This is a genomic window from Ruegeria sp. AG6 (genome assembly GCF_056541565.1).
On sequence record NZ_JBQFYQ010000001.1, the window covers coordinates 279,000 to 1,175,473 of the forward strand.

General features: G+C 58.4%; 883 protein-coding genes, 14 tRNA genes, 1 other RNA gene, 1 pseudogene and 1 riboswitch (2 of these 900 cut by a window edge). Of the genes and pseudogenes, 431 read left to right on the forward strand and 468 right to left on the reverse strand.

From position 1 onward, the window contains the following. A protein-coding gene (gene xseA, locus ACR0I0_RS01395) for an exodeoxyribonuclease VII large subunit (RefSeq protein WP_480489893.1) crosses the window boundary here: on the reverse strand, positions 1–317 show its 5' portion. The gene continues 1,168 nt to the left of window position 1, outside the view; only the first 317 of its 1,485 coding nucleotides appear in the window; it begins with the start codon at positions 315–317; the stop codon falls past the left edge of the window. Between the two features lie 75 nt (positions 318–392). Between xseA and purD the strand changes: the two genes are divergently transcribed. Further along, positions 393–1,661, forward strand: a complete 1,269-nt coding sequence (purD, locus tag ACR0I0_RS01400) for a phosphoribosylamine--glycine ligase (protein WP_480489895.1) — start codon at positions 393–395, stop codon at positions 1,659–1,661. 134 nt (positions 1,662–1,795) lie between these two features. On the opposite strand, the gene ACR0I0_RS01405 is transcribed toward purD, so the two are convergent. Together ACR0I0_RS01405 and ACR0I0_RS01410 are read right to left on the reverse strand one after the other, a co-directional pair. Continuing rightward, entirely contained in the window at positions 1,796–2,539 is a 744-nt protein-coding gene (locus ACR0I0_RS01405) for an FG-GAP repeat domain-containing protein (protein ID WP_210092180.1), read from the reverse strand. Then, on the reverse strand, positions 2,539–2,862 hold the full coding sequence (locus ACR0I0_RS01410) for a 2Fe-2S iron-sulfur cluster-binding protein (RefSeq protein ID WP_152457603.1): 324 nt from the start codon (positions 2,860–2,862) through the stop codon (positions 2,539–2,541). Before ACR0I0_RS01410 ends, ACR0I0_RS01405 begins: the two co-directional genes overlap by 1 nt. Positions 2,863–2,989: 127 nt before the next feature. Between ACR0I0_RS01410 and ACR0I0_RS01415 the strand changes: the two genes are divergently transcribed. Both ACR0I0_RS01415 and ACR0I0_RS01420 read left to right on the forward strand, forming a co-directional pair. Continuing rightward, positions 2,990–3,382, forward strand: coding sequence for an OB-fold nucleic acid binding domain-containing protein (locus tag ACR0I0_RS01415; protein WP_152459842.1), 393 nt, complete (start codon positions 2,990–2,992; stop codon positions 3,380–3,382). Positions 3,383–3,606: 224 nt separating this feature from the next. Further along, positions 3,607–3,993, forward strand: coding sequence for a hypothetical protein (locus ACR0I0_RS01420; protein ID WP_171119571.1), 387 nt, complete (start codon positions 3,607–3,609; stop codon positions 3,991–3,993). 69 nt (positions 3,994–4,062) lie between these two features. Here ACR0I0_RS01420 and ACR0I0_RS01425 read toward each other — a convergent pair whose 3' ends face one another. Further along, positions 4,063–4,761: a glutathione S-transferase N-terminal domain-containing protein gene (locus ACR0I0_RS01425; RefSeq protein WP_480489898.1), complete on the reverse strand. Its 699-nt coding sequence runs from the start codon at positions 4,759–4,761 to the stop codon at positions 4,063–4,065. A 122-nt stretch (positions 4,762–4,883) separates the two neighbouring features. Then, a riboswitch (SAM riboswitch) is annotated at positions 4,884–4,961 on the forward strand. 62 nt (positions 4,962–5,023) lie between these two features. Between ACR0I0_RS01425 and metZ the strand changes: the two genes are divergently transcribed. The 5 genes from metZ to ACR0I0_RS01450 all read left to right on the forward strand — a co-directional run bounded on the left by metZ (position 5,024) and on the right by ACR0I0_RS01450 (position 11,575). Beyond that, positions 5,024–6,229, forward strand: a complete 1,206-nt coding sequence (metZ, locus tag ACR0I0_RS01430; RefSeq protein ID WP_480489900.1) for an O-succinylhomoserine sulfhydrylase — start codon at positions 5,024–5,026, stop codon at positions 6,227–6,229. A gap of 232 nt (positions 6,230–6,461) precedes the next feature. Next, on the forward strand, positions 6,462–7,565 hold the full coding sequence (gene folE2 / locus ACR0I0_RS01435) for a GTP cyclohydrolase FolE2 (protein ID WP_209833435.1): 1,104 nt from the start codon (positions 6,462–6,464) through the stop codon (positions 7,563–7,565). Positions 7,566–7,849: 284 nt separating this feature from the next. Then, the gene (locus ACR0I0_RS01440) at positions 7,850–8,500 is read left to right on the forward strand and encodes a hypothetical protein (RefSeq protein WP_480489902.1); all 651 of its coding nucleotides are present in this window, start codon (positions 7,850–7,852) and stop codon (positions 8,498–8,500) included. 52 nt (positions 8,501–8,552) lie between these two features. Continuing rightward, positions 8,553–10,001: a TrkH family potassium uptake protein gene (locus ACR0I0_RS01445; RefSeq protein ID WP_171723490.1), complete on the forward strand. Its 1,449-nt coding sequence runs from the start codon at positions 8,553–8,555 to the stop codon at positions 9,999–10,001. Then, positions 10,001–11,575 (forward strand): thiamine pyrophosphate-binding protein, encoded by a 1,575-nt coding sequence (locus tag ACR0I0_RS01450; protein WP_480489904.1) that lies wholly within the window; start codon positions 10,001–10,003, stop codon positions 11,573–11,575. The genes ACR0I0_RS01445 and ACR0I0_RS01450 overlap by 1 nt, the downstream gene beginning before the upstream one ends. 52 nt (positions 11,576–11,627) lie before the next feature. Here the strand turns inward: ACR0I0_RS01450 and ACR0I0_RS01455 are convergent, their stop codons facing one another. Then, on the reverse strand, positions 11,628–13,367 hold the full coding sequence (locus ACR0I0_RS01455; protein WP_480489906.1) for a serine protease: 1,740 nt from the start codon (positions 13,365–13,367) through the stop codon (positions 11,628–11,630). Positions 13,368–13,573: 206 nt separating this feature from the next. On the opposite strand from ACR0I0_RS01455, the gene ACR0I0_RS01460 reads away from it, so the two are divergent. Continuing rightward, positions 13,574–14,503 carry a glycine--tRNA ligase subunit alpha gene (locus tag ACR0I0_RS01460; RefSeq protein ID WP_171633292.1) on the forward strand — a complete coding sequence of 310 codons (930 nt, stop codon included), beginning with the start codon at positions 13,574–13,576 and terminating at the stop codon, positions 14,501–14,503. Between the two features lie 8 nt (positions 14,504–14,511). Here ACR0I0_RS01460 and ACR0I0_RS01465 read toward each other — a convergent pair whose 3' ends face one another. Continuing rightward, a complete protein-coding gene (locus ACR0I0_RS01465; RefSeq protein ID WP_480489908.1) occupies positions 14,512–15,144 on the reverse strand; it encodes a MarC family protein in 633 nt (210 codons plus the stop codon). 78 nt (positions 15,145–15,222) lie between these two features. Here ACR0I0_RS01465 and ACR0I0_RS01470 point away from each other — a divergent pair, with 78 nt between their 5' ends. The 9 genes from ACR0I0_RS01470 (at position 15,223) to glmM (ending at position 27,505) form a co-directional block, all read left to right on the forward strand. Continuing rightward, positions 15,223–15,744 carry a DUF6446 family protein gene (locus ACR0I0_RS01470; RefSeq protein WP_209833427.1) on the forward strand — a complete coding sequence of 174 codons (522 nt, stop codon included), beginning with the start codon at positions 15,223–15,225 and terminating at the stop codon, positions 15,742–15,744. Between the two features lie 8 nt (positions 15,745–15,752). Further along, entirely contained in the window at positions 15,753–16,961 is a 1,209-nt protein-coding gene (gene gltS, locus ACR0I0_RS01475; protein ID WP_210092187.1) for a sodium/glutamate symporter, read from the forward strand. Positions 16,962–16,970: 9 nt separating this feature from the next. Further along, positions 16,971–19,205 carry a glycine--tRNA ligase subunit beta gene (gene glyS, locus ACR0I0_RS01480; RefSeq protein ID WP_480489910.1) on the forward strand — a complete coding sequence of 745 codons (2,235 nt, stop codon included), beginning with the start codon at positions 16,971–16,973 and terminating at the stop codon, positions 19,203–19,205. A gap of 89 nt (positions 19,206–19,294) precedes the next feature. Then, positions 19,295–21,835, forward strand: a complete 2,541-nt coding sequence (locus ACR0I0_RS01485) for a putative PEP-binding protein (protein ID WP_171633281.1) — start codon at positions 19,295–19,297, stop codon at positions 21,833–21,835. 187 nt (positions 21,836–22,022) lie between these two features. Continuing rightward, positions 22,023–22,664 carry a cell wall hydrolase gene (locus ACR0I0_RS01490; protein WP_171723483.1) on the forward strand — a complete coding sequence of 214 codons (642 nt, stop codon included), beginning with the start codon at positions 22,023–22,025 and terminating at the stop codon, positions 22,662–22,664. Positions 22,665–22,737: 73 nt separating this feature from the next. After that, the gene (locus ACR0I0_RS01495; RefSeq protein ID WP_480489912.1) at positions 22,738–24,111 is read left to right on the forward strand and encodes a multicopper oxidase family protein; all 1,374 of its coding nucleotides are present in this window, start codon (positions 22,738–22,740) and stop codon (positions 24,109–24,111) included. A 101-nt stretch (positions 24,112–24,212) separates the two neighbouring features. Continuing rightward, complete coding sequence (locus ACR0I0_RS01500) at positions 24,213–25,133, forward strand: dihydroneopterin aldolase (RefSeq protein WP_170346604.1); 921 nt, start codon at positions 24,213–24,215, stop codon at positions 25,131–25,133. Continuing rightward, on the forward strand, positions 25,130–26,128 hold the full coding sequence (gene folP, locus ACR0I0_RS01505; protein WP_171633276.1) for a dihydropteroate synthase: 999 nt from the start codon (positions 25,130–25,132) through the stop codon (positions 26,126–26,128). Before ACR0I0_RS01500 ends, folP begins: the two co-directional genes overlap by 4 nt. Positions 26,129–26,161: 33 nt before the next feature. Then, the gene (glmM, locus tag ACR0I0_RS01510) at positions 26,162–27,505 is read left to right on the forward strand and encodes a phosphoglucosamine mutase (protein ID WP_171228515.1); all 1,344 of its coding nucleotides are present in this window, start codon (positions 26,162–26,164) and stop codon (positions 27,503–27,505) included. Here the strand turns inward: glmM and ACR0I0_RS01515 are convergent. Continuing rightward, positions 27,502–28,404, reverse strand: a complete 903-nt coding sequence (locus ACR0I0_RS01515) for a DMT family transporter (protein WP_171633273.1) — start codon at positions 28,402–28,404, stop codon at positions 27,502–27,504. The two genes, glmM and ACR0I0_RS01515, sit on opposite strands and share 4 nt — an antisense overlap. A 132-nt stretch (positions 28,405–28,536) precedes the next feature. Beyond that, on the reverse strand, positions 28,537–29,559 hold the full coding sequence (gene ilvC, locus ACR0I0_RS01520; protein WP_171633271.1) for a ketol-acid reductoisomerase: 1,023 nt from the start codon (positions 29,557–29,559) through the stop codon (positions 28,537–28,539). A 131-nt stretch (positions 29,560–29,690) separates the two neighbouring features. On the opposite strand from ilvC, the gene ACR0I0_RS01525 reads away from it, so the two are divergent. Next, positions 29,691–30,146 carry an Lrp/AsnC family transcriptional regulator gene (locus tag ACR0I0_RS01525; protein WP_480489914.1) on the forward strand — a complete coding sequence of 152 codons (456 nt, stop codon included), beginning with the start codon at positions 29,691–29,693 and terminating at the stop codon, positions 30,144–30,146. Continuing rightward, positions 30,143–30,601 (forward strand): Lrp/AsnC family transcriptional regulator, encoded by a 459-nt coding sequence (locus ACR0I0_RS01530; RefSeq protein WP_152457626.1) that lies wholly within the window; start codon positions 30,143–30,145, stop codon positions 30,599–30,601. Before ACR0I0_RS01525 ends, ACR0I0_RS01530 begins: the two co-directional genes overlap by 4 nt. A 6-nt stretch (positions 30,602–30,607) precedes the next feature. On the opposite strand, the gene ACR0I0_RS01535 is transcribed toward ACR0I0_RS01530, so the two are convergent. Further along, the gene (locus ACR0I0_RS01535; protein ID WP_348539507.1) at positions 30,608–31,309 is read right to left on the reverse strand and encodes a GntR family transcriptional regulator; all 702 of its coding nucleotides are present in this window, start codon (positions 31,307–31,309) and stop codon (positions 30,608–30,610) included. 229 nt (positions 31,310–31,538) lie between these two features. Between ACR0I0_RS01535 and ACR0I0_RS01540 the strand changes: the two genes are divergently transcribed. Beyond that, entirely contained in the window at positions 31,539–32,666 is a 1,128-nt protein-coding gene (locus tag ACR0I0_RS01540) for an aminotransferase class V-fold PLP-dependent enzyme (protein WP_480489916.1), read from the forward strand. A gap of 12 nt (positions 32,667–32,678) precedes the next feature. Here ACR0I0_RS01540 and ACR0I0_RS01545 read toward each other — a convergent pair whose 3' ends face one another. From ACR0I0_RS01545 to ACR0I0_RS01555, 3 genes are all read right to left on the reverse strand, one after another. Next, the gene (locus ACR0I0_RS01545) at positions 32,679–33,875 is read right to left on the reverse strand and encodes a UbiH/UbiF family hydroxylase (RefSeq protein ID WP_480489918.1); all 1,197 of its coding nucleotides are present in this window, start codon (positions 33,873–33,875) and stop codon (positions 32,679–32,681) included. 74 nt (positions 33,876–33,949) lie between these two features. Continuing rightward, positions 33,950–34,198: a hypothetical protein gene (locus tag ACR0I0_RS01550; protein ID WP_171228521.1), complete on the reverse strand. Its 249-nt coding sequence runs from the start codon at positions 34,196–34,198 to the stop codon at positions 33,950–33,952. 85 nt (positions 34,199–34,283) lie between these two features. Further along, positions 34,284–34,928 (reverse strand): pyrimidine 5'-nucleotidase, encoded by a 645-nt coding sequence (locus ACR0I0_RS01555; protein ID WP_480489920.1) that lies wholly within the window; start codon positions 34,926–34,928, stop codon positions 34,284–34,286. A gap of 100 nt (positions 34,929–35,028) precedes the next feature. Between ACR0I0_RS01555 and ACR0I0_RS01560 the strand changes: the two genes are divergently transcribed. Then, positions 35,029–35,676: a GntR family transcriptional regulator gene (locus tag ACR0I0_RS01560; protein WP_171633258.1), complete on the forward strand. Its 648-nt coding sequence runs from the start codon at positions 35,029–35,031 to the stop codon at positions 35,674–35,676. Positions 35,677–35,679: 3 nt separating this feature from the next. Here ACR0I0_RS01560 and ACR0I0_RS01565 read toward each other — a convergent pair whose 3' ends face one another. Further along, on the reverse strand, positions 35,680–37,557 hold the full coding sequence (locus ACR0I0_RS01565; protein WP_480489922.1) for a glycosyltransferase: 1,878 nt from the start codon (positions 37,555–37,557) through the stop codon (positions 35,680–35,682). A gap of 81 nt (positions 37,558–37,638) precedes the next feature. Next, on the reverse strand, positions 37,639–38,805 hold the full coding sequence (gene carA / locus ACR0I0_RS01570; RefSeq protein ID WP_480489924.1) for a glutamine-hydrolyzing carbamoyl-phosphate synthase small subunit: 1,167 nt from the start codon (positions 38,803–38,805) through the stop codon (positions 37,639–37,641). Between the two features lie 183 nt (positions 38,806–38,988). Between carA and ACR0I0_RS01575 the strand changes: the two genes are divergently transcribed. Further along, on the forward strand, positions 38,989–39,474 hold the full coding sequence (locus ACR0I0_RS01575; protein ID WP_210092196.1) for a GatB/YqeY domain-containing protein: 486 nt from the start codon (positions 38,989–38,991) through the stop codon (positions 39,472–39,474). Between the two features lie 5 nt (positions 39,475–39,479). Here ACR0I0_RS01575 and ACR0I0_RS01580 read toward each other — a convergent pair whose 3' ends face one another. The 3 genes from ACR0I0_RS01580 to ctaD form a co-directional block, all read right to left on the reverse strand. Continuing rightward, the gene (locus ACR0I0_RS01580) at positions 39,480–39,971 is read right to left on the reverse strand and encodes a DUF2244 domain-containing protein (protein ID WP_171633245.1); all 492 of its coding nucleotides are present in this window, start codon (positions 39,969–39,971) and stop codon (positions 39,480–39,482) included. Positions 39,972–40,015: 44 nt separating this feature from the next. Next, positions 40,016–40,615, reverse strand: a complete 600-nt coding sequence (locus tag ACR0I0_RS01585; RefSeq protein ID WP_209833399.1) for a 2-hydroxychromene-2-carboxylate isomerase — start codon at positions 40,613–40,615, stop codon at positions 40,016–40,018. Positions 40,616–40,738: 123 nt separating this feature from the next. Then, entirely contained in the window at positions 40,739–42,397 is a 1,659-nt protein-coding gene (gene ctaD / locus ACR0I0_RS01590; protein ID WP_170346621.1) for a cytochrome c oxidase subunit I, read from the reverse strand. A gap of 305 nt (positions 42,398–42,702) precedes the next feature. On the opposite strand from ctaD, the gene ACR0I0_RS01595 reads away from it, so the two are divergent. After that, on the forward strand, positions 42,703–43,122 hold the full coding sequence (locus ACR0I0_RS01595; protein ID WP_480489927.1) for an HIT family protein: 420 nt from the start codon (positions 42,703–42,705) through the stop codon (positions 43,120–43,122). On the opposite strand, the gene ACR0I0_RS01600 is transcribed toward ACR0I0_RS01595, so the two are convergent. Next, the gene (locus tag ACR0I0_RS01600; RefSeq protein WP_480489929.1) at positions 43,123–43,545 is read right to left on the reverse strand and encodes a MerR family transcriptional regulator; all 423 of its coding nucleotides are present in this window, start codon (positions 43,543–43,545) and stop codon (positions 43,123–43,125) included. A gap of 82 nt (positions 43,546–43,627) precedes the next feature. Here ACR0I0_RS01600 and ACR0I0_RS01605 point away from each other — a divergent pair, with 82 nt between their 5' ends. Next, positions 43,628–44,569, forward strand: coding sequence for a cation diffusion facilitator family transporter (locus ACR0I0_RS01605; RefSeq protein WP_480489931.1), 942 nt, complete (start codon positions 43,628–43,630; stop codon positions 44,567–44,569). Positions 44,570–44,884: 315 nt separating this feature from the next. Here the strand turns inward: ACR0I0_RS01605 and lipB are convergent, their stop codons facing one another. Both lipB and ACR0I0_RS01615 read right to left on the reverse strand, forming a co-directional pair. Further along, complete coding sequence (gene lipB / locus ACR0I0_RS01610; RefSeq protein ID WP_171633236.1) at positions 44,885–45,541, reverse strand: lipoyl(octanoyl) transferase LipB; 657 nt, start codon at positions 45,539–45,541, stop codon at positions 44,885–44,887. Between the two features lie 39 nt (positions 45,542–45,580). After that, positions 45,581–46,240, reverse strand: a complete 660-nt coding sequence (locus tag ACR0I0_RS01615) for a DsbA family oxidoreductase (protein WP_210092201.1) — start codon at positions 46,238–46,240, stop codon at positions 45,581–45,583. Positions 46,241–46,381: 141 nt separating this feature from the next. Here ACR0I0_RS01615 and ACR0I0_RS01620 point away from each other — a divergent pair. Continuing rightward, positions 46,382–46,468: transfer RNA gene (locus ACR0I0_RS01620), tRNA-Leu, on the forward strand. A gap of 4 nt (positions 46,469–46,472) precedes the next feature. Here ACR0I0_RS01620 and ACR0I0_RS01625 read toward each other — a convergent pair. The 3 genes from ACR0I0_RS01625 to ACR0I0_RS01635 all read right to left on the reverse strand — a co-directional run bounded on the left by ACR0I0_RS01625 (position 46,473) and on the right by ACR0I0_RS01635 (position 48,277). Beyond that, complete coding sequence (locus tag ACR0I0_RS01625) at positions 46,473–46,682, reverse strand: hypothetical protein (protein ID WP_209833391.1); 210 nt, start codon at positions 46,680–46,682, stop codon at positions 46,473–46,475. 103 nt (positions 46,683–46,785) lie between these two features. Continuing rightward, positions 46,786–47,538 carry a TylF/MycF/NovP-related O-methyltransferase gene (locus ACR0I0_RS01630; RefSeq protein ID WP_480489933.1) on the reverse strand — a complete coding sequence of 251 codons (753 nt, stop codon included), beginning with the start codon at positions 47,536–47,538 and terminating at the stop codon, positions 46,786–46,788. Positions 47,539–47,962: 424 nt separating this feature from the next. Then, on the reverse strand, positions 47,963–48,277 hold the full coding sequence (locus ACR0I0_RS01635; protein WP_480489935.1) for a hypothetical protein: 315 nt from the start codon (positions 48,275–48,277) through the stop codon (positions 47,963–47,965). A 39-nt stretch (positions 48,278–48,316) separates the two neighbouring features. On the opposite strand from ACR0I0_RS01635, the gene ACR0I0_RS01640 reads away from it, so the two are divergent. Next, positions 48,317–48,748: a class I SAM-dependent methyltransferase gene (locus ACR0I0_RS01640; protein WP_171633160.1), complete on the forward strand. Its 432-nt coding sequence runs from the start codon at positions 48,317–48,319 to the stop codon at positions 48,746–48,748. A 32-nt stretch (positions 48,749–48,780) separates the two neighbouring features. On the opposite strand, the gene ACR0I0_RS01645 is transcribed toward ACR0I0_RS01640, so the two are convergent. Next, positions 48,781–49,878, reverse strand: coding sequence for an acyltransferase family protein (locus ACR0I0_RS01645; RefSeq protein ID WP_480489938.1), 1,098 nt, complete (start codon positions 49,876–49,878; stop codon positions 48,781–48,783). Positions 49,879–50,195: 317 nt separating this feature from the next. Here ACR0I0_RS01645 and ACR0I0_RS01650 point away from each other — a divergent pair, with 317 nt between their 5' ends. From ACR0I0_RS01650 to ACR0I0_RS01665, 4 genes are all read left to right on the forward strand, one after another. Next, entirely contained in the window at positions 50,196–52,079 is a 1,884-nt protein-coding gene (locus tag ACR0I0_RS01650) for a glycosyltransferase family 2 protein (protein WP_480489940.1), read from the forward strand. Positions 52,080–52,173: 94 nt separating this feature from the next. Further along, entirely contained in the window at positions 52,174–52,845 is a 672-nt protein-coding gene (locus ACR0I0_RS01655; protein ID WP_171723465.1) for a class I SAM-dependent methyltransferase, read from the forward strand. 22 nt (positions 52,846–52,867) lie between these two features. Continuing rightward, positions 52,868–53,920, forward strand: a complete 1,053-nt coding sequence (locus ACR0I0_RS01660) for a glycosyltransferase family 2 protein (RefSeq protein WP_210092206.1) — start codon at positions 52,868–52,870, stop codon at positions 53,918–53,920. Positions 53,921–53,947: 27 nt separating this feature from the next. Next, positions 53,948–55,843: an ATP-grasp fold amidoligase family protein gene (locus ACR0I0_RS01665; RefSeq protein WP_480489942.1), complete on the forward strand. Its 1,896-nt coding sequence runs from the start codon at positions 53,948–53,950 to the stop codon at positions 55,841–55,843. A 49-nt stretch (positions 55,844–55,892) separates the two neighbouring features. On the opposite strand, the gene ACR0I0_RS01670 is transcribed toward ACR0I0_RS01665, so the two are convergent. Then, positions 55,893–56,195 carry a DUF6476 family protein gene (locus ACR0I0_RS01670; RefSeq protein ID WP_152457651.1) on the reverse strand — a complete coding sequence of 101 codons (303 nt, stop codon included), beginning with the start codon at positions 56,193–56,195 and terminating at the stop codon, positions 55,893–55,895. On the opposite strand from ACR0I0_RS01670, the gene ACR0I0_RS01675 reads away from it, so the two are divergent. From ACR0I0_RS01675 to ACR0I0_RS01690, 4 genes are all read left to right on the forward strand, one after another. After that, a complete protein-coding gene (locus tag ACR0I0_RS01675) occupies positions 56,194–57,228 on the forward strand; it encodes an RluA family pseudouridine synthase (protein ID WP_480489944.1) in 1,035 nt (344 codons plus the stop codon). The two genes, ACR0I0_RS01670 and ACR0I0_RS01675, sit on opposite strands and share 2 nt — an antisense overlap. A gap of 145 nt (positions 57,229–57,373) precedes the next feature. After that, entirely contained in the window at positions 57,374–58,270 is an 897-nt protein-coding gene (rpoH, locus tag ACR0I0_RS01680; protein WP_171116444.1) for an RNA polymerase sigma factor RpoH, read from the forward strand. Positions 58,271–58,519: 249 nt separating this feature from the next. Then, positions 58,520–59,494: a Gfo/Idh/MocA family protein gene (locus ACR0I0_RS01685; RefSeq protein ID WP_480489946.1), complete on the forward strand. Its 975-nt coding sequence runs from the start codon at positions 58,520–58,522 to the stop codon at positions 59,492–59,494. A gap of 58 nt (positions 59,495–59,552) precedes the next feature. Next, positions 59,553–59,822 (forward strand): DksA/TraR family C4-type zinc finger protein, encoded by a 270-nt coding sequence (locus tag ACR0I0_RS01690; RefSeq protein WP_170346639.1) that lies wholly within the window; start codon positions 59,553–59,555, stop codon positions 59,820–59,822. Positions 59,823–60,227: 405 nt separating this feature from the next. On the opposite strand, the gene ACR0I0_RS01695 is transcribed toward ACR0I0_RS01690, so the two are convergent. The 4 genes from ACR0I0_RS01695 to ACR0I0_RS01710 all read right to left on the reverse strand — a co-directional run bounded on the left by ACR0I0_RS01695 (position 60,228) and on the right by ACR0I0_RS01710 (position 63,630). Continuing rightward, complete coding sequence (locus ACR0I0_RS01695) at positions 60,228–60,464, reverse strand: hypothetical protein (protein WP_171633140.1); 237 nt, start codon at positions 60,462–60,464, stop codon at positions 60,228–60,230. After that, a complete protein-coding gene (locus tag ACR0I0_RS01700; RefSeq protein ID WP_480489948.1) occupies positions 60,461–62,281 on the reverse strand; it encodes a M3 family oligoendopeptidase in 1,821 nt (606 codons plus the stop codon). Before ACR0I0_RS01700 ends, ACR0I0_RS01695 begins: the two co-directional genes overlap by 4 nt. 84 nt (positions 62,282–62,365) lie before the next feature. Continuing rightward, on the reverse strand, positions 62,366–63,340 hold the full coding sequence (locus tag ACR0I0_RS01705) for an alpha/beta fold hydrolase (RefSeq protein WP_171723459.1): 975 nt from the start codon (positions 63,338–63,340) through the stop codon (positions 62,366–62,368). Beyond that, on the reverse strand, positions 63,340–63,630 hold the full coding sequence (locus ACR0I0_RS01710; RefSeq protein WP_152457676.1) for an SCP2 sterol-binding domain-containing protein: 291 nt from the start codon (positions 63,628–63,630) through the stop codon (positions 63,340–63,342). The genes ACR0I0_RS01705 and ACR0I0_RS01710 overlap by 1 nt, the downstream gene beginning before the upstream one ends. 30 nt (positions 63,631–63,660) lie before the next feature. On the opposite strand from ACR0I0_RS01710, the gene ACR0I0_RS01715 reads away from it, so the two are divergent. The 6 genes from ACR0I0_RS01715 (at position 63,661) to ACR0I0_RS01740 (ending at position 69,564) form a co-directional block, all read left to right on the forward strand. Then, complete coding sequence (locus ACR0I0_RS01715; RefSeq protein ID WP_171633129.1) at positions 63,661–64,269, forward strand: tetratricopeptide repeat protein; 609 nt, start codon at positions 63,661–63,663, stop codon at positions 64,267–64,269. A 21-nt stretch (positions 64,270–64,290) separates the two neighbouring features. Beyond that, positions 64,291–67,116: a helicase-related protein gene (locus ACR0I0_RS01720; protein ID WP_480489951.1), complete on the forward strand. Its 2,826-nt coding sequence runs from the start codon at positions 64,291–64,293 to the stop codon at positions 67,114–67,116. Between the two features lie 6 nt (positions 67,117–67,122). Then, complete coding sequence (locus ACR0I0_RS01725; protein ID WP_171633125.1) at positions 67,123–67,488, forward strand: RNA-binding S4 domain-containing protein; 366 nt, start codon at positions 67,123–67,125, stop codon at positions 67,486–67,488. A gap of 66 nt (positions 67,489–67,554) precedes the next feature. Next, the gene (gene fdxA, locus ACR0I0_RS01730) at positions 67,555–67,893 is read left to right on the forward strand and encodes a ferredoxin FdxA (RefSeq protein ID WP_152457680.1); all 339 of its coding nucleotides are present in this window, start codon (positions 67,555–67,557) and stop codon (positions 67,891–67,893) included. Between the two features lie 282 nt (positions 67,894–68,175). Further along, positions 68,176–68,685, forward strand: coding sequence for a CarD family transcriptional regulator (locus tag ACR0I0_RS01735; protein WP_171116428.1), 510 nt, complete (start codon positions 68,176–68,178; stop codon positions 68,683–68,685). A 117-nt stretch (positions 68,686–68,802) separates the two neighbouring features. Further along, positions 68,803–69,564, forward strand: coding sequence for an ion channel (locus ACR0I0_RS01740; RefSeq protein WP_171633123.1), 762 nt, complete (start codon positions 68,803–68,805; stop codon positions 69,562–69,564). Here ACR0I0_RS01740 and cobS read toward each other — a convergent pair. After that, on the reverse strand, positions 69,561–70,373 hold the full coding sequence (cobS, locus tag ACR0I0_RS01745) for an adenosylcobinamide-GDP ribazoletransferase (RefSeq protein ID WP_480489953.1): 813 nt from the start codon (positions 70,371–70,373) through the stop codon (positions 69,561–69,563). The two genes, ACR0I0_RS01740 and cobS, sit on opposite strands and share 4 nt — an antisense overlap. Before the next feature lie 30 nt (positions 70,374–70,403). Here cobS and cobT point away from each other — a divergent pair, with 30 nt between their 5' ends. Further along, positions 70,404–71,414 carry a nicotinate-nucleotide--dimethylbenzimidazole phosphoribosyltransferase gene (gene cobT / locus ACR0I0_RS01750; protein WP_210092215.1) on the forward strand — a complete coding sequence of 337 codons (1,011 nt, stop codon included), beginning with the start codon at positions 70,404–70,406 and terminating at the stop codon, positions 71,412–71,414. 30 nt (positions 71,415–71,444) lie between these two features. On the opposite strand, the gene ACR0I0_RS01755 is transcribed toward cobT, so the two are convergent. Both ACR0I0_RS01755 and ACR0I0_RS01760 read right to left on the reverse strand, forming a co-directional pair. Next, positions 71,445–73,325, reverse strand: a complete 1,881-nt coding sequence (locus ACR0I0_RS01755; protein ID WP_480489955.1) for a monovalent cation:proton antiporter-2 (CPA2) family protein — start codon at positions 73,323–73,325, stop codon at positions 71,445–71,447. A 20-nt stretch (positions 73,326–73,345) separates the two neighbouring features. Continuing rightward, positions 73,346–73,801: an Lrp/AsnC family transcriptional regulator gene (locus tag ACR0I0_RS01760; RefSeq protein WP_171633115.1), complete on the reverse strand. Its 456-nt coding sequence runs from the start codon at positions 73,799–73,801 to the stop codon at positions 73,346–73,348. A 147-nt stretch (positions 73,802–73,948) separates the two neighbouring features. On the opposite strand from ACR0I0_RS01760, the gene hppD reads away from it, so the two are divergent. Continuing rightward, entirely contained in the window at positions 73,949–75,046 is a 1,098-nt protein-coding gene (gene hppD, locus ACR0I0_RS01765) for a 4-hydroxyphenylpyruvate dioxygenase (RefSeq protein ID WP_210092216.1), read from the forward strand. 89 nt (positions 75,047–75,135) lie between these two features. Here hppD and ACR0I0_RS01770 read toward each other — a convergent pair whose 3' ends face one another. Further along, on the reverse strand, positions 75,136–77,085 hold the full coding sequence (locus ACR0I0_RS01770) for a hypothetical protein (protein WP_480489957.1): 1,950 nt from the start codon (positions 77,083–77,085) through the stop codon (positions 75,136–75,138). Positions 77,086–77,241: 156 nt separating this feature from the next. Here ACR0I0_RS01770 and ACR0I0_RS01775 point away from each other — a divergent pair, with 156 nt between their 5' ends. Beyond that, on the forward strand, positions 77,242–77,946 hold the full coding sequence (locus tag ACR0I0_RS01775) for an SIMPL domain-containing protein (RefSeq protein ID WP_480489959.1): 705 nt from the start codon (positions 77,242–77,244) through the stop codon (positions 77,944–77,946). Positions 77,947–77,948: 2 nt separating this feature from the next. On the opposite strand, the gene ACR0I0_RS01780 is transcribed toward ACR0I0_RS01775, so the two are convergent. The 3 genes from ACR0I0_RS01780 to ACR0I0_RS01790 all read right to left on the reverse strand — a co-directional run bounded on the left by ACR0I0_RS01780 (position 77,949) and on the right by ACR0I0_RS01790 (position 81,022). After that, complete coding sequence (locus ACR0I0_RS01780) at positions 77,949–78,659, reverse strand: GNAT family N-acetyltransferase (protein ID WP_171633105.1); 711 nt, start codon at positions 78,657–78,659, stop codon at positions 77,949–77,951. 2 nt (positions 78,660–78,661) lie between these two features. Next, positions 78,662–79,954 (reverse strand): O-acetylhomoserine aminocarboxypropyltransferase/cysteine synthase family protein, encoded by a 1,293-nt coding sequence (locus ACR0I0_RS01785; RefSeq protein ID WP_171633102.1) that lies wholly within the window; start codon positions 79,952–79,954, stop codon positions 78,662–78,664. Positions 79,955–80,026: 72 nt separating this feature from the next. Next, positions 80,027–81,022 carry a hypothetical protein gene (locus ACR0I0_RS01790; protein WP_480489961.1) on the reverse strand — a complete coding sequence of 332 codons (996 nt, stop codon included), beginning with the start codon at positions 81,020–81,022 and terminating at the stop codon, positions 80,027–80,029. Positions 81,023–81,464: 442 nt separating this feature from the next. On the opposite strand from ACR0I0_RS01790, the gene ACR0I0_RS01795 reads away from it, so the two are divergent. From ACR0I0_RS01795 to preA, 3 genes are read left to right on the forward strand one after another with little or no spacing between them, the layout of a single operon-like run. Continuing rightward, positions 81,465–82,799 carry an NAD(P)-dependent oxidoreductase gene (locus tag ACR0I0_RS01795; RefSeq protein WP_171723451.1) on the forward strand — a complete coding sequence of 445 codons (1,335 nt, stop codon included), beginning with the start codon at positions 81,465–81,467 and terminating at the stop codon, positions 82,797–82,799. Between the two features lie 46 nt (positions 82,800–82,845). Beyond that, positions 82,846–83,682 (forward strand): methyltransferase domain-containing protein, encoded by an 837-nt coding sequence (locus ACR0I0_RS01800; RefSeq protein WP_480489963.1) that lies wholly within the window; start codon positions 82,846–82,848, stop codon positions 83,680–83,682. 18 nt (positions 83,683–83,700) lie between these two features. Further along, the gene (gene preA, locus ACR0I0_RS01805; RefSeq protein WP_171633091.1) at positions 83,701–85,005 is read left to right on the forward strand and encodes an NAD-dependent dihydropyrimidine dehydrogenase subunit PreA; all 1,305 of its coding nucleotides are present in this window, start codon (positions 83,701–83,703) and stop codon (positions 85,003–85,005) included. A 47-nt stretch (positions 85,006–85,052) separates the two neighbouring features. Here preA and ACR0I0_RS01810 read toward each other — a convergent pair whose 3' ends face one another. Beyond that, positions 85,053–85,661 carry a TetR family transcriptional regulator C-terminal domain-containing protein gene (locus ACR0I0_RS01810; RefSeq protein ID WP_171633089.1) on the reverse strand — a complete coding sequence of 203 codons (609 nt, stop codon included), beginning with the start codon at positions 85,659–85,661 and terminating at the stop codon, positions 85,053–85,055. A 172-nt stretch (positions 85,662–85,833) separates the two neighbouring features. On the opposite strand from ACR0I0_RS01810, the gene ACR0I0_RS01815 reads away from it, so the two are divergent. The 10 genes from ACR0I0_RS01815 to ACR0I0_RS01860 all read left to right on the forward strand — a co-directional run bounded on the left by ACR0I0_RS01815 (position 85,834) and on the right by ACR0I0_RS01860 (position 95,158). Then, positions 85,834–87,084: a Zn-dependent hydrolase gene (locus ACR0I0_RS01815; RefSeq protein WP_480489964.1), complete on the forward strand. Its 1,251-nt coding sequence runs from the start codon at positions 85,834–85,836 to the stop codon at positions 87,082–87,084. Between the two features lie 92 nt (positions 87,085–87,176). Continuing rightward, entirely contained in the window at positions 87,177–88,631 is a 1,455-nt protein-coding gene (gene hydA, locus ACR0I0_RS01820; RefSeq protein ID WP_480489965.1) for a dihydropyrimidinase, read from the forward strand. A gap of 55 nt (positions 88,632–88,686) precedes the next feature. Beyond that, positions 88,687–89,484, forward strand: a complete 798-nt coding sequence (locus ACR0I0_RS01825; RefSeq protein WP_171633083.1) for an ABC transporter ATP-binding protein — start codon at positions 88,687–88,689, stop codon at positions 89,482–89,484. Next, a complete protein-coding gene (locus ACR0I0_RS01830) occupies positions 89,474–89,917 on the forward strand; it encodes a GNAT family N-acetyltransferase (protein WP_253283241.1) in 444 nt (147 codons plus the stop codon). The genes ACR0I0_RS01825 and ACR0I0_RS01830 overlap by 11 nt, the downstream gene beginning before the upstream one ends. Continuing rightward, positions 89,914–90,831, forward strand: coding sequence for an ABC transporter permease (locus ACR0I0_RS01835; protein WP_171363011.1), 918 nt, complete (start codon positions 89,914–89,916; stop codon positions 90,829–90,831). Before ACR0I0_RS01830 ends, ACR0I0_RS01835 begins: the two co-directional genes overlap by 4 nt. After that, positions 90,828–91,673 carry an ABC transporter permease gene (locus tag ACR0I0_RS01840; protein WP_171231810.1) on the forward strand — a complete coding sequence of 282 codons (846 nt, stop codon included), beginning with the start codon at positions 90,828–90,830 and terminating at the stop codon, positions 91,671–91,673. Before ACR0I0_RS01835 ends, ACR0I0_RS01840 begins: the two co-directional genes overlap by 4 nt. A 59-nt stretch (positions 91,674–91,732) precedes the next feature. After that, positions 91,733–92,722, forward strand: coding sequence for an ABC transporter substrate-binding protein (locus ACR0I0_RS01845; RefSeq protein ID WP_152457702.1), 990 nt, complete (start codon positions 91,733–91,735; stop codon positions 92,720–92,722). A gap of 157 nt (positions 92,723–92,879) precedes the next feature. Continuing rightward, positions 92,880–93,593: an ABC transporter permease gene (locus ACR0I0_RS01850; protein WP_480489968.1), complete on the forward strand. Its 714-nt coding sequence runs from the start codon at positions 92,880–92,882 to the stop codon at positions 93,591–93,593. Beyond that, positions 93,586–94,320: an ATP-binding cassette domain-containing protein gene (locus ACR0I0_RS01855; protein ID WP_171723443.1), complete on the forward strand. Its 735-nt coding sequence runs from the start codon at positions 93,586–93,588 to the stop codon at positions 94,318–94,320. The genes ACR0I0_RS01850 and ACR0I0_RS01855 overlap by 8 nt, the downstream gene beginning before the upstream one ends. 22 nt (positions 94,321–94,342) lie before the next feature. Further along, positions 94,343–95,158 (forward strand): ABC transporter substrate-binding protein, encoded by an 816-nt coding sequence (locus ACR0I0_RS01860; protein ID WP_171633073.1) that lies wholly within the window; start codon positions 94,343–94,345, stop codon positions 95,156–95,158. Positions 95,159–95,207: 49 nt separating this feature from the next. On the opposite strand, the gene ACR0I0_RS01865 is transcribed toward ACR0I0_RS01860, so the two are convergent. The 11 genes from ACR0I0_RS01865 to ACR0I0_RS01915 form a co-directional block, all read right to left on the reverse strand. Further along, entirely contained in the window at positions 95,208–96,080 is an 873-nt protein-coding gene (locus ACR0I0_RS01865) for a helix-turn-helix transcriptional regulator (RefSeq protein WP_171633070.1), read from the reverse strand. Then, positions 96,081–96,206: a hypothetical protein gene (locus tag ACR0I0_RS01870; RefSeq protein WP_480489969.1), complete on the reverse strand. Its 126-nt coding sequence runs from the start codon at positions 96,204–96,206 to the stop codon at positions 96,081–96,083. 13 nt (positions 96,207–96,219) lie between these two features. Beyond that, the gene (locus ACR0I0_RS01875; RefSeq protein ID WP_480489971.1) at positions 96,220–97,482 is read right to left on the reverse strand and encodes a c-type cytochrome; all 1,263 of its coding nucleotides are present in this window, start codon (positions 97,480–97,482) and stop codon (positions 96,220–96,222) included. Beyond that, positions 97,483–98,679, reverse strand: a complete 1,197-nt coding sequence (locus ACR0I0_RS01880) for a formate dehydrogenase subunit gamma (RefSeq protein ID WP_480489973.1) — start codon at positions 98,677–98,679, stop codon at positions 97,483–97,485. Positions 98,680–98,706: 27 nt separating this feature from the next. Then, positions 98,707–99,057 carry a putative quinol monooxygenase gene (locus tag ACR0I0_RS01885; protein ID WP_171633062.1) on the reverse strand — a complete coding sequence of 117 codons (351 nt, stop codon included), beginning with the start codon at positions 99,055–99,057 and terminating at the stop codon, positions 98,707–98,709. Between the two features lie 111 nt (positions 99,058–99,168). Next, a complete protein-coding gene (fdh3B, locus tag ACR0I0_RS01890; RefSeq protein ID WP_010439472.1) occupies positions 99,169–99,762 on the reverse strand; it encodes a formate dehydrogenase FDH3 subunit beta in 594 nt (197 codons plus the stop codon). Between the two features lie 12 nt (positions 99,763–99,774). After that, entirely contained in the window at positions 99,775–102,669 is a 2,895-nt protein-coding gene (locus ACR0I0_RS01895; protein WP_480489974.1) for a formate dehydrogenase subunit alpha, read from the reverse strand. A gap of 105 nt (positions 102,670–102,774) precedes the next feature. Continuing rightward, positions 102,775–102,963: a ubiquinol-cytochrome c reductase iron-sulfur subunit N-terminal domain-containing protein gene (locus tag ACR0I0_RS01900; protein WP_171633057.1), complete on the reverse strand. Its 189-nt coding sequence runs from the start codon at positions 102,961–102,963 to the stop codon at positions 102,775–102,777. A gap of 57 nt (positions 102,964–103,020) precedes the next feature. After that, on the reverse strand, positions 103,021–103,632 hold the full coding sequence (locus tag ACR0I0_RS01905) for a TorD/DmsD family molecular chaperone (protein ID WP_480487305.1): 612 nt from the start codon (positions 103,630–103,632) through the stop codon (positions 103,021–103,023). 4 nt (positions 103,633–103,636) lie between these two features. Continuing rightward, a complete protein-coding gene (locus ACR0I0_RS01910) occupies positions 103,637–104,218 on the reverse strand; it encodes a DUF3306 domain-containing protein (protein ID WP_480489976.1) in 582 nt (193 codons plus the stop codon). Next, positions 104,215–104,769 carry a DUF3305 domain-containing protein gene (locus tag ACR0I0_RS01915; protein ID WP_152457714.1) on the reverse strand — a complete coding sequence of 185 codons (555 nt, stop codon included), beginning with the start codon at positions 104,767–104,769 and terminating at the stop codon, positions 104,215–104,217. The genes ACR0I0_RS01910 and ACR0I0_RS01915 overlap by 4 nt, the downstream gene beginning before the upstream one ends. 263 nt (positions 104,770–105,032) lie before the next feature. On the opposite strand from ACR0I0_RS01915, the gene ACR0I0_RS01920 reads away from it, so the two are divergent. Beyond that, positions 105,033–106,985 carry a 4Fe-4S binding protein gene (locus ACR0I0_RS01920; RefSeq protein WP_480489977.1) on the forward strand — a complete coding sequence of 651 codons (1,953 nt, stop codon included), beginning with the start codon at positions 105,033–105,035 and terminating at the stop codon, positions 106,983–106,985. On the opposite strand, the gene ACR0I0_RS01925 is transcribed toward ACR0I0_RS01920, so the two are convergent. Beyond that, a complete protein-coding gene (locus ACR0I0_RS01925) occupies positions 106,979–107,707 on the reverse strand; it encodes a hypothetical protein (RefSeq protein WP_171633047.1) in 729 nt (242 codons plus the stop codon). The two genes, ACR0I0_RS01920 and ACR0I0_RS01925, sit on opposite strands and share 7 nt — an antisense overlap. Before the next feature lie 122 nt (positions 107,708–107,829). Here ACR0I0_RS01925 and ACR0I0_RS01930 point away from each other — a divergent pair, with 122 nt between their 5' ends. Genes ACR0I0_RS01930 through ACR0I0_RS01940 form a run of 3 tightly spaced genes read left to right on the forward strand, consistent with a single transcriptional unit; the run spans position 107,830 to position 110,062 of the window. After that, positions 107,830–108,891, forward strand: a complete 1,062-nt coding sequence (locus ACR0I0_RS01930; protein ID WP_480489979.1) for an Mrp/NBP35 family ATP-binding protein — start codon at positions 107,830–107,832, stop codon at positions 108,889–108,891. Beyond that, positions 108,888–109,586, forward strand: coding sequence for a biotin/lipoate--protein ligase family protein (locus ACR0I0_RS01935; RefSeq protein ID WP_480489981.1), 699 nt, complete (start codon positions 108,888–108,890; stop codon positions 109,584–109,586). The genes ACR0I0_RS01930 and ACR0I0_RS01935 overlap by 4 nt, the downstream gene beginning before the upstream one ends. Continuing rightward, on the forward strand, positions 109,583–110,062 hold the full coding sequence (locus tag ACR0I0_RS01940) for a DUF6505 family protein (RefSeq protein WP_171633041.1): 480 nt from the start codon (positions 109,583–109,585) through the stop codon (positions 110,060–110,062). The genes ACR0I0_RS01935 and ACR0I0_RS01940 overlap by 4 nt, the downstream gene beginning before the upstream one ends. On the opposite strand, the gene ACR0I0_RS01945 is transcribed toward ACR0I0_RS01940, so the two are convergent. The 8 genes from ACR0I0_RS01945 to acs form a co-directional block, all read right to left on the reverse strand. Next, a complete protein-coding gene (locus tag ACR0I0_RS01945) occupies positions 110,059–110,559 on the reverse strand; it encodes a flavin reductase family protein (RefSeq protein WP_480489983.1) in 501 nt (166 codons plus the stop codon). The two genes, ACR0I0_RS01940 and ACR0I0_RS01945, sit on opposite strands and share 4 nt — an antisense overlap. A gap of 88 nt (positions 110,560–110,647) precedes the next feature. After that, positions 110,648–112,060, reverse strand: a complete 1,413-nt coding sequence (locus ACR0I0_RS01950) for a 3'-5' exonuclease (RefSeq protein ID WP_171633039.1) — start codon at positions 112,058–112,060, stop codon at positions 110,648–110,650. A gap of 2 nt (positions 112,061–112,062) precedes the next feature. Then, a complete protein-coding gene (locus ACR0I0_RS01955; protein ID WP_171633037.1) occupies positions 112,063–112,581 on the reverse strand; it encodes a hypothetical protein in 519 nt (172 codons plus the stop codon). Between the two features lie 27 nt (positions 112,582–112,608). Further along, positions 112,609–114,432 carry a DUF294 nucleotidyltransferase-like domain-containing protein gene (locus ACR0I0_RS01960; protein ID WP_480489985.1) on the reverse strand — a complete coding sequence of 608 codons (1,824 nt, stop codon included), beginning with the start codon at positions 114,430–114,432 and terminating at the stop codon, positions 112,609–112,611. Between the two features lie 108 nt (positions 114,433–114,540). Continuing rightward, positions 114,541–116,325, reverse strand: a complete 1,785-nt coding sequence (locus ACR0I0_RS01965) for a sodium:solute symporter family protein (RefSeq protein WP_171633032.1) — start codon at positions 116,323–116,325, stop codon at positions 114,541–114,543. Positions 116,326–116,330: 5 nt separating this feature from the next. Next, positions 116,331–116,612: a DUF4212 domain-containing protein gene (locus ACR0I0_RS01970; RefSeq protein WP_170344753.1), complete on the reverse strand. Its 282-nt coding sequence runs from the start codon at positions 116,610–116,612 to the stop codon at positions 116,331–116,333. A gap of 181 nt (positions 116,613–116,793) precedes the next feature. Continuing rightward, positions 116,794–117,477 (reverse strand): adenylate kinase, encoded by a 684-nt coding sequence (locus tag ACR0I0_RS01975; protein WP_480489987.1) that lies wholly within the window; start codon positions 117,475–117,477, stop codon positions 116,794–116,796. Positions 117,478–117,484: 7 nt separating this feature from the next. Beyond that, complete coding sequence (gene acs / locus ACR0I0_RS01980) at positions 117,485–119,449, reverse strand: acetate--CoA ligase (RefSeq protein WP_171723431.1); 1,965 nt, start codon at positions 119,447–119,449, stop codon at positions 117,485–117,487. A gap of 427 nt (positions 119,450–119,876) precedes the next feature. Between acs and ACR0I0_RS01985 the strand changes: the two genes are divergently transcribed. From ACR0I0_RS01985 to ACR0I0_RS01995, 3 genes are read left to right on the forward strand one after another with little or no spacing between them, the layout of a single operon-like run. Continuing rightward, positions 119,877–120,893: a C4-dicarboxylate TRAP transporter substrate-binding protein gene (locus tag ACR0I0_RS01985; RefSeq protein WP_171723430.1), complete on the forward strand. Its 1,017-nt coding sequence runs from the start codon at positions 119,877–119,879 to the stop codon at positions 120,891–120,893. 57 nt (positions 120,894–120,950) lie between these two features. Beyond that, positions 120,951–121,580: a TRAP transporter small permease gene (locus ACR0I0_RS01990; protein ID WP_152457727.1), complete on the forward strand. Its 630-nt coding sequence runs from the start codon at positions 120,951–120,953 to the stop codon at positions 121,578–121,580. A 3-nt stretch (positions 121,581–121,583) separates the two neighbouring features. After that, entirely contained in the window at positions 121,584–122,987 is a 1,404-nt protein-coding gene (locus ACR0I0_RS01995) for a TRAP transporter large permease (protein ID WP_171723428.1), read from the forward strand. Between the two features lie 137 nt (positions 122,988–123,124). Here ACR0I0_RS01995 and ACR0I0_RS02000 read toward each other — a convergent pair whose 3' ends face one another. Genes ACR0I0_RS02000 through rocF form a run of 3 tightly spaced genes read right to left on the reverse strand, consistent with a single transcriptional unit; the run spans position 123,125 to position 126,015 of the window. Continuing rightward, entirely contained in the window at positions 123,125–124,165 is a 1,041-nt protein-coding gene (locus tag ACR0I0_RS02000) for an ornithine cyclodeaminase (RefSeq protein WP_171633019.1), read from the reverse strand. A gap of 9 nt (positions 124,166–124,174) precedes the next feature. After that, a complete protein-coding gene (gene ctlX / locus ACR0I0_RS02005; RefSeq protein WP_480489989.1) occupies positions 124,175–125,095 on the reverse strand; it encodes a citrulline utilization hydrolase CtlX in 921 nt (306 codons plus the stop codon). Continuing rightward, the gene (gene rocF, locus ACR0I0_RS02010; RefSeq protein ID WP_171633014.1) at positions 125,095–126,015 is read right to left on the reverse strand and encodes an arginase; all 921 of its coding nucleotides are present in this window, start codon (positions 126,013–126,015) and stop codon (positions 125,095–125,097) included. Before rocF ends, ctlX begins: the two co-directional genes overlap by 1 nt. A gap of 86 nt (positions 126,016–126,101) precedes the next feature. On the opposite strand from rocF, the gene ACR0I0_RS02015 reads away from it, so the two are divergent. Together ACR0I0_RS02015 and mprF are read left to right on the forward strand one after the other, a co-directional pair. Then, positions 126,102–126,530, forward strand: a complete 429-nt coding sequence (locus ACR0I0_RS02015; protein ID WP_171633011.1) for an Lrp/AsnC family transcriptional regulator — start codon at positions 126,102–126,104, stop codon at positions 126,528–126,530. A gap of 117 nt (positions 126,531–126,647) precedes the next feature. Further along, on the forward strand, positions 126,648–129,257 hold the full coding sequence (gene mprF / locus ACR0I0_RS02020) for a bifunctional lysylphosphatidylglycerol flippase/synthetase MprF (RefSeq protein WP_480489991.1): 2,610 nt from the start codon (positions 126,648–126,650) through the stop codon (positions 129,255–129,257). 3 nt (positions 129,258–129,260) lie between these two features. On the opposite strand, the gene ACR0I0_RS02025 is transcribed toward mprF, so the two are convergent. The 6 genes from ACR0I0_RS02025 to ACR0I0_RS02050 all read right to left on the reverse strand — a co-directional run bounded on the left by ACR0I0_RS02025 (position 129,261) and on the right by ACR0I0_RS02050 (position 133,994). Continuing rightward, positions 129,261–130,811, reverse strand: coding sequence for an efflux transporter outer membrane subunit (locus ACR0I0_RS02025; RefSeq protein ID WP_480489993.1), 1,551 nt, complete (start codon positions 130,809–130,811; stop codon positions 129,261–129,263). An 11-nt stretch (positions 130,812–130,822) separates the two neighbouring features. After that, positions 130,823–131,968 (reverse strand): HlyD family secretion protein, encoded by a 1,146-nt coding sequence (locus ACR0I0_RS02030; RefSeq protein ID WP_171633005.1) that lies wholly within the window; start codon positions 131,966–131,968, stop codon positions 130,823–130,825. 21 nt (positions 131,969–131,989) lie between these two features. Further along, entirely contained in the window at positions 131,990–132,352 is a 363-nt protein-coding gene (locus ACR0I0_RS02035; protein ID WP_210092240.1) for a DUF3302 domain-containing protein, read from the reverse strand. Positions 132,353–132,387: 35 nt separating this feature from the next. Continuing rightward, positions 132,388–132,957, reverse strand: coding sequence for a disulfide bond formation protein B (locus tag ACR0I0_RS02040; protein WP_152457736.1), 570 nt, complete (start codon positions 132,955–132,957; stop codon positions 132,388–132,390). A gap of 10 nt (positions 132,958–132,967) precedes the next feature. Further along, entirely contained in the window at positions 132,968–133,123 is a 156-nt protein-coding gene (locus ACR0I0_RS02045; RefSeq protein ID WP_171116330.1) for a DUF5993 family protein, read from the reverse strand. A 109-nt stretch (positions 133,124–133,232) separates the two neighbouring features. Then, a complete protein-coding gene (locus ACR0I0_RS02050; RefSeq protein WP_171633000.1) occupies positions 133,233–133,994 on the reverse strand; it encodes a DeoR/GlpR family DNA-binding transcription regulator in 762 nt (253 codons plus the stop codon). A gap of 174 nt (positions 133,995–134,168) precedes the next feature. On the opposite strand from ACR0I0_RS02050, the gene glpD reads away from it, so the two are divergent. After that, on the forward strand, positions 134,169–135,758 hold the full coding sequence (gene glpD / locus ACR0I0_RS02055) for a glycerol-3-phosphate dehydrogenase (RefSeq protein WP_480489996.1): 1,590 nt from the start codon (positions 134,169–134,171) through the stop codon (positions 135,756–135,758). A gap of 71 nt (positions 135,759–135,829) precedes the next feature. Here the strand turns inward: glpD and ACR0I0_RS02060 are convergent, their stop codons facing one another. From ACR0I0_RS02060 to ACR0I0_RS02110, 11 genes are all read right to left on the reverse strand, one after another. After that, positions 135,830–138,967: an efflux RND transporter permease subunit gene (locus tag ACR0I0_RS02060; RefSeq protein ID WP_480489998.1), complete on the reverse strand. Its 3,138-nt coding sequence runs from the start codon at positions 138,965–138,967 to the stop codon at positions 135,830–135,832. 3 nt (positions 138,968–138,970) lie between these two features. After that, on the reverse strand, positions 138,971–140,071 hold the full coding sequence (locus tag ACR0I0_RS02065; RefSeq protein ID WP_480490746.1) for an efflux RND transporter periplasmic adaptor subunit: 1,101 nt from the start codon (positions 140,069–140,071) through the stop codon (positions 138,971–138,973). 303 nt (positions 140,072–140,374) lie between these two features. Continuing rightward, positions 140,375–142,120: a methionine--tRNA ligase gene (gene metG, locus ACR0I0_RS02070; protein WP_480490000.1), complete on the reverse strand. Its 1,746-nt coding sequence runs from the start codon at positions 142,118–142,120 to the stop codon at positions 140,375–140,377. 285 nt (positions 142,121–142,405) lie between these two features. Beyond that, a complete protein-coding gene (locus tag ACR0I0_RS02075; protein ID WP_171632989.1) occupies positions 142,406–143,626 on the reverse strand; it encodes an MFS transporter in 1,221 nt (406 codons plus the stop codon). Between the two features lie 80 nt (positions 143,627–143,706). Then, the gene (locus ACR0I0_RS02080) at positions 143,707–144,303 is read right to left on the reverse strand and encodes a YceI family protein (RefSeq protein WP_480490002.1); all 597 of its coding nucleotides are present in this window, start codon (positions 144,301–144,303) and stop codon (positions 143,707–143,709) included. After that, complete coding sequence (locus ACR0I0_RS02085; RefSeq protein WP_480490004.1) at positions 144,300–145,514, reverse strand: MFS transporter; 1,215 nt, start codon at positions 145,512–145,514, stop codon at positions 144,300–144,302. The genes ACR0I0_RS02080 and ACR0I0_RS02085 overlap by 4 nt, the downstream gene beginning before the upstream one ends. Before the next feature lie 62 nt (positions 145,515–145,576). After that, complete coding sequence (locus ACR0I0_RS02090; RefSeq protein ID WP_480490006.1) at positions 145,577–146,197, reverse strand: ImuA family protein; 621 nt, start codon at positions 146,195–146,197, stop codon at positions 145,577–145,579. Between the two features lie 48 nt (positions 146,198–146,245). Further along, positions 146,246–146,827 carry a retropepsin-like aspartic protease family protein gene (locus tag ACR0I0_RS02095; protein ID WP_171632981.1) on the reverse strand — a complete coding sequence of 194 codons (582 nt, stop codon included), beginning with the start codon at positions 146,825–146,827 and terminating at the stop codon, positions 146,246–146,248. 41 nt (positions 146,828–146,868) lie between these two features. Then, a complete protein-coding gene (locus ACR0I0_RS02100; RefSeq protein ID WP_171632979.1) occupies positions 146,869–147,489 on the reverse strand; it encodes a MarC family protein in 621 nt (206 codons plus the stop codon). Then, positions 147,486–147,878: an ACT domain-containing protein gene (locus ACR0I0_RS02105; protein ID WP_480490008.1), complete on the reverse strand. Its 393-nt coding sequence runs from the start codon at positions 147,876–147,878 to the stop codon at positions 147,486–147,488. The genes ACR0I0_RS02100 and ACR0I0_RS02105 overlap by 4 nt, the downstream gene beginning before the upstream one ends. Then, positions 147,875–149,725, reverse strand: a complete 1,851-nt coding sequence (locus ACR0I0_RS02110) for an ABC-F family ATP-binding cassette domain-containing protein (RefSeq protein ID WP_480490010.1) — start codon at positions 149,723–149,725, stop codon at positions 147,875–147,877. The genes ACR0I0_RS02105 and ACR0I0_RS02110 overlap by 4 nt, the downstream gene beginning before the upstream one ends. A gap of 106 nt (positions 149,726–149,831) precedes the next feature. On the opposite strand from ACR0I0_RS02110, the gene ACR0I0_RS02115 reads away from it, so the two are divergent. Together ACR0I0_RS02115 and ndk are read left to right on the forward strand one after the other, a co-directional pair. Further along, the gene (locus ACR0I0_RS02115; RefSeq protein WP_480490747.1) at positions 149,832–151,034 is read left to right on the forward strand and encodes a multidrug effflux MFS transporter; all 1,203 of its coding nucleotides are present in this window, start codon (positions 149,832–149,834) and stop codon (positions 151,032–151,034) included. Positions 151,035–151,148: 114 nt separating this feature from the next. Beyond that, positions 151,149–151,571, forward strand: coding sequence for a nucleoside-diphosphate kinase (gene ndk, locus ACR0I0_RS02120; protein WP_068334875.1), 423 nt, complete (start codon positions 151,149–151,151; stop codon positions 151,569–151,571). A 53-nt stretch (positions 151,572–151,624) separates the two neighbouring features. Here the strand turns inward: ndk and ACR0I0_RS02125 are convergent, their stop codons facing one another. Beyond that, entirely contained in the window at positions 151,625–151,972 is a 348-nt protein-coding gene (locus ACR0I0_RS02125) for a TfoX/Sxy family protein (RefSeq protein WP_171632970.1), read from the reverse strand. Positions 151,973–152,277: 305 nt separating this feature from the next. On the opposite strand from ACR0I0_RS02125, the gene ACR0I0_RS02130 reads away from it, so the two are divergent. The 3 genes from ACR0I0_RS02130 to ACR0I0_RS02140 are packed head-to-tail and all read left to right on the forward strand — an operon-like array spanning position 152,278 to position 155,021. Then, positions 152,278–153,798 (forward strand): CHAD domain-containing protein, encoded by a 1,521-nt coding sequence (locus ACR0I0_RS02130; protein WP_480490012.1) that lies wholly within the window; start codon positions 152,278–152,280, stop codon positions 153,796–153,798. 3 nt (positions 153,799–153,801) lie between these two features. After that, the gene (locus ACR0I0_RS02135) at positions 153,802–154,557 is read left to right on the forward strand and encodes a ParA family protein (RefSeq protein WP_171723414.1); all 756 of its coding nucleotides are present in this window, start codon (positions 153,802–153,804) and stop codon (positions 154,555–154,557) included. Next, positions 154,554–155,021, forward strand: a complete 468-nt coding sequence (locus ACR0I0_RS02140) for a CYTH domain-containing protein (protein ID WP_480487338.1) — start codon at positions 154,554–154,556, stop codon at positions 155,019–155,021. Before ACR0I0_RS02135 ends, ACR0I0_RS02140 begins: the two co-directional genes overlap by 4 nt. Here ACR0I0_RS02140 and ACR0I0_RS02145 read toward each other — a convergent pair. The 8 genes from ACR0I0_RS02145 to ACR0I0_RS02180 all read right to left on the reverse strand — a co-directional run bounded on the left by ACR0I0_RS02145 (position 155,018) and on the right by ACR0I0_RS02180 (position 166,740). Beyond that, positions 155,018–156,331, reverse strand: coding sequence for an ATP-binding protein (locus tag ACR0I0_RS02145; RefSeq protein ID WP_253284951.1), 1,314 nt, complete (start codon positions 156,329–156,331; stop codon positions 155,018–155,020). The genes ACR0I0_RS02140 and ACR0I0_RS02145 overlap by 4 nt on opposite strands. A 49-nt stretch (positions 156,332–156,380) precedes the next feature. Then, positions 156,381–157,061 (reverse strand): response regulator transcription factor, encoded by a 681-nt coding sequence (locus ACR0I0_RS02150; protein WP_152457754.1) that lies wholly within the window; start codon positions 157,059–157,061, stop codon positions 156,381–156,383. A gap of 180 nt (positions 157,062–157,241) precedes the next feature. Continuing rightward, positions 157,242–158,678, reverse strand: coding sequence for a DegQ family serine endoprotease (locus ACR0I0_RS02155; protein WP_480487340.1), 1,437 nt, complete (start codon positions 158,676–158,678; stop codon positions 157,242–157,244). A 749-nt stretch (positions 158,679–159,427) separates the two neighbouring features. After that, positions 159,428–160,027 carry a nucleotidyltransferase family protein gene (locus ACR0I0_RS02160; RefSeq protein ID WP_171632956.1) on the reverse strand — a complete coding sequence of 200 codons (600 nt, stop codon included), beginning with the start codon at positions 160,025–160,027 and terminating at the stop codon, positions 159,428–159,430. A 31-nt stretch (positions 160,028–160,058) separates the two neighbouring features. Beyond that, on the reverse strand, positions 160,059–162,476 hold the full coding sequence (locus ACR0I0_RS02165; protein WP_480490014.1) for a GcvT family protein: 2,418 nt from the start codon (positions 162,474–162,476) through the stop codon (positions 160,059–160,061). A 413-nt stretch (positions 162,477–162,889) separates the two neighbouring features. Next, positions 162,890–164,197, reverse strand: a complete 1,308-nt coding sequence (locus ACR0I0_RS02170) for an HlyC/CorC family transporter (RefSeq protein WP_171632949.1) — start codon at positions 164,195–164,197, stop codon at positions 162,890–162,892. 63 nt (positions 164,198–164,260) lie between these two features. Next, positions 164,261–165,217 (reverse strand): site-specific tyrosine recombinase XerD, encoded by a 957-nt coding sequence (locus tag ACR0I0_RS02175; protein WP_480490016.1) that lies wholly within the window; start codon positions 165,215–165,217, stop codon positions 164,261–164,263. Between the two features lie 2 nt (positions 165,218–165,219). Then, positions 165,220–166,740, reverse strand: a complete 1,521-nt coding sequence (locus ACR0I0_RS02180) for a hypothetical protein (protein WP_171632944.1) — start codon at positions 166,738–166,740, stop codon at positions 165,220–165,222. A gap of 218 nt (positions 166,741–166,958) precedes the next feature. Here ACR0I0_RS02180 and ACR0I0_RS02185 point away from each other — a divergent pair, with 218 nt between their 5' ends. Both ACR0I0_RS02185 and aroB read left to right on the forward strand, forming a co-directional pair. After that, the gene (locus ACR0I0_RS02185) at positions 166,959–167,546 is read left to right on the forward strand and encodes a shikimate kinase (RefSeq protein WP_210092257.1); all 588 of its coding nucleotides are present in this window, start codon (positions 166,959–166,961) and stop codon (positions 167,544–167,546) included. Next, positions 167,547–168,659: a 3-dehydroquinate synthase gene (aroB, locus tag ACR0I0_RS02190; RefSeq protein WP_480490017.1), complete on the forward strand. Its 1,113-nt coding sequence runs from the start codon at positions 167,547–167,549 to the stop codon at positions 168,657–168,659. A gap of 9 nt (positions 168,660–168,668) precedes the next feature. On the opposite strand, the gene ACR0I0_RS02195 is transcribed toward aroB, so the two are convergent. Continuing rightward, a complete protein-coding gene (locus ACR0I0_RS02195; RefSeq protein WP_171723405.1) occupies positions 168,669–169,739 on the reverse strand; it encodes a site-2 protease family protein in 1,071 nt (356 codons plus the stop codon). Positions 169,740–169,757: 18 nt separating this feature from the next. Further along, positions 169,758–170,246: a single-stranded DNA-binding protein gene (ssb, locus tag ACR0I0_RS02200; protein ID WP_171723404.1), complete on the reverse strand. Its 489-nt coding sequence runs from the start codon at positions 170,244–170,246 to the stop codon at positions 169,758–169,760. A gap of 203 nt (positions 170,247–170,449) precedes the next feature. On the opposite strand from ssb, the gene ACR0I0_RS02205 reads away from it, so the two are divergent. The 3 genes from ACR0I0_RS02205 to ACR0I0_RS02215 all read left to right on the forward strand — a co-directional run bounded on the left by ACR0I0_RS02205 (position 170,450) and on the right by ACR0I0_RS02215 (position 173,205). Further along, positions 170,450–171,028, forward strand: coding sequence for a lytic transglycosylase domain-containing protein (locus tag ACR0I0_RS02205; RefSeq protein WP_171632935.1), 579 nt, complete (start codon positions 170,450–170,452; stop codon positions 171,026–171,028). 97 nt (positions 171,029–171,125) lie between these two features. Then, complete coding sequence (locus ACR0I0_RS02210) at positions 171,126–172,088, forward strand: LuxR C-terminal-related transcriptional regulator (RefSeq protein WP_480490019.1); 963 nt, start codon at positions 171,126–171,128, stop codon at positions 172,086–172,088. A gap of 130 nt (positions 172,089–172,218) precedes the next feature. Next, positions 172,219–173,205: an MBL fold metallo-hydrolase gene (locus tag ACR0I0_RS02215; RefSeq protein ID WP_480490021.1), complete on the forward strand. Its 987-nt coding sequence runs from the start codon at positions 172,219–172,221 to the stop codon at positions 173,203–173,205. A gap of 117 nt (positions 173,206–173,322) precedes the next feature. Here the strand turns inward: ACR0I0_RS02215 and ACR0I0_RS02220 are convergent, their stop codons facing one another. From ACR0I0_RS02220 to miaA, 5 genes are all read right to left on the reverse strand, one after another. Continuing rightward, entirely contained in the window at positions 173,323–175,410 is a 2,088-nt protein-coding gene (locus ACR0I0_RS02220) for a dipeptide ABC transporter ATP-binding protein (protein WP_152457768.1), read from the reverse strand. A 93-nt stretch (positions 175,411–175,503) separates the two neighbouring features. Continuing rightward, a complete protein-coding gene (locus tag ACR0I0_RS02225; protein ID WP_171723402.1) occupies positions 175,504–176,967 on the reverse strand; it encodes an ABC transporter permease in 1,464 nt (487 codons plus the stop codon). Positions 176,968–176,980: 13 nt separating this feature from the next. Next, a complete protein-coding gene (locus ACR0I0_RS02230; protein ID WP_152457770.1) occupies positions 176,981–178,027 on the reverse strand; it encodes an ABC transporter permease in 1,047 nt (348 codons plus the stop codon). Positions 178,028–178,163: 136 nt separating this feature from the next. Beyond that, positions 178,164–179,828 carry an ABC transporter substrate-binding protein gene (locus tag ACR0I0_RS02235; protein ID WP_171723401.1) on the reverse strand — a complete coding sequence of 555 codons (1,665 nt, stop codon included), beginning with the start codon at positions 179,826–179,828 and terminating at the stop codon, positions 178,164–178,166. Positions 179,829–180,183: 355 nt separating this feature from the next. After that, positions 180,184–181,077: a tRNA (adenosine(37)-N6)-dimethylallyltransferase MiaA gene (gene miaA / locus ACR0I0_RS02240; protein ID WP_171723400.1), complete on the reverse strand. Its 894-nt coding sequence runs from the start codon at positions 181,075–181,077 to the stop codon at positions 180,184–180,186. A gap of 97 nt (positions 181,078–181,174) precedes the next feature. On the opposite strand from miaA, the gene pyrH reads away from it, so the two are divergent. The 9 genes from pyrH (at position 181,175) to ACR0I0_RS02285 (ending at position 191,523) form a co-directional block, all read left to right on the forward strand. Further along, positions 181,175–181,927: a UMP kinase gene (gene pyrH, locus ACR0I0_RS02245; RefSeq protein ID WP_152457773.1), complete on the forward strand. Its 753-nt coding sequence runs from the start codon at positions 181,175–181,177 to the stop codon at positions 181,925–181,927. Between the two features lie 264 nt (positions 181,928–182,191). Next, complete coding sequence (locus ACR0I0_RS02250; protein ID WP_171632918.1) at positions 182,192–183,418, forward strand: aminotransferase class V-fold PLP-dependent enzyme; 1,227 nt, start codon at positions 182,192–182,194, stop codon at positions 183,416–183,418. 50 nt (positions 183,419–183,468) lie between these two features. Continuing rightward, positions 183,469–184,893: a cryptochrome/photolyase family protein gene (locus ACR0I0_RS02255; protein ID WP_480490023.1), complete on the forward strand. Its 1,425-nt coding sequence runs from the start codon at positions 183,469–183,471 to the stop codon at positions 184,891–184,893. A gap of 69 nt (positions 184,894–184,962) precedes the next feature. Beyond that, a complete protein-coding gene (locus tag ACR0I0_RS02260) occupies positions 184,963–186,171 on the forward strand; it encodes a class I SAM-dependent methyltransferase (RefSeq protein ID WP_480490025.1) in 1,209 nt (402 codons plus the stop codon). A 15-nt stretch (positions 186,172–186,186) separates the two neighbouring features. After that, on the forward strand, positions 186,187–186,627 hold the full coding sequence (locus ACR0I0_RS02265; protein WP_480490027.1) for a TrgA family protein: 441 nt from the start codon (positions 186,187–186,189) through the stop codon (positions 186,625–186,627). A gap of 27 nt (positions 186,628–186,654) precedes the next feature. After that, complete coding sequence (locus ACR0I0_RS02270; protein ID WP_480490028.1) at positions 186,655–187,770, forward strand: NUDIX domain-containing protein; 1,116 nt, start codon at positions 186,655–186,657, stop codon at positions 187,768–187,770. 68 nt (positions 187,771–187,838) lie between these two features. Continuing rightward, positions 187,839–188,873 (forward strand): cysteine synthase A, encoded by a 1,035-nt coding sequence (locus ACR0I0_RS02275; protein ID WP_480490030.1) that lies wholly within the window; start codon positions 187,839–187,841, stop codon positions 188,871–188,873. Then, positions 188,873–191,299, forward strand: a complete 2,427-nt coding sequence (locus ACR0I0_RS02280; protein WP_480490032.1) for a DUF3772 domain-containing protein — start codon at positions 188,873–188,875, stop codon at positions 191,297–191,299. Before ACR0I0_RS02275 ends, ACR0I0_RS02280 begins: the two co-directional genes overlap by 1 nt. 134 nt (positions 191,300–191,433) lie before the next feature. Continuing rightward, positions 191,434–191,523, forward strand: a tRNA-Ser gene (locus tag ACR0I0_RS02285). Between the two features lie 405 nt (positions 191,524–191,928). On the opposite strand, the gene ACR0I0_RS02290 is transcribed toward ACR0I0_RS02285, so the two are convergent. From ACR0I0_RS02290 to ACR0I0_RS02310, 5 genes are read right to left on the reverse strand one after another with little or no spacing between them, the layout of a single operon-like run. Next, positions 191,929–193,407 (reverse strand): aldehyde dehydrogenase, encoded by a 1,479-nt coding sequence (locus ACR0I0_RS02290; protein ID WP_480490034.1) that lies wholly within the window; start codon positions 193,405–193,407, stop codon positions 191,929–191,931. Positions 193,408–193,416: 9 nt separating this feature from the next. Beyond that, the gene (locus tag ACR0I0_RS02295) at positions 193,417–194,451 is read right to left on the reverse strand and encodes an LLM class flavin-dependent oxidoreductase (protein ID WP_480490036.1); all 1,035 of its coding nucleotides are present in this window, start codon (positions 194,449–194,451) and stop codon (positions 193,417–193,419) included. Positions 194,452–194,454: 3 nt separating this feature from the next. Further along, positions 194,455–195,372: a flavin reductase family protein gene (locus ACR0I0_RS02300; protein ID WP_480490037.1), complete on the reverse strand. Its 918-nt coding sequence runs from the start codon at positions 195,370–195,372 to the stop codon at positions 194,455–194,457. Beyond that, positions 195,369–196,157 carry an alpha/beta fold hydrolase gene (locus ACR0I0_RS02305; RefSeq protein ID WP_209833288.1) on the reverse strand — a complete coding sequence of 263 codons (789 nt, stop codon included), beginning with the start codon at positions 196,155–196,157 and terminating at the stop codon, positions 195,369–195,371. Before ACR0I0_RS02305 ends, ACR0I0_RS02300 begins: the two co-directional genes overlap by 4 nt. Beyond that, on the reverse strand, positions 196,129–196,728 hold the full coding sequence (locus tag ACR0I0_RS02310) for an amino acid synthesis family protein (RefSeq protein WP_480490040.1): 600 nt from the start codon (positions 196,726–196,728) through the stop codon (positions 196,129–196,131). The genes ACR0I0_RS02305 and ACR0I0_RS02310 overlap by 29 nt, the downstream gene beginning before the upstream one ends. 106 nt (positions 196,729–196,834) lie before the next feature. Here ACR0I0_RS02310 and ACR0I0_RS02315 point away from each other — a divergent pair, with 106 nt between their 5' ends. Then, positions 196,835–197,677 carry a LysR family transcriptional regulator gene (locus tag ACR0I0_RS02315; protein WP_480490041.1) on the forward strand — a complete coding sequence of 281 codons (843 nt, stop codon included), beginning with the start codon at positions 196,835–196,837 and terminating at the stop codon, positions 197,675–197,677. Positions 197,678–197,710: 33 nt separating this feature from the next. Here ACR0I0_RS02315 and ACR0I0_RS02320 read toward each other — a convergent pair whose 3' ends face one another. After that, positions 197,711–198,895, reverse strand: coding sequence for a M24 family metallopeptidase (locus ACR0I0_RS02320; protein WP_480490043.1), 1,185 nt, complete (start codon positions 198,893–198,895; stop codon positions 197,711–197,713). A 195-nt stretch (positions 198,896–199,090) separates the two neighbouring features. Here ACR0I0_RS02320 and ACR0I0_RS02325 point away from each other — a divergent pair, with 195 nt between their 5' ends. The 7 genes from ACR0I0_RS02325 to ACR0I0_RS02355 all read left to right on the forward strand — a co-directional run bounded on the left by ACR0I0_RS02325 (position 199,091) and on the right by ACR0I0_RS02355 (position 207,328). Next, complete coding sequence (locus ACR0I0_RS02325; RefSeq protein ID WP_480490045.1) at positions 199,091–200,236, forward strand: M24 family metallopeptidase; 1,146 nt, start codon at positions 199,091–199,093, stop codon at positions 200,234–200,236. Continuing rightward, positions 200,233–200,943, forward strand: a complete 711-nt coding sequence (locus ACR0I0_RS02330; protein WP_209833281.1) for a maleate cis-trans isomerase family protein — start codon at positions 200,233–200,235, stop codon at positions 200,941–200,943. Before ACR0I0_RS02325 ends, ACR0I0_RS02330 begins: the two co-directional genes overlap by 4 nt. 137 nt (positions 200,944–201,080) lie before the next feature. Further along, positions 201,081–202,181 carry an ABC transporter ATP-binding protein gene (locus ACR0I0_RS02335; protein ID WP_171632879.1) on the forward strand — a complete coding sequence of 367 codons (1,101 nt, stop codon included), beginning with the start codon at positions 201,081–201,083 and terminating at the stop codon, positions 202,179–202,181. A 108-nt stretch (positions 202,182–202,289) separates the two neighbouring features. Further along, entirely contained in the window at positions 202,290–203,381 is a 1,092-nt protein-coding gene (locus ACR0I0_RS02340; protein ID WP_171632876.1) for an extracellular solute-binding protein, read from the forward strand. A 72-nt stretch (positions 203,382–203,453) separates the two neighbouring features. Beyond that, positions 203,454–204,728, forward strand: a complete 1,275-nt coding sequence (locus ACR0I0_RS02345; RefSeq protein WP_171723385.1) for an ABC transporter permease — start codon at positions 203,454–203,456, stop codon at positions 204,726–204,728. 5 nt (positions 204,729–204,733) lie between these two features. Further along, positions 204,734–205,945, forward strand: coding sequence for an ABC transporter permease (locus ACR0I0_RS02350; RefSeq protein WP_171723384.1), 1,212 nt, complete (start codon positions 204,734–204,736; stop codon positions 205,943–205,945). A gap of 162 nt (positions 205,946–206,107) precedes the next feature. Next, positions 206,108–207,328 (forward strand): aminopeptidase P family protein, encoded by a 1,221-nt coding sequence (locus ACR0I0_RS02355; RefSeq protein WP_480490048.1) that lies wholly within the window; start codon positions 206,108–206,110, stop codon positions 207,326–207,328. Between the two features lie 32 nt (positions 207,329–207,360). Here ACR0I0_RS02355 and speB (ACR0I0_RS02360) read toward each other — a convergent pair whose 3' ends face one another. Continuing rightward, positions 207,361–208,335 (reverse strand): agmatinase, encoded by a 975-nt coding sequence (speB, locus tag ACR0I0_RS02360; protein ID WP_210092274.1) that lies wholly within the window; start codon positions 208,333–208,335, stop codon positions 207,361–207,363. Between the two features lie 402 nt (positions 208,336–208,737). Between speB (ACR0I0_RS02360) and ACR0I0_RS02365 the strand changes: the two genes are divergently transcribed. Continuing rightward, a complete protein-coding gene (locus ACR0I0_RS02365; protein WP_152457802.1) occupies positions 208,738–209,106 on the forward strand; it encodes a group I truncated hemoglobin in 369 nt (122 codons plus the stop codon). Beyond that, positions 209,103–210,161: an adenylate/guanylate cyclase domain-containing protein gene (locus tag ACR0I0_RS02370; protein WP_171632863.1), complete on the forward strand. Its 1,059-nt coding sequence runs from the start codon at positions 209,103–209,105 to the stop codon at positions 210,159–210,161. The genes ACR0I0_RS02365 and ACR0I0_RS02370 overlap by 4 nt, the downstream gene beginning before the upstream one ends. A gap of 5 nt (positions 210,162–210,166) precedes the next feature. Here ACR0I0_RS02370 and ACR0I0_RS02375 read toward each other — a convergent pair whose 3' ends face one another. From ACR0I0_RS02375 to guaA, 9 genes are all read right to left on the reverse strand, one after another. Further along, positions 210,167–210,781: a TetR/AcrR family transcriptional regulator gene (locus ACR0I0_RS02375; protein ID WP_152457804.1), complete on the reverse strand. Its 615-nt coding sequence runs from the start codon at positions 210,779–210,781 to the stop codon at positions 210,167–210,169. A 113-nt stretch (positions 210,782–210,894) separates the two neighbouring features. Further along, the gene (ppk2, locus tag ACR0I0_RS02380) at positions 210,895–211,764 is read right to left on the reverse strand and encodes a polyphosphate kinase 2 (RefSeq protein WP_480490050.1); all 870 of its coding nucleotides are present in this window, start codon (positions 211,762–211,764) and stop codon (positions 210,895–210,897) included. Positions 211,765–211,801: 37 nt separating this feature from the next. Beyond that, on the reverse strand, positions 211,802–212,767 hold the full coding sequence (locus ACR0I0_RS02385) for an alpha/beta fold hydrolase (RefSeq protein ID WP_480490052.1): 966 nt from the start codon (positions 212,765–212,767) through the stop codon (positions 211,802–211,804). Beyond that, a complete protein-coding gene (gene metA / locus ACR0I0_RS02390) occupies positions 212,757–213,674 on the reverse strand; it encodes a homoserine O-acetyltransferase MetA (RefSeq protein ID WP_171632856.1) in 918 nt (305 codons plus the stop codon). The genes ACR0I0_RS02385 and metA overlap by 11 nt, the downstream gene beginning before the upstream one ends. A 36-nt stretch (positions 213,675–213,710) precedes the next feature. Further along, positions 213,711–214,583, reverse strand: coding sequence for an ATPase (locus ACR0I0_RS02395; RefSeq protein WP_171613846.1), 873 nt, complete (start codon positions 214,581–214,583; stop codon positions 213,711–213,713). Between the two features lie 48 nt (positions 214,584–214,631). Further along, complete coding sequence (locus tag ACR0I0_RS02400) at positions 214,632–215,528, reverse strand: DMT family transporter (RefSeq protein ID WP_480487400.1); 897 nt, start codon at positions 215,526–215,528, stop codon at positions 214,632–214,634. Positions 215,529–215,629: 101 nt separating this feature from the next. Next, entirely contained in the window at positions 215,630–216,793 is a 1,164-nt protein-coding gene (locus tag ACR0I0_RS02405; protein WP_171723378.1) for an OmpP1/FadL family transporter, read from the reverse strand. 129 nt (positions 216,794–216,922) lie between these two features. After that, positions 216,923–217,828: a DMT family transporter gene (locus ACR0I0_RS02410; protein WP_480490054.1), complete on the reverse strand. Its 906-nt coding sequence runs from the start codon at positions 217,826–217,828 to the stop codon at positions 216,923–216,925. Positions 217,829–218,031: 203 nt separating this feature from the next. Then, the gene (gene guaA / locus ACR0I0_RS02415) at positions 218,032–219,591 is read right to left on the reverse strand and encodes a glutamine-hydrolyzing GMP synthase (RefSeq protein ID WP_480490056.1); all 1,560 of its coding nucleotides are present in this window, start codon (positions 219,589–219,591) and stop codon (positions 218,032–218,034) included. Between the two features lie 93 nt (positions 219,592–219,684). Here guaA and ACR0I0_RS02420 point away from each other — a divergent pair, with 93 nt between their 5' ends. Together ACR0I0_RS02420 and ACR0I0_RS02425 are read left to right on the forward strand one after the other, a co-directional pair. Further along, complete coding sequence (locus ACR0I0_RS02420; protein ID WP_209833274.1) at positions 219,685–220,134, forward strand: GNAT family N-acetyltransferase; 450 nt, start codon at positions 219,685–219,687, stop codon at positions 220,132–220,134. A gap of 123 nt (positions 220,135–220,257) precedes the next feature. After that, complete coding sequence (locus ACR0I0_RS02425; protein WP_171632846.1) at positions 220,258–221,802, forward strand: trimethylamine methyltransferase family protein; 1,545 nt, start codon at positions 220,258–220,260, stop codon at positions 221,800–221,802. Here ACR0I0_RS02425 and ACR0I0_RS02430 read toward each other — a convergent pair whose 3' ends face one another. Next, a complete protein-coding gene (locus ACR0I0_RS02430) occupies positions 221,803–222,102 on the reverse strand; it encodes a DUF6477 family protein (RefSeq protein WP_171632843.1) in 300 nt (99 codons plus the stop codon). It lies immediately after the preceding gene. 240 nt (positions 222,103–222,342) lie between these two features. Here ACR0I0_RS02430 and ACR0I0_RS02435 point away from each other — a divergent pair, with 240 nt between their 5' ends. Next, positions 222,343–223,422: a DUF6456 domain-containing protein gene (locus ACR0I0_RS02435; RefSeq protein ID WP_480490057.1), complete on the forward strand. Its 1,080-nt coding sequence runs from the start codon at positions 222,343–222,345 to the stop codon at positions 223,420–223,422. A 48-nt stretch (positions 223,423–223,470) separates the two neighbouring features. On the opposite strand, the gene ACR0I0_RS02440 is transcribed toward ACR0I0_RS02435, so the two are convergent. Beyond that, complete coding sequence (locus ACR0I0_RS02440; RefSeq protein WP_171168387.1) at positions 223,471–224,019, reverse strand: peroxiredoxin; 549 nt, start codon at positions 224,017–224,019, stop codon at positions 223,471–223,473. A 263-nt stretch (positions 224,020–224,282) separates the two neighbouring features. On the opposite strand from ACR0I0_RS02440, the gene lipA reads away from it, so the two are divergent. After that, on the forward strand, positions 224,283–225,233 hold the full coding sequence (lipA, locus tag ACR0I0_RS02445) for a lipoyl synthase (RefSeq protein ID WP_152457817.1): 951 nt from the start codon (positions 224,283–224,285) through the stop codon (positions 225,231–225,233). Beyond that, positions 225,230–226,381 carry an amidohydrolase gene (locus ACR0I0_RS02450; RefSeq protein WP_480490059.1) on the forward strand — a complete coding sequence of 384 codons (1,152 nt, stop codon included), beginning with the start codon at positions 225,230–225,232 and terminating at the stop codon, positions 226,379–226,381. Before lipA ends, ACR0I0_RS02450 begins: the two co-directional genes overlap by 4 nt. Positions 226,382–226,392: 11 nt before the next feature. On the opposite strand, the gene ACR0I0_RS02455 is transcribed toward ACR0I0_RS02450, so the two are convergent. Together ACR0I0_RS02455 and hpt are read right to left on the reverse strand one after the other, a co-directional pair. Beyond that, positions 226,393–226,845, reverse strand: a complete 453-nt coding sequence (locus ACR0I0_RS02455; RefSeq protein WP_480490061.1) for a hypothetical protein — start codon at positions 226,843–226,845, stop codon at positions 226,393–226,395. A 24-nt stretch (positions 226,846–226,869) separates the two neighbouring features. Then, complete coding sequence (gene hpt, locus ACR0I0_RS02460; RefSeq protein ID WP_171632829.1) at positions 226,870–227,412, reverse strand: hypoxanthine phosphoribosyltransferase; 543 nt, start codon at positions 227,410–227,412, stop codon at positions 226,870–226,872. A 72-nt stretch (positions 227,413–227,484) separates the two neighbouring features. Between hpt and ACR0I0_RS02465 the strand changes: the two genes are divergently transcribed. Continuing rightward, complete coding sequence (locus ACR0I0_RS02465; RefSeq protein ID WP_480490748.1) at positions 227,485–227,931, forward strand: type II toxin-antitoxin system RatA family toxin; 447 nt, start codon at positions 227,485–227,487, stop codon at positions 227,929–227,931. Positions 227,932–227,968: 37 nt separating this feature from the next. Then, positions 227,969–229,261 carry an MmgE/PrpD family protein gene (locus tag ACR0I0_RS02470; protein WP_480490063.1) on the forward strand — a complete coding sequence of 431 codons (1,293 nt, stop codon included), beginning with the start codon at positions 227,969–227,971 and terminating at the stop codon, positions 229,259–229,261. On the opposite strand, the gene pyrC is transcribed toward ACR0I0_RS02470, so the two are convergent. Further along, on the reverse strand, positions 229,258–230,295 hold the full coding sequence (gene pyrC, locus ACR0I0_RS02475; protein ID WP_480487413.1) for a dihydroorotase: 1,038 nt from the start codon (positions 230,293–230,295) through the stop codon (positions 229,258–229,260). The two genes, ACR0I0_RS02470 and pyrC, sit on opposite strands and share 4 nt — an antisense overlap. Positions 230,296–230,457: 162 nt before the next feature. Here pyrC and ACR0I0_RS02480 point away from each other — a divergent pair, with 162 nt between their 5' ends. Together ACR0I0_RS02480 and ACR0I0_RS02485 are read left to right on the forward strand one after the other, a co-directional pair. Next, entirely contained in the window at positions 230,458–231,366 is a 909-nt protein-coding gene (locus ACR0I0_RS02480; RefSeq protein WP_171632821.1) for an AAA family ATPase, read from the forward strand. Positions 231,367–231,372: 6 nt separating this feature from the next. Next, a complete protein-coding gene (locus ACR0I0_RS02485; protein ID WP_480490065.1) occupies positions 231,373–232,632 on the forward strand; it encodes a vWA domain-containing protein in 1,260 nt (419 codons plus the stop codon). Between the two features lie 4 nt (positions 232,633–232,636). On the opposite strand, the gene ACR0I0_RS02490 is transcribed toward ACR0I0_RS02485, so the two are convergent. After that, positions 232,637–233,137, reverse strand: coding sequence for a hypothetical protein (locus ACR0I0_RS02490; RefSeq protein WP_171632817.1), 501 nt, complete (start codon positions 233,135–233,137; stop codon positions 232,637–232,639). A gap of 228 nt (positions 233,138–233,365) precedes the next feature. Between ACR0I0_RS02490 and ACR0I0_RS02495 the strand changes: the two genes are divergently transcribed. Both ACR0I0_RS02495 and ACR0I0_RS02500 read left to right on the forward strand, forming a co-directional pair. Next, positions 233,366–234,334: an XdhC family protein gene (locus tag ACR0I0_RS02495; protein WP_480490067.1), complete on the forward strand. Its 969-nt coding sequence runs from the start codon at positions 233,366–233,368 to the stop codon at positions 234,332–234,334. Beyond that, the gene (locus ACR0I0_RS02500; RefSeq protein WP_480490068.1) at positions 234,331–235,332 is read left to right on the forward strand and encodes a molybdopterin-binding protein; all 1,002 of its coding nucleotides are present in this window, start codon (positions 234,331–234,333) and stop codon (positions 235,330–235,332) included. Before ACR0I0_RS02495 ends, ACR0I0_RS02500 begins: the two co-directional genes overlap by 4 nt. A 65-nt stretch (positions 235,333–235,397) precedes the next feature. Here ACR0I0_RS02500 and ACR0I0_RS02505 read toward each other — a convergent pair whose 3' ends face one another. After that, positions 235,398–236,297, reverse strand: a complete 900-nt coding sequence (locus ACR0I0_RS02505) for a MurR/RpiR family transcriptional regulator (protein ID WP_480490070.1) — start codon at positions 236,295–236,297, stop codon at positions 235,398–235,400. Between the two features lie 88 nt (positions 236,298–236,385). Here ACR0I0_RS02505 and ACR0I0_RS02510 point away from each other — a divergent pair, with 88 nt between their 5' ends. Genes ACR0I0_RS02510 through ACR0I0_RS02520 form a run of 3 tightly spaced genes read left to right on the forward strand, consistent with a single transcriptional unit; the run spans position 236,386 to position 238,940 of the window. Continuing rightward, positions 236,386–237,159, forward strand: coding sequence for a beta-keto acid cleavage family enzyme (locus tag ACR0I0_RS02510; protein ID WP_480490072.1), 774 nt, complete (start codon positions 236,386–236,388; stop codon positions 237,157–237,159). After that, positions 237,156–238,472 carry an aspartate aminotransferase family protein gene (locus ACR0I0_RS02515; protein WP_209833265.1) on the forward strand — a complete coding sequence of 439 codons (1,317 nt, stop codon included), beginning with the start codon at positions 237,156–237,158 and terminating at the stop codon, positions 238,470–238,472. Before ACR0I0_RS02510 ends, ACR0I0_RS02515 begins: the two co-directional genes overlap by 4 nt. Positions 238,473–238,526: 54 nt before the next feature. Beyond that, positions 238,527–238,940 (forward strand): hypothetical protein, encoded by a 414-nt coding sequence (locus tag ACR0I0_RS02520; RefSeq protein ID WP_480490073.1) that lies wholly within the window; start codon positions 238,527–238,529, stop codon positions 238,938–238,940. Positions 238,941–238,997: 57 nt separating this feature from the next. Here the strand turns inward: ACR0I0_RS02520 and infC are convergent, their stop codons facing one another. The 7 genes from infC to cobA form a co-directional block, all read right to left on the reverse strand. Next, positions 238,998–239,588, reverse strand: coding sequence for a translation initiation factor IF-3 (infC, locus tag ACR0I0_RS02525; RefSeq protein WP_480490750.1), 591 nt, complete (start codon positions 239,586–239,588; stop codon positions 238,998–239,000). Between the two features lie 116 nt (positions 239,589–239,704). Beyond that, positions 239,705–240,538, reverse strand: a complete 834-nt coding sequence (locus tag ACR0I0_RS02530; protein WP_152457833.1) for a ferredoxin--NADP reductase — start codon at positions 240,536–240,538, stop codon at positions 239,705–239,707. Positions 240,539–240,647: 109 nt separating this feature from the next. After that, positions 240,648–241,055 (reverse strand): DUF934 domain-containing protein, encoded by a 408-nt coding sequence (locus ACR0I0_RS02535; RefSeq protein ID WP_171116164.1) that lies wholly within the window; start codon positions 241,053–241,055, stop codon positions 240,648–240,650. Then, positions 241,052–241,813, reverse strand: a complete 762-nt coding sequence (locus ACR0I0_RS02540; protein ID WP_171116163.1) for a phosphoadenylyl-sulfate reductase — start codon at positions 241,811–241,813, stop codon at positions 241,052–241,054. The genes ACR0I0_RS02535 and ACR0I0_RS02540 overlap by 4 nt, the downstream gene beginning before the upstream one ends. Further along, complete coding sequence (locus tag ACR0I0_RS02545; protein ID WP_209833262.1) at positions 241,803–243,467, reverse strand: nitrite/sulfite reductase; 1,665 nt, start codon at positions 243,465–243,467, stop codon at positions 241,803–241,805. Before ACR0I0_RS02545 ends, ACR0I0_RS02540 begins: the two co-directional genes overlap by 11 nt. A 65-nt stretch (positions 243,468–243,532) precedes the next feature. Then, positions 243,533–243,847, reverse strand: coding sequence for a DUF2849 domain-containing protein (locus ACR0I0_RS02550; protein ID WP_171328572.1), 315 nt, complete (start codon positions 243,845–243,847; stop codon positions 243,533–243,535). Then, a complete protein-coding gene (cobA, locus tag ACR0I0_RS02555; RefSeq protein WP_480490075.1) occupies positions 243,847–244,623 on the reverse strand; it encodes a uroporphyrinogen-III C-methyltransferase in 777 nt (258 codons plus the stop codon). The genes ACR0I0_RS02550 and cobA overlap by 1 nt, the downstream gene beginning before the upstream one ends. A 144-nt stretch (positions 244,624–244,767) precedes the next feature. Here cobA and ACR0I0_RS02560 point away from each other — a divergent pair, with 144 nt between their 5' ends. After that, positions 244,768–245,250, forward strand: a complete 483-nt coding sequence (locus tag ACR0I0_RS02560) for an Lrp/AsnC family transcriptional regulator (RefSeq protein ID WP_117869097.1) — start codon at positions 244,768–244,770, stop codon at positions 245,248–245,250. Positions 245,251–245,378: 128 nt separating this feature from the next. Here ACR0I0_RS02560 and ACR0I0_RS02565 read toward each other — a convergent pair whose 3' ends face one another. Then, entirely contained in the window at positions 245,379–246,560 is a 1,182-nt protein-coding gene (locus tag ACR0I0_RS02565; RefSeq protein WP_480490076.1) for a cytochrome P450, read from the reverse strand. On the opposite strand from ACR0I0_RS02565, the gene ACR0I0_RS02570 reads away from it, so the two are divergent. The 6 genes from ACR0I0_RS02570 to ACR0I0_RS02595 all read left to right on the forward strand — a co-directional run bounded on the left by ACR0I0_RS02570 (position 246,559) and on the right by ACR0I0_RS02595 (position 253,563). Continuing rightward, positions 246,559–248,340 carry a sensor histidine kinase gene (locus ACR0I0_RS02570; protein ID WP_480490078.1) on the forward strand — a complete coding sequence of 594 codons (1,782 nt, stop codon included), beginning with the start codon at positions 246,559–246,561 and terminating at the stop codon, positions 248,338–248,340. The genes ACR0I0_RS02565 and ACR0I0_RS02570 overlap by 2 nt on opposite strands. Beyond that, entirely contained in the window at positions 248,337–249,566 is a 1,230-nt protein-coding gene (locus ACR0I0_RS02575; RefSeq protein WP_480490079.1) for a sigma-54-dependent transcriptional regulator, read from the forward strand. Before ACR0I0_RS02570 ends, ACR0I0_RS02575 begins: the two co-directional genes overlap by 4 nt. A 362-nt stretch (positions 249,567–249,928) precedes the next feature. After that, positions 249,929–250,930 carry a DctP family TRAP transporter solute-binding subunit gene (locus tag ACR0I0_RS02580; protein WP_171632783.1) on the forward strand — a complete coding sequence of 334 codons (1,002 nt, stop codon included), beginning with the start codon at positions 249,929–249,931 and terminating at the stop codon, positions 250,928–250,930. Between the two features lie 113 nt (positions 250,931–251,043). Beyond that, positions 251,044–251,721, forward strand: coding sequence for a TRAP transporter small permease (locus ACR0I0_RS02585; RefSeq protein WP_152457843.1), 678 nt, complete (start codon positions 251,044–251,046; stop codon positions 251,719–251,721). Then, the gene (locus tag ACR0I0_RS02590; protein ID WP_171632781.1) at positions 251,721–253,097 is read left to right on the forward strand and encodes a TRAP transporter large permease; all 1,377 of its coding nucleotides are present in this window, start codon (positions 251,721–251,723) and stop codon (positions 253,095–253,097) included. The genes ACR0I0_RS02585 and ACR0I0_RS02590 overlap by 1 nt, the downstream gene beginning before the upstream one ends. Before the next feature lie 154 nt (positions 253,098–253,251). Beyond that, positions 253,252–253,563: a DMT family transporter gene (locus tag ACR0I0_RS02595; RefSeq protein ID WP_480490082.1), complete on the forward strand. Its 312-nt coding sequence runs from the start codon at positions 253,252–253,254 to the stop codon at positions 253,561–253,563. Positions 253,564–254,067: 504 nt separating this feature from the next. On the opposite strand, the gene tpiA is transcribed toward ACR0I0_RS02595, so the two are convergent. After that, positions 254,068–254,817, reverse strand: a complete 750-nt coding sequence (gene tpiA, locus ACR0I0_RS02600; RefSeq protein ID WP_210092297.1) for a triose-phosphate isomerase — start codon at positions 254,815–254,817, stop codon at positions 254,068–254,070. A 148-nt stretch (positions 254,818–254,965) separates the two neighbouring features. Continuing rightward, positions 254,966–255,331, reverse strand: a complete 366-nt coding sequence (locus ACR0I0_RS02605) for a HesB/IscA family protein (protein WP_171632773.1) — start codon at positions 255,329–255,331, stop codon at positions 254,966–254,968. Positions 255,332–255,620: 289 nt separating this feature from the next. Here ACR0I0_RS02605 and ACR0I0_RS02610 point away from each other — a divergent pair, with 289 nt between their 5' ends. After that, complete coding sequence (locus tag ACR0I0_RS02610; protein ID WP_245223392.1) at positions 255,621–255,890, forward strand: hypothetical protein; 270 nt, start codon at positions 255,621–255,623, stop codon at positions 255,888–255,890. Between the two features lie 218 nt (positions 255,891–256,108). On the opposite strand, the gene ACR0I0_RS02615 is transcribed toward ACR0I0_RS02610, so the two are convergent. From ACR0I0_RS02615 to ACR0I0_RS02625, 3 genes are all read right to left on the reverse strand, one after another. Then, the gene (locus ACR0I0_RS02615) at positions 256,109–256,471 is read right to left on the reverse strand and encodes an SUF system Fe-S cluster assembly protein (protein WP_152457849.1); all 363 of its coding nucleotides are present in this window, start codon (positions 256,469–256,471) and stop codon (positions 256,109–256,111) included. A 94-nt stretch (positions 256,472–256,565) separates the two neighbouring features. Continuing rightward, positions 256,566–256,844 carry an NfeD family protein gene (locus tag ACR0I0_RS02620; RefSeq protein WP_171168340.1) on the reverse strand — a complete coding sequence of 93 codons (279 nt, stop codon included), beginning with the start codon at positions 256,842–256,844 and terminating at the stop codon, positions 256,566–256,568. Beyond that, entirely contained in the window at positions 256,844–257,734 is an 891-nt protein-coding gene (locus ACR0I0_RS02625; RefSeq protein ID WP_171723352.1) for an SPFH domain-containing protein, read from the reverse strand. Before ACR0I0_RS02625 ends, ACR0I0_RS02620 begins: the two co-directional genes overlap by 1 nt. 174 nt (positions 257,735–257,908) lie before the next feature. Here ACR0I0_RS02625 and ACR0I0_RS02630 point away from each other — a divergent pair, with 174 nt between their 5' ends. The 4 genes from ACR0I0_RS02630 to lon all read left to right on the forward strand — a co-directional run bounded on the left by ACR0I0_RS02630 (position 257,909) and on the right by lon (position 263,148). Further along, a complete protein-coding gene (locus ACR0I0_RS02630) occupies positions 257,909–258,820 on the forward strand; it encodes a nucleoside hydrolase (protein WP_480490084.1) in 912 nt (303 codons plus the stop codon). Between the two features lie 63 nt (positions 258,821–258,883). Beyond that, the gene (tgt, locus tag ACR0I0_RS02635; RefSeq protein WP_480490085.1) at positions 258,884–260,014 is read left to right on the forward strand and encodes a tRNA guanosine(34) transglycosylase Tgt; all 1,131 of its coding nucleotides are present in this window, start codon (positions 258,884–258,886) and stop codon (positions 260,012–260,014) included. Positions 260,015–260,321: 307 nt separating this feature from the next. Continuing rightward, positions 260,322–260,516 carry a DUF6636 domain-containing protein gene (locus ACR0I0_RS02640; protein ID WP_480490086.1) on the forward strand — a complete coding sequence of 65 codons (195 nt, stop codon included), beginning with the start codon at positions 260,322–260,324 and terminating at the stop codon, positions 260,514–260,516. Positions 260,517–260,739: 223 nt separating this feature from the next. Further along, complete coding sequence (lon, locus tag ACR0I0_RS02645; RefSeq protein WP_171632762.1) at positions 260,740–263,148, forward strand: endopeptidase La; 2,409 nt, start codon at positions 260,740–260,742, stop codon at positions 263,146–263,148. A gap of 92 nt (positions 263,149–263,240) precedes the next feature. Here lon and ACR0I0_RS02650 read toward each other — a convergent pair whose 3' ends face one another. Then, positions 263,241–264,779, reverse strand: a complete 1,539-nt coding sequence (locus tag ACR0I0_RS02650) for an APC family permease (protein ID WP_480490087.1) — start codon at positions 264,777–264,779, stop codon at positions 263,241–263,243. 112 nt (positions 264,780–264,891) lie between these two features. Next, positions 264,892–264,966, reverse strand: a tRNA-Val gene (locus tag ACR0I0_RS02655). 180 nt (positions 264,967–265,146) lie between these two features. Here ACR0I0_RS02655 and ACR0I0_RS02660 point away from each other — a divergent pair. From ACR0I0_RS02660 to uvrA, 3 genes are all read left to right on the forward strand, one after another. Next, positions 265,147–265,223 (forward strand) — tRNA-Asp (locus ACR0I0_RS02660). A gap of 44 nt (positions 265,224–265,267) precedes the next feature. Beyond that, a tRNA-Asp gene (locus ACR0I0_RS02665) sits at positions 265,268–265,344 on the forward strand. Between the two features lie 177 nt (positions 265,345–265,521). Beyond that, complete coding sequence (gene uvrA / locus ACR0I0_RS02670) at positions 265,522–268,380, forward strand: excinuclease ABC subunit UvrA (protein WP_171632757.1); 2,859 nt, start codon at positions 265,522–265,524, stop codon at positions 268,378–268,380. A 16-nt stretch (positions 268,381–268,396) separates the two neighbouring features. Here uvrA and ACR0I0_RS02675 read toward each other — a convergent pair whose 3' ends face one another. The 5 genes from ACR0I0_RS02675 to ACR0I0_RS02695 all read right to left on the reverse strand — a co-directional run bounded on the left by ACR0I0_RS02675 (position 268,397) and on the right by ACR0I0_RS02695 (position 273,123). Continuing rightward, complete coding sequence (locus tag ACR0I0_RS02675; protein WP_210092303.1) at positions 268,397–268,720, reverse strand: hypothetical protein; 324 nt, start codon at positions 268,718–268,720, stop codon at positions 268,397–268,399. Positions 268,721–268,828: 108 nt separating this feature from the next. Beyond that, positions 268,829–269,701 (reverse strand): 3-hydroxyisobutyrate dehydrogenase, encoded by an 873-nt coding sequence (gene mmsB, locus ACR0I0_RS02680; protein WP_480487445.1) that lies wholly within the window; start codon positions 269,699–269,701, stop codon positions 268,829–268,831. Between the two features lie 3 nt (positions 269,702–269,704). Beyond that, complete coding sequence (locus ACR0I0_RS02685; RefSeq protein ID WP_480490089.1) at positions 269,705–270,745, reverse strand: enoyl-CoA hydratase/isomerase family protein; 1,041 nt, start codon at positions 270,743–270,745, stop codon at positions 269,705–269,707. Positions 270,746–270,752: 7 nt separating this feature from the next. Further along, entirely contained in the window at positions 270,753–271,895 is a 1,143-nt protein-coding gene (locus tag ACR0I0_RS02690; protein ID WP_171632745.1) for an acyl-CoA dehydrogenase family protein, read from the reverse strand. Positions 271,896–272,007: 112 nt separating this feature from the next. Then, a complete protein-coding gene (locus tag ACR0I0_RS02695; protein ID WP_171723345.1) occupies positions 272,008–273,123 on the reverse strand; it encodes a carboxylate-amine ligase in 1,116 nt (371 codons plus the stop codon). Between the two features lie 137 nt (positions 273,124–273,260). On the opposite strand from ACR0I0_RS02695, the gene ACR0I0_RS02700 reads away from it, so the two are divergent. Together ACR0I0_RS02700 and ACR0I0_RS02705 are read left to right on the forward strand one after the other, a co-directional pair. Further along, positions 273,261–274,112 carry a class I SAM-dependent methyltransferase gene (locus ACR0I0_RS02700; RefSeq protein WP_171632739.1) on the forward strand — a complete coding sequence of 284 codons (852 nt, stop codon included), beginning with the start codon at positions 273,261–273,263 and terminating at the stop codon, positions 274,110–274,112. Positions 274,113–274,183: 71 nt separating this feature from the next. Continuing rightward, positions 274,184–274,660: a fasciclin domain-containing protein gene (locus ACR0I0_RS02705; RefSeq protein ID WP_152457864.1), complete on the forward strand. Its 477-nt coding sequence runs from the start codon at positions 274,184–274,186 to the stop codon at positions 274,658–274,660. A 68-nt stretch (positions 274,661–274,728) separates the two neighbouring features. Here ACR0I0_RS02705 and ACR0I0_RS02710 read toward each other — a convergent pair whose 3' ends face one another. After that, positions 274,729–275,328: a L,D-transpeptidase gene (locus ACR0I0_RS02710; protein ID WP_171632735.1), complete on the reverse strand. Its 600-nt coding sequence runs from the start codon at positions 275,326–275,328 to the stop codon at positions 274,729–274,731. Between the two features lie 189 nt (positions 275,329–275,517). Then, a complete protein-coding gene (locus tag ACR0I0_RS02715; RefSeq protein ID WP_480490091.1) occupies positions 275,518–277,017 on the reverse strand; it encodes a CoA-acylating methylmalonate-semialdehyde dehydrogenase in 1,500 nt (499 codons plus the stop codon). A gap of 104 nt (positions 277,018–277,121) precedes the next feature. On the opposite strand from ACR0I0_RS02715, the gene ACR0I0_RS02720 reads away from it, so the two are divergent. The 3 genes from ACR0I0_RS02720 (at position 277,122) to coaD (ending at position 279,099) form a co-directional block, all read left to right on the forward strand. Beyond that, positions 277,122–278,024, forward strand: coding sequence for a LysR family transcriptional regulator (locus ACR0I0_RS02720; protein ID WP_152457867.1), 903 nt, complete (start codon positions 277,122–277,124; stop codon positions 278,022–278,024). Between the two features lie 60 nt (positions 278,025–278,084). Beyond that, complete coding sequence (locus ACR0I0_RS02725) at positions 278,085–278,522, forward strand: CBS domain-containing protein (RefSeq protein ID WP_171632726.1); 438 nt, start codon at positions 278,085–278,087, stop codon at positions 278,520–278,522. Between the two features lie 85 nt (positions 278,523–278,607). Next, positions 278,608–279,099 carry a pantetheine-phosphate adenylyltransferase gene (gene coaD / locus ACR0I0_RS02730; protein WP_152457869.1) on the forward strand — a complete coding sequence of 164 codons (492 nt, stop codon included), beginning with the start codon at positions 278,608–278,610 and terminating at the stop codon, positions 279,097–279,099. Here coaD and gap (ACR0I0_RS02735) read toward each other — a convergent pair. From gap (ACR0I0_RS02735) to gap (ACR0I0_RS02745), 3 genes are all read right to left on the reverse strand, one after another. Next, on the reverse strand, positions 279,091–280,095 hold the full coding sequence (gap, locus tag ACR0I0_RS02735; RefSeq protein ID WP_152457870.1) for a type I glyceraldehyde-3-phosphate dehydrogenase: 1,005 nt from the start codon (positions 280,093–280,095) through the stop codon (positions 279,091–279,093). The genes coaD and gap (ACR0I0_RS02735) overlap by 9 nt on opposite strands. A gap of 82 nt (positions 280,096–280,177) precedes the next feature. After that, positions 280,178–280,321, reverse strand: a complete 144-nt coding sequence (locus ACR0I0_RS02740) for a hypothetical protein (RefSeq protein ID WP_171632722.1) — start codon at positions 280,319–280,321, stop codon at positions 280,178–280,180. Between the two features lie 72 nt (positions 280,322–280,393). Further along, positions 280,394–281,395, reverse strand: a complete 1,002-nt coding sequence (gap, locus tag ACR0I0_RS02745) for a type I glyceraldehyde-3-phosphate dehydrogenase (protein WP_152457871.1) — start codon at positions 281,393–281,395, stop codon at positions 280,394–280,396. Positions 281,396–281,576: 181 nt separating this feature from the next. Between gap (ACR0I0_RS02745) and ACR0I0_RS02750 the strand changes: the two genes are divergently transcribed. Then, positions 281,577–282,536, forward strand: a complete 960-nt coding sequence (locus tag ACR0I0_RS02750) for a DUF808 domain-containing protein (protein WP_480490093.1) — start codon at positions 281,577–281,579, stop codon at positions 282,534–282,536. Positions 282,537–282,592: 56 nt separating this feature from the next. On the opposite strand, the gene tkt is transcribed toward ACR0I0_RS02750, so the two are convergent. Further along, on the reverse strand, positions 282,593–284,617 hold the full coding sequence (gene tkt / locus ACR0I0_RS02755) for a transketolase (RefSeq protein ID WP_171723343.1): 2,025 nt from the start codon (positions 284,615–284,617) through the stop codon (positions 282,593–282,595). A 236-nt stretch (positions 284,618–284,853) separates the two neighbouring features. Between tkt and ACR0I0_RS02760 the strand changes: the two genes are divergently transcribed. Genes ACR0I0_RS02760 through ACR0I0_RS02770 form a run of 3 tightly spaced genes read left to right on the forward strand, consistent with a single transcriptional unit; the run spans position 284,854 to position 286,447 of the window. Next, entirely contained in the window at positions 284,854–285,708 is an 855-nt protein-coding gene (locus tag ACR0I0_RS02760; protein WP_480490095.1) for a hypothetical protein, read from the forward strand. Continuing rightward, positions 285,708–286,103 carry a cell division protein ZapA gene (locus tag ACR0I0_RS02765; protein ID WP_480487458.1) on the forward strand — a complete coding sequence of 132 codons (396 nt, stop codon included), beginning with the start codon at positions 285,708–285,710 and terminating at the stop codon, positions 286,101–286,103. The genes ACR0I0_RS02760 and ACR0I0_RS02765 overlap by 1 nt, the downstream gene beginning before the upstream one ends. Beyond that, positions 286,100–286,447 (forward strand): MliC family protein, encoded by a 348-nt coding sequence (locus tag ACR0I0_RS02770; RefSeq protein ID WP_171723341.1) that lies wholly within the window; start codon positions 286,100–286,102, stop codon positions 286,445–286,447. Before ACR0I0_RS02765 ends, ACR0I0_RS02770 begins: the two co-directional genes overlap by 4 nt. A 6-nt stretch (positions 286,448–286,453) precedes the next feature. Here ACR0I0_RS02770 and grxD read toward each other — a convergent pair whose 3' ends face one another. The 5 genes from grxD to ACR0I0_RS02795 form a co-directional block, all read right to left on the reverse strand. After that, positions 286,454–286,816: a Grx4 family monothiol glutaredoxin gene (gene grxD, locus ACR0I0_RS02775; RefSeq protein ID WP_171116094.1), complete on the reverse strand. Its 363-nt coding sequence runs from the start codon at positions 286,814–286,816 to the stop codon at positions 286,454–286,456. A gap of 66 nt (positions 286,817–286,882) precedes the next feature. Further along, positions 286,883–287,119, reverse strand: a complete 237-nt coding sequence (locus tag ACR0I0_RS02780) for a BolA/IbaG family iron-sulfur metabolism protein (RefSeq protein WP_152457878.1) — start codon at positions 287,117–287,119, stop codon at positions 286,883–286,885. 135 nt (positions 287,120–287,254) lie between these two features. After that, a complete protein-coding gene (gene purL, locus ACR0I0_RS02785) occupies positions 287,255–289,414 on the reverse strand; it encodes a phosphoribosylformylglycinamidine synthase subunit PurL (RefSeq protein ID WP_480490098.1) in 2,160 nt (719 codons plus the stop codon). A 180-nt stretch (positions 289,415–289,594) separates the two neighbouring features. After that, positions 289,595–291,841, reverse strand: a complete 2,247-nt coding sequence (locus tag ACR0I0_RS02790) for a mechanosensitive ion channel family protein (protein WP_171632702.1) — start codon at positions 291,839–291,841, stop codon at positions 289,595–289,597. Between the two features lie 269 nt (positions 291,842–292,110). Next, on the reverse strand, positions 292,111–293,019 hold the full coding sequence (locus ACR0I0_RS02795; RefSeq protein WP_171116088.1) for a LysR family transcriptional regulator: 909 nt from the start codon (positions 293,017–293,019) through the stop codon (positions 292,111–292,113). Between the two features lie 169 nt (positions 293,020–293,188). On the opposite strand from ACR0I0_RS02795, the gene ACR0I0_RS02800 reads away from it, so the two are divergent. The 10 genes from ACR0I0_RS02800 (at position 293,189) to ACR0I0_RS02845 (ending at position 304,603) form a co-directional block, all read left to right on the forward strand. After that, entirely contained in the window at positions 293,189–296,608 is a 3,420-nt protein-coding gene (locus ACR0I0_RS02800) for an indolepyruvate ferredoxin oxidoreductase family protein (protein WP_480490100.1), read from the forward strand. A gap of 78 nt (positions 296,609–296,686) precedes the next feature. Then, positions 296,687–297,565: a lysophospholipid acyltransferase family protein gene (locus ACR0I0_RS02805; RefSeq protein WP_480490102.1), complete on the forward strand. Its 879-nt coding sequence runs from the start codon at positions 296,687–296,689 to the stop codon at positions 297,563–297,565. A gap of 8 nt (positions 297,566–297,573) precedes the next feature. Further along, positions 297,574–298,383: a glutamate racemase gene (locus ACR0I0_RS02810; protein ID WP_480490104.1), complete on the forward strand. Its 810-nt coding sequence runs from the start codon at positions 297,574–297,576 to the stop codon at positions 298,381–298,383. A gap of 94 nt (positions 298,384–298,477) precedes the next feature. Continuing rightward, positions 298,478–299,506, forward strand: a complete 1,029-nt coding sequence (gene argC / locus ACR0I0_RS02815) for an N-acetyl-gamma-glutamyl-phosphate reductase (protein WP_480490106.1) — start codon at positions 298,478–298,480, stop codon at positions 299,504–299,506. Between the two features lie 7 nt (positions 299,507–299,513). Further along, positions 299,514–299,960 carry a cytochrome c maturation protein CcmE gene (gene ccmE, locus ACR0I0_RS02820; RefSeq protein ID WP_171116077.1) on the forward strand — a complete coding sequence of 149 codons (447 nt, stop codon included), beginning with the start codon at positions 299,514–299,516 and terminating at the stop codon, positions 299,958–299,960. 118 nt (positions 299,961–300,078) lie between these two features. Beyond that, the gene (locus ACR0I0_RS02825) at positions 300,079–300,690 is read left to right on the forward strand and encodes a holin-associated N-acetylmuramidase (protein WP_480490108.1); all 612 of its coding nucleotides are present in this window, start codon (positions 300,079–300,081) and stop codon (positions 300,688–300,690) included. After that, on the forward strand, positions 300,681–301,259 hold the full coding sequence (locus ACR0I0_RS02830) for a holin family protein (RefSeq protein ID WP_480490110.1): 579 nt from the start codon (positions 300,681–300,683) through the stop codon (positions 301,257–301,259). The genes ACR0I0_RS02825 and ACR0I0_RS02830 overlap by 10 nt, the downstream gene beginning before the upstream one ends. Before the next feature lie 75 nt (positions 301,260–301,334). Beyond that, a complete protein-coding gene (locus ACR0I0_RS02835; protein ID WP_171116071.1) occupies positions 301,335–303,299 on the forward strand; it encodes a heme lyase CcmF/NrfE family subunit in 1,965 nt (654 codons plus the stop codon). After that, the gene (locus ACR0I0_RS02840) at positions 303,296–303,751 is read left to right on the forward strand and encodes a cytochrome c-type biogenesis protein (protein WP_480490111.1); all 456 of its coding nucleotides are present in this window, start codon (positions 303,296–303,298) and stop codon (positions 303,749–303,751) included. The genes ACR0I0_RS02835 and ACR0I0_RS02840 overlap by 4 nt, the downstream gene beginning before the upstream one ends. A gap of 75 nt (positions 303,752–303,826) precedes the next feature. Beyond that, the gene (locus tag ACR0I0_RS02845; RefSeq protein ID WP_171723332.1) at positions 303,827–304,603 is read left to right on the forward strand and encodes an enoyl-CoA hydratase-related protein; all 777 of its coding nucleotides are present in this window, start codon (positions 303,827–303,829) and stop codon (positions 304,601–304,603) included. An 11-nt stretch (positions 304,604–304,614) separates the two neighbouring features. Here the strand turns inward: ACR0I0_RS02845 and bmt are convergent, their stop codons facing one another. Together bmt and ACR0I0_RS02855 are read right to left on the reverse strand one after the other, a co-directional pair. Next, the gene (gene bmt / locus ACR0I0_RS02850) at positions 304,615–305,628 is read right to left on the reverse strand and encodes a betaine--homocysteine S-methyltransferase (RefSeq protein WP_171632672.1); all 1,014 of its coding nucleotides are present in this window, start codon (positions 305,626–305,628) and stop codon (positions 304,615–304,617) included. A 121-nt stretch (positions 305,629–305,749) separates the two neighbouring features. Further along, on the reverse strand, positions 305,750–306,067 hold the full coding sequence (locus tag ACR0I0_RS02855; protein WP_171632670.1) for a DUF1476 domain-containing protein: 318 nt from the start codon (positions 306,065–306,067) through the stop codon (positions 305,750–305,752). A gap of 187 nt (positions 306,068–306,254) precedes the next feature. Here ACR0I0_RS02855 and purC point away from each other — a divergent pair, with 187 nt between their 5' ends. The 8 genes from purC (at position 306,255) to ACR0I0_RS02895 (ending at position 316,430) form a co-directional block, all read left to right on the forward strand. Next, complete coding sequence (gene purC / locus ACR0I0_RS02860; RefSeq protein ID WP_209833217.1) at positions 306,255–307,010, forward strand: phosphoribosylaminoimidazolesuccinocarboxamide synthase; 756 nt, start codon at positions 306,255–306,257, stop codon at positions 307,008–307,010. A gap of 139 nt (positions 307,011–307,149) precedes the next feature. Beyond that, positions 307,150–307,815: a MarC family protein gene (locus tag ACR0I0_RS02865; protein WP_209833215.1), complete on the forward strand. Its 666-nt coding sequence runs from the start codon at positions 307,150–307,152 to the stop codon at positions 307,813–307,815. Positions 307,816–307,930: 115 nt separating this feature from the next. Further along, positions 307,931–308,161: a phosphoribosylformylglycinamidine synthase subunit PurS gene (gene purS, locus ACR0I0_RS02870; protein WP_117872765.1), complete on the forward strand. Its 231-nt coding sequence runs from the start codon at positions 307,931–307,933 to the stop codon at positions 308,159–308,161. A gap of 4 nt (positions 308,162–308,165) precedes the next feature. After that, positions 308,166–309,209: a zinc-dependent alcohol dehydrogenase family protein gene (locus ACR0I0_RS02875; protein ID WP_480490114.1), complete on the forward strand. Its 1,044-nt coding sequence runs from the start codon at positions 308,166–308,168 to the stop codon at positions 309,207–309,209. A gap of 11 nt (positions 309,210–309,220) precedes the next feature. Then, positions 309,221–309,889, forward strand: a complete 669-nt coding sequence (gene purQ / locus ACR0I0_RS02880; protein ID WP_152457897.1) for a phosphoribosylformylglycinamidine synthase subunit PurQ — start codon at positions 309,221–309,223, stop codon at positions 309,887–309,889. A gap of 132 nt (positions 309,890–310,021) precedes the next feature. Beyond that, complete coding sequence (locus ACR0I0_RS02885; protein ID WP_371732232.1) at positions 310,022–311,704, forward strand: sensor histidine kinase; 1,683 nt, start codon at positions 310,022–310,024, stop codon at positions 311,702–311,704. A 12-nt stretch (positions 311,705–311,716) separates the two neighbouring features. After that, entirely contained in the window at positions 311,717–313,051 is a 1,335-nt protein-coding gene (locus tag ACR0I0_RS02890; protein WP_050603452.1) for a sigma-54-dependent transcriptional regulator, read from the forward strand. A 508-nt stretch (positions 313,052–313,559) separates the two neighbouring features. Further along, entirely contained in the window at positions 313,560–316,430 is a 2,871-nt protein-coding gene (locus tag ACR0I0_RS02895; RefSeq protein WP_480490116.1) for an Rne/Rng family ribonuclease, read from the forward strand. Between the two features lie 48 nt (positions 316,431–316,478). Here the strand turns inward: ACR0I0_RS02895 and ACR0I0_RS02900 are convergent, their stop codons facing one another. Then, positions 316,479–316,712 carry a sulfurtransferase TusA family protein gene (locus ACR0I0_RS02900; protein ID WP_171632649.1) on the reverse strand — a complete coding sequence of 78 codons (234 nt, stop codon included), beginning with the start codon at positions 316,710–316,712 and terminating at the stop codon, positions 316,479–316,481. A gap of 106 nt (positions 316,713–316,818) precedes the next feature. Here ACR0I0_RS02900 and ACR0I0_RS02905 point away from each other — a divergent pair, with 106 nt between their 5' ends. The 4 genes from ACR0I0_RS02905 to ACR0I0_RS02920 all read left to right on the forward strand — a co-directional run bounded on the left by ACR0I0_RS02905 (position 316,819) and on the right by ACR0I0_RS02920 (position 321,143). Further along, complete coding sequence (locus tag ACR0I0_RS02905; RefSeq protein WP_171632647.1) at positions 316,819–317,571, forward strand: cytochrome c biogenesis CcdA family protein; 753 nt, start codon at positions 316,819–316,821, stop codon at positions 317,569–317,571. 62 nt (positions 317,572–317,633) lie between these two features. Continuing rightward, positions 317,634–318,836 carry a hypothetical protein gene (locus tag ACR0I0_RS02910; protein WP_480490118.1) on the forward strand — a complete coding sequence of 401 codons (1,203 nt, stop codon included), beginning with the start codon at positions 317,634–317,636 and terminating at the stop codon, positions 318,834–318,836. Positions 318,837–318,838: 2 nt separating this feature from the next. Further along, the gene (locus tag ACR0I0_RS02915) at positions 318,839–320,188 is read left to right on the forward strand and encodes a cytochrome P450 (protein ID WP_480490751.1); all 1,350 of its coding nucleotides are present in this window, start codon (positions 318,839–318,841) and stop codon (positions 320,186–320,188) included. 73 nt (positions 320,189–320,261) lie between these two features. After that, positions 320,262–321,143, forward strand: coding sequence for a fructose bisphosphate aldolase (locus ACR0I0_RS02920; RefSeq protein WP_480490119.1), 882 nt, complete (start codon positions 320,262–320,264; stop codon positions 321,141–321,143). 4 nt (positions 321,144–321,147) lie between these two features. Here ACR0I0_RS02920 and ACR0I0_RS02925 read toward each other — a convergent pair whose 3' ends face one another. Genes ACR0I0_RS02925 through fumC form a run of 4 tightly spaced genes read right to left on the reverse strand, consistent with a single transcriptional unit; the run spans position 321,148 to position 323,597 of the window. After that, positions 321,148–321,750 (reverse strand): DNA-3-methyladenine glycosylase I, encoded by a 603-nt coding sequence (locus ACR0I0_RS02925; protein WP_480487489.1) that lies wholly within the window; start codon positions 321,748–321,750, stop codon positions 321,148–321,150. Positions 321,751–321,808: 58 nt separating this feature from the next. Next, a complete protein-coding gene (locus tag ACR0I0_RS02930; protein WP_152457905.1) occupies positions 321,809–322,030 on the reverse strand; it encodes a ribbon-helix-helix domain-containing protein in 222 nt (73 codons plus the stop codon). Further along, positions 322,027–322,203 carry a DUF4169 family protein gene (locus ACR0I0_RS02935; RefSeq protein WP_171231680.1) on the reverse strand — a complete coding sequence of 59 codons (177 nt, stop codon included), beginning with the start codon at positions 322,201–322,203 and terminating at the stop codon, positions 322,027–322,029. The genes ACR0I0_RS02930 and ACR0I0_RS02935 overlap by 4 nt, the downstream gene beginning before the upstream one ends. Beyond that, positions 322,203–323,597 (reverse strand): class II fumarate hydratase, encoded by a 1,395-nt coding sequence (gene fumC, locus ACR0I0_RS02940; protein ID WP_209833204.1) that lies wholly within the window; start codon positions 323,595–323,597, stop codon positions 322,203–322,205. Before fumC ends, ACR0I0_RS02935 begins: the two co-directional genes overlap by 1 nt. A 205-nt stretch (positions 323,598–323,802) precedes the next feature. Here fumC and ACR0I0_RS02945 point away from each other — a divergent pair, with 205 nt between their 5' ends. Further along, the gene (locus ACR0I0_RS02945) at positions 323,803–324,366 is read left to right on the forward strand and encodes a hypothetical protein (RefSeq protein WP_171632634.1); all 564 of its coding nucleotides are present in this window, start codon (positions 323,803–323,805) and stop codon (positions 324,364–324,366) included. Between the two features lie 27 nt (positions 324,367–324,393). Here ACR0I0_RS02945 and ACR0I0_RS02950 read toward each other — a convergent pair whose 3' ends face one another. The 10 genes from ACR0I0_RS02950 to ACR0I0_RS02995 all read right to left on the reverse strand — a co-directional run bounded on the left by ACR0I0_RS02950 (position 324,394) and on the right by ACR0I0_RS02995 (position 332,043). Beyond that, on the reverse strand, positions 324,394–324,852 hold the full coding sequence (locus ACR0I0_RS02950) for an SspB family protein (RefSeq protein ID WP_171168262.1): 459 nt from the start codon (positions 324,850–324,852) through the stop codon (positions 324,394–324,396). 76 nt (positions 324,853–324,928) lie between these two features. Next, on the reverse strand, positions 324,929–326,182 hold the full coding sequence (gene chrA / locus ACR0I0_RS02955) for a chromate efflux transporter (RefSeq protein ID WP_480490120.1): 1,254 nt from the start codon (positions 326,180–326,182) through the stop codon (positions 324,929–324,931). Then, positions 326,179–326,994: a chromate resistance protein ChrB domain-containing protein gene (locus tag ACR0I0_RS02960; RefSeq protein WP_480490122.1), complete on the reverse strand. Its 816-nt coding sequence runs from the start codon at positions 326,992–326,994 to the stop codon at positions 326,179–326,181. The genes chrA and ACR0I0_RS02960 overlap by 4 nt, the downstream gene beginning before the upstream one ends. A gap of 125 nt (positions 326,995–327,119) precedes the next feature. Then, positions 327,120–327,551, reverse strand: a complete 432-nt coding sequence (locus ACR0I0_RS02965; protein ID WP_480490124.1) for an ester cyclase — start codon at positions 327,549–327,551, stop codon at positions 327,120–327,122. A 101-nt stretch (positions 327,552–327,652) separates the two neighbouring features. Then, positions 327,653–328,000, reverse strand: a transfer-messenger RNA (tmRNA) gene (gene ssrA / locus ACR0I0_RS02970). Positions 328,001–328,036: 36 nt separating this feature from the next. Further along, entirely contained in the window at positions 328,037–328,399 is a 363-nt protein-coding gene (locus tag ACR0I0_RS02975) for a DUF4345 family protein (protein ID WP_152457913.1), read from the reverse strand. 17 nt (positions 328,400–328,416) lie between these two features. Then, positions 328,417–329,067, reverse strand: coding sequence for a TenA family protein (locus ACR0I0_RS02980; RefSeq protein WP_480487497.1), 651 nt, complete (start codon positions 329,065–329,067; stop codon positions 328,417–328,419). A 59-nt stretch (positions 329,068–329,126) separates the two neighbouring features. Further along, the gene (locus ACR0I0_RS02985) at positions 329,127–329,780 is read right to left on the reverse strand and encodes a hypothetical protein (protein WP_171231674.1); all 654 of its coding nucleotides are present in this window, start codon (positions 329,778–329,780) and stop codon (positions 329,127–329,129) included. Positions 329,781–329,793: 13 nt separating this feature from the next. Next, entirely contained in the window at positions 329,794–331,194 is a 1,401-nt protein-coding gene (locus tag ACR0I0_RS02990) for a selenium-binding protein SBP56-related protein (protein WP_480487499.1), read from the reverse strand. Positions 331,195–331,311: 117 nt separating this feature from the next. After that, the gene (locus ACR0I0_RS02995) at positions 331,312–332,043 is read right to left on the reverse strand and encodes a FadR/GntR family transcriptional regulator (protein ID WP_171723319.1); all 732 of its coding nucleotides are present in this window, start codon (positions 332,041–332,043) and stop codon (positions 331,312–331,314) included. Between the two features lie 115 nt (positions 332,044–332,158). On the opposite strand from ACR0I0_RS02995, the gene ACR0I0_RS03000 reads away from it, so the two are divergent. The 19 genes from ACR0I0_RS03000 (at position 332,159) to ACR0I0_RS03090 (ending at position 348,931) form a co-directional block, all read left to right on the forward strand. Continuing rightward, positions 332,159–332,923, forward strand: coding sequence for a DUF2182 domain-containing protein (locus tag ACR0I0_RS03000; protein ID WP_480488144.1), 765 nt, complete (start codon positions 332,159–332,161; stop codon positions 332,921–332,923). Positions 332,924–332,927: 4 nt separating this feature from the next. Then, positions 332,928–333,632 (forward strand): DUF1326 domain-containing protein, encoded by a 705-nt coding sequence (locus ACR0I0_RS03005; protein ID WP_152457918.1) that lies wholly within the window; start codon positions 332,928–332,930, stop codon positions 333,630–333,632. Next, the gene (locus tag ACR0I0_RS03010) at positions 333,629–334,159 is read left to right on the forward strand and encodes a DinB family protein (protein WP_480490125.1); all 531 of its coding nucleotides are present in this window, start codon (positions 333,629–333,631) and stop codon (positions 334,157–334,159) included. The genes ACR0I0_RS03005 and ACR0I0_RS03010 overlap by 4 nt, the downstream gene beginning before the upstream one ends. Then, on the forward strand, positions 334,160–335,263 hold the full coding sequence (locus tag ACR0I0_RS03015; protein ID WP_480490127.1) for a dimethylsulfoniopropionate demethylase: 1,104 nt from the start codon (positions 334,160–334,162) through the stop codon (positions 335,261–335,263). It begins immediately after the preceding gene. Positions 335,264–335,352: 89 nt separating this feature from the next. Beyond that, positions 335,353–336,348: an acryloyl-CoA reductase gene (acuI, locus tag ACR0I0_RS03020; RefSeq protein ID WP_480490129.1), complete on the forward strand. Its 996-nt coding sequence runs from the start codon at positions 335,353–335,355 to the stop codon at positions 336,346–336,348. A gap of 182 nt (positions 336,349–336,530) precedes the next feature. Beyond that, the gene (gene frr / locus ACR0I0_RS03025; RefSeq protein ID WP_171632603.1) at positions 336,531–337,094 is read left to right on the forward strand and encodes a ribosome recycling factor; all 564 of its coding nucleotides are present in this window, start codon (positions 336,531–336,533) and stop codon (positions 337,092–337,094) included. A 9-nt stretch (positions 337,095–337,103) separates the two neighbouring features. Beyond that, entirely contained in the window at positions 337,104–337,835 is a 732-nt protein-coding gene (locus tag ACR0I0_RS03030; RefSeq protein ID WP_171116012.1) for an isoprenyl transferase, read from the forward strand. After that, on the forward strand, positions 337,832–338,614 hold the full coding sequence (locus ACR0I0_RS03035) for a phosphatidate cytidylyltransferase (RefSeq protein WP_480490131.1): 783 nt from the start codon (positions 337,832–337,834) through the stop codon (positions 338,612–338,614). Before ACR0I0_RS03030 ends, ACR0I0_RS03035 begins: the two co-directional genes overlap by 4 nt. Then, positions 338,614–339,786 (forward strand): 1-deoxy-D-xylulose-5-phosphate reductoisomerase, encoded by a 1,173-nt coding sequence (dxr, locus tag ACR0I0_RS03040; RefSeq protein ID WP_480490132.1) that lies wholly within the window; start codon positions 338,614–338,616, stop codon positions 339,784–339,786. The genes ACR0I0_RS03035 and dxr overlap by 1 nt, the downstream gene beginning before the upstream one ends. 4 nt (positions 339,787–339,790) lie before the next feature. After that, positions 339,791–341,143, forward strand: coding sequence for an RIP metalloprotease RseP (gene rseP, locus ACR0I0_RS03045; protein ID WP_171632595.1), 1,353 nt, complete (start codon positions 339,791–339,793; stop codon positions 341,141–341,143). A gap of 78 nt (positions 341,144–341,221) precedes the next feature. Next, positions 341,222–341,350, forward strand: coding sequence for a hypothetical protein (locus ACR0I0_RS03050; RefSeq protein ID WP_256367495.1), 129 nt, complete (start codon positions 341,222–341,224; stop codon positions 341,348–341,350). Positions 341,351–341,477: 127 nt separating this feature from the next. Further along, positions 341,478–343,838, forward strand: coding sequence for an outer membrane protein assembly factor BamA (gene bamA, locus ACR0I0_RS03055; RefSeq protein ID WP_480490134.1), 2,361 nt, complete (start codon positions 341,478–341,480; stop codon positions 343,836–343,838). 63 nt (positions 343,839–343,901) lie between these two features. Next, entirely contained in the window at positions 343,902–344,423 is a 522-nt protein-coding gene (locus ACR0I0_RS03060) for an OmpH/Skp family outer membrane protein (RefSeq protein WP_171632589.1), read from the forward strand. Positions 344,424–344,496: 73 nt separating this feature from the next. Then, a complete protein-coding gene (gene fabZ, locus ACR0I0_RS03065) occupies positions 344,497–344,970 on the forward strand; it encodes a 3-hydroxyacyl-ACP dehydratase FabZ (RefSeq protein ID WP_152457928.1) in 474 nt (157 codons plus the stop codon). Then, positions 344,967–345,752 carry an acyl-ACP--UDP-N-acetylglucosamine O-acyltransferase gene (gene lpxA / locus ACR0I0_RS03070; RefSeq protein WP_171168239.1) on the forward strand — a complete coding sequence of 262 codons (786 nt, stop codon included), beginning with the start codon at positions 344,967–344,969 and terminating at the stop codon, positions 345,750–345,752. The genes fabZ and lpxA overlap by 4 nt, the downstream gene beginning before the upstream one ends. A gap of 4 nt (positions 345,753–345,756) precedes the next feature. Further along, the gene (locus ACR0I0_RS03075) at positions 345,757–346,551 is read left to right on the forward strand and encodes an LpxI family protein (RefSeq protein WP_480490136.1); all 795 of its coding nucleotides are present in this window, start codon (positions 345,757–345,759) and stop codon (positions 346,549–346,551) included. After that, positions 346,551–347,717: a lipid-A-disaccharide synthase gene (lpxB, locus tag ACR0I0_RS03080; protein WP_480490138.1), complete on the forward strand. Its 1,167-nt coding sequence runs from the start codon at positions 346,551–346,553 to the stop codon at positions 347,715–347,717. Before ACR0I0_RS03075 ends, lpxB begins: the two co-directional genes overlap by 1 nt. Continuing rightward, positions 347,710–348,285 carry a hypothetical protein gene (locus tag ACR0I0_RS03085; protein WP_480490139.1) on the forward strand — a complete coding sequence of 192 codons (576 nt, stop codon included), beginning with the start codon at positions 347,710–347,712 and terminating at the stop codon, positions 348,283–348,285. Before lpxB ends, ACR0I0_RS03085 begins: the two co-directional genes overlap by 8 nt. Positions 348,286–348,385: 100 nt before the next feature. Continuing rightward, entirely contained in the window at positions 348,386–348,931 is a 546-nt protein-coding gene (locus tag ACR0I0_RS03090; RefSeq protein WP_480490141.1) for a carboxymuconolactone decarboxylase family protein, read from the forward strand. On the opposite strand, the gene mnmA is transcribed toward ACR0I0_RS03090, so the two are convergent. After that, entirely contained in the window at positions 348,928–350,073 is a 1,146-nt protein-coding gene (mnmA, locus tag ACR0I0_RS03095; RefSeq protein ID WP_171632577.1) for a tRNA 2-thiouridine(34) synthase MnmA, read from the reverse strand. The genes ACR0I0_RS03090 and mnmA overlap by 4 nt on opposite strands. Positions 350,074–350,201: 128 nt before the next feature. Here mnmA and sciP point away from each other — a divergent pair, with 128 nt between their 5' ends. From sciP to ACR0I0_RS03120, 5 genes are all read left to right on the forward strand, one after another. Continuing rightward, positions 350,202–350,495, forward strand: coding sequence for a CtrA inhibitor SciP (gene sciP, locus ACR0I0_RS03100; RefSeq protein ID WP_171632574.1), 294 nt, complete (start codon positions 350,202–350,204; stop codon positions 350,493–350,495). 86 nt (positions 350,496–350,581) lie between these two features. Continuing rightward, positions 350,582–351,298, forward strand: coding sequence for a response regulator transcription factor CtrA (gene ctrA / locus ACR0I0_RS03105; RefSeq protein ID WP_152457936.1), 717 nt, complete (start codon positions 350,582–350,584; stop codon positions 351,296–351,298). Positions 351,299–351,421: 123 nt separating this feature from the next. After that, positions 351,422–353,674 carry an NAD-dependent DNA ligase LigA gene (gene ligA / locus ACR0I0_RS03110; protein WP_171723309.1) on the forward strand — a complete coding sequence of 751 codons (2,253 nt, stop codon included), beginning with the start codon at positions 351,422–351,424 and terminating at the stop codon, positions 353,672–353,674. Next, positions 353,671–355,761, forward strand: a complete 2,091-nt coding sequence (recG, locus tag ACR0I0_RS03115) for an ATP-dependent DNA helicase RecG (protein WP_480490143.1) — start codon at positions 353,671–353,673, stop codon at positions 355,759–355,761. The genes ligA and recG overlap by 4 nt, the downstream gene beginning before the upstream one ends. Before the next feature lie 112 nt (positions 355,762–355,873). Beyond that, on the forward strand, positions 355,874–355,996 hold the full coding sequence (locus ACR0I0_RS03120) for a hypothetical protein (protein WP_256367496.1): 123 nt from the start codon (positions 355,874–355,876) through the stop codon (positions 355,994–355,996). A gap of 183 nt (positions 355,997–356,179) precedes the next feature. Here the strand turns inward: ACR0I0_RS03120 and ACR0I0_RS03125 are convergent, their stop codons facing one another. Then, positions 356,180–356,818: a MarC family protein gene (locus tag ACR0I0_RS03125; RefSeq protein WP_171632566.1), complete on the reverse strand. Its 639-nt coding sequence runs from the start codon at positions 356,816–356,818 to the stop codon at positions 356,180–356,182. Between the two features lie 59 nt (positions 356,819–356,877). After that, positions 356,878–357,330, reverse strand: a complete 453-nt coding sequence (locus tag ACR0I0_RS03130; protein WP_171723307.1) for an iron-sulfur cluster assembly scaffold protein — start codon at positions 357,328–357,330, stop codon at positions 356,878–356,880. Positions 357,331–357,378: 48 nt separating this feature from the next. Here ACR0I0_RS03130 and hisI point away from each other — a divergent pair, with 48 nt between their 5' ends. After that, positions 357,379–357,768 carry a phosphoribosyl-AMP cyclohydrolase gene (hisI, locus tag ACR0I0_RS03135; RefSeq protein ID WP_480490146.1) on the forward strand — a complete coding sequence of 130 codons (390 nt, stop codon included), beginning with the start codon at positions 357,379–357,381 and terminating at the stop codon, positions 357,766–357,768. Positions 357,769–357,778: 10 nt separating this feature from the next. Here the strand turns inward: hisI and gluQRS are convergent, their stop codons facing one another. The 4 genes from gluQRS to ACR0I0_RS03155 form a co-directional block, all read right to left on the reverse strand. After that, positions 357,779–358,660, reverse strand: a complete 882-nt coding sequence (gene gluQRS, locus ACR0I0_RS03140) for a tRNA glutamyl-Q(34) synthetase GluQRS (RefSeq protein WP_480490148.1) — start codon at positions 358,658–358,660, stop codon at positions 357,779–357,781. Beyond that, on the reverse strand, positions 358,657–359,271 hold the full coding sequence (locus tag ACR0I0_RS03145) for a class I SAM-dependent DNA methyltransferase (RefSeq protein WP_480490149.1): 615 nt from the start codon (positions 359,269–359,271) through the stop codon (positions 358,657–358,659). The genes gluQRS and ACR0I0_RS03145 overlap by 4 nt, the downstream gene beginning before the upstream one ends. Positions 359,272–359,308: 37 nt before the next feature. Next, the gene (gene trmFO / locus ACR0I0_RS03150; RefSeq protein WP_480490151.1) at positions 359,309–360,649 is read right to left on the reverse strand and encodes a methylenetetrahydrofolate--tRNA-(uracil(54)-C(5))-methyltransferase (FADH(2)-oxidizing) TrmFO; all 1,341 of its coding nucleotides are present in this window, start codon (positions 360,647–360,649) and stop codon (positions 359,309–359,311) included. A gap of 253 nt (positions 360,650–360,902) precedes the next feature. After that, complete coding sequence (locus ACR0I0_RS03155; RefSeq protein WP_480490152.1) at positions 360,903–361,688, reverse strand: enoyl-CoA hydratase; 786 nt, start codon at positions 361,686–361,688, stop codon at positions 360,903–360,905. 58 nt (positions 361,689–361,746) lie between these two features. On the opposite strand from ACR0I0_RS03155, the gene ACR0I0_RS03160 reads away from it, so the two are divergent. Beyond that, positions 361,747–362,190, forward strand: coding sequence for a PaaI family thioesterase (locus ACR0I0_RS03160; RefSeq protein ID WP_171723302.1), 444 nt, complete (start codon positions 361,747–361,749; stop codon positions 362,188–362,190). 61 nt (positions 362,191–362,251) lie between these two features. Here ACR0I0_RS03160 and ACR0I0_RS03165 read toward each other — a convergent pair whose 3' ends face one another. Then, on the reverse strand, positions 362,252–362,479 hold the full coding sequence (locus tag ACR0I0_RS03165) for a DUF1127 domain-containing protein (RefSeq protein WP_152457947.1): 228 nt from the start codon (positions 362,477–362,479) through the stop codon (positions 362,252–362,254). 99 nt (positions 362,480–362,578) lie between these two features. Here ACR0I0_RS03165 and ACR0I0_RS03170 point away from each other — a divergent pair, with 99 nt between their 5' ends. Continuing rightward, positions 362,579–363,982 carry an aminotransferase-like domain-containing protein gene (locus ACR0I0_RS03170; protein ID WP_171723301.1) on the forward strand — a complete coding sequence of 468 codons (1,404 nt, stop codon included), beginning with the start codon at positions 362,579–362,581 and terminating at the stop codon, positions 363,980–363,982. 3 nt (positions 363,983–363,985) lie between these two features. Here the strand turns inward: ACR0I0_RS03170 and ACR0I0_RS03175 are convergent, their stop codons facing one another. Further along, positions 363,986–364,351: a nuclear transport factor 2 family protein gene (locus ACR0I0_RS03175; RefSeq protein ID WP_480490154.1), complete on the reverse strand. Its 366-nt coding sequence runs from the start codon at positions 364,349–364,351 to the stop codon at positions 363,986–363,988. Between the two features lie 243 nt (positions 364,352–364,594). Here ACR0I0_RS03175 and rplM point away from each other — a divergent pair, with 243 nt between their 5' ends. After that, positions 364,595–365,053, forward strand: coding sequence for a 50S ribosomal protein L13 (gene rplM / locus ACR0I0_RS03180; protein WP_152457950.1), 459 nt, complete (start codon positions 364,595–364,597; stop codon positions 365,051–365,053). A gap of 6 nt (positions 365,054–365,059) precedes the next feature. Beyond that, a complete protein-coding gene (gene rpsI / locus ACR0I0_RS03185; protein WP_152457951.1) occupies positions 365,060–365,545 on the forward strand; it encodes a 30S ribosomal protein S9 in 486 nt (161 codons plus the stop codon). A gap of 70 nt (positions 365,546–365,615) precedes the next feature. Here rpsI and ACR0I0_RS03190 read toward each other — a convergent pair whose 3' ends face one another. The 9 genes from ACR0I0_RS03190 to ACR0I0_RS03230 form a co-directional block, all read right to left on the reverse strand. Next, positions 365,616–366,776: an ABC transporter substrate-binding protein gene (locus ACR0I0_RS03190; protein WP_480490155.1), complete on the reverse strand. Its 1,161-nt coding sequence runs from the start codon at positions 366,774–366,776 to the stop codon at positions 365,616–365,618. 25 nt (positions 366,777–366,801) lie between these two features. Beyond that, positions 366,802–368,688, reverse strand: coding sequence for an AMP-dependent synthetase/ligase (locus tag ACR0I0_RS03195; protein WP_480490156.1), 1,887 nt, complete (start codon positions 368,686–368,688; stop codon positions 366,802–366,804). Between the two features lie 5 nt (positions 368,689–368,693). Further along, positions 368,694–369,467, reverse strand: a complete 774-nt coding sequence (locus ACR0I0_RS03200) for an ABC transporter ATP-binding protein (RefSeq protein ID WP_171723298.1) — start codon at positions 369,465–369,467, stop codon at positions 368,694–368,696. Next, a complete protein-coding gene (locus ACR0I0_RS03205; protein WP_480490158.1) occupies positions 369,464–370,228 on the reverse strand; it encodes an ABC transporter ATP-binding protein in 765 nt (254 codons plus the stop codon). The genes ACR0I0_RS03200 and ACR0I0_RS03205 overlap by 4 nt, the downstream gene beginning before the upstream one ends. Then, positions 370,225–371,322, reverse strand: a complete 1,098-nt coding sequence (locus ACR0I0_RS03210) for a branched-chain amino acid ABC transporter permease (protein ID WP_480490159.1) — start codon at positions 371,320–371,322, stop codon at positions 370,225–370,227. Before ACR0I0_RS03210 ends, ACR0I0_RS03205 begins: the two co-directional genes overlap by 4 nt. A gap of 3 nt (positions 371,323–371,325) precedes the next feature. Further along, a complete protein-coding gene (locus ACR0I0_RS03215) occupies positions 371,326–372,201 on the reverse strand; it encodes a branched-chain amino acid ABC transporter permease (protein ID WP_171168199.1) in 876 nt (291 codons plus the stop codon). 75 nt (positions 372,202–372,276) lie between these two features. Further along, the gene (locus ACR0I0_RS03220; RefSeq protein WP_480490161.1) at positions 372,277–373,305 is read right to left on the reverse strand and encodes an alcohol dehydrogenase catalytic domain-containing protein; all 1,029 of its coding nucleotides are present in this window, start codon (positions 373,303–373,305) and stop codon (positions 372,277–372,279) included. A gap of 201 nt (positions 373,306–373,506) precedes the next feature. After that, positions 373,507–374,064 carry a hypothetical protein gene (locus tag ACR0I0_RS03225; protein WP_171632522.1) on the reverse strand — a complete coding sequence of 186 codons (558 nt, stop codon included), beginning with the start codon at positions 374,062–374,064 and terminating at the stop codon, positions 373,507–373,509. 259 nt (positions 374,065–374,323) lie between these two features. After that, positions 374,324–374,413: transfer RNA gene (locus ACR0I0_RS03230), tRNA-Ser, on the reverse strand. A gap of 123 nt (positions 374,414–374,536) precedes the next feature. Between ACR0I0_RS03230 and ACR0I0_RS03235 the strand changes: the two genes are divergently transcribed. The 10 genes from ACR0I0_RS03235 (at position 374,537) to ACR0I0_RS03280 (ending at position 382,479) form a co-directional block, all read left to right on the forward strand. After that, positions 374,537–375,379: a DUF2059 domain-containing protein gene (locus ACR0I0_RS03235; protein WP_210092347.1), complete on the forward strand. Its 843-nt coding sequence runs from the start codon at positions 374,537–374,539 to the stop codon at positions 375,377–375,379. Next, positions 375,379–376,179 carry a DUF2059 domain-containing protein gene (locus ACR0I0_RS03240; RefSeq protein ID WP_171723293.1) on the forward strand — a complete coding sequence of 267 codons (801 nt, stop codon included), beginning with the start codon at positions 375,379–375,381 and terminating at the stop codon, positions 376,177–376,179. The genes ACR0I0_RS03235 and ACR0I0_RS03240 overlap by 1 nt, the downstream gene beginning before the upstream one ends. A 219-nt stretch (positions 376,180–376,398) precedes the next feature. Further along, positions 376,399–377,010, forward strand: coding sequence for a 50S ribosomal protein L21 (locus tag ACR0I0_RS03245; RefSeq protein WP_171632514.1), 612 nt, complete (start codon positions 376,399–376,401; stop codon positions 377,008–377,010). Positions 377,011–377,021: 11 nt separating this feature from the next. Continuing rightward, entirely contained in the window at positions 377,022–377,291 is a 270-nt protein-coding gene (gene rpmA / locus ACR0I0_RS03250) for a 50S ribosomal protein L27 (RefSeq protein WP_058271644.1), read from the forward strand. An 84-nt stretch (positions 377,292–377,375) separates the two neighbouring features. Continuing rightward, on the forward strand, positions 377,376–377,879 hold the full coding sequence (locus tag ACR0I0_RS03255; protein WP_480490163.1) for a GNAT family N-acetyltransferase: 504 nt from the start codon (positions 377,376–377,378) through the stop codon (positions 377,877–377,879). Beyond that, on the forward strand, positions 377,876–378,484 hold the full coding sequence (locus ACR0I0_RS03260; protein ID WP_480490165.1) for a LysE family translocator: 609 nt from the start codon (positions 377,876–377,878) through the stop codon (positions 378,482–378,484). Before ACR0I0_RS03255 ends, ACR0I0_RS03260 begins: the two co-directional genes overlap by 4 nt. After that, a complete protein-coding gene (locus tag ACR0I0_RS03265; RefSeq protein ID WP_152457964.1) occupies positions 378,481–379,017 on the forward strand; it encodes a GNAT family N-acetyltransferase in 537 nt (178 codons plus the stop codon). The genes ACR0I0_RS03260 and ACR0I0_RS03265 overlap by 4 nt, the downstream gene beginning before the upstream one ends. A gap of 38 nt (positions 379,018–379,055) precedes the next feature. After that, entirely contained in the window at positions 379,056–380,090 is a 1,035-nt protein-coding gene (obgE, locus tag ACR0I0_RS03270; RefSeq protein ID WP_171723290.1) for a GTPase ObgE, read from the forward strand. Next, positions 380,078–381,184, forward strand: coding sequence for a glutamate 5-kinase (gene proB / locus ACR0I0_RS03275; protein ID WP_171632507.1), 1,107 nt, complete (start codon positions 380,078–380,080; stop codon positions 381,182–381,184). The genes obgE and proB overlap by 13 nt, the downstream gene beginning before the upstream one ends. 32 nt (positions 381,185–381,216) lie before the next feature. Next, entirely contained in the window at positions 381,217–382,479 is a 1,263-nt protein-coding gene (locus tag ACR0I0_RS03280) for a glutamate-5-semialdehyde dehydrogenase (RefSeq protein ID WP_480490167.1), read from the forward strand. Here the strand turns inward: ACR0I0_RS03280 and ACR0I0_RS03285 are convergent. After that, positions 382,476–383,072 carry a histidine phosphotransferase family protein gene (locus tag ACR0I0_RS03285; RefSeq protein WP_480490169.1) on the reverse strand — a complete coding sequence of 199 codons (597 nt, stop codon included), beginning with the start codon at positions 383,070–383,072 and terminating at the stop codon, positions 382,476–382,478. The two genes, ACR0I0_RS03280 and ACR0I0_RS03285, sit on opposite strands and share 4 nt — an antisense overlap. 43 nt (positions 383,073–383,115) lie before the next feature. On the opposite strand from ACR0I0_RS03285, the gene ACR0I0_RS03290 reads away from it, so the two are divergent. The 5 genes from ACR0I0_RS03290 to tsf all read left to right on the forward strand — a co-directional run bounded on the left by ACR0I0_RS03290 (position 383,116) and on the right by tsf (position 386,926). Continuing rightward, positions 383,116–383,298, forward strand: a complete 183-nt coding sequence (locus ACR0I0_RS03290; RefSeq protein WP_050602459.1) for a DUF3553 domain-containing protein — start codon at positions 383,116–383,118, stop codon at positions 383,296–383,298. A 108-nt stretch (positions 383,299–383,406) separates the two neighbouring features. Continuing rightward, complete coding sequence (gene olsB, locus ACR0I0_RS03295; RefSeq protein WP_171632503.1) at positions 383,407–384,162, forward strand: L-ornithine N(alpha)-acyltransferase; 756 nt, start codon at positions 383,407–383,409, stop codon at positions 384,160–384,162. Then, a complete protein-coding gene (gene olsA / locus ACR0I0_RS03300; RefSeq protein ID WP_480490170.1) occupies positions 384,149–385,003 on the forward strand; it encodes a lyso-ornithine lipid O-acyltransferase in 855 nt (284 codons plus the stop codon). Before olsB ends, olsA begins: the two co-directional genes overlap by 14 nt. 166 nt (positions 385,004–385,169) lie before the next feature. After that, positions 385,170–385,973, forward strand: coding sequence for a 30S ribosomal protein S2 (gene rpsB, locus ACR0I0_RS03305; RefSeq protein WP_171723284.1), 804 nt, complete (start codon positions 385,170–385,172; stop codon positions 385,971–385,973). A 77-nt stretch (positions 385,974–386,050) separates the two neighbouring features. Further along, positions 386,051–386,926 (forward strand): translation elongation factor Ts, encoded by an 876-nt coding sequence (gene tsf / locus ACR0I0_RS03310; protein ID WP_171723283.1) that lies wholly within the window; start codon positions 386,051–386,053, stop codon positions 386,924–386,926. Positions 386,927–387,292: 366 nt separating this feature from the next. Here tsf and ACR0I0_RS03315 read toward each other — a convergent pair whose 3' ends face one another. Together ACR0I0_RS03315 and aroQ are read right to left on the reverse strand one after the other, a co-directional pair. Then, on the reverse strand, positions 387,293–388,048 hold the full coding sequence (locus ACR0I0_RS03315; protein ID WP_171632496.1) for an autoinducer binding domain-containing protein: 756 nt from the start codon (positions 388,046–388,048) through the stop codon (positions 387,293–387,295). Continuing rightward, complete coding sequence (gene aroQ, locus ACR0I0_RS03320; protein WP_171632493.1) at positions 388,045–388,494, reverse strand: type II 3-dehydroquinate dehydratase; 450 nt, start codon at positions 388,492–388,494, stop codon at positions 388,045–388,047. Before aroQ ends, ACR0I0_RS03315 begins: the two co-directional genes overlap by 4 nt. A gap of 456 nt (positions 388,495–388,950) precedes the next feature. Between aroQ and ACR0I0_RS03325 the strand changes: the two genes are divergently transcribed. Further along, positions 388,951–389,769, forward strand: a complete 819-nt coding sequence (locus ACR0I0_RS03325) for an SDR family oxidoreductase (RefSeq protein ID WP_171723281.1) — start codon at positions 388,951–388,953, stop codon at positions 389,767–389,769. A gap of 28 nt (positions 389,770–389,797) precedes the next feature. Here the strand turns inward: ACR0I0_RS03325 and ACR0I0_RS03330 are convergent, their stop codons facing one another. Next, the gene (locus tag ACR0I0_RS03330) at positions 389,798–390,427 is read right to left on the reverse strand and encodes a DsbA family protein (protein ID WP_480490172.1); all 630 of its coding nucleotides are present in this window, start codon (positions 390,425–390,427) and stop codon (positions 389,798–389,800) included. Positions 390,428–390,625: 198 nt separating this feature from the next. Here ACR0I0_RS03330 and ACR0I0_RS03335 point away from each other — a divergent pair, with 198 nt between their 5' ends. After that, positions 390,626–391,858, forward strand: a complete 1,233-nt coding sequence (locus ACR0I0_RS03335) for a serine hydrolase domain-containing protein (RefSeq protein ID WP_480490174.1) — start codon at positions 390,626–390,628, stop codon at positions 391,856–391,858. 51 nt (positions 391,859–391,909) lie between these two features. After that, positions 391,910–392,800, forward strand: coding sequence for an acyl-CoA thioesterase (locus ACR0I0_RS03340; protein ID WP_480490176.1), 891 nt, complete (start codon positions 391,910–391,912; stop codon positions 392,798–392,800). Here the strand turns inward: ACR0I0_RS03340 and ACR0I0_RS03345 are convergent. The 11 genes from ACR0I0_RS03345 to ACR0I0_RS03395 all read right to left on the reverse strand — a co-directional run bounded on the left by ACR0I0_RS03345 (position 392,776) and on the right by ACR0I0_RS03395 (position 403,225). Next, on the reverse strand, positions 392,776–393,543 hold the full coding sequence (locus ACR0I0_RS03345; protein WP_480490177.1) for an SDR family oxidoreductase: 768 nt from the start codon (positions 393,541–393,543) through the stop codon (positions 392,776–392,778). The two genes, ACR0I0_RS03340 and ACR0I0_RS03345, sit on opposite strands and share 25 nt — an antisense overlap. A gap of 186 nt (positions 393,544–393,729) precedes the next feature. Further along, entirely contained in the window at positions 393,730–394,419 is a 690-nt protein-coding gene (phoB, locus tag ACR0I0_RS03350) for a phosphate regulon transcriptional regulator PhoB (protein ID WP_152457978.1), read from the reverse strand. A gap of 12 nt (positions 394,420–394,431) precedes the next feature. Further along, positions 394,432–395,133 (reverse strand): phosphate signaling complex protein PhoU, encoded by a 702-nt coding sequence (phoU, locus tag ACR0I0_RS03355; RefSeq protein ID WP_171632476.1) that lies wholly within the window; start codon positions 395,131–395,133, stop codon positions 394,432–394,434. A 16-nt stretch (positions 395,134–395,149) separates the two neighbouring features. Then, complete coding sequence (gene pstB / locus ACR0I0_RS03360; protein WP_152457980.1) at positions 395,150–395,947, reverse strand: phosphate ABC transporter ATP-binding protein PstB; 798 nt, start codon at positions 395,945–395,947, stop codon at positions 395,150–395,152. Between the two features lie 12 nt (positions 395,948–395,959). After that, entirely contained in the window at positions 395,960–397,291 is a 1,332-nt protein-coding gene (gene pstA, locus ACR0I0_RS03365) for a phosphate ABC transporter permease PstA (protein WP_171632473.1), read from the reverse strand. Further along, on the reverse strand, positions 397,288–398,760 hold the full coding sequence (pstC, locus tag ACR0I0_RS03370; RefSeq protein ID WP_171632471.1) for a phosphate ABC transporter permease subunit PstC: 1,473 nt from the start codon (positions 398,758–398,760) through the stop codon (positions 397,288–397,290). Before pstC ends, pstA begins: the two co-directional genes overlap by 4 nt. Positions 398,761–398,852: 92 nt before the next feature. Further along, positions 398,853–399,893, reverse strand: a complete 1,041-nt coding sequence (locus ACR0I0_RS03375) for a substrate-binding domain-containing protein (protein WP_171632468.1) — start codon at positions 399,891–399,893, stop codon at positions 398,853–398,855. A gap of 193 nt (positions 399,894–400,086) precedes the next feature. Continuing rightward, positions 400,087–401,127 (reverse strand): sensor histidine kinase, encoded by a 1,041-nt coding sequence (locus ACR0I0_RS03380; protein ID WP_480490179.1) that lies wholly within the window; start codon positions 401,125–401,127, stop codon positions 400,087–400,089. A gap of 27 nt (positions 401,128–401,154) precedes the next feature. Beyond that, complete coding sequence (locus ACR0I0_RS03385) at positions 401,155–401,679, reverse strand: gamma carbonic anhydrase family protein (protein WP_171632463.1); 525 nt, start codon at positions 401,677–401,679, stop codon at positions 401,155–401,157. Then, entirely contained in the window at positions 401,676–402,317 is a 642-nt protein-coding gene (gmk, locus tag ACR0I0_RS03390; RefSeq protein WP_152457986.1) for a guanylate kinase, read from the reverse strand. Before gmk ends, ACR0I0_RS03385 begins: the two co-directional genes overlap by 4 nt. A gap of 17 nt (positions 402,318–402,334) precedes the next feature. Beyond that, positions 402,335–403,225, reverse strand: a complete 891-nt coding sequence (locus tag ACR0I0_RS03395) for a YicC/YloC family endoribonuclease (protein ID WP_480490180.1) — start codon at positions 403,223–403,225, stop codon at positions 402,335–402,337. 244 nt (positions 403,226–403,469) lie between these two features. On the opposite strand from ACR0I0_RS03395, the gene ACR0I0_RS03400 reads away from it, so the two are divergent. Beyond that, positions 403,470–404,144 (forward strand): PAS domain-containing protein, encoded by a 675-nt coding sequence (locus ACR0I0_RS03400; protein ID WP_480490182.1) that lies wholly within the window; start codon positions 403,470–403,472, stop codon positions 404,142–404,144. A 68-nt stretch (positions 404,145–404,212) separates the two neighbouring features. On the opposite strand, the gene ACR0I0_RS03405 is transcribed toward ACR0I0_RS03400, so the two are convergent. Beyond that, positions 404,213–405,583, reverse strand: coding sequence for a class II 3-deoxy-7-phosphoheptulonate synthase (locus tag ACR0I0_RS03405; RefSeq protein WP_171115908.1), 1,371 nt, complete (start codon positions 405,581–405,583; stop codon positions 404,213–404,215). A 169-nt stretch (positions 405,584–405,752) separates the two neighbouring features. On the opposite strand from ACR0I0_RS03405, the gene ACR0I0_RS03410 reads away from it, so the two are divergent. After that, positions 405,753–406,757, forward strand: a complete 1,005-nt coding sequence (locus tag ACR0I0_RS03410; RefSeq protein ID WP_171632453.1) for a GlxA family transcriptional regulator — start codon at positions 405,753–405,755, stop codon at positions 406,755–406,757. Between the two features lie 9 nt (positions 406,758–406,766). On the opposite strand, the gene ACR0I0_RS03415 is transcribed toward ACR0I0_RS03410, so the two are convergent. Both ACR0I0_RS03415 and ACR0I0_RS03420 read right to left on the reverse strand, forming a co-directional pair. Then, entirely contained in the window at positions 406,767–407,294 is a 528-nt protein-coding gene (locus tag ACR0I0_RS03415) for a GNAT family N-acetyltransferase (RefSeq protein ID WP_209833136.1), read from the reverse strand. Between the two features lie 96 nt (positions 407,295–407,390). Further along, the gene (locus tag ACR0I0_RS03420; protein ID WP_171632449.1) at positions 407,391–408,488 is read right to left on the reverse strand and encodes a PQQ-dependent sugar dehydrogenase; all 1,098 of its coding nucleotides are present in this window, start codon (positions 408,486–408,488) and stop codon (positions 407,391–407,393) included. Between the two features lie 153 nt (positions 408,489–408,641). Between ACR0I0_RS03420 and ACR0I0_RS03425 the strand changes: the two genes are divergently transcribed. The 8 genes from ACR0I0_RS03425 to ACR0I0_RS03460 all read left to right on the forward strand — a co-directional run bounded on the left by ACR0I0_RS03425 (position 408,642) and on the right by ACR0I0_RS03460 (position 415,564). Beyond that, on the forward strand, positions 408,642–409,823 hold the full coding sequence (locus ACR0I0_RS03425) for an ABC transporter substrate-binding protein (RefSeq protein WP_152457993.1): 1,182 nt from the start codon (positions 408,642–408,644) through the stop codon (positions 409,821–409,823). Between the two features lie 125 nt (positions 409,824–409,948). Then, entirely contained in the window at positions 409,949–410,737 is a 789-nt protein-coding gene (locus tag ACR0I0_RS03430) for an ABC transporter ATP-binding protein (RefSeq protein ID WP_152457994.1), read from the forward strand. Continuing rightward, a complete protein-coding gene (locus ACR0I0_RS03435) occupies positions 410,734–411,564 on the forward strand; it encodes an ABC transporter ATP-binding protein (protein WP_170344264.1) in 831 nt (276 codons plus the stop codon). Before ACR0I0_RS03430 ends, ACR0I0_RS03435 begins: the two co-directional genes overlap by 4 nt. A gap of 5 nt (positions 411,565–411,569) precedes the next feature. After that, positions 411,570–411,992 (forward strand): hypothetical protein, encoded by a 423-nt coding sequence (locus tag ACR0I0_RS03440; RefSeq protein ID WP_480490185.1) that lies wholly within the window; start codon positions 411,570–411,572, stop codon positions 411,990–411,992. A 277-nt stretch (positions 411,993–412,269) separates the two neighbouring features. Then, on the forward strand, positions 412,270–412,599 hold the full coding sequence (locus ACR0I0_RS03445; protein WP_170344260.1) for a hypothetical protein: 330 nt from the start codon (positions 412,270–412,272) through the stop codon (positions 412,597–412,599). A gap of 208 nt (positions 412,600–412,807) precedes the next feature. Next, positions 412,808–413,818: a branched-chain amino acid ABC transporter permease gene (locus tag ACR0I0_RS03450; protein ID WP_480490187.1), complete on the forward strand. Its 1,011-nt coding sequence runs from the start codon at positions 412,808–412,810 to the stop codon at positions 413,816–413,818. Continuing rightward, positions 413,815–415,128, forward strand: a complete 1,314-nt coding sequence (locus ACR0I0_RS03455) for a branched-chain amino acid ABC transporter permease (protein ID WP_480490189.1) — start codon at positions 413,815–413,817, stop codon at positions 415,126–415,128. The genes ACR0I0_RS03450 and ACR0I0_RS03455 overlap by 4 nt, the downstream gene beginning before the upstream one ends. Positions 415,129–415,309: 181 nt before the next feature. After that, positions 415,310–415,564: a hypothetical protein gene (locus ACR0I0_RS03460; RefSeq protein WP_171115893.1), complete on the forward strand. Its 255-nt coding sequence runs from the start codon at positions 415,310–415,312 to the stop codon at positions 415,562–415,564. Positions 415,565–415,596: 32 nt separating this feature from the next. Here ACR0I0_RS03460 and ACR0I0_RS03465 read toward each other — a convergent pair whose 3' ends face one another. Next, positions 415,597–417,144 (reverse strand): helicase HerA-like domain-containing protein, encoded by a 1,548-nt coding sequence (locus tag ACR0I0_RS03465; protein ID WP_209833122.1) that lies wholly within the window; start codon positions 417,142–417,144, stop codon positions 415,597–415,599. Between the two features lie 448 nt (positions 417,145–417,592). Here ACR0I0_RS03465 and ACR0I0_RS03470 point away from each other — a divergent pair, with 448 nt between their 5' ends. Further along, positions 417,593–418,201, forward strand: a complete 609-nt coding sequence (locus ACR0I0_RS03470) for an invasion associated locus B family protein (RefSeq protein ID WP_480490191.1) — start codon at positions 417,593–417,595, stop codon at positions 418,199–418,201. Positions 418,202–418,257: 56 nt separating this feature from the next. On the opposite strand, the gene ACR0I0_RS03475 is transcribed toward ACR0I0_RS03470, so the two are convergent. From ACR0I0_RS03475 to ACR0I0_RS03490, 4 genes are read right to left on the reverse strand one after another with little or no spacing between them, the layout of a single operon-like run. Next, entirely contained in the window at positions 418,258–419,466 is a 1,209-nt protein-coding gene (locus ACR0I0_RS03475; RefSeq protein WP_480490193.1) for a beta-ketoacyl-[acyl-carrier-protein] synthase family protein, read from the reverse strand. A gap of 9 nt (positions 419,467–419,475) precedes the next feature. Beyond that, positions 419,476–419,733: an acyl carrier protein gene (locus ACR0I0_RS03480; RefSeq protein ID WP_171723262.1), complete on the reverse strand. Its 258-nt coding sequence runs from the start codon at positions 419,731–419,733 to the stop codon at positions 419,476–419,478. A gap of 32 nt (positions 419,734–419,765) precedes the next feature. Beyond that, a complete protein-coding gene (gene lpxD / locus ACR0I0_RS03485; protein WP_171632414.1) occupies positions 419,766–420,857 on the reverse strand; it encodes a UDP-3-O-(3-hydroxymyristoyl)glucosamine N-acyltransferase in 1,092 nt (363 codons plus the stop codon). A 34-nt stretch (positions 420,858–420,891) separates the two neighbouring features. Then, the gene (locus ACR0I0_RS03490; protein ID WP_480490195.1) at positions 420,892–422,499 is read right to left on the reverse strand and encodes a L,D-transpeptidase family protein; all 1,608 of its coding nucleotides are present in this window, start codon (positions 422,497–422,499) and stop codon (positions 420,892–420,894) included. Positions 422,500–422,850: 351 nt separating this feature from the next. Between ACR0I0_RS03490 and mepK the strand changes: the two genes are divergently transcribed. Then, positions 422,851–423,420 carry a peptidoglycan L,D-endopeptidase MepK gene (gene mepK / locus ACR0I0_RS03495; RefSeq protein WP_171632409.1) on the forward strand — a complete coding sequence of 190 codons (570 nt, stop codon included), beginning with the start codon at positions 422,851–422,853 and terminating at the stop codon, positions 423,418–423,420. 55 nt (positions 423,421–423,475) lie between these two features. Here mepK and ACR0I0_RS03500 read toward each other — a convergent pair whose 3' ends face one another. The 11 genes from ACR0I0_RS03500 to iscR form a co-directional block, all read right to left on the reverse strand. Continuing rightward, a complete protein-coding gene (locus tag ACR0I0_RS03500; RefSeq protein ID WP_480490197.1) occupies positions 423,476–423,808 on the reverse strand; it encodes a hypothetical protein in 333 nt (110 codons plus the stop codon). Between the two features lie 467 nt (positions 423,809–424,275). Then, positions 424,276–424,352 (reverse strand) — tRNA-Arg (locus ACR0I0_RS03505). 77 nt (positions 424,353–424,429) lie between these two features. Continuing rightward, positions 424,430–425,650: a cysteine desulfurase gene (locus tag ACR0I0_RS03510; RefSeq protein ID WP_152458008.1), complete on the reverse strand. Its 1,221-nt coding sequence runs from the start codon at positions 425,648–425,650 to the stop codon at positions 424,430–424,432. Between the two features lie 12 nt (positions 425,651–425,662). After that, the gene (locus ACR0I0_RS03515; protein ID WP_480490200.1) at positions 425,663–426,229 is read right to left on the reverse strand and encodes a YIP1 family protein; all 567 of its coding nucleotides are present in this window, start codon (positions 426,227–426,229) and stop codon (positions 425,663–425,665) included. Further along, entirely contained in the window at positions 426,226–426,711 is a 486-nt protein-coding gene (locus ACR0I0_RS03520) for a YIP1 family protein (protein WP_171723257.1), read from the reverse strand. The genes ACR0I0_RS03515 and ACR0I0_RS03520 overlap by 4 nt, the downstream gene beginning before the upstream one ends. Continuing rightward, positions 426,711–427,991, reverse strand: a complete 1,281-nt coding sequence (locus tag ACR0I0_RS03525) for a SufB/SufD family protein (RefSeq protein ID WP_480490202.1) — start codon at positions 427,989–427,991, stop codon at positions 426,711–426,713. The genes ACR0I0_RS03520 and ACR0I0_RS03525 overlap by 1 nt, the downstream gene beginning before the upstream one ends. Then, a complete protein-coding gene (gene sufC, locus ACR0I0_RS03530; RefSeq protein WP_210092370.1) occupies positions 427,991–428,746 on the reverse strand; it encodes a Fe-S cluster assembly ATPase SufC in 756 nt (251 codons plus the stop codon). Before sufC ends, ACR0I0_RS03525 begins: the two co-directional genes overlap by 1 nt. Before the next feature lie 49 nt (positions 428,747–428,795). Then, a complete protein-coding gene (locus ACR0I0_RS03535) occupies positions 428,796–428,999 on the reverse strand; it encodes a hypothetical protein (RefSeq protein ID WP_152458013.1) in 204 nt (67 codons plus the stop codon). After that, positions 428,999–430,519, reverse strand: coding sequence for a Fe-S cluster assembly protein SufB (gene sufB / locus ACR0I0_RS03540; protein WP_171204775.1), 1,521 nt, complete (start codon positions 430,517–430,519; stop codon positions 428,999–429,001). Before sufB ends, ACR0I0_RS03535 begins: the two co-directional genes overlap by 1 nt. An 18-nt stretch (positions 430,520–430,537) precedes the next feature. Then, positions 430,538–431,581, reverse strand: a complete 1,044-nt coding sequence (locus ACR0I0_RS03545; RefSeq protein ID WP_480490205.1) for a cysteine desulfurase family protein — start codon at positions 431,579–431,581, stop codon at positions 430,538–430,540. Positions 431,582–431,631: 50 nt separating this feature from the next. Continuing rightward, on the reverse strand, positions 431,632–432,090 hold the full coding sequence (gene iscR, locus ACR0I0_RS03550; RefSeq protein ID WP_152458016.1) for a Fe-S cluster assembly transcriptional regulator IscR: 459 nt from the start codon (positions 432,088–432,090) through the stop codon (positions 431,632–431,634). Between the two features lie 181 nt (positions 432,091–432,271). Between iscR and ACR0I0_RS03555 the strand changes: the two genes are divergently transcribed. The 6 genes from ACR0I0_RS03555 (at position 432,272) to ACR0I0_RS03580 (ending at position 437,825) form a co-directional block, all read left to right on the forward strand. Then, positions 432,272–432,925 carry an alpha/beta hydrolase gene (locus tag ACR0I0_RS03555; RefSeq protein WP_480490207.1) on the forward strand — a complete coding sequence of 218 codons (654 nt, stop codon included), beginning with the start codon at positions 432,272–432,274 and terminating at the stop codon, positions 432,923–432,925. Then, positions 432,925–433,170: a hypothetical protein gene (locus tag ACR0I0_RS03560; protein ID WP_152458018.1), complete on the forward strand. Its 246-nt coding sequence runs from the start codon at positions 432,925–432,927 to the stop codon at positions 433,168–433,170. Before ACR0I0_RS03555 ends, ACR0I0_RS03560 begins: the two co-directional genes overlap by 1 nt. After that, positions 433,167–434,330: an HD domain-containing protein gene (locus tag ACR0I0_RS03565; RefSeq protein WP_480490209.1), complete on the forward strand. Its 1,164-nt coding sequence runs from the start codon at positions 433,167–433,169 to the stop codon at positions 434,328–434,330. Before ACR0I0_RS03560 ends, ACR0I0_RS03565 begins: the two co-directional genes overlap by 4 nt. Positions 434,331–434,706: 376 nt before the next feature. After that, entirely contained in the window at positions 434,707–435,042 is a 336-nt protein-coding gene (locus tag ACR0I0_RS03570) for a DMT family transporter (RefSeq protein WP_171723251.1), read from the forward strand. Positions 435,043–435,118: 76 nt separating this feature from the next. Further along, the gene (gene typA, locus ACR0I0_RS03575; RefSeq protein WP_171632381.1) at positions 435,119–436,936 is read left to right on the forward strand and encodes a translational GTPase TypA; all 1,818 of its coding nucleotides are present in this window, start codon (positions 435,119–435,121) and stop codon (positions 436,934–436,936) included. A gap of 463 nt (positions 436,937–437,399) precedes the next feature. Next, the gene (locus ACR0I0_RS03580) at positions 437,400–437,825 is read left to right on the forward strand and encodes a hypothetical protein (protein WP_171632380.1); all 426 of its coding nucleotides are present in this window, start codon (positions 437,400–437,402) and stop codon (positions 437,823–437,825) included. A gap of 74 nt (positions 437,826–437,899) precedes the next feature. On the opposite strand, the gene ACR0I0_RS03585 is transcribed toward ACR0I0_RS03580, so the two are convergent. The 4 genes from ACR0I0_RS03585 to recA all read right to left on the reverse strand — a co-directional run bounded on the left by ACR0I0_RS03585 (position 437,900) and on the right by recA (position 443,100). After that, the gene (locus ACR0I0_RS03585) at positions 437,900–438,523 is read right to left on the reverse strand and encodes a transglutaminase-like cysteine peptidase (protein ID WP_171723250.1); all 624 of its coding nucleotides are present in this window, start codon (positions 438,521–438,523) and stop codon (positions 437,900–437,902) included. 371 nt (positions 438,524–438,894) lie between these two features. Next, complete coding sequence (locus tag ACR0I0_RS03590) at positions 438,895–439,182, reverse strand: DUF1330 domain-containing protein (RefSeq protein ID WP_152458023.1); 288 nt, start codon at positions 439,180–439,182, stop codon at positions 438,895–438,897. Position 439,183: 1 nt separating this feature from the next. Continuing rightward, entirely contained in the window at positions 439,184–441,856 is a 2,673-nt protein-coding gene (gene alaS, locus ACR0I0_RS03595; protein ID WP_480490212.1) for an alanine--tRNA ligase, read from the reverse strand. 176 nt (positions 441,857–442,032) lie between these two features. Beyond that, the gene (recA, locus tag ACR0I0_RS03600; RefSeq protein ID WP_171632372.1) at positions 442,033–443,100 is read right to left on the reverse strand and encodes a recombinase RecA; all 1,068 of its coding nucleotides are present in this window, start codon (positions 443,098–443,100) and stop codon (positions 442,033–442,035) included. A 192-nt stretch (positions 443,101–443,292) separates the two neighbouring features. Between recA and ACR0I0_RS03605 the strand changes: the two genes are divergently transcribed. Further along, positions 443,293–443,886 (forward strand): sulfotransferase family 2 domain-containing protein, encoded by a 594-nt coding sequence (locus ACR0I0_RS03605; RefSeq protein WP_171632370.1) that lies wholly within the window; start codon positions 443,293–443,295, stop codon positions 443,884–443,886. A gap of 5 nt (positions 443,887–443,891) precedes the next feature. Here ACR0I0_RS03605 and ACR0I0_RS03610 read toward each other — a convergent pair whose 3' ends face one another. The 3 genes from ACR0I0_RS03610 to guaB form a co-directional block, all read right to left on the reverse strand. Beyond that, positions 443,892–446,183 (reverse strand): ATP-binding protein, encoded by a 2,292-nt coding sequence (locus tag ACR0I0_RS03610; protein ID WP_480490214.1) that lies wholly within the window; start codon positions 446,181–446,183, stop codon positions 443,892–443,894. Positions 446,184–446,292: 109 nt separating this feature from the next. Further along, positions 446,293–447,450 (reverse strand): RsmB/NOP family class I SAM-dependent RNA methyltransferase, encoded by a 1,158-nt coding sequence (locus ACR0I0_RS03615; protein WP_480490216.1) that lies wholly within the window; start codon positions 447,448–447,450, stop codon positions 446,293–446,295. A 92-nt stretch (positions 447,451–447,542) separates the two neighbouring features. After that, positions 447,543–448,991 (reverse strand): IMP dehydrogenase, encoded by a 1,449-nt coding sequence (gene guaB, locus ACR0I0_RS03620; RefSeq protein WP_171632362.1) that lies wholly within the window; start codon positions 448,989–448,991, stop codon positions 447,543–447,545. Between the two features lie 216 nt (positions 448,992–449,207). On the opposite strand from guaB, the gene ACR0I0_RS03625 reads away from it, so the two are divergent. After that, complete coding sequence (locus ACR0I0_RS03625) at positions 449,208–451,253, forward strand: ASKHA domain-containing protein (protein WP_480490753.1); 2,046 nt, start codon at positions 449,208–449,210, stop codon at positions 451,251–451,253. Between the two features lie 52 nt (positions 451,254–451,305). On the opposite strand, the gene ACR0I0_RS03630 is transcribed toward ACR0I0_RS03625, so the two are convergent. The 11 genes from ACR0I0_RS03630 to ACR0I0_RS03680 form a co-directional block, all read right to left on the reverse strand. Further along, complete coding sequence (locus ACR0I0_RS03630; protein ID WP_171723245.1) at positions 451,306–452,412, reverse strand: alpha-hydroxy acid oxidase; 1,107 nt, start codon at positions 452,410–452,412, stop codon at positions 451,306–451,308. After that, complete coding sequence (comE, locus tag ACR0I0_RS03635; protein WP_480490217.1) at positions 452,412–452,966, reverse strand: sulfopyruvate decarboxylase subunit beta; 555 nt, start codon at positions 452,964–452,966, stop codon at positions 452,412–452,414. Before comE ends, ACR0I0_RS03630 begins: the two co-directional genes overlap by 1 nt. Continuing rightward, positions 452,963–453,469: a sulfopyruvate decarboxylase subunit alpha gene (comD, locus tag ACR0I0_RS03640; protein ID WP_171632355.1), complete on the reverse strand. Its 507-nt coding sequence runs from the start codon at positions 453,467–453,469 to the stop codon at positions 452,963–452,965. The genes comE and comD overlap by 4 nt, the downstream gene beginning before the upstream one ends. Positions 453,470–453,518: 49 nt before the next feature. Beyond that, positions 453,519–453,929, reverse strand: a complete 411-nt coding sequence (locus ACR0I0_RS03645; protein ID WP_171632352.1) for a universal stress protein — start codon at positions 453,927–453,929, stop codon at positions 453,519–453,521. A gap of 23 nt (positions 453,930–453,952) precedes the next feature. Next, on the reverse strand, positions 453,953–454,933 hold the full coding sequence (locus ACR0I0_RS03650; RefSeq protein WP_209833072.1) for a zinc-dependent alcohol dehydrogenase: 981 nt from the start codon (positions 454,931–454,933) through the stop codon (positions 453,953–453,955). Then, positions 454,930–455,691 carry an SDR family NAD(P)-dependent oxidoreductase gene (locus ACR0I0_RS03655; protein ID WP_480490218.1) on the reverse strand — a complete coding sequence of 254 codons (762 nt, stop codon included), beginning with the start codon at positions 455,689–455,691 and terminating at the stop codon, positions 454,930–454,932. The genes ACR0I0_RS03650 and ACR0I0_RS03655 overlap by 4 nt, the downstream gene beginning before the upstream one ends. Further along, positions 455,684–456,991, reverse strand: coding sequence for a histidinol dehydrogenase (gene hisD / locus ACR0I0_RS03660; protein WP_171632344.1), 1,308 nt, complete (start codon positions 456,989–456,991; stop codon positions 455,684–455,686). The genes ACR0I0_RS03655 and hisD overlap by 8 nt, the downstream gene beginning before the upstream one ends. A 12-nt stretch (positions 456,992–457,003) precedes the next feature. Then, positions 457,004–458,332 (reverse strand): TRAP transporter large permease, encoded by a 1,329-nt coding sequence (locus tag ACR0I0_RS03665; RefSeq protein ID WP_152458037.1) that lies wholly within the window; start codon positions 458,330–458,332, stop codon positions 457,004–457,006. A gap of 11 nt (positions 458,333–458,343) precedes the next feature. Continuing rightward, entirely contained in the window at positions 458,344–458,856 is a 513-nt protein-coding gene (locus ACR0I0_RS03670; RefSeq protein ID WP_171115839.1) for a TRAP transporter small permease, read from the reverse strand. 111 nt (positions 458,857–458,967) lie between these two features. Continuing rightward, positions 458,968–460,113, reverse strand: coding sequence for a TRAP transporter substrate-binding protein (locus ACR0I0_RS03675; RefSeq protein ID WP_171632341.1), 1,146 nt, complete (start codon positions 460,111–460,113; stop codon positions 458,968–458,970). Between the two features lie 23 nt (positions 460,114–460,136). Next, entirely contained in the window at positions 460,137–460,322 is a 186-nt protein-coding gene (locus tag ACR0I0_RS03680) for a hypothetical protein (protein ID WP_171115836.1), read from the reverse strand. Positions 460,323–460,456: 134 nt separating this feature from the next. On the opposite strand from ACR0I0_RS03680, the gene ACR0I0_RS03685 reads away from it, so the two are divergent. Further along, positions 460,457–461,479 carry a LacI family DNA-binding transcriptional regulator gene (locus tag ACR0I0_RS03685; protein WP_171632337.1) on the forward strand — a complete coding sequence of 341 codons (1,023 nt, stop codon included), beginning with the start codon at positions 460,457–460,459 and terminating at the stop codon, positions 461,477–461,479. 124 nt (positions 461,480–461,603) lie between these two features. On the opposite strand, the gene ACR0I0_RS03690 is transcribed toward ACR0I0_RS03685, so the two are convergent. The 6 genes from ACR0I0_RS03690 to ACR0I0_RS03715 all read right to left on the reverse strand — a co-directional run bounded on the left by ACR0I0_RS03690 (position 461,604) and on the right by ACR0I0_RS03715 (position 467,156). Beyond that, positions 461,604–461,677 (reverse strand) — tRNA-Gly (locus ACR0I0_RS03690). 70 nt (positions 461,678–461,747) lie between these two features. Continuing rightward, positions 461,748–462,575, reverse strand: coding sequence for a polyphosphate kinase 2 family protein (locus ACR0I0_RS03695; RefSeq protein WP_171632335.1), 828 nt, complete (start codon positions 462,573–462,575; stop codon positions 461,748–461,750). A gap of 126 nt (positions 462,576–462,701) precedes the next feature. Further along, a complete protein-coding gene (locus tag ACR0I0_RS03700) occupies positions 462,702–463,763 on the reverse strand; it encodes a methyltetrahydrofolate cobalamin methyltransferase (RefSeq protein WP_171632332.1) in 1,062 nt (353 codons plus the stop codon). 9 nt (positions 463,764–463,772) lie between these two features. Then, on the reverse strand, positions 463,773–464,699 hold the full coding sequence (locus tag ACR0I0_RS03705) for a methylenetetrahydrofolate reductase (RefSeq protein WP_171328330.1): 927 nt from the start codon (positions 464,697–464,699) through the stop codon (positions 463,773–463,775). Positions 464,700–464,724: 25 nt separating this feature from the next. Beyond that, positions 464,725–465,021 carry a virulence factor gene (locus ACR0I0_RS03710; RefSeq protein WP_171632330.1) on the reverse strand — a complete coding sequence of 99 codons (297 nt, stop codon included), beginning with the start codon at positions 465,019–465,021 and terminating at the stop codon, positions 464,725–464,727. Between the two features lie 248 nt (positions 465,022–465,269). Continuing rightward, positions 465,270–467,156 (reverse strand): PhoX family protein, encoded by a 1,887-nt coding sequence (locus ACR0I0_RS03715; RefSeq protein WP_210092382.1) that lies wholly within the window; start codon positions 467,154–467,156, stop codon positions 465,270–465,272. 180 nt (positions 467,157–467,336) lie between these two features. Here ACR0I0_RS03715 and ACR0I0_RS03720 point away from each other — a divergent pair, with 180 nt between their 5' ends. Beyond that, a complete protein-coding gene (locus tag ACR0I0_RS03720; protein ID WP_171115826.1) occupies positions 467,337–468,449 on the forward strand; it encodes a Ppx/GppA phosphatase family protein in 1,113 nt (370 codons plus the stop codon). Then, positions 468,449–469,171, forward strand: a complete 723-nt coding sequence (locus ACR0I0_RS03725; RefSeq protein ID WP_171632325.1) for an RlmE family RNA methyltransferase — start codon at positions 468,449–468,451, stop codon at positions 469,169–469,171. The genes ACR0I0_RS03720 and ACR0I0_RS03725 overlap by 1 nt, the downstream gene beginning before the upstream one ends. Before the next feature lie 275 nt (positions 469,172–469,446). On the opposite strand, the gene ACR0I0_RS03730 is transcribed toward ACR0I0_RS03725, so the two are convergent. Continuing rightward, positions 469,447–471,348: a cytochrome c3 family protein gene (locus tag ACR0I0_RS03730; RefSeq protein ID WP_480490220.1), complete on the reverse strand. Its 1,902-nt coding sequence runs from the start codon at positions 471,346–471,348 to the stop codon at positions 469,447–469,449. Then, the gene (locus tag ACR0I0_RS03735) at positions 471,345–472,211 is read right to left on the reverse strand and encodes a YihY/virulence factor BrkB family protein (protein WP_480490222.1); all 867 of its coding nucleotides are present in this window, start codon (positions 472,209–472,211) and stop codon (positions 471,345–471,347) included. Before ACR0I0_RS03735 ends, ACR0I0_RS03730 begins: the two co-directional genes overlap by 4 nt. Before the next feature lie 159 nt (positions 472,212–472,370). Here ACR0I0_RS03735 and ACR0I0_RS03740 point away from each other — a divergent pair, with 159 nt between their 5' ends. The 8 genes from ACR0I0_RS03740 to ACR0I0_RS03775 all read left to right on the forward strand — a co-directional run bounded on the left by ACR0I0_RS03740 (position 472,371) and on the right by ACR0I0_RS03775 (position 480,809). Then, complete coding sequence (locus ACR0I0_RS03740; RefSeq protein ID WP_171723233.1) at positions 472,371–473,456, forward strand: AI-2E family transporter; 1,086 nt, start codon at positions 472,371–472,373, stop codon at positions 473,454–473,456. A 3-nt stretch (positions 473,457–473,459) separates the two neighbouring features. After that, positions 473,460–474,572, forward strand: a complete 1,113-nt coding sequence (locus tag ACR0I0_RS03745) for an acetoin utilization protein AcuC (RefSeq protein ID WP_480490223.1) — start codon at positions 473,460–473,462, stop codon at positions 474,570–474,572. 116 nt (positions 474,573–474,688) lie between these two features. Beyond that, positions 474,689–475,666: an AAA family ATPase gene (locus ACR0I0_RS03750; protein ID WP_480490225.1), complete on the forward strand. Its 978-nt coding sequence runs from the start codon at positions 474,689–474,691 to the stop codon at positions 475,664–475,666. Between the two features lie 17 nt (positions 475,667–475,683). Next, the gene (locus tag ACR0I0_RS03755; protein ID WP_480490227.1) at positions 475,684–476,631 is read left to right on the forward strand and encodes a DUF58 domain-containing protein; all 948 of its coding nucleotides are present in this window, start codon (positions 475,684–475,686) and stop codon (positions 476,629–476,631) included. Further along, positions 476,628–477,101 carry a DUF4381 domain-containing protein gene (locus ACR0I0_RS03760; RefSeq protein ID WP_480490228.1) on the forward strand — a complete coding sequence of 158 codons (474 nt, stop codon included), beginning with the start codon at positions 476,628–476,630 and terminating at the stop codon, positions 477,099–477,101. Before ACR0I0_RS03755 ends, ACR0I0_RS03760 begins: the two co-directional genes overlap by 4 nt. Next, entirely contained in the window at positions 477,101–478,084 is a 984-nt protein-coding gene (locus ACR0I0_RS03765; RefSeq protein ID WP_480490230.1) for a VWA domain-containing protein, read from the forward strand. The genes ACR0I0_RS03760 and ACR0I0_RS03765 overlap by 1 nt, the downstream gene beginning before the upstream one ends. A gap of 95 nt (positions 478,085–478,179) precedes the next feature. Next, positions 478,180–479,583 carry a VWA domain-containing protein gene (locus tag ACR0I0_RS03770; protein ID WP_480490232.1) on the forward strand — a complete coding sequence of 468 codons (1,404 nt, stop codon included), beginning with the start codon at positions 478,180–478,182 and terminating at the stop codon, positions 479,581–479,583. Beyond that, complete coding sequence (locus tag ACR0I0_RS03775) at positions 479,580–480,809, forward strand: hypothetical protein (RefSeq protein ID WP_480490233.1); 1,230 nt, start codon at positions 479,580–479,582, stop codon at positions 480,807–480,809. Before ACR0I0_RS03770 ends, ACR0I0_RS03775 begins: the two co-directional genes overlap by 4 nt. 3 nt (positions 480,810–480,812) lie before the next feature. On the opposite strand, the gene ACR0I0_RS03780 is transcribed toward ACR0I0_RS03775, so the two are convergent. Further along, positions 480,813–481,493: a Crp/Fnr family transcriptional regulator gene (locus tag ACR0I0_RS03780; RefSeq protein WP_171632296.1), complete on the reverse strand. Its 681-nt coding sequence runs from the start codon at positions 481,491–481,493 to the stop codon at positions 480,813–480,815. 198 nt (positions 481,494–481,691) lie between these two features. Here ACR0I0_RS03780 and ACR0I0_RS03785 point away from each other — a divergent pair, with 198 nt between their 5' ends. The 3 genes from ACR0I0_RS03785 to cls all read left to right on the forward strand — a co-directional run bounded on the left by ACR0I0_RS03785 (position 481,692) and on the right by cls (position 485,787). Next, positions 481,692–483,302, forward strand: a complete 1,611-nt coding sequence (locus tag ACR0I0_RS03785) for an arylsulfatase (protein WP_245217974.1) — start codon at positions 481,692–481,694, stop codon at positions 483,300–483,302. 74 nt (positions 483,303–483,376) lie between these two features. Next, complete coding sequence (locus tag ACR0I0_RS03790; RefSeq protein ID WP_171632294.1) at positions 483,377–484,351, forward strand: HAD family hydrolase; 975 nt, start codon at positions 483,377–483,379, stop codon at positions 484,349–484,351. A gap of 23 nt (positions 484,352–484,374) precedes the next feature. After that, positions 484,375–485,787, forward strand: coding sequence for a cardiolipin synthase (gene cls / locus ACR0I0_RS03795; RefSeq protein WP_480490235.1), 1,413 nt, complete (start codon positions 484,375–484,377; stop codon positions 485,785–485,787). Here cls and ACR0I0_RS03800 read toward each other — a convergent pair. Continuing rightward, the gene (locus tag ACR0I0_RS03800) at positions 485,784–486,218 is read right to left on the reverse strand and encodes an ion channel (RefSeq protein WP_480490236.1); all 435 of its coding nucleotides are present in this window, start codon (positions 486,216–486,218) and stop codon (positions 485,784–485,786) included. The two genes, cls and ACR0I0_RS03800, sit on opposite strands and share 4 nt — an antisense overlap. Positions 486,219–486,391: 173 nt before the next feature. Between ACR0I0_RS03800 and ACR0I0_RS03805 the strand changes: the two genes are divergently transcribed. The 3 genes from ACR0I0_RS03805 to ACR0I0_RS03815 are packed head-to-tail and all read left to right on the forward strand — an operon-like array spanning position 486,392 to position 490,480. After that, positions 486,392–487,039, forward strand: a complete 648-nt coding sequence (locus ACR0I0_RS03805; protein ID WP_480490238.1) for an ABC transporter ATP-binding protein — start codon at positions 486,392–486,394, stop codon at positions 487,037–487,039. Next, positions 487,036–489,450 (forward strand): ABC transporter permease, encoded by a 2,415-nt coding sequence (locus tag ACR0I0_RS03810; RefSeq protein WP_480490239.1) that lies wholly within the window; start codon positions 487,036–487,038, stop codon positions 489,448–489,450. The genes ACR0I0_RS03805 and ACR0I0_RS03810 overlap by 4 nt, the downstream gene beginning before the upstream one ends. Beyond that, the gene (locus ACR0I0_RS03815; protein ID WP_480490241.1) at positions 489,440–490,480 is read left to right on the forward strand and encodes a lipocalin-like domain-containing protein; all 1,041 of its coding nucleotides are present in this window, start codon (positions 489,440–489,442) and stop codon (positions 490,478–490,480) included. Before ACR0I0_RS03810 ends, ACR0I0_RS03815 begins: the two co-directional genes overlap by 11 nt. A 78-nt stretch (positions 490,481–490,558) precedes the next feature. Here the strand turns inward: ACR0I0_RS03815 and ACR0I0_RS03820 are convergent, their stop codons facing one another. The 4 genes from ACR0I0_RS03820 to ACR0I0_RS03835 form a co-directional block, all read right to left on the reverse strand. Continuing rightward, positions 490,559–490,990, reverse strand: coding sequence for a universal stress protein (locus ACR0I0_RS03820; RefSeq protein WP_171115790.1), 432 nt, complete (start codon positions 490,988–490,990; stop codon positions 490,559–490,561). After that, positions 490,987–493,596, reverse strand: coding sequence for a TRAP transporter permease (locus ACR0I0_RS03825; protein WP_480490244.1), 2,610 nt, complete (start codon positions 493,594–493,596; stop codon positions 490,987–490,989). The genes ACR0I0_RS03820 and ACR0I0_RS03825 overlap by 4 nt, the downstream gene beginning before the upstream one ends. Positions 493,597–493,695: 99 nt before the next feature. After that, a complete protein-coding gene (locus ACR0I0_RS03830) occupies positions 493,696–494,664 on the reverse strand; it encodes a TAXI family TRAP transporter solute-binding subunit (protein WP_152458069.1) in 969 nt (322 codons plus the stop codon). Between the two features lie 591 nt (positions 494,665–495,255). Continuing rightward, positions 495,256–495,341: transfer RNA gene (locus ACR0I0_RS03835), tRNA-Leu, on the reverse strand. Positions 495,342–495,488: 147 nt separating this feature from the next. On the opposite strand from ACR0I0_RS03835, the gene ACR0I0_RS03840 reads away from it, so the two are divergent. Beyond that, positions 495,489–496,067: a YqaA family protein gene (locus tag ACR0I0_RS03840; protein ID WP_152458071.1), complete on the forward strand. Its 579-nt coding sequence runs from the start codon at positions 495,489–495,491 to the stop codon at positions 496,065–496,067. Then, positions 496,064–496,534, forward strand: coding sequence for a disulfide bond formation protein B (locus ACR0I0_RS03845; RefSeq protein WP_480490246.1), 471 nt, complete (start codon positions 496,064–496,066; stop codon positions 496,532–496,534). The genes ACR0I0_RS03840 and ACR0I0_RS03845 overlap by 4 nt, the downstream gene beginning before the upstream one ends. Here ACR0I0_RS03845 and ACR0I0_RS03850 read toward each other — a convergent pair. Continuing rightward, positions 496,531–497,118, reverse strand: coding sequence for an HNH endonuclease (locus ACR0I0_RS03850; protein ID WP_152458073.1), 588 nt, complete (start codon positions 497,116–497,118; stop codon positions 496,531–496,533). The two genes, ACR0I0_RS03845 and ACR0I0_RS03850, sit on opposite strands and share 4 nt — an antisense overlap. A 213-nt stretch (positions 497,119–497,331) precedes the next feature. On the opposite strand from ACR0I0_RS03850, the gene ACR0I0_RS03855 reads away from it, so the two are divergent. Further along, the gene (locus ACR0I0_RS03855) at positions 497,332–497,937 is read left to right on the forward strand and encodes an rRNA large subunit pseudouridine synthase E (protein WP_171632272.1); all 606 of its coding nucleotides are present in this window, start codon (positions 497,332–497,334) and stop codon (positions 497,935–497,937) included. Between the two features lie 32 nt (positions 497,938–497,969). Next, the gene (locus tag ACR0I0_RS03860) at positions 497,970–498,395 is read left to right on the forward strand and encodes a VOC family protein (RefSeq protein ID WP_480490247.1); all 426 of its coding nucleotides are present in this window, start codon (positions 497,970–497,972) and stop codon (positions 498,393–498,395) included. A 45-nt stretch (positions 498,396–498,440) separates the two neighbouring features. Here ACR0I0_RS03860 and ACR0I0_RS03865 read toward each other — a convergent pair whose 3' ends face one another. Next, the gene (locus ACR0I0_RS03865) at positions 498,441–499,106 is read right to left on the reverse strand and encodes an alpha/beta hydrolase (protein WP_152458076.1); all 666 of its coding nucleotides are present in this window, start codon (positions 499,104–499,106) and stop codon (positions 498,441–498,443) included. After that, a complete protein-coding gene (locus tag ACR0I0_RS03870) occupies positions 499,103–499,735 on the reverse strand; it encodes a DNA-3-methyladenine glycosylase family protein (RefSeq protein ID WP_480487654.1) in 633 nt (210 codons plus the stop codon). Before ACR0I0_RS03870 ends, ACR0I0_RS03865 begins: the two co-directional genes overlap by 4 nt. 97 nt (positions 499,736–499,832) lie before the next feature. Here ACR0I0_RS03870 and ACR0I0_RS03875 point away from each other — a divergent pair, with 97 nt between their 5' ends. Continuing rightward, positions 499,833–501,059, forward strand: a complete 1,227-nt coding sequence (locus ACR0I0_RS03875; protein WP_171632265.1) for an MFS transporter — start codon at positions 499,833–499,835, stop codon at positions 501,057–501,059. Here ACR0I0_RS03875 and ACR0I0_RS03880 read toward each other — a convergent pair whose 3' ends face one another. Genes ACR0I0_RS03880 through cysS form a run of 3 tightly spaced genes read right to left on the reverse strand, consistent with a single transcriptional unit; the run spans position 501,060 to position 504,870 of the window. Continuing rightward, the gene (locus ACR0I0_RS03880) at positions 501,060–501,842 is read right to left on the reverse strand and encodes a squalene/phytoene synthase family protein (RefSeq protein WP_171632262.1); all 783 of its coding nucleotides are present in this window, start codon (positions 501,840–501,842) and stop codon (positions 501,060–501,062) included. Further along, a complete protein-coding gene (cimA, locus tag ACR0I0_RS03885; protein WP_171723215.1) occupies positions 501,839–503,473 on the reverse strand; it encodes a citramalate synthase in 1,635 nt (544 codons plus the stop codon). The genes ACR0I0_RS03880 and cimA overlap by 4 nt, the downstream gene beginning before the upstream one ends. After that, entirely contained in the window at positions 503,473–504,870 is a 1,398-nt protein-coding gene (gene cysS, locus ACR0I0_RS03890) for a cysteine--tRNA ligase (protein ID WP_480490250.1), read from the reverse strand. Before cysS ends, cimA begins: the two co-directional genes overlap by 1 nt. 218 nt (positions 504,871–505,088) lie before the next feature. Between cysS and ACR0I0_RS03895 the strand changes: the two genes are divergently transcribed. Further along, a complete protein-coding gene (locus tag ACR0I0_RS03895) occupies positions 505,089–505,433 on the forward strand; it encodes an MmcQ/YjbR family DNA-binding protein (RefSeq protein ID WP_480490252.1) in 345 nt (114 codons plus the stop codon). A 56-nt stretch (positions 505,434–505,489) separates the two neighbouring features. Next, the gene (locus tag ACR0I0_RS03900) at positions 505,490–506,677 is read left to right on the forward strand and encodes a pyridoxal phosphate-dependent aminotransferase (protein WP_480490253.1); all 1,188 of its coding nucleotides are present in this window, start codon (positions 505,490–505,492) and stop codon (positions 506,675–506,677) included. 8 nt (positions 506,678–506,685) lie between these two features. On the opposite strand, the gene ACR0I0_RS03905 is transcribed toward ACR0I0_RS03900, so the two are convergent. Then, the gene (locus ACR0I0_RS03905; protein ID WP_245217972.1) at positions 506,686–507,216 is read right to left on the reverse strand and encodes an outer membrane protein; all 531 of its coding nucleotides are present in this window, start codon (positions 507,214–507,216) and stop codon (positions 506,686–506,688) included. A 401-nt stretch (positions 507,217–507,617) separates the two neighbouring features. Between ACR0I0_RS03905 and ACR0I0_RS03910 the strand changes: the two genes are divergently transcribed. After that, complete coding sequence (locus tag ACR0I0_RS03910; protein ID WP_210092400.1) at positions 507,618–509,162, forward strand: trimethylamine methyltransferase family protein; 1,545 nt, start codon at positions 507,618–507,620, stop codon at positions 509,160–509,162. 45 nt (positions 509,163–509,207) lie between these two features. On the opposite strand, the gene ACR0I0_RS03915 is transcribed toward ACR0I0_RS03910, so the two are convergent. Both ACR0I0_RS03915 and ACR0I0_RS03920 read right to left on the reverse strand, forming a co-directional pair. Continuing rightward, complete coding sequence (locus tag ACR0I0_RS03915; RefSeq protein WP_117868858.1) at positions 509,208–509,453, reverse strand: EF-hand domain-containing protein; 246 nt, start codon at positions 509,451–509,453, stop codon at positions 509,208–509,210. A 542-nt stretch (positions 509,454–509,995) separates the two neighbouring features. Further along, positions 509,996–513,616 (reverse strand): vitamin B12-dependent ribonucleotide reductase, encoded by a 3,621-nt coding sequence (locus tag ACR0I0_RS03920; RefSeq protein ID WP_480490255.1) that lies wholly within the window; start codon positions 513,614–513,616, stop codon positions 509,996–509,998. A gap of 542 nt (positions 513,617–514,158) precedes the next feature. On the opposite strand from ACR0I0_RS03920, the gene ACR0I0_RS03925 reads away from it, so the two are divergent. Further along, entirely contained in the window at positions 514,159–514,593 is a 435-nt protein-coding gene (locus ACR0I0_RS03925; RefSeq protein WP_171723209.1) for a hypothetical protein, read from the forward strand. Positions 514,594–514,604: 11 nt separating this feature from the next. Here the strand turns inward: ACR0I0_RS03925 and ACR0I0_RS03930 are convergent. The 4 genes from ACR0I0_RS03930 to pdxH form a co-directional block, all read right to left on the reverse strand. Then, positions 514,605–514,681: transfer RNA gene (locus ACR0I0_RS03930), tRNA-Pro, on the reverse strand. Between the two features lie 43 nt (positions 514,682–514,724). Next, complete coding sequence (locus ACR0I0_RS03935) at positions 514,725–515,192, reverse strand: DUF192 domain-containing protein (RefSeq protein ID WP_480490257.1); 468 nt, start codon at positions 515,190–515,192, stop codon at positions 514,725–514,727. Positions 515,193–515,197: 5 nt separating this feature from the next. Further along, complete coding sequence (locus ACR0I0_RS03940; protein ID WP_216598188.1) at positions 515,198–515,704, reverse strand: cold-shock protein; 507 nt, start codon at positions 515,702–515,704, stop codon at positions 515,198–515,200. 142 nt (positions 515,705–515,846) lie between these two features. Then, the gene (pdxH, locus tag ACR0I0_RS03945; protein ID WP_480490755.1) at positions 515,847–516,452 is read right to left on the reverse strand and encodes a pyridoxamine 5'-phosphate oxidase; all 606 of its coding nucleotides are present in this window, start codon (positions 516,450–516,452) and stop codon (positions 515,847–515,849) included. Positions 516,453–516,587: 135 nt separating this feature from the next. On the opposite strand from pdxH, the gene fabI reads away from it, so the two are divergent. The 5 genes from fabI to trpE all read left to right on the forward strand — a co-directional run bounded on the left by fabI (position 516,588) and on the right by trpE (position 522,550). Then, entirely contained in the window at positions 516,588–517,394 is an 807-nt protein-coding gene (gene fabI / locus ACR0I0_RS03950) for an enoyl-ACP reductase FabI (protein WP_171228263.1), read from the forward strand. A gap of 4 nt (positions 517,395–517,398) precedes the next feature. After that, a complete protein-coding gene (gpt, locus tag ACR0I0_RS03955) occupies positions 517,399–517,908 on the forward strand; it encodes a xanthine phosphoribosyltransferase (protein ID WP_152458089.1) in 510 nt (169 codons plus the stop codon). A 21-nt stretch (positions 517,909–517,929) separates the two neighbouring features. Then, a complete protein-coding gene (locus ACR0I0_RS03960; RefSeq protein WP_480490259.1) occupies positions 517,930–519,105 on the forward strand; it encodes an aminotransferase in 1,176 nt (391 codons plus the stop codon). Positions 519,106–519,185: 80 nt separating this feature from the next. Beyond that, on the forward strand, positions 519,186–521,027 hold the full coding sequence (locus ACR0I0_RS03965) for a peptidylprolyl isomerase (protein ID WP_480490260.1): 1,842 nt from the start codon (positions 519,186–519,188) through the stop codon (positions 521,025–521,027). 11 nt (positions 521,028–521,038) lie between these two features. Then, positions 521,039–522,550, forward strand: coding sequence for an anthranilate synthase component I (gene trpE, locus ACR0I0_RS03970; protein WP_171632227.1), 1,512 nt, complete (start codon positions 521,039–521,041; stop codon positions 522,548–522,550). A 55-nt stretch (positions 522,551–522,605) separates the two neighbouring features. On the opposite strand, the gene ACR0I0_RS03975 is transcribed toward trpE, so the two are convergent. Then, entirely contained in the window at positions 522,606–524,039 is a 1,434-nt protein-coding gene (locus ACR0I0_RS03975; RefSeq protein ID WP_210092404.1) for a polysaccharide deacteylase family 2 protein, read from the reverse strand. Between the two features lie 198 nt (positions 524,040–524,237). Between ACR0I0_RS03975 and ACR0I0_RS03980 the strand changes: the two genes are divergently transcribed. From ACR0I0_RS03980 to lexA, 6 genes are all read left to right on the forward strand, one after another. Next, positions 524,238–524,819, forward strand: coding sequence for an anthranilate synthase component II (locus tag ACR0I0_RS03980; protein ID WP_171632221.1), 582 nt, complete (start codon positions 524,238–524,240; stop codon positions 524,817–524,819). Further along, the gene (gene trpD / locus ACR0I0_RS03985; protein WP_171632218.1) at positions 524,816–525,835 is read left to right on the forward strand and encodes an anthranilate phosphoribosyltransferase; all 1,020 of its coding nucleotides are present in this window, start codon (positions 524,816–524,818) and stop codon (positions 525,833–525,835) included. Before ACR0I0_RS03980 ends, trpD begins: the two co-directional genes overlap by 4 nt. Next, complete coding sequence (gene trpC, locus ACR0I0_RS03990; RefSeq protein ID WP_171632216.1) at positions 525,832–526,644, forward strand: indole-3-glycerol phosphate synthase TrpC; 813 nt, start codon at positions 525,832–525,834, stop codon at positions 526,642–526,644. Before trpD ends, trpC begins: the two co-directional genes overlap by 4 nt. Further along, positions 526,644–527,117, forward strand: coding sequence for a cyclic pyranopterin monophosphate synthase MoaC (moaC, locus tag ACR0I0_RS03995; protein ID WP_171328258.1), 474 nt, complete (start codon positions 526,644–526,646; stop codon positions 527,115–527,117). Before trpC ends, moaC begins: the two co-directional genes overlap by 1 nt. After that, a complete protein-coding gene (locus ACR0I0_RS04000) occupies positions 527,114–528,286 on the forward strand; it encodes a molybdopterin molybdotransferase MoeA (RefSeq protein ID WP_480490263.1) in 1,173 nt (390 codons plus the stop codon). Before moaC ends, ACR0I0_RS04000 begins: the two co-directional genes overlap by 4 nt. 78 nt (positions 528,287–528,364) lie before the next feature. After that, entirely contained in the window at positions 528,365–529,063 is a 699-nt protein-coding gene (gene lexA / locus ACR0I0_RS04005; RefSeq protein ID WP_480490265.1) for a transcriptional repressor LexA, read from the forward strand. On the opposite strand, the gene ACR0I0_RS04010 is transcribed toward lexA, so the two are convergent. Further along, positions 529,057–531,105: a ComEC/Rec2 family competence protein gene (locus ACR0I0_RS04010; protein ID WP_480490267.1), complete on the reverse strand. Its 2,049-nt coding sequence runs from the start codon at positions 531,103–531,105 to the stop codon at positions 529,057–529,059. The genes lexA and ACR0I0_RS04010 overlap by 7 nt on opposite strands. Before the next feature lie 78 nt (positions 531,106–531,183). On the opposite strand from ACR0I0_RS04010, the gene gltX reads away from it, so the two are divergent. Further along, entirely contained in the window at positions 531,184–532,584 is a 1,401-nt protein-coding gene (gene gltX / locus ACR0I0_RS04015) for a glutamate--tRNA ligase (RefSeq protein WP_171723201.1), read from the forward strand. Positions 532,585–532,705: 121 nt separating this feature from the next. Continuing rightward, entirely contained in the window at positions 532,706–534,001 is a 1,296-nt protein-coding gene (gene gltA / locus ACR0I0_RS04020; protein WP_171632203.1) for a citrate synthase, read from the forward strand. A 135-nt stretch (positions 534,002–534,136) separates the two neighbouring features. Here gltA and ACR0I0_RS04025 read toward each other — a convergent pair whose 3' ends face one another. Further along, positions 534,137–535,204, reverse strand: a complete 1,068-nt coding sequence (locus ACR0I0_RS04025) for a PA0069 family radical SAM protein (protein ID WP_480490268.1) — start codon at positions 535,202–535,204, stop codon at positions 534,137–534,139. Between the two features lie 270 nt (positions 535,205–535,474). Between ACR0I0_RS04025 and ACR0I0_RS04030 the strand changes: the two genes are divergently transcribed. From ACR0I0_RS04030 to ACR0I0_RS04040, 3 genes are all read left to right on the forward strand, one after another. Beyond that, positions 535,475–536,173, forward strand: a complete 699-nt coding sequence (locus ACR0I0_RS04030) for a corrinoid protein (RefSeq protein WP_171632198.1) — start codon at positions 535,475–535,477, stop codon at positions 536,171–536,173. Between the two features lie 146 nt (positions 536,174–536,319). Next, complete coding sequence (locus ACR0I0_RS04035; RefSeq protein WP_480490270.1) at positions 536,320–537,357, forward strand: Hint domain-containing protein; 1,038 nt, start codon at positions 536,320–536,322, stop codon at positions 537,355–537,357. A gap of 77 nt (positions 537,358–537,434) precedes the next feature. Further along, a complete protein-coding gene (locus tag ACR0I0_RS04040) occupies positions 537,435–538,094 on the forward strand; it encodes a DUF1638 domain-containing protein (RefSeq protein WP_480490271.1) in 660 nt (219 codons plus the stop codon). Positions 538,095–538,096: 2 nt separating this feature from the next. On the opposite strand, the gene ACR0I0_RS04045 is transcribed toward ACR0I0_RS04040, so the two are convergent. Then, positions 538,097–538,507 carry a SufE family protein gene (locus ACR0I0_RS04045; protein WP_117868838.1) on the reverse strand — a complete coding sequence of 137 codons (411 nt, stop codon included), beginning with the start codon at positions 538,505–538,507 and terminating at the stop codon, positions 538,097–538,099. Between the two features lie 139 nt (positions 538,508–538,646). On the opposite strand from ACR0I0_RS04045, the gene ACR0I0_RS04050 reads away from it, so the two are divergent. Beyond that, positions 538,647–539,177, forward strand: a complete 531-nt coding sequence (locus tag ACR0I0_RS04050; RefSeq protein ID WP_209832992.1) for a hypothetical protein — start codon at positions 538,647–538,649, stop codon at positions 539,175–539,177. A 6-nt stretch (positions 539,178–539,183) separates the two neighbouring features. Here the strand turns inward: ACR0I0_RS04050 and rnd are convergent, their stop codons facing one another. The 3 genes from rnd to purM all read right to left on the reverse strand — a co-directional run bounded on the left by rnd (position 539,184) and on the right by purM (position 542,095). Next, positions 539,184–540,341, reverse strand: coding sequence for a ribonuclease D (gene rnd / locus ACR0I0_RS04055; protein WP_171723195.1), 1,158 nt, complete (start codon positions 540,339–540,341; stop codon positions 539,184–539,186). Between the two features lie 114 nt (positions 540,342–540,455). Continuing rightward, complete coding sequence (gene purN / locus ACR0I0_RS04060; protein ID WP_480490274.1) at positions 540,456–541,052, reverse strand: phosphoribosylglycinamide formyltransferase; 597 nt, start codon at positions 541,050–541,052, stop codon at positions 540,456–540,458. Then, positions 541,049–542,095, reverse strand: a complete 1,047-nt coding sequence (purM, locus tag ACR0I0_RS04065) for a phosphoribosylformylglycinamidine cyclo-ligase (RefSeq protein WP_171632187.1) — start codon at positions 542,093–542,095, stop codon at positions 541,049–541,051. Before purM ends, purN begins: the two co-directional genes overlap by 4 nt. Before the next feature lie 106 nt (positions 542,096–542,201). Here purM and ACR0I0_RS04070 point away from each other — a divergent pair. Then, positions 542,202–542,278 (forward strand) — tRNA-Ile (locus tag ACR0I0_RS04070). 53 nt (positions 542,279–542,331) lie between these two features. Here the strand turns inward: ACR0I0_RS04070 and ACR0I0_RS04075 are convergent. Together ACR0I0_RS04075 and ACR0I0_RS04080 are read right to left on the reverse strand one after the other, a co-directional pair. Then, on the reverse strand, positions 542,332–542,889 hold the full coding sequence (locus tag ACR0I0_RS04075; RefSeq protein ID WP_171115717.1) for a hypothetical protein: 558 nt from the start codon (positions 542,887–542,889) through the stop codon (positions 542,332–542,334). Between the two features lie 98 nt (positions 542,890–542,987). Further along, positions 542,988–544,307, reverse strand: a complete 1,320-nt coding sequence (locus ACR0I0_RS04080; RefSeq protein ID WP_171723192.1) for an ATP-binding protein — start codon at positions 544,305–544,307, stop codon at positions 542,988–542,990. Positions 544,308–544,351: 44 nt separating this feature from the next. Between ACR0I0_RS04080 and ACR0I0_RS04085 the strand changes: the two genes are divergently transcribed. From ACR0I0_RS04085 to ACR0I0_RS04095, 3 genes are all read left to right on the forward strand, one after another. Then, entirely contained in the window at positions 544,352–545,266 is a 915-nt protein-coding gene (locus tag ACR0I0_RS04085) for an MBL fold metallo-hydrolase (RefSeq protein ID WP_480490277.1), read from the forward strand. 76 nt (positions 545,267–545,342) lie between these two features. Further along, a tRNA-Asn gene (locus ACR0I0_RS04090) sits at positions 545,343–545,417 on the forward strand. Positions 545,418–545,544: 127 nt separating this feature from the next. Beyond that, a tRNA-Asn gene (locus ACR0I0_RS04095) sits at positions 545,545–545,619 on the forward strand. A gap of 21 nt (positions 545,620–545,640) precedes the next feature. Here ACR0I0_RS04095 and ACR0I0_RS04100 read toward each other — a convergent pair. From ACR0I0_RS04100 to zwf, 4 genes are all read right to left on the reverse strand, one after another. Next, entirely contained in the window at positions 545,641–547,260 is a 1,620-nt protein-coding gene (locus ACR0I0_RS04100) for a long-chain-fatty-acid--CoA ligase (protein ID WP_480490278.1), read from the reverse strand. A 180-nt stretch (positions 547,261–547,440) separates the two neighbouring features. Beyond that, positions 547,441–549,051 carry a glucose-6-phosphate isomerase gene (gene pgi / locus ACR0I0_RS04105; RefSeq protein WP_480490279.1) on the reverse strand — a complete coding sequence of 537 codons (1,611 nt, stop codon included), beginning with the start codon at positions 549,049–549,051 and terminating at the stop codon, positions 547,441–547,443. A 4-nt stretch (positions 549,052–549,055) separates the two neighbouring features. After that, entirely contained in the window at positions 549,056–549,727 is a 672-nt protein-coding gene (pgl, locus tag ACR0I0_RS04110) for a 6-phosphogluconolactonase (RefSeq protein ID WP_171723189.1), read from the reverse strand. Further along, positions 549,724–551,178 (reverse strand): glucose-6-phosphate dehydrogenase, encoded by a 1,455-nt coding sequence (zwf, locus tag ACR0I0_RS04115; RefSeq protein ID WP_171632169.1) that lies wholly within the window; start codon positions 551,176–551,178, stop codon positions 549,724–549,726. Before zwf ends, pgl begins: the two co-directional genes overlap by 4 nt. Before the next feature lie 163 nt (positions 551,179–551,341). Between zwf and ACR0I0_RS04120 the strand changes: the two genes are divergently transcribed. Next, positions 551,342–552,295 carry a radical SAM protein gene (locus ACR0I0_RS04120; protein WP_480490281.1) on the forward strand — a complete coding sequence of 318 codons (954 nt, stop codon included), beginning with the start codon at positions 551,342–551,344 and terminating at the stop codon, positions 552,293–552,295. Here ACR0I0_RS04120 and ACR0I0_RS04125 read toward each other — a convergent pair whose 3' ends face one another. Together ACR0I0_RS04125 and ACR0I0_RS04130 are read right to left on the reverse strand one after the other, a co-directional pair. After that, entirely contained in the window at positions 552,296–552,958 is a 663-nt protein-coding gene (locus ACR0I0_RS04125; RefSeq protein WP_171723187.1) for a lipid-binding SYLF domain-containing protein, read from the reverse strand. A gap of 99 nt (positions 552,959–553,057) precedes the next feature. Continuing rightward, positions 553,058–553,327, reverse strand: coding sequence for an usg protein (locus ACR0I0_RS04130; protein ID WP_152458119.1), 270 nt, complete (start codon positions 553,325–553,327; stop codon positions 553,058–553,060). 193 nt (positions 553,328–553,520) lie between these two features. Here ACR0I0_RS04130 and gyrA point away from each other — a divergent pair, with 193 nt between their 5' ends. Together gyrA and trhA are read left to right on the forward strand one after the other, a co-directional pair. Continuing rightward, positions 553,521–556,247: a DNA gyrase subunit A gene (gene gyrA / locus ACR0I0_RS04135; protein WP_480490283.1), complete on the forward strand. Its 2,727-nt coding sequence runs from the start codon at positions 553,521–553,523 to the stop codon at positions 556,245–556,247. 131 nt (positions 556,248–556,378) lie between these two features. Beyond that, positions 556,379–557,041, forward strand: coding sequence for a PAQR family membrane homeostasis protein TrhA (gene trhA, locus ACR0I0_RS04140; protein ID WP_480490284.1), 663 nt, complete (start codon positions 556,379–556,381; stop codon positions 557,039–557,041). A 155-nt stretch (positions 557,042–557,196) separates the two neighbouring features. Here the strand turns inward: trhA and ACR0I0_RS04145 are convergent, their stop codons facing one another. From ACR0I0_RS04145 to ACR0I0_RS04160, 4 genes are all read right to left on the reverse strand, one after another. Next, entirely contained in the window at positions 557,197–557,847 is a 651-nt protein-coding gene (locus ACR0I0_RS04145; protein WP_480490286.1) for an alpha/beta hydrolase family protein, read from the reverse strand. Positions 557,848–558,094: 247 nt separating this feature from the next. Next, entirely contained in the window at positions 558,095–559,564 is a 1,470-nt protein-coding gene (locus ACR0I0_RS04150; protein WP_480490288.1) for a carboxypeptidase M32, read from the reverse strand. 1 nt (position 559,565) lies between these two features. Continuing rightward, positions 559,566–560,714 (reverse strand): heme A synthase, encoded by a 1,149-nt coding sequence (gene ctaA, locus ACR0I0_RS04155; RefSeq protein WP_480490290.1) that lies wholly within the window; start codon positions 560,712–560,714, stop codon positions 559,566–559,568. 59 nt (positions 560,715–560,773) lie between these two features. Beyond that, positions 560,774–561,517: an RNA methyltransferase gene (locus ACR0I0_RS04160; RefSeq protein ID WP_171632149.1), complete on the reverse strand. Its 744-nt coding sequence runs from the start codon at positions 561,515–561,517 to the stop codon at positions 560,774–560,776. A 155-nt stretch (positions 561,518–561,672) separates the two neighbouring features. Here ACR0I0_RS04160 and ACR0I0_RS04165 point away from each other — a divergent pair, with 155 nt between their 5' ends. Then, positions 561,673–562,293 carry a thiamine phosphate synthase gene (locus ACR0I0_RS04165; RefSeq protein WP_210092423.1) on the forward strand — a complete coding sequence of 207 codons (621 nt, stop codon included), beginning with the start codon at positions 561,673–561,675 and terminating at the stop codon, positions 562,291–562,293. On the opposite strand, the gene ACR0I0_RS04170 is transcribed toward ACR0I0_RS04165, so the two are convergent. Continuing rightward, positions 562,290–563,432 (reverse strand): HupE/UreJ family protein, encoded by a 1,143-nt coding sequence (locus ACR0I0_RS04170; protein WP_480490292.1) that lies wholly within the window; start codon positions 563,430–563,432, stop codon positions 562,290–562,292. The two genes, ACR0I0_RS04165 and ACR0I0_RS04170, sit on opposite strands and share 4 nt — an antisense overlap. 164 nt (positions 563,433–563,596) lie before the next feature. On the opposite strand from ACR0I0_RS04170, the gene ACR0I0_RS04175 reads away from it, so the two are divergent. The 3 genes from ACR0I0_RS04175 (at position 563,597) to ACR0I0_RS04185 (ending at position 566,140) form a co-directional block, all read left to right on the forward strand. Next, positions 563,597–564,490, forward strand: a complete 894-nt coding sequence (locus tag ACR0I0_RS04175) for a PfkB family carbohydrate kinase (RefSeq protein ID WP_152458128.1) — start codon at positions 563,597–563,599, stop codon at positions 564,488–564,490. Beyond that, entirely contained in the window at positions 564,487–565,398 is a 912-nt protein-coding gene (locus ACR0I0_RS04180) for a pseudouridine-5'-phosphate glycosidase (protein ID WP_480490293.1), read from the forward strand. The genes ACR0I0_RS04175 and ACR0I0_RS04180 overlap by 4 nt, the downstream gene beginning before the upstream one ends. A gap of 64 nt (positions 565,399–565,462) precedes the next feature. Then, the gene (locus tag ACR0I0_RS04185) at positions 565,463–566,140 is read left to right on the forward strand and encodes a DUF502 domain-containing protein (RefSeq protein ID WP_152458130.1); all 678 of its coding nucleotides are present in this window, start codon (positions 565,463–565,465) and stop codon (positions 566,138–566,140) included. Here the strand turns inward: ACR0I0_RS04185 and ACR0I0_RS04190 are convergent, their stop codons facing one another. Beyond that, positions 566,141–567,166, reverse strand: coding sequence for a patatin-like phospholipase family protein (locus ACR0I0_RS04190; RefSeq protein WP_480490295.1), 1,026 nt, complete (start codon positions 567,164–567,166; stop codon positions 566,141–566,143). A 64-nt stretch (positions 567,167–567,230) separates the two neighbouring features. Continuing rightward, complete coding sequence (locus ACR0I0_RS04195) at positions 567,231–568,004, reverse strand: 3-hydroxybutyrate dehydrogenase (protein ID WP_480490297.1); 774 nt, start codon at positions 568,002–568,004, stop codon at positions 567,231–567,233. Positions 568,005–568,301: 297 nt separating this feature from the next. Between ACR0I0_RS04195 and ACR0I0_RS04200 the strand changes: the two genes are divergently transcribed. Continuing rightward, positions 568,302–570,119: an extracellular solute-binding protein gene (locus ACR0I0_RS04200; RefSeq protein WP_480490299.1), complete on the forward strand. Its 1,818-nt coding sequence runs from the start codon at positions 568,302–568,304 to the stop codon at positions 570,117–570,119. On the opposite strand, the gene ACR0I0_RS04205 is transcribed toward ACR0I0_RS04200, so the two are convergent. Further along, positions 570,065–570,592, reverse strand: a complete 528-nt coding sequence (locus ACR0I0_RS04205; RefSeq protein ID WP_480490301.1) for a hypothetical protein — start codon at positions 570,590–570,592, stop codon at positions 570,065–570,067. The genes ACR0I0_RS04200 and ACR0I0_RS04205 overlap by 55 nt on opposite strands. Positions 570,593–570,677: 85 nt before the next feature. Between ACR0I0_RS04205 and ACR0I0_RS04210 the strand changes: the two genes are divergently transcribed. Beyond that, positions 570,678–570,917 (forward strand): hypothetical protein, encoded by a 240-nt coding sequence (locus ACR0I0_RS04210; protein ID WP_170344111.1) that lies wholly within the window; start codon positions 570,678–570,680, stop codon positions 570,915–570,917. Here the strand turns inward: ACR0I0_RS04210 and ACR0I0_RS04215 are convergent. Then, a complete protein-coding gene (locus tag ACR0I0_RS04215) occupies positions 570,906–571,529 on the reverse strand; it encodes a helix-turn-helix domain-containing protein (RefSeq protein ID WP_171167898.1) in 624 nt (207 codons plus the stop codon). The genes ACR0I0_RS04210 and ACR0I0_RS04215 overlap by 12 nt on opposite strands. 64 nt (positions 571,530–571,593) lie before the next feature. On the opposite strand from ACR0I0_RS04215, the gene ACR0I0_RS04220 reads away from it, so the two are divergent. From ACR0I0_RS04220 to ACR0I0_RS04235, 4 genes are all read left to right on the forward strand, one after another. Then, on the forward strand, positions 571,594–573,111 hold the full coding sequence (locus ACR0I0_RS04220; RefSeq protein WP_480490303.1) for a class I adenylate-forming enzyme family protein: 1,518 nt from the start codon (positions 571,594–571,596) through the stop codon (positions 573,109–573,111). After that, positions 573,108–573,767, forward strand: a complete 660-nt coding sequence (locus ACR0I0_RS04225; protein WP_480490305.1) for a DsbA family oxidoreductase — start codon at positions 573,108–573,110, stop codon at positions 573,765–573,767. Before ACR0I0_RS04220 ends, ACR0I0_RS04225 begins: the two co-directional genes overlap by 4 nt. A gap of 76 nt (positions 573,768–573,843) precedes the next feature. Further along, entirely contained in the window at positions 573,844–575,052 is a 1,209-nt protein-coding gene (locus ACR0I0_RS04230; RefSeq protein WP_210092429.1) for a multidrug effflux MFS transporter, read from the forward strand. A gap of 58 nt (positions 575,053–575,110) precedes the next feature. Further along, positions 575,111–576,769, forward strand: coding sequence for a tetratricopeptide repeat protein (locus tag ACR0I0_RS04235; protein WP_480490307.1), 1,659 nt, complete (start codon positions 575,111–575,113; stop codon positions 576,767–576,769). Positions 576,770–576,910: 141 nt separating this feature from the next. On the opposite strand, the gene mfd is transcribed toward ACR0I0_RS04235, so the two are convergent. Beyond that, on the reverse strand, positions 576,911–580,369 hold the full coding sequence (gene mfd / locus ACR0I0_RS04240) for a transcription-repair coupling factor (protein WP_480490308.1): 3,459 nt from the start codon (positions 580,367–580,369) through the stop codon (positions 576,911–576,913). A gap of 21 nt (positions 580,370–580,390) precedes the next feature. Next, positions 580,391–580,915, reverse strand: coding sequence for a component of SufBCD complex (locus tag ACR0I0_RS04245; protein WP_152458141.1), 525 nt, complete (start codon positions 580,913–580,915; stop codon positions 580,391–580,393). A 120-nt stretch (positions 580,916–581,035) separates the two neighbouring features. Between ACR0I0_RS04245 and hemB the strand changes: the two genes are divergently transcribed. The 4 genes from hemB (at position 581,036) to ACR0I0_RS04265 (ending at position 585,888) form a co-directional block, all read left to right on the forward strand. After that, positions 581,036–582,034, forward strand: a complete 999-nt coding sequence (gene hemB / locus ACR0I0_RS04250; protein ID WP_171723173.1) for a porphobilinogen synthase — start codon at positions 581,036–581,038, stop codon at positions 582,032–582,034. A 142-nt stretch (positions 582,035–582,176) separates the two neighbouring features. Next, the gene (locus tag ACR0I0_RS04255; protein ID WP_209832950.1) at positions 582,177–582,752 is read left to right on the forward strand and encodes a lipid-binding SYLF domain-containing protein; all 576 of its coding nucleotides are present in this window, start codon (positions 582,177–582,179) and stop codon (positions 582,750–582,752) included. Positions 582,753–582,920: 168 nt separating this feature from the next. Continuing rightward, entirely contained in the window at positions 582,921–585,383 is a 2,463-nt protein-coding gene (locus tag ACR0I0_RS04260) for a penicillin acylase family protein (RefSeq protein ID WP_480490309.1), read from the forward strand. Between the two features lie 109 nt (positions 585,384–585,492). Further along, entirely contained in the window at positions 585,493–585,888 is a 396-nt protein-coding gene (locus tag ACR0I0_RS04265) for a nuclear transport factor 2 family protein (protein WP_171632108.1), read from the forward strand. Position 585,889: 1 nt separating this feature from the next. Here ACR0I0_RS04265 and ACR0I0_RS04270 read toward each other — a convergent pair whose 3' ends face one another. The 5 genes from ACR0I0_RS04270 to trkA all read right to left on the reverse strand — a co-directional run bounded on the left by ACR0I0_RS04270 (position 585,890) and on the right by trkA (position 590,773). Then, positions 585,890–586,195, reverse strand: coding sequence for a putative quinol monooxygenase (locus ACR0I0_RS04270; RefSeq protein WP_480487724.1), 306 nt, complete (start codon positions 586,193–586,195; stop codon positions 585,890–585,892). Positions 586,196–586,209: 14 nt separating this feature from the next. Then, a complete protein-coding gene (hflX, locus tag ACR0I0_RS04275) occupies positions 586,210–587,487 on the reverse strand; it encodes a GTPase HflX (protein ID WP_480490311.1) in 1,278 nt (425 codons plus the stop codon). Continuing rightward, positions 587,487–587,726, reverse strand: coding sequence for an RNA chaperone Hfq (gene hfq, locus ACR0I0_RS04280; protein WP_005982826.1), 240 nt, complete (start codon positions 587,724–587,726; stop codon positions 587,487–587,489). The genes hflX and hfq overlap by 1 nt, the downstream gene beginning before the upstream one ends. A gap of 132 nt (positions 587,727–587,858) precedes the next feature. Further along, the gene (locus ACR0I0_RS04285) at positions 587,859–589,397 is read right to left on the reverse strand and encodes a TrkH family potassium uptake protein (protein ID WP_480490313.1); all 1,539 of its coding nucleotides are present in this window, start codon (positions 589,395–589,397) and stop codon (positions 587,859–587,861) included. Continuing rightward, positions 589,397–590,773, reverse strand: a complete 1,377-nt coding sequence (trkA, locus tag ACR0I0_RS04290) for a Trk system potassium transporter TrkA (RefSeq protein ID WP_152458149.1) — start codon at positions 590,771–590,773, stop codon at positions 589,397–589,399. Before trkA ends, ACR0I0_RS04285 begins: the two co-directional genes overlap by 1 nt. A 96-nt stretch (positions 590,774–590,869) precedes the next feature. Here trkA and ACR0I0_RS04295 point away from each other — a divergent pair, with 96 nt between their 5' ends. Continuing rightward, positions 590,870–591,349, forward strand: coding sequence for a hypothetical protein (locus tag ACR0I0_RS04295; RefSeq protein ID WP_171632096.1), 480 nt, complete (start codon positions 590,870–590,872; stop codon positions 591,347–591,349). An 18-nt stretch (positions 591,350–591,367) separates the two neighbouring features. On the opposite strand, the gene ntrX is transcribed toward ACR0I0_RS04295, so the two are convergent. The 5 genes from ntrX to dusB all read right to left on the reverse strand — a co-directional run bounded on the left by ntrX (position 591,368) and on the right by dusB (position 598,597). After that, a complete protein-coding gene (gene ntrX, locus ACR0I0_RS04300; RefSeq protein WP_152458151.1) occupies positions 591,368–592,777 on the reverse strand; it encodes a nitrogen assimilation response regulator NtrX in 1,410 nt (469 codons plus the stop codon). Then, positions 592,774–595,038 carry a sensor histidine kinase NtrY-like gene (locus ACR0I0_RS04305; RefSeq protein ID WP_171723640.1) on the reverse strand — a complete coding sequence of 755 codons (2,265 nt, stop codon included), beginning with the start codon at positions 595,036–595,038 and terminating at the stop codon, positions 592,774–592,776. The genes ntrX and ACR0I0_RS04305 overlap by 4 nt, the downstream gene beginning before the upstream one ends. 123 nt (positions 595,039–595,161) lie before the next feature. Then, a complete protein-coding gene (locus tag ACR0I0_RS04310; RefSeq protein ID WP_480490315.1) occupies positions 595,162–596,529 on the reverse strand; it encodes a response regulator in 1,368 nt (455 codons plus the stop codon). Next, positions 596,529–597,617, reverse strand: a complete 1,089-nt coding sequence (locus ACR0I0_RS04315; RefSeq protein ID WP_152458153.1) for a two-component system sensor histidine kinase NtrB — start codon at positions 597,615–597,617, stop codon at positions 596,529–596,531. The genes ACR0I0_RS04310 and ACR0I0_RS04315 overlap by 1 nt, the downstream gene beginning before the upstream one ends. Continuing rightward, positions 597,614–598,597, reverse strand: coding sequence for a tRNA dihydrouridine synthase DusB (gene dusB, locus ACR0I0_RS04320; RefSeq protein WP_480490317.1), 984 nt, complete (start codon positions 598,595–598,597; stop codon positions 597,614–597,616). The genes ACR0I0_RS04315 and dusB overlap by 4 nt, the downstream gene beginning before the upstream one ends. A 182-nt stretch (positions 598,598–598,779) precedes the next feature. On the opposite strand from dusB, the gene ACR0I0_RS04325 reads away from it, so the two are divergent. The 7 genes from ACR0I0_RS04325 to ACR0I0_RS04355 all read left to right on the forward strand — a co-directional run bounded on the left by ACR0I0_RS04325 (position 598,780) and on the right by ACR0I0_RS04355 (position 605,964). After that, positions 598,780–599,910, forward strand: coding sequence for a bifunctional 2-C-methyl-D-erythritol 4-phosphate cytidylyltransferase/2-C-methyl-D-erythritol 2,4-cyclodiphosphate synthase (locus tag ACR0I0_RS04325; protein ID WP_480490318.1), 1,131 nt, complete (start codon positions 598,780–598,782; stop codon positions 599,908–599,910). Further along, the gene (locus tag ACR0I0_RS04330; protein WP_171723162.1) at positions 599,907–600,404 is read left to right on the forward strand and encodes a phosphatidylglycerophosphatase A family protein; all 498 of its coding nucleotides are present in this window, start codon (positions 599,907–599,909) and stop codon (positions 600,402–600,404) included. Before ACR0I0_RS04325 ends, ACR0I0_RS04330 begins: the two co-directional genes overlap by 4 nt. After that, positions 600,401–600,877, forward strand: a complete 477-nt coding sequence (locus tag ACR0I0_RS04335; protein ID WP_480487738.1) for a CinA family protein — start codon at positions 600,401–600,403, stop codon at positions 600,875–600,877. The genes ACR0I0_RS04330 and ACR0I0_RS04335 overlap by 4 nt, the downstream gene beginning before the upstream one ends. Positions 600,878–601,074: 197 nt before the next feature. Then, positions 601,075–602,256 (forward strand): ammonium transporter, encoded by a 1,182-nt coding sequence (locus ACR0I0_RS04340; RefSeq protein WP_171632079.1) that lies wholly within the window; start codon positions 601,075–601,077, stop codon positions 602,254–602,256. Positions 602,257–602,398: 142 nt separating this feature from the next. Beyond that, positions 602,399–603,079, forward strand: coding sequence for an orotate phosphoribosyltransferase (locus tag ACR0I0_RS04345; protein ID WP_209832930.1), 681 nt, complete (start codon positions 602,399–602,401; stop codon positions 603,077–603,079). A gap of 225 nt (positions 603,080–603,304) precedes the next feature. Then, positions 603,305–604,795, forward strand: coding sequence for a replicative DNA helicase (locus ACR0I0_RS04350; protein ID WP_152458159.1), 1,491 nt, complete (start codon positions 603,305–603,307; stop codon positions 604,793–604,795). A 122-nt stretch (positions 604,796–604,917) separates the two neighbouring features. Further along, positions 604,918–605,964 carry a Hint domain-containing protein gene (locus ACR0I0_RS04355; RefSeq protein WP_480490320.1) on the forward strand — a complete coding sequence of 349 codons (1,047 nt, stop codon included), beginning with the start codon at positions 604,918–604,920 and terminating at the stop codon, positions 605,962–605,964. 46 nt (positions 605,965–606,010) lie between these two features. Here the strand turns inward: ACR0I0_RS04355 and ACR0I0_RS04360 are convergent, their stop codons facing one another. Both ACR0I0_RS04360 and ACR0I0_RS04365 read right to left on the reverse strand, forming a co-directional pair. Then, on the reverse strand, positions 606,011–606,550 hold the full coding sequence (locus ACR0I0_RS04360) for a GNAT family N-acetyltransferase (protein WP_480490322.1): 540 nt from the start codon (positions 606,548–606,550) through the stop codon (positions 606,011–606,013). Then, positions 606,529–606,792, reverse strand: a complete 264-nt coding sequence (locus ACR0I0_RS04365) for a hypothetical protein (RefSeq protein ID WP_209832927.1) — start codon at positions 606,790–606,792, stop codon at positions 606,529–606,531. Before ACR0I0_RS04365 ends, ACR0I0_RS04360 begins: the two co-directional genes overlap by 22 nt. Here ACR0I0_RS04365 and alr point away from each other — a divergent pair. From alr to ACR0I0_RS04380, 3 genes are read left to right on the forward strand one after another with little or no spacing between them, the layout of a single operon-like run. Then, a complete protein-coding gene (gene alr / locus ACR0I0_RS04370) occupies positions 606,791–607,825 on the forward strand; it encodes an alanine racemase (protein WP_480490324.1) in 1,035 nt (344 codons plus the stop codon). The genes ACR0I0_RS04365 and alr overlap by 2 nt on opposite strands. Further along, positions 607,822–608,604, forward strand: a complete 783-nt coding sequence (locus ACR0I0_RS04375) for an MlaE family ABC transporter permease (protein ID WP_171723157.1) — start codon at positions 607,822–607,824, stop codon at positions 608,602–608,604. The genes alr and ACR0I0_RS04375 overlap by 4 nt, the downstream gene beginning before the upstream one ends. Further along, positions 608,601–609,347 (forward strand): ABC transporter ATP-binding protein, encoded by a 747-nt coding sequence (locus tag ACR0I0_RS04380; RefSeq protein WP_480490326.1) that lies wholly within the window; start codon positions 608,601–608,603, stop codon positions 609,345–609,347. Before ACR0I0_RS04375 ends, ACR0I0_RS04380 begins: the two co-directional genes overlap by 4 nt. Here ACR0I0_RS04380 and ACR0I0_RS04385 read toward each other — a convergent pair. Further along, positions 609,344–609,772: an acyl-CoA thioesterase gene (locus ACR0I0_RS04385; protein WP_480490328.1), complete on the reverse strand. Its 429-nt coding sequence runs from the start codon at positions 609,770–609,772 to the stop codon at positions 609,344–609,346. The two genes, ACR0I0_RS04380 and ACR0I0_RS04385, sit on opposite strands and share 4 nt — an antisense overlap. 102 nt (positions 609,773–609,874) lie before the next feature. On the opposite strand from ACR0I0_RS04385, the gene ACR0I0_RS04390 reads away from it, so the two are divergent. From ACR0I0_RS04390 to ACR0I0_RS04420, 7 genes are all read left to right on the forward strand, one after another. Then, a complete protein-coding gene (locus ACR0I0_RS04390) occupies positions 609,875–610,327 on the forward strand; it encodes a paraquat-inducible protein A (protein ID WP_171723154.1) in 453 nt (150 codons plus the stop codon). Positions 610,328–610,477: 150 nt separating this feature from the next. Continuing rightward, positions 610,478–611,260 (forward strand): DNA repair protein, encoded by a 783-nt coding sequence (locus ACR0I0_RS04395; protein ID WP_480490330.1) that lies wholly within the window; start codon positions 610,478–610,480, stop codon positions 611,258–611,260. A 121-nt stretch (positions 611,261–611,381) separates the two neighbouring features. Beyond that, positions 611,382–612,746, forward strand: coding sequence for a DNA repair protein RadA (gene radA, locus ACR0I0_RS04400; RefSeq protein WP_480490332.1), 1,365 nt, complete (start codon positions 611,382–611,384; stop codon positions 612,744–612,746). Between the two features lie 40 nt (positions 612,747–612,786). Then, complete coding sequence (locus tag ACR0I0_RS04405; protein WP_171632054.1) at positions 612,787–613,380, forward strand: CvpA family protein; 594 nt, start codon at positions 612,787–612,789, stop codon at positions 613,378–613,380. Between the two features lie 642 nt (positions 613,381–614,022). Then, positions 614,023–615,546, forward strand: coding sequence for an amidophosphoribosyltransferase (gene purF / locus ACR0I0_RS04410; protein ID WP_480490334.1), 1,524 nt, complete (start codon positions 614,023–614,025; stop codon positions 615,544–615,546). Positions 615,547–615,843: 297 nt separating this feature from the next. Then, positions 615,844–616,092: a hypothetical protein gene (locus ACR0I0_RS04415; protein ID WP_152458171.1), complete on the forward strand. Its 249-nt coding sequence runs from the start codon at positions 615,844–615,846 to the stop codon at positions 616,090–616,092. Between the two features lie 42 nt (positions 616,093–616,134). Continuing rightward, positions 616,135–616,779, forward strand: coding sequence for an SDR family NAD(P)-dependent oxidoreductase (locus ACR0I0_RS04420; RefSeq protein WP_171632046.1), 645 nt, complete (start codon positions 616,135–616,137; stop codon positions 616,777–616,779). Positions 616,780–616,839: 60 nt separating this feature from the next. On the opposite strand, the gene ACR0I0_RS04425 is transcribed toward ACR0I0_RS04420, so the two are convergent. From ACR0I0_RS04425 to ACR0I0_RS04440, 4 genes are all read right to left on the reverse strand, one after another. Further along, positions 616,840–617,682 carry an ATP-binding protein gene (locus ACR0I0_RS04425; protein WP_171723150.1) on the reverse strand — a complete coding sequence of 281 codons (843 nt, stop codon included), beginning with the start codon at positions 617,680–617,682 and terminating at the stop codon, positions 616,840–616,842. A gap of 116 nt (positions 617,683–617,798) precedes the next feature. Beyond that, positions 617,799–618,680 (reverse strand): twin-arginine translocase subunit TatC, encoded by an 882-nt coding sequence (gene tatC / locus ACR0I0_RS04430; protein ID WP_209832913.1) that lies wholly within the window; start codon positions 618,678–618,680, stop codon positions 617,799–617,801. Further along, on the reverse strand, positions 618,677–619,135 hold the full coding sequence (tatB, locus tag ACR0I0_RS04435; protein WP_152458175.1) for a Sec-independent protein translocase protein TatB: 459 nt from the start codon (positions 619,133–619,135) through the stop codon (positions 618,677–618,679). The genes tatC and tatB overlap by 4 nt, the downstream gene beginning before the upstream one ends. 6 nt (positions 619,136–619,141) lie before the next feature. Beyond that, positions 619,142–619,357 (reverse strand): twin-arginine translocase TatA/TatE family subunit, encoded by a 216-nt coding sequence (locus ACR0I0_RS04440; RefSeq protein WP_152458176.1) that lies wholly within the window; start codon positions 619,355–619,357, stop codon positions 619,142–619,144. A gap of 222 nt (positions 619,358–619,579) precedes the next feature. Between ACR0I0_RS04440 and ACR0I0_RS04445 the strand changes: the two genes are divergently transcribed. Together ACR0I0_RS04445 and ACR0I0_RS04450 are read left to right on the forward strand one after the other, a co-directional pair. Further along, positions 619,580–619,885 carry a hypothetical protein gene (locus tag ACR0I0_RS04445; RefSeq protein ID WP_171231525.1) on the forward strand — a complete coding sequence of 102 codons (306 nt, stop codon included), beginning with the start codon at positions 619,580–619,582 and terminating at the stop codon, positions 619,883–619,885. Positions 619,886–619,906: 21 nt separating this feature from the next. Further along, on the forward strand, positions 619,907–620,578 hold the full coding sequence (locus ACR0I0_RS04450; RefSeq protein WP_480490336.1) for a helix-turn-helix transcriptional regulator: 672 nt from the start codon (positions 619,907–619,909) through the stop codon (positions 620,576–620,578). A 127-nt stretch (positions 620,579–620,705) separates the two neighbouring features. On the opposite strand, the gene ACR0I0_RS04455 is transcribed toward ACR0I0_RS04450, so the two are convergent. From ACR0I0_RS04455 to ACR0I0_RS04490, 8 genes are all read right to left on the reverse strand, one after another. After that, complete coding sequence (locus tag ACR0I0_RS04455) at positions 620,706–621,872, reverse strand: LysM peptidoglycan-binding domain-containing protein (RefSeq protein ID WP_480490338.1); 1,167 nt, start codon at positions 621,870–621,872, stop codon at positions 620,706–620,708. A gap of 63 nt (positions 621,873–621,935) precedes the next feature. Then, complete coding sequence (locus tag ACR0I0_RS04460) at positions 621,936–622,586, reverse strand: protein-L-isoaspartate(D-aspartate) O-methyltransferase (protein ID WP_480490340.1); 651 nt, start codon at positions 622,584–622,586, stop codon at positions 621,936–621,938. After that, positions 622,583–623,365 (reverse strand): 5'/3'-nucleotidase SurE, encoded by a 783-nt coding sequence (gene surE / locus ACR0I0_RS04465; RefSeq protein WP_171632035.1) that lies wholly within the window; start codon positions 623,363–623,365, stop codon positions 622,583–622,585. Before surE ends, ACR0I0_RS04460 begins: the two co-directional genes overlap by 4 nt. Before the next feature lie 114 nt (positions 623,366–623,479). Next, positions 623,480–624,574, reverse strand: coding sequence for an ABC transporter ATP-binding protein (locus ACR0I0_RS04470; protein ID WP_171115602.1), 1,095 nt, complete (start codon positions 624,572–624,574; stop codon positions 623,480–623,482). A gap of 80 nt (positions 624,575–624,654) precedes the next feature. Beyond that, entirely contained in the window at positions 624,655–625,704 is a 1,050-nt protein-coding gene (locus ACR0I0_RS04475) for a methyltransferase domain-containing protein (RefSeq protein ID WP_480490342.1), read from the reverse strand. Between the two features lie 105 nt (positions 625,705–625,809). Beyond that, positions 625,810–626,922: a hypothetical protein gene (locus ACR0I0_RS04480; RefSeq protein ID WP_480490344.1), complete on the reverse strand. Its 1,113-nt coding sequence runs from the start codon at positions 626,920–626,922 to the stop codon at positions 625,810–625,812. A 2-nt stretch (positions 626,923–626,924) separates the two neighbouring features. Then, a complete protein-coding gene (locus ACR0I0_RS04485) occupies positions 626,925–627,704 on the reverse strand; it encodes an SDR family oxidoreductase (RefSeq protein WP_480487759.1) in 780 nt (259 codons plus the stop codon). A gap of 73 nt (positions 627,705–627,777) precedes the next feature. Further along, positions 627,778–628,140, reverse strand: coding sequence for a nuclear transport factor 2 family protein (locus tag ACR0I0_RS04490; RefSeq protein ID WP_171362741.1), 363 nt, complete (start codon positions 628,138–628,140; stop codon positions 627,778–627,780). A gap of 109 nt (positions 628,141–628,249) precedes the next feature. On the opposite strand from ACR0I0_RS04490, the gene ACR0I0_RS04495 reads away from it, so the two are divergent. From ACR0I0_RS04495 to ACR0I0_RS04510, 4 genes are all read left to right on the forward strand, one after another. Then, positions 628,250–629,854 carry a peptide chain release factor 3 gene (locus tag ACR0I0_RS04495; protein ID WP_210092799.1) on the forward strand — a complete coding sequence of 535 codons (1,605 nt, stop codon included), beginning with the start codon at positions 628,250–628,252 and terminating at the stop codon, positions 629,852–629,854. Between the two features lie 49 nt (positions 629,855–629,903). Next, the gene (locus tag ACR0I0_RS04500; protein ID WP_480490345.1) at positions 629,904–630,647 is read left to right on the forward strand and encodes a hypothetical protein; all 744 of its coding nucleotides are present in this window, start codon (positions 629,904–629,906) and stop codon (positions 630,645–630,647) included. 20 nt (positions 630,648–630,667) lie between these two features. Further along, positions 630,668–631,573, forward strand: a complete 906-nt coding sequence (locus ACR0I0_RS04505) for a glycosyltransferase family 2 protein (protein ID WP_171633807.1) — start codon at positions 630,668–630,670, stop codon at positions 631,571–631,573. A gap of 185 nt (positions 631,574–631,758) precedes the next feature. Next, entirely contained in the window at positions 631,759–633,105 is a 1,347-nt protein-coding gene (locus ACR0I0_RS04510) for a DEAD/DEAH box helicase (protein WP_171632019.1), read from the forward strand. Here ACR0I0_RS04510 and ACR0I0_RS04515 read toward each other — a convergent pair. From ACR0I0_RS04515 to ACR0I0_RS04525, 3 genes are read right to left on the reverse strand one after another with little or no spacing between them, the layout of a single operon-like run. Then, positions 633,102–634,004, reverse strand: coding sequence for an EamA family transporter (locus tag ACR0I0_RS04515; protein WP_171328171.1), 903 nt, complete (start codon positions 634,002–634,004; stop codon positions 633,102–633,104). The two genes, ACR0I0_RS04510 and ACR0I0_RS04515, sit on opposite strands and share 4 nt — an antisense overlap. Before the next feature lie 21 nt (positions 634,005–634,025). Next, positions 634,026–634,928: a fatty acid desaturase gene (locus ACR0I0_RS04520; protein ID WP_480487770.1), complete on the reverse strand. Its 903-nt coding sequence runs from the start codon at positions 634,926–634,928 to the stop codon at positions 634,026–634,028. Then, positions 634,921–635,124: a DUF2061 domain-containing protein gene (locus ACR0I0_RS04525; RefSeq protein ID WP_171167827.1), complete on the reverse strand. Its 204-nt coding sequence runs from the start codon at positions 635,122–635,124 to the stop codon at positions 634,921–634,923. Before ACR0I0_RS04525 ends, ACR0I0_RS04520 begins: the two co-directional genes overlap by 8 nt. A 108-nt stretch (positions 635,125–635,232) precedes the next feature. On the opposite strand from ACR0I0_RS04525, the gene ACR0I0_RS04530 reads away from it, so the two are divergent. Together ACR0I0_RS04530 and ACR0I0_RS04535 are read left to right on the forward strand one after the other, a co-directional pair. Then, the gene (locus tag ACR0I0_RS04530) at positions 635,233–636,102 is read left to right on the forward strand and encodes a helix-turn-helix domain-containing protein (RefSeq protein ID WP_480490347.1); all 870 of its coding nucleotides are present in this window, start codon (positions 635,233–635,235) and stop codon (positions 636,100–636,102) included. A gap of 79 nt (positions 636,103–636,181) precedes the next feature. Beyond that, positions 636,182–636,364, forward strand: a complete 183-nt coding sequence (locus ACR0I0_RS04535; protein ID WP_480490349.1) for a hypothetical protein — start codon at positions 636,182–636,184, stop codon at positions 636,362–636,364. A gap of 1 nt (position 636,365) precedes the next feature. Here ACR0I0_RS04535 and ACR0I0_RS04540 read toward each other — a convergent pair whose 3' ends face one another. From ACR0I0_RS04540 to bcoG, 4 genes are all read right to left on the reverse strand, one after another. Beyond that, the gene (locus ACR0I0_RS04540) at positions 636,366–637,124 is read right to left on the reverse strand and encodes an SDR family oxidoreductase (RefSeq protein ID WP_480490351.1); all 759 of its coding nucleotides are present in this window, start codon (positions 637,122–637,124) and stop codon (positions 636,366–636,368) included. Continuing rightward, positions 637,121–638,587: a carnitine 3-dehydrogenase gene (locus ACR0I0_RS04545; protein ID WP_480490352.1), complete on the reverse strand. Its 1,467-nt coding sequence runs from the start codon at positions 638,585–638,587 to the stop codon at positions 637,121–637,123. The genes ACR0I0_RS04540 and ACR0I0_RS04545 overlap by 4 nt, the downstream gene beginning before the upstream one ends. 8 nt (positions 638,588–638,595) lie before the next feature. Next, complete coding sequence (locus ACR0I0_RS04550; RefSeq protein ID WP_171632002.1) at positions 638,596–638,913, reverse strand: hypothetical protein; 318 nt, start codon at positions 638,911–638,913, stop codon at positions 638,596–638,598. Positions 638,914–638,974: 61 nt separating this feature from the next. Beyond that, positions 638,975–639,889 (reverse strand): 3-dehydrocarnitine:acetyl-CoA trimethylamine transferase BcoG, encoded by a 915-nt coding sequence (gene bcoG / locus ACR0I0_RS04555; protein WP_171631999.1) that lies wholly within the window; start codon positions 639,887–639,889, stop codon positions 638,975–638,977. Positions 639,890–640,022: 133 nt separating this feature from the next. Here bcoG and ACR0I0_RS04560 point away from each other — a divergent pair, with 133 nt between their 5' ends. After that, positions 640,023–641,009, forward strand: coding sequence for a GlxA family transcriptional regulator (locus ACR0I0_RS04560; RefSeq protein ID WP_171631997.1), 987 nt, complete (start codon positions 640,023–640,025; stop codon positions 641,007–641,009). 76 nt (positions 641,010–641,085) lie between these two features. Here ACR0I0_RS04560 and ACR0I0_RS04565 read toward each other — a convergent pair whose 3' ends face one another. Genes ACR0I0_RS04565 through ACR0I0_RS04575 form a run of 3 tightly spaced genes read right to left on the reverse strand, consistent with a single transcriptional unit; the run spans position 641,086 to position 644,093 of the window. Continuing rightward, entirely contained in the window at positions 641,086–642,132 is a 1,047-nt protein-coding gene (locus ACR0I0_RS04565; RefSeq protein ID WP_210092454.1) for an aldo/keto reductase, read from the reverse strand. Between the two features lie 31 nt (positions 642,133–642,163). Next, positions 642,164–642,622 carry a DNA polymerase III subunit chi gene (locus ACR0I0_RS04570; RefSeq protein ID WP_480490355.1) on the reverse strand — a complete coding sequence of 153 codons (459 nt, stop codon included), beginning with the start codon at positions 642,620–642,622 and terminating at the stop codon, positions 642,164–642,166. Positions 642,623–642,626: 4 nt separating this feature from the next. After that, a complete protein-coding gene (locus ACR0I0_RS04575) occupies positions 642,627–644,093 on the reverse strand; it encodes a leucyl aminopeptidase (protein ID WP_480490357.1) in 1,467 nt (488 codons plus the stop codon). 229 nt (positions 644,094–644,322) lie between these two features. Here ACR0I0_RS04575 and lptG point away from each other — a divergent pair, with 229 nt between their 5' ends. The 5 genes from lptG (at position 644,323) to rsmA (ending at position 650,718) form a co-directional block, all read left to right on the forward strand. Next, positions 644,323–645,423: an LPS export ABC transporter permease LptG gene (lptG, locus tag ACR0I0_RS04580; protein ID WP_480490757.1), complete on the forward strand. Its 1,101-nt coding sequence runs from the start codon at positions 644,323–644,325 to the stop codon at positions 645,421–645,423. Further along, on the forward strand, positions 645,423–647,585 hold the full coding sequence (locus tag ACR0I0_RS04585; RefSeq protein ID WP_171723137.1) for an LPS-assembly protein LptD: 2,163 nt from the start codon (positions 645,423–645,425) through the stop codon (positions 647,583–647,585). Before lptG ends, ACR0I0_RS04585 begins: the two co-directional genes overlap by 1 nt. After that, entirely contained in the window at positions 647,576–648,829 is a 1,254-nt protein-coding gene (locus ACR0I0_RS04590; protein WP_480490359.1) for a peptidylprolyl isomerase, read from the forward strand. The genes ACR0I0_RS04585 and ACR0I0_RS04590 overlap by 10 nt, the downstream gene beginning before the upstream one ends. After that, positions 648,826–649,791, forward strand: a complete 966-nt coding sequence (gene pdxA, locus ACR0I0_RS04595; protein WP_480490361.1) for a 4-hydroxythreonine-4-phosphate dehydrogenase PdxA — start codon at positions 648,826–648,828, stop codon at positions 649,789–649,791. Before ACR0I0_RS04590 ends, pdxA begins: the two co-directional genes overlap by 4 nt. 84 nt (positions 649,792–649,875) lie before the next feature. Further along, the gene (rsmA, locus tag ACR0I0_RS04600; protein WP_480490363.1) at positions 649,876–650,718 is read left to right on the forward strand and encodes a 16S rRNA (adenine(1518)-N(6)/adenine(1519)-N(6))-dimethyltransferase RsmA; all 843 of its coding nucleotides are present in this window, start codon (positions 649,876–649,878) and stop codon (positions 650,716–650,718) included. A 54-nt stretch (positions 650,719–650,772) separates the two neighbouring features. Here rsmA and ACR0I0_RS04605 read toward each other — a convergent pair whose 3' ends face one another. The 3 genes from ACR0I0_RS04605 to prfA form a co-directional block, all read right to left on the reverse strand. After that, positions 650,773–651,351: a DUF4167 domain-containing protein gene (locus tag ACR0I0_RS04605; protein ID WP_171631977.1), complete on the reverse strand. Its 579-nt coding sequence runs from the start codon at positions 651,349–651,351 to the stop codon at positions 650,773–650,775. 241 nt (positions 651,352–651,592) lie between these two features. Beyond that, positions 651,593–652,438 carry a peptide chain release factor N(5)-glutamine methyltransferase gene (gene prmC, locus ACR0I0_RS04610; protein WP_171631975.1) on the reverse strand — a complete coding sequence of 282 codons (846 nt, stop codon included), beginning with the start codon at positions 652,436–652,438 and terminating at the stop codon, positions 651,593–651,595. Further along, entirely contained in the window at positions 652,435–653,490 is a 1,056-nt protein-coding gene (prfA, locus tag ACR0I0_RS04615; RefSeq protein WP_210092800.1) for a peptide chain release factor 1, read from the reverse strand. Before prfA ends, prmC begins: the two co-directional genes overlap by 4 nt. Positions 653,491–653,552: 62 nt before the next feature. On the opposite strand from prfA, the gene ACR0I0_RS04620 reads away from it, so the two are divergent. Further along, positions 653,553–653,834 (forward strand): hypothetical protein, encoded by a 282-nt coding sequence (locus ACR0I0_RS04620; RefSeq protein ID WP_209832879.1) that lies wholly within the window; start codon positions 653,553–653,555, stop codon positions 653,832–653,834. 15 nt (positions 653,835–653,849) lie between these two features. Here the strand turns inward: ACR0I0_RS04620 and ACR0I0_RS04625 are convergent, their stop codons facing one another. From ACR0I0_RS04625 to ACR0I0_RS04645, 5 genes are all read right to left on the reverse strand, one after another. Beyond that, positions 653,850–654,242: a DUF1499 domain-containing protein gene (locus ACR0I0_RS04625; RefSeq protein ID WP_480490365.1), complete on the reverse strand. Its 393-nt coding sequence runs from the start codon at positions 654,240–654,242 to the stop codon at positions 653,850–653,852. A 75-nt stretch (positions 654,243–654,317) separates the two neighbouring features. Continuing rightward, positions 654,318–655,265, reverse strand: coding sequence for an agmatinase (gene speB, locus ACR0I0_RS04630; RefSeq protein ID WP_171631958.1), 948 nt, complete (start codon positions 655,263–655,265; stop codon positions 654,318–654,320). Positions 655,266–655,298: 33 nt separating this feature from the next. Beyond that, positions 655,299–655,856, reverse strand: a complete 558-nt coding sequence (locus ACR0I0_RS04635) for a hypothetical protein (protein ID WP_480490367.1) — start codon at positions 655,854–655,856, stop codon at positions 655,299–655,301. Next, a complete protein-coding gene (gene speB, locus ACR0I0_RS04640) occupies positions 655,853–656,815 on the reverse strand; it encodes an agmatinase (RefSeq protein WP_171723130.1) in 963 nt (320 codons plus the stop codon). Before speB (ACR0I0_RS04640) ends, ACR0I0_RS04635 begins: the two co-directional genes overlap by 4 nt. Positions 656,816–656,827: 12 nt before the next feature. Then, positions 656,828–657,991 (reverse strand): M20 aminoacylase family protein, encoded by a 1,164-nt coding sequence (locus ACR0I0_RS04645; protein WP_171723129.1) that lies wholly within the window; start codon positions 657,989–657,991, stop codon positions 656,828–656,830. Between the two features lie 66 nt (positions 657,992–658,057). On the opposite strand from ACR0I0_RS04645, the gene mazG reads away from it, so the two are divergent. The 3 genes from mazG to ACR0I0_RS04660 are packed head-to-tail and all read left to right on the forward strand — an operon-like array spanning position 658,058 to position 660,366. Further along, positions 658,058–658,924: a nucleoside triphosphate pyrophosphohydrolase gene (mazG, locus tag ACR0I0_RS04650; RefSeq protein WP_480490369.1), complete on the forward strand. Its 867-nt coding sequence runs from the start codon at positions 658,058–658,060 to the stop codon at positions 658,922–658,924. 54 nt (positions 658,925–658,978) lie between these two features. Further along, on the forward strand, positions 658,979–659,920 hold the full coding sequence (locus ACR0I0_RS04655; RefSeq protein WP_480490371.1) for a nucleoside hydrolase: 942 nt from the start codon (positions 658,979–658,981) through the stop codon (positions 659,918–659,920). Continuing rightward, the gene (locus ACR0I0_RS04660) at positions 659,917–660,366 is read left to right on the forward strand and encodes a GNAT family N-acetyltransferase (protein ID WP_171631942.1); all 450 of its coding nucleotides are present in this window, start codon (positions 659,917–659,919) and stop codon (positions 660,364–660,366) included. Before ACR0I0_RS04655 ends, ACR0I0_RS04660 begins: the two co-directional genes overlap by 4 nt. Here ACR0I0_RS04660 and ACR0I0_RS04665 read toward each other — a convergent pair. The 6 genes from ACR0I0_RS04665 to ACR0I0_RS04690 all read right to left on the reverse strand — a co-directional run bounded on the left by ACR0I0_RS04665 (position 660,363) and on the right by ACR0I0_RS04690 (position 664,883). After that, positions 660,363–660,527, reverse strand: a complete 165-nt coding sequence (locus tag ACR0I0_RS04665) for a hypothetical protein (RefSeq protein WP_171631940.1) — start codon at positions 660,525–660,527, stop codon at positions 660,363–660,365. The two genes, ACR0I0_RS04660 and ACR0I0_RS04665, sit on opposite strands and share 4 nt — an antisense overlap. A 140-nt stretch (positions 660,528–660,667) precedes the next feature. After that, on the reverse strand, positions 660,668–661,207 hold the full coding sequence (locus tag ACR0I0_RS04670) for a GNAT family N-acetyltransferase (RefSeq protein ID WP_171631937.1): 540 nt from the start codon (positions 661,205–661,207) through the stop codon (positions 660,668–660,670). Between the two features lie 48 nt (positions 661,208–661,255). Next, positions 661,256–662,533, reverse strand: a complete 1,278-nt coding sequence (gene eno / locus ACR0I0_RS04675) for a phosphopyruvate hydratase (RefSeq protein ID WP_171723125.1) — start codon at positions 662,531–662,533, stop codon at positions 661,256–661,258. Between the two features lie 136 nt (positions 662,534–662,669). Continuing rightward, positions 662,670–663,548: a DMT family transporter gene (locus ACR0I0_RS04680; protein ID WP_171723124.1), complete on the reverse strand. Its 879-nt coding sequence runs from the start codon at positions 663,546–663,548 to the stop codon at positions 662,670–662,672. A 133-nt stretch (positions 663,549–663,681) separates the two neighbouring features. Further along, positions 663,682–664,095: a Fur family transcriptional regulator gene (locus tag ACR0I0_RS04685; protein WP_171631929.1), complete on the reverse strand. Its 414-nt coding sequence runs from the start codon at positions 664,093–664,095 to the stop codon at positions 663,682–663,684. A gap of 65 nt (positions 664,096–664,160) precedes the next feature. Then, complete coding sequence (locus ACR0I0_RS04690) at positions 664,161–664,883, reverse strand: endonuclease/exonuclease/phosphatase family protein (protein WP_152458217.1); 723 nt, start codon at positions 664,881–664,883, stop codon at positions 664,161–664,163. Positions 664,884–665,048: 165 nt separating this feature from the next. On the opposite strand from ACR0I0_RS04690, the gene ACR0I0_RS04695 reads away from it, so the two are divergent. Next, positions 665,049–666,008 (forward strand): DMT family transporter, encoded by a 960-nt coding sequence (locus tag ACR0I0_RS04695; RefSeq protein WP_480490375.1) that lies wholly within the window; start codon positions 665,049–665,051, stop codon positions 666,006–666,008. 14 nt (positions 666,009–666,022) lie between these two features. Here ACR0I0_RS04695 and ACR0I0_RS04700 read toward each other — a convergent pair whose 3' ends face one another. Beyond that, positions 666,023–667,441, reverse strand: coding sequence for a protein adenylyltransferase SelO (locus tag ACR0I0_RS04700; protein WP_480490759.1), 1,419 nt, complete (start codon positions 667,439–667,441; stop codon positions 666,023–666,025). Positions 667,442–667,526: 85 nt separating this feature from the next. Here ACR0I0_RS04700 and ACR0I0_RS04705 point away from each other — a divergent pair, with 85 nt between their 5' ends. Next, positions 667,527–667,946: a cupin domain-containing protein gene (locus ACR0I0_RS04705; RefSeq protein ID WP_480490377.1), complete on the forward strand. Its 420-nt coding sequence runs from the start codon at positions 667,527–667,529 to the stop codon at positions 667,944–667,946. A 97-nt stretch (positions 667,947–668,043) separates the two neighbouring features. Continuing rightward, on the forward strand, positions 668,044–668,811 hold the full coding sequence (locus ACR0I0_RS04710; protein ID WP_480488157.1) for an extensin-like domain-containing protein: 768 nt from the start codon (positions 668,044–668,046) through the stop codon (positions 668,809–668,811). A 17-nt stretch (positions 668,812–668,828) separates the two neighbouring features. On the opposite strand, the gene ACR0I0_RS04715 is transcribed toward ACR0I0_RS04710, so the two are convergent. The 3 genes from ACR0I0_RS04715 to ACR0I0_RS04725 form a co-directional block, all read right to left on the reverse strand. Further along, entirely contained in the window at positions 668,829–669,290 is a 462-nt protein-coding gene (locus tag ACR0I0_RS04715; RefSeq protein ID WP_171723120.1) for a hypothetical protein, read from the reverse strand. Between the two features lie 10 nt (positions 669,291–669,300). Then, positions 669,301–669,591, reverse strand: a complete 291-nt coding sequence (locus ACR0I0_RS04720; protein ID WP_480490379.1) for a hypothetical protein — start codon at positions 669,589–669,591, stop codon at positions 669,301–669,303. A gap of 78 nt (positions 669,592–669,669) precedes the next feature. Beyond that, positions 669,670–670,818 (reverse strand): anhydro-N-acetylmuramic acid kinase, encoded by a 1,149-nt coding sequence (locus ACR0I0_RS04725; protein WP_209832863.1) that lies wholly within the window; start codon positions 670,816–670,818, stop codon positions 669,670–669,672. A 230-nt stretch (positions 670,819–671,048) separates the two neighbouring features. Here ACR0I0_RS04725 and tyrS point away from each other — a divergent pair, with 230 nt between their 5' ends. Next, complete coding sequence (gene tyrS / locus ACR0I0_RS04730; RefSeq protein WP_480490381.1) at positions 671,049–672,338, forward strand: tyrosine--tRNA ligase; 1,290 nt, start codon at positions 671,049–671,051, stop codon at positions 672,336–672,338. A 75-nt stretch (positions 672,339–672,413) separates the two neighbouring features. Here tyrS and ACR0I0_RS04735 read toward each other — a convergent pair whose 3' ends face one another. After that, positions 672,414–673,232 carry a hypothetical protein gene (locus tag ACR0I0_RS04735; RefSeq protein ID WP_480490383.1) on the reverse strand — a complete coding sequence of 273 codons (819 nt, stop codon included), beginning with the start codon at positions 673,230–673,232 and terminating at the stop codon, positions 672,414–672,416. Between the two features lie 222 nt (positions 673,233–673,454). Here ACR0I0_RS04735 and ACR0I0_RS04740 point away from each other — a divergent pair, with 222 nt between their 5' ends. Together ACR0I0_RS04740 and ACR0I0_RS04745 are read left to right on the forward strand one after the other, a co-directional pair. Continuing rightward, a complete protein-coding gene (locus tag ACR0I0_RS04740; protein WP_171723115.1) occupies positions 673,455–674,210 on the forward strand; it encodes a 3-hydroxyacyl-CoA dehydrogenase in 756 nt (251 codons plus the stop codon). Positions 674,211–674,220: 10 nt separating this feature from the next. Further along, entirely contained in the window at positions 674,221–674,775 is a 555-nt protein-coding gene (locus ACR0I0_RS04745; RefSeq protein ID WP_171631903.1) for a sugar O-acetyltransferase, read from the forward strand. A gap of 437 nt (positions 674,776–675,212) precedes the next feature. Here ACR0I0_RS04745 and ACR0I0_RS04750 read toward each other — a convergent pair whose 3' ends face one another. The 3 genes from ACR0I0_RS04750 to ACR0I0_RS04760 all read right to left on the reverse strand — a co-directional run bounded on the left by ACR0I0_RS04750 (position 675,213) and on the right by ACR0I0_RS04760 (position 678,403). Further along, a complete protein-coding gene (locus ACR0I0_RS04750) occupies positions 675,213–677,021 on the reverse strand; it encodes an ABC-F family ATP-binding cassette domain-containing protein (protein WP_480490385.1) in 1,809 nt (602 codons plus the stop codon). A gap of 68 nt (positions 677,022–677,089) precedes the next feature. Next, complete coding sequence (locus tag ACR0I0_RS04755; protein WP_480490387.1) at positions 677,090–677,845, reverse strand: GNAT family N-acetyltransferase; 756 nt, start codon at positions 677,843–677,845, stop codon at positions 677,090–677,092. Between the two features lie 84 nt (positions 677,846–677,929). Continuing rightward, positions 677,930–678,403 carry an outer membrane protein assembly factor BamE gene (locus ACR0I0_RS04760; RefSeq protein WP_171167760.1) on the reverse strand — a complete coding sequence of 158 codons (474 nt, stop codon included), beginning with the start codon at positions 678,401–678,403 and terminating at the stop codon, positions 677,930–677,932. An 85-nt stretch (positions 678,404–678,488) separates the two neighbouring features. On the opposite strand from ACR0I0_RS04760, the gene ACR0I0_RS04765 reads away from it, so the two are divergent. From ACR0I0_RS04765 to ACR0I0_RS04800, 8 genes are all read left to right on the forward strand, one after another. Beyond that, positions 678,489–679,025, forward strand: a complete 537-nt coding sequence (locus tag ACR0I0_RS04765) for a YceD family protein (RefSeq protein ID WP_171631895.1) — start codon at positions 678,489–678,491, stop codon at positions 679,023–679,025. A 205-nt stretch (positions 679,026–679,230) separates the two neighbouring features. Continuing rightward, positions 679,231–679,437 (forward strand): 50S ribosomal protein L32, encoded by a 207-nt coding sequence (rpmF, locus tag ACR0I0_RS04770; protein ID WP_008756996.1) that lies wholly within the window; start codon positions 679,231–679,233, stop codon positions 679,435–679,437. A gap of 24 nt (positions 679,438–679,461) precedes the next feature. Beyond that, positions 679,462–680,550, forward strand: coding sequence for a phosphate acyltransferase PlsX (gene plsX, locus ACR0I0_RS04775; RefSeq protein WP_171631892.1), 1,089 nt, complete (start codon positions 679,462–679,464; stop codon positions 680,548–680,550). Between the two features lie 21 nt (positions 680,551–680,571). After that, on the forward strand, positions 680,572–681,543 hold the full coding sequence (locus tag ACR0I0_RS04780; RefSeq protein WP_171723111.1) for a beta-ketoacyl-ACP synthase III: 972 nt from the start codon (positions 680,572–680,574) through the stop codon (positions 681,541–681,543). A gap of 96 nt (positions 681,544–681,639) precedes the next feature. Then, complete coding sequence (gene ihfA, locus ACR0I0_RS04785; protein WP_152458234.1) at positions 681,640–681,942, forward strand: integration host factor subunit alpha; 303 nt, start codon at positions 681,640–681,642, stop codon at positions 681,940–681,942. Positions 681,943–681,960: 18 nt separating this feature from the next. Next, on the forward strand, positions 681,961–682,566 hold the full coding sequence (locus ACR0I0_RS04790; protein WP_480490390.1) for a MerR family transcriptional regulator: 606 nt from the start codon (positions 681,961–681,963) through the stop codon (positions 682,564–682,566). A 61-nt stretch (positions 682,567–682,627) separates the two neighbouring features. After that, a tRNA-Pro gene (locus tag ACR0I0_RS04795) sits at positions 682,628–682,704 on the forward strand. Between the two features lie 61 nt (positions 682,705–682,765). After that, the gene (locus ACR0I0_RS04800; RefSeq protein WP_171723109.1) at positions 682,766–683,845 is read left to right on the forward strand and encodes a 2'-deoxycytidine 5'-triphosphate deaminase; all 1,080 of its coding nucleotides are present in this window, start codon (positions 682,766–682,768) and stop codon (positions 683,843–683,845) included. 3 nt (positions 683,846–683,848) lie between these two features. Here ACR0I0_RS04800 and ACR0I0_RS04805 read toward each other — a convergent pair whose 3' ends face one another. From ACR0I0_RS04805 to argS, 6 genes are all read right to left on the reverse strand, one after another. After that, the gene (locus ACR0I0_RS04805) at positions 683,849–684,064 is read right to left on the reverse strand and encodes a hypothetical protein (protein WP_171631881.1); all 216 of its coding nucleotides are present in this window, start codon (positions 684,062–684,064) and stop codon (positions 683,849–683,851) included. A gap of 65 nt (positions 684,065–684,129) precedes the next feature. Next, complete coding sequence (gene scpB / locus ACR0I0_RS04810) at positions 684,130–684,780, reverse strand: SMC-Scp complex subunit ScpB (protein ID WP_171631878.1); 651 nt, start codon at positions 684,778–684,780, stop codon at positions 684,130–684,132. Beyond that, on the reverse strand, positions 684,773–685,567 hold the full coding sequence (locus ACR0I0_RS04815) for a segregation and condensation protein A (protein ID WP_171204907.1): 795 nt from the start codon (positions 685,565–685,567) through the stop codon (positions 684,773–684,775). The genes scpB and ACR0I0_RS04815 overlap by 8 nt, the downstream gene beginning before the upstream one ends. Then, positions 685,557–686,564 (reverse strand): beta-N-acetylhexosaminidase, encoded by a 1,008-nt coding sequence (gene nagZ, locus ACR0I0_RS04820; protein ID WP_480490392.1) that lies wholly within the window; start codon positions 686,562–686,564, stop codon positions 685,557–685,559. Before nagZ ends, ACR0I0_RS04815 begins: the two co-directional genes overlap by 11 nt. Next, positions 686,561–687,625, reverse strand: a complete 1,065-nt coding sequence (locus ACR0I0_RS04825) for an SPOR domain-containing protein (protein ID WP_480490393.1) — start codon at positions 687,623–687,625, stop codon at positions 686,561–686,563. Before ACR0I0_RS04825 ends, nagZ begins: the two co-directional genes overlap by 4 nt. Positions 687,626–687,713: 88 nt before the next feature. Then, positions 687,714–689,459: an arginine--tRNA ligase gene (gene argS, locus ACR0I0_RS04830; protein ID WP_480487830.1), complete on the reverse strand. Its 1,746-nt coding sequence runs from the start codon at positions 689,457–689,459 to the stop codon at positions 687,714–687,716. Positions 689,460–689,592: 133 nt separating this feature from the next. Between argS and ACR0I0_RS04835 the strand changes: the two genes are divergently transcribed. Next, positions 689,593–690,144 carry a putative pterin-binding protein gene (locus ACR0I0_RS04835; protein ID WP_480490395.1) on the forward strand — a complete coding sequence of 184 codons (552 nt, stop codon included), beginning with the start codon at positions 689,593–689,595 and terminating at the stop codon, positions 690,142–690,144. Here the strand turns inward: ACR0I0_RS04835 and ACR0I0_RS04840 are convergent, their stop codons facing one another. Further along, on the reverse strand, positions 690,145–691,284 hold the full coding sequence (locus ACR0I0_RS04840; RefSeq protein ID WP_171631863.1) for a deoxyguanosinetriphosphate triphosphohydrolase: 1,140 nt from the start codon (positions 691,282–691,284) through the stop codon (positions 690,145–690,147). It abuts the gene before it with no gap. A 76-nt stretch (positions 691,285–691,360) separates the two neighbouring features. Between ACR0I0_RS04840 and ACR0I0_RS04845 the strand changes: the two genes are divergently transcribed. After that, on the forward strand, positions 691,361–691,684 hold the full coding sequence (locus ACR0I0_RS04845; RefSeq protein ID WP_152458245.1) for a HesB/IscA family protein: 324 nt from the start codon (positions 691,361–691,363) through the stop codon (positions 691,682–691,684). 278 nt (positions 691,685–691,962) lie between these two features. Next, positions 691,963–692,742 (forward strand): exodeoxyribonuclease III, encoded by a 780-nt coding sequence (gene xth / locus ACR0I0_RS04850; RefSeq protein WP_171631859.1) that lies wholly within the window; start codon positions 691,963–691,965, stop codon positions 692,740–692,742. A 4-nt stretch (positions 692,743–692,746) separates the two neighbouring features. On the opposite strand, the gene ACR0I0_RS04855 is transcribed toward xth, so the two are convergent. Together ACR0I0_RS04855 and dksA are read right to left on the reverse strand one after the other, a co-directional pair. After that, entirely contained in the window at positions 692,747–693,892 is a 1,146-nt protein-coding gene (locus ACR0I0_RS04855; protein ID WP_480490397.1) for an FAD-dependent monooxygenase, read from the reverse strand. 72 nt (positions 693,893–693,964) lie between these two features. Further along, entirely contained in the window at positions 693,965–694,387 is a 423-nt protein-coding gene (dksA, locus tag ACR0I0_RS04860; protein ID WP_171167736.1) for an RNA polymerase-binding protein DksA, read from the reverse strand. 382 nt (positions 694,388–694,769) lie between these two features. Between dksA and ACR0I0_RS04865 the strand changes: the two genes are divergently transcribed. The 5 genes from ACR0I0_RS04865 to ACR0I0_RS04885 all read left to right on the forward strand — a co-directional run bounded on the left by ACR0I0_RS04865 (position 694,770) and on the right by ACR0I0_RS04885 (position 698,906). Next, on the forward strand, positions 694,770–695,615 hold the full coding sequence (locus ACR0I0_RS04865) for an AAA family ATPase (RefSeq protein WP_171631853.1): 846 nt from the start codon (positions 694,770–694,772) through the stop codon (positions 695,613–695,615). 101 nt (positions 695,616–695,716) lie between these two features. Beyond that, on the forward strand, positions 695,717–696,175 hold the full coding sequence (locus tag ACR0I0_RS04870) for a GNAT family N-acetyltransferase (RefSeq protein ID WP_171723101.1): 459 nt from the start codon (positions 695,717–695,719) through the stop codon (positions 696,173–696,175). Then, complete coding sequence (locus tag ACR0I0_RS04875) at positions 696,172–697,539, forward strand: DUF2927 domain-containing protein (protein ID WP_171723100.1); 1,368 nt, start codon at positions 696,172–696,174, stop codon at positions 697,537–697,539. Before ACR0I0_RS04870 ends, ACR0I0_RS04875 begins: the two co-directional genes overlap by 4 nt. After that, on the forward strand, positions 697,520–697,717 hold the full coding sequence (locus ACR0I0_RS04880; protein WP_171630689.1) for a hypothetical protein: 198 nt from the start codon (positions 697,520–697,522) through the stop codon (positions 697,715–697,717). The genes ACR0I0_RS04875 and ACR0I0_RS04880 overlap by 20 nt, the downstream gene beginning before the upstream one ends. Positions 697,718–697,721: 4 nt before the next feature. Next, positions 697,722–698,906, forward strand: a complete 1,185-nt coding sequence (locus ACR0I0_RS04885; protein ID WP_171631843.1) for a vWA domain-containing protein — start codon at positions 697,722–697,724, stop codon at positions 698,904–698,906. Positions 698,907–698,921: 15 nt separating this feature from the next. Here ACR0I0_RS04885 and ACR0I0_RS04890 read toward each other — a convergent pair whose 3' ends face one another. Next, entirely contained in the window at positions 698,922–700,406 is a 1,485-nt protein-coding gene (locus tag ACR0I0_RS04890; RefSeq protein WP_480490401.1) for an inorganic phosphate transporter, read from the reverse strand. A gap of 218 nt (positions 700,407–700,624) precedes the next feature. Between ACR0I0_RS04890 and ACR0I0_RS04895 the strand changes: the two genes are divergently transcribed. Beyond that, entirely contained in the window at positions 700,625–701,311 is a 687-nt protein-coding gene (locus ACR0I0_RS04895; protein ID WP_152458255.1) for a M48 family metallopeptidase, read from the forward strand. A 70-nt stretch (positions 701,312–701,381) separates the two neighbouring features. On the opposite strand, the gene ACR0I0_RS04900 is transcribed toward ACR0I0_RS04895, so the two are convergent. The 5 genes from ACR0I0_RS04900 to ACR0I0_RS04920 are packed head-to-tail and all read right to left on the reverse strand — an operon-like array spanning position 701,382 to position 706,652. Next, the gene (locus ACR0I0_RS04900) at positions 701,382–701,924 is read right to left on the reverse strand and encodes an RSP_2648 family PIN domain-containing protein (RefSeq protein WP_480490402.1); all 543 of its coding nucleotides are present in this window, start codon (positions 701,922–701,924) and stop codon (positions 701,382–701,384) included. Then, positions 701,921–703,123: an RSP_2647 family RNA methyltransferase gene (locus tag ACR0I0_RS04905; RefSeq protein WP_480490404.1), complete on the reverse strand. Its 1,203-nt coding sequence runs from the start codon at positions 703,121–703,123 to the stop codon at positions 701,921–701,923. Before ACR0I0_RS04905 ends, ACR0I0_RS04900 begins: the two co-directional genes overlap by 4 nt. Before the next feature lie 38 nt (positions 703,124–703,161). Further along, positions 703,162–703,434: a hypothetical protein gene (locus ACR0I0_RS04910; RefSeq protein ID WP_171631831.1), complete on the reverse strand. Its 273-nt coding sequence runs from the start codon at positions 703,432–703,434 to the stop codon at positions 703,162–703,164. Further along, positions 703,418–706,213, reverse strand: a complete 2,796-nt coding sequence (locus ACR0I0_RS04915) for a bifunctional [glutamine synthetase] adenylyltransferase/[glutamine synthetase]-adenylyl-L-tyrosine phosphorylase (protein WP_480490406.1) — start codon at positions 706,211–706,213, stop codon at positions 703,418–703,420. Before ACR0I0_RS04915 ends, ACR0I0_RS04910 begins: the two co-directional genes overlap by 17 nt. A 49-nt stretch (positions 706,214–706,262) precedes the next feature. Further along, positions 706,263–706,652: a nuclear transport factor 2 family protein gene (locus ACR0I0_RS04920; RefSeq protein ID WP_171631827.1), complete on the reverse strand. Its 390-nt coding sequence runs from the start codon at positions 706,650–706,652 to the stop codon at positions 706,263–706,265. 142 nt (positions 706,653–706,794) lie between these two features. Here ACR0I0_RS04920 and ACR0I0_RS04925 point away from each other — a divergent pair, with 142 nt between their 5' ends. The 4 genes from ACR0I0_RS04925 (at position 706,795) to ACR0I0_RS04940 (ending at position 709,011) form a co-directional block, all read left to right on the forward strand. Next, complete coding sequence (locus ACR0I0_RS04925; RefSeq protein WP_171631824.1) at positions 706,795–707,217, forward strand: DUF2852 domain-containing protein; 423 nt, start codon at positions 706,795–706,797, stop codon at positions 707,215–707,217. Positions 707,218–707,282: 65 nt separating this feature from the next. Then, positions 707,283–707,714 carry an RDD family protein gene (locus ACR0I0_RS04930; RefSeq protein ID WP_171631821.1) on the forward strand — a complete coding sequence of 144 codons (432 nt, stop codon included), beginning with the start codon at positions 707,283–707,285 and terminating at the stop codon, positions 707,712–707,714. A 75-nt stretch (positions 707,715–707,789) separates the two neighbouring features. Next, on the forward strand, positions 707,790–708,614 hold the full coding sequence (locus tag ACR0I0_RS04935) for an arginyltransferase (RefSeq protein WP_480490408.1): 825 nt from the start codon (positions 707,790–707,792) through the stop codon (positions 708,612–708,614). Positions 708,615–708,621: 7 nt separating this feature from the next. Beyond that, positions 708,622–709,011 (forward strand): VOC family protein, encoded by a 390-nt coding sequence (locus tag ACR0I0_RS04940; protein WP_480490409.1) that lies wholly within the window; start codon positions 708,622–708,624, stop codon positions 709,009–709,011. 132 nt (positions 709,012–709,143) lie between these two features. On the opposite strand, the gene ACR0I0_RS04945 is transcribed toward ACR0I0_RS04940, so the two are convergent. The 3 genes from ACR0I0_RS04945 to ACR0I0_RS04955 all read right to left on the reverse strand — a co-directional run bounded on the left by ACR0I0_RS04945 (position 709,144) and on the right by ACR0I0_RS04955 (position 713,645). Beyond that, a complete protein-coding gene (locus tag ACR0I0_RS04945; protein ID WP_171631811.1) occupies positions 709,144–711,498 on the reverse strand; it encodes a TRAP transporter large permease in 2,355 nt (784 codons plus the stop codon). 17 nt (positions 711,499–711,515) lie between these two features. Further along, a complete protein-coding gene (locus ACR0I0_RS04950) occupies positions 711,516–712,442 on the reverse strand; it encodes a TRAP transporter small permease subunit (RefSeq protein ID WP_171228130.1) in 927 nt (308 codons plus the stop codon). A 120-nt stretch (positions 712,443–712,562) separates the two neighbouring features. Further along, positions 712,563–713,645: a TRAP transporter substrate-binding protein gene (locus tag ACR0I0_RS04955; RefSeq protein WP_117868673.1), complete on the reverse strand. Its 1,083-nt coding sequence runs from the start codon at positions 713,643–713,645 to the stop codon at positions 712,563–712,565. Between the two features lie 245 nt (positions 713,646–713,890). Here ACR0I0_RS04955 and ACR0I0_RS04960 point away from each other — a divergent pair, with 245 nt between their 5' ends. Continuing rightward, positions 713,891–715,324: a cache domain-containing protein gene (locus tag ACR0I0_RS04960; RefSeq protein WP_152458267.1), complete on the forward strand. Its 1,434-nt coding sequence runs from the start codon at positions 713,891–713,893 to the stop codon at positions 715,322–715,324. Next, complete coding sequence (locus tag ACR0I0_RS04965; RefSeq protein ID WP_171631808.1) at positions 715,321–715,968, forward strand: response regulator transcription factor; 648 nt, start codon at positions 715,321–715,323, stop codon at positions 715,966–715,968. The genes ACR0I0_RS04960 and ACR0I0_RS04965 overlap by 4 nt, the downstream gene beginning before the upstream one ends. 95 nt (positions 715,969–716,063) lie before the next feature. Here ACR0I0_RS04965 and ACR0I0_RS04970 read toward each other — a convergent pair whose 3' ends face one another. Both ACR0I0_RS04970 and ACR0I0_RS04975 read right to left on the reverse strand, forming a co-directional pair. Next, on the reverse strand, positions 716,064–716,435 hold the full coding sequence (locus ACR0I0_RS04970) for a bleomycin resistance protein (RefSeq protein WP_480490411.1): 372 nt from the start codon (positions 716,433–716,435) through the stop codon (positions 716,064–716,066). Between the two features lie 47 nt (positions 716,436–716,482). Continuing rightward, positions 716,483–717,328, reverse strand: a complete 846-nt coding sequence (locus ACR0I0_RS04975) for a HalD/BesD family halogenase (protein ID WP_171723088.1) — start codon at positions 717,326–717,328, stop codon at positions 716,483–716,485. A 422-nt stretch (positions 717,329–717,750) separates the two neighbouring features. On the opposite strand from ACR0I0_RS04975, the gene ACR0I0_RS04980 reads away from it, so the two are divergent. The 3 genes from ACR0I0_RS04980 (at position 717,751) to ACR0I0_RS04990 (ending at position 721,166) form a co-directional block, all read left to right on the forward strand. Next, entirely contained in the window at positions 717,751–719,502 is a 1,752-nt protein-coding gene (locus tag ACR0I0_RS04980; RefSeq protein ID WP_171631802.1) for an acetolactate synthase 3 large subunit, read from the forward strand. Positions 719,503–719,571: 69 nt separating this feature from the next. Continuing rightward, a complete protein-coding gene (ilvN, locus tag ACR0I0_RS04985; protein WP_171631799.1) occupies positions 719,572–720,132 on the forward strand; it encodes an acetolactate synthase small subunit in 561 nt (186 codons plus the stop codon). Between the two features lie 314 nt (positions 720,133–720,446). Further along, entirely contained in the window at positions 720,447–721,166 is a 720-nt protein-coding gene (locus ACR0I0_RS04990) for a helix-turn-helix domain-containing protein (RefSeq protein ID WP_171631791.1), read from the forward strand. 9 nt (positions 721,167–721,175) lie between these two features. Here the strand turns inward: ACR0I0_RS04990 and ACR0I0_RS04995 are convergent, their stop codons facing one another. From ACR0I0_RS04995 to prfB, 4 genes are all read right to left on the reverse strand, one after another. Then, the gene (locus ACR0I0_RS04995; protein ID WP_171723087.1) at positions 721,176–721,961 is read right to left on the reverse strand and encodes a DUF2189 domain-containing protein; all 786 of its coding nucleotides are present in this window, start codon (positions 721,959–721,961) and stop codon (positions 721,176–721,178) included. Between the two features lie 26 nt (positions 721,962–721,987). Next, positions 721,988–723,388 carry an amidase gene (locus tag ACR0I0_RS05000; protein ID WP_480490761.1) on the reverse strand — a complete coding sequence of 467 codons (1,401 nt, stop codon included), beginning with the start codon at positions 723,386–723,388 and terminating at the stop codon, positions 721,988–721,990. A gap of 103 nt (positions 723,389–723,491) precedes the next feature. Further along, entirely contained in the window at positions 723,492–724,196 is a 705-nt protein-coding gene (locus tag ACR0I0_RS05005; protein WP_480490414.1) for a M50 family metallopeptidase, read from the reverse strand. Position 724,197: 1 nt separating this feature from the next. Continuing rightward, positions 724,198–725,325 (reverse strand): peptide chain release factor 2, encoded by a 1,128-nt coding sequence (gene prfB, locus ACR0I0_RS05010; RefSeq protein ID WP_171631785.1) that lies wholly within the window; start codon positions 725,323–725,325, stop codon positions 724,198–724,200. 45 nt (positions 725,326–725,370) lie between these two features. Between prfB and ACR0I0_RS05015 the strand changes: the two genes are divergently transcribed. After that, on the forward strand, positions 725,371–725,817 hold the full coding sequence (locus ACR0I0_RS05015) for an aminoglycoside phosphotransferase family protein (protein ID WP_480490416.1): 447 nt from the start codon (positions 725,371–725,373) through the stop codon (positions 725,815–725,817). On the opposite strand, the gene ACR0I0_RS05020 is transcribed toward ACR0I0_RS05015, so the two are convergent. The 3 genes from ACR0I0_RS05020 to ACR0I0_RS05030 form a co-directional block, all read right to left on the reverse strand. After that, positions 725,811–728,300 (reverse strand): penicillin-binding protein 1A, encoded by a 2,490-nt coding sequence (locus tag ACR0I0_RS05020; protein WP_171631779.1) that lies wholly within the window; start codon positions 728,298–728,300, stop codon positions 725,811–725,813. The two genes, ACR0I0_RS05015 and ACR0I0_RS05020, sit on opposite strands and share 7 nt — an antisense overlap. Before the next feature lie 94 nt (positions 728,301–728,394). Beyond that, positions 728,395–729,615, reverse strand: coding sequence for an N-acetylmuramoyl-L-alanine amidase (locus ACR0I0_RS05025; protein WP_480490417.1), 1,221 nt, complete (start codon positions 729,613–729,615; stop codon positions 728,395–728,397). A gap of 66 nt (positions 729,616–729,681) precedes the next feature. Continuing rightward, the gene (locus ACR0I0_RS05030; protein ID WP_171631774.1) at positions 729,682–730,845 is read right to left on the reverse strand and encodes a pyridoxal phosphate-dependent aminotransferase; all 1,164 of its coding nucleotides are present in this window, start codon (positions 730,843–730,845) and stop codon (positions 729,682–729,684) included. Between ACR0I0_RS05030 and ACR0I0_RS05035 the strand changes: the two genes are divergently transcribed. The 3 genes from ACR0I0_RS05035 to ACR0I0_RS05045 are packed head-to-tail and all read left to right on the forward strand — an operon-like array spanning position 730,844 to position 734,076. Continuing rightward, positions 730,844–732,226, forward strand: coding sequence for a M48 family metalloprotease (locus ACR0I0_RS05035; RefSeq protein WP_171631770.1), 1,383 nt, complete (start codon positions 730,844–730,846; stop codon positions 732,224–732,226). The two genes, ACR0I0_RS05030 and ACR0I0_RS05035, sit on opposite strands and share 2 nt — an antisense overlap. Then, a complete protein-coding gene (locus ACR0I0_RS05040) occupies positions 732,223–732,981 on the forward strand; it encodes a DsbA family protein (RefSeq protein WP_171631767.1) in 759 nt (252 codons plus the stop codon). The genes ACR0I0_RS05035 and ACR0I0_RS05040 overlap by 4 nt, the downstream gene beginning before the upstream one ends. Before the next feature lie 24 nt (positions 732,982–733,005). After that, complete coding sequence (locus ACR0I0_RS05045) at positions 733,006–734,076, forward strand: agmatine deiminase family protein (RefSeq protein ID WP_480490419.1); 1,071 nt, start codon at positions 733,006–733,008, stop codon at positions 734,074–734,076. Positions 734,077–734,094: 18 nt separating this feature from the next. Here the strand turns inward: ACR0I0_RS05045 and ispG are convergent, their stop codons facing one another. The 3 genes from ispG to hemA form a co-directional block, all read right to left on the reverse strand. Then, the gene (gene ispG, locus ACR0I0_RS05050) at positions 734,095–735,216 is read right to left on the reverse strand and encodes a flavodoxin-dependent (E)-4-hydroxy-3-methylbut-2-enyl-diphosphate synthase (protein ID WP_171723081.1); all 1,122 of its coding nucleotides are present in this window, start codon (positions 735,214–735,216) and stop codon (positions 734,095–734,097) included. 71 nt (positions 735,217–735,287) lie between these two features. Beyond that, positions 735,288–736,493 (reverse strand): helix-turn-helix domain-containing protein, encoded by a 1,206-nt coding sequence (locus ACR0I0_RS05055; protein ID WP_480490422.1) that lies wholly within the window; start codon positions 736,491–736,493, stop codon positions 735,288–735,290. 129 nt (positions 736,494–736,622) lie between these two features. Beyond that, positions 736,623–737,846 (reverse strand): 5-aminolevulinate synthase, encoded by a 1,224-nt coding sequence (gene hemA / locus ACR0I0_RS05060; protein WP_152458284.1) that lies wholly within the window; start codon positions 737,844–737,846, stop codon positions 736,623–736,625. Between the two features lie 325 nt (positions 737,847–738,171). Between hemA and ACR0I0_RS05065 the strand changes: the two genes are divergently transcribed. Then, positions 738,172–739,557, forward strand: a complete 1,386-nt coding sequence (locus tag ACR0I0_RS05065) for a M20/M25/M40 family metallo-hydrolase (protein WP_480490424.1) — start codon at positions 738,172–738,174, stop codon at positions 739,555–739,557. Positions 739,558–739,710: 153 nt separating this feature from the next. On the opposite strand, the gene lpdA is transcribed toward ACR0I0_RS05065, so the two are convergent. Beyond that, positions 739,711–741,105, reverse strand: a complete 1,395-nt coding sequence (gene lpdA, locus ACR0I0_RS05070; protein ID WP_171723078.1) for a dihydrolipoyl dehydrogenase — start codon at positions 741,103–741,105, stop codon at positions 739,711–739,713. A gap of 213 nt (positions 741,106–741,318) precedes the next feature. Between lpdA and ACR0I0_RS05075 the strand changes: the two genes are divergently transcribed. Continuing rightward, positions 741,319–741,753 (forward strand): hypothetical protein, encoded by a 435-nt coding sequence (locus tag ACR0I0_RS05075; protein WP_480490426.1) that lies wholly within the window; start codon positions 741,319–741,321, stop codon positions 741,751–741,753. Between the two features lie 46 nt (positions 741,754–741,799). Here ACR0I0_RS05075 and ACR0I0_RS05080 read toward each other — a convergent pair whose 3' ends face one another. The 4 genes from ACR0I0_RS05080 to ACR0I0_RS05095 form a co-directional block, all read right to left on the reverse strand. Then, a complete protein-coding gene (locus ACR0I0_RS05080) occupies positions 741,800–742,375 on the reverse strand; it encodes a DUF924 family protein (protein WP_171631742.1) in 576 nt (191 codons plus the stop codon). A gap of 109 nt (positions 742,376–742,484) precedes the next feature. Next, on the reverse strand, positions 742,485–743,756 hold the full coding sequence (locus ACR0I0_RS05085) for an MFS transporter (RefSeq protein WP_171631739.1): 1,272 nt from the start codon (positions 743,754–743,756) through the stop codon (positions 742,485–742,487). A gap of 111 nt (positions 743,757–743,867) precedes the next feature. Next, entirely contained in the window at positions 743,868–744,914 is a 1,047-nt protein-coding gene (queA, locus tag ACR0I0_RS05090; RefSeq protein ID WP_171631735.1) for a tRNA preQ1(34) S-adenosylmethionine ribosyltransferase-isomerase QueA, read from the reverse strand. Positions 744,915–744,956: 42 nt separating this feature from the next. Then, positions 744,957–748,331 (reverse strand): YhdP family protein, encoded by a 3,375-nt coding sequence (locus ACR0I0_RS05095; protein WP_480490429.1) that lies wholly within the window; start codon positions 748,329–748,331, stop codon positions 744,957–744,959. 80 nt (positions 748,332–748,411) lie between these two features. On the opposite strand from ACR0I0_RS05095, the gene ACR0I0_RS05100 reads away from it, so the two are divergent. From ACR0I0_RS05100 to aqpZ, 6 genes are all read left to right on the forward strand, one after another. Continuing rightward, on the forward strand, positions 748,412–748,873 hold the full coding sequence (locus tag ACR0I0_RS05100; RefSeq protein ID WP_480490431.1) for a peroxiredoxin: 462 nt from the start codon (positions 748,412–748,414) through the stop codon (positions 748,871–748,873). A gap of 60 nt (positions 748,874–748,933) precedes the next feature. Further along, the gene (locus tag ACR0I0_RS05105) at positions 748,934–749,776 is read left to right on the forward strand and encodes a ferritin-like domain-containing protein (RefSeq protein WP_171631731.1); all 843 of its coding nucleotides are present in this window, start codon (positions 748,934–748,936) and stop codon (positions 749,774–749,776) included. Positions 749,777–749,950: 174 nt separating this feature from the next. Then, entirely contained in the window at positions 749,951–751,282 is a 1,332-nt protein-coding gene (locus ACR0I0_RS05110) for a DUF5930 domain-containing protein (protein ID WP_480490433.1), read from the forward strand. Next, positions 751,272–751,772 (forward strand): bactofilin family protein, encoded by a 501-nt coding sequence (locus tag ACR0I0_RS05115; RefSeq protein ID WP_117868644.1) that lies wholly within the window; start codon positions 751,272–751,274, stop codon positions 751,770–751,772. The genes ACR0I0_RS05110 and ACR0I0_RS05115 overlap by 11 nt, the downstream gene beginning before the upstream one ends. Before the next feature lie 121 nt (positions 751,773–751,893). After that, positions 751,894–752,703 carry a M90 family metallopeptidase gene (locus ACR0I0_RS05120; RefSeq protein WP_480490435.1) on the forward strand — a complete coding sequence of 270 codons (810 nt, stop codon included), beginning with the start codon at positions 751,894–751,896 and terminating at the stop codon, positions 752,701–752,703. 112 nt (positions 752,704–752,815) lie between these two features. Next, positions 752,816–753,505: an aquaporin Z gene (gene aqpZ / locus ACR0I0_RS05125; RefSeq protein WP_171639294.1), complete on the forward strand. Its 690-nt coding sequence runs from the start codon at positions 752,816–752,818 to the stop codon at positions 753,503–753,505. Between the two features lie 62 nt (positions 753,506–753,567). Here the strand turns inward: aqpZ and ACR0I0_RS05130 are convergent, their stop codons facing one another. Next, positions 753,568–754,125 (reverse strand): peptidylprolyl isomerase, encoded by a 558-nt coding sequence (locus tag ACR0I0_RS05130; RefSeq protein WP_171723071.1) that lies wholly within the window; start codon positions 754,123–754,125, stop codon positions 753,568–753,570. Continuing rightward, positions 754,118–754,624 (reverse strand): peptidylprolyl isomerase, encoded by a 507-nt coding sequence (locus ACR0I0_RS05135; protein ID WP_152458298.1) that lies wholly within the window; start codon positions 754,622–754,624, stop codon positions 754,118–754,120. Before ACR0I0_RS05135 ends, ACR0I0_RS05130 begins: the two co-directional genes overlap by 8 nt. A 133-nt stretch (positions 754,625–754,757) precedes the next feature. On the opposite strand from ACR0I0_RS05135, the gene ACR0I0_RS05140 reads away from it, so the two are divergent. The 7 genes from ACR0I0_RS05140 to ACR0I0_RS05170 all read left to right on the forward strand — a co-directional run bounded on the left by ACR0I0_RS05140 (position 754,758) and on the right by ACR0I0_RS05170 (position 761,072). Next, positions 754,758–755,948 (forward strand): phosphoglycerate kinase, encoded by a 1,191-nt coding sequence (locus ACR0I0_RS05140; protein WP_480490437.1) that lies wholly within the window; start codon positions 754,758–754,760, stop codon positions 755,946–755,948. A gap of 71 nt (positions 755,949–756,019) precedes the next feature. Next, positions 756,020–756,364 carry a lysozyme inhibitor LprI family protein gene (locus ACR0I0_RS05145; protein ID WP_480490439.1) on the forward strand — a complete coding sequence of 115 codons (345 nt, stop codon included), beginning with the start codon at positions 756,020–756,022 and terminating at the stop codon, positions 756,362–756,364. 140 nt (positions 756,365–756,504) lie between these two features. Next, on the forward strand, positions 756,505–756,804 hold the full coding sequence (locus tag ACR0I0_RS05150; RefSeq protein ID WP_171115419.1) for an FtsB family cell division protein: 300 nt from the start codon (positions 756,505–756,507) through the stop codon (positions 756,802–756,804). 170 nt (positions 756,805–756,974) lie between these two features. After that, complete coding sequence (pdhA, locus tag ACR0I0_RS05155; protein WP_171115415.1) at positions 756,975–757,964, forward strand: pyruvate dehydrogenase (acetyl-transferring) E1 component subunit alpha; 990 nt, start codon at positions 756,975–756,977, stop codon at positions 757,962–757,964. 15 nt (positions 757,965–757,979) lie between these two features. Beyond that, positions 757,980–759,353: a pyruvate dehydrogenase complex E1 component subunit beta gene (locus ACR0I0_RS05160; RefSeq protein WP_480490441.1), complete on the forward strand. Its 1,374-nt coding sequence runs from the start codon at positions 757,980–757,982 to the stop codon at positions 759,351–759,353. Between the two features lie 14 nt (positions 759,354–759,367). Next, entirely contained in the window at positions 759,368–760,675 is a 1,308-nt protein-coding gene (locus ACR0I0_RS05165; RefSeq protein ID WP_171631704.1) for a pyruvate dehydrogenase complex dihydrolipoamide acetyltransferase, read from the forward strand. 154 nt (positions 760,676–760,829) lie between these two features. Further along, positions 760,830–761,072, forward strand: coding sequence for a hypothetical protein (locus ACR0I0_RS05170; protein ID WP_480490443.1), 243 nt, complete (start codon positions 760,830–760,832; stop codon positions 761,070–761,072). 4 nt (positions 761,073–761,076) lie between these two features. Here ACR0I0_RS05170 and cysE read toward each other — a convergent pair whose 3' ends face one another. After that, on the reverse strand, positions 761,077–761,886 hold the full coding sequence (gene cysE / locus ACR0I0_RS05175) for a serine O-acetyltransferase (protein ID WP_152458304.1): 810 nt from the start codon (positions 761,884–761,886) through the stop codon (positions 761,077–761,079). Positions 761,887–761,969: 83 nt separating this feature from the next. On the opposite strand from cysE, the gene ACR0I0_RS05180 reads away from it, so the two are divergent. Then, positions 761,970–762,308: a TraR/DksA family transcriptional regulator gene (locus tag ACR0I0_RS05180; RefSeq protein ID WP_171631697.1), complete on the forward strand. Its 339-nt coding sequence runs from the start codon at positions 761,970–761,972 to the stop codon at positions 762,306–762,308. On the opposite strand, the gene ACR0I0_RS05185 is transcribed toward ACR0I0_RS05180, so the two are convergent. The 19 genes from ACR0I0_RS05185 to ACR0I0_RS05275 form a co-directional block, all read right to left on the reverse strand. Further along, a complete protein-coding gene (locus ACR0I0_RS05185; RefSeq protein WP_480490445.1) occupies positions 762,289–762,585 on the reverse strand; it encodes a DUF7742 family protein in 297 nt (98 codons plus the stop codon). The two genes, ACR0I0_RS05180 and ACR0I0_RS05185, sit on opposite strands and share 20 nt — an antisense overlap. Continuing rightward, complete coding sequence (locus ACR0I0_RS05190) at positions 762,585–766,700, reverse strand: baseplate multidomain protein megatron (RefSeq protein ID WP_480490446.1); 4,116 nt, start codon at positions 766,698–766,700, stop codon at positions 762,585–762,587. Before ACR0I0_RS05190 ends, ACR0I0_RS05185 begins: the two co-directional genes overlap by 1 nt. Then, positions 766,700–767,146: an NlpC/P60 family protein gene (locus ACR0I0_RS05195; RefSeq protein ID WP_210092500.1), complete on the reverse strand. Its 447-nt coding sequence runs from the start codon at positions 767,144–767,146 to the stop codon at positions 766,700–766,702. The genes ACR0I0_RS05190 and ACR0I0_RS05195 overlap by 1 nt, the downstream gene beginning before the upstream one ends. Then, entirely contained in the window at positions 767,143–768,030 is an 888-nt protein-coding gene (locus ACR0I0_RS05200) for a DUF2163 domain-containing protein (RefSeq protein WP_480490447.1), read from the reverse strand. The genes ACR0I0_RS05195 and ACR0I0_RS05200 overlap by 4 nt, the downstream gene beginning before the upstream one ends. Next, complete coding sequence (locus tag ACR0I0_RS05205; RefSeq protein ID WP_480490448.1) at positions 768,030–768,662, reverse strand: phage distal tail protein, Rcc01695 family; 633 nt, start codon at positions 768,660–768,662, stop codon at positions 768,030–768,032. Before ACR0I0_RS05205 ends, ACR0I0_RS05200 begins: the two co-directional genes overlap by 1 nt. A gap of 15 nt (positions 768,663–768,677) precedes the next feature. Beyond that, positions 768,678–769,340, reverse strand: a complete 663-nt coding sequence (locus tag ACR0I0_RS05210; protein ID WP_171723063.1) for a phage tail tape measure protein — start codon at positions 769,338–769,340, stop codon at positions 768,678–768,680. Next, positions 769,327–769,536: a rcc01693 family protein gene (locus tag ACR0I0_RS05215; RefSeq protein ID WP_209832770.1), complete on the reverse strand. Its 210-nt coding sequence runs from the start codon at positions 769,534–769,536 to the stop codon at positions 769,327–769,329. The genes ACR0I0_RS05210 and ACR0I0_RS05215 overlap by 14 nt, the downstream gene beginning before the upstream one ends. Further along, complete coding sequence (locus ACR0I0_RS05220) at positions 769,533–769,853, reverse strand: gene transfer agent family protein (RefSeq protein ID WP_171723061.1); 321 nt, start codon at positions 769,851–769,853, stop codon at positions 769,533–769,535. The genes ACR0I0_RS05215 and ACR0I0_RS05220 overlap by 4 nt, the downstream gene beginning before the upstream one ends. A 4-nt stretch (positions 769,854–769,857) precedes the next feature. After that, positions 769,858–770,271: a phage major tail protein, TP901-1 family gene (locus ACR0I0_RS05225; protein WP_170343937.1), complete on the reverse strand. Its 414-nt coding sequence runs from the start codon at positions 770,269–770,271 to the stop codon at positions 769,858–769,860. A 20-nt stretch (positions 770,272–770,291) separates the two neighbouring features. Next, entirely contained in the window at positions 770,292–770,705 is a 414-nt protein-coding gene (locus ACR0I0_RS05230) for a DUF3168 domain-containing protein (protein ID WP_480490450.1), read from the reverse strand. Next, positions 770,702–771,040: a phage head closure protein gene (locus ACR0I0_RS05235; RefSeq protein WP_480490452.1), complete on the reverse strand. Its 339-nt coding sequence runs from the start codon at positions 771,038–771,040 to the stop codon at positions 770,702–770,704. Before ACR0I0_RS05235 ends, ACR0I0_RS05230 begins: the two co-directional genes overlap by 4 nt. Next, positions 771,037–771,636 (reverse strand): head-tail connector protein, encoded by a 600-nt coding sequence (locus ACR0I0_RS05240; protein ID WP_480490453.1) that lies wholly within the window; start codon positions 771,634–771,636, stop codon positions 771,037–771,039. The genes ACR0I0_RS05235 and ACR0I0_RS05240 overlap by 4 nt, the downstream gene beginning before the upstream one ends. A 170-nt stretch (positions 771,637–771,806) precedes the next feature. Further along, positions 771,807–772,985, reverse strand: a complete 1,179-nt coding sequence (locus tag ACR0I0_RS05245) for a phage major capsid protein (protein ID WP_480490455.1) — start codon at positions 772,983–772,985, stop codon at positions 771,807–771,809. A 34-nt stretch (positions 772,986–773,019) separates the two neighbouring features. Continuing rightward, positions 773,020–773,565, reverse strand: coding sequence for an HK97 family phage prohead protease (locus tag ACR0I0_RS05250; protein ID WP_253283233.1), 546 nt, complete (start codon positions 773,563–773,565; stop codon positions 773,020–773,022). A 26-nt stretch (positions 773,566–773,591) separates the two neighbouring features. Beyond that, positions 773,592–773,810: a GTA head formation protein, RCAP_rcc01685 family gene (locus ACR0I0_RS05255; RefSeq protein ID WP_171723054.1), complete on the reverse strand. Its 219-nt coding sequence runs from the start codon at positions 773,808–773,810 to the stop codon at positions 773,592–773,594. Beyond that, complete coding sequence (locus ACR0I0_RS05260; RefSeq protein ID WP_480490457.1) at positions 773,803–774,963, reverse strand: phage portal protein; 1,161 nt, start codon at positions 774,961–774,963, stop codon at positions 773,803–773,805. The genes ACR0I0_RS05255 and ACR0I0_RS05260 overlap by 8 nt, the downstream gene beginning before the upstream one ends. 1,035 nt (positions 774,964–775,998) lie before the next feature. Next, positions 775,999–777,369, reverse strand: a complete 1,371-nt coding sequence (locus ACR0I0_RS05265) for a DNA-packaging protein (RefSeq protein ID WP_480490762.1) — start codon at positions 777,367–777,369, stop codon at positions 775,999–776,001. Next, on the reverse strand, positions 777,278–777,622 hold the full coding sequence (locus ACR0I0_RS05270; RefSeq protein ID WP_480490459.1) for a hypothetical protein: 345 nt from the start codon (positions 777,620–777,622) through the stop codon (positions 777,278–777,280). The genes ACR0I0_RS05265 and ACR0I0_RS05270 overlap by 92 nt, the downstream gene beginning before the upstream one ends. A gap of 179 nt (positions 777,623–777,801) precedes the next feature. After that, on the reverse strand, positions 777,802–778,176 hold the full coding sequence (locus ACR0I0_RS05275) for a VOC family protein (protein ID WP_480490461.1): 375 nt from the start codon (positions 778,174–778,176) through the stop codon (positions 777,802–777,804). Positions 778,177–778,216: 40 nt separating this feature from the next. On the opposite strand from ACR0I0_RS05275, the gene ACR0I0_RS05280 reads away from it, so the two are divergent. Then, positions 778,217–778,753: a winged helix-turn-helix transcriptional regulator gene (locus tag ACR0I0_RS05280; RefSeq protein WP_480490463.1), complete on the forward strand. Its 537-nt coding sequence runs from the start codon at positions 778,217–778,219 to the stop codon at positions 778,751–778,753. Between the two features lie 298 nt (positions 778,754–779,051). After that, positions 779,052–780,317 (forward strand): DEAD/DEAH box helicase, encoded by a 1,266-nt coding sequence (locus tag ACR0I0_RS05285; RefSeq protein WP_480490464.1) that lies wholly within the window; start codon positions 779,052–779,054, stop codon positions 780,315–780,317. An 81-nt stretch (positions 780,318–780,398) separates the two neighbouring features. On the opposite strand, the gene mltG is transcribed toward ACR0I0_RS05285, so the two are convergent. From mltG to fabD, 7 genes are all read right to left on the reverse strand, one after another. Beyond that, the gene (gene mltG / locus ACR0I0_RS05290) at positions 780,399–781,556 is read right to left on the reverse strand and encodes an endolytic transglycosylase MltG (protein WP_480490465.1); all 1,158 of its coding nucleotides are present in this window, start codon (positions 781,554–781,556) and stop codon (positions 780,399–780,401) included. Next, complete coding sequence (gene fabF, locus ACR0I0_RS05295; RefSeq protein ID WP_171631648.1) at positions 781,557–782,822, reverse strand: beta-ketoacyl-ACP synthase II; 1,266 nt, start codon at positions 782,820–782,822, stop codon at positions 781,557–781,559. Positions 782,823–783,005: 183 nt separating this feature from the next. Continuing rightward, positions 783,006–783,749, reverse strand: coding sequence for a 1-(5-phosphoribosyl)-5-[(5-phosphoribosylamino)methylideneamino]imidazole-4-carboxamide isomerase (locus ACR0I0_RS05300; RefSeq protein ID WP_171631644.1), 744 nt, complete (start codon positions 783,747–783,749; stop codon positions 783,006–783,008). A 123-nt stretch (positions 783,750–783,872) separates the two neighbouring features. Next, on the reverse strand, positions 783,873–784,412 hold the full coding sequence (locus tag ACR0I0_RS05305; protein WP_171631641.1) for a GNAT family N-acetyltransferase: 540 nt from the start codon (positions 784,410–784,412) through the stop codon (positions 783,873–783,875). A gap of 138 nt (positions 784,413–784,550) precedes the next feature. Continuing rightward, positions 784,551–784,784 carry an acyl carrier protein gene (locus ACR0I0_RS05310; protein ID WP_008756330.1) on the reverse strand — a complete coding sequence of 78 codons (234 nt, stop codon included), beginning with the start codon at positions 784,782–784,784 and terminating at the stop codon, positions 784,551–784,553. Positions 784,785–784,990: 206 nt separating this feature from the next. Continuing rightward, the gene (gene fabG / locus ACR0I0_RS05315) at positions 784,991–785,728 is read right to left on the reverse strand and encodes a 3-oxoacyl-[acyl-carrier-protein] reductase (RefSeq protein ID WP_152458330.1); all 738 of its coding nucleotides are present in this window, start codon (positions 785,726–785,728) and stop codon (positions 784,991–784,993) included. Positions 785,729–785,771: 43 nt separating this feature from the next. After that, positions 785,772–786,710, reverse strand: coding sequence for an ACP S-malonyltransferase (gene fabD / locus ACR0I0_RS05320; protein ID WP_480490468.1), 939 nt, complete (start codon positions 786,708–786,710; stop codon positions 785,772–785,774). 174 nt (positions 786,711–786,884) lie between these two features. On the opposite strand from fabD, the gene ACR0I0_RS05325 reads away from it, so the two are divergent. After that, complete coding sequence (locus ACR0I0_RS05325; protein WP_480490469.1) at positions 786,885–788,111, forward strand: cytochrome b/b6 domain-containing protein; 1,227 nt, start codon at positions 786,885–786,887, stop codon at positions 788,109–788,111. Between the two features lie 60 nt (positions 788,112–788,171). Here the strand turns inward: ACR0I0_RS05325 and ACR0I0_RS05330 are convergent, their stop codons facing one another. Both ACR0I0_RS05330 and ACR0I0_RS05335 read right to left on the reverse strand, forming a co-directional pair. Beyond that, a complete protein-coding gene (locus tag ACR0I0_RS05330) occupies positions 788,172–788,744 on the reverse strand; it encodes a YceI family protein (RefSeq protein ID WP_171631627.1) in 573 nt (190 codons plus the stop codon). A 125-nt stretch (positions 788,745–788,869) separates the two neighbouring features. Beyond that, positions 788,870–789,388, reverse strand: coding sequence for a hypothetical protein (locus ACR0I0_RS05335; RefSeq protein WP_171167615.1), 519 nt, complete (start codon positions 789,386–789,388; stop codon positions 788,870–788,872). 283 nt (positions 789,389–789,671) lie between these two features. Here ACR0I0_RS05335 and rpsF point away from each other — a divergent pair, with 283 nt between their 5' ends. The 6 genes from rpsF to ACR0I0_RS05365 all read left to right on the forward strand — a co-directional run bounded on the left by rpsF (position 789,672) and on the right by ACR0I0_RS05365 (position 793,456). Further along, complete coding sequence (gene rpsF, locus ACR0I0_RS05340; protein ID WP_152458335.1) at positions 789,672–790,025, forward strand: 30S ribosomal protein S6; 354 nt, start codon at positions 789,672–789,674, stop codon at positions 790,023–790,025. A gap of 28 nt (positions 790,026–790,053) precedes the next feature. Further along, positions 790,054–790,281, forward strand: coding sequence for a 30S ribosomal protein S18 (gene rpsR, locus ACR0I0_RS05345; RefSeq protein ID WP_005608650.1), 228 nt, complete (start codon positions 790,054–790,056; stop codon positions 790,279–790,281). A 12-nt stretch (positions 790,282–790,293) separates the two neighbouring features. Beyond that, positions 790,294–790,914 carry a 50S ribosomal protein L9 gene (gene rplI / locus ACR0I0_RS05350; protein ID WP_171631623.1) on the forward strand — a complete coding sequence of 207 codons (621 nt, stop codon included), beginning with the start codon at positions 790,294–790,296 and terminating at the stop codon, positions 790,912–790,914. A 156-nt stretch (positions 790,915–791,070) separates the two neighbouring features. Continuing rightward, entirely contained in the window at positions 791,071–791,556 is a 486-nt protein-coding gene (locus ACR0I0_RS05355) for a lytic transglycosylase domain-containing protein (RefSeq protein WP_171723044.1), read from the forward strand. A 236-nt stretch (positions 791,557–791,792) separates the two neighbouring features. Next, positions 791,793–792,494 carry an autoinducer binding domain-containing protein gene (locus tag ACR0I0_RS05360; RefSeq protein ID WP_171631615.1) on the forward strand — a complete coding sequence of 234 codons (702 nt, stop codon included), beginning with the start codon at positions 791,793–791,795 and terminating at the stop codon, positions 792,492–792,494. 107 nt (positions 792,495–792,601) lie between these two features. Continuing rightward, positions 792,602–793,456 carry an acyl-homoserine-lactone synthase gene (locus ACR0I0_RS05365; RefSeq protein ID WP_171631612.1) on the forward strand — a complete coding sequence of 285 codons (855 nt, stop codon included), beginning with the start codon at positions 792,602–792,604 and terminating at the stop codon, positions 793,454–793,456. Positions 793,457–793,557: 101 nt separating this feature from the next. On the opposite strand, the gene tig is transcribed toward ACR0I0_RS05365, so the two are convergent. From tig to ACR0I0_RS05380, 3 genes are all read right to left on the reverse strand, one after another. Further along, positions 793,558–794,889: a trigger factor gene (gene tig, locus ACR0I0_RS05370; protein WP_171631608.1), complete on the reverse strand. Its 1,332-nt coding sequence runs from the start codon at positions 794,887–794,889 to the stop codon at positions 793,558–793,560. A 184-nt stretch (positions 794,890–795,073) separates the two neighbouring features. After that, a complete protein-coding gene (locus tag ACR0I0_RS05375) occupies positions 795,074–796,198 on the reverse strand; it encodes a porin (protein WP_171631603.1) in 1,125 nt (374 codons plus the stop codon). Between the two features lie 308 nt (positions 796,199–796,506). Then, the gene (locus ACR0I0_RS05380) at positions 796,507–798,108 is read right to left on the reverse strand and encodes an NAD(P)H-hydrate dehydratase (protein WP_480490472.1); all 1,602 of its coding nucleotides are present in this window, start codon (positions 798,106–798,108) and stop codon (positions 796,507–796,509) included. Between the two features lie 171 nt (positions 798,109–798,279). Between ACR0I0_RS05380 and ACR0I0_RS05385 the strand changes: the two genes are divergently transcribed. From ACR0I0_RS05385 to ACR0I0_RS05405, 5 genes are all read left to right on the forward strand, one after another. Continuing rightward, on the forward strand, positions 798,280–798,618 hold the full coding sequence (locus ACR0I0_RS05385) for a P-II family nitrogen regulator (RefSeq protein ID WP_152458342.1): 339 nt from the start codon (positions 798,280–798,282) through the stop codon (positions 798,616–798,618). Between the two features lie 41 nt (positions 798,619–798,659). After that, positions 798,660–800,066, forward strand: coding sequence for a type I glutamate--ammonia ligase (glnA, locus tag ACR0I0_RS05390; RefSeq protein WP_171631589.1), 1,407 nt, complete (start codon positions 798,660–798,662; stop codon positions 800,064–800,066). A 126-nt stretch (positions 800,067–800,192) separates the two neighbouring features. After that, the gene (locus ACR0I0_RS05395; protein WP_171723041.1) at positions 800,193–800,840 is read left to right on the forward strand and encodes an MSMEG_1061 family FMN-dependent PPOX-type flavoprotein; all 648 of its coding nucleotides are present in this window, start codon (positions 800,193–800,195) and stop codon (positions 800,838–800,840) included. 66 nt (positions 800,841–800,906) lie between these two features. Then, a complete protein-coding gene (locus ACR0I0_RS05400; RefSeq protein ID WP_171631486.1) occupies positions 800,907–801,695 on the forward strand; it encodes a lytic murein transglycosylase in 789 nt (262 codons plus the stop codon). Positions 801,696–801,892: 197 nt separating this feature from the next. After that, a complete protein-coding gene (locus tag ACR0I0_RS05405) occupies positions 801,893–802,801 on the forward strand; it encodes a hypothetical protein (RefSeq protein WP_209832737.1) in 909 nt (302 codons plus the stop codon). A gap of 36 nt (positions 802,802–802,837) precedes the next feature. On the opposite strand, the gene ACR0I0_RS05410 is transcribed toward ACR0I0_RS05405, so the two are convergent. After that, on the reverse strand, positions 802,838–803,581 hold the full coding sequence (locus ACR0I0_RS05410; protein ID WP_209832735.1) for a heme-dependent oxidative N-demethylase family protein: 744 nt from the start codon (positions 803,579–803,581) through the stop codon (positions 802,838–802,840). A 123-nt stretch (positions 803,582–803,704) separates the two neighbouring features. Between ACR0I0_RS05410 and dddP the strand changes: the two genes are divergently transcribed. Then, the gene (gene dddP, locus ACR0I0_RS05415) at positions 803,705–805,048 is read left to right on the forward strand and encodes a dimethylsulfonioproprionate lyase DddP (RefSeq protein ID WP_480490476.1); all 1,344 of its coding nucleotides are present in this window, start codon (positions 803,705–803,707) and stop codon (positions 805,046–805,048) included. A 10-nt stretch (positions 805,049–805,058) separates the two neighbouring features. Here dddP and ACR0I0_RS05420 read toward each other — a convergent pair whose 3' ends face one another. Continuing rightward, positions 805,059–805,253 (reverse strand): hypothetical protein, encoded by a 195-nt coding sequence (locus ACR0I0_RS05420; protein ID WP_171631450.1) that lies wholly within the window; start codon positions 805,251–805,253, stop codon positions 805,059–805,061. Between the two features lie 275 nt (positions 805,254–805,528). Between ACR0I0_RS05420 and ACR0I0_RS05425 the strand changes: the two genes are divergently transcribed. Further along, complete coding sequence (locus tag ACR0I0_RS05425; protein WP_480490478.1) at positions 805,529–806,743, forward strand: bifunctional alpha/beta hydrolase/OsmC family protein; 1,215 nt, start codon at positions 805,529–805,531, stop codon at positions 806,741–806,743. Positions 806,744–806,773: 30 nt separating this feature from the next. Here the strand turns inward: ACR0I0_RS05425 and ACR0I0_RS05430 are convergent, their stop codons facing one another. The 3 genes from ACR0I0_RS05430 to ACR0I0_RS05440 form a co-directional block, all read right to left on the reverse strand. Further along, positions 806,774–807,103, reverse strand: coding sequence for a hypothetical protein (locus ACR0I0_RS05430; RefSeq protein WP_209832731.1), 330 nt, complete (start codon positions 807,101–807,103; stop codon positions 806,774–806,776). A gap of 10 nt (positions 807,104–807,113) precedes the next feature. Next, positions 807,114–807,674 (reverse strand): hypothetical protein, encoded by a 561-nt coding sequence (locus ACR0I0_RS05435; RefSeq protein WP_171204978.1) that lies wholly within the window; start codon positions 807,672–807,674, stop codon positions 807,114–807,116. A gap of 174 nt (positions 807,675–807,848) precedes the next feature. Continuing rightward, positions 807,849–808,181 (reverse strand): hypothetical protein, encoded by a 333-nt coding sequence (locus ACR0I0_RS05440; protein WP_480490480.1) that lies wholly within the window; start codon positions 808,179–808,181, stop codon positions 807,849–807,851. A gap of 88 nt (positions 808,182–808,269) precedes the next feature. On the opposite strand from ACR0I0_RS05440, the gene purB reads away from it, so the two are divergent. From purB to ACR0I0_RS05460, 4 genes are all read left to right on the forward strand, one after another. Further along, complete coding sequence (gene purB / locus ACR0I0_RS05445) at positions 808,270–809,574, forward strand: adenylosuccinate lyase (protein WP_480490482.1); 1,305 nt, start codon at positions 808,270–808,272, stop codon at positions 809,572–809,574. A gap of 373 nt (positions 809,575–809,947) precedes the next feature. Next, positions 809,948–810,490, forward strand: a complete 543-nt coding sequence (locus ACR0I0_RS05450; protein ID WP_171723035.1) for a tetratricopeptide repeat protein — start codon at positions 809,948–809,950, stop codon at positions 810,488–810,490. Between the two features lie 96 nt (positions 810,491–810,586). Continuing rightward, the gene (locus tag ACR0I0_RS05455; protein WP_480490763.1) at positions 810,587–811,660 is read left to right on the forward strand and encodes a flagellar motor switch protein FliG; all 1,074 of its coding nucleotides are present in this window, start codon (positions 810,587–810,589) and stop codon (positions 811,658–811,660) included. 138 nt (positions 811,661–811,798) lie between these two features. Continuing rightward, positions 811,799–812,722 (forward strand): lysophospholipid acyltransferase family protein, encoded by a 924-nt coding sequence (locus tag ACR0I0_RS05460; RefSeq protein ID WP_171631433.1) that lies wholly within the window; start codon positions 811,799–811,801, stop codon positions 812,720–812,722. On the opposite strand, the gene ACR0I0_RS05465 is transcribed toward ACR0I0_RS05460, so the two are convergent. Next, positions 812,723–813,424: a DUF1223 domain-containing protein gene (locus tag ACR0I0_RS05465; protein WP_480490483.1), complete on the reverse strand. Its 702-nt coding sequence runs from the start codon at positions 813,422–813,424 to the stop codon at positions 812,723–812,725. It abuts the gene before it with no gap. A gap of 224 nt (positions 813,425–813,648) precedes the next feature. On the opposite strand from ACR0I0_RS05465, the gene acnA reads away from it, so the two are divergent. The 3 genes from acnA (at position 813,649) to ACR0I0_RS05480 (ending at position 818,802) form a co-directional block, all read left to right on the forward strand. Then, on the forward strand, positions 813,649–816,339 hold the full coding sequence (gene acnA / locus ACR0I0_RS05470) for an aconitate hydratase AcnA (RefSeq protein ID WP_209832720.1): 2,691 nt from the start codon (positions 813,649–813,651) through the stop codon (positions 816,337–816,339). Between the two features lie 119 nt (positions 816,340–816,458). Next, positions 816,459–817,961, forward strand: coding sequence for a BCCT family transporter (locus ACR0I0_RS05475; RefSeq protein WP_480490485.1), 1,503 nt, complete (start codon positions 816,459–816,461; stop codon positions 817,959–817,961). Positions 817,962–818,100: 139 nt separating this feature from the next. After that, positions 818,101–818,802 (forward strand): SDR family NAD(P)-dependent oxidoreductase, encoded by a 702-nt coding sequence (locus tag ACR0I0_RS05480; protein WP_480490486.1) that lies wholly within the window; start codon positions 818,101–818,103, stop codon positions 818,800–818,802. A gap of 29 nt (positions 818,803–818,831) precedes the next feature. Here the strand turns inward: ACR0I0_RS05480 and ACR0I0_RS05485 are convergent, their stop codons facing one another. From ACR0I0_RS05485 to yajC, 10 genes are all read right to left on the reverse strand, one after another. Then, positions 818,832–819,371: a DsbE family thiol:disulfide interchange protein gene (locus tag ACR0I0_RS05485; RefSeq protein WP_171631422.1), complete on the reverse strand. Its 540-nt coding sequence runs from the start codon at positions 819,369–819,371 to the stop codon at positions 818,832–818,834. Continuing rightward, positions 819,364–819,522 (reverse strand): heme exporter protein CcmD, encoded by a 159-nt coding sequence (ccmD, locus tag ACR0I0_RS05490; RefSeq protein ID WP_209832714.1) that lies wholly within the window; start codon positions 819,520–819,522, stop codon positions 819,364–819,366. Before ccmD ends, ACR0I0_RS05485 begins: the two co-directional genes overlap by 8 nt. Beyond that, positions 819,519–820,292: a heme ABC transporter permease gene (locus ACR0I0_RS05495; protein WP_480490488.1), complete on the reverse strand. Its 774-nt coding sequence runs from the start codon at positions 820,290–820,292 to the stop codon at positions 819,519–819,521. The genes ccmD and ACR0I0_RS05495 overlap by 4 nt, the downstream gene beginning before the upstream one ends. Before the next feature lie 61 nt (positions 820,293–820,353). Next, the gene (ccmB, locus tag ACR0I0_RS05500; RefSeq protein WP_171631417.1) at positions 820,354–821,010 is read right to left on the reverse strand and encodes a heme exporter protein CcmB; all 657 of its coding nucleotides are present in this window, start codon (positions 821,008–821,010) and stop codon (positions 820,354–820,356) included. After that, entirely contained in the window at positions 821,007–821,621 is a 615-nt protein-coding gene (gene ccmA / locus ACR0I0_RS05505) for a heme ABC exporter ATP-binding protein CcmA (protein WP_171723029.1), read from the reverse strand. The genes ccmB and ccmA overlap by 4 nt, the downstream gene beginning before the upstream one ends. Positions 821,622–821,765: 144 nt before the next feature. Continuing rightward, entirely contained in the window at positions 821,766–822,119 is a 354-nt protein-coding gene (locus tag ACR0I0_RS05510; protein ID WP_171631397.1) for an Mth938-like domain-containing protein, read from the reverse strand. A 12-nt stretch (positions 822,120–822,131) separates the two neighbouring features. Next, the gene (locus ACR0I0_RS05515; RefSeq protein WP_371732213.1) at positions 822,132–822,896 is read right to left on the reverse strand and encodes a sulfite exporter TauE/SafE family protein; all 765 of its coding nucleotides are present in this window, start codon (positions 822,894–822,896) and stop codon (positions 822,132–822,134) included. Next, positions 822,877–823,845 (reverse strand): protein translocase subunit SecF, encoded by a 969-nt coding sequence (secF, locus tag ACR0I0_RS05520; RefSeq protein ID WP_171115306.1) that lies wholly within the window; start codon positions 823,843–823,845, stop codon positions 822,877–822,879. The genes ACR0I0_RS05515 and secF overlap by 20 nt, the downstream gene beginning before the upstream one ends. A gap of 1 nt (position 823,846) precedes the next feature. Then, positions 823,847–825,508, reverse strand: a complete 1,662-nt coding sequence (gene secD, locus ACR0I0_RS05525; RefSeq protein WP_171631395.1) for a protein translocase subunit SecD — start codon at positions 825,506–825,508, stop codon at positions 823,847–823,849. A 33-nt stretch (positions 825,509–825,541) separates the two neighbouring features. After that, positions 825,542–825,829 carry a preprotein translocase subunit YajC gene (gene yajC / locus ACR0I0_RS05530; protein WP_117868574.1) on the reverse strand — a complete coding sequence of 96 codons (288 nt, stop codon included), beginning with the start codon at positions 825,827–825,829 and terminating at the stop codon, positions 825,542–825,544. Between the two features lie 201 nt (positions 825,830–826,030). On the opposite strand from yajC, the gene ACR0I0_RS05535 reads away from it, so the two are divergent. Continuing rightward, positions 826,031–827,695 carry a mechanosensitive ion channel family protein gene (locus tag ACR0I0_RS05535; RefSeq protein WP_480490490.1) on the forward strand — a complete coding sequence of 555 codons (1,665 nt, stop codon included), beginning with the start codon at positions 826,031–826,033 and terminating at the stop codon, positions 827,693–827,695. Positions 827,696–827,767: 72 nt separating this feature from the next. Then, positions 827,768–829,060 carry a serine--tRNA ligase gene (serS, locus tag ACR0I0_RS05540; protein WP_480490492.1) on the forward strand — a complete coding sequence of 431 codons (1,293 nt, stop codon included), beginning with the start codon at positions 827,768–827,770 and terminating at the stop codon, positions 829,058–829,060. A 57-nt stretch (positions 829,061–829,117) separates the two neighbouring features. On the opposite strand, the gene ACR0I0_RS05545 is transcribed toward serS, so the two are convergent. From ACR0I0_RS05545 to ACR0I0_RS05555, 3 genes and pseudogenes are all read right to left on the reverse strand, one after another. Beyond that, positions 829,118–829,450 (reverse strand): hypothetical protein, encoded by a 333-nt coding sequence (locus ACR0I0_RS05545; RefSeq protein ID WP_254705383.1) that lies wholly within the window; start codon positions 829,448–829,450, stop codon positions 829,118–829,120. Between the two features lie 153 nt (positions 829,451–829,603). Next, positions 829,604–829,813 (reverse strand): annotated as a pseudogene (locus ACR0I0_RS05550) (helix-hairpin-helix domain-containing protein); the annotation flags it as partial. 39 nt (positions 829,814–829,852) lie between these two features. After that, on the reverse strand, positions 829,853–830,836 hold the full coding sequence (locus tag ACR0I0_RS05555; protein ID WP_480490494.1) for a fatty acid desaturase: 984 nt from the start codon (positions 830,834–830,836) through the stop codon (positions 829,853–829,855). Positions 830,837–831,339: 503 nt separating this feature from the next. Between ACR0I0_RS05555 and ACR0I0_RS05560 the strand changes: the two genes are divergently transcribed. From ACR0I0_RS05560 to ACR0I0_RS05570, 3 genes are read left to right on the forward strand one after another with little or no spacing between them, the layout of a single operon-like run. Further along, complete coding sequence (locus ACR0I0_RS05560) at positions 831,340–831,675, forward strand: hypothetical protein (protein ID WP_480487951.1); 336 nt, start codon at positions 831,340–831,342, stop codon at positions 831,673–831,675. Continuing rightward, positions 831,672–832,136 carry a hypothetical protein gene (locus ACR0I0_RS05565; protein ID WP_480490496.1) on the forward strand — a complete coding sequence of 155 codons (465 nt, stop codon included), beginning with the start codon at positions 831,672–831,674 and terminating at the stop codon, positions 832,134–832,136. The genes ACR0I0_RS05560 and ACR0I0_RS05565 overlap by 4 nt, the downstream gene beginning before the upstream one ends. Further along, positions 832,129–832,584 carry a hypothetical protein gene (locus tag ACR0I0_RS05570; protein WP_171631377.1) on the forward strand — a complete coding sequence of 152 codons (456 nt, stop codon included), beginning with the start codon at positions 832,129–832,131 and terminating at the stop codon, positions 832,582–832,584. The genes ACR0I0_RS05565 and ACR0I0_RS05570 overlap by 8 nt, the downstream gene beginning before the upstream one ends. A 44-nt stretch (positions 832,585–832,628) precedes the next feature. Here ACR0I0_RS05570 and der read toward each other — a convergent pair whose 3' ends face one another. From der to ACR0I0_RS05585, 3 genes are read right to left on the reverse strand one after another with little or no spacing between them, the layout of a single operon-like run. Next, the gene (der, locus tag ACR0I0_RS05575) at positions 832,629–834,092 is read right to left on the reverse strand and encodes a ribosome biogenesis GTPase Der (RefSeq protein ID WP_480490498.1); all 1,464 of its coding nucleotides are present in this window, start codon (positions 834,090–834,092) and stop codon (positions 832,629–832,631) included. 49 nt (positions 834,093–834,141) lie between these two features. Then, on the reverse strand, positions 834,142–835,464 hold the full coding sequence (locus ACR0I0_RS05580) for a PQQ-like beta-propeller repeat protein (protein ID WP_171723020.1): 1,323 nt from the start codon (positions 835,462–835,464) through the stop codon (positions 834,142–834,144). A 44-nt stretch (positions 835,465–835,508) separates the two neighbouring features. Next, positions 835,509–836,180, reverse strand: a complete 672-nt coding sequence (locus ACR0I0_RS05585) for a hypothetical protein (RefSeq protein ID WP_171631369.1) — start codon at positions 836,178–836,180, stop codon at positions 835,509–835,511. A 227-nt stretch (positions 836,181–836,407) separates the two neighbouring features. On the opposite strand from ACR0I0_RS05585, the gene ACR0I0_RS05590 reads away from it, so the two are divergent. Together ACR0I0_RS05590 and ACR0I0_RS05595 are read left to right on the forward strand one after the other, a co-directional pair. Continuing rightward, positions 836,408–837,634 carry an efflux RND transporter periplasmic adaptor subunit gene (locus tag ACR0I0_RS05590; RefSeq protein WP_210092533.1) on the forward strand — a complete coding sequence of 409 codons (1,227 nt, stop codon included), beginning with the start codon at positions 836,408–836,410 and terminating at the stop codon, positions 837,632–837,634. Then, complete coding sequence (locus tag ACR0I0_RS05595) at positions 837,631–841,419, forward strand: efflux RND transporter permease subunit (protein WP_480490501.1); 3,789 nt, start codon at positions 837,631–837,633, stop codon at positions 841,417–841,419. Before ACR0I0_RS05590 ends, ACR0I0_RS05595 begins: the two co-directional genes overlap by 4 nt. Before the next feature lie 44 nt (positions 841,420–841,463). Here ACR0I0_RS05595 and ACR0I0_RS05600 read toward each other — a convergent pair whose 3' ends face one another. From ACR0I0_RS05600 to ACR0I0_RS05610, 3 genes are read right to left on the reverse strand one after another with little or no spacing between them, the layout of a single operon-like run. Beyond that, the gene (locus ACR0I0_RS05600) at positions 841,464–841,862 is read right to left on the reverse strand and encodes a DUF2147 domain-containing protein (RefSeq protein ID WP_171723017.1); all 399 of its coding nucleotides are present in this window, start codon (positions 841,860–841,862) and stop codon (positions 841,464–841,466) included. Positions 841,863–841,919: 57 nt separating this feature from the next. Further along, positions 841,920–843,743: an ABCB family ABC transporter ATP-binding protein/permease gene (locus ACR0I0_RS05605; RefSeq protein ID WP_171723016.1), complete on the reverse strand. Its 1,824-nt coding sequence runs from the start codon at positions 843,741–843,743 to the stop codon at positions 841,920–841,922. A 58-nt stretch (positions 843,744–843,801) separates the two neighbouring features. Beyond that, positions 843,802–845,175, reverse strand: a complete 1,374-nt coding sequence (locus tag ACR0I0_RS05610; protein WP_480490504.1) for a LysM peptidoglycan-binding domain-containing protein — start codon at positions 845,173–845,175, stop codon at positions 843,802–843,804. Between the two features lie 127 nt (positions 845,176–845,302). On the opposite strand from ACR0I0_RS05610, the gene ACR0I0_RS05615 reads away from it, so the two are divergent. Next, on the forward strand, positions 845,303–845,854 hold the full coding sequence (locus ACR0I0_RS05615) for an LOG family protein (RefSeq protein ID WP_171167536.1): 552 nt from the start codon (positions 845,303–845,305) through the stop codon (positions 845,852–845,854). Between the two features lie 43 nt (positions 845,855–845,897). Here ACR0I0_RS05615 and ACR0I0_RS05620 read toward each other — a convergent pair whose 3' ends face one another. From ACR0I0_RS05620 to ACR0I0_RS05630, 3 genes are all read right to left on the reverse strand, one after another. Then, the gene (locus ACR0I0_RS05620; protein WP_171631353.1) at positions 845,898–846,359 is read right to left on the reverse strand and encodes a baeRF12 domain-containing protein; all 462 of its coding nucleotides are present in this window, start codon (positions 846,357–846,359) and stop codon (positions 845,898–845,900) included. A gap of 218 nt (positions 846,360–846,577) precedes the next feature. Continuing rightward, positions 846,578–847,456: a metallophosphoesterase gene (locus tag ACR0I0_RS05625; protein ID WP_171631349.1), complete on the reverse strand. Its 879-nt coding sequence runs from the start codon at positions 847,454–847,456 to the stop codon at positions 846,578–846,580. A gap of 4 nt (positions 847,457–847,460) precedes the next feature. Next, a complete protein-coding gene (locus ACR0I0_RS05630) occupies positions 847,461–848,060 on the reverse strand; it encodes a superoxide dismutase (RefSeq protein ID WP_171228054.1) in 600 nt (199 codons plus the stop codon). Positions 848,061–848,103: 43 nt separating this feature from the next. On the opposite strand from ACR0I0_RS05630, the gene ACR0I0_RS05635 reads away from it, so the two are divergent. Together ACR0I0_RS05635 and ACR0I0_RS05640 are read left to right on the forward strand one after the other, a co-directional pair. Next, the gene (locus ACR0I0_RS05635; RefSeq protein WP_245223415.1) at positions 848,104–848,922 is read left to right on the forward strand and encodes an FkbM family methyltransferase; all 819 of its coding nucleotides are present in this window, start codon (positions 848,104–848,106) and stop codon (positions 848,920–848,922) included. Positions 848,923–849,025: 103 nt separating this feature from the next. Continuing rightward, the gene (locus ACR0I0_RS05640) at positions 849,026–849,418 is read left to right on the forward strand and encodes a hypothetical protein (protein ID WP_480490507.1); all 393 of its coding nucleotides are present in this window, start codon (positions 849,026–849,028) and stop codon (positions 849,416–849,418) included. Positions 849,419–849,452: 34 nt separating this feature from the next. On the opposite strand, the gene ACR0I0_RS05645 is transcribed toward ACR0I0_RS05640, so the two are convergent. The 4 genes from ACR0I0_RS05645 to ACR0I0_RS05660 form a co-directional block, all read right to left on the reverse strand. Then, positions 849,453–850,019, reverse strand: coding sequence for a sarcosine oxidase subunit gamma (locus tag ACR0I0_RS05645; protein WP_480490509.1), 567 nt, complete (start codon positions 850,017–850,019; stop codon positions 849,453–849,455). Further along, complete coding sequence (locus ACR0I0_RS05650) at positions 850,012–853,026, reverse strand: sarcosine oxidase subunit alpha family protein (RefSeq protein ID WP_480490511.1); 3,015 nt, start codon at positions 853,024–853,026, stop codon at positions 850,012–850,014. Before ACR0I0_RS05650 ends, ACR0I0_RS05645 begins: the two co-directional genes overlap by 8 nt. 67 nt (positions 853,027–853,093) lie before the next feature. Further along, a complete protein-coding gene (locus tag ACR0I0_RS05655) occupies positions 853,094–853,423 on the reverse strand; it encodes a sarcosine oxidase subunit delta (protein WP_171631333.1) in 330 nt (109 codons plus the stop codon). A 75-nt stretch (positions 853,424–853,498) separates the two neighbouring features. Beyond that, entirely contained in the window at positions 853,499–854,743 is a 1,245-nt protein-coding gene (locus tag ACR0I0_RS05660) for a sarcosine oxidase subunit beta family protein (RefSeq protein WP_171723009.1), read from the reverse strand. A gap of 176 nt (positions 854,744–854,919) precedes the next feature. On the opposite strand from ACR0I0_RS05660, the gene ccmI reads away from it, so the two are divergent. From ccmI to ACR0I0_RS05675, 3 genes are read left to right on the forward strand one after another with little or no spacing between them, the layout of a single operon-like run. Next, complete coding sequence (gene ccmI / locus ACR0I0_RS05665; RefSeq protein WP_480490513.1) at positions 854,920–856,140, forward strand: c-type cytochrome biogenesis protein CcmI; 1,221 nt, start codon at positions 854,920–854,922, stop codon at positions 856,138–856,140. Then, positions 856,137–856,601 (forward strand): Holliday junction resolvase RuvX, encoded by a 465-nt coding sequence (gene ruvX / locus ACR0I0_RS05670; protein WP_480490515.1) that lies wholly within the window; start codon positions 856,137–856,139, stop codon positions 856,599–856,601. Before ccmI ends, ruvX begins: the two co-directional genes overlap by 4 nt. A gap of 17 nt (positions 856,602–856,618) precedes the next feature. Then, on the forward strand, positions 856,619–856,852 hold the full coding sequence (locus ACR0I0_RS05675) for a DUF1289 domain-containing protein (protein WP_171631325.1): 234 nt from the start codon (positions 856,619–856,621) through the stop codon (positions 856,850–856,852). A gap of 653 nt (positions 856,853–857,505) precedes the next feature. On the opposite strand, the gene ACR0I0_RS05680 is transcribed toward ACR0I0_RS05675, so the two are convergent. The 5 genes from ACR0I0_RS05680 to ACR0I0_RS05700 all read right to left on the reverse strand — a co-directional run bounded on the left by ACR0I0_RS05680 (position 857,506) and on the right by ACR0I0_RS05700 (position 861,626). After that, a complete protein-coding gene (locus ACR0I0_RS05680; protein ID WP_171631323.1) occupies positions 857,506–858,234 on the reverse strand; it encodes a SpoIIAA family protein in 729 nt (242 codons plus the stop codon). A gap of 36 nt (positions 858,235–858,270) precedes the next feature. Continuing rightward, entirely contained in the window at positions 858,271–859,053 is a 783-nt protein-coding gene (locus tag ACR0I0_RS05685) for a hypothetical protein (RefSeq protein ID WP_480490516.1), read from the reverse strand. Then, positions 859,050–859,874, reverse strand: coding sequence for a sulfite exporter TauE/SafE family protein (locus ACR0I0_RS05690; RefSeq protein ID WP_171723005.1), 825 nt, complete (start codon positions 859,872–859,874; stop codon positions 859,050–859,052). Before ACR0I0_RS05690 ends, ACR0I0_RS05685 begins: the two co-directional genes overlap by 4 nt. Before the next feature lie 15 nt (positions 859,875–859,889). Continuing rightward, entirely contained in the window at positions 859,890–860,885 is a 996-nt protein-coding gene (gene dusA / locus ACR0I0_RS05695) for a tRNA dihydrouridine(20/20a) synthase DusA (protein WP_480490519.1), read from the reverse strand. 138 nt (positions 860,886–861,023) lie between these two features. Continuing rightward, a complete protein-coding gene (locus ACR0I0_RS05700; protein ID WP_171723003.1) occupies positions 861,024–861,626 on the reverse strand; it encodes a TetR/AcrR family transcriptional regulator in 603 nt (200 codons plus the stop codon). A gap of 141 nt (positions 861,627–861,767) precedes the next feature. Between ACR0I0_RS05700 and ACR0I0_RS05705 the strand changes: the two genes are divergently transcribed. From ACR0I0_RS05705 to ACR0I0_RS05735, 7 genes are all read left to right on the forward strand, one after another. Next, positions 861,768–862,232 carry a (2Fe-2S)-binding protein gene (locus tag ACR0I0_RS05705; RefSeq protein WP_171631310.1) on the forward strand — a complete coding sequence of 155 codons (465 nt, stop codon included), beginning with the start codon at positions 861,768–861,770 and terminating at the stop codon, positions 862,230–862,232. Between the two features lie 3 nt (positions 862,233–862,235). Next, on the forward strand, positions 862,236–864,422 hold the full coding sequence (locus ACR0I0_RS05710; RefSeq protein ID WP_480490521.1) for a xanthine dehydrogenase family protein molybdopterin-binding subunit: 2,187 nt from the start codon (positions 862,236–862,238) through the stop codon (positions 864,420–864,422). A gap of 133 nt (positions 864,423–864,555) precedes the next feature. After that, positions 864,556–865,875, forward strand: coding sequence for a glutamine synthetase family protein (locus ACR0I0_RS05715; RefSeq protein WP_171631306.1), 1,320 nt, complete (start codon positions 864,556–864,558; stop codon positions 865,873–865,875). Between the two features lie 58 nt (positions 865,876–865,933). Further along, a complete protein-coding gene (locus ACR0I0_RS05720) occupies positions 865,934–866,614 on the forward strand; it encodes a type 1 glutamine amidotransferase (RefSeq protein ID WP_171723001.1) in 681 nt (226 codons plus the stop codon). Continuing rightward, positions 866,614–867,972 carry a glutamine synthetase family protein gene (locus ACR0I0_RS05725; RefSeq protein WP_171631301.1) on the forward strand — a complete coding sequence of 453 codons (1,359 nt, stop codon included), beginning with the start codon at positions 866,614–866,616 and terminating at the stop codon, positions 867,970–867,972. Before ACR0I0_RS05720 ends, ACR0I0_RS05725 begins: the two co-directional genes overlap by 1 nt. A gap of 8 nt (positions 867,973–867,980) precedes the next feature. Continuing rightward, entirely contained in the window at positions 867,981–869,285 is a 1,305-nt protein-coding gene (locus ACR0I0_RS05730; protein ID WP_480490523.1) for an NAD(P)/FAD-dependent oxidoreductase, read from the forward strand. Positions 869,286–869,398: 113 nt separating this feature from the next. After that, on the forward strand, positions 869,399–870,613 hold the full coding sequence (locus ACR0I0_RS05735; protein ID WP_171722999.1) for a DegT/DnrJ/EryC1/StrS family aminotransferase: 1,215 nt from the start codon (positions 869,399–869,401) through the stop codon (positions 870,611–870,613). A gap of 64 nt (positions 870,614–870,677) precedes the next feature. On the opposite strand, the gene phaR is transcribed toward ACR0I0_RS05735, so the two are convergent. From phaR to ACR0I0_RS05750, 3 genes are all read right to left on the reverse strand, one after another. Continuing rightward, positions 870,678–871,229, reverse strand: a complete 552-nt coding sequence (phaR, locus tag ACR0I0_RS05740) for a polyhydroxyalkanoate synthesis repressor PhaR (protein WP_171631294.1) — start codon at positions 871,227–871,229, stop codon at positions 870,678–870,680. Positions 871,230–871,364: 135 nt separating this feature from the next. Next, positions 871,365–871,811, reverse strand: a complete 447-nt coding sequence (locus tag ACR0I0_RS05745) for a phasin family protein (RefSeq protein WP_480490525.1) — start codon at positions 871,809–871,811, stop codon at positions 871,365–871,367. Between the two features lie 130 nt (positions 871,812–871,941). Further along, a complete protein-coding gene (locus ACR0I0_RS05750; RefSeq protein ID WP_480490526.1) occupies positions 871,942–873,744 on the reverse strand; it encodes a PHA/PHB synthase family protein in 1,803 nt (600 codons plus the stop codon). 111 nt (positions 873,745–873,855) lie between these two features. On the opposite strand from ACR0I0_RS05750, the gene phaZ reads away from it, so the two are divergent. Then, positions 873,856–875,127 (forward strand): polyhydroxyalkanoate depolymerase, encoded by a 1,272-nt coding sequence (gene phaZ / locus ACR0I0_RS05755; RefSeq protein WP_171631288.1) that lies wholly within the window; start codon positions 873,856–873,858, stop codon positions 875,125–875,127. 5 nt (positions 875,128–875,132) lie between these two features. Beyond that, positions 875,133–875,720, forward strand: coding sequence for a DUF6151 family protein (locus ACR0I0_RS05760; RefSeq protein WP_480490528.1), 588 nt, complete (start codon positions 875,133–875,135; stop codon positions 875,718–875,720). Here ACR0I0_RS05760 and ACR0I0_RS05765 read toward each other — a convergent pair. The 4 genes from ACR0I0_RS05765 to ACR0I0_RS05780 form a co-directional block, all read right to left on the reverse strand. Then, entirely contained in the window at positions 875,717–876,427 is a 711-nt protein-coding gene (locus ACR0I0_RS05765) for an alpha/beta fold hydrolase (RefSeq protein ID WP_480490529.1), read from the reverse strand. The two genes, ACR0I0_RS05760 and ACR0I0_RS05765, sit on opposite strands and share 4 nt — an antisense overlap. A gap of 85 nt (positions 876,428–876,512) precedes the next feature. Beyond that, entirely contained in the window at positions 876,513–877,127 is a 615-nt protein-coding gene (locus tag ACR0I0_RS05770; protein ID WP_480490765.1) for a hypothetical protein, read from the reverse strand. A 44-nt stretch (positions 877,128–877,171) separates the two neighbouring features. After that, a complete protein-coding gene (locus tag ACR0I0_RS05775) occupies positions 877,172–878,164 on the reverse strand; it encodes an alpha/beta hydrolase (protein ID WP_480490531.1) in 993 nt (330 codons plus the stop codon). After that, positions 878,164–878,913: an alpha/beta fold hydrolase gene (locus tag ACR0I0_RS05780; protein WP_480490533.1), complete on the reverse strand. Its 750-nt coding sequence runs from the start codon at positions 878,911–878,913 to the stop codon at positions 878,164–878,166. Before ACR0I0_RS05780 ends, ACR0I0_RS05775 begins: the two co-directional genes overlap by 1 nt. A gap of 210 nt (positions 878,914–879,123) precedes the next feature. Between ACR0I0_RS05780 and thrS the strand changes: the two genes are divergently transcribed. The 5 genes from thrS (at position 879,124) to ACR0I0_RS05805 (ending at position 883,808) form a co-directional block, all read left to right on the forward strand. Beyond that, positions 879,124–881,082 (forward strand): threonine--tRNA ligase, encoded by a 1,959-nt coding sequence (thrS, locus tag ACR0I0_RS05785; RefSeq protein ID WP_171631277.1) that lies wholly within the window; start codon positions 879,124–879,126, stop codon positions 881,080–881,082. Positions 881,083–881,303: 221 nt separating this feature from the next. Next, positions 881,304–881,606 carry a BufA1 family periplasmic bufferin-type metallophore gene (locus ACR0I0_RS05790; protein WP_171631275.1) on the forward strand — a complete coding sequence of 101 codons (303 nt, stop codon included), beginning with the start codon at positions 881,304–881,306 and terminating at the stop codon, positions 881,604–881,606. A gap of 71 nt (positions 881,607–881,677) precedes the next feature. Beyond that, complete coding sequence (gene bufB, locus ACR0I0_RS05795) at positions 881,678–882,535, forward strand: MNIO family bufferin maturase (protein ID WP_480490534.1); 858 nt, start codon at positions 881,678–881,680, stop codon at positions 882,533–882,535. Further along, complete coding sequence (locus ACR0I0_RS05800; RefSeq protein WP_480490536.1) at positions 882,532–883,293, forward strand: HvfC/BufC family peptide modification chaperone; 762 nt, start codon at positions 882,532–882,534, stop codon at positions 883,291–883,293. Before bufB ends, ACR0I0_RS05800 begins: the two co-directional genes overlap by 4 nt. Continuing rightward, complete coding sequence (locus ACR0I0_RS05805) at positions 883,290–883,808, forward strand: DoxX family protein (protein WP_171631268.1); 519 nt, start codon at positions 883,290–883,292, stop codon at positions 883,806–883,808. The genes ACR0I0_RS05800 and ACR0I0_RS05805 overlap by 4 nt, the downstream gene beginning before the upstream one ends. A gap of 1 nt (position 883,809) precedes the next feature. Here ACR0I0_RS05805 and ACR0I0_RS05810 read toward each other — a convergent pair whose 3' ends face one another. Next, positions 883,810–884,178 carry a hypothetical protein gene (locus ACR0I0_RS05810; RefSeq protein WP_171631266.1) on the reverse strand — a complete coding sequence of 123 codons (369 nt, stop codon included), beginning with the start codon at positions 884,176–884,178 and terminating at the stop codon, positions 883,810–883,812. A 40-nt stretch (positions 884,179–884,218) separates the two neighbouring features. Beyond that, entirely contained in the window at positions 884,219–884,536 is a 318-nt protein-coding gene (locus ACR0I0_RS05815) for an ArsC/Spx/MgsR family protein (protein WP_171631264.1), read from the reverse strand. Positions 884,537–884,750: 214 nt separating this feature from the next. Between ACR0I0_RS05815 and ACR0I0_RS05820 the strand changes: the two genes are divergently transcribed. Next, complete coding sequence (locus ACR0I0_RS05820; protein WP_152458488.1) at positions 884,751–884,957, forward strand: cold-shock protein; 207 nt, start codon at positions 884,751–884,753, stop codon at positions 884,955–884,957. Between the two features lie 365 nt (positions 884,958–885,322). Here the strand turns inward: ACR0I0_RS05820 and thyX are convergent, their stop codons facing one another. Further along, positions 885,323–886,231 carry an FAD-dependent thymidylate synthase gene (gene thyX, locus ACR0I0_RS05825; protein WP_152458489.1) on the reverse strand — a complete coding sequence of 303 codons (909 nt, stop codon included), beginning with the start codon at positions 886,229–886,231 and terminating at the stop codon, positions 885,323–885,325. A 175-nt stretch (positions 886,232–886,406) separates the two neighbouring features. On the opposite strand from thyX, the gene ACR0I0_RS05830 reads away from it, so the two are divergent. Beyond that, positions 886,407–886,835 carry a VOC family protein gene (locus tag ACR0I0_RS05830; RefSeq protein WP_171631261.1) on the forward strand — a complete coding sequence of 143 codons (429 nt, stop codon included), beginning with the start codon at positions 886,407–886,409 and terminating at the stop codon, positions 886,833–886,835. Continuing rightward, positions 886,832–887,533, forward strand: coding sequence for a DUF1194 domain-containing protein (locus tag ACR0I0_RS05835; RefSeq protein WP_480490539.1), 702 nt, complete (start codon positions 886,832–886,834; stop codon positions 887,531–887,533). Before ACR0I0_RS05830 ends, ACR0I0_RS05835 begins: the two co-directional genes overlap by 4 nt. Positions 887,534–887,650: 117 nt before the next feature. Here ACR0I0_RS05835 and ACR0I0_RS05840 read toward each other — a convergent pair whose 3' ends face one another. The 3 genes from ACR0I0_RS05840 to ACR0I0_RS05850 all read right to left on the reverse strand — a co-directional run bounded on the left by ACR0I0_RS05840 (position 887,651) and on the right by ACR0I0_RS05850 (position 888,872). After that, entirely contained in the window at positions 887,651–888,148 is a 498-nt protein-coding gene (locus ACR0I0_RS05840) for a MarR family winged helix-turn-helix transcriptional regulator (protein ID WP_209832653.1), read from the reverse strand. A 77-nt stretch (positions 888,149–888,225) separates the two neighbouring features. Then, positions 888,226–888,450, reverse strand: coding sequence for a succinate dehydrogenase assembly factor 2 (locus tag ACR0I0_RS05845; protein ID WP_170344713.1), 225 nt, complete (start codon positions 888,448–888,450; stop codon positions 888,226–888,228). 29 nt (positions 888,451–888,479) lie between these two features. After that, complete coding sequence (locus tag ACR0I0_RS05850) at positions 888,480–888,872, reverse strand: helix-turn-helix domain-containing protein (protein WP_152458492.1); 393 nt, start codon at positions 888,870–888,872, stop codon at positions 888,480–888,482. A 92-nt stretch (positions 888,873–888,964) separates the two neighbouring features. Here ACR0I0_RS05850 and ACR0I0_RS05855 point away from each other — a divergent pair, with 92 nt between their 5' ends. Then, positions 888,965–890,167, forward strand: a complete 1,203-nt coding sequence (locus ACR0I0_RS05855; protein WP_480488004.1) for a pyridoxal phosphate-dependent aminotransferase — start codon at positions 888,965–888,967, stop codon at positions 890,165–890,167. Between the two features lie 2 nt (positions 890,168–890,169). After that, positions 890,170–890,571: a hypothetical protein gene (locus ACR0I0_RS05860; RefSeq protein WP_171631253.1), complete on the forward strand. Its 402-nt coding sequence runs from the start codon at positions 890,170–890,172 to the stop codon at positions 890,569–890,571. Here the strand turns inward: ACR0I0_RS05860 and ACR0I0_RS05865 are convergent. The 5 genes from ACR0I0_RS05865 to ACR0I0_RS05885 all read right to left on the reverse strand — a co-directional run. Beyond that, positions 890,568–891,938 carry an MATE family efflux transporter gene (locus ACR0I0_RS05865; protein WP_480490542.1) on the reverse strand — a complete coding sequence of 457 codons (1,371 nt, stop codon included), beginning with the start codon at positions 891,936–891,938 and terminating at the stop codon, positions 890,568–890,570. The two genes, ACR0I0_RS05860 and ACR0I0_RS05865, sit on opposite strands and share 4 nt — an antisense overlap. Before the next feature lie 107 nt (positions 891,939–892,045). Then, the gene (ppk2, locus tag ACR0I0_RS05870; RefSeq protein ID WP_171722987.1) at positions 892,046–892,969 is read right to left on the reverse strand and encodes a polyphosphate kinase 2; all 924 of its coding nucleotides are present in this window, start codon (positions 892,967–892,969) and stop codon (positions 892,046–892,048) included. Positions 892,970–893,230: 261 nt separating this feature from the next. Next, positions 893,231–893,839: a carboxymuconolactone decarboxylase family protein gene (locus tag ACR0I0_RS05875; protein WP_171631249.1), complete on the reverse strand. Its 609-nt coding sequence runs from the start codon at positions 893,837–893,839 to the stop codon at positions 893,231–893,233. 222 nt (positions 893,840–894,061) lie between these two features. Next, positions 894,062–895,033: a LysR family transcriptional regulator gene (locus ACR0I0_RS05880; protein WP_480490543.1), complete on the reverse strand. Its 972-nt coding sequence runs from the start codon at positions 895,031–895,033 to the stop codon at positions 894,062–894,064. 90 nt (positions 895,034–895,123) lie between these two features. Then, positions 895,124–896,474 carry the 3' portion of a GcvT family protein gene (locus ACR0I0_RS05885; RefSeq protein ID WP_480490545.1) on the reverse strand. 1,085 nt of this gene lie beyond the right edge of the window, so the window shows 1,351 of its 2,436 coding nt (coding positions 1,086–2,436); the start codon falls outside the window, past its right edge — the gene reads right to left on this strand; its stop codon occupies positions 895,124–895,126.

Sequence of the window (896,474 nt, forward strand, 5' to 3'; positions counted from 1 at the left end):
ACGTTCAGGTTGTATTTGGATTGCGCCCCGAAAGCCGTAAGGCGACCGGTGACGACAACCTCCAGCCCTTCCTCTGGCACGACCGAGAGGCTGGAAACCTGACCTTTCCATGTCGTGCAGGCCAAAACGTTCCGGTCGTCCTTGATGTCGTAATACAGATGCCCGGATCGGGCTTTGAACACGCGCCCAACCTCACCGCGCACGCGGATTCGGCCGAATGAGCCTTCGAGCGTCCGTTTCACCTCACCCGAAATTTCGGACACTGTGTATTCAGGGGTGTTTTGGCCCGGAATCGGGTCATCAAGCAGGTCGGACATTTCAGCGCCTTGTTTCAAATGCGCGCCCAGCTTAGAACGCCGCGCAGGCAAGGCCAAGCAGATCGGAGAGCTTTCATGAATATCCTCATTCTCGGCAGCGGAGGGCGCGAACACAGCCTGGCATGGGCAGTGCTGCAAAACCCCAAATGTGATCGCCTGATCGTTGCTCCGGGAAATGCGGGGATCGCGCAGATCGCTGACTGTGCCGCTCTGGATGTTGAAAACGGCGGGGCTGTTGTCGGCTTTGCCGAAGAAAATGCGATTGATTTCGTGATCGTTGGGCCCGAGGCGCCTTTGGCGGCCGGTGTGGCTGATCGGTTGCGCGAAGCCGGAGTATTGGTTTTTGGGCCCTCAGCCGAGGCGGCGAAGCTGGAAGCGTCGAAAAGCTTCACCAAGGAAATCTGCGACGCGGCCAACGCCCCCACCGCAGCTTATGCCCGGTTTACCGAGGCTGTGCCTGCCAAAGCCTATGTCCGCGAACAGGGCGCACCGATTGTGGTCAAGGCCGATGGTCTGGCCGCGGGCAAGGGCGTTATCGTTGCGATGGACGAAACGACCGCACTGGACGCCATTGACGACATGTTTGGGGGTGCGTTTGGCGGTGCTGGTGCGGAAGTCGTCATTGAAGAATTCATGGATGGGGAAGAAGCCTCGCTGTTCGTTCTGTGTGATGGTGAGGACATTCTCTCAGTCGGCACGGCCCAGGATCACAAACGGGTTGGCGAGGGCGATACCGGGCTGAACACGGGCGGGATGGGCGCGTATTCTCCGGCGCCGGTGTTGAGCGAAGAGGTGGAGGCGCGCGCGATGGAAGAGATCGTGCGCCCCACCATCGCCGAGATGAAGCGCCGGGGAACGCCGTTTCAGGGCGTTCTTTATGCAGGTTTGATGATCAAGGACGGGCAGCCAAGGCTGGTTGAATACAACGTCCGCTTCGGTGATCCGGAATGTCAGGTGTTGATGATGCGGTTGGGCGCGCAGGCGATGGACCTGATGCACGCCGCGGCCGAGGGCAGGTTGGGTGAAATGCGGGTGAATTGGGCGGATGACCATGCGATCACGGTTGTAATGGCGGCCAATGGTTATCCGGGTGCTTACAAGAAAGGCACTGCGATCAAAGGGCTTGAAGGCCTGCCGGAAGACAGCCAGAACATGGTGTTCCACGCTGGTACAAAGAGTGTCGATGGGCAGGTGGTTGCATCGGGCGGGCGTGTGCTGAACGTGACCGCCCGTGGGAGCACGCTGAAAGAGGCGCGCGACCGGGCCTATGAAATGGTTGAAGCTGTGGATTGGCCTGACGGGTTTTACCGGCGCGATATCGGATGGCGTGCCCTGGAAGGTTGACGGGGCAGGGCGGTTGACCCCTCGGCTTTGCGGCTTCCCGGCGCTGCGCGCGTTCGCGGTCGAAATCGTCCATTGGACGAATTCCTTTCAACCGCTCACGCCGCGGGATATTTTTGGCTAGATGAAGAGGCGGATCAGCAGTTCAGGGCTTGGGCAAGGCTTTTGCGGCCGTGGAACGGGCCCCGGTCGGATGTGATCCAGCCGTTGTCGTAGAAGACGCTGACGATCCGCGTCCAGTCGGCGCTGGCCACGATCAGTTCCGGGCGGTCGCCGCAGGTGCGCAGACCACCGGAAATGAAATCTTCACCGATCCTGTGGTTGGTCAATCCGGGCAGAGCCGCGACTTCGCCCAGGGCGTTGTCTTTGTAGCGCCAGATGCGCAGCGTTTTGGCAAGGTGCGGACGATCAATATAGGCGATCTCGACATGTCCGTCGCCGTCCAGGTCGGCTGCCCCGATCGGGGCGAGCCAGCGGAAGCGGGTACCGATATGAGGCGTGGCCGCGATCTTGTCTCCGGCGGCGTCGTAGATCGCAAGTTGAGCCCCTGATTTGTCGTGGGATTCAACGACAATTGCTTCGCGCGCGCCGTCCAGGTTGACGTCTGCCAAACGCGGAGCGAGGTCTTCGAACACGCGATCCTGCGGCAGTCGAACAGTTACGACCGTAGTGTCGGTCGTGAATTCCACCGCGCCATATTCGATCGTATCACCCAGGACGCCATGGGCGTAACGGGTGGTTGGCTCTGTGAAGCGGGCGTCGTTGATGGTTTCCGCCGCGCCAGCCGGTTGCAGCGAGAGCCAAAGTCCGAAAGATAGCAAAGCGCCGCGTGCCCGGCGTTGACAAAAGCGGCGGGGCAGGCGCGGCACATTGTTGTGCATCAGATCTGTTTTTCGGGCATCTGAACGACCAGACCGTCCAGCGCGTCGGTGACCTTGATCTGGCAGGTCAGGCGTGAGCGGGCCGGGTCGGGCTCATAGGCAAAGTCCAGCATGTCTTCTTCCATGTCATCCTTGGCCGGGATTTTCTCGACCCAGTCGGGGTGGACGTAAACATGGCAGGTCGAGCAGGCGCAGGCGCCGCCGCAATCGGCCTCGATGCCGGGAATGTTGTTGTCACGGGCCCCTTCCATGACGGTCAGTCCGTTGGCGACCTCGACTGTGTGTTCGGTACCGCCGTGCTCGACATAGGTGATCTTTGCCATTGCGTGCGTCTTCCTTTTGCGATGTTCGATTTCTTCCTTAGTGAAGGCATTTAGGTCTTTCCAGCCTCATTTGCGACTCAGCGCGCCGTGTCTGGACTTTCTTGTTGTTTGTTCTATTTTTGTTCTCATGCTTGTTACACCCATTCGCCCTGTGGTTTCAAACCGGGATTGGCCGCGCCCGCCGTCCTGTCTGCCTTCCAGCCAACTGGATTCCCCGCCCGAGGGCGCGCGCGTGGCTGTGGCCGGGCTTGTGATCCTGCGGCAGAGGCCGGGGACGGCCAAGGGCGTGATCTTTCTGACGCTTGAAGATGAGACCGGGATCGTGAATGTGGTGGTCTGGCGCAAAATTTACGAACGGTTCCGCCGTGCGGTGATTTCGGGGCGGTTGCTGAAGGTGACGGGCCGGATGCAGCGGGCGCATTCAGTGACCCATGTGATTGCGGAAGAAATCGAGGATATTTCGGGGATGCTGGATATGCTGGTGCAGGGCGCAGGGGCGGCCTGCCGTGACGGACAATAGCGGGCGGCTGCCTTGCCGCCTTGCGCCCAGCAAGACCTGTGCGCGATGAATGTCGGTAAGTTTCCGCATATCACGCTGGGTCAAAGGCGCTTTTCCGCCAATTCGGCATTGGCCGGTCGACTCTTTGATGCCGTGTTAGTACTGCGGGCATCTCTATGCGTCGGCCTGTGTCTGAACGCAGGCGCGACGGAACGCTACTCAACACCTTCTCAGAGTCAGTTCAGATGCCCGAAGTAACACGAAATGGATCGTTCGAAAAAACCGTCCAGCTGGATGAGAGCCAGATTGCCGGTCGCCTTGGCGAACTGTTGGAGCATACGCGTTCAAAAGGATACGTGCATACCGCCAGAATGATCGAGGAAGCATTGAGTGCCCACTCTTTCGAGCGCAGACACCTTGGGAACACCCAAAAATACCTCTCGGAATTGCAGCGTCTAAAGCGCAAAGAGATGACACGCTTGGTGCGGGAAACGGATGGGAAGAAGCAAGCGGCTTTTGTCCTGACGCCCCGGATGCGCGTTGACCACAGAAATCCCGCCGCGCTGCGCAGTGGAGCTTGGAGGAACACCCCGATGCCTTTCCCGGCAGAACCCGAATTCAAGTTTCGCTAGCCGAACCTGCCGTGGCCAAGGCGGACAGGGTTGATGATCCGCGTCAATCCAAACGGGTTTTCAACGCAGTCATCGTTTGAACAAGACCTCCTGCGCCTGCTTGTCACGATTGTCTCCTCGCAGCTCTGCGTGCAGAGCGCGCCCGGCCTGAACACCGGGGCGGGCGCCGACGGTCTTCAGCCAGCGCGCAAAGTGGGGTTTGTCCTCCAGCACTTGCTGCTGCCCTTCCCACAGGCTGGCCCAGCCCCAGATCGACATGTCTGCAATTGAATAGAAATCTCCGGCAACGTATTCGTTCTCGGCCAGCCGTCTGTCGAGCACCCCGTACAGACGACCGACCTCGGCCCGGTAACGATCTTTGGCATAGGGCAGGTCCTGTGGCGGGTTCAGTTGCGGGGCGTATTTCAGGAAGTGATGCGCCTGACCGGCCATCGGGCCAACACCGCCCATCTGCCACATCAGCCATTCTTCGACGGCGATCCGGTCACGCTCGGTCCTGCCATAGAACTGCCCGGTCTTGCGGGCCAGATACATCAGAATTGCCCCGCTTTCAAAAACCGAGATCGGTGCACCATCCGGCCCGTCACGGTCCACGATTGCGGGCATACGGTTGTTCGGGGCGATCTTCAGGAACTGCGGGTCGAACTGATCGCCCTTTCCGATATTGACCAGATGCGTGGTGTAGGGCAGCTCCATCTCTTCCAGGGCGATGGACACTTTCCAGCCGTTCGGTGTGGGCCAGAAATACAGATCAATCGGGTCGGCCATGTGTTCTCCTGATGTTGAAGGGATCATGCGGGTTTCTGCCGGTTCGGCAAGTACCGCTTACGAAAGCGTGACCGAAACGCAGGCCGGGCTTGACCGCAAACCGCCCGAGGCGTATTGCCATCCCAAAGCTTCGTGGCGATTTGTTACCGGATTGCGGGCCACGCTAAACAACACCGCTAAAAGGTCAGGATGAAAGACCCCTTTCGCTTGGCCGCGTCTGGGGTTTTTTGTTTGCCTCCGCCGGAGGCTGAAAGGGAATGAGATGAGCGAGAACTGGAACAAACGCACCCAAGCCGTCCATGGCGGTGTCCGCCGCAGTCAGTACAACGAGGTGAGCGAGGCGATTTTCCTGACGCAGGGCTTTGTGTACGAAACCGCCGAACAGGCCGAAGCCCGGTTTCTGGAATGCGGCCCTGATGAGTTCATTTATGCCCGCTATGGCAATCCGACGGTCTCGATGTTCGAACAGCGCATCGCGGCCCTTGAAGGTGGCGAGGATGCGTTTGCGACGGCTTCGGGCATGGCAGCGGTGAACGGTGCGCTGAACTCTATGCTGAAGGCCGGGGACCATGTTGTTTCAGCAAAGGCATTGTTCGGGTCCTGCCTGTACATCCTCGAGAACATCCTGACCCGTTTTGGCGTCGAGGTGACCTTTGTGGACGGCACCGATCTGGAGCAATGGAAGGCAGCGATCCGCCCGGACACCAAGGCGGTCTTCTTCGAATCGATGTCGAACCCGACTCTTGAAGTGATCGACATCGCATCCGTGTCCAAGTTGGCCCATGCCGTCGGGGCGGTTGTGGTGGTGGACAACGTGTTTTCGACGCCCGTCTTTTCGCGCGCGATAGAACAGGGCGCGGATGTGGTCGTTTATTCGGCGACCAAGCATATTGACGGACAGGGCCGTGCGCTGGGCGGCGTCATCATCGGCACCAGGGAGTTCATCCGCGGAACCGTTGAGCCGTATCTGAAGCACACCGGCGGCGCGCTCAGCCCGTTTAATGCCTGGGTCATGCTCAAAGGTCTGGAAACCATGGCGCTGCGCGTCAATGCGCAGGCCGACAGTGCACAAAGGATCGCCGAGGCGCTGGAAGGGCACCCGGCGCTGGCGCGCACTCTTTACCCAGGTTTGAAGACCCACGCGCAAAATGCTCTGGTTCAATCGCAACTTGGCGGAAAGGGCGGGACTGTGTTGTCCCTGGATATCAAGGGCGGCAAGGACGCGGCTTTTGCTTTCCTGAATGCGCTGACCATTCCTGTGATCTCGAACAACCTGGGCGATGCCAAGTCGATCGCGACGCACCCGGCGACCACAACGCACCAGCGTCTGAGCGATGCGCAGAAGGACGAGCTGGGCATTACGCCGGGCCTGATCCGTTTTTCCGTAGGCCTGGAAGACGCCGAAGACCTGCTGGTTGACATCCAGCAGGCATTGGAGGCTTCGCAGAAGCAAACAGCAGCACAGTGAAAAGCCTCTTGCCCGTCGGGGCCGTCGCGTTGTCTGTGAACGCGGCGTCTTTTCGGGTGGTATTCGCGGTTGAAGCCTGGCCTTTGTGTCTGCGAAAGGCGTATTTCGTTGCAGAATGACGGTTTTGCGCCGGTTTTTTCAATCCGGACTGCTATTGCCTGCGTATTGGGTTAAACTGGTAAATCACCTGTAGTCGTATATATTCCTACGACCAATCGAGGAACCGCAGCCGATGAACATTCACCCGCGCGACATTGATGAGACCCCGGATCAGGAACAAGCCGCCGAGGCCCTGAAGGTTCTGCGGCAATGGGCGGAATCTGCGACGGCATCCGAGATCAGCCAGCTGGATCCGGCTATCGCGCGGCTGGTGCCCGGCCTGACGCAGGTGAACTATCCTTCGCTTTCGCGCGAGTACCCGGAGGGTTTCTCGGTTGACGCGAATTACCGCGCGTCTTTGCCCGACTTGCAAAACGGCCCGTCCAGCTTGATACGCGGTGCCAAGCAGCAGATCCAGCATGTTGGCATCTCGAACTTTCGCCTGCCGATCCGTTTCCATCGGAAAGATGGGGAAGACCTGACGCTTGAGACGTCTGTTACGGGCACCGTAAGCCTTGAGGCCGAGAAAAAGGGCATCAACATGTCCCGGATCATGCGGTCTTTTTACAAACATGCCGAGCGTACTTTCAGCTTTGAAGTCATGCAGGCGGCGCTTGACGACTATATGACCGACCTGGACAGCTTTGACGCGCGTATCCAAATGCGGTTTTCTTACCCCGACAGGGTCAAGAGCCTGAGATCGGGTCTGGAAGGATATCAGTATTACGACATCGCTCTGGAACTGGTGGAGTCCGGCGGCGTGCGCCAGAAGATCATGCATCTGGACTATGTCTATTCCTCGACCTGCCCGTGCTCTCTGGAGCTGAGCGAACATGCCCGTGCCATGCGGGGACAATTGGCAACACCGCATTCGCAACGTTCCGTCGCGCGAATTTCCGTGGTCGTGGATTGCGATGCCGATTGTCTTTGGTTTGAAGACCTGATCGAGTTGTGCCGACGCGCGGTGCCGACCGAAACTCAGGTCATGGTCAAACGCGAAGACGAACAGGCTTTTGCCGAGTTGAACGCAGCCAATCCGATTTTTGTCGAAGATGCGGCGCGCTTGTTCTGCGCAGAATTGCTGGCCGATCATCACGTCGGTGATTTTCGCGTTGTCGCAAGCCATCAGGAAAGCCTGCACAGCCATGACGCCGTGTCGATTCTGACCGAAGGCCCAACCTTCGCCGCGTCCAGCCTGGACCCGAAACTGTTCACGACCCTGTTTCACGTTGGCTGAACTTCTCGGGTAAGTGGCTAGAATTTAATCAGAGAATTATCTGATCGGCGCTCATTCGCCGCAATGCAGCAAAAATGCTGCAATTGCGTGAGAAACTCCTGTATCCTGACGGGGAATGCAGCTTCGGCACACCGGCGCGCTCAATGGTGTGTCACCCCAAAAGGAAGCCGAGACGTGAGACGCCTTGGACTGCAAGACCCCAACCTCCGCCCGGATCCCCCGAGCGGGCAGGGCGCTTTACCCTCTCTCTTCGGGCTGCATCGTTTTCACAGGAGATCTATGGAATGAATTCGATTACCCAACCGCTGGAGCTTCAGGCCGCGGCTTTACGCATGGCTGGCTATGCGATCGTCAACCAGATCAAGATCGCACAGATCATGACTCGTTCAGCACTTGAACTGCCGATGGTGTCGGTCCACGCGCTACACCTGGCAGCGTCAGCACCGGGTCCAGTGGTGGAAACTCCGGCGGCAAAACCGGTGGCCAAACCCGCTGCGACGCGCAAGAAACGCGTACCGGCGAAATCGCCAACGACCAAGAACAAGCTGGCCCGCAAACCTGTACCGACCAAACCGGTGACCAAGCCGGCGGCAAAACCGGTTGAGTTTTCAGCCAGTCCGCGGCCCACGGCAGCACCCCCGGCAGCAGCCAAACCGACACCTGCGGTTAGTGACAAAACAGCGGTAAAACCTGTTGAACCCTCGGCGACACCTGCGGCCGAAACCGTGTTGCCCGTAACACCCAAGCCCGCCCCCGCAAAACCGGCGCCTGTCCAGGCAGCGCAGGTCAAGCCGACACCGGCCGATCCTGCCCCGGCCAAGGTGCAGGCAAAACCAGCCCCGGTGACGGAACCGCGCAAACCGCAGGCGCGAAAAACTCGTGCCCCGTCCAAACCACCCGTGATGCCCGAAGCAGATGTAAAAACTGACGGGTAAACCGGGATCATCTGCTTGACACGGTCGGGTTGGCGCGCCAACGCTGCGCGTCATGATGGATCTTCGCCCGGTCGGATATGTGATTGGCTTGCTGGTCGCCATTCTTGGGGCGACCATGCTGCTGCCTATGCTCGCGGACATTATCGAAGGTCGCGGCGAATGGAATGTATTTCTGGAAAGCGCGATAATCACGATGCTGACCGGATCCGTTCTTGCGATGAGCTGTTCCAACGGCGTGGGCGAGGGTCTGACCATCCGGCAGACCTTTTTGCTGACAACCGGCGTTTGGGTCGCGCTGCCGGTGTTTGGTGCAATCCCGTTTCTGTTCGGTGAAACCGAACTGCGCTTTGTCGATGCCTATTTCGAGGCGATGTCGGGCCTTACGACGACCGGTTCGACTGTGATATCAGGGTTGGACACGCTGCCGCAGGGGCTTTTGTTGTGGCGTGGTATCCTGCAATGGCTGGGGGGCATCGGCATTATCGTTGTTGCGATGGTGTTCCTGCCGGAATTGCGGGTTGGTGGCATGCAAATCTTCCGATCGGAAGGGTTTGAGACCATGGGGAAAATCCTGCCTCGCGCGCAGGAGATTGCGGGACAGATTTCCCTGATCTACGTCTTCCTGACACTCGTATGCGTGCTGGTCTATGCCGCATTGGGGATGAGTTTTTTTGACGCGTTGGTGCATGCTTTCACGACGGTGTCCACGGGTGGTTTCTCGAACTATGATGCCTCGTTTGGAACATTTTCAGGCCCGGCCGAATATGCTGCATCCGTCTTCATGATTCTGGCGGCTCTGCCGTTTGTGCGATATGTCCAATTGGCCAATGGTCATACGGCGTCGTTATGGAAAGACAGTCAAATCCGGGCATTTCTGGCGACCATTCTGGTTCTGGTTGTCATCATGTCAGTCTTTCTGACCTCGGTCTTTCCGCATCACTGGGAACAGGCGTTCCGCGAGTCATTGTTCAACATCACTTCGATCATCTCGGGGACAGGATATGCCAGTGTCGATTACATGGGGTGGGGCAGCTTTCCTATCATGTTGTTTTTCCTGATCGGATTGATCGGTGGATGTGCGGGGTCGACGGCGTGTTCGATCAAGATTTTCCGCTATCAGTTGTTGTTCGCCTCGATCAAAAGCCAGATCAAACGGATCCGGTCCCCGCATGGCGTGTTCATGCCGCTCTATGATGGAAGGCCGGTCGGGCGGGACGTTCTGACATCGGTGATGAGCTTTTTCATGTTCTTCGTTTTGTCGATGGGGGTGTTGTCCTGGGCGTTGGCGCTGACAGGTCTGGATTTCGTCACGTCCGTATCCGGGGCCGCGACGGCGCTGGCCAATGTCGGACCGGGACTCGGCGATCAGATCGGACCGGCGGGCAATTTCGCAGGTCTCAACGATACGGCCAAGTGGCTGCTGACTTTCGGGATGCTGGCCGGGCGGCTCGAACTTTTGGCCGTATATGCGATCTTTACCGTTCAATTCTGGAGAGGCTGATGAAAAGACCCCTTGGCGCGCAAATCTCGCATATGCTCAAGGATCGCGGTGTGGATGTGATATTCGGCATTCCCGGTGTCCATAATCAGGAAATGTATCGCGGTATCGAAGAGGCCGGGATCACGCATGTTCTGGCCCGGCACGAACAGGGGGCCGGATTCATGGCTGACGGTTACGCGCGCGCGACCGGGCAGCCCGGCGTCGCCTATGTGATCACCGGTCCCGGCCTGTGCAACATCATGACCCCGATCGGACAGGCCTACAGCGACTCGGTTCCGACGCTGATTCTGTCCTCATGCCTGGATGAAACGCAGGCTGTCCGGGGTCAGTTGCACCAGATGAAAGATCAAGGTGCCGCCGCCGGTACGGTTGCGGATTGGTCCGTACAGGCCAACTCCGCCGAAGCTGCCTATGGGCTGATAGAACGGGCGTTTGAAGAATTCGAGCTTTCGCGCCCGCGCCCCAAGCACATTCAGGTGCCCATCGCGCAGTTGCAGGCCGAGGCCGACCCCGCGCCGTTCCCCAACCAGCCCGCGCTGCGCACCAAAGCCTTGCCGCCTGACGTGTCATCGGTCGTGTCCATGTTGAACCTTGCCCGCAGGCCGCTGTTCATCCTGGGTGGCGGATGCAGGTCGAATGATTGGCGTCAGATTTTGTCACAGCTGGGGGCGGCCTGTTTTACCACCTATGCCGGGCGCGGGCTGCCGGGAGCAAATTATCCGCTGGACTTCGGGTCCATGTTGCCGCGTCCCGGCAGCGCCGAGGTAATCGCGTCGGCGGATCTGGTCGTTGCGGTCGGGGCCGAGCTGGGCGAGGTCGATTTGTGGCGGCAGGATTTGGGGCACAAGGCGACCTTGATACGCGTCGACCTCGACCCCGAGGTTCTTTCCGATTGCCATCGCGCCGCCATCAAGCTGCAAGTCGACAGCCAGAGCTTTGCCCGCGCCTTGTGGCACGCAACTCAGGACATGAAACCGGCAACAGGCTGGTCACCCGAGGAAGTCGCCGAGATGCGCGCCCGCTGGCGTGCCGAGGTGGATGCAGAGCGGCCCGGAATCGTGCCGATCGCGGACGCTTTGCGCGCGGCCATGCCGGCCGACACCATGATCTATTCGGACATGACGCAGTTTGCCTATGTCGCCAAAGAGGTGTGGGACATGGCCTATCCTCATCACTGGCATCATCCGACGGGGTTTGGCACTCTTGGCTATGGGTTGCCCGCCGGTATTGGCGGGGCGGTTGCCCGGCGCGGCAAACCCACGGCGGTTATCGCCGGGGATTACGGGTTCCATTACACGATGCAGGAACTGGGCGTGGCAGTTGAGTTGGGATTGTCGCTTCCAATCATTTTATGGGACAATGGCAAACTGAAGGAAATCGAGGACAGTATGGTGCGCAGCCAGATCGCGCCCAACGCGGTCATGGCGCACAATCCCGATTTCTGCAAACTTGCCGAAGCCTTTGGTGCGCGCTCCTCGGCGCCTTCGAATGTAGCAGAGATGCAAAGTGCAGTAAGGGCCGCATTCGATGCGCCTGTGCCGACCTTGATCCACGTGACACCTGACATTCTGTAACGAAAAAGCGCCGCACTTTCATGCGGCGCTTTTTTTTTGAGGTGCTGTCGGATCAATCCCAGCAGTGAACCAGAACCGTCATGCCGGTTGCGCGCCGGTTCAGCTCATTGGGTGAGATCCGTGTGGTTTCTTCGCTCGACTGACCGGACACTCCGGCCTCTGCAAGAATTTCGGTCAACCGATCAACGGTGGCCGCAAGGCTGACCGAAGCGGGCAGGGTGCGCCCTTCGGACGGTGTGGGCAACAACATTCCGACGACGTTACCGCTGTCATTGAAGACGGGGCCACCCGCATCGCCGGGTTGGGCGTTCAGCGCCAGACGCTTGACGCCGGTCTCACCGTTCAGCCCACGAATGTCCGCGACCTGCCCGTAGGTCAGGGTGGGGCCACCCAATGCGCCCTGATAGGAATAGCCGGACACTGCCACCTCAGACTTGATCTGCGGCTTGGCCGCACTGAACGCGGCGACGCTCATGGGGGCGAGCGTTTTTGCAGGGCGCAGGACCGCCACGCCAAGTTCAGGGTCCGTGAGGGTCAGTTGAACCTCGTGATCGCCATCCAGCGTGATCCGCGTGCAGCTGTCTGCGGCCTCGGAAACCGTCAGTACTGTCCCATTCTCATCCGCGAAAAAGCCAGAGCGCGTCAGTCGGGGCTTACGGACCTGAAGGCCCGACACCAGATCGATGCGCTGTTCTGCGGATGCACCGGCGGCGGCATCCAGAACCGCATCCGTCGTGCTGAAGCTGGATGTCATCGCTGACAGGACACGCAGGCGACGTGCCTCGTCTCCTTCGGGCCAGACAAGGGTGAAGCCCTTGATTTTTCCATCGGCCAATTGCGCTTGCGTAAAGGACACTATGCCGTTGCCGCGTCCTTCAAGGGTAAACCGGTCGCGGCCCAGTTCACGAGGGCCATTCAGTGGAACGATCTCTAGCGATTGCATCACTTCGTAGAGCGCGCGGAGCGTGTTCTTGTCCCCCTCCTGGCTGATCAGCAGCGCATTGGCGTTCAGGTCAGAGGTGCTTTTGAAATGTACGAAGGGGGCCTCATAGCGATCAAGGCTGACAGCGGCCAGAGGCATGTCGAGCACAATCCCAGCCTTGTCGTTGGAATACCGCTCCATTCCGACAGAGATCAGCGGCGCGTTGTATTCATCCATCAGGACCTTGCGCTGCAACGTCGTCAGAACGCCCGTGGCGTCAAACCCGTTGTAGCGCTGCCAATCGCTCATCGAACGGCGGGTGCCTTGCCCGAACGCACCATCGATGGTCGAGTTGTAAAACCCCGCCGCGCGCAGAGCCGTTTGCAGATCCTTGCGTTCCCGCGCGGTCAACAGACGTTCGGACTGAAGCGCCTGCGCACGGGTTTCATCCGAATCCAGTGGTGTGGTAACCGCCGGAGCCTCTTCCGGTTGTGCCACAGGTTCAATCGGTGCCGCGACGGTGCCACGGTTCAGCACGTTTGCCCCGATGGGCCAGAACTGTTGCCCCATCGCGCTGGAAAACGCGATGTAACTGTCGCGCGGTATCTGGCCTTCGGCCCGATAGACGCGCAGCACCTGTTCGGCGTCGGTCCGCGCGTAGGGGCCGATCACGATCGCGTACCAGCCACTGTTCAGGCGAAACCCGTTCACATCCGGCAAAGCACCGGCATAGGCCTGTGCCCGTTCCTGCGCTTCGCGCAGCGAGGGCTGGGCCTCGACCTGGACCCAGACGCCGGGATCTTGTTGTGCGGTTGCGGCGCGCAGGCCGACCAGAAGAAACAATAGGATTGCTGAAAATACGCGTGTCATAGTCTGCCCGTCTTATGCAGTGTTCGTGCTTTGGCGCAGAATACGCGAATTCATTTGCGAAACGCCATGCCGCGAATGCGGGGAATTTACGGTGTGGCTCTGCAGATACAGGCTTGGCCCCAAGCCCCGTTGACGCCCCTTTGCCCCTTGCATAGGAAGGGCAAAACCGACCGGAACCGGGCGCAAAGGCGCCCAGAGGGAATGCCATGACCGAACCGACCAGCGCACCGCGTTCATTTCAGGAGATCATCCTGCGGCTTCAGACCTATTGGGCGTCTAAAGGCTGTGCCATTCTACAGCCCTATGACATGGAAGTCGGGGCCGGAACGTTCCATCCCGCGACCACCCTGCGCGCGCTTGGCTCGAAAGCCTGGGCTGCGGCTTACGTTCAGCCGTCACGCCGCCCGACAGATGGGCGTTATGGCGAGAACCCGAACCGGTTGCAGCACTACTATCAGTACCAGGTGCTGATCAAACCCAGCCCACCGGATTTGCAGGAGTTGTATCTGGGAAGCCTCGAGGCGATTGGCATCGACATGGACCTGCACGACATCCGTTTTGTCGAAGATGACTGGGAAAGCCCGACGCTCGGCGCGTGGGGTCTGGGTTGGGAAGTCTGGTGTGACGGAATGGAAGTCAGCCAGTTCACCTATTTCCAACAGGTTGGCGGCCATGACTGCGCGCCGGTATCAGGCGAGCTGACCTATGGGCTGGAGCGTCTGGCCATGTATGTGCTCGGCATCGATCACGTGATGGACATGCCGTTCAATGACCCCCAGTCGCCCAGTCCTTTGACTTACGGCGATATCTTCAAGCAGACCGAAGAGGAGTACGCCCGCTGGAACTTTGACGTGGCCAACACCGAAGTTCTGCTGCGCCACTTCGAAGAGGCCGAGACCGAGTGCGCGGCGATTCTGAGCCAGGCGCATGTGGACCCGAAGACGGGCAAACGCATCATCATGGCGCACCCTGCCTATGATCAATGCATCAAGGCCAGTCACATCTTCAACCTGCTGGACGCGCGCGGCGTGATCTCGGTGACTGAACGGCAGGCCTATATCGGGCGCGTCCGGGCGTTGGCCAAACAATGTGCGGATGCGTTTGTGCAGACCGAGGCCGCCGGGTTTCAGGCCTGATGAGGCAATCAGGCCAGCCCGGGCAAAAGCGCCTTGAGCCCGTCTGCGATCATGCTGACGGCAATGGCGGCAAGGATCATACCCATGAAGCGGCTCATGATCACGCGCGCGTTGCTGGACAGGCGTTCAGCCAGCCAGGCGGCGTTCCAGAACGTGATCAGAAGCAGGCCGACCACAACGAGAAATACGCCTGCAAAAACAAAGGCCTCGACCGCAGTTTTAACCTGATGTGCGTACAAGATCAGGGTGGTTATCGTGCCGGGGCCCACAAGAATGGGAAAGGCCAGCGGGTAAAAGGCCACCGTATCGGTTTCGGGGTAAGCTTCCTTCTCTCCTTTTGTTCCGTGATGAGAGGTGCTTTCGTTTCCGTTCAGCATGTTGAGACCGATCATCATGACGACCAAGCCGCCGGCGACGCGCAGGTGATTGACGCTGATGCCAAAAAGGCTAAGCGCCTGACTTCCGACCAGCGCAAAGGCACCGCCGAGGATCAGGCAATAGATCACCGTCTTCACCGCAATCTTGCGCTGGTCGGCGGCAGGCAGATCCTGAGTGACGCTCAGAAACACCGGCAGGTTGGAAACCGGGTTCATGATGGCAAACAATGCGCCGAAAAAACCGACAGCAAGCGTGGATTCCATGGTGTTGACCTCATTGATGCCTGTACCCGGACGAAACCTGTCCTATTTTACAAGAACTTGAAAGAGGCAGCCTGAAACATGACGGGAAAACTGCTGGCAATTGTTCTGTTGTTGTCGGCCTTGGTGGCCGGGGCCGGAATGTATTATTTGCAGATTTACGGTTTCTACTACGAGGTCGAACCGCAACCCGGCCAGGACGTGGTCCTGATGACGGACCAAAGCGATGCGCCTGTCCCGATCACCTATTCAGACTTTCAGGCGATTGATGCAGACAGTTCTCCGATCCGCTACCGTGGCTGTTTTGAAACGGATCTGAAACCGGATCAGATGGCCGGGTTTATTGCTGTCGAAAACCCCGAACCCTTGACCGCGCCGGGTTGGTTTGACTGTTTCGACGCCGTGTCGTTGGGCGATGCGCTGAAATCGGGGCAGGCACAGGCGTTTTTGAGCGAAAAGAACATCCATTTCGGCGTCGACCGGATCGTGGCGATTACCAGGGATGGCAAGGGATATGTCTGGCACGCGTTGAACAACTGCGGTGAAAAAGCCTATGACGGTACGGTGGTGGGTGAGGAGTGCCCGACGCGCCCTGAAAACTGAGGAAAACCATGGCTGACGCCGTTTTGATCCCGGACTTCATTACTGCAACTCTGGGGTTTGCGGTGTATTTGTTGGGTGCCCGGATCAACAGCAAAGTCGCAGTTCTGAGGCAGTTCAATATTCCTGAACCGGTCACGGGCGGCCTTTTGGCCTCGCTCGTGGTCTTGTTTCTGTATCTTGGCGCCAATGTAGAGCTGTCATTCGAGTTGCAGACCCGGGACGCTCTGCTGGTTTTGTTCTTTGCCGGAATCGGACTGAACGCGCGGCTTTCTGACTTGATTGCCGGTGGTAAGCCTTTATTGATCCTGTTGATTTTGACGCTTGTCACGATTGTTGCGCAGAACGTTATCGGCGCGGCAGGGGCTTCCTTGTTTGGCTATCCGGCGCAAGCAGGCGTTCTGTTCGGTTCGGCCGCGTTGATTGGTGGACACGGAACCGCAATTGCATGGGCACCCGAAGTTGCCAGCGCTACGGGTCTGGACGGTGCAACTGAACTTGGCGTTGCCGTGGCGACGCTCGGACTGGTGCTTGCAGCGCTGGTCGGGGGCCCCATCGCCCGTCTTCTGGTGGAAACACGAGGCCTGTCGCCGGACCGACCTGACGAAGAACATACCGTTGGACTGCCGGAAGAAACGACCGCAGCCACCGAAATTGACCATATGACCATCATGCGCGTGCTGCTGCATCTGAACCTTGCGATTATTCTGGGCTATGCGCTGGGCGAGGCGATTTCGGCCGCTGGGCTTAAACTGCCGCTGTTTGTGCCCTGTCTGATCATGGGCATCGTGATTTCGAATGTCCGGGCGGCCATCGCTCCGTCCGCGCCGCCGGTTGCACGGACACCGTCGCTGGCATTGCTGTCTGAATTTGCGCTTGGGGCCTTTCTGGCAATGTCACTGATGAGCTTGCAGTTGTGGACCATCGCGGAACTAGGTGTGGCAATTGCCGTGATCATGACGGCGCAAACGGTGTTTACGGTTGCCTTCGTGATTTGGGTACTGTTTCCCCTGATGGGCTCGAATTATCGCGGAGCGGTGCTGGCAGCGGGCTTCGGAGGCTTTGCCCTGGGCGCCACACCCACGGCGATTGCAAATATGACGGCTGTAACCAAGCGATATGGGCCGTCGCCTATTGCCTTTATCGTGTTGCCCCTTGTATCCGCCTTCTTTGTGGATATCGCCAATGCCATCGTCATTCAGACGATTGTGAACTTCTAAGGACCGACTATGCCCGACCTGCTGATCGAACTGTTTTCCGAAGAAATTCCTGCGCGGATGCAAACCCGTGCCGGTGAGGATCTGAAAAAGCGGATTACCGATGGTCTGGTCGAGGCCGGTTTGACCTATTCAAACGCGGCCGCACTGACGACACCCCGCCGTCTGACATTGGCGGTGGAAGGTCTGCTGGCGCAAAGCCCGACAATCCGGGAAGAGCGCAAAGGGCCCAAGGTCGGCGCGCCGGACAAGGCGATTGAAGGATTTCTGCGGGGTGCTGGCCTGACCCGCGACCAACTGGAAGAGCGCGAGACCCCCAAGGGCGCCGTTTACTTCGCCACCATCGAGAAACCGGGCCGTCCGGCCGCCGAGATCATTGCCGAAGTGCTGGAAGCCACCATTCGCAACTTCCCATGGCCCAAATCCATGCGTTGGGGCAGCGGCAGTCTGCGGTGGGTGCGCCCGTTGCATTCGATTCTGTGCATCCTGTCGGATGAATCAGGGGCGCAGGTTGTTCCGATGCAGGTCGATGGCATCCGTTCCGGTGACACCACAGCCGGTCATCGTTTCATGGCCCCCAACCGGTTCTCGGTTACGTCTTTCGAGGACTATGCCGCCAAGCTGAAACGCGCATTCGTTTTGCTGTCACAGGATGAACGTGCCGAACACATCTGGAATGATGCACAGAACATGGCTTTTGCCGCCGGTCTGGAAATCGTCGAAGACAAGGGACTGTTGGCCGAGGTTGCCGGGCTGGTGGAATGGCCTGTGGTGTTGATGGGGAAAATCGACGAGGAATTCCTCGAATTGCCGCCCGAGGTGTTGCAGACCTCGATGAAAGAGCATCAGAAGTTCTTTTCCGTAAAAAACCACAAGACCGGTCGGATCGAGCGTTTCATCACCGTCGCCAACCGCGAAACCGCCGACAATGGCGCGACCATTCTGGCGGGCAACCAGAAGGTGCTGTCGGCGCGTCTGGCAGATGCGAAATTCTTCTGGGAGAACGACCTGCGCGTTGCCAAATCGGACATCGCCCAATGGACCCGCGCGCTGGAGAACGTGACCTTCCACAACAAACTGGGCACTCAGGCCCAACGTATCGAGCGCATCGCCGCGCTGGCCCGCGAACTGGCTCTGGTGACGGGCGCCGACCCGGATCAGGCCGAGAAAGCCGCGCGTCTGGCCAAGGCCGATCTGAGTTCAGAGATGGTCTATGAATTCCCCGAACTTCAGGGGCTCATGGGGCGGTATTACATCGAAGCCGCCGGCGAGGATGCCGCGGTGGCTGCTGTTGCGCAGGAACATTACTCGCCGCTGGGGCCGTCGGATGATGTGCCTGCGGCACCCCTGTCGGTCGCTGTGGCGCTTGCGGACAAACTTGATACTCTGGCAGGGTTCTGGGCGATCGACGAAAAGCCCACCGGGTCGAAGGACCCGTTCGCGCTGCGTCGCGCGGCATTGGGGGTGATCCGGTTGATCCTGAACAATGATCTGCGGCTGAAGCTGGATCGTTTCTTCGACGCGCAACTCGTTCGGGCCGAAGCGGCTTCCAACGAAGCCTTGCACGACGGGCATGTCGCAGAGCTGTTGGATGAGATTGCCGACCACGGTGTTTTCGGAGCGGCGTTCCATACGGTGAAGGAGAAGCTTGCGGGCGACAAGGCCGGGACGCAACAAATGACGGACTTTCTGCGTCTTGAACGGAAGGTACCCGATACGTCCGATGACCTTTTGTCCTTCTTCCACGACCGCCTCAAAGTCTTTCTGCGTGACGAGGGCATCCGCCACGACATCATCGATGCGTGCATCGCGATGGAGGGGAATGACGACCTCAACCTGCTGGCCAAACGTGCCCGCGCGTTGAATGCCGTGATCGCGACCGAGGATGGGGAAAACCTTGTGCAGGGGTTCAAGCGGGCCAACAACATCCTGACCCAGGCCGAGGAAAAGGACGGCGTGGAATACTCTTACGGTGCGGATGTGAAATTCGCCGAGACCGACAGCGAGAAGGCGCTTTTCATGGCTTTGGATGGTGCGCAGACGCAAATCGACGTGGCCCTGAAATCCGAAGACTTTCCAACTGCAATGGCGGCCATGGCGGGGCTGCGCGGGCCGGTGGATGCGTTTTTTGAGGACGTGCAGGTCAACACCGACAATGACGTGATCCGCCGCAACCGGCTGAACCTGCTCAGTCAGATCAGGCAGGTTTGTTCCAGCGTGGCCGATCTGTCGCGGATTGAAGGTTAAAACCTCGGGCACGCAGCGATGCGTGCCCACAACGCCCTTGCACGAAGGGCGCAAGCGCTTATGCTGCAGGCAAATCAAAAGGTGCTGCAGTGCAGAATAATCCGCATACCACGCTCATTACATCCGATGCACCGGTCACGGCCCATACCCATGGCGGGCGGGCCAAGTGTCTGCAACGGCTGGTCCGACTGGACCTGCCGGTGCCCCGGACCGTCGCCTTGTCGTTTGATGCGGTCCATCAGATTGCGGAAGGCGACGTTCCGAACCTTGACGCGATCCTTGAGCAATTCGACCCCACGACCTTGCTGTGCGTCCGACCAAGTTCTGAAGATCCCGATTGGGGCGGGCCCGGTGCGGTTCTGAACATTGGCATGAATGATGCCCGCTATGTGGACCTGTCCGACACCATGGGGGCAGAGGCCGCTGCTGCGCTGTATCTCAGGTTCGTTCAAAGCTATGCGATCCACGTGGCGCGGCTGGACGCGGATGTGTTTGATGACATCGACATGGATGGCAGCGAAGGCTTGCGCCATTCCCTGCGCGCCTACGAAGATGAAACGGATGAAGCCTTCCCGCAGGACCGGGGTGAACAGCTGATCGGCGTTCTGCGCTCGATGGCACGTGCATGGGACGGGACATCCGCCCGGCTGCTGCGGCAGGCCAAGGGTGCCCCGGCAGATGCGGGTCTTGGGCTTGTCATTCAAGAGATGATCCCGGGCGTCGGGCAGGGTGAATGCGGATCAGGCGTGCTTCAACTGGTTGATTCCACAACAGGAATGCCACAGATCACCGGTCGCTACCTAAGCCAGAGCCAGGGGCGCGACGCGCTAGGCAAAGATGTGGCAGCCCTGTTTCTTGAAAAAGACCCGCGCGGCCCCTCGCTGGAAGAGGTTGCGCCCAAAGCCTTTGCCGACGTCAAAACGCATGCCGTCCTGATGCGCGAAAAACTGCGTGAAGAAATGCAGGTCGAGTTCGTCATTCAAAACGGCAAAGTGCATATTCTGGATGGCGTCCGGGTGCAGCGATCGGCCCGCGCGGCCATGCGCATTGCCGTACGTCTTGCCGAAGACGGTATCATACCGCCGCAAGAGGCGGTGATGCGTGTCGACCCGCACGCGCTGAACGAATTACTGCACCGTCAGGTCCACCCCGATGCGCGCCGCGATGTGCTGACCACCGCCATTGGTGCCAGCCCCGGTGCCTCGACCGGCAAGATCGTGTTCACCTCGGCCGAAGCGCAGGCCAGTGCCGCCCGTGGCGAGGCGTGTGTTCTGGTGCGCCGGGAAACCTCGCCCGAGGATGTGCGCGGGATGCATGCCGCCGTTGCAGTTCTGACGGAAAAGGGCGGCATGACCAGCCACGCGGCCGTGATCGGGCGCGGATTGGGCCTGCCCTGTATCGTCGGGGCCTCGGAAATGCGGTTTCAGACGAAAGACAAGATGCTGACCGCACCGGATGGGCGGGTGTTCAAAACCGGCGATATTGTCACCATTGATGGCAGCTCGGGTCAGGTGCTGGCTGGTCAACCCGCCATGCTCGAGGCCGCATTGGATGACTGTTTCCAGACGCTGATGGGCTGGGCCGATGCCGAGCGTGACATCGACATCCGCGCCAACGCCGACACACCGGCTGACGCGCAGACAGCCCGGAACTTTCAGGCTCAGGGGATCGGTCTGTGCCGGACAGAACATATGTTCTTTGATCCCGGCCGTCTGATCGTGATGCGTGAAATGATCTTTGCGCAAACCTCGGCGGGCAGGGCGGCGGTGCTGGAACGCCTGCTTCCGATGCAGCGCGAGGATTTTGTTCAGCTGTTCAGGATCATGGAAGGCCAGCCTGTCTGCATCCGCCTGTTCGATCCACCCTTGCATGAATTTCTGCCGACAACGCGCACCGGGCAACGGGAACTGGCGGAGGCGCTGGACCTTCCTGTGTCCGACGTTGAACGCCGGGTTGAGGCGATGACCGAATACAACCCAATGCTGGGTCTGCGCGGCGTTCGTCTGGGTGTCACCGTGCCCGAGATCTACGACATGCAGGCGCGCGCGATTTTCGAAGCCACGCTGGAGGCCAGAAAAAACGGTGCCCCGGTGGTGCCCGAAGTGATGATCCCGCTGGTATCTGCCAAGCGCGAGGTTGAACTGGTCAAATCCCGCATCGATTCGGTCGCCGCCGCCGTTGAATCTGAACGGGGACAGAAGTTCGAATATCGGCTGGGCGTCATGGTCGAAACACCACGCGCCTGTCTGCGCGCGGAAGAAATCGCGCCGCAGACCGCCTTCATGAGTTTTGGTACAAACGACCTGACACAGATGACCTACGGCCTGTCCCGCGACGATGCCGGTCGTTTCATGTCCGCCTATGTTCGGCAGGGAGTCTTTGGCGAAGATCCGTTCCACGTTCTTGATCCGGATGGGGTCGGGGAATTGCTGAAACTCGGGGCGGAACGAGGGCGTGCCGCGAAACCGAATGTGACCCTTTCGGTCTGTGGCGAACACGGCGGGAACCCCGAATCAATCGCCATTTGCAGGGATTTGGGGTTTGACTATGTTTCGTGTTCGCCGTTCCGGGTTCCGGTCGCTCGGCTGGCTGCCGCTCAACTGGCGATTTCCTCCAGACTTGGGGGTTGACACCGCGCTGAACCCCAAGGATTAGTGGGTTATTCGGTCACTCGTAGGCGAAAATTATTTTCGCCACGGGCAGTTTTCCACTTGCTTTTTTCAGGATACTGGACCTTTGCGCAGGATTGCGTTAGATGCCTCGTCGCGCCCGCCGGGGGAGGGTATGGCGCGTGATGTGCCTGTGCGAGGTTATCTGATGCTACGTTACATAATGGCTGTTGCTACAATGGCGGCAACCGTGCTGCCGAGTGCGTCCTTCGCCGAGAGGGAAGCAATTGATACTGCAAAGAAAGAACTTGTCGCCCGCAGTGAGCTGCCGGCGCAAAGCTTCCGGGACTATTTCAAGCTGTTCCAGCCCCGCAAGGCGGCTGAACCTGTCGAAGTGTCCTTCTCCAAAGACTGGCTTGACCAGCAACCAAAGGCCTCCGGTGGTGAAAACTGGAAATGCCTGTCCGAAGCCCTGTATTTCGAGGCGCGCGGCGAAAGCGTGCGCGGCCAGTTCGCGGTTGCCGAGGTGATCCTGAACCGGGTCAAAAGCAGCCGTTTCCCGGATTCCCTGTGCGGGGTGATCCATCAGGGGACCGGCAAGAAATACCAGTGCCAATTTACATACACCTGTGATGGCCGCAAAGAGGTCATCCACGAGAAAACGGCGTATGAGCGTGTGGCAAAAGTCGCGCGGGCAGCCATTGATGGTGTGGCGGATGAGTTGACCGAAGGGGCGACGCACTATCACACGACATCGGTTCGCCCGTCCTGGTCGCGGGTCTATAAACAGACGGCGAAAATCGGCGTGCACATTTTCTACCGCCACAACTATCGGACAGCGAGCAACTGATTGACGCACCCGCGCTGGAAGCTTGCTGGCGTGGGGCAGGTTGCATCCTATATTGCGGGCCAGGAGGCCCGCAATGATTTTGAACCGCAGACATCTTTTGCAATCCGCCGCCGCAGCATTTCTGATGCCGCGTGTGGCCAGCGCGGGTTTTGCACCGCTTAATGCGCGTGTAGCCAAATACCCGATCGCGCCAGCAAGTTATCCTGAAACGGTAGTCTGGACATATGACGGGTCTGTTCCCGGCGTTGAACTGCGCGTCAGGCAGGGCGACCGCATCCAGCGCACCCTGATGAACCAGCTCCCGCAAGCCACGTCGGTCCATTGGCACGGCATTCGCATCGAAAACGCCATGGACGGCGTGCCCGGCCTGACGCAGGACGCGGTGGAAGCGGGCGCAAGCTTTGATTACTCCTTCGTCGTTCCCGATGCAGGGACCTATTGGTACCATGCGCATAACCAGTCGATTGAACAGGTTGCGCGCGGGCTTTATGGGCCGCTGATCGTCGAAGAAACCGTGGCCCCCGATGTGGATCAGGATCGGGTGCTGATGCTGGACGACTGGCGGCTTGATCCGGAAACCGCCCAGATCACGGATGATTTCGACAATGGCCATGATCTAAGCCATGCAGGTCGGATTGGGAACATCCTGACCGTCAACGGATCATTCGATCCCGCGTTTGCGGTACGCAGAAACGAGCGTCTGCGACTGCGATTGGTCAACGCCTCAAATGCCCGGATATTTGACCTGGATCTTGATGGTCTTTCAGGGTGGATCGTCGCCTTGGATGGAATGCCCTTGGACACACCGCTGCGGCTGTCGGGCTCTTTCCCGCTGGCACCTGCGCAGCGCGCGGATCTGATTGTGGATGTCGTCACCGAGGGCGAAACGGCAAGCCTGGTCAGCGTCGAAAGAGATGGTTCCTTTGGGCTGGCGCGGTTCGAGGTTGGTGGAAACGCTGCCGGGGCGCACAGGCAGGGCGTGTCAGCATTGCCGCCTAACCCTCTGCCTGAGATCGGGAATTTTCAACGTGCCAGAGCGCACCAGATGGTTCTGCAAGGTGGCGCAATGCGGTGGCTGGAAAGCGGCCGGCTGGGTGGAACGGAACTGTCAGGCCGCGAACTGGCGCAGTTGGGCAAATTCTGGGCGCTGAACGGTTACGCCGAGCGCCCCGAAGATCCGTTTCTGGATACGGCCGTCGGCAGTTTGCACAGGATCGAGTTCGTAAATGAAACCGCATTTCCGCACGCAATGCATCTGCACGGGCATCACTTCCGGCTGATCATGGACGATGGCTCTCTGGGCCCTTGGCGTGATACCGTTCTGGTCGGGCGGGGACAGACTCGCCAAATCGCATTGATCGCGGACAATCCCGGGAACTGGTTGCTGCATTGTCATATGCTTGGGCATGCTGCTTCCGGGATGATGAGCTGGTTTCGGGTCTCGTGACGCCGCATTCGGCGGTTGGAATGGCGCTTGTTTGAATGCTATAGGCCCTCGCGACGCCTATAGTAGGCAAACTATGCAACGAGCCCGAAAAGGCCTGACCCATGAGTTCTGAAATCCGCTTGGCATTCGCACACCCGTCCGAACGGTCCGAAGCGACGTCTCCTCGGGGGCCGTTGGATCGTATCTCTTTGCGCGACCATATCGTCGAAGTCGAAATCGGTGCCTTCCAGGCCGAGCGGGGAACAACCCAGCGGATCTGTTTCAACATCGTGGTCGAAGTCCGGCCTCTGACAGACCCGATTGATGATGATGTGGACCGCATCCTGTCATATGACCGCGTAACGGAATCCATCGCCTATGAGCTGGCGGCCGAGCGCCTGAACCTGCTTGAGACATTGGCCGAACGCGTTGCGGAACGCATCCTGCTTGAACCTCAGGCTGTAAGGGTCTTTGTTCGCATCGAAAAACTGGATCGAGGCCCGGGTGCGTTGGGGGTTGAGATCGTGCGTGGAAAAGACTCGGTCCATCATGAGGTGGCCGAAGAAGAACGCCCGCATCCCCGCCTTGTCTTCCTGTCGAATGACGCCATCGCCTCGGAAAACCTGAAGGGTTGGATCGATCAGTTGGAGAACCGTCAGCGCCCGCTGATCCTGTGTGTCGGGGCGTCCGAACTGGCCGCTCCGCAAACGGGTCATGCGATGACGCAACGCCGAATTGACCTGTTGGCAATTGAACAGAATGCCTGGGTTCTGGCGGCACGGGACCATCGCTGTGTGGTGGTCTCAACGCGGACCGAATTGGATTGGGCGATGAAGAACGGCCAGATCTGTGTCTGGGCCCCATCCAAGATCGTATTGGACGCCGTTGACGGCCCGTCTGCCGCCCCGTCGGATGCCGTGGCGCTGGCTGCATGGTTCGCGGCGACCTTTGAAGCGAGCGAAATGATGGTGATCGGCGGCGCATTGCCGACGGAACCCAAAACGCCCTTGCGCGCTGTTGCGGTGGATCAGGCCCAGCTGTGAGAACCTATTTCAGACCACTGGTTCAGCATGGAGCGACCCGTCCGGCAGGCGCTGTGCCGCTGGCGGGCCAACCCCTTTGGTTCACTCATGCCGAGGCCCTGCGGCGCGGGTCAGAACCCGAAATCGTCGCGGCCTCGGACGTTCCGTCAGATTACCTGAGCCGTTTGATCCAACCGCGGGCTGACGTGGCGGGCCTTGATATGCAGGTGCCTCATATCATGGGGATTCTGAATGCCACGCCGGACAGTTTCTCGGATGGCGGTGTTCACAGCTCGGTAGATGCTGCTCGCGTGGCTGCGGTGAATATGGTGGCGCATGGTGCCACGATTCTGGATATCGGCGGAGAGTCCACCCGTCCGGGGGCGGATTTTGTCCCGGCCGGGGAAGAGATCGCGCGAACCCGCCCGTTGATCGAAGCGATCCGGTCGGAAACAGGCGCTTTGATTTCCATCGATACACGAAAGGTCGATGTCGCCAAGGCTGCCTGCGCGGCCGGGGCAGGGTTGGTCAACGATGTCTCGGGCTTCACCTTCGATCCGGCATTGGCACCGTTCTGTGCCGCGCAGAGAGTGCCTGTCTGTGTCATGCACATGCAGGGTGATCCGGCGACGATGCAGATCAATCCGCAATACGACAATGTATTGCTGGATGTTTACGATTTTCTCGAAGGCCAGATTGCGTTGCTGGAACGTCTTGGCCTGAGCCGCGATCAGGTCGTTGTGGATCCCGGGATCGGGTTTGGGAAGACCGAGGATCACAACCTGATCCTTCTGCGAAATCTCAGCCTGTTCCACGGCTTGGGCTGCCCGATCCTGTTGGGCGTGTCGCGCAAGGGCTTTATTGGCGCCATCGGAAAAGAGCCTTGCAAGACTGCCCGCGCGCCGGGATCAATCGCGGTGGCTCTGGCCGGATTGTCTCAGGGCGTGCAGATCATCCGCGTTCATGACGTGGCCGAGACCTCTCAGGCCTTGCGCCTATGGGCTGCTGTCCGGTAATCCGGTCGCACGGCAAATCACGGAGTAACACCTATGCGCAAGCTGTTCGGAACCGACGGGGTGCGGGGCACCGCCAACACGCATCCGATGACGGCAGAGATGGCGTTGCGCATCGGGGCCGCTGTAGGGCGGTATTTCCGACGCGACGCGACAGGGGTGCACCGGGTTGTCATCGGCAAGGATACGCGTTTGTCCGGCTATATGCTGGAAAACGCGCTGACGGCCGGTTTGACATCCACTGGAATGAACGTGCTGCTGCTGGGGCCCGTTCCGACGCCCGCCGTTGGCCTTATGACGCGGTCCATGAGGGCTGATCTGGGCGTCATGATCTCGGCCAGCCACAACCCTGCCGAAGACAACGGAATCAAGTTCTTTGGGCCGGACGGCTATAAACTGTCCGATCAGGCCGAGGTCGAGATCGAAAGGCTGATCGACGAAGGCGTCAGACCCGCCCAGGCGCAGAATATCGGCCGGGCGCGCCGGGTTGATGACGCACGGTTTCGCTATGGCGAACGTGTGAAGTCGTCGTTGCCGCGGAACGTCAGTCTGGATGGTTTGAAGGTGGTGATCGATTGTGCGAACGGCGCAGCCCACCGCACCGCGCCAGAAGTTCTGTGGGAGCTGGGCGCAGAAGTGATCCCCGTGGGAATCGCGCCCAACGGTAAGAATATCAATCTCAACTGCGGATCGACCAAGCCGCAACTGGCCGCAGAAACCGTTGTCGCGCATGGCGCCGACGTGGGCATTTGTCTGGACGGCGACGCGGACAGGGTGGTTGTGGTCGACGAAACCGGCCAGGTGGCTGACGGCGATCAGCTTATGGCTTTGCTGGCGACGGCATGGAAGAAATCGGGCCAGTTGAAAGGCGACGCCCTGGTCGCGACCGTCATGTCCAACCTGGGCTTGGAACGCCATCTGACAGCGCAGGGTTTGCGTCTGGAGCGAACGGCCGTCGGTGATCGCTACGTGGTCGAACGGATGCGTGAAGGTGGGTTCAACCTTGGTGGGGAACAGTCCGGCCATATCGTGATGAGCGATTATGCCACAACCGGTGATGGGTTGATGGCTGGGCTGCATTTCCTGGCGGAAATGGTTTTGTCGGGGCGCAAGGCATCTGATCTGTCCAAGCAGTTCGAAACCGTTCCGCAGTTGCTGAAGAATGTGCGCTATTCCAGCGATCAAACACCGTTGGAGGTTCAAAGTGTTCAGGCGGCCATCGCCGATGCCGAGGCGCGGCTGAACGGGCAGGGCCGTTTGTTGATCCGCAAATCCGGGACCGAGCCTCTGATCCGCGTGATGGCTGAATGCGAAGACGATGGGTTGCTGACCCAAGTTGTCGACAGCATCGTGGCAGAGGTCGAAGCCGCCACAAGCTAGTGCCCGAACAATACCTTTCGCAGGCTGAACCACTGGCTGATGGCCATGCCGGTCAGGATCAGCGCCAAAGCGATGTAAAAGCGCAGGGGCAGGGCCTCGGACAGGATCCATGCGCCGAACACCATCGACCAGATCGGCACCTGGTAATTCACCAATGTCAGGAAAACCGACCCGGCGCTGCGGGTGATCGAAACGCGCAAAAGGGTGGCAAACGCGGTTGGCAGCAATCCCAGAACGATCAGGGCGATTGTCGGGCGTGGGCCTTGCCAGGTCGGCAGCCCCTCGGTGACCAGCATTATGGGCAGAAGAAGCACGGCCCCGACAACCAGCGTCAGAGCAGCCAGTACCAAAGGGTCAACCGGCGGACAGCGTCGCGTCAGCACGGATGAACTTGCATAACACAACGCTGCCGTGATGCAGGCCAGTTGTGCGACGGGTTCTGCCCCCTGGCCCAATTGTGCAAGGCCGGGTCCGATCAAAACCAGGGCCCCGGAAAAGCCAAGGCACACCCCCATAAATCGGCGCAGGTTCAGTGGTTCATCCGAGAAGAAATGCGCAAGCGGCAGCACCATCAGCGGGATAGCAGCCATGGACAGCCCCGCAAAGGCAGATGGCACAAATTGCTGCCCCCAGCTCAGCAACATGAATGGCACGGCAGTGGACAGCACGCCAATAAGGACAATCGAAACACTCAGCGCCGGCGTCAGAACCGGCAGCTTGCGACCGGTCGCCCTCATCATCAGCAACAGGGTAACAGCGCCCAGCGTGGTTCGTGAGGTGGCAACGGTGATTGGGCCATACCCTTCAAGCGCCATGGCAACGACCATGAAGGTCGCGCCCCAGATCAGGCCCAGCGTGAAGACGCCGCTCCAGTCCTGTCTTGTCGGCTGTTGAACCATTGATTGTCCTGTCGGAACGCGCGGGTGCGCCAAAAAATTTAACCTGACCGGCTGTTTATGTGCCTTGCCGGACCTTTGTTCTAACGAAAAAGGCGGCCACGCGGGCCGCCCTATGAAAGGCTTCCGCCCTACTTAGTTCTTTTCTTTGTCAACCATCTTCCCGGCCGAAATCCACGGCATCATGCCGCGCAGCTTGGCGCCGGTTTCTTCGATCATATGCTCGTCATTGGCACGGCGCGCCGCTTTGATGGTCGGCTGGCCAACGGCGTTTTCCAGCATGAAGTCACGAACGAATTTACCCTGCTGGATGTCGTCCAGAACCGCTTTCATGCGCGCTTTGGTTTCGTCGTATTTCAGGATACGCGGCCCGGTGACGTACTGGCCGTATTCGGCGGTGTTCGAGATCGAATAATCCATGTTGGCGATGCCGCCTTCATAGATCAGGTCAACGATCAGCTTCACTTCGTGCAGGCACTCGAAATACGCCATTTCAGGGGCGTAACCGGCTTCGACCAGAGTTTCAAAGCCGCAGCGGATCAGTTCGACCAGACCACCGCACAGAACGGCCTGTTCGCCGAACAGGTCGGTTTCACATTCTTCACGGAAGTTGGTTTCGATGATGCCCGAGCGCCCGCCACCGATGGCCGAGCAGTAGGACAGGCCGATTTCCAGCGCCTTGCCGGTTGCATCGTTGTGGACAGCGACCAGGCAGGGCACGCCGCCGCCTTTGGTGTATTCGCCGCGCACGGTGTGGCCGGGGCCCTTGGGGGCCATCATGATGACGTCGACGCCTTCTTTCGGCTCGATCAGGCCGAAATGGACGTTCAGGCCGTGGGCAAAGGCGATGGCCGCGCCCGGCTTGATGTTGTCGTGGACATATTTTTTGTAGGTCTCGGCCTGAAGCTCGTCGGGCATGGTGAACATGATCACGTCACACCAGGCAGCCGCTTCGGCGATGCCCATCACTTGCAGACCTTCCGCTTCGGCTTTCTTGGCCGAGGGCGAGCCTTCGCGCAGGGCGATGACCAGGTTCTTTGCGCCTGAATCGCGCAGGTTCAGCGCGTGGGCGTGACCTTGCGAGCCATAGCCCAGGATAGCCACTTTCTTGTCTTTGATCAGGTTGATATCGCAATCGCGATCGTAATAGACGCGCATTTCGCCGGTCCTTTCTGGTTTGATTGCGGCGGTTGTATCTGCCTGTTCGCGCAATGGCGATAGGGTTGGGCTTGAGTATTTGCGAAAAAGATGAAGAATAATTCGTAATAGTTAGAGAAAGTGAAAAAATCATGCTTGATGATATTGATCGGCGCATTCTGCGCCACTTTCAAGCAGACCCGAGCCTGACAACAGCGGAACTAGCCGATCGTTGCCGGATCAGCGCGGGCGTCTGCTGGCGGCGAATCGAAAAGATGCAGACCGCAGGGATCATCGAAGGGCAGGAGGCCGTGATAGACTGGGCCGCGATGGGATATGCTGTCGAAGTTTCGCTTCGGATCACGCTCGACAAGACGCAGGCCCGAGCTTTCGACGATTTCACGCAGGCGGCGCGTGACGTGGCAGAGGTAATCGAAATCCAGACCTTTCTGGGTCGTGTCGATGTTCGTCTTTCCGTCATTGCAAGAGATATGAAGCATTATCAGCAGCTTTATCGCGACCGGATTCTGACCCTGCCTCATATTGCCGATATCGAGGCCCTTATGCACATCGCGCGGGTCAAGCGGGACGAGGTGCTGCCGGTATGATCGAACTGGATGAGATTGATCGCCGTCTTCTTCGCGCGCTGCAACAGGATGCCACGCAAAGTGCCGGAGCATTGGGGCGCCGGTTCGGGTTGTCCCAACCCGCCACGTGGCGCCGCATTCGTCGGCTGGAAGAGGCAGGAATAATCAAGGGCCGTCGGCTGCGTCTGAATGCCGAGGCGCTGGGGTTCGGTGTCACAGTCTTTCTGGGCATCAAGCTGGGGCGCAAGGGCCAAGTCAGTCTTGAAGATTTTGAGCGCGCTGTCAGTGCCGTGCCCGAGGTGCAGACAGTCGAACACGTGCTGGGGCTGTATGATTATCGACTGCGTGTCGTAGCCCGGGACTTGGCCGATTTCGAACGTGTTTTGCGGCGTCGGATCATGACTCTGCCGGGTGCAGGCGACGTCGAGGCCAACGTTCTGCTGAGCGAAGAACGTCTGCCCGGTCCCATCGGCTGAACAGAGTCAGTATTTCGTGCGGATGCAATAGCCCGGATGATGCGTCATGCGCGCAAAGGTAAGCGGCCTGTCTTCTTTCCAGGTGGTGCGCTCCATTTGAAGCATGGATGTTCCCGCCGTGGTGCCCATGAATTCTGCCAGTCGCGCATCTGCGGAAATGGCACAGAAAGCGACCTCGGCATCGGTGAAAGGTGCGGCCGTCAACAGCCATTCATGTGGCCCCTGTTCGAACAGGTCCGCGTCCTCCACGTCAGGTACGGCCTCGATGTTGATCCATCGTTCTTCCATCTGGAAGGGACGATTATCTGCATAGTGCATACAAATTACATGTAGAACACGCGCGTCCGGTGCCACGTTGATCTGCGAGGAAAGCCATCCTGGGCTGGTGACCACATTCCTTTCAACAAGCGCATAGCGATAGTTTGCATTCTGGTTTTCGACCACTTGCCGCGCCAGTGACAATTCAAGTTTGGCGTGTTTGCTGGGCTCTTTCTTGACACGTGTCCCGCTCTTGCGTTTGCGCTCGACAAAGCCCTGGTCGGCCAGTTCTCTCAAGGCTCTGTTCACAGTGGCCCGGGCGCAATTGAACTCCTCTGCCAGCTGGGTCTCCGTCGGCAAAAGCGATCCTTGTGGCCAGACACGGCTTTCAATGCGTCGTTTTACTTCGTCTCGAACGAACTGGAAGCTGATCCGCTTTTGTATCGTCACGGGTGAATCTATCCCTTCAAGTATAAAGTGTGCGCATCTGTTCAGAAGCAAGTAGAAGTGTAAAGGGGAAGTGACACTGGTTGGCGTCATTTTTCTGTTTTCAGGAAACTTAGTGAGAAAAATTAAGTGTTTGTTAAGCTTTACGTTGGGTCAAGTTTTGCAGCGAAAGGGCTTTACCCGCACTGACAAAGCGGACAAGACTTCGAAAACGCTTTGGAGAGGATGCGCCATGCCAGGCTTGCTGGAAACCGTTGACCCGGACGGGCTCGAAGAATTCTCGGTCGTATTTACCGACCGCTCGCTGAACCATATGTCGCAAAAGTTTCAGCAGGTGATGCGCGACATTTCGGATATGTTGAAGGGCGTGTACAACGCGGATGGCGTTGCCGTTATTCCCGGTGGTGGAACCTATGCCATGGAAGCGGTCGCCCGACAGTTTGCGCGCGGCGCAGATGTGCTTGTGGTTCGCAATGGATGGTTTTCGTACCGGTGGAGCCAGATCATTGAAAGCGGTTCTCTGACAAAGTCGACCACGGTCATGAAGGCGCGCGAGACTGGCAATTCCAGCCCATCGCCTTTTGCGCCTGCTCCAATCGAAGAGGTCGTCGCCGAGATTCGCGAACAAAAGCCCGGTGTTGTTTTTGCTCCGCATGTCGAAACGTCGGCGGGGGTCATTCTGCCGGATGATTATGTGACCGCGCTGGCAAGCGCGGCGCATGAAGTGGGTGCGCTGATGGTGTTGGATTGCATTGCGTCGGGTTGCGCCTGGGTGGACATGAAAGCCACCGGTGTCGATGTTCTGATCTCGGCGCCGCAGAAAGGGTGGAGCGCCTCGCCATGTGCCGGTCTGGTCATGTTGTCTGAACGCGGAGAGGCACGTCTGGAGCAGACCAGTTCCGACAGTTTCGCCCTTGATCTGAAGAAATGGCGGCAAATCATGCAAGCCTATGAAAACGGCGGCCACGCCTACCACGCCACGATGCCGACCGATGCGTTGCTGGCCTTCCGCGACACCATGGCAGAGACTCGTGAATACGGGTTCGAAAAGTTGCGTGCGGCGCAATGGGCGCTGGGTGACGGTGTGCGGTCGATGCTGAAGGACAAGGGTGTTGTTTCGGTTGCGGCCGACGGTTTCGGCGCGCCCGGAGTTGTGGTCAGCTATACCTCGGATCCCGAAATCCAGAACGGCAAGAAATTTGCGGCACTTGGTATGCAGATTGCCGCAGGTGTTCCGTTGCAATGTGATGAGCCCGAAGGGTTCAGCACGTTTCGGTTGGGTCTGTTCGGGCTCGACAAGCTGTACGACGTGGACGGCACCATCGCGCGTTTGAAACGGGTGCTGGATCAGGTTCTTTAAGCGGACCGGGCCTTAGCGAACGCCGAGGCCCATCTGCATCAAAGTCTTGCGCACGGGGGGCAGGGAATAGAGCGCGCTCAGCCCCATCGCCCGTGCATCCCGCAGCGGCCGCGTCTCGATCATCGAGGCGCGGTTCAGCAGATCAATGCCTTTGACGCGCATCTCGATCTCGGTGTGACGGGCCTTGTGATAGGCACCCAGCATCTGTTCGTCTCCCAGACCTTCGGGCCGGGCCTGTGCCAAATCCAGCAGGCAACGCAGGTCGCCCAGAGACATGTTCAATCCTTGTGCCCCGATGGGAGGCACCACATGCGCCGCCTCGGCCATCAGCGCAATGCGTTCACCGGCCAACCGTTCCGCCGATTGGCTGATGATCGGCCAGATCGTTCTGCGGGATGCCAATTTCAGCGGGCCGAACAAACCGCAGGACCGAGAGGTCATGGCGGCCTCGAATGCCTCGGGTTCCAGGTTCAGAAGTTCAACGGCCTTCGGGCCGCGCTCCATCCAGACGATGGCGGACGAGTGCTGCCCGTTCCAATCCGGCAGAGGCACCAGCGTGAACGGCCCCCCGGATCTGTGAATCTCAGTCGAGACATTCTCGTGTGGAATGGGGTGCGTCACCGCAAATGCCAACGCTTTTTGTCCATATCGAGTTGTGTGCACCTCGATGCCGGCCGCTTCGCGCATTGGCGAATTGCGACCATCGGCAGCAATCACAAGTCTGCACCGAACGCGGCGGCCATCGCTCAGGCCCACGCGGGCCTCGGCGGTTCGGGTGAACAGGCTGGTGGTCGCGGTGCCGGGGCGGAAATCGACATTCGGCAACTCGGCCAGTCGTGCCACCATTTCACGGCGCAACAGCCAGTTGGGCAGGTTCCAGCCGAAAGGTTGTTCGGAGATGTCGGCCGCGTTGAAGTCGCGAACGACGCGTGGCTCGGGCAAGTCGCCCCCGGCGTCAACGATCCGCATGACTTGCAACGGGGCTGCCTGTGCATCCAGTCTTGCCCACAGACCGCATTGTTCCAGCAGGCCGCGCGCAGGCTGCAAGAAAGCCGTTGTACGCAGGTCCGACCCGTCCACGTCCCGCTCGGTGATCGGAGGGCTCGGATCAACGCAGATCACTTCAAAACCTGCTGTTCCGAATACCGCCGCAGCGGTCAGACCGGCGATCCCGCCACCGGAAATCAGGATGTCACAGCTGTCGGACATGGCGCCTCTCATCATTCTGGGCAGAACCTAGTTCGGATCTGCCCCAAGTGCCAAGTGACATCCTGTCCCGTATTTCAGCCCCGTGAAATCAGGATGAGGATCAGAAACATCAGCGGCACCATCATAAGGGCAGGGATGTAGAGACCGGGAAGGCCGAACAACATGATGGAACAGCCCCACATGCTGAAAATCGCAGCGGCGGTGTAATACAAGTCTTCTGCCTTGGCGTTGACCGCGTCGCGCGCCAGCCATCCAAAGACGGGAATTGCAAAGAAAAGGCGCTGCCAAATCGGTAGGCGCAGCGGCATGTCAATCGCGCTCATCGGGGTCTCCATCTGTTCGTCGCTGCCGCGCATATAGGGGTGTGGAAGCGCGTGCAGAACGTGCAGATCGTCGCAGTGTGACAGCCTATCGCAGGCGCGACAGAAACGCGGTCAGATCGTCCGTGTGATGGTGGATGTGATCGGCTTCATGCGGCTCGGGGGAAACATGAACCGTACGCATTCCCATCTCGTGCGGGGCCGCGAGATTGCGTGGTTCATCTTCGAACATGGCCGCCGTTTCTGTCTGAAGGCCGTCCTGTTCAAAAATCGCTTCGAACGCAGCTTTTTCGGGCTTTGGTCGGTACCCTGCATGTTCAACACCGTATATCGCGTCGAACAGGCCTGTCAGGCCGCGTGCCTCGAGGACCCGTTCCGCGTAGGGCGCGCTGCCGTTGGTGTAGACGATCCGCCGGCCGGGAAGAGCGCGGATGTGATCGGCCAGTTCCGCATCCGGGTCCATGTGGCTCATGTCAACCTGATGTACCGCGTGCAGGTAGGGGTCGGGGTCCAGATCATGTTCGGCCATCAACCCGGCCAGCGTGGTCCCGTATTCCCGCCAGTAATGCGCGCGCAGCCGGTCGGCCTCGGCCCGGTCAACACCGATGGCTTGCACCACATAATCCGTCATCAGAACTTCTATCTGATCGAACAGCCGCATATGCGGTGGGTATAGGGTGTTGTCCAGATCGAACACCCATTGTGTGACATGACTAAACGAAGGTTTGACCATGGCTTGGGTTTAGGGCGCAGTCGGTCGGTTTTCAATGCTGTACTTGATCGCCGCCCCCTGTCACGGCTAGACATGTCCGAACGAGGAGACAAACGATCCCATGAGCCAGACCCGATCCCCGACCAAGGACGCCTACAGCCTTATCCTGGAAGCCATCGATGTGGGTGTCTACAAACCCGGTGATCGGTTGGTGGAAAGCGAACTGGCAGAGCGTTTCGGAGTGTCACGCACCCCGATCCGCGAAGCGTTGCAACGGTTGGAAACCCAGTCTTTGCTGGAACGGGACGGGCGGTCGTTGATCGTCGCATCCCTGGATCACAACCAGATGGCCGAGCTTTACATCGTGCGCCGGGAACTTGAAGGGCTGGCTGCGCGCCTTGCCGCAAAGCACGCCACTGAGGAAGAAATCAAGGTTCTTCAGGACATGGTCGTCGAAGATGACAAGTTGATCGATGACCCAACGGCTTTGTCGCGCGCCAACCGGCGGTTTCACGAACAGATTCATCTGGCGTCACACAATCGCTATCTGGTTCAGCAGCTTGATCTGGTTCACCGGACCATGGCTTTGATGGCGACCACTTCGCTGGCTGTTCAGGGGCGTGGCGAGATTGCGCAAAGTGAGCATAAGGGAATCGTCGAGGCCATCGCGGCCCGAGACGAAGAAGCCGCTGGGCAGGCGTTGAAGGAACATATTTCAATCGCCTTCATGACACGTCTGAAACAGGATGCCAGTCGTCGCGACAAGTGAACGTCAGGCCAGCGGAACGTCTTCGCTGGCCTGCCCGTGTTGGGTTTTGTCCCAAAAAAACGGATTTGTCGCCAGTTCCCACAGGGCTTTGTAACCGGCGACCACCCCCAGCGGGAAATACAGACACATCGTCGGGACCCACGGCAGCAAAAACCGACGTTCACGCGCGGATACAGCGATGATCCCGACGCATGTGTTCAGGGCCTCGGTTGCCAGAAACAGCCAGATCAGCGCCATTGTGATCTGCTGCGGCAGGATCTGCTCCATCGGATTGGGCATGCCCAGGGCGTACAACCAGAAAATCCATAGAACAGGGGCCAGCAGGAACTGACCCAGAGTGCCCAGAAAGAATGCCTGTAGGCCGATAAACTGGGCCGCACCCAAATCTGCATACAGTTTCCGCGGGTCCCGCATGTGCACAAGATAGGTGACCATGAACCCCTTGAGCCAGCGTGAGCGTTGCTTCACCCACGGCCAGGCACGGAAATTCGCCTCTTCGAAGGTGGCGGTGTCCACCATCTCGGTCCGGTAACCCGCCCGGCAAAGCCGCACGCCCAAATCGGCATCTTCGGTGACATTGTGGGCGTCCCAACCGCCCAGTTCCAACAGCTTTTCGCGGCGGAAAAAGAACGTCGTTCCCCCAAGCGGGACGACCAGCCCCATACGTGCGATGCCCGGTAGGATCACGCGAAACCAGCCGTTGTATTCGATGGTGAAACAGCGTGACCGCCAGTTCGTGCGAGGGTTGTAGTAGTCCAAAACACCTTGCAGGCAAACCACCTCGGGCGAAGCTTGAGTGAAATGCGCAACCACTCGTTCAATCTGATCTGGCTGTGGTGCGTCTTCGGCATCCCAAACGCCAACAATGTCACCACGGCAAAAATCCAGCGCGTAATTCATGGCGCGCGGTTTGGTGGTCAACCCGTTCAGTTCCGGGGCTTCAACAACACGCATCCAACTGGGCAGAGCCACTCGCGCAAGGGCGTCGCGCGTCACGTCATCGGTCGCCTCGAGCACGAGAATGACGTCCAGCAGCGCTTTGGGATAGGTCAGCCTTTGAAGCCGTTGCACCAGAGCACTCGCGATTTCTCGCTCCTTGTACAACGGCACCATGATGGACACGCAGGGGTGACGCAGCGCGATCGCCGCCTCTGTTGGCTGGGTCGGCTTTTTCATGCGGTCGCTGAGACAGGCCAGGGCGCCCATTATCCGAAAGGCTGCAAAAAGAACCAAACTACCTACGGCCGCGCCCAACAAAACCATCAATCCAAACGAAGGGAACAGGGCGAAAAGACACAGCACACCCAGCGTTGTTGCTGATGATACGAGCCGGGACCCGGCGGTCCAGTTGCGGCAGCTTTGTGCCGCGTTCACACGGGTTTCGGCCGCTTTTGCGAGCGTCCGCGCGAAGTGCTGTGCAATAACCCTGTCGATCTGATGAGAATCCGCAAGAACCGGCAGGATGGCACAGTCGCAATCCTGCATCTCGGCTGCCACGGTTGCAAAACGATCGGGCCGGGCAGTGGCGACCAAAACCAGAGGGCCGATGCGCATCCAAGGAATGACATTGTTCTCAAGCCAGAAATCTACCGGCTTCAGCTTACACAATCCGGGCATCGGTGGAATTTGTTCGAGGTCCGCGATCTGCCACCCGAACTGCGTCGACAGGGCCTTCAGAACGTCCTGCCTGGTGGCATACCCCTCGCCAACCAGAATCTCGCCAAGCGGCGCTTTCTGCCTGGTCTGCAAGCTCAACGCATGGTCCAGTTGCGAGCGCGTGATAACCTCGGTTTCCAGCAGGCAAGCGCCCAGCGGTTTGCGAAAACCGGGCGCAGGAATCGGGGTGGCGGTTGTAAAATTCTGAAGGTTAAGTTCAACCATAAAGAAACCCTGGCACAGTTACCTGCGCTCAGGGTTGATCAAACAAGGTTAATGTGCCGTTAACTCTGGTAACTTAAGGGTTTATGCCTGCTCTTTTTTCTTTTCCATCGCATCGGTGAAACGTTCGAACAGGTAAAAACTGTCCTGGGGTCCGGGCGACGCTTCGGGGTGGTATTGTACCGAGTATACAGGTCTGTCAGTCATGCGGATCCCGCAGTTCGAGCCGTCAAACAGTGATCTGTGGGTCTCGACCACGCCCTCCGGTAAAGACTGTGCGTCCACGGCGAAACCGTGATTCATCGACGTGATTTCGACCTTGCCGGTTTCCAGATCCTTGACCGGGTGGTTCGCGCCGTGGTGGCCGTGGTTCATCTTGACTGTCTGACCGCCCAACGCCAGCGCCAGCATCTGGTGGCCAAGGCAGATACCAAAGACGGGCAGATCGGTTGTATCCAGAATTTCCTTGATCATCGGCACAGCATAGGCACCCGTTGCGGCCGGGTCGCCGGGGCCGTTCGACAGGAAAACGCCATCCGGCTGATGGGCCAGCACTTCGGCAGCCGTCGCCGTCGCTGGCAAAACGGTTACATCACATCCAGCCGAGGCGAGACAGCGCAGAATGTTGCGCTTTGCTCCATAATCGACAGCCACGACTTTGTGGGCGGGGGCCTCTTGCCGCTTGTATCCTTCCGGCCAGGCCCAGCGCATTTCATCCCAGCGGTAGCTTTGGGCACAGGTGACTTCCTTGGCCAAGTCCATACCTTCCAGCCCGGCAAAGCCGCGGGCCGCAGCAACCAGTGCTTCGATGTCGAAATTGCCCTCGGGATCATGAGCCAGCGCCACATGCGGCGCGCCCTGCTGGCGGATGGCGCGGGTCAGACGGCGGGTATCAACGCCGCCGATGGCGATGCGTCCACGGCGGGCAAGCCAGCCCTTGAGTTCTTCGGCCGAGCGCCAGTTTGACGGCTCGGTCGGATCCCATTTGACGACCATTCCAGCGGCGACCGGATCACCGGTTTCGTCATCGTCCGGGTTCACGCCGACATTGCCGATATGGGGGAAGGTAAAGGTGACGATCTGCCCGGCATAGGATGGATCGGTCATGATTTCCTGATATCCGGACATCGCTGTGTTGAAGCAGAGCTCAGCCACGGTCTGTCCGGTTGCTCCGAAACCGATGCCGTAAAACAGCGTTCCGTCGGCCAAAGCCAGACATGCGGTGGGCTTGGACGGGGCGTTCTGGGCCATGGCGCGACTCTCCTGCAAGGTAAACCGGCGCATACCTAAGGGGGTTAAGCGCTTGGGTCAAGTCTGTTCAATTTTTGGGCTATTGTTATTTTTCAAAGGGTTAAGCTTGGTCGCCCCCGGTTGTAACACGCTTTTTGTTTAGATATGTTCGGGGTTCCGTTGTCATGGGGATGGACAAGCCAAATGGACATGCGATCACGGGTGAATGCCGCCCTGAAGCAAGCAATGAAAGACAAAGCAGCCGAGCGTCTGTCGACACTGCGGTTGATCAACGCGGCCATCAAGGACCGCGACATCGCCGCGCGCGCCTCGGACAATGAAGAGGTCAAGGGCTGCGGTGATGCAGAGGTGCTTGAAATACTTGGTAAAATGACCAAGCAACGTAAGGAAAGTGCGCGCGCCTATGAAGAGGGCGGACGCCTGGACCTGGCCGAGCGCGAGATGCAGGAAGTCGCCGTCATCGAAGAGTTTCTGCCCAAGCAGCTGGATGATGATGAAGTGTCAAAGGCGATTCATGCCGCGATTACTTCAACCGGTGCCGGTTCCATTCGGGACATGGGCAAGGTCATGGGCGAGCTGAAGACCCGCTATACCGGACAGATGGACTTCGGCAAGGTCGGACCCATGGTCAAGGACCAACTCTGCGCCGCATCAAACGGCGACTGCTGAGACACCTACTGCGCGACAGGATCGCGCAGTTTTCTGGCCAGGTCGTCGTAGAGCGTGATACGCTCGTCTTCCGACAAAAACGCCCCGATTTCGACCTCACGCCCGTCTCCGACGAGCGTGACGTAGTGTGGCACCGGACCACCTTTTTCGTACATCTCAGGTCGTGCCCAATAGCGATTGCACGACCATTCCTGTTGGTCCTTGCCCGGGGTGTGATGCACCAGGCGGGCTTGTGAACCGGACAAGGTGAAAACCTCAAACGCACTGCGCGCGCGATAGTTCGCCTGAATCCCCAGCCAAAGCCCAAGCACCGTCAACAGCAGAAACGGTAGCAGGCCCCACAACACGACCGACCCAAGCACGGCCAACAATGGGATCAAACCGAACAGAAATACAGACAGGATGGCAATCATCGCCCCACGTCGCGGCAGAGAGTTATGCGGCCAGAGGCGCAGTTCCTGTTCGGTTTCGGATGTCTGATTCCACTTGTACGGCATACCGGAAACATATCGCAGTGACGCCTCATGTCGACGGATTTTGATCAGACCACGTGGCCCACACGCGCCCAGGACAAGGCGTCATCCAAACGGTCGTCGCCCCAGAACACCTCTTGCCTCACCACGAAGCTGGGGGCGCCGAAAACACCCAGTTTCACGGCGACGTCTGTTTCAGCTTCCAGCGCGGTGACGATATCCGGGCTGCGCGCGCGGGCCAGTGTCAGACGAGGGTCCTGCTGGCACCGTAGCAAAGCTTCGGACAGGGCGCTTTCGCTGCCCGCCTCGACGCCATCCTCGAACCAGATGCGGTATAGGTTCTGGGTAAATGACTTGCCCCACCCATCCGTCATGCCAAGCAAAGCGACCTGATTGGCCAGGGCAAGATCGGAAATCGGATAGGGTGCGGGCAGGCTGGCGTGGATGTGATACTTGGCACAGCGCCGTTCGATATCACGCCACATATATGCGGATTTTTCGGGTTTTCCGGCGAACGGGATATTCTGCTGGGCTGACATGACCGTGCGCACATTAAAGGGCCGCCAGTTAACGGTGGCGTCATGTTCAGCGCACCAGTCGTCCAGACGCATCACGGTAAGGAAGCTGTAAGTGCTGCCGATTGAATACCAAAAGTCGATTTCCGGCATTGCCGATCCTCCGACTGTTCTGTGCGGGTATCATAGCGGATTTTGGTACACTTGGCGAACCGGCAGAGGTGGAAACGAAAAAACCCCGCCACGTGGGCGGGGTTTCCTTGGATCAGATCGGGATCAGTGCGCGTGGCCTTTGTCCCAGTCTTCCTGCTTGGGCAGCTGCTCGAACGTGTGTTCGGGCGGCGGCGTCGGCAGGGTCCATTCCAGCGTATCCGCGTATTCGTTCCACGGGTTCGGACGTGTCTCTTTCGCGCCACGGAACAGGGCGTAGAACACGATACCGAAGAACAGCAGGAATGAGGCGAACGAGATAAATGCGCCGATCGACGAAACGAAGTTCCACTGGGCGAATGCCTCGGGGTAGTCGATGTAGCGGCGCGGCATGCCCTGACGGCCCAGGAAGTGCTGCGGGAAGAAGGTCAGGTTGGCGCCGATGAAGAACAGCCAGAAGTGAACCTTGCCCCAGAACTCAGAGTACTGACGGCCCGTCATCTTGCTGAAGTAGAAGTACACCCCAGCAAAGATCGCGAAGACAGCACCCAGCGACATCACGTAGTGGAAGTGTGCCACAACATAGTAAGTGTCATGATAGGCACGGTCGACACCGGCCTGCGACAGAACCACACCGGTCACACCGCCGACGGTGAACAGGAACAGGAAGCCGAAGGCGAATAGCATCGGTGTCTTGAACTCGATCGAGCCGCCCCACATGGTGGCGATCCACGAGAACACCTTGACCCCCGTCGGAACCGCGATGACCATCGTGGCCAGCATGAAATAGGCCTGCTGACGCAGCGACATGCCGACGGTGTACATGTGGTGCGCCCACACGACAAAGCCTAGCACGCCGATTGCGATGATCGCCCATACCATCGGCAGATAGCCGAAGATCGGCTTGCGCGAGAAGGTGGCGATCACGTGGCTGATGATGCCGAAACCGGGCAGGATCACGATGTAAACTTCCGGGTGACCAAAGAACCACAGGATGTGCTGATACAGGATCGGGTCACCGCCACCGGCCGGATCAAAGAAGGTGAAGCCAAAGTTGCGGTCCATCAGCAGCATGGTGATCGCGCCTGCCAGAACCGGCAGCGACAGCAGAATCAGCCATGAGGTGACGAAGATCGACCAGCTGAACAGCGGTACCTTGAACAGGGTCATGCCCGGGGCACGCATGTTCAGGAAGGTGGTGATCATGTTGATCGCGCCGAGGATCGAGGAGGCGCCCGATACGTGCACGGCGAAAATCGCCAGGTCCATGGACATACCGCCTTCGGTCGTCGACAGCGGCGGATACAGAACCCAGCCCACACCCGAGCCGAGCTGATCGTTACCACCCGGGCTGAGCAGCGAGGCAACACCCAGCGAGGTGCCGGCGACATACAGCCAGAAGGACAGGTTGTTCATCCGCGGGAACGCCATGTCCGGCGCACCGATCTGCAACGGCATGAAATAGTTGCCAAATCCGCCGAACAGGGCAGGGATGACAACGAAGAACATCATCAGAACACCGTGATAGGTGATCATCACGTTCCACAAGTGTCCGTTGGGGGTACATGGGTCGGCCATGAAGCCTTCCAGGCACATGTACTGAACGCCCGGGTGCATCAGCTCGAGCCGCATGTAAACGGTCATCGCCACCGAGATCAGACCGGCAAGGGCCGAAACGACCAGGTACAGAATCCCGATGTCCTTGTGGTTGGTCGACATGAACCAGCGCTGGAAAAAGCTGCGCTGATCTTCATGGTCGTGACCGTGAATGGCTGCGTCTGCCATTATAGGTGCCTCCTGTTGCAACTGCACCGCGCAGTCGGACCTCTCCAACGCGCGGGATTCCTGCTGGTTTTAGAATGTGAAGAGGGCACCTTCAATGGCCGAGTTTGATCTGGATCAAGATTAATTGTCGCGGGCACGCGGGTGCTGCACGGTTTTCCGGCCTTTAACGTTGGGTATCTGGGCATGGCGGATAAGAATTCAAGCCCGGACTGTCGATGCGGCATGGGCGTGGGCAGAGTTCCGCCTTGACCGTTGCCCGCGTGCGTCTCAGAACTGTGCCAACACCCGCAATCCAGAGGTTTGAGATGGCTGATTACGACCCCGACAATATCTTTGCCAAAATCCTGCGCGAAGAAATCCCGTGCATGCGCGTGTACGAGGATGATGAAACGCTGGCTTTCATGGATATCATGCCGCGCGTGGACGGGCATCTTTTGGTGATCCCCAAAACACCATGCCGCAACGTACTGGATGCCACGCCCGAGCAACTGACGGCGGTTATAAAAACGGTGCAGAAGATGGCCCGGGCGGTCAAGTCTGCATTCGACGCGGACGGGGTGACTATTCAGCAATTCAACGAGGCGGCAGGCGGGCAGGAAGTCTTCCACCTGCATTTCCACGTCCTGCCGCGCCACGAAGGGGTTTCCATGCGCCCGCCGGGCAAGATGGGGGATTTCGAGCTTATCGGTGAACACGCGAAAAAGATCAGCGCCGCTCTCGTCTGATCATTCGGCGCCATGGGGCCCCATGCATTCGCCATGATCCTGAAACGCGTGCAGCACGGCACAGACATGATCGTGCTGCCCGTCGCAGGCCGCTGAAATTCGGGTCAGTTCAGCCTGGAGGTTTTGCAGACGGGCGATCCGGTCCCGGAGATCGGCCAGTTGTTTTTGGGCAATTTCGTGCGCCCGGTTAAGGTCGCTGCCAGACGCGCCTTCTAGGGACAGCAAGCCCACGACGTCGGCCAGTGGCAATCCCAGATCACGGCAATGGCGAATGAAGATCAGCCGTTTCAACGCGGTATCGTCATACCGGCGTTGATTGCCCGTGGTTCGTTCTGGCTTGGGCAACAGGCCTTTGTCTTCATAGAACCGGATTGTCGGAATTTTCACTCCGGTTCGGCGCGATAAGTCCCCGATCGAATACATTTTTCGGTTTTGACCTCTTGAACCTCTAGTGGCTAGAGGAATTACATGCTCTGGGAAGCCGTAACAAGGGACATGAAACGATATGGCACACCAGCATTCCCACACCGGGCATGGTCACCAACACAACCACATTGATCCAGACGCTGGCGATGCGCGCGTCGCCTGGGCGATTGCGGTGAACATGTTCCTGACATTGGCTCAGGTCATCGGGGGCATCATTTCGGGTTCTCTGGCGTTGATTGCCGATGCGCTGCACAATTTTTCGGATGCTGTTGCGTTGATCATCGCGTTTTTTGCCCGCAAGATTGCACGGCGTCCGGCCGATCCACGGATGAGCTTTGGCTATGGCCGGGCCGAAGTCGTTGCGGCATTGGTCAATTACACCACGTTGATCGTGTTGTCGGTTTATCTGTTCTACGAAGGCGTCATGCGGTTTTTTGAACCCGAGCCGATCAACGGATGGCTTGTGGTCTGGGTCGCCGCGCTGGCATTGGTGGTCGATCTCATAACCGCTGCTTTGACGTATACCATGGCCAAGGACAGCATGAATATCCGGGCCGCATTCATCCATAATGTTGCGGACGCCTTGGGATCAATCGCCGTGATATTAGCGGGCACCGCAGTGATCCTGTTCGGCTGGACATGGGTGGACCCGGCGGTGACGATCCTGATCTCGGTCTACATCATGTGGCATGTCAAAGAAGAGATAGGCGAGACGGTCCGCGTCCTGATGCTGGGCGCTCCGCCAAACCTGGAGCCAGAGCAGGTTGCCGCGGCGATCGAAGAAACGGATGGGGTGGCCGAAGTGCATCACGTGCATTTGTGGAGCATGCAGGAACGGCAGCCCGCGCTGACGGCGCATCTGGTCATCGATGCGAACGCGTGGGCAGATGCCGAAATGGTACGGGACAGTGTCAGGCAGACGCTGCAAGTTCGTTTCGGGGTGGGGCATGCGACGCTCGAACTGGAACAGGCCGACCGCGCCTGCGTCGGTTCGTCCCGATTTGGCCATCAGGAAGAATAGCAGTGTCTGAAAGAGAATTGCCGTTCCGATTTGGGGTCGGAACGGCAGACTCGTAACCAAACACTTCTCGGATTTCGAGGGCGAGCCCTGGATCACCGGTTAACATACCACTCACTCTTGATTGGCAGTTCCATATTACTCGTTAACAGGGCCTTTGTATCTACCTGAGTTAAAAAATGCTTAAAGACTTCCATAAATCCATCGAATTCAGGGTTAATTGCCTTACGCATGGGAAACAGAGCCAGCCGGCCACAGGGATTGTTGTTTGCAACAGAGGCGCGCAGCGATTCGCTGCGCAGTGATCGACAGATGGATTCAGGGCGCCACGGGGCCAAAAACGTCTGCGAATGTCTTTTTCAGCGCGGCATCAAGGTCTGCCATCGTTACCGGCAAGCCCAGATCGACCAATGAGGTCACGCCGTATTCGCTGATCCCGCAAGGGACGATGCCGGAAAAATGTTCCAGATCCGGTTCGACATTCACCGAGATTCCGTGAAAACTGACCCATTTGCGCAGGCGCAGTCCAATGGCGGCGATCTTGTCTTCTGCCGGTTTGCCGGTCACTGTCAACGGCTTGTCATCACGCCGAACCCAAACCCCTACGCGCCCATCACGGATCTCGCCTTGCACGTTGAATTCTGCCAGCGCCGAGATCACCCAGGTCTCCAGCTGTTTCACAAACTGACGCACGTCGCGACCACGTTTGTTCAAGTCCAGCATGACATAGGCCACACGTTGACCGGGCCCGTGATAGGTGTATTCGCCGCCGCGTTTGCTTGCGTAAACCGGAAAACGATCGGGGTCGGTCAGATCCTCGATCTTGGCCGAAGTGCCGGCCGTATACAGCGGCGGGTGTTCCAGCAGCCAGACACATTCTTCGGCTTCGCCATTTGCGATTGCGGCGACGCGCGCCTCCATAAAGGCAACGGCGTCGTCATAGCTGGTCAGACCATCGGTGATTTTCCATTCCATGCCGGTCTCATATCCGTCTGGATCGGTCAAGAAAAGGGGTCAGGCGGCCTCGGACAGGCAACGTTGCAGCACCTGGGTATAGGTTTCAGACCCCTGCGCGCCGGTCAGCAGGTATTTCCCGCCAAAAACCATGGATGGCACGCCTGAAATGCCCCGGCTGGTCCAGAACAGCTGCTTTTCACGCACCGGGGCTATGTGTTCTCCGCTTTCAAGCGCTTGTCGCGCCGTATCCGCGTCCAGCCCGATGGATCGAACAGCCTCCAGCAGAACATCCATATCGGAAACATCCCGCTGCGCTGTGAAATATGCGTCGAACAGAGCCAGTTTCAAAGGATGCTGTCGGCCGACTGATTCCGCCCAATCCAGCAACTGATGCGCCGCGAATGTGTTTACCATTCTGCTGTCATCGTCGAAGTTGAAGGCAAAGCCGAGCTTGGCCCCGATCGAGGTAAGCTTGTCCCGTGCCTGCTGGCTTTGCTCGGCGGTCGAGCCGTATTTCGCCATGATATGTTCACGCAGGTTCTGGCCTTCGGGGGGCATGTCCGGGTTCAACTCGAACGGATGCCAGCGAAGCCGGGCAAGGACACCCTGTTGCTGCAACGCCATGTCAAGCTGTCGAAACCCGACAACGCACCAGGGACACACAACATCCGAGACGATATCGATCTGAACGATCGGGCGGTTATCGGGCGGTGGCATTGTGTGGCTCCTGTCAGGTCAGTAGCGTGTTGTCCACTGGAGAGATATGCCCGTGGCGAAGGAATTTAAACCACTGCGTTTTTGCCTCTTCACATCGCGCGCACCAACGTCTATACGCCGCGTTACCAAGTCATTGGCAGTGCGGTCGTGGCGGAATTGGTAGACGCGCAGCGTTGAGGTCGCTGTGGGGTAACTCCCGTGGAAGTTCGAGTCTTCTCGACCGCACCAACTTTTAGTGAAAGAACAGGTAGTTGAGGGCGGGTGCGAAGATTGCATTCGGTGTGGTGCCCACTGTGCGACGTCCGAAAGGGTTGCCGAAGACAGAGGTGCCATGTGAAAGATCCGCTTTCAGAACTTGAATCAGTTCCGCATTTTGGACGTTCATCGGAATGCCGAGGTTTCTGCCCGGTAGCACCCCCAGGGTATTTTCTTGGTCGGCCATTCTGAAACACGAACAGGCCGCAGTCTCGCTGAGTGTGACATTTCAGGTGTTCAGGTGACGGGCGCAACCTGACCCGTGACCTGAACCCAAGGCCCGGTCCTCTCTAGACCTTTTGGAAATAGACGCCCACACCATCGATTTCGTTGATCGCGGGTGGCTGATAGCCCACTTCGTCAAGATAGTCATGAACGGCAGCTTTGGCTGCGGGAACCACGTGATAGTCGTCAACGATGATCCAACCACCTTTCGAGACCTTGCCAAAAAGGTGCCGCAAAGGATCTATGGTTGATTCATACATGTCGCCGTCAAGACGCAGCACTGCAATCTGCTCACTGGGCACCAGTGGCATGGTGTCCTTGAAAAAGCCCTCGATGAACACGACATTATCGTCCAAAAGCCCGAACTTTTCAAAATTCGCCCTTACAGAATCGGCTGACACGGCTAGGGCATCGTACTTGTGGAAATCAGACCCTTTGTCGTGAGGGTAAAGTTCCTCGTTCGGCTCGGGCAGCCCCTTGAAAGAGTCACACAGAACGACACGTCTGTCATTCTGGCCATATGCAAAGAGAACTGCTTTCGCAAAGATGCTGGCACCGCCACGCCATACTCCGGTTTCGACAAAATCGCCGGGAACCTGGTTGCCGATGACGGATTCCACCATGGCGCGAACATTGGCCAATCTCTTGCTGCCCACCATAGTGAAAGCAACAGACGGCCAATCCCAGCCGTATTCACGGTTTTTGGAGTTGTAATCCGGTTTGGTGTCTCCAAACAGAATTGGTGGGTCTTCATAGATCGTGCCATCCAGGGCACGGGCAACCGTGGTCAGATATTGTTCCCGAAGTTCCGCGAGCATAGATTATAACCTTGCATAGATGTCTGGCTGGTTCTGACCTCTCAGCTGTGAAGTTTCAACAAGATTCGCTGGAAATCGCCTATAGGGTTGGTCAAATGGAGGCACATTTCCTGTGAACTGCGTTTTTTTCAACTCAGACGTGCCTTAACTCTCAGCTTTGACGTCCAGAATGAAACATATCTTTTTTGACGCTACGAATTACGCGAATGTTTGCGCCAACTTCAGCATCAATCTTGGCGAATATGGTCGGACCCAACTCATTTGTTAGGCCGTGAAACGGCTGCCTCGCGCTTTCTTTCTGCGTTTGATGTAAAGGAAGCTTGTAAACCTGTGCCTTTCAGGAGATGAAGCACAACAGCCATCAGGTAAGGGCATAGTGGTGAGCAAATTTACGGTAGTTGTCTCGACTGTGTTGCGCTCAGTTTCAGGCGGTTCGCAACAGAAGAAAATTCAACCGATAGCCTAGTCCGAGCGGAACAGATGTACCGTTGACGGCGTCAATTTTTTCGCCACGGTCGATATTGCGGAATACCACGAAATCACATCGAACGATAACGAGTTTCTGCTGGTGAAAACCCGCGAAATGATCGAGGCTGAACTGGATTGCACCTCGAAGATCGATGTTAACAATATCGTCGATATCGGAGTATGGCAGGGTGGGAGCGTGGCGCTTCTCGATCGTGTATTTCAGCCTGACAAACTGGTTGCAGTTGAATAATCGACGCGCGAACTGCCTCACCTTGACGCCTATATCGAAAGGTACTCGCGGCAGGATAACGTGCGGCTGTACAAGGGGATAAGTCAAGCGGACATCAATCGGTTCGGAGAATTGCTGGACGCAGAGTTCGGCGACGAGAAGATTGATCTCGTCATAGATGACGCATCGCACCAGTATTTGGAAACGTTGTTGTCGTTCAACCTCGTTTTTCCGCGCATGTCGGAAGGCGGCGTCTTCGTCCTTGAAGACTGGCAATGGTCCACGATGGAAGAACATTACAATTCCGACTATTTCGAAGGGAAAAAGGCGCTGGCGAATCTGGTGCTTCAATGCGTCATGTCCTGCGCCTGCCGGCCAGATATCGTTCGCGAAGTCATCGAGAAAAATCACTCTGCAATGGTTGTTCGGGGCGAGGCTGAACTGCAAAGCGGTGCTTTTGACATTACCGAGATCGCCCGCAATCGAGGCGAGATTGTTCCCCTGATGCTATAGATCCGCAATGTTTTGGTAGGCGTGCTCTGCCGTCACGACGCCAATTGTTGTGAAGCCGGGTTTCTAAAATCAGGCTTGGTTATCCGGCGGGCAAGGCGGATGAATGGAACTTCGACAGCATAATAGATAACAGTCGCAATGGGTATCGCTACGGCTAGGGTAATAACACAGACAATTGGCACCACAAGATCCGGATTGTCCGTAAGTGTTGCGGCCCATCGGGTCAGGTTTGTGTTATAGATAAGAAACGGATGCATCAGATATAGGCTGTAACTGATCTTTCCAAGAAAGCGGGTAAAAGGGTTATAGAGAAAAAAAACAGGTCGAAGTGCCTGCGATAGCGCCAGGCTTGCAAAGGCGAAGCCCCAGCCCAAAACCAGTGCGAGTGGAACCGGTTTGTTTAGCGTTTGCGCCTGATCAAGAACCGGGCCAAACAGATACATGTAAATCAACCCGGCGATCCCGGCACCGAGCGCTAGATAGCCGACGGGGCGCTCGCATGACTTAGGTGTCCAACGGTAGGCGCACCAAACGATCAGACCCAACGCAAAGTACGGGGCGTTCGTGAAAAAGCTGGTCCAATAGTAAAAATCGGGAACTTCACCCTGACTAGATAAGTTTACAAACCCCCATCCCAAGCAGGCGAGCAAAAAGAGAAGCACCGCTGACCAAATGTTCCGCCAAATCCAAAGGAAGGGGAACAGAAGATAGAAGATAGCTTCGACGCCGATTGACCAACCCGCCGGAACAAGACTGGTTTGTTCACTGGGGACAAACCCGAACAGAAATGTAATATTCCTGATGATCGTACCTGTTTCGGCCTGGACCCCAATATACAGCCAAGCAAAGAGCATCACGTAGAAGAGTGGGGCAATTCGAAAAAATCTGCGCAAGGCATAGGCCCAGCTTCGATCAAAGGACACTCCCTTTGGATAAGCTAGCGACATGGACATCGCGCTTATTATGAAAAACAGCGGCACTCCCATCGCATAGTAGTCGGCACCCCAGTTCTTGTAGTAGACGCCGAGTGGATGAATGTGCACTGCGTGTACAAACACGACCGCAGACGCAGCGATACCGCGCAGTGAATCAAGGCCATGCGCCCTTTGATCTTTAAGATTACCTGCCATGATCCACTCGAGATACCGCTTCCTTGCTGCCAAAAACCTTTGGCGACATTGAACGCCAGCTATAAATGGTTGGCGCCCGAAGGCAATCAAATTGTCGTTTTCAAGCATAAAGCCCTACGCATCGAACGCTGCCCACAGGGCTGCGATCGTCTGCGGAGTTTGGAGTTGGCAGACGTTGAACCGGCGGGCTCGTCCACTTGCAATGCATTTCCGGGGCCCGTAACAAAGCCGCAGGCAGGGATGCGCGCTATACATCTGCAAAGATGCGTTTTTTCCCGCTATCCTGAATTTGCGGGCCACGGGTACAGGTAGACGCGATGAGACTTGTCATATCCACGATGAAAGACGAGGGGCCGTTCATCCTGGAATGGATTTCATACTATCTTTCGATCGGCTTCACCCATTTTATCGTCAATTCGAACGATTGTTCCGATGGCACCGACACGATCCTTCAGCGGTGCCAGGAACTGGGGTTTCTGGCGCATATCGGCAATCCCGGCCCGTGGGAATTTGGACCTCAGGCTTCAGCTTATGCAAACGCCATGGAACACCCTTGGTGCAAAGAAGCCGAATGGATATTGGTCTGCGACGTGGATGAATTTCTTGATATTCGCGTCGGCGACGGAACACTGGACGATTTGTTTCGTGCATTGCCGCATGCGGACGGATTTGCCGCAATCTGGCAGTTGTTCGGACACAACGGAATCGTCGAGTTCGAAGACAGGTTCGTTTTCGAGCAATTCACCCGTGCGGGCGAGCTTGGCGCCGTCAGCCCCCATAACTTGCGGGCGTTCAAATCGCTCTTTCGCAACAACGGATCGTATCGCACAATCAGCACGCATCGACCGCGCGGCCCGATACCCAACAAGGCGGATCGATTTGCCTGGGTCGACGGGGACGGTGATCCGTTGCCGCCGGCCATGCGAAGACGAGGGTGGGCGTATTCATCAACGGGCGCCGGGTTTGGGCGCAGGCTTTTTCGGATGAACCACTATGCGGTGAGGTCCGTGGAAAGCTATCTGATGAAGCGGTTGCGTGGGGATGTGAATACCTCGAGTTTTCATCCGAAGATGGAGGCAACAGGTCAGGCCTACTGGAAGCTGCATTGCTATAACGACATCGAAGAAACCTCGATCCTGTCCAAAGTTGCACGACTTCGGGAGGTTTATGAAAAGCTGCGATCCGATACTGTTCTGGGGCAATTGCATCATCAGGCAGTTGCATTTCACAAGGAACGCATCGCAAGCTTCAGAAAAACCGAGGTGGCGCAGGATTTTATCGCTAAGTTCAGCCGCTTTCGCAGCGGGCGCTATGTCAAGGCGCTGGAACTCGGCGTGATGGAAGATGGCGATCTGTCTTTCAACGCCGAAATGTACAAGGATCCGGACATCACATTTGCCCAGGTCGCGAAATGGACGCGGCTCGGCAAGATGTCCAAGCCCGAGAACTCCAAGCCATACAATTTTCCTTGGTTCGTTCGGCTCGACGCCCTCGAAACCTCGTTTGATTACGAAGAGGCCGCCGCACAGCATGCGCAAATTACGGATGCCAAACAGGTTTCGGTGCCGTTCGACCCCAAGGATCCTGTCTACCTGCCTTCTGCCCCTCCGGAGGTTGAAAGAACAAAAGACCAGCGGCAGAGTTTTCTTCGATCAATCAGTGGTAAGAAGAATTGGGTGCTGATCGGACATGTTGAGATTGAAATCATCGAAGAAATACTTGATCTGGACGCTGTCGAGAAATTGACGGTCATAGGACCGTGGGGGCTGTCATGGGACGGTTTCACATGTCCGGATGCAACTCAGGATCCCGAGCTACAGGCTTTGGATCGCACGTTTTATGCATTGCTGGAATACTTCCGCGCCCCCATTCTTGCCGGACAATTGCGTGTCTACCGGGCGCTGCCCCCCTTGATGCTGAAGCTGTTTGAAGACGAAAGCGTCGGCGTCGTCATCATCCGCGGGGTGCGGGCAGAGCAGGTGATGAACCAACTGTTGCGCCGTATCGACCGGGTTCTTGCCCCCGGGGGCAGTATCGCGTTCACATCTTATCGCCGTCATGGAGGCGGGTCGTATACGGGTATGAATGCGGCGATAAACAGTTTCCTCGGGCGTAATGCTGCACGATACCGGATAACCCGCTTGCAGCCACCGTGGCTTGGTATCGACAAGTTGCCACCGCTTGGCAAAAAGGACACATAGCTTCTGGTTCTTGAGGCTGTGGCGTGGTAGCCATGGCGCAATGAACAAAACGGGTTCTGAGTAAATGGGATACCCGTCTGCGAGTGAGGTCGAGATGTCAAACGAATCCAAGGTTATCGGTGTTGCGCCCGGCAGCCAGAAGAAACCGAAGGCTGACAAAGCGACCAAGCGCAAAAACAGCAAAGACGCAATCCGCCGCACATTCCTTTCCCGTTTGCCAAAGGGGGGCTTGGCCGTTGAAATCGGTGTCTGGCAGGGTGAGTTCTCTCCGACCATTCTGAAACTGATCGAGCCCAGTCAGCTTTTTCTGATCGATCCATGGAAGCATATCGGTGAGGAATCGCACACAACCGCGTTTGTGGGTCGGACCGAAGACGAAAAGATGGAGGCCATCTTCCAGAAGGTCGTAAAGACTTTCGAGGCCGAGATCGAAGAAGGCAAGGTTGGTATTATACGCGATTTTTCGGTACCTGCGTTGAAGCTTTTTGATGATGAAAGCATCTCGTTCGCCTATGTCGACGGAGACCATTCATACGAAGGCGTGACCGCTGATCTGGCCGCTTTGTTTCCCAAGATCAAACCCGGTGGGATCATGGCATTCGACGACTACCACCGCCGCGGCTGGTGGGGCGACGGGGTGATCCGTGCGGTCAACGAGTTTCTGGGCCAGCACCCCCGAGAGTTGCGCATCCGCGCGATTGCCGGCGCACAGATCGCCATCGAAAAGATTGTCCCGCAAGATGACAGCAAAGGTCAGAACGACTAGGCGGCGGGGATAAGTGGCAGCGATGGAAAAGCCTGAAAAAGTCCTCATCACCGCGATGAAGAACGAGGGTCCCTATATTCTGGAATGGGTGGCCCATCACAAGGTGCTGGGGTTTGACCGGATCATTGTCTACACCAATGATTGTACAGACGGCACCAACCAGATTCTGAGACGGTTGCAGGACTTGGGCCATGTGGAATTTCACAGGAACCGGGTTGGAACCGGAGGGATACACCGGTCTGCGCTGAGGCAGGCACGGCGCTTGCCGGTGGTGAAAGACGCAAAGTGGATATATGTCGGCGACGCGGATGAATTCCTGAATATTCACGTTGGAAATCACAGGGTTGATGATCTGATCGAGGCAACGCCCGGCGTTGACGTCATCTCCATCCCCTGGAAGATATTCTCGAACGGTGGTCGGCATGTTATGCGCGATACGCTGGTGACGCGGCAGTTCTTCGATTGTGAGCTGGATTTCGAACAAGGCGGGGCAGGGCGCCGGTTTGTCAAATCCCTGTTCAGGCAGGGTGATTTCTATCTTCGTTTCGGGTTGCACAACCCGCACCCCCGTCCCGAACTTCAGGCCGGCGTGTTCCGGTCCGTGCCCGGAGGGCACGCAACGGAACCTGCGCCCTTCGGCAACCATGTCTCGCCTCCGTTTGGATTTGAAGTCGCACAGATCAACCACTATGCCGTCAGATCCACGCAGGCCTATTTGGCCAAGCGCAGCCGAGGTCGGGCAAATCATTCCGCGCAGACACTTGGAACCGAATATTGGGACCGCTGGAACCGTGGCGGTGCCAAGGATGAAACAATCCTGCGGTACAAGGACGAAGTGGATGCGGTGCTGGAAGAGTTTCGCGCTGACGACAGGCTTCGACGGCTACATAGAAGAGCGTTCCGCTGGCACAAGGCCCTGATCAACGATCTGCTGAAACTGCCAGAGTATGATGAGCTGTACCAGAAACTTCTTGAAAAACCGGCCGTGGATTTTGTCGCAAAGGACCGTGGCGTAAGGGAACGCCTGTCGGCCAGCGCGCCGTCTTCGACTGACGAAAACCGGACAGAGTCCTGACAAAACAGCCCCTGGAGAAATAGACGAATGGTTGCGGATCACTCTCTTCCGACGATTGGGATGCTGTGGATGGAAGGCAGCCTGAGCTTTCTGGAGCAGATGTGCATGCTGTCATTCGTCGAATGCGGTCACAGGGTCGTTTTGTTCCACTATGGGCAAGTCGACAACGTTCCGGATGGTATCGAACTGGTGTCGGCAAATGAAATCCACGAACCCAGGCAGTTCATCGTGAACAACCAGTTCAAGACGCCGGTGCCCCAATCCGATATCTTCAGATTGCACCTGATGAAGAAAACGGATTTTCTGTGGTGCGACACGGATGTTTTGGCGCTTGCCCCGATCCCAAGGGCCGATCATGTTTTTGGGTATTTCAACCGCGATACCATCTGCAATGCTGTTATGCGGCTGCCTTTCGACAGCCCCACGTTGAACGCGTATTCCGAATACTGCCAGGACCCCTATCCGATCCGCCCCTGGGTTGAAGGGGAGGAGCGGAAGGAACTGGAACGCCTGAAACAGGCTGGTGAGTTGCCTCATGCGTCAGATCAGGAACACAGTGTTTACGGCCCCGGTGTCATGACATGGTTTCTGCGCCATTTTGACGAGTTGAAGCATGCCAGCCCCATACCGGTCTTTTATCCTTTGCCGTTCAGACGGGCAGGGCAGGCCAATGACATTCACGTCCGAGAGTTCAGGGACGCGTATATCAAAGAGGAAACGCTTGCCGTGCATCTGTGGGGACGCCGGATGCGGTGGTGGATTGCAAACGGGATCAAGCGGCATTCGTTTCTGGATCGACGTTTGCGGAACCTGGGGGTTAGACCGGGCGACGCGCCTTTGCCGCGCCACGGCCGAGGGGGCCTCAAACCGGTGGAGTTTCCCGCAAACCTGCCCACCTTGCGCGCTACGACCGAAGAAATCCACGACGCCACCGGCGGAGTTGTTTCTGTTGCTCTGCTCTCTGACCGGGAAGACTATCTCAAAGCGGCACAGGCTGATCTCGACGCAATTGCAGCTGACAATCTGTACGGTGCCAACACCCCGCCGCGCGTGGGTTTTTCGCGCGGTTGGGAACACTATGACAGTGACCCTGCTAGGCTGAATGCGCTTGGTATGGCTTTGTACAACTATGCGGATAGTCATCGGTTTTTACCCGACCTGCGCGCGCCAAAGACATTTGCCGAAAAGCTGGTGGTCATGAAGCTGTTTGGCGAAGTCCCTGATGCGTTGATTTCTGACCGGTCCAAATACGTGGGCAGCGCCTCGGAATTGCTCGCCTGCCCACAGCGCATGTGGGAGGCACACATTCCGGCATTGCCCGAAACACTCGACCTCGGGCCCGGCCAGTATTGGTTGAAAGGAACGATGAGCCATGGTCACAAGCTGGCCCTGTCGTTCTCGCTGGATGCCACGCAGCGCGATGATGCCAACCAGAAACTGGCAGCGTGGCACAAGACAAAAACGCCCGAAGGTTTCTGGACAAGCGAATGGTGGCGCGCCAAGCAAAAGCCCCTCTATTGCATCGAAGAAGACTTGACCGCCGGGGATCGACAGGCCGGCACCTGGAAATTCTGGGTGATCGCCGGACGCGTGCAGCTGGTGCAGGTTGACCGTGACCGGGGGCGTGGGCGCATCCAGATGCTCCATGATCGCGACTACAACTACCTTGCAGATGAGCTGTATTCGCCAACCAGCAGCACCGTTGAACCCCGGCCCGACCGCTTTGAAGACATGATCCGGATCGCTGAAACCCTGGGGCAAGACGTTGAATGCGCAAGCGTAGAGCTTTTCCCGGTTGGTGACAGAGTTTGCTTGGGTGACATCATGTTGGCGCCGGTGTCAGGCAAGCACAAGATGCGGTCGGATGCGCTGGATCAGCGTCTGGGTGCTGCGTGGACCGGAACTCGGCTGTTCCCCGGCTGAGGCTGGACAATCCCCGGATCTTTCATGCCGCCGGAACAGGTGGCAGGGCCTATTCGACCGCGATTTCCTGGCGCAGTTTTCCAGTTGTTTTGTCAAAGATCAGAATGCGATTGTCATCGGTTGCGACGGCATACCAGTTTGCCCCGATGGTCAGGGCCTGCGCCCGGGCGCCGTCGGGCAGCGCGATCTGATCCGGCAAGGTGGGTGTGCGGTCCGATAGGCGGATGACAATCAGGGCGAATGTCACTAGAACCCCGCCAATCATCACCGCGGTCAACAGCATGACCATCCGCCGCAGCAATCGCAGTTGCGGAGTTTCCTGCGGTTCTTGAGGTTCGGAAGGGACAGTCATGGGCACCCGCCAGATTGAGTTTCAGATCGCGGCCGATCCGCCGCCTCGCCTTGATAAGGCGCTTTCCCGCGATGTACCAGACGGGGAAAGCCTGTCGCGCACCCGACTTGCGCGTCTGATCGAAGAGGGCGCGGTACAGATCGACGGTGCCGAGGTACGCGACCCCAAGGCCAAGGTGGCCGAAGGGGCGCGTGTCACGATTGTCGTGGCCGAGGCCGAAGACAGCCATATCGGCCCCGAGGACATCCCGCTCGAGATCGTCTTCGAGGATGCGGACGTAATCGTCGTCAACAAACCCGCAGGCATGGTCGTACACCCCGCGCCGGGATCACCCAGCGGGACTTTGGTGAGTGCTTTGCTCCACCATTGCGGAGACGATCTGTCGGGCGTCGGCGGGGTGAAACGCCCCGGTATCGTGCATCGCATCGACAAGGAAACCAGTGGCCTTCTGGTGGTCGCAAAGTCAGACGCGGCGCATCACGGGCTGGCCGAGCAGTTCGCGGCGCATAGCGTCGAGCGGTATTACCGTGCGGTGTGTTACGGGGTGCCGGATGCCAACGATCCTCGGTTGCGCGGTGTCAAAGGGATCAGCTTTGAACCCGGCAACATCATGCGCGTTACGACGCAACTTGCGCGACACAAGACCGACCGTCAGAGACAGGCGGTTCTGTTCCATGGCGGGCGGCATGCCGTGACACGCGCGCGCGTTGTCGAGACATTTGGAGTGCCTGCGGGTCTTGCCCTGATCGAGTGCTGGCTTGAAACCGGCCGAACGCATCAGATCCGCGTTCATATGGCCCACGCGGGGCACGGGCTGGTGGGCGACCCGGTTTATGGCGGCAAGCGCAAGTTGTCCGCCAAAGCGTTCTCTGCCGCTGCCGCCGGTTTTGCAGGCGCTTTTCCCCGTCAGGCACTTCATGCCGCTGTTTTGGGATTCGAGCACCCTGTCACTGGTGAATCCCTGCGGTTCGAGGCCGGTTTACCGCAAGATATGCAATGCCTTGTCGAACGTCTGCGGACACCGCTGTCATAATAAGCAAACTCCTGTGAAAAAGGGCTTTTCACCTTTCCTTAACGGAAGATTAATTCCAGACTGTTAGCAGCACCTCTTGAATGGGAAGGGTTCCTTACCCATATCCTATGTTAAACATCTAAACATTTGTCGGAGGGACACAATAATGGCAAACTACGCAAATCTTCCCGCACCGACGCCCGAGGGCGGCCTGAATCGCTATATGCAGGAAATCCGCAAGTTTCCTCTGCTGGAGCCGGAAGAAGAATACATGCTGGCCAAACGCTGGGTCGAAGAGCAGGACACCGAAGCCGCGCACAAGATGGTGACGTCTCACCTGCGTCTGGCGGCCAAGATCGCCATGGGCTATCGCGGCTATGGTCTACCGCAGGCCGAAGTGATTTCCGAGGCCAATGTGGGTCTGATGCAGGCTGTCAAACGGTTTGACCCAGAAAAAGGCTTCCGTCTGGCGACCTATGCCATGTGGTGGATACGTGCCTCGATCCAGGAATACATCCTGCGGTCCTGGTCTCTGGTGAAACTGGGCACGACCTCGGCGCAGAAAAAGCTGTTCTTCAATCTGCGCAAGGCCAAGGCCCGCATCGGTGCACTGGAAGAGGGCGACCTGCGCCCTGAAAACGTCAAGAAGATCGCCACTGATCTGGGTGTGACCGAAGAAGAAGTGATCAGCATGAACCGCCGGATGTCCGGTGGCGATGCGTCCCTGAACGCCACGGTCGGGTCCGAAGGCGAAGGCACCATGCAATGGCAGGACTGGCTTGAGGATGAGGATGCTGATCAGGCCGGTGACTACGAAGCACGCGATGAACTGGAAGCGCGTCGGGAATTGCTGGCGGCGGCTCTGGATGTGCTGAATGATCGGGAAAAGGATATCCTGACCCAGCGTCGTTTGATGGATCAGCCGGTCACGCTCGAAGAGTTGAGCACTCAGTATAACGTAAGCCGAGAGCGCATTCGCCAGATCGAAGTGCGCGCGTTCGAGAAGCTGCAAAAGAAAATGCGGGATCTGGCGCGGGAAAAAGGCATGTTGGGCGTCAGCTAACAGTTGCGCCCTTCTTGCCTCGCAGGAAGATTCTTTGCGTTCAAGCAATGACGGAAAACGCCCTCTGATGATCAGGGGGCGTTTTTTGCGAATGTTGGCGGAAACTGAACCAAAGGCCTAAATCAATGGCTGAAGGTCGAAAGCTGTGTTAGGAAAAGACGTGTTTTGTCTTTGATTTCGCAGCAGAACGAGCGCTGGTGACCCCTCGGGAAGCGCGTAATTTGAAACAAGCCGAGTACGGAGGGCGCAATGCAAAGACCGGTTCAATTTGGTGTATTGGGTGCCGCGAAATTTGCCCGCGAATACATGGCCCCGGCGATACATGCCGCCAATGGGGCGCGCTTGGCCGCGCTGGCAACCTCGGATGCAGCGAAAGCAGAACCGTTTCAGTCCTTTTGCCCGGATTTGCAAGTATTTGACAGCTATGATGCGTTGTTGGCAGACGCCGAAATCGACGCAATCTACATCCCGTTGCCCAACCATATGCATGCGGAATGGAGCCTTAAGGCTTTGAGCGCTGGCAAGCATGTTCTGTGCGAAAAGCCCATGACCATGAAGGCGGATGAATTCGACGCATTGATCCAAAAGCGGGACCAAAGCGGCCTGCTGGCCGCCGAGGCCTACATGATCGTCCATCACCCTCAATGGCAGCTTGCAAGGAAACTGATCGCTGATGGTGCCATCGGCAATTTGGTACATGTGACCGGAGCGTTCAGTTTCGACAATCGGGCAGATACCCAGAATATTCGAAACCGCGCGGAAACGGGCGGCGGCGGATTGCGTGACATCGGGGTCTACGTGATCGGCGGGGCGCGCTTTGCAACCGGGCAAGAGCCTGTGTCGGTGCAATCCGCGATCCGTTGGCAGGATGATATCGACATCTTCACTGAAATTCGCGCGCAGTTCCCCGGATTTACCTATTCCAGCTATGTTTCCATACGGATGCATCCCCATCAGGAGATGGTGTTTCACGGCGAAAGCGGTTTGATCCGTCTGACGACCCCGTTCAATGCACGTGTGTTCGGAGAGGCTCGGGTCGAGCTGCACCGGCCGGGGCTTGAAGTTCAGGTCACCCGCTTCCCCGGAGCAGACCATTACAAGTTGCAGGTCGAGGCCTTTTGCCGATCAATCAGGGACGGGGCGGAGTATCCCTGTCCTTTGGAATTCTCACGCGGGACGCAAGAGGTGATTGATCGTGTATTCGAAGGCGCGATTTCGCTGTAACTTGCGTTGCGGCCAACGGCTAAGCTATCCTGAGTGTCACAATTTCAGGAGATGACCGATGGCCGGAGGTTGGGCACGCGACGGCGCTGTGAGCGAACAGATCGAAGCGTCGATCTCAGATGAACTGGCGCGGATGCAGGCGCAAAAGCGGCCCCAGGGCGAAAGCTTGACCCATTGTGCCGAATGCGAGGAACCTATCCCGGAAAAGCGTCGCGTCGCGTTGCCCGGAGTAAAGCTCTGCCTGGATTGCCAGCAGGAACGGGACGGCGCGTTCAAGGCGCGCGGCGGCGTCAATCGGCGGGGGTCGAAGGACAGTCAGTTGAAGTGATCTTGGGTATGGCCGCGATGAGCCAAACGTACATGAGCTTCGATCGCGTCAGTAATCAAGACTTTAAACAGAACTGTCACATCGATGCATGATCATTGCTAATCTGCATGATCCCACCCATCCGCTTTTTAGCAGCAAAAACCAACCGTCAACGATGTGGTCTTCCTGACCTTTCTGGGCGTATTGTCGACTGCGCAGGCCTATTTGCTTTGGTACGAGGCCGCCGCACGTGTCTCGATCCTGACGGCCACCTGATTGGTCGCCACCTCAGTGGTGTTCACCTTCGTCAATCCGGCTATTTTTCTACGGGCGCCGATCATCCCAAGTGGCCGCTCTGGGGGCGACTTTGATCGTTTCGCAGTGTTTCTGGCGACCGGGAAAAACTAGGTGAAAGCCAAACTGGAGTTACCGGCGGCGCCACCAACGTCGCAGCAGGTTGACGTCCATGGCGGCCACCATGATGCCCAAAGGGATCATCCAAAAGCCCAGGACAGGAAGAAAACCGAAGACGCCCGCGACGATCAACAATAGCCCCACGACAAACCGCAGCCCCCGCGGGACGTTGCGGCGGATCCGGGCCAAGACAGGGTGCAGGCGGTGCTGGATGGCCCGCCAGCGCCCCTTGTCGCCCGGGTCAGTCACCCCTCCATCGCCTCCAACTCGTCGATAAAGCCCGAGATCATCGACAGGCCCTTGTCCCAGAAGTTCGGGTCGCTGGCATCCAGCCCGAACGGGGCCAGCAATTCCGTGTGGTGCTTTGATCCACCTGCGCGCAGCATTTCGAAATACTTGTCCTCGAAACCTTCGGCGCCGCTTTCATAGACCGAATAGAGCGCGTTCACCAACCCGTCGCCGAAGGCATAGGCGTAAACGTAGAAGGGCGAGTGAACAAAGTGCGGGATATAGGCCCAGAAGGTCTCGTACCCGTCCATGAATTCAAACGCGGGGCCAAGGCTTTCGGCCTGAACGCTCATCCACAGGGCGTTGATGTCGTCCGGGGTCAGTTCCCCCTCGCGACGGGCGGCATGCAGCTTGCATTCAAAGTCATAGAAGGCGATCTGGCGGACCACCGTGTTGATCATGTCCTCGACCTTGCCGGCCAGCAGAACCTTGCGCTGTTCGGGCGTTTCGGCCTGATCCAGCATCTTGCGGAAGGTCAGCATCTCGCCGAAGACGCTGGCGGTTTCGGCCAGTGTCAGGGGCGTCGAGGACAGCATCTCGCCCTGATCGGCGGCCAGCACCTGATGCACGCCGTGGCCCAGCTCGTGCGCCAGGGTCATCACGTCGCGCGGTTTGCCCAGGTAGTTGAGCATCACATAAGGATGCACCTCGGTCACGGTGGGATGCGCGAAGGCGCCCGGGGCTTTGCCGGGCTTCACCGCCGCGTCGATCCAGCCTTTCGAGAAGAACGGCGCCGCAATGTCGGCCATGCGGGGATCGAAGGCGGCATAGGCCTCCATCACGGTTTTCTCGGCGTCCTCCCACGACACGGTGCGGGTGTCTTCCATCGGCAGCGGCGCGTTGCGGTCCCAGACCTGCATCACATCCAGCCCCAGCCACTTGCGCTTGAGCTCATAGTACCGATGGCTGAGTTTGGGGTAGGCGGCCACAACCGCCTCGCGCAGGGCTTCGACCACTTCGGGTTCGACATCGTTCGACAAGTGACGCCCTGTTTGCGCGGTCGGCATCTTGCGCCAGCGATCGACGATTTCTTTCTCTTTGGCCTGCGTGTTGTGGACACGGGCAAATGTTTTAATGTTCTCCTGAAACACGCGGGCCAGTTCGCGCGCCGCTGCCTCGCGCTTGGAGCGGTCCTGTTCGGTCAGCAGGTTCAGGGTGCCCTCGATGTTCAGTTCATTGCCATCCACATTGAACGTCAGACCGGCGATGGTTTCGTCGAACAGACGCTCCCACGCGTCGCCGACAACGCCCAGATCGTGCAGGAATTTTTCCAGCTCGTCAGACAGCTGATAGGGCTTCATCGCGCGGATACGCCGGAACACGGGCTCGTATCGGGCAAGATCCGGGTTGGCAGCAAAATGCGCCCCAAGCACATAATCTTCGATCCGGTTGATCTCGAGCGTGAAAAACACCAGAGGCGTCGTGAACACGGTGATCTTTTCCTGCATGTCCGACAGGAACTTGGCCCGCTCTGCGTCGGTGGTCAGCTGGTAATAGCGCAGACCGGCAAAGGACATAATACGGCCTGCGACCGCGTTGATCTTTTCATTGCGCTGAACGCAGGCCAAAAGGGCCGCGGCGTCCAGCTCTGCCAGCTTGCCTTCATAGTCGGCCGCAAAGGCGGCACATTCGCCTTCCAGCCAGTCCAGGTCGCGCGCCAGTTCGGGCGCTTCTTCGGATGTGTAGAGATCCGTCAGATCCCATTCGGGGAGATTGCCCAGATTGTCGGCGCCGCCCATTGCGTTTGCGTCACGGACGGGAAAGGGAAGGTCGCGCATGGATCACCTTTTGTAGACTGCTTTTGCAAACATCTAGGGGTGGCGCGCGCGGATCACAAGCGGCCAATCCCAAGGTGAAAAGGTTTACGTGGAAACCAGCTCGGACGCCCCATTTGATTGGTTGGCCCGGAAATGCCTGGCAAGCTGGTCCAGAACCGGGCCCCGAACGTCCGGTGCTTCCATCAGCACTTCATGTTCACCGTTCGGGATTTCGATCAATGTACCATTCGGCCAATTGGCCATGCGCGCCCGAATGGCCTTGCGATCGACGATCTGTTCGTGGCTGCCCAGAAAAGTCAGACAGGGTGTCTTCGGGGCGGGCTGTTCCATCAACCATTCGCATTCGTCCAGCGACTCGCGCAGCCAGCGGTTGGAAGGGGCACCAAGAGCCAGTTCGGGATGCGCATTCAGCTGATTTTGCATCATCCGGTACATGTCCGGGTCGCGGGTCAGCATATTCCCATCGAAAGGTTGCGACAGGACATAGCTTTCAAGCGTTGTGGTCGGGGGGGTGCGTTCGCCAAGGCCAAGCGCGGTGCCCCAATACGCTGTAACGCGGCTCAGAGGTTTCATGACCGGAGTGAAGAAAATTCCCCACATTGGGCCGGTGAACGCGCACGCGGCAAAACACCCTTTTTCGATGACGGCACGCAACCCGATGGCACCGCCCATCGAATGCCCGACGACATACCACGGCTTGGGCAGATCCAGAGCGTTCGCAAGGTCCAGGGTTGACTGAACATCGTATTGGTAATCGGTGAAATGATCGACATGGCCGATGCGTGGGTTGTCCAGCAGCCGATCCGAAAGACCCTGACCGCGCCAGTCCACGGCCAGCATAGCAAAGCCGCGTTTCGTGAATTCACCGGCTGTACTGCCATATTTTTCGATATATTCGGTGCGTCCGGGGAACATCATGACGGTGCCATGTGCACCATCATCCGGAAGCCAGTGACCCACGCGAATGCGTGTTTGGTCAGACGTCGTCAACCAGTGGGCCTTTCCACCGGCAGGTCCGCCGGCCACGTCTTCAAAAAAGGGGGCCGGCGACAACTCCATCAGGCCAGTACCGAGGCAAGCTTCATGGCAACACCCATGTCGCCGTCAATGCTCAGCTTTCCGGACATGAACGCGCCGGTCGGATTCAGCTCACCGCTGAGGATCTGTTCGAACGTCTCTGCATCAGCGCTCATGGTGACACTGGCCTCTTCATCGCTGACCCGCGCACCGTTTTCGTCCAGGACGATCGAACCCAGATCAGTGATGGCAAACTTGGCTGTGTCATCAAACGCGCCGCCATCCAGTTTTTCGTTCAGTGCGGCAGCCGCCTTTTCAAGAGTCTCGCTCATGCTTTTCCTCATATTGTTAGTGCGCCGTGAATGGACATCCCCGGTCGCAACGCTACACTGACTATTGTTATGAGCATTGCAATTCACAATCTCAAAGGTACCGTTGCGGCACTTTTTGTCCTAGTCACGTTTTCCTCCAATTGTTTCGCGCAGCAGGCGGATTCACGGGACGAGGATGAGTTGCTGCAAAAACTGGCGCAGTCGACCCCGGAACAGGCAATTGCACTGGATCGGCAGTTGCAGGCGCTGTGGTCGCAATCGGGGTCTGCGTCGGCTGATCTGCTGCTGGAGCGGGGACGCGAAGCCTTGGATGAGGGCGACGTCGGCGCTGCTCTGGATCACCTGACCGCGCTGACGGATCACGCGCCTGATTTTGCCGAAGGCTGGCATCTGCGCGCCTCTGCCTTTTTCGGGGTCGAGCGATTTGGTATGGCGGCCGCCGATCTGGAACATGTGCTGACGCTGAATCCAAACCACTATGAGGCGATCTACGGTCTGGGTCTGATCTTTGAAGTTATCGGGGAACCTCGGAAAGCCTACGAGGCTTATTCTCGGGCCTTGGCTATACATCCCCATCACGAAGAAGTAACCAATGCCGTGAATCGGCTGAAGCCTCAGGTTGAAGGCAAGGCGCTGTAAGGCTCGGGGCAGGGGGCGAATGTGAGCGGGTCATCCCGAATCGTGGCCGTACTTGGCCCGACCAACACTGGTAAAACCCATTACGCTATCGAACGCATGCTGGGCCATCGGACCGGCGTGATCGGTCTGCCGCTGCGCCTGCTGGCGCGCGAGGTCTATGACAAGATCGTTGCGATCCGTGGGCCGTCGGTGGTGGCGCTGGTCACGGGCGAAGAACGGATCGTACCGCCTCGCGCCCAGTATTGGGTGTGTACGGTTGAGGCGATGCCGGAAGGCATGGGTGCTGATTTCGTTGCCATCGATGAGATTCAGCTTTGTGCCGATCCGGAACGGGGTCACGTCTTCACCGACCGTCTGCTTAGGTCTCGCGGCACGAACGAGACACTGTTCCTGGGCTCGGACACAATGCGTGGCCCTATTTCGGCGCTGGTCCCCCAGGCGCAGTTCGTGCGGCGAGAGCGGATGTCGCAGCTGGTTTACTCGGGCTCCAGAAAGATCAGCCGGATGCCTGCGCGGAGCGCCATCGTGGGGTTCTCGGTTGAAAACGTCTATGCCATTGCCGAATTGCTGCGCCGCCAGAAAGGTGGAGCTGCGGTGGTCATGGGGGCGCTCAGCCCGCGGACCCGGAATGCACAGGTGGACCTGTACCAAAACGGTGAGGTTGATTACCTGGTTGCCACGGACGCTATCGGGATGGGGTTGAACCTGGATGTGAACCACGTTGCGTTTTCATCCCTGTCCAAATTCGACGGGCGCAGGATGCGTCCGCTTGCGCCGAACGAGCTGGCGCAGATCGCGGGCCGGGCAGGTCGCGGGATGTCGGATGGCACATTCGGCATAACCGGAGAGGCCCCGCCGCTGGACGAGGGCGTGGCGCAGGCGATCATGGACAGCCGGTTTACGCCGATGAAAAAGCTGAACTGGCGAAATGCCGCCCTTCGGTTCGGCTCGATTGATGCGCTGATCGACTCGCTTGAGGTCGGCCCGGATGATGAACACCTGATCAAGGCCCGCCCTGCTGATGACCTGAACGCGTTGAAATCGCTGTCGCAAGTGACCGAAGTTGTCGCCCGTGCAAGCGACGGCCCGTCCATCCGGTTGCTGTGGGATGTGTGCAGAATCCCTGATTTTCGCGGTATCAGCCATGCGGAACATGCCAGCTTGCTGGAGGTGATCTATGGCCATCTGCATGAACGGGGATCCATTCCCGACGAGTTTATGGCACGGCAGATCAGACGGATCGATCAGACCCACGGCGATATCGACGCTTTATCTAAAAGATTGGCATATATTCGCACGTGGACATATGTTGCGCAGCGGAAAGGGTGGGTTCGTGACGAATCACATTGGCGTAACGAAACCCGCACTGTAGAAGACAGACTGTCCGACGCTCTGCATGAGCGTCTCACGCAAAGATTTGTGGATCGGCGCACATCCGTTTTGTTGCGCCGGCTCAAACAGAAGGAGGCCCTTTTGGCCGAAGTAAATGACAAGGGTGAAGTGACCGTCGAAGGCGAATTCGTCGGTCGTCTGGAAGGGTTCCGGTTCATCCCGGACAAAAGCGCGCAGGGAACCGAGGCAAAAGCTCTGAAATCGGCGTCTCTGCAAGCACTCGCGCCGCAATTCCATCTGCGCGCCGATCGCTTCTACAACGCGCCCGATACTGAAATTGATTTCACTGATCAGGGTGGCCTGATGTGGGGTGAATACGCCGTTGGCAAGCTGGTTGCCGGGGCGGAACCTCTCAAACCTATGGTCGAAGTGTTCGTTGACGAAGCGGCGGGGCCGGATGTCGAGCAGAAAGTGCAGCGCCGTTTGCAGCACTTCATTGACCGCAAGGTGGCCGCTCTGTTCGAGCCGCTGCTGAACCTGTCCCGCGATGAGGAACTCAGCGGCCTTGCCAAAGGCTTTGCTTTCCGCATGGTCGAAGCGCTGGGTATCCTGCCCCGCGCACAGGTCGCACAAGAGGTCAAGGATCTTGATCAGGACGCCCGCGGCGCCTTGCGCAAGCATGGTATCCGGTTCGGCCAGTTCACCATTTTCATGCCGCTGCTGCTGAAACCGGCCCCGACGCGTCTGCGTCTCGTGCTTTGGGCGCTGTCCAGCGGGTTGCAGGAATTCCCCGAAGCGCCGCCTCCGGGCCTGGTGACCGTGCCGGTCGCCAAGGATGCGCCGCAGGGCTATGACACCATGTGTGGCTACCGCGATGCAGGCGAGCGTTCGATCCGTATCGACATGCTGGAACGTTTGGCGGACATGCTGCGCGCAGAAGACAGCCGCGGCGGTTTCGAAGCCAAACCCGATATGCTGTCGATCACCGGTATGACGCTGGATCAGTTCGCAGACCTTATGCAGGGGCTGGGATACAAGGCGGAACGCGGCGAGCGGCCGAAAGTCAAACCTGCACCGGCCGAACAGCCGGCGGCAGCTGAAGCGGACAAACCGACCGCCGAAGAAGCCCCGGCAAGTGAAGTCGCGGCAGAAGACGTCGCCGCACCCGCCGAGGCGGCAGCCGAGGCCACCGACGGCACCGAGGCGGCAGCCGAGGCTGGTGCGGACAGCCTTCCCGCAGAACCAGTGTCAGACGAACCCGAGGTTGAAGTGTTCTACACCTTCACCTGGGCCCGTCAGCGACAGCCCAACCGAGGTCCGCGCCGCGAGCAGGGGCAGGGCAAGGGCAAACCGCGCGGCAAGCCGCAGGATGGCCGTGGCAAACCGCATGGCAAGAAGGGCGGCAAGCCTCAGGGCGCCAAGACCTTCTCGTCCCGGCCGCCGAAAAAGGAAAAGGCGATTGATCCCGACAACCCGTTTGCAGCCGCGCTGATGGGTTTGAAGGACGGCAACTGATCCGAAATGGCCGAGGCCAAGCTGCGGATTGACAAATGGTTGTGGCAGGCGCGGTTCTTCAAGACCCGCAGCCTGGCCGCCAAACAGGTCAGCGGGGGCCATGTCAGGTTGAACGGAAGCCGGGTGCAAAAACCGGCGCAGGCCGTGGCCCCGGGCGACGTTCTGACCTTTCCTCAGGGCCGTATCGTCCGCGTTGTGCGCATCGAAAAAATCGGGGATCGCCGTGGTCCGGCCCCCGAAGCGCAAACGCTGTATTTCGATATGACCGAAAAACAGGACGTTCCGCCCAAAAATCCGGGGTTTGAGGGAAAAGGTCGCCCGACAAAGAAAGATCGCCGTTCTCTTGATCTTTCTCGCACCGAAGATCGCTGATCATATCTTGAAGAGTAGGCCAGACTGAATTAGCTAAACGCTCAAACCGCAAACGGGAATCCGATCATGACCTATGTTGTCACCGAAAACTGTATCGCCTGCAAATATACCGACTGTGTCGAAGTATGTCCGGTGGACTGTTTCTATGAAGGTGAGAACACGTTGGTCATCCATCCCGACGAATGCATCGACTGCGGTGTTTGCGAACCGGAATGCCCGGCCGACGCGATCCGCCCCGATACTGAACCGGGCATGGATCAATGGGTCGAATTCAATCGCAAGTACTCGGAAATGTGGCCCGTGATCGTCACCAAGAAAGATCCGCTTCCCGATGCGGAAGAACGCGACGGTGAAGAAGGCAAGATGGAGAAGTATTTCTCGGAAGCACCGGGCGAGGGTGGTTGAACGATTCGCGCTCAAACCTCTGTTTGATGCGAAAAGAACGCGGCTCAACCTGTTGAAAACAGGTTTAATATGAAAATTTACCGCCGGGTAAACTTTCGGGTGTCGTATTTTTGTGATATACTTGGTTCTTGTATGATGACCGAGATTGGGATGCGCTCCACAAGTATGCTCGCTTTGGAGATTTGAATTTGTGACAATATCGCCGCCTGTCGGGGCTGAGAAAGTCCCCGCATGTGGTGCTTTTGTTGTCTGTGTCCCGTCCGCAAGCAAGGAAAAAACTGAATGACAAAGTCGAAAAAGCTCGAGTTCCGCCCGAACGACTATGTTGTCTACCCCGCTCATGGCGTAGGCCAGATCATCTCGATCGAAGAACAGGAAGTCGCGGGATTCTCTCTGGAGCTGTTCGTCATCTCATTTGAGAAAGACAAGATGACTCTGCGCGTGCCGACCAACAAGGTTACCGAATCCGGCCTGCGGTCGCTCAGCTCGCCCGACGTGATCAGTCAGGCAATGAAAACGCTGAAGGGAAAGGCAAAGGTCAAACGCGCCATGTGGTCGCGCCGTGCTCAGGAATACGAGCAGAAAATCAACTCGGGCGATTTGATTTCGATTGCGGAAGTGGTCCGCGATCTGCATCGCACGGACGACCAGCGCGAGCAGAGCTATTCCGAACGTCAGCTGTACGAAGCTGCGCTGGAACGCCTGACCCGCGAGGTTGCGGCGGTTTCCGGCACCGGCGAAGTATCCGCCGCCAAACAGGTGGACGAAGTTCTGACCTCTCGCGCTGCCTGACAGCGAGTTCGATATGACAACAGGCCGCTCCACCATCGGGGCGGCCTTTTTCGTGGCTTGGTGAATTCCGCAAGTACCGCTAATTCTACTGTATATGCAGCAAGCTACAGGGCGGACATGAAGCAGACAGTTAGATATCTGTATATCGGACATGACCCGATTTCGGTCTGGTTTCGGTACGCTCTGATCCTGTTCGATGTTGCGACAATCATTTTCTTTGTCGCAACGGCTCACGTCCCTCATGGTCCCGGCTTGATCCTTGCAAGCCAGTTGATCGGTTTTTTAATTTTCTTGGACTTTTCAGCGCGGCTTTGGATTTCAAAGGATCGTTGGAAGCTGCTGCGCCAGATTTATACGCTGGCGGATATTGTCGTTATCGTCTCGCTGGTTCTGGATCCGTTTCTGACGGGCAACCTGGCTTTCCTGAGGATTCTGCGGGCCTTGCGCCTGATCCATTCATACCACCTGCTCAGGGACTTGCGACGCGACAGTACCTTTTTTCGCACCCATGAAGACGCGGTGATTGCAGCAATCAATCTGATGGTTTTCGTCTTTGCCACCTCTACGGCGGTATTGGTGTTCTTCATTCCGGAAGACGCCCAGACGCCTTACATAGACGCGCTGTATTTCACCATGGCCACCCTGACCACAACCGGGTTCGGCGACATCACGCTGAGCACACCTTGGGGCAAGCTGTTTTCGGTCTTCATCATGGTCGTGGGCGTCGCGTTGTTTGTCCGTTTGGCGCAGGCGATATTCATGCCGCAGAAGGTACGTCACAAATGCCCAAGCTGCGGGTTGTATCGGCATGATCCGGATGCCGTGCATTGCAAGCACTGCGGTGGAACACTGCGGATCGAAACAGGCGGCGCGTCCTAAATCTGCGCGCTGATGGCAAGCAGAAACGCGATCTCGGCCAGTTGTTGCGATGCCCCAAGTATGTCCCCGGTCTGGCCGCCGATCTTCTTGCGCGCTGTCAACGCCAAGATGGCGGCAACCAAGGCAGCAGAGAATATGGCGGTGATCGCCGAACCCCCGCACATGAAAACGGCGATTGTAACGGCCAGGCCCAAGGACATGCTGACCGAAATCGCGCCGGGGGTTCCCACCGAATGGCTCAGCCCCGATTTTCTGGCGTTTGGCAGGGATGCCATCAAAACCGGCATCAGGGCGCGTGAGAACACGCAGGCTGCCAGAATCGGCCAAATCGACCCGGTTGCCAAAATCGTGGCAACTGCCGAAACCCGAGCAAGCTGGGAAACAACCAAAGCGAGAACACCATAGGTTCCGATCTGGCTGTCTTTCATGATTTCAAGTCGACGTTCAGCGGTGAACCCGCCCCAGAGGCCGTCGAACGTATCGGCCAGACCGTCCTCGTGTATTGCGCCCGTCGTCATGATCAACATTGCAACCAACAGTGTCGCGGCAACAAAAGGGGGCAGATGAAAGACCATTGCCAACCATCCGACCAGACAGGCGATCGCTCCGACGGCCAGCCCGGCGATAGGGAAGGCCCATGCCGCCTGTGCCTGCCGCTTGAATACAGGTTCCGGCAATCGGGGCAGGGGCAGGCGGGTCAACAGCACCAGAGCCAGCGGAATATCCCACAGGGAAAAGGGATTGGTGTCGTTTTTCTGCACGCCCGTGCCTTTCGGGGTCTTGTTGGTTTCGATGCTTCGGTTAAACACACAGGACCACTCTGATGCAATGAGGCTTTCATGTTGCCTGAACTGAATGATTTGAACGCGTTCCGTGCTGCGCTTGCAGCGGCTCCGGGGCCGGATGCCACCGCGGCGCAGGGCGCGGCAGAGCGAAACGGACAACTGACGAAACCCCCGGGCGCGCTGGGGCGACTTGAAGATTTGGCAATCTGGTACGCAGGATGGCGCGGAGATGCCCGTCCAAAGATCGCGGCGCCACAGGTCATCGTCTTTGCCGGAAACCACGGAGTCACCGCACAGGGGGTCTCGGCCTTTCCGTCGGAAGTGACCGTGCAAATGGTGATGAACTTCGAACATGGCGGTGCGGCGATCAACCAGCTGGCCCGGGCGGCGGGTGCAACGATGGATGTTCACGCGCTGGATCTGGATAACCCGACCGCAGATTTCACCCGGGCACCGGCCATGACGGAAGCCGAATTGCTGGACGCGCTGCGCACTGGCTGGCAGGCCGTGGATCCGCAGGCTGATCTGTTGGTCGTGGGCGAGATGGGCATTGGCAACACCACCCCGGCAGCCGCGATTGCCTGCGCGCTGTTCGGTGGTGACGCGGCCGATTGGACAGGTCGCGGGACGGGCGTCGATGATGCGGGGCTGACCAACAAGACCCGTGTTGTTGCCGAAGGTGTAGCGTTGCACAGGTCAGAGGATGGCCTTGAAATTCTGCGCTGCCTCGGAGGTCGTGAGATTGCGGCGATGGCCGGGGCGATTGCCGCCGCGCGGATATTGCGCATTCCTGTGATCCTAGACGGTTTCATCTGTACCGCTGCCGCTGCCTGCCTGTGGAGGCTGTCGGACACCGCGCTGGATCACGCCGTGGCCGGCCACCAAAGCGCCGAGGCCGCACACGGTGCCGTATTGGTGAAGCTGGGCAAGGAACCGCTGCTGAGCCTTGGTCTTCGGCTGGGCGAAGGCTCGGGCGGGGCGCTGGCGATCAATATTCTCAGAAGCGCCGTGGCCTGCCATTCCGGTATGGCAACCTTTGCCGAGGCAGGAGTGTCTGACGGTTGATTCATTGCCTGACCCGGGCACAGGCTTGGGTCAGGCGGACTTCTTGGCGTGTTTTTCGGCCAGTTCCAGCAGCGCGGTTTCCAGATCCTTTTCCAGCTGCTGTGCACGCTCGATGTATTTCTTGTTTTCGGCAGTTGGCAGACCCGGGACCCACAGCTCGGCGAGATCGCGAACAGACATCCGGTCATGATGATAAAAAGTCTGTTCCGCCTGTGCGGCCTCGTACTCACTCAGCCCGATATTCTCCAGAACATAGCGGCCTGCGCGCAATGAGCTGTCGAAAAGTTCCCGCACGATGTCGTTGGCACCAGCCTGATAGAGCTCGTACACATGAGTCCGGTCGCGGGCGCGTGCGATGATGTGCAGGTCAGGGCGCTGCCGTCTGGCATACCCGACAAGCCGCGTGACTTGTTTGTGGTCATCCATGGCAGCGACAAGGACCGACGCTTTTTCCAATCCCGCAGCGCGCAGCAATTCAGGGCGTGTTGGATCGCCCAGAAACCCTTTGACCCCGAAACGGCGCATCAGCTGAATAGTTTCGATGTTGTGGTCCAGCACAACCGTCTTGAATCCGCTGGCCCGCACCAGCCGGTTTACAATCTGCCCGAACCGACCAATCCCGGCGATGATGACGGGGCCTTTTTCGTCAATTTCATCCGGCACGGGTTCTTTGGAAGTGTCGCCGATCTTTCGCGACAGAAGATCGTAGATGATAAACAGAAGCGGTGTGATCAGCATCGTCAAAGCGATGATCATCAGCAGTTTTTGGGACAGGTCGGGGGGGATGACATTCTGTTGCGTGGAAAATGCCAGCAGAACAAAGCCAAACTCACCCGCTTGCGCCAAGCCCAAGGTAAACAGCCAGTGATCGCGCCCACGCAACTTGAAGGCCTTGCCCACAAGATACAGGATGATCCCTTTTGCAAGGATCAAAAGAAGCGCCAGACCGATCAGGTCAAGGGGGTCATCAAAGAAATAGGCAACATCGATCCCGGCACCGACCGTGATGAAGAAAAGCCCAAGCAAAAGCCCTTTGAATGGCTCAAGGTCGCTTTCCATTTCATGTCTGAACTCGGAACTGGCCAGAACCACGCCCGCCAGGAAGGCGCCCAGGGCAGGGGAAAGTCCGACGAGGGTCATCAGGAAGGAAATCCCGACCACGATCATAAGCGCCAGGGCGGTATACATCTCGCGCAGGCGGGTCGCGTGAATGAAGCGAAACAGCGGACGGGTCAGGTAGACACCGGCCAGAATGACAAACACCACTGCCCCGATCGTAACCAGCGTGACGGCCCAACCCGGCAGACCTTCGACCAGAGAAAGGCTGTGATGGTCCGCGCCGTGAAGTCCTCCGGCCCCGCGGTCAATCGAACCATCCGATTTGATCTGAGGTATGGCCGGCAAGGCCAGAAGTGGAAGCAAGGCCAAGATCGGAATGACCGCTATGTCCTGCGTTAACAGCACCGAAAACGTAGCTCGACCGCCATTTGTTCGCATCAGGCCCTTTTCGGAAAGGGTCTGAAGAACGATTGCCGTGGATGACAGCGACAAAGTCAGCCCTACGGCCAGGGCGACCGACCAGGGGTGGTTGGCGTACATTGCCACGGCAGCAATCGCAGCCGTCGACAACGCAACCTGCAACCCGCCCAACCCCAGCAACTTGTCGCGCATATCCCACAGGGCGCGCGGCTCCAGTTCCAGACCGATCAGGAACAGCATCATCACCACACCGAATTCGGCAACGTGCTGAAGGTTTTCCGTTTCCGCGCCGACAAGGCCAAGAACAGGACCAATGATAATCCCGGCGGCCAGATACCCCAGAACCGACCCCAACCCCAGCCGTGCAGACAGGGGAACGGCGATGACTGCGGCTGCCAGATAGATTGAAGCCTGATATAGGAATACGTCCATAGGTGTCCTCTCGGGCCCGTTCAGGTGGGCAGGGGGGCGTCGCGTTTCAGTTGGTCCATTACGATCTGGCTCTGAACTCTTGCAACGGCAGGATGCGGCAGGATGACCGAATGTAGCAAGCTGTTGAGCGCGGAAAGATCGTCACAATAGATGTGCAGCAGGTAATCTGCCTCACCGGTCATCGTCCATGCGCTGGTAATTTCGGGGCGGGTGTCGACCATGCGGGCGAAGCTTGCAGATTGTTCAGGGCCATGAGTTCCCAGATGGACCTGAACAAAGCCTTGCACTTGCAGACCCAGTTTCAACGGGTCCAGCCGCGCGGCATACCCGGTTATGTACCCTTCGGCTTCAAGCCGCTGGCGGCGGCGTCCTGCCTGACTGGGTGACAGGTTCAGCATTTCGCCCAGTTGGTGCGCGGTCAGGTGTGCGTCCTTTTGCAGGGCGGAAAGCAATCGCTTGTCGGTCGCGTCCAGCATGTGCGGAAAAATCCTGCCTTTATTAACTTTTATGCGCGTTTTGCGCGCCTATCGGCAGTTTACACGAAAACAATGCGCAGAAACAGCGTCATAAAAGTCATATTTTTGAATCAGCAAAGAAATTCCTGTTTTCGAAGGAGACGCGCCATGGGTCCTTTCCCACACAACGCCCCGAAATCTGTTATCAGCGAAGAAAACCCTGCCGGTACCGATGGGTTTGAATTCGTCGAGTTTGCCCATCCTGAGCCGCAGGAGCTGCGTGATCTGTTCGCGAAGATGGGGTTTGACCTGGTGGCCCACCACAAGGAAAAGCCCGCCGTCGAGCTGTGGCAGCAAGGGGATGTCACCTATATCCTGAACGCGGATCCCGACAGCTTTGCCGCGAGGTTCGTGGACGAGCACGGACCTTGCGCGCCATCCATGGGGTGGCGAGTTGTTGACGCGCAAAAGGCCTATGACCATGCCGTATCAAAAGGTGCGGAACCTTACGACGGCGCTGACAAAACCATGAATGTGCCTGCGATCAAGGGCATCGGCGGATCGTTGATCTATTTCGTCGATCAATATTACGACACATCGCCATACAATCAGGAATTCGAGTGGATCAAAGAATCCAAACCTCGGGGCGAGGGGTTCTTCTATCTCGATCACCTGACGCACAACGTCTACAAGGGCAACATGGACAAGTGGTTCAAGTTCTACGGCGACCTGTTCAACTTCCGTGAAATTCGTTTCTTTGACATTCAGGGCAAGTTCACCGGGTTGTACAGCCGGGCGCTGACGTCTCCTTGCGGTCGTATCCGCATCCCCATCAACGAAGACCGCGGTGAGACGGGGCAAATCGTATCCTACCTGAAGAAATACAAAGGTGAAGGCATTCAGCATATTGCTGTCGGCAGTGACGATATTTACGCCTCGACCGATGCAATTGCGGAAAACGGTCTAAAATTCATGCCGGGCCCGAACAAGGCATATTACGAGATGTCCAAGACCCGCGTGGCCGGCCACGAGGAGCCGCTGGACCGGATGATGAAACACGGCATCCTGATCGATGGTGAAGGCGTTGTCGACGGTGGTGAGACCCGGATTCTGCTACAGATTTTCTCGAAAACCGTCATCGGACCGATCTTCTTCGAGTTCATTCAGCGCAAGGGCGACGACGGTTTCGGCGAGGGAAATTTTCAGGCGCTATTCGAATCCATTGAACGCGAACAGATCGAAAGCGGCGAGATTTCCGCAGCCTGATTGCAACGCACTGACACGCCGGGGGCAGTTCATCTGCCTTCGGCGCTTTTATGTGACGGTTGGTGCGTCAGAAGATCGATTGCCGGTTTTCAGCTGCGCGGCATCGCCAGGGTCACGTTGCGGCCCTTTTTCTGATATCGAAGCTCACTGTCGCTGATCGCGATGACTTTCCCGCCATCAAGGCGGTCTCCGACTTTCAGCTTTTTGTAACGCCCGCTGGGAAGCCGCACCAATGCGCGTCTGTTGGCCGGCGTTCCGTAGACCCCGATCAGGTTCAGCCTGCGCAGGTTGATTGCGTTGTCGATCGTGGCTTGTCGTGCGACCGACGCGGTCGAAGGGATTTTGGGCGCGAGGGTCTTTGGTTGGAACGATCCTGCGTCATCGGATTTCTGATCCAATGCTGCTGTGGACCCAAGATTCGAACTGTTTGAAGCAGGTGATTTGGCAGGGGCCAATCCGGCGGGGCGGGATTTGGGCCGCGGGACTCTTACGACAGCCAAGGCCGTTGGTGCCTCATCGACCTGTGGTTCGGTCTGAAGGTTTTCCGGGCGCGCTTTCGGTCGCTTGGATGCCAATTCCTCCAATGACCGGCCACCCAGTTGACCGCGCTCGAAATTCTCGACCAGATCAGCGGGGCGCGGCTTGGGCCGAATGCCTGCCAATCTGTCGTCGACCTCGTCAACCACAGGTTCTTCTTCGAAACGAACTGGAGTTTCAGGTGGAACCTTGGAAGGGCGCCCCAGATAAACAACGACCCCCGCCGGATTCACGGTGCCTTCCGGTGTAGGCACGACCAGGCCGTTCTCATCCAGATCAAACCGAGTGCCCGCAATGTTGGGGGATACGTCGGGTTCAAAAGGAGCGTCGGTGTCAAAACTGGGGTCGGGCGGTAAGGCAACCGCATCCTCGAACAGATCGGCGTGGTCCAGCGATGCCAGATACAATTCCTGCGGTTCCACAGTCTCAGGTATTTCCGGTGCCGCAGGCGCTGTCGTGCTTATGCCCGTAACGGCCTCGACACCTTTTAGTGTTTCGGGGTCCTGAGCGACGGAGTCCACCGCAGTAGGGGCAACTTTGAGCGCCTCCAGAATGGCTGCATCTGTGGCAGTCAGATCCGGCTGCGTGCCGGTCTCGGTTTCCGAGGCCTCGTTCGCAGGCACTTCGGCGTCATCGGTCGCAAGGTCCGGAACGGTTTGTTGCGGGGCTTCCAGCGCCGCCGTGTCCAGCTCCGATTCAGGCAGGGGCTCTGCGGCGGGTTCAGTGGCGGGAACCGCAACCTGAGCCGGGCTCTGTTCGGCCTGATCCTGTTCAGGGTCGGACCCCGATGCCAGCCAAACGCCAACAAGTCCACCAACGAGAAGCACGGCGGCAAAGAGCGGAATGGCAGACCGGTTTACCCCTGAAGATGCATCAAGATTGTTCGTTGTTTCCCGGGGTGCTCGAAAAGCCTCGGGCGCGGCGGTTCCGGCAATCGGATGGGTGGGCAGGTCGGAATCATCAGCCTGTTCAACTGCGTCCGTTTCCACCGGAGATGGCTGGTTTTCCGGGTGTGACAGATCGGAAGCGTCCGAGGTTTCGCGAAACAACGCCTCACGCGGGAACGCGCCCTCTTTGTCTTCGGCGGTGAACGCCACCACCACAAAACCATTTTCCGAGGCAAAGGTCCGCGCTTCGGCCAGAGTTTCAACCGCCACGGTGGCAACAAAGGTCGTGTCGCCTTCGGTCTGGCTGTCATAACTCAGTTCTGACAGGGCGTAAGGCGTGGCCTCGGTCAGAGCAGTTTCGATACGTTCCGCCCGGTCTTCCGGCGGCAACCTATCGGTCGAAAGCTCTAGAAACCGAATCTGATCCTCTGGCAGCACAAGCTTGCAGCTCAGATCATTTTCCAGCGCAAATGCCTTTTCCCGCAACGCCTGCATCTGTGCGGACAAGTCCGGAACATCCAGCGGAATCGTACCGACAACAAACCAGTCGTCATCAGAACGGTGGTGCAGTGTTATTCCGGTCGCAGAAAAAGACAGCGCAAAGGCGGGTTTCATATTCCGGAGGAACCATAATTATCAATGTCAATGCAAACGACTTTGCGTTTGCAGACCGACATTAAAGCAGGAACCCGCCGAGGGAAAGAAAAAGGCGGTATCTCCTCTTGTATCGCAAGGGCCCGTCAACCCATCTAAAAGCAGAGTAATTTTGGAGTGATAACCTTGAAGACATTCGCTTTTCTGGCCGCGATGATGGCGGCTACGGCTGCCGGGGCCGCTCATGCGGAAGAACGTCGCATCAACGTTGATGCAACCGGAACAGTGCAGATTGCGCCTGATATGGCGACGATAACCTTGGGCGTGACCAACGAAGACGCCGAAGCCTCGGCTGCGATGCAGGCGACGTCAGATGCCGTTTCCAAAGTCTTGGCGCGCCTGACCGAGATGGGTATCGAAGATCGTGACGTCCAGACACGGGACCTGTCATTGTCGCCCGTCTGGTCGGGTCGTCATGGACAGAATGGGGAGACGCCCGAAATCACCGGCTTTACGGCGTCCAACCGCGTGTTTGTGCGCGTACGCGACCTGACCCAACTGGGGAAGATCATGGACGCGGTCATTCAGGACGGCGCCAATGATTTCGGGGGCTTGAGCTTTGGCGTGCAGGATCCCAAACCGATCGAGGCGCAGGCGCGTGCCAAGGCCGTTGGCGAAGCCACGGCCAAAGCACAGCAGTTGGCAGAGGCAGCGGGCGTGACGCTTGGTCCGGTTCAGTCGATCTCGGAGCAAACAGCTGGCATTCGTCCGATGGCAGAAATGCGCGCGCTGAGCATGGCGGATGCGGGTGGTGTTCCCGTCGCGGGCGGCGAGGTGTCGGTTTCCGTCAGTGTCTCGTTGGAATTCGAGATTTCAGACTAAGATCACGCTTTCACACGGGCCATCAGCGGTTTGCGCTGCTGGCCCGTGCCGTCAAAATTGTCGGGCGACAGCCAGGCTTCGAATGCATCGCGAATGCGCGGCCATTCAGTGTCGATGATCGCGTACCACGCCGTATCCCGATTGCGGCCCTTGTAGTGGGTCGCCTGTCGAAACACCCCTTCGAAAGTAAATCCCAGCCGTTCAGCGGCATTGCGTGACGGTGCATTCAGTGCGTCGCATTTCCACTCGTACCGGCGATAGCCGAGCTCGTCGAAAACCCGCTTCATCATGAGGTACATGACCTCGGTCGATTGCGGCTTGCGTTGCAGCAGCGGCGAGAAGTGGATGTGGCCGACTTCGATGGCACCCGCTGCGGGTTCGATCCGAAGATAAGAGGCCATGCCGACTGGCACTTCGTCCGCATCCAATACGGAATGAAACATCGGGTCCGCATCCATGCAGTTGGCGCGGGCCCAGTCTTCAAATTCCGGTTCGCTGACAAACGGGCCATAGGGCAGGTAAGTCCAGTTACGGCCATCCCTGTCATTGGCAAACGCCCGAAAAAGTCCGGGCGCATGGCGATTCACATCCAGTGGCACGACAGAACAGTACCGGCCTTCCATCGGTGTGTAAGGCGGCGTCGGGCGCGGAAAGTCACCCGACACCGGCAAACCGATGGGCTGGCCAAGGTCGTTTGTGTCGTGCCCGGCCATAGTCAGGCGCTGGCCTTGGCGAGGGCCTGATCAAGGTCCGCGATCAGGTCGTTCACGTCTTCGATGCCGATTGACACCCGCACGACACCGGGGCCTGCGCCCGCGGCTTCCTGTTGTTCCGGCGTCAGTTGTCGGTGGGTGGTCGAGGCCGAGTGGATGATCAACGAGCGGGCATCGCCCAAATTGGCCACGTGGCTGAAGATTTCCAGCGCGTTGACCAGTTTGATACAGGCGTCATAGCCGCCCTTCACCGCAAAAGTGAACAATGCGCCAGCGCCACGTGGATACTGCGATTTGACCCGGTCCTTGTAAGGTGATGACGGCAATCCCGCATAGGTGACGTATTCCACCCGGTCATCCGCTTCCAGCCACGTTGCGATTTTCTGGGCGTTCTCCACGTGGCGCTCCATACGCAGCGACAGTGTTTCGATCCCCATCAGCGTGTAATGAGCTGCCTGCGGGTTCATGGTCATGCCCAGATCACGCAGACCGATGGCAATGCCGTGGAAGGTGAAGGCCAGCGGGCCAAAAGTCTCATGGAATTTCAGGCCGTGATAGGCAGGCTCGGGTTCGCTCAGTGACGGGAATTTGTCATTCGCGGACCAGTCGAACTTGCCAGAATCCACGATGCACCCGCCGGTGACGGTGCCGTTGCCGGTCAGGTATTTGGTGGTGGAATGCACAACCAGTGTCGCGCCATGCTCGATCGGACGGCACAGGTAGGGCGTGGCCGAGGTGTTGTCGACAATCAGCGGGATGCCCGCAGCATCAGCAACATCCGCCAACGCGCGGATATCAGACACATAACCGCCCGGATTGGCGATGGATTCGCAGAACACGGCGCGGGTGTTTTCGTCGATGGCATCCTTCACGGCGTCCAGATCATCGGTGTCCACGAATTTGGCGGACCAGCCAAAGCGTTTGATCGTCTGGCTGAACTGCGTGACCGTGCCGCCATACAAACGGGTCGAGGCGACCACGTTGCAGCCGGGCCCCATCAGCGGAAACAGCGCCATGATCTGTGCCGCATGCCCGGACGAGCAGCACACCGCCCCGACGCCGCCTTCAAGCGTCGCCACGCGTTCCTGCAGAACGGCGACGGTTGGGTTGGTCAGGCGTGAATAGATAAAGCCCACCTCTTGCAGGTTGAACAGGGCCGCTGCGTGGTCCGCATCCCGGAACACATAGGCCGTGGTCTGATAAATCGGTGTCTGGCGTGCTCCGGTCGCCGGGTCGGGGCGGGCACCCGCATGAATTTGCAATGTGTCGAAACCGTAGGTCGGGCCGTCAGACATCGTGAAAATCTCCTGTTGGTATCTGTCTTGCGGAATCTGTAGGCCATTGCCCGCCTGCGCACAACGATCCTGTCAGCGCAGCCAGAGTCCTTTGCTTTTGATCGCGTTGCGCAGTGCCTGTTCCCGCCGCGGCAGATTGTCCTGATCAAAGAGCGCACGGATTTTTTCGCCTTTGCCCTGAAGAACCAGCTTTTTCAGCGGATCATACTGTTTGAGCACTTTTTTGACCTTGTTGGGGGCCGCGACGGTTTCCAGCACATCGATCACGTGATCGCTTTCGCGGGCATAAAGCAAAGGGAACAGGCGATAGTGGCAGCTGACGGACCCATCCAGAAGCCCGTCCGGCAAAGCGTCCCGCCCGCCGCCGAAAGAATGAATGACCAGCGGCAGGGCCGCCTGATCCAGCCATGGGTCAAGGTTCTGGCCCGTCAGTTCGGGAATGTTCTCATCCCGGATCGTTCTTGCGTAGTCCAGGTACCGTTCACCGAACATCCTGGGGCATTTGAAAAAAAAGTAACCTGAGTTGAAGTAAAGGTATCGCCGCCAGTAATCATGGGGTTGGCCCGGATCAACCGAGCTTTCGAAATCCAGCCCGAAGCGCGCATAAAGCGCCCGCCAGATACCGTCAAAGCCGGGGCCGTACAGCGTCGGCTTTGGCCATGTGCCCTCGACCTTCAGTGAGGCTCCGGGGTGGTTGAAATCGAACGGGACGCTTGTGATGTCGCCGGTGATCAGCGTGTCTGTGTCGAAGAACACAAAGGGTTCACCTTCCGGCAGGGCCGACAAGGCTTCGATCTTGTTGCCATAAGGGTAGCTTTCGCCGAAAACATGCGAGTCGAAGGGTAGGATTTCGGCATCCAACTGTTTCAGGGCCTTCAGAACGTCTTCGTCCTGGATGCTCGGGTTGTGGGTCCAGCGCGGGCCCGGGTTGGGTGTGGCGACAAACAGCCGGCCTTTGAACCCGGGCGAACAATGGCGAAGCGAGGCCGCGAACAACAGGGCCTCATATTGCAGGCGGTTGTTTTGCCCGACAACCGCGATGTTGAATTTCCGAGAACTTGCCTGCATCTATGCCCATTCCTGAAAGCTGCCGGAACCGGCACCCTTTGATCCGGGTTACAGCAAGCGGGGTGGGGCGTCAAAAGCCGAAAGTTTGATTTCTTGTTATCTATGGCATTCCTCTCATCGCGCCGAGAAAGGGCTGAGCAAGGTCATTTTGCGGATTTTCCGAGGTTGGCCCGGTTCATGTCGTAAGGGAAAATCGGTGGCGTGCGATGCTGACCGAACCTTGTATGCCCATACCCGCACAGCCCTTTCCTGGGCAAATCCTGCCTTCGGACCCAATGATTCAACGCTTTTCGTGCTTAACCCCTAAGCGAAGTGCCCAAAAACACGGTTGTTTTTGCAAGGCTTTTCATTTTTTGACCATTTGGCAAATTTTACCAATTGATAAAAAAAATATTTGTGGCAAGCTGAGAGCATAACAAACATATCTACAGGGAGTAGAGTGATGGCACAGGGCCAGATGGCACCCGGCATCGTAGCCGGGCGGCTTTCAAGCGATGAGCTGACCTCAAATTTCACCGATCTGCATCCGCCACTTGCGCAGCACGAGGCCGCAGTAGCCGCAGATCGCTGTTATTTCTGCTATGACGCGCCATGCGTGACGGCCTGTCCAACGGATATCGATATCCCGTTGTTCATTCGCCAGATTCAAGCCGGTCAACCGCAATCAGCAGGGCGCACGATTCTGGAACAGAATATTCTGGGCGGAATGTGCGCTCGGGTCTGTCCAACCGAAACATTGTGCGAAGAGGCCTGCGTTCGCGAGGCCGCCGAAGGCAAACCGGTTGAGATCGGGCGCCTGCAACGTTTCGCCACCGATGAAATCATGGCCTCGGGCGTGCATCCGTTTGAACGTGCGCCTTCGACCGGCAAGACAGTTGCCGTTGTAGGGGCCGGGCCTGCGGGTCTGGCCTGTGCCCATCGGCTGGCGATGCTGGGCCATGACGTGGTGATCCATGAAAGCAAGCCCAAACCCGGCGGCCTGAATGAATATGGTATCGCGGCCTACAAATCGACCAACGATTTTGCACAGGCCGAGGTGGACTGGCTTCTGAAAATCGGCGGGATTGCAATCGAGACCGGTTCGGTTTTGGGCGAAAGCATCTCATTGGATGGGCTGGTCGAAAACTACGACGCGGTGTTTCTGTCCATCGGTCTAGCCGGCGTCAACGCCTTGCGTGCAGGCGGTGTTGACAAGGACGGTGTGCGGGCCGCGGTTGATTTCATATCGGACGTGCGGCAGGCCAGCGACCTTGCCGATCTGCCCGTTGGCCGGAATGTGGTCGTCATCGGCGGGGGCATGACGGCTGTGGATGCCGCCGTGAAATCCAAGCTTCTGGGCGCCGAAAACGTCACGATTGCCTATCGCCGCGGCCGGGATGCCATGGGGGCCAGCCGGTACGAGCAGGACCTGGCAGCGTCGCATGGCGTTCGGATCATGACCAATGTTCAGCCAGTGGCCATCCACGGCAATGGCGCCGCGACCGAGATCGAGCTGGAATATACCTCCAGCCAGAACGGTCAGCTCATCGCAACCGGAGAAACGATCCGCTTGCCGGCCGATCAGGTTCTCAAGGCCATCGGACAGACCTTGGAGGGCGCACCCGAAGGCCTGACGCTGGATGGCAACAAGATCGCCGTCAGCGGCGCTGGCCGAACCTCTTTGGCTGGTGTCTGGGCTGGTGGTGACTGCGCTGCGGGCGGTGAAGATCTGACCGTAACGGCCGTTGCCGAAGGTCGGGACGCGGCGATGGACATCCACGCGACGCTCGTTTCGTGATAGGGTGGGGTATTCACCCCATTCCTTTCGCTGCTGAGGTATTCCCATGTCCCAGATCGAACAAGCTGTTGCTCAACACTATACCACCGGTGCACTGACCGAACGCGTCCGCGCGGCGCTGGAGGCCAGCGGCATCGACCCGGATGCGGCCACTGTCGCTGATCTGAAGGCGGGGGATGAATTCCATACCGGCGGCGTTCTTGCGACCGACAACCTGTTTGCGCAACTTTCTCCGACCCATGCGACACGCGTTCTGGACATCGGATGCGGCATCGGAGGCACATCCCGGTACATAGTGGACAAATACGACTCAACGGTGACAGGGATCGACCTGACGCCCGAGTTTGTGGAAACCGCAACTGCGCTCAACGATCTGGTCGGACATTCCGAAAAGGCCAGCTTTCTTGTTGGCAGTGCTCTGGACATGCCTGTGCCGGATGCCAGGTTCGACCTTGCCGTCATGATGCATGTGGGCATGAATATCGAAGACAAAGCGGGGCTGTTCGCGGAAGTGTCACGGGTTCTGGCCACCGGTGGCACCTTTGCCTTGTTCGACGTCATGGGCGGAGAGGTGGATGAGCCGCTGGCTTTTCCGCTTCCCTGGTCCACATTGCCGGAAACCTCATTTGTTCACGCGCCGGATGTATACAAGGACGCCGCGGCCGCGGCCGGTCTTGAGCTGGTTGCCGAAACAGACCGCACCGCGTTTGCGATCCAGTTCTTCGAAGACGTATTTGCCAAGATAGCCGAGACCGGACCAGCGCCGCTGGGAATCCACCTGATGATGGGCGAAACGGCGCCCGAAAAGTTCCAAAACTACGTCAAAAACCTCAAGGCCGGGCGTATTCGCCCGACCGAAATGATATTCAAAAAATCCGGCTGAGCCGGGAAGGGAGAAGCCATGGCCGATCTGACGACAAACTTTCTGGGCATTTCCAGCCCCAACCCGTTCTGGCTGGCCTCTGCGCCGCCGACGGACAAGGAATACAATGTGCGCCGCGCCTTCGAGGCCGGGTGGGGAGGAGTTGTCTGGAAAACGCTGGGGTCCGAGGGGCCTCCGGTCGTGAACGTGAATGGCCCGCGCTATGGCGCAATCTACGGGGCCGACCGCCGTTTGCTGGGCCTGAACAATATCGAACTGATCACGGATCGTCCTCTCGAGGTGAATCTCGAGGAAATGGCGCGGGTCAAATCCGATTACCCGGATCGCGCCTTGATCGCGTCGATCATGGTTCCGTGCGAGGAAGAAGCATGGAAGGCCATTCTGCCACGCGTGGCAGAAACCGGTGCGGACGGGATCGAGCTGAACTTCGGCTGCCCTCATGGGATGAGCGAACGCGGCATGGGCTCGGCCGTGGGGCAGGTGCCGGAATATATCGAGATGGTCACCCGCTGGTGCAAACAGTATTACGACCGCCCGGTCATCGTTAAGCTTACGCCGAATATCACAGATATCCGCAAACCGGCTGCGGCCGCCAGAAACGGTGGTGCGGATGCGGTGTCGCTGATCAACACCATCAATTCGATCACCAGCGTCAATCTGGACACGTTCAGCCCTGAACCGTCCATTGACGGCAAAGGCAGCCACGGTGGGTATTGCGGCCCGGCAGTAAAGCCCATTGCATTGTCGATGGTGTCCGAGATCGCGCGGGCCGAGGCGACGCGGGGCCTGCCGATTTCCGGCATCGGCGGCGTCACCACTTGGCGTGACGCGGCCGAGTTCATCTCGTTGGGTTGCGGCAACGTTCAGGTGTGCACCGCTGCGATGACCTATGGCTTCAAGATCATTGACGAACTGACGGCAGGGCTGTCGGAATGGATGGATGAGAAAGGCTATTCCAGCATTGATGAGGTGATCGGACGTGCGGTGCCCAATGTCACCGACTGGCAGTATCTGAACCTCAACTACGTCGCCAAGGCGAAGATCGATCAGGATCAGTGCATCAAGTGTGGCCGGTGTTATGCTGCCTGCGAAGACACCAGCCACCAGGCGATTTCCATGTCCGAGGACCGTGTCTTTGAGGTGATGGATGACGAATGCGTCGCTTGCAACCTCTGCGTCGATGTTTGTCCGATCGAAGGCTGCATCGATATGGTGCCGATGGCAGCGGGCGAGGTTGATCCCCGGACCGGAAAAGAAGTTCAGCCAACTTATGCGAACTGGACGACGCATCCGAACAACCCGATGGCCAAGGCGGCCGAATGAGGGGATTGCGACAGATTGTCAAGGGGCCGTTATTGCGGCCCCTTTTTTCAGGGGCTCAGAAGTTTGCGGTACAACGTGTCAACAAAGGCTTCTGCACCCTCGAACGGATCTTCGTTGCCCAGAATTGCACGAACCTGAACATCGAAATCTGCATAGTGCTGCGTCAAGGCCCAGATCGAGAACACCAGGTGGTAGGGGTGCACCCGCGCGATTTTTCCCTGATCCATCCAGCCGGTAAGGATCGTGACCTTTTCGTCGACCAGTGTCTTGAGATCATTGGACAATGCATCGTGAATACGCGGCGCGCCCTGTACAAGCTCGTTGGCAAAAAGGCGGCTTTCCCGTGGTAGCTCCTGACTCATCTGCAACTTGCGCCGAATGTATGCCAGGATTTCCTCCATCGGATCGCCATTGGCGTCCAGATCATGCAACGGAGCCAGCCAGGTATCCAGCAGGCCGGACAGCAATTCAGTATGGATCGCTTCTTTTGATGGGAAATAGTACAGCAGGTTCGGCTTGCTCAGACCTGCTTCTGCTGCGATCTGGTCTACGGTTGCGCCGCGAAACCCGTGGGCTGAAAACACGTTCAGGGCGGCCTCTAGAATCGCGGCGCGGTTCTTTTTCTGAATACGGGTTGGTGCGCGGTCTTTTGGCATGTTTTCAGCGTGTCTCTTTTTTCGTCGAACAGATGCGGGACGTACTGAAAATTTCAGCTGAACCGCGCAAATTCTTGACTGATACCGAACCCGTGATAGCGTGAGTTTGACCATATGGTCAAATCAAGACATCAAAAGCGAGCCAACTCGCCAGCAAACAGGGAAGATGAACATGGCAGCTCCGGCGCAGAATCTCAGGATCAATGGCGACAGGTTGTGGGACAGTCTGATGGAGATGGCCAAGATCGGCCCGGGTGTCGCCGGTGGCAACAATCGCCAGACCTTGACGGATGAGGACGCGGAAGGCCGCGCCTTGTTCCAGAAATGGTGCGAGGAAGCAGGGTGCACCATGGGGCTTGACCAGATGGGCAACATGTTTGCCCGCCGCGAAGGCACTGACCCGGACGCGCTGCCGGTTTACGTGGGTTCGCATCTGGATACGCAGCCGACCGGCGGCAAATATGATGGCGTGCTAGGTGTCCTGGGAGGGCTGGAACTGATCCGGACGCTGAACGACCTGGGGATCAAGACGAAACATCCGATCGTCGCCACCAACTGGACAAACGAAGAAGGCACGCGTTACGCGCCGGCGATGCTGTCTTCGGGCGTTTTTGCCGGGATGCACACGCAAGACTGGGCATACAACCGCGAAGATGCTGAGGGCAAAAAGTTCGGGGATGAGCTGAACCGGATCGGCTGGCGTGGTGATGAAGAGGTGGGCGCCCGCAAGATGCATGCGTTCTTTGAACTGCATATCGAACAGGGCCCGATCCTTGAAGCCGAAGGCAAGGATATCGGCGTCGTCACCCATGGTCAGGGGCTGAGCTGGACGCAGATCACGGTAACGGGCAAGGATGCGCATACCGGATCGACACCGATGCCGATGCGCAAGAATGCCGGGCTGGCCATGGCGCGGATCCTGGAGAAAGTCGACGAGATCGCATGGTCTCATGCTCCGCATGCGGTGGGTGCGGCAGGGCATATCGATGTTTACCCGAACTCACGCAACGTGATTCCGGGCAAGGTGGTGTTTACGGTCGATTTCCGCTCGCCCGAGCTGGAGGTAATCACCGACATGGAGAACCGCCTGCGGGTGGCTGCCGAGGACATCGTTGACGAGATGGGTCTTCAGATCGAATTCGAGAAAGTCGGCGGGTTCGATCCGGTGAAATTTGACGATGCTTGCGTATCGGCCGTGCGAAACGCAGCCGAACGGCTGGGCTATTCGCACACTGATATCATCTCGGGCGCGGGGCATGATGCCTGCTGGATCAACCGGGTTGCGCCGACCGCGATGATCATGTGCCCCTGTGTTGACGGGCTGAGCCACAATGAAGCCGAAGAAATCAGCAAGGAATGGGCCGCAGCCGGAGCGGATGTTCTGCTGCATGCCGTGGTCGAGACTGCCGAAATCGTGGAATAGGGGGCGCTGCCCCCGTCGCCCCAAGGGCGACTCCCCCGGGATATTTTTGGCCAGATGAAGCAAGCGGCGCAGACCGCATCAGGGAGTTCAAAATGAGTACTGTCATCAAAAACGGAACCGTTGTCACCGCGGATTTGACTTACAAGGCGGATGTATTGGTCGAGGGTGGCGTGATCACCGAAATCGGCATGAACCTGACGGGGGACAAGGAACTGGACGCAACCGGCTGTTTTGTGATGCCGGGCGGTATTGATCCTCATACCCATCTCGAAATGCCGTTCATGGGCACCTATTCCAGCGATGACTTTGAAAGCGGGACGCGGGCGGCCCTGGCGGGCGGCACGACCATGGTTGTTGATTTTGCACTGCCGAACCCCGGTGAAAGCCTGCTGGATGCGCTGAAACGTTGGGACAACAAGTCGACACGGGCCAATTGTGACTATTCGTTCCACATGGCGGTGACCTGGTGGGGGGAACAGGTGTTCGACGACATCAAAACCGTGATCGAGACGCGCGGTATCAACACCTTCAAGCATTTTATGGCCTACAAGGGCGCGCTGATGGTGAATGATGATGAGCTGTTCGCCTCGTTCAAGCGTCTTGCCGAGCTTGGCGGTACCGCCCTGGTGCATGCCGAGAACGGAGATGTGGTGGCAGAGCTGAGTGCCAAGCTGCTTGCCGAAGGCAATACCGGCCCCGAGGCACATGCGTATTCGCGCCCGCCGCAGGTGGAAGGTGAAGCCACCAACCGAGCGATCATGATCGCGGACATGGCGGGTGTCCCGCTGTATGTTGTTCACACCTCGTGCGAAGAGGCGCATGAAGCCATCCGCCGGGCAAAAATGCAGGGTAAACGGGTGTGGGGAGAACCCCTGATCCAGCACCTGACATTGGACGAAAGTGAATATTTTAATCAGGATTGGGACCATGCGGCGCGACGGGTCATGAGCCCTCCGTTCCGCAACAAACAGCATCAGGACAGCCTGTGGAATGGCCTGCAATCGGGAACGCTGAGCGTGGTTGCAACCGATCATTGCGCCTTCACAACCGAACAGAAACGCTTTGGCGTAGGGGATTTCACCAAGATCCCGAACGGCACCGGCGGGCTGGAAGACCGGATGCCGATGTTGTGGACACATGGGGTCAACACTGGACGTCTGACACCGAACGAATTCGTGGCTGTCACTTCAACAAACATTGCCAAGATATTGAATTGCTACCCTAAAAAGGGTGCGGTTCTGGTCGGGGCGGATGCTGATCTTGTTGTTTGGGATCCTGAGAAAAGCAAGACAATCAGCGCCGCGTCGCAGCAATCTTCGATCGACTACAATGTGTTCGAGGGCAAAGAGGTCAAAGGCCTGCCGCGCTTTACTCTGACGCGGGGTCAGGTGGCGGTGCATGACGGTGAAATCCGGACGCAGGAAGGTCATGGGGACTTTGTCGCGCGTGAGGCGAACACCACCGTCAACAAGGCGCTGAGCACCTGGAAAGAGCTGACCACCCCAAGACCCGTCGAGCGGACAGGAATTCCGGCGACCGGTGTTTGATCGGTTGGGGCCGCTTTGCTGGCGGCCCTGACACCACTCTTTTCAAGGCAATAAAATGAACACTGAAAGCACGACCCAGCCCGTCATCGAGGCAAGGCAGCTAGACCTGACATTCCAGACCAATGATGGGCCTGTACACGCGCTTAAAGACGTGAACCTGACAATAGACAAGGGCGATTTCGTCAGTTTCATCGGGCCGTCCGGCTGTGGCAAAACCACCTTTCTGCGTTGTATCGCAGCCCTGGAGACACCTACGGACGGGACGCTGACCGTCAATGGCATGACGCCTGATGAGGCGCGTCGAAACCGGGCGTACGGGTATGTCTTTCAGGCGGCGGGCCTATATCCCTGGCGTACTATTGCAAAGAACATAAAACTGCCTCTTGAGATCATGGGATACCCTGCTGCCGAACAGGATGAACGGGTGAAAAAAGTCCTGGAACTAGTTGATTTGGAAGGGTTTGGCGGCAAGTTTCCCTGGCAGTTGTCCGGTGGGATGCAGCAGAGGGCCAGTATTGCTCGGGCCCTTGCGTTCGACGCGGATATCCTGCTGATGGACGAGCCGTTCGGGGCGCTGGATGAGATCGTGCGGGACCATCTGAACGAGCAGCTTCTTGAGCTTTGGGCGCGTACGGAAAAGACGATCGGATTTGTGACGCATTCCATTCCCGAGGCGGTTTATCTGAGCACAAAGATCGTGGTGATGAGCCCACGGCCCGGGCGGATCGCCGATGTGATTGACAGCCCGCTGCCCAAGGAACGGCCGCTGGACATCCGCGACACCCCGGAATTCATCGAGGTCGCGCATCGCGTGCGCGAAGGTTTGCGGGGTGGGCATTCCAATGATGGCTGAGTTGAATGCGGATAAAATCCGGCGCGCGGCGCCAGGTGATGTGCCTGCCTGTGCCAGGGTTGTTCATGACTGGGCCACGCAAACGGACTGGATGCCCGACGAACTGCCGGTTGATGAACTGGCGAAGCTGATCAGCGACGCATTCGACAGCCGTGAAATGTGGGTCGCAGGTGATCCGGTCGATTGCTACATGTCATTGGACCCGGCACAGAATAAAATCGGCGCGCTGTATTGCAGCCGGACGGGGCAGGGTATCGGCAAGCGCCTTGTCGACAAAGCAAAAGAGGGCCGAAATTTTCTCTGGCTGACGACGCACCGGCCCAATACGGCGGCGCAACGTTTTTATCGCCGTGAAGGGTTTGAAGTGACTGCCGAGGAACCCCCTGTGCCGCCGGATACCGTGCCCGTCTATCGGATGGAGTGGCGTGCATGAAGCAAGTCATCGCCGTATTCACAGTCATCGCCGCAATTGTTCTGTTCTGGTACGTGGCCTGTATTCCGATGAACATAAAGGGCGTGTTGACCGAACAGGAACGCGCGGGGGCCGTCGTACAGCCGCCGTCTGCCAAGGACCGGCGGGACATGTCCGAGGTTGGTCTTGTTTTGAACAACACATTCGCCATCCCGGCCACGTGGGAACAGGACCGGCCTCGACTGCCGGCCCCGCATCAGGTCGCCGTAGAAATGTGGGAAACGACGGTCCAGAAAAAGATCACTTCGAAACGGTCGCTGATCTATCATGGCTGGGTCACGCTCAGCGCGACGATGCTGGGATTTGCGATTGGCACCGGCCTGGGGATCCTTCTGGCCGTGGGTATCGTGCATAGCCGCGTTATGGACCTGTCGGTCATGCCATGGGCCATTGTCAGTCAAACCATTCCGATCATCGCGCTGGCGCCGATGATCATTGTGGTGCTGTATTCCGTTGGTATCCAGGGCATCATTCCCAAGGCGATCATATCGGCCTATCTGAGTTTCTTTCCGGTTGTCGTCGGCATGGTCAAGGGCCTGCGCAGCCCCGATGCGATGCAGCTGGACTTGTTGCGGACGTATAACGCCAGTCGGTCTCAGGGCTTTTGGAAATTGCGCCTGCCGGCATCCATGCCGTATCTGTTCACCTCGCTGAAAATCGGGATCGCCGCGTCGCTGGTCGGCGCCATTGTTGGTGAGCTTCCGACAGGGGCTGTTGCCGGTCTGGGCGCGCGATTGCTTGCCGGCAGCTATTACGGTCAGACGGTACAGATCTGGTCGGCTCTGTTCGCGGCTGCCATTCTGGCGGCATGCCTGGTCGGGTTGCTGGGGCTGATTGAACGTGCAGTACTGAAACGAATGGGGATGGCGCAATGATACTGGTTTTGTGTGCTGTTCTGCTTTGGCTTTTGGGCTGGTGGTTGAACAGCCGGTTGGCCAGCGGGCCTTATGCCGACACCCGAATGGTGCGGTTTCTGGCCCCGCTGATCTTTGGCCTGACGGTCATCGGGATCTGGGAGCTTCTGGTGCGCGGGCTTGAGGTTCCTCTGGTCATCCTGCCCGCGCCGTCGGTAATTGCGGTACGGTTTGCGGACAGCCTTCCGATCCTGTGGGCTGACTTTGTGCAGACCATCATCAAGGGCGCGCTCAGCGGCTATGTCATCGGGTGCATCGCGGCCTTTCTGATGGCGATTGCGGTGGATCGCTGGGATTTCCTGCGTCTGGGCCTGTTGCCGGTCGGCAATTTCGTGGCCGCCCTGCCGATTGTCGGAACCGCCCCCATTCTGGTGATGTGGTTTGGGTTCGACTGGCACTCCAAGGCGGCGGTGGTGGTTGTGATGGTGTTCTTTCCGATGCTCGTCAACACCGTGGCAGGCCTGCGGGAAGCCACCTCGATGCAGCGCGATCTGATGGAGACCTATGCCGCAACCTATTGGCAGAGCTTCATGAAACTGCGTTTGCCCGCAGCGATGCCCTTCATTTTCAACGGGTTGAAGATTTCCACCACTTTGGCTCTGATCGGCGCTATCGTGGCCGAGTTCTTCGGTTCACCGACACTTGGTATGGGGTTCCGGATCTCTACCAGCGTCGGGCAATTGTCGCTGGACATGGTCTGGGCCGAAATCGTTGTTGCGGCACTGGCCGGCACGGCCTTTTATGGGCTGGTGGCGGGGATCGAAAAAGTGGTGACCTTCTGGCACCCGTCACAGCGCGGATAAAACAAAGAAATCAACAGACCCCGAAATTGGGGCACAACAAGCAACTAGGAGAAATGAAGATGAACAAGCTACTCAGCGGGGCGGTTGCCGCCTTTAGCCTGGCAGCCAGTGCGGCGCTGGCGGCGGATGAGGTGACATTGCAACTGAAATGGGTCACGCAAGCACAGTTCGCGGGCTATTATGTTGCCAAGGACAAGGGCTTTTACGAAGAAGAGGGGCTGGACGTCACCATTCTGCCCGGCGGGCCTGACATCGCTCCGACGCAAGTGATTGCAGGCGGTGGTGCCGATGTGACCGTCGAATGGATGCCTGCCGCGCTGGCTGCCCGTGAAAAAGGGCTGCCGCTGGTGAACATCGCGCAACCTTTCAAAAGCTCGGGCATGATGCTGACCTGCTGGAAAGACGCCGGGATCTCGTCGCCCGAAGACCTCAAAAACCGCACGCTGGGTGTCTGGTTCTTTGGCAACGAGTTTCCCTTCATGAGCTGGATGAGCCAGTTGGGCATCAGTACCGATGGCAAAAGCGAAAACGGAGTGGAAGTTCTGAAGCAGGGCTTCAACGTCGACCCGTTGCTTCAGCGTCAGGCGGATTGCATCAGCACCATGACCTACAATGAATACTGGCAGGTCATCGATGCCGGTGTCAGCCCGGATGAGCTGGTGACCTTCAAATACGAAGACCAGGGCGTGGCAACGCTGGAAGACGGCCTTTATGTGCTGGAAGAGAACCTGAGCGATGCGGCCTTCGCCGACAAGATGGAGCGGTTCGTTCGCGCGTCGATGAAGGGGTGGAAATATGCCGAGGAGAACCCGGACGAAGCGGCGGAAATCGTTCTGGAAAACGATGCAACCGGTGCTCAGACGGAAGAGCACCAAAAGCGTATGATGGGTGAGATCGCCAAGTTGACCGCAGGGTCGAACGGCGCGCTGGACCCGGCTGATTTCGACCGCACCGTCAACACATTGCTGGCAGGCGGGTCTGATCCGGTTATAACCAAAAAGCCCGAAGGGGCCTGGACACATCAGATCACCGATGCTGCACTGAATTGATCTCAGCCTTTCCTTGGGGAATTGAGGCGCGGTCCCAATCGGGGCCGCGTTTTTCATTCTAAATGCCGGATATGTGTCTGTACTCGACCTGAAATCAGAGTAGTATTTACCTGTAAACGAACGCATTTCATACGAATTGTGAACCTCACGGGATAAAATGCAGGCATTTGCATCAGAATTCAGCTCTGCCATCGCGCTGATCTTTGAGGGAGACTCAGAGCTGTGGGCGATTGTGCTGTTGTCCCTGAAAGTATCCGTGTTTGCGGTTCTGATTTCCGCCCTGATCGGCATGCCCGTCGGTGCCGCTCTGGCTGTGGCCAGGTTTCCGGGGCGGCGGATGCTGATCGTTCTGATGAATGCCCTGATGGGGTTCCCGCCCGTGGTCGTGGGGCTGCTGGTCTATCTGATGCTGTCCCGTTCCGGCCCGTTGGGTGTGCTAGAGCTTTTGTATACCCCGACGGCCATGATCATTGCGCAGGTCGTGTTGGTCACTCCTATTATCGCGGCATTGACCCGGCAGGTGGTCGAAATGCTGGCCGAGGAATATTCCGAACAGCTGCGATCACTGGGCGTGTCGCGGCTGGCATCGGTTCCCGTGCTTCTCTGGGATGCGCGGCTGGCACTGGTTACCGCCTTGCTTGCGGGGTTTGGGCGCGCCATTGCCGAGGTCGGCGCGGTGATCATCGTGGGCGGCAACATCAACCATGTGACGCGCGTAATGACGACGACGATCGCGTTGGAGACGTCGAAGGGAAATCTGGCGCTGGCGTTGGCGCTGGGGGTAATCCTGATCGGGATCGCGGTGGCCGTGAACGCGATGGTCAGCGCGATCAGCCTGCGGGCCGAACGGGAAGGGGTGCGTCATGCGTGACCTGCTCTGCGACAGGGTGAACTGCCTGAAGGTCGAGAACCTGCAAATCCGCACTAGCGGCAAGGCGTTGTTGGACGTCTCGTCATTGGTTCTGGATGGGCCGGGGCCAACCTTGATTCTTGGCCCCAACGGTGCAGGCAAAAGCCTGTTGCTGCGCTGTCTGCACGGGCTGATCACGCCGGATCGGGGGCAGGTCGTCCAGGGTGGAAAACCGCTGGGCGCGGCACAGAAAGCCCGCCAGGCCATGGTGTTTCAGAAACCGGTTCTGCTGCGCCGATCTGTTGCGGCAAACCTTGACTTCGTTCTCAAGCGTCAAGGCATGGGGCGAAGGGCCCGTAAGGCCCGTATCGCCGAATTGCTGACCGAAGGCGGGCTGGACGGCAAGGCCAGACAACCCGCGCGGTCATTGTCCGGGGGAGAAGCGCAGCGATTGGCGATTCTCCGTGCGCTGGCGCTGGACCCCGAGACCTTGTTTCTGGACGAGCCCACCAGCGCTCTGGATCCCAGCGCGACCCAGATGATCGAACGAATGATATTGCGGGCATCGGCTCGGGCCGTGCGGATCGTGATGGTGACGCATGATATCGGTCAGGCCCGTCGTTTGGCCTCGGACGTGGTCATGATGCAGGGCGGGCATGTCGTGGAACACGGTGTGGCAAAACAGGTTTTGAATTCACCCGAAAGCGATGCGTCGCGCCGCTATTTGGCGGGCGGGTTGGTTACATGAAATACAGAAAGCGGAGAGTGTGATGTTCCGGAAATCAATTCGGGCAGCGGTGGTGGCTGTGGGCCTGTTGACCAGCGCGGTTTCGGCGGAAGAACCGTTTATTGTGGTGCAGTCGACCACGTCTACACAGAACTCGGGACTGTTGGATTACATCCTGCCGTGGTTCGAAGCCGATTCAGGTATCGATGTCCGTGTCGTGGCGGTTGGAACCGGTCAAGCCATTCGGAACGCCGTCAACGGGGACGGGGATGTTCTTTTGGTTCACTCCAAACCGGCCGAGGAGAAATTCGTTGCTGATGGTTGGGGCGTAGAGCGGAAGGATCTGATGTACAATGATTTCGTTCTGGTCGGCCCCAAGTCTGACCCTGCCCGAATTCGCGGCGGCGTCGATGTGTTGGCCGCGCTGTCGAAAATCGCCGAGGTGGAAGCGCCGTTTGCATCACGCGGTGACGACAGCGGAACACACAAGGCCGAGCTGGGCTATTGGTCCGCAGCCGGGCTGGACCCTGCCGAGGCTTCGGGTGCTTGGTATCGCGAGACCGGATCTGGTATGGGCGCGACGCTGAACGTGGCCAGTGGAATGGATGCCTATACGCTGACGGATCGAGCCACGTGGCTGTCTTTTGGAAACCGGGGAAATCTTGAGGTATTGGTCGAAGGGGATCCGCGCCTGTTCAATCAATACGGTGTGATTCTTGTGAACCCTGACAAGCACGCGCATGTGCGGGCGGCAGCCGGCCAACGTTTCATCGACTGGCTGACGGGGCCGGACGGGCAGGAAGCGATTGCGTCGTTCAGGCTGGACGGACAGCAGGTGTTCTTTCCGAACGCCGACTAAGCCGGCCTGCGGCGGGCGCATCCTGACAAGGTAAAAGGCGGGTGAGGGCTCACCCGCTGGCACCGTTGTGGTGTATCGTGCCCAGGCCCGACAGGTCGTAGCCACCGAATTCACGGGCCCTTTGCGCAAATTGATCCGAGCGCAGCAGCGTTATCAGTTTCTGCATTGGCGGATCAAAATATGACCTGCGCCAAATCGCCAGATCCAGCCTCTCGGAATGGGTGGGGACGAAACCCAGGTTGTAAAGCCCTGCCAAAGCCCCCAGCCCAAAGCCGGCCTCGGCCTTTTCGCCGTGAAGGGCGATGGCCAGTTCCTCTTCGGTGCGTGCGCAGCCGGGGGTTGCGTCCAGATCGTCTCGGCTCATGCCATGTGCTTCCAGCTGGCTATCGAACAGGTGTTGGCTGGCCGCACTGTCCTGACGCATGATCACGCGGCGCGATTTGAGATCCTTAAACGTTTTGATATCCGATATGCCCGGGGCAAGAAGCAGCCCGCGCTTGCGTCGGGCGATTTCGTACAACACCACCGGCCCTTCGCCCAAGGCGTCACGCAGGGATTTTTCGTTGAACCCTCCGTCTTCGTGGATATGCAACACGGCCGCCTGTGCGCTGCGTTCGCTCAGCCGTGTCAGCCCGTCAAAGGAGCCGTCGTAATAGGTGGCAAGCCCCGATCCGCTTTCACGCAGCGCCCAGTCCAACAGAGGATCATGGCTACCTGCTACAATCGGAGGCAGAGGCGGTTCGGCCACCTGCGGGCCGGATCGCGACGCGTTGAGCCAGGCAATGATTTCGGCCCGCGGGAACAACAGCTTGCCCATGGCGCGAACACAGGGCACCTCGCCCGAGGAGGCAAGATCATAGGCTTTGCGCTCGCCGATGCGCAGCAGATCGGCCAGTTCGCGGGTGGTCAGGTATTGCGACATTCAGTCGAGGCGCACGGCAGAGCCGGACGTGGCGTCGGCGGCGATGAACCCGATCCGATCCAGCACGACAGGGGCTGCCACTGCAATGACGACCATTGCGGCGACCGCGGCAAGAAAGGCTTTCATGGTCTCCTCCAGTTCAGTTCCGGGCACCCGTTGCGCGGCGCAGAAAAACAATAAGATCCTGACGATCCTGAGCTTGTGTAATTCGCTGCATCGGCATCTTGGACCCCGGAATGTAATGGTCTGGCCCTTCGTCGAAAAGAGCATTTATCGTTTCGTCATTCCAAATGATATCAGAGCCTTGCAGCGTATCCGAGTACAAATATCCCGGGAACGTGCCCGCGCGCCTGCCGAAAACCCCGTGCAAGGAGGGGCCTGCGCGGCGCTGGCTGTTGGGGGTGAGGCTGTGACAGATCGAGCATTTCCGCGCGAACTGACGCTCACCATTGTCCATCTCGTCGGGGTTTTGCAGAAAACTTGGCTCGGCAAAAGCCATCTGTTGCCGATCGGACAGGGCGGTTACCGGCCAACTGTACATGGCCTCGTCGATCCCGCCAGCATGGATGTTTTCACCATCGACCGAGAAGGCCAGGGCCCAGACTGGCCCCCGCAACGTTGCGCGAAAGTCCTGCGCGATGCGCCAGTCCGAGGTATCGATGACCATGATATAGCCTTCGCCGTCGCCCACGGCCAGAAACCGACGATCCGGGCTGAGCGCCATGGCCAGGATCGGGCGACGATCCAGAGTGAAATCGCGTTCTTCACCGGTGGAAAGGTCCAGTATTCGGGTCACTCCGTCGACGGCACCGTAAGCGATCCAGTTGTCCTGTTCATTCAGGACCAGCTCGTTGATACCGAACCCGTGTTCGATGAGCCGGTTGATCTCTTGCCCAGTCGAGATATCCCAAATGCGCAGCGACCCATCCATGCTTGCTGAATAAAGCCGTGTGCCGTCAGAAGAAAAAACTACGGCGTTCACACCGCTTCCCGTCGGTCCAAGAGTTGTGGGCGCGGCTCCGTTCACGGGCCAAAGCCCAATCATTCCGTCCCAACTGGCGGTTGCGACGTGGGTCTTGGACGCTGCAAGACCCACGATCTTGCCCTGATGTCGCCCAACCACGTCGCCACCGGGCCACTTGCGCAGGGTGAAGTCATCTCCCGCCGAGTAGATGGCCGTGCCATTGAAGGCAACGGCGTTCACGGCGGCTTCATGACCTTCCAGCCATTCGGGGGTCCGATCATCCCACAGCCCGACGGAATTGTCGAAACTGGCTGTTGCGATACGCCCGTCCGAGGCTGTGGCGATCCCCATGATTGGGCCGCCGTGTCCCTTGAGTGTGAAGAATTCGGCCAAGGCGGGCAGAGGGATCAGCGCCAGGGCCAGTACCAGCCCCCGCATCTATTCAGCAGGCGAGGCGGCGGTTTTGCCTGCCTCTTTTTTCTGAACTTCTTCCAGCCATAAAGAGTGGTGTTCACGGGCCCATTGTTCTTCGACCTCGCCGGTGCCCATGGCGTCAAAGGCGCCCTCCATTCCGACAGAGCCGAGATAGATATGCGCCACGATGATCGCAATGAACACATAAGCAACCATCACGTGCCAGACCTGAGCATATTGCATTTCTTCCTGCGGCGACATCTGCACCGGCAGGTTCAGGCCCATCATTTGCGGAATACCGGTCGCATTGGCGATCTGGAAGGTTTTGGCAAACAAGGGCATCTCGAACGGGAACAACAGCGACAGACCCGACAGGCTGATGGAGGCGCCCAGCAGGATGCAGGCCCAGAATATGATCTTTTGACCAGCGTTGAATTTCTTTGCCGGTGGATGGCTGTTCTTGGTAAACAACCCGCCACCCGCGGCCAGCCATTTCAGATCGACGCGGTTGGGGATATTATGGGCAATCCAGTTTACCGTGACGATGATCAGGCCCAGCATGAAGGCCCAGGCCAGATTGTTGTGCAACCACTTGCAGCCCTGTGCGAGGGCTGCAAAGCCCTCTTTCCCGAAAACCGGGATCAGGAAGTCGCGCCCATAAAGCGTCAGCAGGCCCGTGACGCCAAGGATCAGGAATGACCCGGCAAACAACCAGTGGCCGAACCGCTCGAACCCGTTGAAACGCGTGACCGTACGGCCGGTTTTCTCACCATCGATGCGAATTTTGCCTCGGATCAAGAAAAATAACAGGATGATGCCCAGCATCCCGGCAATGATATAGGTGCCGTATTCGCGCAGCGGTCCGGTGCGGAAGGTCAGCCACCACATGCCGCCATCCTGAATCAGCACGCTGTCTGCCGGACCATGAGAAGACACCGTCACATCAGCCGAGCCATAGCGCAAAGCGCGATACACGTCACTGTCCGAGGCCACTCCACGCGTGCCAAGCTGACCCAGCAACCCCTCGGCATTGCCCTGACCAGTGTTCTCGGAACGATAGCTGTTGTCGACGGTTTCACCACGCTGCCGGGCGAGAATGTCTTCCAGCGTTGTCGCTCCGCCGGTCGAGGTGCGCTCATCCGTCGTGGGTTCAGAGGTCTCTTGCGCCCATGCGGCTCCGGTCAGAAAAATCGAAACGAGCAGAAACTGAATCAGACGCATAGGGATATCCTCCTGTGCATTTTCATATCAGCGGTCAAATCCACCGATTTGCTGGTGAAAAACGGCGCCGACCGGTGCGAGCGCTTCGCGAAGATCATCCTTGGCCGGACCATACACGTCCAACCCCACTGGCGTCAGAAGCGCCAGAAACCGTTCCGCAAAATTAGCACCAAAATTTTGCATATGTATCATGGCATCTTCGGAACTGGCATAGCGTTCATAGATATGAACGGCCGAACCGGTCATGTGCCATTCATAGCTTCTGGCGCCGGTTTCTTGCAGTGTGGCCGCGACCATTTCCGCCATAAGCGCTTCGAACTCATCCTTTTTATCCAGATCGAGGTCAAGCTTCAGCAGCCAGTAAACATCATTGGTCATGCGCGCCTCTCAAATTTGTTTGCTGTGACGTTGCAGGAAACGGATCCCCGATCACATCACCTGAAAAGCCCCCCGCAAAGGGCGGGAGGCTGTTTTGTCAAAAGCCGGATTTCAACCGTCTTTCTGGTCGTAGGCCGTGCCCCAGCCCCAGGCGCCCGAGCCGAAACCGCGCGCCACGACGCGTTCACGGTAAACTGCGGAAACCACGTCGCCGTCACCGGCGAGCAGGGCCTTTGTGGAACACATTTCGGCGCAGATGGGCAGCTTGCCCTCGGCGATCCGGTTGCGACCGTATTTGGCGAACTCTGCGGTCGAGTGCGTTTCCTCGGGGCCGCCGGCGCAGAAGGTACATTTGTCCATCTTGCCGCGCGATCCAAAGTTGCCCGCCTGCGGGTATTGCGGCGCACCGAAGGGGCACGCATAGAAGCAATAGCCGCAGCCAATGCACAGGTCCTTGGAGTGCAGCACGACCCCTTCTTCGTTCTGATAGAAGCAGTCGACCGGGCACACCGCCATGCAGGGCGCATCCGAACAATGCATACAGGCGACCGAGATCGAGCGTTCGCCCGGGTTGCCGTCATTGATCGTCACCACCCTTCGGCGGTTGATGCCCCACGGCACCTCGTGTTCGTTCTTACACGCGGTTACGCAGGCGTTGCACTCGATGCAGCGTTCAGCGTCGCAGAGAAACTTTGCTCTAGCCATTAATCGTCCTCCTTACGCTGCCCAGATCTTGCAGAGAGTCGCCTTGGTCTCCTGCATCTGGGTCACTGAATCATAGCCATAGGTCTGGGCGGTGTTGGTACTTTCACCCAGCACATAGGGGTCTGCACCTTTGGGGTATTTCTCCCTGAGGTCCTCGCCCTGGAAATGGCCGCCGAAGTGGAACGGCATGAAGGCCACGCCGGCACCGACCCTGTTGGTCAGCATCGCCGTCACCTTGACTTTGCCGCCCTCGGGGCCTTCGACCCAGACCTGTGATCCGTCCCGAATGCCAAGGTTGTTGGCATCGCGCGGATTGATCTCGACGAACATGTCCTGCTGAAGCTCAGCCAACCACGGATTGGACCGTGTCTCATCACCGCCGCCTTCATATTCGACCAGACGACCAGACGTTAGGATTATCGGGTAATCCTTTGAAAAGTCGTTCTTCTGGATCGAGGCGTACAAGGTCGGAAGGCGATAGGCATGCCGGTCCTCATAGGTGGGATAGTCGGCCACCAGATCGCGCCGCGGCGTGTAGAGCGGCTCGCGATGCAGCGGGATCGGATCCGGGAAGGTCCAGACAACCGCGCGGGCCTTGGCGTTCCCGAAGGGCGCACAGCCATGTGCAATCGCGACCCGCTGGATGCCGCCGGACAGGTCGGTTTTCCAGTTGGTCTTTGGTCCGGCCACGGCGTCGATGGCCGCGCGTTCCTCGGCCGTCAGATCACCGTCCCAGCCAAGATCCATCAGCATCTGCATCGTAAACTCTGGATAGCCATCCTGAATTTCCGACCCAACGCTATAGACCCCTTCGGCCAGCAGGTTGTCGCCGTCGCGTTCCACGCCAAAACGGGCGCGGAAGGTCAGGCCGCCTTCGGCCACCGGTTTGGACATGTCATAGAGGTTTGGTGTCCCCGTATGGCCCATTTCCGGTGTGCCCCAGCAGGGCCACGGTAGACCGTAATATTCGCCGTCGTTTGGTCCACCAATGGCTTGCAGCGTGGTTCTGTCGAACGTGTGCTGGTTGGCCATATGGCTTTTCAGACGTTCCGGCGACTGACCGGTATAGCCGATGGTCCAGAGGCCCGAGTTGAACTCACGCGTGATGCTTTCAACATTCGGGGTTTCGGGGTCTTCCATCTCGATATTGCGGAAGAACCGATCCGCCCAGCCGAACTTGTTGGCGAACTTGGCCATGATGACCTCGTCCGGCAGACTTTCGAATAACGGATCGACCACCTTGTCGCGCCACTGCAACGACCGGTTCGAAGCCGTGACCGAGCCACGGGTTTCGAACTGCGTACAGGCCGGCAACAGGTAAACGCCATCGGTCCGGTCATGCAAAACGGCGGAAACGGTGGGATACGGGTCGATAACGACCAGCATGTCCAGCTTTTCCATCGCCGTCTTCATTTCCGTCATCCGGGTCTGCGAGTTGGGCGCGTGGCCCCACAGAACCATGGCGCGGACATTGTTGTCCTGATCCATGTTGGCCGGGTCTTCCAGAACACCGTCAATCCAGCGGGAAACGGGAATGCCGCGCTCGTTCTGCAGCGGTTTGTCCTTGCCGTCCTTGTCCTTGATCGTGGCGAACTGACCGGCCAGCCATTCAGGTTCTTCGCCCCAGACACGGGCCCAGTGACCCCATGCGCCTGCGGACAGGCCATAATAGCCGGGCAGGGTATGGGAAAGAACACCAAGGTCCGTTGCGCCCTGAACGTTGTCATGACCGCGGAAGATGTTGGTGCCACCACCCGAGGTGCCCATGTTGCCCAGTGCAAGCTGAAGTACGCAATACGCGCGGGTGTTGTTGTTGCCGTTGGTGTGCTGCGTTCCGCCCATGCACCAGACAACCGTTCCGGGACGGTTGTTGGCCATCGTGCGGGCAACCCGCTTCAACTGCGACCCCGGAGTGCCGGTGACACGTTCCACCTCATCCGGGTTCCACTTGGCAACTTCTTCGCGGATCTGATCCATGCCCCAGACACGGGTGCGGATGAACTCTTTGTCTTCCCAACCGTTGTCGAAGATGTGCCAGAGGATACCCCAGATCAGCGCAACGTCCGTGCCGGGGCGGAAACGGACATATTCATCCGCGTGCGCCGCAGTGCGCGTAAAGCGCGGGTCGCAGACGATCAGCGGGGCGTTGTTCTGCTCTTTTGCGCGCAGAATATGCAGCAGCGAGACGGGATGCGCCTCGGCAGGGTTGCCGCCGATGATGAAGATCGCCTTGCTGTTGTGCATGTCGTTGTAGCTGTTGGTCATGGCGCCGTAGCCCCATGTATTCGCAACGCCCGCAACAGTGGTCGAGTGGCAGATCCGGGCCTGATGGTCCACGTTGTTCGTGCCCCAGTAGGCGGCGAACTTGCGGAACAGATAAGCCTGTTCGTTGTTGTGCTTGGCCGAGCCCAACCAGTAGACGCTGTCAGGCCCGCTTTCTTCGCGGATGCTCATCATGCCGTCGCCGATCTCGTTGATCGCCTCTTCCCAGCTGATGCGCTTCCACTCTCCGCCTTCTTTTTTCATCGGGTATTTCAGGCGGCGCTCGCCATGGGCGTGCTCGCGAACCGAGGCCCCTTTGGCGCAATGAGCGCCCAGGTTGAACGGGCTGTCCCAGCCGGGTTCCTGCCCGATCCAGACGCCGTTCTGAACTTCGGCAACCACGGTGCAACCGACCGAACAATGCGTGCAGACGGATTTGATGTTCTCGACTGCCGTGTTGGCTGCGGTCTGGGCGTTGGCTGGCGTCACGGTTCCACCCGTGGCGCTGATCGCGGCAAGGCCGCCGATCGTCAGGCCCGAGCCACGCAGGAATGCGCGGCGATCGACGGTATTCTCGCCGATTTGGGACAGGATACTTGTCCGCTGGGGGCGTCTCGCAACCCCGTTGGTCTTTTTCCTAAGCATTTGTTTCCTCCCTTGCGCGCCGTGTATGCCACGGCTGGCTTGGTACTGCTGAAGCCGACGTCGGGGCCAATCGCAACCGTCAGTCGGGTGTGAAAACGTCCGATCCTAGAACCGGGTGCTTTCGATGTAGGCGCGTGTATGCGCGGTATCCTGGATGCGGGTGTCGTCTGTCGGCGTTTCGGCCGCTTCGGCTTTTCCGGTCAGGCTGGCGGCGGCAACGGCAGCAGGTGCTGCGGTTCCGGCCAGTTTGAGGAAGTCGCGGCGTGTGGCGCCTTCTTCCTTGGTCTTGCTCATGGGCTCCTCCTGTCCCAATTGCGGTTTGGTGCCCACGGGGCACCGGCGATTTGCGGGCTACCCCGCTGTCATCCGGAACGCTTCGCGCTCGATCTCCATGAATACCCGACCGGCGGTGCCGACGGATGCATAGAGAACCGAGTTTTCAGCAGCTTCCAAATCCGAATAGAAATGTGCGGCCCATGGGCCGATATGTTTGCTCCAGAACGCTTTCTGGTCTTCAAGCGATGCCGGGCTGCCAAAACGCCCAACGATCATGCCTGCCATCATCTCCATCAATGAGGCGATGTTGTCCTCGGGCTCAAACACGTTCTGGGCGCGTGTGATCCCACGCACGGCCATGTCATTGCGGAGCTGCGCAAGAGGTTTCTCGTTCAGAAAACCAGTGAGGTAGAAGCTGGCATAGGGCAGCAGTTCGCCCCGACCCAAACCGATGAACAATGCATTGAATTCCCGTTCAGCGGCGGCGGGCTTAGTGACCTTTGCAACCCGCGCCATGGCTTGGATGGCCTGACCAAGATCAGTGTCATCACCGCTGAGGCCCGCCATTTGATCCAACAGCATCTGGTCGGGTGGACCGGCCAGCAGCAAGCCCAGAAAGTTGTAGAAATCCGCGCGCAGGCGATCCTCGGCTGAAACGTCCAGAGCGTGCGCGTCACTTGCGGTCATTCGGTCATCCTTCAAATTCAAATGTCATTCGACGTGGCGCCGGGGGAAGGTCGATTTCTTCCGGCTCGTCCGCGCGGGCGACGGAAACCGGTTCGGGCTCGGTATCGGGTTCGACCGGCGCGGCCTCGGGTTCAGCGCGCGCATCGGCTTCGCTTTCAGCAGCATCGTCTTTGGCCTCTTCCGCGTCGGCCGCCAGTGCTTCGATATGTGCCAGCATACCTTGCCCAACCTGATAGGCGGTTTGCATGTTTTCGATCACGCAGGCCGCATCGGTGTAGTCCTCGCCGTAATCAACCAGCCCGTCGACATTGGCCAGAACCGGGTTCAGCCGCCACAGCCGACGCAAAGCACGACGACGCAGGCGATCAGGCACGGCCTTGGCCATGAAGCCCGAAACATCGTCGCCGGGTTGCAGGGTCTCTGGGTCAGGAAGGTTGAACTCGGCGAGGATCTCGGCGTCATCCTTTTCTTCCAGCTCCGCTTGCCGTTCTGCGATCACCTGTTCTTCAAGGGCCAGTGCCTCTGCCTTGGCTTCGGCCTGAACGGCGGCCTTTCGGCGAGACCAGAAATCATCGGGCCGGTTCATTGCAGCGCCTTTCTCGGGGCGCGATACACGTCCGACGTCTGCCGGATACGAGCATCACCCTTGCCGTCTTCAACCAGATCTGTCCGCTTCTTGTCGCGGCGGCGCTTGACGAACACTTCGTGCTGATGATGTTTCAGAGTAAAATCGCGAACCCAGGCAATCAGCCCTTCGGTCATCGGGATCTTCTCGACAATTTCTTCACCGGTATCCGCGTAATCCTGCCCCTCGAACGGAGAGGCGGTGATCAGAACTGCATTCAGGGGAGTTTCGCCTTTCAGTTCGTCCCGCAGCACAAGGTACAGCGAAGGCTGCCCATCCGACAAATTGACCATGTAGGCTTCGGTTTCATCTGCCCAGAGCGTCAGGGGCAGGGTGGCTGCGTGATACTCGACCGCATCGCCTTCGCGGCGCAGTTCCTGCCAGTCGGCCGGCCCCGCGCCAGGTAAAAGGGCCACAGCGCGCCAGTTCCACCGGGCCCACCGTGTGACCCCGGGTGTCTTGCGCACAATGACGCCAACCGGCATTTCAGTCTGGCTTGCGGCCTTGGCCACTGGCTCCTCCCCGAAAGGCTCTCCCCTGCCTTTCCAAGTCCACTATGGTACACAAACTAGCTGTGTGCCAAGCCTAAGCTCTACGACTTTGGTCGTAGTCCAGGGTAGCAACTGCGTGAGCAGGTCCTGCGAATGCTTGTGTTTCGTGGCATTTATTGCCGAAATTCAACCCTGTGCAGGAAACGCGGCAAGGGGTTGAAGTTGCTTTCCCAGGGGTACAGCCTAGTGTGCATGGAACCGGGGCGGTTGCCCGAGGAGAGGATATGGCCACGAAACTACTGCTATGTGATTGCGCCGGAACACAGGCAATCGATCCGGACAAGATCGAAAGCGCCTGCGGCGTTGCCTGTTCCAGGTTGCATACCGCGCTTTGTACCGATGAGTTGCAGTCCGCCGCTGCCTTGATGAAAGAAGGTGATACCGTCATCGCTTGTGCGCAAGAGGATGACGTTTTTAGGTCACTGGCCGAAGACCTGAATATCGACGTGCCCGGATTTGTCGATCTGCGCGATCGGGCCGGGTGGTCTGACCAAGGTGCGGATGCGACCCCCAAGATGGCGGCATTGGCGGCCGAGGCCGTTCTGGCGCAACCGGTCACACCCAGCGTGGATGTCTTCAGTGAAGGCACCTGTTTCATCATCGGGCCCGGTGCGGTGGCCTTTGATCTGGCAGAGCGTTTGGCGGATTCGTTGGCAGTGACCGTCATGACGACCGATTTGTCAGCGCCCCTCTCGCGCGCCTATGACGTGGTACGGGGGCAGCTTCGATCGGTTTCCGGTGCGCTTGGTGGGTTTTCGTTGCGTCTGGACGCGCTTCAGCAGGTCGTGCCCGGTGGGCGCGGCGCGTTTGCTTGGACCGATCCAAAGGACGGTGCGCTTTCATCGTGTGACATTGTCATCGATCTGGCAGGAGAAACGCCCTTTGTTCAGGCCCCGGCCAAGCGTGAAGGCTATCTGCGGGCTGATCCCAGGGATGCGGTTTCCGTTGAACGCCTGGCTTTTGAAGCCGCGCAATTGGTGGGGACATTCGAAAAGCCACTTTTTGTGCGCGTGGAAGAAACCCTCTGTGCCCATTCCCGGGCCGAGCAGGTGGGCTGTACCAACTGTCTGGATATCTGCCCAACCGGTGCGATTTCCCCGGCGGGCGAGCATGTGGCGATTGACCCGATGGTATGTGCAGGCTGTGGTGCTTGCGCCGCGCTGTGCCCTTCAACGGCCATAACCTATGAAGACCCGCCTGTTTCGGCGCTGCTGTCGCGGATGCATATTCTGGCCCGTACCTATCGACGGGCCGGCGGCACCGCGCCTCGGCTGCTTGTACATGACGCCCACGGGGCCGAAATGATCCGGTTGGCGGCGCGTTTCGGGCGTGGATTACCTTCGGACGTGATCCCATTGGAATTGAACGTGATATCTGGCTTTGGCCATGCCGAGATGCTGGCTGCTCTGGCGCATGGGTTTGCTCGGGTGGATGTGCTGTTGGCACCGACGACTGAACGCGAGGCGCTGAACCGCGAGCTTGAATTGGCACATGCAATTGCAGGCCCCGAGGGTATAGGCCTGATTGACGAAGCGGACCCCGATGCGATGTCCGATCTGCTGTACGGGCAAGCGGTGCCCCGGCCTTTGTCCGATCCGGTCTTGCCTATGGGCAATCGCCGGCAAATCGCGCGGCTGGCAGCACAGGCGCTGAACCCGCAGGCTGAATCGCCTTTGCCGCTGCCCGAAAATGCGCCTTACGGGGCGGTTGCAGTGAATACCGACAGCTGCACCCTGTGTCTCAGCTGTGTGTCGCTGTGCCCATCTGGTGCGTTGATCGACAATCCGGACAAGCCGCAATTGAACTTCCAGCAAGATGCCTGTCTGCAATGCGGTATGTGCAAGACCATATGCCCCGAGGATGCGATCACGCTTGTTCCACAACTTGATCTCAGCGATGCGGCCCTGTCACAGCAGGTTCTGAACGAAGAAGAACCTTTTGCCTGCGTGGAATGCGGGGCATTGTTCGGCGTGAAATCCACGGTTGAGCGGATCATGGAGAAGCTGTCGGGCACACATCCAATGTTCGCGACGTCGGATCAGGCGCGGATGATCCAGATGTGTGACAATTGCCGGGTGAACGTGCAGTTCCAACAGCAAGACAATCCTTTCCAATCAAAACCCAAGCCCCGGGTCGTCACGACCGAGGATTACTATTCAGACAGAAAGGATCACTGAAGTTTCAAGGGTGCACCCAGATCCGCAGCGTCGATGCGCGATACGAACGCCAGGATCGCGTCAAGATCGTCCAATGTCATCTCAACCGGGTGAATAGGAGATGGGCGTTCGGGATCGAAAGGCGGTGTCAAACCGTCGATCTGTGTGAATGCGGGGTGGGGGTTCAGGGCGAAAAACGCTTCGAATCGCTGCGACCAGTCGGGCATTGCGCGCAGAACGGCGAAAGAGGGCGTCGACCCCAGGCCATTCATGCGGTTCCTTGGCCCGATGACATGACAGCGCCCGCAATGAGTCATCGAAAGTTCTTCGCCAAGTTGGGTGTCGCCCTCGACGATGTCACCGGACTCAACCTCGACAATATCAAAATTGGCAGAGTAGGGCCCTCCGTCTGCCGGGGCAAAGCTTTCCACCGTGCGCTTGCCGATATCCGACTTCAGCCATTCAAGAAAACGGGCCTGGCGGTCACTGTCTTCGATACGCAGGTGATAGATCACACCGTCGCGGGCAAAGACCGGATCACCGGGCGGCGCGGTTTCCAGCGCCATGACCCCGGCGTCGTCTGCAATAACACGGATCCCGGTCTTGAGAGAGAAGCGAGGAAGGATATGTTGCAACAGGCCAGAGTCTTTAACCTCTGCCGGGGCCGCAAGGCCAATCGCCTCTTGTGACCAAGAGGGGGTGGCAGAGAGCGTCAGGCTCAGGCACAAGAGGACAAAGCGCATGGCTCAACGTAACTTCGCGGGGCGGGATGCGTCAAATGTACAGACAAAGACGGAGACACGTGCAATGAGCGGCGAGTCGATACGCACGCCCCTGTCAGCAGGGCGGATCAAGGGGAACAAGCATGAGTGTTCGTGACGCGGTTCTGGCGAACCTGAAAAAGATCACCGACCCGGTTTCCGGGCAGGACATCGTAAGCGCAGGCGTCGTGCGCGCCTTGAATGTGGAAGGCGACACGGTACGCTTCGTGCTTGAGGTCGACCCGAAATATGCGGAAAAGATGGAACCCGTCCGCGCCACGGCTGAAAAGGCCGCTCAGATGGTGGAAGGCGTGGCAAATGTTTCGGCCTTGATGACCGCGCATTCCGACAAGGCACCGCCGGATCTGAAACCGAAACCCAAGCCATCGCAAACCGGGCCGCAGGCAGTGCCGGGTGTGGATCGGATCATCGCCGTTGCCTCCGGCAAGGGTGGGGTTGGCAAATCCACCGTTTCGGCCAACCTTGCCTGCGCATTGGCTGCGGAAGGCCGGCGTGTAGGTCTGCTGGACGCGGATGTTTACGGGCCGTCGCAACCCCGGATGTTGGGTGTCTCGGGCCGTCCGGCCAGCCCTGACGGCAAGACAATCCTGCCGCTGCGCAACCACGGCGTCACCATGATGTCGATGGGTTTGATGACCAACGAAGGTCAGGCGGTTGTCTGGCGCGGGCCGATGCTGATGGGTGCGCTGCAACAGATGATGAGCCAGGTGCAATGGGGCGCGCTGGATGTTCTGATCGTCGATCTGCCGCCCGGCACCGGTGACGTGCAACTGACGCTGAGCCAGAAGTTCCAGGTGGATGGTGCCATTGTCGTTTCAACGCCGCAGGACGTGGCCCTGATTGATGCCCGCAAGGGGATCGACATGTTCAACCAGCTCAAGACACCCATTGTCGGGATGATCGAAAACATGTCCACGCATATCTGTTCGAACTGTGGGCACGAAGAACATGTTTTCGGTCATGGTGGTGTCAAGTCCGAGGCAGAGGCGCTGGGCGTGCCATTGTTGGGTGAAATCCCCTTGCATCTGGACATCCGTGTCGCCGCTGACGGAGGCGCGCCCATCGTGGTCAGCAAACCTGACAGCCCGCAGGCCGAGGCATTCCGCAAGATCGCCCGCGACATGATCGCCAAAGGCAACGCATGAGCCAGCCGGTTTTCCCACCCTTGCTGACGGGCCACCCGGTTCAGGGCGGCGAAGACCCGTTCGAGCGCGCGCAGGCCATGGCTGCGCTGGGCTGTGATGCGGGTACGGTTGTCTACAATATTCAGGCGGATTTCCTGCGCGTGGCAATTGTTTTTGCCCCCGAGGTACTGTTGCAAGATGCGGTGGCGATGCTGCCGCTTTGTGCTGTGGGATTCCAGAACGCGCTGGGCGCTTTGGCCCCGCCAGAGGTTGCGGTGCATCTGGGTTGGGATGGTCTGATTTGCGTGAACGGGGCGCGGTGCGGCCGGTTCCGCGCGGCTGCGTCAACATCAATGCCCGAGGAAGAGCCGGACTGGCTGGTCGTCGGTTGGGAGCTGGCGCTGTTGCAAACAAGTGATGCGCCGGGTGAAACCCCTGATATCACAGCGCTGTACGATGAAGGCTGTGCCGAGGTTTCTGCAACGCAGCTGGTGGAAAGCTGGTCGCGACACATGTTGACCTGGCTCAACCGTTGGCAGGAGGATGGCAACGCGTCCTTGCACGCCGAATGGATGGGCCTGCTGCGCGGCGTGGGCGAACCGCTGATCGATGGTGGCGTATTCCTTGGAACGGATGAACGTTTCGGGATGCTGATCCGCGATGGGGTCGATACACATCTGCGCCCCCTGACTGACATGTTGGAGAACCGAGAATGAAACTGGCCCGAGCGATCCATTTCGACGAAAGCGACATGAACGTGTTTCATTCGCCGGCGCGCACCGGAGAGTGGTGCGTTTCGGGTGGGTTTGAGTTTTCCAACTGGGGGCAGGGCGATCTTGAAGGCAAGGCACGACAGGCATTTGCGAATGGCTGGCTGGGGTTGGAAACCTTTGGCCGGGTGACTTTTGTCGCCGTGACGCAGATCGAAGCCGCAGAGAAAGATCAGATTACGCGTAATCTGGCCGAACATTTTGTGCAGTTCTATGGCGCACCCTCGGTCGAGGCCGCATTGGGCGTTGCGCAAGCTGAAATCGACCACATGTCAGAGTTGTGCGAAGACCATCCGGCCAACACGCTGTTGACCGTCGCAAGGGAATTGACAGAGACAGGCGTGCACGAAGCCTTTCGCGTGATCACTCCGCAGGACGCGGAGTTGGAGGCGTTGGCGGTTCACGGGTCGCTGGACGATTAGATCAGGTCGACAAACCCGCCGAACTGCCCGCGTTTGAAGATCAGCCCTTTGCCGGTGCGATGCATGACCTGATCTACCTGACCCACGATGATCAGATGATCCCCGGCGTCATGACGGGCATGAAGGCGGCAATCGAACCGGGCCAGACACTGGGCCAGATGTGGGCGCCCGGCCTCATCCTCGGTCCAGTCTGCATGTGAGAAATCCGCCCCATCGCGTGCAAACCGCAACGCCTGATCCTGCTGATCCTGTGCCATGACGTGGATCGAATAGAGATCACAGGTACTGAACGTATCGAATCGAAATGATTCCTTGGCCAGACACCACAGGACCAGTGGCGGGTCCAATGAGACTGAGGCAAATGAATTCACCGTAATGGCACGCGGGCCATTGTCGGATTGCGCGGTAATCACCGTGACACCGGTGCCAAAGCATCCCAGCGCTTCCCGAAAGGAGGGGCTTTGATCCGGGGTCGGTCTAAAGGTCTTTTCGGTCATTGCGCGCTTAATCCTTGGCCGCGCATCAGTTGCCATGCGTGGCCCGGATTGTCCATGAAAAGCTGACTGCCGGGTGCAATTTATACCGTCAGTTCAGATCTTCCAGCAAACGACCGTGTTTGCGGGTTTCCATAATCACCTCGCCAAAAGTCGTCAGGCCGCGTGCTTGCAGGATCGGCAGCACCTTGATCAATGCCTCGGCCGTGGCAATCGCATCGCCAAGTGCGGTATGGCGCAACGCTTCGGGGATCGTGATTTCCAACCGTTCACACAAGGCGTCCAGTGTGTGCGTGTCGCTTGCCCCGAACAGCACCGCAGACAGCAAGACCGTGTCGAGTATCGGATGATCCCACTCGACACCCATCCGTTTGGCATGGCGGCGCAGAAACGCCATGTCGAACGGGGCATTATGCGCCACGATCACGGCGTCGCGCGAAAACTGATGGAATACGCGTCCGGCTTCGGCGATATCGGGCGCCCCCTGAACCATACGATCGCTGATCTTGTGTACCTTGGTCGAGGCCGGGGGAATCGGAATGCCGGGATCAACCAGCATGTCCAGATGCTCACCCTGAACGATTTTACCATTCAGAACGCGCACTGCGCCGATCTGTACGATCTCATCCTTGTGAGGCAGCAAACCGGTTGTTTCCGTGTCAAAAACCACGAAACACAGATCCGTCAGGGGGCGGTTCTCGAACGCATCATCCCCCGGTTTATTGAGAAGTTCGAAATCATAGACCAGCGGGCGGGCATCGTCCGGCGACATATGTGTCGCGCTGTCTTCGAAGACAAGCATATATCCGGGTGCATCGCCCAAGGGTTTCATCCGGGCGGAATATGTCTGCCGCCCGTCCACGCTGGACAGGGTGCAATAGACGTCCTTTCCGGTTTTGCACATCTTGGCATATGCGTCTGTCAGGCCGGTGGCTTCGAGGTATTCGAAAAGAGATGCGTTCAGACGAGGATGCGCGATCTGGGCAAGAACCTCGGCGGCCTGCCCGTCGTACAGAACGATCTGATGTTTCGGACTGGCCAGCAGCATGGCCACCGGAATTTCCGTCAGCAGCGCGGTCAGGCGCTGTTTTTCTGCGGCCAGATGCGCGGTTTCGGCGGCCACGGCCTCGGCTGTGCGCATGGCGTTCGAGGCCAGTTGTTCCGCCAATCCCGCCGCAGCCGGGGCAAGATCGCCCAGATACCGCGCGGCCTGCATGTCCAGGTCGGTGCTTACACCGGCATGTGCACGGGCACGCAACTGGGCGGAAAGCCGTTCGATCGGTTTGGCGACGTTGTCGTCGAACAGCAGCCAAACACCCGCGACCAGTGCCAGAAATCCAAATCCGATCAGGATTTCGGCGAAGACGAAATCATTCAGCAGACCGGGGTTTCCCGCACGGGAATAGGTGATCCAGAGAGCGGTGGCGCTGATGGCAACCCCGCCCAGGGCGAGGAGGCAGAAAAACAGAAAAATCCTGAGCCTCAAACTCAATCCGGTCAGCATGATCAAACCCCGCAAGTGGCTGCGATGACGGGGTCATTGGTTCCGGCTGCAATCCAGTCAGCGTTCACCAGACGCCCGTCCTCGGCAAATTCGGCACCATCCGCCAGGTTGGCGCGGCGGCCTTCTGCACAATTCACGGCCACCGGCAGTTTCGAAACCGGAGCCCAGCGGCCAAAGAAGTAAAGATCGACAAGCCGTTGTTCCGGAACGTTTTCGTTTGTGCGCACCGATACGGTGTCGATTGCGGCAAACCGGTCAACGAACGGCACCGCGTAGGTCCAGGGGCGATAAAACGCGCGGCTTTCGACCTCTTGCACGATGGTCATCTCTTCAGGCAGTTGGTCGCGCGTGCGATCGTACCAGGAATATTCGCTGGTGATGGTCATCGCGATCATTCCAAGACCGGCCGCAACCGGCGTTGTCCATTTCGGCAGGCGCCCTCCGGTCAGCTTGTTCAGCAGAAGAACGATTCCGGCAAATGCGATCCCCGCAAAAACCGTGCCGATCAGTTCCAGAAACATGTGGTCTCTCCGTTGGTCAGTCGCATGTCAGCCCAGCATTCCCTTGCCGTGGCCAACTGCCGATTGCATCGTTTTTACCACCACAAAAGCATCACGCAGATGACTTCGCTCAAAGTCCGACAATTCAGACGGTGGCAGATAGTTGTCGGGCATCGCTCCGGACTTAACCAGCCGAACCTGATGTTCGAGCCGGGTTTCCGCGATCAGATCATAGGCGTCCAGCAGGTCACGCGCACCAGAAGGGCTGAGCACGCCGCTGGCCTCGGCGGCTTTCAGGCGGGCGCGGGTGTTGGCCTCGGTCAGCTCGCCTTGCAGCGCGTAGATGCGCGCCAGATCGACGACGGGCACAACTCCGTTGTGTTTCAGGTCCAGCGTATTGCGATGCTCACCCGAGCGGATCGTCGCGAAACCGCGCAGCAGGCCCAGTGGGGGCGTATGCTTCAGCGAGTTCGAAATCATGTGTGCGACGAAGATCGAGTTTGCCCTGGCCGCTGCCAGAGTGTGGGCTTGCAGGTCGGCAAACAACTCAAATGCGCCGCCGATGGGGCGCAGGTCGAACATGACCGAGGCCAGCATTTGCGCCTCGGGGTTTGGCTTGGCAATCCAGCCCTTGAAATAGTCGCGCCAGACACGAACCGGCTGACACCAGCGCGGATTGGTCGCCATCATGTCGCCGGGGCAGTAAAAGTACCCGCAGACATCCAGCCCGTCAGAGACGAATTTGGCCAGTTTGGTAAAATAGGACATATCGGCGTCGGTGGCGCTGTCATCCAGCATCAGGCAATTGTCCTGATCCGATACGCCGGTTTGTTCTTGCCGTCCCTGTGAGCCGCAGGCCAGCCACAAATAGGGTACAGGCGGCGGGCCCAGTTCAGTTTCGGCCAATTTCAGCAGGCGACGGGTAACCGTGTCGGCAATATCGGTGATCAGCCGCGTGACGATCTCGTGCCGGTTCCCGCCGGCAACCAACTGAACCAGCAACTGCGGAATTTCCGCCGTCACCCTCGCCATCTCTTCTGAGCTGTCGGCCTTTGCGATCCGACCAACCAACTCGGCCGAGTTGACGGCCTGATAGTGGGTCAGATCGGTCTGCGTCACGATCCCGACCAGACGACCGCCTTCGGAAACCGGGATGTGGCCAATGCCGCGCTCCATCATGATATGCAGAACGTCCGAGCCGATATCGCTGGGCGAGAGGGTTACGGGATTTGCAGTCATGATTTCGGATATCCGTGTTGTTACGGGCAACCCGTCGGCAACAAATTTGCCCGAAATGTCCCGCAGGGTGGCGATACCCTGCAACGCCTCTCCATCTGTCACGCATAGCGACGAGATGTGTTTGTCGCGCATGATCCGTGCCGCTTCCTGAACTGTCGTGTCCGCAGGGCAGGTGGCGGGATCGCGCGCCATCAGAACGTCAATCGAACTGGTCGCAAGGCTTTGAGGGCCGCTGCGATTACCGCGGGTTCGATTGAAGAATTTGGCGACGACGTCGTGGTTGTCGATCAAAGTCCGGACCAAATCCGGAGGCAGAACCATCAGGACGGATGGTGTGTGAGCGCGGGCCTTGGTCGCAGCCTTGCCGTCCTTCAACAGGCCGCGTTCACCGAAGGAATTGCGCAACCCCAGATGAGAAACGACTGCGCCGTTCTCGTCGGTGATCTCAACCTGTCCTTCATAAATCACAAAGACCCCGGGCAGGGAATGGCCGAGCTCATAGACCGAGGCGTCTTCCTCAACCTCCCAGACCTCGATCTGCTTTACGATCTGATCGAGGGTGTCCGACGGCAGCGCGTCATAGGGATGAACGGATTTCAGAAACCGGGTAATTTCATCGTGGGATAGGGGCATCTGATGTCTCCGGTATTCTGGTGAAAAAATCCCGCCCGGTGGTGTGCCGGGCGGGAACAGTGGATCGAAAGACGCGGCCGAAGGCAAGTGCCGACAACCGCATCATACTCAGTGATCCTGAGCTGCGCCCGCACCACGGGGAATGCGTACGCTTTCGACCAGATCCTTGATCTCCTGGGGAGTCTCCTTGGTCATGCCGGCAACGATGTAGGCCGTTGCAAAGTTGACCATGGCACCGATCGCACCGAACGAAGTCGACTTGATCGGACCCAGCAGCGGGTCTGCATCAGTGAACGAGTTGGTGCCCGGAATGAACAGCCAGCCCTTGTGCAGGAAGATGTAGACCAGAGTGACGACCAGACCAGCCAGCATGCCTGCGACCGCGCCGGTGTTGTTGATGCGGGTCGAGAAGATCCCCATCATCAGCGCGGGGAAGATCGAAGCTGCCGCCAGACCGAACGCAAGCGCCACGGTTTGTGCCGCAAAGCCCGGTGGGTTCAGACCTAGATAGGTCGCAACCACAATCGCCACGGCCATTGCGATACGCGCTGACAGAAGCTCGCCCTTTTCCGAGATCTGTGGGTTGATGGCACCCTTGATCAGGTCGTGAGACACAGCCGACGAGATTGCAAGTAGCAGGCCTGCAGCGGTGGACAGAGCAGCCGCAAGACCGCCGGCTGCGACCAGACCGATCACCCAACCCGGCAGGTTGGCAATCTCGGGGTTGGCCAGAACCAGGATGTCACGGTTGAACTTGGTCAGCTCGTTTCCAACCCAGCCTTTTTCTTCGGCAAGTGCCTGCATGTCGGCATTCTTGTCGTTGTAGTACTGGATCTTGCCGTCGCCGTTCTTGTCTTCCCAATCCAGCAGACCGGTTTTTTGCCACGTGGCCATCCAGTCATAGCGTGCGTCATTGTCGATTTGTTCAACAGTCACAGCACCGCCTTCGATGCCGCCATTGGGCCACATCATGTCACTGATGTTCAGACGCGCCATGGCACCAACCGCAGGCGCGGTCAGATACAGCAGAGCGATGAAGACCAGCGCCCAGCCAGCCGACCAACGTGCGTCAGCCACTTTGGGAACGGTGAAGAAGCGCATGATGACGTGCGGCAGACCCGCAGTACCGATCATCAGCGACAGGGTGAACAGTACCATGTTCAGCGTGTTCGAGTGGTGGGCCGTGTATTCATTGAAGCCCAGCTCGGTCACGATGGCATCCAGCTTGGTCAGCAGGGGTTCACCGCTGGCGGTGTCACCAAACAGACCCAGCGCCGGAACCGGCGTGCCGGTCAGCTGCAGCGAGATGAAAATAGCCGGGATGGTGTAGGCAGTGATCAGCACGCAGTACTGAGCGACCTGAGTATAGGTCACGCCTTTCATCCCACCAAACACCGCATAGGCAAATACAACCGCTGCACCGATCAACAGGCCCGAGGTGTTGGACACTTCGAGGAAGCGGCCAAAGGCCACGCCGACGCCGGTCATCTGACCGATCACGTAGGTCACCGAGGCCACGATCAGGCAAATCACGGCGACGATACGCGCAGTCTGGCTGTAAAAGCGGTCGCCGATGAATTCCGACACGGTGTATTTACCAAACTTGCGCAGGTAAGGCGCAAGCAGCAGTGCCAACAGCACATAGCCGCCAGTCCAACCCATCAGGAACGAGCTGTTGTCGTAGCCGGTGAAGGCAATCAGACCCGCCATCGAGATGAACGAAGCCGCAGACATCCAGTCCGCCGCCGTTGCCATGCCGTTGGTGACCGGATGGATGCCGCGACCAGCGGCGTAGAATTCAGATGTGGACCCAGCCCGGGCCCAGATCGCGATGCCAATGTATAGCGCAAAGGACGCGCCAACAAACAGCAGGTTGATGGTAAACTGATCCATGGGGTTTACTCCTCAACACCGTATTCGGCGTCTAGCTTGTTCATGCGCCAGGCGTAGTTGAAGATCAGCACCAAAAAGACCAGGATCGATCCCTGTTGTGCGAACCAAAAGCCCAGATCGGTTCCGCCGACGGCGATCCCCGACAACATCGGACGCAGCAGAATGCCGAATCCAAACGACACCAGCGCCCAAATCGCGAGGCTGATGTAGATGAGGCGCAGGTTGGCCTGCCAATAGCCCTTGTCGGACTCGGCAGTCTGCGCGGAGTTTGTTGAATGATCCGCCATCGCGGGTTCCTCCTTCGCTTCCTCGTTGGACGGCCCGATGCCCACATCCTCCAGTGCGTCGGGCCGCTTCTCACTTGTGCCGGACGCCATGTGACGTCAGGCAAAACTCCTCCAGTCCGCCAAAGCGGTCTTTTGAAGTATTCTGTTTGGGATCAGAGCCTTGCGGCCCTAAATCCACCCCCTAATTCATGACTTCGCCAACGATTCCTTCAAGGTCATTGGCAATGTCTTCGATCCTGCCCATGGCGTTTGTGCGCTGCAGCACGCCCTGACTGTCATAGTAGGCGATCAGTGGTGCCGTCTGCGCGTGGTACGCCGCAAGGCGCGAGGCCACCGTTTCGGCATTGTCATCCGCGCGGCGCTTGAATTCGGTATGGCCACACTTGTCGCATTTGCCTTCTTCGGCAGGTTTCTTGAACTGGTCGTGGTACCCTTCACCACAGCCGGCGCAGGTGTAGCGGCCCGAAATACGGGTCACCATTTCCGCGTCTTCCACTTCAAGGCTTATCGCGGCGTTGATCTTCTGGTTGTTCGATGCCAGCAGACTGTCCAGCGCTTCGGCCTGAACCGTCGTGCGCGGGAAACCGTCCAGAATGACGCCCTTGGCGCAATCCGGCTGTGCCATGCGGTCGCGCAGGATGGCGATGACGATCTCGTCGCTGACCAGATCGCCGGCTTCCATAACGGCTTTTGCCGCTTTGCCGGCTTCGGTTCCGGCCGCGACGGCTTCGCGCAGTAGGTCACCGGTGCTGAGTTGTACAAGTCCGAATTTCTCTTCCAACATCCGGGCTTGCGTGCCCTTCCCGGCACCCGGAGGGCCGAGAAGGATGAGAACGGCGGGCGTGGTGATCGTGGCAGCGTCCATCACACCCTCACTTATTCGCACGGTTTTCGATCAGGTCTTCGACCACCGACGGATCGGCCAGTGTCGAAGTATCGCCCAACGATCCGAAATCGTTCTCGGCGATCTTGCGCAGGATACGGCGCATGATCTTGCCCGAGCGCGTTTTCGGCAGGCCAGGTGCCCACTGTATCACATCCGGAGATGCAATCGGGCCGATTTCGGTGCGGACCCATGTGCGCAGCTCTTTCATCAACTCGTCCGACGGCTCGCGATCATTCATCAACGTGACGTAGCAATAGATGCCTTGCCCTTTGATTTCATGAGGGTATCCAACCACGGCAGCCTCGGCCACAGCAGCATGCGCAACCAGCGCGCTTTCCACCTCGGCCGTGCCCATGCGGTGACCGGACACGTTGATCACGTCGTCTACACGACCGGTGATCCAATAGTCGCCATCTTCGTCGCGACGGCAGCCGTCACCCGTGAAGTAATAGCCTTTGTAATCCGAGAAATAGGTTTTCTCGAACCGCTCATGATCGCCCCAGACGGTGCGCATCTGGCCGGGCCAGCTGTCTTTGATACACAGAACGCCCTCGACACCGTTGCCTTCGATTTCAACACCGGATTGCGGGTCCAGAACCACCGGTTCGATGCCAAAAAACGGCTTCATCGCCGATCCGGGCTTCATCGCATGTGCACCGGGCAGCGGCGTCATCAGGTGGCCGCCGGTTTCTGTCTGCCACCAGGTGTCGACGATGGGGCATTTGCCTTTGCCGACAACGTCGTTGTACCAGGTCCAGGCCTCGGGGTTGATCGGTTCACCCACGGTGCCCAGAATGCGCAGATCGCTGAGGTCGCATTTTTCGACAAACTCATTGCCCTGACCCATCAGCGCGCGGATCGCGGTCGGTGCGGTGTAGAACTGGTTGACCTTGTGCTTTTCGCAGACCTGCCAGAAGCGCGAGGCGTCGGGATAAGTGGGCACGCCTTCGAACATCAGCGTGGTTGCGCCATTGGCCAGCGGGCCATAGACGATATAGCTGTGCCCGGTGACCCAGCCCACGTCAGCGGTGCACCAGTACACGTCACCTTCGTGATAATCGAATGTGATCTCGTGCGTCATCGAGGCGTAAACAAGATACCCCCCTGTGGTGTGCACAACGCCCTTGGGCTGACCGGTCGAACCCGACGTGTAAAGAATGAACAGAGGATCTTCGGCGTTCATTTCGGCAGGGGCGCAGTAGTCGTCCGCCTCAAGCGCCATTTCGTTGTAGTCAAAGTCGCGACCGTCGATCCAGGTGGTCTGACCGCCGGTGCGCTTGACCACAAGGCATTTTACCGTGTCTTTGCAGTGCAGCAGGGCGGCGTCTGCGTTGGATTTCAGCGGCGTTTTGCGGCCGCCACGCGGGGCCTCATCTGCCGTAATCACGACCTTGGCGTCGCACCCATTGATCCGCGCTGCCAGAGCGTCGGGCGAGAAGCCCGCGAAAACGATCGAATGAATTGCGCCGATCCGCGCACAGGCCAGCATGGCGTAAGCAGCTTCGGGGATCATCGGCAGATAGATGACCACGCGATCGCCCTTGCGTACGCCCAGGGATTCCAGAATGTTGGCCATCCGGCAGGTGCGGCGGTGCAATTCTGCGTAAGAGATATGCTGGGCCGGGTCATTCGGATCATCCGGCTCCCAGATGATCGCGGTCTGGTCGCCGCGGGTTTTCAGATGACGATCCAGGCAGTTGGCCGACACATTCAACGTGCCATCGGCATACCAGTTGATCTTGACCGAGCCAAACTCGTAACTGACGTCCTTGATCTGGGTGAAGGGCTTGATCCAGTCGATGCGCTTGCCTTGCTCGCCCCAGAACGCGTCGGGGTCGCTGATTGAGGCTGCGTACATGTCAGCATACTTTGCCGCATCGACATGCGCACGAGCGACGGTTTCTGCGGATGGCGGATAAGTCTTGGCATCTGCCTGGGCAGCGGTGGTCATCTTTGAGGCTCCTCCCTCTGGACTGGATTGCTTGTGGATTCTTTGCCTGTCATTCAGGCAATGTCGATCCTGTTCCTCCCCAAGTTTGAATATTACCGCGTTCTGAAAATAAATAAATAAATTGGTGTAATCCTTGGATTTCTTTGTAAAGAAATTTTAACAATACGGCCATATTAGTAAAAAATTGGCAAAAGAATCGCTAAAATAAAACAAAAACAGTCACTTAAAAGTAACGAGAATTGAGGGCGCTGTGTGTCAATTGTGGTTGCAACGACATGTGACCTCAAGGCTTCTGTCGTTTTGAGTCATTTCTGGGGCTTATTCTGCAAAATACGCAAATCCCGGTTAGGGTTGGCACAACCGATTGTTGGCGCTAGCTTGATCGGCAAGCGCCTCGGTAGGGGGCGCACCTATGGGAGACAAAACTATGAAAAAGATGTTGAGCGGTGCCGCAGTCGCCGCCCTTGGCGTTGCTTTTGTGACCGAAGCCGCGGCGACAGAATGGAACGCATCCGTCTGGGGCAAGCGCCGCGCCTTTACGGAACATGTTGAAAAACTGGCCGAACTGGTCAGCGAGAAAACCGGTGGCGAATTCACCATCAATGTCAGCTATGGCGGGTTGTCCAAACCTAAGGAAAACCTGGACGGGATCGAAATCGGCGCCTTTGAGATGGCGCAGTTCTGTGCCGGCTATCACCGCGACAAGAACCGGGCGATTACCGTTTTGGAACTGCCATTTCTGGGTGTGAACAACCTGCAGGAAGAAGTTGCGGTAAGCCATGCAGTATACGACCATCCAGCGGTCAAGGAAGAGATGGCGCAATGGAACGCCCGCATCATCATGACCTCGCCAATGCCGCAGTATAACCTTGTCGGCACGGGCGAGCCGCGGGATGAACTTGCTGAATTTGACGGAATGCGGGTCCGGGCGACCGGTGGCCTTGGTCAGGCCTTCGAGGCGGTCGGAGGGGTGCCGACATCGGTTCCGGCGACCGAAGCCTTCAATGCGATGGAATCGGGCGTCGTCGACACCGTGGCCTTTGCCCAGCACGCGCACCTGTCATTCGGAACGATCAACGAAGCGGACTGGTGGACCGCGAACCTGAATCCAGGAACGGTGAACTGCCCGGTTGTCGTCAACATCGATGCCTACGAGGCGCTGCCAGCCGAACATCGTGAGGCTCTGGACAGCTCGATTGACGAGGCGATCGATCACTACCTTGCGAATTACGGCGGCTTGCTCGAACAATGGGACAGTGTCCTGGAAGAAAAGGGTGTCCAGAAGGTCATGATCGACGACGCGGTAATCGAAGAGTTCCGCACGAAGGCCGCTGATCCGATCCGTGAAAAATGGATTGCGGACATGACCGCACAGGGCCTGCCGGCGCAGGACCTTTACGATCTTGTCCAGACGACGCTGAAGCAACAGCGCGGCGGCAACTGATCCACAAGGCCGGGTGCTTTCAAGGCGCCCGGCAACAAACAACAAGGAAACACCGGAATGGCAGGACAAGCCACGGTTCTGGTAGACGGCAGCCGTCTGAGCCAGTTGGATCAGCGTTTGCTCGTGCTCGAACGGTTTCTGGCACTGATCAGCGGATTGGCGGTTTTTTCACTGATGGTATTGGCCGTTGTATCGGTCAGTGGTCGAAATGCACTGAATGCTCCTTTGCCGGGCTATGTGGACTGGATCGAACAGGCGATGCCTCTCATCGCTTTTCTGGGCATTTCATATGTTCAGCGTGATGGGGGGCATATCCGGATGGATATAGTCATATCCCGCTTGCACGGTCGGGCTTTGTGGCTGTTCGAATTGCTCTCGGTGGTTCTGATCCTGATCCTGATGCTGGCTCTGGTTTGGGGCAGTTGGTCTCATTTCGACCGGTCCTTTGATTTTGGCGCCCCAATGTGGAGCCGGGACAGTTCGATCGACATCGGCATACCCTTGTGGCCGGCCAAGCTGCTGGCACCCGTTGCATTTTCCGTTCTCTGCCTGCGCCTTGCGCTGCAAGTCTGGGGGTATGGTCGGGCGTTCTGGCTGGGGCTGGACGCGCCGGCGGCCGTTCCGTTGATACAGGATGCAGCGGCGCAGGCGGCGGCCGAGGCCGAACAGTTCGAAGGGCAGGACTGATACATGGACACGATTGAGATTGGCCTTTGGGTCACTGGCGGCCTTCTGGTCCTTGTCGTGGCGGGCATGCGGGTTGCCTTCGCAGCGGGTTTGGCAGGGCTTGTCGGACTGGTTTGGATTTTCTGGGCCAAGTTCGGTTACGATCCGGAACGGTTTGGCAAGGCGCTGACAGTGGCAGTCAAGACCGCGGGGCAGGTGCCACATTCCAAGGTCGCGTCCCACACTCTTAGCCTGATTCCGACCTTTATCCTGATCGGGTATCTGGCTTATTACGCGGGGCTTACCCGCGCTTTGTTCGAGGCCGCAAAACGTTGGGTCGCATGGGTGCCCGGAGGGTTGGCGGTTTCGACCGTTTTCGCCACAGCCGGGTTCGCCGCGGTGTCCGGAGCTTCGGTTGCGACGTCCGCCGTCTTCGCCCGTATCGCGATTCCGGAAATGCTGAAGGTGGGCTATAACAAACGCTTTGCAGCAGGTGTGGTTGCCGCGGGCGGGACGCTGGCCTCCCTGATCCCGCCTTCGGCCATTTTAGTGATCTACGCGATCATCGTCGAGCAGGATGTCGGGAAGCTGCTGTTGGCGGGGTTCATTCCGGGTGCGTTTTCCGCAATTGTATACGGCCTTCTGATCGTCGGGATTGCAGTGATATTCAAATCCGTTGGTCCGCCTGTCACGGGGTTTTCCTGGAAACAGCGCTTTGCCGCTCTTCCCGGTGCTATTCCGATTGTCGCCGTCATCCTGATCATCATTTGCTTTGTCTACAATCCGTTTGGAGAAAAAGCATGGGGCACTCCGACGGAAGGCGGTGCCATTGGCGCCTTCATCGTATTCTGTTTCGCCTTGTTCCACGGAATGCGCTGGGCCGAGCTCAAATCCGCGCTTTTGGAAACCGCCAAACTGACGGCGATGATCTTTTCGATCATCTGGGGCGTTCTGATCTATGTGCGCTTTCTTGGGTTCGCCGACCTGCCGGGTGCCTTCTCGGATTGGATCACGGGGCTCGAGATGTCGCCCATGATGATCCTGATCTGCATTCTGCTGGCATATGCGGTGTTGGGCATGTTCATGGACGCGATCGGGATGCTGCTTTTGACTTTGCCCGTCGTCTATCCGGCGGTAATGGCCTTGAATGGTGGTGAAACCGTCAGTGCCGCCGACAGCGCGTTTGGAATGTCCGGCCCGATGTGCGCGATCTGGTTTGGCATTCTGGTCGTCAAAATGGCCGAGTTTTGCCTGATTACACCGCCCATCGGGCTGAACTGCTTTGTCGTTGCCGGTGTGCGCCCGGACCTAAGTGTTCAAGATGTGTTCAAAGGCGTCACGCCCTTTTTCATCGCGGACGCCCTGACCATCGCAATGCTTGTGGCATTCCCGGGTATTGTCCTCTACCTGCCATCGCTTGCGGGATAGCTCGGAAGCGAGGCTCTGCCTCGCGCTCCGGGATATTTGTGGCCAGATGAAGTTCGGATCCCCTGCTTCATCTGGCTGAAAATATCCCGGGGGAGGCGCGCGCAGCGCGGCGGGGGCAGAGCCCCCAAGATCGCGTGTTATCCAGCTCGCATCAACATTCCGAACAGATCGCGCGGATCGTCCGGGTCGGCCAACATGTCCAGAGGTTCAAAGAAGGTTGTGCCTTCAATCGCCTGTTTCACATAGCGCAGGGCCGAGAAATCCTCGATGGCAAAGCCGACACTGTCGAATAAAGTGATCTGCCGCTCATCGATGCGCCCCTTGGCGGCGCCGGTGATGACCTGCCACATCTCGGTCACAGGGTGATCCGCGTCCAGCGCCTGAATTTCGCCTTCGATCCGGGTTTGTTCAGGGTACTCGACGAAGATGTCCGAACGTAACAGGATGTCGCGATGCAGCTCGGTCTTGCCGGGGCAATCGCCTCCGATGGCGTTGATGTGCACGCCGGGCCCGACCATGTTGTCGGTCAGGATCGTTGCGTATTTCTTGTCTGCCGTGCAGGTGGTTATGATCTGGGCACCTTCAATGGCGTCTTCCGGCGTCTTGCAAGGGATGACTGTCAGGCCCTTGCCCTGCAAGTTCGCAGCGCATTTCGACGTGGCATTCGGGTCGATGTCATAAAGCCGAACGGTGTCGATTCCGCACATTGCCTTGAAGGCAAGGCATTGGAATTCGGACTGTGCGCCATTGCCGATCATGGCCATTGTCCTGGCATTTTTCGGGGCCAGATAGCGCCCGACCAATGCCGAAGTTGCAGCCGTGCGCAGCGCGGTCAGCATTGTCATTTCGGTCAACAGCGTCGGATATCCTGTATAGACATCTGCCAACAGACCGAATGCAGTTACTGTTTGCAGCCCCTCGGAGGTGTTCTTGGGATGGCCGTTTACGTATTTGAACCCGTACGCCTCACCATCCGAAGTTGGCATCAACTCAATTACGCCATGAGGAGAATGCGCCGGAATGCGAGGTGTCTTGTCGAAGCTTTCCCATCGTTTGAAATCGGCTTCGATCTGAGCGGCAATCTGCGTGATCATCTGTTCGACGCCAATGTGGTGTACCAGTCGCATCATGTTGTCGACGGAAACGAATGGTACCAGGGCCTTGTCTGAAGGTTGCATGGTGCTCTCCTATCGGCGGGCAAGGTGAACGCCTGCAATCATGCAGCGCACGGACCCACCGGCGGTTTCAATTGTAGGAACGGACAGCGGCAACGGTGTTGCACTGTCCTGGATTGTTGCGATTTGGTCTGGTGTGAGGGCGGCAAGTGCCCTGCTGGACAGGGCCAGACCCAACCCATCCCGTCCGGTCAGTTCAATGGCGTTACCTGCGAACTCGGCAATTTGGTCGTGCGTCAGGTCAATGACCGTTCGACCGGATTCTTCCAGCCGATTGCGAACGGTCATGCGGCGGGCCGGGTCCGAAATCATGTCGAGGCAAATCAGGGCGTAATGCGTTCCGATACCCATCAAAACGTTGGTGTGATAAACGTCTCGGCCCTTGGCATCGCGGGCTTCGAAGGCGATTGGTTCATAGTTGAAATGTGTGCAGAACCGTTCCAACAGGACCGGATCGGCGCGATTGGACGTCACCGTGTAAGCGATACGGGCCACATGATCCAACACCATCGCGCCGGTCCCTTCCAGGGCCAGGTTGTCTTGTTCCAGCCCGGAATAGTCGATGACATCCTGCACACGGTATTCCTCTTTGAGCAGTTCGATTACATCGGTCCGGCGTTCGCGTCTGCGCGATGGCACGAACATCGGGTAGATCGCCACATGGCCGCCGGGATGCGTCGAGAACCAGTTGTTTGGAAAAACGCTGTCAGGTGTGTTGAGGTCCCCGAAATCGTCAAACACATGAACAGTGACACCGGCGTCGCGCAATTGCTGTACCGCCTGATCATGTTCATCCCTGGCCGCTTCCGACGTGGCCTGGGCGGATGCGGTGCTCAGCGTTTGAAAGGCATTGTCATCGCGTGTTTCTGGGTTGGACGCAAAAGCGTGCGGCCGGATCATGATAGCGGCAGATGGCGCTTGCAGAGACAGCATCAAAAACTCCGGGTGGGACGGTCGAAGATACGGCGACCCATCAACGAGGCGGCCAGATCGACCATCAGTTTTGCGGTTCGGCCCCTCTCATCCAGAAACGGGTTCAGTTCGACCAGGTCCAGCGAGCAGACAAGCCCGCTTTCATGCAGCAGTTCCATTACCAGGTGGGCTTCGCGCTCGGTTGCACCGCCGGGCACGGTCGTGCCGACTGCGGGCGCCACTGCCGGGTCGAGGAAATCGACATCCAAAGATACATGTAGCAGAGCGTTTTCTGCCTTCACGCGATCAAGAAAGGCCAAAAGGGGGGCTTTGATTCCATTTTCATCGATGCTGCGCATATCCGCCAGCATGGCACGGTCTTGCTCCAGCGCTGCCCGTTCAGCCGGGTCGACAGAGCGCAATCCGATCATGCCGACGCGATCCGTTGGGATGACGGCCGGCAAAGGGGGGAAATCCTCAAATCCGGGTCTGCCGGTGAAATACGCCACCGGCGTTCCGTGCAGGTTGCCGCTGCCGGTACTGTCCGGAGTGTGAAAGTCGCTGTGGGCGTCAAGCCATAGCACAAAAAGAGGGCGGTCGATCCGAGCAGCATGGGCGGCCATCCCGGCCACCGTACCCATGGACAGGGCGTGATCACCCCCCATGAAAATCGGAATGCCCTGACCCGCCGCGTCTTGCGCAGCTTTGCTGAGAGCGTGCGTCCACCCCACGCATTCGGGCAGGGCGAACAGGTGCGGGTGTCGGGGAATGTCGACGTTTTCGGCCTGCACGTCGCCCCAATCTTGGACGGTGTGACCAAGATCAGACAGCGCCTCATCCAACCCTGCCACGCGATACGCATCAGGTCCCATCCGGCATCCCTGACGACGTTTCCCGGCGTCCATTGGGGCGCCGACCAGTATGATATCCTTGATTTCCATGTGTTCATTTAGGCCGTCGGACTGTCTTGCGTGAAGTCGGCAAAATGCTCAAAATGGTCTCGGAAGTTCCTTTATGAGAAGATGTTATGGACGAATTGGACAATCGGCTGCTCAATGCGTTGCAACGGGATGCACGGGCAAGCCTGTCAGAGCTGTCGGAAACACTGGGCGTGACACGCACCACGGTCCGCAGCAGGTTGCAGCGGCTGAAACAGTCCGGTGAAATCGTCGGCTTCACCGTCCTGACGCGTCGCGACCTGGCGCAAAGCCCGGTGCGCGGGTTGATGATGCTCGAGATTGAGGGGCGCGGGACGGAACGCGTCATGGCCCGGATCGGTGCCATGCGTCAGGTGACGGCAGTTCATTCGACAAATGGCAGTTGGGATCTGATCGCCGAGATCAGCGCGGAAACCCTGGCCGAACTGGATGAGGTTCTGTTTCAGATCCGAAGGATCGACGGCGTGACGCGTTCGGAAACGAACCTTTTGCTGTCAACACGCAAGGGGCGGCTCTAGCGCTTTGAGATAAAACCAAAATGTGCCAGAGTCCGTTGGCAGATGATGTCTGAATCGTCGACGGGCGGGTGAGCTGCGCGTGGTATCTGCGATCAGAAACTGGCGGGGACGTGCAGCATGACTAATGCGGAAAGTGACGGTGAACCTCTGGCCGTACACTGGGCCGAAAAGCTTACGGCCATGTTGGAAAAACCGTGGCTGCGGATTGCAATACCGGTTCTCGTGACCGGGATCGCGCTGACGGTTCTGCATGATTTGTCGGCGCATGTGAAATGGTCAGATGTCCAGACCGATATCGCAACGACGTCGTGGAAACTGATGTTTTTCGCATTGTGCTGGACCGCGTTCAGTTTCCTGTCGCTGTCGCTCTATGATGTGTTTGCCGTGCAAAGCGTGGCGGGCGGCAAAGTGCCATTGCCTGTTGCCGGAATGGCAGGGGCCAGCGGCTATGCCGTGTCGAACTGTCTGGGTTTTTCCTACATTACCGGAACGGCGATCCGGTATCGGATATATGCGTCGCTGGGCTTGGATCTGGGGCGGGTGGCCGGGGTTATCGCGACATCCTGGGTCGCGTTCTGGATGGGGCTTGTTCTGGTTCTGGGTGTGTTGCTGACCGTGCATCCGGATGGGATCTCGAAAGTGATGCCTGTCAGCGAAACGGTGGAAACCGCCATCGGGCTGTGCCTTTTGGGGGCATTGGTCGCGATGTTCATATGGTTGTCCAGCGGCGGCAGGCGGTTGGCCGTCGCAGGTATCGGGTTTGACTTGCCGGGTGGCAAACTGGCCAGCCTTCTGACACTGGCCGCCATCGGAGATCTGGTTGGCGCGTCCATGGCGCTCTATGTCCTGATGCCGGACGATCTGGGCGTTGGCTATCCCTATTTCTTCACGATCTACATCGCCGCCATTGCCGTTGGAATCCTCAGCCACGCGCCGGGCGGGCTTGGGGTATTCGAAGCCACGCTGATCGCGGGGCTTGGAGCGTCGGGACGTTCGGATGTGATCGCAGCCTTGTTGCTGTATCGCGTCGTTTACACCTTCTTGCCGTTCGGTATCGCCAGCGTGTCCATTGCGATCGCGTCCGCACTGACGCAAAGGCACAGGATCGGCGGCGCCGCAACATGGGTCTATCGGGTTATCCGCCCCATTGTTCCGATGGTGGCAGCCGGGGTTGCGGCCGTGGCAGGGGTGGTCCTGCTGATATCCGGCGCATTGCCAGCGGGCACGCAGAACCTTGGCGTTCTGAGAGAGGTCTTGCCGCTGTCGTTTGTCGAGGCATCGCACCTTGCCGGCAGTGCTGTCGGCGTGCTGCTTTTGCTGGTGTCCCGCGGTTTGTTTCGAAAGCTCTACCGCGCATGGGTGGTGGCCATGCTGTTGATGGTGGCCGGGTTCTTTGCCTCGCTGGCAAAGGGGCTGGACACTCACGAAGCGCTGTCGATGCTGGGCACGATTGGCCTTCTGGCGATGTTCCGCGGGGCGTTTTACCGGGTCAGTGGCGCGTCGATCTTCAGGCTGAATATTCCTTGGTTGGTCAGTGTCGTGGCGCTGCTGGCGGTGATATTCTGGATCGGATTGTTCGCCTATTCCCATGTCGAGTACCAGAACGCCCTGTGGTGGGAATTTGCCTGGAACGGTGACGCTTCGCGCTTTTTGCGCTCCAGCCTCATCGTGGCGGTGATCGTGGGCGTCGTGGCCGTGAACTCTCTGTTCGGGCGAGATATTCCGACGCCTGTGCGCACGGAAATCCCCGAGGTCGTTGAACGGCTTGTGATGGAGTGCGAGGACACCGAATCCCAAATCTCGCTTACCGGTGACAAGCAGTTCCTCATCTCACCGGATGAGACCGCATTTATTGCCTATGCAGACACGGGCAACGCTCTGATCTCGAAGGGAGAGCCGGTTGGCGATGAAACGGCGGGGCGGCAATTGATCTGGCAACTCAGGGAATTGGCGGACCGAGAAGGAAAACTGTGTGCCTTCTACAGTGTTTCAACCAAGTACCTGCCGACATTTCTGGATCTGGGCCTGTCGATCCTGAAGATCGGCGAGGTCGCGCGGGTGCCACTCAGGGATTTCTCGCTGGACGGAAAGTCGCGCAAGCGGTTCAGACAGGCCAGAAACCGGGCCGAGAGGGAGGGCTATGTATTCGAGATCATCCCGAAAGAGAACCTGGCCCCGGTATTGCCGGAACTGCGCGCGATTTCAGACCATTGGCTGGCGCAAAAGGCGGGTGCCGAAAAGGGCTTTGCGTTGGGGGGCTTTGACGATCAGTACCTGTCATATTTCGATCATGCGGTTCTGCGTGACGGTAAGACCGGCAAGATCATGGCCTTCGCCAACCTGTTTCAGGGCGGCAACAAATCCGAGCTGTCACTGGATTTGATGCGCTATGAGCCTGACAGCCCGAGCTTTGTCATGGATGCGCTTTTTGCCGAGATGATGAACTGGGGATCGCAACAGGGGTTCCACTGGTTCTCATTGGGTGCGGCGCCGTTCTCAGGCATCGAAAACCGTCAGCTTGCATCACTTTGGAACCGCATCGGCGGCTTTGTCTATGAGCATGGCGAGCAATTCTATCATTTCGAAGGTTTGCGCGCCTTCAAACAGAAATTCGATCCGGAATGGAGCCCCAACTATCTGGCCAGCCCCGGCGGGCTGGCCGCCCCCCGCATCCTTTACGAGGTCAATATATTGATCTCGGGTGGGCTGCGCGGTTTGACCAAGTAGCGCCTAGTTCAGGTTGGCCCGGGTTGGGGTTTTTTCAAGCAGATCGCCCCAATCGGTTCGATAGGCCATTTCCGCCAGCACGGTTTCAGGCAGGAATTCCTGGTTTTGCCGGATCTGCCATCCGCCGCCCAGACCCTTGTAAACGGCAACCAGATTGCTGGACACCTGCTGCCGCGCTTCGATCAGGTTTGCCTGCGACCGCAAAAGCGCGGTCTGCGTGTTCAGAATGCGAGAATAGCTGGCGATTCCATCCCTGTACTGGCTTACGGCGATATCTGCGGCCTTGCGCGAAGCTTCGACGCTTTTCTGATAGAACCCAACCTGTTTGCGTGCTTGCGCATAGGCGACCATCGCACTTTCCACCTCGGAATACGCGGTCAGAACGGTATTCTGATAATTGGCAATCAGCGCTTGATATGCCGCATCCTGCGCACGGACATTGTTTTTGATGCGGCCATAGTTGAGCACGTTCCAGACCACGCCGGCACTGGCCAGACCGGTGGTGCTGTTGCCGCTGAACAGATCGCGCCCGCCCGAAGCCTGTAAACCGATCGCGCCTGACAGCACGAACTGAGGATACAGGTCAGCCATTGCGATACCCACCTGCGCGGATTGAGTCGCAGCGGCCAGTTCCGCCGCGCGGACATCCGGGCGGCGGCGCAGCAATTCTGCTGGCACCCCAACGGCCACATTTGTTCGCGCTGACGGGATACGGCCGGAATTCCCCAGCAGGTTGGTCATCCGGGACGGCGTGGCCCCTAGCAGCACGGCCAGCGCATTCTTGGTCTGTTGCAGGTCGCTTTCCAACTCGGGCACCAAGGCTTTGGTATTGTTAAGCAGGGCAGTGGATTCCTGAACGTCCAGTTCGGTCGTGACCCCGTTGTTGAACCGCAGCTGGGTCAGGTCCGCTGATTCCTGCTGCATTTTGATGTTTTCCCGGGCGACCGCCAACGATTCCTGCAGCGCACGGATATTGACGTAGAGCGCGGCCACGTCGCCGGTCAGTGTCACCAATGCGTCATCATAGTTTGCGACCTGCAAAGCCAGATTCGACCGCGCCGCCTGCACACCGCGCCGTTGTGCGCCCCAGACATCCAGCTCCCACTGGGCGTCGAACCCAACCTGAGACGTCGAGAATTCGGTATCCAGGGGGATGATCCGGTTGATATCGGCAACAGGCCCAAGGTTGTCGCTGATTTGCCGCCGCTGCAAAGACGCGCCTATGGCCTGGGATTGCGGGTACAATTCGCCGAAAGCGATCCCCAGCTGTGCCCGCGCTTGCAGCACCCGCGCGCCCGCGACCTGAAGCGTCAGGTTCTGAGCATAAGCTTCGGCAATCAGCCGGTTGAGGGTCGGGTCATTGAATGTCTCCCACCATTTGACCACGGGTGCGCTGCGCGATGTCAGGCCGCTTTGACCGACGCTGGGGCTGTTTACCTCGATCCACTGCTTGACGACCGGAGAGTTCGGGCGCACGAAATCGGGCCCCACGGGCGTGCAGGCCGCGAAAGTGGCGGCGCAAAGTGCAGTTCCCATCAACCGGCTAAGTGTCATGGCGCGCATCCTCAGATATCCAGCGGTCGAATGAAGTTGGCGAAGGAATAGAGACGGATGTTGATGCGTCTCAGGAACTCAAAGCTTTTGCCCATGCCGGTGTAGATCGCCACTGCGGCGTGGCCGCCAGCCGGGAAAGTGTGCCCTTCCGGGATATCGACGGTGATCTGCACGGCAATTCGACCGGGCAGTTTCGGCAGTTCAAAGCCGGGCAGGCGGCCTGAAGGGATCAGTTGCCCTTGGCGTGTGGCCCACCAGATCGCCTCGACCTTGCCCGTGAGGATTTCGCCCGGGTAAAGATCCAGCGCCACTTCGACCTCTTGCCCCGGTTCCACGAATTTCAGATTCTGCTGGCGAAAGGTCGCAAGAAGATAGGGGCTGTCCTCGGTCACGAAACTGGCTATCGCGCCCAGTCGAACATCGCCGACGACCAGCCCGGGGCGGGCTTGCTGCGATACGATCATGCCGTTTTCAGGCGCGTAGATCGTTGTGTTTTCAAGAAAATACTCAGCCTCGGCCAACTGCGCCCTTGCCTGGAGAATACCCGTGTTAACACCGTCAATCTGGGACTCCACAGCCAATTGCGCCTTTTCCAGATTTGCTTCGGCCTGTTTGACGGCAGCAAGGTCTTCGGTCACCTGCTCGTTCCAGCGGTCCAGTTCGTCTTGCCGCGCTCCACCGGCGGGCACAAGAGTTTCATACCGGGCTTGCTGAGTCTGCGCATAGGCCAGCTGCGCGTTTGCGCGTTCAACAGCTTCGGTCGACGCGATCACATCCTGTTCCAGAATCTTGGAATTCTGTTCAGCGGCGACCAATTGCGCCTGCGCATTGTCCACCGCCAGTGAAAACACCGTGTCATCAAAGCGGTAGAGTGGATCGCCCTTGGTGACAGGTGTGTTCGGTTCCACAAGAACTTCGGTCAGGATCGTCGGCTGTGTCAGTTTGGGAATGATCTGTATGGTCGAACGCACCACGTGGCTGTCGGCCGAGAAGGGTTGAAAGAACCGCAATGCGACCAGAAAAATCAGCAACAGGTGCGCGCCAACCCAAAAGGATACGATGCCCCAGGCGATGTTGAATTTCAGCAGTTCCAGCTTGAAGAAAATAAGCCAGACGAAAATGATGTAAAATAACGTGATGCCAAGGGCGACGAACATGTTTTGTGACTTCCTCTGGCCTTAGCTTTGCTGCGGATCGTCTGTGTCCAGACGACCTTGATATTCAGGTCGGACATTGCCACCCAGACGTTTGATTTCATCACGAATGGCGTCTTTTTCCTCGTCAGGGCCACGGCGAATGTCGACCGTAACGCCATCATGGAACGCCCACATAAAGGCATGGACCCAGGGCACCACGGCCAGAAATCCCATCCAGCCCATGATCTTTACGGCCTCGGCATGGGGATGGTTGCGCTTGATGGCGATCCGACCCGGAAGACCCATGAGAAAAAGAAACAACGCCATCACAGCCGCCAGAAGCAGGATCAATGCCACGAAAGTCAGATAGTCATAATAGCCAAGCGGCTGTCCCAGTAGTCCCATGCTCGCTCCTCCTTTTCGGGAAGGTTACGGTATCTTCAGTTGCCGGCGTCCAATTCGTCAATCAACTTGTAGCTTGTCGGCGGGTCAGCGCAGATACCCGGCCCGCATTCCAGCAAGGTCGAACCCGCGTTCAGCACCGCCAAAGCCAGCATGACGAAAAACGCGATCTTTGCCAGAGCATTTCCTCCGAACCTTGGTTCCTGACCAGAAGGGTCGGCGTATTGGCGATCAAATAACAGCATGATCGACGTGCCCAGCAACACAAGGAAAAAGGCGATCCCGGCCCAGGTATAGTAGTGCAGACCCAAAACCGGAGAGCCGTAGTGCCCGGTGCCGGGTACGATATGCAGAAGAATTTGGCGGATCGATACAGTGCCGCCATACAAGGCGGCAATCAGCACGATGGCATAGTGTTGCGGCCGTGGACCGTAGAGCAGGTTTAATCCAAGCCCCACACCGACGGCAACGAACCCAACACGTTGCAGCAGGCAAAGCGGGCAGGGCAGTTCATAGAGGACAAGCTGATAGAAAAACGCCAACGCCAGTACAAGGCAGACGGCAAGCATACCGATCGCGTTGAGGGTGCGGGACAGTTCAGGTGTCATGGCAAGCCCCTCAGAGTTGAATTGTAAGCGGTGTGGTGGCGTGGAATTTCAACCAGTAGATACACATGGCCAATGTGACGAAAAACAAGGCGTTGCCAGCTTTGGTCAACTTGAAATAGTTCAGCCCCATCGTGGCGATAAACAACGAAAATAAAAGCGCAATCATGGCCCGGTCCTCCCCTCCCGTGCACAAATTCTTGTATGAAGGATAGTGTCAGGCCAAGTTCGATCTGGCAAGCCGCGCAACTCGCCCGGACGTTGTTATTTGCCCGCCTCTAGTCGCAGATGACGACATCAGTCTGCCACTCGCGACAATGCTCTGGCAGCTTGCCGGGCAGGGGCAGGTCGCTATACACCGTGTCAAGTTCGGCAATTGATCCTATCCGCGCCGGGGCCGAGCGTTGAAACTTTGAATGATCGGCAACCAGAAAAGTTCGGCGCGCCTTCTCGATGATGGCCTGGCTGACCTGAACCTCCTGAAAGTCGAAGTCCAAAAGATCGCCATCCGCGTCCAGCGCCGAACATCCTATGACGGCGATGTCGAATTTGAACTGTCGGATGGCTGATACGGTCAGGTTGCCGATCAGCCCCCCGTCTGTCCGACGCAAAACGCCGCCGGCCATGATGATTTCGCAGTCCGGGTTTTCGACAAGAATGTTTGCAACGTTCATGTTGTTGGTCACCACCAGCAGGTTCTTGTGGTTCAGCAACTGCCTTGCCACGGCCTCGGTCGAGGTTCCGATGTTCATGAAAATTGATGCGCCATCCGGGATATCAGCCGCGCAGGTTTGAGCGATGCGGGTCTTGGCGTCCGCGTTCAGCGCGCGGCGGTCCTCGTATCCGATATTTGAAACACCCGAGCGGAGAACAGCGCCCCCGTGAACCCGGTCCAGCTTGCCCGCATCTGCAAGCTCGGTCAGGTCGCGCCGGATCGTCTGAACGGTGACGCCAAAGCGTTCAGCCAGCCCCTCGACGGTAACGCGCCCATCGGTGCTGGCGATTTCCAGAATGTCGGATTGGCGAAAGGACAAGGACATGGGCAGTTCCGGTGTAGAGGATTGATTTTCGTTTTTGTTCTTTTTGTCGATTTTGGCAAGCCAACTTGCTGAAAATTCATACCAGTGTTGCAAAAAGAAAAAAAACGAACATAAACATTGACGAAGCGAAGGTCATTCTGGCTAATGCCCGCAACCGTGTCAGGCAGGGAATCAATGGATATGCAGTCAACGGACAACCAGATCACAGACCTTTTCATCATCGGCGGCGGGATCAATGGCTGTGGAATAGCGCGGGACGCCGCCGGGCGGGGTCTTTCGGTGACGCTGGTCGAGATGAACGATCTCGCTTCTGCCACGTCCTCTGCCTCGACCAAGTTGTTTCACGGCGGATTGCGGTATCTTGAGTATTTTGAATTTCGCCTGGTGCGTGAGGCCCTGATCGAGCGTGAAACCCTGCTGCGCGCGATGCCGCATATCAGCTGGCCCATGCGTTTTGTGCTGCCCTACCACAAGGATATGCGGTTTGATTCCGAAACGCCGACCTCGCGGTTGCTCAGCACGGTCATGCCGTGGATGCGCGGGCGGCGTCCGGCCTGGCTGATCCGGTTGGGCCTGTTCATGTATGACAATCTGGGCGGGCGCAAAATCCTGCCGGGCACGACGTCATTGAACCTGCGGTCAGCGCCCGAGGGGGCCCCGTTGCAGGACAAGTTCGAAACGGCTTATGAATATTCCGACTGCTGGATCGAAGACTCGCGATTGGTGGTCCTGAATGCGCGTGACGCCGAGTCGCGCGGCGCGCAGATCATGGTCCGAACCGAAGTGACCTCGGCCGAGCGGGTCGGCGATCTTTGGGAAGTGTCCGTTCGGGATCGGGTCAGCGGTGAGACCCGTTTGGTCCGGGCCAAGATGCTGATCAATGCAGGTGGGCCCTGGGTGGGCGACATTATTCAATCCAAGATCCGCGTGAACTCTCGCGAGGGCGTGCGGCTTGTGCGGGGCAGTCATATCGTGACGCCCAGGCTTTACGATCACGACAAATGCTATTTTTTCCAGGGCGAAGATGGCCGCATCATTTTCGCCATACCATACGAGCAGGACTTTACCTTGATTGGGACAACGGATCAGGATCATCCGGACCCGTCGACCAAACCGGTCTGCACAGAGGCCGAGCAGGATTACCTGTGCGCCTTTGCATCAAAGTACTTCAAAAAAAGCATAACGCGCGACGATGTCGTGTGGACCTATTCCGGCGTGCGGCCTCTATATGATGACGGAGCAAGCAGTGCCACTGCGGCAACGCGGGATTACACGTTGAAAGTCGATGCGCAGGGCGGGGCGCCTGTTTTGAATGTATTCGGCGGCAAGATCACGACCTATCGCAGGCTTGCAGAAAGCGCGCTTGAGAAGGTCGGTGAGTATTTTCCGAACCTGCCCGGCCCCTGGACCGCAGGTGTCGCACTGCCGGGGGGTGATTTTCCGGTGGATGCTGTCGAAACCCTGAAAAGCGATCTTATGGCGGCCTATCCTTTTTTGACCGAAAGCTGGGCTGCCCGCCTGATCAGAGCTTACGGGACTGAAGCAAGGGATGTTTTGGATGATGCAAAACAGGTATCCGATCTGGGAGAGGAGTTTGGCGCAACCCTGACAGCGAAAGAGGTCGCGTGGCTGATGAACAAGGAATATGCCCGCTCGGCCGAAGATGTGGTTTGGCGCCGCAACAAGCTGGGCTTGCGGCTGAGTGCCGAGCAGATTGCGCGGATCGATCAATGGATGTCTGAACGGTCCGAGGATAAGGGATAGCCTGAAAACGCCTGAATCCTAGTAGCGGAATTGCAAAAAAGCCCCATCAGTTCAGATGGGGCTTTCGGTGTTCAGGCGGCTTTTTCCGTAGGGTCGGGGTCGCTCTTGTTGCCCTTCAACCATTCCCGCATGCCTTGCATCAGGGCATAGAGCACGGGTACCACGATCACACCAACCAGCGTTGCGGCCAGCATCCCGCCAAATACCGCGACACCAATCGCTTTCTGGCTGGCGGCACCGGCTCCATTGGCGGCCAGCAGGGGGACAACGCCAAGTAGGAAGGACAGCGCAGTCATCATCACAGCGCGGAAACGCTGATATGCCGCCTCTGCTGCGGCCTCTTTGATGGACAGCCCCTTGGCGCGTTGCTCCATGGCGAACTCGACGATCAGAATACCGTTTTTCGAGGCCAGCCCGACAAGCATGATCATACCGATCTGCGTATAGAGGTTGATGTCACTGCCAACGATGGCCACCGCCGCCACGGCCCCAAACAAGGCAACGACAACGGAAAGCAGGATTGAAACAGGTAGCGTCCAACTTTCATACTGACCCACCAGGAACAAGTAACCGAACAGGATGGCAAGCCCGAGGATGATGATCACCAGACTTCCCGAGGCCAGCTGCTGCTGCGCTGTCCCTGTCCATTCGAACGCATAGCCCGGGGGCAGGGCGGTCGCGGATTCTTCGGTCATCACGTTGATTGCATCGCCGCTGGACAAGCCGGGTGCAGGGACCGCCGTCACCGTGGCCGACCGGAACAGGTTGTGGCGCTTCAGCAGAACCGGACCCAGCACGTTTTCAACGTCGATCAGTGTCCCCAGCGGCACCATGTCTCCGTTTTGAGAACGGACGTAGAGGTTCGCGATATCTTCGACATTGTCCCGATAGGTCCCATCGGCCTGAATCATCACGCGATAGACACGGCCGAACAGGTTGAAGTCATTGACATAGTAAGATCCCAGCTGCGCCTGCATGGTCTGAAATATCTCGGCGACCGAGACATTCAGCGTTTTGGCTTTTTCGCGGTCCAGATCAACGAACAGCTGTGGGACGTTGGCGCGGAAGGTCGTATAGGCCTGCCCAATCTCGGGCCTCTGATTGGCCGAATACACGAACGAACCCACGGCCGAGGCCAGATCCTGCGGAGTGCCACCACCGGTTTGCTGAACTTCCATCTCGACACCGGCGGACATGCCAAGGCCCTGGATGGGCGGTGGGTTGAAAGCAAGGACCGAAGCTGCTGATTCACCGTTCGCGATCGCCAGTACTTTGGCCAGAATGGCGTCCGCGCTCAGATCCTCTTCCTGCCGTTCGCTCCAGTTTTCGAGGTTGACGAAAATCGCAGCGCCGTTGGTGATCGTGCCGTTCAGCATCGAAAAGCCGTTGACAAGAACCGTGCTCGCGACGCCCGGGATTTCACTTATCTGTTCGTCAAGACGAGCAGTTACTGCCTCGGTCCGTTCCAACGTTGCGGCATCAGGCAACTGAACATCAACGAACAGATACCCGTTGTCTTCAAGCGGAATAAACCCGGCCGAGGTGTTGGACATGATTGTTCCGGTTCCCATGCCAAGCCCAACCACGATGGCCAGCGCAATGGCCGGAAAAACCAACAGCTTTCGTACAATGGCCACATAGCCGTTGCGCACGGTGCCGATGAAGTTTTCGAACATCGCAAGCACCCCTTTGGGAGGGCCGGACCGGGGACGAAGAACTAAGCCGCACAGGGCGGGCGAAAGGGTCAGGGCGTTGATGGAAGAGATTACGACAGCGGTCGAGATCGTTATGGCAAATTGGGAATACAGCCGCCCCGAGATGCCGGGCATGAACGTGACCGGCACGAACACCGCCAAAAGAACCAGTGTGGTCGCGATGACCGGCCCCGTGATCTGGCCCATGGCTTTACGGGTGGCTTCAGCAGGGGGCAACCCTTCATCGGCAATGATGCGCTCCACGTTTTCGACGACGACGATGGCGTCATCCACCACGATACCGATGGCCAGCACCAAGGCGAACAGCGAGATGGTGTTCAGCGACATCCCAAACGCCAGCAGGAAGGCAAAAGTACCGATCAGGGATACCGGGATTGCCACCGCCGGAATGATCGTTGCGCGCCAACTTCCAAGGAACACGAACACAACCGAAATAACCAGAATGAAGGTCAGGATCAGGGTCGAGACCACATCGTTCAAAGACGCCTCGACAAAGTCGGTCGTGTTGAAGGGGACATCATATTCGACATCCGTCGGAAAGGCGCGGGACAGCCGCGCCAATTCCGCCTGCACACGTTCCGAAACCGCCAAAGCGTTTGCACCGGGGGCCTGATAGATGCCGATGACCGTGGCAGGAACCGCCTGAAAATAGCCCGAAGCCGCATAATATTCTGCGCCAAGCTCAACACGAGCGATGTCTTTGACACGGACGATGGCACCGGCATCGCCAGTCCGGATCACGATGTCACCGAATTCTTCTGCGGATGTCAGGCGGCCTTTGGATTTGATCGTGTATTGAAACGTCTGCCCTTCGGGAACGGGTGGCGCACCGATCGAACCGGCAGACACTTCGATATTCTGTTCCCGGATTGCATTGATGACATCCCCCGGTGTGATGGACAGCGCCGCCATCTTGTCCGGGTCCATCCAGATCCGCATGGCGTATTCAAGGTTGGTCAGAACATCGGCCTTGCCGACGCCCTGCACACGCGCCAGCGCATCGCGCAGATTGATCGAGGCATAGTTCGACAGGAACACACTGTCATAGGTCCCATCGGGTGAGGTCAGAGTGACCAACATCAGCATGTTGGTCGAGGATTTCTGTGTCACCACGCCGGACGAAGTGACCTCGGCTGGCAATGACGACATGGCCTGCGCCACCCGGTTTTGAACGTTGACCGATGCGATGTCAGGATCGGTGCCCACCTCAAAGGTCACATCCAGCGAATAGGACCCGTTGTCCGACGATCTGGACGTCATGTAGATCATGTCGTCCACACCGTTGACCTGCGCTTCGATCGGCGCGGCAACGGTGTTTTCAACGGTTTCGGCATTTGCACCGGTATAGGTGGTTGAGACGTTGACCACAGGCGGTGTGATATCCGGAAACTGCGCGACCGGCAGTACCAGGTACCCGATGCCGCCCATGATGGTCAGCACCAGTGAGATGACAAGCGCCAGCTTGGGGCGGCTTATGAACAGGGCTGAGAACATCTGTTACTCTCCCGGCTGCTCAGAGGCCACGACCGCGTCAACAGCGACACCGGGGCGGACCCGCTGCAAGCCCTCGACAATGACGCTTTCACCTTCACGCAGCCCGTCCAGCACAATAATCGCAGTATCAAAAGTGTCACCTGTTGTGATGTAGCGCTGTTCAACCATTTGCTTGTCGTTGACCACCAGGACAAAATCGCCCCGCTGATCGCGCTGCAAGGCGGCTTGCGGCACCAGAACCTGCAAGGTCGGTTCAAGCGCTTCGATCTGCACATTCACGAAAGCGCCGTCCAGGATCAGCCGGTCCGTATTGTCGAATTGGGCCCGCATCGTGATTGCCCCGGTCAATGGGTCGATACGGTTGTCAACGAATACAATTCTGCCGGTTTCATCCAACTCTGTTCCATTGGGCAGTTTGACATGGACGTTTGGGCTTTGCGGACTATCCGCAAGAGAGGCTGAGTTTTCGCCAACGGTCTGCAAAACCGAGGTAAAGAGCTTTTCGTTCAACGAGAAATTCACGTAGATCGGCGACTCGCTGACGATATTGACCAGAGGAGGGTTGTTTGGGCCAACAACATCGCCGACGCTTGTGGTGATCCTGCCGATACGGCCATCAAATGGTGCGTGGATCTGCGTATAACTCAGGTCAAGCTCGGCCTGCCGGATCGCAGCTTTGGCTGCTTTCACCTCTGCCTCTGCGACCAGTTCATTGGCGCGGGCAATGTCGCGTTCCGATTCCGGCGTCGCGTCACGTTTGTAAAGCTCTTCTTTACGCGCCAGATCAACCTTTGCCAGCTCAAGATTCGCTTCCGCCCGGTTCAGATCGGCCTTTCGGGCCTCAAGCGTGGCCTCATACAGGTCGGGTTCGATGGTAAACAGCAGGTCGCCTTCCTTTACCGTCACTCCATCCTCGACTTCGCGGCTGTTGAGAAACCCGTTCACGCGCGCCACGATATCGACCTTGTTGATTGCCTCGGCGCGCCCGATGAACGTGGCCTCGTCGGTGATTTCCTCGGTATAGGCCGCCGCTATGGAAACCTTTGGCGGTGCCCCTTCTTCTTGCGCGATCGCAGGATGCGCCAAACCCAAGGACATCAGCATGAATACGGCGGCCAAATGCCTGCTGGTCTTGTTGGGCGAAATGAATGCTGGGGACATGGCGAAAGCCTCGTTCGATGCAGAAACAAAAGATACCGACCCGGTCGCCAGGGCGACCCGAGTCGGAGGAACTTGGTCTCAGGATGACTTTTTTGTGCCGATATCTCAAGCGTGTTGAATCTTGAGTCGATCGGGGCCGATGTCAAAAATTTCAGCACTTATGCTGGCTTAGGTCCTGGCGTGGTCATCGGGCCCGAGCGAGAAGGGGGCCGGAATGCCCCCCCCTGGTTCTTGGTATCGGATGGTTCAGTCGCGGGTCCCAGCGAATTTCTCTTGCCATTCTTCACGCTGTTCATCCGTTATTTTGGCGAACAGAACGTCGGGCACGGTGAAGTCGTGGCCGGACGGCAAAGCGTTCAACGCAGTGGCGACATCATCCGGCCAGCTGGTATCCAGCGTGTTCATCGCGCTCAGCATACGGGCCGAGGTGTCGGGGATGAAGGGCGCGCTGAGAACGGCGTAAAGCCGGATCAGGTTCAGGCCAAGACGTACCTGCGCGGCGGCCTGCTCGGGGTCTTCCTTGAACGTGGACCACGGAGCTGCGGCCTGTAGATATTCATTTCCTGCAACCCAGATTGCCCGTAGCTCCTGCGCGGATTTGCGAACTTCCATCGCCTCCATGTGGCCTTCATAGGCGCGGACGCGTTTGGTGAGCTCTTCGATCAAGGCCTGCTCGCGCGGGCCGAACTGTCCACCGTCGGGCACGGCCTCACCAAATTTCGAGCGGCAGAATTTGGTGATCCGGCTGACAAAGTTGCCCAGAACGTCTGCAAGGTCCTTGTTCACCGATTGCTGGAAGTTCTCCCAGGTGAATTCGCTGTCGCTGCTTTCGGGCGCATGGCTCAGCAGCCACCAGCGCCAGTAATCGGCAGGCAGAATGTCCAGCGCCTGATCCATGAACACGCCACGGCCCTGGCTGGTCGAAAACTGGCCGCCGTCATAATTCAGATAGTTGAACGACTTGATGTAATCCACCAGCTTCCAGCGTTCGGGTGATCCGGTCTCTTCATTGTGCGCGTTGGTGCCCAGGATGGTGGCCGGGAAGGACAGCGTATGGAACGGCACGTTGTCCTTGCCCATGAACTGGACATAGCGCACGTCGTCCGCGCCCCTGTCGGTGCGCCACCAGCGTTCCCAATCCGCATCGGTCCTGCCGTTGGCATCCGCCCATTCCTTGGTGCAGGCGATGTATTCGATGGGGGCGTCGAACCAGACGTAAAAGACCTTGCCTTCCATCCCAGGCCAATCCTGATCGCCTTTCTTGACCGGTACACCCCAGTCCAGATCGCGGGTAATGCCACGGTCCTGCAAGCCGTCGCCATCATGCAGCCACTTCTTGGCAATCGAAGTGGTCAGGACCGGCCAGTCCGTCTTGCTGTCGATCCACGCATCCAGCTTGTCCTTCATCGCGGATTGACGCAGATACAGGTGCGTGGTCTCGCGCACTTCCAGATCGGTGGATCCGGAAATGGCCGAGCGCGGCTCGATCAGGTCCGTCGGATCCAATTGTTTGGTGCAGTTTTCGCACTGGTCGCCGCGTGCGCGATCATAGCCGCAATTAGGGCAGGTGCCTTCGATATACCGGTCAGGCAGAAAGCGGCCATCGGCGTTGGAATACACCTGTTTCTCGCTGACTTCGCGGATCAGGCCCGCGTCATCCAGCTTGCCCGCAAAATGCTGGGTCAGGCGCTTGTTCTGGTCGCTGGACGAGCGGCCGAAGTGATCGAAGCTGAGACCAAACCGGTTGGCGATATCGGCCTGAATCGCATACATGTCGGCGCAATATTCCGCCACCGGCTTGCCAGCCTTGGCGGCGGCCAGCTCGGCGGGTGTGCCGTGTTCATCCGTGGCGCACAGGAACATGACCTCGTTCCCCCGGCCACGCTGGTAACGTGCGTACAAATCAGCCGGTAATTGCGAGCCGATCAGATTGCCGAGGTGTTTGATCCCGTTGATGTAGGGGATCGCCGAGGTGATGAGAATCCGAGCCATGATCCGTTTCCGCGTAACTGTCTGCGCGCCCGTCTACATGATGTGATCGCCCAGCAAAAGCCCGGCATTGACTTGCTTGTCGATTTAGACCCCGAAGGGAAGGAAAATCGTGCTGCCGCGACGGTCTGGATCGCGTTCCGGAGACGTAAAATGCCACTGAAGTGAACAGAGGGATCTCAACGCTGCGACTCCGAGTGGCAGCGCCTTCTCCTTGTTCCATACCGAACCGACCGAAAAGGACGGGGCGATCACAAAAGACATCCAAAAACGGGGGCGTTGGGTTGTTCAGTCTTCCCGTGATCGTTTCAGAAGGCGACCAATCGTGAATGAGGTGCGCGGGGCGTAAACATAATTCGTGCGCTCCTCGGGGGTGGGGCGAGACCGCATCCGCGCTAGACCAAACACGATCAGGAAGACATGCCCGAACGCCACGAAGGCAAAAAGGGCACCGGGGCCAAATTGCTGGATCAGGGTCGAGGTTATGTAGGGCGATGCAATTGCCCCCAAGGCAAACCAGAACATCAGGGCAGCCGAGAGTTCCACCCGTTCCTCGGACGTGGCAAAGTCGTTTGCGTGGGCGGAAGAGACCGAGAAGATCGGGAAGGTTGTCAGACCAAAGAACACGGCCGCCGACATGACTCCGATCGTTCCGGTGCCGCTGGCCGCCATGGTGACGCCGCAGCTGAATACCGCGGCAGCTGACAGCCAGATCAGCACCCAGCGCCGGTCATATTTATCAGCCAGCCAGCCGACAGGGTATTGAGCAAGCGCTCCACCCAGTACGAAAGAGGCCAGGAAGAATGCGATCTGATCGACGCCCAGTCCGACCTCTTGCCCGTAAACCGGACCCACCATTCGGAACGAGGCCGAACTGAGCGCGGCCACGATCACGCCTGCCACGGCCAAGGGTGAGCTGCGCCAAGCCAGCTTGGGTTTCAGGCGGGGCGCATCAGGTGTTTTGGGTTGGCTTGCTTTGGTCAGCGTCAGCGGCAGAAGTGACGCACAGCACAGGATCGCCAGCAGGTTGTACGAGACGTAAGAGGCCGGGGGCAGAACGGCGATAATCAACTGGGCGCACAGGGACGCGCCCATATCCGCGATCCGGTACGTTCCCATTGCACGTCCTCGGGTTTCATTGGTGACCTTCGCGTTCAGCCATGCCTCGATCACCGTGTATGCGCCTGCGACGCAGGTGCCCGAGGCCACACGAAGGGCGGCCCAGATATATGGGTTTTCGGTCAGCGTATGTCCGATGAGACCCATCGCGCCTAACGCGGTGCAAACTGCAAATGCGCGTGAATGACCGACATTGCCCATCAGACGTGGCGCCCACCAGCAGCCGATGAAAAACCCCAGAAAGTGCGAAGACCCCAAAAGACCGATCTGTTCGGTCGTGAAATCCAGCGTGATGCCGGAAATGGCATCGAGTGGCCCGACGCCTCCTGTCGAAAGCTGAAGCAGAATGACCGAAAGAAACAGGGCGGCAAATGAAATGATCGTGCGCATGGTGGTCTCAGATTGGCAGGGTCGCCGCACAATGCGCGCATCAATTCGACTTTAGCGAGTCGTTTTTTGCCGTTCGGCGATCAGGTCGCGCGTATGATCTCGGCGCGGATGTCCAGGCCGACAGTGTCATCAACCAGGTCAGGATAGCCCGAAGCTCCGAAGTCGTGCCGGTTCAAGGCGCCCTTCAGACCAAAGGTCAGACGGCTGAGATCGTTTGCCGCACTTCCCGCCTGCCGGTACAGATTGGCCTCCAATGTGATCGGGCGGGTCACGCCGCGGACCGTCAGATCACCCGTGATCCGAGCGCCATCTGATATTCGCCCTTCCGCGCCCAGTTGTATGTCTGTTGACACAAACCGGATCGTTGGGTGCTGTTTCGCGTCCAAAACGCTGGGGCTGAGCATGGGCATACGGGCAAAGGGCAGCCGTGTTTTGGCTTTGCTGACGTCCAGTGTCACCGTGACCTGGCTGTTCTGCAGCCGACCTGTGTCAATCTGAACATCGGCGGTCCGGATCGGCATCGTCCCTGACTGTGTCACCCCCGCAAGATCAAAGGTGAACCCGACCCGGGTGCCTTCATCCGACAGGATGTATGGCCGCAATGCGGCTTGTGCCGCCCGGGTCAGGGGCAGGGTTGCCAGCCCGGCAAGCAGGTTGCGACGGGTCAGAGGGGTCATGCCATGACGCTTTCCCGTGTGGGACGGGATCTTCTGAGCAGCATCAGAACGATCGCAATGTTCAGACCATTCCAAAGGATACCATTCACGAACGCCAGTTGGTAGCTTCCGGTGAGGTCGTAGATCCATCCTGACATCCAGCCACCGAGTGCCATGCCAAGAATAGTCATCATCATGACGAACCCGACGCGCGCACCAGCTTCTTGCGGCGGCATGTATTCGCGGACAATCAACGCATAGCTGGGCACGATGCCGCCCTGTGCCAGACCAAAGAGCAGACTGATGGCATAAAGCGACACCATTCCATCGTAGGGCAGGAACAGGAACAAGGCGATACATTGCAGGAGCGAACCGATCAAAAGCGTCAGGACCCCGCCCAGCCGATCTGCCAACAAACCCGAGATGATCCGGCTGACAACACCACCCAATAACATCAGTGACAGCATCTCGGCCCCGACCGCGGGCCCATATCCCAGCCCGACGCAATAGGAGACGATATGAACCTGTGGCATCGACATGGCGACACAACAACCGATCCCGGCCACGCCCAGAATATATTGCAGCGCGCGCGGTGATACACCGACACTTCGTGCATTGATTTTGGCGGATGCTGCGGCGGTGCTGTGTGCCTCGACCGGAACCCTGCGGCGTAGCAGCAGCGACAGGGGAATGACGACGACAAGCGTCAGCACGGCGAGCGTCAGATAGACCTGTTGCCATCCATCCCGCGCCAGAATTCCGGACAGCATGGTGGGCCAGATGGCGCCGGACAGGTAATTCCCACTGGCGACCAACGCGACGGCAATGCCGCGCCGTTTCATGAACCAATGTGAGATATCTGCGATCAGCGGGCCAAACCCAATCGATGTGCCCAGCCCCAGCAGGAGATGTGCCGCGGATAGCAACATTATGCTTGGTGCCAGCGTTGCCAGCACGTAGCTCAGCGCACTTAAGACGGCTGCTCCGATCAGGGCGCTGGTGACGCCCAGCCGGTCCACTACCTGCCCCAGCCACATGTTGCCCAGGGCAAAACCGATCATTGCCAGAGTGTACGGCATCGAGGCTTCGGCACGACCGGCCCCGAATTCGGTTTCAACTGCGGGCATGACCACGATCACGGCCCACATGCCGACATTCGCCACTGTTGCAATGGCGAGCGTGATCAGAAGGCGAAGCCAGGAATAGCGGCTGTCATGGATCGGATGGCTCATGTCGTGACGCTAGGGCGCGGCCCGGGTTTTGACCAGTCACTTCTTGCGTGATCCGTGTGGCTTTATGCCGGTGTGTCTTCGGTTTCGATCCGTTCCAGATGCAACCCGGCACGAGCGGCGGTCATGGTGGCCTGCCATGTGACCGGGGGCAGGGCACGGGCGCGGCGGCGTGTCAGAGCCCAGATCCGAGCCTCATCCCGATGGGTGGCCGCCATGTGCCAGCGCGTTTCAACCCCTTGCGCGCCGCCATCTCCGGGTGTCAGCAGCAAACCAAGCGGAGCCCGCCCCATCGCACCCCCCTGTTCGGCAGCCAGATGCATCCGGCGTATCGGCGTGAGCCCCGGTGCGCCGGGCAGGTCGCCGATTATCAGCGGAATGGCCCCGCTGCGCAGCGCCTCCTCCAGGCACCACAGCAGATCTTCGGCACGGGTGGGATGAACAAATATGAACCGGGCCGGATCGGCAAAGGCCATCATCCCATCGGGGTTCAGCTGGCCGGGTTCCCAGGCGGGGGAAATCCACAAGACCGGCCCCTGCGTCTGACTGGCCAGCCACATGGCAAAGCTGCACCGGGCGGGGCCGCATGCCTCGTGCACGCGGCCCAGTTCCAGGGTGATCTGCGGATGGAGCTTTACCCCCGGTGCCTGACGCGCAGTTTTGTGGCCAAGAAGCTGAGTGGACATGCCGGAACACTAGCATGTTCTATTTTTGTTCTCAAGCTGCCCGGGCCGTCAACGAGACAAGATCAACTTGCCATTTGCAAATTGGACGCTCGAAAAACGATGCAGATATTCCATCCCCAGAAGCGACTTGTCCAGCTCGCCCTCATTGACCCAGGCCGATACGTTCTGGTCGGTAATGGGCCCTGCGGTCAGGGTGTCAAGCCGCACCGGCGCCGTGCGCACCTCGCCGTTGGCGGTCAGGGCGCGGCCGAAATAGTTCAGTTGATCGGGATCGATGCCTACACGTTCTGCGTCCCGGGCACTGAGAACGATCTGGCTGGCGCCGGTGTCGACAAGAAAGTTGATCGGCTCACCATTCACCAAAACCGGAAGGTAATAGTGACCATCATAGGCACGAGGCACCTCGATCGCGTTGCCGGTGACGGTCATCTGCGGGGCAGGGCCAACCGAAGACCGTATGTCTTCCCACAAGCCGATAACGGCTATCACGCCAATAAAGATAAACACCCAGGCCATCATCTGTTGCAGGGTCTTGTTCAGCGATTGCCGGTTCTGAGAGATGAACCAGGCCACCACCGCTGCGCCGAGCAAGCTCAGATACGCCAAACGTGCAATGCTGTCGCCATCCATACCGTTATCCCAACAAGACTGTCTGAGTGATACATGGGAATTCAGGACGCAAATCCAAAGGCCTTGAGGCCATCCAAGATGAACTGAACCGACAAAGCTGCCAGCAACATGCCCAGCAGGCGGGTCAGTACGTTCAGCCCGGTCTTGCCCAGAATACGGGCCACAGCGCCGGATGTCAGATACATCACGAACACCATCGCCAGCACGACCAGCATCACACCGATGACGATGGCCAACCCCTGTATACCGGGCTGCTGACCCGCAAGCAGGATCATCGTTGCAATCGATCCGGGGCCTGCAATCAGCGGGATGCCCAGCGGAAAGACCGATGGATCCGGGTGCTCTTCTTCCTCGGCGCTGGTTTCACGCCGTTTTGTTCGGCGTTCAAACAGCATGTCGAGCGCTGTCAGGAACAGCAGGACGCCACCTGCGACCCGGAATGCCTCCATCGAGATACCGACAAACCCCAGCAGGGCTTCGCCAAAGGCGGCAAACATGGCCAGAATGACGCCCGCCGTCAGACACGCGCGGATTGCGATCGAGCGGCGCGTGTTCCAATCCATGCCCTGGGTCAGTGCCACAAAGATCGGTGTTTGCGCAGGCGGGTCGAGCACCACGAATAGCGTCGTGAACGCAGTAATCAGGAATGCGCTGTCTATCACTGTTTGCTGCTCCGTTGCAGGTCTTGTAGGACCCGCAAGGCGTCTTGCGACTGCGCTGCGGGGACATAGATGTGGTCGTGGTGATATCCCGCGACCATGTTTGCAGGTATTCCCTGCCGCGCCAAAGCACCAGATACGGCAGCGGTAAGGCCCACGCCCTCCAGAGAGGAATGAACCTGCAATGTGATGCAGTGCATGGCGACCGTGTCTTGTGGCGCGCTGTCAATCGGGACGATCAGGGACAACCCCTCCGCCTCGACGCAGCTTGCACGTGTTCCGTCAGGCCAGGGTTTGTTGTCAGGCCAGACGACAAAGGCAAATTCACCGGGCTGCAAGTCGGGCTGCATACCTGCGATCATGGCGTCGGTGTCCGAGATGGGCGTGCTCATGCGGTTTCTGCCTGTTCAAGCCGTTCGGCGGCCGCGACCCACAATGCCTCGGCTTTTTGCATGGCCTCGGTGACTTCGGTGAACTTGCGGTTCCAGGTTTCCAGGTCGTTGATCCTTTCGTCCTCGTACAGCGCCGGATCGGCCAGTTTGGTCGAAAGCCTGTCGTGCATTTCCGTCAGCTTTTCGATTCGGTCCTCGCATTTGCGCAGATCCGCACGCAAGGCCAGTATCGTCTCGCGTGGGGGGCGTTTCGATTTGACCGCGCGGGGCTTTTCCCTGACGGGTCTGTCGCGCGCCAGCAGCAGGGACCGATAGGCTTCAAGGTCGCCGTCGAAAGGTTTGACGGTACCGTCCGAAACCAGCCAGAGACGATCCGCGACAAGGCTCAGCAGGTGCATGTCGTGACTGACCAGAACCACCGCGCCGGAATAGGCCGTCAGCGCCTCGACCAGCGCCTCGCGGCTTTCGATGTCAAGGTGGTTGGTCGGCTCATCAAGGATCAGCATATGGGGCGCGTCGATCGTGGCGAGCAGCAGTGAAAGCCGCGCTTTCTGTCCGCCCGACAGGCGCCCGACCTCGGTTTCCGCCTGATCCGCATTCAACCCGAACCCGGCCAGACGCGAGCGCCACTTGCCCGGCGCTTCGTCAGGGCGCAGACGGCGCAGGTGGTCCAGCGGCGTTTCGTCCACGTAAAGCTCATCCACCTGATGCTGTGCGAAATACCCGATGCGCAGCTTGTTGCTGCGGGTCATCTTGCCCCCCATGAGGGGCAGCCGGTCCGACAGCAGCTTGGACAAGGTCGACTTGCCCTGTCCGTTCTTGCCCAACAGCGCGATACGGTCATCCTGATCGATACGCAGGTTCAGGCGGCGCAGCACTTCGGTTTCGCCATAGCCGGTGACGCCGCCTTCGATCTGGATGATCGGCGGCGACAGTTCCTCGGGTTCCGGAAAGCTGAAGGCGCGCAGGGCGGCCTCTTGCGGGGTCGAGACCAGTTGGATGCGTTCGATCATCTTCAGGCGCGACTGGGCCTGAACGGCCTTCGACGCCTTATAACGGAACCGATCCACAAAGCTTTGCAGATGTGCGATGCGGGCCTTGGCCTTGGCGTTTTCCGATTCCGCCTGTGCCAGCCGTTCCGCACGGCGTTCCGCGAACTTGTCGTAGGGCACCGCGTAATAGGTCAGCTTGCGGTCTTCCAGATGCAGGATCGACCCCACGGCGCGGTTCAGAAGGCCGCGGTCGTGGCTGATGATGATCACAGTGTGCGGATATTTGGCCAGGTAGCTTTCCAGCCAAAGCGCGCCTTCGAGGTCCAGATAGTTGGTCGGTTCGTCCAGCAGCAGCAGATCGGGCTGAGAAAACAGCACCGCCGCCAGCGCAACGCGCATCCGCCACCCGCCCGAGAAATCCGAACAGGGGCGCTGCTGGTCTTCGTCGTCAAAGCCCAACCCCTTGAGGATCGAAGCTGCGCGGGCCTCGGCGGACCAGGCGTCGATATCGGCCAGACGTGTCTGAATCTCGGCGATGCGTATCGGGTCTTCGGCGCTTTCGGCCTCGGCCATCAATGCACTGCGTTCGCTATCGGCGGCCAAGACCGTGTTGATCAGCGAGACGTCAGAGGAGGGCACCTCTTGCGCCACGCCACCAATCCGAGCGCGTTTCGGGACCGAGATATTTCCCGATTCCAAAGCCAACTCGCCCCGGATCAGGCGGAACAGCGTGGTCTTTCCGGTTCCGTTCCGACCGACAAGGCCAACCTTGTGACCATCGGGAATTGTCGCGGTTGCGCCGTCAAACAACGGGCGACCTTCAACGGCATAGGTGATGTCTTCGATCCGTAACATGGGGCGCTCTTAGCAGAGCTGTGTTGCCACCGCCAGCGGCTCGGCATGTTCAAGCTTTCAGCAATGTGATAGCGCTGTGTCGTTTGCTATTCAGAACGGTTTTCACATGCGCGCGGCCCGGACACCTCCGCACTTGGTCACTCTGATCTTTGCCACGGCACTGTCGGTTTTGTCATTGAACATGTTCCTGCCGTCTCTGGCCCAAATGAGTACGGATTTCGGTGTGGATTATGGCTTGGTTAACCTGTCGGTTGCCGGGTATCTGGCGGTCTCAGCCGTGTTGCAACTGATCATGGGTCCGCTTTCCGATCGTTACGGGCGCAGACCGATACTTTTGATGTGCATCACCATCTTCGTCATCGCCTCAATCGGTTGCTCTCTGGCCGAGGCCATTTGGACCTTTCTGGGCTTTCGTCTTTTGCAGGCCGCGGTGGTGGCTGGGTCGGTTCTTTCCAGCGCATCGATCAGAGATCGGTATCCGCCGAATGAGGCTGCAAGCAAACTGGGGTATGTGGCGATGGCCATGGCTTTGGCCCCAATGCTTGGCCCTATGCTGGGTGGGACACTCGACATGCTCTTTGGCTGGCGCTCGGGATTTGTTCTTTACACTGTGCTGGGGGCAGGGCTGCTGGTTTTGCTTTGGTTCGACATGGGCGAGACCAATACAAACCGCTCTTCAACTTTTACAGCCCAATTGCGCGAGTATCCGGATCTGTTTCGCGCCCGCCGATTCTGGGGTTATGCCTTATGCGCTTCGTTTTCGATTGGTGGGTTCTACAGCTTCATCACCGGTGCGCCATTGGTCGCCGCCGCGTGGTTTGATCTGAGCCCTGCGATGTTGGGCCTTGGGATTGGTATCATAACAGGCGGGTTCATGGTCGGTAACTTCGTTACTGGTCGGATCGCGGCACGGACACGTCTGACCACAATGATCCTGATCGGCCGCGTTGTGGCTTCGACCGGGCCATTCTGCGGATTGCTTCTGTTCATCGCCGGGCTGGGGTCAGTCTGGGTATTCTTCGGTTCGGCCATCTGCGTTGGGTTCGGCAATGGACTGACCAACGCAAACGCTTCGGCAGGGGTCATGTCCGTGCGACCCAAACTGGCAGGCAGCGCGGCAGGGTTGTCCGGGGCGATGGTGGTCGGGCTTGGCGCGATTCTGACCTCGATAACGGGTGCGTTTGTCAGCCCTGAAAACGGGCCGTTTCTGGTTCTGGGCATGATGTGGGCCAGCAGTTTTGCAGGTCTGCTTGCAGTGCTTTACGTTCGGCGTCTGGACCGGACAGACCCTTTGCCTGATACATTCTGAGCGCCAAAGCGGCAGGCAAACCATCATAACACTTTTCATGAGCGAAAGACCGTGATACGCGGCGCGCGATGGATTTCGGCGCGGACCCGCGCCACATTGTAAGGAGAGGCCGACATGGCACTGGAACGTACATTCTCGATCATCAAACCCGACGCAACGCGCCGCAATCTGACTGGAAAGATCAACGCCAAGTTCGAAGAAGCCGGGCTGCGTATCGTTGCGCAGAAGCGCATCCACATGACCAAGGAACAAGCCGGCAAGTTCTACGAAGTGCACGCCGAGCGCCCGTTCTATGACGAACTGTGCGAATTCATGTCTTCGGCTCCGGTCGTTGTTCAGGTTCTGGAAGGCGAAGGTGCCATTGCGAAGAACCGTGAAGTTATGGGTGCAACCAACCCGGCGGACGCAGCACCGGGCACCATCCGCGCCGAGTTCGCTGAATCGGTTGGCGAAAATTCGGTTCACGGTTCCGACGCTCCGGAAACCGCGGCTGTTGAGATCGCATATTTCTTCTCGGGCATCGAACTGGTCGGCTAAGCCGGTTTTTTGCCGAAAGATCGGGCCGCTCCGCCAGGAGCGGCCTTTTTTATTCAGACCTGCTTTAGATCTTTGGTTGCAACGCGGACCCCGATGGCATCCAGATCGGCAACCATCTGGTTTTCCGGCGCGGCGCTGTTGCCGGCCTTGATCGCGTCGAAACGCTGTCGCAGCTTCTTCTTCTCTTCACCCTTGCAATCATTCCAAGGGCGTCCCTGAAGCCCCATCACCAAAACATAGTAGCCGATGAAATGTGCTTTGGTGCCAGCCCGCAAAAGCCGGGCATAGGCTTCATCCGGTCCCAGCTGTCGCAGTTCTTCAGCCGAGTGGATGCCGGCGCGCGCGCAGGCCTGCTCGAAAGCCGGTCCAAGGTTGCGGATCGAAGAAACTGGATCGCTCATTAGCCTGTCTTAATTGCACCTCTGGGGTCTGTCACCCATGTTTGCGCGTTGGCGCAACATAATGTCTTGCTGTCTTCTGGTGTTTCCGCTCTCATGAAGTCATGCTGCCTCGGCGGTCCGGGTTTCAAAAGCCAACAGATACCAAACGCGGGTCGGTCCAGGGCCAGACAAACTGCTGACCAAGGTAAAAGCCGGTTACGCTGAACGTGATGAAAGATCAGAACCGTCGAAGAAGGAACCAGCGTGCAGAAGATCGTTGAGGCAAATGTCGATGAACACCTGAAAACGCCCCGGATTGGTGGATCATGACAGAACTTTCGGGTTTTCAGTGCATTCTGTCCCAATCCATTGACCAAGCGCATGTTGAAAAGCTCATTCCCGGGTTCACGATCAGGATCGACCCACCAGCGGAATCGAGATCTTTCGTGCTTTTGGATTGCCACGATCAATCGTTGCGGAATTCAGGTCGTGTTCTGGTTGAGGTCGCAGAAACACTGTGGCTTTTCCAGAATGGCCGCGCGCCGCTGTCTCAACGCTGCAAGGGGCAGGGGCGGTTTGTTCAAGACCTGCCGCAGGGTCCGGTGACAGCCGCTTTGAAGGGTTTCCCCAAACTGCGTGCGCTGATGCAGATCGGAACCGGAGAGATTCAGACGAAACCCCTCGCCGTATTGGATGAGCTGGAGAAAACGCTGATCAGGGGAACGGCTTGGTGCCTGTCTTCGCATACGGGTCAGGCAGCAATCGTTCAGCTTCAGCGGCTGCGGGGGTATGAGAAAGAATTTCAAAAGGTGAACACCGCGATTTCCGCCTTGTCCGGGGGCGGGCCGGGTGTCGAAGCGCTTTGTGCCGGACTTTTCCCAGGCATGGCCGCCTATCGGGCCAAGCCAGAGATCAAGTTGGGGGAAGCTGAGCCATCTATTCAGGTCGCGGCAGATATTATTCAAACATATCTAGAAGTTGCCCGGCAAAACGAATATGGGGTGATAGCCGATATCGACACAGAGTTTCTGCATGATTACCGGGTGTCATTGCGAAAGGTTCGCTCGGTGATCAGCCTGTTCAAAGGCGTTTTTTCAGACACGCAGACAGTGCAATTGAAACGTGTCTTTTCCGATCTCATGGCCGCCACCGGGCGTATGCGTGATCTGGATGTCTATCTTCTGGAAAAAGATAAATACTTCAGTCTTGTACCGCCCAGTCTTCACGCGGGCCTGCAAGAGATGTTCGACCTTTTCGAAAAGGAGCGCGCGAAGGAGCTGTCACGCTTGTCCCGCCGGTTGCGCAGTGACGAATACAACGCCCGTATGTCCGATCTGACGGCGATGTTCAACGGAACAGACCGCCTGACGCCCGGATCAAACGCGAAACGGGCAGCACATGAATACGCGTGCGCATTGATCTGGAAACGGTATCGCACGGTCTGCAAAATCGCACGCGGTGTCACTGACGAAACTCGGGACGAAATCGTGCATGACCTTCGTATTGATTGCAAGAAACTGCGCTATCTGATGGAGATTTTTGGGCCTCTGTTCGATGAAAAGAGCTTCAAGAAAATCATCAAGCCATTGAAAAAGCTACAGGACAATCTGGGCGTGTTCAACGACTGTGCTGTTCAGCAAAAGTCCTTGACGGCTTTTGTCGCGCAGCACAGCGACACGCGGGGCCGTGTGGATGCGCGGATGGGCCTGGCCGTGGGGGGATTGATTGCCGTTCTGGATCAGCGCCAAAAGGCCGAGCGGAGCCGCGTGATTGCCAGCTTTCAGAAGTTTGACGGGCCAGATAGCCGGCGCCTGTTTCGGAACTTGTTTCACCGAAAAAAGGAGTGAGGAATGAAGATCATTGCCTGTTACAGCAACAAGGGCGGTGTCGGCAAAACCGCTACTTCGGTGAATCTGGCTTATTCCTATGCGCAGGCGGGGCAACAGGTGCTGTTGTGCGATCTCGACCCCCAGGGCGCTTCAGGGTTCTACTTTCGTGTGAAGCCATCAAAAAAGCTGAAGGATGCGCGGTTTTTCGAGGATGTGGAGCGGTTTATCAAGGCGATCCGGGCCAGCGATTTCGAAGGGCTGGACGTTCTGCCGGCGAACCTGACCTTCCGCGACTTCGACGTGTTCCTGTCGCGGATGCGATACAAACGCTCGCGGCTGAAAAAAGCTTTGATGGCCGCGGGCAGCGACTATGACGTGATCGTTCTGGATTGCCCGCCCAACTTTTCGACTTTGTCTGAAAATGTCTTCAAGGCTGCCGATGAAATCGTTGTGCCGGTCATGCCGACAACCCTGTCCGAGCGGAGTTTCGATCAGTTGGTGAGCTTTTTTGAACAACACAAGCTGCGCAAGAAAAAGCTGCGCGCCTTTTTTTCGATGGTGCAACACCGGAAGGTTTTGCATCAGGAAACCATGAAGGCGATGCGCAAGCTGTATCCGAAACGCTTTTTGCGGACGGTGGTTCCTTTCGCTGCGGATATTGAAAAGATGGGTCAGAATCGTGCCCCGGTCTGTACTTATGCCGGGCGCAGTGCGGCCTGTGCGTCTTACAGGGCGCTGTTTGAAGAGCTGGAAAACGGAGTGATTTCGAACCAATGAGCAAGGAAATCGAGCGCAAGTTTCTGGTTTCAAGCCTGCCGGACCTGAGCAAAGCGAAAAAGGCCGTCGTAAGACAGGGTTATCTGACGGCCCCCGACGATTCCACCGAGCTGCGGCTGAGGCAAAAGAACGATGCGTATTTCCTGACCTTGAAAGGGGTTGGTGGCCTGGTCCGGTTAGAGCGAGAGGCTGAGATAACTGCGGATCAGTTCGAAACCTTCTGGCCGGAAACAGAAGGGCGCAGGGTGGAAAAAGAGCGCTACACCGGCCATTTGCCGGATGGCTTGCTGTTCGAGCTGGACGTCTTTTCAGGTGATCTGGCGCCGCTATGCTTGGTCGAGGTAGAGTTCACTTCGGAGGAGCAGGCCAAAGCATACGTGCCACCGGATTGGTTCGGTGCGGATGTCACCGCCGACACGCGATACAAGAACAAGACCATGGCGATATACGGTGTTCCGGATTAACGCAGTTGCGCCAGATTGATCGTGGTTTCCAGCCCGGGGTCGCAGTTCCGGGCGGCAAATTTTCCGCCGTGCATATGTGAGATTGCGGCCACCAGAGCCAGGCCCAAACCCGCATTCCGTTCCGTCCGCGCGGGGTCAAGTGTCACGAAGGGAAGCTGAAGGCGATCCAGTTCTTTAGGCGGTACGCCGGGGCCACGATCCCTGACGCTCAGTTGGGTGAAACCGTCGCGAGTACCGATCGAAATCGTGATTGCAGTATGTTCCGGCGCGTAACGCATTGCGTTTTCCAACAGATTGGAAAGAGCTTGCGACAGAAGGGGCCGGTGCCCCTGAATGGCAGGGGCGGAACCTTTGACTTCAAGCTGCACGCCTTGATCGGCGGCCACCGGGTCATAAAGCTCGACAACATCACCAACAAGTTGCTGCAAATCGATGGTTTCGAATTGCTCGCGCCCCAGGCCGGCCTCGGCCCGAGAGATTTCAGTGAGCTGCCCCAGAACCCGCAGGACGTGATCGATTTCACCCGTCGCCCGCGCAATGTCGATCTCGCGATCCAAGTCGCTTTTGTCGGGTTCAGAGAGGGCCTCGACCCTTTGCCGCAGACGAGACAAAGGTGAGCGGAGATCATGAGCAATCGAATTAGATGTGGTCCGAAGGTTGCTTATCAACTCCTCGATCCGGTCAAGCATGTTGTTCAATGTGCCTGAAACCTGATCGAATTCGTCCCCGGTTCCGCGCAGCGGCATCCGTTTTGAAAGGTCGCCTGAAACGATATTCTCGGCCGTACTGGCGATATCCGAAAGGCGTGAAAACACCAAACGCGTGAACAACCAGCCGGTGATGACACTCAAAACCAAAGCTATCCCAAGCGCCAGCGCAACCGAGCGAAACAGTACCCTGTCGAATTGCTGGCGCGACGCTGCATCCCGCCCGACCAGCAGGCGCTCGCCGCCCGGCAGGCGGATGGATGCGGCTGAAACGGGCACAAGCTGATCGTTGTCGGCCCGGCGCAATTCCAAGTCCACCCAACCGCTTCCGGCAGCAATGTTCACCGGCCAGGTCTTGAGATTGCCGACAAGTTTGACCCCCAACCTGTCTGTCAAAAGGTAAAGCGCATCCCGCTCGGCGGCACTTGGCAAACGGCGCTCAATTGCAGTGATCAAACCTATCAGCCCACGCCTTTCGTATTCATCCGCAAGCCCCGTCAACTCGGCTGACACGACCGAGCGGGTTTCGGCCTCGATGCTTCGGTTGGCGGTCACATAGACGATGGCGAGCACTGACGCCGTCAGAATCGTGCTCAGAAACATGCTGGTTGCAACCAGCCTTGTGCGGGAATTGTTTAGGGAAAGCCTAAGGTTATCCATCGGACATCATGTAACCCGCTCCGCGGACGGTTTCAATCAACGGCGCGTCACCGCCTTCGTCCAACTGGCGTCGCAACTTCGAAATATGCACGTCCACGACGTTGGTGTTCGGGTCAAAATGATAATCCCAAACCCCTTCAAGCAACATGGTGCGCGACACCACACGGTTTTTGCGGCGCAGGAAAAATTCGAGAATCTGAAACTCACGCGGTGTCAGAGTGATCTCGTGCCCGTCGCGTGTGACTTTGCGAGTCAACAAGTCCATCTGAAGGTCTTTGCAAGTCAATGTCGGCGTCTCTTCGGATTCCTGAGGGCGACGCAAAAGGGCTTCGATTCTGGCGTGCAACTCCTGAAACGAAAAAGGCTTGACCAGGTAGTCGTCAGCGCCCGAGCGCAGCCCTTTGACCCTTTCGTCCACAGCGCTCATCGCCGTCAGCATCAAAACCGGGGTTTTCAAACCGGCGGCCCGCATTGACTTGATCAGCGACAGCCCATCCAGACCGGGCAGCATCCTGTCAAGAACAATGGCGTCAAACCCACCGTCCGTGGCATGGTACAACCCCTCACGACCGTCAGCGGCGGTTTCGACCACATACCCCTCTTCGCCAAAACCTTTGGCGATGAAGTCCCTGGTGTCAGCATCATCTTCGACGATCAACAGACGGCGGCTCATGGTCGGGATCCTTTCTTTTGATATTTAAACACAAATTTTAACTAAAGCATATGGTTAGAAGAAGTTCTTGCCGGGTGCTGGGCCGGCACCCGGCAAGCCCGGTGGATAGTGGACAACTCTGATCCGCCGGGTGAGGCGTGCGCCGAAAATCCCCATCAAGCGGCGCACGCATGTTCAAGGTCAGGCCAGTTCGACCGCGACAAAAATCTGGCTGCCGCCACGGTTGATCAGCACCAGGGCAGGATCGGTTTTCTCACTGTCCAGCGCAGATTTCAGCGCGTCCGGAGAGACAGTGTCCTGATTGCCGAGCTTGACGATCACATCGCCGCGTTGCAGGCCGGCCTTTGCCGCTGGGCTGTCGGGCTTCAGGTCGGTGACGACGACGCCCTGGACGGTTTCAGCAACACCGGTTTCTGCCCGAACCGCTTCGGTCAGGGGGGCCACGGTCACACCCAGTGTTGTTCCCGCAATTTCCGCCTCGACCGGCTTGTCGGCCTCGGCCGATGCGGCCTGATGCTGGCCAACCGTCAAGGTCACCGTTTCCATCTTGCCGTCACGCAAAACGGTCAGAGTGCTGTCGGTGCCGACCTTGGTCGTACCCACAAGGATGGGAAGGTCACCGCTGGACTCCACGGCATCGTCGTTGAAGGTCAGGATAACGTCTCCCTGCTTCAGGGCGCCGTCTGCCGGGCTGCCCGCAACCACGTCAGACACCAGCGCGCCCGAGGAAGCCTCGATTCCCAACGCCGCCGCAAGTTGTGGGCTTACGTTCTGGATCGACACGCCCAGCCAACCGCGGCTCACCTGTCCGTCATCCCGCAGATCGGCCGCGATGTGTTCAACGATGTTCGACGTGACGGCAAATCCAAGCCCTACAGAACCACCGCTGGGCGAATAGATGGCCGAGTTCACACCGACCACTTCGCCATCCATGTTGAACAGGGGACCGCCCGAGTTGCCCTTGTTGATCGCTGCATCCGTCTGGATGAACTCGGCATAAGGGCCTTCCGAGATGTTGCGGCCTTTTGCCGAAACGATGCCCGTGGTCACGGTCGAGCTGAGGCCGAAGGGGTTGCCGATGGCGACCACGTCTTCACCTACGCGGATTTCATCACTGTCGCCAAGCTCTACGGCTTGCAGGTCAGTTCCCGCGTCGATTTTCAGAACCGCGATATCCGTCAGCGGGTCCGTTCCGACCACTTCGGCGTCGAAGGTACGGTCATCGCTGAGCCTTACGGTCACGGTCGAGGCATTGTCGACGACATGGTGATTGGTAACAATGTATCCGGCTTCGTCCAGAACAAATCCCGAACCCAGGCCCTGAGACGGGCCGCGTTGCGGCATGTTGAACCCTTCGGGGCCGCCGAAGCGTTTGAAGAATTCACCAAACGGGTGTCCTTCGAAGTCAAAGTTCTGCCCCTGGGCTGGGGTCGGCACTGCGTCTTGTTCAGCGATGATGGTTACGACCGATGGTGAAACGGTCTCAACCAGGTCAGCCAATGCCTCGTCCGCCATGGAAGGGATAGCCGTCGTTGCCAGTAGGGCCGCGCCGAGCGCACTGACACCGACCCAGTTGGAAGTGCGGGGAAGTAAAAGCGAGGATTTGCGGATGCTCATTTGTGTCTCCTGATTATCGTCGCGCAGTTGCGGCTGCGCGTTGAGACAACAGATGCATGCTCAGAATTGGCGTTTCCTGACTGATCAATTAATAAATCTTAATTTTGCCACAAAGTCGGTGTTGGCTTGCGGTCGACGTCAATCGGGATTCGCGAAATTTCACCGACCAAGACCGCAGCGAATCGGAGGATTGTTGCTAAAAATGGCGTCAAACTTTCAAAAACATTGAATTTGTTTTGTTTTGTTGACAATCATCCTTCCAAATGATGGGGAAAAGAGCTGCTCTTCCAATGGTTGTGGGTGGGTTTGGTTGAGACATGGCTTGACACAAAAAAATGTGGATGATTACGGATATTGGCTAATAAGTTTGCGCTTAATCACGAATCGCTACCTCTTGTGAAAACAGTCTATCGCCTTTAAGTTGATTTCTGGTTGGCGCGATGTTGCGTAAAAGCCATTTGAACAAGACCCAAATTAACCCTTCCTTCCAATTTTACGTTGTTTCGAACGATCGGATAAGTGAGGATGAAGGTGCCCAAGTGAGGGGAGCCAAAAGCGCTAGGGGGCGCTGGCGGCTAACTCGATCACCAAAAGTGATAACGGCGTGTTAACGAGGGGGTCTTGTTTAGGTTTGGCTGTTTGAGAGCCGGGGTGCTTCTGAAAGCACACTGGCCGCGCTTTGGAGATTGAGCAAAGTGGTAGTCCTGTTTTGGGCACCGGCCCGGTCGATAAGACCGGGCCGTGTTTGTTCAGGGGGCATGTTTTTTGCTCCAGGCCTTCCAGTCACCCGGGGTATCCAGATCCAACAGTGCGTTTCGGCCGGGCAGGGGATGCAGATGAACACTGTTTTGATGCTTTCGCACGATCTTCTGGGCACCGTCGTCCCCCTGCAATTGTGACAGTTGATCAAAAAGGGATCTGTCAAACACCACCGGATGACCGGGCTTTCCTTCCTCGGTCGTCCCACGCCAGATCAGGTTGTCGGGATGGGTTTCTCGCGCTTTCAGGATTGCTGCCAGGTCAGCTTCTGTCAGATCGGGCAGATCAGCCAGAAAAACCATCGCGGCGGGTGCATCAGGTGGCAGGTTTTGGATCGCGGCGCGCAAACTGGCGTTCATGCCTTCTGCCGCATCCCGGACCGGAACGATCTGAACATCCATGCCATCAAGCGCGCCATATCTTGGATTTGGTTCAGGGGGCAGGGCGACGATCACAGGTCCCACGGCGCAGGCCACGCTTGCAGAGCGGGCGATCAACGGGATGCCGTTGATCGGCTGCATCAATTTGTCGATGCCGCCCATGCGGCTGGATTGGCCAGCCGCCAGAAGGATAATGGGTATTTCAGTCATTTCAGCACAATGCCGTCAGCCCGAGCCCGAGTCATCCCCTCATTCGGGCGCCATCTGCGTCAAACAAGGGTGTCGAGATGACCTTTGCCTTGCGCAACTGGCCCAGTATTTCGATCTTCGTTTCAAGCCCATCTGCTGCGCGTTCGGTTGGCAGAAAACCGATGGCGACGGACTTGCGGGCATAATGCGAATAACCGCCCGAGGTGCAAAAGCCCACAACCTTGCCGTCCAGCCAGATCGGTTCATAGGCGTTCACGTCAGCATCGACTGCATCGACTTCGAAGGCCACCAGCCTGCGCGCGGGGCCGTTGGCACGTTCCGCCTCGGCGGCGGCGCGGCCGATGAAATCGGCGTCCTTGCCAAAGGCGATGAAGCGATCCAGCCCGGTTTCGGCGGGGGTATAGTCGGGTGAGAATTCGCGCATCCACGAGCCGAAGAACTTGTCCAGCCGCAGGCTCATCATCGCGCGCATGCCGAAGGGGGTGATGCCGTGCGGTTGGCCGGCCTGCCAAAGCGTCCACCACAGCTGCCGCTGCGCCATCGGATCGCAGTAGATCTCGAACCCCAGGTCGCCGGAATAGCTGACCCGCTGCACGATGCAGTCGGTCATGCCGACGACCATGCGGCGCACGTCCATGAAGCGCATGTCGCTGATATCGGCGCGGGTGCAGGCAGCCAGAACCTCGCGGGCATTGGGGCCTGCAATCTGGAATCCGTTGCGTTTGTCGCTGATATTCTCGATGGTTATGCCGTCTTCCTGATGCTGCCGGAACCAGCGCATGTGGAAATTCTGCGCACCATATGAGGCGGTGAGCTGAAATTCCTCCTCGCCCAGGCACGACACGGTGAAATCCCCGATCAGCTTGCCCTTGGGCGACAGCATCGGCGTCAGCGACAGGCGGCCCGGCTTGGGGATGCGCCCGGCCATGATCCGATCCAGCCAGTCGCGGGCGCGGGGGCCTGTCACAAGGTATTTGCCGAAATTGTGCACCTCGTTGATGCCGACGCCCTCGCGCACGGCGCGCACCTCGCGGCCCGTTGCCGCAAAGGCGTCCGAGCGGCGGAAGGAGGGGGGTTCATAGGTCGGCTCGTCCTCCTGCGCGAAATAGTTCGGCACCTCGAGCCCGTATTGCTGGCCCCAGACCGCGCCCAGATCGCTGAAGATGTCATACATCGGCGTGGTGCGGTTGGGCCGCGCGGCGGGCAGTTCCTCGTTCGGGTAGGCGACAGAGAAGCGTTTCTGATAGTTCTCGATCACCTTGGGGCGGGTGTAGCCGGGGGTGATCCAGTCGCCGAAGCGGGCGACGTCCATGGCAAAGACGTCGCGCTCGGGCTCGCCCTCGATCATCCATTGCGCCAGCGTCAGGCCGACGCCGCCGCCCTGGCTGAAGCCGGCCATCACGCCGCAGGCCGACCAGTAGTTGCGCACGCCGGGCACTGGTCCGACCAGCGGATTGCCGTCGGGGGCAAAGGTGAAGGGGCCGTGGATTACCGATTTCACCCCGGCCTCGGCCAGAACCGGGAAGCGGCGATAGGCGAACTCGATCGAGTCGGTGATCTTGTCGAAATCATCAGGCAGCAGCTCGTGCCCGAACTCCCACGGAGTGCCGTCCACGGCCCAGGGCTTGCAGGGCTGTTCGTAGAACCCGATGCACAGGCCGCGCCCTTCTTGCCGCAAATAACTTTCACCGGCCGGGTCCATGACGTGCGGATGTTCGCCGCCCGCGTCGATGATCGCCTCGATCTGAGGGATGTTGTCGGTGACGAGGTATTGATGCTCCATCGGGTGCAGCGGGAAGTAGATGCCCGCCATCGCGCCGACCTCGCGCGCCCAGAGGCCGCCGGCGTTGACGATATGCTCGGCATGGATGGTGCCCTTGTCGGTGACCACGTCCCATGTACCGTCGGGGCGCTGGTTGGTCTCGCGCACCATGCAGTGGGTCTCGATCGTGGCGCCGCCCATGCGCGCGGCCTTGGCATAGGCATGGGTCGTGCCCGAGGGGTCGAGGTGCCCGTCCAGAGGGTCATAAAGCGCACCGATGATGCCGTCGGTGTTGGCGATGGGGGCGATCTTCTTGATCTCGTCGGGGCCGACGATCTCGGTTTCCAGCCCCATGAAGCGGTGCTTGGCGCGTTCGGCCAGCAGCATGTCGAACCGGTCCTGATTGTCGGCCAGCGTGATGCCGCCCACATGGTGCAGCCCGCAGGACATGCCGGTGATCTCTTCCAGCTCTTTATACAGCCGGATGGTATAGCCCTGCAGCGCGGCCATGTTGGTGTCGCCGTTGAGCGTATGAAACCCACCCGCCGCGTGCCAGGTCGATCCGCTGGTCAGTTCCGACCTCTCCAGCAGCATCACTTCGGACCAGCCCAGCTTGGTCAGGTGATAGAGCACCGAGCATCCGACGACGCCGCCCCCGATGACGGCAACCTGACAGGTGGTTTTCACAGTGTTCCTCCCCATGACTTTGGAAAAAACTGTCGAGCCGTTGGGGATATTACTCGTCTGTTAGCGACAACAAGTGTCGCATGTCATCTATTGCACCAGCTTTGGATTTGCACAGCCTTCTCGCGCAGCCAATGCCGTCAAATCCTGTAGCCGAGGGCAAACAAACAGGCGGCCTGCGCCTCGTTCAGCACGACATCGCCCGGTGGTTTTTCGGCCTTGAAGGCTGCTTTTCCACTTTACTGCACAGCTGAAACAAAGTCGGGGTGATCAAACTGGCCCATCTCGCCCAGCTCCGTGCTTGGGTCGAACTGTGCGATGATCGGAATATCCGGGCCCGGTTCAGTGCAATTGGGTCGTTCAGTTGACGACAGGCACTTGGGCAGCGCGCGGAACATTTCAGAAAATCGCAGGCGCTACAGGGGGCGCACTTTCAGTCCCGTGATACGGTTGCCTTCACGCGCCGTGACCTCGAACCGGAAACCGTGGAACGAAAACACCTGACCGACGTCAGGGATCATCTGGGCCTCGTGAATCACCAGACCGGCCAGCGTGTTCGCCTCGTCATCCGGCAGAGACCAGTCCAGCGCCCTGTTGGCATCCCGGATCGTCATGGATCCTTCAACCAGATACTGGCCATCTTCGGTGCGCATTACCGGCACCTCTTCGTCTATGTCGAACTCATCGGCGATTTCGCCCACGATTTCTTCAAGAATGTCTTCAAGCGTGATCAGGCCTCGCAGTGACCCATATTCATCCACAACCAATGCAAAATGGCTGTGCATCCGCAGGAATTCCCGCATCTGGTCGTCCAGCGTCGTGGTTTCGGGCACAAAGTAAGGGTCGTTTGCCACCTTTCCGATGTCAAAGCTTGCCAAACGGTCGGTCCCGCCGTCGCTGCTGCCTGCCTGCGCATACATGGCGCGAAAGAGGTCCTTGGCGTGGACAACACCCACGATGTTTTCCGGCTCGTCCCGGAACACAGGCAGACGGGTGTGGGGGCTTTGCAGACATTGTTTCAGGATTTCCTCTGGGGCGGCATTGGCGTCGATCATCTCGATATTCGATCGGTGCAGCATGATCTCTTCCACCGTCCGGTCGCCCAGATCCAGCGCACCCAAGATGCGGTCGCGGTCTTCCTTTTCGACCACGCCTTCGGAATGACCAAGTTGCAAGGCGCCGGCAATCTCTTCGCGTACAGCCAGAATGTTGCTGTCGGGATCGATCTGCACGCCGAACAGGCGCAACACACCGCGCACCAGCAGCCGCACCGCCGCCACAATGGGCGAAAACACCGTCACGACAACGCTGATGATCGGGGCAACAGCTGCCGCGGCCTTTTCGGAATTGGTGATGGCGTAGGTCTTGGGCAGCACTTCGGCAAAGATCAGCACCAGCAAAGTCATGACCAGGGTCGCCAACGCCACACCGCTTTCGCCGAATATACGGGTGAACAAGGCCGTCGCCAGCGAGGCGGCCAGGATGTTGACAAGGTTGTTGCCCAGAAGAACCGAGCCGATCAGGCGTTCATTGTCATCGGTGATTTCCAGCGCCTTTTTTGCGCCCCGTGATCCCTTGTCGGCCTGCGCCCGCAGTTTTCCGCGAGACGAAGCTGTAAGCGCCGTTTCCGAACCCGAGAAAAAGCCGGACAAAACGAGCAACAAGAGGATCGCGCCTGACGTAATCCAGAATGTGCTGTCGATCAGAGAAGATGAGGGTTCCATTGGTCCTTGGTGGGTTAGGGTGACGCATCCGTTATGGGGATGCCGCGCTGCTGGATCAAGGGCTTAGCCCCGGTCTTCGTCAGGGTCTTTGCTCAGCGGGTGGTGTTGCAACACCAGTTCCGACAGCCGTTCATCCAGAACATGAGTATAAATCTCGGTCGTTGCAACGTCGGCATGACCCAACAAGGTCTGGATCGAACGCAGATCCGCGCCGTTGGCCAGCAGATGCGTGGCAAAGGCGTGGCGCAGGGTATGCGGGGTGACTTTCTCGGGTGAAACGCCACCCTGAACGGCCAGTTCCTTGACCAGCAGAAAGAACCTGTGCCGCGTCAGGTGGCCGGATTTGCCGCGCGACGGAAACAGAAAACGGGATATTTGACCGCCTTTCTCGACGGTCTGGTCTTCGGCTTGGTCCCGCGCGATCAACCAGGCAGCCAAAGCATCCCGCGCCGGTGGGGACAGGGGTACCATGCGTTCCTTGCCGCCTTTGCCCATCACCAGCAACATACGGGGATCGCCACGGGCCGAGGAAACGGGCAGGGACACAAGTTCGGTCACACGCATCCCGGTGGCGTACAGAACTTCCATCAAACAGGTATTGCGTATGCGATCGCCCTTGCTGCGCCCGGTTTGTCGGGCGGCTGCCAGAAGACGGTCGACTTCGGGCACGTCCAGCGTTTTGGGCAGTCGCTTCTGCCGCCCCGGACCTTTGATCTGGATGGCGGGGTTCGTCTCGTTCCAGCCTTCCTCGAACGCAAAGCGGTACAGCTGTTTTATCGCCGACAATCGCCGCGCGCGGGTGGAACGTGACAAGCCCTGTGCCTGGCAGTCGATCAGATAGGCCTCGATCTGATCACGATCTGCCTGATCGAATCCGGATCCCCTCTGCTGCAACCAGGATGCAAAGTCTTTCAGATCGCGGCCATAGGCCAGCAACGTGTTTGTCGCCGCGCCAAGTTCCGCCGCCTGGGCCTGTAGAAAGGTCGAAATCCATAGCTCATTTGTCGCCGGAATAGCCATCTTCAGCGCTCTTGCAGGATCAACAGGCTCAGCGCGGCACGCCGCGCGGTGTCTTCCAGGCCCACGCGTCGGAAGGTTGCGATTGCTGCGGTCAGATCCACCAGATTGCCCCGTGCACCATGCGCAAACAACTGCATGGCTTCCAGTATGGCTTCACCAAGTTGACCATTGTCCAGCAAGGCGTCGATGTCGTTGGGTACGGGTGCCGCCCATGCAAACCCCTGAGAAACCGCGTCGGCCAACGGAGAAGGAGAAACCGCCCGCCCCGGATCACCCTGCGCCAGCGCCGCAAGAAACAGGGTATCGATCGAGTTGTCCGGCGCTGATTGCGCAGCCTGTTCGTACAGGCCAGACAGCATCAGAATGCGCCAGCGCAGGTTTTCAGTCGCCGGCACCGACAGCGAAACCTTTGACAGACGCTCGGCGAACAATTCGGCGAAGGGCACTTCAAGCCCGACGCTGCGCATCTGCTGCCAGACCGCCGGCAGCGTTTTTCCGATGGCTTCAGCGTTTCGCGTATCCAGCGCGCTTTCAAATCGTTGGATGGCCGCGACCCTGTCCCAAACTGCACCGGACGCTGCCGGGGACCTTTCGGTATAAAGTCCAAGCAATTGATTGGGCGTCAAAGCGCCAATGCGTGTAAGCCGTTCGGCGGCTTCGATCTGCGCTTTCCATCCGGCCACATCCCGAAGATCCGCGTTGGCGAAAGCGCGTGGCAACGAGGCGGAAGGAAGCCGTTCTCCGATCGCTTCGAACAGTCGGAAACTCAATGGATCCGGGTTTTCAGGTTGGGGCAGATAAGCCGCGCCTTCATAGAGTTCAGGGCTTAGAAAACGATCCAGAACCGCCAGCTCTGCCGGCGGCAGGATGTTCAGGGCATGCGCTGCCTCAAGCGTCAACGCGGCCGATGCCCAATCTCCGCGTCGGGCTTTACAGAACACTTGCGCGGCGTAGTCCTTTGACAGGTGCGGATCGGCGATAAGGGCGGTGCAGCTGCGATCCTCATCACCGGTCAGCAGCGTTGCGTCAAACCAACGCTGAAACCGATCCTGTGTATCGGTCGGCCCAGCCAGTTGAACCAGCGATTGCACGGGATCAGCCGCACCCAGTTGCATCAGACGGTCCAGCCGCGCCAGCAGCATAATCTCTTGCGCATCAGGGCCCGCCGGTGCGCGGGTTTCCGACAGAAGCAATGTAAACAACAGGCGTTGCATGGTCGGGTTGTCGCGAACGGGCGTCTTCGCGATCAGCTCTGCCAGCCGGTTCGCATCGCTGCCTTGCCACAAATCCACGGGCAACCCGGTGACGGATGATGCGACCAAGCCCAAAGGTTGCGACAACGCTTCAAGCGGCGTGACCTCAATTTCGGGCAATCCGCCGTTCTGTGCCACCGGCGGTTCCAGCAATACGGTTCCGGGCAGGTTTTCTGGCGGATCCGCAAGCCATTCGATCGCTGATAACGGGGTTTGCGCATGTGCCGATCCCGCCAGAAAGACCGCCAACAACGCCTGTTTAGTTGACATCCAATACGACCGGTTCGCGGATTTCACTTTGAGGCGCAGAAAAATCCGCGCCAAAGAATGGGCCAACGTAGGCGTAGGCGACGAGCCCAATGAACACCAGGCAAAGAACATATATCAGGAATTTGATCAGTCGGCCCATGGCCCCACGCTGCCTCAATTTTTGATTTTGGCCAAGTTATAACTGGCATTTTTTCCAAGATCACGTCATTCACGTTTAAATGAGCGAAATTAAGCATAACACACATTCGACAGACACACAGGGTGGTTTTGATCTGCACAAAACCGTGGTTCTGGTGGGTATGATGGGGGCTGGCAAGACAGCGGTGGGTCGCGCGTTGGCCGCACGTCTGGGTGTTCCGTTTCTGGACAGCGATGCCGAGATCGAATCAGCCGCCAACATGACCATTCCTGAAATCTTTGAGCGTGACGGCGAACCTTTCTTTCGCACCAAGGAATCGCAGGTCATCGGGCGCTTGCTGGATGAACAAAAAGGCATTCTTTCAACGGGTGGGGGGGCGTTTCTCCAGCCGGAAAATCGTCGCATCATCGCCGAAAAGGGTGCTGCCGTCTGGCTGCGCGCGGATCTGAATGTTCTGTGGAACCGTGTGCGCCACAAAGACACCCGTCCTCTGCTGCGCACCGCCGATCCCTATGCGACGCTGAAATCCCTCTACGAGGCCCGCGTGCCGGTTTATGCTCGGGCCGATTTGACAGTGGATTCGGATGGCGAGACCTCGATCGAAAATATGGTTGGCCGCGTTGTCGACGCTCTGTTGGCGCGCCCTGATGTTTTGGAACTCAAATAAATGCACCAAACAGTACATGTGGACCTGGGTGACCGATCCTATGATGTTGAAATCGGTCCGGATCTTCTGACGCGGGCAGGGGGGTGGATATCACCACTTCTAGCCCGGCCAAAAGTCGCGGTTCTGACGGATGAAAACGTGGCCGGTCTGCATCTTGAGGCGCTGCGCGCCGGGCTGAATGCCGCGGGGATCGAGATGACCGCACTGGCGCTGCCCGCCGGAGAGGCAACCAAAAGCTGGCCGCATTTCGAGCGCGCCGTCGAGTGGCTGCTTGCAGAAAAAGTCGAACGCCGGGATGTCGTCGTAGCCTTGGGGGGCGGCGTCATCGGAGATCTGGCAGGCTTTGCAGCGGCGGTTTTGCGGCGCGGTGTTCGCTTTGTGCAGATTCCAACGTCATTGCTGGCGCAAGTGGACAGTTCGGTCGGTGGAAAGACCGGGATCAACGCACCACAGGGCAAAAACCTGATCGGCGCGTTTCATCAACCCTCGCTGGTTCTGGCGGATACCTCTGTTCTGGGGACCATGACCCAAAGAGACTTCTTGTCGGGCTATGGCGAGGTCGTGAAATACGGATTGCTTGGCGATGCAAAGTTCTTTGATTGGCTCGAGGCGCACGGGCCAAGCGTTTCCTCGGGTGACATGGCGGCCCGTGTGCATGCGGTGACGCGCTCGGTGCAAATGAAGGCCGACATCGTCGCGCGGGATGAAACCGAACAAGGTGACAGGGCTCTTCTCAATCTGGGTCACACGTTCTGCCACGCCCTGGAAGCTGCAACAGGGTATTGTGACCGCCTTCTGCATGGCGAAGGTGTGGCAATTGGCTGCGCGCTGGCGTTTGAGTTGTCGTCTCGGCTGGGTTTGTGTTCGCAAGAGGACCCAAGCCGGGTGCGCGCGCATTTGCGTGCGATGGGGATGAAGACGGATCTGGCCGATATTGCGGGCGAATTGCCAAGCGCCGAGGCGTTGGTGGATCTTATGGGACAGGACAAGAAAGTCGTGGATGGCCAGCTTCGGTTTATTCTGGCGCGTGGGATCGGAGAGGCGTTCGTGACCTCAGATGTGCCGAAAGATGCGGTCCTTTCGGTCCTGTCGGATGCGCTTGCCACGGCTTGACCTAAAAGCCTAGCGCCCCTGAATGACCATCAGTTCACCGATGTTCTCGCGCGTGATGTAACCCATCATGCGACCACCCCGAGTGACCACAGCGATGGCCGGAGCGCCGTTGTGCAAGTGCTCCAGAACGGTCTCGAGACCGGTGGTAAGCGAAACTGCGGGGACCGCCGCGTCCATGATCGACGTGGCGGGCGCAGATCTGGGTTGGTCACTTGCCAGCGCAGCAAACAGCCGTTCACGCGTGACGAATCCCAGCAGGGCCTGGCTTGAGTCCAATACAGGGAATTCGTGTTGAGTGGTGTGGATCACGGCTTGCGCCGCGGTACTCAGCGTATCGTCGGGGGAAAGCGCGTGAAATTCCGTGATCATCGCGTCCCGCGCCAGAACCCGGCGCGCTGCGGATCGCAGGGCGACTTCCTGGCTTTCGGCGTTGGCGGCGATGAACACGAACACGGCGATGAGCACCAGAAACGGGTTGCCTGAACTCAGCCCCAAAAACCCCAGACCCACCGCAACGATCTGACCTCCGACAGCAGCCACGCGTGTTGCTTTGACGCGATCCATGCGCAGGCACAGAAGGGCGCGGAAAACGCGCCCTCCGTCCATGGGGAAGGCCGGGATCATGTTGAATACGGCCAGCAGCAGGTTGATGTAGGCCAGCCTGTTCAGAAACCCGATACCCGGTGAATCGATCTGGGAAAGCGTCTCGATCGGCACTCCTGCTCCGAAGGCGACCAGTATGACCCAGATCACGATGTTCACCGCCGGACCTGCAAGTGCCACAAGCACTTCTTGCATCGGTTTTTCCGGCATCCTTTCAAGACGGGCCAACCCGCCGATCGGCAACAATGTTATGTCTGGGGTCTTGATTCCAAAGCGCCGCGCCATGAGGGCATGACCGAATTCATGCGCGACCACACAGGCAAACAAGGCCAGAACAAACAACAGGTTGTCTATGGCGGCCGGCAGGCCACCGGCAGAATAGGCCGCAAAGCCCACCCAGGTCAGAAGCAGGAAAAACGTGACATGGACCCTCAGTTCGGAACCGAGCAATCGGCCGAGAGAAAAGGACCATGTCATGTCGTGTCTCCGAATTTCCTAGAACGGAATCTCGTCGTCGTCGATGCCACCCGATGCCGGTGCCGGGGAACTGGACGGACCGCCGTAAGGGTCTCCGTACCCGCTGCCACCGGCCTGGCCGCCGCCGTAACCACCGCCGCCGCCGCCGCCTTCGCCGCGGCTGTCGAGCAAGGTCAATTCACCGCGGTAGGGGCGCAGAACAACCTCGGTTGTATAACGGTCTTGCCCCGACTGATCCTGCCATTTTCGGGTTTCCAGCTGGCCTTCGATATAAACCTTGCTGCCTTTGCGCAGATATTGCTCAGCAATACGGGCCAGCGGTTCCGAGAAGATGGCGACCGAGTGCCATTCCGTGCGTTCGCGGCGTTCGCCCGTGTTGCGGTCTTTCCAGGTCTCTGACGTGGCAATGCGTAGATTGCAAACCTTTCCGCCGTTCTGGAACGACCGGACCTCGGGGTCGCGGCCAAGATTACCGACCAGAATGACCTTGTTGACTGAACCCGCCATGTAATTCCTCGTTCTGTTTTCGCGTATGTGCGCCGAATCTGGCGCGACTTGTTTCGTGAGACCCTATACGGCCTGCATCATGGATGAAAACAGTAGATACAACAGTGTTGGGCAAGAGTCTTACTTTGGTCTTTACCAAGCTTTCATTTTTTGTGGGAATACCTATAATCCGACTGGTTTCTTATCGAGCAGGATAGGCATTGATGCGTTCTTGGGTTGCTGGGTTTTCTGTTGTCTGCCTTGTGCTGGCCGTTTTGCCTGTGCAGGCGCAAACTCTGTCTACCAAAAGCCGCAAGGATATCTTCCTCAAGCAGTCGAAGATTCTGGATTCCCGTGCGGCGACGCAGTATCGCGACTCCGCGCGGTTGAAACCCAAGACATCCCGTACGCATACCGGCAAGCGATATACTGGCAAGTATCGCGGCCAGTATCTGGATCTGGCGAAACAGGCTGCCCGCCTTCACAACATTCCCGAAGACTTGTTCCTGCGCCTTGTTCAGCAGGAAAGCGGATGGAACCCGCACGCGAAGTCTCACAAGGGTGCTCTGGGATTGGCGCAATTGATGCCTCAGACCGCCGAGCTTTTGGGGGTCAACCCGCATGACCCCAAGCAGAATCTCGAAGGTGGGGCCAGATACCTGTCCTGGCAGTATCGCAAGTTCAAATCCTGGCCACTGGCTTTGGCCGCCTACAATGCTGGCCCAAAAGCGGTAGAAAAGCATGGCGGCATACCGCCATACAAGGAAACCCAGAACTACGTGAAGGTTATCTGGGGCGGTTAAACCCTATGCCGCGACGCAGAACGTCCGGTTCTTGATCCGACGCAACCAGTCCAACTAACCTGAAAGGGTATCGTCCAGCAACTGGTGAGGCCGCCTGATGCCTGTTGACCACCCTGAGATCCCGCAAGAAACGCTAATTAACTGGCAGCAACTGGTTGATCTGGTCGCGGAATTGGCGGATGTGCCCGCAAGCCTGATCATGAAAACCGACGCACCGGATCACGCGGTGCTGATCACCTCGGATCATCCCGAAAACCCGTATCCGGTTGGTTTGAGTTTCCAGTTGAATCCCAAACTTTATTGTCAGGGCGTATTGCAACGGGACGGAGAACTGGTGGTTGAGGATGCAGCCTGCGATCCGGATTGGGCCGACAATGACGATCTGGAACATGGAATGACATTTTACATCGGCCTGCCGCTGAAATGGCCCGATGGATCGGTGTTCGGAACGATTTGTGTTCTGGATCGAAAGCAGAACCGGCGTGCCTTGTTGTTCCGCGAAGGGTTGGCGCAGTTCGCACGCATGGTCGAGTCGGATTTGGCTTTGTTGCAAGAGGTTTACCTGCGCCGCGCGCTGGAAGAGAAACTCAACGAAACATTGGCGCAGCTTGAAACCCGTGTCGCGGATCGTACCCGTGAATTGCAGGAAACCAACACGGCGCTGCGCGTCCTGCTGTCCAGTCTGGATGACGAACGCAAAAACCGCGATCACGAAATTGTCGAACAGGTGCGCGGCCGAGTTCTGCCCTATCTGGAAAAGGTTCGAACGCAGCTTTCCGGGGACGAAGCGCAGTATGTCTATCTTGAGTTGGCCGAGAAGAACCTGAACGAGATCACGTCGTCATTGTCGGACAAACTGACGGATGCGTTTGCAGCAATGACCCCGACGGAGATCGAGATTGCGCAGATGGTCATGTTTGGAAAAACAACCAAGGACATCGCCAAGGCCCTGTCCCGAGAAACATCGACAATCGATTTTCACCGCAACAACATCCGCCGCAAGCTGGGCCTTGAAGGGCGCAGCAAGAACCTGCGCAGTCATTTGCTCTCGATTTCGTGAACACGGAATATGGGGTTTTCCCCCATAATCCGCCCCCATTTTTTCGGTCTGAGCCAAGGTGCCTTGGCTTGTTACCTTTGGTTGGGACGTGCGGAAAACCTGCATATGTCCAACAGAGAGGTACACAAAAATGGATCGCAAAGATCTGAAACCAACCATCCTGAACGGGGACAAGGATGATCTGGCGCCGGGGCTGTCTCGCCGGTCGTTCTTTATGGCGGCGGGGGCTGCCGGTGTCGGTGCGACTACTTCCGTACTGGGCGCGAGACCGGCTCAGGCGCAGTCTCAGGCGTGGCTACAGCCGGGCAACAACAACCACGTGATAGATCTGCAAGGCGCAACGGGTCAGGCCAGCACCGGGACGGTTGGCATCGACTATTATGGTCATTGTGCGATCAAGATCACCTCGCCCAATGGCGCAACAGTGCTGTTTGATCCCTGGCGCGATGATCCGTCGGGCGCTTGGGGGCTTTGGTTCCGCAACGAATTCCCGCAAATCCCGGTGGATATTACCCTGTCGACCCATGCCCATTTTGATCACGATGCGATTGAACGCCCAAGTTCGACCATGGTGCTGGATCGCATGGTGGGCAAGTTCGAGTTTGCAGACATCAAGATCACCGGTTTTGCCGACAAGCACGCCTGTGTCGCGCCCGGATGGTATGACTGGACCAATGCGCTGGCCGAGTTCGGTGTGGAAGCCTGCCCGCCGAACAACGTGGGCCACATGGATATGGTCGTCTATCTGGTCGAGACCGGCGGCATTCGAACGCTGATCTGGGGCGACAACCGCCACAACCCGCCACAGGAGTTCTGGGACGCGATCGGTCGGGTGGATGTTCTGACGCTGCCGGTTGATGGCTCGGAACATATCCTCAGCTTCGATCAGGGCAACGACATCGTATCCAAGCTCCAGCCCAAGGTGATCATCCCCACTCATTACCTGAATGAGGTCACATCCTACACGCTGACCACTCTACAATCTGCCGACGACTGGGTGAAAGCTCAGCAGAGCTACAAGATGCTCGACAGTGCCAGCCTTCTGCTTGAAGCCGGTGGCATTGCAGGAATGAACCAGGAATTCATGCATTTCGGCAACAACGTCATGACCGGCTGACGAATTACCGGGGTCGCCACTCACGCCACTCCCAAGCGCCGCCTGTCTCCCCACGAACCGCGGCGCCAATAGAAAGGGCCGGTCCTGACCGGCCCTTTCCATGGTTCAGAAACGGGTTTACTCCGCCGCGACTTTGATCACCGGCTCCATCCGGGCCAGAATATCTTCGGCCAGGTGGCATTTGATCTGGTGCCCATCCGCCAGCGTCTGCACCGGCGGCACGTGGGATTCGCACCGACCGTCAGGCACCTCGGATTTCCATCGGCAACGCGTCTGGAACGGACAGCCTGGTGGCGGGTTCATGGCCGAGGGAATATCGCCTTCCAGAACGATATGCTGCTTTTCGATCGAGGTATCCGCAATCGGAACCGCGCTCAGCAGCGCCTCGGTATAGGGGTGATAGGGCGGGGCAAAGACCTGATCCGTGGTGCCCAATTCCACAACATGGCCCAGATACATCACCATGACCCGGTCACTGAGGTAACGCACGATGGACAGATCGTGGCTGATGAACAGCAGCGTGGTCTTGTGCTGTCGCTGTATCTCCATCAACAGATCCGTCACGGCAGCCTGAACCGACACATCCAGCGCCGAGACGGGTTCGTCCGCCACAACGATACGTGCATCGCCGGCAAAGGCGCGCGCGATACCCACGCGCTGTTTCTGACCACCGGACAGCTGTCGCGGCATCCTGTCTGCAAAGGCGCGCGGCAGCTTCACCAGATCAAGCAACTCCAACATCCGCTTCTTGCGCTCGGCTTCAGAGTTTCCGACACCAAAGATTTCAAGCGCCCGGATGATCTGACGGCCAACGGTCATCGACGGATTCAGCGTGTCGAACGGGTTCTGGAAAACCATCTGAACTTCGCCGATCGTCTTGGCATCGCGTTCTTCGATGGGCACCTGTTCGATGTTGCGGTTGTCCAGCAGGATCTGCCCGTCTGTGGCCGTCTCCAATCCCATAAGCACCTTGGCGAAGGTGGACTTGCCGCAGCCGGATTCCCCCACGATGGCCAGTGTCTCGGATTCGTGCGCCTCGAAGCTGAGCGTTTCGTTGGCCTTCACAACCTTCTTCTCACCGCCGCCAAACAAGGCATTTGCCGCAACCTCGTAATATTTCTTGAGGTTGTCCATTTTCAGAACCGTTCGGCCAATCTCACCCTTTTCTTTCTGATCGGCCAGCGCAAGTGGGGCGTTCCAGTCGATTTCCTGGAATTTAAGGCAGCGGGTGTGGTGCCGGTCATTTCCGGGAACGGCCTCCATCAGGATTTCCTTCGCGTCACAGCGCCCCTCTTCGAAATAGTCGCAGCGCGGTCCGAAGTTGCAACCCGGAGGCCGCTCGTGGGGCAATGGGAAGTTCCCCGGAATAGCCACCAGCGGACGCGTGTTCTTGTCAGCCCCCGGCAGCGGGATCGAACGGAACAGCGCCTGTGTATAAGGGTGCTGCATCTCGTCGAACACATCCTTGATCGAGCCACGCTCGACCGCTTCACCCGAATACATCACGCACAGACGGTCGCAGGTTTCCAGAACCAGCCCGAGATTGTGCGAGATGAACAACATCGAGGTGCCGTATTTCTTGCCCAGATCCTTGACCAGTTCTACCACGGCGGCCTCGACGGTCACGTCCAGAGCCGTTGTCGGCTCGTCCAGGATCAACAGCGCCGGTTTCGACATCAGCGCCATCGCAATCACGATCCGCTGTTGCTGACCACCCGACAGTTGGTGAGGAAACGAATTCAACATCCGTTCGGGGTCTGGCAGGCGAACGTCCGTCACCACTTCCAGCGCACGGGAATAAGCCTCTTCCTGACTTACCCCCTCGTGGATCATCGGCACTTCCATCAATTGTTTGCCGATCTTCATCGCCGGATTCAGCGATGCCATCGGCTCCTGATAGATCATCGCGATTTCATTGCCGCGAATGTCGCGCAGTTCTTCGGCCGACATCTCTGCCAGATCGCGGCCCTTGAACTTTATCGTGCCTCCGACGATGCGACCGTTCTTGCCAAGATCCTGCATAACGCCCAGTGCCACGGTTGATTTGCCACAACCGGATTCACCAACCAGCCCCACGGCTTCACCGGGCTCTACGCTGACCGAGAAATCCATAACGGCGGGGATTTCCCGCAGGCGGGTAAAGAATGAGATGGACAGCTTGTCGATCTCCAGGATCGGGCCGTCATAATCCGCCATTTTGCTCATTTTGCTTACTCCTCACCAAATGCGGGTATCCCCTTCATCTGGCCAAAAATATCCCGGGGGGTCCGGGGGGCTGGCCCCCCGGCCTCGATCACATCAGTCCTTCAGGCTTTCCTCGCGAAGACCGTCAGCCAGCAGGTTCAGACCAAGAACCAGCGACAGCAGTGCAAAGGCAGGAGGAAGGGCAGGGTGCAGGTAGATCGACAGCAGCTTGCGCCCCTCGTTGATCGTGGATCCCCAGTCCGGGCTTTCCGGCGGAAGGCCCAGTCCGAAGAAGCCCAAAGTCCCCAGAAGAATGGTGGTGTAACCGATGCGCAGACAGAAATCGACGATCAGGGGGCCGCGTGCGTTGGGCAGGATTTCCCAAAGCATGATGTACCACGGCCCCTCGCCGCGTGTCTGGGCTGCAGCCACGTAATCTCGGGTTTTGATATCCAGCGCCAGGCCGCGCACGATACGGAAGACCGTGGGCGAGTTGACGAAGACCACCGAGACGAACACCACCAGAATACCGCCGGGGATATCGAACAGGTCCAGATAGGTCGGCAGGCCCCAGATCCGGTAGGCGTCGGTGTTGATGATGTAGCCACCGGTCGAAATCAGCGACAGATACAGCCAGATCGCAACACCCAGAACACCGATCAGCAACGGCGTACGGAAATTCGGGCGCGTGTAATAGCGTGAATTCAGCAATACGCCGATGAACAGGATCGGGAACACGAACAGTACGGCCGCCATGTAGTTCGGCACCCCGGTCGCCACGATCTCCGGTGTCACCAGCAGGTAGAACAGCAGGATCACCGGGAAGGCGAGGATCAGGTTGGCGAGGAAGGACAGGAATGTATCAAAACGGCCCCCATAGTAACCGGCGGGAAGCCCCAGCGTAATGCCGACCATGAAGGCGAACATCGTTGCCAGCGGTGCAATTTGCACCACAACCCAGGCCCCCTTGACCATCCGGCTGAATACGTCACGCGCCAGATTGTCACCGCCCAGAAGATACCAGGCATACTCGCCGTCCTCCAGATTTGGCAGAGGCGTTCCCGGCACTTTGTTCTTCATGCCAGAGATCTGTGTCAGCGGGTCATGGGTCACGATCAGATCAAGAGCGCCGAAGATGCCAGTAAAGACCCAAAACATTACAAGGCCAAAGCCGATCATTCCGATGGGACTGTCATACAGTTTGCCGTACAACCCCAACCGTCGTTTGAAGGCGATGGACATGGCGAACATGATGATCAGCGCGACCCATACAGGCAGGAATTGCTGGGAAATTGCGCCGATGATCCCTGCGCCAGTGCCCATCAGGATGCCCAGCACCAGATAAGCCACGGCCAATCCCACGCTGGCAAGGAAACTGTAGTGCAGCGCAAGCTGGATCAATCCACGGACACCGCCGCCAGAACTGACGGATCCATCCGGGTTCACGACAATCTGCTGTTCAGGCAAAAAGATACTGGCGATGATCCAGACCAGGATCGACAGGAAAAGTGCTGCCAGTGCGATCATCAGCAGTGGGTTCAGGAAGGCGATAGAGCCGGTCCAGGTTAGTGGTTCCATAATCTCACCCTCCTTATGAAATGCGAATGCGCGGGTTGAGGTAAACGTAGCCGATATCCGAGATCAGCTGCGTTATCAGAACCACGAAGACCGACACGACCGAGATCGCCAGCAGAAGCTGGATGTCGTTGTTGCCAGCGGCCTGAACCAGCGCCCAGCCGAAACCCTTGTAGTTGAACAGGGTTTCAACAATCACCACGCCGTTCAGCAGCCATGGGAACTGCAGCATGATAACCGTGAACGGCGCGATCAACGCGTTGCGCAAGGCGTGTTTCATGACGATGTTCGGGAACGAGACACCCTTCAGCCGTGCGGTCCGGATGTATTGCGCCGTCATCACTTCGGTCATCGAAGCGCGGGTCATCCGGGCGATATAGCCCATACCGTACAGCGCAATGGTAAGAACCGGCAGGAAGAAGTTTTCGAATGTCGGGTTCTCCATCGCTTGCGTCGCGGTTCCCTTGAACCATTTCAGCCCCACGGTGGACGAGGTGAAGATCGCGATGAAGATAACGCCCGATACGTATTCCGGTGTCGCTGTCGTGATGATTGAGAAGGTCGACAATGATCGATCCAGGGCTGATCCCTCTCGCATCCCGGCCAGTACACCAACGATCAGTGCAGATGGCACCATCAGGACCAAAACCCAGAACATCAGGTAACCTGTGTTGCCCAAGCGCTTGCCAACGATGGTTCCGACTTCTTCCTTGAAAACGGTTGAGTATCCCCAATCGCCCTGAAGAACACCACAATATCTTGCCGTGTCCTCTGCAGTCGAACCGGGTCTTGTGCAGGTTCCCACGAACTGGCCATCTTCCAGTGTATTCTGGAACCCGGGCATCACGCCCAACCATTGGCCGTATTTAACGAGTGTCGGCTGCAAGTAGCCGCGGTTTTCCAACCAGGCTTCGACCTGCTCATCGGACATACGCTGGTTGCCCTGCGTTTTCGCCAGCTTTTCAAGGTTCGGGTATAGGTTGGTCAGGAAAAAGACGACGAATGTCAGACATAATGCCGTAAGCAGCATCACTCCGAACCGTCGTAGGATGAATAGTCCCATGGTGGCCCCTGTTGTTCAGGTATTCCGCAGATCATTGGACCATTTTCTGGCCTCGGACGTCCGACCCCGCGTCGGCAAGTCTGCGGCTGGAAAGGGGCGCCCGTGTCAGGCGCCCCTCGTGTGTGGATTGCAGTGCTTAGGCAGCCCAGCCCCACTTGTAGTGATGATGTTCGAAGGTCACATGCATGTCGGTTCCAACAAGACCCTCTTTCATGTGGCGATAGAGCGAGCGCCAATAGGGCTGAATAGTAACCCCATCTTCCTGAAGCAGTGCTTCGCCACGCGCCATGACTTCGCGACGCTTGTCCGCGTCGGCAATGGCCAGCGCCTCTTCCAGAATGGCGTCAAACTCGGGGCTCGCATAGCCGAACTCGTTCCAGGCTTCGCCCGTACGATAAGCAAGCGCCCAAATCTGAACACCCAACGGACGCGGGTTCCAGTTGGTCGAGCTGAACGGGTACTTGGCCCAGTCGTTCCAGAAGGTATTGCCCGGCAGAACGGTCCGCTTGACCTTGATTCCGGCATCGCGCAGCTGCGCGGCAACGGCATCTGTGGTGTTGCGGCGCCAGTCATCGTCGATCGAGATGATCTCGTGCTCGAAATCTCCAAAACCGGCTTCGTCCATCAGCGCCTTGGCTGCTGCGGGATCAACCTTTTGCGGTGGAAGCTCGGCATATTCCGGATGCAACGGTGCTACGTGATGGTTTTCCGCCGGCGCTCCGCGACCGCCATAGCCCAGTTCCAGACAAACTGAATTGTCTACGGCCATCTGAAGGGCCTGCCGGACACGTTTGTCCGCATAAGGCTTTTGCCCGTCGATCTCGGCCAGCTGGTTGGGACGAATAACGATGGTCGCGGCGGTTACCACTTCTGACTTCACATAGCCAAGCCCGTCCATCACGTCGATGAATTCACCCACCGATTCATACAACATGTCGACTTCGTCGGATTCCAGCGCTGCCAACCAGGCAGAAGGGTCGGTTCCGTAGTCGATGTACTCGATACGGTCCAGAGCAGGGCGGCCGTACACTTCTTCACCCCACCAGGTGTGATCCGGGTTGCGAACCAGAACGGCTTTAACGCCAACCTCAAGTTCGTCCATCAGATAGGGGCCGGTTCCAACATTGTTCAGCAGGTCAGTCTCGCTGAACGAGCTATGAACAATCGCGCCGGGATAGTCGGCCATGCCGGGAATAAGCGTGATATCCGGCTTTGGCAGGTTCAGTTTGACCGTGGTTGCGTCGACGACTTCGATGACACCCTCACCGGCCTGACCGGTATCCGCGTCGATCAGGGTTGCAAAGCGGCCCGCCATCGAGTTGGTTTCCGAGCTCTTGTCGCACCAGCGCGCAATGTTGCGGGCAACGTCGTCAGCCGTGAAATCGTCGCCGTTGTTCCACTTGACGCCCGGACGGACATTCAGAGTGTATTCGGTTGCGTCATCGTTGACTTCCCAGCTTTCCAGCAGCATGCCACGGAACGATCCGTCCGAGTTGTACTCGACCAGATATTCCAGCGTGCCGCGCGTCACGTTTGCGATCTGCGACCAGTCATAGGTTCTGGGATCTTTGAGGGCGCGGACTTCCTGCTGCACACGCAGCGTGCCGCCTTCCTGCTTTGCTGTTTCGGCCAAAGCAGGTGTCGGCAATCCGATCATGCCATAGGCCGCTGCGGCAGTAACCCCAAGACTGGTTGCGCGCGTCATGAATTCCCTTCGGCTTAGCTTGCCGTCGCGGTATTCCTGAGCGTGCATCGCTGCCGCCCAGTGCACCTTGTCTTCGGTGGATACGGTATTCGTCATGGATGTCTCCCTGTGACACTGATTTTGTTGATTGATTATGGCTCTACGCGACCCGGTTTCTTACGGTCGCCAGAGTGAAGGATTTTGTTTCTTGGACTCTGTTCATCCCCATGTCGTTATTCGGCACCAGATTTCTGATAAGGTCAATGTTCGAAATCGTCATAAGTAGTACAAAAACGACATTCGCGATCCGTTGAAGTCGTGAAGACGCATTTCTTCCAGCAGCCCAAAACGATGCCGGTTTCCCCATTGTTTTCCCGGTTTGTTAAGGGAAACCGCAGTAAATCATTAAGTTCTCGTAAGCTTCGAGAGCTGGCGGGGCATCTTGCTTGTGCAATGTCAGACGTGCTGGGTATCACCTAGTGGGATCGACGTGATTCCAGGCCTTCATTCGGGCGCGAAACCAGGTGCGCTGACGCTTGGCGAATTGACGTGTCGCAATGGTTGCGCGCTCTCGCGCCTGATCCAAAGTCATCGCGCCGTCCAGATATGCCCTGAGTTCCGGCACGCCTATGGCCTTGCAGGACGGAAGGGTGGGATCGAACCGGTCCTGCATGGCACGCACTTCCTCGATCGCGCCCTGTTCCAGCATCTGGTCAAAGCGGCGTTCTATCCTGTTCAGCAGCCATGCTTTATCAACGTCAAAAACGATCGGCAGGGTCTCGTTCAGCGGAAGTGCCGGTGGGGGCGTTTCGGCTTGCCACGACAACAGGCTGCGACCTGTGGCGCGCTGCACCTCCCATGCGCGTTGCACGCGGGCACGGTTGTGTATGTCCAGCTTTGCAAGCGTGTCTGCATCGACCCCCTCCAGAAGGTCTACCATGGGCGTCTGATCGGCCTCGGCCCGAACTTCGGGTGGCGTCGCAGGAATTTGGGCCATGCCTTCGGTCAGGGCCGAGAAATACAATCCGGTCCCACCGACAATGATCGGGCGCTGGTGCCCCGTTAACAGAGGCAGGACCTCTCGCAGCCAATGGCCGGTAGAATAATCCTGATCATAGGCGACGTGCCCGTACAACAGATGCGGCGCGCGGGCTTCTTCCTGGGCGGACGGCCGGGCCGAGATGACGCGCCAGCAGTCATAAACCTGGCTCGCATCCGCATTGACGATAACCCCGCCATGGCGTTCGGCGATCTCCAGCGCCAGTGCTGATTTCCCGGACGCCGTGGGCCCCGCGATCAGAACCGGCTTGTCGTCCGGAACAGGCGGCAGTTGCCGAAAAAGCAGGTCTGTTGATCGCCGGGTCATGCGCGGTTGCCTCTATCCTCACCAACCGCATTGAACCTGCGGAGCTTTTGCTTCATTTTGCGCCGGAAATTAACCCCGTGCCAGCCCGGAGCGCAACATGAGCCTTTCCCCTTCTTCTGAAACAGCCGAGACCCCGAAAACAAAGTACAATCGGGTCATGTTGAAAATCTCAGGCGAAGCTTTGATGGGGGATCAGGGATTCGGTTTGCACCCGCCAACCGTGCAACGCATCGCGCAGGAAGTGAAATCGGTTCACGATCTGGGCGTTGAGATTTGCATGGTCATCGGCGGTGGAAACATTTTTCGCGGCCTGAGCGGTTCAGCCCAGGGCATGGAACGGACAACGGCGGATTATATGGGCATGTTGGCCACGGTGATGAACGCGCTGGGGATGCAATCCGCACTGGAAGAGATCGGAGTGTTCACCCGCGTGATATCGGCCATTCGCATGGACGAGGTGTGCGAACCCTATATCCGCCGCCGGGCTGTTCGACACCTCGAGAAGAAGAGGGTCTGTATCTTCGCCGCCGGTACTGGCAACCCGTATTTCACGACAGACACCGCAGCCACCCTGCGCGCCAACGAAATGGCGTGCGAGGCGATCTTCATGGGCAAGAACGGAGTGGATGGCGTATATGACAAAGACCCAGCGGAACACGCTGACGCCGTACGCTATGATACCGTGACCTATGATGACGTGCTGGCCAAACGGTTGCGGGTCATGGATGCTTCGGCCATCGCGCTGGCACGCGACAACAATCTGCCCCTGATCGTCTTTGGGCTTGATGAGCCCGGCGGCTTCCGCGGAATTCTCGCGGGCGAGGGGACCTATACCAAGGTTCAGGGTTGAAGCCAAAGGAGTCGCCTGACAATTCCGCAAGCTTTCAAAGCCCCGGCATCGAGCCGGGGCTTTTTTGTTTTGCTTTCGCTTGACGGTTGTGAACGGCCCTGTCTAAGTATCGCTGTCCTTCCAAGACGAAGGGCTGCCCCGTGTTTCGTCGGCCAAAGGCCCAAGCACAGGCTGGGCTGGAAGACCTGCCATGATTTCTGAGATGTCCGGAAACATGCGCGGGCATCTCATTGATCTGACTGCACAACTAAGGAGCAATGAGGCATGAAATCTCTGGATATCGATTTCGTTCGGGCGCAGTTCCCGGCCTTTTCAGAACCCAGCCTGCAAGGGCAGGCGTTCTTCGAAAATGCAGGTGGGTCTTACACCTGCAAACCAGTAATCGACCGGCTGACGCGGTTCTACACGCAGCGCAAGGTTCAGCCTTACGCCCCATATGAGGCCAGCCGCCTTGCGGGTGCCGAAATGGACGAGGCGCGTGCGCGTATGGCTGCAATTCTGGGAGTCGACACGGATGAGTTGAGTTTTGGCCCTTCAACCACCCAGAACACCTATGTCCTGGCGCAGGCGTTCCGGCAATGGATGAAGCCCGGCGAGGCGATCGTCGTGACCAATCAGGATCACGAAGCCAACTCTGGCCCATGGCGTCGTCTGGTCGAGGCCGGGATAGAGGTGAGGGAATGGCAGATCGACCCCGAAACCGGGTCGCTGAACCCTCAGGATTTGGAAAACATGCTGGACGAAAAAGTGCGTCTGGTCTGTTTCCCGCATTGCTCAAATGTCGTTGGCGAGATCAATCCGGTCACCGAGATCACTGCTATTGCGCATGCGGCGGGTGCGTTTGTCTGCGTTGACGGCGTATCCTACGCCCCGCACGGATTTCCGAATGTTGGTGATCTGGGGCCGGATATCTATTTGTTTTCTGCCTACAAGACCTATGGCCCGCATCAGGGGTGCATGGTCATCCGCCGCACATTGGGTGCGCTGTTGCCCAACCAGGCGCATTATTTCAACGGTGACGTGCTTTACAAGCGGTTCACCCCGGCTGGCCCCGATCACGCGCAGATTGCGGCCAGTGCAGGCATGGTGGATTATGTTGAGCTGCTTTGCGCCCACCATGGCGGGCCCGAGACGGGCGCGGCGGAACAGGGCGTATTTGTCCACGATCTGATGCGATCACACGAAGTGTCGTTGCTGCAACCGGTTCTGGATGCGGTAAAGGATCGAAACGCTGTGCGCCTGATCGGTCCTTCCGATGCCAGCCGGCGCGCGCCCACCGTCGCGCTTTCGTTGAACCGTCCGGCTGAACCGGTTGCGGCGGAACTGGCGCAATACGGTGTCATGGCGGGTGGCGGAGACTTCTATGCGGTGCGCCCCTTGCAGGCGATGGGCGTCGACCCGGCGCAGGGTGTTTTGAGGGTCAGCTTCACTCATTACACCACGAAGCAGGAAGTTGATCAGCTTTTGGAGGCTCTTGAGCGCGTTTTGTGATCCACTACTCTTGAGGGTGCGTAGAAATCAAAAAACCTCAAGGGCGTATTGTGAAGCAACAGCAGGCTCCGATCATTTTGTGGTTTCGACGGGACTTGCGTCTGTCGGACCACCCCGCGTTGACTGCGGCGGCCGAAAGTGGCCGTCCGGTCATACCTTTGTTTATTCATGACCATCTGGTCGAACAGATGGGGGCCGCGCCGAAGTGGCGGTTGGGCTTGGGGTTGGAGGCTTTTAAAGCGTCACTGGCCGATATGGGCAGCCGACTTATTTTCCGACGCGGCGCCGCGCTTGAACAGGTGCAGCAGGTTGTGGCCGAGACCGGCGCAACCTCCGTCTTCTGGTCCCGCGCTTACGATCCGGCCTCAATCGAACGTGACAGGAAGATCAAGTCTGTGCTTACAAAAGAAGGAGTGACGGCAAAGTCATTTGCCGGGCATCTTCTTTTCGAACCGTGGACCGTCGCCACCAAGTCGGGGCATCCATTCAGGGTCTACACACCCATGTGGCGTGCGGTTCAGGGGCGGGATGTACAATTTCCCAATGCGCGGGTTGCCGATTTGCAGGCCCCGGTGTCGTGGCCCGCTTCTGACAAATTGAGCGATTGGCAGATGGGGAATGCCATGAACAGGGGCGCGGCCGTCGTTCGCCCTCATGTAAAACCCGGCGAACAGGCCGCTTTGGATCATCTAGAGGCGTTTCTTGAGCGAATTTCTCACTATTCCAACAACCGGGACAGGTTGGATCAGGACGGAACGTCCAACCTGTCGGAATACCTGTCTTTGGGTGAAATTGGGCCGCGTACAGTCTGGCATATGGTCCAAAGGGCCGCATTGACCGGTACACCCGGTGCCGATGCCTATCTACGTCAACTCGTCTGGCGCGAGTTTGCCTATCACCTGATGTATCACACGCCCCAACTGGTGGCTTCCAACTGGAAGCCGGAATGGGACAGTTTTCCCTGGAATACTGATCCGGACCATCCCGAAGTCACTGCGTGGCGGCAGGCCAGAACTGGAATACCTGTTGTCGATGCCGGGCTGCGGCAAATGTATGTGACGGGTCGAATGCACAACCGGGCGAGGATGATTGTCGCAAGCTATCTGACCAAGCACCTGATGACTCATTGGAAAATAGGGATGACATGTTTCGAGGATTGCCTGATCGACTGGGATCCGGCCTGCAATGCCATGGGCTGGCAGTGGGTTGCTGGATCTGGGCCCGATGCATCCCCGTTTTTTCGGATTTTCAATCCCCAGACGCAAGCCGAAAAATTCGATCCTGACGGGAATTTTACGCGTCGCTGGATCGCTGAAGGTTACACCGAACCCAGTCAATCCGCTTTGTCGTATTTTGATGCCGTCCCGCGTTCATGGGGGCTGCGTCCGGATGCGGATTACCCCAAACCCATAGTCGAATTGCCCGAAGGGCGGACCCGCGCGTTACGCGCATATGAAAGCCGAAAACCCCACTAAGGAACTGAAAACTTGCCAGAAACAATTTCGCCGCCTAGCTTTGTGGGCGTACCGCAGAGGGGAGAGCGGATGATCCTGACGACGACCGAAGGGCAAAAAGACCTGCCCAGATATTTCACCCAGGTCTTTAAAATGTTGAACCGGATGGAAACCGGGCGTCTTGATATCAGACTACCCGACGGTCGCACGTTTCGCGCAGAAGGCGCAAAGGCCGGGCCGGTGGCACAGGTCGATATTCACGACGACGATGTCTTTGCGCGCCTGATCCGCGAAGGAGAACTGGGTTTCTCCGATGCGTATCTGGACGGACATTGGAGTACACCCGATCTGCGATCTTTCATGGATCTTGTGCATCTTGGAACCGAGACCGTTTATGACGGGTTTACGGGCCAGTTTCTTGTTCAGGCCTATGAACGGCTGCGGTTCTGGCTGCACAGAAACAACAGGGCCCAAGCCAAGAAGAATATCTCGTATCACTACGATCTGGGTAACGAATTTTACAGTTCTTGGCTGGATGACACGATGACCTATTCCAGCGCGATTTTTGAGTCTGGGCAGGAAAGCCTCGAGAAGGCCCAGATCGCCAAATACGCAAGTCTTGTGGATGAGATGGGTGCCAAACCGGGTGACCATGTACTGGAGATCGGATGTGGCTGGGGCGGCTTCGCGGAATATGCCGCAAAGGAACGAGGTTTGCGTGTCACCGGCCTGACCATCAGTGAGGAGCAATTCAAGTACGCCAAGGAACGTATTGAAAAAGCTGGTCTATCAGATCGGGTTGAATTCAAGCTGCAAGACTATCGGGACGAACGCGGGGTCTATGACGGCATCGCTTCGATCGAAATGTTCGAGGCCGTGGGTCAGAAATACTGGCCGGTCTATTTCGAAACCGTTCGTGAGAGGTTGAAGCCCGGTGCCCAGGCAACCTTGCAAATCATCACGGTGGGTGATCATCGCTGGGATTTTTACAAGAACGGCGTTGATTTCATTCAGAAATATATCTTTCCCGGCGGGATGCTACCGTCGCCGACCATCCTGCGTCAGCAGATCGATCAGGCCGGGTTGAAAGTCGTGCATTCGAAGGAATTCGGGAAAAGCTATGATCTGACTCTGCGCCGTTGGTATGAAACGTTCAACGACAAATGGGATCAGATCTCGGACATGGGGTTTGATGAGCGTTTCCGCCGCATGTGGAATTATTATTTGACTGCGTGCGGCGCGGCCTTTGACACGGGCAATTGCGATGTGACACAGATCACAATAGCAAAACCAAGTTAACTCACGGACCGTCACATGCCCACTGCCTCGCGTCTCGTCGCCGCTGTTTGTCTCGTCGTGCTGGCCTTTCTTGTTTCAGGCATGGTTATCGAAAACGGCGAAGAGGGTAAGGACTATGGCTACTTCACCTATGTGAACATGGCTCTTGGTGCGATCTGTGGTTGGAAAATCATGGGCAAGCGCGCTGGGCGTGGTTGGACCGCGGGCATAAACAACGGCCTGACCGGCGTTGCTTCGCTGATTTTCTGGGCACTGTTCGTGCAGGGGTGCTACCGCATGTTCGACCTTGCAATGCGCAATCGATATGGCGGCCCGTTCGAAGCTGTGATGGCCATTTTTTCGATTGGAATCGATTATGGCAAGCAGCTGATCTATCCCGAAATTCTGGTTACGCTTGCAATAGGCGCCTTTGTCGCCGGTCTGGCCACGGAACAGGCCAGTCGCAAATGGCGCTGAATCGTTTCGTCACAAGAGAGATTGAATTTGTCTGATTTGTTTTTCTATGGAACGTTGCGGTATCTGCCGCTGTTGCAGCGTGTCCTGGGTCGTCCGCTGAGCGAAATAACGTTTCACGCTGCCAAGCTGTGCGATCACGCGGTTCACGCGGTTCAGGGGCAGGATTTCCCGATGATCCTGCCCGCCAAGGGCGCCGCTGCCGAAGGTCTGCTGGTGCAGGGCCTGTCCTCCGATGATCTGGCCAGACTGGCTTATTACGAAGGATCCTTCGACTATGACCTGAAATCGTTGACGGTCATTCTGGAGGACGGGGGCGAAGCACAGGCGCAGGTCTTTTTCCCGACCCCGGGCGCGTGGCAACCCGGTGAGTTGTGGTCGTTGCAGGGCTGGGCGGACAAATTGGGCGAGGTTACGGCGCTCGCCGCCGAAGAAGAAATGGCCTATTTCGGCAAAGTCGATCCCAAAACCATGGCGCGCAGCGTCCGTGCCATTCAAACCCGTGCCTGGGCAAAGATCATGGCCAGGCAACGGCGAACCGGCGATCCACGGAACATAGCCGAAGACGTAATCGTGCACCGGCACGAACGCGTTTACGTCGACTATTTCGGGATGGAGGAAATAGACCTTCAGCACCGGCAGCATGACGGCAGCATGGGTCCGGTGCTGCACCGGGGCGGTTTGATGCAGGGCAGCGCCGTGTCCGTTCTGCCCTATGACCCGATCCGCGACACCGTGCTTTTGGTCGAGCAGTTCAGACCGCCGGTGTTTTTGATCGATGATCCAGAGCCCTGGCTTTGGGAAGCGGTTGCCGGGATGATCGACCCCGGCGAAACGCCGGAACAGACGGCACATCGCGAAGCCATGGAGGAAGCCGGAGTTCAATTTGACAGGCTGGAATATGCGGGCGGGGCGTATTCCTCCAGCGGGTCATCTACGGGTTTCACGTATCTCTATGTCGGGCTTGGCAACTTGACCCAGACAACCATCACCGGTGGACTGGAATTAGAAGGTGAAGATATCCGCAGTCGAATTCTGCCATTCGACGAATTCATTGATATGACGGACCGCCATCTTTTCAAGGATTTGCAGCTGGTGTCTCTGGCTTACTGGCTGGCCCGCCATCGGGATCGTTTGCGCGCGTGACTATCGCGCTTGTGGTCCCGGCAGTGCGCCTGTAAATCTTCGAAGATACCAAATGACAAGAGGCGACCATGCGCATTGCACGAGATCTTGCTGACGCAGTAGGAAAAACACCGTTGATCCGGCTGCGCCGCATCAGCGAAGAGACTGGATGCGAGATTCTTGGCAAAGCCGAGTTCATGAACCCTGGGCAGTCGGTAAAGGATCGTGCTGCTCTTTTTATCATCAAAGATGCCATCGCGTGTGGGGATCTGAAACCGGGCGGCACCATCGTGGAAGGCACCGCTGGCAACACCGGTATTGGCCTGGCCCTGGTCGGTGCGTCGATGGGGTTCAAAACGGTTATCGTTATCCCCGAGACCCAATCGGAAGAGAAGAAGGATATGCTGCGTCTGGCGGGCGCACAGTTGGTTCAGGTACCCGCGGCCCCGTATCGCAACCCCAACAATTTCGTGCACTATTCCCGCCGTCTGGCCGAGGAACTGGCGCAGACAGAACCCAATGGCGCAATCTGGGCCAACCAGTTCGACAATGTGGCGAATCGCCAGGCACATGTGGAAACCACGGGGCCCGAGATCTGGGAGCAGACAGACGGCAAGGTTGACGGGTTCGTCAGCGCAGTCGGTTCGGGTGGGACATTGGCAGGCGTTGCCCAGGTTTTGCAACCCAAGGGCGTCAAGATCGGTCTTGCCGATCCCATGGGGGCTGGCCTGTATTCGTATTACACGACAGGCGAGATCGCGATGGAAGGTGGGTCGATCGCCGAAGGTATCGGGCAGGTGCGTATCACCAAAAACCTGGAAGGGTTCACGCCGGATTTTTCTTATCAGATCACCGATAACGAAGCGCTGCCCTACATCTTTGATCTTCTGCGCGAAGAAGGCCTGGTCATGGGCGGGTCGACCGCAATCAACATGGCAGGGGCGGTGCGCCTGGCCAAGGAAATGGGACCGGGTCATACCATTGTGACTATCCTTTGCGATTATGGCACAAGGTATCAATCCAAGCTGTTCAACCCCGAGTTCCTGCGTGAAAAAGAGCTTCCGGTTCCGGATTGGATGACTGAGGCACCGCGTAGCATTCCCGGCGTTTTCGAGGACGTGTGATGCTTGGACGGGTCCGCCTGTTTCTGACCCTGCTATTCCTGTGCTTAGTCGGCTTTTCGAATAGCGCTGTCGCGCAGCTGACGGATCGGCAAAGTGAATATTACCAAGGTTGGGTGAAAACCGCGAACCGCGCCGAAGCCGTTATCGAGGCGAACCGCGCCTCTGACGCCGCGCTAGAGAATTTGCGCTCGGAAATAAGTGGTTACAGGGAAGACTTCAATCGGGCTCGTGGGGCAAATACCGACCGCATAGCGACGCTGGAAAGCCAGTTAAAAGCGTTGGGCCCCAAACCCGAAGGGGACACGACCGAGCCTGAAGACATAGCCAAGCTTCGCACGCATCTTGAGGATCAGCTCAACAGTCTGCGTGTGCCGCGCATCATATCCGAAGAGGCGTATAGCCGTGCGAACGGGCTGATCAGCGAAATTGATCGGATCATTCGCGCGCGGCAGAAAAAAGAGTTCTTCGAACAGGGCCCGTCACCGATCAACCCGGCGCATTGGGGACCGGCATGGGTGGATGTCAAAGAGGCCGTTCAAAGCCTGGCAAATGAAACGATCACGAATTTGCGTTCAGATGTCGTGCGCGAGCAAATTCGCGCTCGTGGTCTCGCAATCTTCATACTTCTGATCATTTCAGCCGTGCTGCTGATCTTTGGAAAACGGTGGTCCGAACTTGGAGGCGACTACCTGAGGTTGCTCGGCGGGGCCGGGACGGGAGTCTGGTCGTTCGTAATCTCACTGCTGCGAATTCTGTTGCCATGGATCGGTGTGGTGGCCGTGGTTACGGCGATCAGTCTCACCGGGGTTCCGGGTCTGCGGGGCAGCCTTTTGCTTCAGAATATTCCGTATTGGGCAGCGATCGTATTTTTCTATGACTGGATTGGTCGCCAGGTATACGTGATCGGCGCGTCGCAAGGGTTCAAACGTCTGTCCGCTGCGCGCATCACCGAACTGCGCGTGTATATCGATCTGCTCGCCCTGATGCTGGTTCTGCACGAATTGGCGTTGCTGTTCGAACGGATCGAAAACATCTCTGACGCGACTCGCGCCGTGGTCAGTTTCCCGGTCATTGTCGCAACGGCTTTGTTGTTGTTGCGGATACGCCAGATTCGAACAACGGACGGGCCACCGGATCAGGTTGCCTCGACCCGTTCCGCGGGGTTCAGCCAATTGGTCGAATTCCTGCGCCGGGCTTTGTTCCTTTTGGGCATCGTGTCTCCCTTGCTGGCGATTTTCGGATACACCAATGCGGCAGAAGCCATCGTGTTTCCTGCCGTCAAGACATTGGTACTGATCGGGGCCTTGGTCATCCTGCAACGGTTCATCAGTCAGATTTACGGCTGGGTCACCGGGCAGGGCGAAGCCGCGGGGGATTCGCTTTTTTCCGTACTGGTCGGGTTTGCATTGGCCATCTTGGCGCTTCCCATTCTGGCGATCTATTGGGGTGCGCGAGAAACCGATCTGCTGGAAGCATGGTCGCGCCTGCTGCTTGGTTTTGATATCGGTGGCGTCACAATTTCGCCCAGCAACTTTCTGACCTTTGTTGCCGTGTTTGCAATCGGTTATACGCTGACGCGTCTATTGCAAAGCGGGCTGCGCAATTCGCTTCTGCCGAAAACCAACATCGATCCGGGTGGCCAAAACGCGATTGTCGCGGGTTCGGGATACGTTGGCATATTCCTTGCCGCGTTGGTGGCAATCATGGTGGCCGGATTTGATCTGTCATCGCTGGCGATCGTCGCAGGCGCGCTGTCTGTTGGCATCGGCTTTGGTTTGCAGACAATCGTGTCGAACTTCGTTTCTGGCATCATCCTTTTGGTCGAGCGTCCGATTTCCAAGGGGGATTGGATCGATGTGAATGGCATGATGGGATATGTTAAGGACATTTCCGTTCGTTCGACCCGGGTCGAGACGTTCGACAGGACGGATGTTATCGTTCCGAACTCTGACCTGATCAGCGGTGTTGTAACAAACTATACCCGCGGCAACACGATCGGGCGGGTGATCGTTCCGGTGGGTGTTGCATACGGAACTGACACGCGCCAGGTCGAAACCATTCTGGGCGAAATCGCCAACAACCATCCGATGGTTTTGGCCAACCCGGCGCCAAGCGTTGTGTTCCAGGGGTTCGGCGCAGATTCCTTGGACTTCGAAATACGGGCGATCCTGCGGGATGTGAATTGGGCTCTGTCGGTAAAATCTGACATGAACCATGAAATCAACCGCAGATTCTCGGAAGCAGGGATCGAGATCCCGTTCGCACAACGTGATGTCTGGTTGCGAAATCCCGAAACCCTGCGGGCATCTAACCCGAGCAAGCAGGAGCCTTCCGTTTCTGTGCAGGATGAGCCACGCAAAGTCGCAGAGACTCCGGCGGATTTGACCGAGGCGGATATGGACCTGGGTGCCAGTGATGAGACATGAGTGGCCCAAACGCGGCACGTGTTGACCGTTGATCACCCCTCGGTGGGCGCATTGATTAAATTGCGCTATTCCCCTGAATTCGTCGAATTGAGGCCTTGCAAATCCGACAGCATTCGTCCAAATATCGCCGGCACGGAGAGGTGGCCGAGTGGTCGAAGGCGCACGCCTGGAAAGTGTGTAGGCGGGAAACCGTCTCCAGGGTTCGAATCCCTGTCTCTCCGCCACTTACCAATCGCGAACCCGATATCAGGTCCCTAGCGGGGCCTTTTTCTTTCTGTCTCAAAAGGGTTTAACGATGGCACTCGACTTTCAGAGAATGGCCCTCGGGCCTACAGGCGCACGCCGCGACGTGGATGCCGGAAACGGTCCTGCGCTATGTTTCCGACGCGAAGGAAGAAGTGCTGCGCCATTGGGATGAGCGTCTGGCTGCCGTTCGCGCTCAGTATCACACCTATCCGAAGCGCCTGCTCCGGATACCGACCAGCACGGAAGAGTGCCTGATCAGACAGCAAGACCTCGGCGTCGAGCGATATATCTGGCGCACTGGGGATGATGCCAGGGCCCGCGCCAGCCATGCGATGAAACGATGCTCCGGCAGTTCCTCGGGTGTCGAAAGCGCCCCGTGCTGGCTACCGCATGACGAACGGGTTCGACATTGGCTGTTCCGACGTATTCAGCCAGACGGTTTTGGTCCTTGTGTAATCGTGAATGGCCTCGATCCCGGCTTCTCTGCCATAGCCGGATTGATTGTAGCCTCCAAACGGAGCGATCGGGGACACTGCGCGATACGTGTTGATCCAACAAATTCCCGATTTCAGGCGGGATGAAACCCGATGGGCGCGGGCGACATTTTCAGTGAAAACGCCGGATCCAAGCCCGAACTGCGAGTCGTTGGCCAATGCGATCGCTTCTTCTTCCGTATCGAATGGCAGCAGAGACATCACGGGGCCGAACATTTCGACCTTCAGCGTCTCGGTCTCTGGACTCGAACATTCCACCAGCGTAGGGGCCATGAAGTTGCCCGGCCGGTCCAGAGGGTTTCCCCCGAAGCGGATGCGTGCGCCTTGTTCTTTGGCTTTCGCCAAAGTCGCCTGAATTCTGTCCACCTGAGCTGTGGTGCAAAGCGGGCCAATATGGGTGGCCGTTTCCAATGGGTCGCCGATTGCGACGCCCTTCATCTTCTGTTCGATCTTGTCAACAAGCGCTTCCAGTACCGGGCGATGTATCAACCCCCGCGAGCCGGCCACGCAGCTTTGACCCGAGGCGCCGAAGTTTCCTGCAATCAAACCATTGGCCGCGCCATCCAGATTGGCATCATCAAAAACGATGATCGGGGATTTCCCGCCCAGTTCCAAAGTAGTTACCGCAAAGTTCTCAGCCGAATTGCGCACGACATGGCGCGCTGTTTCCGGGCCGCCGGTGAATGCGATCCGGTCCACGTCCGGGTGACGCGTAAGCGGGATGGCGCAGTTTTCGGCATCCCCCGTAATGACAGAGACGACACCGGGCGGAAAGCCGGCTTCATCGATCAGCCGTGCGAACTCCAGCATCGGAGCGGGTGCAATTTCAGAGGCCTTCAGCACGACCGAACAGCCTGCTGCTATCGCGGGGCCAAGCTTGGTCGCGGTCAGGAACATTTGTGCGTTCCAGGGGACGATAGCGACCACCACACCAATCGGTTCGCGTTTGGTAAAGACGTGCATGTCCGGTTTGTCGATCGGAAGAACCGCCCCTTCGATCTTGTCCGCAAGCCCTGCATAATATCGATAATAGTCACCGACATAAGCTGTTTGGCTTGCGGTTTCGGCAAGCAGCTTGCCGCTGTCTGTGGTCTCAAGCTGGCCCAGGTGTCCGGCGTTTTCCTCGATCAGCTGGGCAAGTTTGAACAACAGTTTGCCGCGTGCGGTTTGCGTCATGTCGCGCCACGCGGGATCATCAAGTGACCGTCGCGCGGCGGACACGGCGCGGTCAACGTCTTCGGATGCGGCACAGGCGAAACTGGACCAGTCTTGGCCCGTCGCCGGGTTTTGCGAATGCATCACTTGCCCGCGCGCCCCTTCGGTCCACGCGCCGTCGATGTAAAGCTGGAAATGTGGTTTCTGATGCATCATCGATCCTCACTGAAACTTTGGGATGACGTCGTCGATGAAACGGGCCAGCGATGCGCGTTTGCGTTCGAAACTCATACCGCTGTCTATCCAGAACGAATACTCATCATAGCCCAGATCTTCATAACGTTTCAGACGTTCCGTGACCCCATCCGGGGTTCCGACAGTCAGATCGCGCGCCAGGTTTTCCGGTGCCATCATCGTGTTGGCCGCCATCTCTTTGTCCGTCAACGTCTGGATCAAGCCCTGCCGGACCGGCCGCTTGTTTTGAAACCAGGCCCCGAAGTAGTTGTAGAAGCGCGACAATTCCCGAGCGGCCTGACCCAGATCACCATCGTCGCTGCCAACGTAAGTGTGATGTAGCAGCATGATCTTGGGGCGCGGCCCCTCATGGTTTGCGCATGCATCTTCAAAGCGCCCCATCAGCGTTTCAATCTCATGCATGCCCTGCCAGAGCGGTGTGACCTGAATGTTAAAGCCGTTTTGCACACCGAATTCATGACTGTTCGGATCCCGCGCCGCGATCCAGATGGGCGGCCCGCCGGGTTGCACGGGTTTGGGGGCCGAGGTGGTGGCGGGGAATTTGAAATATTCTCCATCATGGGCACAGTCACCCTCCCACAGCCGGGGCAAAAGTGGCGCGATTTCTCGCATGCGCTGGCCAGCATCCCATGCATCCATTCCCGGCATCATCCGTTCATATTCATACGAATAGGCGCCGCGGGCGATGCCCAGCTCGATACGGCCGCCTGTCATCAGGTCTGCCGCAGCCGTTTCGCCCGCCAGTTTGATCGGATGCCAGAACGGTGCAACAACTGTACCCGTGCCAAGCCGTACGTTCTTGGTGTGATGTGCGATATCCACCAAAGACATCAAAGGGTTGGGCGCGATCGTAAAGTCCATCCCGTGGTGCTCGCCGGTCCAGACGGCACGCATTCCCGCCTCATCGGCCATTTTACACAGCGCGATGAACTCTTCATACAGCTTCTCATGGGGTTGATCGGGGCTCAGCCGTTCCATGTGTGCAAAAAGGGAAAACTCCATCCATCAGGTCCTTTCAGAAAAGCTGTGCACGTCGCCTAGCTGCGCACTGCCCAGATACAGTGAGAAGTCGCGGGTCCGGCTTTCCAGCGCGAAACGGGAAATCATGGTGGTGATTGGCGTCGTCGTGTAGGAAAGGGTTTCCAGGTCTTCAATCGCGACGGCCTCAAGCTTGCCGTGTTTGGGAAGTTCCGGCGCATTGCCCAATATGTAGACATGATGCGCTGTGGCATCGTCATAGACCGAGTAGACGACGCCAAGACGTGCGTCGATGCCACGATCATGCAGATTCTGCCACAGGCTGTCGCGCAACTGTCGCCGGTCGGACAATGTGACCTGCGGCGGCCTGAAACCGGCTTCCGTTTTCTCAAGCAGCACGCGGCCTTCGTGTTCGATGATTGCGCCACAGACGATCCTGCGCCCCGTCGGTTCAAGTGCGCCGCGTTCCAGGCCAAGGCTGAAGTACTGCCCGTTCGCGTAGCCCAGCGCCGGGTGGTCGTTGTGGGAATAGGCTTCGACTTGTCCGATCAGAACGCAATGGTCTCCTGCCTCGATCACTTGGTGGGTCCGGCAGGAAAATGTTGCGACCGCGCCGTTGATCAAAGGGATCTCTCGCGCGTCGAGATCATGGTCGGTTTTGGCGAACCGGTCACCTTTGAAGCCGGCGAAGGTATTGGACACATCCTCTTGCCCCTCGGCCAGAACACTCACCGTGAAATGGGTGCAGGTCGAGAATTCGCCGTATGAAGACAAGTTCTTGCCGGGGCAGACGATCAACAGCGGCGGGTCGAGCGAAACCGAAGTGAAGGAGTTTGCCGTGAAGCCCAGGGCCATGCCAGAGGCGCTGCGCGTGGTAACGACGGTCACGCCGGTCATGAATTTGCCGAATGCCCGCCGAAGGTCGCGGGGATCAAGTTCGGTCATGATTGCACCTCGCTTTGAAAGCTGGAAATGGCAGCGTTGACCTGATTTGCATGGGTCATCGGCATCATATGGGCCGCCCCATCGATGATCAGCGCGCGGCCGTTCGGGGTGACTTCGGCCATTTTGTGCGACATGTCTGGGGTGGAGTTCGGCTCCTGACTGCCGGTTATGAACAGCGCGGGGCAGGCGAGTTTCTCCAGCGCGTCGCGCCGCGGAGTTCGGCTTTGGGCAAAAACCGAATAGGCCAGCTTGTAAGCAGCCGGATCCATTGCCGTCAGCCATTCGCGGCAGGCATCACGTTCAGGCGAACCGATGTCACCAAACCACCGGCGCAGCGTGCTGGTTGGATCAACCGGTGTTTCCCCATCCAGCCCCGCCGCTCGTTCCTGAACCGCCAGCGCGGCCTTTGCGCCGCGTTCAAAAACGGTATTCGTTGCCACGACGCCGCAAATCCGGTCGGGCGCCTTGGTGGCAAGGTCCAACGCGATCATTGCGCCCATCGAGTGGCCGACAACAAGGACGGGCCCTTTCAGATCGCGAAGCACGTTGTGTGCAGCATCACTGTATTCCGACAGTTCCGTGCCGAAAAAACTTAGTGGGCTTTCTCCGTGACCGGGCATGTCCGGCGCTGTCAGTCGAGCTACAGACGCCAAACCGTCCAACTGCGCACCCCAGGCTTCGGCCCGCAGGCCAACCCCGTGCAGCAACAGGATGTCCGGACCTGTGCCTGCCTGGATGGCGGCCAGCCCGCCGATTTCAGACCGCGGCCGGGTTGTCCACGTCATGACCCAAATCCTTGAGATCCTGATACCGGTCGCCGATACGGTGATGCGGTCTGCCCGATGTTGCCGCCCCCAGTACCACCACAATTTCGTCGTCGCGCGGTGCGTCCGGGATCGAGAATTGAACGGTCAGGTAGTGAGACCGCCGCCCGGCATCGTTTTTGTCCATCAATGGCACCATGATCGGCGCATTTGCGGGGCCGCGCGTATTCGTGAAAGCCAGATAGGATTTTGCGCTGACCGCCTGCCGGTAGTGGTTGCCGAATCGAAGGGTATGAATAATGCCCGAGGCGTGCTCGACCTCGCCATTCAACCCGACGACGGCTGCCTTTCCATAGGCTTCGATTGCGTCGCCTCTGCCGGCCAACGCGATCATTCGGTCCGTCATCATCTTTCCCAGTACGGGACCATATGCGTGAATTTCCGGTTTAAGGTCTTCGACATATCGACCCGCCCAGGGATTGGTAATCACTGCGGCCACGGCGAACATGCGCCATGGGATTTCCGCAGGGCGAAATCCCTCGACAAGAACTTCCTCGTCGTAGGTTACAATCTTGCGTATTTCCGGCTTCATCACACCTCTCCTGTCGCGCTGGGAAAAGGTAGAAACGGGTGTGGTTTTTGACAAATGATTGAATTATGTGCTTTCGCATTAAAAAGATTAATGGCTAACTTGATCAATGGCAAAATCACTTCCCCCCCTGACCTGGTTCCGATCCTTCGAGGCGGCGGCCCGGACCCTGAGTTTTACCGCAGCGGCCGAGGAAATCGGCCTGACCCAATCGGCAGTCAGTCAGCAGGTGAAATCCCTTGAGATGCGTCTGGGGACAGCGCTTTTCATAAGGCATCCGCGGAGTCTGGCCCTGACGGATGCAGGGCGGAAACTGCTGCCCGAAGTCGGCAGTGCGCTTGAGGCGCTAGCCGCCGCCGCCGGAAGGGCCGACGCTAGCGCACCAGGAGATGTCCTGACAGTGGCCACATCTGTCAGCGTCGCGCAATGGGTCATCGCCCCAAACCTCGCGGACTTCACCGCACGTAATCCAGAGATCAGTGTGCGGCTGCTCAGTGCAATCTGGCCTGACGATTTCCACGCGTCGCAAGCTGACGTTCAGGTCAGGTTCGGATCGGAAAAACAAGTGGGCAGGGGGGGCGAACGTTTGTGGCCGGACAGGCTTGTCGCTCTCAAGGCGCCGACGCTTGCAGGGGATCCGTTTGACCTTCCGCTGATAGAGGCAGTCGGCACGTCAAGCGGATGGAAGTTGTGGTTCGACAAGCAGGGCGTGCAGCGGCAGCCTGCCGTTTTCGTCGATACGTTCGGCATGGCGCTTCAATTGGCGGTTCATGGCAGTGGGGTTGCCCTAATCAGCGAGTTCCTGGCGAAACATGCGATGATAACCGGTCTTGTCGAAAGCGCACATGACAGCACTGTAGACTGCAACGAAGGGTATTATCTTTCCGCTGACGCCAGCAATCCAGCGGCCGCATTATTTCATGACTGGTTGCTTGATCAGATACGTGTTTGATCAAGCGCGGGCCTTGGATCGTTCGAATATCTCTTAGGGCTTGACGCATACTTTGCGCGGTCGTTTGCACAGACACTCTGCGGGACCGTTTTCCTTGATCAGGATGGTTTCGGTGATCGCAAGCCCCCAATCGTCCATCCAGAGCCCGGGCATGAAGTGAAATGTCATGCCAGATTCGAGGATCGTACTGTCTTCTTCCCGCAGCGAGATCGTGCGTTCGCCCCAGTCCGGAGGATAGCTGAGGCCGACAGGATAACCACAGCGGGCGCCGCGTTCGATCCCCGCACGTTCGAGAGGCGCCGCCAGCGCTTTGGCAATGTCTTTTGCGCGATTGCCGGGGCGCGCAGCCTCCAGACCCGCTTCCAACCCTTCAACCAAGGCCGCCTCAGCCCTTTTGAGATAATCAGGCGGTTGACCCAGAAATACCGACCGGCAGAACGGAGCATGATACCGGCGGTAGCAGCCGGAGAGCTCGAAGAAGGTGCATTCGCCCGATTTGAACACATCTCCATTCCATGTCAGATGCGGCGCGGCGGCGTCTGACCCTGACGGTAAAAGTGGGACGATGGCTGCGTAATCCCCCCAGTCATCACCGACGCCCGTTATCGCGTCATGGTAAATCTGTGCGACCAGCTCGTTCTTGCGCAGGCCGGGTTCAACGCGCTCAAGCACGCCGTCAGTCACAAACTCTGAAATCCGGGCCGCCTTGCGCATCAGGGCGATTTCTTCGTCAGATTTCACGACCCGTTGCCAGTTGACCAAGGCCGTTGCATCGATCAGGGTTGCCCCGGGCAGTTCCGTCGTCAGAGTAATATGGGCTTTGGCCGAATAGTAATAATTGTCAAGTTCCACCCCAATGCGGCTTTGGCCGTGTCCGCAGTCCGCAATAAGTTTGGCCAGATCCTGCATTGGATGTCGTGTGGTCGACTGCACGAAGTGATCCGCGTATCCAAAAACCCGATCGTCCCCCATCCACACCGTGCGCAGCGCACCGTTTGCATCCTGCCGGCGCCCCCACCAGATCGGGTCCGCGTCAAGAAAGATCAAGGCACCCTGGTGAACGTAAAAAGACCAGCCCTCATACCCGGTGAGCCATCCAATGTTCGAAGGGTCTTCGACAAAAAGGCAATCAATTCCTTTTGCGGCCATCGCCTTTCGGGTCTTGGCAAGACGGCGATCATATTCCGCCCGGCTGAAGGCTGGATCAGAGTGGGTCATTGGCGCCTCCGGTCAACAAAAGACTTTGGTTGACAGAACCCTACCGATCCGCTCACGTCAACGAACGAAAATTCAGGGGGGCTGCATGAAAACCGATATCAATCCGCACCGAACGGGCCGAAGCATCGGGCCATTCAAGCGGTGTCATTTCCACGTTTCAGGCTGCATGCGGCGCCCCACCTCTGAGGTCGCCGGATGAGAGGGTTCGAGCCAGCAGAATTCTCAGCGCGCACCGAACGCGCACAGGTGATGATGAATGCCGCTGGCCTGTCGGCGCTGCTGCTGACCACGGAAACCGACGTGCGTTACTTTACCGGATACCTGACCAGATTCTGGGAAAGCCCGACCCGTCCTTGGTTCCTGATCCTGCCTGAGGTTGGTAAACCGGTTGCAGTCATCCCCTCGATCGGCGCCTCGTTGATGGGGCAAACCTGGATCGATGACATTCGAACGTGGAGCTCACCCGATCTTCAGGATGACGGCGTCTCGCTTTTGACGGACACCCTGACGGAATTGACACCCCCCAAAGGCCGTATCGGAATGCCCGATGGTCACGAGACGCACGCGCGTATGCCCATGTCGGATATTGAACGCCTGCGAAACAGGCTCGGTTCGCGCCACATCACCGGAGATCACGGTATTTTGCGCCAACTTCGCATGGTCAAATCCGAGGCGGAAATAGCTAAAATCGAAACCGCATGCGCCATAGCCGGTCGAGCCTTCGCCCGGGTTCCCGAGGTTGCTCGGGTCGGCGTGCCTTTGGATGAAGTATTTCGCGGTTTCCAGATACTCTGTCTGGAAGAGGGCGCGGACTGGGTGCCGTATCTCGCAGGTGGGGCAGAGCAGGGCGGTTACTCTGACGTGATTTCTCCGGCGTCGTCGTCCCCCTTGAAGGCTGGCGATGTACTGATGCTTGACACCGGCTTGGTCTGGGATGGCTATTTCAGTGACTTCGACCGCAACTGGTCTGTCGGCCCGGCAAGTCCAGGCGTGAAATCTGTTTACGCCAGGCTGATTGAGGCGTCGGATGCTGCATTCGAAATCGCGCGCCCCGGCGCCACCGCAGCAGAGTTGTTTCATGCCATGAACACGGTGCTGACCAAGGCGTCCGAAGGCACAGATGCCGGTCGGTTGGGGCATGGGTTGGGAATGTCGCTGACCGAATGGCCGTCGCTCATCCCGACGGACCAGACCGTTCTTGAGCCTGGCATGGTGCTGACCTTGGAGCCGGGCATTGCCGTTGGTGGCAAGATCTTGGTTCACGAAGAAAACATCGTCGTAACAGACGATGTTCCGCGCTTTATCAGCCCGCGTATCGGGCCGGAGATGATCCAGCTATGACCTACGTGCCATACACGCTTGACGAGGACGACCCGCAAGCCCCGCCGCTTGGATTGATTGTTCTTCAGGTCGACGAGACGATTGAGCCGGAGTTCGGCAAGATTTTCTCGGACCGGAAAAACCCGTTGTATGTAACACGGATACCCAGCGGCATTGAAGTGACACCAGAAAGTCTGGCCGAGATGGAAGAGGCCCTGCCGGCGGCGGCAGGGTTGCTGCCCAGCGCGCGTCCTTTCGAGGTGGTGGGTTATGGCTGCACGTCCGCAAGTTCCGTCATTGGTTCAAAACGTGTGGAGGAACTTGTCAAACAGTCGTGCAATACAAAAGAGGTTACGAACCCTTTGCGCGCGGCCACGGCCTGCGCCGCGGATCTTGGGGTGTCCAGGTTTGCGTTGCTGTCGCCTTATGTCGAAGAGGTCAACGCACCGCTGCGTGCCGCGTTTTCGGAAAACGGGATAACCATGGATGTTTTCGGGACATTCGGGCAGGCCGAAGAGGCAAAGGTTGCTCGGATTTCTGTGCAGTCGGTGATCGAGGCCGCGACGAAACTGGGATCTGATCCATCGGTCGAGGCCGTTTTCCTCAGCTGTACCAACCTGCGCACGATTGAAGCGATTCCTGAGATTCGCAAGCGGATCGGTAAGCCAGTTCTTTCAAGTAATCAAAGCCTTGCATGGCATATGCGCCGCCTCAATCTTGCTGATTGAAACAGCAGAAATGACATGAAAATTCGCAAAAGCGTCATCTATTGTTGCCAAGTGCCCACTGCATGGTCTTAACTGCTGACTACAGATCAATGAAATCCGCAACACTCGGATAATCATTTGACGCAACAGGGGGTCTTGTGACCGACACAAATACCGATGCCGCGTTTGTTGAATTTCAACGCGTACAAAAATCTTATGATGGCGAGAATCTCGTCGTCAAAGATCTCAACCTTGCAATGCCAAAAGGCGAATTCCTGACCATGCTCGGGCCGTCCGGGTCTGGAAAGACAACCTGCCTGATGATGCTTGCCGGATTCGAAACCGCCACTCATGGCGAAATCCTTCTTGATGGGAAGCCCATCAACAATATCCCTCCACACAAGCGTGGAATTGGCATGGTCTTCCAGAACTATGCCCTGTTTCCCCACATGACAGTGGCCGAAAACCTCTCGTTCCCCTTGGAAGTCCGCAAGTTGGGCAAGTCTGAACGGGATGAAAAGGTACAACGTGCCCTGGACATGGTTCAGATGGGGGCGTTTGGAGGCCGGCGCCCGGCTCAGTTGTCTGGCGGTCAGCAACAACGAATAGCCTTGGCGCGCGCCTTGGTTTTCGAACCCGAACTGGTGTTGATGGATGAACCACTGGGCGCACTGGACAAACAGCTGCGCGAGCATATGCAGTTCGAAATCACACGTCTTGCGCACGAATTGGGAATCACCACGGTTTATGTGACCCACGACCAGACCGAAGCATTGACGATGTCGGATCGTGTGGCCGTGTTCGACGATGGCCGCATCCAGCAGCTTGCACCGCCTGATCAGCTTTATGAAGAACCCGAAAACAGCTTTGTTGCCCAATTCATCGGGGAAAACAACACTTTGGAAGGTGTCGTTAAATCGATTGATGGCGACACATGCCTTGTCCAGCTGGACGATGGGTCCGAGATCGACGCGGTTCCGATCAACGTTCACAATCCGGGCGAAAGGACAAAGGTGTCAATCCGGCCTGAGCGGGTGGAATTCAACAAGGATCGCTTGCACGCCGATGCTCATACGCTGAAAGCGACTGTCAAAGAATTCATCTACATGGGTGACGTATTCCGTTTCCGCATGTCCGTTGCAGGAAATGATGAGTTCATCGTCAAGACCCGGAACGCGCCAGATGCCGTCCGCCTGACCCCCGGTCAGGAGATCGAGATCGGCTGGCTGGCCCAGGATTGTCGTGCGCTCGACGCATAGACCAAGCTGCGCGAAACAAGCACAGCTCTATCAGAGGGACCGGCTGATGAAGGCCCGTGCATCAGCTGACCACACATATAAACGGGACTAACTGGGAGTTATTTACACATGAAAGCAACCAAAACCCTTCTGACAACGGCCGCCGTCGCCATTGCGGCGGGTGGTGTTTCGGCCGAGGAAATGACCATCGTTTCCTGGGGCGGGGCCTATTCCAAATCGCAGTTGAAGGCGTATCACGAGCCCTATTCGGAAAAGACCGGCGTCACCATTCTGAACGATGACAGCTCGAACGAGGCGGTGGCCAAGCTGCGCGCGATGAACGAAGCGGGGAACATCACCTGGGATGTGGTCGATGTCGTGGCGTCTGACGCGATCCGCTTGTGCGACGAAGGTCTGGCGATGGAAATCGACCATGACGCGATGCTGGCCCCGGCGCCCGATGGCACGCCGGCATCTGAAGACTTCGGTGATCTGATCGTCAGCGATTGCTACATCCCGAGCATCGTGTATTCGACCACGTTCGGATACCGCACCGATTTGGTTGGTGACACGCCGCCGACGGACGTCTGCGCCGTCTTCGATCTGGAAACCTATCCGGGCAAACGTTCGCTGGAGAAACGCCCCATCAACAACATGGAATGGGCACTGATCTGCGACGGCGTTCCCAAGGACGAAGTTTATGACGTTCTGGCCACTCCGGAAGGTCAGGATCAGGCTCTGGCCAAGTTGGACACCATCAAAGACAGTGTTGTTTGGTGGTCCGCCGGTGCGGACACACCCCAGCTGCTGGCCGACGGCGAGGTCATCATGGGCTCGACCTATAACGGTCGTCTGTTCAGCGTGATCGAGGAGCAGAACCAGCCCGTCGCCATGCTGTGGGATGCGCAGGTGTTCGATATTGACGGCTGGATCATCCCCGCCGGTCTGAGCGAAGAGCGTAAGCAACGCGCGCTGGATTACCTCCGCTTTGCGACCGACACCCAGCGTCTGGCGGATCAGGCCAAGTACATCTCGTACGGCCCGGCCCGTGCATCGTCGGCTCCGCTGGTGGGTGAGCATGCCGAACTGGGTATCGATATGGCGCCCCATATGCCAACCGATCCGGAAAACGCCAAGAACACGTTCCTGTACAATTACGAGTTCTGGGCGGATTACCGTGACGACATCGACGCCAAATTCCAGGCGTGGCTGGCGCAATAAGCCGGTTTTGAATTGGTGACACTGTCAGGGGCGGGACACTGCCCCTGACCCAGGAAAAGCCAAGGGACAACAATGACTGACGCCACCCAAAACGCGGGCCCCATGCTGGCCGCTGATGGAACACCGCTCAAGCAGTCGCTGGCGCGCTCTCTACGCAGGCAGAAGCTCCGGGCGTTGATGTTGATTGCGCCGCTTCTTCTTTTTGTCCTGTTTTCATTCATCGTTCCCATTGCATCGATGTTGTTTCGGTCCGTTGAAAACAGCATCGTGTCCGACACACTTCCCTTGACCGTCGAAGCCCTGAACAACTGGGACGAACAGTCGGGTGAGTTGCCGGGCGAGGATGTTTACGAGGCCTTTGTCCGCGACATGATCGTCGCGATTGACAACAAAGAACACACAAGGCTCGGTTCGCGTTTGAACTACGAAGAGACTGGCATGTCTTCGATGTTCCGCAGGTCTGGGCGCCAGATCAAAAAACTGGATCCTGAAACGGATGGGCCGTTCAAGGAAACATTGATCGAGATTCATGACGGATGGGGAGATCCGCAAACCTGGCGGGTGATCAAGACCCACTCACCTGTGATTACCAATGGTTACTTCCTAAATGCCGTCGACATGCGCAGAACCCCGGAAGGCGCGCAGGCTCAACCCGAAGACAAGCAAATCCTGATAAAGCTTTTTGGACGTACTCTGTTCATGTCGCTCGTGATTACGGGTGCTTGTATCCTGCTTGCTTACCCTGTCAGTTATCTGTTGGCGACGCTGCCTATGCGGGTATCTAACCTGTTGATGATACTGGTCCTTTTGCCCTTCTGGACGTCCCTTCTGGTGCGAACCTCCGCTTGGAAGGTCATGTTGCAGCAACAGGGGGTTATTAACGATACCCTCGTTTGGCTGGGGCTGGTCGCTGATGATGCTCGCCTTATCATAATCAACAACCAGATCGGCACTATCGTCGCGATGACACATATCCTGCTGCCCTTCATGATCCTGCCCATGTATTCGGTGATGCAGACCATTCCGCCGTCTTATACACGCGCGGCCAAATCCATGGGTGCAACGAACTGGACGACGTTCTGGCGCATCTACTTCCCGCAATCCGTGCCCGGAATCGGTGCCGGTTCGATCCTCGTGTTCATTCTGGCGATTGGGTACTACATCACGCCCGAGATCGTGGGCGGCACAAAGGGTGTCTTCATCTCGAACCGGATTGCCTATCACATCTCGTCCTCACTGAACTGGGGACTGGCCGCGGCCTTGGGTACGATCCTTCTGGCGGTCGTGCTGTTGCTCTACTGGGTCTACGACAAGATCGTGGGCATCGATAACGTGAAGTTGGGATAATCAAGATGGCAGCACTGACACCGATATCCCGCAAACCCATGTCCATGGTTTTGCCCAGTGTCGCACTTGCCGGGGCATTTGCCGGCATTTTCGTCGGGGCCGGAAATGGTTCGGTCCTTCTGGGCATACTGGGCGGGGCTGTCCTGATCGCGGGGCTGGCCTGGGTCTACATAAATATCGTGAAGAACGAAAACCTCGCACGCTGGATCAATATCATCGGGTTCGGCGTCATAGGTTTCATAATGGCCGGTCTGATGGGCGGTGTATTGGGCCTGCTCGGCGGCTGGTTTTTCGCCTGGTTTATCTATTGGTTGTACGAGGGGCGGTATCGGCGCAAGCTGCTGCCGTATCTCACGGCACAGCAGGTTTTCTATCACTACCTGTTTCGCGTGATCTGTGGTGCGATCTTCGTGTTCCTGATCACGCCGATTCTGGTGGTGTTGCCGTTGTCTTTCAACGCGCAGGATTTCTTTACCTTCACGCCCGAGATGCTGCGGCTTGATCCCGAAGGCTATTCGCTGAAGCATTACCGTGATTTCTTCACCAACAACGAATGGCAGCGCAGCTTCAAGAACTCGCTGATCATCGCGCCGATTGCGACGGTTATCTCGGTAACGTTGGGAACGCTGGCCGCGATCGGGCTCAGCCAGTCTCACGTTCCCGGACGCCGTGCGATCATGGGAATTCTGATTTCGCCGATGATTGTTCCGCTGATCATCTCGGCGACGGGTATGTTCTTTTTCTACAGTGATATCGGGCGTTTCCTCGAAGGAACACTGGGCATGAACAAGAACTTCGTAGGCTATCTGAAAGTTATCCTGGCCCACGCAGTGCTGGGTATTCCCTTTGTGATCATTACCGTGACGGCAACCCTGGTGGGCTTTGATCGATCTCTGACGCGGGCGGCAGCCAATATGGGCGCAGGGCCGGTGCGGACCTTCTTCAAGATACAGATGCCGTTGATATTGCCGGGCGTAATCTCGGGCGGCCTGTTTGCCTTCATCACATCGTTCGACGAAGTGGTCGTGGTCTTGTTTGTGGGATCCTCATCGCAAAAGACGTTGCCGTGGCAGATGTTCACCGGCCTGCGGGAACAGATCAGTCCAACCATTCTGGCGGTTGCGACAATCCTCGTGGTCCTGTCCATTGCCCTGCTGACGACGGTCGAACTGTTGCGACGCCGGTCGGAGCGTCTGCGAGGTCTTTCGCCCGCTTGACGCAGCAAACCGTCTGATCTAACGATTCACCTGTTCATCTCTGCCGCGATGGCGTCGCGGCGACTACCGAGGTGATCGGCTCTCGGACCCCGAGACCGCCTGTCCTGAACGCCGGGACATGTGGCCGGGAGATGCACGCCCGGCATAGATGAGAGACCAAGGATGACTGACATTTCTGACCGCCCTCAGTTCTTCACCTGCCACAATGGCGACAAAGCCCCGTTGCCTTTCAGCAAATCTGAGTATGACCGCCGTCTTGGCAAGCTGCGCGCGATTATGGCCAAGCGGGATATCCCGGTGGTGCTGCTGACATCGATGCAGAATATCGCCTATTATTCGGGCTTTCTATACTGTGCGTTCGGGCGCCCTTATGGCTGTGTTGTAACCCAAGACAACTGCACCACCGTTTCCGCCAATATTGATGCCGGGCAACCTTGGCGCCGGTCGGTTGAAGACAACGTGATTTATACTGACTGGAAACGCGACAACTACTGGCGGGCAGTTGCGAGCCTGATCGGGAATGCAAAGCGGATCGGCATCGAAGGCGACCACATGACGCTTGCAGCGCGGGACACGGCGCTGAACATGCTGGGCGAGCCAGAATTGGTTGACATCGCGGCCGACACCATGGCTGCGCGGATGATTAAATCCGCTGAAGAAATCGAATTGATCAAGGGAGGAGCGCGCACGGCCGATGTGGGTGGTGCTGCGATCCATGCCGCAATCCGCGAAGGCGCAACCGAAATCGAAATCGCGATGGCCGGCCGAGACGCGATGGAAGTGGAAATCGCGCGGGCCTACCCGGAAGCCGAATACCGTGACACCTGGGTTTGGTTTCAATCGGGTTTGAACACCGACGGCGCGCATAACCCGGTCACCAAACGCGCGTTGCAAAAAGGTGATATACTTTCGCTGAACACCTTTCCGATGATCTCGGGCTATTACACCGCCTTGGAGCGGACCCTGTTCCTGGGCGAGCCGGATGCCGACAGTCTGCGCCTGTGGAAGGCCAATGTGGCCGCGCATGAACTTGGCCTGAGCTTGATCAAACCCGGTGCCACCTGTTCCGGTATCACCGCCGAGATCAACCGGTTTTTTGCCGACGAAGGCCTGCTTCAATATCGTTCCTTCGGCTATGGGCACTCGTTTGGTGTTCTGAGCCACTACTATGGTCGCGAAGCCGGTTTGGAACTCCGTGAAGACATCGACACAGTGCTGGAACCCGGCATGGTGGTCTCGATCGAGCCGATGCTGTGGATCCCCGAAGGCCAGCCCGGTGCAGGCGGTTACAGGGAACACGATATTCTGGTTGTGGGCGAAGACGGAGCCGAAAACATCACAGGCTTCCCCTACGGGCCGGGACACAACATTATCGACGCCTGAGGTTTGGGGTGGAGCTTCTGCTCCACCCGCTTTTACGCGCGTCGGGCACGTTCGTGAAAAATGAAACCCAGAAAATTCAACAGCAGCTGTGCCGCCAGAATCTGAGTGCTTTCAGTGGGGTCGTAGGCGGGGGCCACCTCGACCAGATCGATGCCCACCACGTCGCCCCTTTTCGCCAGTCCCTGAAGGATTTCCAGAACGTCATAGTACAAGAACCCTCCGTGGCTCGGAGTGCCGGTTCCTGGCGCGATCGAGGGACAGAACGCATCGATATCGATCGTTACATAGTACCGTTTGCCTTCGGGAATGCGGTCAAGAACAGCCTCTGTTCCCAATCTGCGAACCTGCCGCACGGACAGGATGTCCGATCCGCGCGCACGCGCGTCGTCATACCCTTCCTTGGCGGTGGACGACACGTTTCGAATGCCCAGCTGGGTCATCCCTGAAACATAGTCTTTCTCGATCGCGCGGCGCATGGGATTTCCGTGCCCGTTGGTGACGCCGTGACGTTCATCCACAAAGTCCAAATGCGCATCGATTTGAACAACATGGATCGGGCCGTTTTCAGCGCAGTGGCTTTCAAATGCGGAAATGCAGGGGATGTTGACCGAGTGATCACCGCCAATCACCAGCGGAAGTGCCCCGGCCTCGAGAATTTTTTGCACGCCAAAGGCTATGTTCTTGTGGCTCGTCTCGGTCTTGGTGTGGACAATATCCGCATCGCCCAGGTCGACGATCCGAACCGAACTGTCCAGATAGGTAGCGTCATCCTCATGATCATAGGCGCCGGCATGGCCAAAACTGAAAAGGGTCGATGCCTCTCGCACGGCCCGAGGACCAAAACGCGCGCCGGGGCGCCATTGGGTTCCAAAGTCGAACGGCGCGCCGAGCACGCAAACGTCGGCCTCAATTCTGTCCCAGTTCTCGACATATGGAGATTTTGCGAAGGTCGATATTCCGACAAAAGGAAGATTCAGTCGCCCGGACGCATATCCATGTTCCTGCACTTTGGGTCCTTTCGATTGTTGTGCCGTTTTCCTGCATGTGAACATGAGGACACGCCGTTTTGAAACCAAATTCTCTTTGAACGGCGGATTTTGGGGAACCAGAGGAAATTTTCTTCCAGAAGGGCGGGCTGGCTTGCGTTCAAAGCTGATCCGGCCCAGCCCATCAGAGTGCTTCAAGATCAGTCAAAAGATAATCCCGCTGATAGTGTTGCCTTTCCTTCATTTCCCATACCCAAAGAACGTATGAAAGATCCCCTTCGGCCTCAGCGGTGCTCTGGCAGATTTTCCTTTTCAGCAAGACGGTTTTTGATCCGTCTGGGCCAGAAAATCATAAGCGTTAACAAAAATATCGATTTGATATAAAGTTGTGGGGTTATTGATTGGTAACGCGCGGGTATTCGTGTGGCACAGACACTTTATGAGAAATATGGCGGTTTCAAAACGATCAGCCGGGTCGTGATGACCTTCTATGAAATGGCGCTGGATTCGGATGAGATCGGCCATCATTTCGAAGACATTGATATGCCGCGCCTGATCGACCATCAAACCAAGTTCGTCTCGTCCTTGATTGGTGGGCCCGCATCTTTCAGTGATGACAGGATCGAAGCAGTTCATCGGCATCTGAACATTTCGCACAATGAGTTTGACGTCATGGCCGAGCTGTTTGGCGACGCGCTAAGTCAGCATGGCATGTCCGACGGAGACATCAAAACTGCGCTGACCGCAATCGAAGGCAAACGTTCGATCATAGTCACCCGGAACGCGGCATGAGCATTCTGGCGATAAACGAGCAATTGCTGCGTGCGATCGGAGTCGGCGTCGCCGTGGTGCGCGCATCCGACCTGCAATTCGTGTTTCACAACGGGCCTTTCACGGAATGGTTCGGCACTCCTGAAAAGGGCAGCACCTTAAGCGACGTTCTGCCGGATCTCGACCCCAAGGAACTGGAGGATGTAAAGCAGTCCGGCCTTCGGTACTCGGTCGAATTGCAGATAAAGCCGAAACGCAGGACCTTGATCTTTGCAGTCGCTGTCTCACTGGCCAATGGCTTGTCCGAGCAGGTGCTGATTGTGGAATGTCAGAACATCACTCGCATTCGCGAATTGGAAAGCATGATCGACAGCTATTCCACCATGGTCGAGCGCAACACCCGAGAGCTTGAGCGCGAAAAGGAAAGAGTGGAACGCCTGTTGCTGAACCTGATGCCCCGAGCCGTGTATGAAGAATTCAAGACGTTCGGCGTTGTCACACCGCAGCTGTATCAGCAGGTTTCGGTGGTGATGCTGGATTTTGTCGGGTTCACGGATTTTGCGGCCAAGACCGACCCGACGGTCACCTTGAGTGAACTGAACGACATCTTCACGGCTTTCGACCGGATCGTGGAACAATTCGGGTGTGAGCGGATCAAAACGATCGGTGATGCTTATCTGGCCGTGTCAGGCATGCCCGATCCAACACCGGATCATGCGACCGCCGTGGCGCATTGTGCGGTAAGGTTCCTGCGCTATCTCGAACGCCGCAACGAAAGCCATCCGCATAAGTGGCAGGCCCGGATCGGATTGGGGATGGGTGCGGCGGTTGGATCGGTCGTGGGCATTCAGAAATATGTCTATGACGTGTTTGGCCCTGCCGTAAACATCGCGTCCCGGTTGCAGGTCTTTGCCAACCCCATGAACATCGTGGCCCCGGAAGAGATGAAATATGCCTTGATTGACGAGTTTCAGGTCTCGGATCTGGGGTGCGTTGATATCAAGGGGATGGGTGAGATGGATCTGATCAACGTGACATCGGGCTTGAGTATGCCTCAGGGCAGCCGTTCGTTCTGACCGCGTCACTCGTCCTGAGGGATCAGACCCAGACCGCGCAGGTAGATGCCGATACCGCTTTCCAGCAAATCTTCGGGAGGAAAAGGCGAAGTTGCGCCGGTATTTCGGGCGTACAGCTCGACGACGCCGTGGCTCATCGCCCAGATATGGGCGCTGAACATCGATGCGGGCGGGCGCTTGTCAGGCGGAATATGCTGGGACAGGTCCGCGGCCGCTTTTTCAAGAACGGCCTTCGCCCGATTGGCGGCCAAGGACAATTCGGGTGTCCGGTTCAGGGAAATCCCGCTTTCGAACATGGCGATGTAATGCCCGGGATTTTTGCGCGCAAAAGCCAGATACGCACGCCCCGTTGCTTCAAAAGCGGCAAGGGCTGAAGGCTGTCCCTCGTCATAGGCGTATTGCATCAGGTCTGCGAACATCTCAAACCCCTGCCGTGCGGCTTCGGCAATCAGGTCCTCGCGCCCTTGAAAATGACGGTAGACGGCGGCAGGCGTGACACCGGCCGTTTTGGCCGCCTCGGACAGCGTGAAACCGGTCGGGCCCTTGTCTTCGATCAGGGACAAGGCAGCCTCGATCAGGGCTTGCTTCAGGTTTCCGTGGTGATAACCGCGTTTCGTCATCCCGGCCTCAGTTGCATTGATTGCGTGTTGGAAGACAAGGACATAGACCACCGACGCATTGTCGTCCAATACATGATCGTGAAGGCATCGACGGGGCAGGGCGGGGAGACAATTTACGCCTCCCACATATCCGGGCCACCGCAGATACGGGCATCAATCTCGCCGATACTCTTCTCGTCCTTCTCATCATAGTCCAAGGCATGCAGAACCGTTCGGATGGCCGCAAGCCGCGCGCGTTTCTTGTCGTCAGAACGCACAATCGTCCACGGGCAGGCATCAGAATGCGACCGGGTCAGGGTTTCCGAGATCGACTGCGTGTATTCGTCCCATTTGCTCAGCCCTGCGATGTCGATCGCGCTGAGCTTCCAATGCTTCAAAGGGTCGTTTTCGCGCGCCAGAAAACGGTTCAGTTGTTCTGCGCGCCCGACATTGAGCCAGAACTTGAATAAATGGATGCCGTCATTCACCAGGCCCGTTTCAAGTGGCAGGACCTGACGGAAAAACCTCTCACGCTGTTCCTGAGTGCAGAAGCCAAAGACATTCTCGACGACACCTCGATTGTACCAGCTGCGATCTAAGAACACGATCTCTCCTGCGGCGGGCAGATGCGGGATGTAGCGCTGAAAATACCATTGGCTGCGTTCGGCGTCTGATGGTTTGGCCAGCGCAACGTTGCGCGCGCCGCGCGGGTTCAGGTTTTCGCGAAACCGTTTGATGGTGCCACCTTTGCCGGCGGCATCGCGGCCTTCGAAAATGATGGCAACCCGCTGGTCGGTTTCCTTGACCCAGGATTGCATTTTGACCAATTCGATCTGAAGCAGGTCCATCTGCTCTTCATAATCCTTGGTCTTCATTTTTTCGGAATACGGGTAGGTCGGGTTCAGAATATCGCCTTTTTTCGCGTTTTGAATCTCTTCCCGTACAGATCTGGGCGCGTCTTTCAGAAAATACTTTTCGATAGAGCCTTTTCCTGACCGGGCCATATGTCACCTCGCGATAAAATCCATATCTAACTATGGATTAGAGCGTGGGTGAACGCAAACCCGCGCGCTGCGCCGCGCGATCTATCGCGGCGGCCACCTCAGGCGCCGCGACCACCTGTGGCATATGGCCGACACCCGGTAGCTCGATCAACTCGGCCCCGGGGATTTGTTCGATCAGGCGTTCAGAATGCCATTCAAGACCAACGGTGTCGTCGGCCGTTCCGTGGATGATTTCCGTCGGAACGGAGATCTCGCCATATCTGGGTTGCAGACGGGTAATTTCGTCCAGCAGGTTGGCGCGTTGCTTGGCGTTTGCATGTATCGAGCCACGCCGGATCGTCAGCCCGGGCCCGAAATGATCCGCATAACCTTCGGGCGCCGTTTGCGGTGCAAAAACTTTGTCCAACACCTGTGTGACGTACCACTCGGGCACGAAAGAGCTGATCAAGGGCAAGGCCAGCAGATTGCCCGCCGTGGTTGACGCAAGCCGGTTGAACCCATCCAAAGGCGTTTCCCATGGGATAGCGGCCGGGGCGATCAGAACCAGAGCCGAGATATTCTGGGGTCGGGTCACGGCCCAGGCCAACGAGACCGATCCGCCATAGCTCTGCCCGGCCACGATGGGTTTTTCCGCACCAAGCTGAGCCGCCGCCCGTTGCAGGATATCCGCCTGTTCAATGATGGTTTCGCCATCCGGATTGAAGCTTTCGGAATAGCCCAGGCCCGGTCGGTCAAAAACGATCACGCGGTATGACCTGGCCAGAATGGGGGCCAGCGCAAAGGTCATGTCGCGCGTGTTCCCGCTGGAACCATGGATCAGAACGACATCAGGGCCGTCCCCCATGACCACGGCGTGCACGGCGATGCCGCCCACATCCAGAATCCGACCCTCGGGGGGGAAAGCCGCCTCGGCCAGCGCTTCGTTCCGGGCGCTGCGCCAGGTTGTCAGTATGACAAGGCCCAGAACGGCCAGGCCAAGGGATATCAGGACTTTAGTGGCCAATTTTTGTCATGTCGAAAGGCGTGGTCTGATAGATTTCGTTGATCCAGTTGCCGTACAGCAGATGTGCGTGACTGCGCCACCGGTTCTGCGGCGTTTTGGATGGATCATCATCGGGGTAATAGTTTATCGGCACGTTGATAGGCGTGCCGTTGCTGACGTCCCGATCATATTCCTGTTTCAGCGTATCACTGTCGTATTCGAAGTGATTGAAGATATACAGCGCGCGATGGCCGGGATCTTCGACCAGACAGGGGCCGACATCGTCGCTGCCCAACAGGGTCCTCAGCCCGGGTGCGCGATCGATTTCATCCTGTTTCATTTCCGTCCATCGGCTGACCGGAATGACACAGTCATCTGAGAAACCGCGCAGGAACGGAGACGCCGGGTCCAGGTTGCGATGCCGGAAACACCCAAAGGCTTTTGCGTCCAGCATGTACTTTTTGACACCGTGAAAATGGTTGATCATCGCCATCCCGCCCCAGCACACACCAAAGGTGGAATGCACGTTGGTTTGGGTCCAGTCGAAGATCTCGCTGATTTCGTCCCAATAGGTGACATCATGAAATTCCAGATGTTCGATCGGGGCACCGGTGATGATCAGGCCGTCGAATTTCTGATCCTTGATCTCCTGAAACGGGCGATAGAATTCGGACATATGCTCGGCGGCGGTGTTCTTGGTCCGGTGTTCGGTCATGCGGATCAAAGACAGATCGATTTGCAACGGGGTCGCCCCGATCAGACGCGCGAACTGGTTTTCGGTCTGGATTTTCTTGGGCATCAGGTTCAGCAATCCGATGCGCAGCGGGCGGATGTCCTGACGCATTGCCTGATCTTCGTCCATGACCATGACGCCCTCTTTGGTCAGGACGTCAAAAGCAGGCAGTTCCGATGGGATTTTGATGGGCATGTGTCGGGCTTCTAAGAGATCAGTGAAAACTGGTAGTTAGGCGTTATTGCGCGTCGTCTCAAGTGTGTGTTCGATCAACTCATCGAAATCGGCGGCATCGCGGATTTTTCCGATGTCGTTGGCGGCAATCGTCACGCCCCAGTTGTTCGCCATGGCTTCGTAACGCGGCTGGCGGTGCGCCAAGGCCTGTGCATAGGTCCAACGGACGAAATCATCGGGATCAACATCCGCTTCCGAACAGCCTTGCAGATCCAGATAATCTGTCCACGCCTTGGTCAGGAATTCGGCCTGATAGGACATCGGCTTTGGGGCTTTGTCAAAACGGCGTACAAGCTCTGCCGTGTGTTCCTCATCCCCCTTCAGCCAGATCATCAGGGTGTGTTGCGAAAGCTCGGACAGTACCCGATCGTTCGGATCTTCGGGGTCTACCCATTCGCAGATCGATCCACCGGTGTCGCAGATGAAATGGGGGTATTTGTACAATCGCTCGGCCCGGTCGATGAAATACTCGGTATCCAGCAGAGCGTGTATTTCGGCCAGCCGAAACTGTTCCTGCCTGCGGCGGTATTCCGGCATTTCCAATCCGCCAAGGGCAGGGTTGCCCGGTTTGCCCAGATAGGCTGCGACCGGAGTCAGATTCGCGAACGAGATATTCGAGCCGATGTAAATGGAATCCGACAGGAGCAGGTCTCGCAAGAACGGGACTTTCATCGCCTCGGCCTTTGCATTGTCGGTTATGTATTCGCCCATGTACCGGGTGCCGATGCGATAGTCGATCGAGTAGTGAAACCAGTTCCCTGAGTCCCGAAGAATGTTCGAGACATATGTCTTGCCCAGACCGGACATACCAAAGAACAGCACCTTCTTGCGGCTTGCCGTGCGCCAGTCTTCGGCTGAGTTGTAGATCATCTTGTGCTGTCCCTTTTTTGCCTTTGCTAAATCGGGCAGCGCACGGCGTCAATCACGGCGGCCGGCTCGGTTCAATACCAGAAGACCCATGGCAAGGACAACAAAGCCGAAATAGGCATTCGACGGCAGCGCTTCGTTCCGCAGAATTGCGCCAAGCACGATGGCGACAGGAGGGATGACAAGCGTCACCAGCATCAGGTTGCCGCTGCCCGCCATCGCCAGGACTCGATAGTACAAAAGATATGCCCCCGCTGTTGCCACAATGGCGTAATAGCCAATCGCAGCCCAGGTGATCGCGGGCAGTGCAAGCGTTGGCACCCCGTCCGTCATCAGCGCCAGGGGCAGGATCAGCAGGGTCGAGCCGGTTAACATGCCAGCGGCCGCGACGACGGGGTGAAGGTCAGACAAATGATACCGCGCCCAAGCTGCCGCAAAAGCATACGAGAGCGTTCCGGCCAACACGGCAAGCTGCGCTGTGTTTTGAAGGCTGAATGACGTGAAGGTCTTTAGTCCGATGGTGATCGAGACACCGAGAAAGCCCAAGACGACACCGATCACGCGCGCTTGTGTCAAACGTTCATCCTTGAAAAACACAGCCGCAACCAGAACACCAAAAATGGCCGTGGTCGCGTTCAGAATGGCCGTAAGCCCAGAGTCGATGTAAAGCTGACCCCATGCCATCAAGCTGAACGGTATGACATTGTTCAGCAATCCCATGATCAGAAAAGCACCCCAGATGCGCAGAGAACGGGGCAGCGTAAACCCCTTGCCCCATGCCACCAGCCACAGCACCAGCATCGCCCAGAACGTGCGGTGCAAAACCGATGTCATAACGGGAATGGAATCCAGAGCGACCCGGATGGCCACAAAGGATGCGCCCCAAATGACGGCCAGAAGAATGAGCTCGGACCAGGCGCGCCGAGAAAGGTGTTTTTGGGTGTTCATGACCGCACAGTTTCATTCAATCGAAATATACGCGACCCGAAACCTGCGCATAAAAAAGGCCCCGCTGAAACAGCGGAGCCTTGAGGATGGTCATCCTTGGACTAGTTCAGAGCGTATGTAATCTGGAAGCCCACGCTCCAGGCGCTGTTGCCGGTGAATGTTCCGCGTGCATTCGGGCCAGCGCCGTTGGCTGTCGCGTCACCTATGTCGGTGTAACGAACACCGCCGGAAATCTTGGCCTTCTCCAGCGAGTACGTCCCGCCCAGACCAACACTCCAGAACCCGTCGGTCGGGCCGAGGTTTGATACCGGCGTGCCCTGGGACGTCTCGTAGCCCAACGTCACAGCGCCGCTGAACTCTTCCGAGAATTGATACCCCAAGCCCAATGAATAGGTGAAGGTCGCATCGGCGTAGTCAACAAGGTTGCTGGTCGGTGGGTAGTTTGGCGGGTTGTACACCAGCTGTGGCCAGTCGACCCAACGGATAGAACCAAACAACAGCGTTTTAGGCGCGACGCCTGTCTGGAAATCCAGGTTGATCGACTGGGGCGTCTCGATTTCGCTGTTTGTGTTGAAGGTGGCCACGGTTCCTGGTGGAATCGGCGGGATCGGTGGTGGGTTCAGAGATTCTGTTTGTGACAGATCGTGACTGATCTTGGAGTTGTAGGTCAGTGACACACGTGCCGCGATTTCCGGTTTCTCCCACGCGACACCGATTACGTAGCCGAATGCTGTGTCGGCATCGGAGTCAACCTGATATCCCGCAGCCAGGGGAACGGTGACCGAAGCCTTCACACGCTGCGCACGAATGCCGCCGATCGCGCTGAACCCGCCATCGAATTTGTAACGCAGCAATGCCGTGATGGCGTCCGTGTCCGCTGTGGCCCTCAGAGTGTCGGTGCGACCTCCCGGAATAGGGTTGATCGAAAGAGGGTAGGTGTTTGCGTATTCAATGTCTGCGCCAAAGGGCTGGTCATACATGATCGCGAAATCGAGCTTTTCGGTCAGTGACGTTTTGTAGCCGAGATGCGGTGTGAAAAAGTCGTTCGCAACCTCTCCGGAATCGACCGGTTGCCCGATGTTTGGTCCGGCCAAAGCAGGCATGGTGCCCGTTACGCTGGGATTGGTGTATCCCAACCGGAACTGAACAGCTGATCCTTCTTCGAAGATCAGGTTGATGCCCTGACCGCTTCGATCTAGGCCGCCTGCATATCCTGCCGTCGCTCCAACGCACAAAGCGCAGGTCGCGAGAAGTGTTTTTTTCATTCTGTCCTCCCTAACAATCCATGGCGGGCTTCACTGGCGTTTGGTTGAGTGTAATGAACGCCTGTCCCGTGTATGATGATGAGCGATACTCTCTTTTTGGTTACTTTAAGGTCAACTGGTGACGGTGCGTTACGTATTGCGACTAGTGTTTTCAACTGTTGCTAAACTGTTACGGCTTTCAGACCAAATATTCAGGAAAATACCGGAAAAGATGACCGCCGCCCCGATCAGGACCCAGTGGTCTATGGGTTCGTGGTACAGGATCATTCCGACCACTGCGATCGTGGGAAGCCTCGCAAAATCAAATGGGATCACAACTGTCGCCGGGGCAATGGCCAATGCGTTGGTTATGCAGAAATGGGCCAGCAGCCCCGCCAACCCGACCAGAACCAAAAACGGAACGGTTTGCGCCGTGGGCAAGGCAATCTGCCCATCAAAACCGGCTGCGATGGCCCCAAGCACCGCCTGCATGGAAGTAAGCCAGAAAACGATGCACCCGATGCTGGCAAAACGAGTGAGGTTTTTTGTCGTAATCGTTGTAAATGCGAAGAAAATCGCAGACGCGGCTGCGGTCGCAAGGCCAGGGCTCAAAGGCGCACTGCCTGGGCGCGTGACAATCAGAACGCCCGCAAAACCGATAAGCGCTGCCGTTATCTTAAGGGGCGTCAGACGTTCGTTCAGCAGCAGCGGCGACAGCAGGATCACCCAAAGCGGCTGTGTGAATTCCAGCGCGAATACCTGCGCCAGAGGCGCAACAGCGACCGCATAGAACCAAAGATTCTGCCCTGTGAAATGCAGGGTGTTTCGCAGGGCGTGCAACCCCAGGCGTTGCGTGGAAACCTGAACCCAACCGCCTGTGGCCGTAAGTACGAGGGCGACAACAAGAAACCCCACTAGGCTTCGGTACATCATGATCTCGAACGTGTCGTGCACGAGGCTCAGTTCGCGACCGGCAACCGCCATCGAGGAGAAGGACGCGATGGCTCCGGTCATCCACAAGGCGGCTTTGAATGTGTTTTTTTGTGTCTGATTCACGTGCGCACCCCGACCTGGCCGCGCGGTCACGGCCCCGGTACCGGGGCTTTCGCTACGCGATCAAAAAGATTGAATTCGTTGAATCATTGAAACGCTTATGAAGCGTCAGGTTCAAGGTCGTGCCCGACATTTTCAGGCACGGCTTGGCAAGATTTCCCGGGATCGGGTCGTTTTGGCGTCGAACGCCGTTGCGGTTTGCCGGATCATTCCCACTCGATGGTTCCGGGCGGTTTCGAGGTGATGTCATATGTGCATCGGTTGATGCCCTTGACCTCGTTGATGATCCGGGTTGCCGTTTCGCCAAGGAACTCATGGCTGAACGGGTAATAATCCGCGGTCATCCCATCGACCGAGGTGACGGCCCGCAGCGCACAGGCATAGTCATAGGTGCGCCCGTCGCCCATCACGCCGACGGTGCGGACGGGAAGGATGGCAACGAAAGCCTGCCAGATGTCATCATAAAGCCCGTGTTTGCGGATCTGATCGATGTAGATCGCGTCGGCCTCGCGCAGAATCTCCAGCTTTTCGCGGGTGATCTCGCCGGGGCAGCGAATGGCCAGACCCGGCCCGGGGAAGGGGTGGCGCCCGATAAAGCTCTGCGGCAGACCAAGTTCGCGACCCAAGGCACGGACTTCGTCCTTGAACAATTCGCGCAGCGGTTCGACCAGTTTCAAGCCCATCTTTTCCGGCAGGCCGCCCACGTTGTGATGGGATTTGATCGTTACGGAAGGCCCGCCCGAGAACGACACCGATTCGATCACATCGGGATAGAGAGTGCCCTGCGCCAGGAATTCGGCGCCGTCGATGGTATCGGCGTGTTTCTGGAACACGTCGATGAACAGCTTTCCGATGATTTTGCGTTTGGTCTCGGGGTCGCTCTGACCTTCCAGTTCGCCAAGGAACAACTCGGATTCGTCGGCGTGGATCAACTGAATGTTGTAGTTGTCCCGGAACATGCCAACAACTTCCGCGGCCTCGTTCTTGCGAAGCAGCCCATGATCGACAAAGACGCAGGTCAGCTGATCCCCGATTGCTTCGTGAATAAGGATCGCGGCAACCGAGCTGTCAACGCCACCGGACAATCCGCAAATGACCTTTTTGTCTCCGACTTGTTCGCGGATCTTGCGGATCATCTCTTCGCGATAGGCACCCATGGTCCAGTCGCCCTTGAACCCGGCCAGCTTTACGAAGTTTTCATACAGTTTCGCGCCCTTTGGCGTATGGTGTACCTCGGGGTGAAACTGCACGGCATAGAAGTGCCGCAATGGATCGGCCGTGATCGCATAAGGTGCGTTGGGCGAGGTTCCGAATACCTCGAACCCAGGTGCGATTTCACTGACATGGTCGCCATGGCTCATCCAGACTTGTTCAGCGCCGTCCGCGAACCAGCCATCTAGGATATCCAGTTTGTTTTTCGGTGTAACAAAGGCGCGACCAAACTCGGCTGTGCCATGGCCGCTTTCGACTTTGCCGCCAAGCTGATGCATCATCACCTGCTGGCCATAGCAGATGCCCAGAATCGGAACGCCATAGTCAAAAATCTCTTGCGGGGCGCGGGGCGAGCCCTCGCGCGTCACGCTGTCCGGACCGCCCGAGAAAATCACGGCGCGCGGCGCCATTTCCCGCACGAAATCCATCGTGACATTCTGGTAAGGGTGAATTTCACAATAGACATTCAGCTCGCGCAGGCGGCGGGCGATAAGCTGCGTAACCTGGCTGCCGAAGTCGATGATCAGAAGGCGGTCGTGGGATGTCTGGGTCATAACCGGCTCATAAGTTGCAAGCCTTGCATGTGCAAGCCGTATGGCGTCATTTGGTACAAAAGCTGAGTCAAACCGGCGGAAAGATCAGGTGCCATGTCGAAGATAGAGTTCAGAACGGCTGCTGTGGTGGATGCGGATAAGGTAACGCGGTGTCTGGAAAATGCTTATGAAGATGCAATAAGCCGGATCGAGGATCTGCCTGACGTTACTGCCGGAATCGCGGATGACATCAAGACCCATCGCGTCTTGCTTGCGGTATCTGGCGGTATAGTTGGGGTCATCGTTTTTGACCAAGTTGACGACGCAATCATGGTGTTCAACCTTGCGGTTGCGCCCGAAGCCCAAGGGCAGGGGGTTGCGCGGCAATTGATGCAGTTTGCCGAAGAAGAAGCACAGGCGCGGAATCTATCCAAGTTGAAGTTGCGAACTCATAAAATGATGAAAGACACGATTGCGATGTACCGGCACATGGGCTGGAAAGTGACGGATCAGGTGGGTAGCGGCCTTACCATGGAGAAAGCGTTGGCGGCCGATCCTGACTGACCGCCTGGTTCGCGGTGGGGCGGCAATGTCGCTTTTCCCCCCAGAGCGCCGCAATCCCTATGCTTGAGTTCTGGCAAACCTGTATCAAAACGCTCAATCTAACCAACCAGACGGGATTTTCTCATGGCAGAGGCAAACACCCGGCGCAGGGCGAGAGGTGGCGGTGGCGCCGCCCGCCGTGCCGAGCGTACCGCAGTTCGTATCGAGACTGCGAAATACATCGAACGCAACATTCCGAATTTCGAGATCCTCAACGAAGAGGCGCTTGAGATTATCGAAAACAACGCTGAAACCGTGTTGGAAGAAATCGGCGTCAACTTTGTCGACAATCCTGCAGCTTTGGAACGGTGGCGTGACGCGGGCGCAGATATCGACGGTGAGCGTGTGCGCATTCCGCGTGGTCTGGCGCGTGAGCTGATCAAGACAGCCCCCAGCCAGTTTACCCAGCACGCCCGCAACCCCGAAAAATCGGTTGTAATCGGTGGCCGCAACATGGTTCTGGCCCCGGTATACGGTCCTCCGTTCGTGCGTGATGCACAGGGTGGGCGCCGCTATGCAACCATGGACGATTTCAACAAGTTCGTGAAACTTGCCTACATGTCCAAGTGGTTGCACCACTCGGGCGGTACGGTGTGCGAGCCGACCGACATTCCGGTGAACAAGCGCCATCTGGATATGCTGAAGGCGCATATGACCCTGTCGGACAAGCCTTTCATGGGCTCGGTAACCGATCCCAGCCGGGCACAGGATTCGGTTGAAATGTGCGAAATCCTGTTCGGCAAAGAGTTCGTGCAGGAAAACACCGTGATGACCTCGCTGACCAATATCAACTCGCCGATGACATTCGACGATGTGATGATGGGCTCGTTGGAGGTTTATGCGCGCAACAATCAAGCCTGCATCATTTCGCCCTTCATCGTGGGTGGAGCGATGGCGCCGGTCTCGGTGGCTGGTACTTTGACACAGGTTCTGGCCGAGGTGATGGCCGGCGTTGCCTACAGCCAGATCATCCGTCCGGGTGCCCCCGCGATTTTCGGCGCGTTCGTGACGTCGATCGATATGAACTCGGGCGCACCCACCTTCGGCACACCAGAAGCCGCGCATATCACATATGGTGCAGGCCAGCTGGCGCGTCGTCTGAACCTGCCATACCGCTCGGCCGGGTCGTTCTGTGGCTCGAAACTGCCGGATGCGCAGGCGGCTTACGAAACAGCGAATTCGCTGAACATGGGGCTGCTTTCGGGCGTGAACTTCATGCTGCATTCCTGCGGCTGGCTGGAAGGCGGTCTGGTTGCCGATTTCGAAAAGTTCGTCATGGATGCGGATCAGTTGGGAGTGCTGCATTCACTGGCCAAGGGCGTTGCTTATGACGAAAACGCGCAGGCCATGGACGCAATCCGCGAAGTAGGGCCGGGTGGTCACTATCTCGGCTGTGCCCACACGCAGGCCAACTTCAAGGAATCCTTCTGGAAATCCGAAGTGCTGGACTACAAACCATATGAAACCTGGCAGGAAGAGGGCGCGCGTGACACGCGGGCTCTGGCCACGGCGCGGGTTGAACATTTGCTTGCCAATTATCAGCAACCGCAGATGGACCCGGATACCGCGGCGGCGCTGGAAGCCTATATCGCCGAGAAAAAGGCCTCCATGCCGGACGCATTCTCCTGATTATTGAAGAACCGAGGCGCGGCTGGCCTGATACAGCTGCGCCTCACCCAGCAGCGCTATAAGCAGATCCAGATGCCGCACCAATGAGTAGGCGGCATCATCTTCTTTTCGCTGTTCATTTACCTCTTTCTCCATCTCGAGCAAACGCAGCAGCGCCTGACCTGAACCGGGCAGCGACCCGTATCCCAGAATGCGTTGCAGATGCCTGTCCCGATTGTAATCCCGCGCCCCGAATCTTGCAGCACGCGCCAACATGCGTGGGCGGCGGAGGGTTGCGATCATTGTCATCAGGTCCTGCATGTTATGTGTCCCTTTTTTGGAAATTGATGGATCCTGTTTTGCACAACCTAAGCGGGTGTTGCCTTAGTCAGAGTCCTCCCGAACGATGGTTTCACGACTGTTTATCTTTTTGAATCAAATCTGGTTCTTGCCTTGTGTGGTTAACGAACGAGTAACGAATGGACCTCTAGTTAGATTTGGTTAACCCACATTCCGAGGGCGAAAAGTGGCAGTTTGTTTTGTCGACGAGGGCAAATAATTATGGAAAACAACATGGCTTTCACCATTCCGGCATGGGTTCCAGAAGGGGCGCAAAGATACCTTGCTCATACCGAGACCGGTCGCTCGATCCGCGATATCGCGCGATCAGCCGGGTGCCATGCGTCAACTATCCTCAGACAAATTCGACGCATCGAAATGCGCCGCGACGATCCATTGGTGGATGCGGCCTTGCAATCGCTTGCAGAGACACATTTTTCAGTTTCGGAGTGCGCCGACGGCCCGACAAGCGGGTCAGAAAACGCGGCTGAAGAAGAATTTGAAAATGAGGCACTGCGTGTGTTGCGCCGCCTGAGCGAGACGGGTTCGGTCCTTGCCGTGGCCGAGGAAATGGACAAGGCGGTCGTCGTACGCGACACCGGCAATGCCGGGGCTACAAGAACCGCAGTCGTAGAATGCAGGATCGCGCAGGCCCTGGCTTTGAAAGACTGGATCACCTGCGACAATCCCGGACGCATTTCGCGATATCGGATTTCCGCAGCGGGACGAACGGCGCTAAGCCATTTGATCGCCAAGGCAGAAAACAAGGCGCGTGCCGGGACTGACTTTGGTTTTGCCGAAGCTCAGAGTAGCTTTCAGGGCAAGCCTTCGGGTGGGTCCGCCGAGCGGGTCAAACGCATTCGGTACAGTGCTGCGGAAAGCCCGCTGATTGCATTGGCGCGCAGACGGGATCGTGACGGAAAACCGTTTCTGGATGACTCCCTCGTCAGCGCCGGCGAGCGCTTGCGCGAAGATTTTGAGCTGGCACAGATCGGCCCTCAGGTTTCGCAGAACTGGGATCGTTTTCTGACGACAGGTGGTCGAAGCAGTTTTGCCAGTGAAAGCCATGGTGGAAAGGGGGCTTCCGATGCGAAGGACCGCGTTGCACGTGCCTTATCCGACTTGGGGCCGGGTCTGAGTGATGTTGCGTTGCGATGCTGCTGCTATCTGGAAGGGTTGGAGCTGGCGGAAAAGCGAATGGGTTGGTCTGCGCGGTCCGGCAAGATTGTCCTGCGGATCGCCCTGCAACGGCTGAAACGGCATTATCAGGAGCAGGCGGAACGAGATCGGATGATCGGCTGAACAGAAAAAAGGCCCGGTGTATACGGGCCTTTTCTTTGGATTTGAGGCTTAGGCCATTTCAGGTTCTGCTGACGCCTTCAGGTGTTTCATCAGGTTTTCCGGCGAGGACACGCCATAGGGGTCCTCCGGGCAATTATCCATCAGGCCGGGCTCTTCGAACCACGCCTCGACAACGCCATCATTGACGATGGCCGCATAGCGCCACGAGCGCATTCCGAAACCCAGATTGTCCTTGTCGACCAACATGCCCATTTTCCGGGTGAACTCCCCCGATCCGTCGGGGATGACTTTCACGTTCTTCAGGTCCTGATCCTGGGCCCATTTGTTCATCACGAAACTGTCGTTGACGGACATGCAGTAAATTTCGTCGATCCCCATGGCCTTGAAATCGGCATAGCCGTTCTCAAACCCAGGCAGCTGATAAGTCGAACAGGTTGGGGTGAACGCACCCGGCAATGAGAACAGGATTACGCGCTTTCCGGCGAAATAGTCAGCTGTCGTCTTGTCTTCCCAACGGAACGGGTTTGGTCCTTCGATGGAATCGTCACGGACACGGGTGTGAAAGGTCACGTCGGGCAGTTTTGCGCCGGTTTTCATAGTCAAACTCCTGTGATTCACATATGATTTTGGTATGAATTAAAACAGTTCTAAACCGCATTCAATCGCGTAAACGCTGCGATTGCGAATAAGGCCAACGTCTTGCTAGATATTGAAATTAAATCGCAAATACGAATACGCGCATGATACCTTTCTGCGCTTGCGAGGGTACAACGCATAGCGGCTATGCGCCGCTGGTCTAACACCGCGCTTCTGTCTATGTTATGAGTAACAAGAGTTGACCCAAAGTCAGGAAAACGACCGTGCGAGATCTGAAGATCCCCGAAGAGCGCCATCCGGAAAAAGCCCATCGTCCGGACAATGCACAGCCCAAAAAGCCAAATTGGATCAGGGTCAAGGCACCCGGTGGCAAGGGCTATGCGGATACGCGGCGGATCATGCGCGACAACAATCTGGTGACGGTCTGCGAAGAAGCAGGGTGCCCCAACGTAGGAGAATGCTGGAGCCAGGGTCATGCCACCATGATGATCATGGGCGAGATTTGTACGCGCGGCTGCACCTTCTGCAACATTGCAACCGGTCGCCCCGACGATCTTGACGCATTTGAACCCGGTCGCGTGGCCCATGCGGTCGAAAAACTTGGCCTGAACCACGTGGTGATCACCTCGGTGGACCGTGACGACTTGCAAGACGGCGGGGCCGAGCACTTTGCGCAGACAATCCGCGCGGTACGTCATCGTTCTCCGAAAACCACGATCGAGATCCTGACACCGGATTTCCTGAAATGCGACAACACTGTCCTTGAGACCGTGGTCGAAGCGAAACCGGATGTGTTCAACCACAATCTGGAAACGGTGCCGGGTCTCTACCCCGAAGTGCGCCCGGGGGCGCGGTACTTTCATTCCCTGCGCCTGCTACAGCGCGTGAAAGAACTTGATCCGTCGATCTTCACCAAATCAGGCATCATGGTCGGGTTGGGCGAAAACGAACAGCAAGTGCGCCAGGTCATGGACGACATGCGCGCGGCGGATATCGATTTCCTGACCATCGGCCAGTACCTGCAACCGACTCCGAAACATCACGGAGTAGATCGGTTCGTAACCCCGGAAGAGTTCGCATCTTACGAAAAGGCGGCCTATGGCAAGGGGTTCCTGATGGTATCCGCGACACCTCTGACCCGGTCTTCGTACCACGCCGGCGACGATTTCGCCCGGCTTCGCGCGGCCCGGCAAGCAAAGCTACAGCAAGCGTGACACCCGAGCGGATCGCGCAGCTTATCCGCCTGCGCCACGAGTTTCACCAACAGCCAGAGCTTTCGGGGCAAGAGGAGCATACCGCGGCGCGGGTTGCGGATTTTTTGCGCCAAGCGGGTGCGGACAGAGTTCTGTGCGGCATAGGCGGGCACGGTGTCGCGGCCCTTTACGAAAGCGGTACTGCCGGACCCACGGTTGGAATTCGATGCGAACTGGATGGGCTGCCAATTCAGGAACGCTCGAATCTGGAATACGCGTCTCAGATTGCAGGCAAAGGGCATCTGTGCGGCCATGATGGCCACATGGTGATGGTCCTTGGGGTGGCGGAGGCGTTGAAGGAACAGCGCCCGAAATCTGGCCGCGTGGTTCTGATTTTCCAACCCGCCGAGGAAACCGGACATGGCGCTATTGCTTATCGGGCCGATCCTCAGTTCGCTGAGGTTTCCCCTGACATCGTGCTGTCTCTGCATACTTTGCCGGGGCTGGAGCTGGGCGTGGTGGAACTGTGTGAAGGTCCCGCGAACTGTGCCTCGCGCGGGATGCAAATCGTTCTGACAGGCAAAACCTCACACGCAGCGGCCCCTCAGGACGGCGTGTCACCGGCAGGTGCTTTGTCGACGTTGATGCCGGCATTGGCCAGATTGGGGGCGGGTGGCGACTTGGATGACACCTACGCTTTGACCACGGTTACCCATGCCACTCTGGGCGAGCGCACAGTTGGTGTCGCACCGGGGTGGGCCGAATTGTGGGTAACCCTACGCACGGTTTCGGACGCGCGTATGGCAAGCCTGATGACGGATGCGGAAACTCTGGTAAAAAACACGGCGAAGGCCGAGGGGCTGGCGTTCGAAATCAGCTATGACGAGGTATTCGAAGCCTGCGTCAATGACCGTGAAGCCGTTTCGGTTTTGGCCAAAGCCTGTGCCGATCGGGGCGTCGCGTGCCGGCTGGTCGATCGGCCACAGCGTTTTTCCGAAGACTTTGGCCAATTTGGCAAAGGCGCGCAGGCGGCCATGTTCTGGTTGGGGGCGGGGCAGGACCATCCACAACTGCACAACCCGGATTACGATTTCCCGGATGCGCTTATTCCGATTGGAACCGGGATTTTCCTGAGCGCGATTGATGTCGTGCTTGGCAAAACCTGCTAGTCACGATCCACTTATTTGACCAGATCGCCAACGATTCCAACGGCTTCTATAACTGTCTTCGTATCATCAGATATCGAGAGTATTTCATCATCCACCCGGATATAGCGCTGGCCGGGCCCCAAAGGCTTGAGCTTCCATTTGTCGAGATCGTCGATATAGTCAAAACTCAGATCACCCGGCAGCTTCTGCCCTCGCGTGTATCTTTTGATTTGACCGGGCGGTACGGCTTTGCCGTTTGACTTGATGGATTTCTCTACCTTGCTTTTATTGGCACCTTGCCCTTTGCCCTTGTTGTCTTTTGCAGCACCCGAACTTGCAAGTGCCACGATCGCCATAACGACAGCAGCTGTCGCAACTACACGCTTCATACATAATCCTCCCGTGCTGATAGGAAGAGTAAGGGCGCGCAAATAAGTTTGTCTACTATTATTCGGGTTTTTGAATTTGGGGCGCTGGGTAGCCACTCAAATTGCCTGGGTAAAGTGCAGCTAGTCCTTGGTGAACCGGACTTTGCCGATAAACGGCAGGTTGCGGTTGCGCTGAGCGTAATCGATCCCGTAACCCACGACGAATTCATCCGGAATTTCAAAGCCTATCCAGTCTGACCGGAATTCAACTTCGCGACGGCTGGGTTTGTCGAGCAGGGCAATCGACTTGAGCCGTTTCGGCTTGCGGCTGCGCAGCAGGTTGGTGACGTGGTTCAGCGTGTGCCCGGTGTCGACGATATCTTCGACCACCAGCACGTCGCGGCCTTCGATCGCGCCGCGCAAGTCTTTGAGAATGCGCACTTCCCGGCTGCTCTCCATCGAATCGCCATACGAGGACGCCTCAAGGAAATCCACTTCGATCGGCAGGTCCAGTTCCCGTACCAGATCGGCGATGAAGACGAAACTGCCGCGCAGCAATCCCACGACGACAAGCTTGTCGGTATCGCCGAACTCATCCGTGATTTCGCGGCATAACTCCTCGATCCGCGCCGCGATGGCCTTGGCCGAGATCATCTCATCTATCACATATGCGCGGTTAGTCATCGCAGCCCCCTTGATCTTTGGCGCGCAACATACGACATGACGCGCCATTGTCACCTGCAAATACCGGACATCATGCCAATCCATTCGGAAACCCGCCACCTGCCATACACAGCCCAGCAGATGTATGATCTTGTTGCGGATGTGGGCAACTACCCAAAGTTTCTGCCCTGGTGCGCCGCGGCCCGGATCCGCAAGACCTATGCGGTTGGTGAGGCCGAGGTGATGGAGGCCGATCTGGTCATCTCGTTCAAGGTGTTCCGCGAACGGTTCGGCAGCCGGGTGACCCTGTTTGCAGATCAGAAGAAGATCGATACCGAGTATCTGGACGGGCCTTTCAAATACATGAAATCCGACTGGCAGTTCGAGGACGCGCCCGATGGGGGCTGCAACATCTCGTTCCATGTGGATTTCGAATTCAAGAACGCCATCCTTCAGGGGATCATCGGCGTTGTGTTCAACGAAGCCATGCAGCGGATCGTCCGCGCCTTCGAGGCGCGTGCGAAAGAACTCTACGGCTAGGCCTTTACGCGGCAAGGGCGCACGCTAGACTGCGCTCATGACGGATTTCACAGCAGCATTGGCCACCTTCGCGGCGGGCCAGGTTTCAACGACGGCTCAGGCGCGGATTGTCACGTCGCTGTCCGTTCTGGATTGGATGGCAGTTGGTCGCGCAGGGGCGTCCGAGTCGGTGTCCTGCATAGTTCGCGATATGGTCCTGGCCGAGGGCGGGAACGCTCAGGCGCATCTGTTCGGAGGGGGCGCGGCCCCACAGCGCGGCGCAGCTTTGGTGAATGGAACCATATCCCACGCGCTGGATTACGATGACACGCATTTCGCGCATATCGGGCATCCGTCAGTCGCCATCCTGCCTGCGGCCCTTGCCGTGGCCGATTGGGATGACCGCATTCTGGTTGATCTGCTCGAAGCCGCGCTGGTCGGTATGGAAACGTCAATCCGTGTCGGCCTGTGGCTGGGCAGGGGGCATTATCAGGCCGGGTTTCACCAGACAGCGACATCCGGTGCATTCGGGGCCGCTGTCGCCGTGGGGCGGTTGCTTGGATTCGACAGGGTTCAGATGCGATCCGTATTGGGTTTGACGGCAACGCGCGCGGCCGGGCTGAAGGCCCAGTTCGGAACAATGGGCAAGCCTTACAATGCCGGGCTTGCCGCTTCGGCAGGGGTCGAGGCGGCTGTGCTTGTTCAGCGTGGATTTCAACCCAACGCCGACGCGCTGGAAGGCACGTATGGATTTGGCGCGACCCATCAGGGTGCAGCGGATCAAAGCGCGCTGGATGGTTTGGGCGATGAATGGTTGTTCGAAACGGTAAGCCACAAGTTCCACGCCTGTTGTCACGGCCTGCACGCGGCGTTGGAAGCGGCGCGCGCGCTGGACATCGCGGAACCCGAAGTGGCCGAGATTAAAATCAAAACCCATCCCCGTTGGATGAGTGTGTGCAATCAGCTTTCGCCCACAACCGGGCTGGGGGCCAAGTTCTCTTACCGGACGGTCATCGCGATGCAGGCGCTGGGGTATGATACGGCTTTGCCGGGCAGCTACACCGACAAGATCTGTGCGGACCCACGCATTACGTCTCTGCAAGATCGCATCACGGTCGAAGCGGATGAAAACCTATCGGAAACGCAGGCGCATCTGGCCTTGTTGCGTCGCGACGGTGTCCGCCGCGAGGCGACGCATGACCTGATGACCCCAATGTCGCTGTCTGACCGCGAGGATCGCGTGCGCGTCAAAGCGTCGAAGCTGATCGGATCGGATGAGGCGGACGCGATCTGGTCGATGCTGCGCACCGGTGGTCGCGCCCGTGATCTGGCCGAACGTATGGCGGGTTAAGCCACGCTCCAGTGCAGCGGAAAACCGGGGTCGAACACCGTGACAGGCCCTTCGCCGGTGTCGATCTTTGACGGGTATGCAACCGGCTCGCCTTTGGTCAGGGTAATCGTCTCTTCGTTCACAGGCAGGCGGTAAAAGCCCGGCCCGTTGAGCGAGACGAACGCCTCGAGCTTGTCCAGCGCACCTTTGCGGTCGAACATCTCAGCCACCAGAGACATGGTATTCGTCGCGGTGAAACACCCCGCGCAGCCGCAGGCCATTTCCTTGTTTGCATCCGTGTGCGGAGCGCTGTCCGTGCCCAGGAAGAATCTCGTGTCGCCCGAGGTGGCGGCAGCCAGCAGGGCCAGGCGATGTTCTTCGCGCTTGGCGACCGGCAGGCAATAGTAATGCGGTTTGATCCCGCCCACCAGAATATGGTTGCGGTTGATGATCAGGTGGTGCGCGGTGATCGTCGCGCCCAGATCCTTTTCGTTGGCTTTAACATAGTCCACGCCATTGGACGTGGTGATATGTTCCATCACCACACGCAGACCCGGCGTCGATTTTCGGATCGGGTCCAGAACGCGGTCGATGAACACGGCCTCGCGGTCAAAGATGTCGATCTCGGGGTCGGTCACTTCGCCATGGACACACATGGGCAGGCCGATCTCGGCCATTTTCTCCAGAACCGGGCGCACTTTGTCAAAGTCACGCACGCCCGAGGCCGAATTGGTCGTGGCCCCTGCCGGGTACAGCTTGACCGCTTTTATCAGCCCGCTGGCATGGGCGGCGGCGACGTCCTGCGCATCTGTATCCTCGGTCAGGTACAGGGTCATCAGTGGTTCGAACACCATGCCGTCGGGCAGGGCGGCCAGGATTCTGTCGCGGTAAGCGGCGGCCTGATCCCCGCGCACGACCGGCGGCACGAGGTTCGGCATTATGATTGCACGGGCGAAATGACGTGCAGTTTCGGGCAGAACGGCCTGCAACATGGCGCCATCGCGCAGATGCAGATGCCAATCGTCGGGGCGGCGGATCGTGAGGGTATCAGTCATGGCCTTCCGCTAGCATAGCTGCCCCGAAAGACCAACCAGCCCGGAACGAGTTGCCGAAAAAACTTGTCAACCAACCGGAACGTCGTAGCTCTGACAGGGGCTAGGGCCTTGACGCAATGGCGCTTGCGTGACCTGTTTGTCCCCGAAGTAGAGAGGAATTCCATGACGCAGCCAAATTCCATCGATACCGTGCAGCAGATGCTGGGACGTCAGGGCTATGTCTGCGGACGGGCCCTTGCCACGGTTGTGTTCCTGTCGCTGAAGCTTGGACGCCCGTTGTTTCTGGAAGGCGAGGCCGGAGTTGGCAAAACGGAAATCGCCAAGGCGCTGGCATCCGGTCTGAACCGCCGTTTGATCCGGTTGCAGTGCTACGAAGGTCTGGACGCATCCTCGGCCGTTTACGAATGGAACTTTCCGGCACAGATGGTTGCGATCCGAACGGCCGAGGCTTCGGGCGGGGCCGACCGGGGCGCGTTGCAGGCGGAACTGTTTTCGGATGAATACCTGATCGAACGCCCCTTGCTGCAAGCAATGCGCCCGGACGAAAACGGAGCACCGGTTCTTCTGATCGACGAACTGGACCGGACCGATGAACCGTTCGAAGCCTTTCTGCTGGAAGCTCTGAGTGATTTTCAGGTCACGATCCCTGAACTGGGCACCGTTGCAGCACCCCAACCACCCATTGTGATTGTCACGTCGAACCGGACTCGCGAAGTGCACGATGCCCTCAAGCGTCGCTGCCTGTATCACTGGGTCGATTATCCCGATTTTGAACGCGAGATCGAAATTCTGCACGCGCGCGCGCCCGAGGCCGCCGATGCGCTCAGCCGCGAAGTCGTGGCTTTCGTTCAGCGTCTGCGCACCGAGGATCTGTTCAAGAAACCCGGCGTGGCCGAAACCATTGACTGGGCCAAATGTCTGCTGGCGCTGGACGTGATGAACCTTAGCCCCGAGGTGATCGGTGACACGCTGGGGGCGATCCTGAAATATCAGGACGACATCCAGAAGCTGCAAGGGTCCGAGGCCAAGCGCATTCTGGATGAGGCCAAAGCGACCCTTGAGCCGGCCTGACGCGCTATGGCCGAGCAGATCCCGCTGGAGATTCCCGACAACCCGAAGCTGGCGCAGAACATCACCCATTTTGCCCGCGCATTGCGGAAGGCGGGGCTGCCGATTGGTCCGGGGCGGGTGATCGATGCAATTCGCGCGGTACAAGCCGCGGGTTTCACTCAGAAACGGGATTTCTACTGGACGCTGCACGCCTGTTTCGTGAACCGCCCCGAACATCGCACGGTGTTTGCGCAGGTCTTCCGAATGTACTGGCGCGACCCGCGATACATGGAACACATGATGGCCATGATGCTTCCTGCCATTCGGGGCGTGCAAGAGGAACGCAAGGCGGATGCCGGTGAAAAGCGTGCAGCCGAGGCCCTGCTGGATGGTGTCGAACGTGACGCGCCCCAGCAGGCTGCGCAAGACGAGGGCGAAACCGAAATCGAGATTGACGCCACGCAAACGGCATCGTCAGAAGAGCGTCTTCGCAATCTGGACTTCGAACAGATGAGCACCGCTGAAATCGCGCAAGCCAAACGCGTATTGGCGCGGATGACCCTGCCGGTCAAACCCATTGAGTCGCGCCGCGGACAGGCCAGTCATCTGGGGCACCGTATCGACCGTGCCCGCACCTTGCGCGCAGCCATGCGGCAAGGGGGCGAATTGCGTGATATCTCCCGGCTGCAACCCAAACCGCGATGGCCAAATCTTGTTGCGCTTTGCGATATCTCGGGTTCGATGAGCCAATACAGCCGAGTCATTCTGCATTTCCTGCACACGGTCTCGAACGCCAAGGGGGCAGGTTGGGCCAAGGTTCATGCCTTTACGTTCGGCACGCGCCTGACCAACATAACCCGCCACTTGCATCATCGGGATGTTGACGCAGCGCTCGCCGCTGCCGGGGCCGAGGCGCAGGACTGGGAAGGGGGCACACGCATCGGCGACTGTCTGCATCAGTTCAACAGAGACTGGTCAAGACGTGTCATGGGGCAAGGTGCGGTTGTTCTTTTGATCACCGACGGTTTGGAACGGGGTGACCCGGAGAGCCTCGAGAAAGAGATCGAGCGGCTGCACCTGTCCTCCAAACGCCTGATCTGGCTGAACCCTCTGCTGCGCTGGGACGGGTTTGCCCCCAAGGCACAGGGTGTGGCGGCCATGCTGCCCCATGTCGACAGTTTCAGGGCAGGGCACTCGATTGCCTCGCTCGAGGACCTGGCCGCCGTGATTTCACAACCCGACGACCAGGGGCAGAAAGCACGGCTGATGGCCGCTCTTTCCGATTAGACCGTTACGACAACTGTTCTTCGTTGCACTTCCGGGCCATTTCCATGGCCTTGTAGGTGCCGGTCAGATCGACGGTAAATGCATAGGATGTCTCGGGGAACACGATCATGACCTTCTTCTTGGCCAGATCATCCGCGAATTGCGGGTTGTCAGACAGAATGTAACCACCGGAATAACCCTTGGTGATGTTGCCTTTCATACCTGTGGCTTCACCCAGATAGATGTTGTCCCCAATCAGGATAGCCACTTCTTGGGTTTCGCCACGTTTGATGTCGGTATCGGCTTTGGTGAATACCCCCACATACCCCACGCCGCGATCTTCGGTCAGGCCCATCTGAACGACGTTTTCCGCATCGTCCACGGCCTCGATCAGGCAGGATTTCTTTTCGTTGTCGATGAAGACTTTCCAGCCCTCGACCTCTCCATAACGTTCGAATGTGTCAGCCCACGCTGCGGTCGAAGCCAAAAGGCCAACCACTGCGCCCAGTGCAAGATAATGTTTCAACTGCTTGTCTCCGAAAAAATGTGTTTGGTATGCAGCTTGGGCAACTGGCCCGCTGCCCGCACAAGCTAAAACCCGGGCCCATAACAATCAATACTATGATTTATTGAATATTGTTCAGGCTTTAGCATCGGCTTGCAGGGCTCAACATAGACGTTTTGACAGGGGCGTTGCGCTTTTCATCCCGCCAATCCTGCCTATGTTGGAGACAGACGACGTCTGGAGGTCCTGATGGAACGATTCGACAACAGCCCGGAAACGGCATTGAAGTGGCACCGCAATGGCAGCGGCGCCGCGCTTGCCACGGTTGTCGAAACCTGGGGCAGCGCGCCACGCCGGGTGGGTTCCCAGCTGGTGATCGGCGGCGATGGCCGGATCGAGGGTTCTGTGTCGGGCGGCTGTGTCGAAGGCGCGGTGATCGTCGAGGCGCTTGAGGCCATTGACGAAGGCGAAGCCCGCTTGCTGGAATTCGGAGTGAGCGACGAAGATGCCTTTGCGGTCGGGCTGGCCTGTGGCGGGACCATTCGCGTTCTTGTCGAACCCGTTGGAAAGGTTCTGCCCGAACCGATGCTTGCGGAACTGGTTGCAGCCCGCGCAGCGCGTGAACCCATCGCTTACGAAGTCAATATCGATACCGGGCACAGAGCCTTGCTTCGTAACGCCTATGCGGAACGGCTGCGCATGGATCGGTCTGGTTTTGAAGAAGATGGTCAGACCTTTGTGGCCGTTCACAACCCGCCGCTGCGATTGATCGTTGTTGGTGCGGTGCATATCGCGCAGGCACTGGTGCCGATGGCGCGAATTGCCGGGTATGATCCGGCCATAATAGACCCGCGCGACGCGTTTGCATCCAGCGCCCGTTTTCCGGGCGAAACGATCCTTACGGATTGGCCGGATGAGGCCGTTGCAATACTCGGGTTGGATGCGCGCACCGCAATTGTCCTGCTGACGCATGATCCAAAGCTGGATGATCCGGCATTGCAAGCTGCACTGGATGCGGGCGTGTTTTACATTGGTGCCTTGGGATCGACACGTACCCACGCCAAACGCGTCGAGCGTATGAAAGCGGCCGGTTTCAGTGATGAGCAAATCTCGAGGATTCATGGGCCAATCGGGTTGGATATCGGGGCTGCCGGCCCATCCGAGATTGCCATTGCAATTCTGGCGCAGATGACGGCCGTTCTGCGAGGCAAGGCATGAGGTTTGGTCCGGTACCCGTCTCTGAAGCAAAAGGCGCCATTCTGGCCCATTCGGTGACGGCTGACGGTCAAAAGCTGCGCAAGGGGCTGTCACTGCGCGCAGAGCATGTGGCGCAGTTGACGCAGGCGGACATCCGCGAAGTGATCGTTGCGCGCCTCGAACCCGGCGATTGTCACGAAGACGAGGCCGCACGTCGTTTGGCCGCAGCTCTTGCGCCAGATGCGGCGTCGGCCAATCTGCGCGTGACAGACGCGTTCACCGGCCGGGTCAACCTGTTGGCGGACGGGCCGGGCGTGGCGGTTCTGGATGTGGATGCGCTGGAAATGTTCAATCAGGTCAACCCAATGATCACGGTTGCGACGGTTCCGCAATACCAGCAGATGGGCCCGAAGAGCATGGTCGCCACCATCAAGGTCATCTCATATGCCGTGCCAGAGGCTGATGTTCTGCGGGCTGCCAATTTGGCGCAAGGGGCCGTGCGTCTGGCAAGACCCGTTCACAAGACGGCAGGTTTGATCGTCACGGATATCCCCGGCGGCCCGCCCAACGACAAGGGGATCGCCGCCATTCGCGGACGGACCGAAGCCCTGGGTCTGGATTTGTGTGATGTTCAGATCGTGCCGCATCGCGTGGATGCGCTGGCCAAGGCGGTTTCCAGAACGACCGGTGATCTGCTCTTGATCCTGACCGGATCCGCGACTTCGGATCCGGACGATGTTGCCCCGTCTGCTGTTCGGCTTGCCGGCGGGCGGGTGGATCGGTTCGGAATGCCGGTTGATCCGGGAAACCTGCTGTTTCTGGGTGCGATGCAGGATCGACCGGTGATCGGGTTGCCCGGATGTGCACGATCTCCAGCGTTGAACGGGGCGGATTGGGTTCTGTCACGGGTTGCCTGCGGGATCGAAACGACCGGATCGGATATTGCCGGAATGGGTGTCGGAGGTTTGCTGAAGGAAATCCCGACCAGACCGCAGCCGCGCGCCAAACGAAAAGAATGATCCGCCACTGATCCTGAGCGGGGCTGAATTCTGAGGTTGACCCCAGAGGCTTTGACCGAACCGGCTTATGGTTTTCTGAGCTTTGGCAATACGCCGGGTCGCCAATACGCACCGGTATCTTCCCGCGCTTTCTGATAGGCATCCACTCTTTCTCTGGCGGTCTCTCCGCCGGCGGCAAACAAATGGCCCAGCAGGCATTCAAGTACAGCCATTGCCCCCGAAAAACTCGAAAACGGGTGCAAGGTTCGCGTGCTGACAGGCAGGACGACATCCGGTTCAACCCCCGGGGCGATGACCTCGCTATCCGACAACAGGACGATGCGCATCGACCGGTCCCGAGCACACCGCATCGCCTGAATCGTGTCGGCTGAATAGGGGTGAACCGTGATTGCAAACAGACAATCCTCGGCGGTGGCTTCGACCAGATCGTCGATGGCCGAACCCATGTGGCGGGGCACCAGCTGAAGCCCGGGATGGGCCATGCGTGCGGCGTAGTGAAAATAATAGGCCAGCGCATGGCTGGATCGTGTGGCCGTCACATAGCAGCGGCGCGCCGACCTGATGTATGCGACGGCCTGTTCCGTCAAATGGGGGGCCATGAGGCGCAGCGATCTGGCCACGACATTTATTTCGTTCTGCGCAAATCGTGCCTGCGCCGCACCAAACTGCCCTTGTTCCTTTAGGTGTTCCAGCCAATCCTGCCCAAACCTGTCCTCACCATCGGTTGTCAGAGCGTTTCGAAATGGGAGCCGAAAAGCGTCAAAGCTGTCATACCCCATGCGTTGCGCCAGCCGGATCAGAACGTTCGAGCTGATGCCGATGCGATCGGTGGTGGTGCGGATCGAATTCAACGCGAATTCGCCGGGATGATCGATGATATACTTTACAGCGACCTGCATTTGCGCAGGCATTTCATCGATCTCGCGGCGCAATTGCGTAACGATGGCAGTTAGAGTGCGGGTCATGCGGTAAACAAAACATATGTTTTCTAGTTGGTAAATTGAAAACGAAGCTTGGGCTCATTAGCTGAGGACAGACGATCACGAGGGCGCAATGACCAAGAGCACAGTGAAAACCACCGGGAAACCATATATACTGGTTGCTCCGAACGGGGCCCGGCGGGGCCGCGCGGATCACCCGGCTTTGCCAGTCACGACGGATCAGATCGTCGCAACGGCGCGGGGCTGCCACGAGGCTGGTGCAAATGGCATCCACCTGCATGTACGGGATGCCGACGGACATCACACGCTGGATGCCGGATTGTATCGCGAAACAATCGCGGAACTGAGAAGGGAAGTGCCGGGCATGGATGTTCAGATCACCACCGAGGCAGCAGGCGTGTTCGATGTCCAGTCGCAGTTTGAATGCCTGCAACTGGTTCAGCCTGAATGGGCCTCGATCTCAGTCCGGGAAATCGCGCGGGCCCTTGATCTTGCGCCTCGGGTCTATGCGCTATGTGCGGCTCAGGGCACGCGGGTTCAGCATATTCTCTACGACTTGGAAGATGTGAAGCTGCTGGAAGACTGGCAGTCAAAAGGTATCGTCCAGCCGGACCAAACAGACCGATTGCTTGTGTTGGGACGCTACAGTCAGAATCAGCAATCCGTGCCAGCGGATCTGGATGCGTTTCCATCCAGCCCGGCCAAATGGATGGTGTGCGCCTTTGGGACGCAGGAACATGATTGTCTTGTCGAAACCGCGCGGCGCGGCGGTGACTTGCGTGTTGGATTCGAAAACAGCCTGACGGCACCGGATGGCACGCTCTGGACGGACAACGCGGCCTCGGTCGCGGCTTTGGTAGAAACACTTGGAAGGACCGGAACATGAGTCATGTTTTCCCACGCCACACCAAATCTGAACTTCCCGTCGCGGCGGGTGGCGACGGCGCATACCTAATTGATGCCGACGGCAAGCGATATCTGGATTGCGGCGATGCGGCCGTGTCCTGTCTGGGGCATTCCAACGCGGCAGTGATCCGGGCCGTGCAACAGCAGGTGGAACAGATCGCATTCGCCCATACCGGGTTCATGACTTCGGAACCGGCCGAGGCATTGGCCGATCTTCTGATCCAGCACGCGCCGGGGGATCTGGACCGGGTGTATTTCGTATCGGGTGGGTCCGAGGCGACCGAAGCGGCCATCAAATTGGCGCGCCAGTATTTTCTGGAAATAGGGCAGCCCGAGCGCCGCCACGTGATCGCGCGCAAGCAAAGCTATCATGGCAACACTCTGGGGGCCTTGTCTGCCGGGGGAAATGCCTGGAGACGGGCCCAATTCGCGCCGATGCTGATCGAAATGACCCATATCTCGGCCTGCTATGAATATGCCGAAAAGCCCGAGGGTGAGAGCAGCTTTGACTATGGTCAGCGCGTCGCCAATGAGCTGGAGGCGGAAATTCTGCGCCTTGGTCCCGAAACGGTTATGGCCTTCATGGCCGAGCCGGTTGTTGGTGCTACACTTGGCGCGGTTCCGGCGGTTGAGGGGTATTTCAAACGCATCCGGGAAATCTGCGACCAATATGGCGTGTTGCTGATTCTGGATGAGGTGATGTGCGGCATGGGGCGCACCGGTCATCTGTTCGCCTGCGATCACGACGGTGCTGCACCGGATATTCTGTGCATCGCCAAAGGGTTGGGCGCAGGATATCAACCAATCGGGGCGATGCTGTGCACCGGTAAAATCTATGGCGCAATTCGCGATGGGTCAGGGTTTTTCCAACATGGGCATACCTATATCGGCCATCCCGTCGCCACGGCTGCGGCTCTTGCGGTGGTCCGTGAACTGACAGAGGGTGATTTACCGGCGCGCGCCGGACGTATGGGCAGCAAAGTGCATTCCGCACTGGAAGCCGCGTTTGGACAGCACCCGAACGTGGGCGATTTGCGTGGCCGGGGCCTGTTCCGGGGTGTGGAATTGGTAGCGGATCGCGAGACGAAGACCCCCTTTGATCCATCGTTGGGCATTGCCGGAAAGATAAAGAAGGCGGCGCTGGCCGAAGGCCTGATCTGTTATCCCATGGCGGGCACCCGGGATGGCCGGAACGGAGACCATATACTTCTCGCGCCGCCTTTCATCATAGAAGAGGCCCAGATAGGCGAACTTGTCAGCAAACTGGAACGCTCTTTTTCAGCCGTTCTCTGACAATACCGTGAGCACCCTGTTTGCCTGCGACACGTTTGCTATGTGTCGTGGGCAATGGATCTGGAAAAGGCGACGTCCATGGTGCTGGATATCTGGCGCAGTTTCCGAACGCTCCCTGTGTGGGTTCAGGTCTGGGTAGCGTTCATTTTGGTACCGGTAAACCTGCTTCCGCTGGCATTTCTGGATCAGCCAAAGGGGCACCTGATTGCATTGCTTGCATTTTCGGGCATGGCGCTGAACGTGCCGATCATGTTGGGTGCACGCGGGATGAGCGGCGCGATGGCGTTGCCACACATTCTGTGCTGGGTGCCGTTGGTCATCATCGTGACGCTTCTGCTGTTTTCCGAAGACCCCCTGAGCCCAGCCTTTGTTTGCTTTCTCCGGGTGCTTCTGATCGTCGATATCACCTCGCTGGTGTTCGATTTCCGGGACGCGGCCCGTTGGCTGCGCAGCAGGCGATCGCCCTGAACGAAAAAGCCCCTTCAAAAGAGAAGGGGCTTGGACCGTTTCGATCTTTGGACCGGATTATTTCTGCGGCAGCGGGCCGATCATCATGATCATCTGACGGCCTTCCATCTTGGGCATGTTTTCGATCTTGCCCAAGTCCTTGACGTCCTCGGCGACACGCTGCAGCAATTCGCGGCCAAGGTTCTGGTGTGCCATTTCGCGACCGCGAAAACGCAGGGTAACTTTGACCTTGTCGCCTTTTTCCAGAAACTTGAAGACGTTCTTCATTTTGACGTCATAGTTATGCGTGTCGGTGTTGGGTCGGAATTTGACCTCTTTTACCTCGATGATCTTTTGCTTCTTGCGGGCTTCGGCTTCGCGTTTTTGCGTTTCATATTTGAATTTGCCGAAATCCATGATCTTGCAGACCGGTGGGTTCGCATTGGGCGAAATTTCGACCAGATCAAGACCGGCCTCAGCGGCCATCTGCATGGCTTTGGCGGGATGAACCACCCCGACATTTTCACCTTCGGCGCCAATCAGGCGAATTTCGGGGGCACGGATCTTATCATTGACGCGCGGGCCGGTGTCTCGTTGTGGCGGCGCGTTGTGAGGTCTGCGAGCTATGGGTTCATTCCTTTGATAATTGCAGAATTTCGAGCCCGGAATTTAAACCGGGCCGGGCCACACTTCAAGCGGCATAAACACCGGCAGTTGCGAAAAAACAGTGTTTTGTCCGCTGAATTTTGCGTTCGGGGCTGCAAAGCTCCGAACGCAAGGTGCCTTTAGCCGACAAAGGCTTTTTCGATCACAAACTCTTTGGGTTCGGAATTCGCGCCTTCGCGCAGACCAAAACCTTCAAGGATTTCCTTGATGTCCAGGTTGAAAGCCAGCGACCCGCAGACCATGGCGCGATCGGTTTCGGGTTTGATTCCGCCTTCAATGCCTAGATCGCTGAACACGGTGCCATCCTTCAGCAGGTCGGTGATCCGACCCATCTTGGGGCTCTCTTCGCGCGTGGTTGTCGGGTAATAGCGGATCTTGTCAGCAAAGCCTTCGCCAATAAGTTCGGCCAGCATTTCATCCTGACGGATGCTGTCGATCAATTGACGGCCATATTCCAGTTCGGCCACTTCGCGGCAGGTATGGGTGATGATCACCTCGTCATAATCTTCATATGTTTGCGGTTCACGCAACAACGAAGCAAACGGGGCAAAACCGGTGCCGGTGGCAAAAAACCACAAACGCTTGCCGGGCAGAAGGGCGTCATGCACCAACGTGCCAACCGGCTTGGGGCGCAGGATGATCTGGTCGCCGGGCTTGATGTGCTGAAGTTTCGACGTCAACGGGCCGTTCTGAACCTTGATCGAATAGAACTCCAGCTCATCGTCCCACGACGGCGAAGCGATTGAATAGGCGCGCAGCAATGGCTTGCCATTGTCGCCCAGCAGACCGATCATCACGAACTCGCCCGAGCGGAAACGCAGCGTGGCGGGGCGCGTCACCTTGAAAGAGAACAGGCTGTCGGTCCAATGCTTGACCTCGGTTACAGTTTGCGCATCCGGCAGGACCGGGGCCTTCACGGCAGTTGCTTCGCTCACGGGCTTCATCTCTGTCATCGTTTACCTGCCGGTCTGCTAAACCGACATCTCCGTTTAATCTTTGATCCAAGTCAGGAAAAGGGGACAGATTGCCCCCTTTGTGTTTCAAGCCGGCGATGGGCGGCTTTTAACCGCGCAAACGCGCCTGATAGTTGTTCTCTTTCCAGTTGGCCCGGGAAAGCCACTGATCTTCGGGCTGGCGATCTGCCAGGTCTCCGTCAATCTCAACTTCGTCAAAGCCGCAGCGACGCGCCATGGCGTACTGGTCTGCCAGAACATGACCCTTGGCGCGCAAACGTCCTGTATAGCCCTTAAGGCGCAGGGTGCGGGCGATGGTAAAGCCGCGACCGTCGGCAAAGGATGGAAAATCCACCCGGACCAGCTTGGCACTGCCCAAACGGTCAAAAAGCTCATCCGGGTCCGTGTCCGAGCTGACGTCCAGCGCAACCACGTCATTCGCGGCATCATCCAGAGTGACAAAGCCGTCGGTCCAGTCATCGGGCGAAAAGCCCTCATCTGTTACGATTACGTTCATGTTTTTTCTCCGATGCGCACCATCTTGCCATCGACAAAATGAATGCCGCATTCTTCCTTATTCTGATCGCGCCAGCGGCCGGCGCGGGGGTCTTCGCCTTCCTTCACCGGCGAAGTGCAGGGCGCACAGCCGATCGAAGGGTATCCCTTGGCCACCAGCGGATGCCGGGGCAGGTTGTTTTCTTCCATATAGGCGCGCACATCGTCCGGCGCCCAATGGGCCAGCGGATTGACCTTGATCCGGCCCGTGCCGTCTTCGACCTCGAAAAACTCGAGCGCGGCGCGCGTGCCGGACTGAAACCGTTTCCTGCCGGTAATCCAACCGCAATACCCGGTCAGGGCTTGCTGCAAGGGAAAGGTCTTGCGCAGGTTGCAGCACGCATCCGTATCCCGCAGGCGCAGCGCGCCATAGGGGTCTTCGCGTTGCAGTTCTTCGTCATCCGCCCGGATGATCCGGATGTTCCTGAGCCCCAGGCGCTCGCTGACTTCCTGCTGGTACTCCAGCGTTTCGGTGAACAGCAATTGGGTATCCACGAACAACACCGGCGTCATCTTATCGATCACCGCAGCCATGTGCAGCAGCACCACCGATTCCGCGCCAAAGCTTGAGACCAGAGCAAGCGCATCGATCTCTTCAAGGGCGCCATGCATCACGTCATGGGCGCTGTGGTGACGGAACCGGGCATTCAATGCGTTGACCTTCTCGGTCAGGTCGCTGCGGTCTTTGCCCAGTTCCGTTTGAATCAGATCAAGCGGCATTCGCCCGAGCCTCGGGGTAGAGGGCGGCCTTGAACGGCTCCATGCCGACGCGGCGATAAGTCATCAGAAAGGTTTCTTCAGCATTCTCGCGCAGATCCAGGTAGGTGTCGACGATGCGTTCCACGGCCGGCACTATCTCATCATAGGCAAAACCAGGACCGGTGCGGTCGCCGATCGCGGCCGTCTCGGTGGCGTCGCCACCCAGAGTGATCTGGTAGTTTTCGACGCCTGCACGATCCAGGCCCAGGATGCCGATATGGCCCACATGGTGGTGGCCGCAGGCGTTGATGCAGCCCGAGATCTTGATCTTTAGGTGCCCGATGTCATGCTCCAGCTTCAAATCTTCAAAGCGGGTCGCAATTTCCTGAGCAACCGGGATCGAGCGCGCCGTCGCCAGCGCGCAGTAATCCATGCCGGGGCAGGCGATGATATCGCTGATCAGCCCGATATTGGCGGTGGCCAGTTCGTGTTCCTTCAGCTTTGCGTGGATCGCGGGCAAGTCCGATTTGTGGACATGCGGCAGGATCACGTTCTGCTCGTGGCTGATACGCAGCTCATCATAGGCGAATTCTTCGGCCAGATCGGCCATCACGCGCATCTGCTCGGCGGTCGCATCACCCGGCGTCTGGCCGTGTTTCTTGATCGAGATCGTAACGATCGCGTGGTCCGCGTTCTTGTGGGGCGCGATGTTGGTATCGACCCACGACCGGAAAACCGGATCGTTGGAATAGGCGCTTTCAAACGACGCAACCGAACCTTCGCGGAAGCCCGGAGGCGCAAAATGGCCTTTGATCTCATCCAGCAGCGCCATGTCGGCGCCCTTGAACTGTGGGCGAACCTGCAAGAAACGTTCATTCACCTTGGCGCGGATGGCGTCGATGCCGTGTTCATGCACGGTGATCTTGATGCGCGCCTTGTACTTGTTGTCGCGGCGACCGATCTGGTTCCAGACCGACACGGTGGCTTCCAGATAGGCCAGCAGATCATCGAATGCGACGAATTCGGACAGTTCCTTGCCGATCATGGGCGTACGGCCCAGGCCGCCACCGACGATGACGCGCGCACCCAGAACGCCGTCACGTTCGACCAGTTGCAGGCCGATGTCATGCGCTTTGATCACGGCGCGGTCGTTTTCCGAACCGGTGATGGCGATCTTGAACTTGCGCGGCATGAACTGGAATTCCGGGTGGTCGGTCGACCACTGGCGCAGCAGTTCGGCATAGGGGCGCGGGTCGGCGACCTCATCCGCGGCGGCACCGGCGAAATGGTCGGCCGTCACGTTGCGGATGGTGTTGCCCGAGGTCTGGATGGCGTGCATGCCCACCTCGGCCAGCGCGTCCAGCATGTCTGGCACATCTTTCAGTTTCGGCCAGTTGTACTGGATGTTCTGACGGGTGGTGAAATGGCCATACCCCTTGTCCCACTTTTCAGCCAGCAGAGCCAGTTGGCGCATTTGTGCGCTGTTCAGCGTGCCGTAGGGAATGGCGACCCGCAGCATGTATGCGTGCAGTTGCAGATACAGGCCGTTCATCAGGCGCAGCGGCTTGAATTCATCTTCGGTCAGCGAACCGTCGATGCGGCGCTCGACCTGAGCGCGGAACTGCGCGTTACGCTCTGCCAGAAAATCTTTGTCAAACTCGGAGTAGCGATACATGTCTAGCTGTCCTTGGTTGCAGCCCCGAACCTGGGGCCTTGAAGGGGAGAGAGAAGGGCCAGAGGTCAGGCCCGGGGCTGCGGGGAAGCTTCCTGTTTGCCGTGGGCATAGTTGGACGGACCAGTGCGGCGGAAGTCTTCCCGGAAATGGGTGGGCTCGGGGCCGTTTTCGCCAGCAACGGCATCGGCCAGATAGGCGCCCACAATTTTGTTTGCCTGACGCGCGGCATCCAGCAGGCGAACCTGCGCATGCGCCTCGTCGGTGATCAGTTCTGCCTCGCTCAGGTCACGGGACCAGCGGTCATCTTCGGTCAGATAAATCACGTCACCTTCGAGCAAGTCATTTGCAGTGACGACTTTGGGGGTAAAAGCGCGGGCCATCAGGCAAGCTCCTTGTTGAATTCGGTTACAGCCTGCGCCGCTTCGCGCGGGGCAAGGCCATAGAAGGTCAGGGCCGGTCCATCCATTTCGGCGGCGGCCAGATCGGTGGGCAACTGGTCCAAAGTGGTGGCCAAAATCCGTTGGTCGGGACGCGAGGCATTTTCGACCAGGGTAATGGGAGTGACGCGATCGGCGCCGTGCATGATCAGGCGACCCTGAATGAACCGAGCGGACTTCTTGCCCATGTAGATTGCCGCCACGGAACCCGGCTTGGCCAAAGCGTTCCAATCGTGATCCGCAAAACCCTGCATGTCGTGCCCGGTCAAAAAACGCACCGATGAGTTGCGTCCGCGGCGAGTCAGGCTTTGACCGATGCCAGCCACTGCGGCAGAGGCCGCCGTGATGCCGGGAATGATCTGCCAGGAAATGCCGGCCGCATCGACGGCCTCGATTTCTTCGTCTAGACGACCAAAAACCGTGGGATCCCCCGATTTCAGGCGCACCACACGGTTGCCATTCAGGGCGTGTTCAACCAGAAGCGCGTCGATATCGCTTTGCTTCCACGAGGGGCCGAAACCGGCCTTGCCGACATCGACCAAAGCGGCGTTCTGGGCGGCAATGTCCAGCACAGGCTTGCTGATCAGGCGATCATGCAGCACCACATCCGCGCGCCCGAATGCGGCCAACGCCTTGAGCGTCAGCAATTCGGGGTCACCGGGTCCGGCGCCGACAAAGTCGACATGACCTTTGGGACTGGTTGTGTGAAAATCCTGCATCGGATCGTCTCGGACATTGTTTGACTTGACCCTTAATATAGGAAATATTCCCACCGAAGCGCCATATCACCGCTAAAATAAGGACAAATGTTCCGATTTTCGGAAAAGCCGGAACATAGGTGTCGAAACAGAAGGAAAATTGGAATGTCGGTGCGGATAGATGACACGGATCGAAAAATTCTGGCCGAGCTGCAACGGGACGCAGGCCAATCATTGGACGAAATTGCGGCTCGGGTCGGCAGTTCAAAGACGCCTGTCTGGAATCGCATTCGCAAGCTCAAGGGGGCGGGAATCATCGGCCAGCAAACGGTGCTGCTGGATGCCGAGGCACTTGGGTTCGAAGCCACCTTTTTTGTTTTGATCCGCACCTCGGAACATGAGGCGGACTGGCAACGTAAATTCCTGAAAGCATTGAAGGATCACCCCGAAGTGCAAGAGGCGCACCGGTTGGCGGGTGATATCGACTATATCCTGAAAGTCCGGGTTAAAAACGCGCGTGCCTATGATCAGTTCTATCAGTCGCTCATCTCGGAGGTGCGCGTGCACAACGTCACGGCGTTGTTGTCCATGGAAGAGATCAAGTCCACAACGATGCTGCCGCTGAATGCGTTGGCAGAGGGGGCTTAGAACACTCGACCGCGGCTCCTCCGCCCGTGTCTTTCAATGGGCTTAGAGCCAGATGAGCTGATGGGTGTTTTCATCCGGCCGGAAGCAAAATCGCCAGAGGGATCGTGTAGGTATGCGGAAGGTGATTGCTAAGGTCTGACCAGCAGCTGATTCAGCCCGTGAAAGTGATAGCTGTCCGAATAAAGCGGCGGCGCAGTCAGTTGCAGGTTTGGACAGCTTTCGAACAGGATCGGCAAAGCAATGCGCATTTCCAGACGCGCCAGAGGTGCCCCGACACAAAAATGAATTCCGCCCCCAAAGCTTGTGTTGACTTCAATCGGACGGTTCGGCTGAAACGTGTTCGGTTCAGCCCAGACAGCGGGGTCGCGGTTGGCCGCGCCAAGCAACAGTGCCACTTGATCGCCACGTTTGAATGAATGGCCGAACAGATCCACGTCCTCATACGCGTAACGTGTGAACATGTGCAGAGGCGGGTCATAGCGCAGGATTTCTTCGATGGTTCCGTCGAGTCCATCCGGTGCCAGGGCGTCAGGGGCGGTGCGGGTCTGCAACAGGGTTTTCACCCCGTTCCCCAGTGAGTGCACGGTAGCCTCATGGCCAGCGTTGAGCAGCAGGATGCAGGTAGCAACCAGCTCGTCCAGTGACAGTTTCTGGCCTTCTTCCTCGGCGCTTATCAACCGGGTTATCAGATCGTCGCGGGGATCATTGCGCCGCAGCTCTATGTATTCCTTCAGGAATTCGGTGAATTTCTTAGATGATTTGGCGGCCCCGTCTTCGGTGTCCTGCGTGCGATTGGCCTGATACATGGCAACCATATCGTGAGACCATTGCAACAGATCGGGCGCCATGGCTTCGGGGACGCCCAGAAGCCGGCAGATCGTGACCACCGGAACCTGAGTGCAATAGGCTTCCAACAGGTCGAATGTGTTCCGAGGGAAATCTTTGATCAGGTTGTGGCACAGTTCTTCGATGGAAGGTTGCAGCGCAGAAATCGCCCGTGACGTGAAGGCGCGCATCACCAATGACCGAAGGCGTGTGTGCCTTGGTGGTTCTGCCTCAAGCAGTGAATGGGCCTCGATGGCCAGCCAAGGCGCCAGATGGGCGGGACCTTGCTCTGCCAGTTCGGGCGGTACCTCGCGGCCAAACCTGCGGTCCCGAAACAGGGCGCGAACCGCGCGGTATGAAACCGCGGCGACCATACCATAGTCCTGCCAATAGAACAGATCGCCCGAGCCTCGCGCCTTGTCGTAGAACGGGTAGGGGTTTTGGACGAAACCCGGGTCTGTCGGTGATTGCGAAAAAGACTTCATGCGCCGCACACTTGCCATGCGGCGCATTGAATGCAAGACCCTGTCTATGCACAGGGTTTGGTTCATTTCCGTTTTTTTGCTCGCCGTTGGGTTATTGTCGGGGTTTGTCTGGTCTTATGGCTATCGACAGGCCCTGTCTCAGCTGAGCGAGAAGGCAGAGGCAGATCTTGAGTTGGCGGCTGACCGGCTGAGCACGCAGATGCAAGTGTATCAGGAACTTGCCGTGCTGATGGCAACTCATCCCGTTTTGCATGAACTGGATACGCAGGCCGGTATTCGCCAAGCCCGGGCAACGCTGCTGGACGTCGCTGACAAAACGGCCGCCGTAAACATGATGTATCTGGATACGAAGGGGCAGGTGCTGGTATCGGCGCAGCCTGTGTCCCAGCGCAACATGGCCCATCATCCGGCTTTCCGCCGTGCGATGCAGGGCGCCTTGGGCAGTGCGCATGAGGTTGTACCGTCGGGCGAAGACCGGATCTATTCCTATGCCGCCCCCACTTTTGGCCCGTCTGGCCAGATTGAAGGCGCGTTGATGGTCGTTGCTGATGTTCAGGACGTTGAACAAACGTGGCGCGGCAGTACCGAGGCGGTTTTCTTTGTCGATTCAGATGGTGTCGTTTTCATTTCCAACAGATCCGACCTGCTGTTCTGGCGCCGGGCGGACGGTGAGGCGGGATTGACGCCGCCAGATGGTGCGACCGTCGATTTTTCTTCGAAACAGGTCGGCAGGCACGAGTTGTGGCACTTGAACTGGGGGCGTTACCTGCCGCGCGATGCGCTGCATCTGACCCTTGATTTGCCGGTGATCGACATGACTGCCGAGGTGCTGGTGGACGTGGCGCCGGCCCTTCAGCTCGCCAGGCTTCAGGCGGCGGCCGTCGCAGCGATCTGTCTGGCCTTTGGGGCCATGCTCTTTCTAGCCATGGAGCGGCGGCGGGCGTTGGCCGAAGCGAATGCCGTTCTGGAAAGCCGTGTGGCCAAACGCACCCATGACCTGACAGTGGCAAATGCCAGTTTGCGCAAGGAAGTGGCGGAACGGGAAGAAGCCGAGGCGGCGCTGCGGCGGGCCCAGGCAGACCTGGTGCAGGCCGGAAAGCTCAGCGCTTTGGGGCAAATGTCGGCGGGCATCAGCCATGAACTGAACCAGCCGCTTATGGCCATACGGCAATTTGCGGATAACGGTTCAGCGTTCATGACGCGGGGAAAACCTGAAATGGCTGCCGAGAATCTGGGCCGGATCTCGGAAATGGCGGCGCGGATGGCGCGGATCATCAAGAACCTTCGCGCCTTTGCCCGCAACGAAAGCGAACCGATGGGACGGGTTGACCTGATTCAGGTTCTCAACACTGCTGTTGAACTGACCGAGGCCCGCCTGCGAGACGACAATGTAACCCTGAACTGGGCCCCCCCGAATGGGGCTGTGTATGTTTGGGGGGGTGAAGTACGTTTGGTGCAGGTGTTCGTGAATCTGATCAACAATGCGGCGGATGCAATGCTGGGACGACCAAAACGGATTATAACGATAACGCTGCGAAAAGGTGCACGATTGAGCGTTTCCTTGCAGGATACTGGCCCGGGCATTGAAGATCCCGACCGGATGTTCGAGCCCTTCTATTCCACGAAAAGCGTTGGATCGTCAGAAGGTTTGGGGCTGGGGCTTTCCATTTCCTACGGGCTGGTTCAAAGCTTTGGTGGGGACATAAGGGGCGCGAACACGGCGGATGGGGCCATGTTTACCGTCGAACTGGAACCCTGCGACAAGGAAGAGGCCGCGTGATGCGCAGGGTTTTGTTGGTCGATGATGATGTCGCCGTACGCGAGGCCTTGTCTCAAACTCTGGAATTGGCGGACTATCAGCCAACGACCGCCGGATCCTTTGTGGCGGCCAAGGATCACATCAGCCGCGAGTTTCCTGGTGTCATCATCTCGGATATACGCATGCCGGGGCGGGACGGGTTCCATCTTTTGTCTTATGCCCGAGAGGTCGATCCGGATCTTCCCGTGGTTCTTCTGACGGGTGAGGGCGATATTCCCATGGCCGTCGATGCCATGGGAAAGGGCGCGTTCGATTTTCTGGAAAAGCCGTGCGCCGCGTCCGACCTTCTCGAGGTGCTTGAACGCGCGTTTGCAGCCCGTTCGCAGATATTGGAGCAAAGAGCGGCAAAATCCGAGCTGGAACGAGGAGACCCCGCCGCGCGTTTGCTGTTCGGACTGTCGCCGCAGGCCGAGGCCCTGCGCGAACGGGTTCGGACCGTTGCGCCAACAGGCGCCGAGGTTCTTGTGACGGGACCGCCGGGCAGCGGCATCTCGAAGGTCGCCGAGGTCGTGCATCTGATGTCGCCAGCAGGGCAGGGACCATTTGTCAAACGCACGGCCTCCAGCCTCAGCCCCGACGACTTGGCCAAGAGCTGTGAAGATGCGGCAGGTGGGTCATTGTTTCTGGACGAAGTGTCGGCCATGCCCCATGCCACGCAATTTGCGGCGTTGGAGATCATCGAGCATGGACCGGGCGGGCGTATCATTGCGGGAACGACCGCTGATCTGTCGGCGCTGAGTTCTGAAGGCCGGTTCAATGCAGACCTGTTTTACAGGCTGGATGTCATGCGGGTTCGTATTCCATCGCTGGCAGAACGCCCCGACGACATTCCGGTGATCTTCCGCCATTACGTTGCACAGGCCGCGGAACAGGCGGGGATCGTGGCGCCGGAAATCTCGTCCGAGCATCTGGCGTCGCTTATGGCCAGCGACTGGCCGGGGAATGCGCGATCCCTGATGTCAGCCGCGATGCGCTTCGTGCTGGGAATGCCGGAAGAAGTCGCGCAGGCAACAGACCTGGGCCTTAGCGAACAGATGGCGCGGGTGGAGCGGTCGCTGCTCATCGCGGCGCTGGGTCGTCACAACGGCAAGGCATCAGATGCGGCGAAGGCATTGAAACTGCCGCGCAAGACATTTTACGACAAGCTGGCACGGTACCAGATTCGGGCCGAGGATTACCGACGGTAACGGCCGGGCTCCCGCCACCTTTTTCCGCATTAACATGCGTCTAAAGCTGTTGGGCCGGGCAGCCCGCTGTCGCGGGCTGCGGTTTCGCGTCAGTTGATTCGGGGGTTTTGATTCGCGGCGTGTGCGGATTTTCGCACAAACTGGAAGATTGCTGTGCGGAATCTCGCACTCGGGGTTTCGAATGGGTCCAATATTCATTGCAAAGCGCTTTATAACCTTCTGAAAGAAAATCACTAAATAGAAAATCGAGGGACAGAAAACAAATCGTTGAGTGGATCGTGCCGATTCGTTTCACTTCGCTGCATCTGATACCGAATTGGTGTCGAAGGACAATTTCAAGGAAGTCTGGGAGGAAAAGACAGATGAAATTCCTGACAACGGCAGCGACCGCTCTGGCGCTGACAGTCACAGCCACCGCAGGGATGGCAGCCTGTGACGATGGTGAAATCGTCGTCAAGTTCGCGCATGTGACCAACACTGACAAACACCCCAAGGGCATCGCCGCATCGCTGCTGGAACAGCGCGTCAATGATGAGATGAACGGCGTGATGTGCGTGGAGGTCTATCCGAACTCGACACTGTACAACGACGACAAGGTGCTGGAGGCGATGTTGCAGGGCGACGTTCAGCTTGCCGCGCCGTCACTGTCGAAGTTCGAGAAGTTCACCAAGCAGTTCCGCCTGTTTGACCTGCCGTTCATGTTCAAGAACATCGACGCTGTGGATGCATTCCAGGCTTCGGCTGATGGTCAGGCGATGAAGGACAGCATGCAGCGCCGTGGCCTTCAGGGGCTGGCCTTCTGGCACAACGGCATGAAGCAGATGTCGGCCAACAAGCCGCTGGTCGATCCGTCCGACGCAAACGGCCTGAAGTTCCGCGTGCAGTCTTCGGACGTTCTGGTGGCACAGATGGAGGCTATTGGTGGCAGCCCGCAGAAAATGGCGTTCTCGGAAGTTTACGGCGCGCTGCAACAGGGGGTTGTGGATGGTCAGGAAAACACCTGGTCGAACATCTATGGCAAGAAGTTCTTCGAAGTGCAGGACGGCATCACCGAGACGAACCATGGCATCATCGACTATCTGGTCGTGACCTCTGTGGACTGGCTGGACAGCCTGGATCCGGACGTGCGTGATCAGTTCCTGACCATTCTGGCTGAAGTCACGGAAACAAGGAACAAAGAAGCCTTTGCCGTGAACGAAGCAGCCAAAGCTTCGATCGTTGAAGCAGGCGGAGTCATCCGCGAGTTGACCCCGGAACAGCGTCAGGCCTGGGTTGATGCGATGAAACCCGTTTGGGACCAGTTCGCAGGTGACGTGGGTCAGGACAAGATCGACGCGGCTCAGGCCATCAACGCCGGCTTCTGAATCTGGCCAAAGGCCGCGCGTCCGGGGACTGGGGAGTAATTGACGCGCTGGCCGGGCGGGCTGAACAAGCCCGCCCAACACTCTCTCATCACAAAAAATGCGGGGACAGAAAGATGTCTGGTGCGAATTCCGGCCAAGGCGGGCTGGTCGACCATATCGAAGAAACCCTGATCGCGTGTCTGTTGGGCCTGATGACGGTCGTGACATTTGCCAACGTGATCGCGCGGTTTGTTTTCAATTCCAATATCCTGTGGGCGCTTGAACTGACGGTGTTCACTTTTGGCTGGCTGGTGCTGCTTGGTGCCTCTTACGCGGTCAAGAAACACTCTCATCTGGGTGTTGATGCGATCCTGAACATGCTGGCCCCGGCGCCGCGTCGCATTCTGGCGCTCATCGCCGTGGGGTGCTGTCTGGTGTTTTCACTGCTGTTGCTGAAGGGCGCCTATGACTATTGGGCGGTTTTCGCGGATCTGCCGCCGACATCCGGACGCTGGTTCCCGACCGGGTTCAACTTCGACGCCCGCAGCCAGAGTTTCTATGAGGTGGACGATATCCCGATGGTCGCTCCGCTGCGGTTTCTGGAAGACCTGATCAACTATGGCGAAGGGTACGAGAAGCTTCCCAAAGTGGTGCCTTATCTGGTGCTGCCGGTATCGATGCTGCTGCTGGTGATCCGGTTCGCCCAGGTTGCCGTTCAGATATGGCGTGGCGAAACGGATCGCCTTGTCGCCAGCCACGAAGTCGAGGACGAGATCGAAGAAGTCCGCGCTCAGCAAGGAGAGCATAACTGATGGACGTCGTACTTCTTTTCTCGATGGTCGTCGGCCTGCTGCTGATCGGTGTGCCGATTGCAGTTGCGCTTGGCCTCAGCTCGACCCTGTTTCTGCTGATCTACTCAGACAGTTCACTCGCGTCCGTCGCGGGTACGCTGTTCGAGGCTTTTGAAGGGCATTTTACCCTGCTGGCGATCCCGTTCTTCATCCTGGCGTCGTCCTTCATGACTACAGGTGGTGTCGCACGACGGATCATCCGGTTCTCGATCGCCTGTGTCGGGCATTTGCCCGGCGGTCTGGCGATTGCGGGCGTCTTTGCCTGTATGCTGTTCGCAGCCCTGTCCGGGTCGTCCCCGGCGACCGTGGTCGCCATCGGCTCGATCGTCATCGCGGGGATGCGTCAGGTGGGCTATTCCAAGGAATTTGCCGCCGGTGTGATCTGCAACGCGGGGACATTGGGTATTCTGATCCCTCCATCCATCGTCATGGTCGTATATGCCGCCGCTGTTGAAGTCTCGGTTGGGCGCATGTTCCTTGCGGGGGTTATTCCCGGTCTGATGGCCGGTTTGATGCTGATGATCACCATCTATGTCATGGCCAAGGTCAAGAACCTGCCCAAGGGGGAATGGAAAGGCTGGGGAGAGGTCTTTACCTCGGCCCGCGAGGCCGGTTGGGGTCTTTTCCTGATCGTCATCATTCTGGGTGGTATCTATGGTGGCATCTTCACCCCGACCGAAGCCGCCGCAGTTGCCGCAGTCTACGCGTTCTTCATTGCCAGCTTTGTGTACAAGGACATGGGCCCGCTGAGCACGGAAGAAGGCACACAGAACCTGCCGCTGCTGAAAAAACCCTATGCGCTGATCACGGCGTTCTTTCACCCGGACACCAAGCATACGCTGTTCGAGGCAGGCAAGCTGACGGTCACGCTGCTGTTCGTGATCGCCAACGCGCTGATACTCAAGCATGTTCTGACCGACGAGCAGGTGCCGCAGCATATCGCCGAAGCGATGTTGTCGGCCGGCCTTGGCCCTGTCGCTTTCCTGATCGTGGTGAACGTGATCCTGCTGATCGGCGGTCAGTTCATGGAACCGTCAGGCCTGTTGGTTATCGTGGCGCCCCTTGTGTTCCCGATCGCTATCGAGCTGGGCATTGACCCGATCCATCTGGGTATCATCATGGTGGTCAATATGGAGATCGGGATGATCACGCCTCCGGTCGGTCTGAACCTGTTCGTGACTTCGGGTGTTGCGGGTATGCCGATGATGAGCGTTGTGAAGGCGGCGCTGCCCTTCCTTGCGGTGCTGTTCGTCTTCCTGATCATGGTGACGTATATTCCGTGGATATCGACCTTCCTGCCCAACACGTTCATGGGGCCGGAAATAATAACCAACTAGACTGTCTGAAAACTGAACAAAGCCGGGTGGTGTCAACTGCCCGGCTTTTTCGTGTCTTGAAACCACGCGATGGGTTCTTATCTGAGGCACAGAGGACGACCTCTGCTTTCTGGGACATCATTCGGGACGACCCGTACGGATATGAGGTTGTCTTATGCCCTGGATCTTTCTTCTGTTTGCTGGCCTTTTGGAAATTGTCTGGGCGGTTGCCATGAAGCAGTCGGCCGGTTTTACCCGATTGTGGCCGACGGCCGTGATGGGCGTTTCGATGTTGGGCTCATTTGGTCTGCTGGCGCTTGCAATGCGCGACTTACCGTTGGGCACCGCATACACGATCTGGACTGGGATCGGTGCGGTGGGGGCGTTCAGTGTCGGTATTCTGTTTCTTGGCGAAGCCCTGGCACCTGCGCGGATCGCAGCTGCGGTTCTGATCGTGACAGGCCTTGTGGTGATGAAGCTGGCCTGATGTGCTTGACTTGCCAAGCCAAAGTACTTCGGCAGTTTACAGCACACACTCGAAGCGGAGCTCGGAATTTTGACCGGCTCTGACAGACGCATTTTGCGTGGCTCCTGAAAAGGCGAAGGCCGGATTTGACGACGGCGGATGTCGCATCAAATCGGTTCTGGCGCGGGATGGCGGAGTTGTCTCACAAGGTCGCAATCAGCCTGTACAGGGCGGCAACCCGACCGTGCTGGAACAGATGGAAGCCCTGCGCAAGGCGGGGCGTCAGAAAACCTGTTCCCGCATACCTCGCCATTGCCCAGTGCAATTTGTTCGCTTCCCATCGCTCAGTTCGGAACCCCGCGTCTCTTCGTCAACTCACGGAATTTCGTGCGCAAGGCAGGATTTTTTGCGATCAAAGGGGAGGGGCCTGTTGCAGTGAACAACCCTGACCGCATCGCGTTCAAGCGACGATCTATTGAAAAAACCGATCCTTGAGCCGAAGAAACTGCGGGACGAAGTCTGGAATCAGGCGCCTTCCAGCGCTTGAATGATTCCCGAGAATTCAGACGCTTTCAGGCTGGCCCCGCCCACAAGTGCGCCATCGACGTTGGAAACTGAAAATATATCCGCCGCGTTGCCGGGTTTCACCGAGCCGCCATAAAGCAGGCGGACGGAACGGCCCACGCCTTCGCCAAAGCGGCGCTCCAGCCGGGCGCGCATGAAGTCGTGAACGTCCCCGATTTCTTCCAGGGTGGGAACTTTGCCGGTGCCAATTGCCCAGATCGGTTCATATGCGACGATCAGGTTCTCGCCGGTCGACTGATCCGGGATCGACCCGGACATCTGGCCGCCGATGATGTCGAGCGTATTGGCCGCTTCGCGCTGCTCAAGGCTTTCACCGACGCAAATGATCGCCTTCAAACCTGCATCCATCGCTGCGCGCGCCTTGGCCCGCACATCTTCGTCATGTTCACCGTGGTCCACGCGGCGCTCGGAATGGCCCAGGATGACCGATGTTGCACCGGCATCCACCAGCATATCCGCACTGATATCTCCGGTATGCGCGCCTGATTTTGCGGCATGACAGTCCTGACCACCGACAGAGATGGCGGTGCCCTGAACGGCAATTGATGCGCGGCTGAGCAATGTTGCCGGCGGGCAAATCAGGATATCCACCGAGGCTGCCGGGTGGATCTGAGACAGCGCCTTCAACTCGGTCAACTCAGCGCCGGTCCCATTCATTTTCCAGTTTCCAGCCGCCAGCTTCTGCCGCATTTCGGTATCTCCCTGATCATCCGATGATTTTAGCATGCGGATAGCATTGTAAGGACCATCTTACAATTCTGCTCGCATGCTGATCCCGGGCGCAAACATCGAAGATCGGCCCGCATGCGACGTTCAAATGAAAAGGGATGAGGCGGGCTTAGCCTTGTTGGCCGATGCTTTCGTCGAATTTGATCGATTCTCCACAGCCGCAGGCGTCGACGACGTTCGGGTTCTTGAACTTAAAGCCGGATTCCAACAACGACACTTCGTAATCGATTTCGGTTCCGAACAGGAACATCTGGGCCATGGGCGCAATCATGATGCGCGCGCCATCCTGTTCGACCACTTCGTCATGAGGATCTGCGTGATCAACATACTCCATGGTATATTCCATGCCTGCACAGCCGCCTTTTTTGACGCCGATGCGCAAACCAGCGTGACCGCCTGATTTCATCAGGCGGGTAATCTGTTCTGCGGCTTTGGGCGTCATTGTCACAGCCTGTTTGCCGGGGATGCCGAACATGTAAATCTCCGTTGTCGCGCGTTACACCCAATCTAGGGGCCAAGGCTCTTTTGCTCAAGGCAATGTCGTGTAAAGAAATTGAATTCGCTGGAAAGCTTAGTGTTTCTGCGTCGCCGCTCTGCAAACTTGCTTTGATACGGGAGGCGGGGTTAGCATCGGTCTTATGACGTTTTGGAACCCCGTCCGAATAGATGGCATGACATGAAGTGGTAGAAATATGAATTATTTAGGGTCGAAAGTTAAAGTAGCTTTACTTGCGGCCGCACTTTTTTCCGTAAGCGTGTGCGCGATGTCCGACGAAGCTGGGGCGGCCACGGGATCCGAACGGCACCCGGTGAATTGTGCAACGGCAGAAGGGGATCTGCGCGCGATTGCATCGGAAAAGAAACATGCGGAAGACAAACAACTGGAAAGCATTGCCGCCATAACACCTGCCGGGGCTCTGTTGGGGCTGGTCACGGGAACCGAGCAAAAAAGGCTGCAAATGCTGTCAGGTGACTACGTCAAGCAACTGGATGCCAGAACGGCAGAGATCAAGGAAACCTGCAATCTGAATTGATCGTCGTTGTCGGAACAAAAAAGGACCGTTCTCGGGCAAGAACGGCCCATATTCTTGAGCTGGGAAGCGGGGGGCGGTCATGGCGTGCCCAGCCCACGGCACCGTATACGCGACGGCCACCTTAAGATGATATCCGTCTGGAGTGTGACGGGGACTGCAAGATAAGGTGACGAAAATGCCAAGTTTTCGTGACGGTTGGAAGGGCAAGTGCCTGATGGCTACATAAAGCCCAATTCCAGGCGCGCCTCATCCGACATCATTTCCATGCCCCAGGGCGGTTCCCAGGTCAGTTCGACATCGACTTCCTTGACGCCCGCAACAGGTTCAATCGCCTCGACAATCCAGCCAGGCATGTCGCCCGCGACCGGACATCCGGGTGCGGTCAGGGTCATGATGACCTTCACGGCGTTGTCCGGAGAAATGTCGATCGTATAGATCAGGCCCAGGTCATAGATGTTGACCGGAATTTCCGGATCGTAAACCGTGCGGCACGCTTCGACGACTGCCTCGTACAGCGGGTGTTCAATCGTTGACGGCGCAATCAGCGGGGTGCCTTCAAACTGTTCGCTCGGGTGGGTCATCTTTGCCTCGGGTCAGTTGCCTGAGTGATTATATAGGGAATACCTGCAACAGCGTCCAGTAGGGGCGTGACGCTCGGGTGAGCGTCACTGTGTCTTAGTCATTGATGTCATGCGTGAAGGTTTTGACCTGACCATGCGGCAAGGCAAAAAGCCGGCGCAGGACTAGCCATGCGATCAACGAAAGAACTGCGAAGATCAGCGCGATCACATGCAATGACAGTGTCAGACCGGGGATGACAAGAATGAGACCGGTGATCGCGGCCCCGATCGCAAAGCCCAGAAAGATGAATCCGGGCAAAACGATTTCCAGGATCCCCAGAGCCAGCGCGGCGGCCAGCCAGATCCACCAAGTCAGCCAAAAGGGATCAGCCATCATCTACCTCCTTTGAGCATTTTGAACGCGTCACCAAAGGCTTCGAGAGCATTGGCGGGCACAACTATGGTCTGCTTGCCGGAACCGTTGCCCAGTGCATTAAGGGCTTCAACCTGTTTCAACGCAACCTGATACTGCGCAGCCTCGATGCCATTGTCCTGAATGGCCTTGGCGACGACGCCTGTCGCGTATGCCTCGGCCTCGGCCTGAATGCGCCGCGCTTTGGCGGTTTGTTCCGCTGCGTACAGCTCAGCATCGGCGTGCAATTCGACGGCGCGTTTTTTGCCTTCGGCTTCGGTCACCTGCGCACGGCGGGCGCGTTCTGCGTTCAGCTGTTGCAGCATGGCATCGCGCGTGGCCTGATCCAGATTCACATCCAGAATCTCGGCCCGGGTCACTTCGATTCCCCAATCATCCACTGCTGTTTCGACGCTTTCCTGAATGCGTGTGATCAACTGTGCACGGTTCGACTGCACTTCGTCCAGGTCCATCTTGCCGATCTCGGCGCGAACGATACCGGCAACCGTGGTTGCAATCGCTCCATCAACGTCGCGGATACGATAGACCGTCTTTTCCGGTTCGAGAATTCGGTAGAAGACAGAGGTGTCGATTTGCACCAGCACGTTGTCCTTGGTGATCGCGTCTTGGGTCGCGTTCGGCAACTGGCGTTCAAGGATCGAGATCTTGTGGCGTGCAACGTCCAGTAACGGAACAATGAAATTGATGCCGGGGCCAAGCACCGAATGCAGGCGTCCAAACCGTTCAACCACGTATTTTTCGGATTGCGGAACGATCTTGATGCCCTTGAAAATAACGATGACCACCAGCACGGCGGCCAGCAGGTAAATAATGTTTGACGAAAGCAGTCCGATGATCTGATCTTCGGTCATTCTGTCCTCTTTTTATTGTGTACTATGGTATACATATATGGTTGAGTCGCTCGATTTCAACTCTGGTATGGAGGGAAAGCTGGCGGATGCAAACGCCTCACTACGGGAATTCAGCATTGAACCGAACTGCTGTGACTGCTTTGCATCCCGGCTTGTTTGCGGTATCGGGCGGGAATGAAACTGATAATCGATACAGACCCCGGCATCGACGATGCCATGGCGATTGCCTATGCCGCCGCTGCGCCTGAATTTGACCTGATCGGCCTGACCACGGTGTTCGGCAATACGCATGTTCATCAGTCCAGCCGCAATGCCCGTTTCCTGCTGGACAAGCTGGGCCTGGACCTTCCGGTGGCGGAAGGCGCGCCTTTCCCGTTGGGGGCTGACATGCACGTCCCATCGGACCATGTCCATGGTCCCGAAGGGTTTGGCGATCTGACCGAGATACCCGAGATCGGACGGAATCATGATCTTCCTGCCGCAGAGTTTCTGGCCGAGATGGCCCGGAAGCACAAAAACGAATTGGTCGTGTGTGCGGTCGGACCGCTGACCAACATTGCCAACGCCATGCGATTGGACCCGGAATTTGCCGGTAATCTCGGCCGGTTGGTGATCATGGGCGGTGCCGTCTACTGCAAGGGCAACGTTACCGACCATGCAGAAGCCAACATTTATCACGATGCGGTTGCCGCGGATGCGGTCTTTTCCGCACCGCCCGAGACCGTGCTGGTTGGTTTGGACGTTACCCTGAAAACACTTTACGAGACCGCGGATTTCGAGGCGCTGGCTCAAAAATCGCCCGGCATGGGATCTTTTCTGCGTGATATCTCTCGGTTTTATCTGAAATTCTATAAAGAAATCGGCGGATTGGAAGGGTGCGGTCTGCATGATTCAACCGCTGTGATCGCCTGTTCGCACGGGGCCATGTTCGACGTGGTCGAAACCGGGCTGCGTGTTGTGACGGAAGGCGACCGGATAGGTGCGACGCAACCTGACCGGGATCGTCCCGCAGTTGGTGTTTGTCGTGATGTGGATGGAGCGGGGGTCGTGCGTCTGTTTACTGACCGCGTTGCATCCTTGCCCTGACGGGTTGCAAAGACCGATCGGATCGGGCAAATCCTGCCCGGTTCGGCGATCCGAGGCAATAACATGACCCAGCAATTCTCTTTCAAGCTCAAGGCCACAGACGGCAAGGCGCGCACTGGTGTGATCAACACTCCGCGTGGCGAGGTGCGGACACCTGCCTTCATGCCAGTTGGTACCGCCGCGACGGTCAAGGCGATGATGCCGGAAAGCGTCCGGGCCACCGGGGCCGACATCCTGCTGGGCAACACCTATCACCTGATGCTGCGCCCCACGGCCGAGCGGATTGATCGTTTGGGCGGGTTGCACAAGTTCATGAACTGGGACCGGCCGATCCTGACGGACTCGGGGGGGTTTCAGGTCATGTCGCTGGCCGGTTTGCGCAAGCTGACCGAAAAGGGTGTGACCTTCAAATCCCATATTGATGGATCGAAGCACGAGCTGACGCCAGAAAGATCAATGGAAATTCAGCGCCTTCTGGGGTCCGACATCGTGATGTGCTTCGACGAGTGCCCTGCATTGCCTGCAAATCGCGACCGGATCGCCGAATCCATGCGTTTGTCGATGCGTTGGGCCGACAGGTCCCGTGACGCCTTTGGGGATCGTCCGGGGCATGCTCTGTTCGGAATCATGCAGGGTGGTCTCGAGCGGGACCTGCGGGAAGAAAGCGCCGAAGCGTTGAAGAAGATTGGTTTCGAAGGCTACGCCGTTGGCGGTCTGGCAGTGGGCGAGGGGCAAGAGGCCATGTTCGACTGTCTGGATTATGCGCCTGATTTCCTGCCCAAGGACAAGCCACGTTACCTGATGGGCGTTGGCAAACCGGATGACATAGTCGGAGCAGTGGCGCGTGGGATCGACATGATGGATTGCGTTCTGCCCTCGCGTTCGGGCCGTACCGGTCAGGTGTTCACGCGCCATGGCGTCGTGAACATCAAGAACTCGCGTCATGCGGACGATCCACGCCCGCTGGATGAAAACTGTTCTTGCCCGGCCTGTTCGAACTATTCACGTGCTTACCTGCACCATGTGTTTCGCGCCAACGAGATGATCTCGGGCATGTTACTGACTTGGCACAACCTTCATTACTTTCAGGAAATCATGCAGGGCATGCGGGACGCGATCGCTGAAGGCTCATTTGAGGCGTGGCAGGCCGCGTTCCACGCGCAACGCGCGCAGGGCGATATCGAGCCCCTGTAACCTGTCCGTTCAGGTGACAATTGCGGGGTCTTCCGGTATTCTGAAACAACTTTATTCAAAGTTGTTTTTGTATGTGACCCGGAGAACTGTTGATGTTCCGCCTTTTCCTCGGCGCAGTCATTTTTTTGTACAAGCCCTGCAATTGCAGATGTCTGGACCTTTGAAACCCCATCCGAAAACACTCAGTGCTCTGTGGGCGAAGGCGCCGAGTCCTCGGACACTCGGTGCACGATCATAAAAAGATACGGCCCTCCGGCGTTGCCGCGCCCCGCGAACTGTCAATCTGACTGGGGGGCATGATTTTCAGATGTTCGACACCGGTCCCGTGGAAATGCTGTGCCAGCCGCTGAATCGGAACCGGGACGGATTTGACCGTGCGGAATACGGTGTCACCGGTCGGTTCGGAGGATTTACCTGCGCCTCTTCCACGAAAGGTCTGGAATGCCGCAACCTCGATGGCCGCGGTTTTTTTCTGTCCCGGGCGGTGCAGCAGGTGTTCTGATAGTGAATATGCGCATTGCATATGCATGTCGCACTAATTTCGGTGGATATGTTCCCGGGACATCTTGCAGTCCCGAAAACCTCGGTTCATGCTGCGACACGATACATGGCGGTAAGGTTGAAAAAGGGCGATGAGGCCCCACCTTTATCGTCCAAGACAGGAGATGGCCGGATGTTGCCTCGATGAGGGACAAGCGCCGTCTTGCCAACGATAAGGATAGAGCATGCAAGAGCCTCTGAATTCCTCTTACCCCGTCCTGCCGCTGCGCGATATCGTGGTGTTCCCGCATATGATCGTGCCGCTTTTCGTGGGCCGAGACAAATCGGTACGCGCGCTGGAAGAGGTGATGCAGGATGACAAACAAATTCTGCTGTCCAGCCAGATCGATCCCGGCGTAGACGACCCGGATGAGGACGGTATCTACCGATCCGGTGTTCTGGCCAATGTGTTGCAGCTGCTGAAACTGCCCGACGGCACCGTCAAAGTGCTTGTCGAAGGGCAGGCGCGCGTGCAGATCACCGAGTTTCTTGAAAACGAATTGTTTTTCGAAGCACGGGCGGAATATCTGACCGAAATCCCGGGTGACGTCACCACGACCGAAGCCCTGTTGCGCACCGTTGCGGACGAGTTCGAGCGCTATGCCAAGGTGCGCAAGAACATCCCCGAAGAAGCGCTGACGGCCGTGGGTGAAACCACCGAGCCGGCAAAGCTGGCCGACCTTGTGTCGGGCCATCTGGGCATCGAGGTCGAACAAAAGCAGGACCTGCTGGAAACACTCAGCGTCAGCGAGCGGCTTGAAAAAGTTTATGGCCTGATGCAGGGCGAAATGTCGGTTCTGCAGGTCGAGAAAAAGATCAAGACCCGCGTCAAATCCCAGATGGAGAAGACCCAGCGCGAGTATTATCTGAATGAGCAGATGAAGGCCATTCAGAAAGAGCTTGGCGATGGCGAGGACGGCGCGAACGAGATCGCCGAACTGGAAGCCAAGATCGCCGAGACCAAGCTGTCGAAGGAAGCGCGCGAGAAGGCGGAAGGCGAGCTGAAGAAGCTCAAGAACATGTCGCCCATGTCAGCCGAAGCAACCGTGGTGCGCAATTATCTAGACTGGATTCTGTCTTTGCCGTGGGGTACCAAATCCCGCGTCAAAAAGGATCTGGGTCGTGCGCAGGATATTCTGGACGCCGATCACTATGGCCTTGAAAAGGTCAAAGAGCGGATCGTCGAATATCTGGCGGTTCAGCAGCGTTCGAAAAAGCTGAAAGGCCCGATCCTGTGCCTTGTCGGCCCTCCGGGTGTGGGCAAGACCAGTTTAGGTAAATCGGTCGCCAAAGCCACGGGGCGCGAGTTCATTCGCATTAGCTTGGGTGGGGTGCGCGACGAATCCGAGATCCGCGGCCACCGCCGGACCTATATCGGTTCGATGCCCGGCAAGATCATTCAGGCGCTGAAAAAGGCGAAAACCACCAACCCGCTCATCCTTCTCGATGAAATTGACAAGATGGGGCAGGACTTCCGTGGTGACCCGGCCTCGGCGATGTTGGAAGTGTTGGACCCGGAACAGAACAACACGTTCATGGACCACTACTTGGAGGTCGAATATGACCTGTCGAACGTGATGTTCCTGACCACGTCCAACAGCTACAACATGCCCGGGCCTTTGCTGGACCGGATGGAGATCATCCCACTAGCCGGCTATACCGAGGATGAAAAGCGCGAGATCGCCAAACAGCACCTGATCGCCAAGCAGGTCAAAAACCATGGTCTGAAAGCCAAGGAATTCGAACTGACCGATGAGGCGCTGCAAAAGATAATCCGCACCTATACCCGCGAGGCCGGTGTGCGGAACCTTGAACGTGAAATCGCCAAGGTTGCGCGAAAGTCGCTGACCAAGATTATCAAGAAAGAGGCGGACACTGTGACGGTGACGCCGGATAATCTGGATGAGTTCCTGGGTGTGCCCAAGTTCCGCTATGGTCTGGCCGAGCAGGACGACCAGATTGGTGTCGTGACCGGTCTGGCCTGGACCTCGGTCGGGGGCGATCTGTTGCATATCGAGGCGTTGAAACTGCCCGGCAAAGGTCGGATGAAGACGACAGGCAAGCTGGGCGATGTGATGAAAGAATCCATCGATGCGGCATCGTCATATGTGCGGTCGATTTCTCCCAAGATCGGAGTGAAGCCGCCTCAGTTCGACAAGATCGACATCCATGTGCACGTGCCCGATGGTGCAACGCCCAAGGATGGTCCGTCAGCGGGTCTGGCGATGGTGACATCGATCGTATCGGTTCTGACGGGCATTCCCGTACGCAAGGATATCGCCATGACGGGCGAGGTTTCGTTGCGCGGGAACGCAATGCCGATCGGTGGCTTGAAAGAGAAACTGTTGGCTGCGTTGCGCGGTGGTATCAAGACGGTCCTGATCCCAGAGGAAAACGAAAAAGACCTGGCGGATATCCCGGACAATGTGAAGGAAGGGCTGAAAATCATCCCGGTCAAGCACGTCTCGGAGGTTCTTGAGCACGCTCTGGTTCGTACACCGGAACCGATTGAGTGGGACGAAGCCGCCGAGGAGGCCGCCGCGGCCGCTGCAGCCTCGTCTGAAACGACCGGGCCATCGGCCACTGCGCACTAAGCAGATTGAGAGAATGAAAAAGGCGGGGCGAATGCCCTGCCTTTTTTACAATCCAATGACGGGTTGCTTTGCATCAAGTATTTCTTCTTCGGCTATGTATTCATTGAATTTTTCGATGGCAGTGCCGAGCGGACGGCAAGAACAAAAATGATCGACGAAAACAGGATACAAAGTAGAAGGTCCCACCCAAACGGGATCTGTTTCAACGATCCGGCTCCGAATTGCCCAAGGAATGAGATCAGCCCAAGGCCTGAGAAATAAGGCACAAGCCACAGAGCCTCGGTAACGTCCATTTCATCCAAACGTCCCCGGAACCGGATCAGCAACAGAATTTTCCCGACAATCAGCGCAATGCCAAGCCGCCAGACCGTGTCCCATCCGCTCCAATAGACGATCAGCGTGGCGATGGCGAAAGCGGACAGCGCGACAAGACGCACGGCCGGTATTCGGATCGATCTGGGATGATCTGGCATAAGGTTTCTCAGGCAAACCACGGCGATGGGCCCGACGGCAAATGACAAGACGATGGCCGCACCGTTCAAGGCAATGACGGTGGTAAAGGGTACTGTCAGCAGGAAAACCGTTCCGATCACAAAGTTCAGCCCCAGCGCCCACAGTGGAACCCCGAAAGACGATAAAACCTGCAACCGTCTGGGCAGGAACCCGTTTTTTGAAAGGGCGAGGGCGATACGGGCGTTCGACCCGGTTGCGACCAGTCCGTTTCCAAAAGGGCCTATCACGGATCCGACATTCAGCAGGCTCAGAAACCAGACCAGCCCAACGGACATGATGATGGCGTCCAGTGGTCCTTCACCCCCAAAGCTCAACTGTGCCCATCCTTTGGACAGCATGGATGGGTCCAGCGCACCGATGAAGGCCACTTGCAAGCCAAGGTAGATGACGGCGCACAGAACTATCGACAACACCAATGCGGCCGGAATTGCAAATTTTGGATTTCGAACTTCGCCAGCCATATCAACTACATGGCGAAAGCCGATGAATGAAAAAATAACGCCCCCGGTGGAAACGGCGGCCATGATTCCCTGCGCGCCGTAGGGCGCAAAACCATCGGGCTGTGTGAAGTTCTCGGTGTTGAACCGGCTTGCGACAAGCAGAACGGACAGGACAACTGGTATGGCGATCTTGGCCCAGGTCAGCGCAGCATTGACGCGCGTGAAGAACTTAACCCCAAGCGCATTCACCGCGACGAACAGCAGCATGAAAACCAGCGCGACGAAAATACCCGCCCCGGTTAAATCACCTGTCTCGGCCGTATGCAGCCAGGGCGCATACGGCGCCAGGTACTTCAACATGGCCTCGACTTCGATGGGCGCTGTGGTGTTGTAGCCGATCCAGGCAGTCCATCCCATCGCCATCGAAACGATGTTGCCATGCGAAAACTGAGGCACGCGCGCGATCCCTCCGGGAATGGGCAGCATGGCGGAAATCTCTGCGAAGGTGATGGCCAAAATGAACATGGCAACCGCGCCGATAATCCACGAGATCGTAGCCGCGGGCCCTGCATGCTGAACGGCCAGAAGGGGGCCGAATAACCAGCCCGAGCCGATGATTCCTCCGACTGAAATGAAGGTCAGTCCCAGAAGGCCAATGTCGCGCTTCAACCCCGTCATGGTGACCTCAGCGTTTGCGTGTGGCCTGTTGTCAGGCCAAATAGGACACGATAGCCGTGGAACGCGCGACGTGGCAAGCCCACTGGCTCCAAGCGAAAATCCGAAAAGGGGGTGGTGGGTGATAAGAGATTTGAACTCCTGACATCTTCGATGTGAACGAAGCGCTCTACCACTGAGCTAATCACCCATGACATGCGGTCATATCTTCCGCGGGGGTGCACTGCAAGGGAAATTGAACAATTCGCGCGGGCAAAAAACAGCGGGCAAACAAAAAATTGGATTCTGACAAAAAACTGCAAAACGCCGCTTGACGCTGCCCGACCGTGGCCATAATACACCCAAACGTTCAGTAATGAACATGCAGCGGGCGGTTGTAGCTCAGTTGGTTAGAGTACCGGCCTGTCACGCCGGGGGTCGCGGGTTCGAGCCCCGTCAACCGCGCCATCGCTGCCTACCTTGGTCCAGGACAAAGGCCATGAAATAGATGCGCGGTTGTAGCTCAGTTGGTTAGAGTACCGGCCTGTCACGCCGGGGGTCGCGGGTTCGAGCCCCGTCAACCGCGCCATTTTCCCCTTAAAATCATAAGTTCGCCAGATAGCCAGGCATTGAGCTGTTCGATTCCATGCCCATCGTTTGATTTGGTCAGCGAAAACCTGTACGTTCACTAAATGTTCTAATTTTTCTGTTGGAGACTCGGGCAAGCTCGCCTATCTCTAAACCACTTGTTTGTTGGGGGCCGGAAATGGCTGAGCTGAAGAATATAGAGGTGCGCGGCGCGCGCGAGCATAACCTCAAAGGCATCGATGTCGATATCCCTCGGGATCAGTTGGTGGTGATCACCGGGCTGTCCGGTTCGGGCAAGTCGTCGCTGGCGTTCGACACGATTTATGCCGAAGGTCAGCGCCGGTATGTCGAAAGCCTGTCCGCCTATGCGCGGCAGTTTCTCGACATGATGGAAAAGCCTGATGTTGACCATATCAGTGGACTGTCTCCGGCGATCTCCATTGAACAGAAAACGACCTCGAAGAACCCGCGTTCGACCGTGGGGACCGTCACCGAGATCTATGACTATCTGCGTCTGCTCTTTGCCCGCGCAGGCACGCCGTACAGCCCGGCCACCGGCCAGCCGATCGAGGCGCAACAGGTGCAGGACATGGTCGACCGCATCATGGCGATGGAGGAGGGCACGCGGGGGTATCTGCTGGCTCCGATCGTGCGCGACCGCAAAGGTGAGTACCGGAAGGAATTTCTGGAACTGCGCAAGCAGGGGTTCCAGCGCGTGAAGGTGGATGGTGAGTTCCACGAGCTGGATCAGCCCCCGACATTGGACAAGAAGTTCCGTCACGATATCGACGTTGTGGTTGACCGCCTGGTTGTTCGTGAAGGCATGGAAACGCGTTTGGCCGATAGCCTGCGCACCGCTCTGGATCTGGCGGACGGAATCGCGATTCTGGAAACCGCCCCACGAGAAGGAGAGCCGGAACGAATTACCTTCAGCGAGAATTTTGCCTGCCCGGTCAGTGGTTTCACTATCCCCGAGATTGAACCGCGCCTGTTTTCGTTCAATGCGCCATTCGGAGCCTGCCCGGATTGTGACGGCTTGGGGGTCGAGCTGTTCTTTGACGAGCGTCTCGTGGTGCCGGATCAGACGCTAAAATTGTATGACGGGGCCCTGGCGCCGTGGAGGAAAGGCAAGTCGCCGTATTTCCTTCAGACCATCGAGGCCATCGCGCGTCATTATGAGTTTGACAAGAACACGCCCTGGAAAGACCTGCCCAGCAAAGTGCAGCAGGTGTTCCTGCGGGGCTCGGGCGATGAGGAGATCCAGTTCCGCTATGACGAGGGCGGACGCGTGTACCAGGTGACACGCAGCTTCGAAGGCGTGATTCCGAATATGGAACGGCGTTATCGCGAAACGGATAGCGCGTGGATACGCGAGGAATTCGAACGGTACCAAAACAACCGCCCGTGCGGCACCTGCGAAGGGTATCGTCTGCGCGCCGAAGCCTTGGCCGTGAAGATCGCGGGACTGCATGTCGGTCAGGTGGTGCAAATGTCCATCCGCGAAGCGCTTGCCTGGATCGAGGATGCTCCGAACCATCTGAGCGCTCAGAAGAATGAGATCGCCCGGGCCATTCTGAAGGAAATCCGCGAGCGGCTGGGATTCCTGAATAATGTTGGTTTGGAATACCTTACGCTGTCTCGTTCAAGTGGAACCCTGTCAGGCGGCGAAAGTCAGCGCATTCGTCTGGCAAGCCAGATCGGATCAGGCCTGACCGGGGTGCTTTACGTATTGGACGAGCCCTCGATCGGCTTGCACCAGCGTGACAATGACCGGTTGCTTGGTACGCTCAAGAATCTGCGGGATCAGGGCAACACCGTGATTGTTGTCGAACATGACGAGGAAGCCATCCGCGAAGCCGATTATGTGTTCGACATTGGCCCCGGTGCGGGTGTGCATGGCGGGCAGGTGGTCAGCCACGGCACGCCCGAGCAGATCGCTGCGGACGCGGCCTCGATCACGGGGCAGTATCTGTCGGGCGTACGCGAGATTCCAGTGCCCGCCGAGCGGCGCAAGGGGAACAAGAAAAAGGTAACGGTCGTAAAGGCTTCGGGTAACAACCTCAAAGACGTGACGGCCGAGTTTCCCTTGGGCAAGTTCGTTTGTGTCACGGGGGTATCTGGTGGCGGTAAGTCGACCCTGACGATTGAGACGTTGTTCAAGACCGCCTCGATGCGCCTGAATGGCGCGCGTCAAACGCCTGCGCCGTGTGAGACCATCAAGGGTTTGGAGCATCTGGACAAGGTCATCGATATCGACCAGCGCCCGATCGGGCGGACTCCGCGATCGAATCCGGCAACCTATACCGGGGCCTTCACCCCGATCCGCGACTGGTTCGCCGGGCTGCCCGAGGCTAAGGCACGCGGGTACAAACCCGGTCGCTTCAGCTTTAACGTCAAAGGCGGGCGGTGCGAGGCATGTCAGGGTGACGGTGTCATCAAGATCGAGATGCACTTTCTGCCTGATGTCTACGTGACTTGCGAAACCTGCAAAGGCGCGCGGTACAACCGCGAAACGCTTGAGATCAAGTTCAAGGGCAAATCCATCGCGGATGTGCTTGATATGACGGTGGAAGATGCGCAGGAGTTCTTCAAGGCCGTGCCCTCGATCCGAGACAAGATGGATGCGCTGGCCCGGGTTGGTCTTGGCTATATCAAGGTGGGTCAACAGGCGACCACGCTGTCGGGTGGTGAGGCGCAGCGCGTGAAACTGTCCAAGGAACTGTCGAAACGATCAACCGGGCGGACGCTCTATATTCTGGACGAGCCGACAACAGGCCTGCATTTCGAAGATGTACGCAAGCTGTTGGAAGTGCTGCATGAATTGGTCGACCAGGGCAATACCGTCGTGGTGATCGAACATAATCTGGATGTGGTCAAAACCGCGGATCATATCATCGACATTGGACCTGAAGGTGGTGATGGCGGTGGCGAAATCGTCGCCACCGGAACACCGGAAGACATAGTCGATGTTGAACGCAGCCACACCGGGCGATACCTGAAGCCGATGCTGAAAGGCGCGCGCGTCGCGGCAGAATAACTGCCCAGGCGCGGCCTCAGTTCAGAATATCTGCGATCGCGCCGATCAGGTTCAGGACTTTGCGTGTCTCGGGGTCGACCCGGTACACGTAATCACCGGCACGGACATATGAATAGTTTCGGTTCAACCCATAGCGATAGGGGTCATTGATCCAACGGTAGTCGTTGGTAATGAAGTCTCCATCTCGGTAGATTTTCTTAGCCTGACCAGGCGGCACACAGGGAACGGATTTCTTGGCCAGACCCGGAGGGCAATGCCCGGCCTTGTTCTTTGCCGCCGCGCCAACCGGGGAAAGGGCCAAAGCCGCCAGAGTTGCCGTCGTCACCAAGAATCTCGTCATGTCGCCTTCCTTTGCGATTTGGCCAGCCGGGGCCATTTGTTCATGACTGCCTAGATGGTCACTTGCCCAATATCTGTCAAATCGTTGGGCAAGATGCCGCCAGTTGTCTTATTCACGTCCGCGTTTTTCGAACCGTGGCAACATGGCACTGAAATCGCGTCCCTTGCCGTCTTCGGTCTCGACGAATTGCTCGTAAAGAGCAGTCGCGGCCTGTCCCATCGGTGTATCCGCATCCGCACTGGTTGCGGCCTGTTGGCTGAGGCGCAGGTCCTTCAGCATCAACTCGGCTGCAAATCCAGGAGTATAGTCATTGTCGGCTGGGCTTTGCGGGCCAACGCCCGGGGCAGGGCAATAGGCGTTCATTGTCCAGCTGTATCCGGATGAGGTGCTTACCACATCGAACATCTTTTGGCGGTCCAGACCCAGTTTGTCGGCCAGGGCAAAGGCCTCGCACGTGGCGATCATGGTCACTCCGAGGATCATGTTGTTGCAGATCTTGGCGGCTTGGCCGGCTCCGGCTTCGCCGCAGTGAACCGCTTTCTGCCCCATGATGTCGAACAGAGGAGCCGCCTTTGCAAATGCGTCGTCTGACCCGCCGGCCATGAATGTCAGGGTGCCACCTGCCGCGCCGCCGACACCCCCCGAAACCGGAGCGTCCACGAACAGCAGACCGGCGCCGCTGGCCTGTTCCGCGACTGCGCGTGCACTGTCCACGTCAACTGTCGAGCAATCGATCAGCACGGCACCCTTCGCCATGGCGGGAATGATCTGATCTGCAACGGCCCGCAGGATGGCGCCATTCGGCAGCATGGTTATGACTGCATCGGCAGAGGCGACGGCTTCTGTCGCGGTATCGGCTTGAGTCACCCCGTCAACGACAACACCAGCCGTGTCGAATCCGAGAACCTGATGGCCAGCCTTTGCCAGGTTGGCCGCCATGGGCGCCCCCATGTTTCCCAGCCCTATGAACCCGATCTGCATCTCTCAGTCCTCCTCGAATGTCAGGGTGTCCGCACCCAATGGCTGCAACATTTTCGAGACGGCCACCAGGGGGACGTCCGTCCCGGAAAACTGCCAGTTCGGGTTGCGGTCTTTGTCTATGATCTGCGCGCGGATACCTTCCAGAAAATCACCATGCTCCATCGCCCGGTGGGTAAAGCGGTATTCCATCTCCAACGCGCGCCGCATGGTCAGAGAGGGGCCACGCAGACGGTGCAGCATCTCGATCGTGCAGGCCACGGAAAGCGGCGCGTTTTTCATTATTTTTTCCAGAGTTTTGTCTGCAAATTCCTGATCGTCATTGCGCAGGCTGATCAGGATGTCGCCCAGAGTTTCACCGGAAAAATGTTTGTCGATTTCCGTCAGCACCCCTGCCAATTCACCATTGGGTGGTATTTCGGCATGTTCGGCCACCAGTTTCGCATTTCCAGACGCTTCCAGAATTTCGATCAGATCAGACCATTGCGATTGCGGGATGAAATGGTCGGCAAACCCCGCAAAGATCGCGTCCGCAGGCCCCATCCTGAAGCCCGTAGTCCCAAGGAATTCACCCAGTCGCCCCGGTGCGAGGGCCAGCATCAGTGACCCGCCGACATCCGGAATCAAGCCAATCGAGCATTCGGGCATGGCAATCCTGGAGCTTTCTCCGACGACACGGTGGCTGCCATGGCAGCCGATGCCGACACCCCCGCCCATGGTAAACCCCTGAAGAAAACTGATGACTGGTTTGGGATATTCGAAGATCAGGGCATTCAGACGATATTCGTCCCGCCAGAACTTCTGACCATACGCATAATCTTCTTTGGTGCCCGTTTCATAAAGTTCGGCGATGTCGCCCCCTGCACAAAAGGCTTTTTCCCCCTCGGCGTCCAGAACGATCAGGTCAACGGCATCGTCTTCCCGCCAGTTGCGCATCGCCGTGTCGATGGCCATGCACATGTCATAGCTCAACGCGTTCAGCGCTTGGGGACGGGTGAGGGTGATGCGACCGGCACGGCCTGTGGTGCGGATTTCAATGTCTGACATCGGGGCCTCAGCGATTGGCGAGCATTTGACGCGCGACGATCACGCGCATAATCTCGTTCGTGCCTTCCAAAATCTGATGCACGCGAAGATCGCGCACAAGCTTTTCGATGCCGTAATCCGCAAGATATCCGTACCCGCCATGCAGTTGCAGGCACTGATCCACCACCTTCGACCCGGTTTCGGTTACGAATTTCTTTGCCATCGCACAGAATTTCGTGGCATCGGGCGCGCCGTTGTCCAGTTTCCACGCCGCCTGGCGCAGGAAGGTGCGTGCCGCCTGTAATTCGATCTCCATATCCGCCAGACGGAACTGAAGGGCCTGGAACTGATCGATGGATTGGCCGAACGCCTTGCGCTCGGACATGTATTGCAGGGTCATATCCAGCCCGGCCTGAGCAGCCCCAAGAGAACAGGCCGCGATATTGAGACGTCCGCCATCGAGGCCCATCATCGCGTATTTGAAGCCGTCGCCTTCGGTGCCCACGAGGTTGCCAGCGGGAATTTTGCAGTCGTCGAACTGAACCTGCGCAGTGGGTTGGCTTTTCCAGCCCATTTTCTGTTCCAGCGCCCCAAAGCTGAGCCCCGGCGTGCCGTCCTCGACATAGACGGTCGAGATCCCCTTGGGCCCGTCCTGACCGGTGCGTACCATGCAAACATAGGCATCCGAATAGCCACCGCCCGAGATGAACGCTTTGGTACCGTTCAACGTATATCCTTCGTTGGTGCGTTCGGCGCGGGTTTTCAAAGCCGCCGCGTCAGAGCCGGAACCGGGCTCGGTCAGGCAATAGCTCAGAACCGTATTCAGGCTCAGAACATCCGGCATGATGCGCGCCTTTAGGTCATCATCCGCGAAATTGTCCAACATCTTGGCGCACATGTTGTGGATCGACAGGAAGGCGGCGACTGAGGGGCAGGCCATCGACAGCGCCTCGAAAACCAGCGTGGCATCTAGGCGGGTCAGATTTGACCCTCCGCTTTCCTCGGATACGTAAAGCGCGCCGAAACCAAGCTCGCCAATCTGGGGCCACAGGGTTTTGGGAATGGTTCCGTCCGCCTCCCACTGGCGCGCAAAGGGGGCGATGTTTTCCTGCCCGAACGCGTGCGCCATGTCGAATATGGCTGTTTGCTCCTCGCTGAGTGCGAAATCCATGACGCTCCCTCCCGTCGGCAATGAATTGAACGGTTGTTTATTTCTGAATTCTTACAGAAATTTTGCAGGCGCAACAATGAGTCGGTTGAAACGGGTCGCAAGCCGGAAACGTTCAGAGATCGGCGTGAAATTCCTCGATCAGGTGGCGCACGACGGCTTGGCCGGGATCATCACCGCGCGCTGATGCCTCGGCATGAATACGGCGTTGGCGCGTGGCGGAAGTGCCGTTTTCCGCGATCTGCCTGAGCTGTGCAAGCTCGGTCATCGTGCCAAGTGCTTCGGAGTCTTCTGCCAACAACCCCATGAGGTCGCCGATCAGTTCAGACATGGGTTTGACTGACCGGTCGCCGAAATCGATCAGCCCTTCACCCACTCCGTAGCGCTGTGCGCGCCAGCGGTTTTCACCGATCAGGAAACGATCATATTGCCGCCAGCGCAGGTTGCGATCCTTCAGACGGCACAGCATCCGGGTCAATGCCTGAACCAGTGCCGCCAACGACAAAGTGTGCTCCAGACGGGGTTGAACATCCATGATCCGCGTTTCCAAAGTTGGGAAACGATGTGAGGGGCGCAGATCCCACCAGATCTTTGTGGTGTCTTCGATGACCCCAAGCTCGACCAGAATGCCTGTGTTCCGTTCATACTCGCCCCAGCTGGCGAACACGGGCGGCAGCCCGGTGCGGGGCAGGTTGTCGAACACCGTCAGCCGGTATGAAGACAGGCCGGTATCCTCGCCGTTCCAATAGGGCGAAGACGTGGACAACGCCAGAAGATGAGGAAGAAAGTATGACAGTTGCGGCATTAGATCGGCACGCAGGGCAGGGTCCTCGACCCCGACATGTACATGCATCCCGCATATCAGCATCCGCCGGGCAACGCCGCCCAATGCATGTTGCAGCGCGTCATACCGTTCTTTCCGGGTGTGGTGTTGATCCTTCCAGTTGGCGAACGGGTGGCACGAGACGGCGATAGGGGACAGGTTGTATTCGGCGGCCCGTTTCGAAACGCATGACCGCAGCCGCTTCAGGTCTTCGCGCGCCGAAGCGACCGTGGCGTGTGGTCTGGTTCCAACCTCGATTTGACATTGCAGGAACTCGGGGCTGACCTGACCTTCGAAATCGCTTTGGCAGGCCGCCATCAGCGCTTCGGGGGCTTCGGACAATTGCAGGCTGTCACGATCCACCAACAGGTATTCTTCTTCGATCCCGAGTGTAAATTCCTGCTGCATGGGGCCCCTCACAGTTGTCCGTTCCATCAGTGAATACGGAAATTTACGTTTTGCCAAGGGTTTGACAGGCTTGCCCTTGCAGAGAAACGGTTCGCAACGGTAAGGAACATTGCATCACAGATCGCGGAGCCAGCGCCTTGAAACCCAGAAAATTCCCGAAGATCAATGCCGCCCTTGAAGAATTAGGGGTGAAACTGGTCGACAGAGTTACGGAACAGGATGAACGGGCGCGGCTGGAAGCCTTCGAAGCGGCGGGTGGGTTGACGCGCCCCGCTTATGCTTTGTCGCCAGGGATGGAGGGGTTCGACATCTCTCAACTTGTGGCGGAATACGAGCGTCACAAAGCTGCCCTGGAGGCGCTGAAAGATCCCGCACGCAACCAGACCGGTTATCGTACCGGCAATGGTTACTATGACAGCCCGGATGCGGATGCATTGTATCTGATGATCCGCCGTTTTCAGCCCAAACGCGTGATAGAGGTCGGATGCGGTAATTCCACCCGTGTGTCCCGTCAGGCAATCATCGATGGCAATCTGGATACCACCATTACCGCGATTGATCCGTACCCTCGCGCCGATATTGCCCATGTGGTCGACCGGTTCGAACAAAAACGTCTTGAAGAAACTGACCCGGCGCTATTCGCAGAGCTGGAGGCTGGAGACATTCTGTTCATCGACTCCAGCCATGTTGTGCGGATGAGCAACGATGTCGCACATCTGTTCTGCCGCATTATACCGTCGCTGAATCCCGGGGTGGTGATCCACGTTCACGATGTTTTTTTGCCCTACGAATATCCCAAGCGCTTCTTCTATGATTGCCCAGGCTGGGGAGAGCAGTACGTATTGCACAGCTTGCTGCAATCTGGCGCGTATTCAATGCTTTGGCCGGGGTATTACCTGCAACAGGATCGGCCTGATGCCGTTGTTGCCTTGCCGTTCCTGGCCGAGGGGCGGGCGCAAAGCATCTGGGTGCAGCTCAAAGAAAACTGAAACCAAAGTGATCCATTGCGGCAAAAGGTCCGTAACCCTTTCCATAACACGCTGGAGAGGAGAAGACAGCTATGTTCCGTCGTACATTCATGGGCGCAGCCGCCGCACTTGCTTTTGCTATGCCGCTCAAAGCTCAGGCCGCTGATATCGTCGACACCGCCGTTGCCGCCGGGTCGTTCAATACTCTGGTGGCCGCCGTTCAGGCTGCAGGCTTGGTTGACACCCTGAAAGGGGATGGTCCGTTCACGGTATTTGCACCCACAGACGAAGCCTTTGCTGCGCTTCCTGAAGGCACTGTCGAGACGCTTTTGAAACCAGAAAACAAGGATCAACTGGTCGCGATTCTGACCTATCACGTGGTACCGGCCAAGGTTATGTCTGGAGATATCGCCGGCAAACGCGCCAAGGTTCTGACTGTTCAGGGCGACCGGCTGAGCGTCAACGCCAAAAACGGCGTGAAAGTGAACGACGCCAAGGTCGTACAGGCCGACATTGAAGCCAGCAATGGCGTCATCCACGTCGTCGACGCGGTAATCCTGCCGGAATAAATGCCGTCTTCCGAAGACAAGAAAGCCCCGGCGACCGACCGGGGCTTTTGCGTTTCAGAGAGGGTGGATCAGACCAGTCGAACCTGTGTGCCAACTTTTACCAGCGGATACAGCTCTTCGACATGCTGGTTGTACAGGCCAATGCAACCTGACGAGCTCTGACGACCGATCTTGCGCGTGTCGTGCGTGCCATGGACAAGATAGGCAGGCCAACCCAGATACATGGCGCGGGTTCCCAGTGGGTTGCCGGGATCGCCACCTTCCATCCGAAGTGGCAGCGAAGGGTCACGTTCGCGCATTGATGCCGTAGGTGTCCAGCTTGGGAATTCGGTTTTACGCACAACTTTCGTGTACCCGCGTTTGGTAAGCTCTTCGCTCATGGGCACGGAACTTGGGTACAGTTTGTAGGTGCCGTCAGGCCCCCAGTAATGGACGGCGCGGCTGGTGATGTCGGCCAGCAGGCATCCAACGCCCAATTCATCGAAATGGTCCTGCCAACTCTGTTGCGAGAAGGACGATATATTGCGTCGGACCGGCAATTGCGTACTGATCGCGTCTTCCGTTTCAGGGAAAGCATCCGTGCTTTGTGCCCGAACAAGGGCAGGTGTTGCCACCAAAGAGGCCACGCCCAGCAAGGCAGAGCGACGGGTTATACGAGATTGGGACAAGGTTGCCTCCGATAAGTTCACTGCTCAGTACAATGTTCACGCCAAAATATGGGTGTTGGTTGGATTTTTCCAGAGTGAACCACTTGAATTTCCTGTGACCGATTGGACGAAAGCAGGTTTTTCGGCGGAAAGATGCAAAAAGCCCGGCCGTTGAACGGGCCGGGCTTCAAGCGTCATGAAACTGTAGGATCAGTCCATTGCTTTGAAGTTAAACTCGCCACCTTCCTTGATGCCAGACGGCCAGCGTGCGGTCACGGTTTTGGTGCGGGTGTAGAACTTGAAGCTGTCCGGGCCGTGCTGGTTCAGATCGCCGAACATGGATTTCTTCCAACCGCCGAAGGTGTGATAGGCCAGCGGAACCGGGATCGGAACATTGATGCCGACCATTCCGATGTTTACACGGCTGGCAAAGTCACGTGCGGTATCACCATCGCGGGTAAAGATCGCGGTGCCGTTTCCGTACTCGTGATCCATCGCCAGTTTAAGGGCCTCTTCGTAAGAACCCGCGCGCACGGTGGACAGAACCGGGCCAAAGATTTCCTGTTTGTAGATGTCCATCTCGGGCGTCACGTTGTCGAACAGGTGCGGGCCGACAAAGAAACCGTCCTCATAGCCTTGCAGGCTGAAGTCGCGGTTGTCGACAACCAGTTTCGCACCCTGTTCGACGCCTGAATTGATCAGGCCCAGAATGCGCTGTTTCGCGGCCGCTGTTACTACAGGGCCCATGTCGACATCGTCACCAGCGGTGTAGGGGCCCACTTTTAGCTTTTCGACGCGCGGGATCAGCTTTTCGATCAGCTTGTCTGCGGTTTCTTCCCCAACGGGAACCGCGACAGAGATTGCCATGCAGCGTTCGCCGGCCGCACCGAAACCAGCGCCAACCAGCGCGTCCGCGGCCTGATCCAGATCGGCGTCGGGCATGACGATCATATGGTTCTTGGCACCGCCGAAGCACTGTGCTCGTTTCCCATTCGCGGTTGCGCGGCTGTAGATATACTGTGCGATCGGGGTTGAACCCACAAAGCTGACGCCCTGAATAATCTCGCTGTCGAGGATGGTGTCGACAGCTTCCTTGTCGCCGTTTACGACCTGGAAAACGCCTTTGGGCAGGCCGGCTTCGACGAACAGTTCAGCCAGCATCAGGGGCACGGACGGGTCGCGTTCGGACGGTTTCAGAACAACGGCGTTACCGCAGGCCAGCGCAGGGCCAACATGCCAGAGCGGCATCATGGCCGGAAAGTTGAATGGCATGATCGAGCCGACAACGCCCAGAGGCTGGCGCATTGAATACATGTCAATGCCGGGGCCCGCGCTGTCGGTAAACTCACCCTTCAGCATCTGCGGCGCGCCAATGCAGTATTCGATCACTTCCAGACCACGCTGCAAATCACCCTTGGCGTCGGGGATGGTTTTGCCGTGCTCACGACTCAGCGCTTCGGCCAGTTTGTCCATGTCGCGGTTCATCAGGCCGACCATGGCCATCATGACGCGCGCGCGCTTTTGCGGGTTGGTTGCGCCCCATGCGGGCTGGGCCGCAGCGGCGGCCTCGATCGCGGCGGTGGTTTCCGCTGCACCGGCCATCGGGCACTTGTATTGAACTTCACCCGTTGCCGGGTTGTAGACGTCGTCGAAACGACCGGACGTTCCGGCGACCATTTCGCCGTTCAGGAAATGGGTCAGGTTTTGCATCAATAGCTCCTCCGATAGATTTGCGCGCAGAATAGGCTTGCAGAAATCCCGCGAACAGAGGCAATGTCTCAAAAGAGTTTTGCAAAAATGCAAAAGGGATCAAAATGACCCCAAACTGGGATGATATGCGGATATTCTTGGCTGTCGCGCGCGAGGAAAGCCTGTCATCCGCTGGTCGTATCCTGAAGATCGACCCGGCCACCGTTGGTCGGCGCATTGCGCGCCTGGAGGCGACGCTGGATTCCACATTGTTCACCAAGTCGCAGCAAGGCTATGTTCTGACCCCGGCGGGACAGCGGCTGTTGGAACACGGGCTGCACGCAGAAGAAGCGATGCGCGCGGCGGCCGGGGCGGTAACAGGACCAACGAAAACCCTGAGCGGGCAAATCCGGATTGGCGCGCCGGACGGCAGTGCCAACTATCTGCTGCCGCAGGTGTGTGCCAAAATCAGCGACGCAAACCCTGATCTGGACATTCAGATCCTGGCGCTTCCGCGTGTGATCAACCTGTCCCGTCGCGAGGCGGATATGGCGGTTACGGTCAGTGCGCCGACCGCCGGTCAGCTGCTGGTGAAGAAAATCAGCGACTACAAGCTGCACATGGTCGCGACCGAAGAGTATCTGAAGCGACATGATCCGATCCGGAGCATAGCTGACCTGAAGGGCCACAGGTTGATCGGCTATATCCCTGATATGATCTTTGACCGGGAACTTGACTACCTGAATGATATTGGCGTTGACCGTGTCGCTCTTGCATCGAATTCGGTATCGGTTCAACTGCGGCAGGTCTGCCTGGGAACAGGGGTTTGCGTGGCGCATGATTTCACGTTGCCATTCCACCCGGGGCTTCGGAAAATCCTGACGGATCAAGTGAGTTTGACGCGCAGCTTCTATCTGGTCAGGCATCAGGGTGACCAGCGCAACGAGCGGTTGAACCGCTTTGCGGATGCCCTGACACGCGGTATTCGCGATGAAGTGCTTCGTTTGGAAGCAGGCCCCGACGCTTGACAGGTCGCGGCAATCGCGCAACGCTTTGGAATAAGTGTTATTATTCCGGAGGTATTCTTCATGCTAGTTCAGGCCATCCTGAAGTCCAAAGCGACAGATGGTGTCGTGACCGTGGCGTCAACGGCGACAGTCTCAGAGGCCTCGAAGATTCTTGCGGACAAGCGCATCGGTACGGTCGTTGTTTCCGACGATGGTGGCAATACCGCGGTCGGCATCCTGTCAGAACGTGACATCGTCCGGGAATTGGCGGCCAGCGGCAGTGGTTGTCTGAACCAACCGGTTAAGTCTTATATGACCCAGAACCTCGTCACGGCGACGCGCCAGACCACCGTGGAAGACATCATGTCCCGTATGACAGAGGGGCGCTTTCGCCACATGCCGGTGGTTGAAGACGGAAAACTCGTAGGCATTGTCACTTTGGGTGATGTGGTGAAGGCTCAGCTTTCCGAACTTGCGATGGAAAAAGATGCCCTTGAAGGCATGATAATGGGGCACTGACGACAAGGGTTGCCCAAGCAATCACTTGCACCTGCAGCAAAGTTATGTTTGCTTGCGCAGAAATTTTGTTGCGCAGGAGGGCGCGATGCGGGTTGGATTGTATCCTGGAACCTTTGATCCCATCACCATGGGGCACATCGATATCATCCGTCGGGCGGCAGCTTTGGTGGACAAACTGGTTATCGGTGTGGCCATCAACCGGGACAAGGGCCCTCTGTTCTCGCTGGAAGAGCGCGTGGCCATGATCGAAGCGGAATGCGCCCGGCTGTCCGAGCAGACCGGAACCGAAATCATCGCGCACCCCTTCGAAAACCTGCTGATTGATTGTGCGCGGGATGTAGGCGCACAAATCATCGTGCGCGGCCTGCGTGCGGTTGCCGATTTCGAATACGAGTTTCAGATGGTCGGCATGAACCGGGCTCTGGACGATTCGATCGAGACCGTGTTCCTGATGGCCGAAGCGCGTCATCAGGCGATCGCGTCCAAGCTGGTGAAGGAAATCGCCCGGTTGAACGGGGACGTGTCGAAATTCGTCACGCCCCGTGTCAATGATGCGCTGAAAAAAAGGTTAGGCTAGGGCACCCATTGCGGCCGCCGTATCAAGCATCCGGTTCGAAAAGCCCCATTCATTGTCATACCACGCCAGCACACGAACCAGCGTGCCATCAGTAACCTTGGTTTCAGCCAGTGACACGGTCGAGCTGTGCGGGTCGTGATTGAAGTCGATGGAAACCAGAGGACGGCTTTCCGCGGCAAGAACGCCGGGGATTTTGGCAGCCGCATCGACGAACAGTTGGTTGACCTCTTCTTCGGTCGTGGGGCGTGAAACCTCGGCCACAAGATCAACGACCGAGACATTCGGGGTTGGAACGCGGATGGCCTGACCGGTCAGTTTTCCTTTGAGTTGCGGCAGCACCAGGCCCACGGCAGCGGCCGCACCGGTTGTCGTGGGGATCATCGACAGCGCCGCCGCTCGGGACAGGTAGGGATCTTTTCCCACTGTATCATGCACAGGCTGGCTGGCAGTGTAAGCGTGAACAGTGGTCATGTTGCCGTGCTTGATACCAAGGCCGGCATCCAGAGCGGCAGCAACAGGAGACAGGCAGTTGGTGGTGCAGGATGCGTTTGACACCACCAGATCATCGGCGGTCAGTTCGCCATCGTTGACGCCAAAGACGATGGTTTTCACACCGCCGTCACCTCGGGCCGGGGCAGAGATCAGAACTTTCCGGGATCCGTTTTTGAAGTGACGTTCCGCCGCCTCGCGCGTACGAAACACACCCGTACATTCCAGAACGACGTCAATATCCGACCAGGGCAGATCCTCGGGGTTGCGCTCGCTACTCAGCCGAATTGGACCACGACCCACGTCCAGACCTGCATCGCTGAGCGTAACCGGGTTGGGATAGCGGCCGTGAACGCTGTCAAATTCAAACAGGTGCGCGTTCATTTCGGGTTTTCCAAGATCGTTGATCGCGACGATCTCAACGTCTGTACGTCCGCTTTCCATCACCGCGCGCAGAACCCCGCGCCCGATCCGTCCAAATCCGTTGATCGCCAGTTTCAAGGTCATGGTCTGCTCCGTCCAAATGTCTCAGTAAGGTGAGTTAGCGCTAACAATGACAGATCAAGCGAAATGTCAAGGAAAACCTCTGTCAGCGCCAGAAAGCGAGCCAGTCCAGAAAGTCGTAAAGCTTCTTTCCGAGGAAAAGCAGATGTTCGGTGCCGTACAGCGCTACATCCAACATGATAACGCCGAGAAGAAGAAGGCCGAGCCAGATAGCGATTTGGTTGGTCATGGCTGTCCCGAACGTAAAATGCCCGCTCAGATAACCTGAGCGGGCATCAAGGTACAAGCGAAGTCCGAAGGGTCAGTTAAGGCGGCCCATCGCAACAGCTACGTCGGCCATACGAACCGAGAAGCCCCATTCATTGTCATACCAGGCCAGAACGCGGACCATGCGGTCATCGACGACGCGGGTCTGATCCGGTGCAAAGATCGAGCTTTCCTCGGTGTGGTTGAAGTCGGTCGACACCAGCGGAGCGGGCTCATATCCCAGAACGCGCTGCATCGGGCCTTTGGCGGCCTCTTCGACGATCGCGTTGATTTCCGCCGTGCTTGTGTCGCGGGAGGCACGGAACGTCAGGTCCACCGCCGAAACATTCGGGGTTGGGACGCGAATGGCGGAACCGTCCAGGCGGCCTTTCAGGTTCGGCAGAACTTCACCCAGCGCCTTGGCGGCGCCGGTCGAGGTCGGGATCATCGACATTGCAGCAGCGCGGGCGCGGTAGAGGTCGCTGTGGCGACGGTCCAGTGTCGGCTGGTCGCCTGTGTAGGCGTGGATGGTCGTCATGATACCGTGTTCGATACCGACGCCCTCGTCCAGCACCTTGGCCAGCGGGGCGAGGCAGTTGGTCGTGCACGAACCGTTCGATACCATGTTGTCATTGGCGGCCAGCGTGTTGTGATTGACGCCGAAAACGATGGTCTTGTCCACGTTCTTGCCCGGAGCCGACAGCAGTACCTTGCCGGCGCCACGTTCCAGATGCGTTTTGGCCTTCAGGCCATCGTTGAACTTACCGGTGCATTCGAGGACGACGTCACAGCCTTCCCAGTCCAACTCGGTCATGTCGTAGGTCGAGAACATCTGCATCGGGCCGCGACCCAGATCCATGGTATTGCCGTCAATGGTGACGTCGCGCGGAAAACGCCCGTGAACACTGTCATATTTCAGCAGATGCGCCGAGGTTTCCAACGGGCCAGTTGCGTTGACTTTGATCACTTCGATGTCGTTGCGCCCGGACGCGGCGATGTGCGACAGGGTGCAGCGGCCAATACGGCCAAAACCATTGATACCGACCTTGATGGTCATAAGATGTCTCCAGATGCGCTTGCCTTGAGGGCCATATAACGGCGAAAAGGGAATCTCAAAAGGGCAAAAGCGGCATATTTTTAAGGTGTTAGCGCAAACCTGCGCCGGTTGCGCTAACGCTTGCGCTAGCCGTTGGATCAGGTAGGGTCCGGTTGGCGACAGCAGATTGAAGGGAAACGCGATGAGTGGTCTTTTGGCCCTGTTGGATGATGTGGCGGGCATTGCCAAGGTTGCGGCGGCATCAGTGGACGATGTGGTTGCGGCGGCAGGCAAAGCGGGGGCCAAAACCGCCGGTGTGATCATCGATGACGCAGCGGTGACGCCGAAATATGTGCAGGGTTTCGCCCCGGCGCGCGAGTTGCCGATCATCTGGCGCATTGCGCGCGGGTCGATCTTCAACAAGATCATACTCTTGCTGCCCGTAGCCTTGTTGCTGGCCAATTTTGCGCCGTGGCTGATCACGCCCTTGTTGATGCTTGGCGGGTCATATTTATGTTTTGAAGGGGCCGAGAAGATTTTTCATGTTCTGTTTCCTCATGGCAGCCATGTGATTGAGGACGACATGAAAATCCGCGATCCGGGCCACCTGGAGGAGCAAAAGGTCAAGGGCGCCATCAAGACTGATTTCATCCTGTCTGCCGAGATCATGACCATTGCACTGGCGGCGATCGAAGCCCCGAACCTGTGGATGCAGGCCGCTACGCTGGCTGTTGTCGGGATCGGCGTGACGGTGGCCGTCTATGGATCCGTCGCGTTGATCGTGAAAATGGATGATGTGGGACTTTTTCTGGCGCAGAACGCGCCAACACCTATCGGTCGCGGTCTGGGCCGAGGGTTGGTCAAGGCAATGCCCGGGGTGATGAAAACACTGTCCATTGTCGGAACTGCCGCGATGCTGTGGGTGGGGGGCTCGATCGTCATCCACGGGATGCAGGTTCTGGGTTTTGGCTGGCTGGGACATCATATCCATGATTGGGCCTATGCCATTGGACATTCCGTGTCTGATCAATGGGTTGGTGCGGTTGAGTGGGTATCCAAGGCCACGATGGATGGCGTATTTGGTTTGGCTTGGGGATTGGTTTTGATCCCGGTGGCAACCAAGATAATCATGCCCCTGTTCAGCAAATCCGAAACGCATTGAAACCAAAATGAAAAGAGCGGCCAAAGCCGCCCTTTGCTCGATCAGAAGGGACTGTCTTACAGTCCCAACAATTCCTTGACCTTGGCCACAGTTGCTTCGGCCGTAATGCCGAAATGCTTGTACAGCTCACCGGCAGGGGCCGAGGCGCCAAAGCTGGACATGCCGATGAAGCCTGCCTTGGCTTCGCGGCCACGCTCGCCCAGCAGCCAGCGATCCCAGCCACCGGCGCGCACGGCGGCCTCGATGCCGACGCGGACCGGACCGGCAGGCAGTACCCGCTTGCGATAGGCTTCGTCCTGCTCGGCGAACAGCTCCATGCAGGGCATCGAGACGACGCGGGTGCCGATGCCTTCGGCTTCGAGCATCGCTTTGGCTTCCATGGCCAGCGAAACCTCGGAACCTGTTGCAATCAGGATCGCCTGACGCTTGCCCTCGGCCTCGGCCAGAACATAGGCGCCTTGTGCGGTCAGGTTCTTGGTCTTGTGATCCTTGCGCACGGTCGGCACGCCCTGGCGGGTCAGCGACAGGACCGAGGGGCTGTCCTTGAAGGTCAGCGCCAGTTCCCAGGCTTCGGCGGTTTCGATCGTATCGGCGGGACGGAACACATAAGTGTTCGGCGTCGCGCGCGAGATGGCCAGATGTTCCACCGGCTGGTGGGTCGGGCCATCCTCGCCCAGACCGATCGAGTCATGGGTCATTACGAAAACCGACGGGATCTTCATCAGCGCCGCCAGCCGCATGGACGGGCGGGCATAATCGGTGAAGGCCATGAAGGTACCGCCATAGGGGCGGATACCGCCGTGCAGCGCCATGCCGTTCATCGCAGCGGCCATGCCGTGCTCGCGAATGCCGTAATGGATATAGCGGCCCTTGCGGTTTTCCGGCAGGAACACGCCCATATCAGCCGATTTTGTGTTGTTCGATCCGGTCAGGTCAGCCGAGCCGCCAACAGTCTCGGTCATGATCGGGTTCACGACGTTCAGAACTTTTTCGGACGAGGCGCGGGTGGCCAGTTTCGGCTGCTCTTCAGACATCTGCTTTTTGAACGCACGAATGGCGCCAGCCAGCCGCTTGGGGGCCTCAAATGCATAGGCGCGTTTGAATTCGGCCTGTTTCCTCTCGGAAAGCTGGGCAAAACGTTCTTCCCAAGCCCCACGTTCGTCTGCGCCGCGTGCACCAATGGCTTCCCAAGCGGATTTGACGTTGGCTGGAACTTCGAATGTGTCGTGCGGCCAACCATAGGCCTCTTTCGCGGCTTTCAGCTGATCCTGATCCGTCAGTGCCCCATGACCTTTCGAGGTGTCCTGCGCAGCATGACCCAGAGCGATATGGGTTTCACAGGCGATCATGGTTGGTTTTTTGGACTTTTTCGCCTGAACAATGGCCGCATCGATGGCCTTGGGGTCATGGCCGTCGATTTCAATCACGTGCCAGCCAGAGGCCGCAAACCGGCGGACCTGATCGGTGCGATCAGCGATATCGACAGTGCCGTCGATGGTGATGTTGTTGTTGTCCCAGAAGACGATCAGTTTGCTCAGCTCATGGCGGCCGGCCAAAGTGATCGCTTCCTGACTGACGCCTTCCATCAGACAGCCGTCGCCCGCGATCACGTAAGTATAGTGATCCACGACCTTCTTGCCGTAATGCGCGCGCTGGATTTCCTCGGCCATGGCGAAACCCACGGCATTCGAGATACCCTGACCAAGCGGGCCGGTCGTGGTTTCAACACCATCGATCAGAAAGTTTTCTGGGTGGCCCGCGGTCTTGGCGCCCAACTGGCGGAAATTCTTGATCTCTTCCAGCGTCACGTCGGCATGACCGGTGAGATAGAGAAGTGAATAGACCAGCATCGAACCGTGACCAGCCGACAGGATGAACCGATCGCGGTCCGGCCAGTTCGGGGCCGAGGCGTCGAATTTCAGGTGCTTTTCGAACAGAACGGTCGCAACATCGGCCATGCCCATCGGCATGCCGGAATGGCCGGAATTTGCGGCGGCGACGGCGTCAAGGGTCAGGGTGCGGATGGCCGCAGCTTTGTCCCAGTGTTCAGGGTTGGCTTTGCGCAGCGCAGTCAGGTCCACGGGCGTTGTTCCTTTGGATAAAAAGCAGATTGCGCGCTCAATACCATTCAGCACCCAAAGTGCAAGCGGAACCGGGCTTTGGCAACGCCCGATAGGTGAAGAGCGCGGCCCAAGTGATTGAAACCAAACAGTGGGTATTTTCTGTCGCATTCCGTTAGACTGTCGGCAAGCGGGATTCGGTTTTGATTCGGATCACTTCGCGACAGAATGAACCTTGATAAAGAGGTGACAGGGGCATGAGCCAGTTAGAGGAACTACAGCACCGCATTATTGCTGCGATGGATCGTATCAGTGCGGGCGTCGAAGGGTTGGGCGGTGCGTCCCGGAATGCTGAAGTAAGTGAGAGGCTTCAGGCCGAACTTGAAGACGAAAGAGTTGCCAATGCGCAGCTTCAGGAACGACTGAAGACCCTGAAAGAGCAGCACGAAAAACAAGTGGACGCGCTGCGTGCCGATCTGGAGGAGCTGCGCACGGAACCAGCGGGTGCCGCCGACGCGGATGCGCTGCGCGCAGAGCTGGAAGAAGCCCGGGCGAAAATCGCGTCTGTCGAAGCGGCCCGCGCCGAGCTGGCCGAGGCCAAGGCGGCCTTGGACAACAATGCCGAACTGGACGCGTTGAAGGCCGAGAACGAAAGACTGCGCGCCGAACTTGACGGCATCGAAGATCCTTCGGCGGTGGAAGCCGAGCTTGAGCAATTGCGTGAATTGCTTGCTCAGGCAAAAGAAGTCGAGGCGGAAAACAGCCGCCTCAAGGCACAACTTGAAGATACGGTACGGGTCGATGATCTGAGCGCCGAGCTTGAGATGCTGCGGGCCGAACGGGCCAGCCATGGCGCTGCGATGTCCCGGCTGGATGACGATCTGCAACGTATGCGCAAGGCGAACGAGCAGTTGCGGAATTCCATAGAAGAGTTGCGTTCCGCGGCCGCAGAAGGGCTGACGGATGCTGAATTGCTGAACCGCGCCACCGTTGCCGAGCTTGAGGCGACGCGTGCGGCGCAGGCTTCGGACGCCGCCGAAGCGCAGGCCGTGTTGGCACGGTTGGAACCTCTGCTGTCGCAGGCAAAACTTGTAGAAGGTGAGGTAGAGTAATGCCCGAGGTAACCATTCATATTGGCGGGCGGGGTTTTGACGTGTCCTGCCGGGACGGGGAAGAACCCTTTCTGCAGGCGGCCGCCAAAATGCTGGATGACGAAGCGCAGGTTCTGTCCGATCAGATTGGGCGGATGCCCGAAGCGCGCATGTTGCTGATGGCCGGTCTGCTGCTGGCTGACAAGACGGCGGCGACGGAAGACAAGGTCAAGTCGCTGGAGGCCAGGCTGGCCGAGGCCGAGGCCGAGCTTCAATCGCTGCGAAATGCACCCGCGCCGGAACCCGAACGTGTTGAAGTCGCGGTGGTGCCGCCATCCGTCACGGATACGCTGGCCGAGCTGGCAGCACGTGCGGAAGCGCTGGCTTCCGTCGTCGAGGAGAAGAAGGCACAATGACCTATCTGCGCAATTTCTTCTGCGGTGCTTTGCTTGTTTTCCCGGCAACATCTGCACTCGCCGAAATCGACATTCTGTCTGTCACCTTTACCTGCGAGAACGGCGTGCCGTTGCCGGTGACCTATTTCAACGCACCCGACGGTTCAGGCGCGGCGGCGACGATGGTGGACAACACTCTGGTCGCGATGCGCCAGGTCGAAAGCGGATCGGGCATCCGCTATGAATCTCTCGGAGCCGAAGGAACCTATATCCTGCGCTCAAAAGGTTGGAACGCGTCAATCAGCTATTTGGCGGCAGGCGCCGCCAATGAGCAGGCTATTTATCAGAATTGTTCCAGCCGGTAAGCAGGATTACGCGTTTGCTTCGCGGATTTTGTCGGCTGCTTCCTTGTTGTAGCCGACACCGTTTTCATCAAAAAGCGTGTCCAGCTCACCCGAAAGGGTCATCTCGGTGATGATGTCGCAACCGCCTACGAATTCGCCTTTGACATACAGCTGCGGCACGGTCGGCCAGTCGGAATAATCCTTGATGCCCTGACGCACGTCTTCGTCGGCCAGCACGTTTACGTCGGTGTATTCAACGCCCATGTAGTTGAGCACGCCAGCCACGCGTGAGGAAAACCCGCATTGCGGCATTTCCTTGGTGCCTTTCATGTACAGCACCACGTCATTGGCTTTGACGGTTTCGTCGATCTGGGTTTTTACGTCGGTCATTTTGCGTTTCCTGTTCGTTTCTCCAACGGGAGAGTCATATGTTCGCCTCGAAAGAAGCCGAGAAGCTTATTCCGGCACTTTGGTGGTGAGCGCCAGCGCGTGCAATTCTCCGTCCGGGCCGTCCATCTTGCCCTTCAGAGCTGCGTAAACAGCGCGCTGTTGCTGAACCCGGTTTTTGCCGCGAAAGCTTTCATCCACCACCATGGCAGACATATGAACACCGTCATTTCCGCCGACCTGAATCTCGGCGTCGGGAAAGGCTTCGCGCAGCAGGTGTTCGATTTCGTGGGCGCTCATCGGCATGTAGATAACTCCAGAAGGTCTTTCCCAAGATGTAGAGCGCATGAACCGGGCGTGCAAGAGCACTGGCACATGCAAAAACAACCAAACCCGCACCGGATCACAGCGCGGGTTTCGATTGGCATTCGCGTTGCGTTGTTAGGCGACAGCCTCGGCAAAGCTGTTGCGGTAAATCGCGGCAAGTTCATCAAGCGAGGCTTCCGAGCTGCCGATCTTTACCGTTTCGCCGGTGAAACGACCAACCGCATTCAGTGGAACGCCGGCCTGACCGGCCGCAATCATCAATGCCTCGGCCTGATCGAAATTGCACGCAACAAGATAGCGGGCCTGATCTTCACCGAACAGGAATTCAGTCGGTGCGTCGTCAAGACATACGCCAACGCCTGCGGCTTCTGCTAGTTCGAAGGCAGCCAAAGCGATGCCGCCATCGCTGAGGTCGGTGCAGGCCTTGATCATCTCGCGGTTGGCGCGGATGAAATCACCGTTGCGCTTTTCGGCATCCAGATCGACATGCGGGGCGTCGCCGTCTTCGCGGTTGAACACCTCGGCCAGAAGGGCGGATTGACCCAGATGCCCCTTGGTTTCACCGATCACCAGCGCGACGTGGCCTTCGCGCACCTCGTTGCCGATGACCTCGTCCGAGTGCTGCAACAGGCCGACTGCGCCAATGGTGGGGGTCGGCAGAATGGCCTGTCCGTCGGTCTCATTGTACAGAGAGACGTTGCCCGACACGATCGGCATGTCCAACGCGCCGACCGCGGCGCCAATGCCCTGTATGGCACCGACAAACTGGCCCATGATCTCGGGCTTTTCAGGATTGCCGAAGTTCAGGTTGTCGGTTGTGGCCAGCGGCTTGGCTCCGACGGCGGTCAGGTTGCGATAGGCTTCGGCCACGGCTTGTTTGCCGCCCTCAATAGGGTTTGCGCGCACATAGCGCGGGGTCACGTCGGATGTGAAGGCAAGCACCTTGTCGGTCCCGTGGACGCGGACCATGCCCGCACCCAGACCCGGCGTGCGGACGGAATCCGCCATCACCATGGTGTCGTACTGTTCATAGACCCACTGTTTGCCTGCGTAGTTGGGCGACGCGAGCAGGGCGCGCAGCCCGTCAATCGGGTCGATCTGGGGCACTTCGGCCAGTTCCTCTGCCTGTGGCGTAGGCTCCCATGGGCGGTCGTATTCCGGCGCGGTAGAAGACAGTTTGGACAGAACCAGATCGGCTTTGACTTCACCGTTATGCATGATCAGAAAGCGGTCTTCGGCAATGGTTTCGCCAACGATCGCGAAATCAAGATCCCATTTTTCGAACACGGCGCGGGCCTCGGCCTCAAGCTCGGGCTTGAGGACCATCAGCATACGCTCCTGAGATTCGGACAGCATCATTTCATAGGCTGTCATGTTTTCTTCGCGCTGAGGAACGTTTTCCAGATCAAGACGTACGCCAAGGCCACCCTTGTCACCCATTTCAACGGCCGAGCAGGTCAGGCCCGCTGCGCCCATGTCCTGGATCGAGATCACGGCACCGGTCTGCATCAGTTCCAGCGTCGCCTCCATCAGGCGTTTTTCGGTGAAGGGGTCGCCGACCTGAACGGTGGGGCGTTTTTCTTCGATCGTGTCGTCGAATTCGGCGGATGCCATGGTCGCGCCCCCCACACCATCACGACCGGTTTTTGCGCCCAGATAGACGACGGGCATACCCACGCCCGACGCGGCCGAGTAGAAAATCTTGTCGCTGTCGGCCAGGCCAGCGGCAAAGGCGTTCACAAGGCAGTTGCCATTGTATGCGGGGTGAAAGCGCACTTCGCCACCGACGCAAGGCACACCGAAGCAGTTGCCATAGCCACCGATGCCCTCGACCACGCCGTTGACCAGTTGACGGGTCTTGTGATGGCCGGGTTCGCCAAAAGACAATGCGTTCATGGACGCAATGGGACGCGCGCCCATAGTAAAGACGTCGCGCAGGATGCCCCCCACGCCGGTCGCCGCACCCTGATAGGGTTCGATGTAAGACGGGTGGTTGTGGCTTTCCATCTTGAAGACCACGGCCTGACCGTCGCCAATGTCCACCACGCCTGCGTTTTCACCGGGTCCGCAGATCACCTGGGGCCCAGAGGTGGGCAGGGTGCGCAGCCATTTCTTCGAAGATTTGTAGGAACAGTGCTCGTTCCACATGGCCGAGAAAATGCCGAGCTCGGTGAAAGTAGGTTCACGCCCGATGATCTCGAGGATCATGTCATATTCCTCGGGCTTGAGCCCGTGTGCGGCAATCAGATCGGGTGTGATGGCGGGCTCTTGCATCTTCTGTCCTGTGTCCAAGTGGGCCGAGATTGCGCGCCTTGTAGGGCAAGCGCGCGCGTGTGGAAAGGGTCAAGACGGCGCAGGTTGCGTCTTTCAAAGAAAAACGGAACCGGCATCACTGCCGGTTCCGGATGAATGCGTCCCAAAATGGGTGCATGCAGCTGGCGTGGACCGCGAAGCTTACGCCGATCCCTGATCCTTGTTGAGCTGCGCTGCGGCTGCGGCACCAACAGCCGTCTTTTGTTCCGGGGTTAGGTTTTCATTGTCGTCCAGCCCCGGAATCGCAACGCGCACTTCGCGACGGGCAAAGTCGATGCCGTTTTCCTTGAAGGCCGCCTTGACCCGGTTGAAGATCTCCTTGCGCAGTGTGAACTGCTTGCCGGGCTTGGCCATGAACTTGCCGCGGATGATCATGCCGACATCGTCAAAATCGAACACACCTTGCGATTTGAACGGTTGCAGGAAGCCATCCTTGTGGGTCTCGTCCTCCATCATCTCAGCACCGATCTTCTTGAAGATCTTCTTGACCTTGTTGGGATCCGTGTCGAACGGCACGGTGAATTTCAGCTTCATGATCACCCAGTCGCGGCTGAAATTTGTCAGCTTCTGAATCTCACCGTAGGGTATCGTGTGTACAGGGCCGCGATGGTGACGCAACTGCATCGAGCGAACCGAGATTTTCTCGACAGTGCCCATCGTGCCGCCGACGTCGACATATTCTCCGACGCGGAAGGCATCGTCGATCAGGAAGAAAACCCCGCCCACGATATCAGCAACCAGCTTCTGCGCACCAAAACCGATCGCCAGACCCAGAACACCGGCACCGGCCAAAAGCGGTGTGATATTGATGCCCAATGCGCCCAGCGCCAGCAGGCCAAAAATCACGGCAATCGTAATCTGGGCCGTGATCCGCATCAGGGGCAGAACCGTCGCCAGACGAGAGCCGCCGACACCGCCGCCTTCACCGCCTGCTTCTTCGTCCAGCGCCTCGGCCGCAGTCTGTTCCTTGGCCAATCGGCGGTTGATCCAGAGCGAGACGACCTCGTTCAGGATATAGCCAACGGCGATGATTAGCAGGAATTCGATCACGGCACCGCCGACTTCGGCACCGACACCGGCCGAAGCGACATTGCGCAGGTCAAGATGCCATACGCGTGCAATCATGAAAACTACGACCAAGCCGGCGATAACGCGACCAATCCGGATGTAGCTGCGTTTCGCGGAACGGTAGGCGCGTTCGGCAAGAGGGCCTTCGCCCGACATTGGCGGTTGCAAATGCCGCACAAGACCGCGGATCAGCGTATCCAGCGCAGGTGCAATCAACAACCAGAACATCGTCGTGAAATGCGCGCCGCTGGTCAGCAATCTCAATGTTGCCGGATCACGCTGCGCGACCAGGAACTCGACCAGCAGCCAGATTGCCACCGAAACGCCGATGGCAAAATAGGGGTAATAATGTGCAACTTCTTCATCGAATTTCGTGTGATCCGGGTCTGTCCCCAGCATCATCTGCGACAGACCTTCACGCGCGGTCCAGGCGATTGCGGCGATATAGACGTGAATTGCCGCGTTCAGCCAGAAGCCAATCCGGGTATCGTCACCCGTGACGCCATTGAGTGCGTTGAACCGAACGACGAACAGCGTGAACCCGATCAGGATCAACAGACCGATCAGGTTACGGTGCAGGTACTTTGCCCAGTGGTCGTCGATATTGACCAACCGAAATTGCGGCTTCTCCGGCGCCAGAACAAACCGGGACGCTGCTGCACCCAATCGCGGCACCCAGATGAGATAGAATACAAACGGTGCAGCATAGGTGATCTGTTCCGTCGTCAGAAGACCGCGGCCAACCGCGCGGATCACGACATAGAAAATGATCAGCCCGGCGATTTCGCGGCAGAACCGGCGAAACAGGTATCTGACGGCGCCCCAAAGGTCGGCCTCGTCCGCGGCTTCGGTTGCTTCATGCCAGCGTCGGGTCAGGAAAATGAACAGCTTTTCCGCAATGAACCCGACAACAAGCACAGAGAGGACAAGCCCTATAAGTGTAAAGACACCGGTCGATCCGAACGTATCGCTAAAATTGCTGAACGCGGTAATCTGCGCCGTCACTATGTTGGGAAGCGTGGTCAGGACATGTGTCCAAGACGCGACCATTTCAGCCCAGATCTCGCCTATCTCGGTCAACGGGTCTTCTACGTTTGCTTTTTCGGCGGCTTGTTTTTCCGCCACGGCATCAAGGCGTTCCAACAGAATTGCGCGAACCTGATCATCGGACATGCGAGCAACAAGATCGTCGACCTGCTCGGGTGTCAGGTCTTCCGGGATGGTCACTGTAGAAGTTGAACCGGAGTCCTGTGCATATAGTGGCACTGCCATGAATAACGCGGAGACGAGCGCCAAAACCAGACGGAGTGGGTGGAACATGTATTTTCCCTCAAACACGAAATTGTATCGTTTTTTGAGGATCATATGCCTATGCGTGTATTTTTCCCAGAGCTTTCGCTGACTTAATGCAGGGTCCAGCCAAAAAAAAGGCCGAGCTATAAGCTCGGCCGTAGTCCAACAGGGAGGTATGAAGATGATGAGCGTTTCAGCATCACCGCCTTCGAGTGCTCATTTAGGGGTCAGTTAGTGAACGTTCAAGACAATTAACCCTGTGAACACTTCATGTCCGTTATGCTATTTGCGCATAGCTACAGTTTTCCCATCTGTTTCAGTTGTTTACGCTGTGCGATGATTTCGTCCTGCACGAAATCGCGAAACGCTCCAACGCGTTTTGAATGCCGTAATTCTTCCGGGTAAGCCAGATAAACCGGAACATCTGCGGTTTCTATGTCTGACAGGATGGGCACGAGGTGCGGAAAATCCTGTGTGACGTAATCGGGCAGAACACCGATGCCCAGATTGTGCAAAACGCCCTGAAGCACGCCAAAATAGTTGTTCACAGTCAGCAAAGAGCCGGGATTATAGGTCATCAGGTGGCGCACCATGGCGGCACTGGCGCCAACCTGCGGCGCCGCAGGGGTCTGACAAATCAGACGGTGGTCCTTGATCTCTTCCAGGGACTGCAACATGCCGCCGTGGTTTTCGATATAATCCTGGGTTGCATACAACATCATCTGAACGGTCATAAGGCGCTTGCGCACCAGGTCGGCCTGGCTTGGCTCTTTCATGCGGATGGCGACGTCCGCTTCGCGCATCGGAAGATCCAGAACGCGTTCTTCAAGCATCAGATCGATGTTCAGGTCAGGGTATTGCTCATACAGTTTCGGCAAGCGCGGTGCCAGCCAGAGTGTACCAAAGCCGAAGGTCGTCGTGACCCGCAAAACACCGAAGACTTCTTCCTCGCTGTCCCGAATACGCGCGGCTGCGGCATCCAGCCGTTTCGACATGGCAGATGTGGCGTCAAACAACAACTCGCCCTGTTCGGTGAGAATCAGCCCCCGCGCGTGACGGTGGAACAGAGTGGCATCCAGAGACTCTTCCAATGCGCGGATCTGTCGGCTTACGGCGGATTGAGACAGGTTCAGCTTGTCTCCGGCGTGCGTAAGGCTGCCCGCATCGGCCACCGCATGAAATATTCTAAGCTTGTCCCAATCCATTACCGCAACTTTCGTTATCTTTCAGAAGCCCTATATGAAATAGGTGACAAGTTCTACATTCAATGGACGAAATCGTTACATATCAGTGGATAAATTCTATACAGGTCAGAAATTATGACCTAAAATAAATCCAAGTATAGCACACTGATCTGACGAGGGGAGACGTCTGATGAGCCAGCCACAGATAACGCTGAACGACCGGTTCGATCTTGAGAAAAACCCGGTTCTTCTGAATGGAACGCAGGCGCTTGTGCGCTTGATGCTGATGCAAAAGGCCAGAGACCGGCAAGCGGGCCTTAACACCGCGGGATTGGTCACCGGATACCGCGGGTCGCCTTTGGGGGCAGTGGATCAGCAAATGATGCGGGCCCAAAAGCCACTGGCCGAAAGTGATATCACGTTTCAATTCGGTTTGAACGAAGACCTGGCGGCCACCGCGCTTTGGGGCAGCCAGCAGGCGGGCCTGCGCGGCGACGGCAAATTCGATGGGGTCTTCGGGCTTTGGTATGGCAAGGGGCCCGGCGTTGACCGGTCCGGTGACGTCATGCGCCACGCAAACATGGCAGGGACAGCCAAACATGGCGGTGTGCTCATGGCGATGGGCGATGACCATACCGGCGAAAGCTCGACGGTGCTGCATCAGTCGGAATGGTCGCTGGTCGACATGTACATGCCGATCGTCAGCCCCGCTGGCGTTCAGGAAATCCTTGATTATGGAATTTACGGATTTGCACTCAGCCGTTTTGCGGGGGTCTGGGTGGGCCTGAAGACGATGAAGGACACGATCGAAGTCACCTCGGTCGTGGATGGAAGTCCGGACCGGATGCAAATGGTCATCCCAGAATTCGACATGCCGGAAGGTGGGTTGAACATCCGGTTGGGCGACACGCCGCATCTGCAGGAAACGCGTGTCATCGATTACAAAAGGTTCGCGGCCGAAACGTTTTCACACGCCAACAAGCTGGACAGGCGGATGTGGGGCAAACCCGGCGCCAAGATCGGTTTTGTCGCGGCGGGCAAGAACTGGCTGGACCTGACACATGCGCTTTCGCTTCTGAATATCAACGAAGCCGAGGCCGAGCGTCTGGGGATTACCACATACAAGGTGGGGCAGACTTTCCCGCTGGATATGGTCGGATTCCACGATTGGGCCGAGGGGCTGGACCTGATCGTGATCGTCGAGGAAAAGCGCAAGCTGATCGAGGTTCAGGTCAAAGAGGCCATCTTTGACGACCGGCGCGGACGCCGGGTCTATGGCTGGTACAAAGGCGGTGCCGGGACACTGCACCGCGAAGAACTGTTCCCGACGCGCGGTGCGCTTGACCCGATCATGATCGCTGAAAAGCTGGGCGAGATCCTGATTGAAGAGGGGCGCGAGACCGATGGTATCCGGGCCGGGCTGGCGTCTTTGTCAGAAGCGCGCCGGGCCGACAACGCACAGGAAATAGCCACGCGGCTTCCGTATTTCTGTTCCGGCTGCCCGCATAACAGCTCGACAAGGGTACCGGAAGGCAGCCGCGCCTATGCCGGTATTGGCTGTCACTACATGGTTCAATGGATGGATCGCGAGACGACCGGTTTCACTCAGATGGGAGGGGAAGGCGCCAACTGGATCGGCGAGGCTCCGTTTTCGACGACCAAGCACGTGTTCCAGAACCTTGGCGATGGCACGTACAACCATTCGGGCGTTCAGGCGATCCGGGCTGCATTGTCCGCAGGAACGAACATCACCTTCAAGATATTGTTCAACGACGCGGTTGCCATGACCGGCGGGCAGGACAATGAAGGCGACCTGACCGCCGAACGGATCGTTGCCGAGGTCAAGGCAATGGGTGTCCGAGAGGTAGCCGTGGTTTACGATGAAAAAGAGGACGTCAACTTCAAGGCTCTACCCGCCAGCGTTCAGACATACGAGCGTGCCGATCTCATGCAGGTGCAGGAGAAGTTTCGCGAGATCGAGGGCGTATCGGTCATCGTCTACGTACAAACCTGCGCTGCCGAAAAGCGCCGCCGCCGCAAGCGCGGCACATTCCCCGATCCCGACAAGCGTGTGTTCATCAACACCGATGTCTGCGAAGGCTGCGGCGATTGCGGTGTACAGTCAAACTGCGTGTCGATCGTTCCCAAACAGACCGAGCTGGGCCGCAAGCGGGCCATTGATCAATCGAGCTGCAACAAGGATTACTCGTGCTTGAACGGTTTCTGCCCGTCATTCGTGACGCTTGAGGGCGCGAAAATTCGCAAAGAGGCGACGACCGAAATTGATCTGCCAGATTTGCCAACACCAGATCTGCCGAAGATCACCGGCACGCACAACGTCGTGATTACCGGCGTCGGCGGTACGGGTGTCGTCACCATTGGCGCCATCCTTGCGCAGGCGGCGCAGATCGACGGAAAAGGCGCGGGCATGATGGAAATGGCGGGGCTGGCGCAAAAAGGCGGCGCAGTCCACATCCACTGTAGATTGGCCAACCGCCCCGAGGACATCAGCGCGATTCGCGTCGCCACTGGCGAGGCCCACGCGCTGATCGGTGGCGATCTGGTGGTCTCGGCCGGCGCAAAGACGTTGGGCCTGACGCGCACCGGACGTACGGGGGCCGTCGTGAACAGCCATGAAACGGTGACGGGCGACTTCACGCGTGATACCGAGTTCCGCATTCCGGCGGATCAGCTGGAACTGGCCCTGCAAGCGCGGCTGAAAGAAGATGTCTCGCTGTTTGATGCGACCGAACTGGCGCGCGCGGTGATGGGGGATTCAATCTATTCCAACATGATGATCTTTGGCGCGACCTGGCAGCGCGGGCTGTTGCCGGTCAGCCATCAGGCGATCTTTGAGGCCATCGAATTGAACGGCACGGCGGTCGAACGCAACAAGCGTGCGTTTGATATCGGACGTTGGGCGGTTCTGCACCAGGAAGACGTGCAATCCATCCTTGCGCCGACCGTGGCCGAGATGCCCAAGACACTGGACCAAATCATCGCGTTTCGCGCGCAGCACCTGACGGAATATCAAAGCGCCCGGCTGGCCAGGCGGTACCGCAAGCTGGTGGACAGTGTCGAGGACGCGTATGTGCGCGAAGCGGTAGCGAAAGGGTATCACAAGCTGTTGTCATACAAGGACGAATACGAGGTTGCACGTCTTCTGCTGACCAGTCGGGAAAAAGCGGCGGCCGAGTTTGATGGTGACTTCAAGATGACCTTTCACCTTGCCCCGCCGATATTCGGCGGATCGGGTAGCAATGGCAGGCCGAAAAAGCGCGCGTTCAGCGAATCCATCCTGACTGCATTGAAGCTGTTGACCATACTCAAGGCATTGCGCGGCACACCACTGGACATTTTTGGGTATTCATCCGAGCGCAAGATGGAGCGCGCCCTGATCCGACAGTATGAAAAGGACATGCGCGAGGTACTGCCCTTGGTGTCGCAGGACACCCGTGATGCGATTGCTGCCCTGGCTCGTTTGCCGCTGGATATCCGCGGATTTGGGCCGGTACTGCGGGAAAATGAGGCCAAGGCTGCGAAACGGCGAGAAGAGCTGCTGGCCGTCATCCGCAGCGGTGGGCCTGAATTGCAAGCTGCGGCAGAGTAATTCGTCACAAGGGTGTCACGATAGCTGGTCAAACCTGTTGCTTGTACTTATTTTGCGGGCAGCAAAACGGAGCCCTTCATGTCTTCTCGTCGTCATGTCGTTCGTGACATCTCGTATGCGCATTCCGCCGAAACCAAGGGGGGGCGGTTGGTCATCAGGCTGATGGAGAACACCACGGGACGGTTGCGTCTGATCAAACGGGCGGACGGATACGAAAAAGAAGTCGCAAAGGGTCGGGATTTTTGGTCGGTCATGGTCGATCGCTATGGATTGACCTTGGATGTCGTTGGTGGCGCGCTGGCGAATATCCCCAAGGAAGGTCCGCTTATCCTGATTGCAAACCATCCATATGGAATTCTGGATGGGCTGATGATGGGGCATGTATTGTCTCAGACCCGTGGTGATTTCCGAATTCTCGCAAATCGCGTTTTCCGCAAGGCCGAAGACCTGAACCGTATCGTTTTGCCTGTTTCGTTTGATGAAACGAAAGAAGCGGTGAAACTGAACCTGGATACGCGGAAGACTGCATTGAATTACCTTGGCGATGGCGGCGCGATCGGGATTTTCCCCGGGGGTACGGTCAGCACCGGCGTTAATCCGTTTGCCCATCCTATGGATCCGGGTTGGCGCGGTTTCACGGCCCGAATGGTGGCGAAATCCAACGCCACTGTCGTTCCGGTGTTCTTCGACGGGCACACGTCACGTCTGTTTCAGATTGCTAGCCATATGCACAACACCCTGCGCATGGGGTTACTGATCAAGGAATTCAAAAAACGTGTCGATACTCCGGTCAAAGTGGTGATTGGCACGCCTATCGGGCGCGACATTCTGGATCCGCTGGGCAAGGATACGCGCAAGATGATGGATTTCCTGCGCAAAGCGACGTATGAGCTGTCTCCGACACCGCTGAAGTCTTATGACTATGGCTATGAATTTGAGGAACGGCATCGCGCCTGAAGGGGCTAATGGCAGTAGGTATCTTTGATTCCGGATTGGGCGGTCTTACCGTCCTGAGCGCCGCGCAGACACGACTGTCTGACGTTGATTTCCTGTATTACGCGGACAGCGCGCATGCCCCATACGGTGTGCGCGATGCCGAGGACATCTATCAGCTGACCCGAAAGGCCGTGCAGGACCTTTGGGATCGCGGCTGCAACTTGGTGATTCTGGCCTGCAACACAGCCAGCGCGGCGGCGCTGCGCCGGATGCAGGAAGAGGGCGTGCCCGAAGGCAAACGTGTGCTTGGTGTCTTTGTTCCCTTGATCGAAGCCCTGACCGAACGGCAATGGGGCGACAATTCCCCACCACGCGAAGTGGCGGTCAAGCATGTCGCCTTGTTCGCCACGCCCGCCACTGTATCCAGCCGGGCCTTTCAGCGCGAGCTGGCGTTCCGGGCAATTGGCGTGGATGTCGAGGCGCAGGCATGTGGTGGAGTCGTGGATGCCATTGAAGACGGTGACATGATCCTGGCCGAGGCGCTGGTGCGCAGCCATGTGGAAGCCCTCAAGCGCAAGATGCCTGAACCGCAGGCGGCCATTCTGGGCTGTACGCATTACCCGCTAATGGCTGACGTGTTTCAGGCGGCATTGGGACCTGACGTGCAGGTCTATAGCCAGGGGGAGTTGGTCGCGGAAAGCCTTGCGGATTATCTGCATCGCCACCCCAACATGCTGGGTGGTGGCGCGGGAGGGTTCCTGACGACGGGGAAACCCAATGTGGTGAGCGATCGGGCGACACAGTTCCTCCGACGACAAATCACATTCGAGGCTGCCTGACTTCGGTCAAGGACGCGGCCGCTCTGCTTTCATTATTTCAAGACCGTCGCATCGGCGGTCGTAACATGTGACACACGTTGAGAAGAGGTCTGACATGACCCATAAAATCGCAATTCTGGGCGCTTCGGGTTATACTGGTGCGGAACTGGTGCGGCTGATCGCCGAACACCCCAACATGGAAATCGCCGCGCTGGCCGCCGAACGCAAGGCGGGGATGACCATGGCGCAGGTTTTCCCGCATCTGCGCCACATGGATCTGCCGGACTTGTGCAAGATTTCCGAGATCGATTTTTGCCGGATCGATCTGTGTTTTTGTGCCCTTCCGCACAAGACCAGCCAGGAAGTGATCAGTGCACTGCCCAAGGATCTGAAGATCATCGATCTGTCTGCTGACTTCCGGCTGACTGACCCGGATGAATATGAAAAGTGGTACGGAAACCCGCATACCGCGCTCGAGCAGCAGGAAGAGGCCGTTTATGGCCTGACCGAGTTTTATCGCGACGAAATCCGGGGCGCGCGGCTGGTGGCGGGCACAGGGTGCAACGCGGCAACCGGTCAATATGTTCTGCGGCCGCTTGTTTCTGCCGGGGTGATTGATCTGGACGATATCGTGCTGGATTTGAAATGTGCTGTCTCCGGGGCAGGGCGGTCGCTGAAGGAAAACCTGCTGCACGCCGAACTGAGCGAGGGCACCAACGCCTATGCCGTCGGCGGGACCCACAGGCATCTCGGCGAGTTCGATCAGGAGTTTTCCAAGCTGGCCGGTCGTGCGGTTCATGTGCAGTTCACTCCGCACCTGATCCCTGCAAACCGGGGCATTCTGGCCACGACCTACGTAAAAGGTGACCCGCTGAGCATCTATGAAACGCTTGCAAAGGCTTATGCGGATGAGCCTTTCATTCAGATGCTGCCGATGGGCGAGACACCATCGACCCACCATGTGCGCGGGTCCAACTTCTGTCATATCGGAGTTGTGGCAGATCGGATCGAACGGCGTGCGATCGTGATCGCGGCGCTGGATAACCTGACAAAAGGTAGCAGTGGCCAAGCCTTGCAGAACGCCAACCTGATGTTAGGTGAGATTGAAACCCGGGGCCTGATGATGGCACCGTTATTCCCGTGAGGACGGTATGAAAACGCTCAAGAAACGTCGCCGAGTACAAGTCATTCTGGTAGCTGTCGTTGCCTTGGTGGCATCGACGGCGTTGATTGGCTATGCCATGCGCGACGGGATCAACTTTTTCCGCTCGCCAAGCCAGGTGATTGCCGAACCACCCAAGCCGACCGAGGTCTTTCGGATTGGCGGCCTGGTCGAAGAAGGTTCGATCATCCGCGGGCAGGGCGAAACCGTACATTTTGTCGTCACCGACGGCGGCGAAAGCGTCAAGGTTTCTTTCACCGGGGTTCTGCCTGATTTGTTTTCGGAAAATCAGGGCATGGTCGGCACCGGACGTTACGTGAACGGCGTGTTCGAAGCCACGGAAATTCTTGCCAAACATGACGAAACCTATATGCCGAAGGAAGTCGTGGACGCGTTGAAAGAGCAGGGCGTGTACAAAGAGGCTGAAGAAAGCTGACCTGACCCACATTTGTGTTGAGGGCGTTGCGCGCGGGATGCGGGCAGCGCCCTCGGTCGTTCAGGCTTGTTAATTCTTTTTCGGGATCGTCAGCGCCATTCAACGAAATGAGGGCGCTATGCAAACGGTTCGGCAGATTGCCAATGAAATTGTGCGTCGGGAAGGCGGGTACGTGAATGACCCGGACGATCCGGGCGGGGCAACCAAATTCGGTGTCACCATCCATACGATGCGCCGGCTTGGACTGGATCGGACCGGGGATGGGCTGGTTGACGTGGCGGATGTCCGGGCGCTTACTCAGCGCGAGGCGGTCGACATCTTTGTTCAGCACTACTTTGAAAAGCCACGCATCGTGCTGTTGCCAGATGTTCTGCATGCCCCTGTTTTTGACATGTACGTCAATGCCGGTGCGCAAGCAGTAATAATCCTGCAACGGCTTTTGCGTGATATGGGGTTTGACGTCGTGGCAGATGGCGTGATCGGCGCGCAAACGGCACAGGCGTGCGAAGACGCGGCCCAACCAGACCCCAACGCGTTGCGCGATGCGTATGGTGTGGCGCGGCGGAACTATTACTTTCGGCTGGCCGACAAACGCCCGGCATCCAGAAAATACGCGCGCACCCGATCCGGTGGCAAAGGAGGCTGGATCAAACGGGCCGAAGAGTTTCTGTCGCCACGCTATCGTCTTACGGAAAGTGAATTCAAGGAAAGGGTTGCGGCATGGGGTTGATCTCGGGGGTATTGGCGCTGCTGTTTGGGGGCGGTCGCAACGCTGTGCGTGAGACGGTTGAAATATACCGGGAAAACGCCGAGTCCCGTGCCGAGCGCGCGACAGAGTTGCAAAGTCAGGCAATGACGCAGTTCGGCCGAGAGTTCGTGGTTCCTCAAAAAGGACTGTACGACCGCGTTATGGATGGCGTGAATCGGTTGCCGCGCCCGGCGTTGGCACTTGGAACGCTGGGATTGTTTGTTGCCGCAATGGTGGATCCGCTGTGGTTCGCTGAACGCATGCAGGGCATTGCGCTGGTGCCGGAACCTCTTTGGTGGTTGCTGGGCGTGATTGTGTCTTTCTATTTTGGCGCGCGCCATCAGAGCAAAATGCAGGATTTTCAGCGGGATATAGGCGCAGCCATGCAGCGGTTGCCGACGGTCATGGGGAACATAGAAACAGTACGGGCCATGCGCAGCGACAGCCCGGGCGTCGCCGACCCCGGCCCTGATGGCAACCTGATGCAGAACGCCTCGCGTCCTGATGCGAATCCAGCATTGACCGATTGGCGCAAGCTTCGAGGGCTTTGACCCGCGACACTATGTGCCCCCGGATCGTGCGAAAGTTAATGGCCCCCGGTTCGGCCTCGCAGTATATTCCGGGGCATGATTACAGAGCTTGGCCATTTCGCCCTCATCCTCGCCTTTTTCGTCGCCATCGTACAAAGCGTGGTGCCTCTGATCGGTGCGTCAAAAAACTGGACCGGCTGGATGGCTTTTGCCGAGCCTGCTGCCATCGTCCAGTTTCTGCTGACTGCATTTTCCTTCGGTGCGCTGATCTGGGCATTCATCGTGTCGGACTTTTCGCTGCGGATCGTGGTCGAAAACAGTCATTCGGCCAAGCCGATGATCTACAAGATCAGCGGGACGTGGGGAAACCACGAAGGATCGATGTTGCTTTGGGTGCTGATTGTCACGCTGTTCGGAGCGATGGCGGCGTTCTTTGGGGGCGGGTTGCCCCCAAGCCTGAAGGCGCGTGTGCTTGCGGTTCAATCTGCCATTGCCGTGGCATTTTTTGCTTTCATACTGTTTACCTCGAACCCGTTTGACCGGCTGGCAATCGCGCCGTTTGACGGGCGGGATTTGAACCCGTTGTTGCAGGATCCCGGTTTGGCCTTCCATCCGCCGTTTCTGTATCTCGGCTATGTGGGGCTGAGCATGGCGTTCAGTTTTGCCATCGCGGCGCTGATCGAAGGGCGTATCGATGCGGCATGGGGCCGCTGGGTTCGCCCATGGACGCTGGCCGCCTGGGTGTTTTTGACAATCGGCATCGCGCTGGGGTCCTGGTGGGCCTATTACGAGCTGGGCTGGGGCGGCTTCTGGTTCTGGGATCCGGTTGAGAACGCTTCTTTCATGCCGTGGCTCCTGGCGGCAGCGCTGCTGCATTCGGCAATTGTTGTTGAAAAGCGCGAGGCGCTGAAAAGCTGGACCATCCTGCTGGCAATCATTGCCTTTGGGTTTTCGCTGATCGGAACATTCATCGTTCGTTCGGGGCTGCTGACCTCGGTTCACGCCTTTGCCAATGACCCGGAACGCGGGGTGTTCATCCTGTTTATTCTGGTGGTTTTCATCGGCGGGGCGCTGACTTTGTTTGCCGCGCGGGCGCAGGCGATGGAGGCCAAGGGTGTTTTCGGCATGGTCAGCCGCGAAAGCGCGCTAATCGTAAACAACGTCCTGCTGGCGGTCAGTTGTTTCGTGGTCTTTGTCGGTACCATGTGGCCGATGGTGGCCGAGATGATGTTTGATCGCAAACTCTCGGTCGGAGCGCCGTTTTTCAACGCTGCATTCTCCCCATTCATGGTTTTGCTGGGATTGATCCTTCCCATCGGGGCCATGTTGCCGTGGAAACGCGGGCGGATTGGAAAAACGGCCTGGTCGCTGCGCTATGCCTTTGGTCTCGCCTTGGCGATTGCCCTGTTGGTTTGGGCGATGCAGACCGGCCGCAGCGCTTTGGGGCCGGTGGGTCTGTTCCTTGGGGCGTGGATTACATTTGGCGCCATCGTTGATCTGTGGAGCCGTACGGGGCGCAATGGCAGCCTGAAACGCTTGTTCCGTCTGCCTGGGGCGGATTGGGGTAAAGCCGTTGCTCATACCGGGCTGGGTGTTACCATCTTTGCCATTGCAGGCCTGACTGCGTGGGAGGACGAGGATATTCGTGTCGCCCAACCCAACCAACCTTTCGAAGTGGGACAGTTCACGCTGACGCTGCAAGATGTCCGTCGGGTCGAGGGGCCGAACTATTTTTCGACTACGGCGGATGTTCTGGTTGAAAAGAATGGCCGTCCGATCGGGACATTGCACCCGGAAAAACGGGACTACCCCGTTGCGCGGATGCCCACGACCGAAGCGGCGATCGATTATCGTTTCCTCGGGGACCTTTACGTCGTGATCGGCGATCAACAGGCAGATGGTGGCTGGGTGATGCGAACCTATATCAAGCCGCTGGCAAACTGGATCTGGGGCGGCTGTATCCTGATGGCGCTTGGCGGTGTCCTGAGCCTGTGTGACAGGCGCTTCCGCGTGGCCGCAGGCGCAAGAAAAACCCCGGTCGGCGGAGTACCTGCGGAATGAAACGCCTTGTTCTGATTGTGATGATGTTCGCAACCCCTGTCTTTGCGGTGCAGCCTGACGAGGTTCTGGATGATCCGGTTCTGGAACAGCGTGCGCGGGATCTCAGCGCCGGACTGCGTTGCCTTGTGTGCCGCAATGAGAGCATCGACGAAAGCAACGCGGATTTGGCGCGTGATCTGCGTGTGTTGTTGCGGGAACGGTTGGTGGCTGGGGATACGGACGAACAGGCGATCGCGTTTATCGTTGATCGGTATGGCGAATACGTACTTCTGAAACCGACTGCCAGCGGCTCGAACCTGTTTTTGTGGCTGGCCGGGCCAATCATGCTGTTGATCGCTGCAGCGGTTGGGTTGAACTTTCTCCGTACCCGGTCCAAGGCCCGTGCGTCAGTGGACTCTGCCGCGTTGAGTGAGGACGAAAAAGAACGTCTGCGTCAAATTCTTGAAGACTGACGCGTGGTTCTGCTTTTCCCGTCCCGTCCGGGCCAGTAAGTGTGCAAAAACACATGGCGCGACGGGAGGGTTTTCATGAATTACGAAACGGTTGCTCTGGAGATTGCAGATGGTCTGGCAGTTCTGACGCTGAACAGGCCGGATAAGATGAACGCGCTGACCACCCAGATGCGGGCAGAGATTACGCACGCGATGAAAGATGCAGCGGTCAAGGCGCGCTGTGTCGTCATCACCGGTTCGGGCCCTGCGTTTTGTTCCGGGCAGGATCTGGGCGATGCGTCTTCAACCGGCAAGATCGATCTGGAACGGTCGCTGCGCGATGAATATGAACCGATGCTGGAGACGATCCACAATTGCCCGGTGCCCACGATTGCCGCGGTGAACGGACCGGCGGCCGGGGCAGGCGCGAACCTTGCCCTTTGTGCAGATGTGGTGATTGCCACCGAAAGCGCCTATTTCCTACAGGCATTTGCCCGTATCGGTCTGCTTCCCGATGCCGGGGGGACATGGTTCATGCCCCGCCAGATGGGGTTGGCCAAAGCAATGGGCGCGGCCTTGTTTGCCGACAAGATCACCGCAAAGCAGGCGGATGAATGGGGCATGATCTGGGAAGCCGTGCCGGATGACGCCTTCGCCGATCATTGGCGCAAGAGGGCAGAGTATCTGGCAAAAGGCCCCACGGCCGCCTATGGCGCAATCAAGCAAGCCATTCGCGGAACGTATGAAAACACCCTGCAACAGCAGCTTGCGACCGAGGCGCACCTGCAAGGCGAATGTGGCCGTTCGCGGGACTTTGCCGAAGGTGTTGTGGCCTTCATGGAAAAACGCCCTCCGAAATTCGAAGGGCGCTGATCAGGCTGGCATCATGCGCGGCGGCGGCGGCGTGTGCGGCGATCCGGTGCCGCATCATCGTCCGTCCCGTCCGAGGCGGATGTGAACGGACCCAGCGTATCAGTGATCTGATCGAGTGTCGGGCGTTCGCCACGAGGTGTGGTATCCAGCGCCTCACGCATCTTGCGCAGGTGGTCGGGCATGGTTCCGCAGCACCCGCCAATGATGGTCGCGCCGGCATCCCGCGCCATGGCGGCATACTGCCCCATCAGTTCGGGCGTGCCGTCATAATGGATGTGACCATCCACATATTTCGGAATGCCTGCATTGCCCTTCGAAATCAGCGGGCGTTCAGTCCCTTGCGCGGCAAATCCCAGTACGGTGCGCAGAATGTCGGATGCGCCGGTGCCGCAATTCGCACCGAAAGCGATGGGAGGATTCGGCAGGGTTTCGACCAGTTGTGCCAGATCGGCCGAGGTGACACCCATCATCGTGCGTCCGGCCGTGTCAAAGCTCATTGTGCCGCACCAGGGCATGTCGGCCAGGGCAAAGGCTTCGGCGGCGGCGCGAAACTCTTCCGGGGCGCTGATGGTTTCCACCCACAGAACATCCACCCCACCTTCTTTCAGCGCTTCCGCCTGTTCGTGGAACATTTCCACGGCTTCCGCGTGCGACAGGCTGCCGACCGGTTCCATGATTTCACCAGTCGGGCCGACCGATCCTGCAACGACGACAGGTCGTCCCGCCTTGTCGGCGATTTCGCGCCCCAGCTCGGCGCCGATGCGGTTAAGCTCGCCGACGCGGTTGTGCGCGTCATGCAGTTTCAGCCGTGCCGCTGTGCCGCCGAACGTGTTGGTCAGGAACAGATCGCTGCCTGCATCAACCGACCCCTGATACAGAGCCCGGATCTTGTCCGGGGCATCCACGTTCCAGAGTTCGGGAGCGTCACCAGATTGCAGGCCCATGTTGAACAGATTCGTTCCCGTGGCACCATCGGCCAGAATGGCGTCATTGGATTCCAGAAGCTTGCTCAGCGCGTTTGTCATAGGGTTGTTCCAGAAAAAGGCGCAAAACGCCGTTAAAAAAAGAGACGCCCCGTGTCTCATGACCAAGGCGTCAAATCAAATTCATAAAACTCATGAAGATCATGAGTCGGACGCCCTGGGCTCAGTTGGTCTCGCTCAGAACCTGTGCCTTGGCTTCCGGCAGAAGCTCGGCCATTTTTGCGCGGATTTCCTCGACCGAGGACAGGTTGCCCAGGTCACCCGAAACCTTGCGAACGACATCTTCGTGCCCGGCTTCCTCGAAGTCGGAAATCACGACCGTCTTTGCATATTCTTCGGCGTCGGCACCGGATTTACCCAGTTTTTCAGCAGCCCAAAGACCCAAAAGCTTGTTGCAGCGGGCTTGTGCCTTGAACTGCATCTCTTCATCATGGGCAAACTTGGCTTCAAAGGCGTTTTCGCGTTCGTCGAACGTCGTCATAGGGCAAGGACCTCTTGGGTTATGTCTTCTTTCCTGATGATATGACTATACGACGTCCCATGCGCAAGGGATTTGCGCTGCGTCAAAGCCTCTCGGGTACATGAACTTGCGGGAAATGGGTGCTTGGACTATGAGGACGCCAACGTGAGGGGACTCAATCCCTCTGTGCAGAGTGGAAAGGTCGCTTATGGCGCGTCGCAAGAAAATCTACGAAGGCAAGGCCAAGATTCTGTACGAAGGCCCCGAACCGGGCACCATCGTCCAGTATTTCAAGGATGACGCCACCGCCTTCAACGCGGAAAAGAAGGACGTGATCGACGGCAAGGGTGTGCTCAACAACCGTCTGTCGGAATTCTTCATGACCGGCCTGACCCAGATCGGCATTCCGAACCACTTCATTCGCCGCCTGAACATGCGTGAACAGCTGGTTCGCAACTGCGAAATCGTTCCGCTGGAAGTGATCGTGCGCAACTATGCCGCCGGATCGATGTCCAAGCGCTTGGGCATTGCAGAGGGCACGCAGCTGCCGCGCCCGATCGTCGAGTACTGCTACAAGGACGATTCGCTGGGTGATCCGCTGGTCACTGAAGAACACATCGCCGCGTTTGGCTGGGCCAGCCAGCAGGACATGGACGATATCCTCAGCCTTGCCTTGCGCGTGAACGATTTCATGAGCGGTGTGATGCTGGCGGTGGGCATTCGTCTGGTCGACTTCAAGATCGAGATCGGCCGCGTGTTTGAAGGCGATTATCAGCGACTGATCGTAGCTGACGAGATCAGCCCCGACAGCTGCCGCCTGTGGGATATCGAAACCGGCCAGAAACTGGACAAGGACGTGTTCCGCCGTGATTTGGGCAGTTTGACCGACGCCTATTCCGAAGTTGCACGCCGTTTGGGTGTCCTTCCCAACAACAATGTCACCAAGCCGACGCTGATCAACTAGGAACGGCCGGACCACAAGTTGGCCAAAGCGCCGCAACCGTGTTTGCGGCGTTTTTTCGTTCGCGGTTGAAATTGACAGTTTCCCGTTTCCCCAGCATGTTTGCCTCGGGCAGGCACAAAAGGTTCAGGATGGGTGTCAAATGGCGGAACTGTTTGATCAGACAGTATTTCTGAAGTTTCTGGCCGCCGTGCTTGCAATCTTCAATCCGCTTTACAACATCCCGATTTTTCTGAGCATGACGAAAAACTGCACCGCGGCAGAACGGCGGCATGTTGCGGTAGTTGTCATGATCTCGGTTACCGTCATTGCACTGACCGCTGTTGTGATCGGGGAAGAGGTGCTTGGGGTTTTTGGCATTGATGTGCCGGCTTTCCGGATAGCCGGAGGGATCATCATCTTCGGAATCGGGATGTCGATGTTGAAGGCCGAGGACCGGCCGCCGGGCGATCAGGCCGCGATGGACGACGGGCACGAGCGGAAACTGAATTTTGCCGTCGTACCGCTGGCGATACCTTTGACCATCGGGCCGGGCACGATTGCCATCACGATCGTTTTTTCGCACCAACTGTCGAACGGTGCCGAAATCGTGACGCTGGGTTCGGCGATCCTGATTGCCTGTGCGATCGTGGGGCTGGGATTGTTGTTCGCAGATCAGATCTCGCGCCTGTTGGGTGAGACAATGATCAACGTCCTGACCCGGATCATGGCCATCCTGCTGGTCGCCGTCGCGGTCGAGATGGTTCTGACTGGCACGTTCCATGCGATTGACGCGCATTATCCGGGATTGGTCAAAGAAGGCGAATAGTTGGATTGCTGCGGCAAACTGCTTTGCAAACAGGGTTGTCGAAAGCCATTTGGCGCGCTATCCCCCGCGCAACGAAATGGGTCCCGGATTGCGGCCCGCAGGTGGAGTTGCCAAAATGAAAGCACGGGTTCATGTGATGCTCAAGAACGGGGTGCTGGACCCGCAGGGCGAAGCGGTTCGGCACGCATTGGGCGCAATGGGCTTTGATCAGGTCGAAGGTGTGCGGCAGGGCAAGGTGATCGACCTTGAACTGGCCGACGGCGCGACCGAAGCAGATGTGACCGAGATGTGCGAAAAGCTTTTGGCCAACACGGTTATCGAACGCTACGAGATCGAACTGGTCTGACGGAATGCGGGCCGCGCGTCTGATCACTTACCGTCAGCCGCTTGAGGTAACGACGATCCCGGATCCCGCACCTGCGGAAGACGGCGTGGTCGTGCGGGTGCTGGCCTGCGGCGTGTGCCGGTCTGACTGGCACGCGTGGTCTGGTTCGGACCCGGATGTCATCCTGCCCATGACCCCCGGTCATGAATATTGCGGCGAGGTTGTTTCCGTCGGCGCGCGCGTCACCCGGTGGCGTGTCGGGGATCGGGTGATTGCTCCTTTCATTCTGGCCTGTGGCCGGTGTCCGGATTGTGCGCAGGGTCATCAGACGATCTGCGCGGATCAGGTTGTGCCGGGGTTCACCTGTGACGGCGCTTTTGCAGAATATGTCGCGGTGGCCCATGCCGACGCGAACCTGACATCCTTGCCGGACAGCATCGCGCCGGACATCGCGGCCGCGTTGGGTTGCCGCGTGACGACAGCGTGGCAGGCATTGGTCGGTCGGGCACAGGTTCAGGGTGGTGAATGGATTGCCGTCTTCGGCGGCGGCGGTGTCGGGATTTCCACTTTGCTGCTGGGCAAGGCGCTTGGCGCACGTGTGGTAATTGTCGACATCACGGATGACAAACTGAACTATGCCCAGACTCTGGGCGCTGACGCGGTGGTCAATGCGGCAACCTGCGATGCGCCTAAGGTGGTGAAGGAAATCACCGGTGGCGGCGCCCATATTGCGATCGAGGCGCTTGGCGTCGAAGCTACGACCGTGTCCGCGATGCGTTCCCTGCGCAAAATGGGGCGCATGGTGCAGATCGGGATGCCTGCCGGAGATCACACCCAGATGGCGTTGCCGATGGATGTGCTTTACTCTGACCAGCTTTCCGTCTTTGGCACACGCGGAATGCCAAGCTGGCGCTATCCGTCTTTGTTGTCGCTGATCGCGGGCGGTGGAATTGACCTGAGCCCGTTGGTTACGCGAAAAATATCTCTCAACCAGGTGAGCGCCGAGCTTGCCGCCTTTGACCACCCAACCCCTCCGGGCGTTGCGGTCGTCACCGATTTTGTCTCGTAGGAGGGCCCGCCATGCGCGCAGCCGTAATCGTTTTCCCCGGATCAAACTGTGACCGAGACCTCGCGGTCGCCTTTGAGCAGGCTGGTTTTCAGGTCGACATGGTCTGGCACAAAGATGCGGCGCTGCCGGACGGTATTGATATCGTGGGCGTTCCGGGCGGGTTTTCTTACGGTGACTATCTGCGGTGCGGTGCAATCGCTGCGCAGTCGCCGATCTGCAAGGCCGTGGTCAACCACACTGAACGCGGGGGTTATGCGGTCGGGATCTGCAACGGATTTCAGGTTCTGACGGAAACAGGTATCCTGCCGGGGGCGCTGCTGCGCAATGCCGGGCTGAAATACATCTGCAAGACTGTGGGCCTGAAAGTCGAAACCAGCGACAGCGTGTTTACCGGTGGCTATAACGCAGGCGACGTGATCGGTATTCCGATCGCGCATCACGACGGCAACTATTTCGCGGATGACGCAACGCTGGCGGCGTTGAGAGATCAGGACAGGATCGCATTCACCTATACCGAGAACCCCAACGGCTCAGTCGGTGATATCGCGGGGATCCTTTCCGAAAACCGTCGTGTTCTGGGTATGATGCCGCATCCCGAGCGTGCGGCCGATCAAGGGCATGGCGGCACCGACGGGGCGGCGCTGTTCCGCGCATTGTCAGGTGTGTTTGAAGCGGCGTGACTTGAGGTCACGCGCGCCCGCGCGTAACGTCTGATCATGAACTCGGACGTGCGATCAGGCTGGTCAAAGCTGCTGAAACCGTTTCGCGGCGCCCCGTTGGGGTGGCGGCTGCGGCTGGCTGTTATTGTATTGATGGTGGCAACAATCGCAACGGTTTGGATCACCAACCGCTTGTTGACCGACAGGTTCACCGAATCCACCCGCAACCGGGCCGAGCTGCGCCTTGCGCTGTATTCGGGCAATTTGCTGAGCGAACTGCGCCGCAACTCGATCGTGCCCCAGTTGCTGGCGCGGGACCCGACACTGATTTCGGCGCTGCAATCCAGAGACTATTCGTTATCGACGCAGCGTTTGATTTCGTTCGTTGAGGAAATCGGTGCGGCGTCGTTGATGCTGTTGGATGGTGACGGGCGAACGGTTGCGGCGACGGATCGGAACAGGCTGGGCGAGGCGCACAGGAATATTCCGTATTTTGTGGACGCGATCCGGTCAAATGCGACGATCTTTTCCGTTATTCCTAAGGAATCCGGCGGATACAGCTTTGTCTATTCGCGCCGACTTGAAAACAGTGCGGAAATACTGGGCGTGATCGTTGTCGAAGTTGATCTGCAAAAGTTTGAACAGGCATGGGCCGGTATTTCGGATGCGGTGATGGTCACTGACAGCACCGGAACCATCATTCTGTCCACCGAACCGCGCTGGCGGGGTCTGGATGAGGGGGCGGCCCTGCTGCGTCAACCGCCGCAAGGGGCGATCCAGCGGGCCATTCGCGCGACCACCGATTGGACCGCTTTGCCACCTGACGCCTACCTGCAAGGCGAGGCCGTGATGCGTCTGGAGACGCGCATCCCGTTCCGCGGCTGGCAAATGACATCTTTCACGACCTATGCCTCGATCCGCGAGAAAGTGAACAGCGTTCTGGCGCTCGAGATCATGGGCTTTGCGATTCTTCTGGCGCTGGCGTTCTACGCGCTGAGCCGAAGGGCGACGCTGCGCATGACCCTGTTTCAGCGCGAGTCGGCAGAGCTTCGCGCATTGAACGCCAGGCTACAGCGGGAAATCGCTGAACGCGAACGGGTTGAAAAGACGTTGGATTTGGCCGAACAGACCCTTGCCCAAAGCTCGAAACTTGCAGCTCTGGGTGAGATGTCAGCGGCGGTCAGTCACGAGCTGAATCAACCTCTGGCTGCAATGAAAACCTATTTGGCCGGCGCCCGTCTGCTGTTGCGTCGAAACCGGCCGGAAGAAGCGTTGGCAAGTTTCGGTCGCATCGATGGTCTGATCGAGCGGATGGGGGCGATTACGCGGCAGCTAAAATCTTACGCGCGCAAGGGGGCAGATGCGTTTTCACCTGTAAATCTTGGCGAAGCGCTGGCCTCGGCCTTGTCGATGATGGAACCGCAGTTGCGTCAGCGCCATGTAAAGATCACCCAGATCCTGCCGGAAGAACCGGTGGTGGTGATGGGGGACCGGATGCGGATCGAGCAGGTTATGGTCAACCTCTTGCGCAATGCGCTGGACGCCACCAAATCAGTGGCAGAGCCGGATGTGGAAATCATCCTGGCGGCGGGTGACACGGCTGTCCTGACGGTACGCGACAACGGGCATGGGATCGAGGATATCGAGAACCTATTCGAGCCGTTTTATACCACCAAACAGCCCGGAGACGGGGTGGGCCTGGGGCTTGCCATCTCGTCGGGGATCGTGAACGACCATGGGGGACGGCTGACTGCGCGCAACGGCCAACACGGCGGCGCGGTGTTTGAAATGCAGTTGCCAGCACTGGGAAGCGACGGCCTTGAGGCCGCGGAATAACGAGGAATGACTATGGCACAGGCCATGAAAATCGCCATTGTGGATGACGAACAGGACATGCGCCAATCGATCAGCCAATGGCTTGCTTTGTCCGGGTATGACACGGAAACCTTTGCCAGCGCCGAGGACGCGCTCAAGGTTCTGGGGCCGGATTATCCGGGGATCGTGATCTCGGACATCAAGATGCCGGGAATGGATGGCATTCAGCTTCTGAAAAAGCTGATGGGGGCCGACAGCACCTTACCGGTGATCATGATCACCGGCCACGGTGATGTGCCGATGGCGGTTGAAGCGATGCGCGTTGGCGCGTTCGACTTCCTTGAAAAACCGTTCAACCCCGATCGGATGTCCGAACTGGCCAAACGCGCCAGCAATGCGCGCCGTCTGACCTTGGACAACCGCGCCTTGCGGCGCGAGCTGTCCGGCGGCACCCAGATCATGAACAAGCTGATCGGTGCCAGCCCGGTCATGGAGCGGCTGCGTGAGGATATTCTGGATCTCGGCCAGGCTGACGGCCATGTGTTGATCGACGGTGAAACCGGTACCGGGAAAACCCTTGTGGCTCACGCGCTTCATGCCGTTGGCAGCCGTGCTGGCAAGAAGTTTGTTCTGGTGTCCTGCGCCGCGCTTGAAGAGGATGCACTGGCCAAGCGCCTGTTTGGCCCGATGATGCCCGAAGATGCGCAACTGCCCGCCATCGAAGAGGCGCGTGGCGGCACGCTGGTTCTGGAAGATGTGGAAGCGTTGAGCGATACGTTGCAGGCCAAACTGCTGAGCGTGATGAACGAGCAGGGCACACCCGCAGAGACCCGGATTGTTGCCATCTCGAACTTGCAGGAGGCGGGGAAGACGTCGGAAGACGTGCTGCGCCCGGACCTGTTTTATCGCTTGGCGGCGCTGCGCATCACCATGCCGCCGTTGCGGCAGCGGGGCGAAGATATCCTGACCCTGTTCACCCGTCTCAGCGAGCAGTTTGCCGAAGAATACGGTTGCGATGCACCCCAGGTGAGCGCGCAGGAGGCTGCGCAATTGTTGCAGGCCCCTTGGCCCGGCAATGTGCGCCAGTTGATCAACATTGCCGAACGGGCGGTGCTGCAATCGCGCCGTGGCTCGGGCACCATCGCGTCTCTGTTGATGTCCGATCACGAAGAGATGCAGCCGGTGATGACCACCGAGGGCAAGCCGCTGAAGGAATATGTCGAAGCGTTCGAACGAATGCTGATTGATAATACGATGCGCAGGCACAAAGGCTCTATCGCGTCAGTCATGGACGAGCTTTGCCTTCCTCGCCGGACGCTGAACGAGAAGATGGCCAAATACGGCCTTCAGCGTTCGGACTATCTGTAAGCGATGCGATTTGGGGGCTCTGCCCCCGTCGCCTGTGGCGCCTCCCCCGGGATATTTTTGGCCAGATGAAGGGGGCGTCACCGCTGGTTTGGGCGCAGAATGCAGTTTGCCCATTGTCTTTTCCACAGGGTTGCTTTTATTGTGTCGGAACGGGCCGGGCGAATTTGACGCCTGCAAGTCCCGAATCTTTGAGTTTCGCTGCTGATCCGTTGGTGAGGGTCAAGACCTCGCGGTTCAGCAGACCGATTATGCCCATCAACGGGCAGTGGAGTACCTGAGCCCGGGATCACTGGGCGAAAGGAATAAATGGGCAGGCTGCGTTCAGACGCGCCTGTCGGAGAAGAACCGCGATGACGCGCGCGCAACGATTGAGAGAACGGGCAGGGGGCCACAGCGCCAGACCCTGCCGCGCGCCGTCTGATATCGCCCTGACAAGACACCTCCCCAAAAGCGCCTGTCCGCCTGGACAGGTCAGGACAACGCGTTTGGCGCGGTGCACCAAGGACAAATGGCTAAGAAAATGCTTATCGATGCCACCCACGCGGAGGAAACCCGCGTCGTGGTGGTTGACGGAAACAAGGTCGAGGAGTTCGATTTTGAATCCGAAAACAAACGCCAGCTTGCCGGCAACATCTATCTTGCAAAAGTAACGCGGGTTGAGCCGTCGCTTCAGGCGGCCTTTGTGGATTATGGCGGGAACCGGCATGGTTTCCTGGCATTCTCTGAAATTCACCCGGATTATTACCAGATCCCTGTCGCTGACCGTGAGGCGCTGATGGAGGAAGAGCGCGCCTATGCCGAGGCTATGAAGGCGCGCGATGAGGCTGAGGAGGCCAAATCCAAGAAGCGGCGGACCCGGTCTCGTGCGAAGGCTGCTGACGTGAAATCGGATGATCCGGTTGAAACGATGGAGGTTTCGACCGAACCAACCGGCATGGAAACCATCGATCTGGACGAGGGTGAAGAAGCAGATGTTGATGTTCCGGAAGGAACGTCGCCGATGGAAGTCGTCGCTGAAACTCCGGTAGAGGAGCCGGTTGACGATGACGCGGCGGCCACTGAAGGAGCAACCGAAACCGCTTCGGGTGAGGCTGCGCTGGACGACGTTGCCGAGGAAGCAACTGAACAGGCTGTCGAGGTCTCGGACGACGAGGCGGAAGATCAGGCCGAAGAGGCGGTGGAGGCCGTTGAAGACGTTTTATCGGAAGGCGATGAAGCCCAATCCGAGCCCGAGCAAGCAGAAGAACCTGTCGAAGCTGCGGATGATGAACAAGACCCTGATGAGGACGTTGACGAAACCAAAGGTACAGACGCTGCATCAAAAGACGCATCGATTGAATCGGTTGCTGACGATGATGACAGCGAAGACATTCGTCCGCCGCGCAAACCGCGCCCGCGTCGTTACAAAATACAGGAAGTCATCAAAGTACGTCAGGTTCTGCTGGTGCAGGTTGTCAAGGAAGAGCGCGGAAACAAGGGTGCTGCGCTTACGACCTATCTTTCGCTGGCAGGACGGTATTGCGTTCTGATGCCCAATACCGCACGTGGTGGTGGCATCAGCCGCAAGATTACCAACGCGGCGGACCGGAAAAAGCTGAAAGAGATCGCAACGGATATCGATGTGCCAACCGGGGCGGGTTTGATCATTCGAACCGCCGGAGCCAAGCGAACCAAATCCGAGATCAAGCGCGACTATGAATACCTCCAGCGTTTGTGGGAGCAGATCCGGGCGCTGACACTGGAATCCATCGCGCCGGCAAAGATCTATGAAGAAGGTGATCTGATCAAACGGTCGATCCGAGATCTTTACAACCGTGATATCGACGAAGTCTTGGTCGAAGGTGAGGGCGGGTACCGCATCGCCAAGGACTTCATGAAGATGATCATGCCGTCGCACGCCAAGAACGTGAAACGGTACGAAGATGCGCTACCTCTGTTCGCGCGCTATCAGGTGGAAAGCTATCTGGCCGGGATGTTCAATCCCACCGTACAGCTGAAATCCGGTGGCTATATCGTGATCGGCGTGACGGAAGCGCTGGTGGCGATCGACGTGAACTCGGGCCGGGCAACCAAGGAAGGCTCGATCGAGGAAACCGCACTCAAGACCAACCTTGAAGCTGCGGAAGAGGTTGCACGTCAGTTGCGCCTGCGCGACCTCGCAGGTCTGATTGTCATCGATTTCATCGATATGGACGAGCGCAAGAACAACGCTGCTGTCGAAAAGCGTCTGAAAGACAAGTTGAAAACCGACCGCGCCCGCATTCAGGTTGGTCGTATTTCGGGTTTTGGTCTGCTGGAGATGAGCCGTCAGCGTCTGCGCCCCGGTATGATCGAGGCGACCACACAGCCATGCCCGGCATGCCACGGCACCGGCCTGATCCGTTCGGACGACAACATGGCGCTGTCGATCCTGCGTCAGATCGAAGAGGAAGGCACCCGCCGCCGCTCGCGCGAGGTTCTGGTGCGCTGCCCGGTCAGTATCGCGAACTTCCTGATGAACCAGAAGCGCGAGCATATTGCCCAGATCGAGGCGCGGTATGGGCTTTCGGTGAGGATCGAAGGGGATATCCATTTGGTCAGCCCGGACTTCTCGATGGAGAAATTCAAGACGGCCAGCCGGATTGTTCCCGAGGCCACGGCGCCTGTTGTTTCTGTCGATGCGTCGCTGATGGATCTTGTCGATTCATCGGACGCGGAAGAGACCGAAGAGGAAATCGTTCAGACCGAAGAAGAGGCAAAGCCCAAGCGCAAGCGCCGTCGTCGTCGTCGCAAGAAAGGCGCGGGCAATGGGGATACGCCGGAGCAGACCGCAGAAGAGGGTGAAGCGCCAGCACAAGAAGACGCAGAGAGCGATACGCCTGACGTCGAAAGTGCTGAGCCGGCTGAAGCTGAGGCTTCGGAGGAAGAAAAACCGGCAAAGCCCAAGCGCAAACGCGCCCCGCGCCGTCGCAAGAAAGATGCGGTGGCCGAAGAAGTTGCGGATCAGCCTGAAGAGCCATCCGCCACGACGGCGGACGCCGTGACGGAAGAGCCGGCAGCCGAGGAAACCGGCGAGAGCATCGAGGGCGGAAGCGCAGAGGTCGTGGCGGAACAAGTTGAGGTGGCCGCTGAACCAGCCGAAGCACAGGCTGACGCTCCGCCGTCGGAAGAGCAACCTGCAAACGGTGTGGATGCGGCACAAGCGGTTGAAGAAGCGGATGAGGGTGAAAAGCCTTCTGCGGAAGCTGTAGAAGCCGCTGACGTTTCAGAAACCGACGATCCTGCCGAAGACGGGCCAGCGGAAACAACGCCCGAGCCGGTGCTTGAAAGCGTGGCGGAAGAGCCTGAACCTGTACCCGCCAAACCCAAACGTCGCGGTTGGTGGTCGCTGGGAAGTTAACAAAAAAGGCGGGCTGATCGGCCCGCCTTTTTTGACCTGCAACGTAGGTCAGCCGGATTTTTTGATCAGATAGATCTGATGTGCGCCGTCAGTGTTCTGGGAAAGCAGTGTATGCCCGGCCTCAGCACAAAAATGCGGAACATCCACGATGGCCGCAGGGTCATCGGCCAGCACCCGCAGAACGGCACCCTCGGGCATGGATTTCAATCGTTTGCGGGCTTTCAGGACGGGCAAGGGGCACAACAGGCCCAAAGCGTCCAGGGTATCTGTAATCTCTGACATGATTTTCGGGATAGGGCGAAGTTGTAATATTGTCCAGATTCCGAGCACGAGGATGTGACTGTTTGGCCCCGTGACGGATTGCTCTTCATCACATATGTGCAGAAACATGTTCGGAATCGAAATCATAGACGCGGGACTGCTGCCCGCCATGTTGGTCGCGCTTCTGGGTGGCCTGATCAGCTTTCTGTCGCCTTGCGTATTGCCAATCGTACCGCCTTATCTGGCGTATATGAGCGGCGTTACCATACATGAGATGCAGGACGAGGCCCGTGCGCGGCGCAAGGCGACCCTGTCGGCGCTGTTCTTTGTCATGGGCCTGTCGACCGTGTTTCTGCTGCTTGGCTTTACCGCATCGGCCTTTGGCGCGTTTGTGCTGCAAAATCAGGTTCTGTTCGCCAAGCTATCCGGTGCCGTTGTCATCGTCTTTGGCCTTCACTTTCTGAGTGTTTTCCGGATTCCTTTTCTGGATCGCGAAGCACGGATTGAAACCGGTGATTCCGGTGGGTCGGTCTTTGGCGCTTACATCCTTGGCCTGGCTTTCGCATTTGGCTGGACCCCCTGCATTGGTCCTCAACTGGGTGCGATCCTGTCACTGGCGGCGAACGAAGCGTCGGTCGCGCGTGGCACGTTTCTGCTGGGGGTCTACGCTGCGGGTTTGGGTATTCCGTTCTTGTTGGCAGCCATGTTCCTGAATCGCTCCATGACCGTGATGAACCGGATCAAACCGTATATGGGCACGATCGAAAAGATCATGGGCGGGCTGTTGCTGTTTGTGGGCATCATGCTGATAACCGGGCTTTTCACCCGTTTCAGCTGGTGGTTGCTGGAGACTTTTCCGGCGCTGGCAAATTTCGGGTGATCAACTGACCCTCTTACCTTGGCTGCAAGCCTGCGTTAACCTGCGCATCAGAAGGTAAGGGCATGAGCAGTCACACAAATCAGCCGCAGGTGCGCAGACGTCGGGTGTTCTATATACCCGGCTATGATCCGATGCCGCCCCGGCGATATCGCGAGCTGTATCGCAGTGAATCGCAGAATCAGGCCCGGATCTCGGGGTACGAGATCGCCATATCCCCAAAGGCCACGGACGGGCGTTTTGGGTGGCGTGTGACCTCGGAACAAGATGGCCTGAATGTTGATACGGAATTCGAGGTTCTGGTCTGGTCCGACATCGTGCGCGACAGCATGTCGGCCTCGATCCCGGCGACCTATTGGCAATTGGCCCGCACGGCGTGGATTTACATGTCAACCGGTACGTTGTGGCGTCTGATGCGATTGCGCAAGGGCCCGGTGATCGCCGCGTTGTATCCTGTGGCGATGTTGGTGTCTCAGCTGCTGATCGCGCTTGCGTTGGCATGGGCGTGCATAGCCATGGCAGGTTGGTGGGGGATATTCCCCGGAGCGGCCATCGCCGTCGCGTTACTGCTGTGGTTTCGCAAGGTCGATAAACGGTTGTTTGCGTATTACCTTATGCATGATTACGCCTATTCAGCGCAGTTGAGCGGGCAAATGCCGGTCGAGCTGCGGGACAGGTTGTCTTCGTTTAGTGAAGCGATCCAAGAGGCGCTGAATTCCGATGTGGATGAAGTGCTGGTCGTTGGCCACAGCTCGGGCGCGCATCTGGGGGTGTCTGTTCTGGCCGAGCTGATCCGAAAAACGAAAGTGCACGAGCAACGCGCGGTGCTGTCGTTTCTCAGCCTGGGACAGGTGGTTCCCATGGTCTCGTTTCTGCCCCAGGCACACGATTTGCGGTCCGATCTGCATTTCCTGTCCACACGGTCCGAGCTCAGCTGGATCGATGTCTCGGCCCCCGGTGATGGCTGCGCCTTTGCGCTTTGCGATCCGGTTGCGGTCACGGGGGTGGCCGATGCTGATAAACGCTGGCCGCTGGTCCTGTCAGCGGCTTTTTCGCAAACCTTGTCTCCGGAACGCTGGAAGGCTTTGCGATGGCGGTTTTTTCGCCTTCATTTTCAGTATCTTTGCGCCTTCGACAAGCCGGAAAGTTATGATTATTTCCGGATAACGGCTGGCCCGTTGACGTTGGGGCAAAGGTTTGCGGATCGTGAGGCTTCGCGCAGCCGCATCGAGACGCCTGTCTCCAAGTTCACCTCGGTACAGCCATGACCATGACCCCGCCCAAGCCAGACCCGCGCCCCGAGAAAGTTTCGTTGCTGCGCTATGTGAAACTGTTCAGACATGACCTGCTGTCGGCCCAGCCAGCCCGGCTGTATCGCGCGTGGATGGCAGAATTCAAAACCCCGTTCTTCCGATCGTTCCTGATCAATCAACCGGACCTGATTCAAACCGTCCTCAAGAAACGGCCTGACGATTTCCCCAAATCCGGCAGGATCAGCGAAGGCCTGCGACCGTTGCTTGGCAATTCGGTGTTTCTGACCAATGGCGAGGTCTGGAAACGACAGCGGCGGATTATCGATCCGGCGTTCGAAGGGGGGCGTCTGAAGGATACATTCCCGGCCATGCTGGCCGCCGCCGAGGCGTGTGTAGAACGGCTGCGGCCTCATGTCGGAGGGGAGCTCGAATTCGAAGAGCAGATAAGCCATGCGGCGGCGGATGTGATATTTCGCACCCTGTTTTCCGTTCCTATCGACAACGCTATCGCCAGCCAGGTGTTCGAAAAGTTCCGGACCTATCAACGCGCGCAACCTTTGCTGAATCTGGCGGCTTTTGTTCCCTTGCCAAAGTGGCTGCCCCGGTTTCATTCCGGGGCGACCAAACAAAACGCGCGGGATATCAGGGCGCTGATTGCCGAACTGACCAGAACACGCGCAAAGGCCATCAAGGACGGAACGGCACCTGATGATCTTGCGACCAAGATCATGACGACGGCTGATCCCGAAACCGGGCAATTCTTCGACCCCGAGGAAATGGTTGATCAGGTGGCGATCTTTTTTCTTGCCGGGCATGAAACCAGCGCGTCAGCCTTGGCTTGGACGCTGTACCTGATGGCCCTTTACCCGGAATGGCAGCAGAAGGTTGCAGAGGAGGCCGCCGTTCTGGGTGATCCTTCATTTGCCTCTGTTTCAAAACTTCGGATCAGCCGGGATGTGTTCCGTGAAGCGCTGCGCCTTTATCCTCCGGTGCCCATGATGGTCCGCGAGACCACGTGCCCCGAACGGTTCCGTAACCGGGATGTTCCGGTTGGCGCGCAGATCGTGATCAGCCCGTGGCATTTGCACCGTCAGGCGCGTTTGTGGGACGATCCGGACGGTTTTGATCCCAGCCGTTGGGGCACGGAAAACGGCAAGCGGTGCCAGCGCGACGCTTACATCCCGTTCTCAGCAGGCCCCCGAGTGTGCACCGGGGCAGGGTTTGCAATGGTCGAAGGGCCGCTGATCCTGTCAATGCTCTTGCGCCGCTACCGGTTCGAAACAATCCCGGGAAAAACACCTGTTCCGGTCGCTCACCTGACGGTTCGATCCAAAGATGGCATATGGTTACGCCTGTTTGAGCGCTAACAACCTACCATCGGTTCACGCCCTGTTGTATGCGGGGAAGAACATCGGAATCATCATTGAACGGGAAAACAATATGTCCAAAGCAGAACAGCGCGCGCAGATGATCAACGGCACGGGCTTTATCGCGGCACTGGATCAAAGCGGCGGATCAACCCCGAAAGCGCTTGCGTTGTATGGTGTCGAGGCATCCGACTACAGCTCAGACGAAGAGATGTTCGGTGAAATCCAGAAGATGCGTGCCCGCATCATTCTGGCCGACGATTTCACAAAGGACAAAGTGATTGGTGCAATCCTGTTCGAACGTACCCTGGGCGAAGAGATCGAAGGCCGCAAGGTTGCCGATTACCTGTGGTCGGTCAAAGGTATCGTGCCTTTCCTGAAGATCGACAAAGGCTTGGAAGAACAGGCAAATGGCGTTCAGATGATGAAACCGATCCCCGGTCTGGCCGAGACCCTGGCCAAGGCCGATGGTGTGTTCGGCACCAAGGAACGCTCGGTCATTCACGAAGCGAATGCCGACGGCATCGCGGCGGTGGTTGCGCAACAGTTCGACGTCGCCCGCGAAGTCACCGATGCCGGTATGGTTCCGATCGTGGAACCCGAAGTGAACATCCATTCGGAAACCAAGGCCGAGGCGGAAGACATTCTGAAGGCTGAAATTCTCAATAACCTCGATCAACTGGCCGAAGGCCAGGAAGTGATGCTGAAGCTGACGATCCCGACACAGGCAAACCTGTATGACGCGCTGGCTGACCACCCGCGGGTATTGCGGGTTGTGGCCCTGTCCGGCGGTTATTCGACGGAAGAAGCCTGTGATCTGTTGGGCCGGAACGGCAAGATGATCGCATCCTTCTCGCGGGCCTTGACCGAAGGTCTGTCGAAGCAGCAGTCAGATGCCGAATTCAACGCGGCCCTGGGTGCCAACATCGACAAGATTTTCAAAGCCTCGGTCTGATCCGTCAGACAGGTTTGACGAAAGAGCGGCGCAACTGCGCCGCTTTTTTTCTGCCGATGCAGGTCTCGGCATGATCATTGACCAGCCCCATGGCCTGCATGAACGCAAACACGGTTGTAGGGCCAACAAACTTCCATCCCCGTTTCTTGAGATCTTTCGACATGGCCACCGACTCGGGCGATGTGGACGCCGTTTGCGGAGGCGGAGGTGTTTCAGCCTCGTAACGCCAGACATAGGCCGCCAGAGATCCTTCGGCCGCCACAAGGTCCTGCGCGCAACGCGCATTGTTGATCACCGCTTCAATCTTGCCGCGATGACGGATGATCCCGGAATCCTGTAGCAGGCGTTCCACATCGGCATCAGAAAACGTGGCCATCTTGTTGAAATCAAACCCGCAAAAAGCCTTCCTGAAGTTTTCGCGCTTGTTCAGGATCGTTCGCCAGCTGAGGCCTGACTGAAAGCTCTCGAGGCACAGTTTTTCAAACAGCCGTTGGTCGTCGCCGACAGGGTAACCCCATTCATTGTCATGATATTCAAAGAATTCGGGCGCGGCCTGACACCATGCGCATCTTTGCTGCCCATCCGGCCCGGTAATGGTGTCGCTCATGGTTGTACCCTTTTTGTTCCAACTCACGTTACACGTCCAGGCGAGGGCGTGACAAGTCTCAATCAGGGTTGCGGAACCAGTTCAGCACAAAGACGCGTATGGCCGATGCAAGACCCGTTTCCGGGTCGCGGGCCACATCAATTTCAGCCGCCAAGACATTGATTGGCTTACCTTGTTCCTGAGCGATCTCGCGAAAAGCACGCCAGAATTCATCCTCGAGTGATACCGAAGTTCGGTGTCCTTTCAGGGTCAGAGAGCGTTTGACAGGACGGCCGCTCATTCGTCCAGCTCATGATTGTCGAGGTCGCGCTTTTGTTTTTTCTGTTGAAGCTTCACGACTTCTTTTTCAGCTTTTGTACGCCCAAATGCGACGGCGTTCCGGTCAGCGCGGGCCTTTCTTTCGGCCCGCGCTTTTTCCTTTCGATACCGGTTCAGATTGACCGGCTTGCCCATCAGTCTTTTGGGCCGATCATCTGTTCGGGGCGGACGACAGCGTCAAAGGTCGCTTCGTCCACAAAGCCCAGCGCGATGGCTTCTTCCTTGAGCGTGGTACCGTTCTTGTGGGCGGTTTTCGCAACGGTGGTCGCATTGTCATAACCGATGGTAGGGGCAAGCGCCGTGACCAGCATCAGCGATTCCTTCATCAGCTTGTCGATGCGCGGCTCGTTCGCTTTGATGCCCATTAGCATCCGCTCGGTAAAGCTGTCGGTGGCATCCCCCAACAGCTGGATCGATTGCAGCAGGTTGTAGGACATCATCGGATTGTAGACGTTCAATTCGAAATGCCCTTGCGACCCGGCAAAATTCATCGCCGCGTTGTTGCCCATCACATGCGCGGCGACCTGCGTCAGCGCTTCGGCCTGCGTCGGGTTTACCTTGCCGGGCATGATCGACGAGCCGGGCTCATTTTCCGGCAGAATCAGCTCACCCAGGCCGGAACGAGGCCCGGAGCCCAGGAAACGAATGTCGTTTGCGATCTTGTAGCAGCTGCCGGCAATCGTCGCCAAAGCGCCCGAAAGGAAGACCATGGCATCATGCGCGGCCAGCGCTTCGAACTTGTTCGGCGCCGTCACGAAGGGCAGGTCAGTGATCTGGGCCATATGCCCTGCGACCGCTTTGTCCCAGCCGTGCTGGGTGTTAAGGCCGGTGCCAACGGCCGTGCCGCCCTGGGCCAGTTCATAAATCCCCGGCATCGCCGCATGTACGCGTGCGATTCCCTGACGAATCTGGTGGGCATAGCCACTGAACTCCTGACCCAAGGTCAGCGGTGTCGCATCCTGCGTATGGGTTCGGCCGATCTTGATGATGTCCTTGAACTCCCCGGCCTTCTGCTCGAGCCCGGACGCCAGTTTTTCAAGGCCGGGAAGCAGGACGTCGCGTACGCTCATCGCTGTTGCGATATGCATGGCGGTTGGGAAAGTATCGTTCGACGATTGTCCCATGTTGCAGTGGTCATTCGGGTGTACCGGGTCTTTGGAACCGATCTTGCCGCCCAGAATCTCGATGGCTCGGTTGGCGATGACCTCGTTCGCATTCATGTTCGACTGGGTGCCCGAACCCGTCTGCCACACGACCAACGGAAAGTTGTCGTCGAACTTGCCCTCGATCACCTCGCCTGCGGCCTGAATGATCGCATCTGCTATCTTTGCGTCCAGCTTGCCCGTTGCCTTGTTTTCCATGGCGCAGGCTTTCTTGATCACGCCCAGCGCGCGCACGATGGCGACCGGCTGTTTTTCCCAGCCGATGGGAAAATTCATGATCGAGCGCTGCGTCTGTGCGCCCCAATACTTGTCGGCAGGAACCTCGAGCGGGCCAAAGCTGTCGGATTCTGTGCGGGTTTGAGACATCGGTCACTCCGTCTGGTATGCAGTTGTATGCCGTTTAGCCGCAGCCACGCCGTGACGCAATCGGCCAGTTGCGCGCACCTTAAACTTAAGGGCGTCAAAGGTATAGGCGCGGGGTGCGTCACTTTAATCGTCATAGGCGGGGAATGTGCATTGTTTGCCGATACCGCTGGGCTACAATGGAGCAAAGGACGCCATGGAGGACAAAATGCCAGATTTCCATCGCCTTACGCTTGGAAAAGCAGTCGCGATACTTGCAGTTTGCGCTTTGTGGCTGTCGGTTCTGAGCGCAGCGGCCCGCGCGGCAGACATTACACCGTTCACAGGAGATTATATCGGTTCAGCCGAAGTTGTGGACGCGGATGGCACGACAACGCCCCGCGACATGAGCGTTTCCATCTTCGAGACCAAGAACGGTTTCAACGTCAGTTGGCGGACGACGACATACAAGTTGGATGGACGCGTAAAGGAACAGAAGTTCTCGATTGATTTTGTTCCGTCGGATCGACCGGATGTGTTTTCGGCGGCGATGAAACGCAATGTCTTCGGTCACGAAGTCCCGTTGGACCCGATGAAGGGCGAGCCATTTGTATGGGGCCGCATCGTCGGCGAAACACTGACCGTGTTTTCTTTGTTCATTGACGAGGACGGAGGATATGAGTTGCAGCAATTCGACCGCACGCTTGCACAAGGTGGGCTGAACCTCGCGTTTTCACGATTCATAGATGGTCAAAAATCACGATCGGTCGAGACTTTCCTAATGAAACGATAAACCCCGCGCCGGGCGGGGTTTGAAGGTTCACTTCCGAAAGCTGTCCAGCGACACGATATCCGCATCGTGATGTATTTCTTCTTCTTCGACTTCGATGTCGTCTTCGATGATTTGATCTTCTTCGATTTCGTCTTCCGGGCTTTCAAAGCGAAGGCCGAATTCCACGGATGGATCGACGAAAGTCTTGATTGCGGAATAGGGGACGTACAGCGGTTCTGGGGCATCGCCAAAGTTCAAAGTGATGCCAAAGCCGAGGTCACCGACTTCGAGGTTCTCGAACCAGTGCTGCATGACGATGGTCATTTCTTCGGGATAGCGTTCACGCAGCCAGTCGGCGATTTCCACACCATCTTCACGTGTGTCGAACGTGATGAAAAAGTGATGCGCCCCGGGTAAACCGGTTTCAGAAACGTCCTTCAGCACTGTTTTGATCAAGCCGCGCATGGCGGTGTGCATCAGGTTTCCATAGTCGATGCCTTGCGACATGTGTGATCCTCAAAAGTGGTTATGCTCAGCATAGGGGTTTTGTTCGGAAACGAAAGGGCGGGTACGACCGGATTGATCAGATATTGTGTGCAGCCAGGCCGGCAATCGACATCAGGGCAAGCACGGTTCCCATCCCTAATTTCAGTCGAAAAATCAAGGCCCCAGCAAGGATAGTTAGACCGAATGCGGTAAAATTCAACGCGGAAATCTGCGGCATGGGGATTGCCAGAGGACCCCATGATTTTTCAGACACCGATTCGAAAAGAACATTCAGGGCGAACCACACGGAAAGGTTGAGAATCACTCCGACGACGGCCGCGGTGATTCCATGCAGGGCCGCGGACAGGCGAGGACGCGCGGCCAGACGGTCAAGATATGGGGCCGCAAGAAAAATCCAAAGAAAGCACGGAACGAACGTCACCCACAATGCAACCGCACCGGCTGCAAGCGCCAGCGTGAACCCGCCGGTCAGTTGCCCGGTCAGCATGGCGACAAACTGTGTGACAAGTATGAGCGGCCCCGGAGTCGTTTCCGCCAGACCCAGCCCATCAATCATCTGATCCGTGCTGATCCAGTGGTACTGGTCGACAACCGTTTGGGTCATATAGGCCAATACGGCATATGCGCCGCCAAAGGTCACAACGGCGAGTCGGGCAAAAAACCACCCCAGATCGCTCAGCAGTTGATGGCCTGTGACGCTTAGAGTAACGAGCGGGCCCAACCAAAGGGGCAACCAGACAGCAATCGTTCGCAGAGACCGCGCCAGATGTGGTGTTCCTTCTCGCGTGGGAGTTTCTACGGGTCCTTTGAAGGTCACGTACCCCCAAGCTGCGGCAACGAATATGATCGCCGGAAAAGGAAGGTTCAGCAGAAAAATGGCCAGGAAGGACAGGATTGCGATTGTTCGATGCTCGCGATCATTCAATGCCTTGCGCGAAAGATTGCGGAGCGCCTGCAAAACGATGACGATGACGGTTGCCTTGATGCCCGTGAAGGCCGACTGCACCAAGGGAACATCGCCAAATACTGAATAGAGCGCGACCAGAACCGCAATCACCAACGCGCCGGGCAACACGAACAAGCTGCCGGCAATCAGCCCGCCGGCAACGCCGCGCAGGCGCCACCCCGCATAGGTTGCCAGCTGCATCGCCTCGGGGCCCGGCAGCAACATGCACAGAGACAGGGCGCGCAGGTAAGTCTGTTCATCCAGCCAGGGTCGGCGTTCGACCAATTCCTGATGCATCAATGAAATCTGAGCCGCAGGACCGCCGAAAGACAGCAGACCGATCCTGCCAAAGACCTTGAAAATCTCGGCCAGTGTCGGTGTCATGACGTTCGCCCGGTGGGCCAGTCATGGCTTTCGTCAAACCCATCGCGCGCCCAGCGATACATTGCGTCGTAAAGGTTCATCCCGGCTTTCAGGTTTTCATGGTCATCGCGGTACTGCCTTGAAAGCCCGACAGACACCGCCAACAATCCCGCCGCTTCGGGTGCAAGCGCGTGCCGGTTCGTGTCCGCTGCCCGGATGACCGTCGCCAACCGGTCCAGCGCAGGGGAGTGAAGCTCGAATTCATCCAACATGGTGTCAAACGTGCAGTTGTCGCCTCGGTGGCTCCAGAACGTGTTCTCGATATCAAAAGGTGACGCCCCGAAAACAGTCGCAACGCTTTCGACTTCGCCGGGTGCCACAAACAGGAACTTGGCGTCGGGATCAACAAACCTGCGTATCAGCCAGGGACATTCGATTCTGTCGATCTTGGGTTGGTGACGTGTGACCCACAGCGTATGGCCACCAATTCGATCAGGAATGCGTGTTGCGGGCACACGTGGAGCATCGACCATGTCGCGCCAGGCATGCATTCCACCTTCCAGATATTCGGCTTGATGCCCTTCGCTGCGCAACCAGGAGACAACGCCCTGGCTCAGCTTTTTGCCTTTTTGACAGATAATCACGACCGAACGGCCCGAGATCTTGCACAAAAGCCCCTGAAGATCCGTGGCCGGGTGCCGGATTGATGCGGGGATCAGATAGGGATCTTCTTCAAAATCGTCATTCAGGCAGACGTCGAATAGAACGGGCGCATTCGGAGTACCAATCAGACGCAGGAGTTGTTTGGGAGAAATAGAGTTGGGCGATGCCATGGCATGTTTCCTTGTGACCGCGGATACATGCGAAACTTGGGCTGTCGCCTCACGGGGCGTTCGCAATCTTACCCCATGGCACTTGCTAGCGCGCAAGGGTCATGGGGGTCAAGATTGCTTTGGGTTCACGCCCAGTCCAGGCGTTGCCCGGTCATGCATACGGGCAGGGTGTCCGATGGAAACTGGCCCAGCTCTTCAAAAAACGAGATGAAGTCAAAATGGTTGTAGGCTTCAACCATCTTTTCGGCCTTGAACCGCGCCATGACCTGGCCCGTGACTTCCAGTGGCGCGCCATTGTCAGCCCGAAAAGTACGAACATGCAGAATGGCAGAAACCCAGTCGCCGTTTTCTATGATCTTGGGCAATTCGACCTTGATTTCCCCCAGAATATGGCGGAACGCCATGACCAGATCTCGAAAATCGTCCGCACCGACCTGCATTTCCGGAATCAGCCCCTCGGCCATCGTTTCGGGTGCAAAGAACTGATCAATTGCTTCGGTGTTTCCATTTTCCCAAACTTCGGAGTACCACTTTCTGAGTATCTCTGAATTCGTCATCCCAGTTCTCCTGTCCAAGTGCTGGCAAGATGGCAAAAAGGAATGAATAAACTCTGAATCTGCCAAGGGACGGGTGAATAAAATCAGACATGTGGGGGATTAATGCAGGTTTCTGTTGCCAGGTACCTGCGAACCCCGCCTTACGCGGCTAGGCGCAAGGGCTTAAGTTTCGGTCTTGCTACTGCTTACGCAGCAACTGCAACCGGAGCACGATTGTCGTTTGCAATTGTACTGTTTTCGCCGGTAACGGTGGCAGACAGCCGAGACAAAGCTAACCCCTTTAGACGTTCGTCGATCCTGTTTCGGCCCCAAAATCCCCAAACGAAGGATGGTTGGTGGAGCCGCCGGGTACCGCCCCCGGGTCCGATCCGCTTATTACGAGCGCGTTTATGTCCATAGTCCCGAAGGACGATTCTTATATAGGTGAGGTGATGGGTGGATGCAAACTCAGAATGAACTCAGCCGTATTTAACATTTCCAATCTGTTAGGTGGCTTTGTTGAAGTTTGCAGCGATGAGCCAGACGGCCAGAACCAGTTCGATTCCCCCAAAGATCAACGCCTTGGCCAAGGGGGGATTGTCCAGCGCGACTGACACAAACCGGCCCAGCGCCGCACCGGAATAGACAATGCCCAGCATGACATAGGCCATTGGGTTGTTCAGCCAGATAACGGCGATCCCCGTCACAACAAACAAACCACCGACCGAGGCGCGCATCTCGGACAACCCCATCGTGCTGTTGGTCGGGGCTAGATCCAGGGCCGACGCGGTGTGGGCCGGCGCCAGAAACCCGAATGCGCCGAACCCGATGGTCAGCAATGCCGCGATGACGTTCAGAGTTGCGACCATTCCGGCCCCCTTATGGTTCAGGCCGCGTAGGCGGCGTCAAAGAAATCACGTTCCAGTTCGACAGCGCGATGGAACAGTCGCGTGACCTCGGCCTGTTCGGCCGCATCCAGCGTCGGCCAGACGTTATCCAACTGACTGCGCAGATACTCCACGACGCTTTCGAACCCTTCGCCCGCATGTAGCGTGATCCATTCTGCAAACCAGAACGGCAAGCCGTTTTTGGGCGGGTTTTCTGGGCTGGCCCAGCTCAGATAAACCCATTCCGCCACGACGAGTACCGCCAGCATGTTCTGATAACGGCCAGAGGCTGCGGCTTCGGCCATCAGATCTTGAAACGCCCGCGTGGCAGGCGCGGGCTCGGTGCTGGGCTCAGTGCCCAAAGCGTCCATCGCGCGCAGGAAATAGGTGTTCTCGGGGCCTGTGATCACCGCCAGAAACTGCGCGGCCGGTACGCTGTCAGCAAGGGTCGGCGCATGCGCGATGGCGCTGGCCAAAAGACGCACGAAACCGTCGACGAACTGATAATCCTGTTGCAGATACCAGCGCATCTTGTTCTCGGGCAGGGTGCCGTCAGACAACTCGCGGGTGAAAGCATGGGTTGTGGCGGCCGTCCAGTCGTCGATTTTGCCCTGACGCAGCACTTCGGTTGGGCGGGTTTGGTCCTGCATTCGGAAGCTCCAGTTTTGTTTCGATGCAGACAAAGCGCGTTTCAAAACAAAGTACAAGGTCAGCCAAGGGCGGACCAAAGACCCAGACCACCGACCAGAATGAGGCTCAGGGCCCAGATGAGCTCCAGGTTGAACCAACTGCGCGACAGGAATTGCAGACCAAGCCAACGATAGACCGCAAAGGCCAAAAACCCGCCACCCAGAACCATGGCGGCCGTATGCAGCGCGGCGACGCCCAGAACCAAAAGGGTGTTCGTGGTCATGATCTGAGAAATCGCTTGATGGCCCGCGTCCAGTTCATCCACGGCACACAGGCCCAGATAGATTGGAACCAGCATCAGGGCAGCCCCGTGGGCAAGCGCCACAAGAAAAGACCACAGCGCTAGCCTGCTTGGCGGGATCCGCGAAAGAAAGCGGGGATGACGGCGGGTTATCGCGATGTACAGGCCCATGCCAATCACGACCAGAGCCGCGCCGATGCGGATTTCATTCTGATAATCGACCAGTACGGCCATCAGGGCAAAAGGAAGAAGTACGCCAAGCATGGCCACGAAATGCCCGCCAGCCAAAGCCGCGAGTGCACCCCAAAGCGCGGATTGGCGTTGTTCCATCAGAGCCGAAGACACAGCCAGCGGCCAGCCCATGCCGGGGTTCAGGCCGTGATAGGCTCCGCTCAGAACAACGGCCAGCCACAGGCCAGCCGTTGATGACATCAATAATTCCAACTCAGACCGACGGATAGCAGAAGCTGTCGGTTGAACAGTCTCCGCCCTCCAACCGTATCTGGTGGCTGCGATAGCCCTTGGGAAACTCTACCCAGAACTTCGGATCCAATGTCAGACCACCATTCTCGCCGACATCAGCCTTGACCATGGCCGCACCACCTTCCTCGGGGTAGAACTGATCGTCCCACGTGGAATAAAGCGAATTGGTCCAATAGACGCGTTTGCCGTCGCGGCTGATTTCGACCATCTGTGGACCATAGCCAAAGGTTTGACCATTTGGATGCTTTGTCTTTTTGACGATTCCGCCGATCTCGACCTTGCCTGCCAGGGTTGGGTTCATCGGGTCGGATACATCGTATTGATGCATCTCGCCGGTTCCCCAGCACGCGACATAGAGGTACTTGTCGTCCAGGCTTAGGTCGATATCAGTGACCAGCGGCGGAACGGCAGAGAAGCCCTTCAGAAGGTCAGGAAGATCATCAGGATCAGCGGGTTGCGGATCGATTGTTATGGTCTTCTTGGCTTCGAACGTGCCGTCATCATTGCGCCACCAGGTGAAGATCGCCCCTTGCAGGTTGGTCGTATCGACGACAACGCCGCAGAACCCGAATTGTTTTACGGGATCATGCGCGGGGCGGATTTCCAGGGCCATCTGATGGTTTTCGCCCAGATCGATGGTTTGAATATTCGTCCGGTTCCGAAGGTTCCAGAAATGGATCCGGTGGCCGTACTTGTTGGACAACAGATCCTCGGCCACCAGCCCGTTTTCGAATTGCGGCGGCAGGCCCCATTCGGAACTGACCATGTAGTCACGCGGCAGGTTCCACCAGAAATCATAATGCTTGTCCTGCACGCCGCGCTCGATCTCATAGCGCCCGATGATATCGAAGGTCTCGCAATCCATGATGAATATGCCCGGAGGGCCATCTGTGCCGTCGGGGCCGCCGCCACCAAGGGTGCTGACATAGATGCCCTCGGGCCCGCAATGGATCGTGTGCGGACGGGAATACCCTGTCTTTGCAAAGACTTCTTCGGGTTCGATGATCTTGTGAATCTTGGCCTCAAGTGGGTTCTTCACGTCAATGACATAAATCCGGCTGGACCGGATGCCCGGGATGATCAGATAGCGCCGCTCCAGAAACGCATGACCGCTCAGCGGCGACAGGGAAGAAGAACAGGCGTTCCAGCCAAAATGGTGAAATTCGTCGCCCTTTTCGGGCATGATCACCTGATGCACGATCTTTCCGAAATCGTCCGAGCTTGGATCGACATTCACAACCGCCAGCCCGTCGGGTTGAGAAAAGTCAGGGCTGAGCATCAGCGTGAATGCAAGCGTCTCAGCGGGGCCCTCCATCGCAAGTTTCGCGGATGGATAAAAACTTGGGTCCGGTCTTTGGTTCATAACGTCCTCCCGTAAGTCATTGAACTTCAATTCATATTGAAAGTTCCGATCTTGGCGCCGGATGAAAATCTGCCCGCTTTTTTGCCCCCTGTTCTGATCTTGTTTCGAATGCGGCCCTCAGGTCGGTTTACGTTTGCTTTCGGCCACGTCATGGGCCAGCCGTCGTGTGTAATGTTCCAGATCAACAAGTGCGGAGTCTACGGTGTCCGCGTCTTTTGCCTCAAGCGCGTCCACTATTCTGCTGTGCAGTCCGATGATCTCTTCGCGGGATCGCGCCGTGAATGTGATCATGTTCATCAGCGGTTGCATCGCTTCCACGGCGCCCGCCAGCTGATAGGACAGGACCGGGTTGCCAGCCCCATCCACCAGCGCGCGATGGAAAGTCACGTCCGAGGCGCAAAATGCCTCGTCCGTCAGGCCCGGTTGGGACTGGCGGAATATTTCTGCCCGCATGGTCGCCAGGTGATCTGCCGTGCGCCGCTGCGCTGACAAAGGCGCACAGGCCCTTTCTAAGGCATATCGCGCCTCGCATGCGGTATCGAAGCTGACCGCATTCATCGACAGCAGCAATGTCGAAGTCGTGACTTGCTGAGAATAGGCATCCTCAAAGCTCAGGCGATTCACGAACGCCCCGCCGGAAGCGCCGCGTTGTGTGCGGATCAAGGATTGCGCGGCCAGCCGTTTCAATGCCTCACGCACGGTCGGGCGAGAGACCTGGAACTGATCCGACAGCTCGGCTTCGGATGGCAGGCGCGCGTCCACGATCAGTTCACCCGATACGATCGCATCCCGAATGGCCTGGGCGATCTGGGCAGACAGGTCTGCGGTTTTCCGGGGCGCGGTTTTCATCTTCAGACGACCTTGGGCAAATTTTTATTTGTCTGACATTTAAAAGTCTGACATTTGAAAAGCAAGGGAGTTGAGTCGGGAGGCCGAAGTGAGTCGTACGTGGCTGCGCAGCGGAATGTGGCTGGGCTTTTATGTTCTGATCTTGTGGGCGTGGTGGGTCATGTTCTCGATGAGCCGGGACATGGGCCTTGATCTGATCGGCCGTCCGGGGCCGATGGGGCAGGCGATGGCCGCGATGGATCCGCGCATGGACATGTACATGCCCATGGCCGAGTTCGGGCCGCTGTTTTCAATGTGGGCGATCATGATGGCGGCCATGATGCTGCCGACCCTGATCCCGACCCTGCGCAGTTACGATGACCTGATCCGCAGCGCAAATGGCAGCCGCGCCGGCTGGCTGGGGGTTCTGGCCGGGTATTCCATCGTCTGGGTCGGGTTTGCGGCCGTGATCGCAGGAATTCAGTTGGTTCTGCTGTTTGGCGGTGTTGTCGATATGCTGGGAATTGCCAAATCCGGATGGGTCGCGGGCGGCTTGATGATTGCCGTGGGCGCCTTTCAGTTTTCCCGCGCCAAAGAGGTGTGCCACGGTGTCTGCCATGCCCCGATGACCTATTTCCTGGGACATTGGAGAACCGGTTTTGCAGGTGGCGTGCGCATGGGCCTGGGTCTTGGCGCCTTTTGCGTCGGCTGTTGCTGGGGCTTCATGGCACTCGGCTTTGTAGGCGGTGTCATGAGCCTGTTGTGGATGGGGCTCGCGACCCTGTTCATGGTTTTGGAGAAACTTCCTCAGATCGGGCACGCCGTGACCCGTCCAATGGGGTTTGTGTTGATTGCGGGCGGTATCGTCCTGCTCGTGTATCCAATTAGCTACGGAGGATAAGCCAATGGCTAAAAACAGAAAACCAGATGCCGATCGGCTGCCCGTCAGTCAGCGTATCGACAGCCGCATGCCCAATCCCAAGCGGCGAGAGATGAGTCCGACGGAATGGGCCATCAAGGGTGAACTGATCCTGAACTGTTCATGTGACGTGTTTTGCCCCTGCGTGGTGTCGCTGGGCGCACATCCCCCTACGGAAGGTCACTGCCATGCTTGGATGGGCATCATCGTTGATGAAGGCCACTATGAAGGCGAGGATCTGTCGGGTCTGAATGTCGGCTTGCTGGTCGATATTCCGGGCCGGATGGGGGAAGGCCAGTGGAAAGTCGCCGCTTATGTCGACGAGCGCGCAAGCGGCAAGGCTTACAACGGATTGTTGCAAATCTTCAGCGGTCAGGCGGGCGGCACGACCGGTCTGTTTACCATGCTGGTCAGCGAGATCATCGGTGCGGAACGGGCGCCGGTCCAGATCGAGCGCGACGGAAACAAACGTCGGATCGCGATTGGTCGCAAGATACAGGGAGAGATCGAGATGCTTGCGGGCAAGGACCCGGAGCATCCGGTGATGGTCTCAAATTCCAAATACTGGATGGGACCTGACATCATCGTGGCGCGTGGCACCAAATCGAAGGTGCGAGACTATGGCCGGGTCTGGGACTTTGGCGGCAAGTCCGCTGAAATCTGCCCGATCGACTGGCACGGGCCCAAATGATGATCACGGGCGGGTATGCGCAGGAAATGGCGCGTTACAATCGCTGGCAGAACAATCAGTTGGCAGAGTTTTTGCAATCTCTGACACCGAAGGAACTGACCCTTGAACGCGGAGCATTCTTTGGCTCGATTATGGGCACGGTGAACCATCTGCTGTGGGGTGACTGGATGTGGATGTCGCGTTTCGAAAAGCGCGACGGGCCAGATGGCAATATTCACAAGGCGGGCGGTGGTATCCATGAAAGCGTATACCTGTGCCCGGACCTGCAAAGCTGGTTGGCGTTACGCGAAAAGATCGATGCGCGTATCCTGAACTGGGCAGAAGGGCTGGGGGATGATCCGCTGACCGGCTCGTTCACGTGGTATTCCACCGCAAAAGAGGCTGATGTCACAATGCCTTACGCGCTGTGCGTGATCCATTTCTTCAATCATCAGACCCATCACAGGGGGCAAGTGCACAAAATGCTGACCGAGACGGGCTCGGAAGCGCCTGTCAGTGATATCGTCTTTATGCCGCAGGAGGTATGAATGCCGCAGATTTCCGCCTCACGCCGCTTGCGGCGCACTCCGTTCTCTGAAGGAGTCGAAGCTGCCGGGGTCAAGGGCTATACGGTCTACAACCGTATGTTGTTGCCGACGGTTTTTGAAAGTGTTGAAGCCGATTACCGGCATCTAAAGACCCATGTGCAGGTCTGGGATGTGTCGTGCGAGCGGCAGGTTGAATTGCGTGGCCCTGATGCTGCGCGTCTGATGCAGATGCTGACCCCGCGCGATCTGCGCGGTATGCTGCCGGGGCAATGTTTCTATGTGCCGATCGTTGACGAAACCGGCGGCATGCTGAACGACCCGGTGGCGGTGAAGTTGTCCGAAGACCGATGGTGGATCTCGATTGCCGACAGTGATCTGTTGCTGTGGGTCAAGGGTATCGCCGTTGGGTACCGTCTGGATGTGCTGGTGGATGAACCGGACGTGTCGCCGCTTGCCGTTCAGGGCCCAAAGGCGGACGAGCTGATGGCGCGTGTCTTCGGGGACCGAGTGCGCGACATCCGTTTCTTTAAGTTTGACATGTTCGAGTTCGAGGGGCGCGATCTGGCCGTCGCGCGATCCGGTTATTCGAAACAGGGTGGTTTCGAGATATACGTTGAAGGTGGCGATATCGGCATGCCTTTGTGGAACGCCCTGTTTGCCGCCGGCGAAGACCTGCACGTGCGCGCGGGCTGCCCGAACCTGATCGAACGCATTGAGGGCGGGCTGTTGTCCTATGGGAACGACATGACCGACGACAATACCCCGCATGAATGCGGTCTGGGAAAGTTCTGCAACACGCATACCGCGATTGGCTGTATCGGTCGGGATGCTCTGTTGCGTGTCGCCAAGGAAGGGCCGGTGCAGCAAATCCGGCCAATCGCCATCGCCGGTGAGCTTGTACCGGGCTGCGATCGTCCCTGGGACCTGTTTGCAAGCGGCAAGCGCGTGGGGCAGGTGACATCAGCGGCCTGGTCTCCGGATTTTGAAACCAATGTGGCGATCGGTATGGTGCGCCTGAGCCATTGGGATGCCGGGACGGAACTGGAAGTGGAAACACCGGCCGGGATGCGCCGCGCGACCGTGCAATCGCATTTCTGGATCTAGCAGAATCAAGGACGCTGCCGCGTCGACCTCGGGATATTTTGAACCAGCTGACGACATGGGCTGGTCGCTGAACACGAAAGGAATGACAAATGTTCAATGCACTTGTGATGGACAAGGATGAAGAGAGCGGACTTGCCACCGGCTCGATCAAACAATTGTCGGTGGATGATCTACCGCATGGTGATGTCACGGTTGCGGTCGAATATTCTACGGTGAACTACAAGGACGGCCTGTGCCTGTCTCCGAAAGGGGGCGGGCTGGTGCGGGCCTATCCGCATGTCCCCGGCATTGACTACGCCGGCACGGTCGAGGCCTCATCGGATGACCGCTACAAACCCGGAGACAAGGTTGTTCTGACCGGATGGCGCGTTGGTGAGGCACATTGGGGCGGCTATTCGCAAAAAGCCAACGCGCGGGCCGATTGGCTGGTACCGCTGCCCGATGGGCTGACAACGCGTCAGGCAATGGCAGTGGGCACTGCCGGGTTTACTGCGATGCTGGCGGTCATGGCGCTGGAGGATCATGGGCTGACCCCGGATCGTGGACCGGTATTGGTAACCGGGGCCGCGGGCGGCGTCGGGTCGGTGGCCACGGCCATTCTTGGCAATTTGGGCTATGAGGTCGCCGCGGTCACCGGACGGCCCGAAACCGGTGACTATCTGAAATCAATTGGAGCGACGACCATCGTGCCGCGCGACGACCTGAACGAGACCACAAAACGCCCTCTGGAAAGCGAAACATGGGCGGGCTGCGTTGACGCTGTGGGCGGCGCCATGCTGGCACGCGTTCTGGGCCAGATGAAATACGGATGCTCTGTTGCTGCGGTAGGTTTGGCAGGGGGGGCTGCTTTGCCTGCGACGGTGATTCCGTTCCTGCTGCGCGGCGTGAACCTTTTGGGCATCGACAGCGTGATGCAGCCCTATGACAACAGGGTGCGCGCATGGAAACGGATCGCCACGGATCTGCCGATGGACAAGCTTGAGGCGATGGTTCAACCGGCCGGTCTGTCCGATCTGCCGCAACTGGGCGCCGACATTCTGAAAGGTCAGGTCAAGGGCCGTGTCGTGGTGGATGTGAACGCCTGAGGCTGACCCATGAAAGCAACCTGGCCGAAGAAACTCGGCCAGGTTCCGGAAAACGATGTTTGTCCAAATTGGTCGCAACACCTCTGGCCATTGATACAATTCCCGATCATGATTGCTATACATCCCAATTGCGATGGCGTAAGACCCATCCAAAGAGTACCTGAAGACGGGGAGTGAGCAGAATGTCTGACGACTTCGAACTGGACACCAATGATCTGCAGCGCCGCATGGATGGCGCAATGGCCAATCTGAAAACCGAATTTGCATCATTGCGAACAGGGCGTGCTTCGGCCTCGATGCTGGAACCTGTCATGGTTGACGCTTACGGCTCGATGACACCGATCAACCAGGTGGGCACCGTGAACGTGCCCGAACCGCGTATGGTCACTGTTAACGTCTGGGACAAGTCACTGGTGGGTAAGGTGGAAAAGGCCATCCGCGAAAGCGGCCTTGGGATCAATCCGCAATTGAACGGAACCATCATAATGCTGCCGATTCCCGAGTTGAACGAAGAACGCCGCCGCGAGCTGAGCAAGGTCGCCGGTCAGTACGCGGAAAACGCGCGCATTGCGATCCGCAACGTGCGTCGCGATGGCATGGATCAGATCAAGAAGGCCAAGGCGGACGGCATGTCGGAAGATGACCAGAAGCTTTGGGAAAGCGAAGTTCAGGACATGACGGATGAGATGATCAAGGCCGTGGATGCTGCGCTTGAAACCAAGCAAGCCGAAATCATGCAGGTCTGAGCCGAACTGATGCCAAAAGACCCGCAAACCGAGCTGGAGTCCGGCCCGCGCCATGTGGCCATCATCATGGATGGCAATGGTCGTTGGGCGCAGGCACGCGGCCGTCCCCGACTGTTCGGCCACCATGCCGGCGCGCGGCGCGTGCGCGAGGTTGTCGAGGCCTGCCCTGGTTTGGGGATCAAGTATCTGACGGTGTTCGCTTTTTCGACCGAAAACTGGAAGCGGACCCAGGTCGAGGTGGCCGGCCTGATGAACCTGTTTCGCCGCTACATCATCAAGGAAACCCGGACACTTGCGGATAATGGCATCCGCGTTCGGTTCATCGGAGATCGGGTCCGGCTGGATTCCAAGTTGATCGAGTTGATGGACTCGCTGGAAGAAGAAACCAAGAACAACGATCTGGTTCATTTGACCGTCGCGCTGAATTACGGTGGGCGCGACGAGGTCGCGCGCGCCACAAAGCGTCTGGCGCGGGATGTGGCTGAAGGGCGGCTGAAACCCGAAGAGGTGGATGAAGAAACTCTTCCTAAATATCTGGATACGCGTGTTCTTCCTGATCCCGACCTTGTTATCCGAACCAGCGGTGAAGCGCGGATTTCAAACTTTCTTCTTTGGCAATCGGCTTACTCGGAATATGAATTCATCGACACCCTCTGGCCGGACTTCACTGCTGCTGAACTGGCCCGTCTGTGCCAGAATTACGGCACCAGAGATCGGCGGTTCGGAGCGGTTCTGGCATGAGAGACGGCCGATGGTCTGACCTGACAACACGGGTTCTTTCTGCTGCTGTTCTGGTCGTGATCGGATCAATCGAAGTCTGGCTTGGCGGGTGGTGGTTCGAAACCTTCATCGCCGCAGCCTGTGGTCTGATGACGTGGGAATTGGTTCGGATGATCGATCCGCAAGCCCGCGGCGTGGCTGTTCAATTGGGGATTCTGACAAGCATCACCGTGGTTCTCAGCTATCATCTTCCGACGATTTACACTTTGCCGGTCGTGCTTGCGCCTGCGCTTGTGGGAATGGGGCAGATCAGTCGTTCGAAGGTTCTGTTCGGGATGTTCGTGGTCTGGATCGTCGGGGCCGGGCTGGGTTTCATTTCGATCCGCGAAAATTCCGGTTTTGGCTGGATGGTTTGGCTGATTGCTGTCGTGGTCGCCACTGACGTCGCGGGCTATTTCGTGGGCAAGGCGGTTGGTGGCCCGAAATTCTGGCCCAAGGTCAGCCCGAAGAAGACGTGGTCGGGAACCGCCGGAGGGTGGGCCGCCGCGGCATGTGTCGGCGCGGTTTTTGCAAGCCTGGCCGGCTTTGGATTCGCTTTTGTCCTTGTTTCCGTTTTGGCTTCAATGGCAAGCCAGGCCGGTGATATTGCTGAAAGTGCGGTCAAGCGCAAGTTCGGTGTCAAAGACAGTTCGAACCTGATACCGGGCCATGGCGGCTTTCTGGATCGGTTTGATGGCATGATGGGGGCCGCGCTGTTCGTTTTGATCGCGGGGCTGATCTATTCGCCGGGTGAAATGTAATGCGAAAGGTATCTGTTTTTGGAGCCACCGGGTCGATCGGGCAGAATACGATTGATCTGATTTCGCGTGCACCGTCCGAGTATGACGTCGTGGCCTTGACCGGTGGCGCCAATATTCAAAGACTTGCGGATGACGCGCGTCGGCTCGGTGCCGATATTGCCGTCACCGCTCATGAAGACCGGCTTGATGACCTGCGTTCCGCTTTGGCCGGCAGTGGCGTCGAGGCGGCTGCAGGCCCGCGTGCCATCGTCGAGGCTGCGGCACGTCCGGCGGATTGGATCATGTCGGCCATTGTCGGCTCGGCCGGGTTGGCACCGGGCATCGAGGCGTTGAAACAGGGCACGACCCTCGCGCTGGCCAACAAAGAGACATTGGTCTGCGCAGGATCGTTGGTTCTGGAAACGGCCAAACGGCATGGTGCGCGATTGCTGCCGGTCGACAGCGAACATTCGGCGGTGTTTCAGGCTTTGGTCGGTGAAGACATCGAAACAGTCGAGCGTGTGATCATCACCGCCAGTGGCGGGGCGTTTCGTGATTGGCCCCTGAGTGAACTGGTGAACGCGACGGTGGAACAAGCCTCGAGCCATCCGAATTGGGATATGGGGCAGCGTATCACCATCGACAGCGCATCCATGTTCAACAAAGCGTTGGAAGTCATTGAAACAAAAGAATATTTCGGTGTCAAGCCGGATCAGATCGAAGTGCTGGTGCATCCGGAATCCATAGTACACGCCCTGGTCGGGTATCGTGATGGTGCGGTGATGGCCCATATGGGGGCACCCGATATGCGCCACGCCATCGGTTACGCGCTGCATTGGCCCGAAAGACGGGAATTGCCGATACAGCGCCTTGACTTGGCCAAGCTGGGGCAGTTGCGTTTCAACGCTCCGGATCTGGCACGTTATCCCGCATTGAAACTGGCCCGGGACGTGATGGCGCGTGGCGGCCTGGCGGGTGCTGTTTTAAACGCCGCGAAGGAACGTGCGCTGGATCATTTCATCGCGCGCCGGACCGGATTTCTGGATATGGCTGATGCCGTCGCCGCGGTTCTCGACAGGTTCGACGCGTCAGACAGCCTTATTGATGCCCCGATGACCCTTGATAACGTACAGCAAACAGACCATCTGGCACGTCAGTGGGTCGATGACGCTGTGGTGGAACGAGCAGGATAGAATTTTGGACGTACTTTCCCTAATCCCGCAATTTGGCAATCTTCTCTGGACGATTGTCGCGTTTGTCATCGCATTGTCGGTCATCGTCGCGGTGCACGAATACGGCCACTACATTGTGGGGCGTTGGTCCGGTATCCATGCCGAAGTGTTCTCGATCGGGTTTGGCCCGGTTCTCTGGAGCCGTGTCGACAAACGGGGGACAAGATGGCAGATCGCGTTGCTGCCGTTTGGGGGGTACGTAAAGTTCCTGGGCGATGCCAATGCAGCATCGGGCAAGGATGAAAAGGCGATGGAAGGCATCGCTACCCAAAGCCCGGAAGAGCTGCGCCGCACCATGCATGGTGCCCCTTTGTGGGCACGGGCCGCAACGGTCGCGGCCGGACCTGTCTTCAACTTCGTCATGTCCATTCTGGTGTTTGGCCTGATTTTCTGGTCACAGGGCGTATCGAAGGAGCCGCTGACGGTCGGAACGTTGCAACCCTTGCCAGGCACTGTGCAGGAACTGAGAGAAGGTGATGTGATCACCGCAATCGCCGGCACACCGACACCTGACTATGATGAAGAGGGGGCCTGGCAGGACTTTATCGATGCGCTGCCTGTGGAACCGGTTCTGGATTACACGGTGATCCGGGACGGTGAAACGCTGGATGTACAAGCACCATGGATGTTTCCACCCCTGATCCGCCAAGTGGCCCCACGCAGCGCGGCGATGGATATTCAACTGAAACAAGGCGATGTCATCACGGCGGTGAACGGAGAGCCGATCTTTGCCTTCGAGCAGCTGAAGGATTTTGTCGAAGGGTCCGACGGCCGGGTTCTGCTGTTGGACGTCTGGCGGGATGGGTCCGAGCTGGAATTCGCATTGGCCCCCCGACGCACGGATGAACCTCAGCCGGATGGCGGTTTCGTCACCCATTGGCGGATTGGGATCATCGGGGGCATGATGCTGGAGCCAGCAACTGAACCGGCCGGTATTCTGGATTCACTGACCGGCGGTGTCAGACAGACGGGCCGCATTATCGAAGGGTCGCTGTCTGGTATGTGGCACATGGTGACGGGGGCAATCAGCACCTGTAACATCTCGGGGCCGATCGGGATTGCCGAAACCTCGGGGGCAATGGCCAGCCAGGGGGCGCAGAACTTCATTTTCTTCATCGCGGTTCTGTCGACGGCGGTCGGATTGCTGAACCTGTTTCCGATCCCGGCATTGGATGGCGGGCACCTTGTGTTCTACGCCTATGAAGCCATTGCAGGGAAACCACCCAGTGATGGGGCCTTGCGGGTGCTCATGGGTGTAGGGATCACCTTAATTCTCACCCTCATGCTGTTTTCAGTGAGCAACGATTTGTTCTGCTAATTGTGGCGCGTAGCGCAAGATTGGGCCGCAAAATTGCCTCATTCTGACGTTATGATTTTTGCGTCTGAGGGAAAAACCATGACCAAAACGCTGAAAAAATCGTATCAGAGCTTTAGCTTCCTGTTCGTGCTGAATTGGGATGTTCTGCTGAGCTTTGCAGTTACGGCGTTGGCTATGGCAGGTGCCGCCTATCTGGCGGCCATGTGATTCTTACTGAAATTAACGTCGTCAATTTGAATGGCAGTCTTCGCGGCTGCTTCTATTTCGCCTTTTGACAAGCTCATTCAATCCCGTTACTCAGCATTAAAGTCTTAAATTCTGGGTAGAGCATAAAATGACTGACAGGCGAGGGGCGGGCACATCCTGCGGGCAGCAAATGCCAACAAACAAGATTTTGTGGCAGGCGCTAGCGGTTCTTTTCCTTTTTGTTGCTGCAAGCTTAATGACTTTTCCGCATGCAGCACAGGCGCAAAACTATACGATCAATTCGTTTGATGTTGAGGGCAATCGCCGGATTGAAACCGGTACGATCATCGCCCGAACGGGAATCGAACCTGGCCAGACTGTAACTGCGGGCCAGCTCAATGATGCCTATCAGCGTTTGCTTGACAGTGGTGTATTTGAAACAGTCGAGCTGACGCCGCGGGGGTCTACGCTGGTCATCACGGTTCAGGAATATCCGACGATCAATCAGATCAGCATCGAGGGTAACGCCCGTGTCAAAGACGACGTGTTGCTGGACGTTATCGAATCTCAGCCGCGCCGCGTCTTTACCCCGCAGTTGGCCGAGTCTGACGCCGACATGATTGCTGAAGTGTATTCGGCCCAAGGTCGAGTTGCCGCGACCGTGATCCCTCGGATTATCCGCCGCAGCGACAACCGAGTTGATCTGGTTTTTGAAGTGGCAGAGGGCACGACCATTGAAGTGGAACGTGTCAGTTTTGTTGGCAACCGTGCCTTTTCGGACCGTCGTTTGCGCCGCGTTCTGGAAACCAAGCAGGCAACCTTCCTGCGGACGTTCTTCCGGAACGACACCTTCATCGGCGATCGTATCGAGTTCGACAAGCAGGTCATCCGGGATTTCTACCTGTCACGAGGCTATGTCGACTTCCGCGTGAACAGCGCCAATGTCGAGTTTACCAGTGAACGGGATGCGTTTTTTCTGGTGATGAATGTAACCGAGGGCCAGAAATTTTCATTCGGTAAGATCACGACCGTCAGTGAGATTCCGGGCGTGGATCCGGCCCCTTATCAGGACGCGCTGAAGATCAAGCCCGGCGTGACATATACGCCGACGCTGGTTGAAAATTCGATTACGCGACAGGAACGGCTGGGCCTGAAGCAAGGTGTGGATTTCCTTCGCGTGGAACCACGTGTTACACGCAATGACCGCGATCTGACTTTGGATATCGAATTTGTTCTGACAAAAGGTCCGCGGATCTTTGTCGAGCGGATTGATATTGAAGGCAACACAACCACCCTGGACCGGGTGATCCGCCGTCAGTTCGATACCGTCGAAGGTGACCCGTTCAATCCCCGCGAAATCCGTCAGGCCGCCGAGCGCATCAATGCCCTGGGCTTTTTCGCCGTCGCGGAAGTCGAGCCGCGCGAGGGATCGTCGCCCAGCCAGGTCATTCTGGATGTAGACGTTGAAGAACAACCTACCGGCTCGCTGAGCCTCGGAGGCAGCTACTCGGTTACGGACGGCTTCGGGATTGCCGTTGCCCTGAACGAATCCAACTTCCTGGGTCGTGGCCAGAACCTTGGTGTGTCGATCTCGACCGCGCAGGACTCGGAACAATATACGCTCAGCTTCACAGAGCCTTACCTTCTGGGTCGCAAGCTGCGCTTTGACCTTGGTCTGGGGCTGTCTGCCACCAATTCCGGGTTTGCAAGTTACGACACAAGCAGTCTTTTCTTTGCACCGCAGCTGACCTATGCGATCGGTGAATTGTCGGCTCTGCGGCTCCGCTATGGCTGGGACCGCAGCGAGATGACGCAGCAGGACAACGAAGTTAACGGCGCGGTGATTGCTTCTGAAATTGCGCAGGGCAAACGGACGTCCAGTTCTTTGGGACTGTCCTACATTTATGACAGCCGTATCGGCGGTCTGGACCCCAATACCGGCGTTCTGTTCGAGGTTGGCGTTGATGCCGCTGGACTTGGCGGGGACAACAAGTACTTCAAGACCACGGCGCGTGGTATCGCGCAAACCCGGGTATGGAACGAAGAAGTGGTGCTTCGGGCCACGATGGAGCTGGGCGCGCTGCACTGGCGCGGAAACGATTTCAGCCGTACTGTTGACCGGTTTGTGCTGGGGCCCAATACCTTTCGGGGTTTCGAACCTGCGGGTATCGGACCGCGTGACCTGTCCAACGGTCAGGATGATGCGATCGGCGGCAACTACTACTGGGTTGCCCGTTTCGAAACCGACTTCCCACTGGGTCTGCCCGAGGAGCTGGGTCTGCGTGGCGGCCTGTTCTATGATGTCGGCAACCTCTACAACATCGACAACGTCAATACGGCAGGTGCAACCATTGTCGGTGCAAACGGATCGATCCGGCACGTGATCGGTATTTCGGTGCTCTGGGAAACTCCGTTCGGGCCGTTGCAGTTCAACTTTTCGCAGCCTCTCAAGAAAGAATCTTTCGACAAGGAGCAGAACTTTGACTTTACGATCCAGGCCCGGTTCTGACCCGCGATGCTGAACAGATTGCTTGGCAGAACACGGGGCCCGCTTTGGGCCCTGTGTGCATTTATGGCGATGGTCCTGGCGTCTTTGGCAAATGCTCAGCAGCTTGGTGTGCCTCAAGCCAGTGTGGTCACCCTGTCCAGTGAAGAGCTGTTTGCCAAGTCCGCTTTCGGACAGCGCGTTTTGCGTGAAATTGAAAAGGAAAGCGCCTTACTGTCCGAAGAAAACCAACGGATTGTCGCGGAACTGAGCCGCGAAGAAAAGGAACTTACCGAGCAGCGCGCCACCATGTCGGCCGACGAGTTCCGCCCCCTGGCCGAGGCGTTTGATCTCAAGGTTCAGTCCCATCGCGAGGGGCAAAGGGCAAAGCTGGACGTACTGGCCCGTCGCAGCGAAGAAGCCCAGCAGACCTTTTCCGAGATTGTGCGCCCGGTGCTTGTCGATCTGTTGCGCGAAATTGGGGCCAGCGTGATGATCGAGCGATCTAATGTCGTCGTCAGCACGTCCGACATCACCGAAGCCGCAATCATCCGAATAAACGCCGCGATTGGTGATGGAAGCGATTTGCAACAGGGTCAGGGCGAATAGGTTCGCTTGCCCTTGCAGTGCTGTATTGCTAACCACGCAAAAAAAGAAACATCCAAAACGGGATATCTGCATCATGAGCACAGAAACCAAAAGCGCAGACATTCAGCTGATCCAGAGGATCCTGCCGCACCGCTATCCGTTTTTGCTGGTCGATAAGGTGGTAGATATCTCGGGCTATCAGTCGGCGCGCGGAATCAAGAATGTCACCATGAACGAACCGCATTTTCAGGGGCATTTCCCCGGTACGCCGATCATGCCGGGTGTCACCATTGTCGAGGCAATGGCGCAGACCGCCGGTGTGATGCTGGGTGTGGGAATGGACGTCATCGACACCGAGCTGTTGATTTACTTCATGAGCATCGACAAGTGCAAATTCCGCCGCAAGGTGGTGCCCGGTGATGTGCTGGAAATGCATGTGGAAACAGTGCGTGGGAAAAAAGGCGGAAAGCTGTTCAAATTCAGCGGCCGTGCAACTGTCGAAGGCGAAGTTGCCGCCGAGGCGGAATTCTCGGCTTATGTCGACTGGGATATGGAAAAGACAACATGAACGGAGTCCATCCCAGCGCAATTATTGAAGACGGTGCGCAGATTGGACAGGATTGTATCATCGGTCCCTTCTGCCACGTGGGCCCACAGGTGAAACTGGGCGATCGGGTCGAGTTGAAATCGCATGTGGTCGTGACGGGCGACACCTCGATCGGCGACGATACCGTCGTGTTCAATTTCTCGGTGATTGGTGAAATCCCTCAGGACCTGAAATTCAGCGGCGAAAACACCCGGCTTGAGATTGGCAAACGCAACCGCATTCGCGAGCATGTGACAATCAATACCGGGACCGAAGGTGGCGGAGGGGTCACGCGGATCGGTGACGACTGCCTGTTGATGGCGGGTGTTCACGTGGCCCATGACGTTCAGATCGGCAACCGTGTGATCATGGTGAACCATGCCGGCGCGGCGGGGCATTGCATCGTCGAAGACGACGTGATCGTCGGTGGCATTTCAGGGCTGCATCAATGGGTGCGCGTTGGACGCGGGGCCATTATTGGCGCGCTGACCATGGTGCCGAAAGATGTTATTCCTTACGGCCTGGTACAGGCGTCGCGGGGTGAGCTGGATGGCCTGAACCTCGTCGGTCTCAAGCGCAAGGGTGTATCGCGTGAAGATATCTCGGCGCTGCGCGCGGCATTCAAGGAATTGTCCGACGGCGAAGGCACCTTTATGGATCGCGCCAGCCGGATCGGTGAAGGCAACGAAAGCGACTATGTGCAGCAGATCGTGGATTTCGTCACCGGCCACAGTGACCGATCCTTCCTGACCCCGAGGAAATAGGGTCATGCTTGCGTTGATTGCGGGAACCGGGGCGCTGCCGACCGAAGTTGTTGCGCAGTTGCCAGAACGTCCTCTGATCTGCGCGATGGAGGGGTTTCTGCCTGACAGCCTGAGTGCAGATGTCGTGTTTCCTCTGGAACAATTGGGCAGTTTCATCGCTGACCTGAAGGCGCGGGGCGTGACCGATATCTGTCTGGCCGGCGCTGTTCGGCGCCCGCCAATCGACCCATCGCGCATCGACGCCGCGACGCTGCCGCTGGTTCCGATCATCCAAAAGGCCATCCTGTCCGGCGATGACGGAGCTTTGCGCGCCGTGATCGGAATTCTTGAGGGTGCCGGTCTCACCCTCAGGGCCGCGCATGAGATCGCGCCCGGTTTGTTACCGCCTGTGGGGTGTCTGACCGAAACCCAGCCCTCGGATGCCGACATGGCCGACGCTGACCGCGCCGCCGGGATTCTTCGGGCAATGGGGGCCGCGGATACCGGGCAGGCCTGTGCCGTGTCCAAAGGGCAGGCGCTGGCCATCGAGGGGGTGTTCGGCACCGCGTGGATGCTGCAATCCCTGACCCAACGCCCCGACGCTGGCGGGGGCATTCTGTTCAAAGGCCCCAAACCCGATCAGGATCGGCGCGCCGATTTGCCCGCCATCGGGCCGGAAACTGTTACCGACACGGTTGCGGCAGGTTTGTCCGGGATCGTTTTGGAAAAAGGCGGTGTGCTCGTTCTGGAAAAAGAACGCGTCATCGCTGAATGCAACCGTCTGGGTCTGTTTCTCTATATCCGCGAGCGGGCAGTCTGATGCGTGTCTTTCTGGTCGCCGGTGAACCTTCGGGCGACCGGTTGGGCGGCGCGCTGATGGAGGGGTTGAAAACCCTGGTGCCCGAGATTGAATTCGACGGTGTGGGAGGCCATCTGATGCAAGCGCAGGGCCTGCGCAGCCGGTTCCCGATGTCCGAGCTGTCTGTCATGGGGCTTGTCGAAGTGCTGCCGAAGTTTTTTCACCTGAAACGGCGGATATCCGAGACGGCACAGGCGGTGCTGGACACGAAACCGGATGTATTGATCACCATAGACAGCCCGGATTTCAGCTTGCGCGTCGCCAAAATCGTAAAAGCCAACAGCAAAATCCGAACCGTGCATTATGTTGCGCCCAGTGTCTGGGCTTGGCGCCCCGGGCGTGCAGACAAGATGGCAAAGGTCATCGACCATGTGCTGGCTCTTCTTCCTTTTGAACCTCCGTACATGGAGCGGGCAGGGATGGAATGCGACTTTGTCGGCCATCCTGTGGTTGGCGAACCGACTGCCACACCAGATGAGATCGCCGCCTTTCGCCACCGCTTTGATCTGGGTAATGCGCCGATCCTGCTGGCCTTGCCCGGGTCGCGGCGGGGTGAGATTGAACGTCTGGCAGAGTCTTTCGGCGGCGCGTTGGGGTTGTTTTTCGATGACCACCCGAATTACCGCGTGGTGATCCCGACCGTAGGTGCGACAACAGATCTGATAAATGAACTGGTACCAGAATGGCCTGGCGCGCCCGTGGTGCTGGATCCCCGCCAGGTGGGTGCGGAACAAGCCATGGCCGACAAACGAGCGGCCTTTGGCGCCGCAGATCTTGCCCTTGCTGCTTCGGGAACGGTTTCGCTGGAACTTGCAGCGCAGAATACGCCGATGGTCATTGCGTACAAGCTGAACTGGCTGACGCAGAAAATGGCGGAACGGATGGTCAAGCTGGACACCGTTACACTGGTCAATCTGGTTTCGGAAACACGCGCCGTGCCGGAATGCCTGCTGGATGATTGTCAGCCTCAGAAAATCGCCGAAGCCTTGCGAAAGGTCGCCGACGCACCCGATGCGCAACAGCATGCCATGAACCTGACCATGGACAGGTTGGGGCGTGGGGGCGAAGCACCCGGCTTGCGCGCAGCGCGGGCGGTTTTGAACAGAATGCAGCCACGCAATGCTTGATCACGCGCTGTTTGCAGTCTCTGCGGGGATCGCGATGATCTCTACCAATCTGGACAATCTGGCTGTCTTGTTGGGCTTGATCCTGGTGATGGAACAGCGCCGTGCGATCGTGGGCTTTGCCGTCGCTCAGACGATCGTACTTTCCCTGGCCATGACCGTGGCCATGGGCCTGAACCAGAGCGGCCTTCCGTTTTGGATCGGCTATCTTGGCCTTGTCCCGCTGGTGTTTGGCTTGCGCGGAATCTGGCATCAGTTTCGCGAGGCGGACACCGAAGGTGCGGAGTCAAAAGGGGCGGTGACTTCGGTGGTGACGCTTTTCCTGAGCCTCTCGATAGACAGTTTTGCGGTAATGACCCCTCTGCTTGCGGACTCTGCGCCGTCCTATCGGGTTGTTGCGTTGATCGGTGCCGCCAGCGCGGCCGCCTTGCTGGTTGTTGTTGCGGCATGGGGCGCGCCCCACGCCAAAAGCCTTGGTCCGCGCGTTGCCCGGCTGGATCGGATTGCGCCCTATATCATGGTCTGCGTCGGGCTCTATATTCTCTTCAACTCTCCCACCGATATGGTGTGACCCGGCAAAGAGAGCGCGTTGTCTCGCATATGTGACCTGCAAAGGTCTGTTGCTGGGGCGCAGGTCCAAGGTATCGTGACCCAGAAAAGGAGTTTTCAACATGACCCGCATCCCCCCATTGTCGGATCAGGAAATGACCGCCGACGCGCGCGCGTCCCACGCTGCATTGGGCGCCTATGGCCCGTTTGACAACTGGGCCCGCGTCGCAGCGTATTGCCCTCCGGTTCTGAACCATGTCACGGGAATGCTGACAACCCTGCGAGAGCAGGAGAACCTGCCGCGCCGTGCGTTGGAGCTGGCGATGGTGACGGTTTCAAAACTGAATGCCTGCGATTATTGCGTCTCGCATCACACACCGCTGCTGACCGTTGCGGGGCTGAGCCCCGAAGGGGCGGCGCGTCTGCCGGACGTCGAGGATCATCCGGAACTGGATGCCTGTGACAAGGCGGTCGTGCGCTATGCCGAAGCCGTGACGATCCGGTCGGGCCGTATGCGGGATGCCGATGTCGCGGATCTGGGGGAATGGTTCACGGATGCTCAGATCGTCGAGCTGACCTGGCGCATCGCCTTGTGCGGTGCGTTCAATCGGTTCAACGATGCATTGCAGATTCAGATCGAACCCGAGGTCGAGCCGGTTTCAACCTAATACCCACGCCAGATCCAGCCACCGCCGAACACGCGGCTGCCTTCGTTTGCGTAAAACACGCAGGCCTGCCCTGGCGAGATGCCTTCCTCGGGGGTCAGCAGTTCGACCTCGGCCGTAGTGTCCGACAGCGGCCGAATGATTGCCTCGCGCGGCGGGCGGGTCGAGCGGACTTTGACGGAAAGATGCCATTCATCGCGTGACGAGAAGGGGTCATCGCCCAGCCAATTGATCTCGCGCACCGGAACGACTCGCGTTGCCAGCATCTCTTTCGGGCCGACAACGACCTGCTTTTTGTCGACGTCCAGTTTGACGACATAAAGCGGCTCGCTGAGGCCGCCGATGCCAAGACCGCGACGTTGCCCGATCGTATAGTGGATCACGCCGTTGTGCTGCGCCAGTACGCGGCCGTCGGCGTGAACGATCTCGCCGGGTTCCGCGGCTCCGGGGCGCAGTTTTTCGATGACGCTGGCATAATTGCCGTCGGGCACGAAGCAGATATCCTGGCTGTCGGGCTTGTCCGCCACCGACAGTCCATACTGCGCCGCCATCTCACGGGTTGCGTCTTTTGACGGCAGGTGGCCCAGCGGGAAGCGCAGAAAATTAAGTTGCTCTGGCGTGGTCGAGAACAGGAAATAGGACTGATCGCGATTGGCGTCTTCGGCGCTGTGCAATTCCGGTCCGTTGGCGCCCATCTTGCGCTGAATGTAATGGCCGGTGGCCATGCAGTCTGCCTCGAGATCCTTGGCGGTTTCCAGAAGGTCCTTGAATTTCACCCGCTCGTTGCAGCGGATGCAGGGAACCGGCGTCGCGCCTGCCAGATAGCTGTCGGCAAACTCGTCGATCACGGCATCCTTGAAGATGTTCTCGTAATCCAGAACGTAATGCGGAAATCCCCGTTCTTCCGCCACGCGTCGCGCATCATGAATATCGATTCCAGCGCAACAGGCACCTTTCTTGGCCAATGCCGCGCCGTGGTCATATAGCTGCAAAGTCACGCCGACCACATCATAGCCCTGATCGGCCAGATAGGCCGCGACAACGGAACTGTCGACGCCCCCCGACATCGCCACAACGACCCGCGTTTCCGAGGGTGGTTTGGCAAAGCCAAGCGAGTTCAGCGGGGTCTCGGTGTCGAGGGCCATTGCAGATTCCAGTCCGGGTTAAGAAAGACCGGCAGAATATAGGAAAATTCTACACACTCTCAAGGGGCGGTTTCACGCGACTTTAAGTAGGCTGAGGGCAGCTTTGGTGCAGCAAGAAGGGTAAAGCGATGTATTTGCACAAAGTTGAAGGGCCAAGGTCTGTTGCTCTGCCGGATGGATCCATTTTGACGCATGCGGATTTGCCGCCCGCGAACACAAGGCGATGGGTGGCGTCACGCAAGATTCTTGTCGTGCGTGGCGTGCTTTACGGGTTGATCAGCCTGTCTGACGCAAAAAAGAAATACGGCCTGAGCGACGAAGAATTCAACGGTTGGGTTTCTTTGATCGCGGAACACGGCGTTGAGGCGTTGAAGGCGACGGCGTTAAAAAAGTATCGACAACCTAAAGGAGAGCGTGAATAGATGATTCAACGGTAACGTCAGATTAACCATTCTTGGTCAGGTTTAATTTTAATTGGAATTATTGGCCCGAATTGGAGCAGTGAAAAATGCGCATACTTCTTGTCGAGGATGATCCGACCACGTCCAAAAGCATCGAACTGATGCTGACGCATGCGAACCTGAACGTCTATGCGACGGATCTTGGCGAAGAAGGAATCGATCTGGCAAAACTCTATGATTACGACCTGATCTTGCTGGATTTGAACCTGCCGGACATGAACGGGCATGAGGTTCTGCGCCAGTTGCGGATCGCCAGGGTGGAAACACCGATTCTGATTTTGTCCGGTGCCGATGATACCGAAAGCAAGATCAAGGGATTCGGCTTTGGCGCCGATGATTATCTGACCAAGCCTTTCCATCGCGAAGAACTGGTGGCACGCATACATGCCATCATCCGCCGTTCCAAAGGGCATTCGCAATCGATCATTCATACAGGGCGAATTGCGGTGAACCTTGATGCAAAAACCGTGGAAGTGGATGGCAAGACGGTTCATTTGACCGGCAAGGAATACCAGATGCTCGAGTTGCTCAGCCTGCGCAAGGGGACGACTCTTACCAAGGAAATGTTTCTGAACCACCTGTATGGCGGCATGGATGAACCTGAGCTGAAAATTATCGATGTGTTCATCTGCAAACTGCGCAAAAAGCTCAGCAATGCGACCGGTGGAGAGAACTATATCGAAACCGTCTGGGGCCGTGGCTATGTGCTGCGAGACCCGCAAAGCAACACGCTGGACGAAACACGGATGGCAGTCGGGCTTTGAATTGAACCACCAGTGCCGCCGGTGGTCCAGGGTGGCATTTTGCACTCACGGCTCAGCACGTCTGGACCTGGCCATGGCCTCGCCCTATCACTGAGGTCCAAGTACGCGTGACAGGGCGAGGCCATGAGCAACTTAATTTCCATATCCGAGCTGACGGAAGATGAGGCGCGTGCCGAGCTTGCACGTCTGGCCGAACTATTGTCGAAGGCAAACACGCTGTATCACACGGCTGATGCGCCTGACATGTCGGATGCCGACTATGACGCTCTCAAACGGCGCAATGCCGAGATAGAAGCGCGTTTCCCTCATCTCAAGCGTACCGACAGCCCGACGGATCAAGTGGGTGCAAAGCCTGCCGATGGTTTTTCGAAAGTCACGCACGCCGTGCGCATGATGTCGCTGGGCAACGCTTTCGATGATGACGACGTGGCCGATTTCGACAGGTCGATCCGGAAATACCTGGGCCTTGGGGCTGGTGAAAGTCTGGCCTACACCGCCGAACCCAAGATAGATGGCCTGTCGCTGTCATTGCGGTATGAAAACGGACAGCTTGTTCAGGCTGCCACGCGCGGAGATGGCGAAATCGGTGAAAACGTAACGGCCAATGCCCGCACGGTTTCCGATATCCCGCAGCACCTGAAAAACGCGCCAGAGGTTCTGGAAGTCAGGGGTGAGGTTTACATGTCTCACGCGGATTTCGAGGCGTTGAACGCGCGGCAGGCAGAGCGCGGCGGCAAACCCTTTGCCAATCCAAGAAACGCGGCGGCGGGGTCTTTGCGGCAACTGGATCCGGAAATCACGCGCTCGCGCCCGTTGCGTTTCTTTGCTTACGCCTGGGGAGAGGTTTCAGAGCCATTGTCCGACTCGCAAATAGGGGCGGTCGAGCGGTTGAAATCACTTGGATTTTCGACGAACCCCCTGACCCGCCTGTGCAAAACGACGCAAGAGATGCTGGAGCATTACCAGGATATCGAGGCGCAACGTTCCACCTTGGGCTATGACATCGACGGGGTTGTCTACAAGGTGAATGATCTGTCGCTTCAGGCGCGTTTGGGGTTCCGCTCAACCACGCCGCGATGGGCGATCGCACACAAGTTCCCGGCCGAACTGGCCTGGACGAGGCTGGAGGCGATCGACATTCAGGTCGGTCGTACAGGCGCGCTTAGCCCGGTTGCACGGTTGCATCCGGTGACGGTGGGCGGTGTTGTTGTGTCCAACGCCACATTGCACAACGAAGACTATATCGCGGGACGCGATGCCAAGGGCGGCACGATCCGCGATGGCAAGGATATTCGTGTCGGTGACTGGGTTCAGGTATACCGCGCCGGGGATGTGATTCCGAAACTGTCAGATGTTGATCTGTCCAAGCGCCCGGCCGGTTCGCAGCCGTTTATCTTTCCGACGCGCTGTCCGGAATGTCAAAGCGAGGCGATCCGTGAAGAAGGTGATGCGGTCCGCCGCTGCACCGGTGGCTTGATTTGCCCCGCGCAGGCCGTTGAAAAACTGAAACATTTCGTCTCACGCAAGGCGTTTGACATAGAAGGCCTTGGTGCAAAACAGATCGAGATGTTCTATGATGATCCGATCCTTCCGATAAAGACTCCGGCGGATATCTTTACACTGGAGCAGCGTGACAGGACCAATCTGGCACGGCTGAAAAACCGGGATGGGTGGGGGGAAACCTCGGCCAGAAATCTGTTTGCCGCGATCGACGAAAAGCGGACCATTCCGTTTGCGCGCCTGTTGTTCGCTTTGGGCATTCGACATGTCGGCGAGGTCGGAGCGCGCGATCTGGCGCTGTTTTACCGCGATTGGGAGACCATGACGCAAGCCCTGGACACGGCCCGCCCTGCGGCTTTGGCGCAGCGGCAAGCAGATGAGGCCGAGGATGCCGAACGGGCGGCCGCGCTGGCAGAAGGTCGTCGGGCACGTGTCAAGGAAGTGCGGGATGCGGCCATAACCGCGGCGCGTGTTCCGCCCGATGCCAATGCCGCCTGGGCTGAATTGATCGGAATAGACGGGATCGGCGCAACGCTGGGTCTGTCCCTGTCCGATGCGTTTTCGAACGTGGAAGAGAGGCGCGCGTTCGATACGTTGCGCAAGGAACTGACAATCGTCGCACCTGATGCGCCTGCCTCAGACAGCCCGGTGGCTGGCAAGACGGTTGTGTTCACCGGTACTCTGGAAAAGATGACTCGAGCCGAGGCAAAGGCACGGGCCGAGGCGTTGGGTGCGAAGGTTTCTGGTTCCGTCAGCAAGAAAACCGACATTCTGGTCGCCGGGCCCGGTGCGGGTTCGAAAGCCAGGAAAGCCGCAGAGCTGGGTATCGAAACTCTGGATGAGGATGGCTGGTTGCAGCTGATCGAAGGCGCATGAGCGGGAGGCCGGAACAGCTGTTCCCGCTGTTTGCGGGGCTTGAAACACTCGATGGCGTCGGCCCCAAGACCGCTCAGGTCCTGCAACAGGCCGGCGTTGAGAGCCCACGCGACGTTCTGTTCGGCCTGCCTTACGCGGTCGTCGACCGACGTCGACGTGAGACGATTCAGGGCGTCGATCTGCCTGCGACGTTGACGGTCGAAGTAACGGTCGGCCCGCACAGGCCGCCTCGAAACAAGGGGGGCGCGTATCGGGTGCATGTCGAAGACAGCCAGGCCGATTTTCAGCTGGTTTTCTTTCACGCGCGCGGGGACTATCTGAAGAAAGTGCTGCCTCAGGGTGCGCGCCGCGTGATCTCGGGCAAGCTGGAGCTGTTCGATGGTATGGCTCAGATGGTGCATCCGGATCATATGTTGCCGGTCGAGCAAGCCAGTGAAATTCCGGAATTCGAACCGGTATACCATCTGACACAGGGGCTGACTCAAAAGACGGCTTTCAAGGCTACCCGCAGCGCATTGGCGCGGGCGCCAGAGCTGGCGGAATGGATCGACCCGGCGCAGATGGCACAGCAAAACTGGCCGGATTGGATTTCGGCAATTCGTGCCGGCCACAATCCTCAGGGGGCTGATGATGTCTCACCATTTGCGCCCGCGCGTCAGCGTCTGGCCTATGACGAGCTGTTCGCGCATCAGATGACGCTTGCTCTGGCGCGTCAGCGAGAGCGGAAATCCCGTGGTGTCGTCAGCGTAGGGACAGGCGCGTTGCAATCCAGGGTGTTGGCCAGTCTTCCTTATCGTCCGACCAGCGCACAAAGCCGCGCAATCGAGGAAATCGCGGTCGATATGGCATCTGATTCCCGCATGAACCGATTGTTGCAGGGTGACGTGGGGGCCGGCAAGACATTGGTGGCCTTCATAGCCCTTCTGATTGCAGTCGAGGCCAAAGGGCAGGGCGTGATGATGGCCCCGACCGAGATACTCGCCCGCCAGCACCTGGAAGGGTTGCGCCCGTTGGCGGAAGAGGCCGGAGTGGTGCTGGAGCTGCTCACCGGGCGTGACAAGGGCGCAGAGCGGCGCGCCAAGCTTGAGGCTTTGAAAAATGGCAATATCCAAATTCTGGTCGGCACCCATGCCGTGTTTCAGAGTGATGTGGAATTCAAAGCGCTACGCTTGGCCATAGTTGATGAACAGCACCGGTTTGGCGTGCGCCAGAGGATGGAGTTGTCAGAAAAAGGGCAGGGCTCGGATGTATTGGTGATGACCGCCACCCCGATTCCACGCAGTCTGGCACTGGCGCAATATGGCGATATGGATGTGTCGGTGCTGGACGAAAAACCGCCGGGGCGCAAACCGATCAAGACAGCGATTGTCAGTACGCAGCGCATGGACGAGGTCGTGTCGCATCTGCGTCGGGCGATTGATGAGGGGCGGCAATGTTATTGGGTCTGCCCCTTGGTCGATGAATCAGAAGTTTCAGACCTGACGGCAGCTGAAGAACGGTTCAAACGCTTGCGTGCCATATTGGGCGAAGGTGTGGTCGGGCTGGTTCACGGGCAAATGCCGCCATCGGAAAAAGACGCGGCAATGTCCGCATTCCAGAACGGGGACTCCAAGGTTCTTGTGGCCACGACCGTCATTGAAGTGGGGGTCAATGTGCCCAATGCCACGATCATGGTCATCGAACGGGCCGAAATCTTTGGTCTGGCCCAACTGCATCAATTGCGCGGCCGCGTGGGCCGGGGTGATGCGGAATCGACGTGTTTGCTTCTGTATCAGCCGCCGCTCAGCGAAGGGGGGCGCAAAAGGCTGGAGGTTCTGCGTGAAACCGAAGACGGGTTCCGTATCTCGGAAACCGATCTTGAGATGCGCGGTGCCGGGGATCTGATCGGAACTGCGCAGTCCGGTCTGCCAAAGTTCCGCATTGCGGATCTGGAGCGTCAGGCCGGATTGATGGCCGTGGCCCAATCCGATGCCCGGGCATTGCTGAATGCGGATCCTATGCTGACCTCGGACCGGGGGCGCGCGGCGCGCGTACTTTTGTGGCTGATGAAGCAGGATCAGGCGATCCGTTTGATTTCAGTGGGTTAGGCAAAAAGTTCCAGAAAGTTCACAAATGTTCTCAAAAAGTTCTTTACCGACTCGGGCAAATATGAGAACAAAAGGTCAACAAAGGATTAAAGCTCTGAACGGAGGTGACCCTATGCTGACCCAGATCAAGACCGTATTCAGCCGCTCGCAATCGACGATCCTGCAGGATGCCGTGGGCGTGATGTCTCTGGTCGTGATCCTGATGGTCGCCTTGCACCTGCCGGTTGGCTTCTGAACCTTTCTGCCTGCGATCTCGTGCCGAAAAAACCGCGCTGTCATCCCCATTTCAGTCAAGGGTGACCTGCCTGTCCCAAACCCCTTGAGGGGCCTTGCCTCGGCCCCGTGCGGTAATCCGGACCCCACGCGAGACACGCAATGCCTGCCGCCGCCCTTTCGCCCGGAAGGTGCGGCGGTTTTTTTACAACTGGCCGGTTTTGAAAATCTCAAGCAATGCGGACAGAACCGAATTGACCGCGACCGAGGCCAGGATCATCCCCATGATACGGCTGATGATCGCTGCTCCTGAATGGCCAATCAGGCGGATGATCGGTTCGGCCAGAAGCATGAGAACAAAGGCGACTACCAAAACCGACAGCATGACCAATGCGGTAATCCCCTGATCGGCTGCACTGTATCGATGGTTGTCCGTCAGGATCACCACTGCAAGCATCGCGCCGGGCGAGGCCAGAGATGGAACAGCAAGAGGAAATATCGCGGGATTCTGCTTGTGATACTTATCTTCCTGATCCTCTTCGGCCTGACGCTGTTCTATGTCTTGTTTGCTTTCACCAAAGATCATAGTCAGAGCGAACAGAAACAGGATGATGCCGCCTGCGACCTGAAATGAATTCAGTCCTATATCCAGCGCCTCGATCAGCAATTGCCCAAACACGAGAAAGAACAAAAGGACACCGGCGCTTATCAATGACGCCAACAGCGCTGTTTTGCGACGGGCGGCGGCCTCTAGCCCCGCAGTGACGGCAATAAAAACGGGAATAGTTCCAATCGGGTCAATCACGACCCAAAGAGTGACAAAATGCTCGAGTAGATTTTCCAAAACCCATCCCTCCTTAAATTTAAGCGGAAGGTAAACGGGTTTACATCAAATAGCTATGATCAGGCGCAATCTGCCTGCTCGGCCTGCGCCATGGCTTCGACGGCGGCATCCAGCACCAGCAGGATTGAAGCGTGGCGGTTCTTGTAGTCCCGCGCCGGCATCAAGACCTCAAGACCGTCAAATGGAGCATCCGGGGCGGGGCCATCCTTTTTTAACATGGCCGCAAGCTGATCGCGCGCTGCTTCGACCTGCGCGCGCGTGGCACCAATGATCGCGTCGCCAACCACCGAAGCAGAGGCCTGTCCCAGCGCGCAGGCTTTGACGTCCTGCCCGAAGGCGCTGACACGTCCATCCTGAACCTTCAGATCAACCGTCACGGTAGAGCCGCAAAGAGGCGAGCGTTTCTTGACCGTTGCATCCGGGTTTTCCAGCCGATCCAGATGCGGGATGTCCGCCGCCAACGCCAGAATGCGTCCGGAATACAGCTTGATCAGGTCGTTCTCGCCGCTCATGGCTTTCCCTCGTCGTGTGTTCCTCATACATAGTGGCCAGCCCAACGGATGCAAAAGGTTTTTGTCATGTCTCACCCCGTCGCGTTTGATCCATCGACTCTGAAATATAACGAGGCGGGACTGATTCCGGCAATTGCGCAGGATGAGGTGTCGGGCGAAGTTCTGATGATGGCATGGATGAACGCACAGGCCGTTGAAAAGACACTGGAAACGGGCAAGGTGACCTATTGGTCGCGCTCGCGTCAGTCTTTCTGGATCAAGGGTGAAACCTCGGGCCATGTGCAGGAACTGGTGGATTTCCGCATCGACTGTGACCGCGATTGCCTGTTGGTTCTGGTGCGTCAAACCGGTGCTGCCTGTCACACCAACCGCCGGACGTGCTTTTATACTGCGGTGCGGGACGGGGCCGAGACCGAACTGATGGCCCCGATGGCGTAACCGAGACAGATCAAAGCCCCACCATTTGTCGGATGTCTGCCGGGCTGGCACCATCGGCCCGGAATTTCGCGATGGCACGCGCATCGTCACGTTTCGCCAGTCGTTTGCCGGCATTGTCGCGGATCAGATCGTGGTGGTAATACGCAGGCGTCGGCAAGTCCAACAGCACCTGAAGCAGCACATGGATGCGGGTGGCTTCGAACAGATCCTGACCTCGGACCACATGGGTGATCCCCTGGGCCGCGTCGTCAAGAACGACGGACAAATGGTAGGACGTGCCCATGTCGCGGCGAGCCAGAACGATATCGCCGACACTGGTTTCCATCTCATCCGGGGTAAAAGAAATCGTTCCTGTTTCACCACCGGGGCCGGAGCCCAGTTCCAAGAATTGGAGTCTGGCCGGATCGTGGATTGTTTGACAGGCCTTGGCAATATCCAGTCGCAAAACTTTGTCCCTTGGGTGAGGGTTTTGACTTAAGTCTATGCCCTGGTTAATTTTTCGACACGTTCCGGGATAGATAACTCCGTCTGGGCCAAGCAATGGCGCGCCTTCCTGGGGGGCGCTTGCGGCGGCGGAAATATCTTTGCGATTGCACAGGCAGGGATACAGAAGACCCTTCATCCACAACCGCTCCAACGCGCGATCATAGATACTCAGCCGATCTGATTGACGCAGCACCGGTTCCGGCCATGTCAGCCCCAACCAATTGAGGTCATCATAGATCTGATCCTCCCAATGCGGACGCGAGCGGGACCGATCGATATCTTCGATGCGAAGCAAGAACCGACCGTGTTCGGATCTGGCCATGTCGCTGGCGATCATCGCAGAATACGCGTGCCCAAGGTGAAGCGGGCCAGTCGGGGATGGCGCGAAACGCGTTACGAAAGTCACGCTTTTTCTAATACATACACGTCAGAGTTAAGGTTGATGCCGGGTAAGTGCGGCCCGTGTTCACGAAATAGCAAACGTGCGGCACCCATGTCGACCCAATCCGTCAGTCGGCAGGTGAATTTGTGATCTTTCAGCGCATGGTCGTTCAGGGAATACGCCAGCAACCCACCTTTGGGCAAGGCGTGCATCAACTGGTCGAATGTCTCGGGCGGGGCCGCGCCCTGACCGATGACACCGATGGCGGTGATCACCGAATACGCACCGCGCCTGAGCGGAGCCGGTTTGGTGATGTCAAACCCGGTCAGGGTTCTGTAAACACTCTTGGCCGCTGCCTCTTCCAGCATTTTGGGGGTGGGGTCGATACCATCGATGACCTCAAATCCCGCCGCCCGCAAGGCGAGACCGGAAAGCCCCGTTCCGCAGCCGAAGTCCAGAATCGGCGTTTGGGGGTGAGGGTGGAATTGCCACAAAGCCGCGGCCACCCGTCCCGGGGTTGCATATCCCTGTTCCGCGACCTCTTTTTCGTAGGTCGCCGCCCAGTTCTGATAATGCGTTTCAGTGTCTTCAGGCGTGTCGAGTTTGTAGGTGTTGTCCAGGAACTTGTCGCTCATCCCGTCATGCTAGGCCGAGATCACGCCGTGCGTCCAGTCAGCATTGATCCAACCAGGTTTGCCATTCTGCCTTGGCACGATCGGTATAGGCCTTGTACCGGTCCTTTCGGCCGCGCCGCCCGCCTTTCAGGCCGTCCACGGGGCGGAACAGGCCAAAGTTAACGTTCATCGGCTGAAACGTCTTGGCTTCGGCCCCGCCGGTAATGTGATGGATCAACGCACCCATTGCACTGTCTTTGGGCACTTCGGGCAAGTCACGCCCCAGTATTTCCGCGGCGGCCATACGACCGGCAAGCAATCCCATCGCGGCGCTTTCAACATAGCCTTCGACACCCGTAATCTGCCCGGCAAAGCGGATGTTGGGCTTGGATTTCAAGCGCATCTGTGCATCGAGCAGGGTAGGAGAGTTGATGAACGTGTTGCGGTGGATGCCGCCCAGCCGGGCAAAGCTGGCGTTTTCCAGGCCGGGGATCATGCGGAACACGTCGGTCTGGGCGCCGTATTTCATCTTGGTCTGAAACCCCACGATGTTGAACAATGTACCCAACGCGTTATCGCGCCGTAACTGAACCACGGCATGGGGTTTGACGTCAGGCGCATGAGGGTTTGTCAGCCCAACAGGCTTCATCGGACCATGGCGCAGTGTCTCACGCCCGCGTTCGGCCATGACTTCAATGGGAAGGCAGCCATCAAAATAGCCTGCGGTCTCACCTTCGTGAAACTCGGTTTTTTCCGCTGCCAGAAGGGCGTCGATGAAAGCCTCGTACTGATCACGGTCCATCGGGCAGTTCAGGTAAGCCGTGCGTTCTTCCTCGGTTTCGCCTTTGTCATATCGGGATTGCATCCACGCTTTGCTCATGTCGATGCTGTCGGCATAGACAATGGGCGCGATTGCATCGAAGAAGGCCAGCGCGTCCGATCCCGTTTCCGCCCGGATGGCTTCCCCCAATGCGGGTGAGGTCAACGGGCCGGTCGCAAATATCCAATGGCCGCCATCAGGCAGCGAGGTTACTTCCTGATCGGTGATGCTCACGCGTGGGTGGGCGCGGAGTTTTGCGGTGACCGTTTCGGCAAACGGGTCGCGATCCACGGCCAGAGCCCCGCCGGCAGGAAGCCTGTGTGCGTCGGCGGTTGTCATGATCAGCCCATTGGCTGCTCGCATTTCCCAGTGCAGCAGACCGACAGCATTCTGTTCATCATCATCCGATCGGAACGAGTTCGAACACACCATTTCCGCCAGGTTTCCTGTCTGATGTGCGAAGGTGCCAACGGTGGGACGCATTTCATGAATGATCACGTCAACGCCCATTTCAGCGGCTTGCCAGGCCGCTTCGGACCCGGCCATTCCACCGCCGACGATATGCAAAACTTGTGTCATGTGCAGCCACATAGGGCACCGCACACACAGGCGCAACTGCCGTATTGTATCTGACTGATTTGCTGGAGGGGTCTTGGGGTCGCCGCTGCGGGAATGTCAGCGCTGGTGAGAGAGACCAGCTGGAGGGACCTTCCGCCCACGGCGACCCAAAAGTGTCTTGAGGCCTTGGCCTCGACCCAGCTTTGCCACAGAGTTGCCCTTTTGAAAAGTGCAAAAATGAAGACAGTGGCAAAAAATGTTCAAAACAATTGCGTCATTGGGTCCAATTCGGGGGGCGCTTTTCAATAAAGGCGGAAATGCCTTCTTCTGTATCGCGGTACAACATATTCTGCGCCATTGCGTCTCCGGTATAGGCATAAGCCTGATCCAAAGGCATTTGCAGCTGTTGATAGAACGCTTCCTTGCCGATCTTCACGGCCATGCCAAGCTTGGATGCGACCAGTTCCGCGAGCCCGTTGGCTTCTTGTTCCAGCAGCGCTTCAGGAACGACGCGATTTACCAGCCCCAATTCGGCGGCGCGCTCTGCTGAAATGAATTCGCCGGTGGTCAGCATTTCAAATGCCTGCTTTCTGGGGATGTTGCGGCTGAGAGCAACCATCGGCGTGGAACAGAACAGGCCGATATTGACCCCGTTGACACCAAACCGTGTTCCTTCTGCGGCCACCGCCATATCGCAGGTTGCAACCAGTTGACATCCGGCGGCGGTCGCAATGCCATGGACTTGCGCGATAACGGGTTGCGGCAGGGACTGGATCGACATCATCATCCGGGCGCAACGGGAAAAGAGATCTTGAAAGTAGGCTTTGCCACCATCTTCGGATTGGCGTCCGGCCGTCATCTGCTTCAGGTCGTGCCCGGCGCAAAACGCCTTTCCTGCCCCCGACAGGACCACGGCCCGGATCGAGCTGTCGTCGCGCAGTGTATCAAGTTCGGCTTGCAGTGCAGCCAGCATCTCATCACTTAATGCGTTCAGCCGGTCCGGGGCGTTCAGTGTCAGCCGTGCCACCGCGCCCGTGTCGTAACGTTCCAGAATTGCCATCTTGCCCTCCATTCCCAAGTTGGGCCAACTCTAGGTCGGCAAGAGCAGGAGGGGAAGTATGGCTTTGGCAATGAACCGGGACGAACTGTCACAATACCTCAAACGGGTGTTCCCGCAGGTGCACAAGGATTTCGTCGTTGAAGATTTGACCGAAGATACGATCACCATGCGCCTAGTGGTTCAGGATCAACATCTGCGCCCCGGGGGCACGGTTTCCGGCCCGTCGATGTTCGGGCTTGCCGATGTCAGTGTCTATGCGATGGTTTTGGCACGGAAAGGGCGCCAGTCACTGGCTGTTACCACCAACAGTTCTTTTGATTTCCTGCGCAAGCCGGAAGGCGGCGCCGATATGATTGCGGCCTGTCGTTTGTTGAAGCTGGGAAAAACACTGGCCGTTGGGGATGTGCTTTTATACTCGGAAGGCAGTGATCTTCCGGTTGCACGGGCAACGATGACCTATTCCCTGCCGCCAGCAGGGTCCGCTGCCGCGAATTTCGGATAAAAAAGGCCGGGGACAGGCCCCGGCCCAGGAAGAGGTCCCAATAATTGGGACTGGGGATCAGTCAGGGCTGCCAGAAAAAGCGCTTTGTTTCCCGGCCAGCCTGATGGCGGGTCAGCCCGACGTCCTGAAGCAGACGGTCATCCAGATAGCTCAGATTGACGCGACTGCGGCGACGGCGTTCCCATTGAGTGACCGCCGCCGCAAACCGCACGGCCAGAGCCGCGAGCAGAGGCAGCCGTGGGCTGTCGTTCAGCAGCAGAAGGGCGGGGGTGTGCATTGTGCGTGTCATCTCGGAATTCCTTTCAAATTGTATTGACACAAAACAGTATTGCTTGGTACATAAATTTGATACATTCGAAATTGTGTCAAAGGCAAAGGAAGAATTGTAATGGATACAATTTGGCCGGACGCTCTGCCAAAATCCAAGGGTCCGAAATACACATTGGTTGCTGACGCAATAAGAAAAGCTATTGGTGACAGGAAATTAGATGTTGGCGCCAAGCTTCCGCCGGTTCGTGAGCTGGCGTATCGCCTGCAAATCACACCTGGTACAGTCGCACGTGCCTATACGATCCTGACCGACGAGGGCTTGCTCCACGCCGAGGTTGGGCGTGGTACATTTGTGGCCCCGCCGAAATCACCGATTCTGGATGATGTCTGGGCCAGGCAACTGCATCTGAGGGAAGACAAGTACAACGCCAATGTCAGCCTGTTCAGCCCGCGTTTGCCGGATGCGGGGCAGGTCGCGCTTATCCGGGAATGCCTGCAAAAAGTTTCGCAAGCTGATCCCGGCCTGTTTCTGAATTACCCCACGCGGGACGCGTATATTCCCATGAGGCAATCGGTCGTGGATTGGCTGTCGGATTTGCCGCTGGGCCCGCTGACCCATGACGACATAGTCTTGACCCATGGCGGGCAGAACGGATTGTGTCTGGTGTTCCAGACCATCCTGCGCGGACCCAAACCAATCGTGTTGGTTGAAGACCTCTCTTACGCCGGGTTTCGTCGGGCCGGAGAGTTGATGCGCGCCGAAGTCATTGGCGTCAAGATGGACAAATGGGGCATCGATCCGGTGTCGATGGAGCATGTCTTGCGGCAAACCAATGCTCAGGCCGTTTGCGTCTCGCCAGAAGTTCAGAACCCCACCGGCATCCACACGCCGCTGGAACGCAGGAAAGAGATCGTGGACGTCGCCCGGCGCTTCGACCTTCAGATCGTGGAAGACGATTGCTATCGCATGGGAGAGGCGCGTGAACCCAGTTACCGCGCGCTTGCCCCCGAGCGGGGCTGGCACGTGTCGTCCATTTCAAAGATACTCACACCCGCTTTGCGCGTTGGCTTTGCCATTGCCCCAAAGGATCGCAGCGTCGATCTGCGCCGATCCGCCGAATATGGGTATTTTGGCCTGGCTCAACCCTTGGCCGAACTGACCCGGCTGCTGCTGTCGGATCCGCGTACCCGCCAAATTGCACAGGATGTGCGCAAACGGATGGGCGATTATGTTCGGATCACCGTCAACGCGCTGGGTGGGTTCGATCTGAACTGGGCACCGGATGTGCCTTTTGTCTGGCTGAACCTGCCATCGGGGTGGCGGTCTGCCGCGTTCAGCCGCGCGGCAGAGCGGGAAGGCATTCAGCTCAGATCAGCGGATGAGTTTGCCCTGCGCGACGGGCGCGCTCCAAACGCAGTGCGCATCGCAATGAATGGTCACGTTTCGTTGGAACGGTTCGAGGACGCAATGCTGAGGTTGCGCGCTTTGCTGGACAATCCGCCTGAACAGATCAGCGTCTAGCATTCAACTCAGCGGCGGCGGGTCGCCAAAGAATCCGGCCAGATGGGCAATTTTTCCGTCCTCGTCCAATCGAATGAAATCATGCCCGGCCACCATGATTGCGCCGTTCGGGGCCACCATATGCCAAGTGAAGTGGACGACATCATGGTGCGACACAGGGCTGCTGGTGATTTCGACACGCCCATTCGAATTCAAAAGGACTTCGCCGATATGTGTACTCAACTGCTCACGGCCTGAAACATCGGCTGTCGGATCCACGTACCGACCGTTTTCCGCAAAGCACTGGGTCAGAAGCGCAAGCCGTTTTTCGGCGGACTTTTCCTGCCAGACCGCGCCATAGTTTTCAATCGTGCGCATCAAATCCTGCATTCGACCCTCCGTGGTTGGGCATGATCAATTCCAACCGAGTGTATCAGAGTGTCGAAATTGGGGCGATCTCGGTGCTGAAAGCGTGGGGTAAAATAATACCTATTTAACAAGCCATTGTTTTAAAACGTTTTAAATGGCGTTTGGTCGCTTGACGTGGCGGTCATGGGTGTCTAGATACGCATCCATCGAATTCGGGCCGCCTCGCTTGGGGCGGTCTTTCACATCAAACAGGACTATCCTGCCATGAAAACCTTTTCTGCAACACCTGCAGACATCGACAAGAAATGGATCCTGATCGACGCCGAGGGCGTTGTTCTGGGCCGTCTTGCGTCGATCGTCGCCATGCGTCTGCGTGGCAAGCACAAAGCGTCGTTCACCCCGAACATGGACATGGGCGACAACGTCATCGTGATCAACGCTGACAAGATCCAGATGACCGGCAAGAAGCGCGAAGAAAACTTCTACTGGCACACTGGCCACCCGGGCGGCATCAAGTCGCGCACCAAACAGCAGATCCTTGAGGGCGCACACCCCGAGCGCGTCGTGACCCAGGCGGTCAAGCGCATGCTGCCGGGCAACCGCCTGTCGCGCAAGCAGATGACCAACCTGCGCGTTTATGCCGGTGCCGAGCATCCCCACGAGGCGCAAGCGCCCGAAGTTCTGGACGTCAAGTCCATGAACAAGAAAAACACCCGGAGCTAATGACCGATGGCTGATCAGATCAATACTCTCGAAGAGCTGAGCGCCGTCGCAGGCGTTGAAACCGTGGCCGAAGAAGTCATCGTGCGTGAACCCGTACGTGACGAGCTGGGCCGTTCGTACGCCACCGGCAAGCGTAAAGACGCTGTTGCCCGCGTTTGGATCAAGCCGGGTTCCGGCAAGGTCACCGTGAACGGCAAAGACCAAGACGTCTATTTTGCACGCCCCGTTCTGCAACTGATCCTGCGCCAGCCGTTTCAGGTTGCTGGTGTCGAAGGCGAGTTCGACGTTGTCGCCACTGTCAAAGGTGGTGGCCTGACCGGTCAGGCCGGTGCGGTCAAGCATGGCATCTCGAAAGCGCTGCAACTGTACGATCCCAACCTGCGCGGCGCTCTGAAAGCTGCTGGCTTCCTGACCCGCGACAGCCGCGTTGTGGAACGTAAGAAATTCGGTAAGCGCAAAGCCCGCCGTTCGTTCCAGTTCTCCAAGCGTTAATTCGCCGGGAAAACCCAACAAAGAAAGGGCTCGCAATTGCGAGCCCTTTTACATTGTGTTGCGGGAAATCTTATTCTTCGTAGACGAGCTTCCACGCGCCGTTTTCAACGACATTGACGAAAACCGTATCCGCGCCCTGATGGTCGTCAGGACCATAGGTTATGTGATTGCCGACCAGGTCATCCTGATAGTCCAGTGACTCCATCGCTTCGATAAAGCTGTCATGGGTCAGTTCAGGGCCCGCGGCTTCAAGCGCTTTGACCATCATTTCGGCAGCGGAATAGCCCAACATTGCAAATCCAACCGGATCTTCGCCGGTCGCGGCCTTGTATTCTTCGATAAATGCCGCCGGGGCAGGTTGATCTGCACGCGCCCAAAGATCCTGCCACGAGGCTGCTGCATAGAACCCGTCAGTCACTCCACCGGGAACCTGTGCTACGACTGTCAGGAAACTGGCCGAAGTCCCAAGGAACTTCATGTCCGTCAGGCCCATCTTCTTGGCCGTGCCTACTACGGTGATCGCCTGACGCACGCCAAGCGCCATGGTGACGATATCGCAGCCTTCTTCCTTGAGCTTGCTGAGCGACCCGACAAAATCCGTCTCATCCGGTTTGTGGGTTGTTTCAGATCCAAAAGCGATCCCGGCTTCTTCGGCACCGGCCTTACTGCCTTCAAGAATTTCCTCGCCAAAATCTGTTGGCAGATACATGGTGCAGACCGTCTTTGATCCAAATTCTCCGGCCAGGTATTTCACACCGACACGCGCCTGATCATAGTAGGTCGAGAAAGACGTGAACTTGTTTCGCATCGGCTCTTGCAACATCTGACGCGCAGCGGTCAGAGGTGCCACGTTGGGAATTCCCTTGGGATCCAACAGCTTGAACCCAGCCATGTTCATCGGGGTGCCAAGCGATTGCAGCATGGCGAACACCTTGTCGCGGTTCAGCAGTTTGTTGTAGCCCTGCATCGCACGCGGCATCTGGTATCCGTTGTCCTCGACCACATAGCGGATTTTGCGCCCGTGTATGCCACCGGCTTCGTTCACCCGGTCGAATACCACGTTGGCACCTTTGGTCGCCGGGACACCCACCGCGGCGAAGATGCCGCTCAGGTCGTTGACGGACCCGATGACAATCTCATCATCCGTCACGCCCTGCGTCTGAGCCCAACCCATGCTTGCCGAGGCGGTCAACGCTGTGGCGGCGGCCAGCCATTTGAATGACTTCTTCATCTTTCTCCTCCCGAAAACTCTTTGGCTAAGTGTACATGTCTTCAATCAGATGTCCGTGTTTCTTTTCGACCAGGCCGCGTTTCAGCTTCATCGTGGCGGTAAGCTCGTCATCCTCGGCGGTCAGCAGAACGTCGATCAGGCGAAAATCCTTGATCTGCTCGACCCGTGCGAATTCCTTGTTCACTGCGGCCACTTCGGCGCCGATCAACTCCTTGACTTCGGCCGCGGCGCAAAGCGAGGTAAAGTTCGAAAAAGGGATTTTCTGGTCCTGCGCATATTTCTCGACATTTTCCTGATCGATCATGATCAGCGCCGTGAGGTATTTGCGCCGGTCGCCGATGATCACCGCGTCCGAGATGTAATGGCTGAACTTCAGCCGGCTTTCGATTTCGGCCGGGGTGATGTTCTTGCCACCGGCGGTGATGATGATGTCTTTCAACCTGCCGGTGATGGTAACGTACCCGTCCTTGTCGATACGCCCCATATCGCCGGTGCGCAGCCAGCCATCGGCGGTAAAGCTTTCCGCTGTCTTTGCGTTGTTGCGCCAATAGCCCTGAAAGATGTTCATTCCCTTGAGCTGAATTTCACCCTCGTCCGAGATGCGGATATCGCACCCCGGGACGACCTTGCCGATGGTTCCGATCTTGTTGCTTTCCACGGTGTTGAGTGTTGCAAGGCCGGACGTTTCGGTCATGCCGAAGCCCTCGATGATCGGGACGCCGATGGCCCAGTACCATTTCAACAAATCCGCCGAGATAGGCGCAGCACCCGTGCCACCCCGGCGCAGTTTGTCCAAACCGAGCATCCGGCGCAGATTTTTCAGAACCAACTGATCCCAAAACCAGAACCGGGCCGCGATGGCGGCGGGAACGGGTTTTCCCGAACTCACATAATCGGCCCGCCGTGCGCCGGCCTTCAGGGCAAGACCGTATGCCATTCGACCCAACGGCGTTGCATCCTGCGCCAGGATTTGCACATGCGCATAGATCTTTTCCCAGACTCTCGGCACCGCCGTGAAGGTCGAAGGCGAGACCTCTTGCAGATTTGCAAAGACCGTCTCGGGGCTTTCCGCGAAATTCACCGTGCAGCGGGCGGCCAGCGGGAAATAGACAGATACGTCGCGTTCCAGGATATGGCAGAGGGGCAGGAAACACAGTTGTTCGTCACTGGCCTGCGTCGGCAATGACCAGGCACCGGCCTCAATGCCGGCCAGGATGTTTTCATGGCTCAACATCGCACCCTTGGGCTGGCCCGTGGTGCCGGATGTGTAAACCAGCAATGCTGTGTCCTGAGGTTTGGCCAATGCGATTTCGGCTTCGAACCGTCCCGGATCTTCCTGTTCGGCCTGCTGGCCCAAAGCGTAAAGATCGTCGATCATCATGCAGCGCGGATGGGTCAGGTCGTGCAAGCCTTCGTCTTCCAGAATGATCACCTTGATCAGATCCGGAACTTGATTTTCGACTTCCAGAAATTTGTCCAGATGCTCTTCGTCCTCGACGATGAGGAACTTGCTGCCACTGTCGTTGACCAGATATTGCAGTTGATTGGCCGAATCCGTGGTGTAGACGCCAGAAGAAATGCCCCCGACGCACTGAATGCCCATATCGAACCACATCCATTCCTTGCGGTCCTCGGACAGGATCGAAACAACGTCACCGCGTTCCAGGCCCAGCTTGCGCAGGGCAAGCCCGATCCACTTGGCGCGCTGCCAGTAGTCGGCCCAGGAATATGACTTCCAGATGCCCAAATCCTTTTCGCGATGGGCTGTACGATCCCCCAGTTCCGCGCAACGGTGTTGAAACAGCATGCTGATGGTGGTGCACCCATCCACGCGCAACGGGCGTTGTCCGGGGGTTGCATTCAGTTCAACGCCGTTGATCTTGACCTGCGAGGCGAGGGGCGTGGCATCCATCTTGCTTACCTCCACGTCTTCTTGCGTTTCCAACGGCGGCTTTCGCGTGCGCCTTCTTCCTGCACGCCAAGATAGAAGTTCTGGATGTCTTCGGATTTCAGCAACGTATCCGCAGCACCGTCCATGACGATGCGGCCTACCTCCATCACGTATCCATGATGCGCCAGCCGCAACGCCGCATTGGCGTTCTGTTCGACCAGAAGCATCGTCATATGCTGTTCTTCGTTCAGACGTTTCAGAATGGCGAATATTTCCTGCACCAAAAGCGGTGACAGACCCAGTGACGGCTCATCCAGCAGCATGATGCGGGGACGGGCCATCAGCCCCCGTCCGATTGCCAGCATCTGTTGCTGCCCGCCCGAAAGGGTACCGGCCTCTTGCGTGCGACGATCTTTGAGAACGGGAAAGTAACTGAAAACAAGCTCGCGATCCTGGTCGATCTGCACTTTGTCCGTTCGGGTATACGCGCCGAGGCTCAGGTTTTCATCGACGGTGAGCAGAGGAAACACCTCGCGCCCTTCGGGTACATGCACGATCCCGCGCTGGACGACGGTATGCGGCTCGGCCCCCTGAATGTCGTCTCCATCAAAGGTGACCGTGCCTTTTTCCGGGTCCATCACCCCCGAGACGGTTTTCATCAACGTCGTCTTGCCGGCACCGTTTGCGCCAAGGATCGAGACAATCGTACCTTCGTGAACGTCCAGTGAAACACCGCGAATGGCCATGATCGGGCCATAAAAGCTTTCGACATTGCGGATTTTCAGGATTGGCGCGCTCATGAAGCTTTCCCAAGATAGGCTTCGATCACTGCCGGGTGCGATTGAACTTCGGCCGGGGTCCCAAACGCCAGTTTTGCGCCGTCTGCCATGGCCAGAACCCGGTCTGACACGCCCGAGACCAGGCCCATGTCATGTTCTACCATCAAAACGGTGATGCCCATCTGCCGTCGGATATCATCGATCCACCAACGCATGTCCGTTGTTTCTTCCACGGACAACCCCGAGGCCGGCTCATCCAGCAGCAAGAGTTTTGGGTCAGTTGCCAAAGCCCGTGCAACTTCGACCACTTTGCGCACGCCGTAGGGCAGCCCCGATATCATCTTGTCGCGATAGGCTTGCAGGTCGAGAAAGTCGATGATCCGTTCCACTTTCTCGCGGTTTTCCAGTTCCTGTCGCTTTGCCGACGGGGTGAAAAGAATCTCGGAAATCAGGTTTGTCCTGCGGTGGCGGTGGCGTCCGACCAGCAGGTTTTGCAGGACGGTTGCGTGTTCGAACAACTCGATGTTCTGAAATGTCCGTGCGACGCCATAGGCGGCGACACCGGACGGTTTGACCCGAAGCAGATCATGACCGTCATACCGGATCGCCCCGTCAACGGGATCGTAGAACCGGGAAATCAGGTTGAATACAGTGGACTTGCCCGCACCGTTTGGGCCGACGATGGCAAAGACTTCACCTTCCCGAACGTCGAATGACAGGTTATCCACCGCCGTCAGGCCGCCGAACTTGAGGGTGACATTTTCGAACTCCAGCAAGCTCATCTCAGACGCTCCGTCTTGAGATAGGATTTCTGCCGTTTGAACATGTCTTTTCGATAGAAGGGGAACAGCTCGAACCAGGTGCGGATCTTCAGCCAGCGGCCATAGATGCCCATGGGTTCGAACAGGATGAAAGCGATCAGGATCATGCCGAAGATGCCGAACTCCAACCCCGGAATGGCGACTGTATTGCCGCCGAACAGGGCGTCGGCATATTCTTTTGAGATCGACAGAAACTGCGGCAGGAACCCGATCACGATCGCGCCCAGAAACGCGCCGTGGATCGACCCCAGCCCGCCGATGACGATCATCATAAGCAGTTGGATCGAGATCAGAACACTGAAGGTTTCGTTGTTGAACGCTCCGGCGAACAATCCCATCAGCGCCCCGGCCCAGCCCGTCACCGCGCAGGACAACGCGAAAGAGATCATCTTTGTCCGCGCGATGTCGATGCCCATCGCCTGGGCCGAAACCTCCGAGTCGCGCACCGCGATGAAGCTGCGCCCCAAAGGCGCGCGCAGCAGGTTGATATATCCCAGTGTGACCAGAACGGCGACGGTCAGGACCAGCCAGAAAAACTGATCGGGCGTTCCCCAGCGGTCTACCAGATGGCCGAAGATTTCGACCCCGCCGACGTACTTGCCCGCAACACCGCCGGTGATGGGTTCGGACAGAACGATGATGTCGTCCATCAGGATAGAAAGCGCCATGGTGAAGATGGCCAGATAGATGCCATGCAGGCGCAGGGCAGGGATCGCGACCGTCACGCCCGCTATCCCGGTCAGAATGCCCGCCAGCGGGAAAGCAACCAGAAAGGGCACCCCGGCTTCTATCAGGGCGACGTTGGCATAGCAGCCAAAGGCCAGAAAGGCCGCGTGGCCCAGACTGACTTGCCCTGTATGTCCGGTCAGGATCATCAGGCCCAACCCGGCAATGGCCCAGATCAGGACGTTGGTCAGTTCACCCAGATAGAACTCGTCCAGCCACCAGGGGGCTGCGGCAACAACCGTCAGAAGGATCAGATACAGGACAAGCTGACAGCGGTCTTTCCACGGGCGGATATCCTGCATGTAGTTGGTTTTGAAGACGATCCGCATGGCTCAGACCTTTTTGACCCGAACCTGACTGAACAACCCGTTGGGGCGAAAGATCAGCACGGCCAGCAGCAGGGCGTATGGCGCGATCTGGCTGTAACCCGCCGCTATATAGCGGCTGGCGAAGGGCTCGATCACCCCGACGACAAGACCACCGGCCAGCGCCCCGGGCAGGCTTCCGAACCCGCCGATGACGGCGGCGGCAAATGCCTTGATTCCCAGCAATCCCGTTGTCGGATCCACGGCGCCCTTGGCGGCGAACAGAATTCCTGCAATCCCCGCAACGATCCCGGCCAGCGCCCAGATGAACCCCTGAACCCGCTTGACAGGCACGCCCATGTAATACGCCGCCAGCTGGTTTTGCGACGCCCCCTGCATCGCCAGCCCGAGTTTGGAACGGTTGAAAAAGACGTAAAGGCCCCATGTCAGCAGGATGGTGACGACGATCACGGCGACATCCTCCAGCCCCAGTACAAGGCCGCCAAAGCGCAGCTCTTTCCCCGCAAGCGGGTTTTGCAGCGTTTGCGGTTCGTGCCCCCAGATCAATCCGGCCACGAAACGGATCACAAAGCCCAGGGCGATGGTCAGGATAACGACGGCGGTCTGACTTTCGCCAAACAGGCGACGGATGATCAGGCGATCCAGAAGATATCCCAATGCCCCCATGATCCCCAGCGAGATCGGCAGGGCCAGCCAGAACGGCAGGCCCATATATTCGGTGTTGGTCAGGCCGATGGTGACAAAGGCCCCCAGCATCATGAAATCGCCCTGTGCGAAGTTCACCGCTTCGGTCGCCTTGTAGATCAGAACAAAGCCAAGCGCGATCAGGCCATAGACACACCCGTTTGCCAGTCCGCTGATCAGCAGCTGCGCGTTATCCAAACTGTCCTCCCTCGACCGGTTTGCCGGTGTCGCGTTCCGCCCGCGCGCATCCTCCGGTGACGCGGGTTTGTTCTACTATGGCGTTATTATCACCTTGCCGTCACTCTTTTTCAGCGCATCAGCCAGGTTTGGCACAAGATTTCTGAGTGTAAGGTGTTCAGAAACATCCGTTTTCCAGCGCCCGTCGGCAAACCGGGCCTGAACTTCGGCCACAACTCGCATCTGATCGGCGGGCGGGGTCGACATCATCCAGCTTGTCAGCCAGAACCCTTCGATCCGCTTTCCCATGAAAATCAACTGCCCTGTCTGAGTCAGTGTCGGCGCCTCGGTAGACAGCTTGCCATAACTGATCCAGCGCGCCCGGTTGGGCATGGCGCAGAACAATTGTTCGGACAATTGGTCCGTCACGGCATCCAGAAAAACGCGCGGTTTCAGCTGCGCGCTCAGATCCGCAAACTTTGCGACAATGTCTTCGTCGGTTGTCACAAGCACTTCGGCCGCGCCAAGGTCTTTCAACATCCCTGCCGTCTCGGCCCGGCGTACCAAAGCGATCGGCTTCAAACCCAGATCCCGACCAAGGCTGCACATCAGCTTGCCCAACTGGCTGGTCGCGGCTGATACCACAAAGGCATCGCCGTCGGCCTTGGCCATATCCACCATAGCCATCGCCGTCATTGGATTGACGATCTGGGCGGCCCCGTCATCGTCCGAGATATCAGGTCGCAGAGGGATGCACATCTGCATCTGTGTGACGACATATTCCGCCCAGGCCCCCGATCCGGCGGCGACGAACGCGACGCGTTGCCCTTGCAAGGCCTCGGCGCCCTTGCCGGCGGACACGACGTCTCCGCATCCTTCAAATCCGGCGGGGGATCCCTTTACCCTCGGCTGCCCGTATTCACCCTTGATGAAATGCAGATCTGACGGATTGACCGAAGCCGCGCGCAAACGGATCAGCACCTGGCCCGGGCCGGGTTCAGGCGTGGGAACTTCGGCTTCTTCCAACCAGTCGGCGGCGGTTTCAATGGCCGGTCCGGTGGCCGTACCGGAATACCCGTCATGCTTAAGGATTGCGGCGAACATAGTCTGGGGCAGGTCGGTCATCGGTTGATCCTCGAATTTGGCTGAATCAAAGCGCGCGCCTTGTCCGAAAAGCCTTCAGACCAGTCGGGCAGGGCGCGGGCATTTTGTCAGGCACAGCCAATCAAAAGCCGCGCAGGAGGTCAATTCAACGACACCGTAACGTAGGGGCAGCGCAGATGCGCCCAGGGGCAAAGGCCGACCCGTGGATCGGCCTTCAACACTTTACTGTTGGGTCAGCAGGTTGGTTAGTTCCTGAATTTTCTGAACAATCGTTTCAGGCGAATCCTTGATATCGTTCACAATCTTGATCGCCTGATCTTTCAGATCGGTGGCCAGAGTGCTGTCCTGAATGGATGTCATAATGCCATCATAGTCGAAGTTGGTCGGGTCCAGCTTGCCTTCCTGAATCCATGAGTTCAGCAACTCCTGCCCTTGACCGGCCAGCGCGGCCACCTGATCGCTGGCCTCCTGAGCAGCATCAGAGGCCTGATCCGCCACCGATGACGCTGCTTCGCTTGCCTGATCTGCAACCGATGACGCGGCTTCTGTCGCTTGGTCCGTCAGCGACGAAGCTGCTTCGGCGACTTGTTCGGTCGCTGCATCGACAGCGTCAGAGGCAGCGTCCTGTACAGATGAAGCTGCGTCGGTCACCGCTTCGGCGGCTTCTTCTGCCGCAGTTTCCAAACGCTCAGCGGGTGTGGGTTCGGGTTGATTGAGGTAATAGTATCCGCCAGCGCCAATTGCGGCAATGACGATGGCAAGAATAAGAGTACGCGACATGTGTGTCTCCTTTGGAAATTGTGTCGCCGGGATGCGCTAAAAATAACTCAGGTACAAAGGGGAATTCCCGATAATTCTCAGCAGAATAGAGTATAAGCCGGGCTATGCTCATTGTCCTTTGAAACGCGGCAAGAACACGCCTGCACAAAGATGAGGCGACCGGTTTTGGCAGCGATCCGCCGGGAATGGCCCGCAGACGTAACCAATTTTCGGGCGCTTCCTGAGGGCCAAAGGCAGCATTGAGCCAGCATTGGGATAGTGGCGGAGAGACAGGGATTCGAACCCTGGGTGGGCTTGCACCCACAACGGTTTTCGAGACCGCCCCGTTCGACCACTCCGGCACCTCTCCGCGGGGGTCTGTGAGGGGGGGATTTAGTGAGGAACGGGCAGGGGTGCAAGCAGAAAATTCGGGAATTGAAGAAACCCGGGATTTTCCGTTGCCTGCCAGCGCAAAACTCCTAGTCTGATATCTATGATACAGTTTGTACGCCGCTCCGCCTTTTGGTTTCTGGCCCCGCTCTTTGCGCTTGTTCTGATCCCCATGGAACTTTCCGCCGCCAGCCGCGATCGGATAGAGGCCTTTCTGACCACGACCGGGTTTGACGTTGCCCTGGAAAGCATCGCGCTAAGCTCGAGGTCTGCCCCCCAGATGCTGGGGATTGATCCGGATGGATTCGGATCGGATTGGACGCGTCTGGCAGACGAAGTCTTTGACGTCGGCGCCATGCATGAGACCGCGGTTTCCATCCTCGAACAAACCCTGAGTGATGAGGCCCTGACACACGCGGTTGACTTTTATGCGTCGGATCTGGGGCAGCGCCTGGTAGAGGCCGAGAACGTCTCGCATATGCTTGAGGACGATGAAGCTAAGCAGCTGGAAGGCCAAAAAATCATCGCAGACCTGATCAAGGACGGATCGCAGCGGGTCGAAAGTTTCAAGCGTATGAACAAGGCGATCGATTCGACCGGTACCGCAGTGCGGGCCCTGCAAGAAATTCAGGTGCGTTTTCTTCTGGCAGCCAGCGCTTCAGGTGTCATTGACCTGCAACTTGATGCGGATGAATTGCGTGCGCTGATGAAGCGGAACGAAGCCGGTATGCGCCAGTCACTGCAACTGTCCAGCCTTGCGGGGGCAGCCTATACCTATCAGGACTTTTCCGATGCGGATGTCGACTCGTATGTCGAGGCGCTGGAACAACCCCTGATGCAGGAAGTGTATGAACTGCTGAACGCGATCCAATACGAAATCATGGCCATGCGGTTCGAAGTACTTGCGGCCCGAATGGCCGAACTGCATCCCGCGCAGGATATTTGATGCACCGCGTTTTTCTGGCGATTGCGTTTGTTCTGTGGGGCGCTCAATTGCTGGCCGATCAAAAGGTCGACCGGCTGGCGCAGGCCATGCACTTGTCGCATGTGATGGAAATTCTCGTACAGGAAGGTCAGGGTCACCGCGAGGAACTTGACGAAACGCTGTTGGACAATACCGGCGGCGCCTATTTTGAAGCGCAGGTCAAAGATATTTACGACCCGGTCTGGATGCAGGAATTCCTGACGGATGCCTTTGAGGCGGGTCTGTCCGTTGCCCAGCTTGATCAGGCGATCCTGTTTTTCGAAAGCGATCTTGGTCAGACGATCGTGTCGCTGGAAAACTCGGCCCGGCAGGCGATGTCGGACCAGGCCATCGAGGACATGGCCCGCGAAGCTTACGAGTCCGTTGAGCGCGACTCGACTCGTTTCGAGTTGGTCGATGAGTACATCCAGGCGAATGACCTTGTCGAAAAGAACGTTCATGGGGCGCTGAGTTCCGACTTCAGCTTCTTTCAGGGTCTTGATGTCGATGCGCAAGGCGACGATCAGGAATTGCTGGCCGAACTTCTTTCACAGAAAGAAAGCCGCGCAGCAGAAACCGAGGCGTGGCTTTATTCTTTTCTTCTGATGGCCTATCGGCCCTTGGACGAGGCCCAGATGCGCGAGAATATTGCGTTTTCCAGAACCGAAACCGGGCGCGCCCTGAATGAGGCGCTGTTTGACGGCTTTGACCGGATGTTCAACGATATCTCTTTCCGATTGGGGCGGACGGTCGCACAGACACTCAGGGCGTCTGATCTCTGACGACGCTTTGGTGTTGACTTTTCCCGGCGATCTATGGATAAGCGCGCATCCCGGCCGGTTTTCCGTGCCGGGTATCGTTATTATTTGACCCTTGGGATGTCCTGATGGTCATTCACACAGCCCGAAAAGGGCGCGCTGTTCGAGGTGGCTTTTAAGTGTCTTGGGGCCGAAAACTCCCGGAAGGGGACCACAGAACGCGGTTAGACAAAGGAAAGACGCATGTTTGCGGTCCTCAAGACTGGCGGCAAGCAGTACAAGGTTCAGGCGGGTGATATCCTCCGCGTTGAAAAGCTGGCTGCCGACGCAGGTGAAAAAGTTCAATTCAACGATGTTCTGATGCTGGGCGGTGACGCTCCGGTTGTTGGCGCACCTTTCGTTGAAGGCGCAGGCGTACAGGCCGAAGTGATCGAACAGATCAAAGGTGACAAGGTCATCAAGTTCGTCAAGCGCCGTCGTAAGCACAGCTCGAAGCGTACCGTTGGCCACCGTCAGAAGCTGACTCTGGTCAAGATCACCGACATCCTGTCGTCGGGCGCTGACAAGTCGGGCATCAAGGCTGCAACCGGTTCGGCTCCGGCTGGCGAAGCGGCACCTGCTGCTAAGCCTGCCAAGAAAGCTGCAGCCAAAGCAGAGGCACCCGCCGCTGCTGCCGCTGACGATCTGACCAAGCTGAACGGTGTCGGCCCTGCCGCTGCCAAAAAGCTGGTTGAAGCCGGTATCGAGAGCTTTGCCGCTCTGGCCGCCTTGTCGGACGAGCAGATTGCTGCTATCGAAACGGTCAAAGTGAAACCCGAATGGGTTGAGCAGGCCAAAGAGCTGGCCAAAGGCTAAGGAGAGAGAGAATGGCACATAAAAAAGCTGGCGGTTCCTCCCGTAACGGTCGCGACTCAGCGGGTCGCCGCCTTGGCGTCAAACTGTATGGTGGCCAGGCCGCCATTTCAGGCAACATCATCGTGCGTCAGCGCGGCACCAAGTTTTGGCCGGGCGAAGGCGTAGGCATGGGCAAAGATCACACCATCTTTGCAACTGTGGATGGCGCCGTGAAGTTCCACAAGGGACTGAAAAACCGCACCTTTATTTCGGTCCTGCCAGTGGCGGAGGCCGCAGAGTAAGCCGAAACCCAGAAGGTTTAAGAAAATTTCATGGGGGACCGGCACAAAGTGCCGGTCCCCTTTCTCGTTTTCAGGAGTGGTCTCATGACCGAAGTGATTAAAACAGAGCGTCTTGTCCTGCGTCGGTTCCGGCGTGAGGATTCGTCGCGTCTGGTCACGCTTCTGAATGACCTCGATGTGGCGCGCTGGGTAACCAGCATTCCGTTTCCTTTTAGCATTGAAGATGCGGAGAACTTTGTCACCAATTTGGCGTCACAAGTTTACGACGCGTTTGCGATTGAAAAAGACGGCAAACTGATCGGAACTGTATCTGCAGGTGACGAACTCGGGTATTGGTTAGGACAGTCCTATTGGGGGCAAGGTTTTGCCACCGAAAGCGCAGGCGCCGTTGTTCACCGTCACTTCAAAGGCGACAGCAATAGCCTGAAGGCTTCTTACCATCTTGGCAATGAACGCTCGCGTTTGGTGCTGTCCAAGCTTGGCTTTGTTCCAACTTCGCGGTCTGAAACCGTTGTGCGTTCGACCGGCGAAGCTGTGGCTCTGCAGTGGATGGAACTGCATAGGAACACATGGGAAGCGCGGACATGACGGTCGCCACCACCAGTTTCCTGATCTTCGCCGCCAGTCAGATCGGCACACCGGGACCCGCCAATATGGTCCTGCTGGGCACCGGTGCGCGCTATGGCTTTCGGGCCGCGCTGCCATTCGTGGGTGGGGTGATCCTGGGTAAGCAGCTGATCATCTGGCCCGTTGGATTTGGTCTGTTGCAGCTTGCGGATCTGGCACCCGCGGTGTTTACGGTGCTTAAATACGCGTCAGCGGCCTATATTTTTTGGCTGGCGTGGAAGATCGCCAACACGCGCTTGTCGCGACAACAGGCTGAAGGGAACGCCCCCGGCTTTCTGGCCGGACTGATTGTTCATCCGCTCAACCCCAAGGCCTGGGCCATGATCATTGCCGGGTTCACCGGGTTCGTGGCTGCAGGCACCACCAGTTTCGAAGCGACGTTTACGATTGCTCTGTGTTTGTTGTTTTGCCAGGTGATCCTTCATCCGATCTGGACTTTTGCGGGCGATAGAATTGCCCATGCGGTTGAAGGACGACCCGTTGAAAAATATCTGATGTGGACGTTGGCAGGCCTTACGGTTGCGTCCGTACTTTTCGTGTTGTTCGGAGGAGGAACACACTCATGAAACTTGAAACAATAATAAATCAGCCGGTCATAGAAACCGAGCGGTTCGATCTGCGCCCTCTGCGCCGGTCGGATATGGGGCTGATCGAGCACTATGCCGGCGATGAGCGTGTGGCACGCATGACGACGAGTATTGCTCATCCTTTGGCCCCCGGCTCGACCGAGGCCTTTGTGACGCGCTCAATGGCCGAGGACCGGGACGAGGACGTCTGGGTCATGGATGCCACCAAGGACGGCGGTCCGGAACTGATTGGTCTGATCACGCTGAAGCGGCTGGATCGGAACCAGTCCGAAGTCGGCTATTGGGTGGCGCCGATCTACTGGAACACTGGCATTGCGTCGATGGCTGTCGAAGCACTGGTAAATGCCAACCCGCTGAAAAACGCGACGATGTTTGCCAGCGTGTTTCAAGACAATCCGGCATCGGCCCGGGTCCTGACTCATTGTGGGTTCCAGTATCTTGGCGATGCAGAAAGCTATTCGGTGGCGCGTGATGCGAATGTGCCCACCTGGACATACAGTAAAAAACTCTGACTTGTGGCCGATGGGGCCTTTGCAGTAGGGGACAGACCATGAAATTTCTCGATCTTGCAAAGGTCTACATCCGGTCCGGGGCCGGCGGTAGCGGCTGCGTCAGCTTCCGACGCGAAAAATACATCGAATACGGCGGCCCTGATGGCGGGGACGGCGGTAAGGGCGGTTCTGTCTGGGCCGAGGTCGTGGACGGGCTGAACACCCTGATCGACTTCCGGTATCAGCAGCATTTCTTTGCCAAGAACGGCCAGCCGGGCAGGGGGCAGCAACGTACCGGCAAGGATGGCGATGACATTGTCCTGCGTGTACCTGTCGGCACCGAGATCCTGGATGAGGATGAAGAAACCGTCATCTGCGATCTGACCGAGGTGGGACAGCGCGTTCTACTGGCGAAAGGGGGCAATGGCGGTTTCGGCAATCTGCACTTCAAATCGGCCACCAACCAGGCCCCCCGGCGTGCAAATCCGGGGCAGGCGGGCATTGACCGCACGATCTGGCTGCGTCTGAAGCTGATCGCCGATGTGGGCCTGCTGGGCATGCCGAATGCAGGCAAATCGACCTTTCTTGCAGCCACGTCAAACGCGCGGCCCAAGATCGCGGATTATCCGTTTACCACGCTGCACCCAAATCTGGGTGTCGTGGGGGTCGACAACGTGGAATTCGTAGTGGCTGACATCCCCGGCCTGATCGAAGGCGCGCATGAAGGACGCGGGATAGGCGACCGCTTTCTTGGTCATGTTGAGCGCTGCGCCGTGCTGCTGCATCTTGTCGATGGTACCTCGGAAACGGTTGCCGATGATTACCGCACAATTATCCACGAGCTGGAGGCCTATGGTGGCGAACTGGCCCAGAAACCCCGGATCACCGTCCTGAACAAGGTCGATGCACTGGATGACGAAGAACGTGATTTGGCCAAAGCCGAGCTTGAAGAGGCCGTTGGCGGCCCTGTGATGATGATGTCCGGTGTTGCACATCAAGGTGTAACCGAGGTTTTGCGTGCGTTGCGCGGCCAGATCGATGACAATCGTGTTCGTCAGAAATCCGCTGAGGAGACGCAGCCTTGGCAACCCTGACTTCAGCGCGCCGTTTGGTTGTCAAAATCGGGTCGGCTTTGCTTGTTGATCGCGAAACCGGCCTGTTGCGCAAGGAATGGTTGTTTTCGTTGGCGCAGGATGTCGCATGGCTCAAGGGGCAGGGGATAGATGTAATCCTCGTCTCGTCCGGGTCGATTGCACTGGGCCGCGGCGTTTTGGGGCTGTCCATGGCGACATTGCCTTTGGAAAAGTCGCAAGCTGCCGCTGCCGTCGGGCAAATTCGTCTGGCGCGCGCATATGAAGAGGCGTTGACGCCTCATGGGATCACCACGGCGCAGGTTTTGGTGACATTGGAGGACAGCGAGGATCGCCGCCGCTATCTGAATTCACGCGCGACTTTGGAAACTCTGCTGGGTTTGGGTGTCGTGCCGATCGTCAACGAAAACGATACCGTGGCAACGGATGAGATCCGGTATGGCGACAATGATCGTCTGGCCGCGCAAATCGCGGTGACCGTGGGGGCGGACCAGTTGATCCTGCTGTCGGATGTCGATGGTTTCTATTCGGGCAACCCCAACGAGGACGCCTCGGCCACGCGTTTCGAAACAATCGACAAGATCACGCCCGAGATCGAAGCCATGGCGGGCGATGCGGGCTCTGGCTTGTCAAAGGGCGGAATGAAGACAAAGCTGCTGGCTGCCAAGATGGCCACCGCGGGCGGATGTGCGATGGCGATCACGGAAGGGTCGGTTCTGAACCCTCTAAAAACGCTGGAAAATGGCGCAAACTGTACGTGGTTTACAGCAACGCTGGATCCGCACGCTGCGCGCAAGCGTTGGATTTCAGCCATGAAACCGCGTGGCGAAATCACCATCGATGAAGGGGCTGCCAACGCGCTGGCAAATGGCAAAAGCCTGTTGCCCGCGGGCATTGTTGAAGTGACCGGCGATTTCGGGCGCGGCGACCCTGTCGCGATTCTTGACCCCAAAGCCCGCCGGCTGGCGCAGGGGATAAGCCGTTACACCGCGCAGGAGGCTGACGCGATCAAGGGGCGCAAGTCGTCCGAGATCGAGGCGACCCTTGGATATCCCGGCCGTGCAGCCTTGATTCACCGGGATGATCTGGCCCTGTAAATACCGAAAAGACGACCTGAAAGGCACGCGACATGAAAGATTTCGACAGCATTCCCGCTCTGATGGCTGATCTTGGGAAACGTGCCAAAGCGGCATCGCGCGATCTGGCTTTTGCGAGCCCAGAACGCAAACATGCCGCCCTGATTGCAGCGGCCGACGCGGTTTGGGCCAATCGGGCGCAGATCATCGAAGCCAACCGGAAGGATCTGGAGTTCGGCCGAGAAAAAGGTCTGAGCCCGGCGATGATGGATCGGCTGATGCTGGATGAGGCGCGTGTTCAGGGCATGGTCGATGGTCTGCGCGCGGTGGCTGAACAGACCGATCCGGTGGGCGAAGTGCTGGCCGAATGGGACCGCCCGACCGGATTGAAAATCCAACGCGTACGCACCCCGTTGGGTGTGATCGGCGTGATCTATGAAAGCCGCCCCAATGTCACGGCCGACGCAGGTGCGCTGTGTCTGAAATCCGGAAATGCCGTCATTCTGCGCGGCGGCTCCGAGAGCTTTCATTCTTCGACTGCTATTCATGCCTGCCTGGTCGAGGGGCTGAAGGCCGCCGATCTGCCGGAAGATGCGATTCAACTGGTGCCGACGCGTGACCGTGCGGCGGTTCAGGAATTGCTGATCATGACCGACTATGTCGACGTCATCGTTCCGCGCGGCGGCAAGGGGTTGGTCGGGCTGGTCCAGCGTGAGGCCCGTGTGCCTGTTTTTGCCCATCTTGAAGGCATCGTGCACATCTATGTCGACAAGGCCGCTGATCCGCAGAAAACGCTGGACGTGGTGTTGAACGCCAAGACGCGCCGTACCGGGATTTGCGGCGCTGCCGAATGCCTGCTGATCCATCAGGACATCGCCGAAACGCTGGGGCGTGACGTGATCGCCGCGCTGCTGAAAGCAGGGGTCGAGGTACACGCCGAAGGCGCACTTGCGGTCGAGGGTACAATTCCCGCGACGGCGGAGGATTGGGGAAAAGAGTTTCTGGACAGCGTGATCGCGGCCAAGCCCGTCGTCGATATCGACGCCGCCATCGCGCATATCCAACATTACGGGTCGAACCATACCGACTGTATCATGACCGAGGATGACAGGGCCGCGGCCCGTTTCTTTGAGCGCTTGGATAGCGCGATTCTGATGCACAACGCTTCGACTCAGTTCGCCGATGGTGGTGAATTCGGGATGGGCGCCGAGATCGGTATCGCCACGGGCAAAATGCATGCCCGCGGCCCGGTGGGGGCCGCCCAGTTGACCAGTTTCAAATATCTGGTGCGCGGGAACGGAACGATTCGGGATTAAAAACGCAGCACAAGGCAAGTCGCAGCGGTTTCCACGGAAACGCGCCGACCCATCGCGTTTGCCGTTTCCGGCAGCAGAGCGAACTGGACCTGTGCGGGGGTAATCTTGTTGGGAAACCGGCCGGTTGCAACGTGTTTCCATAAGGTATTGTCTACGTTCAACTTGTCGGCAGTTCCGGTCACTGTCCAATTGGCGCCTTGGTTCTCGATCTCAACCTCTCCGCCCATCGGCATGGCACTTTCGCAGCACATGAGCGCAAGGAACGCCAGCTTGATTTGGTTGCGCGGCATGGGCTCGGTCATAAACCAGTTTACCCGCACCCGTCCGGTGCGTTCGATGTCCTTGAGCAGTTCGGCCACTTCGGCGCGGCCCAGCGGCTGTTCTCCTGCTGATCCGAAGGCAACCCGAAAAAACCGGATACGCGCGCCCGCACTGCCGACGCTGCCCGAGATCAACTCCATCTCGGGGCCCTGGACAGCACCAACCATGTCCAACAGCTCCAGCCCGTTGGTGATCGCCCCGATCGGGCTGATCAGATCGTGGCAGATCCGTGAGCCGATCAATTCAGCCAGGTTGACGTTCGTGTTGCCCATGCATACCTCCTGCGGTATCTGCCGCAGGAACCGGAAGCCCCAAATGACAGACATGAATGCTATTCTTGCACCGGGCATGTTTGTTCGCCACCCGGATTTCCCCGAATGGGGTGTCGGACAGGTTCAGTCCAACATCGCAGGCAAGATCACCGTAAACTTTCGCGAGCAGGGGAAAGTGGTAATCGACGGAACACGCATCGCCCTGATGCCGGTCTTTGATCCGTGAAACTGGTTTAAGAAGAGTTAACGGAAAAGACCAGATTCCCACTTGTTGCCTTCCCCCGAAGAACTGAGGTATCAGCCGCGTTGATAAAACAGGATTGATTAGTCTGACATGCCGGACGCTGGCCCCTCGTTCACGATCAAACTGGCGGAAACCCAGGACGAACTGCGCGCAGCGCAGCGGTTGCGTTATGACGTATTTGTGCGCGAACTCGGCGGAGGAGGGGCGCTGGTCGATCATGTGGCCGGGCTGGAACGGGACCGGTTTGATCCCTATTTCGATCACATGCTGGCCCGTGATGATGCGACCGGAGAAGTTGTCGGCGTTTACAGGCTGTTACCGGGGGATCGCGCCGCTGAGTTGGGGCAGTTTTATTCCGAAGACGAATACGATCTGAGCATTCTCAAGCAAAGTGGCCGCAAGTTGCTGGAACTGGGCCGGTCGTGCCTGCACAGGGACTACCGGGGCGGTACGGCCATGTATCATCTCTGGAATGGTCTCTCTCGCTATGTGGCCGAACGCCAGATCGAAGTTCTGTTCGGCGTCGCCAGCTTTCACGGCACGGATGTTCAGGAACTGGCCCAGCCGCTGTCGATGCTGCATCACAATCATCTGGCGCCGCCAGACCTACGGGTGCGCGCCCAGCCGAGCGTGTTTCAGACCATGGATATTGTCGCACCGGACGCGCTGGATCGTCGCCGTGCCATGGTGCAGGTTCCAGCCCTGATCAAAGCCTATCTGAGGCTTGGCGGGTTTGTGGGTGAGGGGGCGTTCATCGATCATTCCTTCAACACCACCGATGTGTGCCTGATCCTGGATACGAGCCGTATGAACGAGCGGCAGAAGCGCATCTATGGCGGAGCTTGATCCGGTGAATGATCCGCTTTGGAACAGTGAGGATGCGCCGGATCCGATCGAACTGGGTTTTGTCGGCTGGATTCTGGTGATCCTGAGGGGCTTGCCCTTGGCCATCCTTGTGTTCGGTGGGCTGATAGTTCTATTGGCCATTCGACTGATCGAGTTGCCACTTTGTGGTGTTCGTCGTCCCGTCACACCGTTCATCAGCCAGTTCGTGTGCCGAAACGCGTTCCGAATCCTAGGAATCGGATTTCGTTGCTCGGGCGCGTTGATGAAGGAACACGGTGCCGTTGTCGCCAATCACACATCCTGGCTGGATATCTTTGCCCTGAACGCCCGCAAAAGGGTCTACTTCGTGTCCAAGGCAGAAGTAGCGAACTGGCCGGGTATCGGATGGTTGGCACGTGCCACCGGGACCGTATTCATCGAGAGGGATCGCAAAAAGGCCCGCGAGCAGACGGCGATCTTCGAAGAACGCCTGAAGGCCGGACATAAGCTGTTGTTTTTCCCCGAGGGCACCTCGACCGACGGATTGCGTGTTTTGCCATTTAAAACAACGCTTTTTGCCGCTTTCTTCGCAGACGAGCTGCGGGATTTTATGTATGTTCAACCGGTCTCGGTGGTGTTTCACGCGCCGAAAGGTCAGCCTGACCGGTTCTATGGCTGGTGGGGTGATATGGATTTCGCACCCCATCTGCTCAAGACATTGGGCGCGCGCAGGCAGGGGTCCGTTGAACTGTTCTATCACGCACCCGCCCGGGTCAGGGATTTCGCCAACCGTAAGGAACTGGCGGCCCATTGCGAGGCAGCAGTGCGCCACGCGCATGCATTGGCGCGGCTTGAAAAATAAGGGTTTGACCCTTGCGCTGCCTTCAAACCTGCCGTATACGCGCGCCATTCAAACCCGCAGGCGGGGTTTGGGCCTTGTAGGGGAGACATCCCTATCTGGCCCGCCGGTTGGAGCATTCGCTTCTTTCACCCCCGCCGAGGCGTAAACCGGAAAAGGAAAACATAGCATGGCTCTTCCCGAGTTCACCATGCGTCAGCTGCTGGAAGCTGGCGTACACTTCGGTCACCAGACACAGCGTTGGAATCCCCGCATGGGCCCGTTCATCTACGGCTCGCGCAATGGCATCCACATCATGGACCTGACCCAGACCGTTCCGATGCTGGACCAGGCGCTGCAGGCCGTTCGTGACACCGTTGCCAAAGGCGGCCGCGTTCTGTTCGTTGGCACCAAGCGTCAGGCTGCTGGCCCGATCGCGGAAGCGGCTGAAAAGTCGGCTCAGTACTACATGAACCACCGCTGGCTGGGCGGCACGCTGACCAACTGGAAAACCGTTTCCCAGTCGATCAACCGTCTGAACCAGATCGACGAAGCGATGGAATCGGGCGCCGAAGGCCTGACCAAGAAAGAGCGTCTGGGCATGGAGCGTGACCAGGCCAAGCTGCAGGCTTCGCTGGGCGGTATCCGCGAGATGGGCGGCGTTCCTGACCTGCTGTTCGTTATCGACGTCAAGAAAGAAGCACTGGCCATCGCCGAAGCCAACAAGCTGGGTATCCCGGTTGTGGCTGTGGTTGACACCAACTGCTCGCCCGACGGCGTTGACTACATCATCCCCGGCAACGATGACGCAGCCCGCGCCATCGCGCTGTACTGTGATCTGGCCGCACGTGCCGCTCTGGACGGCATGACCGCTCAGATGGGTGCGGCAGGCGTTGACCTTGGCGCATTCGAAGAAGCACCGGTTGAAGAAGTCGTTGCAGAAGAAGCGCCCGCCGAAGCAGAAGCCGCACCGGAAGCCAAAGCCGAAGCGTAAGCTGCCCGTCACGTAAATGACATATGGGGCAGGGTATGACCTGCCCCAATTCCGTTTGAATTGAGGAGAGCCTAAAGATGGCAATCACAGCAGCAATGGTTAAAGAACTGCGCGACTCGACCGGCGCAGGCATGATGGACGCAAAAAAAGCGCTGACCGAAACCGGCGGCAACATGGACGAAGCCGTTGACTGGCTGCGCACCAAAGGTCTGGCCAAAGCGGCCAAGAAATCGGGCCGTACCGCAGCAGAAGGTCTGGTTGCAGTCCACGTCAACGGTGGCAACGGTGTTGCTGTCGAAGTGAACTCGGAAACCGACTTCGTTGCGAAAAACGCCGAGTTCCAGGAAATGGTTGGCAAGATCGCATTTGCCGCAGAAGGCGTTGCAGATGTTGACGCGCTGCTGGCTGCTGATCTGGGTGGCAAATCCGTTGCCGACACCCTGACCGACAAGATCGCCACCATCGGCGAGAACATGTCGGTACGCCGCATGGCCAAACTGTCGGGCGACACTGTTGTGTCCTACGTCCACAACGCAGCCACCAACGGCATGGGCAAAATCGGCGTTCTGGTTGCCCTGACCGGTGGCGACGAAGCGATCGGCAAGCAGGTTGCAATGCACATCGCCGCTGTGAACCCGGCGGCCCTGTCCGAAGCAGACATGGACCCGGCAATTGTCGAAAAAGAAAAGCAGGTCCAGATGGACATCGCCCGCGAATCCGGCAAGCCGGAGCAAGTGATCGAAAAGATGATCGAAGGCCGTATGAAGAAGTTCGTCGCGGAATCGACTCTGCTGAACCAGCAGTTTGTCGTGAACCCTGACCTGACCGTCGAAGCAGCGGCCAAGGAAGCCGGCGCAACCATCACCGGCTTCATCCGTCTGGAAGTTGGCGAAGGTATCGTGGTTGAAAAAGAAGATTTCGCTGCTGAAGTCGCCAAAGCCGCGCAAGGCTAAAACGTTACAGGGAAAGTACCGGCAACGGCCTTTCCCAACAAATCTAAAGGGTTACGCACTGCGTAACCCTTTTTTTCTGCCACCGGCAAAAAGCATACTTCCATAAGTAGAGAAGGATTGGAGGGCCCCGCATGATGGGGATGGTCGAGGCCCCCCAAAATTCCGACACCGGTACGCGGACAAATAAGCGCCCCCTTGTCAGAGTGATCGGAGAGCTTTGTTATTGCAAAGATCCAATCCAATGTTCCCTGGCTAAAGCCACCACTCACGGAACACTCTCACTTTGCAACTTTTACGATTAGTTTGAAAAGTAGTGATTTCCTTACCTAGGGTAAACTGACGCGGGATAGCGTCAAAATATTGCGGTTATGCTTCCATAATGAACATCTGGTTGTGCAGTGACGCCTTGAGAACCGCTTGTGCCGTCGTTTCGACCGAAAGCGCCTCACGCGCGAGTCGCAGGTGCTTCTCTACCGTTGCAGATGTCAGTCCCATCAACAGCGCGATATCCTGAGTGGTTTTCCCGTCACCAACCCACTGCAAAGCTTCGCGTTGGCGTTTGGTAAGTGCCCGGTTCGGCGGAAGAAACGGCAATGTCAGGATTTTCAGGTGGGCGACATTGTTCATAAGCAGAATGTCGTCGCCGTGCTCTTCCCAGACCGCATCCACATCTTCCTGGCTCAGCCCATCATTGGCCGACAGGGAAATCGCCCCCTTCGAGCGCATGGAAACCGAGTTGAAGCTTACGGTATAGCCGGAAACCACGCCCATGGATTTGTTGAACTCGAAAACTTCGCGCTCCTTCGCGGTCATCGTTCCGCCCGAGCTCATGTCCTGCAACATTTTCCAGCTGGCGGCGCCTTCGTTGTCCAAGGCCCACTTCAACATCGGAGCGTGAAAATACAGACCATCCTTGATGAACCCGTCCACATAAGCCCGTTTGTGGTTCGTCAGGATTACGAAATCTTCCGGGTCACCCAAGGACGTGGCCGTCCGGAATTGCGTGTACCCATAGATCAGGCGGGTAAATCCGAACTCGGCCATTTGGCGGCAATGTGCGTCCCACAGGTCTTCCAGGGTTTTGGCGTAGCTGACAAAGCGAAGATATTCCTTGAGCTTCATGTCGCGCTGCCCGCCTTCAGATGGGCCGCGAGCGCGTCCAGCGCGAGGATATAGCTGTGGGCACCGAAGCCACAGATCTGACCCAGTGCGACGGGGGCTATGTAGGACCTGTGCCGAAAGGCTTCCCGGGCATGAATGTTGGAAAGATGCACTTCGACAACCGGCAGTTCCACCGATGCAATCGCATCCATGAGGGCAATCGACGTATGCGTGAACGCGCCTGCGTTCAGTATCAGCCCGCTTTGTACACCGCGGGCCGCGTGAATGGCGTCAAGCAGCACACCTTCGTGATTGGATTGCAGGTGGGTGACGTCCAGCCCAATGGAGGCGCCATGCTGAACGCAACGGTCCTCGATCATATGTAGTGTCGTGCTGCCGTAAACCTCGGGCTGCCGTGTGCCAAGCAGATTGAGGTTTGGGCCATTCAATACCAAAACGTTATGCATGTTTTCACGATCCCCATACTTGGTTCATAGACGCGAAAAGGCCGGGTTGTCTACCTGACTTTGGTGGATTGAATACAGACAGTTGCCCTGAAAACAGACCTTGAGATGGAAGAGTAAACCAAGTTCAGTCCTTCGACATGACGACGCCGCGCGTCCGTTTGGACTTGGGCCGCACATCTACATCCGCTTTTCGTTAGCGGGAAAACAGGTTTTCGGGCGCATTGTCGTCGGTTTCAGTATCCGAACATTGAAACTACCCAGGCTTATCGGCCGGCCCTTTGCGACGCTGAGTAATCCTTGCAAACCGTGTCTGATGCGATTGAAGATTGTCATGTGGAATTTTGGTGCAACCCGGTTTCGCGCCAACGCAGCGGACGGCTAATTGCTGTAAAGACGACAAGGTTTTGAATCTGGTCGGAATGCAACCGAAATCAGATTTAGCAGAGGAACACGACAATGACCCCCGATACCCTTTTCTCGCTGCCCGGCAAAACCGCATTGGTCACCGGAGGCGCCACGGGTATCGGTCGGATGGCCTCAGAGGCGTTGGTCAGGGCCGGCGCGCGCGTGTTGATCGCTTCTCGGAACGGGGACGCGTGTGTCGCGGCCGCCGCCGATCTGAATGCACTGGAGGCACCGGGAAGTGCCGAAGGGTTTGCCGGAGACATCGGCAGCGAGGCAAGTATAGCCAAACTGGTTTCGGACATTCAGGACCGGACGGAAAGGCTTGATATTCTTATGAATAATTCTGGCGTGACCTGGGGAGCACCCATGGGCCAGTTTCCGTATGACGCGTGGGACAAGGTGATGTCGGTCAACGTGGCCGGGGTATTCGAGCTTACCCAAAGGCTGCTGCCGATGTTGATGCAATCCGGAACCGCAGACGATCCGGCCAGGGTCGTGAACGTCGGGTCCGTGATGGGAGAGGTTCCCATGGGGGATGGCGCCTATAGCTATTCAGCCTCCAAGGCTGCGGTACTGCATCTGACAAAAATCATGGCCAAGGAACTGTCGCCCTACCACGTAACGGTCAACGCGCTGGCTCCGGGGCCGTTCGTATCGCGGATGACAGCCTTTGCTACGGCGGATGAGGACAAGCGTGAAAAGGTCGGCAAGTCAGTGCCGCTTGGGCGCGTCGGCTGTGACGAAGATATAGCGGGGTGCGTGCTGTTTCTGTGCGGACGAGGGGGCAGTTATGTAACCGGTTCGATTATCCCGGTTTCTGGTGGGATCAACGTTGTAACATCGGGCAATATCTTCGCCGAAGCCTTCTGAGTCGCGCTGCGGTCAAAGCCGCTCCTGCTCACAACGTGTTGGATTCGTTTCGTTTCTTGTTTTTCGACAGCTCAATTTCCAGGTTCGGCAAGCTGTTCTTGCCAAAGAACATTTCAGAGCCGTAAAACAGGCTGGGAACGCCAAAAACGCCGCGGCGCACGAACGATTTGGTCTGATCCTTCAGGTCCTGTTTGATTTCAGGGCTTGTCATGGCCTCGCGCAACTTGCGAACCGGCAGTTCGTTTTCGTGTAGAATGTCAATCAGAACGGCCAGCTCATCCGCCTTTTGCCCATGCACCCATATGGCATCAAATATGGCGTTTATGTACTTGATTTCCCATGATTTACCGCTGGCGAGCCGGGCGCCGCGCATCGCAAATTTCGTATTGATCGGAAAATGCGGGCTCATGTGAAAGCTCAGCCCGCGACGCCGCGCGAACCGATGCAAGTCGTGGGTAAGATAGGCGGTTTTCTGGCGGTTTTCGGAAAACGCCTGAAACGGGCTTTGGTTATGCGTTGCCTTGAAAACAACAGGCAGAAGGACGGGGGAATACGTGATCTTGGCATTATGCCGCGCGGCCAGCTCTGGCAGCATCTTGTGGGCCAGAAAGGCATTTGGGCTGCAAAAATCGTAAACGAAATCTATGCTTTGCGTCATGCAATTCCTCCCGGCCAATACGGCACGTCGCCGTCCAACAATTTACAAGCGAATCTGTATCGGTTTCACTGTATCACTTGAATTTAAGGCGTGCCTCTTGGCTGTGCTTGTATAACCATTCATTTCAGCCCGGGTTATGCGGTTGTTTCAGGCCCTGCGTATGCTCGATATTAGTCAACTTCTGGTGGAACTCAAAAAATGCTTCGAAAACAAGTCATGTTCGATGAAACGCGCCTGAACCGGATTCGCATCTGGATGGACCGCTATGTTGAGCAGCGCAAATACGCGGGCTCGTCCTTTTTGCTGAAGCACAAGGGGGATGAGGTCTTTTTCCACTCCAGCGGCCTGCGAAATCTTGAACAGGACTTGCCGTTCCAACGCGACACGCTGGTACGCATCTACTCGATGACCAAACCCGTCACGTCTGTTGCCTTGATGATGCTGGCGGAACGTGGGTTGTTTCACCTCGACGCGCCGCTGTCGGATTTCCTTCCCGAGTTCAAACAGTTGCAGGCTCTGGTACCCGGCGCGGACAAGCTGGATCAAACCGAGGACGCGGCAAGCCCGACCCTTCATCAGTTGCTGACCCATACTGGCGGTTTCAGCTATCCGTTCAATCCCGGGATACTACCGGAGGCGATGGATGAAAAGGACCTTATTTTCAAACCAAATAAGGGCCTTCTGAAAGATCGCGTACGTGAACTGGCAGAGCTACCCTTGGCTTTCCAGCCCGGAACACGGTGGGAATATTCGGTTGGAACCGATGTGGTTGGGCGCGTTGTCGAGGTCGTCTCGGGACAGACCTTGGAACAATTCTTCCGGCAGGAAATCCTGGCGCCCCTCGAGATGCGCGAAACCGGGTTTTCCGTGCCCGACGGGGCAGGGGACCGGTTCGCCTCGCTTTATACGCCGCTGGCTGGCGACGCGATGGCGTTGAATTCCGCGGACCAAGGAGGCGATACCTTGCGGCTGGTGGATGCCCACGAAACCTCTCCATTCGCGAATGCGACAACGTTCTCGGGCGGCGGTGGGCTGGTTTCCACAATCGATGACTATGTCAAGTTCGTTGACATGCTTCGCAATCGCGGGTCCGGCAACGGGCATCAACTGTTTGGCCCGAAAACGGTGGACTTCATTATGCGCAACCACTTGCCGGGTGATATCGCTTCGATGGGACCAAAGAGCTTTGCGGAACAGCCCATGGAAGGCATGGGATTTGGCCTTGCAGGGTCGATTGTCCTCAACCCGGGTCGGGTGCGCGTGCCAGGGTCCGTCGGTGATTTCAGCTGGGGTGGTATGGCCTCGACCTATTTCTGGATCGACTGGCAGAACGATCTGACGGCTGTGTTCTTCACGCAATTGTCGCCGTCCAGTTCCTATCCATCCCGGGCTGAACTCAAGGCCTTGGTGCACGCCGCCATGATTGAATGATATTGCTTAGGCTGATACCCGGGTTTCGATCAATTAGCCCATGAGCAGACAATGACCGAAGCGGAACGCATCTTATTGGACCTTCTGGATATCGAACGGCTTGAAGTCGATCTTTTCCGCGGCACAGGATCGGGTGGAGAAACACCGACCCGAATTTTCGGCGGTCAGGTCATCGCGCAGGCCCTTGCCGCAGCATACAAAACCGTGGAAGACCGGTTGTGCCATTCCCTGCACGCCTATTTTATCCGCCCCGGGGATCCAGATAAACCTGTTATTTATCAGGTAGATAGAGCGCGTGACGGCGGGTCGTTCACAACCCGTCGCGTTGTCGCCATTCAAAATGGAAAGCAGATCCTGAACATGTCAGCTTCCTTTCACGTTCAGGATGAAGGTTGGGATCATCAGCATCCGATGCCAACCGTGAATCCTCCGCAGACGTACCCATCGCGATCCGAGCTTCGACACGCATATGTGGATCGCGTGCCCGAAGGTTTTCGCGGTGAGCTTCTGCGTGAACGCCCGATCGAAGTCCGCGAGGTGGACCATCTGGATCCGTTCAACCCCGAAGTGTCGGATGACCGCAACAAAACCTGGTTTCGCATGGCGGCTGCCGCGTCTGCGGACGCAAAAACTCAACACCTGCTTTTGGCCTATGCGTCTGATATGAACCTGATGTCGTCAGGTTTGCGACCGCACGGGCTAAGCTGGTTTTCCGGAGAGTTCAACGGCGCCAGTCTGGACCATGCTTTGTGGTTTCATGCACCTGTGAAATTTCAAAACTGGCATCTGTATGTAATGGATTCTCCGTGGACGGGGCAGGGACGCAGCTTCAATCGCGGATCGATCTATTCAGAAGACGGAACCCTGGTCGCGTCGGTAGCTCAGGAAGGTCTTATGAGGAAGGTTCAGAGAAAACGTCAAGTATCCGGCGTAAAGCGTTGATTCAACTTTCGCATTCCGCCCAGCCAGCGATCGTAGTCGGCCGCTTTGAGTTGCAGGTAATCCAACACCTGCGGATGCGGAAGAACCAGAAATCGTTCTTCCCGGATGGCTTGTACGCAGGTTTCAGCGACGTCTTCGGGTTCCAGCACTCCGTCGATCGATGCTACTGAAACCTCATGTCCTTCAGTCATTTTCGACCGAACCGCCTGAGGACAAAGAACCGAAACCCGCAGACCTTTGGCGCCATATGTCAGCGACAGCCACTCGGCAAATCCGACCGCCGCGTGTTTCGTGACACCGTAGGGCGCCGCACCGGGTTGGTTTAGCAAACCTGCCGCAGAGGCCGTCGTCAGAATATATCCGCCGCCGCGACCGATCATACGAGGCACCAAATGGCGCGCGGTCCACACGTGGGACATCACGTTGATTTTCCAAATTTTTTCCCATTGATCATTGGGAACATCCAGACCGCCAAGCGTCAGGATTCCGGCATTTGCACAGAACAGATCAATTGGGCCAACGGTATCTTCGGTGAAATCAATCAACGCCTCGATCTGTTCCTCATCCGAAACGTCACATGTGAAGGCAACGCCGCCAGTTTGGGTTGCGACTTCACGGGCTCCGGCCTCGTCAATATCCGAACAGATGACGCGCGCACCTTCCTGAGCAAAGCGTTCCGCCAAGCCCCGGCCAATGCCATCTGCGGCACCGGTCACGATGACAGTTTTGTCTCTGAGCTCCATGGCGCGTTCCAAAACAAGTTTTGCGTGTTCTGGGCAGAGTGTTCACTTTGCGGCCAAGTTACAAGGAACTATAAATAACCATAATACCGATTATGCGATATCTAATGCCGCCACGGTGCGCGCGACCCACGAATACGGCTCCTGCCAAAATTCAAACGATTTTGGCGTCATGTGCGCAGGATGTGGTTACCCCAAGGCGTATCCAGCGCCGCGGACGGTTCGTACTGGGTCGGTCCCGCCATATTGCGTCAGAGCTTTGCGCAATCGCCCGATATGCACATCAACGGTTCGCGTATCGACATAGATGTCGCGACCCCAAACCCGGTCCAGCAATTGCTCGCGGCTCCAGACCCTGCCCGGCTTTTCCATGAATGTGCTGAGAAGCCGGAACTCGGTCGGCCCAAGTTTTAGGGGTTTGTTGTCCCGGCTAACCTTGTGCGTCTCGGAGTCAAGAATGATGTCATCGAATTCCAGGCGCAAACCAACGGTCGAAGGACGGACGCGGCGCAATTGCGTGCGAACGCGCGCCATCAGCTCGACCACGGAATATGGTTTGACCACGTAATCATCCGCGCCGGTTTCAAGACCGCGAACTTTGTCGACTTCCTCGGTCCGGGCCGACAACATGATAATCGGGATTGAACGCGTGTCCGGGCGGCTTTTCAGGCGTCGGCAGACCTCGATACCGCTCAGATTGGGCATCATCCAGTCCAGAACAATGATGTCCGGACAGTCTTCGTCTACCAACAGCATGGCTTCTTCGCCGTTGCCAGCCTTTGAAACCCGAAACCCTTCAGCTTCAAGGTTGTAGGCCAAGACTTCACGCTGGGCCATTTCATCCTCTACAACCAGAACGGTAGGTTGATCTGCGGACATCTCACTCGTCTCCTACACGGTTTGCGACGTGTTGTCAGCCTTGGGCCGGGCTTCGGCCGGGCGGTCGCCGGTGACCAGATACACGACCTGTTCGGCGATCGAGGTTACGTGATCGCCCATGCGTTCGATGTTCTTGGCAATGAAATGCAGGTGCATGCAGGCCGAGATATTGCGTGGGTCTTCGGCCATGAACGTCAGAAACTCCCGGAACAGCCCGTTATACATCTGGTCAACCTCTTCATCACGGTTGATGACGTCTGTGGCCAGTTCCGCATCGCGCTGGATATAGGCATCCAGTGCATCACGCAGCATCCGTTCGACCTCGCGTGCCATACGGCGCAGGGCCGCAGCGCTTCCGTTGATCTCGCTGGCATTGACCAGAACCGTGGTTCGTTTGGCGATATTCTTGGCATAGTCGCCAATACGCTCAAGGTTGCCGGATACCTTCAGAACCGACAGGATCAGCCGCAAGTCACCGGCGGTGGGTGCACGCAGCGCAATCAACCTGGCCGTTTCTTCGTTGATCAGTTCTTCAAGCGCGTCGATGGCTTTGTCGCCTTTTCGCACCTCTTGCGCCAACTCTTCATCGCGGGTTTCCAGCGAGCGGGCCGCGCCTATGATGGCGGCCTCGACCAGCCCGCCCATCTTCATGATATGCGCTTGGATCGCCTCGAGGTCGCGATCAAAAGCAGTTGCAATATGTTGTTCGCTCATTGTCAGATACCTGTGCTTAGCCGATGCGGCCGGTAATGTAGCTTTCCGTGCGCGGATCTATCGGATTGGTAAAAATCTGCCCGGTTTCACCGAATTCAACCAGATTGCCCAAGTGGAAAAAGGCCGTTTTCTGACTGACCCGCGCCGCCTGCTGCATCGAGTGGGTGACGATCACAACGGAAAACCGCGACCTCAGTTCGTCGATCAACTCTTCGACCTGTGCGGTCGCAATCGGATCAAGGGCCGAACACGGCTCGTCCATCAACAGAACTTCGGGTTCGGTGGCGACGGCCCGGGCGATGCACAAACGCTGCTGCTGGCCGCCGGACAGGCCGGTTCCAGGTGCATCCAGACGATCCTTGACCTCATCCCAGATCGCGCCGCGGCGCAAGGATTTTTCCACGATTTCATCCAGTTCCGCCTTGTTGCGGGCCATGCCGTGAATGCGCGGGCCATAGGCCACGTTGTCATAGATCGATTTCGGGAACGGGTTGGGTTTTTGGAACACCATCCCGACCTTGGCGCGCAACTGGACCGGATCGACACGCTTATCATAGATGTCTTCACCATCCAGCAGGATGTCGCCTTCGACGCGGCAGATATCGATGGTATCGTTCATCCGGTTCAGGCAGCGCAGGAAGGTGGACTTGCCACAACCAGATGGCCCGATAAAGGCCGTGACGGTCTTGTCTTCGATCTCAACGCTCACGTCTTTGATGGCGTGGGTTTCACCGTAGAAAACCTGTACGTTCTTGGCGTTGATCTTGATGTCTTTGGAGTCCACGGTTCTCTCCACTCGTGTCATGTCGTTCATTCCAGCCCCCATTTACCAGCGGCGTTCAAAGCGGCGGCGCAAGATGATTGCGATGATATTCATGGTCAGCAGGAACATCAAAAGTATGATGATCCCACCCCACGCCTTCTCGTAAAAGCCAACGTCAGCACGTGCGGCCCATGTATAGATCTGGGCGGGCATGGCTGAATTCGGCTCGGTAAAGCCTGCCAGAAAGCCGTCAGGATAACCGCGCGCGACAAATCCAACCATGCCGATCAGCAAAAGAGGTGCGGTTTCTCCCAAGGCTTGCGCCAGACCGATGATGGTACCCGTCAGAATGCCCGGCGCAGCCAGCGGCAGCACGTGGTGAAACACCGCCTGCATTTTTGACGCCCCTACCCCAAGCGCCGCGTCGCGGATCGACGGAGGCACGGCCTTCAAAGACGCGCGGGTCGAGATGATGATCGTCGGAAGCGTCATCAGGGTCAGAACCAGACCGCCGACCAGCGGTGCCGATTGCGGCAGGTGCATGAACTGAATGAAAACGGCCAGGCCCAGAATACCGAAGACGATGGACGGAACCGCGGCCAGGTTCGAAATGTTCACTTCGATCAGGTCGGTCAACTTGTTCTGCGGCGCAAATTCTTCGAGATAGATCGAAGCTGCAACGCCAATCGGCAGAGACAGACACAGAACGACCAGCATCATGAAGAATGATCCCACAACCGAGACACCGATGCCTGCGCCGCCGGGGTTGTCCACGCCTGCGTCCGCTCCGGTGATGAAGGGCCAGTTGAATGCCTGCTTGATGATGCCGGCCTGTTCCAGCGCATCGACCAGATCCAGATCGCTTTTTTGCAGAAACCGGCTGTCTTGTATCGTGTCGCGGGATACGCGGCCTTTGAAGTATCCGTCCACCCGGCTGGATGCTGCCAGATCGAATTGAACCGGCTGGCCCAGCTTGTCAGGGTTTTCTGTATAGAAGGTCCGGATCGTTCCGCCGACTTTACCCAAAAGACGCTCGATCGCGGCCTCATCAAAATCAACGCTGATTCCGCGTTCAGCAAGTTCACTGTTCAACTGGGCGACGAACAAGTCGGAATAGACTTTTGTCTTGAACAGGGCCCCTTCGGCCTCGTCCCGCTGCGGTTCGGTCAGTGTGAATTCAATGCTGACGACCGTGCGTTGGAAGGCCGGAATCCCCTGCGACAGGATCGAAGCGAACAGAACAACCAGAAAGAACAGACCGGTTGCGATTGCGGCGATGCCATAAGCGCGGAACCGTTTCTCGGCTTTGGCACGTTTCGTCGTACGTTCATCCGGAGCCGTAAGCGAGATCATATGGCGACCGGATTGGGGGCTTTGCATACTGGTGTCGGTCATTCGTACTGCTCCCGATACTTGCGCACGATATACAGGGCACACACGTTGAGCCCCAAAGTTAGAATGAAAAGGGTCATGCCAAGTGCGAAGGCGACCAGTGCCTCGGGCGAGGCAAAGTCGGCGTCCCCCGTCAACTGGCTGACGATCTTAGCTGTCACGGTTGTCATGGCTTCGAACGGGTTCAGGCTGAGGCGGGCCGCGGCCCCTGCCCCGAGAACCACGATCATGGTCTCGCCGATGGCGCGCGATGCCGCCAGAAGGATCGCGCCGACGATACCGGGCAACGCGGCGGGCAGAACGACCTGACGGATGGTTTCCGATTGCGTGGCGCCAAGACCGTAGGAACCATCGCGCATTGCCTGCGGCACGGCGTTGATGATGTCGTCAGACAGCGATGAGACAAACGGGATCAACATGATCCCCATCACCAGACCCGCAGTCATGACGGCGGTGCCGGCTTTCATCCAGCCCAGGCCATTTTCACCAAAAACATCCAACAGCAGCGGACCAACGGTCAACAAAGCGAAGAGTCCGTAAACGATGGTCGGAATACCGGCCAGCACCTCAAGCAGCGGCTTGGCGACAGAGCGCAAGCGGGGCGAAGCGTATTCGCTGAGATAGATCGCGGCAAACAACCCGATCGGCACTGCAACCAGCAACGCCACGACAGAGATGTAGAGCGTCCCCCACAGCAGCGGCAAGATACCAAGTTCGGACAACCCGCCGCGGCCCGAAAAGCTGGGCGCCCAGGTCATGCCGAAAAAGAAATCTGACGCCGGGTATAGTTTGAAGAACTCCCAGGTGTTGAACACAAGAGACAGGACAATGCCCACCGTTGTTAGAATGGCAACCGACGCGGCCGCCATAAGCAGGACACGAACCCCCTGTTCCACAACGTTGCGCGCACGGTATTCGGCGTTGGTTTGCAACCAGCCCGCTACGGCACCGATCAAGGCAACCGCGACAACGGCAATGGACATGATCGCATACCCGGTCGAGCTCATGGCGCGATAGCTCTGCGCAGCGCGCAATACCGGTTGAGTGATGTCCGAGGTCACCACCTGCCCCGCGTCCTTCAAAAGCTGGGTGATCTCGGCGACATTCGCATCGGCATCACTGGCGGCGTTCTCGGTCAGGTTTCCTTGCGCAACCGCATTGTCCAGCCCGGCGGCGGTGCGGCGTACTTCGGCCATCACCAGGCTGCGAGAGGAACCTTCCTTTATCACGGAGTCGGATATCATGCCCGACACCTGCGCATTGAGAAAGAAAGGCTGCGCCAACAGCCACACGATCAAGAGGCCGAAGGCCGGCACAAGCGTCTTCAGCGCAACGTTTGCACCGTAAAATGATGGCAGGGAATGCAGATTCCGACTGTCACCACCAGCGTTTTGCAGCGCGCGTTTGCGTCCCAACAGATAGCCGACAGCCGCGATCGCCGAAACGATCAGAAAGAGCCAAAGTATCGGCATAACACCCCCATTGCCTTCGATTGCGTGTAGTAAAAAGACAGTGAAGGGGCGACTGATCCGTCGCCCCTATTTGCGTTAAACTGACGTCAGGCTCAGCTGCCCGAACCCATGGTGACTTCGTTGGAGATCGCGTCCTGAGTTTTTGCCAGTTCGGGATCGGCGACCAGGCCATAGTTGGCAAGCGGGCCCGACGGACCGGCGATTTCGTCATGGGTGAAGAACTGCGCGTATTCCTTCAGGCCCGGGATCACGCCGATATGAGCTTTCTTCACGTAGAAGAACAGCGGGCGAGAAACCGGATATTCGCCGGTCGAGATGGTTTCGGTCGACGGTGCGACACCCGACATGGTGGCAACCTTCAACTTGTCGGTGTTGTTCTCGTAGAACGCCAGACCAAACACGCCGATACCGTTGGGGTTGGTGTCGATACGCGCCAGGGTTTCGGTGTAGTCACCGTCGATATCGACCGATTTGCCGTCGGTGCGAACCGCAAGACAGGCGTCTTCAGCGTCGTCCTCGCTCATACCGCCCGCGATCATGGCTTCCATGGCGCCGGTTTCTTCACAGCCGATCAGCAGAACTTTTTCTTCGAATACTTCGCGGGTGCCGTGCTTGGTGCCCGGGATGAAGCCTGCGATTTCAACATCGGGCAGTTCCGGGTTGAACTCGGCCCAGGTGTTGTACGGGTTGTCAACGATCTGGCCGTCTTTCAGAACTTTTGCACCCAGAGCGTTGAAAATGTCGGACGGTTCGAACGCGGTAAAGGCAGGCCCGGTCTGCTGGCTTGCGAATACGATGCCGTCATAACCGATGCGGACTTCCATGATGTCGGTCACACCGTTTTCGGCACAGGCTTTGATCTCTTTTTCACGGATCGCGCGGGATGCGTTTGCAACGTCGATGGTGTTTTCGCCAACGCCTTCGCAGAACCGCTTCAGACCAGCCGACGAACCGCCGGATTCAACAACCGGAGTTGGAAAGTCTGTGTTTTCACCGAACAGTTCGGCTACGATCGAGGCATAAGGCAGAACGGTCGACGAACCGGCGATCTGAACATTGTCACGCGCCGCAGCAGTGGTCGCCGAGACGGCAGCGATAGCCAGCGCAGATGCCGACAGTTTTACAAAGGACATTTCAGTCTCCCTGAAAAGATGTGCTTGATCACCACCATGATGATCCTGCGGGGACCCCTATGGCGCGTGCGTAAGCCTTTTGTGACACATGCGTAACGGTTTTATGACAGCAGGGGTTTTTTTGCGTTTTTTCCAACGAAACGCCAATGCCCCACGGGGTCAGATCAAAAGCAGACTTGCATTCCAAGCTGTTTCAACGGGGCAAAATAACCGTAAAAACAGAGCCTTTTCCCAATTCGCTTTCGACACGAAGTCTTCCACGATGGCGATTGACGATATGCTTCACGATCGCAAGGCCAAGCCCGGTTCCGCCCAGCTGCCGCGACCTGTGGCTATCGGCGCGATAGAATCGCTCTGTCAGGCGCGGCAGGTGAACGGCATCTATGCCGGGGCCTTTGTCTATGAACTGGATTCGGACCGCCGGGCCGCGCATCGCCGGATCCCTGTCCACCGGCAGGACACCTACCGTAACACTACCGCCACTGGCACCATACTTGATCCCGTTCTCGATAAGATTGGTGAAAACCTGTCGCAACTGGTCGCCGTCACCGGTGGCTGAAAGCGGGCCGTTTTTCACGTCCAGCGACAAAACCACACCGGCGTCTTCGGCAAGGGGCCTCAGCGAGTTTATCGTGGATTGAAGAAGACCGGTAAGTTCCAGCTGTTGTCTGGGTCGAACACGTTCTTCGCTTTCGACCCGGTTCAACGACAACAGATCCCCGACCAGACGGTTCATCCGGTTGGCCTCATCGGCCATGATCTTGAGGAACCGGTCACGCGCGGCGGGGTCATCCCGGGCCGGACCGCGCAAGGTTTCGATAAACCCCATCAAAGCGGTCAACGGTGTGCGCAATTCATGACTGACATTGGCCACAAAATCCCGCCGCATCTGGCTGGCGTGCTCCAGATGGGTGGTATCCTGAAACGTGACCATGACGGCCCCTTCGGAAGCGACCCCGTTCATGTATCTGCATTCAACTGCGTATGTTGTGTCCTGCGCACCGTCATTGGACAGATGACGTGCTTTCTTTGCGCTTCTGCTTGTCAGGCTTTGCTCAATCGCGTCCAGAACCTGTGGCTGTCGCAATATGGTCGCAAAATGACGTCCAACAATGTTCTGGCCCAGAAGGGACGTTGCATCTGTGTTCGCGGCAATGATCCGTTCGGTCTGATCCACCATCAGCGCCGGCAACGGGATCGCAAGAACAATGTCCTTAAGAACGTCTTCGGTCATGCGTCAAAACCCACTCATTCCGCCGCGTCAAAGCGCAGGTTTCAGGGTATCGCGGAATTTGCGCATGTTCTCCTGATAGTGCAGCGCACTGAACGTGATCCTTTGCGCCGCAGCCTCATCAAGCTGGCGTACGACCTTGCCCGGCGATCCCATGACAAGCGAATTGTCGGGGATTTCCTTGCCCTCGGTGATCAGGGCCCCTGCTCCGATCAGACAGTTCCGGCCGATCTTTGCCCCGTTCAGGACGATTGCGCCCATTCCGACCAACGTGTTTTCGCCTATGGTGCAGCCATGCAGCATCACCTTGTGGCCGATGGTGCAGTTTCGACCAATCATCAGGGGAAAACCGGCGTCGATATGCATCACGCAGTTTTCCTGAACGTTGCTGCCCTCGCCGATCCGGATTTCTTCGTGATCCGCGCGAATCGTGCAGCCGAACCAGACCGAGGCTCCCTGCTCCAGCACAACCTTCCCAATCAGATTGGCATCCGGCGCGACCCAGGTGTCGTCGTGAATGTGCGGAGCGTGCTCGCCCAAAGCGTAAACTGTCATGACAGTCCCTCGAATTCTCTCTGCAACTTGCGGACGTGCTGTTGCAACCTGGGTTGCTGAATGCGGCGCATCCGTTCCGCGCTGACGATGGTTTTCAGCTTTTCTTCGGTTGCCTCGAGGTCATCGTTGATCAGGACGTAGTCGTAATAGCCCCAGTGACTGATTTCATCCCAGCTTTTGAGCATCCGACGGGCGATGACGTCATCACTGTCCTGCCCGCGCGTTTCCAGCCGGCGGCGCAGCTCGGGGATGGACGGCGGCAGAATGAAAATCGATAACGCGTGTTTGCCCAGATCCGAATTCCGGATCTGCACTTCGCCCTGCCAATCGACGTCGAACAATACGTCCTTACCGGCATTGATCGAATTTTTGACCGGCTCGGCAGGCGAACCATAGAAGTTTCCGAATACATGGGCGTGTTCCAGCATCTGCCCATCAGCGACCTGCTGTTTGAACTCGTCCTCGGACAGGAAGAAATACTCGCGCCCATGCTCTTCCCCGGGGCGCGGGGCACGGGTCGTCGCCGAGATCGAGAATTCCAGATCCGTATCCCAGGCCATCAGCCGTCTGGCCAGGGTCGATTTGCCCGCTCCGGACGGAGAAGACAGGATGATTAGTAGGCCTCGGCGGTCCGCCATGTCAGTCGTTCCCATTCTTATTCCACATTCTGCACTTGCTCGCGCATCTGATCGATCACCGCTTTCAGTTCCAGCCCGACCGATGTCAGGTCCGAGCTTTGCGCCTTGGAACACAGCGTGTTGGCTTCGCGATTGAACTCTTGCATCAGGAAATCCAGCTTGCGGCCCACGGCCCCTTCCTGTGCCAACAACTCACGAGCGGCCCCTACATGCGCGGTCAGGCGATCGATTTCTTCGGTGATATCCGCCTTGACCGCGATCATCGCCAGCTCTTGCGCGACACGATCGGGATCCGCGCCCTGCGCATTCTCCAGCACCCGCGCGAGATTCTCGCGCAGCCCCTCGGTCATCTTGTCTTTGCGTTGCTCGGCAATCTCTGCGGCCTGCGCCGTCAGTTCCGCGACCTGATCCAGTTGCGTGTTCAAGACCGCGGCCAAAGCTGCCCCTTCGGTTTTGCGCATATCTATGAACGCCGCCAGAAGGTCTTTGAATTCGGACGTCAGATGAGCAACAAGCGGAGCCGGATCGTCGGCCTCGGTTCCTGCGTCCATCATCCCCTTGAGCGCCAAAAGATCTGACGCACGCGACGGCGCAAGCGTGATGCCGCGCGCAGCTGCCAGCGCTTCCGTTTGCTCAAGAGCGGTCAGGGCCGCAGCCATCGCGGTTTCGTTCAAGGCCAGTTCCGGGGCAGAATCCTCGCGGTTCAAGCGCATCGACAGGGTCACGTTTCCCCGGCTCAGGGATTTGGACAGGGACGCCCGCAACGCGACTTCGAGACCGGTCAACCAATCGGGCACGCGCAGACGCATGTCCAGCCCCTTACCGTTTACGCTGCGAAGTTCCCACGACCAGCTGTGCGGGCCAAAAGTACCCTTCCCCGAGGCAAACCCGGTCATGGATCTGATCATGATGGCCCTTTCCTGTTCCCCAGCTGTTTCGAGCATGTGCGCACCTAATGCCATTGACTGGTGCAGAGCAAGAGTTTGCTGAAGACGCATTTGTTTGGCGCAAGTTAACCATTCGTTAAAGAATTGCTCCAAAATTGAATTAACCCGAGTCAAAATACCCTTAGCAATGGTTTGCGGGCCGTAGATGCTTCCATTGTGTTGCATTTTATGAAAAAGGCGGCCAATTGACGGTAGGGTGATGAAAATGAAAACCTTTTTCGGGATAGGTTCCGGGTCAGAATTTGGAAAGATCGTCGCAATGGATCGCTTTGACAGTGGGCGCAGCCTATCGCCGATCCGCCAGGCCGAGGCGTATTGGACCGCATTGTTGAGCGGCGACAGCGTGCCGATGCGGTCTCAAATCGACCCGCGCGGTCTTGAGAATGTTCTTGAATATACTTTCATCCTGGAACGCATCGCACCCGGCCTGGCCCGTTTTCGTCTGGCAGGCAGCCATCTGAACGCGCTTGCAGGTATGGAAGTGCGGGGAATGCCGTTGACCGCGTTCTTTCAACCCGATGCCCGCGCACAGACCAAGGATGTACTGGAACAGGTATTTGCGTCCCCCGCTGTTGCCGAATTGAGTCTGAACTCGGACGGGGTGTTGGGACGTACCCGGATGCAGGCCCGGATGATCCTTCTGCCGCTGAAAAGTGACCTTGGGGATGTCAGCCGTATTTTGGGGGTCATGATCGCCGATGGCGCAATCGGCAAGACACCGCGCCGGTTTTCACTGACCGATACGCGGATCAAACCGGTTTCTGAAATTCAGGTTCCCGCGCCCACACTGCGCCGCCCTGTGGAAGGTTTTGCTGAGGAACAACGCGAATTCAAGCGCTCTGCCTGCCATCTACATCTGGTGGTGTCTCGCGACGATTGAGACCCGCCAATTGCCGTGATCAGAAACAGCGGGCCGATGGCCCGCTGTTGTCAGTGTTTCGGATGCGCTCAGCTTACCGCGCGTTTCGAGCCGTTGCGACGCAGGTTGGTCAGCTCTTCCGCCACCAGGAACGCAAGTTCCAGCGACTGCGATGCGTTCAAGCGCGGATCGCAGGCGGTGTGGTAGCGGTCCGACAGGTCTTCTTCGGTCACGGCACGTACACCGCCGGTGCATTCCGTCACATCCAGCCCGGTCATTTCGAAATGCACACCGCCGGGGATGGTTCCCTCGGCCTGATGCACTCCGAAAAAGTCACGCACCTCGCGCAGAACAGAATCAAACGGGCGGGTTTTATAGCCCGTGGCCGATTTGATCGTGTTTCCGTGCATGGGGTCGCAGACCCAGGTGACCTTGGCGCCCTCTTCCTTGACCGCCTTGATCAGACGCGGCAGATGCTCGCCCGCTTTGCCCGCGCCGAAGCGCGCGATCAGGGTCAGCCGCCCCTCTTCGTTGTCCGGGTTCAGCTTTGACATCAGAACCTTGAGGTCCTCGGCCGTAGTGGTCGGGCCGCATTTCAGACCGATCGGGTTCAGCACCCCGCGGCAGAACTCGACATGCGCGCCGTCGGGCTGACGGGTGCGGTCGCCGATCCAGATCATGTGACCGGAGCCAGCCAGCCAGTTGCCCGAGGTGGAATCCAGTCGCGTCAGTGCCTCTTCGTATTCCAGCAACAGCCCTTCGTGGCTGGTGTAGAATTCGACGGTCGAGAATTCATGGGTTGTTTCCGCAGTGATTCCAGCGGCTTCCATGAAGTCGATGGTGTCCTGAATACGATCGGCAACCTCGGAATATTTCTGAACGTCCTGTTCATCCGCGAAACCCAAAGTCCAGGCATGCACGCGGCTCATATCCGCGAAGCCGCCGGTTGAGAACGCCCGCAGCAGGTTCAGTGTCGCCGCCGCCTGCGTGTAGGCCTGCAACATCTTGTTGGGATTCGGAATCCGGGCTTCGGGCGTGAAGGCCAATTCGTTGATGATGTCGCCGCGGTAGCTTGGCAGTTCCACACCATTCACGACTTCGGTCGGGGCACTGCGTGGTTTGGCAAATTGCCCGGCCATACGACCGACTTTGACCACTGGCACCTTGGCGCCATAAGTCAAAACCATCGCCATTTGCAGCATCACCTTGAAAGTGTCACGGATCGCATCAGCGCTGAATTGTTCAAAGCTTTCAGCGCAATCCCCACCTTGCAGAAGGAAGGCCTCGCCGCGCCCGGCGGCACCCAGATGCTGTTTGAGACGCCGCGCCTCGCCTGCAAAGACCAGCGGGGGATACTTTGAAAGCTGAGCCTCGACCTTGGCCAGCGCGGCCGCGTCGGTATAATCTGGCATCTGAACCCGGGGCTTGTTGCGCCAGTTCGATTTTTGCCATTCGGTCATAGCTTTGATCTCCGCTGAAGTTTTCAGGTGGTCTCTATACAAAATGCAATGAAGAGTGACCATATCCCATTTGCGCCTCTTGACGACGCAAACAAGCTTTGATCATGGTGGCTGTCAAATCTGCGGCTGGATAATCACACGTCCAGCAGCGAAGCAAGGACATCTCGCCATGCAAGAGCAACGCCAAGTTGTCACGGTGGAAGACACTGCGGCCCCACCCCGGAATTTCGTGTTTGTCCTTTTGGACAAATTCTCGCTTCTGTCTTTTGCTTCGGCGCTTGACAGTCTGCGCATCGCCAACCGCATGGCGAACAGACAGCTTTACACCTGGAAGCTGATAGGAGAAGGCGGAGAAACGGTAACTTGCTCGGCCGGGACCGAGTTCAGTCTTGACAGTGATCTGGTGGAGTTGCAGCGAGATGACGTTGTTCTGATTTGCGGTGGCGTGGACGTTCAGGCGGCCACCACCAAGCGCGTGCTGAACTGGCTGCGGCGTGAAGCGCGAAGGGGATTGCGGATCGGTGGCCTCTGCACTGCGGCCTATACTCTGGCAAAGGCCGGGTTGATGGACAATAAGAAGGCAACGATCCATTGGGAGAACTCTGACAGTTTCATCGAAGAGTTCGACGAGGTCAAACTGACCAAAGCCGTCTTTCAGATCGATGGAAGTCGCATGACGACTGCGGGCGGCACCTCGTCGATTGACCTGATGCTCAAACTGATTGCAGATGACTATGGCGAGGATCTGGCCAACGCGGTGGCGGATCAGATGATCTATTCCTCGATTCGAACCGACCAGGACACGCAGCGTTTGTCAACTCCGACCCGAATCGGTGTGCGGCATCCGAAGTTGAGCCAGGTTATACTGATGATGGAAAAGAACATCGAAGAACCGATTTCGCCCTCGATCCTTGCCAAGGAAGTGGGTATGTCAACCCGCCAGCTGGAGCGTCTGTTCCGCCGGTATCTCAGCCGTTCCCCCAAGCGCTATTACATGGAACTGCGCCTGCACAAAGCCCGCAACCTGCTGATGCAGACCGATATGAGCGTCATCAACGTGGCGCTGGCCTGTGGTTTCGCCTCGCCCAGCCATTTTTCAAAATGCTACCGGGCGCATTACAACACCACGCCCTATCGCGAACGTGGTGCGCAAAGTGGAAGACTGTCAGTCTAAGGTCCAGCGTCAAAGCTCTTTGACGAAATAGTGCAAGTACGGTCGGAGCATGGGCTGATCTTTGTAGGTTGTTGTCTCGATCGGAGAGTCCAGTTCCACAAACCCGAGCTTGGGATACAAAGATCTCATTTCCACATTTGGGGTGAGTGTATCTGCGATCAACCGCTTCAGCCCCATAGCTCTGGCGGCTTGTTCTCGTGCTTGAATCAATGCGCGCCCCACTCCGGTGCCCCGAGCGTCTTCGGTTACAAATACACGTTTCAACTCGCCGGTAGACTGATCAAACCGTTTCATCATTCCACACCCCACGATTTTGCCACCGTGGTTTCTTGCGACGATCAGGCATCCGTTCGGAGGCATGTAGTCATCCGTGTTCGCCCAGAATTCCTCCAGTGCGCTTTGCGGTGCGGAAGGATCCAATTCGAACCCCATACCCTGCATTCTTTGAGCGATAAGAGCATAATATTGCTCCAAAATCATATTCAGCTCGGTTCTTGGCGGGATACTTGTGCACAATTCAATGTCGAAATCACTCATTAATATCCCCTTAACCGTGTAACCTGTTGGACAGAGTGACTGCGACGATGGAAACGCGCAAATGGAATTGAAAAGTCTGCTGGCATGCTTCGTATGTCACTGTTTGACAGACATCCTGTAAACCGCGCCCTGCCCGACTGAAATGAACCAGATCGCCCCATCCGGGGCCTGCACGATGTCACGGACCCGTTCGGTCTCGGGGCCCTTGATCTGCTCGACCTCGCGCAGCGGATCTTCGGACAGCCGCGCGATATAGTCGAATTTCAGCGAGCCCACGAAAATGTCGCCCCGCCATTCTGGAAACATGTCGCCGGAATAGACCATCAACCCCGACGGCGCGATCGACGGGTCCCAGTACAGGCGCGGCTGTTCCATACCGGGCTTGCTGGTGCCCTCGCCGATCTTCTCTCCGGAATAATGTGTGCCGTAAGAGATAACCGGCCAGCCGTAATTGGCGCCGGGTTTGACAAGGTTCACCTCGTCACCGCCGCGCGCACCGTGTTCCGACACCCAAAATCGGCCGCGCGTATCCAAATCGGCCCCCTGTGGGTTGCGGTGCCCATAGGTCCAAATTTCAGGTCGGATATCTGCCTGCCCGATGAATGGATTGTCTGAAGGCACCGAGCCGTCGCGGTTGATACGGATCACGGAACCCATGGCGTTCGAGCGATCCTGCGCCTGTGGCGCATCCCCTCGATCTCCGATGGTTACAAAAAGAGTGCTGTCATTGGCTTCTACAACGCGTGAGCCGAAATGCCGCCCGCCTGATCCGCCGGGGGAAGCCTCGAAAATGACCCGCAGATTCGTCAGGCGCGTGCCGTTCTCGGACAGGCGCGCCACCGCGACAGCCGTGCCCGCGCCACCCTTTTGCGGTTTTGAAAAGGTCAGAAAGACCTCGCGGCTTTGATTGAAATCGCGCGGGATCGTAACGTCCAGCAATCCGCCCTGCCCCGAAGCTGCGACTTTGGGAACGCCGGATATGGCATTCGCCTCTCCGCCCTGAACATACAACAGGTTTCCGTCGCGTTCGGTGACAAGAAAACTGCCGTCAGGCAAGATGCCGACGGCCCAGGGCGTATCCAGCCCACCTGCCATTTCGGTGAGTTCAATTTTCCCGACCGAGGTCGACAACGCCTGTGCCAAGGCGCTTTCACTGTAAATAGTGAAGAACAGAATCGCGGCAGCTCTGAGCATGTTGACACTTCTCCGGACAATCTTAGGCAAACCCTAACAAAACAGATAGATTTCCGATCGATAAAAACACGATTGCGTTAGGACTTTTCTTTTCCGGGCAGCTTGCCTAGGTTCGTGGCCAGAACGAATACGTTCACAATAGGGAGTAACCATATGAAAAAGCTGCTTACAGCAACTGCAGCATCCGCTTTGCTGGCCGGACCTGCGCTGGCCGAAGACATTACGCTTGGTGTTTTGTTCGGATTCACCGGCCCAATTGAATCGCTGGCACCCGCAATGGGTTCGGGCGCTGAATTGGCGATGGCGGAAGTCACCGAATCCGGAAAACTGCTGGATGGATCCAAAGTGACCGCATCGCGCGCCGACACCGGCTGCATTGATAACGGTCTGGCCACTTCGAACGGCGAACGCATGATTGCCGACGGTGTTGCCGGCATCATCGGCGGCGATTGCTCGGGCGTGACCGGCGCGATCCTTCAGAATGTCGCGATTCCGAATGGCATGGTCATGATCTCGCCCTCGGCGACCTCGCCGGGCCTGTCGACCATGGAAGACAACGGCCTGTTCTTCCGGACCGCGCCTTCAGATGCGCGCGAAGGCCAGGTGATGGCGGATATCCTGAAGGATCGCGGCATCAACTCGATCGCTCTGACCTATACCAACAACGACTACGGCAAGGGTCTGGCGGACGCGATCCAAACCTCTTTCGAGGCAGCAGGTGGTGAAGTGACCATCGTTGCAGCGCACGAGGACGGCAAAGCCGACTACTCGGCCGAAGTTGGTGCTCTGGCCTCGGCCGGTGGCGACATTCTGGTTGTTGCGGGCTATCTGGATCAGGGCGGCCTGGGCATCATCCAGTCGGCACTGGACAGCGGTGCGTTTGACACCTTTGGCCTGCCGGGCGGCATGATCGGTGACTCGCTGCCGGCCAATGTCGGCCCCGACCTGAACGGCTCGTTCGGTCAGATCGCCGGTTCGGGTGGTGAAGGCGCCGAGAAGTATTTCGCCATGGCCGAAGCCGCAGGGTTCGACGGTTCGTCGCCCTATTCGCCCGAATCCTATGACGCTGCGGCTTTGTTCATGCTGGCCATGCAGGCTGCCGGATCGACCAATCCGGCCGACTATGGCGGCAAGATCATGGACGTTGCCAATGCTCCGGGTGAAAAGATCTATCCCGGCGAACTGGCCAAGGGTCTGGAATTGCTGGCAAACGGTCAGGACATCGACTATGTCGGTGCGTCCGGTGTCGAACTGATCGGCCCCGGCGAAAGCGCTGGTTCCTATCGTGAGATCGAAGTGACCGACGGTGAAAACAAGACCGTCAACTTCCGTTGATTGACCGTCAAAGGCTATGAATGAAAGCAGCCCGGGCCTTGTGTCCGGGCTGTTTCAATGAAAAAAGACCGCACCCGATCAACGGGGTCGAGACAACAGCGCCGGACAGGCGGCAAGGGGAAAAGATGATCGTCGTCGAGGACGTGCACAAGCATTTCGGCGGATTTCATGCGGTGGACGGGGCATCGCTGGAAATCCAGAAAGGGTCGATCACCGGCCTGATCGGGCCCAACGGGGCAGGGAAAACCACTCTGTTCAATGTGATCGCGGGTGTTTTGCCGCCGACCAGCGGCAAGGTGGTGATGGACGGCGAGGATATCACTGGCCTGCCCCCTCATGAACTGTTCCATAAGGGTCTGTTGCGCACGTTTCAGATTGCACATGAATTCCCGTCGATGACCTGCCGTGAAAACCTGATGATGGTGCCTGGCGCGCAATCAGGCGAGTCGCTGTGGAACACGTGGTTCGGCCGCAAACGCATCGCTGACGAAGAACGCGCACTGAAGGCCAAGGCCGATGAGGTTCTGGAGTTTCTGACGATTGAACATCTGGCCGATCACAAGGCGGGTCAGGTCTCGGGTGGTCAGAAAAAGTTGCTGGAGCTTGGCCGCACCATGATGGTCGACGCCAAGATCGTGTTTCTGGACGAGGTCGGCGCAGGTGTGAACCGCACCCTTCTGATGACCATTGCCGACACGATCCTGCGTCTGAACAAGGAGCGTGGATACACCTTCGTCGTCATCGAGCACGACATGGATTTCATCGGCAAGATCTGTGATCCGGTCATCTGCATGGCCGAAGGCAAGGTACTGGCCGAGGGTACCTTGGACGAGATCAAGGCGAACGAGCACGTGATCGAAGCCTATCTGGGCACCGGCCTGAAGAACAAAGACAAACTGGAGGCAGGCGCGTGAGCGACAACCCCTATCAGGATGACAAGGGCAACAAGGACGCCTCGATCACCAATCCGCATGGTGTCGGCACCATGACCCCGGCCCATCGCAAAAGTGGTGCGACGCATAAGGTCGAAGGCGGCCCGTTTCTGATCGGCGACACCATGACGGGTGGTTACGGCAAAGGGCCGGACATTCTGCATGATTGCACCATCGCCGTGGACAAGGGTGAAATCGCAGTCATCGTCGGCCCCAACGGTGCGGGCAAGTCGACGGCGATGAAAGCTGTGTTCGGGATGCTGGATGTCCGTTCAGGGTCCGTGCGTCTGGATGGCGAGGATATCACCAATCTCAGCCCGCAAGACCGGGTCATGCGTGGCATGGGTTTCGTGCCACAGACACAGAACATCTTTACCTCGATGACGGTGGAAGAGAACTTGGAAATGGGTGCCTTCATCCGCCGCGACGACATCAGTCAGACGATGGAGCAGGTCTATGACCTCTTCCCGATTCTCCGCGACAAGCGCAATCAGGCCGCCGGAGAGTTGTCGGGCGGACAACGCCAACAGGTCGCAGTTGGCCGCGCGCTGATGACCCAGCCCAAGGTGCTGATGCTCGACGAACCCACGGCAGGCGTTTCGCCGATCGTGATGGATGAACTGTTCGACCGGATCATCGAAGTGTCCCGCACCGGCCTGCCGATCCTGATGGTCGAACAGAACGCCCGCCAGGCCTTGGAGATTGCCGACAAGGGATACGTTCTGGTTCAGGGGCGGAATGCCTATAGCGGAACGGGCAAGGAACTACTGGCCGATCCAGAGGTTCGGAAGAGCTTCTTGGGGGGGTGAGGCCTATGAAAACTAGCCTACTCGCCGTTTTCTGTTCATGTCTGTTAGGCAGCATCGCGTTTGCTCAGAGCCTAGCACCGCAAGCTAAGCAGTCTAAAAATGGCGTGATCGTCCGTTGCGAGTTCGAGAATCAACGAACGGTCATCCTATCGGCGCTCGATGACAGGATTGTTTGGCAGGAAAATGGTTCTGATTACCCTACCAGTGATTGGACACATATTCGGATATCGCATGACCCAATATTGTCAGTATTTGCTTATGGTGTGGGCATCGGAAGCCCGAGACTCGATATTTACCAAGGTATCGTCCACGCTGATAAGCCCGACTACGACCTTGAAACTGCAATCCTCAGCGAGACGATTGTTGGGCGCGAAAGGTTGATAGTAGTGGCCGTTGAGGGTTTTTGCCAAGGCGAGCAACAGAACTAGTGGGCTTTCTCAAAGCAATTATTACGCCCTCCAACTTCCTTCTTGTTTCCGCAATCGACTGAAGTCGCGAGTTTAGAAGGAAACGATCGTTGATCTCGGTATCTGGCCGTCTTTAACTTCGACAACCATCCCAAGATTTCCACGCCTCAGCTGCAATCCGGTCACATTGTGCGTTTAGCGCCGGGCTTTGTGAAGGAAACGGTTTCCCGGTCAACCAAAGTTAGCTCCGTGAAATCAAGCGAACCTTCTGAATAAAAACTCTGTTCAGGACCCAAAAATGAAAAAATGGATGTGTGTGGCCATTGCCACCTTGTGCGCGACCGCCGCAACTGCGGAAGAACGTCACTTTGTCTGTGTGTCGGATCGTGACGGCAGCGAAGTGCGCCTCAACCGGGCACCGGAAGGAGACAAGGGCAATATCGAAACTGCGAATGTTTCAGGCGACGCGATGGTGTTCAAAGGCGTTGGCAACATGACGTTTGTCCATATTGAAGGCGAAGATGTCATGACCTTTGTCGTGCATTATGACGACATGTCCTTTGACCTCTCGGTCAAGGGTCCCCACGCGGGAACCGATCACGGCACCTGCACCGAGACGGACGCCTGATCCCGCTTCTTTCCATCTCAGTCACCCACCGGAATTGGCCGGTGCGTGACTGAGCCAGGCCAAAATTGAATAGTCTTGCCTGCTTCCGGTTTTCTCGTGGCTTTTTTTCACAACCAGCAGAAAAATATGACGCAAAACAGCGCAGGAAACATTGTGCCTGCGCGGACCGTCATGCCATAAGACCGCACCCGGACAGTGAGAATAAATAATGGATCTACTCAACGCGCTTGTTGCGCTTGCGAATTTTGTGTTGGTGCCTGCGGTCGCTTATGGAAGTCAACTGGCGTTGGGCGCGCTTGGCGTGACCCTGATCTACGGCATTCTGCGATTTTCGAACTTTGCCCATGGCGACACAATGGCCTTTGGCGCGATGATCGCCGTGCTGGTCACATGGGGGTTGCAGGCCGCCGGGATCAGCTTTGGACCGCTGCCAACCGCCCTGCTCGCCCTGCCCTTTGCCATACTGGGCTGTATCGTGCTGGTGCTGATCACCGACAGGCTGGTCTACAAATTCTACCGTGACCAAAAGGCGAAGCCCGTTATTCTGGTGATCGTTTCCATGGGCGTGATGTTCATCATGAACGGCCTTGTCCGGTTTATCATCGGGCCAGACGACCAAAGGTTCTCGGATGGGGCTCGGTTCATTGTTTCGGCGCGCGACTTCAAGGCGATGACCGGTCTGCGCGAGGGTCTGGCCATCAAGACGTCGCAAGGTATCACGGTGATCGTGGCCGTTGTTGCCGTGGCGCTGCTGTTTTGGTTTCTGAACAAGACGCGCACAGGCAAGTCGATGCGGGCCTATTCGGACAACGAGGATCTGGCGCTGCTGTCAGGCATCAACCCGGAACGTGTGGTGATGATCACATGGATCATCGTTGCGGCGCTGGCCACAACTGCTGGCGTACTTTACGGGCTGGACAAAAGCTTCAAACCCTTCGTCTATTTCCAGCTTCTGTTGCCGATCTTTGCCTCGGCCATCGTGGGTGGTTTGGGCAATCCTCTGGGCGCCATCGCAGGCGGGTTTATCATCGCGTTTTCCGAAGTGACGATAACATACGCCTGGAAGAAGGTGCTGACCTATGTGTCGCCCGAAAGTCTGGCGCCGTCAGGTTTGGTGCAACTTCTTTCGACCGATTACAAATTCGCGGTCAGCTTTGTCATCCTGCTGATCGTGCTTCTGTTCAAGCCCACGGGACTTTTCAAGGGAAAGGCCGTATGACCGACTCTGTCAAAAACACGCTGCTCTTCGCAATGGTCGGCGGCCTGATCCTGTTGACCGGTTTCACGCAAAGCTGGAACACCGCGATCCTGATCCTGAATATGGGGCTGATTTCCGCCATCATGGCGATCGGTGTAAACCTGCAATGGGGATTTGCCGGTCTGTTCAATGTGGGCGTGATGGGCTTTGTCGCACTGGGCGGTCTGGCCGTCGTACTGGTTTCAACGCCGCCCACGCCCGGTGCCTGGGCTGCCGGAGGTTATGGCATCGTTCTGTCTTTGCTGCTGGGTGCCGCGACAGTGGTTGCCGCCGTTCTGGTGGCAACGAAACTGCCGAAAGGCCGTGTGCAAACCCTGACGATCATCGCCGTTCTTGTCGTGGGCTTTTTTGTCTATCGCGCGGTGTTCGATCCCAGCATTGCGGCGGTCGAGGCCATCGACCCGGCGATTGCCGGCAATATTGGCGGTTTGAATCTGCCGGTTCTGCTGGCCTGGCCGGCCGGTGGTTTGCTGGCGGCGGGTGCTGCGTGGCTGATCGGTAAAACGGCGCTGGGCCTTCGCTCGGATTATCTGGCGATTGCCACATTGGGTATCGCCGAAATCATTGTCGCGGTCATGAAAAACGAAGACTGGCTGGCCCGGGGCGTCAAGAATGTCTACGGCATCCCACGCCCGTCCCCTGTTGTGGGCTACGAAGTGGATTTGCAGAACGACCCGGCCTTTCTGGCGCGGGCCGAATGGTTGGGGTTGGACCCCGTCACCGCATCCACCCTTTCGGTCAAACTCGGTTATTCGCTGCTGTTCCTGATTGTGCTTCTGGTTCTACTCTGGATGGCTCAGATGGCGCTGAAGAGCCCGTGGGGCCGGATGATGCGCGCAATCCGTGACAATGAAGTGGCGGCTGAGGCCATGGGCAAGGATGTCACCCGTCGTCATCTGCAAATATTCGTACTGGGTTCGGCTGTTTGCGGTATCGCGGGTGCGATGATGACAACGCTGGACGGCCAGTTGACGCCAAGCGCGTATCAACCGCTGCGCTTTACCTTTCTGGTCTGGGTGATGGTGATCGTGGGTGGTTCGGGCAACAACTTCGGGGCCGTTCTGGGCGCATTCCTCATCTGGTTCCTGTGGGTTCAGGTTGAACCGATCGGCTTGTGGCTGATGAATGTCATTACCGCCGGCTTGCCGGACGGAAGTGCATTGAAAGTCCACCTGTTGGACAGCGCCGCACATATGCGTCTGTTCACGATGGGTCTGATCCTGTTGATTGTTCTCAGATTCAGCCCAAGAGGGCTGATCCCAGAGAAATAGATCGCTTCCACCTTCAATATGCGAAACCGCGCCTCTTATCCGGCGCGGTTTCTTGATTCTTAACGATTTTTTGAATAAACGGACACACCGCAGTGATTTCTTTTTGCGGTATGTCGTCGGCACTCACATCCGTCTACGCCGATCTGTAACGATCATTTACACGTTTTGAAAAGAGTCAAAAATGAAAGCACCACGGTTCAAGACACTGCTTCTATTTCCGGTTGTTGCCATCGTAACAACCGCCTGCATTCCCACTCCGGAAGAACTTGAAACAACTCCCGTCAAAGTTCAAACGCCCAAAGGTGTCGTAACCTGTCAGCTATATCGTCACGACCGGGTGACCTGGGACCGGGCGATTGACTTCCCGGCTTCGAAAATGTCCGTGCCGGAGGCTGACGCCTACTGCCGTCAGGAAGGCCAGCGTCGTCTGAAGTAAACATTGCGGCGCCCGTGATGGGCGCCGTTCCGTCATCTGTTGCGGAACAATCCACCCAGAATACCACGAACGATTCGGCGTCCGGTCGTTCCTTTCAGTTCTTTGATAACTGCGTCGGTCATCGCCGATGCAAACGTGTCTTTCCGCCGTTGCACCCGGGACGAGGATCTGCCGACCCGGCTTCCCGAATATCTGCGAGCCGAAGAATACTCTCGTTCCATCGGTGATTGTGCCTCTAGAACTTCATCGGCCTCTGCCTGTTCAGCGGCCTTGGCGGCCGCCTCGGCCCGAGCCTGGAGGATTTCAAAGGCCGATTTTCGATCAATACCATCGTCATATTTAGACGCCATCGGCGAGGCATCGAGAATGGCCCTCCGCTGCGCATCAGAAATGGGCCCCAACTGGGAACCCGGCGGACGAATCAATGTGCGCTCGACAATTCCGGGAACACCTTTTTTCTGCAGCATCGACGTGACAGCCTCACCAACGCCCACCTCGCGAATTGCGGCTTCGGTGTCAAAGGCGGGGTTTTCGCGATAGGTTTCCGCCGCCAGACGCAGGTTCTTTCGGTCACGCGCCGTGAAGGCCCGCAAAGCGTGTTGAACGCGATTGCCCAACTGCCCCAGAATATCCTCGGGAATATCGGCGGGATTCTGGGTGATGAAATAGACACCCACCCCTTTGGACCGGATCAGGCGCGCAACCTGTTCAACCTTGTCCACCAACACTTTCGGAGCGCCGTCAAACAACAGATGCGCCTCGTCGAAGAAGAACACCAGCTTGGGTTTGTCAGGATCACCGACTTCGGGAAGCTCCTCAAACAATTCGCTCAGCAGCCACAGCAGGAATGTCGCATAAAGCCGTGGCGCTGCCATCAGTTTGTCCGAAGCAAGGATGTTCACCATCCCCTGCCCGTTTTCATCGGTGCGCATCAGATCGGACAGATCCAGCGCGGGTTCGCCAAACAGTTTTGTTCCACCCTGGTTTTCCAATACCAGCAATCGCCGCTGGATCGCACCGATCGAAGATGTCGATACATTGCCATATCGCAATGAAAGCTGGGCCCGGTTCTCGCCGATCCAGACCAGCAGCGCCTGAAGGTCTTTGAGATCCAGAAGAGGCATTCCCTCTTCATCGGCCACGCGGAACGCGATGTTCAGGATACCTTCCTGCGCTTCGCTCAATTCCATCAACCGGGACAGCAGCAACGGGCCCATTTCAGTGACCGTCGTCCGCACTGGATGGCCCTGTTCACCAAAAAGATCCCAGAACGTAACGGGGCAGGCGGAATAAGCAAAATCGTCGAACCCTATGCGTTTGGCACGATCCATAAATGCCTGATGCAGTTTTTGCGCGTCGCTTCCGGGCAAAGCCAGGCCCGACAGATCACCTTTGACATCGGACAGAAACACCGGAACTCCGGCTTGGGAAAACCCTTCCGCGAGGATTTGCAACGTTACGGTCTTACCGGTCCCAGTGGCGCCGGCAATCAGCCCATGGCGGTTGGCATATTTCAGTGCCAGTTCCTGCGGCTGGCCATAGCCTTCGCCTCCGCCACCCAAAAATATATTCTTGCCCATTAACATTGCCTTATGTTTCACCGATCCGTGACCAGCATACAAAGTTAACCTTTGACTGCGATAGTCAATTTGCCCCGCGTTTGTTTCCTTCACGTGGGGCAGACTTCCTCCCTGTCGACTGGCCGTGCCTTCGGGCACGGCTTTTTTGCAGGTTCAAAAATGGTTTCAAAGCTCTGACCGCAGTATTAAAATTTGAGGATAGCTGTTGACCCGTCTGCGACCCTCTCGTAGGGTTTGCGCATAAATAAGTCGGCCAGTCCGACGGGGAGAACCTTTTGGAAAAGAGAGCTGGCTTATGCAGCTCTCTTTTTCTGTCTCAGGGCAGTTGGTTTCTGGTGTTCTGGCAAGAATCCGTTCACGTTCAGACCAGCCGTTCTGTTAGTGCCTGACACCAGATCAGAAGAGTGTTAAACGAAGCAAAAAGCTCAAGCATCAAGTCGAGGCATTCATGATCAAGCAACTTCTAACCGCAAATACAGTGGCCGTCGCCTTTCTTAGCAGCGCAGTCTGTGCCCAAGAGGCCAACGACGAAAGCCCGCAGCAGGCCGAGCCCGCCCAAACCGAAGCCGCGCAAGAACTGGATCTGGGAGAGACTGGCCCACGTATCGGCGAGCAATACGTCAAAGAAACAAGCGGTGCTTGGAATATAACCTGTCTACGGACCGAAGACGGCGAAGATCCTTGCCTGCTGCGTCAAGTTCTTTCCGGCGCCGAGGGCCAGCCGATTGCGGAAATCTCGATCAACAAGCTTCCCGAAGGAGCGGAGGCCGTTGCCGGAGCTAGGTTGACTGTGCCGCTGGAGACCATGCTGCAAGCACAAATTGCTGTGTCCATAGACGGCGCACCGGGTAAAAGATACAACTATCATCACTGCAACCCGGTAGGCTGCGTCGCGCAATTGGGCTTTACGCAAGGCGATATAGACGCCATGAAAGCGGGCAGTGAGGCAACAATCTCGCTGGTGTCAATTCTGGCCCCGAGCCAACTTTTGCAAATCGAAATGTCGCTGGCTGGATTTACCAGTGGCTACGATCAGCTGGAAGTCCTGCAAAACTGACAGATCGCAGACAAAGGCCGCTCTGAATGCGGCGGCCTTGTTTCGTACGTTGTTCGCTAAACCCGCTTCAGCGCCAAAACCGCATTCAGCCCGCCAAAGGCAAACGCATTGCTGAGCGCGACGTCAACTTTGGCTTCCCGAGCTTCGTTCGGCACAACATCAAGCGCGCATTCCGGATCGGGTTCCTCGTATCCGATGGTGGGTGCGATCACACCGTCCCGCAGCGCCATGATACATGCCAACAGTTCCACCGCACCGGTTCCACCAATCAGGTGACCATGCATGGATTTGGTCGACGATATCATCAGGTCGTCAGCATGGGGCCCGAAAACATCCGCCACGGCGGCACATTCGGTTTTGTCATTCGCAGCCGTCCCGGTGCCATGCGCGTTGATATAACCCACATCGCTTGCATTCAATCTGGCATCAGCCAAGGCACCTGACATGGCCCGTGAAGCCCCTTGCTTGCTGGGCATCACGATATCGGCCGCATCCGATGACATGGCAAAACCAACGACTTCGCACATGATCACGGCGCCACGGGCGCGGGCGTGTTCGTATTCCTCGAAAACAAAGACCCCGGCCCCTTCGCCCTGTACCATTCCGTTGCGATTGGCGCTGAACGGTCGGCACGCATCCTTGGACATGACGCGCAACCCTTCCCAGGCCTTGACGCCTCCAAAGCACAACATGGATTCGGACCCGCCTGTGATCATGACCGGGGCCATGCCGCTTCGGACCATCTGAAAGGCCTGCGACATGGCATGGTTCGAGGACGCACAGGCAGTCGACACGGTGAAGCTGGGGCCTTTGAGGTTGTGTTCCATGGAAACATGGCTGGCCGCCGCATTGTTCATGAGTTTGGGAACAACAAACGGGTGTACCCGATTCTTTCCGTCCTCATAAACCGAGCGATAATTGTCATCCCAAGTCGATACGCCACCGCCGGCGGTCCCCAGAACAACACCTGATTTTGCGGCCAACTCTCCGTGAAACTCGATGCCGGACTGATCGATGGCCTCTTTGGCGGCGGTCAGAGTGAACTGAGTGAACCGGTCATACAGCGACATCTGCTGACGGTTGAACCGACCTTCAGCCTCAAAGCCGCGAACCTGCCCGCCGATCTTGATGGCCAACCGATCAACGTCCCGAAATTCCAGTTCCGAGATGCCGCAACGGCCTTCGCGCATGGCTTCCAGCGTGTCAGGAACCGAATGGCCCAGTGAATTGATCGTACCTGCGCCGGTAATGACAACACGTTTCATGAGCGTCAGTCAGACCTTTTCCGACACGAGCTTTTCGATCCCGGAAATGATCGCAGCGACATTGGATATGTCAAAATCGTTGGCCTCGGGCTCATTGGCGTTGAACGGAATTGAAATGTCGAACTCTTCCTCGATGGCGAATATGCTTTCCACCAGACCAAGGCTGTCGATTCCCAGATCTTCCAGCGTGCTTTCGGGCGTCACATCCGATGGCTCCAGCACGGCCTGCTCTGCAATGATTGCGATGACGCGGTCGCTGATGCTCATGTCGATCCCCTGATTTTCAGTTTGACGATGATTTAATCGCTTGGGGTCTGTTTGAAAACAGCCTTTTTCAATGCCTCAACGTCGCGTGCCATTCGGGGCAGTCGGCGCTGCGCCTTGTAGACATCGGTGTGGGTCTCCATTTTGATGCCCGGATACCCCATGATCACGCGCCCGGCGGGCACATTTGACAGAATCTTCGTGCCCCCACCCGAAATAACGCCGTCCCCTATGAAAATGTTGTCGACCACTCCGGTCTGACCACCCAGAACGACGTTGTTGCCGATCTCGACCGAGCCGGAGACACCTGTCTGACCGCACAGCAGACAATCCCGCCCGACGCGGGTGTTGTGCCCGACATGGACAAGATTATCCAGCTTGGTGCCATCACCGATCCGCGTGTTGCGGATTGTTCCATTATCGACAGTGCAATTGGCGCCAACCTCGACATCATCACCGATCTCAACCGCGCCCAAAGAATGGATACGGAGCCAACTTTGGGCCTTGGCGTCGCCCTGATCGCCCAACGTTTTGCGGGCGTTCTCAGCGCCAGAAACCTCGGGGGTCACGAAACTGAACCCGTCACTACCAATCCTTGCACCGGGCTGCGCGATGAACCGATCCCCGATTTGTGCGCGCGCGCCAATGCTGACCATTTCACGCAACAGGGCCTGTTCGCCAAGAATGGCGTCCATTCCCACCACGCAGTGTGCTCCGATGACCGAGCCCGAACCTATTCGCGCCCGAGCACCAACAACAGTCAGAGGTCCTATCGCCACATCTGGTCCAATTTCGGCCGTTGGATCGATCACTGCGGAAGGATGAATGCCCGGTTCAATCCCTTGCCCGCGATCCAGCATTGAGGTGATCCCCGCCATCGCCATGCGCGGACGCTTCACGAATATGGCCGCGCGCAACCCCATGTCCTGCCAATCCGCGCCCTCCCACAGAACGGCGGCGCGCGCGCGCCCTTTCGAAAGCGCTTCGGCGTATTTCGGAGACATGGCCATGGCCAGATCGGTTGGGTCCGCATCGCCCGGTTCGGCCGCCCGCACGATCGTCAGGCCACCGTCGCCTTGGCATTCAGCACCCAAAGCGTCGGCGATTTGTTGAATGGTAAACTGCATCTCGGGCTTCCTTTTGGCAGGATTTGCCCTGTGCTTAACTCTGAACGTCCGGCAGGGCCACCCCTGCCTTTTGCAGGGCCTCCCAAATCTTGCCGTCCCGGCCATAGACATCACGGCGATACTGCACCTCGCCTTTTGGCCCGACATATGCCGTTCGATAGATCAGATGAACCGGAACTGTTTGTTCCAAATTGACCTTGGTTTCCTTTCCTGTGCTCAGAACACGATGAAAGAATGCCTTGGGATTCTCTTCCTGTTTGGCCAGCAACGCATAGGCAAATTCGAAAGGCTGCGCCAGCCGGATGCAGCCGTGCGAGAACGCCCGCACCTCGCGCGCGAACAGGCTTTTCTGAGGCGTATCATGCAGATAGATATTGTACTTGTTGGGGAACATGAACTTGACCAGCCCCAAAGCATTGCTTTTGCTGGGCGGCTGGCGCATCGCAAAAGGAAAGCTTCGCGCGGTGAACTGATTGAAATCAACCGCCCCGCGATTGACCTGCCGCCCCCTGCTGTCCGTGATCTGGATATGACCGACCGCGTTGGGGTTCGCTTTCAGCTTCGGCAGGTATTCCTTGGTGATGATCGAGCGCGGAACATACCAGCTGGGGTTTATCACCATATGTTCCATCACATCCGAGAACTCTGGGCTGCGGCGATCATGCGTGTTCTTGCCGATCACCGCACGGGTTTCAAAGGTGACTTGCCCGTCATCCACGATCTTTGCCGAAAAATCTGTCTGGTTGACAAGGACATGACGTGCGCCGCGTTCCCGAGGCAACCAGCGCTCCCGTTCCAAAGCGACATAAACAGCCTTGAGCCGGTCCACGGCGGGGCGATTCAACTCGGCAATCGTGCCCTTGCCTGCAACGCCATCGGGTTCCAACCCATGCGCGATTTGAAAGGCCCTGACCCCTTCCAGCAACGCGGCGTCGAACGACGGACTGGCCGAGGGTTTCATGTAGCCCATTAACACCAGCCGATTGCGAAGCTTCACGACATTGGGCCCGGTATCCCCGAATTCCAACTTAGTTTCCGGAACTGTCGCCCCCCAACCGCCTTGATCTACCAAATCCTGAAGCGCCAGCTTCTGTTTCATCAGAGCCCGGTACTGACGGGTTTGAGGAGCCAATTGCGCAAGATACGCGGCGCCATGTGTGTTCAGGGCGTTCAGATGCTCGGCCGCGCTGCGACGATCCACCGACCGAACAAGCCCGTCGTCGATGTTTCCGGGCCGAATAAGACCCGAGTACAATGCGTCGGCAAAATCCACAAAAACCCGGCTCAGTTCCGCTTCAACGGCGCCAAGATCGCGTGTCGAGCGTGCATCCTGCATTTTCTGCATCAAGGATGAAACTGTCGCATCGGCCCTCGGCAGACCGTGCAGATGCGCATGTGACAGTGCCTGGATCAATGCGGCCCGGCGTTGCATATGCTCATCGGATTCACCCACCCAAATCGGCGAAAACCCGGTTGTCCGGTAAAACTCTGCGATCTGCGATTCCCGTGGGGTATGTTCTGCAACGGCCATCTGAAACGCCGTGTTGTGCGCAGGTTCAGAAGTGGAGTTTGCCATACTCGCAGTGGCCGCAAAACAGGCGGCAAGCAGGATACTGGTACGGGCTCGGAAAACAGAAAGCATTGGATGGCCTTGGAATCAATGGCTTGGTTGATGATATGTGCGTCGAACAACTATGAGTTTGGCTGCGCAGACTTGTCTATTCACAAATTCCTTACCGAATTGCTTCTGTTGGCGTCTGATGCGCGTTTGCATCGGCCCGGTGATGTGCAGCCCACACCTGCAAATATTCTGCGCTCGGCTGTGACATTTGCGCAAAAATCTGCCGAAAATTCCCCCTTGAAAAGGTGCCTATGAAACACTTCTTGGCCGTCGAATCCGATTGTGTCATAAATTCCGCATCTGGGATGGGAAAAAATTAAGACAGCGCGCGTAACATCGTGCGCAGGCAGGAACAGTACGGGACGAACCAAAATGACCAAGAGCAGTTCCTCGGGCTTGACCCGACGTGCCCTATTGGGTGCGTTTGCAGCAACAGCAGTCGCAGCAGCACCCACCTACTCCAAAGCAGCAGGCTTTTTGCGCGGCGGCGGCGATATCCGTCGCATTCGCATGTATTCCGGTCGCACGGGCGAACGGTTGGACATGATTTATTGGGTCGATGGTAAGTATATCAAGGACGCAGTCAAAGAAGTGAACCACTTCATGCGCGATTGGCGCACGGATCACGTAAAATCCATCGATTTACGCACGATTGATATCATGGCGGCATCACACAACCTTCTGGATGTCAACGAACCTTACATGTTGCTGTCGGGCTATCGCTCCCCCCAGACCAACGCCATGCTCCGCGCCCGCTCTCGCGGCGTTGCCCGGAAGTCGCTTCATATGAAGGGACAAGCGGCAGACCTGCGCCTGTCTTCCCGCTCCGTCTCGCAGATGGCTAAGGCTGCTATGTCATGCCGGGCCGGCGGTGTCGGTCAATATAACGGGTCCAATTTCGTGCATATGGACTGCGGTGTCGTCCGCACCTGGCGCGGCTAAGACAGCGACTTCGCGATCTCGGCTTATATGACAGGGGTTTGACGGGGGCGGCCAGTTACATCCCCGCGTCTCCCCCTCCGCCGCCGGCATCACCGCCTCCGGTGTCATTGCTGGATGCTGTCGCCGCAGTGGAATTGCTGGTCTCACGAGACTTTTCATCGCCGACGTCAGCGGGAACACTGGAACCGGAAGCATTGTCGCTTTCTGAATCATCATCGCTTTCGGGTTCTTCATCATCGGTCAGCTTTCCAAGGATAAACGCCAGAATTACGGCGGCCAAGATCCATCCTAAAACGCTTGAAGCTGAAACCCCGGTAATCGCGCTACCCAATAGTGCTACAATCACGACAACGATTATCAGCTTCTTATTTGAAGAGATGACTTTCACATTCCTTCCTCCATTTGAGCTGACGCGCGCCAGCCTCGTTCGGAAAGTGTACATCAAAAAGACCACTGCTTGAGGGATTAAGCCTCAAAATGATTGTCAGGATTGTTCGCGTGGTGGCAAGCAGGCGAAAAACGGAGGCGTGCAGACACTATCCATGGCCCGAAAGGGTATTCGCATGGAAAATATCCCGAGAGGGGATCAGCCAGGGCACCTTTCATAGTTTCAACAGCAGATGCGGGTTGGAACTGTTGGAAGCCAAGATGCTTCGGGCGCTGGAAACCGAAAACTCAAAACTAAAGAAGCGCTTGACCGGGGCAGATGTTGAATAACGCTATGCTGCGGCATATCCCCGGAGCAGCGCAAGACCCTTGTCCTTCATTAGCGATAGCTATGCGGCCCGGGAACTTCTCCCAATTTGGTGCAGAAGTTCCTGCTTTGCCCAATAAACCTTAGAAATATAGCGATGGTGGCGCACCTGAGAGGATTCGAACCTCTGGCCTCTGCCTTCGGAGGGCAGCGCTCTATCCAGCTGAGCTACAGGTGCCTTGGCCGTTAGCTAACCTTGTTCCAATCCGGGTGCAACTGAAAATCGTGATTGTTGCACCCTCTTTGAAACCAAAATCAGGCGAAAAGATCATGCGCCAATTCAAGCGCTTCGATCAGTGTGTCGACCTCATCTGTCGTGTTGTAGAGACCAAAGCTGGCACGGCAAGTCGCCGTGACGCCCAGGTGATCCATAAGCGGGCCAGCACAGTGATGCCCGGCGCGGACGGCAACCCCTTTTTTGTCCAGAATCGTGGATACATCATGGGCATGGCCGGCCCCGTCCAGCGTAAAGCTGAAGATGGCTGCCTTGTCTGGCCGCGTGCCCTGAACTTGAAGCCAGTTGAGACCGTTCAGGCGCTGCATGGCATAGTCCCGCAGGCCGGATTCATGGGCGGCAATGTTGTCCATTCCCAAATCCATCATGTATTCCAGCGCAACGCCTAGGCCGATGGTTTGGACAATGCCGGGTGTTCCGGCCTCGAACTTCATCGGCGGGTCGTTGTAGATCACCTGATCCTTGCTGACCTCTTTGATCATGTCACCGCCACCGACAAAGGGGCGCATCTCGGCCATGCGTTCGGACTTGATGTAGATCGCACCCGACCCCGACGGGCCATACAGCTTGTGGCCGGTGATGGCGTAAAAGTCGCAACCGATGTCCTGCACGTTCACCGGCATATGCACCGCGCCCTGACTGCCATCAACCAGCACCGGGACGCCCCTGGCATGTGCACCTTCGGTGATGGCTTTGACATCCACGACGGTACCCAGAACATTGGAACATTGCGTCACGGCCACAAGTTTGGTTTTCGGGCCGATCGCATCGATTACCGCCTGCGGATCCAGCCCCCCGTCAGCGTCCACATCCACCCACTTCAGAACAACGCCCTGCCGTTCCCTCAGGAAATGCCAGGGCACGATGTTGGCGTGATGCTCCATGACGCTCAGGACGATCTCATCCCCGGCTTCCAGGCGCGGCATGGCCCAGCCATAGGCAACAAGATTGATCCCTTCGGTCGTTCCTGAATTCAGAACGATCTCATCCTCGTTCGATGCCCCCAGGAAACGGGCGATGATCCCCCGAACAGCTTCGTATTTTTCGGTCGACAGATTGGACAGATAGTGCAATCCACGGTGAACATTCGAATACTCTTCGGAATAGGCACGAGTCACCGCATCGATGACGACCTGAGGCTTTTGAGCCGACGCACCGTTGTCCAGATAGGTCAACGGCTTGCCATTCACCTGACGTGACAGGATCGGAAAGTCAGAGCGAATTTTCTGCACATCATACATGATACGGTTTTCCTAGACAGGCGCGGCCGGTGTTAAATACAGGACGAAGGGAACCGCAATCAGGGCTGACAACAGAATTACGGCGAAGGACTTCCAAAGGGATCCGAATTGATGCGCTTCGTTCAGGAAATGAAGCGTGATGTAAAGGCTCAGGATCGCCGTCGCGAACAGCATTATCATCATCAGAAACGGCATCGTCAGGCTTAGAAAAAGGGTCATGACAAGGGCGACGATTTGCAGGAACTGCAACCACACCGTCAGGACCATCAGATCGTCAAAGCTTGCTTTGCCGCCTATTGCTTTTCCGACGACGAAGAACGCAAGGATGCTCAGCAGCATTGCTCCGGCGGATCGCAGCAAAACAACGGGGATACTTTCGGGAGGCGGTGCGATCTGACCTTGCGGCACGGGGACCGACAAATCGATTCCCAACTGGACGAGACAGTTCAAAACCACTGCCAGCGCAAAGGCCAGCCACAACCCTTCCCGCCCCGGTTTCAAGGACAACAACTGGCGGGCGGCTTGGTCGGGGCTTCTGATCGTCAGAACCGCCAGAGCGCCGAGGGAATTGATAGTCATGCAGCGGACCTTTGTACTTGTCTCAGACCGGATAACCAGAACCAGACAAAAACAGCAACCCAGGCGATGCCCACAATTGTCAAAGCGGGCCCGGGCCCGATGAACCCGGCAACCAGACCATTCAACAAGACCAGGGGTGCGGATGCCAACAAAGCCCAGAACAGGGCAAGTCGTGCGCCATAAGCAGTGCCCTGCCCGCCCGCCATCCGCGCCGCCCAATAGGAAATCAGCGCCAGCGTGTAGAAAAACAACGGCAGTATGAACACCGACCCCAGCAAAGCGCCGCCCAGAAGCATGTTCAGCTCGACGCCTTCAAGATGCGCTTTGCGGGCAAGGCTGGGCATTTGCGCGACAAAGGCCACAACGCAAAACGCCATGACAAACACCAGTGCCCTGTCTTCCCGCTGACCCATTTCAAGAAGCCGGCGCACCACGCGCCCCGGCCCCCGGTATGTGGCCAATATGTCAGACGAGACGGCCATCAGCTACGACGCGCCAGCCACCCTTCCAGACGGCTTACGATCTCTTCCGCCAAGGCGCTGTCTTCGATCTCATCCACCGCTTCGGCAAGAAAGGCCAAAGTCAGCATATTGGTTGCGTCCTTGACCGGCACGCCACGGGACCGCAGATAGAACAGCGCGGTTTCGTCGATCGCACCCGAGGTCGAGCCATGCGAACACGCCACGTCATCGGCATAGATCTCAAGCTCGGGCTTGGCGAGGAACTGGCTGTCATCATCCAGCAGCAACGATTGGCTGATCTGGTAACCGTCGGTTTTCTGTGCGCCGTCCTTCACAAGGATCTTGCCCTGAAACACGCCGGTCGCCCCGTTGCGCAGCACTTTCTTGAACACCTGACGGCTTTCGCAGTTTACCGCATCATGGGTGATGAAAACCGTATCGTCGTGATGGAAGTCGCCATCGCCAACACAGGCCCCGGCCACATGGGCCACCGCGTCATCGCCTGTCAGCTCGACGACCTGCTCATTGCGGGTCAGCACGCCATTCACTGTCAAAGTGAAGGATTTATAGACAGACTCCGTGCCCAGACGGGTAAACATATGGGTCGCGGCCCGGCGTTCATGGTCCCTGCCCTGGGCGCGCACATGGTGCAGCGTGCCCTTGTCGGCGATGTCGATCTCCATGCATTTGTTGAAGCGTGACGCAGCCGGGCCGGTTTCCAGAATGGTGGCCTCGGCCCCGCTTTCCACGCGAATGACGTGGTGCAGGATCGCATCCGAGGTCGGCGATGCATGACGATAGACCAGGTTGATCGGTTTGGAGGGTTTGCCGGTGACATGGATGGCCACACCATCCGACGCAAAAGCCGTGTTCAGCGCCGCCAGCGGACGCTGGACCGGAGACTGACCGCGCGTCTCAAGCACGCCATACAGGTCTTTCGCCCAATGAATGTCCTTGCAGCAGATATCCTCGAGCCGGTCGATGGTCACGCCTTCCAGCGTCAGGTCGTCCGACTCTTCGGCGCTGAATTCACCGTCCACGAAGACGATGTTCAGCCGGTCGAGTCCGCTGAACATCAACGGCTCATCATCGGCAAACACCGCAGCCGGAGGCGCGTCTGGCGAGACCAGAGTGTCCGGTTGAGTGTATTTCCAATATTCGTCACGCCGTCCGGGCAGACCAGTTTCCAGAACACGGGCCAGCGCGTCTTCGCGCGCGGCGCGGGTGCATCCCGCGTCGGGCATGGTCAAGGCAGACAGCCGGGCCTCGGTCGCGGTTTGTTTGACTTCGGGCAAGGCCATCAGTTTACCTCGGCAAGAATGTCGGCATAACCGTTGTTTTCAACCTCGAGCGCCAGATCTGGGCCTCCGGTTTTGACAATGCGGCCATCGGCCATGATGTGCACGACGTCGGGCTTGATGTGATCCAGCAGGCGCTGGTAATGGGTGATGACCAAGAACCCGCGACCTTCATCGCGCAGCGCATTCACACCTTCGGCGACCAGCTTCATCGCATCCACATCCAGACCCGAGTCGGTTTCGTCCATGATGCACATCTTGGGTTCCAGCATGGCCATTTGCAGGATTTCATTGCGCTTTTTCTCACCGCCCGAGAAGCCCACATTGACCGGACGCTTGAGCATATCCGCGTCGATCTTCAGCGTCTTGGCCTTGGCACGCACTTCCTTGAGGAATTCAGCGGCGGACAGCTCGTCCTCACCCCGCGCCTTGCGCTGTGCATTCACGGCGGTGCGCAGGAAGGTCATGTTGCCCACGCCCGGAATCTCGACTGGGTATTGGAAGGCCAGAAACACGCCGGCAGAGGCGCGCTCTTCCGGTTCCATCTCCAGCAGGTCCTCGCCATCCAGCGTGGCAGAACCCTCGGTCACTTCGTACCCGTCGCGGCCCGACAGCACGTAGCTGAGTGTTGACTTGCCTGACCCGTTCGGCCCCATGATCGCGTGTACCTTGCCGGCTTCAACCGTCAGGTCCACACCCTTTAGGATCTGCTTGTCTTCTTCTTCAAGCTTCACGTGCAGATTCTTGATTTCCAGCATTTTTTATCCTTTTGCGTATCGCAAGGGGCACCGTGGCCCCGAAACCTTCTTATCCCAGCAACTTGCGGATCAGACGCGCGACGATCCAACCCAGGATCGCCCCTCCGCCAACCGCCCAAACCGGGTTGATGAATTCCATGTGGTTGATGTTGACGTAAGCCATACCCAGCAGACCGCCAAGAACCGGCAACGCGTAACCCAGCCAGGTCAACACGTCTTCTTTCCGGATGCCGCTTCGTGACGCCCGCGTCATCAGCCAACCGACCCTTCCAGCGAGATTGCCACCAGTTGCTGCGCTTCCATGGCGAACTCCATCGGCAGTGCTTGCAGAACGTCCTTGCAGAACCCGTTGACCACCAAAGCCACGGCCTCTTCTTCATCCATGCCACGCTGACGGCAATAGAACAGCTGATCGTCATCCACCTTGGATGTCGTCGCCTCGTGCTCGACACGAGATGAGTTGTTTTTGACCTCGATATACGGAACCGTATGCGCGCCGCATTTGTCGCCGATCAGCAAGCTGTCACACTGGGTGTAGTTGCGGCTGTCCTTGGCCTTCGGATGCATCGAGACCAGACCGCGATAGGTGTTCTGCGCCTTGCCCGCACTGATGCCCTTGGACACGATGCGCGACTTGGTGTTCTTGCCCAGATGAACCATCTTGGTGCCGGTATCGGCCTGCTGATAGTTGTTGGCAATCGCGATCGAATAGAACTCACCCTGGCTTTCGTTGCCGCGCAGGATGCAGGACGGGTATTTCCACGTCACGGCCGAGCCGGTTTCGACCTGCGTCCACATCACCTTGGACCGGTCGCCCCGGCAATCGGCGCGCTTGGTCACGAAGTTGTAGATGCCACCCTTGCCGTTCTCATCCCCGGGGAACCAGTTCTGAACGGTCGAGTATTTCACTTCGGCGTCTTCTTCGACAATGATCTCGACCACGGCCGCGTGCAGCTGCGCGGTGTCGCGCTGGGGCGCGGTGCAGCCTTCCAGATAGGACACGTACGAACCTTTGTCGGCGATGATCAGCGTGCGCTCGAACTGGCCGGTGTTTTCGGCGTTGATGCGGAAATAGGTACTCAGCTCCATCGGGCAGCGGACACCGGGCGGAATGTAGACGAAGGACCCATCCGAAAACACGGCCGAGTTCAAAGTCGCATAAAAGTTGTCCGACACCGGAACCACAGTGCCCAGATACTTCTTGACCAGCTCAGGATGTTCCTTGATCGCTTCGGAAATCGAACAGAAGATCACACCGGCCTTTTTCAGTTCGGCTTGAAAGGTCGTGCCGACGGACACCGAGTCAAACACCGCGTCCACAGCAACCTTGCGCCCCTCGGCCGGAGCATCCTCAGCACCTTCGACACCAGCCAGAATCATCTGTTCTTTCAAAGGGATACCAAGCTTTTCGTATGTGGCCAGCAGCTTGGGGTCGACATCGTCCAACGACTTGGGTTTCTCTTCCATCGATTTCGGACGCGCATAGTAATACTGGTCCTGAAAATCGATCTTTGGATAAGTGACCATGGCCCATTTCGGTTCTTCCATCTTGGTCCAGCGTTCAAACGCGGCCAGACGCCACTCGGTCATCCATTCCGGTTCTTCATTCTTTTCCGAGATCAGACGAACGATGTCCGGGTTCACACCTTTCGGCGCGTACTCCATTTCGATGTCCGTGTCCCAGCCGTATTTATAGGTTCCGACCTCGCGCACCGCATCCACGGTTTCCTGATCGACACCCTCTTTCACCTGGGTCTGGTCCAAAGCGGCCATAACTTGCCCTCCGTCAGATCACGCGGCGCGCGCGCGATGCTTTTTCTCTTTCTCAAGCCACGTTTCGGCGAAACGCAGCACATCTTCTTCCGTTGTCCGAGGTCCCAGCGATACGCGGATTGCGCTGCTGGCTGTCACCTCGTCGTATCCCATTGCGGTGAGCACCGCGCTGGCACGAACCTTGCCGCTTGAACAGGCAGAGCCCGCACTGACCGCAAAACCCGACAGATCCATCTGCATGACCTGGGTCTCACCTTTCCAGCCGGGGGCGGCAAAACACAGGGTGTTCGGCAGGCGTTGCCGCCCTTTCCCGACAAAAATAGGTGATTTTACAGCAGCCTCAAGAGCGTTTTCTAGAATATTTCTAAATTCCTCGACCTGCTCCCAAACGCCATTGGCCAGATCCCGCATCGCAGCTTCAGCTGCGGCGCCGAACCCCGCGATACCAATGACATTTTCGGTTCCTGACCTGCGGCCCATTTCCTGGCCGCCCCCCTTGATCTGTGCCGTCAGATCGGTTCCGCGTTGCATCACAACGGCACCGACACCTTTTGGACCGCCCAGTTTATGCGCCGAGACCAGAGCCATCTGGGCATTCATCCAGTTGAACGCGACGGGCAGCTTGCCAAAAGCCTGTGTGGCGTCTGTCACGGCCAGGCCGGACGGCAGTGTTTGAACAATCCCCGTCTCTGAGTTTGCCAGTTGCAATGTCGACATTTCAGGCGCGATTACCTGCACGTCTCCGGCCTCGGAAACCGTAAGATCCTCATTGATCCAAGATCTTACCGCGTCATGTTCAATCGCCGCGCCGTGCAATTGGCGCCCCGACAATGCCAGCGCCGCACCTTCGGTTGACCCTGATGTAAAGACGATATCCGCCCCATCCGCCCCAAAGGCCGATGCAATTTGGGCCCGGGCGCGCTCGATCAGAGCTTTGGCGGCCCGACCTTCCGCATGAACCGACGAGGGATTGCCGCAGACATCCATCGCCGCAATCATCGCGTCCCTCGCTTCGGGGCGCAGCGGCGTTGTTGCATTGTGATCCAGATAAACACGTTTCATGGATACATCTTTTTGCCAGCAGACTTCATTTCATATCCCGCCCGTTCAGATCATTCATCTACAACAGAGAACAGGCTCGGCACGGCCGGGCACGGGGCGAGGTCGTTCTTGATCACATCTGACAAACGGGTTTGATGCAGGAACACATAGACATGCGCGCTGAGACTTTCCCAAAGCCGATTGGTCAATGATTGAGCGCGGCTGCCGGACGAGGCCCCGGACGCGCCTGCCCCTTTTTGCAGCGCATCAACGGTTTCGTCCACGGCGGCCAGAATTTCGACGACACGAATTTCGGATGCCGGGCGTGCCAGTCGATACCCGCCGCCGGGCCCCCGCACGGAAGACACCAAGTCCGCCCGGCGCAGTTTGACGAAGAGCTGCTCGAGATATGGTAACGAAATGTCCTGCCTCTCGGAGATTTCTCCAAGCGTCACCAGTCGTTCCGTCGGCTGGAGCGCAATATCCGCCAGGGCGACCATTGCGTAACGCCCTTTGGTCGACAGCTTCATTCCATGTCCCCTTTCAGCAGGATTTGCGCGAAATCATTGACGCCGACGTTGCCAGTGCGTATCTCCGACTGACAGCGCTGGTATGCGCCAAGCAATGTAATTAGAACCGTTCTAAGGTGCCCGACGATTATCGTCAAGTATATCCGGGCATCGGCACGAAAAAGACAGGACCAAAGCACACATGCCCGAGGTGATTTTTCCCGGACCCGAAGGCCGCCTGGAAGGCCGCTACCACCCGCAAAAGGAAAAAGACGCACCGATCGCCATCGTGCTTCACCCGCACCCTCAGTTCGGCGGGACCATGAACAACAAGGTGGTCTACAACCTGCACTATGCCTTCTACAACATGGGCTTCACCGTGTTGCGCTTTAACTTCCGCGGTGTCGGTCGCAGCCAGGGCGAGTATGATCAGGGCGTGGGCGAGCTGAGCGATGCGGCGTCGGCGCTGGATTACCTGCAATCGATGAACAACAATTCGAAACACTGCTGGGTCGCAGGTTTCTCGTTTGGTGCGTGGATCGGTATGCAACTGCTGATGCGCCGCCCTGAAATCACGGGGTTCATCAGTGTATCGCCCCCTGCAAACATGTATGACTTTTCGTTCCTTGCGCCCTGCCCGTCTTCCGGCCTGATCATCAACGGCACGGCTGACAGGGTGGCGCCACCGGCTGACACGACCTCGCTGGTGAACAAGCTGCACGAGCAGAAGGGAATCACCATCACGCACACCGAAGTGGAAGGTGCAGATCACTTCTTTCAGGATGGTCATATGGACACGCTGATCACCAATGTCAGCGACTATGTGAAACGCCGCCTGACCGAGAACACCCGCTGATGTCCGACACCATCACATCTCTTGCCGCCAAACTGGCCGAAGATACGATGAAGGTTATGGATGAGACAGGCGAAGACAGGTTCTTTGTCGAAGTTGGTGAAGTGCTCGGGGCCGCTTCTCAGTCTCTGGAAGAGGCGTTTCTGACGGAAATTCGTGTTCGGTTGGCTGAGCGGAAAGCCAGGCAGTTCGTGATCAAACGCTTGTCTGCGCATCGCGCAAAGCAGAAGGCGATAGAAAAGCAATGACCGACCGTATGTCGGCGCAAATCGCGTTTCTGAAACGGGCCGACGAACTGAAAATGGTCGAGCGGGCAAATGTCCTGCTTGACCAGTCCAGACCCGAAAATTCGGCAGAGCACAGCTGGCATCTGGCCTTGTGGGCCCTGGTCATGGCCCCGTTGGCAGGGCCGGATGTCTCGATTGATCGGGTCATACGTATGCTATTGCTGCATGACCTGGTTGAAATCGTTGTCGGCGACCACCCAATTCACCTTGAGACCGATTGGACCTCGGTTGCCAAGGCCGAGCAAGCTGCAGCCAAATATCTGTTTGGGCTGTTGCCAAAGGATCAGGCCGATACGTTTCACGCTGTCTGGCGTGAATTTGAAGAGGATCAGACCGCCGACGCCCGATTTGCCAAGGTTCTGGATCGTTGTCAGCCACTGTTTCAGGTTCTGTGTGCCCCGAACCCCGATCCGGATCACGTGGACATAGCGCGTTCAAATCTCGAAGGCGGTCGCGCCGCCTATCTGGAACAGGTTTTTCCATTGGCCTACGAGCACGCCGCAAACCTGCTGGCTGGTGCAAATACGCAGGCCAACGCGTTTACGCAACGGCTGGCGTTTCTGACCGAAGCTGATCAGCTGAAGTCCGTTCTTCGTGCCTCGCGGCTGATGGCGGGTGATCGTTTCGAAAACTCGGCAGAACACTCGTGGCACATCATGCTCTACGCCTGGGTCCTGGCTGAAAATGCGCCCCCCGGGATCAGTGTTGATCGGGTCCTTCAGATGCTGTTGCTGCACGATATCGTCGAAATCGACGCCGGCGACAATCCGATCCACGGGCAGGTCGATCACGCAGCGCAAGCAGCCAAGGAACAAGCGGCGGCCAAGCGCTTGTTCGGACTGCTGCCCGACACCCTATGCAACACTTTCACTGCCCTGTGGCAGGAATTTGAAGCGGCAGACAGCCCGGACGCCAGGTTCGCCAAAGCCGTTGATCGGTTTCAGACACCTGTCGCCAATCTGGAAACCGGCGGCGGGTCGTGGGTCGATTACAAGGTTACATATGCCCAGCTTGAGGCGCGCGTTCAGCCTGCGATTGCAGCAGGTTCCCCTCGGCTGTGGGATTGGCTGCAACCGCAACTGGCTGCACACTTCCAAAGCGTCGAGGTTGTACACCCCTAGACAGAAAAGAAAAAAGGAGCCCGACGGCTCCTTTTTCCCTGCTAAGCTCTACGTGGTACTTAAAAAACACTACTACCATCAAACTGTTGAACCATGTTGGCTGCTTCAACTTCGACGGACCCCCCGTCAGCAAGCCACCCAATCACCACTATCAGACCCGCAGCAAATATTACGGATTTCGAAAATGTCGTCATAACTCAATACTCAAAAACAAATCCTAAAATACGCTGAGAAGATTACACTAATTCGATTCTCTGAATAGTCAGGTATACCTGACCTCAGGTGGTTTTCTTCCATCTTCAGATTCAAAATTGCCTTGCCCACTCCTTCGGTTTCATGCTCAACGCGGGGTATCTTTCCTGTTTCGAGGATCAAAATGCCCCAAGCGTATCTGTTTCTGATGCTGGCTGTTGTTGCGGAAACCATCGGCACCACGGCCTTGCAGGCCAGTCAGCAATTCACGCGGTTCTGGCCGTCCGTCCTTGTGGTCGTGGGGTACGGAGTCGCCTTTTATCTCATGGCGCTGACACTGAAATACATGCCTGTCGGTATCGTTTATGCAATCTGGTCCGGTCTGGGCATCTTTCTGATCGCCGTGATTGGGTTCATCGTGTTCGGCCAAAGGCTGGATTGGCCTGCAATCCTGGGATTGACGTTGATCTTGTCCGGAATCCTGATCATTCACCTCTTTTCCAAGACTGCCGGTCACTGATCCACGGTTAGGGCTGGTATATTTTGTCGCGCCGCGCTATGCGCGCGGCAACTTCCCGTTCAAAGGCTGACCTCTCATGGACCTGCGCAATATCGCAATCATCGCTCACGTGGACCACGGCAAGACGACCCTGGTGGATGAGCTGCTCAAACAATCCGGCGCGTTCCGGGAAAACCAGGCCGTGGCGGAACGCGCCATGGACAGCAACGATCTGGAGCGCGAGCGCGGCATCACCATTCTGGCCAAGGCAACTTCGGTCGAATGGAAAGACACGCGCATCAACATCGTCGACACGCCGGGCCACGCCGATTTCGGTGGTGAAGTCGAGCGTATCCTCAGCATGGTCGATGGTGTCGTCCTGCTGGTTGACGCGGCCGAAGGCCCGATGCCGCAGACCAAGTTCGTGACGTCGAAAGCCTTGGCGCTGGGCCTGCGCCCGATCGTGGTTCTGAACAAGGTCGACAAGCCGGATGCGGAGCCTGATCGCGCATTGGACGAGTGCTTTGACCTGTTTGCCAACCTCGGCGCCGATGATGATCAGTTGGATTTCCCGGCCATGTATGCCTCGGGCCGTTCAGGCTGGGCGGATATGGAGCTGGACGGCCCGCGCAAGGACCTGAGCGCACTGTTTGATCTGATCGTCGATCACGTTCCTGCCCCGAAACAGATCGCGCATAAGGGTGAGCCGTTCCGGATGCTGGCTACCACTTTGGGCAGCGATCCATTCATCGGCCGCATTCTGACGGGTCGTGTGGAAAGCGGCACATTGAAAGCTGGCGACAGCCTGAAAGCCCTGAGCCGTGACGGATCGTTGATCGAAAACTTTCGCGCCTCAAAAATATTAGCATTCCGCGGGCTGGCTCAGCAACCTATCGATGTGGCCGAAGCCGGTGACATCGTCACCATCGCCGGCATGAGCAAAGCCACCGTGGCGGATTCTCTGGTTGCTCCGCAGGTCGAAGAAGCCCTGCCTGCACAGCCCATCGACCCGCCGACGATCACCGTAACTTTCGGTATCAACGATTCACCGTTGGCCGGTCGTGACGGCAAGAAAGTTCAGTCACGCGTCATCCGTGATCGTCTGATGAAAGAAGCCGAATCGAATGTAGCGATTCGCGTCACCGACACACCCGGCGGAGAGGCTTTCGAGGTCGCCGGCCGTGGCGAATTGCAGATGGGCGTTTTGATCGAGAACATGCGTCGCGAAGGGTTCGAGCTCAGCATCTCGCGCCCGCAGGTTCTGTTCCGCGAGGAAAACGGCCAGCGGCTGGAACCGATCGAGGAAGTCACCATTGACGTAGACGATGAATACTCGGGCGCCGTGATCGAAAAGATCACTGGGGCCCGCAAAGGTGAGTTGGTCGAGATGCGCCCGGCAGGTGCAGGCAAGACCCGCATCATCGCGCATGTACCGTCCCGTGGCCTGATCGGTTATCACGGCGAATTCCTGACCGATACCCGCGGCACAGGCGTTCTGAACCGCGTGTTCCATGACTGGGCGCCGCACAAAGGCCCGATCCCGGGCCGCCGGGCTGGGGTTCTGATCTCGATGGAGAACGGTCAGGCCGTCGCTTATGCTCTGTGGAACCTCGAGGAGCGTGGCCGGATGTTTGTTGGTCCTCAAACGGATGTCTATCAAGGTATGGTGATTGGCGAGCATTCTCGTGACAATGATCTGGAAGTGAACCCGCTGAAGGGCAAGAAACTGACAAACGTACGCGCCAGTGGCTCGGACGACGCGGTTCGTCTGACGCCACATGTTCAGTTCTCGCTGGAAGAGGCAATTGCCTATATTGACGACGATGAACTGGTCGAAGTCACCCCGAACGCGGTGCGCTTGCGCAAGCGTTTTCTTGACCCGCACGAGCGCAAGCGGATGGCCAAGTCGGCCTGATTTACCTGGCAGACCGCTGCCGCAATCGGAAACAATTGCCCAAGTGTGGCAATTTTGCGTCCAAACGGACAAAAGATGAAAAACGGACAACCGGGCAATACGCCCGGTTTTCTTCTGAAAACAGGGAAGTTTCTTCTTTAGGTTGCACTAATTTTCCCCTTCTCCCTCGATCCACATATTGTGATTGAGACCCGTTTAAGGTGAAAATGTGCCAGTTGTGTGACGTCGTTCATAAACACCTTCGCTCCGATGGTTCATATGAACACGTAGTAAAGTATCGAGTTTCGAGGAGTTCCAAATGGGTATCCGGTCCCGCAATATCCCGCTGTTTTTTGTTGCTACGACGTTTTTGTTTTCACCCGCGGGCGAAGCTTTCGCGGCAGGTACATGTACCGTTCAAACAGCCAGACAATCCGCAGCATCCGCACAGGTATTATGTGAGTGCGACGCTGTAACATCGGGCATGATCCGATACATTCAACGCCGGCACGATTTCGATCAAATTCTGGCGCGTGTCGGAGCTGAATGCACACCACTTGCAGACTTGCTTTCTGATTTTCCCACGGCTTCGATCGGTGCAAGTGATCAGCGGTCCGGAGATGGGCCTTCTGATGAGACTGTCGACAGCAGCCCGGCTTTCGGTGGCGGCGGCGGTTCAGGCGGTGGAGCTGGCACCACTGGCGCTGGAGACGGCGGTGGTGGCACTGGCGGTGAAGGTGGCGGCACTGGCGGTGAAAACGAAGGTGGCGGCGAAAACGAAGGCGGCGGCGAAAACGAAGGTGGCGGCGAAAACGAAGGCGGCGGCGAAAACGAAGGCGGCGGCGAAAACGAAGGCGGCGGCGAAAACGAAGGCGGCGGCGAAAACGAAGGCGGCGGCGAAACGTTCTAATTGGGAATCAATATTACCGGTGCAAGATACGATTGCACCGGTATTCAGTTTCTCAAAAAGATTTCCAGGTTTCGTCAGCTATGGCCGTACACACCAACCCAACGTCCGGGCCGATTCGGGTCTTGCATGCGAAGAAACAGGTACCGCGTTGCCGTCCAGGGTTTGATACGGTTTGTGAGGTTGTCCAAAACCAAATCACCCTTGGAAGAGCGATACACCAGCACCGCATGAGGCACGCGACGCGTGTCCAGAACCGTAGCGATCAACAGTTTACTTGGATCGACGCCGGCATGGATCAAATCCCTTTTCTTCAACAGCGCGAAGTCTTCGCAATCGCCACCCCTGGCTGTCGGAAGCGCCCAACGCTCGGTCATCTTGTACTGGGATTGATCGGTGACTTCTCGCGTCGATCTGTTCACGCGCCGATTTACCTGTTCGACAACCTTCAGTTCTTGCTGGCTGGACAGGGATACGGAGCGTTTTTTGGCACAGGCCCATTTGTACTCAGCGCACAGATTGGCCGCCCCTGACGGTGGCGGAGAGGCCGCGACACTTGGGATAAATCCGTTACCGGACGCATGTGCGACGGGGGCCACGGCTAGGGTGCAGACGCCCAAAAAACAGATGCTGAAGGCCCGTACTGAAACCGGCAGAAGTCTTGCACCAAACCGCTTGGCCAGATTTGTGAAGTGTTTCATGCCTGTACCCCAATCCGATGTTCTTCGCACGATTGCACGTCAAACAGGGTCGCATTCCGATTCGTGAAACTATCCGCGAACAACCCCGTCCAGGCAATCACCTAAAAAGTTGAAGGGGAAAAAGGGCGGAAATTCGTCCGTCAATCTGACCTTTTTGCGCAAGAATTTGGGTGGCGCGGCCACAATTCGGGTGCCGATCGCGCAAATACGCGACAGCGTGGCCTGATAAGTGATTGAAATAATAAAAAAATAAACTCAGCCCCCTGTTGACGGGCTGAGGTCCCTTGGCCGAGTGGTGGTATAAGCCAATGATTGCCTATTGGCTGCCCCTTTACCGGGCAAACCGCGCTACACGTCGTGAACGCAGTCGTTCACTCCGTGATTTCAACCACAACCAATTCACGTTCGCTGGCGTCGCGCGCATGACTCAATGCTTCTTGATAGTCATCCGAGTTGTAGCATTCGACGGCTGCTTCTAGCGACGGGAAACGGGCAACAACGTTGCGTGGCCGTTCCTTGCCTTCCAACTGAACGTAACGCGCCGCACGGGCGATGAAAGTGCCCCCGTGCTTGGCAATGGCTGGCCCGGCCAATTCGGCATATTTTCCATACGCCTCGGCATCGGTCACCGTCACGTGTGCAATCCAAAGTGCAGCCATCTTACCCTCCCAAAACCTGTTCTGCAGCCTTGATCGCCGAATCCGCATTCGACGCATCCCGTCCACCGCCCTGGGCCATGTCCGGGCGGCCGCCGCCGCCCTTGCCGCCCAATTCCACTACTGCGGCCTTGACCAGATCGACCGCCGAAACGGTTCCTGTCAGGTCTTCGGTGACGCCAGCCGCAACCGCGGCCTTGCCGCCGGTATCCGCGATGAGCAAAACCGCCCCCGATCCAAGACGCGCCTTGTGTTCGTCGATCAATGCCGGAAGATCCTTGCCGGACACCCCGCTGAGGGCCTGCGCTATGAACTTCACGCCGTTCACATCACGCGCTTCGGCACCGCCGCCCTGCCCGTTCCCGCCGGCCATCGCCAGATCTCGACGCAGTTGAGCCACTTCGTTCTGCAATGATTTGCGTTCCTCCAGCAGGCTTTTCACGCGGGCCACCACATCATCCGGCTGCGCCTTCAGTTCCGTCGCCACCTGCGCAAGACGATGATCCTGTGCCGAAAGGTAACGGAACGCTTCATCCCCGGTCAGTGCTTCGATGCGGCGCACTCCGGCACTGCTTGCGCCGTCACCCAGGATGACAAAGGTGCCGATATCACCCGTCTGACGCACATGAGTACCGCCACACAGTTCGATCGACCAGGTTTCGCCATCATGGCCCTTGCCCGTAGGTGCCTTGCCCATCGAAACAACACGCACCTCGTCACCGTATTTCTCGCCGAACAGTGCCTGCGCGCCCAGTTTGCGCGCGTCATCCGGTGTCATGACCCGTGTCTCGACAGCCGAGTTCTGGCGGATGAAATCGTTCACCTCACGCTCGATCTTCCGGATTTCCTCCAGGCTCAGCGCTTTGGAATGGCTGAAGTCGAACCGCAGACGATCCGCCGCATTCAGCGAGCCGCGTTGCGCCACATGGTCGCCCAGCGTTTCCCGCAGTGCTTCATGCAGCAAGTGCGTGGCCGAGTGGTTGGCCCGGATTGCGGTCCGGCGCGCATGATCGACTTCGAGCTCGACAGCATCGCCTTTTGAAACGGCACCGCTGACGACCGTCACCTTATGCGCATAGACCTTCCCATCAGCGAATTTTTTGGTGTCTTCCACTCGGCTGAGGTGATCGCGATCTTCAAGGCGCCGCATCTCGCCAGTATCGCCCACCTGGCCACCAGCCTCGCCATAGAACGGCGTCTGGTTCACCACGACCCAGCCGCTGTCGCCCGCTTCGATCTTGTCAACCAAAGCACCGTCAACAACCAGTGCCACAACCTGAGCTTCGGCTTTCTCGGTGTCATAGCCAAGGAAGTCGGTCGCCCCGGCGCTGTCCAGAACATCGAACCATACCGCCTGATCCGCAGCTTCACCTGACCCGGCCCAGGCAGCCCGCGCCTTGGCCTTTTGTTCGGCCATCGCCGTTTCAAAGCCTTCGGTGTCAACTGTCCGGCCTTTTTCGCGCAGCGCATCCTGTGTCAGGTCCAGTGGGAAACCGTAGGTGTCATACAGTTTGAATGCCGCCTCACCAGACAAAGGCGCCCCCTCGGAAAGGCCGGACACCTCATCGTCCAGCAGCCTCAACCCCCGGTCCAGCGTCTGCTTGAAACGCGTTTCTTCAAGCAACAAGGTCTCTTCGATCAATGGCTGTGCCTGGGTCAATTCGGCATAGTGACCGCCCATCTGTTGAACGAGAGACGGGACAAGCCGATGCATGACCGGATCCTTGGCGCCCAACAGATGCGCATGACGCATGGCACGACGCATGATGCGGCGAAGAACATAGCCGCGGCCATCATTGCTGGGCATCACGCCATCAGCAATCAGGAACGAAGTCGAACGCAGGTGGTCCGCGATCACGCGGTGGTGCACGTTCTGATCCCCGTAAGGATCCACGCCAGTTGCATCGGCTGATGCCTCGATCAGTGCCTTGAACAGATCGGTATCATAATTGTCATGGCTGCCCTGCAACAATGCACCGATCCGCTCGAGACCCATGCCCGTATCGATCGACTGCATGTCGAGCTCGACCATCGAGCCGTCTTCGAACTGCTCGTTTTGCATGAAGACCACGTTCCAGATCTCAATGAACCGATCGCCGTCTTCCTCGGCAGAGCCCGGAGGACCGCCCCAGATGTGGTCTCCGTGGTCATAAAAGATCTCGGTACACGGGCCGCAGGGGCCGGTCGGGCCCATCTGCCAGAAATTGTCGCTGGTGGCGATGCGGATGATCCGGTCTTCGGGAACACCGACCTTTTTCCAGATTTCAAACGCCTCGTCATCAGTATGATAGACCGTTGTCAGCAGGCGGTTCTTGTCGATCCCAAATTCCCTGGTGATCAGCTCCCACGCGAATGGGATAGCTTCGTGTTTGAAGTAATCACCAAACGAGAAGTTCCCCAACATCTCGAAGAATGTATGGTGGCGCGCTGTGTAACCCACATTGTCGAGATCGTTGTGCTTGCCGCCGGCACGCACACATTTCTGCGCCGTGGTGGCGCGCTTGTAGTCACGTGTTTCCAATCCTGTGAACAGGTTCTTGAACTGCACCATGCCCGAATTGACGAACATCAGCGTCGGGTCGTTGCGCGGCACCAGCGGGCTGGACGCCACGACCTCATGCCCCTGTTTTTCAAAGTAATTCAGAAAGGTCGATCGGATGTCGTTCAGGGTTGGCATAGGGCTCTCTCGGCGCACAAAAAACTTGGTCCCCGCAGGTTTATCCCCCTGTCAAACGAGTGTCCACAGCAGAGGCGTGTCCGAACGAAACAAGGCGACCCGGGGGACCGCCTTGTTCATAGTATTTTCAACACAACACCTCGGACCGGGAACGTATCGCACCCCGTCAGCGACCGTCAGGCTTCAAGGATGTCATCATCCTCGGCTGCGCCCGGAGGCATGTCGAACTCCAGCCCGTGAGCCGCCCGAATCTTGTCTTCGATTTCAAAGGCAATGCGACTGTTGTCGCGCAGATATTGTTTGGCGTTCTCACGCCCCTGCCCGATCCGTTCGTCGCCATAGCTGAACCATGACCCTGACTTTTCGACCACACCGGCTTTGACACCCAGATCCAGCAATTCGCCCATCTTGCTGATGCCTTCACCATACATGATGTCGAATTCCACCTGCTTGAAGGGGGGTGCAACCTTGTTCTTGACGACCTTGACGCGCGTCTGGTTGCCGACAACTTCGTCCCGGTCCTTGATCGCGCCGATGCGGCGGATATCCAGACGAACCGAGCTGTAGAATTTCAGTGCATTACCGCCGGTGGTGGTTTCGGGGCTGCCGAACATCACGCCGATTTTCATCCTGATCTGGTTGATGAAGATCACCATGCAGTTCGAGCGGCTGATCGAACCCGTCAGTTTCCGCATCGCCTGGCTCATCAGACGGGCCTGAACGCCAACATTGCTGTCACCCATGTCGCCTTCCAGTTCGGATTTCGGGGTCAGCGCCGCAACCGAATCGACCACGACCATGTTGACCGCGCCCGAGCGCACCAGCGTATCGGTGATCTCCAGCGCCTGCTCTCCGGTATCGGGCTGCGAGATCAGAAGCTCGTCCAGATCAACACCAAGCTTTCGCGCATATTGCGGGTCCAGCGCGTGCTCGGCGTCAACAAAGGCGCAGACGCCGCCGCGTTTCTGCTGTTCCGCAATGCAATGCAGCGTCAGCGTCGTCTTCCCCGAGCTTTCCGGGCCGTAAATCTCAACAATCCGCCCCATTGGCAGACCACCAATTCCCAACGCAATATCCAACCCGAGCGAGCCTGTCGAACTTGCATCGATGTCCTGTTTGGCGCCTTCGCCAAGCTTCATGATAGAGCCTTTGCCGAACTGCCGTTCGATTTGGGCCAGCGCGCTGTCGAGCGCCTTTTGCTTATCTGCGTTTTTCTTGTCGCTCATTGTCAGAAGATCCGCCATTGTCCTGTCGCCTTCCCTTTTGTCACACCCTTGATCGGGCGGCAATCGCTGCTTTGTTCGCCTCTTGTTCCTTATGGGACCAAAAGAAGAACATTTCAATAAAAACTTACGGGATTTAGTCTTCAGCAATTGTATTAAGAAGTCCTTTACGACAATCTGCGCGCATAGCCGGATGACAATTGGAGCAATTAAATGCTTGTTTTTTATGAGGAACGCCTTGCCTTCCTTGCCGTTCCGAAAACCGGCAGCACGGCTTATCACACGGCGTTGCGGGATCGCGCTGATATCGTCGTCACTCATCCTCCCGAGCTCAAACATGCTCCGGTGCGCAGGTATGATCGGTTCTTCCAGAACATTTTTCGGAAAATGTACGATACCGAGATGGAGATCCTGGCAGTTGTTCGCGAACCCGTTGACTGGCTGGGCAGCTGGTATCGATTTCGCAGCCGCGCCGACCTGATCGGTCACGTCCATTCGACCCGAGACATGAGTTTCGACACGTTTGTGCAGGCCTATATGACAAACCCCCGTCCGGATTTTGCCGATGTTGGTAGCCAAAGCCAGTTTTTCCGCACCCGCAGCAACGGTCGCGGCGCCACGCATATTTTCAAATACGAAAACCAGGACAAAATTCTCGACTTCCTGCAAGCGCGACTGAATATGCAGATCGACCTGCCACGGGAGAATGTATCACCACCGGGTGATCTGACGCTGACGCCCGAAACACGGCAGAAATTTCGCAAAAGACACGTAGAGGAATTCGCGCTCCACGATGCAGCCTTGTAGGGTGCTCAGTTCAGCTGTTGGAAAACCGCCTCGGTCAACTGGGTGAGGGAAAACGGCTTGGGCAGGAAGGTCGAGTTGGCGATCTCGGGTTCTGAATCGCCAAAGGCACCTTCCGTGTAACCGGATACGAAGACCACGCGGGCATCCGGGCGTGATTCCCGAGCTTTACGCACCCAGGTCGGACCATCCATGCCGGGCATGACCACATCCGTTACGAATACGTCGACGTTCAAAGATGGATCCTCCAGAAGCCGCAGAGCTTCCTCGGCCGAATCCGCCTCCAGCACGGTATAGCCCTTGAGACGCAGGGCCCGGGTTGCGAAGGCGCGGACCGGCGCTTCGTCTTCAACCAAAAGCACGACGCCCTCTCCTTGCCGGGCGCTTTGGGTTTCGGGCTGGGCCGGAATGTCGTGTTCAGCCTCTGCCACCGTGGCGCAAACCGGTAGAAAAACGGTGAACTCGGTGCCTCGACCCACCGTGCTGTCGACAAAGATGAAACCGCCCGTCTGCTTGACGATGCCATAAGCTGTTGAAAGCCCAAGCCCTGTGCCCTCACCCGTACGCTTTGTCGTATAGAACGGCTCGAAAACCTTTTGCAGTTTGTCGGCGGGTATTCCCACACCGCTGTCCATGACCCTGACCGTAACGTATTCGCCGGGCTGGACGGTCGCCCTGTCCCTGCTGAGCGGTTGCGACAGGTTCAATACCTCGGTCTCGATACGGATCTCGCCCCCGTCTGGCATGGCATCGCGCGCGTTTACGACAAGGTTCATCAACACCTGTTCCAACTGCCGTTTGTCCGCCCGAACCGGCTTTAACACCGGATCATGGCTGAGGGTCAGCAGAACTTTCTCGCCCACCAACCGGTTCAACAAATGAATGAGATCCGAGATCGTGTCGCGCAAATCCAGAACTTCGGGCCTGAGAGTCTGTTTGCGCGAGAATGCCAGAAGCTGGCTGACTAGCGCAGCGGCCCGGTTGGCGTTCTGATTGATCTGAACCAGATCCCCATAATCCGGGTCATTCTGATCGTGACGCAACAACAGCAGGTCGCAATGCCCGGAAATGGCCGTCAGCAGGTTGTTGAAATCATGTGCGACCCCGCCGGCCAATTGACCCACAGCTTGCATTTTCTGCCCTTGGACGAATTGAGCCTCCAGAGTCTTCAACTCGGTCGCATCATTCAGAACCGCGATCAGACAGATCTTGCCATCGACAACGACACGGCTCAGCGTGACTTGTACGAAGACTTCCTTGTCTTTTCGGGTCAACTGAAGAAACTCGGATCGTTGCGCATCTTCTTGCGCGGCCGTCCGCGCCAGCCAATCCAGAATGGGGTGCCCCATACCCCGCATGATGTCGGCTATGTTCGTGCCTTCCAGGCTTTCATTTCCAAGCAACTTATTCGCCAGCCTGTTGGCATTCAGAATGGCCCCCGCCGGAGACAGGGTGAGAACCGGAACCGGAAGATCTGCAAAAGACGTGCTGGCCCCGGGCGCCGGAGTTTCAATGAGCGGCACCAAACCAAGGCTTCGTTCCTTGCTGGATCGGGAAAGCTCCGTCACAGCGACCGGTATCATTCCGTCCTGTGACTTGATAATGTTTGAGGCTCCGACCCGGGGGTCAGCATCACCGAAGACGTCGCGAATCCGACCGGGACGCAGCCCAAGCCACTTTTTCGCCGCCGGATTCGGGCACACCACATCATCCGCGCATCCGATGGTCAGGACCGGCAGGTTGAGAGACTGCCAGCTTTCCTGTTCTGACTGTTGAAACCGCCAGCAAAAAATGTCGGGAGCCAATTGAAACACGGTTACACTGCTTGTGTTTCCCCTGATCACGCAGTCTTCGCGGGCCCGACCGAATGATCGGGCCTGAGATTGCAACCTCAACAAAATCACCTGAGGCGTCGAGAACGTCGAACCGAGGCAGTTTTCAAGGCTGGCTCCTTTCGCCGCGCCGAATTGTTCCCGCGCTGGTGCGTTGGATGCCAGAATGTCGCCATAGGCATTTGCGATCAGGAAAGGTGACTCGTCCTGTTCTGCAAACGCGGCCATGACGGCAGTGGTTTGTTGCGCATGTCTGACGTCGACCTGGCCTTTGATCACGACGCATAGTGCCACAATCAAAAGCGAAGTTCCCGCGACCATCATGCCCATGGTCCAATCCGGTGGCAACAACCCGACCATGGGGGCAATGCTGATCAGTAATGCCACCGCCACCAACGACCATAGACGAGATGCCAAGGGCGTGTGGACAAGAGATGGGTCGCTGAAAAATTCTACTGTGTCAGACATAAACGGCTCGGGCGCAAAGTTATCGGCTATAACGGCCAAAATTGGTTAATTCCCGCTTAACGACGTTCGGAAAGCAGCAATCTACCCAAGGTTGTTATTTGCCAAAAGCTCAGCGCGTCAAGTGCGACGTAAAGAACCCGTCAGATTCGTGTGTAACGTGCCACGTTTTCCGGAAGGTTTCCCGCCACTGGGAAAAGTGATCCAGAAAATCGTCTATGATCGCGCCGTTTTCATCGTTCAGAACCGAACAGGTTGCGTAAGCCAACAGGCCGCCCGGATGCACCAAAGGCGCAATGTCGGATAGAATACGGGCCTGAATGGTGGTGAGGTCCAGCAAGCGATCCTCGGTCAAGGCCCATTTCCCGGCCGGCGCCCTTCGCCACGATCCGCTGCCAGAGCACGGCGCATCAACTAAAACAACATCAAACGGATCAACACCTGAAAGGTCATCGGTGTTGAGGATGGTAATCTTTGCGCCTGCTCGTTCCGCCCGGGTCGGAATATCCTTCATGCGCCCGGCATTCACATCATGTGCAAAAACTTCGACGCCCTCGTGCGCTGCAAGCGCCAGCGCCTTGCCGCCACCACCCGCGCAATAATCCAGAACACGCATCCCCGGCCGCAGATCCAGCGCGGCCACGACCGCCTGGCTTGCAGCGTCCTGAAGTTCGACCAGACCCTGGGCATAGGCCTGGCTTTGGGCAATGCGCCGGGCCCCCTCTGTCACCTCGAGCGCGGTTTGGCAGACCTGAACCGGATGGGCGATCACGCCCTCGGACTTCAAGGCGACTATAGCCCCGCCCAGATCGGTTTTTCGCAAGTTGACCCGCAGGTGAACGGGCGCCCGGTTCTGCAATGACATCGCGCAAGGAACCAAGGCATCCTTCAGAGAGTCAACGAACCGAGGCCACAGCCACTCCGGAATGTCATATCTCTCGGCCTCGGACGCGAAATCCCGCGCCGTTTCCGTTTCCTGAACCGACATCGGAGCGTGACGGTTGCCGGTGAACAACTCGGCCAGATCCCCGCCTGACGCACGGGTCGCACCGATCATCAAACCGCGCCCGGTGTCGGACCCTCCCAACGCCGCATACGAGCGCTTGCGTCGCAGCGCGTCGAATACGTGATCGCGAATGGCTGCCCGATCCTTCGATCCGGCGAAGCGACTGCGCCGAGCCCAGCCGGTGAGTGCTTTTTCGACCGGCGCGCCAGCCAGAATATCATCCAGAATTTCGATCGAGGCCTGAACACGGGCGGCGGGTGTCATTGTGGAATACCTCGGCGGAAATGGGCCCGGCTGGCCGATCCAAGTGGCAAATAGGCACCCGTATACGGGTGCCATGTGTCTTGCTGGATGGCTTACATGACCCGGTAGTTCGGGCTTTCGCGGGTGATCTGAACATCGTGGACGTGGCTTTCCTTCAGACCAGCGCCTGTAATTTTCACGAAATTGCAGTTCTTGCGCATCTCTTCGATAGTGGCGCAGCCGGTATACCCCATCGCCGCACGCAAGCCGCCAACCAGCTGGTGGATCACGGCACTGGCCGAGCCTTTGTAGGGCACCTGCCCTTCGATGCCTTCGGGCACCAGTTTGTCATTGGCTGCATCTTTCTGGAAATAGCGGTCGGCTGAACCGCGCGCCATTGCACCCAGGCTGCCCATCCCGCGATAGGATTTGAACGAACGGCCCTGATACAGGATCACCTCGCCCGGGCTTTCGTCGGTGCCCGCAATCATCGACCCGACCATGGCGCAGGACGCCCCGGCCGCGATCGCCTTTGCAAAGTCACCCGAGAACTTGATGCCACCATCCGCGATGACCGGAACGTCGCCCGCTGCCGCCGCACAATCGCTGATCGCGGTCAACTGCGGGACGCCAACCCCCGCCACCATCCGTGTGGTACAGATCGATCCCGGGCCGATGCCCACCTTGATCGCGTCGGCACCAGCATCGATCAGGGCTTTGGTCGCTTCTCCTGTTGCAACGTTCCCGGCAATGATCTGAACCTCGTTCGACAGGGTCTTGACCCGCTTTACAGCGTCCAGCACGCCCTGAGAATGACCATGCGCCGTATCGACGACGATGATGTCGACACCCGAATCCACCAATTGCTCGGATCGTTCGAACCCGGCATCCCCGACTGACGTCGCCGCAGCGACCCGCAGGCGACCCAGGCGGTCCTTGCAGGCGGTTGGGTTCAAAACGGCCTGCTCTGTATCCTTAAGCGTCAGTAGACCGGTCAGCTTGCCGCCACCATCCACGACCAGCAGCTTTTCGATACGGCGCGCCCGCATCAGGCTTTTGGCTTCTTCCAGATCGGCCGGTTCCTGTAGCATCGCCAGGTTTTCCGAAGTCATCATCGCGTGTACCGGCGTATCGTCCGAGTTCGCAAAGCGCATGTCGCGGTTGGTCAGAATACCCACCACGCGGCCCTGCTCGTCGACGACCGGGAAACCGGTGAAGTTGTAGCGCTGTACCAGCGCGTTGGCGTCCGCCAATGTCTGATCCACCCGCAATGTCACCGGGTTATAGACAATACCGGATTCAAACCGCTTGACCCGGCGGACTTCGCGGGCCTGTTCTTCCACCGAAAGGTTCTTGTGTACCACACCGATGCCGCCCGCCTGAGCCATGGCAATGGCCATGCGCGCCTCGGTCACGGTGTCCATGGCCGAACTCAGCAATGGGATGTTCATGGTGATTTCGCGCGTCACACGCGTGGTCGTATCCGCGGTTGCCGGCAGCACGGAAGATGCGCCCGGAACCAGGAGAACGTCGTCAAAGGTAAGTGCCTCACGAATCTGCATCTGAATACCCCATGCAAAAGCCCGTTTGGCGGTGACCCTATTACATGGATTGAACCAAAGGAAAAGCCCTTGGGGGCAACTCTTTGGCTCTGGTTGTCGTTGCAGCGGAAGAAAACGACGCTCGTTGTGCAGATCGTGCCGCAGATGGTCTTTCCCTTTTCGCGCAAACCCATATCTTGCCCGGCATACGCGCGAATATGAAAAGGTATGTCACTGATGACCACCGACCCTCTTGTCGTCTTTACCCCTTCCGGCAAACGCGGGCACTTCCCCGTCGGCACCCCAATTCTGACGGCAGCCCGTCAATTGGGGGTGGATCTGGATTCGGTCTGCGGGGGCCGCGGCATCTGTTCAAAGTGCCAGATCACACCCAGCTATGGTGAATTTCCCAAGCACGGCGTCACGGTGTCAGAGGATGCGTTAAGCGAATGGAACGCCGTCGAACAGCGTTATGAGGACAAACGTGGTCTGAAACCGGGCCGCCGTCTGGGCTGTCAGGCCTCGGTTCAGGGCGACGTGGTGATCGACGTACCGCCGGAAAGCCAGGTGCACCGGCAGGTCGTGCGCAAGGCGGCAGCCGCGCGTGCCATCACGATGGATCCGGCCACGCGCCTTTTCTTCGTTGTGGTGGAAGAACCCGACATGCATTCGCCCACCGGCGATCTGGAACGGCTCGAGCGCGCGTTGCGCGAACAGTGGGACATCGAAGCCGTCACGGCGGACCTGACGCTGATGTCCAAACTTCAACCGGTTCTGCGCAAGGGTAAATGGGAAGTCACCGTGGCGGTCCACAAAGGTCACAAGGACAGCGTGGCGCGTATCGTCGAAATCTGGCCCGGCCTGCATGAAGGCGGGCTGTATGGTCTGGCCATCGACCTCGGATCGACCACCATCGCCGCGCATCTGACCGATCTGGAAACCGGCGAGGTCAAGGCATCCTCCGGCCTCATGAATCCCCAGATCCGGTTCGGCGAAGACCTGATGAGCCGTGTTTCGTATTCCATGATGAACCCCGGCGGCGATCAGGAGATGACCAAGGCAGTGCGCGAGGCAATCAATGACCTGGCCACGTCGATTGCCGAAGAGGCAGGCATCGATGCCTCTCTGATCGTGGAAACTGTGTTCGTCTGCAACCCGGTCATGCATCACTTGCTGCTGGGGCTGGACCCGGTGGAACTGGGTCAGGCCCCGTTTGCGTTGGCAACGTCGGAAAGCATGTCCCTGCCCGCCCGCGACATGGATCTGACAACCATGAACCCACGCGCGCAGGTCTATATCCTGCCCTGTATCGCAGGCCATGTGGGCGCGGACTGCGCGGCGGTGGCCCTGTCTGAAGAACCCGGAAAGTCGCAGGATCTGGTTCTGATCGTCGACGTGGGCACCAACGCCGAAATCCTGCTTGGCAATACCAGCCGCGTGCTCGCCTGCTCCTCGCCCACCGGGCCTGCCTTTGAAGGTGCTCAGATCAGTTCCGGCCAGCGCGCCGCACCCGGGGCGATCGAGAGAATTGAGATCGACCCTGTCACCAAGGAACCCCGGTTCCGCGTCATCGGGTCCGATAAATGGTCCGACGAAGACGGCTTTGATCAGGAGATCGCCACTACTGGGATCACAGGCATCTGCGGATCCGGTATCATCGAAGCAGTGGCCGAGATGCGTATCGCAGGCCTGCTGGACGAAGGCGGCCTGATCGGATCGGCGGAACAGACCGGCACTGCCCGCTGCGTGCCCGAAGGTCGCACACACGCCTATCTGATCCACGATGCCAGCGCCGAAGGCGGCCCCCGCATCACGGTCACGCAGGGTGACATCCGTGCCATCCAGCTTGCGAAATCCGCATTGTACGCAGGTGCACGCCTGCTGATGGACGAAATGAAGGTCGAAAAGGTGGATCGCGTGGTTCTGGCCGGTGCGTTCGGCGCGCATATCTCGACCAAACACGCCATGGTACTGGGAATGATTCCCGATGCGCCGCTGGAAAAAGTCTCGAGCGCGGGCAACGCCGCAGGCACCGGCGCACGTATCGCGCTGTGTAACATCGGATCGCGCGCCGAGATCGAGCGCGTCGTGCGCGAGATCACCAAGATCGAAACCGCCATTGAGCCGAAGTTTCAGGATCATTTCGTGGCCGCCAATGCGATCCCGCACAAGACGGATCCGTTTCCGGAACTGGCCCAGGTTGTCACACTGCCCAACCCAAGCTTCAACACCGGCGGCGAAACCGAAGCAGGCGGCGGGCGGCGTCGCAGGCGCCGCGGTTAAACCGACAATTCAATGCCCCGTGGGAAACCTCGGGTCATTGCCGTCACCCACATCAGGCGTTGCGTCGGACCTCGTCCAGCGACGTGACGCCCAGCTGGGCCATGGCGATGCTGATTTCTTCGCTGAGTACCGACCATAGCTGCGCCAGACCCTTTTCGCCTTCGGCCGCAATTGCAAACTGAAGGATACGGCCGAAAAAGGCAAAGTCCGCCCCGTTCGCAAGTGCCTTGAGGACGTCTTCACCAGAACGCAGCCCGCTGTCGTAGAAAAGCGGAAAATCCGGACCGACGGCCTTGCGTATCTCGGGCAGAACCGTGATTGGCGCGGGCGCACTTTCCAACTGGCGCGCACCATGGCTTGAGACCTGAATGGCGTCCACGCCCGCTGACTTGAGCCTTTGCGCGTCGTCTGCATCCAATACGCCTTTGACCACCAGTTTTCCGGTCCACTGGTCGCGCAGACGGGCCAATGTCTCCCACGTGGCCTTGGCGCGGCTTTCGGTGCGGTCGAAGTCGTAGCCATCCATCCGGAAATTCGCCATTTCCGGCTTGCCTTTCAGCAGGACCGGCAAGGACCACCGGGGGTGCAGGGCAAAATCCATCACCTGCTTTGGCCCCATTTTGAAAGGCATCTTGAACCCATGACGCAACTCGCGCGGGCGTCGGCCAACCTCGGGCACATCCACGGTCAGCACCAGTGTCTCGTACCCCGCTGCCTTGGCGCGATCGACCAGCTTGAACGTGCCGCTGCCATCGCCGCTGAAATACAGCTGGAACCAGGCATGGCCTTCCGCTTCGACGATCAGATCCTCCATCGCGGTCGAGGCCACAGTCGAAACCCCAAGCGGCACCTCGTGGCGTGCCGCGATGCGGGCCAGCATCAAGTCGGCCCCCGGTGCAGACAAATTGCACATACCCATCGGCGCGATACCAAACGGGCGTTTCGCGGGCCGGTCGAACAGCGAACTTGCCAGAGATCTTTCACTGACGTCGCGCAGGATACGCGGGCGCAAAGTCATTGCATCCAAAGCGGACCGATTGCGACCGGCACCCATCTCGGCCCCGGCTGCACCATCAATATAGTCGAACACCATCCACGGAAGACGCCGCCGCGCCAGGCGGCGGGCGTCCTCGGCGCTGTGGATGGCGCTTGCGCCCATCAGGCCTGAACGGCCTTCATGAAGCGGTCGCGGATGACCACCGGATCCATCGTGATCGGCGGCATCTTGGCATTGCCGCTTTCGCATTTGCTGACGATGATGGTCATCTGTTTGGCATCCAGCGCCTCTTGCAGTACGCGCCCGGTGTCTTCGGCGGCACATTCGATCACGCGCTCACACCCGGCGGCCTCGGCCATTTTCGCAAGCGAGGTTTTCTGCCCCGCATAGGTCGGCTGATCGCCGGTCGAGCCGTACGAGCCATTGTCCACGATCAGCAGGATGTAATTGTCCGCCACGTTGTTGGCGATCGTTGGCAGGGTGCCCAGATTGGTCAGGATCGAGCCGTCGCCGTCGATGACGATCACCGGCTTCGGCTGTGACAGCGCCAACCCCAGACCGATCGAGGACGCAAGCCCCATGGTGCCAAGCATGTAGAAGTTGGTTGGCTGGTCGTCGATGGCATGCAGTTCCTGGCTGGGGATGCCGATGTTGCAGACAACCAGTTGATCACGCAGGATCGAGGCGATTTCCTTCAGGATTTCAGAACGGATCATTGGTCGCCATAGCCTCCCCAGAAATTGGCGTCGGTCAGGATGGCGACCGGCTTGTTGCACATGAAGGTATATTTCAGGATCGCGTCGAGCTCTTCGACATCGGCCTGATGGTGGAAGTGGTAGGTGGGGATGTTCAGCTGAGCCAGCAGCGCCTTGGTGTGAACCGCCATTTCAACCTGGCAGGCAATCGGTTCGCGCAGTTCCCCCCGGTACGATATCAGCATCGGCAGCGGCATCCGGTAATACTGGATCAGCGTCGCCAGCGTATTGATCGTCACGCCAATGGCTGTATTCTGCATGATGATCGCGGGCCGCTTGCCGCCCATCCACGCCCCTGCACACAGGCCCATCCCTTCGTCTTCCTTGTTGGACGGGATGTGATAGATGCCTTCGCGCTCGTCGATTTCCGCGATGACACCTGCCAATTGCTTGCACGGGACAGTGGTGACAAACGAGATATCGTTGGCCAGCAGATCGTCGGTGATCTTTTTGTCTATGTTCATGATCCAGCTTTTGGTCCTGTTTGGGGCGCTAGACGCGCGATTGAGGAATTCAGGCCCTTCGGTGCACGTGTACGGCACAGGGGGCATGGCGGACGACGCGCGAAGCGGTCGATCCCAGGAAGTAGTCGCTCAGGTCCGGCTTGTGCGAGCCGATCACGATACAGTCGACATTCTTGCTGCTGGCATAGTCGATGATTGACCGCGCGGTATGGCCTTTGACGATTTCGGCCCTCACCCCTTCAAGCCCTTCGACTTTTTGCAACAGTTGCAAACGGGCCCGTTCGAACCCTTCGGCGACAACCGATTTGTCCAGATAGGCGCTGACCGATCCCTGAGGCATCTCGTAGACATGCAGCGCAATTATTTCTGCGCCCTCTCCTGACAAGGCCCGTGCGATTTCCAGCGTGTGTTGCGATATGCCGTGATCCAAAGCTAACGGGACCAGTATTTTCGTGTACATGAAGGTCTCCAGTTCTGTCAGTTCTATCCCCAGGGTCTCAGGATAATCTTCGGTGCGGCCACGGCGCCAGACCGGATATCGCAAAACGCTTGCGCTCCGTCGGCAAGGGCGCGTTCTTCTATCCAGTCCAGAGCCCCCAGCCGCCCGTCAAAGATCGCCTGAGCCGTCTGACGAAAGTCTTTGGCGGTGTATGTGTAAGTCCCTATGAATGTGATTTCCTGCAAGGTCATCCGGCGAACATCCAGACCACCGGTATCCTCACCCAAACCCACATGCGCGATCACGCCGCCCGGTTCGGCCTTGGCCGAGGCAACCGACCGCGTCGCAGCGTAACCCACGGCATCTATGACCAACGGGTAAGTCCCTTTGGCTGACTCCACCAGCGCAAAGCTTTCGATTTTCGCCAGGTAGTTGCGACGCAGCTGGTTTGGTTCCGCGATGGTCACATCGTCAACGCCCATTGCCCGCAAGACCAATGCCGCCGCAAGGCCGATGGCCCCGCCGCCGATCACCAGTGCGCGACGGTCCATTGCAGGATGCAGAGCCTCGATCCCCAACCGGACCGTATGCCAGCTGACGGCAAGCGGTTCCGCCAGCGCGGCTTTGGCAAACGAAACATCCTCAGGTACTTCAACAAGGTTGCTGGCAGGCATTGTAACGTATTGAGCAAACGCCCCTTCGCGCGGAGGCATCGAGATGATCTGGCGATCCGGGCACAGGTTTTCCCGGCCGGCAAGGCAGGCTGCGCATTGCCCGCAGCTTACCAGCGGATTGATCGTGACACGATCACCGGCACGTATCCCGTCAACAATCACACCGGCCGCCTCGTGCCCCAGGATCAGCGGAGCCGGACGGCGGGCATCATGGCCCAGATAGGCGTGCATGTCCGAGCCGCAGATGCCGACCGCTTCGATCCGGATCAAATGCTCGGACGGACCGGCCTCGGCATCCGGCACATCACCGAACACCATCTGTTCCACTCCTTGGTAAACCAGTGCCTTCATTTGGCTGTGAACCCTCCATCGACCATAAGAACCTGCCCCGTGACATAGCCGGACGCGTTCGAGCACAAAAACAGGATCGGCCCGTCGATATCCTGCACCCGCCCATTGCGCCCTATGCAGGTTTGAGCGGCGTTGCGTTCCGCGCGCTGGGGGTCGTCAAACACGGCCTGGGTCAGCTCGGTCGGAAAGAACCCCGGACCGATTGCGTTGGCGGTAATGCCAAATGGCGACCAGGCTTCGGCCATGGCACGGGTCAATTGCGCGATCCCGGCCTTGGTGGCCCCATAGGCAATGCCGCCCGGAAAGGCCCGCGTCGTTTGCAGCGAGGCGAAATTGACGATGCGCCCCCACCCCTTCCTTTTCATTTCGGGCACCATCGCCTGGCTGAGGAAAAACGGCGCGCTGAGGTTCAGGGCAAGCGTGGCATCCCAGCCATCAGGTGTCACCTCGTCGGCGGGCTCACGCGTGTTGACCCCGGCCGCATGCACCAGAATATCCGGTGCGCCGTACTTGGAATTGATCACCTGCACCAGCCCGCCGATTCCGGCTCGATCCGCGACATCAGCAACAACGGCTTCTGCGTGTTCGCCGATTTCAGCCTGCATCTGCGCCAAAGCGTCGCCGCGCCGCGCCACGCCGACAACACGCGCGCCGGCCGCGGCAAGTGTCCGCGCCACCTGCCGCCCCAGCCCCGAACTGGCGCCGGTGATACAGGCCACCCGGCCCGTCAGGTCAAACAATGTGCGCGGGTCATCCATCAGCGGTCAGATCGAACTGTTCATCCGGGAAATACTTGGCCAGACGCACATCCGCTGCGCGAGCGTGACCTTCCATACCTTCCAGTCGGGAAATCCGTGCGGTAGCTTCTGCGATCGATTTCGATCCTTCACGTGTAGCCCGCTGCCAGGTGACGATCTTCATGTATTTGTGAACACTCAAACCGCCGGTGTAACTGGCCGCACCCGAAGTCGGCAGAACATGGTTCGTTCCGGTTGCCTTGTCCCCGTAGGACACGGTGGTTTCCTCACCCAGGAACAGCGAACCATAGCAGGTCAAGCGATCCAGCCACCAATCCAGATCCTCGGCCTGAACCGTCAGGTGCTCGGGCGCATATTCATCGGAACAGGCGGCCATCTCTTCGCGGTCGGAACAGACAATGACTTCGGCATAGTCGCGCCACGCGGCCGAGGCGTTTTCCCGGTTCAGCTCTGGCAGATCATCGATCAAAACCGGAACCAGCTCCATGACTTTCTGCGCAAGGTCGCGATCATCCGTCACCAGCCAGACGGGCGAATTGTACCCGTGCTCGGCCTGACTGACCAGATCGGTTGCCACCACGTGGGCGTCCGCGGAACTGTCGGCAAGGATCAGGCTGTCGGTCGGACCCGCAATCATGTCGATACCAACCTTGCCGTACAGGATGCGTTTGGCCTCGGCCACGAACTGGTTTCCCGGCCCCACAAGGATATTGGCGCGCGGCAAACCGAACAAACCATAGGTCATGGCGGCCACGCCCTGCACACCGCCCATGGCCAGAATGCTGTCGGCTCCGCAAATATGCGCGGCATAGACAATCGCTGGCGCCACGCCCTCACCCGGACGGGGCGGAGAACAGGCCGTGATATGGCGGCACCCGGCGACCTTGGCCGTTGTCACTGTCATGATCGCGCTGGCGATATGGCTGTAGCGCCCACCGGGAACATAGCATCCTGCTGCATCCACCGGGATCGCCTTTTGCCCCGCAACAAAACCGGGAACGATCTCCATCTGTACGTCCGACACGGTGGCCTTCTGCGTCTCGGCAAAGCGACGGACGTTGTCGTGGGCAAAGCGTATATCGGCCTTCAGTTTTTCCGGCACCTGTACGATGGCCGCATCAATCTCGTCCTGCGTCATCAGGACATTTCCTTCGTACTTGTCGAACTTGAGGGCATATTCCAGTGCTTTGTCGTCGCCACCCGCCTCGATGTCGGCAAGGATGGTCTTGACCGTATCATGCACCTCAGAGGCATGCGATTGAGCGGTGAGAGTCGCCTTTTTCAAATATTCACGAGGCATTTTCAGCAGGTCCTATTGGTAGATTTCAGGAAGCAGGGTGGTCGACACAGCAGGCACGTAGGCAATCAGGATCACCACGATCAGCATGGTCAGTACGAAAGGAACGGCCCGGGCGGCAATCTTCAGAATGGACTCACCGGTAATGCCAGATACGACGAACAGGTTCAGTCCCAGCGGCGGCGTGATAAAGCCCACACCCAACGCGGTGATCATCATGATGCAGAACTGAATCTCGTTCATGCCGATATTGTCGGCCAGCGGTTTCAGGATTGGTGCCAGGATCACGATATTCGGCGTTGTCTCCATCACGCAGCCTGCTGCGATCAGGATGCCGATCATCAGCAAGATCAACAGATAGGGATCATCGGTCAGCGACGTGACCGAGGCCACGAAACCCTGCGGGACACCCATGATCGCAAGTGCTTCGGCCAAAGGTGCCGAGAAGGCGATGATCGGCAGGATGACTCCGTTCACCTTGGCCGAACTGACCAGCATCGATGGAAAATCTGCCAGCGTCAGGGTGCGCAGGATAAAACCCATGATTATAGTGACGACAACGGCCGTTGCGCCGGCTTCAGTCGGGGTCAGGCGACCTGAGAAGATGCCGTAGAAGATGATCCCCGGCACAATGAACGCGTACCAGCCCGATTTCAGCGCCTTGCCCAGATTGGCCAGCCATTCCCCCATGGTCATCATGCCGCCGCCCTCATAGGCATAAAGGCGGTTCATGATGATGTTGGTGATCAGGATCGACACCAGGATGGCCAGACCCGGGATCAAGGCTGCAAGGAACAGGGTCGAGGCGGAAATACCCAGCACGAGGCCGATGATGATATAGGCGATCGAAGGCGGGATCAGGATGCCGGTACAGGCACCAGCCGCAACCAGAGCACAGGCATAGGGGCGCGGATATCCGCTTTCCACCAGCCGGTTGATGGTCATGCGACCCACCGCAGCCGCCCCGGCAGCATCCGACCCTGAAATCGCAGCAAACATGCCGCAGACCAGAACCGTGGCCGACCCGAACCCGCCCTTGGCAAAGCATGTCAGCGCCTCGGCCACGTCCAGGAATTTGCGCGACAGACCGGTCCGCACCAGAACGTCTCCGGTCAGAATGAACAACGGAACAGCGGTCAGGGCAAATGCGTCGATACCTGTGAACAGGCTTTCTCCGACCAGGCTGAGGGGCAGATCACCGGACATGATCAGCATCACGATCGCCGCTGTGCCAATGGCGGCCCAAACGGGCACGGCCAAGGCGATCAGGCCTACGAACAGGATCACCGGCAGGTAAAAATCCCAGCCCAGTTCAACGGTTTGATTGAGGGAATTCCAAAGCATTCGTGTTCTCCTCAGTCAAACAGCTTGTCGCCTTCGAAGACGGGGGTGCCGTCCCGAAGCGATTTCACGTCACGCAGGAAAGATTGGATCAGCCGCCATATCATCAGGGCGAATCCGGCGGGCACCGCCATAAGGAACCAGACTTTCGAGACCCGAAGACCATCCGTGACCGAGCCGAACTTGGCCGAGACATGAACCGCCTCATACGACCAGTAGAGCGCGATGATCGCCACGCCGAACATCACGAGATCGCCGAAAATATACAGCACCGCCTTGGGGCGTGGTCCGATGTAATGCATGATCACATCGATCCGGATATGCGCCCGCTCTTTCACCGCAGCCGCGGCACCGATCCAGGCCAGATAGATGAAGGAATACCGAACGATTTCCTCGCCCCAGATCGACGAATAAGCAAAAATCTCGCGCCGCAGCACTTCGATGGCCATGGTAATCACCAGCATCACGTAGAACACCAGCAGCAACCAGCGCTCTGCGTTTCGGTCTATGTTTTGAAGAATGGTCATCTGATCCTCCGGCGCAGGGACAGCCTGACCCGCGCCTGACGTGGCGGGTTGTTGCCGGGCTGACTGAAAGTAAAGTTCGTGGACGCCTGTCTGGCGCCCACGGCTTGGGCCTTAGGCGTCGTGGACGTAGTATTTGCCCTGAGTACCCGCGGCTTCGACCAGCTTTTCGAAGTTTTCCATCGATCCGGCCAGTTCTGTCTTGAACGGATCCCAATCGGCGTTCTGATACCCGCCGGCATCCTGCCATTCCGCCAGTTGGTCGTCACTGAGCGAGTGGAACTGCACCCCGGCCTTGTTCAGCTCTGCCATGGCATAGGCGCGGGCCGACGGAACCTTGGACAGGTTCTGATGGCTGGTCATTTCCGACCCCCACATGATGCCTTCCTGCACATCAGCCGGCATCGAGTTGAACCATTCCAGGTTGCAGGAATAAACTTGGCTGTCCGGCACCGCCTGTGTGAAGGTCACATGGCTGAGTATGTCCTTGAACCCAAAGACATAGAGCGCGCCAACCGAAGGATCGAGCGCATCCGCAACGCCCTGCTTGATGGCCGAGGGGGTCTCGCCCCAGGCAACGGGCGTCGGGTTGGCGCCGACCATCCGGTAGTATTGTTGCAGCATCTTCGATCCCGGCACGCGGAACTTGATCCCGCTCATATCACCGGGTGTGAGCACGGCATTGCCGCCCTGACGAACCGCAACCACCCGCGGGTCGATGTTCACATAGAACAGAGCCTTGAACCCTGCCGCTTCGACCTTGGGGTGAACCTCACTTTTCCATGTGTCCGAATGGACGAGGTTGGTGAAACGCTGGTTCGAGCCACACAGGTACGGCATGTTGATCAGGTCGACTGTCGACGCGAACGGCGCGAAATTCGACAGCGAATGCTGCGCGGCCTGGATGGTACCGCCCTGCACTTTCTGCACCAGCGCGCCGCCTGCACCAAGCTGACCGCCGGGGGCCAGTTTGACATAGACCTTGCCGTTGGTGGCGTTCTGAATGTTTTCCTTTAGGTCCAGCTGCATGATCGGATAGCTGCGCGACGCGCCAAGCACATAAGCCGTGGCCACCGTCATCACGTGATCTGCGGCCTTTTCACGCTCGCTCTCTTCCTTCGCGGTCTGCGCGGCGGCCTCGGAAGACCACAAAACGCCCCCTGCCCCAGCGACCAATGCGGCTGTGAATGCGCCACTGGCGCTCAGTTTCAGAAAATTGCGGCGCTCGGCCGATGCCAGTTCGGTCTTGTCGGTTTTCATCAATTGCCCTCCCAAGCAAAAGTTCAGCTGCCGTCTTGTGCGTCCCGGTCAGCTTCCTTTTTCAGAATTGCGACAACGAACAGGATCGAAGCCGCGAACAGAACCAACATCTCTCCAACGTCGCCAAGAAACGCGCTGCTCGCAAAAGCACCCAAAGCGACATTTGCGAAATAGATCGCAAAAACGATGACTGATGCAGCGAGATACATTTCCGGGACTCCCTTCAGAATCGGCTCAGATACCTTTGTAAGCGCTTACATCACAAATGCAAGCGCTTACATAAACGCTTTCATCCCTGGAAAAATGCGACTAACTTAGGCGAACCGGAATTGAGAGTTCGAGAATGTCAAAACATCGGTCCGCACCGACGCTGGATGACGTTGCCAAGGCAGCAGGCGTTTCAACTGCCACCGTGTCACGGTGCCTGAACACCCCGCAACAGGTGGTCGAGGCAACGCGGAAACGTGTTCTGTCTGCCGTAGACACCCTTGGCTACACGCCGAACTTTGCAGCCCGAGTGATGGCTGCACGGCGTTCTTTCACGATAGGTGCGATAATTCCGACGATGGAAAATGCAATCTTTGCAAGGGGGTTGCAGGCGTTCCAAGAGGAGATCCACAAACAGGGCTACACCTTGCTGGTCTCCAGCTCGGCCTACCAGCCGGCCGCAGAAGAAGATCAGATCCGAACGCTGGTTGCACGGGGCGTGGACGGGCTGTTGCTGATCGGGCATGACCGGGACGTACAAATCTACGACTATCTCGAAAAGCGAAAAGTGCCGGCCCTTGTAGCGTGGTCTTTCCTGCCAGACGAACCAATACCGTCCGTCGGGTTTGACAACAGACGGGCGATGGAGGCTTTGACAAGCAAGATCATCGAATTGGGCCACACACGCCTGGCAACGATTTCAGGCATCAGCAAAGGCAACGACCGTGCGCGTCTTAGGATCCAGGGGATAAAAGACGCGATGTCCCGACATGGACTGTCGCAGGATGAACTGGCCGTGATCGAAACCTCGTACGAGATTGAAAACGGCGCCGATGCGTTCAAGCGTCTCATGTCGAATGACAACCCGCCGACCGCGGTGTTGTGCGGCAACGACGTTCTGGCCGTCGGTGCGGTACGGCAAGCTCAGCAGATGGGACTTCGGGTGCCCGAAGATGTATCGATCACCGGATTTGATGATATCGAGCTAGCGCGCATTGTCGCCCCTGCGCTGACAACTGTCCATGTTCCTCATCGTGACATGGGACGCAAGGCTGCTCAGGCGCTGATTCAGATGATCGAATCCAACGCACCGGGCAAATCTGTTGAACTGCCGACGCACATAGTTGGCAGAGAGTCCTTGCTTGGCCTCAACAGCTAGAACCGGCTTTGCAAACCCGTTGAGCAGATCCGTGGAAACACGTGCCAGCTAGATCCGTAAAGGCGATGGCTAAGCCACGCAACGTCACCTTTTTGATGAATTAACAAAGCCTTACAGTCCGAATTGGAGCGGGTAGCGGGAATCGAACCCGCGCGTTCAGCTTGGGAAGCTGACAGGCTACCATTACATCATACCCGCCTTGTCAGATGAAATAACACCAGAACATCCAGACGTTCAACCCGGATCGTAACCAACCTTTTTCGGGTTCTTACTCGGTTCGGGCCCGCAGGCTGTCAATCAGGGACTGGTCGACGGCCAAGGTCTTGCCCGCTGCTTCCAAAGTACGGCGATCCAGATGCTGGGGGTTCAGATCAACCCCTTCCGAAAACGCCTCGACAATAGCCTTCATGGCCGTAATCCTGGCATATTTCTTGTTGTTGGACGGGATCACGTGCCAAGGGGCAACTTCCGTAGACGTCCGTGCCAGCATTTCATCCACGGCCACCTCTGCGACATCCCATTTTTCGCGGTTTCTGAAATCTTCATAAGTCAGCTTCCAGCGTTTCATCGGGTTGGTCAGCCGTTCGGTAAATCGGCGCATCTGCTCTTCCTGTGAAATGTGGAAGAACAGTTTCACGATTCGAGTCCCGTCATCGACCAGCATTCGTTCGAAATCATTGATTTCCTGATACGCGGCCCGCCAGCGTGTTTCCGGGGTCAGCTTTTCGATCCGCTCAACCAAAACTCGGCCATACCAGCTGCGGTCGAAAGCGGAAATCGCACCCGAAGGCGGCAGGCGTTCCCAGAAACGCAACAGATAATGCCGGTTGAGATAGTAGTTCCGAGGCGCACCGATCGGCCAAACCTTGAAGCTGCGCGGGTCCAGGGCCTGACTGATCCGGCGAATGGTCCCCCCTTTTCCGGCAGCGTCCCACCCTTCGAAAACCAACACGCCCTTGAGCCCGTGAAACAGATAAGCTTGCTGAATTCTCGCCAATCGTGTCTGCAACTTGATCAGCTGATCGAAGTAAACCTTTTTGTTCAGTTTCCTGGTCAGATCCGCATCCGAGAGTTTTGGGGGGTGATGTTTGCTCATGCTGCCACCTGATCAATGCATCCTGGATCAGGGTATTCTGAAACCTTCTGCAAATTCGACATTGATCAGGGTCAAATGCAAAAGGCCGGGCGCTGAGCCCGGCCTTTGCAGTCTGTGTCGTTCAGATCAGGCGCGGCGCCGACGGCCACCACCGCGACGTCCACCTACGGGTCCTGCGGCACCCGCTTCGTCCGGTGCTTTGTTGAACCGGATCCACTCGCCGCCATGCGGGTCGTTGTTGGTCAGCAGGTTGGCGGCGCGGATGGCCTCCATCTCTTTGCCGGCGCGCGGCTTGGTGGAGCCCAGGCCGAACATCTGCACGAACGCCTCGTCATCCATGCCTTCGGGCAGGATGATGCCCGCCGCGGCAACGGCCTCTTTTTTCTCGGCGATTTTTGCCTGCGTCACCGGCAGAGCCACCGGGTTCATGATGGCCGAGGTCATGCCCGCGCCCATCGCCATCGGCAGGAACGCGTTGTTGATGCCGTGACGGTTCGGCAGACCGAACGAGATGTTGGACGCTCCGCAGGTGGTGTTCACGCCCAGTTCTTCGCGCAGACGACGGACCAGCGCGAATACTTGCTGACCGGCGGTCGCCATCGCACCGATGGGCATGACCAGCGGGTCAACCACGATGTCATGTGCAGGGATGCCGAAATCGGCAGCGCGTTCGACGATCTTCTTGGCGACGTCAAAGCGCACATCGGGGTCTTCCGAAATACCAGTGTCATCGTTCGAGATCGCCACGACCGGTACGTTGTACTTTTTGACCAGCGGCAGAACCAGTTCCAGACGTTCTTCTTCACCGGTGACCGAATTCAGCAGCGGACGACCTTCAGCCGCCTCAAGACCGGCTTCCAGCGCGCCCGGAACCGACGAGTCGATACACAGCGGCACGTCAACCAGACCCTGCACCAGCTCGACGATCTTGCGCATCAGCGGTGGTTCGGTCTCGTTCGGGTTGGGGTTCGAGTTGTAGACAACGCCCGCATTGATATCCAGAACGGTCGCGCCAGCCGCTACCTGAGCAATGGCGTCTTTCTCAACGGTCGAAAAGTCGCCCGCTTCCAGCTCGGCGGCCAGTTTCTTGCGGCCGGTCGGGTTGATCCGCTCACCGATCACGCAGAACGGTTCATCAAAGCCCAGGACGGCTGTTTTTGTTTTTGATTCTACGACTGTTCGGGTCATGTCCGTTCCTTAGGAGTTTACAGGCTTTGCCGAAGCGCCGCCGTTATTGATCGCCCAGTTGGCGTTGGTCTTGATCCCGCCCAGCGGGAAGAAGTGCACGTTCGTGATGTTGAAATCCGGGTTGGCCGCCTTGTGGTTGGCCAGTTCGGTCACGACATCGGTCGGCTCATAGGGCAGCAACAGCTTGGAGACATCCATGGCGCGCTTTTGCAGAACCTTCAGAGACGGCCCAACGCCACACGCGATGGCGAATTTGATCAGGGTTTGCAACTTGGCCGGACCCGCGATTCCGATATGGATCGGCAGATCGATGCCCGCTTCTTTCAGGCTGTCGGCCCAGGCGATGATCGGCTTGGCGTCAAAGGCGAACTGTGTTGCCAGCGCCATTTCGGCATCCGTGGTCTCGTTGAACTTCTGCTTCCAGCGCAACGCGTCATCGACGTTCTTGGTCGAACCGTCCGGGTCGATGTCCTTGTTGCCTTCGGGGTGACCCGCCACGTGCAGGCGCTTGAAGCCCGCCTTGTCAAACAGACCGGTTTCCAGCAGCTGCATCGAGCTGTCGAACTCGCCGTGCGGGTTGGCGACACCGCCCGCCAGCAACAGCGCCTGTTCAACGCCTGCTTCGCCCTGATACATGGCGATCCAGTTCTCCAACGTCGCCGCATCCTTGATGATGCGTGCCGGAAAATGCGGCATGACAGGGTAACCTTCCGCCGCAATTCGCTTGGCCGTCTTGACCATGTCTTCGATGGGCGTGCCCTCGATATGGGCGATATAAACGCGTGTACCCTCGGGCAGCAGCGCGCGGAAATCGTCGACCTTTTCGGCGGTACGCGGCATGACCTCGATCGAATAGCCTTGCAAAAAGGCTTCGACGGTCGGATTTACTGGGCCGCTTTCGACCGCATCACGTTTCTTGAAGTTCAGCAAAGCCATTTCGGCCTCCCATAAAGTCTGGGGCTCATGCCCAACCGTCATTTGCGATCAGCGCTTTGACGCGGTCCTGATCGTATTCCGTTTCCAGACGCACAGCCTCGGCTTCGGCAATCTCGGCAGGATCGCCTTCAATCGCGAAAGGTTCGGCTTTGCGCCATTCGGCCAGATAGGCATCACTGTCCTTGGCGTTCACCTTCATGGCCGCACGGTCGATGGCTTGTTCAAACCGTTCTTCCAACTGCCGCTTTGCGCCCCGACGGCCTTTGCCGACGATGACCTGAGCGGGAATGTCGCGCCAATACACGATGGTGACGTCAGGCATTGCTGTGATTCCTCCTAACCCGATGGGCCGGTTCTAAACTTCAATGTAGGCTTGGGTCGGTCGATTTTCGACACACGACGCTTTCCAAGCGACGTTTTGTGCCCACTGCGGTGTACGTGGCTTTTACCCAGTTTCTGGCAAAACGCGCATATCAAAATTCTCATCGTCTCTATGAAAGCGCTGCATGAAAAAGAAAAACCCCGGACGGTAAAAACCGTCCGAGGCAAGAATTGATGGAGCAAATGGCCTTAGCCGACCAAACCGCCATCTTCGCGCGTAATGGCGATAATGGCCGAGCGCGGCACCGAGTCACCGCCTTCAGGCCAGTGGCTGTTGCCGTCTTCGCCCGGGTGCTGAATACCGACAAACATCGTACGACGGTCCGGTGACCAGCTGAGACCGGTGACCTCGCATTCGTTGGGGCCAACCAGAAAACGACGGATTTCGCCGGTGACAGGGTCGCCTGCCAGCATCTGGTTGTTGCCCTGCCCGGCGAAGTCACCTTCGTTGCCATAATTGCCATCGGTCTGAATCCACAGCAAGCCGTTGCTGTCGAACTTCAATCCGTCGGGTGAGTTGAACATATTGTCGGCGTTCACGTTCTCGGATCCGGCATAGGCGTCTTGGTGGACGGTGGGATTGCCTGCAAGCACGTACAGATCCCAGCCAAAGCCAGCCGCAGCATGATCGCCGCCATCCGGGCGCCAGCGAACGATCTGACCGTAGTGGTTCTTGTCACGCGGGTTCGGGCCGTTGGCCGAGGTATCGTCTCCCCCTGCATTCGGCTTAACGCCACGGTTCTTGTTGTTAGTCAAGCAACAGTAAACCTCGGGCGCGTTTGGATTAGCCGCAACCCACTCGGGACGATCCATGGTGGTTGCTCCAACCGCCGAACCAGCCTGACGGGTGTGGATGCTGATCTCGGCCTGCGAGGCCATGCCAGTGCTTTCCGGCGTCAGATCAAGCCACTCACCGGTTCCATCGTCGTTGAACTTGGCAACCGAAAGTGTGCCTTGTTCCAACAGCGCGTTTGTGTCCACACCAGCGGCATAAACACCTTCCGAGACAAAGCGGTAAAGAAACTCGCCGCGTTCATCATCGCCCATGTAAACGACCACGCGACCGTCATTGTTCACTATGACTTCGGCGTTTTCGTGCTTGAAGCGTCCCAGAGCGGTCAGTTTTCGCGGAGTCGAGGTTGGATCAGTCGGATCGATCTCAACCACAAAACCAGCACGGTTCGGTTCGTTTGGGTTTTTCGAGACGTCGAACCGGTCATCAATCTTGGCCCAACCGTAACCCCAGTCTTTTGACGATACGCCATAACGTTTCAGATCAGCATTGACCTCGTGATTTTCGTCTTCGGCCGAGAAGTAGCCGTTGAAGTTTTCTTCACAAGCCAGATACGTGCCCCACGGTGTCACGCCATTTCCGCAATTGTTCCATGTTCCCTTGCACGTCGTGCCGGACGGATCGGCGGCCGTTTTCATCAAGTCATGACCGGCGGCCGGACCCGTAATGGACATTTCGGTCTGCGGTGTAACGCGGCGGTTATAGGGGCTGTCCTTAACGATGCCCCACTTGCCATCGGTGTTCGCGATTTCCACGATCGTGACACCATGCGCCATCATGCCCTTTGCGATGTCGTCATCGGATGCTGGCTTGGCGTCCGGATTGTTGCCCCACAGGATGTCACGATTGGTATATTCGTTGTTTACAACCAGCAGAACGTGACCGTCATGCAAGAAAATGTCCTGACCATCGGTATTGTCACCAAAGGCGCGTTCCTGGCTGGCAGCTGTGCCCCGGGTCGCGTGATCAAACTCAGGCGCGTCCGACCAAAGCGGATCGCCCCAGCGCACCATGACCTCGGCCTTGTAACCAGCGGGAACAATGACCTCGTCCGCGGTCGACACTGGAATCGCCTCAAACGCGAAACGGTTCGAAACCGCGTGAGCCCCTGAAGGAATCAGCGAACCACCAACAGCTGTGAAACTACCCATCGCCAAAACGCCGCCCAGAAAACCGCGACGGGACAATGCGCGTTCGACAACGCGATCAAATTCACATTCTTCTGGGCGCGGATTTACAACTTCATCGAATTCGTCGAAGGAAAGGATGCGCTCATCTTTCATTGCGGTCTCCGTATCTGGCTGAGAGCTAATAGATAAACCCGAACGTGGGTTCGCCCATGGAGATCGCATCATTTTGTGAACGGCATGTGACACGCGCGTTAGTTTCAAAATTGAAATCACTTGCACGTCAGCAATCCCCCGCCTAGGGTCGGGGTAACTCGAAAATCGGAGGGCGTAAAGATGGCGCCCAAGCGTCCCAAGGGTGCGGGCGCGTTCCCGAAAGCGGTCGAAAGCCCCGCGCCGGCAAGACCCGATCCGGATGCTCTTTATGCGGCACTGGATCTGGGGACAAATAGTTGCCGCATGTTGATAGCCCAGCCCAAGGGAAGTGGGTTCCATGTGGTCGACAGTTTCTCCAAATCCGTGCAGTTGGGCGCGGGTCTGGAACGCACCGGACGACTGTCGCGGGCGTCGATGTCGCGTACCGTTCAGGCATTGCGAATCTGTCAGCAAAAGCTGAAACGCAACAAGGTCAAACGGATGCGTCTGATCGCGACCGAGGCGTGCCGCCGCGCCAAGAACTCGCGCGAATTCATCCGACAGGTGAAGCGCGAAACCGGCCTGACGCTCGAGATCATACAGCCCGAGGAAGAAGCCCGTCTGGCGGTGATTTCCTGTGCCCCACTGGTTTCGACCAAGACCGAGCAGTTGCTGGTCGTCGATATCGGAGGCGGCTCGACCGAATTGGTCTGGATCGACATCTCGTCCGTTCCACGCCGCGACCGGCCTGCGGCCATCATGCGGCTGCATCACGGGTTTCACACTGTCGACAGCCCTTTTCCCGCGGCCAAGGTCGTTGACTGGATCAGTGTGCCGCTGGGCGTCGCCACACTGCGGGACCAGTTTAATGATGTCGAGGATGACGCGGCCCGATTTGCGTTGATGAGTTGGTTTTTCGAGGAAAACCTTGCCGACTTTGCCCCCTACAAGGACGAACAGGCGCGCGAAGGGTTTCAGATCGTCGGCACCAGTGGCACGGTCACTACTGTCGCGGCATCGCATCTGGGCCTCAAGCGCTATGACCGGACCAAAGTGGACGGGCTGCGCATGACCAGCGATCAGATTGACAAAGTCATACGCGGGTATTTAGAACTCGGCCCTCATGGGCGGCGCCGGGACCCTCGCATTGGTGAAGACCGGCAAGCCCTGATCATGTCCGGCTCGGCCATATTGCAGGCATTGCTCCGTTGCTGGCCCACTGACCGCCTTTCGGTGGCGGACCGGGGGCTGCGCGAAGGTCTGCTTTACGCACAGATGAGCGCGGACGGTGTATTGGAAGACGGACCGTTCTAATGGCGAAGACACCAAGTGGAAAAAACAACTCGGGCCGCGGGCAGCGCGACCTGAAGGTCAAGGTCAAGACGGCGCGCGGGCGCAAGCTCAGCTCGACGCGCTGGCTCGAGCGGCAACTGAACGATCCCTATGTCAAGCGTGCGCAGTCCGAAGGCTATCGGGGGCGCGCAGCTTACAAGATTTTGGAACTGGACGACAAATTCCGCTTTCTCGTGCCTGGGGCGCGGGTTGTGGATCTGGGCTGTGCGCCCGGCGGTTGGTGTCAGGTTGCGGTCAAACGCGTGAACGCGCTGGGCGAAAAGTCAGGCAAACGGATCGGAACCGTGCTGGGCATCGACCTGCAAGAGGTCGAACCAATCGCCGGGGCCGAAATCCACGTTCTGGATTTCATGGAGGATGACGCCGACCAGAAGGTCAAAGACTGGCTGGGCGGCAAGGCAGACGTCGTGATGTCGGATATGGCGGCGGCATCTTCGGGGCACAAGCAGACCGATCACCTGCGCATCATGGCGCTGTGCGAAACTGCCGCCTATTTCGCCTTTGACGTTCTGGAAGAAGGCGGCACTTTTGTTGCCAAGGTTCTGGCTGGGGGGGCTGAGGGCGATCTGCAAAAGCTGCTCAAGCAGAAATTCCAGAAAGTCGCCCATGTCAAACCGCCGGCGTCTCGCTCGGACAGTTCGGAAAAATTCGTTGTGGCAACCGGGTTTCGAGGCGGCTCTTAATCATCTAGCCGGATAAGATTCCCGCTCAGACGCTGTTCACGCAAGGACGTGACAGCCATTCCCTGCAACATCAGCGTATCTCCGTGCGTAACGTATGATGGTTCCCGGTTGCGCAGGTCTTCGATGCGCTGGGCTAGTGACACCGAACTTGAACCCGGCATCTTCCGCATTGTTGCATCGTTGGACATGGCTCACCTCGGATCAGCACTTTGTTCTTGGCTGTAACAAGGAATTCTGCCGTCAAAATGAAAGAATTCGGGCACGGATGTGCCGGGTCAGCGCCCAAACTGTTGCGACAATTGCAGCAGGTTCGGATCATCCGGCAACCTGTCCAGCGCCTCTTGCAGCACTGTGCGCGCAGCTTCCGGGCCACGATTGATCTGCGCCAGTTGCACTAACATCGGCCACGCCTCTGCCCTCTGCGGGTCCAGCGTCACGACCTCTCTAAACGCCTGTTCCGCCGCTTGCGCGTTGCGAAGCGTCAATGCCATGCCCCCCAGAACGAGATGGGTTTCCGGGGCGTCCAGCCTGTTCGAAATGACCTGCTGCCATTCCGACATGCCCTGCCCAAGCCTGGTCCGCTGCTCGGCCGTCAAGCCCTGCTGCGGTATGCTCAGGAACTCTTTGGCGGCAGCGATGCGCACGTTTCGCAGAGGATCAGACAGCAACGGCTCGAGCCTGCGCACCTGATCTGCCGGGCTGGCCTGACGTTGCAGCGCCGCTGCATTTGCTCGTATCAGCGGGTCAACGTCCTGCAAAAGCGGCGCTGTGTCAGCGGCGATCTGTGGCGACCCAAACGGTTGCAACAGATACGCGGCGGTCGCTCTGACGATCCCGGGCTGCGACGCATCCATTGCGACGGCAAGCAAACCTTCGGGCGTGTCGAGCTGCCCTTCGGCCGCGGCTTTGAAAACTGTCCCATAATGCGGGCGTCGATTTGGCGATCCCGGAAACCAGCCCTCTATCTGGCTTGCGGCCCAGGCCTGATCCTGGTCTTGATGGCAGTCCGTGCAGGCATCAACGCCCAGCCCAAGATCCGGTCGCGGTATGCGAAAACTGTGATCGCGTCGACCGTCGACACCCATGTAGGTTCGCTCGATCATGTGGCAGCTTTTGCACTGGGCGCCTTCGCTGTCTTCCGGGTGATTGTGATGCGCAGACGTGTCATAGTCCTTTGCGGAAAGGGTTGCGAATTCCGGATTTCCGGCAGGCGAATGGCACTGTGTGCAAACCCCGTTTCCTTCGGCTTTCAATTCTGCGCTGTGCGGTTCGTGGCAGTTCATGCATCCGACGCCCTGTTCATACATTCGGGATTGCAGGAACGAGCCGTAGACGTAAACCTCATCCAGAATTTGCCCGTCGGGATGATAGGAACCGGGGCGCAGCACAGCCAGATTATAGGCATCATGATACGGGGTTCCCGGAACCGGGTTTCCGTTGCCATGCGCCTCGCGCCGGGAATGACATCCGGCGCATTGCTGTATTTCTTCTTCGGTCCGCCCCTTGCCCCAACTCAACAAAAAGCCGGCATTGGCCAGGCCATCTGAAGAACCCCGTTCCCGGACCCAATCGAGATGTGCGGACCCCGGCCCATGGCAGGCCTCGCACCCGACCCCGATTTCGACCTGTTGTGACTTGTAGCTTCTGGTTTGAGGGTCGTAGTTCTTCTCAAAATCCGTGGCATGACATTCGGCGCAGCGCGCGTTCCAGTTCTTGTAAGGGCCGGTCCAATGTAACCCGTCATCAGGCGGCAGGTCCTGATCAGGGTACAGGTGATACCAGCGCTTTTGCTCTATGTCCCAAACCACGTCGAAACTTTGCAACCGGCCCGGTTCGGTTTCGAAAAGGTATTGCTGCAAGGGTTCGATTCCAACGACGGAATGCACGTCATATTCCGTCGTTGCACCGTCTTTCTCCGTTACACTAGCGGTGAAGCTGCCAGCCTCATTTTTGAACTGGACGGACATCCCGTCATGATCGAACCGGGTACCGTCGAAATCCGCCACAACAGCGCCGCCAGTGGGTCTTGTCCAGGCCAGCGCATGGTGCGACGCGGCCCAGGCTTCGGCTTCTTGCTGATGACAGTCGGTACACTGGTCTGAGCCCACATACTCTGGCGTCTGCGCCTGAACTTCACCAGCAATTGCAAGGCAGGCCAGTATCAGGGCAAATCTCATGCCGTATCTCCTTCGGCGGCTTTTTGCAGGTCAATCAATGCACCGTTGTATTCGGCCCCCAAGATCAGGATCGCCGAATAGAGATACAGGAAAATCAATGCCGCCATGGCCCCCGCCAATCCAGCATAGGTGGCGCTGTAGGTGGCGAACTGGCTGATATAAATTGAAAACGCCCACCCACCGGCAGCCCACAAGACCAAAGTCAATAAGACGCCGGGCAGGATTTGCGTCAAGCTGTGCCTGCGGGTCGGCAGCACGAGATGCGCCAGAAGAACGGTACCCGCAGGAACCGCCACGGTGAACGTCCAGCGCAGGCGATCCACGGAAAACCAGTTGGCCACGGCAACCTCCGTGTGTTCAGCCACCAGTTTCGTATAGACCGGCAAAACCACCTCGACCGCGGCAATGATCAGAATGGCCGACCCGCCCAGAATGACTAGCACAAGACAGAGCAGCCGGGTTTTCCAGAACGGCCAACTGTCTTCGTCGTGGTAGGCCTGATTCATGGCTGCACGTACGGCAGCCACGCCGTTGGAGGCAAAGTAAATCGCCAGCAGCCCCCCCAAGGTGATGACACCCGAGCCGGATCCGGCCAGAACGGCCCGCAGTTCGGTCACGATCGGATCTGCGACGTCCTTGGGCCACGCTCCGAAAATCAGGTCGATCAACTCATCTGTGACATAGCCTTGAGACAACGCCCCTGCCAGCGCCACGGTGAACAGCACAAAGGGAAACAGCGCCATCATCAGCGACATGGCCACATGGCTGCTCATGACAAAACCGTTCTTTCTGCTGAACCGGCGGATCGACAGCCAAAGCGCCTGAACAGGTCGGCCAAACAAGGGATTCGCGGCAGTTGTCATGCTGCAACCCTAACCTGCCGAAATAGAACACAGAACCCGTCGTGATAATCTATTTGGCTAATGAGGGCCAACAAACGCCTGAACGCATTGCATAAACAAGACCTCGCGTGCAGGATTGGGCGGCGCAGGACGGGAAATGGGCCAGATACAGGATACCGAATGACCCCGGATCAAAAAGACATCACGGTTAGACCCAAGCTTCGATTGTCCGTTGTCCGGGATACATGCATCATCGCGACCCTGATCGTGCTGGGTCTCTATGCCGGTGCGAACTTCCTGATCCCGCTGGCCATGGCGCTGTTGGTCAATGTATTGATCATCGCGCTTAGCGATCGCGTCGTCGCCCTGACCCGCGCTCCGGTCTGGCTGGCCAATATTGCCGGTGTGACTGTCGTTCTGGCCGGTTTGTTCATGATCATGTACGTGCTGGGCAGTCAGGCGACACAGTTTGCACGATCCATCAGCACCTATGAAAACCAGTTTGACGGTGCGGTCGAGCGTGTAACGGGGCTGGTCGGCAACGACGTGACCACCTTCATTCGTGACAATCTGGTCAGTATCGACATGTCCTATGTCGCACGCGTGTTGCTGGGCAGTGCCACCTCATTGTTGAACCAGTTCTTCCTGATCAGCCTTTATGTCGCCTTTCTGATGGCCGAACGACTGGCCTTTCGGAAAAAGATCCAACTGGCCGCCGGAAACCCCGTCGCCGCAGCAGAGTTTTCCGCCATGCTCGATGCGATTTCGGTCAGCTTGCAGCGCTATGTCGGCGTCAAAACCCTGATCAGCCTGATAACGGCAACGATCAGCTATACGGTTTTCCGCTCGCTTGGTCTGGAATACGCGGAAACCTGGGCCGTATTGACCTTTGCCCTGAACTTCATCCCCTCGATCGGTTCGATCATAGCGGTGCTTTTTCCGGCCATGATCGCGCTTGTTCAATTTGAAACGATCATCCCCTTCCTGGTGATCGTGCTGGGATGTGGTACGATCCAATTCCTGATCGGCAATTTCCTTGATCCGGCCATGCTTGGCCGATCCCTGAACATGTCGACCTTTCTTGTCATTCTGGCCCTGACCTTCTGGACAACGGTCTGGGGACTGATCGGTGCGTTTCTGAGCGTACCTCTGACCGTATGCATCCTGATCGTGTTCAGCCACATCCCGGCCCTTCGGCCAGTCGCCATACTGATGTCACTGGATGGCAGGTTGGGCGAGGATAACAGTCAGGCCGCAGCAAGCTAGGTCATGAAACGCCCCCTGTTCATCGGATCGGATATCTACCGCAACTCGACCTACGGTTCAAAACACCCGCTGGCCATACCACGGGCGTCAACCGTCATCGATCTGTGTCGCGAACTGGGATGGTTGACCCCCGAGAACTACCGCGTCAGCCCCTGCGCAAAGCCAGGTGTATTGGAAAGGTTTCATACGCCGGACTATATCGCCGCCCTGCAAAAGGCCGAAGCGGACCAGCACGTCACGGACGAAATACGGGATAAATACGGTTTGGGGACTCTGTCGAACCCGGTCTTCGCCGAGATGTACCGCCGGCCGGCAACCGCCGCCGGTGGTTCCATGCTGGCCGCCGAACTGATCCGGGATGGAGGGATCGTTTTCAACCCTGCGGGCGGCACCCACCATGGCCTTGCGGACCGGGCGAACGGGTTTTGTTATCTGAACGACCCGGTTCTGGCGATACAGACCCTTTTGAGCGCTGGCCTGGATCGCGTGGTCTATGTCGACATCGACGCCCATCATTGCGACGGGGTTGAACTTGCGTTTCACGGGTCGGACAGAGTGCGTATGATCTCGGTCCATGAAACGCGTCGATGGCCGTTCACGGGTCAACTTGAGGAAGACGCCGGTGGCGCGGCCTTCAACCTGCCGGTTCCACGACATCTGAACGACGACGAATTCGCCGCCATTCTGGATCACTTGATCCTGCCGACGACCGAAGCGTTCAAACCGCAGGCGATTGTCCTGCAATGCGGGGCCGACGCCGTGGCCGAGGACCCGCTTTCGCGTCTGACCCTGTCCAACAACGCGCATTGGCGAACGGTGGCGGCGCTGAAGCCTCTTTCGCCTCGTTTTCTGGTTCTGGGTGGCGGCGGATACAATCCCTGGTCCGTAGGGCGCTTGTGGAGCGGCGTTTGGGCCACCCTGAATGATTTCGAAATTCCTGACACACTTGACGTCGGTGCCCAGAAAATCCTGCGGGATCTGACCTGGAGCAGGGCCGCGGGACAGGCGCCTCACCCCCACTGGCTGGACAGTTTGCGCGACGCGCCCAACACCGGGCCCATACGACAGGAACTGAGGAACGATTTGCGCCACCTCACCGCCAGGCATTCACGGTAGATCGGTCCGCAAAAGCCTGTTAGCATTCCGATATTTCGGGATATTCCTGACCGGCTTACCCCCTGTTCCGCTATCAATTCGTTTCTTCCAGCTTGGCACCGATTGGACCACTACCCATGAATGCACTTAATCAGATACTTGATCTCAAGGCCCGCATGGGCCGGTCCATCATCGGGCAAACCGAGGTCATCGACCGACTGCTGATCGGCATGCTGGCCAACGGAAACCTTCTGATCGAAGGTCTGCCCGGATTGGCCAAAACACGTGCAGTCAAGGCGATGGCGCGCAATCTGGATGCAGACTTCAGCAGGATCCAGTTCACGCCCGATCTGCTGCCTTCAGACGTGACGGGAACCGAAGTATTTCAACAAACTGACGAAGGCGGCACCTTTCGGTTCGAACCCGGGCCGATCTTTGCCAATATCGTACTCGCTGACGAAATCAACAGGGCACCGGCCAAGGTTCAGGCCGCATTGTTGGAGGCGATGGAAGAACGGCAGGTCACGGTTTCCGGGACCACCCACAAAATGGAACCGCTGTTCATCGTGATGGCAACCCAGAACCCTATTGAACAAGAAGGCACCTATCCCCTGCCCGAAGCGCAGATGGACCGGTTCCTGATGCATGTTCAGATCACCTATCCACCGGTCGAGGACGAGGTTGAAGTGATCCGGCTGGTGCGGGGCGAAGAGATCGCCGCCGGGAAAGGCGCGTCAAGCGAGCCACCACCGACAATCCCGCAAGATGCCGTTTTTGCAGCGCGTTCGGAAATCGGGCAGATCCATGTTTCGGATGCAATGGATCGTTATATGGCCGATCTGGTTCAGGCGACCCGGACGCCTGCGGCGCTCAGCGAAGAACTGGCCAGCTGGATCGAAATCGGCGCCAGCCCGCGTGCCTCATTGGCACTGGACAAATGCGGTCGGGCGCATGCGTGGATGAACCAGCGTGACTATGTGGACCCTGCGGATATTCGAGCCATTGCACATGACGTTTTCCGTCACCGCATCACGCTGAGTTTCGAGGCGCAGGGAAACGCCAAAACGGCAGATGACGTGATCGCGGACATCCTGCGTCTCGTCGCGCTGCCCTGACTTTTAGGGTTGGCCGGGTGCAGCGATCCACAGCATATCCCGATGATCCCCGCATTCACGTCAGTGCGGATCACCTGTTGCGTCTGGAACTGCATTCCCGTGCCCTGAGCTTTTTGCCACGTCAGCCTGCCGGGTCGATCCTGAATGGCAGACACGCATCGCGCCTGCGCGGACGCGGCCTGAATTTCGAGGAATTGCGCAACTACCAACCGGGCGACGATATCCGCACAATTGACTGGAAAGTCACGGCGCGAACCGGTGAGCCCCATGTTAGGGTCTATACCGAGGAACGAGACCGCCCTGCCCTGTTGCTGGTCGATCAGCGCGTTTCGATGTTTTTCGGAACCGAAGTCTACATGAAATCGGTCATCGCCGCCGAAGCTGCCGCAATCACCGCGCATCGCGTTCTTGGTCAGGGCGATCGTGTCGGTGGTCTGGTATTCAACGACACAAGCGTTGCTGAACACAGGCCGCAGCGCCGCGCGGCGGCGCTCATGCGGTTTCTGTCTTCCATCGGGGCTGCCAATTCGGCCTTGCATGCTGCCTTGAACCCGCAACCCATCGTAACTTTGAATGACATGTTGTCGGAAGCCGCGCGTATGACCCAAACCAACGGGCTGGTTTGCCTGTTTTCCGACTGCGACGGGCTTGACGAGAAATCGGAGTCCCTGCTGCGCCGCATTGCGGTCTCAAACGATCTGATCGTGTTCAATATCGCTGACAAGACAGCCAAGGAGCTGGCGCCCGATCTGAAACTCACGGTCTCGGACGGGCGCGACCAGATCGAAATCGACAGCGCCGACCCCGAATTGTCCGGCAAAATTCGCAAATCCATGGAAGACAGGTTGGACCACCTGCACACATGGTCCCGTCGATACGGCTTTCCGGTTGTTCCATTGACGACCGCGGAACCTGCCCTGGATCAGTTGCTGTATCTGCTCGGACATCGCAGGGGGCAGAAATGAGCATCGACACGACAGGGAAATCTCTGGTTGATCTGCTGAATATGCTCGAGCCGGCACCGGAACCCACGCTTGTTTCGATGTTTCCGCAGACATGGGGGTGGTTGGCGCTGGCCGTCATACTGCTTGGCCTTGCCGTACTGGTCAGTGTTTTTTTCATCCGGCGAAGGCTGGCGAACGCGTATCGCCGCCATGCGCTGGCCGAGCTGGCAGACCCGGATATCACGTCGGCAAAAGTTGCCGAAATCCTTCGCCGCACCGCTTTGGTCGCATATCCGCGCAGGCAGGTTGCAGGGATTCACGGGGATGACTGGTTAAATTTCCTTTCGCAAACCTCTGATGACAAGTCCTTTTTATCAGACATTGGGCAAACGCTGATCGACGCGCCGTACAAGGACCTGCCGCCAAACTGCGCCTTGACCCAGCTTGCTAGGCATTGGGTCAAGTCCCATAAACGGTATCGGGGAACCTGATGTTTTCCTTCTCTGCGCCTTGGGTGTTTCTGCTTTTGCCGCTGCCGCTGCTGGTGTACGCCATTGCTCCGCCCTGGCGGGAAACAGCCGTGTCCATTCGCATTCCGTTTTTTCGCCGCGTGGCCCAGGCGGCTGGCGTCGAGCCGCAGTCCGGGTCAATGATCCGAACCCGGGCCCGGCTGCAAACAGCCAGCGTCGCCTTGATCTGGATACTTCTGGTTCTGGCGCTGGCGCGTCCGGAACGTCTGGGCGATCCCCTCGTGATGGAAAAATCTGCCCGCGATGTGGTTTTGGCGCTGGATATCTCTGGCTCGATGGATCAGCGCGACTTCCGGACCGGATCAGGTGCCCCGATACAACGGTTGGAGGCGGTCAAAGAGGTTCTCAGGCAGTTCATCTCTGAAAGAGATGGTGACAGGATAGCGCTGATCATCTTTGGAACACGCGCGTTCATTCAAGCGCCCTTCACGGAAGATCTGAACAGTTTGAATGGGTTCCTGGATCAAACTCAAGTTGGCATGGCGGGTCCGAACACGGCTTTGGGCGATGCGATCGGGCTTGGCATTCGAACCTTTGAATCCAGCGAGGTTGACCAGCGCCTGATGATTGTCCTCAGCGATGGTGCCGATACGTCCAGTCGCATGACACCCGTCAATGCCGCGGCCATTGCTGCGGAAAAGAACGTGGTTGTCTATACGATTGGTGTCGGAGACCCGAATGCCACGGGCGAAGACCGTGTCGATCTTCAGGCATTGAAGGACATAGCCGATCGCACGGGCGGAGAATATTTCTTTGCCGACGATGCAACAGCCCTTGAACAAACTTACGCACGCATTGACTCTCAGAACCCCAGAATGGTGGAAACGCAAAGCTATCGCCCCAAGCAAAGCCTTGCCCATATTCCGTTACTCATCGCGCTGATCGTCATCATGGTCAGCATGACTTGGTTCCATTTCTCACAGCGACACCAGGGGGCCGTCTGACGATGGATCTGGCTGATTTTCATTTTATCCGAGGCTATTACCTGCTGCTTCTCATCCCCATCCTTGTGTTGTGGTGGCGGATCAGGCCCAGACCGATGGCAGACACCAAACTGCCATCAGGGATCGCCCCGCACCTTGCAGAGGCCTTGCTGCTGGGCAAGGAAGAAAACAGGCGCATCCAGCCCATTGACGTTGCGCTGATCATTGCGGCGCTTGTCACTTTGGCGGCCTCGGGCCCGACATGGTCGCGCGCGCCCAACCCGTTGATCGCAGACACGGCCCCGTTGGTGATCGCTCTCAAAGTCACCAACAGCATGGAAAGCTCGGATCTTGCGCCATCGCGGCTGGATCGGGCACAGTTCAAGATTTCCGACCTGATCACCGAACGTGCCGGCGCACGTACCGCTTTGATCGCCTATGCAGGAACGCCGCACCGAGTTGCGCCGTTGACCGAAGATGCGAACATACTTCGTCCGTTGCTTGAGGGGTTGACCCCCGCGGTGATGCCGAAGGATGGCGATGCGGCAGCCGATGCGCTTGCGTTGGCTCAGTCCATTCTGGAAGACAGCGACAGCCCTGGGGCGGTGCTGTTTGTATTGGACGATCTTGATCCATCTCAGGTAACGGGGCTAAGCTCCTCTTCTTCTGATATTTTCGTTCTCACCATGCTGCCGGATGGTGGTCGTATCGCGCAGCTGGACAACATCCCCAACGCCTCAGCGGTCGCGTTTTCGGACGACGATCGGGACATCAATCAACTGATGCGCCGCATTCAATCGGCCTATACTGCAGCGCTGGATGAGGATGATCGCCTAGACTGGCAGGACAAGGGCTGGATCTTGGCCTGGCCTGCTGCGGTGTTGTCTCTGCTGTGGTTCCGCAAGGGCTGGGTAATTCGTTGGGCGGTTCTGGTTTTGATTGCGTTGCCTTCATCCGGCGCGCGGGCAGAAGGATGGCGAGACTGGTTTTTCACCCCCGACCAACAAGGCCAGATCGCGATGACCCAAAAACGATTTGGCGACGCGGCCGAGATGTTCGAAGACCCATATCACAAGGGATATGCCTATCTCAGGGATGGTCAATACGAAAAGGCGTCGTCCGTGTTTTCCACGCTGGACACGCCGGAAGCTGCGTTTGCCGAAGGTATGGCCCGCATAAAAAACCGCGAGTATCGCCCAGCCATATCAGCGTTCGAGACCGCCTTGGAACGTCGCCCCGACTGGCCCGAAGCCCAGCATAATCTCGACCTGTCCAAGGCCATCCTGGATTATGTCGAAACGACGCGTGAACAGTCTGACACGGGGGAAGAGGCTGGCATCGGTGCAGATGATACGGTGTTTGACAACGATGCAGCACGTGGCAGTGACACTACGGTTCAAGCCCCCAATGACGGGCCACAGTCACTGTCCGCCGACCAGTGGATCAGTATGATCGACACCGACATGCAGGATTTTCTGAGAAACCGTTTCCTTTTGGAAATACAGGAGCAAACTGAATGAGATACCTAGCTGTCTTCATCCTGTTGATGCCGTTATCCTTGTCCGCACAGGAAAACTCAGCTTATCAACCTCGGGTATCAGTGGACGTCGGGAACGAGGCCGTCATCGTCGGCCAGCCCGCCATCGTCCGCATCAAGGTTCTGGTTCCGACCTTCATGCCGCAGCCGCCTGTATTTCCATCATTGGAGCAACAAAATATCCTGGTTCGCCTGCCAGAGCGAGCTTCTGGTCCGGTAAGCGAAACGGTACACGGAGAAACGTGGTCCGGCGTACAGCGCAGTTATCGACTGTATCCGCTGGCAGCAGGGCCGGTCGCGTATGATGCGCAAGAGGTTGTCGTGACATTTGCCGATCCGCAGTCCAATGACCCGGTTCAGGTTTCGGTGGCGCTTCCTTCCATACAGCTGAACGCAGAGATCCCAGAGGGCGCTCAAGGTCTTGACCCGCTGATCATCGCAAGTGGTTTCTCTCTTGATCAGAAGCTGGAAGGTCCGACCGATATGCAGGCCGGTGATTCCATCACGCGCGAGATAAGCGCGCAGATCTCTGGTACCACGGCCCTGACGATCCCGGCGCTGACGCCGCAGGATCAAAGCCAACAGCTGCGCGCCTATCCCAAGGAACCCCGCTTTTCGGAAACAGAAGACCGGGGCATCCTGTCCGGGCAACGGGTCGAAGAAACCGTGTACATCGCCCAAGACGGGGGCGAAACACGATTGACGGCCGTTTCCATCGACTGGTTCAATCTGGATACCGGTCAGATCGAAACGGCATCACTTCCCTCGACCAAGCTTACACTGGCCCCGCCCAGACGACAGCCGCCTGACGCGCAAACCATCATCAAATCAGTTCTTTACCTTGTCATTGTTGTATTCGCATTGTGGACTTTGGGAAGGTTTCTGCGCCCGCGCCATGCAACCTGGAAAACGGAACGGCGCCGCAGGTATCTGGCATCGGAGAAATATGCCGTCGATGCCTTGCGATCCGCTTTAAGATCACGGGATTTGCCCGCGGTTTATCAGGCATTGGATCTTTGGAAATCACGCAGCGCGTACCCCGAGCGTTCTTTGGATCTTGAAAGCAGTCTAATGAATATCGGTGCGGCGCGGTATTCAGCGACGGCTGGCAACAGCCCGGAAGACTGGCAAGCGGCCATGCAACACCTGGGCGCACTGAAAAGCGCAACAGAAAGAAAGAGCGAGTCTTTACCCCCGCTCAACCCTTAGACTTCAACTTTGACAGTTGCTGATCAGCTTGCGCCGGTCGATCAACCGTAGCCGGCCATACCCCAATTCCACAAGGCCCAGATCTGCCAGATGATGCAGATGTCGGTGCAACGTCGGCTGAGATACCGCAACCATTTCAGCAAGTTCTTCCTGAGACACAATAATCCATCCGTCCGAACTCAAAGCGCCTTCGTCAAGGTGCAACAGACGCAGCACAAGGCGCTTTTCAGATCCCGTAACCGCAAGATTGGCCATGATGCGCAGTGCAGTCTTCATGTTTTCATGCGTCAATGCATAGAAATCACGGATGTATTCCGGGTTTGTCTGAATCATGCGTTCTACCCGCGAGCCGGGAAAAAACAAGGTGCGGGTCTTTTGCGTTGCCACGACGCTGACCAGTCGTTTGGCTTCGGCAAACAGCGCAAGATCCCCGATCCAGAATCCTGATCCATCCTGATGCAATACGAATTCCTGTCCATCATCGGCAGGTGCCGTGATCTGAAGCGCGCCTGCGAGCACCGCATGAATACCGTTGGCGCGGTCGCCGTGGTGGTACAGGGTTTCTCCGGAATCGAAGGTTCTTTGAATTGCGCATGTCATAAGATCGCTCTGAAACTTTGAATCGCGCGTGCCAAACCAGTCGGTCTTGGCCAGAATCCGCATATCGTCATCAGAATCAAACATTTGTATCTTTCAAAGTGATCATATGATAAGTTTTCGATGCGTTTCATCGCGTAAAATAGCTGTGTTCACTGCCCGAACAAGAAATTGTTTTTATTCGGGCAATCAAAAACTTGCTTGCAGCTTCAAGTTATAAGCTAGCGGCTTCAACTAAATTTCAATTTTCCGAGTCATTAAGGCTCGACTGATCAGGAGCACTTCATGTCTTCTCCACGAATGATTGCAGATAATTGGCGTAGAACACTGCGCCGGTTCGCAGTGGCGACCGTAACTGTCGCCCTTGCCGTGCCCGCCTGGGCGCAGGATCAAAAGCCCAATATTCTTGTGATATGGGGCGACGATATCGGTCAATCCAACATCTCGGCCTATACCATGGGTCTAATGGGATATCAGACACCCAATATCGACAGGGTTGCCAAAGAAGGCATGATCTTTACCGATTACTACGGTGAACAATCCTGTACCGCCGGCCGTTCGTCATACATCATGGGGCAATCCGTGTTCCGCACCGGTCTGTCCAAAGTCGGCCTGCCCGGGGCAGATCTTGGAATGCAGGTTGAAGACCCAACTATCCCGGGACTTCTCAAAGACCACGGCTATGTGACCGGTCAATTCGGCAAAAACCACCTTGGTGACAAGGATGAGCATCTTCCGACAAATCACGGATTTGATGAGTTTTTTGGCAATCTTTACCACCTGAATGCCGAGGAAGAACCGGAAAACGAAGACTATCCGGGTGATCGCGTTCTGGCGGATGGGCGCACCTTCCGCGAGGCCTATGGCCCGCGCGGCGTCATCAAATCCAAATCCGATGGCACGATCGAAGACACCGGACCGTTGACCCGCAAGCGTATGGAAACCGTGGATGACGAAACTGTGGCCGCGGCCATCGACTTCATTAAGCGGGCGCATGAGCAAGGTCAGCCGTTCTATGTCTGGTGGAACGGTACCCGCATGCACTTCCGCACCCACGTCAAAGACGAGATGCGCGCCAAGGCCAATGAGTTGTCGGGGCGGGTCGCTGATGAATACACCGCCGGTATGATCGAACACGACATGCATGTTGGGCAGCTGCTGGATCTGCTGGACGAGCTTGGCATCGCTGACAACACGATCGTCCACTATTCCACTGACAACGGTCCCCACATGAACACCTGGCCGGATGCGGCTGCCACGCCGTTCTGGGGCGAGAAGAATACCAACTGGGAGGGTGGCTGGCGCGTTCCGTCGATGGTGCGCTGGCCGGGCAAAATCGAGGCCGGATCAGTCACCAACGAGATCGTACATCACATGGACTGGCTGCCCACTTACCTCGCCGTGGCCGGCGATCCGGACATCAAGGAAAAGCTGAAGGCCGGCTACAGCTCATCGGGCATGGGTCGCGACTACAAGGTGCACCTTGATGGTTACAACATTCTGCCGCTGCTGACTGGTGAGACTGCGGCAAGCCCCCGGAAAGAAATCTTCTATTTCTCGGATGATGGTGACCTCACGGCGCTGCGCTTCGAAGACTGGAAGCTCATCTTCCTGGAGCAGAAAGCCTGGGCCACATTGCGTGCCTGGATCGAGCCATGGACCGAACTGCGCATCCCGCTGATCATCAACCTGCGCCGCGATCCGTATGAACGCGCGTACCGCACGTCCAACACCTATTACGATTGGCTGTTGGACCGGGCCTATTTCCTTGTGCCCGCCCAGCAATACGTTGGCAATTTCCTCAGCACGTTCGAGGAGTTCCCGCCACGTCAGAAAGCAGCCAGCTTCAACCTGGATCAGGTCATGGAGAAGCTGACAACGCCGACCAACAACTAGGCCCGGCGACCCCACGCTGTAGGCCGCCCTGCGCAGGGCGGCCTTTTTTCAACACAACAGTTATCGAGAGCTTCATGAAACACGTTCTTTTAGGTGCTTTTCTGACCTGTGTTCCCATATCCCTGCTCGCTGATCCGCTGCCCAGTTGGAACGCCACTGCGGCAAAAGAGGCGATCCTTGAATTCGTGTCCAGTGTTACCGACGCAGAAGGACCTGACTATGTGACACCTTCAGATCGGATCGCGGTATTTGACAATGACGGCACACTCTGGGCCGAACAGCCGGTTTATTTCCAGTTTATCTTTGCCATGGATCGACTTTCTGAACTGGCTGAACAAGATCCTTCGATCTTGTCCACACCCGCTTTGAAAGCCGCTGCCGAAGGTGATTTAGCAACGGTTCTTCAAGGCGGCCACGATGCGTTGATCGAAGTTGTTAACGCCTCGCATTCCGGAACCAGCGTCGAGGCGTTTCAGGCCGAAGTTGCGCAATGGCTGGCCAAGGCCCGACACCCGGACACCGGATTGCCCTATGACCAGATGACCTATCAGCCCATGGTCGAGCTGTTGCGCTATCTTCGGGACGAAGGGTTCAAGACCTATATCGTCTCGGGCGGCGGTATTCATTTCATGCGGGTCTTCGCGGAACAGGCCTATGGCATTCCGCCGGAACAGGTTCTGGGCACCTATGGAAACTCGACATTCGAAGACGTCGATGGCGTTCCGACTGTCATCAAGGCCCCCGGGATTGCCTTCATCGACGACAAGGAAGGCAAACCCATCAACATCGAACGCACGATCGGCAAACGCCCCATTCTGGCCGGAGGAAACTCAGACGGCGATTTCGCCATGCTGAATTGGACAACCTCGGGTAGCAGACCACGGCTGGGTGTTCTGATCCACCATACGGATGCCGAACGTGAGTGGGCCTATGATCGGGAAAGTCCGATTGGACGGTTGGTTGACGGTCTGGATCAGGGGCCGGACAAAGGCTGGATCATCGTCGATATGGCGAAAGACTGGTCACGGGTCTACACTGGAGGAAACTGAACGACCCGAAAGACTTACCGCCCATGTGGACTTTGCTTGTATCCATCTTTGTTTTTGCGTTGTACGCAACCGCAGTTGTGTTTTCGGTGCGCGCGGCACAAACCGCGCGCACACCGCAAGGAGCCGTTGGCTGGGTGGTCTTTTTGGTATCGGCGCCAATCTTTGCGGTTCCGATGTACCTGTTTCTGGGGCATCACAGGTTTCGCGGCTATCGCATCTCGCGCCAACAAAGCGAACGGGTCGTCGAAGGCATCAAGACCTTTGCCGACTATTCCAGGCCTGATCCGACAACGATGTCGATCAATCCACGACCATTCGAATTTCTGGCTCATCTTCCGGTATCCAGTGGCAATGGCGCTCAGCTTCTGATCGATGGTCAGGCAACGTTTGACGCCATTTTCCAGTCGATAGACGAGGCCAGGAACTATATCCTGATCCAGTTCTATATCGTCAGAGACGATGCCTTGGGCCGAAAACTTCAGACCAAGCTGATCGAGGCTGCGAAACGTGGGGTGCATGTCCGTTTCATGACCGATGCCGTCGGCAGCTATGGATTGGAAAACACCTATCTGGACACGATGCGCGATGCGGGTATCGACGTCGCCGACCCGCGCGAGCAACGCGGGCCAAATTTCAGGTTTCAGCTGAATTACCGGAACCATCGCAAAACCGTCGTCATTGACGGTGAAACAGGTTTTATCGGCGGTCACAACGTGGGCGTTGAATATCTGGGAGAAGACCCGCATTTCGGCCATTGGCGCGACACGCATATCAAGATGACCGGCCACATCGTCCGGCAATTGCAGCTCATCTTCACTGAAGACTGGCACTGGGCCCGCGATGAAGACCTGATTGACGACCTCGACTGGGCAGGCAGCGAGGCCGAGCAGGACATGAATGCCCTATTGGTGGCCACCGGACCCGGAGATGAAACCGAAACCGGCGCCATGATGTTCTTTTCGGCCATCGCCGAGGCGAAAGAAAGATTGTGGATTGCCTCGCCCTATTTTGTGCCCGACATCGACGTCATGACCGCATTGCAACATGCAGCGATGCGCGGTGTGGACGTGCGCATCCTTGTGCCCGATATCATAGACCATCGGCTGCCATGGCTGGCTGCTTTTGCCTATTTCGACGAAATCCGCGACTGCGGCGCACGCGTGTTCCGATATACGGACGGTTTCATGCACCAGAAGGTTTTCGTGGTTGACGACACGCTGGCTGCGGTCGGCACGACCAATCTGGACAACCGGTCCTTCCGGCTGAACTTCGAAGCGATGGCCCTGTTTTTTGATGCCCGAGCAGCCTTGGCAGTTGATCACATGCTGCGCGCGGATTTCGAGGCAAGCTATGAGTTGACGCGCAGTCTGGCCCAGCAACCTGCCCATATCCGGTTTGGCGCCCCGTTGGCGCGGTTGTTTGCACCAATCCTCTAGGAAAAGAACTTTTCTTGAAAAACGCGCGTCATCATCGCCACCAGATAAGCGGTCGACAGACCAAAGGCCAGAAGACCAGCAACCGCGGCAAAAGACCCAAAAATGCGCAACCCTTCGCCCAAAACGATATCGCCATATCCCAGGGTCGTGAATGTCACCAGTGAGAAATAGATGGCCGAGTTCCAATCCGGCAGAACCTCAAGCAACACCCAGACGATGGCCCAAATCCAGACCTGAATCGTGTGCGTCGCGACAATAAAGGCCAAAGATACCGCGATCGGTGCTGCCGTACCAAAGAACACCCCCTTGGCGGACCATCTTTCATCCCACTTGATGATCGTGACGGTACACCAGGTCAACAAAAGAATCTCGACCAAGAAGCAGAGCGCCAGAAATGAACTGCCCCATATGATCTGATGCAGCAACGTCATGTTTTTCATCCCGATTTACGACAGTGTACCGTCCGGGCAGAATGACCCGTTGAGGTGCAGGGCACAACCCCGGCGATCGTGAAAAACGCCTGCGGCGAATGGAACCGAGTGCGGGTCCGCACTGGACAGTTTGGAATTCCGTCGCACATCCTTGGAAGAAAAAAGGCCAGACCATGCTGTTGACCATCGACCGTGTTCAGAAAACCTATCCCGGCGGGCGCCCGGTTCTGCGCGACGTGTCGCTGACATTGGATGAAGGGCAAACCCTGGCCCTGACCGGCGAAAGCGGCAGTGGCAAAAGCACTCTGCTGAACCTTGCCGCAGCGCTTGACTGTTTCGACAGCGGTGAAATCATCTTGAACCGAACGCCTCTGTCCCGTCTGGACGATGCCGGGCGGGCCGAATTGCGGCGCAGTCAGCTTTCGTTGGTGTTTCAGCAGTTCAATCTGATCCCTTCGCTGACCGTTGCGCAGAACCTTTCTTTTCACGCCCGCCTTGCCGGCGCCGAGGATGCCGGGTGGACCGCGCATCTGACCGAACGCTTGGGCCTGTCCGATCTTTTGGACCGATATCCCGAAAACCTGTCCGGCGGGCAACAGCAGCGGGTGGCGATTGGTCGTGCCATGGCAGCGCGTCCGAAACTGCTGCTGGCGGATGAGCCCACGGGCAATCTGGATGAAACCGCCAGCGCAAGGGTTCTGGATCTGATGTTGGCCTTGGTGGCTGATACCGGCGCAGCGCTTCTGTTGGTCACGCATTCCCAACAGATTGCAGCCCGACTGGATCGAACCGTCCAGCTCTGCGGTGGTTGTATCCAATGACACGCGCCGTCATTCAGGCTTTGATGTCACACTGGCGGGTGCACTGGTTGCAACTGGCGACGCTTTTGACAGGCATCGCGTTGGCCACCGGTCTCTGGTCCGCGGTTCAGGCCATCAATGCCGAAGCGCGCGCCAGCTATGCCCGGGCCAACGCGCAGCTTGCCCTTGGGCAGTTCGACGAGCTGCGCGATCCTTCCGGTCTAATTCCGGTTTCTCGTTACGTAGATCTGCGTCGTGCTGGTTGGCAGGTGGCGGCCGTTCTGGAGGGCCCCTATCGAATCCGGGGCCGCACATTGCGCCTGATGGGTGTGGACATGGTCGCCTACCCGGCCCTGCCCGCCGTCACCGAAGCCGACCAAAGCACCGCGCCGACTGAGCCGGCAGACATGCTGACCGCTCCGGGGCGGCTTCTGGTCGCGGCAGAGCTGGCGCCGCTGTTGCGCGACCAGAACAACCTTCCGCCGGTTTCGTTCACCACGGCGCTGCCACCGGACATTATTCTGACGGATATCGGCACAGCCGAAGCCCTGCTGAACCAAACCGATTTCATCTCGCGACTCATTGTGTTGCCGGATCAGCCGCGTGATCGGCCACCTTTGGCCGAAATCGCGCCCGAACTGGAGCGCGCCAGCCCATCCTCGCAAGTCGATACTGCTCGGTTGACTGACAGTTTTCACCTGAACCTGTCGGCTTTTGGCCTGCTGTCCTTTGCCGTTGGCCTGTTCATCGTGAACGGCACCGTCGGGCTGGCTTTTGCCCAACGCCGAGGCATGATCCGCACCCTGCGCGCGCTGGGCGTTTCGATGCGGCGGCTGGTCTTCCTGATCCTGACCGAACTCACGGGGCTGGCCCTGATCGGTGGAACCCTGGGGCTGCTTCTTGGGTTCTTTCTGGCTGGAGCGTTGTTGCCCGATGTCGCAGCAACCCTTCGTGGCCTGTATGGTGCGCCCGTGACCGGACAGCTGACATTGCACCCCCATTGGGTGTTTGCCGGGATGGCGATGGCTGTCTGCGGCACCTTGTTTGCCAGTGGCCATGCGCTGTGGCGATTGTCTCGTATGCCCCTGCTGGCGGGGCCCGGTGTGCAAGCCTGGCAGGGCAATGCCGGCACACGTCGTGTGACAGGTTTGCTCGGCTTGTCCCTGATCCTCGGCGGTGTCACCGCCTATCTCGGCATCGGTGGGCTGGTTGCCGGTTTCGTGCTGTTGGCCGGATTGCTGACGGGTGCCGCACTTTTGTTGCCGGCGCTTCTGACCTTTGCGCTTTCCGTCTTTGGCAACAGGTCCCGTGGTGCCGTCGCGCAGTGGGTCTGGGCCGACATGCGCGCACAATTGCCCGGGCTGTCGCTTGCCCTGATGGCCCTGTTGCTTGCGCTTGCGGCAAATATCGGTGTGGGTACAATGGTTTCAAGTTTCCGGCTGACCTTTGTCGGCTGGCTCGACCAGCGCCTGACCTCAGAGCTGTATCTGACCGTCCGTGACGAAGAACAGGGTCGCGAGATCACGGATTGGCTGCGGCCACAGGTCGACGCCATCCTTCCAATTCGCAACATGGAACTGTCGCACGAAACGGGCCCCCTGTTTCTGTACGGGGTCATTGACGATCCGGTCTATCGGCAACACTGGCCCTTGATATCGGCAAACTCGACCGTATGGGACGACGTGATGGCCGGAGACGCGGTTCTGATCAACGAACAACTGGCACGGCGCGCGAACCTATGGCCCGGAGATACGCTGACACTGTCCCCGGCTCACACGCTGACCATCGCTGGGGTTTATTCGGATTATGGAAACCCAACCGGGCAAGCCATAGTGTCGATGAGCCAACTTGACCGGATCGCACCAGGGGCCGAAACCCGACGGTTTGGCGTCCGTTTGAACCCCGAACAGGCGACTGAAATGGCGCAGACATTGCGCGAGCGGTTTGCCCTGCCGCGTCAGGCCGTGGTCCAGCAGGCCGCCATGAAGGCGCAATCATTGGCAATCTTCGAAAAGACCTTTGTCGTGACATCGGCGCTCAATGTTCTGACCCTCGGTGTGGCCGGATTTGCCATACTCACCAGCCTGCTGACCCTGTGGACCCAGCGCTTGCCTCAGATTGCTCCGGTATGGGCGCTAGGACTGAATCGGGCACAACTGGCGCGGCTGGAGCTTTTGCGCAGCGTGCTGCTCGCGGCTCTGACCGCGAGCCTGGCGTTGCCGCTTGGTCTGATTCTCGCCTGGGTTCTGTTGGCGGTGATCAATGTGCAAGCCTTTGGCTGGCGGTTGCCGATGTTCGTGTTTCCCTGGGATTGGTTGTGGCTGTTCCTGTTGACCCTGCTGGCCGCCCTGGTTGCAGCGGCCCTGCCCGCGCTGCGCATGTTGCGTCTGCCCCCTGCCGATTTGCTGAAGGTGTTCGCCAATGAACGTTAAAACCCTTTTGGCCGTTCTCGTGTTTTTGTGCCCATCGCCTCTTTGGGCGCAGGGCTTTGCAGGTCTTGGAGGGTCGGCGGAAGGGTTCGAGGTTCCGCAGGCGGGCTTTGAATTCGACTTTCCCAAAGACCACGGGCCTCATCCCGCCTATCGGATCGAATGGTGGTATCTGACGGCCAACCTCGAAGGCGAGGACGGGCGTGACTATGGCATCCAATGGACCCTTTTCCGGTCGGCCCTGAAACCTTTTGAAACAGATGGATGGCACAGCCCGCAGATCTGGATGGGCCATGCGGCTGTCACCACGCCTGACACCCACTATTTTGCCGAACGCCTGTCGCGTGGGGGGATTGGGCAGGCAGGTGTTGCGGTGCAACCGTTCGAGGCCTGGATCGACGAATGGCGCATGGCCGGACCGGATATGGATACCCTGACCTTGACCGCGAACGGGGCTGATTTCGGGTACGATCTTGCGCTGAGCGCACAAGGCCCGTTGGTGTTTCATGGCCAAGCGGGCTATTCTGTCAAATCCGCCGACGGGCAAGCCAGCTATTACTATTCGCAACCCTTTTATTCAGTCGAAGGCGTACTGCACCTGCCGGATGGCGATATGCGCGTCACCGGTCAGGGCTGGCTGGACCGGGAATGGTCTTCGCAACCCCTGGCCGAGGATCAAACCGGCTGGGATTGGTTTTCGCTCAGCTTCGAGGACGGGGACAAGCTGATGGCCTTTCGACTGCGCGGTGGTCGCGGCGATTTCACTTCGGCTACATGGATCAATTCAGACGGCAGCACCGATGCCATCCCCGACGGATCCGTCAGGCTTGAGCCGCTTGCGACCGATCAGGTGGCAGGGCGCGACGTCCCGACGCAATGGCGCGTCGTGCTTGCGGACCGAGGCATCGACGTCAAGGTATCCGCCCTGACACCGGACGCCTGGATGGGGACACGTTTTGAATATTGGGAAGGTCCGGTCACGGTCACCGGCAGCCACGAGGGCGTTGGGTATCTCGAGATGACTGGCTACTGACCTGGCTGCGGGAGCCCGAACGGCGGCAGGCGACCGTCGGGGCTCCGGCACCTCTGTGCACGGCATCTGCTTTTCGCGTCAGCGCACCACGTAAACCGAGACGTTGGAATGTCGCACCACGCGTGCCGCATTCGGGCCCAGCAGGTAATCCTTGAAATCCGGCTTGTGGGCTCCGATTACGATCAAATCAGAGCCGGCACTTTCGGCCGTCTTCAAGATCTCCTGATAGGCTGTGCCTGTCGCAACCACATGGCGGATGGTTTCGTTGCGCTCGGCCCCCAGGGCCGATACGCACAGCGCCGTCAGCTTGGCCTGCGCCTCCTCCAACGCCTTGTCGTGAAAACCGGATTCGAAAAACCCCGACACCCAGCTTTCCCCGAAATCGGGCAACACTGTCACGACGTCAAGTTGCGCCCCTTCCATATCCGCCAGCGCGGCTGCTTTTTGCAGCACCGGTGCATCAATCTCGCCATTGCTGATATCAACGGCACACAGAACGGAACGTGTCATACGAGCACCTCTTGTCTGGCGGCACGGCCGCGTTGCAGGAAAGCGATCAGACCCAGCAGGATCAGCGCCGGGATATAGACCAGTTGCTTCGGAGGTTGGCTGGACGGCAGGCTGACCGAGCTCAGACGCACGGCCTCGTCACCGTAATAGTCAAAGTTGGCCAGATCTTCGGCAACCGGTGATCCGAACATCGGTTCGTCAAGTTTGACAAGGCCATCCTCTTCGAGCAACAGCAGCCCCATCGCATCCACGCGCGCTTCACCGCCCTCTTCGGATCCGACTGGCACGACAACCGTGGTGTCCACCATCTCGCCGGTGTCAAAATCCGGCCCGCTGATCACCATGCGAACCTCGGTTCCCGGTGGAGTCTGGCCAATGGTTTCGACAAACGCCGCAGGTTCGACCGAAGTGTATGGAGGCGCGATGCGATCCATGAAGAAATCCGGCCTGAACAGGGCGAAGGCCACGGCGATCAGCGCGATACTTTCGTAGATGCGGCTGTGGGTCAGGAAATACCCCATGGTGCCTGCCGTAAAGACAAGGATCGCTATCGTCGCGAAAATCGCCACTATGATCCCTTCGACCCATGTCACATCGATCAGCAGAAGATCGGTGTTGAAAATGAACACGAAGGGCAGCGCCACGGTGCGCAGGCTGTAGAAGAAGGCCGTGAAACCGGTTTTGATCGCATCACCGCCCGACACAGCCGCAGCAGCAAAACTGGCCAGCCCGACCGGAGGTGTCACGTCGGCCATGATCCCGAAATAGAACACGAACAGGTGGACAGCGATCAATGGAACGATCAGCCCGCTTTGGGCGCCCAACTCAACAACCACTCCGGCCATCAAAGAGCTGACAACGATATAGTTCGCGGTTGTCGGCAGACCCATGCCCAGGATCAGGCTGAGCAGCCCGACCATGACCAGCATCAGGATCAGATTGCCGCCCGACAGGAACTCGACCAGATCGGCCATCACCTGACCAACCCCCGTCAACGTGACGGTTCCCACGATCACGCCCGCGGTTGCCGTGGCAAGCGCGATGCCGATCATGTTGCGTGCCCCGTCGATCAGACCTTGCCACAGGTCGGCAACACCATCGATGAAAGTGTTGTACAGGTTGCTCTGCCCGCGGAACATCGCTTTCAGCGGCTTCTGCGTCAGCAGGATGACAAACAGCAACGATGTGGCCCAGAAGGCGGACAGGCCCGGTGATTTCTGTTCGATCATCAGGAAATAGACCAGCACGATGATCGGCAGCAGGTAATGCAGGCCAGCTTTGTAGATATCGGCGATGACCGGAAGCGTAACCTCTTTGGCGTTAGGGTCGTCCGGTTCCAGGTCAGGCACCTGCGCCGCCAGATAAAGCAGTGCGACATAGACCGCGCAGATAATCAGACTGAGCACGATCCCAGCGGCCGACGGCACCCAGCTTGTCACGGCATCCACCGGGAATTGTGAGCCATAGCAAAGACCTGCAAACACCAGGAAAAAGCCCAGCATCCCCACTACGGTCCGCGCCAGATGTACATCGCGGTCGCCCAGCGTGGGCATGTTCCGCTTCACGGCCTCAAGGTGCACGATGTAAACCAGTGCGATGTAGGAAATCGCAGCCGGCAGGAAGGCATGGGTGATCACCTCGACATAAGAGATGCCCACATATTCCACCATCAGGAATGCAGCGGCCCCCATCACCGGCGGCATGATCTGCCCGTTGACCGAGCTGGCAACCTCGACCGAGCCCGCTTGTTCACTGCTGAACCCGACGCGCTTCATCAGCGGGATGGTGAAGGTACCGGTGGTAACAACATTGGCAATCGACGAGCCCGAGATCAGGCCGGTCGCAGCCGAGCCCACAACCGCCGCCTTGGCCGGACCACCGCGCAGGTGGCCCAGGGCCCCAAAGGCCATCTTGATAAAGTAGTTCCCTGCCCCGGCTTTATCCAGCAATGCGCCAAACAGCACGAACAGGAAGACGAATTTCGTGGAAACACCCAATGCGATACCAAACACGCCCTCGGACGTGATCCACATGTGGCTCATCGCCTTTTTCAGGCTCGCGCCCTTCCAGCGGATAACTTCGGGCACCCATTCCGAGGCACCGAAGAAGACATAGGCCAAAAATATGGTCGCGATAATTGCCATGGCAGGGCCAAGCGCACGGCGCGCGGCCTCGAACAACAGCACCAGGCCAAGCAACGCAACCCATTTGTCAGTGTCGTCGGCCAAACCGCCCGCATTGACGATCTTGTCATAGAAGAAATAGCCGTACAGCGCGACGAACGCGCCCACCAATCCCATGATCCAATCCTGAACCGGAATATAGTTCCGGGGGCTGGATTTGAGCGCCGGATAGGCCGCAAAGGCCAGAAACAAAGCAAAAGCCAGATGGAATTGCCGTGCATTGTTCACGACGCTTCCGGGCAAGACATAATTCGCCAAGGGCGAAGCCAGAACAACTTGAAATATCGACCAGATCGCGGCCACGACCGCCAGGAAAACGCCCACGTTCCCGACCGGATTTCGCCCTCCTGCGTCAGAAGATGCAACCAGATCCTGAAGCTCTTCTTCGGAAAGCGGACGATTGGATTGAGTGTCGGAATTCATCAAATGTCTCCCCGTCGCGGCCATTGTTCGGCCTTCTGAAATCCCGTTTCACACGGGTTTTGTGCAGGGCGCCCTTGGGCACCCTGCGTCAGGTCTGGTTTACTGAATCCAGCCTTTTTCTTTGTAGTACTTCTCGGCACCCGGATGCAGCGGAGCCGACAGGCCATCCGCAATCATCTCTTCGGGCTTCAGGTTCGCAAACGCCGGGTGCAGCTTTTTGAAGTCATCGAAGTTTTCAAAGACCGAGCTGACGACCGCGTAAACCGCATCTTCCGATACATCGGCCGAGGTCACGAAGGTCGCGCCCACACCAAAGGTCGAGGTGTCTTCGTCAGACCCACGGTACATGCCACCGGGAATGGTTGCCTTGCGGTAGAACGAGTTTTCGTTGACCAGCTTGTCCACGGCCTCACCGCTGACGTTCACCAGAACCGAGTCACATGCGGTGGTGGCTTCCTGAATCGAACCCGAGGGGTGGCCAACAGTGTAAACCATTGCGTCGATCTGGTTGTCGCACAGGGCCGCCGACTGTTCAGCCGCTTTCAGCTCGGTCGCCAGTTCGAAATCGTCTGTGGTCCAGCCCATTTCGCCCAGCAGGACTTCCATGGTGCCGCGCTGACCGGAACCGGGGTTGCCGATGTTGACGCGCTTGCCCTTCAGGTCTTCAAAGTTGGTGATGCCGGAATCGGCACGAGCCACCACGGTGAAGGGTTCGGGGTGCACCGAGAACACGGCGCGCAGGCCTTCGAACGGGCCGGCTTCTTCGAATTTTGAGGTGCCGTTATAGGCGTGGTACTGCCAGTCGGACTGGGCCACACCAAACTCCAGCTCGCCTTCGCGGATGGTGTTGATGTTGTAAACTGAACCACCGGTCGATTCGACCGAGCAGCGCACGCCGTGCTCTTTCCGGCCTTTGTTGACCAGACGACAGATCGCGCCGCCGGTCGGATAGTAAACGCCGGTGACACCACCGGTACCGATCGTAATGAACTCTTCGGCATATGCCGCCGGAGCCAGAAGGGCTGCGGTAACGAAGGCGCCGACGCTCAGTTTGCTGCTGTTTTTCATCTGTTAACTCCCACTTTTTTTGTCTGGCAGTTGGAAATCAAGTTTGATCACCTGCTCAGGGAAGCGTGCCGATAATACAAACCGGCCCGCATCGCAACGGCTCCAAATCTTTGAATTTCCAAATTTCTCCCAACCCTTTCGAGGTTTCATTCAGATACTCGCAATGTCAAGGCCGGCACCGGTCTGACCTGCGCCAATTCGCATATATGAGCATAAATCCCGAACTTTCCCCATCAGTTCACAGCGAGCCGTCTGGGTTCATGCGGTCACTCCAAATCCAAAACGTGACCTCATTCCCGGCGCAAATCACCGCAAAACAAAGCGAACCGCGTTTCGGATAAGGAGGCAGGGCAAGTCACGGTTGTACGTTTCGGCGAATCTGACAAAGGCACTTCAATACCAACCCGGTTCACGATCCATCCTTGCGGGGACCTGATCACCTGCCTGCTGATGCAGGCCAAGAACGTTGTGGCACTGGTGGCTCGTTACGGAGGACCACAAACAAGAGATGCAGATCAAGTTTGCGGATCATCACCTTGATCACGGCACCCCGCCCTTGGGACGCACGTTGTTCTTAATTTGTCGGAACTGTGGTGCCCAAGGAGAGACTCGAACTCTCACGCCCGTGAAGGCGGGGGATTTTGAATCCCCTGCGTCTACCATTCCGCCACTTGGGCCACGAACACTGGATTAGCGCCCATCCAAGCGAAGGTCCAGAGGCAAAAACCATCCAATATTCCATTTGTTTCGCCCTCGGCTGTTGACGGTCCATCGGGCGCATGGTTTGGCTGGGTTTCAGACCGAAAACGGGATTTGAGTGCTTTATGTTACGATCGCTTTATGACTGGACCATTCGTCTGGCCGAACACCCTCACGCGCTGTGGGCGCTGGCCATCGTGGCTTTCATCGAAAGTTCGTTCTTCCCGATTCCCCCAGATGTGCTGATGATTCCGATGATTCTGGCCCGCCCGTCCCGGGCATGGCTGATCGCAACCGTGGCACTGGTGGCATCGGTTCTGGGGGGCATGCTGGGCTATGCGATTGGTGCGTTTTTCTATGAAAGCATCGGGCAGCCCATTCTGGAATCCATGGGGAAAGCCCATGCCATGGAAGAATTCAATACCCGGTTCAACGACTTCGGGTTCTGGGCCGTTCTGGCCGCTGGTGTGACCCCCTTCCCCTACAAGGTCATCACCATTATGTCCGGCTGGACCGGAATGCCGCTTGGAACCTTTATCGCGACCTCGATTCTGGCCCGCGCGTTGAGGTTCTTTCTGGTGGCAGGCCTGCTCTGGGGATTCGGTGAGCCGATCCGCGACTTCATCGAAAAGCGCCTGGGGCTAATGTTCACTTTGTTCATCATCCTCCTGTTTGGCGGATTCCTGGTGGTGAAATACTTATGACGAGACGTTTGCAACTTGTCGCAGTGGCAAGTCTTGGATCACTGGCGCTTCTTCTGGCCGCTTTTGGCTTTCAGCATCTCGGCGGGCTTGCGCCGTGCAAGATGTGCATCTGGCAGCGCTATCCTCATGCGGTGGCAATCGCGATTGGCGCCGTGGCGCTGGCATTGCCAAGGCTGACCTTTCTTCCCTTGCTGGGCGCCGCGGCGGCCGCGACGACTTCGGCGGTGGGCGTATTTCACGCCGGCGTTGAACAAGGCTGGTGGGAAGGCCCAAGCAGCTGCACATCCGGCAGCATCAGCGGTCTGTCCGCTGACGATCTGTTCGATCAAATCATGTCCGCGCCTTTGGTGCGATGCGATGATATCCCCTGGGAGATGTTCGGTATCTCGATGGCTGGCTGGAACGCCATTGCTTCTGCCATGCTGGTGCTGATCTGGCTGGCCGCATGGAAATCCCGCGCGGCTTAGAACTCGTCCAGCTCTGCATCCCAGTACAGGAAATCGATCCAGCTTTCATGCAGGTGGTTCGGTGGGAATTTCCGTCCGATATTGCGCAACGCTTCGGCATCGGGCTGACGTGGCGGCTTGCGCAAGGTCATCCGAGCCTGGCGCAGCGACTTTGACCCCTTGCGCAGATTGCACGGGCTGCACGCGGCCACCACGTTCTGCCAACTGGTCACACCACCGGCGGCCCGAGGCACCACATGATCGAAGGTCAGGTTGTCCCGGCTGCCACAGTACTGGCAGCGGAATTCATCCCGCAAAAATAAATTAAAGCGCGTGAAGGCCACGCGCTTTCTGGGTTTTACATAGTCTTTCAAAACAACGACCGAGGGTATTCGGATCTCGGTGCTCGGGCTGCGGACGACCTCGTCATATTCAGCCACGATATCGACCCGATCCAGCCAGGCCGCCTTGATCGCTTCTTGCCAGGGCCACAGTGACAGCGGGTAATAGGACAAGGGGCGATAATCGGCGTTCAAAACCAGGGCCGGGTGTTGTTTGAGCGCACCCGGCTCCCTTACAAATTCGGTTCTGAAGTCTCCGTCCATCACAGAATCGCTCCTCGCTCTCAGCTGCCCGTTTGTGACACCAGAGCGGGGAGCACCCGCCCCGGTCTTTTTATAACTATATATCGTGTTAAAACTCTGACAAGCCCTGATTTTCCACAATATGTCGCAGACGGGGTAACGCGAATCCGTAACAGGCACGTGACAGTTATCCACAGCTTGCACCGGGGGTGACCTTCGGGCTATGCGCAGGTCATGTCCTGGTTCATTCGCTTCAACAAACCTTATGATGTTCTGCCGCAGTTCACGGACCGCGCCAATACGGACGGCCCACGCAGCACGCTGTCCGATTTCATCGATCTTCCCGGCGTCTATCCGGCGGGCAGGCTGGACCGTGACAGTGAAGGTTTGATGCTGCTGACAGATCATGGAAAGTTGCAATCCCAGATCTCTGACCCAAAGCACAAGATGGCCAAAACCTATTGGGTTCAAGTTGAAGGCACCCCCGACGAGGCGGCCCTGAAAACGCTCCGCAACGGGGTCGAATTGAAGGATGGTCTGACCCGCCCTGCCAAGGCCCGCCAGATCGACGAGCCCGAAATGCTTTGGCCGCGCACCCCGCCGATCCGTGAACGCAAGACGGTACCGGACAGCTGGCTTGAACTGACCATACGTGAGGGCAAAAATCGACAGGTGCGTCGGATGACTGCTGCCGTGGGCCTGCCGACGCTGCGCCTGATCCGGTACCGCATCGGAGACTGGACCCTGGATGATCTTGAGCCCGGGCACTGGGACAGTCTGCCAATGCCGACACTGAGCGCGGCCCCCCAACGCAAGCGCGACCGTCGCCCGCGCCGGTGACAGACCCTGCCCCGATCTGCTAAACTGGGGTCATGAAGAAAACGCCTGACATCCCGGCCCCTTCGGCCATTCTGGAAGCCGCGCTCTATGTTGATGATCTGGACGCGGCAGAACAGTTTTACGGCGAAGTTCTTGGGCTCGAACGCATCCAACGCGTCGCTGACCGCCATGTTTTCTATCGCATCGGCGGATCGGTCCTGCTGATTTTCAATCCCGACCAGACCGAACAACCGCCGCTCGACCCCGGCATGCCGGTTCCGCCCCACGGCGCGCGCGGCCCCGGACATGTGTGTCTTGTGCTGTCACGAGAGGAAATCGCAGTGATGCGCAAACACCTTCTGGATTGGAATATTCTAGTAGATGCCGAGTTTGACTGGCCCGGCGGCGTGCGATCCCTGTATGTGCGCGACCCGGCCGGAAACTCGGTCGAGTTCGCCGAAGCGCACCTTTGGACTTGATCCGGTGCGGAACGCATGGGCGCTCCGCAGATCAGATTCTAAACACTAAAGGCTCAGCTTGTCGCGCATGAAAGCCAGCGCAACGCTCAGCCCATCCGGGGCGATACCGTGCCCGGTGCCTTTCATGACATGGGCATAGACCTCTTTGAAACCCGCAGCTTGCAAGGCTTCGGCCGCTTCCGGCAGGGATTGAGGCGGAACAACGTCGTCAGCGTCGCCATGCACCAGCAAGACAGGCATCCGGCTGACGGTTTCATCCACCAGCAAATCGGGTTCCAGCAAACGGCCTGAAAAGGCTACGATCCCGGCCACGGGATCTTCCCGCCGCGGCGCAACGTGCAAGCTCATCATGGTGCCCTGGCTGAAGCCAAACAACACAACCTGTTCGGGCAGAACATCTTCGTCCACCATCAGCGCGTCCAGAAAGGCGTTGAAGTCCTCGACAGCCATTTCCATGCCCCGGCGGGCTTCTTCTTCGGAAGATCCATCGATCCACGGAATCGGAAACCACTGATACCCGTTGGGCATTCCGGGGATCTGCTCGGGCGCGTCGGGGGCCACGAACAACGTGTCAGGCAGGTGTTCACCCAGCGGATCGGCCAATCCCAGCAGATCGGCACCGTTTGCGCCATAGCCATGCACGAACACCACGACCGAGCGCGTGTCGCCCGAAACAGGCTCTTTCCGGAGCGCATTCAAAACCCGTGTCATCTGATCCCTTCTCTTTGTTTTGCAACCCGGTAATAGGCCCACAGCACCCGTGCCGCAACCGAACGCCAGGGCGACCAGGCCTCGGCCATTTTGCGCAATTCCTTGTCCGTTGGACGTTCAGGCAAGTCATAGAGGATGCGCGCCGCCTCTTGCAGGGCGAGATCACCGGGTGCGATGACATCTGCGCGACCCAGTGAGAACATCGCATAGATTTCGGCTGTCCAGACACCGATACCCGGAACTTGCGTCAAAGTAGCGACGACATCTGCGTCAGTTGCATCGCGCAGTGCCTTATAGTCGATACGTGCCTCGGCCAGAGCGCGTGCATAACGGATCTTCTGTCGGCTCAACCCAACTGCCCGCAGATCGTCATCCGTTGCCCACAGGATCTTGCGCGGACCGGTCAAGCGGGCATCCTGAAGCCGTTTCCAGATCGCATTGGCCGAAGCCACGCTGACTTGCTGACTGACGATTGCACTCAATAATTGCGCAAACCCATCGGGGCGGCGGCGCAGCGGCAAGGGGCCGGTCTGATCCATCGCATACGCCATGCGCGGACAGGTTTGGGCCAGCCATTCGGCCCCTTCCGCCACACAGTCCGATGTTTCGATGATGCGGCCTGCGGGCATGCGGCCTCCCTGCTCTGTTATTTCGGGCAGGTTAGGCGCATGTGACGCAGATGCAACCCGCTTGTGCCGCAAACACTTAGCCGATAACCATTCGCCCATGACCATGATTTCAACCCTTCCGGACGACCGGCAGGCCAAACGCAATGTGGCCGTGCTGGTGGCTGCCCAAGCCATCCTGGGTGCGCAGATGCCGATGATGTTCATCGTCGGCGGGCTTGCAGGTCAATCGCTGGCCTCGAACCCCTGCTTGGCGACGCTGCCGATATCCCTGATCGTTCTGGGATCGATGCTGGCAGCCACGCCGATCTCGGCCATCATGCAAAAATGGGGCCGTCGCGTGGGGTTCCTTGTCGGGGCAACCGCCGGTGCACTGGGCGGGCTGATCGGGGCCTATGGCCTGTTTCTGGGCTCGTTCCCCATTTTTCTTGTCGGCAGCCTGCTGACCGGCATCTACATGAGCGCACACGGGTTCTATCGCTTTGCGGCAGCAGACACCGCGTCAAACGACTACCGCCCAAAAGCGATTTCATACGTGATGGCCGGTGGGCTGGCGGCCGCCATCATCGGGCCTCAGATCGTGAAACTTACGTCTGAAGCTTACGTCATCCCTTTTTTGGGAACATATATGGCCGTAATCGGGATCAACGTTCTGGGCTCGGCGCTGTTCTTCTTTCTCGACATTCCGACGCCTGCGAAACCTGCGGCCGATGAACCCAAGGGGCGGTCACGGATCGAGTTGTTGAAAACACCCCGCATCGCCGTCGCGATCATCTGTGCCATGGTGTCTTATGCGTTGATGAATCTGGTGATGACCTCGACGCCGCTTGCCGTTGTCGGATGTGGATTTTCCGCCAATGACGCAGCGGATATCGTGACCAGTCACGTGCTGGCAATGTATGTCCCCAGCTTCTTCACCGGGCACCTGATTGCCCGGTTTGGCGTTGAGAAGATCGTCGCTCTGGGTTTGGCCATACTTGCTGCATCAGGGGTGGTTGCGCTGCAAGGCGTTGAATTGGGTAACTTTTTTGTCGCCCTTGTTCTTCTGGGCATTGGTTGGAATTTCGGATTCATCGGCGCGACCACGATGCTGGCCGCGTCGCATGAACCGCATGAACGCGGGCGGATGCAGGGCCTCAACGACCTGCTGGTGTTTGGCGGTGTGACATTGGCATCGCTGGCCTCGGGCGGGTTGATGAACTGCTCGGGCGGATCCGCGATCGAGGGGTGGAACGCCGTCAACCTTGCCATGATCCCCTTGCTGACACTGGCAGGTGGCGCATTGCTGTGGCTGGTTTTGCGCCCGGCCGATCCCGAAAGGGTCTGATCACCAGCGCCCGCTGCCGACGGTCCACATCAGGGACAGTCGCTGACGCATTTCGCCTGGTTCCAGCGCTCCAGCCGCCACCCGCTTGGGTTGGGCGATGGCCTGCTTAAGCACCCGTTCCGCCAACCAACCTGCATACAGCGCGGGACGCGCCTCAGGTGCGATGTCGGCCCGGTTTGATCGCGCCTTGCGCAATCGGTCCAAAGCGGATTGGGCCAGTTGCTGAACGCCACCCGTCGACCCATTAAGCAAAGGTACGCGACCCCGCTTTTCCAGTTCGGGAATGGCGCGGAACCAATTTGCCACACCGACTCCGTACCCGAAATCGCGCAACACGCTTTCATCCGCCGCACCCAGCGCCTGCGCCGAGGCGACGAAAAGAGATCCGGAACTGTGGTTGATATAGGCGTCAAAATGTTCCTGATCCTCGAACGGATCCCGGTATATATCCCAACGTCTTACGGCAACAAATTCATCCAGAACGCCTGCCAGATGCGGCGACAGGACCCGCGACAAAGGCGTCACCACCTCGTGCCGCCGCACCGCGGCCCCTTCTGCAATCTCCTGCAACGCGTCGCGCCACCATTGCAGCCGCATTTCGGCAATCATGGCCTCTTGCGTCACCCATGGCGCGCGGGCGACTTCGACATTCAACGCATAGATCGGAAACAAAACCACGCGGGCCGCGACCGGAGCAGCCATCGTCGCCCGGAACCGATCAGGATCCGCACGCTGTACCAGCGCGGCGCAGGCTTTGACATCATCGTCGAAGGTCCCACTCACTCGGCCGCAGCCTTTTGCGGATCGCAATCACGGACCAGTTTCCACTGGATCGCATCCAGCAGCGCCTCAAAGGACGCATCAACTATGTTCGCACTAACACCCACCGTCGACCAGCGCCGCCCCTGACCGTCTTCGCTGTCGATGATGACGCGGGTCACCGCTTCGGTCCCGCCCTGGGTGATACGGACCTTGAAATCGACAAGGCGCATGTCTGACAAAACCTGCGAGTATTGTCCCAAATCCTTCGCCAGCGCCTTGGCCAGCGCGTTCACAGGCCCCCTGTCGTTTCCGGAGTCGTCCATGGACTCGCTGACCGACAGTTTCTTTTCACCGTCCACTTTGACCACGACGACAGCCTCGGACAGGCTGACCATCTTGTTGTATTTGTTCTTCCGACGCTCAACAGTGACCTTGTAGCGTTTGACCTCGAAGAACTCAGGCAGTTGCCCCAGTTCATCCCGCGCCAACAGTTCGAAACTGGCCTGCGCGGTGTCGTAGGAATACCCAACCGCTTCACGATCCTTGATCCGCTCAAGGATGCGGCCCAATGCGGGATCACCGGCTTTGACGCTCAGCCCCGCCTCGGTCAGGCGTTTGCGCAGGTTCGACTGACCCGCCTGGTTCGACATCGGAATGATACGTTCATTGCCTATGCTCGCAGGGTCCACATGTTCGTAAGTCGACGGGTCCTTAAGGATCGCGCTGGCGTGCAACCCCGCCTTATGCGCAAAAGCCGACGCGCCCACATACGCCGCCTGCTTGCTGGGAACGCGGTTCAGGACATCGTCCAACATGCGGCTGATGCGGGTCAGCCTGGCCAGCGCATCAAGGCTGACGCCGGTTTCGAACTGCGAGGCGTAGGGTTCTTTCAGCAGCAATGTCGGGATCAGCGCCGTCAGGTTTGCGTTGCCGCAGCGTTCCCCCAGACCATTCAGCGTTCCCTGAATTTGCCGCGCACCTGCTTCGACCGCCGCCAGAGAACAGGCCACTGCGTTCTCGGTATCGTTATGGGTGTGAATACCCAACCGTTCACCCGGCAGACCGGCCGCGATCACTTCGGACACGATCCGCCCGACCTCGGACGGCAACGCGCCGCCGTTGGTGTCACACAGCACAACCCATCGCGCGCCCGCCTCCAGCGCGGCCCGGCAAACTTGTGTCGCGTATTCGGGGTTGTCCTTGTACCCGTCAAAGAAATGTTCGGCATCGAACAACGCCTCGCGCCCTTGCGCCACGATATGCGCGACCGAAGCACGAACGTTTTCCGTGTTCTCTTCAAGCGAAATGCCAAGCGCATGGGTCACGTGATAATCATGTGACTTGCCAACCAGACAAACGGCCTGCGTACCCGCATTCATCACCGCAGCCAGCACATCGTCATTCTCGGCCGAGCGCCCTGCCCGTTTGGTCATGCCAAAGGCCGTCAACCGGGCCGCGGTCTTTGGCGCCGCCTCGAAAAACGCGCTGTCGGTGGGGTTGGCACCGGGCCAACCGCCTTCGATGTAATCCACCCCCAATGCGTCCAGCGCCTGTGCGATCTGCACTTTTTCAGCGGTTGAAAACTGCACGCCCTGCGTCTGCTGCCCGTCACGCAGGGTCGTGTCGTAGAGGTAGAGGCGTTCTTTGGTCATCAGACCTCCTCCAGCTTGGCAGCATCAAAACCGGCGCCCGGCACCAGTTCAACACCTTCCTTGCTCATTCGCACCTCAAGCCCCGCCGCAACATACGCCGCCTTGAGGCGATCGACCTCCGAGAAATCCTTGTTTTCCATTGCAGATACGCGCGCCTTTGCCAAGCGATCTGCATGGGCCGACAGATCGACCTGCTGCGTCTGAGCCCACGACGGGACATCGTTGCCCAACAATCCCAAAAATTGCAGCGAATGCCGCAACCCCACGACATCGTCAGCGATCGATAACTGGTGGAGTTCGGCGATGGCACCGGCTGTGTTCAGGTCATCGGCCAAAAAGTTAACGACTTGAGGATGCGGCTCGCCATAACCAACCCCTTGCGCGGCCTGCGCGTAGAATTTGCGCAAGGTTCGCTCCGCTTCACGGGCCTTTTTTTCAGTCCAATCCATCGGCTTGCGGTAATGCGTCTGCAAAAAGACAAACCGGATCACTTCACCCGGCACGCCTTGCTCCAACAGATCGTGAACTGTGAAGAAATTGCCCAGAGATTTGGACATTTTCTTACCTTCGACCTGCAGCATCTCATTGTGCAACCAGTATCGAGCGAACTCACCTTCCGGGTGCGCGCAGCAGCTCTGGGCAATCTCATTCTCGTGGTGCGGGAACATCAGGTCGTTGCCGCCACCATGGATATCAAAACTCTCACCCAGCAACTCATAGCTCATGGCCGAGCATTCGATGTGCCAGCCCGGACGTCCCCGCCCCCATGGGCTGTCCCAGCCCGGCAGTTCATCGGTCGAGGGTTTCCACAGAACGAAATCCATCGGGTTCTTCTTGTAGGGCGCCACCTCGACCCGCGCGCCGGCGATCATGTCATCCACCGAGCGCCCCGATAGCTTGCCATAGCTTTCTTTCCAGCTATCCACCGCAAACAGAACATGACCTTCGGCGGCATAGGCATGGCCCTTGGCGATCAGGTCTTCGATCATCGCAATCATCTGTGCGATGAACTGGGTCGCACGCGGCATCTCGTTCGGCTCCAACGTGCCCAAAGCGCCCATATCATGCAGGTACCAGCCGATGGTTTCATCCGACCGTTGCTGCACCAATTGCTCCAGCGTGCCTTCCGCGCCCGCCTGTTTGCGGGCCAGCGCGGTGGCGTTGATCTTGTCGTCCACGTCGGTGAAATTGCGCACATAGGTCACGTGCTCTGCGCCATAGACGTGGCGCAACAGACGATAAAGAACGTCGAACACGACCACCGGGCGGGCATTGCCCAGATGGGCGCGGTCATAGACCGTCGGACCACAGACATACATCCGCACGTTGTCAGGGTCGATCGGTACGAAATCTTCCTTCGTCCGCGTCCGCGTGTTGTGCAGCTTGATCGTCGTCATCGGTCGGGCTCCTAGAAAACAGCAAAGGCTTGCGCGTTGGCGCGGGCTTAGCAACTTGTCTCAGGGATGAAAACGAAAGAAACCGGCCCGCTTGATAAATCAGCAGGTAATGCAGCAGATAATGATGCAGGTCACCGGGTTCATGCCCCTCGGTTAGCACGGGATTCCCGCCAAGCCAAGCGTTGAGTTTGATCACCCGGTCCGGCAGAGTGCCCGTCATGGATCGAGACCTCATCAATTCCATCTGCAAGGAATTTCCCGGTGCAGAACTGTCAGACCCATGGGGCGGCGGTCATGACGCGTGGAAAGTTGGCGGCAAGATGTTTGCCTGTATCGGAATTGCAAATGACGGTGTTTCCGTCAAAACGCCCGACGTGGAAACGGCTCAGATGCTGATTGATGCCGGTGTCGCGGTGAAAGCCCCCTATTTTCACCGCAGCTGGGTCCGCCTGCCGTTTGATGCCGAGACCGAGGAGCTGCGCCATCGTTTGACGGCCTCCTATGACCTCGTGCGCGCATCGCTGACAAAAAAGCTTCAGGCAACGCTGGCGCAGCGAAGCTGATTGACAAACGGCCACTGCTCTGCCCCATTCAGCGCAAAGCAACCAGAGGCGATTTCATGAGATTGTCTGAACGCATCACGCAGATCACCGGCGGCGGCAGCGATGGCTGGGACGTGTTCTATCGCGCCCGCCGGATGTTGAGCGAAGGACAAGCCGTAACCGAATTGACGATCGGTGAACATGACACCCGAACCGACCCTTCGATTCTTCGGGCGATGGAGCTGTCGACCCGCAACGGCCATACAGGTTACGCGATGGTACCCGGCACGGACCTGCTGCGCGACACGGTCGCCGCGCGGGTTCAGACCCGCACTGGCGTTCCGACCTCTCGGAACAATGTTCTGATCACCCCCGGCGGGCAAGCCGCCCTGTTCGCGGCACATATGGCCGTTTGCGATCCCGGTGATGTCGGATTGTATCTCGACCCGTACTACGCCACCTACCCCGGCACGATTCGGGGTGTTGGCGCCGTCGCCCGCGCAGTTCAAACCGCCGCTGACGACGCTTTCCAGCCCCAGGCCGAGCGGATCGATGCCGCTGCTGAAGGCGCGGTTTCGCTGTTGATCAACACGCCGAACAATCCGACCGGCGTGGTCTATTCCCGTCAATCGCTCGAGGCGGTCGCTGACGTGTGCAAGCGACGCGATCTTTGGCTGATCTCGGATGAGGTATACGACACGCAGGTCTGGGACGGTGAACATCTTTCTCCGCGTGCGCTGCCCGACATGGCAGAGCGAACGCTTGTGGTTGGATCCATGTCCAAGTCCCACGCCATGACGGGGTCTCGGTGTGGATGGGTCGTCGGCCCCGAGGAGGTCATCGCCCATCTGATCAATCTGGCGACCCACACCACCTACGGCGTTCCCGGGTTCGTGCAGGACGCGTCGAGTTTTGCGCTGACCGCGGGTGTTGAACTTGAAGAAAAAATCGCCGCTCCGTTCCGCCGCCGCCGATCCTTGGCCATGGATATTCTAGCCTCGCAAAACATCGTCGGCCTCGTCCCCGCGCAGGGCGCCATGTATCTGATGCTGGATATCCGCGCGACCGGGATGTCGGGGGACGCGTTTGCCAACGCGCTGCTGGACGCACACAAGATTGCCGTCATGCCCGGCGAAAGCTTCGGCAAGGCCGCTGCCGGGCACATACGGGTGGCCATGACCGTGGCGGATGAAGGTTTTGCGGATGCGCTGAAAACGCTGTGCGAATTCGCGTCGCAACTTGCGAGGAAGCACGCAGCTGAATAAGCCCGTTGTCAGAAACGGAACGTTGTGCGCAGGTTAAATACGTTGGAATCCAAACCACCGGTGGATCGGGTAACATCATCGAAATCTTGCCGCAACGCCTCGCCACTTATGACAAAATTGTCGCCAATCGGATAAGCGATGCCTATCCCGTAAACAGCGGCGGTATCGCTGTCGACAGATGTTTCGGCCCGTGCCGCGCCAACGACGACATACCCCAGCGCGCTGCCGAAATCGTACCCGCCACGCAGTTTCAATCGGGTCATGCTGTCCAGACTGCCCTGAGACTGGCTGAGGTTCAGGGAAAGGCGGTTGTATTCAAGTTCACCGCCCAGAACGAAAGCCCCGAAATCCCGATCATAGCCTACATGCGCACCAAAGGCGGTGTCGTCCCCGCTTGATCCACCCGGTCCATCCGCATCGCCATACCCAAAGCTGAGCCCAACGTACCCCCCTGTCCAATCCTCTGCCAAAACCGGGCTGGCGTTGGCCGTCAGAGCCACGACAATCAGGACAGAAAAAAGTTCAAAAGTCTGTTTCAACGCGATTTCACTCGGGCTTCAGATCATGTGTTAACTTACAATTCAACTGGGATCGCTTTTGTCAGAGTTCAATTCCTTGCACGCAAAGCTCAAGAGTAAGTGAATGCAGTATAACAGATTTCTGTCCTCGAGGGAGAAAATCTGCCTCAGAATTCCGTCAGAGGTTTGTTGGGCAGATATTTGCTGAAGTAAATTCCGTTGAGGTCGCAAACAGAACAGATTGCGTCGCCGTGTTTTGGAATTGTTGCGCCAAACGTTGAGAGGCGGAATGACTGACCACGACTGGAAAATCAGCCTGATCAGCCGCACCATTGGTGCGGACCGGGGGCGTGCAGCGAGAGGACGGCCGTAAGCGGCCATTTGCCAGTTCCCCAAACATCTCTCACAGATCGGAAATAGAAATGAACGACCAATCCCGCAACACATCGCGCAGCGGCGGTCGCGCTGCGCGTCGCGCTGCCCGTGCAACCGCATTGCCTGAACATCTGCGCCCCGTGCGCCCCGGTATGGAAGGCGGTGTCCTGAATGTCCTGACCCAAGCACAGATCGAACGTATCCACGAGGCCGCCCTGACCGCATTGGAAACAATTGGTCTGGCGGACGCGCCGCAAAGCGGGATCGACTATCTGGTTGGTGCAGGCTGCGCATTGGGCGACGATGGCCGCGTCCGCTTTCCCCGTGCGCTTGTCGAAGACACGATCGCAAAGGCGAACCGCAATGTCACTTTGTACAGCCGTGACGGGAAAACCGATCTGGACCTGACAGGTACAAAAGTACATTACGGCACGGCTGGTGCAGCCGTTTCAATGGTCGACGTGCATGGTCGCGAGTATCGCGATTCAACCGTTCAGGATTTGCACGATGCCGCACGTATCTGCCAACAGCTTGACAATATTCACTTTGTTCAGCGCCCCATGGTCTGTCGCGACATCACGGACAACCTGGAAATGGACCTGAACACGATCTACGCCAGCTGTTCAGGAACATTCAAACACGTCGGCACATCCTTCACGGAACCCAGCCACGTCGCCCCCGCGATGGAGATGATCTATATGATCGCGGGCGGCGAAGATAAATATCGCGAGCGACCATTCGTGTCGAACTCGAACTGCTTCGTCGTCCCACCGATGAAATTCGCCACTGAAAGCTGCGAAGTGATGGAGGAATGCATCAAGGCCGGAATGCCGGTTCTGTTGCTGTCAGCCGGAATGGCTGGCGCCACCGCGCCATCAACCATCGCCGGAGCAATCGCCCAGGCCACGGCGGAATGCCTTGCGGGATTGGTTTATGTAAACGCCGTAAGTCCCGGCGCGCCGGCAGTTTTCGGCACCTGGCCCTTTGGTCTTGATCTACGGACCGGCGCAATGTCCATCGGTTCCGGCGAACAAGCCCTGCTGACGGCAGGCTGCGCCCAGATGCACCGTTTCTACGACTTGCCGGGGGGCGCGGCAGCCGGCGCATCAGATTCGAAGCTGCCCGACATGCAGGCCGGGTGGGAACAGATGTGCTCGAACGTGATGGCCGGGCTGTCCGGTCTGAACATGGTATATGAAGCCGCTGGCATGCACGCCTCGCTGCTGGGGTTCTGCTTTGAAAGCCTCATCCTCAGCGACGACCTGATCGGTCAGGCGCAGCGCTGTGTGCGCGGGATCGAAGTGACCGATGAAACCCTGGCGTTGGATCAGATCGCATCCGTATGCATGGGCGGCCCCGGTCATTATCTGGGCACCGATGCGACCCTCAGCCGGATGCAGGCCGACTATGTCTATCCGACCTTTGGTGACCGCTCTTCCCCCAAGGAATGGGTGGAGCTTGGCAAGCCGGATCTGGTTGAAAAGGCAGTGGCCCGAAAGAATGAGATCCTGTCCACCCCGTCGGCGGCCCGGTTCGACCCGGTTCTGGATGCTGAGATTCGAGAAAAATTCAACATTCACTTGCCGTTATAGCATCAGAAAAAGCGGCCCGATGAGTGTCGGGCCGCCCTTTCTTGTCTACCCGTTGCTGGGTGGAAGCAAACCTGCCTCTTGTGCAACGGCCACTTCATCAGCATCCAGCGCCCCGTCGCCATTTGCGTCCATCGCCGAAAATGTATCGGCGTCAACGTCGGGCAACACGGCCTGAATTTCTTCGATGGTCAGAACGCCATCGCCATTGGCGTCGGTTGAGGACTGCGCCGAGAGCACTCCCGGCAAGGTCAGTGCAGCAATGGAAATCCCAATCAAGTACTGCGGTTTCATTTTCGTGCCTCCTGGATAAGTTGATTATGTCTTCGTCCGGACAGGCCCCAGAAACACCGGAACAGCCGCAGGCGTCACCCGTTTTACGTGATTTCCGGGAAATCGCGCCAATCTTTGCGTGTTTGCCCGAGTCGGTGTTGCGACACACCGCCGGGCAAAACCTTGCCAGACCCGTTTCGGCAGAACTTGCCCGACAGGCATGGCCCGATCCGGCAGGACCGCGCTTATCCGGGCAACCAGTCGCAAAAAAGAAAGGGGGCCGAAGCCCCCTGTCAGTTTCGCCATCCAGGCTCATTTCGTTGACCGCCCGGTGTTTTTTTTGCCTGCGGCCTGGACGTCGCATGGAACGAGCGCACCCGTTCCGTGAAAGAGTGGGAGGGAGCAAATATTCCGCCCCACCCTGTTTCCGGCCAACACGGGCATGTCGGCCGAGTGGACCAAGGCATCAACGGTAAGTCTCAGTGCCTTGCTCCGTATTCGTCGGGGTCGGTACCTGTGGCAGCCATCCGACCCCTGCACCCCGGGTTGCCGGGGCGCTAAACTCAGCTACACCCGCTTGTCGCACCGCAGGTGTTGCATTTCATGCAAGTGCCGTTGCGCACCAGCGTGTAGTTTCCGCATTCGCCGCAGGGATCGCCCTCGTACCCCTGCATCTTGGCCTTTGTGCGGGCGTCCATTCCGGTGGCCACCGCCGTTTCGGCTGCCGGTGCTTCGAAGGAAGCCGCTGGTTCAGCCATACCGTTCACCTCGACCTGACCCGCGTTGAACACAGCCAGATCTTGCGGCAAGCGCTTGCGCAGATAGCCGGTGGAGCTGATTTGTTTCAGCACTTCCAACGACTTGGACGCGGCTGTATCGCTGATTTCCGATACATTCGAGACACCCTCGTCCTCGCCCCGACCCAAATCGTCAAAGGTTGCGCCTTCGGGTTTCACGTGGGCCAGATCGGTGCGGTCCAGATAGGACACGGCCAGTTCGCGGAAGATGTAATCCAGGATCGACGTTGCGTTCTTGATCGAGTCGTTGCCCTGCACCATCCCCGCGGGTTCGAACTTGGTGAAGGTGAAGGCGTCCACGAATTCTTCCAGCGGCACACCGTATTGCAGACCGACCGACACGGCGATGGCAAAGTTGTTCATCATCGCACGGAAGCCAGCGCCTTCCTTGTGCATGTCGATGAAAATCTCGCCCAGCTGGCCGTCTTCGAACTCACCGGTGCGCAGATAGACCTTGTGGCCACCAACGATTGCCTTCTGGGTATAGCCCTTGCGGCGATGCGGCAGTTTCTCACGATGGCTGCGGATGATCTCTTTGACCACAACCTTCTCGATCACCTTTTCGGCCAGAACGACAGCCTTTTCCTGCGCCGAGCCGCTCTCCAGCACCTCTGCCGCCTCATCGTCATCCTCGACCAGTGCTGCCGCCAGCGGTTGAGACAGTTTCGAACCGTCACGATAGAGCGCGTTGGCCTTCACACCCAGCGACCAGCTGAGTTCATAGGCTTTCTGGCAATCCTCGATGGTCGCGTCATTCGGCATGTTAATCGTCTTCGAGATCGCACCCGAGATGAAGCTCTGTGCCGCCGCCATCATGGTGATATGGCTTTCAACTCCAAGGAAACGCTTGCCTTTTTTCCCGCACGGGTTGGCGCAGTCGAAGATCGAATAATGCTCTTCCTTCAGATGCGGCGCACCTTCCAGCGTCATGGTTCCGCAGACATGGTCGTTGGCCGCGTCGATATCCGCCCTGGTAAAGCCCAGATGGCGCAGCAGATCGAAGGTCGGATCATTCAGCTTGGTCGCCGGGATGCCCAGAACACCGGTGCAGAAATCCTCGCCCAGTGTCCACTGGTTGAAGACAAACCGGATGTCGAACGCGCTTTCCAGCGCGGCGTCCACCTTGGCCAGTTCATTCGGGCCAAAGCCATGACCGGTCAGCGAGGTGTGGTTGATCCCCGGCGCATTGCCGATGGTGCCGTGACCAACTGCGTAGGATACGATCTCTTCGATCTGCGACGAGGAATAGCCCAGCTTTTCCAGCGCCGATGGCACCGAGCGGTTGATGATCTTGAAATACCCGCCACCGGCCAGCTTCTTGAACTTCACCAGCGCAAAATCAGGCTCGATCCCGGTGGTGTCGCAATCCATCACCAGACCGATGGTGCCGGTGGGCGCGATCACGGTGGCTTGCGCGTTGCGATAACCGTTCTTCTCACCAAGGCTCAGCGCCTCGTCCCAGGCGGACATGGCCAGATCGACCAGGCGCTTGTCCGGGCAGTTGCCGTGATCCAGCGGCACCGGTTTGACGGCCAATTTCTCGTAGCCTTCCGTCACACCCTGCGCCGCGCGGCGGTGGTTGCGGATGACACGCAGCATATGCTCGGCGTTGCGCTCATAGCCTTTGAACGGGCCAAGCTCTCCGGCAATTTCAGCCGATGTCGCATAGGCCACGCCGGTCATGATCGCGGTCAGCGCACCGCAGATCGCCCGGCCTTCGTCCGAGTCGTAGCTATAGCCCATGTTCATCAGCAGACCGCCGATATTGGCATAACCCAGACCCAGCGTGCGAAAGTCATAGGACAGTTGCGCGATTTCCTTCGACGGGAACTGCGCCATTGTCACCGAGATTTCCAGCGTCAGTGTCCACAGGCGTGACGCATGCATGTAGTCCGCCGCCTGGAACTCACCATCCTTCAGGAAGGTCAGCAGGTTCATCGAGGCCAGGTTACAGGCCGTGTCATCCAGGAACATGTATTCCGAGCACGGGTTCGAGCCGCGGATCTCACCATCTTCGGGGCATGTGTGCCATTCATTGACGGTATCGTGGAACTGGATGCCCGGATCGGCGCAAGCCCACGCGGCGTGGCCGACCTTTTCCCAAAGATCACGCGCCTTGACGGTGCGGGCAACCTTACCATCGGTGCGGTTGATCAACTCCCAATCGGCGTCTTTTTCAACGGCGGTCAAGAACGCGTTGGTCACACGGATGGAGTTGTTCGAGTTCTGACCCGAAACCGAGCTGTAAGCTTCCGAATCCCAGTCTGTGTCGTAGGTTGGGAACTCGATGCTGTCGTGGCCCTGCCGCGCGTAATCCAGCACGCGTTTTATGTAGGTCTCGGGGATCGCAACCTTTTTGGCCTCACGCACCGCCTTCTTCAAAGCGTCATTAGCGTTCGGATCATAGGCGTCATCGGCAGATCCATCCCAAGACCGGATGGCCTCGAAAATGCCGTTCAGCATCTTCTCGTGCATCTTCGATCCGGCAACGATCGAGGCCACCTTCTGTTCTTCAATCACCTTCCATTCGATGAATTGCTCGATGTCCGGGTGATCTGCATCGACGATCACCATCTTTGCTGCCCGACGGGTTGTCCCGCCTGATTTGATCGCGCCAGCGGCGCGGTCGCCGATCTTGAGAAAGCCCATAAGGCCCGAAGACTTGCCGCCACCCGACAGTGCCTCGCCTTCGGCCCGCAGATGGCTGAAGTTGGTGCCTGTTCCGCTCCCGTATTTGAACAGGCGCGCCTCGCGCACCCACAGATCCATGATGCCGCCTTCATTCACCAGATCATCATCGACTGACTGGATGAAGCACGCGTGCGGCTGAGGATGCTCATAGGCCGATTTCGACTTGGTCAGCTTGCCGGTCTTGTAATCGACATAGTGGTGCCCCTGCGCCGGGCCATCGATTCCATACGCCCAGTGCAGGCCCGTGTTGAACCACTGCGGCGAATTCGGCGCCGCGCGCTGGGTTGCCAGCATATATCGCATCTCGTCGAAATAGGCGCGCGCGTCTTCCTCGGTCGAGAAATAGCCGCCCTTCCAGCCCCAATAGGCCCAGGCGCCGGCCAGACGGTCGAACACTTGCTTCGACGATGTTTCTCCTTCGAACTCTGCGCCGTCCGCGGGAACCGATCGCCACAGGAATTCAGGAACGTCTTTTTCTTTCACTTTCTTGAGCTTGGTGGGCACCCCCGCCTTGCGGAAGTATTTCTGCGCAATCACATCACTTGCGACCTGCGACCAGCTCGAGGGGACTTCGATGTCATCCAGACGAAAAACGATTGTACCGTCCGGATTTCGGATTTCAGATGTTGCAGACACAAAATTCAGTTCCGCATAGGCGTCCTGATCCGGTTTGGTGAATTTTCTTTCAATCTTCATGTCCGCAGCCCTGGTTAATACAGCTCAATTTCCGATTCCCGACACCAAATCTTGTGTTGCAGGGTGTCGCCCACAACGCCCTGAGACGCGCGCAAAAAGGTACTGTTCGCTGTCTGAAACAGCGCAAAGCCGCAAATGCGACCGCACGTAAAACGATTGTGCTTTTCCGACCCTCGCCCGCTGCCTTTTCCGGATTATACACCAGATATTGTGGCAATCTCGTTGGCCCATACAATTTGACGTATGTTCCCATAGAAGGTCAACGCCCTTTTTCGGTCATTTTCCAAATCTTTTTTGTTGACCTGATGGTTGCGTGAAGCCTTCTGCGTGCAGGTCGCGATTCCTCCACAACTTCATCCACGGCGTATTTCCGCCGATATTTTGAACTCTCAAAATGAATTCCCGTTTTTACCAGCATAGTTATCTGCATTTGATCAACTAACGACATGCTGGTTACGCTGAAACGGAATCAATGCTGTCCGGGCGGACTGTCCCGCGCCATGTGCCGAACGGTCTACCCACGAGCGAGGGAGCTCAAGCGAATGAAGTTGTTTCATTTTATCCCGGCCACAGCCTGCATCGTGGCGTGCGCACCACAGGATGTGCCCATCCCGTCACGCAGCGCACAGTTCGACTCCTTCCCTCAACGACTGTTCGACACGTTTGAAACCAGCTGCTCGGGCCCTGGCGAGTCTTTCAGGAAAACCGGGAATCAAATCTTTGAATGCAGCGAGTTCCTGCCCCCCAAGGCGACAGCTTATCTGATTCTGAACTATGACGGCCATCCGCAGGAGCTGCCGCAAAGCGTCATGCGCCTTACGTCAACAAAAACAAACGCAGGGTATCGCGTGGACGCGCGTGTTTTCTTCCACGTCCCGCAAAAATCCGGTGCGGCAGTTGAAGTTCCGGTTGAAAGCAAGGTTCTGAACCAAGCCATCAGCGAGCTCTACCAGACAATGGGTGGCTCGCCGAATTAGCTTGATGGAAGTGGTCGGGGCGGCAGGATTCGAACCTACGACCCCCTGTACCCAAAACAGGTGCGCTACCAGACTGCGCCACGCCCCGGACCGTGCGCCTTCCTAACGACGCCGATCTGATTTGAAAAGCCCTAACAGGGCCAAATTGCAGGTCCTTGCGAAAAAATTTCGTGCTTCATCTGTGTCCCGGGCCTGATAGAGTAGCGCGCGGACAATCCTGCATTGATTTCCAGCACCGCAAATACGGAATCGCCCCCTTCAATCGGCGTAAGATCACCCGGAATCGCCTCTTCATGCACACGCGTCACCAAACCGGTGCGATCCAGAAATACCATATCGAGCGGGATCAGGGTGTTCTTCATCCAGAACGCAACGGGCTGCGGCGGATCAAAGACGAACAGCATACCGGATCGAGCCGGCAACGATTCGCGAAACATCAAACCGCGGGATCGCTCTTGCGGAGTAACGGCGACTTCCACGTTAAATTGCACCATCGCACTGTCATTTCTGAGCGTGACACGGTCCGATCTGCATGCGGCAGCGGCAACTCCTGTCCACAAAGTTACGAAAATGGTCAAGAGTATCCGAAGCCGTTTCATTCGGTTCAGCTATCCAAAGCCGCTTCCCAGGCCAGAACCTGCGCGGCCATCCGACCCCGCTTGCCGTCGATCACCCTCATGGCCAGCGCTTCACCAGGTTGCAGATCGGCAAGCCCCGAGCGGCGCAGCACCTCGATATGAAGGAATACGTCTTCGTTGCGCCCAAACACATTGGCGAATCCGAAACCTTTGCCCTTGTCGAACCATTTCACCCGCGCGGCTTCCAGCGGCGCTTTTGCAATGACCTCCGGATCCAACTCGGCAAAATCAGCTAGCATCATCGAGTCGGTCCGCGCCGGCGGATCAATCGCAACGACCTCGACCGCCTGAACCCCTCGGTCCGTGCGGTGAGTCATGATTTCAATGCTGGCGCCATCCGCAACCGAGCTCTGGCCGTAGTTGCGCAGAACATTCACATGCAACAGAATATCCGGGCCGCCCTCTTCGGACACAACAAAGCCAAACCCCTTGGCGGGGTCGAACCATTTTACGTGTCCACGGACGCGGTACATGTTGTTCAGGTCTTCTGGCACGGTTTTCCCATCGCGAATTTCAGCAGTTCGTTAAGGGTTTGTTGTTTAGGGGAATGGCAGACAAATTCAAGCTGAAAAGATTGTTTGTTTTCTGCCTGTTGCATTTCACGACACGTGAACGTCATGGATTCAACCTTTCAACATGCCATGCCGATCCCGGCTCAATTCGTTGCCATCTGAACCGGTCATGCAAGCGGAATGCACCATCGGCCCAGAACTCAATCTCGGTGGGCGTCAATCTGTACCCGCCCCAATACGGCGGACGCGGTGGATTTGGCCCAAGTTTCGCCGTCACTTTCGCGACCTCTGCCATCAAAGCTGCCCGGCTTGAAAGCGGTTGCGACTGCTTTGAAGCCCACGCGCCCAGTCGGCTTTTCAATGACCTTGATGCATAATACTCATCTGCCTGGGGCCCATTTTCACGACGTATTGTACCACGAACACGAAGCTGACGCCGCAAAGATTTCCAATGCATCACAAATGCAGCTTTTCCGGCTGTATCCAGTTCCTTGGCCTTGGCGCTTTCGTAGTTCGTATAAAAAACAAACGAGTCCGCTTCGATTTCCTTGAGCAACACCATGCGAGCATTTGGCATGCCATCTGGATCAACGGTTGCAAGCGCAATCGCATTCGGGTCGTTCAATTCGGTTTTTTCAGCCTCGGCAAGCCACCGGGCCGCTATTTCAAACGGATCGGAGCCAGCAAAGGTGCCATCACGCTCGGTCATTTCCATCCCCTGGAAAGTACTAACGACGAACCTAAGGCGAGAACCCGCTGCGGGCAAGAGCGCACGGCCTTGATGCAACGCAACCAATGGCATAAACCAACTCAACATAACGCGAAGACAGGCGGAGAACCGAACATGTCAAATCAGTTGATGGCCGGCAAGCGCGGCCTCATCATGGGACTGGCCAATGACAAATCAATCGCATGGGGAATCGCCCGCGCCTTGTCGAATGCCGGGGCCGAGCTGGCCTTTTCCTATCAGGGCGAGGCTTTGAAAAAGCGCGTCGACCCGCTGGCGGCGCAATTGGGCAGCGAAATCGTTCTGCCCTGCGACGTCAGTGACGAAGCGTCCATCGACGCGCTGTTTGCAGCGCTGGAAGAGAAATGGGGCAAGCTGGACTTCGTCGTCCACGCCATCGGCTTTTCCGACAAGAACGAGCTGCGCGGTCGCTATGTCGACACCAGCCGCGCAAATTTCAAACTGACGATGGATGTTTCGGTATATTCCTTCACAGCCGTGATGCAGCGTGCCGAAAAGATGATGTCAGAAGGCGGCAGCGCTGTGACCCTGACCTATTACGGCGCCGAGCAGGTCATGCCGCACTATAATGTCATGGGCGTTGCCAAGGCCGCGCTGGAGGCGTCGGTCAAATACCTGGCCGAGGATCTGGGCAAGGATGGCATCCGCGTAAACTCGATCTCGGCCGGCCCGATCAAGACGCTGGCCGCCAGCGGCATCGGCGATTTCCGCTATATCATGAAGTGGAACGAATATAACTCGCCCCTGCGCCGGAACGTGACCATTGACGATGTCGGAAACTCGGCGCTGTATCTTCTGTCGGATTTGTCCAGCGGCGTAACCGGTGAGAATCTGCATGTGGATTCGGGGTATCACATTGTCGGCATGAAGGCCGTTGACGCCCCGGACGTTGAAAAAGGTTAAGAACATGAGCGCCAAGGACCGCCTGCCCCACGAAAAAGGCTTTCACATCAGCTGGGACCAGATTCATCGCGATTCGCGTGCACTGGCCTGGCGTCTTGACGGGCAAGGTCCCGATGATGGCAACTGGCGGGGTGTTGTCGCGATCACGCGCGGCGGCATGGCGCCTGCGATGATCGTCAGCCGAGAACTGGACATCCGTACGGTCGATACGATCAGCGTGCGTTCATACCACCACCAGGAACAGGGTGAAGCAGAGGTGTTGAAATCTCCGGACGCCGACCTGATGGGTGACGGAACCGGTATTCTGATCATCGACGACCTGGTCGACAGCGGAAAGACGTTGGAACTGGTTCGGGACATGTACCCGAATGCGCATTTCGCGACGGTTTACGCCAAACCCAAGGGCCGCCCGATGGTGGATACCTTCATCACCGAGGTCAGCCAGGACACATGGATCTTCTTCCCATGGGATATGGCCCTTCAATATGTCGAGCCGTATCGCGGCACCGATTGATCTCTGAACAGTAGACCGCTCATGACGCTCAGCCGCACCACCGCAACATTCGCCCCTCCGGTGATGGAGGCGCGCCGATGGGTCGAGGGCGTTGCCTTCCCATCCGACCGCCCGTTGATCAACGTAAGCCAGGCGGCGCCGGTCGATCCGCCGCCGCTGGCCTTGCGGCAGGCTATGGCCGAGTTCGCCGTTCGCGAAGACAGCGCACATCTTTACGGCCCGGTATTGGGCAATGACGATCTGCGCGCCGAACTGGCGGCGCAGATCAGTTCTCACTATGCGGCGCAGGTAGACGCACCTCGGATCGCCATCACCTCGGGCTGCAATCAGGCGTTTTCGGCCGTGATATCGGCGATTACCGGCGAAGCGGATGAGGTCATTCTGCCAACCCCTTGGTATTTCAACCACAAAATGTGGCTGGACATGGCCGGAGTACAGGCCGTGGACCTGCCGACCGGGGAGGATCTTTTGCCCGATCCAGAGCGTGCGCGCGGATTGATTACCGACAAGACACGCGCCATTGCGCTGGTCACGCCCAACAATCCGGGCGGCGTCGAATACCCTACCGAACTGGTCAGGGCCTTTTTCAACCTGGCCCGTAAAACCGGGATCCGCCTGATCGTCGATGAAACCTATCGCGATTTCGACAGCCGCAGCGGCCCCCCGCATGATCTGTTTCAGCAACCCGGGTGGGACGAAACGCTTGTCCACCTTTACTCTTTCTCCAAGGCTTATCGTCTGACGGGCCACAGGGTGGGTGCCATCGCAACAAACCCGGCGTTGTTGGCCGAGGTCGAGAAATTTCTGGATACGGTCGCCATTTGCCCGGGCCAGATCGGCCAGTTCGCAGCGTTGTGGGGTATGCAAAACCTGTCGCAATGGCTGGCTGGCGAGCGTGACGAAATTCTTGACCGCCGCGCAGCCATTGCAGAAGGGATGCCAGCGCTTGAAGCACGGGGGTGGCGGCTTTTGGGACTTGGCGCCTATTTTGCCTATCTCGAACATCCGTTTGATATGCCGTCAAACGAGCTTGCGCGCCGTCTGGTCAGCGAAGCTGGCGTGCTGCTGTTGCCCGGAACCATGTTCATGCCGGATCATGACCCGGCTGGAAAACGGCAGGTGCGCATTGCTTTTGCCAATCTGGATCGGGCCGGGCTGGGCCAATTGTTCGACCGGTTGCAGGCCCTGTCCTTCTAAGCTTGCCCCTCGGCGGTGTGCGTCGTATTCAGGGCCGCAACCGACAGGGCAGAACTCTGCCGAAAAAACAAGAGGGCATCATGGCCGCAGGCGCTAAAAGTCTTTCGAAAACCTTTGTCTGGATTCTGATGGGCCTGCTGATGCTGGGCCTTGCGGGATTTGGCGCGGTCAACCTCAGCGGGACGATCCGCACAGTTGCGACAGTCGGCGACGAAAGCATCTCGGTCGATGACTACGTGCGCGAATTGCAGCGCGAGATTCGAGCGGTGGAGGCACAATCCGGGCAACCTTTGCAGATGTCGCAAGCCCGCGATCTGGGTCTGGACCGAAACACCCTTGCCCGCCTGACCGCTTTGGCGGCGCTGGACAACGAGGTCGGTCAGCTTGGAATTTCCATCGGCGATGAGAACCTTCAGCAAGAGATCATCTCGATCCCGGCATTTCAGGGTGTCAACGGAACTTTTGACCGTGAATCCTATCGCTTTCAGCTTGAACAGGTCGGCATGACCGATTCCGAATTCGAATCCGATCTGCGCAAGGAATCCGCCCGAACCATCGTACAGGGCGCAATCATGGGCGGCGTGAAAATGCCGGCAACGCTGACGGACACGATGATCGATTATATCGGCGCGCGGCGCAGCTTTGCTGTTGCAACTGTTGGAACGGAAGCGCTGGATACACCTGTGGCCGATCCAACGGACGCACAGATCCAGGCATTCTATGATGACAATGGGGACCAGTTCATGCTGCCCCGCACCAAGCAGCTGACTTACGCGATTCTGTCGCCAGCAATGTTGGTGGATACGGTCGAAATCGACGAAGACGCTCTGCGCAAGCTTTATGAAGAACGAAACGACGAATACAACCAGCCCGAACGCCGTTTGGTCGAACGTCTGAACTTCCCAAGCGAACAGGCCGCCAAGGACGCTTTGGCGCAGCTTGAGGTTGGCGGCACAACGTTCGAACAGTTGGTTCGGGATCGCGATCTGGAACTGAATGACATCGATCTGGGCGACGTCACGCGTGAGGATCTGGGCGAAGCTGCGGACGCCGTTTTTGCGGCCGAGCTTGACACTGTCGTGGGCCCGTTGCCTTCGGTGTTTGGTCCGGCCCTGTTCCGCGTCAACGGATCACTGGCTGCGAACACTGTTCCATTTGAAGAGGCCGAGCCGGCACTTCGCGAAGAGTTGGCGACTGAACGCGCCCGCCGTCTGATCGAAGCGCAATCCGAAGATATCAACGACATGCTGGCAGGCGGTGCCACGCTGGAAGAACTGGCGGAAGAAACCGAAATGGAACTGGGTCAGATCGACTGGACTCGTGACAGCGACGAAGGCGTTGCGGCCTATGACGGGTTCCGAGCGGCCGCAGAAGCCGTGCAGGAAGGAGATTTCCCTGAAATCGCATTCCTGGAAGATGGGTCAATTTTTGCCCTGCGCCTGGACGAGGTTCTGCCGCGTCGCCCGGAACCGCTGGAGAGCGCGCGCGACCGTGTCGCCGAGGCCTGGCAACAGGCCGAGATCAACAAAGCCTTACGCGAAAAGGCGGATGCCATTCTGAACCAACTGACACCTGACGGTGATTTCGCAGCGACCGGCCTGCCCTTCCGCGTCGAAAACGCCCTGACCCGCACAGCGTTTCTGGATGATGTTCCGGCCAGTTTCATGAACGAAGTTTTCGCGATGGAACCGGGCGAGATGCGCGTTGTTGAGGGCAATGGTGCGGCTTGGATAGTGCGTCTGGATGAAACACTGCCGCCGGCGGATACAGATGAACTGCGTCAGTTGCGTGATGCCCTGAGCTCGCAGATGGATCAGGCTTTGGCACAGAATATCTTTAACGCCTACGTACGTGACGCCCAGACCCGGGCGCGCCCCGTGGTGGATCAACAGGCGCTGAACGCCGTGCAGGCGAGCTTTTAAACGAGACCGATATGGCCCTGACACCCGATTTCGAAACCTTCGCGCGCGCCTATGATGCGGGCGAAAACCAGGCTGTATATACGCGTCTGGCCGCCGATCTGGACACACCTGTGTCACTGATGCTCAAGCTGACGGGCGCGCAGAAAGATGCGTTCATGCTGGAATCGGTGACAGGCGGAGAGGTTCGTGGCCGCTATTCGATCATTGGCATGAAACCTGATCTGGTCTGGCGCTGTCACGGGGAAACCTCGGAACTGAATCGCTCGGCTCGGTTCGATGCCGAGGCGTTCTCGCCCCAAGATGGCAACCCGATGGACAACCTGCGTGCGCTTCTTGCCGAGAGCCGCATGGAATTGCCCGATGACCTGCCACAGGCCGCTACCGGGCTGTTCGGGTATCTGGGTTATGACATGGTTCGGCTGGTGGAACACCTTCCGGATGTGAACCCTGATCCGCTGGGTTTGCCCGATGCGATCATGCTGCGCCCGTCTGTCATCGCAGTGCTGGATGGGGTCAAGGGTGAGGTGACGGTGGTTTCACCCGCCTGGGCCAGCGACGGTCAATCGGCCAAGGCGGCCTATGCGCAGGCGGCTGAGCGTGTGATGGATGCGGTCCGCGACCTGGAACGTGCCATGCCCGCGGAAACCCGCGATCTGGGCGACGCGCGCGAGGTCGCCGCGCCGGTGTCGAACTTTACCAAGTCCGGCTATATGGAGGCGGTTGAAAAGGCCAAGGAATACATCCGCGCGGGTGACATCTTTCAGGTTGTCCCGGCACAGCGCTGGACGCAGGATTTTCCGCTGCCGCCTTTTGCTCTCTACCGATCCTTGCGGCGCACCAATCCGTCACCCTTCATGTTCTACTTCAACTTCGGCGGTTTTCAGGTGGTGGGCGCAAGCCCCGAAATCCTGGTGCGTGTGTTTGGCAATGAAGTCACCATTCGCCCCATCGCAGGCACGCGCCCACGTGGCGCGACGCCTGAAGAAGACAAGGCGAACGAGCTGGATCTGCTGGCCGACAAGAAAGAACTGGCCGAGCATCTGATGCTGCTGGATCTGGGTCGCAACGATACCGGTCGTGTGTCAAAGATCGGAACCGTGCGTCCGACAGAAGAGTTCATCATCGAACGCTACAGCCACGTGATGCATATCGTATCAAACGTTGTAGGCGAATTGGCCGAAGACAAAGACGCGTTAGACGCCTTCTTTGCCGGTATGCCGGCAGGTACGGTTTCGGGCGCGCCCAAAGTGCGCGCGATGGAGATCATCGACGAGCTGGAGCCTGAAAAACGCGGCGTTTACGGCGGCGGCGTCGGCTATTTCAGCGCGGGCGGAGACATGGACATGTGTATTGCCCTGCGCACCGCCATCGTGAAAGATCAGAAACTCTATATCCAAGCTGGGGGTGGTGTTGTTTACGACAGCGACCCCGAAGCCGAGTTCATGGAAACTGTTCATAAATCCAACGCCATACGGCGCGCGGCAGCTGACGCCGCCCGGTTCACCGGCAACGGAAACGGCTAAAAAAGGGGCGGCCGATCAGATGATCACCGCCTCTTTTCGTTGCTGTCTGTGCGGGTCACTGCACCTGTTTCATCATGACAGCCGAGATCGGAGCCATTGCCACGCGGTTGCCCCGATCTTCCAGCCCCCACAGCAACAGGGCTGAAATCGTCTCGGGACGCACGCGCCCCAGCATGACCACTGTCCCTTCCTGCCCCGCACGGAACGCGGCCTGATCCAGGAATCTGCGCATGATTTTGGGATCCTGCCGTGCGCCGTCGATATCGCGGAAAACGACACTGGACGGAATTCCGTTTCGCGCCGCCAGTTTCTGCACGGTGTTGAGCCCATTGTCCTGCGTAATCAGCCCCCGGCCGGTTCCCGCAGCAATCGCGGCGACCTGATCAGCCAGTTTGCGATTGCCCTGAATCCCGCTGTTCACGCCTTCCAGAATACCAACCGTTTCCGGCAGGGTATCCAGCCACACCGACAGCGACACCTCGGCGTCCTGCGCGCTTGCCGCCTCGGGCAGATCCGCCAGGGCCAGCACCTCGAACCCGGCGTTGCGGTGACGGGCCATCTTTTCTGCCGCGTCAGGATCCGATGGGTTCACGGCAAAGCTGATCGGATAGGGAAAGTCCTGCAAAGCCTCGGACCCGAATGCACCCTCGTCATCGATCAGAATGATGGACATCAGCGGCTTGGATTCGGGGTTTTCGAACTTTGCCGCAAAACGCTCGATCGGCTTGGCCGATTTCGCCGGTTCAGCCGAGGCCTGTTCCACGACGGGCTCATCATCCCGTTCTGTCAGCGGAACGACGCGTTTTCCGATGATCGAGCTGGCACTTGCTTTCTGCTCACCCCCGATCTGGGGCAGCGCAGCGATGCGCGGCAGTTCCCGAGGCATGGTGTCTTCATCCCCCTCCACGGCAATCGGGCTGTTTTCAAAGGGGTTCTGTTCTTCGGCTTCTGTCGACTCTGGCTCCGGTTCTGGCACCGCCCGTGGCAGAGGGTCTGGCTCGGGCGCAAGCGCGGCCACCTCGGTGTTCTCGGGCTCTGTTGGCGGGGCCGGTGTTTCATCAATGACGGCAGGCAGCGCATCGTCTGGCTGAATTGCGGGAACCTGACTTGGCTCTGGCAGGGCGGCGGGCGCTTCGATCACGAATGACACTTCATTTGCACCTGCCGCTTCCGGTTGGTTCAGCGCGTCCGTTGCCGCGCCGACAACCGGCTGGGAATCGATTGACGTTTCCAGCCCCGAGAGATCGGCCAGATCCCCGCCGGCGTCATCGGCGGCTTCTGGCGCACGCGGGGCAAGTTCCACCAGATCGGCGTCAGAACCGGCGTCTGCCACTTCAGCCGGAGCCTCGGGAGTCTCAGAAATCGTCGGCGCCGGTGCTTCGGTTGCAACAACCGGGGTATTCACCATCGGCGTCTTGAGTGACACAACCGCACCCAAGATCAAAACAACGATCGCGCCCGCGACCATTCCTCCGAAAAATCCGCCCATTTTCCTGCCTTTCGCCTCTTTCCTCTGCCTCGTTCAGCTCTGCGCCATCTGGTGTGGCGCTCGGCCAATTGAACGCGCCAGAAACGGGATGTCCTCTTGACGCTGCCGCTCAAGCCTGAGCATGTATGTGCGGACATTATACCGTGGCCCGGGGCTGCATCGCCAGCCCGAAATGCCCAAGCGAAGATAAGTGCCCAAATGCTGCTGCTGATCGACAACTACGACTCGTTTACCTACAATTTGGTACATTATTTAGGCGAACTTGGTGCCGAAATGGTCATTCGCCGAAATGATGCGCTGGACGTGCAGGAAGCGATGGCCATGAACCCCGCCGGCATACTGCTGAGCCCCGGCCCCTGCGACCCGGATCAGGCGGGGATTTGCCTGGCACTGACGGAAGCCGCCGCAGAAACCAAAACGCCGCTAATGGGGGTTTGCCTGGGCCATCAGACCATAGGCCAGGTGTTTGGCGGCAAGGTGGTTCGGTGCCACGAGATCGTTCATGGCAAGATGGGCACGGTGAAGCACACCGGCAAGGGGTTGTTTGCCGGGCTGCCCTCACCCTTTGAGGCAACGCGCTACCATTCGCTGGTGGTCGAGCGCGAGACCCTGCCCGATTGCCTGGAGATCACGGCCCAGCTGGACGACGGCACGATCATGGGATTGCAGCACAAGGAATTGCCGATCCACGGTGTGCAGTTCCATCCGGAATCCATCGCATCCGAGCACGGTCACGCCCTTCTCAAAAACTTCCTGCAAGAACTGAAAGTCCCGGCATGAGCGACGCGCTGAAACCGCTGATCGGAGCCGCTGCCGATCGTCCTTTGACACGTGCCGAGGCTGAAAAAGCCTTTGCCATACTGTTCGATGGCGAAGCCACGCCCAGCCAGATCGGCGGATTGCTGATGGCCATGCGGACACGCGGTGAGACGGTCGATGAATACGCCGCGGCAGCCGCCGTGATGCGTTCGAAATGCAATGCCGTGAACGCACCCGAGGGGGCGATGGATATCGTCGGCACCGGCGGCGACGGCAAAGGCACCCTGAACATCTCGACCGCGACCGCTTTTGTCGTGGCCGGTGCCGGAGTCACGGTCGCGAAACACGGCAATCGCAACCTGAGCTCCAAATCCGGCGCGGCGGACGCATTGGGCCAGATGGGTATCAACGTAATGGTCGGCCCGCAAGTTGTTGAAAATGCGCTGAAAGACGTTGGAATCGGCTTCATGATGGCGCCAATGCACCACCCTGCCATCGCCCATGTGATGCCGTCCCGGCAAGAATTGGGAACGCGCACGATCTTCAATATTCTTGGCCCCCTGACCAACCCTGCCGGCGTCAAACGGCAATTGACCGGCGCCTTCAGCCGCGACCTGATCCACCCGATGGCCGAAACGCTTGGCCTGCTGGGCTCGGACCGGGCCTGGCTGGTGCATGGTTCGGACGGGACCGACGAGCTTACGATCACCGGCATCAGCTGGGTCGCCGCTCTGGAAGACGGGATTGTGAAAGAGGTCGAACTGCACCCCGAAGACGCAGGTCTTCCGGTGCATCCGTTCGAGGACATCATCGGTGGCTCGCCCGAGGAAAACGCCGTTGCGTTCCGGGCTTTGCTGGAAGGTGCCCCGTCTGCGTATCGTGACGCGGTGCTGCTGAATTCGGCCGCCGCTCTGGTCGTCGCCGAAGCGGCAAAAGATCTGCGCGAAGGCGTGGCCATGGCTGCTGAAAGCATTGACAGTGGCAATGCCAAAATTAAAATTACGGCCTTGGCCGCCAAGACACAGGAAGCCGCATGACCGACACCGTTCTGGATAGAATCAAAGCCTACAAACTGGAAGAAGTCGCGGCGGACAAAGCGCAGAAATCCCTGGAAACACTGGAAAGTGAGGCCCGGTCCGCCTCGGAACCTCGTGGCTTTGCCAATGCGCTGCAACACGCCTCGCGGCAAGGCTATGGCCTGATCGCAGAGGTCAAGAAAGCCAGCCCGTCCAAAGGACTGATCCGGCCGGATTTCGACCCGCCGGTTCTTGCAAAGGCTTATGAAGATGGTGGCGCGACATGTTTGTCCGTCCTGACCGACACCCCCAGTTTTCAGGGTCAAAAAGAGTATCTGACGCAGGCGCGCGAGGCGACATCCCTGCCCGCCTTGCGCAAGGATTTCATGTACGACCCGTATCAGGTGGTCGAAGCACGCGCCCTGGGGGCGGATTGCATTCTGATCATCATGGCCTCGGTCAGCGATGATCAGGCGGCTGAACTGGAAGACACTGCATTCGATTGGGATATGGATGTTCTGATCGAAGTACACGACGAGGCAGAGCTTGAACGCGCGGCACAGCTGAAAAGTCCGCTGATCGGTATCAACAACCGCAATCTGAAGACCTTCGAGACAACGCTCGACACGACGCGCCGCCTGTCCAAGCTGGTGCCCGCCGATCGCACCATCGTGTGCGAAAGCGGTCTGGGTACACCAGACGACCTGAAGGACATTGCACGCTATGGGGCCCGCTGCTTCTTGATCGGAGAAAGCCTGATGCGCCAGGACGATGTGGAAGCGGCAACGCGCCATATCCTGTCAAACCCGCTGATCCCCGGAGTGATGTGATGCCACTGACCCATTTCGATGCCCAAGGTCAGGCACATATGGTCGATGTCTCGGACAAGGAGGTGACAGATCGCGTCGCCATTGCCGAAGGTCACATCAGGATGGCGCCGGAAACTTTTGAAATCATCTCCGAAGGTCGCGCCAAGAAAGGCGATGTTCTGGGCATTGCCCGCTTGGCTGGCATCATGGGCGCAAAGAAAACGCCGGACCTTATTCCGCTGTGTCATCCTTTGCCGGTGACCAAAGTGGCCGTCGAGCTGACTCTTGACCCGGACCTGCCGGGTGTTCGGATCCAGGCCACCGTCAAGACCTCGGGCCAGACCGGGGTAGAGATGGAAGCGCTGACCGCCGTATCGACAGCCGCCTTGACCGTATACGACATGACCAAGGCCGTCGATAAGGCGATGGAGATAGGCGGCATTCGCGTTCTGCTTAAAGATGGCGGTAAATCAGGGCGTTACGAGGCGAAATGATTACTGTCGAAGAGGCGCGCGCCCTGTTGTTCGATCTCGTGGGGCCTTTGCCGGCCGAAGAGGTACCACTGGCCCAGTCCGCAGGGCGCGTGCTTTCGCGGGATGTCACGGCCACGCGGGATCAGCCGCCTTTTGCCGCCTCTTCCATGGATGGCTATGCAGTCAAATCTGACGAGGTCGAACTGCACGCCATGTTCAAAGTCGTGGGCGAGTCAGCGGCCGGGCGTCGTTTTGAGGGCGCTGTAGGCCCCGGACAGGCCGTTCGCATCTATACCGGCGCCCCTGTGCCCGAGGGCGCGGATTTCGTTGTGATTCAAGAGGATACGGACCGCCGCGGTGATCTTCTGACGATCACGGACACACCCGGCGCCAAAACGAACATCCGACCCGCTGGCGTGGATTTCAAGGCTGGCATGTCCATATCGGCCCCGCGATTGATCCGCGCTGAAGATGTGGCCTTGATGGCCGCGATGAACATCCCTCGCGTCCCTGTGTCGCGCAAACCCGTGATCGCCCTCATCTCGACTGGTGATGAGTTGGTCATGCCCGGGGAAGAACCCGGCCCGGATCAGATCATTGCATCGAACACATTTGGCCTGAAGGCAATGCTCGAAGGATTGGGGGCTGTGGTGCGCGTGCTTCCAATCGCGCGGGATACTGTTTCGTCGCTTGAAACGGCCTTTGGCCTTGCGCAGGGGGCGGATCTGGTCGTGACGATCGGCGGAGCGTCGGTTGGCGATTATGACCTCGTGTCGGACGTCTCGCAGGGGTTGGGGATGAAGCAATCCTTCTACAAGATCCGAATGCGCCCCGGAAAACCTCTGATGGCCGGTCGTATCGGCAACGCGGCGATGGTCGGGTTGCCGGGCAATCCGGTCAGTGCCATGGTCTGCGGCTATCTGTTTCTGGCCCCGATGGTGCGCCGGATGCTGGGGCTTGAACAGGTGCTGCCGCCCTTCCTCACGGCCCGGCTGAGTGGTCCTTTGCCCGAGAATGGCCCGCGCGAGCATTATATGCGCGCCGTGGTGACGGATGCCGGTATCGAAGCTTGCGCAGATCAGGACAGTTCCCTGCTCAGCGTATTGGCTCAGTCCAACGCGCTTTTGGTCCGCGCCCCACACGATCCGGCGCGCGACATCGGGGAAATGGTCGAATATCTGCCAATCTGATGTAACCTCAAATTCGTTGACACAAAACGTGAACATGCGTAGAACAAAAGAAAACGCATGAGCGACGAGGTGTGAGCGATGCTGACCAAGAAGCAATTGGATTTGCTGGAATTCATCCACAAACGCGTGCAGGCGGACGGTGTTCCGCCCAGTTTTGATGAAATGAAGGCTGCTCTCGACCTGCGGTCGAAATCCGGCATTCACCGGTTGATCACCGCACTGGAGGAACGCGGGTTTATCCGCCGCCTTGCCCATCGCGCTCGGGCCATTGAGATCGTGAAATTGCCCGAAAGCCTTGGCGGCGAGCCGACGGCCGGCTTTACGCCACGTGTGATCGAAGGCGACCGGCCCAAGGGCCCCCGCCCTGCGAATATGGAGCCTGTATCGGTGGACGCGCTCGAGCTGCCGGTCATGGGCCGGATCGCAGCCGGTGTTCCCATCGAAGCAATCAGCCATGTATCGCATCACGTGGCCGTCCCCGGCCCCATGGTTTCGGGACGGGGTCAGCACTATGCATTGGAAGTTCGCGGCGACTCGATGATCGACGCTGGCATCAATGACGGTGATGTGGTCGTCATCCGGGAAACCTCGACCGCGGATAACGGCGACATCGTGGTTGCCTTGGTCGAGGATCAGGAAGCGACCCTCAAGCGGTACTTCCGCCGTGGCAACGCAATCGCGCTTGAGGCTGCAAACCCGGCTTATGAAACGCGCGTCCTGCCCGAAGAAAAGGTCAAGGTTCAGGGCCGGTTGGTCGGACTGATCCGCACCTATTGAGCCTGATTGGAATGACGGTCCCCGGCAGGTTTCGGGGACCAAAGCCGATGACCTGTCATGTCCGCGCTCGAGGTCAACTTTCCGTTCGAAACCGACAGGCTGCCGGTTTCGTACAACCGTTCCGGATCGAACACCCGGCACGAACCTTGCAGGGCAAGCGCAACGGCCGAGATGATGATCTGGTTTTCCTGACATTCATCAAACACCCGCGCCGCCCGTTTTCCGGTGATATGGATGATCTCAAAGTCATTCAACGGGTATCGTTGCACGATGTCGCTGTCCGGCCATCTGAGCGCCGCCTCGATCTGATCAACACCGTCTCCGTCATTTTCAAGCCAAACACCGGCGACAAACCCGCTGCCTTTGCTTTTGCTGAGGGCCCGCCCCTTGTCGGTCATGACCCCCACCAATCCGCCGTTTTCAGCGATCAGGACATCCGGTCTGTGCCCCGAGTTCCAAAGCAGAAATGCCAGGACAACAGGCACTGCTCCGGCCCACCGTGCTTGTCCCTGCCACAAGGCCATCCACAAGGCGCCGAATGCGACTAGGGGCAGGATGTACCAAGGCGGGCTGACCACAAAACCCTGCGCGCCATCAAGGTGCGACACCCAGTCCGAAACCGTAAGGATCCAATGCAACGCCCACCCCATGACGGTCAGGGCAATTGCCTCCAGTCCAAACGGGGCCAGAAGCGCCGCAACGACGGCGGAGGGCACGACAAAAAGGCCCATAACAGGAACGGAAAGCAGGTTGGCAAGCAGACCGTAATGGGACATTGTATTGAAATGCGCGGCACCTATGGGGGCTGTTGCAAGGCCTGCAATTGCCGATGACATCACCACGCCGACGACGGGCTTCAACCAGTTTGGGCCGGGCATCGGGCGCATCTCTCGCAACGCTCCGAAGACGGCGACCAACGCTGTGGTTGCGGCGAAAGACATTTGAAATCCGGGGCTCAGCAGCGACTCGGGCCGAAGAACCAGCACGATTACGGCGGCAACAGCAACCGCACGCAGCGAAATCGCGCGTCGGTCGATCAACACGGCCCCCAGCATGACGCTGACCATGACAAAGGCCCGTTCGGTTGCAACGCTGCCGCCGGACAACAACAGATAAAGGGTTGCGGCACAAAGCGCGAGAACAGCAGCCACCTTCCGAACCGGAAGTCGCAACGCCACGGGGGGGCACAACGACAGCCCCAACCGACACGCCACGAATACGAAGCCTGTCAGAAGCCCCATATGAAGCCCGGAAATGGCCAGCAGGTGCGCCAGATTGGACGCCCGCAAGGATGATAGCGTCTCCTGCCCCATCCCGCTGCGATCTCCGGTGGTGACGGCGGCGGCAAATCCACCGATTTCACCGGGCAGGATCTGCCTGACCCGCTGCGAAATGGCCATGCGGATCGCAGTGATCCGAATGCCGTCGATCCCTTCGGTCGCTGGTGCGATGGTCATGATCGGGACGCGGGTATACCCGACCGCGCCCAATCGTTGAAACCAGGCATGACGGCGAAAGTCGAAACCTCCGGGCTCGACCGGGCCCTGCGGCGGCGAAAGATGACCTGTGGTCATAATACGCTGCCCCGGTGCGATTGCGCCCGTTGGAACATGAACGGAAAGACGGATGCGCTGCGGCCTGCGCTCCTGAGGTACATCCCCTATGCGTACCTGATCAAGCGTCAACCGCAACGCATCCGAGGCAGACCGATCCATGGCGACGACCCTCCCCTCGACAGGGCCATAGTATCGCCACGACAGTACCGGTTCTGCCACCATATGGGCGCGAACGCCTGCTAGAATGAAACCGGCAACGATCAGCGCCCCCCCGATTGCCAACGTTCCCACCCCCGGTGGCAGCCGGCGGCGCAAGGCGACAAGAGCGATTCCAAGACAGACAAGACCGGCATAAACTGACCAATCCGGCTCGACGCGGACGCCGAAATAAAGACCAATCCCCGTCGCCAGCAAAACCGGCGTCCAAGGGAAAAGGTAGCCTGTCTGGTGCAGCAGCGCGGCCTCGACCCGTGCAAGAACACGCATGGTTGCCCCCGTCCTTCGGGCTCGTTAGACAGGCTTCAAACTATGCCAGATACGGTTACCAAAAGGTTAATCCTCACCATGACTGAACAGGTCGTCACTCGTTTTGCCCCCTCGCCCACCGGTTTCCTGCATATAGGCGGCGCGCGCACTGCATTGTTCAATTGGCTGTATGCGCGTGGTCGGGGCGGCAAATTCCTGCTGCGGATCGAAGACACCGATCGCGAACGTTCGACACCCGAGGCGACCGCCGCGATCCTTCAGGGCATGGCCTGGCTTGGCCTTGATCACGACGGTGACGTGATCAGCCAGTTCGAAGGGGCCGCCCGTCACGCCGAGGTCGCGCATCAGTTGCTGGCCGAGGGCAAGGCCTACAAGTGTTTCTCGACCCAGGAAGAAATCGCGGCTTTCCGGGACCAGGCGCGCAGCGAAGGGAAATCAACTCTGTTCCGCAGCCCATGGCGTGACGCCGATCCTGCGACACATCCGGATGCACCTTTTGCCATACGCATCAAGGCGCCTCAGGACGGGGTGACCGTAATCCACGATCAGGTTCAGGGCGATGTGAGCATCCGCAATGACCAGTTGGACGACATGATTCTTCTGCGCTCGGACGGAACACCCGTCTACATGCTGGCAGTCGTTGTCGACGATCACGACATGGGTGTCACCCATGTCATCCGCGGCGACGATCACCTCAACAACGCCGCGCGGCAAATGATGATCTACGAAGCCATGGGCTGGGACGTTCCGGTCTGGGCGCATATCCCGCTGATTCACGGGCCGGACGGCAAGAAGCTGTCCAAGCGCCATGGTGCTCTTGGAGCGCAGGAATATCAGGCCATGGGCTATCCCGCAGCCGGGATGCGCAATTACCTGGCCCGGCTAGGCTGGAGTCATGGCGACGATGAGTTTTTCACGGACGCGCAGGCAAAGGAATGGTTCGATCTGGACGGGATCGGCAAAAGCCCTGCGCGGTTTGATCTGAAGAAGCTTGAAAACCTGTGTGGACAGCATATCGCAATCTCGGACGATGCTGCGCTGCGGCAAGAGATCGAGGCGTATCTGGCCGCAGCAGACCTTACGCCCCTTACTGAAACACAATCCAGTGATCTGGAACGTGCGATGTATTGCCTCAAGGACCGGGCGCGCACCTTCCCGGAACTGCTTGAAAAGGCTCATTTTGCATTGACAAGCCGCCCTATCGTTCCGGATGAAAAGGCAGCAAAGGCATTGGCAACTGTATCCGATGGTATACTGACGGAATTGACGCCGCATCTGCAAAATGCTAGCTGGTCGCGGAACGAACTGGAGGAGGCACTGAATTCCTTTGCCGAGTCAAAGGAGCTCAAGTTCGGCAAGCTGGCCGGTCCGCTGAGGGCCGCCCTGGCGGGTCGGGCCGTTACGCCTTCGGTTTTTGACATGATGCTTGTGCTGGGACGGGAAGAAACCCTGGCGCGGCTTTCTGAAGCAGCGAAATAACCCAAGCTTCATAAACGGGTAACGCTGCTCCGCTAACACCCGGACTGCGCGTCCACGCGCAGTCATTGCCCGTATCACCGGAGGTATCTCTGGCGTGCGCATGAATGAAGAAGGGACAACCATGACTGATAGCAACAAAACAGCCACTCTGACCGTTCACGGCAAAGAGTATGAGTTGCCTGTTCATTCTCCGACTGCTGGTCCGGATGTCATTGATATCCGCAAGCTTTATGGTCAGGCCGGCGTCTTCACCTACGATCCTGGGTTCACTTCGACCGCAAGCTGCGACAGCACCATCACCTATATCGACGGCGAAAAAGGCGAACTGCTGCACCGCGGCTATCCGATCGACCAACTGGCCGAGAAATCGCATTTCCTCGAAGTCTGCTATCTTCTGCTGTACGGAGAACTGCCGGCGGCAAAGGATCTTGAGAAATTCGAGACCACGATCACACGCCACACCATGCTGCACGAGCAGATGCAGTATTTCTATCGCGGTTTCCGCCGCGACGCGCACCCAATGGCCATTATGGTCGGCGTTGTCGGCGCGATGTCGGCCTTCTATCACGATTCAACGGATATCTCGGACCCGCAGCAGCGTGAAATCGCATCGCATCGTCTGATCGCCAAGATGCCGACTATTGCTGCATGGGCCTATAAGTACCACACCGGTCAGCCTTTCGTGTATCCGCGCAACGATCTGGACTATGCGTCGAACTTCCTGCGCATGTGTTTCAGCGTTCCTGCCGAGGAATATGAGGTCAACCCGATCCTTAGCCGAGCGATGGACCGGATTTTGACCCTGCACGCGGATCATGAGCAAAACGCCTCGACATCTACCGTGCGTCTGGCCTCATCTTCAGGTGCGAACCCGTTTGCCTGTATCGCAGCCGGTGTTGCTTGCCTCTGGGGCCCTGCCCACGGTGGCGCAAACCAAGCCTGCCTGGAAATGCTGGAAGAGATCGGCACCGTCGATCGCATTCCCGAATACATCGCCCGGGCCAAGGACAAAGACGATCCGTTCCGCCTGATGGGCTTTGGCCACCGCGTCTACAAGAACTTCGACCCGCGCGCCAAAGTGATGAAGCAATCGGCAGACGAGGTTCTGGATCTGCTAGGCATTGAAAACAACCCAAAACTGCAGGTCGCCAAGGAACTGGAACGCGAAGCGCTGGAAGACCCGTATTTCGCCGAAAAGAAGTTGTTCCCGAATGTCGACTTCTATTCGGGCATCATCCTCGAAGCGATGGGTTTCCCGACCTCGATGTTCACGCCGATCTTCGCCCTGTCACGCACTGTTGGCTGGGTAAGCCAGTGGAAAGAGATGATCGCCGATCCGCAAAACAAGATCGGCCGCCCGCGTCAGCTGTACCTGGGCGAAACGCTGCGCGATTACGTGGATATCGAAAATCGCTGATACGCGCCTTACGGCAATCTGTTTCGAAGGCCCCGGTACTGCCGGGGTCTTTTTGTTTGGGCTGAAGCAATGAGAGCGCGAAGACCCGGTGTTTTCCAGCACAAGACAGCACCGAACAAGCCGGGGCGCATGACCTCAGAACAGGCTCAGCTGATCGCCGGGCTGCGGCGGCACCGCAAACAAATCGCAACGCAACGGGGCCGTTTTTATGGACAGCCCCAGACGTTTGCAGGTCTTCAAGAACCTTTGAGCGATAATCCCGGCATACTCACCCTCGCCCCGCATTCTGTGTCCCCAACGCGGATCGTAGTCCCGACCCCCATGCATTTCCCGCAGTTTGGACATGACCTTTTCCGACCGCGATGGCTCATGATCGGCTAGCCAGCCCTGCCAAAGCTGCGATACTTCGCGAGGCAGGCGCAACATGATCCAGCTTGCGGCATCCGCACCAGCCTCTTTCCCGGCCTCCAGAAGGCTTTCCAGTTCATGATCCGTCAGCCCCGGCACGATGGGTGATGTCATGACGCGCACCGGAACGCCCGCTTCCGTCAGCGTTCGGATCACGCGCAACCGCCGAAGGGGCGACGGCGCCCGTGGTTCCATTCGGCGGGACAATTCCGCATCCAACGTGGTCAGCGAAATACCAACCCGCACAAGTCCCCGGCCTGCCATGTCGGCAAGCAACTCCAGATCCCGCTCTATCAGGGTACCCTTGGTGACGATCGCGACCGGGTGGTTGAACTCACTCAGAACCTCAAGGCATGACCTTGTAATCATGTGCTTTTTCTCAATCGGCTGATACGGGTCCGTATTCGTACCAATTGCAATCGGCGCGACTTTGTAGGATCTGGCGGACAATTCCTTGCGCAGAACACGCCCCATGTTGGGTCGAGCGATCAGGCGGGTTTCGAAATCCAATCCTGCCGATAGCCCAAGATACGCGTGGCTGGGCCGCGCAAAACAGTAAACGCAACCATGTTCACATCCCCGGTACGGGTTGATCGACCGATCGAAGGGCAAGTCAGGGGATCGGTTGTAAGTAATAGCGCTGCGCGCAACCTCTTCGCGTGTCTCGGTACGCAGCGGCGGCAATTCTTCCTCAATGTCCCACCCGTCTTCGGTGGCCGTGGTGGCAAAGCATTCAAACCGACCAGCTTCGTTCGTCGTTGTTCCTCTTGCCTTGATCGTCCGCGCGATACTCATGTCATTTTGTTCTCTTTTTGTTCTAACGCAAGCATAGGCTTGTCGCCAATTTGGCGCAAGCCCCGCCAAATCACAGATGGATTGAAGCGAGATGAAATCTCCGCAGGATGATCTTGCAGACTTTTCTATCGAGCCCCCCCATTTTTTGCCCTATAGGTCGGTCCCGAAACGACCGACGTCGCAATCGTCACAGTCACGATGCGACGTTTTGGCCAAAACGGAAAAAATGCCACCACGGGCCGATGGCCCGCCCAGCACAGGGAATACCCCATGTCCGACGAAGAAGACATCGTCCTGTCCGAATTGAATGACGACGAACTGGTCGAGCAGATGTTCGACGATCTCTATGACGGCCTGAAGGAAGAGATCGAAGAAGCCACCAATATCCTGCTGGAACGCGGATGGACACCTTATGACATCCTGACCAAGGCTCTGGTTGGCGGTATGACCATCGTGGGCCATGACTTCCGCGACGGCATCCTGTTTGTCCCCGAGGTTCTGCTGGCCGCAAACGCCATGAAGGGCGGCATGTCCATTCTCAAGCCGCTGTTGGCCGAAACCGGTGCACCGCGCGTCGGCAAGATGGTCATCGGCACCGTGAAGGGCGACATCCACGACATCGGCAAGAACCTTGTTTCGATGATGATGGAAGGCGCTGGCTTCGAAGTTGTCGATCTGGGCATCAACAACCCGGTCGAAAACTACCTGGAAGCGTTGGAAAACGAACAACCCGACATTCTGGGTATGTCGGCCCTGCTGACCACTACGATGCCTTACATGAAAGTGGTCATCGACACGATGGTCGAACAGGGCGTCCGCGACGATTACATCGTTTTGGTCGGCGGCGCGCCCCTGAATGAAGAGTTCGGCAAAGCCATCGGCGCGGATGCCTATTGCCGTGACGCAGCTGTTGCAGTGGAAACCGCCAAGGAATTCGTGGGCCGCAAGCACAATCAACTGGCTGGCTAAGACCCGAATAATACTGATTGAAAGGCCGTCCGATCCGGGCGGCCTTTTCGATTCCGAAGCGCTTTGTCACCGGAAAATCCGGATTATCCAATTCTAAACCAAAGCAGGTCTAAAAGAACGAGGCATCCACATTCCCAGGGGGTCTCGTGCCGACTACGTTCACAGCCATCTCGCTCGGCAAACTTGCCGATATCGACAGTTTCGAAGGCAACAACACAGCTGAAAACGCTTCGGTGCTTGTGGGAAAAACCTTTGGCGGGTCCGACGATCCGCTGGCTCATAACAGCGTCACCTGGAGCCCGGTCGGCAATCCGGGTTCGTACTACAACATGAACAACATGTCGGCCAATGATCGGCTTTCGATCAATGGCGGACCGCCTCAGACATTCGATGGCACTTCGGTCTACAACGCCACGATCACCTATTTTGACGGATCAACTGCCAGGATTTCCGCAGTTTTGGCGCAGGATGTGGATGGCAACACCTATCTGATGCCGGAATTCTCGGACAATTCGGACCAATCCGCCTTGGAGGCTGGCCCTGTCCGCTCGATCACGCTCAACAGCCTTGCCGGAAACCGGTATTCAGGCCTGACATCCCGCCGTGAAGATTGGGATCTGGTGCCCTGCTTTACCCCCGGAACGATGATCCGCACCGAGCAAGGCGTGCGACCGATTGAAACCCTGTCCGTCGGCGACCGGATTGAAACCCATGATCATGGGCTGCAACCCCTGCGATGGATGGGGCGGCGAACCGTCAAGGCAACGGGTCCGCATGCGTCTGTTCTTTTCAAAGCAGGCGCCATCGGAAACACGCGCGACCTTCTGGTGTCACAACAGCACCGCATGCTGATTGGGGATTGGCGTCTCGAGCTGTACACCGGACATTGCGAAGCCCTGGCGCCTGCCAAACATCTCGTGAACGGGTCCGACATCATACTGCGGCCCGGAGGGCTGGTGACCTACATCCACTTGCTGTTCGACCGGCATGAGCTGCTCTGGGCCGAAGATTGCCTGAGCGAGAGCTTTCATCCCGGCGCGCATATCTGGGACAGTCTCGGGTCTGCCGCACGGCAAGAAATCCTGTCGCTGTTTCCGGAACTGTCGCTGAACGGTGTTGCCGCGTACGGCCCGCTGGCCCGGCCGCTGCTGACCGCGTTCGAAGCGCATGCGTCGGCGGCCTGACATGAGATGTCGGATCGGGGCTTGCCCAACGGCCTCAATCATCCTCCTATGGCAGCAGCCCCGGAGGATGCCAAGCGATGTCAAACGAATCCCTGCCAGATGATGCAGCCCTGACCACGAAGGGCTATGAGGATACGGGCAAGGGAAGCATCCTGTTGATTGCCTGCGGCGCTCTTGCGCGCGAAATACTGGACATCAAAACACGGAATGGCTGGGATCACATGGCTTTGACCTGCCTGCCTGCGATCCTGCACGTTCACCCGGAACGGATCACCCAGGCTGTGGAAGACGCCGTGGCCAAGCATCAGCGCAATTATGACAAGATCTACATCGTTTACGCCGATTGCGGCACCGGGGGCCTGCTTCAGGCCGCCTGCGAAAAGCTTGGGGTCGAAATGGTGAAGGGGCCCCATTGCTATTCCTTCTTCGAAGGAAATCAGGCTTTTCAGGACCGCGGAGAAGACGAAACAACCGCGTTCTATCTGACAGATTTCCTGGCCCGGCAATTCGACGCCTTTGTCTGGAAACCACTGGGCCTGGACCGCCACCCGGAACTACGTGACATGTATTTCGGCAATTACACCAAACTTGTCTATCAGGCCCAGATCGACAGCCCAGAGCTGACGGAGCGCGCGCGCGAATGCGCAGACCGGATGGGGCTTGAATTCGAACGCCGGTTCACCGGTTACGGCGATCTGGAAAACACGCTGTCGGACTGGGCAAACCGCCCAAGATGAGATCAGGCGTTTTCCTGTGCGACCTGCCGGATGCGTTCGATCATCGACCGCAGGCCGTTCGAGCGCTGAGCGGACAGGTGGTCGTTCAGCCCAAGGCGTGCCAGTTCAGCCCCCGCATCGACTTTGGGAACTTCGGCCACGGGCAAACCGTTGTACAAGGACCGAAGAACAGCGATCAGGCCGCGCACGATCAGTGCATCGCTGTCACCATCGAACTTGAAGACGCCGGATTCAATCATCGGATGCAGCCAGACCTGGCTGGCGCATCCATGGACTTTTGTCGCCGGAACCTTGAATGCGTCGTCCAACGGCTCCATCGCCTTGCCCTGCTCGATGACATGGCGATACCGGTCTTCCCAATCCTCGAGAAACTCGAAATCCTCGACAATCTCTTCAAAGGCGGGCGTGGCCATGTTGCGGTGGTCCTTTGTTTGCATTCACAATTGTGACCTAAGCCGGTGACCCGCCACTGTCCAGCCCCCGCGGTGGCTTTTCAACGCGAAGAAATTGCGCTAACCCATTGCCTGAACTCGTGTGAAAGTCTGTGGGTCCATGCAAAAATCTCTGTCCGTTCTCATCATCGCCACGCTGACCCTGACTGCATGCAGCAGCTGGCGTGACTCTCGGGTGAACCCGTCAAACTGGTTCGGATCCAGCAGATCTGTCGAAGCCGAAACACCGCCCGACCCAAATGCCGCCGACGCATTGGTTCCGAAGCAAGGCGGAGGAACCGGCCTGTTTTCCCGCCCCGATGCTGAAGACACCAGCATTCCAATTGGTCAGATCGACGAATTGCGCATTGACCCGACCCCCTCTGGCGCGATCATCTATGCGTCTGGCACGGCTGTCCGGCAGGGGGCATTCAACGCGCGTCTGGTTCCTGTTGAAAAGGAAGAAAACCAGAAGAACGGAACTTTGGAATTTGTGTTCCGTGTGAACTACCCCAGCTATGAGACGCCGCAAGGGTCGGAACGTACTCGGATGGTATCGGACGCCATCAATATCTCGAAACAGGAACTGGAAGGTATTCGGCTGGTCCGCGTGGTCGGACAACAGAACGCACTGGAATCACGGCGCCGGTAAGCGCCGTTACAGGGACACGACCTTGACCGACTGCCCTTTGGCCGCCAGGGCAATCTTTCCTTCGCACAGCTTGAGAGCATCCTCGCCAAAGACTTCGAACCGCCATCCCGACAAGGCTGGAACATCCCGCTCGCCGGCTGCAATCTGATCCAGGTCCGAACTTGTGGCGATCAATTTCGCCGCCACACCTGAACTTTCGGTTTTGGACTTCAGCAGAACCCTTAGCAGGTCAGCCAGCGCCGGATTGACCTTGAGCTTGTCGCGCGAAGTGTCGACCTTGGGCAATTTGTCGGGCGGGCAATTCACGCCGCGCTTGACCGCTGCCAGAATACCTTCGGCGACCGCCCCTTTGCGGGCTTCGCGCAGCAACAGGCGGGATCCGCCCAAATCCGAATGTGTTTTGGGTTTGGTCGATGCCAGCTCGATCAGCGCGTCGTCTTTGAATACGCGGTTCCGGGGCACGTTGTTTTCCTGCGCATAGGATTCGCGAAACTGCGCCAATTCACGCACCACAGCCAGAAACTTGGCCGAGTTCGTGCGCGTTTTCACCCGCTTCCATGCGTCTTCGGGGCGGATGTCATATGTGGCAGGCTGTGTCAGCGTCCGCAATTCTTCGGCAACCCAGTGGCTGCGCTGCGTCTTTTCAAGTTCTGCGGCCAGACGCTCGTAGATCCCGCGCAAATGGGTCACATCCGCAAGAGCATAGTTTTTCTGAGCATCGGTCAGCGGGCGCCGGGACCAGTCGGTGAACCGAGAGGTCTTGTCGACGCCCTGCTTGCAGATTTTCCGAACCAGAGTTTCATAGCCAACCTGTTCGCCAAAGCCACACACCATCGCTGCGACCTGTGTGTCGAACAGCGGTTTGGGGAACACGCCGGCTTCGACCCAGAAGATCTCAAGATCCTGGCGGGCGGCATGGAACACCTTGACCACGCTTTCATTCCGGAAAAGATCGTAAAGCGGGTCAAGCGACAAGCCATCGGCAAGCGGATCGACCAGAACCGCGCTGTCTTCATCCTCGGACGGGACAGCCAATTGCACCAGACACAGCTTGGAGTAGTACGTCCGCTCACGCAGAAATTCGGTGTCGACCGTGATATAGGGATAGCCTTCGGCGGCCTTACAGAAATCGGCCAGCTCTTGCGTCGTCGTCAGGGTTTTCATGCGCCGTACTAGTATCGCTCTTGTTTTTGTGCCTGCCCGTTTTTGTCCTCGTCCCGAGCGTCGTCGACGACCATAGGCCGATTATTACACGGGTGTAAATCACCCACAGAGCGTTCACGGCAACAGGACGGGCGACCTGTTGCCTTCTGCAAAGCGCCGCAGCACTTCGGGGTAGAGTTTATGCTCCCAAACCAGCACCCGCGCAGCCAGCGATTCCGGTGTATCATCGGCTTTGATCGGGACCCGTGCCTGACCCAGAATCGGGCCATCATCCAGTGCCGCCGTCACCTCATGCACCGAGCAGCCGTGTTCGGAATCTCCGGCTTGAATCGCGCGGGCATGGGTGTGTAACCCTTTGTATTTTGGCAATAATGAAGGGTGGATATTCAGCATCCGGCCTTGAAACCGAGACACGAAATCCGCTGTCAGAACCCGCATAAAGCCGGCCAGACAGACAATGTCGGTTTGCGCCTCTTGCAGGGGCTGCAAAAGCTCGGCTTCAAAGGCGCTGCGGTCCCCCTTGAAAGGGCGATGATCAACCACTGCGGTCGGAATGCCACGGTCCGCAGCTTTTTTCAGCCCGCCTGCCTGCGCATCATTGGACAACACCAAACAGGGCCGCGCCGGATGATCTTTGGTCATGCTGTCAACAAGCGACACCATGTTCGACCCGCCCCCGGAGATCAGGATCGCGACGCGCTTCTGGCTCACAGCAGTTTGCCCGAATAGGCAACGCCGGGCGTTTCCGTGACGGCACCGATCCGAGCGACGGTTTCACCGGCATCCGCCAGCAGGGCCGACAGCTCATCCGCCTTTTCCGCGGCGCACACGACAATAAGGCCGATACCGCAATTGAAGGTCTTGAGCATTTCCGCCTCAACGATACTGCCGGTCTTCGCCATCCAGCCGAAGACAGGGGGCAGTTGCCAACTGTCCAGATCGATCCGGGCCCCCATCCCTTGGGGCAGCACGCGGGGAAGATTTTCGGTCAACCCACCGCCGGTGATATGCGCCAGCGCATGCACACCACCTGCGCGAACCGCAGCCAAAGCCGGTTTTACGTAAAGGCGTGTGGGCGTCAGAAGTGCCTCACCCAGATTGCCCTCTCCAAAGGGCGACGGCGAATCCCAGCCCAGACCGGACAGTTCGACCAGCTTGCGCACAAGCGAATAACCGTTGGAATGCACCCCGTTCGAGGCCAGACCCAAAAGTACGTCACCGGCTTGAACGCCCGCAGGCAGATCTGCGCCGCGTTCCATCGCACCGACCGCAAACCCGGCCAGATCAAAATCGCCATCAGGATACATTCCCGGCATCTCGGCGGTTTCACCACCGATCAGGGCACAGCCAGACTGCGCACAGCCTTCGGCAATCCCTTCGATGATCCGCGCCGCCGTATCGGTATCCAGCCTGCCGGTCGCGAAATAATCGAGGAAGAACAGCGGCTCGGCTCCCTGGCAGATCAGGTCATTCACGCACATGGCCACCAGATCGACGCCGACCCCGTCCACGACGCCGGTATCAATCGCAATCCGCAGCTTGGTGCCCACGCCATCCGTCGCACCGACCAGAATCGGGTCCTGGTACCCGGCAGCCTTCAGATCGAACAGCGCGCCAAATCCACCCAGGCCGCTCATCACACCGGGGCGGTTGGTCCGCTTGGCGGCGGGTTTGATCCGATCGACCAGGGCGTTGCCCGCGTCGATATCCACACCTGCATCGGCATAGGTGATTCCGTTTTTACCCGCTGTCATGTCCGGTCCCTCAAGAAAGCTTTGCGGGCGGGTTAGTCGATTGTGGCGTTTGTTGCAACGGTCAGGCTTGACGCGGCTGTTCACCGTGATACCCAAGCGCCTAGGCGGGCCTGTAGCTCAATTGGTTAGAGCAGAGCGCTCATAACGCTTTGGTTGGGGGTTCGAGTCCCTCCGGGCCTACCATTTCGCCGAGACATCCAGGTGGGTTGTTGCCGTCTGGACGTTGATGCGCTGGCTTATCCGTCCGAATCTTCGAACCCAAAATAGGCGTCGAGCTCCTCTTGGGTTACTTGCCATTCATAGGAATAGCCGTCGCGCCCACCAAAGCTGTAATCCTCGTGACTGCCGGACAGGCTCGGATCTTGATGCACCGCCTCCAAATAGGTCTCGAATTCATCAGGATCGACCCAGAACGACGCATCCATGATCATCATGTAATAATCATAGGCGAGAGGCTCGTCGAACTTGCCGAAGTCATTCTGCAAATAGTCCAGCATTTCGGCGCAAAATATCGCCATATTGGCACGCACCTGAACCGGAAGAGGTGCAAGATCCTCGTCGCCATCCACCACGTCCTGCTGCGACGCATGCCACAACTCGGATGCCAACGATTCGATCAGGTCGGACCGCAACCATTTCAGACATGTATCGCCTGCCCCGATAAAACCGGTCAGACGTTCCACCCGCCTTTCATCGGTTTCGTCATACCACTGCCAAAGAGGCAGCAGGGCCGCAAGTGTCGCGCACCCGACAAACCCCTTTTCGGCCAATTTCACGAATCCTGCGATAACCATCCTATGCGCCCCCAAAAAAGTAAAAAACTATGGGGACAGGATGCCATGGCAAGACAAATTAACAAAATTGAACCCCAAGCGCAGACATAACGGGGGGTCTATCGTCCGATTATTATATCCGCGCAGAGCCCTCCGAGACGTTCGCTTTTCGACAGACGCAAAGCTCCACCATGCGCGCGCGCGACATCCGCCACAATCGCAAGACCAAGGCCAACGCCACTGCCCTGATTCTGATTGCGAGCCGGGTCGAGCCGCGTGAAAGGCTTTACCGCCTCTGTACGTTGGTCCGCAGGTATACCGGGGCCGTCATCCTCAACACGGATGCGCATCGATTTCGCGTTCAGAAACAGGCTGAGCTCGGCCCGGCTGCCATAGCGCATGGCATTTCCAATCAGGTTTTCCACCGCCCGGCGTACAGCCAAGGGGCGTATCATGACGGTCCCCTGCCCCTCGACCGCGATCAGCTCTGCCTGATGACCAGCCCGTTTTGCATCATCCACGATCTGGCGGAGAAATTCATCCGGTTGGACCTCTTCCGCCGATCCCTCGGCAGCCCCACGCGAAAAGTCCAGAAACGCATCCAGCAAGGACTGCATTTCCGTGACATCCTTTTGCAACGGTGCGGCCTCGTCTTCCGGCAACATCGACAGTCCAAGCTTCAGGCGCGTCAACGGGGTGCGCAGATCGTGGCTGACACCCGACAGCATCAACGTCCGTTGCTCGATCTGGCGTTCGATACGGGACCGCATATCCAGAAACGCATTTCCCGCCGCACGAACCTCGATGGCTCCACCGGGTGAATACGGAACGATTCGTCCCCGCCCGAAGGCCTGCGCTGCATCAGCGAGGCGCGTAATGGGACGCAATTGATTCCGCATGTAAAGAAACGAGATCGTCGTCATGATGACCGCAAAGAACACCATGGTGACGATCAATTGATGCGGGGCCGCGGGCGACAACCTGCGCCGATCGAACGTCAATTGCAGCACTCCCAGATGCGTCTTCAGATAAACCCGCGCCTCTTTGCTGCTGGGTAACGCCACGGCGGCAAGATTGGGCAACCTGGCATACAGTTCGGATTCGACCTGCGGGGCGATGAAATCGTACCATCGCCGCGCGCCAATCTCAGGCTGTTCGTTGACGCCCAGAAACCTGGCCTTCATCTCAAGGGCCTGCAAATCGGGACGAATCGACGCCAGCGCCTGTTGTTGCGTTTCCGCGTCCTCGATCATTGTCGAAATCAGCATCACCTCGCGGGATGCCGCGCGTGTCATCTGGCCGGTGACATCCTCAAGATGCTTTTGAAGGAACGCGATTCCCACGACCAGCAACAACACGATCACAGGTAAAACCAGGATCAGCGCTGCCCGGGCGTAAAGACTGCGAGGCATATAAGGTTTGAGCCAGTGCGAAGACATGCGCTAAACCTAACGGGCTGCCCGGACAAGAGAAAGAGCACAGAATGCAGGCACCAGATGATTTCGATCCGCCCGTCGGCCAGCCAGAGGAACTGCATCCGGGTTTGCGGCGTATTCTGGCCCCGAATCCCTCTCCGATGACCTATCGTGGCACCAACACGTATCTGCTGGGTGAACGCGACATTGCCGTCATCGATCCAGGCCCCGCAAGCGAGGCACATTTGGACGCAATTCTGGATTCCTTGGCGCCGGGTCAAAGGATCAGCCATATCATTGTCACACATACGCATGTGGACCATTCACCCCTGGCGGCTCCGCTGGCGGCGCGCACAGGGGCGACGATTTATGCTTATGGCGGGCCCGAGGCGGGGCGCAGCGCCGTCATGACCGATCTTGCCGCGCAGGGGCTGACCGGCGGCGGCGAAGGCATCGACACCACGTTTCGCCCTGATGTCGAAGTGGCGGATAGTGAGACCATCAATGGCGACGGGTGGCAGCTTGAGGTCATTCACACACCGGGCCATCTGGGCAATCACATTGCTCTGGCCTGGCAGAACATCTGTTTCACGGCGGATCATGTCATGGGGTGGGCCAGCTCGTTGGTGTCCCCTCCGGATGGTGATCTGACCGACTTCATGACTGCCTGCCATCGGCTGCGCGCGCGCGACTGGTCGGTTTTCCATGCCGGCCATGGCGCACCGATCACCAGCCCTGCCCAACGTTTGGACTGGCTGATTGCACATCGCCAGACCCGCGAGGCGCAGATTCTGAGCGCATTGGAAGAAGAAGACGGGACAGCGCGGCATCTGGCTGGGCGCATCTATACGGATACGCCAGCGGCATTGCTGCCCGCAGCCGAGCGCAACGTTTTCGCTCATCTCGTTGATCTGACTGGAAAAAACAGAGTGACGCCCATTGGCCCACTGTCAGTTTCATCTGTTTTTCGGCGGCTTCGCTAAAACAGTAAAATTTTTTGATGGTTCTCGTACTTAACCACTGGACGTCCGGAATCGGGGTTGCTATATGCGCCTCAGTTCCGGCGTAGCTCAGCGGTAGAGCAGTTGACTGTTAATCAATTGGTCGTAGGTTCGATCCCTACCGCCGGAGCCAAAATCCCCCTTCGTTCAGACCTGCATTGGCGTCAGAAAACACATCGATTTATGCCGGTTTTTTTCGTCGAAAAACACACGCACCCTCTGGACGTCTGGAAACCGGATTGCTATACGGCGCGAACCGTTCCGGCGTAGCTCAGCGGTAGAGCAGTTGACTGTTAATCAATTGGTCGTAGGTTCGATCCCTACCGCCGGAGCCAATTCCCCAAAACGCAGCAGACCTACCCTGTCAGGGCGTCGCCGAACTCGGCCCGAAGCTTGCGTTTCAATACCTTTCCGGTCGCGCTCAGCGGCAATGCGTCGACAAAGACAACCTTGTCCGGGATCTGCCACTTGGCGATTTTGCCTTCGAAAAAGGCAAGCAAATCCTCTTCGCCGGGATTTTCACCATCGGCTTTGACAGCAACCAGCAAGGGGCGTTCATCCCATTTCGGATGCGGAACACCGACCACGGCGGCCGTCGCAAGCTGGGGGTGGGCCACGGCGATGTTCTCAAGCTCGACCGAACTGATCCATTCCCCACCGGATTTGATGATGTCCTTGGATCTGTCGCGAATGGTCATGTAGCCATCCGGGTCCAAAGTGGCCACATCTCCGGTGGCGAACCAGCCATCCTGCAACAGATCCTGATCCTGCAACTGGAAGTAGCTGTCCAGAACCCAGTGACCCCGCACCATCAAATCGCCCTGGGTTTCGCCGTCATGCGGCAGATCATTCCCATCTTCGTCCACGATTTTCAACTCAACCCCAAAGGGTGGTCTTCCCTGGCTCAGGCGGATCTTGTGCTGTTCTTCCGGTGGCAGCTTCAGGTGTTTGGCCAATGGATAATTCGTCGTGCCCAGCGGGCTCATCTCGCTCATGCCCCAGGCGTGGACCGTGTCAACGCCATAGGTTTCGCGGAAGGTTTCGATCATCGACGGAGGGCACGCGGCGCCGCCGATAACCGTACGTTCAAGGCTTTTGAGTTCGGTTCCGCATGCTGCGGCATGGGCCAGCAAGCCCTGCCAGATGGTCGGCACACCCATGGCCAAAGTCACGCCATAGGTGTCGATCAGATTGACCAGTGCCTCGCCGTGCAAATCCGGCCCGGGCAACACAAGCCGCGATCCCGACATGGCGCAGGCGTAGGGCGATCCCCAGGCGTTGACGTGAAACATCGGCACAACCGGCATAACAACATCCATCGCTGAATACCCGATCACATCCCGTGTGTTCGATGCAAAGCTGTGCAGCAGTGTTGACCGATGAGAATACAACACGCCCTTTGGATTGCCCGTGGTTCCCGACGTATAGCACAGACCGCAGGCCGTCTTTTCATCCAGGTCGGGCCATTGGAAACCTGCATCCCCGGTCTCCAGCAACTCGTCATAGAACTTCAGATCAGGAACCTGAGCCGCAGCCTCTTCATTGCGAGGCCCCATCAGAACAAAATGCTGAACCTCGGACAAAGCGTCATGCAGCGCGGCGACCAGCGGAATGAACGTCGCATCAAAGAACAGAACCCTGTCCTGAGCATGGTTGATGATAAAGGTCAGCTGCTCGGGGAACAGGCGGGGATTGACCGTGTGACAGACATAGCCCGCGCCCGACGTGGCAAAATAGATCTCAAGATGCCGCCGATTGTTCCAGGCCAGTGTCCCGATCCTGTCCTGCGGTTCCAGCCCCAGATTCGTCAAGGCCGACGCCATCCGTCGGGCATTCACCGCAATCTCGGACCAGTTGGTTTCAGTGACCGTTCCATCCGTTTCAACCGAAACAATCTCGGTCTGGCCGTGATAGCGGTCTGCGTGATCGATCAGCGACGAAACCAGCAAGGGCTGCGTCATCATCTGTCCTAGCATGGACATCCTCCCGTCCTTGGCGAGACCTTGGATGGCCTCTGCCTTGTCCATCTGGCATTGACGGCTTGGGGCGTGACCCGATGCGTCAATGCAGTCGTTTCCTACGGAGGAACCCTGCCAATCATTTAATTGTCTGACAATAAAAGAATGCAGCCCAACACGGCCGTGGGCGGTATTTTTTCACTCTTGGTTTCGGTGTTTCAGCGCGTAGGCGACCAATGCGGCGGTTGATCCGTCTTTACCGTCAGCACTGGCAACACCATCCACGACAGGTCCGAGCGAGTTGGCAAGTTCTTTGCCCAATTCCACACCCCACTGATCAAAGGAATTGATGCCCAGCAGAACACCTTCAACGAACACACGATGTTCGTACAGCGCGATAATCTGCCCCAGAACGAACGGTGTAAGCTTCGGATAGATCAGCGTCGTGGAAGGGCGGTTGCCCGGGAACACGCGGTGTCGCGCCTGCCGGTCAAGTTCGTCGCCATCAAGGCCTTTTTCCGCCACGCGTTCACGGGCTTCATCCAAAGACCGGCCACGCATCAAAGCCTCTGACTGGGCCAGACAGTTGGCCAAAAGCAGGCGGTGATGGTGGGTCAACTCGGGTTCGTGCCCTTCGGCGGCGACCATGAATTCGCAGGGAATGACATCCGTCCCCTGATGGATCAGCTGATAGAACGCATGCTGGCCGTTGGTGCCCGGCTCTCCCCAGACCACCGGCCCGGAAGGGGCAGCCAGCGCAGATCCGTCCATCGCGACAGATTTGCCATTCGATTCCATTTCCAACTGCTGGAGATAGGCCGGCAGGCGCAGCAGCCGCTGATCATAGGGCAGCACAGCGCGGCTGGTGCAACCCAGAACCTGACGGTGCCAGATGCCGACCAGCGCCAGCATCACAGGCATGTTTTCCACCCAATCCGCCGAGCGGAAATGCAGATCCATCGCCTGCCCGCCTCGCAGAAACGCATCAAATGCATTTGAACCGACGGCAATCATGACCGGCAATCCGACCGGCCCCCAGACCGAATAACGCCCACCCACCCAATCAGCGAAACCAAATACATGCGCCTCGGGGATGCCGAAAGCCTGCGTCTTTTCCAGCGCGCTGGATACGGCGGCAAACTGGCGGGACGGATCACCTCCGCCCTCGGACATCCAGGCGCGGGCCGTGCGCGCATTGGTCATCGTTTCGATCGTGGTGAATGTCTTGGACGCGACAATCACAAGCGTCCGTGCAGGATCCAATGGGCGCAACGTGTCCGCGATGTGGGCCCCATCCACGTTCGAGACATAATGCAGGCGCGGCCCGTCATGATACGGAGCCAGCGCATGAGTGGCCATGACCGGGCCAAGATCCGACCCACCGATGCCGATATTGACCACATCGGTAAAGCTGCCCCCTGCCCCGACAATCGTACCACCGCGGACTTCTTCGGCAAAGACCCGCATTCGTTGCAGCGTGTCCAGAACCCCGGGCATGACGTCCTGACCATCCACTTCGACCGGGCCACCGTCCAGATTGCGCAACGCCGTGTGCAGCACCGCGCGCCCTTCGGTTTCGTTGATCTTCTTCCCGGTAAACATGGCGTCGCGCCGCGTCGCAAGCCCGGCATCTTCACACACTTGCAGCAGCGCTGCGCGCACGTCTTCATCGATCTGCGTTTTTGAATAATCGAACAGCAAATCCCCGGTCGAGGCTGAAAACGCCGCGGCCCGGGTTGCATCCTTTGCAAACAGGTCGACGATACGGCGGTCAGCCGCTGCAAGCGCCTTCAAAGCATCCAACTGCATTGCCTCACTCCGCCCAATGAACCGTCATGCCGCTGAGGACAGCGGCGATCGGTGCCTCTTCCGGTGGCATCGACATGGCTTTGTCCAAAACGTCTCGTTTTGCCTGCCCGTAGATGATCAGATGTTTCGACAAAGCCCCGTCCAGAACAGGGGCCGTCAAAGAAATCCGGGCCTCTGGCTGCACATCGGTCCGGGCGACGATCAAGGTCGGCGCCTGGCTGTCGAGGGCCTTGTCCAGCCCGTCCATTCCGGGGAACAACGAGGCCGTGTGCATGTCTTCCCCCATCCCGAGGACAAGAACCGACAAAGGCAGCACCGGCGCGATCAGCGATTCAACTTCCGGCAAAGCCGATTCAGGCTCTGCGCCCGGAACATAAAGTGGGATATACTGTGCCACGGATGCCCGGTTGGTCAGCAGTCTTTCCCGGATCAGGCGTTCGTTCGAACGTTCGTGATCAGCCGGCACGCAGCGTTCGTCCGTAGGCAGAACCCGCACACGGTCCCACTCGAGATCGGCAGCACACAGGCTGTCAAAAACCGGCCCCGGTGTCGTCCCGCCGGGGACGGCCAATGCAACCGTGTCATTGTGCAACAAAGCGGTCTCAAGCTCACCCGCCAACGCGTTTGCCACATCGATGGCCAGCATTTCTCGGTCGGCATATTCTTGAATGTTCATGGCTTTATTCCCTGCCAGCGGCGACCATCCCGTTTCATCAGCAGCTCGGCGTCGCCCGGTCCTGTGCTGCCACTGTCATAAGGTTTGGGCACGTCCCCGCGCGCCAGCCATCCGGCGATGATCGGATCGGTCCAGGCCCATGCGGCCTCGACCTCGTCCCCGCGCATGAACAGCGTTTGGTTGCCCCGTATCACGTCCATGACGAGGCGCTCGTAAGCATCTGGCGGGTCTTGATTCTCGGGCCCCAGCGCTTCGGCGAAACTCATGTCCAATGGCACGTCGATCAGCCGCATCCCGCCTGGCCCCGGTTCCTTGATCGTCACTTTCAGCGTGATCCCCTCGTTGGGTTGCAACCGGATCGATAGCGCATTGGCGTGACGCCCGGCCTCTTCCCCGAAAATCGAATGCGGCGCGTCCTTGAACATCACATTGATAATCGACGAACGCGCCACCAGCCGTTTGCCCGTACGCAGATAAAACGGCGTGCCTGCCCATCGCCAATTGCTGACATGCGCCTTCAGCGCCACATAGCTTTCAGTGGTCGAGCGTGGGTTGCCGACACATTCGCGGTATCCCGCCCCGTCCGGCCCTGCCGAAAACTGGCCGCGCACGATGTGATGCGGCTCCACCGGATCAAGCGCCCGGATCACCTTGAGCTTTTCATCTCGCACCGCGTCCGGATCGAACTTTGCCGGGGGTTCCATCGCAATCAGGCACAGCAGCTGCATCAGGTGATTTTGCACCATGTCCCGCATCGCGCCGGCGCGTTCATAGTATTCTTCGCGCCCATCGATGCCGACGGTTTCGGCAACGGTGATCTGGATATGGTCGACATACTGGCTGTTCCACAGCGGTTCGAACAGCATATTGCCAAAGCGTACGGCCATCAGGTTCTGGACGGTTTCCTTGCCCAGGTAATGATCGATTCGGTAGATCTGGCTTTCATCAAAATGCGCAGCCAGTGTGGCATTCAGCTCTCGCGCGCTGCCCAGATCATGCCCAAACGGTTTTTCCACCACGATGCGCGTATCTTCGGTCGCCAGATCATAGGCCCGGACCCGCTCGGCCAAAGGGCCGAACAGGCTTGGGCCGACCGAGAAATAGAACGCGCGCACGCGGTTAGGCGACAGTTTTTCACCCAGCAGGTCCCATCCTTCGGCTGATACTGCATCCAGCGGGACATAATCGACCCGCTGTAGAAAACGGGACACTCTCTGGGACTCCGAAGCGCGGACCGCAGCATGCCGGTGCAGCGATTCTGCGACCATCTGCCGGAAATCTTCTGCGGAATGGCCCGCACGCGCTGCTGCGATAATCCTGGCATCCTCATGCCATTGCCCGGCGCAAAACCGACGGTAAAGCGCGGGCAGAATCTTGCGCTGCGCCAGATCGCCGGTGCCGCCGAAAATGATCAGATCAAAGGGATCAACAGGTATGACGCGTGAAACCATGAATTGTCCTTACCCCGCCCCTTCCGGCATGTCCAATGTTAGCGCAACCATACGGCAATAAATCACTCTGTTCAAAACTCTGTCAGAACCGCTGCGTCACCCTTACCAAATCCGCGACAAAGGGCTAGATCGGATTGATGACCTTTAAGAACCGGATGCGGGAATGAAAGACAACGCCCCACAGCTCGCCAATATCGGCAAGTTTCAAAACAAATCGGTGACAGCTGACGGCCAGACCCGCGCAAAGGTTTCCCTGACACGGCCCGAGACCCTTTGGTTCAATACGGGCACTTTGTGCAATATCGAATGCGTGAACTGCTATATCGCCAGCAGCCCGACCAATGACGCTTTGGTTTACATCACCGCTGACGAGGTCCGGAACTACCTTGATCAGATCGAAGCTCGCAACTGGCCCGTGCACGAGATCGGGTTCACGGGCGGTGAGCCGTTCATGAACCCGGACATGATCGACATGACACGCGCCGCGCTGGAACGAGGGTACAAGGTTCTGATTCTGACCAACGCAATGGCGCCGATGATGCGCCGCAAAATGCGCGACGGGTTGCTGGGATTGCAAAAGGAATTCAACCACATGTTGACTCTGCGCGTTTCGGTCGATCACTTCCGCCCGGCCCTGCATGACGAAGAACGCGGTGACGGCAGTTTCGACAAAACCCTGGCCGGTATGGAATGGTTGCGCGACCACGGTTTCAACATGGCCATCGCCGGGCGTACGGTCTGGGGGGAGTCAGACGCGGAAAGCCGTGCGGGCTATGCCAGGTTCTTTGCCAGGCACAGATTTGACATTGACCCGCAGAACCCGGCTCAGACCGTTCTGTTTCCCGAAATGGACGAAACTGTCGAGGTTCCAGAAATCACCACCGCGTGCTGGGGAATTCTTGACAAATCCCCCAACGACGTCATGTGCGCCAGCGCCCGTATGGTGGTCAAACGCAAGGGGGCCGAAAAACCTGCTGTCCTGGCCTGTACCCTGCTGCCCTATGAGCCCGAGTTCGAGATGGGTCATACCCTGGCTGAGGCCGAGGCGGACGTGCATCTGAACCACCCTCATTGCGCCAAATTCTGCGTTTTGGGCGGGGCCAGCTGTTCTGGCTGATCAGTTCAGCTCGGGCGATTTCCAGAACTTGGTGCCGGACGCACCGGCCGATACGCGCCAGCCCTTTTTGTTGAGAACAAAGAACGAGCGTCCATCAGTGAAACGCAGGGTTTCGCCCGTTTTGTCCTCGCCATACATGGCCCCCGTTTCTGCGGTCGCGTCATAGCCCTGGTTTATGAACTTATCCAAATCAGCAGGGGTTTCGAACAGGATCACGAATTTGGTCTCGAAACCACCGATGCCGATGGCGCCGCCAACGCCGCCCGTTCCCATGTTCATATATGTGTGTTGCCCGGTGTCTTTCGACACCGCCACGCCCCGGCCATAGCCCGCCGACACGGGGAATACCGTAACCTTACGGGAGTCGAACACCGCATACCCGGCACTGACGTCATAAAGTGGCCGCGCATCGGGATTTTCCGCCAGAAGCTGATCCAAAATCTCGCCTGCCATCGCGTCAAGCTTTGCGCGCGTTTCTTCAGGTGTTGCCTCGTTGGACAGCAGCTCCGAAGTGGACGTGATCGTATCGTCAACCGCTTCGGCACCTTTGTCGATCGTCTTCCCGACGCTCTCGGCACCTTTCTTGATCTTGTCCAGAACACCCTCGGCAAAAACGGGGCTGCTCATGCAAAGCGCTGCAACAAAGAGAACGGCTCTGATCATTGTTTTTTCCTGTGACGCCATCAGATTGGCAGTCACCATACGCGACTTGCCTCAAATGAGAACAGGAATTCCGACGCACAGGCGGACCTGGCCGATCACTCAGTTCACGCGAAACTCACCAACCATGTTGCGCCACTCGCCCGGTGCGATCATCTTGCGGTGCGTGAATTTCACGGAATGCAGCGGCCCTTCTATTTCTCGTTGCCAAAACTCGATGAATTCGAAGAGTTTCGGATGATCCGGCGCAAGGTCATATTCCTGCCAGATGAAGGTATTCAGGACGTGGACGTAATCGGGCATGTGATAGAAAAATTCGGCCGTTGTCAGGCCATAGCCCTTGAGCATCAATTCGGTTTCACTTGTCTTCATGCAGACCTCCGGTTTGTTGCACGGTATTCTCAGGCTAGCACGAAAACCCCCTAATACTTAGATAACAATATGTTACTTGGGTGTTACCGAGGATTCGAACCTTGGGGAGCGCTGCTTGCTTGCACCTTATGTGCCGGGTCTGATAAGGTGCATCCACAAGATATAGACCCAGCACAAAATACGGGCAGTTTACGTGAGCGATACGCCAGAAATCCCCGAAAACATGGATGAAACCCCGCCCGAGCGCCCTGTCTATGACGGCCCGACGGTCTCGATCGAATCCGAGATGCGCACGTCCTATCTGGACTATGCGATGTCGGTCATCGTCAGCCGCGCGATCCCCGATCTGCGCGATGGTTTGAAACCGGTGCATCGGCGCATCCTCTATGCGATGCACGAGACCGGAAATACCCATGACAAGGCCTATCGCAAATCGGCCCGTCCGGTGGGTGACGTGATGGGTAAGTATCACCCCCACGGCGACAGCGCGATCTATGATGCGCTGGTGCGGATGGCGCAGGATTTCTCGATGTCGCTGCCGCTGCTGGATGGTCAAGGCAACTTCGGCTCGATGGACGGCGACAATCCGGCGGCCATGCGTTACACCGAAGTGCGGATGGACAAGCCCGCCGCAGCCCTGCTGGCGGATATCGAGAAAGAGACGGTCGATTTCCAGGACAACTACGACGGCAAGGACAAGGAACCGACTGTCCTTCCCGCCCGTTTCCCCAACATGCTGGTCAATGGCGCCGGCGGTATCGCCGTGGGCATGGCCACCAACATCCCGCCGCACAACCTGGGCGAAGTGGTTAACGCGACGCTGGCCCTGATCGACGACCCGGACCTGACGTCCGAGCAACTGATCGAATACGTTCCCGGCCCCGATTTCCCGACCGGCGGCGTGATGCTGGGCCGATCCGGCGCGCGCAAGGCCTATCTGGAAGGCCGCGGCAGCGTAATCATCCGCGCCAAGACCCGCGTTGAAGAGCTGCGCAAGGATCGCTATGCCATCATCGTGGATGAAATCCCCTATCAGGTGAACAAGGCTTCGATGATCGAGAAGATCGCCGAAGCCGTGCGCGAAAAGCGCATCGAAGGCGTCAGCCATGTTCAGGACGAATCCGACCGCAACGGCGTACGGGTGGTGGTCGAGCTGAAACGCGACGCAACGCCCGAGGTGGTGCTGAACCAGCTGTACCGGTTCACGCCTATGCAAACCTCGTTCGGCTGCAACATGCTGGCGCTGAACGGCGGCCGCCCCGAGCAGCTGACCCTGCGCCGTTTCCTGACCAGCTTCATCGATTTCCGCGAAGATGTCGTTGCCCGCCGCACCGCCTTTGACCTGCGCAAGGCGCGGGAACGCAGCCATATCCTGTGCGGTCTGGCCGTGGCGGTATCGAACGTTGACGAGGTCGTGGCCACGATCCGGTCTTCGGCCGACGCGGCCGAGGCACGCGAAAAGCTGATGACCCGGCGCTGGCCGGCCGCCGACATCGCGGACTATCTGCGCCTGATCGACGATCCGCTGTCCAAGATGAACGACGACGGGACCTATAACCTGACCGAGGTTCAGGCCCGCGCCATCCTTGACCTGCGCCTGCAACGCCTGACGCAACTGGGCGTCAAAGAGGTCACGGACGAGCTGGAAGACCTGGCCGCAAAGATCAAGGAATACCTGGATATCCTGTCCTCGCGCGAACGCATAATGGGCATCATCGCTGATGAACTGCGCAGCGTCCGCGAACAATTCGCGGTACCGCGCCGCACCGAGATCGTCGACTGGTCGGGCGACATGGAAGACGAGGACCTGATCGAGCGCGAAGACATGGTCGTGACCGTGACTTCGGGCGGCTATATCAAGCGCACGCCGCTGGCCGATTTCCGCGCGCAAAAGCGGGGTGGCAAGGGGCTGTCGGGCATGCAGACCAAGGAAGAGGACGTGGTCACCACCCTCTTCGTGGCCAATACGCACACCCAGCTTCTGTTCTTCACCACCGACGGGATGGTCTACAAGCTCAAGACCTGGCGCCTGCCCCAGTCGGGGCGCACCGGCAAGGGTAAGGCGATCGTCAACATCCTGCCGATTCCCACTGGCGTTTCCATTGCGGCGATCATGCCGGTCGATGTGCCGGATGAAGAATGGGAAAACCTTCAGATCGTCTTCGCCACCAGCGCCGGAGACGTGCGTCGCAACGCGCTGAGCGACTTCACTAACGTCAAGCGCAACGGCAAGATCGCGATGGACCTGCCCGAGGGCGTGGAACTGGTCAACGCGCGCATCTGCTCGGACGATGACGATGTGATGCTGGTCACCAATTCCGGCCGGGCGATCCGTTTCTCCACAACAGACGTGCGGGTGTTCAAGGGGCGCAAATCGACCGGCGTGCGGGGCATCCGACTGAACGCGGGCGACCGCGTGGTCTCGATGTCGGTGATCCGTCATTTCGAGGCCACCCCCGACGAGCGCGCCGCCTATCTGAAAATGCGCCGCCTGATGGCCGGCGTGACCGACGACTCCGACGCCGACGAGGATGGCGGCAATGCCGACAGCATCCTGCCGCAGGAACGCTATGCCGAGATGTCGGCGGCCGAGAACCTGATCCTGACCATCACGGCCAAGGGGTCCGGCAAGCTCAGCTCGTCGCATGACTATCCGGTGCGCGGCCGTGGTGGCATGGGCGTGATGGCGATGGACAAGGCGATGCGGGGCGGCCCGCTGGTGGCCTCGTTCCCGGTCGAAATCGACGATCAGATCATGCTGGCCACCTCCAAGGGACAGTCGATCCGGGTTCCGGTCGACGGCATCTCTTTCCGCTCGCGCAGCGCCGGCGGGGTCAAAGTGTTCAACACCGGCAAGGGCGAAGAGGTCGTCAGCGTCGCCCGGATCGCCGATCAGGGTGATGAGGAAACCGAAGAATAATCCTCACGCTTAATTACGGATATGAAACAAAACGCTCGCTCTGCGGGCGTTTTGTCATTCTGGATCACGATATCGATAGCTCTCGGGATGATCCGCTTGCCCGAAGCCATTCTGACGCCTAGCTTTTTCATATGTGGTCATTTGCACATATCCGACCAGCTTACAGCCGCACAGAACGTATCAGCGACGGGGTGGTCCATGTGCTCGGTGTCTCGAGTGCGTTGATTGCGGTTCCCCTGCTGATCACGATGACCATCAATTACCGGTATGATCAATCTGCGGTACTGGGTGCCTCGATTTACGGGGTGACGTTGATACTCATGCTGACGTTTTCTGCGTTGTACAACATGATCGAAAGCAAGGAATGGCGCGGGTTTCTGCAACGGCTCGATCATTCCGGCATCTACGTCAAGATCGCAGGGACCTATACGCCGTTTTTACTGTTGTCCGGTGCTCAGTCCCCCGGGCTGTTGCTCGGGTTGTGGTCCTCGGCAACGCTTGGGTCAGTTCTCAAGATGTTAGACCCAAACCGGTTCCGCTGGTTCGGGCTTGCGTTATACCTATTGATGGGTTGGGCGGTAATCTGGGCCGGGCAATCCATGTTGGCAGACCTGTCCCCCACAATCGTCACGCTGATGATTGCCGGAGGGCTCGTGTACACGGCCGGGGTCGCCTTCTACCTGCTGGACTGGCTGCCGTTCCACAATACGATCTGGCACGTATTTGTGTTGGTCGGCAGCGTTTTGTTCTTTGCAGCCGTCGCGGCCCGAATCGAACTGGTTCAGGTCGTTTAGGATAACCTGTTCGTGTTTGTCAGGGAAAAAGTTTGCGCAAAACGAGAGTTGGCGTCGCCCAATAAAGGGTTCCGCGTGAAGCCGAAGACAAATTGCGCGGCATGTCCCGCGACCATCTCTCCGTCTTCACCAGTCCAGTTTTGTGTTGGAAGCCCCTATACCAAGGCATTCACCGTCTCAAACCAGTCAAGCATCAGATCGCTCCAGCCACTTGGAACGCCATGCCCGGCCTCATAACCGATCACCGAAATGGTCGAACCGGTTTTACAACCGCTTAGAATGCGCTGATCATGGCTATCTATTTCAACAACTTCATCCTTTTGGCAGCCTGCAGAAGATGCGAGCCTTAACGTAGCCTCAACTGCACCCATATATCCCGGATCAGACCACGAAGATCCGGAACCGGCGAATGGAATAACCGTGTCGTCATAACCATGGCTATAGAACATATCGAAATCGAAGTCCGCTGAAGCACAATCCCCAGGCTGGCCACGCACCGGTGTTCCAGCAATAGGGGCGAAGGCTATTAAACGTGGGTCAATATCTGCACAGGCAAGATACCAAGCGAACGATCCGCCTCGGGAATGGCCAGTGGTTACGATCTGCGCCGGATAAACGGGGAATCGAGCTAACACGTCCTCAAGCATATTGGCAATGAACTCAAAATCATCCCGGCCATAATATGCGTCATTCCAAACCCACCCTGTGCCCGGGCCGTTTTGGTATTCAATTTCCAGCGCGGTCGGAGCGACGATGGCATACCCGCGCTCCAGTATCGGCTTGACAAGAAATGCACTCTGAATCACCCGCCGCCCCGTTCCCTGCGATCCATGAAGAAAGATCACGGTTGGACATAGTCATTCGCCCTTCGGACGCAAAACACTGGGTTGTCACCCAGAAACCATACATGAAATACCCGCGCGCCCGAATTCCTGTGCTTGTTACAGGTGTGAAAACTTTTTGCACGACGCCTTGGTTTGAGTATTCAAGCCAAAGCCAATGTTGCAACGCAAATGGCGAGAAGCCTTATCAATCGGCTACCGTTTCATGCCGTCACAGCCCGTACAATCCGCTGAACTTCTGTTCCAGATAGTCCAGCAAAGGTTCGGGCCCCGGCTCTACTCCACTCGCCCTCTGGATAATCTCGCGTGGCGCATAAAGCCCGCCATGTTGCTGGACGTGTTCACGCAGCCAAGCGGTTGCGCCTGATGTGTCACCTTCTGCCAGTTGGGCATCCAGTTCAGGAACTGCGCCGCGCAGTGCCTGATACAGACATCCTGCATAGACATTGCCCAGCGAATAGGTCGGGAAATAACCGAACAGTCCAACCGACCAATGCACATCCTGCAAACAGCCGTTCGACGGTTTGTCGACCGCATAACCGAAGTCGGCCTTGAACCGGTCATTCCACGCCGCTTCCAGCTCGCTGACCTGCAAGTCCCCGGCCATCAGAGCGCGCTCAAGATCGAAGCGAAGCATGATGTGCAGATTGTATTGCACTTCATCGGCTTCGGTCCGGATATAACCGTTATGAACCCGGTTGACGGTAGCGTAGAAAGCATCTGCATCGGCAATTCCGAAATCGCCGAATGCGTCTTTCATCTGATCGAACAACCATCCCGTAAACGCACGCGAACGGCCAAGCTGGTTTTCATAGATCCGGCTTTGGCTTTCATGCACACCCATGGACACGCCGCGCCCCAGCGGCGTCAGCAGGTAGTCGCGGTCGATCCCCTGTTCGTAAGCCGCGTGGCCGACCTCGTGAATGGTGGAATAAAAGCAGTTGAACGGGTCCGTTTCGCTGGTTCGCGTGGTGATGCGCACATCCAGGCCCGAACCCGAGCTGAACGGGTGAACCGCCTTGTCGACTCGGCCGTTATTGAGGTCATAGCCGAAGGCGACCGCCAGTTTTTGCGTAAGCCGCATCTGGGTCAGCTCGTCAAAGCTTCCGGTCAGCGCGGCAGGTTCCGGGCGTTCCAGAACGGCCGCACGCAAGGCCACAAGACGTGGGCGCATTTCATCAAAAATGGCCGCGATCTGAGCGCCGGTCGTATAGGGTTCATAATCCTCGACCATGGCGTCATAGACGTCTCCGCCCTGTGCCAGCGCCTCGCCTTCCTGACGCTTCAGCGATACGACCTCTTCCAGCACGGGAACGAAGGCCGAGACATCTTCATCCGCGCGCGCCTGTGCCCATGTTCCCTGTGCGGCGGACGTGGTCCGGGCAATCGCCGTGGCCAGATCAGCGGGCACCTTGACCGCCCGATCATAGGCGCGCCGGATTTCCCGAAGCTGCGCCTTTCCGACTTCATCCTGTGGCGCGGCCTGATCCAGCCACTCTGCCACGCGCGGATCCGATCGGCGCGCGTGCAGGACGGCCTCGATCGCTGCCATTTCCTCGGCGCGTTGAGGCGCGGCCCCGCGCGGCATGACGGTTTCCTGATCCCAACCCAATCGTCCGGCAATCTGGCCCAATGCCGAGGTTTCACGCTGAAAAGCCATCAGTTCGTCGAAAGCGGTCATGTTAATTTACTCCGCGTACAGATGTTGCGATTGGATATGCAGTGAGGAACCGCGCGCGCAGGATCAGGGTCCAGACGACAACGGCCATGAACTGGTGGAAGATGGCGATCTGCCACGGCGCTCCGTAGACGACGGTCACGATACCGACGACAACTTGCACCGACAGGGCCGCGAAAGCCGCGTTGAAGGCGAAGCGCGTCTGAGGATGCGCGCTGGCGCCGCCGCGGCGCCATACGACAATCGCAAAGATGAACAACAGGTAACCTGCGCAGCGGTGAATGAACTGCACAAGCCCCGGGCTTTCGAAGAAATTGCGCCACATCGGCTCCAACGCGGTGGCATCCGGCGGCAACAGCTGCCCGCCGATCAGCGGCCAGTCGGTATAAGACCGACCAGCGTCGATCCCGGCGACAAGCGCGCCAATAAGTATTTGCAAAAAGGCGAAATGCATCAGGCCGGTGGACAACGAGAACAGTTTCGCTTCCTTCATGCGACGCGCCTGCATCAGGTCACGTTCTTCCCGGCCAAGCTCGAATATATACCAGGCGAGGAACCCGAGAATGACGAATGCCAGTCCCAGATGGGTGGCCAGGCGATAGCTGGCGACGGCGGTCATCCCCTCGCCCTGCGTCACACCCGAGGCGACCATCCACCAGCCGACAGCCCCCTGCACACCGCCCAGAAGGCCGGGGATCAGCAGCTTGCCGGTCCAACCCGTGGGTATCTTGCGGGTCACGAGGAAGCCCAGGAAACCGGTGGCCCAGACCAGCCCGATCACGCGGCCCAGTTGGCGATGCCCCCATTCCCACCAATAGATGGTTTTGAAGTCGCTCAACTGCATCCACTGGTTCTGAATGCGCCACTGGTCAATCTGCTTGTACTTGTCGAACTCGGCCTGCCAGTCGGCCTCGGACATCGGCGGGATCGCCCCTGTAATCGGACGCCATTCAGTGATCGACAGCCCGCTGTCAGTCAGCCGCGTCAGACCGCCGACAGCGATCATCACCACGACCAAAGCGAACAGGATCATCAGCCAGGCACGGATTGCCTTACGCGCACCGCCACGCCCCCGGTCGATCATACCGGGTTGAACGACCTGTTGTTTTTCGGTGTCCGAGACCTCTTCGAAGATGCTGCGCTTACCGCTCATGCTGTCCTCATGTCCTGATTTCGTCGCAAGCTAGGGCTTGGTGGAAGATAGGTCCAGCCTCAGCCTTTGTCTTTCCAGCGGACCATCTGCCGCATGATCCCATGCAGCATCTGCACGTCGGCCCGCGTCATCCGCATCCGCGACCACAGGTTGCGCAGGTTGGTTTTCATGCCCTCGGCCTTTTCAGGGGGATAGAAGAACCCGGCCTCTTCCAGCCGGTCCTCGTAGTGTTCCACCAGTTTCTCAACTTCAATCCCCGTGGCCCAGTCCCCCTTGCCCAAATCGGTGGATTCATGCACCACGTCGCCGGTCTGGCGCATCCACTCATAAGCGGTCAGCAAGACGCATTGGCCCAGGTTCAGCGACGCGTATTCCGGGTTCACGGGCACCGAGATGATTGCATTTGCCTTGGCGATGTCTTCGTTCTCCAACCCCGCGCGTTCGGGGCCGAACAGAACCGCAACCTTTTCGCCCGCCGCGACCTTTTCAGCGGCGATCTGCATGGCGCGCTCGGGGCTGTAGACGGGTTTTGTCAGCCCGCGTTGCCGTGCAGTGGTGGCGAAGACAAAAGTGCTGTCGGCCAGCGATCCGGCCAGATCGTCAAACAGCTGCGCTTCGTCCAGCAACCGGCCGGCACCGCTGGACATGGCCACCGCCTTGGGGTTTGGCCAGCCGTCGCGGGGCGCCACGATGCGCATCCGGTCCAGTCCAAAGTTCCACATCGCCCGGGCGGCGGCACCGATATTCTCACCCATCTGCGGGCGAACAAGCACGAAGGAAGGCTGGGATTTGTCGCTGGGCATGGTTCACCTTGTAAAAACTTGGCCTGCTGTAATCGGCAGGCTCTTGCAGGGCAAGGCGCTGGGGCTGGAAATTGCGTGGTCTCGGCCATAAAAGTTTGCTTCCCCGCCGCAATCCGCTAAACCGCGCCAAAGACCAAAAGCCGAAGGACGCGCCCATGGACACCCCCGAGCAGCCGCAGATTTACCTGATAACGCCTCCGACCATCGAGCTGAGCACGTTTCCGGCCAAACTGGCATCGGTTCTGGACGGGGCCGAGATCGCCTGCATCCGCCTGGCGCTGGCTGGCAACGACGAAGACACCATCGCCCGTGCCGCTGATGCCTGCCGCGAAGTGGCCCACGCCCGTGACGTGGCCATCGTTATTTCAAACCACGTGCTGCTGGCGCAACGTCTGGGGCTGGATGGGGTGCATCTGGATGACGGCGCACGTTCGGTCCGCGCCGCGCGCAAGGAGCTGGGTCCGGATGCGATCGTCGGAAGCTTTTGCGGCGCGTCCAGCCATGACGGCATGACGGCGGGCGAACACGGCGCAGATTATGTGGCCTTCGGCCCCGTTGGCACCGCCACGTTGGGCGACGGAACCCGCGCCGAAAAAGATCTGTTCCAATGGTGGTCCGAGATGATCGAAGTCCCGGTCGTGGCCGAAGGCGGCCTGACGCCCGAATTGATCGGCGATCTGGCCCCCTGCACCGATTTCTTCGGCATCGGGGACGAGATCTGGGGCGATGACGACCCGCTGGGTGCGCTGAACAAGCTGCTGGCGGCAATATCTTAAGCCAGCAACCAGGGTTCAGCCATCCAATACACGCCGATCCCGGCGATCAGCATCGAGGTCAGAACCGAAATCCGGCCTCGTTTTCTGTGTGACCCGCCTGCAAGCAAAAGCGCGCAGGCAAAGGCCAGAACAGCCACAAAGACGACAGGTACTAGATTCCCGACACCAAACCCCAAAACAGCCGGAGCCAGATGATCGGGCGGCACCCCGATCTTTGTCAAATCCGAAGCCAGTGCCAATCCGTAAACACAGCCTGCGGCAAGCACGGCCAACAGGCGCCAGACCTGCAAGTGCCGGGCCACCAGGTTCCATAGCGCCAGAATGATGATCGCAGCCACCAAGGCCTGATCCTGCATGTTTTCTGGTACGTCCAGCACGCCGTACATGCCCAACCCGAGCCCGACAAAAACCCCTGCTGCCAAAAACGCCACCTGAGACATCACAGGCCGCAGGCTCAGCGTCAGCATCACGAGTGTCAGAACAAGGATGGATGGCTTAAGGAGGCTTTGAACAAATCGGCTGATCCCCTTTGCGAAATACGTCTGCAGTGTCTGCTCTGTTGTCAGCGATGCCCCGCCCTGCAACGGGATCAGTGGGCTGATTTCTCCGGCAGTCAGAAACCCTGTATACGGGGCCATCACGTTTTGCTGACGAAGAACGACTGACCCGCAGTACTGCGGCCAGGTCAGGCGCAGATTCGATGCGTGATCCGGCAAACGTGCAGTCAACAACAACTTGGAAACACGCACTTTTTCCGTGTCGCCCACCACCGGTATACGCACACCTTCATAAGACAGGTCCAGGCGATCAGGCGCTTCGACCACAAGGCTTTGCTTCCAGACCTGAACAAAGTCTCTGATCTGCGGTTCCAGTTCCGACGACACCAATCGTCGCAGAGATCGGTACTGTGAATTGCCGGAATAAGCGTCGGGTTGTGTCGGATCGGCACCGACCAGCATGGCCTCGGCGTTCAGTTTCACCTCGAGAAACAGAGTGTCATCCTTGACCCAGAAATCAATGACCGTCGGCGGGGCCGTTTGCGCCGTTACGGATCCCGGATGCAAGGTCAGAAGAACGAAAAAACTCAGGGCGCAGGTATTGAGGGCTCGGAGGATGGCACGGAAGACGGGGCCATTCATACGAAACGCTCCAACAGGAAAATCAAATCACCAATCATTGCTTTTGATTGTTCCCGCGAAGGCCACGGATCGCAAGGCCATATCGGCACAGGCCGGTCGGGAATCTCTTGTTGCGATGACGTTCCGGCTTGCACGGGCAACACCGCTGCGGCATGACGTCCCGTATGACTCAGAACACCAATATCCTGTGCATCGGCTCGGTCCTGTGGGACGTGATCGGCCGATCGGCCAGCGCCATGCGACAGGGCTCGGACGTGCCGGGCCGGATCACCCGCCTGCCCGGTGGCGTTGCGATGAACATTGCCATGACACTGGTTCGTTTCGGCATGACACCCACCCTGCTGACCGCCATTGGCCGCGATCCGGAAGGCGACGAGCTTGTCCATGCCTGTTCGCGCCTCGGCATGGTGACGGATCACATCTATCGGTCGCAGGATTTGCCGACCGACCGCTATATGGCCGTCGAAGGTGCGAACGGGTTGATCGCGGCGATTGCCGACGCGCATTCGCTGGAGGCCGCGGGCGCAAAGATACTGCACCCTTTGATGCACGGACCTCTGGGTTATGAGAACGCCCCATTTGAGGGCCCGATCGCACTGGATGGCAACCTGACACTGGACCTGCTGGAAGAAATTGCCCAAAGCCCTGCTTTTGCGCGTGCGGATCTGCGCGTGGCCCCGGCATCGCCGGGCAAGGCCGAACGTCTGCTGCCGTTCCTGAAACATGCTCGCGCCACGCTCTATGTAAACCTCGAAGAGGCCGGTATCCTGTGCCAGCGTGAATTCACCGATTCCGAATCCGCGGCCAAAGGCCTTCTGGATCGCGGCGCGCTGCGGGTGCTGGTCACCGATGGCGGCAATTCGGCAACCATCGGCAGCTCGACAGAAATCCTGACGCAAACACCCCCTGCCGTTCTGGTCACCCGCGTGACCGGTGCCGGGGATACCTTCATGGCGGCCCATATCGCCTCAGAATCCGGCGGTGCATCCAGTGACGAGGCCCTGACCCGCGCCCTGCACGCCGCTGCAACCTACGTTTCCGGAGAAACCCCACTGTGATCGACATCAAATACTCTGCCGAGGTTCGCGCCGCCAAGGACGCGGGCCTGCCCATCGTTGCGCTGGAAAGCACCATCATCACCCATGGGATGCCCTACCCGCAGAACATCGAAGTCGCGGCTCAGGTCGAACAGGACATCCGCGATGCGGGTGCGGTTCCTGCAACCATGGCCGTGATCGAAGGCAAATTGCATATCGGGCTGGAGCAGGATCAACTGCAATGGCTGGGTCAGGCCCAAGGCGTTGCCAAGATTTCGCGCGCGGACATGGCGGCGTGCATCTCGACCGGTGGCACCGGGGCCACCACCGTTGCCGCCACGATGATCGCCGCGCATTATGCCGGGATCGAGGTTTTTGCCACCGGCGGTATCGGCGGCGTGCATCAGGGGGCCGAGACCACCTTCGACATCTCTGCCGATCTGCACGAGCTTGGCCATACGCCCGTGACCGTCGTCGCAGCCGGGGCGAAAGCCATCCTAGACCTCGCCAAAACGCTTGAGGTTCTGGAAACGCTGGGCGTGCCTGTGATCTCACATGGCCAGGACGAGTTTCCTGCGTTCTGGTCGGCAAAGTCGCCCTTTAACGCGCCCCTGCGCATGGACAGTGCCGATGCCATCGCCAAAGCCCACACGACCCGCCGCGCGCTGGGTCTGCCCGGCGGGCAGTTGGTGGCGAACCCGATTCCAGCCGCCGATCAAATCCCGGCCGAGGAATTGGCCCCCATCATCGCCGAAGCCCAGTCAGATGCAGATGCCCATCGCATCACCGGCAAAGCCGTGACCCCCTATCTGCTGCAACGTATCTTTGAAAAGACCGAAGGCCGGTCATTGGTCGCCAACATCGCCCTTGTTCGAAACAATGCGCGTTTGGCGGCCAAGATCGCGCAAGCGCTCGTCAAACAGAGGTGACGTTAACCTATTGTACCAAGGCCGTGGATTGACTACCTAAATCCGGAAACCATTCGGAACCGCAATGAATACACCCTTCGACGAAGAGCCTCACCGCCGCCCGGGCATGCTTTCACGGCTGCGCGCGTCCTTTCTGACGGGCATCGTGGTCATTGCGCCTGTCTGGTTGACGGTCTGGCTGATCTGGTCCGTGGTCGGCTGGATAGACAGTGCTGTTCTGCCGCTGGTGCCCCAACAGTTCCAGCCCGAACAATACGTGGGCATCAACCTGCGCGGCGTGGGCGTGGTGATCTTCCTGATCTTCACCGTTCTGGTCGGCTGGATCGCCAAGGGCATTCTGGGCCGTTCCCTGATCCACTTCGCCGAAAGCGTTGTTGACCGGATGCCCGTCGTGCGCTCGGTCTATTCCGGGATCAAGCAAATTTCGGAAACGGTGTTTGCCCAGACCGAGCGTTCTTTCGAAAAAGCCTGCCTGATCCAGTACCCGCGTCGCGGGATCTGGGCCATCGGCTTTGTCTCGACCAGCGCCAAGGGTGAGGTCAGCCAACGCGCCGAAACCGGTGGCGAACTGCTGAGCGTATTCGTACCCACGACACCCAACCCGACATCGGGGTTTCTGTTGTTCTTCCCCGCAGAAGACGTGATCCTGCTGGACATGAGCATCGAAGACGCCGCCAAACTGGTGATTTCGGCAGGGCTTGTCTATCCGAATGGAAAAGATCCGACACAGCCGCCCGAGTGATCAGCTGAACATCGCAGGCAGATCAATTGTGCTGGTCTGGCCCAAATCCTTCTTGTGGTTGGCAAGAAAACCGTCTGCGGCGTTCCGTCCGGCCTGTTTCAGCTTGTGCAGAATGACCGGATTGGGCACGGTTTTGGTGGCAACAGACAGGCTGTTCATCAAGTCGTTATCTGCAATAATGTGAACCAGAACGCGGCTCATCTCTCCGGCTGTCAGCTTGCCTTCTTTCAACAACCGTTGGACAAAGCTGATCGCCCGCAACTCGCGAAACAGGGATGAGTTGAAGCTGATCTCGTTGATCCGGTTCTGGATTTGCTGCGGCGTGATCGGAACTTCGTCACGCTCCAGCGGATTGATGTTCACGATCACCACGTCATCCGGCAAATCATCGTTGAACAGCGGATAGAGCGCCGGATTGCCGGTATACCCTCCGTCCCAATAGGCTTCGGTCCGGTTTGTCTTCGGGTCGAAAATCTCAACCGCCTTGAACAGGGTCGGCAAACAGGCCGAGGCCAGGATGGCGTCGGTGCTGATTTCGTCGCCGGTAAAGACGCGGATCTTGCCGCTGCGTACGCAGGTGGCACACACAAACAGTCGCGGGCCTTCATCTGCGCACACCTCGTCAAAATTGAACCTGTCCACCACCGGCTTCAAAGGGTTGCTGTAGAACGGCCCGTACGCATAGGGCGACACCATCCGCGACCAGGCATCCCCAATCGAAAACGGCACCGAATATTCCATCGCCTGCGCAATGGCCGCCGGTTCAAGGCCGCGAAACCAGTTGGCAAAGCGCATGTCGCCAATAGCGCCCATGCGCTTCCACAACCCGTCCAGGCGTGCCCGCGCGCCTTCGCGCCCGGAATGAACCATACCAGATTTGTAGGCCGCACCGTTCAGCGCCCCTGCGGAAGTTCCGGTAATGGCAGCGACCTCGATGTCGTCCTCGTCCAGCAGCCGGTCGAGCACACCCCAGGTGAACGCCCCATGCGCCCCACCCCCCTGCAAAGCCAGATTGATCCGCTTCATGCCGCGACCCCTTCATCTTTTCCAAAATACTCTGGGGGTGTGGGGGCAGCTCCCCCGCAAAACCTCAAAGCGCGGTCCAGCCACCATCGACGGAAATTGTGGTTCCGGTGATCTGAGCGGCCGCGTCCGAACACAGGAAGATAGTCGTTCCACCCAGTTGTTCGACCGTGGCGAATTCCTTGGACGGTTGCCGTTCCAAAAGAACGTTCTTCACAACGTCCTCACGGCTCATGTTGTATTCTTTCATCGTGTCGGGAATCTGGGACTCGACCAGCGGCGTCAGCACATATCCCGGGCAGATGGCATTGCAGGTGATCGGTTCCTGCGCAGTTTCCAGCGCTACGGTCTTGGTCATTCCCACCACGCCGTGCTTGGCCGCAACATATGCCGCCTTGAAAGGGGATGCCGTCAGACCGTGGGCCGAGGCGATGTTCACCACACGTCCCCAACCTGCCTTGCGCATCATCGGCAACGCGGCCGCCGTTGTGTGAAAGGTCGAGTTCATGTTGATTGCGATAATCGCATCCCATTTATCAACCGGGAATTTGTCAATCGGTGAGACATGCTGAATCCCGGCATTGTTCACAAGAATGTCACAAGACCCCGCCTGTTCGATCAAGGATCGGCATTCCTCGCCCTCGGACATGTCGGCCTTGATGTAGCGCGCATTGGTTCCGGTCTCTTTCGCAATCTGCGCGGCAAGCGCGTGATCTTCATCGCGATCGGTAAAGGAATTCAGAACCACATCGGCACCGGCCTTGGCCAGCTCGCGTGCGACGCCCAGGCCGATGCCCGAATTTGATCCCGTGATGATTGCCGTTTTGCCGGACAGGCTCATGTCCATTCTCCCTCAAGCGTTGATCAGGCGCACCATGCCATGCTGCACCTGCAAAGAAAACGGGGAAACATGTGGGATTGGAATACCGGCCTGAGACTTCCACAGGCAAAAAAAACGCCCGCACGAAGCGGGCGTTAAGTTATTGAGGCAGGTTTCATACAGGCAAGAAACCTATCGAGCAGTGCAACCTTTATAAGCAATTCTGCGCCTTGGTCCAAGCTAAAAGTTTGATAATAAGAAAAATCATCACTACGGTGAATACCAACAAAATAAGGCCAGAGCAGGATTGTTTCCAAAATGAGCCCGGATTTTCTCCGTCCGTTTCGATCACTTGTGGCAGGAATCGCCACCATTTTCGTGATCTCTGTCGCCCATGCAGAATCGTCTCATGGCATAGCTATGTATGGGGACCCGGCCCTACCACCGGATTTTGTGTCCCTCCCATACGCCAACCCGGATGCGCCCAAAGGGGGCAAAGCCGTGTTCGGAAACACGGGCGGCTTTAACAGCCTGAACCCGTTTTTGCAAAAAGGCACCTCGCCATGGCAGTTGTCTTTCTGGACCCATGAAAGCCTGATGGGGCGGTCATGGGACGAACCTTTCACACTTTATGGGCTGTTAGCCGAATCAGTTGAGACCGATCCAGCCCGGTCCTGGGTCGAATTCAGCCTGCGGGAGGAGGCGCGGTTTTCCGACGGTAGTCCGGTCACGATCGATGATGTTATCTGGTCTTACGAAACGTTGGGCACGCAGGGGCATCTGCGCTATCGCGGTCTATGGGGCAAGATCGAAAGTATCGAACAAACCGGCCCGCGTTCGGTGCGTATCACGTTCAATGAACCCGACCGAGAGCTTGCGCTGCTGGCCGGGATGCGCCCGATCCTGAAAAAAGCGCAATGGGAGGGCAAGAATTTCGCGGATGCACAACTGCATGATGTGCCGATTGGAACCGGCCCCTACGTGATTGAAAGCTACGAAGCGGGACGCTTTGTGAATCTGCGACGCAATCCGGACTATTGGGGAAACGACATCCCGTTTCGCCGCGGCACCATGAACCTTGATGAGCTGCGGATCGAATTCTACGGCGACGGCAGCGTCTTGTTCGAAGCGTTCAAAGCCGGAGAGCTTTCAGCCGTGCGTGAATTCAACGCCGACAAATGGGACACGCAATACAACTTTCCCGCCGTGCAGCGCGGCGATGTCATCAAGACCGAAATTCCGCATGGAAAACCTTCGGGAATGACCGGGTTCGTGATGAACACAAGAAAGGCTCCGTTCGACGACTGGCGCGTGCGCGAAGCGCTGATGTTTGCGTTCAACTTCGAATTCATCAACGACACGGTAACCGGTGGTGCGCAACCAAGGATCGCGTCTTATTTCTCGGGGTCCGACCTTGCCATGCAGCCCGGTCCGGCCCAGGGGCGGGTAAAAGATCTGTTGCTTCCTTATGCTGACATCCTGTTGCCCGGCACGCTGGAAGGGTATGAACTGCCGAAAGGCGACGGATCGGCCCGGAACCGGGCAAACCTCCGCAAGGCCGCGGGACTATTGGCCGAGGCAGGCTGGACCGTTCAGGAAGGCGTGCTGCGCAATGCAAATGGTGATGCCTTTCAGATGACTTTCCTGCTGCAACAGGGTGACAGCGAGATGGCAACCGTGGTCGAGATCTATTCCCGCGCGCTGGAACGTCTCGGCATCGGGGTCACGACGGAACAGGTCGACAATGCCCAATATGTCGGGCGCACGTCTGAGCTGGACTTTGACGTCACGACGTTCCGCCGGGCGCTTTCCCTGTCTCCTGGCAATGAACAGCGTCTTTATTGGGGCAGCGAAACTGCTGATGCCCCCGGCACTCGTAACCTGATGGGCGTATCTTCGCCCGCAGTTGATGCCATGATCGATGCCATGCTGGCCTCAAAAACCCGCGATGACTTTACCGCGGCCACCCGCGCGCTGGACCGGGTACTGACCGCAGGCCGCTATGTCATCCCGATCTGGAGCTTTGACATCGGGCGCATCGCGCATGTCAAAGAGCTGAAGCACCCGGAAACTCTGCCCATCTATGGCGACGGTCCGCAATACATGCCCGAAATCTGGTGGTACGACGCCCAGTAAAAGGCGCAAACCCAAGACCAGCCGTTGTACATGTGAATCCGGCTGGTCTTTCCAACTGAAGTTTCCGAAAGACGGAAGCTTAAAGTGCCAGCAATTTCATACAAACAGCGCTCGGGAAATTTCCACCAATCGGCAAATTTCAGCACATTATCATCCCACACAAGATATCGTTTGGCCGCATTTGAAGCATCGCAATCAGCGTCCAGCATCGTCACATGCAAGCGATCCGGAAAGAAACACCCACAGACAATTTTACTTTTCTGGAAAATATGCATATAAATTGGGCATTTAGGCTTAATGTCGAGCTGGCGATGACCCCGCCTCTCTGCCTGCCGGGACAATATGGCGCTGCGGATTACAGAACAACCGGGCCCGCCACCACTCACACCAAATGTAGGCCCGTCGGCCCGTTGCGGAAACTTCGCAGCGGGCACAAATCCCCCTGAAAAAAGAGCGGTCCAGCGCTGCGACATTTTGTCATGTCTTACGTGGCGGCACCCTGTCCGTACTCTGGTGTGGGGGAGAGCAGTCCTAATCGTTGCTAAGGGAAGCTCATTGATGATGAACTGGACCGATCTTACAAACGACTGGAATGCGGCATGCGAACGCGCAAAGCGGCGTTTTCCGAACCTGCGTGACAAGGACATGATGCGCGTGTTGAAGGATCGAAAAGGGTTTGAAGCCTATTTGGCCGAACGTCACCAACTTACGATGAATGAGGCGCATGAAGAGGTCGAAGATTTCCTGTTCACCGAAGGGCTGAACCGCGAATTCAGCAGAACCGCTTTAGGCAAGTGATGTAACCCAAAGGATCGTCGCGTCTTCGTCACTGACGGAAATCACGTTGTGGCCCATGCTGCCGTCGTAATACGCGCTGTCCCCTCTGCGCATCTCAACCGGCTCGTAAAACTCGGTGTAAAGCTTGACGACACCGGTCAGCACATACATGAATTCTTCGCCGTCATGGCGCACCCAGCCGTCAAATTCATCCATTGATCTTGCGCGGACCCGCGCACGATAGGGCAGCATCTGTTTCTTGGTCAGGGTTTCGGCCAGCAGCTCATGCTCATAGGTGGTGGTGGCATGAGCCGTGCCGTCGCCCACACGGGTGATCGCCATGCGTCCGATCACCTGATCGCGCTGGGGCGGCGTAAACAGTTGCGGAACAGAAATCTCTAGCCCGGTCGCAAGCTTCTTGAGCGCGTCGTAAGTCGGCGACATCTGCCCGTTTTCAATCTTGCTGAGGGTCGAGCGTGCCAATCCGGCCTGACTGGCGGCCTGTTCCAATGTCCATTCCCGCGCTTTGCGCAGCTCTCGCACACGGGCGCCAAGGTCCAGGGGTTCGACTTCGGTATGGTCGCCAGAATCGCGGGCAATTCGGATCAGAGATTTGGGATCTTGAGTGCTCATGACCCTTCTATAGGCCCGGCCAGCCATGCTTGCAACGCGGCAGGCGGCGCGATAGCCAGAGGCCATGTTGTCAATCTTCGATCAGGGGTCGCCCGCACCCTGCCCCACGCCATTCAATCTGGCGGCCCATGTTCTGGGTCGCGCCGATCACGCGCCGGATAAAGTGGCTTTGTCGATATTGCGCCCGAACGGCGCGCAAGACTGGACCTATCGCGATCTGAAAGCGGCTGTGCTGGGCACAGGCATGGGGTTGCTGCGGGCCGGGTTGAAACCCGGTGATATCGCGCTGATGCGGCTGGGAAACACGGTGGATTTCCCGATTGCCTATCTGGGGGCAATTGCCGTGGGCATCGTACCGGTGCCGACATCGTCACAACTGACGGAACCCGAAACCGCCAGGATGATCGACGAGCTTTCTCCGGCGGTGATTCTGCGTGATCCGGGCGTCGCCTGCGCCTCGCATTCCAAGCAGATCGGGCTGGACGCGTTGAAAGCCATGCGAAACCTGCCCCCGGCAGAATTTGACATGGGCGATCCGGAACGTATGGCCTATGTCGTCTATACCTCTGGAACCTCGGGCAAGCCTCGTGCCGTGGCCCATGCCCACCGAGCAATCTGGGCGCGGCAGATGATGGTCGATGGCTGGTATGGTCTGCGCGAGACCGACCGGCTGTGTCACGCCGGAGCATTCAACTGGACCTATACGCTGGGCACCGGTCTGATGGATCCATGGACCATGGGCGCAACTGCCCTTATCCCCGCGCCCGGCACCAAAATCACGGCCCTGCCTGCCCTGCTGCGCCAGCATGGCGCAACGATCTTTGCAGCGGCCCCCGGGGTCTTTCGCAAGATGGTGCAAGGGTGCGATCGGGTGGAGCTGCCTGACCTGCGCCACGGCTTGTGCGCGGGTGAGAAACTGTCGCGCGCGCTGCACGAACAATGGCGAAAGGCCACCGGCACCGAATTGTTCGAAGCCTATGGCATGTCCGAATGCTCTACCTTCATTTCCTCCAGCCCGGATCACCCCGCGCGCAGCGACGCATTAGGACAACCGCAACCCGGGCGTCGTGTGGCGATCCTTGGTCCGGACGGTCCGGTGCCAAAGGGCCAAGAAGGCACCATCGCCATTCACCGCTCTGACCCCGGTTTGATGCTGACCTATCTCAACGCACCCGATGAGGTTGAAACGCGGATGCAGGGAGAGTGGTTTCTGACCGGCGACCAGGGCGTCATGGCCGTGGATGGTCAGATCAGCTATCTGGGCCGCGACGACGATATGATGAACGCGGGTGGCTATCGCGTGTCCCCGGTCGAGGTCGAAGCCGCCCTGTCCCGCTTTCCGGGCATCACTCAGGTCGGCGCCGCCGCGGTCGAGGTCAAACCGGACACATTTGTGATAGCGGCCTTCTATACGGGCCCGGAAAAGCTGGACGATGCGGCCTTGCGCACCTATGTCGAAGCCAACCTGGCGCGTTACAAACAACCACGCGCCTTCATCCATCTGCCCGCCCTGCCGACCGGCGGAAACGGCAAACTCCTGCGCCGGGCGCTGCCGGCCTATTTCGAGGCACCAACAAAATGACCCAGACCGTCAAGCTCGACATCCTGTCCGATCCGATCTGCCCGTGGTGCTATATCGGCAAGACTCAACTGGACAAGGCACTGGCCAACGTACCCGACCACCCCTTTGTCATTGAATGGCATCCGTTCCAGTTGAATCCTGACATGACGGATGCGGGAATGGATCGGCGCGAGTATCTCGAGCGCAAGTTCGGCGGCAAGGACGGCGCGGTTCGCGCCTATGCGCCGGTGGTGGAACACGCTGAAAAGGCCGGTCTGAACATCAACTTCGAGGCCATGAAACGTACCCCCAACACGCTGGATGCGCATCGCCTGATCCATTGGGCTGGCATCGAAGGCAAGCAGAATGCCGTCGTCGATGCGCTGTTTGACGCCTATTTCGTGCAGGGTCGCGACATCGGCGACCACGAAGTCTTGGCCGATATCGCGGACAGCGCCGGAATGGACGCCGCCTTGGTCATGAAGCTGCTGAAATCAGACGCCGACCGCGAGGATATCCGCAATCGCGATGCTCATTCCCGCAAAATGGGTGTGAGCTCGGTCCCGACCTTCATTGTCGCCAATCAACATGCGGTTCCCGGCGCCCAACCTCCTGAAATGTGGGAGAAAGTGATCGCTGAAATCATGTCTCAACTTGAGGCTTCCCCTGCAGAATAGCACAGAGGTCTGTGCAAATTTCCAGTCTGGCCTATGCCGACCCGCCGTGATAGCGCGAACGGGTTAGGAGGTCTTCATGGCCAATCGCATGTCGAAGGCGGAATTCATTGCACTGATTGCAATGATGTTCGCCACCATAGCCTTTTCGATCGATTCGATGCTGCCTGCGTTGCCCGAGATCGGCGCGCAGCTCAGCCCCGATGACGTTAACCGTGCCCAACTGATCCTGACGTCATTTGTGTTGGGCATGGGGATCGGCACGTTTTTCACCGGCCCGCTTTCGGATGCGCTGGGACGCAAGCCGGTCATTTACGGCGGCGCGGCTTTGTACATTGCGGCGTCTGCTGTCGCATGGGCCAGTTCTTCACTGGAACTGGTCTTGATTGCACGTGTGGTTCAAGGCCTGGGCGCCGCAGGTCCGCGCGTGGTGGCCATGGCGATCATCCGCGACTTGTATTCAGGCCGCGAAATGGCGCGGATCATCTCAATCGCGATGATGATTTTCACGTTGATACCCGCGGCGGCACCGATGCTGGGCGCCGGAGTAATCGCTTTGTTCGGATGGCGCGGGATCTTTGTGTCTTTCATTCTGTTTGCGTTGATCATCATTTTCTGGATGGGCGTTCGGTTGCCGGAATCTCTGGCCCGGGAAAACCGTCGCCCCTTTCGCATTCCGTTGATGTTCTCGGCCACGAAGGAAATGTTCTCGCATCCGACCGTGCGCCTTTCGATCATGGTTCAGACCCTGTGCATGGGGGTGCTGTTCACCATGCTGACAATGGTTCAGCCCGTTTATGACGTTATCCATGACCGCGCCGAAAGCTTTCCGTTCTGGTTCGGGTTCGTGGCGCTGATGTCCGGGTCGGCCAGTTTGCTGAACGCGGCACTAGTGGTGCGTGTGGGCATGCGCCGGATGGTGACATGGGCGCTGGGGGGGCAAATCCTGATTACCACCTTTGTCATGACCCTGAACGCCGCGCATCTTTCGCCAGACGCCTCGTTCGCATTGTTCGTGTTCTGGCAAACCATGGTGTTTTTCATGGCCGGCGTGACGCTGGGCAACCTGAACGCCATCGCGATGGAGCCGATGGGGCATATTGCCGGAATGGCAGCCTCGGTCATCGGATCGATTTCGACGGTGCTGGCCGCTGCCATCGCCGCCCCGATCGGGCTGTTGTTCGACGGTTCGATCACGCCTTTGACCTTTGGTATCCTGAGCATGTGCATTCTGGCCTTCGGGCTTATGCTGCATATGGGCCGCGTTGAAGAACGTCTGCCAGCCTGATCTGTGCGACTCGTCAGAAACACGCTACCCTCGACGTGAACCAAGCGGAGGGCTTCTGATGCGTGAATATTATGATCTGGGCAGCTATTCCTGTCCGGTAACGACCTCCGTTCCCGAGGCTCAGCTGTGGTTCGACCGCGGCCTGAACTGGACCTATGGGTACAATCACGAAGAAGCCGTGGTTTGTTTCCAGCGCGCAGCTGAACACGACCCCCAATGCGCCATGGCATATTGGGGCGTCGCCTACGCGGCGGGGCCGAATTACAACCTGCCATGGGACTTGCAGGACGAGCGGGGACGCCGCAAGGCGCTGGCGCTGGCTTATGATGCCATGCAAAACGCCCTTCGATTGGCAGACGGCTGTACGCCCGTCGAGCAAGCTCTGATCCGAGCCCTCCCTGCGCGCTATCCGCAACGAGATCCGGCAGAGGACATGCACCGGTGGGATCACGATTTTGCCGAAGCGATGCGCGCAGCCTTCGCCGCGCACCGCGATCATGCGGACCTGCGCGCGATCTACGTCGAGGCGCTTTTGAACCTGACACCCTGGAAAATGTGGGACCTGAAAACCGGCCAACCAGCAGAAGGCGCTGCAACGCTTGAAGCGCAAGAGGCGTTGGAATGGGCCATGGCCAACGATCCGGCCGCCATGTCACATCCCGGCCTGCTGCATCTTTATGTTCACCTGATGGAGATGTCGCCCACGCCGGAAAAAGCTCTGAAAGCCGGTGATGTCCTGCGCACATTGGTGCCCGATGCGGGGCACCTGGTGCATATGCCGACACATATTGACGTGCTGTGCGGCCATTATCACAATGTGGTGCAGTGGAACGAAAAAGCCTCGAATGCGGATCTGAAGTATTACGAACGCGAAGGCGCGTTCAATATCTACACCGGCTACCGTCAACACAATTATCACTTCGCCATCTATGGCGCGCTGTTTCTAGGTCAGATTGAACCTGCCCTACGCGCCAATCAGGGATTGTGGGATACAACGCCAGAGGAGATGCTGCGCATCGAAAGTCCCCCAATGGCGGATTACTTCGAAAGCTACATGTCCATGGGGCCGCACATCCTGATCCGCTTTGGCCGCTGGGAAGAGGCCAAGACGCTGGAGCTGCCCTCTGATCCGGATCTTTATCGCACCCTGACTGCAACGACCCACTACGCCCGCGCCATCGCACATGCCGCAACCGGTGACGTCGTCCATGCCGAAGCGGAAGAGAACCTGTTTCTGGCAGCTAGGGAATGCGTTCCGGAAACACGCAGGTTGCACAACAATCGTGTGATCGACCTGCTGGAAATCGCGGGAGAGATGCTGCGCGGTGAGATCGAGTACCGAAAAGGCAATTTCGAAATCGCCTTTGCCCATCTGCGCCGCTCGGTCGAACTGGACGACACCCTGCCCTATGACGAACCCTGGGGCTGGATGCAGCCCACCCGCCACGCGCTTGGCGCATTGCTGTTCGAACAAGGTCATGCGGCAGAAGCAGAAGCCGTCTATCGCGAAGATCTTGGCCTTGGCGGCTCGCTCAGCCGCGCTTCGATCCATCCCGACAACGTCTGGAGCCTGAAGGGACTGTACGATTGTCTCAAAGCCCGCGGGGAAGATGTTGAAATGCGACAAGTCAAACAACGCCTGGATCTGGCTCTGGCCCGTGCTGATCGGGCGGTTGCAGCGTCTTGCTTCTGCGCGCAGGCTGCAATGCGAGTATAGGCGGGATCGCGCTGCCGCGCGATGCCTCCGGCGGGGATATTTTCAGCCAGATGAAGCTGGGATCCGGGACTTCATCTGGCCGCAAATATCCCGGGGGAGATGCGCGGAACGCGCAGCGGGGGCAGAGCCCCATCTTGCCCATCAGCCAGCCTTGGTCTTCTTCTTTTCCGCGACCACTTTTTCAGCAAGGTCGCGGGCAATCGCAAAGGCCCCTTTGATCTTGTCGCTGTCTTTCTTCCAATCCCGGCGCACGACGATCTTGTTATCCTTGACCTTGGCCATGCCGCGCTGGTTCTGAATGAATTCGACCAATCCCTGAGGGGATGCGAACTTGTCATTGTGGAACTGGATCGTCGCGCCTTTCGGGCCTCCGTCCAGCTTGGCGATGCCCGCCCGTTTGCACATGGCCTTGATGCGCACGACCAGCATCAGAGTATTCACCTCTTTCGGCAATTTGCCGAAACGGTCGATCAACTCTGCGGCAAAGCCTTCCAATTCGACCTTGGTCGACAGCGACGACAGGCGGCGGTAGAGGCCGAGACGAACATCCAGATCGGGCACGTAATCATCGGGTATCAGAACCGGCACGCCCAGATTGATCTGTGGGGCCCATTGGTCGTCGGCATCTGACAGCCCCTCCATCTCGCCGGCCTTGATCTTGGCAATCGCTTCTTCCAGCATGGATTGATAAAGCTCATAGCCCACATCGCGCATCTGGCCAGACTGTTCTTCGCCCAGCAGATTGCCAGCGCCCCGAATGTCGAGGTCCTGACTGGCCAAAGTAAACCCGGCGCCCAGCGTGTCCAGCGAGCCCAGAACCCGCAGGCGTTTCTCGGCAGTGGCGGTCAGTTTCTGTCGTGGCTTGGTGGTCAGATAGGCATAGGCACGGGTTTTGGACCGGCCCACCCGGCCCCGGATCTGATAAAGCTGCGCAAGACCGAACATATCGGCGCGGTGCACGACCATCGTGTTCGCCGTTGGAATGTCCAAACCACTTTCCACAATAGTTGTGGCCAACAGCACATCATACTTTCCGTCATAAAACGCGTTCATTCGGTCATCGAGTTCACCCGCCGCCATCTGGCCGTGTGCAACCACATAGGTCAGTTCGGGCAGCTGGCTTTTCAGGAACTCCTCGATCTCGGGCAGGTCCGAGATGCGCGGAACCACGTAGAAACTCTGCCCGCCGCGATAGTGTTCGCGCAGCAGCGCCTCTCGGATCGTGACCGCGTCGAATTCGCTGACATAGGTTCTGATCGCCAGACGGTCGATGGGCGGTGTGCCGATGATCGACAGATCGCGCACCCCTGTCAGTGACAATTGCAAGGTTCGCGGAATCGGGGTTGCGGTCAGGGTAAGAACATGGATGTCACTGCGTAGTTGCTTCAGCCGTTCCTTGTGTCCAACACCGAAATGCTGTTCTTCGTCGATGACCAGCAGACCCAGATTGTGAAACCGTATGTTCTTGGCCAACAGCGCATGGGTCCCGATCACGATATCGACCGTGCCCTTGGCCAGCCCGTCACGTGTCTGCTGCGCCTCTTTGGCCGAGACGAAACGCGACAATTGCCGCACTTCCAGAGGGAAGCCGCGAAACCGTTCCCTGAAGCTTGCGGCATGCTGTCGGGCAAGCAGTGTTGTCGGTGCCACCACCGCAACCTGCACGCCGGACATGGCGGCGACAAAGGCGGCGCGCATCGCCACCTCGGTCTTGCCAAAGCCGACGTCACCGCAGATCAGCCTGTCCATCGGCGCGCCCGAGTGCATATCCTCCATCACCTCGGCGATGGCGCGCAACTGATCATCGGTTTCCTGATAGGGGAAACGCGCGCTGAATTCCTCCCACGCGTGCGGCGGTGGATCCATCACGGGGGCTTTACGCAGCGCACGTTCCGCCGCGATGCGGATCAGCTTGTCCGCCATCTCGCGAATGCGCTCTTTCAGCTTGGCTTTCTTGGCCTGCCAGGCGCCACCGCCGAGTCGATCCAAAAGCCCTTCGTCATGGCCGTATTTCGACAGCAGTTCGATGTTTTCGACCGGTAGGTACAGCTTTGCCTGCTCGGCATATTCCAGCAGCAGGCATTCATGGGCGGCACCGGCGGCCGTGACGACCTCCATCCCCATATAACGACCAATGCCGTGATCCACATGCACCACCAGATCGCCGGGGCTGAGCGACTGGGTCTCGGTCAGGAAATTCTCGGCCTTGCGGCGCTTCTTGGGTTGCCGGATCAAGCGGTCGCCCAGTACGTCCTGTTCAGCGATCACCGTTAGATCAGGAGTTTCGAACCCGTGCTCCAACGCCCAGACGGCAAGGTGCAAGCCGCGCTTTCCGATGCGCGTTCCATTGGCAATGGGAATCGCCTCTGCCAGACCTTCATCCTCGATCAGGCCGGTCAGACGTTCGCGCGCACCTTCTGAATAGGACGCGATCAGCACCGGACCTTTGTCAAGCTTGGCGCTGATGTGGCTGGCCAAAGCACCGAACAGGCTGATGCTTTCCTGCTGACGTTCCGGAGCAAAATTGCGCCCGATCCGCCCGCCCGCATCGATGACACCGGGACCCGAGGCCTGCGGCAAGGGGCTGAACTGCATGACACGCCGATCCGCGACAGCCGCCTCCCACGCGGCATCATCCAGATACAGCAACCCCGGAGGTGTGGGTTTATAGACCGTATCCATGCGGGATCGGTTTTCCAGCGCCAGACGCCGGGTTTCGTATTGATCGGCAATCGTCTCCCATCGGGCCAATCTGGCCGGTGTAACCTGATCATCGACGGTGATCGTGGCATCCGGCAGATAATCAAACAGTATTTCAAGCTTCTCGTGGAAGAAGGGCAGCCAATGTTCGATACCCTGATGCTTGCGACCGGCGCTTACCGCTTCGTATAGCGGATCATCCGTGCCCGCGGCGCCGAATTCGATGCGATAGTTCTGGCGGAACCGCGTGATGGCCGCATCATCCAGAATGACCTCGGACACCGGCGCAAGTTCAACCATGTCCAGTTTTTCGGTCGTGCGCTGAGACACGGGATCAAAACGGCGCGCGCCGTCCAGTACGTCTCCGAACAGGTCCAGACGGACGGGGCCCGATTCACCCGGCGGGAAGATGTCGATGATACCGCCGCGAATTGCATAATCACCCGGCTCCATCACGGTGGGGCTTTGCGTGAAGCCCATGCGCACCAGGAAGTTACGCAGCGCGGCCTCATCAATGCGCTGATCGACACGGGCGGTAAACGCCGCCTCGCGCAGCACGTCTCGCGCCGGGACGCGTTGGGTTGCCGCATTCAATGTCGTCAACAACACGAATTTCTGCGGCATCTGGTGAACCAGAGCCGCCAGCGTGGCAACGCGGGCCGCTGAAATGTCGGCGTTGGGTGACACCCGGTCATAGGGCAGACAATCCCAGCCCGGAAACACGAAGACCGGCATGTCGGGGGCAAAGAAGGCCAGTGCCGCGCGCATCGCCTCCATCCGCTTGTCGTCACGTGCGACATGGGCCACCGGCCCGTTGCTGCGGGCGATTTCGTTCAGCACAAGCTGCGCGTCAAACCCTTCGGGGGCGCCGCCAACTGTCACGTGGTTCGGAGCCTTCATCGCCTCGCCTTTCAGATTTTGCTATCCCAGAACGCCAATCGAGATGTTCTGATACATGCCCCAGAACGAAGTGACCAGTATCGAGATCATGCCTATGATCTGGGTATAGAGCCGGCAGCGCGCAATGGTTTTCGAAACAGACTCGAGCGTCAGTTCCTGCCGCCGCAATCGTCGCGCGTGCACGATGTTCACCACCAGAACAAGCGTCAGTGGAAACAGAAGAAGGAACACGGCCTGCGCGAACTCGACACCGTAATAGAATCCAAGCGTGGCCAGCCCGGTGAACAGAAAACACCCGAATGCCAACAGGATGGTGCCTGACATGTCGACGATCAACAGGATCCGGTTGGTGTGTATGCGAACGATGTCCAGAAGGTCGATCTCGACCTGCCCGCCAATGCGTCGGGCACGTACCACCAGATCGTAGGGAATGCCCATTACCCAGTGACTCGCCGAAGACCAGACAACCGCCAGCACGATCCAGAACCAGAGATTCGAAAAGCTGCGCATGTCGATGACTTCAAAGATCGAAGAGTACCAGTCCAAACCCAACCCTTTATTCAAACCACTCAGGGAGGTTCGGCCACGCTGCCGCGTCCATTGATACCCTTGAGACCTTTGTGAATTCATGCCACCCAATGCACGAATGTTCAAGGAGAACGCGCCATGAAACCGACCGTTGCCCCCTATCCCATGACCCGCTTTCGGCGTGCCCGTCAATCCCGGGCAATCCGCGGACTTGTGCGCGAGAATGTCTTGACCACGGACGACCTGATCTGGCCCGTTTTCGTCCGCGACGGCGAAGGGGTTGAAGAACCCGTTCCCTCGATGCCGGGCGTGGTTCGCCGGTCGGTGGATCTGATTGCAAAAGCGGCCGTCGAAGCGCAAGCGCTTGGAATCCCGGCGATATGCATCTTTCCCTACACGGATTCCGCGCTCAAGACCGAAGACTGCGCCGAAGCCTGGAACCCCGACAACCTGTCGAACCGGGCCATCCGGGCGATCAAGGCGGCAGCCCCCGACATCGCGGTGATGACGGACGTGGCGCTGGACCCGTACAATATCAATGGTCATGACGGTTATGTCGTCGACGGCGAGATCGTGAATGATCAGACCATCGAAGCGTTGGTCAAGATGACCCTTGCCCAGGCCGATGCCGGTGCCGACATCATCGGACCGTCGGATATGATGGACGGCCGGATCGGGGAAATGCGCCGCGCATTGGAAGGCGCCGGGCATCACAACGTGATGATCCTCAGCTATGCCGCGAAATACGCCAGCGCTTTTTACGGCCCCTTCCGCGACGCCGTCGGCGCCTCGGGCGCGCTGACCGGCGACAAGAAAACCTATCAGATGGACCCGGCCAACTCGAACGAAGCCCTGCGCCTGATCGAACGCGATCTGACCGAAGGCGCGGACATGGTGATGATCAAACCCGGAATGCCCTATCTGGATATCTGCCGTCGTGTGAAAGACTGCTTTGGTGCGCCCACCTATGCCTATCAGGTATCGGGGGAATACGCGATGATCCAGGCGGCCGCCCAGAATGGCTGGATCGACGGAGAAAAGGCGATGCTGGAAAGCCTGCTGGCCTTCAAGCGCGCCGGGTGCGACGGTATTCTGACCTATTTCTCGCCTCAGGTTGCCCGGATCCTGCAGGGCTAAAACCCCGAAGAGTCGCAACTTTTCGCCGACAAGCCCCCTTGAGCGGGCAGCTTTCCCGTGACACAACGCCCTAATCGGCGTATCCTTGCCGGCAAGATCGGGATCACCCGACACATCAGGCACAGTTACAGAGAAAAAAACCATGAGCAGTTCCAACTCCCCCCGACTGAACCGTCGCGGCTTTGCCTTGGGCATGGCAGGCCTGACCCTGACCGCTGCCTGTGGCAACGGCGTCGGCAATTCAAATTCGGCCAACATCGACGCCCGCGTCGATGCCACGCTGACCGAAATGTACAGCCGGTACCCCAACACCGTGGAAATCGCGAATAAAGCCAACGGCATGTTGGTTATGCCCCTGATCACCGACGCCGGATTGATCTTCTTTGGCGGTGCCTATGGCCAAGGCGCGCTGCGCATCAACGGCGCCACGGTCGATTACTATTCTGCAATTTCTGGAACCGCTGGTCTGCAAATCGGTGCGCAGCAATATGCGCATATCCTGTTCTTCATGACCGAAGATGCGCTGAACGATTTCCGCCGTTCCAGCGGATGGACAGCCGGTGCCGATATTGGATATGTGGTTGACGCAACCGGGAATTCCTTGTCCACGGACACGACAACACTGCGTTCGCCGGTGCTGGCGGTGGTCTTTGGCCAGGCCGGTCTTAAATTCGGCGCGACCGTCGAAGGTACGAAATACACCCGCATCATTCCCTAACCCGGATTACCACTTCCCCCTCAAACGGCCCCGTCGCAGCGTAAAACTGCGGCGGGGCATTCGTTTTAACCCTTTCCACGCAGGTTCTTGCCGCGTTCCTCTTTCGGTCAGACCCACCATCCTCTAGTCTTTGTCCAACCTTCATCTGAATAAGAATCTGGGGCAGTAATGGGTCTTGTTTTCCGCTGGCTGGTGCGCATCGCGTCGGGTCTGATCATCCTGATCCTCGCCGCCATGGGCCTTGTCTATTTTCTGGCCAGCCAATCCCTGCCGGACTATGACCAAACGCTTGAGGTCGACGGTCTGACCGCCCCGGTCGAGATCGTACGCGACACCGCCAACGTGCCGCATATTCTGGGTCAGACCGATCCCGATGTGTTCTTTGGATTGGGATATGCCCATGCTCAGGACCGACTGTGGCAGATGACCGTCATGCGCCGTACCGCGCAAGGCCGACTGTCCGAGGTGTTTGGCCCGCGCACGCTTCACATCGACAAGCTGCTGCGCAGGTTGGACCTTTACGGGCTGGCCCACCGCTCGGTCGAGGTGCAGGACGAATATACCAAGGCCGCCTTGCGTGCCTATTCCGCCGGGGTCAATGCCCGCCTGACCGAGATCAACGAAGAGGCGCTGGGTCGCGGCGCACCCGAGATGTTCCTGTTCAACGTGCCGGTCTCGCCCTGGCAACCGGGTGACAGTATCGCGATGATCAAGCTGATGGCGCTGCAACTGTCAGGCCACCTGACCGATGAAGTTCTGCGTGCGCGCACGTCCCTGATGCTGAACAACCCCGAACGTCTGGCCGATATCCTGCCCGACGTTCCCGGACCCGGGATCGCGGCGTTGCCGGAATATGCCACCCTGTTCCCAAATCTTCCGCGGTATGCGGCGGGAACGGACATTCCCGACACACCTCTTTCGCCCCTTCCCAAACGTGGTCTGGCCGGAGCTTCAAACGCCTGGACCGCCGCGCCGTCACGTTCTGCAAGTGGCGGAACCCTGTTGGCCAACGACCCTCATTTGGGTTTCACTGCGCCCGGGATTTGGTACCTGGCGCATCTCGGCCTGGAAAAAGGCGGTGTCATCGGGGCCTCGATCCCCGGTGTGCCCGCCATCATGACCGGACGCAGCGACCGGCTGGGATGGGGGCTTACATCCTCGTATCTTGACAATCAGGACGTACATATCGAGCAGCTGAATCCTGACAACCCCGAGGAATACCTGACCCCGACCGGCTTCAAGGAATTCCAGACCCGCCCTTCGATCATCGAGATCAAGGGGGAAGCTCCGGTTACGCTGACCCTGCGCTGGACAGACAATGGGCCAGTGCTGCCGGGCACGGATTACAAGCTGGAAACGATCACGCCGCCGGGCCATGTGGCGTCGCTGTCCTGGACGGCGCTCAGCCCGCGGGACACGTCGATGTCGGCGTCCATGGCGCTGATGAACGCCGACAACGTGGAGCAGGCCATCGCGGTCGGTGAGCAGTTCATCGCGCCTTCTCAGAACCTGTCGCTGGTCGACAAGACGACCATCGGGATGAAGCTGATCGGCGCCATGCCTCGGCGTGATCCGCTAAACCAAAGCCGGGGGCGCATCCCCTCGCCCGGCTGGATCGAGGCCAATCGCTGGCAAGGCCGCCTGCCCTATGCCAGCAACCCGGAATTCGTGGCCCCCGTCGGCGGTGTTCTGGGCAACACGAACAACAAGATCATAGACCGCCCCTTCCCGGATCACGTCTCGTATGAATGGGGCGATACGCAGCGCGTGCATCGCTGGGAACGCCTGATGCAATCGCGCGAGGTGCATACCCGCGACAGCTTTATCGAGGCGCAGCTGGACACGGTCAGCTTTACCGCACGGTCTCTGCTGCCGCTGATCGGTGCCGATCTGTGGTTCACCGGGGCTTCGGCCCCCGAAGGAACGCCGGAGCGCCAGCGCCAGATCGCGCTGTCGCTGCTGGCGGACTGGAACGGTGAGATGAACGAACACCTGCCCGAGCCGTTGATCTATGCGGCCTGGCTGCGTGCGCTGCAAATCCGGCTGATCTCGGACGAGCTTGGGCCTTTGGCCAGTGAATACAAACATGTCGAACCGCTGTTCATCGAACGGGTCTACCGCAACATTGACGGCGCGGGTGTCTGGTGCGACGTGATCCAAAGCGCACCGGTCGAGACATGCACCGAGATGGCACGGCTTGCGCTGGACGACGCGCTGATCTGGATCTCTGAACGATATGGCAGCGCACTTGAATCCCTGCGTTGGGGCGACGCGCATCAGGCAACGCATGATCACCCCGTGCTGGGCTCTGTCCCGATATTGCGTTTTTTTGTGAACATTCGCCAATCGACCAGCGGCGGCGACAACACATTGCTGCGTGGCCGAACATCGGGCGAAGGGCCTGATCCGTTCCAGAATGTGCACGGCGCCGGGTATCGCGGGGTTTATGACTTTGCCGACCCCAACAGCTCGGTCTTCATTACGGCGACCGGGCAATCGGGTCATTTCCTGTCACGTTACTATGACGATCAGGCGCAGCTGTGGCGGCGTGGAGAATACATACCCATGTCACTGGATCTTGATCTGGCCCGCGCTGCGGCTGTCGGGGTTACCAATCTGATCCCGCGATAATCCGCCTATTCGGCAAGTCCCCGCCCTGTTCGCGGGGGCATCGTGGCACCGACAGCTTTATTCGCCTAACATAACGGCACCGATCATGTGGGACCAAAAGGGGGCGAGTATGGCCAGCATTCGGGATACTCTGAATAACCTCGCGCGAGACTACGCAATAGCGTGGAGCTCGGGTGACCCCGACGCGGTTGCCGGCTTCTTCGCGTCAAACGGGCAGGTCACCATCAACCGGGGCGACCCGATCGAGGGGCGCGTGGCGATCGCCGACATGGCCCGGAGTTTTTACGCGGATTTTCCGGATCTCGAGCTGCGTTGCGACATGATGCGATGGGCCGGATCTCATGCCATATTCGTCTGGACCCGCGAAGGGCACCATTCCGTAACCGGCAATCACGTCATAGCGCGCGGCTGGGAAGAGTGGGAACTGACGTCAGATTACCTTGTACAATCATCATCGGGCTGGTTCGACGCGGACGACCATCAACGGCAGATTGACGGGGCCTGACTCAACGTCCGCAGGATGCGCGTTCTATCCTGTAGTCCCGCGGTATCCCCTGAGTGACCCGCGACCAGTCAGACGCCCGTGTCCGGGCCTGATGTGCATCGAAAGCCTGCTGATCTGCAAATACTTCTGACACGTTGAACCGACCCGGACAGGTCTGATCCTCGATCACGTCAAAGGATATGCAGCCCTGTTCCGCACGGGTCAGTTTCACATGGTCCGGCAACGCCGCGCGCACCTCTTCCAGCCGGTCCACAGGCACATCGATATGGCCGGTCAGGAACACTCTTTGGTCCGGCTTGTCGGACATATCCGGCCCCATCGCTAATTCTTCAGCGCCTCGAACTGAGCCGCCTGTTTATCGGTCCACAATACCGTGATGCGGAAACCGTCATCGGTCTGTTCTTCTGTGCGCACCACATCCTGCCGGAACAACCAGGCCCGCTTGTCCCCGTCCGAGAAAGACAGATCCAACACCGCCTCACGCCGTGCACCTTGCAGATGCATCGCGATCTCGGACAGCAAAGGTACGATGCCTTCCCCGGTTACAGCCGAAATCGCAAATATCTCAGGATCTCGGTCCGCCCGCGCTAATGTCGCCTCGCGTTCATCAGCGCTCAGCAGATCTATCTTGTTCCAGACCTCAAGCCGGGGCCTCTCTTCGTCGACGCCCAGCGAGGTCAGGATCGCCTCGACATCCTGCGCCTGCGCTTCTGTTTCCTCGTGGCTGATATCACGCACATGGACGATCAGGTCGGCACCCAGGACTTCTTCCAGCGTGGCCCGGAAAGCCGCCACAAGCTCGGTCGGGAGGTTCGAGATAAAACCCACCGTGTCCGACAGGATCACTTCGGGGCCGTCGGGCAACTGTACGCGGCGCATGGTCGGATCCAGTGTGGCGAACAGCATGTCCTTGGCCATCACTTCGGCCCCGGTCAGGTGATTGAACAGCGTCGATTTCCCTGCGTTCGTATACCCGACGAGTGCGACGATTGGATAAGGCACCTTGGCCCGGGCGGCCCGGTGCAGTGTCCGGGTCTTGACCACCTTCTGCAACTGCCGCCGCAAGCGCACCAGTTGCTCGTCAATGGCGCGGCGGTCGGCTTCGATCTGGGTTTCGCCGGGTCCGCCGACAAATCCCAAACCACCGCGCTGACGTTCAAGGTGAGTCCACGCCCGTACCAGCCGCGTCCGCTGATAGCTGAGCGCGGCCATCTCGACCTGCAACACCCCTTCCCGCGTGCGGGCGCGATCGCTGAAAATCTCAAGGATCAACCCGGTCCGATCGAGGATCTTGACCTTCCAAGCCTTTTCCAGATTGCGCTGCTGCACCGGGGTCACCGGCCCGTCGATCAGAACCAGCTCAACCTCGTTGTCGCGAAAACGCGCACCAAGTTCTTCAATCTTGCCGCTGCCGAACAAATACCCGGCCTGCGCGCGTTGAAGTCGCACGACTTCTGACCCGATCACGTCCAGATCGGGCAATGCGGCAGCCAGTGCCACCGCCTCTTCCAGCGCCGGTTCGGGGACACGGCGCTGTTCGTCTGATTTGATTTCGGGATGCAGCACCCAGGCCCGGGTGCGCGCCCGCTCATGTTCCATCAAGAGGCGTCTTCGCCCTCATACAGGTTGATCGGCTGTGACGGCATGATGGTCGAAATCGCGTGTTTGTAGACCAGCTGCGACTGTCCGTCGCGGCGCAACAATACGCAGAAATTGTCGAACCAGGTGATGACACCCTGCAATTTCACACCGTTGATCAGGAAAATCGTGACCGGAACCTTAGCTTTCCGTACATTGTTCAGGAAGGCATCCTGAAGATTCTGTCTGTCCGAAGCCATATTTTTATAATCTCGCCATTGTTCTTGCTACGCGCTGCGGACCAACGCGCTCCCTCCGGCAGAGTATGGAGTGCTACGCACAGATATTCCAGATGAAAAATCAGGCGTTAGCCGCCGCACGATGTGCCCGGCTCAATCCCGCCAAAGCGACGGGGTGATCAGGGCGATGATCGCCAGCGTTTCCAGACGCCCGATGACCATGGCCGCGCACAGCGTCAGCTTGGCGCTGGCAGAAAGATCGATCAGGCGAATTGGTACGTCGGTGGCCAACTCGATCAACGGCCCCGTCGTGCTGAGCGTGGCCACGCTGAGCACCATGGCCTGTTCGAATCCGGACCCCATCGCCGCAAGCAGAAGGTTGAATACCGCAAGGGTCAGCGCAAAGAGCATCAGAAAGATCCAGGCGATGAACGCACCATCGCTTTGAATGCGGCGATTGCCCCCCCCTGCACCGCTGACGGATGAGGGATAGATCAGGCGGTCGATCTCTCGTGCGCCATTCAGATACAGCGCGAAGACCCGCAACAGCTTGACCCCTCCGGCTGTCGTCGCGACCCCGCCGCCGATCAATGCCAGCCCCATCAAAAGCAAACCGGGCGTTCCCAAACCCGACAGTTGCTGTGCGTCGTTCCAGTTCGCGCTTTCGAATCCGGCCGTCGTCAGGAAAGCCAGAACGGTGAACAGCATCCCCCAGATGACCTGCAAGGCCTGCAATGGTTCCATTTGACCACCGATTTCCGTCACGCCCGCAACAACCCGGAAGAACAACAGGATTGCGACGCCCAGGACAATCATCAGACCAATACGAAACTCGGGGTCCGTATCCAGACGGGAATAGCCTGTTGTCGCGGTATCCTTCGAAAAAGTCAGACGCGAGAGAGCAAAGAACAGGAAAAGAAACAGGATGGCTTCGCCCGTAAACCCGGCCTGCGCCCCTTCCATGCCCCCGACCGGAGAGATGCCGGACGTGGCCATCACTGCCATCGCATGGCACACCGCCGTCAGACCGACTTCACCGGCGATCAACAGAAGAACCCAGATCACGGTCGTCAGCCCGATATAGACTGGCGTCAGGGTCTTGGCGACACGGATCAGACGGCCACGCGGGTCCACGCGTTCGCTCTGCGCCACCCCTGACACCGGGCGCCCCGGCTGGCCTTTGGCAGTGACCTCGAACCCGCCAAGCGACAGCGGCGCAAGGATCGCCGCAGCGGCGATCCACATCAGCAGGCCGCCCATCCAACCGACCATGGCGCGCCACAAATGCAACGGGGCCGTCAGGCGGGCCGGATCCGGAAACAGGTCCGCCCCCGTGGTCGTCAGAGAGCTGACCATATCGAAATAGGCGTTCAGAAAGGTGGTCGTACCAAGCGCGTCGTGAAATGGGATCGCAAGAAATATGGGCAGCAGCGTGAAACAGGCCAGCATCACCGCCAGCTGCCCCAACGTGCCGCGCCGGGGTATGCGGTTGGAGGACGCCATCGCGATGGTGGCTACCAGAAACAAGCCCAGGATCCCGGAATACAGAAAGGATCGTGACGTGTCGTGATCGTCCAGAGCCAATGCATAGATCGCCGGAATCCACATGGTCAGGGATGCAATGCCCCAGATCAGCAGGAACAACGGCAACCGCCGCAACAATCCAACCTGTTGTGTCCCTGCATGCGCCATCAGAAGAAATCGATTGAAACCTGCATCAGGCGTTCAACCTCTGGCACGTCCTTGGCCATGGCAAAGATTGCGACCACATCTTTTTCATCGATCCGCAGGCTGCCTGTCGGTCGCAGAACCTCGTCTCCCTTGCGGACCGCGCCCACAAGCACCCCCTCGGGAAAGTCGATATCGCGCAGACGTTGCCCGGCCATAGGCGAGGTTGACAGAACCTCGGCCTCGATCACTTCGGCCTCGGCGTCCCCTATGGAATAGACCTGACGCACCCGTCCATGCCGGATGTGCCGCAGGATCGAGCTGACGGTCGTGGCCCGCGGATTGATATAAGCATCGATCCCCAAAGGCCCCATCAGGGCCACCATGCTGGGGTCGTTGATCAATGCAATCGCCAGAGCGCACCCTTCGGCCTTGGCACGCACCGCAGCCAGCATGTTCGTACGGTCGTCATCCGTAACTGCCAGCATCGCATCGGCCCGTTCGATCCCCGCCTCGCTCAGCAACCCGGCATCCAGCCCGTCGCCATGCAGCACGATCGTCCGTTCCAGAGCTTCGGCGGCGAGTTCAGCGCAATGGCGGTCGCGCTCGATGATCTTGGCCCGCACGCGGCTTTCGCGTTCTTCCAGCGTTCTGGCCACTTCCAGCCCGACATTTCCGCCGCCCACGATCACCACGCGATCCTGCCGTTTTTGCGCTTTGCCGAACACCTCCATGGTGCGATCCACGTCCTTGACGTTGGTGAAGACATAGCATTCATCGCCCACGAACAGCTGATCCTCGGACTCGGGCGCAAACAGCGTGCCTTCGCGCCGCACCCCAACCACAATGGAACTGAGGGTCGAGAACAGATCCGTCAGCTGCCGCAACGGCGTATTGACGATCGGGCAATCCTCTTCCACCCGCACTCCAAGCAGTTGCGCCTTGCCGTCCATGAAAATCTCGGTGTCAAAGGCGGATGGGGCTGACAGGCGGCGCATGGCGGCGGCGGCAACTTCGCGTTCGGGGCTGATCACCACATCAATCGGCAGATGATCACGACGGTACAGATCCGAGTGGATCGCCTCGAGGTAGGATTTCGACCGCAGGCGCGCGATCTTGCGCTGGATCGAAAAGACCGAATGCGCCATCTGGCAGGTGACCATGTTCACCTCATCCGAATGGGTGGCGGCAATGATCATGTCAGCGTCACGGGCCCCTGCCCGTTCCAGCACGTCCGGATAACTTGCAAACCCGGCGATCCCCTGCACATCAAGCGTTTCAGTCGCCCGCCTTACAAGGTCGGGATTGTTGTCCACGACGGTAACATCGTTCAGCTCGCCCGAAAGATGCCGCGCGATCTGCCAGCCGACCTGACCCGCACCGCAAATAATGACCTTCATGCTTCTGGCCCTTCTGCCTGAAAGGATTGAATGACAGATGCCCCCAGAGCGGTCAATTGAATTGTCATCGCAGCCCGGCTGCGGCATGATAAGCATATGAAAACGCTGTTTCCTATGCTGTTACCTTTGATGGTGCTGTCTTCTTGCGGACCACTTTCGCTGTACTACCGCGAAGGTGAAACCGTATCGCGCCTGCAAAAAGAGACCACTCAGTGCCAGCTGAAGGCGGTCAAGGAAGTGCCGGTAGCCAATCAGATCCGCCAAAGCCCGCCAACCTATTGGCCGGGGCGCACATATTGCGATGGCAGGGGTCGTTGCTATCAATCACCCGGCTGGTGGCAGCCCGGCCGTGTTTATACCGTGGATGTGAATCAGGGCCTGCGCAACACGGTCGAAGCGCAATGCATGGCACAGAAAGGGTTTCGACCCGTAAGCCTGCCGCCGTGCAAACAGAACGTGAAATCACGCGTGCCCGCAACGCGAACAACCACTTTGCCACCGCTCAACAGCGCGTCGTGCTTTGTGAAATTCGATGACGGCTCATTTCAGATCATAACGCCCGGTCAGGCCGGCTGAGGCCGTGCGACCGGCAGATTATTCTGCCGGTTCGGGTTCATCGATTTGCGCCACGCGCGCGCCGGATTTGTTCGAAGTCACTACGCCCAGCGATTTCAATTTCCGATGCAGGGCGCTGCGTTCCATGCCCACAAAGCTGGCCGTACGGCTGATATTGCCGCCAAACCGGTTAATCTGTGTCAGCAGATACTCTCGCTCGAACGCCTCGCGGGCTTCGCGCAACGGCAAGGTGGCCAGTGCGCCAGACAACACGACACGACCTGAATCTTCTGCCTTTTCTTCTTCGTTGGGCAACTCACGCGCCTCAATCGGGCCGGAGCCATCGCCAAGGATCAGAACCCGCTCGATCAGGTTTTTGAGCTGGCGCACGTTGCCGGGCCATGTCATCGTCTGCAACAGGGCAACAGCCTCTTCCGACAATTCCCTGATCGGCAAACCCTGGGTTTCGTTGCACATCTCAATAAAGTGCTGCGCCAGAACCGGGATATCTTCGCGCCGATCTTCCAGTGACGGCACGGCAATCGGGACGACGTTCAGACGGTGGTACAGCTCTTCCCGGAACCGTTCAGCCGCGATTTCTTCGTCAAGATCCTTGCTTGTTGACGAGATCACGCGAAGGTCCACGCGCACCTTGTCACTGCCACCGACACGCTGGAACTGCTGATCCACCAGCACCCGCAGGATTTTTGACTGTGTCCCAAGGGGCATGTCGGCGACTTCGTCAAAATAGACCACGCCTCCATGCGCCTCTTCCAGCAAACCCGATTCCACGCCGCGTTCCGCCGATTCCCGGCCAAACAGCACCTCTTCCACACGTTCGGGTTCGATCCCGGCGCAGTTTACCGTGACAAATGGCGCGTTGGCGCGATTGGAGTGGGCATGGATATACCGTGCTGCGATCTCTTTGCCGGACCCAGCTGGGCCGCTGAGCATCACGCGGCCATTCGACTTGGTCACCTTGTCCAACTGCCCCTGCATGGCGCGGAACGCGGCGGATTTGCCGATCATGTCGGAATTGTTGACTTCTTTCCGCTTCAGAGACGCATTCTCGCGACGCAGGCGAGACGTCTCCATCGCGCGGCGGATCACCACCATCAACTGGTCTATGTTGAACGGCTTTTCGATAAAATCATAGGCGCCCTGCTTGATTGCGGCGACGGCAATTTCAATGTTGCCGTGGCCGGAAATGATCACCACCGGCACATCCGGGTTGTCGCGTTTCACCGCTTTCAGGATATCGATGCCATCCATTCGGCTGTCTTTCAGCCAGATATCCAGGATCAACAACCCCGGCGGTTCAGAGTTGATCGACGCCATGCACTCGTCCGAGTTGGCCGCCAGCCGGGTTGAATAGCCTTCGTCCTCCAGAATGTCGGACACCAGCTCGCGAATATCGCGCTCATCATCTACGATCAGAATGTCACTCATCTTTGGCCTGCTTTCAGTTTGTTGGTTCTAATTGCCTGCTTCTGTGGCGCTGCCGCTTGGGACCCAGTAACCCCCGGCAATCGGATCACGGCCATCGCGCCAAAATGGTCCTGTCCGTCAAATACGGGCGCATCCTCGAGGGTCAGCGCGCCGCCATGCTCTTCAATGATCTTCTTGACGATGGGCAGGCCCAGCCCGGTCCCTTCGTCACGTGTCGTTACATAGGGCTCAAACAGCCGTGCCCGATCCTCGGGCAGGCCGATCCCGTTGTCTGCAATGGTTATGACCGTACCCGCATCATCACTGGTGACCGCCACTTTGATCTGGGGCTGAAGGTTGTCGAGCGCCCCTTTTTCCTTAAGGGTTGCAATGGCTTCCCCGGCATTCTTGATGAGGTTGGTAAGCGCCTGGTTCAGCATGGTTGCATCCACATCGGCCATGATGGGCTGTTGCGGCAGATCGGCATCAATCTGCACATCCGGCTGCCCGGCCTGTTGCAGCAGCACAGCCTCGTGCACCAGATCAACAAGGTTTTCTTCCCTGCGTTCAGGTTCAGGCATCCGTGCAAATTTCGAGAATTCATCCACGATGCGACGCAGGTCGTTGGTCTGCCGCACAATCACGTTCGTCATCGAATCCAGGCTGCTGCTGTCTTCGTCGTCCAGTTTGCGCGAGAACTTGCGCTTGATCCGTTCCGCGCTCAGCTGGATCGGGGTCAGAGGGTTCTTGATCTCATGCGCGATGCGGCGGGCCACGTCACCCCAGGCCGCCATCCGTTGGGCGCTGACCAGATCGGTGACGTCATCGAAGGCAACCACATAACCTTCCAGGCCGCCATCTTCTCCGCGACGGATGGCCATGCGGACCAACAGGTTCTCAAGCCGTCCCTTGCGGGTCACTTTGATTTCGCCCTGAACGGCCTCTTGCCCGCTGTCCTTCAGACTTTCAAACAGGGGCAGAAATTCCGGCACCGCAATGCCGATGGCCAGATGCTGCTCGCCCCCGGTCCAATCCAGCAACCGCTCGGCCGAACGGTTCACGAATGTAATGCATCCTTCCGGGTCCACTCCAACGACACCCGAAGTGACCGAACTGAGCACCGAATCGAACAGACGGCGCCGGCTTTCAATTTGCCGCGTGTTCTCCAACAGCGTATCGCGCTGTCCTTTCAACTGCCGGGTCATCTGGTTGAAATACCGGCCCAGCATCGCGATTTCGTCGTCGCTGGCCTCTTCAATCACCTGGACGCTCAGATCACCGGCCCCAACCCGCTGCGCCGCGGTGGTCAACCGCCCCACGGGACGCGACAACCGCTCGGCAAACCACATCCCCAGGGACATAGCCGCAAGGATCAGGATCAACGCAAAGCCCAGATACAACAGGCCGAACTCGAACAGCACCCTGCCCCGTTCGCTTTCCAGTTGCTGATAGAACTGTGCCGTTTCCTTGGTATCGTCCAGCAGCGTCAACAACTGCCCATCCACCTCGCGGCTGACATAGAGATAGCGATCCAGATAAGCCTTCAGAGGGACCAGCGCCCGGAACTCATTGTTGGGCCAGTCGGCGATGATCAGCAGGCCCTTGTCGGTGGCTTCTGCAATCTGCTCGGGGGTTGGGGCTTCGTAGTTGAACAGGTAGGACCGGTCCCCGCGCGATTTGATTTCGCCACCACCGTCGATGACATAGGCTTCGCGCAGCCCCCGTTGAATCTGAGCCTGCCCCTGCGCCAGAACTTCGCGCAGTTCAGCGTCCGAGATATAGAAGTCCAGCGATCGCGCATTATCCAGATATCGCGCAAGAACAGACGCGTCTTGCGTCAACCCCCGACGGTGTTCCTGTTCATACGCTTCTGCTGCCGTCAGCGAAGATCCCACAACCTGACGTACGCGGTCGGAAAACCAGCCCTCAAGGCCGATATTGACGGTCAATCCGGCAAAAATCGCCACGGTCACGGTTGGAACCAGCGCCAGCAGAGTAAACGCCCCGATCAGGCGCAAATGCAGGCGCGAACCCGCCGACTTGGCCCGACGTGCGGCAATCAAGCTGCCAACCTGCCCAAGCACAAGTGCAGCAACAACCAGAACGTATACGAGATCGGCCAACAGAATCAGCCGCAAAGTCGGTGCCGTCGCGCCAAGATCGAAAGGACCGATGACAAGATAAGTGGCCAGCGCCAGAACAGGCCCCATGAGAACCAGGCCAAACGTGCCAAAGTTGCGCAGTTTCCGTGATTTACGCCATCGACTGATCGATGGGATCATCCCGCTCTGTGCTCGGGTTGCCACTGTCTGCCCTCATCCTGATGTGCCGCTTGCGCGGCTTACCGCCATATATCGTGATCTTTTCCCAACAGATGCCGGGATGCCACGGTTTGTGTGGCGATATTACATCAGTTTGCGTCGACGTGTCACCTGAATATCGAGATCCGTAATCTTTTTTCGCAACGTATTTCGGTTGATTCCCAGCAAATCGGCACATTTCGCCTGATTTCCGCCAGTTGCATCCAGCGCGATTTCGATCAGCGGGGCCTCAACTTCCCGTAAAATGCGCTGATACAGGCCCGGGGGCGGCAAAATGTTGCCGTGCAGGTCAAAATATCTCCGCAGATGCCGCTCGACCGAGGTCGAGAGCTTTTCGCGTTCGCCGCCGCTCAGGACCGGTTCCGCCTCTGGCTGGCTGCCCAGCACCGTTTCCACTTCGGCTTTGGTGATTTCATCGGCTCGGCTGGTCAGACCCAACCGGCGCACGGCATTTTCCAGTTGCCGCACGTTCCCGGGCCAGGAATAGCGCCGCACCAGTTCCACCGCCTCGGGGCTGAGCCAGCGTTTGGTGCCGTTTTCCCGCTCTTCCCGAGCCAGAAAGTGCTCGGCCAGCAGCGGAATGTCATCCACCCTTTCACGCAGTGATGGAACGTGGATCGTCGCCCCGCACAAACGATAATAAAGGTCCTGACGGATGCGCCCGTTCTCCATCCCTTCGGTCAGGTCTGATTGGCTGGTGGCCATGAAACGGGGAATGTGATCGCCCGGAGTATCCATCATGCGGACGATGCGCGCCTGAACCTCATCTTCGATATCTGCGATTTCGTCTATCAACAGCGTGCCGCCGCGAACCCGCGCCATCACACGGGCCGGGCCTTCCAGATCGCGCAGTTCGGCAGCGGTGACAGTGACAAAGGGCAAGGTTCGACGGTCGGAAAAATCGTGAATGGCCCGCGCTATCAGTGACTTGCCCGTGCCGCTTTCACCGGAAATCATGACCGAGAGGTCCGTGTTCATCACCCGGGCGACCAACCGGTACAGAGCCTGCATCACTGGTGTTCGCCCGACCAGTGGCAGTTCTTCGGGGCGCTCGCTTGTGCCCACGGCCGGCTCTGGCTGGGCGCGTTGCTTCTGATCCAGCGCCCGCGCCGTCCGTTTCATCAGATCCGGCAGGTCGAAGGGTTTTGGCAGATAGTCGTACGCATCCGCCTCTGTCGCCTGAATCGCCGTCATGATGGTGTTTTGTGCGGAAATCACGATCACCGGCAAACCGGGGCGGTCTTCGGCAATCTTCGGCAGCATCTCAAGACCGTTTCCATCGGGCATGACCACGTCGGAAATCACCACGTCGCCTTTTCCCTCGCCGACCCAGCGCATCAACGTGGTCAGTGATGAGGTCGCATGCACCTTGCACCCGGCACGCGTCAGGGCCTGTGTCAGAACAGTGCGGATCGTGCGATCGTCGTCCGCGACCAGTACGGTGCCATCCATCAGGTGCTCTCCTTCTTGTCCTCGATTGCGTCTCGCGGCGCGCGGCGCAGCGACAGTTTGAATACCGTTCGCCCGGGCACGGATTCGGCCGAAATCCAGCCGTCATGGTCCGAGATGATCTTGCTGACCAGCGCCAGCCCCAGGCCGGTGCCGTTTTCCTTGCCGGATACGAAGGGATCAAAAATATCGCCGCGGATGTCTTCTGGCAGGCCCGGACCATCATCGATGATCTCGATCTGCAAGGGCAGCGAATGCCCTGACCCGTCACTGCGACGCAACCGGAAGGAATGTTCGAAATAGGTCCGCAGGCGGATCGTTCCGCCCTGCGGTCCTGCCGCTTCGGACGCATTCCTGAGCAGATTCAGGATCACCTGCAGAATCTGATCCGGGTCTCCGTAAGCCAGCGGCAGCGACGGGTCATAGTCTTCGACGATCGTCATGTCAGCGCCAAATCCCAACAATGCCGACCGTCTTGCGCGATCCAGCACATCGTGGATGTTGACTGGCTTGAAGTCAGGTTTCTGAAGATTCCCGAATTGCTCGACCTGTTCCAGCAACTTCACGATCCGGCGGCTTTCGGCAACAATAAGATCCGTTAGTTCAAGATCTTGCGGCGGTATATTCATGCTGAGCAACTGCGCCGCACCAGTGATCCCGGCCAGCGGGTTCTTGATCTCGTGCGCCAGCATTTCCGCCATGCCGATGGCGGATTGTGCCGCGGATTTGACCGTATTCCCCCGCGTCATCCGACCTGCCAGTTCACGAGGCGAGATGATCATGATCATGGAGCCCGGATGCCCGACCAAAGGCGCAATCTGCAACGCGCATTGCAGCGGCGCCCGGCTACCCGACCCCACATCCACATCATTCACGAACAATGGCGTGCCCTGCCAGCGGGCGCGCTCGAACGCCTCTTCCAACGGCGCGTCCACGGCGATCTGATCCCACACCGGATGGCCGATCACCGATTTGCGCGACGCATTCAGAAACCCCTCACCCGCAGCATTCACATCGGATATCCGATCCTGTTCATCAATAATGAACGCCGGAACCGGCAGCGAGTTCCAGATGCTGGCATCGGAATTCATGCCGCCACCTCGTCCGTGTCGCTGAGTGCAACCGCCAACAGGCGCAAAACTTCCGCCGGATCACGTGACGTCAGCACAGCCCGACGCAAGGGCGCAGGCGTTGCGGCTTCGTCCATGTACCATCCCAGGTGCTTTCGGGCGACACGCAGACCCAGATCGGCGCCGTAGAAATCCAGCATCGCTTGATAATGCGCGCAAACCAAATCAACCAGATCATGGCCGGTCGGAATCTCGGGCGCCTCGGCCCCGTACAGGTCGTGACAGATTTGCGCCAACACCCAAGGCTTGCCCTGGGCGCCACGACCGACCATCACCCCATCCACGCCGGATTGGCGCAACGCGGATCGGGCGGCGTCAGTGTTCACGATATCTCCGTTCGCGATGACCGGGATCGATACGGCCTCTTTCACCGCCCGGATTGCCCGCCAATCGGCGTGACCCTTGTAGAACTGACAGCGTGTGCGGCCATGGATCGTGACCATCTGAATACCCGCGTCCTGAGCGCGGCGTGCCACGTCGGGCGCGTTCAACAGAGTGTCGTCCCATCCCAGCCGGGTTTTCAGCGTCACCGGCAGATCGACCGCGCCCACCACGGCCTCGATCAGTGCCAGCGCGTGATCCGGTGTTTTCAGAAGGGCCGAGCCGGAATAACCGTTTGTTACCTTCTTGGCGGGGCACCCCATGTTGATGTCGATCACCCGCGCGCCACGGTCGGCCACCTGACGGGCCGCCTCGGCCATCCAATGGGCCTCACGCCCGGCCAGCTGCACGGCGGTGTTTTCCACATCTGCGGACAGTTCCGCCCGTTCCCGCACACCGGGCTTGGCCTGCACCATCTCTTGACTGGCGACCATTTCACTGACGACCATACCCGCACCGAAACGCATCACCAGATCGCGAAACGGGCGGTCGGTGATTCCGGCCATGGGGGCCAGCAAAACAGGCGGTGTTATTTCCTTGTCGGCAAGGTGCAGTGTCAACGTGCTTAATCCTTGGGCAGTTGTGGTTTTGATATCGTTTTCTGCGCATATGAACAACAAATCGGCATGCAGCAAGCCCGCAAAATCATCATTTGCCTAATTATTAATCACATGACCATGGGTGATTGCCTCTGCATTCACCGCCGCCTAAACAATGCCCATCACGAGGAGAGCGCGCACATATGACAACTGCCGCCATCATAGTTGCCGCCGGTCGCGGGTCGCGCGCCGGGGGTGGCGTGCCAAAACAATGGCGCAGCCTTGCGGGCCGGCGGGTGGCCGATTGGACGATCGAGCGCTTTCGCGGACAGGTGGATCACATTGTCCTGGTGTTGTCCGACGAAGACAGCGTCGCATGGGAAGAATTCCGTGAAACCGACCTGATCCTGGCTTCGGGCGGAACGGATCGCGCGGGATCGGTGCGCAATGGATTGGCTGCACTGGCCGGCCGGAACGTACAGCGCGTTTTGATCCATGACGTTGCAAGGCCTTGCGTCACACCCCGCATCATCACCGACGTTCTGAATGCCCTGGAAACATGTCCGGCGGCGGCGCCCGGGCTGGCGGTGACGGATGCGCTGTGGGTTGGGCATGAACAGGCCGTGACCGGCACGCAGGATCGCAGAAACCTGTTCGCCGCGCAAACTCCGCAGGGGTTTCACTATGACGCGATCATCGCCGCCCACGCCGCCCATCCGGGCGAAGCTGCGGACGATGTCGAAGTGGCCCGCGCCGCCGGACTTGATGTCTGCATCGTACCGGGCGACGCGGACAATCTGAAGATCACCCGACCCGAGGATTTTGCCCGGGCGGAACGCATAATGGGAACGGAAATGGATGTAAGGCTGGGCAACGGGTACGATGTGCACCGTTTTGGCGATGGGGATCATGTGATCCTTTGCGGTGTGAAAGTGCCGCATGACCGCGGACTGCAAGGCCATTCGGATGCCGATGTCGGAATGCACGCGGTCACCGATGCGATCTATGGCGCTCTGGCACAGGGCGATATCGGGCAGCATTTCCCGCCTTCGGACCCGCAATGGAAAGGCGCCGCCAGCGAGATTTTCCTGCGCCACGCGGTCGAGCTGGCAGGGCAGATGGGATACCGCATCTCGAATGTCGATTGCACGCTGGTCTGCGAATATCCAAAGATTGGCCCGCACGCAGTGGCCATGCGAGAAAAGATGTCTGAAATCATAGGCCTGCGTGCAGATCAGGTTTCGGTCAAGGCGACAACGTCCGAGCGTCTGGGCTTCACCGGCCGCAGCGAGGGCATCGCCTCGCTCGCCACAGCCTGTCTGGTGAAAGCATGAACGCGGCACAGATGATCGGGACTGTCGGCGGCGTCGGCCATTTGCGCCCTGCCCCGGGCACCTGGGGATCGCTGGTGGCCCTGCCGATGGCCTGGGTATTGCACATGCTGGGTGGTTTCCCGTTGCTGGCCCTCGCAACGGTTGCGGTTTTTGTCGGCGGCCTCTGGGCCACACGCGTGATGACCGAAGGTCAGGATGACCACGACCCATCCGAAATCGTCATTGATGAGGTCGCAGGCCAGTTCATCGCGCTTTGGGCAATTTCCTATCCGTCCTGGGCGCATGGAATCGACATTACCGCGCTCTGGCCCGGCTGGGTTGCCGGGTTCATCCTTTTTCGTCTGTTCGACATCACCAAACCCGGCCCTGTCGGCTGGGCCGATCGGCGTGGCGATCCGATGGGCGTGATGCTGGATGACGTGATTGCAGGTATATTTGCAGCCATCGGAGTGATGGTTCTGGCAGGTATCGCACACGGAGTTCTGGGGCTATGAACGTGACAGACCTGCTGGACCGCGCCAAGGCGCAGGGCGTGATGATCGCCACCGCCGAAAGCTGCACCGGCGGCATGGTCGCTGCGGCCCTGACCGATATTCCCGGCAGCTCTGCCGTCGTGGATCGGGGTTTCGTCACCTACACCAACGAGGCCAAACAGGACATGCTGGGCGTTCAGGCCGAAACGCTGAACGCGCACGGTGCGGTTTCCGAACAGGTGGCCCGCGAAATGGCAGAAGGTGCGCTGCGCAATTCACTGGCGCAACTTGCCGTCGCGATCACAGGTATTGCCGGGCCGGGCGGGTCCGAATTCAAACCTGAAGGGCGTGTGTGTTTCGGGTTGGCCGCCGCGGGGCGGTCGACGCATGTGGAAACCGTCGAATTCGGCGCACCCGGTCGCGATGCCGTGCGTCGCGCGGCGCGTGACCACGCCTTGGCCCTGCTGTATACGGCCCTTTCCGCAGGTGCCTAATATTTCAGCACCTGACCAATAGAACCGCTGCTTTTAAAGTCAGTTGAAAAAAGGCCGCCAAAACAGGCGCTTTTTTTTGCCATGCCTCTTTTTTCTCCAACCGACGGTGGCTTGAAACAGCCCACACCGCTCACGCAGCGCCGATCCGCGCCCAGTTTCCACGGATCCGCGCACTCATTCGGAAGGGAGAATGGCCCATGAACGGAGCCGATACAGCCTGGATCATCGTTGCAACCGCGTTGGTCCTTTTCATGACAGTGCCGGGCCTCGCCCTGTTCTATGGCGGGCTCGTGCGTGCCCGAAATGTACTCAGCGTTTTCATGCATTGCTTTGCCATTGCCTGTTTGATGAGCGTCCTGTGGCTGGTCGCAGGGTATTCCATCGCGTTCGGACCCGGTGAAAGCGGGCTTTGGGGTGGTTTGGGCAAGGCCTTCCTCAACGGCGTCGATGTTGACAGCCTTGCGGGAACCCTGCCCGAGATCCTGTTCTTTGCTTTCCAGATGACCTTTGCCATCATAACCCCTGCGTTGATCGTTGGCGCTTATGTCGAACGTGTGGGCTTTGGCTTTGTCCTGACCTTTTCGGCGCTGTGGATGCTGCTGTGCTATGCGCCCGTGGTGCACTGGATCTGGGGCGGCGGGATGCTGGCTGATGGCGGCATTCTGGGCGAGATCGGCGTTCGCGACTTTGCGGGTGGCATCGTGGTGCATGAAACCGCTGGTCTGGCAGCGCTGATTGTCGCGGTCATCCTCGGGCCGCGTCGCAACCGCACCACTCCGCCGCACAACCCCGGTTACGTCATGGTCGGCGCAGCAATGCTGTGGGTCGGCTGGTTCGGTTTCAACGGTGGTTCGCAACTGGCCGCCGATGGCGGAGCGGCGATGGCCCTGACCGTCACGCACCTGTCCGCGGCTACGGCATCGCTAAGCTGGGCCCTGTGGGAGCGTATCCGCTTTGGCAAGGCCTCGATGGTCGGTCTGGTCACCGGCACAATCGCAGGTCTGGCCTCGATCACGCCTGCATCGGGTTTCGTCGGTCCGGTTCAGGCCCTGATCATTGGCGCGGTGGCCGGTGTTCTGTGTCAGGAAGCCGTCAGCGTCGTGCGTAACAAACTGAATATCGACGACACGCTGGATGTCTTCGCCGTGCATGGTGTCGGCGGTATCTTTGGCACGCTCATGATCGCCCTTTTTGGCCTTGGAACCTGGACCGCTCAGTTGGGCGGGCTGATTGTCGTGGGTGCCTTTACGGCAGTTGTCACGTTTGTGTTGGTCAAACTGGTTGCACAGATCACGCCACTTCGCGTAGACGCCGAGACCGAGACAAATGGCCTCGACCTCTCGGTACATGGCGAGCGGGCCTATGACATGAGCAGTTAAGCCCACCTTGGCTGCCCATCGCCCGTAAGGGCAAAAGCGGACCTCTTGGGGGTCCGCTTTTCTTTTGCCCAATCCCTCTCGACTCCAGCCCAAGGGTCGGGCTATCAGCCCGCAACGTGTTTTCAGCCCCGAGGTTTGCGCCATGATCCCCAGTTCTTTTCCCGACAGCACCGAAATCGCCCGCCTGACTGCACGGATGCTGCTGGAGATCAAGGCCGTGCATTTCAACTCGCGGGAACCGTTCACGCTGGCCAGCGGGTTGCCTAGCCCGACCTATATCGACTGCCGCAAACTGATCTCGTATCCGCGTATCCGCTCGACACTTATGGATTTCCTGACCGTCACGGTGATGCGTGATGCTGGCTTTGAGGCATTCGACAACATCGCAGGCGGGGAAACGGCGGGCATCCCCTTTGCCGCTATGGTCGCCGAGCGTATGGCTCTGCCCATGACCTACGTGCGCAAGAAACCCAAGGGCTATGGCCGCAACGCCCGAATCGAAGGGGCGATGAGCGAAGGCGAGCGTGTGTTGCTGGTTGAAGACCTGACCACTGATGGCGGCTCGAAACTGTCCTTTGTCGATGCGATCCGCGAAACCGGTGCTACCTGCGGGCACACCGCCGTCATCTTCTACTACGGCATCTTCCCCGAGACCGAGAAAACGCTGGGTGATCATGGCGTCAAGCTGCACTCGCTCTGCACGTGGTGGGATGTTCTGGCCGAGGCCAAGGCACAGAAAGCCTTTGATCAGGAAACACTTGAGGCTGTCGAAGCTTTCCTGAACGACCCGCGCGGATGGCAAGAGGCCAATAAACCAGCGTAAACCTCTTGTGGAAGGATTGGGGACAAACCCGGAAGAATCGGGCAGTTCGCCACGATATATGGTGACTTTTCCGACAATTCCTACATAATAAGCGATGCATATTCAGGCATCCAAGCGGTCTGGAAAGTTATCCCTAGGCTTTACCCCAAGTTAGCCACAGGTATTTCCAGATAGCTTGCGGTGACGTTTCGCGTGTAGAACCTCGGAACGGGCAGCGGGGACAAAATGAACGAGATCAGCAGTATCGAGCAGGCAGCGGCACAGATTCAGAATGCCGAAACCATGCCGCATTCCATCGAGGCCGAGCAGCAATTGCTGGGCGCGATTCTGACCAATAACGACCTGTACGACCGGGTCGCCTCGATCATCGGGGCTGAACATTTCTATGATCCGGTCCATGCCCGGATTTACGAGGTGGCCTCGGCCCGTATTGCAAAGAACGCGCTTGCCTCGCCCGTGACGCTCAAATCATTCATGGCCGAGGATGAGGGCCTGAAAGAATTGGGCGGTCCCGCTTATCTGGTCAAACTGGCGGGCGCTTCAATCAGCGCATTCGCGGTGCACGACTATGCCCAGATGATCTATGACCTTGCCATCCGGCGCGAGCTGATCCGGCTGGGTCGCGACATCTCGGACAAGGCGGCGCGGGTCGATGTTTCGAGCGAGCCGAAAGAACAGATCGTCGAGGCCGAGCAGCAGCTTTATCAGCTGTCCGAGCAGGGCCAGACCGAGCAAGGCTTTCAGTCCTTCCTCAAGGCCGTCACCGAAGCCGTCAACGTCACCAACGAGGCCTACCAGCGCGGCGGCGGCATGGCCGGGATTTCCACCGGTCTGGCCGATCTGGACAAGCAATTGGGTGGGTTGCACCCGTCCGACCTGATCATTCTGGCCGGCCGTCCATCCATGGGTAAAACCTCGCTGGCGACCAACATCGCCTTCAACGTTGCCAAGGCCTACAAGCGTGGCACAAAGCCCGACGGCAGCGAAGGCGCGATCGATGGCGGTGTTGTAGGCTTCTTCTCACTCGAAATGAGCGCGGAACAGCTTGCGGGCCGGGTTCTGGCGGAAGCCTCGGAGATTTCCAGCCACAAAATCCGTCAGGGCGACATGACCGAGGCCGAGTTCCGTCGATTTGTGGATGCGGCCAAAGAGCTTGAGGCCTGTCCCCTGTTTATTGACGACACTCCTGCCTTGCCGATCTCGCAACTTGCCGCCCGTGCACGACGGTTGAAACGGACCCACGGGCTGGACTTGCTGGTCATCGACTATCTACAGCTGTGCCGCGGCATGGCCGACAACCGGGTGAACGAAATCGCCGAGATTTCGATGGGCATGAAAGCTATCGCCAAGGAACTGAACATCCCGGTCATTGCTCTTTCACAGCTGTCGCGCCAGGTGGAAAACCGCGACGACAAGCGCCCGCAGCTGTCCGACCTACGTGAATCCGGCTCGATCGAGCAGGACGCCGACGTTGTGATGTTTGTGTTCCGCGAGGAATACTACAAAGAGCGCGAAAAGCCCGGTGATCACGAACTGGAAAAGATGGAAGAGTGGAAGCAGGCGATGGAACGTCTGCACGGCAAGGCCGAGGTCATCGTCGGCAAGCAACGTCATGGCCCAATCGGCACGGTCGAGTTGTCGTTCGAGGCCCAATTCACCCGCTTTGGCAATCTGGTCAAGCCTTGGCAACAGGGTGGTGAAATCGAGGGTTATTGATCGCGGGCAGAACACCTGCCCCAGATATTGAACGCCAAGTCCTTTGGTGTTTTTCCTGCCCGGTGTTAACGTGACGGTGACGTTCAACCCAACGCGCCAAACCCGCCCGGAGACCCACTGATTTGCCCGCGATCATATCGGAAATAAGATATCGCAACGGCCCGAACTTTGCTCCGGACGGAGATTTCATTGAAATCCGGGTTCCGACCGGAACCGACGTTACCGGCTTGCAGGTCGATGTTTACAACCCCAATGGCTCGGTGCGCAGTTCGACGGATGTCGACAACGGAACGATGACCACCGTGGGCGGGTTCGACTATTACGTGATTTCGGCGCGCATCAACCGGTTTGGGGCGGTTTCTCTTTCGGACAATGGTTCGGTTCTCAGCTTTGTATCCTTCGACTCGCAGGTAACTGCGACACAGGGGCCGGCCAGTGGCCAGACTTCGACCCAGATCGGCAGCAACGGCACGGACGATACCGCGTCTCTGTCATCGAAGGACGGGGTCAACTTTGTTGAGGATCCCAATCCCAGCCCCGGCGCCCCCTGTTTCGTTTCGGACACCCTGATCCTGACGGACCGTGGCGAAATCAGCGTTCAGGATATCCGCCCCGGTGACAAGGTGATGACGACCGAACGCAGCTCGGCAACCGTTCGGCTTGTTCTATCCCGGTCCCTGCGCCAGGCCGATCTGTTGAAATCACCCGAACTGCGCCCAGTCCGCATTACGGCCGGCGCCCTGGGGCACGGCCTGCCCCGCCGAGACCTGACGGTTTCGCGACAGCACAGAATGCTGGTCCGATCGGACATCGCGCAGCGCATGTTCGACACAAGAGACGTTTTGGTCTCGGCCATCCGACTAACAGACCTGCCGGGCGTTTACGTGGATTACGATGCGACGCAGGTGGTTTATCATCACGTTGTCTGTGACCGTCACGTGGTTCTTCTTGCCGAAGGCGCGCCAAGTGAAAGCCTGTTCACCGGCCCCGAAGCCCTCAAATCCCTTCCGCCCGAAGCGTTGCAAGAGCTGTTGCAGATTTTTCCGGGTCTCGACTGCAATAAGGATATGGACCCTGCCTTTTATATCCCCAGCGGCAGGCGACAGAAAAAGCTGGTGGCCCGACATGTCCGGAACAGCGAGGCGATCATAGATCAGGCCCTGTTCTAGGCTGTGGAACCAAGGCCATCGACCAAAGCGAATAAACCGATCCCGCCTACCACAGCAATGGATTGTTCAGCGCGGAAACGCATCCCGACGGGCCTTTCAGCGGTTTCAGGTCAAAACCGTCTAGCGCCTGTCCCAACCAGCCGTGCGGATGGCTGAGTTTCAGCGGTGGCTGAGCAGTATCCTCGGTGATCTGCACAAAACCCGTTTTGCAATAATAGGCCGGGTCGCCATAGGTCAGTGCCACGTCCACACCTGCCGTCCGCAAGCGATCCAGACCATAGGTAATCAGCGCCTGTCCAATACCTGTTTTTTGCTTGCCCGTTTGCACGGCCATCGGCGACAGGATGAACACATTGCGCGTATCCTGCGAAAACGTCATCCGGGAAAAGATGGCACAGCCAAGCAGCTCGTGATCCTGTTGAGCCGTGCACACAAGGATATCTTCAGGCGGCGTGGTGTTGAGCAATTCACGTACGAATGCACCTATTGCCGCCCCTTCCTCTGGCCCTTCCGATGCGGAAAAAACGTCGGCAAAAAGACGGATGATCTCTGACGGGTCCCGGGTCAAACCGGTAGAAAAATCCATGGCTCCCTCATGAGTTGACGTTGCGCCCGGTCTTTACCGGAACCGAACGATCCGGCTCTCAGGATCGCTTTAACCTTGACGTGAAGACAATCCCAAAAACCTGCAACCATGGCGGAATGCTGCCATTTCTTCTGGTTTTTTGGTGTTTTCCGTAACAACAGACCAAACACCAACATAAACCGACAGGTAAATGCGCCATTCCCTCTTGACCTTAAGCGGCGCAATGTCATGAACAGTGCCATGAGTACTGCACGTTTGACGATCAATCTTCAGGCGCTCGCCAGGAATTGGCGGGCGCTCGACGCGAAAACCGGGGTCGAAACCGGCGCCGTGGTCAAGGCCGATGCCTATGGGCTGGGTGCCGGGCCCGTCAGCGATACGCTGGCCGAGGAAGGCGTTCGCAAGTTTTTTGTGGCGGCCGCAGAAGAAGGCGCCGCTGTCCGCAATGCGGTTGGCCCCGGCCCGATGATCTTTGTCTTTTCCGGCCATATGGAGGGCGACACAGACCTTCTGCGCGCCAATGATCTGACGCCGCTGATCAATTCGGGCGAGCAGTATCAGCGCCATATGGAGGCCCTGCCCGACCATCCCTTTGGCATTCAGCTGGACAGTGGCATGAACCGGCTGGGGCTGGAACCCGCCGACTGGGCCGAACTGCGCCCAAGGGCCGAGGCCCTGAACCCAGCCGTTGTCATGTCTCATCTGGCCTGCTCGGACGAGCCAGACCACCCGATGAACAGGCAGCAGCTGAAAACCTTCCGCGAGATGACCGACGGTATCGCCGCGCCGCGTTCTCTGGCTGCGACCGGCGGTTTGCTTTTGGGGCCCGAGTTCCATTTCGATTTCTGCCGCCCGGGCATCGGCCTGTATGGCGGCCTGCCCTTTGCGGATGCCAAACCCGTTGTCACGGTCGATCTGCCTGTCATCCAATTGCGCAAGGTGGCCGTGGGCGAAACTGTTGGTTACGGCAACAGCTGGGTTGCGCGCCGGCCGTCCCGTATCGCCACCGTCGCGGCCGGGTATGCAGACGGCCTGCATCGCGCCATCGGGGGCGGCATCGACGCCTTCGCCGGCAATCAGCCCTGCCCGGTTGTTGGCCGTATCTCGATGGACCTGATCACGGTGGATGTCACGGACCTGCCCAAAGACCCGGAACGCCTGCGTATCCTGAATGGCCATCAGACCGTCGATGACCTGGCCGAAGCTGCAGGTACAATTGGCTATGAAATCCTCACATCAATGGGCAATCGCTATTCGCGGGGCTATGTGGAATGAACCCTCTCACCGCGCTCGAAGGTCTGGGCCGCACGGTTCTGAGCCTGCTTGCGGCCTTTGGCCGGGTGGCACTGTTCGCGCTTGATGCGATTTCGCATATTCTGCGCCCCCCCTTCTATCCGCGCGAATTTGGCATGGCCCTGCTGAACATCGGCTGGCTGTCTCTGCCGGTCGTCGGCCTGACCGCGATTTTCACCGGCGGTGCGCTGGCGTTGCAGATCTACGCCGGCGGCGCGCGTTTCAACGCCGAAGCCGTGGTGCCCCAGATCGTCGCCATCGGCATGGTGCGAGAGCTTGGCCCGGTTCTGGTCGGCCTGATGATTGCTGCGCGCGTGACCTCATCCATCGCAGCCGAAATCGCCACGATGAAAGTGACCGAACAGATCGACGCGCTGGTCACGCTGTCGACCCACCCGATGAAATACCTCACCGCCCCGCGCGTTCTGGCCGCCCTGATCACTGTGCCGGCTTTGGTGGCAGTGGGTGACATCATCGGAATTGCCGGCGGCTACACCGTCGCCACGCAAAATCTGGGCTTCAACCCGGCCGCCTATCTGAAAAACACGGTCGATTTCCTGGAAACCCGCGACATCGTCTCATCGCTGGTCAAAGGTGCAGCTTTTGGCCTGATCGCGGCCATCATGGGCTGTTACTACGGCATGAATTCCGGCCGTGGCGCACAAGGCGTCGGCCGCGCAACCAAAGGCTCCGTCGAGGCCGCCGCCGTACTGATCCTGGCCGCAAACTTCGTTCTCACAGGGGTATTCTTCTCGCTATGATCCGGATGGAGAACGTACATAAGGCCTTTGGCGACAACCACGTGCTGCAAGGCATGAACCTTGAGATCCCCAAGGGCACCTCGATGGTCATCATCGGCGGTTCGGGCACTGGTAAGTCCGTGGCGCTGAAATGCATTCTGGGCCTGATCAAGCCCGACAGCGGCATGATCTATGTGGACGGCAAAGACGCCAGCAAGGGCGACCGTGATGCCTTTCTGGCCCGGTTCGGTATGCTGTTTCAGGGCGCGGCCCTGTTTGATTCACTGACCGTCTGGCAGAACGTCGCCTTCCGCCTGCTGCGTGGTTCTCTGAAACGTCCAACCGACGAAGCCCGCGAAATCGCCATCGACAAACTGCGCCGCGTGGGCCTGAAATCCGACGTGGCCGACCGCTTTCCGGCGGAACTGTCAGGCGGCATGCAAAAACGCGTGGGCCTTGCCCGCGCCATCGCCGCCGAGCCCGAGATCATCTTTTTCGACGAACCCACCACCGGCCTCGACCCGATCATGTCCGGCGTCATCAACGATCTGATCCGCGAAATCGTGACCGAGATGGGCGCCACCGCGATGACCATCACCCACGACATGAGTTCCGTCCGCGCGATTGCCGACAACGTCGCCATGCTGCACGGAGGCGTAATCCAGTGGACCGGCCCCGTTGGGCAGATGGATGCATCGGGTGATCCTTATGTAGAGCAGTTCATCAGCGGGAGCGCAGAGGGGCCGATTGAGGCGGTGCGTTAACCTTCGCTCTTTGCCAGCCACTTTGCCGAGCGTTCGAGAACGTCCTGAGGAATAGCTTCGGCGCGCCTTGTCTGCAGGTTGAGCAAGACGCATTTAAAAACCGTCGAAAATGTCGTTTCACCGTCGATCACTCGAACTAATTTGTGGCTGAAAGTCATGGACTTCGTTCCTACTTTCAGGATTTCGCTTTCCATTTGGATCGCCTCGCCAGCACTCAATTCCGCAAGGAAATTGCTTTCTGCATGGACCACCGCAAAGGATAGCTTTCTTCCTGACCGCATGTCTTCGGACGTCAGCCCCAACTCTGCCTGCAACGCAAAAACGGAATCCGAACATGCCGCAAAATACTTGGACACGTTCATATGCCCCAGAAAATCACAGTCCGATGGATCGACAATTGACTTGAAGGCCACAAAACCCGACATCATTCCTCCCCGTCTAAAAATAACTCAGTGGCGAGTGCTGGTTTAAGGTAACCATATCAAATCATCGCCGCAAATTTCGAAATCTTACCTAGACGCCCAGTCATGCCCCTCCGCCTCGCCACCCTTTCCCTCCTGATCCTCTACCCCGTCGCGTGGTTCGCCCCGCTGATGCGCGCGGGGTTTCTGCCGATCTTCGGCCTCAGCGAAATCAGTGTCATCACCGGCCTCCAGTCCTTATGGAAATCCGACGTCTTTCTTGCGCTGATCGTCACCATATTCGCCCTGTTCGCCCCTTACATAAAAACCATCGGCACCGCGCTGATCCAATGGAACCTGCTGGATGCCCGCGTCCAACCTGCGCTCAATATCCTTGGCAAACTGGCCATGGCCGACATCTTCCTGATCGCGCTTTACATCACTTTGGCCAAGGGCATCTCATACGCCACCATTGAGACGGCATGGGGTCTCTACCTGTTCACGGCCTGCATTTTGGCTTCGATCGCACTGGGTCATATTACAGAGATGACATCCACTTCACGAAAAGCTCAGACCTAATTGATTGAAAACACAAATCTAAGTATCATCCTTATATTTCGAGCAGCAGTGTTTTGTAGTTTTCGGGTCCGCAGCGGATCGTACGCAATCGTTTGATTACCTTCCGCTTCGGCCCGGTGTGTACCGGTTTGAAGAAGGAGTACGACGATCATGGCCGCCCTCCACAGTATCACATTGCAATTTCAGAATGCCTTTTTAAGACTGACTTTTTTCCTGATCTGTTTGGCGGCCTTGTTGGCCGTTTCAGCCACATTGTTATCCGCTTTGGGCGTATTGCCCTGGCTCTCGATGCAGGCCGGATTTGGCGAGGCACCGGCAAAGGATGCCGGCATGTTCATCCAGATTGGCCTGACAGCGCTGATTCTCATGCTGGCGTTTTACCTGCCGGCAAATGCCCGAATGATGGCGCTGGAAAACAACCACCGCAAGTTTGCGCTCAATATGCATGACATCGCGGACGCGTATCAAATGGCACATGCCGCCGATCGCGGCGGGCTGTTCATGATGTCGTCCGAGTTTGACGCCGTCAAGGAACGCATGGGGTTTCTGCGCCAGCACCCCGACCTGCAATCACTCGAGCCCGAGATCCTGGAACTGGCCGCGCAGATGAGCCAGATCAGTCAGGAACTGGCCCGGACCTATGGCGATGCGCAGGTCGAACGCGCGCGGATGTTCCTGCAACAGCGACAGGAAGAGATCGAACTGTTTCAACAGCGTCTGGAAGAGGCGCAGGTCATCCAGAACGAATTGCGCCAATGGACGCGGGATGTGGAAATGGAAGAGACGATCGCCAGGTCGCAACTTACCCGCTTGCGGGATGAACTGTTCGAGCTTCTGCCCGAATTGTCGACCCAACTGCACACACCGCGCAAAAATGGCACCTCAAAGGCATCCAGCGTGGTTGCAATGTCGCCCCTTCGACCGGCGGAATAGGCGCGCCAGCGCCCGCTGCGGACGATGGCCCAACCGGGCCTGAGGCCGCAGCGCGCCATCGGCGGTGAGGAACGCCCGCAAGGGCTTGAAGAACCGCCCAAGCTCGGGCACCAAGTGCGTCATGGCAAAGACGACATCCTTCTCCTGCTCGGCCTGCGGTGCGACGCATACACGATGGTCCGGACGCTGCGACGGTTGCGGCGAATGGAACACCATCGTTCAGGACGCGCCCATATCGACTGGCCCGGCCAGAAAATCCCTCGGCGGCAAACGCGGCCAGTCCATCGCACTCGCGGATCTGTCCACCGAGGAAACACCGCCGCCCCGCACCCTCTGCGGGGTCGAGGAGCTGGACCGTGTTCTGGGCGGCGGGCTGGTCCCGGCCTCCGCCCTGTTGGTGGGAGGAGACCCCGGCATCGGGAAATCGACCCTGCTGCTGCAAGCCGCAGCGCGTTTCGCGCGTGCGGGCGTGAAAACCATCTATGTCTCGGGCGAAGAAGCCAGCGCACAGGTGCGTATGCGCGCCCGCCGTCTTGGGCTTGAGGACGCCCCCGTTCAACTTGCCGCCGAAACCAACCTGCGCGACATCCTCACGACGCTGGAAGCCGAAAAACCAGGCCTGGCCATCATCGATTCGATTCAGACGATGTGGGCAGACAATGTCGACAGCGCACCCGGTTCCGTATCACAAGTCCGGGCCGCGGCCCATGAACTGACCACGTTTGCGAAACGGCACGGTGTTTCGATCATCATGGTTGGCCACGTCACCAAGGAAGGCCAGATCGCGGGCCCTCGCGTGGTCGAACACATGGTTGATACCGTCCTTTATTTCGAGGGCGAGCGCGGCCACCAGTTCCGCATCCTGCGCGCGGTCAAGAACCGTTTTGGACCAGCGGACGAAATCGGCGTGTTCGAAATGACCGGCAAGGGTCTGGCGCAAGTGACCAACCCCTCGGCCCTGTTCCTGTCCGAACGTGGCAGGCCAAGCCCCGGCTCTGCAGTTTTTGCGGGCATTGAAGGCACCCGACCCGTGCTGGTCGAATTGCAGGCTCTGGTCGCACCCTCGCCCCACTCACAGCCCCGCCGCACCGTTGTTGGGTGGGACAGCGGGCGGTTGGCAATGATCCTTGCGGTGCTCGAGGCCCGCTGCGGCATTCCCTTTGCCGGGCTCGACGTCTATCTCAACGTTGCCGGAGGTCTGAAAGTCAGCGAACCCGCCGCCGATCTGGCTGTGGCTGCCGCCCTTCTCAGTGCCCGAGAAGACACAGCATTGCCCGCCGACACGGTCGTTTTCGGAGAAATCTCGCTGTCCGGGGCACTTAGACCGGCCCCACAGACCGAAAACAGGTTGAAAGAAGCGCAAAAACTTGGTTTCACGGCGGCAATTGCTCCGGCTGGTGGCAAAACCGGCACTGTGGCAGGTCTGACACTCACCCGACCCTCTGATTTGGTGGGGTTTGTTGGCGAAACCTTCGGAGCAGGTTAAAGTCGCGCCCCGAGGGGCAGAAAAAGAACAGGCGAGGGCCATGGAAGGTTTTACAATAATTGACGGGGTCGTCGCCCTGATCATCGTGCTGTCGGGCTTGCTGGCCTACTCACGTGGCTTCATGCGCGAAGTTCTGGCCATTGCAGGCTGGGTCGCGGCGGCCGTTCTGGCATTCATCTTTGCCCCACAGGCTGTGCCGCTGGTCAAAGAAATCCCTGTGGTCGGAGATTTCCTGCGCGACAGTTGTGAACTGTCGGTGATCACCGGCTTTGCAGCCGTCTTTGCCGTGGCTTTGATTGTGGTCAGTATCTTCACACCGCTGTTTTCATCGCTGGTGCAGCGCTCGGCATTGGGCGGTCTGGATCAGGCGCTGGGGCTGTTCTTCGGCATCGCGCGCGGCATTCTGCTGGTTGCAATCGCCTTCTTTGTCTATGATACGGTCATGACCGGCCAGTCCTATACAATCGTGGACGAAAGCCGCTCGGCCAAAGTGTTCGAGCAGTTCAGCAGCCAGATTGAAGAGCAAAACCCCGAAGCCGCTCTGGGTTGGGTGACTGCACAATACGAAGAACTGGTCGCCAGCTGCACGGCAGGAAACGAACAACCCGAAACCACAGCACCAACTGACGGGTAATCATGGGGTGCATTGCGTAATGAAAGCCCGGCACTGTCCGGGCTTTTTCGATTCAAACATACCCTTCCCCGCCACAGACCGTGCAGCGGATCGTTTTCAGCCCAAAACACCCGTCGCATCGGCTGGAGATCGGTTTGCCAAGAATATCCCGGCTTTTGACAACTTCGCCCGCCCCGTTGCAGATCTGACAGGGCGCCCGGCCCATTCCCCGGCACCTGTGGCACCGTTGTTTGATCCGGTCCTGCTTCTTTTGAGGTTTATGTTGCCACATTCCGGCCCTTTGCGTGCTTCACCCATCCTGTTTTGCACATATTAATTGGCATGACAGCACATTTGATTGCACATGTCATCTTCTTCCTGACCCTGCCCCGATCCGCGAAATCCCGACCTGCGGCAATAGGTGAGTGTGATCCTTTGATGACAGCCACGCCATTAGGCATTATGTGGAGGCCAACCCGCCACGGAATCGGAGCCACCGATCTTGTTCTTTCTGTTCGAATGCGCGCTGGTCGTTGTGATGGTCGCCCTATTGGCGTCGTTGTCGCCTGCCACCAAACCGACCGCACGCGCCTTGCAGAGGATCCGATGCCGAACGGCGGTCAACCCTCAGGTCAAATCGTCATAGAAGTTGGAGCCCCTTAAATGTGTGGGATTTTGGGAATCGCAAGCCGGACACATGATGTGTTTGCCGAAATCTATGACGGGCTGCTGATGTTGCAGCACCGGGGTCAGGATGCCTCAGGGATCGTGACCTACAACGGCGAATTCTTCCGGGAAAAGAAGGCCAACGGTCTGGTAAAGGATGTGTTCAACGCCCAGGATGCAGAAACCCTGTTGGGTCGTGTGGGCATGGGGCATGTGCGCTATCCGACGGCGGGGTCCCTCAGCGCGGCCGAGGCGCAGCCCTTTTTCGTGAACGCCCCTTACGGCATCTATCTGGTTCACAACGGCAACATCACCAACACCGCCGAACAGCGCGAAAAGGTTACCGGCAAATACAGCCGTCACCTGCGCACCACGTCAGACTCTGAAATCCTTCTGAACGTGCTGGCCGACAAAGTGGCGGACGCGATCAAGGTGAATGGCAACGGCGAACCCATCCGCAATCTGTTTGCCGGTGTGAAGATGACGATGGAACGCGTTCAGGGCGCCTATTCCGTGATCTGTCTGGTCGCGGGTGTCGGTATGTTGGCCTTCCGCGATCCGTTTGGCATTCGCCCACTTTCGGTCGCCAAACGCGAAGTGGACGGAGACGGTGATGATTATGCCTTTGCCTCGGAAGACGTGGCCTTTGGCATCAACGGCTTTGAAAAGCTGCGTGATCTTCGCCCGGGTGAGGCGATCCTGATCGATCTGGACGGCAATATGCACGAGTTTCAGGCGGTCGAAGGCAACTTGACACCCTGCATTTTCGAGTATGTCTACCTGGCGCGCCCGGATTCTTTGCTGGACGGTGTTTCGGTTTACAAGACGCAGATGCGCATGGGCCAGACGCTGGCGAAACAGATTCAGGACTCGGGGCTGGAAATCGATCGGATCATCCCGGTGCCCGACAGCGCCCGCCCCGTGGCCCTGGAAGCCGCAAAGATCACCGGCATCCCCTATCGCGAAGGGCTGGTGAAAAACCGGTATGTCGGGCGCACGTTCATCATGCCGGGTCAGGCAGAGCGGCAGAAATCCGTCCGCCGCAAGCTGAATGCCGTGCCGCTGGAATTTGACGGCCACAGTGTTCTGCTGATCGACGATTCCATCGTACGGGGCAACACCATCAAGAAGATCGTTCAGATGTGCCGCGATGCCGGGGCCAAGAAGGTCTATGTCGCCAGCGCCTCGCCGCCGGTGAAATACCCCAATGTCTACGGTATAGACATGCCAACCAAGGCCGAACTGATCGCGAACGGCAAGGAAATCGAAGAGATCCGCGAAGAACTGGGTGCCGACGCCCTGTTCTATCAGCACCTGGAAGATCTGATCTGGGCCGCCAAGGAGGGCAATCCCGAGATCGAAGCCTTCGACTGTTCCTGTTTTGACGGCAAGTACATCACGGGCAGCGTCAGCGAAGGTTATCTGGACAATCTGGAGAACAGCAGCCGTGTCAGCCAGAAGCGCGCCGACATGCAGGTTCCGGGCGAGTCTTGGAACGCGGCGAAACTGGCCTCGGGCTGAGCGGACGAAACGGGACTGACACAGTCAGTTTTCCATTCTGAAAAGCGAATCAAAACGGCGGAACATCCCGGCCAGCCGATAGCTGTCGACCGCCTGATTGCTGTCATGGGATGTGAATGAGTGGAAATCTGCCACAACCAGTCGGCGAATTCCACGCAATCACAAGGGCTTTTTTCAAGGGCGCCAAATCGTGATGACACCTGTCCGTGCAGCGCTTTTGTTCGCTTGAGCGTTTTGCTATCTGGCCGCGACCACTCACTCAAAAAGGGGTCCGGGCCACGGCCCGGTCCGCGGATCATGTCAAACGCCAAAGTCCAAAGCGCGGCCACACAGCGGGGCGCGCTGAAGAAGAATTCCGTCTCGGTTCTGGGCGTATTCGGGCCGAAAGCGGATATGCGCGCCCTGATGCGCCTGTCATCAGGCCGCGTGAAAGAAGTAAAACCCGGAAGCCGCGTTGCCTCGGGCACAGTTATAGCGATTGATGAGCATGGCATAATGCTGCGACAAAGCGGCCAGACCCGGCGTATCGCCATCCCCGGCGGCTGATCACATCTTGACGCCCCGCGCGCGGGGGTTCAAACCGCAGGCATGACCGATACGACCAAAATCGCCCTGATAACCGGGGCCTCGCGCGGGCTGGGCGCTGCCCTGGCCGAAGCGCTGGCGCCCGAATACCACATTGTCGCCGTCGCCCGGACCACTGGCGGGCTGGAAGAACTGGACGATCGCATCAAGGCCAAGGGTGGCTCTGCCACGCTGGCACCGATGGACATCACTGATCCGAACGCGATGGCAACCCTGTGTCGCGGGATCCATGACCGTTGGGGCAAGGTGGATTTGTGGCTGCATACGGCCATTCACACTTCGGCGCTGACACCGGTACATTTCGTTGACCCCAAGGAATGGACCAAGGCAGTCAACACGAATGCAAACGCAACCTCGGTCCTGATCCCATATGTCGCGCCGCTGCTGGGTGAAAACGGCCACGCAGTGTTTTTCGATGACCCGAAAGCCGGTCACAAATTCTATGGCATCTATGGTGCCACCAAGGCCGCGCAAATGGCGCTGGCCCGCAGTTGGGCGGCCGAGACCGAACGCACCGGTCCGCGCGTTTCGATCGTGGAACCAGCACCGATGCCGACCGCCGTGCGTGCCCGGTTCCACCCGGGCGAAGATCGCGATGCACTGACGAGCACCGCAGATGAAGCTGCGCGGATCCTGGCGCTGCTTTAGGAAATGGCCCTGACGGGCCATGCCTCCGGCGGGGATATTTTTAGCCAGATGAAGCTGGAATCAGGCGATATGAACGCCGTTCCGCCCGGCCAGATCGACGAAGAACTGCCACGCGACACGGCCTGAACGCGATCCGCGCGTGGCCTGCCATTCAATTGCTTCGGCGCGCAGGATTTCGGCATCGACCGAAACGCCATAGGCGGCACAATAGCGGTCGATCATGGCAAGATATTCGTCCTGATCGCAGGGGTGGAATCCCAGCCACAGACCGAAGCGGTCGGACAGTGATACCTTTTCCTCGACCGCCTCTGACGGGTTGATGGCGCTGGAACGTTCATTTTCAATCATGTCCCGCGGCATCAGGTGACGGCGGTTCGAGGTCGCGTAGAACACCACGTTTTCCGGGCGACCTTCGATACCGCCATCCAGAACGGCCTTGAGCGATTTGTAATGCTGGTCATCGTGACTGAACGAGAGGTCGTCGCAAAACAGGATGAACCGATAAGGCGCCGCGCGCAGGTGGTTCAGCAGACGCGCGACCGAGGCCATATCCTCGCGCTGTAGTTCCACAAGCTTCAGGTCAGGATGATCTGCGCTCAGCGTGCCGTGGACGGCCTTTACGAGGCTGGATTTGCCCATCCCGCGCGCGCCCCACAACAGTGCATTGTTTGCCTTGTAGCCGGCCGCGAAGCGGCGGGTGTTGTCAAGTAACGTGTCGCGCGACCGATTTATGCCGACCAGCAGATCCAGATCGACGCGATTGATCTGTTCGACCGGTTCCAGGCGTTCCGGTTCCACATGCCAGACAAAGGCAGGGGCCGCATTGAAATCCGGTGTGGCCAAAGGCGCCGGCGCCATGCGCTCCAACGCGGCAGCAATACGGTTCAGGGCTTGGTCGTCCATCGGCTTCTCCGGTCAGATACGGATCGGTTCAAAGCATGTTCTGATTGGCGCAACAAGGCCCGCGAACGAAAAAGGCGCGCCCGAACGGGGCGCGCCTCGGCTGTTGTTTCAGCAGGTTACTTGTCGTCTTCGAATTCCCGCATCAGATCTTCGTCCGCTTCGGCTTCTTCATCGTCGTAGTAACCTTCAGCCCGCAACTGCTCTTCCCGCTTCCTTTCAACCCGGGCCACCAGGAAGATCGAAATCTCATAAAGGCCATAGACCACCACAAAAAGGATAATCTGCGTGATCACGTCAGGAGGCGTCACGATCGCCGCCAGCACCAGAATGCCGACCACCGCATATTTGCGCACGGCCCCCAGACCCTCAGAGCTGACCAGACCTGCCTTGCCCATGAGGGTCAGAAGAACCGGCAATTGGAAGCACAGCCCAAAGGCCACGATGAACTTGATCGTCAGGTTCAGGTATTCCTGTGCCGAACCCTGAAACACCACGCTCAGCGGTGCAGCCGTTGCGCCATCGGCCACGGCTTCGCCTTCAGCGCCGAATTGCTGGAACCCAAGGAAGAAGTCATAGGCTAGGGGCGTGACGACATAGAAAGCAAAGCTGGCGCCCAGAAGGAACATGAAGGGCGAAGCCAGCATGAAGGGCAGAAACGCATTCTTCTCTGACTTGTAGAGGCCCGGAGCCACAAAGCGCCACATCTGCATCCCGATATAGGGAAACGCCAGAATGAAGCCCCCCAAAAGCGAAACCTTGATCGCGACAAAGAACCCTTCCTGCGGCGAGATGAAGATCAGGCCGCAATCCTGTCCGCGCTCGGTCAGGACCTCACACAAAGGGTTGGTCAGAAAATTGAAGATCGGCGTGGCCACCGTAAAGCAGATGATCATCCCGACCAGAAAGGCCACGACGCAGTGGATCAACCGCGTACGCAGCTCGGCCAGGTGCTCGATCAATGGGGCCGAGGTATCTTCGATCTCGTCGGTCTTGGTCATGTTTCGCCTTCAGTCTTCAGCGCCGCTTCGGCTTCTTCGGCCTTGGCCAGTGCCTCGGCAGCTTCCTTGGCCTTGCGCTCGGCGGCAGCGCGGGCCGTTGAGGCCTGAATTTTCTTGGCCTGTTCGGCTCGCTCGGCTGCCAGTTTACCGGTTTCGCTGTCAGGATCGAACTTGGTGGGATCCATGCTTTTTGCCATATCCTGCGCGGCTTGTTTCACGCCGTCCATGGCCGAACCAACCGGATTCGCGGCGGCGTTGAGACCTTTCTTGATCTCGTTCACACCGGCCTGATCGGCGGCCTCGTTCATGGCGCTGCTGAATTCGCGTGCCATGCCACGGGCCTTGCCGACAAACCGCCCGACATTGCGGAACAAAACCGGCAGGTCCTTCGGCCCGACAACGATCAGGGCGACAATGCCGATGACCAGAAGTTCGGTCCAGCCCAGATCAAACATCTGCGCTTACGCCTTGTCTTTCTCGGTTTCAGGCGTCACGTCCTTGGCCAGTTCCGACGCGTCCTGTTCCAGTTCTTCCGAACCGTCCTTCACGCCCTTCTTGAACGCGGTGATGCCTTTGCCGACTTCGCCCATCAGCGAGCTGATCTTGCCGCGACCAAACAGAACCAGAACCACAACGGCGATCAGCAAAAGACCGGGAAGGCCAATATTGTTCAGCATCTCATTTCTCCTTTTTCATCGGCGCCCTTGTGCGCCGGGAATATGAACTGGGTCCGTGTTTACGCCCCCAGGCCCTGTCCCAAAAGGGATCCGGCACAGATTGAGGGCGAAAATTGACCTCATCTGCAAAAAACTATGGGCTCGCATTTTCCAACTGACAGGTTTATGTCAGTTGGAAGTGGCTAGAACGATGGCATCGAAACCTGGTCAACGGAGACTCACATGACCCATGTTGCTGAAATCGTCACCTTCACTCTTGCCAACGGCACCACCCCTGAAGAGTTCGTAAAGCTCAGCAAGGCATCCGAAGCCTTTGTTCGCAGCGCACCAGGCTTTGCCCATCGACAGCTCAGCCAGGGCGCAGACGGCCGCTGGACTGACTATGTCGTCTGGACGGACATGAAGGCCGCGCAGGACGCTGCGGCACAGTTCCCGCAACAGGAATGTGCAGCAGGCATGATGGCGGCCATCAACCCTGAAAGCGTTCAGATGCGCCATGAGGCTGTTTTATGGAACATGACTGCCTAGGCGCGGTCCGGACGGCGTGTCATGCGCCGAACTGACCGCCTGTTCGATATCATCCAGATCCTGCGCGACGGAAAACTGCACCGCGCGCAGGACATCGCGGACCGGCTCGAGGTGTCGGTCCGTACCATCTATCGCGACATGGACACGCTGGTCGCCTCGGGTGTTCCTGTCGAAGGAGAGCGGGGTGTGGGTTACATGGTGCGCGAGCAGATCACCCTGCCGCCGCTGAATCTGACCCCGGCCGAGCTTGAGGCCCTGAACCTCGGCATGGCGATCGTGGCCGAAGCCGCAGATCCAGACCTGAAAGCCGCCGCGAACTCTCTGGCAGACAAGATCGATGCCGTCCTGCCCACACAGGTTGTGGCCGAAGCCGATAGCTGGAAATTCGCGGTCTACCCTTTTGCAGATGCAGCCCGCGGGCTTGCACATATGGCTCCGATCCGCGCGGCCATCAAATCACGCCAAAAGCTTCGGCTGTCCTACCGCCGCATTGACGGCGTTCTGACTGAACGCACAATCCGTCCCTTGCATATGGAATACTGGGGACGGATCTGGACACTTACCGCATGGTGCGAATTGCGAAACGGTTTCCGTGTCTTCCGTATCGACCTGATCGAATCCGTCTCGCCGCTGCCAGAGATCTTCGCAGACGAGCCAGGAAAACGCCTGAGCGACTACGACCCAAACGCCTGAGCGACTACGACCCAAACGCCTGAGCGACTACGACCCAAACGCCTGAGCGACTACGACCCAAACGCCTGACAGGCAGCCGTATTCAGAAGTGTTTCGGGCAGAGGCACAGCCCGAAACGAGCGATGTATCATTTCAGGTAGGGATCTGGATCCACTGATTCAAACCCTTTGCGCACCTCGAAATGCACATAGGCATCGTCTCCGCCCCTCAACTGCGCCAGCTTTTGTCCACGGCGTACACGATTCCCTTTTTTGACGGTGATGCCATCAACATTGGCATAGACCGTCAGCAGATCGTTTTTGTGTTTGACCACGATGATCGGAACCTGATCCGCGTCCGCGGTAATCGCCGCTACGGTTCCGGCCTCAGCCGCGGTGACGGCTGTGCCGGGGGCCGCAGCGATGTCGATACCTTCGTTCTTGCCCTTTTTATAGCCGCGGATGATGGTGCCGCTGACCGGCAGGGACAGGGCCGTAGATCGCGTGTTTGTCGGGGCTTCGGCCGTCACATCAGGGGCTTCAGCGCGCGGCGCGACCTTTTCGTCGGGCAAGGGCTGCGTGGCACTTGGAGGCGTCGGCGTCGGCGACCCCTGCCCCGGCTCCGTTACCTCGGTGGCCGCAACCGGTGCCGTTGCAGCAGCGCTTTGACGTGGCGCGGATTGGTTCTTGACCGGGATCAACAGAAACTGACCTTCACGCACGGTGAAGTCGGACCCCAGGCCGTTCCATTCCGCCAGCGATTCCACCGGAACCTGATAGAGGCGCGAAATTGTGTACGCCGTTTCGCCGCGCTTGACCTTGTGGCGGACAGGTTCCGGCCCGCTTGCGACGGGCGCCGGGGCTGGCTTGGCGGGCTCCAGCGTCGTCGTCCGGACGCCCCCCGTTTCAGGGGCCTGATCAATGGCGGCTCCGGCAACTGATGCGATATCTACGCCACTGCCTGCACCTACCGAACGCGGCAAGGCCAGAACTTCGCCCTCTCGCAGGGTATCGGTTGTCTGAAGGCCGTTGAACCGCGACAGCTCACCCTCGGGCAGGCCGACACGCGCGGCAACATCGCGCACCGTGTCGCCGCGTCGGGCCACGACAACCTGGTAGTTCGGATAGGTTATCACCCCCCGGCTGTCGGGCGACGGGCGCGACGTTGTTGCCGACTGCACTGCATCAGTGGTCGAAAATCCGCCGACCTGACCGCGCAGGTCGTAATCCAGTGGCCCCTCACACCCGGCCAGAATGGCCAGAGCGGCCACTCCGGTCGCGCAGCGACGCATAGCTGATTTGGATACTGCACTCATAATACTGTCCTCAACGCCCGCCCCTGTTGTCCGGGGTTCCGGCGACCAAATTTATCAAGCCTGTTACGCCTCGTCCTTGCCAAGCCCCTCAAGCAGGGGCACGAAACGGACCGACGTCAATTCTTCATAGTCCAGGCCGGCCTCGGTGCGCGTTACTTTGATCAACTGCTGCACCGTGTCCGACTGACCCACGGGTAATACCATAATACCCCCGATTTTCAGCTGCGCCAAGAGCGGTCCCGGAGGGTCTTCGGCTGCGGCCGTCACGATGATCCGATCAAACGGAGCCTGTTCCGGCAAGCCAAAGGATCCATCCGACAACATGGCCGTGATATTCGTAAGCCCCAGATCGGCAAAAAGCTTCCCTGTCTCGCTGACCAGCCGCCGATGGCGTTCGACCGTATAGACCCTGCGCGCCAGTTTCGACAGGATTGCGGCCTGGTAACCTGACCCGGTTCCGATCTCGAGCACGGTATCGCGCGGCCGAACGTCCAGCGCCTGCGTCATGAGACCAACGACCGACGGCTGACTGATCGTCTGACCGCAGGAGATCGGCAATGGCATGTCCTCGTAAGCGCGATCTGCGAACAGGCCGGTGACAAAGCGGCCCCGGTCAACCTGTTCCATTGCCTCCAGAACGCGCGCATCCGTGACCCCCCGTTTGCGCAGGGCAAACAGGAACTGCATCACGATTTCCGGGTCCAGTCCGCTCATTCGACCGCCTTCAATGCCTCCAGCATGTCATATGCGGTCAAGTCGGCGCGCATCGGTGTAACCGAGATATAGCCTTCCAGATTGACCGCAGCATCCGTTCCCGGCGCAGTCGGGTTATGCTGATAGCCACCCTTGATCCACAGGAACCGCCGCCCCGAGGGCGAGCTGTGCGGCTCGACCGTAAAATGCGTGTCGCGCCGGAACCCCTGCGCGGCAACGCGCGTACCGCGCACTTCATCTGCCGGAACAGGGGGGAAGTTCACGTTGTAAAACAGGCGGTAATCGCCCTGCTCGACCGGGGTTGCATCCAGAATACGCCGGACCAGATCGGCCCCGAACCGCGCGGCAGCCTCGAACGGGTCGTCCAGCCCCAGATTTTGCGGGCCGAAATACTGTGACAGAGCAATCGCAGGAACCCCCTGCAGCGCCGCTTCCATCGCGCCGCCGATAGTGCCCGAATAAAGCGTGTTCTCGGCCGAGTTGTTGCCCCGGTTCACGCCGGACAGAACCAGATCCGGCGGGCAGTCTGACATCACGTCATGCAGCCCCGCCAACACACAATCCGCAGGCGACCCTTCCGCCGCATAACGCCGTTCGCCCAACTTGGCGATCATCGTGGGATGGGTATAGCTGATGCAATGCCCAACACCCGATTGTTCAAAGGCGGGCGCGACCACCCAGACCTCACCATCCGGACCTGCCAGTTCGGCAGCGATCGCCTCCAGCGTGATCAAGCCCGGAGCGTTGATCCCGTCATCATTGGTCAGAAGAATACGCATGTGCCCGATTTACCCCCGCGTTTGGCCCTTGATAGACCCAGCCCCGCGATGCGGCAAGCGACGCGACCCTGCAATCTGAGGCTTTCGCGCACCACTTGCACGGAAATCGCGAGGTTAACTCTGCGCCTCGGGGAAAACGAAACATTTGTCGCGACGAATGGTCAGCCACATGACACGGCCCGGATTGGGCACAAAGACATTGGGGACCGTCGCCCTGAGGATCGAGCCGTCGTAGTCCATGCGAAACTCGACCAGGCTTTCGTTTCCCAAAAAACGCGCGCGCTCGACCACGCCCCGCGCGGCAACGCCATCAGTTGCGGTCGGCAGCGGGCCCTTGCCGTTTCGGTCGAAATCCAGTTTGACATGCTGGGGGCGAAATACGATCTCGACATCCGTTCCATCCGGAATACCCGGCGCCAGAAACTGGCCGAACGGCGTGTCTGCCAGCGCTCCGTTCACCTGCGCCCGCAACACGTTGACATCACTGAAAAAGGCCACGGCAGCCTTGTCCGCCGGCCGGGTATAGACATTGTATGGCGCGCCCTGCTGGACGATCTTGCCGCGCCGCATCAGCGCGATCTCATCCGCCATCCGCATCGCCTCTTCCGGTTCATGCGTGACCAGCAGAACGGCCGCATCCTCTTCCTTGAGAATGGACAGCGTCTCATCCCGAATACCGTCGCGCAGACGGTTGTCGAGGCCCGAAAAGGGCTCGTCCATCAGCATGATCCGGGGCCGTGGCGCCAAAGCGCGGGCCAGGGCCACACGTTGTTGCTCGCCGCCAGACAGCTGATGTGGGAACCCGTCGATGAACCGCATCAGGTCCACTTTGCGCAAAAGCTCTTCGACCCGGGCTCGTTTTTCGTCCTTGCTGCCTTTCAGGCCAAAGGCCACGTTGTTGGCCACGCTCAGATGAGGAAACAGCGCAAAGTCCTGAAACATCAACCCGATCTCGCGCCGTTCCGGGGGCACCCGAAACACGGTGTCGCAGATCAGTTTGCCATCGACGTAAATCTCGCCCGAGTCCTGCATCTCGACCCCGGCAATCATGCGCAGGGTGGTGGATTTCCCGCAACCTGACGGCCCCAGCAAACAGGTCACTTTGCCGGCCTGCACGGTCAATGACACGTCATCCACGACGACCCGCCCTTCGAACCGGCGAACAATGTTGCGAATTTCCAGACGCGGAGGAGTTGCGTTACCTGTCACCGATGGACCCCATTGCCTTTCCCGATCAAATCCATCGGGCTTGGGCGGGGATAGCAACCCCGCCCCTCAGGTGCAAGGGATCAGCAGCAACCGCCGGATGATATCGTTTCGCCTGTGGCCTCGAACGGGCTTTCACCGCCGCAGCCTTCGAAAATGCCGAAATGGGTGGAAAAATCGCCGATAAAGTCGAAATGGCGGGCCAACCGCGTGTCCCGCAGCATCATCCAGGTATTGCCGCAGACCGGAAAGACCTTGCCGGCTTCGATGACATGGTGATCGTCCAGAACAAACGCATGCGGCGCGTTGGGAACGGTGCCTTTGTAGACCACCGCCTGGCCGTAATCCTCGCAGGCCGGTTCCAGCTCCGGCAGCTTGAACAGACGGTAGGTCGCCGACAGGAATCTGAGCGGGGCAACACGATCCTCCAGCGCAGGATTCTCGATGGTCAGCGGGCGGTGCGTCACCCGGCGCGGATCACCGAAACCTGCCTTGCGCGCCATCGACAGGAAATCATTCCAGTACAATGCACCCGACAGACATTCGCCATACAGAACCTCATCCGCGGCCATCGCCTGCGGGACACGGCGGTCGGCATAGACGTCCGAGAAATACATCTCGCCGCCTTCTTTCAGCAACCGATGCGCGCCGCGCAGCACGGCATCCTTGTCGGTCGCCAGGTTGATGACGCAGTTCGAGACGATGATGTCGAACGATCCGGGTTCCAGATCCAGTTCCTCCAGCGTCTCGATATAGCCGTGATGGAATTCCACATTGCTTTTGGCGTGCCCAAAGGCTTGGACGTGATAGTCCTGATGCGCGCGGGCAACGTCCAGTTGTTCGGGCGTCATGTCCACACCGACGACCCGGCCCTTTTCACCAACCATGGCAGACAGCGCATAGACGTCGCGCCCCGCCCCACAGCCAAGATCGAGGATCGACATGCCCTCGAGATCCAGAGGCGCGATCAGACCGCACCCGTAATATCGGGTCAGCACATCGTCATGAATCCTGGACAAAATCCGCTTGAGATGATCCGGTATGTCGTCAGGCGTGCAACAGGCGTTGGTCTGCAAGTCCGCACTACTTTGCAGGACTTCACCATAATAATTCCGTACCGAATCGTGTTTCATCGCTGTTCCCCGTCATGCTAGCCTGTACGCAGCTAGTGCAGTGGCCTTGCATTCGCAATCCGGCCACGGTCGTTCTGACGAAAGCGTGAGTTTTCCTGCACCCAACTACTCCAGCAACTCAAAGTCCACACCGGCACGGACAACGCCGTTCACCTGAACCTCAAGCCGATGCGCGCCGGGGATCAGCCTGAAGGTAGAGGCATCACCCTTCAGCCTGTGACGCTTGGCCAACGTGAGCCTGCCGTTGTTCAAAGCCGCCTGTTTCAGCTTGTACACCTTGGGTGATGGTTTTCCCGCAGGGCGCTGAAAATAAATAATATAATCCACCAGAACCGGTTGTTTCCCTGCCCCGGTCAGATCAACGGAAAACTCCAGCGCTTCGCCGATACGGGCCTCGGAACTCAGATCAATTGTCACGGCGATATCCGCATCAGGGTCATATCCCAGCATCTTCATCGCCTCAGGGTGCCCGGCCTTGACCAATCCGCGCAGCGTATGAGAGGTCATCCACTCCAGCTCTGCCGCAGTCTGTCGCGCCTCGGTGCGCCACTTGTCCAGACGCCCCAGCACCAGGCTCGGGTCTTTCTTGGTGATATCATTCAAATGGTTGGCCACCGACCGCGTCACATACCGGGTCGGATCGCCGTGCAACCTGTCCAACAGCGGCAACGGGTCCGTCAGACCCAGACCGATGCCCTGCCCCCATGGCAGACGGGGCCGCGTTCCCTCGCTGACCAATCGGCGCACGTGATAGCTGCCGTGGGTACACCAGTCCTGCATCCGCCCAAGCACCCTGTCTGGGGCATGGTTCAGGAAAGGCCGAATGGCCCATTCCATCGAAAACCGCTGCGTCAGCTCCTCCAACACATCCAGAGACAGATCGACGTGATCCAGCCCGATGGCCGCGACCCAGTCTCCCAGCGGCGCGAAAATGAAATCGCCAAAATCATCATCCGATCTGGCAGGGTCCAGCGGAGGCGGCAAAGACCGTAAAATCACCGGGGCGACTGTCGGCAAGTCGCCCGGCACGGCCTGTTGCAGGCATGTCGCGATCCAGCTCATACGCTGTTTCAGTTCCAGTTCAGGCAGGCGCGACATGACCTGTGCCTGAAACGCAGAGGCGTCGAAGCCCGGTTCAGCATCCAAGAACAAGTCGCTGAGAAAGCGGACTTTCTCAGCGTTGAACAACTGATCTTTCAACGAAAACCCCTGCGCCATGATCACATCGTCAGGTTGGTCGCACCGCCGTCCAGCAGGATATTCTGGCCAACGATGAAGCCCGCATGTTGCGAACACAGAAACGCGCAGGTCGCACCAAACTCCTGCCGCGAACCATAGCGCCTGACCGGGATCGTCGCCGCTCGGTTGGAACGCGCTTCGTCAATTGAAATACCCTGTTGCGCCGCCACACCGCTGTCCAGAGAATCCGCCCGGTCCGTGGCATGGATGCCCGGAAGCAGGTTGTTGATGGTCACCCCGTGTAGCGCCACCTGACGCGAGGTTCCGGCCACATAGCCCGTCAGACCTGTACGCGCCGCGTTTGACAGGCCCAGAACCGCAATTGGCGCACGCACGGATTGCGAGGTGATATTCACCACCCGGCCCCAACCCTTTTCCATCATTCCGGGAAGCAGGGCCTTCATAAATGCAATCGGCGTCAACATGTTGGCATCCAGCGCCTTGATGAAATCATCACGCTCCCAGTCCGACCACGATCCGGGCGGCGGTCCGCCGGCATTTGTCACAAGTATATCAACGCCCTGCGCGGCCTCGATCACCTGCGCCTGACCGTCGGGCGTGGTCACGTCGCAGGCCACGGTCTGCACCTCAACGCCGTGCTCTGACCGCAGGCGTGCGGCTTCAGCCTCCAACACCTCGGGGCCGCGTGCGTTCATCACCAGATTCACGCCAGCCGCGGCAAGCGCCTCGGCGCAGCCAAGACCCAATCCTTTGCTGCTGGCACAGACCAGCGCGCGTTTTCCTTGAATTCCCAGATCCATCGGATCCTCCCTGTCAGTCATCGCCGCATGTCTAGCACCGGCCAGACAGGGAAGACCAGAAACGGATAATCGATCAATAGAAGAACTCTTCCCGGATGATCTTGCCGTCGGCGACGTGATAAACACCCACTTCGCGCATATCGAACGCTTCGCCGGTTTCCTTCACGGTACCCTGCACTTCGAAAATCACGGCAAAACGGTCGTCGCCATGAGGAAGCGGATCGCTGACAGACGCACCAGACACTTCATGCGCGCTTTCCCACCACTCATGCTTGCCACGGATGGCGTCGATTCCTTTGGTTTCCCGACCCATTCCCTGAAAATCCTGCCCTTCGACCGACACCGCATCCGGCGCATACAGCTTGGACAGGTTTTCTTTGGCCCGGTCTTCCCGGCAACCAGCCACGAGTTCATCGGCAATCTCTTTCAAATTCATTGATCCACTCCATCATTTGTTCACTATATGTTCTTTTTGCCACAGACCCATGATTCGTACCAGACCCTTTGTCTTGCTTCGGCAGGATTCCCCGCATATACGCGCGCTCATGCTTGATACCTCGAACCAACCCACCCTGCCGCCCGAGATCGCCCGGCGCCGGACATTCGCCATCATCTCGCACCCTGATGCGGGAAAGACTACGCTGACGGAAAAGTTCCTGCTGTACGGGGGCGCGATCCAGATGGCCGGTCAGGTGCGTGCCAAGGGCGAGGCGCGGCGGACCCGGTCGGACTTCATGCAGATGGAAAAGGATCGCGGCATCTCGGTCTCGGCCTCAGCGATGTCGTTCGACTATGGGAACTTCCGGTTCAACCTGGTGGATACACCCGGCCACAGCGATTTCTCGGAAGACACCTATCGCACGCTGACAGCCGTGGACGCGGCCGTCATGGTGATCGACGGCGCGAAAGGTGTGGAAAGCCAGACTCAGAAACTGTTCGAGGTCTGCCGCCTGCGCGATCTGCCGATCCTGACCTTCTGTAACAAGATGGACCGCGAAAGCCGCGACACGTTCGAGATCATCGACGAAATTCAGGAAATGTTGGCCATCGACGTCACGCCCGCCGCCTGGCCCATCGGCGTGGGGCGCGACTTCATCGGCTGCTATGACATGCTGCGCGACCGGCTGGAACTGATGGACCGCGCCGACCGCAACAAGGTGGCCGAAAGCATCGAGATCAACGGGCTGGACGACCCCAAACTGGCCGAACACGTCCCCGAGCATCTGCTGGACAAACTGCTGGAAGAGGTCGAGATGGCGCGCGAACTGCTGCCCGCGCTTGACCCGCAGGCCGTTCTGGAAGGCCACATGACCCCGATCTGGTTCGGCTCAGCCATCAACTCGTTCGGCGTCAAGGAACTGATGGAAGGCATCGGCGCCTATGGCCCGCAGCCACAGGTTCAATCCGCTGAACCCCGCCAGATTTCCCCAGATGAAAAGAAAGTTGCAGGCTTTGTCTTCAAGGTTCAGGCCAACATGGACCCCAAGCACCGCGACCGGGTGGCCTTTGTCCGCATGGCCAGCGGCCACTTCAAGCGCGGCATGAAGCTGACCCATGTGCGCAGTAAGAAACCGATGGCGATCTCGAACCCCGTATTGTTCCTGGCCTCTGACCGCGAGTTGGCGGAAGAGGCCTGGGCCGGTGACATCATCGGCATTCCCAACCACGGGCAGCTGCGCATCGGTGACACGCTGACCGAAGGCGAAGCGCTGCGGGTGACCGGCATTCCGTCGTTCGCGCCGGAGCTTCTGCAAGGCGTCCGCGCGGGCGACCCGATGAAAGCCAAGCATCTGGAAAAAGCCCTGATGCAATTCGCCGAGGAAGGTGCGGCCAAGGTGTTCAAGCCTTCGATCGGCTCGGGCTTTATAGTGGGGGTCGTGGGCGCGTTGCAGTTCGAAGTGCTCGCCAGCCGGATCGAGATGGAATATGGCCTGCCGGTACGGTTCGAAGCATCGCAGTTCACCTCGGCCCGCTGGGTAAGTGGTGACAAGGCCGAGGTCGAAAAGTTCGTCAACGCCAACAAGCAGCACATCGCGCATGATCATGACGGCGACATCGTCTATCTGACCCGCCTGCAATGGGATATCGATCGGGTGGTCCGTGACTATCCCGCGCTGAACCTGACCGCGACAAAAGAGATGATGACCTGAGGCAACTGTCTGATTGCACAGGCAGGTTTGGCTGTGCAATCCTGCGCGCATGAGTGACGACAAACTGACCTATTCCGGTGGCCTGCCCGACATGCTGGACAGCTATGAGAACCGGCGCAGCCCGTTTCAGTTCGGCACCCTGACCCTGCCCGAGCTTGACGTCAATCTGGAAGAACTGGCCAAGCTCACCGTGCCCAACACCGCCACCGAATTGCCGCCCGGGCGCAGCACCAACTGGGATCGCAAACGCGTTCAGATCGCGCGGGAATTCGTCGGGAAATCAGAGCTTGCCTTCCTGAACGCCCAGCTGATCTCGAACCTCAGAAAACGCTCCTTTCCGCGTCAGGCCCCTGCGCTGTTCTGCCGGTTGTGGGACGAACAATCCGACCATCTTCTTTCCGCCCTCGACCTGCGTTGGCTGGTGTCGTCTGTTCAGACTTTTGCGGATCACGGTCAAACGCCGACACAGCGCGAGGTCGGACATGCCTTGCGCGTGTTCTTCAGCATGATGAAGCTGTATGAGTTCGAGCGGCTCTTCTCGGGGCTGGCCCCGGAAACGCCGTTTCAGTTCAAGGACAGGAACCACGTCCCGCTGCCCTATCAGATGAAAGGCTTTTCCTTTGAAAAAGGCGGGCTTGACGTCAATCTCATCGCTCCGATCTGGACCAAGGCGATGAATGATCCCACGATTGCGCCGCTGGTGGATCACCTGATGATCCAATTGAACAAGGACCCAGGTGGACTTTTTCGACGCCTGAAACGCATGCGCGACGCCCGCGCACCGCACAATTGACCACCTGGGGCATTGTGTCCATGGTCCGGGGACCAACCGAAGACGTCCTTCGGTTCGTGGCCCATCACCTCGAACTGGGGGCGGATTTCATGTATATCTACATGGACGAACCCAACCGCCGCACGTTCAGGGCTCTGAGAATGCATCCCAAGGTCCGGGTCCGTAACTGTGATGACGCCTTTTGGGAAAAACGCGGACGCGCACGACCGGAAAAGCATCAGGTGCGCCAGTCGGTTCACGCCACTTTTGCCTATCGAAACACCCGGCTGGATTGGTTGACACATATCGATGTGGATGAGTTTCTTTGGCCGGCGGCCCCCATTTCTGATGTTCTGCGCGATGTTCCAGACACGGTTCCCGCGGTGCGTGTCCGCCCGTTGGAGGCCTTGGCCGGGGGCGATGACCTGTACAAAGCTCATATCCCGCGTGGCCCGAACCGCGAAGCGCTGGTCGAGACCATTTACCCGAATTACGGCGCCTTCGTCATGGGCGGTTTCCTGAGTCACGTTCAGGGAAAGCTGTTCGTGCGCACCGGCTTGAAAAACCTAAGTATCCGCATCCACAACCTGTTCCAGAACAAGGTGCTGCTGCCCTGCAAATTCGAGCTTGCCCAGATCGATCTGTGCCATCGTCATGCGCCGGACTGGAACCACTGGATAGCACATTACCAGTTCCGCATGGATCGTGGCTCGTATCAGGCCGGCATGGCTCCGAATGTTCCGCGCGAACAGGGCGGGCTGAACAAGAATGAACTGCTCAACTGGATCGAGGCCGAACAGGGCATGGACGGGCTGCGCGCGTTCTACAATGAAATGAGCGGCGCGGACGCAGAGGTGCGCGCCAACCTGGAACGCCACGGCCTGCTGCGCCACCGCCCTTTGAACCTGGACGAAAAACTACAGAAACACTTTCCCGGAAGTTGCTGAATTGTTGCTGAAATTCACCGCAGACAACAGGCAGGGACAGGTGAAATTCTCTTCATTTGACCCCGATCAACGTTTTTGTTATGTCCGCGTACAAGCCGAAATGTCGCATTACGCGCATGGCCATCCGGGCCCGGCACATCTTTGACGCGCGGGCCTGGTCAAGTGTCCGCAAAAACCGGACATACATGACAAAATTCAACGAACTGAACCTGAACCCGAAGGTCCTCAAAGCCATTGAAGAGGCCGGATACGAATCCCCCACTCCGATCCAGGAAGGCGCGATTCCGCCCGCTCTGGAAGGCCGTGATGTCTTGGGGATTGCCCAGACCGGCACTGGCAAGACCGCCAGCTTCACACTGCCGATGATCACCCTGCTGGCCCGTGGCCGCGCCCGCGCGCGCATGCCGCGCTCGCTGGTCCTGTGTCCGACGCGGGAACTGGCTGCTCAGGTGGCCGAGAATTTCGACACCTATACAAAGCACCTGAAACTGACCAAGGCGTTGTTGATCGGCGGTGTCAGCTTCAAAGAGCAAGAGGCGCTGATCGACCGCGGCGTCGACGTTCTGATCGCAACTCCGGGCCGCCTGCTGGACCATTTCGAACGTGGCAAGCTGCTGCTGACCGGTGTTCAGATCATGGTGGTGGACGAAGCCGACCGGATGCTGGATATGGGCTTTATTCCTGATATCGAACGCATCTTCTCGCTGACGCCGTTCACGCGGCAGACATTGTTCTTCTCGGCGACCATGGCTTCCGAGATCGAGCGCATCACGGATACTTTCCTGTCCGCCCCTGCCCGGGTTGAAGTCGCCCGGCAAGCGACCGCATCCGAGACGATCGAACAGGGCGTTGTCATGTTCAAAGGCGGCCGTCGGGACCGTGAAGCAAGCCAGAAACGCAACGTGCTGCGCGCCTTGATCGACGCAGAGGGCGAAAAGTGCACCAATGCAATCATCTTCTGCAACCGCAAGACAGATGTTGATATCTGCGCGAAATCGCTGAAGAAATACGGCTATGACGCTGCGGCGATCCATGGCGATCTGGACCAATCGCAGCGGATGAAGACGCTGGACGGGTTCCGCGACGGATCATTGCGTCTGCTGGTTGCGTCCGACGTCGCTGCGCGCGGTCTGGATGTTCCAGCCGTCAGCCACGTGTTCAATTTCGACGTCCCCGGCCACCCCGAAGATTACGTGCACCGTATCGGCCGCACCGGTCGCGCCGGGCGCGAAGGCAAGGCCATCACGATCTGCTCGGTCCGCGATGAAAAAGCCCTGGCTGCGATCGAAAAGCTGATCCAGAAGGACATCCCGCGCATCGACAATCCGGTCAAGGAAGAGCCCAAGCCTGAAAAGCCGAAGCCCGAGAAAAAAGCCCGGGACTCCGAAGCCAGGAAAGACACCCGGAAAGAGCGAGAGCCCAAAGGGCGTGGCCGTGGGCGCAAGGAAGACAATGGCCGGGCCGTGGTGGGTATGGGCGATCACCTGCCCAGCTTTATTGCCCTGAGCTTTGACGAGCGTCGTGCCGGCTAAATCGCCAGCACCAAGGCCAGTATAGAGACACCCAACAGCAACATCCCGGCGATTTCTCGCCGGGTGATCGTCTCGCGGAAAAACAGGATCGAGGCCATCAGGCTGAAGATCAGCTCTACCTGCCCCAGCGCTTTGACATAGGCTGCGTTTTGCAGGGTGAAGGCCCAGAACCAACAAAACGAACCGCCCAGACTGGTCAGGCCGACAAACACGCCGGTGGATCGGGTCTGCCACACCGCGCGCAGTTCGGCCCGGTCGCGCCACAACAGCCACAGGCCCATGCTGACGAACTGAAACGTCACGACGGCGGCCAGGGTGATCAATGCCCGGAACCAGGCGTCGACGTCACCCAATTGCAACGAGGCCCCGCGATAGCTGACGGCGGAGAACGCAAACAAAACCCCTGATCCAAGCCCCAATTGGGACGCGCGGTTGGTCAGATGCCGCCACCAGGCGCCGCCTCCTCCGGGGGTTTTCGACAGCAAAAGCACCGCCATCAACCCCAACAAGATCGCAACCAGCGCGCCGCTGGAAACGCTGTCGCCCAAAACCAGAAATCCGACGATCGCGGTCTGAATGACTTCGGTTTTCTTGAAGGTGATCCCGACCGCAAAGTTTCGTTGTTTGAACAACGCCACAACACAGATCGTCGCCAGGATTTGCGCCGTGCCTCCGATGACAGCGTACAGCCAGAACACTCCGCCAATCGGAGGCAAGCTGGCGCCCGTTGTCAGCATCGCCACAAACAGCCCGGCAACGGCCAGCGGCATGGAATACGCAAATCGCGCAAAAGTCGCGCCGGCGGCGGACAGTTTCACGCTGCTCAAGGATTTTTGCAGCATGAACCGCACAGTCTGAAAACTGGCGGCGGCGATGGTGACAGGGATCCAGAGACTCATGTCACCTGTTGTGTCGTCAAATCAAGACTTTGGCCAGAGCGGATGCGGCACCGGGTCCTTGGCGCGTAGAAGGTACTGCCGGAAGATCTGTGCATAAGAGCGGTAAACATACGCCTCATTGCAGGCCAGATACCTGTCTTTGCCATCCCGATACAACGACGGCAGCCGATACCATGGCGCGGCGGGATTCATATGATGTACAACATGCAGGTTGTTGTTCAGAAACAGAAACGCCAACGGCCCGCTGTCTTCGATAATAACGGTCCGCGCGCGGGACTTCTCGTGCGCGCGGTGTTCCAGAAACGTGCGGATCTTCAGCAACGCCAGCCCGATATAGGCCGAAATCAGATAGGCCCAGATCGGCATGGCCGATTGTGCAACGATCCACAGCACCGCAACCGCGCCGGGGATGTGCAAAGTCCAGGCCAGCAGGATCGCCCTGTCGCCGCGCCGCAGCCCCCGCCATTCGTCGCGCAGAAACAGCACCTGCCCAATGGCCGGACCGAGAACCATCCGCCCCAGAAGCGTGTTGTTCAGGGCCAGCACAGCCTGCACGCCGCGCGGCAGGTCCGCCCAAACCTTGGGATCCAGATAGTTGGATTCGGGGTCGTCATACGGGTCGGTCAAAGTGGCATCCTGATGATGCGCCAAATGCAGATCGCGAAAACGGTTATACGGAATGGCCAAGGTCAGCGGCAGCGCCATCAGCGCCTCATTCAGCCATTTGGCTCGGAACGGGTGCCCATGCAGGGCTTCGTGTGTCAAAGACGAATGCAGGGCGGCAACAAAGCCCAAAACCAGCGCCGTCAACCACAGCGAAACATCCGCCAACCAGAACAGCCCGACCAGCCATGCGGCATAGCAGCCGACGATCAGGGCAAATGTACCCCATTCGGGCGACTTGGGTGTCGAGGGCTCAGCCATTGCGCCCCCACGAAACTCCGGCCCAAATTCTTTCATAGACAATGTAAAGCGTCAGGCCGATGGCGGTATTCACCAGCGCCAATGCCCCGCCGACGGCGGCCGAGCCTGTGGCGATCAGGCCCACCAGCGTCATGGTCGCCAGACCCATGACATTCCACACGATTGCTTTCACGACAGATCTTCGCCGCGTTTCCATTTCGAACCCCATTCTTTTTGCTTTTACAAAGGGGTTACCGTTCAGTGCGCGTGCTGAAAATTCTGTATATGATTAACAAAACTCATCACTTGTGATATTTTTCATCTTATGCAGGAAAATATCGACAAACGCGACCGCGCCGCTCAATTCCGCCTACGCCTTGCCCGCGCGATGGAGGACCGTCACGTCAGCCAAAGCGCGCTTGCGCGCCATATCGGCGTGGACCGATCAACCGTATCTCAGTTGTTGACCGATCATGGCGCGCGTCTTCCCAATGCGCATGTTGTGGGTGGCTGCGCCGCGGCACTGGGCGTTTCGGCCGACTGGTTGCTGGGCCTGTCCGACAGGCCGGAAAGCGCGGCAGAGATTCTGGCCAGTTCCCTGTCCATTACCGAAGCGCCCCGCGCCCTGGTCGATGAGCGGATTTTCGACTGGCACAAAGAAGCCGCCGGGTACAAGATCCGCTATGTTCCGGCCACCCTGCCCGACATGCTCAAGACGCGCGCGGTGCTGGAGTGGGAATATGCCCCCCATCTGGGGCGCACGGCGGATCAGGCCATCGGTGCGTCCGAAGACAGGTTGGCCTGGATGCGCAGTGCGCAGTCTGATTACGAAATTGCAATGCCATTGTTCGAGATTGAAAGCTTTGCAACCGGCACGGGATATTACCATGGCCTTTGCCCGGAAATTCGTCAGGAGCAGATCGATCATCTGCTGGAGCTGTGTGAACAGCTTTATCCCCGAATGCGTGTCTATCTGTTCGATGCCAAACGGCTTTATTCAGCCCCTGTAACGATTTTCGGGCCGCTGCTGTGCGTTTTTTATGCAGGCAGTCACTATATGGCGTTCCGAGACCGGGACCGGATCGAGACGTTTTCACGGCACTTCGACACACTTGTGCGCGAGGCCGATGTGGCCGCCCGCGATTTCCCGGACCACTTGCGACAACTCAGAACGGCTGTATCCGGCAAGAATTGATGCAGCGGCGCAAAACCTGTGCTATCGTCCCTTGGCGCGAACCAACGGGCATTCCGATCACAAACGGAGGACCACAGGAATGGACGCAATTCAAACCGCTCAATACGCGCGCGCGCTGTATGCCGCGCACGGAGACCGGGCCGAGGCGGAAGCCGCGCAGAAAATGCGTGAATGCCAAGCCGCCGGAAACCAGAAAGAGGCGCAGGATTGGCAGGCGGTCCGTCAGACCATCCGCCAGATCCGAGGACCAAATCAGGGCTGACCTACAGTTTTGGGTCGGGATTGACCGTGTGCCCATCCACCGCAATCACCTGCCCAGACACCAGCCGCGCTGCGTCCGAAGCCAGAAAGACGGCCATATGGGCGATATCCTGCGCTTCCACGAAGCGCCCCATAGAGGTGCCCGAGGCATAGCCCTGATAGACCTCATCGCGGGTCATGCCTTTGGCGGCTGCCTCTCGGGCCAAGACACCTTCCATGCGCGGGCCCTCCACGGCACCCGGGCATATGGCGTTTGCGCGAATGCCCAGCGGCCCAAGTTCCATCGCCAGCGTTTTCATCAACCCTATGACCGCCCATTTGGCCGAGGCATAAGGCGCTCGGAACGGATAGCCGTACTGACCGGCGGTCGAAGAGGTCAGAATGATGCTGCCCGCCCGCGCCGACTTCATCATAGGGACTGCGTGCTTGGCGGCCAAAAAGGCCCCGTCCAGATTGACCGCGACGCAGGCGCGCCATGCATCCAGATCGATATCCTCGATCGCGCTGGTCGGCCCGGCGATTCCGGCATTTGCGCACAGAACATCCAGCCCGCCTGCGGCCCCGACAGCCTGAAACACCGCGCTCATGTCGGCCTCATTTGTCACATCAGCCCTGTGCGCCACCCAATGGTCGGGCAAGATATCCAGGGCTGACTGGTCAATATCCGTCACCCAGACATCATAGCCAGCAGCGTCAAACGCCGCGGCCATGGCATGACCGACACCCGATGCCCCGGCTGTTACCAATACGCGCCGGGTCACGATGGCGTCCGAATGGCAGCACCCGCCCCTTCAGGGTAAGGCAAAGCGGCCTGTGCCTCGGCAATCCGCGCCATCGCTGCTTCGATCCTGGGCGACGGCGGGCTGGGACGGCGGGTTTCAAGGCTGACGTGCAGCAGAAAGCTCTCGCCCGTGGCCAACAGCTTGTCGCCTTCATACATGCTGTGAAAGACATGCAGCTTCTTGCCCTGCCCCAACAGCATCTGCGTGCGCACGTCGATCTTCGCCCCTGCATGGACCTCGTCGATGTAACGGATGTGGTTCTCGGCTGTGAAATAGCTGCCACCCGACGCGATATACTCCATATCGCAACCGATGATCTCCATGAAACGGTCCGTGGCGGCCGCAAAGGCTTCCAGATACTTGGCTTCGTTCATGTGGCCGTTGTAATCCGTCCAGTCCAATGGAACGGCGCGGGACAGGGTCAGGATCGGCTGGCTCAGATCCGCCTGATCCAGCGACGGCAGGGCACCCGGTTTCAACAGCGCATCATGCTGGTTCAGCACCGCCCCCGCACCATAATTCTGCGCCTTGAGGGCCCGCATCATGCCAACAAGATTGTTGTCGCGAATGCGTTCCAGTTCCCGGATTGAATGCATTCCGGATTGCGCGTCTGACTGATCGGCGATCAGGTCGACCAGTTCATCGGTGAATTCCGGCACGTCCATCAGTTTGGTCCAGGGCCATTTCAAGGCTGGCCCGAACTGAGCCATGAAGTGCCGCATTCCCGCTTCACCTCCGGCCACGCGGTAGGTTTCGAACAATCCCATCTGTGCCCAGCGGATGCCAAAGCCCATTCGGATCGCCTCGTCGATTTCTTCGGTGGTGGCAATGCCATCCTTGACCAGCCAGAGCGCCTCGCGCCAGACAGCTTCCAGAAAGCGGTCGGCGATATGCGCGTCGATCTCTTTCTTGACATGCAGCGGAAAGAAGCCAACCGAGGTCAGCAATTCCCTGGCCCGTTCAATCATCTCCGGTGGGTTTTTGTCGGTCGGCACCAGCTCGATCAGCGGCAGCAGATAGACTGGGTTGAACGGGTGCGTCACGACGATCTGTTCGGGCCGCAAAGCACCGTCCTGAAGCTCGGATGGTTTGAACCCGCTGGTCGATGACCCGATGATCGCATCTGGATCACAGTCCTCTTGCAAGCCCTTGTAAACCTTCAGCTTCAAGTCCAGCCGCTCTGGCACGCTTTCCTGGATCCACGTCGCGCCCTGTACGGCGTCGGCCATGTCGCCATGAAAGCTCAGCGCGCCCTCGGCCGGTAATGGAACGTCACTCAGCCCCGGCAGGGATCGCCGCGCATTGTCCAGCACTTCGCCTATTTTGCGTTCTGCTTCAGGGTCCGGGTCGAACACCCGAACGTCCCAGCCATTGAGCAGGAACCGTGCGGCCCATCCGCCGCCGATGACACCGCCCCCGATAATTGCTGCCGTCTTTGTCATGCTGTCCTCTAATCGATACAGATTACCTGCGCGCGCCCCGCCTCATCCAGATGCGGAATGCATCCGAATTGCGGTGTCACCGCGCTGCATTGTTTGGTGTCCGACAGGCAGAACCCTGCGCAGTCAGAGGCTTTTTCACAGGAGCTTCCAGCGTCGGGCAAAGGTTCAAAGCAGATAAACTGCCGTATCCGCCCGCCCATCTCATAGCTTCCCCCTTTGGCTTCGCAGTTCTTGCGGGCCAAAGGGTCTTCCGCGGTCTGTGCCACCCCGACCCGGGGCAGACATACGGCCAGAACCGTCGCGCAGATTACAAGCACCGATCGCATTGCTCACTTCCTTTTGCTGGCACCCCTGCACCTACCGGTCATGGCAAGGGACGCAAACAGGTCAACCTTTGGGCGCCCGTTTGACCAGCCCCAGCTTCTCACGCACTTCCTGCGGCCCGATCACCCGCGCGCCCATGTTCTCGATGATGGTGCCTGCGCGTTCGACCAATTGCCAGTTTTCGGCCAGCACACCCTTGTCCAGCCACAGGTTGTCTTCGAGTCCCACGCGCACATTGCCGCCCGCCAGCACCGAGGCCGCCACATAGGCCATCTGATGCCGCCCCAGCGAGAACGCGCTGAAGGTCCAGTCATCGGGCACGTTGTTTACCATCGCCATGAAGGTGTTCAGATCATCCGGCGCGCCCCACGGCACGCCCATGCACAGTTGAACCAGGGCGTTGGGTTCTAGAATTCCCTCTTTCACCAGTTGCTTGGCAAACCACAGATGGCCGGTGTCAAAGGCCTCGATCTCGGGTTTCACGCCCAAATCGGTCATCATCTGCCCCATAGCCCGCAACGCGCCGGGCGTGTTGGTCATGACGTAATCCGCCTCGGCAAAGTTCATCGTGCCGCAATCCAGCGTGCAGATTTCGGGCAGACATTCGGCCACATGCGCCACACGCTCGGTCGCGCCAACCAGATCTGTTCCTGCCTGGGCCAGTGGCAGCGGGTTTTCGATGCCGCCGAACACCATGTCTCCGCCCATGCCAGCCGTAAGGTTCAGCACTGCGTCCACCTCGGCATCCCGAATCCGATCGGTCACCTCACGATACAGCGCCAGATCGCGCGACGGGGCGCCTGTTTCGGGGTCGCGCACATGGCAGTGCACCACGGCCGCACCTGCCTTCGCGGCGGCAATCGCACTGTCGGCAATTTGCTTCGGTGAACGTGGCACATGAGGGCTGCGATCCTGTGTCCCGCCCGAGCCGGTCACGGCGCAGGTGATGAAGACTTCGCGGTTCATTTCCAGAGGCATGGCGTTTTCCCCAAGTTATACCCGGTTTTGCCTTGGGTTTTCCCCAAGCTTCTCCCCGGATTCCGATTTGCGTTCTGCCCCGACTCTGGCGCAGCTTTGGGAAAACCACTTGGCAGAATGCGAATCGAACTTGATGCAATCCGCAAAAAACATACTGCAACCCGAACATCGGGCCCTGAAAACCGCCGTTCTGGTGCTGGATGAATGCAACACGCTCAGCTTCGCCTCGGCGGTCGATCCGATGCGCGCCGCCAACCGTCTGGCGGACCGGCCCGCCTTTGACTGGGATTATGTGACCGCCACAGCCGAACCCGCGATGCTGACAAGCGCCCTGCAAGTGCCCGGCATCCCGCTCTCTCGCCTGCAAGGCTGCGACCTTATGATTGTCGTCGCGGGCTTCCAACTGGCCCGCCACGCCACTCCCAGCCTGCTGGCCGGGCTGCGCCGCATTGCCGGTACCGGGGCGACGATGGCCGGGATTGACGGCGGCCCCTGGCTGCTGGCCGAGGCAGGGCTGCTGGACGGTCACCCTGCGACGACCCACTGGGAAGACCTGCAAAATTTCGCTTCCCGCTTCCCCGACGTCGACGTGCGCCCCGACCGCTTTACTGTCTCGGACGGTCGCCTGACCTCTGGCGGCGCGATTCCCGCTGTCGAGATGATGCTGCACATCATCGCCGCCCGTCATGGCGCGGGTTTCGCATCCCGTGTCTCGGGCCTGTTCCTCTATGATGGCGCGCCGGACCCGGGCACACCGCAAAGCCGCACCGGCGCACCACACCGCCACACCGCGCTGACGTCAAAGGCGAATTCGCTGATGCAGGCATCCCTGGATGACCCCCTGCCACTGGCCCATATCGCTGACCAGCTGGGCACCAGCCCGCGCACCCTGCAACAACAGTTCCGCCTTCGCCTGAACACCACGCCGCAGGATCACTATCTGCAACTGCGCCTGGCCGAGGCCCGCCGTCTGGTCACCGACACCGACCTTCCACTGATGGATGTCGCGCTGGCCACCGGTTTTTCCTCGCAATCCAGCTTTGCCCGCGCTTTCCGCACCGCCCACGGTCAATCGGCACGCGACCTCAGGCAAGAGCGCGCGCACCCCACCCATCACTGACCGGATCCAACTTCATCTGGCCAGAAATATCCCGGGGGAGGCACGCGCAGCGTGCCGGGGGCAGAGCCCCCTCGCCTCAGTACGGCATCGGGTGCGCCTTGTGGACAGCGTCCAACTCGGCCAGCACCTCGTTTGACAACGTCAAATCCGCACCGGCCAATACGTGTTCAAGCTGCGCGACCGTGGTCGCGCCAAAAATCGCCGACATCATGAATGGTCGCGAGCGGCACCAGGCCAGCGCCATATGGGTCGGATTCAGGCCATGTCGCGCGGCAACATCCATATAGGCCGCGACCGCATCAAAAACCCGGTCAGACTTGCGCCCGCCCAATTGAGGCGAAAGCGACATACGAGAGCCGTCCGGCACGGCCCCGCCCTGATATTTCCCGGTCAGCAGCCCGGTGCCCAGGGGTGAAAACGCCATCAGGCCGACATCTTCATGTACGCTCAGCTCGGCCATGTCGGTATCGAACAGACGGCACAGCAACGAATACTCATTCTGCACGGACGCCGCTCGCGGTGTGCCCGTCTGTTCGGCCAGTCTCAGCCACTGCGCCGTACCCCATGCGCTTTCATTCGACAGACCAAAAGCGCAGATGTTGCCTTTGTCCACCTGAACCTGCAAGGCCCCCAGACACTCCTGCATATTTTCCAGAACGTCCGCAGTATTGTGGCCCGAAGGCGCATAATCCCAGTTTTGACGGAACATATAGCTGCCGCGATTGGGCCAGTGGAACTGGTAGAGATCGATGTAATCCGTCTGCAAACGCCGCAAAGACCCTTCGATGGCCTCAGGAATGGTCTTGGCCGTGATCGGCGCACCGTCGCGAACATATGACAACCCCTCACCCGAATGCTTGGTCGCCAATACGAAATCCGCCCGGCGCGACGAATTTGCGGCGTTCCAGTTTCCAAGAATTTCTTCGGTACGACCAATTGTCTCTTTGGCGACAGGATTCACCGGATACATCTCGGCGGCATCCACAAAGTTGATCCCCGCGTCCAGCGCCATGTCCATCTGCCGGTGCGCATCCGATTCCGAGGTCTGCGTCCCGAACGTCATCGTCCCGAGGCAAAGATCGCTCACGACAATCCCGGTGCGGCCCAGAGGCTTCATCTGCATCCTCAAATCTCCTGATAAATGGCACAGCCCGTCAGGCTTCGGCCTTCTTTTCCCACCGCCCGGACTCCTCCGACCAGTATTGCGCGGCGCATCCGGCGCCGGTCAGCGCCTTCCACTGCCCGCGCGCGTGCTGCACGGCCATGTCGTCATTGCCGTCGAAAAGAATGCAAACCCGCTCCAGAGCCGACACTTCTTCGGGTTCGACCGGCGCGCCGTCCACCGCCATGACACACACCGCGCCGTTGGGGGCCTCGGCGCTGGTGGTCAGAAGGATCGGCTGCTCGGCGTCATGCGGGCCGCCTTCGCGACCATGCGGCAGGAACCCGTCCTCGGGGCCCAGCCACAGCTTTTCATCCAGCCAGTCCATCCGTGCGGGTTCGGTGCCCCGCACGGCAATCTTCCACCCGGCCTGTCGCGCCTTGTCCAGCAGCACAGGCAAGGTGTGCTCCAGCGGCTTGCGGGTCAGATGGTAGAAATAGACAGCACCCATTCGCTTACTCGAAATTGTCCTGCACGAACCGGCTCAGCGCGCGCACACCCCAGCCCGTAGCACCTTTGGGCGCATAGGATGTCTCGGACGCCACCGAGGCCACACCCGCGATATCCAGATGGATCCAGGGTGTATCCTCTTTCACGAAACGTTGCAGAAACTGCGCCGCCGTGATCGAGCCCGCCGGACGGCCACCGACGTTTTTCATGTCGGCGATGCGCGATTTGAGCAGCTTGTCATAGGCATCGCCCAACGGCATCCGCCACGCGCCTTCATCCTCGGCCCGGGCCGATTTCAGGAAGGCGTCACAGAATGTGTCATTGTTGGAAAACACACCTGCATTCTCATGACCCAGCCCGATGATGATCGCTCCGGTCAGGGTGGCCAGATCGATCATGCCCACCGGATTGAACCGCTCCTGCGCGTACCACATCACGTCGCACAGAACCAAACGGCCTTCGGCATCGGTGTTGATGATCTCGACCGTGTCGCCTTTCATCGACTTGACCACATCGCCCGGACGGGTGGCATTGCCCGAAGGCATGTTCTCGACCAGCCCGACAAGGCCCACCACATTGGCCTTGGCCTTGCGCTTGGCCAGCGCACGCATCGTGCCCGCGACAACGCCCGCGCCGCCCATGTCCATGGTCATGTCTTCCATGCCACCGGCCGGTTTCAGCGAAATGCCACCTGTGTCGAAAACCACGCCCTTGCCCACCAAAGCCAAGGGCGCATCGTCCTTGTCGCCACCATTCCAATGCATCACGACGACTTTGGACGGGCTGGCAGAGCCCTGCCCGACGCTCAACAAAGTGCGCATGCCCAGTTCAACCAGCTTGTCCTCTTCCAGAACTTCGACTTCCAGGCCCAGCTCCTGCATCTCGACAAGACGATCGGCAAATTCCGTGGTCGTCAGAACATTTGCAGGTTCGTTGGTCAGATCACGCGTCATCCGCACACCGTCGGCAATCGCGTATAGCGGTGCAAACTCTGCTTCGGCTTCCTTGGGTTTCGAATGTCCTATCGTAATCGAACCGCTGCCTTCGCTGTCCTTGGTTTTGTGCGCGTTGAAATCATAACTGCGCAGCACCATGCCAAGGGCCAGGTTTTCGGTCTGCGCCTGATTGCCGACCATCACCAGCATGTCCTTGCCACCCGCTGATTTGACCAACGCGGCACCAGCCTTGCGGGCCTCATCGGCTTCCGGGCGGCGCGGCAGCACCACGACGTCCAGCGCTTCGGCCGCCATCCCAGCCGGCCAGGCCATCGAGATAACATCGCCGGTCTTGGACTTTCCGAATTTCTCACTTTCGACAAGCCGCGCCACAGCGCCTTTCGTCAGGCGATTGGCCCGGCGCGCCGCAGGGTTCATTTTTCCGTCCGACGAAATGATGATGGCCACCCGCCCTTCGGCCTGCGCCATCGCATCCAAGTCAAACTCCTGAAAGCGGACCGGTATCAGACTGCTCATTGCAAACTCCTCGAATTCTGTTCCCCAAGACCTAGCCCGCGCCGCCCGACTTGACCAGATAGCAGTTTTCCCCGCGTTTCAATTGCAGTAAGGTCCCGCAAAAATAACCGGCAGGCTCGGGGGAGAAAGACGTGACACGAGAGGGCAGGCATACGCCGTCGCGCAGGAAGACATGCATGCGCGATTTCGGCCCGTTTTCCGGCGCAAAAGGCTTGGCGGGGGCAGTCTTGTGATCCTCGACCGCTATTTCGCCCGCCGCTTTTTACAGAGCTTTCTGGTCATCGGCGGTATTTTTCTGACCTTGATGATTCTCATCGATCTGATCGAACAGATCCGCCGATTTGACCAAGTCGACCTGTCCTTCGGCCAATTGCTGCACCTGACGCTTCTGAACACACCGGCCGCCATCAGTGAAATGCTGCCCCTGCTGGTCATTCTGTCCACCATTGCCTTGTTCGTCGGGCTGGCACGGACCTCTGAACTCGTGGTGACCCGCGCCACGGGTCGCTCGGGTATCCGCGCACTGGTCGCGCCAGCGGCTCTGGCCCTGATCATCGGTGCGCTTGCAGTGGTATTGCTGAACCCCATCGTGGCGGCCACATCCCAGGAATTCCAACGCCTGTCTGATTCCTATCGCAACAACGGCAGTTCAGCGCTTTCGATCAGCAGCGAAGGCCTTTGGCTGCGTCAGTCGGCGGAAAACGGTCAGGCTGTCATCCACGCCCGGGGCACCTCGAACGGGGATGCTCTTGGCCTGGACGGCGTGACCATCATCACCTTCGCGCGCGACGGCAAACCCACCCAGCAGATCGTCGCCGACAGGGCCGTGCTGGAAGACGAAAACTGGGTCTTGTCCCGGGCCAAGATCTGGAATTTGCAGAATGGGCAGAACCCCGAAACCAGCTCGGTGGAACATGAACGGCTGGAGTTGCCAACCTCGCTGACGCGGCAGCGGATTCTGGACACGCTGGGGCAACAGGATTCAGTGTCGGTTTTTGACCTGCCGCAACTGATCAAGGATCTGCGCGAAGCCGGGTTTTCGACCAAGCAATATGAAGTCTGGTTGCAGGTGCAACTGGCCAGGCCGTTCTTTCTGGTTTCGATGGTGCTGATCGGGGCTGCGTTCACCATGCGTCACGTTCGGTTCGGCGGTACCGGAATCGCCGTTCTGACGGCCGTACTACTTGGCTTTGCCATCTATTTCGTCCGCAATTTTGCGCAAATCCTCGGGGAAAACGGACAATTGCCCATCTATATCGCGGCCTGGGCGCCGCCCTTCGCCGCCATCCTGCTGTCCCTTGGCCTGCTTCTTCACGCGGAGGACGGCTGATGCGGAACATGATTTCCCTACTGCTGACCAGCGCAATCGCTTTGTCGGCACCGACGGTTCTGGCGGCGCAAACCACCTCGGCTGAGCCTGACCCGCAAGCTGCGCAGTCACAGGCCGAACCCGCCCTTCTGGTTGCCGACAAGGTCTTTATCACACCCGACAGAAAACTGGTGGCCGAAGGCAATGTCGAAGCCTTTCAGGGCGATACCAAGCTGTCGGCCCAACGTGTCACCTATGACCGGGAAACGGGTGAGCTGACACTGGAGGGGCCCATTCGCATTGATCAGGGGGGGCAGTCGACCCTTCTGGCCGATTCCGGACAGCTGGACAGCGGCATCCAGAACGGTCTGTTGATCGGTGCCCGAATGGTTTTCGATCAGCAGATCCAGATTGCCTCGGTTCAGGCGAAACGGGCCGCGGGTCGCTATACGCAGTTCAGCAAGGTCTCGGCCACTTCCTGCCATGTCTGCACCAACGGTAAGCCACCGCTTTGGCAGATTCGGGCCCGCAAGGTCACCCATGACCAGTTGGAACGGCAATTATACTTTGAGGGCGCGCAGCTTCGAGTGCTTGATTATCCGGTATTCTATTTCCCCTATCTGCGCTTGCCGGATCCGACATTAGAGCGCGCAACCGGCTTTCTGGTGCCATCGATCCGCAGCACCTCGCAACTGGGAACGGGGGTACAGGTTCCCTATTTCTTCAAGCTGGGGGACCACAAGGATCTGACCTTGACGCCGTATCTGTCGGCCAAGACCACGACGCTGGGATATCGGTATCGCCAGGCGTTCGTGAATGGGCGCATTCAGCTTGAAGGGGCCTATACCCGAGATGACGTCCAGCCCGATCAGGATCGCGGTTATCTGTTCGCCGGCGGTTGGTTCAACCTGAAGAATGATTTCCGGCTGACATTCGATCTGCAAACCACCTCGGACGACGCCTATCTGGTTGACTACGGGCTGCCGGATCTGGACCGTTTGCGCAGCGAGATAGCGCTGGAACGGATCAAACGAGACACCGCATTCAAAACAAGCCTGATCCATTACAAAACTCTGCGTGAAAGTGAAAATCAGGACGAAATCCCATCCCGCGTCTTCGACCTGAACTATGAAAAGCGATTCTTTCCGGGCGCGCTTGGCGGCGAGGTTCGGCTGGCTTTTATCGGCCACGCACATGAACGCACCAGCGACGCCGATATCGTTGGCCGTGACATAGCAAGGGCAACTGTTGATGCCGAATGGTTGCGAAGCTGGACATTTGCATCGGGGCTGCGCGCGGACGCGACGCTGGGCGCATCGGTGGATACGTTCAATATTCGCCATGACAGCAATTTTCCCAGCAATGTGACCCGCTCGACCCCGCGCGCGGCGTTGACGCTTCGCTATCCGATGACCCGTCGCGAAAAAACCGGCGCGGTTCAGCTTCTGGAACCGATCGCGCAGTTGGGATGGACCCATGTCTCGGACACTGATGCGCCAGATGATGAAAGCACGTTTCAGGAATTCGATCAGGGAAACCTGCTGGCCCTGTCCCGTTTCCCTGCCGAAGATCAGCGCGAAGACGGTGCCACAGGGGTCATCGGCCTGAACTGGGCGCGCTATGGTGCGGACGGACAGCAGGCGCTCGTAACGGTGGGTCAGGTGTTTCGGGCGGATGCCGACCCGAATTTCACCCTGACATCCGGGTTGCAGGGCACCACGTCCGACTTGCTGGTGGCGGGACAAGTCACCACGGCCAACGGTTGGTCGCTTGGCGGGCGCGGTCTGATCGACAGCGATTTCAGTTTCGTCAAAGCTGAATTGCGCGGGGCCTGGGCTTCTGAATTTGCCGGCCTGTCCGGAAGCTATATCTGGCAGGAACCGGATCCGGCGGAAAACATTGCGGAAGAAATTTCGGAAATCTGGCTTCTGGGCCGCTATCAGGTCGACCAGAACTGGCTTACAAATGCCGAGGCACGCTATGATCTGAACCAGTCAGAGCCAATCCGGCTTGGGCTTGGTGTAACATACCAGAATGAATGTGTTCAGGTTAACATGTCCGTAAGCAGACGCTTTACTTCAACATCCACTATTGAGCCTTCGACAGAATTCGGCTTTACCCTATCGCTGACAGGATACGCCCTTGAAGGCGGTGGTAACACATACAAGAGAAAATGCAGTTGATATCAGGTTTCTCCAGGTTTCTCCGTTCCGGTTGGCACAAACCGGTCACGCCGGCACTGGCCGCCGTTTTCCTCGCTTTATCGGCGCCGCAGGTCAGCGCCCAAAGCCTGTTCTCGCCAGCGATCCGCGTGAATCAGGACATCGTCACCTGGTACGAGCTGGAACAACGCCTGCAATTCCTGAATGTTTTGGGTTTGCCCGGCGGCAATGAGGCTGACGTCAGGGAAGCCCTGATCGAAGAAAAATTGCGCAAGCAGGCCATGCGCGAAGCGGGCGTGCAAGCTGCCCCGGAAGCCGTACAACTGGGGATCGACGAGTTCGCCTCGCGCGGGCAATTGTCCACCGAACAGTTCCTGCAACTTTTGGGTGAGGCAGGCGTCGACCCGGAAACTGTCCGTGATTATGTTGCAGATCAGCTGGCCTGGCGCGACTATATCAGCTCGCGCTACCTGTCGCAGGCCCGTCCGACCGAAGACGAGATTGATCGCGCGCTGGGACAAACCGGTGGCGGCGGCCTTCAGGTCCTGCTGTCCGAGATCATCATCCCGGTGAACCCGCAAACCGTTGCACAGACCGAGTTGCTGGCGGAAGAGATTTCGCGACTTGAAACTATCGAAGCGTTTTCAGCCGCAGCGGCGCAATATTCCGGAGCGGCCACCCGCAACGAAGGCGGACGTCTGGACTGGCTGAATATCTCCAACCTGCCTCCTGCCTTGCAACCGGTTATTCTTGGGCTCCAGAACGGTGAGATCACCGATCCCATCAGCCTGCCAAACGCCGTCGCCCTGTTTCAATTGCGCGGATTGCGCGAGGTGGCGACCGCTGCGCCGGCTATCTCCAAACTTGACTATGCGGCCTATTACCTGCCGGGCGGCCGCAGCGCCGAGACTCTGGCACAGGCTGCCGCCCTGCGGGAGGAGATCGACACCTGCGACGACTTGTACGGAATCGCCAAGGATCAACCCGTCGAAGTCCTGGACCGTATCGAAGCCAGCCCGTCAGAAGTACCACGCGATTTCGCCGTGGAACTGGCCAAGCTGGATCGCTTCGAAGTGTCAACAAACCTGACCCGCAACAACGGGCAGACGCTGGTGTTCCTGATGCTGTGCAACCGCACCCGCAACCTGGGCGAAAACACCTCGCGGGCGGATGTCGCGAATGCACTGGCGCAACAGCGGCTACAGGCCTTTGCGGCCAGCCTGGTAGAGCAGCTGCGGGCTGACGCCACCATTGTTCAGGAATGACACGCCCGATTGCGCTCAGCTGCGGTGAACCGGCCGGGATCGGCCCTGAAATCGCGGCCAAAGCATGGGCAGAGCTGCGCCAAACCTGCCCGTTTTTCTTTATCGGCGATGCCAGCCACCTGCCTGCTGGCACCCCCGTTGTGAAAATCCAAACCCCTTCGGATGCCGTTGCAGTCTGTGATCAGGCCTTGCCCGTGCTGCAACTGAACTTTCCTGCTGCGAACATGCCCGGTCAGCCAGACCCGGCCAATGCCCCATCGGTGATCGATGCCATCGAAACCGGCGTCGACTTTGTGAAAGAGGGGGCAGCGGCCGCTCTGTGCACCGCGCCCATTCACAAGAAGGCCCTGATCGACGGGGCCGGGTTTACCTATCCCGGCCATACCGAGTTTCTGGCCGCGCTGTCGGGCACCCGCCGGGTTGTCATGATGCTGGCCAGCGACCAGTTGCGGGTTGTCCCGGCAACAATCCACATTCCCCTTTCACAGGTTCCCGCCGCGCTGACGCCAGACCTGCTGCGCGAGACAATCGAAATCACCACGCGCGGTCTGCGCGACCAGTTCGGCATACAACACCCCCGCATCGCCATAACCGGCCTGAACCCCCATGCCGGCGAAGGCGGCAAAATGGGCCGCGAGGAGCTTGACTGGATCGCCCCAATGCTGGCCGATCTGAACCCGGAAGATGCGACCCTGACGGGCCCGCACCCTGCGGATACACTGTTCCATGCCGCTGCCCGCGCCCGCTATGACGCGGCGATCGCAATGTATCATGATCAGGCCCTGATCCCGATCAAGACGCTGGATTTCGACCGGGGTGTGAACGTCACCCTTGGCCTGCCCTTCATCCGCACGTCGCCAGATCACGGCACTGCACTGGATATCGCCGGGAAAGGCATCGCCAATCCAACCAGCCTGATCGAAGCTCTGAAGCTTGCCCAACGCATGGCGCAAGGCTCTTGATCCTTCATCTGGCTGAAAATATCCCCGCCAGAGGCAAAAAACTTCTGGCGCTGCCCCTGCGGCCTGCGTCACGGTAATCGGATCATGAGTGCAATCGACAATCTCCCCCCTCTGCGCGAGGTCATCGCCACACATCAACTCTCGGCGCGCAAATCCTTGGGTCAGAACTTCCTGCTGGACCTCAACCTGACCGCCAAAATCGCCCGTCAGGCTGGCGATCTTGCAGACTGTGATGTACTGGAAATCGGCCCCGGTCCTGGCGGCCTCACCCGAGGGCTCCTGTCCGAAGGCGCACGCAAGGTCGTGGCGGTGGAAAAAGATACCCGCTGCATTGCCGCCCTGAACGATATCGCCGCCGCCTATCCCGGAAGGCTGGAGGTCATCAATGGTGACGCGCTCGAGATCAACCCGCTGGAACACCTGACCCCGCCAATCCGCATCGCAGCCAACCTTCCATACAACGTCGGCACCGAACTGCTTGTGCGCTGGCTGACACCCCCTGAATGGCCCCCCTTCTGGCAGAGCCTGACGCTGATGTTCCAACGCGAAGTGGCCGAACGCATCGTGGCCCGGCCCGGTAGCAAGGCGTATGGCCGCCTCGCCATCCTTGCCCAATGGCGGGCCGAGGCGCGCATCGCCATGTCCCTTCCCCCCGGCGCCTTCACCCCTCCGCCCAAAGTCTCCAGCGCGGTGGTCCACCTGACCGCCCTGCCCGAACCGCGCTATCCTGCTGACGCCGCGACCCTGTCGCGTGTGGTGGCCTCCGCCTTCAATCAACGCCGCAAAATGCTGCGGGCCTCGCTCAAAGGCGTTGCCCCGGATATCGAGGATCGCTTGCAGGCCGCAGGTATCCAGCCCACTGAACGGGCCGAGCAGGTTCCGCTTGAAGCGTTCTGTGCCTTGGCGCGCGAAATCCAGACACCCTGATCAAAAAAAGCCCCGAGGCTTGACCTCGGGGCTTTGCGGTTTCTGATGCCGGCTTTATTCAGCCGCTTCCGGTGCGTCGCCATCCGTTTTGGGCGCATCTTCAGCCACTGGCGCCGGTTTGGGCTTGCGCGCCCGCGGCTTGCGCGCAGGCTTTTCCTTCTTTTCCGGCGCCGGGGCTTCGGCCCCCTTGCTTTCCGGTGTCTCGACCAGACCGCTTTCCGGAGCAGCGTCCGGTGCGGCGAAATCCATTACGTCCGGCTGCGGGGCTTCGGCAGGATCGGCCTGCCGGGCCGCTTCACGTTCTTGGCGCTCGGCGCGCTCACGGTCACGCTCGGCCTGGCGTTCGCGGTTCTGGCGCTCCTGCTCTTCGCGGCGCGCTTCAATCTCGCGCTGCGCCTCACTCAGCATGCGCAGATAATGTTCTGCGTGCTGCTGGAAGTTTTCCGCCGCAACGCGGTCGTTTGACAGCTGAGCGTCACGCGCCAGCTGATTGTACTTATCAATGATTTGCTGCGGCGTGCCACGCACCTTGCCTTCAGGGCCCGAGCTGTCAAATACCCGGTTTACGACGTTACCGCCGGAAGGACGATTGCGGTTGTTCTTGGCCCGCGAGCGGGATTTGGAAGATCTCATTTTACTTTACGTCAGCCTTATCAATGCGCTGTCGCTCAACCCGTGTTTTGCACTGCTCTGAGGCGTTTGCCGTGACGGGATGTCGACTTTTTTGGGCTTGGCGTCAGGGGTGCGCTGCAACAGCGTCAACCTCGCCGACTAATCCTGAGTAAACATGTCCTGACCGTGCAGACAAGAGGAATCTCGAATTTTCACACGCTTTTTTACTCGGGGCAGCGTTTTTTGGCCTCAGACAACAGTTTCAACCCGGCATCTTTGCGCCGACAACCCGGTCACGCCCGTCCAGATCGGGGATTACGCGAATATCCGCCAAACCCGCCGCATCAAACAAGGCAGACACCAGATTTGCCTGTGTCGGGCCAATTTCCACAAGTAATCGCCCGCCTGGCAACAGATAATCCGGGGCCGAGGCCGCAATCTGCCGATACGCGCCCAGCCCGTCCCCTTCATCGGTCAGCGCCATGCGCGGCTCGTGCTCCCGCACTTCGGGCGAAAGGTCCTCCATTTCGGTTACGGATATATACGGCGGGTTGGAAACAATCAGGTCAAACCGGCCTTCAATGCCTTCAAACCAGTTTGACTGCGCAATCTCGGCTCGTCCCTGCACCTGGTGGAGCACGGCATTGGCGCTGGCCTGAAGACAGGCGGCTTCACTCAGGTCGACCCCAAGACCCGAAGCGCTGGTTCGTTCCGCAAGCAGTGTGACCAGAATACAGCCAGACCCGACCCCGAGGTCCAAAACATGGTCGAAGGGTTCGCTCAGCGCCGCCTCGATCAGGGTTTCAGTCTCGGGGCGTGGATCCAGAACATCGGAGCTGACACGAAACCTGCGCCCATAGAACTCGCGTTCGCCCAGCAGATGAGACACCGGCACCCGAATGGCACGCAAAGAAACCAACTGGTCATAGCGTTCAGCGATCTCGGGCTGCAACTCTTCCGGGGCAATCAGCGTCACTCGGCTGGCCTCTATCCGTGCGGCATGGGCCAACAACAGGCGCGCATCCCGCGCCGGGTCATCCACACCAGCGGCCCTCAGACGCGCGGTTGCGGCCACCATGGCCTGCGCTGCTGTTTGCAGGCCCGTCATTGCGCCATCTCGGCCAACAACCGGGCCTGATCATCCGCCGTCAGAGCGTCAATCACTTCGTCCAGATCCCCCTGCATCACCTGATCCAGTTTATAGAGCGTCAGGTTGATCCGGTGATCCGTCATCCGCCCCTGTGGGAAATTGTAGGTGCGAATGCGTTCCGAACGATCCCCTGATCCCACCTGGCTGGCCCGGTCGGCGGAACGTTCGCTGTCGATCCGCTGCCGCTCGAGGTCATAAAGCCGCGTCTTCAGCACCTGCATGGCGATCTCGCGGTTGCGATGCTGGGACTTCTCGGAACTTGTGACCACCAAGCCCGTCGGAATATGGGTGATCCGCACCGCCGAGTCAGTGGTGTTCACGTGCTGCCCGCCCGCGCCGGAACTGCGCATCGTGTCGATACGGATGTCATTGGCGTCTATCTGGATGTCGACATCCTCGGCCTCGGGCAGTACCGCCACCGTCGCCGCCGAGGTGTGGATGCGCCCGCCGCTTTCGGTTTCGGGCACGCGCTGCACACGGTGCACGCCGGATTCGTATTTCAGCCGGGCAAAGACGTTGTCGCCCTTGATATGGGCCACCACCTCTTTGATCCCGCCCAGATCAGAAGCCTGTTCTTCGATGATCTCGAACTGCCACCCGCGGGCCTCGGCATAGCGTTGATACATACGCAACAGATCGCCCGCGAACAAAGCGGCCTCGTCCCCGCCGGTACCCGGGCGAATTTCCAGCATCGCCGGACGCGCATCCGCCGCATCCTTCGGCAGCAGCGCCAGTTGCAGCGCGTGTTCCGCCTCGGGGATGCGCGATTGCAGGTCAGGAATTTCCTCTTCGGCCAACTCCTTCATATCCGGGTCGGCCAGCATCGCCTCGGCCTCTGCCAGGTCTGCCACCAGCTGGCGCCAGGCCATGATCTGATCGACCACGGGTTTGAGGTCGGAATATTCCTTGGCCAACGCCGCAATATCGCCGCCCGATGCGCCATCCGCCATGGCTGCTTCGAGGTATTGGAAACGCTGGGTGATCTGTTCAAGACGTTCTTCGGGGATCATCCCGGCGGTGTCTATCATCCGGGGGCTTTGGTCAAGGGCCACGTCGTGCTAAGCTTGCTGTCATGAAACGGTTTTTGCTTGCCCTTTTGCTGACGTCCACGCCGGTTTACGCCGATTACGTCGGCCCTGACGGCAAGACCCGCGATTGCTATTGCACCGACACGTCCGGGTCCCGCATCGAACTGGGTGAGATGATCTGCCTGCAAGTCGACGGCCGCATGTTCACGGCACAATGCCAGATGTCCCTGAACGTGCCCATGTGGCGCGAGGTGCAGGAAGGATGTTTGTCATCCGGGTTGCAGAGCGATCCTGTTGATCACTTTGAACAGGATGAGGCGTCCTGAGCGCCGGTAGAACAGTTACATCTGCTCCAACCACCCATCAACCCGTGCCTTGTTCGCACCGAAATCCCTGCGACCGAACCGCAAACGGCCATGGATGCGCAGCGTGTCGCCGTCCTGCTGAACAGTGGTATAGTCGGGGAAACCAATCCATATCGTGCGGGTGACATAGGTGATCATGCCCTCATCGACCGAACCTGCCAAAACCGAGGTGCGCGGCGTGGCGCGGGCGATCCGATCGAGGTTCTCCAACCCTTCCGGGCCGGTTGTAACAACGCGCAGAACGCCACCCGGCAAGTCCTGATCAACCTCTGCAACCGGTGCAATATGCCATTGCGCCAGAGCTGACGGGGCCAACCGGACGTAAGCGACCAGCCCAAGCACCAGCGCGATCACTGCCCACAAAACCATCTTTTTCATCCCGCTTTGCCCTCTTGCAGAAACCCTATGCGGATCAGGCGCCGGGGCAAGCCGTTCCGGGCCGGTTTACCGCGACGTCACACCCGGCAGGATACACAGCATCTCGTAGATCAGGTTGGCTGCCGTCAGGGCCGTGTTGCCGGATGGGTCATACGGAGGTGAAACCTCGACCAGATCACACCCCACCACATTCACACCCTGCAACGCGTGGATCAGTTGCAGCGCCTGCGGCGTGGTCAGCCCGGCAATCTCTGGTGTACCCGTGCCCGGTGCAAAGGCCGGGTCCAGGCTGTCGATGTCATAGGTGACATAGACCGGATGATCCCCGATGATCTTGCGGATCTGAGAGCCGATCTGCGTCAGGTTCTGCTGCCACAACTCCCAGGCCGGGAACTGGCGGAAGCCCCAATCCCTGGCTTCGGTGAAATCCGAAGCCGCATAGCCCGATCCGCGAATGCCGATCTGAAAGGTCTTGTCGGGGACAATCAGCCCCTCTTCATAGGCGCGGCGGAAGACGGTTCCGTGGGTCTCTTTCTCGCCGAACATCTCGTCATTCACATCCGCATGGGCATCCACATGCACCAGAGCCACCGGCCCATACTTTGCCGCAATGGCCCGCAGGATCGGCAGGGTGATCGAATGATCACCCCCCATCGCCACCGGGGTCACGTTCTTTGCCAGGATCGCGTCATAGCTTTCCCTGATGATCCTCAGGCTGTCCGCAAGCGAGAAGGTGTTGATCGCCAGATCCCCGATGTCGGCGATTTGCAAGCTGTCGAACGGAGCCGCCGAGGTAGCCATGTTGTAGGGCCTTATCATCGCGCTTTCGCTGCGGATCTGTTTGGGTCCGAACCGGGTGCCCGATCGCCACGAGGTGCCGATATCCATCGGAATCCCCAAAACCGCCACATCCAGCCCCGCCAGCGAGGCTGCCTGGGACAGGCGCATAAACGTATTCGGCCCCGAAAACCGCGCCAGATCATTACCGCTGATGGGTTGGTTGAATTGTGTCATATTCTTTCTCGACAAGCCCCAGAGTATTTTGCTTTACGAACTGTTTCGAAGTTCGCGCAAATTTTCCGAAACATCATCATTAATTGGATAAGAAACACTTAATGACGTCTCAAAATCTGCGTCCGATGAAAACCGGGTGTACGTCGCACCCCAGCGCCTATCATCCCCTCGGGGATGGCTTTCCCATACGAGAAACGCATCCCAAGTGTCCAATCCGTGATTGTTGTCGGGCCTTAGTGCAGGCAATTCTCTTTCGATCAACCCGATGACACCTGTGTCCAGTGCGTGGCGTTCGCTTGCGTTCATCGGTCGCAAGGCATCAGAAACAGAGCACCCTCTATCACTATATCGAAGCATCATTATTGTTTCGGGATCAACCCAAGCCAGCCCGTCAGCCCGCTCGAGGCGCACTAGACGTTTTTCTGGAGCAACGACCTGACCGTCGGCAAATGGTACGCAGTATGTCTCAAACAAAGTCATTGCTGAATGCTCGCGAGCAGTTGGCTGATGCAGGCGATCACGCGCAAAATACCCGAGCGGCAACCCAAGGAGAACAATGCACGCCCAGATCAGAGCTTTTCGTTTAGTCATGCGAGTTTATTCCACCCCAACAGGCAGACGATCTGCGTCGCCACATGCGCCCCCGCAATCGCCGTCGCGCCGGATGTATCGAACGGCGGAGACACTTCGACCACGTCGCCGCCCTTGATGTTGATCCCCGCAATGTCGCGCAGGATGATCTGCGCCTGAATGGAACTCAAACCACCCCAGACCGGTGTCCCCGTACCCGGTGCAAAGGCCGGGTCCAGACCGTCGATATCAAAGCTTAGGTAGACCGGGCTGTCGCCCAGAATGCCCTTGATCTTCTGCGCCACGGCGGCGGGGCCGGATTCGTAGACCTCGCGCGCGTCGATGATGTTGACGCCCAGCGTGTCCTCGTTGGTGGTGCGGATCCCCACCTGAACCGAACGTTTCGGATCCACGATCCCCGACTTCACCGCCTTGTAGAACATGGTGCCGTGGTCCACCCGGCTCATGTCGTCATCGGCCCAGGTGTCGGTATGGGCATCGAACTGCAACAGCGACATCGGCCCGTATTTCTCGGCATAGGCCTTGAGGATCGGAAAGCTGATATAGTGGTCGCCCCCCAGCGCGACCGAGGCCACATCCGCCGTCAGAATGGTGCGGATATGGTCGGTCAGCGTGTCGGGAAAGGCGGGAATGTTGGCATAGTCATAGGCCATATCGCCGTAGTCGATGATAGCCAGCTCGCTGAGCGCATCGAAGGGCCAGCCATAAGGTGCATCGGGCGATTGCAGCGCGCTGGCCTCGCGGATTGCACGCGGGCCAAGGCGGGTGCCCGGGCGGTTGGTCACCGCCTGATCAAACGGCACGCCGGTCACGGCGATGTCGACGCCGGTCAGGTTCTTGGTATACAGCCGCCGCAGAAACGAGGTCGCCCCGCCAAAAGTGTTTTCATAGGACAGGCCTTTGAGATCCGGGTTGGTGAATGCCTCGTCCACCTGGTTTTTTGCGTCTTCCAGTGCCATTTCGCTCCCCCATCAGCCCAACGGCTGCGCCTTTTCCACGATCCGTGCGAAGAACGATGCCCCCACCGGCGCGATATCATCATTGAAGTTGTATTTCGGATGATGCAGCCCGGCACCATCACCCTGCCCAAGGAACAGATAAGCCCCTGGTCGCGACTGAAGCATGTACGAAAAATCCTCGGCCCCCATGTCGCGCCCCATTGTGTCGATCACCCGTTCAGCCCCCGACACTTCGCGCGCGACGGCCGCGGCAAAGGCTGCCTTTTCAGCATCGTTGATCGTCGCCGGGTATCCCACCTGATATTCAAGCCGTGCCTCGACACCGTAAGACGCGGCCTGCCCCTGAACGATCTGCTCCATCCGCTCCATCACCATTTTCTGCACATAAGGATCGAATGTACGAACCGTGCCGTTCAGATAGGCGGTGTCCGGGATCACGTTGTTCACCGTTCCGGCGTGGATCTGAGTGACCGAAACAACCAGGTCTTCCACTGCATAGTGGTTGCGGCTGACGATGGTCTGGATCGCCTGTGCAATGCCGCAGGCCGCCATGACCGGGTCGCGGGTCTGATGCGGCATGGCGCCATGGCCGCCGACGCCTTGGATATGAATATCGAACGTATCGACCGCCGCCATGATCGGCCCCGGCGTTGTATGGAACGTACCTTCCGGGTTTCCCGGATCGTTGTGTATTCCATAGACCTCAGAGATATCGAACCGCTCCATGATGCCTTCTTCGACCATGACACCCGCACCGCCACCTTCTTCCTCGGCCGGTTGAAAGATCAGGGCCACACGGCCGCGGAAATTTCGCGTCTCGGCCAGATACCGCGCCGCGCCCAGCAGCATTGTGGTGTGCCCGTCATGCCCGCAGGCATGCATCTTTCCGGGATTCTTCGATGCATAGTCGACGCCTGTTTCTTCGGTGATCGGCAATGCATCCATATCGGCGCGCAGGCCAATGGTCGGGCCGTCGCCCTGCCCGTTGATGATCGCGACCATCCCGGTTTTTGCGATCCCTTCATGCAATTCATCAACCCCGAATTCACGCAGACGCTCGGCCACAAACGCGGCAGTCTCAAAGCACTCGAACTCCAACTCGGGTATCGTGTGCAGATATTGGCGCCATCTGGTCATATCGGCAGAGAAATCGGCAATTCGGTTGACGACGGGCATCTGGGGTGGACTCCTGATCGGGACTGCGGGATGGATGCATCTGACACCGGAATGAAAGGGTTCGCAATGGCCGATAATCCTCTGATCCATGACAGTGACGCAGGGATCGAACGCCTGCTGGAAATCATGCGCCGCCTGCGTGATCCGCAAACCGGCTGCCCGTGGGATATCGAACAGGATTTCGCCACCATCGCGCCCTATACGATCGAAGAGGCCTATGAGGTCGCCGACGCCATCGAGCGTGAGGCCTGGGACGAGCTGAAGGGAGAGCTGGGCGATCTGCTGTTCCAATCCGTCTTCCACGCTCAAATGGCGGAAGAAGCGGGATATTTCACCTTTCAGGACGTGGTTCGCACCATGTCCGACAAGATGGTGGCCCGGCATCCGCATGTCTTCGGTGACGAATCCCGCGACAAATCCGCCGAACAGCAGACCAAGGACTGGGAAGTCATCAAGGCCGCCGAACGTGCGGGCAAGGAACAGAAAGGCGCGCTGGACGGGGTGGCCGCCAACCTGCCAGCCCTGCTGCGGGCGCATAAGCTGCAAAAACGGGCCGCGCGCGTAGGGTTCGACTGGCCCGACGCCAGCCACGTACTGGCCAAGATCACCGAAGAAGCCGCCGAACTGGAAGAGGCGCGTGACAAGATGGACGCGGATGCGCTTGAGGATGAATTCGGCGATCTGCTGTTCGTGATGGTCAATCTGGGTCGTCATCTTGGCATCGAACCGGAGGCCGCGTTGCGCCGCACCAATGCCAAGTTCACCCGTCGCTTTGAACAGGTCGAGACCCGGCTGGCCGAACGGGGAAAGACCCCCTCGCAAAGCGATCTGGCCGAGATGGATGCGCTGTGGGACGAGGTCAAAACCGAAGAGCATCGCGCCAACGGCAAACTCCCGCCGGTTGAAGTCATGGCCGCACCCAGAAACGGGTAGACAAGGCACCCGACACTTGCGAGTGTCCCACCTTCACGACCACCGGAGACGCCCATGCCCCCTCGCAAGATCATCATCGACACCGATCCCGGACAGGACGATGCCGTCGCCATCCTGCTGGCGCTGGCCAGCCCGGAGGACATCGAGGTTCTTGGCATCACGGCGGTCGCAGGCAACGTGCCCCTGGAATTGACCGCCAAGAACGCTCGGATCGTGTGCGAACTGGCGGGCCGGACCGACATACCTGTTTATGCGGGCTGCGACAGACCGTTGAACCGCCCGCTGGTCACGGCCGAGCATGTGCATGGCAAGACAGGTCTGGATGGCCCGGACCTGCCTGATCCGCAGATGCCGCTGACCAAAGGGCATGCGGTGGATTTCATCATCGACACCCTGCGCGCTGAAGAACCGGGCACGGTAACCCTTTGCCCGCTGGGGCCACTAACAAATATCGCGACCGCGTTCAGCAAGGCTCCGGACATTGTGGACCGGGTACAGGAAATCGTTCTGATGGGCGGAGCGTATTTCGAGGTCGGCAACATCACCCCGACAGCTGAGTTTAACATTCACGTCGATCCAGAAGCTGCTGATATCGTTTTCAAATCCGGCAGACCAATCGTGGTCATGTCGCTGGATGTCACGCACAAGGCGCTGGTCACCAAACCCCGCAATGATGCGTTCCGTGCGCTGGGAAACAAAGTCGGAATCGCCGTCGCCGAGATGACCGATTTCTTCGAAAGGTTCGACAAGGAAAAATACGGCAGCGCAGGTGCGCCTTTGCACGACCCTTGCGTGACCGCCTATCTGATCCGGCCCGAGCTGTTTTCGGGCCGTCATGTGAATGTCGAGATTGAAACCCAGTCCGAGCTGACAATGGGCATGACGGTCGCCGATTGGTGGGGCGTAACCGACCGCGCGCCCAATGCGCTGTTCATGGGGGAAATCGACGCCGACGGCTTCTTCAGTCTTTTGACGGAAAGGCTGGCCAGATTATGAGCGCCGCCCTGCGCCTGGCGCGCCCCGAGGACCTGGATCGTCTGATGGCACTGGTCACCGCCTTCCATACCGAGGCCGGATTGACGCAAGACCCGGACCAGACCCGAAACGCTCTGACACCCCTGCTCGAGGGTATTCCCCATGGCTGTGTCTATCTGATCGGCCCCGGACGCGCGCCGTTGGGCTACATCATCCTGACCTTCGGCTGGTCCGTCGAATTCGGCGGCATGGACGGTTTCGTGGACGAAATCTATATCCGGCCCGCTGTTCGCGGCCGCGGCATCGCAACCGAAGTTCTACTGGCGCTGCCCAAAGCTTTGTCCGAAGCGGGGCTGACTGCCCTTCATCTGGAAGTCGACCGGCACAACGAGGCCGCTCAGAAGATCTATCTGCGCACCGGGTTCAAACCACGCGACAGATATATGCTGATGAGCAAGTCGCTTTAACGAGACTCGCCGCGGAAGATATTGGCCGGGTTCATGTCCTGTACCGGGTCATTCGACGAAACTTCTTCTCCGGTTATCGGATACGTTCCCGGACCCGCGCAGGCAGACAATACTGTGATGGACGCTGTGACGATTATCAGAAGGAATTTGGATACAGACATCGTGGTCTCCTTTCTGCAATGAAGAAAGACTACGGCATTTGGAGTGAACGTGATAAGTAACAAGTTCACACATAAGAATAATTAAGCCACTTAAATATTATCAAATTTCCACGTCTAAGACGACCATGCCCCTGAGAATTTTATCTTTTTTCTGGCACGCCAATGTCTTCTTCAAAAAGCGGCATCTCGAAAAAAAGCAGGTGATCGCGTGCGATTTCAGGAGTTTCGTAATAGGCGTCGCGCAGGTGAAAGCCCAAAGACAGGTATAACCGAGTCGCCACTTCCAGGGGTTTGCCGGTGTCCATTCGAATATAGTCGAACCCAAGATCTCGGCACATTTCGATCAGCGAAAGCATGATGGCACAGCCTGCGCCGGTCCCCCTTGCTGCGTCGGTTACAAATACGCGTTTGATTTCAGCCACACCGGGCTCGTAGGTGTGAAACATGCCGCAGCCGACCGGTTCCCCATGCAGCAATGCCAGTTTGATCCCACCGTTCGGCGGTGCGTGTTCCGCGTCAATGTTGTCCATTACACGGGCGTATTTTTCGCTTGGGTAGAAAGCCTGCACAATCTGGGCGGTTCTTTCATCCAGTGCCAGCAGGAAATCCCTGTAATCCCAACACAAACGCCGAACCGCTTCAAACTGGTCCGGCGTTTCCGGTTCGATGATGTTCAGCACAATGCGACCCCCGGATTAAACCCGGGTGTCAGCCTAGCACCAAGTGCGTTATTTGCGAAGGATCGACGCGCCTGCGTATTCGGCCACTTCCCCCAGCGACTCCTCGATGCGGATCAGCTGGTTGTATTTCGCCAACCGGTCCGATCGCGCCAATGAGCCGGTTTTGATCTGACCACAATTCGTCGCCACGGCCAGATCGGCAATGGTCGCGTCCTCGGTCTCGCCCGAACGGTGCGACATCACGTTGGTGTACCGCGCGCGGTGCGCCATATCGACGGCGCGCAGGGTTTCGGTCAGCGAACCGATCTGGTTCACCTTGACCAGCATTGAGTTCGCGCAGCCACGTTCGATCCCTTCGGCCAGACGTTCCGGGTTGGTCACGAACAGGTCATCACCAACCAGTTGCACCTTGTCGCCGATGGCATCGGTCAGGGCCTTCCAGCCATCCCAGTCATCTTCAGACATGCCATCTTCGATCGAGATGATCGGATAGTCATTGACCAGAGCAGCCAGATAGGCTGCGTTTTCCTCGGATGTCAGGGTGATCCCCTCGCCCGCCAGAACGTATTTGCCGTCTTTGAAATACTCGGTCGCCGCGCAATCCAAGGCCAGGTGGATTTCTTCGCCCGGCTTGTAGCCCGCCTTTTCGATGGATTTCAGGATGAAATCCAGCGCCTCACGTGTGCTGGCAATGTTGGGGGCAAAACCGCCCTCGTCGCCCACGCCCGTGGCCAGACCCGCGGAAGACAGTTCTTTCTTCAGTGTATGGAACACCTCGGACCCCATGCGCACCGCTTCGCGAATGTTCGCGGCGGCGGTCGGCATGATCATGAATTCCTGAATGTCGATCGGGTTGTCGGCATGTTCGCCACCATTGATAATGTTCATCATCGGAACCGGCAGAACCCGCGCCGAGGTGCCGCCCACATAGCGATAGAGCGGCTGGGTGGTGAAATCCGCCGCCGCCTTCGCCGTGGCCAGCGAGACACCCAGGATAGCGTTCGCACCCAGACGGCCTTTGTTCTCGGTGCCGTCCAGCTCGATCATGGCCTGGTCAATGGCCACCTGCTCGGTCGCGTCAAAGCCCACCAGTTCTTCGGCAATCTCGCCGTTCACGGCGGCGACGGCTTCCAGAACGCCTTTGCCCATATAGCGCGCCTTGTCGCCATCGCGTTTTTCAACCGCCTCATAGGCACCGGTGGACGCGCCCGAGGGTACGGCAGCGCGACCCATGGTGCCGTCTTCCAGAATCACGTCAACTTCGACTGTCGGATTGCCCCGGCTGTCCAGAATTTCGCGTGCGTGGATGTCGATGATGGTGCTCATGAAGCCTGTCCCTGTGACTGCGGTCGGTTGCACGCGTCATAGCAGCAACCGGCCAAAAGTAAACCGGTTCCGTTAACGCTAACACGTATATTCCCGGACATTTAGGGCTAACAATTCGCTGTTTGCGCCAACAGGGTCAGGCAGGTGCCAATTCCCGCGCCAGACGCCGTTCGCGGACAAAGGTATAAAGACCCGAGCCGATGATCAGGGTCGCCCCCGCCATTGTCAGCGCATCAGGGCGTTCACCGAACATCAGCATTCCAGCAAGGATCGAGAACACAAGGCGCGTGTACCGGAACGGCATCAGGGCCGAGGCTTCGCCCACCCTCATCGCAGTGACAATGCCGTAATAGCCCAGCACGCCAAATCCGATCGCCCCCGCATAAGGGCCCGTTTGACCGGCTTGAACCGGCACGAAGGATGCCCCGGACATGACCATCAGAACCAGGCCGGCCACAGCCACCGCAATATAGGCCTGCATCGCAACGACGGATGAGGGCACGCGTGGGTCCAGCTTGCGGGTGATCAGATCGCGCGCCGCAATGGCGACCACGGACAACACCACAAACAGGGATTCCGGCCGAAAGCCCTCCATCCCCGGACGGATGATCATCAGAACACCGACAAAGCCGACACCGATCGCGCTCCAGCGACGCCAGCCGACCTGCTCTCCAAGGAACAGGGCCGCACCCATGGTGACGACCAGCGGCATGGCCTGAAACACGGCCGCAACGGTGGACAGGTCGATCAGCGACAACGCCGTCACGAACGCCACCGCGCCAAAGCCTTCGGTCGCAGCGCGGATCAATGGCAGGGCTTTCCATGCCACGGGGTCAAAGATCCGCTTTCGGGTGACCACTGACATCGCGGCAAACACGAGCCCGCAAAACACGCCCAGAAACACCATGATCTGCCCTGTCGGCACAGAGCCGGACAGGAGCTTGATGAACATGTCCTCAAGTGCAAAGGCCGCCATCGACCCGATAAGCAGCAGGATGCCGTTTACGTTGTTCATTTGCGCGTCCGTTGGAAAGGGCACATCTGGTGCCTGTAGATGCACAACAACCTCAACCAACGGCATCTGGCAAGACAATTCCCGTCACGCCTGATGAATTAACGTGAGGCGATCAATCGCGTTTCGTGATGGGTCAGTCCTTTTCCAGCGGGACGCCGTACAGCTCCAACCGGTGCCCTTTCAGCTTATACCCAAGCTTGGCAGCGATTCTTTCCTGTAGGGCTTCGATCTCGGGGTCGACGAATTCGATAACCTCTCCTGACTGCATGTCGATCAGGTGGTCGTGGTGATCGCGCTCGGCGTCCTCGTACCGGGCCCGTCCGTCGCCGAACTCAAGACGTTCCAGAATACCAGCCTCTTCGAACAGTTTGACCGTGCGATAGACCGTTGCAATGGAAATGCCTTTGTCCGCAGCAGACGCCCGCGCATAGAGTTCCTCGACATCCGGGTGGTCATCGCTCTGTTCCAGTACCTGCGCGATGACCCTTCTTTGACCGGTCATGCGCAGCCCTTTGGCTTCACAACGCCCAATAATCGTTTCCGACATGATGCCCCTCAGACTTGCTCGGGTGTCTGTCTTAATATGTCTGCGCAGGTTTCGCTACAGGGATTTCACCTTTTGCGACCTTCTGATCTGGCGCGCGTCAGATCGGCCCAGACGGGCAGGTGATCAGATGCGATATGCGCGGGACGTGTGTCGTGAACACCGTGCGCCACGGCCTGTATTCCGCTGCCCAGCGCGATCCGATCCAGCGCGCCCAGGGGCTGCGCGGCGGGAAAACTTGGTCTGGGAGGCAGAAACCGCATTTCGGGGACCAGGTGATCCAGTACTGGCTGACGTGACCACTCGTTGAAGTCACCGGCCCAAACAGTCGGCATCTGGTCCATGTCCCAGTCGTTCCGCCGAATGTGCAAAATCTGCTGTCGCCGCGACGCTGGCAACAGTCCAAGATGCATACCCATCACGCGCAATGGCCCGATATGGGTGTCGAACTCGACACGCACCGCCCCGCGCGGCTCCAGCCCCGGCAACTCGTGATGCCCTTTTCGGCGGACCGAGATACCCTCTCCGCGCCAGATCACCGCGTTGCCGTGCCAGCCCAGACTTCCCGCGCCGCCCAGATCTACGATCTGCCATCCCGCCTCGTCCAACATAAAATGCGGCAGCGCGGCCGGACGGGGCGGCAGGCGCTTGTCGGCCTCCTGCAACACCACGATATCCGCTTTCATGTTTTCGATGACTTGCAGAATACGTTGGGGTTGGCGCCGGAAATCCAACCCGACGCATTTCTGAATGTTGTAGCTTGCGATACGCAGCGTGGAGGAAGTTGGCATGAGGGCGTGACCAAATGAATTGCCCTAAAGTGCCATGCCTGACGTGAGGCGCAACCCCTCTGCTTGGTTTCCTGCTGCGACAATTCCGATACGGCATCCGCCCCCAGCAATCTGCCTGCTATTTCGGCGATTGAAACCTGGCTGATATCAAAGCGAAGGTTCCGCTTGATCCCCGGCCCTGCAACGCTCTATCCCGATGCGGTGACGACAACGCATCGCAGCCAAAGCGGGGCCCGCATGAGCCTGAGCCAGACCCAACCCGACAACAGCACCCGGGCCAGTATCGTTTTGGTGACAGGCGGCGCGCTATGGGGCCTTTATTGGATTCCGGTGCGGTTTTTCTTTGATCAGGGCCTGACCGGCCCCTGGTCAGGGATCGCGATGTACTGCGCGGCCCTGATTGCGTTGCTCCCCTTCGTCTGGTCCGACAGGCGCATGCGGGCCCGGCAATGGCGCGATTTGATGCTCAGCGGAATGTTCACAGGGGCTGCATTCGGCCTGTATTCGATCAGCCTTGTCTACACCGACGTCGTCCGCTCGATCCTGTTGTTCTATCTCACCCCGATCTGGGGCACGATTCTGGGCGTCGTATTTCTGAAAGAACGCCTGAGCCTGATGCGCCTTGCGGGTCTGATCTGCGGGCTTGGCGGGCTGTTTGTCGTGCTCGGAGGCGCCGGGTTCGTGCCATGGCCGCAGAACTTGGGTGACTGGCTGGCACTGGCATCGGGCATATGCTGGGCATTGGGTACACTGGGCCTGTACAAGGCTGGCAGCATGACCATCTCGGGTCAGGTCTTTGCCTTTGTGATTGGCGCGTTGTTGCTGTCGCTTGTCAGCCTGCTGATGCTTGGGGGCCAAACCCTGCCGAACATCACAGGCGAAGAGTCGATCCGCATAGCGGGATATGCAATGCTGTCCACCTTTTATGTCCTGCCCATGATCTACATGACCATCTGGCCAGCAACAAAGCTGTCCCCCGCAAAGGTCGGCCTGCTGCTGATGAGCGAGGTTGTCGTTGGCATCGCTTCAGCCGCCGCCCTGTCAGGAGAACCATTTGGCCTGCGTGAGTTACTGGGCGCCACCCTGATCGTCAGCGCCGCGGTGTTGGAAATCCTGCGGAAATAGATGCAGGCCTCGCGTCACGTCCCGCAGAATGTTGCATGGACCACCTCATTTTCGGCCGGAGGACGCCTCAGGTCTTCCGCATCCCCCTGATCCTCGTACGGTCGCGCCAACACAGCGTTCAGCCGGTCGAAGGGCGCGTAATCACCCTGCACCGCCGACTGGATCATCTGTTCGATCCGGTGATTGCGCGGAATGAATGCGGGGTTTGCGGCGGTCATCACCTCCAGTGGCGCCGCTTCGTGCGCCAACCGTGCACGCCAGTCTTTTTCCCAAGCGTCAAACGCTGCCGGGTCAAGGAACTGATCCCGCGCCGTGCCACCGCCCAGCGCCCGGAAGGTATTGGTGAAATCCGCCTGCCCCCCGGCCATGCGCTTCAGAAGGTCGGTGATCAGTTCCTGATCGCCCTCGTCCGCGGTTGCCAGTCCGATCTTTGCCCGGAACCGGGACAACCAGTTCTGTTGCAGCAGGTCCGGCATCGCGTGGACGATCTCGGTCGCCTCTTCCACGGCGGCCTCTTTGTCGTCCATCTGCTGGATCAAGGCCGTTGCCAACTGCGCGAGGTTCCACACCGCGATATCAGGCTGGTTCGAATAGGCATAACGACCCATCCGGTCAATCGAGCTGTAGACGGTGTTGGGGTGATACGTGTCCATGAACGCACATGGGCCGTAGTCAATGGTCTCACCCGCGATCGAGCAGTTATCGGTATTCATCACCCCATGGATGAACCCCACGCTCATCCATCGTGCAATCAAACCGGCCTGCGCATCGCGCACCGAACGTAACAGGCCCATCGGCCCATCTGCCTTTGGGTAATGCCGCGCAATGGCATAGTCCGTCAGGCGCTTCAGGCTGTCCATCTGCCCACGCGCTGCAAAAACCTGAAAGGTCCCCACCCGCAGATGACTGGATGCAACCCGGGTCAGAACAGCTCCGGGCATCGGAGCTTCACGAAAGACGGTCTCGCCGGTTTCCACGGCTGCCAAGGCGCGTGTGGTCGGAATGCCCAGGGCATGCATCGCCTCGGACACCACATATTCCCGCAGCACCGGCCCCAGCCAGGCCCGGCCATCGCCCCGGCGGGAAAACGGCGTAGGACCCGAACCTTTCAGCTGGATGTCCCGGCGCACCCCGTCCGTTCCAACCGTCTCGCCCAGCAACACCGCACGTCCGTCGCCCAGCTGCGGGTTGTACTGCCCGAACTGATGCCCGGAATAAAGCTGTGCGATGGGCTCAGCACCTTCGGGAACACTGTTTCCCGCAAAGGCTTCGGCCATGTCCTCGACGTCTCCGGGCGAAATCCGCAGCAACCTGGCCAGATCATCGTTGAACGCAATCATCCTTGGCGCGCGCACGGGAACCGGTGACTGCCGTGCAAAGAACGCATCCGGCAGGCGGGCATAAGAGTTATCGAAGGGGATTTTCAGGGTCATGCCGTAAACATATCCCTCGGACGCATGAATACCATAGCGGATCACACCGGCCCGTGCATAATCGCACCCAAACACGAGGAACCACATGACCGCACAAGAGATTATCGACCGCCTGAACCTGCAATGCCATCCCGAAGGTGGTTGGTATGCCGAGACATGGCGCGCCGAAAACGAAGGTCGCCCCACCGGCACCTGCATCTACTTCCTGTTGCAGAAAGGCGAAAGCAGCCACTGGCACCGTGTCGATGCGACCGAGATCTGGCTGTACCATGCCGGCGCGCCGCTTGTCCTGTCGCTCAGCGCAACCGACCAAGGCCCCGCCACCGAACATGTGCTGACACACGACCTTTCCGCTGGCGCACCACAATTGATCGTCCCGGAAGGCCATTGGCAAGCCGCCCGCAGCACGGGTGATTACACGCTGGTCAGTTGCACAGTCTCGCCCGGCTTCCAATTTGAAGGATTTGAATTGGCCCCCCCGGGCTTTGATATCCCAAAGGCGTAAGCCGACGTTCAACGATCTCGGAAAAGGAGAGTTTACAGACGGTTGCCCATTGATCATTCTGTACACGCAGCCACAGGCGACGGAGTAACGAGTGAGTATGAAGCAGGTCCTGCTGACTGTCTTGTTCTTGTGTCAAAGCGCAGCATTCGCCAGCGCAGAGCCCGCTTGCGCCGAGGCCCGTCTTGCATCCGATCTGACTGCGCCAGAACTGAACGGGGAAGAAACGGCTGAAGATGCTGACCCGATCGTGACAGCCGAACCTGCGGTGCTGGTTTCCAGGCGTCCTGCCCTGCGACCCTGCAAGTTTCGGAAATTCGAAGTGGGCCGTGAACGAATGCAGGAACGGGGCGCCGTGTGCGGCGACTGGACCATTCTGGGTGAAACTCGCAAGCCCGTCGCCGGAAAGGCCCGCGGATGCGGGATCACGAACCCGGTTCGGGTTTACAAAATATCAGATATCGCTCTCAGCCAGTTCTCATTGATGGACTGCCAGACAGCGGTCACGCTGAAAACGTGGATCGAAAACACGGCCAAGCCAGCCTTTGCCGAAATGGGCGGCGGGCTGAAGGGGATGCGGATCGTTGGCCACTATGCCTGCAAGACCCAGAACAACCAGCCGCGCTCACGCATTTCGGAACACGCGCGCGGAAAGGCGATCGACATATCGACCTTCGTTCTACAGGACGGAACACAGATCACGGTCCGGGACGGATGGAACAACGCGCAAGGCGCTGTTTTGAGAGAGTTGCACGAAGGCGCCTGCGGCATATTCGGAACCGTGCTTGGCCCGGACGCCGACCGCTATCACGTCGGGCATTTCCATTTTGACACGGCCCGCCGCAAGGGCGCTCCGGTGTGTCGATGAACCTTCGGGTAGCGCCTCTATTTGTCGCTTCGGCTTTTGATCAACAAATTGATCAGCGGTACCAGCAGCGTCGCTGCCGATCCCAAAGGGTTCGATCCAATGCTCTTGACCGCCTGCACGACCTCTTTGGCCTCTGCCGTCATCTCCTCCAATTCGTCTTCAATATCCGCTATGGCCATATCGCGCACCTCGACGGCCGGTGCGACTTCGTCGTCGATATTTCGGCGTCTTGCAATCAGCACAATAAGCCCGGCGAAAACGATGTTTCCAAAGGCCAACAGCGCCGCCGCCGATGCTGGTGACATCGCGCTCTGAAGCGCCAAGAAAAAAGAGACATTCAAAAGCACCACCGCCGACAATGCCGCGATGCCCGCGATGCCCATCAGTATGGTCTGTTGCTGAACCACCCCAAGACGGCGGCGTGCAATCAAACGTTCGGTCCGATAGATCGTAACCAGGTTCTTGCTCAGTCTGCTCATAATCCGCCTCCTAGCCCTGCGCGCGCCCGACGACGTACCCCAGCGAAAACGCAATCAGCAACGCCGTGATCGGATAGTCTTTCTGAAGCCGACCGAACTCCTCGACAACGTCATGTCCCAAGGACTGAACCTGGCTCAGGTCGATCCCGTGGTCTTCCAGCAGCTGCCGGATTTCATCCGACGATTTGGTGCCCTCAGGCGGATCTTCCGAACCCGATTCCTTTTCGGCCTGCGCCTCCAACGTCGCATTCCGCTTCCGCAACTTCTCCAACTCGGCCTCGAGCTCTGCCTTGGTCGCCATACTGCCATGCCCCTGATCCATCGGTCCGGGCAATCGTCGCACAAAGAGTTGTTTTTTTGAACTGTTTTCCGGATCGGGTTATCCGACCGGGTCCATCGACACCGTACTGACGACCCCGCCACCGACAAGCGCCTTGACGCCGGTAGTTCCGGGACAAGAGGTCGGCAGCCCCCGCGCGACACGCACCGCCAGATAGGCAAACGCCTGCGCCTCAAGCATGTCGCCGTCCAGCCCCACCGCCTCAACCGGTTCGACCGGGCAATCCAGCGACACGCGCAACATCTCCATCAACACCGGGTTGCGTCTGCCGCCCCCGGTGACCAACACACAAGACGGAGGTTTCGGACAATGCTCCATCCCCTGCACCACAGCTGCGGCGCACATACCGGTCAGGGTCGCCACCGCGTCAGCGTCATCCAGTTCCTTGACCAAACCGATCATTTCCGAAAAATCGTTCCGGTCCAGAGATTTCGGCGGCATGCGAGAAAAATACGGCTCGGCCAGAAACAGCTCCAGCGCGCCCATTTCCACCGTTCCATCGCGCGCAAGCGCCCCGTCGCGGTCCATTGGAAGCCCCAGCCGGGCCTGCATCAGATCATCGACCGGCGCATTGGCCGGGCCTGTATCAAAGGCCAGCAACGCACCGGGCGCTTCGGGGCCCTCGAACGCCGGGTCCACATAGGTCAGGTTGCCGACCCCGCCCAGGTTCAGGAAACACAGCGGCCGGTCCGCGCCGAACCATTTGGCACAGGCGAAATGAAAGAATGGCGCAAGCGGAGCCCCCTCGCCCCCCATCGCCACATCGTCGCTGCGGAAATCCCAGACCACCGGGCGCCCGAGGGCCTGTGCCAGCCCCAGCCCATCACCGACCTGCAATGTCCCGCGCCCGCGCGGCTCATGCGCCAGCGTCTGTCCGTGAAAGCCGATCAGATCCACATCCTCGAACTCGGACAGTGCTTCGGCATGGGCGATTGTCACCATCTCTGCCGCCGCATCGACCTGGGGTCCATGCCACTGGCCCAGCGCGGCGCGCAACACATCGCGTTCCGCATCCGAATACGCGCGGTATCCGCTTTGCCCAAACCCGTAAATCAAATGCCCGTCGGTTTCCACCACCGCGGCATCAACCCCGTCCATCGAAGTGCCGGACATTGCGCCCAAAGCCCGGAGCTTTCCGTGTTTCGCGATGGTCTGGCCCAAGCCTGCCTCCTGAATTGGCTGTGTCATTCGCCGCCTCCGGGTCCGGGATTTCACCTTTGGGTTGCAGCCCGGTCAACGTGCCTTCTGTTGGGGCGCAAAGGCAAGCGTTCCGGACCGGCCCGGCAATTTTTTTCTCAGCGCGCGTGTCTGGATCGACACCCTCGACCACACCCCGCGCCCGAGGTGAAAAGGTGGCTTTTCCTCCCACGCGCTGCCGCCTATACAGTGCCCCGCAACATTAACCCAAAGGGCACGATATGACCTACCACCCCAAATCGGATTTCATCGCCACGATGATCGAGCGCGGCTTTCTCGCCGACTGCACCGATTATCAGGGCCTTGACGACGCGCTGATCAGTGGGGTGCAAACAGCGTATATCGGCTATGACGCCACGGCGCAGTCGCTGCATGTGGGTCATTTGATGAACATCATGGTACTGCGCTGGCTGCAAAAGACCGGCCACAAACCGATCACGCTGATGGGCGGTGGTACCACCAAGGTGGGTGATCCTTCGTTCAGATCGGATGAACGCCCCCTGCTGGGCCCTGAACAGATCGACGCCAATATTGCGGGCATGAAGCAGGTCTTCGCCAAGTACCTGTCCTACGACGACAGCGAGACCGGCGCGCTGATGCTGAACAATGCCGAATGGCTGGACAGCCTGAACTACCTCGATTTCCTGCGCGATATCGGGCGGCATTTCTCGGTCAACCGGATGCTGTCATTTGAGTCCGTGAAATCTCGGCTGGATCGCGAGCAATCGCTGAGCTTCCTCGAGTTCAACTACATGATCCTGCAGGCCTATGACTTCCTCGAGCTGAACCGCCGCTATGGCTGCGTTCTGCAGATGGGTGGTTCAGACCAGTGGGGCAATATCGTCAACGGGATCGACCTGACCCGCCGCGTGCTGGATCACGAGATCTATGGCCTGACCACCCCCCTGCTGACCACCAGCGATGGCCGCAAGATGGGCAAGTCGCAAGGCGGCGCGGTCTGGCTGAACGGCGACATGCTGAGCGCCTACGAGTTCTGGCAGTTCTGGCGCAACACCACAGACGCAGATGTTGGCCGGTTCCTGAAAATCTTCACGGAACTGCCGGTCGACGAATGCGACCGTCTTGCAGCGCTTGAGGGTTCAGAGATCAACGAGGCTAAGATCCGTCTTGCCAATGAGGTAACCACCCTGCTGCACGGGGCCGAAGCGGCGGCAAATGCCGAGGCCACTGCACGCGAGGTCTTTGAAAAGGGCGGAGTTGGGGACGATTTGCCATCGTTTATACTCGAAACGAGTTCATTGAAACTTATGCCCGGAGTCGTATTGGGCAAAGGTAACGAAGAAATGTACTGCTCTGCCGCCACCCTATTTGTTGAAGCCAAGCTCGCTAAGTCCGGAAAGGACGCTAAACGCTTGATCTCAGAAAAGGGCGCTCTGGTAAATGATGTTGCAGTAAACACAGACTTCCCGTTTGTCTCCGTGTCAGAGTTGAAGAAACCTACAAAACTGAGCGCAGGCAAAAAGCGCCACGCGCTGGTTCAACTGAGCTGACCTGGCAAGGCTGAAAGACACGAAATCGAAACGGCCACCCAAACGGGTGGCCGCTTTTCATTCGGTAAGCCGTGCTTATCTGCGTTCTTTTCCGCCGCCACGACCGGGCCGGTCGCCACTTTCGTCATTGTTGGCGTTATGACCGCGGCCCGGGCTGCTGCCTTCACCGCCATTGCCATGGCCGTTGTTGCCCTTGCCACCACCTTTGCCCTTGCCGCCTTTACCTTCGCCTTCGCCTTTGCCTTCACCGCCGCCGCCGGGTTCACCGCCGCCGCCAGATTCACCTCCGTCGCCGGATTCACCACCGCCACCGGACTCACCACCGCCGGACTCACCACCACCGCCAGTTTCACCGCCGCCACCGGTTTCACCTCCACCGCCGGATTCACCTCCACCGCCAGTTTCACTACCGCCACCGGTTTCACTACCGCCACCGCCGGATGCGCTTCCTCCACCGCCGGACTGGCCACCTCCATTGTTATCGCTTTCTTCAGACGCGCCGCTGGGGCCACTTTCACCGCCTCCGACAGCTCCACCAGCATCGGCGAATCCAGACCCACCGGGTTCAGATCCGCGGCTTTCACCCCGGTTTTCCGCCGAACCAGACAGGTTTGCCGTCGGCAAATCCGTCAGCAACGCGGCCAGCCCCGGGCATTGCGCTCCGGTTACAGTCAAAGTTGTTTCAAAGTCGACACGCTTTTGAAGCCTGTCCAGAAAACTCGGGGTTACCTGCACACAATCGCACAACCCGGCATAGTCCCCCGCGTTGGCAAGAGTCCGAGCCGTTTTCCAGTTGCAGGTTTCCGGTACGGCAGCGGCATCGCCAACCATCACCATTCCAAAAACGGGCACAGCGACAACTGCACCCAGTATGTGTTTCGTACTTATTACCATAACAGATCCTCCTGACGGAAAAACACACAAAGGCGCCGAGTTCTTCGCTCACGAACAGGCGCGTTTTCGTGAAGTCGGCATTAAGTATTGTTGAGGATCGGCCGAAAAATCGGGGCCAAGGACCCTACCCGCCAACCAAGTTCCTGCCTTCTCAAATATGTGGACTCTGGCCCCAAAATGCAGTTATTGAACAAGTGTTCATATCCTCGGGAGGAGTTCACCATGCACCTGTCCACCACTGCCGCCCTCATCACCGGAGGCGCATCCGGTCTTGGCGAAGCCACGGCACGCCACTTCGCCTCGGAAGGCGCGCAGGTCACCATTCTGGATCGTGATGCGGATCGTGGCGCACAGGTCGCCGCCGAGATTGGCGGGCATTTCGCGCAAACGGATGTAACCGACCAAGAGTCGGTGGCCGCAGCCGTGCGCCATGGCATGGACAAGATGGGCAAGATCACGGCCACGGTGAATTGCGCCGGTATCGCCTATGGTATCAAGACCGTCGGCAAGGATGGCCCTCACCCTCTGGATGCTTTCCAGCGTACGATCGACATCAATCTGGTTGGCACCTTCAACGTGTCCCGGCTGGCCGCTGCCGAAATGGCAAAGAATGAACCCGAACCAGACGGGGCACGCGGGGTGATCATCAACACCGCCTCGATCGCTGCGTATGACGGGCAAAAGGGTCAGGCGGCCTATGCGGCCTCGAAGGGCGGCGTCGTGGGCATGACGCTGCCGATGGCCCGCGACCTGGCCTCGACCGGCATTCGCGTCATGACCATCGCGCCGGGCATTTTCATGACCCCGATGCTGGCGGGCCTGCCCGAAGAGGTGCAACAACAGCTTGCCGCCGACGTCCCGAACCCTGCCCGCCTTGGCGATCCGCATGAGTACGGACGACTGGCCGGCTTTATCGTCGAGATGGGCTATCTGAACGGTGAGGTCATCCGCATCGACGGTGCCCTGCGTATGCGCTAAACCGGGGCTCATGACCGAGCGGCAGAAAATGGAAGCGGGTGAATGGTATTGCTGCCTTGACCCGGAACTGGATGCGCTCCGCGCCGAAGCGCGCCGGGCCGTTCATGCCCATAACACATGCCCGCCGGATGCCCGTGGGGCCATCGCGCCGGAACTGGCAGCCCTGTTCGCGGGCTTTGGTCAGGATAGCTTTCTCGAGGCTCCGTTTCACTGTGCCTACGGAATAAACCTGTCGTTGGGAGACCGCGTGTTTTTCAACGCAGGCTGTGTCGTGCTCGACACCGCGCCGGTGACGATTGGGAATGACACGATGCTTGGACCTGCGGTGCAGATCTATTGCGCCGAACACGCGAAAGATCCTGCCTTGCGCGCTCAGGGCCTCGAAGTTGCCCACCCTGTCAGGGTCGGCGACAACGTCTGGATCGGCGGGGCCGCGATCATCATGCCGGGCGTTACGATCGGCAACCATGCCATCATCGGAGCGGGCAGCGTGGTGACAAAAGACGTTCCCGCCGGCGAGACCGTGGTTGGCAACCCTGCCCGGCCGATACGCGCCCGCCGATAACCCTGCTCTTCCGCCAATCCACCAGGGCCTTGTTCGCGGGGCGTAGCGCCTGTTTTTTTTGATCAGGCCGCGCCGGGTCAACGTGTCCCCAAGGAGGGGCGCCCGGGCAAGGTGGATTTCGACTGCGCCGAACTCGAAAGAGACATCGCCTACGCCGAAGAAGAATGCACCCAAAACGACCCGCATGTGGTTGCGACATATCCCGGTGTCGTTGCCTTCCATGCAATTTGGAACAGCCGCGAACCGTGGCAGACGCATTTGAACGCGCTTCATCTCGCCACTTGCATAAATATACTCGACGGGGTCGCAGCCAAACCAAGCTGAACGAATTGACGCGGATCCGCTGATCCTGTCCCCGGCAAAACCGAAGCAGCAGGCGAACTCCGGTTTTTCAGCAGCTTTTCCACGCCGCCTGATAAGGCGCGCGCAGTTGGCGTCTACTCAGCCTGGGCTTTCTCTTCCAGTGTCAGCCATTCCTCTTCGGCCGCCGACAACTTGTCTTGCCGTTCGACAAGCGCCTCGGACGCTTTCTGGAACTTGACCGGCTCGCGGGTAAACAGCTCGGGGTCGGACATCAATTCTTCGAGCTTTGCAATCTCGGCCTCCAGCCGTTCAATCTCGGCCGGCAGCTTTTCCAGACGGTGCTTCTCGGAAAAGGATAATCCCGATCTGGCTTTTGCTTCCTGCTTCACCTTCGGCTTGGAAAGCTTTGTCTTGATGTCTTTTTTCTCGGAAACTTCGCCCCGCTGCGCAATATAGTCGGACCAGCCGCCGGCATAGACGGTCGCCCGCCCGTTGCCTTCCATCGCGATGGTCGTCGTTGCAACGCGGTCCAGAAAATCCCGGTCGTGGCTGACCAGCAGAACTGTTCCATCGTAGTCGTCCAGCAGTTCCTGCAACAGATCCAGCGTTTCGACATCCAGATCGTTGGTCGGTTCGTCCAGCACCAGAAGATTGGAAGATTTCGCCATCAACTTGGCCAGCAGCAACCGAGCCTTTTCCCCACCCGACAAGGATTTGACAGCCGCCCTTGCCTGCCGCTCGTCAAACAGGAATTCCTTGAGATAGCCCACGACATGTTTGGGCTGCCCGCCAACCATCACCTGATCGGCCTTGCCGGAAACCCGCATATCCGGGTCGCCGGTCAGGCTGTCCCACAAGCTCATCTCGGGGTCCAGTTGCGCGCGGGTCTGATCGAACACCGCGACCTCAAGATTGGTACCCAGCGACACCGAACCTTCGTCCGGCTCCACCTGCCCCAGAAGCATCTTCAGCAAGGTCGTCTTGCCGACCCCATTCGGCCCGACAAAGGCCACACGATCACCGCGCTGCACCAGCAGATCAAAATTCCGAACGATCTGCTTGTCGCCGAACTCTTTGGCCAGCCCTTTGGCCTCGATCACCTTGCGGCCCGATTTTGGCCCGGCCTCCAGCGTCATCGCAGCGGAACCCTGACGCTTGATCTGTGCCGCCTTTTCGGCCCGCAGCGCCTGTAGGGCCCGCACCCGGCCCTGATTGCGTTTGCGTCGGGCGCTAATGCCCTCAACCGCCCATTTGGCCTCGGACTTGATCAGACGGTTCAGCTTGTGACGCTGCTGGTCTTCTTCTTCCCAGATCTTGTCCCGCCAAGCTTCGAACGCGTCAAAACCTTGCTCCTGCCGTCGGACAGCGCCCCGATCAATCCAAAGTGTCGCCCGCGTCAGTGCCCGTAAAAAGGCCCGGTCGTGCGAGATCAGCACAAACGCTGCACGTGTCGAGCCAAGTTCGCGCTCCAGCCACGCGATGGCTTCGATATCCAGATGGTTGGTCGGTTCGTCCAGCAGCATCAGGTCCGGTGCCTCGGCCATCAGCTTGGCCAATGCCGCCCGCCGCCGCTCACCGCCCGAAGCAGTCTCAACCGGGCGCGCAGGATCGAATTTCAGCCCCGCACCCGCCCGTTCAACCTTGTAGAGCTCCCCCGGCTCCAACCCGCTCGACGCATAGTCGCCCAGGGTGGCAAAGCCCTCCATCGTCGGGTCCTGCTCCATATAGCCCACGGATTTTCCGGGCGGCACGACAATTTCACCGCGGTCAGCCTCGACCAGGCCGGCCATCACTTTCATCAGCGTGGATTTGCCCGACCCGTTGCGCCCAACCAGCGCCACGCGGTCACTGGGCTGCACCACCAGATCCAGTTCGGAAAACACCGGTTCGCCCCCGAAAGTCAGGGATATGCCGGACATCTGCAACAAAGGAATTCTCGCCATGCCCGCCAGCTAAACCGGCGGCCACACTGCGTCAACGCCCTGTTTTCACCTTTTCGGAAATACTCACCTTAAACGGCCAATGCCCGAAACAGGCGTCTTCGGGCCGGCGGGATCGCCCCGATTTCAAGCCCGGTAAACACATGCAACGTGTTCATGTGACGATCCACAACCGCGTGATCACTCACCCACCCTCCCATCATCAGATAGGTTCGCAACAGGGGCGGCATGCGCGACATGGCCTTTTTCGCATCCGGCCGGCGCCGCAGACGTGCGGCAAAGCGGAACACGTCCGGAGCCTTGACCCGCGGCAACCACCGTTTCGGGGCCAGGTGGCGATGTTTGAGCATCGCAAAGGCATCAAGGTATCGCCCGGTTTCGGTCCCGGCAAAGGACGAACATCCAAACAGCATCTGAACATTGTGTTGATCGACATAGGACGTCATTGCACCCCAGGCGACACGCAGAATGTCAGGATCGTTCAGGCCCGGATGAACGCAAAACCTGCCCATCTCGACCATGCGGCCACTGAACCCTGCCAACAAGCTCAGGTCGTAGAACTGTGCTGAATAGCTGCGTCCGATTTCACCGCCATGTTCCATTGTCAGCATCCGAAAGCAGCAGACCAACTGCCCGGCGGATCGCATATCTTCAACCAGGACATGGCTGCATTGCGCGTCAAAAGCGTCAACGTCCGGTTGCCGGGTGCCGAATGCCAATGTCCGCAGGCTTTGTGCGGCCCTGATATCCTCGGCCGATTCCGCCAGACGGGCGCGATAGCGCCCCTTGCTTAACATAACTGCCGCCGCCACGGTCGCGTCCTCCATGGGTGCCGACCCACGAGTGTCGGCACGACACCGTTAACACAAGACATGTTACCGCCTTGTGACCAACGCAAGGTTCCGCCGCGATCAGTTGGCGCCAGGAATATTGGCCGGGTTGAAGTTGCCGATATTGCCCAACAGCTGTCGCAGGAAGCCTTTGTCCTGAACGTTGGAATCGGTCACACGGCGTTCCAGCGGAATCACGATGCCGTCTTCCAGGCCAAAACGCTCGATGTTTCTGACGACTCCACGCTGATCAAAGCTGATGGCGACCAGTTCGCGCGCCACCACTTCGGGCCGTTTCGGGCCGTAATGGCGGACCCGCGAGCGGACATAGTAATAGCCCGAATCCCGCACGACCCCGGACGCACCCGGTGCGCCGATGGCTTCTTCCACGCTGTCACGCGTATCCACGCCCACTTTGATTTCGGCCAGTTCCTCGGCCGGAGGCACATAGCCGTGATTCTTGTAGATCGGCGTACAGGCCCCGGCCGCAGCCAGACAGGCAACAAACACAAGCGATTTCGTCGCTGGTTTCAACCGGTTCACTACCTTCAACATGCACACCCTCTTGCCTTGGCCTCTTGCGGCTTCTATCCGATTACAGAAACCGCTGCCACGGTTCAACACATAGAAAGGCTCACGAATGGGCAACGTTACATCATTTCGGGTGGCTGACCTGCCCCAGAACGCCCCGACACCCTTTGAACTGCGCCCCGCAAGCGCCGAATTGGATGAGATCAGGCAGGATCTGGGGCTGCTAGGGCTGCGCAAACTCAGCTTTTCCGGCGAGCTTCGCGCACAGGGCAAGCGCGACTGGGTTCTCAACGGCAAACTCGGTGCAACCGTGATCCAACCCTGTGTCGTGACGCTCGAGCCGGTCACGACCCGGATCGACATTCCCGTGCATCGCACCTTTCTGGCCGATTGGACCGACCCCGATGAACCCGAGTTCGAAATTCCGCAGGATGACGAATCCGAGCCCTTGGGCCCGGAAATCGACCCCGCATTGGTGATGGTCGAGGCGCTGTCGCTGGCCCTGCCACAATACCCGCGCAAGGAGGGTGCGGAACTGGGTCAGGCAGACTATACCGAACCCGGAAAACAGGCGATGACCGACGAAGACGCCAAACCTTTCGCCGGATTGGCAGGATTGCGCGATACGCTCAAAAAAGACGAGTGACAGAACGCAGATTTCCTGTCATAGCAGGCGGTCAGAAAAATCGCTTGAACATACCGAGAATCGCAGTATTTTCGCGCGCTCATCGGATTTAGGGTTGGACATTGCGGGGCCCGTCGCCTAAACGCGCGTCAAACCACGATAAACGAACTACGAAACCCGGGTCGGCAGCGAATCTGCGACCCCCAGTCAGACAAAGGTTGAGACCATGGCCGTCCAACAGAACAAAGTTTCCAAGTCGCGTCGCAACAACCGCCGCGCACACGACGCTCTGGTTGCTGCAAACCCGAACGAATGCCCGAACTGCGGCGAGCTGAAGCGCCCGCACCACGTTTGCGCATCCTGCGGCCACTATGATGATCGCGAAGTCGTCGCTCAGGCCGATGAAATCGATCTGGACGAAGACGCAGCCTAAGCCTGATCGAGCGCAGACCAAGGCATGACTGAACAGCCCACGCACGCCGGACGGATAACCATCTCGGTCGACGCTATGGGTGGGGACGCAGGTCCCTCTGTCGTTGTTGCCGGTCTTGCGAAATCGGCCGACAAGAACCCGAACATCAGGTTCTTGCTGCACGGGCCAGAACAGGTATTGCGCAAGCTTGTCGCCAAACGGCGTGTCCTTGAGGGGCGCGTCGTTTTTCGTGATTGCTCGGGCGTGGTCACGATGGAGGACAAACCCAGTCAGGTCGTGCGCAACGGCAAAGAGACCTCGATGTGGTCCACGCTGGAAGCGGTACGCCAGGGCGAAGCCCATGGGGCGGTGTCCTGCGGCAATACCGGTGCGCTGATGGCCCTGTCGATGATGCGCCTGCGCAAACTACCGGGCGTGAACCGACCGGCCATCGCGATACTGTGGCCCTCGCGCAACCCTCAGGGGTTCAACGTGATGCTGGATGTCGGCGCAGATGTGCGCGCCGACGCCAAGGACTTGCTGCAATACGCCCTGATGGGCGCCTCTTACGCGCGCAACGGTTTGGCCCTGAACCGCCCTCGGATCGGGCTGCTGAATGTCGGCACTGAAGAACACAAGGGACGCGCCGAACTGAAAGAGGCGCACTCGATGATCGCGGGCTTCGCGGAACAGGCGAATTTCGATTTCGTGGGTTTCGTCGAAGGCAGCGACATCCCCGGTGACAAGGCGGATGTCATTGTAACCGATGGCTTTACCGGCAACGTCGCGATCAAGACCGGCGAAGGTACGGCAAGCCTGATCGGCGACCTGCTGCGGCAAGCGTTCAAATACTCCCCGCTATCCCGATTGGCCTCGATTCTGGCTATCACGTCGCTGAACCGTTTGAAGAAACGGATCGACCCGCGACGCGTGAATGGTGGTGTGTTTCTGGGGCTGAACGGCACCGTGGTGAAATCCCACGGCGGCGCTGACGCGACAGGCGTGTCAGCTGCAATCAAACTGGCCTTCACTTTGGCGCAGTCCGGCTTTTCCGAAAAATTGGCTGCGCGGGTTGCATCCACTGCCCAGCTTGCACAAGATGCCGCGCAATCAGCGCCGCAAACAGATAAATAACAAAAAAGGCAGTACCGGAAAATGGCAGGCCGTTCAGTTGTAGTAGGTGTCGGGCATTATTTGCCTGAGCGCGTTGTCCCCAATTCCGAGTTTGAAAAAACCCTGGACACAACCGACGAATGGATAAAGACCCGCTCGGGGATCGAACGCCGCCATTTTGCAGCCGAGGACGAGACGACATCCGATCTGGCCACCAATGCCGCCCAAGCTGCGCTGGCCGACGCAGGCCTGACGGCGGATGATATTGACGCAATCGTACTGGCGACTTCAACGGCGGATCTGACCTTTCCTTCGGCCGCCACCATGGTTCAGGCACGGCTGGGCATGACCAAGGGTTTTGCCTTTGACGTGCAGGCTGTTTGCGCCGGATTCGTTTTTGCACTGTCCAACGCAAATGCGTTGATTGTTTCAGGTCAGGCCAAACGCGTGCTGGTGATCGGGGCCGAGACTTTCTCACGGATCATGGATTGGACCGATCGGTCCACCTGTGTTCTTTTCGGCGATGGCGCCGGTGCAGTGGTGCTGGAGGCCCAAGAGGGCAAAGGCACCGCCGAGGACCGCGGTATTCTGGCAACCGACCTGAATTCGGACGGGCGCTACAAGGATCTTCTCTATGTCGATGGCGGCGTTTCGACACAATCCACCGGACATCTGCGTATGCAGGGCAATCAGGTTTTCCGCCATGCCGTTGAAAAGCTTACAAAAACAGCAGAAACAGCGTTGGAACGAGCGGGGCTGGGCAATTCCGACGTGGATTGGATCGTGCCGCATCAGGCCAATATCCGCATCATTCAGGGCACCGCCAAAAAAATGAACCTGCCGATGGAAAACGTGGTTGTGACCGTTCAGGATCACGGAAACACCTCGGCCGCATCCATCCCATTGGCCCTGTCCGTGGGCAAGCAGCGCGGACAGATCAAGCCGGGTGATCTGATCGTGACCGAAGCCATTGGCGGCGGTCTGGCCTGGGGCGCAGTGGTTCTGCGCTGGTAACCGGCGCAAACCGGCTTACACAGCCGCCCGCAATTCATTGATATTGACAGCGAATTTGCCATACCCATATGCTTCAATAGCAACAGGGGAATTAGCATGGGCGACAAAACACTGACTCGAATGGACCTGAGCGAAGCCGTCTTTCGTGAAGTAGGTCTGTCACGGAACGAAAGTGCGCAGCTGGTTGAAAGCGTTTTGAACCACATGTCCGACGCCTTGGTGCGTGGTGAACAGGTGAAGATCTCGTCTTTCGGCACATTCAGTGTTCGCGACAAGACTGCCCGTGTCGGTCGCAACCCCAAAACCGGCGAAGAAGTCCCGATTCAGCCGCGCCGTGTGCTGACTTTCCGCCCGTCGCATCTGATGAAAGATCGCGTCGCAGCCGGGAACCGCAAGTAAGTTCAGGACGTCCAGGTTATGAGTAAGTCCCCCGATGCCTTTCGCACCATAAGCGAAGTTGCAGATTGGCTCGGTGTTCAGGCTCATGTTTTGCGTTTCTGGGAAAGCCGGTTCACGCAGGTAAAGCCCGTCAAACGCGCAGGTGGGCGCAGATATTATCGCCCAAATGATATGCGTCTTTTGGGCGGGATCAAAAAACTGCTCCACGAAGACGGAATCACGATTAAAGGTGTCCAGCGTATCCTGCGCGAACAAGGCGTCGCACATGTCGCGGCGCTGTCCCCTTCCCTGGACGATCCCGGCCCAGCCCCGATTGCGCCTGCCCAGGACACCGTGGTGCCGTTCGAACCAAAGCCCGCCGCCGCCATGGAACAGATTCGCATGGATCTGCGCGACCCGATCCAGCCAACCGGTAAGGACGATGCGCAGACAAACGCACGCGCCTCTGACGCGTCACAGCCGGAGCCAGAGCCCGAACTGGATGCCGCGCCCCTGATGGGTGGAATCGCGTCGCTTGCGTGGAAACAGACAGATTTTGATGACGACCTGCTGCGGCGCATCGCACCGATTGCAAAAGATCTGCGCCGCTGGCTGGACCGGGTTGAAACACAGGCGACGGGTTAGGACAAAAGGCATTGATTTCCTCTTGCCCCTGCCGGGAAAATCTTTATGAACACCCCAACGTCGGGCTATGGCGCAGCCTGGTAGCGCGTCCGTCTGGGGGACGGAAGGTCGCAGGTTCGAGTCCTGCTAGCCCGACCAAATTACACCGACGTTTATGGCATACAGGCCAGATCCCGCTCTGGCACCAGGGGGGATCGAGATGACAGGTGTTTGCCCAAACCAACAGCTAGAGGCGATGATCGCGCGCGGTGAGATCACCGCCGACCCAGAGGTTCTGCCTGCCCAGATTCAACCTGCCAGCCTTGATTTACGACTGGGAACAGTGGCTTACCGTGTACGCGCCTCGTTTCTTGCGGGCGAAGGCCGGACTGTCACGGATCGCTTGACCGAGTTTGAGATGCACCGCATCGATATCTCGGATGGCGCGGTTCTGGAAAAGGGCTGCGTCTATCTGGTGCCCCTGATGGAATCGCTTGCCCTGCCCGACAGCATGAGCGCCGTGGCCAACGCCAAAAGCTCGACCGGGCGGCTGGACCTTCTGACGCGGACGATCACTGATGGCGGCACCGAGTTCGACCGCGTGCCCGCAGGTTACACAGGCCCACTTTATGCCGAAATCTGCCCGCGCTCGTTCTCGGTTCTGGTTCGTCCCGGGATGCGTCTGAATCAGATTCGTTTCCGCCAGGGTCAGGCCGTGTTGTCCGATGCGGAACTGAGGTCCTTGCATGCCGAATCTCCGCTTGTGGACGGACCTGCCGTCATTCAGGACGGTCTGGGCTTTTCGGTCGACCTGCAACTGCCCGAGACCGATCTGGTGGGCTATCGCGCCAAACCTCATACCGGGGTGATCGATCTGGATCGAATCGGTGAATACGATCCGCAAGACTATTGGGAAGAGGTGCGCACCAAAGATGGTTGCATCATCCTGGACCCCGGCGCGTTCTATATCCTTGTCAGCCGCGAGGCGGTGCACATACCACCGATGTTCGCGGCTGAAATGGCGCCCTATCTGGCGATGGTTGGTGAGTTCAGAGTGCACTATGCAGGGTTCTTCGATCCCGGTTTTGGCCATGCCGCTGCCGGGGGGGCCGGTTCCCGTGGCGTGCTTGAGGTGCGCTGCCACGAAGCGCCATTCGTGCTGGAACACGGACAGGTCGTCGGGCGTCTGGTCTATGAGAAAATGGCTGAAATGCCGACGCAGCTTTATGGTGCGGGCATTGCCTCGAACTATCAGGGTCAGGGCCTGAAACTGTCAAAGCACTTCAAAGCCGCAAGCTGACCCCTAGAACTTCATGAACCGGCGCATTTGACGGGTCACGCGCTGTGCGTGCCTGAGGTTCTGCGCATGTCGCGGTGCACTGGTTTTTCCGGGCCCATTCGATGTGCCGGATCCGCCGCCCTTTCCGCTGGCCAGATCGATACCCTTGTTCACACCTTTGTTGACCAGACGGCGCATGACCTGGCGCACAATCATGTCGATGATCCGGTTTGCATTCATCGCTCAACTCCGCGTCCGCACGCACAAAGATAGACGCTTTATGCGGCAACAAAAGGGCTGTTCGATCAATCTTCTTCGAACAACTCGCTCTGGTCTTCATCAACTTCGTCCTCGCGCCCTTCGCCCAAAGGGATCGCACCCGGAGGAGGCCGATTCTCCAACAATCCCGCGGCGCGCAGTTCTTTCAGGCCTGGCAGGTCGCGCGCGTTCTCCAGGCCAAAATGATCCAGAAACTCAGGCGTCACCACAAACGTCACCGGACGACCCGGCGTCATGCGGCGGCGGCCCAGCTTGATCCACTCCATCTCAAGCAACTGATCGATGGTCCCGCGCGAGACCGACACGCCCCGGATTTCCTCGATCTCGGCCCGTGTGCAAGGTTGGTGATAGGCCACGATGGCCAGAGTTTCGATCGCAGCGCGGCTGAGTTTGCGCGTCTCGACCGTTTCCTTCTGCATCAGAAAGCCCAGATCAGGGGCCGTGCGGATGGCCCAGGCATCCCCTACACGCACAACGCGCACGCCACGCCCCTCATACCGTTTCTGAAGCAATTCAACCGCTTGCGCCGCGTCGCTGCCATGGGGCATCCGCGCCTCAAGATCCGCAATCGTCACCGGCTCGGCGCTGGCGAACAGAACGGCTTCGACCATACGCTCCTGCTCTGCCAGCGGAGGCGCCTCGAACAGCGTACCGGTCTCTTCAGGGGCATCAGTCACGTGTTTCGGTCCTCTTGCGCAATTGGATCGGAGCGAATGTCTCGCTCTGCTTGATTTCCATATGTCCTTCTTTCACCAGTTCCAACGAGGCCGCAAAGGTCGCCGCCGTTGCCGACCTGCGCCGTACCGGGTCGGAATCCCAGCCGTCGGGCAGGTAAGTTTCCATGTCGGTCCATGTCCCGGCAAACCCGATCAGCGGGCGCATCCGTTCCAGTGCCTGTTCCATGGTGAATACCGAATCGCGGTCCATCACAAACGGGCGGAATTCATCACGGGTGCGGATGCGGGCATAGCCCTGCATCAGATCCAGCAGCGTGGCGGAATAGGTGACGGTGCGGATCCGGGTGATATCTTCGCCCTGCCCGCGTTTGAAGAAATCCCGCCCCAGCTGATCGCGCGCCATCAACCGCGCAGCCGCATCGCGCATCGCCTGCAAACGTTCCAACTGAAACGCCAGATGTGCGGCCAGTTCCTCACCCGATGGTCCTTCGTCATCCGGATCTGGCGGCAACAGCAGGCGGGATTTCAAAAAGGCCAGCCAGGCCGCCATCACCAGATAGTCGGCGGCCAGTTCGATCCGCAGCGCCCGCGCCTTTTCGACAAAGGCAAGGTATTGCTGCGCCAGCGCCAGAACCGAGATTTTCCGAAGGTCGACCTTCTGCGTGCGCGACAGGGTCAGAAGAACGTCCAGCGGGCCTTCGAACCCATCGACATCAACAATCAGCGCTTCGGCCGCAAGACGATCTGCGACCGAGACAGGGTCTTCGCTGAAAAGATTATCGTTCATATACCTGCCCGCCCATTAGGGCAGATAGTTCCGCCTCGACGGCAGGGATGTCAAGTTCCTGCGGAGCTTTGCGCATCGCCAGCGCCCGTTCTGCGCGGGCCTGTGCCACATCGGACATTTCCCCGGCAGCTTCCAGCACCTCGGCGCGCTCGGCAAAGCTTCCGTTGCAGTGTAGAACGACGTCACAGCCCGCGCTTATGGCTTGCCGCGACACCTCAGCGGGCGTTCCGCTGAGCGCCTTCATCCCGATGTCATCGGTCATGATCAGCCCGCCGAAGCCAATCCTGTCGCGGATCACATCCATCATGGTTGCCGAGATTGTGGCAGGTTGCGGGTCAATCCGGTCATAGACCAAATGCGCAGTCATCCCCATCGGCAGGTCGTTCAAGGCCCGGAACGGCACGAAATCGCTGCGCTCAAGCTCATCCAGGGGCAGATCCACATGCGGCAAGTCATGGTGGCTGTCCAACGTGGCGCGTCCATGGCCCGGAATGTGTTTGAGCACCGGCAACACACCGCCATCCAGATGACCCTGCGCCACGGCTTTGCCAATTCTGGAAACGCGTTCAGGATCAGCGTCATAACAGCGGTTCTTCAGAAACTTGTGCGTCTCGGGACGCGCGACATCCACCATGGGCGCACAGTTGCTGTCGATGCCCAGACCAAACAATTCATCGGCAATCAGGCGGTACCTCAGATACATGGCGCGCTCGGACTGCTCGGCGGCATTGGCCACGTGATCCAACGGAGGCAGCCATTCGCGGGCCAGCGGCGCCCGCAGGCGCTGCACGCGGCCGCCTTCCTGATCGATGGTGATCGGGCAATTGCGCCCGACAGCCTCGCGGAAATCATCACACAAGGCGCGCACCTGATCCGCGTGTTCGATGTTGCGGGCGAACAGAATGAACCCGAACGGGTTCATCTGCCGAAACAAGTCTTTTTCCTGTTGCGTCAGGCGCAGGCCCTCTGCATCGGTGATCGTGGCACCGTATTTCACCTGACGGCCACCGGGATACAATCAGCCCCTTGCGCAACAAGCGCGGCACAAAACTGGCGCGAGTCGCTCAGGTCTTCAAAGCCCAGCACGCGCAGGCGGTAAAAGGTGCGCCCACCGCTTGAGGTCTTCTGGATAACGCGCTGTTTTCCGGCCATATATTCGCTGAACTTCCCGTTCAGGCGATCCCATTCCGTTTGGGCAACCTGAACGCTGTCATAGGCCCCAAGCTGCGCCAGACGCGTGCCTTTCGCCAGCGTATCAGGATCAACATCCAACCCAACCGCAGCCTTCACCGCAGCATTGATAGCGTCTTCGGAATTCTCACTTGGCGACACCCGGCTGCGTGAGGCGCGTGTCGGGCGGGTCAAGGGGCGCAAGGACCGGCGCACGCCCGGCAGCGCGGCAATGGCCGGGTCCGGCAAGGCTGCTGCGAAATCGGCCGGGTCAATTGCGGGTTCTTCCTCGGGGGTGGTCAGCGATGCCACCTGCACGCCATCCTCAGCGTTTTGCTGCGTTTTGGCTGCTTCACCAGCCAATTCCGCAACCAGCGCATCCACTGCGTTCTGGCGCAATCGGGTGGCTTCCTGGGTTGAAATCGGCTTTTCCACGACATGCAGCGCCGGTGTCGGCTTCAGATCAGCGGCAGGTACGTCTTCATCCGTCAACGAGACCGGCCGCGGCGCAAGGATCAGACGATCCGCCGGGGCGGCAGCACTGCCCTTGGCGGCCACGGCATTGACGGCCAAGCCCTGATGATCGGCCGGTGTTCCGCCCGGGTTTTCGGGCTGCACCCGCATCGGCCCTTCGGCCGCACGCACGACCGGCACGCCGCTGACATCCCGCATGACAAGCTTGTATCCCCAGATACCGACGCCGGCGACCAGTGCCAACGATGCGACAGCCCCCAGGAAATTGACCGCCCGCCCCAGTCCGAACGCGCCGCGCGGCGCGTCGTAATCCTGCATCTCGTCGGGATAGTCATACGCATCCTCGAAATGCGCTTGATTCGGGTAATCATTCTGCCCGGGGCTTTGGTGCCCCGAGAAATCGTAACTCGCCATGTCCGCCTCACTGCCCGCTTCGCGCCCGAAAATAAGGCGCGCGGGTCATTTCTTGCCTACCTCGTACCGGCGGTTCGGGCGATATTTGTTACCGCATCTCCTGCGCCGGGGTGACGCCAAGAATACCCAAGCCCGCTGAAATCACAACAGAAACGGCCCTGGCCAGCGCAATTTTCGACTGGCTTGTGGCAACATCGCCATCCTGAATGAAACGCAACTGGGTTTCATCATTGCCCTTGTTCCACAGAGCGTGAAAATCCCCTGCAAGTTCATACAGATAGAAGGCGACGCGGTGCGGTTCGTTGGTCCGCGCAGCGATCTCGACCAGGCGTGGCCATTCCGCCAGCTTCTTGGCAACCGTCAGTTCGGCGGGGTGGTCCAGCGACGCCAGATCGGCCCCTCGCAAGGTGTCGTCGGTGGCGTCGATCCCCGCCTCGGCGGCACGGCGCAGCACGCTCATCACCCGGGCATGGGCGTATTGAACGTAGAACACGGGGTTCTCGCGGCTCTGTTCCAATACCTTGTCGAAATCGAAATCCAGCGGCGCGTCGTTCTTGCGGGTCAGCATCACGAAACGGGTCACGTCGGGGCCAACCTGATCGACCACATCCCGCAGGGTGACAAAGTTCCCGGCCCGTTTCGACATCTTGAACGGTTCGCCATTTTTCCACAGTTTCACCAACTGCGTCAGCTTGATATCCAGCGGCACATTGCCATCGGACAAGGCCGACACGGCCGCCTTCATCCGCTTGACATAGCCGCCATGATCCGCCCCGAACACGTCGATCAACGCGTCAAAGCCACGGCTCACCTTGTCATAGTGATAGGCGATATCGGGGGCGAAATAGGTCCAGCTGCCATCCGACTTCTTGACCGGGCGGTCGACGTCATCACCATGTTCGGTGGATTTGAACAAGGTCTGTTCGCGCGGCTCCCAATCTTCGGGCTTTTTGCCCTTGGGCGGCTCCAGCACGCCTTCATAGATCAGGCCCTTTTCGGTCAGCGATTGCAGCGCGGCCTCGATCCGGCCCGTGCCATAGAGCGATTTCTCCGAGAAGAACACATCCATCTCGACGCCCAGCGCCTTCAGGTCGGCGCGGATCAGGTCCATCATCGCGTCGGTCGAAAACTCGCGCAGCTCTTCCAGCCATTCGCTTTCCGGCTTATCGATCAGGCTGTCGCCATACTTCTCTTTCAGCGCCTCGCCGATCGGGATCAGATAGTCGCCGGGATACAGCCCTTCGGCAATCTCGGGGCTGAGGCCATTGGCCTCGCGATAACGTTCGTAGGCCGACCGCGCCAGCACATCCACCTGCGCGCCGCCGTCGTTGATATAGTATTCACGGGTCACGTCATGGCCCGAATAGGCCAGCAGGCTTGCCAACGCATCCCCGAACACCGCGCCGCGTGTGTGCCCGACATGCAGCGGACCGGTCGGGTTGGCCGAGACATATTCGACATTGACCTTCTGCCCCTGCCCCATGGTCGAGCGCCCGAAATCGGTGCCTTTTTCCAGAACCGCCGCCAACACACCTTGCCAAACGGACGGCGCAAGACGCAGGTTCAGGAAACCGGGCCCTGCCACTTCTGCGCTTGTGATCCGGTCATCCGCCGCCAGTTTCCCGGCCAGAACATCCGCAATGTCGCGCGGCTTCATCCTGGCTGGTTTCGCCAGCACCATCGCGGCGTTGGTTGCCATGTCCCCATGGGCCGCATCGCGCGGCGGCTCGACCGCCACGTTGTCAAAGCTCAGCCCCTCGGGCAATGCGCCTTCGGACTGCATCTGCGCCAGCGCGTCCAGTACAAGGCCGCGGATCTCGGAAAACAGGTTCATTTCGGATGTCCTTTTGCTTGTCGCGGGGTTTACCACGCAAACCGGCAAGGTCAATGGACGCCTAATGTTTAAGCTTGGTTTGGCGAAACATCTCGCTAATCTTGGGCCTGTACGCCGCTACCGGAGACCGTTGATGCACCGCGCCTTGTCCTTTGCCTTGCTTTTGTCCACCGCCTTGCCTGCGCTGGCCGACCTGCCACAGCCCAAAGGCCATGTGCTGCTGACGCTGGGCGGCACGGTCAGTGAAACAAACCTGCCTGCGCGAGGTGAGAATGACGGCGGTCTGCTGGGCTATCTGGAGGTCACGCATGACGGCGCGGCAGGGTTTGACGCAGCCATGCTGGACGGGCTGGAGCAGTTCGAGATCACAATCCCCTATGGTCCTCCGGGCAATGAGCGGGATTACAGGTTTTCGGGCCCGCTTTTGGCAGACGTCATGACACTGGCGGGGGCCGAGGGGAAAACCGCTTTTCCCATGGCGCTGGATGGGTATCAGGCTGAAATCGAGTGGGACAGTATCGCAACGCACAAACCGATCGTTGCAACGCATGCTGATGGCGCACCGATGGGGATCGGAGGCTATGGCCCGACAATGATCGTGTTCCCACCGACAAAGAACGCCGATCAGTCTGCGAAACAAGCGGCTCAGCAAGTCTGGGCCATCGCTTACATAGCCGTGGAGTGATCAGCCCGTCAGCCGCGCATGGTCCTGCAAGGCAAATCGGTCGGTCATGCCCGCAATGTAATCGGAAACGATGCGGGCCAAGGCTGTGTCGTCCCTGGCAGCTTCAATGTCATCGTGCCAGCGCACAGGCATTTGCCTGGGATCGTTCATGTAGATCGGAAACAGATCTTCCACGATCTTTGCCACCTCTGCCCGCACTGACATCACCCTGGGTGCGCGATACATACGTGTGAACAGAAACGCCCGGATTTCACGCAGTTGCGCCCAAACCTCATCCGAGAACTGGATGACAGGATACCCAAGATGTCGGATTTCTTCGACGGACTGCGCGCCAGAAACGGCAATGAGATCATTCGAAGTGTTGATGACATCCCCCACCATGACCCCGAAAACCCGCCTTAGCGCTTCGTGACGCCGGCGATAGGAATCCAGCCCTGGGTATCTGGCATCCACCTCGGCGTAACACACCCCGACAATCGGCAGGTCCTGCAAATCGTCATCCGTGAACAAGCCTGCGCGCAATCCGTCCAGAAGATCGTGATTGTTGTACGCTATGTCATCAGAAAGGGCCGCAACTTGCGCTTCCGCGCTGGCATGGGTGTGCAGTTCAAGATCGAATTCCTGATTGCACTCGGCCAATGCCCAGGGCAGATCGCCCTCAACCGGGCCATTGTGCTTGGCTATTCCTTCCAGACATTCCCAGGTCAGGTTGCACCCATCGAATTCTGCATAGTGGCGCTCCAGCTTTGTGACGATCCGAATGGCCTGCGCGTTGTGATCAAAACCACCAAAGGGTTTCATCAACGCGTGCAACGCGTCTTCGCCGGTATGTCCAAAGGGCGTGTGCCCCAGATCATGCGCCAGGGCCACGGCTTCGGTCAGCTCTGGGTTCAGGCCCAGAGCACCGGCAATGGTCCGGGCCACCTGCGCCACCTCGATGGAATGGGTCAGGCGGGTGCGGTAGCTATCGCCCTCATGCTCAACGAAAACTTGCGTCTTGTGTTTGAGGCGCCGAAAGGCACTGGCGTGAATGATCCTGTCCCGGTCGCGCTGAAAGCATGATCGGAAACTGCTTTCCTCCTCGGCTACGAGCCGTCCCCTGGTGCGGTCCGGATCCGAGGCAAAACTAGCTCTGTCCAAATGGCCCGTCCTTGTCGCCTGTCCTTGCACTTTCTATATTGTATGGCGTAACGGAAGGAAACCTTTGGAGACCGGCATGAATCTGCCCCCAACAGTCACGGATCGCGCCTTTGAACGCCTCGCAGAAATCGGCGCGGCGGATCAGGGTCAGGCACTGCGCGTCGCAGTGGAAGGCGGCGGTTGCTCGGGGTTTCAATACGAAATCGCTTTGGATACGCCAAAAGAAGATGATTTGGTCCTTGAAGGCAAAGGGCAAAAAGTCATTGTCGACGCCATTTCGCTGCCCTTCCTGGAAAACGCGGTTATCGACTTCACCCAGGAACTGATCGGTGCGCGATTTGTAATCGACAACCCCAACGCCACCTCTTCCTGTGGTTGTGGCACATCTTTTTCGATGTAACCGTGGGGGCTTTGCCCCCACACCCCCAGGATATTTTCAGCCAGATGAAGCAGAGGTCCGCCCTCTGACCGAAAGACCAGAGGGCTTCACCTGGCGCGGTCATCGGCGTCCCCGCCTGTACCGCCACTTCAGCTTGAAGAAATTCGGTTAATAATCCGTTTCTTCATCTGGCCAAAAATATCCCGGAGCGCGAGGCAGAGCCTCGCAAATACGATCTCCGCCTTGCCGTTGGGCCCGTTCTGCGCGATAGGTTGGACCAAGTCTTCGGAGGATCGCGCATGAAAATCGCCACGTTCAACATCAACGGCATCAAAGCGCGGGTCGAAGCCCTGCCCCGTTGGCTGGACGAAGCGCAGCCGGACGTTGTGCTGTTGCAAGAGATCAAGTCGGTCGATGAAAACTTCCCGCGCGAGATATTCGAAGAGCGTGGGTTCAACGTGGAAACCCATGGACAAAAAAGCTTCAACGGCGTTGCAATCTTGTCGAAACTTCCCCTCGAGGATGTATCCCGCGGCCTTCCCGGCGATGACGCGGATGAGCAGGCCCGTTGGATAGAAGCCACCGTCGTTGGTAAAAAGGCTCTTCGGATCTGTGGATTGTACCTGCCCAATGGCAATCCGGCGCCCGGCCCGAAATACGATTACAAACTGGCATGGATGGAGCGGCTTTATCACCGTGCCCGTGATTTGCTGGCAACCGAAGAACCTGCGTTGATGGCGGGGGATTACAACATCATCCCGCAGGTGGAGGACGCCAAACGCCCCGAAGCATGGCGCGAAGACGCATTGTTCCGCCCCGAAAGCCGCACCGCGTTTCGCAAGATCCTGAATCTGGGCTTCACCGAAGCGTTCCGGGCCACCACCCAAAGCGCGGGGCACTATTCATTCTGGGACTACCAGGCCGGGGCCTGGAACCGGAACGACGGAATTCGGATCGATCACTTTCTGCTGACCCCGCAAGCGGCAGATCTAATGCGGGATTGCCAGATTGATGCCGCCGTGCGCGGGCATGAAAAACCCTCGGATCACGTGCCTGTCTGGGTCGATCTGGATATTTAGCGGTTCAGGCCGTGACGTCGTAGGTGTATATCCATTCGTAGCGGCGTGACAATTTCCGTCCGATGGCCATAAGCGCACATTGGGCCGCCAAACGGGCGGGGCCTGACAGGTGGAAATTGCGTGCGTTCGACCCGGCAGCGGCAACCACGCTTTCTGCCCTTGGTCGGCGCGTTTTCTCGTAGGCGGCAAGCGCACTGGCGACACCCGAATGTTCGTCGAAAGATCGTGCGAGCACCCAGGCATCTTCCAACGCCAGGCAGGCGCCTTGTGCCATGAACGGCAAGGTCGGATGCGCCGCGTCCCCCAGCAATGCCAAACGACCGTTCTGCCATTTTTCTGCGACCGGGCGCAGGAACAGGGCCCACAGATTCACATCCGAGACCTTTGACAGAATCTCACCTACCGGACCGCCGAACCCTGAAAAACGTGCACGCAATTCATCCGGATCGCCGTTCAGCTTCCATCCCTCTTCCCTCCAGTCCGAGCGTTCCTCGACCGCAACGATGTTCATCATGCTTTGATCGCGCAAAGGATAGGTTACCACATGCCGACCCGGCCCCATGGTCAGGGATGCCGTCACCACGCCTGAATCCGGTCGCCAGGGAATGGTGGCGCGCCAGGCGACCTGGTGCGTGAACTCTGGTGTCTCGGGCCCGTTCAGAGCCGTGCGAATCGCGCTTCGGCCACCGTCGGCGGCGATGACGCATTCGGCGCGCAGCCGTTCGCCGCTCGCCAACAGAATTTCGGCTTCGTTGGGGTGTTTGTGCACGTTGGAAACCTTGGCCCCCAGACGGACATCCACGCCGGCCTTGCGGGCCGCAGAGTGCAGCAGATTCAACAGATCGGCGCGGTGAAAATAATAGGTCGGGCCAGCCGAAGGACCGGGCAGCCGGCTGACAACGCGGCCTTTGCGGTAATCGCGCAAGATCGTACCGTGCGACTTCTGGCCCGCAGACAGATCCGCCACCCCAAGCGCGCGCAACACGCACAACCCGTTTTCACTGATCTGCAGACCGGCGCCAACCTCGGTTAATGCCGGGGCTTGCTCTAGCAGGGTGACCTGCGCCCCGTGTTGCCGCAGCGCCAACGCAGCCGCCAGACCGCCGATGCCGCCACCAATTACACAGAAATTCAACCGATTGATCTTCATGCCCCCCGCATAACGCAAAAACGCCAGAGCCACAGGCCCCGGCGTTCGAAATTTTCCAGTTTCACCCGGCGATCAATCGTCGCGATGGACCTTTTCGCGGCGCTCGTGGCGCTCTTGCGCCTCCAGCGTCATGGTCGCAATCGGACGTGCATCCAGGCGTTTCAGCGAAATCGGATCGCCGGTCTTTTCGCAGTAGCCGTATTCACCCTCTTCGATCCGGCGCAGGGCTGCGTCGATCTTGGCAACCAGCTTGCGCTGGCGGTCGCGTGTCCGCAGCTCCAGAGCGCGATCGGTCTCCTCGCTCGCGCGGTCTGCGACATCCGGGATGTTTCGGGTGTTGTCCTGCAGCCCTTCGATCGTATCGCGGCTGCCCGCCAAAAGCTCATTCTTCCAATCCAACAGCTTGCGGCGGAAATATTCAAGCTGACGTTCATTCATGAAAGGTTCATCTTCGGCCGGGCGGTAATCCTCCGGCAGAAAAACTTCCTGTTTCATATTTGCTCCCTCGGTATGGCCAGAAACGTCGGTCGCGGATGTTTCACCTGACATTTGGCACCCCCTTCTGCGCAGCGTTTAGCCGACGGGCGTGGGATTGTCACTACACAAACGTTGCTTCAGCACGCCCTCGCGCTGTTTTGTCTAAATATGAGACAAACAACAACAAAACCCTGTTTTTCTATGAAATTTAGCAGGCCTTTTTGAGGCAGGTGTCAATTTGCAGGGTACATTCGCGCGCACGAATCAACCAAAAGGGCTTGGAGTTCCTGCAAAAATCGCCTCAACCGACGCAGGGACGCGGGTTGTCAAAATCATTGACCGTCTGTAACCCGGACAACACAACCTGCCCACGGATCACGAAAAACCACACGAGAGGCCCATGACCGCACGCTTTCAAGGTACAGCCGAATATGTCGCCACTGACGATCTGACGATTGCCGTGAACGCCGCCGTCACACTTGAACGCCCATTGCTGGTCAAGGGCGAACCCGGCACCGGCAAGACAGAACTTGCCAAACAGGTGGCCGGCGCGCTGGGGCTGAGGATGATTGAATGGAACGTGAAATCCACCACCCGCGCGCAGCAGGGCCTGTATGAATATGACGCGGTCAGCCGCCTGCGGGACAGCCAGTTGGGTGAGGAACGTGTGCATGACGTGACGAACTATATCCGCAAGGGCAAGCTGTGGCAGGCCTTCGAGGCCGACGAAAAGGTCGTTCTGCTGATCGATGAGATCGACAAGGCGGATATCGAGTTTCCAAACGACCTTTTGCAGGAACTCGACAAGATGGAGTTCCATGTCTACGAGACAGGGGAAACCATCCGGGCCAAAAACCGCCCGATCGTCATCATCACCTCGAACAATGAAAAGGAATTGCCGGACGCGTTTCTGCGCCGCTGCTTCTTCCACTACATCCGCTTCCCGGACGAGGCCACGATGCGCCGCATCGTCGAGGTTCATCACCCCGGCATCAAGGATGCGCTGCTGACCACCGCCCTGACCCAGTTCTATGAAATCCGCGAGACGCAGGGGCTCAAGAAAAAGCCGTCAACATCGGAAGTGCTGGATTGGCTGAAGCTGCTGCTGGCCGAGGACCTGAGCGCCGAAGACCTCAAACGCGGCGGCACAGATGCGCTTCCGAAACTGCATGGCGCGTTGCTGAAGAATGAACAGGATGTGCATCTGTTCGAACGTCTGGCCTTTATGGCACGCGGCAAACGATAGCCGGACGGTGACCAGACGGTGATCATGGCTTGCCTTGCGGCGGCCCGGATGCCAGCATCGGCCCATCTGGCGAAACAGAGCTTCGCCGCCCACAGAATTGGATGACTCGCGTGGCGAACGCACTGACAATCCGCACCCTGCGTGCCGAGGACAAAAGCCAATGGGCCGACATGTGGCGGGACTATCTGGCATTTTATGAAACCGCCCTGCCCGATGATGTATACGAAACAACCTTTTCCAGGCTGCTGGGCGACGACCCGCAGGATTTTTCCTGTTTCGTTGCCGAGCAGAATGGCGCCCTGGTCGGACTGACACACTATCTTTTTCATCGCCACGCCTGGAAGGTGGAATTGGTCTGCTACCTGCAAGACCTGTTCGCGCGACCCAAGGCACGAGGGGCAGGCGTTGGCCGGGCCTTGATCCAGGCGGTCTATGACGAGGCCGATCGTCAGGGCGCGCCGTCGGTCTATTGGCTGACCCAGGATTTTAACCACACTGCGCGGAAACTGTATGATCGCATCGGCACACTGACACCGTTCATCAAGTACGCCCGCTCATGAAGCGATTGAGTGCCCTTTTTCTGGCACTGGTTGTTGCCGGCTGCGCGACGGTTGAAACGATCGAGCTGCCCGATCAGGTCGCGCCCATCGAAGCAAGCCTGCCGCCTGCCAAGTCTTTTTCAACGGCACGTCCTTCGCCGCCTGCTCGATCGAACAAGAACATCGCCTCGGATTTCTTGTCCCTGCATTTTGAACTGGAAAGCGGCGCCGCCCTGCCCGTTTTCACGCGATTTGAGACCCCGGTCACAGTCCGCCTGGCCGGATCGCCGACCGCAAGCATGCAGCAAGATCTGACCCGGTTGCTCAACCGCCTGAGGCGTGAAGCCGGAATCAACATCCGACAGATCGACGAAGGTCAGGCGAATATCACCATCGAAGCCGTCAGCCAGAAAGACATTCTGCGCATTCTGCCCAACGCGGCCTGTTTCGTCGTCCCCAACTCCTCCAGCCTTGAAGAATATCGCCGTGACCGCCGAAAGATAAAAAGCAGCTGGACAGAACTGCACAAACGCGAACGGCTTGGGATTTTCATCCCATACGACGTCAGTCCGCAGGAAATACGTGATTGCCTGCATGAAGAACTGGCGCAAGCGCTTGGTCCGCTGAACGATCTGTATCACCTGCCGGATTCGGTGTTCAACGACGACAATATCCATACGGTTCTGACCGGGTTCGACATGTTGATCCTGCGGGCTGCCTATGCGCCGGAACTGCGCACCGGCATGACCCGCGATCAGGTTGCCGCGGTCATCCCGGGGGTTCTGAGCCGGATGAACCCGCGCGGGGACAGGGTGCCCGTTCAACCCTTTACGGATACACCGCGCGAATGGATTGACGCGATCCAGAAATCACTGGGACCGGGCGCGGGGTCGCCCAGACAGCTGCGCGCTGCCCGAAAGGCGGCACGGATCGGTCAGCAGCAGGGATGGACGGATCACCGCCGCGCCTATCCCCATTACCTGATGGGCCGGATGGAACAATTCCGGGACCCCATCGAAGCCCAACGCCAGTTTCAGATTGCGCAGCAATTTCTGAAGGCCACGCCCGGCACAGAGGTGCATCAGGCCTATGTCACCACGCAAACCGCGGCATTCGCGCTGGCACAGGAAAAGGGACCCAGTGTTCTGCCCGAGCTGAACAGGGCCATCGATGTCATGACACGGGCAGAAAATGCGTCTTTGCTGGCCACGTTGCTGTTGCTGAAATCAGAAGCGCTGAAACAGGCGGGGCAGATACAGCAGGCACGTGCCGTCAGGCTGGACAGCCTGGGATGGGCGCGGTACGGGTTTGGCTCGGATCTGGTGGCCCAGTCATTGTCGCGGGGCAATGGCCGAAGAAACACGGATGGCACGAAAGACGGATGACGCACATATGTTGGTAGTTCTGGGAATGGCGGCACTGGGTGCAACCTTGGGAGCCCTGACCGCGAAAAAGCGCAGCGGTAATCGGGCCGACATGGCGCAATATGCCGCCGGATACGGCATTGCCTTTGCGCTGGTGGGTCTGGTGATCTCGTTGATTCTGGTGCGTTTGGTGGCCTGACACGATGTTCCTGCCCTTTTTCGAAAACCTTCGCAAAGCTGGCATCCCGGTATCGCTGCGGGAGTATCTGACTTTTCTGGAAGGCATGAAAAAGGGTCTGGCCACCTATGATATCGAGGCGTTCTACTATCTCGCGCGCGTGTCGATGGTGAAGGACGAACGCAACATCGACAAGTTCGACCGCGCCTTTGCCGCCAGTTTCGAAGGACTGAACGAGATCAGCTTCGATCAGGTTCTGGAAGCCGTTGACATCCCCGGCGACTGGCTGGCCAAAATGGCCGAAAAGCACCTGTCTGATGAAGAAAAAGCCGAGATCGAGGCGCTTGGCGGTTTCGACAAGCTGATGGAAACGCTGCGCGAGCGTCTCAAGGAACAACAAGGCCGCCATCAGGGCGGCAACAAGTGGATCGGCACGGCCGGGACCTCTCCTTTCGGGGCCTATGGCTACAATCCCGAAGGCGTGCGCATCGGCCAAAAGGAAAGCCGCCACCAGCGCGCGGTCAAGGTTTGGGACAAGCGCGAATTCAGAAACCTGGACGACACGGTTGAACTGGGCACCCGCAACATCAAGGTTGCCCTGAAACGCCTGCGCCGCTGGGCGCGCGAAGGTGCTGCGGAAGAACTGGATCTGGACGGCACCATTCGCGCTACGGCCGAGCACGGCTATTTGGACGTCAAAACCCGACCCGAACGTCACAACGCGGTCAAGGTTCTGCTGTTTCTGGACGTTGGCGGATCAATGGACCCGCATATCAAAGTGGTGGAAGAGCTGTTTTCAGCCGCACGATCCGAGTTCAAGCATCTGGAATATTTTTATTTCCACAATTGCCTTTACGAGGGCGTCTGGCGTGACAATCGCCGCCGCTGGGACCAGCAGACGCCCACGCATGAAGTGTTTCGCACCTATGGGCCCGACTACAAATGCATCTTCGTCGGCGACGCCTCGATGAGCCCGTATGAAATCGCCTATCCCGGCGGCGCCAACGAGCATTGGAACGCAGAGGCCGGGCAGGTCTGGCTGCAACGCGCGCGGGATCAATGGGCGTCGAACCTGTGGATCAATCCCGTGCCCGAGAAGTATTGGGAATACACCCACTCCATCAGCATGATTCAGGAGATCTTCGAAGGCCACATGGTGCCGATGACCCTGGCCGGGCTGGAACAGGGCATGAAAGCGCTGACCCGTTGAGGTCAGCGCCAGAGTTTACCCGGCAATTACCTGAATCCCAAGAAACAGGATCGCTGCCAGCATTGCAGCGGCGGGAACCGTGATAACCCACGCAGCAACGATGGTCAGGAAATGCGACCGACGAACCAGCTTGCGGCGGCGGCGTTCTTCCGGCGCGACGCGGGGGCGTTCAGGGAAAGCCCGGCTGGCGCGTCTCAGCCGTCGCTCGGCATCCCATTCCCGAAAGAACCCGACACCGAAGACAGCGCCAACCGCGATGTGGGTGGAACTGACAGGCAGGCCCAGCCAGCTTGCAACGATCACCGTGATTGCGGCCGACAGGGCAACGCAATAGGCCCGCATCGGGTTGAGCTTGGTGATCTGGCTGCCGACCATACGGATCAGTTTCGGACCAAACAGGAACAGGCCGAACGATATCCCGAACGCACCGATGACCATGACCCAATAGGGAATGCTGACGGCATGAGTGAAGTCGCCCGAGGCAGAAGCCTGCACAATCGCTGCCAACGGTCCCACCGCGTTGGCAACGTCATTTGCACCATGCGCAAAACTCAGCAGTGCCGCAGACACGATCAGCGGAATTCCAAACAGAATTTTCAGCGACTTATTGCGGTTTTCAAGCCCCTCGGACTGGCGGCGGATCACCGGGATCATCACTGCCCAGATCAGCCCGCCACACGCCGCACCGATCAGCAACGCTGCCCCGAGATCAATCTTGATGATTTTCTTGAGACCCTTGAGCGCCAGATAAGATGCAAAGGCGCCCGCCATGATCCCGACCAGCATCGGCACCCATTTGCGGGCCGCGGCGATCTTGTCTTCCTGATAGATGATCCTGGCCTTGATGAACCACAGGAAACCGGCTGCGACCAAGCCTCCCAGAAGTGGCGAGATCACCCAGCTGGCAGCGATCTTGCTCATGGTGCCCCAGCTTACGGCGCCGAACCCAGCCGCAGCGATCCCTGCCCCCATTACACCGCCCACGACCGAATGTGTGGTGGAAACCGGCGCGCCGATCCAAGTCGCCAGATTGACCCAAAGCGCCGAGGACAGCAGCGCCGCCATCATCGCCCATATGAAGACGTCGGCCGTTCCCATGCTTTCCGGCGCGATAATTCCCTTGGCGATGGTCGACACGACATCGCCTCCAGCAATGAGCGCCCCGGCACTTTCAAAAACAACGGCAATCGCGATGGCACCGCCCATCGTCAGCGCATTCGCCCCCACTGCGGGACCCATGTTGTTGGCGACGTCATTGGCCCCGATATTCAGCGCCATATAGGCCCCGAACATCGCCGCGATCACGACGACAAGTGAATTGTTGCCCTGCCCGAACAGGAAAGCGGCCACAAGGCCTGCGACGACAATGAATGCCAGGGCGATCCCTGAGCCCACAAAGGGTCGTCCAGCCTGTGCGGTCGCCATTTCGAGGCGTGAAAAGCGCCGCAAATCCCGGTCGAGTGTTTCCAGGTGACGCGCTTCATAGTTCTTGTCGGTCATGGGTCCCCCATCGATAGCGCCCTGTCGGTTAAGTGGGATCGTTGAAATAATCAACAGCTCATATCGCAAGATCACAACTTATCGAAGGTTGTACCGATTTCGGCGCACGAAAAAAGGTTATGCCGATTTCGGCGCACGAAAAAAAGATTATGCGGGTCCCGACGAACATCCCGCAGGTGTGACTTGCGCAAAGCCCATGTTCGGACCATATCTTTGACATGCTTCGATTGACCCCGATCCTGCTGGCAATTGGCTACGCCATCGTGATGTACCGCATTTCGGTCTGGCGCACCCATCGTGAGTTGGACGCAAAATCGACCGAACTGGCCGACCCGGTGCTGAAACGTATGACGGACCGGCTTGCCGCAGCTTTGGAAATCGATCGGGTCCCTGTCTATATCTACGAGATTGACCCGGTGAACGGGCTGGCTGCTCCGGATGGTCGGATTTTCATCACGCGCGGGTTTTACCGAAAATTCCGCAACGGAGAGGTGTCGGCCGAGGAAATGGCCAGCGTGATCGCACATGAGCTGGGACATGTAGCCTTGGGTCACGCAAAGCGACGGATGATTGATTTTTCAGGCCAAAACGCGATGCGGACGGCGCTGATCATGGTGCTGAACCGGTTTATTCCGTTTATCGGAGCGATGATTGCGAATGCCTTGACATCATTACTGGCCTCGCGCCTGTCACGACAGGATGAGTATGAGGCGGACGAATATGCCGCCGCCTTGCTGACCAAGGCCGGAATCGGGATCGGGCCGCAGAAATCCTTGTTTCACAAGCTGGAAGACCTGACGCAACAACGGGCGGGCGTTGCCCCGGCATGGTTGATGAGCCACCCGAAAACGGGTGAGCGCATTGCGGCACTGGAGGCCCTTGAGCAGCGTTGGGCGCGTGGCTGAGGGTGCGCAGCGAGAGGCCAGCCTCTCGCGCTCTCCGGGATATTTTTAGCCAGATGAAGTGGGATCCAGTTTATTGGGTGAGCGCCTTGCCAAGGCGTGGAAGGCGGGCCTTTTTCATCAGCGCGCGCAAGGACCATTGGTGGCCGGAAAGGCGGATGGCTTCACTCAGAACGCGATCGGCGATGGTCGCCAGGCCGTCAGGGTCAGATAACCAGAGACCATGCAGCAAGCCGTCGGGATCTCGGCGGTCGAGCCCCTCCTCTGCCAGAATATTTCTGGGGAAATCCTTGGCGTTGACGGTCACGATGACGTCGGCCGAGGCGGTGATGGCCGTCGCCAGAACGTGGATATCGGCTGCGTCGGGCAGCCAGAGGCGCTGCTCCAGCCCCGGGACCGGCGCGCGTTCGGCCCTTGGCCACTGCGCTTGCGCCAAGGCAATTTCGGCGCGGGCTTGCGCCTCGCCCGTCGGGCCCAGCTTGCGCGCGGCGCGGGCCCATTCTTCGAGGATGCGGGCAGACCAGATCGGAGTGAAATGGCCAAGGCGGGCCGCGCCCAGCAGCATCTCGCGCATCACCGTGGGATAGATGACGCAGGTGTCGAGAACGGCCTTCACAGGCGGTAGAACACTGCTTTGAGGTAGCCGCTTTCCGCCAGTTGCGGCAGTTGCGGGTGATCGGGACCCGCAAACCCGGTGTGGATCAATTGCGCCTGACGCCCGGCGCGCCCGATCCCACGGGAGGACGCATCGCGGAACCGGCTCAGGTCAGCCGCGTGCGAACACGAACACAGCCCTATATAACCACCGGGTTTGACCAGAGGCGCCGCCAGTCGTGCGATACGTTCATAGGCGCGCAGCCCCGCATCCAGCGCTTGCCTGGACGGCGCAAACGCGGGCGGATCGCAGATCACCACGTCAAATCGCGCGCCTTCTTCACCCAGTTGAGTCAGAACCTCGAACGCGTCGCCCTGTCGGGTCTGGAACTTTTCAGCAAGGCCCGACGCCTCGGCCCCTTTTTTCGCCAGGTCGAGCGCGGCGGCTGAGCCATCGACGGACAATGCCTGCCCCGCACCGCCTGCAAGCATCGCCAGACCGAAGCCGCCCACATGGCTGAACACGTCCAGCACCTGCGCATCGGGATGAACCAGGCGCGCGGCAAAGGCGTGGTTGGGGCGCTGGTCGTAAAACAGCCCGGTCTTCTGACCGCCTGTCAGATCCGCCATGTAGGTGGCGCCATTCATCGGTACCGGCAGGGGCGCATCGGGCGCGGTTCCGCGCAATACCTGGTTGACGTCGTCCAACCCCTCCAGCCCGCGTGTACGGCCCGAGGCGTTCTTCAGCACCGTGGTCACGCCAGTGACTTTGACCAGAGCTTGGGTCAGCACATCCAGGTGCGCCTCGGCCCAGGCCGCGTTCGGCTGAATGACGCAGGCCTCGCCAAAGCGGTCGATGATGACGCCGGGGAAGCCGTCCGCTTCGGCATGGATCAGGCGATAATACGGGGCGTCAAACAGGCTTTCTCGCAGATCGAGGGCGCGCTGCAAACGGCTCTCGAACCACGTCGCGTCAAGCTGCGCGTCGATGTCATGGTCCAGCACCCGGCACATGATCTTGGACGCGGGGTTGACCGCGACCAGCGCGACGGGCGCCCGTTTGTCATCTTCGAGCACGGCCAGAGCGCCCGCCGGAATTTTTCGGGTACGGCGGTCGGTGACGATGTCATTGGCGTAGACCCAGGGGAAACCATGGCGCAGGCCGCGCGCATTGGCTTTGGGTTTCAGGCGGATACGGGGACGGTCGGCAGATTGGGTCATGGCGCCCTCATAGTCCTGAACGCGCCGGTGGGAAAGCCCTAGCGGTTACGGGATCGCCAACCGCCGCGGCGTTCTGGGGCCTTTGCCGTCTGAAGGCCTTCGGTCAGAACCTGTGTCATCGGATGATCGGGGTTCTGCTCGGCATAGCCCGCGTGCAGCTCGGCCAGCGCCGTGTTCTGGTCGCGATCTGCGGGAAGGCTCAGCGCCCAGTCCAAAAAAATGCTGCGACACTCTGGCAGGGTGATGCCGTCGATTCGATAGGCTTCCCGGATCAGACCTTTGTGGTCGTTGGGATCACTGCTGCGCGCCATCTTCTTCCCCCTTGATCACGCCGCCGATCAGATCGGCCGCGGTCGTGTAACATTCCTGCAATGCCGCCTGCAAAGCCTCGACCTGTTCGAACCCGGTGGCGCGGCACAAAAATGCCGTACCGCCTTCGCCGATCTTGTCGGCTTCGATTGTCTTGCCCGACAGCAACCGCGCGGCGCATTGCACCGACCAAAATAGGTCATAGCAGTCTTTCAGAGATTGCGCCTGCGCGACATCCAGCAACCCGGCTGCGACGGCGCCATCCAGACCCGACGCGACATCGCGCTGCGCGGACCCCGCCAGCAAAGCACCGGTTTCCGCCATCAATTCGATATCCATCAGCCGGCCGGGGCCGTTCTTGGCGTCCCAGATGCCGGCGGGCGCCTTGGCCGCCGCCAGGCGCGACCGCATCTCGGCCACTTCGCGTAGAACCTTCCCCTGCTCTCGCGGGTGCGACAGAAACTCGGTGCGGAAGGCTTCGATTTCCTCGGCCAGTCCGGCATCCCCGGCAACAACATGCGCGCGTGTCAAGGCCAGATGCTCCCACACCCAGGCTTCGTTCCGCTGGTAATTGACAAAGCTGGCCCAACTGGTTGCGACCGGCCCCTGATTGCCCGAGGGACGCAATCGCATATCGACCTCATACAAGCGTCCCTGCGACATCGGAGCGGACAATGCCGTGATCAGGGCCTGCGTGAACCGCGCATAATACGTGCGCGTGGCCAAAGGGCGCGGACCGTCAGACATATCCTGATCCAAAGGATCGTAGATGACGATCATGTCCAGATCGGATTGCGAGTTGATCCGGCCTGCCCCCAGCGACCCCATCCCAAGCACGGCAGCGCCACGCCCCGGTGCAGCGCCGTGTTTGCGGGCGAAATTCTCGGTGACATGCGGCAGGATGGCCGCGATGACCGACTGCGCAAGATCGGCATATTGCCGACCTGCCTTTTTTCCGTCGATCAGGCCGCGCAGGTGATGCACGCCGACCCGGAAATGCCATTCCTTGCACCAGCGTCGGGCAAGATCAAGCTGGGTTTCATAATCCGTTTCTTCCGACAAAGCCTGCGTCAATTCCGCTTGCAACGCCTCTTGCCCGGGCCAATCCGCAAAGAAACTGCCCCCGATCACCGCATCGAACACCGACGCGTTGCGGGACAGGTGCGATGCCAGAGCATGCGAGGTTCCGACGATATCGATCAACAAGTCGATCAGTTGCGGATTCGCCTCGAACAGCGAAAACAGCTGCACCCCGGCGGGCAGGCCCGCCAGGAACCCGTCCAAAGCCATCAATGCTTCGTCGGGCTTGGCGGTTTTGGCCAGACGTGACAGCAATTCGGGGCGCAGACGTTCGAAAATCCGCGCGCCGCGCTGGGACCTGAGGGCCGGATATGTCGTCCATCGGGCCAGAACGTTCTTGTCGAACTCCACATCCTGTACATGGGCGGGCGCCGCACCAGGTCCGGGGGCAAAGAACCCTTCGGTCAGCTCATGCACTTCGGTCAGGCGGTTTTTCAGGTCCTGCGTCAACTCGGCGCTGCTGATCCCCATCAGGCAGGCGACGCGTTCGATCCCGTCGGGTGAGTTCGGCACCTTGTGGGTCTGCGCATCATGAATCATCTGGATGCGATGTTCGACTTCGCGGTGCGCGCGGTAATGATCTGTCAGCTTGTCCGCCACATCCTGTGGCACCCAGCCTTTTGCCGCCAGCGCCGCCAACCCGGGAACCGTGCCTCGCACCCGCAGGTCAGCGTCCCGCCCACCCGCGATCAACTGGCGGGTTTGCGTGAAAAACTCGATCTCGCGGATACCGCCCTGCCCCAGTTTCATGTCGTGACCGGGGATCGACAAAGACCCGCCCGTCCCTTTGTTTTCCCGGATGCGCAGGCGCATGTCATGGGCGTCCTGAATGGCGGCAAAGTCCAGATGGCGGCGCCAGACAAAGGGGCGCAAGCCGTCAAGGAAACGCTGCCCCGCATCCAGATCCCCGGCGCAGGGGCGCGCCTTGATGTAGGCCGCGCGCTCCCACGTACGACCGAGGCTTTCGTAATACCGCTCGGCGGCCTCCATCGCCATGCAAACCGGTGTCACGGCCGGATCGGGGCGCAGCCTCAGATCCGTTCGGAACACATAGCCATCCGCCGTCTTCTCGCTCAACGTCGCACAGAAGTTGCGCGTGGCCCGAACCATGCCCTGCCGGGCCTCGTAAAAGTCATCGGGGTCAAAGCGCGTTTCATCAAACAGGACGATCAGATCGATATCCGAGCTGTAGTTCAGCTCATGCGCGCCCATCTTTCCCATCGCCAGTATGACCAGGCCGGCTGCGGTTTCGACATCATCCTCGGTCATGCCCGGCAGCTTCTTACGCCGGATCAATGTTGCGATCTCGGCCTTGGCGGCAACATCTGCGGCCAGCGCACCGAAATCGGTCAGGGCCGCCGTGACCTTCTCCAATGGCCACGCACCTGCAATATCGGCCAACGCCGTAAGCAGAGCCATTCGCCGCTTGGCCTGCCGCAATCCGGGTTTCAACTGATCCGGCGGCAGATCACGCGCAGCAGACATGACGTCAGCCAATACCTGATCCGGGTGCATCAGAGCCTCGGGCAGCCAGCCCTTCTCTTGTTCGATCAGACTTTTCAGATAGGGACTGGAACCGGCGGTGCCCGCCACCAATTCCGCCATCCCGGCCGGCAAATCAGGCATCAGGGCCCGCGCTTCGGCCCCCAAGGATGGATCGAAAGCGCGCGGAAGTCGTGAAATGGCTAAAACGTCTGTCATGGGCGCAAACTGCGCATCGCATCGCGTGATCGTCAATGGGGCATTCTGATCAGGTGTTCTGAACCGGCGTGTCCTGACTGAAACTGTTGACCCAAACGTCGTCTCTGCGTTCCCATAACGACGAAATCAGCATCGCCTCGCGCGTTGTCGCACCCGGGCGCAGGTAATCGGCCTTGTAAGACAGCAAGACGATATCCGGTGTCAGAACACGCAGTCTTTCGCCGCTCAGTTCGAACTCGGCCATCGTCGGTGCGTCTGCAAATTGACCGACATGATCGTCACGATTGGCAAATCCCGTCGGATAGACCCCAAGAAAATCCGCGCTCAGCAACGCCCGGTCCGCGCTTGCGTTGCCCTCGACCAGCGCCATCCAGACCTGCTTTTCCAAATTCAGAATTTCATCCAGCGCAGGTGCCGTTTTGTGTTCTGTCAAATCCATTTCCGCAACCTGCGGCTGATTGCGCTCACCGTCAACCGAATTGCTGAATGTAAATCTTTTTTACATTACCCCCTTGCAACCCCCGCCCACGACCCCATCTAATCAATGTGAAAAGAGTTTACATCAACCCTGGAGAGCTCAAATGACCGCATTGTCCGACCCCGCCGTCCCCGCGAATCCGGGATGGCTTTATCGAATCGAGGCCTGGCTGGATGACAAAGGCAAAGGGGCCTGGATTGCCGCCATGGTCCTTGGTTTCATCTTCTTCTGGCCGGTTGGCCTGGCCCTTCTGGCTTACATGATCTGGAGCAAACGCATGTTCAGCAAATCCTGCAGCCGCCGCAAATCCTGGCACAGCCACATGAGCGCGATGAAACCATCCGGCAACAGCGCATTTGACGCCTACAAGGCAGATACACTGGCCCGCCTTGAACGCGAACAGCAGGACTTCGAGGCGTTCCTGCGCCGCCTTCGCGATGCCAAGGACAAGGCCGAATTCGACGAGTTCATGGATGAACGCGCCCGCGAGAACCATGAAGACGACGAAAATGCCAAGCCGGCCTGATTGACCTTGCCCTGTCCCGGCAATCCGGGACAGGGTACCCTGACCCATTTTTTCGGACCTGACGAATGAACCACCTGCCTGACCCGGATACCCAACCTGATTTCTACCGCTCGGTGACAAGCAAACGCTTTGTCGCTTGGTTGTTTGATATCGCCTTCATCTCGCTGCTCTGCACGGTGGCGATCCTGTTGAGCGCAGGCCTCGGTCTGTTTTTTCTGGCAGTGATCTATGCCGTGATCAGCTTTGTCTATCGCGTAGTAACCATCACCAACGGCTCGGCCACACTGGGCATGCGGTTCATGGGAATCGAATTGCGCGACGCATTCGGAGAACGAATGGATATGGGCAAGGCCATCGCCCACACTGCCGGCTATTTCGTCAGCATGGCGTTTGCGGTGATCCAGATCATCTCGGTGATCATGATGTTGACCAGCGCCCGCGGCCAGGGTCTGACCGACAGTTTTCTGGGCACGGTCATGATCAATCGACGGGCCTGACACGCGGTTGCGCGAAACACTTGGCGGCCTCGGGAACGGTTGCTATCATCCCTCCCGAGGCTATCTGGGAACTTCATGCGACACACGCTGCCAATTGCGCCACAATTCTATGTCACGGCCCCGCAACCCTGCCCCTATCTCGATGGCAGGATGGAGCGTAAGCTGTTCACCGCGCTTCAGGGCGAAGGTGCGGAACAGTTGAACAATTCCCTGTCGCAGCAGGGGTTTCGCCGGTCGCAGAATGTGCTCTACCGCCCTTCCTGCACAGATTGCGCAGCCTGCCTGTCCGCCCGGATCGACGTCTCGGCTTTCCGCCGGACAAAAAGCCAGAAACGCGCTGTGAAACGCAATGGATATCTGCAACGCCGCGCCACATCGCCATGGGCCACGGACGAGCAGTATGAGCTGTTCCGCCGCTATCTTGACACCCGGCACGCCGATGGCGGCATGGCCGACATGGACGTGTTCGAATTTGCGGCAATGATCGAAGAAACCCCGATTCGAAGCCGAGTGGTGGAGTATGCAGATCCTGAGACCGGCGACCTGATCGCTGTCAGCCTGACCGACGTGCTCGATGATGGGCTGAGCATGGTCTACTCTTTCTACGATCCGAACCAGCCTCAGAATTCTCTGGGCACCTATATGATCCTGGACCATATCGAGATCGCGCGCGAAGCTGGCCTGCCCTATATCTACCTGGGCTATTGGGTCCCCGGCAGCCCCAAGATGGGTTACAAGGCAAAATTCTCCGGGCTTGAAGCCTATGTTCAGGGCGAATGGCAAAAGATCACAGATCCTGATACCTTCTGCGCTTCCTCACGGCACCCCCTGTCCACCGCTCCGATTGCCGAGCAAGTGGCCAATATCCAGCTTCCCGACCGCCACCCCACCAAGGGCTGACCATCCGATGAAACAGAAGCTGCACGCCGTCACCCTCGTGGTGCCGGATTACGATGACGCACTTGCGTTTTATACGGAAAGACTTGGCTTCCAGCTCTTGAAGGACATCGATCTCGGAGGCGGAAAACGCTGGGTCCTGATCACACCGCCGGGTTCAGACGGCGGCGCCCTTCTTCTGGCCAAAGCCGACGGGCCCGAACAACGCGCCGCCATCGGCAACCAGACCGGCGGCCGTGTGGGTTTTTTCCTTCAAACCGATGATTTCCAACGCGACTACACACAGATGCGTGCCAATGGGGTCCATTTCGAAGAAACCCCCCGCGTCGAAACCTATGGCACAGTCGCTGTCTGGTGCGATCCTTATGACAACCGCTGGGATCTGATCCAATTCACCTGATCCGCTTCTTCATCTGGCCGAAAATATCCCGGGGATGAATTGGCAGCAGGGCAAGAAGGGGCTGGCCCCTTCTCAGCAACAAACAAGAAAAAGGGGGCCTTCGGGCCCCCTTTTGCATTTTGATGATCCGGATCAGTTCGGGATCAGGTCCGGTACGATCGTGACAATCGCCGGGAAGAACCACAGAATTGCGATCCCTACCACCTGGATCAGAACAAACGGAATGATCCCGCGATAGATATGGCCCGTCGTCACTTCCTTCGGCGCAACCCCTCGCAAGTAGAACAACGCGAACCCGAACGGGGGTGTCAGGAAGGATGTTTGCAGGTTCACCGCCACCATGATCGTCACCCATTTCGGGTCGAACGAACCGCCATAGATCACCGGCCCAACGATCGGGATCACGATGTAGATGATCTCGAGGAAATCCAGCACGAAGCCCAGTATGAACAAAACCAGCATCACGATCAGGAAGACCGTGAACTCGTTGTCAAAACTCTTCAGGAATTGCTGGATATAGTGCTCCCCTCCGAACGAGATCACCACCAGGTTCAGCAATTGGGATCCGATCAGGATGGTAAACACCATCGAGGTCACCTTGGCCGTCTCGCGCACCACCGGGGTCAGAACTCCGCTGGAGTACAGCACCCAGCACCCGAACAGCAGCCCGAACAAGGCGTACAGATAGGCCGCATACGCGATGATGAAGGCGATCCAGGTCTCCAACGTCACATTGCCCTGATTGACCCGCAGGTCAAAGTTCACCCCCATCAGCAAGGCGATGATCACGGCAAAGGTCGACCAGATGATCACCTTGCCCGATCGCCCCTGATCCTGCAGCTTGCGATAGGCCGCCAGCATGATCGCGCCACCCGCACCCAGCGCCGCCGCCGGAGTCGGGTTGGTCACTCCCCCCAGGATCGACCCCAGAACAGCGATGATCAGAACCAGTGGCGGGAAGACCACGCGGATCAGGTCATTGGTCGCACATCGCGCTGCGGCTTCCTTGCAACCATACATGGCCAGCGCAAATGGCAACGCGAGCAACAGGAACGTCGCCCCCGAAGATGTCGTGGGCGAAATCAGCAAGATATCGACCAACACCATAAGAAGCAGACCAATCGCACCAACGATAAGCGGCTGTGGCGTACGCGAGGGGGCGATGCCACGACCCAGAACCAGAGTAAGGCCCAACAGCACGACGGTGATCGCGACACCCGTTCCAATTGGTGCGGCTGATGCAATCATTTCCTGTTGTGCGGCGGCCAGTTCTTCTTCTGTCAAGCGCTGAGACTCAGCTGCACCGCCAGCGGCGTCAATGGCGTCCTGCTCGGCGACGGCCTGATCCCAGGCGGCCTGACCATGAAGATCGATCATCGATACCTTGCATTCTTCCGACACGTTGGTTCGCAACGATGCGCCCTGTCCGATGTCCGAGAAAGCCGAGACCGAAATGTTCTGGCTGCCGATCAGGCCGACATTGCCCAGCAACACGGTGCCGACAATCAGCGCAACCGGTGCCCCCAGCAGCCAAGTCAGACCTTCGGACCGGGTGATCGGCTCACCCGACCCGCCTGACAGCGCCACGGCAGGTGCCTTATGGGGATTCAGCAATGCATAACCAAACGCATACAACGCATAAAGCAGCGCCAGAAGGATCCCCGGCAAAAGCGCCGCCTGGAACAAGGTTCCGACCGATACAACCGCCGGCTCTCCCAAATAGGTCAGCGCATCGGTGCAGCCGGCCTCGACAGCGCGTGTCTCTTGCGCCGTGGAATACAGATCGCCCGCCAATGTGCCAAGCAGAACGATCACGATCGAGGGCGGAATAATCTGCCCCAGCGTACCCGAGGCCGCGATCACACCCGTTGCGAGTTCCGGCGAATAATTGTTCCGCAACATGGTTGGCAGCGCCAGCAGGCCCATGGTCACCACGGTCGCGCCAACGATGCCGGTAGAGGCCGCAAGAAATGCCCCCACAACCACGATGGACACGGCCAGACCACCCGGCAGCGGTCCAAAGACGCGCGCCATCGTCGTCAGCAGGTCGTTCGCGATTTTTGAACGCTCCAGCGTGATACCCATCAGAACGAACATCAGCACTGCCAGCAATGTCTCGATGGACTGACCGGCCAAAACACGTTCGTTCATGCGATTGACGATGAACGACACGTTGCGGTCCAGCGCGGTTTCCCAACCTTGCACAAAAACCGGCTCGGCGATCCTCGGTAACTCCGGGTATCGGAACACGGAAATGACATCCGCTTTGACCCCGGAATTCACCAGATCCCGATAAGCTTGTGAGCCTGTGTCGATTGCCTGGTGGACCAACAGCCCTGCGCTGTCCAGCGCGGCAATGATCCCGAAGGAAATCACCCCGGCGCCACCGATGGCAAAGGCCACCGGGAAGCCGGAAAGGATGCCCCCAAAGAGGCAGAAGAATACGATAATGAGGCCTATCTCGACGCCATCAAGTCCGAATAGCATTGTCTTGGTCTCCGTCCTTAATGCGCGCCTTCATAGGCTTCTTCGCCCTCACCAAGGCTGTCCTTGTCGAGGTATTTTCCAGTGCTTTCCGGTCCTTCCACATACTCAAGATACGAGCGGTACAGGAATGCGATTGCGTGCAAGAACACCATCGCGGCAAAAGCCACCAGCAAGATCTTGAACAGGAAGTATCCGTTGAACCCGTTTGGGCTGAACCCGATGGTTTCCACGTTCCAGCGCAGGGCGCGGGACTTGGCCACCAGCCGGTCCAGCGTGTCACTGGCCGAAGGCTTCGGCACGATCAGGTGCCGCCACATGAAGTACCAGCCATACATCCAGGTCAGCACCGCCATGGGCATCATGAACAAAACCGCACCGCACATATCAACCACCCGTTTGGCACGGTGGCTGATGCCTGCATAAATGAGGTCAACGCGCACATGCCCACCCTGCACGAATGTGTAGGTACAGCACAGGCAGACAACCATCGCATTATACAGCTTCAGTTCTTCCGCGAACCAACTGATATCCATCTGGAACGGGATACCCAAACCAAAAGACATATCGGGTCTGGTAAATACCCGCTGCATGAAAACGATCACGATCTGCTGGATCACCATCAAAAGGCCCGCCCAGGCAAAGAAACGCCCGGTGGTATTGGCGAACCCCTCAAGGCCCCGCACGATGGCCCACATGAAGTTCCGGTAGTACAGCCCGATGGCCGTCAGAACCAGAAAGAACGTGAAAACCACAAAGAAGAACTCGACCGAACCGCCGTAATAGACAAAGCGCATGATCGACGCCTTGTCGGACCAGTCCAGCCAGAGTTGCGGATGCGTGATGGCGTATCCGAAATTATAGAAGGCTTCGGCAATGTTCTGAATGAACCAGACCAGTCCATTCCACAGGGCGCCGAAGAACGAGATACCGTTTTCGTCCTGCATGTTGTCCCCAGGTCGTCTCAGTTGTGCATGGGATTATTGTTGCTTGCCCAAACCCCTTAGCGCAACGGGAAAGGCTCCCCCGCGCCGCGGGGGAACCGGTTTTTCTTGGATCAGAATGGCTTAGCCGCGAACACGGTCGCGCTGAGCGGTGTAAACACCCGATGACAGGTTGTTCCAAGCAGACGATGCTGCCATCGACGTCATCGCGCTGTCGTGGATCTTCTTGAACAGCTCATCGCCCATGTTCTCGTCCAGAACTTCCTGGCTGGCCTGACCAAACGCGTCCCAGACACTGTCCGGGAATTCCAGGACCTTGACGCCACCCGCCTGAAGACGCTGCAGCGCAGCGCCGTTGTTGGCCAGGAACTGTGCCAGGTTCCACTGGTGCGCTTCGGCGGCTGCGATCTCGATGATCTTCTGCTGTGCCGGGGTCAGTTCATTGAACACGTCGCGGTTGGTTGCCAGCGACAGACCTGCGCCCGGCTCGTGGAAGCCCGCAGTGTAGTAGGTCTTGGTGATTTCCTGGAAGCCGGCCTTTTCGTCGGCCCATGGACCGATCCACTCGGTACCGTCGATCGCGCCGGACGACAGCGCCTGATACACTTCCGAGCCCGGAATGTTCTGTACGGATGCGCCCAGTTTACCCAGTGCCTTGCCGCCCAGACCCGGCATACGGAACTTCAGACCGTTGAAGTCTTCGGGGCTGTTGATCTCTTTCGAGTACCAGCCACCTGCCTGCGCACCGGTGTTGCCGGCCAGGAAGGACTTCAGGCCAAAGATTTCGCCCAGCTCGTCATGCAGCTCCATACCGCCGTCATGATAGTACCAGTTCACCAGTTCCTGCGCCGTCATGCCGAAAGGAACGGCCGTGAAGAACGCATAACCCGGGTGCTGACCCACAAAGTAATAGTCAGCGGCATGGTACATGTCGGCCTGACCCGACGACACCGCGTCAAATACTTCGAAGGCGCCAACCAGCTCGCCCGCTGCCTTGATTTCAACATTCAGGCTGCCATCCGACATGGCGTTGATGCTGTCGGCACAACGCTGCGCGCTGTCAAACACGCCCGCCAGACCACGACCCCACGAGGTCACCATGGTCAGAGTACGCTGTCCCTGCGCATAAGCCGGTGCTGCCAGAGCAGTTGCAGCAGCAGCCGAACCGCCCAGCGCGGATTTTTTCAGAAATGAACGACGATCCATATGAGTGTTCCTCCCCTTCATAGTCACGGCCCGGCAGAACCGGACCTGTCGCATTCAGTGCGCGTCAGCCTAATGTGACCGAACTGAAAGGGAATACCTACTACTGCGTAGAGAATCGGATTCTTTGCGATTTCCGGCAAGAAATCAGACCGCAAATCACGTCTTCCCCGACGATAATCACTGTATTCCCCGAACAAAGCCCAATCTTTTTGCATTTTCGCCGCCGCTTGCGTATCGATTCGTCCATGCAAAGACTCCGACATCTGGTCTCGCTGACCTATGCGCAGAAATTGTCACTGGTTGCGGCAATCCCGCTGGTCGTGGCCGTGGCGGCAATTGCCGTGCTTGTGGCATACGAGGCCCGCGCGACCGCCGAGCGTGAGATCGAAGCGCTGGAACGCAGCCTGGTCGAAGCCAAGAAGGAAGAGTTGCGCAACTACGTGACACAGGCGCGCAACGGGTTCGCCTATATCTACGGCCGGGCCGAGCCTGATGACGAGGTCGCGAAAAACCTCGTGTCCCAAATCCTGTCGGCAATGATCTATGGCCAGGATGGGTTCTTCTTTGTCTACGATTATGACGGCAACAACCTGGTCAGCCCCCGCCAGACGCAGTTCATCAACCGAAACTGGGAAGGGTTGACGGACAGCGACGGCACTCCGATCGTTGACGAGTTTATCCGCCTCGCCCGCCAGGGGGCTGGTTGGCACAGCTTCATGTGGCAAAAGCCCTCTACCGGAGAGGAAGCACAGATGATCGCCTATGTCGTCGGGCTTCAGGACTGGCGCTGGGTCGTGGGAACCGGGGTCTTCATCGACGACATCGTTGCAACGGTCGCCAACGCCAGGGCCGAGGTCGAGGCCCGCGTTCAGCGCACCTTCATGTATATCGGCGCGATCGTTGTGGCGGCGGTGCTCATTGTCTTTGCATCTGGCATGTTGCTGAACATCCGCGAGCGCAGACTTGCGGACGCCAAGCTGAAGGAACTGACCCAGCGCGTCTTCGATGCCCAGGAAGAGGAACGAGGCCGCGTTGCCCGCGAACTGCATGACGGCATCAGCCAGATACTGGTCGGTGTACGCTATGCGCTGGACAACGCGCGGCGCCGCCTGTCCCGCGGCGATGACGCGGGCGCACGCGATCCGCTGGACAAAGGGATTGACCATCTTGGCACCGCCATCACCGAGGTCCGCCGCATCAGTCGCGACCTGCGCCCCGGCGTGCTGGACGATCTGGGTCTTGGGCCAGCGCTGAAAGCTCTGACCGACGATTTCCGGGACCGCACCGGGATCGAGACGGAATTCTCGACCGTGGTGTTCCGCAACCGGCTGGATCAGGACAGCAAGATTGCCCTGTATCGCATCGCGCAAGAGGCGCTGACCAATATCGAGCGCCACTCTGGAGCCACGCATGTTACGATAGACCTGCGCGGGCACAAGAAAGGTGCAACCATGCGGATCACGGACAATGGCCGGGGCATGCGGACCGATCCCAGCACCCCCAGCACCGGGATCGGGTTGCGCAACATGCAAGAACGCATCGAACAGCTTGACGGGTCCCTGCGCATTCTGTCATCACGCGGACCGCGTGGCGGCACTGTCATCGAAGTCAGTCTGCCGCTGAGCCACCTTCTGCCGCCGCAGGAAGACGCAACTCCGAACCGAAAGGCCGGCACATGAGCGCCGAAAGCATCCGAGTTCTTATCGTCGACGACCATCCAATGGTGGCCGAGGGCATCCAGTCCATCCTCGAAAGCTATGATGAGATCCAAGTTGTCGGTACGCTTGGCAGCGGACAGGCGGCAGTGGATCAGGCTGTTGACCTTGCCCCGGATGTGATCCTGATGGATCTGAACATGCCCGGCCTCGGCGGTCTCAGCGCCACGGAAATCATCCTGGAACGATTGCCGGAAACGCGCATCCTGATCCTGTCGATGCATGACAGCCCGGAATATATCTCGACCGCGCTCAGCCACGGTGCCAAGGGTTACGTGCTCAAGGACGTTCCCACTGAAGAGATCAAGCAGGCCATTGATGCGGTGATGCGGGGTGAACGGTATCTGTGCACCGGCGCCAGCGGATCGCTTAAGCCCAAGGGCGACAACGTGCGCGAAGCGCTGACCGGACGTGAACAGACCATTCTGCTTGAACTGGCGCAGGGCAAGTCCAACAAGGAAGTTGCGCAAACGCTGGATATTTCCGTGCGGACGGTCGAAACGCACCGAAAGAATATAAAGCGCAAACTCGGCATATCCTCAACCGCCGGGCTGACACGCTACGCTTTGGAACATGGCGTGTTGCAAGGGACTGGTGTCGGTTTCTGATCTGCACGCGCCCGCAGCGCGCAGCGCTGCCCGGCCCAACCAGAGGATACACGCCGCAGGCGTGTTGACGATGGGCGGGAGCGGTACCAGCCGGGTCAAAGACCTTCTCCGAAAAAAACCAGTGTCCCGTCTTCGTCCAGAACGTGGAATTCACGCTGATTATAGGGCTGATTGAACGGCGGCCTGACACGGCCTTCGGGCAGATCGGCCAATCGGTCACGCAGGCTGTCATAAAGCCCATCAATATCTTCAACATCGATATAGAAGGAGTGTTCATCACCCAATGGCTTGCCGTCATCCCGCGGCGGGCACTCCAAAAGGCGGATCGCAACAGGACCACGTTTCAAAAAGGCATAATTGTCTTGCGTGAACCCACAGGTGAACCCAAGGCGATCACAATAGAAGTCGATCTGGTCCTTCAGGGACGAGCACAACACAAATGGTGTAAGCTGCAAAATCCTGGGCATCTGACTCTCCGGACAGGAAACAGATGCATTGTACCGAGGTTGACCACTCAATCCAGCAATTGATCCTTTCGCAGCCCCGCGCGCTTGTAGTGATGCGGCAAAACGCGGCCATACAATTGCTGCGTCCGTTCCACACCGCCACACATGCCTTCAGCCTCGACAAAGGAAAATATGCCGACATAACGACGGCACATGCCGCTGACCGGAGCAACCCGGTGCAGTGAATACCGGCCCTTGAAAATCTGCAAATCCCCCGGCTGCAGTTCCAGCCGGCGAACCCGCCCCATGTTCCCATCGAGAACCGAGGCTACCAGATCAAAGTTCTCATTTTCCGCCGTCCGCAGATTGGGCGCGTACTCGAACGCGCCGCCCGTCTCTCCGTTCTGGATGGCCAGCGTCACGGTGTAGTTGTTGGTGTCGAAATGCCAGGGAAAGCCCTGCCCTTCTTCCACGACATTGATGATCACGTCCGCCAATGGGTCATCGTAGCGAAAAAAGCGGTCTTCGGGTTCATTCAGGGCATCGCGGACAAAGGGAAGAAAGCCGTCGAACTCGTAAATGCGCCGCAGCGGGCCGGATTTCGAAAGATTGTCGGCCGGAACAAAGGCGTTCGAACGATCATAGAACCGGCGGATCGGATGGGCGATGCCAAGCCTTGGGTCGTCCTTCGTGAAATAGGCGTTGGTTCTGTTGAAGGACCGGTGCGCCTTGGGCGCCACCCCCTCGGCTTCTTGCACCAGAAGCTTGACCCCTGCCTCGTGCACGAAACCCGGCAGAACAGCACATCCATCCTGTTCCAACTCGCGTCTCAAATCCTCGATCAGCTGATCATAAGCCGGTGAATCCGGACGATCGATTGGATAGCGGCCAAGATCAACCAGGTCCTGCAACATTTCAAGCCTCCGGGTTTTGCCCCCTGCACGTTCAGCGTGGCGCAGAAAAAAGTAATGATCATGCCCGTTTCGGACATCGGCCTGACGCTTTCAGACCGCCTTATCCGCACACAAAACGGCCAGTTTTCACGTCTAATTCCCGGAAATTCCCGACATGCGGCAATCTGCGCAATAAAATGTCGCAAAATACAGCCGTTGAGATAGAAAATTGGTGCAATTGTCTGTTGACGCCCCTTCCCCCCGACCATAATGTCGCCCCCAAGCAAAAAGGAGCCTCTGGCGATGAGAACGCTAGTCGTAATCGTAGGAACCACGCGCATGGGCCGGTAACGGTAAACCATAATCGAACCCATGCGCCTCCGAAAAATCGGGGGCTTTTTTTTGTCGAACGCAAGACACATGTCGCGAACGGAGCAAAGCAGATGACACGTGAGATGACCGGCGCAAAGATGGTGGTTCAGGCCCTCAAGGATCAGGGCGTGGACACGGTATTCGGATACCCCGGTGGCGCCGTGCTACCGATCTATGATGAGATCTTTCTGCAAAACGACATTCGCCACATTCTGGTGCGTCACGAACAGGGCGCGATCCACGCGGCCGAAGGTTATGCCCGATCGACGGGAAAACCGGGCGTTGCGCTTGTCACGTCCGGCCCCGGTGCCACCAATGCAGTCACCGGTCTGACCGATGCGTTGCTGGATTCGATCCCCATCGTTGTTCTGACCGGGCAAGTCCCGACCTTCATGATCGGATCGGATGCCTTTCAAGAGGCCGACACCGTTGGTATCACCCGCCCCTGCACCAAACATAACTGGCTGGTAAAGGACACGAATTCGCTGGCCGAAACGTTGCACGAGGCTTTCCATGTGGCCAAGTCGGGCCGTCCCGGACCGGTACTGATCGACATTCCCAAGGATGTTCAGTTTGCCACGGGTGAATACAACAGTCCGAAACCTTCGACCTCGCACTACCAGCCTGTGCTGAAAGGCGATTTGGAGGAAATCAACGAGCTTGTTGCAGCCATTGAAAAAGCCAAGAAGCCGGTTTTCTATACGGGTGGTGGCGTCATCAACTCTGGCCCCGCAGCCAGCCAGTTGCTGCGCGAACTGGTGGATTCCACCGGCTTTCCGATCACATCTACCCTGATGGGTCTGGGTGCCTATCCGGCATCGGGCGAAAACTGGTTGGGTATGCTGGGGATGCACGGCCTTTACGAGGCGAACCTTGCGATGCATGGCTGTGACCTGATGATCAACATCGGTGCACGGTTCGACGACCGGATCACGGGGCGCATCGACGCGTTCTCTCCAAAGTCGAAGAAAGCCCATATCGACATTGATCCGTCTTCGATCAACAAGGTCATCCGCGTTGACATCCCGATTGTCGGCGACGTGGCGCATGTACTGGAAGACATTCTGAAGGTGTGGAAGTCACGCGGGCGCAAGACGGATGCGGCAGCCGTCAAGAAATGGCAGGCGCAGATCGCCGAATGGCGCAAGATCAACTGCCTGGCCTTCACCAACAGCGAAAAGTCGATCAAACCGCAATACGCTCTGCAACGGCTTGAAGAACTGACGAAAAAGCATGATCGCTACATCACCACCGAGGTGGGTCAGCATCAGATGTGGGCGGCGCAGTACCTTGGGTTCGAAGACCCCAACCGCTGGATGACATCGGGCGGGTTGGGCACGATGGGCTATGGCTTCCCCGCCTCCATCGGTGTGCAGATGGCACATCCGGACGCGCTGGTGATCAACGTCGCCGGTGAAGCATCATGGCTGATGAACATGCAGGAAATGGGCACCGCCGTTCAGTACCGCCTGCCGGTCAAGCAGTTCATCCTGAACAACGAACGCCTTGGCATGGTCCGCCAGTGGCAGGAACTGCTGCATGGCGAGCGGTATTCGCACAGCTGGTCCGAAGCCCTGCCCGATTTCGTGAAACTCGCCGAGGCGTTCGGCGCCAAAGGTATCCTGTGTTCCGACCCCGCCGATCTGGACGACGCGATCATGGAAATGATCAACTATGACGGTCCGGTGATCTTTGACTGTCTGGTGGAAAAGCACGAAAACTGCTTCCCCATGATCCCGTCGGGCAAAGCCCATAACGAGATGCTGTTGGGCGAGGCGGAAACGCAGGGCGTGATCGACAGCAAAGGCTCGGTTCTGGTTTAACAAAATTCGACGGATTTGGTTGAGCGCCGCGCTGCGCTCAACCTGTCAAGGATGATGAAAGGGACATAAATGTCTGCCCTACATATCAAAAAAGGCGCTACCCGCCATTCGGCCTACAACCTACGACCTACCTTCTCGGACGTGCAGGAACGCCATACCATTGCCGTGCTGGTCGAGAACGAGCCCGGTGTCCTGGCCCGTGTGATCGGACTGTTCTCGGGGCGCGGCTATAACATCGAAAGCCTTACCGTGGCCGAGGTAGATCACACAGGACACCTGAGCCGCATCACCATTGTCACCACAGGCACACCGCAGGTGATCGAACAGATCAAGGCGCAGCTGGGCCGGATCGTGACTGTCCATGACGTGCATGACCTGACGGTCGAAGGTCCTTCGGTTGAACGCGAACTGGCCATTATCAAAGTCGTCGGCGAAGGCGACAAGCGGGTCGAAGCCCTGCGTCTGGCCGATATCTTCCGCGCCAATGTGGTTGACAGCACCCTGAACTCTTTCATCTTCGAAATCACCGGTGCGCCCGACAAGATCGACGCTTTTGCTGACCTGATGCGCCCGCTGGGCCTGATGGAAATCGCGCGTACCGGCGTGGCGGCCCTGCTGCGCGGCGATTGACCGACCTGTCCCGCCTTGGCACTTGTCTTGCAGCCAAGGCGGGAACACTTTTTAAGGTGGCCGGCGATTTGCAATTCAACTCTGGCGATCTGAATGCGCTAAAATTGCCATAGGGTCGGCTTTTCCGGAAAAAGATCAGGCATTTTCCGATAAAGCCTATTGCCTTTACACATGAGAACGTTAGCCTTGTCGCCGCAACGCGACGTGGGGATACGTTGCTTGGGGTCATTCTGTACGATTTTTGAATATGCACCGGGCTTCGGCGTCGGTGCGTTGTCGGTTTCTTCCGGAAACTTAGCAAGACGTGGACACCCATGACTGACGATATTCGTAGTCCAGCCGAGATTCGCGCAATGTTTGGTGCGAACCTTCGGCAATTGGCAAAGCGATATCGCTCGGTCTCGGCGCTGTGCCGCCAACTTGGCGTAAACCGTACCCAGTTCAACAGATATCTTTCCGGTGAAAGCGTTCCCAGACCGGATGTGCTGGACCGTATATGCCGGTTCTTCGATGTGGATGCCCGCATTCTTCTGAAACCGCTGGACGAGATCGAAAAGATCGAAGAACACCCCGCAACTCCGGCCCTGACAGAGTTTTTGGGTTCTGGTGCGGATGCGATCGAGAAATCCCCGTTTTCACCCGGGTTCTACGCGGTAATCGAAAGCCTTTCGGCTGAACACCGGATGACCCTGCTGCACGCCCGACCCTTGGCCCAATGTACGTTGATCCGTGGCTACGTGTCGCGCGCGGCAATGCCCGAGGCAACACCGAAAGCGCGGGAAATACAGGGGATAGCAGCCTCAAGCGGTGACACTGTCTATATGCTGACCTCCCAGCGGGAAGGTCAGAACAGCCGGGTCTATCTGATCTCTCCGGACCCTACGGGAACGGCAGTTCATTGGCGTGGGTCGGTCATCAGCCCGACAAATGCGACAACGCCCGAACCCGTTGTGCTGAAATACCTTGGGCACGACTCGACGGCCATTTTTGCTGCTGCGCGCTTGTCGACGAACAACGTGGCTCAGAACCTGTAACCTTCCGTCTCAGGTTGGTGTTTCCTCTTCATCGTTCTGCGTGATCTGCCGGTAAAGATGCCAACTGGCATGTCCCAGCAACGGCAGAACCACCAGCAACCCCAGAAACCAGGGCACCATCGCCAGAAATGTCAGCACCGCGATGAAGGCACCCCAGGCCAGCATCACCGGAAAGTTCTCTGACACGTAGGTAAAGCTGGTGATCATGGCCGTTACAAAATCCAGCTCGCGGTCCAGCAGCAGAGGGATCGACAGAACGGTGATCATGTACAGAACGGTTGCAAAAACCGCCCCGACGGCCGTGCCGACGGCCAGCATTGTCAGGCCATTCAATGTCAGAAACACCTCAAGCGAGGTCGACACGTTGGTCATCGTCGCCAACCCCATGAACAGGGCAAAGATCATGTGCCCCAGAAAAAACCAGAAAAGAAACACGACAACTATGATCGCGCAGATCGAGGGCAATTGTCTGCGGCTTTGCTGCATCACGACCCCGAAGATCGCGCCAAAATCGAGCGGCTCTCCTTGTTCCAGCCTGTGCGATACCTCGTACAGACCAACAGCGGCGAACGGACCGATCAGCGGAAACCCGATGGCCGCCAGCACCAGCCAGAAGGTTGTTCCGGTTTGAATTGTCACCCACGCCATCGCCCACCCGGAAAGTACGTAAAACCCCGCAAAAATCAGGCCGAACAGCGGTGCGCGGCGAAAGTCGGCCCAGGCGCGCTGCAATGCAGTACGCAGCATGGCGGTATCGACCGGTCGCATATCCGGAACACCAAAGGGTTTTTCCATGTTGTCTTCCTCCTCCCTGACCGGCGTTATGGCATCGCCGGCCTCTTGTTTGGCCAATTGGTTTCGGCGTGGTAAGCCGCTCCGACTGACAACAGTTTCCGGTCCGATCCTTTGGGCCCGAACAATTGAAACCCCATCGGCAGCCCCTGCGTGCCAAACCCCGCGGGCGCAGCAAGGCATGGCAGGCCGATCAGGCTGACCGGTATCGTGACATGCATCCATCGGTGATAGGTATCCATGGCCCGGCCCGCGATCTCTGTCGGGTAAGACAAATCAACCGAAAACGGCCAGATCTGAGCAGACGGCAGAACCAACGCGTCAAACTGTTCGAACAGCTTCGCTGCGCAGCGGAACCATTCCGAGCGGATGACACTGGCGTGGTGCACCTCCATTGCACTCAGTGCCAGACCCCGATCCAGTTCCCATTGTGCCGTGTCTTTCAAGTCTTCCTTTTGCGATGCCAAGGGTTCCAGCCCGGCGGCCACGCTGAACGACCGCAAGGTGATCCAGCTGGTCCAGAGTTTTTCGGCATCGAAAGGCGGGGCGATGTCCTCAACCCGCGCGCCACGCGTTTCGAACACGCCCATCGCGTCTTTGCAGATGTCAAGAATACCGGGATCGGTCGGAAAAGCGCCGCCCCAGTCGCCAAGCCACCCGATCCGCAGCCCTTGCAGCTCTGCGGCGGTCACTGGCGACACCGGCGCACTTTCAACGGCCAGCGGCAAGCGCGGGTCCGGACCCGAGATGACATCAAGCAGAACACCCAGATCTTCGGGGCAGCGCGCCATGGGGCCCAGTGTCGACAACTGGTGCAAAAAGCTGTCCCCCACGGGATCGGAAGGCACCCTGCCCCAGCTTGGTCGAAAGCCATAAACGTTGTTCCAGGCGGCAGGGTTGCGCAAGCTGCCCATCATGTCCGAGCCATCGGCCAGCGCGACCGTGCCCGTCGCCAAGGCAACCGCCGCCCCGCCGGATGAGCCACCGCAGGTGCGATTGGCATCATAAGGGTTGCGCGTTGCGCCATAGACCGGATTGAACGTGTGCGATCCCAGCCCAAATTCCGGCGTATTGGTCTTTCCGATCAGGATGGCACCGGCTTGCCGCATCCGCGCGGCGATCAGATCGTCGCTGGCTGGCACGTGGTCTTGAAAAACAGGTGATCCTTGCGACGAGACGACACCCGCCACGTTCACAAGATCCTTGACTGCGATTGGAAGACCGTGCAGCGGGCCGGTGATCGGGCCGTCGTCACAGGCCTTCGCCTCGGCCATCAAACCATCTGAATCCCTTAATGCGACGATGGCATTCACATCACCATTGACCTTGGCGATGCGATCCAGCGTGGCCTGCATTACGTCCGAGGCTGAAACCTGCCGGTTGGCCAACTGTTTCAAAAGGTCTGTAGCCGATATCCGGGTCAGGTCCATGACGCGCCAATCCATTGTCGTTTCCGGCAGCCTAGCGGGCAGTTCAGATCATTTAAACCCACTGTTTAAATGTATCTTTTCAGCGTCGTCCCAGACGGTAATGTCAGCGCGCTGATCTGCGAAAATGCAGGTTGCTGTCAGCCCCAAGCCAGTAGCGCAGGCAAAGAACGATCACGATGCAGCTGAGCACCAGCCAGATCCCGCCCCACAACATGGCAGAGCCACCGAATTCCTCGGCCAGCATGAATGCATCCGACCGCGCGCCGGACCGTCGGATCGTGTCATCGAAGATGTCGAAAGGGACATAGATCATGCTGGTCAATCCGATCACGCGCAGCACCAGATCGCTTACATCCGGGCGCAGATACCACGCCGCAGCAATCATCGCAGCCCCGGTTCCGATGCTGAAAACAAGGGCGAACGGGTCGCGGATATACAGCACCGCCACCAGACACATGACGCCGCCAAAATCCGCCAGAACGGCGCGGTCGGCCCGTGTTCGCAAGGCAAGGATCAAAAGGGCCATGCCCAGCGCGAGGGAACCAAGATACCCGGCAGACAGGCTGAGAAAGCGATTGCCGCCCCGGCCGACGACAACGCCGCCCTGTTGTGGTGAGATCGAAAAGCTCTCGACCGAGCCGCCCGTCATCAAGATCGTCACCGCATGAGACAACTCATGCAGAAAGACGACCAGTATCTTCAGTGGAACCGCAACCGGTGTTTTCCAAAGCAGAAACACCAGGGCCGTGATGAGGATAAGCTGCCAATGCCCTTTCAGAACGTTCAGGAAAGGGCTGTTACGCTTCACCTCAGCTGTCGCCCTGGGCCTCGGAGCGGCTCTTGCCCGCCACGTTCAGGGCCAGTGTGGCCGCCATGAAGCCGTCCAGATCGCCGTCCAGAACACCCTTGGTATCCGAGGTCTCGTAATTTGTCCGCAGGTCTTTGACCATCTGGTAGGGCTGCAAAACATATGACCGTATCTGGTTGCCCCAGCCCGCATCACCCTTGGCTTCGTGTGCCGCGTTGATGTCGGCGTTTCGGCGGTCCAGTTCCTGCTGGTACAGGCGCGATTTCAGGGCTTTCATGGCAATATCGCGGTTCTGGTGCTGCGACTTTTCCGAGCTGGTTACAACAATCCCGGTCGGGATGTGCGTGATCCGAACAGCCGAGTCCGTGGTGTTCACGTGCTGACCACCGGCACCCGATGACCGGTAGGTGTCGATGCGGATATCGGCGGGGTTCACCTCGATCTCGATATTGTCGTCGACCACGGGATAGACCCAGACCGAACAGAACGAGGTGTGCCGCTTGGCCGCCGAGTCAAAAGGCGAAATCCGCACCAGCCGGTGCACGCCGCTTTCGGATTTCAGCCAGCCATAAGCGTTGTGCCCCGAAATCTTGTACGCAGCGGATTTGATCCCTGCCTCTTCGCCCGGGGTTTCGGACTGAAGCTCGACCGTATAGCCTTTTTTTTCGGCCCAGCGCACATACATCCGCGCCAACATCGACGCCCAGTCACAGCTTTCGGTTCCGCCCGCGCCCGAATTGATTTCGAGGAAAGTGTCGTTGCTGTCGGCCTCACCGTCCAGCAACGCCTCAAGCTCTTTCTTCGCGGCCTTGGTTTTTAGCGTCTTGATCGCGGCTTCGGCATCCTGAACGACTTCTTGGTCTTCCTCCATCTCGCCCAGCTCAATCAGTTCGATATTGTCGCTGAGATCGGTTTTGATTGACTCGTAGGTTTCGATCGCGTCGACTAGCATCTGCCGTTCGCGCATCAGTTTCTGTGCCTTTTCGGGATTGTCCCACAGGTTGGGATCTTCGACACGCGCATTGAATTCCTCAAGGCGATGCGGCGCGGTCTCATAGTCCATGCGCTGCGCCAGCAGCTCCAGCGACTTTTCGATTTCCGCCACAGTGTTCTGGGTTTCGGCGCGCATGGTCTTGTCCCAACTTGCTCAATCAGGCCTGCGTGATAGCAAGAGGTGCGAGACACCACAAGACGGGCTGGGCGTGAATGCAAGGCACATTCAAAGAGTTTCCGGACCGATGGGAATTGCATCAGCCGGAACTGGTTGCCGAGACAGCTCACGCCGGTGCCCCTGCACGGGGATCTTCACCCGGACAACATTATTCTAACCCACAATGGCCCGCGGGTTTTCGATGCCAAAGGATATGCAGGTGATCCGGCCTTTGAGCTGGCAAATGCACTGCGGCACCCAAAAGGCATGACCGATTTGGTGCGCAATCCCCGGCAGATCGAAACCTGCCTGTCGCTCTATTCCGAAGCCATGAAGGTTTCAGAAAAACGGCTGGCCCAATGGGCAGCCGCCAAATGCGCCTTGTCCATCTGCTGGCGATCCGGCGGTGCCATCGAAAACGACCCGGAAGCCGTCCTTTTGCGCCTTTTTCTGGACGCGACCGATCAGTAAAGACCGCCGGTACTCAGATCGCCTTGCGTAGCCTTGGGGCCGACCGTGATGGTTTGACCGGTGGAGGTTTGAACCTGCACACCTGCGCGCTGCGCTTCCTCGAACAAGGGCAGGTCGGAACCAATCGCAAAACCACCATCATAAACACGGTCGATGAACCCATCGACACCGTCGCGGAAGAATTCGGCCACGACATAGTCACCGGTGGCGTCATCCGGCAGGCGGGCGCCGCTGAAACGGTCGATTTTGATAAAGTGACCACCTTCTGGAACCTTGAATGGCCCGCCGCCATACTTTTCGACGGCTTTTTCCATGAAGCTTTGGAACACCGGGCCGCACAAGGTACCACCATAAGCCCCCCGCCCCATCGGGCGCGGTCGATCATAGCCGATGTAGCAACCCGCCACGATGTTCGACGTAAAGCCGATGAACCACGCATCCTTGGATTCGTTGGTGGTTCCGGTCTTGCCTGCTGTTGGCACAGGCAGATTCACAACTCTGGATGCCGTCCCGCGGTCGACCACACCCTTCATCATCGATGTCAGCTGATAGGCGGTGATCGCATCCATGACCTGCGCGCGGTCTGTGACAAGGGTCGGCGATTCATCCGGTTCCAGCCAGGTCGAGTTACAGTCCAGACACTGACGGTCATCGTGGCGATAGATGGTCTTGCCGAACCGGTCCTGAATGCGGTCGACCAGAGTCGGCTCCACACGCTGGCCGCCGTTGGCGAACATCGCATATGCCGCGACCATCTTGTAGAGCGTGGTTTCCTCGGCGCCCAGCGAGTTGGCCAAAAACGCGCCCATCCGGTCATAGACACCGAACCGCTCCGCATAGCCGGCAACGACGGGCATTGTAACTTCCTGCGCCAGACGGATGGTCATCAGGTTCCGCGACTGCTCGATCCCGGTGCGCAAAGGCGTCGGCCCGTAGAACTTGTTCGACGAGTTCTTGGGCCGCCACAAGCCCTGTGGCGTGTTCACCTCGATCGGTGCGTCCACAACGATAGTTGCGGGGCTGTATCCGCTGTCCAGCGCAGCGGCATAGACAAAGGGTTTGAAGCTGGATCCCGGCTGGCGCTGTGCCTGCGTGGCGCGGTTGAAAACGGTGTCCTGATAAGAAAACCCGCCCTGCATCGCCAGAACGCGGCCCGAGTTCACATCCATCGCCACAAAGGCGCCCTGAACTTCGGGCACCTGACGGGCAGACCACTGCCCCTCTTCGCCCTCGACAACAAGGATCACATCACCGCGTTTGAAGTTCGCCGCAAAATCACCCTGCATCCACTTGATATCGGACCGCGGAATGGTGCCATTCGCAGGGCCGTCTTCGATCCCGACGGTAAGTTGCTGATCCGAGACATTCAGAACCACGGCGGGATACCAGCGGGTCGGCAGCACCACATCACGCGGAATTTCCAGAAGCGACAGCGCCTGTCGCCACTGCGCCTCATCCGCCAGTTTTTCTTCCGGGATCACTTCGCCTGTGCCACGCCATTTCCCGCGCGACCGGTCATATTTTTGCAACGCCGTGCGCAGGGCCTTTGCGGCCTCGACCTGCATTTCCTCGTCCACCGACGCACGAACCGTGAAGCCGCCGGTAAAGAACTCACCTTCACCAAAGTCCTCGCTCAGTTGACGTCGGATTTCATCGGTGAAGTAGTCTCGCGGCGGCAATGCGGTGCGGAAGCTTTCGAAATCGCCGTTCTGAACCGAGCGCAGCGGCATCTCGACCTCGGACTCATAGGTCGCCTGATCGATGTAACCGTTCTGGTACATCTCGCGCAGCACATAGTTTCGGCGGGCCAGCAGGCGTTCCTTTTCCCGGACCGGGTGGTAATCCGACGGCGCCTTGGGCATCGCGGCCAGCATCGCGGCCTCGTGCGGGGCAAGTTCCTGCAAGGTCTTGTTGAAATAGGTCTGTGCGGCGGCCGTCACACCGTACGAGTTCTGACCCAGAAAGATCTCGTTCAGGTAGAGCTCAAGGATCTGCTCCTTGTCCAGGGTATCCTCGAGCCGTGTGGCGAGGATGATTTCCTTGATCTTGCGTTCTGCCCGGCGGTCGCCCGACAACAGGAAGTTCTTCATTACCTGCTGCGTAATGGTCGATGCACCCCGCACGGTCCCGCCTTTGGTGCGCACCGCTTCGACACCTGCCGCGACAATGCCGCGTGGGTCGTACCCCTGATGGGTATAGAAATTCTTGTCTTCCGCCGAAATAAACGCCTGTTTCACCAGATCGGGAATTTCCGAGGACGGCGTGAACAGGCGGCGTTCCTGCGCGAATTCGTCGATCAACTGGCCTTCGCCCGAATAGATCCGGCTGATCGTCGGGGGCTTGTACTGGGCCAGGGATTCGTGGCTGGGCAGGTCCCGGCCATACATCCAGAACACCGCACCGATCACCAGTGCGACCATGAAAATACCCAAGGTAACGATACTGAAGATCGCCCCGAAAAACGAAAGAATGAACCGGATCACGTTACTGCCTTTTTCTCGCGGTGGTGCCTATATAGTGTTGCACCGCCCAAGGGTCAAAACACCAAGCGTATTCTAGCCGTTTTGCGTCGCAAGGTCACTGGCCAATCAGGGATTTGCGGATCACATCCTGCTGACGCCAGTCTTCGATCCCCTGAAAGATCCCCAAGGCCATTTTCGCCCGCCACTTCGAATCCCTTAGGTTTTCCCGATCTCTGGGGCTGGACAGAAATCCAAGTTCGACCAAAACAGACGGAATATCCGCCGCCTTGAGAACCGAGAACGAAGCGGTCCGCAGCGGTTTGCGGTTCATCGGCCCGCCTTGCTGGGCCATCCCGTTGGCAATCGCGCTGGCCAGTGACCTGGTCCGCGGCATCGTTTCCTGGCGCGCCAGATCAAGTAGAACATCGGCCACCTGATCATCGGCACCATTCAGATCGATACCCGAGATCAAATCCCCCCGATCATGCCGCTCGGCCAGTTTTGAACTGGCCACATCCGAAGCATCGGCAGACAAGGTATAGACGGCAGCTCCGTGGGCCTGACCTTCCGACAGGGAATCCGCATGCAACGAAATGAACAGATCCGCGCCAGCCCGATGCGCCAGGGCAATCCGGCGCTCCAATGAGACGAACTGGTCGTCAACGCGGGTCAGGACCACCTCATAACCTTCTGATCGCAAGAGAACTTCGCGCAGTTCGCGGGCAAAGGTCAGCATCAGGTTTTTTTCATCAACGCCATCGATTTCGGCACCCGGATCGATCCCGCCATGCCCCGGATCGAGCATTACGCGCAACGGCCTGTCTGCCGAGCGCGCCGATGCCTGCGGCACATCAGCCGGCTCCGGCAAGTCCCATCCCGGGTTGCGCGGCGCACCTGCGGTTGCGTTGAACGTATCAAAATCCGTGCCCTTGAGGTTCAGAGACAGCAGAGCCGCCCCCGAATCCTCGGCAACCGTCAACTCGGCAGTGTCTACGGCCATCGGAGCGCCCAGTTCCAACACCAACCGCGACCAACCCGGAACATAGGCCCCGAATTGCACGCCGCTGACGCGTTCGGATTGCAGGAAATCCGTTCGGTTCAGCCCGGTCCAGTCCACTTCGTTGAAGTCCAGAACCATCCGGTACGGATCCTGCAAGGTGAAGATCCGGTACGGCACCCCCTGGCTCAGGCCGATATCCACGCGAACGCCGGTTCGCCCCACATCCGTGATGCGGCTCTGGTCGGGCTGAACGCGTGCCAGCGCGCTGAAATCCTGCGCGACGGCACTGCCGCACAACGCCCAGATCAGGGCGATGCAAATGAAGATCCTGCTCATGGCCTCAAGTTTTCCCGAGATCGTTTGCCGGGCAGCCTATACCACAAGGGCTGATTTGTGAACGGCTCAGGCAGGTTCCCCGATCACCTTCCGCTGGGTCATGAACAAGCGCAACCGTTCCAGCCCGTCCTGAATGTCGGCCGTCGAACGCGCATAGGAAAAACGCAACGTCGTATGGCCGCGTTGCGGATCGAAATCCAGACCCGGCGTGACCGCGACACCGGCCTTGTCCAGAATCTCGGCCGCAAATGCGCGGCTGTCATCGGTCAGGTCAGACACGTCGGCATAGACATAGAAAGCCCCGTCCGGAGGCGCGATTTTCGTAAAGCCCGCCTTGGGCAGCCCGTCCAGCATCAGGGCGCGGTTTCGGCGGTACACGTCCAGATTGGCTTGCAGCTCGTCCTCGCAATCCATCGCGGCCAGTGCGGCAACCTGACTGGCATGCGGCGCGCAAATGAACATGTTCTGGGCTATCCGCTCGACAACGCGCACCTGATCCTCGGGCACGACCATCCAGCCCACGCGCCAACCGGTCATCGAGAAATACTTGGAAAACGAGTTGATCACATAGCACTCATCCGTCAGTTCCAGTGCGGTCACGGCCTTGGCCTCGTATTCCAGACCATGATAGATTTCGTCGCTGATGAAGGATGCCCCCTGCCCGTGTGCGGCTTCGATCAGCGACCCCATGGCGGCGTGATCCAGCATCGTGCCGGTAGGATTCGCCGGAGACGCCACCATCAGCCCCTTCAGGCCCATTCCCTGAATATCCGCTGCCACGGGTTGCAGACGGTTTTCAGGCGCGGTCGGCAGATCGACCGGCACCAATCCAAGTGCCCTGAGAATCTGGCGATAAGACGGATACCCCGGCGCACCGATTCCGACGCGATCCCCGCTGTCGAACAATGCCGTGAAAGCCAGCAGAAACCCGCCGGACGATCCGGGCGTGATGACCACGCGCTCCGGGTTCAGGTCCACGTCGTACCACTCACCATAAAGCTGCGCGACACGCTTTCGCAGCGCAGGCAAGCCCAGAGACACCGTATAGCCCAACGGGCTTTGATCCATCGCCTTCGCCAGCGCCTCGGTCGCGCCCTTGGGGGCGCCGGTTCCGGGCTGGCCAACCTCCATGTGAATCACATGGCGGCCCGCTTCTTCCGCACGGCGCGCGGCTTCCATCACGTCCATCACGATGAAGGGATCGACCCCGGACCGGGTTGAGTTTCTCATGCCCATCTCCCATGTTGCAGCCATGGCTTTTGAACGCGTATCCCTGCTGACGTCAATCCCGGCTCTGATCCTGTCGGTTGGTGTCTGGCTGGCGGCGGCAGCGCAATCCCATGGGCAAAGCCTGATCCGCGACCCCGATATCGAGCGTGGCCTGCGCGAGCTGGCCTTTCCGGTTCTGCGCGCCGCCGGTCTGAACACCAATCGGGTTCAAATCCTTGTGGTCAATGACAACACGTTCAATGCATTCGTCATCGACTACAACGCCATCTATTTGAATTACGGGCTGATCCTTACGGTCGAAAGCCCCGAAATGCTGCAAGCGGTGATCGCGCATGAGGCCGCGCATATTGCGAACGGCCATCTGGCCCGCCGCGCCGAAAACCTGAAGGCGGCGCGGCGCAATGCGGGCCTTGGTACCGCTTTGGCCCTGCTTGCGGCTGCGGCCGGAGGGGGTGAAGCCGCCATTGGCATCGCCGCAGGCACCCAAGGCGCCGCAATCCGCAGCTTTCTGGGCCATACCCGCGCCGAAGAGGCCTCGGCCGACCGAAGCGCTGCAAGCTATCTGCGATGGGCTCAGATTTCCCCCAGCGGCATGGTTGATCTGCACAGGAAATTCGCGGGTCAGGAGTTGCTGAGCGTCGCCAATCAGGACCCGTACATGCGGTCGCATCCCACCAGTCGTGAACGGTTGCGCGCCGCCGAAGCGTTTCTGGATGAGTTCGGCGACAAGGCCGTTCCGAATGCCAATGCCGACTACTGGTTCGCCCGCGTCAAAGGCAAATTGTCGGCCTTTTTACGCTCACCCAGCTGGACATTACGGCGCGCAAAAGAAGAAACCGCCCAGGACATCCGCCTGATGCGCGAGGCTTCGGCTTATCATCAGAACCGTGATTTGGATCGCGCGCGCCGTGCCATCGACAAGGCCCTGACTCTGCGCCCGAACGACCCCTACTATTATGACCTGAAAGGGCAAATTCTGCTGGAAAACAGGCAAATAGGCGCGGCTGTTGAAGCGTATGGGAACGCTGTTGAAATGGCTCCGAACGATGCGCTGATCCTGGCTGGCTACGGGCGGGCGTTGCTGGCGCAGGGCCAAACCAAACAGGCCCTGAGCGTGCTGGAAAAAGCCCGCGCCCGGGACTACCGGAACGCCAGGCTGTTGCAGGATCTGGGTGTTGCCTATGCTCAGGTCGGCAATGATGGTATGGCGTCGACCGTGACGGCAGAGCGTTATGCGCTGCAAGGGCGGTTGAAAGATGCCGGAATTCACGCAAAACGCGCCGTGGCACGTCTGCCCGAAGGCTCACCGGGTTGGCAAAGGGCACAAGACGTGTTGATTGCATCGGAACGACTCGACAAAGACAAAAGGAAACGGAAATGATCCTCAGACATGCTGCACCCGCCCTTCTGGGGCTTTCCTTGGCGGCGACCTCGGCGCAGGCGCTGGACTTGAACGCGATGAACGATGCCGAGAAGGCGGAATTTGGTGCCCAGGTGCGCGAATACCTGCTGGAAAACCCCGAAGTGATCATCGAAGCCATCAACATTCTGGAAGAGCGCAATGCCGTCGCCGAAGCCGCGGCGGACAAAGAACTGGTCGCCGCCAATGCGGATGAACTGTTTGATGACGGGTACAGCTGGGTTGGCGGCAACCCGGATGGCGACATCACGCTGGTCGAGTTCATGGACTACCGGTGTGGCTATTGCCGCCGGGCCGTTCCCGAAGTTACCAGCCTGCTGGCAGAAGACGGCAACATCCGCCTTGTGATCAAGGAATTCCCCATCCTTGGTGATGCGTCTGTGCTGTCCTCACGTTTTGCCGTGGCCACCAAACACGTGGCGGGCGACGACGCATATAAGCAGGTCCATGATGCCCTGCTGGAATTCACCGGCGAGCCAAGCGAAGTTGCCCTACGCCGCATCTCGGACGGTTTGGGGCTGAACAGCGACGAGATCATCGCGGCGATGGACAGCGATCGCGTCACGGATGAGATTGCGCGCACCCGTGCTCTGGCCCAGCGGATGCAGATCTCGGGCACACCTTCGTTTGTGTTGGGCACAGAGATGCTGCGTGGCTATTTGCCAGCCGATCAGATGCAGCAGATCGTTAACGGTATACGTGCCGAACGCGGCTAAGGCCGGATCTGTCGGCAACGTGCCATGAAGCGGCGGGAATTTCTGGTGGCCGGAGGAGCGTTGGGTATGACGGGTTTCTCTGGCCAGTCAATTGCGCAGCCCGCGACCGGCTTCCGCGTGCCGGCCGAAGACGCCCGGCATCATTGCACTTTCATGCAATGGCCGGTCAGCCGAACCGTCTATCGCGATCCCGTTTTTCTGGAAATGGTACAGGGGACCATTGCGGAAATCGCAAACACGATCTCTTTTTTTGAACCCGTCACAATGCTCGCCGGATCGGAACATCACGCAGATATCAGCAAACGGCTTTCTGCGGCGGTCGAGATCTGGGATGTCCCGACCGAAGATCTGTGGTGCCGGGACGCAGGCCCGGTCTTTGCGATCAACGACCGTGGCGCGCTTGCGGTCCAGCAGATCCAGTTCAATGGGTGGGGAGGAAAACAGGTTCACGCACATGATGCGAAAATTGCCGGCAGAGTGGCCGAAAGGCTGGGTCTGCCCCTGTTGCCGACCGGGCTGATCGGCGAAGCCGGTGGCGTCGAGCAGGATGGGCATGGGACGCTAATGGCGCATGAAAGCTCGTGGGTGAATGACAACCGCAATCCCGGCCTCACCCGGGACGAGATCGAAGCCCGGTTGTTGGCGGCCTATGGGGCCAAACGCATGATCTGGTCCGAAGGTGTCTGGGGCGAAGATATCACCGACTATCACATTGACAGTTTGGCCCGCTTTACCGGCCCCGGTCGCGGCATCATCAACCTGCCGGATGAACCGGACAAATATGACCCTTTCAACATGGCCGCGCTGGACACCCATGATCGTCTCATTGCCGCGGGCATCGACATGGACGTGATACCCGAGCCGCATTTCCGCCGGGTCGAAAACCTGGATTTCGTGGCCTCTTATGCCAATTACTACGTCTGCAATGGCGGTGTGATTGCGGCCCGGTTCGGAGACTCGGAAACAGACAGGATCGCGTCGGAAACGCTTGCAAAACACCACCCCGGGCGTGAAGTCGTGACGCTTGACGTGGATGTGCTGGGAGAGCTGGGTGGCGGCATCCATTGCGCTACACAACAGATGCCCGGTTTTTAAATGTCGTGAAGAAACAGGCTATTCAGCCGCTTCAGCCGCCGCATCCAGTTCAGCCGCCTTTTTCTCGACCTCTTCCACGATGTGATCGATCATCTGATCGTTCGACATTTTGTGGCTGGCTTTGCCGGCCAGATAGACCATGCCGGACCCTGCACCGCCGCCGGTGAAACCAACATCGGTCATCAGCGCTTCGCCCGGGCCGTTGACCACGCAGCCGATGATCGACAGGGACATCGGCGTCTTGATGTGTTCAAGGCGATGTTCCAGCGCCTCGACGGTTTTGATGACATCAAAACCCTGTCGCGCGCAGGATGGGCACGAGATGATATTGACACCCCGATGACGCAGGCCAAGGGATTTGAGGATTTCAAACCCGACCTTGACCTCCTCCACCGGGTCAGCAGACAGGCTGACGCGGATCGTGTCGCCAATCCCCATCCACAGCAGGTTGCCTAGCCCGATGGCCGATTTGATCGTGCCGCTGACCAGCCCTCCGGCCTCGGTAATGCCCAGATGGATGGGGGCATCCGTCGCCTCGGCAATGCCCTGATAGGCCGCGGCCGACAGGAACACGTCGCTGGCCTTTACGCTGATCTTGAACTCGTGAAAATCATTGTCCTGAAGGATGCGGATATGTTCCAGCCCGCTTTCGACCATCGCTTCGGGGCACGGCTCGCCATATTTCTCAAGCAGGTGCTTTTCCAGGCTGCCCGCGTTCACGCCGATGCGGATCGAGCAGTTGTGGTCGCGCGCCGCCTGAATGACTTCTTTTACACGGGTTTCGTCTCCGATATTGCCGGGATTGATGCGCAGACAGGCAGCGCCTGCTTCGGCGGCCTCGATCCCGCGCCGATAGTGGAAATGGATGTCCGCAACGATGGGCACCGGGCTTTCGCGCACGATCTCTTTCAATGCCTTGGACGACGCCTCATCAGGAACCGAAACGCGAACGATGTCAGCGCCAGCCTCAGCCGCCGCCTGTACCTGCGCCACGGTCGCCGCCACATCGGTGGTCAGCGTGTTGGTCATGGTTTGAACGGCAATGGGTGCATCGCCACCGACGGGGACGTTGCCGACCATGATTTGACGGGATTTACGACGATAGATGTCGCGCCATGGGCGCACGTGATTGAGGGACATAAGGACGGATCCGCGTCTGCCTGAGTTGCGATTGTAGATAGTTCGGCAACAGGGTTATCGCAATGGCTAGATCACTCGGCGGGCGTTTCTGTCGCCTCGGTTTGCAGTTCCGCCACCAGTTGCTTGAGCGCACTGTTCTGTTCCGCCTCCAGATCGGCGACGGCATAGGCCTCGGACACGGCGTCTTTCGACAGAACAACACCCTTGGCGACCGTGCCCGGAGCACCCGCCGGGCCGTAATGTTCACCGTTCATCGCGAAATATACCGATCCCGACGCGCCCGCACGCAATGTCGGCGGTTCTTCCGTCAGGGGCACTTCGAATACACTGCCCTGCTCGACGGTTCCCAGTGTACCTTCGAAAATGACGCTGCCATCCGCAGCCGTCACGCGCATCCATGCCGGATCAACCGCCACGATCTTTAGCGTGGTATCGATCTGTTCGACCACTTGCGGCAAGGCCGGTTTTTCGACCGTGTGCAGTTCAGCCACTTCGAACTTCGGCAATTCGGGCGGGCGGAAGGTTCCAACCTCGCGCGGATCAAGCGTTGAGATCGGAGCATCCCGCGCAACCAGCACCGGAACATCCAGTGCCTGCGGACGATAGAGACGGTCCAATGCTTCGGCGCTTGCCACTTCCGTAACATCATCTGACAATTTTCTGCGCACCGCATCCAGCGGATCCAGATCAGACAGAACCACCGGTGCCTGTTCAACCGGGCTGACCTGAACTTGCTGAATCTTGTTCAAAACAGCCCAACCGCCATAGCCAATGCCACCGATCACCGCGAGCAAAACCAGCGACGAACCGATTGCGCGAGGTTCAATCTGGCTGACCAGAGACTCCTTGCCCGGAATATAGGGCGTATTGGGCGAAATGAACGGATCCCGCCCCATCGGGCCGCGCGCAGGCAGAGCCCCCGAAGGTTTCCGCACCACCGAGGCCTCTGCGGACATGCCATGCGCAACCTCAAATCCGCTTTCCTTGCAGAAAGACGCGAAGGTCTCATCAGGGTTCATACCCAGATAGCGCGCATAGGAACGCACATACCCGGCGATAAAGCCGGGTGTATCAAACGCATCAGGGTCAGCGTTCTCAATTGCAGCGATATAGTTGGCTTTGATCCGCAGCTCGCGCTGAACATCCAGAAGAGATTTGCCCATCGTTGCGCGTTCACCGCGCATCTTGTCGCCTAGGCGAACTTCGTAGTCGTCAAACCCCTTTGGTCTGACATCTACGTCCTCTTCGGATTCGCGCTGAGATCTGCGCCCAATCATCCCTGCTGCCCCATTCTGCCTGTCGCGTATTTCGCGTAAGTGGCGAATCATCCCCAGAATGATTCGTCTACTCGTTTTGTTAGCGTAAGCTTAACACGCGGCAAACTCGTTGCACACTTTGGCGTTAGGTTATCCGGCAAGTTCGGCGCGATTTAGCGCACAATGTGACCAAAGTTCGTCCATCGCCTGCACCAGACGGTTCATTTCGTCGGGTCCATGCACCGGAGACGGGGTAAAACGCAGACGCTCGGTTCCGCGCGGGACGGTCGGGAAATTGATCGGTTGCACGTAAATGCCATAATCGTCCAGCAGCATATCGCTGAGCTTCTTGGTGTGCACCGGATTGCCGACGATCACAGGCACGATATGGCTGCCGTGGTCGATCAGCGGAAGGCCCATTCCCTTCAGCCGCAGCTTGAGGATCTTCGCCTGAGTCTGGTGCTGCTCGCGCAGCTCAGACGCGGTTTTCAGGTGCGCAACGGATGCAGCAGCTCCTGCGGCAACTGCCGGCGGCAACGATGTCGTAAAGATAAAGCCCGGCGCATAAGACCGCACGGCATCGCACATCTTTGCGCTGGCGGCGATATAGCCCCCCATGACGCCATAGGCCTTGGCCAGAGTGCCATTAATGATGTCGATCCGATGTGCCAGCCGGTCACGCTCGGTCACGCCGCCACCGCGCGGGCCATACATGCCCACCGCGTGCACTTCGTCGATATAGGTCAGCGCGCCGAATTCATCTGCCAGATCGCAGATTTCTTCGATCGGACCAAAATCACCGTCCATCGAATAGACAGATTCAAAGGCGATCAGCTTGGGTGCGGCGGGATCGTCCGCCTCAAGCAATTCGCGCAGATGCGCCACGTCGTTATGACGGAAGATGCGCTTGGCCCCGCCGTTTCGGCGCACCCCTTCTATCATCGAAGCATGGTTCAGCGCGTCAGAATAGATGATCAGCCCCGGAAACAGCTTGGGCAGCGTGCTGAGCGTGGCGTCGTTGGCGATATACGCGCTGGTGAACAAAAGCGCGGCTTCCTTGCCATGCAGATCTGCCAGCTCGGCCTCGAGCCGTTTGTGATAGACCGTTGTCCCCGAGATGTTGCGCGTACCGCCCGACCCGGCACCTGCGGCTTCGACCGCCTCGTGCATTGCGTTCAGAACAACAGGGTGCTGGCCCATGCCCAGATAGTCATTGCCGCACCATACGGTGATGTTCTGCTGCGAGCCGTCCGGGCGCGTGCGCACCGCGTGCGGAAAATGACCGTTGCGACGTTCGATATCGATAAAGGTCCGGTAACGTCCTTCGTCATGCAGCCTGGCAATCGCTGAATCGAGCTGAGCAGTATAGTCCAACGGACCCTCCTTGAATGCCCGTTTCCGGTTTCCCTTGGGCAATTAGTCTGCCACATCCCACAGCTTAACCTGTATCAGCAGCTTTGTGTTACTTTATTCAGCTGGTTACAGCCGAACAGGTGAACCCAACTTTGATTTGCATCAAATATAAGTTTGCAATGCTCACGGCAAGTAGAGTTCCGGCTATCGGACGCGTGGAAACGACGCAGCCCGCGCAACGTCATTCGCGGGCTCGTGATTGCATGAACAATTCAGATCAACCGCTCTGGACGGCGCTGTCAACGCTGCTAGGGTTCGCCCGAACACTGACAAGCAGGAGATCCCCATGTCGCTAGACACCGTGCTGAACCGGATTGACGAAGATCTGCAAACCTCGATCGACCGCCTGATGGAGCTGCTGCGCATCCCTTCGATCTCAACCGATCCCGCGTACAAGGCCGACGTCAGCCGTGCAGCCGACTGGCTGGTTGCCGACCTCAACAGTATCGGAATTGCAGCAGAAAAACGGGAAACTCTGGGGCACCCGATGGTCGTAGGCCATGTGGGCGAGGACTCGGATGCACCCCATATCCTGTTTTATGGCCATTATGATGTGCAACCTGTCGATCCGTTGAACCTTTGGACGCGCGACCCGTTCGACCCCGCCATCGAAGATACCGAGCACGGCCCCGTTATCCGCGGGCGCGGCGCATCGGACGACAAAGGTCAGTTGATGACATTCGTCGAAGCCTGCCGCGCCTGGAAAGCGGTGCACGGATCCCTGCCCTGCCGCATCACCTTCTTCTTTGAAGGCGAAGAGGAATCCGGCTCACCCTCTCTGGTCCCCTTCCTCGAAGAAAACGCGGCCGAACTCAAAGCGGATCTGGCGCTGGTTTGCGATACATCCATGGTATCGCGAGGTGTTCCGTCGATTGCCGCGCAGCTGCGCGGCATGCTGAAGGACGAGTTCACCATCATCGGGCCCCGCATCGATCTGCACTCCGGCCATTACGGTGGCCCGGGGCTGAACCCGCTGCGCGAGCTGTCGAAAATCGTTGCCTCATTCTATGATGACGAAACCGGGCGTGTCGCGGTCGATGGTTTCTATGAAGGCGTTCATGAAGTGCCCCAGGACCAGCTGCTCCAGTGGCAGAATTGCGGCTTCGATGTAGCGGATTATCTGAATTCGGTCGGCTACACCCAGCCGCACGGCGAAAAAGCCTATTCGACGCTCGAACAGCAATGGGCGCGCCCAACACTTGAGGTGAACGGGCTCTGGGGCGGATACAATGGCGCAGGCTCGAAAACCGTTATCCCTTCGGAAGCGCATTGTAAAATCACGTGCCGACTGGTCGGCGACATGGACCCCGACGCGCTGCGCAGCAATATCCGCAAACATGTCGAGGATCGCCTGTCCCCGGATGCAAAAGTTGTCTGGGACAACGATCTGGAAGGTTCGCCCGCTTCGGTCATGAATATCGATCGCCCGGAATTCGAAGCCGCGCGCAAAGCACTGTCGGACGAGTGGGACCGCGAAGCGGTGTTTACCGGCATGGGCGGCTCGATCCCCGTCGTCGGGTACTTCAATACCGTTCTGGGGCTGGATTCGATGCTGGTCGGCTATGCCAACGAGGACGACGCCATCCATTCGCCGAATGAGAAATACGACGTCAAGAGCTTTCACAAGGGCATCCGTTCGTGGGCCCGCATTCTGGATGCTTTGAACCAGTAACGGATTTCAGCGAGGCTCTGCCTCGCGCTCCGGGATATTTGCCGCCAGATGAATAAAGGATCCCTTGTTCATCTGGCACAAAATATCCCGGGGGAGCCGCGCGCAGCAAGGCGGGGGCAGAGCCCCCTGCCCGACCGCAACACGCGTATGACGTTACATATGGATCACGCGACCATACGCATCCAACACGCTTTCATGCATCATTTCTGACAGAGTCGGGTGCGGGAAGACCGTGTTCATCAGGTCTTCTTCGGTGGTCTCCAGCTGCCGCCCAACCACATAGCCCTGAATCAGTTCCGTGACTTCCGCGCCGATCATATGGGCCCCCAGCAATTCGCCTGTCTTGGCGTCGAACACGGTTTTGATCAGACCTTCCGGTTCGCCCAGAGCAATGGCCTTACCGTTGCCGATGAAGGGGAAGCGACCGACTTTGATGTCGTAACCCAGCTCTTTGGCCTTGGCTTCGGTATATCCCACCGAGGCCACCTGCGGCTGACAATAGGTACATCCGGCGATGCTTTCGGGCTTGACCGGATGCGCATGCTGGCCCGCGATCAGATCGGCAACCATGACACCTTCGTGGCTGGCTTTATGTGCAAGCCAGGGCGCGCCCGCGATGTCACCGATCGCATAAAGGCCATCGACGCCGGTGCGGCAATATTCATCCGTCACCACATGCGTGCGGTCGATCTTGACGCCCAGTGCCTCGAGCCCGAGGTTTTCGACATTCCCAACAATCCCGACAGCCGAGATAACGGTGTCGAACTCGTGCTTTTCAACCTTGCCCTTGACCTCGATATGAGCGGTGACCTTGCCCTTGCCGCGATCCAACTGCTTGACCATGGCTTTTTCCATGATGGTCATGCCTTGCTTGATGAAGGCTTTCTTGGCCAAGGCACTGATTTCCGCATCCTCCACGGGCAACACGCGGTCCATCACCTCGACCACCGTCGTGTCGGCCCCCAGCGTGTTGTAGAAACTCGCAAATTCGATGCCGATCGCGCCCGAGCCGATGACCAGCAGTTTCTTTGGCATCCGGGGCGGTTGCAGCGCGTGCTTGTACGTCCAGACCAGATCGCCGTCAGCCTCGAGACCGGGCAGTTCGCGGGCCCGTGCGCCGGTTGCAAGAATGATGTTCTTGGCCGTCAGTTCTTCGGTGCCCTTGTCGGTCTTGACGCTGACTTTGCCTTTTGCGGGGATTGTTGCCTCACCCATCACCACGGCGACTTTGTTCTTTTTCAGCAGATGGCCGATGCCGCCCGAAAGCTGCCCGGCAACACCACGGGACCTCTTGACGACCGCGTCCAGATCGTAACCGATCTTGTCGGCCTTCAATCCGAAATCCTTGGCGCGTTCCATCAGATGGAACACTTCGGAGGACCGCAGCAATGCCTTGGTGGGAATGCACCCCCAGTTCAGGCAGATGCCACCAAGGTGCTCGCGCTCGACCACGACGGTTTTCAGACCAAGCTGGGCCGCACGGATGGCGGCGACATAGCCACCGGGGCCAGCTCCGATTACGATCAGATCATAGGATTGTGCAGCCATGTGTTCCTCTCGGCGCAGGTGGTGAAAATTTAGTTTACCATTAAACTATTTCCAGAAACGCATCAACACGCCTTCCCGCGACAAATGAGACGCAAGGTAAACCATGCCTGAATGTGCGGATTTCAGCCTATACCCCGGCCCGCGCTATGGCTAGAACGGAACTGCCGACGCCGCTCGGACATTCGTGAAGACATTGAATTCAAGGGGTTTACCATGGCCAAAACACTGAAAGATCTCGCGCTTGCTCTGCTTAACGCAACTTTGATACTTGTGGCGCTTTGCTTGTTTTTAGGCTGGAAGCTGGCATCGAAAGTCGAAAGCGTCTCGGCAGAATTCTCAGCGGCCGTACAGGTTCTTGCCCCTTTTCGGGATGAGGCGAAGGGCATTCGGGGCGAACTTTCCGCGTTGCGTGACGATTTGGCGACGCTGATGAGGGAAAACCAGGTTACGGACAGTCAAACCGCTCAAAATATCCAGGCAACATTGCGACGCCTGAACGCGGTTGACCAAAAGCTACAAACAGCGCAGGAGCGATTCACAGAACTTGCGGAGACACCAGAGGTTCTGATCGCCCAAGCCATACAGGCCGGAGCAGACATCGCATCCGAACGCGTCCTGGCGTTCAAAGGATGTGAGCCGGGATCCTGAAGCGCCCCGCGCGAACAACCGAGGCGAACAACATGTATCAGCGATCTCAGGCCATCGCTTGCAGTTGTCGTACGGTGCTGCCATAGCCGCCCATGTCGACGTAAGCCACTTCATGGGGGGTTGAGCTGCGCGACAGTGCTTTGTTCCGGTAAGGGAAACGACCGAACTTGCGGATCACTTCACGATGCGCACGGGCGTGCAGCAGATTGCTTGTATCGCCGCTTAGGTTCTGACAGATCAGACGCACGCAGCGTTCCTGATCACACAGATTTTCCGAATGCATCATCGGCAGGTAAAAGAACTGCCGGGCCGGTTCATCGATCTTCTTGTCCCAACCTCTGTCCACCGCGCATTTCGCAGCCGCCAGGGCCGCTCGGTCCGTCGCGAAAGCACGCGCTTGCCCGCGGAACATGTTGCGTGGAAATTGGTCCGTCAAAATTATGTAAGCCAGTGACCCGCTGGGATAGGTCAGCCAGAGCGAAAACTTGCCCTCGGCCGCAGCCTCCCACGTTGATTGAAAACGTGCGCGGATTTCTGAATCCAGCGCTTCATCCTCACTGTACCAGCCCTTTGGACCCACCTCATCTAACCAAAAACTCAATACTTCTTCAGGCGTTACCATTGCCTTAAACTCCGTCTTGTGCCCGTAGTCTGGACGTAACGTCATTTAAGGCCGTTTTGCAGAACTGTTACAGTAACATATTGCAACACTTGCGACATAATCCTGTGTCCTAGGCATCTTCCTGCTCAGCCTGTTCGGCCTCGGCGGCTTCGATGGCGACTTCCTGTGCCACTTCAAACGCAACTGGCGAAGCTGTTGGATACAGCGTCGACATTGTGCCGGTTTCGTCCACGGGTATCGATGCCCGCTGCGTCGTCCGATACAGGGCGTAAAGTGCCATTGCGAGTAACAGTGCCGCAATAAAGAGAAAAAAGCCCGGTGGCCCGAATACGGCATCCCCCATCAGCCATCCGGTGATCACCGGCCCGGCAATCGCGCCCAGACCGTTGATGAATACCAGCCCACCGGATGCGGCCGCCATATCCTCGTGATCCAGAAAGTCATTCGCATGCGCAATCAGCAAGGAGTAAAGCGGGTTGGACATACCGCCGATCAGGAAAGCCGAAGCAAGCAGAATTGGAAACGATCCGCCCATCATCATAGCGATCGTTGCGCCACCGGCACCGGCGAGCGCCACAAGCAAGATCAGAAAGCGGCGATCCATACGATCAGAAAACCAGCCCAAAGGGTATTGCAAGACCACCGCACCAACATAAAACGCTGCAACGAAGGTCGAAATTTCAACTAGCGACAACCCTGCCCGGGCGCCATACACCGCCGCCATGCCGAACTGCGCCGAAAACACGCCCCCCAGAAGAAACATGCCCACGCAGCCCAGAGGCGAGGTTTCCAGTAGTTTCTTCAGGGTCATCGGTTTGGTGGTATCAAAGGCCGGTGTGGGCGAGATTGACAGCAAAATCGGTGCGAAGGACACTGAAACCAGGATCGAGGCGATCACAAAGGTCTCGTAACCGGCCGGGTCCCCAACAAGAACAAGCGCCTGCGCACTGATGATCCCCGTCATCTGGACGATCATATAGAGCGACAGCGCCTGCCCGCGATTTTCGTTGCTGGCCGCATTGTTGAGCCAGCTTTCGGCGGTGACATAGACGCCCGAAAAACAGAACCCGATCACCACCCGGCCCAGAATCCATGCGATCGGGTTTGTCAGCATGGGATACATAATCATCACGGCTGAAATGAACGACGCAAGGGCCGCAAAGACCCGCACGTGGCCAACACGCCGGATCATCTCGGGCGCAAGGCGTGAGCCGCCTAGAAAGCCCAGGAAATAAGCCGACATGACAAAAGACATCTCGAAGGTCGAAAAGCCTTCGATCTCACCCCGCACACCCAGAATCGTGCCCTGAAGGCCGTTTCCGACCATCAGCAACCCCATGCCGAGCAGCAGCGCCCATGCGCTGGAAAGGACCTGAATCATTGGGGCCTCCGACTAATGCCAACCTGTTTTTAATGTCGTTCTGCGATCAAAGACCGCCTGCGTCGCGCTTGTCTACGACATTCCCGATCCGTGATACTGTTTCCGCGCCTCTCAAGGGAACAAAAGCGACGCGTCGCCATAGGAAAAGAACCGGTATTTCCGGGCGATGGCATGCGCGTAGACATCGCGCATCCGATCCTGTCCCATCAGTGCCGAAACCAGCATGAGCAACGTGGATTTCGGCAGATGAAAATTGGTCATCAATGCGTCAGTGACATGGAATTCAAAACCGGGATAGATGAAGATATCCGTTTCGCCTTCCCAGGGTTCAATCTTTCCTGACCTTGCCGCACTTTCGATCAGGCGCAAAGCCGTTGTCCCTACCGGGATCACCCGCCCGCCGGCGACCTTGGTTGCCTGTATCTCGGCGGCGGCGCCGGGGCTTACCTGCCCCCATTCAGCATGCATCTTGTGTGTTGTGACATCCTCAACCTTGACCGGAAGAAAAGTCCCTGCCCCCACATGAAGCGTCACATGCGTGAAGCTTACCCCCCGTTTTGCCAGCGCCCGCATCAGCGCCTCATCGAAATGCAACGATGCGGTCGGGGCGGCCACGGCGCCTGAATGATTTGCCCAGATGGTCTGATAGTCCGTCTTGTCCCGTTCATCAGCCGGACGTTTGGCTGCGATGTAGGGCGGCAAAGGCATTGCTCCGGCCTGATCCAGCGCCGCGTCGAAATCCTCGCCGCTGAGATTGAAGCGCAGATGCGCCTGGCCATCCGCAACCCTGTCCAGCGTGGCGCTGAGATCGTCCGAGAAGACAATCTCTTCCCCAAGCTTCACCTTCTTGAGCGGCTTGATCAACGCAGACCATGTGCCATCGGCCTGTGGATCCAGCAAAGTGGCCTCGATCCCTGCGGAAACCGGCCCCTGCGCGCTGTCTCGGTGACGCCGGCCGTTCAGTCGCGCCGGAATAACCCGTGTGTCATTCAACACCAGCCGGTCGCCGGGCCGCAAGAAATCGGGCAGGTCGAAAACATGGCTGTCCGTGATTGCATCCCCCTGCGCCACCAGCAAACGCGCAGAGGAACGCGGGCTGGCCGGCCGCGTGGCGATCAGGTCTTCGGGCAGATGGAAATCAAAATCGCTGAGTTTCATGCCCGCGCCTTACAACCCTGCATCAGATTCGGCCATATCCTGTCATCGGTCACTTGGGGATGAGCCGAATGTGCGTTTGGGTTCATCCGGCTTCTGCGGCACTGCGTTCGGACCATCCTGAACTTTGGGGGCCGGGGCGCGCATCAGGTCGCGCAGGAACAGAGGTGCGAGACCGGACAACGGATTTACCGACACTTTGGGCGAGGCAAGCGGGCCGGTCAGAGTGTAGTTGAAGCCAAAAACGCCTTCACCCTTGCGCGTAAACACGCTGCCAACTGCGTTGAGCAGGTATATGGGCGAGATCGCACCGCGCAGGTTCAGCAATCCGTTCACCGTGTCGATGGTGCCATCAAAAGACAGGCCCATCGACGGGCCGACGGCACTGCCGCTGAGCACTTTGATGTCTGTGGGGGTGACACGCATCCGGCTATCGATTGCTGCAAAAAAGATACCCTGCCCCGCCATTTCATCCAACAAGCCCACAAGACTGATGGCATTCAGCAAGGCCGCCATGGCCGGGGCGTCGGTGATCCGTGTGTTGGTGATTCTCAGTATCACGTCATAGCTGCCGGCTGCGGCCACAGGTTCGAGCTTGAGGGTCATTTCTCCGCCCCGCGCCTGTGTCAGTACTCCGGCCGATCGCAGCACGGACCCCGCATCTTGCGACGTCAGGTCAACGGCACTTCGGTTCCCTCTGGGGCTGACCTGCCCCCTGACCGGCGCGCCACCATTGACCTGCGCGGTGAAGTTCCCTTGTATTCCGCCGGTCGTCTGAAAGGCACCCTGGAACCCGGTCAGCGCGACGGTTTCCGTAACCTGAAGGCGATCCAGCGTCACGTCCAGTTTCGGCCCGGCACCGCCCCCGCCGCCCGATCCGCCGCTTTCGCCGAAATTCGCGCGGCCCATATCAAGGACGCCGCCAAGCACACGGATATCCGGCATGGCGTTTCCGCGCCCGATCAGCTCTGCCGGGACCGCCAGCCAATCGCCCAGGTCAAAAGAGGTGAAGCGAACCCGGTCATATTCGCCGTTTTCACGAAACGTGATGGAGGCTGTTGTACGCAAACCCGCTGCATTTATGCGCAGGCTATCCACCTTCAACTGCGACCCCAAAGTCGCTTCGGCCGTCAGAGAGCCGGTCGAATTGGCCCCCTTTCTCCAACCAAGTTCGGGTATGGCTAGCGCGACACCCTGCAAATCGGACGTGACGGACAATTTCGGGGCAACCCCGGCGCCGAGCCCCAACGTGATATCTGCAATCCCTTTGCCGGTCAGCATCCCCGGAGGCAGACCGGCGCCGATCTCATCCATCAATCGCGGCGACAGCTCGATCTGACCGGTCAGGGTGCTTCGCTGTTCAGACTTGCCGTCTATCGGCTGCCGCCAGAGCGCCGTCAGCGGTACGTCCCCGAACTGCCCCTGCCCCTGAATCTGAACGCCGGACTGATCACCAGAAAGGGCCAGAAGATCAGCACTGATGTCAAATCCGGGCACCAAGCGGTCACTGAACAGGTTGGCCAACCTTCCGTCGAAATGGAACTCGGTCTCGTCAAACTTGAGACCCTTTTTCAAGGGCAGGGAAAGGGTTCCCGCAAGCGACACCGTTCCTTTTGCCACATCAACGGGTAACCCCGCCTTGCTGAGCAATTCCAGCGGAGGCCGGTCCAACAAAGACAACGCGGCCGTCACGCTGCCTTTGGCCTGAATGCGCGCAATCGCCGGCGCGGATTTCTTGATATCCGTATCGGGTATGATGAAGGACGTCCCCGACGCATCAACAGCACCGCCGTCATCCGCAATCACAACGCCCTGCTGCGCAGTGACGGTAAAGCGTTGATTGAGCAAGCTGGCCTGACCCTGAGCGTTTTCGATCGGCGGCAGGGTTTTGACAAATCGGACCTTCGCCTTTTCAAACCCGAAATCCAGATAGAGATCGGGTTTGGATCCGGGCAGCAGGCGCAGGGCAAAATCCATATCCGACAGAACCCCTTCGTACAGGTTTTCGGTCACCCACTCTCGCGGTTTCGGGGCCAGACGTTCGGGCCAGTAACTGAGCACCTTGTCTGAGGTCATCTGATCCAAATGTGCATCCAGCTTGACGGCCCAGCCATCCGGCCGCCCGGTCAGGACACCAAAGGCACGCACCGTGTGACCCGGATCTTCTATGGTCATCTGACCCAGATTCAGCTGGAACGGATTGAGGGCCATCTTGAAATCCAGGCTGGCCCGCGAAAGCTGAATAGGCTGCGGGAACAGGTTTGCCGGGTTTACGTTGATACCGGACAGCCGCAACTGTGCAGACAGGCTGTCCAGCACGCCATCTTCCACACCTTCCAGAAACGCCTTTCCGTCAGCCTGTACTTCACCCCAGGCCGAGACCACCGAAACTTCGTTGAAGTTCAGGATCTGGCCTTCGGGATCATAGGTGAAATAGGTGCGCGCTGCTTCGAAAGGAACCGGGCGTGTTTCCGGGTTTGGCTGCACCGCCCCCGCCCCCAGATTCAGCGTGGCGTACAAGGTTCCTATCGCGCCGTTTTCATCGACACCACCGCGCAAGGCACCCGAGATCGGGGCCCGCAGAACCTGCAACCAGGCAAGTGCGGGCGTTTGGCCCGCGATGTCCTCGGCCGGAAGATCGGTGACCGAGATTCCGAAATGTGCGGCAGGTGTGCCCAGAACGCTTGTATAATTGGCCTCGATGGCACTGACATAGTCACGCCCCGCCAGAACCGAAAACCCGGTTGCCAAGCGCACTTCGTTGCCGGCTCGGTTGGCTTGAATATGCCCACCGTCCAGAATCCAGGACCGCTCCTGCCGAAGATCTCGATAATCCAGTGTGATCGCATCAAGCTCGACCGAGGTCAGCGCCGACAGGGCCGGAGACAGGAAGACCTGATCCGAAGCCTCGATAAGCTGTGCCAGGTTCGGGGCCTCCTGCACCGGTGCGCTGCCGGACCCGACCGTAAGGCTCAGCGCCCCGTCCTTGTCTCGGGTCACGGCGACCTGCGCACCCCTTAGAATTATCCTTTTGGGACGAACGTGCCCCCGCAACAAGGGGCGCATCGCCAGACTGGCGCGCATGTCGGACACCTGCGCAATTTGCCGACCCTCAGCGTCGCTGATGGCCACATCGGTCAGACGCAGACGGGGTCGCCATCCCTCGTAAATGATGAAACTCACGTCGCCAAACCGGATTTGCAGCCCGCCCAATGCCTGTTCAAGCCGCGCCTCGACCCTGTCCCGCAGCCAGACGGGTGCGTGCATTCTTTGCCCGACAACCATGAAACCGGTGAACAGCGCCAGCAACACCAGCACGAAAGTGCCGCGCATGGCCCACAGACCAGCGGCCCGACGGCGAGACCGACGGCGCGCGGGCTTAACGGGCCGTGCTCCGTCACCGTCTTCGTGCTGCTTCAAATTGCTATCCACGCCTTCCAACCCGCACGCGTTGCCCTATGATATCAGGCAGCCTTTAAAAACCTTTAGCGGAGTTTCCAATGCCCGACGTTTCAGACATCGCCCCTGACTTCACTTTGCCGCGCGACGGCGGCGGCGAGGTGACGCTTTCGGCGTTGCGCGGTAGCACCGTGGTTCTGTTTTTCTACCCCCGCGATGATACGCCGGGCTGCACCAAGGAATCCATCGGTTTCTCGGAACAACTTCAGGCCTTTGCCGATGCGGGCGCACAAGTTTTCGGCATCTCGCGCGACAGCGTCGCCAAACATGACAAATTCGTCGCCAAGCATGGGCTGACCACACCGCTGTTGTCGGATGAGAGCTCGACCGTCTGTGAAGACTACGACGTGTGGGTCGAAAAAAACATGTACGGGCGCAAATCGATGGGGATCGAGCGTTCGACTTTTGTCATCGACCCCGAAGGCAAAATTGCCCGCGTTTGGCGCAAGGTCAAAGTTCCCGGCCACGTGGACGAGGTGCTGGAAGCCGTGCGCGCGCTGTAACGTCCTCGACCACGGTCGCCATCCGGTTTAAGAGCCACAGGACCAACCAGGCGGAGAATAATGGTGTCCAAATCGCTGACTCAGATGGCGACCGAAGTTCTTGCAACGGCGGAAGGTCGGGAAAAGACCGCCCTGTCCAAACAGCACGCCGTAGCGTGGTTTGCCTCGCGCAAGGGCGACGCCCCCCCGATCGAGATCGGTACGGCATCTCCCCCATTGCGACCCGCGCGCCCGGAACGGCCCGAACTCCTGTCTCCGCGCGAGGTGCCAAAGCGCAAACCGGGAACCGAGGCGGGCCGCATCGCCCTTTTGCACGCCGTGGCGCATATCGAACTGAACGCCGTCGATCTGCATTGGGATATCATTGCCCGCTTTGGCCATGTGCCGATGCCGATCGGGTTTTATGACGATTGGGTAAAATGCGCCGAAGAGGAATCGCGCCATTTCGAGATGGTCTGCGATTGCCTGGAACAGATGGGCAGCCACTATGGCGCCTTGCCCGCCCATGCGGGCATGTGGCGCGCGGCCGAAGACACCGCAGACGACCTGATGGGACGGCTTGCGGTCGTGCCGATGGTGCTCGAAGCGCGTGGTCTGGATGTGACCCCCGGCATGATCGAGATTTTTCGCAAGGCCAAGTCTGAACAGGCCATCGCGGCGCTTGAGGTGATCTATGCCGAAGAAGTCGGCCATGTCGCTTATGGGTCCAAGTGGTTTCACTTCCTGTGCGGCCGTGAAAACACGGACCCCAAGGATGTGTTTCACGCATTGGTACGCCGGTATTTCCACGGCGTCCTCAAACCACCCTTCAACGAGGAAAAACGGGCCGAGGCCGGGTTGCCGCCCGATTTCTACTGGCCGCTGACCGAAGACCTGCCCACGCCCGGCGGAATCCCAAACTGACGCCTCAAGATTGTTTTCGGCAATTTCCCGCCGATCTTTGGGGGGATTTCTACGCAGTTGGCGCCGGACTGATCAACAAACTTGCCCGAACGCTGCCTGCCCTTTATGCAGTCGGCCCAAGGAGCGGCCGGCACCCACAACCGGTCCCGATCTTGGGGATGAGAGGTAGGACGCGTGCGAACACGTCTGGCAATAAAAATACACTCCGCATTTGAACGGTACTTTCCGGAACGCCGGGTTTTTCTGAACTCTGACAAAGATACACGTTTTATCCGTCTCAGCTCGGAAACGCAGGTGGTCGCGGTGGCCGGTGTTGCCGTCATGGTCGGATGGACCGCGGTAGCAACTGCCATTCTGCTGATGGACAGCATTGGTTCGGGCAACTTCCGGGAACAGGCGAAACGCGACCAGGCAACCTATCAAGAACGATTGAATATCCTGTCCGCAGAACGCGACGCCCGTGCGCAGGAAGCGCTCGCCGCTCAGGATCGTTTCAATGCCGCGCTGGAACAGATATCCGCCATGCAGTCCGAACTGCTGGCTTCGGAAAACCGCCGTCGCGAACTTGAGACGGGGATCGAAGTCATTCAGACCACGCTGCGCACCACCATGAAACAGCGCGAAGATGCGCGGAAGGAACTGGCGGCGCTGAAGCAGGAAAACAGCAAGGCTGACATGTACGTAACGGCCTCCAGCGCGCCGGTACAGATGGCCTTCATGACGGATGCTCTGGCGCGCACGGCCGAGGAACGCGATCAGATCGCCGCCGACGCCCGAGAGGCACTGGACCAGCGCGATGATCTTGAGCTGGAAATCCGCCTTATGCAGGAACGCAGCGACGAGATTTTCCGACAGCTGGAAGAGGCCATGGTGATCTCGGTCGAGCCGCTGGACAAGATGTTCCGTCAGGCGGGAATGCCAACAGACCGCATCATCGAAGAGGTCCGGCGCGGATATAGCGGTATGGGCGGTCCGCTGACCCCTTTATCCCTTAGCACGCGCGGTGAGGTGGACGAGGTGTCCGCCGAGGAAGCCCGCGCGAATACATTGCTGAAACAGATGGATCAGCTGAACCTTTACCGACTTGCTGCGGAAAAGGCCCCCTTTGCCAATCCCGTACATTCGGCCGTGCGTTTTACCAGCGGCTATGGCAGCCGGCGCGACCCCAAAACCGGTGGTCGCCGGATGCATAACGGGGTCGATTTTGCCGGGCCGCAAGGCACGGATATCTTTGCGACCGCAGACGGCGTCGTTACCCACGCAGGCTGGCAATCCGGTTTCGGACGGCTTGTGAAAATCAAGCACCCATTCGGAATTGAGACACTTTACGCTCATAACACCAAGATCAACGTGAAGGTTGGTCAAAGGGTCTCGCGCGGGGATCATATTGCTGATATGGGTAGCACCGGACGGTCGACCGGCACGCATCTGCACTATGAGGTGCGCGTGAACGGAAAACCCGTAAACCCAATGACTTACATCAAGGCTGCGAGAAATGTTTTCTAAAAGCAAAATCAACGAGCCCGCATCCAAGGCACCCGAGGCGGCCAAACCAGCCGCTCCGGCGACCCCAGCGGCCCCTGCACCGACCGAGTCGAAACCTGCCACTGCACCCAAGCCCAAACCGCCTGCGTCGGTTTTGTCTTCGGATCTGCACATCACTGGCAATATCAAAACCTCTGGTGACATACAGGTGGAAGGCACAGTCGAAGGCGACATCCGCGCTCACCTTCTGACCATTGGTGAGTCGGCAACGATCAAAGGTGAAGTCACCGCAGATGACGTCGTGATCAACGGACGTATCGTGGGTCGCGTACGTGGTCTCAAGGTGCGTCTGACATCGACCGCACGTGTCGAAGGCGACATCATCCACAAGACCATCGCCATCGAAAGCGGAGCGCATTTCGAAGGATCCGTACAGCGGCAGGACGATCCGCTGAATCCGGGCCGCAGCGCCAAAGCCGGATCGAACCCGGCAGCAGACGTCAAGCAGTAATTCGACCCATCAGGTCAGATCGGAAACGCCGCGGGGAGACCCGAGGCGTTTCTTTTTTGCACCGCAGCCTGTATCCGGGAAACCTGTTTTGATCCCGCCGGGATCACGTTAGGGTCGGGCCATGTTGATTTTTCTGACACTTGTTGCGGTGGTCGCCACAGGTCTGGCCTTTTACTTCTGGTCCAAACGACAGGCGCGCCACGCCCTGTTGGCCGCGCCGTTGACTGACAAGCAACGGCAGCTTGTCGACGCTCAGGTCCCGATCTTGCGGAAACTGCCGCAAGGCCTGCGCGCAAAGCTGGAGGGCAAGATCAACCTGTTCCTTGATCAGGTTGAATTCATTGGGTGTGACGGCCTGGACGTTTCCGAAGACATGCAACTGTCCATCGCCGCGCAAGCCTGTCTGCTGGTTGTGAATACCGATCTCTGGTATGACAATCTGACCACCATCCTGATCTATCCCAGCGCATTCAAATCCAGACAGAGCCGGCACAGCGGCTATGTCGTCACCGAGAAGGAAATCGTGCGCACAGGGGAAAGCTGGAACCGCGGCCCGGTGATCCTGTCCTGGGCGCATAGCCAGCGCGGAGCCATGAACGATCATGACGGCCAAAATGTTGTGTTTCACGAATTTGCCCATCAGATCGACGATCTGACAGGGTCGGCCAACGGAGTGCCCGTACTTAGCGACGACCAAAGCTTTTCAGAATGGGAATCCTCATTCCTGACAGCCTATGACGCGCATGTACGCGCCGTTGAATCCGGGCAGCCAACCGTAATCGACCCTTATGGCGCGGAAGGGCACGAGGAGTTTTTCGCCGTTTCGGTTGAAGTGTTCTTTGAGCGGCCAAAGGCCCTGCGCAGGTCGGACCCGGAGGTTTACAAGCAACTGTCCAAGCTGTTTCACCTAGATCCTTCTCAATGGCACTAAGGCTTTGCGACCCCTGGTGCGCGGGTGCCGGGAAAATTCCCCGTTCGGCTCAATTTAACAAAAGTTAATTTATGAATTACACTTAAGCTCATTGCATTGTGGAGGAAATTTCATGTCATCAAAACTACTGGCCGAGTTCTTCGGCACCTTCTGGCTGGTTCTCGGAGGTTGCGGCAGTGCCGTATTGGCAGCGGGCGTTGCAGATGTCGGCATTGGGTGGCTTGGCGTTTCCTTCGCCTTCGGCCTGACGGTTCTGACAATGGCTTACACGGTTGGCCATATCTCGGGCGGGCACTTCAATCCGGCGGTCAGCCTTGGTCTGATGATCGGCGGGCGGTTTCCGGCAAAGGATCTGCTGCCCTACTGGATCGCTCAGGTCATCGGCGCCATAGCCGCCGCAGTGGTACTGTATCTGATCGTCAGCGGTGCGCCCGAGTTCGCCGGCGTCGGGGGATTTGCGTCCAACGGATATGGTGAGGCCTCACCCGGCGGATACTCTCTGATGTCCGCTCTGGTGATCGAGATCGTGATGACCGCTTTCTTCATCCTGATCATCCTGGGTGCAACCTCGGACAAGGCGCCGGCCGGTTTCGCCCCCATCGCAATTGGTCTGGCCTTGACCCTGATCCACCTGGTGTCAATTCCGGTCACCAACACTTCGGTCAACCCGGCCCGGTCCACAGGCGTCGCCCTGTTTGCCGACGGCCCTGCCCTGTCACAGCTGTGGCTGTTCTGGGTGGCCCCGCTGATCGGCGGCGCGATCGGTGCGGTCATCTGGAAAGCGATGTCACAAGACGATTGAGTTTTGTTCAATCGACCATAAGAAACAGCCCGGCGCTTTTTGGAACGCCGGGCTGTTTCGGTTCATTCGGTGACGGTGACTTTTTTCATCATGTCGGGCTGTCCCGTAACCGCTCCGGTCTGGGAATGCCCCCGTTTGATCGCATCCACCACGTCCATACCGTCGGTCACCTGACCGACCACGGTGTACTGGCCATCCAGAAACGGGCCGGGTTCGAACATGATAAAGAACTGCGAATTGGCTGAATCCGGGTTCTGCGATCGGGCCATGCCGACCACGCCACGATCAAAGGTCAGATCAGAAAACTCAGCCGGCAGATCCGGGCGGTCTGACCCGCCACGCCCGGCATACCGCATGTCAAAGCCGTTCGCGGTGGAATTGCCGTATTGAACATCGCCGGTCTGGGCCATGAAACCTTCGATCACGCGGTGGAACACCACACCATCGTACGTGCCGTCCGCAGCCAATGCCGTGATCTGTTCCACGTGCTTCGGCGCGACATCTTCGAACAGATCGATGGAGATCGTGCCATTGGCCCCTTCCCCTTCGACCTCGATCTGCAAACCGCTGGCCAGCGCCGGGCTTGCCAGCAGGGCAAAGGCGGCGGCAAGCTTATACATCTGCGGCCACCTTGACGCTGATCATGCGGTCGGGGTTCGCAGGCGGCTCGCCACGTACGATCGCGTCCACATGCTCCATGCCTTCGATGACGCGGCCATAAACGGTGTACTGACCGTTCAGGAAGTGGTTGTCCTTGAAGTTGATGAAGAACTGAGAGTTGGCCGAATCCGGGTTCTGCGACCGGGCCGCGCCCAGCGTACCGCGATCATGGGGCAGCTTGGAAAACTCTGCCGGCACGTTCGGCAGCGACGAACCGCCGGTCCCCGCCATACGCAGGTTGAACCCATCTTCCATGTCGCCGTGCTGCACGTCACCGGTTTGGGCCATGAAGCCGTCGATCACTCGGTGAAAGGCCACGTTGTCGTATTCTCCGCTGCGGGCCAGTTCTTTCATCCGCGCGCTGTGCAAAGGCGCCACATCCGGCAGCAGCTCGATGACGACATTGCCGTCTTTCAGCTCGATGATGATCGTGTTTTCGGGATCCTTGATCTCGGCCATGAGGCCCTCCTGTCGTTTATCTTGCGCAAATACCTATGACGCACGCGTACGAATGCCAAGTGACGCATTGACCTGAGGGCAAATTGCAGGAAAAGAACCGCCTAAATCATTTGCCAATGACAAGGATCGCACAATGGGCTGGAAAACACTGGACGATATGGACCTGAACGGCAAACGCGTGCTGGTGCGTGTGGATATCAACGTGCCCGTGGTTGACGGTGTTGTGACCGACGCCACCCGCATTCAAAGGATCGTCCCCTCGGTGCGCGATATTCTGGCCGCTGGTGGAAAACCGATCCTTCTGGCTCATTTTGGCCGTCCCGGTGGCGAACGGCGTGAAAGCCTGTCGCTGAAACAACTGGTCCCGACATTGGAAAGCGCTTTTGGCGCAAAGGTGCAGTTTGCTGCCGATTGCGTCGGGGCCGAGGCGGAACTGGCCGCCGGTGCCTTGCAGCCCGGCCAGGTGCTGTTGCTCGAGAACACGCGTTTTCACGCGGAGGAAACCAAGAACGATGCCGATCTGGCCGCAGGTATGGCCAGGCTGGGTGACGTGTACTGCAACGACGCGTTTTCAGCGGCGCATCGGGCCCACAGCTCGACCGAGGCCATCGCGCGCCTGCTGCCTGCCTGTGCGGGCCGTTTGATGCAGGCCGAGTTGCAGGCACTGGAAAGCGCGTTGGGCGCGCCCAAACGCCCGGTAACAGCGGTTGTGGGCGGGGCCAAGGTCTCGACCAAGCTGGAACTGCTGGGCAATCTGATCGACAAGGTCGATTATCTGGTGATCGGTGGCGGCATGGCCAATACGTTCCTCGTCGCGCAAGGTGTCAGTGTCGGAAAATCGCTGGCCGAAACTGCGATGAAAGACACCGCTGCCGAAATTCTGGCCAAGGCCGAAAGCACCGGCTGCCAGATCGTTCTGCCACGTGACGTCGTGGTTGCCAAAAAGTTTGAAGCCAATGCCCCTCATCAGGTTTTGCCCGCGGATCAATGCCCCGAGGATGGCATGATCCTGGATGCTGGCCCCGAAAGCGTGGCCGCGATCATCGAGGTATTCGACAAAAGCAAAACCCTGATCTGGAACGGTCCGCTGGGCGCATTCGAACTGGAACCGTTCGACGCCGCCACCAATGCCGCCGCCTTGAAGGCGGCCGCGCTCAGCCGTTCGGGTCAGCTGATCTCGGTCGCCGGAGGTGGAGACACGGTTGCTGCCCTGAACGCCTCGGGTGCCGCCAAGGACTTCACCTATATCTCAACCGCGGGTGGCGCGTTTCTGGAATGGATGGAAGGCAAAACGCTGCCCGGTGTCGCAGCGCTGGATCAGTAAGCACTGCTTGCCGCCTTTGATCGCCTGACATGGTCCATGGTATTATCCCCTTTTGAACGGGGGATATTACCGTGAAGCCAATTTATTTTCTTGTCCTAATGATGCTGCCCTGCTCTGCCGCCGCTCAATCCAGTTGCGGCGGCCAAACCCAGCTTGACGCCAATTTCTGCGCCAAGGAACAATGGGAGGCCGCAGATCGCGAACTCAACCGGCTGTGGGCACAGATCAAACCCGCAGCCGATGCGCGCGGCAACGGCGATGCTCTTCTGGCCGAACAACGCGTCTGGCTGAAGGTCCGAGACGCAACCTGCGACAAGGAATTGTCAGGCGGCGGCAGCGCTGCGCCGATGTTCTACTGGACCTGCATGAAAGAACAGACCGTCGCGCGAAATCAGGCGCTGGAATACTGGCGCTGACTAGGATCAGGACGCGCTTAAATTACTGATGAAAAAATCGAAACAGGGGATTCACAACCCGAATCACCTGTGACATAGTGTGTTCAGATGCTCGCAAAGGGCACGTTTTTGAGGCTAGTTTTCATACGGCGGTAAACAGAGTGTCCCGTTCCCATCGGCCCGGTTTGGGCTCAATCATCTTTTTCTCGGTGGCTTTCATGCTTGGTGTGTATTTCACCTTTGCCGCCGTACAAGGTGACTATGGCCTGTTTCGGCGGGTCGAAATTGCTGCGGAACGGGACGCCCTGTCACAGGACCTGGAAAAGCTGAATGCCCAAATCGCCGAATTGGAAAACCTGACCCGGCGCCTGTCCGACACCTATCTGGATCTTGACCTGCTCGATCAGCAGGCACGTTCTGTTCTTGGTATGATCCGAGCGGATGAAATCGTGATCCGCTGATCCTGTTTGGGCCGCCGGATATTGTCGGACCATCGTCGCACCGCTTTGCCCGTCGGCTGCGCCTCGCCCGCGCGGACGCTGCGTCACATTTCCCCTCGCCAGAAAGCCCCAAATGCTTTATGAGATAGTTTAACGCTAAACTATCTTGCCGAAAGGGGGAGATCGCCACTATGGCTGCGCGAAAAACCACAAAGAAACCAAATGTTTCTGCGGAAGAACTCAAGACATACTACCGCGAGATGCTTCTGATCCGTCGATTCGAAGAAAAGGCGGGTCAGCTTTATGGCATGGGTCTGATCGGCGGGTTCTGCCACCTGTACATCGGTCAAGAGGCGGTTGTTGTCGGGCTCGAAGCGGCAGCACAGGACGGCGACAAGCGGATCACCTCGTATCGTGACCACGGCCATATGCTGGCCTGTGGCATGGACCCGGGCGGCGTGATGGCCGAACTGACCGGGCGCGAAGGCGGCCTGTCCAAGGGCAAGGGCGGTTCGATGCACATGTTCTCGAAAGAAAAGCATTTCTATGGGGGCCATGGCATCGTCGGCGCGCAGGTGCCTTTGGGTGCAGGTCTGGCCTTTGCCGACAAGTACAAGGAAAATGGCGGCGTGACCTTTACCTATTTCGGCGATGGTGCCGCAAACCAGGGCCAGGTCTATGAGACGTTCAACATGGCCGCTCTGTGGGATCTTCCCGTGGTTTTCGTGATCGAGAACAACCAATACGCCATGGGCACAGCCCAGGCGCGTTCGACCTCGTCACCCGATATTTATGTACGCGGCGAAGCCTTCGGCATCCCCGGCGAGATCGTCAACGGAATGGATGTGCTGGCCGTCAAAGCCGCTGGTGAAAAGGCCGTTGCCCACTGCCGCGCCGGCAAGGGCCCATACATTCTTGAGGTAAAGACCTACCGATATCGCGGCCACTCGATGTCCGACCCGGCCAAGTACCGCACCCGCGAAGAGGTTCAGAAAGTCCGCGAACAAAGCGACCCGATCGAACATGTGCGCGAGCTGCTGCTGACCGGCAAACACGCGACCGAGGATGACCTGAAGGCGATCGACAAGGAAATCAAAGAGATCGTGAACCAAGCCGCCGAATTCTCGAAAGAAAGCCCCGAGCCCGCCGTTGAAGAGCTCTGGACCGACATTTACGCCTGAGAGGACGAATAAGACATGGCAACCGAAATTCTCATGCCCGCCCTTTCGCCCACGATGGAAGAGGGCACGCTGGCCAAATGGCTGGTCAAGGAAGGCGACACCGTATCCAGCGGTGACATCCTGGCCGAAATCGAGACCGACAAGGCGACAATGGAATTTGAAGCTGTCGACGAGGGCATTGTCGGCAAGATCCTGATCGCCGAAGGCAGTGAAGGGGTCAAAGTGAACACCCCGATTGCGGTTCTGGTCGAGGAAGGCGAAGACGCCTCGGCCGTGACCGCGGCTGCACCGGCAGCCGCAGCGGTGGCCGAAGCCGCCCCGGCGGCGGTCGAGGCCCCCGCTCCTGCCGCCGCGGCCCCCGCTGCGCCGGTGGTCGACCTGTCGCCCGACTGGCCGGCAGATGCCGAGATGAAATCCGAAACCGTTCGCGAAGCTCTGCGTGACGCGATGGCCGAAGAAATGCGCAACGACGAAGACGTCTATCTGATGGGCGAGGAAGTCGCGGAATATCAGGGCGCATACAAGATTTCCCAGGGTCTGCTGGACGAATTCGGCCCCAAGCGCGTGATCGACACACCGATCACCGAGCACGGCTTTGCCGGCATCGCCGTGGGTTCGGCCTTTGGCGGTCTGAAGCCGATCGTCGAGTTCATGACGTTCAACTTCGCGATGCAGGCGATCGACCAGATCATCAACTCGGCCGCCAAGACGCTGTACATGTCCGGCGGTCAGATGGGTTGTCCGATCGTGTTCCGCGGCCCCAACGGCGCCGCCGCGCGCGTGGCTGCCCAGCATAGCCAGGACTATGCCGCCTGGTACATGCAGATCCCCGGCCTGAAGGTCGTCATGCCCTATTCGGCAGCCGACGCCAAAGGTCTGCTGAAATCGGCCATCCGCGACCCCAACCCGGTGATCTTCCTGGAAAACGAAATCCTCTATGGTCGCACTTTCGACATGCCGCAGGTCGATGACCTGACCGTGCCGCTGGGCAAGGCGCGCATCTGGCGCGAAGGCTCGGACGTGACCATCGTCAGCTTCGGCATCGGCATGCAATACGCACTGGAAGCCGCAGACAAGCTGGCCGAAGACGGCATCAGCGCCGAGGTCATCGATCTGCGCACCATCCGTCCGATGGATACCGGTGCGATCATAAACTCGGTGATGAAGACCAACCGTCTGGTGACTGTGGAAGAAGGCTGGCCGCAAGGTTCGGTGGGCAGCTATATCAGCTCGGTCGTGATGCAGGAGGCGTTTGATTACCTTGACGCGCCGGTCATCAATTGCACTGGCAAGGACGTGCCGATGCCCTATGCCGCCAATCTCGAAAAGCTGGCCCTGATCACCACCGATGAGGTGATCGCCGCCGTCAAACAAGTGACCTACCGGTAAGGAGCGACAGACAGATGCCTACAGAAATTCTGATGCCCGCCCTGTCCCCGACGATGGAGGAAGGTACGCTTGCAAAATGGCTGGTTAAGGAAGGCGATACCGTCTCCTCCGGTGATCTGCTGGCCGAGATCGAAACCGACAAGGCCACGATGGAGTTCGAGGCCGTTGACGAAGGCACCATCGGCAAGATTCTGATCCCCGAAGGCACCGAAGGGGTCAAGGTCAACACCGCTATCGCGATTTTGCTGGAAGATGGCGAAAGCGCCGATGACATCGCCGCGACCCCGGCCAAAGCCCCGGAGGCGGCACCAGCCGCCGCGGGCAACGAGGCTGCCGCGCCAGCGGCACCCGAGGCGCCTGCCCCTGCCCCGGCCGCTCCGGCCAAGGCGGATGGTGGTCGGATTTTTGCCTCGCCGCTGGCCCGCCGGATTGCTGCACAAAAAGGTCTCGACCTGACGCAGATTGCCGGTTCCGGCCCGCACGGTCGCATCGTCAAGGTCGATGTCGAAGGCGCAACTGCCACGGCTCCGGCAGCAGCTCCTGCCACAGCTCCCACCGCCGCGCCCGCAGCTGCCCCTGCAGCTCCGTCTGGTCCATCGGCGGATATGGTCGCGCGGATGTACGAAGGCCGCCCGTACGAGGAAATCAAGCTCGACGGTATGCGCAAAACCATTGCCGCACGCCTAGGCGAGGCCAAACAGACCATCCCGCATTTCTACCTGCGCCGCGACATCAAGCTGGATGCGCTGCTGAAGTTCCGCAGCCAGTTGAACAAGCAGTTGGAAGGCCGTGGCGTGAAGCTGAGCGTCAACGACTTCATCATCAAGGCCGTCGCCAACGCGCTTCAGCAGGTTCCAGCCTGCAACGCCGTCTGGGCGGGCGACCGCGTGTTGCAACTCAAGCCGTCGGACGTGGCCGTAGCGGTCGCGATCGAGGGCGGGTTGTTCACCCCGGTTCTTCAGGACGCCGACATGAAATCTCTGTCGGCACTTTCGACCGAGATGAAGGATCTTGCCGCCCGTGCCCGCGAGCGCAAGCTGGCACCGCACGAGTATCAGGGTGGCACGTTTGCCATCTCGAACCTCGGCATGTTCGGCATCGACAATTTCGACGCCATCGTGAACCCGCCTCATGCCGGCATTCTGGCGGTGGGTACCGGCGTGAAAAAGCCCGTTGTCGGGGATGATGGAGAACTGACGGTGGCGACCGTAATGTCCGTTACCATGTCCGTCGATCACCGCGTCATCGACGGCGCGCTGGGGGCAGAACTGCTCAAGGCTATTGTCGACAACCTGGAAAACCCGATGGTCATGCTGGCTTGACGACCCGAATAATGCCCGTGCCCCGGACAGCCGGAGCGCGGGCAGCCTCAAGTGTTTTCACTGAGTTGAACTTGCGTGATCGGGGCATCGATTGCCCGATGCATCAAGACGCCCCACTTCCTTCCATTGGAAGCAGACGGAAGGCAGGTGCGCGATGCTCTCAAAAAATCTCATTCTCAGCCTGACTGTTTCGGCGTTTCCGGCAGCCATGTCACCTGACTTTGCCTTGGCAAAGCCCAACGGCTATCCGGGTGAGCATTCAAAGTTCAAGCCAAACGATCCGGCCGCGATTGCCCGGCAGAAAGCCGCACAGGACACACGGCAAGAGCTTCGCAAACAAAAACGGGAAGAACGGCGGCGCAAGCGGTTGGACAAACGCGCCATCCGCTCTCGCTGAGCTGCTACTGATCCTTGCCCAGCATATGATCCATCGAGATCGAAGGCTGGTCGCACCCGGCTTCCCCCACGATCTTGGCGGGGATACCGGCGACGGTCTTGCAGGGCGGCACCTCTTGCAACACCACCGAACCGGCAGCGATGCGGCTGCAATGCCCAATGGTGATGTTGCCCAGCACCTTGGCCCCGGCCCCGATCAGAACACCGTCTCCGATTTTTGGATGACGGTCTTCTTCTTCCTTGCCCGTTCCGCCCAGTGTCACCGAGTGCAGCATCGACACGTTGTCGCCCACCACTGCCGTCTCGCCAATCACGATGGAATGGGCATGGTCGATCATGATGCCCTTTCCGATTTTGGCTGCCGGGTGAATGTCGATCCCGAAAATCTCGGACGAACGCATCTGGAAGAAATAGGCCAAATCATAGCGCCCCTTGCGCCACAACCAATGGGCCACGCGATATGCCTGCATGGCCTGATACCCTTTGAAATACAGGATCGGCTGCAACAGCCGATGGCAGGCCGGGTCACGTTCGTAAACGGCCATAAGGTCCGCCCGAGCAGCTTCGAGCAAACCCGGATCGTCGGCATATGCCTCATCCACGATTTCACGCAGAACCATCATCGACATTTCGTTCGAACACAGCTTGGCCGCCACCCGATATGAAAGCGCGCGTTCAAGGCTGCGGTGATGCAGGATACAGGCGTGCACAAGCCCCCCCATGAGGGGCTCTTTCTCGACGGCCGCATGGGCTTCGGATGTGATACGGGTCCAGACCGGATCAACCGGTGTCACATGGCTGCGCTTTTCGAACATGGCTTTGATCCTTTGCTGCGCCTAGAATGCCATTTAGTGGCAAAAAGACCAAACGCAAACCCATGATCGGTCATGTAACGAAAATGAATGAGTCAGAGCGCACCCATTTCGAAACACGAATTCGCGTGCGATTGGTGGAATTGCAGCAGATGTCAGCGTCGGGGCAGCAGGCTCAGGCCGTTGTCGAACTGGATCAACAGGCCGTTGGACGGCTGAGCCGCATGGATGCGCTGCAAAATCAGGCCATGGCCAAGGCACAGCAGGCCAATCGCGATGTGGAAACACGCCGGCTTCTGGCAGCGTTGGACCGGCTTGACGACGGCGAGTTCGGATATTGCGAAGACTGCGGCGAGCGCATTCCGGATGGGCGTCTGAATCTGGATCTGGCCGCCAGCAAATGCGTCAGCTGCGCGTCCGGCTAGCCTGAAATCTGGCAAGCTGGTGCAGAACCATCTCAAAACACTGGCAATATTGCAGATCGTCAAACCCGGGTTCATTGGCCAGGGCCCTGTTTCGCGCAACGGCCATGAGAGAACCATTGCCGTAAACCGGGTGGAGCTTGCCCGTGCGCTCCAAATGCCTGTCGGCCAATTCCGCCTCGTGGATCATCCGCACACACAAAGCCCCCCTGTCCGGCTGCGGCACGGCCAGCAAGGCGCGCGCCGCAGCACTGACATCCCCATGCAGAACCGGCCGCATCAGGCAGCGTGCCCAACCGCAAGACGCGACCAGGCACCCGGTCCGAATACAGCAGATACCTGGGCCACTTCGACCTCATAGCCCCCGGACAGACCATCCGCCGCTTTCATGGCCGTCGAATAGGTCCACCTTGGTTCGGATGTCAGTTCTTCGCGCAGAACGGTTCCACTCGCAATGACACGGACCAGGTAGGATTCGCTTTCTTCGCCCAAGGGAATCTCCAGCCCCGACCAGTCATCCGCATCCGTTCGGGCACGTCGGATCCACGTAAGCTCATCCCCGGCGGTACCAGACCGAACCCGCATGTGCACAGGCGCATAGGGACGCAATCCGTTGCCTGCAAACGAGGCAATCAGGTGTTGATAGGACGGATCATCATAGCCGCGGGTCGCAGGCCCAATGCGATAATGTTTGGCAAGACGCCTTTCGTTTCGCAGCAGGCTGATCTGTTGCACCCTGTCATTCAGCAGCACGAATACTGATCCATCCGGCCAGACATCAGGCATCAAAGCGTCTGTTCCCAGTTGACCCCTGAGCCGCCCGGACAACGCGTGTACATCCGGGGCCTCGAGCGCCGCGTCAGCGAACTGAAAAACCTCCCAGTTACCGGGTGTTCCGTCACCGATTGCAGCCAGATTGACGCCATTCATCACCGAGCTGCGCGGACGGGATTCCAACTGGCCCGTAAGCAGTTTGACCTTCAAGGCAGGGCCCTCATCCCAGACACCGACACTGGCGCGCCTCAGCGGTGTTTCGGTCACGCCGACCACTGCCCGCTGGGCAATGACATCGCTCAGGCGATAGCCATCATCACTGGACGAGGAATAGACCGTTGCCGCCCCGGGCCATGGATCCCCGGTAACGGCCAGATAGGGCGCATGAGGGGCCTCGGCGCCCGTGATCAAGGGCAGATCCAGAAAAACCGGCAGCACGGGGACCGGCGCCGCATATGGTTTGACCGTTGCCGGGTCATCATTCAATTCGGACGCCTTGTACACGCCCTGTTCGATCCGGACCGCTTCAACCAGTTGCAGGTCGGCGGATTCCAACCGGTCGATCCGGTACACCGGCCCGGTTTCAGCGTCTGTCAAACGAACCAGATCCCCTGCCCCCAGGTGCATTTGAGACGGCGGAAGCGCAAACCGAACCGTATCGCGGGAAACTCTGGCTTCGCTCAACCAGCGTTCGGCCGTTTGCCGCCCTTCGGTGCGGGTCATGGACAGAGGCATCTCATTCACCGATACGGAATGGGTGCGATCATCGGGCAAAACCGCCTCCTCCGCGACGACGTCATGATCCGCGTCCGACTGAACAAAGCGCAGACGAACGCGCCCGGTCATTTCGGCCTCGGCCTCGCGCCGGTGTTCGACCGTGCCCTCAAGATCGCTGCTGATCGCCAGATGGTCGGGGTTCAAGGCAACTGCGCCGTACCCGTCGCGCATCTGGAACTTCAACACTCCATCCCTTTCGATCGCATCAAACCCATAGCGCAGCATCAGCGGCTGCAAGGCGGAACGGGCGTTCGTCACGTCTTCGAGGACATACCCGCGAACCACACCGTACAGACCAGAGACGTCTATATCCGTGACACCTGCACCGTGGCAGATTTCGGTCACCACGGAGGCCAACGTACGAGACCCGGACCGACCGTTCAGCCAGTGCCCTCTGGGATAGTTCTCGCCATCGTCCCACTGGCTTTTCAGGTTCGGAAAGGTCGGAAACGGACGGGTATCCCATGCCCAGACATACACGTTTGCCATGTCCAGCATCGGCGCGCCGTAGATGTCCGAGATCGGATTGACCTTCGGATCGCTCCAATAGCCAAGCATCGCCGTCAGATACTGAACCTGAATGAAGTCGTCGCGCAGCCCGTTTGAATACGCGGGCAACAGCGATTCCGATGACTTCGGGTCCAGGAATTTGTTCGGCTGGTTCGTGCCCTTGTCGATTGCCGCACACCCCAACTCGGTGAACCAGATCGGTTTCGATGCGGGCACCCAATCGGTCGGATTGGATTGACGCACACCTCCGATCCGTTCGTGATGCGGATTCGACCACCAGTTGCGCAGGTCCTTGTATCTCCAGATCCACGGCTCGTCATGCCCCTGATCTTCGATCGGAGTCCTGATCTGCGCTTCCGCCTCTTCCGGAGAGGCGTAGTACCAGTCATACCCTTCACCGCCTTCGATATTGCTGCGAAGGTACCCCAGGTCGTAAATCGAAGGCGCGCCGGCCTCGGCGTCCAGATGGTGTTCACCGTCACGCCAATCGGACAACGGCATGTAGTTGTCGATGCCGATGAAATCGATGTTGTCGTCCGCCCAAAGAGGGTCGAGGTGAAAATACCTGTCGCTGGTGCCTTTTGGCTGGTATCCGAAATACTCGCTCCAATCCGCTGCATAGCCGATTTTCGTGTCCGGCCCCAGAATCTGACGCACCTCGGCCGCCAAGGCGCGAAGCTGCGCAACGGCCGGAAAGCCCGAAGCCCCCCTGATCTGGGTCAGGCCACGCATCTCCGACGAGATGCAGAATGACGAAACGCCGCCGGCAGCCTTGCACAGCATGGCATAGTGCAGAATGAAACGCCGCAGGCTCCATTCCTGAGGGCCGGAATATTGGATGATTTCTTTGGCCGTGACGCCGCTGTCCCCCAGCAGCCCGCCAAAGGTACCGCCCCCGGAGACCCAAGTTAAACCGGTATCCCCTCTGTCGTCAGGCCGACCACCCGGTCTGGGCCTGACCAGACCACCCGAGCCACCACCGGTGCCGCCCGATCCGTTCGTATCCTGGTTGATCGCAAAATCCTGCGCACGTGCTGTTCCGAAGAACGCGGCGACCTGCGCATCGGCCGATGCCGTCTGGTCCGCGGAACCGGGACGCCCCGGCGCCACATCCAAGGTGATCCGCCCACGCCATGGCAGGTGAGGCTGACTTGACGCATCCGACCAGGGATCAGGCAGCCCGTTCCCCGTCAATTGCTCCATCAGGATAAAGGGGTAAAACATTACCCGCTTGCCGGATTGGTTCAGATGGCGGATCGCCTCGACCACGGCCACATCGGCCGGTGTCCCCCCATAGACCGGGCGGCCGTTTTGTCGCACCACAAGCCCGGCGTCGCTTCGGGCCTGATCAGATACGATCCAGGGCATGTCGCTGCTGTCGATCTCACGCTGTTCGATCTTTGGCCGGATCTTGCAGTGTCCGCATCTCAGGTCATCGCCGAACCACGACACCACCAAAGATGCGGCATCACAATTGGGCAACTCGCTTTCCAGCGCTCGGGTCGAGGAGACAAGATCCGAGGTGCCGGACGCGGAATGTGCGTTGGCAGGCCAGCTCTTGCCAGATTGTGAATAATTCACCTGAGAGCTGGCCAGAGCGTATTCCCCGGTCCCCGGTATCATGGCAACCCCGCGCACGATCTGAGGCAATGCACTGTCGTGATCGGGCATGTCCTGCTGCGTGGGGCGCACAACTTCAAATGAAAACTGCGGCACCCGATTGCCAAAAGTGCCGAGCGGGAAGTCCTCGATCACGACATAGGCGGTTCCGCGATAAGCCGGAACCGTTCCGGCGCCTTCAATCGCCTCGATCAGCGGGTCCGGCAACTGGTCCCACGTGCCATGGTAAACCCGCATATTGAAGCGGGATCGATCTTGTTCTTCTCCATCCGCCCAAATGCGCGCGACATCGGCGATCTCACCGGCGCCAACCGCAATCGCCAGCGAAATCGAGTAACTGTACGTGACGGTAGTCACCTCAGGGGTCTTGGGTTTCCCCTTGCCCCCGCCGCCGCCACCCTCTGTGGTCGTTGTCTGGGTCTCCAGAAAATCCGAAGCCCAAATGACCTGACCGCCCACACGCATACGGCCAAACACGGTGGTCACCGGCGCACCTTCGCCGGTTTCCGTCAACCGAAACCGATCCATGCGACCGGTTTCGACGACTTCACTGCCACTGCCCATAACGGACTGGTTAAAGAACTTCTGATCAAGGATCCGCCCGACCGTCGCACCAACAGCCCGACCGATAATTGCGGTTGAAAGGCCCGCAACCGTGCCCCCGATCGAACCGCCCAGCGCGGCCCCGGCTGCAGAAAGAAGAATAGTGGCCATCAATGCATCTCCATCGGGAATTCGAAACAGGAAACGATACGGCGGCACCAAGGCCTGCTCAGTGCGTTTTCCACCACGCCGTGGCCGGAATACGCGTGAATAAAGCGGGGTTCGGGGTGCGTAGTACTGACGATGCCCAGATGCTTGGCGACGCTTGCGTCGCGCATCCGAAACAGCAGAACATCCCCCGATGCCATCTTGCCTATTGGTTTTTCGACCAGATGCCGCCTGGCAGCCACCCACATCCGTTCCTCGCCCTGCGGTTCGGACCAGTCCATGCTGTAGGCCGGAACAGATTCAGGTTCCCGCCCGATCACGGCGCGCCAAACGCCGCGCAACAGGCCCAGACAATCCGCACCGGCACCTTTGACCGAGGCCTGATGCACATAAGGCGTTCCAAGCCAATTGCGCGCCTCTGTCACAATATCCTCTCTACGTATCGTCACCGTAAGCTGCCTCCGCTATTGGTTTTGCTTTTCTTGGGAACAGCCATGACCCAGTCTTCGCCTGGAAGATCTGGAAACCCTTGAAAATTCAGAAAGTTGTTGAACTTGAACTGGCAGGTTTTCATGCGCTTGTCGCATCCTGCCCGCAGTTTCACGCTGTCGCCGATCGCCAGGCTGGCCCCGAAACCGGACCAAAGCGTGATTTCCCGCCCGGTTGCCGTCTGCCTGTCGTTCTTGATCGAAGACCACAACCCCTTGGCAGAACCGGACAAAACGTCCACGCGCCCCCGTTCGAACCAGCCTTCTTCAATGGTCTGACCTCCTGCAACATGCAAAAGGGTGCCGCCATCGAAACCCGAGATCACACCGTTGAACCAATACCCCGGCGTGTCGGTGTTGAACCGGCAGGCCCGATCCCCCAACACAGCCGTGCACGGCTTTTGGTAAACACGCCCCAAAGGGCGGTTCAGCAAGTCGGTCAGGCCACGCAATTCCGCATGGAACGCGCCGCCAGAGCGGCGCAACTCACCGATTGAACCACGGAACTGAAGGATGCGCTGATCCAGATCTGCCCAATTGACCAGCCAGGCGCGCACTTCGGCCCCGTCAAAACGCCCCGCTTCGATATCCTCGTCGCGAATGGCCGCGTCAGACAGTGCGCCCATCGCTTCTGTGTTGTCGATGGACAGGCCCGTGGCCTGCTCGATGGCGGCGGCCGTCAGGCCGGTACTTGCCTTGAAGGTCAACCCGTCAAAACTCAGCTCCCTGTCGTGGTCGGTGAAACCGTATTCCTGACCGTCCGTGCGCTTGATCGCCCAACAGCGGCAGACCGTTGTCAACCCGCTTTGCAGATGCGCGTGCAGGCCCTTGATATCTTCAGCCATCAGATGCGCACCTCGACCACTGGAACGTTCGGTACGTCGCCGGCCTGAAAACTGGCAACGCTGGTCTGGATTTTGTCGGTGTCAAAGCGCACCGGCACGTCAAATTCATAACCCGCGGTGATATCGACCTCTTCCGGCGGCGGGTCCGCAAACGTGACCCTGCCCGTCGTCAGATCAACGTCAAAATCCACGCCCTCGCGGACCTCATCCTGATCCAGCCCCAGACGCACCGTCCCCAATACCGGTTTCACGATGGGGCGCGCATAGCTTACCCCGCCCGATTGGTAGGTCTTGATCAACTGGAATTCGGCGCGTGTTCCGTCGCCTTTCGCGATCACCTGATCTCCGAAATTGATGTCCGCCGTGGCCTTGCCGGATTTGAAATCCGACCAGTCTTTCCAGCGAAAGCCGAACATCTGGCCCTGCCGCGCTTCGAAGAACGAAATCAGTGTCTCGATATCGTCCAGCGACCGCATCCCCAACCCCGCATCATATCGGCGACGCGAATGGGCCCACGGCGTGTTGCGCTCTTCAAAACCATTGGCCAGCGTCACGATGTCCGTGCGCCGTTCCGGCCCCCCGACCGAGCCAAAGCTTAGGCTGGCGGGAAATCTCACCTCGTGGAAATTCATCAGCTGCTCCCTGATTTACCTGTTGCGATTGCCGCGCCCCAGCGCGCGGCTCATCTGGGCCGCAATCTGCCCCTGAGAGCGGCGGAACCCCTGCACGTCAGGTGTCGAAATGTTCATCACCACATTCACGGCACGCCCGGCGCCTTGCGTCCGCACGCCCAGCTTGCCATCGGCCCCGCGCGCAAGCGGCATGATCGCCTCTGGCCCGGCTTCTCCCATCAGCCCGGTGCCGCCGCGCATGGGAAACATGGTCGGGCCGCTGACCACACCGCCATTGGCGAAGGGCATCACCCGGCCCTGGCTGAAGCTTCCGCCATCGGCAAAGGGCAGAATTCCCTTCACCAACCCGCCGACCGTGTTGGCCAGCATGCCGCCAAAGTGGTCCGTCACCGGCTTGATCGCAGCCGCATAAGCCGTTTGGATCAAAGAGTTCTTCAGGATATCCAACGCACCGGAAAGGCTCATCCCATCCAGAACGACACCATCGAAGGCCTTGCGCAATCCGCTGGACATGCCGCGCTCCAGCGTCGCGACATCCTTGCCGGTCTCTTCAAATGCGGCGCTGATGCGCTTCATCTGGCTGTCAAACGCCGCCGCCATAGTCGCAGCATCGCCGAGGGAATCGCCCAACGCTTCGCCTCGTTCTTGCAGGTCATCAAACCCGTCACGATCTGTCATCACGCTCTCCTTGTGTCTTGTCCGGATAGGCCGCCTGCAAAGCGTCCAACCCCGCCCGGTTCATTGCGGGCGCTCCGGAACCCTGCCCCAGCATCAGCCGCAGCTCTGCCGGGGTCAGACGCCAGAATTGATCCGGCGTCAGTCGCAGCCCCAGAAATCCGGCCCGCATCAGGACAGGCCAGTCGAACCCGCTCATGCGCCCTCCGGCACCATGAAGGCGCGCGCCAACAATTCGGCTGCGGTTCTGGCGGCAGCCATGGGGCCGCCTTCGATCTCGGCATGCATAAGGTCGGTCCGGGCAATGTGGCAGCCACCGCCCCGCAAACCGGCAACGATCAGCGCCAGAACATCCGCACTGGAATACGCACCGCCCTCAAACCGCTGCACCAGCTCAACCAGCGACCCAGCATTCAGCTCCTGCTCCAACTCCGCCAAAGCACCAAGCGTCAGTTTGAGCACCCGCTGCTCGCCATCGATGGTCAGCGCCACCTCGCCTGTCCACGGATTGGCCATCGGATCAAAGCGCCGTGAAGGTCAGAGCACCGGCACTGGCCATGCTCATCTCATAGGTCGCCTCACCGTTGTGCGAGCCCGCGTACTCGATGCTGGTCACCTGGAACGGGCCTTCTACAATCCCGAAATCAGGGATGATGACCTGAAAGGCTGGAGTTTCGCCATCAAAGAACAACTGCCGCGCGCGTTCATCCGTACCAGCATCCTTGAACACGCCCGAGCCAGAGATCGAAGCCGATTTGACCCCCGCCCCGGACAAAAGCTCGCGCCATCCACCCTGGCTTTCCAGACTGGTGACATCCACACTTTCAGCATTGAAACTTATGCGCGTGGCCCGCAGCCCCGCGATGGTCTGGAACAGGCCGGTACCGTTCATATCCATTTTGACCAACAGGTCTTTTCCGTTCTGGGCAGCCATGTGCTCTCTCCGTTGATTGCTTAGTCATCTTCCACGCGGGCGCGGAACTTCAGGTCGATCTGGCGGATGGTGCCGCCGGTCCCGGTGCGCCGGGCCGAGGCCCGCTCGAACCACAGCCCCACCAAACGCCCGCGACCCAGGTTGAGTGGCGCGTTTTCCAGCGCGTCACACACCGCGCCGGCCAGTGTTTTGGCAGCACCGAACCCTGCCTCCTGGGACACCACCGAAACGGTGAAGCGGTGTATCGTGCCCGCGCCTGTTCGGTCCGACGCGTCACGCACCTCTTCGGGGCCCAGCGTCACATAGGTCTGCGGCACGGTTCCTGCGGGTACGGCATCATAGATCGCGCCCCCCGATTGGCTGCTGACTGCTGCGTCCGCTGAAAGCTGTTGATACACGGCCGCCTGCAAAACGGCGGAAACGCCATAGCTCATGCCGCCACCTCTTCATCTGCGAAACAGGTCAGGAACTTGCCGCGCGGGTCATGCTCGGCCACGGCCCGGATTACGAAACAGCGATTTCCCTCGCGAAACCGCTGATCTGGCGCGGGGCGCATCAGAGATCCCATGGGCGCTCCGCGTACCACGATGCGGTACCCGACACGCGACACAGACGCTCCGGCGATCTGCCGTTCCGCGCCACTGCGCGCCGTCACCTCGGCCCACAGTGTCCCCATCGCAGCCCATGTTTCGGTATAGCCTCCCGCCCCATCAGCACTTCGCATGGGCGCCTCCAGCACCAACTTACGGTTCAGATGCGGCGTATTCATTGCGATACCCCCGCCCCGAAACGCACCACGCGATAGCGCTGGATCAGGCTGGTGACACCAAAGGGCATACATCCAGCGCCCAATGAGGTTTCATCCCGGTATTCATAGTAATGCGCCGCCAGCAGCAGCACGGCTTGCCCAAGATCGGCAGGTAACCCGCCCCAATCCTGCGCCATCCCCGCGACAAACGAAATCTTTACGGAACCACCCGTTTCGATGGCAGGCAGGCTGAAACCCAATGGGCGGATCCGGGGCCGCTGACTATCATGCTCCAGCCGATAGGTCGCGGCGTCCTCAACTGTTTCAGCTCCTTGTTTGTCAGTCAGGGTCACGGCCTGCACTGAAACCACCGGGGCCACAGGCAGCACTTCGCCCGACGGGTCGCGCCACCTGTGCAAACTCCACGAGAAATCCCGTGTGATCAGAACCGTGCCAGTACGCGCCTCGATCGCCGCGATGGCGGCCCGCAGGAACCCCTTCAACACTTCATTCTGCACATCATCCTCGGCAAAGCCCGTGCCCAACCTCAGATGCGCCTTGAATTGTTCCACCGGCAGCGCCGCATCCGCGATGGCGGTCTCTTCGATCAACATCATCCACTCACTCCGCAATCTCGGACCCCTCCAGGGCCCCATCCTTGGAAAATGGCGGGCACGCGCCGCCCCACGTTGCTCGGACGGAGGGGAACAGCTAGACAACGCAGAGGATCTCACTCCGGCCCGCGCCCGCCGTCCGAGGGGCCAGGGCCCCCCGGATTCAGCCCGCGTTAGGCGGTGCCGAATTTCACCAGCTTGATCGCAGCAAAATCGCTGACATCGCCGCCGACGCGCTTGGTCGCATAGAACAGGACATGTGGCTTGGCGCTGAACGGGTCGCGCAGCACGCGCAGATCAGGACGTTCGGCAATGGTGTAACCAGCCTGGAAGTCACCAAAGGCTATCGAGAAACTGTCGGTTGCCACATCCGGCATGTCCTCGGCGATCAGAACCGGATACCCCATCAGACGCGCCGGCTCACCTGCGGCCAAACCATCGGACCACAGGAAGCGGCCATCGCTGTCCTTCAGCTTGCGGATCACACCTGCGGTCTTCGAATTCATCACGAAGGTCCCGTTGACCCGGTACTGCGCGCCCAGCGCATAAACCACATCGACAATCGCATCCGCATCAATACCCGCATCAATACCGGTCGCTACATAGCCAAGGCTGCCCCAGGACCAGCCATCATTCGGCACCGCTCGGTGGATCATCAACCCCTTGGGCTTGTCGACGCCATCGCCGTTGATGAATGCCGCCGCCTCGGCGCGTGCAAACTTGTCGGCAATGCGCCCGGCCAGCCAGCCCTCGACGTCGAAGGCGCTGTCATCCAGCAGGCGCTGCGACGCTTTGGGCAGCGCGCTCAGCTCGTGCAGCGGGATCGAGATGCGATCGATCGACGGTGTTCCGGTCTCCGCTGTGGCCGAGTTTTCGTCAGCCCAGCCCGCACCTACATCGGTGTGATCGATCAGCACGTCGAACGAATTTGCCTCGACATTCACGACCGATGCAATCGAACGGATCGAGGCGGTCGAGTTCAAAACCGACTTGATCGTCTCGGCAGTCTGCGGATCAACCAGATAGCCACCGTCGCTGTTGACCGCTGATGACAGGGACTTGCCCTCCATCTCGAGGCCACGCAGCCCGTCATCTTCGCCGGACCGCACATAGGCGTCAAATGCCTTCTGATGCGGGGCTCCGTCTTCGATCGAAGCGGCAAGATGCGGGCGTGCCGCGATTGTTGATTTACGATCCAGCATGGTCAGTCGCTCTTCTGTCTGTTGCAGTTTTGTATTAACTTCGGCTTTCAGGCCCTTGAATTCATTCACGAAGCCAGCCATCGCCCGCTTCACCTCCTGAACCAGGGGCGCACCCTCTCCGGTCAAGGCCGGGGTTTCGGTCTTGCTCATCAGCATGTCCTGTTCTGAGTGGTTTTGAGGCGCGCTAGGTCCGCGCCAGCTCCTGCCGGGCATCGTTGAATACGTCGGCAATACAGCGCAGGGCTTCCTCGGCGTCAGGTGTCCTTCCCTTCGCCGCCACCCGCGCACTGGGCAGCATCGGGAAGGTCACCAATGACACCTCCCACAGCTCCAGTTCGGTCAGGACCCGCTGGCCCTTGTCATTCTTCACGGCCCGTTTGGTGCGGTAGCCGATCGACAGACCATCCATCGCACCTGCCCGGATCAATTCTGCCGCCTCGCGGCCCTTCTGCGTGCTCTCCAGCAAACGCCCCTTGACCCACAGGCCCTTGTCGTCCTCGCGCACTTCGTCCCACACGCCGATGGGCTGGGCCGGATCATGCTGCCACAGCATCTTGACGCGCTGACCCGCTCTGGCCAGCCTGTCAAGCGAGCCGCGATAGGCGCCACGCTGCACCACGTCACTGCCCTGATCGACCTGCCCAAACAGGCTGGCATAGCCCTCGATTGCCGCGTCATCCGTAACCGAAAAACCGTCGCCGAACCGTGCGAATTTATGCTCTAAATCCATGAACTTCTCCATGTAACCCATTGAACTTATGGCGCGACCACCAAGAGGGATTGAAACGCCTGTGCCAGGATCACCGCCGCCACGCCATAGACCGTCAGCCACAGCCGGCGGTCCAGCCGCTCCATCATCTCTTCGATCTGATCCAGACGCCGACACAGATGTGCATGCTGGATCTCGGCCACCCGCTCATGCGCGGCCAGACGCAGACCTGGCGCGCACTCGAACGAGGGATACCCCTCACCCATCTGCACGCTCCGGCAGCCCCAGCAACGCGCGCTTTTCCGCATCCGTCAGAAAATCGGCCCCGTTGACCCGCGCCCATTGCGCGTCGCGTTCTGCCGACAGCGCGGGCACCTGATCCAGGTCAGGCTTCAACACCAGTTCCTCGCCGGTAAAGCCCGCCAGCCAGTCCGACACCGCCGCCGCCACCCGCGTCACCAGGGGCAGAACGGTCAGGCGATAGAACGCCCGGTTGGCCTCCTGATAGTTCGAATAGGTCGCGTCACCCTGGATCCCCAGCAGCATTGGCGGGACACCGAAGGCCAGCGCGATCTCGCGGGCGGCGGCTTCCTTGGTCTTTTGAAACTCCATATCGGACGGAGAGAACCCCATCGGCTTCCAATCCAGCCCGCCTTCCAGAACCATCGGACGGCCTGCATTGCGCGCCCCGCGATAGTTCGCCTCGATCTCGTCTGACAGACGCCGGAACTGATCTTCGGCCATCACCCCGTGGCCATCGCCTTTCCAGACCAAAGCCCCCGAAGGCCGCGCCGCGTTGTCCAGCAGCGATTTCGACCATCGCGACGCGCTGTTATGCACATCAATCGCCATCGCCGCCGCCTGCATCGGCGAGAACCCGTAGTGGTCATCCTGAGGGTGAAACGATTTGATATGGCTGATGGCTTCCGCCGCAAACCGATGCTTCTTGCCGCCAACCGCATAGTCATACGCCTTGGGCCATCCATCCGACCCCGGCACCACGCTCATCCTGTCGGATCGCAGCACATGCAGCTCAACCGGCAGCCCTTCTTCAGCCTGAACCGCCTCGACATAGGCATTGCCCGACAACAGCAACTGCCCGAACAAGGCCTCCATCAACTCCGCTTGCCCCTGCGTCGCATTCGGACGGCGCATCAGGGACAGGATCGGATGCGCATCAAAGCGCTGCGCCTGATCCTGCAGCACCAAAGGCAGCGCCGCTGCCGCCTCGGCAATCAGCTTGACGGATCGAAACCCCACTGGGTTCCCCAAAAACCCCGTCCGCGTCAGCGACACCGCGTCCCTGGGGCTCCAGGCCACGCGCCCGCCCGTCTGCCACGCCACCACCGGCCCAGCCGCGCTTGCTTTTGCCTCGGGCGCCGCTTCAGCCGATCCACGACGCAAGAAATCGAATACCATCTGTGCTCCTTTCTGCCGCCGCTCTGCCCGGCTTGTTGAAAGGAGTTATGACGGAAAGAAGTTTAAGGCTTGGGAATGGGGCGTACGGGGGGTGGGCAACGGGTGGATATCTGTCAAAGAAATGCGCAGAACACTAAAGGCATATCCGCCAAGGCTAGTCGTCGTCTCGCATACCTACAAAATAGTGCCTTGTAAGACCTGCGATTATCAATGCTGTAACCAGCAAAGTTCCCATTCTGTGCTTCCCGCTGAAGCCGGGCTGATCAAAGTACCAAAGCGTGCCAAAACACCCAAGAAGCGCCAAAGCAACAAGTAAGAAATAAGTTTTTTTGCAGGACATTTTCAACACCTTAAGATTGCAGGCCCCAAACCCTTTATAACTTGGCGTGTTGGTGTCAATCGAGGACCATACTCGAATTATCCCGCGCTTCCGCCAACGTATGTAAGGATCTGCGTCGTTGACAGTAAATTACGTCAGAATGGTCTCAATCCTATTTTCTCTGTTGCCCTTAGATTGCAACATGGCGCTTGCCAAAGACGCGCGATTATCTCTCGCTCATGAGATTCAAGAGGTGTCCGAGACCCGACAGGTTTCAGGAGGAAACAAGGTTGGCAACCACTGGTTTCCAGAAATACGTGTCAAACAGCAAATCAAGGTGGCAGGTTGCGACGCAACTGTTGAAATCGAAGAAACCAGAAAGCAAGGGACGCGCATATACGGCCTGACGTTTGATTTGGCTCGGACTCAGGTTCCTGACCCCCATAACACTGACAGCGCACTTTGGAGGTTCGTAGAACTATAGAGTTGCGTCAAATTCGCAGACATGATTTTCTTGTTTACAGATCCCTACACGCCTACTCCGCATGGTAACCCTCACATCCCCATTCCTAATGCACCAGTAAAGTACTACCCGTTTGGCATGGCTGAATTGCAAGATGACGAACGGCCTCGTCGTCTACTGACCCTGCTGCGCAAATATCAAGAAGAATATTGCACTTTTACCGGGTGATCATAGCCACAAGAGAACAAGGCCTTCACAGACTCCGCACCCGAGGCCGCCGATACACCCCCGCAGGCCCCACAACCAACTCATGCAACGCCCAGACCAGAGCATCGACCCGGTCGGGTGAGCCCTGCCCTTCGAACCCCCTCGCGGTCATCTGGCACATCTGCTCCTCCAGCGCGTCCAACCCGGCAACATGCGACACCCGTCCCTGCTCATACAGGGCCGCCACAGGCTCTGCCCGCGCGACCTTGCCACGTGACGCACGCACCGGCCGGAACGGGACCAGAGGGTCCACCTGCCGCACGACCTCTTCCACCAACTGCCCACCCTGATTGACCTCGGCCACCAGCCGTTCGGCCCCGAATTCGTCCATCGCGTCAATCGCCGCCTTCGCCCAGCCTGCCGGGCCAACGCCCTGCACCGTCCGGTCAGCCAGCACATAGGCGCGCCACGCCTCGGGCGGGCCTTGCACTTGCGCGCCAACCACCACGATCCCGCAGGCATCCGCGCCTGACCCGGACGTCACCGCCGGGTCCAGCGCCACCACGATGCGATCCAATTCGGGCACTTGTGCGCAGCGCGCCGCCTCAAGCATCGAACCCGTCCACAGCGCGCCGTCCGCATCCGACAGCAACACCCCGTCCAGCTCCTGCCGCCCCAGCCGCGTGCCGGCATAGCGCGCGCGCACTTCCTCCAGAAACGACGCCGCCAGATTGGCTCTGTTCGCCTCGGTCGGTGCATGGGTCTGCACCGTGGAGGGCGACACCAGCAGATCCTTCAGCACCTTCACATTGCGCGGCGTCGTGGTCACGCAGACCCGGGGCCTCTCGCCCAAACGCAGCGCAAATTGCAGCATGTCCCAGGTATCGCCCGCTTTCTTCCACTTGGCCAGCTCATCCACCCAGGCCGCATCGAACTGCGGCCCGCGCAGCCCTTCGGGATCATGTGCCGAAAACGCCTGAGCCTCGGCCCCGTTGGGCCAGATCATCTTGCGCTCAGATGCCTTCCACGTGGGTCGCCGATCCGGGGGCGAACATTGCAATATCCCGCTGTCGCCAAAGATCATCACATCGCGTACCTGATCGAAGGTCTCACCAACCAAAGCCACCCGACAGGCCTGGCCCTTATCCAATGGCAAAGACCCCTCGACCATCGACCGTACCCACTCGGCCCCGGCGCGCGTCTTGCCCGCACCGCGCCCGCCCATGATCACCCAGGACCGCCAGTCACCCTCGGGTGGCAACTGATGCGGCATCGCCCAGAATTCGAACAGGAAAGGGAGGGCACACAGCCCTCCCTCCCCGATCTCACTCAGAAATCTGTCCTGCACCGCAACAGGCGCGGAGGCGAGCCAGCCTGCACCCGACTTCAAACCGAGCTCGATCAAGGTCGAGCGCATAGCCCCCTTGGGCAATTCCGGCTTGTCTGTGATGTTGTTCGACAAAGCTTGTCTCCACTTTCTGGCAACTGCGGATCAGCCCCTCTAGCTGACCCAGTTGCTTGCCTGTTCCGGCAAGGTCTGCATCCTCCCCGGCGCCGATCTGTTTTCGCAGTTCTTCCGCTGCCTGACGCAGATCGCGAATGGATCGCTCAAGCGACTGCAGTAAATCAGCCGTCTGAGAAATCCGCTCTTCCGGGGTAATCAAAGTCATGTTTGCCTGTGACCTCATGCGTGAGTTTTTCCGCACGAGAGAAACGAAAAACGGCCACCGGGTCGCCCCGGGGCCGTTGCCCACCTCTTCTAGCATGACATAAGTTGTACGGGATTAAGTTCGCAAAGTCAATGTGTTACGCAACATCGACGCAACACGCACCGTACGCCGTGTTAAGATCAGCCGTCGGTCAGATCCTGCGCCAGCATCATGGCGTTCTGGTCCGGATCATAGAATGTGGCCGTGCTGACCATGCCTTCGATCGTCTCTGTCGGGCCGTCAAACGCCACCCCGGCCACCTCCAACGCGCCGCGCGCCACAGCAATATTAGCAACCTCATAGACCGGCACGCAATTGCCCGGCGACGGCTTTGCCTGCTCCCCCAGACCCAAGGTCACACCGTCGACATTGGTGCGCATTTCGCTCCACCCCGCTTCGTCGATATGGTGGACCAGCTCGAAGCCAAGCATGTCGCGATACCAATCCGCGCTGGCATGACGGTCCCTAACTGAAATCGCAAACGTGATGGTGTTCTTCAATGAAACAAGCGGCATCGAGCTTCCCTTATGACTGATAATATAGTAACTATACTTTATGGACATTAAACTACTTGTCAAGCTCACCTCGCGCGCGTGGTCGCTGAACATTCTGGCGCTGATGCACACAGGCGTGCCCGGACGTCAGGCCTCTCTGCTCACCGCCACCAGCGCCAGCCGAACGGCCTTCGCGGCCAGCCTCGGCCACCTTGTCCAACTCAACCTGATCGAGCGGAACCCCGGCCATGGCCATCCCCTGCGCCCCGAATTCCGCCTGACCCAAGCCGGGGCTCAAGCCGCCCGGACCGCCCACGAAATCCTCAAGATCACCCCCGAGGACAGCACCCGCAAGCTTCTCCGTAAATCCTGGACCGTTCCGATCCTGGCCCTGACCGGCACCCCGCATCGCTTTTCGGCCATCAAATCGGACCTGCCCCCCATCACCGATCGCGCCTTGTCCTCCTCGCTGCATCAGCTCGAAGACCACGACTGGATAAGACGCGATATCGAAACCTCGGGGCGGATGCCCTTCCCGACTTATCGCGCGGTCAACACCGGATTTGCGATCCATCAGGCGGTTGGACTGGGCCAGTAGGGGCAGCAACACCCTCAATCAGAACGTAACAAACCCCAGCCTAAAGCTTGACATTCCCCCGCCCAACCCGCATGTGCCCCTCAAACAGCGCTGCCGCGTGAGCATCCGGGCCATCCAAAGCCCCCACAGCGCCCGATCCACCCATAGTTCCCCATCACGCAGGGTTCTTGACGCGACGACCGGACACCGCAGGAACCGCCTGCCTGTCCCGAGGTCTCGCACAACCCCTGCCGGTCGCGGATGCGGCCCATTGCGACTTGCCCGTGGTCCAACCCCTCGGGCGACAAAGGATAGTTATTTGTTCGACTTCGATATGCTGGGCCTCGCGCCCGCCCTGAACGACGCGCTGCAACGCGCCAATTTCACCCAACCCACACCAATCCAGAACCAGGCGATCCCGCTGGCCCTGAACGGCCACGACATCCTTGGCCTGGCCCAGACCGGCACCGGCAAGACGCTGGCCTTCGGCTTGCCGCTGATCGATCACCTGCTGGCCCAACCCGGAAAGCCCGATCCCAAAACCGCCAAGGCGCTGATCCTTGCTCCGACCCGCGAACTGGTCAACCAGATCGCCGACAGCCTGCGCACCCTCACCAACAAGACCAAACTGCGCGTCGCCACCGTCGTCGGTGGCCAGTCGATCAACAAGCAGATCATGTTCCTGTCGCGCGGCACCGATATCCTTGTCGCGACCCCCGGTCGCCTGATCGACCTGATGGAGCGCCGCGCCGTCGACCTCAGCTCGGTCCGCCATCTGGTGCTGGACGAGGCTGATCAGATGCTCGACATGGGCTTCATCCACGCCCTGCGTCGCATCGCGCCGGAACTGGGCACGCCGCGCCAGACCATGCTGTTCTCGGCCACCATGCCGAAGCAGATGGAGGAACTCAGCCGCGCTTATCTGACCAACCCGCAGCGGGTGCAGGTCTCGCCTCCGGGCAAAGCGGCCGACAAGATCACCCAGTCGATCCACTTCGTTGAAAAGCCCGCAAAACCCGCCAAGCTGCGCGAAATCCTGTCGGCGGATATGGACGCCCTGACGCTGGTCTTTTCCCGTACCAAACACGGGGCTGAAAAGCTGATGAAAGGCCTCGTCGCCGATGGCTACAACGCGGCCTCCATCCACGGCAACAAAAGCCAGGGCCAGCGCGACCGCGCCATCAAGGCCTTCCGCGCGGGTGAGATCAACATCCTCGTCGCCACAGATGTCGCCGCGCGCGGCATCGACATCCCCGGCGTGGCTTATGTGATCAACTACGACCTGCCCGAAGTGCCCGACAACTATGTCCACCGCATCGGCCGCACCGCCCGCGCCGGGCGCGAGGGCGAGGCCATCGCTTTCTGCTCGGCCGAGGAAGTCGATCTGCTGCGTCAAATTCAAAAGCTGATGAAGATCGAAATTCCGGTGGCCAGTGGCGCGATGCCCGAAGCCGTGCAACCTGAAAAACCGGCGCGCCGCCCGAACAACCGTCGCCGGGGGTTCAAACCCAAGCCCGCCAACGGGGAAGGAAAACCCGCAGCAAACAAACGGCGTCGTCCACGCAGCAAACGTCCGGCGGCCTAAGATCGGAACACAAAAAAGCCAACGCCGGTTCAATGACCGGCGTTGGCGCAACACGATGAACGAAACCATTTTTCGTTCAGATCAATTTCCCGAATTCTGCTCTGCCTCAATCTCGCGCCATTTGGCGACATTGCGATTGTGCTCCTGCAAAGTTTCGGCAAATGCATGGCCACCCGTGCCATCGGCAACGAAGAACACGAAATCCGTTTCATCCGGCGCAACAGCAGCTTCAAGGCTGGCCAAGCCCGGATTGGCAATCGGCGTCGGCGGCAAACCGTCTATCTGATAGGTGTTCCATGGGGTTGGTCGGTTCAGCTCGCTGCGGCGCAGCCCGCGCCCCAACGTGCCTTGCCCTTTGGTGACGCCATAGATGACGGTCGGGTCCGTCTGCAACCGCATCCCCTGTTTCAGCCGGTTCACAAAAACACTGGCCACTTGCCCGCGCTCTTCCGGAACTCCGGTTTCCTTTTCGATGATCGACGCAAGGATCAGCATTTCTTCGGGACTTTGCAGCGGTAACCCGTCCTGACGGCTTTCCCAAACGGCGTTGATCCGCAATTGTTGCTTGTCCTGCATCGCCTGCAAAATGTCGTTACGGTCCAGGCCCGCCACAACATCGTAACTGTCAGGCGCCAGCATCCCTTCGGCCGGGATCTCGGTCACCTCACCTGTCAATGCGTCGAACGCCTTCAACGCCTGGACCACCTGCCACGAGGTCACACCTTCGGCCAGCGACACGCGGTAACGGGTGTCCGCCTCGTTGCGTTTCTCGGTATAGGCCTCAGGCACCTCTTCTTCCGACGGATCAAACGACGCGATTTCGACGAAATCCAGGGTCGCAGGGTTCAACTCGCGCACACGGGTCTGAGCACGCGTCACACCGATACGATACTCAATCTCGGATCCACAGGTGCTGGCACCGCTGCTGGTAATTTCGTCGATGATCTGCTCCATCGACGCGCCTTCCCGCACCAGAAAGCTGCCGGCTTTCAACTGCTGCGCCCGATCCGTGTAATCGGCGGCCATCCGAAAGATCGTGGCACTGCGGATCGCGCCCTGCTCTTCCAGTTCCTGACTGACACGTGTCATGTTCGATCCGCTTCTGACCTGAAGACAGATTGCGGTTTCAAGCGGGCCTTCGGCCTTGTACTGGGTCTGACCCCAAAGGATCAGTCCTCCCATCAGAAACAAGCCGACCACCAGAATGGTCAGCGCGTTCGAAGCAATGGCCCGCCACATTTAGTTGACCTTTCCGAAGATCACGCTGGCATTGGTGCCGCCAAACCCGAACGAGTTCGACAGGGCCACGTTGATCTCGCGCTCACGCTTGGCGTTCGGGGCCAGATCAATCGGTGTCTCCACCGCGGGGTTGTCCAGGTTGATCGTCGGAGGTGCGACCTGATCGCGGATCGCCAGAATCGAGAAGATTGCCTCGATCGCCCCCGCTGCACCCAAAAGGTGACCGGTTGCCGATTTGGTCGACGTCATGGTGGCGTTCGCGGCGTGGTCTCCCAGCAGACGTTCGACCGCACCCAGTTCGATCGTATCCGCCATGGTCGAGGTGCCATGGGCGTTGATGTAGTCCAGGTCCTTCGGCTCCAGCCCCGCGCTGCGCAACGCGGCTTTCATCGAACGTTCTGCCCCGTCACCGTCCTCGGACGGTGCCGTGATGTGATATGCGTCGCCCGACATGCCATAGCCCAGCACCTCGGCGTAAATCTTCGCACCGCGGGCCTTCGCGTGTTCATACTCTTCCAGGATGACGATGCCCGCACCTTCGCCCATGACGAATCCGTCGCGGTCAACGTCATAGGGTCGGCTGGCCGCCTTTGGATTATCCGCATATTTGGTCGACAACGCCTTGCATGCGTTGAACCCGGCGATGCCGATCTCGCAGATGCAGCCTTCGCCGCCACCAGCGACCATGACGTCTGCGTCCCCTGCCCGAATGATACGGCTGGCGTCACCGATTGCATGGGCACCGGTGGAACACGCCGTCACGACCGAATGGTTCGGCCCCTTGAAGCCATGCCGGATCGACACCTGACCTGATGCCAGGTTGATCAGAGCACCCGGAATAAAGAACGGTGAAACCCGGCGCGGGCCTTTGTCGCGGATCAGATTGGCGGTATTCGCGATCGAACCCAACCCCCCGATGCCAGAACCGATCAGAACACCTGTTCGCAGGCGGTCCTCTTCATCTTCCGGCAACCAGTTCGCATCCTTGCACGCCATTTCAGCGGCTGCGATGGAATACAGGATAAAGTCCTCGATCTTGCGCTGCTCTTTCGGCGGCATCCAGTCATCGGGGTTGAAGGTCCCGTTGGTTCCGTCCCCGCGGGGCACCTCACAGGCGTAGGTCGTGGTGACACCACTGCCTTCCGCATCAAAATGCGTGATGGGACCAGCGCCGGACTCTCCGTCCAGCAGCCGCGACCAGGTTTCCTCGACCCCGCTGGCCAAAGGAGTGACCAATCCAAGACCGGTTACAACGACTCTGCGCATGAAGTGCCTCTTGCCTGCTTCCTGTTATGAGAACCGCTCTTACCCCGGCCCGGGGTCCGGGGGCAAGAGCAACGGCGATTTCATGCGGGCTTCCCGCCGCCGGGTAACCGAAGCAGTACCGCTTTGGGTTACGGAAATCGGTGCCCGCCCTTTCACGATTCCGGTTGAAAGGGCGAAGCGTATTTATTGGAACTGTGCCACCGGCTCATGCGCCGATTTTGCCATTTCCAGAGCATCCGTCAGGTCAAGTGTCTTGCGAAACAATGCACGCCCCACGATCGCACCCGAGATATTGGGAATATACGCCAGCCGCGAGATGTCATCCGCGGTACGTACAACCCCGCTTGCTATCACCGGGGTGCGCGACTGACTGGCGATCCCCGAGATCAAACCAAGCTGAGCTTCGACGTCCTCCATATCGCTGTCGATATCGGTCACCACGATAGCAGCAAACGGCGCCCCCTCGAACGCGTCGATAAACGCTTCGGGCGTGAATACGCTTTGGCTGCGCCAGCCATCCGTCATTACAAAACCTTGCCAGACATCGACCGACAGCACGATTTGATCCGGGTAGAGCGTGGCCAATTCCTTGACCAGCTTCGGCTCGCGCGCTGCCAGCGTCCCTATCACGACTCGACCGACGCCCTTGTCGATCCAGCGCTCGACCTGTTCGCGGGTCCGCATACCACCTGCCAACTGAACCGGGATTTCGGCCGCGCGGATAATCTCTTCAATCAATTCGACGTTGGTATCTTTGCCCTCTATCGCATCGAAATCAGTCAGGTGCATCCATTCGGCACCCGCTTCGGCCCAGCTTCGCGCCGTTTCAACCGGGTTTACGTGCCAAATCATAGCGTTGTCCAAACGACCTTTGTCTAACGTGACACACCGGCCGTTCTGCAACTCCATAGTGGGGTATATCCTCATGAGCTCGGTCCTCCGCTCAATCGCTCTGAAAATCCCCGGCAGCATACACCTGGAACGCCCTCCCAATATCACCGGGATCGGCACAGTTTGGCCATTTTGCGGCATAGTGTCGAAGTGGCGGATTTACGCGAGCGCAGGTGGCCCGTTGCGCCGAAGCAAATGCACCGGGGTTTCATTATACACCCCTTCCCGCATCAATACATAGCCCAGCTTTTTGGCAAGCTTCTGCGACGAGGCGTTGGACGCATTCACCATCGCAACCAAAGGCCCGGGAATCACCCGGTCAAACCAGTCATGCGCTGCCTTGGCCGCCTCATACCCCAGGCCCTGCCCCTGCGCCTCGGGCGCCAGAACCCAACCCGCCTCGGGAAACCCGTCGAAATCCTCGCCCATCCGGCGGTTTCCGTAAAAGAAACCGGCCTGTCCGATCAGCTTTCGATCCGATTGTTGCAGCACACCCCATTGTCCAAACCCGGCCATGTGCCAATGCCCGGCATTGCGCAAAAAGGAATCCCATGCTTCTCCGCGCGATCGGGGTGAGCCGCCAATATGCTGAACGACGCACGGATCTCTCCAGATCTCGGCGAACCGGTCAAAGTCCTCCGGGCGCATGGCACACAGCGTCAAACGCGCGGTATTTATCATGGGAGTGGATCTTATCATGCCCTGTCCACTTTGAATTTTGCCTCAATGGAAACAGTGCGCATCCAAAAATGACCGCGCAAGCATGAATTTTGAACAAGCATAAAAAAACGGCGCCTCCGTTGCCCGGAAGCGCCGCATTTGTACAGAGGGAAACGCTTAGGACGCTTCGCTGATGAACTTTACGGCGTCGCCGAAGGTCTGGATGGTCTCGGCTGCGTCATCGGGGATTTCGATGCCGAACTCTTCTTCGAAGGCCATGACCAGTTCAACGGTGTCCAGGCTGTCTGCGCCCAGATCATCGATGAAGGACGCGTTTTCCGCGACTTTATCTTCTTCAACACCCAGGTGCTCAACAACGATCTTCTTAACGCGATCTGCGACGTCGCTCATGTCTATTCCTCATTCCTTTACAGGGCGGTCTGCCCGATTCTGCCCTTGCCCGCACGGGTTGGCTTTGATTTGCCCGTTTCGGGCGGTTTGGGTCCCGGCGAACCGGGAAGTCGAAGGCCGACCTGAACAACCGGCCCCGCATAGATGCGCCGCCTATAGCATAGTCGACGCAAGAGGCAAACGCTTTCGCGCTGCCCCTGTGGCGATCACAACATGGCCATACCGCCGTTCACATGCAAGGTGCTTCCGGTAACATAACCCGCTTCGGGGCTGGCAAGATACAGTACAGCCGCTGCAATTTCTTCGGGTTCACCCATGCGACCCGCCGGAACCTTGAGCAACAGACCCTTTTTCTGCTCCTCGGTCAGCTTCTCTGTCATTGCCGTGGTGATAAAGCCCGGAGCCACGGCATTCACGGTAATTCCGCGCGTTGCCACTTCGTGAGCCAAAGCCTTGGAAAACCCTATCATCCCGGCTTTTGACGCAGCATAGTTTGCCTGCCCCGGGTTGCCAATTGCGGCCACCACGGACGAGACATTCACGATCCGGCCCCAGCGTGACTTCATCATGCCGCGGATCACACCTTTGCACAGTTTCATCGTCGAGGTCATGTTCACGTCAATAACGCTCTGCCATTCCTCATCGGACATGCGCATGAACAGGTTGTCGCGCGTGATACCCGCATTGTTCACCAGGATATCCACCGATCCCATCGCCTCGGCCGCTTGCTTTGGCAACGCTTCGACGGCCTCCGGATCGCTCAGATTGCAAGGCAACACATGCGCGCGTTCGCCCAGTTCGTCTGCCAGAGCCTGCAATGGCTCGACACGTGTACCGGACAATCCGACCGCTGCGCCAGCACCGTGCAACGCACGTGCAATGTCGCCTCCGATACCGCCCGAAGCACCAGTGATCAGCGCATTCTTACCTGTCAAATCAAACATTCGGTTTTCCTCTTGGTGCGTCGGCCACGACGCTTTTTTGAGCTTACGATTCGGCCTGAATGGCCTTTTGAACATCTTCCGGTGTGCCCACTGCCTTGCCTGCAATGGCACGATCGATCTTGCGGATCATGCCGGACAACGCTTTGCCAGCACCGATTTCCCACGTTTCAGTCACGCCCTGCGCGGCCATGAACTGAACGCTTTCGCGCCAGCAAACCGACCCCGTTACCTGTTCCACCAGCAACTGACGTATCAGATCCGGATCACTGACGGCTTCGGCGCGCACATTGGCCACCAAAGGCACGGAAGGCGCCTTTATCTCGACGGCAGCAAGCGCTTCCGCCATGACATCTGCCGCAGGCTGCATCAGCGCACAGTGAAATGGAGCACTTACAGGCAACATAACAGCACGTTTTGCGCCTTTTTCCTTGGCAATCTCGGCGGCACGCTCCACGGCAGCCTTGGAACCGGACACAACGACCTGGGTTGGATCGTTGTCATTGGCAGCCTGACAGACCTGTCCCTGCGCGGCTTCTTCTGCAACGGCGCGCACCGCCTCCAGGTCCAATCCAAGAATGGCCGCCATTGCGCCCTCGCCCACCGGTACGGCACTTTGCATCGCCAGACCGCGGGTGCGCAGCAAGCGCGCAGTATCCGCAACCGACAAAGCCCCCGCTGCCGCAAGGGCCGAATATTCACCCAAGGAATGACCCGCCACGAAAGCTGCCTGACCAACCGAAACGCCTTCGGCTTCCAGCGCACGCATTGCCGCCATGGATGTCGCCATAAGAGCAGGCTGGGCGTTCTGAGTCAGCGTCAAGTCGGCGATGTCGCCTTCCCAGACCAATCTGCTCAGCTTCTCTCCCAGTGCCTCGTCCACCTCATCGAAGACGGCCTGCGCCGCCGGATAGGCATCGGCCAGTGCTTTGCCCATACCGATGGTCTGGGCGCCCTGCCCTGGAAAAACGAACGCGAGTGTCATTGCAACCTCATGGATGATGTCAGGTTGCGGCGGGGTGTAAACTGACTGAACGTCTGGCACAAGCACTGCCTGTGTTCTGCATTCTGGCACCTTGGCTGTGCACAAGCGCTTACTTGTGCCGACTTCCGATAACCTTAACTTGGGCGCAGCACAGAATCTCGGAGCGTTGCACCCATGGCCTCGACCAATTCCTTCTCAAGCTACGGAAGTGTCGCAAAGACGTTTCACTGGCTCACCGCGTTGCTGATCTTCACGGCCCTGCCGCTCGGCTGGATCGCGGACAACCTGGCCCATGCTGTCTTGCATGCCTCCACAGCCCCAAGCGAGGCCGAAATCGCACGCGCGGCGCGCATGTTCTCATTGCACAAAACCATAGGCGTCACCGTGTTCTTCGTTGCTTTGGCTCGGATAGTGTGGGCCTTCACGCAAACCAAGCCCGGCCTGCTGAATGCCGACAACAAGCCCGAGGCTTTTGCCGCCGAAACCGTCCACTGGCTTCTTTATGGGTCACTGGTGCTTGTGCCACTGACCGGTTGGGTGCACCACGCCGCAACCGAAGGGTTTGCTCCAATCCTCTGGCCCTTCGGCCAAAATCTGCCTTTTGTAGCGAAATCAACCATTGTGGCCGAGGTGACAGGCGTTCTGCATTGGCTGTTCATGTGGACGCTCGTCGGCGCGCTGGTCCTGCATGTTGCCGGAGCGTTGAAGCATCACGTCATAGACAAAGACAGCACGTTGCGCAGGATGTTGCCGGGTGGGTCGGACGCACCGGAGCCTCCACACCAGCATCATTCCCTTGTGCCCGCCGTCGCCGCGGTGGCCGTTTGGGCGCTTGTCCTCACCGGCGGCTGGGTCTCTGGCGAATTTGCGCGTGAGGCCGACGATGATGACGCCGACGTCCAACTGGCCGAGGTGCAATCAGACTGGCAGGTTCAGAACGGCACCCTGTCCATCACGATTTCCCAATTGGGCAGCCCGGTCACCGGCTCGTTTTCCGACTGGACAGCCGCAATTGCTTTTGACGACCCTGCCGAGCCTGGCCCGGCCGGGTCCGTCGAGGTCACGATCGCAATAGGTTCTCTCAGCCTCGGAACCGTAACCGAACAGGCCATGGGTGCGGATTTCTTCAACAACGCCCAGTTTCCGACGGCCCAGTTCACGGCTGACATTTTCAAAACCGAAAGCGGATATGAGGCACGCGGACCACTGACAATCCGCGACAAGACGATCGATATCATACTCCCGTTTTCACTGGACCTTCAGGACGACACCGCGACCATGACGGGCTCGGTTGATCTGAACAGGTTGGATTTCGGCATCGGCGCATCGCAGCCCACCGAAGACTCGCTCGGCTTCATCGTCACCGTCGCTGTGGAACTCGCCGCGTCCCGCAGTCAGTGATGCCAAAAAATATCGCCGGTGACAGGATCACCGGCGGTTTTCGTGTTCGTTGTCTTGCGCTTATTCGGCTTTTTGCGCTTCGACCGAGATCTGCACCTGCACTTCGTCACTTACAAACGGTGCGAACTGGCCCAGATCAAATTCACTGCGGACAAGGGTCGTGGTGGCGTTGAAACCGGCCCATGGCTTGTTTGCCATCGGGTGGGTGTCAACCTTGTTCAGTTTGGCATCCAGAACAACGGATTTGGTCACGCCGTTCATGGTGAGGTCGCCGGTGATCTTGGCCGTGTCTTCACCGGTCACTTCGATACCCGTCGAGGTAAAGGTGATCAGATCGCCCTCGGTCGCACCAAAGAAATCCTCGGTCATGAAGTGATCTTCACGTGGCTTCCAACCGGTGAGCATCTCCAATACCGGCATCGACACGCTCACGCTGGAGGCGGCGGGATTTTCCTGATCGAACATGATCTCGCCCTCAAAGCCCGAGAACATGCCGGTTGTGGTTGAAAAGCCCAGGTGGTCATAGCTGAAGACAACCTGGCTGTGGCTCGGGTCCAGCACGTATTTCTCGGCGCTGGCGAATGCCGTGGTCGCCGATACGGCCAGTGCAGCAGCAAGAAGGGTGGATTTCATAACAATCTCCGCGTTTTTGTGAATGCAAACCGTCTGGGTTGCTCACAAACAAAATGTGCCGCCTGTCGGCGGCACACAACCTTTTTCGAGTCACAACATCTGTTCCTTTTTGAACAGAATAAAGTTCAGCCGAAAATTGTTACGCTCTTGCTCAGTTGCCCTTTCAACGCTCGGCTGACATCCGCCGATTCAAGGGGCAGCTTCATCAAAAGGCTCCCATCCACATCAAACAAGTGGACTTCGTTTTCCTCAAAACGCGCACCACCCAGCGATTCATAGCTGCGGCGCAGCACCGTCTGAGGGCGTCCGTCTTCGTTCTTTTGCAGAACACGGACTTCGCGGCGGATCGGATCGAAATAGGCATCCGGGCGCTGATCAAGTACTTCGATCGTCAGCAAACTGACACCGACGATCAGAAACAGCATGGATGCCACCATCTTGATCGGCCAGACATCTGCACCCACGATCGAACCCGGCATCAGCCACATCGAAAACGCCGAAAAGATCAGGAACGCTCCGACCAACCGCGCCAGGATCAAACGGGCCTTCCAGTTTGGCGCGAAGGCAATCATTACCGGCACCGAATGCTCAAAGCGCGAGCCTGCCGCCTCTTCCCGGTATGTGTTTGTATTGGTCGCGGTCATAACACTTCACCTTTTATCAGGTTACTGTCGATTTTCTGTTTGGTCCGGGTAACGTCCGGTATGCAAAACAACTTTGAGCCGAAAAGCGTCAGCATTTGGGCGGCCCAAAGGAAATTGGGCGGCGTCTCAAAGGCATATGTGGCGGGGCTTGCTCCTGCGGTTCAAACGTGTATACGGGGCCATCCTTCGCAATCAGATGAATCGCGCAGCCTCTCGTGGCAGGGTCGCGAAGGACCGGATGGCCCCGCCTATGAAATGCGCCTTGACATAAACAGGAGTGCACATGCCACTGTATGAGCATGTAATGATCGCGCGTCAGGATCTGTCCAACGCGCAGGCGGAAAGCCTCGTCGAACATTTCGGCACCGTTCTGGCTGACAACGGCGGCAAGCTGGTTGATAGCGAGTACTGGGGCGTCAAGACGATGGCCTACAAGATCAACAAGAACCGCAAGGGCCACTATGCCTTTCTGAAAACCGATGCCCCCTCGGGCGCGGTGCAGGAAATGGAACGCCTGATGCGCCTGCATGATGACGTCATGCGCGTTCTGACCATCAAGGTTGACGGTCACGAAGACGGCCCGTCGGTTCAGATGCAGAAGCGTGACGAACGTGGCGACCGCCGCGAGCGTCGTTGATCACCGCCTGAGGAAAGGACACTAAACCATGGCCGCAAAACCATTTTTCCGCCGCCGCAAGGTCTGCCCGTTCTCGGGTGAGAACGCGCCGAAAATCGACTACAAAGACACCCGTCTGCTGCAGCGCTACATCTCTGAGCGTGGCAAGATCGTACCTTCGCGCATCACCGCCGTTTCGGCGAAAAAGCAGCGTGAACTGGCCCGTGCTATCAAGCGCGCCCGCTTCCTCGCCCTGCTGCCCTACGCCGTGAAGTAAGGAGAGACTGACATGCAAGTTATCCTTCTGGAACGCGTTGCGAAACTGGGTCAGATGGGCGACGTCGTTGACGTCAAGCCCGGCTACGCCCGCAACTTCCTGCTGCCCCAGGGCAAAGCCCTGAGCGCGTCCGATGCCAACATCGCGTCGTTCGAAGCCCAGAAAGCGCAGCTTGAGGCCCGCAACCTGGAAACCAAGAAAGAAGCTGAAGCACTGGCTGAAAAGCTGGACGGACAGCAGTTCATCGTGATTCGCTCGGCATCGGATGCTGGTGCTCTGTACGGCTCGGTCACCCCGCGTGACGCCGCTGACGCCGCAACCGAAGCTGGTTTCACTGTCGACAAAAAGCAGGTTGTTCTGGTCAATCCGATCAAGGAACTGGGCCTGCACTCGGTTGCAGTCAAGCTGCACCCCGAAGTCGAAGTTGAAATCAAGATGAACGTGGCGCGTTCGGAAGAAGAAGCCGAGCTTCAGGCCTCGGGCAAATCGATCCAAGAACTGGCCGCCGAAGAAGAAGCAGCCGCTGAATTCGAGATCGCCGAACTGTTCGACGACATCGGCTCGGCCGCATCCGAGGACGAAGAGCTGGCTCCGGAAGCCGCTCCTGCCGAGGAAGACGAAGCCAAAGCCTGATCCGGCAAGGTTTCGAACACAACAAAGGCCGTGCTTCAGCGCGGCCTTTTTTCTTGTCTACGAGACAAACCAGCAAATTTCAGCCCAACTCCATCCATAATCTTGCAGCCAAATACTCAGGCCATATCATTGCCACTCGAAACCCCGGAGAAACTCATGCCCCCGTTCACCCGTCGCAATCTCTTGGCACTCTTACTGACAGCCCCGTTGGTTGCCTGCGGTGCAGGAGAAGTCTCCAAGGCCGAAACATCACAGTTCAACCCTATGCTCTATCCAAACGAAACGCCGGAACTTCGCGCGTCGATCAACAAATGGGCGGACCATTACGAGCTTCCGCGAGAGCTTGTTCACAAGCTTGCCATTCGTGAAAGCACGCATCGCCCCTGGGCAGTCAACCGACCCTATTATGGACTGCTGCAAATCCTTCCGGCCACCGCGCGATCCATGGGGTACACCGGAAACGCCAAAGGCTTGTTGGACGCGGACACCAACCTTGAATTTGCAGGGAAATACCTTCGCGGTGCCTGGCTTCTGTCTGATGGCAACCAGGATCGGGCGATATTTCTTTATGCCAAGGGCTTTTACCCCGAAGCCAAAGCGCGCGGATTGCTGGTGGAAACTGGGCTAAAACCCGCCAACTGACGGTGATTAGCGTCAGAAAGCTGCGTGAAATTAGCACTTTTTGCCGAATAGTGACAAAAATGTTCTATTGAGTGTCTCATTATTTGGAATTGCGCAGACAATTAGTGCCTCGCCTTGTCATGTTTAGGAAATTATGGTGTTCTGGTTCGGTGAGGTAAACGGGTTCCACTCTGTGTTATATGCATGCTCGACGACACCATCGGGCTGTAAGATGGGCCGCAGCTGGTAGGCACCACATGGAAATTGTCGATCTGAGCACTCTGCCGGATTCAGAAGTTCGATACACCGAATTTCTAAGGCAAATCTGTGAGAAGCATGATATGGATCATGCTGCATATGCTGGCATGAACCCGGCCGCCGGTACGGTGGCAGGCTTTGTGACCTATGACGACGCCTGGAACAAGCACTACCAGAACCAGGGTCTGATCATGATCGACCCGACCATCCACATGGCCCGCCGCAGCATCGCGCCGGTGGATTGGAGCCGCCTCGAGCGCAGCCCCGATTTCCAACGTGTATTCCGGGATGCCCATGATTTTGGATTGCCGAACCAAGGCGTTACGATTCCCGTGCGCGGCCCCTATGGGGATATCGGCCTGCTGAGCGCAACGCGCAATTGCAGCAAAGAGGAATGGCGCAAGCTTTATACGCATGTCATCAGTGACTTGCAGTCGATGGCAGTACACATCCATGACAACGTGGTTTCATCAGACGAATTGACCAGCGCGCTATATCATCCAACGCTCTCCAGACGTGAGACAGAGATATTGCAGTGGGTTGCAGCGGGGAAATCGCAACAGGATATCGGCGATATTCTGTCCATTTCGCACCGAACCGTAGAAGTGCACTTGCGTTCCAGCCGAGAAAAGCTTAGTGCGCTGACCACCCCTCAGGCCGTTGGCCGCGCGATTGCAATTGGGCTTATTACCCCAAGTTAAACAAAAAAATCGCCAAATTTCGCCAAAATACGGGAAACCCCCAATAGAAAATCTCCCCGGGCCCGGTAACTTCTAAATTACCGAACAACCACTCGAAGGGGGAAGAAATGATCATCGTGGTAGATGGCCTGAACAGACATATGTTCAGCGAAGTTCTTGACGAAATGTTCGAGCTGAGAGCACGTGTTTTTGGTGGGCGCCTGGGATGGGACGTCAACATTCAAGACGGAAAAGAAATCGACGAGTTCGATCAACTGGACCCGGCATATGTAATCGGACTAGACGATGAGGGGAATGTCGTCGCAGCCGTGCGTGCCCTCCAGACCACCGGACCACACATGTTGTCGGATGTCTTCTCGGCGATCCTTTGCGGCGAAGCACCTCTTCGCAGCGCAACCATGTGGGAATCCACCCGTTTCTGCGTAGACACCCAACGCCTCACGCGTGGCAAGGAAAAGAACTCAGTCTCCTACGCGACTTGCGAGTTGATGATCGGTTCTTTGGAATATGCGAAAAACGCAGGTATTCAGGACATCATCACCGTGATCGATCCGGTCATGGATCGGGTGCTGAAGCGTTCGAATTGCGCGCCTTATGACTATGTCGGCAAGACGGTTCCAATGGGCAAGGTTCACGCATTGGCTGCTTTGTTGGACTGCACCGAAGAACGTATCGCCGGTCTGCGTGAATTTGCGGACATTCACAATGACGTCTTCATGGACGACGAAGAAGCGCTGGCCCTGTTTGCCGCGAAGAAAGCCGCAGCCAAGAATCCTGCGAATCAGGATCACAAACCACTCACCGATCTAGAGAAGTACTTTGTGGAACAGATGAGCGCGGCAAAAACCGAAGCTGAACGGAAAGATGTCCTCAAGCTGATCGAAGCGCTTACGGATACCTTCACGCCAGAACAAAAAACCGCTCTTTTGGAAACCCCCCGTGCTTTTGCTCATGAGGCCTGACCCCCTCACCTCATAGATACAAAAGCCACCCATGCGGAGCCGTCTGATTGCAGGCGGCTCCGTTTTTTTGTCCCTTCTTCCGATGAAGGGAAGGAAGAGGATTACTCCTCTTCCAGTGCCTCAACGGCTTTCTTAAGGTCGTCTTTGCTGACTTCCTTGTCAGTGACCTGAGCCAGCTCCAAAACGTAGTCCACAACCTTGTCTTCAAAGATCGGCGCACGCAGCTGTTGTTGCATCTGTGCGTTCTGCTGAACGAACTCAAAGAACTGACGTTCCTGACCCGGGTACTGACGTGCCTGGTTCATGATTGCCTGTGTCATCTCAGCGTCGGTGACTTCAACCTCGGCCTTCTGGCCCAGTTCAGCCAGCAACAGGCCCAGGCGCACGCGGCGCTCGGCCAGCTTGGTGTGCTCGTCCGTAGGCTCGATCGGGTCATGATCGTGGCCTTCGACTTCTGGGTTTTCTTCGTGCCACAGTTGATGCGCAATCTGCTTGGCCTCGGCTTCAACCAGCGACGGCGGCAGATCGAACGACACCTTCTCGTCCAGCGCATCCAGCAAAGCGCGCTTGATCACGGCGCGAGATGCACCTGCATATTCAGCTTCCAGGCGCTCTGCGATCTGGCTTTTCAGGGCTTCAAGATCTTCGGCGCCGAATTTTTTGGCCAGTTCGTCGTTCACTTCCGCAGCAACCGGTTCTTTGACTTCCTTGATTGTGCAGGTGAACACGGCGTCTTTTCCGGCCAGATGCTCGGCACCGTACTCTTCAGGGAACGTAACGTTGACGTCCTTTACTTCTTCGGCTTTCACGCCAATCAGTTGATCTTCGAAGCCGGGGATGAAGCTGTTCGAGCCCAGAACCAGCGGGTAATCCTCTGCCGAACCACCTTCGAATTCTTCGCCGTCAACCTTGCCAACGAAATCGAACACGATCTGGTCGCCGTCCTTGGCTTTTGACCCCTTGCGGCGCGCTTTGAAGTCCTGAGCGGTTTCCGCCAGATTGTTTAGCGCCTCTTCGACGGCGGCGTCATCGGCCTTGACGATCAGCTTTTCCAACTCGACCGATTTCAGGTCAACTTCCGGGATCGCTGGTAGCGCCTCGTAGGACATGGCGACTTCCACGTCATCGCCTTCTTTCCAGTCCTCATTGGTCATCTTGACCTCGGGCTGAAGCGCGGGGCGATCACCGCTGTCTTCGAAATGCTTGTTCATGGCGCCGTCGATAGTTTCCTGCATCGCCTCGCCCAACAGGCGCTGGCCAAACTGCTTTTTCAGCAGCGCCATTGGCACCTTGCCTTTGCGGAAACCTTTCATTTCGATTTCCGGCTGCGCCTCGGTCAGCTTTTCATTGACCTTCTCGTCCAGCTCGGCTGCTGACACAACGATGTTGTAGCCACGTTTCAGACCTTCGTTCAGCGTCTCGGTAACCTGCATTATGGTAGTCCCCATAGGATTCGGGGCGCGCAAAAAGGGCGCGCCGGGCAAATTTGAAGCCTTCTATTTGCCCAGCCGCCCACGTGCAAGGGGCAAAGGCTGAATCCAGTGGTATTTGATCGCCAAAACCGCAAAAAAGAACGCCCCGGAAACCGGGGCGTTCGCGCTTGTTCCAGCCGGGCAATCAGAACTTCCAGCGTGCGCCCAGAACCCATGCCTCGTTGTTGTCAAAGGATGTGCCGTCATCGAAATCGTGGTTGCGGTATTTCAGATAGACATCCGTGTTGATCGGTTCGACTTTCTGCACGACCGCGATACCCCAGGCTTTGGTGTCAGAACCGTTGCTCTGGAAATCCGAGCCATCATAATAGTCGATACCGACGCCAGTCTTGCCCCAGGACACCCAGTTGCCTTCGTACGAGATCTTACCGTACCAATAGTTCGGATCCGTGGCACCGGCCTGATCATCGTCGCGCGTACCGCCCGCAATCGTAAAACCCAGGCCACTGGGAAGCAGGACAGAAGCAGAACCGATCGTATCTTTGCGATCCCCCGAATTGTTATCCCGATCTCTTACCGAATAGGCAACGGCTGCAGCGAACTCCACACCACCGGCAAAAGTGTTTTCGTAAAACAGACCGACGTCATAATAGTCGTCGTCGTCGCTGCTGGACAAAATGTTCTGACCGTAAGCGAATCCGGCGGAGAACCCATTGAACGACGGCGTATCATACCGCACACGACCACGCCGCGCGCCATCAAAGTTGCTGGAACTGTCACCCACCGTAATACCGCTCAGCATTCCGGTCGTGTCGCGATAGAAGAACCCTGCATTTTCATCGTTGGTAAACGAATACAGCGCGGTTCCGACATATGACAGATCAACCTCTGCGGCGCCATCGGCGACCATGCTGCCCTGACCTGCCGAAAACTTGCCGTAGCCACCTTTCAACGAGAAGTCCACATGGCGAATGTCTTCGCGATTCCATCCATCTGCGTTGGTTCCGAATTGATCGGCAGACGCCGAACCCGGCAGGCCAAGGCCTGTTTCGAACCAAAACTGGAATTCGTTGCTTCCATATGGCTGCACAAGACGCAGGCCAACACGGCTGTTTGACAGATCGTTGTCGAGAACACGGGTCTCGGTATCCTGTCCGTCATCCACCGAGATCAAGGCGGGGTGCAGCTGTCCATACAACAGTACATATCCGCCACTATTGTTTTCGTACTTCATTTCCGCCACAGCCGGGATGGCGGTCGTCGCAGTCAGAACAGCGGCTATTGATATCGGTTTGATGTTAAGGGTCATTTCACTCACCATGAAAGGTTCGGGTTTCAGGTACTGTCCAATTGTTTACGAAATGCGAGCGTTCCAGTGGCCCGCATTCACTCCCTCGCAAGCATTGCAAATTCGCAACATGGCATATCGAAAAATTGGTTATTTTTCATTTTATTTCATACGGTTACGAATCCATTCGAAGATCCAAAGCACAGTGTGCAAATAAATTGTGACGTCCAGCTATGCATCTGGCAAACATTCGGTCTGCATTGATGTGAACCTTGACGGCGGATTTCCGCCGACTCGCCGTGAATTGAGCCGTTCCACGCCCAACAAACTCAAATATTCAACTTTCTGAAAACCTCCGGCACCTGTTCCGGCAAATCTTCCGCGATCAAACCCGGCCCGAACTGGCGCGCACATTCCACATGCAGCCACGCCGCAGTTTCCGCCGACCGCATTGGTGGCAAACCTCGCGCCAACAAACCTGCGATGAACCCTGCCAGCACATCACCGGACCCGGCCGTCGCCAACCATGGGGCCGCTCTTTCGTATACGGCCAAGTTGACCACGCACCGGCCATCCGGCACAGCGATCACCGTGTCCGGGCCCTTGAACAGAACTACGCACCCAGCCCGTTTTGCAGCAGCACGCGTTGCGTCCACCTTGGAAAACGCCGGGCCTTTGGCCGGTTGCGCGTTCATCTGCGCGGCAATGTCCGGGAATACCCGTGCAAATTCCCCGCCATGCGGTGTCAGTACGCATTTGTCGTGCAATCGCGCGATCAGGGCGCCGGGATCCTCGGCAAAAGCTGACAAAGCATCCGCATCCAACACGGTCGCCCGCCGTGCAGCTAGGACAATCGACACGAGCGCCCGCGCCCGCTCGAATCCCAGCGCAGGCCCCAGGCAGAGCGCATTCAGGCGCGTATCCTCAAGTATTTCAGACAATCCATCAGCCCCATCAACCCGCTGCAACATAAGGGCCGTGATCTGGCTGGCAACCTCCATCTGCGCAGACGGCGGCACACCCAGCGTCACCAACCCCGCTCCAACCCGCAAAGCCCCCCGCGCCGCCAAACGCGCGGCCCCTGTTTTGCCCGCCCCCCCGGACAGGATCAAAGCATGACCGTGTGAGTATTTGTGGCCAACCGAAACTTTCGAAAGCTTCACCCCGTCAGCCTCAGTCGTGTGAACGATCTGACCGTCTTCCAGTGGTTCAAGCCCGATCGACTTGGTTCGGACCGTCCCGCAGGTCACCGGACCATCGCCCAGAACATGCCCAAGCTTTTTACTGTGAAACGTCACCGTCATGTCTGCAACTATCGCCTGACCAAGAATGCGACCACTGTCGGCGCACAAGCCGCTTGGCGCGTCAATTGAAACGACCTTTACGCCTCGATCTCGCAGCAGGTCTCTGACCGGCGCATTGGCCAACATGGAAAACGCCCCTGCAAATGGCCGGGTGAGACCCGTGCCAAAAGCCCCGTCGACAACCAGATCAATGCTCTTTGGAAACCCAAGAAAATCGTCCGCCAACGGGGCGGAGTCGACAGCGAAGACGCGAACCTCGTTCTTTGCCCCCCATCTCTCATAATTCACCCGCGCATCCGGAGGCAGCTTTTGCGGGTCTCCATACAGGAACACCTCAACCGCCCACCCCTGCTTCTGCAAAAGCCGCGCCACGACAAACCCGTCACCCCCATTGTTGCCCGGTCCGCACAGCACCACTGCGCGCAGCGGATCCTCTTCATCTGGCCCTAAATATCCCGGGGAGCGCGAGGGGCTGGCCCCTCGCCTGTCCAACATGGGCCATTCTTCGAAAATCGCGTCAACAACACCCTGGCCGGCCCGCTCCATCAGTTCCAGACCGGTCACGTCACCAGACTTGATGGCGGCCTGCTCAATGGCCCGCATCTGTGCCGCTGTCAGCAATTCCATCCTTTCACCCCGCGCCTGATTCAGTTTTGATTACTTTTTGTGCAAGTCGCTCAAAAATTAGCACCCAACCGTTTTTCCAAGCATCCCGACCTGCACGATATCGCAATCACATTGCCGCCCGATCTTAGACGTGATCACTGCCCCTGAGACAACCATTCAAGGTGAACCGGGATGAAAAAGATCGAAGCGATCATCAAGCCGTTCAAACTGGACGAAGTAAAAGAGGCCTTGCAGGATGTGGGCGTCCAGGGCCTCAGCGTCATCGAGGTCAAAGGCTTCGGTCGCCAGAAAGGCCATACCGAACTGTATCGCGGCGCCGAGTATGTCGTCGATTTTCTGCCCAAGGTTAAAGTCGAGGTCGTATTGGACGACGACCAGGTCGACGCCGCGATCGAAGCCATCGTGTCGGCCGCCAAAACCGACAAGATCGGAGACGGCAAGATTTTCGTCTCGCCCGTCGACCAGGCCATTCGCATCCGGACCGGTGAGACCGGCTCGGAAGCGCTCTAACTCACACGATTACTGACACATCTATCAAAAGGACAAAGGGAATGAGCGTAGACGCAGTTCTCAATACAATCCGCGAAGAAGACGTCGCCTATGTCGACATCCGCTTCACCGACGTGCGCGGCAAGCTGCAACACGTCACGGTGGACGTCGATCTGGTCGACGAAGACTTCCTGGAAGAAGGCTTCATGTTTGACGGCTCGTCCATTGCAGGCTGGAAGTCGATCGAAAACTCGGACATGAAACTGATCGCCGACACGACCTCGGCTTACATCGACCCGTTTTATGCGGAAAAGACACTGTGTCTGCACTGCTCTATCGTTGAGCCCGACACCGGTGAAGCCTATGGCCGCGACCCGCGCGGAACCGCGCAGAAAGCCGAAGCCTACCTGAAGTCCAGCGGTATCGGTGACGTTGCCTATATGGGTCCCGAAGCTGAATTCTTCCTGTTCGATGACGTTCGTTTTTCCAACAGCATCAACAAGGTATCCTTCGAAGTTGATGCAACGGATGCGTCGTGGAACACCGACACCGAATATGAGATGGGCAACATGGGCCATCGCCCGGGCGTCAAGGGCGGTTACTTCCCGGTCAACCCCATCGACGAAGCCCAGGACCTGCGCTCGGAAATGCTGTCGACCATGAAACGTCTGGGCATGAAGGTCGACAAGCACCACCACGAGGTTGCATCCTGTCAGCACGAGCTGGGCCTGATCTTCGACAGCCTGACCAAGCAGGCCGACGAGCTGCAAAAATACAAGTACGTCATCCACAACGTGGCACACGCCTACGGCAAGTCGGCCACTTTCATGCCCAAGCCGATCGCGGGTGACAACGGCACCGGCATGCATGTGAACATGTCGATCTGGAAAGATGGCAAGCCGCTGTTCGCCGGCGACAAGTATGCCGACCTGTCGGACGAGGCGCTGTACTTCATCGGCGGCATTCTGAAACACGCCAAGACCCTGAACGCCTTCACCAACCCGGCAACCAACAGCTACAAGCGTCTGATCCCAGGTTTCGAAGCCCCCGTTCTGCGGGCCTATTCCGCACGTAACCGTTCGGGTTGTGTGCGTATCCCATGGACTGAAAGCCCCAAAGCCAAACGTGTCGAGGCGCGCTTCCCCGATCCGGCCGCCAACCCCTATCTGGCGTTTGCCGCCCTGCTCATGGCTGGTCTTGATGGCATCAAGAACAAGATCAACCCCGGCGAGGCGATGGACAAGAACCTGTACGACTTGCCCGCCGAGGAACTGGCCGACATCCCGACCGTCTGCGGCAGCCTGCGTGAGGCTCTGGAGGCTCTGGCATCCGATCACGACTTCCTGCTTCAGGGCGATGTGTTCACCAAAGACCAGATTGACGGCTACATCGCGCTCAAGATGGAAGAGGTGGAAACCTACGAGCACACGCCGCACCCGGTGGAGTACGGCATGTACTACAGCTGCTAAGCTGAGTACGGAAACGATTTGGCAGGGCGCCCCTTCGGGCGCCCTCGTCATGTCTGCCCACACGGTTTGACGCGCCGCCGTTGATCCAACAGACTGGTGAGAACACTCCCGACCGGAGACGACAGTATGCCTTGCGATACCTCACCTTTCTCGAAATTCTCAAACCTTGTGACATCCGAACAGGAGCTGAGGAGGATCTCTGGCCATCCGCTGCCGCAGATCACCGCCAAGGAGGTGTCCTCTCTCGATCAGATGTGTCGCGATTTCATTGCGACCTCGCCCTTTTGCCTGATCGCTTCGGCCAACACCGACGGGCATCTTGATGTGTCACCCCGCGGCGACCCGCCCGGCTTTGTTCAGGTGCTGTCCGATACCCTGATCGCAGTCCCGGATCGGCCGGGAAACAAACGCGTGGATACGTTTCACAATGTTCTCAAGGATCCGCGCGTCAGCGTCCTGTTCTTTGTTCCGGGCAAGATGGAAACGCTCCGCATTCGCGGCACAGCCCGTATCTGTGCTGACACCCGTTTGCTTGAAACCATGGCCATTGACGGGCACCCGCCCAAACTGGCGCTGCTCATCCATGTCGCGACAGCATTTGCACACTGTCCCAAATGTGTAATCCGCGCACATCTGTGGCAACCCAAAGACTGGCCGGATTCGACCCATCTGCCAAATATGAATGCGATGATGGTGAAACACGCCCGCATCAATGCCACCCCAGAGGAATGGTTCGAAACGCTCAGGAAAAAGGGCGAGCTGGACCTTTATTAACCGCTTTGCCCAAGACGCAGCCCACGCTAGGCTAACCGCAGATTTCAATTCCATCGGATTACGCCCATGTTTCGACTTGCCACCATTCTTGCCCTTTCCCTGACGTCCCCGGTTCTGGCCGCACCCTGTGGCAACACCAGCGCTGGATTTGAGGCATGGAAGGCCGATTTTGCCAAACAGGCACGCAAGGCGGGGGTGAAAAAGAAAGGTTTGCAAGCGCTGTCCCAGACACAATATGCCACGCGCACCATCGCCGCAGACCGCAATCAAAAAAGCTTCAAATACTCGCTGGACAAGTTCATGCGAGTCCGAGGCGCTGATACAATCGTCGCACAGGGGCGCAAACGCAAAGCCGCCAACCCGAACTATTATGCCGCCTTTGAGCGGCAATATGGTGTTCCTGCGGGCGTTTTGATCGCCATTCACGGCATGGAAACCGGCTTTGGCAATTTCATGGGCGACAGTCAGGTTGTTTCCGCAATCACAACATTGGCCTATGATTGTCGCCGGTCAGAGTTCTTTATTCCCCACGCAATTGGGGCACTGAAACTGGTCGACATGGGCAGTATCACAATGTCGACAAAAGGGGCAAAACATGGCGAACTGGGCCACACGCAATTCCTGCCAGGCAACGCCCTGACCTATGGTGTCGATGCTACGGGCGACCGGCGCGTGGACTTCTACAACATGACGGATGCATTGGCCTCAACCGCCAATTTCCTTCGCCAGAAAGGGTGGAAACCGGGACGCGGCTATCAACCCGGAGAACCAAATTTTCGCGTCTTGCAGCAGTGGAATGCAGCCTCTGTCTATCAGCAATCCATCGCAATAATGGCTGCCCGAATCGACAATTAGCCCCGCCGCACCGACAACACGCGCTGCGCCCAATTTCGCCACATTTCCGCCACAGTGACAAACAAAAGCCTTTGGTTGCTTGGTTTCCAAAGCGTAACCAATCGCCGGTAAATTTCACTTTTTTGCATTTTTTGCCAAATTCTCTGCAAGAAGGGGTGCTAACCTTTGGCTGACAGAATGTAAAAAAGGACAGGGCAGTGGCTCGGAAGCACAGCTACCATGGCGGCCTGCAATTTGATGGCGACGCAACTGGCGCGATAGAGCGCTTTGGAACGATCGTCGCCACGACGCTGGAAGACTACGGTCATCTGGTCGAGCGCAAGGCCCTGCTCAGCGCGACCGAGGCCAGCATCGTCTCGAGCCAGTATCTTGTGCGGATGACTCTGGATACAGGCACCTCCGGACAGCAGGACCGATACGAGCGCATGGATCGCGCTGCGGGGTTGAAAACCATAACAAAGCCCCGCGTGTCACATCCACAAAACAGGTTGGTACTGACAATAACGCCAGTCTCGCCACTTTTGGACGACGCCGAGATTTCGGAACTGATGCTGGTGGTCACTCTGTATCGCATGGTCGATATCTGTTCGACCCGGCGGGTTGAATGGTTGTCGCCACACACGGTTCTTACTGTCGAGCACTTCATGAGCGCCTTTGACACCCTGACACCAAGCCGAACAAGCCGGGATCGAAAGCAGATCTTTCAATCACTGACCGGACAGTTCGCCGGGATGCAGCAGTCTGAACAGGATGACACGATCACTGCCTTACACACTCCTGCCGCGCGTCCAATTCAACTGACGGACGAACAATTGCTCAGCATCGCGTTCCGAAGCGACGAGGCAGACCTGCCCACCCGGAAGGACGCAGGCGCTTCCATCGCGGATGATGACAAGCCAAGCGACATCCTGCGGCTCAGCAGTTGGTGCTTGACCGGAGTTCTGGCCAGCATTTCAGCGCCAATTGCCGTATCGATGGCCGCAGTCAATCTGATCCGGGGCGAAGATTTCCGCCTGAACACACAGGTGCTTGTATTCACATTTGCCATTGTCGCACTGAACGCCAGCAATGCGTTGGCCGATGTAGCGGGCGCCTTGGGCATGTAAAGGAATTATCGAAGACCCTCCTAGGAGGCCCCGCCATCAGGCGGGGTTTTCCGTTTTTGGGATCGCGTTTGCGGCCAGAACGTATGTGTGGATGGAAAACACGACTGCGTTGGTTTTCGGCAAACGCAATAGCGTCTGCCGCTCGCTTCGCAGATAAGACGCTTGACGCCGGTCCCGTATTTTGCGCGGCTCACTTGCACTGCGAGGCTGGAACAGCTCCGGGTCTTCGTACCACAGGGCGTTGAAGCGCCACAGCGGGCGACCGGGTTGAATACCGTCGAATAGCCTCTGCACCCGTTTCGCGACATTGGCGTCATAGCTTTCCACGGGCACGTGGATATCAATCAACGGTCGCATGAATTTCTCGGACAGGCGCCAACTGGCAGGGAAACACAGGATGGCACCCGTCAGAACATGCTCATTTCCCCGTTTCTGAAGGATGCAAAAGTCCTCTTGTACCAGCCTGCACAGCGTATCAAGCGGACAATCCCGATCGATCGCGACGGATACGCCATCCGGCCTTGCGGCCTCTGCCCCGGCCGTGGGATATGTCTGTGTCAACACCAGATCCAGCAACTCTTGCGCGGCAGGTTTGGCCCCAGGATCAAGCGCAAGAACATCGTCGCGCCGCTCAGCCAGAATTTCTTCGCGGCGCCGCATTTGGTCGGCAAAAGCCTCATCCTGATCTAGCCAGCTTTCCATGGTTGCCGGTTGAATACCCGGCAAAGCGCGTGGGCTTTCGACATCATACGGAATCTTGTTTTGCAGAATACGAGTCATGCTGGAGGCTTAGCATGCGCAACTTTTCTTGTCGGTCGAAAACGACAACCTCGCCGTCGCATTTTTCTCAGACGATTGGTTGTGGCGGATGAATTGTAATTGGAACAAGCAATGAGGCCAGCCATGAACCAGCACTATCGAGACACGCGCAAGATTGACCCCAGCCGCGGCACGACATTGGGCGATGGTACGCCGAACGAAAATGACCGGATCGAGATTGGGCCGACGCAGCTTGCGTTTGACGAGTGGGCCGCTGCGGGGCTGGAACTTCCCAATCTGGCACGGATGCGGGAACACCGCTGGAAGAGGCTGACACAGGCCATTGTGGACCGCGGCTATGGCGGCTTGCTGATTTTTGACCCGCTGAATATCCGCTATGCCACCGACAGCACGAATATGCAGCTGTGGAACACCCACAATCCGTTTCGGGCGGTTCTGCTGTGTGCGGATGGCTATATGGTGATCTGGGATTACAAGAACTCCCCCTTCCTCAGCACCTTCAACCCGCTTGTGTGCGAGCAGCGCTCGGGCGCTGACCTGTTCTACTTCGACCGGGGCGACAAGGTTGACGTGGCCGCAGATGTGTTCTCGAACGAAGTACGCGTACTGATCGAAGAACACGGCGGCGGCAACATGCGCCTGGCCGTCGACAAGATCATGCTGCACGGATTGCGCGCGCTCGAGGCGCAGGGGTTCGACATCATGGAAGGCGAAGAGCTGACCGAGAAGACCCGCGCCGTCAAAGGGCCCGACGAAATCCTGGCCATGCGCTGCGCCAGCCATGCCTGCGAAACTGCGGTTGCCGAAATGGAACGGTTTGCCCGTGCCAATGTCGGCGACGGCAAGACCTCGGAAGATGATATCTGGGCTGTTCTTCACGCCGAAAACATCAGGCGTGGCGGTGAGTGGATCGAAACCCGTCTGCTGGCTTCGGGCCAGCGGACCAACCCGTGGTTTCAGGAATGCGGCCCGCGGATCACCCAGCAGAACGAGATCATCTCGTTCGACACTGACCTGATTGGTTCTTACGGGATTTGCATCGATATTTCCCGCAGTTGGTGGATCGGCGATCAGAAGCCGCGCGAGGACATGATCTATGCCATGCAGCACGCCCATGAACACATCATGACCAATATGGAGATGCTCAAGCCCGGCGTGATGATCCCTGAACTGACCGCAAATTCCCACCGGCTGGACAAGAAGTTCCAGGCGCAGAAATATGGCTGCCTGATGCACGGCGTCGGCCTTTGCGATGAATGGCCGTTGGTTGCTTATCCGGACAAGGCGGTTGAAGGGGCCTACGATTATCCGCTGGAACCCGGAATGGTCTTGTGTGTCGAAGCCTGCGTGGGCGAAGTGGGTGGCGATTTCAGCATCAAGCTGGAGGATCAGGTTCTCATAACCGAAGACGGATATGAGAACCTGACGAAATACCCCTTCGATGCCCGGTTGATGGGGCTCGAGTGAGGCCGGCGCCTCATTCTGACCAATGAGACCGGCGCACGTTGCCGTGCCAGTCTTCGACAGTTGGACTTACCTGAGCCTGCGGCCCGCTGAAAACTGCGGGCCGGGATTGCCCGACGGCAAAACCCACGAGGCCAGCCAGAACAATCGCCATGACTGTACTGGGTAGTATCTTTGGAAGATGTGCGGCAACGTCTGCATGTGCCATCTGCGTCTCCTTTATCAATTGCTGTAGGCCGTAGATGGGCTTGATTGCAGCATAAGTGAAACGAATGTTTGTTTTACATCTTATCACAAACACTGATGAAGCGCCGACCACCCCCAAAATAGCGGCCGCGCCTGTCACCGCCCGGGGCATCTTTCGGATTGCAAGGCGCGCGCTTGGTTCTCACCTTCCCGTGACGCGTTTGACATAAGGGTTGTGACCCGGCGGGCTAGACCACAGTATTGGGGATGTTTCCCCGAACCGTTCAAGGAGCCGACATGCCCACGGAACGCATCACTTTTGCCGGACATGACGGCAGCCAATTGGCCGCGCGGCTGGATTTGCCGGATGGTCCGGTCCTTGCGACGGCCCTGTTTGCCCATTGCTTCACCTGTTCCAAGGACATACCTGCGGCCCGGCGCATTTCGGCCCGCCTGGCGGCCATGGGAATTGCAGTGCTTCGGTTCGACTTTACCGGCCTGGGTCATTCCGAAGGAGAATTCGCCAACACGACCTTCACGTCGAATGTCGAGGACCTTATCTCGGCCGCGCAATATCTGGCCGGACGAAACATGGCCCCTGCCCTGCTGATCGGTCACTCGCTTGGCGGCGCGGCGGTTTTGCGGGCGCGTGCCGGAATTCCGACGGTCAAGGCCGTGGTCACCTTGGGCGCACCGGCGGATCCCGGCCACGTGTCCCATCATTTCGAGGATGCCCTGCCCCAGATCGAACAGCAGGGCAGCGCCGAGGTCACCTTGGGCGGGCGCCCGTTTCGAATTGGCAAAGCGTTCGTGGACGACATTGCGGGGTCGGCCCTGTCTGCCTCGATCGCTGATCTCAAGGCCGCTTTGCTGATCCTGCACGCTCCTCGGGACGAAACGGTCAGTATCGACAACGCAAGCACCATCTTTCTGGCTGCAAAGCACCCAAAAAGCTTCGTCACCCTCGACGATGCCGATCACCTGATCACACGGGCCTCTGATGCTGAATATGCCGCGGATGTCATCTCGGCTTGGGTTTCGCGCTATCTGAAACTTTGCCCACCCGCGCCGCCCCCGGGTGCGCCGGAAGGTGTCGTTCGCGTAACAGAAGCGGATCCGAATGGCTTCATGCAGGATATTCAGGCAGGCCCGCACCATCATGCCGTTGCAGATGAGCCTGCCTCTTATGGCGGCACGGAAAAGGGCATGTCGCCTTATGGATTTGTCTCATCCGGTCTCGGCGCCTGCACGTCCATGACGATAAGGATGTATGCGCGCCGCAAAAAATGGCCGCTGACCAGTGTCAGCGTCGATGTCTGCCATGACAAAGTTCATGCTCAGGATGCCGGTTTGGCGAATGAAGGCAAAGTGGATCAGTTCCGCCGCAAAATCCGCCTGAGCGGCCCGCTTGATCAGGAACAAAAACAGCGCCTGCTGGAAATCGCAGACAAATGCCCGGTTCACCGGACACTTGAAGGCTCGGCGCATATCACGACCGAACTTCTTACCTGAGAGAAGGCCGCCGGACAGGCGGCCTTTTGATTATCTGCGGCGTGGTGCCGGACGATGGATCGGTGGCCGCGCGGCAGGTGGCCGGGCCACCGGGGGTCGCGGCCGCGCAGGAGGTTTGGCAACCGGTGGATTCGGGCGCTCGGGACGCACGGGCCGATCAGGTCGATCTGGGCGGTCCGGGCGGTTGATATCAACATTCACATCGACATCGCGATAGTAGTCGTTCCACAGCATCGAGTCATAGAACGGGTCATACCCGTATCCGACGCCGACCGTTACGCCGTCACAGGCCGACAACGTCAAAGTCGCGGCCCCCAGCCCCAATGCGAGGGAAATCCGTTTAATCAGTCCAATGCGCATCTTGCCCCCCTCACAGAAGCGACCGGAACGACGCGAAAACGGCGTTCAAGTCTTCGGCGAAATCCGGGTCTGCCCCATCCCGCAGGATGGCAACAGCTATGGCGACACGGTTGCGCGGCAAGTCAATGACAGTGGCCGTGAAGTTCACCCCCTTGCCATCGCGGCGCCCTGTCCCCCGAAAGACACGGGCGGGCAACCCGCCGATGCGGATGTCGCTGGTGCTGGTAAGGGTCGGGTCTTTGACCAGAAACTTGTCGATATCCTGCAAGTAGCGGACCCCATCCTGAATGGTCGCAACCCCTGAAGGTGAAACAAACCCCATCCAGACGTTGTCGTCGGTTACGGGACGCAGCCCCATGACCCGAGCCACCGCACGCGGATCATCCAACCCGGTGTCTTCGATCTCACGCGGGCCGCCAGTGCGCAGCACCCAGAAATCTGGCACGTCGAACCGAAACAGGGCGCGACCATCCTCGGTATATGTCACTGGTGTGTCGGCCAGTGCTGATCCTGCCCCACCCAGCCAGACAGCGGCGCAAGCGGCAAGAATTGGAGATGATAATAAACGCATATTTCAATAACCTGATGATTTCTTCACCCTCAGCTTGACCGCTGAAAGCGCGACTTGTCCAGCACTGCGTTGCAAAGACCCAGAAAAACCGCGTTCCGGTATTTCCCTTCCCCGCACGTGTCATCTGCCTCTTGCAAGCATCACGCCCCAATTTTTCAGACAAATACATGAAATCTATTGCGCATAGACCCCGACGGTCTGGCCGCCCGCATCATCAACGAAACGGATCGCGTCCCCATTTCGCCAGACGTCGTAGCAGGCCCACAAATCGGCAGGTGGCCATGTCGAGCAGTATTGATCCCCTCTCACCGCCCAGCGCCCGACACTTGGCCCGCCCGAGAAATACTGCGTGGTCATGCTGGCTTCGAAAACCTGCCAAACACCCGAGCCGTATTCCAGCTTCTTGCCAGCCAAGGCTGACAGGATTTCCTCTCCGGACAGTTTCTGGAAGTCTCCGGCCGTCAAAACAACCGGCCAAAGAGCGAAAATCAGGGCAAACCGTCTCATACCTGCTCTCACATCTTGTTCCCTTGCGCACAGGCGGCTAAACCCCGCGCCAACGCCTCATCCCAATCACATAAAGGTGCTGCCGCCAATGATTCCCCGTTATTCCCGCCCTGACATGGTTGCCATTTGGTCGCCCGAAACCAAGTTTCGCATCTGGTACGAAATCGAGGCGCATGCCTGCGATGCCATGGCCGATCTGGGCGTGATCCCGCGCGAGAATGCAGAAGCCGTTTGGAAAGCCAAGGACGTGGAATTCGACGTCGCCCGTATCGACGAGATCGAAGCCGTAACCAAGCATGACGTCATCGCATTCCTGACCCATCTCGCCGAACATGTCGGCAGTGAAGAGGCCCGGTTCGTGCACCAGGGCATGACCAGTTCAGACGTGTTGGACACCTGTTTCAACGTCCAGCTGACGCGCGCGGCGGACCTTCTGATCGCCGATCTCGAAGGGCTTTTGGCAGCGCTCAAGCACCGTGCGTTTGAACACAAGGACACCGTTCGCATCGGCCGCAGCCACGGTATCCACGCAGAGCCTACGACAATGGGCCTGACCTTTGCCCGGTTCTATGCCGAGATGGACCGCAACCTGTCCCGTATGCGCGACGCCCGTGCGGAAATCGCAACTGGGGCCATCAGCGGTGCCGTCGGCACATTTGCCAATATCGATCCCGCCGTCGAGGAACATGTCTGTGACAAACTGGGCCTTGTGCCCGAACCGATCAGCACCCAAGTGATCCCGCGTGATCGCCATGCGGCCTTCTTTGCGACGCTTGGCGTCATCGCCAGCAGCATCGAAAACATCGCCATCGAAATCCGCCACATGCAGCGGACTGAGGTTTTGGAGGGCGCAGAATTCTTCTCGATGGGCCAGAAAGGCTCGTCGGCCATGCCGCACAAGAAAAACCCGGTACTGACCGAGAACCTGACCGGGCTGGCCCGCATGGTACGCGCGGCAGTGATCCCGGCAATGGAGAATGTCGCGCTCTGGCATGAACGCGACATCTCGCATTCCTCGGTCGAGCGCATGATCGGACCGGATGCCACGATTACACTGGATTTTGCGCTGGCCCGTCTGACCGGTGTGATCGACAAGATGCTGATCTTCCCCGAAAACATGCTGGAAAACATGAACAAATTCCCCGGTCTTGTCATGAGCCAGCGTGTTCTTCTGGCCTTGACCCAGGCAGGGGTCAGCCGTGAGGACGCCTATGCCATGGTCCAGCGCAACGCGCTGAAGGTTTGGGAACACCGCACCGATTTCAAACAGGAACTGCTGGCGGATGCCGATGTAACGGCCGCGCTCAGCCCCGAAGAAATCGAAGAGAAATTCGACCTCGGCTATCACACCAAACACGTTGATACGATCTTCGCCCGGGTATTTGGCGAATAAGGTACGTCTCGACGCCGCCTTCACACGGCCCGGTCTGCAATGCGCAGGCCGGGCCTTGTTTTTTGCCAGACTGCCCGAAATCGGTTATTCTGCGAATGATTTTTGGGGAGAGGCACCATGATCCGTACCGTTCTTTGCTCACTTGCACTTGTTTGTGTGGCATCTGCCGGCCTTGCATGCAGCGGGCATTCCAAACAGACGCAATCCTGCGCACCCGGCACAACCTGGGACACTGAAACGCAAAGCTGCACGAAATCGGTCAACAGCTGACGAATTTCTGTCCGACTTGTGAATAAAAGCAACCGTTCCACTGTTAGCTTTTTTGTAGATCGCACTATGATTTTGTGAGCAGCCCCGAGAACGGAGTAAGAATATGCGCCTTTTGTTAGCTTCAGCCCTCGCTTTGCAGGCCTTCGCCTTTGCCCCTGTGGTCCACGCCGCAGGCGGCGACAGCAGCAGCCCGCCGAAACCGACGAATACGACCAAGAAATGTTTGTTCGGTCGGGTCTATGACGAAGCCAGAGGCCGGTGTGTCAAACCCAACAAAACCAACCTGTCGGAAGATCAGCTTTACGACGCCGTCCGCGAACTGGCCTATGACGGGCAATACGGGCACGCGCAGGATATCCTGCGGATCATGGATCAGGACGACGACCGTGTGCTGACCTATTGGGGCTTTACCTACCGCAAGATGGGCGAGCTGGAGCTGGCGAACGTCTTTTACCAGAATGCCATCAATGCCAATCCCGACAATCTTCTGGCGCGCAGCTACATGGCGCAAGGCTTTGTAACCGAAGGAAAAACCGATCTGGCAATCGAGCAATGGCGTGAGATCAAAGCCCGCGGCGGCGAAGGGACCTGGGCCGAGACGTCTCTGCGCGAGGCTATCCGGACAGGGTTTACCTACAGCTACTGAGCTTCAGGGTTATTTAACCCGACTCCCGTTAATCTGCCCGTGGTTCGGAAAATTTGGCACTACGGGCAGATGCAGGACACAAACGCTTTGATACAAATGGCAAATGGGGGGTCTGCCCCACTTGCCGCGGGGGATGAACACGCGCCGCAAGTTGTTCCGCGCACATTGACCGGTCAGCAAAAAGCGGCCGTTGTCGTGCGCCTTCTGTTGAACGAGGGCGCCGATATTCCACTTGAGGAACTGCCTGACGACCTGCAAGAGACATTGACCCATCAACTTGGGCAAATGGGCCTTGTGGATCGTGTAACCCTGGGCGCAGTGGCCCAGGAATTCAGCGACGCTCTGGACAATGTCGGGCTGGCTTTTCCACATGGGCTTGCAGGTGCATTGGATGCGGTGAACGGAAAGATCGCACCATCGACGGCCGCGCGCCTGCGCAAGCTTGCCGGGGTGCGCCAGATCGGCGATCCTTGGCAACGCCTGCGTGACATACCCGTTGAGGATCTTGCCAAAATAGCCCAAGCGGAAAGCACCGAGGTGGCGGCCGTCATGCTTTCAAAGATGGATACCGCACAGGCGGCGCAGATGCTGGCCCATATGCCGGGCCCGGTTGCGCGGCGCATTACCTATGCCATCTCGAAAACAACAAATGTCACCCCCGAAGCGGTTGAACGTATTGGCTGGTCGCTGGCCGCGCAACTGGATCAGCGGCCTGCTCAGGCTTTCGACAATGGTCCGGGCGCACGCGTGGGCGCGATCCTGAACCAGTCGGCGGCCGCGACACGCGATGACTTGTTGAACGCATTGGACGAGGACGACGCCGAATTTGCGGATCTGGTACGCCAGTCGATCTTTACCTTTGCCCATATCCCAAGCCGTATCACGGCCCGCGATGTTCCCGCCATCCTGCGTGAAGTGGAACAGCCGGTTCTTGTCACCGCACTGGCAGGTGCCGCCGCGGATGATGACAAGGCATCCGTTGAATTCATTCTGTCAAACATTTCGTCCCGCATGGCCGACAATCTGCGCGAGGAAATGGCCGAACGTGGGCGCGTCAAACAATCGGAAGCCGAAGATGCCATGACACAGGTGGTGGCCGCCATTCGCGTTCTGGTCGATGCCGGTTCCATTGTTCTGATCGAAAACGATGACGAGGAAGATGCAGCCTGACCCCGCGAACCCGCAGGTATTGCGCGATCCGGCCACCTGCTGCGGGTTCAGGTTTTCCGCCCGTCTGAGCGCTTGAGCTTGCAGGCATCGGGCTGTATGTCTTTCTCAGCAATTCGCAACACGCGGTGAGACACCTCCATGCCCGTTGAAAAGTCGGAGCTCAGCCGGTTTGAGCTTGGGAAATACTATGTCGCCAACCTGTTTCTTCAGGGGGTCATCCGCGTTATGCGCATGCTTCCCTATGAGCGGCGTATTGCAACGATGGGGGCTATCGTGCGGTTTCTGGCACCTGTTGTCGGGTTTCGCAAACGTGTCCGTCGGAATCTGAAGCTGACTTGCCCGGACTTGCCTGAAGCCGAAGTCAGGCAGATCTGCCGCGATGTGCCGGACAATGCCGGTCGTGCGATCATGGAACATTTTTCTCCGGAAGACTTTATCGAACGGCAGAGCAAGGCCAAGATTTCTGGGCCAGGTATCGCTGCATTTGACGCGGCTGTTGCCGAGGGGCGTCCGGTCATGATGATTACGGCGCATTTCGGTCACTACCTTGCAGCGCGCATCGCCTTGCAGACATACAGCGGTCAGCCCATCGGCTGCCTGTATCGGCGGATGGCCAACCCGTATTTCAACGACGCTTATGTCGAAGCTTTCTACAAGACAGGCGCCCCGATGTTCGAACAGGGGCGGCGCGGTATGGTCGAGATGGTGCGCTCCTTGAAAAAGGGTGGGATCATTGCCATCGTTTCAGATCTTCACGCAATGGGCGGTGAAGAATTGATGTTTTTCGGTAAACCCGCAGTGACATCCGTGCTGAACGCCGAGTTGGCCATCAAGTACAATGCCGAGCTGATTCCGTGTTACGCGGTACGTCAGCCCAACGGTCTTGATTTTGAGATCGTTCTGCACGAACCGGTTCCGCACACCGACCCAAAAACCATGACCCAGTTCACCAATGACGATCTGGAAAAGATGGTGCGGCAGCATATGGGGCAATGGTTCTGGATTCACCGCCGCTGGAAACACTGGAACGGGTTGGGCATCAAGCCGGAAGAGATGCCCTGATCACCTGACCCGGGTGGCGGCAACAATCGGCCCTTCCCCGGCCCTTTGAACCAGAACGACAGCCGGCAGGTCCAAACCAAGCTGAACCGTGAATGATTGCGGCGCAGTTCCATCCCACTGCCCTGCAATCTGCCAGGCCTCAACTACATTGGCATAGTCCAGCTCGTGCCCGGCCAGCTCTCCGCGACGGATCGAAGCGTGCCGCATGGGCGAATACTGAACCACATGCACGTCATAGGTATCGCCTTTCGGCAACTCGACGGGCGTCACATCCACTGTCACTTCATCGGCTGAGCGCACGGCCGTCACAAGCGCTTCGGGCGCTGCTTTCAGATGCGCCTCGATCAATCGATCAAGTTCACGGGATTGCGCTCCGACGATGTCGTGCTGCCCGTTGATCACCATCTGCGGGGTGTAGATCATGGAACGCGCCCCCTCGCGGGCATAAGCCCGCTGCCGGAGCGTATGATCGGGGTCTGCGTATTCGTCCTTCCACCCGATATAGTCCCAGTAATCGACATGCAAAGCCAGCCCTATGACGTCGTCGCGCTTGGCCAGATCATGCATGATCCGATCTGCCGGCGGGCAGGATGAACACCCCTGAGACGTGAACAGCTCAACCACAACCGGGTCTTCCTCGGCCGCGACCTGTACCGCCACAAGGCAGGAAAACACGGCGGTCAAGGCAATGGATCTGAACATGAGAACTCTCGGGTTGAGCGGTTGGATCTCAGGGATAGCTGCTTTGACACTCAACAGCCAATCAAGGTTTCTTGAGGCTTTGACGCATTCCCTCCGCGAAAAAGTGTACAATAGTATACAAATTTCCCTCTCGGCGCGTGTTCAGCCTTGAACACGGGGGCTTGGTGATGCAGATAACACTCAGCAAATCCCAATATCCAAGTCATTTGAGAGGGAGGCCACAGATGCCCATCAAAGTCGGACAGGATAACGCCAAAACGCGCCGCAGTCTGAGCGTGAATGGTAAATCCATTTCCTATTATTCGATCCCTGCCGCGCAAGAGGCCGGTCTGGGCGATTTCTCGAAACTGCCTGCCGCACTCAAGGTGGTTCTGGAAAACATGTTGCGGTTCGAGGATGACGGGTTTTCGGTCTCGGTCGATGACATCAAGGCTTTTGCCGAATGGGGCGCCAACGGTGGCAAAAACCCTCGTGAAATCGCCTATCGCCCTGCCCGGGTACTGATGCAGGATTTCACCGGCGTTCCCGCCGTGGTGGATCTGGCCGCGATGCGGGACGGCATCAAGGCGTTGGGCGGCGACGCGCAAAAGATCAACCCGCTGAACCCTGTCGATCTGGTCATCGACCATTCGGTGATGATCGACGAATTCGGCAACCCGCGCGCGTTCCAGATGAATGTGGACCGTGAATACGAACGCAACATGGAACGGTACCAGTTCCTGAAATGGGGTCAGGGTGCATTCAACAACTTCCGCGTTGTCCCCCCCGGCACCGGCATCTGCCACCAGGTGAACCTTGAATATTTGGCCCAGACCGTCTGGACCGACACCGACCAGAACGGTGAAGAAGTCGCCTATCCCGACACGCTGGTCGGCACCGACAGTCACACCACCATGGTCAACGGCATGGCCGTGCTGGGCTGGGGTGTCGGCGGGATCGAGGCCGAGGCCGCGATGCTGGGTCAACCGATCTCGATGCTGATCCCCGAGGTCGTGGGCTTTGAGCTGACCGGTGATCTGGTCGAAGGCACCACCGGCACCGACCTGGTTCTGAAGGTCGTGGAAATGCTGCGCGAAAAAGGCGTTGTCGGCAAGTTCGTCGAATTCTACGGCGAAGGCCTGGATCGTCTGCCGCTGGCCGACCGTGCGACCATCGCCAACATGGCCCCGGAATACGGCGCGACATGCGGCTTTTTCCCGATTGACGGCGAAACGCTGCGCTACATGCGCAACACCGGCCGCGACGAGGATCGCATCGCGCTGGTTGAAGCCTACGCCAAGGAAAACGGTTTCTGGCGCGATGAAAACTATGCGCCGATCTACACCGACACCCTGACCCTGGATATGGGCACGATTGTTCCGGCAATCTCGGGGCCCAAACGCCCGCAGGATTATGTTGCGCTGACTGACGCCAAGGCCGCATTCGCCAAGGAAATGGCCGAGACCTTCAATCGCCCGATGGGCAAACAGGTCGAGGTCAAAGGCGAAAACTATGGCATGGAATCGGGCAAGGTCGTGATCGCCTCGATCACGTCCTGCACCAACACGTCGAACCCTTACGTGATGATCGGAGCGGGCCTCGTGGCGCGTAAGGCAGCCGCGCTGGGGCTGGATCGCAAGCCTTGGGTCAAAACCTCACTGGCACCGGGGTCGCAGGTTGTGTCCGCTTACCTCGAGGCCGCGGGCCTTCAGGAGGATCTGGACAAGATCGGCTTCAACCTCGTCGGATACGGCTGCACCACATGTATCGGCAACTCGGGGCCGATTCAGAAAGAAATCTCGGAGGCCATTGCGGAAGGCGATCTGGTCGCCACTTCGGTCTTGTCCGGCAACCGCAACTTCGAAGGCCGCATCTCGCCCGACGTGCGCGCAAACTATCTGGCTTCGCCGCCTCTGGTCGTCGTGTACGCCCTAGCAGGCACCATGGACATTGACCTGACATCCGAACCGATCGGTCAGGACAAGGACGGCAACGACGTCTATATGAAAGACCTCTGGCCAACGCAGCAGGAGGTCGCGGAACTGGTCGAACAGACTGTCACGCGCGAAGCGTTCCAGTCGAAATACGCCGACGTCTTCAAAGGGGACGAGAAATGGCAGTCGGTCGAAACCACCGATGCGGAAACCTATGACTGGCCGCCGACATCGACCTATATCCAGAACCCGCCCTATTTCCAGGGCATGGGCCCCGAACCGGGCACGATTTCCAACATCGAAGGCGCCAAGGTTCTGGCCATTCTGGGTGACATGGTCACGACCGACCACATCTCACCTGCTGGGTCATTCGCGACGACCTCGCCCGCAGGCCAGTACCTGATCGAACGTCAGGTTCAGCCGCGTGAATTCAATTCATATGGTTCACGCCGCGGCAACCACGAGGTGATGATGCGCGGAACTTTCGCCAACATCCGCATCAAGAACGAGATGCTGGACGGCGTCGAAGGCGGTTACACCAAAGGCCCGGACGGTGAACAGACGTCAATTTATGACGCCTCGATGGCCTATCAGGCGAACGGCACCCCGCTGGTGGTATTCGGTGGCGAGCAATATGGCGCGGGCTCAAGCCGCGACTGGGCGGCCAAGGGCACGGCGCTGCTGGGCGTCAAGGCCGTTATCGCCGAGAGCTTTGAGCGTATCCACCGTTCAAACCTTGTTGGCATGGGGGTCATTCCGTTCGAGTTTACAGGTGGCGACACCCGCAAAACCCTGGGGCTGAAAGGGGATGAAACCGTTTCGATTCACGGGCTGGATACGATCGAGCCGCTACAGGAAGTCCCGTGCACCATCGTTTATGGCGATGGAACCGAAAAGACCATCACCCTGAAATGCCGTATCGATACCGCGCCCGAGATTGAATATATCGAAAACGGTGGCGTGTTGCATTACGTCCTGCGCAATCTTGCGAAGGCATCATAACCGATACCAAAGCGTGCAATTCAAACCCCCGGCCACCCGCCGGGGGTTTTTTGTTTTCTGGTCATTTATTCGAAAACCTGAAACTGTTGGGCAAGGTCGTCAACGGAAAACCATTCGCCATGAAGAAACCCAACGCCCTGCTGGTATGTTCGCTCAGCGTAATTGCCGTGATCGGGATATGGGGTGTCGTGGACATTCAAAGTCTGGTGACCTGGGCAAGCGGCGTCGTCCAGCAGACCTTCCACAGCCGCGGCTGGTTCGTGATGCTCGCCGCTTCGGGTATGTTGATCGGATGCCTGTTTCTGGCGTTTTCACCCTATGGAAATATTCGCCTTGGCCGGGATGACGAGGAGCCAGAGTTTTCCACCCCCACATGGATTTCAATGCTGTTCTCCGCCGGTATGGGCGTCGGCCTGTTGTTTTGGGCGGTGGCGGAACCGCTGACCCATTTCAACTTCATCTCCGGCATGGCGCCGGATTTCATCGCGGCGCAGCAGGCGATGCTGGCGACAAATTTCCATTGGGGGCTGCATGCCTGGGCGATTTATGGCTCCACCGCGCTGACCATTGCCTATTTCAGCTTTCGGCGCGGTACGGGGATGATGGTCAGTGCGCCGATCAAAAACCTGTTTCCCGGCAAACGCTGGGCTGAACGTGTCGGGTGGCTTTCGGACTTCATGGCGATCATCGCCATTGCCATTGGTGTCGGTGGCTCCATGGCCATGGGCGTGTTTCAGGTGGCAGACGGCATCGCAGTGCTGGGCGGTCGGGAAACGGTCGGCGCCCTTTTGATTGGTGTCGTGTTTCTGGCAATGGTTGCTGCGTATATCCCGGCACTCTTGATCGATCTGGGCCAAGGCATGGCGCGCCTGTCCAATGCCGCCATGCTGATCGCAATCGGCCTTGTTGCCTACACGGTGGTCCTTGGCCCCACCGAATACCTTCTGAATACCATCGTTCAGGGGTTCGGCGACTATGTCACCAATGTCATCCCCAGGGGATTTCAGACCTTTACGTTCTTCGGCGATGACGTCACCAGATGGTTCAGCGACTGGACCCTTACCTACATGGTCTGGTGGATTGCCTGGGGCCCGTTCGTGGGCGTCTTTGTCGCGCGTATCTCTCGCGGTCGCACGATACGGGAATTCGTGATCGGCGTCCTGTTCGCCCCCACGCTGTTTTCAATCCTCTGGTTCGGTGCCTTTGGTGGCATTGGCCTGTTCGAGGCACTTAATGGTGCGGGCGAACTGCTGGCCTATACGCAGACAAACATCGAACGCGTGACCTTCGCCCTGCTCGACCGACTTCCACTTTCCGTGATCACCACGCTTGCAACGGTACTGGCCGCCTTTCTGTTCATCGTGACCAGCGTCGTAAGCGCAGCCTTTGTTCTGGGCACCTTCTCGACGGGCGGGGACGAGAACCCACCGCCGCGTGTGCGTCTGATCTGGGGAGGATTGCTGGGACTGCTGAGCGTTGCAATGATCCTTTCGGGATCCGTGGACTCGGTGAAGATCCTCATCTCGCTTGGCGCATTGCCCTTTGTCTTCATTTCGGTCCTGCTGATGGTTTGCCTGTTCCGCGGGCTCAGAGAGGAGGGCCAACGCAATGCTGATCGGTGATCTCACAGACACATTGATGAACCTTGTCACCTTCGCGTTCATCGCGGCAATGCTCTGGATATTGCTGCGCAAGTGACCGCATTCCGGCAGCGCAAAAATCAACGTTGAATCCCGGGCGCTTTGCCGGTCATCTGAGTTCATGGAAAAAGTAGCACTGATAACCGGTGGTGCCCGTGGAATTGGGCGGGCAATAGTCGAAGACCTGCGCGGTGATCACCGTGTCGCCTTCACCTGGTTGGCCAGCCACCCCGATTCAGAATTGCTGAAAGGTGACGTTCTGGCGGTTCAGTCTGACCTTACAAAAGACAACCAACCCACCCGGGTGGTCGAAAAGGTCATTGATCACTTCGGGCGACTGGACGTGATCGTAAACAATGCCGGTCTTGTTCGCTCCACTCCGAAACAACAGTTTCAGGCCGCGGACCATCGCGCCATTCTTGACCTCAACGTGCTGGCCCCCGCCGCGTTGCTTGCTGCGGCATTGCCGCATCTGAAACGCGGCGCTTCGATCGTCAGCATCTCATCGATGAACGCAACATTGCCACCGCGGGACGCCGCGACCTACGGGGCAAGCAAAGCCGCGCTGAACCTCTGGACGCGCGCCATGGCAAAAGAGCTTGGCCCGGACGGAATCCGCGTCAACGCGGTTGCACCGGGTGCCATCAACATCCCCGAAGCCCCCCGCCCTGACGATCTGACATCGCTATTCGTCAGGGAAACGGCGCTGGGCCGGATCGGAACTCCGGAAGACATCGCCAGGGTCGTTCGGTTTCTGACCTCGGACGCGGCGGGATTCGTAACCGGAGAGGTCCTGGGCGTGACCGGAGGCTATCGCTTGTAAGGCGGCTCAAACCTCGTTTTCCAAATTGCTCAACCGCCCGCAGCCTTTTCCAACGCCGGACGCAGAGTGTTTTCAATCACCCGCTGCGTAATCGGGCCGGCAAAGCGCAAAATGATCGTGCCGTCGCCATCAACCACATAGGTTTCGGGAACGCCGTAAAGGCCCCAATCCAATGCCATGCGACCTTTCTCATCACGTCCAATCGCGGCGTAGGGATCGCCAAGCTCGGTCAAAAACGCTTGGGCGTTGTCCAACTGGTCTTTGTAGTTGACGCCATAGACCGGGATGCCTTCGGCGGCCAGAGCCTCCAGATTGGGATGCTCGGCACGGCATGGCGCGCACCAGCTGGCCCAGTAGTTTACCAGCTTGACCTCTCCATCCCGCAGCGTGGCATCATCAAACAGCTTCTTTTCCGGGAACTCGCTCAGAACCACGGGCGGAGCCGGTTGGCCTTCGCGGGCAGAGGGCAACGCATTGGGGTCTTCACGGAACATACCGATCCCGGCCAACACGGCGAAAGCGCCAAAAATCAAAGGCGGCGCGATCATCAGGGGCGATATCTTAGCCATTTCGCGAAATCCTTTGTTCGATCTTTTCCATTTCAGTGCGTACCTTGCGCCCTCGCATCACGCTGAACACGATCAATGCCACCAGCAGTATGATGGACACGGCATAAGACGACAAAACCGCGTCAGCATATTTTCCAAGATCGGGGATCATCCGCCCACCCTTTCCCGCGCCTGCAACGCCTTGATGCGCCGCGCGCGGATTTCAGTTCCGGTACGGTACAGCACCAAAGCGATGAACAGCAGTACAAATCCGATGATGCACAGCAACAACGGATAGAAGTAGATATTGCTGACTTTCTCTTCCGTATCGGCCCCGGTCACGGCTGCCGCGCGCATGACCGATGCGCCCTGATGCAAGCCCTGGTTCCAGAAGTTGACCGCATATCGGCTGAGCAGCGCGAACACGGATCCGACCAGACACAGAACCGAGGTCAGGTCCGCCGCAGTGTCCGGATCCTCGATGGCTTCCCACAATGCGACATAGCCAAGATAGAACAGGAACAGGATCAGAAACGACGTCAGACGCGGATCCCACGCCCACCAGGTGCCCCACATGGGCTGTCCCCAGATCGCCCCGGTCAGCAACGCAATCAAGGTCATCACGATCCCGATCGGCGCAGCCGCCCGTGCCGCCAGCGCGCTGACATGATGACGTCGAACCAGCCAGACCAGAGAAGTTGCCAGCATCATCAGCCAGCAATTGATCGCCATCAGTGCCGCCGGGACGTGCAGATAGATGATCTTGACCGTCGACCCTTGTTTATAGTCGTCCGGCGTGAAGAAGAACCCCCAGACCAGCCCGACGACGATGCAGACGATCGAGACGATCCAGAAAAACGGCAGGACACGTTCACTGGTCGCAAGAAACTTGCGCGGATTGGCGTATTCCCAGAGGGCATTGGCTTTGGCTGCTATCGACATGGGCCCTATCTAGTCCGAGTTGGGGGTATTCTCAATTGACATCAGTCAAAGTTGGGGCGGTTCACCGCAGATTGATACGTAACACAGCCGCGCTGGCAAAGGGCAACAACGCGATGGTGGCCGCCGTGATCCCCGCCAGCATCAACAAAGACGTCTGCACGTCCATCCCCGTTGCCCCACGCCGGGCGACCTCGGCCCCGAAAATCAGGGTGGGGACGTAAAGCGGCAGCACCAAGAGCGACAACAGCAATCCGCCGCGCTTGAGACCGACGGTCAGGGCAGCACCGAATGTTCCGATCACGCTCATGGCCGGGGTGCCGATCAGCAGCGAGATGACAAGCCAGAAGAACCCCTGCGCAGGCAGGTTCAGCAGGACCCCCAGAAAAGGTGCGGCCAGAACCAAAGGCAGGCCTGTGGTCAGCCAGTGGGCCAGCGCCTTAATGGTCACGACTGATTCCAGCGGCAGCGGCGCCGTGGCCAGCAGGTCCAGCGATCCGTCCTCCCAGTCCAGCGCCAGAAGACGGTCAAGAGACAGCAGGCAGGCCAGCAACGCCCCCAGCCAGAGCACACCCGGCGCGATGGTGGTCAGCAGTGACGATTGTGGCCCCACTGCAAACGGCACCATCACAGTCACGATCAGGAAAAAGGCCAATCCCAAACCAAACCCGCCACCCGCTCGGAAGGCCAGTTTCAGGTCGCGCAGCAGAAGGGCGATCACAGGAAACCTCCGTCGAAATCGTCAATGGGTTTGGGTTTGGCCTTGTTCGGGCCGACGTCCAGAACCTCGCCATCCAGACCAAGGTCGATATGGGTCGCGATCAGGGCTGACCCACCCTGCCCCAGATGCGCGCGGACTGCATCGGCGAACATTTGCACCGCATTTCTGTCCAGCGAAACGGTCGGCTCGTCCAGCATCCAGATCGGCCGCCCGGTGACCAGCATGCGTGCCAGCCCCAGCCGCCGTTTCTGACCGGCTGACAGGTACCCCGCATGGCGATCCGACAGCTCGTTCAACTGGAACGCGTCCAGCGCCGTCTGGATGCCGTTGGTGCCAAAGACAGAAGCCCAGAACGTCAGGTTCTCGGATACAGTCAGCGTCGGTTTCAGCCCGTCCGAATGGGACGCATATGCAATCTGGTCTTCCGCGCCCTGGATCTGACCCTTCAGCGGCGGCTGCAACCCGGCCAATGTGCGCAGAAGGGTCGTTTTGCCGATCCCGTTCGGCCCACGCAGAATCAGCGCTTTGCCCGGAGGCAGCTGAAAGCTGAGATGCTCCAGGACGGGAATGCCACCACGGGTGATCGACAGGTCGGTTACAATCAGAGTCATGAGACCCGCTTATCGGAATGTCATCAAAGGCAAAAGGTGGGATTTGCCGCAGTTCGGCTGTGGGAGCTTTGAGCAGAGAGGTCCGAGTGAGGGGTCAGCCCCTCACACACCCCGGGATATTTTCGGCCAGATGAAGGGATCCCGTCAGACCGGGATCAGAGCAAGCGCTATTCGGCGACCTTCTGAGAGCAAGACATTGTAGGTGCGGCACGCAGCCGGAGAATTCATGATTTCGACGCCGACACCGGCACTCTCCAACCGGGTGCGCAAAGACTGGGGAATGTGGGCCATGTCTTTGCCAGTGCCGACAAGCAGAACGTCAATTTCATCAGCCAGTTCCAGAAGTGGTTGCGCATCTTCATAACCGCCCCAGATGGCAGGTCCTGCGGGGCCGGTCAGAACTGCGCCTTCGAACACATCACCGCCAATGCGGAAAAAACCGGGGCCGTAGCCATCAACCGGCTTGGCATCCGAAAACGTAACTTGGTTGAGGCGCATTCCTTCCCTCCTTCAATCCAGGATCGGCAAACCGGACACGACTGCTATCAGAATGACCGAATAAGCCGCAGTGCGATAGATCCGTTCGAGCTTTGGATCGAACAGAGCCTTGCCGATCAGTGTCGTGGTCAGATAGGGCAAGCCCAGCAGCAGGACAATCCAAAGGATCGACAGATCCGCAGCGCCTCCGATCAGGATGCTGAAGACGATGGCCACGTCCAGCAAAGCCAGAAAGATGATCGTGTTGGCACGAATCTTGCGCACATCTGAAGAGCTGGCCAGATAGAATACGATAACGACCGGGCCGGTCAGTCCGGTCATGCCACCGATCACGCCTGCGCTGCCTCCGATGGCCATCCGTCCGGGCACACCCAGCCGTCCCTGCCAGCGCCAGCCAGTGACGATCGCCAACAGGGTCACGCCGGTGATACCGCAGGCAATCCAGCGCAGAACGACCGTGTCGGCCTGTGCCATGACCCAAAGGCCAAGCGGCACGGTCAATGCCGCTGCAACGCCCAAAGTGCTGATTTCGGTCTTGTCGCATTCACGCCATGCCTGCGGCGCCAGCGCAAAGGTCGATACGATCCCGGTGGCTGCCATCAGAAAGACGACATCGGCAATCGGCAGAAATTGAGTGGCCACCGGAACAAAGATCATCGCGGTGCCAAAACCAGTGAAGCCGCGGACAAGTCCCGCGGCTCCGATGGTAAGAACCAACCAACCCAGCCCCGGCAGGGACAAGGCCTGTTGCAACGCCTCAGGCATCAATATTGGCAAACTGGTTGCCCGCCGTATTCGACGGCTTTGACCAGTCGCGCTTGACCCCCAGCCACAACAGGATGGTCGAGGCGACGAAGACCGATGAATAAGTCCCCACGATCACGCCCCAGATCATCGCGAATACGAAGCCGCGGATCACATCGCCGCCCAGAACATAAAGTGAGATCAACGCCAGCAACGTCGTGACCGAGGTCATCACCGTCCGGCTGAGCGTCTCGTTGATCGAAATGTTCAGCACCTCTTTGAGGTCTTTCTTTTTGTACTTCCGCAGATTCTCTCGCACCCGGTCGAAAACGACCACGGTATCGTTCAGCGAATAACCGACGATGGTCAGAAGGGCCGCGATAATGGCCAGATCAAACCGGATTTGCAGTTCCGAGAAGATGCCGATGGTCAGGATCACATCGTGAACCAGTGCCGCCACGGCCCCCAGCGCAAACTGCCATTCGAACCGTAGCCAGATATAGACAAGCACCGCGCCAATCGCCAAAGCCACCGCGATGACGGCGGTCTGGATCAACTCGCCCGAGACCTTGGGGCCGACGGATTCTACGGAGACGAACTGAATATCAGGTATTACCTGCTGCAACGCGTCCTCGACGGCGGTGATGGTCGCTGCTTCGACAGCCTCGGCATCTTCCTGCGCCTGGATGCGGATCATCGCAACGTTTTCGTCATCCGCAAAGGTTGGATCGAAAATCTCGGTGATGGTCACATCGCCCAGTTCCAGCGGGGCGATGGCATCTCGGTATGTGCCCACATCGATCTCAACCGCGCTTTGCGTCCGGATCGTCGTGCCACCCCGGAAATCAATACCGAAATTCAGCCCTTGCAGCATGAACGAGGTGAAGGCAATCACCATCATCAGGCCGGAAATGCCCAACCAAACCTTCCAGCGGTTGAAGAAATCGAACGAGGTGTTCTGGGGTACGAGTTTCAGTCTCATGTCAAACCTCGATCGTTTTCGGACGGCGGCGTTCGAACCACATCACGACCATCAGGCGCGTCACGAAGATCGCGGTGAAGACCGAAGTCAGAATGCCGAGGCCCAGAGTGATTGCAAAGCCGCGCACCGGGCCACTGCCCATGGCAAACAGGATCACGGCGGTGATGAATGTGGTCACGTTCGCATCCAGAATGGCAGACAGCGCCTTTTCATAGCCCAGTTCGATTGCGCGCGCCGGACCTTTGGCGGATTTCAATTCCTCGCGGATACGTTCAAAAATCAGCACGTTGGCGTCCACCGCCATACCGACTGTCAATACGATCCCCGCGATACCCGGCAGGGTCAAGGTTGCTCCGATCATGGACAGCAGACCGAACAACAGGCCCACATTGATGATCAGCGCGATGTTGGCGAAGATCCCGAACAGACCATAGCTGAGCGCCATGAAAACCAGTACTGCCACAAAGGCCACGATTGTGGCGACTTTGCCCGCGTCGATACTGTCCTGCCCCAACTCGGGTCCGATGGTACGTTCTTCGAGGAATTCCAGGCCGGCAGGCAGTGCGCCCGCTCGCAGCAGGACGGCCAGATTGGTGCTTTCCTCAACCGTAAAGTTGCCGGTGATGATGCCTGAACCGCCCGGAATATGACTTTGGATCACGGGGGCCGAAATTACCTCGTCGTCCAGAACGATGGCAAAGGGGGCTCCGATATTGTCGCGGGTATAATCCCCGAATTTGCGCGCACCAGACGTGTTGAACCGGAAATTGACCGCAGGGCGACCGTTTTGGTCGAATGCGGGCTGCGCATCGACCAGTTCCTCTCCGGTAACGACCGGAGCGGATTCAATGGTGTAGTAAACACCGCTTTCGTCAATCGACGGCACAATTTCTTCGCCGATGCCTGCAACGGCATCCGGATTGGTGCCGCGTCCGGCGACCGGGTTAAAGGTCAGTTGCGCCGTCGTGCCGATGATCTCTTTCAACTCACCCGCGCTGCCGATGCCAGGCACCTGAATCAGGATACGATCGGCACCCTGACGCTGAATGGTCGGCTCTCGGGTGCCCACTTCGTCGATCCGGCGACGGATGATTTCCAACGATTGACGCACTGTGCGGTCGTCTGAGGCCAGTTTTTCTGCCTCGGACAACTGAACGACAATCGTGTCGCCTTCGGCACGTGCCTCGATATCCGTTGCCCCGACACCGGTCAGGGTCTGCACTTGACGGGCAAGACCGCGCACGACCTCCAGTGCCCGCGCCATGCCCTCAGGCTGGCTGATGCGCACGCGAATCTCATCTGGGGCCGATTCCTGACGGCGGACCGTCCCGACGGTCGAGCGCTCATCGCGCAGGGCGTCACGGATATCTGGCCACATCGCCTCCATCCGGGATTCGTAGACGTCCTGCACCTGAACTTCGGCCAACAGATGTGCACCGCCGCGCAGGTCAAGGCCCAGATTGACCAGCGACGAGGGCAGCCAGTTCGGCCATTGCCCCGCCTCGACCTGCAACTCGGGCGTATCCACGCCCAGCTCGATCGCGGCTTTGGCGTCGTTTGATTGCTCGACCCGTGTGTAAAACGCATTTGGCAGGGCCATGATCAGGCCAGTCACGCAGACCAGCCAGATCAGAACCCGCTTCCAGGTATCAATGTGCAGCATTACCCTGCCTTTTCAAGGATTTGTAAGGTGGTGTTATTTCGCGGGTTCGGTTTTGTTCAGAACCTGGGCGATGGTCGATTTGACCACACGCACTTTGACACCTTCGGCGATCTCGACTTCGATCTCGTTATCGCCTTCCTTGACCTTCGACACTTTGCCGATCAGCCCGCCCTGGGTGACAACCTGATCCCCCCGACGCACGGCATCGACCATGGCCTGATGTTCCTTCATTTTCTTCTGCTGCGGACGGATCAGCAGGAAATACATGATCGCAAAGATCAGGATCAGCGGGAGAAACTGGGCGATTGCGCCACCTTCCATGGGATATTCCTTTGTTCAGATCTTGCGGCACCGTTCCGCAAATTTTGCCGGAACCTATGCTTTGAAATGCGTGTTTGCAAGCAAAGGTGGTCATGTGATCGGCCGCAACCTGAGAAAGGTGCCACACGAACCGGTAAATCGTTGCAGATATGTCCTATGCAGGTATTTCAAATTGGCTATAGTCGAACATCAGGGGGGGCAATGAGAGCTAGATACAAACCATTCCAATCGTTGACGCTTTTGCTGTCCTTGCTGAGCTTGATCCTGTGTCTGGCCGCGCCGGTGAAGGCCCAGGAATTGCCTGCCGAAGCCACCGAACCCGAGGCGGAAGAAACCGAAAGTTTCAAGGCGCCCGTCATCGTGGACGGCGACATGTTGTTCTTCCTGCGCGGCTCCAGCGCTCTGCCCGCGCCGGAACGTGCCGAAAGCGTGCAGAACAAGATTATTGAGGTGGCCGAAGCCTCTGAAAGCCCCACGGTCGACATCACCTTTGAAGAAACCGACCTAGGCATACGCATTCGCGCCGACGGTGAAATCGTATCGATCGTGACGCTTGCAGACGCCGAACTGGACCAGATGGAGCTGGACGTCCTCGGCTTACTGCATGGTCAGGCCATCGAAGAGGCCATCCTTGCCTACCGCTCCAACCGTACAGATCAAGCCCGGGTATCCGGAGCGATTGAGGCCGCTGGATGGACCTTAGGCTTTGTCGTCTTCGTGCTGGTTATCCTTTGGCTTCACCGGCGGATCAGGCGGCGCACTCTGAAACTGGTAAAGCGTTATTTGAAGGATGTCGAAACGGCGACGGCCAAAAGCGTTCAGGCCGAAGCAATCGCCGCCCTGATCCGATACGGGCTGAATTTTGCCCTGTTGGTCATCTTCTTTCTCGGCTTCTACTACTACCTGTCCTTCGTTCTACTGGCCTTTGCGGAAACACGCTATTTCGCGCAACTGCTGCTGACCTATCTGACAGAACCGGTACTGCTGATATTCAAGGGAATACTCAGCTATATCCCAAACCTGATTATGCTCAGCCTGATCGCATGGGTCACGTTGTACATAATCAAGGGCATGCGCGTGTTCTTCGACGCGGTCGAAGCCGGTTCGTTCGAAATGGGCGATTTTGAAAAACACTGGGTCAATCCGACGTTCAACATCGCTCGGGTTATCGTGATTCTGATCGCGCTCGTCTTTGCCGTTCCCTACATTCCCGGTTCGGATTCGGCCGCCTTCCAGGGTCTGACCATTCTGGTCGGCGCCATGCTGTCGCTGGGTGCCAACTCGGTCGTGTCCAACATGCTGGCGGGGCTTTTCGTGATCTATCGCCGCTCCACGTCAATTGGCGACCGCATTCAGATCGGGGACCATATCGGCGACGTGGTTCAGATCAAACTGATGGAGACGCATCTGAAATCCATCAAGAACGAGCTGATTTCGATCCCGAACGCTCAATTGATGAATTCGGACGTTGTGAATTTCTCGAAGAAAACCGATGGCAGTGGGTTGCTGCTGCACACGATGGTTGGCATCGGATATGAAGAACCGCCCGAAAAGGTCGAAGCAATGCTGATCGAGGCGGCCAACCGCACCAAGGGCATCAAGGCCAAACCTGAACCTTTCGTACTGTGGACGGCGCTGGCCGACTACGCCATCAATTATCAGATCAACGGTTACACCACCCGCGGCAGCATCATTCCCAAAATCCGCTCGGACCTGCATCGCAATATTGTCGCCGTTTTCAACGAGAACAAAGTGCAGATCATGACGCCATCTTACATGGCTGATCCGCCAGAACCAAAAATCCCGGCGGATGAATGGGATGGTCATCTGGCACATGAAACGCACGAGGAAGCGGATAAGTCGTAACCGGCGCTACACCCTGCCCCACAGATGGTGCATAAGCGGTTTCAGTGATTCACGCATTCAAGGATCTGAGACATGCACGACATCCGCGCCATTCGCGAAAACCCTGCCGCTTTCGACGCCGCTTTAGCGCGCCGTGGGGACGCGCCGGTGTCGTCAGATGTGCTCAGGCTGGACGAAAGCCGCCGCGCCAAGATTCTGGCGGCCGAAACAGCGCAAGCCGAACAGAACAAGGCGTCCAAGGAAGTCGGGGCTGCCAAAGCTCGAGGCGACGAAGCCGAATTCGAACGCCTGCGCGCGCTGGTCGCCGAGAAAAAGGCCGAAATCGCGCGGATGCAGACCGAGGCCAAGGATCTGGATGCCCTGCTGACGGATCAGTTGATCCGGATCGCAAATCTGCCCGCCGAGGATGTGCCGGATGGCGTGGATGAAAACGACAATGTCGAGATCAGCCGCTGGGGCACACCGCTTGAGCTGGGTTTTGCGCCCAAGGAACACTTCGAGATCGAAGCCGTTCAGCAAGGCATGGATTTCGAAACCGCAGCCAAACTCTCGGGTTCGCGATTTGTGCTGCTGTCCGGTGGCGTCGCCCGTATTCATCGCGCTTTGGCGCAGTTCATGCTGGATACGCATATCACCGAAAACGGGCTGACCGAGGTGAATGGCCCGGTTCTGGTTCTGTCCGAGATGATGCAGGGCACCGGCCAATTGCCGAAATTTGGCGAAGACAGCTATCAGACCCGCGAAGGCTGGTGGCTTATCCCGACCTCCGAAGTGTCGCTGACCAATATCGTAAACGACAGCTTGATCGAGGAAAGCTATCTGCCCCGACGCTACACCGCGCATTCCCTGTGCTTCCGGTCCGAGGCCGGATCCGCGGGCAAAGACACCCGCGGGATGTTGCGGCAGCACCAGTTCGAAAAGGTCGAGATGGTTTCGATCACGCATCCGGACAAATCGGATGAAGAACAAAAGCGCATGCTGCGCTGCGCCGAGGGCATTCTGGAAAAGCTGGGCATTCCTTACCGCACTGTCATCCTGTGTACCGGTGACATGGGCTTTGGCGCCCGCCGCACCTATGATATCGAGGCCTGGTTACCCGGTCAGGACACCTATCGCGAGATCAGCTCGGTTTCGACATGCGGTGATTTCCAGGCCCGCCGCATGAACGCTAGGTTCCGCCCCGAAGGTGGCGGCAAGCCGGAATACGTCCATACGCTGAACGGTTCAGGTTTGGCTGTTGGGCGTTGCCTGATTGCCGTGCTGGAAAATGGCCAGAACGCGGACGGCACCGTGACCCTGCCCGAAGTCCTAAGCCCCTATCTGGGCGGCAAACTGACCCTGCAACTGGACGGCACACTAGCCTGAAAAACGAAACCGGCACCATGAGGCGCCGGTTCACAATGCAAGACGGGGCGAAGGAATTTATTTCTTCGCCTTTTTCTTGTCCTTCTTGCTATCTTTCTTCTTGTCACTTTTTTTCTTGCCTTTCTCGGCGTCTTTTTTGCCCTTCTTGGCGTCTTTTTTCTTTTCGTCCTTTTTCGATTTTTTGTCCTTCTTGGACTTTGCTTTCACCTTATCCTTGGCTTTGGAAAACGCGGCTTCCATTTCTTTGCGTTTCTTGGCGGCTTTTTCAGCTTTCGCCTTGGCCTTGGCCTTTTTCTTGGCTGCGGCTTCGGCTTTTTCGGCCGCCGCTTGTTCTTCTGCCGCTTTGCGTGCAGCTTCTTCCGCCCGTTTTTCTGCCGCTACAGCGGCCACGGTCTTGCGCGGGGCGGCTTTTCGTGTCGCCGGCTTTCGGGCGGCTGGTTTTGCGGTTGCTGGTTTCCGTGCCGCTGGCTTTCGTGCCGGCGCCTTGCGCGCGCCAGACTTACCGGCGGCAAGCGTTGCGGCTATTGCCGCTTTTGCGGCTTCGATCAATAGGGCGGCGCGGCTCTCACCGACCCGAGGAACCTTGACCAGATCTGCGGGTGACGCCTTCGCTATCGCTTCTGCGGTCTTAAAGCCATTGGCTGCAAGGGCTTTTTTCAGCGCCTCTCCCACACCTTTTACGTCGGTCACTACAGTCATCCAAAGGTCCTTTCTCCATCGCCCTGCCTCATCGCATATACACTGGATATGCATATCCGCAAGTTCAGCACTTGCCTTCTCGGAACCAATGGATCAGCTATGCGCCAACCCAGCGGTTCGGTCATTTTTCGGGAATGGCACGAGGCGTTTCGCATCCTCATCCCAAAGCTTGAGGTTCAATGCCGCTACAGCCTCGGGGAACTTGATCCGACGAGGCGTGAATTCAGGCGGCAGATTATAGTGGCAGGCCCGCAACCGATACGATGGGATACGCGCGTTGTAATGGTGGATGTCATGTAACGTGATACAGGCGACGGCGGTATCGAACCACCATCCGAAATCCAGTGCGGAAGATCCATGCAACGCTGCGGTCTGCGGGTTCAGGTCAGGACGGCGATCCCAATAGGTATCTTCAAAATTGTGTTGCAGATACACGAGAAACACACCCAGCATTCCGCCCAGAAACGAAAACACCAGCCAGACCAGAATACCGGTCATGCCCGCCACCAGGTACAACAGGCCCAAAAATACGATGATCGATGCATTGTGCAGCAAGACGCCTGCGACACCGAAACGAACAGTGTTCTTGGGCCAGCGATAGCGAATGAAATATGTGAACAGCGCACCGACCGGCACTAGGATGAAAGGGTTTCGATACAACTTGTAAAACAAACGGGTTTTCCAGTCCGCGTCCTGCCATTCCCGCAATGTCATCGTGTGAATTTCACCGGTCTCACGATGCTCGAGGTTTCCGATCCCCGCGTGGTGCAGATTATGGTTCTGTTTCATCACTTCGAACGGTGCAAAGGTGAATGGTGAAAGACCATGCCCTGCCCATTCGTTCTGCATTCGCGTTTCAAACAGCGAATGGTGCCCGCAATCATGTTGTAGCACATAAAGGCGTACCGCCGAGAAGGCGAAGACGATCCCGGCCGGGATCATGATGTACCAGCGGTCCACGAACACGATCGCCAGACACAGCGATGCGAAATACACCGCGAACGTGCCAAAATAGCTCAGTGCAGCCAATCTGTTGTCCTGAACTGCGTAGTGTCTTGTGTATTCCCTCAGATCCATCCAGTCCGCTCCCCACGATGGCCCTGTTTTAATCTGTTAAAAATCCAGGCGCGGCTTGACCGCGTGCAGGCAATGCATGTGCTGACAGATGCACACACGTGAATGCTAGCGCGCAGAACAGGGGCTGTCACGCCCTCAGAGCGAAAACGCTGAAAATTGGCGCAGTTACGCGCTTGCGTGACGATCACCAGCGCCGAATAACGCGCCCTGGCAAGTGGGAAGCGCCCGGGAAAACAGCCCCGCAATGTCGCGGAACGCTTCAGCAGTATTCGAAAACCTCCCTTTGAGTTGACGCTTGGGAAACTTCCAGTCAGAGTAAGAAGCAGTGTTTTAAGGCATGTTGATTGACTTATTCGAGAAATATATTGCCATTGGCGCCATTGTTCTGCGCCTCGCTTGCTGGGTGCTCTTATAACGGTTTCGGCACCTCATCTTCAGCCGCCATCGTGACTGGCAATGCAATTGTGCACTAGCTGCGCGGTCGCGGGCTGCATGTTGCTACGATGCGCGGTACGGCAATCTTCAGCTTGGGCATCTATCACGAGGTTCTGGTGTTTGCCGGAAATTGCGAAGATGGCCCGGCAAGGCTGACAGACCGTCAGGCACTGATCAAAAACCAAACTCTTGCAGCATCCGTGACAGACACGACAGGGCTGGAGATCGCCCTTGGCCGCAGATGGAGCGGCCTGACCCTTGGCCGCCATCAGGCCGCTGTTCTGGTGGATGTGCCACAGGGCGCCGAAATCTCCCGCAGCCTGCATCTGGATCTGACTGACCTGTCGGCAACCAGCGTTGATCAACAGGATGACACTCTGTGCACGAAGGAGACGGGGACGTGAAAAAATTATTTATTTTGTTTGGGTTAAGCAGTGTTTGGGGATGTGGCGATACGCTTTATGTCGCGCATGATACAGTTGTCGGTATCAATGCCGCCGTCAGCGCCAATCGGCAGCAAGGCCAGGTTGTGATCGGTTATGACAGAGATTTCGCTGCCGTGGTTCCCGTGATTGAACCAGGCAAGGTCGGTCCCGACGGCACATCGCGCACAGATCGCGAGGCTATGGCCGTATTCGGCTGCACACGGATGGAAACCAAGAGCATTTTCTTGACCCGATACTCAGACGTCATTTCCACCGGAGACGCCGCAAACAAACTTGCAAAGACGCTTGGAACAAAAAACCGAACCGATGGTGCCGCGAGACTGGTCACCTGCGGTGAAGACAAAGAGGGAAAAGACAAGGACACCGGCAATGAACAGGGCAATGACAACCAATCGACCGGAGGAAATGGCAATGGCTGACAACCCAAGACTTTCTTGGATCATCCTCCTGGCAATCGGGGGCTTTGGCCTTGTCGGCTGCACCTCGATTCAGGATCGCAGTTTGGTCTATGGGGAACGCAGCGGCGTGAACATCGCCTTGCGCTCTGATCCCGCCAAGGCGCTGCCCGTCGAGGTCAATGCAGGTGTACAGCGCCGCGTGACAACGCTGGTTCCGCCCATATCGCGCGATCAAAACAAACGACCCAATGATGAGGCGGTCAGTTTGGTTTCGACATTTGACCTGACCTATGACAATGCCGACGCTTCCAAAGGTCTTTTCGGAGGTCGGACGCGAATTGCATCGATCTTTACGACAGGTTCAGCCGCGACCGAACTGGCGACGGCCATTGAACAGGGCAATGGGACGTCAGAGGGTATCGCCAATGCCGCAGAAGCGAACCGCGCATTCGTACTTGGGCACGATTGAGTCAGTCCGCCTGTGTCATCAAAGCCCTGATTCTGGTGCGTAGTTTACCCGCGCCCCTTCAGATGCTTGGCCAATGCGCCCGCGTTTTTCTTGCGCCGACCCTTGTAGGGGTTCTTGTCCCCCTGCCCGCGCAGCGTCAGGCGGATCGGTGTTCCGGGCATGTCGAAATCCTGCCGTAAACCGTTCACCAAGTAACGGGTATAGCTTTCAGGCATTTTGTCGGGATGCGAACACATCACCACAAACCCCGGAGGTCGGGTCTTGGCCTGCGTCATGTAGCGCAGTTTGATCCGGCGTCCCTGTGGGGCTGGCGGCGGGTGTTGTTCAAGCATGGCCGTCAGCCAGCGGTTCAGAGCGGCAGTCGGCACCCGGCGGTTCCAGACGTCATGGGCGCGCAGGATCGCGTCGCGCAAACGCTCCAGTCCCCGGCCCGTCTTGGCGGAAACCGTGATCAGCGGCGCGCCGCGAAGTTGCGGCAGCAGCCGGTCAAACGACTCTTTCAACTCGCGCAGCTTTTCCTGCTTGTTGTCTTCGATGTCCCATTTGTTGACGGCGACGACAACGGCCCTGCCTTCACGCTCGGCCAAATCGGCAATCCGCAGATCTTGCTGTTCAAACGGGATCGCGGCGTCCAGCAACACAACGACGACCTCGGCAAATTTTACCGCGCGCAGGCCGTCGGACACGGAGAGCTTTTCCAGCTTTTCCTGTACTTTTGCTTTCTTGCGCATCCCTGCGGTGTCAAAGATCCGCATCGGCGTGCTTTGACCGTCCGGGTCAGCCCAGTCGATTCGCAAGCTGATTGCGTCACGCGTGATGCCAGCCTCTGGCCCGGTCAACAGACGGTCTTCGCCGATGATCTTGTTGATCAAGGTGGATTTGCCCGCATTCGGACGCCCCACCACCGCAACCTGCAAGGGCTTGGCTGCGGTGATCAGCGGCGTCTCGCCCTCACCGTCTTCGTCCAGTTCAATGTCCGTTTGCGGGGCTTCCTCGACTTGTTTTTCCTCTGCCGCGTCTGCCAGAGGCATCAGCTGCGCATAAAGGTCCGTCATCCCTTCACCATGTTCGCCCGACAAGCGGACCGGTTCACCCAGACCAAGGTTGTAAGCTTCCAGAACACCCGCATCCGCAGCATTGCCTTCGGCCTTGTTGGCCGCAAGGATCACGTGCTTGGACCGTTTGCGCAGGATCTCCGCGAACAATTCATCCGTTGGTGTCACACCCACGCGCGCGTCGATCATGAACAGGCAGACATCAGCCATGTCCACGGCACGTTCCGTCAGACGGCGCATCCGCCCCTGAAGGCTGTCATCCGTCGCGTCCTCAAGACCCGCCGTATCAATCACGGTAAAGCGCAGATCGCCCAGACGCCCTTCGCCTTCGCGCAGGTCACGCGTCACGCCGGGCTGGTCGTCGACCAGGGCCAGACGTTTGCCCACAAGGCGGTTGAACAGGGTGGATTTGCCCACATTCGGGCGCCCCACGATGGCGAGGGTCAGCGACATGATACTCAACTTTCAAGACTCAAGAAGCGCCCTTTAGCGCATCTTGCCGTCAACGGAAAGCGTGTAGATCTCCCTTGGAGGAAACGACATACAGCGTTTGCCCGGCAACAACCGGAGCCGTAGTTGCACCTCCGGGAACTTCGACCTGGTGAACCAGTGCCCCGTTAACCGGATTGAAGAAGCGCAGATAACCATCATTGGACGCAATCACAATACGGCCTCCGGCCAGGATCGGACCGTAATGTGCAAAGATCGGACCGCGGCGGCCTCGCTTGTCCTTGACAAAGCTTGGCAGATCCTGCGCCCAGATGACCGAGCCATCGGCCGCATTCAAGCGCACCAGCTGACTGCGGTCACTGATCAGGAAGATGCTGTTGCCTGCAGGCCAGACAGTATCAACCGCACCTTCATCGGCGGTCCAGCGGCGTTCACCGGTGGCGGCGTCAAAGGCAACGGTCCGGCCAGAATGGTTGCCGATATAGATTGTGTTTCCGACAACCATTGGACTGCCGGTCACGTCAACGATCTGCGCGGCGGCCCGTCCCCGCCGCCCGCCTGCGACCGACGCATTCCAGCGACGGATGCCCCCACGGCGGAAGGTGGCCGCAACATCGCCGGACCCGAATGCAAACACTGCCAGGTCCGAGGCAATCACCGGTGCCGGTGCGCCCAGAACGTTACCGACGCTGGGCGTGCCTTCGATTTGCCAGGCGATACGCCCGTCCTTGGTGTTGATGGTCCACCCGGTTTCGTCCCCCGCGACAAGGTACAACAACCCGTCATTGACCATCGGAGAGCCGCTTCCGGTTGCGTCCAATCGCTTCTGCCACCGCACGGCGCCCGTTTTTGCATCCAATGCGGTCAGTCGCCCGAACCCGGACGACACGTAGAGAACGCCGTTCGAATAGGCCAAGCCGCCACCGGTGGCGTCTGCATCACCGTCACTTGGCGGAACCAGATCGGTATCCCAAGCCAACTGGCCCTGCGGCGTGACCGCTGACACCGTCGCCCCCGCATCCAGTGTATAAATCAACCCGCCCGCAACCACCGGTTCGGCGGTGATACGTTGCTTGCGCGAGTCGCCCTGCCCGATCGACACAGACCAGACCCGCTGTGGCGAGCCACGCAGTGCCGCGTTCGTGGTTCGGAAAGCAGCCGTCCCCGGGCTTTGCGGCCAGCTGGCATTCGCTTTTTGAGCTGGCAGGCTGATGGGCTGAGAGCCGCTCTTTTCCACTGTTTCCAGATCAGACGCCGGACGGATGTCTTCACGTTCTCCGGGCAAAATCGCTTCGGGAGGTTCACAGGCGGTCAATGCGGTCAAAGCCAGTGCCGCAACCGGCAATCCCGCGCGGGAAATTAGTCTTGTTACCATGATGTTCCGAACTCGCCTGTCATTAAGTCTTTTGTCCCGCCTGGTCAGCCCTGCTGTGCCACCAATGGCTCGGGTTCGCCGCCCAACGCAACTATCAGTTGGGCCGCACGTTGTTGCAGATCAATACCGACCTCGGCGTCCTGACGCAGCGCCTGCAAGCGGTCCAGTGCCGCATCGACATTGCCCTCGGACACGTCGATCAGGGCCAGTTGCTCCTCGGCCAGCAGTCGAAGGGGCGCACCCGGCGCCGCCAGCGCTTCGAACTGCTGTCGACGGTCAGCGGCGGGCAAGGTGTCGCTTTGCAACAACAGCGCCTTGAAGCTTGCGATCGCGCGATAGATCTCGGGCAAATCCCCCTGCACGGCAACCGCGTTCAGACTGTTGACCGCCTCTTCGCGCGATCCCGCTTCAAGCTGAGACGCAGACAGCAGCATGTTCAGAACAGCATTCCCGCCCGGCGACTGCGCCTCGGTTTCCCGCAAACCGGCCGCCCGTGCATCAGAATCGTTTTCCGACAGAGCCGCCAGAATCGAGTCACCCAGATCCTGCGCCTGCGCCGTATCGCGGGATTTGCGGTATTCATTGAACGCCGCCCCGCCGACAATCAGCGCGACCGCCGCCACACCAACCCAACCCCAGCGGCGCAGCAGCAGATACATCCGATCACGGCGTACCTCTTCCGTGACCTCATCAATGAAACTGTCGGTGTCGCTCATTCCTGCCCCCCTGGGCTGTGTGTCTTGCATAAGTGCGCCATGTCATACCCCGGCACCAACGCCAAGCCAAGGGTCCGATTTTGCGCATTTTCACCGCTTGGCTTCTCACTTGCGAAAAAAACCAAACCGAACTATTCAGTTTAGTGTAGAAATTACACAGCCGACGCCCCATTTCATACCAAGACGGCCCCGCTTTTGTTGGCACCGAATTCTAGGAGAAACACTGAATGCGTTTGATTTCTTTCATCAACGCCCTTCTGGTTATTGTTGCGTTGTATTTTCTTGTTTTTGAGCGCGACTCTTTGTTTGCTTTCGCCGGACGTGGCGAAGCAGAAGAAGCGGTACAGACCGAAGCCGTCGAATCCGACGAGACCGATATTGATGCCGTTGGCGTGGTCGCCCTGCGTTCGCAGGCGCGCGAAATTGACAGTGCGGTTCTGCTGCGAGGACAAACCAAGGCGAACCGGCAGGTCGAGGTTTTGTCTGAAACCACATCCACGGTGATCTCGGAACCCATGCGCAAAGGTGCCTTTGTCGAGGCCGGGGATGTTCTGTGTGAACTCGACCCCGGCACGCGCCCGGCGCAACTGGCCGAGGCGCTGGCCGGAAAACTCGAAGCCGAAAGCCGCATTCCCGAGGCTGAAGCCCGCTTGCAAGAGGCGCATGCCCGTGTGGCCGAGGCCGAAATCAATCTGACGGCTTCGCGCAAACTGGCGGAAACCGGGTTTGCTTCGGAAACCCGCCGAATTTCCAGCGAGGCCGCGATGAGCGCTGCCAAAGCAGGTGTAAAATCCGCCGAAGCCGAGCTGGAGGCGACCCGGGCCGGAATCGAAGCAGCCGCAGCCGCAGTTGAAGCCGCGCAGCGAGAGGTCGGACGCCTGACCATCAAAGCCCCGTTCAAGGGCCTGCTGGAAAGCGACACCGCAGAATTGGGCAGCCTGATGCAGCCCGGATCGCTGTGCGCAACCGTGATTCAGCTTGATCCGATCAAACTGGTCGGGTTCGTGCCGGAAACCGAAGTCAACCGTGTTCAGGTGGGGTCCGAGGCATCGGCAACGCTGGTCACCGGTCGGCAGCTTGGCGGCCGCGTCACGTTCCTCAGCCGGTCGGCTGATGAAACAACGCGCACGTTCGAAGTTGAAATCACGGTTCCGAACCCGGATCTGACCATTCGCGACGGTCAGACCGCGACCATCAGCATCGCAGCCGAAGGCACAAAGGCACATCTGCTGCCGCAATCCGCCCTGACCCTAAGCAACGAGGGTCAATTGGGTGTCCGTACTGTCGGCACCGGAAATGTGGTGGATTTCCTGCCTGTCCGCATTCTGCGTGACACGGCAGAGGGTGTCTGGGTCGACGGTCTCCCCGAAACAGCCGACATAATCATTGTCGGACAAGAGTTCGTGACACGCGGTGTGACCGTAGCGCCGACTTATCGGGAAGCGTCACAATGACCGGTGTTGTCGCATGGGCCGCTGATCGAGCCCGCATGGTGTTGGCATTTATCGCGATTTCGCTGGTTATCGGCGGATTTGCCTATGTCTCGCTTCCGAAAGAAGGCGAGCCGGATATCGAAATCCCTGCCCTGTTTGTATCCGTGCAGTTTCCCGGGATTTCCGCAGAGGATTCCGAAAACCTGCTGATCAAGCCGATGGAGACCGAACTGGCGGATCTCGACGGGCTCAAGGAAATGACATCGACCGCTGCCGAAAACTATGCGGGGGTCGCGCTGGAATTTGACTTCGGTTGGGACAAGACCGCGATCATGGCCGATGTGCGTGACGCGATGAACACAGCTCAGGCGGACTTTCCCGAAGGCGCAGAACAATATTCCCTGACCGAGATCAACTTTTCCGAATTCCCGATCGTCATCGTGAACCTGACCGGTCCCGTTCCCGAACGCACGATGGCCCGTGTCGCCAAGGATCTACAGGACGATCTTGAGGCTCTGGATTCCGTTCTCGAAGCCGGTATCGCAGGCAATCGCGACGAGATGCTCGAGGTCGTGATCGACCCGCTGCGGCTTGAAGCCTACAACGTGACGGCGGACGAGCTGATCAACGTGGTACGGAACAACAACCAGTTGATTGCAGCCGGTGAAGTTGAAACCGCGCAGGGCACCTTCTCGGTCAAGATACCGTCGTCGTTCAAAACCGCACAGGATGTTTACGGCCTGCCCATCAAGGTCAACGGTGATCGGGTCGTCACCTTGGGGGAACTGGCACAGATCAACTACACTTTCGAAGACCGCGAAGGGACGGCCCGTTTCAACGGTGAACCGACCGTCGCGTTGCAGGTGGTCAAGCGCAAGGGCTATAACCTGATCGACACCGTCGCGCAGGTGAAGGAAACCATTGCGCATGCAAAGACCAAGTGGCCGCCCGAGCTTCAGGCGGCGGTTGATCTGGGTACATCGAACGACCAGAGCCGCATCGTCGGCTCGATGGTCAGCCAGCTTGAAGGCTCGGTATTGACCGCGATTGCGCTGGTGATGATCGTGGTTCTTGCCTCGTTGGGTACGCGGGCCGCCCTGCTGGTCGGTTTTGCGATCCCGACCTCGTTCCTGCTGTGTTTTGCGTTTCTGGCAGTCATGGGTGTCAGCATCTCGAACATCGTGATGTTCGGCCTCATCCTGGCGGTGGGGATGCTGGTGGATGGCGCCATCGTCGTGGTGGAATACGCAGACAAACGCATCAAGGAAGGCGTGGGCCCGATGCACGCCTATGTCGAGGCCGCCCAGCGCATGTTCTGGCCCATCGTGTCCTCGACCGCGACGACGCTGTGTGCGTTCCTGCCCATGTTGTTCTGGCCCGGTATTCCCGGTGAGTTCATGGGAATGCTGCCGGTCACGCTGATCTTCGTTCTGTCGGCGTCGCTGATCGTGGCGCTGATCTATCTGCCGGTCATGGGCGGTGTGTCCGGCCGCCTGAGCCGCCTCTTCGATCGGTCTTCGACCTGGTTGCGGGCGCGCACGCCATGGTGGGTCCGGGTGCTGATGGTGCCGCCGTCGCTGTACATGATCTTTCTGGGTGCGATGCAGGTTCTGAACCCCAACTACCTGCTGCCCGGTGGCTCGATCGCCGGGGCGCTGCTGTTCCTGTTCGGGGCGTTTGCCGGGTCCGTAACGCTGAGCGCGGCCAAAATGGTACGCGCCGAAGAGGACCACGTTCATACAGCGGACGAACACACGTTTTTTGGCCATGTCGTTCGGTTCCTTGTCGGCAATCCGATCATGCCGATCGTTTCCCTGCTGACGGTTTTCACGGCGGTGTATTTCGTGGCCTTTGTCTGGTTTCCTCAGGAATCCCGCGGGGTTGAATTCTTCGTGGAAAGCGAACCTGAACAGGCCACCGCATATGTGCGTGCCCGCGGGAACCTTTCCCTGGCGGAAAAAGACGCGATGGTTCTTGCCGCCGAAGAGATCATCGGCACTCACCCTGCGGTCATCAACGTCTTTGCCTTTGCGGGCGAAGGTGGCCTGAACCAGAATAACGGTGGCGCTCAGGCGCCGGCCGATACAGTGGGCCGGGTTCAGTTCGAAATCATCCCTTGGGAAGACCGCCCCAACGTTTCGGAATCGGCCCTGTGGGGCCTGTTCGAACGGCACTTCGTGGCGCCCGAATATGATGGCGACTTCGTGATTGATGAGCTGAATGCCCAACTTGCAACGATCCCCGGCATCATCGTCGAGATTTTGCCGTTGGAGCAAGGCCCTGCTTCGGCCAAGCCTGTGCATCTGCGCATCAAGGGTGACGGGTGGGAAGACCTGACCTCGGCAGCGATCACCGCCCGCGAAGTTTTCGACACCACGCCGGGCCTGATCAAGACCGAAGACACCCTGCCCCTGCCCGGCATCGACTGGCAGATTGACGTGGATGTCGCCAAGGCCGGTCGGTTCGGAGCCGACGTGGCAACCGTCGGCGCCATGGTCCAGTTGGTCACGCGCGGTATATTGCTGGGCGAGATGCGCCCGGACAGCAATGACGAAGAGATCGAAATTCGCGTTCGCCTGCCCGAAGAAGACCGCGTTTTGTCGACACTGGATACACTCAAGGTCCGTACCCCGGACGGTTTGGTGCCCTTGTCGAACTTCGTAACGCGCAAACCCGTGGCCAAGCTGGCCGAGATCAACCGCGTCGACCAGCAGCGATACTACGACGTCAAAGCGGATGTCGAACCGGGGCTGAGCAAGGTTGTGACCGAAGGCCCCGATGGAAAACAGGTGCGGCTGGCCGTCATGCGTGAAGTGACGGAAGGCTACACACCGACCGGCACCGTTCTGAATGGTACGGGTGGAAAGTCATATGAACTGGTTCAACTGACCGGCGCAGAAAGTGTCGACCAGCTGCGCAGCGCAATCGAAGACGGGGATGCTCAGTTTGCGCTGATCAACCCGAACGAGCGTATTGCGGTGCTGACGGAATGGCTGGAAACCGGCCCGTTCGCCAACGCGATCAGCTGGGAATGGACTGGTGATCAGGAAGAGCAGGAAGAATCCGGCGCCTTCCTGGTGAACGCGTTCATGGGCGCCCTGGGGCTTATGTTCGTGATCCTGCTGGCGCAGTTCAACTCGTTCTACAATTCAGTTCTCGTGCTGCTGGCGGTGGTTCTGTCCACCACCGGGGTTCTGATCGGCATGATCGTGATGGAACAGCCCTTCTCGATCATCATGACCGGGACCGGCATCGTGGCCCTGGCCGGTATCGTGGTGAACAACAATATCGTTCTGATCGACACCTATCAGGAATACAGCAGCTATATGCCGAGGATCGAGGCGATCATCCGCACCGCGGAATCCCGTATCCGCCCGGTGCTGCTGACCACGCTGACAACGATGGCCGGTCTGACGCCGATGATGTTCGGCCTGTCGCTGGACTTCATCAATGGCGGCTATTCCATCGACAGCCCCACCGCACTGTGGTGGAAACAGCTGGCCACAGCGGTGGTCTTTGGCCTGGGCATTGCAACTGTTCTGACGCTGATCGTCACCCCATCGCTTCTGGCCTTGCGGGTCTGGGTGACAACCTATGCGATCTGGCTCAGCCGAGTTCTGGCCCGTGTAACGGCAGGCCGGTCCAGCCAGATCGCGCAGGACATGGCGATAGGGCGCTCTGCCCGGCAGATGCAGGCCACTGAAATTGTGTGGGAGGACGACTCGCGTTTTGAAGGATTAGAACAGGACAGTCGATCAGATAAGTCTGGTCGCCCCTCTGGCCCGCCGCTGAAAGCTGCTGAATAAACGAATAGGACCGGGAGTTCCGGTCCTTTTTCATTTGGCCATCATCACAACCGGGACCACGTCTGATGCGCGCAAATCGCATGTTCGCATCCTTTGACCAGCAGCTTGTCCCCCTGCAACGTCATCTGTGGCACCGCATCCACGTTGATCAACGGGACCCAGAATTCGCCGCCGCCGTATTTTCCTCCGCCTTCACCGGCCACGTCCCAGAACAGTTTCTTACCGATATTCGGTGTTTGGACTTCCTTGCCTGAAGAGTCATAGGCCGAAAGGATCCGACCGCAGAACTTATCCCCACACGCCGTGATTTTGATGTGCGAAATCAGGTTCTTGCGATCAGGTTCAGTCTTCCAGACACCCACGATGGGATCGGCCGCCACAATGACCGGCAGACTAATCGCGATCGCAATAGACGATAGTCGTGACTTCAATCGCTTCATCATGACAGGCACCCTTCTGGTTTTTTGTATTCTACCCTGTTTCGCTCAATGTTTGGATCTTCAGGCCGCTTCCCCGTCCGATTGCTGCCGGTTCCACAATTGGGCATACCGCCCCGACCGCGCCAGCAACTCGTCATGCGTGCCCTGTTCAATGACCTCGCCCGCTTCCAGAACCACGATCCGGTCCGCTTCGGCAATGGTGCTGAGGCGATGGGCAATGGTGATAACCGTACGACCCTCTCCTGCGCGCGCCAGCGCATCCTTGATGTCCTGCTCGGTATCTGTGTCCAGGGCCGAGGTCGCCTCGTCCAGCAACAGGATCGGCGGGTTCTTGAGCAAAGTCCGCGCGATGCCGACTCTTTGTTTTTCACCACCTGACAGTTTGAGCCCCCGTTCACCGACCATAGTGTCATAACCTTCGGGCAGCGAGGTGATGAAATCGTGAATTTGCGCAGCTCGGGCCGCGGCCTCGACCTCCTCCGGGGTGGCGTCGTCACGGCCATAGGCAATGTTGTACCGGATGCTGTCGTTGAACAATACCGTGTCCTGCGGCACAACGCCGATGGCCGCGTGCAGGCTGGACTGCGTCACATCCCGCACATCCTGTCCATCGATCTTCAAGGATCCTTTGGTCACATCGTAGAACCGGAACAGCAGCCGCCCGATGGTTGATTTGCCAGACCCGGTTGCCCCCACGATGGCCACGGTCTGCCCGGCAGGAACGGTCAACGAAACACCTTTGAGGATCTCCCTTTCAGGGTCATAGCCGAAATGCACATCGTCCAGCGTGACTTCGCCGCCATTCACCTTGAGGTTGGGCGCACAGGGTTTGTCGGTGACTTCGGCGGGCTGTTCAAGCAGATCGAACATCTGGCCCATATCGACCAACGATTGCCGGATTTCCCGGTAGACCGTCCCCAGAAAGTTCAGCGGTACGGTGATCTGGATCATGTAAGCGTTGACCATGACGAAATCGCCCACTGTAAGGTTTCCGCTCTGAACCCCGATGGCAGCCAGAACCATCACACCGATCAAACCACAAGTGATCAGGAATGACTGGCCAAAATTCAGAAATGCCAGCGAATATGCCGTTTTCAGCGCCGCCCCGGCATAGGCTTTCATCGACACATCATATCGCTCAGCTTCGCGCGCTTCGGCATTGAAATACTTGACAGTTTCAAAATTCAGCAGGCTGTCGATGGCGCGCTGATTGGCTTCGGTGTCCTGATCGTTCATCTCGCGCCGAAGCTTCACCCGCCATTCGGTCACGGCAAATGTGAACCAGATATACAGACCGATTGTGACGGCGACGACCACCAGATACCAGACATCGAACAGCCACATCAGGATGATCGCCACCAGCAGCAGTTCCAGGATCAGCGGCCCGATCGAGAACAGCAGAAAGCGCAACAGGAACTCGACGCCCTTGACACCCCGTTCGATGATGCGGCTCAGCCCTCCGGTACGGCGGGACACGTGATAACGCATCGAGAGGTTGTGAATGTGCCGAAAGGTCTCAAGCGCCAACGCCCGCAGAGCCCTTTGCCCTACGGGCGCAAAGGCCGCATCCCTCAGTTGTTGGAATCCCACGGTCAGCATCCGCGCCACGCCATACGCGACCGTCAGCCCGACCGCGCCCAGCGCCACCGGCGGCACGCCCTCACCTGCCAGCGCGTCAACGGCACCTTTGTAAAGGATTGGCGTATAGACCGCGATCAGCTTGGCCAGAACCAGCATGACCATGGCAATCACCACGCGGCGCTTTACCCATGGTTCATCCTGTGGCCAAAGATAGGGTGCCACTTTGCGGATCGTGCGCCAGCCCGAGCTTCGCTCGTCACGCGGCACCGTATCGTCCGGGGTCGTAGTAGGTGTTCGTCTCATCACGTACCTTAATTGCGGTCAGAGATTGACCCCGGCCCGCTTGGGCCAAAGGCGATGCTTATTCAGGTATGGTGAAGACCTGCCCCGGATAGATCAGATCCGGATCGCGGATCAGGTCGCGATTGGCCTCGAACAGCCGTACATACAGGACCCCGTCGCCAAACCGGTCGCGCGAGATGGCCCACAGCGTGTCGCCCCGTTGAACCGTAACCGAACGGATGGCAGCTGCTTCGCCCTGCGCGTTGGCCTGACTTGCCGCGACGGCGGCATCCAGAACTTCAACCGGCTCTCGCTTGAACGGGGTTTCGACCCGGCTGAGCACCGTCCCGTCCGTATTCACCGCGTCCACGCGCAGCGTGTAGACACCCGGATCAATCCCCTCCAGATCGCTGCGCCAGGATCCATCCTCTTTCGGGTCGAGATCGGCGATCAGGCGATTGTTCAGGTACAGTCGAACGGCTGCACCGTCCTGCACACGCCCCGTCAGCTGGACATTGCCGGTATCAGAGTACCCGATGGTATCCAGTGCGATCTGATCAGGGGGCGTATCCCGCACCACAGGCGGCTGCACCAGTTCAACCCCTTCTTCGCCGGACCGCAGCACCGCAATCTGCTGATCCGGTTCGGGTGTCTGCGGCGGCGAGTCGGCGGTTTGCGTTTCCTCGGCCTCCGGCACGGTGGTTTCGGTTCCGGTCACATCAGTTTCTCGGGCTGGAACTTCGGTCGCCGTTTCGGGCTCAACGTCTGCATCGGCTGTCGCGATCGTGGCGTCTTCGGCGTCGGCTGTCGTGTCCGGATCGGATGCTGGCGATTCTTCAGTTACAGGCGCTTCTTCGACCGGCTTTGGCAATGCCGCAATCAGATAGTCGTCGGACTGTGTGATCCGTTCGCCATCCTTGCTTTGCAGGACCAACCCCTGAGCCGCGTCGCTGAACGGGATCGAAACAAATTCGGCAAACTGGCCGCTGCCGTCCACGGTAAAGCTGTGCAGGGTTTCGCCGTTCAGCAGCACCTCGATCCGGCTGCCGGGCTCGGCATCGCCGGACAACAGCGCCGTGCCATCTGGCTCAACAAAAATCTGATCCAGGGCCGGAGGGGCCGCTGGCTGGGGCGCGATATCTTCCGTCTTGGCAACGGCGGTGTCCGCGTCAGAGGCGTCAGCCGTTTCACTAGTGTCCTCGGCACGCTCGGTCGTGGGCACTTCATCCGCAGGAGCCGCCTGTTCAGCCACTTCCGGTTCCGAAACCTGCGCATCCTGCCCTACAGGTTCCGGGGCTACGGCAGAGGCGGCTTCCTGCGGGGCTCTCGGCTCGGGCGTTTTGGTGAAGACGCCGGACAGATACAATCCACCCGCGCCCAATATCGCAACAAGACCCGCAATCACCCCCCAGATGAAATTGCCCGAGCTTCCGTTTCCCGATTTGGCGTCCATTATTTTCCTTTCACTCCGCCGGGCAAAAGCTATGCGTTGAAAAGCTTTCCGACGGACAGTTGAGCCAATCTATCAATCCCGCTATCACGGGTCAAAACCCCTGACACAACCCCGGAGCCCCCCTTTGATGTCTCAGAAATCAGTCTGTGTGTACTGCGGGTCACGCAATGGAGCCGAGAAGGCTTATTCTGAAACTGCACGGCAGTTTGGCAGCCTGCTGGCGCAGGAAGGCTGGCGGCTGGTCTACGGAGCCGGAGATGTCGGTTTGATGGGTGAAGTGGCCCGCGCCGCGCAGAATGCCGGTGGTGAAACCTTCGGCGTCATTCCGGTGCATCTGGTCAAGCGCGAGGTCGGAAAAACGGATCTGACCCACTTCGTGATCACCGAGACAATGCACGAGCGCAAGAAAGTCATGATCATGAACGCCGACGCCGTCGTGGTCCTGCCGGGCGGTCCGGGGTCGCTGGACGAGCTGTTCGAAGCGCTGACATGGCGCCAGCTTGGCCTGCATGACAAGCCGATCGTCGTGGTCAATGTGAACGGCTATTGGGACGCGTTGCACACATTGTTGGATCAGGTGATCGGGCAAGGCTTTGCCGACACGTCTTTGGCGGATTTCATCACCTGGGTCGAAGACGCCGATACAGCCATGATCGCCCTGCGGGACAAGCTGACCTGAGGATGGGAAACCGTGCGGGCGGTTGAACCGCCCGCCGTATTCATCAGGCAAGTCTGGCTTTGGGTTGCAGACTGAGGCGCACCACCTGCTCGACCTTGTGCAAAGGATGATTGGTCAGGGTCTTGTTGACCTCGGCCACGACCTTTCCCAGCACCTCGCTGTGTAACCGACGCCGCAACAGACCCAGAACATGGGGGCTGGCCACCAGAACCAGCCGATCATAGGCGCCTTTCAGCCCCTTGCGATTCAACAGGTTCGCCAGATCCTGCACGAACAGAGATTTTGCGTGCGCCTTCCACGTGGGTTCTTCAATTGCCGATTTCTGTTTTGGTCCGCCGTCGTTGCGACGACCTGCGCGGTCCGTCGGTTTTCCGGTCGGGCCGTCTTGTTCTTCGACAGCGACGACGACAAAATTGGGATCGTCGGCATCGGTGATATTCTCCATCACCAGCGCTTTCTCTCCATCTGCAACAATAACCCAAGTTCCCTGTGTAAGTGCGACCATTGCGATCTCCTGATTAGGTTGTGTTCTGGGTATCCCTCGACCTGCTGGACATGCGGGTTCGTTGACGCACGAACAGTGCGCAGCCCGATCATTGTTTGAATTGATATGCAGTTTCTCCCTCTACCCTACAGAGATGTGTACTGGAAAACAGCAAACAAGATACCGTCACGCAGAAAGGGCACGTATCGGCGGGTTTTCACCGGCTGGTCATCAACCCTTTAGGCGGACATCTCGACAACGGTGATTTCGGGCGTCACGCCCAGACGAACCGGCAGGATCGAACAGCCGATACCGCCCGAAACGACCAGATCGCGCCCATTTTCGCGTACATGGCCATAGGCATAGCGATTGCCGAATTTCGATGGCACCACGGGCGACCAGCCGAACAGGCGCACTTGGCCACCATGTGTGTGCCCTGAAAGGGTCAAGGCCACCCGCCCGGGCACAGTGGGAAACACATCGGGCTCATGCGCCATCATCACAACCGGAGCGTCATCGGTGATCTGCGCCAGAGTACCTTCCAGATCGTCCAATCCTTGCGGCTTGCCGTTGCGCCAGATCGCCAGCTGATCCTCGAGACCGGCCAGCCAGATGCCCTGAGTTTCGAGTTTGATCGCGGCATTGGACAACACCGAAATTCCGTTCTGTTCCAGAATTTTGGCATAGCGATTGGGCCCGGACCCGCGCCGCTGTGCCGACCTGTCATCCCACCAGTCGTGATTGCCCAGAACGGCAAAGACACCATTCTTCGCCTCAAGCCCGGCAAGCACAGGGGCCAGGTCCTGCATCTTGACCGTGTCCGAGACACCTTTGTGGCTTGCAAAGAAATCACCCAACAGCAGGATCACGTCCGGAGCCAGCGCATTGGTTCGGCGGACCACCTGCCTTACGCGGTTCAGGCCGACATAGGGCTCGCCCACATGCATATCGGACAGTACGGCGATTCTGAGCGGCGGCGCTGTCCAGTCGTCCCGCTGAATGCGCCATTTGCGCACGCGCAGCCGAACTGCGGGTTCAATGATGAACCCGTAGGCGGCCGTGACAAGGCCTGCCAGCGTCGCCGCCAGCAGGCCCTTTATGAACCGACGTCGGTTCAATACGTTACATCCGCGATGCGACGTTTTCCCAGTTCACCAGATTGTCGAGGAAGTTCGACAGGTAGGCCGGGCGCTTGTTGCGGAAATCGATGTAGTAGGAGTGCTCCCAAACATCGCAACCCAGCAGCGCGGTTTGACCAAAGCACAGTGGGTTCACGCCATTCTCGGTTTTTGTGACGGCCAGCGAGCCATCGGCGTTCTTGACCAGCCACGCCCAGCCCGAACCGAACTGACCCGCACCGGCGGCACTGAATTGCGACTTGAATTCATCCACCGAACCGAAGCTTTCGGTCAGCGCCTTTTCCAGCTCGCCCGGCATCTTGGACTCGCCCGGCCCCATCATTTCCCAGAACTGGTTGTGGTTCCACAACTGGCTGATGTTGTTGAAGATACCGTTTTGTGCCACCGCGTTTGCGTCGTATGTACCAACGATGATCTCTTCCAGCGACTTGCCGTCCCATTCGGTGCCGGCGATCAGCTTGTTGCCGTTGTCGACATAGGCCTTGTGGTGCAGGTCGTGGTGATATTCCAACGTTTCCGCGGACATACCCTTGGCTGCCAGCGCGTCATGTGCATAAGGAAGATCAGGAAGTTCAAAAGCCATGTCGGCCCCCTGTTTAAATGAAAGTTGCGGTTCCCAAGGTTAAATGCTTTGGCAACCGCCGCAGGTCAAGGGGCGTGGCAAGAAAACCCGGAGGCAGGCGATGCTGACACAGGCGCGCAAGATGTTCTATCGCGCCCGCGGATATTATGCGGGCAATCTGAACGGCGAGCCGTTTCGTCTGGACCCGTACCATTCGAAATTCTGGCGCAAGGCCACTGCGGGCGCTTGGGAGCCTGAAACATTTGCAGTTCTTGACCGGTTCCTGTCCCCTCAAAGCGACTATCTGGACATCGGCGCGTGGATTGGCCCGACGGTGCTGTACGGTGCGCGAAGGGCACGGCATGTCTGGTGTTTTGAGCCTGACCCGACCGCGTTTCGGCATCTGGCATGGAATCTTGATCTGAACGGTATTCAGAACGTTTCGGCATTCGGGGTCGCCCTGTCAGATCGATTTGGCGTGGCACGCATGGCCTCTGTGCGCGGTGAACCCGGAGATTCCACCAGTTCGCTTCTGCACGACGGGGCGCATGGGTCTGATGCGCTGACGATCGCCTGGGACCAATTCGAAAAAACAAACGACCTGTCACGGGTTTCGCTGGTCAAAATGGACATCGAGGGCGCGGAATTCATTGTTGCCCCCACTTTGTCCGCGTGGCTGAAGGAACGCCGCCCCGCCCTTCTTCTGTCTCTTCACGCACCTCTGCTTCCGGAAGACCAGAGGCACGAACGTGTCAGCGCATTGATGGATGAACTGGGTTATTACGCAAACCTGTCGGATGACAAGTCACAGCCTGTAGAGATTTCGGACTTGCTGACCGAAGATGGCCTGAGCCGTTTTCACACCGTTCTCTTGCATGGGTAGAACGTCTGGCATTTTTTTCTTCGTTCACGCGAGGTCCCGCTTGCGGCAATGAGGTGTGTCAGTTTGATTGCAGACACCAAGAATCATACCCAAGTATGATAAAATGAAAAGACTTTTACAGATTGTAGTCGCCGCATTTCTTGCACATACCGCTGCGGCAGAAACGGTTACCTATCATTGCAAGATGTCCAAACAGGACGCCCATGGCTGGATTGCGCCAGAGTATGCGTTCCGGATCGACCCCGCCGCATCTTCGGCGATGGCCGCAACGTCGTATCAGGATTGGGCCACGGCAAAACTCAAAGACCGCGGCGCCAAGGGATATCGTATTATCTGGAACCTCGATCAAAAAATGGTTGCCGGCGGCAATGTCCGCGTTCGATATCAGGCGAACCTGAAAACAACCGACAATACGGTCGCCGTCCGCATGGCATTCGTTCAGGGAAATTTCGCGAACAAACCTTTCGGAGTCGGGACCTGTTCGACAGTCAAGTAAGAAAAAGCCCCGGATGAACCGGGGCTTTTTTTGTTCAGTAGATCCCAACCTCACTGCCGGGCTGTGCTGCCACCTTGAGCAGTTTGAACACGTAATCCGCAGCGGAACGGAAGCAGACCACGCGGAAGGTCTGTTCATCATCCATCCAAAAAGCACCAGCCACCTGCGCCAGACGCGAGCGGCGAATCTGGCCGGGCTGGAATGCATCCGCCGACAGATCGACGGGCGCGACCTTGCCCAGCACCTCTCTTGCGCTGGCACCAGAGACGCTGAAGACAGCACGGGCATCCGAGACATTGACCGCCAAAGCATGGGTGCCGCTCAGGGCACCGACCATGTTGGCCAGTTTGGCTTCGACCTCGGCATAAGGCACCAGAACCAGCAACTCGTCGGTCGACATCCAAGCCACGCCGGTATCGCCGGTCACAAGCACCTCGCGCTGACCCGGCACTTTCTGACCGGTTGCATCCTTGACGGCCTTGGCCAGCACCTTGTCGGACAGGTTGCCGCGCAGGGTTATCATGCCTTGCAGGCCGCATTCCTGGACCTTGGCGATGCCGTCATAGCTGGCGTGGTTCAATGCGCTGATGGGTTCAGACATTCTGCTTCTCCCCGTCCTTGTCATAAAAGATCGGGTCCACGATCTTGGCTTTGTAGGTTTTACCGTCCGTGCCCGGGAACTCGACGATCTCGCCCATGCGATCGGGGCCGTGTTTGATCAGCCCCATGGCGATCCCTTTGCCCAGATTGGCCGAGTAATATGTCGACGTCACACGGCCGATCATGTTGCGCTGACCGTTGGCATTGACGCCATCGCCCACCGCGTAAGCCCCATCCGGCAGAACCGATCCGTCCACAGTCTCGAGACCGACCAGTTTCCAGCGCTCGGGATCCGCCATGTGGGTCCGCGAATGGGCGCGTTTGCCCAGATAATCCTCTTTCTTCTTGGACAGCGCCCAGTGCAGCCCCAGATCCTGCGGGATCACGGTGCCGTCGGTCTCGTCCCCGATCATGATAAAGCCCTTCTCGGCCCGCAGGATGTGCAGACATTCGGTTCCGTAAGGCATCACGCCGAACTCTTTGCCTGCTTCCATCAAGGCATCCCAGAACGCCTGCCCCTGGCTGGCCGGAACGGCGATTTCATAAGACAGCTCGCCTGAGAACGAAATGCGGTAGGCTCGGCAATCGAAGCCTCCGATCTTGCCATCGCGCCATTCCATGAAGGGCAGCGCCTCTTTGCTGACATCCATGCCGCCCAGCTTTTCAAGCACCTTGCGGGCATTGGGGCCGACCACGGCGACCTGCGCGTATTGCTCGGTCACGTTGGCGACATAGACTTTCCAGTCCCACCATTCGGTCTGAAGCCATTCTTCCATGTGACCATGGATACGCTCGGCCCCGCCGGTGGTGGTGTGGCACAGCCAGGTGTCTTCATCGATGCGGGCGACAACGCCGTCGTCGATCAGAAAGCCGTTTTCCGAACACATCAGGCCATAGCGGCATTTGCCGACCTTCAGCGTGGACATCATGTTGGTGTACAACATGTCCAGAAACTTGCCTGCGTCGGGGCCTTTGACGATCAACTTGCCCAGCGTCGATGCATCCAGCAGGCCGAGGTTCTCGCGGGTGTTTTTCACCTCGCGATTCACCGCGTCATGCACGGATTCGCCGGGGCGGACATAGGCATAGGTCCGGCGCCAGTGGCCGACCGGCTCCCAATCGGCGCCGTTCCTGTCGTGCCAGTTGTGCATCGGTGTCCGACGGATCGGCTGAAAGACCTCACCCCGTGCCTCACCACCGATCGCACCCATCGAGATGGGCGTATAGGGCGGGCGGAAAGTGGTTGTCCCAACCTTGGGAATTTCGGATTCCAGAGCATCAGCAAGGATCGCCAATCCGTTGATGTTGCTCAACTTACCCTGATCGGTCGCCATGCCCAGCGTGGTATAGCGCTTGGTGTGTTCGACGCTTTCATACCCTTCGCGCGCGGCCAGTTGGACGTCTGAAACCTTGACGTCGTTCTGGAAATCCAGCCAGGATTTCATACGCAATTGGACTTCTGCATTTGCCGGCATCAGCCAGACCGCTTCCATCGGCGCTTCGGCGGTTGTGTCCCCTGCGGGCGCCTTGGTGTTCTTGGGCTTGAAGCCAGCCGCCTTGGCGGCCGCCTTACCGGCCGCATGGGCGTCTGTCAGAACATCCTGCAACGCCAGAGGGCCGTTGGACGCGCCAGCAGCAACAACGAACCCTTTGCCGTCCACCCCCAGCGGCGGACGCTCGGGATCCGGCCGGAAATGCGCGTTCGCCTCATCCCAGATCAGCTTGCCCCCGCAATGGGACCACATGTGCACGACCGGAGACCAGCCGCCGGACATGGCGACTGCATCCGCCTCAACTTCTTCACGCGCGCCGCCGACGCCTTCCTGATTGCAGATGGCTACCTTTTTGACGCGCTTGCCGCCTTTGACCTTGGCAATGGCTTTGCCCGGATCGACGCGGATACCCAACTGGCGGGCTTCTTCCGCCAAAGGTCCGGCCGTTGCCCGGGCGTCAACAATGCGCAAAACATCCACACCTGCCTGTTTCAGGATAATCGCGGTACGATAGGCGTCGTCATTGTTGGTGGCGACGATGACACGTTCGCCCGGGGCAACCCCCCAGTTCACGACATAGTCGCGCATGGCCGATGCCAGCATCACGCCCGGAACATCGTTGCCAGCAAAGGACAATGGTCTTTCAATTGCACCCGTTGCCGTTACAATTTGCTTGGCGCGAATGCGCCACAAACGATGGCGCGGGCCCTGCACGCCCGGCGTGTGGTCCGTCAGACGTTCGTATCCCAGCACATAACCATGGTCATAAACACCCGCTCCCATGCAGCGCGTGCGCATGATGACGTTGTCCATTGTTTCGAGTTCGGAAACCAATTGTTCCACGAACTTATCCACAGGCTCACCACCCACGGTGCCGCCGTCAACCGGCGCGCGACCTCCCCAATGCGCGGTCTGCTCGATCAGCAGGACCTTGGCACCGGATTGTGCCGCCGCCTTGGCTGCCTGCAAACCAGCCACACCGCCGCCGATCACCAGAACATCGGTAAAGGCGTAGAAATGTTCATAAGTGTCGGCATCCCGGTTGTCTTTGTCGGGCGCCTTGCCCAATCCCGCCGACTGCCGGATGAACGGTTCGTAGACGTGTTTCCAGAAGGGTTTGGGGTGGATGAACGTCTTGTAGTAGAAGCCGGCCGGCAAAAACCGGGCAAAGGCCGTGTTCACCGCACCGATATCATATTCAAGGCTTGGCCAATGGTTCTGTGAAATCGCGGTCAAGCCGTTGAACACCTCGGTCGTCGTGGCGCGCTGGTTCGGCTCGAACCGGTTGCCCTGCCCCAGGCCGACAAGCGCGTTCGGCTCTTCCGCGCCGCTGGCGACAACGCCGCGGGGACGGTGGTATTTGAACGACCGGCCAACCATCATCTGGTCATTGGCCAACAGGGCCGAGGCAAGCGTATCCCCCTCATAGCCCTGCATCGAGGTTCCGTTGAAGGTGAATGTGACCTTTTTCGACCGGTCAATCAGCCGGCCTTGTTTTGCGAGACGGGTGCTCATTGTGCGGACCTTTCGCATGTGGAGGCGTCAAAGCCTCCGGCGGGAGTATTATTGAAAAGATGAAGCATCAGGAGAACTCTCTCCACGTCCAGCCGGGCCGTTTGGCAGTGATGGCATCCTTGATGTCTTGCGGCGGTTCGGAGGTCTGAGCCGTGTAGGTTCCGAACACTTCGAGTGTCTGCGTGCAGCGCGCGGCGTGGAACCACTTGCCGCAACCATTGGCGTGCCGCCAGCGCTCGAAATGAACACCTTTCGGGTTTTCACGCATGAACAGATAGTCGTGGAATTCGTCATCGGACGAGCCCGGGCCGAAACGCTTCAGATGCGCTTCGCCACCGGCGGCCAGTTCGGATTCTTCGGCGTCTACGCCGCAATAGGGGCAGTTCAGGATTAGCATGTTGTCATCCTTTTGGCGGTCGGTCAGCGCGGGGGCCGACCCGAATTCTGTTTTCTGGCACCTTCGGGAATCTCCCTAGTGCGCCACCCCGGCGGCCACGCTTTCGTCTATGAAGCGGCCTTCTTTGAAGCGGTCCATCGAGAAGGCTTCGGTCAGCGGTGAATGGCCCGTCGCCATCAACTGCGCCATCCCCCAGCCCGAGCCCGGAATCGCCTTGAAACCACCGGTGCCCCAGCCGCCATTGATAAAGCAGCCCTGCAACGGTGTTTTCGACAGGATGGGCGAGCGGTCACCGGTCATGTCCACGATCCCGCCCCACTGGCGCAGCATTTTCAGGCGCGAAATCATCGGGAAGGTTTCGACCAGCGCCCGCACCGTTTCCTCGATATGATGGAACGACCCGCGCTGCGTGAAGTTGTTGAACCCGTCGGTTCCCCCGCCGATCACCATTTCGCCCTTGTCGGATTGCGACATATAGCCGTGGACTGTGTTCGCCATCACGACCACATCCATGCAGGGTTTGATGGGCTCGGACACCAGCGCCTGCAACGCGACGGCTTCCAGCGGCAAGCGGAAGCCCGCCATCTCGGCCAACTGACCCGAATGGCCGGCGACGACGATGCCCAGCTTGTCACAATCAATGGCACCCTTGGTGGTATCGACCCCGACAACGCGCCCGTTGTCCGAGCGCACACCGGTGACTTCGCATTGCTGGATGATATCCATACCCATCGCCGAACAGGCACGCGCATAGCCCCACGCCACCGCATCATGGCGCGCAGTGCCCCCGCGTTCCTGCCAAAGGCCGCCCAGAACCGGATACCGGGGGCCATCCAGATTGATGATTGGCACCAGTTGCTTGACACGCTCAGGCGTAATCCATTCGGTTTTCACGCCCTGCAAAGCGTTGGCATGGGCCGTACGCTGATAGCCGCGGATCTCGTGCTGGGTCTGCGCCAGCATGATGACACCGCGCGGGCTGAACATGATGTTGTAGTTCAGTTCTTGGCTCAGGTCCTCGTAGAGGCTGCGCGCTTTCTCGTAGATCGCCGCCGACGGGTCTTGCAGATAGTTCGAACGGATGATCGTCGTGTTGCGACCGGTATTGCCGCCGCCCAGCCAGCCTTTTTCGATAACCGCGACATTCTGGATGCCATAGTTCTTGCCAAGGTAATACGCGGTCGCCAGACCATGACCGCCAGCACCAACGATGATGACGTCATAGCGCTTCTTGGGTTCGGGTGAGCGCCAGGCGCGCTCCCATCCGGTGTGATAGCGCAGAGCTTCCCGCGCCACAGCAAAGGCTGAATAGTGTTTCATGTGCGAATCCATCCGGTTCGGTGATTGGGCGCAGATATGCCGTGTGACGGCATTTTAACCCTGCCGTGCAACGCCGCAATATCGCACTATTGCGACATGTCGCTCATTCGCGGCCATTTGTCCCTTTTGTCGGACGCCTCACAGGTCTAAGTCAGGGCAGCATCCTCGGAGGGACCATGACGTTCTGGGTTCTGATTTTTCTTGTCGCGCTGCTGATCGCAGCTTTTCTCAGCTTTACCCTGCTGCGCAAACGCCGTGGGGATGAACCCGCGGCGGCATACGATCTGCGGGTTTATCGCGAACAGTTGGCCGGTGTGGACCGGGATCTGGCGCGCGGTGTCATTGGCGAGGCCGACGCCGAACGGGTGCGCACGGAAATTTCCCGTCGCATTCTGGCCGCAGATGACCAAATGAAGAAAGAGGGTGCCGGCGCCGGGCCATCTCGTGCGGTTTCGGTGTTGTCGATCCTGGCAATCTCGTTGCTTCTGATCGGTGGAGCGTTGGCGATGTATCATCGCACCGGGGCCGTGGGTTTGCCTGACATGCCGCTGACCGCACGGCTTGAACTGGCCAAGGAAGTGCGCGCCAACCGGCCATCCCAAAGCGCCGCGGAAGAACTGGCGACCCCACCTCGACCTGCGCAGCTGGAAGAAAGCTATGCCAACCTGCTGAAGCAGTTGCGGGAAACCGTTGCGAGCCGGCCGGACGATTTGCAGGGTCAGATGTTGCTGGCGCAACACGAGACGAATGCGGGCAACTTCAAGGATGGGTACACCGCGCAGCAAAAGGTGATCGAGCTGTCCGAAGACAGCGCCACGGCTGATACCTATGCGGACCTAGCGGAAATGATGATTCTGGCCGCAGGTGGGTATGTCTCACCCGAAGCGGAACAGGCGCTGATCGAAGCGCTGAACCGTGACCCCCGTCACGGCCCGGCGCGCTATTATTGGGGGCAGATGCTGGCCCAGATCGGGCGGCCGGACCTTGCCTATCGCATGTGGGTCGAAACGTTGCAGGATTCCCCCGCAGGTGCGCCCTGGGCCGAAGCAATTCGGGCTCAGATCGATGAACTGGCCTTTAGGGCCGGCGTTTTCAATGCACCGGATCTGAGCACCGCACCCGGCCCCAGCCAGGAAGAGATGGCCGCCGCCGCAGAGCTGAGCCCCGAAGAGCGGCAGCAGATGATTCAGGGCATGGTGGACCAGCTGTCTGATCGGCTGGCGGCAGAGGGCGGATCCCCCGAGGAATGGGCCCGCCTGATCGCGGCCTTGGGCGTTCTTGGCCAGGGTCAGCGCGCCATCGATATTCGCGATGAGGCCATGGAAGTCTTTGCCGGCGATTCAGAGGCGTTGCAGATCATCGATGCGGCGGCCCTTCAAGCCGGGATCGCTCAATGATCCATCACGCTATCGAAGAATTTGCAGCAGCCTTGCAACCGATGAGTGCCCTGATGGGGCTGGACCTTGGGGAAAAGACAATCGGCGTCGCCGTGTCCGACCGGATGCGCGGTGTCGCCAGCCCGCTGGAAACGGTACGGCGCAAGAAATTCACGCTCGATTCCGCGCGCCTGATCGAAATTGTCACCGATCGCGAGATCGGGGGCATCTTGCTGGGCCTGCCCAAGAACATGGATGGCAGCGAAGGACCAAGATGCCAGTCAACGCGGGCATTTGCGCGCAATTTGTCCCGCCTGACCGATCTGCCCATCGGGTTTTGGGACGAACGGCTCAGTACCGTTGCGGCAGAAAAAGCACTACTTGAGGCGGATACGACACGAAAACGTCGCGGACAGGTTATTGATCACGTTGCGGCCAGCTATATCTTGCAAGGCGCGCTGGACAGGCTGCGCTTTTTGTAACGGGTCGGAGACCAGTGATGACAAGTATGGTTTGGAAAAGGAATGAGGTCGAAAGCCCTTGTGTCCAGATCTGTGTCGTTCACCCGACTGAACGTATCTGTACCGGCTGCTATCGAACGATTGACGAAATCACCCGTTGGTCCAAGATGGACAGCAGCGAACGCGCCGAAATCATGGAAGATCTGCCAACCAGAAAGCCGCGCCTCAGCAAACGTCGTGGCGGGCGTGCAGCGCGCATAAAAGGTTCCTGAAGTCAGCCAGCCTGCTTTGGGGACGTATCCCTGTGGTCATTGGATTCGTCGCGGGCCGACCTGTTTGTGTCTTGCCCGCGCAGCTCTGACTCGAACAGAGCTGCGATTTCGGATCTGCTTGTTTTTGCAGTCCCGTATTTTTTCGCTGCACGTCGGACACGCTTCGTGCCGGTCTTGTCCGCCTTGAATACTGGCGTCTTGCGTGCCGCAAATCTTTCCATCAATAACCTAAGTGTCATCGCAAACTTCCCGCTTCCAATAACTGTGCCGCCGCGGGCCGAGTTCGAGCTCCTAAAAGGGGCCAGCTCATGAACGCATCTGTTCAACGTGAGTGGAGGCCCGCAGCGACACGGCGTAGGTAAGGGCATTTCCGGTCAAATTTAGGGGGAAAACACGCGGTTTTTGGTCCGTGTTGACCTTAAGGTCAGAAATTCCACGGAAAAACCCACCAGTTCCCTTACGTCACAATTCTTGACCGGCACGGTATCAAGACCGGTTTCAAGACATGTGATGCGTGTCGTTCCGCGAAATAAGCCAATCAGATTTGGTCAATTCGCGCTCAAGGGTGCTTTGTTCTGACCAGAGAACAAAGCACGCAAGCCGCCTGTTGGCAGCAAGATCACAAGATGCAGGTTGGCACGCAGAGCAGATCCTTACCCGGCAGCCAGCCAAGTTTTGGCGTTTTCGATTTCCTCGGACGGAAAGAACTGAGTCCGTGTGCCCAATACATGACTGGCGACACGTTGTGCCATGTGCTGCCAGCTTTTGTCCCCGACGATGGCCGCGCGATCCAGTTGTCCAATGTGGCGGCTGGCCAGACGGAAATGTGCTGCAAGAGCGGACAACCCCTGCCAGCCGTCGAATTCCCGCAGGTCGATCAGCAACCGAAATCCGGATCGATCATGCAACAAAGCGTCCAGGTCGCGTTCGGCTTGCTTGTACTCCTCGGGGTCCAGTTTTCCCAAAAGGCTGATCTGCACACATGGGCCCTCAAGATCGGTCACGTGAATGGATCCCAGCGACTCGCGCATCCAGCGCCGGGCGGCCTCAAGCTCGGCCAGTTCAAAGACCTGAACGGGGCATGGCAGGATCGGGGCGGCCAATCGGATGCTGGTTTGCACCCAGCCCTGATCGGCAACAACCGCGATCCGGTCAAACCCCCGCCAGTGGCTGAGCCCCAGCTTGGTGTCGGACCAGGCCGCGCCCAAATCATACCCCTTGAACTCGGGCTGCACGATGGCCAAAAGCCGAACGGAATCATGTTCGGTCAGCGCTGCTTCGATTGCAGGAACCAGGACATCGGCATAGTCGGCGCTGGTGACTTGCCCCGACAACTCAACTTCTATCAACGCACCATCAGAATTCGTATGGACCGTAATCATCGGTCAAAACCTCCAAAGCCAAACAATGACAGGAGGTTAAGTGGATTCGATCCATTCCGCCACACCCCCGGCGCATTCCGGGCGGAAATAGGCGATCATCCGTCCATCCGGCCCTGCGCTTGCCGTTTCCGCCCAGAGGGCAACCCCGTGCAGGCAGTGGCGGTGCAGCACGTAAGCCTCGCCCGGTTTTGCAGGCAATTCGATTCGCGGGCAGGTTTCGAAAACCTCGCGACGGACGGATTGGTAGATATCCGTAACATCGACTTCATGCAGGCGCTCTTGTGGTGTCCCCGCAAGGGCGCGCCTGAAAGCCGCACCCAGGATATGATGGCTGCCTTCCCACAACACCATGGGCGACGCATCCGGGCTGGCCTCGGTCAGCGGTATGCCCAAAACCCACGCATGCGGTTCATCCACCCGGCGGCGACGATCCGGCCCCATCGGGCGCAAACCGTCCACATGGGCCGCGTCCCGATTTCTGCGATACCGCGCGGCGGCTTCGTTTTCCCCCCGGCGCGGGCGTGGATACCCAGGATGCGTGACCGAGATTTGGCCTTTGTGAAGCGGCATCTGCCCGTAACGCCCTGCAATGAATGACATGGCGGTTCCGGCCAAAGGCCCCGATTGGCCAACCCTGCCCTGCGCGTCATTGGGCAACGCGTCAACACCGATGAACCACGTCCCGTCACAATCCAGCCAGTCAGCATGGGCCGGGTCCGTTACCGCGGCCCGTGCGGCAGGCAGCGCATGTCCCACCCAGGCCGCAAGCACTGGATCATACGGGAATTTCACCCACCCCCTGACGTCAAAATCCTTCACAAACCCACCGCCTTGCGCAGCATATTGAGCGCCACCAGCGTAAGGAACACTGCGAATACGCGCTTCAAGGGTTTCGGATCCATCGCATGGGCCAGCTTCACCCCCCAGGGCGCGGTGATCATCGTCATTGCCACGACGATACCGAAGGCCACCAGATTGACCGCCCCAATGGTCAGCGGAGGCCGGTGTTCCGGTGCGATATCCAGAAACAAAAACCCGATGACCGAGGGCACGGCGATAATCACACCAAACCCGGCGGCGGTTGCGACGGCACGATGGATCGGCGTGTTGTAGAGGCTCATCAGCGGCACACCAAAACTGCCGCCGCCGATTCCCATCAGAACCGAAAGAAACCCGACCGCAGGAGACAGGATGGCCCGCTTTATTCCACCGGGCATGACATCACCCAGCCGCCATTCCGAACGACCCAGCCCCAGATAGGCCCCGATCACCATTCCCAATATGCCGAACAGCGCCTGCAAGGCTTCGGTCCGCAGGGCCGAGGCAACCAGAACTCCGATGATCGCACCGACGACGATCCCCGGCCCCCAACCGCGCAGAATACCCCAATCCACCGCACCCTTTTTATTGTGCGCCAGAACGGATCGGACCGATGTCACGATGATCGTGGCCAGCGACGTGGCCAGACACAGCTGCATCAACTGCGGGCCGCCATAGCCAAGAGTTTGAAACGCATAGAAAAAGGCAGGCACCAAGACGATTCCACCGCCGACCCCCAGCAATCCGGCAAGCACGCCGGCCAGCGCTCCGATCGCAAGCAAAAGGCCCAGCATCTGGGCCAGCAACATCGTCTCGGGCATAGTTCCCCCTGCCGCTTAAACTTCTGCCATGGGCGCCACATGATCCAGCGCCCGCAGCATCACCTCGGGTCCGGCCCCATCCTGCACAGCCCCTTCCGACAAGGCGCGCCGCCATGCGCGGGCTCCGGGACGACCTGCGAAAAGGCCCAACATATGACGCGTGATCTGGTGCAGACGCCCGCCATTGGCAAGGTGCCGTTCCACATAAGGTACCATATGTTGAACGATCGCGAACGGATCACGCGTCGTTCCGGTACCAAAGATGCGTCGGTCAGCATCCGACAGGACATCGCCCGGCTGATGATAAGCGGCCCGGCCGATCATCACCCCATCCAGACCGGCTTCCAGATGTGCGGCTGCCTCGTCCAGAGTGTTGATACCGCCATTGATCGATATGTGAAGATCCGAAAACTCATCCTTCATCCGATGTACAAGGTCATAGTCCAAAGGTGGGATATCCCGGTTTTCCTTTGGGCTCAGCCCTTGCAGCCACGCCTTGCGGGCATGGATTGTCACCCTTTGGCAACCTGCCGCGCTGATGTGCTCAAGAAACGCGGGCAATACATCTTCGGGCTCCTGATCATCGACTCCGATGCGGCATTTAACGGTGACATCCACATTCACCGCTTCGCGCATGGCAGTCACGCAGTCGGCAACGCGGGCCGGGTCTTTCATCAAGACCGCGCCAAAAGTGCCGGATTGCACCCGATCCGACGGACAGCCGCAGTTCAGATTGATCTCATCATACCCGGCCTCAGCCCCCAGTCTCGCGGCCTGCGCCAGTTCTTCCGGGTCGGAGCCGCCGAGTTGCAAAGCAATCGGGTGTTCCTCGGGAGAGTAGTCCAACAGATGCAACGCCCCGCCCCGCACGAGCGCCGGCGCCGTCACCATCTCGGTATACAGCAACGTTTCCGCGCTGAGGAGCCGATGAAAATAGCGGCAGTGGCGGTCTGTCCAATCCATCATGGGTGCCACGCTTAAACGCGCAGCCTGTGTTGCCTTGCATGTCACAGCAACGCCTCCGTCCTGCTATGCTTCGAAATCCGATGGACTGTCAGTGGCTTTGCCCACCCGAATCAAGTCGAAAAGCCCTAACACATTCCTCTGACGACGTCCCGACTGCGACCATCATCAGTGAGTTGCTATCGATTAGACACCATATCGGCTCATCACCATCTGGACACTGCTTTCGATCGTTTCCGTCATCTCGGCTTCGCTGAGCGCCCCACCCGTAAACAGCAGTGGCCAGAAGGCGCGCGCCTTGATCAGGCCGATGAATTCGCGCCCGGCCCGTTCCGGATCATCGATCCGAAGCTGCCCATCCTCTGCCGCATCTTTGAGCATGGCAATGAATGTCGCTGTCTTGTCCAGCTTGCCCTGCGCTTCCGCCGCAAGCGTCGGGTTGCGCAAGGTTTCGCTGATCACCATCCGGGCCATCGCGATAACATCGGGCCGCATCAGAATGCGCCCTTCGGCCCAGGCCAGTTCAGTCAGTTGCGTACGAATATCGCGACCTTTTTCATACCGAATTTCCAGCACTTCAGCAAAGCGGCTGGACAATTCGACCACGATGGAGCGGAACAGGTTTTCTTTACTTTCAAAGTACTTGTACAGCGTACGCTTGGACACTTCGGCCCTTGCTGAAATGCGATCCATACTGGCCGCGGCAAAGCCCTTTTCCTGGAACTCGGCCACGGCAGCTTCGATGATCTGTGCGCGCTTGGACGCATTCTGTGCGCTGCATTCGTTCATGTCAGAGCTATAGACCTATTGACGTGCCCTGGTCAAACACTAGGTAAACGCAGGAGTTTACAGAGGCAAAACCATATGCCATAAGTAAACCTGCGAGTTTACCAGTTACGGAAACCAGCACCAACAGGAGACCCCCTCATCATGGCTCTTAAATTGAACCTGAACGGCACGACCCTCGAGGTTGATGCCGAACCCGGAACGCCTCTTCTCTGGGTGATCCGAGACGAACTGAAACTGACCGGCACAAAATTCGGCTGCGGCGTGGCATCCTGCGGGGCCTGCACCGTGCACGTGAATGGTGAGCCCGTCCGTTCCTGTCAGACATTCATTGAAGACGTCGAAGACGCCGAAGTCACGACTATCGAAGCTGTCGGTGACGACAAGATCGGTGCTGCCGTACAACAGGCCTGGGTAGAACTGGATGTCGTCCAGTGCGGCTATTGCCAGTCGGGTCAGGTGATGTCGGCTGTCGGGCTGTTGTCCGAGAACCCGAAGCCGTCGGTCCAGGAGATTGACGAGTACATGTCCGGCAATGCCTGCCGCTGCGCCACCTATCAACGCATCCGCGCCGGCATCCAACGCGCGTCTGAAATTCTGGAGGCCTGATCCATGACCATCAACACCTCTCGCCGTGGATTTCTGAAAGGCGCCGCCGCTGCCGGTGCCGTCCTGCTGGTTGGCGCCCGTCCGAACGGTGCGCTGGCCGCGGCCTCGTCCGAGACCGCGCAGTTCAATCCATTTGTGAAGATCGATGCCGATGGCACCGTAACCGCCATTGTCAAACATTTTGAAAAAGGTCAGGGCCCGGCGACCGGACTGCCGACGCTGATTGCCGAAGAAATCGGCCTGACCATGGATCAGATCGAGTACGAGTTCGCCCCCTCGGATCCGAATGTCTACAACAACCTGCTGTTCGGCCCGTTCCAGGGCACCGGCGGTTCGACCGCGATGGCGAATTCGTGGCTGCAATACCGTCAGGCCGGTGCTGCCGCGCGCGAAATGCTGATCAACGCCGCCGCGCAAAGCTGGGGCGTGGATTCATCTGGCATCACCATCGAAGACGGCATCGTGAAGGCAGGCGACAAGTCGGCTCCGATCGCTGAATTTGTGTCTGCTGCGTCGCAACTGGACGCTCCGGCAGAGCCACGCCTGAAGGACCCGTCCGAATTCCGTCTGATCGGAAATGAAACGGTGCGCCGCAAGGATACGGCAATCAAAAGCAACGGCCAGGCGATGTTTGCCATGGACGTTCACCTGCCCAACCAGATGATCGCCATGATCAAACGCCCCGAAGCGAAGGGCGGCATCGCGTTGGGCTTTGATGACAGCGCATCGAAAGAGGTCAAAGGCTATATCAGCGCCGCTGTTCTGCCCAATCAGGCGGGCGTCGCGGTGTACACCGAGAACACCTGGGCCGCGATTCAGGCACGCGATGCGCTTGAGGTCGAATGGGACATGTCCGGCGCGGAAACCCGCAACTCGGACCAGATCAAGGCCGAGATCATGGACGCGCTGGAGGCTGAGCCCACGTATAATGTCAACAAGGCGGATTTTGCCGCTGTGGCAGCCGCCATCGACGGAGCGGACAAGGTCGTCGAAAAAACGTTCTACTTCCCACTGCTGGCCCATGCCCCGATGGAACCGCTGAACTGCACCATCGAGCAGACCGCAGACGGAGACATCGTTCTGCATGACGGGGCACAGATGCCGACGGGTCCTCATATGGCCTACCAGCAAATCTTTGGCCTGCCCGCCGAGAAGATCCACATCAAAACCATGCTGGCAGGCGGGTCTTTCGGGCGCCGCGCCACCCCGGATGCGGATTATCAGGTCGAGGCCGCCCTGGCCTTTGTCGTCACTGACCGCTCTCGCCCGGTGAAACTGGTCTGGACGCGCGAAGACGACATTCGCAGCGGGTATTACCGACCGGCCTTTGGCCACAAGGTTCGTGTGGGTCTGGACGCCGAAGGCAACATCGTCGGGTGGCAGCACCAGATTGCCGGCCAATCCGTGATCAAGGGCACCCCGTTCGAGGCTGTTCTGGTTCATGACGGCATCGACCACAGCTCGGTCGAAGGCGTTTCGGACAGCCCCTACAGCATCCCCGGCATGGCGGTGGGTCTGACCGACACGCCAAAGGCGACGACGGTTCTGTGGTGGCGCTCGGTCGGGCACACCCACACCGCCTATACGATGGAAACCATGATGGATCTGGTGGCCGAGGCCGCCGGTCGTGATCCGGCGGAATTCCGGCTGGCCCATCTTTCCGACAGCAGCAACCTGGACCAGCAGCGCAAAGCAGCTGTTTTGAAGCTGGCGGCCGAAAAGGCAAACTGGGGCAATGCGCCAGAGGGCCGGTCGCAGGGGATTGCCGTTCACAAGTCCTTTGGGTCTTACGCGGCTGAAGTGGTCGAAATCTCGGGCGATCCGGAAAATGGCATCAGGATTGAAAAGGTCACGTGTGCCGTGGATTGCGGTATCGCCGTGAACCCCGATATCGTGCGGGCCCAGATGGAAGGCGGCATCGGCTATGGCATTGGCCATGTGATGCGTGACCAGATCACCCTGACAAGTGGGGCGGTGGATCAATACAACTTCCCGGATTACGAACCGCTGCGCATCGGGGATATTGCCGCAATCGACGTGCATATCGTGCCATCGGCCGAAGCACCGACCGGCGTCGGAGAACCCGGCACGCCACCGTCAGCACCGGCTTTGGCCAATGCGATCAAAGCCCTGTCAGGTTTGCATGTGGCGCAATTGCCCATGGAAGAACATGGCGTAAGCTTTGCCTGAAAACAGCTCTCCGCGCCGGTCTGTACCGGCGCGGGGCGTTCCTTGAAAACCCAAGCCAAAATTTGATCAAATTTGGTGACAAAGCACATCCATTGAAGTAAATCACTGGGGAGTTTCACCGACGGAGCCCCCAATGGATCTGAGAGCCCTGCACAATTTTCGCGTCGCCGCATGTGACCTGAACGGTCAAATGCGTGGCAAACGCGTGCCCCCTGGCTATGCCGACAAACTGGGAAAAGGCGCCGTGCGAATGCCGTTTTCGGCACTGAACGTAGACTTGTGGGGCGCTGATATCGAAGGAAGCCCGCTGGTCTTTGAAACCGGCGACGCAGATGGGGTGCTGCGCCCGACCGAACGCGGCCCGGTCCCCGTGCCCTGGCTGGATACGGAAACAGCGCTGGTTCCGATGTGTCTGTATGATGATGACGGCGTGCCCTTCCCGGGCGACCCGCGGCATGCCCTGTCCGCCATACTCGACCGCTATGCGCAACGCGGCTGGTCCGTTGTTGCCGCGACAGAGTTGGAGTTCACACTCGTTGACGCTTCTGGCGCGCAGCCGCAACCACCAGTGAATCCGATCACAGGGCGGCGCCTTGCGGATGAGGCCGTTCTGTCGGTTGCCGAAATGGACGCGTTCGAGGCGTTCTTTACCGACCTGTACGATGGCTGCGCCGCAATGGGCATCCCCGCGCAGACGGCGATTTCCGAAAGCGGCATCGGCCAGTTCGAGATCAACCTGAACCATCAGGACGCCATGCGCTGTGCCGATGATACGTGGTTTTTCAAGGCATTGACGCGTGGGTTGGCGCGCAGGCACGGATTTGCGGCCACCTTCATGTCCAAACCTTATGCCGATGACGCAGGCAACGGAATGCATGTGCATTTCTCGGTGGTGGACCAGAACGGACACAATGTGTTCGACAACAACGGGCCGGAAGGCACCGAGATATTGCGGTCTGCCGTAGCTGGCTGTGTCGCAGCCATGCCGGGCAGCTCGCTGATATTTGCACCCCACGGCAACTCCTACACACGGCTCATACCGGGTGCACATGCGCCCACGGGCGCCTGCTGGGCCTATGAAAACCGAACCGCTGCCATTCGCATCCCGGGCGGGGCCCCGGCCGCACGGCGCATCGAACACCGTGTCGCCGGCGGGGACATAAACCCGTATCTGATGTTGACCGCGGTTCTGGGCGCGGCACTTGTCGGCATCGAGGACGGCTTGATCCCCCCAGCCCCGATTACGGGGAACGCCTATGACATCGCGGACCTGCCTCAACTGATGCCGGATTGGTCGAGCGCGATTGACAGGTTCTCCACGGATCCTTTGGTGGCCCGGCTGTTCCCCGCTGACCTGATCCGCTATCTGACCATGACCAAACGACAAGAGATCACCCGATTTGCGAACATCCCGCCCGAGGATCACTGGTTGAGCTATCTCGAGACGGTTTGACCCCCTTGCCGCGTCAACCAGTCTCAGCTAGGATTAATTTGATCAAATTTGGTGACACATGAAAATCGGTATCCTACAAACCGGCCACACCCCCGAAGTGCTACAGGAAGAATTCGGGGATTATAACGAACTTTTCCCCGCGTTGCTGCGTGACAACGGGTTCGAGTTCGTGACCTTCGCCGTCGTGGACGGCACCTTCCCCGATGGTGCGGATGATGCGGATGGATGGATCATTACCGGATCGCGCCACGGGGTTTACGAGGACCTTCCCTGGATCGCCCCGCTGGAAGCGTTGGTGCGCGAGATCTGGGAAAGTGGAAAACCCCTGATCGGCGTTTGCTTTGGCCATCAGATCATTGCTCAGGCACTGGGTGGCAAGGTCGAGAAATTCTCGAAAGGATGGGCCGTAGGTCGTACGGAATACGAATATGACGGCAACAGACTATGGCTGAATGCCTGGCACCAGGATCAGGTTGTCGAATTGCCGAAAGAAGCGCGGGTTCTGGGCCGGAATGCCTTCTGCAAAAACGCGATGCTGGCTTATGGGGATACAATCTGGACAGTTCAGGCCCACCCGGAATTCAACAACGGATTCGTGGCAGGCCTGATGCGGACACGGGGCAAGGGCGTGGTACCCGAAGACCTGATGCGCGAAGCCGCAAATCGCGAGACGGCCCCGGACGACAACGCCAAAATTGCGCGCCACATGGCCGAGTTTCTAAAGAAAGAGAGAGCCTGATGGCTGATTGGACTGATAAACTGCCGGAAGCCGCAAAGGCATATTTCCATGGGCAACGACTGGACGAAGTTGAATGCATCATTTCGGACCTGCCGGGTATTGCGCGCGGCAAGGCGGTGCCTGCATCAAAATTCGCAAAGCAATCCTATTTCCACCTGCCCGACAGCATCTTCTACCAGACCATCACAGGGGGCTGGGGCGAAGCTGCCGGCGATGACGGGTTCATCGAAAAGGATATGATCCTGAAGCCCGATTTCTCGACCACTTCCGCTGCGCCGTGGACGGGGGATTGGACATTGCAGGTGATCCACGACGCCTACGACCGGGATGACAACCCGATCCCCTACAGCCCGCGCAACGTGCTCAAGCGTGTTGTGCAGCTTTATCATGACAAGGGATGGAAGCCGGTTGTTGCACCAGAGATGGAGTTCTTTCTGGTTGCCCCCAATGTGGACCCGGCGCAGGGCATCAAACCCATGATGGGGCGTTCCGGCCGTCCGGCCGCGGCGCGACAGGCCTATTCCATGACGGCCGTGGACGAGTTTGGCCCGGTGATCGACGACATCTATGATTTCGCCGAGCATCAGGGGTTCGAGATCGACGGCATCACCCAGGAAGGCGGCGCCGGGCAGTTGGAAATCAACCTGCGTCACGGCAATCCGGTGAAACTGGCCGATGAAGTCTTCTATTTCAAACGCCTGATCCGCGAGGCCGCGCTGCGCCACAATTGTTTTGCCACCTTCATGGCAAAACCGATCGAGGAAGAGCCGGGCTCGGCCATGCATATCCATCACTCGATCATCGACATGGAAACCGGCCAGAACATTTTCTCTGGTCCTCAAGGGGGTGAGACGGACGCGTTTTACCACTTTATCGCCGGTTTGCAGAACCACCTGCCCTCCGGTCTGGCGGTCATGGCGCCTTATGTGAATTCCTACCGGCGCTATGTGAAGGATCACGCGGCACCGATCAACCTGGAATGGGCCCGTGACAACCGCACCACCGGCATTCGCGTGCCCCTGTCCGGCCCGGAATCGCGGCGCGTCGAGAACCGCATCGCCGGGATGGATTGCAACCCGTATCTGGGCATCGCGTTGTCGCTGGCCTGCGGCTATCTTGGCCTGGTCGAGCAGGAACGCCCACGTCGTCAGTTCTATGGCGACGCTTATGAAGGCGAGGGCGATATCCCGCAGGTCATGGGCGAAGCGCTGGATCTGTTCGACGAAGCCACCGCCCTGCACGAGGTTCTGGGCCCCGAATTCGCCCGCGTTTACGGCATCGTCAAACGGGCCGAGTATGAGGAGTTCCTACAGGTCATCTCTCCGTGGGAACGTGAACATCTGCTGATCAACGTCTGAGACCTTCCGTGAACCTGCTCTATTCCAATGACCGCAAGGGCGAGTACCCTGACAGCTGGTATGCCGCGACGGCACATCCGATGGATCGCTTTCCCGCGTTGTCAGAAGACACCAGGGCGGATGTATGCGTTGTCGGTGGCGGCTATACGGGGCTGTCCGCGGCCCTTCATCTGGCCGAAGCCGGGTTCGACGTCGTGCTGCTTGAAGCGCACCGCGTCGGCTTTGGCGCGTCGGGCCGAAACGGCGGGCAGTTGGGCAGCGCGCAGCGAGTGGACCAGGAAGACCTCGAGCGTCTTGTAGGCGATGCCGACGCCGCCAGGCTTTGGGAACTGGCTGAAGACGCCAAGGATCTGGTCAAATCCCTGATTGCAAAACACCAGATCGCCTGTGACCTGAAACCCGGTGTCGCCGTTCTGGGCCTGAGCAAATCCGAGCAAAAAGAACTGCATGACCACGCCGGCCATCTTTCCGAGCGGTACGGATACGACCAGATCGAGCTGTTGGACGAAAACGCGGGTCATTCGCTGTGCCCGTCACCAGCCTATCAAGGGGGGTATCTGGATATGGGTGCGGCGCATCTGCACCCTCTGAACTTTGCGTTGGGATTGGCGCAAGCCGCGGCCAAAGCGGGCGTTCGCGTCCATGAAAGCACCGAAGTGACCGGGATTGACGAGGGCCAGACGGCTGTGATCCGAACTGCACACGGCAACGTTCGGGCCAAGCACGTCATTCTGGCCTGCAACGGGTATCTGGGCGACCTCAATCGTTCCGTCGCCGCCAGGGTCATGCCCATCAACAATTTCATTGCGGCCACCGAACCCCTTGGAGAGGACACCGCCCAGGTTTTGACCCGGGATGTTGCGGTGGCGGACACGAAATTCGTGGTGAACTATTTTCGCCTCAGCGCCGATGGTCGCCTCTTGTTCGGAGGCGGCGAAAGCTATGGCTATCGCTTTCCATCAGATGTCGCCGCCAAGGTCCGCAAACCCATGACCGAGATTTTCCCGCATTTGCGGGATGTGAAGATCGACTATGCCTGGGGCGGAACGCTGGCCATCACCATGCGGCGGATGCCGTATCTGGCCCGTGTCGCACCTAATATTCTTTCGGCTTCGGGATATTCCGGTCACGGTGTCGGCACTGCGACCCATGCCGGACAACTCATGGCGATGGCGATTCAGGGTCAGGCCGAAGGGTTTGACGCGATGGCACGGGTGCCCGCGCTGTCTTTTCCAGGCGGCCCTGCCCTGCGCAGCCCGCTTCTGGTGCTGGCCATGACATGGTTCGCACTGCGCGACCGGCTTGGGGTCTGATCCACGTAAATTGCGACAGATTGGTGAATTTTCGCCTGCCCGGCGATTGGGGGCTTGGATTGCCTCCTGATTATCTTTATCTTTCCCAAAGATAGAATTCGGGAATTCCAAATATGACGCTGCCCCCCAACGTTCACGACGCCGAACCCATCCCTGCCGCCGCCAAGGACGCGATCGAGGCCCTGATGCAATCAGGTGACCTGTTCCGCTATACCGCACCGCAGGATGCCCCGGTGGCCCTGCTGGAAGCCGAGTTCGCGGAACTGTTGGGCACGAAATACGCCTTGGCGGTATCGTCCTGCTCGGCCGCGCTGTTTCTGTCGCTCAAAGCACTGGGCCTACCCCGCGATGCGCGTGTTCTGATCCCCGGCTTCACCTTCGCGGCCGTGCCGTCGTCGGTCGTCCACGCCGACTGCATTCCGGTTCTGTGCGAAGTGGGTGAAAACTATCGCATCGACATGGCCGATTTCGAGGCCAAGCTGGACAACGTTCAGGCAGTCATCATCAGCCACATGCGCGGGCATACATCCGACATGGATGCGATCATGGCCTTGTGCGACGCACGAAACATTCCGGTGATCGAGGATGCCGCGCATTCGCTAGGCACCACATGGCATGGCCGCAATATCGGTACGATCGGAAAGGTCGGATGTTTCTCGTTCCAATCCTACAAGATGATCAATGCCGGCGAAGGTGGCATCCTGATCACGAATGATGCAGATCTTGTCGCGCGTGCCGTCATCATGTCGGGCGCGTATGAACACAATTGGAAGAAGCACAAAGGTCCGCAGGGCGACAACTCACCCGAACTGGAAGAGGCCTTTGCCCGCTGGCAGAACAAGCTGCCGCTGTACAACCTTCGCCTAAGCAACCTCAGCGCCGCCGTGATCCGCCCTCAACTTCCGGAACTGGCACGCCGTGTCCGCGATGGCCTGGCAAACCACGATTACGTGGCCGGTCGCCTGAACACCTCGTCTCATATCGAGGTCCCCGCCCCGCTGCCCCCCGAGCAGCGTGCGCCGGATTCGATCCAGTTCAATCTTGTCGGAATGCAGGAACATGAGATCCGCGCCTTTGCCGCAGCGTCCGAAGCACGCGGCGTCAAGGTTCAGGTTTTTGGTCTGAGCGAAGACAACGCCCGCGCTTTCTGGAACTGGCAATTCCTTCCGGAAACTTTCGACCTGCCCAAGACGCGCGACATGCTGATGAAGGCCTGCGACGTGCGCCTGCCCGTCCGCCTGACCCGCGAAGAGCTGGACGTGATTGCAGACATCCTGCTGGCATCGGTTGGCGAAGTGACAGGCCCGATGCCGGTTTATGGCACTTAAGACAGCGGCACTTTGAACAAGAAAGGCCCGCACGATGCGGGCCTGATTCTTTGTTCGGAACGGATCAGTTCAGCTTGGACAGTTTTTGCTGCAACTCGGCCAGCTGTTTCTTGATGTCGTCCAGATCCTCTTTCGGTTCGGACTTGTCCTCTTCCTTTTCCGGGCTGGACCATCCGCTGGACAGCCCGCTGGTCATCGCCTTCAGGAAAGCCTGTTGCTGCGCCTGCAACGCGTCAAAACCCGGCATCTGAGACATCGGATTCATCGCGCTCATGTTTTCCATCATCTTGTTTTGGCTTTCGCGCAGCATCTCGAACGAGCTTTGCAGAAACTGGGGCATCACCCCCCCGCCCGGCAGCATGTAACTGCGCACCAGATCATTCAGTACATTCACCGGCAGCACATTTTCACCCCGGCTTTCATGTTCGGCAATGATTTGCAGAAGATACTGGCGAGTCAGGTCATCGCCGGTTTTCAGATCAATGATCTGCACTTCTCGCCCGTCGCGGATGAAGCCCGCGATATCTTCGAGCGTCACGTAATCGCTGGTCTCGGTATTGTATAGTCGACGGCTGGCATAGCGCTTGATAAGCAGCGGTTTTTCTTGGTCCGACACCGGGTTCCCTCCCCAAGGATGATGCGTTGCAGCACAGGTTATGCGAGTGCAGCACAAAAAGAAAGGGCAGGTCAATGGACCTGCCCAACGCGATTGCACCTAATGGGAGGGTTGGGTGCGCTTCGCGGACGTTTCTTACTTTGCAGTTGCAGCTTTCTTGGCTGCGGTGGTGACCTCGTTGGTCGCCTTTTTGACGGCAGCGGTTGCTTCTTCCGCGGCGTCTTTGCCGGCAGCCATCAGCAGCTCGACGGTTTCGGTCTGAACTTTTTTCGCGATTTCAGCGAAAGCGGCCATGTTTTCGGCTGCAACTTCAGCCGACGCGCTTGCGAAGTCGGTTGCGGCTTTTGCGTAGTCAGCAGGCTCTGCCTTGGCTTTCGACATCTCGCTCAGCTTGGCCAGGGTGTCCTTGGTCCATTTGTTCGAGATCTCGGCCGATTTCTCAGCAGCGTCCAGAGCAACGCCCGACAGCTTCTCGTTCAGCGAAGCGGTCGATTTGAATGCGCCTTCCATTGCGGTGGTGTCCACCGGAAATGCACCCATCATGTCTTTCATGATCGCGGTAAAGTCTTGGGTCTTTGCCATTGTCCTAATCCTTTTAGCCGGTCCGGGCCCACCCCGGGTTTCATCAGCTTGAGGACAATATGATTGCTGCACCGCAGCATTGCAAGTTTTTTCTTGCTGCGGCGCAGAATTTTTAAGTTTCAAAATGAAATCAGTCGTTTGGTTTCGCCACAACGTAAGTCCCGGGTGCGGATGCAAGGCTCGGGTGCTTCGAATCACCCGGCTCACGGGCCGGAACCTGCTTGCCAGACCGCTTCTTCAACCACGCGTCCCACATGGGCCACCAGGATCCTTCGTGAAAATCAGCTTCTTTCAGCCAGGTGCTGGCATCCGACTTCATATCCGGGTTGGTGTAGTGGCCATATTTCTTCTTGCTGGGCGGGTTCACGATACCCGCAATATGACCCGATTCTGAAACCACGAAGGTTTTGGACCGCGAGCCCATTTTCTGCACGCCGCGGTAACAGTCTTTCCATGCCGCGATGTGATCGGTTTCGCAGGTTATGGCCATCAGCGGCACATCCACGTCTTCGAGTTTCAACTTGTGCCCCATCAACTCGAAACCGTCGGTCGCGAACTCGTTGCGCTGGCAGAGGCCTCGCAGATATTCCACGGCCATTTTTGCTGGCAGGTTTGCACCATCGCCGTTCCAGTAAAGCAGATCAAAGGCCGGAGGCACTTCCCCCATCATATAGCTGCGAATGGCCGGACCATAAATCAGGTCGCGTGATCGCAGAAACGACATGGTGCGCGCCATGATCCACGACCGCAGAACGCCTTCCTTATTTACTTCCTCTTCGATCCCGTCGATGAAGTCGTTTTGCAGGAATGGCGTAAACTCACCCTGATCAGAAAAATCCGTCAGTGCCGTGAACAGCGTTGCGGATTTCACCGATTTGTCGCCACGCTGTTTCAGCAAGGACAGGGTCAGACTCAGCGTCGTGCCCGCGATGCAATAACCCACAGCGTTGACCTGTTTGACCTTGCAGATCTTCTTGGCCGTTTCGATTGCGGTCAGGAAACCGTCCTGAATATAGTCTTCCATGCCGGTTTCGGCATAGCTTTCATCCGGGTTCACCCAGCTTACGACAAACAGGGTATAGCCCTGTTCGGTGATCCATTTGATCATGCTGTTCTGGGCTTTCAGATCCAGAATATAAAACTTGTTGATCCAGGGCGGGAACAGAACGATGGGCGCCTCATAAACCGTTTCAGTCACCGGCTTGTATTGGATCAGCTCCATCATCCGGTTGCGATATATGACCTCGCCCGGCGTTGTCGCCAGGTTTCCACCAACCTCGAACGCGCTTTCATCCGCCAGCTTGACGACCAACTCGCCATCATTGGCTTCGAGGTCTGAAACAAGGTTCTCCAACCCTTTTATCAGCGACTGACCTTCGGTCTCGACCGCTTTTTGCAGGGCATCCGGGTTAGTCGCCAGAAAATTCGTGGGCGCCATCATGTCGATGATCTGCTGCGAGAAATACTGTAGGCGTCGTTTGTCTTTGGCATCCAGATCATCAACCGACGAGACAGCCTGCGCAATCGCTTCCGCGTTCGTCAGGTATTGCTGCCGGATCAGTCGGAAATAAGGGTTTGTCTCCCAAAGGGGATTGGAAAAACGCTTGTCACCGGGCTTGGTTTCCTCGGTTTCCACCTCTCCGGTCGTCAGCGCTTTCTGCGCTTCGGCAAAGTTGAGAACCGACTTGCCCCAGAATTCTATCTGTTGCTCCAACAACTTGGCGGGATTTTGCCATGCCTCGGCCCAATAGGCTGTTGCTGCTCGTGCAAAAAGCTCTTGATTCGGGCCGTCCAGCGCGGGCGTGTGCGACTTTTTTGACGCCATGATCTCGACCAGGCGCTTCGCGAGCTGCTCGACCCTTTCCATATTTTCTTTAATGCGTTCAATATGTTCTTCGGACACGTCCGGCATTTGGTCTTCACTTGTTGTCATTTTAACAATTCCACCCTAACCTCGCTGCCATGCAGAATAACGTCGTGGGTGCTGGGGGGCAAAGCGGCGAATGGTCCGAACTCTCAGGCTGACACTCAGGAGGCCCCATTTATGCGCTACATGATGACCTACGACCTTATGGAGTCCATGCGTAACACCAACCAATGGCTTGGTGCAACCGCAAGCGCGATGGCGTCCTACCCCCTGTTTTCCATGACACCTAACCCGGCGTTCAGCTGGATGGCCGCATGGGGTGAAGTCACCGAACGGACCTTCCAGCGAATGGTCGTCAAACCTGACTGGGGCATTCGAACCTTCACCTGCGAGGACGGCAAAGACCATCTGGTCGAGATTACGACCGTTCTGGAACGCCCCTTCGGCGATCTGGTTCATTTCCGTGTCAACGGCCGGGAAGAACAACCGCGCAAGGTCCTGCTGGTTGCGCCCATGTCCGGCCATTACGCCACGCTGCTGCGTTCGACTGTCAAAAGCCTGCTGGTCAATTGCGAAGTTTACATCACCGATTGGCATAATGCGCGCGATATTCCTGTGTCTGCCGGCAAGTTCGATGTCGAAGACTACACGCTCTACCTTGTAGATTTCATGAAGGAACTAGGGCCGGACACGCATGTCGTGGCGGTTTGTCAGCCGGCCCCGCTGACATTGGCAGCGACCGCCTATCTGGCCGAAGTCGAACCCAAGGCTCAACCCAGCACTCTGACACTGATTGGCGGGCCGGTGGACCCGGACGCGACCCCGACCGACGTCACCGACTTTGGACGACGTGTTACGATGGGTCAGCTGGAAGAAACCATGATTCAACGGGTCGGATTCAAGTACAAAGGTGTCGGGCGTATGGTCTATCCCGGCCTGCTGCAACTGGCGTCGTTCATGTCGATGAACGCCGATCGCCACTCCAAGGCGTTTTCCGATCAGATTCAGCGTGTTATCCGCAACGAAGCCTCGGACCTGGATGCCCATAACCGTTTCTATGACGAATATCTTGCGGTGATGGACATGACGGCCGAGTTCTATCTGTCAACTGTCGAACGCGTGTTCAAGAACCGCGAGATCGCACGAAACGAATTTGTTGTCGCCGGCCACAAGGTAGATATCGGCAAAATCACCGATGTTGCCGTGAAATCGGTCGAAGGTGCGAATGACGATATCTCGGCGCCCGGACAATGTATTGCTGCACTGGACCTGTGCACCGGTTTGCCAGACAGCAAAAAGGCCAGCCACGTAGAACCCGGCGCGGGCCATTACGGCATTTTCGCGGGCCGCAGCTGGCGCGACAACATTCGGCCGCTTGTGATTGATTTCATGAACGAAAACAGCCGCAAGAAACGTCGCCGCGCTGCGAACACCAACAAGGTCGCCTGATGAACATGGGCGGGCCATTACATGGTGGCCTCGCCTTTTCCTGCTGTTGCGGCCAGTTGAAGGGTCAAATCTCGGACCGGGGCGTTCGGCTTGGAACCCATGTCGAGTGTTTTTGTCATGACTGCCGTGCGGCGCAACTGTATTTCGGGCAGCCCGACCCGGCGCCCGGCCCGGTGGACATTTTCCAGATGGCACCGGATGAAATCGAAATCACCGCCGGGAGCCAATTCCTTTCGGCCATGAAACTCAGCCCAAATGGTATGCTGCGATGGTATGCCAGCTGCTGCAACGCCCCGCTGGCGACAACGCCACAGACCGCACGTTTACCTTTTGCAGGATTTATTGTCGGCAGGATTGCCGGTGATGTTTCCGCATTGGGGCCGGTCACGACCCGTGGGTTTGTCCCTCGGCCCGATGGCAAACAGAAACACGAAAAGGTCAGGTTTGCGGCGTTTGGCCTTTTGCGCCGCACCTTGCAATCGCGCCTGTCAGGACGCTGGAAGAATACGCCGTTTTTCGACCCTGAGACCGGCAAGCCCGCGGTCGTACCGAAAGTCATTTCGAAAGACGAACGGGCGGCGCTTTACCCCTAGACAAACCTTTGCGGGATGTTCAGCCAGGTTTCCAAGGCTTTGTTCACGGCATCGGGCGCTTCAAGCGGCAGAAGATGTCCGGCATTTTCGACGACCTCCAACGCTGCCTCCGGTATCAGGTCTGACATGAAAGAATGCCGTCTGACCGGGGTTAGCGTGTCATGGGCGCCGCACATGATCAAAGTGGGAACCTTGATGCGGCGCAACGTTCCCTGTTGGTCTGGGCGGCGCTGCAAGGCACGCATTTGACGCACGAATATCTCGGCGCCCAGATCATTCGCCATTGCCAAAAGATCATTCAGAATTGGGATTCGCCTGGGCCCCGGCGCCAAAGTATCGGTGCCGACCAGTTGGCGCATGACCTCTTCCAGCCGCCCACCCAGGGCACCAATGATCAGGTCCTCGCGACTGGCCGCGATCTGAGGTGTATCGGCCTGAGCGTCCGTCGACATCAGGCACAGGCGCGACACCCGTTCCGGTGCCCGCCGGATCAACTCCAACGCCACCACACCGCCCATGCTCAGGCCGACCAGGGCAAACCGATGGGGAAGCTGATCCAACAGCCCCGAGGCGATCTCTTCAATGCGCTCGCCTCCGGAAACAGGTGCAACAGTGACAGGCCGTGACCGTGACAACACCTCGATCTGAGGTCGAAACAGCCGGGCATCACACATCAATCCAGGCAACAACACCAGCGGCTCGATCACGCGGGGGTCTCCATCTGCTCGGTTTTCCGAGTCCTTCCAGTTGTTGTCAGGATGAAAGTTTTGCCGCAACCGGGCAAGGAAAACTTCACGGGTAGGCGATGGCCCGAAATGCCGGGAAATCGGCGTAACGGGATTGCCGGGCCGCAAGGTCTTCACCGGGCTCAGCGCCGGGCCTCAACAGACACCCACGCGGAGCAATATAGCTGTCGATCCGGCGTTGCGGCCTGGGCCGCCACACAAGGTTGAACGCACAGAGCTTGGGAAAGAACCAGATTTCGGAATACTCCAGATAATCGTGCATCCACCACGCCAGATCCCGCCAGTCCCTGCCCTGCGCATATTGATCCGCGAACCACGGGATGACGAGGGATGCCCCGGCGATCCGCGCATCCCCTTCCCCGCGATCCCAGATGTGGCATTCCAGCGGGTGATCGTTTCGGGCGCAGTTCAGCTTGTTTTCATTGCCAAACCGGTTCAAGGACGATGAACGATAACCCGACCTGACCGCGACCCGGCCAAATGTCTCCTCCAAAGGGTCAAGAAGAGTTTCGCAAAAGGCGCGGCCTGTTTCGATCGCCAGATCCGGGTTGTCCGGAATATTCTGCTTTTGGTGGAAGTTGCCGATTTCCGAATACAGAAAATCGCGCATGAAGAAGTGCCGGGACAAGCGGACACGACCCAAGGTCTCAAGGCTCCACATACTGCCCGGCTTACGCATCTTGCATCCTTTTTTCCGATCAGGGTTTATTCCACCCCCAAGCCCTTGAGCCACTCCAGAATACCAGCAACGGTGGCATCGGTTTGACCCGGCGACATCAACCGCCCCGCGACAACATGTGAAGACGGATCGTCACCCGGCCCCATCGTCACCAGCTCGACCGTTGCCGGAGCGCCCCAGGCCTCGGCCACTTTGTGCGTCCGGTCCGGCCGCACAACCTGATCATCATCCGAAAACCAGAACAAGGCGGGTATTAGGGCGTCAGAGAAATCCAGCGCATAGACCGTATCCACCAGCACGGACATCGGCACGACGGCTTCCCACGGGTAGACCGACGTCCAGTACCTGTTCTTCTCGGGGTCCGGCCCTGACACATCGCGTTCTTGCCCCATGAGAAACGGTAACCAACTTCTGGCCCAAGGCAACGAAGGCACCCACGCCGCGACGGTATTCACACCAAAGTTCGGCGAGACAAAAACCATGCCGACCACATCCTGGCTGAGGTCGGGATCCAACGCAGCGGCCGCCGCCAGCGTTCCTCCGGTCGAGGTGGAAATGACGATCACCATTTCCCCGACCGCACGCGCCGCTGCCAGCCCTTCGGCGGTGTCCTGCATCCAGCCCGAGGCCGTACCCTCGGCCAACGCCGGCCCATCCCGACCGTGACCCTGCAACCGCGTGTAGACCAGATTGGCGCCCAAAGCGTCAGCCACCAGATCAGGAACAGGGCGGATTTCCTCGGAACTTGCTGAAAAACCGTGGATGTACAGAACAGAATACGGCGTGCGCTGTTCCTTGAACCCGTCCTGCCAGATCACGCGCTTTTCGACACCCGGAACGATGTCATCATAGGCAGACTCGGTGCTTTCAAAAAAAACCTGAACACCTTCACCAAATTTCCGAGGATCAAAGGTCGGGTGCAGGTTCACTTCCTCGCGCGGGCCGAACCAGTAGACCAGGCCGCCAAGAACAACCAGCGCCAGAAGAGCGCGCCCCAGAAACCAACCAAAGCGCCGCATCAGGCTTCTCCCAACACATCAAGAACCGCGGTCTCGATCAAACCCAGGCACATCTCGTCCGAGAAGCGATGATCAGCCCCCTTGACCAACAACAGCCGCATGTCAGGACCCGCAGCATGTTCCAGCAGCCGCACGGCTGTTTCGGTCGAAACCGCCGTGTCTATGGTACCTTGCAGGAAACGAACCGGGAACGGCAGATCCAGAGCGTCCCGCAGAACCAAATTCTGGCGTCCGTCTTCGATCATGCGCTTGGTGATGATATAGGGTTCCATATAGTCGGACGGCAGCTCGACATGGCCGACAGAGTCCAGCGCAGCTTTTTGTTCGTCGCTGAACGAAGCCCAGTACCCGTCCTCGGTGAAATCCGGCGCGGCGGCGATTGTGACCATGCCCGCAATTCGCTCGGGCATGACCTTGGCCAGCAGCAATGCCTGCCATCCTCCCATTGATGAGCCAACCACGATCAAAGGTCCGTCCGTCAATGCCTTTACCGCAGCCAATGTGTCCTGATGCCAGTCACCGATACAGCCCTCGGTGAACGCGCCCGAGCTTTCGCCGTGGCCGGAATAATCGAACCGCAAGAACGATTGCCCCCGCGCCTGTGCCCAGGCTTCCAGATGCACCGCCTTGGTGCCTTCCATGTCCGATTTGAGCCCGCCCAGAAAAACGATGGTCGGTCCTGCCCCTTCGGTCTTGTGATAAGCCAGTCGCCGCCCCTGCGGCGTCTCCAGAAAATCCGTCGCTGCCATGAAACCCTCTTTCCTTTTCCTGCATCATGCACGCCCCACCCCCGAGTGCAATTCCGCCCACTTCATCTTTTTCCAATTACTCCGGGGAGCGCGAGGGGCTGGCCCCTCGCCCCACTCTTGACACAGGCCCATCCACCTGCCACATGGGCCGAACACACATAACCCGCAACCGGGCGTTCAGTGGGCGCCAAACCGACGAGGAGAGCCGATATGGCCCTGGATTCTCAATCCGTCTCTCTCACCTTTCCCGATGGCAATGCACGCACCTTCGCCGCAGGCGTCACGCCCGCGCAGGTGGCTGCCGACATCTCAACCTCGCTGGCCAAAAAGGCCATCTCGGCCACCGTTGACGGCCAGCACTGGGACCTGCAATGGCCCATCGAATCCGACGCACAGATCGCCATCCACACTATGAAGGATGAGGCCCAGGCCAATGAGCTGATCCGCCACGATCTGGCCCATATCATGGCGCGCGCGGTTCAGGAGATCTGGCCCGCCACCAAGGTCACCATCGGCCCCGTCATCGAAAACGGCTGGTATTATGACTTCGACCGCGAAGAGCCGTTCACGCCCGAAGATCTCGGCCTCATCGAGAAAAAGATGAAAGAGATCATAAACAAGCGTGATCCCGTCACCACCGAGGTCTGGGACCGCGAGCGCGCGATCGAGTTCTACAAGGCCAATAACGAGCCCTACAAGGTCGAGCTGATCGAGGCTATTCCCGGCGACGAGCCGCTGCGCATGTACTGGCACGGCCATTGGCAGGATCTTTGCCGAGGTCCGCACCTGCAACATACCGGGCAGGTTCCGGGGGATGCGTTCAAGCTGATGTCCATCGCGGGTGCCTATTGGCGCGGCGACAGCGATCGCGCGATGTTGCAGCGCATCTACGGCGTGGCCTTTACCGGCAAGGAAAAGTTGAAAGCCTACCTGCATATGCTGGAAGAAGCCGCCAAACGCGACCACCGCAAGCTGGGCCGCGAGATGGACCTGTTCCACATGCAGGAGGAAGCGCCCGGTCAGATCTTCTGGCATCCCAACGGCTGGACCATCTACACCCTGCTGCAGGACTACATGCGCCGACAGCAGCGCAAGGGCGGTTATGTCGAGGTGAACACGCCGCAGGTCGTTGACCGCAAGCTGTGGGAACGGTCCGGCCACTGGGACAAGTATCAGGAGAATATGTTCATCGTCGAAGTGGACGAAGAACATGCCCGCGAGAAAGCCGTTAACGCGCTCAAGCCGATGAACTGCCCCTGCCATGTTGAAATCTTCAAACAGGGCCTGAAATCCTATCGCGATCTGCCGTTGCGTATGGCCGAATTCGGGTCGTGCAACCGGTACGAACCCTCGGGCGCATTGCACGGCATCATGCGCGTGCGCGGTTTTACGCAAGACGACGCCCACATCTTTTCGACCGAGGAACAGATCGAGGCCGAAACCGCCGAGTTCATCCGTTTCCTCAGCGTGATCTACAAGGATCTGGGATTCGAAAAGTTTGCGGTGAAATTCTCGGACCGTCCTGAAACGCGGGCTGGTTCAGATGAGGTCTGGGACAAGGCAGAATCCGCCCTGCTCTCTGCAACCCGAGCAGCCGGGATCGAACCCGAACTGAACCCGGGTGAAGGCGCCTTCTACGGTCCAAAGCTGGAGTTCGTCCTGACAGATGCCATCGGTCGCGACTGGCAGTGCGGCACCTTCCAGGTGGACTTCGTTCTGCCTGAACGCCTGGACGCCACCTATATTGGCGCCGACGGCGGCAAACACCGCCCCGTCATGCTGCACCGCGCGACGCTGGGATCCTTCGAACGGTTCATCGGTATCCTGATCGAAGAACACGCGGGCAAACTGCCGTTCTGGCTGGCCCCGCGTCAGGTCGTCGTGGCCTCGATCACCTCCGAAGCGGATGAGTATGTTCTGGAAGTGGTTGAAACGCTCAAAGCTGCGGGTGTCCGCGCCGAGGCGGATATCCGCAACGAGAAGATCAACTACAAGGTCCGCGAGCATTCGGTCGGCAAGGTGCCGGTCATTCTGGCCGTCGGCCACCGCGAGGTTGAAGAGCGCACCGTCAGCGTCCGACGTCTGGGTGAAAAACAGACGCAGGTTCAACCGCTTGACGTTGTAACAAACGAGCTGTCGCAGGCAGCCACCCCACCGGATTTGCTGTAACAATCGGCAGCATATTGCTGGGAATCTGGCCCCCGAATTGGGGCCAGATTGAAACAATTCACTCTTTCTTCATCAAAAACAATGCTTTACGCTGCAAGAGGGCACGCCGCCCTTTGACGTGCTTGTGAGACACGGGCTCGTGAATTCAACTCTGTCTACCAAGCTACTACCTTTGTCATTGTCACAAGCAGACATACCCAGTCATCAAGAGGATTACCGAGATGTCGAACACAGCCAAGTCCCTGGTTATCGCAACCGCAGTCGCAGCCGCCGTATCGGGCGCCGCAACCACTGCATCCGCTCAGGCAAAGGAAAAATGCTATGGCGTATCGCTGGCCGGTCAGAACGACTGCGCCGCGGGCCCCGGCACCACCTGCGCGGGCACCTCGACCGTTGATTATCAGGGCAATGCATGGACCCTGGTTGACGCAGGCACCTGCGCGGATATCGAACTGCCCGCGCAGGCAGACGGCAGCCCGCGCAAAGGCTCACTGGAAGCCCTGGATCGCGATCTGCCCGCATAAGAACGGCCTGACGAATTCAGGGGCGGGCACCATCGCCCGCCCCTTCCCTTTCGTGATCAAGGAACTGACCCATGCTGGATGATGCCCACCGGTCGAACCGTCTGCCCGCAGCGCCGGGCGTTGGTTACAAGCCGCAACACTTCGCTCAGATACTTGAACACGCACAGCCCGTCGCATGGTTGGAAATCCATGCCGAGAACTACATGGGCGACGGCGGGCGGCCTCTGGCGCAGCTGCGCCACCTTTCCGAACAATTCCCGATCTCGGTCCATGGCGTTGGCCTGTCCATCGGCGGCGAAGGCGCGCTGGACCCTGATCACCTGGCCCGGCTGAAACATCTGGTGGGCTGGCTGAATCCCGCCAGCTTTTCCGAACACCTGGCGTGGTCCACGCATGATACCCATTTCTACAACGACCTGCTGCCCTTACCCTATACCGACGCAACACTGGCGCGCGTTTGCGATCATATCGATCAGGTTCAGGACACCGTCGGACGGCAGATGCTGTTGGAAAACCCCTCAAGCTATTTGGCTTTTGACGAAAGCACCTGGTCCGAGCCGGACTTTCTGCGCGAAATTGCACGTCGCACCGGATGTGGCTTGTTGCTGGATGTCAATAACGTCTTTGTCTCTGCCACCAATCTGGATTTCTCTCCCCAGGGTTACATCGACGCCTATCCACTTGAAAAAGTTGGAGAAATTCACCTTGGGGGCCATGACGAGGATGAAGACGATCACGGCCACCCGCTGCTGATCGACAGCCACGGGCGTGAAGTCGTCGATCCGGTCTGGGCGCTGTTGGATTACGTGCTGGAACGTACGGGGCCGAAACCCGTCCTGATCGAGTGGGATACCGACGTACCGGACTGGTCCATTTTGCGGGAAGAAGCCGATCGCGCGCAGACCGCCCTGGAACGGATCCCGGCATGAGCGTTTCGCAATCCGAATTTCGCGCGGCCATGATGGATGCGTCAGCCCCTGTCCCCGAAGGTTTGCTGGACGCTCAGGCGCAGCCAGCCGGTCGTCGGTTCAGCGTCTATCGCAACAATGTCGCCGTGTCCTTGACCGAAGCGATGCATCAGGCGTTCCCAGTCATCACCAAGTTGCTGGGGCCACAGAACATGGACGGGCTGGCCGGGATATTTCTGCGCCAGCACCCACCATCATCACCGCTGATGATGTTCTACGGTGAAGCCTTTCCCGAATTTCTGGCCGAAATGCAGCAGCTTTCCCATCTTGGTTACCTGCCGGATGTGGCGCGGCTGGAACTTGCGTTGCGCAAGTCGTACCACGCCGCCGACAGCCAACCCGCCCCGGCAGACGCGCTGGCCGTAGACCCCGAACAGGTCATGCGAGCCCGGCTGCGTTTTGCCCCGGCCATGCGGGTGGTACGCTCGGACTGGCCCATTCACGCGATCTGGCGTTTCAACACCGAAACCAACGCGCCGAAACCAGATGCGCGAGCTGAGGATGTTTTGATCACACGCCCGGAATTCGACCCGGTTGCCCAGTTGCTGCCAGCCGGCGGCGCCGATTGGATCGCTAATATGCAAGGCGGCGACATGATCGGCGAAGCGTTTGAAAAAACCGCTGCGGCGCAACCGGAATTTGACCTTGGAACCACTCTGGCACTGCTTTTGCAGGGCGGTGCAATAACTTCTGTGACTATCGAAAGGCTGGAGACATGACTGCCCTGATCTCACTTCACAACAACGTTCTGGGAAAAGTGGACCTGGCGTCCAACTGGCTTACACCCACGCTGGCGCGACTGGTCTTTGTCGCGGTTCTTCTGGTCTATTACTGGAACTCGGCGATGCTGAAGATCGACGGCTCGATCTTTTCACCTTCGGCCGGTGCCTTCGGTCAGATTTTTCCCAAAGCCGCCGAAGCCGTCCTTTACGACGTTTCCCAAATGACGCTCTTTCAACGGGTGGTCATTTTCTTTGGCACGGTTGCAGAATTCGTCCTTCCCGCGCTGCTGCTGGTCGGTCTGTTCACCCGCCTGGCGGCCTTGGGTATGATCGGTTTCATCTGGGTGCAGACCCTGGTCGATGTCACCGGCCATGGCGTGAAACTGGGCAGCCTGTTCGACGCGGCGCCATCCATTATGGATCAGCGCACGATGTGGACGTTCCTGATGCTGGTGATCGTAATCAACGGTGCGGGCCCCATCTCACTTGATCGGATCCTGCGCCTGAAGTGACCTAGAAATGCGCTTTGGGCTGGTCCGGTTTACCTGCTGCCAGCCCAAGCACCCCGGCAACCCCGGCAAACGCGATCGGGAACATGGTGAACACACCGAATCCAAATGCATAATACATCGCCCCTGCCGAAATCAGCAGCAGGATCCCCGCAACAAGAGCGCGCGCGGGCGCCATCGCGCCCCCGGCAATGGCCAACAAAGGCGCAATGATCGACACTGCCTGAATCAGGTCAGGGTTGTCTACCTGCCTCAGAACGCCGTCTATCTCGCCGACGTGATCGATCACGACCACCTTCGCATACCCGAAAAAACCGACGATCATCCCGATCAGCCCGGCAATCACGCCCAAGATCATGGCGGCATTACGCATTGAACGTCCTCACTGTTGCTTGCAGGCACATAAGCATTTCTCAAGAAATACCAAGCTGCGTGCGAGTTTCCGCGGTCCAGCCAAGAAACAGCTCTCCGTCTTTCTCGATCAACGGGCGCTTCATCAGGGTGGGATGCTGTTTCAAAAGTTCCAAAGGCGCTTTCGCGCGCTGGTTGTCATCCAATCCGCGCCATGTCGTTGACCTGGTGTTGAGCAAAGCCTCGCCGAAGCCAGCAAGAGCCTGCGACAGCACAGCATCCGGCACGCCATCACTGCGGACATCCACAAACTCTGCGTCTGGTAACGTTTTCAATGCTTTGCGACAGGTGTCACAGGTTTTCAATCCATAAAGGCGCATGTTTTTACTGCTCCTGCATTTGATTGCATTTTAGGCAAACTTGCCAGTTTCCGGCGGTTATTCTTGATTTTTTACTTCACCGTGCAATGTTGAAAAAGGCGAAACACACGAAACGGACTGTTCAGAAAGTGCCAAACAGTCTTTTTTGTGGCGACGCTGAACACAGCCCCCACCAATTTGTGGGACAATGCGCAAGTAGAAGGAGACACGGGACATGCCAACCGGCACCGTGAAATGGTTCAATACCACTAAAGGTTATGGTTTTATTGCCCCTGATGAAGGGGGCAAAGATGTGTTTGTACATATCTCGGCCGTAGAACGGTCCGGCCTCACCGGACTCGCAGACAATCAGAAAGTCTCGTACGAGTTGCAGGACGGGCGCGACGGCCGACAAATGGCTGCGGAATTGAAGCCGTTGTAACGACATCCCCGCTGATTGCGGGATGAATCCATTAAGGTTGGCGGCCAATTTCCGGCCGTCAACCACCCCCTACCGGGCCTGTTCCATTACCCGCGCGCGGATTTTTCATTTGCGCGGCGTCAATGGTGTATATCCGTTGCAGTGGTGTCGGATACCCCGGTTTCCCGCAACCAGATCCCAGCCCCGCCCGCAAACCGGATTTCCCAGGCTTTCATTAAGCGCTCGGGGCGACGCTGGCACGTTGCGACGCCCTTCGTTCCGGTTTCAGGTCATCGTGCATGCGTCGCAAAAGCCCACACTCTGCTTAGGCGATGGATCGCTTGGCATGACAATCCGAAAAAAATAGGCGCGCGGTAATTCGAATTCTATTTGCGAATGATCTCTTCGAACTCGCGCCACTCCCGAGCCGTCATGCCCGAGCTTTCCTGCGTGACGTCCTCACCCGCCAGCATGCGGCGCAGGCTTTCAACCATCTGAGCCGACAGGTTGACGGCCCCAAGACGGTAGTCCTCGAAGGCTTTATAGGCAAAGGGCACCCAGTCGGCGACGATCTTGCACATCGTATCAGCGTAGACGCGGATCTCATATTGAGCATGAGGGTCAGCGCGCAGCCGCAGAAAATGGAACAGGTTGTGCAGGTCGACCTTCCAATACCACTGCGTATAGATGTTTGCGGGCAGGTTCATCCGGGCCAATTCTCGTGCCAGCCCCTGTTGCCCGTCCTGGCTGATCATCGACTCGTAATTGTCATAGCACCGGGCGCTGTCGGCCTTAAGGATGTCCAGAACACGCGCGGCCTCTTCACCTTCCAGAGCAGAACCACGGCCCTGATTGTTCACCTCTGATTGGGCGGCCACATGTTCGGGTGCGGGAATATAGAATTCACGATCCAGAATTGAATATCGCGCCGAGTATTCATTCACATTGGCCGTACGGTGCCGAATCCACTGCCGCGCCACGAAGACCGGCAGCTTTACATGCAGTTTGACCTCGCACATTTCGAAAGGGGTCGAATGCCAGTGCCGCATCAGGTACCGGATCAGACCTTCGTCATTCTGAACCGATTTGGTTCCTTTGCCGTAGGACACACGCGCGGCCTGACAGATGGCCGCATCATCGCCCATGTAATCAATCACGCGGACAAAGCCGTGATCCAGAACCTGATGCGCGGTGTACAGGTGATCTTCCATTCCCGCTGAAACGACGCGACGAGTGGGATGCGATTGCGCACGTTGCGCTTCGATCTCGGCCTGTTGGTCAGCGGACAGCGGCATCAGGTTTTCCTTTCTGGCAATGAGTCGCCCCCTACTATATCTCGCCAGCCGCAACATCGAAACCGCGATATATGCCGCAACCCACGCAAATTTCAATTCGCCAGACCCGGCGGTCTCGACACATTAGGTCGGCGCGCTAAGCTCAATGCAAACTGAGTCGAAAAGGATGGCCAAAATGGCGCTGACATATCTTCACACCATGGTCCGCGTGAAGGATCTGGAAAAATCCATGGCGTTTTACAAGCTTCTGGGACTGAAAGAAACACGCCGCTATGACAGCGACGCCGGGCGGTTTTCACTGATTTTCATGGCCCCTCCGGGGCAGGAGGATGCGCCGATCGAGCTGACCTACAACTGGGACGGTGATGACGGCCTTCCCAGCGACAGCCGCCATTTCGGTCACCTCGCATATGGCGTCGACAACATCTACGAGGTTTGCCAGCACCTTCAGGATAATGGTGTCACGATCAATCGCCCTCCGCGTGATGGTCGCATGGCATTTGTACGCTCACCCGACAATATCTCGATCGAGCTTTTGCAAAACGGCGATGCTCTGGAGCCGAAGGAACCCTGGGCCAGCATGGAAAGCGTTGGCCACTGGTGATCCGGTGGGTCATAACGCTTGGGCTGGCCGCGCTGGCCAGCCCGATCAAGGCCGAAACGTGTCGTTTGGCCCTTGCATTGGCCATGGACATTTCAGTGTCGGTCGATGAGGCCGAGGACGTGCTGCAACGGCAGGGTTTGGCGGCTGCGCTGATCGCACCCGAAGTGCAGGAGGCTTTTTTCTCCTCTCCTATGCCGGTTGCTCTGGCTGTTTACGAATGGAGCGGTCGTTCCACCCAGCACGTCATTTTGAATTGGTTGCTGATAGAAGATGTTGCCGACCTGCTTTTCGCGTCCGGTCAGATAAGTGCCTCTGTGAGATCAGATACCGGATCAGCGACCGCCATGGGCTATGCCCTGGCTTACGGGTCAACCTTGATGAACCAGGCACCCGACTGCTTGTTTCAAACCATTGACCTGTCCGGAGATGGTTCCAACAATGATGGCTATGGACCGCAGATAGCCTATCGGCACTTCGCTTTTCAGAATGTGGTGGTCAATGGCCTCGTAATCAACGCGGCGGATTTTGAAGGCGAACTTTTTCTGATCCCGTTTTTTGAAAACAACGTCCTGCATGGTCCCGGTGCCTTTTTGGAGGTCGCTCAGGGGTTCGAAGATTTCGAACGGGCCATGCGGAAAAAGCTGAAACGGGAATTGAGCGGTTTGCAGATTGGTGCGCTTGATGAAGACCCGCAATAAATCCGCGCCTGAGTGCTGCTTTTGCGGGCCTGCTCTCTGGACCCGCATTTGAACAAGGCCGCCAGGCCTGTGCATCAGTGCAGGACGGATTTGGTTCTGCGCGACGCACAGCTGCGGTCAGTAGATGTATCGGATCTGGTCGGTCCAATATCGCTCCACCCGGCGCAGCGACGTGGTGATGTCTTCGATACCTTCCAACTCCAACACGCCTCTGCTTTGCAATCCTTCGGCGTGACGCGCAAACAGGTCGGACACGATATTGCGGATTTCCCCGCCTCGTGGAGTCAGACGCACGCGGACAGAGCGGCGGTCAATCTCGCATCTCTGGTGGTGCATATACCCCATCTCAACCAGCTTTTTGAGGTTGTAGCTGACATTGCTGCCCTGATAGTAGCCGCGGCTTTTCAGCTCACCCGCCGTCACTTCGTGATCGCCGATATTGAACAGCAGCAACGCCTGAACCGCGTTGATTTCCAGCACGCCGACGCGCTCGAATTCATCCTTGATGACGTCCAGCAGCAACCGGTGCAGCCGCTCCACCAGGGCCAGCGCCTCAAGATAGCTGGTCATGAACCCCTTGGCTCCCAGCCCGGAGACCTGCATTTCGATACTCATCCGACCCTCCGATTCAGTCGTGCTGTTTGAGACACGATGACCTGAAAGTCCGAAAAATCGGTTAAGCCGGTATTGTCTTATTTCTGAAAGGTCTGCGCGATGTTTGAAATCAAACTGGCAAACTGCGCCGGCGGCTGCACCTGACCTGTGACCCATTGATACAGGTCCTGATCGTTTTCGTGCAGCAGCGCGTCAAAGACATCCAGCCCGGCGGCATCCATATCGGCCAGGTTGCGATCGGCATAAGCGGAAAGGATGATGTCCATCTCTTTGATCCCGCGCCGCATGGATCGCATTTTCATTCGCTTGATGCGTACGTCCCGGGGTTCACTCAATTTTTCTGCTCCAGCATCAGACGCATTTTCTTTTCCAGTCGCGCCGCACGTTCAGCGCAAACCCGCATCTCTCCTCGGATGGCGCGCAGTTCGGCCACCGCGGTCGACAGTTCCATTCCACCTTCGCCCTCTTCCACCGGGGCATCCATGCCTTCGCCCTCACCGGTCAGCAGCCACATGATCGAGACATTGACCAGCCCCGCCATCATCGACAACCGGTTCGCACGCGGCTCGGACAGATCGTTTTCCCAATCGACAATCGTCGTCTTCTTGACGCCAAGGCGGCGCGCCAGCTCTGCCTGGGTCATTCCGGCCGCTTCGCGCGCGCCTGCCAAACGGTCCCCGAATGTCGCAGACTCAGGTCCATACCAGTCTTTTTCATCATTCATCGGGGTCTCCAATTCACTTTGTCCATACGGCTTGATCGTCATTCCGGCGCACCCTATGACAGTCGGGTTGAACATACAAACCGAGGCCATCCATGAGTTTCCTGTCTGCGACACTGTCACGCGTCAAACCATCGCCCACGATCGCCATGACAGCCAAGGCCGCCGAGTTGAAAGTTGCCGGGCGCGACGTGATCGGCCTGAGCGCGGGTGAGCCGGATTTCGACACCCCCCAAAACATCAAGGACGCCGCTGTTGCAGCGATTGCAGCCGGAAAAACCAAGTACACCGCACCGGACGGCATTCCGGAACTGAAGCAGGCGGTTTGCGCCAAGATGAAGCGCGATCATGGGCTTGACTACACGCCCGCGCAGATCTCGGTTGGAACGGGCGGCAAGCAGACGCTGTACAACGCCTTGATGGCAACAATGAATGATGGTGATGAGGTGATCATCCCCGCGCCATATTGGGTAAGCTACCCCGACATGGTTTTGCTGGCAGGTGGAAAGCCTGTTGTTGTTGAAACGACGCTGGCCAACAGCTTCAAGCTGACGGCAGAACAACTGGAAGCCGCCATCACCCCAAGGACAAAGTGGTTCATCTTCAACTCGCCCTCGAACCCGACAGGCGCAGGGTACAGCCGGGATGAGCTCAAGGCCCTCACCGATGTTCTGATGCGCCATCCGCATGTCTGGATCATGTCGGACGACATGTATGAACACCTGGCCTATGACGGATTTGAATTCTGCACGCCTGCCGAGGTGGAGCCCGGCCTGTATGACAGGACGCTTACCTGCAACGGTGTTTCGAAAGCCTACGCCATGACCGGCTGGCGCATCGGTTATGCTGCCGGTCCGGTCGAACTTATCTCGGCGATGCGCAAGATCCAGTCGCAATCCACCTCGAACCCCTGCTCGATCAGCCAGTGGGCGGCGGTGGAAGCGCTGAACGGAACACAGGATTTTCTGGCCCCGAACAATGAAACGTTCAAACGCCGCCGTGATCTGGTGGTGCGGATGTTGGACGAGATTGACGGCATAACCTGCCCGACACCCGAGGGCGCGTTTTATGTCTACCCCTCGATCGCCGGGTTGATTGGCAAAACAACACCCGCGGGAACCGTCATCGAAAACGATGAAGCCTTTGCCACGGCCCTGCTGGAAGAGGCGGATGTCGCCGTCGTGTTTGGCGCGGCCTTCGGCCTGTCACCCAACTTCCGGGTCAGCTATGCGACGTCCGACGCAGCCCTGACCGAAGCCTGCGCTCGTATACAGCGCTTTTGTGCATCGCTGAGGTAAACATGTCTGCCGACCTGCCCGAATACTATTTTCGCATCCGTGAAAACGGGGCCGCGGTGTTTCGGATCGATACGGAAAACCGCCAGCGCCGGATCGAGATGGACCAGATCGCCGTCATCAACATCCGCAACGGTGAGGTCAAGCCACACGGGCAACGGGTTTTGTCCGAACGGGATCAGGCAGAGATCGCCCAATGGATGGACGAGCGCCGGGCCATATTGGCCCAGCGCGACATTGACGACATTCACCGCGCTGTCGACTATTTGAACCTGACAACGCAATGGGCGCAGTCCAAGGCAAGCGACGAACAGCTTGAGGATGTAACCGACAGATTGCTGATGGCGATGCACGATCTGCGCACGGTTCTGGTTCGGAAAAAAGCCGACCGGTTGAGCAAAGACTAGGCCGGTTCCGCCGGCGCCTGCATCTGCCGCACCGAATGCATCCAGAACCGGGCCATCAGCAGCACCGCCGCGAATGCCAGGCCAAGCACCAGCCCCAGCCAGACACCGATGCCGTCCATCTGACGGACGAAGCCGAAATAGTAGGACGCCGGAATTCCCACCACCCAATAGCTGAGCGCCGCCATAACCATCGGTATCTTGGCATCCTGCAAACCACGCAGCAGTCCCAGCGCAATCACCTGCGCCCCGTCGACCAGTTGGAACAGGGCAGCCATGGCCAGCAATCCTGTCCCGATAGCCAGAATTTGTCCGCGCTGCGGATCATCGGCCTCCATGAACAGGGAAATCAGCGGCTCGGCATATGTCAGGAACAGGATGACGGTCACGACGGACATGACCAGCGACATGCCTGTCACGGCAATCGCACCTTTCTCCAGATGCGCCTTGTCACGGCGGCCCAACGCGTTGCCGGCCCGGATGGTGGCCGCATTTGACAGCCCCAGATGCACCATGAATGTGGCCGACGCCAAATTCAGGGCGATCCCGTGCGCGGCTAGCGGGACCTGACCCAACCAGCCCATCATCACGGCGGATGTTGCAAACAGCGACACCTCGGCCAGGGTTGTCAGGCCAATGGGCACGCCCAGTTTCCACACGCTGATGAACATTTCCCAATCCGGACGCCAGAAGCGCTGGAACAGGCTGTGTTCCGGCAAGGTCCGGACGACATAGACGACAACCGCGACCAGTGAAACGACCTGTGTCGCGATCGAAGCGATCGCAGCGCCCATCACACCCAGTTCCGGCGCGCCCCAGTTGCCAAAGATCAGCGCATAGTTGGTAAACCCGTTCACAACCGCCGCCGTAACCGTGATCCACAGCACGATCTGGGTTCGCTCCAGGGCCGCAAGGTAGGATTTCAACACCATAACGATGAGAGCCGGAAACAATCCCCAACCGGCAATGCGCAAATATTCCGACGCGGTTTCAGCGATATGCGTCTCTTGTTTCATGGCGATCAGGATCGGATAGGACCACCACAACAACGGCATGACCACCGCAGCGTATAGCAGTGACAACCACAGCCCCATGCGGGTCGAGCGGCGAATGCTGGTTTCGTCCCCTTCTGCCGCTGCGGTGGCAACCATCGGCATGACAGCCCAGCCAAACCCCGCACCAAACAAAAACAGAACGAAATAATAGCTGCTGGCCAGGGTAACCGCTGCCAGCGCCTCGACCCCGTACCAGCCCAGCATGACGGTGTCGGTCAGGCCGATGGCAAACTGCGCCAGATGGCCGCCGATCAACGGCAGGCCAAGCACGGCAATTGCCCGAAAGTGGGCCGGATATGTCATCACTTTTGTCATCGCACCAGCCATATGCGCGGGCTTGGCGCGAGACAAGAGATGATCGCTAAAATGTCAACATGATACCTCGGTGCCCGCTTGCACGGTCCAGGCGGGCACCGGCGTGATTAACGAGCGTCCGGATGCAGTGTCGTACCCAGAATATGCTCGGAGCGGTGAATCACGTGATGCGCCTGCCCCACGATCAACGGATCGGGTTCACCCACAATGTCGTGATCCTTGCCCGGATAGTCCAGCGTCGACAGGAAATGGCGCATACAATTCAGCCGCGCGCGTTTTTTGTCATTCGACTTGATGATCGTCCACGGCGCGTCCGCGGTATCGGTGTAAAAGAACATGGCCTCTTTAGCTTCGGTGTAATCGTCCCACTTGCTGAGGCTGGCCTTGTCAATTGGTGACAATTTCCACTGTTTCAGAGGATCCGTCTCGCGACTTTTGAAACGACGCTGCTGTTCTTCCTGCGTGACCGAGAACCAGTATTTGTAAAGCTGGATGCCCGAACGTACCAGCATCCGCTCCAACTCTGGCGTCTGCCGCATGAACTCCAGATATTCATTGGGAGAGCAGAAGCCCATCACCCGCTCGACACCCGCGCGGTTGTACCAGGACCGGTCGTAGAACACCATTTCGCCAACTGTTGGCAGTTCCTGAATATAGCGCTGGTAATACCATTGCCCCTTTTCCTCCCAAGTGGGTTTATTCAAGGCCACGACCCTGGCCTGACGCGGATTGAGGTGCTCCATGAAGCGCTTTATCGTACCGCCCTTGCCGGCAGCATCGCGCCCTTCGAACAGCAGAACGAAACGCTGCCCGGTTTCCTGCGCCCACAACTGAACCTTCAGCAACTCTGCCTGAAGCTTGGCCTTCTGTTCTTCGTACACCGACCGCGCCATCTTGCGGCCATAGGGGTACTTGCCGCTTTCAAACGCCTGCCGGATCTTTTCAGGGCTGGGCTCTGCGACGTCTGCAACCGGCGTCGGCCCGGTCTTGACCTGAGTTGAATTTGTTTCGACCCGAGCAATGGCTTCCATGAAATCTTTCCTTTTCTGTTGTCCCGGAAAGGAGCTAGCAGAAAGGCCATGGATGCGCTTTGATTGGGGTCAAATTGATGCCTCAAAAACCCACAAATTCCGCACTGGATACAAGGGTCCGATACAAACGTCGTTTTTCAAGCTATGCCCGAGCGGCCCTTGCCTGAATCCTGAATAGGATCGTCTAATCGACCTCGGCCAACATGGCCAAAGCTGGCGCCCGTTTGGCGCACCGGATCGCTGATCCCCTTGTTTCAGGCTTCATCTATGCCCCCAATCGTCAGGGTTGTCAGAGTTGTTGGGCGACAGACCCAATTCGTCGCCTTCTGTCGAGCATCCCAGCCCCAGAACCGTGCGGTTCGCATAAGAGAAGTAGGAACAGACCTGATTGATCTCGAGGATTTCTCCATCATCCCACCCTGCCGTGCGCAGCGCGATCACATCCGCTTCGACCAGATCGCCCGGATCCTCGGTCAGTTTGCGCGCATAGGTCATGGCCGCCACCTGCGCTGCATCCAATGGCGCGGCCGCCGGATCGCGGGCTTCGATCGCCGCCCGGATCGCGTTTCCCCGTTCTTCGTTGGCCAGCAACCGCTGCAACCCTGCGAAATGGTGTTCCACGCAATATCCGCATCGGTTCAGAGAGCTGACCCACACGCCCAGCACCTCAAGAAACCATTTCGGTGTCTTGTTGCCCGAGTGATGCAGCACCGCCTTGTAGATCGCCATGTGCCCTTCCATCGAATGCGGGCGCAACGAATGCGCCATCATGATATTGTCCACATTGTTGCCCGGGCCTGTGACGCGGTCATAGAGTTTCTTCAGCCTGCCTGTGGCTTGCTCGAAGGGGATGGTTCTGATCCAGCTCATTTGGCTTCCTGTTGACGTGATTGCCTGTCGTTCAGAGACTAAAAGCGCTTTGAGCCCGAGGCGAGACGAATTCGACACCCCGTCAGAAAGAACCCGAACCAGCGCAGACCGCAATTTGAACATCGGCCCGGTTTTCCGAAACACCTGCACGGCCTGTCCAGTCAAAGCCGTCCGAGCATTCGTCCTCAACCACCAGCTGTTCGGCAACCCGGTCAGATTGGGCTAGACGCCCTCTATCTCCATGGTGCGGAACTCATTCTTCAGCCAATTGTGCCGGGCACACATCGGTCTTGTGAAATGCTGACGTATCAATTTGCTCATGGCCTTCTGGATCAGCTCCGACGTCGTTGCCGGGTATACTTCGGTTGTAAACAGCGACACTGTGCGAACGAAGTTGCTGCCGGGAAAGGGCATGGCCTTTACCCTGTTGTGAAACCTCTGCGTTCGGTGAAAGCACGCCGCGGTCGTGATTGCCCAGCCACTGCCCTGCGCGACCAGGCCGATGATGGATTGGTTGCACTCCAGTTCAAACCGGTTGGGCAGGCTGAACTTGCTTCGGGCCAGTTGAGTTTCAATCTGCTTGCCGATCACATAGTCACGCGAATACCTCAACAATGGCAAATCGGCATCCGGGTTGAACAGCTCGTCCGGGGATCCTTCGAACTTGTTGGGAACCACGACGATGAAGGGGTCTCTCATCAACGGGTATTCGATCAGCCCCTCGGTACGACCAAGCGGTCGTGTGGCGACGCCCACGTCAAGCTTGTGTTCCTGAAGTTTGGCAAGAATTTCGTGGCTTGGGCGCGTGAAATGGCGGAAATTGCACCGCGGCAGAGCCTGCGCCAGAAAACGAACAAGGTCGGGCGCGATCTGGTTGTCGAAGTCATCGATCAAAGCCAGCCGCAGATCCGTCGCATGCTGCCAGTTTCCCGTTCGTATCTCGGCCTCACCGCGCTTCAGCACAGTCAGACCCTCACGCACATAGCGGGCAAACACCTCGCCCGCCGGCGTCAGGCCCATCGGGCGACGCCCATGGTCGACCAATTCAATCCCCAACGCGCGTTCAAGGCTGCGCAGGTGGTTCGAAACCGTGCTGATCGACAAGTCTGTTTCTGATGCGACTTGCTGAATCGATCCGGATTTGGCGATCAACTGAAACACTTCCAGCCATCGAAGACTCAGAGATTTGGACACGGCAACCGACCATTGTTTCGATTTGTTCGAAACTAGCGAAGCAAAGTTTTGCCCATGCGGCAATGAAGAAGTTGATCAAAACGGTCGATTCTAGGCTTTCATTCGCATAAAATCCGGGTCGTACGGGCTTGGGCTGATAACCGTCGCACCAATCCGTTTCCCGCAGCTGTCCAGCTCCATTTCGCGGCCAAGCTGCGCCAGGGATGGATGAATGAAAGCGTGCGCCAGATTCAGCTCCGTGCGATACCCCCATTCGCCCGACGTGATGGTGCCAACGACAGTATCATCCTGCATCAGTGATGCGCCGGGATGCGCCGGGCCAAGGGTTGAATCGATGCGCAAGGGGACCAGCTTGCGTCGTTGTCCTTCGGACTTCCGTCTCAACAGGGCATCACGCCCCACGAAGACGCCCTTGTCCAGTCGGACAAACCGATCCAGCCCGGTTTCAAAAGGATCAAATTCGGTGATCAGATCGGCTTTCCAGTGCAAAAAGCTCTTCTCCATGCGCATGGATTCAACGGCCCTGGCACCGAACAGTTTCAGCCCGTACGTTTCGCCGACCTCGCGCAAGGCAAGATAGGCCGCATAGAGCGAGGCATTTGGAACATGGATTTCATAGGCCAGCTCGCCCGAGTAACTCAGGTACATGACCGTCGCCGGAGCAATACCGACAAAGCACTCGCGCACGCTGAGCCACGGGAACGCATCAGCCGACCAATCTCCTCTGGCGCAGGCTGACAAGACAGAACGCGACTTCGGACCAGCCAGAACCAGAATGGTCTGATCATTTGTCAGGCTGCGCAACTGAACGTCCTCATCGCTGCGCAGATGCAGGCGCAACCAATCCATGTCGTGAAACTCGCTTGCCGCGGCGGAACCATACCAAACGCGGGCCGCCCCCCTGTGGCTGGCGGGCAGATTGGCAATCGTCGCTTCTGCCTTGATCATACCATGGTCATTCAACAGGTATCCCAACCCGACACGCCCCTCGCGCCGAGGAACAAGCCCGCAAAACAACCGATCCAGGAATGCGTGCCTGTCCAGTCCCGTGATCTCGATACGGTTGAACCCGTTTACCTCTGCAAGCCCGACGCCGGTTCGAATGCTTTCGACTTCGGCGGCCACCAAATCGAAGGTTTCGTCAAAATCGAAACTGAGCGTTGGCGAGAAATCGGGATCGGGTTTGAAATAGTCTACCCTTTCCCATCCGTTGACCACAGTGAACTCGGCCCCTTCGGATGCCAGAACAGGCGTCAGAGGGGTCGTTTTGGCGGGTCGGCCCGCGGGGCGATGTTCATGCGGAAAGTGGAACCTGAATTCGTTCTGATAATCTTCAATCGCCTTGAGCGCGGTGAGTTCCACATTGGCATGACCCGAAAACCTCCGCGGGTCGAGGCACCACGTGTCATAACATGCATCGCCATGCACGATCTGCTGTGCC

What these genes read in the sequence shown, in the direction of transcription:
- tyrS (WP_480490381.1), top strand. Translation starts at nt 671,049, where the DNA reads ATGACCTACCACCCCAAATCGGATTTCATCGCCACGATGATCGAGCGC.
- ACR0I0_RS02560 (WP_117869097.1), top strand. Translation starts at nt 244,768, where the DNA reads ATGTCGGTGCGGATAGATGACACGGATCGAAAAATTCTGGCCGAGCTG.
- purF (WP_480490334.1), top strand. Translation starts at nt 614,023, where the DNA reads ATGTGTGGGATTTTGGGAATCGCAAGCCGGACACATGATGTGTTTGCC.
- ACR0I0_RS02355 (WP_480490048.1), top strand. Translation starts at nt 206,108, where the DNA reads ATGACTGACATTTCTGACCGCCCTCAGTTCTTCACCTGCCACAATGGC.
- ACR0I0_RS04375 (WP_171723157.1), top strand. Translation starts at nt 607,822, where the DNA reads ATGAACCCTCTCACCGCGCTCGAAGGTCTGGGCCGCACGGTTCTGAGC.
- ACR0I0_RS01645 (WP_480489938.1), bottom strand. Translation starts at nt 49,878, where the DNA reads ATGGCAGGTAATCTTAAAGATCAAAGGGCGCATGGCCTTGATTCACTG.
- speB (WP_171723130.1), bottom strand. Translation starts at nt 656,815, where the DNA reads ATGGCACTGGAAGACGCAAAAAACCAGGTGGACGAGGCATTCACCAAC.
- ACR0I0_RS02135 (WP_171723414.1), top strand. Translation starts at nt 153,802, where the DNA reads ATGAAGATCATTGCCTGTTACAGCAACAAGGGCGGTGTCGGCAAAACC.
- ACR0I0_RS04635 (WP_480490367.1), bottom strand. Translation starts at nt 655,856, where the DNA reads ATGACTAAACGAAAAGCTCTGATCTGGGCGTGCATTGTTCTCCTTGGG.
- ACR0I0_RS01850 (WP_480489968.1), top strand. Translation starts at nt 92,880, where the DNA reads ATGCAGGCATTTGCATCAGAATTCAGCTCTGCCATCGCGCTGATCTTT.
- ACR0I0_RS03405 (WP_171115908.1), bottom strand. Translation starts at nt 405,583, where the DNA reads ATGACCGAATGGCAAAAATCGAACTGGCGCAACAAGCCCCGGGTTCAG.
- hisI (WP_480490146.1), top strand. Translation starts at nt 357,379, where the DNA reads ATGCAAAAGGTTTTTGTCATGTCTCACCCCGTCGCGTTTGATCCATCG.
- ACR0I0_RS04535 (WP_480490349.1), top strand. Translation starts at nt 636,182, where the DNA reads ATGGACGCAATTCAAACCGCTCAATACGCGCGCGCGCTGTATGCCGCG.
- ACR0I0_RS01440 (WP_480489902.1), top strand. Translation starts at nt 7,850, where the DNA reads ATGAATTCGATTACCCAACCGCTGGAGCTTCAGGCCGCGGCTTTACGC.
- ACR0I0_RS03615 (WP_480490216.1), bottom strand. Translation starts at nt 447,450, where the DNA reads ATGACACCCGCCGCCCGTGTTCAGGCCTCGATCGAAATTCTGGATGAT.
- surE (WP_171632035.1), bottom strand. Translation starts at nt 623,365, where the DNA reads ATGCGTATTCTTCTGACCAATGATGACGGGATCAACGCTCCGGGCTTG.
- typA (WP_171632381.1), top strand. Translation starts at nt 435,119, where the DNA reads ATGGACCTGCGCAATATCGCAATCATCGCTCACGTGGACCACGGCAAG.
- ACR0I0_RS02825 (WP_480490108.1), top strand. Translation starts at nt 300,079, where the DNA reads ATGCAAACGGTTCGGCAGATTGCCAATGAAATTGTGCGTCGGGAAGGC.
- ACR0I0_RS05425 (WP_480490478.1), top strand. Translation starts at nt 805,529, where the DNA reads ATGCCCACGGAACGCATCACTTTTGCCGGACATGACGGCAGCCAATTG.
- ACR0I0_RS02485 (WP_480490065.1), top strand. Translation starts at nt 231,373, where the DNA reads ATGGCCGAGCAGATCCCGCTGGAGATTCCCGACAACCCGAAGCTGGCG.
- ACR0I0_RS03815 (WP_480490241.1), top strand. Translation starts at nt 489,440, where the DNA reads ATGAACGTTAAAACCCTTTTGGCCGTTCTCGTGTTTTTGTGCCCATCG.
- ACR0I0_RS02370 (WP_171632863.1), top strand. Translation starts at nt 209,103, where the DNA reads ATGAGCATTCTGGCGATAAACGAGCAATTGCTGCGTGCGATCGGAGTC.
- alaS (WP_480490212.1), bottom strand. Translation starts at nt 441,856, where the DNA reads ATGCCAACCCTGAACGACATCCGATCGACCTTTCTGAATTACTTTGAA.
- ACR0I0_RS05510 (WP_171631397.1), bottom strand. Translation starts at nt 822,119, where the DNA reads ATGCGCCTCAACCAAGTTACGTTTTCGGATGCCAAGCCGGTTGATGGC.
- ACR0I0_RS05395 (WP_171723041.1), top strand. Translation starts at nt 800,193, where the DNA reads ATGCCTTGCGATACCTCACCTTTCTCGAAATTCTCAAACCTTGTGACA.
- ACR0I0_RS03220 (WP_480490161.1), bottom strand. Translation starts at nt 373,305, where the DNA reads ATGACCGACCTGCCCCAGACTATGTTCGCCGCAATCCTTAAGCATGAC.
- ACR0I0_RS03580 (WP_171632380.1), top strand. Translation starts at nt 437,400, where the DNA reads ATGATCCGATACATTCAACGCCGGCACGATTTCGATCAAATTCTGGCG.
- ACR0I0_RS04940 (WP_480490409.1), top strand. Translation starts at nt 708,622, where the DNA reads ATGAAACAGAAGCTGCACGCCGTCACCCTCGTGGTGCCGGATTACGAT.
- glnA (WP_171631589.1), top strand. Translation starts at nt 798,660, where the DNA reads ATGAGCGTAGACGCAGTTCTCAATACAATCCGCGAAGAAGACGTCGCC.
- ACR0I0_RS02950 (WP_171168262.1), bottom strand. Translation starts at nt 324,852, where the DNA reads ATGTCGCAAGGCATCGACTATGGAAACCTGATGCACACCGCCATGCGC.
- ACR0I0_RS04920 (WP_171631827.1), bottom strand. Translation starts at nt 706,652, where the DNA reads ATGGATTTGACAGAACACAAAACGGCACCTGCGCTGGATGAAATTCTG.
- ACR0I0_RS02160 (WP_171632956.1), bottom strand. Translation starts at nt 160,027, where the DNA reads ATGACTGAAATACCCATTATCCTTCTGGCGGCTGGCCAATCCAGCCGC.
- ACR0I0_RS05265 (WP_480490762.1), bottom strand. Translation starts at nt 777,369, where the DNA reads ATGCGCTCGACCTTGATCGAGCTCGGTTTGAAGTCGGGTGCAGGCTGG.
- ACR0I0_RS04575 (WP_480490357.1), bottom strand. Translation starts at nt 644,093, where the DNA reads ATGAGCAGTCTGATACCGGTCCGCTTTCAGGAGTTTGACTTGGATGCG.
- ACR0I0_RS05760 (WP_480490528.1), top strand. Translation starts at nt 875,133, where the DNA reads ATGGGCGGGCCATTACATGGTGGCCTCGCCTTTTCCTGCTGTTGCGGC.
- ACR0I0_RS02800 (WP_480490100.1), top strand. Translation starts at nt 293,189, where the DNA reads ATGAGCCAGCCACAGATAACGCTGAACGACCGGTTCGATCTTGAGAAA.
- ACR0I0_RS01895 (WP_480489974.1), bottom strand. Translation starts at nt 102,669, where the DNA reads ATGCTTAGGAAAAAGACCAACGGGGTTGCGAGACGCCCCCAGCGGACA.
- ACR0I0_RS01835 (WP_171363011.1), top strand. Translation starts at nt 89,914, where the DNA reads ATGAAGCAAGTCATCGCCGTATTCACAGTCATCGCCGCAATTGTTCTG.
- ACR0I0_RS04790 (WP_480490390.1), top strand. Translation starts at nt 681,961, where the DNA reads ATGAGTAAGTCCCCCGATGCCTTTCGCACCATAAGCGAAGTTGCAGAT.
- ACR0I0_RS03650 (WP_209833072.1), bottom strand. Translation starts at nt 454,933, where the DNA reads ATGAAGGCACTGGTTTACCAAGGAGTGGAACAGATGGTGTTCGGTGAT.
- ACR0I0_RS03120 (WP_256367496.1), top strand. Translation starts at nt 355,874, where the DNA reads ATGCTGACCCAGATCAAGACCGTATTCAGCCGCTCGCAATCGACGATC.
- hppD (WP_210092216.1), top strand. Translation starts at nt 73,949, where the DNA reads ATGGGTCCTTTCCCACACAACGCCCCGAAATCTGTTATCAGCGAAGAA.
- ACR0I0_RS04040 (WP_480490271.1), top strand. Translation starts at nt 537,435, where the DNA reads ATGTCAAACGAATCCCTGCCAGATGATGCAGCCCTGACCACGAAGGGC.
- ACR0I0_RS04260 (WP_480490309.1), top strand. Translation starts at nt 582,921, where the DNA reads ATGGGTCTTGTTTTCCGCTGGCTGGTGCGCATCGCGTCGGGTCTGATC.
- tatB (WP_152458175.1), bottom strand. Translation starts at nt 619,135, where the DNA reads ATGTTTGATCTGGGCTGGACCGAACTTCTGGTCATCGGCATTGTCGCC.
- ACR0I0_RS05485 (WP_171631422.1), bottom strand. Translation starts at nt 819,371, where the DNA reads ATGGCTAAGATATCGCCCCTGATGATCGCGCCGCCTTTGATTTTTGGC.
- ACR0I0_RS05600 (WP_171723017.1), bottom strand. Translation starts at nt 841,862, where the DNA reads ATGATGAAGCGATTGAAGTCACGACTATCGTCTATTGCGATCGCGATT.
- ACR0I0_RS05580 (WP_171723020.1), bottom strand. Translation starts at nt 835,464, where the DNA reads ATGGTAACAAGACTAATTTCCCGCGCGGGATTGCCGGTTGCGGCACTG.
- ACR0I0_RS04765 (WP_171631895.1), top strand. Translation starts at nt 678,489, where the DNA reads ATGGGCAACGTTACATCATTTCGGGTGGCTGACCTGCCCCAGAACGCC.
- ccmD (WP_209832714.1), bottom strand. Translation starts at nt 819,522, where the DNA reads ATGATCCCCGATCTTGGAAAATATGCTGACGCGGTTTTGTCGTCTTAT.
- gltS (WP_210092187.1), top strand. Translation starts at nt 15,753, where the DNA reads ATGGCTGACGCCGTTTTGATCCCGGACTTCATTACTGCAACTCTGGGG.
- ACR0I0_RS01685 (WP_480489946.1), top strand. Translation starts at nt 58,520, where the DNA reads ATGCAAAGACCGGTTCAATTTGGTGTATTGGGTGCCGCGAAATTTGCC.
- fdh3B (WP_010439472.1), bottom strand. Translation starts at nt 99,762, where the DNA reads ATGGCTAGAGCAAAGTTTCTCTGCGACGCTGAACGCTGCATCGAGTGC.
- prfB (WP_171631785.1), bottom strand. Translation starts at nt 725,325, where the DNA reads ATGCGCGCCGAAACCCAGAACACTGTGGCGGAAATCGAAAAGTCGCTG.
- ACR0I0_RS05230 (WP_480490450.1), bottom strand. Translation starts at nt 770,705, where the DNA reads ATGAGCTATGGCGTTTCCGCCGTTTTGCAGGCGGCCGTGTATCAACAG.
- olsB (WP_171632503.1), top strand. Translation starts at nt 383,407, where the DNA reads ATGCCGGACGCTGGCCCCTCGTTCACGATCAAACTGGCGGAAACCCAG.
- ACR0I0_RS02085 (WP_480490004.1), bottom strand. Translation starts at nt 145,514, where the DNA reads ATGAGCCATCCGATCCATGACAGCCGCTATTCCTGGCTTCGCCTTCTG.
- hpt (WP_171632829.1), bottom strand. Translation starts at nt 227,412, where the DNA reads ATGACTAACCGCGCATATGTGATAGATGAGATGATCTCGGCCAAGGCC.
- ACR0I0_RS03780 (WP_171632296.1), bottom strand. Translation starts at nt 481,493, where the DNA reads ATGTTTGATTCTGATGACGATATGCGGATTCTGGCCAAGACCGACTGG.
- ACR0I0_RS02405 (WP_171723378.1), bottom strand. Translation starts at nt 216,793, where the DNA reads ATGAAAAAAACACTTCTCGCGACCTGCGCTTTGTGCGTTGGAGCGACG.
- ACR0I0_RS01740 (WP_171633123.1), top strand. Translation starts at nt 68,803, where the DNA reads ATGAAGCAGACAGTTAGATATCTGTATATCGGACATGACCCGATTTCG.
- ACR0I0_RS04760 (WP_171167760.1), bottom strand. Translation starts at nt 678,403, where the DNA reads ATGTTGAAGGTAGTGAACCGGTTGAAACCAGCGACGAAATCGCTTGTG.
- ACR0I0_RS05830 (WP_171631261.1), top strand. Translation starts at nt 886,407, where the DNA reads ATGGCGCTGACATATCTTCACACCATGGTCCGCGTGAAGGATCTGGAA.
- comD (WP_171632355.1), bottom strand. Translation starts at nt 453,469, where the DNA reads ATGAACATAGACAAAAAGATCACCGACGATCTGCTGGCCAACGATATC.
- ACR0I0_RS03730 (WP_480490220.1), bottom strand. Translation starts at nt 471,348, where the DNA reads ATGAGATTTGCCCTGATACTGGCCTGCCTTGCAATTGCTGGTGAAGTT.
- dxr (WP_480490132.1), top strand. Translation starts at nt 338,614, where the DNA reads ATGCGAAAGGTATCTGTTTTTGGAGCCACCGGGTCGATCGGGCAGAAT.
- frr (WP_171632603.1), top strand. Translation starts at nt 336,531, where the DNA reads ATGTCTGACGACTTCGAACTGGACACCAATGATCTGCAGCGCCGCATG.
- ACR0I0_RS03980 (WP_171632221.1), top strand. Translation starts at nt 524,238, where the DNA reads ATGCTGCTGCTGATCGACAACTACGACTCGTTTACCTACAATTTGGTA.
- ACR0I0_RS01585 (WP_209833399.1), bottom strand. Translation starts at nt 40,615, where the DNA reads ATGCCGGAAATCGACTTTTGGTATTCAATCGGCAGCACTTACAGCTTC.
- ACR0I0_RS04475 (WP_480490342.1), bottom strand. Translation starts at nt 625,704, where the DNA reads ATGAAACACGATTCGGTACGGAATTATTATGGTGAAGTCCTGCAAAGT.
- trpC (WP_171632216.1), top strand. Translation starts at nt 525,832, where the DNA reads ATGACCGACACCGTTCTGGATAGAATCAAAGCCTACAAACTGGAAGAA.
- ACR0I0_RS03315 (WP_171632496.1), bottom strand. Translation starts at nt 388,048, where the DNA reads ATGAAGCTCAAGGAATATCTTCGCTTTGTCAGCTACGCCAAAACCCTG.
- ACR0I0_RS04585 (WP_171723137.1), top strand. Translation starts at nt 645,423, where the DNA reads ATGCGGAACATGATTTCCCTACTGCTGACCAGCGCAATCGCTTTGTCG.
- carA (WP_480489924.1), bottom strand. Translation starts at nt 38,805, where the DNA reads ATGGCCCAGAACGCCCCGTCCAAGCCCACCGCATGTCTGGCTTTGGCC.
- ACR0I0_RS02170 (WP_171632949.1), bottom strand. Translation starts at nt 164,197, where the DNA reads ATGGAACCCTCATCTTCTCTGATCGACAGCACATTCTGGATTACGTCA.
- ACR0I0_RS05595 (WP_480490501.1), top strand. Translation starts at nt 837,631, where the DNA reads ATGACCGGTGTTGTCGCATGGGCCGCTGATCGAGCCCGCATGGTGTTG.
- ACR0I0_RS02395 (WP_171613846.1), bottom strand. Translation starts at nt 214,583, where the DNA reads ATGATCTACAACTCAGCCGAAGACTGGCGCACGGCAAGCCGCAAGAAG.
- ACR0I0_RS02900 (WP_171632649.1), bottom strand. Translation starts at nt 316,712, where the DNA reads ATGTCAGAGATTACAGATACCCTGGACGCTTTGGGCCTGTTGTGCCCC.
- ACR0I0_RS01410 (WP_152457603.1), bottom strand. Translation starts at nt 2,862, where the DNA reads ATGGCAAAGATCACCTATGTCGAGCACGGCGGTACCGAACACACAGTC.
- ACR0I0_RS05105 (WP_171631731.1), top strand. Translation starts at nt 748,934, where the DNA reads ATGGTGTCCAAATCGCTGACTCAGATGGCGACCGAAGTTCTTGCAACG.
- ACR0I0_RS05245 (WP_480490455.1), bottom strand. Translation starts at nt 772,985, where the DNA reads ATGAGCAAGACCGAAACCCCGGCCTTGACCGGAGAGGGTGCGCCCCTG.
- ACR0I0_RS03450 (WP_480490187.1), top strand. Translation starts at nt 412,808, where the DNA reads ATGGATCTACTCAACGCGCTTGTTGCGCTTGCGAATTTTGTGTTGGTG.
- secF (WP_171115306.1), bottom strand. Translation starts at nt 823,845, where the DNA reads ATGAGACTGAAACTCGTACCCCAGAACACCTCGTTCGATTTCTTCAAC.
- ACR0I0_RS05610 (WP_480490504.1), bottom strand. Translation starts at nt 845,175, where the DNA reads ATGGACGCCAAATCGGGAAACGGAAGCTCGGGCAATTTCATCTGGGGG.
- ACR0I0_RS05335 (WP_171167615.1), bottom strand. Translation starts at nt 789,388, where the DNA reads ATGACCGCGACCAATACAAACACATACCGGGAAGAGGCGGCAGGCTCG.
- ACR0I0_RS04570 (WP_480490355.1), bottom strand. Translation starts at nt 642,622, where the DNA reads ATGGGTGCTGTCTATTTCTACCATCTGACCCGCAAGCCGCTGGAGCAC.
- ACR0I0_RS04710 (WP_480488157.1), top strand. Translation starts at nt 668,044, where the DNA reads ATGAAGCAGGTCCTGCTGACTGTCTTGTTCTTGTGTCAAAGCGCAGCA.
- ACR0I0_RS05555 (WP_480490494.1), bottom strand. Translation starts at nt 830,836, where the DNA reads ATGGATCTGAGGGAATACACAAGACACTACGCAGTTCAGGACAACAGA.
- acnA (WP_209832720.1), top strand. Translation starts at nt 813,649, where the DNA reads ATGCCCATCAAAGTCGGACAGGATAACGCCAAAACGCGCCGCAGTCTG.
- rpmF (WP_008756996.1), top strand. Translation starts at nt 679,231, where the DNA reads ATGGCCGTCCAACAGAACAAAGTTTCCAAGTCGCGTCGCAACAACCGC.
- ACR0I0_RS02740 (WP_171632722.1), bottom strand. Translation starts at nt 280,321, where the DNA reads ATGACCAACCAAATCGCTATCTGGCTCGGCCTTCTTCTTCTCGGCGTT.
- ACR0I0_RS03260 (WP_480490165.1), top strand. Translation starts at nt 377,876, where the DNA reads ATGACGGTCGCCACCACCAGTTTCCTGATCTTCGCCGCCAGTCAGATC.
- ACR0I0_RS03590 (WP_152458023.1), bottom strand. Translation starts at nt 439,182, where the DNA reads ATGGCTGCACTTTGGATTGCACACGTGACGGTGACCGATGCCGAGGCG.
- ctrA (WP_152457936.1), top strand. Translation starts at nt 350,582, where the DNA reads ATGCGCATACTTCTTGTCGAGGATGATCCGACCACGTCCAAAAGCATC.
- ACR0I0_RS03395 (WP_480490180.1), bottom strand. Translation starts at nt 403,225, where the DNA reads ATGATCAGATCCATGACCGGGTTTGCCTCGGGGAAGGGTACTTTTGGC.
- ACR0I0_RS02905 (WP_171632647.1), top strand. Translation starts at nt 316,819, where the DNA reads ATGTTCGGAATCGAAATCATAGACGCGGGACTGCTGCCCGCCATGTTG.
- ACR0I0_RS03560 (WP_152458018.1), top strand. Translation starts at nt 432,925, where the DNA reads ATGTCCGACACCATCACATCTCTTGCCGCCAAACTGGCCGAAGATACG.
- ACR0I0_RS04740 (WP_171723115.1), top strand. Translation starts at nt 673,455, where the DNA reads ATGCACCTGTCCACCACTGCCGCCCTCATCACCGGAGGCGCATCCGGT.
- ACR0I0_RS02610 (WP_245223392.1), top strand. Translation starts at nt 255,621, where the DNA reads ATGTCCGACGAAGCTGGGGCGGCCACGGGATCCGAACGGCACCCGGTG.
- ACR0I0_RS04725 (WP_209832863.1), bottom strand. Translation starts at nt 670,818, where the DNA reads ATGACACAGCCAATTCAGGAGGCAGGCTTGGGCCAGACCATCGCGAAA.
- ppk2 (WP_480490050.1), bottom strand. Translation starts at nt 211,764, where the DNA reads ATGGCCCGGTCAGGAAAAGGCTCTATCGAAAAGTATTTTCTGAAAGAC.
- ACR0I0_RS05410 (WP_209832735.1), bottom strand. Translation starts at nt 803,581, where the DNA reads ATGACTCGTATTCTGCAAAACAAGATTCCGTATGATGTCGAAAGCCCA.
- ACR0I0_RS01715 (WP_171633129.1), top strand. Translation starts at nt 63,661, where the DNA reads ATGGACATCCCCGGTCGCAACGCTACACTGACTATTGTTATGAGCATT.
- ACR0I0_RS05840 (WP_209832653.1), bottom strand. Translation starts at nt 888,148, where the DNA reads ATGAGTATCGAAATGCAGGTCTCCGGGCTGGGAGCCAAGGGGTTCATG.
- ACR0I0_RS04190 (WP_480490295.1), bottom strand. Translation starts at nt 567,166, where the DNA reads ATGAAGCGGATCAATCTGGCTTTGCAGGGGGGTGGGGCGCATGGGGCG.
- ACR0I0_RS03935 (WP_480490257.1), bottom strand. Translation starts at nt 515,192, where the DNA reads ATGAAACGGCTTCGGATACTCTTGACCATTTTCGTAACTTTGTGGACA.
- ACR0I0_RS04120 (WP_480490281.1), top strand. Translation starts at nt 551,342, where the DNA reads ATGAAAGACAACGCCCCACAGCTCGCCAATATCGGCAAGTTTCAAAAC.
- ACR0I0_RS04030 (WP_171632198.1), top strand. Translation starts at nt 535,475, where the DNA reads ATGTCCGACGAAGAAGACATCGTCCTGTCCGAATTGAATGACGACGAA.
- ACR0I0_RS04340 (WP_171632079.1), top strand. Translation starts at nt 601,075, where the DNA reads ATGAACGGAGCCGATACAGCCTGGATCATCGTTGCAACCGCGTTGGTC.
- ACR0I0_RS05805 (WP_171631268.1), top strand. Translation starts at nt 883,290, where the DNA reads ATGACTGCCCTGATCTCACTTCACAACAACGTTCTGGGAAAAGTGGAC.
- ACR0I0_RS04890 (WP_480490401.1), bottom strand. Translation starts at nt 700,406, where the DNA reads ATGACCGACAAGAACTATGAAGCGCGTCACCTGGAAACACTCGACCGG.
- alr (WP_480490324.1), top strand. Translation starts at nt 606,791, where the DNA reads ATGAGTACTGCACGTTTGACGATCAATCTTCAGGCGCTCGCCAGGAAT.
- ACR0I0_RS04345 (WP_209832930.1), top strand. Translation starts at nt 602,399, where the DNA reads ATGATCCCCAGTTCTTTTCCCGACAGCACCGAAATCGCCCGCCTGACT.
- ACR0I0_RS01920 (WP_480489977.1), top strand. Translation starts at nt 105,033, where the DNA reads ATGGCCACGAAACTACTGCTATGTGATTGCGCCGGAACACAGGCAATC.
- ACR0I0_RS02375 (WP_152457804.1), bottom strand. Translation starts at nt 210,781, where the DNA reads ATGACGAAACGCGGTTATCACCACGGAAACCTGAAGCAAGCCCTGATC.
- pgi (WP_480490279.1), bottom strand. Translation starts at nt 549,051, where the DNA reads ATGCAGTTGGATGCTTTGAAGGCGCTTGCAGCGGCTGACCGCCGTATC.
- ACR0I0_RS01735 (WP_171116428.1), top strand. Translation starts at nt 68,176, where the DNA reads ATGACAAAGTCGAAAAAGCTCGAGTTCCGCCCGAACGACTATGTTGTC.
- ACR0I0_RS03655 (WP_480490218.1), bottom strand. Translation starts at nt 455,691, where the DNA reads ATGGATGACCCGCGCACATTGTTTGACCTGACGGGCCGGGTGGCCTGT.
- argS (WP_480487830.1), bottom strand. Translation starts at nt 689,459, where the DNA reads ATGAACCTGTTTTCCGAGATCCGCGGCCTTGTACTGGACGCGCTGGCG.
- mfd (WP_480490308.1), bottom strand. Translation starts at nt 580,369, where the DNA reads ATGAAGGCTCCGAACCACGTGACAGTTGGCGGCGCCCCCGAAGGGTTT.
- ACR0I0_RS03735 (WP_480490222.1), bottom strand. Translation starts at nt 472,211, where the DNA reads ATGACAACTGCCGCGAATCCCTTGTTTGGCCGACCTGTTCAGGCGCTT.
- ACR0I0_RS04165 (WP_210092423.1), top strand. Translation starts at nt 561,673, where the DNA reads ATGGACACCCCCGAGCAGCCGCAGATTTACCTGATAACGCCTCCGACC.
- ACR0I0_RS04285 (WP_480490313.1), bottom strand. Translation starts at nt 589,397, where the DNA reads ATGGCGCATGCAGGGACACAACAGGTTGGATTGTTGCGGCGGTTGCCG.
- pdxA (WP_480490361.1), top strand. Translation starts at nt 648,826, where the DNA reads ATGACACGCCCGATTGCGCTCAGCTGCGGTGAACCGGCCGGGATCGGC.
- ACR0I0_RS02435 (WP_480490057.1), top strand. Translation starts at nt 222,343, where the DNA reads ATGGAAAACAACATGGCTTTCACCATTCCGGCATGGGTTCCAGAAGGG.
- trmFO (WP_480490151.1), bottom strand. Translation starts at nt 360,649, where the DNA reads ATGACACAAGTTTTGCATATCGTCGGCGGTGGAATGGCCGGGTCCGAA.
- ACR0I0_RS04560 (WP_171631997.1), top strand. Translation starts at nt 640,023, where the DNA reads ATGCAATCCGCAAAAAACATACTGCAACCCGAACATCGGGCCCTGAAA.
- aroQ (WP_171632493.1), bottom strand. Translation starts at nt 388,494, where the DNA reads ATGCATAACGTTTTGGTATTGAATGGCCCAAACCTCAATCTGCTTGGC.
- ACR0I0_RS01605 (WP_480489931.1), top strand. Translation starts at nt 43,628, where the DNA reads ATGGCACACCAGCATTCCCACACCGGGCATGGTCACCAACACAACCAC.
- ACR0I0_RS01600 (WP_480489929.1), bottom strand. Translation starts at nt 43,545, where the DNA reads ATGTATTCGATCGGGGACTTATCGCGCCGAACCGGAGTGAAAATTCCG.
- ACR0I0_RS05165 (WP_171631704.1), top strand. Translation starts at nt 759,368, where the DNA reads ATGCCTACAGAAATTCTGATGCCCGCCCTGTCCCCGACGATGGAGGAA.
- ACR0I0_RS03480 (WP_171723262.1), bottom strand. Translation starts at nt 419,733, where the DNA reads ATGAGCATCAGCGACCGCGTCATCGCAATCATTGCAGAGCAGGCCGTG.
- ACR0I0_RS02520 (WP_480490073.1), top strand. Translation starts at nt 238,527, where the DNA reads ATGGATCTGGAAAAGGCGACGTCCATGGTGCTGGATATCTGGCGCAGT.
- ACR0I0_RS01825 (WP_171633083.1), top strand. Translation starts at nt 88,687, where the DNA reads ATGAACACTGAAAGCACGACCCAGCCCGTCATCGAGGCAAGGCAGCTA.
- ACR0I0_RS02910 (WP_480490118.1), top strand. Translation starts at nt 317,634, where the DNA reads ATGAGCAGTCACACAAATCAGCCGCAGGTGCGCAGACGTCGGGTGTTC.
- ACR0I0_RS03225 (WP_171632522.1), bottom strand. Translation starts at nt 374,064, where the DNA reads ATGTCGCGTACTCTTATTCTTGCCATCGTCATTGCCGCAATTGGCGCT.
- ACR0I0_RS03345 (WP_480490177.1), bottom strand. Translation starts at nt 393,543, where the DNA reads ATGGAGCTCAGAGACAAAACTGTCATCGTGACCGGTGCCGCAGATGGC.
- ACR0I0_RS01860 (WP_171633073.1), top strand. Translation starts at nt 94,343, where the DNA reads ATGTTCCGGAAATCAATTCGGGCAGCGGTGGTGGCTGTGGGCCTGTTG.
- ACR0I0_RS02840 (WP_480490111.1), top strand. Translation starts at nt 303,296, where the DNA reads ATGAAACGCCTTGTTCTGATTGTGATGATGTTCGCAACCCCTGTCTTT.
- ACR0I0_RS02495 (WP_480490067.1), top strand. Translation starts at nt 233,366, where the DNA reads ATGGAACGATTCGACAACAGCCCGGAAACGGCATTGAAGTGGCACCGC.
- ACR0I0_RS01460 (WP_171633292.1), top strand. Translation starts at nt 13,574, where the DNA reads ATGACCGAACCGACCAGCGCACCGCGTTCATTTCAGGAGATCATCCTG.
- ACR0I0_RS01815 (WP_480489964.1), top strand. Translation starts at nt 85,834, where the DNA reads ATGGCAGCTCCGGCGCAGAATCTCAGGATCAATGGCGACAGGTTGTGG.
- ACR0I0_RS02040 (WP_152457736.1), bottom strand. Translation starts at nt 132,957, where the DNA reads ATGACACCTGAACTGTCCCGCACCCTCAACGCGATCGGTATGCTTGCC.
- ACR0I0_RS03915 (WP_117868858.1), bottom strand. Translation starts at nt 509,453, where the DNA reads ATGAAACCGCAGTACTTGATTGGGATTTCCATTGCTGCACTGACCTTG.
- sufC (WP_210092370.1), bottom strand. Translation starts at nt 428,746, where the DNA reads ATGCTGGAAATCAAGAATCTGCACGTGAAGCTTGAAGAAGAAGACAAG.
- ACR0I0_RS05535 (WP_480490490.1), top strand. Translation starts at nt 826,031, where the DNA reads ATGAGAGCTAGATACAAACCATTCCAATCGTTGACGCTTTTGCTGTCC.
- ACR0I0_RS04955 (WP_117868673.1), bottom strand. Translation starts at nt 713,645, where the DNA reads ATGGATCGTCGTTCATTTCTGAAAAAATCCGCGCTGGGCGGTTCGGCT.
- ACR0I0_RS03160 (WP_171723302.1), top strand. Translation starts at nt 361,747, where the DNA reads ATGGCTTTGGCAATGAACCGGGACGAACTGTCACAATACCTCAAACGG.
- ACR0I0_RS03200 (WP_171723298.1), bottom strand. Translation starts at nt 369,467, where the DNA reads ATGAGCGCGCCAATCCTGAAAATCCGCAATGTCGAAAGCTTTTATGGC.
- tig (WP_171631608.1), bottom strand. Translation starts at nt 794,889, where the DNA reads ATGCAGGTTACCGAGACGCTGAACGAAGGTCTGAAACGTGGCTACAAC.
- ACR0I0_RS02400 (WP_480487400.1), bottom strand. Translation starts at nt 215,528, where the DNA reads ATGAACACCCAAAAACACCTTTCTCGGCGCGCCTGGTCCGAGCTCATT.
- ACR0I0_RS03510 (WP_152458008.1), bottom strand. Translation starts at nt 425,650, where the DNA reads ATGTATGATGTGCAGAAAATTCGCTCTGACTTTCCGATCCTGTCACGT.
- ACR0I0_RS02150 (WP_152457754.1), bottom strand. Translation starts at nt 157,061, where the DNA reads ATGAGCCGCCGTCTGTTGATCGTCGAAGATGATGCTGACACCAGGGAC.
- recG (WP_480490143.1), top strand. Translation starts at nt 353,671, where the DNA reads ATGAGCGGGAGGCCGGAACAGCTGTTCCCGCTGTTTGCGGGGCTTGAA.
- ACR0I0_RS02215 (WP_480490021.1), top strand. Translation starts at nt 172,219, where the DNA reads ATGGATCGCAAAGATCTGAAACCAACCATCCTGAACGGGGACAAGGAT.
- ACR0I0_RS03855 (WP_171632272.1), top strand. Translation starts at nt 497,332, where the DNA reads ATGTCCTGGTTCATTCGCTTCAACAAACCTTATGATGTTCTGCCGCAG.
- ACR0I0_RS02705 (WP_152457864.1), top strand. Translation starts at nt 274,184, where the DNA reads ATGTTCCGTCGTACATTCATGGGCGCAGCCGCCGCACTTGCTTTTGCT.
- ACR0I0_RS01550 (WP_171228521.1), bottom strand. Translation starts at nt 34,198, where the DNA reads ATGAGCGCGATTGACATGCCGCTGCGCCTACCGATTTGGCAGCGCCTT.
- ACR0I0_RS04235 (WP_480490307.1), top strand. Translation starts at nt 575,111, where the DNA reads ATGCGTGAATATTATGATCTGGGCAGCTATTCCTGTCCGGTAACGACC.
- ACR0I0_RS01925 (WP_171633047.1), bottom strand. Translation starts at nt 107,707, where the DNA reads ATGCGCTTTGTCCTCTTGTGCCTGAGCCTGACGCTCTCTGCCACCCCC.
- ACR0I0_RS05135 (WP_152458298.1), bottom strand. Translation starts at nt 754,624, where the DNA reads ATGGCCGAGATCAAGGATCCCGAAAACACGATCATCATCGAGCTGAAA.
- ACR0I0_RS02465 (WP_480490748.1), top strand. Translation starts at nt 227,485, where the DNA reads ATGCCAATCCATTCGGAAACCCGCCACCTGCCATACACAGCCCAGCAG.
- ACR0I0_RS01900 (WP_171633057.1), bottom strand. Translation starts at nt 102,963, where the DNA reads ATGAGCAAGACCAAGGAAGAAGGCGCCACACGCCGCGACTTCCTCAAA.
- bufB (WP_480490534.1), top strand. Translation starts at nt 881,678, where the DNA reads ATGCTGGATGATGCCCACCGGTCGAACCGTCTGCCCGCAGCGCCGGGC.
- coaD (WP_152457869.1), top strand. Translation starts at nt 278,608, where the DNA reads ATGCGGGTTGGATTGTATCCTGGAACCTTTGATCCCATCACCATGGGG.
- ACR0I0_RS01525 (WP_480489914.1), top strand. Translation starts at nt 29,691, where the DNA reads ATGCTTGATGATATTGATCGGCGCATTCTGCGCCACTTTCAAGCAGAC.
- cimA (WP_171723215.1), bottom strand. Translation starts at nt 503,473, where the DNA reads ATGACCAAAGAACGCCTCTACCTCTACGACACGACCCTGCGTGACGGG.
- ACR0I0_RS04335 (WP_480487738.1), top strand. Translation starts at nt 600,401, where the DNA reads ATGAACGTGACAGACCTGCTGGACCGCGCCAAGGCGCAGGGCGTGATG.
- ACR0I0_RS04205 (WP_480490301.1), bottom strand. Translation starts at nt 570,592, where the DNA reads ATGTCGCAGCGCTGGACCGCTCTTTTTTCAGGGGGATTTGTGCCCGCT.
- ACR0I0_RS04305 (WP_171723640.1), bottom strand. Translation starts at nt 595,038, where the DNA reads ATGATCCCATCGATCAGTCGATGGCGTAAATCACGGAAACTGCGCAAC.
- ACR0I0_RS05605 (WP_171723016.1), bottom strand. Translation starts at nt 843,743, where the DNA reads ATGAGACGAACACCTACTACGACCCCGGACGATACGGTGCCGCGTGAC.
- ACR0I0_RS04315 (WP_152458153.1), bottom strand. Translation starts at nt 597,617, where the DNA reads ATGAATTCCGATGCCAGCATCTGGAACTCGCTGCCGGTTCCGGCGTTC.
- ACR0I0_RS02915 (WP_480490751.1), top strand. Translation starts at nt 318,839, where the DNA reads ATGACCCCGCCCAAGCCAGACCCGCGCCCCGAGAAAGTTTCGTTGCTG.
- ccmE (WP_171116077.1), top strand. Translation starts at nt 299,514, where the DNA reads ATGAAAACGCTCAAGAAACGTCGCCGAGTACAAGTCATTCTGGTAGCT.
- ACR0I0_RS04100 (WP_480490278.1), bottom strand. Translation starts at nt 547,260, where the DNA reads ATGCTAGGACAGATGATGACGCAGCCCTTGCTGGTTTCGTCGCTGATC.
- ACR0I0_RS03015 (WP_480490127.1), top strand. Translation starts at nt 334,160, where the DNA reads ATGCCGCAGATTTCCGCCTCACGCCGCTTGCGGCGCACTCCGTTCTCT.
- ACR0I0_RS05100 (WP_480490431.1), top strand. Translation starts at nt 748,412, where the DNA reads ATGCCCGACGTTTCAGACATCGCCCCTGACTTCACTTTGCCGCGCGAC.
- ACR0I0_RS04085 (WP_480490277.1), top strand. Translation starts at nt 544,352, where the DNA reads ATGCAGGCACCAGATGATTTCGATCCGCCCGTCGGCCAGCCAGAGGAA.
- ACR0I0_RS04185 (WP_152458130.1), top strand. Translation starts at nt 565,463, where the DNA reads ATGAATACACCCTTCGACGAAGAGCCTCACCGCCGCCCGGGCATGCTT.
- purS (WP_117872765.1), top strand. Translation starts at nt 307,931, where the DNA reads ATGAAAGCACGGGTTCATGTGATGCTCAAGAACGGGGTGCTGGACCCG.
- ACR0I0_RS01630 (WP_480489933.1), bottom strand. Translation starts at nt 47,538, where the DNA reads ATGCTCGCGGAACTTCGGGAACAATATCTGACCACGGTTGCCCGTGCC.
- ACR0I0_RS02225 (WP_171723402.1), bottom strand. Translation starts at nt 176,967, where the DNA reads ATGGAACCACTAACCTGGACCGGCTCTATCGCCTTCCTGAACCCACTG.
- phoU (WP_171632476.1), bottom strand. Translation starts at nt 395,133, where the DNA reads ATGAGCGAACAACATATTGCAACTGCTTTTGATCGCGACCTCGAGGCG.
- ACR0I0_RS03470 (WP_480490191.1), top strand. Translation starts at nt 417,593, where the DNA reads ATGATCAAGCAACTTCTAACCGCAAATACAGTGGCCGTCGCCTTTCTT.
- ACR0I0_RS02790 (WP_171632702.1), bottom strand. Translation starts at nt 291,841, where the DNA reads ATGTTCCACCCACTCCGTCTGGTTTTGGCGCTCGTCTCCGCGTTATTC.
- ACR0I0_RS03910 (WP_210092400.1), top strand. Translation starts at nt 507,618, where the DNA reads ATGAACGACCAATCCCGCAACACATCGCGCAGCGGCGGTCGCGCTGCG.
- ACR0I0_RS02545 (WP_209833262.1), bottom strand. Translation starts at nt 243,467, where the DNA reads ATGTATCGCTACTCCGAGTTTGACAAAGATTTTCTGGCAGAGCGTAAC.
- ACR0I0_RS04865 (WP_171631853.1), top strand. Translation starts at nt 694,770, where the DNA reads ATGACCGCACGCTTTCAAGGTACAGCCGAATATGTCGCCACTGACGAT.
- eno (WP_171723125.1), bottom strand. Translation starts at nt 662,533, where the DNA reads ATGAGCACCATCATCGACATCCACGCACGCGAAATTCTGGACAGCCGG.
- ACR0I0_RS05620 (WP_171631353.1), bottom strand. Translation starts at nt 846,359, where the DNA reads ATGGTCGCACTTACACAGGGAACTTGGGTTATTGTTGCAGATGGAGAG.
- ACR0I0_RS05475 (WP_480490485.1), top strand. Translation starts at nt 816,459, where the DNA reads ATGAAGAAACCCAACGCCCTGCTGGTATGTTCGCTCAGCGTAATTGCC.
- ACR0I0_RS05495 (WP_480490488.1), bottom strand. Translation starts at nt 820,292, where the DNA reads ATGTCGATAGCAGCCAAAGCCAATGCCCTCTGGGAATACGCCAATCCG.
- ACR0I0_RS04270 (WP_480487724.1), bottom strand. Translation starts at nt 586,195, where the DNA reads ATGTCCGACAAGCCGGACCAAAGAGTGTTCCTGACCGGCCATATCGAT.
- ACR0I0_RS04715 (WP_171723120.1), bottom strand. Translation starts at nt 669,290, where the DNA reads ATGAGCAGACTGAGCAAGAACCTGGTTACGATCTATCGGACCGAACGT.
- ilvN (WP_171631799.1), top strand. Translation starts at nt 719,572, where the DNA reads ATGTCTGCCCTACATATCAAAAAAGGCGCTACCCGCCATTCGGCCTAC.
- ACR0I0_RS05385 (WP_152458342.1), top strand. Translation starts at nt 798,280, where the DNA reads ATGAAAAAGATCGAAGCGATCATCAAGCCGTTCAAACTGGACGAAGTA.
- ACR0I0_RS02250 (WP_171632918.1), top strand. Translation starts at nt 182,192, where the DNA reads ATGAAATCTCTGGATATCGATTTCGTTCGGGCGCAGTTCCCGGCCTTT.
- mltG (WP_480490465.1), bottom strand. Translation starts at nt 781,556, where the DNA reads ATGTGGCGGGCCATTGCTTCGAACGCGCTGACCATTCTGGTGGTCGGC.
- ACR0I0_RS02275 (WP_480490030.1), top strand. Translation starts at nt 187,839, where the DNA reads ATGCGCATTGCACGAGATCTTGCTGACGCAGTAGGAAAAACACCGTTG.
- ACR0I0_RS03130 (WP_171723307.1), bottom strand. Translation starts at nt 357,330, where the DNA reads ATGAGCGGCGAGAACGACCTGATCAAGCTGTATTCCGGACGCATTCTG.
- ACR0I0_RS03865 (WP_152458076.1), bottom strand. Translation starts at nt 499,106, where the DNA reads ATGACACGGGTTTTGAATGCGCTCCGGAAAGAGCCTGTTTCGGGCGAC.
- ACR0I0_RS02265 (WP_480490027.1), top strand. Translation starts at nt 186,187, where the DNA reads ATGCCCACTGCCTCGCGTCTCGTCGCCGCTGTTTGTCTCGTCGTGCTG.
- ACR0I0_RS03805 (WP_480490238.1), top strand. Translation starts at nt 486,392, where the DNA reads ATGCTGTTGACCATCGACCGTGTTCAGAAAACCTATCCCGGCGGGCGC.
- ACR0I0_RS03695 (WP_171632335.1), bottom strand. Translation starts at nt 462,575, where the DNA reads ATGAGCAAACATCACCCCCCAAAACTCTCGGATGCGGATCTGACCAGG.
- ACR0I0_RS05305 (WP_171631641.1), bottom strand. Translation starts at nt 784,412, where the DNA reads ATGATAAGATCCACTCCCATGATAAATACCGCGCGTTTGACGCTGTGT.
- ACR0I0_RS02325 (WP_480490045.1), top strand. Translation starts at nt 199,091, where the DNA reads ATGAGAGGGTTCGAGCCAGCAGAATTCTCAGCGCGCACCGAACGCGCA.
- ACR0I0_RS03255 (WP_480490163.1), top strand. Translation starts at nt 377,376, where the DNA reads ATGACCGAAGTGATTAAAACAGAGCGTCTTGTCCTGCGTCGGTTCCGG.
- ACR0I0_RS02975 (WP_152457913.1), bottom strand. Translation starts at nt 328,399, where the DNA reads ATGGTCGCAACTCTGAACGTCATCGCGGCATTGCTGACCATCGGGTTC.
- ACR0I0_RS01950 (WP_171633039.1), bottom strand. Translation starts at nt 112,060, where the DNA reads ATGCTGACCGGATTGAGTTTGAGGCTCAGGATTTTTCTGTTTTTCTGC.
- trpE (WP_171632227.1), top strand. Translation starts at nt 521,039, where the DNA reads ATGGCCCTGACACCCGATTTCGAAACCTTCGCGCGCGCCTATGATGCG.
- ACR0I0_RS03710 (WP_171632330.1), bottom strand. Translation starts at nt 465,021, where the DNA reads ATGCCTGACGTCACCATCGTGTATTGGCGCGACATTCCCGCTCAGGTC.
- ACR0I0_RS01615 (WP_210092201.1), bottom strand. Translation starts at nt 46,240, where the DNA reads ATGCCACCGCCCGATAACCGCCCGATCGTTCAGATCGATATCGTCTCG.
- ACR0I0_RS03375 (WP_171632468.1), bottom strand. Translation starts at nt 399,893, where the DNA reads ATGTCCTTTGTAAAACTGTCGGCATCTGCGCTGGCTATCGCTGCCGTC.
- ACR0I0_RS03610 (WP_480490214.1), bottom strand. Translation starts at nt 446,183, where the DNA reads ATGTCTGACACAGTAGAATTTTTCAGCGACCCATCTCTTGTCCACACG.
- ACR0I0_RS05190 (WP_480490446.1), bottom strand. Translation starts at nt 766,700, where the DNA reads ATGGCCACTATTCTTCTTTCTGCAGCCGGGGCCGCGCTGGGCGGTTCG.
- ACR0I0_RS04755 (WP_480490387.1), bottom strand. Translation starts at nt 677,845, where the DNA reads ATGGAGGACGCGACCGTGGCGGCGGCAGTTATGTTAAGCAAGGGGCGC.
- ACR0I0_RS03785 (WP_245217974.1), top strand. Translation starts at nt 481,692, where the DNA reads ATGTCTTCTCCACGAATGATTGCAGATAATTGGCGTAGAACACTGCGC.
- ACR0I0_RS03585 (WP_171723250.1), bottom strand. Translation starts at nt 438,523, where the DNA reads ATGAAACACTTCACAAATCTGGCCAAGCGGTTTGGTGCAAGACTTCTG.
- ACR0I0_RS05170 (WP_480490443.1), top strand. Translation starts at nt 760,830, where the DNA reads ATGCTCTCAAAAAATCTCATTCTCAGCCTGACTGTTTCGGCGTTTCCG.
- ACR0I0_RS03960 (WP_480490259.1), top strand. Translation starts at nt 517,930, where the DNA reads ATGACGCTCAGCCGCACCACCGCAACATTCGCCCCTCCGGTGATGGAG.
- ACR0I0_RS04265 (WP_171632108.1), top strand. Translation starts at nt 585,493, where the DNA reads ATGGCCAGCATTCGGGATACTCTGAATAACCTCGCGCGAGACTACGCA.
- ACR0I0_RS05560 (WP_480487951.1), top strand. Translation starts at nt 831,340, where the DNA reads ATGCGCGGTACGGCAATCTTCAGCTTGGGCATCTATCACGAGGTTCTG.
- ACR0I0_RS03555 (WP_480490207.1), top strand. Translation starts at nt 432,272, where the DNA reads ATGCCCGAGGTGATTTTTCCCGGACCCGAAGGCCGCCTGGAAGGCCGC.
- ACR0I0_RS02180 (WP_171632944.1), bottom strand. Translation starts at nt 166,740, where the DNA reads ATGTCAACTAAACAGGCGTTGTTGGCGGTCTTTCTGGCGGGATCGGCA.
- fabZ (WP_152457928.1), top strand. Translation starts at nt 344,497, where the DNA reads ATGAGCACAGAAACCAAAAGCGCAGACATTCAGCTGATCCAGAGGATC.
- ACR0I0_RS05750 (WP_480490526.1), bottom strand. Translation starts at nt 873,744, where the DNA reads ATGACAACAAGTGAAGACCAAATGCCGGACGTGTCCGAAGAACATATT.
- ACR0I0_RS03565 (WP_480490209.1), top strand. Translation starts at nt 433,167, where the DNA reads ATGACCGACCGTATGTCGGCGCAAATCGCGTTTCTGAAACGGGCCGAC.
- ACR0I0_RS04970 (WP_480490411.1), bottom strand. Translation starts at nt 716,435, where the DNA reads ATGCCCAGGATTTTGCAGCTTACACCATTTGTGTTGTGCTCGTCCCTG.
- ACR0I0_RS03765 (WP_480490230.1), top strand. Translation starts at nt 477,101, where the DNA reads ATGTTTTCCTTCTCTGCGCCTTGGGTGTTTCTGCTTTTGCCGCTGCCG.
- ACR0I0_RS05375 (WP_171631603.1), bottom strand. Translation starts at nt 796,198, where the DNA reads ATGACCCTTAACATCAAACCGATATCAATAGCCGCTGTTCTGACTGCG.
- purM (WP_171632187.1), bottom strand. Translation starts at nt 542,095, where the DNA reads ATGACAGCGGGTAAAAACGGAATCACCTATGCCGATGCAGGTGTGGAT.
- ACR0I0_RS02310 (WP_480490040.1), bottom strand. Translation starts at nt 196,728, where the DNA reads ATGAAGCCGGAAATACGCAAGATTGTAACCTACGACGAGGAAGTTCTT.
- ACR0I0_RS01580 (WP_171633245.1), bottom strand. Translation starts at nt 39,971, where the DNA reads ATGCCGTACAAGTGGAATCAGACATCCGAAACCGAACAGGAACTGCGC.
- ACR0I0_RS03075 (WP_480490136.1), top strand. Translation starts at nt 345,757, where the DNA reads ATGCTTGCGTTGATTGCGGGAACCGGGGCGCTGCCGACCGAAGTTGTT.
- ACR0I0_RS02895 (WP_480490116.1), top strand. Translation starts at nt 313,560, where the DNA reads ATGGCTAAGAAAATGCTTATCGATGCCACCCACGCGGAGGAAACCCGC.
- ACR0I0_RS02315 (WP_480490041.1), top strand. Translation starts at nt 196,835, where the DNA reads ATGGCAAAATCACTTCCCCCCCTGACCTGGTTCCGATCCTTCGAGGCG.
- ACR0I0_RS03440 (WP_480490185.1), top strand. Translation starts at nt 411,570, where the DNA reads ATGAAAACTAGCCTACTCGCCGTTTTCTGTTCATGTCTGTTAGGCAGC.
- lpxA (WP_171168239.1), top strand. Translation starts at nt 344,967, where the DNA reads ATGAACGGAGTCCATCCCAGCGCAATTATTGAAGACGGTGCGCAGATT.
- ACR0I0_RS02585 (WP_152457843.1), top strand. Translation starts at nt 251,044, where the DNA reads ATGTCTGGTGCGAATTCCGGCCAAGGCGGGCTGGTCGACCATATCGAA.
- ACR0I0_RS02290 (WP_480490034.1), bottom strand. Translation starts at nt 193,407, where the DNA reads ATGCATCAGAAACCACATTTCCAGCTTTACATCGACGGCGCGTGGACC.
- ACR0I0_RS01555 (WP_480489920.1), bottom strand. Translation starts at nt 34,928, where the DNA reads ATGGTCAAACCTTCGTTTAGTCATGTCACACAATGGGTGTTCGATCTG.
- bmt (WP_171632672.1), bottom strand. Translation starts at nt 305,628, where the DNA reads ATGACAAACGCGCTGAGCAAGCTTCTGGAATCCAATGACGCCATTCTG.
- ACR0I0_RS04440 (WP_152458176.1), bottom strand. Translation starts at nt 619,357, where the DNA reads ATGCTGAACAATATTGGCCTTCCCGGTCTTTTGCTGATCGCCGTTGTG.
- ACR0I0_RS02125 (WP_171632970.1), bottom strand. Translation starts at nt 151,972, where the DNA reads ATGAGCGATCCAGTTTCTTCGATCCGCAACCTTGGACCGGCTTTCGAG.
- ACR0I0_RS05275 (WP_480490461.1), bottom strand. Translation starts at nt 778,176, where the DNA reads ATGCCGCTTGTTTCATTGAAGAACACCATCACGTTTGCGATTTCAGTT.
- ACR0I0_RS02795 (WP_171116088.1), bottom strand. Translation starts at nt 293,019, where the DNA reads ATGGATTGGGACAAGCTTAGAATATTTCATGCGGTGGCCGATGCGGGC.
- xth (WP_171631859.1), top strand. Translation starts at nt 691,963, where the DNA reads ATGAAAATCGCCACGTTCAACATCAACGGCATCAAAGCGCGGGTCGAA.
- ACR0I0_RS05185 (WP_480490445.1), bottom strand. Translation starts at nt 762,585, where the DNA reads ATGCGGCCGGTTCTGCATGGGGATGTCAGTGCTGCGGCGCGCGCCTTG.
- ACR0I0_RS05860 (WP_171631253.1), top strand. Translation starts at nt 890,170, where the DNA reads ATGTCTGCCGACCTGCCCGAATACTATTTTCGCATCCGTGAAAACGGG.
- ssb (WP_171723404.1), bottom strand. Translation starts at nt 170,246, where the DNA reads ATGGCGGGTTCAGTCAACAAGGTCATTCTGGTCGGTAATCTTGGCCGC.
- ACR0I0_RS01865 (WP_171633070.1), bottom strand. Translation starts at nt 96,080, where the DNA reads ATGTCGCAATACCTGACCACCCGCGAACTGGCCGATCTGCTGCGCATC.
- ACR0I0_RS01425 (WP_480489898.1), bottom strand. Translation starts at nt 4,761, where the DNA reads ATGGCCGACCCGATTGATCTGTATTTCTGGCCCACACCGAACGGCTGG.
- ACR0I0_RS01515 (WP_171633273.1), bottom strand. Translation starts at nt 28,404, where the DNA reads ATGGTTCAACAGCCGACAAGACAGGACTGGAGCGGCGTCTTCACGCTG.
- ACR0I0_RS04545 (WP_480490352.1), bottom strand. Translation starts at nt 638,587, where the DNA reads ATGACAAAGACGGCAGCAATTATCGGGGGCGGTGTCATCGGCGGCGGA.
- ACR0I0_RS01575 (WP_210092196.1), top strand. Translation starts at nt 38,989, where the DNA reads ATGGACATGCGATCACGGGTGAATGCCGCCCTGAAGCAAGCAATGAAA.
- ACR0I0_RS02830 (WP_480490110.1), top strand. Translation starts at nt 300,681, where the DNA reads ATGGGGTTGATCTCGGGGGTATTGGCGCTGCTGTTTGGGGGCGGTCGC.
- ACR0I0_RS04230 (WP_210092429.1), top strand. Translation starts at nt 573,844, where the DNA reads ATGGCCAATCGCATGTCGAAGGCGGAATTCATTGCACTGATTGCAATG.
- bamA (WP_480490134.1), top strand. Translation starts at nt 341,478, where the DNA reads ATGACTGACAGGCGAGGGGCGGGCACATCCTGCGGGCAGCAAATGCCA.
- ACR0I0_RS02965 (WP_480490124.1), bottom strand. Translation starts at nt 327,551, where the DNA reads ATGACGAATTCAGAGATACTCAGAAAGTGGTACTCCGAAGTTTGGGAA.
- uvrA (WP_171632757.1), top strand. Translation starts at nt 265,522, where the DNA reads ATGGCTGAGCTGAAGAATATAGAGGTGCGCGGCGCGCGCGAGCATAAC.
- ACR0I0_RS03285 (WP_480490169.1), bottom strand. Translation starts at nt 383,072, where the DNA reads ATGGGCAACACGAACGTCAACCTGGCTGAATTGATCGGCTCACGGATC.
- ACR0I0_RS05715 (WP_171631306.1), top strand. Translation starts at nt 864,556, where the DNA reads ATGGATCTGAGAGCCCTGCACAATTTTCGCGTCGCCGCATGTGACCTG.
- ACR0I0_RS05210 (WP_171723063.1), bottom strand. Translation starts at nt 769,340, where the DNA reads ATGACAGATCGTGACGGGTTTGATGACCTGCAAGAACGAGGCGAAGCG.
- ACR0I0_RS05325 (WP_480490469.1), top strand. Translation starts at nt 786,885, where the DNA reads ATGGCCTCGACCAATTCCTTCTCAAGCTACGGAAGTGTCGCAAAGACG.
- ACR0I0_RS02985 (WP_171231674.1), bottom strand. Translation starts at nt 329,780, where the DNA reads ATGTCATCAACGGCTGGCCTGTGGCTGGCCGTTGTTCTGAGCGGAGCC.
- ACR0I0_RS04075 (WP_171115717.1), bottom strand. Translation starts at nt 542,889, where the DNA reads ATGGTTATCGCAGGATTCGTGAAATTGGCCGAAAAGGGGTTTGTCGGG.
- ACR0I0_RS05745 (WP_480490525.1), bottom strand. Translation starts at nt 871,811, where the DNA reads ATGGCAAAGACCCAAGACTTTACCGCGATCATGAAAGACATGATGGGT.
- ACR0I0_RS03235 (WP_210092347.1), top strand. Translation starts at nt 374,537, where the DNA reads ATGATACAGTTTGTACGCCGCTCCGCCTTTTGGTTTCTGGCCCCGCTC.
- ACR0I0_RS04875 (WP_171723100.1), top strand. Translation starts at nt 696,172, where the DNA reads ATGAAGCGATTGAGTGCCCTTTTTCTGGCACTGGTTGTTGCCGGCTGC.
- cobA (WP_480490075.1), bottom strand. Translation starts at nt 244,623, where the DNA reads ATGCAGGATTTTCACACAACCAGTCCCAAAGGTCATGTCGACTTTGTC.
- ACR0I0_RS04720 (WP_480490379.1), bottom strand. Translation starts at nt 669,591, where the DNA reads ATGGCGACCAAGGCAGAGCTCGAGGCCGAGTTGGAGAAGTTGCGGAAG.
- ACR0I0_RS04880 (WP_171630689.1), top strand. Translation starts at nt 697,520, where the DNA reads ATGGCACGAAAGACGGATGACGCACATATGTTGGTAGTTCTGGGAATG.
- ACR0I0_RS02345 (WP_171723385.1), top strand. Translation starts at nt 203,454, where the DNA reads ATGACTGACGCCACCCAAAACGCGGGCCCCATGCTGGCCGCTGATGGA.
- hflX (WP_480490311.1), bottom strand. Translation starts at nt 587,487, where the DNA reads ATGGAACATGAGCGGGCGCGCACCCGGGCCTGGGTGCTGCATCCCGAA.
- ACR0I0_RS03645 (WP_171632352.1), bottom strand. Translation starts at nt 453,929, where the DNA reads ATGTACACGAAAATACTGGTCCCGTTAGCTTTGGATCACGGCATATCG.
- ACR0I0_RS01420 (WP_171119571.1), top strand. Translation starts at nt 3,607, where the DNA reads ATGCCCGAAGTAACACGAAATGGATCGTTCGAAAAAACCGTCCAGCTG.
- ACR0I0_RS05790 (WP_171631275.1), top strand. Translation starts at nt 881,304, where the DNA reads ATGTCGAACACAGCCAAGTCCCTGGTTATCGCAACCGCAGTCGCAGCC.
- ACR0I0_RS02305 (WP_209833288.1), bottom strand. Translation starts at nt 196,157, where the DNA reads ATGACGTGGACAACCCGGCCGCGGTCTGAAATCGGCGGGCTGGCCGCC.
- ACR0I0_RS02535 (WP_171116164.1), bottom strand. Translation starts at nt 241,055, where the DNA reads ATGAACGTAATCGTAACAGATGAGGGCTTTTCGCCCGATGACTGGACC.
- aqpZ (WP_171639294.1), top strand. Translation starts at nt 752,816, where the DNA reads ATGTCATCAAAACTACTGGCCGAGTTCTTCGGCACCTTCTGGCTGGTT.
- ACR0I0_RS05300 (WP_171631644.1), bottom strand. Translation starts at nt 783,749, where the DNA reads ATGAGGATATACCCCACTATGGAGTTGCAGAACGGCCGGTGTGTCACG.
- ACR0I0_RS05180 (WP_171631697.1), top strand. Translation starts at nt 761,970, where the DNA reads ATGAATGAGTCAGAGCGCACCCATTTCGAAACACGAATTCGCGTGCGA.
- ACR0I0_RS02430 (WP_171632843.1), bottom strand. Translation starts at nt 222,102, where the DNA reads ATGCAGGACCTGATGACAATGATCGCAACCCTCCGCCGCCCACGCATG.
- ACR0I0_RS01705 (WP_171723459.1), bottom strand. Translation starts at nt 63,340, where the DNA reads ATGGAGTTGTCGCCGGCCCCCTTTTTTGAAGACGTGGCCGGCGGACCT.
- ACR0I0_RS03035 (WP_480490131.1), top strand. Translation starts at nt 337,832, where the DNA reads ATGAGAGACGGCCGATGGTCTGACCTGACAACACGGGTTCTTTCTGCT.
- hemB (WP_171723173.1), top strand. Translation starts at nt 581,036, where the DNA reads ATGAAACCGACCGTTGCCCCCTATCCCATGACCCGCTTTCGGCGTGCC.
- ACR0I0_RS02835 (WP_171116071.1), top strand. Translation starts at nt 301,335, where the DNA reads ATGATTACAGAGCTTGGCCATTTCGCCCTCATCCTCGCCTTTTTCGTC.
- ACR0I0_RS02130 (WP_480490012.1), top strand. Translation starts at nt 152,278, where the DNA reads ATGACAGAACTTTCGGGTTTTCAGTGCATTCTGTCCCAATCCATTGAC.
- ccmA (WP_171723029.1), bottom strand. Translation starts at nt 821,621, where the DNA reads ATGACTCTGATTGTAACCGACCTGTCGATCACCCGTGGTGGCATTCCC.
- ACR0I0_RS02640 (WP_480490086.1), top strand. Translation starts at nt 260,322, where the DNA reads ATGTTCGACACCGGTCCCGTGGAAATGCTGTGCCAGCCGCTGAATCGG.
- ACR0I0_RS04200 (WP_480490299.1), top strand. Translation starts at nt 568,302, where the DNA reads ATGAGCCCGGATTTTCTCCGTCCGTTTCGATCACTTGTGGCAGGAATC.
- phoB (WP_152457978.1), bottom strand. Translation starts at nt 394,419, where the DNA reads ATGTCCGCAGATCAACCTACCGTTCTGGTTGTAGAGGATGAAATGGCC.
- der (WP_480490498.1), bottom strand. Translation starts at nt 834,092, where the DNA reads ATGTCGCTGACCCTCGCCATCGTGGGGCGCCCGAATGTGGGCAAATCC.
- ACR0I0_RS05085 (WP_171631739.1), bottom strand. Translation starts at nt 743,756, where the DNA reads ATGATTCAGGTCCTTTCCAGCGCATGGGCGCTGCTGCTCGGCATGGGG.
- ACR0I0_RS01650 (WP_480489940.1), top strand. Translation starts at nt 50,196, where the DNA reads ATGAGACTTGTCATATCCACGATGAAAGACGAGGGGCCGTTCATCCTG.
- ACR0I0_RS05270 (WP_480490459.1), bottom strand. Translation starts at nt 777,622, where the DNA reads ATGACTTTGATTACCCCGGAAGAGCGGATTTCTCAGACGGCTGATTTA.
- tgt (WP_480490085.1), top strand. Translation starts at nt 258,884, where the DNA reads ATGACCCAGCAATTCTCTTTCAAGCTCAAGGCCACAGACGGCAAGGCG.
- ACR0I0_RS05705 (WP_171631310.1), top strand. Translation starts at nt 861,768, where the DNA reads ATGGCTCTTAAATTGAACCTGAACGGCACGACCCTCGAGGTTGATGCC.
- ACR0I0_RS01560 (WP_171633258.1), top strand. Translation starts at nt 35,029, where the DNA reads ATGAGCCAGACCCGATCCCCGACCAAGGACGCCTACAGCCTTATCCTG.
- pstA (WP_171632473.1), bottom strand. Translation starts at nt 397,291, where the DNA reads ATGACCGACACCAGTATGCAAAGCCCCCAATCCGGTCGCCATATGATC.
- ACR0I0_RS04910 (WP_171631831.1), bottom strand. Translation starts at nt 703,434, where the DNA reads ATGGCGCGCAGCAGTGATCCCAACGACCACAAAGGTCTGATCCGGGAA.
- ACR0I0_RS02990 (WP_480487499.1), bottom strand. Translation starts at nt 331,194, where the DNA reads ATGAACCAAAGACCGGACCCAAGTTTTTATCCATCCGCGAAACTTGCG.
- ACR0I0_RS05650 (WP_480490511.1), bottom strand. Translation starts at nt 853,026, where the DNA reads ATGAGCACCCGTCTCGCAAAACAAGGCCGGCTGATTGACCGGTCGAAA.
- ACR0I0_RS01785 (WP_171633102.1), bottom strand. Translation starts at nt 79,954, where the DNA reads ATGTCTGACGGCCCGACCTACGGTTTCGACACATTGCAAATTCATGCG.
- ACR0I0_RS05735 (WP_171722999.1), top strand. Translation starts at nt 869,399, where the DNA reads ATGACGCTGCCCCCCAACGTTCACGACGCCGAACCCATCCCTGCCGCC.
- ACR0I0_RS04990 (WP_171631791.1), top strand. Translation starts at nt 720,447, where the DNA reads ATGACTGACGATATTCGTAGTCCAGCCGAGATTCGCGCAATGTTTGGT.
- ACR0I0_RS03810 (WP_480490239.1), top strand. Translation starts at nt 487,036, where the DNA reads ATGACACGCGCCGTCATTCAGGCTTTGATGTCACACTGGCGGGTGCAC.
- ACR0I0_RS01415 (WP_152459842.1), top strand. Translation starts at nt 2,990, where the DNA reads ATGCTTGTTACACCCATTCGCCCTGTGGTTTCAAACCGGGATTGGCCG.
- ACR0I0_RS04835 (WP_480490395.1), top strand. Translation starts at nt 689,593, where the DNA reads ATGCACCGCGCCTTGTCCTTTGCCTTGCTTTTGTCCACCGCCTTGCCT.
- fabD (WP_480490468.1), bottom strand. Translation starts at nt 786,710, where the DNA reads ATGACACTCGCGTTCGTTTTTCCAGGGCAGGGCGCCCAGACCATCGGT.
- ACR0I0_RS04625 (WP_480490365.1), bottom strand. Translation starts at nt 654,242, where the DNA reads ATGGTTTTGTGGGCAGTGATCGCGCTGGTGCTTGGGCTGGTCGCTTAC.
- acuI (WP_480490129.1), top strand. Translation starts at nt 335,353, where the DNA reads ATGTTCAATGCACTTGTGATGGACAAGGATGAAGAGAGCGGACTTGCC.
- ACR0I0_RS05430 (WP_209832731.1), bottom strand. Translation starts at nt 807,103, where the DNA reads ATGCGCATTGGACTGATTAAACGGATTTCCCTCGCATTGGGGCTGGGG.
- ACR0I0_RS04750 (WP_480490385.1), bottom strand. Translation starts at nt 677,021, where the DNA reads ATGGCGAGAATTCCTTTGTTGCAGATGTCCGGCATATCCCTGACTTTC.
- ACR0I0_RS05725 (WP_171631301.1), top strand. Translation starts at nt 866,614, where the DNA reads ATGGCTGATTGGACTGATAAACTGCCGGAAGCCGCAAAGGCATATTTC.
- thyX (WP_152458489.1), bottom strand. Translation starts at nt 886,231, where the DNA reads ATGCCGCTGTCCGCTGACCAACAGGCCGAGATCGAAGCGCAACGTGCG.
- ACR0I0_RS05260 (WP_480490457.1), bottom strand. Translation starts at nt 774,963, where the DNA reads ATGGTATTCGATTTCTTGCGTCGTGGATCGGCTGAAGCGGCGCCCGAG.
- ACR0I0_RS01910 (WP_480489976.1), bottom strand. Translation starts at nt 104,218, where the DNA reads ATGAACCGGCCCGATGATTTCTGGTCTCGCCGAAAGGCCGCCGTTCAG.
- ACR0I0_RS03000 (WP_480488144.1), top strand. Translation starts at nt 332,159, where the DNA reads ATGTGGCTGGGCTTTTATGTTCTGATCTTGTGGGCGTGGTGGGTCATG.
- ACR0I0_RS04915 (WP_480490406.1), bottom strand. Translation starts at nt 706,213, where the DNA reads ATGACAGACGTTTTAGCCATTTCACGACTTCCGCGCGCTTTCGATCCA.
- ACR0I0_RS04700 (WP_480490759.1), bottom strand. Translation starts at nt 667,441, where the DNA reads ATGACCCTGAAAATCCCCTTCGATAACTCTTATGCCCGCCTGCCGGAT.
- ACR0I0_RS02295 (WP_480490036.1), bottom strand. Translation starts at nt 194,451, where the DNA reads ATGGAGTTTTCCCTTTTTGCACACATGGAACGGCTGAGCCCCGATCAA.
- ACR0I0_RS02015 (WP_171633011.1), top strand. Translation starts at nt 126,102, where the DNA reads ATGGACGAATTGGACAATCGGCTGCTCAATGCGTTGCAACGGGATGCA.
- ACR0I0_RS02760 (WP_480490095.1), top strand. Translation starts at nt 284,854, where the DNA reads ATGAGCCAGTTAGAGGAACTACAGCACCGCATTATTGCTGCGATGGAT.
- ACR0I0_RS05655 (WP_171631333.1), bottom strand. Translation starts at nt 853,423, where the DNA reads ATGCTAATCCTGAACTGCCCCTATTGCGGCGTAGACGCCGAAGAATCC.
- ACR0I0_RS03570 (WP_171723251.1), top strand. Translation starts at nt 434,707, where the DNA reads ATGCCCCAAGCGTATCTGTTTCTGATGCTGGCTGTTGTTGCGGAAACC.
- ACR0I0_RS04365 (WP_209832927.1), bottom strand. Translation starts at nt 606,792, where the DNA reads ATGGCACTGTTCATGACATTGCGCCGCTTAAGGTCAAGAGGGAATGGC.
- ACR0I0_RS02065 (WP_480490746.1), bottom strand. Translation starts at nt 140,071, where the DNA reads ATGCTGATGTCCTTGGGTTTGGCGCATCCTGCGATCGCGCAAGAAGAA.
- rpoH (WP_171116444.1), top strand. Translation starts at nt 57,374, where the DNA reads ATGGCAAACTACGCAAATCTTCCCGCACCGACGCCCGAGGGCGGCCTG.
- fabG (WP_152458330.1), bottom strand. Translation starts at nt 785,728, where the DNA reads ATGTTTGATTTGACAGGTAAGAATGCGCTGATCACTGGTGCTTCGGGC.
- ACR0I0_RS01655 (WP_171723465.1), top strand. Translation starts at nt 52,174, where the DNA reads ATGTCAAACGAATCCAAGGTTATCGGTGTTGCGCCCGGCAGCCAGAAG.
- ACR0I0_RS04025 (WP_480490268.1), bottom strand. Translation starts at nt 535,204, where the DNA reads ATGAGTATCGCGCGGACGATCAAGGCAAGAGGAACAACGACGAACGAA.
- ACR0I0_RS03245 (WP_171632514.1), top strand. Translation starts at nt 376,399, where the DNA reads ATGTTTGCGGTCCTCAAGACTGGCGGCAAGCAGTACAAGGTTCAGGCG.
- ACR0I0_RS05720 (WP_171723001.1), top strand. Translation starts at nt 865,934, where the DNA reads ATGAAAATCGGTATCCTACAAACCGGCCACACCCCCGAAGTGCTACAG.
- rnd (WP_171723195.1), bottom strand. Translation starts at nt 540,341, where the DNA reads ATGAAAACCCTGACGACGACGCAAGAGCTGGCCGATTTCTGTAAGGCC.
- ACR0I0_RS05000 (WP_480490761.1), bottom strand. Translation starts at nt 723,388, where the DNA reads ATGGACCTGACCCGGATATCGGCTACAGACCTTTTGAAACAGTTGGCC.
- fumC (WP_209833204.1), bottom strand. Translation starts at nt 323,597, where the DNA reads ATGTCTCAAACCCGCACAGAATCCGACAGCTTTGGCCCGCTCGAGGTT.
- ACR0I0_RS04500 (WP_480490345.1), top strand. Translation starts at nt 629,904, where the DNA reads ATGAGTGACGACAAACTGACCTATTCCGGTGGCCTGCCCGACATGCTG.
- ACR0I0_RS04885 (WP_171631843.1), top strand. Translation starts at nt 697,722, where the DNA reads ATGTTCCTGCCCTTTTTCGAAAACCTTCGCAAAGCTGGCATCCCGGTA.
- ACR0I0_RS05235 (WP_480490452.1), bottom strand. Translation starts at nt 771,040, where the DNA reads ATGAATACGCCGCATCTGAACCGTAAGTTGGTGCTGGAGGCGCCCATG.
- ACR0I0_RS04415 (WP_152458171.1), top strand. Translation starts at nt 615,844, where the DNA reads ATGTCAAACGCCAAAGTCCAAAGCGCGGCCACACAGCGGGGCGCGCTG.
- ACR0I0_RS02925 (WP_480487489.1), bottom strand. Translation starts at nt 321,750, where the DNA reads ATGAGCGACACCATTACCGGGCCGGATGGGCAGCAAAGATGCGCATGG.
- ACR0I0_RS03720 (WP_171115826.1), top strand. Translation starts at nt 467,337, where the DNA reads ATGGCGCCCAAGCGTCCCAAGGGTGCGGGCGCGTTCCCGAAAGCGGTC.
- ctaD (WP_170346621.1), bottom strand. Translation starts at nt 42,397, where the DNA reads ATGGCAGACGCAGCCATTCACGGTCACGACCATGAAGATCAGCGCAGC.
- ACR0I0_RS01995 (WP_171723428.1), top strand. Translation starts at nt 121,584, where the DNA reads ATGGACACGATTGAGATTGGCCTTTGGGTCACTGGCGGCCTTCTGGTC.
- ilvC (WP_171633271.1), bottom strand. Translation starts at nt 29,559, where the DNA reads ATGCGCGTCTATTACGATCGCGATTGCGATATCAACCTGATCAAAGAC.
- pstC (WP_171632471.1), bottom strand. Translation starts at nt 398,760, where the DNA reads ATGCCGATACTTTGGCTCTTTCTGATCGTTTCGGCGATCGCGGCTGTC.
- ACR0I0_RS04655 (WP_480490371.1), top strand. Translation starts at nt 658,979, where the DNA reads ATGCCCCCTCGCAAGATCATCATCGACACCGATCCCGGACAGGACGAT.
- ACR0I0_RS01660 (WP_210092206.1), top strand. Translation starts at nt 52,868, where the DNA reads ATGGAAAAGCCTGAAAAAGTCCTCATCACCGCGATGAAGAACGAGGGT.
- ACR0I0_RS02280 (WP_480490032.1), top strand. Translation starts at nt 188,873, where the DNA reads ATGCTTGGACGGGTCCGCCTGTTTCTGACCCTGCTATTCCTGTGCTTA.
- ACR0I0_RS02145 (WP_253284951.1), bottom strand. Translation starts at nt 156,331, where the DNA reads ATGTTTCTGAGCACGATTCTGACGGCGTCAGTGCTCGCCATCGTCTAT.
- ACR0I0_RS05120 (WP_480490435.1), top strand. Translation starts at nt 751,894, where the DNA reads ATGTTGATTTTTCTGACACTTGTTGCGGTGGTCGCCACAGGTCTGGCC.
- rsmA (WP_480490363.1), top strand. Translation starts at nt 649,876, where the DNA reads ATGAGTGCAATCGACAATCTCCCCCCTCTGCGCGAGGTCATCGCCACA.
- ACR0I0_RS02865 (WP_209833215.1), top strand. Translation starts at nt 307,150, where the DNA reads ATGGCGGAACTGTTTGATCAGACAGTATTTCTGAAGTTTCTGGCCGCC.
- ACR0I0_RS05055 (WP_480490422.1), bottom strand. Translation starts at nt 736,493, where the DNA reads ATGATTGGGCGCAGATCTCAGCGCGAATCCGAAGAGGACGTAGATGTC.
- ACR0I0_RS02425 (WP_171632846.1), top strand. Translation starts at nt 220,258, where the DNA reads ATGGCAGAGGCAAACACCCGGCGCAGGGCGAGAGGTGGCGGTGGCGCC.
- iscR (WP_152458016.1), bottom strand. Translation starts at nt 432,090, where the DNA reads ATGAAGCTGTCGACCAAAGGGCGTTACGCAATGGTCGCCCTGGCGGAT.
- ACR0I0_RS05130 (WP_171723071.1), bottom strand. Translation starts at nt 754,125, where the DNA reads ATGTATAAGCTTGCCGCCGCCTTTGCCCTGCTGGCAAGCCCGGCGCTG.
- ACR0I0_RS02230 (WP_152457770.1), bottom strand. Translation starts at nt 178,027, where the DNA reads ATGGGACTATTCATCCTACGACGGTTCGGAGTGATGCTGCTTACGGCA.
- ACR0I0_RS04195 (WP_480490297.1), bottom strand. Translation starts at nt 568,004, where the DNA reads ATGAGCCTGTCCGGCAAAACGGCAATCATCACGGGATCAAATTCGGGC.
- ACR0I0_RS04515 (WP_171328171.1), bottom strand. Translation starts at nt 634,004, where the DNA reads ATGAGTCTCTGGATCCCTGTCACCATCGCCGCCGCCAGTTTTCAGACT.
- ACR0I0_RS01970 (WP_170344753.1), bottom strand. Translation starts at nt 116,612, where the DNA reads ATGGCGGATCATTCAACAAACTCCGCGCAGACTGCCGAGTCCGACAAG.
- ACR0I0_RS03165 (WP_152457947.1), bottom strand. Translation starts at nt 362,479, where the DNA reads ATGACACGCACAATGCACACCCCCGCCCTTCTGCTGCTGAACGACAGC.
- bcoG (WP_171631999.1), bottom strand. Translation starts at nt 639,889, where the DNA reads ATGCCTCTGGAAATGAACCGCGAAGTCTTCATCACCTGCGCCGTGACC.
- ACR0I0_RS04125 (WP_171723187.1), bottom strand. Translation starts at nt 552,958, where the DNA reads ATGATCAGAGCCGTTCTCTTTGTTGCAGCGCTTTGCATGAGCAGCCCC.
- ACR0I0_RS02590 (WP_171632781.1), top strand. Translation starts at nt 251,721, where the DNA reads ATGGACGTCGTACTTCTTTTCTCGATGGTCGTCGGCCTGCTGCTGATC.
- ACR0I0_RS05640 (WP_480490507.1), top strand. Translation starts at nt 849,026, where the DNA reads ATGAAAAGACTTTTACAGATTGTAGTCGCCGCATTTCTTGCACATACC.
- ACR0I0_RS03920 (WP_480490255.1), bottom strand. Translation starts at nt 513,616, where the DNA reads ATGAAGATTGAAAGAAAATTCACCAAACCGGATCAGGACGCCTATGCG.
- ACR0I0_RS03515 (WP_480490200.1), bottom strand. Translation starts at nt 426,229, where the DNA reads ATGACTATCAATTCCCTCGGCGCTCTGGCGGTTCTGACGATCAGAAGC.
- ACR0I0_RS03850 (WP_152458073.1), bottom strand. Translation starts at nt 497,118, where the DNA reads ATGGACGGAGACTTCAGAACCGAATTTGTAAGGGAGCCGGGTGCGCTC.
- phaZ (WP_171631288.1), top strand. Translation starts at nt 873,856, where the DNA reads ATGCGCTACATGATGACCTACGACCTTATGGAGTCCATGCGTAACACC.
- ACR0I0_RS02935 (WP_171231680.1), bottom strand. Translation starts at nt 322,203, where the DNA reads ATGGGCAAGCCGGTCAATCTGAACCGGTATCGAAAGGAAAAAGCGCGG.
- ACR0I0_RS04505 (WP_171633807.1), top strand. Translation starts at nt 630,668, where the DNA reads ATGGTCCGGGGACCAACCGAAGACGTCCTTCGGTTCGTGGCCCATCAC.
- ACR0I0_RS04960 (WP_152458267.1), top strand. Translation starts at nt 713,891, where the DNA reads ATGCAAAGACTCCGACATCTGGTCTCGCTGACCTATGCGCAGAAATTG.
- ACR0I0_RS01545 (WP_480489918.1), bottom strand. Translation starts at nt 33,875, where the DNA reads ATGTCCGACAGCTGTGACATCCTGATTTCCGGTGGCGGGATCGCCGGT.
- ihfA (WP_152458234.1), top strand. Translation starts at nt 681,640, where the DNA reads ATGGGCGACAAAACACTGACTCGAATGGACCTGAGCGAAGCCGTCTTT.
- ACR0I0_RS04215 (WP_171167898.1), bottom strand. Translation starts at nt 571,529, where the DNA reads ATGAGCACTCAAGATCCCAAATCTCTGATCCGAATTGCCCGCGATTCT.
- ACR0I0_RS04565 (WP_210092454.1), bottom strand. Translation starts at nt 642,132, where the DNA reads ATGCAGATGAAGCCTCTGGGCCGCACCGGGATTGTCGTGAGCGATCTT.
- ACR0I0_RS03415 (WP_209833136.1), bottom strand. Translation starts at nt 407,294, where the DNA reads ATGAGTGATTTCGACATTGAATTGTGCACAAGTATCCCGCCAAGAACC.
- ACR0I0_RS03030 (WP_171116012.1), top strand. Translation starts at nt 337,104, where the DNA reads ATGCCAAAAGACCCGCAAACCGAGCTGGAGTCCGGCCCGCGCCATGTG.
- ACR0I0_RS01870 (WP_480489969.1), bottom strand. Translation starts at nt 96,206, where the DNA reads ATGAAAGCCTTTCTTGCCGCGGTCGCCGCAATGGTCGTCATTGCAGTG.
- mmsB (WP_480487445.1), bottom strand. Translation starts at nt 269,701, where the DNA reads ATGCAGATCGGGTTCATAGGGCTGGGAAACATGGGGGCGCCCATGGCG.
- ACR0I0_RS02695 (WP_171723345.1), bottom strand. Translation starts at nt 273,123, where the DNA reads ATGCAGCAGGAATTTACACTCGGGATCGAAGAAGAATACCTGTTGGTG.
- ACR0I0_RS01945 (WP_480489983.1), bottom strand. Translation starts at nt 110,559, where the DNA reads ATGACCGAAAAGACCTTTAGACCGACCCCGGATCAAAGCCCCTCCTTT.
- ACR0I0_RS02210 (WP_480490019.1), top strand. Translation starts at nt 171,126, where the DNA reads ATGCCTGTTGACCACCCTGAGATCCCGCAAGAAACGCTAATTAACTGG.
- ACR0I0_RS01500 (WP_170346604.1), top strand. Translation starts at nt 24,213, where the DNA reads ATGAGTTCTGAAATCCGCTTGGCATTCGCACACCCGTCCGAACGGTCC.
- hfq (WP_005982826.1), bottom strand. Translation starts at nt 587,726, where the DNA reads ATGGCTTCGGACAGACAGAATCTTCAGGATGCCTTCCTGAACAATGTA.
- ACR0I0_RS04665 (WP_171631940.1), bottom strand. Translation starts at nt 660,527, where the DNA reads ATGTCTGTATCCAAATTCCTTCTGATAATCGTCACAGCGTCCATCACA.
- ACR0I0_RS03520 (WP_171723257.1), bottom strand. Translation starts at nt 426,711, where the DNA reads ATGGCCGTCTCGTCTGACATATTGGCCACATACCGGGGGCCGGGGCGC.
- ACR0I0_RS05365 (WP_171631612.1), top strand. Translation starts at nt 792,602, where the DNA reads ATGATCATCGTGGTAGATGGCCTGAACAGACATATGTTCAGCGAAGTT.
- ACR0I0_RS03605 (WP_171632370.1), top strand. Translation starts at nt 443,293, where the DNA reads ATGCTTGTTTTTTATGAGGAACGCCTTGCCTTCCTTGCCGTTCCGAAA.
- ACR0I0_RS01490 (WP_171723483.1), top strand. Translation starts at nt 22,023, where the DNA reads ATGCTACGTTACATAATGGCTGTTGCTACAATGGCGGCAACCGTGCTG.
- ACR0I0_RS02510 (WP_480490072.1), top strand. Translation starts at nt 236,386, where the DNA reads ATGACCAAGAGCACAGTGAAAACCACCGGGAAACCATATATACTGGTT.
- ACR0I0_RS02885 (WP_371732232.1), top strand. Translation starts at nt 310,022, where the DNA reads ATGGTGGCAACAATCGCAACGGTTTGGATCACCAACCGCTTGTTGACC.
- ACR0I0_RS03680 (WP_171115836.1), bottom strand. Translation starts at nt 460,322, where the DNA reads ATGTATCTCGCTGCATCAGTCATCGTTTTTGCGATCTATTTCGCAAAT.
- ACR0I0_RS03775 (WP_480490233.1), top strand. Translation starts at nt 479,580, where the DNA reads ATGAGATACCTAGCTGTCTTCATCCTGTTGATGCCGTTATCCTTGTCC.
- grxD (WP_171116094.1), bottom strand. Translation starts at nt 286,816, where the DNA reads ATGACCGACGTAAAAACCCAGATCGACGAAACCGTCAAAGCCAATGAC.
- ACR0I0_RS02930 (WP_152457905.1), bottom strand. Translation starts at nt 322,030, where the DNA reads ATGAGCGGCCGTCCTGTCAAACGCTCTCTGACCCTGAAAGGACACCGA.
- ACR0I0_RS03490 (WP_480490195.1), bottom strand. Translation starts at nt 422,499, where the DNA reads ATGCTTTCTGTTTTCCGAGCCCGTACCAGTATCCTGCTTGCCGCCTGT.
- ACR0I0_RS05330 (WP_171631627.1), bottom strand. Translation starts at nt 788,744, where the DNA reads ATGAAATCCACCCTTCTTGCTGCTGCACTGGCCGTATCGGCGACCACG.
- ACR0I0_RS03240 (WP_171723293.1), top strand. Translation starts at nt 375,379, where the DNA reads ATGCACCGCGTTTTTCTGGCGATTGCGTTTGTTCTGTGGGGCGCTCAA.
- ACR0I0_RS04485 (WP_480487759.1), bottom strand. Translation starts at nt 627,704, where the DNA reads ATGGATCTGGGAATTCAAGGAAAACGCGCGCTGGTCTGTGCCAGCAGC.
- ACR0I0_RS05240 (WP_480490453.1), bottom strand. Translation starts at nt 771,636, where the DNA reads ATGATGTTGATCGAAGAGACCGCCATCGCGGATGCGGCGCTGCCGGTG.
- ACR0I0_RS03800 (WP_480490236.1), bottom strand. Translation starts at nt 486,218, where the DNA reads ATGACGTTGCTGCATCAGATCATATGGGGCAGTTCATTTCTGGCGCTC.
- ACR0I0_RS05160 (WP_480490441.1), top strand. Translation starts at nt 757,980, where the DNA reads ATGGCAACCGAAATTCTCATGCCCGCCCTTTCGCCCACGATGGAAGAG.
- ACR0I0_RS04950 (WP_171228130.1), bottom strand. Translation starts at nt 712,442, where the DNA reads ATGCAGGACGAAAACGGTATCTCGTTCTTCGGCGCCCTGTGGAATGGA.
- ACR0I0_RS05570 (WP_171631377.1), top strand. Translation starts at nt 832,129, where the DNA reads ATGGCTGACAACCCAAGACTTTCTTGGATCATCCTCCTGGCAATCGGG.
- lexA (WP_480490265.1), top strand. Translation starts at nt 528,365, where the DNA reads ATGCTGACCAAGAAGCAATTGGATTTGCTGGAATTCATCCACAAACGC.
- rpsB (WP_171723284.1), top strand. Translation starts at nt 385,170, where the DNA reads ATGGCTCTTCCCGAGTTCACCATGCGTCAGCTGCTGGAAGCTGGCGTA.
- ACR0I0_RS01700 (WP_480489948.1), bottom strand. Translation starts at nt 62,281, where the DNA reads ATGCGCGACCTTCCCTTTCCCGTCCGTGACGCAAACGCAATGGGCGGC.
- ACR0I0_RS02470 (WP_480490063.1), top strand. Translation starts at nt 227,969, where the DNA reads ATGACGGATTTCACAGCAGCATTGGCCACCTTCGCGGCGGGCCAGGTT.
- ACR0I0_RS04845 (WP_152458245.1), top strand. Translation starts at nt 691,361, where the DNA reads ATGAATCTGCCCCCAACAGTCACGGATCGCGCCTTTGAACGCCTCGCA.
- ACR0I0_RS01710 (WP_152457676.1), bottom strand. Translation starts at nt 63,630, where the DNA reads ATGAGCGAGACTCTTGAAAAGGCGGCTGCCGCACTGAACGAAAAACTG.
- ACR0I0_RS02185 (WP_210092257.1), top strand. Translation starts at nt 166,959, where the DNA reads ATGAGCGAAATTAAGCATAACACACATTCGACAGACACACAGGGTGGT.
- ACR0I0_RS02675 (WP_210092303.1), bottom strand. Translation starts at nt 268,720, where the DNA reads ATGACGAGATTCTTGGTGACGACGGCAACTCTGGCGGCTTTGGCCCTT.
- lpdA (WP_171723078.1), bottom strand. Translation starts at nt 741,105, where the DNA reads ATGGCTGCACAATCCTATGATCTGATCGTAATCGGAGCTGGCCCCGGT.
- ACR0I0_RS04745 (WP_171631903.1), top strand. Translation starts at nt 674,221, where the DNA reads ATGACCGAGCGGCAGAAAATGGAAGCGGGTGAATGGTATTGCTGCCTT.
- secD (WP_171631395.1), bottom strand. Translation starts at nt 825,508, where the DNA reads ATGCTGCACATTGATACCTGGAAGCGGGTTCTGATCTGGCTGGTCTGC.
- pyrH (WP_152457773.1), top strand. Translation starts at nt 181,175, where the DNA reads ATGAGCCTTTCCCCTTCTTCTGAAACAGCCGAGACCCCGAAAACAAAG.
- ACR0I0_RS03745 (WP_480490223.1), top strand. Translation starts at nt 473,460, where the DNA reads ATGAAACGCCCCCTGTTCATCGGATCGGATATCTACCGCAACTCGACC.
- mepK (WP_171632409.1), top strand. Translation starts at nt 422,851, where the DNA reads ATGACCAAGAGCAGTTCCTCGGGCTTGACCCGACGTGCCCTATTGGGT.
- ACR0I0_RS05815 (WP_171631264.1), bottom strand. Translation starts at nt 884,536, where the DNA reads ATGCGCCTTTATGGATTGAAAACCTGTGACACCTGTCGCAAAGCATTG.
- ACR0I0_RS04050 (WP_209832992.1), top strand. Translation starts at nt 538,647, where the DNA reads ATGCAAAAATCTCTGTCCGTTCTCATCATCGCCACGCTGACCCTGACT.
- ACR0I0_RS03545 (WP_480490205.1), bottom strand. Translation starts at nt 431,581, where the DNA reads ATGAAACGTGTTTATCTGGATCACAATGCAACAACGCCGCTGCGCCCC.
- ACR0I0_RS01955 (WP_171633037.1), bottom strand. Translation starts at nt 112,581, where the DNA reads ATGTTTCTGGAACTGATCGGCACGGTTTTTGCGGGGATCGCATTTGCC.
- ACR0I0_RS02050 (WP_171633000.1), bottom strand. Translation starts at nt 133,994, where the DNA reads ATGTCCTTGTCCTTTCGCCAATCCGACATTCTGGAAATCGCCAGCACC.
- ACR0I0_RS05615 (WP_171167536.1), top strand. Translation starts at nt 845,303, where the DNA reads ATGTCTCAGAAATCAGTCTGTGTGTACTGCGGGTCACGCAATGGAGCC.
- ACR0I0_RS01445 (WP_171723490.1), top strand. Translation starts at nt 8,553, where the DNA reads ATGATGGATCTTCGCCCGGTCGGATATGTGATTGGCTTGCTGGTCGCC.
- sciP (WP_171632574.1), top strand. Translation starts at nt 350,202, where the DNA reads ATGTATTTGCACAAAGTTGAAGGGCCAAGGTCTGTTGCTCTGCCGGAT.
- chrA (WP_480490120.1), bottom strand. Translation starts at nt 326,182, where the DNA reads ATGACACCGACACTGGCCGAGATTTTCAAGGTCTTTGGCAGGATCGGT.
- ACR0I0_RS04680 (WP_171723124.1), bottom strand. Translation starts at nt 663,548, where the DNA reads ATGAACAACGTAAACGGCATCCTGCTGCTTATCGGGTCGATGGCGGCC.
- ACR0I0_RS04310 (WP_480490315.1), bottom strand. Translation starts at nt 596,529, where the DNA reads ATGGATGGCACCGTACTGGTCGCGGACGACGATCGCACGATCCGCACT.
- ACR0I0_RS04530 (WP_480490347.1), top strand. Translation starts at nt 635,233, where the DNA reads ATGCAGGAAAATATCGACAAACGCGACCGCGCCGCTCAATTCCGCCTA.
- ACR0I0_RS02000 (WP_171633019.1), bottom strand. Translation starts at nt 124,165, where the DNA reads ATGCAACCTTCAGACAAGGCCCTGGTACCATTCGTTTCCGTCGACAAC.
- ACR0I0_RS02220 (WP_152457768.1), bottom strand. Translation starts at nt 175,410, where the DNA reads ATGAGCAAAATGGCGGATTATGACGGCCCGATCCTGGAGATCGACAAG.
- ACR0I0_RS01790 (WP_480489961.1), bottom strand. Translation starts at nt 81,022, where the DNA reads ATGCAGGCAAGTTCTCGGAAATTCAACATCGCGGTTGTCGGGCAAAAC.
- ACR0I0_RS03840 (WP_152458071.1), top strand. Translation starts at nt 495,489, where the DNA reads ATGTTACGATCGCTTTATGACTGGACCATTCGTCTGGCCGAACACCCT.
- moaC (WP_171328258.1), top strand. Translation starts at nt 526,644, where the DNA reads ATGCCACTGACCCATTTCGATGCCCAAGGTCAGGCACATATGGTCGAT.
- ACR0I0_RS03965 (WP_480490260.1), top strand. Translation starts at nt 519,186, where the DNA reads ATGGCCGCAGGCGCTAAAAGTCTTTCGAAAACCTTTGTCTGGATTCTG.
- ACR0I0_RS02115 (WP_480490747.1), top strand. Translation starts at nt 149,832, where the DNA reads ATGCGCGCGGCCCGGACACCTCCGCACTTGGTCACTCTGATCTTTGCC.
- yajC (WP_117868574.1), bottom strand. Translation starts at nt 825,829, where the DNA reads ATGGAAGGTGGCGCAATCGCCCAGTTTCTCCCGCTGATCCTGATCTTT.
- ACR0I0_RS01885 (WP_171633062.1), bottom strand. Translation starts at nt 99,057, where the DNA reads ATGACCAATGATGTTTACTGGCTGCTGAAGCTTGACCTCGATCTGGAT.
- preA (WP_171633091.1), top strand. Translation starts at nt 83,701, where the DNA reads ATGGCCGATCTGACGACAAACTTTCTGGGCATTTCCAGCCCCAACCCG.
- ACR0I0_RS02630 (WP_480490084.1), top strand. Translation starts at nt 257,909, where the DNA reads ATGAAACTGATAATCGATACAGACCCCGGCATCGACGATGCCATGGCG.
- ACR0I0_RS03335 (WP_480490174.1), top strand. Translation starts at nt 390,626, where the DNA reads ATGCTTCGAAAACAAGTCATGTTCGATGAAACGCGCCTGAACCGGATT.
- rplM (WP_152457950.1), top strand. Translation starts at nt 364,595, where the DNA reads ATGAAAACCTTTTCTGCAACACCTGCAGACATCGACAAGAAATGGATC.
- ACR0I0_RS03925 (WP_171723209.1), top strand. Translation starts at nt 514,159, where the DNA reads ATGAAGTTGTTTCATTTTATCCCGGCCACAGCCTGCATCGTGGCGTGC.
- trpD (WP_171632218.1), top strand. Translation starts at nt 524,816, where the DNA reads ATGAGCGACGCGCTGAAACCGCTGATCGGAGCCGCTGCCGATCGTCCT.
- zwf (WP_171632169.1), bottom strand. Translation starts at nt 551,178, where the DNA reads ATGGTTTCACGCGTCATACCTGTTGATCCCTTTGATCTGATCATTTTC.
- ACR0I0_RS03445 (WP_170344260.1), top strand. Translation starts at nt 412,270, where the DNA reads ATGAAAAAATGGATGTGTGTGGCCATTGCCACCTTGTGCGCGACCGCC.
- ACR0I0_RS04130 (WP_152458119.1), bottom strand. Translation starts at nt 553,327, where the DNA reads ATGAAGACAAGTGAAACCGAATTGATGCTCAAGGGCTATGGCCTGACA.
- ACR0I0_RS04690 (WP_152458217.1), bottom strand. Translation starts at nt 664,883, where the DNA reads ATGCCAACTTCCTCCACGCTGCGTATCGCAAGCTACAACATTCAGAAA.
- ACR0I0_RS03170 (WP_171723301.1), top strand. Translation starts at nt 362,579, where the DNA reads ATGGATACAATTTGGCCGGACGCTCTGCCAAAATCCAAGGGTCCGAAA.
- ACR0I0_RS02075 (WP_171632989.1), bottom strand. Translation starts at nt 143,626, where the DNA reads ATGCGCACGATCATTTCATTTGCCGCCCTGTTTCTTTCGGTCATTCTG.
- metZ (WP_480489900.1), top strand. Translation starts at nt 5,024, where the DNA reads ATGAGCGAGAACTGGAACAAACGCACCCAAGCCGTCCATGGCGGTGTC.
- ACR0I0_RS01675 (WP_480489944.1), top strand. Translation starts at nt 56,194, where the DNA reads ATGGGCACCCGCCAGATTGAGTTTCAGATCGCGGCCGATCCGCCGCCT.
- ACR0I0_RS01780 (WP_171633105.1), bottom strand. Translation starts at nt 78,659, where the DNA reads ATGGCCGGGCACGACACAAACGACCTTGGCCAGCCCATCGGTTTGCCG.
- ACR0I0_RS01985 (WP_171723430.1), top strand. Translation starts at nt 119,877, where the DNA reads ATGAAAAAGATGTTGAGCGGTGCCGCAGTCGCCGCCCTTGGCGTTGCT.
- comE (WP_480490217.1), bottom strand. Translation starts at nt 452,966, where the DNA reads ATGATCCGTTCTGAAATCCTGAAGGAAATCGCCTCGATCCTGCGTGAT.
- argC (WP_480490106.1), top strand. Translation starts at nt 298,478, where the DNA reads ATGACCCATAAAATCGCAATTCTGGGCGCTTCGGGTTATACTGGTGCG.
- ACR0I0_RS01450 (WP_480489904.1), top strand. Translation starts at nt 10,001, where the DNA reads ATGAAAAGACCCCTTGGCGCGCAAATCTCGCATATGCTCAAGGATCGC.
- ACR0I0_RS04825 (WP_480490393.1), bottom strand. Translation starts at nt 687,625, where the DNA reads ATGGCGAGTTACGATTTCTCGGGGCACCAAAGCCCCGGGCAGAATGAT.
- ACR0I0_RS02515 (WP_209833265.1), top strand. Translation starts at nt 237,156, where the DNA reads ATGAGTCATGTTTTCCCACGCCACACCAAATCTGAACTTCCCGTCGCG.
- ACR0I0_RS02030 (WP_171633005.1), bottom strand. Translation starts at nt 131,968, where the DNA reads ATGTTCGTCGCCCTTGGCATCACGTTATTTTACATCATTTTCGTCTGG.
- ispG (WP_171723081.1), bottom strand. Translation starts at nt 735,216, where the DNA reads ATGTCCCTCAATCACGTGCGCCCATGGCGCGACATCTATCGTCGTAAA.
- ACR0I0_RS02620 (WP_171168340.1), bottom strand. Translation starts at nt 256,844, where the DNA reads ATGGCTGATCCCTTTTGGCTGACTTGGTGGATCTGGCTGGCCGCCGCG.
- ACR0I0_RS05480 (WP_480490486.1), top strand. Translation starts at nt 818,101, where the DNA reads ATGGAAAAAGTAGCACTGATAACCGGTGGTGCCCGTGGAATTGGGCGG.
- rplI (WP_171631623.1), top strand. Translation starts at nt 790,294, where the DNA reads ATGCAAGTTATCCTTCTGGAACGCGTTGCGAAACTGGGTCAGATGGGC.
- radA (WP_480490332.1), top strand. Translation starts at nt 611,382, where the DNA reads ATGGCAAAGACGACATCCTTCTCCTGCTCGGCCTGCGGTGCGACGCAT.
- ACR0I0_RS03770 (WP_480490232.1), top strand. Translation starts at nt 478,180, where the DNA reads ATGGCAGACACCAAACTGCCATCAGGGATCGCCCCGCACCTTGCAGAG.
- ACR0I0_RS04350 (WP_152458159.1), top strand. Translation starts at nt 603,305, where the DNA reads ATGAACGAGATCAGCAGTATCGAGCAGGCAGCGGCACAGATTCAGAAT.
- ACR0I0_RS02420 (WP_209833274.1), top strand. Translation starts at nt 219,685, where the DNA reads ATGTCGAAGATAGAGTTCAGAACGGCTGCTGTGGTGGATGCGGATAAG.
- lon (WP_171632762.1), top strand. Translation starts at nt 260,740, where the DNA reads ATGCAAGAGCCTCTGAATTCCTCTTACCCCGTCCTGCCGCTGCGCGAT.
- glmM (WP_171228515.1), top strand. Translation starts at nt 26,162, where the DNA reads ATGCGCAAGCTGTTCGGAACCGACGGGGTGCGGGGCACCGCCAACACG.
- ACR0I0_RS02440 (WP_171168387.1), bottom strand. Translation starts at nt 224,019, where the DNA reads ATGAAAACCGGCGCAAAACTGCCCGACGTGACCTTTCACACCCGTGTC.
- ACR0I0_RS03455 (WP_480490189.1), top strand. Translation starts at nt 413,815, where the DNA reads ATGACCGACTCTGTCAAAAACACGCTGCTCTTCGCAATGGTCGGCGGC.
- ACR0I0_RS05065 (WP_480490424.1), top strand. Translation starts at nt 738,172, where the DNA reads ATGTCGCTAGACACCGTGCTGAACCGGATTGACGAAGATCTGCAAACC.
- ACR0I0_RS04815 (WP_171204907.1), bottom strand. Translation starts at nt 685,567, where the DNA reads ATGAACGATAATCTTTTCAGCGAAGACCCTGTCTCGGTCGCAGATCGT.
- ACR0I0_RS04590 (WP_480490359.1), top strand. Translation starts at nt 647,576, where the DNA reads ATGCAGTTGATATCAGGTTTCTCCAGGTTTCTCCGTTCCGGTTGGCAC.
- ACR0I0_RS01540 (WP_480489916.1), top strand. Translation starts at nt 31,539, where the DNA reads ATGCCAGGCTTGCTGGAAACCGTTGACCCGGACGGGCTCGAAGAATTC.
- ACR0I0_RS02770 (WP_171723341.1), top strand. Translation starts at nt 286,100, where the DNA reads ATGACCTATCTGCGCAATTTCTTCTGCGGTGCTTTGCTTGTTTTCCCG.
- ACR0I0_RS02720 (WP_152457867.1), top strand. Translation starts at nt 277,122, where the DNA reads ATGACCCCAAACTGGGATGATATGCGGATATTCTTGGCTGTCGCGCGC.
- ACR0I0_RS05675 (WP_171631325.1), top strand. Translation starts at nt 856,619, where the DNA reads ATGACAAGTATGGTTTGGAAAAGGAATGAGGTCGAAAGCCCTTGTGTC.
- ACR0I0_RS02505 (WP_480490070.1), bottom strand. Translation starts at nt 236,297, where the DNA reads ATGACCCGCACTCTAACTGCCATCGTTACGCAATTGCGCCGCGAGATC.
- ACR0I0_RS04645 (WP_171723129.1), bottom strand. Translation starts at nt 657,991, where the DNA reads ATGCCCGTCGTCAACCGAATTGCCGATTTCTCTGCCGATATGACCAGA.
- tsf (WP_171723283.1), top strand. Translation starts at nt 386,051, where the DNA reads ATGGCAATCACAGCAGCAATGGTTAAAGAACTGCGCGACTCGACCGGC.
- lpxD (WP_171632414.1), bottom strand. Translation starts at nt 420,857, where the DNA reads ATGCAGTTTACCATTCAACAAATCGCCGACGCTTTGGGTGCTGAATGC.
- ACR0I0_RS03685 (WP_171632337.1), top strand. Translation starts at nt 460,457, where the DNA reads ATGTCAAAACATCGGTCCGCACCGACGCTGGATGACGTTGCCAAGGCA.
- ACR0I0_RS05780 (WP_480490533.1), bottom strand. Translation starts at nt 878,913, where the DNA reads ATGGCAGCGACGGATTTTCTGGAGACGCCGCAGGGGCGGCGACTGGCT.
- ACR0I0_RS02960 (WP_480490122.1), bottom strand. Translation starts at nt 326,994, where the DNA reads ATGGCATCGCCCAACTCTATTTCTCCCAAACAACTCCTGCGTCTGATT.
- ACR0I0_RS02980 (WP_480487497.1), bottom strand. Translation starts at nt 329,067, where the DNA reads ATGCAGGACCAAACCCGCCCAACCGAAGTGCTGCGTCAGGGCAAAATC.
- gap (WP_152457870.1), bottom strand. Translation starts at nt 280,095, where the DNA reads ATGACCTTGAAACTGGCGATCAACGGATTTGGACGGATCGGGCGCGGG.
- ACR0I0_RS02235 (WP_171723401.1), bottom strand. Translation starts at nt 179,828, where the DNA reads ATGACGAATACCGTATCCACCGAAGACAAGGTGCACTGGGCGGCAGCG.
- plsX (WP_171631892.1), top strand. Translation starts at nt 679,462, where the DNA reads ATGACTGAACAGCCCACGCACGCCGGACGGATAACCATCTCGGTCGAC.
- ACR0I0_RS04380 (WP_480490326.1), top strand. Translation starts at nt 608,601, where the DNA reads ATGATCCGGATGGAGAACGTACATAAGGCCTTTGGCGACAACCACGTG.
- ppk2 (WP_171722987.1), bottom strand. Translation starts at nt 892,969, where the DNA reads ATGGAAGCCATTGCTCGGGTCGAAACAAATTCAACTCAGGTCAAGACC.
- ACR0I0_RS03430 (WP_152457994.1), top strand. Translation starts at nt 409,949, where the DNA reads ATGATCGTCGTCGAGGACGTGCACAAGCATTTCGGCGGATTTCATGCG.
- ACR0I0_RS02595 (WP_480490082.1), top strand. Translation starts at nt 253,252, where the DNA reads ATGCCCTGGATCTTTCTTCTGTTTGCTGGCCTTTTGGAAATTGTCTGG.
- miaA (WP_171723400.1), bottom strand. Translation starts at nt 181,077, where the DNA reads ATGACCCGGCGATCAACAGACCTGCTTTTTCGGCAACTGCCGCCTGTT.
- ACR0I0_RS05645 (WP_480490509.1), bottom strand. Translation starts at nt 850,019, where the DNA reads ATGTCTGAACCCATCAGCGCATTGAACCACGCCAGCTATGACGGCATC.
- ACR0I0_RS03385 (WP_171632463.1), bottom strand. Translation starts at nt 401,679, where the DNA reads ATGACAGTTTACGCTTTGGGCGAGCACGCTCCGCACATTCACGACGAC.
- ACR0I0_RS01755 (WP_480489955.1), bottom strand. Translation starts at nt 73,325, where the DNA reads ATGGACGTATTCCTATATCAGGCTTCAATCTATCTGGCAGCCGCAGTC.
- ACR0I0_RS04220 (WP_480490303.1), top strand. Translation starts at nt 571,594, where the DNA reads ATGTTGTCAATCTTCGATCAGGGGTCGCCCGCACCCTGCCCCACGCCA.
- ACR0I0_RS04390 (WP_171723154.1), top strand. Translation starts at nt 609,875, where the DNA reads ATGCCCCTCCGCCTCGCCACCCTTTCCCTCCTGATCCTCTACCCCGTC.
- ACR0I0_RS03725 (WP_171632325.1), top strand. Translation starts at nt 468,449, where the DNA reads ATGGCGAAGACACCAAGTGGAAAAAACAACTCGGGCCGCGGGCAGCGC.
- rpmA (WP_058271644.1), top strand. Translation starts at nt 377,022, where the DNA reads ATGGCACATAAAAAAGCTGGCGGTTCCTCCCGTAACGGTCGCGACTCA.
- ACR0I0_RS03825 (WP_480490244.1), bottom strand. Translation starts at nt 493,596, where the DNA reads ATGAATTCCGACACTCAATCCAATCGTCCGCTTTCCGAAGAAGAGCTT.
- ACR0I0_RS04425 (WP_171723150.1), bottom strand. Translation starts at nt 617,682, where the DNA reads ATGGACGACCAAGCCCTGAACCGTATTGCTGCCGCGTTGGAGCGCATG.
- ACR0I0_RS02625 (WP_171723352.1), bottom strand. Translation starts at nt 257,734, where the DNA reads ATGACCGAAGATCAGATCATCGGACTGCTTTCGTCAAACATTATTTAC.
- ACR0I0_RS04930 (WP_171631821.1), top strand. Translation starts at nt 707,283, where the DNA reads ATGAACCACCTGCCTGACCCGGATACCCAACCTGATTTCTACCGCTCG.
- ACR0I0_RS03460 (WP_171115893.1), top strand. Translation starts at nt 415,310, where the DNA reads ATGAAAGCACCACGGTTCAAGACACTGCTTCTATTTCCGGTTGTTGCC.
- ACR0I0_RS05635 (WP_245223415.1), top strand. Translation starts at nt 848,104, where the DNA reads ATGCTTTGGCAACCGCCGCAGGTCAAGGGGCGTGGCAAGAAAACCCGG.
- ACR0I0_RS01810 (WP_171633089.1), bottom strand. Translation starts at nt 85,661, where the DNA reads ATGCCAAAAGACCGCGCACCAACCCGTATTCAGAAAAAGAACCGCGCC.
- ACR0I0_RS03155 (WP_480490152.1), bottom strand. Translation starts at nt 361,688, where the DNA reads ATGGCAATTCTGGAACGTTACGACACGGGCGCGGTGGCACGGCTGACA.
- ACR0I0_RS03895 (WP_480490252.1), top strand. Translation starts at nt 505,089, where the DNA reads ATGGATCGAGACCTCATCAATTCCATCTGCAAGGAATTTCCCGGTGCA.
- ACR0I0_RS04330 (WP_171723162.1), top strand. Translation starts at nt 599,907, where the DNA reads ATGAACGCGGCACAGATGATCGGGACTGTCGGCGGCGTCGGCCATTTG.
- ACR0I0_RS03330 (WP_480490172.1), bottom strand. Translation starts at nt 390,427, where the DNA reads ATGACGCAAAGCATAGATTTCGTTTACGATTTTTGCAGCCCAAATGCC.
- ACR0I0_RS01405 (WP_210092180.1), bottom strand. Translation starts at nt 2,539, where the DNA reads ATGCACAACAATGTGCCGCGCCTGCCCCGCCGCTTTTGTCAACGCCGG.
- aroB (WP_480490017.1), top strand. Translation starts at nt 167,547, where the DNA reads ATGCACCAAACAGTACATGTGGACCTGGGTGACCGATCCTATGATGTT.
- purQ (WP_152457897.1), top strand. Translation starts at nt 309,221, where the DNA reads ATGCGCGCAGCCGTAATCGTTTTCCCCGGATCAAACTGTGACCGAGAC.
- ACR0I0_RS04945 (WP_171631811.1), bottom strand. Translation starts at nt 711,498, where the DNA reads ATGCTATTCGGACTTGATGGCGTCGAGATAGGCCTCATTATCGTATTC.
- ACR0I0_RS02035 (WP_210092240.1), bottom strand. Translation starts at nt 132,352, where the DNA reads ATGGGACTACTGGGACAGCCGCTTGGCTATTATGACTATCTGACTTTC.
- metA (WP_171632856.1), bottom strand. Translation starts at nt 213,674, where the DNA reads ATGCCCATCAAAATCCCATCGGAACTGCCTGCTTTTGACGTCCTGACC.
- ACR0I0_RS05710 (WP_480490521.1), top strand. Translation starts at nt 862,236, where the DNA reads ATGACCATCAACACCTCTCGCCGTGGATTTCTGAAAGGCGCCGCCGCT.
- ACR0I0_RS04895 (WP_152458255.1), top strand. Translation starts at nt 700,625, where the DNA reads ATGCTTCGATTGACCCCGATCCTGCTGGCAATTGGCTACGCCATCGTG.
- ACR0I0_RS02110 (WP_480490010.1), bottom strand. Translation starts at nt 149,725, where the DNA reads ATGTTACGGATCGAAGACATCACCTATGCCGTTGAAGGTCGCCCGTTG.
- rpsI (WP_152457951.1), top strand. Translation starts at nt 365,060, where the DNA reads ATGGCTGATCAGATCAATACTCTCGAAGAGCTGAGCGCCGTCGCAGGC.
- ACR0I0_RS05450 (WP_171723035.1), top strand. Translation starts at nt 809,948, where the DNA reads ATGCGCCTTTTGTTAGCTTCAGCCCTCGCTTTGCAGGCCTTCGCCTTT.
- ACR0I0_RS05630 (WP_171228054.1), bottom strand. Translation starts at nt 848,060, where the DNA reads ATGGCTTTTGAACTTCCTGATCTTCCTTATGCACATGACGCGCTGGCA.
- cobT (WP_210092215.1), top strand. Translation starts at nt 70,404, where the DNA reads ATGTTGCCTGAACTGAATGATTTGAACGCGTTCCGTGCTGCGCTTGCA.
- guaA (WP_480490056.1), bottom strand. Translation starts at nt 219,591, where the DNA reads ATGACCCAGACATCCCACGACCGCCTTCTGATCATCGACTTCGGCAGC.
- trkA (WP_152458149.1), bottom strand. Translation starts at nt 590,773, where the DNA reads ATGAAGGTCATTATTTGCGGTGCGGGTCAGGTCGGCTGGCAGATCGCG.
- rpsR (WP_005608650.1), top strand. Translation starts at nt 790,054, where the DNA reads ATGGCCGCAAAACCATTTTTCCGCCGCCGCAAGGTCTGCCCGTTCTCG.
- ACR0I0_RS04495 (WP_210092799.1), top strand. Translation starts at nt 628,250, where the DNA reads ATGCTTGATACCTCGAACCAACCCACCCTGCCGCCCGAGATCGCCCGG.
- ACR0I0_RS04550 (WP_171632002.1), bottom strand. Translation starts at nt 638,913, where the DNA reads ATGCGATCGGTGCTTGTAATCTGCGCGACGGTTCTGGCCGTATGTCTG.
- ACR0I0_RS04405 (WP_171632054.1), top strand. Translation starts at nt 612,787, where the DNA reads ATGGAAGGTTTTACAATAATTGACGGGGTCGTCGCCCTGATCATCGTG.
- ACR0I0_RS04520 (WP_480487770.1), bottom strand. Translation starts at nt 634,928, where the DNA reads ATGGCTGAGCCCTCGACACCCAAGTCGCCCGAATGGGGTACATTTGCC.
- hisD (WP_171632344.1), bottom strand. Translation starts at nt 456,991, where the DNA reads ATGCCTCGTGAATATTTGAAAAAGGCGACTCTCACCGCTCAATCGCAT.
- guaB (WP_171632362.1), bottom strand. Translation starts at nt 448,991, where the DNA reads ATGCAGATTCGTGAGGCACTTACCTTTGACGACGTTCTCCTGGTTCCG.
- dddP (WP_480490476.1), top strand. Translation starts at nt 803,705, where the DNA reads ATGAACCAGCACTATCGAGACACGCGCAAGATTGACCCCAGCCGCGGC.
- ACR0I0_RS02340 (WP_171632876.1), top strand. Translation starts at nt 202,290, where the DNA reads ATGAAAGCAACCAAAACCCTTCTGACAACGGCCGCCGTCGCCATTGCG.
- ACR0I0_RS04385 (WP_480490328.1), bottom strand. Translation starts at nt 609,772, where the DNA reads ATGTCGGGTTTTGTGGCCTTCAAGTCAATTGTCGATCCATCGGACTGT.
- gmk (WP_152457986.1), bottom strand. Translation starts at nt 402,317, where the DNA reads ATGGCGGACCGCCGAGGCCTACTAATCATCCTGTCTTCTCCGTCCGGA.
- ACR0I0_RS03830 (WP_152458069.1), bottom strand. Translation starts at nt 494,664, where the DNA reads ATGAAAAACAGCAGCAAACTGAGCGTCGGCGCCTTCGTTACCGCAGCC.
- ACR0I0_RS05250 (WP_253283233.1), bottom strand. Translation starts at nt 773,565, where the DNA reads ATGGATTTAGAGCATAAATTCGCACGGTTCGGCGACGGTTTTTCGGTT.
- ACR0I0_RS05855 (WP_480488004.1), top strand. Translation starts at nt 888,965, where the DNA reads ATGAGTTTCCTGTCTGCGACACTGTCACGCGTCAAACCATCGCCCACG.
- obgE (WP_171723290.1), top strand. Translation starts at nt 379,056, where the DNA reads ATGAAATTTCTCGATCTTGCAAAGGTCTACATCCGGTCCGGGGCCGGC.
- ACR0I0_RS05865 (WP_480490542.1), bottom strand. Translation starts at nt 891,938, where the DNA reads ATGACAAAAGTGATGACATATCCGGCCCACTTTCGGGCAATTGCCGTG.
- purC (WP_209833217.1), top strand. Translation starts at nt 306,255, where the DNA reads ATGGCGCGTCGCAAGAAAATCTACGAAGGCAAGGCCAAGATTCTGTAC.
- ACR0I0_RS02195 (WP_171723405.1), bottom strand. Translation starts at nt 169,739, where the DNA reads ATGACATGGTCCTTTTCTCTCGGCCGATTGCTCGGTTCCGAACTGAGG.
- ACR0I0_RS04045 (WP_117868838.1), bottom strand. Translation starts at nt 538,507, where the DNA reads ATGGCCACGCCCGCCTTTGAAGAGATTGTCGAGGATTTCGAGTTTCTC.
- ACR0I0_RS05460 (WP_171631433.1), top strand. Translation starts at nt 811,799, where the DNA reads ATGCCCGTTGAAAAGTCGGAGCTCAGCCGGTTTGAGCTTGGGAAATAC.
- ACR0I0_RS04150 (WP_480490288.1), bottom strand. Translation starts at nt 559,564, where the DNA reads ATGACCGCTTTCGACGAACTGATGGCTTTTCAGCGTGAAACCTCGGCA.
- ACR0I0_RS03410 (WP_171632453.1), top strand. Translation starts at nt 405,753, where the DNA reads ATGCAAGAGCAACGCCAAGTTGTCACGGTGGAAGACACTGCGGCCCCA.
- rocF (WP_171633014.1), bottom strand. Translation starts at nt 126,015, where the DNA reads ATGGAAATCAAGGATATCATACTGGTCGGCGCCCCAATGGACGCCGGG.
- ACR0I0_RS01725 (WP_171633125.1), top strand. Translation starts at nt 67,123, where the DNA reads ATGGCCGAGGCCAAGCTGCGGATTGACAAATGGTTGTGGCAGGCGCGG.
- ACR0I0_RS02945 (WP_171632634.1), top strand. Translation starts at nt 323,803, where the DNA reads ATGCCAGATTTCCATCGCCTTACGCTTGGAAAAGCAGTCGCGATACTT.
- mnmA (WP_171632577.1), bottom strand. Translation starts at nt 350,073, where the DNA reads ATGGCCCTCGACACCGAGACCCCGCTGAACTCGCTTGGCTTTGCCAAA.
- sufB (WP_171204775.1), bottom strand. Translation starts at nt 430,519, where the DNA reads ATGGCCGCTTTGGACCAGACCCAGGTGAAAGAGGGTGTCGATCAGGAA.
- ACR0I0_RS01855 (WP_171723443.1), top strand. Translation starts at nt 93,586, where the DNA reads ATGCGTGACCTGCTCTGCGACAGGGTGAACTGCCTGAAGGTCGAGAAC.
- ACR0I0_RS04995 (WP_171723087.1), bottom strand. Translation starts at nt 721,961, where the DNA reads ATGGAAAAACCCTTTGGTGTTCCGGATATGCGACCGGTCGATACCGCC.
- ACR0I0_RS04445 (WP_171231525.1), top strand. Translation starts at nt 619,580, where the DNA reads ATGACCCATGTTGCTGAAATCGTCACCTTCACTCTTGCCAACGGCACC.
- ACR0I0_RS03705 (WP_171328330.1), bottom strand. Translation starts at nt 464,699, where the DNA reads ATGGCTTTGCTGAACTTCAAGAAACGTGATGCGGTCGAAAGCGGCCCA.
- ndk (WP_068334875.1), top strand. Translation starts at nt 151,149, where the DNA reads ATGGCACTGGAACGTACATTCTCGATCATCAAACCCGACGCAACGCGC.
- ACR0I0_RS04000 (WP_480490263.1), top strand. Translation starts at nt 527,114, where the DNA reads ATGATTACTGTCGAAGAGGCGCGCGCCCTGTTGTTCGATCTCGTGGGG.
- ACR0I0_RS02330 (WP_209833281.1), top strand. Translation starts at nt 200,233, where the DNA reads ATGACCTACGTGCCATACACGCTTGACGAGGACGACCCGCAAGCCCCG.
- ACR0I0_RS01770 (WP_480489957.1), bottom strand. Translation starts at nt 77,085, where the DNA reads ATGAAACCCGCCTTTGCGCTGTCTTTTTCTGCGACCGGAATAACACTG.
- ACR0I0_RS05115 (WP_117868644.1), top strand. Translation starts at nt 751,272, where the DNA reads ATGTTTTCTAAAAGCAAAATCAACGAGCCCGCATCCAAGGCACCCGAG.
- ACR0I0_RS01880 (WP_480489973.1), bottom strand. Translation starts at nt 98,679, where the DNA reads ATGCGTCTGATTCAGTTTCTGCTCGTTTCGATTTTTCTGACCGGAGCC.
- prfA (WP_210092800.1), bottom strand. Translation starts at nt 653,490, where the DNA reads ATGATCCCCGAAGAACGTCTTGAACAGATCACCCAGCGTTTCCAATAC.
- ACR0I0_RS04455 (WP_480490338.1), bottom strand. Translation starts at nt 621,872, where the DNA reads ATGAGTGCAGTATCCAAATCAGCTATGCGTCGCTGCGCGACCGGAGTG.
- acs (WP_171723431.1), bottom strand. Translation starts at nt 119,449, where the DNA reads ATGACCACCGCTGCCCAGGCAGATGCCAAGACTTATCCGCCATCCGCA.
- ACR0I0_RS05025 (WP_480490417.1), bottom strand. Translation starts at nt 729,615, where the DNA reads ATGAGCAGGATCTTCATTTGCATCGCCCTGATCTGGGCGTTGTGCGGC.
- ACR0I0_RS02580 (WP_171632783.1), top strand. Translation starts at nt 249,929, where the DNA reads ATGAAATTCCTGACAACGGCAGCGACCGCTCTGGCGCTGACAGTCACA.
- ACR0I0_RS04780 (WP_171723111.1), top strand. Translation starts at nt 680,572, where the DNA reads ATGGCAGGCCGTTCAGTTGTAGTAGGTGTCGGGCATTATTTGCCTGAG.
- ACR0I0_RS04705 (WP_480490377.1), top strand. Translation starts at nt 667,527, where the DNA reads ATGACCGCACAAGAGATTATCGACCGCCTGAACCTGCAATGCCATCCC.
- ACR0I0_RS03190 (WP_480490155.1), bottom strand. Translation starts at nt 366,776, where the DNA reads ATGAAGAAGTCATTCAAATGGCTGGCCGCCGCCACAGCGTTGACCGCC.
- ACR0I0_RS03210 (WP_480490159.1), bottom strand. Translation starts at nt 371,322, where the DNA reads ATGCGGATCGTCTTCAAAACCAACTACATGCAGGATATCCGCCCGTGG.
- ACR0I0_RS05420 (WP_171631450.1), bottom strand. Translation starts at nt 805,253, where the DNA reads ATGGCACATGCAGACGTTGCCGCACATCTTCCAAAGATACTACCCAGT.
- ACR0I0_RS03090 (WP_480490141.1), top strand. Translation starts at nt 348,386, where the DNA reads ATGACCCGCATCCCCCCATTGTCGGATCAGGAAATGACCGCCGACGCG.
- ACR0I0_RS02350 (WP_171723384.1), top strand. Translation starts at nt 204,734, where the DNA reads ATGGCAGCACTGACACCGATATCCCGCAAACCCATGTCCATGGTTTTG.
- folE2 (WP_209833435.1), top strand. Translation starts at nt 6,462, where the DNA reads ATGAACATTCACCCGCGCGACATTGATGAGACCCCGGATCAGGAACAA.
- ACR0I0_RS02140 (WP_480487338.1), top strand. Translation starts at nt 154,554, where the DNA reads ATGAGCAAGGAAATCGAGCGCAAGTTTCTGGTTTCAAGCCTGCCGGAC.
- ACR0I0_RS04480 (WP_480490344.1), bottom strand. Translation starts at nt 626,922, where the DNA reads ATGGCGCAGGGGTTTTCGTTGAAAGATCAGTTGTTCAACGCTGAGAAA.
- ACR0I0_RS01830 (WP_253283241.1), top strand. Translation starts at nt 89,474, where the DNA reads ATGATGGCTGAGTTGAATGCGGATAAAATCCGGCGCGCGGCGCCAGGT.
- ACR0I0_RS04975 (WP_171723088.1), bottom strand. Translation starts at nt 717,328, where the DNA reads ATGTTGCAGGACCTGGTTGATCTTGGCCGCTATCCAATCGATCGTCCG.
- dksA (WP_171167736.1), bottom strand. Translation starts at nt 694,387, where the DNA reads ATGAAACAGGAAGTTTTTCTGCCGGAGGATTACCGCCCGGCCGAAGAT.
- ACR0I0_RS04325 (WP_480490318.1), top strand. Translation starts at nt 598,780, where the DNA reads ATGACAACTGCCGCCATCATAGTTGCCGCCGGTCGCGGGTCGCGCGCC.
- ACR0I0_RS02810 (WP_480490104.1), top strand. Translation starts at nt 297,574, where the DNA reads ATGGCAGTAGGTATCTTTGATTCCGGATTGGGCGGTCTTACCGTCCTG.
- ACR0I0_RS03145 (WP_480490149.1), bottom strand. Translation starts at nt 359,271, where the DNA reads ATGAGCGACAAGTTCCTGGACAACACCTACAAACTCGACACGCCTGAA.
- ACR0I0_RS03175 (WP_480490154.1), bottom strand. Translation starts at nt 364,351, where the DNA reads ATGCAGGATTTGATGCGCACGATTGAAAACTATGGCGCGGTCTGGCAG.
- ACR0I0_RS02530 (WP_152457833.1), bottom strand. Translation starts at nt 240,538, where the DNA reads ATGACAGAGATGAAGCCCGTGAGCGAAGCAACTGCCGTGAAGGCCCCG.
- ACR0I0_RS05380 (WP_480490472.1), bottom strand. Translation starts at nt 798,108, where the DNA reads ATGGAATTGCTGACAGCGGCACAGATGCGGGCCATTGAGCAGGCCGCC.
- ruvX (WP_480490515.1), top strand. Translation starts at nt 856,137, where the DNA reads ATGATCCATCACGCTATCGAAGAATTTGCAGCAGCCTTGCAACCGATG.
- ccmI (WP_480490513.1), top strand. Translation starts at nt 854,920, where the DNA reads ATGACGTTCTGGGTTCTGATTTTTCTTGTCGCGCTGCTGATCGCAGCT.
- ACR0I0_RS03380 (WP_480490179.1), bottom strand. Translation starts at nt 401,127, where the DNA reads ATGACCGAAGACGTTCTTAAGGACATTGTTCTTGCGATCCCGTTGCCG.
- ACR0I0_RS05255 (WP_171723054.1), bottom strand. Translation starts at nt 773,810, where the DNA reads ATGGGTGAGGGGTATCCCTCGTTCGAGTGCGCGCCAGGTCTGCGTCTG.
- ACR0I0_RS05355 (WP_171723044.1), top strand. Translation starts at nt 791,071, where the DNA reads ATGCCCCCGTTCACCCGTCGCAATCTCTTGGCACTCTTACTGACAGCC.
- ACR0I0_RS01795 (WP_171723451.1), top strand. Translation starts at nt 81,465, where the DNA reads ATGGCACAGGGCCAGATGGCACCCGGCATCGTAGCCGGGCGGCTTTCA.
- ACR0I0_RS03060 (WP_171632589.1), top strand. Translation starts at nt 343,902, where the DNA reads ATGGCGATGGTCCTGGCGTCTTTGGCAAATGCTCAGCAGCTTGGTGTG.
- ACR0I0_RS05590 (WP_210092533.1), top strand. Translation starts at nt 836,408, where the DNA reads ATGCGTTTGATTTCTTTCATCAACGCCCTTCTGGTTATTGTTGCGTTG.
- ACR0I0_RS01690 (WP_170346639.1), top strand. Translation starts at nt 59,553, where the DNA reads ATGGCCGGAGGTTGGGCACGCGACGGCGCTGTGAGCGAACAGATCGAA.
- ACR0I0_RS04490 (WP_171362741.1), bottom strand. Translation starts at nt 628,140, where the DNA reads ATGAATTTGAAAGAGATTGCCGATGAACTCGTGGCTGGTTGCCGGGAA.
- ACR0I0_RS04170 (WP_480490292.1), bottom strand. Translation starts at nt 563,432, where the DNA reads ATGAATGGCCCCGTCTTCCGTGCCATCCTCCGAGCCCTCAATACCTGC.
- ACR0I0_RS02780 (WP_152457878.1), bottom strand. Translation starts at nt 287,119, where the DNA reads ATGCCGATGAGCGCCCACGAAATCGAACACCTGCTGCGCGAAGCCTTT.
- ACR0I0_RS05435 (WP_171204978.1), bottom strand. Translation starts at nt 807,674, where the DNA reads ATGCGTTTATTATCATCTCCAATTCTTGCCGCTTGCGCCGCTGTCTGG.
- ACR0I0_RS03900 (WP_480490253.1), top strand. Translation starts at nt 505,490, where the DNA reads ATGAGATTGTCTGAACGCATCACGCAGATCACCGGCGGCGGCAGCGAT.
- ACR0I0_RS04360 (WP_480490322.1), bottom strand. Translation starts at nt 606,550, where the DNA reads ATGGATTTTTCTACCGGTTTGACCCGGGACCCGTCAGAGATCATCCGT.
- trhA (WP_480490284.1), top strand. Translation starts at nt 556,379, where the DNA reads ATGTGGTCATTTGCACATATCCGACCAGCTTACAGCCGCACAGAACGT.
- mazG (WP_480490369.1), top strand. Translation starts at nt 658,058, where the DNA reads ATGGCCGATAATCCTCTGATCCATGACAGTGACGCAGGGATCGAACGC.
- ACR0I0_RS03670 (WP_171115839.1), bottom strand. Translation starts at nt 458,856, where the DNA reads ATGACCATTCTTCAAAACATAGACCGAAACGCAGAGCGCTGGTTGCTG.
- ACR0I0_RS01930 (WP_480489979.1), top strand. Translation starts at nt 107,830, where the DNA reads ATGAGTGTTCGTGACGCGGTTCTGGCGAACCTGAAAAAGATCACCGAC.
- ACR0I0_RS03845 (WP_480490246.1), top strand. Translation starts at nt 496,064, where the DNA reads ATGACGAGACGTTTGCAACTTGTCGCAGTGGCAAGTCTTGGATCACTG.
- ACR0I0_RS02565 (WP_480490076.1), bottom strand. Translation starts at nt 246,560, where the DNA reads ATGAAGTCTTTTTCGCAATCACCGACAGACCCGGGTTTCGTCCAAAAC.
- recA (WP_171632372.1), bottom strand. Translation starts at nt 443,100, where the DNA reads ATGGCGGATCTTCTGACAATGAGCGACAAGAAAAACGCAGATAAGCAA.
- ACR0I0_RS03400 (WP_480490182.1), top strand. Translation starts at nt 403,470, where the DNA reads ATGAAAACCTTTTTCGGGATAGGTTCCGGGTCAGAATTTGGAAAGATC.
- ACR0I0_RS02650 (WP_480490087.1), bottom strand. Translation starts at nt 264,779, where the DNA reads ATGACGGGGTTGAAGCGCGACATTGGCCTTCTGGGACTGACCTTCATT.
- ACR0I0_RS04420 (WP_171632046.1), top strand. Translation starts at nt 616,135, where the DNA reads ATGACCGATACGACCAAAATCGCCCTGATAACCGGGGCCTCGCGCGGG.
- pdhA (WP_171115415.1), top strand. Translation starts at nt 756,975, where the DNA reads ATGGCTGCGCGAAAAACCACAAAGAAACCAAATGTTTCTGCGGAAGAA.
- mprF (WP_480489991.1), top strand. Translation starts at nt 126,648, where the DNA reads ATGACTAATGCGGAAAGTGACGGTGAACCTCTGGCCGTACACTGGGCC.
- ACR0I0_RS02155 (WP_480487340.1), bottom strand. Translation starts at nt 158,678, where the DNA reads ATGAGCATCCGCAAATCCTCGCTTTTACTTCCCCGCACTTCCAACTGG.
- ACR0I0_RS01670 (WP_152457651.1), bottom strand. Translation starts at nt 56,195, where the DNA reads ATGACTGTCCCTTCCGAACCTCAAGAACCGCAGGAAACTCCGCAACTG.
- ACR0I0_RS03740 (WP_171723233.1), top strand. Translation starts at nt 472,371, where the DNA reads ATGACCCCGGATCAAAAAGACATCACGGTTAGACCCAAGCTTCGATTG.
- ACR0I0_RS05140 (WP_480490437.1), top strand. Translation starts at nt 754,758, where the DNA reads ATGGGCTGGAAAACACTGGACGATATGGACCTGAACGGCAAACGCGTG.
- ACR0I0_RS04080 (WP_171723192.1), bottom strand. Translation starts at nt 544,307, where the DNA reads ATGTCTTCGCACTGGCTCAAACCTTATATGCCTCGCAGTCTTTACGCC.
- gltA (WP_171632203.1), top strand. Translation starts at nt 532,706, where the DNA reads ATGACTGATAGCAACAAAACAGCCACTCTGACCGTTCACGGCAAAGAG.
- ACR0I0_RS05080 (WP_171631742.1), bottom strand. Translation starts at nt 742,375, where the DNA reads ATGGTAACGCCTGAAGAAGTATTGAGTTTTTGGTTAGATGAGGTGGGT.
- ACR0I0_RS02725 (WP_171632726.1), top strand. Translation starts at nt 278,085, where the DNA reads ATGCTAGTTCAGGCCATCCTGAAGTCCAAAGCGACAGATGGTGTCGTG.
- ACR0I0_RS04620 (WP_209832879.1), top strand. Translation starts at nt 653,553, where the DNA reads ATGAAACGGTTTTTGCTTGCCCTTTTGCTGACGTCCACGCCGGTTTAC.
- ACR0I0_RS04980 (WP_171631802.1), top strand. Translation starts at nt 717,751, where the DNA reads ATGACACGTGAGATGACCGGCGCAAAGATGGTGGTTCAGGCCCTCAAG.
- ACR0I0_RS03975 (WP_210092404.1), bottom strand. Translation starts at nt 524,039, where the DNA reads ATGGGCGGATTTTTCGGAGGAATGGTCGCGGGCGCGATCGTTGTTTTG.
- ACR0I0_RS05360 (WP_171631615.1), top strand. Translation starts at nt 791,793, where the DNA reads ATGGAAATTGTCGATCTGAGCACTCTGCCGGATTCAGAAGTTCGATAC.
- ACR0I0_RS03325 (WP_171723281.1), top strand. Translation starts at nt 388,951, where the DNA reads ATGACCCCCGATACCCTTTTCTCGCTGCCCGGCAAAACCGCATTGGTC.
- ACR0I0_RS01875 (WP_480489971.1), bottom strand. Translation starts at nt 97,482, where the DNA reads ATGCGGGGGCTGGTACTGGCCCTGGCGCTGATCCCTCTGCCCGCCTTG.
- speB (WP_171631958.1), bottom strand. Translation starts at nt 655,265, where the DNA reads ATGACACAATTCAACCAACCCATCAGCGGTAATGATCTGGCGCGGTTT.
- ligA (WP_171723309.1), top strand. Translation starts at nt 351,422, where the DNA reads ATGAGCAACTTAATTTCCATATCCGAGCTGACGGAAGATGAGGCGCGT.
- ACR0I0_RS03715 (WP_210092382.1), bottom strand. Translation starts at nt 467,156, where the DNA reads ATGAAAGATGAGCGCATCCTTTCCTTCGACGAATTCGATGAAGTTGTA.
- fabF (WP_171631648.1), bottom strand. Translation starts at nt 782,822, where the DNA reads ATGCGCAGAGTCGTTGTAACCGGTCTTGGATTGGTCACTCCTTTGGCC.
- olsA (WP_480490170.1), top strand. Translation starts at nt 384,149, where the DNA reads ATGGCGGAGCTTGATCCGGTGAATGATCCGCTTTGGAACAGTGAGGAT.
- hydA (WP_480489965.1), top strand. Translation starts at nt 87,177, where the DNA reads ATGAGTACTGTCATCAAAAACGGAACCGTTGTCACCGCGGATTTGACT.
- ACR0I0_RS04395 (WP_480490330.1), top strand. Translation starts at nt 610,478, where the DNA reads ATGGCCGCCCTCCACAGTATCACATTGCAATTTCAGAATGCCTTTTTA.
- ACR0I0_RS03085 (WP_480490139.1), top strand. Translation starts at nt 347,710, where the DNA reads ATGCTTGATCACGCGCTGTTTGCAGTCTCTGCGGGGATCGCGATGATC.
- ACR0I0_RS01935 (WP_480489981.1), top strand. Translation starts at nt 108,888, where the DNA reads ATGAGCCAGCCGGTTTTCCCACCCTTGCTGACGGGCCACCCGGTTCAG.
- ACR0I0_RS04965 (WP_171631808.1), top strand. Translation starts at nt 715,321, where the DNA reads ATGAGCGCCGAAAGCATCCGAGTTCTTATCGTCGACGACCATCCAATG.
- ACR0I0_RS05200 (WP_480490447.1), bottom strand. Translation starts at nt 768,030, where the DNA reads ATGGCTGAAGATATCAAGGGCCTGCACGCGCATCTGCAAAGCGGGTTG.
- ACR0I0_RS03265 (WP_152457964.1), top strand. Translation starts at nt 378,481, where the DNA reads ATGAAACTTGAAACAATAATAAATCAGCCGGTCATAGAAACCGAGCGG.
- ACR0I0_RS01975 (WP_480489987.1), bottom strand. Translation starts at nt 117,477, where the DNA reads ATGGACGCTGCCACGATCACCACGCCCGCCGTTCTCATCCTTCTCGGC.
- ACR0I0_RS02300 (WP_480490037.1), bottom strand. Translation starts at nt 195,372, where the DNA reads ATGACCGAACTTGATCCCCGCGACCTTCGGCGGGCATTCGGCAAATTC.
- ACR0I0_RS02550 (WP_171328572.1), bottom strand. Translation starts at nt 243,847, where the DNA reads ATGGCCCGCGCTTTTACCCCCAAAGTCGTCACTGCAAATGACTTGCTC.
- ACR0I0_RS01625 (WP_209833391.1), bottom strand. Translation starts at nt 46,682, where the DNA reads ATGGCCGACCAAGAAAATACCCTGGGGGTGCTACCGGGCAGAAACCTC.
- ntrX (WP_152458151.1), bottom strand. Translation starts at nt 592,777, where the DNA reads ATGAGTGACATTCTGATCGTAGATGATGAGCGCGATATTCGCGAGCTG.
- purD (WP_480489895.1), top strand. Translation starts at nt 393, where the DNA reads ATGAATATCCTCATTCTCGGCAGCGGAGGGCGCGAACACAGCCTGGCA.
- ACR0I0_RS05035 (WP_171631770.1), top strand. Translation starts at nt 730,844, where the DNA reads ATGCCCATCTCCCATGTTGCAGCCATGGCTTTTGAACGCGTATCCCTG.
- ACR0I0_RS02260 (WP_480490025.1), top strand. Translation starts at nt 184,963, where the DNA reads ATGATCCTGACGACGACCGAAGGGCAAAAAGACCTGCCCAGATATTTC.
- ACR0I0_RS01565 (WP_480489922.1), bottom strand. Translation starts at nt 37,557, where the DNA reads ATGGTTGAACTTAACCTTCAGAATTTTACAACCGCCACCCCGATTCCT.
- ACR0I0_RS05030 (WP_171631774.1), bottom strand. Translation starts at nt 730,845, where the DNA reads ATGAGAAACTCAACCCGGTCCGGGGTCGATCCCTTCATCGTGATGGAC.
- ACR0I0_RS04855 (WP_480490397.1), bottom strand. Translation starts at nt 693,892, where the DNA reads ATGAAGATCAATCGGTTGAATTTCTGTGTAATTGGTGGCGGCATCGGC.
- ACR0I0_RS02995 (WP_171723319.1), bottom strand. Translation starts at nt 332,043, where the DNA reads ATGAAAACCGCGCCCCGGAAAACCGCAGACCTGTCTGCCCAGATCGCC.
- ACR0I0_RS02685 (WP_480490089.1), bottom strand. Translation starts at nt 270,745, where the DNA reads ATGTCAGACATTGAAATCCGCACCACAGGCCGTGCCGGTCGCATCACC.
- ctlX (WP_480489989.1), bottom strand. Translation starts at nt 125,095, where the DNA reads ATGCTGTCTCTGCAAGCGCCATCTGCCGCTATCATGATCCGGCCGCAC.
- ACR0I0_RS05465 (WP_480490483.1), bottom strand. Translation starts at nt 813,424, where the DNA reads ATGTTCAGATCCATTGCCTTGACCGCCGTGTTTTCCTGCCTTGTGGCG.
- ACR0I0_RS04685 (WP_171631929.1), bottom strand. Translation starts at nt 664,095, where the DNA reads ATGTCGGAAACGATTATTGGGCGTTGTGAAGCCAAAGGGCTGCGCATG.
- ACR0I0_RS05220 (WP_171723061.1), bottom strand. Translation starts at nt 769,853, where the DNA reads ATGGCCAATCCGTGGACAGGCGAGGTGGCGCTGACCATCGATGGCGAG.
- ACR0I0_RS03010 (WP_480490125.1), top strand. Translation starts at nt 333,629, where the DNA reads ATGATGATCACGGGCGGGTATGCGCAGGAAATGGCGCGTTACAATCGC.
- ACR0I0_RS02605 (WP_171632773.1), bottom strand. Translation starts at nt 255,331, where the DNA reads ATGTTCGGCATCCCCGGCAAACAGGCTGTGACAATGACGCCCAAAGCC.
- queA (WP_171631735.1), bottom strand. Translation starts at nt 744,914, where the DNA reads ATGAAACTCAGCGATTTTGATTTCCATCTGCCCGAAGACCTGATCGCC.
- ACR0I0_RS01905 (WP_480487305.1), bottom strand. Translation starts at nt 103,632, where the DNA reads ATGACCGCAAGTGACGCGCACGCTCTGGACGTTTCAGCCGAGGATCGC.
- ACR0I0_RS03760 (WP_480490228.1), top strand. Translation starts at nt 476,628, where the DNA reads ATGAGCATCGACACGACAGGGAAATCTCTGGTTGATCTGCTGAATATG.
- ACR0I0_RS03940 (WP_216598188.1), bottom strand. Translation starts at nt 515,704, where the DNA reads ATGTACCGCGTCCGTGGACACGTAAAATGGTTCGACCCCGCCAAGGGG.
- ctaA (WP_480490290.1), bottom strand. Translation starts at nt 560,714, where the DNA reads ATGAGCGGTAAGCGCAGCATCTTCGAAGAGGTCTCGGACACCGAAAAA.
- ACR0I0_RS03050 (WP_256367495.1), top strand. Translation starts at nt 341,222, where the DNA reads ATGACCAAAACGCTGAAAAAATCGTATCAGAGCTTTAGCTTCCTGTTC.
- ACR0I0_RS03475 (WP_480490193.1), bottom strand. Translation starts at nt 419,466, where the DNA reads ATGAAACGTGTTGTCATTACCGGCGCAGGTACGATCAATTCACTGGGC.
- ACR0I0_RS05810 (WP_171631266.1), bottom strand. Translation starts at nt 884,178, where the DNA reads ATGCGTAATGCCGCCATGATCTTGGGCGTGATTGCCGGGCTGATCGGG.
- fabI (WP_171228263.1), top strand. Translation starts at nt 516,588, where the DNA reads ATGTCAAATCAGTTGATGGCCGGCAAGCGCGGCCTCATCATGGGACTG.
- ACR0I0_RS03630 (WP_171723245.1), bottom strand. Translation starts at nt 452,412, where the DNA reads ATGGGCGCAAGCGCCATCCACAGCGCCGAGGACGCCCGCCGCCTGGCG.
- ACR0I0_RS02615 (WP_152457849.1), bottom strand. Translation starts at nt 256,471, where the DNA reads ATGACCCACCCGAGCGAACAGTTTGAAGGCACCCCGCTGATTGCGCCG.
- ACR0I0_RS05440 (WP_480490480.1), bottom strand. Translation starts at nt 808,181, where the DNA reads ATGAGACGGTTTGCCCTGATTTTCGCTCTTTGGCCGGTTGTTTTGACG.
- ACR0I0_RS05045 (WP_480490419.1), top strand. Translation starts at nt 733,006, where the DNA reads ATGAAGCGGCGGGAATTTCTGGTGGCCGGAGGAGCGTTGGGTATGACG.
- ACR0I0_RS05280 (WP_480490463.1), top strand. Translation starts at nt 778,217, where the DNA reads ATGGACATTAAACTACTTGTCAAGCTCACCTCGCGCGCGTGGTCGCTG.
- ACR0I0_RS03790 (WP_171632294.1), top strand. Translation starts at nt 483,377, where the DNA reads ATGAAACACGTTCTTTTAGGTGCTTTTCTGACCTGTGTTCCCATATCC.
- pgl (WP_171723189.1), bottom strand. Translation starts at nt 549,727, where the DNA reads ATGAACATTCAAGAATATGCCGACCGAGAAATGCTGGCCATCGATGTG.
- ACR0I0_RS03290 (WP_050602459.1), top strand. Translation starts at nt 383,116, where the DNA reads ATGACAGACATGAATGCTATTCTTGCACCGGGCATGTTTGTTCGCCAC.
- glpD (WP_480489996.1), top strand. Translation starts at nt 134,169, where the DNA reads ATGGATATGCAGTCAACGGACAACCAGATCACAGACCTTTTCATCATC.
- ACR0I0_RS02750 (WP_480490093.1), top strand. Translation starts at nt 281,577, where the DNA reads ATGAGTGGTCTTTTGGCCCTGTTGGATGATGTGGCGGGCATTGCCAAG.
- ACR0I0_RS02320 (WP_480490043.1), bottom strand. Translation starts at nt 198,895, where the DNA reads ATGACCCACTCTGATCCAGCCTTCAGCCGGGCGGAATATGATCGCCGT.
- ACR0I0_RS04660 (WP_171631942.1), top strand. Translation starts at nt 659,917, where the DNA reads ATGAGCGCCGCCCTGCGCCTGGCGCGCCCCGAGGACCTGGATCGTCTG.
- ACR0I0_RS05660 (WP_171723009.1), bottom strand. Translation starts at nt 854,743, where the DNA reads ATGAAACACTATTCAGCCTTTGCTGTGGCGCGGGAAGCTCTGCGCTAT.
- ACR0I0_RS04905 (WP_480490404.1), bottom strand. Translation starts at nt 703,123, where the DNA reads ATGACCCAATCTGCCGACCGTCCCCGTATCCGCCTGAAACCCAAAGCC.
- ACR0I0_RS03675 (WP_171632341.1), bottom strand. Translation starts at nt 460,113, where the DNA reads ATGAAAACCGACAAGACCGAACTGGCATCGGCCGAGCGCCGCAATTTT.
- metG (WP_480490000.1), bottom strand. Translation starts at nt 142,120, where the DNA reads ATGGCTCGGATTCTCATCACCTCGGCGATCCCCTACATCAACGGGATC.
- ACR0I0_RS04925 (WP_171631824.1), top strand. Translation starts at nt 706,795, where the DNA reads ATGACCGCATTGTCCGACCCCGCCGTCCCCGCGAATCCGGGATGGCTT.
- ACR0I0_RS01455 (WP_480489906.1), bottom strand. Translation starts at nt 13,367, where the DNA reads ATGACACGCGTATTTTCAGCAATCCTATTGTTTCTTCTGGTCGGCCTG.
- ACR0I0_RS05845 (WP_170344713.1), bottom strand. Translation starts at nt 888,450, where the DNA reads ATGAAAATGCGATCCATGCGGCGCGGGATCAAAGAGATGGACATCATC.
- ACR0I0_RS01595 (WP_480489927.1), top strand. Translation starts at nt 42,703, where the DNA reads ATGGCTGATTACGACCCCGACAATATCTTTGCCAAAATCCTGCGCGAA.
- gap (WP_152457871.1), bottom strand. Translation starts at nt 281,395, where the DNA reads ATGACCATCAAGGTCGGTATCAATGGTTTTGGCCGTATTGGCCGCTGC.
- ACR0I0_RS01760 (WP_171633115.1), bottom strand. Translation starts at nt 73,801, where the DNA reads ATGCTGGACGCGACCGACAAGCGATTGCTTTCCGCCCTGCAAAAGGAC.
- ACR0I0_RS02765 (WP_480487458.1), top strand. Translation starts at nt 285,708, where the DNA reads ATGCCCGAGGTAACCATTCATATTGGCGGGCGGGGTTTTGACGTGTCC.
- ACR0I0_RS05455 (WP_480490763.1), top strand. Translation starts at nt 810,587, where the DNA reads ATGGCAAATGGGGGGTCTGCCCCACTTGCCGCGGGGGATGAACACGCG.
- ACR0I0_RS04525 (WP_171167827.1), bottom strand. Translation starts at nt 635,124, where the DNA reads ATGGAAACGCGGCGAAGATCTGTCGTGAAAGCAATCGTGTGGAATGTC.
- ACR0I0_RS05400 (WP_171631486.1), top strand. Translation starts at nt 800,907, where the DNA reads ATGTTTCGACTTGCCACCATTCTTGCCCTTTCCCTGACGTCCCCGGTT.
- ACR0I0_RS03340 (WP_480490176.1), top strand. Translation starts at nt 391,910, where the DNA reads ATGACCGAAGCGGAACGCATCTTATTGGACCTTCTGGATATCGAACGG.
- fdxA (WP_152457680.1), top strand. Translation starts at nt 67,555, where the DNA reads ATGACCTATGTTGTCACCGAAAACTGTATCGCCTGCAAATATACCGAC.
- ACR0I0_RS02095 (WP_171632981.1), bottom strand. Translation starts at nt 146,827, where the DNA reads ATGGATGGCGACAGCATTGCACGTTTGGCGTATCTGAGCTTGCTCGGC.
- ACR0I0_RS03280 (WP_480490167.1), top strand. Translation starts at nt 381,217, where the DNA reads ATGAAAGATTTCGACAGCATTCCCGCTCTGATGGCTGATCTTGGGAAA.
- ACR0I0_RS01495 (WP_480489912.1), top strand. Translation starts at nt 22,738, where the DNA reads ATGATTTTGAACCGCAGACATCTTTTGCAATCCGCCGCCGCAGCATTT.
- ACR0I0_RS02855 (WP_171632670.1), bottom strand. Translation starts at nt 306,067, where the DNA reads ATGACGACGTTCGACGAACGCGAAAACGCCTTTGAAGCCAAGTTTGCC.
- ACR0I0_RS03875 (WP_171632265.1), top strand. Translation starts at nt 499,833, where the DNA reads ATGACCATGATTTCAACCCTTCCGGACGACCGGCAGGCCAAACGCAAT.
- gpt (WP_152458089.1), top strand. Translation starts at nt 517,399, where the DNA reads ATGAGCGCCAAGGACCGCCTGCCCCACGAAAAAGGCTTTCACATCAGC.
- ACR0I0_RS02175 (WP_480490016.1), bottom strand. Translation starts at nt 165,217, where the DNA reads ATGGCTATTCCGGCGACAAATGAGCTATGGATTTCGACCTTTCTACAG.
- ACR0I0_RS05215 (WP_209832770.1), bottom strand. Translation starts at nt 769,536, where the DNA reads ATGAGCGGGTTCGACTGGCCTGTCCTGATGCGGGCCGGATTTCTGGGG.
- ACR0I0_RS01940 (WP_171633041.1), top strand. Translation starts at nt 109,583, where the DNA reads ATGAAACTGGCCCGAGCGATCCATTTCGACGAAAGCGACATGAACGTG.
- ACR0I0_RS05075 (WP_480490426.1), top strand. Translation starts at nt 741,319, where the DNA reads ATGGCCAAAACACTGAAAGATCTCGCGCTTGCTCTGCTTAACGCAACT.
- ACR0I0_RS03425 (WP_152457993.1), top strand. Translation starts at nt 408,642, where the DNA reads ATGAAAAAGCTGCTTACAGCAACTGCAGCATCCGCTTTGCTGGCCGGA.
- ACR0I0_RS04460 (WP_480490340.1), bottom strand. Translation starts at nt 622,586, where the DNA reads ATGAGCGGACTGGACCCGGAAATCGTGATGCAGTTCCTGTTTGCCCTG.
- pdxH (WP_480490755.1), bottom strand. Translation starts at nt 516,452, where the DNA reads ATGACCGAGCGTGATGGCACCTTTGCTGGCTCCGATCCGTTTGAAATA.
- prmC (WP_171631975.1), bottom strand. Translation starts at nt 652,438, where the DNA reads ATGACGGGCCTGCAAACAGCAGCGCAGGCCATGGTGGCCGCAACCGCG.
- ACR0I0_RS05310 (WP_008756330.1), bottom strand. Translation starts at nt 784,784, where the DNA reads ATGAGCGACGTCGCAGATCGCGTTAAGAAGATCGTTGTTGAGCACCTG.
- ACR0I0_RS03665 (WP_152458037.1), bottom strand. Translation starts at nt 458,332, where the DNA reads ATGCTTTGGAATTCCCTCAATCAAACCGTTGAACTGGGCTGGGATTTT.
- ACR0I0_RS02715 (WP_480490091.1), bottom strand. Translation starts at nt 277,017, where the DNA reads ATGCAAAACCTGACCCATTTCCTGAACGGCGAAATGGTCGCCGGAACG.
- ACR0I0_RS02480 (WP_171632821.1), top strand. Translation starts at nt 230,458, where the DNA reads ATGACGCAGCCAAATTCCATCGATACCGTGCAGCAGATGCTGGGACGT.
- ACR0I0_RS02540 (WP_171116163.1), bottom strand. Translation starts at nt 241,813, where the DNA reads ATGCCGCTTGATCTGATTCAAACGGAACTGGGCAAAGACCGCAGCGAC.
- ACR0I0_RS04450 (WP_480490336.1), top strand. Translation starts at nt 619,907, where the DNA reads ATGCGCCGAACTGACCGCCTGTTCGATATCATCCAGATCCTGCGCGAC.
- ACR0I0_RS02105 (WP_480490008.1), bottom strand. Translation starts at nt 147,878, where the DNA reads ATGAGCACGCCCATCTCGGACACCGACGCCATGATCGCAGGTATGCAG.
- ACR0I0_RS01465 (WP_480489908.1), bottom strand. Translation starts at nt 15,144, where the DNA reads ATGGAATCCACGCTTGCTGTCGGTTTTTTCGGCGCATTGTTTGCCATC.
- ACR0I0_RS02570 (WP_480490078.1), top strand. Translation starts at nt 246,559, where the DNA reads ATGCGCCGCACACTTGCCATGCGGCGCATTGAATGCAAGACCCTGTCT.
- ACR0I0_RS02045 (WP_171116330.1), bottom strand. Translation starts at nt 133,123, where the DNA reads ATGATTGCGCTTTTATTTTCGTTGTTTATCGCCACGATGGGGCTGAAC.
- ACR0I0_RS02805 (WP_480490102.1), top strand. Translation starts at nt 296,687, where the DNA reads ATGTCTTCTCGTCGTCATGTCGTTCGTGACATCTCGTATGCGCATTCC.
- ACR0I0_RS03820 (WP_171115790.1), bottom strand. Translation starts at nt 490,990, where the DNA reads ATGACACGTTCCGTTCTGTGTGCCGTTGATATCAGCAATGGCGAGATT.
- ACR0I0_RS04605 (WP_171631977.1), bottom strand. Translation starts at nt 651,351, where the DNA reads ATGAGATCTTCCAAATCCCGCTCGCGGGCCAAGAACAACCGCAATCGT.
- ACR0I0_RS03750 (WP_480490225.1), top strand. Translation starts at nt 474,689, where the DNA reads ATGAATGCACTTAATCAGATACTTGATCTCAAGGCCCGCATGGGCCGG.
- ACR0I0_RS04225 (WP_480490305.1), top strand. Translation starts at nt 573,108, where the DNA reads ATGACCCAGACCGTCAAGCTCGACATCCTGTCCGATCCGATCTGCCCG.
- ACR0I0_RS02090 (WP_480490006.1), bottom strand. Translation starts at nt 146,197, where the DNA reads ATGTCCACTCAGCTTCTTGGCCACAAAACTGCGCGTCAGGCACCGGGG.
- ACR0I0_RS03205 (WP_480490158.1), bottom strand. Translation starts at nt 370,228, where the DNA reads ATGAGCTTGCTGGAGTTCGAAAATGTCACCCTCAAGTTCGGCGGCCTG.
- ACR0I0_RS01470 (WP_209833427.1), top strand. Translation starts at nt 15,223, where the DNA reads ATGACGGGAAAACTGCTGGCAATTGTTCTGTTGTTGTCGGCCTTGGTG.
- ACR0I0_RS05875 (WP_171631249.1), bottom strand. Translation starts at nt 893,839, where the DNA reads ATGAGCTGGATCAGAACCATCCCCTTCGAGCAAGCCACAGGCAGGCTG.
- ACR0I0_RS03005 (WP_152457918.1), top strand. Translation starts at nt 332,928, where the DNA reads ATGGCTAAAAACAGAAAACCAGATGCCGATCGGCTGCCCGTCAGTCAG.
- purL (WP_480490098.1), bottom strand. Translation starts at nt 289,414, where the DNA reads ATGCAAGAGCCCGCCATCACACCCGATCTGATTGCCGCACACGGGCTC.
- ACR0I0_RS03535 (WP_152458013.1), bottom strand. Translation starts at nt 428,999, where the DNA reads ATGACGCGGGCGTCACGAAGCGGCATCCGGAAAGAAGACGTGTTGACC.
- ACR0I0_RS01960 (WP_480489985.1), bottom strand. Translation starts at nt 114,432, where the DNA reads ATGCCCCTATCCCACGATGAAATTACCCGGTTTCTGAAATCCGTTCAT.
- ACR0I0_RS05770 (WP_480490765.1), bottom strand. Translation starts at nt 877,127, where the DNA reads ATGTGGAGCCTTGAGACCTTGGGTCGTGTCCGCTTGTCCCGGCACTTC.
- gltX (WP_171723201.1), top strand. Translation starts at nt 531,184, where the DNA reads ATGACTGAACAGGTCGTCACTCGTTTTGCCCCCTCGCCCACCGGTTTC.
- ACR0I0_RS03525 (WP_480490202.1), bottom strand. Translation starts at nt 427,991, where the DNA reads ATGGCCTTGCCCGAAGTCAAACAAACCGCGACCGAGGCCCGGCTGTCT.
- ACR0I0_RS02690 (WP_171632745.1), bottom strand. Translation starts at nt 271,895, where the DNA reads ATGGATTTCGCACTCAGCGAGGAGCAAACAGCCATATTCGACATGGCG.
- ACR0I0_RS05690 (WP_171723005.1), bottom strand. Translation starts at nt 859,874, where the DNA reads ATGCCCGAGACGATGTTGCTGGCCCAGATGCTGGGCCTTTTGCTTGCG.
- ACR0I0_RS05820 (WP_152458488.1), top strand. Translation starts at nt 884,751, where the DNA reads ATGCCAACCGGCACCGTGAAATGGTTCAATACCACTAAAGGTTATGGT.
- ACR0I0_RS04735 (WP_480490383.1), bottom strand. Translation starts at nt 673,232, where the DNA reads ATGGTAATAAGTACGAAACACATACTGGGTGCAGTTGTCGCTGTGCCC.
- thrS (WP_171631277.1), top strand. Translation starts at nt 879,124, where the DNA reads ATGGCCCTGGATTCTCAATCCGTCTCTCTCACCTTTCCCGATGGCAAT.
- ACR0I0_RS04805 (WP_171631881.1), bottom strand. Translation starts at nt 684,064, where the DNA reads ATGAATGCAAACCGGATCATCGACATGATTGTGCGCCAGGTCATGCGC.
- ACR0I0_RS05040 (WP_171631767.1), top strand. Translation starts at nt 732,223, where the DNA reads ATGATCCTCAGACATGCTGCACCCGCCCTTCTGGGGCTTTCCTTGGCG.
- ACR0I0_RS01965 (WP_171633032.1), bottom strand. Translation starts at nt 116,325, where the DNA reads ATGGATCAGTTTACCATCAACCTGCTGTTTGTTGGCGCGTCCTTTGCG.
- ACR0I0_RS03700 (WP_171632332.1), bottom strand. Translation starts at nt 463,763, where the DNA reads ATGACCCGAACAGTCGTAGAATCAAAAACAAAAACAGCCGTCCTGGGC.
- ACR0I0_RS02060 (WP_480489998.1), bottom strand. Translation starts at nt 138,967, where the DNA reads ATGTTCTCAGCCCTGTTCATAAGCCGCCCCAAGCTGGCGCTTGTCATC.
- ACR0I0_RS04175 (WP_152458128.1), top strand. Translation starts at nt 563,597, where the DNA reads ATGACTCAGAACACCAATATCCTGTGCATCGGCTCGGTCCTGTGGGAC.
- cysE (WP_152458304.1), bottom strand. Translation starts at nt 761,886, where the DNA reads ATGTTCGAAAAGCGCAGCCATGTGACACCGGTTGATCCGGTCTGGACC.
- glyS (WP_480489910.1), top strand. Translation starts at nt 16,971, where the DNA reads ATGCCCGACCTGCTGATCGAACTGTTTTCCGAAGAAATTCCTGCGCGG.
- ACR0I0_RS03625 (WP_480490753.1), top strand. Translation starts at nt 449,208, where the DNA reads ATGACCACCGACCCTCTTGTCGTCTTTACCCCTTCCGGCAAACGCGGG.
- ACR0I0_RS02080 (WP_480490002.1), bottom strand. Translation starts at nt 144,303, where the DNA reads ATGACCCCTCTGACCCGTCGCAACCTGCTTGCCGGGCTGGCAACCCTG.
- tatC (WP_209832913.1), bottom strand. Translation starts at nt 618,680, where the DNA reads ATGACCAAGACCGACGAGATCGAAGATACCTCGGCCCCATTGATCGAG.
- ACR0I0_RS04255 (WP_209832950.1), top strand. Translation starts at nt 582,177, where the DNA reads ATGAGCAGTTCCAACTCCCCCCGACTGAACCGTCGCGGCTTTGCCTTG.
- ACR0I0_RS02890 (WP_050603452.1), top strand. Translation starts at nt 311,717, where the DNA reads ATGGCACAGGCCATGAAAATCGCCATTGTGGATGACGAACAGGACATG.
- cls (WP_480490235.1), top strand. Translation starts at nt 484,375, where the DNA reads ATGTGGACTTTGCTTGTATCCATCTTTGTTTTTGCGTTGTACGCAACC.
- ACR0I0_RS05775 (WP_480490531.1), bottom strand. Translation starts at nt 878,164, where the DNA reads ATGCGGCGCTTTGGTTGGTTTCTGGGGCGCGCTCTTCTGGCGCTGGTT.
- ACR0I0_RS05225 (WP_170343937.1), bottom strand. Translation starts at nt 770,271, where the DNA reads ATGGCTGCCCAGAACGGAAAAGACCTGTTGGTCAAAATGGATATGAAC.
- ACR0I0_RS04160 (WP_171632149.1), bottom strand. Translation starts at nt 561,517, where the DNA reads ATGCCCAGCGACAAATCCCAGCCTTCCTTCGTGCTTGTTCGCCCGCAG.
- ACR0I0_RS01840 (WP_171231810.1), top strand. Translation starts at nt 90,828, where the DNA reads ATGATACTGGTTTTGTGTGCTGTTCTGCTTTGGCTTTTGGGCTGGTGG.
- ACR0I0_RS01990 (WP_152457727.1), top strand. Translation starts at nt 120,951, where the DNA reads ATGGCAGGACAAGCCACGGTTCTGGTAGACGGCAGCCGTCTGAGCCAG.
- ACR0I0_RS04935 (WP_480490408.1), top strand. Translation starts at nt 707,790, where the DNA reads ATGCGACACACGCTGCCAATTGCGCCACAATTCTATGTCACGGCCCCG.
- cysS (WP_480490250.1), bottom strand. Translation starts at nt 504,870, where the DNA reads ATGACGACGATCAAGCTGCACAACACGCGGACGCGGACGAAGGAAGAT.
- ACR0I0_RS02845 (WP_171723332.1), top strand. Translation starts at nt 303,827, where the DNA reads ATGAATTACGAAACGGTTGCTCTGGAGATTGCAGATGGTCTGGCAGTT.
- serS (WP_480490492.1), top strand. Translation starts at nt 827,768, where the DNA reads ATGCACGACATCCGCGCCATTCGCGAAAACCCTGCCGCTTTCGACGCC.
- ACR0I0_RS04870 (WP_171723101.1), top strand. Translation starts at nt 695,717, where the DNA reads ATGACTCGCGTGGCGAACGCACTGACAATCCGCACCCTGCGTGCCGAG.
- purB (WP_480490482.1), top strand. Translation starts at nt 808,270, where the DNA reads ATGATTCCCCGTTATTCCCGCCCTGACATGGTTGCCATTTGGTCGCCC.
- ACR0I0_RS01845 (WP_152457702.1), top strand. Translation starts at nt 91,733, where the DNA reads ATGAACAAGCTACTCAGCGGGGCGGTTGCCGCCTTTAGCCTGGCAGCC.
- ACR0I0_RS04510 (WP_171632019.1), top strand. Translation starts at nt 631,759, where the DNA reads ATGACAAAATTCAACGAACTGAACCTGAACCCGAAGGTCCTCAAAGCC.
- ACR0I0_RS05680 (WP_171631323.1), bottom strand. Translation starts at nt 858,234, where the DNA reads ATGATTACGGTCCATACGAATTCTGATGGTGCGTTGATAGAAGTTGAG.
- ACR0I0_RS04010 (WP_480490267.1), bottom strand. Translation starts at nt 531,105, where the DNA reads ATGCGTGTTCTTGCACGGGTCGAGGCCGCGCTGCTGCACCAGACAGGC.
- ACR0I0_RS03860 (WP_480490247.1), top strand. Translation starts at nt 497,970, where the DNA reads ATGAAGAAAACGCCTGACATCCCGGCCCCTTCGGCCATTCTGGAAGCC.
- ACR0I0_RS02920 (WP_480490119.1), top strand. Translation starts at nt 320,262, where the DNA reads ATGTCCAAAGCAGAACAGCGCGCGCAGATGATCAACGGCACGGGCTTT.
- ACR0I0_RS01665 (WP_480489942.1), top strand. Translation starts at nt 53,948, where the DNA reads ATGGTTGCGGATCACTCTCTTCCGACGATTGGGATGCTGTGGATGGAA.
- ACR0I0_RS04295 (WP_171632096.1), top strand. Translation starts at nt 590,870, where the DNA reads ATGAAAACGCTGTTTCCTATGCTGTTACCTTTGATGGTGCTGTCTTCT.
- ACR0I0_RS03465 (WP_209833122.1), bottom strand. Translation starts at nt 417,144, where the DNA reads ATGGGCAAGAATATATTTTTGGGTGGCGGAGGCGAAGGCTATGGCCAG.
- ACR0I0_RS05585 (WP_171631369.1), bottom strand. Translation starts at nt 836,180, where the DNA reads ATGAGCGACACCGACAGTTTCATTGATGAGGTCACGGAAGAGGTACGC.
- pyrC (WP_480487413.1), bottom strand. Translation starts at nt 230,295, where the DNA reads ATGACTGATACCCTCACGATCCGCCGCCCCGACGATTGGCATCTGCAT.
- ACR0I0_RS04800 (WP_171723109.1), top strand. Translation starts at nt 682,766, where the DNA reads ATGACAGGTGTTTGCCCAAACCAACAGCTAGAGGCGATGATCGCGCGC.
- ACR0I0_RS05700 (WP_171723003.1), bottom strand. Translation starts at nt 861,626, where the DNA reads ATGAACGAATGCAGCGCACAGAATGCGTCCAAGCGCGCACAGATCATC.
- ACR0I0_RS02875 (WP_480490114.1), top strand. Translation starts at nt 308,166, where the DNA reads ATGCGGGCCGCGCGTCTGATCACTTACCGTCAGCCGCTTGAGGTAACG.
- ACR0I0_RS05205 (WP_480490448.1), bottom strand. Translation starts at nt 768,662, where the DNA reads ATGAATTTCCACGAGGTGAGATTTCCCGCCAGCCTAAGCTTTGGCTCG.
- ACR0I0_RS05850 (WP_152458492.1), bottom strand. Translation starts at nt 888,872, where the DNA reads ATGAATGATGAAAAAGACTGGTATGGACCTGAGTCTGCGACATTCGGG.
- tpiA (WP_210092297.1), bottom strand. Translation starts at nt 254,817, where the DNA reads ATGCGGCAGAAGCTGGCGGCTGGAAACTGGAAAATGAATGGGACCGGC.
- ACR0I0_RS03195 (WP_480490156.1), bottom strand. Translation starts at nt 368,688, where the DNA reads ATGGATGCCACGCCCCTCGCCTCGCAGGTCAAGATCAACGGCGTTGAA.
- ACR0I0_RS02500 (WP_480490068.1), top strand. Translation starts at nt 234,331, where the DNA reads ATGAGGTTTGGTCCGGTACCCGTCTCTGAAGCAAAAGGCGCCATTCTG.
- ACR0I0_RS02205 (WP_171632935.1), top strand. Translation starts at nt 170,450, where the DNA reads ATGCGTTCTTGGGTTGCTGGGTTTTCTGTTGTCTGCCTTGTGCTGGCC.
- lipB (WP_171633236.1), bottom strand. Translation starts at nt 45,541, where the DNA reads ATGGAATGGAAAATCACCGATGGTCTGACCAGCTATGACGACGCCGTT.
- ACR0I0_RS01800 (WP_480489963.1), top strand. Translation starts at nt 82,846, where the DNA reads ATGTCCCAGATCGAACAAGCTGTTGCTCAACACTATACCACCGGTGCA.
- rpsF (WP_152458335.1), top strand. Translation starts at nt 789,672, where the DNA reads ATGCCACTGTATGAGCATGTAATGATCGCGCGTCAGGATCTGTCCAAC.
- ACR0I0_RS01530 (WP_152457626.1), top strand. Translation starts at nt 30,143, where the DNA reads ATGATCGAACTGGATGAGATTGATCGCCGTCTTCTTCGCGCGCTGCAA.
- lpxB (WP_480490138.1), top strand. Translation starts at nt 346,551, where the DNA reads ATGCGTGTCTTTCTGGTCGCCGGTGAACCTTCGGGCGACCGGTTGGGC.
- ACR0I0_RS03420 (WP_171632449.1), bottom strand. Translation starts at nt 408,488, where the DNA reads ATGCTCAGAGCTGCCGCGATTCTGTTCTTCACTATTTACAGTGAAAGC.
- ACR0I0_RS02025 (WP_480489993.1), bottom strand. Translation starts at nt 130,811, where the DNA reads ATGACACTTAGCCGGTTGATGGGAACTGCACTTTGCGCCGCCACTTTC.
- ACR0I0_RS04210 (WP_170344111.1), top strand. Translation starts at nt 570,678, where the DNA reads ATGATGAACTGGACCGATCTTACAAACGACTGGAATGCGGCATGCGAA.
- ACR0I0_RS03870 (WP_480487654.1), bottom strand. Translation starts at nt 499,735, where the DNA reads ATGCCCGCAGGCCGCATCATCGAAACATCGGACTGTGTGGCGGAAGGG.
- ACR0I0_RS05800 (WP_480490536.1), top strand. Translation starts at nt 882,532, where the DNA reads ATGAGCGTTTCGCAATCCGAATTTCGCGCGGCCATGATGGATGCGTCA.
- pstB (WP_152457980.1), bottom strand. Translation starts at nt 395,947, where the DNA reads ATGAACGACATGACACGAGTGGAGAGAACCGTGGACTCCAAAGACATC.